The sequence below is a fragment of the Pseudomonas sp. ZS1P83 genome, assembly GCF_054897825.1.
In genome coordinates this window covers 1,820,340-2,743,085 of record NZ_CM142706.1, presented here as the reverse complement: position 1 = coordinate 2,743,085, position 922,746 = coordinate 1,820,340, and the positions used below count along the sequence as shown (strand labels likewise).

Below are 922,746 nucleotides of genomic sequence, written 5' to 3'. Positions count from 1 at the left end.
CGCGAGGAAGCCGAGGCACCGGGGCTGGGCATGGAACACCTGACACTGCGTAACGAGAAGGCTTCGCGACTGATCTATCGCGGATGAATGGAAGAGATGCGTCCGACACAGATCCCTGTGGGAGCGGGCTTGCCCGCGATGAGGCCAGCACATTCAACATTGATGTTAAATGTTAGATTGCTATCGCGGGCAAGTCCGCTCCCACAGGGATCTATGGTGAATACAAAATCTGAGTGCACACCGGGCGCCTGCTACCCATTGGTCTGATTGCATTCATAGCCGGATGCTTTAGTGTGGACGTTACCTTCCAGAACAATAAAAACAGGCTTTCCAATGAGCCAGAGTCTCAGCCAGCTGCGTAAATTCGTTTCGCCTGAAATCATCTTTGGTGCCGGCTGCCGGCACAACGTCGGCAATTGCGCCAAAACCTTTGGCGCCCGCAAGGTGCTGCTGGTCAGCGATCCCGGTGTGATTGCTGCCGGTTGGGTCGCCGATGTCGAGGCCAGTCTGCAAGCCCAGGGCATCGAGTATTTCCTGTACAGCGCGGTCTCGCCCAACCCGCGGGTCGAAGAAGTGATGCTCGGCGCCGATCTGTACCGGGAAAATCATTGCGATGTGATCGTTGCCGTCGGTGGCGGTAGCCCGATGGATTGTGGCAAAGGTATCGGCATTGTCGTCGCCCATGGACGCAGCATCCTCGAATTCGAAGGCGTGGACACCATCCGTGTTCCGAGCCCGCCGCTGATCCTGATTCCGACCACCGCCGGGACCTCGGCCGATGTATCGCAATTCGTGATCATCTCCAACCAGCAAGAACGCATGAAGTTCTCCATCGTCAGTAAGGCGGTGGTGCCGGACGTGTCGCTAATCGACCCGGAAACCACCCTGAGCATGGACCCGTTCCTGTCGGCCTGTACCGGCATCGATGCGTTGGTGCATGCCATCGAAGCGTTTGTTTCCACCGGTCACGGGCCATTGACCGATCCCCATGCGCTGGAGGCGATGCGCCTGATCAACGGCAATCTGGTGCAGATGATCGCCAACCCGAACGACATCGCCCTGCGCGAGAAGATCATGCTCGGCAGCATGCAGGCCGGGCTGGCGTTCTCCAACGCGATCCTCGGCGCGGTACACGCCATGTCCCACAGCCTGGGCGGTTTTCTCGATCTGCCGCACGGTTTGTGCAACGCCGTGCTGGTGGAGCACGTGGTGGCCTTTAACTACAACTCGGCACCGGAACGTTTCAAGGTGATCGCCGAGACCTTTGGCATCGATTGCCGTGGCTTGAATCATCGGCAGATTTGCGGGCGCCTGGTGGAGCATCTGATCGCCCTGAAACATGCGATCGGCTTCCACGAAACCCTGGGACTGCACGGGGTCAGCACTGCAGACATTCCGTTCCTGTCGCAACACGCCATGCACGACCCGTGCATCCTGACCAACCCGCGCGAGTCCAGTCAGCGTGATGTCGAGGTCGTCTATGGCGAAGCCCTCTGACGAACAGCAACGGGCGCTGGCGGGGTTACTGGGATTAGGCAGCCACTCGGCGCGCAAGAGTCATTACCCGGAACTGGCCGCGCGCCTGGACGAGCTGGAAGCCGAGCGCAATCGCTACAAATGGCTGTTCGAAAACGCGGTCCACGGGATCTTCCAGGCTAGCCTCTTGGAAGGCATGCGTGCCGCCAATCCGGCACTGGCGCGGATGCTTGGCTATCAGGACCCGCAAGAGGTGCTGTTCTCACTGGCCGACCTGGCGAGCAACCTGTTTGTCGGCGGCGCTCCAGAGCTGGAGAACATCGGTGAAATGCTCAAGCGCGAGCGCAGCCTGCTCGGGTACGAAACTCAATTGCGGCGCAAGGATGGCAGCAGCCTCGACGTGCTGATGAACCTGTTGCTCAAGCCCGATCAGGAAGGGCTGGTGGAGGGGTTTGTCGCCGATATCACCGAACGCAAATTCGCCCAGCAGCGCCTGCAGCAACTCAACGACGAACTGGAGCAGCGGGTCACCGCGCGCACTGATGAGCTGCTGGAAGCCAACCGCAACCTGCAACAGCAGATCACCCAGCGTAAACAGATTGCCCAAGCGCTGCGCGATGCCCGAGACGCCGCCGAGGCCGCCAATCGCAGCAAGGACAAATACCTCGCCGCCGCCAGTCACGATCTGCTGCAACCGCTCAACGCCGCGCGTTTGCTGATCTCCACCCTGCGCGAGCGCAAGCTGCCCGACGTCGAACACGTGCTGGTGGAGCGTACGCACCAGGCGCTGGAAGGGGCGGAAGATTTGCTCACCGATTTGCTGGATATTTCCCGGCTCGATCAGGCGGCGGTCAAACCGGACATTGCGCTGTACCGTCTCGACGAATTGCTCGCGCCGTTGGTGTCGGAGTTCCAGTCAGTGGCCCAAGCTGCTGGGTTGAACCTGCGTGTGCACATGGGCGATTACGCCATCAGTACAGACTTGCGCCTGATGACGCGAATCCTGCGCAACTTCCTCAGTAACGCCTGCCGCTACACTGACGAGGGCAGCATCCTGCTGGGTGCCAGACGCCGGGGTGAAATGCTGCGCCTGGAAGTTTGGGACACCGGGCGCGGGATCGCGGCGGACCGGCTGGATTCGATCTTCCTCGAGTTCAACCAACTGGACGTCGGACGCGCCTCCGACCGCAAGGGCGTGGGCCTGGGGCTGGCCATCGTTGAACGCATCGCCAAGATTCTAGGTTACAAAATTCAGGTTCATTCGTTGCCGGGGCGCGGGTCGATGTTCAGCATCGCCGTGCCAATTTCCCATGAGGTTCCGCTGCCGATCAGTCAGGCCGCGCCACTGCCGGGCACCGGAAATCCATTGCCGGGCCGACGTTTGTTGGTACTGGACAACGAAGTGAGCATCCTCGAAAGCATGAGCGCGCTGCTCGGGCAGTGGGGTTGCGAGGTGGTGACGGCCACTGATGAGTTCTGCGCACTGGCAGCCCTGCAGGGGCGACCACCGGAACTGATTCTGGCGGACTACCACCTCGACCACGGGGTGGTGGGCTGTGATGTGGTCAGGCATTTGCGCGAGCATTACAACCAGATGATTCCGGCGGTCATCATCACTGCCGACCGCACGGATCAGTGTCGGCGCTCATTGCAGAAGCTCGAAGCGCCGTTGCTGAACAAACCGGTGAAGCCAGGCAAGTTGCGTGCGGTGTTGAGTCAGTTGTTGGGGTAGCGATAGCGCAGGCTAAAACCGAGCTCGGCTGACTCGTCTTGCTCCATCAAACGCAGCCCTGGTCGACCGGGCAGGTGATCAGCGCAACGGGTGCCCACCCTCGGCGATGCGGTTCGACCAGGGAAACAACGGAAAACAGCCGGGCTTGCCCGGCAGACCGGGGCGAGGGTGAGGTGGGGGAGTTCGTCTTCGAGTTCAAGCAGTGTTAGCGTCATGTTGCCTTTGGCTCCGGCAAACCTTTCACCCCGGGATTAAGGGCGAACACACCGCCGGCCAGTGACTGTTCGTCATGGTCGTCGCCGGGGCGGATCGAGGTCACGAACAGGGTGTCCAGTCGGCTGCCACCAAAGGCGCACATGGTCGGTTTCTTCACCGGTACGGCGAGGGAACGGTCCAGTCGGCCGTCGGGGGTGAAGCGGTGAATCAGCCCGGCGTCATTGGCGCATATCCAGTAGCAGCCTTCTGCATCGACCGCGGCGCCATCGGGACGGCCAGGGAACTGATTCATGTCGACAAACAGCCGGCGATTGGACGGCGTGCCGCTGTCGATGTCGTAATCAAAGGCCCAGATTTGCTGGACCAGGGGATGGGAGTCAGACAAGTACATCGTCCGCCCGTCTGGGCTGAAACCCAGACCGTTGGGCACGATAAATCCGCTGAGTTGGGCCTCGAGTGGCCCGCGTTGACCGGCGCTGTAGCGGTAAAGCGTGCCGTCGGCAGCGTTGGCGCCCATGTTCAGCACCATGCTGCCGGCCCAGAAGCGGCCCTGACGATCGCAGCGCCCATCGTTCAAGCGCATATCGGGGCGGGCGTGATCGACGTCCGCCAGTAGTGCGCTGTCGAGGCTGCCGTCGTTGTGCGGGTGCAGATGGAAGAACCCGCTTTCCATTCCGGCAACCCAGCCACCGTCGCGGTGACGTGCGATGCAGGCGAGCATTTGCGGCGCTGTCCAGGCGTGGACATGACCGGTTCCGGCGCTCCAGCGTTGCAGGCCCCCGACGGGAATATCGACCCAGTACAGGGCGTTTTCCTCGGGGACCCAGACCGGGCTTTCACCCACTGCGTTTCGGGCATCGACAATCAGTTCAGCGTGCATGGCAACTCATTCCCTCGGGTTTTTGTTTGGGGTGAGGAGGTTCAGTCGCCAAACGGCCCAGAAGCGACAAACGCGCCACCCTGGTAAACCATGGCCGGGTCATCAGTGGCCGGCATCGGTTGGGCTTCGACTTTTTCGCGGAATACTTCGGAGTTGTCCTGTGGTTTATACCCCAGGCCGGTTGCGAAACGGTTGTCCCACCAGACGTTCTTGTTATCGGACACGCCATACACCACGGTGTGGCCGACATGGGGCGCGTACAACGCACATTCGAGCAGGTGGGTCAGGTCGCCGAAGCTCAGCCAGGTGCTCATCATTCGGCGGTTCTGTGGTTCCGGGAACGAGGAGCCGATACGGATGCTGACGGTCTCGATGCCGTAGCGATCGAAGTAGAAACTGGCCATGTCTTCGCCGTAGGACTTGGACAAGCCGTAGTAGCTGTCCGGGCGGCGAGGGGAGTGGGCGTCGATGACTTCGTCCTGTTTGTAGAAGCCAATCACGTGGTTGGAGCTGGCGAAAATCAACCGCTTCACGCCATGCCGGCGAGCGGCTTCGTAAATATGGAAAACGCCGCAGATGTTGGCCCCGAGGATGTCTTCAAACGAATGCTCCGTCGACACGCCGCCGAAGTGCAGGATCGCGTCCACGCCTTCGACCAGTTGATGGACCGCCTGCTTGTCCGCGAGGTCGCAGAGCACGACTTCTTCACGATCATCAAGGGCAGGGGTGATGTCGGCGATGTCCGACAGGCGAATCACGTTGGCACAGGGGCGCAGGCTTTCGCGCAAGACTTTGCCAAGGCCGCCGGCGGCACCGGTCAGAAGCAGGCGATTGAAAGGGGCGCGGGCTGTAGGAGTGGTTGTCATGGAAGTCCCTGCACAAGCAATTATTGTTATTGGGTTCGTTGTAGGTTGTCGTACCACATGGCCGAAGTATCGTTAGGCTTTCCGGTGCTTGTCAACGAGTCATCGTTTGAAATTGACGGAGGGTCATTCCACCCCCCATCAACCACAGGTTTTTGTCAGCCTGCAAAAGATGCCGCGTTACAGCAACGAGCGCGGGTAGCTGATGAAGATCCGGTTTTCGTCGAATTCGTTGGTGCTGAAGTCCTTGCGAATGCTCGCGTTACGCCATTTGACGTTGAGGTTTTTCAGTGCACCGCTTTGTACGGTATAGGCCAGCTCCGATTCGCGGCCCCATTCCTTGCCGTCGGTGATGCTGCCGGTGTGCACGTTATCGCCGCTGATGTAGCGGTTCATCAGGGTCAGCCCGGGAATGCCGAGCGCCACAAGGTCTGCGGCAGGGAACGGCCGTCGTCGGAGCGCAGGATCGGCAGCACCGGCATCCATTCGCCGACCTTCAATTCGGTTTTCGAAATTTTGCCTTTCAGCACGACACCCAGACGGCCGAAATTATCGGCAGGACGACCGTCGTCATGGATCGGCAGCAACCCTGTGCCGCCCGTGCCTTTGCCGCCATCGAGCTTTTGCGAGTACAGGCCCAGCACATCCACGCCGAAACCGACGAGGCTTGGGTGAACCCGGACTTGGCGTCGAGAATGAGGTTTTGTGTCCACTCTTCAGCCTTGCCCTGCGGATAGGCCGGGTCGGTGAAGTTGCGATTGAAGTAGGCGTTGCGCAGGTTCAGCGTGGCCTTGGCGTCATCCACAAAACCTTCGGCATGGCTGATCATGGGCAGGGCGAGGGCCAGGCTGCTGCAACCGATCAGGCTCAGGGTGCGACGGCGTGCGAAGGTTGGGCGAAGGGTGCAGACGGAGGAATTGCGGACGAGCTTGCTCACAGTGACGCTCCCTTGTTCTTGTTTTTTTATTTTCGTCATGCGTCGTCGTACAACATTGGGGCGATTATTTGCGAGACTTTCAGGGGTTGTCAATTATAAGTTGTACGATGACCTCTGTGGGAGTGTCAGCCAGTGATCATCGGGGGCAGGGTGCCCAGAAGTGAAACCGCGGCCACCGCGCCCATCCCGAGCAACCATTCGAGGATGACGCTGTTCAGCGCAGTGTGACGCTGCTCGCAGTGGTTGATTCGCTGCCGATTGAACAGTGCCAATCCCAGCATCGCGGCGACCAGCACCACCTTGATCAACAGAATCAACGCAAACCCGGACAACAACGGCGTCGGCCAGAACTGCCCGGTGAGTACCCGAACGTTGATCAGCCCGGTGATTAGCAGCCCCGCAACCAAGGCGTAACCGACCCCACTGAAGCGCTGCAATATCGCTTTAACGCGATGCTCTGCCGGTTGCCGCAGGATCATCACCAACAGCATCAAACCGCCGAGCCAGGCGCCGACGCAGGTCAGGTGAATGACCTGATTGAGGATCAGCAATTGGCCGTTGATACCGTCGAGCATGGCACCGTGGCCGACCGGGGCGAGCGTCCCCAGCAGCAGGGCGGCGAGGCCGATTCGCAGGGGCAGGTTCGAACGCAATGGCGTCATCAGCAGCGCTACCAACAAAGCATTGAGCAGCAGGTGCCAGCGCCAGGCCTGACCGAAAAATGTAGTGCCCAGCACCAGGTGCAGGGTCGACGGATCGAATGCCGCGTCCCAGGCCCCGGCCATGCTGGCGGTGATCAACAGTAACCAGACAACGCCACTGACCAATGCCACCGCCGCCAGCCAGCGGCTGGTTCTCATCAGTCGCTGATCCAGCTTTTCAGCGGCGCCATTGAGCAGCAGAGGCCTGAACACCCAGGCCCCGAACAGCATCAGCACCACGGTGAAATGCAGAAAGCGGCACAGCACCATCGCGCTCGTCATGAATTACTGGCCAACCTTGAAGCGATAGGCGCCTTCGCTTTTGTGGGTATCGACCGACACCGCGTGCCATTCGACTTTGTAGGCACCCGCCGCCAGCGGTGCAGCCGGGGTGACGATCAGGCTTTTCTTGTCGCGGCCTTCGGTGGCGAGGCTTTTCACCGGCACGTCGGCACCGTCCTTGCTGATCGTGACCTTGGAAAAGGTCGCTTCAACGCCTTCGGAAAACACCAGACGCAGTTCCGACGGCGCGCTCACCGTGCTGTCGGCGGCCGGGGTCTGGCTTTTCAGATGGGTGTGAGCAAACACCGATGATGCGGCGAGCAGCGAGCTGAGCAGGGCGGCGGTGGTCAGGGCTTTCTTGAGCAGCATCGTGAATACCTCTGAGGCAGGTTCGAAGAGGCGCCAGTTTACCTGCGAGAAGCTCGGTGTACGAAGTTTCGTTTTCCCTTGTCGCCGCGGTGTAGAGCGGATGCTAGTCTTGGCCAACGCTGTTGTCAGGGAGCCCTCATGGGCAATCACAAGATCGAGATTCGTCGCAGTAACGTCGAGAAAATTCTGCTGGGAGCCGAAAAGGTTTTCGCCGAAAAAGGTTTCGGCGGCACCGCCATGGCCGACATCGCCGCCGAAGTGCAACTGCCGCGCTCCAACCTGCATTACTACTTCAGCACCAAGAGTGAGCTGTACAGCGCCGTGCTGTTCGATTTGCTGGAAGTGTGGAAACAGGACGCTCTGTGCTTCGAGATGTTCGACGACCCGCGCGTGGTGCTCAGCAGCTACATCCGGGCCAAAATGAACCACTCCCGCAGCCGGCCTTACGGCTCCAAAGTCTGGGCCAACGAAATCATCCATGGTGCACCGACCCTGGGTGAGAAGCTGGACGTGAGTCTGTACGACTGGGCAAAGATGAAAGAGGCGAAAATTCGTCAGTGGGTGGACGACAAACGCATCCTGCCGGTGGAGCCTTCAAGCTTGCTGTACATGATCTGGGCTTCGACCCAGCACTACGCCGACTTTGATCATCAGGTGAATATTCTGAATGACCACCAGCCGCTGTCGGACATGCAGTTTGAGCGGGCGGTGCAGACGGTGACCAGCGTGATACTGCGGGGGATTGGGATAGAGCCTTAGTTCGATCGTTCCCACGCTCTGCGTGGGAATGCCTCAATGGACGCTCTGCGTCCGCTTTGGGACGCGGAGCGTCCCGGGCTGCATTTCCACGCAGAGCGTGGGAACGATCGGTTAGGGGACGACGTGGTACGGATTCCTCGGATCATGATTCCAATCCAAAAACGGCTTGCCCGTATCCATCGGCACCATCTCAATACAATCCTGCACCGGACACGTGATCTGACACAGATTGCACCCCACACACTCGTCATCAATCACTTCATACTTATGCGTCCCGTCCGCCTGCTTCAGGCTGGCAACCGCCTGGTGCGAGGTGTCTTCGCAAGCAATGTGGCAGCGACCACAACCAATGCACGCTTGCTGGTCAATCTTCGCAATCACCTGATAGTTGATGTCCAGGTACTTCCAGTCCGTGGTATTGCCCACCGCACGCCCGGTGAACTCCGACACGCTTGCATAGCCCTGACTGTCCATCCAGCGCGATAAACCGTCTTTCATCTCCTCGACAATCCGGAAGCCATGCAGCATCGCCGCCGTGCACACCTGCACCGAGCCGCTGCCCAGCGCAATGAACTCCGCTGCGTCGCGCCAGCTGCCGATGCCGCCAATGCCAGAGATCGGCAGGCCCTGCGTCTGTGGGTCGCGAGCGATTTCGGCGACCATGTTCAGCGCAATCGGTTTCACCGCAGAGCCGCAATAACCACCGTGGGTGCTTTGGCTGCCCACGGCGGGATTGGCGACCATGCGCTCCAGGTTGACGCTGGTGATCGAGTTGATCGTATTGATCAACGACACCGCATCCGCGCCTCCGCGATGGGCCGCGCGGGCGGCGACGCGAATGTCGGTGATGTTCGGTGTGAGCTTGACGATCACCGGCAGCGAGCAGTACGTCTTGCACCAGCGGGTGACTTGCTCGACGTACTCCGGCACCTGACCGACTGCCGCGCCCATGCCACGTTCCGGCATCCCGTGCGGGCAGCCGAAGTTCAGTTCGATGCCGTCGGCGCCGGTGGCTTCCACCAGCGGCAGGATGAATTTCCATGATTCTTCGACGCAGGGCACCATCAGCGACACAATCAGCGCGCGGTCCGGCCAGTCCCTTTTGACCTGAGTGATTTCCCGCAGGTTGATGTCCAGCGAGCGATCGGTGATCAGCTCGATGTTGTTGAAACCCATGACTTCACGGTTAGCGCCGAAGAGCGCTGAGTAACGCGATGACACGTTGACCGCCGCCGGGTCTTCACCCAGGGTTTTCCAGACCACGCCACCCCAGCCGGCTTCGAAGGCGCGGACCACGTTGTAGGCCTTGTCGGTCGGTGGCGCGGAGGCCAGCCAGAACGGATTGGGGGCTTTGATGCCAGCGAAGACAATCGAGAGATCGGCCATTTACGCAGCCTCCACGTTGAGCATGAGTTGGGCGTTAATGGCCTCGGCGGCCCGTTTGCCGTGCTGCACGGCTTGCACGGTGAGGTCCTGATCGAGACTGGTGCAGTCGCCACCGGCGTACACGCCGGGGATGCTGGTGCGCAGATTTTCGTCCACCTGAATCCGCTCACCCTGACGCTTGAGTTCACGGGCCAGCGGGTCGGCGAGGGCGCTGGCGTCGAAGGCTTGGCCGATGGCTTTGAAGATTGCGTCGGCGGCCAGTTCGAAGGTCTCGCCAGTGGTTTGCAGGCGACCGTTTACCAGCTGCGTGCGGGCGAAGCGCATGCCACGCACGAGGCCCTGGTCATCAAGCAGCACTTCTTCCGGTTGTGCCCAGGTCAACAGTCGCACCTGATTGGCCTTGGCGATGTCTTGTTCGTGACCCGTGGCGCCCATTTCCTCGACACCGCGGCGGTACACCAGATTCACGTCGCGAGCGCCGAGGCGAGCCATTTGCACGGCCATGTCGATGGCGGTGTTGCCGGCACCGAGGACGATGCAGTGGTCGGCCAGCGGCAGTTGCGTCAGGTCATCGGCCTGGCGCAGTTCGCGGATGTAGTCGGTGGCGGCGAGCAGGCCCGGCGCCTCTTCGTTGGCCAGCCCCAGTTGTTTACTGGCATTCAAGCCGAGGCCGAGGAACACCGCGTCGAATTGCAGATGCAGTTCGCTTAAGGTCAGGTTTTCTCCAAGTTTTTGCCCGTGGCGGATTTCGATGCCGCCGATCTCCAAGAGGAAATCCAGTTCCTTCTGCGCGTAATCGTCGACCAGTTTGTACTTGGCGATCCCATATTCGTTGAGGCCGCCAGCCTTTTCCCGTGCCTCGAAAATCACCACGTCATGACCGTGCATGGCACTGCGGTGAGCGCAGGACAAACCGGCCGGTCCGGCACCGACCACGGCGATGCGATTGCCAGTAGATGCCGCACGAGGGAAGGGGTGTTCGCTGAAGTGCGCGTTGTCTACGGCGTAACGCTGCAACAGGCCGATCAGCACCGGTGAGCACTCATGGTCGTTGTTGCGCACGCAGGCTTGCTGGCAAAGGACTTCCGTCGGGCACACCCGGGCGCAACTGCCGCCGAGGATGTTCGCCGAGAGGATTTTCTGCGCGGCGCCCTGAACGTTTTCCTGATGGATATTGCGAATGAACGACGGAATATCGATCTCGCTCGGACAGGCATTCACGCACGGCGCGTCGTAGCAGTACAGGCAACGCGAGGCTTCCAGATGGGCCTGACGGTCGTTGAGTGGCGGTGCCAGATCGGTGAAATGGCCGGCGAGGGCGGCCGCATTCTCATAGGGATGCGGGAGGTGGTTCAGGGTCTTGATCACGGTGTTGGCCTCACGGTTATTGAGGTACTGCCTCTGATGGGCTGATCGTTCCCACGCTCTGCGTGGGAATGCCTCTAGGGACGCTCTGCGTTCCAATGGGACGCGGAGCGTCCCGGGCTGCATTCCCACGCGGAGCGTGGGAATGATCGGGTGTACGGCGTCAGCGTTTCACGGCAACAGGCTTGTTCAACTCCGCCCGCTTACTCAGCAAATCAAACACCGCCGGATACGCCGGCCGTTCGACATACCGCCCGGCGCCACGCTCGGCCCGCAAATCACCATCCGCCCAAACCACCCGGCCCTGGCTGACGGTGTGGCTCGGAACACCGCGCACGGTCTTGCCTTCGAAGATGTTGAAGTCCACTTGCTGATGATGAGTCTTCGCCGAGATCGTGCGCGTACCTTCCGGATCCCACAGCACCAGGTCCGCATCCGCACCGACGCGAATCGCCCCTTTGCGCGGGTAGAGGTTGAAGATCTTCGCGGTGTTGGTGGAGGTGAGCGCCACGAAGTGCTGCATCGACAAACGCCCGGTGTTCACGCCTTCATCCCAAAGCACCGCCATGCGGTCTTCGATACCTGCCGTGCCATTCGGGATCTTGCTGAAATCGTCACGGCCTGCGGCTTTTTGTTCGGCGCAGAAGCAGCAATGGTCGGTGGCGGTGGTGTGCAGGTTGCCCGATTGCAGGCCGTGCCAAAGCGCCTCTTGATGGCCGCGAGGACGGAAGGGCGGGCTCATCACGTAACCGGCGGCGGTCTGCCAGTCCGGGTGTTGATAGACACTGTCGTCCAGCAGCAAATGCCCGGCCAGGACTTCTCCGTAGACTTGTTGACCCTTGCTGCGGGCGTAGGTGATTTCGTCGAGGGCTTCCTTGGTCGAGACATGCACCAGGTACAGCGGCGTGCCTAGCGTTTCGGCGATGCGGATCGCCCGACTGGCCGCTTCACCTTCAACCTGCGAAGGGCGGGACAACGGATGCGCTTCAGGGCCAGTCATGCCCTGGGCCATTAACTTGCGTTGCAGGTGATAGACCAGCTCACCATTTTCCGCATGCACAGTCGGCACTGCGCCCAATTCCAGACAGCGCTCGAAACTCGCCACCAGGGTGTCGTCGGCCGCCATGATTGCGTTCTTGTAGGCCATGAAGTGCTTGAAGCTGTTGACACCGTGATGATTGACCAGCTCGGCCATGTCCTCACGCACCTGTTCGCTCCACCAGGTGATCGCGACATGGAAACCGTAATCCGACGCTGACTTCTCGGCCCAGCCGCGCCACTGATGGAACGCTTCCATCAAGGATTGCTGCGGATTGGGAATCACAAAGTCGATGATCGACGTGGTACCGCCGGCCAGACCTGCCGCCGTGCCACTGAAAAAGTCCTCACTGGCCACCGTCCCCATGAAGGGCAGCTGCATGTGCGTGTGCGGGTCGATGCCGCCGGGCATCAGGTATTGGCCGCTGCCGTCGAGCACTTCGGCACCCGCCGGAACATCAAGATTTTCGCCGATGGCTTTGATCACGCCGTCGGCGCAATAGACGTCGGCGCGATAACTTTCATCGTGGGTAATAACGGTGGCACCACGGATCAACAGAGACATTCCGAGTTCCTCGCAGGCAATGACCGACTTGTGCCGGTTCTAAATGTTTTATATGAAGCTGACGCAAACAGGTGTATTCCTGTCAGCGCTGTCAGGAATAAAAGCTAGTCTGAGTTTAAGGATTGAGCAAGAATATTTTTTATAAGTTTATATCTGTTTTAACGTATTGATATTTAAGGTTTAAATTGTTAAATCAGCAAAATGGTGAGGGCTCTCACCATTTTGACGCACTTGACAGGTTCTAAAAATAGACGAGATTTCTTATGTGAAATCAGCCGGTTGAGGATGGTCTATGGTTGATGCGCGACGTTGAAAAAAAGAGGTATGCACCAGATTGAGTCCTGACTGTTTGGACAACTTGCCTGGCATTCGGCCTGAGTGAACACGCAAGTCACCGGTGACTCATCAAGTATGTAAATAAAACTGATAACCATCAGTTGGTTACAAAGTTTTTATGGAACTGCCCGATGCGCAAGCGGGGTAGCCGGCACGCTTATTGATGCCCCCAGCCCCTGATGAGCAAAAATAATCAAAAGAACAGTGGAGCGGCCATGCAACAGATCAGATCGCAAGTGACCGAGCGCAACGGCTTGTTTGAGCTCGAAGCCGGCAGTGACGTCCTCGACAGCCCCCGTTACAACCACGACATGGCACCGACCAAGGTGCACGAACGAACCTGGAACAAATGGCACATCACCGCGTTATGGATTGGCATGGCGATCTGCGTGCCGACCTACACCCTCGGAGGCGTACTCACCGCCTATTTTGGCCTGAGCGTCGGCGAAGCACTGCTGGCGATTCTGTTCGCCAACATCATCGTACTGATCCCCCTCACCCTGAACGCTTTTCCCGGCACCAAGTACGGCATTCCGTTTCCGGTGTTACTGCGTTCGTCCTTCGGGATTCTCGGCTCCAACATTCCGTGCCTGATCCGTGCGCTGGTAGCGTGTGGTTGGTTCGGCATTCAGACGATGTTCGGCGGACTGGCCATTCACCTGTTTCTCGGCTCGGTGTTCGAGGATTGGAAAGCCCTTGGTGGTATTGGTGAAGTGATCGGCTTCATGGTGTTCTGGGCCTTGAACCTGTGGGTGGTGATTCGCGGTGCGGACTCGATCAAATGGCTTGAAACCCTCTCGGCGCCGTTGTTGGTGCTGGTGGGCGTGGGCCTGCTGGTGTGGGCCATGCCGAACGTGTCGATGACCGAGTTGCTGGCGATCCCGGCCAAACGTCCGGAAGGCGCCAGCGTGGTCAGTTACTTTGCCGCCGGGTTGACCGCCATGGTCGGGTTCTGGGCCACCTTGTCCCTGAACATTCCGGATTTCAGCCGCTATGCGAAAAGCCAGAAGGATCAGATCGTCGGGCAGATTATCGGCTTGCCCCTGACCATGTTCCTGTTTGCTTCCCTTGGCGTGGTGATGACGGCCGCCTCGGTAAAACTGGTGGGCGTCACCGTCTCCGATCCGGTCACCCTGATCGGCCATATCCAGAGCCCGGTCTGGGTCGCGTTGGCCATGGCGCTGATCATCATCGCCACGCTGTCGACCAACACCGCGGCCAACATTGTTTCGCCGACCAACGATTTCCAGAACGTCGCGCCCAAATTCATCAACCGCACCACAGCGGTGTTGCTCACCGGCCTGGTCGGCTTGGCGCTGATGGCCCATGAGCTGTTGAAGAAGCTCGGATTGATCGTCTCGGATTTAAGCCTGGAGACGGTGTATTCCAACTGGCTGCTGGGCTATTCCAGTCTGCTGGGACCGATCGCCGGGATCATGGTGGTGGACTATTTCCTGATCAAGAAACAGCAACTGGATTTGGCTGGGCTCTATCGCGATGACGTTTATCCAGCGTGGAACTGGTTCGGTTTCATCGCGTTTGGGGTGCCGGTGGCGCTGACGCTGCTGTCGCTCGGGAGTGACGCATTCAGCTGGTTCTACAGCTATGGCTGGTTTACCGGCTCAGCGCTTGGCGGGCTGATTTATTACGGGTTGTGCTCGATGCGCCCCAGCCCGTCTGTTGCGAAATCTGCGGTGTGAGTACCGGCCCCTTCGCGAGCAAGCTTCGCTCCTACACGGAGTACACGACTCTGTAGGAGCGAGCGGTGCGGCGATCCGACTTGCCCGCGAAGACGGCCTCAAAACCACCAAAGAAATGCCTGAAGAAACCTATAACAACTGCCTGAGGAGATCATCATGAACGCTGCCGTAGACGTTCTGCAGTCCACCCATCAGCACATCAACCGCGACCGCTTGTGGCAGTCGCTCATGGACCTGGCCAAGCTCGGCGCCACGGTCAAGGGCGGGGTCTGTCGCCTGGCCCTGACCGACCTCGACCGCCAGGCCCGGGACATTTTTGTCAACTGGTGCGAGGAGGCCGGTTGCACGGTCAGCATCGACGCCGTCGGCAACATCTTCGCCCGTCGTCCGGGCCGCAACCCGAACCTTCCACCGGTGATGACCGGCAGCCACATCGACACCCAACCCACCGGCGGCAAGTTCGACGGCTGCTTCGGCGTACTGGCCGGCGTCGAGGTGCTGCGCACCCTCAATGACCTGGGCGTGGAAACCGAAGCGCCGCTGGAAGTGGTGGTCTGGACCAACGAAGAAGGCTCACGCTTCGCCCCCTGCATGATGGGCTCCGGTGTGTTCGCGGAAAAATTCACCCTCGAAGAAACCCTGGCCAAGGTCGATGCCGAGGGCGTCACCGTCGGTGAAGCCTTGAACGCCATCGGCTATGCCGGCGAGCGCAACGTCAGTGGTCATGCCGTTGGTGCCTATTTCGAGGCGCATATCGAACAAGGCCCGATCCTCGAAGACGAACACAAAACCATCGGTGTTGTGATGGGCGCCCTCGGCCAGAAATGGTTCGACCTGAAACTGCGCGGCGTGGAAGCCCACGCTGGCCCGACGCCGATGCACCTGCGCAAGGACGCCCTGGTCGGCGCCGCGGTGATCGTCGGTGCGGTCAATCGCGCGGCCCTCGGTCATCAACCCCACGCCTGTGGCACCGTCGGTTGCCTGCAAGCCTATCCCGGCTCACGCAACGTCATCCCCGGCGAAGTGCGCATGACCCTGGACTTCCGTCATCTGGAACCGGCGCGCCTGGACTCGATGATTGCCGAAGTCCGCGAGGTCATCGAAACCACCTGCGAGGAACACGGCCTGACCTTCGAACTCACACCCACCGCCGACTTCCCGCCGCTGTACTTCGATAAAGGCTGTGTGGACGCGGTACGCGGCGCCGCCCAAGGGCTGGGTTTGTCGCACATGGACATCGTCAGCGGAGCAGGGCACGACGCAATCTTCCTCGCCGAACTCGGTCCGGCCGGGATGATCTTCGTGCCGTGCGAAGGCGGCATCAGCCACAACGAAATCGAAAACGCCGCGCCGGATGATCTGGCGGCCGGGTGTGCGGTGTTGTTGCGGGCAATGCTGGCGGCGTCGGCGGCGATTGCCAGTGGTCAATTGGCAGTTTGAAACGCAAAAAAATCGTAGCCGCCGGCAACACTTGCGCCGCCGAAGGCTACGATCTCTTGACATTGACCTGGCGAGACGACTTAACGACGCGCTTGCAACACTCTGAATATCAACATCCCCGCCAGCATGGCAATCGCAAATACCCACGCCTGCCAATGCCCCGTCGGCAACAGCACCAGCGCCGGCCCGGGGCAGATGCCCGCAATGCCCCACCCGACCCCGAACAGTAGGCTGCCACCGATCAAGCGTCGATCCAGTTCACGACTGACCGGCAACTGCATCGGCGCCCCCAGCAACGACGTGGATTGTTTCATGGCCCAGTGAAATGGCACCCAGGCCACGGCAATCGCCCCGATCATGACCAGCGCCAGGGATGGGTCCCACAAACCGGTTATATCGAGAAACCCCAGCACTTTGGCCGGGTTGGCCATACCGGCCAACAGCAGGCCGATGCCGAACAACAGGCCGGCGAGGAAAGCCGTGAGTTTTTTCATGTTCAAAACCCCAACAGATGGCGCAGGACAAACACGGTCACAAAGCCCGCGAACATGAAGCTCAACGTCGCGACGATGGAGCGTGGTGACAGCCGCGAGATACCGCACACCCCATGGCCACTAGTGCAACCAGAGCCATAACGGGTGCCGATCCCGACACACAATCCGGCGATGATCAGCCCCACGGTACCGGTCTTGAATTCGATGGCCGGCCACACCTGAAACAACGCCCACAACAGGGGGGCCGCCAGCAGTCCGAGGATGAAAAAGGCTTTTTCGACCCGTCCCGAACCACCCGGCGCTAGCAGACTGCCGAGTAATCCGCTAATCCCGGCGACCCGCCCATTGGCCACGAGCATCACGCTGGCCGCCAAGCCGATCAACGCACCTCCTGTCAACGCGGACCAAGGAGTGAAATGCAGCGTATCCAGCATCATGGCAACTCTCCAGGCAGGTAAAGCACAGCATTAAACCGCTCTTTGACTTGAGCTTAGGGCAGCCGCCGCGAAAAGGATCTACGACCAAAAAATCACAGGTACTGCCGGCGCGTCACAAACTGTAGTGCTATTTCGTCATCTCGTTGAATCCCTTAAACAGTGGAGCAACACGATGTCGTCCAACACCCAACCGATTAACCTGCTGCAATCCATTCCTCAAGTCTTCGAAAGCCTGACTCAGGTGCATGTCACCCTCGACAATCACGACCTGCCAGCGAGGCTGAAGCATTTGATCCACCTGCGTGCCTCGCAGATCAACCAATGCGGTTTCTGCGTGAAGATGCACACCCGCGAGGCCCGTGAAGCCAATGAAACCAACGAGCGTCTGGACCGCTTGATCGTCTGGCGTCACGTCAGTGATTTCACTGCCGCTGAGCGTGCCGCCCTGGCCTGGACCGAAGCCCTGACCGTACTCGACGAAAAGACCGACTACGCCCGCCTGCGCGGTGAGCTGCGCGAGCATTTCAACGACGTCCAGATCGGTGCCTTGACGGCCGAGATCGGCATGATCAACCTGTGGAACCGTTTGCAGGTATCGAGGCACTGATCGATGAATTCCGCTGAAAACGCCGCCGCTGTGTTCGAGCAGCGCCGGCCCTTTTTGCTCGGTCTGACGTATCGCATCCTCGGCTCGCGCGCCGAAGCCGAGGATGCAGTGCAAGAGCTGTTCATCAAATGGCTGGAGGCCGATCGGGCCTCCATTGCCACGCCGGCCGCCTGGCTGACCACGGCGTGCACCCGGCACTGCATCGATCTGCTGCGCTCGGCCCACAAGTCGCGGGTTGATTACGTCGGCACCTGGCTGCCAGAACCGATTCACACCACCCATCAGGATTCACCCGAACACAGGCATGAACTGGCCTCGTCGCTGTCCACCGCGTTCCTGTTGTTGCTGGAACGGCTAACCCCAAAGGAACGTGCGGCGTATCTGCTCTATGAAATTTTCGACATGGAGTACGCGCAAGTCGCGGATGCGGTCGGGGTTCAAGAAACCGCCTGCCGCAAACTGGTGTCCCGGGCGAAAGCCAGCCTGGGCAGCGGACACACTCGCTTTCAGCCGGAACCGGCTCGTCAGGACCAATTGCTCAGTGCTTTCCATAGCGCCATCGCCAGCGGCTCGACCTCGTCCTTGACCGCGATGCTCGCCGAAGATGTCGAACTCTGCGCTGACAGTGGCGGCAAGGCCTCGGCCATCCGCGAAACGTTGTCCGGCATTTCCAGTGTGCTGGATTTCATTGCTCAGTCGTTGCACATCTATTGGCAGGCTTGCGAATGGTTGCCCTGCGAAATCAATGGCGCCCAAGGCGTAATCATCAAGGCCGACGGGATCATCACGGCATCGATGACCTTTGGTTTTGACGACGCGGGGCGGGTGAGCCGGATTTTTATCATGCGTAACCCGGAGAAGTTGGCGAGGTTGCAGGATTCGTTGGATGTGCAGTGACTCAGTGCAGGCACTGATCGTTCCCGCTCTGCGTGGGAATGCCTCAAGGGACGCTCCGCGTTCCAGCTTTCGAAAGGGACGCAGAGCGTCCCGGGCTGCATTCCCACGCAGAGCGTGGGAACGATCGAGCGGGTGAAGACCTGTAGGAGCGCGTGGTGTAGAGGATGCTTGCTGCACTATCCCAACCCCACGCGGTCGTAATCTTCACAGGGCGGCGCATGAATGCGTCGCCGCACGCATGGAGATCCAATGAGCCCGGACGTCCTGACCACTGAAACCAATCGTCGTCAGTTGCAGCAGATTATCGCCGGCCTGTCCGATGGGGTGATTCTGCTGGAGCTCGACCAGACTCTCCTCTGGGCCAATGATGCCGCATTGGCCATGCACGGGGTCGAGCAGCTCAGCGAACTGGGGGCGAATGCCAATGAGTACGCCAAGCGCTTCGCCTTGCGTTATCGCAATAATCATCCGGTTCAGGCCGACAACTATCCGATCAGCCGTGTCGCCCGAGGCGAGACCTTCAGTGATGTCTTGGTTGAGGTGACGCCCGCGGACGACGAAGCGCGCCCCTGGGTCCACAGTGTGCGCAGCATGATACTGACCGACAGCGCGGGCGAGCCGGAGTCGCTGGTGTTGATCATGAACGATGTCACGGAGTGGGCCAGCGCCGAGCAGCGTTTCGAAAAAACCTTCAATGCCAACCCGGCGCCGGCTGTGATCTGTCGCCTCAGCGATTTGCGCTACATCAAAGTCAACCCGGGCTTCCTGGAGATGACCGGCTATGCCCGTGATCAGGTGATCGGCAGTTCGACCTATGAACTGGACATACTGGAAGGGGCCGAAAACAAAGACCTGGCCAAGCAGCGTTTGCGCGAAGGGGCGACTATTCCGCAAATGCAGGCCCAGCTACAGTTGCCAGAAGGGGGCAGCAAACAGGTGATCGTCGCCGGCCAGCCCCTCGAGTTGAACGACGAAGCCTGCATGCTGTTTTCCTTCGTGGACATTGAGCCCCGGCATAAGGCCGAAGTCGCCCTGCGCCAGAGCGAAGAACGGTTCGCCAAGGCTTTTCGTCTGACTCCGGTGCCGATCCTGGTGTGTAACGCCAGCGATCAGGTGGTGATGGACGTCAATGAAGCCTTCCTCGATACGCTCGCCTATCCCAGTGAGGAAGTGCTCGGCAAGACTGTGGCGCAGATCGATTTTATCGATGACACAAGCGCTCGCACGCGACTTTTTGCGGCACTGGAAAAAACCGGAAGTGTGGATCGTGTCGATGTTCGGGTACGCAAGAAAGGCGCCCAGCTGATCGATTGCGCGGTCTCGGCCGACACCGTGAACATTCAGGACAACCCCTGCTACCTGCTGGTGTTTATGGACATCACCGAGCGTAAACGTACAGAGCTGGAGTTGGTGTCGGCGATCGAAGAGGTGATGAAAGACGCCTCCTGGTTCAGCCGCACGCTCATCGAGAAGCTCGCTAACGTGAAGAACGTCAACTCGCCGCAGTTGCCTAGCGTGTCTCTCACCGACCTGACCTCCCGTGAACGCGATGTGCTGGGGCTGATCTGCGAGGGCCTGGCCGACAAGGAAATCGCCGCGCGACTGAAGCTCGCGCCCAACACTGTGCGTAACCATGTGTCGACGGTGTATTCAAAACTCGATGTGCACAGTCGCAGCGAGGCGATTGTCTGGGCTCGCGAGCGCGGTTTGTTCTCCAGCGAGTGGCGGCCCAAGGCCTAGCGTTAGGTGCAAATGCACTACCCGAAGGGGTGCAAATGGATGTTCTGGGCGGGTGCGCCAGTTCTTAGGCTGTGAGGGTGCGATACAGGTCTTCGGGTATCGCGTCCCTCTTGAGAACAGTTACAGGAACCGCAGGATGATTTACGTGGCGCGATTGCGTATGCAACTGGAGCGGAGTTTTTCGCCGTTGGCCTGTGACTGCAGTGTTACGGGTGATAATTCGCTGACGGTGAAGCTCTATCATCCGGTGTCGGGGCAGGTGGATCTGGTGGTCAGTGGGTTGAGCGTAAGCAACCTTACAACACCGGAGGCGGTGGCGGTGTTGATCGAAGAGCTGCGGTATGAGCTTGAGAGCAATACGTTGCATCGTCGCGAGACTTCCTAGGTTCTGTACGAAAAGTAATGTCGCAAACACCGCATGGCACAAGCCAGTGAGACCATCGCCGAGAAAGCGCAGTGGCACAGGATTGGAATCGCCGCCTGGCTCTGATGGCGGCGAATTCTACAGAGATAGAGATTTCTAGAACAACTCATCCAACTGTTCGAAAAACTCACGTTTCACAGGGTGGTCAGGCTCGCCCAGCCCTTTGAGAAAGTCACTTGCTGCATTTTGTGAGACATTTTCGCGCAGGTTACGATGGACGAACGCGATGTCCAACCAGCGATCCGCGATACCGCCACGACCCAGGTCGATGAAATGCAGTTGGTCATGTGCATCGACGAAAATATTAGTGTCACAGAGGTCGCCATGACTGAACCCCCATTCCTCGCTCGGTAGCGTGGCGTACAGGCGGGCCAGTAGTTCCTCGGGTGTGCTCAGGTTCGTCCACTGTTGAAGGTCGTACTCTTTCTCACACAGATCACGCGCGACCAGATACTCCAACTCATTAAGGCGCAACGAAGCACTTGCGTCGAACGGGCAATCGGCGATGGGCACCGCTTGTAACTGACGGAGTGCATCGCGAAATAGCTCTAACACTGCGCCCTGATCGTCGTTGCGCGCTTGTATCGGTTCACCTGGCACGCAGCGTGTGATCATGAACTCGCCTTCGGCGCTCTCGGCAACGACTGCAACCTCGGGCACACTTAGATGGCCATCCAGCCATTCCAGCACGCGAGCTTCACGCAAGACGCTGTATGTAGTGGGCGCATAGACCGCCGCGCAAGCTTTAAGAAAGAAGCGTTCATTCCCTCGGGTGAACCCGTAAACGCTGCAGGGAGACTCACCGATTTCGTCGGCTACAAGTGTGGTATCGCCAATAAATTGAGCAATTACCTTGGGTACTTCGAATGGCATCTGCAATTACATGTGCTCGGTACATTGGGTTCAAGGTGACACACAAACAGGTTTTACAGCGAACATAGCGCCTTTGTTTGAAATGATGTTTCAGGAGATTTCGTACAGAGCCTAGGAACTGCCGGGTTTTGCTGGCGGTCGTACAAGGAATACGAAAGTATTTTTTCTGTGACCGGTCCGCGTGTTCGCGGTGAGGGTGTTGGGTGTTGGGTCGCGGAAATATGTCGATCACTTACCGCGGGTCAACCTATGAACAGTCTTGGGAAACGCGTTTTTGCTCCACTGTCGTTTACACTCTGCGTTGCGATTCTGGGGGGGTGTGCCAGTCCTCCGCCGCCACCTCCCGCCGCGCCGCCTCCACCTCCTGTGCGCACCTGCCAGACTACCGAAAACACCGATGTGCAAGGCGATATGAGGGCTGAGGGGCAGGTGACCCGGGAAACGACGCTCACTCGTTGCGTCACTCAGTAAGCACTCATCCACTCATGGGTACCGCCAGCGGCGCTGTCTGCTGGCGGGTTTCACCCGCGTTTCGCTCAGACTTCCTCGATCCTGACCCACCGCGACTCCCGCGCGGCCAACCGGATCGCCGTCGCCAGACGTTCGACTTCCCACGCCTGCTCGAAGTCCGTTCCGCCCTGGCCGACCCCGGCCAACGCCATCACCAGATCATGGACCTCCAGTGTCTTGAGTTCGTTGTAGCCGAGCTGATGCCCTGCCGCCGGGCTGAACGCCGCATAACCCGGAAGGTTCGGCCCTGCGAGCAAACGTTGGAAGCCGTCCTGGCCGGCACGAAACAGACGCAGTTCATTCAGTCGTTCTTGATCGAACGCCAACGTCCCCCGCGTGCCGCTGATTTCAAAACTCAGGTGATTTTTGTAGCCGTGCTTGAGCCAACTGCTGCTGAACGTCCCCCGGGCGCCGTTAGCAAATCGCAGCAAAGCGTGAACCTGATCATCGACAGCAATATTGCGTTGTTCCGGGCTGCCAGCCGTGGCGGGACGTTGCCGGTGCACGGTCTGGGTGTCGGCGCTGACTGCCTCGACATCTCCCACCAGATAACGGGCCATGGCTAACAAGTGACTGCCCAGATCGGCCAGTGCACCGCCGGCATGATCGGCATCGCAACGCCAGGACCAGGGTGATGCAGGATCGGCCATGAAGTCTTCGCTGAATTCACCCTGGAAACTGATGATCTGGCCCAAGTCGCCGTTTTCGATCAGCTCCCGGGCGAGCCCGATCATCGGGTTGTGTTGATAGTTGTAACCCACCCGCGTCACCACACCCGCCGCTTTGGCCGCCAGGCGCATGGCGTCGGCCTGTTCCAGATTCACCGCCAACGGCTTTTCGCAGTACACCGGTTTTCCGGCGGCGAGGGCGGCCATGGCCATGGGGTAATGCAAGTGATTGGGCGTGGTGATAGCGATCAGATTGACCTTGGGGTCATCGATCAGTTGCTGCCAGTCGCTATGCGCGGTGTCGAAACCCCAGGCATCGGCGCAGTGGCGGGCGCGCTGCGGATCGGCGTCGGCCAGGGCCGCAAGTTTAAGCTTGAGGGGCAGTTCGAAAACCGCGCTGACGTTGCGAAACGCCAAGGCATGGGCGCGGCCCATGAAACCTGTGCCGATGAGTCCGATACCGAGTTCGCGCATAGCCGGGGTCCTTTTGGAATTTTGTTTTCAGGAAAGGCTATTAATGGAATAAATATTCACTTATTGCAAATAATAGAAAATAAGTTCTCATGTGTGATCGTTCCCACGCAGAGCGTGGGAACGATCGATAACAAAAAAAAGGCAGCTCTAAGGCCTAATGCCGATCAGTTAAGCCCTTTTGCTTGACCTTTGGCCGCAAGAAATCAAAATCCGATGCCTGTATTGGCATCGGATTTTTTTATGCGTCTCGCTCGGGCACTGGAACTGACCCACAACATCGTCTCCACCCCCAACTCAATTGAGGGATTGAATTCCTTGCTCGATCCTTCTTTGGTCGAGCAGGCACTTGAACAGGCAGGCGTTGCGACTTTACGCAAGCGGCGCTTGCCGTTGGAAATGATGCTTTGGTGCGTGATCTCCATGGCGTTCTTTCGGCGCATGTCGGCGTGGGATGTGGTCAGCCGCATGAATATCATGCTGCCGGGCCAGCGCCCGTTGGTGGCACCCAGCGCGGTGGTTCAAGCCCGTCAGAGATTGGGCAGCGAGGCTGTACGACAGGTCTTCCATCTGACTCAGAAAAGTTGGCATGAGGCGGCCGCTCATCCGACTTGGGCCGGTTTGCGCTTACTGGGTGTCGACGGTGTCGTCTGGCGAACACCCGATACGCCGGAAAACCGTGCACGTTACGACTCCGCCAGTAACCAGCATGGCGACACTGGTTTTCCGCAGGTGCGCATGGTCTGCCAGATGGAGTTGACCAGCCATTTGCTGATCGGCAGTGCGTTTGACGGCTATCGCAGCAACGAGATGAAGCTGGCGGAGCAACTGATCGAGACCACGCCCGATCACTCGTTGACGCTATTTGATCGTGGTTTTTATTCGTTAGGTTTACTGCATCAATGGCAGCAGGCAGGGATCGAACGTCACTGGCTGATGCCGCTGAAAAAAGGCTCGCAGTACGAAGTGCTTCAGCGTTTGGGGCGCCAGGATGCGGTTGTCTCATTAAACACTTCGCCGCAGGCCAGCAAGCAATGGCCGGGGCTGCCGGAGCGCCTGACCGCGCGACTTCTGAGCAAAACCGTCAAAGGCAAGGTGTGTCAGATCCTGACCTCAATGGCCGACCCGCTGCGCTTTCCATCCGACGAAATCGTCGACCTGTACAGCCAGCGATGGGAAGTCGAATTAGGGTTTCGGGAGATGAAACAGACCTTGCTCAACAGCAGTTATACGTTGCGTAGCAAGACGCCCGAGATGATCGAGCAGGAGCTGTGGGGGGTGTTGTTGGGCTACAACTTGTTGCGCTATCAGATGGTGGAGATGAGTCGTCACTGTCCAGGTATTTACCCATGCGAAATGAGTTTTACCGCCTGCACCTGGGCGATTCTCGGGTTTATCAACAGCGTCTCCGCCGACCGTTCCGGGAACATCCCCAAGTACCTGGCTGAGTTGCATGCCTCAGCCCCGCACTATGTCCTGCCGCATCGGCGAGAGGAGCGTATTTATCCTCGGGCCATCCGGCTTAAATCACCGAAGTATCCGATCAGAAAGAAAAATGCCAGTCAGCTTAACTGACTGGCATTAGCCCTAAGGCCGCCTTGTGTTCATCCGGTAAATCGGTTCAGGACAGGAACCCCCCATCCACATTCAACGAAACCCCAGTCGTGTAGCTCGATGCATCACTCGCCAGATACAACACCGCTCCCGCCATTTCACTCGGATCCGCCACACGCTTGAGCGGAATCTGCTGCAATGCGGCGTTCAAAATAGCCTCGTTTTTTACCAACGCCGAAGCAAACTTGGTGTCCGTCAGCCCAGGCAACAGCGCGTTGCAGCGAATACCGAACTGCGCGCATTCCTTGGCGAAGACTTTGGTCATGTTAATGACGGCAGCCTTGGTCACCGAGTAGATGCCCTGGAAAATTCCCGGCGAAATGCCGTTGATCGAAGCAACGTTGATGATGCTACCGCCGCCGTTTTCGCGCATCAACTTGCCGGCTTCCACTGACATGAAGAAGTAGCCGCGGATGTTCACGTCGACGGTTTTCTGGAAGGCGCTGAGGTCGGTGTCCAGCACGTTGCAGAACTGCGGGTTGGTCGCGGCGTTATTGACCAGAATGTCCAGGCGCCCGAACTGCTCACGGATGCCAGCGAAGACCTGGCTGATCTGCTCCATTTCACCGATGTGGCAAGCGACGGCGGTGGCTTTGCCGCCGGCGGCGATGATCGCGTCGGCCACGTGCTGGCAGCCATCGAGTTTGCGGCTCGAGACGATCACGTGGGCGCCTTGCTGGGCCAGCAGTTTGGCGATGGCTTCACCGATGCCGCGGCTGGCGCCGGAGACGAAAGCGATCTTGCCGTCGAGGTCGAACAACTGAGTCTTGGACATGGTTTTTCCTTGTTGTTGGGGCCAGGGAATGTAATCAGAGCCGCGCGGATCAGAGGCTGGATTTCTGGATGACTTGCAAGCTCATTTGCTCCAGCAGTTTGTTCATGTGAATGAACTGCGCGAAGCGTTTGTCCTGGGTCTGACCATGGAAGAAGCGGTAGTAGATCTGCTGCACGATGCCGGCCAGGCGGAACAGGCCGTAGGTGTAGTAGAAGTCGAAGTTGCCGATCTGGATGCCTGAGCGCTCGGCGTAGTAATCGACGAACTCGCGGCGAGTCAGCATGCCCGGTGCGTGGCTCGGCTGGCGGCGCATCAGTTGCACCGGCGCCGGGTCATCGGCTTCGATCCAGTAGGCGAGGGTGTTGCCCAGGTCCATCAGCGGGTCGCCGAGGGTGGTCAGCTCCCAGTCGAGCACGCCGATGATCTGCATCGGGTTATTCGGGTCGAGGATCACGTTGTCGAAGCGGTAGTCGTTGTGGACGATGCTGGAGGTCGGGTGATCGGCAGGCATCTTGTCGTTGAGCCAGGCTTTGACCACCTCCCACTTCGGCGCGTCCGGGGTCAGGGCTTTCTCGTAGCGGTCGCTCCAGCCTTTTATTTGCCGTGCAACGTAACCTTCGGGTTTGCCAAGGTCGCCCAGGCCATAAGCCTTGTAGTCGACCCGGTGCAGTTCAACGAACTTGTCGATGAAGCTTTTGCACAGCGTTTCGGTTTGCGCCGAATCAAGACCCAGTTCCGGCGGCAGTTCGGAGCGCAGGATGATCCCGTTGACCCGTTCCATCATATAGAACTCGGCGCCGATCACCGATTCATCGGTGCAGTGCACGTAGGCTTTGGGGCAGTACGGAAAACCGTCGCGGAGCTGATTGAGAATGCGAAATTCGCGGCCCATGTCATGAGCGGACTTGGCCTTGTGCCCGAACGGCGGCCGACGCAGGACGAACTCCTGTTCGGGGTATTCCAGCAAGTAGGTGAGGTTCGAGGCACCGCCCGGAAACTGGCTGATTTTCGGTAAGCCACTCAGGCCCGGAATGTGGGCCTTGAGGTACGGATCGATCAGGCTGGCATCGAGTTCTTCACCGGTGCGGATACGGGTGGACTGGTCATTAAGCGCCATGCTTATCCCTTCTACTTATTCTTGAGGCCAGAGACTATTGGCTAATCTAATGCGCACACCCGGCACCCACAACCACGAACAGCCCTTATAGGTGAGCGTGTTGCCGGGCAATCATTGTTTTTGATACGGCTGTTTGAATGGTCGTCAGTTCACGCTTATCGACGCTGGCAGGGCAATCGGGGTCAATACCGGATCTCCGGAGAAAAACGCTATCAGGTTGCGACCTACCAGTTCCACAGTGCCTTGAGTGGCTTCTGGAGACAGACCGGCGACATGCGGGGTGAGAATCACATTGGCCAGCGCCTTGAGCGCATTGGGCACCTGGGGTTCTGCGTCGAAGACATCCAGCGCAGCGCCGGCAATTCTGCGCTGCTCAAGCGCGCTGATCAGGTCTGCAGTGACGATCACGCTGGCTCTGGCAATGTTGACGATGAACCCGTTGGGCCCCAGGGCGTCGAGTACTTGTCGGTTGATCAGGTGTTTGGTGCCCAGGCCACCGGGGGTGGCAATGATAAAAAAGTCTGAGGCCCGTGCCAGCTCGGTGGGCGTCGAGCAGAAGCTGTACGGCACGTCGCTGCGATGTTGGCGGTTGTGGTAACTGACCGTCATGTCGAAGCCCTTGGCGGCGCGTTTGGCGATGGCCATGCCGACCGCTCCGAGCCCCAGGATGCCCAGGTGCTTGCCGGCCAGGGAAGGGCGCATGATTTTTGGCCACTCACCCCGGCGCACGGCGGCATCGCAACGGGGAATGTCACGCACCAGCGAGAGCAGCATCGCCATGGCATGGTCCGCGACCGAAGAGGCATTGACGCCGGCGCCATTGGTGACAGTAATTCCCCGGTTGGCGGCGGCTTGCAGGTCGACGTGTTCGTAGCCGGCGCCGATCACGCAGATGATCTTCAGATTTGGCAGGGCCGCGATTTCATCGGCATACAAGCCCAATGGGCCGCGGGTCAGCACTGCATCGATCTGGGCACCATGCCGTGTGATGGCCTCGGCGCGCTCGGCAGGCGTGGGCGCCAGAATCAGGTGAAAGCCCTGATGTTCGAGAATCGGCAGGTAATCATTAATGGTTTCAACCAGTACCAGAACGGTTGCAGGCATGCTGGGCTCCTGTGGGCATGGGAAAGTCGGGGCTCGAACGTCGCTTCAGATTGCTGATTGCGCAATGGTTTGGCAATCACCAAAGGTCACAGGCACATGGCCCGCGACCTCAGTGTAGGAGCGTTCGGCGGCTCTTACACATCCACAGTGCTCAACACTTTTGCAAATGCACCGTTCAACGTCGCGTTATGGTGTTCGATGATCGACCGGGCTGGCAGCGCCGGTGTGTCCATGCAGGTATGCGCATCGGCCACGAGTATCGGTTTAAACCCCAAATCGGCCGCCGCTCGGCATGTGCTGTCGATGCAATATTGGGTTTTCATGCCGGCGATGAACACGTCATTGACTCCGCTAGCCCGCAGCTGCTCCGTCAGCGCGGTGGCGTAAAAGGCGTTGGGTCTGGTTTTGTCGAACAGAATGTCGGTGCTGGCATCCAGATCCAATGCGGGCAATAACTGCCAGAAAGGGCTGCCGACTTCGATGGGCGAACCTTGGGGGCCGGTATGGCGCACCGCGAAGATCGGCATCTTGCGTTCCCTGGCCTGACGAATGAGTCGCTGGATGTTCGCCAGTACCCGTTCACCGTCGTAGGGTTTTTCCGGGCCGTGGAACAGACCGACCTGCATATCGATGATCAACAGCGCTGATGACATGGGTGTTTCTCCTTGGGGTGCGTACGAAAAGTGCCGAACGGACGGGAGAAACAACAAGGCCCCGTCCATTGCTGGCGGGGCCTTGGGTTTACTGCGCTGTGTTTATCTCAGCCAGCCACCGCACGACCCGCCGGAAGCGGTCGTGGTGGTGCGTGTGAGGTTCAGCGCAGGAATGTTCATGAGGCCGATCATGCGGTCGGCGTCGCGGGTGTGTCAACGGGCGTGTCGGAGGTGAGAAAGGTTCGAGCCGCGTCGAGAATTTCGTCGGACAAGGCGTCACCACGGGTAGCGCGGGACAGGGTCAGGGCGCCGTCCATCAGCGAATAGTCCACCAACGCTTTTTGCCGATTGACGTCGGGCTGACCCGCGCCCATCAGCGGTGCCAGCAGCTGCAGCAATGCCTCGAGCCCTTGGGTGTAGGTCTGATCCGCATAACCACTCCTCAGCTAAGTCTTTGCTTCTGCTCATTAATCCCGGACAATCGCGCCCCTGTTTCGGCCAGGGCGCTGCCTGTCGGGTTTTTCCGACTCGTCCTGACCGGGTAGCAACTGACCGAATGCGGAGATCCCACCGGATGAATGATCGGGCCAATAGCGTCGACGAACGCTATGTAGCGGCGGCACCAGCGACGCTTGAGAGCTGGAATCGCCATGACACCACCTGGATGCTGGGCCTGTTTGGCACGGCCATCGGGGCTGGCACGTTGTTTTTGCCGATCAACGCGGGTCTGGGCGGCTTCTGGCCGTTGATGGTCCTGGCGGTGTTGGCGTTCCCCATGACTTTTTACGCACACCGTGGCCTGACACGCTTTGTGTTGTCCGGACGCGAAGGCGCGGACATCACTGAAGTGGTGGAAGAGCACTTCGGGATCAAGGCCGGCGCGCTGATCACTTTGCTGTACTTCTTCGCGATCTTTCCGATCCTGCTGATCTACAGCGTGGCCTTGACCAACACCGTGGGCAGTTTCCTCGAGCATCAACTGCACATCATGCCGCCACCGCGCGCCGTGCTGTCGTTCGTGCTGATCCTCGGCTTGTTGGCGGTGGTACGTTGCGGCGAGCAAGCGATCGTCAAGGCCATGAGCCTGATGGTTTATCCGTTCATTGTTGCGTTGCTGTTCCTCGCGGTGTTTCTGATTCCTCACTGGAACGGCGGCATCCTCGCCACCGCTTCGACGCTGCCAGAACCGTCGGCACTGCTGCACACGCTGTGGCTGGCGATTCCGGTGATGGTGTTCTCGTTCAACCATTCGCCGATCATCTCGGCGTTCGCGGTCGACCAGAAGCGCCGTTACGGCGAGCACGCCGAAGAACGCAGCTCACAGATTTTGTCCCGCGCTCACGCCTTGATGGTGGTGATGGTGCTGTTCTTCGTCTTCAGCTGCGTGCTGACCCTGTCGCCGGCGCAATTGGCGGAAGCCAAGGCGCAGAACCTGTCGATCCTGTCGTACCTGGCCAACCACTTCAGCAACCCGACCATCGCTTTTGCAGCACCATTAATTGCGTTTGTGGCCATTTCCAAGTCGTTCCTGGGTCACTACATCGGCGCCAGCGAAGGTCTTAAAGGTCTGATCGTGAAGACAGGCAAGCGCCCGGCGCCGAAGACCCTGGACCGCATGACTGCCGCCTTCATGCTGGTGGTCTGCTGGATCGTCGCCACGCTGAACCCGAGCATTCTGGGGATGATCGAAACCCTCGGTGGCCCGATCATCGCCGCGATCCTGTTCCTGATGCCGATGTACGCGATCCGCAAGGTGCCGGCCATGGCGCGTTATCGTGGTCAGGCTTCCAACGTCTTCGTGACGGCGGTGGGCCTGGTGGCGATCTCGGCGTTGATCTATTCGCTGACTGCCTGATTGGGCAAAACAACGGCCGTACTGTGCATACCGCACAGTGCGGCCGTTTTTTTTGCCTGGCGTAAAGTTCGGCACCTGACCCAGAACACACATCCCGTGGGGATTAGCGACTAAGCTTGAGGCTGCATTAGCGCGTCGTAGAGCGTTTGCCGGGGAGTTGCTCCGGCCTGTCAATCTTTCTCTGGAGACGCTTCATGGCTCGAGCCCACGGCGCATCGGCGCAACCCGTTGCCGATAGGCCAAACCGTTGGCTGGATGTGTTGGCCGGGCTGTCGATTGCCGGTTTGTTGTTACCTGAGGCGGTCGCCTATTCAAGCATTGCTGCGTTGCCGCCTCAGGCGGGTGTGATTGCGTTATTTGCCGGTCTACTGTGCTACGGACTGTTCGGCACCAGTCGTTTTGCCATCGTTTCTGCGACGTCGTCTTCGGCGGCGGTGCTGGCCGCCGCCACAGCCACTTTGGCCAATGGTGATTCGGGCCTGCGCATAACCCTCGCGATTGGTCTGGTGCTGGTGACGGGTGGGTTTTTCCTGCTGGCCGGTTTGTTCAAGCTCGGCAGCGTGACGTCGTTTATTGCCAAACCGGTGCTACGAGGCTTTGCCTTCGGCCTGGCAATGACGATCATCCTCAAGCAAGTAGCGAGCATCGTTGATGTGCACTTGAGCAACGGCAACCTGATCCGTTTCGTGCCGCAACTGCTTGAGCAGTTACCGCAGTGGAACCGGGTTGGCGCGCTTGTAGCGGTCGTGTCCTTGCTGGTGCTGTGGCTGTGCGCGCGGGTCAGGCGTTTGCCGGGTGGCTTGCTGGTGGTGGCGCTCGGCATCGCGGCCGGCCAATGGCTGAACTTGCCAGCCTATGGGGTGAAACTGATCGGCGTGATCGACCTGAGCCTGGAAGTGCCTCGTCTTCCTGTGTTGCCGTTTACCGACTGGTTGCGCCTGGGAGAATTGGCGTTTGCCATGGTGATGATTCTGTATGCCGAGTCCTACGGATCGATCACCTCGTTTGCGCTCAAGCACGGCGAACGTGTGTCCTCGAACCGCGATCTGATGGCGCTCGGTGCGGCGAATTTGTTGTCGGGCCTGTTCCATGGCATGCCGGCGGGCGCTGGTTACTCTGCGACGTCGGCCAATGAGGCCGCGGGTGCCGGATCGCGTCTGGCTGGTGCGGTAGCGGCGGGGGTGGTGTTGCTCATCGTGTTGACGGTGTTGCCCTGGATTGCCCTGACCCCCGAGCCGGTGCTGGCGGCCATCGTCATTCATGCATTGGCACGCGGCTTGAGCCTGCAGCCCTTGGGTCGGTATTTCATCTGGCGCCGCGACCGTCTATTGGTGATTTGCGCGGTGGCGGCGGTGCTGGTGCTGGGTGTGCTGGACGGTTTGTTGGTGGCAGTGGTGATCAGCGTGGTGCTGATGTTGAAACAGATGTCGTCGGCGGATATTCAGGTGCTGGGGCAAATGGGCGGTGGCCATGATTTTGTCGACGTGCAGCGCCATCCCCAGGCCATCGAGATCCCCGGTGTGCTGATCGTCAGGCCGAGCGAGGCGCTGTTTTTTGCAAACGTGGAGCGCATTCTGGGCGGCGCACTGCGTCTGGCCCGACATGCATCGCCACCGATTCATACGATTATTCTCAGTCTGGAGGAGTCTCCCAACCTGGATGGCACCAGCATCGAGGCGCTGGAGGCGTTCTTTATGCAAGTGCGAGCCGAGGACAAACTGCTGATTCTGGCGCGGCTCAAGCACGAGGTTAAAGCGGTTCTCGCGCTATTGCCGACGCAGGAGCTGGAGCAGGTGATTCTCAGCGGCCTGAGCGTCGACGGTGCCGTGCAACAAGCCCGCAAGTCGAACGCATAACCTGTGGGAGCGAGCTTGCTCGCGATATAGGTGTATCAATCAACATTGATATTGAATGTAAGGCCGCTATCGTCGGAACGCCGCCCGGAGCAAGCTCGCTCCTACAGGGGTTGGTGCAAGTCTTGCGAGCATAAAAAAACGCCGCTCATCTCACGATGGGCGGCGTTTTTTATGGCGTTGTAACGTTAGGCTTGAACGACCGGGATGTTGGCGTTCGCAGCAGCTTCACGGAACTCGGCGATCTGGTCGAAGGACAGGTAGCGGTAAACATCGGCCGCCATGCTGTCGATCTTGCCAGCGTATTCCATGTACTCCTCGACGGTCGGCAAGCGACCCAGGATGGAAGCAACAGACGCCAGCTCAGCCGAAGCCAGGTAGACGTTCGCGCCGTCACCCAGACGGTTCGGGAAGTTACGGGTCGAAGTCGACACAACTGTCGAGTTCGGCTCTACACGTGCCTGGTTACCCATGCACAGCGAGCAGCCTGGCATTTCCATGCGAGCGCCGGCCTTGCCGTAGATGCCGTAGTAGCCTTCTTCGGTCAGCTGGTGAGCGTCCATTTTGGTCGGCGGCGACAGCCACAGACGGGTTGGAAGCTGACCTTTGACCTGGTCCAGCAACTTACCGGCAGCGCGGAAGTGACCGATGTTGGTCATGCACGAACCGATGAACACTTCGTCGATCTTCTCGCCAGCAACGCTGGACAGCAGACGGGCGTCGTCCGGATCGTTTGGCGCGCAGAGCACAGGCTCTTTGATGTCGGCCAGGTCGATTTCGATGACTTCAGCGTATTCGGCGTCAGCATCGGCAACCATCAGCTCAGGGTTGGCAACCCAGGCTTCCATCGCTTGGGCGCGACGTTCCAGAGTACGTGCATCGCCGTAGCCTTCGCCGATCATCCAGCGCAGCAGGGTGATGTTGGAGTTCAGGTACTCGGTGATCGAGTCTTTCGACAGCTTGATGGTGCAACCGGCAGCCGAACGTTCGGCCGAGGCGTCGGACAGCTCGAAAGCCTGTTCGATGCTCAGGTTGTCCAGGCCTTCGATTTCCAGAATGCGGCCGGAGAAGGCGTTCTTCTTGCCTTTCTTCTCGACGGTCAGCAGGCCAGCCTGAATCGCGAAGTAAGGAATGGCGTGAACCAGGTCGCGCAGGGTGACGCCCGGTTGCATTTTGCCTTTGAAGCGCACCAGGATCGATTCCGGCATGTCCAGCGGCATAACGCCGGTGGCTGCAGCGAACGCAACCAGACCGGAACCGGCCGGGAACGAAATGCCCATCGGGAAACGGGTGTGCGAGTCACCACCGGTACCGACGGTGTCCGGCAGCAGCATGCGGTTCAACCACGAGTGGATGATGCCGTCGCCCGGACGCAGGGAAACGCCGCCGCGGGTCATGATGAAGTCTGGCAGGGTGTGGTGGGTGGTCACGTCGATCGGCTTAGGGTAAGCCGCGGTGTGGCAGAAGGACTGCATCACCAGATCGGTCGAGAAGCCCAGGCACGCCAGGTCTTTCAGTTCGTCACGGGTCATAGGACCGGTGGTGTCCTGAGAGCCGACGGTGGTCATTTTCGGTTCGCAGTAGGTGCCTGGACGAACGCCTTTGCCTTCTGGAAGGCCGCAAGCCTTGCCGACCATTTTCTGTGCCAGGGTGAAACCCTTGCCGGTGTCAACAGGTGCTTCAGGCAGTTTGAACAGATCGGTAGGGCCCAGGCCCAGCTCGGCACGGGCCTTGTCGGTCAGGCCGCGACCGATGATCAGCGGGATACGACCGCCAGCACGAACTTCGTCCAACAGAACCGGAGTCTTCATTTCGAAGGTGGTCAGGACTTCGTCAGTGCCGTGTTTGCAGACTTTGCCAGCATGCGGATACAGGTCGATCACGTCGCCCATGTTCATGTTGGTCACGTCGAATTCGATCGGCAGTGCGCCGGCATCTTCCATGGTGTTGTAGAAGATCGGAGCGATTTTGCTGCCGAAGCAGAAACCGCCAGCACGCTTGTTCGGGACGTGAGGAATGTCGTCGCCGAAGAACCACAGCACCGAGTTGGTCGCCGATTTACGCGACGAACCGGTACCGACCACGTCACCGACGTAGGCGATTGGGAAACCGGAGTTGCGCATTTCTTCGATCTGCTTCATCGGACCGGTGACGCCCTGGGTGTCAGGTGCGATGCCTTCACGGGCCATTTTCAGCATGGCCAGGGCGTGCAGCGGAATGTCCGGGCGGGACCAGGCGTCCGGAGCAGGGGACAGGTCGTCGGTGTTGGTTTCGCCGGTGACTTTAAACACGCGCAGGCTGATCTTGTCGGCCAGGGTAGGGCGGTTCTGGAACCACTCGCCGTCAGCCCAGGATTGCAGCACGCCTTTGGCGTGAACATTACCGTTCTTGGCTTTTTCTGCGACGTCGTGGAAGGCGTCGAACATCAGCAGGGTGTGCTTGAGTTGAGCTGCAGCAACAGGGGCCAGTTCGGCGCTGTCGAGCAGGTCAACCAGAGTCACAATGTTGTAGCCGCCCTGCATGGTGCCGAGTAGTTCAACAGCGCGCTTCTTGTCGATCAGAGGGGAGGTGGCTTCGCCTTTGGCCAGGGCAGATAGGAAGCCGGCCTTTACATAGGCCGCTTCGTCCACACCAGGCGGAATGCGATTAGTGATCAGGTCAACGAGGAAAGCTTCTTCGCCAGCCGGGGGATTCTTCAGCAGCTCGACCAGGCCTGCAGTTTGTTCGGCGTTAAGCGGCTGGGGAACGATACCCAGTGCTGCACGCTCTTCGATATGTTTGCGGTAGGCTTCAAGCACAGTTATTACCCTCATCAGTGGTCCCAAATGGGTGTCCGGGACGCTCATCCCGAAATTGCCGTACTCATGCGCTGCGTGGCGTTGTGGGCCACTTGGCCAGAATTACCGGCAATTCCTTACAGAAGCTGCTTTCAAAGTTTTACGCCTGCAGAACGGGGAGCTGATGAGGGTTGGCGTAGAGCTTTTCCCCGCTGGAAAAACTCTTCGCCAACTCCGCCCTGAAGGAACGACTGTGCTCGTGACGCTTTGAAAACAGCTTCTAACGGACATTGGCGCCTTAAAAGGCTGGCTGATTCTACGGCAAAAAAAAATTAAAGGTAAGTTAGACCCTGAACTTTGAGGGGTGATGAATGTTAGACAAAGGGCTAACATGCCGACCTGTTCTGCTTTTCCGTGTTCTCCCTGACTATGCCCAATCAGACCATCAAAACCCCCTGCGTCGGCCTCTGCTCCACTGTTTACGGTGATTTGGTGTGCCGTGGCTGCAAGCGTTTCCACCATGAAGTGATCAACTGGAATGGTTACAACGAGGAAGAAAAGCGCGCGGTGTGGCTGCGTCTTGAGCTATTGCTGTCCCAGGTGATGGCCAGCAAGCTGGAAGTTTTCGATCCCCAGCGCCTGCGATTGCAGCTGGAACAGCGCAAGATCCGCTTTGTGCCGCATCAGTCGGAGTATTGCTGGGCCTATCAGTTGATCGCCCGGGGCGCGCGGGTCATCAACAATCTGGAAGCCTACGGAATGGTGCTGATGCCAGAGTTTCGCGACTGGAAGCTGCCGGAACTACGGGACGCCATTGATCGGGAGTTCTTTTTGCTGTCAGAGGCGCATTACCAGCGCTACATCGCGCCGGGGTTTCTCAAGGATGCGTTCGGCGGTTAAATCTTAAGAGCTTCGCGGGCAAGCCTCGCTCCTACCGATCACATTAATCCTGTAGGAGCGAGCGGTGCGGCGATCCGACTTGCCCGCGAAGGCGATTTGCTCGGCGACACAAATCTCAATGCTGGGTCACGATCTCCTCCAGATGATCCATGATCGTATCCGGTTTCAGCACCAGCACATCGCTCTCCACCGCATCCAGTACCACTTCCGCCGTATTACCGATCAACGCCCCCGACAACCCGGACCGCGCGACCGTACCGATCACGGTCACTGACGCCTGCAGCTTGTGGGCCATGTACGGAATCAACACATCCGCCGGGCCTTCGGCGATATGCAGGCGGTCGTCGTCGATGTCGAATTCGGCCTGAAAGGCCTTGCACTGTTCGCGATAGCGTGCCTCGATGGTTTCGCTGAGCTGCAACGTCGGGTCGGCTGACGACAGCATCGGTGATGGATGGGCGCTGATCACATGCAGGTGAGCCTTGGCCAGGCTGGCGATGTCATAGCTATGATCGACGATGGCAGCGTGCAGCGTACGGTGTTCACCATCGGTGTTACCGACGTCGATCGCCGCGAGAATGACCCCGCCCGACCAGGGTTTCGAGGTTTTGACCAGCAGCACCGGCGTCGGGCAGTAACGCAGCAGTTTCCAGTCTGCCGGAGTGAGGAGGGCTTTTTTCAGCGGGCTGTCGGGGTAATGCTGTTTGACCACCAGCCCGCAACCTTCAGCCTGCTGCACATCGACGATGGTTTCGTGCAGGCTTTCGTTCCAGGCCTGTTCGGTGGTGACGCTGTAGCCGTCCTCCAGCAGCGCGGCCTTGAGCACGCCCAACATGCTGCTGTGGTCATGCTTGCGGTCGCAGACCAGCAGATGCAGATGCGCCTGGGTCACGCCGGCAATCAATTTGGCCCGTTTAAGCGCCAGGCTTTCCGAGTGTTCGGGTTCGATGACCACCAGGATGCTGCGAATGGCTTGCATGATCGGGATCTCCAGGAAGTAAAAAATACTGCGTTGGACAACTATAGTTGCTGGTCGCGCTTTCGGGACTTGATGCATATCAACGGTCGCGACTGGTGGTCTGTCGACAGGCCGGTATAATCGGCGCCCTTCGATTTGAACCTCTTATCCGTGAGCCCCATGATCCTTCCCGAAATTCACGAGTTCCTCGGCTGCCGTACCCCCGATGGCTGGGTTCAGGCCGCGCTGGCCGATCAGGAAACCCTGCTGATCGATCATAAAAACTGCGAATTCAAGGCGGCCAGCACAGCGTTGAGCCTGATTGCCAAGTATCACTCCCACGTCGATCTGATCAACTTGATGTCGCGCCTGGCCCGGGAAGAGCTAGTGCACCACGAACAGGTCATGCGCCTGATGAAAAAGCGCAAGATCGAGCTGCGTCAGCTGTCCGCCGGGCGATACGCGTCGGGCCTGCGCAAAGTGGTGCGCAGCCACGAGCCGGTCAAACTGGTGGACACCCTGGTGGTCGGCGCTTTTATCGAAGCCCGCAGCTGCGAGCGTTTCGAGGCGCTGGTGCCGCATCTGGACGAAGAATTGGGCAAGTTCTACTTCGGCCTGCTGAAAAGCGAGGCCCGGCATTTCCAGGGTTACCTGAAACTGGCCTACCAGTACGGTGACGCCAAGGACATCGCCCAGGTGATCGACAAAGTCCGCGCCGCCGAGCAGGAACTGATCGAGTCGCCGGACGTGGAGTTCCGTTTCCACAGTGGTGTGCCCGTGGCGGCTTGACGGTAACGGCCGCGGTCAACCCTTCAAATCCAACCGCTCATGCCACTCGGCGATGGACTCATCCGGCCAGACATCGCTCTGCCGATCACCCGCCTGCGTCTTGACCTCCACCCACGGCGCTTTCGAGCCGAGCATCACGTGGGTGAGTTCCGGCGGCACTGGCAACGGCGTGTCGATGGCCGAGGCAAACGGGTGGATCAACTCCGGCCATTCGGGACTGAACAGCCACAACCCCGAACCACACACTGAACAGAAATGCCGTTCGGCCGTGCTGCGGTGGGCGCGTTTGTCACTGTCGCTCTTGAGCCGCGCATGATAAATCGCGATGTGCTTGCGTCCGCGAACCTTCAGGCTGCCAGCGTCGCCACCGATGTTGATCGAATAACCGCCACCGCCCTGGGTCTTGCGGCAGATCGAGCAGTAACAACGCTGATACGGGTAGGGGTGGGCGCTGGTCAAACTGAACGACACCGCGCCGCAATGGCAGGAACCTTCGAGCTGCATGGGAACCTCCAACAGGTCTGAAACTTACCCACGACAGCCTAGACCTTCAGCCGCCCTCGACCGGTACCGGCTTTGTGAACACTGAAGATCAAGCGAGCTTGCCAGCGATGAACGATAACGCGGTCCCGCTGGACGCCCACCCATGGCCGGGGCAGCATGGGCGCCTTCCTATTGGAGCCTTTGCCATGCGACGACTGCCTTCTCTGGCCGCACTCAGAACCTTCGAATGCGCCGCTCGCCACGCCCATTTCGGCCGGGCAGCGGCGGAGTTGTGCGTCACCGACAGCGCGGTCAGTCATCAGATTCGGCAGCTCGAAGAGCAATTGGGCGTGTCGCTGTTCGTCCGCGAAGGCCGGCAGATTCGCCCGACGATGGCCGCCGGGCGTCTGATGCAAAGCTTGCAGCAGGCCTTCGAACTGATCGGCGAGGCCTGCGATGAGCTGCGTGACCCGTCATCGCTGGCGGTGTTGCGCCTGGCGGTGACTGCCGAGTTGGCGCAAAAGTGGTTGATGAGTCGCCTGACGGATTTTTACGCGCGCTATCCGCACATCACCTTGCACCTCTACGAACAACCGATCGACGCCACGGCGCCGGGCGAAGACATCGACCTGGCGATCACTTATGGCACCGGCCCGGTGGACAGCAGCGCGTACTTCGTCAGGCCCTTGCCAGCGTTGCAGTTCTTCCCGGTGTGCAGCCCCGGTCTGTTCAACCTGGGCACGTTGAAAAACCCGAAGGATCTGGCGCGTCATTGCCTGCTGCACGACGATCAGGACGGCAAGACCTGGACCGCCTGGCTCACCAGCCATGCCGGCGATCAGCGCCCCGAACGGCAGCTGTATTTCGCCCACGCGGGTTTGGCGCTGGAAGCGGCGGCTCAAGGCCAAGGTGTGGCCATGGGCGATAACTTGACCGCGCAGGAGGATTTGCTCAGCGGTCGCCTGGTCCGGCCGTTCACCTCAAGCATGACGGCGCTCGGCCAATATGCGCTGGTGTGCGAGCGGGTGAGGCTGGAGCGCCCGGCGGTGGCGCAGATGCTGGAATGGTTCAACGATCAGCTGGTCGATTGATGAGTTGAATTCAAGTATTCCGAAATAATCATCGTTGGCGGGGAGGGCGCCGACGACCTTAGCCTGTGGTCATTCCAATCCCCGCTGATGAGGTTTGACCATGGCACGTTTGCTCGATTCCACCCCAAAACTCGACGGTTTCCGCCTGCCTGGCGAATTCGAAACCAAGTCCGGTTGCTGGCTCGGCTGGCCGGAGCGCACCGACGTCTGGCGCAACGGCGCCAAGCCCGCGCAGAAGGTCTGGGTGCAGATCGTCACCGCCATTTCCCACAGCGAACCGGTCACCGTATGCGCGTCCGCGGCGCAGTTTGCCACCGCCCGTCGCCAGTTGCCGGCGCAGGTGCGCGTGGTGGAAATGACCTGCAACGACACTTGGTTCCGCGACAGTGGTCCCTGCTTCGTGGTTAACGACGACAGCGGTGAAGTGCGCGGCGTGGACTTCGAGTTCAACGCCTACGGCGGCCTCGATGGCGGCCTCTATTACCCCTGGGACAAGGACGATCAGATCGCCAGCAAAGTCCTCGAAATCGAACGTTTCGACCGCTACCGCGCCCCGCTGATTGCCGAACTGGGCGGTATCCAGAGCGACGGCCAGGGCAGCCTTCTCACCACCGAACAATGCTTGCTCAACCGCAACCGTAACCAGCATCTGGGCAAGGATGAAGTCACCCGGCGATTGACCGATTACCTCGGCGCCGAGCAAATAATCTGGCTGCCACGGGGCTGCAAGTTCGACGAAACCGATGGCCACGTCGACGACCTCGCGTGCTTCGTGCGCCCTGGTGAAGTGGTGCTGCAATGGACCGACAATCGCGATGACCCGCAATGGGAAATCTACCAGGAGGCCTACGACATCCTTCGCAGCACTCGCGACAGCCGTGGCCGCGAGTTGATCGTGCACAAGCTGCCGCAACCGGACGTGCTGGAATGGACCGCTGAAGAAGCAGAAGGCCTCGATCAACTCGACAGCACCCACGTCCGTCAGGCCGGGACCCAAATCTGCGCGTCGTACATCAACTACTACGCCGGCAACACCTCGATTGTCGTGCCGCTGTTTGGCGATCGTCACGATCAGGCGGCACAGGCGACCCTGGCCGAATTGTTCCCGCAGCACAAAATCGTCGGCATCGAAAACTCTCGTGAAATCCTCCTCGGCGGCGGTAACGTCGCGTGCATCACCATGCCGCAGTACGCTGGCAGTGCCTGCAACAAAAAGGGAGTCTGATCATGGGCCTGCACAAACTGACTCAAGCATTGCTGCTGGTGCTCGCACCCCTGTGTGTGCAGGCCGCCGACACCGCCAAACCCGTGGTCAATCTGTACATCTGGGGCGAGTACCTGGCCCCGGACACCCTGACCAATTTCGAGAGGAAAACCGGGATCCACGTGGTGGCTGATCACTTCGACTCCCTTGAAACCGTCGAGACCAAACTGCTCACGGGACGCAGCGGCTATGACTTGGTGCTGACCGCGGGTCAGCATCTGTCTCGGGCGATCCAGAGCGGTGCGATTCAAACGCTAAACCCGCAACAGCTGCCACATTTTGCCGGCGTTGGTGACGAGTTCCGCCAGCACATGGCCGTGTTCGACCCGGGCAACCGCTACGCCGGGATCTACGCCTGGGGCACCACCGGCGTCGGCTATCAGGAAGAGGCGATCAAGCAGCGCCTGTCTGACGCACCACGGGACAGTTGGGCGATGCTGTTCGACCCGGCGGTGGTGTCGAAATTTGCCGATTGCGGGGTCAGTCTACTCAACGATCCCAATGAGGTTTTCGCCGCGGTCATGAAGTACATGGGGCTGGACATCAACCGACAGAACCTCGATGACCTGAAACGGGCCGAGCAGCAACTGGCGAAGATTCGGCCCTACATCCGCTACTTCGACAATGATCTGAACATCAGCGACCTGGCCAATGGCAACACCTGCCTCGCCATGTCGTGGAACGGCAACGTGGCCATCGCCGCCGGGCAGGTCGAGGCTGCGAACAAGCCGTTCAAGCTGAGTTATCGAATACCTAAGGAAGGCACGCTGATCTGGTTCGACGCGATGGTCATTCCCAAGGATGCGCCTCATCCTCAGGCGGGGCTGGCGTTGATGGATTATCTGATGACGCCGGAGGTGATTGCGCCGATCACTGACACCATCCATTACGCCAATGCGATTACGGCGGCGGACGGCTTGGTTGATCCGGCGATTCGCAATGATCCGGGGACGTATCCGTCGGCGGAGGTGAGGGCTTCGTTGTATAGCAAGAATGACAATGGGAAGGCGTTTAACCGGGCTTTGATTCGGGCGTTTAGTCGGTTGAAGTCGGGGCTTTGAAATCGACCCCTCACCCCGACCCTCTGCCCCCTCGGGCGGTCCGACGTTTCGGGAGGGTTGGGGTGAGGGGTGGTTTCGGCACCCGCCACAAATACCACGCCGCCACCGTCCGAAACGGACGCCACCCCAACCCAATCTCAGCCATCTGCTTACGCGTCGGCTGCACCTCCAACCCCTTGAGCCGCCGATACCCCTCACGCACGCCAAAGTCATCGGCCGGCAAAATATCCGGCCGTTCCAGGCTGTAGATCAGCAACATCTCAACCGTCCAGCGCCCAACCCCACGCAGAGTGATCAACCGTTCGATCAACGCTTCATCATCCATCGCCACTGCATCAGCATAATCCGGCACCACACCGTCCAGCGCCGCTTGGGCAATGCCCTGAATGGTCGCGATCTTGCTGGCGGAAAAGCCGCAACTGCGCAGTTGATCGAACTCAGTCGCGACAATCTGTTCAGGCCTCGGGAACGCGCCCGTCCCAAACAGCGCCAGTAGCCGACCGACAATCGCATCCCCGGCCTTGGCATGCAGTTGCTGGTAGGCAATCGCCCGCACCAGCGACTCATAAGGATCGCGGGCCGCATGGGGCTGATGCAGGCAAGGGCCGATGGTGGCGATGTGGCGACGCCAATCTTCGTCGATGGACGCCAGGAACTCAGTGGCGGCCAGGTAGGTATCGGGCATGGAGGTCAAACTTTCCGTGTCGGCGCCAAGAGGGCGTTAACTTCCCCGTAGGTGAAGGCCTTGAGGTGGCTACTGTCGAGCTTACCGGTTTCCAGAAAGCGCTTGGCCAGGGATGCCATGGCACCATAAAGAAACTCGGCGATACCCGAACCTGCGCTCAAACGGCGTACACCGAGCGCTTTCAGCTCTTCGGGCGACGGCAGGCCGGGGAGCCCGAGCACGTTCACCGGCAGCGGGGTACCTTGGCACAGCGCAGCGATTTCGTATTCTGCCGTGACGCCAGCCGCGAACAACCCATCGGCACCGGCCGCCTGATACAACGCGGCGCGCTTGAGCGTCTCTGCGACTCGATCTTCGGCAGGCACCAGACTTTTAAGGTACACATCGGTGCGGGCATTGATGAACAGCTTCACATTCCGGCGACTGGCAACCTCGCGAGCGATTTCAATCTTGCGCGCCAGCAGTTCGGGCGGGGAAGCGCCATCCTCGATGTTGATCCCGACAGCCCCGGCGGTCATCACCGCATCAATGACTTCGGCAACCCGCGCCAGGTCATCGGAATAACCGGCCTCGATGTCCACGGTCAACGGCACCGAGATCACCCGAGCGATGGACTCGACCGTAGATATCAGGCGCTCAAGGGGCAGGGCATTGCCATCCTGATAACCGTGAGCCCAGGCCACCGCCGCGCTGCTGGTGGCAACGGCTTTGCTGCCCAGTTGCTCAACGATTCGCGCGCCGGCAGCATCGGCGACGTTGGTTAGAATCAGCAGGCCGTCCTGGTGCAACTGATGAAACTGGCTGTCGAATGTGTCCATCGAATGTCCTTCCTTATGACTTTTTGAGAAACCTGCGAGTGATCAGAATGCGAGTTGTTGCGTCATCTGCACCGCCGCTTTTTCCAGCCTTAACAAGAACGCCTTGCGCGGTTGTCCTCCACCATAGCCGGTCAGTGAGCCGTCCGCACCGATCACCCGGTGACAGGGCAACACAACCGCCAGACGGTTGTGCCCGTTGGCCAGGCCCACGGCGCGACTGGCACCGGGTTTGCCCAATAGCGCGGCAATGGCGCCGTAGGTGCTGGTCTGGCCGTAAGGGATTTTCGCCAGTTCAGCCCAGACTTGCCGGGCGAAATCGCTGCCAGGCAGGTGCAGTGGAACGTGGAATTCGGTCAGTTTTCCGGCGAAATACTGCGCCAGTTCCTGTTCGATTTGCTGCAAGTGTCCGTTGTGCCCCGGCGCCACGGCATAGCCATAGCGGTTCTGCAGCGCTTCGACTTCCTTGGTCAGCGCTGGCCGATCAAGAAACTCCAGCAGCACCAGCCCGCGCCGTTCGGCCATGGCGATCATCGGCCCCAGCGGTGTGGTCAGGCGAGTGAACAGCAGCGGCTCGCTGTTGGCGGCCCGTAAGCGACCCATAAACCACACATGGCAAAAAACCGATGTGTGCATTTAGCGCAAGATAGTCGGGGAACAGTTCCACGGCAGCAAGGCTTCGAAGTCTTCTACCGAAGGTAAGCGACCCGTAAACCACACATGGCAAAAAACCGATGTGTGCATTTAGCGCAAGATAGTCGGGGAACAGTTCCACGGCAGCAAGGCTTCGAAGTCTTCTACCGAAGTAGCTTGTGGCAGGCGTTCAAGTACGTCGCGCAGCCACGTATAGGGCTCTTGGCCGTTGGCTTTGGCAGTTTCGACCAGGCTATAGATCTGCGCACTGGCCGTCGCGCCCTTGGGCGTGTCGCTGAACATCCAATTTTTGCGACCGATCACAAAGGGTTTTACCGCTCGCTCGGCCCTATTGTTATCAATGGGCAGGAAGCCAGCCTCGGTGTAACGCTCAAGCTTGCTCCAGTTGCTGGCCAGATAACCGACGGCTTTGCCCAAGGCACTTTGCGTCGTCACCTGGGGATGGGTTTTCTCCAGCCAGCTTTTTAGTTCTGCGAGTACCGGCAGGCTTTTTTCCTGTCGAGCGCTAAAGCGCTGGTCGTCGCTGGCCTCTTTGAGCTCGCGCTCGATGCCGTAGAGTTTATTGATCAGGTTCAGCGCGATGTCGGCTCGCCCGGTCTTACCCTTGGGCTGCACTTTTTGCGCATCGACGAACTTACGTCGCGCATGCGCCCAGCAGCCCAAACGCTCGACACCTGGCTGCGCGCCCAAGGCGTTATAGCCGGCGTAATCGTCGGTCATCAGGTAGCCGCGATAATCGGCAAGCAGGCGCAACGGCACCTCCTGCGCTCGGCTGGTGGTGTAGTCAAACAGGACAACCGGGCGCTCAAGCGGGCCGCTGGCTTGGACCCACATCCAAGACTGGCTGGTCGGATCTCGATCCGGTTCCTTCAGCACTTGTACCCGCGTTTCGTCGCAGTGGATCACCGGACTTTCCAGCAATCGGTCGCGCATCAAATTCAGCAACGGTTGCAAGTGTTCGCCGCACTGGATCACCCAGCGCGCCAAGGTTTGTCGGGGGATATCGACGCCGTGTCGGCCAAGTACTTTTTCGAACCGATACAGTGGCAAACCGTCGACGTATTTGGTGGTCAGCAGCATCGCCAGGACGCTGGGACTGGCCATGCTCTTTTCGATCAGTTGTGCCGGTTTGTCAGCAGTGACCGGTGCCGTTTCACAACCACGGCACGCGTAGACCTTGCGGATGTGTTTGATGACGCGGATCTGCATCGGCACGATTTCCAGCTGTTCGCTGGTTTCTTCGCCGATGACGTGTTTGCGGCAACCGCAAAGGCAAGTCAGTTCGTGTTCGGGCAGTTCGTGGATGACTTCAATGCGCGGCAGGTCGGCGGATAGCGGTTTGCGTTTACCGCGGCGCTGGGTCGGGGCAACGACTTCTTCGTCTTCAGCAATACCTTCTTCCAGCACGGCAACGCTTTCGGCTTCGTTGAACAGCGCCAATTGCGGTGTCTCAGCGTCGACCGTCTGCTCGGATTTGCGGCCAAATAAACGGTCACGTAGCAACTTGATCTGTTCTTTCAGATCAACAATCTGGCCCTTGTCCAACTGACGCTCACTGAGCATCTGCACAAGCATTTGCTTGAGCAGAACAGGATCATCAGGGAGCATTTCGGGCATCAAATTCATGCCCGGATTATATCCGATCAGGCGACGAATCGAGGGGTTAAAACTTGATGTGGGCGGTTGCGCCAGAGGTCAAAGCCGTCCAGTAACCAGTTCAACTCTTGCACGCTCAGCACGATAGCTTCATCGCTGAGCTCAGGTGATGTTTTGAAACGTTCGGACTCCAGGCGCTTGAGCCAAAGGCAAAAGCCGTTGCGCTCCCAATAGAGGATTTTTACTCGATTACGGTGGCGATTCAGAAAAACGAAAAGCACGGGATCGAACACCGCGACCTTGATATCCAATTCGACGAGGGCGGACAGGCCGTCGATGGATTTTCGGAAGTCCACGGGTTTGGGGTACAGATAAACTTTTTCGACTTTGGCGTCGGGACGCATCATGGTTGCGAGCTCCTGAAAGAGATCAAGAGCACAGCATCAGGCTTCAACTGGCGGCTTTGAATGTGGGTACGGTGGATCGCTTACGGCGGCCCGGCCCGGTGTGATGTGGAAGGACTTTTGAAACGCATCGCGAAACCCGCTCAGGGACTCGTAGCCCGAGTCGAACGCGGCGTTGTCGATGGAATCGCCCTGTTTGATCCCGCCCAACGCCATGCCGAGGCGTCGAGTGCGCAGCCAGGCGTGAAACGTCATGCCGAAATGCTGTTTGAACCAGCGCCGCAACTTCAGCGGCTCGATGCCTTCGGCCAGCAACTGGGCATCGGTCCAGCGCTGGTCGGGATCAGCGTCTACCGATTTCAGCAGCCGCTGCACCCAGTCCGGCGCGATGGCCGCCGCGTCCAGCGGCTTACAACGCAGACAGGCGCGGTAGCCGGCCGACATGCACTCATCGGCATGGGCGAAGAACTCGACGTTCGCAGGCTTCGGCTTGCGCGCCGTGCAGCTGGGGCGGCAAAAAATGCCGGTGGTTTTGACCGCGGTAAAAAACACCCCCTCGTAGGCAGTGTCTCGTTCGAGCATGGCGCGAACCATCTCGGCGTGGGGCGGAAGCACAGCGTTTTGTAGGTTCATGGAATGAGCATAAGACGCGTCGGCTATCGCCTCCACCGGAAAATCGACAGAGAATTCGTAGGCCATGTAGACGGCGGCATAAACTTCAGGCCCGTCGCGCCTCGTCTGGCTATATAGTTCAGTTCTTCTTCTTGATTAGTTTACTCATGTAGTACTTGAGGCTTAAACGATCTTTAGGCCTAGGCTTGTAGTGGGTTTTGTTTCGTTGTGCGGGGTCGATCGCCATGGTTCCTGCGGTGTAGTAATAAAGCGCTATAGACTTGCGCGTGATGTGCTCTGGAGTCGTTAAAGGCTCTGGGTGCCCATGATTACTGTCTTTGTCTGTGTTGAAAATGACACAGCGATTGTAAATGGGCAGGACTTTTTTAAGGCAGGTCTTCATGTCAACATCCCAAAGTTCCAGGTTGCCGCCAAATTCGTCTTGCCAGCCTTCATTCAGATAAATGATGACATTCAGTCTGCGCTCAACATTAAGCTTTTTGTTGAGCCTGAAGTCCGAGTGTACCCCCAGGAAACCACCACTTTTTGTTTCATGCAGCCCGCCACCGGTAAAGTAGGGGTCGGGTATCAAACCTTCGATGCCTGTGAGCTTTTCAAGAAACTGCAACATGGGGGCCGAGTTAAAGGCGTTGAAAACAGTCTTCAAATAAGGGGCGCATTCGTTAGGACTGATTTGACGTTTTTGTTGACCTTTATAGCCGCGCTCGTACAGCATTTCGTTGTGGGTCGGCTCGACTGGGAAGTGCGAGCAGATACTGGCAATCAGGTCTTCGTGTAAGAAGTCATCGATGACTATGTGCGGAAATGGCGTAGCCTGAATATAGCGACTGGCCAATGAGGAACCAAAGGCGCTGGCGGCGTTCTGGTCGAAATCAAGCTCCGGGGAGAGGGTGATAGGCAGTGCTTGAGTGATGGGTGTCATTACCGCTCCAACAACTTAATATAAAGACTTATGGGTGACTTCAAACAGTGTCGAACGCCGTGCTCGTTGCGTGTCTTCGTCGCTTAAACGTTGCTGTCGTCATTGTTCAGGCGCTTCAGGATGTTGTTGTACATTTTGGTTCGTCTATGAGTCTTTTCATAGCCGCCAGCCGCTGCGACAGTGCCGGATTGCATATGATCTAGATAACTGAAAATTTTACGCGGTGATAACAATTCAACGATGTAGCCCAACTCGGTCATGCGGTCTTGGAGGGTATAGCCAGGCACACGATCATCCATCGAGAAATGCAGGTTGTGCTGTTTAATAAGTTTGCAGTTCCACAACGTACAGAAACTCTTCAAGTAGACTTCTCTGTACGGTTTTGGTTCTCTGGAACGTAATCCCATGGAGATTTTCAGGCGTCTGAAATGGTGTTTGAATAGTCGTGAGCTAAAGCGCCAAAGCGTTCTCGTGGCGCCACGATTTAGTTGCTCTACACAACCGACGGCAACGATTTTTTGGTTGTTGATGCATTTATTTAGCATCATTGGGAATACATTTTTATCGAAAATAAATGTGTCAGTGTGCAATAGGAATAAATAATCAGTTTCAACTCGCTCCAACACCAGGTCAAGTGCTTTGCCATGCGCGATATGGCCAGGCTCTGGTTCAGAAACAGAACGCTCGATTAAGTTGATCCAGTTAAGTGTCCGCAAATACTCAGTGCTTTCATCGGCGGAATAGTTGTCAACTACCCATATGGGTATGCTGTGGCTGCCCAAGTGTTGGTGCAATAAGTCTAAGCATATCTTGGTAATTTCCGGTGTCTTGTAATTTACTATAACTATGCTGAAGGCTTTAGCATTTTCAGCCGGAAAACTAGTGTTGTTCATCGTTCAGGTGCTCAATAGTATTGTATGTAGTTATAGAGATAATTGAACCCGTGTACAGCTTTCGTTTATTTGTCCGCGCAAAATTTGCGTGACGATAGAGCACAATTTGTTAAGTCGCTTTGTCATGCACTGAATAACCATAGCCTACTCAGACCTGATGGAGAGCACTAGATGCGGGCTCATCGTATAAGGATCTGCTCTGTAGGTAAATATCCGTGACTTATTTCGTTACATCAGAAGGCTGGTCAGGCAAGCTTCTTGGGCGGTCGCGGGCAGGTGAGGGGTGTTTTCTTCAATACAGCCATCAGGCCGCTCTCTACCGTGAGGCCTTGTTCAACTGAATTGAAGAAGGTCTGTGATGAGTCTGATTATCTCCATGGCGGCGTTTGCATTGGTCGCTTCGATAACGCCGGGACCGGTGAATATTGTCGCGCTGAGTTCAGGTGCACGCTTTGGTTTTCGTGCCAGTCAACGGCATGTGGCCGGCGCGACGCTGGGTTTTGTCGTGTTGTTGGTGCTGATGGGGTTGGGGCTGCACGAGTTGTTGCGGTTATGGCCAGCACTGACGCAGGTGGTGCAATGGGCGGGTGTGGCGTTTCTGTTGTACATGGCCTACAAATTGGCCGCGGACAAGGGCCATCTCGATGCGAAGGAATCAGGCCGTGCGCCGTCGATGTTGTACGGCGCCGTCATGCAGTGGCTCAACCCGAAAGCCTGGTTGGCCTGCGTGGCAGGCATGGGCGCTTTTGTAGCGGATGGCGAGGCGCGGCTGGTCTGGCAGTTTGCGGCGGTGTATCTGGTGATCTGCTACCTGTCCGTCGGTTGCTGGGCGTATGCCGGGACCTTTTTGCGCGGCTATTTGAACAACCCGGCGGGCATGCGCCTGTTCAATCGGAGCATGGCGTTGCTGCTGGCGGCGAGCGCGGTGTACCTGTTGTTGCCCTAGAGTACTTGAGTCACCCGCGATACTGCCCCGGCGTCGCCGCCAGATGCTGTTTGAACGCACGCTGAAAATGCGCCTGATCGGCAAACCCCGCCTCCAGCGCCACATCGGCGATCAGCTTGCCGCTGCGCAGTTGATCGCGGGCGAACTGGATGCGCCGGTTGACCAGAAACGCGTGGGGCGTCATGCCGTAATGCTGCTTGAACGCACGGATCAGGTAGGACGGCGATAGCTGAGCAGCTTCGCAAATATCTTCGAGCTTGAGCATTTGCGTGCAGTTGCCGCGGATGTAATCGGCCGCCCGTTCCAGTTTGAAGTTGGGCTCGCGCAGCAGTTGATCGATCGGATTTAGCCGCTGCTGCAGGTCGGTGAAAAACTCCACGGCCGCGCTTTGCTTGCGCAGCACGTCTTGCTGCGCATCGACCAGCACTTCGTAAAAACCTTTCAAACCGGCAAACAGGTCGCTGTTGCAAGTGTGGATGATGGAAAACCGGCGAAACGCCAAGTCCTGGCTGAAGCCGAGCTGGTGCTGCAAATCGGTCAGCCAGGGTGTCTCGACGTACAGCATCAGGTACGACCACGGTTGGTCATCGATGGGATTGCAGGCGTGGACATCACCGGGATTCATCAGCACCACGGTACCGGCATTGACCTGAAATTGCGATTGTTCGTGGAGATAGGTGCTGCGCCCGGCCGTGATCGCACCGATGGAAAAGTGCTCGTGAGAATGCCGGGTGTAACAGACCTCGCGGCCGTCGGCGATGGAACGGGCTTCGATGAAGGGCAGGGCGTCGTCGCGCCAGAAGAGCGGGGCTTTGTCAGCGTCTTTGGCAACGGCGGGCTTCATTGTCAGCGTCCTCGGCAGGTCAGAACCGGAGTGTATTAGCTCTCGCCGTTAAAGGCCCGCTGCAAGGCGGCAATGTCGAGTTTTTTCATCTGCATCATGGCTTGCATGGCGCGCTGGGATTTTGTCGTGTCAGGGTCTTTCAACATGTCCATCATTGCGACCGGCACGATCTGCCAGGACAAGCCAAATTTGTCCTTGAGCCAACCGCACTGCTCGTTCTGTGAATGGGCGGACAGCGCCCCCCAGAAATGGTCGACTTCGTCCTGGGTCTGGCAGTTGACCTGAAATGAAATCGCTTCGCTGAACGTGAAATCGGGGCCGCCATTGAGGCCCGTGAAAGGCTGTCCGTCGAGTTCGAAACTGACCGTCAACACCGAGCCTTCAGGCTGGCCATGCACCTCCTGACCGGCTTTGCCGTAGTGAGTGATGGCGGTGATTTTCGAATGATCGAAGATCGAACAGTAAAACTTCGCCGCCTCTTCGGCCTGACCGTCGAACCAGAGACAGGGGGTCAGTTTTTGAACACGTTGCATGGCGTAGCTCCTCTACGGATTGCTCAGGCTGGACTTTCAGCGTAGTCAGCCTCGGGTCGTCTGGCCGTACCGTAGATCGACAAGTTGAAAGAGTTTCCTTTGTCGACGGAATCAACGATGTCGGCTTGATCCGATAGCCGCTAGACTTGCCGGCCTATTTTGCCGCAAGGACGCTTTGCATCATGGCCCCTCGTTTACTGGCTGTTTCCTGTCTACTGGCCGCGGCTGCCGTGAGTGCCGAGCCGTTGACGTATCACCTCACTGACCCTGCGCAGAAGTACGTCATCGACGTGCTGTTTGAACAGCCGCCCATCCAGACTTTCGACGGCGCTCCTGCGCTGATTACGTTGCGCGAAAGGGCCGGCGGTCAGGTGTTGCAACGCATCGAGTCAGCCGAAGCGTTCGCCCTGTTCAAGCCAGGCATCAAAGCGTCGGAGTTCGACCGAAACCTGGCGTATGCCGATCAAAATTTGCTGTTGTTCGGCGATTTCAATTTCGACGGGCAGCAGGATCTTGCTGTGCGCAATGGCAATGAAGCTGGCTATGGCGGTCCTTCCTACGACATCTATCTTTTCGATCCCGGGAGCCCGACGCTCGTTTTGAGCACATCCTTTTCCGCACTGACCCGGAACGCAAATCTGGGCATGTTCGAGGTCGACCCGGTCGCCAAGCGCCTGCATACCCAGTCCAAAAGCGGTTGCTGCTGGCGTCAGAGCGCGACCTGGCAAATACAGGACAAGCACCCTGTGAAGGTGGCCGAGAAAATAGAGGTGACGAAAAAGCCGTCGCAAGCCAACCCGTTCATGCCTTCTGGCTATGTGGACGTTACCCGTCGTGAACTGAAGTCGGGCCAGTGGACGGAGCGTCGTCGCCTCGAGGGGCCCGTCGGTGAAGCGCCCGTCATGTTGCGCGGCACGCTTGATGACAAGATCCCCGTTGAACTGTGGTGGCAACTTCAGGGTGATGTCTACGTCGGGGAAGTTCGCTACAGCAAAACCGGCAGCGGTAATCCGATCCGGCTGGTGGGCAATACTTACGAAGATGGCGGTATTGTTCTGCGTGAGCTGGACGACGACGGTCAGATGATCGGCAACTGGTTCGTCGAAGGCACGCCGAACGAACAGGGCAGCCAGACCGGCACGTGGATCAACGGGTCCCGTCAATTAAGGATCAATGTGAGGCCGACCGCGTTCAAGGTCGCCGCACAGAAACTTGAGCGGGTAGCGGACAGTCAGCGTGAAGGGCGCTACCTCGTGAGCAATGTCCAGGATCAGCGTGTCGGGGAGTTGACCGTCAAAGTATTACCGGGGATCAACAACGGCCCCGAGGTGGCTGATATCAGCCTGAGCGTCTTTCAGCTCAAGGAGCCGCCCGTCGAAGTCCATCATCAGTATCCACTGCTCGCCGGCAACCTTGTCATCGCACTGGATCCCCAAGGCGACCCGTTATTTCGGCTGCAGTTGCTCAACGGTGCCGCAGAAGTCACCGGTTTCGGTGACTATCAGAAGTACAGCGCGGCTTACGTGAAACAACTCTGATGTAGTCGTAATGACTTCTCATAGCGTCGATATGACTCTCTGGTCGAGTCCCCTGAAACGATTGCCGACTACGCGTCGACCTCCGGTGAAATGCGCAAACTGGCCAAAGTCCTCAATCAGCAACAGCCAGGCGACCCGGAAAAACTCGTTCAGGCGATCATCATCCTGGTCGAGAGCGAGCAACCACCCCTGCGCCTGCCGCTGGGCACGGACTCGGTGACTTACATCGAGACCAAGAACGCCTTCGTCACCGACGAGCTGAACGCCTGGCGCGAGTTGTCGGTGTCCACCGACCTCTAAGGCTCAACACGGTCCGTAGCAGCTGCCGAGCCTGCGAGGCTGCGTCCGGCGACGAAGTCGTCGTGAAATCAGATCCCGCGGTGCACCAGGAAAATCGCGTTCGCAGGGTTTACGACGACTTCGTCCGAACGCGGCCCGCACCGAACGCAGCCTCGCAGGCTCGGCAGCTGCTACAGAGCGAGTTACTTCAGTCGTCTTTGTGTGACCGGTGGTCGATGAACCTGTCTCGCCCGGCAATTTGCGCTTAGCTGAAAGGATAACGCCGACCCGAAAAAAATAGGGCGTCACCGTGAGTCTGAGGAAACCCGCAATGCTGACCCTCAACATCAATGGCAAGGACCAGGCGCTGGATGTCCCCGCAGACATGCCGCTCTTGTGGGTCCTGCGCGATATCGCGCACCTGACCGGCACCAAATTCGGTTGCGGCATGGCCCAGTGCGGGGCCTGCACCGTGCACGTCGACGGCGCGCCACTGCGTTCCTGTATTACCCCCGCCACGGCCGTGGCCCATGGGCAAAAAATCCTCACGATCGAGGGCCTGTCCACCGACGGTTCGCACCCGGTGCAACAAGCCTGGGCCGAACTCGACGTGGTCCAGTGCGGTTACTGCCAGTCCGGGCAGATCATGTCGGCGGCGGCCTTGCTGGCGAAGATTCCTCAACCCACCGACAGCGACATCGACCAGGCGCTGTCCGGCAACATCTGTCGCTGCGGCACCTACCCACGGATCCGTGCAGCGGTCAAACGCGCCGCCGAGATCGGTTGATGCCACGTTGAAGGGAGTCTGAGCAATGAACAGCCTCAATCCTCTGTCCCGCCGTGGTTTTCTCAAGGGCAGTGCGTTGCTGGGCGGAGGTCTGGTGGTGGCGTTTGTCATCCCTGTTACCCATCGCTTTGCCATCGGCGCCGAGAACCAAGGCAATGTTTTCGCGCCCAATGCGTTTTTACGGATCGGCAATGACAACAGCGTCACCGTACTGCTCGGCCATTCGGAAATGGGCCAAGGCATCTGGACCGGCCTGACCCTGTTGATCGCCGAAGAACTGGACGCCGACTGGTCGAAGATCCGTGTCGAACATTCGCCGGCCTCGGCAGCCGACTATGGCCTGGCCGGATTTGGCGGGATGCAAATTACCGGTGGTTCGACCTCCACCCGGATGGAATTCGACCGTTACCGTCAGGCCGGTGCCGCAGCGCGTTTGATGTTGATCGACGCGGCCGCTAAACGCTTCAACGTCGCACCTTCCGAGATTCGCACCGAATCGGGTGTGGTGATTGCCGGCGACAAACGCTCCACCTACGGCGAATTGGCCGATGACGCCGGCAAGCTGCCGGTGCCGGATCCGGCGTCGATCAAGCTCAAGGATTCCAAGGACTGGAAACTCATTGGCAAACCGACCAAGCGCCTGGACACGCCGGAGAAAATCACTGGCCGCGCCAAGTTCGGCATGGACGTGCAGTTCGACGGGCTGATGACCGCCATGGTTGCGCGTTCACCGGTGTTCGGCGGCAGCGTCAAATCCTTCGAAGGCGCCGAAGCGCTGGCGATACCGGGCGTGCACAAAGTCGTGCAGGTGCCCACGGGCGTGGCGGTGATTGCCGATCATTACTGGGCGGCGAAGCTCGGGCGTGACGCGTTGAAGATCGACTGGGATCTGGGGCCGAACACCGGGCTCGACAGTCAAAAGCTACTGGAAAGCTTCCGCAAACTCGCCTCCACCCCTGGCACTTCGGCCAGTCAGGCCGGTGATATCGCGGCTGGCCTGGGTAAAGCGGTGAAGACCATCGATGTCGAGTACAGCGTCCCGTACCTGGCCCACGCGCCGATGGAGCCACTCAATTGCACGGTGAAAATCACCCAGGACAAATGCGAAATCTGGACCGGCACCCAGTTCCAGACACTGGATCAAATGATCGCCGGGAAAATCACCGGGCTCAAACCTGAGCAGGTGGAGATTCACACCGAGTTCTTGGGCGGCGGTTTCGGTCGCCGGGCCAACCCGACCTCGGACTTTGTCGCTGAAGCCGTGGAAGTCGCCAAGGCAGCGGGCGCACCGGTGAAAACCGTCTGGTCCCGGGAGGATGACATTCGCGGTGGGTACTACCGCTCGGCGTTCCTCCATCAGGCACGCATTGGCCTCGATGCCGGAGGGATGCCGATCGCCTGGAAGCATGTCATGGTCGGGCAGTCGATCATGGCGGGTACGTCATTCGAGGCGACCATGGTCAAGAATGGCATCGACAAGACGTCTGTCGAAGGGGTCGCCGACAGTCCTTACCTTGAGGGGTTGGCCAATCACCAGGTTGATCTGCATTCTCCGCAAACCGGCATCCGTGTGCTCTGGCTACGTTCGGTAGGGCACACCCACACCGCGTACGTGATGGAGTCGCTGATCGACGAACTGGCAGAGGCGGCCGGCCAGGATCCGGTCGACTACCGGCGAACCTTGCTCAAGGACCATCCACGGCATCTTGGCGTGCTGAACCTGGCCGTCGAAAAAGCCGATTGGAAGGCGCCACTGCCGGACGGCCATGCGTTGGGTGTCGCGGTGCATGAGTCCTTCGGCAGTTACGTTGCCCAGGTGGCCGAGGTGTCCCAGGATAACCTGGCGATCCGCGTACACCGGGTAGTGTGCGCGGTGGATTGCGGCATTGCGGTCAACCCGATGAGCATCGCGGCGCAAATGGAGTCGGCCATCACGTTTGGCCTCGGATTTACCTTGCACAGCAAACTGACCTTCAAGAACGGGCAGGTGGTGCAGTCCAATTACCACGACTATCAGGTGCTGCGGCTCAACGAAATGCCGGTGGTCGAAGTGCATATCGTGCCCAGCAGCGACAAACCCGGCGGCATCGGCGAGGCCGGTGTACCGCCCACGGCGCCGGCAGTGGCCAACGCGGTGTTCGCCCTGACCGGGCAGCGCTTGCGCGAACTGCCGCTGCAACTGTCGGGGGTGTGAGATGAGACGACATCTGATTCTTGGCGCGGTGGTGTTGATCGGCCTGATCGGTTACGCCGAGGACCTGTTCGCTGACGATAAGGAAGCCATCAAGGCGTTCGATACGGTGCAAAAGGTCTTTCAGAGCCCGCGTTGCCAGAACTGCCATATTCCTGGCGATTCGCCGTTGCAATTCGATGCCGGGATTACCCACGCAATGAACGTCGTGCGGGGCATGGACGGCAAGGGCGCGGCGGGTTTGCCGTGCGCTACTTGCCACGCCGACAGCAATCCGCCGGCCAGTTACGGCGCTCACGCACCGCCGGGAGCGCCGCACTGGAGCTTGCCACCCGCCGCGCACAAAATGGCCTGGATCGGGCTGCCGGCCGACAGGTTATGCGCAATGATCAAAGACCGCTCCAGCAACGGCGACCGCGATTTCGCCGCGCTGATCAAGCATGTGAGCGACGATAAGCTGGTGCTATGGGGTTGGAGTCCGGGTCAGGGAAGGGCTCCGGTACCGGTGCCGCACGACATTTTCGTCACCCAGTTCAAGCGCTGGGCAGACGCTGGGGGGCCGTGTCCGGTACTGGGTAGTTGACCGGCGGTCCGTTAACAGGGAGTCAAACCGGGTATGGAAGACTCTAAAAAATATACCCGCCAATGGAGTGAGTAATGCTGATCCCAGGCAAACCGGTAAAACCAGGCGCGTGCGCAGACCCGTTGCGCACGCCACTGCAGGAGCGCGAACTGCTGCGTAACCTGGCCCGCAAGGCCGAGGAGGAGCTGATGGGCGTGCAGATGGCGAGCATGGACGAGTTGACGCTGCTCTCCAATCGACACGGTTTTACAGCGCTGGCTCAACAAGGGCTGGATGCCTGCCAGCACCTGGAAAAGCCAGCGACGGTGCTGCTCTTCAATATTGATGACTTCAAGCACATCAACTATCTCTATGGTCGTGCCGAGGGCGACAAAGCCCTGAAAACCTTCGCTGATGTGCTGCGAATTGCCTTTCGCGAGAGCGATGTGATCGGCCGACTGGGTAACGACAAATTCGTCGCGTTGCTGACCGGCTCAAGCGTTGTGGATATACCTGCTATCAAGGCGCGGCTCGAAGAAATACTCAAAGAGCGCAATGCAACGGTGCATCGCGGTTATGACATCCGCTTCAGCATCGGACAAATCGAGTGCAACCCTCAGCTTCCCGGTTCGACCGAGGAGCTGCTGGCTCAGGCCGATGCGTTCACTTGGCAAACAACTGACCCACATCCTTGAATGCCTTGAACTCAAGTGCGTTGCCGCACGGATCGAAGAGAAACATCGTCGTTTGCTCACCCACCAATCCCTGAAAGCGAATGCCCGGTTCGATCACGAATCGGGTATCGAGGGATTTCAATCGCTGGGCCAGCGTTTCCCATTCCGCCATTCCCAACACCACACCGAAATGCGGGACGGGCACGTCATGACCGTCGACAGCATTGGTGTGCGCGGCTTCTTGAGACGCGTTTTTCGGCGCGAGGTGAATGACCAACTGATGGCCGAAAAAATTGAAATCGACCCAATGATCGCTTGAGCGACCTTCTTCCAGGCCGAAGACTTTGCCATAAAAATTCCGCGCGGCGGTCAGGTCGTAAACCGGGATGGCCAAGTGAAAAGGGGAGAGTTGCATCGCAAGCGCCTCGACTGTCTGGATTCAGACTGAGTTTAGCCCTGTGCTTTTTGATTAAAAGACGATAATTTTCACATCGAGCTCAAATTATTTCGATCAGTCGAGAATGCCATGCTGCGGGAACTGAAAACCTTCATTGCCGTGACGCGCTACGGCACTTTTGCGGCAGCCGGGATGCACATCGGCCTTACCCAGTCGGCCGTCAGCTCGCAGATTCGCAATCTGGAAAAGGCCTTGGGGATTCGTTTGTTCGACCGCACCGGACGACAAGCGCTGCTCAATGCGGCGGGCCAGCGGGCGTTGCCGATGGCCAGGGAAATGCTGGAGACTTTCAGTCGCATGGCGGTCAGCGACGATGTCAGCGAGTATCGCGGCGAGTTGAAAATAGGCGCGGTCGCCACGGCTCAGACCGGACTGCTGCCCCAGGCGTTGCTGCGACTGAGGCAACAGGCGCCGTTACTGGAGCCGAAACTGGTACCGGGCGTGTCGTTGAACCTGTTGAGTCAGGTGGACACCGGTGAGGTGGATCTGGCGATCCTGATCAAGCCGCCGTTCGAGTTGCCCAAAGAACTGTCAGCACAGGTCATCCGCAAGGAACCGTTTGTATTGATCGTGCCGGCAGAACTTGAAGGCGATGAGCCGTTGCAGATCCTCGCGAGCCATCCGCACGTGCGATACGACCGCAATTCATTCGGTGGAAGATTGGTGACGCGGTTTTTGCGCGAGCAACAGATTGATGTGCGGGTGGCTTTGGAACTGGATGAACTGGAAGCGATCGTGAAAATGGTCCAATGCGGATTGGGGGTGTCGCTGCTACCCGAGGCCGGGCTCTGGCTTGAGCATGGGGCGAAGGTCCGGATAATCCCGTTGGGTGAGCTGACGTTCTATCGCGAGATCGTGCTGTTGCAGCGTTATAACCAGCGCACACAGCCGATCCAGCAGCTGTTTGCCCGGTGCCTGACACAAATTACCGAGTAAACACTAACCCCTGTGGGAGCGAGCTTGCTCGCGATAGCGGACTAACCTTCAAAATTGATATTAACTGGAACGACGCTATCGCGAGCAAGCTCGCTCCCGCAGGGGATCTGCATCAGGTCTGAAATCGCAGGCACAAAAAACCCGCCTGAAGAGGCGGGTTCTTTATTAGGCTGACCGAAGATTACTCTTCGAGGCTGCCCATGGCCGTGGTGTTGAAGCCACCGTCCACGTACATGATTTCGCCGCTGATGCCGGACGCCAGGTCCGAGCACAGGAAGGCGCCGGCGTTGCCGACTTCGTCGATGGTGACGTTACGACGCAGCGGGGTTTGCGCTTCGTTGGCGGCCAGCATCTTGCGGAAGTTCTTGATGCCGGAAGCGGCGAGGGTGCGGATCGGGCCAGCCGATACGCAGTTGACGCGGGTGCCGTCCGGGCCCAGGGAGCCGGCCAGGTAACGAACGCCAGCTTCCAGGGAAGCCTTGGCCATGCCCATCACGTTGTAGTTCGGCATGGTGCGCTCGGCGCCCAGGTACGACAGGGTCAGCAGGCTGCCGTTGCGGCCTTTCATCATTTCGCGGCCGGCTTTGGCCAGGGCCACGAAGCTGTAGGCGCTGATGTCGTGAGCGATGCGGAAACCTTCACGGGTGGTGGCTTCGGTGAAGTCGCCATCCAGTTGGTCGCCCGGGGCGAAGCCGACGGAGTGCACGATGCAATCCAGGCCGTCCCACTTCTTGCCCAGCTCAACGAAGACCTTGGCGATTTCTTCATCGCTGGCCACGTCGCACGGGAAGCACAGGTCAGGGTTGGAACCCCAGCTTTGTGCGAACTCTTCGACACGACCCTTGAGTTTGTCGTTCTGATAAGTGAAGGCAAGCTCAGCGCCCTCGCGATGCATGGCGGCAGCGATGCCGGATGCGATGGACAGCTTGCTGGCGACACCGACGATCAGTACGCGCTTACCGGCGAGAAAACCCATGTGTTGCTCCTCTCTTTCAGGTTATTACGCAGTGGCTGGAACCAGGAAAGCGGCTTCCAGCAACTGCTGTGTATACGGATGTTTGGGGGCCGCAAAAATACTTTGCGCGTCTCCCTGTTCGACCACTTGGCCTTGCTTGACCACCATCAGCTGGTGGCTCAGCGCCTTGACGACAGCCAGGTCATGGCTGATAAACAGATACGTCAGGTTGTACTTGGTTTGCAGTGAGCGCAGCAGCTCCACCACTTGGCGTTGCACGGTCCGGTCGAGGGCCGAAGTCGGCTCGTCCAGTAGAATCAACGCCGGTTTTAGCACTAATGCCCGGGCAATGGCGATTCTCTGCCGCTGCCCGCCGGAAAATTCGTGGGGGTAGCGGTGCCGGGTTTCCGGGTCCAGACCTACCTCCTTGAGTGCCGCAATAATCGCTTGTTCCTGTTCCGCCTCGGTGCCCATCTTGTGGATCCGCAGGCCTTCGCCGACGATCTGGCTCACGCACATCCGTGGGCTCAGGCTGCCGAACGGGTCTTGAAACACCACCTGCATCTCCCGACGCAGTGGCCGAACCTGCTGCTGCGTCAGGCAGTCTAGCTGCTTGCCTTCAAAACGGATCGCGCCTTTGCTACCGATCAGCCGCAAAATCGCCAAACCCAGTGTCGATTTGCCGGAACCGCTTTCTCCCACAATCCCCAAGGTCTGGCCTTGAGGCAGGCTGAAATTGATCCCGTCCACCGCTTTGATGTGGTCGACGGTTTTTTTCAGAAAGCCCTTCTTGATCGGGAACCAGACTTTCAGGTCCTCGACTTGCAGCAAAGGCGGGCCGATTACATTGGTTGCAGGCGTCCCGCTGGGCTCCGCTGCCAGCAGTTCCCGAGTGTACGGATGCTGCGGCGCGCGGAACAACTCTTCGCACGATGCCTGTTCGACGATGCAACCGCGCTGCATGACACATACGCGATGCGCAATTCTTCGCACAAGGTTCAAATCGTGACTGATCAGTAGCAGCGCCATGCCCAATCGAGCCTGTAATTCCTTGAGCAATTCGAGGATTTTCAGCTGGACGGTCACGTCCAGCGCGGTGGTCGGTTCGTCGGCGATCAGCAGTTCCGGCTCGTTGGCCAGGGCCATGGCAATCATCACCCGCTGACGCTGGCCGCCAGACAATTCGTGGGGCAGGGCCTTGAGGCGCTTCTCGGGCTCCGGGATGCCGACCATTTCCAGCAACTCCAGCGTGCGCTTGGTTGCGACTTTGCCGATCAGGCCCTTGTGGGTGCTCAACACCTCGTTGATTTGTTTCTCGATCGAGTGCAGCGGATTGAGCGAGGTCATCGGCTCCTGGAAGATCATCGCGATCCGGTTGCCGCGGATGTGCCGGATGGTTTTCTCTTTCAGGCTCAGCAGATTTTGCCCGGAATACTCGATGGTCCCGGACGGATGCCGGGCGAGCGGGTAGGGCAGCAACCGCAGGATCGAGTGAGCAGTCACCGATTTGCCGGAGCCACTTTCGCCCACCAGCGCCAGGGTTTCCCCGCGCTTGATATCGAAGCTGACGCCTTCGACGACCCGCTGAACGCGATCCCCGACGACAAATTCGACGGCCAGGTCGCGCACTTCGATCAGATTGTCCTGATTCATTTCACTTCCTCGGGTCGAAGGCATCGCGAGCGGACTCGCCGATGAACACCAGCAAACTCAACATCAACGCCAGCACCGCAAACGCGCTCATGCCGAGCCACGGCGCTTGCAGGTTGGATTTGCCCTGAGCCACCAGTTCACCGAGTGACGGCGCGCCAGGCGGCAGACCGAAGCCCAGAAAGTCGAGAGCGGTCAGGGTGCCGATGGCGCCGGTCAGGATGAACGGCATAAAGGTCATGGTCGAGACCATGGCGTTGGGCAGGATGTGGCGGAACATGATCGCACCGTTTTGCATCCCCAGCGCCCGCGCAGCGCGCACGTATTCGAGATTACGCCCACGCAGGAATTCGGCGCGGACCACGTCCACCAGGCTCATCCACGAGAACAGCAGCATGATCCCCAGCAGCCACCAGAAGTTCGGCTGGACGAAACTAGCGAGAATGATCAGCAGGTACAGCACCGGCAGCCCGGACCAGATCTCAAGAAAACGCTGTCCGGCCAAGTCGACCCAGCCGCCGTAGAACCCCTGCAAGGCCCCGGCAATCACACCGATAATCGAACTGAGAATGGTCAGCGTCAACGCAAACAACACCGAAATCCGGAAGCCGTAAATTACCCGGGCCAACACGTCGCGGCCCTGATCATCAGTGCCTAGCAGGTTGTCGGTGGAGGGTGGCGCTGGGGCCGGGACTTTCAGGTCGTAGTTAATGCTTTGGTAACTGTAGGGAATCGGCGCCCACAGCACCCAGGCGTCTTTAGCCTTGAGCAATTCGCGGATGTACGGACTCTTGTAGTTGGCTTCCAGCGGGAATTCACCGCCGAAGGTGGTTTCCGGGTAACGCTTGAGCGCCGGGAAGTACCAGCCATTGTCGTAGTGCACCACCAGCGGTTTGTCGTTGGCGATCAGTTCGGCACCGAGGCTCAGCCCGAACAGCAGCAGAAACAGCCACAGCGACCACCAGCCACGCTTGTTGGCCTTGAATAGTTCGAGACGTCGGCGATTGAGAGGGGACAAATTCATCTCAATGCTCCCGGCTTTCAAAGTCGATGCGCGGATCGACAAAGGTGTACGTGAGGTCGCCGATGAGTTTTACCACCAGGCCCAGCAGGGTAAAGATGAACAGCGTGCCAAAGACCACTGGATAATCGCGGTTGATCGCGGCCTCAAAACTCATCAGCCCGAGACCGTCGAGGGAAAAGATCACCTCCACCAGCAACGAGCCGGTGAAGAAGATGCCGATAAACGCTGACGGGAACCCGGCGATCACCAGCAGCATGGCGTTGCGGAACACATGGCCGTAGAGCACGCGGTGATGGGTCAGGCCCTTGGCCTTGGCGGTGACCACGTACTGCTTGTTGATTTCGTCGAGGAAGCTGTTCTTGGTCAGCAGCGTCATGGTCGCGAAGTTGCCGATCACCAGCGCCGTCACCGGCAACGCCAGGTGCCAGAAGTAATCGAGAATCTTGCCGCCCATACTCAACTCGTCGAAGTTGTTGGAGGTCAGCCCTCTGAGCGGGAACCAGTCGAAATAGCTGCCACCGGCGAACACCACGATCAGCAGGATTGCAAACAGAAACGCCGGGATCGCGTAACCGACGATGATCGCCGAACTGGTCCAGACGTCGAAGTGGCTGCCGTGTCGCGTCGCCTTGGCGATCCCCAGCGGGATTGACACCAGGTACATGATCAGCGTGCTCCACAGCCCGAGGGAGATCGACACCGGCATCTTTTCCTTGATCAGGTCGATGACCTTGGCGTCGCGGAAGAAGCTGTCGCCGAAATCCAGGGTGGCGTAGTTCTTGATCATGATCCACAAGCGTTCCGGCGCCGATTTATCGAAGCCGTACATGTGTTCGATTTCCTTGACCAGCATCGGGTCCAGGCCCTGGGCACCGCGATAGGCGGAGCCGGCCACCGAAACTTCGGCACCGCCGCCGGCGATGCGGCTGGTGGCGCCTTCGAAGCCTTCAAGCTTGGCGATCATCTGCTCCACCGGCCCGCCGGGGGCGGCCTGGATGATCAAGAAGTTGATCAGCAAAATGCCGAGCAAGGTCGGGATAATCAGCAGCAGTCGCCGAAAAATATACGCCAGCATCTGATTACTCCGTGCCCGCAGGGTCGACTTGCAGTTTGGTTTCGACTTCTATCGGCAGTGACGCGTCGGGCTTGACCCACCAGGTATTGATGCCTATGTCATATTTGGGCGATACCTTCGGGTGGCCGATGTGGTTCCAGTACGCCACGCGCCAGGTCTTGATGTGCCAGTTGGGGATCACGTAATAGCCCCATTGCAGCACCCGGTCCAGCGCCCGGGCATGGGCCACCAGGCTTTGGCGCGAATCGGCGTTGATCAGTTGCTCGACCAGTTGGTCCACCACCGGGTCTTTCAGTCCCATGGAGTTGCGGCTGCCGGGTTTGTCGGCGGCAGCGGACATCCAGAATTCACGCTGTTCGTTACCCGGTGAATTGGACTGCGGGAAGCTGCCGACGATCATGTCGAAGTCCCGGGAGCGTACACGATTGATGTACTGCGAGACGTCGACCCGGCGAATCACCAGGTCAATCCCCAGGTCGCTGAGGTTGCGCTTGAATGGCAGCAGCACCCGCTCGAATTCGGTTTGGGCCAGCAGGAATTCGAGGGTCACCGGTTTGCCGGTGGCGTCGACCATCTTGTCATCGACGATCCGCCAGCCCGCCTCTTGCAGCAGTTGATAGGCTTTACGCTGCTGAGTGCGGATCATGCCGCTGGCGTCGGTCACCGGGTTCTGGAACGCCTCGCTGAACACCTGCTCGGGAATCTTGCCGCGGAACGGATCAAGGATCGCCAACTGATCGGCATCCGGCAGGCCGGAGGCAGCCATTTCCGAATTCTCGAAATAACTGCGGGTGCGCGCGTAGGCGCCGTTGAACAGTTGCTTGTTGGTCCATTCGAAGTCCAGCAACAGGGTCAGGGCCTGACGCACGCGCACGTCCTGGAACACCGGGCGGCGCAGGTTGAACACGAAGCCTTGCATGCCGGTCGGGTTGCTGTTCGGGATCTGTTCCTTGATCAGCCGGCCCTCGGTGACGGCCGGAATGTTGTAGGCGTTCGCCCAGTTCTTCGCGGCCATTTCCAGCCAGTAATCGAATTGCCCGGCCTTGAGCGCTTCCAGGGCCACGGTGTTGTCGCGGTAGTAGTCGGTGGTCATGACGTCGAAGTTGTAGAACCCACGGTTGGCCGGTAGGTCCTTGCCCCAGTAATCCTTGACCCGCTCATAGCGAACCGAACGCCCGGCCTTCACTTCACTGACCTTGTACGGGCCGCTGCCCAACGGCATTTCCAGGTTACCCTTATTGAAATCGCGAGTTGCCCACCAATGCTTGGGCAGCACCGGCAACTGGCCGAGGATCAGCGGCAGCTCACGGTTGTTATTGTGTTTGAACTTGAACAGCACGGTAAGCGGGTCTTCAGCGATCACTTCCTCGACATCGCTGTAGTAACCGCGGTACAGCGGCGCGCCGTCCTTGATCAAGGTCTGGAAGCTGAACACCACGTCCTCGGCGCGCATCGGATGCCCGTCGTGGAAGCGTGCTTCGGGGCGCAGGTAGAAACGCACCCAGCTGTTGTCCGGGGCTTTTTCGATCTTGCCGGCGACCAGACCGTATTCGGTGAACGGTTCATCCAGGCCCTGTTTGGCCAGGGTGTCGTAGATCATGCTGATGTCGTCGGCCGCGACACCCTTGCTGATGAAGGGATTGAGGCTGTCAAAGCCGCCGAAACCGGCCTGACGGAAGATCCCGCCCTTGGGCGCGTCGGGGTTCACGTAATCGAAGTGTTTGAAGTTGGCCGGGTATTTCGGCGGCTCGTTGTACAGGGTCAGGGCATGTTGCGGGGCGGCACAGGCGAGCCCGGCGAACAACAAGCCGCTGGCCTGCAAGAGCAGGGCGCGTACGGGTTTCATCGATCTTTCTCCGAAGATTTCAGCCACCACGCGCTTAGGCCCAACGTGTAGGGCGGCGTGGTGACGAAGGCGAACCGGTTGCGGTAGGCCAGGCGGTGATAATTGAGGTACCAGTTGGGAATGATGTAGTGCTGCCATAGCAATACCCGGTCCAGGGCCTTGCCGGCGGCGACCTGTTCATCGCGGGTCTGGGCGGCGAGCAATTGTTCGAGTAAATGGTCCACCACCGGATTGGCGATGCCCGCGTAGTTTTTGCTGCCCTTGACTCCGACCTGGCTGGAATGGAAGTACTGCCATTGTTCCAGGCCCGGACTGAGTGTCTGGTTGAGGGTCATCAGGATCATGTCGAAATCGAACTGATCGAGGCGTTGCTTGTACTGGGCGCGATCGACCGTGCGCAGCCGAGCGTCGATGCCGATGCTGGCGAGGTTCTCGACGTAAGGCTGAAGGATGCGTTCCAGGTTCGGATTGACCAGCACAATCTCCAATCGCAACGGTTGGCCAGCGGCATTCTGAAGGTGCTGGCCGCTGAGCTTCCAGCCGGCCTCAGCGAGCAGGCCCAAGGCCTTGCGCATGGTTTCCCGGGGAATGCCGCGCCCTTGTGTCTGCGGCAGGCTGAATGGCTCGGTGAACAGCTTGGCGGGCAACTGCTCGCGATACGGCTTGAGCATCAGCCATTCATGGCCGACCGGGAGGCCGGTGGCGGAGAACTCGCTGTTGGGGTAGTAGCTCATGGCGCGTTTGTAAGCGCCGCTGAACAGGGTGCGGTTGGTCCACTCGAAGTCGAACATCAGGCCCAGCGCTTCACGGACCTTGGTCTCGGAGAAGGCCGAGCGCCGGGTGTTCATGAACAGGCCCTGGCTCTGGGTCGGGATCTGATGTGCGATTTGCGCCTTGATGACGTCGCCGCGTCGCACCGCCGGGAAGTTGTAACCGTTGTCCCAGTTCTTCGCCTGGTGCTCGATATAGATGTCAAATTCGCCGGCCTTGAAGGCTTCGAAGGCGACGTCGCTGTCGCGGTAGAACTCGACTTCCATGCGGTCGACGTTGTATTTGCCGCGATTGACCGGCAGGTCTTTGCCCCAGTAATCCTTGACCCGTTCGAAAACGATCTGACGCCCAGGCTCTACCGACGTGATGCGATATGGCCCGCTGCCCAATGGCGGTTCGAAGGTGGTGGCCTTGAAGTCACGACCTTTCCAGTAATGCTGGGGCAACACCGGCAACTCGCCCAGGCGCAGGATCTGCAACGGATTGCCGGCGCGCTTGAAGACGAAACGGATACGCTGCGAGTTGAGAATGTCGACTCTGAGCACTTCCTGGAGGGCGGTGCGGTACTGCGGATGGCCTTCCTTGAGCAGCAAACGGTAGGAAAACGCTACGTCGTAGGCGGTGATGGGCGTGCCGTCGTGGAAACGTGCTTCGGGGCGCAGGTTGAACACCACCCAGCTGCGGTCCTCGCTGTATTCCACGGATTGGGCGATCAGGCCATAGCTGGAGGTCGGTTCATCGCCGGAGGGCGCGTACTGCCCGGTGCCGACCATCAGTGGTTCATTGAGCTCATTGATGCCGTATTGCAGGAAATTCGGCGTGGAAACCGGGCTTGAGCCCTTGAAGGTGTAGGGGTTGAGCGTATCGAAGGTGCCAAACGCCATCACCCGCAACGTACCGCCCTTGGGCGCTTGCGGGTTGACCCAGTCGAAGTGGGTAAATCTGGCCGGGTACTTGAGCGTGCCGAACTGCGCATAACCATGGCTTTCGCTGATCGTCGCGCTTGCGGGGGAGCTCAAGGCCAGGCTGATCAGGAGCAGGAGGAGGGGACGCTTCAAGTCAGAGATCCGATCCAGGCGGCTTGGGCTTTGTGGCCCGTACAGTAACAGCTTGTATCGACAGGAAAAAGACAGGTGCTGAAAGCGGTGTCGGGGCAAAAAAAGATCGTAGCCTGCGGCAGCTCCTACATGTGCTTACACCCGTAGGAGCTGCCGAAGGCTCGACTTTTTCGGTTTCACATCAATCAGTGTGGGGAAGCCACCGTCAGCATCTGACCAGGCTTCAGCGCCTGGCCAACACGCGGGTTCCAGCGTTTGAGGTGCTGCATTTCAACGTTGAAACGCTTGGCCACCATGTACAGCGAGTCGCCTTGCTTGACCTTGTATTGGGTCTGCTGCTGCTTCTTGCTGTCTGCCTTGCTGTTCGCTGCCACCACGGTGGTAACGCGCCCGGCGCTGCGCTTGCTGGTGTCCTGCATGACCAGCGTCTGGCCGACCTTGAGGTCCTTGCCGGTCAGCTTGTTCCAGCGCTGCAGGTCCTTGATATCGACTTTGTTGGCCTTGGCGATGGTGCCGAGGTTGTCGCCGCGTTTAACGCGGTAAGCACGTTTGAGACTGGCGATTTCGGAGCCGCTTGTGCCTTCGAACACCGGCTTGAGCGGCTTCTTGCTGATCAGCTCCTCAGGACGCATGGTCGAGAGACTGGCCGTCAGCAGTTGCGCCTTGGACGTGGGCACCAGCAAATGCTGAGGGCCATCGATGGTGGTGCGTTGCTTGAAGGCCGGGTTGAGCTGAAACAGTTCGTCTTCGTCGATGTTGGCCACCGCGGCGACCTTGGACAGGTCCATGCGCTGGTTGATTTCGACGACCTGGAAGTACGGTTCGTTGGCGATCGGGTTCAGGTTCACGCCGTAGGCTTCGGGTGCCAGCACCACTTGCGACAAGGCCAGCAGCTTCGGCACGTACGCCTGGGTCTCGGCCGGCAGCGGCAGGTTCCAGTAATCGGTCGGCAAGCCGAGCTTTTCGTTACGCTCGATGGCCCGGCTGACCGTGCCTTCGCCAGCGTTGTAGGCCGCCAGGGCCAGCAACCAGTCTCCGTTGAACATGTCGTGCAGGCGGGTCAGGTAATCCATGGCCGCGGTGGTCGAGGCGGTGATGTCGCGACGGCCATCATAAAAACGGGTTTGACGCAGGTTGAAGTAACGCCCGGTGGAGGGGATGAATTGCCACAAGCCAACCGCGTCGGCCCGGGAATAGGCCATCGGGTTGTAGGCGCTTTCAATCACCGGCAACAGCGCCAGTTCCAGCGGCATGTTGCGTTCTTCAAGGCGTTCGACGATGTAGTGAATGTAGAGGCTGCCGCGTTCGCCGGCATTTTCGAGGAAGGACGGGTTGCTGGCGAACCACAGGCGCTGTTGCTCGATGCGCGGGTTGACGCCTAGGCTGTCCTGCAACTGGAAGCCCTGGCGCATGCGCTCCCAGACATCCTGTGGAACTTGTGGCGTCGGTTTTTCGCTGAGCCAGATAGGCTTCTGCTTGGCTCGGGCGGCGATATTCGGAGTGTGTACCGCGTCGGTTTGCGGCACATGGCTTGAACAGCCCGCCAATGTGGCGGACACAGCCACCGCGATGGCTTGAGCCAAGCGGGTCAATGCGTCTGAATTGATGGCTTTACGAATAGATGACGACATTGGCTGGAAGTAAGTTCCGGGCAAAAATGTCGGGCGATTCTAGAAAGCGTACCTCCTGCGGTCAACCATGCAGAATTTTTGTGCCAGCGGGATGGCTACTTAGAATTTATCTTTCCAAGCCCGAAGAGCAGCAAAAACCGCACTCGGAGCGCGGTTTTGGGTTCCATTCCGTTCGTCCACTTTTTCTTTAATGGATGTTTCATCGACACGCAAAAACGGGTTGGTAAGCTTTTCAAGCGCCAGAGTAGAGGGCAGCGTCATGATTCCGGCTTCACGTTGCGCGGTGACTTTTTCCAGACGTGCGGCGGTGTTCGGATTGCCCGGTTCGACCGCTACGGCAAACTTCAGGTTGCTCAGGGTGTATTCGTGGGTGCAATAGACCAGCGTATCCTCGGGCAATGAGGCCAGGCGCGTCAGCGAGGTGTGCATCTGCTCCGGGGTGCCTTCGAACAACCGTCCGCAACCGGCGGCAAACAGCGTGTCTCCGCAGAACAGCAAACCGTGATGGTAATAGGCGATATGCCCCAAGGTGTGGCCGGGGACGGCAAAGATATCGAAGTCCCAGCCCAGCACGCTCACGCGGTCGTTATCCTTGAGCGCCACGTTCAGGCCCGGGATGGTTTCGCTCGCCGGACCGTAGACTTTCGCGTCTGTCGCTTTTTTAAGCTGCTCGACGCCGCCGACGTGGTCATGATGATGGTGAGTGATCAGAATATCACTCAACACCCAGCCCGGATGCGCTGCGAGCCAGGCCTGCACTGGCGCGGCATCGCCCGGATCGACCACTGCACAACGCTGGGTGCGGTGGTCTTGTAACAACCAGATGTAGTTGTCGGTGAAGGCGGGCAGGGCACTGATCTGTATCATCGTCGGATTCGCCAAGCGGAAAACAATGGTGCATCTTAGAACTTCCTGGCGCGTTGGAGAATGCAATGACCGATAAAGCGTTCGCTCAGGCTGATCCTGAGTGGCTGACATTGATCAGCGCGGCCCGTGAATGGCTGTCCGGCCCCATTGGGCAATTTCTGCTGGACGAAGAACGTCGCATGCTCGAAGACGAATTGGGGCGCTTCTTTGGTGGCTACCTGGTGCATTACGGCCCGTCGGCCCAGACACCGCCGTCGGCGCCGCAAGTCCAGCGCAATGTACGGCTCGGCGCGCCGTTGCCGGGTGTCGAGATCGTCTGCGAAGAGCAGGCGTGGCCTTTGAGCGAGCATGCCGCCGACGTGGTGGTGTTGCAGCACGGGCTGGATTTCTGCCTGTCGCCCCATGGTTTGCTGCGTGAAGCGGCGAGGAGCGTACGGCCCGGCGGGCATCTGCTAATCGTCGGGATCAATCCCTGGAGCAGCTGGGGTTTGCGCCATGTATTCGCCCACGATGCCTTGCGCAAGGCTCGCTGCATCTCCCCGTCGCGGGTCGGCGACTGGCTCAACCTGCTGGGTTTCGCGCTGGAGAAACGCCGCTTCGGGTGCTATCGTCCGCCGCTTGCGTCACCCGCCTGGCAGGCTCGTCTGGCCGGTTGGGAGCGCAAGGCCGGTGACTGGCAACTGTCGGGTGGCGGCTTCTATTTGTTGGTGGCGCGCAAGATCGTGGTGGGCCTGCGGCCCGTCCGTCAAGAGCGGCGCGAACCAATGGGCAAGCTGATTCCATTGCCGATGGCCAAGGTCAATCGTCGCCGTATCGATCCGTAATACACTTTTTATTTTCCCGGCCGGGTTTACCCCGGCCTCGGGCATCGTCTGATCACTGATTGGCGAGCCACCGCATTTTCTGGATAGATTGGCATGAGCGATAGCGTAGAACTCTTCACAGACGGTGCCTGTAAAGGCAATCCTGGCCCAGGCGGCTGGGGCGCTTTGCTGGTGTGCAAGGGCATTGAAAAAGAGCTGTGGGGCGGCGAAGCCAACACCACCAACAACCGCATGGAGCTGATGGGCGCGATCCGCGGCCTGGAAGAACTCAAGCGCTCCTGCGACGTACTGCTCGTGACTGACTCGCAATATGTGATGAAAGGCATCAACGAGTGGATGGACAACTGGAAGAAGCGCGGCTGGAAAACGGCGGCGAAAGAACCGGTGAAAAATGCTGATTTGTGGAAGCTGCTCGATGAGCAGGTCAATCGCCACAACGTCACCTGGAAATGGGTGCGTGGCCACATCGGCCACCACGGCAATGAACGGGCCGACCAATTGGCCAACCGCGGCGTGGATGAAGTGCGCGGTTACAAGCAGGCTTGATCCCAGGGGGAGCCGAGCTTGCTCGCGATGAACGATGGCGCGGTGCCTGAAAGCCCCCGGCGAGCGTGTTAACATAGCCGCTTTTGCACGATTGACCCGTTGAGAGCTGAGCACTGATGGCCACCAGATCCGTTGTACTCGATACCGAAACCACCGGCATGCCGGTGACCGACGGCCACCGGATTATCGAAATCGGTTGTGTCGAGTTGATCGGTCGGCGCCTGACGGGCCGGCATTTCCACGTTTACCTGCAACCAGACCGCGAGAGTGATGAAGGCGCCATTGGCGTCCACGGCATCACCAGCGAATTTTTGGTGGGCAAGCCGCGCTTTACTGAAGTGGCCGATGAGTTCTTTGAATTCATCAAGGGCGCGCAGCTGATCATTCATAACGCGGCGTTCGACGTTGGCTTCATCAACAACGAATTTGCCCTGATGGGCCAGCACGATCGTGCGGACATCACGCAGCACTGCTCGATCCTCGACACCCTGATGATGGCCCGGGGACGTCACCCTGGGCAGCGCAACAGTCTCGACGCTTTGTGCAAACGTTATGGCGTCGACAACTCCGGTCGTGAACTGCACGGCGCCTTGCTCGACTCCGAGATCCTCGCCGACGTTTACCTGACCATGACGGGCGGCCAGACCAGCCTGTCCCTGGCCGGTAATGCCTCCGATGGCAATGGTTCCGGTGAAGGGGCAGATAACTCGGCCACCGAAATCCGCCGTCTGCCGGTCGACCGCCAGCCGACGCGGATCATCCGCGCTAGCGAAGATGACCTGGCCCAACACGTGGCACGCCTGGAAGCCATCGCCAAATCCGCCGGCGCCCCGTCACTCTGGCAGCAACTGGCCGAGGCCAAGGCTCAGGCCTGATTTTCTGGCCACATGATGGTGCATCCGTTGACCCACATCAGGGCATCGCGCTCGCCACAAGCGCTTGAACCCTCTACCCTGAGGTGATTGGCGGACCACGGTCTGCCGCCTCAGGATACTGAGCCCCATGTATAAAGATCTGAAATTCCCGGTCCTGATTGTCCATCGCGACATCAAGGCCGACACCGTCGCCGGTGACCGCGTGCGTGGCATCGCCCGGGAACTGGAGCAGGAAGGCTTCAGCATTGTCTCGGCGGTGGATTACACCGAAGGGCGCCTGGTCGCCTCGACCCATCACGGTCTTTCCTGCATGTTGATTGCGGCCGAAGACGCCAGCACACACTCTCATCTATTACACAACATGGCCGAGCTGATCGGCTTGGCGCGGGTTCGTGCGCCTGACTTGCCGATCTTCGCCCTTGGTGAGCAAGTGACGCTGGAAAATGCACCTGCCGACGCGATGGCGGAGCTCAATCAGCTGCGCGGTATCCTTTATCTGTTCGAAGACACCGTGCCATTCCTGGCCCGCCAGGTGGCCCGAGCCGCGCGCAAATACCTGGATGGTTTGCTGCCGCCGTTTTTCAAAGCGCTGGTGCAGCACACTGCCGACTCCAATTATTCCTGGCACACACCCGGCCATGGCGGCGGCGTGGCTTACCACAAGAGTCCCGTGGGGCAGGCGTTTCACCAGTTCTTCGGGGAAAATACCCTGCGTTCGGATTTGTCGGTGTCGGTGCCGGAACTCGGTTCTTTGCTCGATCACACCGGTCCGCTGGCAGAAGCGGAGGCCCGTGCTGCCCGCAACTTCGGTGCCGATCACACGTTCTTTGTGATCAATGGCACTTCAACCGCCAACAAAATCGTCTGGCATTCGATGGTCGCTCGGGATGACTTTGTGCTGGTGGACCGCAACTGCCACAAGTCGGTGCTGCACTCGATCATCATGACTGGCGCCATCCCGCTGTACCTATGCCCGGAGCGCAATGAGCTGGGAATCATCGGCCCGATTCCGTTAAGCGAATTCAGCCGTGAATCGATTCAGGCCAAAATCGACGCCAGCCCGCTGACCAAGGGCCGGGCGCCCAAGGTCAAGTTGGCGGTGGTGACCAATTCGACGTACGACGGCCTCTGCTACAACGCTGAGCTGATCAAGCAGCAGCTGGGCAACAGTGTCGAGGTCTTGCACTTCGATGAAGCCTGGTACGCCTACGCGGCGTTTCACGAATTCTTCGCCGGGCGTTATGGCATGGGCACTTCCCGCAGTGAAGACGGCCCGCTGGTGTTCACCACCCATTCCACCCACAAACTGCTGGCGGCGTTCAGCCAGGCGTCAATGATTCACGTGCAGGACGGCGGCGCACGGCAACTGGATCGGGATCGCTTCAATGAAGCGTTCATGATGCACATCTCCACTTCGCCGCAGTACAGCATCATCGCTTCGCTGGACGTGGCGTCGGCCATGATGGAAGGGCCGGCCGGGCGTTCGCTGTTGCAGGAAATGTTCGACGAAGCGCTGAGTTTCCGTCGGGCGCTGGCCAATCTGCGCCAACACATCGCCGCTGACGACTGGTGGTTTTCCATCTGGCAGCCGCCGTCGGTAGAAGGCATCGACCGTGTTGTCACGCAAGACTGGCTGCTGCAACCCGACGCCGACTGGCACGGCTTTGGCGGCGTGACCGACGACTACGTGCTGCTCGATCCGATCAAGGTCACTTTGGTGATGCCGGGCCTGACGGCAGGCGGCGCCCTCAGCGAGCGCGGGATTCCGGCAGCGGTGGTCAGCAAATTCCTTTGGGAGCGTGGGCTGGTCGTTGAAAAGACCGGGCTGTATTCATTCCTGGTGCTGTTCTCCATGGGCATCACCAAAGGTAAATGGAGCACGCTGCTGACCGAGTTGCTGGAATTCAAGCGCAGCTACGATGCCAACGTCAGCCTCGCGAATTGCCTGCCGTGCGTGGCGCAAGAGAATGTCGCGCGCTATCGGGGCATGGGTTTGCGCGATCTGTGCGATCAATTGCACGCCTGCTACCGTAGCAATGCCACGGCCAAACACCTCAAGCGCATGTACACGGTGCTGCCGGAAATCGCCATGAAGCCATCTGACGCCTATGATCAATTGGTGCGTGGCGAGGTTGAAGCGGTGTCGATCGATGCTCTGGATGGGCGGATCGCCGCGGTGATGCTGGTGCCGTACCCGCCGGGGATCCCGTTGATCATGCCCGGCGAGCGTTTTACCGAGTCGACACGCTCGATCATCGATTACCTGGCATTCGCCCGCACATTCGATAGCAGTTTCCCGGGGTTTGTTGCTGATGTGCACGGCTTGCAACACGAAGACGAGGGCAGTGGACGGCATTACACCGTCGATTGCATCAAGGAATGAGGACCTTTCCCAGTATGCAACCACTCATGAATCCGAAATATCCAGGCCTGTCGGTGCGTGTTGCCGACGATGGTTTTGCGGCCTACATCTGGGGCAGTGATTTCAGTTTTGAAGTCGTGGCCTACGGCGCAGCCGAAATCGGCAAACCGGTGGAGCAGTGGCCGGTGACACCGATCACGCCCTATCGCAAGTGCTACGGCATCGACCCTGAAGAGTTCAGCAGCTTCCGCGATGCCGCGGACAGCGCGATTTTCATGGCTTATCTCGATGATGAGCCGGTGGGCCACCTGGTGGTCAGCACCAACTGGAACGGCTTTGCCCATATCGACGAGTTGGCGGTGCATGCGCCAGCGCGCCGTCATGGCGTGGCCAAGGCGTTGCTGGATGTGGCGCAGTTCTGGAGCCGCAAAAAGAAACTGCCGGGCATCATGCTCGAAACCCAGAACAACAACCTTGGGGCCTGCCGGCTTTATGAGCAGATTGGTTACGTCATGGGCGGAATCGATCATCTGCGCTATCGCGGAATCGATCCGAACACTGCCGAAGTGGCACTGTTCTGGTATCGATTGTTCGACAACCCGCTGGAAACGCCTAGCTCGCCAACATCGCCACGGCTTGTTCCGTGATGATGCTCAGTAAGGTCTGAACCGCCGGTGAAGGCTCGCCGTTCTTGAGGGTCAAGGCATAAAGGCTGATCGGCACGGCAGGCGCCAGCGGGCAGGCATCCAGCCCGGCCGATTTGGCCCCGAGGGCGGTGAAAGGGTCGACGATGGCCAGGCCTTCACCGGCCTCGACCATGCTGCGCATCATCTGGTGAGTCTGTACGCGGGTCTGAATGACCGGGGCAGGGCGCAACGCATGCAGCTTGTTTTCCAGCGTCGGACACAGCGGATCATGACCCTCCAGGCCAACCATCGATTGGCCGGCCAGGTCCTGTACCGAGATGTACTTTTGTTTGGGTTGCAACCAGCCGTGAGGTGCCAGCAGCTGAAGTTTGCCTTGGGCAATCACCTGACAATGAATGTCGGCGTGATCGGGATCATGCAGGCTCAGGCCCAGATCGCTTTCGCGCAGCAGCAGGCTTCTGACGATTTCGCGGGTGGGTTGACTCAGGAGGGTGCAAGGCGCATCAGGGAGACGTCGGCGCAGGGCGGCAATGCTCTGGGGCAATAACTGCTGTGCCAGGGGCGGCGTGCAGATGATCCGCAAGGGCGGAGCCTGATATTGCTTGAGACTGTTGGCCAGGCGCTGGACCGGCTCGAGCGCTTCATAGACATGGGCGATCTGGACCTGCAACTCCCGCGCCTCGCGTGTGGCCTGCAGGCGTCCACGCACGCTGGAAAACAGCATGAAACCCAACTGATCCTCGGCGTCGCGAAGAATGCCTTCGACTTCGGCCACAGGCAGCTGCAGCCATTCGGCCGCGGTGCCCAGGTGACCGGTCTGCAGGAGCGCCTGGATCACTTCGATATGACGTAAACGCATGCGTGAAGTCCATGTTCAGCAGGTGAGGGAGTCAGTGGCTGAATCCTAACTCAAGTGCGCGCATATGACTTCTGCTCATAACACGGGGTTATGAGGCGACGGTGGTTTCCGGCAAGCTTCCGACATAGGTATCGGGTTCGCGAACGATGGTGACGTCCGATTGCACCAGCAAAAACTGGTTGTCATCGAGCTTTTTGACGCGATCGCCAATGGCCAGTTTGTAGGTGGTGACAGGCACCGAGCCAGCAAGGCCGTCTGCCGACGGGGTGGATTCTTGGAACTCATGCACGGAATAGACACGGCCTTCCGCGTCTCTTGCATGGAACTGACCGACGAGTACTGCTGCCATCTGCTTAGAACCTCTGGAGATAAATCACTCAATATTCGGCTCTGTAGACCGTGGTTGGGCGAGGTAAGTTTTCCTACAGGAAAAAAATAGTCAGGGGCGGCGTATTCGGTCGCCCACTGGTTGAATCGTCATCTATAACTACAAGCTCTTTCCATCGGACAGTCGAGAATCTTCCATGAGCAACGTCTATACGATCGCCGTACTGGTCGGCAGTTTGAGAAAGGAATCGATCAATCGCAAGGTGGCGCTGGCCCTGGCCGACCTGGCGCCTGCCAATCTCAAGCTTACTATCGTCGAAATCGGCGATCTGCCGCTCTACAACGAAGACATCGATGGTGCTTCACCGCCGGCAGCCTACAGCACTTTCCGGCAACACGTGAGTTCATCCGACGCAGTGCTGTTCGTGACCCCCGAATACAACCGTTCGGTACCGGCACCACTGAAAAATGCGATCGACGTGGGATCGCGTCCTTATGGAAAGAGCGCCTGGAGCGGCAAGCCTGGTGGGGTGATCAGTGCTTCGCCGGGCGCTGTCGGCGGTTTTGGCGCCAACCATCACTTGCGTCAGTCCATGGTGTTTCTGGATGTGCCGTGCATGCAGCAACCGGAAGCTTACTTGAACGGTGCCGGCTCGGCGTTCGACGAAGCGGGCAAGCTGTCCGAGTCGGTCAGACCGTTTTTGCAAAAATTCATCGATGCCTATGGACAGTGGGTCGAGCAACACAAGAAGCTATGACACTCATTTAGCCACGGAGCCGGCCACAGAAAAATACTCCGATCGGCAGCCTGGCGATCTTGCTATGGCTGCATGTGCTGGAACGCCAGAGCATTCGGATTGGTTGGGGATTACCACTTCAACGTCGGGATTGTGCTGACGGTGCCGGTATTGTTGGTGACGTTGGCGGCTTTGGCTTTGCGGTTATCGGTATAGACCGCGTCGGCCCCTTCGCGGGCAAGCCTCGCTCCTACTGGTTTTGAGTCGTTCGCAAAATTCATGATCGACAGAAACCTTGTAGGCGCGAGCGGTGCGGCGATCCGACTTGCCCGCGAATGGGCCAGCCCAGGCGCGACAAAACTCAGCCAGTGCCAGGAACATTCGGCCAAAGATCCGCCACCAGAAACAGCCGCTCGGCTTCTTCCCAATCGCCCTTGGCGTTTTCTGTGAGTCGCACCAGCAACTGCGCAGGGGCCAGTGGCTCCAGATCGCTGAGCCAGGCATTCAGTTGCTCAGTGTTCCAGGTCTGCTCCACCGGATAGTGGGCCGGTGCCAGCCAGGCATGGCGGGGCAGGGGTTGCCAGCGACCGAATGGACGCTGCACGACAAAGTCTGCCCAGTCCTTCTGATGCAGCCAGCTACCGCGCAAATGCTGTGGATGTGCGCCGTTTGGTGGCTCGGCCGGTCCCGGCCACGGATACAACAAATAGCCCCCCAGCCACAAATGCGCACTGAACTGCTGGATGTCCAGCGCCGCCAACACTTCGCGGCTCTCCGGGCGCGCCGAAATCGGCAATTGATGCTGGGCCAGATGCGCCAGTTTGCGGTCCAGCCGATCGTGGCAGCCGGGGCCGAGCCACTGCGCCGTGTCGTGTCCGTCGCCATTTTGCGGGCCAAGGTAAAGTTTGATCGCCAGTTCCAGATGATGCACGCCGTCACGATCGCGCAGCAGCATGTCCAGTTCGCCCAAAGTGTGGCCTTCGCGGCGGATCGGCATGTTGGCGGCAATCAGGTCGATACCCGGCGCGTGCCGCACGGCGTATTGCCAGAGGCGTTCGTAGTACAAACCCAATCGCCGGGTTCTGGCCTGCGCCAGCCAGTGCAGCAAGTCATAACTGTCGCGATCGAGTTGCCGCAGCCAGAGTTCCAGTCGCTCCGGTGCCTGCACCCAGTCGCTTCCGGCCAGCGGATGACGTTGCGGCCACGGGGTTTCGCCGAGCATCGGCGGCGCGAGGATGACCCACGCCAGGTCGCGCACTTCGGGGTGGCGCAACTGGTGGGGTAACTGCAGCAAATCTGGAAATAGGATCATCTTGCGAGCATAGCCCTAAACATGAGTACATCCTTGTGGCTGAAAGGATTTTGTCTATCCTGCGCTTTCGCCCATAATCGTGTTTTTCGCCGCCGCGCAGGAACCCCATGGAGCAATTTCGCAATATCGGCATTATCGGTCGCCTGGGCAGTTCTCAGGTGCTGGATACCGTCCGCCGACTGAAACGGTTTCTGCTCGATCGTCACCTGCACGTGATCCTCGAAGACACCATCGCCGAAGTGCTGCCGGGTCATGGCTTGCAAACCTCGTCGCGCAAGATGCTCGGCGAAGTGTGTGACATGGTGATTGTGGTCGGTGGTGACGGCAGCCTGTTGGGCGCCGCCCGCGCGCTGGCCCGCCACAATATTCCGGTGCTCGGCATCAACCGTGGCAGCCTGGGCTTCCTGACCGATATTCGCCCCGATGAGCTGGAAGTCAAAGTCGCCGAAGTACTCGACGGCCACTATCTGGTGGAAAACCGCTTTCTGCTGCAAGCCGAAGTCCGCCGCCACGCCGAGGCCATCGGTCAGGGCGATGCGCTGAACGATGTGGTGCTGCACCCCGGCAAATCGACGCGGATGATCGAGTTCGAGCTGTACATCGACGGCCAGTTCGTCTGCAGCCAGAAGGCCGACGGCCTGATCGTCGCCACGCCCACCGGTTCCACCGCCTATGCGCTGTCGGCGGGCGGGCCGATCATGCATCCCAAGCTCGACGCTATTGTGATTGTGCCGATGTACCCCCATACCTTGTCGGGTAGGCCGATTGTGGTCGATGGCAACAGTGAGCTGAAAATCGTCGTGTCCAAAGATATGCAGATCTACCCGCAAGTCTCCTGTGACGGGCAGAACCACTTCACCTGCGCGCCGGGTGACACCATCACCATCAGCAAGAAGGCCCAGAAGCTGCGGCTGATTCACCCGCTCGACCACAACTATTATGAAGTCTGCCGGACCAAGCTCGGCTGGGGCAGTCGGTTGGGTGGTGGAGGCGATTGATGCTCGATCCCGCGCGTAGCTACGACCTGATCGGTGACGTGCACGGTTGCGCTCTGACCCTTGAGCACTTGCTCGACCGGCTCGGTTATAAAAAACACGGTGGCGTCTGGCGGCACCCGTCGCGTATGGCGGTGTTCGTCGGCGACATCATCGACCGCGGCCCGCGGATTCGCGAAGCGCTGCACATCGTTCACGACATGGTCGAAGCCGGCCAGGCGCTGTGCATCATGGGTAACCATGAATTCAACGCCCTCGGCTGGAGCACGCCGGTGCTTCCGGGCAGCGGCAAGCAGTTCGTACGTGAGCACACCCCGCGCCATGCCCGCTTGCTGAACGAAACCCTGACCCAGTTCGAAGACCATCCGGCTGACTGGCATGACTTCCTGCAATGGTTCTATGAGATGCCATTGTTCGTCGATGCCGGGCGTTTCCGGGTGGTGCATGCCTGCTGGGACTCGGGACTGATCGAGCCGCTGCGAGCACTGTTCCCCAACGGTTGCGTCGACGAGCACTTCCTCCAGGCCTCCGCGGTGCCTGGCAGTTTCGCCTGCACCGTGTTCGACCGGCTGCTGCGCGGTACCGACATGCGCTTGCCTCATGGTCTGACCATGACCAGCGGCGATGGCCTGACGCGTTCGTTTTTCCGCACCAAGTTCTGGGAAGACGACCCGCAAACCTACGGAGACATTGTGTTCCAGCCCGACGCCTTGCCCGAACCTGTGGCCCAGACGCCGCTATCGTCTACCGAAAAAAACACCTTGCTGCGCTATGGCGTCGATGAGCCACTGTTGTTCGTTGGCCATTACTGGCGCAGTGGCAAACCGGTGCCGATCCGGCCGAACCTGGCCTGTCTGGATTACAGCGCCGTGCTCTACGGCAAACTGGTCGCCTACCGTCTGGACCAGGAAACCCGTCTCGACCCGCACAAATTTGTCTGGGTCGATGTCGAGCGGCCGGAGGTGCTGCGATGAGTGCTGTTGCCGTTTTACGTCTGCCGCTGGCGGCGGACTTGAGCGGGTTCGTCAAACTGTTGCAGCGCATGCAGGTACCGCATCGGGTCAGCGAAGAGGCGGGTGAGCAGGTGCTGTGGGTGCCGGCCAACATCAGCGAAGACGTGCGTTCGTTATACGAACGCTTCCCGGCCGGTGATCCCGATCAACAGCTGGACATTCCGGTGGCGAAAACCGTGAAGCGTCCAGGTTTCGTCGAGCAACTGCGCCACGCCAAGGCGACAGCGTTCGTGTTGCTGCTGAGCCTGATTGTCGGCGTTGTGACGCTGCTGGGTGAAAATCTCGCCACGATGCGCTGGCTGACCTTCCTCGATTTCCGCATTGTCGGCGAGTACATCCACTTCGTGCCATTGGCCGACAGCCTGGCGTCGGGGCAGTGGTGGCGTCTGGTGACGCCGATGCTGATTCACTTCGGCTTTTTGCACCTGGCCATGAACGCCATGTGGTACTGGGAACTGGGACGACGCATCGAGTCGCGTCAGGGCGCCATCAACCTGATGGGCCTGACCTTGCTCTTCAGTTTGGTTTCCAACTACGCCCAGTATTATTTCAGTGGACCGACCCTGTTTGGCGGGTTGTCCGGCGTGCTGTATGGCTTGCTGGGGCATTGCTGGATTTTCCAGCTGTTGTCGCCGAACCAGGCTTATCGCCTGCCGCGCGGTGTGCTGGTGATGATGCTGGTGTGGCTGCTGCTGTGTCTGTCCGGGCTGGTCTCGATGATCGGCTTCGGTGAAATTGCCAATGCGGCCCACGTCGGCGGGTTGCTTGTCGGATGCTTGACCGGTTTGTTGGGTGGTTTGTACAACCGCCGTAAACTGGCCGCCTAAATTAGTGATGTGAGCGCGGAGACCTTGATGTCCTCTTTTAACGAAATGATCCAAAACATCACCCCCGATATCTACCAGAGCCTGAAACTGGCGGTGGAAATCGGTAAATGGTCCGACGGTGGCAAACTCACCGCCGAACAACGCGAACTGTCGCTGCAAGCGATGATCGCCTGGGAAATCCAGAACCTGCCCGAAGACCAGCGCACCGGTTACATGGGCGTGCAGGAGTGCGGTTCCAAGTCGATCACCGTGCCGAATATCCTGTTCAAGTCGGATGCCGTCCATTGATCGAGATTGGCCGCGGTGCAATCAGCAAAATGTCGGCGCGCCTTGACGGGCCGAACGTGCAGTACGCGTTTCGTCTGGATGACGTCGAGGTCCCGGTCAATCCATTGATCGGCACCACGGTGCGTCTGGAATACCTGGGGGCGATTCACTGCTCGCATTGTGGACGAAAGACCAAAACCAGTTTCAGCCAGGGTTATTGCTACCCGTGCATGACCAAACTGGCCCAGTGCGACCTCTGCATCATGAGCCCGGAGCGCTGCCACTATGACGCTGGCACCTGCCGAGAGCCTGAGTGGGGCGAGACGTTCTGCATGACCGATCACATCGTGTATCTGTCCAACTCGTCGGGGGTGAAGGTCGGGATTACCCGCGCCACCCAGCTGCCGACTCGCTGGATCGATCAGGGTGCCCGTCAGGCGTTACCGATCATGCGCGTTTCGACCCGCCAGCAATCGGGTTTCGTCGAAGACCTGTTCCGTAGCCAGGTGGCGGACAAAACCAACTGGCGTGCTTTACTCAAGGGCGATGCGGTTTCGGTGAATTTGGCCGAGGTTCGCGATCAGTTGTTCGACAGCTGCGCCGAGGGCCTGCAAACGTTGCAGGAACGATTCGGCCTACAGGCAATCCAGACCATTGCCGATGTAGAAACGCTCGAGATCCGCTATCCGATCGAGCAATACCCGGCGAAGATTGTCAGCTTCAACCTGGACAAGAACCCGATTGCCGAAGGCACGCTGCTGGGGGTCAAGGGCCAATACCTGATCTTCGACACCGGCGTGATCAATATTCGTAAATACACGGCCTATCAGCTCGCCGTGCATCAGTAAGGACTCCAGCATGCGCACCGAACAACCGAAGATGATCTACCTGAAAGACTATCAGGCGCCTGAGTACCTGATCGACGAGACGCACCTGACCTTCGAGTTATACGAGGACCACAGCCTGGTCCATGCGCAACTGGTGATGCGCCGCAATCCTGAACGTGGCCCGGGCCTGCCGCCGCTGGTGCTGGACGGCCAGCAACTCGACTTGCTGTCGGTGACGTTGGCCGATCGCGAACTGAGCGCTGCCGACTACCAACTGACCGAGAATCACCTGACCCTGCACCCGACCAGCACCACCTTCACGGTCGACACCAGCGTCAAGATCCACCCGGAAACAAACACCGCGCTGGAAGGCCTGTACAAATCCGGCACGATGTTCTGCACCCAGTGCGAGGCCGAAGGCTTCCGCAAGATCACCTATTACCTCGACCGTCCGGACGTGATGAGCACGTTCACCACCACGGTCGTCGCCGAGCAGCACAGCTATCCAGTGCTGCTGTCCAACGGCAACCCGATTGCCTCAGGTCCCGGCGAAGACGGCCGGCACTGGGCGACCTGGGAAGATCCGTTCAAGAAACCTGCCTACCTGTTCGCGTTGGTGGCTGGTGATTTGTGGTGTGTCGAAGACACCTTCACCACCATGACTGACCGCTCCGTGGCGCTGCGCATTTATGTCGAGCCGGAAAACATCGACAAGTGCCAGCACGCCATGAACAGTCTGAAGAAGTCCATGCGCTGGGACGAAGAGGTCTACGGTCGCGAGTACGACCTGGACATCTTCATGATCGTCGCGGTCAACGATTTCAACATGGGCGCCATGGAGAACAAGGGCCTCAACATTTTCAACTCCAGCGCTGTGCTGGCCCGCGCCGAAACCGCCACCGACGCCGCGCACCAGCGGGTCGAGGCGATCGTTGCGCACGAGTACTTCCATAACTGGTCGGGCAACCGCGTGACCTGCCGCGACTGGTTCCAGTTGTCGCTCAAGGAAGGCTTCACCGTGTTCCGTGATTCGGGTTTCTCCGCCGACATGAACTCGGCCACCGTCAAGCGCATCCAGGACGTGGCGTACCTGCGGACCCACCAGTTCGCCGAAGACGCAGGACCGATGGCCCACGCCGTGCGGCCAGACAGCTTCATCGAGATTTCCAACTTCTACACCCTGACCGTGTACGAAAAAGGTTCGGAAGTGGTCGGCATGATCCACACCTTGCTCAGCGCCGAAGGCTTCCGCAAAGGCAGCGATCTCTACTTCGAACGCCATGATGGCCAAGCCGTGACCTGCGACGACTTCATCAAGGCCATGGAAGATGCCAACGGTGTCGACCTGACCCAGTTCAAACGCTGGTACAGCCAGGCCGGCACACCGCGTTTGGCGGTCAGTGAGTCCTACGACGCTGCGGCGAAAACCTACAGCCTGACGTTCCGTCAAAGCTGCCCGGCAACCCCGGACAAGGTAGAGAAGTTGCCGTTCGTGATTCCGGTGGAATTGGGCCTGCTGGACGCCAAAGGTGCGGCCATTGCGTTGCGTCTTTCCGGTGAAGCCAGTGCTCAGGGCACCTCACGGGTTATTTCGGTGACTGAAGCCGAGCAGACTTTCACCTTCATCGACATCGCTGAACAGCCATTGCCTTCGTTGCTGCGTGGCTTCTCGGCGCCGGTGAAACTGAGCTTCCCGTACAACCGCGATCAACTGATGTTCCTGATGCAACACGACAGCGATGGCTTTAACCGCTGGGATGCCGGTCAGCAACTGTCGGTGCAGGTCCTGCAAGAGTTGATCGCCCAGCAGCAGAAGGGCGAAAAACTGGTGCTGGATCAGCGTTTGATTTCTGCCTTGCGCACCGTGCTGTCTGACCAGACGCTGGACCAGGCCATGGTCGCGGAAATGCTCTCGTTGCCGGGCGAGGCGTATCTGACCGAAATCAGCGAAGTCGCTGACGTTGACGCCATTCATATCGCTCGCGAGTTTGCTCGCAAGCAATTGGCTGAAGGGTTGTTTGAGGCGTTGTGGCTGCGTTATCAGGCCAATCGCGATCTCTCGAAGAAAACCCCGTATGTGGCTGAGGCCGAACACTTCGCTCGTCGCGCGTTGCAGAACATCGCGCTGTCGTACCTGATGCTCAGCGGTAAACCGGAAGTGTTGGCGGCGACGCTGGAGCAATTCGAGACGAGCGACAACATGACCGAGCGGCTGACGGCGTTGGCGGTGTTGGTGAATTCGTCGTTCGAAGAAGAGAAGGTTACGGCACTGGCGAGTTTTGCCGAGCACTTCAAGGACAACCCGCTGGTCATGGATCAGTGGTTCAGCGTTCAGGCGGGCAGTGTGTTGCCCGGTGGTCTTGAGCGGGTCAAGGCGTTGATGCAGCATCCGGCGTTCAACATCAAGAACCCGAACAAGGTGCGGGCACTGGTCGGTGCGTTTGCCGGGCAGAACCTGATCAACTTCCATGCGGCTGACGGGTCCGGGTATCGGTTCCTGGCGGATCTGGTGATTGAGTTGAACGGGTTTAATCCGCAGATTGCCTCTCGCCAACTGGCGCCGCTGACGCGCTGGCGCAAGTATGACGATGCGCGTCAGGCGTTGATGAGAGGTGAGCTGGAGCGGATTCGTGCTTCGGGTCAGTTGTCGAGCGATGTGTTTGAAGTGGTCAGCAAAAGCCTGGCTTGAGTTTGGCTATGCTCCCTCAGGGTTCACTCTGGCCCTGTGGGAGCTGGCTTGTCGGGTCGCCGCATCGCTGCGATGGCGACCTTCGGGTCGACAATGCTGTTGTTGACTGAGTACATATCCATTCCTGCGGTCACGGCTGCTTAGGGTTTCGCCCTTACGGCGCCTCACTTTTTTTACAAACGCCTAAAAAAAGTAAGCAAAAAAACGCTCGCCCCGAGCGTCCGGCCCCTCGCCTAGGCTCGGCGTTCCTTCGCTCCGGCATTCATCTGGGGGCATCGCCTCCGGTTGGCTTCGCTTCAACCTCCTCTCGATGTGTTCGACTTCGTCGAACGGCGCTACGCGCCTGCCCCCCAGATGAACACCTCCACTCAGCCTCCCGATGGGGCGGGCAAAGCAAAATCAAAAGCTGCAGGCGAGCTAACGCTCGGCCTGTTGAGTGGTGAAGGGCGGGTGTACACCCATGGGATGTAGGAGCTGCCGGAGGCTGCGATCTTTTGATCTGGCTTTGGCTCTGGTTTTGGCTTTTGAAGTTGATCTTGATCTCTCGTCCCTTCGGCAGGCCGAGCGTAGGTGTTCATCAGGGGGTTAGGCGCGTAGCGCCGTGCGGCGAAGCCGCACACATCGAGAGGAGGTTGAAGCGAAGCCAACCGGAGGCGATGCCCCCTGATGGACACCGTAGCGAGGGAACACTGAGCCTTAACGAAGTGCCGTACGCCGGGGCGAAGCCTTTTGCTTACTTTTCGGCGTCTGGAAAAGTGAGTCGCTGTAAGAGCCATCCCTTTCAAGGTCTTTGATAAAATCCCCCAAAACTCCAGTCAGGACAACGAGACGATGTGGGCAGAGGTTGTAGCGCGGTTCGAGAAAAAAGCACCGGCCAGTGTCATGGCCAAATTGGTTTTGGAGCAGGCCGTTGCGCCCGAGTGGGTCGATCAGGTGTTCGAAGAACATCGTCAACGGCAGTATCCGCGTGAGCTTTTGTTTTCGACCATCGTTGAGCTGATGTCCCTCGTTTCACTGGGTTTGCGACCCTCGCTACATGCCGCGGCGCGGCAGATGGAAGATCTTCCCGTCAGCTTGGCTGCGCTTTATGACAAGGTCAGCCGCACGGAGCCCGCGCTGCTGCGTGCGTTGGTAGTCGGCAGTGCGCAACGCCTGGCTCCGACAATTGAAGAATTGGGCTGCTCGGCCATTTTGCCTGGCTGGCAACTGCGGGTTGTTGACGGCAACCACCTGCCTTCCAGCGAAAAACGTCTGGGCGCTTTGCGCCGTGAACGCGGTGCCTCCCGGCCTGGTTTTTCCGTTGTGGTTTATGACCCTGATCTGGACCAGGTCGTCGACCTTCAGCCCTGCGAAGATGCTTACGCGAGTGAGCGCGTCAGCGTGCTGCCCTTGCTGGAAAAGGCCCGCGCGGGCCAGCTGTGGATGGCTGATCGACTTTACTGCACGCTCCCGGTCATGGAGGCCTGCGAAGAGACCGGGGCCTCATTCATTATCCGCGAACAAAGCAAGCATCCACGCCTGCTTAAGGAAAGCGACTGGCAGCAGCCTGTTGCGGTCGCGACAGGCAGCGTGCGCGAGCAAACCATCGAAGTAAAAGGTGGGCGCCAGTGGCGGCGTGTCGAATTGAGCCTGCACACCCCCACCGAATCAGGCGACACCGCATTGCTGTTCTGGAGCAACCTGCCCGAGACCATCAGCGCTGAGCAAATCGCCGATTTGTACCGTCGTCGCTGGAGTATTGAAGGAATGTTTCAGCGCCTGGAGTCGGTGCTGGAAAGCGAAATCAAAACCTTGGGCAACCCCAAGGCCGCCCTGTTGGGGTTTGCGTCGGCCGTGCTGGCTTACAACGTCTTGTCGGTGCTTAAGCGCAGCGTTGAACAGGCTCATCGCCAGACCCAGCCCGAAGACTGGGAAGCTTCGATCTTCCACCTGACGGTACAAGTACGCAGCGGTTACGAGGGCCTGCAGATTGCCTTGCCGCCAGAGCACTTAGCCATCCCAATCCGCGCAGGAGGGCTGGCTCAGCACTTGCTGGCGCTGGCTAAAAACATCCCGCCCAAATCCGTCGCCAAAAGCAAACGAGGTCCGAAGGTGCCGAAACCCAAGGAATGGCTGGAAGGCAAGGCAGTAAATGCTCACGTGTCGACAGATAGGGTGCTCAAGGCCGCCAAGGTCAAAAGACCTTGAAAGGGATGGCTGTAAGAGCGAAACCATATTCAGCCCTAACCGCAGCAACGGACATGTACACCAAACAAAGAAACCCCAATCACCCCACCTGATACCCAATCATTCAGCCACCCCCCATACCCCCCAGGTTAACAAAACATAACGTGGCGTCGATTGTCAGACCTTTCAAAACCCCGATAGGATAAGCCAGCTTCCGAAGGGGCTCTAGATTGCGTATTCCAGGACTATGCTCCAGAAAAGGCAATCCCAAAGAGCAGCCCTTACGGCGCCCTGAAAGGTTGAACGACCTAACAATAATAATGGGGGAAGGTCTATGAGTGAGCCTGTCATGGGTGTGGGTATCTGCCGCCCGCCGGCACTACGCAAATTCGCGTTGCTGGCTACAGCGCTCTCGCTGTTGGGCTGTGCCGTGCTGTCGGCACCTGTACTGGCCGCTGCTGCGCCAGCATCCGACATTGTTTATTCCGTTGAGTCTGCCAAAGCCAGCAAGAGCCTGATGCTCGACGTCGTGCACGCAGGCTCTCGTCTGGTCGCGGTCGGGGATCGCGGGCACATTCTGTATTCCGATGACCAGGGAGCGACCTGGACCCAAGCCAAGGTGCCGACCCGACAACTCCTGACGTCGGTATTTTTCGTCGACGACAAACACGGTTGGGCCGTCGGCCATGACGCACAAATCCTCGCCAGCGAGGATGGCGGCGTCACCTGGACCAAGCAATTTGAAGATCTGAAACGCGAATCGCCGCTGCTCGACGTCTGGTTCAAGGACGTCAACAGCGGCTTTGCCGTGGGCGCTTATGGTGCGCTGCTGGAAACCACCGACGGCGGCAAGAACTGGGAAGACGCCAGCGATCGCCTGGACAACGAAGACCAGTACCACCTCAACGCCATTGCCGCGGTCAAGGATACCGGTCTGTTCATCGTCGGTGAGCAGGGCAGCATGTTCCGCTCCGCCGATTGGGGCCAGACCTGGGAGAAGCTTGAAGGCCCATACGAAGGTTCGCTGTTCGGTGTGATCGGCACCGCTCAGGCCAATACGCTGCTGGCCTACGGACTGCGGGGCAACCTTTTTCGCTCCACCGATTTCGGCACCACCTGGGAGCCGATCGAGTTGAACGCGGCTCGCGGTGCGCTGGAATTTGGTCTGTCCGGCGCGACGCTGCTCGACGACGGTTCCATCGTAATCGTCGGCAACGGCGGCTCCGTGATCCGCAGCAGCGACAACGGCGAATCCTTCAGCGTGTTTAACCGTCCGGATCGCATTTCCGTTTCGGCAGTCACCGCAGCGGGCAACGGCAATCTGATTCTGGCAGGGCAGGGTGGCGTTCGCGTCTCTTCGCCCACCGGCGCAGAGAATGGAAAAAATGGGTCGTCCAAATGAGCCGGGCAAATAATAAGAAGGCGGGTCTATGACATCCTTGAGCAGTCATCACCAAGACAAGGCGACGTTTCTTGAACGCCTGATTTTCAACAACCGCCCGGCAGTGATCGTGATCTGTCTGCTGGTGAGTATTTTCCTGTTCTGGCAGGCGACGCTGATCCGGCCGTCCACCAGTTTCGAAAAAATGATCCCGCTTGAGCATCCGTTCATTCAAAAGATGATGGAGCACCGCAACGATCTGGCGAACCTGGGCAACACGGTGCGCATCTCGGTTGAGGCCACCGACGGCGACATCTTCTCCAAGGAGTACATGGAGACCCTGCGCCAGATCAACGACGAGGTGTTCTACATCTCCGGTGTTGACCGTTCCGGCCTCAAGTCGCTATGGAGCCCGAGCGTACGCTGGACCGAAGTGACAGAGGAGGGTTTCGCCGGTGGAGAAGTGATTCCGCAGAGCTATAACGGCTCCCAGCAAAGCCTCGACCTGTTGCGCAACAACGTGCTCAAGTCCGGTCAGGTCGGGCGTCTGGTGGCCAACGACTTCAAATCGAGCATTGTCGATATCCCGTTGCTGGAGTCCTACCCGGACCCACAAGACCAAGGCAAGTTGCTGGCGCTGGACTATCGGAAGTTCTCTCACGAACTTGAAGACAAGATCCGTAACAAGTTCGAAGCCCAGAACCCTAACGTGCAGATCCACATCGTCGGTTTCGCCAAGAAAGTTGGCGACCTGATCGATGGGTTGGTCATGGTGGTGATGTTCTTCGGCGTCGCCTTCATCATCACGTTGATCCTGCTGTACTGGTTCACCAACTGCATGCGCAGCACCGTGGCGGTGTTGAGTACAACGTTGGTGGCGGTGGTCTGGCAGCTCGGTTTGATGCACTTCTTCGGCTTCGGACTCGATCCGTATTCGATGCTGGTTCCGTTCCTGATCTTCGCCATCGGTATTTCCCACGGTGTGCAGAAAATCAACGGTATTGCCTTGCAGTCCAGCGAGGCAGACAACGCTTTGACCGCGGCGCGGCGTACGTTCCGTCAGCTATTCCTGCCGGGGATGATTGCAATCCTCGCGGATGCGGTGGGTTTCATCACGCTGCTGATCATCGACATCGGGGTGATTCGCGAACTGGCCATTGGCGCATCGATCGGCGTGGCGGTGATCGTGTTCACCAATCTGATTCTGCTGCCAGTGGCGATTTCCTACGTCGGCATCAGCAAACGCGCCGTCGAACGCAGCAAGAAAGACGCGCACCGCGAGCATCCGTTCTGGCGTCTGCTGTCGAACTTTGCCAGCCCGAAAGTCGCGCCGGTGTCGATTGTTTTGGCCTTGTTGGCCTTCAGTGGTGGCCTCTGGTACAGCCAGAACCTGAAAATCGGCGACCTCGACCAAGGCGCACCTGAACTGCGTCCGGACTCGCGCTACAACAAAGACAACAACTTCATCATCAGCAATTACTCCACCAGTTCCGATGTGTTGGTGGTGATGGTCAAGACCAAGTCTGAAGGTTGCTCGCGCTACGAAGCCATGGCGCCGATCGACGAGCTGATGTGGAAGATGCAGAACACCGAGGGCGTGCAGTCGGCGATCTCGCTGGTGACGGTGTCCAAGCAGATGATCAAGGGTATGAACGAGGGCAACCTGAAATGGGAAACCCTGTCGCGTAACCCGGACGTGCTGAACAACTCCATCGCCCGTGCCGATGGTCTGTACAACAACAGTTGCTCATTGGCACCGGTGCTGGTGTTCCTCAACGATCACAAGGCCGCAACCCTGGATCGCGCGGTGCATGCAGTGCAGGACTTCGCCAAGGAGAACAACAAGGAAGGCCTGGAATTCATCCTCGCGGCGGGTAACGCTGGCATCGAGGCGGCCACCAACGAGGTGATCAAGGAATCTGAGCTGACCATCCTGATTCTCGTCTACATCTGCGTCGCGACCATGTGCATGATCACCTTCCGCTCCTGGGCGGCGACCTTGTGCATCGTGCTGCCGTTGGTACTCACCTCGGTACTCGGTAACGCACTGATGGCCTTCATGGGCATCGGCGTGAAAGTCGCAACCTTGCCGGTGGTGGCGCTGGGCGTGGGGATTGGCGTGGACTACGGGATCTACATCTACAGCCGACTCGAAAGCTTCCTGCGTGCCGGCCTGCCGTTGCAAGAGGCGTACTACCAGACGCTGAAGTCCACCGGTAAAGCCGTGTTGTTCACCGGTCTGTGCCTGGCGATCGGCGTGTGCACCTGGATCTTCTCGGCCATCAAGTTCCAGGCCGACATGGGCCTTATGCTGACCTTCATGTTGCTCTGGAACATGTTCGGCGCACTGTGGCTGCTGCCAGCGCTGGCGCGGTTCCTGATCAAACCGGAGAAACTGGCGGGGCAGAAGGGCAATTCGTTGTTTGCTCACTGATGCCTGGCTGAAATAGAAAAGCCGCAACCAGGGTTGCGGCTTTTTTACGCCTGCCGAATGAGCTGCTACTGGTGTGCGATGTGCTTTGAGTTTTTGTTACGACAAATCGGTGCCGAGCACTACATTCAGCGCACTGCGCGCATCATCCAGCTGCACCAACGTCGCGTGCCGTGCACCGAGCGCATCACGATTCTCGATAGCCGTCAGAATCGCCTTATGCCGTGGCAATGCCAGTTCATGCAGATTCGGCCGCTGGTTGGAATGCTTCAAGGCTTCGGCAATCGCCACCGACAGCATGTTGCACAGGTTGGCCAGCAAGTCGTTGTGGGTCGCATCGGCAATCCGGCTATGGAAATCCAGGTCCGGTTGCAACAGCGCTTCGGGGGTCGGTGCGGCTTCCATGCGTTGGTAGGCTTCACCGATCGAGGCGATGTCATCGTCCGTGGCGAACTGCGCGGCGAGGGCAGCTGCAGCGGGTTCAATGATGCTGCGCACGCTGGTCAGCAAGTCGAAAAATTCATTCTGCGGGCTGCTTTGCATTAGCCAATGCAAAACGTCCGGGTCAAGCATGTGCCATTCCTTTCGCTGCTTGACGACCGTGCCGACCCGCGGACGGGAATACACCAGTCCCTTGGCGACCAGTACGCGTGTGGCCTCGCGCAGCACCGGGCGGCTGACCGCGTACTCCTCGCACAGCAGGGCTTCGGCGGGCAGCTTATCATCCGGTTTGAAGCGTCCCGAGACGATCTGCATGCCCAGTTCCTGGACGATGCGCGAATGCATGCTTTTGCGGTCGGAGGGTTTGCGGTAATCCATGGGGAGCGGCGCGATCCTGTGCGATGGGGTGCCGCGCATGATAACAGGCGCGGCAGGCATTCATTAGATATGAAGCCTGCAAATACCTTGTGGCGAGGGAGCTTGCTCCCGCTGGGGTGCGAAGCGCCCCCAAAACGACGGACGCGTTTTGTCAGGTAAAGCGCACGCCGATTTTTGCGCCTGCTGCGCAGTCGAGCGGGAGCAAGCTCCCTCGCCACAGGTATTCTGTTTCTGCGAAATTGTGGTTTGGTTAGTGGGAGTGGCGGGGTACTTCGGAGCCGCGGCAGCCGACCAGGAAATCGAAATCGCAACCCTGATCCGCCTGCAGCACATGGTCGATGTACAGCTGACGATAACCGCCCACGATCAGTTGCTGCGGTGGCTGCAGATCGGCCATGCGCGCTGCCAGTTCCGCATCCGGAATGTCCAGATGCAGCCGACCGTTGGCGCAGTCGAGTTCGATCCAGTCACCTTCCTTCACCGTCGCCAAAGGTCCGCCGGCGGCCGCTTCCGGGGCCACGTGCAAAACCACGGTGCCGTACGCCGTACCGCTCATGCGCGCGTCGGAAATGCGCACCATGTCCGTCACGCCCTGGGCCAGCAGCTTGGCCGGCAAGCCCATGTTGCCGACTTCGGCCATGCCCGGATAACCCTTGGGGCCGCAGTTCTTCATCACCAGAATCGAATTGGCATCCACCTCCAGCTCCGGATCGTTGATCCGTGCCTTGTACATGTCGAAGTTCTCGAACACCACCGCACGCCCACGATGTTGCATCAGTTCGGCACTGGCGGCGGAGGGCTTGAGCACCGCACCCAGTGGCGCCAGGTTGCCGCGCAATACGCAGATCCCGCCGTCGGCGCGGATCGGGTTGTCGAGAGTGCGGATCACTTCGTCCTGGCCGTAGATCGGTGCGTCCTTGGTGTTCTCGCCGAGGGTCTTGCCGTTGACGGTCAGTGCATTTGGATTCGGAATCAGGTTGGCTTCACCCAGACGACGCAGGACCGCTGGCAGGCCGCCGGCATAGTAGAACTCTTCCATCAAGAAACGCCCGGACGGTTGCAGGTCGACGATGGTCGGCATGCCGCGACCGATGCGGGTCCAGTCATCGAGGTCCAGTTCCACGCCGATGCGCCCGGCGATGGCTTTCAAATGGATCACGGCGTTGGTTGAACCACCAATCGCGGCGTTGACGCGAATGGCGTTTTCGAAGGCCTCTTTGGTGAGGATTTTCGACAGCTTCAGGTCTTCGCGAACCATCTCCACCGCACGCATGCCGGACATATGCGCCAACACATAACGACGCGCATCCACCGCTGGAATCGCCGCGTTGTGCGGCAGGGAAGTGCCGAGGGCTTCGGCCATGCACGCCATGGTCGAGGCAGTGCCCATGGTGTTGCAAGTACCGGCCGAGCGGGACATGCCACCCTCGGCAGCGAGGAAATCGTCGATAGTGATGGTGCCGGCTTTCACCTGTTCGCTGAGCTGCCAGACCACGGTGCCCGAGCCAATATCCTGACCTTTGTGCTTGCCGTTGAGCATCGGCCCGCCGGTGACGACGATCGTCGGCACGTCGCAACTGGCCGCGCCCATCAACAACGCCGGGGTGGTTTTGTCGCAACCGGTCAGCAGCACAACACCGTCAATCGGGTTACCGCGAATCGCTTCTTCGACGTCCATGCTCGCCAGGTTACGGGTGAGCATGGCGGTCGGGCGCAGGTTTGATTCACCGTTGGAGAACACCGGGAATTCCACCGGGAAGCCCCCAGCCTCGATCACCCCACGTTTGACGTGTTCCGCAATCTGGCGGAAATGCGCGTTGCACGGGGTCAGTTCCGACCAGGTGTTGCAGATGCCGATGATCGGCTTGCCGTGGAACTGGTGGTCGGCGATGCCCTGATTCTTCATCCAGCTGCGGTACATGAAGCCGTTCTTGTCGGCAGTGCCAAACCATTGGGCAGAGCGCAGGGTGGGTTTCTTATCAGACATGATCGGCTCTCTTATTGTATGACTATATTGTTCGAACTGAGGCGTAACATAAGCTCTAATTCAACCGTTTGGAAGTGTTGTTGCATAAATAGTATTACTATATAGTCCGTTTCAGCGAAGGGATGGCCCTGGCGGTTTTCCGCGAGAGGCGTCCCCCCGAGGTTCTATAACAACAACAATCGGAGACCGATCTCATGAGCCAGGAACTGCGGCTTATTCGTCGCATCACGCTGAAACTGATTCCCTTCCTGATCCTGCTGTACCTGATCGCCTATGTGGATCGCTCCGCCGTAGGCTTCGCCAAGCTGCACATGGGCGCTGACCTCGGTATCGGTGACGCGGCTTACGGGCTGGGTGCCGGGCTGTTTTTCATTGGTTATTTCCTGCTGGAAATCCCCAGCAACCTGATGCTCGAACGCTTTGGCGCGCGGCGCTGGTTTGCGCGGATCATGGTCACCTGGGGCGCCATCACCATCGGCATGGCCTTCGTCCAGGGCCCGCACAGTTTCTATGTGATGCGCTTTCTGCTCGGTGCAGCGGAAGCCGGGTTCTTTCCGGGCGTTCTCTACTACATCACTCAATGGTTCCCGGTGCGCCATCGCGGCAAGATCCTTGGACTGTTCATCCTTTCCCAACCCATCGCCATGCTTATCACCGGTCCGGTGTCCGGCGGTCTGCTTGGCATGGACGGCATTCTTGGCCTGCATGGCTGGCAGTGGCTGTTCATCGTCATCGGTACCCCGGCAATCCTGTTGACCTGGCCGGTGCTGCGTTACCTGCCTGACGGCCCGAAGCAGGTGAAGTGGATGGACCAGGCCGAAAAGGACTGGTTGACCGGCGAACTGAAAAAGGATCTCGAGGAATACGGCCAGACCCGCCACGGCAATCCGTTGCACGCCCTCAAGGACAAACGGGTGTTGTTGCTGGCGCTGTTCTATCTGCCGGTGACCCTGAGCATTTACGGCCTGGGTTTGTGGCTGCCGACCTTGATCAAGCAGTTCGGTGGCACGGATCTGATGACTGGCTTCGTGTCGTCGGTGCCGTACATCTTCGGGATCATCGGTTTGCTGATCATTCCGCGCAGTTCCGACCGCTTGAATGATCGCTACGGCCACTTGGCGGTGCTTTACGTGTTGGGTGCCATCGGCCTGTTCCTCAGTGCCTGGCTGACGGTGCCGGTGCTGCAACTGGCGGCGTTGTGCCTGGTGGCCTTCGCGCTGTTTTCCTGCACCGCGGTGTTCTGGACCTTGCCGGGCCGCTTCTTCGCCGGTGCCAGTGCGGCGGCCGGGATCGCTTTGATCAACTCGGTGGGCAACCTTGGCGGCTACATCGGTCCGTTCGTGATCGGCGCGCTCAAGGAGTACACCGGCAACCTGGCCTCGGGCCTGTATTTCCTTTCGGGTGTGATGGTGTTCGGGCTGATATTGACCGGCGTGGTCTATCGCCTGCTGGAGCGTAAGCACGTACTGCCGGCCGACCAGTTCGCAGCCAGCGCCCGTGGCGCTACCCGCACTTAATCTGCAAACAGGAGAAGGTTCATGCGTTTAGTTCAGTTCGAATTGAGTAACGGCGAGCGCCGGGTGGGCGTGGTCGAGGACGGTCTGGCGCGCGAAGTGCAGGACGCGCGCACGGTTCGCGACCTGGCGTTGGCGGCGATCGAGGCGGGCGTCACTCTGCAACAGCAGGTGAAAACCCTGGGCCTGGGTCTCAGCCATGACTATGCAGAACTGTTGGCCAAGCTGCGTATCCTGCCGCCGCTGGATCACCCGGATCCGGCGCACATGCTGGTCAGCGGCACGGGCCTGACGCACTTGGGCAGCGCCTCGGCCCGAGACAAAATGCATCAGCAAGCCGGTGACGAAGCCGCGATGACCGACACCATGCGCATCTTCAAATGGGGCGTGGAGGGGGGTAAACCCGCAGCGGGGCAGGCCGGTGTGCAACCGGAATGGTTCTACAAGGGCGACGGCAGCATCGTCGTTCGACCGGGTCAACCGTTCCCGCTGCCACCGTTTGCCGAAGACGCGGGGGAGGAGCCTGAGCTCAGCGGCCTCTACGTCATCGGCCACGATGGCAAGCCGTATCGCCTCGGTTTTGCGGTAGGTAACGAGTTCTCCGATCACGTAATGGAACGCAAGAATTACCTGTACCTGGCGCACTCTAAATTGCGCAGTTGCAGTTATGGCCCGGAACTTCGAGTCGGGGAACTGCCTCAACATCTGGCAGGCACCAGCCGCATTCTGCGTGACGGCGAGGTGCTGTGGCAGAACGAGTTTCTCAGTGGCGAGGCCAACATGTGCCACAGCCTGGAAAACCTCGAGTACCACCATTTCAAGTACAGCCAGTTCCTGCGTCCGGGCGATGTGCACATTCACTTTTTCGGCACCGCGACCCTGTCCTTTGCCGACGGCATTCGCACCCAGCCGGGTGACGTGTTCGAGATCAGTCAGGCCGAGTTCGGTGCACCGTTGATCAACGGTATTGCACCCGTTGAAGCGGCGTTCGAGCCCGGCACCGTCGGCACCCTTTAAGGAGATATCCATGCCCCAGATTCTTGGTCACAACTACATCGGCGGTCAGCGCAGTGCGGCCGGTCAGCTCAAACTACAGAGCGTCGACGCCAGCACGGGCGAAGCGTTGCCGTACGATTTCTCCCAGGCGACCCCGGAAGAAGTCGATGCCGCTGCCAAGGCTGCCGCCGCGGCTTATCCGGCGTATCGCAGCTTGAGCGCCGAACGTCGTGCGCAATTTCTTGATGCGGTTGCCGATGAACTGGACGCGCTGGGTGATGACTTTGTTGCGGTGGTGTGCAGCGAAACCGCGCTGCCCGCCGCACGGATTCAGGGCGAGCGCGGTCGCACCAGCGGCCAGATGCGTCTGTTCGCCAAAGTGCTGCGTCGCGGTGATTTCTACGGTGCGCGGATCGATCTGGCGTTACCTGAGCGTAAACCGTTGCCGCGTCCGGACTTGCGTCAGTACCGCATCGGCCTCGGACCGGTTGCCGTGTTTGGCGCCAGTAACTTTCCGTTGGCGTTCTCCACGGCTGGCGGCGACACCGTGTCGGCGTTGGCCGGCGGTTGCCCGGTGGTGTTCAAGGCCCACAGCGGCCACATGGCAACTGCCGAACTGGTAGCGGACGCGATCATCCGCGCCGCAGAGAAAACCGGCATGCCGGCCGGCGTGTTCAACATGATCTACGGCGGCGGGGTTGGTGAAGCGCTGGTCAAGCATCCGGCGATTCAGGCGGTGGGCTTTACCGGCTCGCTGAAGGGCGGCCGTGCGTTGTGCGACATGGCTGCTGCACGTGCGCAGCCAATCCCGGTGTTCGCCGAGATGTCGAGCATCAACCCGGTGATCGTTTTACCGCAGGCGCTTGAGACTCGGTCAGAAACCGTCGCTCGGGACCTGACGGCCTCGGTGGTTCAAGGCTGCGGGCAGTTCTGTACCAATCCGGGTCTGGTCATCGGTATTCGTTCGCCGCAGTTCAGCGCGTTTGTGCAACAGGTGGCTGGATTGATGGGCGATCAACCCGCGCAAACGATGCTCAATGCCGGGACCTTGAGCAGCTATGGCAAAGGTCTGCAAAAACTACTCGCTCATCCGGGCATCGAGCATCTGGCCGGTCAGGCACAGCAGGGCAATCAGGCCCAGCCGCAACTGTTCAAGGCGGATGTCAGCTTGTTGATCAATGGCGATGAAGTGCTGCAGGAAGAAGTGTTCGGCCCGACCACGGTGTTCGTCGAAGTGGCCGATCAGGCGCAACTCAGTGCCGCGTTGAACGGCCTGCACGGGCAGCTGACGGCGACGATCATTGGCGAGCCGGCGGACTTCGAGCAGTTCGGTGAGCTGACGCCATTGCTGGAACAGAAGGTCGGACGGATCCTGCTCAACGGCTACCCAACCGGCGTCGAAGTCTGCGACTCGATGGTCCACGGCGGTCCGTATCCGGCAACTTCCGATGCGCGGGGCACGTCGGTGGGCACCTTGGCCATTGACCGTTTCCTGCGTCCGGTGTGCTTCCAGAACTACCCCGACAGCCTGTTACCGGATGCGTTGAAGAATGGCAATCCGTTGCGCATCCAACGACTGGTGAACGGCCAACCATCCCGCGACGCGCTCCCACATTGAGCTATCATTGCGTCTTTCCCATTCAAAGATTGACTGCCATGACTGCCGCTACCGACACCTTGCTCGCCACCCTCGAACACTGCGATATGGTGGAGATCGACGGGCTGCACGCCTTCGAATTCTCCCTCGATGAAGACGAAAATCTGCACATCGAATGCATAGACGGCCGTGAGTCCAAGCACTGGGAGTTCACCCCGGCCGAGGTCGAGGCGGCGACCTTCGATCCAACCCTGCAAAGCTGGCTGATCACCGGTGATTCCGGCGAGCACCGACTGGTGTGCATGACCGCGTTCCGCGGTGGTGACGACGAGGAAGAAGCGAATGAGGATGCGTAAGCTCTGGCCGCTGTTGATCGCTGGCAGCGTCGGTGCGATGGGCGTTCAGGTTGCGTCGGCCGAGGACTATCAGTTGCTGGTCGGTTCCTACACGGCCGGTCAGAGCCAAGGGATTTATCGCCTGAATTTCGACGCCGCTACCGGGCAGATCGACGCCAAACCGCTGCAAGTGGTCGAGAGTGAAAACCCGTCCTGGCTGACCCTGTCCAAGGATCAGCAGCGCCTGTTCGTGGTCAACGAAAACGGTCCCGGACAGACTGATCCGGTAGGGCGCGTCAGCAGCTATGCGATCGATCCCAGCACCCATGCCTTGAGCCTGATCAATCAGGTGAAGAGCCTGGGCAACGAGCCGACTCATTCGAGCCTCAGCGTTGAAGCCGGTCACCTGTTTGTCAGCAACTATTCGGTGGATGAAGATCCGGGTGGCACCCTGGCGGTGTTGCCGGTGGGCGCCGAAGGCCAGCTCAATTCGGTGGTGCAGATGAGCAGCCATCCGTCCAGCCGGGTTAATCCCGAGCGGCAGATGTCGGCGCACGTGCATTCGACGGTTTCGTCGCCGGACGGCAAGTTTGTGTTCTCCAATGACTTGGGCGCCGACAAGATCTTTGTCTACCGCTTCGACCCCAAGGCCAACCCGGAACTGCCATTGACCGCCGCCACACCGGCGTCCGTCCAGTTGCCACCCGGTAGCGGGCCGCGTCATTTGCTGTTCAGCGCCGATGGCAAGCACGCGTGGCTGACCATGGAGATGAGTGCACAGGTTGCCGTGTTCGATTACAAGGACGGCAAACTTGAGCAAACGCAGAGCGTCGAGTTGGCGAAGGGCCAGCCCGTTTCGGACAAGGCCGCCGCTGCGCTTCACGCGTCGCGCGATGGCAAGTTCCTTTACGTCAGCAACCGTGGCACCGCCAATCAGCTGCTGGTGTTCGCCATCGATCCTGCGACCGGCCACCTTAAGGAGCTGCAACGCCGCTCGGTGGACGGTGATCACCCGCGTGAGTTCAGCCTCGATCCGAGTGGCAAGTTCTTGCTGATCGCCAACCAAAAAAGTAACCAGATTGTTGTCGTCGAGCGCGATGCCAAGAGCGGTTTACTGGGTAAAACCGTGCAAAAGCTGCCGATGGATGCCCCGAGCGACCTCAAGTTCCTGGTGCGTCAATAGGACGCAGGCCTCGGTTGATGGGGCCTGCATCCTTCTATTAATGACGCTGATATCTGGTAATGCTACAAAAGATTTCAAGGCGCCAACCTTGACGGTTAAGTTTGCTTCACGGCCCCACCGGGCGTGCAAGCTAACTGAATCCGAGGAACACCGTCATGAACTTCAATCTCTTTTCCGTAATCGCCGCTTCCGCTATCTCTGCCACCGTTGCTCTGCCAGCCAACGCCAACATTGAAATCAGCGACAAAAAATCCCACGCCCAAAGCTACACCCAGAAGTACCTGCAACAGAGCGCCAACTTTTACGCGGCTCTGGATCACAAGACCCAAGCCTGAAATTTGACCCTGCACCTTTTATGCAGGTGCGAAGTCACTTGGGGGATCGGACAGGGCTCGGCGGGGTCGGTGGCGCGGACTATCGAAGCCAATCACAACCTTGCTCGCAACATTGAAACCGCGAAGGCCCTGGGGCTGCTGGCCGGCAATCCACCGATCAAACGCCAAAGCAGTTTTTTCGGGCCGTTCCAGGTGGATTGCTCGGCGTTGCAGATGTGTGAAGTGTTGGCCTGAATGTTCGAAACACCCCCCTGTAAGAGCGAGGCTTGCCCGCGAAGGGGCCATCAAGACCGCTAAAAGCTTCGCGGGCAAGCCTCGCTCCTACGGGGATCGGTTACTTCTTCATGATTGATGTGAAGAGCTCCGACTCCAGAAAGCATTGCAACCAGGCCTGCAAACGCCGATAGGGCGTCTGCCCGAACCACTCGCGATCCACATGGGCGAACTGCCGCACGAACGGCATCAGTGCGACATCCGCCAGACTCGGATGCTCGGCAAGCAAGTAGTCGCGTCCCTCCAGCAACTCATCGAGCTTGCGCAAAAACACCTCGCCCTCGGCGCGATAAAACGTCATCGGCTGCTCGGGATACCGTTCGGCGTACTTGTAGCGATTCAGGTGCACCTTGAACACCTGATCGTTTTCTTCGATCAGCCAGGCGATGTGTTGCTGCCCGACAGGGTCATCCTTGAGCAACCAATCCTGCGGATCGTTCTGCGCCACAGCCCAGCGCATGATCGCCAGGCTTTCATCGATCACCTGACCGTCGACGCTCAGCACCGGCACCGTGCCTTTGCTCGACAGCGCGAGCATTTCGGCAGGCTTGGCCTTCAGGCTGACCTCGACAATGTTGACCGCAACCCCTGAATAGCGCAGGGCCATGCGTGCTCGCATCGCGTAGGGACAGCGGCGGAAGGAATACAGCGTATTCATTTCACCTCCAGGGTACTCAGACCGTTGCCCTGACGGCGGACCTGAATCTGCACCGGAATCCGTTCATGCATTTCCTGGACATGGGAAATCACCGCAACCTTGCGGCCCTGGGCCTGCAAGCCATCGAGGGCGTCCATGGCCAGTTGCAGGGATTCCGGATCAAGGCTGCCAAAGCCTTCGTCGATGAACAGCGATTCAATTTTCAGCGTGCTCGACGCCATCGATGCCAGGCCCAATGCCAATGCCAGCGATACCAGGAAGGTCTCGCCGCCGGAAAGCGAATGCACCGAACGCAGTTCATCACCCATCTCGGTGTCCATCACCAACAAGCCGAGCATGCTGCCGCCGCGTTTCAGTCGATAGCGCCGCACCAGTTGCCGCAACTGAACGTTGGCGTGATGCACCAGCAGGTCGAGGTTATAGGCTTGCGCGATCTTGCGGAAGGTGTCGCCAGTGGCTGAGCCGATCAGTGCATTCAAACGTGCCCAGCGCTGGTACTCGGTGTAGGCGTTGGCGATCTGCTGCGCGAGGGCCTGATTGGCGTTTTGCCGGCGCTGATCCTCGGCCTGTTCGGCGCGCAGTTCGGCACAACGGTGTTCGCTGGCGGCGGACAGGTTTTGCAACTCGGCAAGTGCCGTCGCCAGTTGTTCCGCTTCGAGGTTGCCGTTGTGCTGTGCCTGATGGTTGAACAAACGTTGATCCCGCTCCTGCAACAGCACCTTGAACTGTTCAATGGCTTTTTCGCTTTGCTGCAACTGCTGGCGCAACTCGCTGACCTGTTGGTCGTCGACGCTCAGCAGATCTTCCAGACCACCGTCATCCAGTTCCGGATGCAATGCGCGCCAGTCGGCAATCTTGCCGCTCAGCTCGCGATCTTCGGTTTCCAGTGCCTGCGAGCGGTCTTGCTGAGCCTTGAGCTCGGCGCCCAGTTGCACCCGCCGCGTGCGCACGGTTTGCAGTTCCTGATTGGCCGTTGTTTCGGCATTACGCGCCTGTTCAACGGCTTGATCCAGTTGTTGCTGCCACTGCTCGGCGCTGGTGTGTTTGCCGAGCAATTGCGTCATCTTTTGCTGGCAGGCCTGTTGCTGGTCGGCGAGGGCGGTGAACTGCTGTCGGGCCGTTTCCAAGTGCTGGACACGCGTGAGTTGGCGGTCCAGTTCTTTCTCCAGCGTCTGCTGCCGTTGTTGCTGTTCGCTGAGTTCATCGCGTTGCTGATCGAGTTGTTCCAGACGCTGGGCGATCTGCCGATCCAGTTGCATGAAGGTCGCGGCCGGTTCGTTGCGCAAGGCTTGCAGCGTATCGGCCGGGAGCAGGGTGCTGAACGCCGTCAACTCCTCGTCCAGGCGCTGGCGATCACTGCTCAACTCACGTTGCTGGTTGGCCAAGTGCTGGGACGCTTGCTGGCTCGCCGCTTCAGCGCTACGCAGTTGCTGTTGAAGGCGCGCGGCGTCCTGTTGCAGGGTGAGCAGGGCGGTTTGCCGTTGTTCGTCCTGGGTAATGCTTTGATTCAACTGGTTGCTTTGCTGCGCCAGCCAGGCATCGCGTTTGAGCGCATCCTGGGTTAGCAGCTGCGCAGACAACGGATGTGCTTCAAGGCTCGGCGCCAGGCGCTGCTGCTGGGTCGCGAGGTGTTCTTGCTGTTGCAGCAACTCCTTTTGCTGAGCAATCACGCCGCCCACTTCAGTGCGCAGGTCAGTGAGTTTTTCTTTCAACAGGTCGACGGCTTTCTGGGCGTTGGCCTGTTCGCTTTCATCGTGCCGGCCAAGGCTTTGCAGCAGTGCTTCGGGCTGATGATAGGGATGGTCGGGGCTGCCACAGACCGGGCATGGCTGATCGTCCTGTAACTGCTCGCGCAGTTCTTCGACGCTGGCACTGCGGGCCAGACGCTGGCGTTCCAGCAGATCGCGGGTGACGGTCAGCGTCTGTTCGGCCACGACCAATTCGTTCTTGGCTTTCACACCGTCCTGGGTCAGACGCTCACGTTCTTGCTGAGCGGTCAGCTGGCGCTGCTGGAGTTCGGACGCGCGTTTGTCCAGTTCCTGCTGACTGGCCCACAGTCGCGTCAGCTCTTCAAAGGCCCGCTGTTGCTTGCGGTTGTCTTGCAACAGGCTACCGAGAATCTGAATCTGCTCGGCCACCGCTTCCGGTTCTGCGCCGGCCTCTTTGTACAGCACTTCAAGGCTCTGGCGCTGGGTGGACAGATCCTCGGCAGCGCGAGCGGCGCTGTGTTCCAGGGCGGCCAGTTCGGCCTGGCCCTTGTTCAGGCGATTACCCACCAGCATCAGCTGTTGCAGGCGATCGCGGTAGGCGTTCCAGGCATTGCTCAGCGGCGCCAGAGGGGTGCTTTGCTCAAGCTCTGAGGCGATTCGTTCCAGGCGTGCAGCCACCTGCTTTTGTTGCTCAAGCAGGCCTTGAATCGTGTTCTGCCCTTGAGTACTGGCCAGTTCGGCTTGTTGCTTGAGGTCTGCACTCACACTGGCGTCTTTGACCAGCCGGGCGAGGGTGCTTTGCTCTTCAAACGCCTGTCGCAGCAGCGGAGCCTTTGCAGCGTGTTGGCTTTGGGCTTCGATCAACGCGGTCTGCGCAGCGCTCAAGCTCTGTTCGAGTTGCGCCTGACGCTCGTTCAACTCGGCTTGCTGCTGGGTGTGTTGCAGAATCCGCGCCGCCAGGGGTGTGAGCTGGGCCGTGAGTTCGGTTTTGCGGGCGAACTGGTGCCGTTGCGGGGCCAGTTGCTCCAGCCGGGTCAGCTTCAGGCGATCACCCGCCAGACCCTCCCAATGCTGCCGGGCGCTGGTCAGTTGCTCGGTGGCGCTCTGTTGCTCGTCCTGTAATTGACGCAGGTCCTTGAGCCAGGTGTGCTGCAATTCAAGCTGTTTGAGCTGCGCTTGCTGGGTCTTGAGTTGCTGCTGAGCCTCGTTGAAGCGCTCATCAAGCTCGGCCCGGGCTTCGGGTGATAGCGGCGTCACGCCCGTGGCCTGATCCTGCAACAGCTTGTGCGCTTCACGCGCTTCTTTGGCTTTGTCGAAGGCTCGGCGACCGAGGCGCGTGTAGAGCGCGGTGTCGGTGAGCTTTTCCAGCAATTCGCTGCGTTCGTTGTCGTTAGCCTTGAGGAACGCACTGAATTCGCTCTGCGCCAGCAGCACCGCGCGAGTAAATTGCTCGAAGTTCAGGCCCAGTACGGCTTCGAGCTGGGTTTTGAATTCGACTTTCTGACTGGCCAGCAGCTGATCCTGATCGATGTCGCGCAAACTCTGACGGCTGGCTTGCAGCTTGCCGCCGGCCTTTTCGCGAGCGCGATTAGCTTCCCAGCGCGCTCGGTAACGACGGCCGTCGATCCCGACGAAATCCACTTCGGCATACCCTTCGCCGGTCCCACGACGCAGCAATGTGCGCGGGTCGCCCGTGCCGATTTCGCCATCGGCATCCGGCGCTTTGGCAGACACTTGAGCGTTGCTTAGCCGCGGCACGGCGCCAAACAGTGCGAGGCATAAGGCGTCGAGCAAGGTGCTTTTGCCGGCGCCGGTCGGCCCGGTGATCGCGAACAGACCGGCGCTCGCCAGCGGTTCAGCGGTGAAGTCGATTTCAAAAGGCCCGGCCAATGAGGCGAGGTTTTTCAGGCGGATCGCGAGGATCTTCATGGGTGTTCGCTCTCCATCTGCACATCCTGCAACAGCTCGGCGAAGTCCTTCAGCGTTTGCTCGTCAACCTCGCTGCCGTAACTGTCCTGCCAGGCGCGACTGAACAATTCCTGAGGTGTGAGCTGGTCGAGTTCGATCAAGGTCGTGCCGTCATCGAGTCCGTCGCGGCTGCCGTTGCCAGCGTATTCAGCGGCGATCCGCACCAGGCGCACGGCTTTGCCTTGCAGGGCGGTTTCGACTTGATGCCGCAAGTCGGGTTGCGGCTCATCGAGACGCACCCGAACTTCCAGCCACGGCTGGCGCTGGATATCGGCCAGCAGGTCGCTGTTCGGCAGGTCGGCCAGTTGCAGCAGGATTTCCGCCAATGGCGCGGGACCGATGCGTTGCAGATTCACTGCTCGGGGGATCTGTTTGGGTTCGACGCTGACGAGGGTTTCGCCCTCGAGTTTGATGTCGAGAATCTGGTGCTGATAGCCAATCTCAGAGAACGACAACGGAATCGGTGAGCCGCTGTAGCGGATGCGTTCTTCACCGTTGACCTTCTGCGGCTTGTGCAAATGACCGAGGGCGACGTAACTGATGCTCGGCCCGAACAGGCTGGCGGGCAGCGCTTCGGCGTTGCCGATGATCAAGCTGCGCTCGGAGTCTTCCGAGACCGAACCACCGGCCATGTGCGCGTGGCTGATGGCGATCAGCGCCTGGCCTGGCTGGCGTTTGGCATTGGCCGCTTCGATCAGCCACTCGTGAACCTGACCGATACCGCGCAGGTAGTTGTCGCCCAAATGCGCGCCGGTCACTTCGGCCGGTCGCAGGAACGGCAGCGCCAGGCACCAGCCGGCAATGTCGCCGGTGGCATCGGGCAGAGGCAGCAATAGGCGTTCGGCGTCCAGTTGACCGTCATCAAGCCACAGGACACGGCCCAAAGCGTGGGTGCGCAAGCGTCGCATCAATGGCGCTGGCAGTTCGATGCGCGAGCCGGAGTCATGGTTGCCGGCGATCATCACGATGGTCAGTGAAGGCTGTTGTTCGTGGGCACTGACGATGAAATCGTAGAGACGTTCCTGGGCTTTGACGGGCGGGTTGACCGTGTCGAAGATATCGCCGGCGATCAGCAGCACATCAGGCTGGTCGAGCTTCAGCTGACGCAGCAGCCATTCGAGAAAACAGCCGTGTTCGAAATCGCGTTCCTGGCCGTGCAGGTTCTGCCCGAGGTGCCAGTCGGAGGTGTGAAACAGACGCAAGGCGAACTCCGTAGGAAATAAGGTAATGGCCGCGTGGGAAATGATGGCGGCTAAAGGGGAGGGAGTTTACTGGCAAAAGACCGGGGATGCTGAAAGCCTTGAAAGATTGCCTGTCGATTGGATGGGGCCTTAGTCATGTAGGTAGCAGGCCGAGGCGACGGATCGCAAGACGTTGGGTGATCGAATACAGCAGGCGGCGATTTTCTATCGCCGCTTTTGTTCCAGGTATCATTTGTGCAGGAACATTGCACCAATCAGCGAGGCTATGAGGGCAAGCAGAGCGCCCGCAAAAAATGCCATTCCATAGCCACCGCTTAACGCTGCAAGTGGTGCGAGACCGGTATCTATGAGGTAGTCACGATGATACGAAGCCAGACTGCTGATGATCGCCAAGCCCAAGGCTCCTCCCATCATGAAGGAGGTGTTGACAATACCTGACGCTAGGCCGGATTCACTGGGATCCACGTCGTTCATGGCGGCTACCAGTACCGGATTGAATGCCATTCCTGCACCAAATCCCAACAGAAGCATGCCTGGCAAGATATCGAATAGAAAATCACCGTTTCCGGGGGCTCTGGCCAGCAGCAGAAGGCCTCCGGCGGCAAGCGCGAGACCCAGGACCAGCGGGGGTTTGATGCCATAACGAATGATTAGCCTCGAGGACAGGCTCAATGAGCACACGGCCATCACCACGTTGGCGGGCAGAAATGCAAGTCCTACTTCAAGAGGGGTATAACCCAGAACCTGTTGAAGGTAGAGGGCGCAAAGAAAAAACCAGGCGAACATCGAGGTTGCCCAGAGGATACCGATCAGGTTGGCTGTACTCAGGTTCCGCAACCGGAACAGACGCAGGGGGACCAATGGCTCCTTCACGCGAACCTCTATCGCTAAAAACAGCATGAACAACGAGGCTGCCAGCGCCAGCAAGCCGATAGTCTCCGTGGATCCCCATCCGGCGCGATTGCCATTCATGATCGCATACACCGCCAGCATCAATGCGGCAATGATCGTGATGGCGCCGGCCACATCGAGCGAGCCTCTGTTGATTTTTTCGGCCGGCGGAAGTAACCGGTTGGTCAGGCCGAGAACGATGATCCCCAGAGGCAGGTTAACCAGGAAAATCGAATGCCAGTCATAGGTGTTGGTCAGGACTCCGCCCAACAACACACCGATGCTGCCGCCGCCGGCACACACGAAACTGTAGGCGCCGATGGCTTTCGCGCGTTCGATCGGGTCGGTGAACAAATGAACAATCAGCGACAGTGCTGTGGCGGTGACCAGTGCGCCACCGAGGCCTTGGAATCCCCGTGCTGCGACGAGGATCCATTGAGTCGAGGCCAGGCCGCAGGCCAATGACGCCAGCGTAAAGAGGCTGACCCCGCAGATAAAAAGGTTGCGTTGCCCATACAAGTCGCCTAAACGACCGCCTAGCAGCAAGAAGCCGCCAAACGTCAGTAAATACGCATTAATGATCCAGGCCAGCGAAACATCACTGAAGCCCAGTTCCAGTTTGATCGAGGGCAACGCGACGTTCACGATCGTGGTATCCAGCACAATCATTAATGTTGCCAGGCAGACAATCATTAATGCTTGCCAGCGTTTTTCACGATAAGCGTCCTGCTCCAGACTCAGCGGTAATGAGCTTGCGTTTATATCGTCCATAAAAAATATCCATGTGGAAAGTTGCTTGAGTGGGGGGTGCTGCGAAGTACTGGATTCATTGGTCGTTGTAGGGGTTTTCCGACAGTTATATCGATGAAATATCGCGGTTTTAAAACAAATTACACATGTGGAAAAATGGTTTTGCAGTGAATTTAGCGCATTATTTGATATTTGCAAGTCGGGTTGCTTTCTCCGCTTTTTGTGTTGTAGGCTCGTCGTCAATAGTTCACTCGTTAGAGAGTTTTTCTGTTCGTTGTATAGTTATAACTCATTGTATTTATGTGAATTTTAAGAGTTTATGGACTAGGCGTTTAATTGGGCGTCAAGAATGGCCGGGAGGGCCGATATACAATGAACAGGCTCGCGAGTTGCCATGAGGAACTTATATTCGATCGAATCGAGAAGAATCCGGATGATCCTGGTTGTACGCTGACATATGGATTCCTGCTTCATGGCGATATAGTGGCAAGTGTTCTGGATGATGCCCTGTGTATTTTGATATGTCGCGATTACCCAAGTGCATTGAGTACATTTGTTAGAAGAGAATCTGGTCTTCATGTTTATCCGGCGGCGATGCCGGAATATGTACTCGAATACGTCGAAAGTGCACCCCATGGTCACCCCGGCATTTTGCCCGCTTCTGCGGCGTTGCTCCCGGAAAACCGGCTGTTTCGCTTCACCCTGACGAAGATCTCGGAGCACGTTCACCATCTTCGGTTGACGTTCAGCCATCTGATTTTCGACGGGCAGTGCTACCGGATTTTTTGTACGTTGCTGACCCGACTTTACGGGCAAGGGTGTGTCCGGCCCCACCTGCTCAGTGACGCTCAACGTCCCCGGCGGTGTCGTCCCTGCGTGGCAGCCACTCAATCGGCCGACACGGTCGCCTTCTGGAAGGACCGGCTGAGCCGATACCCGCTCGGCCAGACGTTGTCGTTTCTCAAGGGGCGACATCGAGGCGAATCCCCCTTCGTGACGGTCAGACGATCGCTGACCGGGTCGTCCTATGTTGCCCTCCAGGCTTTTGTCGAAGCCTCAAACAGTACGTTGTTCAGGTTGATCGTGGCGGCGACGGCGGTCACGATCGCCCGCTACAGTGATGAGGACCTTGAAGGGGTCAGCATTACCCACACGCTCGACACTCGACAGCAACCCGATGCGCTGGGGTGCTTCACCAGCCTGGTGCCCTTGTGGATTCCACACCATCCGGATTGGTCGCCTCGCCAGTACCTGAGCCATGTGGATCGGGAGCGCAGAACCCTCAGGCCGCATCAGCAACTGGCACCCCAGATGTTGCTGGGGTTGGCGGATGAGCGCCTGAACCGCAATCGTCCGGTTCTGAACGTAGTGGTCAATCAGTCCGAGGGACTGTTGCCAAGCGTCTGCCCTGAGCTGGAAGGGCTCAAGGTCGAATTGATTGAAACGCCATCGACCGGGGGGCCATACGACTTGGGGGTGAGTTTCCATCACGATGCCAAGGGGCTGTCCCTGAGTGTCGACATCCCCCGCAGCCTTGCTACCGATGCCCTGGTCCACCAGTGGGCCGATAACCTCATGCAGGTGTTGAATCGCTTCGTGAGTGACGGCGATACCGCCATCGACGCCATCGAGTTTGCCCAACCCTTGCGCCCGGCGTCATGCGGCGATGCAATGGCGTTGACCGAGGCCGACAGTGTGGTTGCACGCTTCCGTGAACAGGTGCAATTGCGCCCCGAAAAAATCGCCGTGCAGTCGCCGCAACAGGTGCTGACGTATGCTCAATTGTCGGACCAGGCCCTGCATCTGGCCCGGCAGATTCAAGCGGTTGTCGAGGGAGCTGCGCTGCAGCACGGTATCGGCCTGATGCTGGGGCGCTCCTCCTGGATACCGGTGTCGATGCTCGCAGCATTGAAGCTTCAGGTTCCGTTTATCCCGCTGGACAGCGCGCTGCCGGAACAACGGCTGGACGCGATCATTGTCACGACGCGATTGGCGGTTGTGCTCAGCGACGGACAGGCGGATGTCGCGGGTTTACAGGCTCGCCATCCCGGCGTGCTGGTGATCGAGTTGCCTCACGTCGCCACGCTACTGTCGAGTGTCAGTGAGGAACCGCTTCGGGAGCGGGGCTGCGATCAGGCCTACATCCTGTTCACCTCAGGTTCGACCGGTGTGCCCAAGGGCGTCGCACCGACCCGGGACAACCTATCGAATTTTTTGATGGCCATGACGTTTGAGCCGGGGTTCTGCGAGGAAGACCATTTCCTTGCGTTGACGCCCATCAGCTTCGATATCTCAATTCTCGAACTGCTGCTGCCACTGGTCGTCGGCGGCACACTGGAAATTGTCGATGATGAGATTCGGCGCTCGGCGACGGCACTCGCCCGGCACATCAATGACTCTGCGGCCACGGTTGTTCAGGCCACTCCCGCCTCCTGGCGATTGCTCAAGAATGCCCGCTGGTCCTGTCCCCGCAGGCTGACGATTGTTTGCGGTGGGGAAGCGTTGACTGCTGATATCGCGCAGTTCCTGCTCCGGGACCGGCACCTGCTGTACAACGTGTATGGTCCTACGGAGGCAACGATCTGGGCTTCCTGCGCGCGCATTGAAGTTCCCGATGTCATTTACCTCGGCCGCCCAGTACTCAACAGCCGCTTTTATGTCGTTGACGAGCACCTGCAAACCGTCGCCAATGGCCAGGCAGGAGAGCTGCTGATCAGTGGTGCCAGCGTGGCTCCGGGTTACTTGAATGTCGACAGCCATAAGGCATTCATCGATGTAGCCGGCGTACAGGGCAAGGTCTACCGTACGGGTGATCGGGTCAGAAATTTCGGCGAGGGGCAGCTGGCGTATTTGGGGCGGGCCGATAGTCAGCTCAAACTCAATGGTCATCGGATCGAACTTGATGAAATCAACGTGCGTCTCGCGGCGTTGCTGGGGCCGGTGGAGGTGTTCACGGTCGTGCGTGCCGGCACCGTCCCTCACTTGTGCAGCTTTTACTGGTCCGGGCAGGTCGATGCAGTGGATGAGCCGCGCGTCCTGGCTGACCTGAAAAAAGCAGTGCCGCTTTACATGGTCCCGGCCGCTCTCTTGCGTTTAGAGGCGATCCCGCTTACCACAAGTGGCAAGGTCGATTTGCGGCGCCTGGCCAGCGAACCGCTGGCGCTGCTGAGCGTCCTGCCCTCTGGCGCAGTCACTCCTGTTTCAGCGCTGGCGCCATCAACCAACGAGTCTGAGGGCAGCGAGGCCAAAGTCCGGGCCATTATCCTTTCTTGTCTTGGGGTGGATGTCCATGATCGACAAATGCCTCTGGGATGGCTGGGGCTGAACTCGATTTCCTACAACCTGTTGTCTCAGGCGCTGTCCGATGAACTGGGGGTGAGTATCGCCCCCCATCGTTTCTATGCTCTCAACACGCTGGCTGCCATCAGCGAAGAGCTGTCGGACCGCGAGCCGCGAAACGGTGATGCCGACAGCCAGCAGGCGCGTGAGACACAGCCGCCAGCGACCCGAACTGAACAGGACGATCAGATCGCGATCATCGGTTATTCAGTATTGATGCCTGAAGACCTTGAGGCCCCGGGGTTCTGGCAGGCTTTGCTGGACAATCGAAACCTGATCTCCAGCACCTCGCGTCCCGGTTTTACCGCGCCGCTTCAGGCCGGGTTTCTGAAAAATATCAAGGCGTTCGATGCCCGGCTGTTTTCCATTTCACCGCTGGAAGCCAACTACATGGATCCGCGTCAGCGCCTGCTCTTGCAGACGAGCTGGCGCGCACTCGAAGACGCCGGCTATGCGCCGCAAGCCCTGGCCGGCAGTCGAACCGGCTGCTATATCGCAGGAACAGGCGCCGACTACGCCACTCTGCAGGCTAGGTTCTCCACGCCACCCAATCCGTACACCTTGCCCGGCAACTCGTTGAGTATTCTGGCCAATCGTCTGTCGAGTTTTTTCGACTGGCGCGGCCCGTCCTTCACCTTGGATACCGCCTGCTCAGGTTCGTTGAGTGCACTGGTCAAGGCGTGCCAGGATCTGGCTTCGGGTGTTTGTGAAGTTGCGCTGGCGGGCGGCATCAACCTGATTGCCGATGATCAGATTTCCCTGGGGCTACAGGCCGGCAACTTCATGTCGCCGCGTTTTCGTTGTGCCAGTTTCGATGAGTCTGCCGACGGCTATGTCCGAGCAGAAGGCGTGGGCTGTTTCTTGCTTAAACCCTTGCGTCAGGCCCGGCAGGATGGAGACGCCATTCATGGTGTGATACTGGCGCATGGTGAAAATCATGGCGGGCGGGCCAACTCCCTGACCGCGCCTAACCCGGCGGCTCAGGCGGCGCTGTTGACCCGTGTCTACAGTCCCGGGCTCGCAGCGCAAGTCAGTTACATCGAGACCCACGGCACCGGTACGTTGTTGGGCGATCCGATCGAAATTGATGCGCTCAAGGCAGCCTGGCGCGAACTGTGTCCGAACCAGCTTGAGCAGTCGGTCTGGCTCGGGGCCGTAAAGTCCAATATCGGTCATCTGGAGCCGGCCGCCGGGGCCGCCTCGCTGGCCAAAGTGCTGCTGGCCATGCAGCACAGCACCCTGACGGCGAACCATCACTTCAGTCGGTTGAATCCACTGATCAACCTTGAGCAGTCCCCGTTCTCGATCCTCACCCAAACACGGCCGTGGCCTTCGCCGCAGGTGGCGGGTATCAGTTCGTTCGGTTTCGGTGGCGCCAATGCTCATCTGGTCGTTGGCCAAGCGCCGCGCCGTGAGCGATGTGCCAATCTTCACGCCTGCTATCTGGTCACGTTGTCCGCTGCCAGCGACAAAGCCTTGCAGGCCATGCGTGAACAGCTCAAAGACTTTTTGACACACAAGTTGCAGACCGATCCGTCGCTCCTTGACCTGGAACAGGTTGCTTACACGTGCAATAGCGGTCGTGCTCAGGCGGAATTCAGATTGGCCTGGGTGGCCGGCAGTCTCGCAGATCTGGTGCAGCAACTGGCACTGCCGTCGGACTCATGGCGTGCGGCCGCTCAAGCCAATGGCGGCGCTGCTGCATCGCTGCGCGCAGACCTGCCCCGGCACGAAGCGTTGTCAGCCCTCAGAGAATGCTTCTTGCAGGGCGAGACACTGGATTGGGCGAGCGTGCATCGGGGCGAAAGCGGGCAGCGAGTGCATCTGCCGACTTATCGCTTCGACGAACGCGACTACTGGTTTGACCAAGTACGCCCAAACCGTGCCGCGCAGGAATCGGCAAGATGATCGGGGAGGGTATTTTTGCCCCTTTTATTCACGCCCGGGGCCACGCCGCGACGCTCTGTGTGCCGCCCCATCATCCGTGCTTTTCCGATCATCAGGTGCGCTCGATGCCGGTCTTGCCCGGCGTGAGTTACCTGGAGCTGGTCTTGAATGCCGCGAAGCTGCTCTTTCCGCATTACACGACAAGCACTTTGGAAGATTGCCTGTGGCTCAGGCCGTTTCTTGGCAACGTCCCGGCCCCGCGACTGAACATCGAGTTCAAGCCGGTCGGCGATGAGCGTCTGGCGTTTACCGTCGGTGACCAGGAACATACCTATGCACTGGGCTACCTCTGCGCCGAGCCCGCAAAAACGGACGTTCCTGCGCAGGGGCAACGTATTCGCGAGCAGTTGGGGCGGCACTTCAGCCGGTATTTCAGCCATCAGCAGGTGTACGCCGAATTCACGGGCATGGGGATCGACTACGGCCCGTTCTTCAAAAAGATCAGCGATGTGCGCATCCATGAGCAACAGTCCCTGGCGTTGCTTTCAAGGCAGGCCGGTGCCGGATTTTGCTTCAGTAATCTACTGGACTGCGCGTTTCAATCGGGCATGGCCATTTCCATTGGCACCGAGCGCGGCAGCCTGATGCCGTTTTCGCTCGGCACGCTGGTGCTGCATGCGCCCATCGACTTCAGTCACACGAATGAATACTGGGTCACTACCCAGAAAAACACTGAGTTTCGAACCGACATTTGCGTGCTCAGCCATGACGGCAGACCGCTGATTTCGGTTCGCGACCTGGGCGTCAAACCGTCTCTTCTGTAAAGCGCAGATCATATTCATATGGAGGTGAAACATGAGCCAGCCCGTTCTTCCGTTCTCCCAGGTTGCATCATTGATATACGCACCTCGGTGGCAGTGTTCGAAGCTTCAGCCCGACACTCGCTCCTGCATCGAGCGTGACATTCTGGTCGTGGTTCCGGCCAGGCAGGTCGCTACTTTCGAAGCGCTCAAGCAGTGGTTGCCCGATGCGCAGTCGCTGCTGCTCAATGCCGAAAACGTCGAGCGGATAGGGCGCCTGGTTGAGAGCGGTGCGGCTTCGCGCATTGTTTTCATGTCGGTCACGCCTTGGCGCGATGGCATCGATGATCAGGCGATAAAAGTCTTTCTACAGATGAACAAGCGGCTGGCCAAACTGGCGCATCTGCGGTTGGATATCGTGACGGTCAAGTCGATCGTCTCACCGGCTGCCGAAGCGCCAACCCATCCGGTCGACAGTGTCTACATCGGTCTGGGGCAGACGGCTGCCAAGGAATTCAGTGGCTGGGACGTACGCTGTTTCTCGTTGGCGGCGTTCACCCAGGACCATTTTCGAGCGGCCTTGCAGGGGCAATTCCCAGTCGAGAGCGGCCAACCGATCACCCTTGATGACCATCAGTGGTGGACACAGACCCTGGCCGCGCAATCGCTGGCACCGGTCGATTCAGCCAAGGGCTTTAAACAAGCTGGCACCTACCTGATATTCGGGGCTACCGGTGGTCTGGGGAGCATGCTGGCTCATTACCTGGCCAGTCGTTATCAGGCCCGTCTGATTCTCGTCGGTCGTCGCGCCAGCGCCAATGAACTGCTCGCTGATCTGCGCCCCTTGGCCGCCAGTGTGGTGTATGAACAGGCCGACCTGGCTGATGCGGCCGCGGTCGCGGCACTGTTGGCGCGTTATCCCGAGATAGACGGGATCATTCATTCAGCGCTGGTGCTCGATGATGCGGTGCTGAGCAACATGACCGAACAGGCGTTGATGCGTGTGCTGGAGCCGAAGTTGCACGGCATGGTCAATCTGTTGAATGCAGTCCGTGGGCGGGACTTCGATTTCGTCCTGCTGTTTTCCTCGATCCAGTCCTACATTGCCAACGCCGGTCAGGCCAACTACACGGCGGCCTGTGTCAGCAAGGACGCGCTGGGTGGATTGCTGCGTGACGTACTGATGGTCAACACCAAAGTCATCAACTGGGGGTATTGGGGGTCTATCGGCATTGTGGCCTCGCCCCTCTACCGTGAACGGATGCAAAAGCTGCAGATCGGTTCGATCGAGGCGCCGGAGGGGCTGGCGATCATCGAAGCGTTGCTGCACAGCGCCGTTCCCCAGATCAGTGTGGTCAAGGCGTCGCCGCAAGCGTTGGAACGGCTGCGTATAAGCCCTCATCCGGAGGCTGGGATAGAGACCCCAGTGAACGCTGCGCAATCGCTGTTGGCTGCAGTCGTTCCGGCCTTTGATCCCGACAGTGAGAGCGTGCGCCGCAATATTGGTTTGTCCCTGGGACTGCAAAATTACGCACGTGCCCGCCTGGCGCAGACCACGATTCCAGCGGTTACAGTACCCCGACACGCCAAACTGGTGGCTGCCATCAACGCCATTGCACAGAGCCACGGCCCCAGTCGTGAGCAACTGTTGAGCGAGTTTCCGGAAAGCGCCGGACATGTCGCGTTGCTCGACGCTTGCCTGGCGCGCTATCCACAAATACTCAGCGGAGAAATTGACCCGCTGACTGTGCTGTTTCCTGAAGGAAGTTTCGCGCTGGTCGAGCCGGTGTACCGGGACAATCCCCTGGCGGATTATTTCAACAACATCGTGGCACAGGTCGTCGACAGGTTTGCCCGTCAACAAGCACGACCCTTGCAGTTGCTTGAAGTGGGTGCCGGCACCGGCAGTACCTGTCAATTCGTGCTCCCGGTATTGCAAGGGAAGGAGGCTACTTACACCTTCACTGACCTGTCCCATGCTTTTTTGAACAAGGCGCGCAGCCGTTTTTCCGAGTACGGATTCGTGCGTTACGAGCTCTGCGATATCGCGCGGCCGACCACCAGCGATCAGCGTTACGACGTCATCATCGCGACGAACGTCATCCATGCGACCGCCGATCTCCCGGCAACCCTGGCCAATGTGCGTGATCGGCTGGCGCCCGGAGGCATTTTCATCCTCAATGAAATAACGTCCTGCCAGGACTACGCCACGCTGACCTTTGGCCTGACAGAAGGCTGGTGGTTGAGTGTTGATCCTTACCGGATCCCCAACAGCCCGCTGGTGGCTGCCGCGACCTGGCAATCGTTGCTCAGCGATGCCGGATTCAGCGCAACGATCGGCCACGGTTCCGAGGATCAGCAAGTGATCGTTGCCAGGCTTGACGCCTCTGCCAATGCGTCTGCGGCAGTGTCCGGCGCCACCCCGAACGTTGGCGCCGCGGGTGATTCCCAGACGCCGGTCGAGCACTGGGTACGCCGGGTGATCGCTGATGTGCTGCACGCCTTTGAAGACGAAATCGATGTTGACCAGCCTTTCAACGAGTACGGCGTTGATTCGTTGATTGCGATGGAGTTGCTCAAACCTTTCAAGGAAAGCCTTGGGTACTTGCCGGCCACCGTATTGTTCGAACATCCCACCATCGCGCGTCTGACACGGTACTTCCTGACGGAGTTCGGCGAGGTGGTGCAGCGCGCGGCCGGCGCCATGCCGCCGCTCGCCGCTGGTACACAGCAACTGCCAGCCGCAGTAACGCCGACAGCGCCACCGTCGCTCGCGCCAGCCGTCACTGTCGGCGCAGCGGCGCCAACCTCGCTGCGGCCGGCCTGCGCGCTCCTGCGTCAGGTGATAGCCGAGACCATGTTGATGGAGCCTGATGAGCTGGAGGACACGGTGCCGTTCAAGGAATACGGCATCGATTCGATCATTTCTCTGGAGTTGCTTAAACCGTTGCGTGAGCGTTTTGGCTACTTGCCGGCGACATTGCTGTTCGAATACCCCACAGTCGACCGGTTGGCGACTTACCTGGAGCAGCAATACCCCGATGCCGTCGGGCCGCAGGCTTCAGAGCCTGCAATGGTGGCCAACGAATCACTGCGCGAACCCGCGCAAACGTCCTCCGCCGGCGCCGGCATGGACGCTGCGTCGCCGGCGCGCGCCGATGATCTGGCGGTCGTCGGTGTGGCGGGACAGTTTCCCGATGCCGATGATGTGCAGGGGTTCTGGGCCAGTTTGCAGGCTGGGCGCCAGTGCACCGCTTCTATTCCTGGCCAGCGCTGGCCGCTGGAAGGCTTTGAGAACCCGCGCAGTCCGCTTGAAGGAGGGAGCTACACCTCGATCGGTGGATTTGTGCGGGATGTCGACGCGTTCGATCACCAGTTTTTCAATATCACGCCGCTTGAAGCGCAGCGGATGGACCCCCAGGAGCGCCTGTTTTTGCAGAACGCTTATCAGACGTTCGCCGATGCCGGTTATCGGCGCGGTGATCTGAAGGGCAGTGAAACCGGCGTCTTCGTCGGGGTGATGAATGGCGGTTATGCCTGGCATCGGCCCGAAGAACCGACAGATCCGACGCCGACGTCGCTGTTCTGGTCCATTGCCAATCGTGTCTCCTACCTGTTCGATCTCAAGGGGCCGAGCATGGCCATCGACACCGCCTGTTCGGCGTCGTTGACCGCGCTGCACTTGGCGTGTCAGGCGGTGCGCAACGGCGACTGCACCCAGGCGCTGGTCGGTGGGGTCAACTTGATCGTTAACCCACGTCATTACGAGCAGCTCTGCAGCCTGCACATGCTGTCGCGCTCGGGCACCTGCAGCCCGTTCGGCTCAGCGGCGGACGGTTTCGTTGACGGCGAAGGCATCTGCTCGATCCTGATCAAGCCCTATGCCGATGCGATCCGCGCAAATGACCGTATCTATGGTGTGATTCGCGGGACTGCCATTAATGCCGGTGGCCAATCCAACGGTTACTCGGCCCCCAACCCGGAAGCGCAATCGCGGGTTGTCGGCAAAGCCCTTGAACGTGCCGGGTTGACGCCCGCCGATATCCATTTTGTCGAAGCTCACGGCACCGGCACCGAATTGGGCGACCCGATCGAGATCCGTGGCCTGAGCACCGTGTTCAAAGGGGTGGCACCAGGCTCAGTCGCCATCGGTTCGGTCAAAGGTAACGTCGGGCACCTGGAGTCGGCGGCGGGGATGACCGGCGTCATCAAGGTCCTCAAACAGTTGCAGGCTCGTACGTTGGCCCCCTCGATCAATGCGCAGCAGATCAACCCATTGCTGAATCTTGCCGACACGCCGTTTTACCTGGTTCAGCAATCCCAGGCCTTGCCGGCCAACGGAACCTTGTACGGCTCTGTCAGTTCTTTTGGCGCGGGCGGGGCCAATGCCCACGCGGTGTTGCAGTCGGTGCCGGCGCCGGTGGCACAGCCGACGACCGAGGTGAACATCGCGCTTTTGTCGGCGCGTACCGAGGCGGGTTTACAACGTCAAATCGACGCTCTGCACGACTGGCTGGAGCAGCACGATCCGTCGCTCACCGCCATCAGCTACACCCTGTGTTGTGCGCGGGAACACTTCTCCCATCGCCAGGGGTACGTGTTCTCAAGCAAGGCGCAGTTGTTGAGCCTGCTGCGTGAAGATTTGCAGCAGCGTGCGCCTGCGGTTGCCGATCCGGTCAATGCACCATCGATTGCTCAAGCGCTGGCCGGCAGCGGTCGGCTGCAGGCGGCTCAGGCCGCCGAACTGGTCTTGGCGTTCAGGGCGGGGCAGGACATTGCATGGTCCGCATTCTTTCCCCTGCGCGAGGTCATCTCACTGCCCGGTTATCCGTTCGAGAAAACCCGGTCGTGGGTCAAGTCGACACAAAGTGCATTCCATCACGCCAATGATCTGGTACGCCAACACTCGATTCTTGGCACTGAGATCGCACCGGCCGCGTGGGCTCTCGCGCACTGCCTGGAGAACCGCCGCGACGTGACCTTGAAGGCCGTGATATGGCGCAGTGTCATTCGTGACTTGGATGATGTGCTGCTGGGCATCAACGGTGAGCGATTCGAATTGCGCTCCCTGGATCACGCACAGATTTACTGCGAAGGGCTGTTGCAACCTGCTGTCGAAAACACGGTGGTGAACTGGCCGGCTCCCGAACCCTCGTCGACCTTTCTCGGGCATCAGGAGATTTACCGGCAGTTCACTCGGCTGGGTTACCAGTACGGCGAGGATCTGCGACCTCTGCGTTGGGCAAAGGTGGCGCAGACCAGTGTCAGGACATTGCTCGATGCAGGACGCGACTGGGGTTACCGGATATCGCCGGCACTGCTCGATGGCGGCCTGCAAACCGCCATTTTGATCCCGCAATTGCGGGGTCTTGGCGCGGACGAACTGCTGGTGCCTTACCACTTGGGAGAATGTCGGGTGTTGCGCATTCCGGAGCATGAAGCGGTGTTCTGCCACTGCGTCATGCGCCCGGCGCAGGCCAGTGATCGATCGGTGACCTTTGATTTGCTCTTCAGTGACGGCCAGGGCCGACCCCTGATTGTCATGCGTGAGCTGACGTCGGTGGTGGTGCATAAAAGTGCATTGAAAACTGAGCGGCCCACGGGCATCGACCGCGACATTTCGGCGGCTCACAGACCGTCGCGGATCGTGGCCTTCGACCTGGACTAAGAGAGGAACGCTCATGTTGATAGGTATGTTTCCCGGCCAGGGATCACAGTTCCCTGGTATGGGGCGGGAGTTGTTCGCCCGCTATGCGCTGCAATGCGAAATCGCCGACGACATTCTCGGTTATTCAATAACCGCCTTGTGCAAGGGTGAAGACTCCCCGCGCATGAACTCGACGGCTTACACCCAACCGGCGATTTTTTTCGTCAGTTGCCTGGCCTGGCTTGAACGTCAACAGCAAGCCGGTGACCTGCCGCAACTGTTGATCGGCCACAGTCTGGGCTTGTATGCCGCGTTGTTCGGCGCCGGGGCTTTTGACCTGGCGACCGGCCTGCGGCTGGTGGCCAAGCGGGGGGAGTTGATGGCGGATGTGCAGGGTGGGGCGATGGCGGCGATCATTGGCGAGAACGTCGAACGGCTACCCGAGTTGCTGCTTGAACATCAATTTCATCAAATTGATATCGCCAACTACAACAGCCCGGTGCAGGCAGTGATCAGTGGTAAGTCCGAGAATATCGACGCGGCGTGCAAAGCGCTGGAACAGCACAGCCTGCGTTGTGTGCGGCTTCCCGTCAGCGGAGCTTTTCATTCCCGCTACATGGAACCGGCCCGGCTGAGCTATGTCGCGTTCCTGCAACAACAGACCCTGGGTTCTCCCGGCACACAGGTTATTTCCAGCACCAGTGGCGAGCGTCTCGGGGAGGCGCACTTGCTGGAAGAAATGGGCTTGCAGCTTATTCGTCCGGTGCGCTGGACCCAAAGCATTCGAGCCTTGTGTTCACGCTTTGACGAGATTGCTTTCGAGGAAGTCGGACCGGGCCAGGTCTTGACCCGCCTTAACGCTCAATTGCTTGCGCACAACTGAACTGCGCTTACAGACACGGACGAGGTCGATATGAAACGCGAAAGGATTGCAATTATTGGCGGCGGCGCGGCAGGTACGACAGCCGCCTGGCAGCTGCGCACACTGCACGATGTCACACTGTTCGAGGCCGGACCGCGCTTGGGCGGCCATGCCTATACCCACCATTTCAGTGTGGGTGAGGACACGCTTCACGTGGACATGGGGGTGGAGTATTTCAACGAGCGCCTGGCCCCTAACCTGTTCGCGATGTTGCAGCAATTGGGCATCGATACCTACATCGCGCCCATGTCGTTTCGCGCGGCATTTCCTGGGGTTGACAATGCCTGGAGCAATCTCCATGGCCGGGGGCGACTGCGGGGTGAACTGGCCGATGAGATCGACCGTTTTCATCTGGACATGACCCAGGTGCTCAGCGGCGGTGATCCGCGTTACAAGAAACTCAACATTGGCGAGTTCCTGACCGAGCGCAACTACTCCGAAGCCTTCAGGCAACAGGCGCTGCTGCCCTTGTTGACGACGTTTTCCGGGTGCAATGCGCCTTCGCTGGAATACACACTCATGTACGTGGCGATCTCGTTCAACATGAGTCTGTTGTCGTTTTTTACGCCGGGCGTCTGGCGTAAAGCCAAGGGCGGCATCGATGGTTATTTGCTGCTGCTCGGCGAGTTACTGGGCGCGCGGGTGCGCCTTGCGTGCCCGATACGGCAAGTGCGCAAGGACACCGGTCGCGGCTGGCTGGTCGAGACCGAACAAGGCGACATTGAACAGTTCGATAGTGTGGTATTTGCCACGCACGCCGATGTCACCCTTAAGTTGCTTGAAGCTCCGACCGTCGAGCAACGGGACATTCTTTCGCGTTTCGACTATGTCCCGACCCGCAGTGTGCTGCACACCGACGAACAGGTGCTGGTCGAAGGCGGGCGCGGTGAGTACTGCGAGTTTTCCCGACCTTCAGGCCTCGAGGGCACGGACCACGGGCAATTGACGCGAATCAATAATGCCCTGGCGCCCTATGCCCATGTGCGTGAACCGGTGCTGGTGACGTTCGACCCCAAACAGGCGATCGCCCCTGATCGGCAGGTTCATGAACAGCACTGGAAGTTGCCGAAGCTGCGTCCGATCGACTTCTACCAGAAATCGCGCTATCGACGCATTCAAGGGCTTGGAAAGCTCTGGTATTGCGGCACCGACACCTCACTGACCGGCCACGAAGGGGCGGTAGTGTCGGGTATGGTCATTGCCCACCGATTGGGTGCCGACCATCCTTATGCCGACAACAACCTGGCCACCATTCAGTTCAATGTCATCAAGGACCTGATGGGGGTACACCGACCCTCCGAACGCTTCAAGGCGACATTGGGCAGCCTCTTGTTCGCTGCCGCCAAAGGCACCTCGCTGCACAAAAGCCAGTCTCATAAGTTCATCAAGGACGTCATCGTTTAAGCCGACCCAGGGCTTGGCGAACACATCATCTGACAGGGAGTTTCATCATGTTGATCAAGGCCGACAACGTATGCGTGGTTATTTTCAACATGCAACTGGAAATGATTCCGTTGCTGCATGAAGGCACGCAAGTGCTGAACAACTGCTGCTGGCTCGCCGATGTGGCACAGACCCTCGACGTGCCAACGCTGATTATCGAACACAGCAAACTCGGCGCACCGTCCCAGGCATTGAAAGAGGTGGCGGGCGCCGCCTCTTACCTCGAAAAGACCTGGTTCGACTGCAGCTCGCATGACTCGATTGCCCATCCGCTTGAGGCCACCGGTCGGCGGCAGGTGGTGCTGGCGGGGGCGGAGTCACATGTGTGCCTGCTGCAGTCGGCACTGGGGCTGCGTGAATTGGGCTATGAGGTCAGCGTGATGGCGGATGCGTGCAGCGCCCGTAATCTTTTCGATCACCAGCACGCGCTGGCCAATCTGGCGCAGGCAGGCATACGCGTGCTGACTCGGGAAATGTTTTTCTTCGAATGCATACGCCATTCCACGCGCCCCGATTACATCGATCTGGCGATGAAGTACCTGGACGGGCGGTACATCCGCTAAGCGAACAAAGGGCCTGCCCGCACGCCTGCTTCGATGGTTACCCGAGAGATATTTTTGATATGGATATTTTCAAGCGTCATTTCGTCCCGACACCGATGGCTTCCGGTTCGGATCCAGTGTTGAGCACCAGCGTCCTGTTGACTGACAGTGATGAGTTTGCACGCTGGGGCAGCACCGCTGGGCTGGTGGTCATTCAGACGGACATTGAACGTCTGGCCGCGCCGGATGAACTGGAAAAACTCCTGTCGCGCCTCGACGCGAGCCGTGCGCACACCGTCCTTTGTGCATTGTCTGGCGAATGCCCGCCAGCGGTTGAGCAATACCCTGCGGTCAGTCAATGTGCGCAGGTTTTTCTGGCGCTGCTCAAGGGCCTGATCAGCCAATCCAGAGCCGTCGCGCTGGTGGGGCTGCGCCGTCGCGACGCCCTGGCGGCCAGTGTGCTCGATGGCCTGGGGTTGTCCGCGTGCCAGGAAACGACCCGCCTGCGTTATGCCTCGCTGATCGTTGAGGGTGCGTTGACGTCGACGTTGACCCAGGCGATTGCCACGGCGTTGGACCAGACTGGCGTACGGCATCGCTTTGACGGGCAGACCCTGGCGCGTGAGCAACTTGAGCCAGTGGGCAATCGTGTCGAGTCGAGTCCGGGATCCACCTTGCGCCACAACGGTTGCTATGTGGTCACGGGCGGCGGCGGTGGTGTCGGGCGGCTGCTTTGCCGGTGGCTGGCCCGTGAGTATCAGGCCAAGGTCTGTGTGGTTGGGCGTTCCTCGGTGGATGACGAACGACGCGCAATGCTCTTGGCTCACGGTGTGACCTCTTATGTGCAGGCCGATGTGACGGACCGACAGTCACTGGCGGGGGCACTGAATCATTTCAAGGATCGTTATGGCGCCATCGACGGGGTTTTTCACCTGGCAGGTACGACGGCCGATCGCTTGCTGATCAACAAAAACAGTGCCGATGTCGAGCGGGTGCTGCTGCCCAAGATTGCCGGCAGCTTGAATCTTTGGGCCCTGGACCCCCTGATACAGCCAGGCTTTGTTTGCCACTACAGTTCCCTCAGTGGGCTGGTGGGCAATGTCGGTCAGGCCGACTACGCCGCTGCGAATGGTTTTATCGATGAGCTGACCGATTTTGTCAGTCGCCAGGCGCCAGCCGGTCGCGCTCGCTGGCAGTCGATCAACTGGGGGTTGTGGGCTTCCGAGGGCATGCAAATGGCCGAAGGGAGCAGTGAATTACTGGCCCTGTCGGATGAGCAGGGTTTGGCGGCATTGCGCACCATCCTCGACCAGGCTGCACCGCGTCTGGTGGCCTTCGTCGGCAGCCGCGCAGTACTTGGCGCACTGAACCCGTCCGGTGGCGGGCAAGGCGCAGCAGATGCACCGGCGGCCGTGCGCTTGCCATCCCAGGCTCAGGTCAGTGAGTGGATTTGTTCACTGGTTTATACCTACAGCGGCTTACGCGATGTGTCGCATGACGCATCGCTGGTGGCGCTGGGCGTGACGTCTTCGGCGCTGATCAGCATTGTCTCGGCCCTGGAGCATCGACTGAACGGCACCGGTGTCGCGGTCTCCCTGAGCAAGGCGCTGATTTTCGATTACTCATCGGTGACCGCGTTGAGTAAGTATTTGCTCGGCACCCAGCCCCAGGCGCTCGCTGCGGCATTTGGCAGTGAAGGGGCAGGGCCGACCGGGCCCTTGCCGGCCATCGAGGCGATTGCGTCCACGCCTGGCGCGCACGTCAACCTTGAGGACCGCCTGACACAGTGGGTGCAAGAGGTGGTTCGGCGTTTCAGCGGAATAACCGATCCGTCGGTGGACGACAATCTGCTTGAGCGTGGCCTGGATTCGGTGGCCAGTATCAACATTGCCACCGAACTGGCTCGACGTTTGTCGACCCAAACCCCGGTCAGCATCAGCAAGACGCTGTTGTTTGAAAACTCTAGCATCAGTCAGATTGTGCGTTTCCTGTTAGATCGCTACCCAGCGCAAATTGACGCGGTGCTGGACACTACTGTGGCGCAGACGGCGCCGGGTGTTACCTCTGCCGCCGTGACGGCGACGGTGGCGGTCAGCCCAGTGGTCGATGTCGCCCCTGGTGTCAGTGCTCACTATCGGCCTGAAGACATCGCGATTGTTGGCGTGGCGGGCGAGTTTCCTGGGGCGGATAACCTGGCCCAGTTGTGGGCATTGCTTGAGTCCGGGTCTGAGGCGATCAGTGTCATCCCCGCACAACGCTGGGACTGGCAGCTCGATTACTCAGCCGACCCGAAACAACCGGGCGCCAGCTACGGCCGTCATGGCGGCTTTCTGCGGCGGGCCAAGCAGTTTGATCCGGCGTTTTTTTCCATCACCCCGGTTGAGGCGGCGCGTCTTGACCCTCAGGAACGGCGGTTGCTGGAAATGGCCTACCATGCCCTGGAAGACTCCGGGCATTTTGCCGATCCGCGGGAGGACACCGGAGTCTTCACCGCTGCGATGTTCGGCCATTATCAAAACCTGAATGCCGCCAGCGCAGTGACCAGCAGTTCATTTGCCTCGATTGCCAACCGCATTTCGTACACCTTTAATCTCCAGGGCCCGAGCCTGTGTGTTGATACCATGTGTTCGGGGTCGTTGACCGCCCTGCATCTGGCGATCAACAGTCTGCGCAGTGGCGAATGCACCCAGGCGCTGGTCGGTGCGGTCAACATCATGCCTCACCCGGGCAAGTTCAAGCTGCTGTCGGCGGGACGTTTCCTGAGCCCCAGCGGACGGTGCCACAGCTTTGGTATCGAAGCCGACGGTTATGTGCCGGGTGAGGGGGCCATTGCCCTGATGCTCAAGCCGCTGGCCCAGGCGCAAGCCAATGGTGACCGGATACACGGGGTCATTCGTGCCTCTGCGCTCAATAGTGGCGGGCGCTCCAGCGGTTTTACCGTGCCCTCGGCAAGAGCTCAGGAAAAGGTCATTCGCCAGGCGTTAAGCAAGGCCGGTGTGGACGCCAGCCAGATCGATTATGTGGAAGCCCACGGCACCGGCACTCGACTGGGCGATCCGATCGAGATCAACGCACTGAGCGCGGCTTATGGCACGCGTCGGGGCGAGCGACGCTGCATCGGTTCGATCAAGAGCAATATCGGGCACCTTGAATCGGCTGCCGGGTTGGCCGGCCTGGTCAAGATCCTGCTGCAGTTCCAGCACCAGTCGCGGGTGCCGACGCTCAACTGTGAAATCGAAAACCCCTGGTTGAACCTGCCCGACACTGATTTCCGCTTGCCGCGCACAACCGAACCCTGGACCGCGGACACGCCGCTGCTGGCCGGGCTCAGTTCGTTCGGTGCCGGGGGCTCCAATGCGCATGTCATCGTTCAGCAGTACACCGGTGCGCCGCTCCCGCCTGCGCCACAGGCGGAATATTTGTTGCCTGTTTCGGCGCGCACACCCTTGGCGTTGAAGGCCCGGATCAACGATTTGCTCGCTTGGATCGACAAGCATCCGCAGGCCAGCCTTGCAGCGATTGCCTATACCTTGGGCGTCGCACGTGAACACTTTGGCCACCGTGCCTGTTTCGTTGGCGACAGCCTGGCTCGTTTCAAGCAACAGCTGCTGGATGCCGCTGATGGTGTGCCTGTCGTGGATCAATCGTGGTCTACCCTGCAGGCCCTTCAGGCGTCTTACCTAGCGGGGGAAACACTGAATTTCGCTGCGCTGCATGACAGCCGCAGGCTGGTGTCGTTGCCTCATTATCCATTCGAAGAACAATCGTATTGGGACGACCAGCTCGTTACCTCCGGGCCGGCGGGCGCTGACCCGCTCAAGCCTGGGGACGAGGACGTTCCGGCGCAGGCGAAGACCTCGGTGCCCGTGTGTTTTCAAGCCGTCTGGGAGCCCCAACCCGTTCACGCATCGGGTGGCGCGCGAGGGCAGGGCGCCATTGTCTTTTGCAACCCGTCACAGGCTCGGGCGTTGATCGGCCAACCGCACATCGTGGTGGTCACGCTCGGTGACAGCCTGCGTCTGGACGAACATTTCGCCCAAGTGCGCGTTGATTCGATTGACGATTGCCAGCAAGTCTTGCAGCGCTATGCCCCTGGTGATGCGGCGCAGCGACCGTGGCTGATCAATCTGGTGCAATGTTCGGGTGAGGACATGCAGGCTTCATGGGCCAGTTGGCAGTTCACGCTGGCCAAGGCGATCAGTGCTGCCGGGGCCCGTTACCGGATGGCCTTTGTCCACGAAGAAGGGCTGGATGTCTGGCCGATGCCCGCAGCCGGGGCAGTGAGCCGATTGTTTCGCGTGCTTCAAATGGAGCAGCCCGAATTCGAATTGTTGTCGATGACTGTCGCATCGCAGGACTTCGAGCATGTGCCTGAGCTGCTGGTGTCTGCGCTGGATGAACTCGCCAATGCCTCTGACGGCTTCAGTGCCAGTCGGCATATGGCCGGTGATCGCTGGCAGGCCCGCGTTCGTGAAGTTCCTTGGCCTGCGGCGAATGGCAGCCGTTTTCGCAACAAGGGTGTCTACCTGATCACCGGGGGCATGGGCCTGATCGGGCTGGCGGTCGCCGCACGCTTGATCAGGCAGTTCGACGCCAGGGTCGTGTTGGTTGGTCGCAGCCCCGCGGGGGAAGCAACCCGACACAAGCTTGCCGGGTTGACTACGCCGGCAAACGTCGACTACATCAGCGCTGACATGAGCGATAGCGCCGCAGTGGATAACCTGATCAAGTCGGTAATTGCCCGGCATGGCGCGTTGCACGGTGTGTTGCATGCTGCCGGGATCACCCGGGATGGGCTGTTGCGCAACAAACAGCTGGAGGACTTCCAGAAGGTGATAGCGGTGAAGCTCAACGGCGCGCGCCATCTCGATAGCGCAACCGCCGATGTGGCGCTGGATTTCTTCGTGTTGTTTTCATCGGTGTCCGGGTTGTTCGGCAATGTTGGCCAGGCCGATTACGCCGTGGCCAATCATTACCTGGACCTGTTCGCCGGCGGTCGTCAGCGGCAAGTTGCCCGAGGTCATCGTCGTGGTTTGAGCCTGTCAGTGAACTGGCCTTTGTGGCTTGAGGAACAAGGCACCGATCCACAGGATCGGGTTGCCCTGGGCCGCTATTTGCAGGACAACTACGGCATGCAACCGCTCACCCCCGCCGCAGGCGTCGACCTGTTGGTGAGGCTGATCGATGGCGTGGACGCGAGCATGACGCAGATTGCCCCGTTCGTTGGCGACAGCGAGAAAATCCGTCGCAGTGTCGCTCCTGACGGATTGCGCAGCAGCGCGGCGCTGAAGCCTGGCGCAGTGGGCATCGCTGAAACAAGCAGCGAATCGGCGACACCGGAGCAACTGAAGCTTCGGCTCAAGGCGCTTGTGAGTGCGTTGACCGGTTTGCTCCCTGAGAACATCGATGATCGTTGCAGTTTTGGTGACCTGGGTTTGAACTCGGTCATGTTGCAACAGCTGGCGCAGGATATTGAGGAACAGTTCAAGGTGCCGATGGCCCCCAATACGCTGTTCACCTACAACTCAGTCGCGCAGTTGATCGATTACCTTCATGAACGGGGTGCGCAGTCTGCGGCCCCGGTCTCGGCTCCCGGCCCGGACGCACGCTCATCGTCAGCACCGGTGGCAACGCCGGCCAGCGTTCCAGACGCCGATGACCAACGGATTGCAATCATCGGCATGGACGGCCGCTTGCCCGGCGGCCAGGGGCTGGCCGGATTCTGGGAAGGGCTGATGGCCAATCGCAGTGCGATCAAAGAGGTGGAACGCTGGCCCGACAAGGCCTGCCATGCCGGGATCATCCATGAGATCGGGCACTTCGATGCACGTTTTTTCGGGATATCGGCGCGCGAGGCGATGCTGATGGACCCGCAACACCGACTGTTTTTGCAAGCGTGCTACAACACGTTGCTCGATGCCGGTTACGCGCCGTCCTCGCTCAAGCGTGTGGGGGTTTTCGCCGGCGTTCAGTTCAGCGATTACCAGACCCTGCTGCAGCGTTCCGGACAGAGTTTTCATCCCTTTGCCGCCACCGGGAATGCCCATGCGATGTTGGCTAATCGGGTGTCCTACCTGTTCGATTTCGAAGGCCCGAGCCAGTCCATCGATACCGCCTGTTCGAGTGCACTGGTGGCGGTGAACCGTGCCGTCATGTCGCTGCAACGGGGGGAGTGCGACTACGCGCTGGCCGGTGCGGTCAGCTTGTTGATCGACAGCGACATGACCGAAGCGGCGCAGAGCATGGGCGTGCTATCGCCGAACTTTCGTTGCGCCACATTTGATAGCGAAGCCGATGGCTACGTTCGTGCGGAGGGGGTTGGCAGCCTGTTGCTCAAGCGTCTGGTCGATGCTCGCCGCGACGGTGACAGCATTCATGCGGTGATCGAGGCCGCCGAGGAGAATCACGGAGGGCGGGCCAACTCGCTAACGGCGCCCAACCCCAACGCGCAGAAACGTCTGTTGCTTGCCGCCTACACGCCGCCGCTGGCAGCCCGAGTCAGTTACATCGAAACCCACGGCACGGGAACCCGCTTGGGCGATCCGGTGGAAATCGATGCCTTGAAGGGCGCCTGGCACACGCTGGCGCCAGGCCAGAAGCACCCGGTTTTGCTGGGCTCGGTCAAGACCAATGTCGGTCATCTGGAACCGGCCGCCGCCATTGCGTCACTGTTCAAGGTGATTCTGGCCTTCAAGCACCGGGTACTGCCGGCCAACCTGCATTTGCGCACGCTCAACCCTTACATCGACTTCGAGCACTCGCCGTTCCAGGTGCTGGATCGCAATACGCCTTGGGAGGGGCACGATCGCGTCGCCGGAATCAGCTCGTTCGGTTTCGGCGGGACCAATGCTCACGTGGTCCTGTCCGAACCACCGGCCTTCACCGCACAGGCGTCGTTGACACACGGGGAGCACCTGATCGTGTTGTCTGCCCGCAGTCGTGACTCGCTGCTGGCAATGAAGGAGGCCTTGTTCCGTCACCTTGATTCGCCACTGGGTCGGTCGCAGCCTTTGGCTGACATCGCGTTTACCCTTGGGGCCGGACGCGAGCATTTTGAATATCGCCTGGCCTGGAGCGTTCGAACCGTCGATGCGTTGTTGCATGCCTTGCGCGCGGAACAGACACCGGATGTTCACCGCGTTGGACGAGGCGCCGAGGCGCCCGAAATCGACGGGCAATGGCCGGACCCTCGCGAGCGGTATCTGCACGGGGGGCAGGTGCAATGGCCGACCGTGTACCCGCATGCTGGCCGGCTCCATTTGCCCGGTTATGCCTTCGATACGCGCCGCTATTGGTTTGACGATGAATCACAGGTTCAGCCGGGCAATCGCTGAAATCACAGGAGCAGAACATGCACACGGACGAGACACACAACATGACAGCACACCTGAAACCGCAACCGGCCGAAAAAGTGGTGATTGTGGGGGCTGCCTGCCGTCTGCCCGGCAGCGAGTCGCTGTCGGCCTATTGGCAAAACCTGATGACCGGTCAGCGTTGCGTTGCCCCGGTCACGCGATGGGAGTCTCTGCGCGGGACGGCGGTGCATGGCGGCCTGCTGGAGCATGTGGACGAGTTCGATGCGGGGTTTTTCCGTATCTCGCCCAACGAAGCGCGCTGCATGGACCCGCAACAACGATTGCTGATGGAAACCGTGCAACATCTGATGGATGACTGCGGTGTGCCGGTCCAGGCCTTGCGCGACTTGCAGTGCGGGGTGTTTTGCACAGGCCTGCCCGGGGACTACAAGTTTTTGCTGGCGCAGGAGCCTGAATCGGCTTTCAGCAGCCACAGCTTTCTTGGCAACGCCACTTCGTCGTTGGCGGGAAGGGTGTCTTATTTCTACGATTTCCATGGCCCCTCGGTGAGCCTTGATACCGCTTGCTCATCGTCATTGACGGCCTTGCAGATTGCCGTTTCACAGCTGCGTGCCGGTGAATGCGAGGCTGCGTTGGTGGCTGGGGTCTCGGTGTTTGCCACTCCGGAGGTGTTCGAGTTTGCCCAGCGCTCGAACATGTTGTCGGCGCGGGGGCACTGCGACGCTTTCGGTGACGAAGCCGACGGTTTCGTCCCGGCCGAGGGCGTGGCGGCAATCATGTTGATGAGCGCCGGCAAGGCCCGGGCCCTGGGGCTGGAAGTCCTGGCAAGCATCGAGGCGATCAGCCTGAATCACGACGGCATGAGCAATGGCATGATGGCGCCCAATAGCCAGGCTCAAGCGGCGCTGATCGCCGGTTCCTACGAACGTTGTGGCATTGACGTGGGGCGTATCGGCTACGTCGAGGCCCACGGTACCGGCACGCGCCTGGGGGATTCGATTGAGGTGGCGGGGCTGGTCAACGGCTTTCGTGCTCAGGCGCAACCTTACGACACCTATCTGGGGGCCTCGAAAAGCGTCATCGGCCACACGCTGGTGTGTTCCGGGTTGGCCAGTTTGATCAAGAATCTGCTGATCTTTCGTCACAGCACCATTCCGGGCCAGCCTCTGGCGGGTTCCCTCAATAGCGCGCTGGACCTTGATCAGTTCAAGGTCTGCGAGCAGGCAGTCCCCTGGCCGTCCGACAAGGCGTATGCCTGTGTCAGTGCCTTCGGTTTTACCGGCAGCAATGCTCACCTGGTGCTCGGCAAGCCGAAGCCGCGCCGGATTGACCCGCAGAACAGCCCGGGCCCCTGGGCTTTTTTGATCAGCGCTCAATCCTCCGCCAGCCTTCATGCGCGTGTCCGGCAGGTGCTGGGCGTTCTCGATGGGCTGCCGGACGATCAATTGGCGGCTCTTAGTGTGGCGCTTGGCAAAGGAAGCCAGCCGTACCGTCTGCGTCTGGCTGTCACGGCTTCGACTCGTGAGTCCCTTGTAACGCAATTGCAGCAATGGCTGGCGACACCGCCAGAGCAACTCGGCGTCGGCTGCTCAAAGGTCGAGGGCCTGGGCGACTCCGTGCTCGCCGAACGCTTGCAGCGATGGTTGGCGGGGATCGACCTGCCGCTTTACGGCACCGAGCACGCGGCTCGATACCCACGAATCGAACTGCCGGGTTACCCGTTTGATCGCAAGTCCTACTGGGTGGGAGCCGAACTGATTGCTGCTCAAGCACCCGTTGCTGTATCGAGCCCGCGGCGAGGCAATGTTCTGGACACGCTGAAAAGTGATCTGGCGCGATTGCTCGGTTTCGATCAGGCCGACATTGATACCAGCCGTTCGCTGCGCGATTACGGTGTCGATTCGATTTCGTTGATTGAGCTGTTGAGCCGATTGGGTGCCGGCGCGAGCCGGATGCAGCCTCATGACGTATTCGACTTTGCGTCCATTGCCGCACTGGCCCAGGCACTGGAGGGGCTACAACCCGTTTTGACAGCCGCCTCCCGGGTTGATGCCGTCGTGCCGGTCGACCGGTCGCCAATGACCTGGACACAAACAGGGCAAGGGCGCGCCATCGTGCTGCTGCCACCGTTGAACATGAGCGCGCAGGCCTGGATGCAACAAGTCAATGTCCTGATGCGCCAGGGTTTCGCCCTGCATATTCCGTCGTATCCCGGTCACCAGGGTACCCCGCTTGATAAGGGGAGCTTAAGCCTGGAAGGGCTGGTGCTGGAGATCGAGGCCTATATCAATGAACAGCTCGAAGGCGAGCCTGTGCCCGTGGTGGGCTGGTCGTTGGGGGGCTGTCTCGCATTGGCGCTTTGCCGCCGAGCCCCGGCAATGGTCGAGTCGATGATCCTGATCAGTACCGCCGCACGTTTTGGCGATGATATCTTCGGTAAAACCATCGAGTTGAATGCTGAACTGCAAGCCCATGCCGATTACCTGGATATCTTGCTTGAACCTCGGCAGAGCATCGCCGAACAAGTCGGGGCCGGGGCGTCGATGAGCACGCTGAGTTGTTACTACCAGATGCTCGGACAACTGGATTTCAGTGCGCAACTACCCAGCATTGCTGTGCGGACGTTGATTGTTCATGGTCAGCAGGATGTGGTCATCGCCGGGGCGGATGTGAAGCTGTTACAGCACCTGCCCAACGCCCGACTGGAAGTGTTTGCCGATCAGGGACATTTCATTCCGTTGACCGCCGCGCGGCGCTTCAATGAACTGCTGCTCGACTTTGTACAGGCTCGGCAACCTTGAATAATCCGACCTGTACCCAACAGGACCTGGGCCAATGCGCACTGGACGGATTCCTCACCGGTATCGAGTCGCTAGACACGGGCCTGGCGGCAGTCACGGCGGTGTCGGGGCGCTTCAACCTGGAGCGCTTCGATCCTGGTTTGTACGCCCGTGCGGGTGTCGACTGTCCGCCAGCTATTGTCCGGGCTGTGCCACGCCGCCAGGCCGAATACCTGGCGGGGCGCTGGTTGAGCCGGCAGATGTGGGCCAAGCGCAATCTCGCGCCGGTGCAGGTTCATTCAGGGGCTCATCGTCAGCCGATATGGCCGAGCGGTTGGGTCGGCTCCATCAGCCACACATCGACTATCGCCGTCAGTTGCCTGGCCAAGTCTTGCGAGGTCGGACTGCTGGGCCTGGACCTGGAGAACTGGCTGGCACCAGAGGTCGCCGACAGGATCAGCGCCACCATCGTCGACCGCCAAGAAGCCCACTACCTTGGAATGCTGGGGCCTTTTGAGCACATGTTGACCTTGGCTTTTTCAGCCAAGGAAAGTCTGTTCAAGGCCGTTTATCCGCAGGTTGGCCGTTATTTTGATTTCGATGCGGCGCGCCTGGTCGAGATACATTGGCCCTCGGGACGTCTGGTGTTGAGGGTGACACAAGATCTCTCGACGTCGATCAGGGCCGGCATGCTGTTCGAAGGTCATTTTCAAATGTGGACAGGCGCCGTGTTCACGGTCATTGCCCATCCGCAGGGTGCTGTTGCGCACCATCAGGGAGTGGTTCAGTGCCTATCGGGCCGATTGTTTAAGGAAGCGTCATGACTCAACGGTTACTTCAACTTGATCAAGTGTCGTACAACCTGCCCGACGGGCGCGTTCTGTTCGATCACTTGAACCACACCTTCAGCGCCAGGGCCACTGGCATCGTGGGCGCCAATGGCTGTGGCAAGTCCTTGCTTGGCCGGCTCCTGACGGGGGAGCAACTGCCCACCAGCGGCATCGTCCGTCGCGAAGGGCGGGTTTACGCCGTGGCGCAGTTGCTGGAACCCGAGCGCTATCCCAGCGTTGCCGCGCTGGCCGGGGTCGCCCCTATTCTGGCGGCGCTGGATCGCATTGCCCAAGGCAGCGTCGACGATGACGACCATTCGCTGGCGGTCGACCAATGGGATTGCGCCACACGCCTTGAGGCGCAACTGCAGCAGATCGGCCTGGGTCATTTGAACGCCGACGCGCGCACCGACGCACTCAGTGGTGGCGAACGGCAACGGGTGGCGCTGCTGGGGGCATGGTTGTCCAGGGCCGACTGGCTCATTCTGGATGAGCCCAGCAACCACCTGGATATTGAACAGCAACACAAACTTGCGCAGCAGATCGATCGCTGGCCCAACGGCCTGGTGTTGATCAGCCACGACCGCGGACTTCTGGAACACGTGAACGAAATTGTCGAGCTTTCACCCTTGGGGCTGGCGGCTTATGGCGGCAGTTACAGTCAGTATGCGGCGGCACGCGAGCAGGAACAGCAGTCGTTCCAGTCGGCATTGCAAGGTGAGCGGGCGCAGGCCAAGCGCGAGCAACGTGAGATGGCCGTGCAGATGGAGCGTCAGCAACGGCGTAATGCCCGCGGCGACCGTCAGGCCCGTGACGGTAATCAGACCAAGCTGATCACCAACGCCCAGAAAGAGCGCAGCGAAAACAGTCAGGGGAAATTGCGCCTCAATCAACAGGTGGCCCGGGAGCAGCAGCAACAACGGATCGCCGAGGCCCGTGCGCGGTGTGCGCCGGACATTCAACGCATGATGTTGTCCCCGGAAAGCGTAGTGCCCAATGGCAAGATGATTGTGCAGCTCAACGACGTCATTCTCCCGTTCGGTTACGCGGCGCCGGTCAATCTGACGCTGACGGGGCCTATGCGCATGGCAATCCTGGGCGCCAATGGCAGCGGCAAGTCGAGTCTGTTGCGAGTGATCGCCGGCCAACTGCCGGTACGCGAAGGCGAACTCATACGCAGTTGCCATGTCGGCTGGCTGGATCAACACGCCGGATTACAGCACCCCGAACGCACGGCGGTGCAATGGCTCTACGAGAGTAATCCGGAGTTGCCCGAAGCCGAAGCGCGAACCCGGTTGGCGCAGATGGGCATTGATGCGGATCGTGCAACGCTCAAGACCTGTCAGTTGAGTGGCGGCGAACGCCTGAAAATAGCACTGGCTGCGCAGTTGTATGCCCAGCGACCACCGCAGTTGCTATTGCTGGACGAACCGGACAACCATTTGGACTTGCCCAGTAAAATTGCGCTGGAGCAGATGCTCAATCAGTACCAAGGGGCATTGATCGTCGTCTCACACGACAGCGCTTTTTTACAGGCCATCCATCTGGACGCCGAGTTCCATCTCAACAGCTAGAGACCGTCACTTCGGATAAAGCGGCGGCAATCCACTATCACCCACCGGGTCCTGAACCCGTTCAGCAATCGGGATCGCACGAATCGCGCGCCACAGATCTTCACCTTGCCAATGTTGGCCGGTTTCGCTGTAGAGCGCGCCGTTCAAGCCGTCAAGGGCGTCGGACAGCGGCACAAAACGCGCCGCCATATCGGCCAGGGTTTCCGGTTGTTGCCGGGCCCAGGCGTCGAGGGCCTGGCGGGTGGCGTGGGAATCGTTGGCCTGACAGGCACGCTTGAGGTCGTCGAGTACGGTGCGCGGGCTCGGTCCGGTCTGCGCCGCGCGCAGGATCGCCGGTTGCCAGCGGGCGCGCCACCAGAGACCGAAGCCCAGCAGGGTGGTGCAGGCCAGGATCAGCGTGCTGAGTTTCCACCACCGCAGGGCTTCGTTGTCGGCAGCAGAAAGGACTTGAGGCGTGCCAGCCGGGGTGTCGACCATCAGGCTCGGATTGTTCGCCACCGGCAGCGTTCGGGCCGGCAGGCTGCTGTGTTCCAGGTGGTCCTCGAAGGTGTTCCACCAGACCACTTCAACCGCTGGCAACTCGATCGCGCCGCTACGCGTCGGCACCAGGGCTTCACGGTCTTCGCGACTGCCGACCAGGCCTCGCTCGCTGTTCTGGTTGCCCAGCACGGGTTGATCCGGGTAGCGCCGCAAGCCGTTGACGTCGGTGGCGGGCAGCGGTGGCAATTGCGAACTGGCCAGGCCTTCAGCCTTCACTGTCAAGCTGCGGGTCAAAGAATCACCCACCTGCGCATGATCCGGCTCCGGGTTCCAGCTTTCGCTCAGGCTGAGGCTGCGGGCCGGCAGCCATGGCATGTCAGTCGGGTACGTGATGGGTTTGGCCCTGACCGTCAGCAGAATCTCTGCGGAGCTGACCCGCATCAGTTTGCCGGATTTGGGTGCCTGGGTGGCGGCGCCTTGGGCGGGCTGTGCGTCCACGAGTGCAGCATTGAATATCTGCGGCGGAATGACCAACTCACCGCTGTGTTGCGGGTAGATCGCATAGCGCATCTCGATCACGCCGTGGCGCAGGCCATTGATGTCTTTCTCGTAGGTGCGCGCCTCGCCCAGTTGCTCGATGCGCACATCGGGGATCTGCAAGGGGGGCAGGCTGCTGTCGTCGTACAGCGACACCGAATGGTAGATGCGCAAGGTCAGGACCGCCTGGGCTTGCACATACACGCTGCTTTGATCGAGGCTGGCGTCGATGAACACCGGGGCCCGTTTGTTCGGGCTGTCCTGGGTTTCGGTTTCGACCACTTGCACGGTGATTGGCTGGCTCTGTACGTCACCCAGTTGCAGTGACGGAATCATCACGCTGCCGTTCTGCCGAGGCAGCAGGGTGATGATCCAGCGGGTGGTCGCACGGTTGTCGCCGTTCAGGGTGGTCAGCTGGTTGACCTGACGGGTGCCGCGCACTTCGAACAGCGGCTCCAGCGGTGTCAGATCAGGCTTGCCGAACTGCGTTACGTCGTTGGATTCCAGCGTCAGCTCAATCGTCTCGCCGGTGTTCAAGCGACTGCGATCCACACTGGCGACCAGCCCTGCTGCCTGTGCCTGAACGGTGCAGAGCAACAGGGCAGGCAGCAGTGAGAGCAAGAGGGCGGTGAAGCGGGTCATCGAATTTTTCCCTGATCCTGATGTTGTTGCTGTTCGTACCAGAATTTGCGCCTGAGCAATTCACCCGGGTCGTCCGGGATCTTGCGCAGCCATTGCTCCAGCGCCTGGCGCTGTTCACCATTGATGCTGTCGCTGGCGGGGCGCAACGGTGGTTTGGTGCTTTGTTCGTCTCCCAACTCGCTGCCCGGAACTTCATTGGTGCCGGGTTTCGGCGGCGTTTTGTTCGGTTGCTCGGAGTCCGGCGTGGTCTGCTGGGCGTCGGCTTTCGGTTCGCCATTATCTGACGGTTGCGTGGCCGCGCCCGGCGGCGTTTCTTGTGTGGGGGACTCGGTCTCGTTGCCGGCGTTTTTGTCCCGCTCAACCGGCGGTGGTGTGTTTTTCTGCTTGAGCAGTTTTTCCACCAGCGCCTTGTTGGTCTGCGCCGGACGCAAATCCGGTTGACGCTCCAGCGCTTGTTCGTAGGCATCCAGCGCTGCTTCCAGTTCACCGCTTTTGGCCAGGGCGTTGCCACGATTGTAGTGGGCGTGGGCGTCGTTGCCTTCGGCGAACCGCTGGGCGGCGCCACTGTAGTCGCCGGCTTCGTAGAGCGCTACACCTTGCCATTGTCGATCGTCGAAATGCTGCGCGGCCTCGGCTGGGCGTTTCTGCTTGAGCAAGTGCAAACCCTGTTGGTCGGGTCGTAGCCACAAATCTTCGAAGTCGAAGGCATAACTCGGTTGTGGCAGCAGCAATAGCAGTGGCAAGCAGAATAACCAGCCGCGACGGCCGGCGCAGGCGGCCAGCAGCAACAGTGGCAGCAACAGCCAATAACCCTGATCGGCCCACGTGTCGAGACGCAGGGTATGGCCGTCGTTGCGCAGCGTGCGTGGACCCTCGAGCAAGCCAAGGGCGCGTAGGTCGGCATCGTCCAGGCGTGCGTGGCGATAGCGTCCGTCCAGGTCATTGGCAAAGGCTTTCAGGCTGGGTTCGTCCAGATGTGGCACCAGAATCGCGCCCTGGTCGTCCTTGAGAAAGCTGCCGTCTTCCTGGGTGATCGGCGCTCCTTCGGCAGTGCCAACTCCGAGCATCAGAAATTGCGTCGATTCACCGTCCAGCACCTGCCGAATCCCTTGGCGTTCCTGTTCGGTCAGGGTTGAACCGATCAGCAGGATCCGACCGTCGCCGAGGGCGCCTTGATCCAGCAGCGCTAGGGCCTTGGCCACCGCCAGATCGGCGCGATGACCCGCCTCAGGCATCAGCGAAGGCTTGAGGGCCTCCAATAGATTGCGGCTGGTCGACAGGTCATCCGACAGCGGCACCAGCGTGTGAGCGCTGCCGGCGTAGACGACGATCGCGGTCTGGGCGTCGCTGCGGTTCTGCAGCAGGTCGAACAGCTTGCGCCGGGCCTGTTCCAGCCGGTTGGGTGGCACGTCAGTGGCGAGCATTTCCGGGGTCAGCTCAAGTACCACGACCAGTGGGTCGGCGGGTTTCTGACTGGTTTGCTCGACACGTTCCCAGCTCGGTCCGAGCAGCGCCAGAACGGTCAACACCCAGGCACATCCAAGGATGACCCACGGCAATTTGCTGTCGCGACCACTGCCTCCACTGAGCAACGCCGCATGGAAGGCCGGTGGCAGAATCATCTGCCAGCGCCCGGCGCGCTTCTGCCGATGCCAGAGTTGCCAGAGCAACCAGCCGAGCAATGGCAACAACAGCAACCACCAGGGGCGGAACCAGTACGGCCAGAGCGCGCTCATCGGCGCCTCCGCAGACGCAGGCGTTTAAGCCGCTGGCGCCAGTCGGGCAATTGCGTTTGCAGAAGATCCTTGGTGAACAGTCGCCGCAACGGGTTGTCCGGCCAGCGCTCGCGAACCACCAGCAGCATGCTCAACAGCAACGCCATCGCCAAAGGCCAGTGGTACAACGCTTGTGCCGGGCGAGCCTGAGTCGGTTGTTGGGTCACGGGTTCAAGTTTGTCGAGGGTGCCTTTGATCGCTTGCAGTTCCTTGTCATCGTGGGCGCGAAAATACTGGCCGCCCGTGGCTTCGGCGATCGCCTTCAAGGAGGCTTCATCGAGGTCGAGGCTCGGATTGACCCCCAGGAAACCCAGCGTGCCGCTTTGTTCCGGATCGGCGCCGATACCGATCGGGTAGATTTTCACGCCTTCATTAGCTGCCAGCCGCGCCGCCGTGAGCGGGTCGATTTCACCACCGTTGTTGGCGCCGTCAGTGACCAGAATCAGTACGCGACTTTGTGCCGGGCGTTGGCGCAGGCGTTTGAGGGCCAGGCCGATAGCATCGCCGATGGCGGTGTTCTTGCCAGCGATGCCGATCCGCGCTTCGTCGAGCCACACGCGCACCGTGTGCCGATCGAACGTCAGCGGTGCTTGCAGATACGCCCGGCTGCCGAACAGGATCAGCCCGACCCGATCGCCCTCACGACTTTCGAGGAAGTCACCGAGCAAGTGCTGAACCAGTGTGAGTCGACTGACGTCTTCGTCCTGCCATTGCATGTCGGGAAAATCCATGGAGCCGGACACGTCGACCGCCACCAGCAGATCGCGACCGCTGGCGGCAATCGGCAGCGGTTCGCCGAGCCATTGCGGGCGCGCCGCGGCGATCAGTAACAACAGCCACAGCAGAATGAACGGCGCTTGTTGACGCCAGGCCGGCAGGTTGGCCCGGGCGCGGCGACGGGCGAGGCCTTCGAGGTCACTGAGGAAGCTGACTTTGAGCGCCGGCTCGCCACTGTCGGCGACAGGCAAAACGACGCGCATCAGCCAGGGCAGCGGCAGCAGGGCAAAGATCCACGCCCAGGCGAACTCAAACATGTTTACGAATCCAGGTGTCGACGGCTTGGGTCAGGCCGGCGATGGCCTTGTCGTCGAGTTTGCATTCGGGTTTGTAGGCGCCTTCGACCAGCACCATCCAGCGGGTCAGACCGGCGGCCGGGCAGCGATTGTCGAGGAATGCCAGCCATTTGCGCCCATTGAGGGTGTGGCTCTGACTGTAAGGGTAGTGGTTGCGGCACAGGCGTTTGAGCAAACCGTTGAGTTGCTGCAACCAGGCACCCGCCGGAGCGCCGTCGTAGGGTTTGGGCATCCGCGCCAGCTCGGTCAGCGCGGCGAGGCGCACCGGGTCCAGCGGTTGTTCGGTACGCACGACAGGGCGTTTGTTCACAAGGAAGCGCCTCGCCCTCCACACACCGAAACCGATCAGCGGCAGTAACAACAGCAACAGCCACCAGCCCGGTGCCGGTGGCCAGAATTCGATCGGTGGCGGGGAGATCAGTGGTTGCAGTTGATCGAGGCTGCTCATCGACCTTTCCCCGGCTTCTGTGGGTTCAGGTACTCGCGCAGTTGCTCGATCATCTCGCTCTGGGTACTCAAGGGCATCAGCAAAACCCGTAGCTTCTGTGCCAGCAGTTCCCAGCGAGCGATGCGGGCTTCGGCCTGGGCGCGATAGGTCTGGCGCAGCTCGAAATTCAAGGTGTCGAGTTCCAGTTGCGCACCGCGTTCGGCGAAGCGTAAAAGCCCGGCGGCGGGCAGCGCGTGATCCAGTGGGTCGGACACCGGCAGCAGCAACAGATCGCAATGCCGCGACAACAGGCTCAACTGTTGTTCGGCGCCCTCGGTCAGGGTGCGTTCGTCGCAGATCACGATCACCAGACTGCCGGGACGCAGTACTTCCCGGGCCCGACGCAGGGCAATGTTGAAGGCGTCCCTGTCCGGCTCGCTTTCCGTGTGCAGAGACTGATTGACCCGCACCAGACGGTTGAGAAGCTGCAGCAGGCTCTGTTTGCTGCGTCGTGGCTTGATTTCATAGTGTTCATTGTTGCCGAACACCAGTCCACCGACCCGATCATTATGACCCAGTGCGGCCCAGCCGATCAGGCTTGCGGCCTGGGCGGCGAGCACTGATTTGAGCATCAGCCCCGAGCCGAAAAACAGCCGGCGACTTTGCTCGACCATGATGAAAATCGGCCGCTCGCGCTCTTCATGGAACAGCTTGGTATGAGGTTCCTGGGTGCGGGCGGTAACGCGCCAGTCGATGCTTCGCACGTCGTCGCCGGCCTGATAGACCCGCACCTGATCGAAATCCACCCCGCGCCCGCGCAGTTTGGAGTGGTGCAGGCCGATCAACGGGCTGCGCTGGCTCGGTGTGGAAAACAATTGCACTTCACGCACGCGATGGCGCATCTCGATCAGCTCGGCGAGGCTGACACGGATGCCCGGCTCGGGCGGCAGGATGGCGTTCATCGGGGTCAAGCGACGGCTACGACGTCGAGAATCCTCTGGACCACCCGGTCCTGGTCGATGCCCGCGGCTTCGGCTTCAAAGGAAAGAATAATGCGGTGACGCAGCACATCGAACAGCACCGCTTGAATGTCTTCCGGGCTGACGAAGTCGCGACCGGCCAGCCAGGCGTGGGCGCGTGCGCAGCGGTCGAGGGCAATCGAGCCGCGCGGGCTGGCGCCGTAGGCAATCCACTCGGCCATCTCAGGGTCGAACTTGGCCGGGGTGCGCGTGGCCATGACCAGTTGCACCAGGTATTCCTCCACGGCGTCGGCCATGTACAAGCCGAGGATTTCCTTGCGCGCCGCAAAAATCGCCTGCTGACTGACCCGGCGCTCGGGTTTGGTTTCGCCGTTCAACGCTTCGCCACGGGCCTGTTGCAGGATCCGACGTTCGACAGCGGCGTCAGGGAAGCCAATTTTTACGTGCATCAGGAAGCGGTCGAGCTGCGCTTCAGGCAGTGGATAAGTGCCTTCCTGCTCGATGGGGTTTTGCGTGGCCATCACAAGGAACAGCGGCGACAGCTCGTACGTGCTGCGCCCAACGCTGACCTGGCGCTCGCCCATGGCTTCGAGCAGGGCGGACTGAACCTTGGCCGGGGCGCGGTTGATTTCGTCCGCCAGCACCAGGTTGTGGAAGATCGGGCCTTGCTGGAACACGAAACTGCCGGTTTCCGGGCGATAGATTTCTGTGCCGGTGATGTCGGCGGGCAGCAGGTCGGGGGTGAACTGGATGCGATGGAACTGTGCTTCGATGCCTTCGGCAAGTTCTTTGATGGCCTTGGTCTTGGCCAGGCCCGGAGCGCCCTCGACCAGCATGTGGCCGTCGGCGAGCAAGGCGATGAGCAAGCGCTCGATGAGTTTTTCCTGGCCGAGAATCTGCGTTGAAAGAAAGGTTCGCAGCGCTAGCAGCGCTTCACGATGTTCCATCGATGACTGTTCCTGGAAAGGGTGACCGAAGACGTTCGAATAACGCCAGGGCTGGGGGCGTTACTTTAATCCATCGCGGGGGGCGGCGACTAACGGCATTTTGTGCAAAGTGCGGGAATAGGCGGGCGAAATTGTTGGAGATTTGTAGGGACGGGGTATTGCGGTGTTCTTTCTGACGCCTTCGCGGGCAAGCCTCGCTCCTACAAGTATTGGTTCAGACGCAATATCGCGACCGCCTCGGTACTGTAGGAGCGAGGCTTGCCCGCGAAGGCGCACGCTCAGACACCATCAAAGTTCGCTTATATAGGTGCCAGTGCCCTTGAGAATGTTCTGCAACGTTTCTTCCACTTCCGCCAGATCGCTTGCATCAGTGCTGTGAATGATTTCCAGCGAATCATCACCATTGAGCGCATCGGCGTCAGCGGCGGCGATTTCGATCAGCAGGCGGGTAGGGCTGAGGGTGACTTTCACGCCGTCCAGCGTCGAAGGCTCGCCGTCGAGGGTGATGTCCAGCGCGTCCTCGTCCGGGTAGCGGGTCATCAGGAACATGTCGCCCTGATCGCTGTGGCAGCAGAGCATGGCCATGTTGTCTTCTTCGTCGTCGCACGGGTTGACGATCAAGAGGGCGGTGGTCATTTGCATGGGGAATTCCTGGCTCGACGAGCATTGTGAAGACGAACAAAGGGAGATTCTGCCAGCAGACGGGAATTTCTGCTCGCCTGAGTGTCAGAGGAGGTGTCGTGAACATTCGGGGTGTTGCTGGTCATTTCTGGTACGGATGTGCCGCAAACCGGGCTTAACCCCCCGTTTTGCCGTGCGGCTGCTAGTGTTGTTCGATGCACAAGGCGCAAGCTGCGTGCCGATGACCGAATATGTCGCAGCGCTGCAAGCATGGGCCTTGCCGCACTGGTTAAGCTGCGCAACGGATGAGCACCTGTAAAGGCATTGCGCGATACATGGCCCAGTCGTTTTTGCAGATGCCCATTCTATGGAAGGTGAATGTGACCTGAGTGTCTCGTCCAGCTTCACCCACCTGTCATCCTGTTTCCTCTGCCCGAGAATCAGGAACAGGGTGACGGATCACCCCGAAAGGGGTTTGCACGCGACGCTTCCATCAATAACAAGCCCAAGCGGAGTACCACAGATGGCGTTCTTCACCGCAGCCAGCAAAGCCGACTTCCAGCACCAACTGCAAGCGGCACTGGCCCAGCACATCAGTGAACAGGCACTGCCACAAGTGGCGCTGTTCGCGGAACAATTTTTCGGCATTATTTCCCTTGACGAGCTGACCCAGCGTCGGTTGTCCGACCTCGCCGGCTGCACCCTTTCTGCGTGGCGCCTGCTTGAGCGCTTCGATCACGCGCAACCGCAAGTGCGCGTCTACAACCCTGACTACGAACGCCACGGCTGGCAGTCGACCCACACCGCGGTCGAAGTGCTGCACCACGACCTGCCATTTTTGGTGGACTCGGTGCGTACCGAGCTGAACCGTCGCGGCTACAGCATCCACACCCTGCAAACCACTGTGCTGAGCGTGCGTCGCGGCAGCAAGAGCGAGTTGCTGGAAATCCTGCCGAAAGGCACCCAGGGTGACGACGTTCAGCAAGAGTCGTTGATGTACCTGGAAATCGACCGTTGCGCCAACGCGGCCGAACTGAATGTCCTGAGCAAGGAATTGGAACAGGTTCTCGGTGAAGTCCGCGTCGCGGTCGCCGATTTCGAACCGATGAAAGCCAAGGTTCAGGAAATCCTCACCGGCCTGGACAACAGCCAGTTTGCTGTCGACGCCGAAGAAAAAGCCGAAATCAAAAGCTTCCTGGAATGGCTGGTGGGCAACCACTTCACCTTCCTCGGTTATGAAGAGTTCGTGGTTCGCGATGAAGCCGATGGTGGCCACATCGTCTACGACCAGGACTCCTTCCTCGGCCTGACCAAACTGCTGCGCACCGGCCTGACCTACGATGACCTGCGCATCGAAGACTACGCCGTGAATTACCTGCGCGAACCGACCCTGCTGTCGTTCGCCAAGGCTGCGCACCCAAGCCGTGTACACCGCCCGGCTTACCCGGATTACGTGTCGATCCGTGAAATCGACGCCGACGGCAAGGTCATCAAGGAATGCCGTTTCATGGGCCTTTACACCTCGTCGGTGTATGGCGAGAGCGTGCGGGTCATCCCGTACATCCGTCGCAAGGTCGAAGAAATCGAACGCCGTTCCGGCTTCCAGGCCAAGGCTCACTTGGGCAAGGAACTGGCGCAGGTGGTTGAAGTGCTGCCGCGCGACGATCTGTTCCAGACCCCGGTGGATGAGCTGTTCAGCACCGTGATGTCGATCGTGCAGATCCAGGAACGCAACAAGATTCGCGTGTTCCTGCGCAAAGACCCGTACGGCCGCTTCTGCTACTGCCTGGCCTACGTGCCGCGTGACATCTACTCCACTGAAGTGCGCCAGAAGATCCAGCAAGTGCTGATGGATCGCCTGAAAGCCTCGGACTGCGAGTTCTGGACCTTCTTCTCCGAATCCGTGCTGGCCCGTGTGCAGCTGATTCTGCGCGTCGACCCGAAGAACCGTCTGGACATCGACCCGGTTCTGCTGGAAAAAGAAGTGGTGCAAGCCTGCCGCAGCTGGCAGGACGACTACGCGAGCCTGGTGGTCGAAAGCTTCGGCGAAGCCCATGGCACCAACGTGCTGGCAGACTACCCGAAAGGCTTCCCGGCCGGTTACCGCGAGCGTTTCGCAGCCCATTCGGCTGTGGTCGACATGCAGCACTTGCTGAGCCTGAGCGAAAAAAATCCACTGGTGATGAGCTTCTATCAGCCACTGGGTCAGGTGTCCGGTCAACGCGAGTTGCACTGCAAGCTGTATCACGCCGATACGCCGCTGGCGCTGTCCGACGTGTTGCCGATCCTAGAAAACCTCGGCCTGCGCGTGCTGGGTGAGTTCCCGTATCGCCTGCGTCATAACAATGGCCGCGAGTTCTGGATTCACGATTTCGCGTTCACCGCCGCTGAAGGCCTGGAACTCGACATCCAGCAGCTCAACGACACCTTGCAGGACGCGTTCGTCCACATCGTGCGCGGGGATGCCGAAAACGATGCGTTCAACCGTCTGGTGCTGACCGCCGGCCTGCCATGGCGCGATGTTGCGCTGCTGCGTGCCTACGCCCGTTACATGAAGCAGATTCGCCTGGGCTTCGATCTGGGTTACATCGCCAGCACCCTGAACAACCACACCGACATCGCTCGCGAGTTGACCCGGTTGTTCAAAACCCGTTTCTACCTGGCCCGCAAGCTCGGTACTGACGATCTGGAAGACAAGCAGCAACGTCTGGAACACGCGATTCTGAGCGCTCTGGACGACGTCCAGGTGTTGAACGAAGACCGCATCCTGCGTCGCTACCTGGACCTGATCAAGGCCACTCTGCGGACCAACTTCTACCAGACCGACGCCAACGGTCAGAACAAGTCCTACTTCAGCTTCAAGTTCAACCCGCACCAGATTCCAGAGCTGCCGAAGCCAGTACCGAAGTTCGAAATCTTCGTCTACTCGCCACGTGTCGAAGGCGTGCACCTGCGCTTCGGCAACGTTGCTCGTGGTGGTCTGCGCTGGTCCGACCGTGAAGAAGACTACCGCACCGAAGTCCTGGGTCTGGTAAAAGCCCAGCAAGTGAAGAACTCGGTCATCGTGCCGGTTGGCGCGAAGGGCGGCTTCCTGCCACGGCGCCTGCCACTGGGTGGCGGTCGAGACGAAATCGCGGCCGAGGGCATCGCCTGCTACCGCATCTTCATCTCGGGCCTGTTGGACATCACCGACAACCTGAAAGATGGCGCGCTGGTACCGCCAGCCAACGTCGTGCGTCATGACGACGATGACCCGTACCTGGTGGTTGCTGCGGACAAGGGCACTGCGACCTTCTCCGACATCGCCAACGGTATCGCCATCGACTACGGCTTCTGGCTCGGCGATGCGTTCGCATCGGGCGGCTCGGCCGGTTACGACCACAAGAAAATGGGCATCACCGCCAAGGGCGCGTGGGTTGGCGTTCAACGTCACTTCCGCGAACGCGGCATCAATGTTCAGGAAGACAACATCACCGTGGTGGGCGTCGGCGACATGGCCGGTGACGTGTTCGGTAACGGCTTGTTGATGTCTGACAAGTTGCAACTGGTCGCAGCGTTCAACCACCTGCACATCTTCATCGACCCGAATCCTGCGCCTGCCAACAGCTTCGCCGAGCGTCAGCGCCTGTTCGACCTGCCGCGTTCGGCCTGGTCGGATTACGACACCAGCATCATGTCCGAAGGCGGCGGGATCTTCTCCCGTAGCGCGAAAAGCATCGCGATTTCCCCGCAGATGAAAGAGCGCTTCGACATTCAGGCGGACAAGCTGACTCCGACCGAACTGCTGAATGCCTTGCTCAAGGCCCCGGTGGATCTGTTGTGGAATGGCGGTATCGGCACTTACGTCAAAGCCAGCAGCGAAAGCCACGCCGATGTCGGCGACAAGGCCAACGATGCGCTGCGCGTAAACGGCAACGAACTGCGCTGCAAAGTCGTGGGCGAGGGCGGTAACCTCGGTATGACCCAGCTGGGTCGTGTCGAATTCGGCCTCAATGGCGGCGGTTCCAACACCGACTTCATCGACAACGCCGGTGGTGTTGACTGCTCCGACCACGAAGTAAACATCAAGATCCTGCTGAACGAAATGGTTCATGCCGGCGACATGACCGAGAAGCAACGTAACCAATTGCTCGGCAGCATGACCGACGAAGTCGGCAACCTGGTGCTCGGTAATAACTACAAGCAGACTCAGGCCCTGTCCCTGGCGGCCCGTCGTGCCTTGCCGCGGATTGCCGAATACAAGCGTCTGATGAACGATCTGGAAGGCCGCGGCAAGCTGGATCGCGCCATCGAGTTCCTGCCGGCTGAAGAGGCGATCAACGAGCGCGTCGCGGCAGGCCATGGTCTGACCCGTGCCGAGCTGTCGGTGCTGATCTCCTACAGTAAGATCGACCTCAAGGAAGCGCTGCTCAATTCCCAGGTGCCGGACGACGACTACCTGACACGCGACATGGAAACCGCTTTCCCGCCGACCCTGGTGAGCAAGTTTTCCGACGCCATGCGCCGTCACCGTCTGAAGCGCGAAATCGTCAGCACCCAGATCGCCAACGATCTGGTGAACCACATGGGCATCACCTTCGTTCAACGACTCAAAGAGTCCACCGGCATGAGCCCGGCGAACGTCGCCGGTGCCTATGTGATCGTGCGTGACATTTTCCATCTCCCGCACTGGTTCCGTCAGATTGAAGCCCTGGATTACCAGGTTTCCGCTGACGTTCAACTGGAGCTGATGGACGAGCTGATGCGTCTGGGCCGTCGCGCTACGCGCTGGTTCCTGCGCAGCCGTCGTAACGAGCAGAACGCTGCCCGTGACGTCGCGCACTTCGGTCCACACCTGGCAGCGCTGGGCCTCAAGCTCGACGAACTGCTGGAAGGCCCGACCCGCGAAGGCTGGCAGACCCGTTATCAGGCGTACGTTGCGGCTGGCGTTCCTGAGTTGCTGGCGCGCATGGTTGCAGGCACCACTCACCTGTACACCTTGCTGCCGATCATCGAAGCGTCCGACGTGACCGGCCAGAACGCGGCAGACGTCGCGAAGGCTTACTTCGCCGTCGGCAGCGCGCTGGACATCACCTGGTACCTGCAACAGATCAGCGCTCTGCCGGTTGAAAACAACTGGCAGGCCCTGGCCCGTGAAGCGTTCCGCGATGACGTCGACTGGCAACAACGTGCGATCACCATCTCGGTCCTGCAACAGGGCGACGGTACCCAGGACGTGGAAACTCGTCTCGAGCTGTGGATGGAAGAGCACGAAGGCATGATCGAACGTTGGCGCGCCATGCTGGTAGAAATCCGTGCCGCCAGCGGCACTGATTACGCCATGTATGCGGTGGCCAACCGTGAGTTGCTGGATCTGGCGTTGAGCGGTCAAGCGGTAGTGCCTGCCACTGCCACTGTCGCTGCCAGCGTTGAGCTGGAGCCGGCTGCCTGATCAGGCGCTGAATGAAGAAGCCCCGCATTGAGAGATGCGGGGTTTTTTTTGTCTGATATTTTTGTGACGTTTTGTCGGGCCTCTTCGCGGGCAAGCCTCGCTCCTACAAAGAACTATGCATTCCCTGTAGGAGCGAGGCTTGCCCGCGAAGAGGCCATCAGCCGTAGTGCAACTTCTGGCTTGCTGAGCTATCGATCATCGACAACTTATCTGTCGGCCTGGTCAATTCAGCTATCAGTTTTCCAGTGGGATCAACACTTTCTCGTCCGGGGACAACACCATAAACACCAACAGTTTGGCTGGCTGGGTAGCACTGGCATTTTTCGAGACCAGGTGTTCCGAGCCGGCCGGTTCATACCAATACTCGCCTGCCTTGTAGGTCTTCGGTTGCTCGCCTTTCACTTGAGAAACGATCGATCCAGAAATCACGTAGGCCATTGCCGTGCCTTCGTGTTTGTGGGCGATGGAGGATTGCCCCGGCTTGTAGTCGACTTCGATCATCAACGCCTTTTTGCCCGGGACGTTCTTCAGTACTTCGTCCTGCAGGATCGTGACTTTTTCCGAGGGGTCGTGGGCGAATGCCGCGGCTGAAACGATCAGGTCGAGTGCAGCGAGGGGGGCAGCAAAGTAGCGGAAGGCTTTCATCGTTATCACCTGCTGTGGTTAGTATCAGGGACCACAGTAAGTCTCACCCAAAGGTAAGCAAACAGCCGATTTTCGGGAAGGCGAGGGGACCAATCATGCGGGTATAAAAAACAAGGTCGCCGCCTCCAGCCACTCCTGCAGGGGTACCCATTGCCCTGTAGGAGTGGCCGAAGACGGCGACCTAATTTTCTAAACGATAGGGAAGCTGTTGAAATCGACGGCGTTGGCCAGTCGGCTGTCGATCAGACCGATAAAACCTTGTACTTCAGGGCAGTTGAAATGCATTTGCATGGCCGCTTCCGATTGCCAGCGAGCGCTGACAGTCCAGCGGTTGTCGTCCTCGGGGCAGCGGTCGACCATATAGGAATCACAGCCCGGTAGTTCGCGCAGGGTATCGACAATCTTTTGCAGTTGCTTACCCAGTTCATCCGAGCGGCCGGCGACGGCCTGCACCTTTACGGTATTGATCACTTCGTAGGGCATTGCTCACACTCCTGAATCAGGCCGGACGAATCCTGCTCATTGAGGGATAACGCTTATGCAGGATAGGCCTGCACTCCCGGACCACCAATAGCCAATTGCCGGATAAAAACGCAGACCAATCTGTCAGGCGACCTGCTGCAAAATGTCCCGCAAGCGGTCCAGGGCAATGTCGATGTCCAGGGTTTCGATGGCGCCAAAACCTAGGAAAAGCCCGGCCTGCGGCGCTTGCTGGTAGAAAAAACTATCGATGGGGTAGAGCCCGACTTCGACTTTTTTTGCCAATTCGATCACCAATGGAATATCGATAGGCACTTTGCACATAACCACCATGTGGAACCCGGCTGTGGTCGGGACCGCCTCGAGCCACGGGAAAAGGTCGCCGGCCATGCGCGCGAGGATTCGTTCGCGGCGTCCGGCATAGATCGTATGGCAGCGCCGAATGTGCTTGAGCAGGCAGCCTTCGGCGATGAACTTGGCCAGCGCCCATTGGGGCAGGGTGGAGGTGTGCAGATCGGTGAGCTGCTTGGCCCGAATGACCGCTTCGAGAATCGCCGGCGGCAGGATCGCATATCCCAGCCGCAGCTCCGGCAGCAGGGTTTTCGAAAAAGTCCCGACGTAAGCGACGATCCCGCGTTCGTCCATGCTTTGCAGCGAATCGGTGGGCCGGCCTTCGTAACGGAATTCGCTGTCGTAATCGTCCTCGATGATGATCGCGCCCAACTCATGGGCCCGCTCCAGCAGCGCAACCCGGCGCGCCTGGCTCATCGGCATGCCGAGCGGGAACTGGTGAGACGGGGTGACGTAAATCAGCCGGGTGCCGAGGGGGATCTTGTCCACCTGTATGCCTTGCGCGTCCACCGGGACGCCGATCACCGTGGCGCCGTGGGTACCGAACAATAGGCGTGCGGGCGGATAGCCGGGGTCTTCCATGGCAACAATGCTGCCAGGGCGCGTGAGCACCCGGGAGATCAGGTCCAGCGCCTGTTGCGCGCCGTTGCACACCACCACGTCTTCGTCCTGGCAATTAACCCCGCGCGAGAACGCGATGTGCCGGGCGATCGCATTGCGCAGCGCCGGCAGGCCCTCGGGCAAACTGTAGAAACCCTTGGAAGCAGCGATCTGGCGCAAGGCGTGAGAGGTGCAGCGCCGCCAGTCATCCTGGGGAAACTGGCCCTTGCTGGTGGCGCCGCCGATGAAGTCGTAGCGTAATGAGCCTTCCAGCGTCGGATGGCGCAGAAACACCGGCAGGTTGCGCCAGGACTCGATGACCTCGGCACTGGCCAGTTCCGAATGGCTCTGCTTACGAGTGACTTTCGCCGTCCGGGCGTTGACGTAGGTGCCTTTGCCGATGACCCCGGTGAGGAAGTTTTCGTAGGTCAGTTGTGTGTAGGTGTCGGAAATGGTCTTGCGGGAAATGCCCAGTTGTTCAGCCAGTAAACGACTGGGCGGGAGCTGCGTCCCGGCTGCCAGACGGCCGGATTCGATGGCGTTGCGCAGTTGGTTGTACAACTGGCCTGCCAGGTCCTTGCGGCCGTTGATGACAACGTGAAGTTCCATACCGGCGAGGCTCCTGGGGCGATTGAGGCGCGTGTGCGTCGCGCCAGATTACCCGCATGAGCGCCTGCGCAGAAGTTGCGTGGGCGAAAAACCTCCAATTGGTCTGGTGCCTCAGTGGTCAACGGGTATTTCGCAGAATTGGATCTGTAACGCCAGCGCATCAACGCCTACCTTGAGGGGCACACATCCGGTCCACGAGGTCACTCCATGAACGCCCGCCTGGATTACTACAGCGCATCGCCCAAAGCGATGAAAGCGATGATTGCCATGGAGGCCTTGACGAGCAACCTCAGCATCGAGCCGGCCTTGCTGCACTTGATCAAGATTCGCGCCTCGCAGCTCAATGGCTGCGCCTTCTGCACCGACATGCACTCGGTGGATGCCCGGCGACTCGGCGAGACCGACCGCCGTTTGTATTCGATCGTGGTCTGGCGCGACAGCGGCTTCTTCAATGCGCGAGAACGTGCGGCGCTGGCCTGGGCCGAAGCCGTCACCCTGCTCTCTGAAAGCCACGTGCCGGACGACGTCTACGCACTGGTCCGGGAGCAGTTCAGCGAAGGCGAGATCGTCGACCTGACCATCGCCGTCACCACCATCAACAGCTGGAATCGGCTGGCGGTGAGTTTTCGGCAAACCCCTGGAGGCTGAATCGATTTTCCGCCCCGAGTGTCACATCAGGTTCATAAACGCTGCGCAGGATGAGGCTTTCAAGGACAGATCGACAGGGAGTCAGCGATGCCATTTATGGAAACCACAGGTCGTCAGCGCGTTACCCAGTACCGCTCGCCCGTAGAAAAAACCTCGCCCTGGCGCGCACTGGCGGCAGGGATCGATCCGGTATTGGCGCAGTCCTTTCGGGTCAGTGCGCGCTGCGGCTGTTTCATGCAGGCGGCCCGCAGTCTCAACATCAAGGCCACCCAGCTGCGCAAACAATTGGCGCAGCTTGAATCGCAACTGCAGTGTTCGCTGTTCAGCCATTTAGAGAATGCCGTTGCCCTCAGTCGTGACGGGTTGCAGTTGCAATCGCAGTTGATTGCCCTGGCCCACGAGCGCGACTTGCCGGTGATGGAACAGCCGTTGATTCGCCTGGCCGTCGCCGAATCGATGCTGCATGACATTCTCGGTCGCGATCTGGTTGCTCTGTTGCGACGCAACGCCAGCGTGCGTCTGGACATCATTACCCTCGACAGCGAACTGTCCCTGCAAGCGGTCAGTGCCGATGTGGTGCTGTGGCTGGCCGGCACCGATTCACCACTGCCAGGACCGAGTTTTGCTGTCAGCGAGCCCCAACGCCTGGCACGGCTCGACTACCTGCCACACATCGCCAAACGTTATTCACGGGCCGCGTCCCGCCCTGACAGCCTCGATGACCTCGCCGATTTCCTGCTGGTGCAATGGCAGCATGACCGTCAGGTCGACAGTTTTCGGCCGTGGAATAGCCTCGTGGACCAGCGCCTGGCCGGGGTGGTGCAGTTGCATTCCTATGAGTTGATGCTGGAGATGATCCGTTGCAGCGCCTGCATTGGCCTGCTGCCCGGATACATCAGCCGTTTCGATCGAGGCCTTATTGAATTGCCGGGGCTGTTCACTCAGCCGATGCAGCGCCAGGTGTGGATGGCGGTCAATGCTGAGTCCGAGGGTTTAGCGCAGGTGCAGATGATCGTTGAGCTGATACAGAACACCTTCAGTGAACGGCGGGAGTGGTTCGAATAACCTTCGGCGGTATAGAGTAAGCGGCCATGTCTGTATCAAGGATGAATCACCCATGCCCGCCACTGACGCTGTCATCTCCCTCGAACGTTTCGACGAATCCCACATCGACGGCATTACCGCACTCTACAACGCCCCGGCCATTACCCGGCAGGTGCTGCAAATGCCGTTTCAGTCCACCGAGGTCTGGCGCAAACGCCTGGCGCCCGACAACGAGCGTGTAGTGCAATTGGTGGCGCTGCATCAAGGGATGGTCATCGGCAACATTGGCCTGGAGCAGTTTTCGCGGATACGTCGCAGCCATGCCGGCAATCTTGGGATGGGGGTCGCGACGGCGTGGCAGGGCAAGGGCGTTGGCTCGAAACTGCTGACGGCGGCGCTGGGCATCGCCGACAACTGGATGAACCTGCAACGGGTCGAGCTTTCGGTCTACGCCGACAACGAAGCCGCCATCGGGCTCTACCGCAAGTTCGGCTTCGAAACCGAAGGGCTGTTTCGCGACTACGCCGTGCGTGACGGCGTGCTGGTGGATGCCTTGAGCATGGCGCGCCTGCGTCGCACACCCAAGGCCGGTTGAGTCACTCGCCCAACGCGAATGCCACCGCCGCTTGCGCATGCAGTTCGGTGGTGTCGAGCAAGGGCAGGGCGCTATGCTCGGGTTTGATCAGCAGGCCGATTTCCGTGCAGCCGAGGATGATCGCCTGGGCGCCACGCCGCGTCAGTGATTCGATAACCTGCTGATACACCTTGCGTGACGCCTCGCTGATCACCCCGACGCACAACTCGTCATAGATGATCCGGTGGACGGCCTGACGTTCATTGGCCTGCGGCACCAGCACGGTCAGCCCCATTGAAGTCAGGCGCTCCTTGAGAAAGTCCTCCTCCATGGTGAATGCGGTGCCCAGCAAACCCACCCGCAGCGTACCGGCGTCCAGTGCCGCCTGACCGGCCGGATCGGCGATGTGCAGGAATGGAATGTCGATCGCTGCCTGAATCTGCCCGGCCACCTTGTGCATGGTGTTGGTGCACAGCACCACGCACTCGGCGCCACCGGCCTGCAACCGCTGCGCCGCGTCCACCAGAATCGCCGCTGCATCGTCCCAGCGCCCGGCATGTTGAGCCTGTTCGACAGGCCCGAAATCGACGCTGTACATGAGCAATTTCGCCGAACGCAACGGCCCGAGCCGGTCGCGCACCTGCTGGTTGATGAGGCGGTAATACTCGGCGCTGGACTCCCAGCTCATGCCGCCGATAAGGCCGATGGTGCGCATGTCGTGCTCCTGTTGATGGTAACCCTTTGTACAAGCATGCCCTTGCCATGACCCCCAGCCAATACCGTTCACGCTTTTAGTCGTACGCCGGCAGCGCGCATCTGCCATGCTCAAAGTCCGCAGCACCGCTTCAACGAAGGAACACCGCAATGGACGACGTACAGCAACTGGGTGAGATGCTTCGCCATTATGCAGAAAGCGAAGCGCACAAGAAGCAACTGTTCGAGTCGCAATCGGCCGTGTGGGCGACGCGCATTGGTGAGCTGTTCGATCAGATCCAGCAATGGCTGGAACCGGTCCAGGCGCCGAATCTGCTGGAGGTGAGCCGCGAAGTGTATGTCGCCTCGGGACCGAGCGTGCCGGTCGAGACGTCGACTTTCAAGACCGAGAAGCTGACGATTGTGATTGCCGGTAAACCGGTGGAGTTTGTACCGGATGTGATGGGTGTCGGTGGTCAGATTTCGCTGGCCGTGATGGGCCTGACGGCCGCGCGCTACGGCAGCATTTCGCTGGTCTGCCTGCCGCCGTCCAGTAGCTGGCAATGGCGCAAGACCAATGGGTTGAAAGATCCGGATACGTTTGCCTTTGATGCGAATTTTTTGGCGCAGCAGTTGCAGAGTTTGATTCCTCGCGAGCGTGGCTGAGATCAAGAGCCACCCCTCACCTCACCCCTCTCCTCACGGGGTAGAGGGGACTGACCGAGTTGTTCTTAGACCTGCATCGACCTGAGATATCGAGTCGAACTCAAGTTTGAACAGCATGGAGATCGGCTCCATTTCCCCCTCGCCCCCGTGGGGAGAGGGTTGGGGTGAGGGGGGGATTTCAAGGATGTACGCCGGGTCACTTCAACGCCGGATCCCCCATGTTCATTTTCTTCCAGCCTTGCAGCAATACCTGGGCTTTGGGCTCCTGCCCGTTGTCCAGGTAGTACTGGATCAACGACAACCGCGCATTACGATTGGCCGGCTGTTCTTTCAACAATCGCTCCAGCTCTTCGCACGCCTCATCGACCTTGCCGCTGTCGTGCAACGCCACCGCCAACACGTAACCGTATTGGGCGTTTTGAGGCTCCAGTTGCGCGGCTTTGCGCAGGGCCGGCATGGCCTGGGCAGGTTTGCCCGCGCGCACCAGCGACAGGCCTTGGGTATGTTGCAGCAAGGCGGCGTCCGGGTGTTCTTTCAGGCTTTGCTCCAGCAGCGCCTGAGCTTCCTGACCGCGTCCGCCCGCTTCAAACCATTGCACCAGTGTGACCAGCGCCGGGTAGAAATCCGGGTCGCGCTTGAGGGCGGTGCGCAGCAACGCTTCGACTTCTGCGCTGCGACCGCTGGCCTGATAGAGCATGGCCAGGTTGAGGTTGGCTTCGGCGCGTTCGGCCAGGCTCTTCTGGACCTCCTCGTATTCGGCGATGGCCGCATTCCACTTGTCCTGGGCGCTACCCAGGCCATTACGAGCCGTGCTCAGCAGATCCCGGGCCGCGACACTCCGCACAGCCTTCACCGGGTCGCCCAGTAACGGCGTCAGCCGCGACGCGCGTTCAAGTGGCGGCAGGAACGCGCTGATTGCCCGAACGGCACTTTCACGCACTTGCGGTGCCGGATGGCTCAAGTCCTGGGTGGCCAGTTTCAACGCCTGTTCGCTTGGATACAGCGGCAGCTCGGCCAGCAGGGTCGCGCGCTGGATCGCTGGCAGATTGCTGCGCTGAAGCTGCTCGTACAAGGCTTGTGCCGCGCCGGGTTGACCGTTGCGAATCAGCCACAGGCTCTCGTCGTAACGTGGTGCCTGCGCGGTGGGGGTGTTCCAGAGCTTGAATTGCTCGGTGACCTTGTCGCCAGCCTTGCCCTGGTGACAGGTCAGGCAAGCGTCCGGCGTGCCGAGTTTTTTCGCCCGCTCAGGGTTGGGGATGCTGAAGCTGTGGTCATGCCTGAAGTCATTGCCCATGTAGAACTTGCCAGGCATGTGGCAATCCACGCACTGCGAACCGGGCTGACCCATGGTGTGGCGGGTGTGTTCGATGGCGTCGTAGTTCTTCGCTTGCAGGCCCTTGCCGTCGACACCTTCCACTGAGGTTTTGCCGGCGGTGTTATGGCATTGCAGGCAGACGCCGTTGCCCGGCGCCTTGAGTTCAGTGCTGTGCGGGTTGTGGCAGTTGCTGCAACGCACGCCCTTGTCGAACATTTTGCTCTGGGCGAAGGAGCCGTGTTCGAACACTTCATCCTTGATCTTGCCGTCCAGTGCGTACAACTCGCGGGTCAGGGTGCTCGGCAGGTAGTCATCCATCAGGCGCTTGCCAACGGTGAAGCCGTCGCCCAGCGGCGCGCGGCGCGAGTGGCAGCGGGCACAGGTTTCGATTTCGACGGTGGCGTTCTTATCCTTCAGGTCGACGGCAAAACCGGCATGGATCAAGTCACCTTTTTTTGCCGTCCATTCCAGGTGATTGGAGGCCGGACCATGGCAAGCCTGACAACCGACACCGAGGCTGTTCCAGTGACTCTCGAAGGTGTTTTTCGCGGCATCGAAATTGCGCTTGTAACCGGTGGTGTGGCACTCGACGCACATGAAGTTGGCGTTCTGGCTCGGTTTGCTCCAGTGCAGCGGATCCTTGAAGTTCACGCCCTGGCCCGGATAGAGGTGAAACCAGCGGTGCTTCTCGGTATCCCAGGCCACGCCGAGGGCTTGCAACCGACCTTCACCGACCTCGATCAGGTATTGCTGCAATGGCGCGATGCCGAAGGTGTAGGCGACCTTGAAGTCGGCATTCTTGCCATCAATGCCGGGGGTGTTGACCCAGAATCCGTCGCCCTTGCGCGAGAAGCGGGTGGTTTCGCTTTCCGCTTTGAAGGTGGCGTTATTGAAGTCGCCCAGCATCGTCTCGCCATTGGCCTCCTGCATCGCCAATTGGTGATGGGAGCCTTGCCAGTCCCTGACCTGCTCGTTGTGGCAGCCCTGGCATTGTTGCTCATCGACCATCTTTGCCGGCGACAGGGCGACTGGTTGCGGTTTGGCCGGCTGAGCCACTGGAGTACTGAAAGGCGCATAGGTCACGGGGGCCGGTTTGCTGCTGAGCAAAAACCAGCCGATGCCCGCGACGGCCAATAGCAAGACGCCGAGGGTGACGGGAAACAGGTAACGGTTAAACAAGGTCGGTGGCGAATCAGGGTTTGGGTGTACCGCTTTTTTTTTATGTTTCGGCATTGCGACTTCCATAGTCCGGGGACGTTTGCCGTCAGGCGCGCGTTCAAGCTCGATGCAGCTTTGCCGGATGGCCGGCGTCTGTCAAATGACCGTTGTGATCCGCTGTGCGCGCGTTAGATGAATAGTGATTTTTTTTCAAACAGACTGCGCTGCATTGGCTATACCTGTAACACCCTTATTCGTACTGGTGTCGAGCTACTGACAGGAGTTACAGCATGAAGCTAGCGTTAATGATGAGCACTCTGTGCATTGCGTCGATCGGAGTGGTGGGCTGCTCCAGTAAAGTGGTTGAACCGGGTCAGTATTCGGGGTTTCTCAAGGACTACAGCCAGCTCAAGGAGGCCAAGTCACCATCGGGCGCCACGGTGATGCGCTGGATGGACCCTAAACTCGACATCAACACGTTCACCAGTGTCTACATCGAACCGACCCAGCTCTATCCCAAACCTCAACCGACCGTGAAAATCCCGCAGACCACCCTGAATGGAATCACCAATTACTACGATCAGGCCCTCAAGCGCGAAATCGGTAAATCCCTGCCGTTGGCAGCAGGCCCTGGTCCGGGTGTGATTGTGGTGCGCGCCGCCATCACCGCCGTGAGCAGCAAGACCGAAGGCCTGAAGCCTTATGAAGTGATCCCTATCGCCCTGGTGGCAGCGGCGGTGAGTACGGCCAGTGGTATCCGCGATCAGGAAACCGACCTGGCCACCGAGGCGGTGTTTCTCGATGGCGCCAACAATCATGTGTTGGCGCAGGTCGTGCGCAAAGGCACGGGTAAACCCTTGGAAAACGAGTCTCAGGTGATGAAGGCCGATGATGTGAAAGGTGTGATCGATGGCTGGGCCTCCGATCTGCATCAGTCGTATTTGAAGCTCAAGTCCAAGTAGGTTGATCGTTCCCACGCGCAGCAAAGGAATGCCTCGTTCCAATAGGACGCAGAGCGTCCCGGGCTGCATTCCCACGCAGAGCGTGGGAACGATCGTGAGGGGCTGCATCACTCCCCGACAAACCACCGGAAATACGGATTCCCGCCATCCCCGCGCATCACCTCGCGAATATCCCGGGCCCACGCGTCGCGGTCACCGTCATAAGCATGCAGGCTCGCCCGATAAAACTGCATCAGGCGCTGCTGGTGTGCGTTCATCCGTTCGTTGAAGCCCGCATCGGCGTTCACCAGCACCGGCGGCTGACGTAAATCGAGCAAGGCCGGCAGTACGCGGCTGATCTCCTTGGCCTGCACCCACGGCGCATATTCGATCCGCGGCTGTTCGTCGGTCACGGGTTGGGCGTCGGCGGCGAAACGTTCCAGGCCCGCACGATCGGTGACCCAGGTCGAGAGCAACGCTGCAGCGGAGCCAATGCCCACGTCCTGCAAGGTGCTGCGCACCGATTCCTGTTGGAAGCGTTGGCTGATTTTCGCCACATCCAGTTCGATCGGTTCCATCGAACCCACCAGCAGCATTTCGTGAAACTCGCTGGTCCACAGCGTGGCGTAGGGGAAGACGTCGAGAAAGCTGCGCACCAGTGAGCGCGAATCGTCGATGTTCTGGGTGGGCAGCGGCAACCACTGAGCGACCAGGCCCTTGGTCTCCAGGCGGCTGGCGGCCAACTGATAGAAGTCCCGGGAATACAAATTCACCACGCCAGCAGCGGAGGGCGGTGGCGGTTCCAGGGTGATCAAGTCGTAGCGTTGTGGGTTGCGCAGCAATTCCTGCCGGCCATCGTGCAGGCGTACGTCAACGCTGGGGTCAGCGGCCGCATTGAAGTTGCCTTTGAACAACGGCGCGGCTTTGACCACCGACGGCAGCAACTCTGCCACGACACGGTGTTCCAGCCCCGGATAGCGCGTCAGGGCGCCAGCGGTGATGCCGGTACCAAAACCGATCACCAGCGCCGAGCGCGGTTCGCCATTGTGGATCAGCAGCGGCAGCAGCGCCTGGATACGCATGTAGCGCAGCGATGGCATGGCGTCGCCGGTATTGGACACGCCCTGAATGTACAAACGCTGGAACGCTTTCTGCCCCTTGCCCTGAGTGACCACCGCGACAGTTCCACCGCGTCCTTCTTCGTAGAAAGCCAACGTCGCGTTGCGCGCGCCGGGAAGCAGGAGGGCGAGTTTGTTGACTGGCGTAAAAACGGCCATCGCAATCGACAGCAGGCCGACAGCGACCACGGCCTGACGCCGGCCTTTCTTCACATGGTGACCTTTGCGCACCGCGAAATAGCCAATCCCGGCGGCGATGATCGCCAGCAATCCGAGGGTCCGGACCAGCCCCAGCCATGGGGTCAGCACAAAGCCGCAGAGCATCACCCCGACAATCCCGCCCAACGTATTGAACGCCACCACTGCGCCGACATCCTGACCGACCCGCTCGCGGCCGACGCTCAAACGCAGGGCGAGGGGAAATGCGGCACCGAGCAGCAGCGTCGGTACGAACACGATGCTCAATGCCGCCACCGCAAACCGTGCACTCATGCCCAGCAGCTCACTCGCACCCAACGACAACACCCAGGTTTCGGCCAGGCTTTGGGCGACCACCAGCCAGCGTCCGAGCAAGGCGATTTCCAGCAGCGCGACGAGCCCGGCACCGGCAATCAGCAAACCGAACACACCCCAGGGATCGCGAATGCGATCAACCCGACGGGCCAGCAGGATGCTGCCGAGAAACAGCCCGGTGAGGTACGTCGCCAGCACCACCGCAAAGGCGTAAGTACGAGTGCTCATGAACTGCACGATGGACTGCGACCAGACCACTTCGTAACCGAGGGCCACGCCACCAGCGATTGAGTAAAGCCACAGGGCAATGCGATCGGGTGCTTTGTTGGCGTGATGCTTGACCGGCGCTTCGTTCGGCAATGAGCGATGGCGTTGAAACCACAAGGCACCGGCGGCGGCGAGCAGGTTCAGCATGGCCGCAGCCAAGGCACTGCCGCGTACACCGAGGGCCGCAATCAACACAAACGCCGCGAGCAGGGTGCCGGCGATGGCCCCGGCGGTGTTCGCCGCATAGAGCTGGCCGCCGGCCTTGCCCAGCTGTTGCGGGTGCGCTGCCAACGAGCGAACCAAAACCGGCAGGGTGCCGCCCATCAGCAGCGCCGGAATGCCCACCAACGCAAACGGCAACACCCAGGCCAGCAGGCCCACTTGTTGCTCCAGCCAGGCAAACGGGCTGGCCGCGAAGCTCATGGCGAAGGTCGCTCCGACACCGAGCACGGCCACCAGCACTTCCAGCCCGGCATAGAGCAAAACCGGCTGCTGCAAGCGATCGGCCCACCGGCCGAACAGCAAACCGCCTAATGCCAGTCCGGCAAAAAATGCGCTGATCCCGGTGGTGATCGCGTAGACCTCGACGCCCACTACCAACGACAACTGCTTGATCCACAGCACCTGATACACCAGCGCCGCGGCACCGGAGACGAACAGCAGCATGGCGGGAATCAGCAACGCCGGGGCTTTGATCTGAGTGGCAGGTAGGGCCGACGACTTGCTGGTGACACGTGAGGACATTGCGGATTGCCTTGTGCAGGGTCTGAAGTTTGATCGTTCCCACGCTCTGCGTGGGAATGATCAGGGTGCCTCGCAAAAAATAGGGCCGCTCGCCGGGGAGGGCGAGCGGCGTCATGCCGTCTTACTGTGCAGGCTGATTTTTCATTTTTTCGGCGATCTTCGCATCCACGGCAGCACGGATCTGGTCAACGCTGAAGCTGGCCGGTTTCTGGCTTGGCGGGTACTCGATGAAGGTCTGCAGGAACTGCGCAGACTTGGTGACCGCTTGAGCAACCAGATAGACGTTTTTGGTTGCCCAATCGTAATACTGATCGGAAACCACGTCGGCGCGTTCATACGGGTCCATCCGCAGGTTGAGGATTTTCGGCACCCGCAGGCATACGAACGGTTCGCTCCAGACCTTGAAGCCGCCCGGTGCGCGTTGCTCGCAGAACACGGCTTTCCAGTTGTCGAAACGCATCGACACCAGCACGCCGTCATCGTTGAAGTAGTAGAACTCCTTGCGCTCGCCTTTAGGCGATTGACCGGTCAGGTAAGGCAGTTGGTTGTAGCCGTCCAGATGCACCTTGAAGTTGGTGCCGCCTGAAGTCGGTGCCCAGCCTTTGAGCAGTTTGTCTTTCACGCCGGCGTCGCCCGCTGCAGCCAGCAAGGTCGGGAACCAGTCCATGCCGGAGAACATCTCGTTGGAGACCTCACCCGCCTTGACTTTGCCCGGCCAGCGAATCATCGCCGGCACACGGTAGGCGCCTTCCCAGTTGGAGTTCTTCTCGTTACGGAACGGCGTGGTCGCCGCGTCCGGCCAGGAGAACTGGTTAGGGCCGTTATCAGTGGTGTAGACGACGATGGTGTTGTCGGTGATTTTCAAGTCATCGAGGGTTTTCAGCAGTTTGCCGACGTCACCGTCATGCTCGAGCATGCCATCCGCATACTCGTTGCCGGGCATGCCGCTTTGGCCCTTCATCGACTCGCGCACGTGGGTGAACAGGTGCATGCGGGTGGTGTTCATCCAGACGAAGAACGGTTTGTCCGCCTTGGCCTGTTTCTCGATAAACGCCTGCGCGGCGGCGGTGGTTTCGTCGTCGATGGTTTCCATGCGCTTGGTGGTCAGCGCGCCGGTGTCTTCGATCTTGCCGTCAGCGAAGCTATGAATCACGCCACGCGGGGAGTTTGCCTTGACGAACTCAGGGTCGTCCTTGGGCCAGTACGGACGCTCGGGTTCTTCCTCGGCATTGAGGTGATACAGGTTGCCGAAGAACTCGTCGAAACCGTGGTTGGTCGGCAGGTATTCGTCCTTGTCACCCAAGTGGTTCTTGCCGAACTGGCCGGTGGCGTAGCCCTGGGACTTGAGTGCCTGGGCGATGGTGATATCGCGCTTTTGCAGACCCACCGTGGCGCCAGGCGCGCCGACTTTCGACAGACCGGTACGCAGGGGCGTCTGGCCAGTGATGAACGACGAACGTCCGGCAGTGCAACTGTTCTCCGCGTAATAGTCGGTGAACATCATGCCTTCTTTGGCAATCCGGTCGATGTTCGGCGTCTTGTAGCCGACCACGCCCATGGAATAGGCGCTGATGTTGGTCTGGCCGATGTCATCGCCGAAAATGACCAGAATGTTGGGTTTTTCAGCGGCTCCGGCAGTTGCCGAAATCGCCATGACCGACGCCGCCACCAGGGCGAGTTTCGGTAGCCACTTGCGTATGCGAGTCATCTGACTTGCTCCTTTTACTCACTTGCGTCGCTGAGTGCGACAAACGTTTTTTGCAGTCCTGCGTTACGCTTTTTTATTGCACGTGCTCGGGGGCAGCGGCTTCGAACGGATAGACGCGGCGCCATTCGGCGGCCATATCCACGATAGTCCAGCCACGGGTTTTTGCTTCGTCCAGCGCCTTGTCCAGACGACCGATATCGGATTTGCGGCCATAGGCCCATTCGCGTTTGGCGTCGGTGTGATGCACCAGCCCCATGAAGCGTTTGCCGGGTCCGGCGGCGGTCCATTGCAGCATTTGCAGGTCGCCGTCGGAGTTGCCGAAAGCGAGGATCGGACGCCGGCCAATGACCGCGTCGATGCTTTCCGGTTTGCCTGGGCCGTCATCGTTGTGGGCCAGTTTGGCGGTGCGCAGGATCGACGGTTGGCCGTCCTTGAGCTGGTAGGCGGTGACAAACGTGGTGCCGATGACTTGCTCCGGCGGAATGCCGTAGACCTTCTCGGCGAAGGCGCGCATGAACGCGGTGTCGCCGCCGGAGACGATGTAGGTCTTGAAGTTCTGGCTGCGCAGGTAATCGAGCATTTCCAGCATGGGCTGGAAGATCATCTCGGTGTAGGGCTTACCGGTTTTCGGATGGCGCGCCTGGGTCAGCCAGGTTTTGGCGTAGTCGTCGAAGGCTTCGGTGGTCATGCCGGTGTGGGTGGCGCCGAAGATTTTCAGGATGCCGTCCATGCCCGACTCGCCTAAGGCCTTGTGATCGTTTTCCAGCACGGCCTTGAAGGGTTGGGTGGTTTTCCATTCCGGGTGCTGCAGTGCGGTGCGCTTGACCTCTTCCAGGGCGAACAGCAATTCGAAGTACATCGGCTGCTCGCTCCACAGCGTTCCGTCGTTGTCGAACACGGCGATACGATCGGTGGGTTTGACGAAGTCCTTGCTGCTTTGATCGGTCACTGCCTGGACGAATTCGATGATGTTCTTTTTCGCCGGGCCGTCGCTCCACGAGGGCAGGGGCTCGCTGGTCTGGGCCAGCGCCGGCAGGCTCAGCGCAAGGGTTAACAGCAGCGTCAGCCCGTAACGGTGGCGGAGCGATATCGGATTCGTCATGGGAAATCCTTTCCGTGAACGGGATTGAGTGGGCGTAACGCGGGTGCGACTGAATCTTTGTTGCGTTTGGCCTGACTATGCAGCGTAGCCAAGGATTGCTTGAGATGGCGCAGCGCGTGATCTTCGGTCTGCTGGCGGCTGTAACAGGCACGCAACAGGTCTTGCAGGCGCGGGCCATAGTTCGTCAGTTTCAGGCCCATCCGGCTGCGTCTGGCCCACAGGTACAGGGCGCTCAACTGTGCGGGTCTGGCGTCGATTTGCGCCGGAATCTGCCGCCAGGCGTAGTCGGCAGACTCCAGCCACGCGGCGTGTCGGGCGCGGCGTCGCGACTGCGCATCAAGGTACGCACGATGGACGAGCGGACGGGCAAACCAGCCGAGCAATGTCACGACCAACAGCAACGCAAAAAGCACCAGCCAGTGCCCGGAGAGATGCATGCGACCCCGCTGACCCAGTGTTTTCAGGTCTTTGGTGATCGAAAACACCGGGCGATACGCGCTGTTGGCCGCGGCATCGAAGGTCACGGCCGGGACTTGGGCCGTGCGGGTCTGTCGGGTGCTGGCGTCCCACCATTTCAGCTCGATCGCCGGCAGGTTGTGGCGGCCTTCGGTGTCAATCCGATAGGTCGCGGTGTCGATGCGCTGGCCGCCGTTGAAGTGACCGCGACCGTCGTCGAGGTTGCTGATTTGCGGTGCTCTCGGATAACGGCTCAGGCCGGTGACATCGCCCAGTGACGGCGTTGGCAGCGACATGGCCAAAGCGTCGTCGGCCTGCAGCGTCAGTTGCCGGGTGATGCTGTCACCGACCTTCAGGGGTGTCGCCGAGTTGACGATGTTTTGCGTGAAACGCAGCCCTTGGGCCACCAGCACCGGCTCGCCGGCCTTGAATTCCGGGGGTTGTGTGGCGCGAAAGTGCAGAGGCTGGCTTTGCGCGGTCAACGGCGTGCTGGCCTGACCGGGTGTGGCGCGCACCGTCAACGCCGGGATGTCGAAACCCTGGGCCAGATTCGGGGTGATCAGGTAGCTGTAGCGCAAGCCATTGAACGACTTGCCGTCGAGCGTCTGGTTCAGATGTTCCGCGTGGCCGTCGGGGGGCATGACCAGTGCGCCGGATAGCTTCAGGTCGGGCAGGGTGGGGGCATCGGTGAACCAGCTATCGGTGAGGACATCGAGTTGCAGTTCCAGCATGCCGCCGACCATGACCGGGTCGGCGGCATGCAGGCGGGCCTGGATTCGCAGCTCGGGTTCGGCGGCGACAGTGTTCAGGCTGATAAGGCAGCCAAGCATCAGGAGGCGCATGTTCATGGCTTGCCCCCTGCCTGATCCTGCAAACTGAATTTCTGCTTCAAGAATTTCGCCGGCGACGTACTGAGGTTCTGCAACCACAGCTCATCCGACGCCGCCTGCTCGGTCTCGACCGCTTTGCTCTGGCCCTTGCCCGGTGCCTTGTCCATTTTGATTTCGTCGGGTTTGACCTCGGGTGCGTTCTGTTCGGCGCTTTCGGTGTCTTTCTGCAAGGCGATGGTCAAGGCCAGGTTGGCGGTGGCTTCAGGGAATTGCGCCTGCAACTTCAACGCCTGGGTATACGCCGCAATGGCCTCTTCAAACTTGAAGCGGCGCACGTAAATGTTGCCCAGGTAAAAATACGCCTGCGGTGTTTCCAGGCGGGCAAAGCTGGCCAGTGCAAGGTCAAAATCGGCGGCGTTGTAAGCCGCGATACCTTTCCAGTAGGGATCGACGAAAAGTGCGGCGGCCTGCGGGAAGTGCTCATGCTCGAAGGCCCAGCGGCCTTGCTGGTCCGGGGTGAAGAAGGCATCGGTCAACGCATTGGCCTCGGCCGGTGCTGGCGGAAATCCGATGCCCAGTGCCAGCAACCACCCAGCCATCCAGTTCAGGCTCCAACCCTTGCGCACGCTGAAGAAGGCGATCAGCAACAGGGGCCAGCACAGCCAGTAACCGGCGTCTTTCCAGTGCACCTCACGCTGCTCATCGAGGGCAGCCTGGAAATGCTGTTGGGCGTGCAGCTCGATCCAGTCCAGGTCGTCATCATTGAGCGTCAGGCTGCCCAACGGTGCATCGACGGCCGACGCCAGTTGCTTGAGTGCTGCTTGATCGAAACGGCCGAGTGCCGGACGACCGTTGCTGTTGGTACGTGGCTGCCCGTTGGCGTCGTGGATGATCCCGCCGTCCTCGCTGCCGATGGCCAGAATCAGCATTTGCAACGCGCTGTCGCCGAGTTGCTTGTCCAGACCGCTGAGTGCCGAGGTGTCAGCACCATCGGTGATCAGCAGCAGGGTTCCTGGATTCTTCTCGGCAATTAACAGGCGTTTGGCTTGCTCGATCACCGCGCCGACATTTTTCCCCGGTTGGCCGATCAGGTCGGTGCTCAGGGCCTGAATGAAGGTGTCGAGCAGTGCCGGATCGTCGGTCGGCGGCAGTACCAGATGCGCGCTGCCCGCGTAGGCGATCAACCCGCTGCGCGCCTCGGCACGACGCTGAATCAGGTCATGCAGCTTGTGTTTGGCCGCTTCCAGGCGGCTTGGCTGCACGTCGTTGGCGTCCATGGAGGGCGACAGGTCGATGGCGATGATCAGCGGCGCACGGTTTTCCAAAAATGCCGGACGGTCCTGTTCCCAGGTCGGGCCGGCCGCAGCGATGGCGCCCAGCATCAACAAAGCGCAGACCAGATGCACGGGCCGAAAGCGCTGTTGATCCTGGGGCGTAATCAGTAAATGCGGCAACAAGTGCTCGGCAATGTTGCTGCGCAAGCGTCGTTGCACGTCGCGGCTGCGGTGCCAAAGCATCGGGAGCAGCGCGGCGAACGGCATCAGCAACAGCCACAGTGGACGCAGGAAATGGAAGTTACTGAGATTGATCTCCATCTCAAGCCTCCTGCCGCTGACGCGCGAGTGTCAGGTGTGGACGGAGCAGGGCGCCCAAGTGATAGAGCGCGAGCAAACCGATGGCTGCACCCAGTGGCCACCCGAACAGATCGCGCTTGGGCTGGTGGCTGAGGGTTTTCACTTGATGCGGGGTGAGCTTGTCGAGGGTGCTGTAGACCTGATCCAGCGCGTTGCGGTCCTCCGCGCGGAAAAACTTTCCGCCAGTGGCTTCGGCAATTTGCTGCAACCCTTGAAGATTGACTTTGGCTTCGCCGGAGGCGTCAGGGTCACCGATGCCGATGGTATGAATCACCACGCCTTTGGCGGCCGCCATGGACGCCGCGTGATCCGGGGTGATTGCGCTGCTGGTGTCGTTGCCGTCGGTGAGCAGGATCAGGAATTTTTCCTGTTCGTGGGCCTGGTCCAGCAGTTTCAGGCTCAGGCCGATGGCGTCGCCGATGGCCGTATTGGGCCCGGCCATGCCGATGCCGGTGTCGTCCAGTAACAGCGACAGGCTGGCGTGATCGAGGGTCAGCGGCGCCTGCGGATAAGCACCACTGCCGAACACGATCAGGCCCAGCCGATCATCTTTGCGCTTGTCGATAAAGCCATGAACCACCTCCTTGACCGCCTCCAGACGGTTGATCTTCTGGCCGTTGGCGTCGGTGAAATCGGTGGTTTCCATGGACTGGGAAATGTCGATGGCCAACATCAGGTCACGCACCGGTTGCTGGCGCTCGATCGGTTTTTCGACGAACACCGGGCGAGCGGCCGCCAGCAGCAATAGCGCCCAGACCAGCAGGTTCAGCAGCAACTGCCAGCGATTGTTGCGAGTCCCGGCCTGGCTGGGCGCCTGACCGATCGCGCGGCTCATGGCAGCGAAGAACGGCACACGCACGGCGCTGCGAGCTTCGCAGTAATAGGGCAGGTAGCGATAGCCGAACCACGGCAGCGGCAAAAGGATTAGCAGCCAAGGGTAATCAAGCTGCCACATGGTGATGCTCCACCCAGTGTTTGCAGGTGGCGAACAGGTGTTGGCGGTGTTCGGTCGGCAGGGCCAGTAACGTTGAATCGGGCGCATAGGCCAACTGCACCAGTTGTTGGCTGAAGTCCGCGGGCAACGGCTGCGAACTGTGCCGCTGCAAGAAGAATTGCCACTCCTCTTTCCCTAGCGCCGCGGGACTCTGTGGGAGCGAGCTTGCTCGCGATGGCGTCAGGTCAGTCGACAGGGATTTTGAATGTGCGAGCCTCATCGTCGGATAGCCGCCTGGAGACAAGCTCGCTCCCACAGGTTTTGTGTTCCTATCGGTGGGCATCGACAGGGCTACTCGTTTGAGCAGTTCCGGGAGTTCGCGCAAGGCTTGCAGCGGATCATCGCTATTCTGCAACTCAACCAACCGCACCAGCGCCTCGCACCGATACCGGTCCCGCCGCCACTGCCAATACCTCCGTGCGCTGACCAGTAAAACGGCAATCACCAACAGGCAGAGCAACACCCACCAACCCCACGTCTGCGGCGCATAGCTGACCGGCGTGGGCAGGGCGATCTCCTTGAGCTGCTCGATGCTCGGGATGTTCGGGTTCATCGCCGACCTCCGCCGAGCTTGCCCAGTTCGGCGCGCAATTGTTCCTGCGCCTCGGTGGCGGTGCTGAACATCATCAGCGGCACCTGACTGCGTCGCAGCAACGTAGCAACGTCCTTGAGCCGGCCACTGAGAAAATCCCCCAACGGCTGATGAACGCTGCGTTGCTCGACGGCGAGTTCCACCTGCAGCTGGCCTTGAGTGATCAGCAAACGCCCGTTCTTCGGCAGGTTCAGCGCCAACGGGTCGTAGACCTGCATGGCAATCACATCGTTGTGAGCCGCCAATTGCCGCATCAACTGCAAAGTGCGCTCACCGGCACCGGCGAAGTCGCTGACGATGCAAATCAGGTGATCGTGACCGGCCACCGCCAGGCAATGCTGTAAAACCTTGTCAAGTTGGTCCTCACCTTCGGCATCCGGATTGGCTGCGTTCAGCTGCTGATTCTGCTGAACGATGCGACTGCACAGCGCTTCGACGCGTTTACGGCTGCGCAGCGGGGCGATGCTGTCGATTCGTAAATCGTTGAACACCAGGCCACCGACCCGATCTCCCGCATTGAACACCATCCATGCCGCCAGCGCCCCGAGTTCGGCGGCAATGGCGGATTTGAAACTGCGCTGGGAGCCGAAGAACATCGACATGCGCTGGTCTACCAACATCAACGCCGGGCGGTCGCGCTCTTCGGTGAAGGTGCGAACCACCGGTTTGCCGGTGCGCAGCGACGCCCGCCAGTCCAGATGACGCAAGTCGTCCCCCGGCTGATAGCGGCGCAGCTCATCGAAGTTCAAACCACGGCCGCGCAGGCGCGAGGCGTGGTTGCCGGCGAGGGTGCTGCCCTGCGGCTGACGCGCCACAAAACTCAGGTCACGCGCCTTGAACTCCAGGGCCATTAACTGCGCCAGAGAGACATAGACCAGACCGTCGACACTATCCATTTTCAACCTCAGCCATTTTCAACCTCAGGCCGGAATCGCGACTTTGTCGAGCAGGCGATCAAGCACCTGATCAGCCGTCACACCGTCCGCCACCGCGTCATAGCTCAGCTGCAAACGATGGCGCAGCACCGGATGCACCACGGCGCGGACGTTATCGGGCGAGACGAAATCCTGCCCTTGCAACCAGGCATCGGCGCGAGCGCAGCGATCCAGGCTGATGCCGCCGCGAGGGCTGGCGCCAATGCTGATCCAGCGGCCGAGGTCGGCATCGTAATCGGCCGGGTGGCGAGTGGCATTGATCAGGTCGATCAGGTAGCGGTCGATCGCCGGAGACACATGAACGGCGCTGACTTCCCGACGCGCCGCGAAGATCACGTCCCGGGACAGCGCGAAGCCCTGCACCGCAGCTGTTTTGGCGCCCAGCGCAAACTCTTCTTCACGTAACAGGCGCAGCACCTGGCTTTCGTTTTCCGCGCTCGGGTAGTCCAGCAAAACCTTCATCAGGAACCGGTCCATCTGCGCTTCCGGCAGCGGGTAAGTCCCTTCCTGCTCGATCGGGTTCTGGGTCGCCACCACGATGAACAACTCCGGCAGCACATGGCTATTGCCGGCCACGGTGATTTGCCGTTCTTCCATGGCTTCCAGCAGTGCAGCCTGAACCTTGGCCGGGGCGCGGTTGATTTCATCCGCCAGAATCAGATTGCCGAACAGCGGGCCGGGCTGGAACTGGATCTCGTTCTTGCCATCGATTTGGTGCAGCACCTCGGCGCCGGTGATGTCCGACGGCAGCAGGTCGGGGGTGAACTGGATGCGGCTCATCTTCGCGTCCAGGTGTTTAGCCAGCGCCTTGACCGTGCGGGTCTTGGCCAGGCCCGGCAAGCTTTCGAGCAACAAGTGCCCGTTGGCCAACAGGCCAAGAATGATCTGGCGGATCACCTGGTCCTGGCCGAGCACGGCTTCGGCGATACTGGCTTGCAGGGCGTTGAGGTCTTGGAGCGCAGTCATGGGATGTTCCCTTTCTCAAAGGCATGCTCAAAACATGAATGTCGGAATGACTGGAATGAACGACAAGCGGAAATTCCAGCGGCTGCTGATCAGGTCTTCCGGGTGAATGGCCGAGTACTGGATCTCCCCGGAAATCCGCACCGGCAACTTGCCGAAGTTGAAGATTCGCCCGGCGCCGAGGCCAATCGGGAAGGTGACTTTGTTGCCGCCTTCGGCCTTCCAGTTGACGGTGACGTTGGGCGTCATGCCGACTCGCCATTGCTCGGGGCCGGGGATGTTGCGCTGGATGAAGTATTGAATGTTGGTCAGGCTAACGTCCTTGCGCTTGCTGTCGCCAGCCACCGACCACCAGTGTTGCGGGAACAGCCCCAAGGTCCAGTCTTCACCCAGATAGGCGGCGACTAACGCCGGGCCGAGGGAGTATTTGCCGGTGCCCAGTACGTCTTCTTCAGCGGTGGGGAACATCGCCGTCGGGCCGAAACCCCAGACCATCTTGCCGCCCCCGGCGAAGCGGATCGGTTCCTTGGGCGAGAACACACCGACATAAGCCAGGTCGCCGAAACCGCTGGTACGGTCGAACGGGTCCTGCACCACCGAGGTAAAGTCGCCGCGGTCATGCAGTAGCTCATTGGGGCCCATGCCGATCAGGTTGCCGGCCTTGCGGTTGACCGGGGCGCTGACGTAGCTGATGGGCAGGCGGTTGATCAGGTTCCAGTCTTCACCGAGGGATATCGGGAAGGTCGGCATGAAACTGTATTTGCCCAACATGCGTGTGCCATTGCTGTTCGGGCCTTTGAGCGCGGTGTAGTCGAACTGGTTGAATAGCAGCACCAGATTGCCCACCGGGTTGTCCATCAGCTTGGCAATCTGTTCCGTGGACGGATCGCAGCCAGCCGCCACGACCTTTTTCAAGTCGATGTCGAAGTCCTGTTGCAGTCGATGGCAGGTCTCTGGGTCACCCTTGGCGACGGGTTGCGCCGGTGTGCTGCCAAGGGCGGGCAAGTCACCGCTGGCGCAGGCGAAACCGCTGAACAACACGCTGCATAAGGACAATCTGGAACCGATGGCCATCCTTGGTCACTCCTAGAAAAACGCTAACGTCAGGTTGATGGCAGCACCGTTACCTTCCGGGCGGTTCTTTGTGTCGAACTCGGGCACCCAACGTGCGCTGACGCTGGCCTGGGCATCATTGAACTTGGCGGCCCAACCAATCACCGGACCGGCGCCGACCGAGCGACCGCGAAAGCCATTGAGCGAGTCAGCGGTCTGGCCTTTGTCGTCGGTGATCTGCTGGACATAACCGCCGACCAGGCCGGCGCTCCAACCATTGCCGAAGCCATGCGTCCACATCGCGTCGAAGGTGAAAATGTTGCCGTTGCGATAATCCGTTTCGTCGTTCTCGGTATAGAACTCCAGGCCGCTCGACAGGGTGAACTCGCCACCTTTGCCATCCAGATGGGTGAACGCCACGGTGGGCATGAAGGTGTAAGTGTTCTGGCCGGGGTTGGCCAGGCGATCGACGTTGTAGGCACCGGTCGGCACGTAGATCGGCAGGGACAACGAGATATGGTTGACCTCGTCGAAGTGGTAGCCGGCGGCGATCGGCGTGATCAGCATGTCGGCGAACTGCGTGCCGGTGTCTTCGCTGCCCAGCGTCCGACCGCGCGGGCCGGTAATGCTGATGTTGACGTCGGTGTACTGCACCGGCACGCCGATGGCCGAGGCGTAGTTCCAGCGACCCTTGCCGGTGTCCCAGACATGGGTGAAGTTGGCCATGGTGTAGGAGACTTTCATGTCCAGGTCGGCACCGACCTCACCGACAATCGGCACGCCCTTGCTGCCCTTGAGATCGCCGTCATACCAGATGCTCGTAAAGGACATGACCCAGCCCGGTTCCGGCGGCACGATCCCCGCATTGGAAAACACCTGTTGTCCGGTGATCGGCCGGCCAACACCGCCCTCGGTCGCAAAGCCCAAGGGGCTTGCGCCGATCACGCACAGGGCCAGTAAAGGACGCACAACAAAAGGCCTGACCATGACTGACTCCGCTTACTGTTTTTGTGAGTTGACGGGGGTCAGGAGCGGCATTTTCCATTGGCCGCTGGTGACTTCCGGTTTTGGCAGGTAGAGGCGCAAGACTCCATAAAACGGGCCTTTCGGCGCTGGCAGCCAGTTGCTCTGCAGGTCCTTGGCCGGCGCCTTGTGCTGCACGTAAAGGGTCAGGCCACCGTCGGCATCAAGCTTGAGATTGGGCAACATCCGCGAGTTGATCAGGTAACGATTCAATGGATTCGCCACCAGCAATTTGTTCTTGCCGTCGTACATGGTCAGCGACCAGAACGCATCGGCCGGGGGCAGGGCGCCCTTGTCGAAATGCAGGGTGTAATCGTGTTTCGAGGCATCGACCGGCTGACCATCCTCGTCCACGAAATAGCCGATGTAATTCGCCTCTTCGGCCGAGTTGCCGAAGATCCCCATGTTGGCGCCGGCGTAGCGGTACAGGTAGTTGCCGTTGAGGTGATCGCGAGTGCCGAAGAAGTCACCGCTGGTGACCTGGTGGGTGTCGACCTGGTCTTTTTTGAATTGGGCGAACTCGGCTTTGGCATCGCTGATACCGTCTGCCAGGGCTTGGCGCTGTTCGGGCTTGAGTTCCTGCAGCTTGAAAGGCTTACCGGCTTCAATACCGATTTTTGCAAAGCGTGCGAGCAGGTCCTTTTCCGCGTCTTGGGGCGGGGCGAACGACAGCATGAAGTTCAGGTAGCGGAACAGGTCCGGAGTCTCGCTCATGGTCGGCGAGGGTTTCGGCCAGTCGATTTTCGGTGCGGCGGGCGGGGCTTTTTGTTTGACGTAGTGGCTCAACGTTTCGACTGTGTAGCCTTTCTGGATCTCCTTGACCTTGCCCAGGTCCTTCTCATCGAACAGCTGCGTGCGATACAGCGCGTAGGCGATTTTGGTCTCACTGCGCAGCAGCCGATCCATTTCCACCGGTTGCTGACCTTGCCAGTCGGGACCTGCGATCATGAAATGCCCGCCGTTGTTGCCTGTGCTGCGGGTGCCCAAATAGGCGAAGTTTTGCGTATAGGCGTCGATCAATTGCACTGAGTAGTAACGGTGCTCGTCGATGGCCGGCAGGATCAGCACCAGCGGTTCGGCGCGCAGGTCCATCCAGATAAAGGAGTAGGGCGTGTCGGCGTTCGGGGTGACGAAGGCAGTGTCTTTGGCAGTGAAAGCCTTGGCGGTGTTGCCGATCTGATTGAACGGTGCCTTGAAGTTCGGACTCGTTTTGTCCACGGCCTGGGTGTAGAGGGTCTTGTACATCTCCACCACCGGAAAGCCGTACAAATAGGCTTCCTTGGCGATGCCACGGGCTTCTTCCGGGGTGGCGGTGAAGTCGGCCCAGACGCTGGTGCTCAGGGTGAGCGAGAGGGCGGTGAGCAACAGGCGGTTATTCATAGCGCTTCCTTTATTGAAACTTGGGCGTCATTCCACGGCCGTGATGTCGTCGAGTTTCCAGCTTTTGTCGAAATAGGCTTCGGTGGGCGCGTACAGGCGGAAGTAGCTGAACCAGTGTTTGCCTGGCACGGTTTGCACCCAGTTGTTCTCGAAGTCCTTGGGCGCAGTCGGGCCGAAGTACAGGTCCACCGAGCCGTCGGCGTTCTTTTTCAGGTCCTGGCGGGACGACAGATCGGCCTTGCGCTGCGGGTTGTCGATCAGGCAACGGCTGTCGATGTCATAGACGGTCATCGACCAGAACTGCTTGGCCGGCGGGTTGGCGCCAACGTGCAGGCGATAGCTTTTGCCGCCGTCGAGCCAGTTGCCCTTGGCGTCGGTGTAGGCGCCGAGGTAGGTCTGGCCCAGGCCCGGTGTCTTGGAAACCATGCCTTTGGTGTTGGTCACCGCTTCGTAGAACCAGGCACTGCGTTCCCACAACTGGTCGTAGTAAGCGACGCGCTGGGACGGCTCGGCGATGTTCAGCACGGTGTCCCACTGACGATCGGGCCAGAATTGCGCACCGGGGAAGCGCTTGGCGAAGGTGTTGGCCTTGGCGATCAGCTCGCCGACCTGCGCACCTTGTTCCAGCGCCTTGCGTTGGTTGTCGTTGGGGTTGAAGGGTTTATCCTTCTCGATCCCCAGGCTGGCCAGCATGGCCATGTAGAAACGATCGCGTTCGTTGACCGGCTCTTTCTGGATGATCTGGTGCAAGCGTTCCCAATACACCAGGCCTCGTGGCTGGGTGCCGGACCAGGCCTTGCCGCCGGGGGAGAGCAATTTCGTTTTACTCGGCTCGGCGCGTTTGGCGTACGGGTACATCTTGAATTGTTCGACCAGCACCTTGCCCTTGGCCGGGTCCGGATCGAGGACGCGAAAGCCCACGAGCACGTTCATGGTTTCCGATTTGGCGAGGTAATACTTGCCAGCATCCGCCGGTGGCTGTGCCCCTGGTGGCAGGACCAGGTACTTGCCGCCCTTGCCTTTGTCCGGGCCGGTCTGGCCCATATCGATGATCGCCCGCTGCCAGAAATCGCCGATGCCGCCCGCAGTCGGGCCGGGCGGCAGATCGATCACCAGCGGACCGGTTTCATTCAGGTCGACGAAGCCAAGGATGTACGGCGTGGTGGCGTTGGCGGTGATCACGCCAAGCTTGTCTTCGTAACTGTTGAGTACCATCAGGTCGCCGCTGTGAGCGCCGAGCTTGTCACGGAATTCTTCCTGCCACTGGGCGTAGGACACCAGCGGCAAGGCCCACAGATAACTTTGGGTCGCCTGTTGGAAATCCAGCTCGGCGTACAGTTTGGCGATCGATTCATGGGCCGGCAGTTCGCCTTCCATCGCGATCTTGCCGATCCGCGTATCGAGCTCCTGAGCACCAACGCCGCAACTGACGAACATGGTCATCAGGCTGAAACCGGCTGCGCGAATTGCACCGTGCATATGAAAGTCCTTATTTGCCAAAGGTGACGTTGATCCCGGCGGACAGCGTGAACTGTGGCCTGCTATTTCACCGGTGCTGTAGCCGCCGTTTGGACAGGGGCGAGTGCTGATCGGCAAGGTGCCGCGCAGCAGGGCGTCGTTGGTGTGGGTATAGCGTGGGCGTAGTCATCGTGAAGGTTTGCGCCGGGCGCCAGGTTCAGCGGGTTGTTGCTTTTGTTGGCCGTATCGGCGTTATCCGCGTGGGCATAAACGGCAGACGCCATTGATGCCGCCAATTGCATGGCGTGTGCTTCCCCAGTGTTCGACATGATTCCCCCGTTCCTTCGTGGCTCTTTGGACGCCCCGGCACTTATTGGCCGCTACTGCGTAATTTCTTTTCCTTTCAAGCCTGTAGGACACGTCTGTTGAAGCTAGCAGCTAACGCCGGGTTCGCCAGTCGAAGGGGGGAATTCTTGGTTTTTTTGTACACGTTTGCGTTTTGCAGGGTTTGCGACGGCGAATGGCCGTCGCCTGAATCGACAGTGCTTGATCAGTGCCGACCCTCGAAATAAACCCATCCCTATATCTATGTACCGCACCTGACCACCGCCCCATCGACATGCTGTGCCCTACAGACAAGGAGTGACTGTATGGCAAAACACACATTTAACGATGGATATTCAGGGAGCGTTGTCATCAGGTCCGGACCGCCCTCTTCGGGTGGTGGTGGAGGTTTCGGTGGCGGCGGTGGGGTTTCAGGCGGCTTTGGTAAAACCAGCAAAGGAAAGCGAAAAGCCCGAAAGCGCGCCATAGAAGCTGATCGTAAGGCAAGGGAACAAGCGAGCGCGCAAGCAGCGGCTCAGGCGCAAGCCGCCGCTGCACACGTGCAGGAACAGGCCCGTGTGCAGGCCCTGCATCAACGACTCGCGGGGCTGGCGCAGCGACATGCCGCCGTAAGAGTTGAGGTAGACCAACGTTTTGCAGCCCGGGCCGCACAACTCGCGCCCGCCCTCGAACAGGAAGTCGTGGCGGCACGACGGCCGCCCAATAGTGACTCAAGCGAGCGATATCAGCTTTACACCATCACTACAGACAAAAACGAAGTCGACGGGCTGGTCGCCCGCAAAACCGCAGAACTGAACGTAAAGAACACGGTTGCCCGATCGTTCGATGGGCACGATCCACTCACCCGCTCGGTGAACGACTACCACATCCGACTGGGGCAATTCGGTGAGGCGCTCAATGACGGCCACCATATTTGGGAAAACGCCTACAACGCGGCCCATGAAGCTCGACTGCTATCGGCACAGATAAGCGCACTCAGCGATAGATCCAATGCACTGGCCAGGCACCACGCCGAGCAGACCATTGTCTGGCGTGAGCGGGAGGCCGTCTGGGAGCGTAACCGGCAGTTCGCCGAGCAGCGCGAAGCAAGAGTTCGGTTCAAGCTGCAAGTCGATGAAGACGCGCGGGTTGAACGGGTCAGGCAGGCCAATACGCTGACGGTACCCACTACTTCGGTGGCCGCTGGCGGGATGATGTTGACCCGAGAGGGAGTGCTCGTTGCGCAAGAAATCGCAGCGGCACTTGAGAAGGTTGTCGAGTCGGCCGCCGGACTCCTCAAGGATTCCGCACGAATAGCGGCTAGAACCGTACCCATGTTCGTCACTGCAATGGTGTATTCACCCACCCTTGGCAATGGCGAGCTGACCCCCGAGCAACGTCAGCGATTGCTCCAGTCGGTCGGCGTTCCGGCGCAGGCGTTGGGACTTTCTGACCGTCAGGCGCTGCAATCAATTGCCGACGTGGGCGGTTCGGTGGAAGTGGCGTACCGGCTCAAACCCGAAGCCGTACCGGAAGGTGCCGCGATTATCGTCACCAGCACCGGTGGCGAGGTGGGCGCTCGTGTACCGGTCATCAATGCCGTACTTGACCCGCTGACCGGGGTCTACAGCGCCGAGGTCCCGGGTTCACCTCCACGACTCTTGCAGTTCACACCCGAGTCCACACCTCAGGTGACCACTTCCGGTCAGGCCGGCCTGGCGGTGATGACACCGCAGATCCAGGACATCCCGGCGGGTGTCGACTTGCGCATTCAGGATTGCATCGTTTGCGTGCCGGGCCTCCCACCTATGTACCTGTCTTTCAATCTGCCGCCCCTTGGCTCAGGCATCGTCACCGGGACCGGTCAACCTGCTGCGTATGATTGGTGGAAAACCGCAAGCCAGGCCCAGGGCGCGGCCATTCCTGTGCAGATCGGCGACCAATTTCGTGGTCGGGAAATCCCGTCGTTCAGCGCCTTCGATGAAGCGCTGTGGCGTACGGTCGGCGAACACCCTGCGCTTGTCGCCGAATTCGATGAGGTGAACAAAAAACGCATCGAACAAGGCTTTGCCCCCTACGCCCCGAAAAGCACCTGGGTTGGTGAAAGGCGTGAATTCGAACTGCGATATCAGGAGCGGGCAGAACTCGGCGCGAACCCCTTCAATCTCGACAAAATAAGCATCACCACACCGCAAAGCACTCAAGGTCGGCTGGGGATCACTCCGGCGGTTCTACCCTGGCCGATTCGTCCGGTGGGTGGCGGTACCTGGACTCCTTTAGTTCCACCAGGCATCGAACATCTCGGGCCAACGACCTCTCCGATCACACCGCCGATTCCAGCGGTTTATCCCGGCGCACCAGCCATCCCGGTTCTACCGCAAAACGAGGCGTTTCCGGCAGTTGACGAAGGGCAGATCGGTGCCAGTATTCCTGGGTATCCGGGGGATATGGAATTGCCTTCGTCGGATGTTCTGTTTCTGGATCGGCGAGATGATCCAGGCGTGGCAACCGGGTTTGGACAGTCGGTTTCAGGGATTTGGCTGGGCGCAGCCGCGCGAGGGGAGGGGGCGCCTATTCCTTCGCAGATCGCGGACCAGTTAATAGGGAAGGAGTTTGCTAACTTTCATAGTTTCAGGGAGGCGTTTTGGAAGGCAGTTGCGGCTGACAAAAGTTTAAGCGCTCAATTCAATGCCACAAACTTAAGGTTTATGCGCAAGGGCAGTGCGCCTTTCCCCATCGCAAAAGATCAGTACGGAGGTCGAGTTAAGTTCGAACTCCATCATCGAATAGAGATTGCGCAGGGAGGTGCAGTGTACGACATGGAAAATATTGTCGTGATGACACCGAGACAACATATTCTTGTGCATAAAGGAGGTAAGCAACTGTGAAAAATACTTCACGTCTTGAAGACTACACAGAGTCTGAATTTCTGGACTTCCTTAGAGAGCTTTTTGATGGGGGGGAGGAATTAACAGCAGATGAGTTTGATAAGTACATGATTGAACGCGTCAAACATTTTGAGACTATCACCGAGCACCCAGATCGCTCAGATGTCATCTTCTACCCCAGGGAAGGCCAGGAAGACAGCCCCGAAGGCATCCTGAAGGAAGTCAAAGAATGGCGCGCACTCAATAACAAACCCGGCTTTAAGTCGGAATAATGCAATCACTAAGAGCGTAGAAACCATCTGCTCATGATGGAATGAGCAGATGCCTTCGTCCGGCAGCTGTTAAGTGTCACAGACACAAGGAAGAACCAAAGATGGAACTTAAAGCAACTCTCAAGGATTACACAGAGCCGGAATTCCAGGCGTTGGTAAATAGAATCTGGGCCGTCGATCTGCCGAAACGGGACCATGATCGGTTGATCAACCATTTCGACCGGATCGTCGGCCACCCCAAAGGTGCGGACCTGTTTTTTTACCCTGACGACCAAGTCAATACGAATGGTGCTGGATCGATTGTCTTTTTCGTCAAGAATTGGCATCGCAAACGGGGTATGGCGGCGTTTAAGGACGAGAATGTTTCCGTATCGGCTCCACCGGTACAGCTAAGCGATGTCGCCCGGAGTCTGGCAGAAGTACAAGAAATCGCCGCTGATGTGGCCGTATCGGAGCGGGCTGTCGAAACGGCCTTCAGCTTTTTCGAGCAAGGTATCAAGCGCTTGCGAACTCAACAGAGCCTTCGCCTGGATATCCCTGAGCAGGACACGCATATCCGGGCTCTGGAACGTGATCAGCATGAAACACTCATGGCAATCAGTAAGTTCGAATTCTGCAAAATGCGCGTGGAGTTCGCCAAACGCTCTGCTCAGCGCGACCTGACCTATGCCCGGTCGGAGCAAGCACTTTGGCAGAGCATCGTGCAACAGATCAACTCAACACACGACGGGTACATTGCGCGATTGGCCGGCATTACTCAGCGCCATCGCGTTCTACATGACGAGGCTGAAGCGTTGTTGATAGCGGCGCAGGAACAGTTGATTCGTTCACGTAATCTGGCAGGGACCGGTCCAAATCAAGCTGCCTGCGCGATGGCCGCATCATTGGCTTTTGCCGATAAACGTCCCGATGTATTGCTGGAGGGTGGGCCATCGGCATTGTTAGTGTCGCAACGGACAACTTTGCAAAAAGCCATCCGCTCGGCCGTTGCGCAATTCACTTGGCAGGACACGTCAGGCGAACCGCCCGATGAGGTCCAGCGCGCTGCGGTGTTGCGCTTTGAGTTTTCCAGTCGCGCCGATACGCAGGTATACGGTCTCAGTGTTCCCCTGGCCGAGCTGCTGCCGATTGAAGGTCAGGATTGGCAATGTCTGGCAGCGAGCAGGGCTGAGATCGACGTCCCTTTCAGGATGACCACCGCCGTAGTGCCTGCCGAACCTGGAATGATGTTCCAGGGATTACGCGAAATCAAAACGCTGTCACAGGTTCACATCACACCGTCCAAAGGCAGTCATCCGGCATCCGGGGTTCGGGTTAGAGCAGCACAACATGATGAGCGACTGAATACTTTCAGTTTTACGGCTGATGACGCCGCACCGATCACTGTTTACTGGTCTGCCCCGGTCACTCTAGAAGCTAACCCACTCGTGGCCCCGGCCCCATCGCGTCGTTTGGGTTTTGTTCGATCCTTACCGGTGCCGATACTCGAAACTTCGCCGGGAGAAGAAGACGCCCGGTTCGATGACTACATCGTTGTCTTCCCCGTCGAGACAGGACTGGACCCGTTGTACGTCATGCTCAGAGATCGGCGCGAATACCCTGATACGGCAATTGCTGAAGCAAAACCTTAGCTCCGACGTCGGGCAAAACCGACTGCGCCGAATATTACAGTCGCGGCACCGCATTCTGCTGCCCGCTCAGCGTTTCTTCACCTGCGCGCGCAGGCGTTCTTCCTGCTCCCGCAGTTCCGGTGTGAACTCGGGCCCGAAATCTTCTGCCTCGTATACCTGGCGAATTTCGATCTCGGCGTCGGTGCCTGGCATCGGGTTGGGGCATCGTTTGACCCAGTTGATCGCTTCCTGTTTCGACTCCACCTGCCATAGCCAGTAGCCGGCGATCAGCTCCTTGGTTTCGGCGAATGGGCCGTCGATCACCGTGCGCTGCTCACCCGAGAAACGCACGCGGGCGCCTTTGCTGCTGGGTTGCAGGCCATCGCCCTCGATGAGGATGCCGGCTTTGACCAGCTCCTCGTTGTAGTTGCCCATCGCGGTCATCAGTTCCTCGCTGGGCAACACACCGGCCTCGGAATCCTGGCTGGCTTTCACAATGATCATGAATCGCATGGTCTTAACTCCGCTGGATTTGAGTGACTCACTTCCTAGTCGAATGGCTGTCATCTGAATCGACAACGTTTCTTACAGAAAATCGCCGAAAAAGCAGATTTGTTTCTCGACAAGTAAGCTCGCTATACGGTTGTTGAGACGGGTTGTATCCAATGTGTGCGGCAAGACTTAACAATTTGTATCTGGGCATAGGTCGTGGGACCAATTCGTGGTTAACTTCGGCCTCTTCAAAATTCTCTACAACAACGTTCAGAAGGACTCCGTTCATGGCTCAAGTCACTCTTAAAGGCTCCCCGGTTCAAGTCAACGGTCAACTGCCACAAGCCGGTTCCAAGGCGCCAGCCTTTTCCCTGGTTGCCGGCAATCTGTCCGACGTGACCCTGGCGAGCTTCGCCGGCAAGCGCAAAGTGCTGAACATCTTCCCAAGCGTCGATACCCCGACCTGCGCGACTTCGGTTCGCAAGTTCAACGCCCAGGCCAGTGATGTCGCCAACACTGTCGTGCTGTGCATCTCCGCTGACCTGCCGTTCGCTCAAGCGCGCTTCTGCGGCGCCGAAGGCCTGGAAAACGTACAGAACCTGTCGACCCTGCGCGGTGCCGAGTTCATCGAGAACTACGGTGTTGCCATCGCTGACGGCCCGCTGAAAGGCCTGACTGCCCGTGCCGTCGTGGTGCTGGACGAAAACGACAACGTTCTGCACAGCGAACTGGTCGGTGAAATCGCTGAAGAGCCGAACTACGACGCAGCACTCGCTGTTCTGAAATAAGCCTACTTTTACAATTGTTAACGGCCTGGCCTTGTCCAGGCCGTTTTCATTTGCGATTCAGTATCTTGGCCAAACATCCTGTTACGTAAGCCGAAGGTAAATTGCCGGTAAAGCCGCTTTGCTTAATACCCGCCAGTGCTTATTGTTCAGCCTCCTGTAGAAGAAGCCCACGCGCCCAATGGTTGATCACTCCATGCAATCCTCCGTTTCCCGTAGTCCCCGTCGCTGGCTGTTTGGCCTGCTTGTCCTGTTGGTCATCGCTGGCCTGTGCTGGAAATTCTGGCCCACCGGCACTGCCCAAAAAGAGGGCGCAGGGCAAAAAGCCGTTGCCGGACAAACCGGCAGGTCGGGAGGAATGCGTCCGGGTTTCGGTGGAGCGACCGGGCCCGTTCCAGTGCGTGTCGCGCCAGCGGTCAAGGGCGACTTCCCGCTGTACTACAAGGCGCTGGGCACCGTGACGGCGCTGAACACCATTAATGTGCGCAGCCGCGTCGGTGGTGAGCTGATGAAGATCTCCTTCGAGGAAGGGCAGATGGTCAAGGCTGGCGATCTGCTGGCTGAAATCGACCCGCGTCCTTACCAGAACGCCTTGCTTCAGGCCGAAGGCACGTTGTTGCAGAACCAGGCACAACTGAAAAATGCCCAGGTCGATGTGGAGCGCTATCGCGGTTTGTATCGCGAAGACAGTATTGCCAAGCAGACACTGGACACCGCCGAAGCGCTGGTGGGCCAGTATCAGGGCACCGTCAAAACCAATCAGGCGGCGGTCAACGACGCCAAGCTCAATCTGGAATTCACCAAGATCCGCGCCCCGATTGCCGGGCGCGTGGGCTTGCGTCAGCTGGATGTCGGCAACCTGGTGGCGGCCAACGACACCACGGCGCTGGTGATCATCACCCAGACCCAACCGATCAGCGTTGCCTTCACCTTGCCGGAAAACAGCCTGGAAACCGTGCTGGCCCGTTATCGTACTGGCGCCAAACTGCCCGCCGAAGCCTGGGATCGTGGCGACACCAAGTTGCAGGCCACTGGCGTCTTGCTGAGCCTGGACAACCAGATCGATGTCACCACCGGCACCCTGAAATTCAAGGCTCGTTATGAGAACCGTGATCAGGCGCTGTTCCCGAATCAGTTCGTCAACGTCCATCTGCTGGCCGACACCCTCAAAGACGTGGTGCTCGCACCTTCGGCAGCGATTCAGTTCGGCACCAACGGCACGTTTGTCTACGCCCTGGACGGCGACAAGAAAGTCACGATTCGTCAGTTGAAAGTCGGCGCCAGTGACGGTGAAAACACCGTGATTACCGAAGGCCTTGCCCCTGGGGATCGCGTTGTCCTTGAAGGCACCGACCGCTTGAAGGAAGGCAGCGAAGTGGAAGTGGTCAACGACACCGAGGACGTGCCGACGACCCCGACCGGCCATCTGCAAGGCAAGTCGGCGGCCAACGCGACTGAGCCGGCGACCACCGACAAGGTGAAAAAGGGCGGCGCATGAACATCTCGCGGCTGTTCATCCTTCGCCCGGTAGCCACTACCCTGAGCATGCTGGCCATTATCCTGGCCGGCGTGATTGCCTATCGGCTGCTGCCGGTGTCGGCATTGCCTCAGGTCGATTACCCGACCCTCCGCGTCATGACCCTGTATCCCGGCGCCAGCCCGGATGTCATGACCAGCGCCGTGACCGCGCCCCTTGAGCGTCAATTCGGGCAGATGCCCGGTCTGACGCAGATGGCGTCGACCAGTTCCGGCGGTGCTTCGGTGCTGACCCTGCGTTTCAGCCTCGACATCAACATGGACGTCGCCGAGCAGCAGGTACAGGCCGCGATCAATGCCGCGACCAATTTGCTGCCCAAGGACTTGCCGGCGCCACCGGTGTACAACAAGGTCAACCCGGCGGACACCCCGGTGCTGACCCTGGCCATCACCTCCAAGACCCTGTTGCTGCCCAAGCTCAATGATTTGGTCGACACGCGGATGGCGCAGAAAATCGCCCAGATCAGCGGTGTCGGCATGGTCAGCATCGCCGGCGGCCAGCGCCAGGCGGTGCGGATCAAGGTTAACCCTGAAGCCCTCGCGGCCAATGGCTTGAACCTCTCCGACGTGCGAACCCTGATCGGTGCATCCAACGTCAACCAGCCCAAGGGCAACTTCGACGGCCCGACCCGGGTCTCGATGCTCGACGCCAACGACCAACTGACTTCGCCCAAGGACTACGCCAACCTGATTCTCGCCTACGCCAACGGCGCGCCGTTGCGGCTCAAGGATGTGGCGGAGATTGTCGATGGCGCGGAAAACGAACGTCTGGCGGCGTGGGCCAATGAAAACCAGGCGGTGTTGCTGAACATCCAGCGTCAGCCCGGTGCCAACGTCATCGAAGTGGTCGACCGGATCAAAGCCCTGCTGCCGAGCATCACCGACAACCTGCCGGCCGGTCTCGAAGTCACCGTGCTGACCGACCGCACCCAGACCATCCGCGCCTCGGTCACCGATGTGCAACACGAATTGTTGATCGCCATTGCGCTGGTCGTGATGGTGACTTTCCTGTTCCTGCGTCGAGCCAGCGCCACGATCATTCCGTCGGTCGCGGTACCGCTGTCGCTGATCGGCACCTTCGGCGTGATGTACCTCGCGGGTTTCTCGGTCAATAACCTGACTTTGATGGCTCTGACCATCGCCACCGGTTTCGTGGTGGACGATGCGATCGTCATGCTGGAGAACATTTCCCGATTTATCGAAGAGGGTGACAGCCCCCTGAATGCGGCGCTCAAGGGCGCCAAGCAGATCGGTTTCACCCTTATTTCCCTGACCCTGTCGCTAATCGCCGTGTTGATTCCACTGCTGTTCATGGCCGACGTGGTGGGGCGGCTGTTCCGCGAATTTGCCATCACCCTGGCGGTGGCGATCCTGATTTCCCTTGTCGTCTCCCTGACCCTGACGCCAATGATGTGCGCGCGACTGCTCAAGCGTGAACCCAAGGAAGAAGAGCAGGGCCGTTTCTACCGAGCCAGCGGCGCCACAATTGATTGGATGATCGCGGCTTACGGGCGCAAGTTAAAGTGGGTTCTCAAGCATCAACCGCTGACCCTGATGGTGGCCATCGGTACGCTGGCTTTGACCGTATTCCTTTACATGGTGGTGCCCAAGGGATTCTTCCCGGTTCAGGACACCGGGGTGATCCAGGGCATTTCCGAGGCGCCGCAGTCGATTTCCTTCGCCGCCATGAGCGAGCGTCAGCAGGGATTGGCGAAAGTGATCCTGGCGGATCCGGCCGTGGAAAGCCTGTCGTCCTACATCGGTGTGGACGGTGACAACTCGACGCTCAATAGCGGTCGCCTGCTGATCAACCTCAAATCCCACAGCAACCGTGACTTGAGTGCAACCGAGGTGATCGCACGTCTGCAACCGGAACTGGACAAGCTCACCGGCATTCGCCTGTTCATGCAACCGGTGCAGGACCTGACCATCGAAGACCGCGTCAGCCGTACTCAATACCAGTTCAGTATGTCGTCGCCGGACTCGGAGTTGCTAAGTCTGTGGAGCGGTCGTCTGCTGGATGCACTGGCCCAACGGCCGGAGCTGACCGACGTTGCCAGCGATTTGCAGGACAAGGGCTTGCAGGTCTATCTGGTGATTGACCGCGATGCGGCGTCGCGGGTCGGTGTGTCGGTGTCGAACATCACCGATGCGCTGTACGACGCCTTCGGTCAGCGGCAGATCTCCACCATCTACACCCAGGCCAGCCAATACCGCGTGGTGCTGCAATCGCAGTCCGGCGAGAGGATCGGCCCGGATGCGCTGAACCAGATTCACGTGAAAACCACCGACGGCGGGCAAGTGCGCCTGTCCAGTCTGGCGCACATGGAGGAGCGTCAGGCCCAACTGGCGATCACTCACATCGGTCAGTTCCCGGCGGTGATGATGTCCTTCAACCTCGCGCCCGGCGTGGCGCTGGGGCATGCGGTGGAGATCATCGACCAGGTGCAGAAAGACATCGGCATGCCGATTGGCGTGCAGACCCAGTTTCAGGGCGCGGCCGAGGCTTTCCAGGCGTCGCTGTCGAGCACCTTGCTGCTGATTCTGGCGGCAGTGGTGACCATGTACATCGTGCTCGGCGTGCTCTACGAGAGCTACATCCACCCGATCACCATTCTCTCGACTTTGCCCTCGGCGGCGGTCGGCGCCTTGTTGGCGCTGCTGTTGAGCGGTAATGACCTGGGAATGATCGCGATCATCGGCATCATTTTGTTGATCGGTATCGTGAAAAAGAACGCGATCATGATGATCGACTTCGCCCTCGACGCTGAACGCAATCAGGGCATGGACCCGGAAACGGCGATCTATCAAGCGGCGCTGCTGCGTTTCCGGCCGATTCTGATGACCACACTGGCCGCGTTGTTCGGCGCTGTGCCGCTGATGCTGGCGACCGGTTCCGGTGCAGAACTGCGTCAACCGTTGGGTCTGGTGATGGTGGGTGGCTTGTTGGTGAGTCAGGTGCTGACGCTGTTTACCACTCCGGTCATTTATCTGTACTTCGACCGCCTCGGCCGGCGCTGGGGGCGCAAGTCTGAATCCGTGGAAGCGGTAGAACAGCCATGAACCTGTCCGGACCTTTCATCAAGCGCCCGGTCGCGACCCTGTTGCTGAGCCTGGCGATCATGCTGCTGGGCGGTGTGAGCTTCGGCCTGTTGCCGGTGGCGCCGTTGCCGCAGATGGACTTCCCGGTGATCGTGGTTCAGGCGAGTCTGGCCGGCGCCAGCCCGGAGGTCATGGCCTCGACCGTGGCCACGCCGCTGGAGCGCTCCTTCGGCGCCATCGCCGGGGTCAACACCATGAGCAGCCGCTCCAGCCAGGGCTCGACCCGGGTGATTTTGCAGTTTGACCTGGACCGCGACATCAACGGCGCGGCCCGGGAAGTGCAAGCGGCGATCAACGCCTCGCGCAACCTGCTGCCGAGCGGGATGCGCAGCATGCCGACCTACAAGAAGGTCAACCCGTCCCAGGCGCCAATCATGGTGCTGTCGCTGACCTCCGACGTGCTGGAAAAAGGCCAGCTTTACGATTTGGCCTCGACAATTCTGTCCCAGAGCGTGTCTCAAGTGCAGGGTGTCGGCGAAGTGCAAATCGGCGGCAGTTCCTTGCCGGCAGTGCGCATCGAGCTCGAACCGCAGGCGCTCAACCAGTACGGCGTGGCGCTGGACGATGTGCGCAACACCATCGCCAACGCCAACGTGCGCCGGCCCAAGGGCTCGGTCGAAGACAGCCAGCGGATGTGGCAGGTTCAGGCCAACGATCAACTGGAAAAAGCCAAGGATTACGAGTCGCTGATCATTCACTACGCGGACGGCGCGGCCCTGCGCCTGAAGGACGTGGCCAAGGTTAGCGACGGCGTTGAGGACCGCTACAACAGCGGTTTCTTCAACAACGACGCGGCAGTACTGCTAGTGATCAACCGCCAGGCCGGCGCCAACATCATCGAGACGGTCAACGAAATCAAGGCTCAGTTGCCGGCGTTGCAGGCCGTGTTGCCGGCCAGCGTGAAGCTGAACCTGGCGATGGACCGTTCGCCGGTGATCAAGGCGACCTTGCACGAAGCGGAAATGACCCTGCTGATTGCCGTGGCGCTGGTGATTCTGGTGGTGTTCCTGTTCCTCGGTAACTTCCGCGCCTCCTTGATTCCGACCCTCGCGGTGCCCGTGTCTCTGGTCGGCACCTTTGCGGTGATGTACCTCTACGGATTCTCCCTGAACAATCTGTCGTTGATGGCGCTGATTCTGGCCACTGGGCTGGTGGTGGACGATGCCATCGTGGTGCTGGAGAACATTTCCCGGCACATCGACAAAGGCGTGCCGCCGATGAAGGCCGCGTACCTCGGGGCGCAGGAAGTCGGCTTTACCTTGCTGTCGATGAACGTCTCACTGGTGGCGGTGTTCCTGTCGATCCTGTTCATGGGCGGGATTGTCGAAAGCCTGTTTCGCGAGTTTTCCATCACGTTGGCGGCGTCCATCGTGGTGTCGCTGGTGGTCTCGCTGACGCTGACGCCAATGCTCTGCGCCCGTTGGCTCAAGCCGCATACGCCGGGTGAGGAAAACCGATTGCAGCGCTGGAGTCAGCGGGCTAACGAGTGGATGGTCGGCAAATACGCAACAAGTCTTGACTGGGTGCTGCGACACCGCCGGTTAACCTTGCTCAGCCTGATAGTGACAGTTGGCGTGAACATTGCGCTGTATATCGTTGTTCCTAAAGCTTTTATGCCGCAGCAGGACACCGGCCAGCTGATCGGTTTCGTGCGTGGCGATGACGGGTTGTCGTTCAGCGTGATGCAGCCAAAAATGGAAACCTTCCGCCGTGCCGTGCTCAAGGATGACGCGGTGCAAAGCGTCGCCGGCTTCATTGGCGGTACCAACGGCACCAACAACGCCTTCATGCTGGTGCGGCTGAAACCGATCAAGGAACGCAACATTTCCGCGCAAAAGGTCATCGAACGCCTGCGCAAGGAAATGCCCAAGGTTGCCGGTGCGCAGTTGATGCTGATGGCCGATCAGGACCTGCAGTTTGGTGGCGGTCGTGAACAAACCACGTCGCAGTATTCCTACATCCTGCAAAGCGCCGATCTTGGCGAGTTGCGCGAGTGGTACCCGAAAGTCGTGACCGCACTCAAGGCTTTGCCGGAATTGACCGCGATTGACGCCCGTGAAGGGCGCGGCGCCCAACAGGTGACCTTGATCGTCGATCGGGATCAGGCCAAACGCCTGGGTGTCGACATGGACATGGTCACTGCGGTGCTGAACAACGCTTACAGCCAGCGGCAGATTTCGACGATTTACGACAGCCTTAACCAGTATCAAGTGGTCATGGAGGTCAATCCGAAATATGCCCAGGACCCGATCACCCTCAAACAGGTGCAGGTGATCACCGCTGACGGCGCGCGGATTCCGCTGTCGACCATCGCTCATTACGAAAAAAGCCTGGAAGACGACCGCGTCAGCCACGAAGGCCAGTTCGCCTCCGAGAGCATTTCCTTCGACATGGCCGAAGGCGTGACGGTGGAGCAGGGCACGGCGGCCATCGAGCGGGCCATTGCCCGTCTTGGCATGCCGGAAGACGTGATCGTGAAAATGGCCGGCACCGCCGACGCCTTCGCCGCGACCCAGAAGAGCCAGCCGTGGATGATTCTCGGGGCGCTGGTGGCGGTGTATCTGGTGCTCGGTGTGCTGTATGAAAGCTACATCCATCCGCTGACTATTCTCTCGACCTTGCCGTCGGCGGGGGTCGGCGCGTTGCTGTCGATCTATGCGCTGGGCGGTGAGTTCAGCCTGATTTCGTTGCTCGGGCTGTTCCTGCTGATCGGCGTGGTGAAGAAAAACGCCATTCTGATGATCGACCTGGCCTTGCAGCTGGAACGGCATCAAGGCCTGGCGCCGCTGGAGTCGATTCGCAGTGCCTGTTTGCAACGTCTGCGGCCGATTCTGATGACCACCCTGGCGGCGATCCTCGGCGCGTTACCGTTGCTGTTGAGCCGCGCCGAAGGTGCGGAAATGCGTCAGCCGCTGGGCCTGACCATCATCGGCGGGCTGATCTTTAGCCAGGTGCTGACCCTTTACACCACCCCGGTGGTTTACCTCTATCTCGACAAACTGCGCCATCGCTTCAACCATTGGCGTGGGGTGCGTACCGATGCTGCTCTGGAAACTCCGCTATGACTGACCGTTCGCTTATCAATCTGGCTGCACCGCTGGTTACGGCCCGAGGCTCGCGTTTGTTGAGCCTGGCGCTGTGCGTAGCGATGCTCAGCGCCTGCGCCATCGGCCCGGACTATCAGCGCCCGCAAGCCGCCTCGCCAGTGCAATACAAGGAAGCGGCAGGCTGGCGTCAGGCCAGTCCCAGCGATTCTCTGGCACGTGGTGCCTGGTGGGAATTGTATGGCGATCAGCAGCTCAATGGCCTGATCGAAAAACTCAACAGCGCCAATCAGACGGTCGCCCAGTCCGAAGCCCAGTACCGTCAGGCCCAGGCTTTGGTGCGCAGTGCCCGTGGTGCGTTTTTCCCGACTGTGGATCTGACCGTCGGGAAAAACCGATCCAGTCAGGGCACCGGCAGCAGCAGTTCAAGCCTGACCAGCTCTTCCAGCGGTATTCGTGACACCTACACCGCTCAAGCCGGGGTCAGTTGGGAAGCGGATATCTGGGGCAAATTGCGCCGTGGACTTGAGGCCGACACCGCCAACGCCGAGGCCAGTTTTGCCGATTTGGCGGCGATGCGCTTGAGTCAGCAGTCGGAACTGGTGCAGAACTATCTGCAACTGCGGGTGATCGACGAGCAGAAACGCCTGTTGGAAGCGACGGTCGAGGCCTATCAGCGATCGTTGAAAATGACCGAAAACCAGTACCGCGCCGGTGTCTCCGGCAAGGACGCGGTGGCGCAGGCACAGACTCAGCTCAAGAGCACCGAGGCTGATCTGGTCGATCTGATCTGGCAGCGCGCCCAGTTCGAGAACGCCATTGCCGTGCTGATCGGTTTGCCGCCGGCCGAGTTCAGTCTGGCCGAAGCCAAGAACATCCCAGACTTGCCCGAGGTCCCACTGAGCCTGCCTTCGCAGTTGCTCGAACGCCGCCCGGACATCGCTTCCGCCGAACGTTCGGTGATGGCGGCCAACGCCAACATCGGCGTGACCAAGGCTGCGTATTACCCGGATTTGACCCTGAGCCTGAACGGCGGTTATAGCAGCAGCACCTATGCCAACTGGATCACCGTGCCGAACCGATTCTGGTCGGTCGGGCCACAATTGGCCATGACCTTGTTCGATGGCGGCCAGCGCTCCGCGGAAGTTGACCGCAGCGAAGCGGCCTACGACGAAACGGTAGCCAAGTACCGCCAGACCGTGCTCGACGGCTTCCGTGAAGTGGAAAACTACCTGGTCCAGCTCAAGGTTCTGGAAAACGAAGCGGGCGTGCGTCAGGAAGCACTGGACGCGGCACGTGAATCCCTGCGTCTGACCCAGAACCAGTACAAGGCCGGTTTGATTGCTTATCTGGATGTGGTGGTGGTTCAGGCCACGGCGTTGAGCAATGAACGCAGCGTACTGAGCCTGTTGCAGAGCCGGCTGATAGCGAGCGTTCAGTTGATTGCGGCGTTGGGGGGTGGCTGGGATGGGGCGTTGCAGGTGAGCGAAAAAGAATAGGCGCCAGCTCAACTGATCGTACCCACTCAGAGCGTGGGAACGATCATCGAGGGGGCGGCAGTGATTGATGGCCCTTTGCTAATTTTGTCAGTGCGTTCGTTTGCAGAATCAGTACAATCTCCCGATTTGCCCCCCGAGAATGGAAGCAGTACGGAGGGGCTGTCGCGAGTAGTCTCATGCTTATCGGTAGCTTTTCCCCCACGCTGGTTGTCATCTCGCTTTTTGTGGCGATTCTCGCCTCCTATACCGCGCTCGACCTGACTGAACGCATCGCCACAGCCAAGGGCCGAGCCGTGCATCTATGGACGGCGGGCGGCGCCTTTGCCATGGGGGTTGGTGTGTGGTCGATGCATTTCATCGGCATGCTCGCGTTCAAACTACCCATCGACCTCGGTTACGACGTCGGTATCACGGTGCTGTCACTGCTGATTGGCATCCTGTCCTGCGGCTTTGCCCTGTGGCTGGTCAGCCAGCCACAATTACCGGCCTGGCAATTGGCGTTCGGCGCGCTGGTCATGGGCGTCGGGATCAGCGCCATGCACTACACCGGTATGGCCGCCATGCGCATGCAGCCGGGTATCGATTACGATCCGACGCTATTCGGCGCCTCGCTGCTGATCGCCGTAGTTGCCTCGGGCGCCGCGTTATGGATCGCTTTCCGCCTGCGCCAGCACACACCTTATGTCGGCCTGATCCGTGGCGGTGCGGCGGTGATCATGGGCCTCGCGATTGTCGGCATGCACTACACCGGCATGGCGGCGGCACGTTTCCCGGACGGCAGCTTCTGTGGGGCGGCCGTCAACGGCTTGAACGGCATGGGCCTGGACAATCTGGTGCTGATCACCACCTTGGCGGTGTTGAGCCTAGCCTTACTGACCTCGATCCTCGATGCGCGCCTTGAGGCCCGCACCGCAGGACTCGCCCACTCATTGACCGAGGCCAACCGTGAACTGACCCAGCTGGCCCTGCATGACACCCTGACCGGCCTGCCGAATCGCGTGTTGCTGGCTGACCGCATCGATCAGGCGATGTCGATGGTGCGCGAGCAGGGCGGTTGTTTCGCGCTGATGTTCATCGATCTGGACGGTTTCAAACCGGTCAACGATGCCTTCGGTCACCATATGGGCGATCTGTTGTTGCGTGAAGTCGGCCTGCGCCTGCGCGAGGATTTGCGCAGCCAGGACACCCTGGCGCGGATCGGCGGCGATGAGTTCGTATTGCTGGTGCAACTCGGCGAGCAGAATGACGCATTGAACCTGGCGGCCCGTCAGGTCGGGCTGATCGCGCGCGCGTTCCGGGTCGCCGAACATGACTTGCAGATTTCCGCCAGCGTTGGCATCGCGATTTTTCCGGGTAACGGTGAAACCACCGAAGAGTTGCTGATGAACGCCGACGCGGCGATGTATCACGCCAAGGGCGCCGGGAAAAACGGCTATAGCTTCTTCGATGCCTCGATGAACAGCAACGCGCGCAAACAGCTGCAATTGTTGCAGGACTTGCGTATCGCCCTCGATCAGCAGCAGTTCAGTCTCTATTACCAGCCCAAGTTCGATGCCGGCAATGGCCGGCCGGTCGGCGCCGAGGCGTTGCTGCGCTGGGTGCACCCGACCCAAGGCATGCTGCTGCCGGACAAGTTCATTGAACTGGCGGAAAAGACCGGGCTGATCATTCCGATTGGCGAGTGGGTGCTCAACGAAGCCTGCCGTCAGATGCGCGAATGGTATGTGCTCGGGTACACCGACTGGCGCATCGCCGTGAATCTTTCCGCCTTGCAGTTCTGCCACGTGGGCCTGGTCCAGAGTGTCGCAAAAGCCTTGGCCACTCACCATTTGCCGGCCAACAGCTTGACCCTTGAGATCACTGAAACCACCGCCATGAGCGATGCCGATGCGAGCATGACCGTGCTTCAGGAGCTTTCGACAATGGGTGTCGACCTGTCGATCGATGACTTTGGCACCGGCTATTCGAGTTTGATGTACCTCAAGCGCTTGCCAGCCAATGAACTGAAAATCGACCGGGGGTTTGTCCGCGATCTGGAACGCGACAGCGATGACGCCGCCATCGTTTCCGCCATCGTCGCCCTCGGGCAGGCGCTGGGGTTGCGGATCGTCGCCGAAGGGGTGGAGACCAACTCGCAGCAAGACTTCCTGACGCAACTCGGTTGCGACTCGTTGCAGGGATACCTGCTTGGGCACCCGCTGCCGGCCGAACGCTTCATGGTGGATATTCACCGCGCAGAGCAATTGGCGGTGTGTTGAGAACAAGCTGATTGATGTGAGCCCATGCAAAAGCCTGCGATGACGGTTATTCTTGCCCCCGACTGCTAACGCTTGGAAAGGGGGAAGCTCGTATGGACAAAGTCATCGTCATCACCGGCGGCAGCCGCGGTATCGGCGCCGCCACAGCGCTGTTGGCCGCCGAACAAGGCTATCGGATCTGTATCAATTACCTGGCCGACGAATCGGCTGCGCAAAAGGTGTTGGAGCAAGTCCGCGCCCTCGGCGCCCAAGCCATCGCGGTGCGCGCTGACGTCAGCATCGAAGACGAAGTGATCGCGCTGTTCCACCGTGTGGACATTGAACTGGGCCGGGTCACGGCATTGGTGAATAACGCCGGCACCGTCGGGCACAAGTCCCGGGTCGATGAAATGTCCGAATTCCGTATCCTCAAAATCCTCAGAACCAACGTACTGGCGCCGATCCTCTGCGCCAAGCACGCGATCCTGCGCATGTCGCCCAAACATGGCGGGCAGGGCGGCAGTATCGTTAACGTGTCCTCGGTGGCCTCACGCTTGGGCGCCCCCAGCGAGTATGTTGACTACGCGGCGTCGAAAGGTGCGCTGGATACGTTCACCATCGGCCTGTCCAAGGAAGTGGCCGGCGAAGGTATTCGCGTCAACGCGGTGCGTCCTGGTTACATCTATACCGATTTTCATGCGTTGAGCGGTGATCCCGATCGGGTCAGCAAGTTGGAATCGGCGATTCCGATGGCCCGGGGCGGGCGGCCGGATGAAGTGGCTGAGGCGATTGTGTGGTTGCTGTCGGACAAGGCGTCCTATGCGACCGGGACGTTCGTCGACCTCGGCGGCGGGCGTTGACCCTTTAGATGTGCACTGTTCGATCTGGCCTCATCGCGAGCAAGCTCGCTCCCACAGTTGATCGCATTCCCCTGTGGGAGCGAGCTTGCTCCGGGCGGCGTTCCGACGATGGCAATAGCCCAGACAACATCAAACCCTCAGAACGACCGCACAATCCGTCCCAACGTCTCCATCGCTTTCTCGGCAGTCTCATCCCAAGGGCTGCCGTAATTCAGCCGAATACAATTCCTGAACCGCTGGGTCGGTGAAAAAATTGGCCCCGGCGCAATGCTGATCCCTTGCGCCAACGCCATCTGAAACAACTTCAGCGAATCCATCTGCGGCGGCAATTCCAGCCACAGGAAGTAACCGCCGGCGGGTTGACTGACGCGAGTCTGCGCCGGGAAGTAGCGCGCGATGGCGGCGAGCATGGCGCTTTGCTGCTCTTCCAGGGCGTACCGCAGTTTTCGCAGGTGCCGGTCGTAGCCACCGTGTTGCAGGTAATCGGCGATGGCTGCCTGGGCCGGCATCGACGCGCACAGAGACGTCATGAGTTTCAGGCGTTCGATCTTTTGCGCATAGCGCCCCGCAGCGACCCAGCCGATGCGATAGCCGGGGGCCAGGCTTTTGGCGAACGAACCGCAGTGCATCACCAGCCCTTCGGTATCAAAAGCCTTCGCCGGTTTCGGCGCCTGTTGGCCGTAATAGAGTTCGGCGTAGACGTCGTCTTCGATCAGCGGCACTTGATGGCTGCGCAATAGATCAACCAGTTCTTGTTTCTTCGCCTCGGGCATCGTCGCGCCCATCGGGTTCTGGAAGCTGGTCATGCACCAGCAGGCCTTGATCGGGTGCCGTTCGAGGGTTTGTGCGAGTACGCCAAGGTCGATGCCATCGCGCGGATGCACGGGGATTTCGACGGCTTTGAGCTTCAGCCGTTCCAGTATTTGCAGGCAGGCATAGAACGCCGGGGCTTCGATGGCCACCAGATCGCCGGGCTCGGTGACCGCTTGCAGGCACAGATTCAGCGCTTCCAGCGCGCCATTGGTGATCAGCAGTTCTTCCATGGGCAACATCAGCCCGCCGACCATGTAGCGCAGGGCGATTTGTCGACGCAGCTGCGGGTTGCCCGGCGACATGTCAGTGACGACCATGCGCGGGTCCATCTCTCGGGCGGCGCTGGCCAGGGAGCGGGACAGGCGCTGCAGCGGAAACAGGGTCGGACTGGGGAAGGCCGAGCCGAAGGGCACGGTGTTTGGGTCCTTGATCGAATCGAGGACTGAGAACACCAGTTCGCTGACGTCGACTTCGGTGGACTCGTTGACCTGGCTGCTGATCACCGGCTCCGAGAATGGGCTCGGCGCGTGCGCGTTGACGAAGTAGCCAGAACGGGGGCGTGCGCGGATCAGGCCTCGGCGTTCGAGCAGGTAATAGGCCTGGAATACCGTGGACGGGCTGACCCCGTAGGTCTGGCTCGCGTAGCGTACCGACGGCACGCGCTGGCCGGGGCCGAGGACACCGCAGCGGATCAGTTCAGCGATGTCGTCGGCGAATTTTTCGTAGCGTTTCATCGAGTGCCTGGATAGGTGTAATACAGAAAAATCGAGATGACTTCTTCGCGGGCAAGCCTCGCTCCTACGGTCCGGTGTTGACTGTAGGAGCGAAGCTTGCTCGCGAACGGCAGCACCGCAGTCTAAGGGATCAACGATTCATCGGCGCAACAAACCGACTCTTCGCCACGCTATAAATCTCCGGTTCATCGCTGTCGACAATCTTGAGACTGATGCTCTGCGAACGGCTGCTCGACCGTTCCGTGGTCATCGCCACCGACACTGGCACATCAACAATCTCAGCGGGCGCCAGGCTCAGTTCGGTCTTGCCTTGCAATTGGAAGCCGTCGCCATCGACCAGGGTCAGACGATAGTTCTGACGTTGCTGGGTCTTGTTGATGACTTTCAGGCTGTAGATGTTTTCGATCTGCCCCAGACTGTTCTCGCGGAACAGGCCACGGTCCTTGCTCACGTCCAGCGAGACCATCGGCCGCTCAACCAGCGCCAGGGCAAGCGCACCGATCATCACCAGCAGCACCGCGGTGTAACCGATCAATCGCGGCCGCAACAGGTGAGTCTTGCCACCTTGCAACTCATGCTCCGAGGTATAGCTGATCAGCCCACGGGCGTAGCCCATTTTGTCCATGATCGAATCACAGGCGTCGATACACGCGGCGCAGCCGATGCATTCCATCTGCAAACCGTCACGGATGTCGATGCCGGTCGGGCAGACCTGCACGCACAACTGGCAGTCGATGCAATCACCGAGGCCGACTTCAGCCGGCGCCACGTCACGTTTGCGCGGGCCACGGTTTTCGCCACGGGCGACGTCGTAGGAGATGGTCAGGGTGTCCTTGTCGAACATCACGCTCTGGAACCGCGCATACGGGCACATGTGCATGCACACCGCTTCACGCAGCCAACCGGCGTTGATGTAAGTCGCACCGGTAAAGAACAGCACCCAGAACAGACTGACGCCACCCATCTGCAACGTCAGCAGTTCTTCGGCCAGCGGTCGGATCGGGGTGAAGTAGCCGACAAAGGTCAGGCCGGTCAACAGGCTGATGGCCAGCCACAAGGTGTGCTTGGCCGAGCGACGGATCAGTTTGTTCACGCCCCAAGGCGTGGCTTGCAGCTTGATTCGCTGGTTGCGTTCACCTTCGGTGATCTTCTCGCACCACATGAAAATCCAGGTCCAGGAGCTTTGTGGGCAGGTGTAACCGCACCAGACCCGCCCGGCGAACACGGTGATCGCAAACAGACCGAAGGCAGCGATGATCAGCAACGCCGACAGCAGGATGAAATCCTGCGGCCAGAAGGTCGCACCGAAGATGTGGAATTTGCTTTCGGCAAGGTCCCAGAGCACCGCTTGGCGGCCGCCCCAGTTCAACCACACCGTGCCGAAGAACAGCAGAAACAGAAACCCCGCGCCGCTCATGCGCAGGGTACGGAACAGGCCGGTGAAGCTGCGGGTGTGGATCAGGTTGTCGCTGGACTTGGCCTTCATCTTTGGACGCGAAGGCTCGTAGCTTTGTACTAGTGGTGCACTTTCAACAATTCGGACGGGGATTCTATCGCTCATGGTCTTTCGCTCATCAGCCTCCATCAGGCCTGAGCACTATGAGCGGCGATCTGTTTGCATAACAGACTCACCTATTGCGATAAAAAGCGGATCAGATGGGCGTTGATCCGCTGCCTGCGACAACTTGATGCACCCGATGCAGCAGGATGCAAAGGCCTACATCAAGCGTCTGCGAGTGTCGTTGATCCGGGTCAGTCAAATCACCGAATCACTGTCGGTAGCCTTTAAATGCTTACGACCGTCGACTGCGCCTGCTACGGTCAATGCGTCGGCTTCTGCTTCGGTGATGTAGACGCGCTGGCCGTTGAGCTCCACTGCCGACATGGCTTTTTCCGAGTCGGTGATGATGGTGACGTCGGGGCACAGACGAATTTCTTCGCCGTTTTCGAGGGTGAAAAAGCAGGTCTGGTTTTCGATGCGCACAGTCATGGAGGTGTCCTTTTTTCTGCGGGTTCTAACGTGTTAGGGCACAGACGAGGATCATCGTTCTATGCAACCGATTAATGGTCGACGCGGTCCATCCGGAATCGAGCAATTTTATATCCAGTCATCACAAGGACAACACCATGAACGCTTGGTGGCATGAGGTTTGGGTGACCCTGCAAGTGGAGTTCGCTGACATCGGCGACGCTTCACAACTGACGCGAATTACCGTGCGACTGGTGATGGCGGCGGTGCTGGGCGGGATTCTCGGCTTCGAGCGCGAACACAAAGGCAAGGCCGCTGGCGTGCGCACCCACATGCTGGTGGCCCTCGGCGCTGCGCTGTTTGTGCTGGTGCCGCAAATGTCCGGCTCTCAGGCCGATGCGATGAGCCGGGTGGTGCAGGGTGTGATCGCGGGGATCGGCTTTCTTGGTGCAGGGACTATTCTGAAAAACAACGAGGGCGATGAGGGGCATGTCAAAGGCCTGACCACCGCTGCCGGGTTGTGGATGACCGCGGCCATTGGCGTTTCGGCCGGGTTGGGGCGGGAGGCGACGGCGGTGTTCAGTACGTTCCTGGCGCTCACGATCTTCAGTGTAATGCCAAGGATCGTACGCATGCTCGATAAGGATCACGCCCCGTAAATGATCGTTCCCACGCTCTGCGTGGGAATGCATCAACGGACGCTCTGCGTTCGGCTCTTGATGGGACGCGGAGCGTCCCGGGCTGCATTCCCACGCGGAGCGAGGGAACGATCATTACTCGGGTGTGACAATGACCGGCGGCATGGTGTTCGGTGGCTCTTCCCGAGGTGGCGGGGTGGTGCCGGGCGGTTCTTGCTCAGGCACAGGTTCTGGCTCGGTCGGCGGAATGGTCGGGCTGTCGATGTTTGGATCAGGCGTCTCGGCAGGGATCGGAATGCTCATAGATTTAGCCTCCAGTGGCACATTGCGTAAGTCGTGCTTAAGTGTGTTGACCACCGTGCAAAGGAATTGATTCCCCCGAAGGCAGAGGCAAATGCTCGTGAACTTTACCGGTGCCTGTTGCTCGGAACCTAAGTGAGTTCATTCCGGGGCGGACGGTCCTGCGGGATGGCTATCCCGAGACAAGCCACAGACACAAGAGCGTCCATGGGGCGTAAAGGAGAGATGCTCGATGACTGCTGAAAAACCGACAGAACTGAACTACAACCCTCATATGCCGCTGTCGCAGGCTTTATTGCTGCCGCGCATCGCCATTGAAAACACCATGCCGACACTCGATGGCGGGCAGTTCGCCGTCAAAGCCGTGGTCGGTCAGGACGTGGTGGTGACCAGCAAAGTGTTTGCCGACGGTCACGACATGTTGGCCGTGCGAGTGCGCTCGCGTGCCGAGGGCGACGAAACCTGGCAAAGCGAAGTCATGACTGACTTGGGCAATAACGGGTGGCAGGGCCAATTCCGGGTCGCGCGCCAGGGCCGTTATATGTTTTGCATCGAAGCCTGGATCGATCAGTTCGCCAGCTTCTGTTATGAGCTGGAAAAAAAACACGCGGCCAGGGTGCCGGTCAGTCTGGAATTGCAGGAAGGGCGAACGCTGGTCCAGCTAGCCGCCGAACGCATGGAAGGGCTGCTGAGTGAACAACTGGCGGCACTGCACCATGAATTGTCGGGTCTGCTGGAAATCGAGCAGGTCGAGCTGTTTCTGCACCCGCGTAGCGCCGAGCTGATGTCGCAGGCCGATCATCGAGCCTATTTGAGCATCAGCCCTGAGTACCCGCTCGACGTCGAACGGGACCTGGCGCAGTTCGCCAGTTGGTATGAATTGTTTCCGCGTTCGATCACTGACGATCCGGCCCGTCATGGCACCTTCAACGATGTGCATTCGCGGCTGCCGATGATCCAGGACATGGGCTTCGATGTGCTGTACTTCCCGCCGATCCACCCGATCGGCCGCAGTTACCGCAAAGGCCCGAACAACTCCCTCACCGCCGGGCCGGACGATCCGGGCAGTCCGTATGCCATCGGCAGCGAAGAGGGGGGGCATGAGGCGATTCATTCCGAGCTGGGCACTCGCGAAGACTTCCGGCGTCTTGTGGTGGCAGCCGCTGACCATGGGCTGGAAATCGCCCTCGACTTCGCGATTCAGTGTTCCCAGGATCACCCGTGGCTGGAGCAGCATCCGGGCTGGTTCAACTGGCGGCCGGACGGCACGATCAAATACGCCGAGAACCCGCCGAAGAAATACCAGGACATCGTCAACGTCGATTTCTATGCGGCCGATGCGATTCCGAGTCTGTGGGTTGAGTTGCGCGACATCGTGGTGGGTTGGGTCGAGGAGGGCGTGAAGCTGTTTCGCGTCGACAACCCTCACACCAAACCGCTGCCGTTCTGGCAGTGGCTGATCGCTGATGTGCGGGCGCTGTACCCGGACGTGATCTTCCTGGCCGAAGCCTTCACCACCCCGGCGATGATGGCGCGGTTGGGCAAGGTCGGTTACTCCCAGAGCTACACCTACTTTACCTGGCGCAACAACAAGTCCGAACTGGCGACGTACTTCACCGAACTCAACGAGTCGCCGTGGCGTGAATGCTTCCGGCCGAATTTCTTCGTTAACACCCCGGACATCAACCCGGCGTTTTTGCATGAGTCGGGGCGCGCCGGTTTTTTGATCCGCGCGGCGTTGGCAACCATGGGCTCTGGTCTGTGGGGCATGTATTGCGGCTTCGAACTGTGCGAAGCGGCACCGGTGCCGGGCAAGGAGGAGTACCTCAATTCCGAGAAGTATGAAATCCGCCCACGAGACTTCAACGCGCCGGGCAACATCATTGCCGAGATCGCCCAGCTCAACCGGATCCGCCGGCAGAACCCGGCGCTGCAGACGCATCTGGGTTTGAAGGTCTACAACGCCTGGAACGACAACATTCTGTATTTCGGCAAACGCAGCGTGGATGGCAGCAATTTCATTCTGGTGGCCGTCAGCCTTGATCCGCAAAACGTCCAGGAAGCGAATTTCGAATTGCCGCTGTGGGAAATGGGCTTGTCCGACGACGCCAGCACCCAAGGCGAAGACTTGATGAGCGGTCATCGCTGGACCTGGCACGGCAAGTATCAATTCATGCGGATCGACCCGGCGCAACAACCGTTCGGGATCTGGCGAATTACCGTTTAGCACAGCACTGATCGTTCCCACGCTCCGCGTGGGAATGCCGCCTCGGACGCTCTGCGTCCGCCGCTGTGACGCAGAGCGTCACTGGATGCATTCCCACGCAGAGCGTGGGAACGATCCTGTCCGGGGCGTTTTCTGTTTTCAACAGGAGCTTTAAATGGCGAAGAAACCCAAGGCTGCCACCTTTATCAAAGACCCGCTCTGGTACAAGGATGCGGTGATCTACCAGGTTCACGTTAAGTCTTTTTTCGACTCCAACAATGACGGAATCGGCGACTTTCCCGGCCTTATCGCCAAACTCGATTACATTGCCGATCTGGGCGTCAACACCATTTGGCTGTTGCCGTTCTATCCCTCGCCACGGCGCGACGACGGCTACGACATTGCCGAATACCGTGGCGTGCATTCCGACTACGGCACCATGGCCGACGCCAAGCGTTTCATCTCTGAAGCCCACAAACGTGGCCTGCGGGTGATTACCGAGCTGGTCATCAACCACACCTCGGACCAGCACGCCTGGTTCCAGCGTGCGCGCAAAGCCAAACCTGGCTCGGCGGCACGGGACTTCTATGTCTGGTCAGATGACGATCAAAAATACGACGGCACGCGCATCATCTTTCTCGACACTGAAAAGTCCAACTGGACCTGGGATCCCGTGGCGGGCCAATACTTCTGGCACCGCTTCTATTCCCACCAGCCAGACCTGAACTTCGATAACCCGCAAGTCATGAAAGCCGTGCTGTCGGTGATGCGCTACTGGCTCGATATGGGCATCGACGGCCTCCGACTGGACGCCATTCCGTACCTGATCGAACGCGACGGCACCAACAACGAAAACCTGCCCGAGACCCATGACGTCCTCAAGCAGATCCGCGCCGAAATCGACGCCAATTATCCCGACCGCATGCTGCTGGCCGAGGCTAACCAATGGCCGGAAGACACGCAGCTGTACTTCGGCGACACCGATGCCAAAGGTCTGAACGGCGACGAATGCCACATGGCGTTTCACTTCCCGCTGATGCCGCGCATGTACATGGCGCTGGCCCAGGAGGATCGCTTCCCGATCACCGACATCCTGCGCCAGACCCCGGAGATTCCAGCCAACTGTCAGTGGGCAATTTTCCTGCGCAACCACGATGAATTGACCCTGGAAATGGTCACCGACAAGGAGCGCGATTACCTGTGGAATTACTACGCGGCCGACCGTCGGGCGCGGATCAACCTGGGAATTCGCCGACGTCTGGCGCCGTTGATGGAGCGCGATCGTCGCCGTGTGGAACTGCTCAACAGCTTGCTGCTGTCGATGCCCGGCACGCCGACCCTGTATTACGGCGACGAAATCGGCATGGGCGACAACATCTACCTTGGCGACCGTGACGGCGTGCGTACGCCGATGCAATGGTCGATTGACCGTAATGGCGGCTTCTCCCGCGCCGACCCGGCGAGCCTGGTGCTGCCACCGATCATGGACCCGCAATACGGCTACCTGTCGGTCAACGTTGAAACCCAGGCCGGCGACCCGCACTCACTGTTGAACTGGACCCGACGCATGCTCGCCGTGCGCAAGCAGTCCAAGGCCTTCGGTCGCGGTACGCTGAAAATGCTGTCGCCGAGTAACCGGCGCATTCTGGCCTACACCCGGGAATTCACCGGGGCCGACGGCAAGCACGAGATCATTTTGTGCGTGGCCAACGTGTCCCGTAGCGCACAAGCGGCGGAGTTGGACCTGTCGGCCTACGTCGGCATGGTGCCGGTGGAGATGCTCGGCGGTAACGCCTTCCCGCCGATCGGCCAGTTGAATTTCCTGCTGACCCTGGCGCCTTACGGTTTCTATTGGTTCGTGCTCGCGGCGGAAAACCAGATGCCGAGCTGGCACGTGGAACCGGCGCAAAGCCTGCCGGACTTCACCACGCTGGTGCTGAAGAAACGCATGGAAGAACTGCTTGAAGCGCCGTCCCGCGGCGCGCTGGAGCAGGGCATCTTGCCGAACTGGCTGCAAAATCGCCGCTGGTTCGCTGGCAAGGACACGGCCATCGAACAGGTCAACATTGTTTACGGTGTGCGCTTCGGCGATCCGCTGCATCCGGTGCTGTTGAGTGAAATCGACGTCACCAGCGGCGGCCAGACCAGTCGCTATCAGCTGCCGTTCGGCTTTATCTCCGAAGATCAGGTCGGTGCCGCGTTGCCTCAGCAACTGGCCTTGTCTCGGGTCCGGCGCGTGCGTCAGGTCGGTTTGATCACCGACGCCTTCAGCCTCGACACCTTTGTGCATACGGTCTTGCACAGCATGCAAAGTAATTCCGTATTGCCATCCAGCGCGGGCGAGATCCACTTCGAACCGACGGCGGAACTGGCGAAACTCGGTCTGACCGGGGAATCGGAAGTACGTTACCTGTCCGCCGAACAGTCCAACAGTTCGGTGGTGATCGGCAACAGCCTGGTGCTGAAACTGATCCGCAAGGTCGCGTCTGGCGTGCACCCGGAGCTGGAAATGAGCGCGTACCTGACCAACGCCGGTTTCCGCAATATCTCGCCGCTGCTGGGTTCGGTGGTTCGCCATGATCCGGCGGGCGAGGACAATTTGTTGATGATTGCCCAAGGCTACTTGAGCAATCAGGGCGACGCCTGGGAATGGACCCAGAACAACCTCGAACGGGCGCTGCGCGACGAACTGGCCGACGCCATGTCTGAGCAGGAGCAACACTACAACGCCTTGGGTGAACTGAGAGACTTCGCCGGCATGCTCGGTCAGCGTCTGGGCGAAATGCATCAGCTGCTGGCGGTGCCCAGCGACAACCCGGACTTCGCCCCGCAGGTCACCTCCCAGAAAGATGCCTTGGCCTCGGCCAAGGACGTGACGGCGCAACTGGAGTACGCGCTGAAGTTGCTCAAGCAGCATCAAAGCGAATTGAACCCGGCAGACAAAGCCTTGGTCAGTCGTTTGCTGGACAACAAAAAAGCCATCCTCAGCCATGTTCAGGAGCTGGGAAAAAAAGCCACCGGTGGTCTGCGCATTCGCGTCCACGGTGACTTGCACTTGGGTCAGGTGCTGGTCATCAAGGGCGACGCTTACCTGATCGACTTCGAAGGCGAGCCGGCGCGGCCGCTGCACGAACGTCGGGGCAAACACAGCCCGTACAAAGATGTCAGTGGCGTATTGCGTTCCTTTGACTACGCTGCGGCAATGGCGATCAACGTGCACAACGTCGACAACACGGCCGATGCTCAAGCCGCTCGTCAACGTGTTGCCGATCGCTATTTAAATGAAGCAAGACAAGCATTTGTCGACGCATATCGGCTGGCGGCAGCTAGTCTTGCTCATGCATGGCAAGATCCGGAAGGCGAGGACGCCGCGCTGGCGTTGTTCGGCCTGGAGAAGGCAGCGTATGAAGTGGCCTATGAGGCAGAAAATCGCCCCACCTGGTTGCCCGTGCCGTTGCACGGTTTGTATGGGTTATTGAGTGGGCTTAAACCCTTTTCCGATCTTGGTGGAGAGTAGTCATGAGTTTCTCAAACAAGGAACAGGGTCACGCTAAAGAAGCGTTGCTGCCCAGATCGCGGGACATCGACGCATTGGTACGCGCCGAACATCAGGACCCCTTTGCAATTCTCGGCCCCCACGGCGATGGTGCCGGTGGGCAATTTATTCGGGCCTATTTACCGGACGCCTTGAGCGTGCAGGTACTGGCCAAGGACTCCGGGGAAGAACTCGGCAACCTTGAGGCCACCCAGACGCCGGGCTTGTTCGTCGGGCATTTCGATCGGGCGCAGCCCTATTTGCTGCGAACCCGCTGGGCCGGCGGCGAACAAGTTTCCGAGGATCCTTACAGCTTCGGCCCATTGCTCGGCGAGATGGACTTGTACCTGTTCGCCGAAGGCAATCACCGCGATCTCAGCGCTTGCCTCGGTGCGCAGCTGAAGACGGTCGACGGTGTCGATGGCGTGCGGTTCGCCGTATGGGCACCGAATGCCAAAAGGGTGTCGGTGGTGGGTGACTTCAACAACTGGGACGGTCGTCGGCATCCGATGCGCCTGCGCCATCCCACCGGGGTCTGGGAAGTGTTTATCCCGCGCCTGCAGGCGGGGGAAACTTACAAATACGAAATCCTGGGTGCCCAAGGCATTCTGCCGCTGAAGGCTGACCCAATGGCGCTGGCCACCTCGCTGCCGCCGGATACTGCGTCAAAAGTGGCTTCACCGCTGAACATCGATTGGCAGGACCACGAGTGGATGCAATCGCGTGGTGACCGTCATCAGCGGAGCGCACCCTTGTCGATCTACGAATTGCACGCCGGGTCCTGGCAATGCGAGTTGGACGATCTGGGCGAAGTGGCGCGCCAGTACACCTGGCACGAGTTGGGCGAACGGCTGATTCCGTATGTGAAGGAACTGGGCTTCACCCACATCGAACTGATGCCCATCATGGAACACCCGTTCGGTGGTTCTTGGGGATATCAGCTGCTGTCGCAATTCGCCCCGAGCGCGCGCTATGGTTCGCCGGAAGACTTCGCCGCGTTCGTCAATGCCTGCCACCAGGCCGACATCGGCGTGATCCTCGACTGGGTGCCGGCGCATTTTCCGACCGATACCCACGGCCTGGCGCAATTCGACGGCACTGCGCTGTACGAATACGGTAACCCGCAGGAAGGCTTCCATCAGGACTGGGACACGCTGATCTACAACCTGGGTCGCACCGAAGTGCACGGCTACATGCTGGCCTCGGCGTTGCACTGGCTCAAACATTTCCACGTCGACGGTCTGCGGGTCGATGCCGTGGCTTCGATGCTGTATCGCGACTATTCGCGCAAGGCTGGCGAGTGGGTGCCGAACCGTCACGGTGGTCGGGAAAACCTCGAAGCCATCGACTTCCTGCGCCATCTCAATGACGTGGTCGACCTCGAAGCCCCTGGCGCGCTGGTGATTGCTGAGGAATCCACCGCGTGGCCAGGTGTCAGCCAGGACACGCAACAGGGCGGACTGGGCTTCGACTACAAGTGGAACATGGGCTGGATGCACGATTCGCTGCACTACATCCAGCAAGACCCGGTGTACCGCGCTCATCACCATAACGAACTGAGTTTCGGCCTGGTGTATGCCTGGTCCGAGCGCTTTATCCTGCCGATCTCCCACGACGAAGTGGTACACGGCAAGCACTCGCTGATCGACAAGATGCCCGGCGACCGCTGGCAGAAATTCGCCAACCTGCGCGCCTACCTGAGTTTCATGTGGGCGCATCCGGGCAAGAAACTGTTGTTCATGGGTTGCGAGTTTGGTCAGTGGCGTGAGTGGAATCACGATCAGCAACTGGACTGGTACTTGCTGCAGTACTCGGAACACAAAGGGGTGCAGAAGCTCGTCGGCGATCTTAATCGGGTGTATCGCGAAGAGCCGGCGCTGCATGATCAGGACGACGCGCCGCAAGGCTTCCAGTGGTTGATTGGTGATGATGCGATCAACAGCGTCTACGCCTTCCTGCGCTGGAGCAAGGACGGGCGGCCGGTGTTAGTGGTGGCTAACTTCACGCCGGTGCCGCGCGAGGGGTATCGCATTGGCGTGCCGTTTGCCGGGCGTTGGACCGAGGTGATCAACAGCGATGCTGCCACCTACGCCGGTTCGAACTATGGCAACAGCGGCGGGGCGTTTACCGAGGAAGAGCCGAGCCATGGGCAGGAACTGTCGTTGGTGCTGAACTTGCCGCCGCTGGCGGTGTTGATGCTGCGTCCAGAGGGTTGATCTAAAGCCGCGTCGCCGCCATCACGCGAGCTGGCTCCTGCTCGCGATGTGCAATGACGCGGAGTCAGCTCAACAGGCGAATCGGTCCTCCGACCGACCAGGCTTGAATGTCCTCGATCATCTGCGAGAAGAACTGCTGGTAGTTGTGCTGGCTGACATACCCGACGTGGGGCGTGGCCAGCACATTGTCCAGGGTTCTGAACGGATGATGAGCGGGCAAGGGTTCCTGCTCGAAGACGTCCAGCGCCGCGCCTGCCAGTCGCTGTTTCTGCAGCGCCTTGATCAACGCCGCCTCATCGACAATCGGCCCGCGGGCGGTGTTGACCAGCAGCGCTGTGGGTTTCATCCAGCCCAGCGCCTGGGCGTCGACCAAGCCTCGGCTGCGATCGCTGAGCACCAGATGGACCGACAGCACATCGGCCTGTTCAAACAGCTCCTGCTTGCTGACATAGGTCACGCCGGTTTCGGCCGCGCGCTCGACGGTCAGGTTTTCGCTCCAGGCGATCACCCGCATACCGAACACCAGACCGAACTGGGCAACGCGAGTGCCGATGCTGCCTAAACCGAGAATCGCCAAGGTCTTGCCATGCAGGTCGCCGCCCAGCCCTTGTTGCCATTTGCCTGCGCGCAGGGCATTGGCTTCGACCACCAGGTTGCGAGTCGCGGCCATGATCAGCGCCCAGGTCAGTTCCGGGGCGGCGTGCTTGTAACTGTCGGTGCCACAGACCTGGATACCCAGCGCGGCGGCGGCTTTCAGGTCCAGGGCGGCGTTGCGCATGCTGCCGGTGACCAGCAGCTTGAGTTTCGGTAAGCGCCGCAGCAGGTCCTCATCGAACCGGGTGCGCTCGCGCATCACGCAGATCACCTCAAACTCACGTAGGCGTACGGCCAGGATGTCGTTGTCGGCCGGGTAGTCATGGATGAAGTTCACCTGACCGATGTCGTCCAGCACCGACCAGTCCACCACGCCACGGGCCACATCCTGCCAGTCATCAATCACCGCAATCTGCACAGCCATCAGCCTTACCTCATCAATGAACGGGGTTGGTTTTGTTCAGCCAGGCGAGCAGCGCCTGGTGGAATTGCGCCGGTTCTTCCATTTGCGGCGCATGGCCCATGCCGGGGAATTCAACCAGCGTCGACCGGGGGATCAGCTTCGCTACTTGCTTGCCGAGGACGTCGTAATGACCAATTTTCGCCTTGACCTCCGGCGGTGCGATGTCCTTGTTGATGGCCGTGGTGTCAGAGGTGCCGATCAGCAGCAGCGTCGGCACTTTCAGGTCTTTGAATTCGTAGTACACCGGTTGGGTGAAGATCATGTCGTAGATCAGCGCCGAGTTCCACGCCACTTGGGTTTTACCCGGGCCTTTGGCCATGCCCGCGTACATGTCCACCCAGCGGTCAAACTCGGGTTTCCAGCGACCGTCGTAATAAGTGCTGCGCTGGTAGTCGTGGATGCGTTGCGCGGTCACCTTCAGCTCGCGTTCATACCATTGATCCACTGTGAGATACGGCACGCCGAGGGCTTTCCAGTCCTCAAGACCGATAGGGTTGACCAGGGCCAGTTGTTCGACCTGTTCGGGATATTGCAACGCATAGCGGGTGGCAAGCATGCCGCCAGTGGAATGCCCGAGCAGACTGGCCTTCTGGATGCCGAGAGCTTTGAGCAGTTGTTGGGTGTTGGCGGCCAGTTGCTGGAAGCTGTACTGATAGTTGTCCGGTTTGCTGGAGGTGCAGAAACCGATCTGGTCCGGGGCGATGACCCGGTAACCGGCTTCGCTTAGGGCCTTGATCGAGGTTTCCCAGGTTGCACCGCAGAAATTCTTGCCGTGCATCAGTACGATACTGCGCCCGTTGGCCTTGCCAGACGCGGCAACGTCCATGTAGCCCATTTGCAGGGATTTGCCCTGGGACTCAAAGGCGAAATGCTTGACTGTGTAGGGATACTCGAAACCCTGCAGTTCCTGACCATATTCCGGGCCTTCGGCGTGAGCAATGACGGGCAGTGCAGCAGTCAGTAGCAGGCCGGGTAGCCAGCGGGAAAGGGTGAGGGACATGGGGGAACTCCGTTGAAAATCGGCCGATGCTGGATCGGCACGATTAGGGCGACATTAAACACAGGCAATCGCCGTGCATGATCGTTCAACCCATCCAGCCCACTGTGGCAAAAGCCAGCACGCCATAACGGGCGGCCTTGGCGAGGGTCACGATGAATAAAAAACGCCCCAGCGGCTCACGCATCACGCCGGCCACCAAGGTCAAAGGATCACCGATCACAGGCACCCAACTCAGCAGCAACGACCAATGACCATAGCGCTGATAATGGACTCTGGCTTTTTCCAGATGACGCGGACTGACCGGAAACCAACGTCGATCGCGAAACCGCTCGATACCGCGACCCAGCCACCAGTTCACCAGCGACCCCAGAACATTGCCCAAAGTCGCCACGGCGAGTAGCGACCAGAGCCCATACTTGCCGCTGAGCAACAGGCCTACCAACACCGCTTCTGACTGCAAGGGCAACAGGGTTGCCGCACCGAATGCCGCGAAAAACAGCCCGATGTACGCACCGAAGATCAATGGACGGGGTAGTCCGCCACCACCACGTCAGTGCCGTCCTTTTTCAGGCCGAACACCTGGTACGCATCACTCATGCCGTCCATTTCCATGCCGGGCGAACCCATGGGCATGCCGGGGGCGGCGACACCCAATAGATCGTCGCGCTTTCTCAAGGCCAGCACCTGATCGGCCGGAACATGGCCTTCGACGAATTTACCGTTGATCAAACCGGTGTGGCACGACGCCAGACGCGGAGGCACGCCGTGCTGTTGCTTGAATTCGCTCATGTTGGCTTCGACGTGATCGTCGACTTTGAAGCCGTTGGCCTCCAGATGGCTGATCCACTTTTTGCAGCAACCGCAATTGGCATCACGGTGGACCTCGATCGGGATCAGGTCGGCGGCCTGGGCCAGGGAGGAAATGAACAGGGCGCTCAGGGCGACCAGACGCAGGTGGATTCGCATGGGGGAACTCGTCTCGAATTGCGGCCAAAAAAACGCATTCTGACCCGTTTAGCCGACATCGAGGTAGGAGATTGTTTCGAAGGGTGCGCCAAGCACGTGCAGAAAGGTATTAAGGGGGTGGTTAGGGATACTTGAGTATCGGGCGTGGTACAAACAAGCCGAGTCAGATGTCGATGACAGCCAATTAGTCGCCTGTACCACTATCAAAAAAATCGTATAGGCCAATGAAAATCAGGCGTTGGGCGGTTTGTATCGTAAATGTACGAGAATTGTAAAAAGCTGAAATATGTGTAGGTAGGCGTTCGCATCGCGCCGATACTTCCCCGCATTCATCTCGCTTAAACAAGGATTTTTTATGTGCCCGTCGCAAGGACTTCCGAATCTCGTCGCGCTGTCAGGAGCACGGTCATGACTATTGGTCTGGTCGGCAACTGGACGGCCAAATCGGGTCTGCTGATTCGCCAGGGTTCGGCCAATGCGAAACCGGTTTCCCAGAGCGCCAAGGTGCGGGAAATGCTGACCATGGTGGGCACCAACCCGACATTACTTGATCGCACGAAGATGGATGCCCAACAGCTGTTCAAGCAGGTCAAGGGCTTCAACCCGGAAAACATCTCGGCCAAGCAATTGGGCAACATGAGCACCTACCTCAAGCAAAAGGGCATCATTGGCGATGTGACGGCGCTGACGTTGCTCAATGCTGGAGACAAGTTCGATAAGTTTGGCGTGCCAAATGACCCCGAGGCGAAGTTCAATGCCCTGGAGTACTTTGCCACTCAACTGGATTCCATCCAGAACAACAACCTCAAGGGCAACAAGTACGCCAACTACCTGGTGCCTGAGTTCAAAAAAGCGATTTACGTATTGCAGAACCTCAAGACCTACGGCGAAGGCAATGGCTCGACGGTCAAGAAGAAGGACTGACGCCTCCTGACCCGATCTATGCATGGAGCGGGTCAGAAGACGGTTGATCAGCGGTCGAGCAGTTGCATCACCGCTTCCGGATAACGCAAGCCTGCGGTGGCATCGGCCGTGAAGATTGCTTCCAGCACCTGCAACTCACTGACGCTCAGTTTCACGTCCAGCGCCGCGACATTTTCCTCCAGGTATTGACGCTGCTTGGTCCCGGGAATCGGGATCAGGTAGTCGCCTTGCGCCAGGACCCAGGCCAACGCCAGTTGCCCGGCGGTCACGCCTTTGTCGGCGGCCAGTGCCTGGACTTGCTGCACCAGCAGCAGGTTCTTCGCGAAATTCTCCCCTTGAAAACGCGGGCTGAAGCGACGGTAATCGTCCGCGGCAAAGTCGTCCGGGCTTTTCAATGCCCCGGTCAAAAAGCCGCGACCGAGTGGGCTGTAGGGGACAAAAGCGATACCGAGACGCTGGCACGCAGCGAGGCAACCGTTGTCTTCCTGATCGCGGCTCCACAGTGAGTACTCACTTTGCAGCGCGCTGATCGGATGAACCTTGTTCGCCCGTTCAAGCGTGGCGACCGATGCTTCGCTCAAACCCAGGTAACGCACCTTGCCGGCTTTCACCAGTTCGGCCATGGCGCCGACGGTTTCTTCGATGGCCACTTGTGGGTCGATCCGGTGCTGGTAGTACAAGTCGAGGGTGTCCACACCGAGGCGCTTGAGGGTGCCGTCAATAGACGCGCGAATGTATTCCGGGCGGCCATCGACACCCCGTGCGGCCGGGTTGGCCGGGTCGCGTACGATGCCGAATTTGCTGGCCAGAAACACCTGGTCGCGCTTGCCGACGATAGCTTTGCCGATTAGTTCTTCGTTGGTGTGCGGGCCATACATGTCAGCGGTGTCGAGCAGGTTGATCCCCAACTCCAGCGCGCGGTGCAACGTGGCCGTCGCTTCGCGAGTGTCCACGCCCGTCGTGTAGAAATCGGTCATGCCCATGCAACCCAGACCGATCGCCGAAACCTGCGGACCGTTTTTGCCCAGTTGACGTGTTTGCATGAAATCAGCTCCCAGTGAATGTGAAACCCATTGTTGACCTCGACAGATACAAGATAAACCGGCTAAAACTGCTATCACTGTTTGCAATTTCTAAATAATCAGCCGGTATGTCAAACCAATGGACCGTTTCAACGCCATGCGCGTGTTCACCCGAATCGTCGAACTCGGCGGCTTTGCCAAAGCGGCGGACAGCCTGCAATTACCCCGTGCTTCAGTGACCATTCTGATCAAGCAATTGGAGGCGCATCTCGGTGTGCAACTGTTGCAACGCACGACGCGGCAGATCAGCCTGACGCTCGACGGTGCAGCCTATTACCCTCGTTGCGTGCGATTGCTGGCCGACCTGGAAGAAACTGAAGCGGTGTTCAGCGCTGCGCGCAATAACCCCAAGGGGCTGTTGCGAGTGGACATGCCAGCGGGGGTGGGGCGCTTGATGGTGATCCCGGCATTGCCGCAATTCACCGCCCGTTATCCACTGATCGAGCTGGAAATTGGCCTGAATGACCGGCCTGTCGACCTGATACGCGAGGGCGTCGATTGCGTGCTGCGGGGCGGTGCGTCACTGGACAATTCACTCGTGGCGCGGCCGTTGGCCATGCTCGACCAAGTCACGTGTGCCAGTCCCGAATACTTGAAGCGTCACGGAACGCCTCAGCGTCTGGCTGATCTTGAGGGGCATAAGATGGTGGAGTATTTCTCCAGCAGCAGTGGGAAGCGTTATGGGCTGGAGTTCATGGTCGATGATCAGGTTCAGCTCATTGATTTGCCCAAGCAAGTGTCGGTCAATAGCGCCGATGGTTACCTGGCAGCGTGTGAGGCGGGCTATGGTCTGGTCCAGACCCCGTATTACCACGTTGCTCGCCAGCTGAGTGAAGGCCGTGTGTGTGAAGTACTCAGGGCGGTGCCGACACCTGGGATGCCGTTGACGGCGCTCTACCCTCCACACCGCCAGTTGTCCCGGCGGGTGAGGGTGTTTGTCGATTGGCTGGTTGAGCTTTGCGCGCAACCGGGTAATGACTTTCATCGAAAAGACTCAAGCGGCTGAGCAAGCGTTGTTTCGAGCAGCGTTGCTGCCGTGTGTGTTGCCGTTTTGCTGTAAGTCGTCATGCAACCTTTGCATGTGCGGGCAGTGCAAGTCGAGGTGCCGAGGCTCGGTCCCACGATGAAACAGCGCGAACCACCCGTTGCTGTATGGCGTGGGCATCAGCCCGGTGAAGGTGAAACCAAGGGCCGACAAATTGCGCAAATCCTCGGCAAAGTGCCAGGACAATTGGAGTTTGGCCGAGACCAGCCAGTGCCTGGGCAGGTGCCGGATTTGATCCAGGAGATGTTTGTTCAAGCGCTGAATAAGCATGTCGAACCGTTGATGGTGTCGTTCAATTTGCACGGGCAGAGCGAGGCAAGGCGCCATGTCCTGATGGGTGCCAAACACTGAACAAAGGTGCTGCATGAACGCTCGGCAACTCTCGGGCCATGGGATATCGGGGAGCGGGCGTTCATGTCCTTCATTTATGTGACAACCCAGCACCATGGTTTCCCGCAACGGTTCAGTGAGTGGCGACGCGATGTAGTCGGGAAGCAAGCCAGTGCTATGGAAGCCGATTTTTTCTGCCATGCGTTGAGTGTACGGATGGTGAGTGACTTGCTTGATCGAGAGGCTTTCGAGATTCAAGAATTCTGAAAGCTCGATGAGTTGCGAGCCAAGAAGCGTTGCGACACTTTGTCCCTGAGCGGCGGGGTGCACCGCCATGAGCGCCAGTTCAGCGGTTAATGAAATCGCATCGAGGCACAACGCGGCGTGTCCCAGTACGTGCTTGTCGTCCACCGCCACGACGGATTGCCAGCGGCCCTCGGCATTGTGCTGACTGATCAGGGTCGGCAAGTAAATATCTGGCCTGGCGTAATGATCGCCGTAGATCTCGCGAAATAACTGGCTCACGGCCTGTGCGTCGGATGGCTGGTAGCGTCGAAGAATCAACTGGCTCATTAGTCGGGCTCCGGCGAGGGGGCATCATAGACTCGTAAGTCCAGGATCCGCAGTTGTTTGCCGGAACGAGGATGCAGGCTCAGGTCTGTCACTGCGCAGGGCAGGACCCGCAATTCGAGCAACCCATCGCGACTCAGGTCGTCGATGTCGGGGTATTGGGTGACCAGCGCTTCCTGTAATGCCCGGAGCATTGGCTCTACATTCTGTTGCTGGGGCCCGGGTACCCATTTCACACTCAGAATGTCCTTGTAACCGGTATTTTCGATGAGCAACTGCCATTGGTTACTGTTGGCAATCCGCTCGACGATCTCGCTTATTTCAGCGGGAAACAGCGACATCACACCGACTCGTATCCGCTGGCTGTACGCACTTCGCCCCTTTAGAGCAAATTTACGCCTCGGGGTCGCGCCGGGTTCGCGCCAGCATGCAAGGTCACCCACCGGGTAACGCAGCAAGGGCATGAGCCGACGAGCCAGATTGGTCACCACTAACAGCCCGGTGCGATCGCATTCTTCGATGACCTCACCGGTGAGTTCATCGACGATTTCCAATAGGGTATGGCGTTCGAACACCCGATGTTCGCCCAATGCACAGTCGCGGTCGGAAGCCCCGATGAGACCGGCGTCCACGCTGGCATAGCCAATCGAAGCGATGCGGGCATTGGGGAACACTTCGGCGAAGATTGCCAGTTGCGCAGCAAACAGGCTTTCTCCTGCATAAAGCAGCGTTTCGACCCCGCACAGCACTTGCCGATGCTGTGCAAGGTACGCAGCGAATCGCAGTAACTGTGCCGGGATCCCGGCCAGAACATTGATTCGATGTCGGGCAGTGGCCTCAGCCAAACCATCCAGTTCGACTTGGCCGGTGAACGGAAATTCACAGATGGATTTCCCGACATGCGCCAATGAGTGATGAGTGAACAGAAAACTGGCGTAAAGATCTCCGGAAAAAAACAGATTCGCCACCCGGTCGCCGTGGTTCAGTTGAGTCGCGAGGCTTTGACCAAACGTACTGACCATGGCGTGCCATTCGTCTCTGGAGTAAACCGAAAGTTTGCCCTGGCCGGTCGAGCCCCCAGTTTTAAACACCAGAGCATCATCGACAGTGCCGGTCAGGACCGGCCAGTGATGCAGGTCATCGCTGTCAGCCCAATAGTCGGTCAAGTTGATCAGTGGTAAATCTTTTAAATCAATACTGTTCAGCGGTAAGTGTTTCAGATGTGTGCGATAGAAGTTGGAGTGTTGCCGTACATAAGGCACAAGTTGCTCAAGCGAATAGGGTGATTTCACTGGATTCTCGTTTGCGATCAGGCATCTAGTTAAAAGTACAAGGTTACGGAATAAACAGTCTGTTTTTATTGTCTTTGATCGATGACCAGGGGTGTCTTGCCACTGTGTTTGTTTCGGCTGAACTCGTGTTCGGCACATACTTCAATGTCCACTATTAACAACGCGGCGTTCACGGCATTCGCCACGGCTATGTGTGTCATTAGTTGGTCGTAAACTCGGTCGGCATCAGCATTCACTCGGATCCGTATGCGTTCGACGCCGTTGGCGGTGTGGTCCAGAAGAACTTGAATGGGTAAACCCACACTGTGTTGCAGAGCGGAAGGCGAAATGAATTCCGTGCCAATTCGCACCAGCTTGCCGTGCCGCTGCAACAGCTCGAATCGCGGTGAGTCCAGTCCACAGGGACAGGCGCCGGGTATCCAGCGACCGGTATCTCCTACTTCATATCGACGTACGGTTTGATCTTGCCGGGCGAGGGAAGTAAAGAGCAGGCGACCCATCTCGTTGCTTTGAACCGGTACATCCTGTTCGAGCTGCACGATTTCCAGGTGCTGGATGTCGCTCATCAAGTGAAACACGCCATCCGCTGTAGCCGCGCAGGCATGCCCCAGAGGACCTGCGTCAACGGAGCCATAGAGTGCAGAGCGAATTGTCGAGACCCCACAGCTTTCCATCAGGCGCCGACTGGCCTCTCCCGGATGCTCTCCGCCGAGGAACACTTTGCCGATGCCGGCGTACGCGCGAAGTCGGGCCTGCTCGGTGAAAAACAGACGGTGCAAGGTACTCGGCATGCCGATCAACACGGTGATACGGCGGTCTACGATTAATTCGGCGATTTCGCTGAAGTCATCCTCTTGGGGCGCCCCCATGGGGAAATGCGTAACGCTCATCTGTTCAAGGATTGTGGAAAAACTGAAGAACCCGCCGTACAGGTTGCCACCGTAGAACAGGTTCATGACCCGGTCTTGTGACGGATCTAGCCCCGCAGCGAACATGCCATCCGCCGCCGCGCGCATCTCTCGTTGATAAACGCGATAGCTTAAACCGGCCAGGGCCGGGGTCCCGCTGCTACCTCCGGAGCGGAAATACAACTGTGCCCCGGAGCCAATCGGCTGGGTCGTGAAGGTGTCTTTGTCCATGATCGGATCATTGGCGGTATCGGGCGCGGGTGGAACCGGGTCGAGCGTTGCTCGGCCCGTCGAGACATCAGGGGTCAGACTCACCGAGAGACGGCGACTCAGGCGCGACAGTGCATAGACACCATCGTGGGGCTCACCGGCGTAGCCGTCATGAATCGACGCGCAAGGCGCAATGCGGGTGACGCCGGCGTTGACAAGCGTTCGAACGAGCTCGGGAGTTTCTACCGGGGTGCACATCAGCGCGCAGCTTTGCAACACCGTGCGCCAGGGCAGCAGCGTCTCGGCGATCCGGTGCCGGGGTACTGGCTTCAGCACAATCGTACGAAACAGTGGCGACGGCGCGAGCGTTTGATGGTGCTCCCAGATCACACGCCAACCGAGGCCGCTCCAGACCTGGCCGGTCTGGTTCGTAAAGCAATGTTCCAGCCGCGCCATGGTCGTGCGGGTGGTGATCTCGCAAGCTTCCGGGTCTGTGGGAACCAGCGCTGGCCAATGGGCAGCGCGACGTTTGAAGGCTTCGGCCAGGCGCTCCCCCAGATCCTGCAGGACTGCCGGATCGTTGCTGTCCACCAATACCCATTGCGGGCTGGAACACGCCTGCTGATCGAAACGACAGACTTCATCCACCAACGCATCCATCGTCGAAAGACTCGCCGCGTCGAGCGATAGATAGGCAAAGCTGATCCTGTGCCCCCAGTCGATCCAGCGGCATCCGGCCGGAATCTGCTGTCGAATCGATTTGAGCGCCTTTTCCCCACCCCAGGCTGACACTCCGTCGGCCTGAGCGCAGAGCTGAGGTATGCGAGAGGTGCTCACAGGCAAAACTGCGACGAATTCGGCAAGCCTGCCGCTGATGTCGCAGCGCACAAGGGCGGCCAGCAACTTCGCGGTAAAACCCTCATCACTTGAGCTAGGGCGTAGCCAATTGATGTTACCGGCCAGCAGGCCTTCGATGACTGCGCAGAATGCCAGCATTGGCGCATTGCCCGGTGTGACATGTACCACCAACCCTAAAGGGTGCCAACTTTCGAAACTCGGCTGTTGGTAGTCGATTCGCCTCAGCGAACGAGGGTGCGCGCCCAGTTCCCGCTCCAGCTTTTTGCTCAGATTGCCGGGCTGGCAGAAATCGATAAGCCCCTGACGTTGATCGTCTTCGAGGGACAGATCCAGACTGCGAGTCTGTAATTGTGTGGCAAAACGAGCCGCCGAATCGATGACGGTATCGCTGTCGATCGGCGCAGAAAGCAACTGAGGCAATTGTTTCTGAAGGAGGTCGAGGGCGCTTTCCAGGGTAATGTCGTCACGCAATTGGCCATTGATCAAGTACATATCAAACTCCTTCGAGCAGATCTGAGGCAGCCATGGCACAGCTGCGACTGGCGGTGGTGCCGGCACGTCCATGCAGCTCGAACCAATCGGTCGCCAGGCCGCATCCGCAACTTGCTCCGGGGTGCAATGTCGCCAGATCGCCCATGACCACGGCATGCGCCGGGCTTGACGAAATGTACGGGGAGACGAATTCCAGCAAGCCGCGCTGGCCGTATGGCTGGACAGTGAAATCGGATGGGTTGCGCACGAAAACCTTCGAGTAAACCGGTACATGGAAATGATGGTGGGCACACTGGAGGTAAGGCACGGCATGCTCTACCGCGCCGTAGCCGTCCCGGCAGCGGGACAGGTCGACACCTAATTGCCGATTGATTCGGGCATACAACTCAAGCAACGGTATTTCCTGCGCTGCCTGTGTTTTCCAGCCACCGCCCAGAAGCACAAGTGACTGGGCAGGTAACTTGAGATTCGGCGCAGTGGTGTCTTCCATGTGCTGTAGCGCATGCGAAAGGAACGCTGGAAATCCGAGAATTCGAACGGGTAAGCCGTCGTCGGCAAATTCCTGCAAGGCGCGAATAACACCAAATAGGTCGAACTCGTGACCTTTACGGGTCAGGCGCAATCCGTAGACAACCCGGTTGACGGGCGCATAGCTGCAGAGAAACTGGTCGGTATAAGCGGTGCCCAAGGTGTTGGCGGCCTCGGGTTCGTAGCTCAGGAGCAAGTAATTGCAGGGGCTGTCCGGGGTATCCCAGGTGTAGTGGCGGAAAATGTGGCTCACCATGCCTTGGGCCGCCGCCATGCTGCGAGAGTCATAGCGCATGCGACTCTTCTGGCCGCTGGTACCCGACGATGTCAGCTCCAGCGCGCCTTCCCCGGTGGGGCTGAACAACAGGTGACGTTTGAAATAGTTGGCGAAGATCGGAGGCAGTCTTGACCAGTCATCCAGTGTTTCAAGGTCCCGGGCATCGAGCCCATTGGCGTTTAGCCAGCGTTCGTAACCCGGTGTGTGGTGACAATGAAACAGGCTGATTTCCCCCATCGCCTGGTCGAACAGGCCGTCGGGCACGGAATCCAGGCAATAGGGGTTCGTTAACGCGCAGAGCGCATCGGTGTGGGGTAAATGGATCATCAAAAGACCTACGTTGTGGTGTCAGACGGCAATCGCGATGTGAGAACGCCGCAGAAACAGGCGTAGGGGCGCCAGGCACAGAAGCCCCGCAACACCCGCCATCAGGGCAAAGGATTCGTGGCTATTACCGGCGCCGGCCGCAGCGATAATCGAGCCGCCGCCGCCCATGACGGCGATCGACATCATGCCGATCATCGCCGAGACCAAGCCTTTGCTGTCTTCGCTTGCAAACAGCGCAAGCCGGTACAGCGCGGCATTGCTCATGCCTAGCCCAACGGCGTAAAGCGCCAGGCAGCTGATCAGCACGGCTGTCGAAGCGCCGTAGATGCTGACGGCGACTAGCGCGATGAGACCGCCGCAAAACGGCCAAAGCGCGTATCGAATCAATTGTGGTAATTCAGTGTGGGCAATCAGTCGGTTGAGAATCAGGTTGCCGAGAATGACCGCCGCAAACACCGGGATTTGCCACAGGCCGTACTGCAAAGGTGAAAGTCCCTGGTTTTGGATCAGCAAGAGCGGCGCCAGCCCTATCCACGCAATCAACGGCAGGCTCATCACGCCCAGTGCGACTGTTGCACTCAGGAATCGCGGGTTAGTCAGTAACGCTAGATAGCGGCACACGGTGCTGCGCCATTCAAAACGCACCGCTTCCAGTCGCTGACCGTCGTGGCGCAGAGTGCCCACGGTTTCCGGCATGAACAGGTAAAGCCCAAGCCAGACCATCACGCCGCCCAAACCCAACAGTAAAAACAGCTCCCGCCAGGACAGCCATTCCAGCAGCAGGCTTCCGAGTAACGGCCCCAGAAGCGGGGAGAGCAACGCAACGTTCCCCAGCAACGCCATGATTTTTACCGCGTCGGCTTCGCAGAAAACTTCTTGCAGGGCTGGATAGCTGACCGCAATGACAAACCCCAACCCCATGCCCTGAATCAGTCGCAAGCCGTTGAACGCATAAATGCTTTGCACGTTGAACGCTGCGGCACAGGCCAGCGCGAATGCCGCACAACCGATGAGCAACATCTTGCGACGACCGAAGTGATCAGACAATGGACCAATCAGCCATTGCAGCAGAATGCCGCCGGCCAGATAAAGATTGAAAGCGTAGGGGACATGGTCGGGGCTGGCATCCAATTGTCGGGTAACGGTCAACATGGCCGGCATGATCATGTCGCTGGCCATATACGTCAGAAGTTCGAAAAAAGTGATTGCAAGGCAAAAGCCAGATAAATAATGGGGGCTGATATTGATTAAAGGCTTGTGCATGGCATTCCTGGTTGTTGCGCGAAATTTAATAACGGGCTTTATTGCGAGGCGCCAAGATTAATCATTGAATATGAATAGCTCCAATGAACTATTGAGACTCAACGTTTCAATTTTTTTCGCTATGTTTCGATATCGATAGGTAGGAAGAAGTGAATGTGCATGTACGAAAAAAAACCCGCGACAGGGCGGGCATTTATTCAGAAGTTATTGGATGGGGTAATTAGCTTGCGAATAAAAGTTCAATTATTCATGTTATCGATGCTGATAATAACCCGGCCCGCCACGGTCGTAATGATGACCGCCGTGCCAGCCTCCGTGGGGGAAAATGATGCAGCCGCTCAGGGAAAGTATGGCAAGCAGCGGAATCAGCAGCGTGATTCGACGGAATATTTCAAAATCCTCATGGGGCAATAAAGCCAAATCTCTTGATCGGCTGTAACATGAGACCCCGTTTGTAGCGTCCCATCCCCGGAGAAAGGTAGGGGCTTGGCATGCATCTGGATACAAGTCGGATACATTTTTCAGGTTCAGGAACTCGCAATGACTCAGTCGCAACGTTTGAAATACTCGATTCTGATCTCCCTCGTGGTGTTGGGGATCATGTTCGGCCTTTCGTATCTGCAAAACGCAGGCGTCATCAGCGAGAAGCTGTTTCAGTACATCGCCATCGGTGTGGCGGTCATCGTGGTGGTGATCAATGGCGTGATGCGTCGCAAGGTCAAACCCTGAGCGACGCACCTTGAGCTGATCACTCGCGTTGGAGCATGGCTGCAGCGTGCGGATGCAGGCTGTAGCTTTTGTCCGGGTTGAGCGTGATCACGCCTTCGCTGCACAAGCGTTTCAACACTTCCCGCACACTGAGAAAGGACAGGGGAATATCCAGATCCAGCAAGTGGCTGTGTACGCCGCGCACGCCAAGGCTGTGGTCGCTTTCGGCGGCAGTCAGCAACGCATCGATGACTTTGAGTCGGATCAGACTGGTGCGCAGACCAAAGCTTTTGAGTAGCGACCTGATCCGCTCGTTGCCATTGCGCTCACTCCGTTGACTGAAAACACCGGAGCCCATGGCAGAGCCGTTTGGCGCATTGCTACCGTCCGTTGGCAGTTGCGAGTTGTACATGCAAAAACTCCTTATCCGAGCCGGCCAGGAAATGTGATGGGTGCTCTCAATCTATAAGACGTATGAGCAGGGCAAATAATGAAGCCCCAAATGTAGAAATTTTGTCGCCGTCACGTCAGCGGCCCGTGAGATGGCTGTGAAAAGCGTTTTGCAGGGCCTAAATTTTTGTCATTCGTTTCGTTTCTAGGGGAAGGCGCAGTGCGTGTATGACGCCGGGTGTTTGTCTTTTCGATCAGGAGCGAGCGTGATTATTTCCAGGCAGTTAACCAGGTTGAGCCTTGCGGGTGTGTTTATGGGCTTGAGTCTTGCGGCAAACGCACGCAGTCAGCCAGAGCAGGCGACCGCTGAGATTCGCCGGACCAGTTTCGGCGTGCCGCATATCCGTGCTGACAACGAACGCGGGCTCGGTTATGGCATTGGTTACGCCTACGCTCAGGACAACCTGTGCCTGCTGGCCAATGAGATCACCACCGTAAACGGCGAACGTTCACGGTATTTCGGCCCGGATCAGTTCACTGTCGAAGAGCGCGAAAACCTGGTCAGCGATCTGTTCTTCAATTGGCTGAACGCCCCGCAGGCCGTCTCCGCCTTCTGGCAGGCGCAAACCCCGCCAGTACGCGATCTCATCGAAGGTTATGTGGCGGGCTATAACCGTTCGCTGACAGAACGTCGGGCGCAGGGTTTGCCGCAGCAGTGTCAGGGCGACTGGGTGCGCGAGATTACTGCCCAGGACCTGGTCAAGTTGACGCGGCGTCTGCTGGTCGAAGGCGGAGTAGGGCAGTTTGCCGAAGCCTTGGCCGGCGCGACGCCACCCAAGGCCGTTACTCATGTGGCAGGCGACCCCGTGGCGTTCCAGGCGGCCGCCTCGCGCATGCAGCGTTTTGCCCTGGATCGTGGCAGCAATGCCGTGGCAGTCGGCAGTGAACGTTCTTTCAACGGCCGCGGAATGTTGCTGGCCAATCCGCATTTCCCTTGGGTAGGCGGGATGCGTTTCTATCAAATGCACCTGACCATTCCCGGCAAACTGGACGTCATGGGCGCGGCGCTGCCGGGGCTGCCGATGATCAATATCGGTTTCAGCCAGCACTTGGCGTGGACCCACACCGTGGATTCGTCCAAGCATTTCACCTTGTATCGCCTGCAACTCGACCCCAAGGATTCGACCCGTTACCTGCTCGACGGCAAGTCATTGCCGATGAAGAAACAGACCCTGACCGTGAACGTGAAACAACCGGATGGCCAGACTAAACCGGTCTCTCATGTGGTCTACAGTTCGCAGTTCGGCCCGATCGTGCAATGGCCAGGAAAACTCGACTGGAACAACCAGTTCGCCTACAGCCTGCGCGACGCCAATCTGGAAAACGACCGAGTCTTGCAGCAGTGGTATGCAATGAACCGTGCGGTCAGCCTCAAGGACTTGCAGGCGTCGGTACACAAGATCCAGGGGATCCCGTGGGTCAACACCCTGGCGACGGATGATCAGGGGCAGACGCTGTACATGAACCTCTCGGTCGTGCCGAACGTCAGTGCCGACAAACTGGCCAAGTGCAGTGATCCTCGGGCCGGGTTGCAGATGATCGTTCTCGACGGCTCCAACAGCGCGTGTGCCTGGGACATCGACCCGCAGGCTGCGCAAAAAGGGATATATGCCTCAGACAAATTGCCGCAACTGTTGCGCAAGGATTTCGTGCAGCACTCCAACGATTCGGCCTGGATGGCCAACCCGGCGCAACCGCTCAGCGGTTTTTCGCCCCTGATCAGTCAGGACGGTCAGCCATTGGGGTTGCGCTCACGCTTTGCACTGGATCGCCTGAATACGGTGAACAAGGCCGGCCCTATTGCGGCGGTGGATTTGCAGCACATGGTGATGGACGACCAGGTGTATCAGGCGGCCCAAGTGATGCCGGACCTGCTGCAGTTCTGTGCGGCGGCCCTGGGTTCCGATGCGCCGACGCTCACGCCGCTGTGTGCCAGTCTCAAGGCCTGGGACCGCAGTGCAAATCTGGACAGTGGTCTGGGCTTTGTGCATTTCCAGAATGTCATGGAGTCGCTAGAGGAAACACCTGATCTCTGGCGTGTGGCGTTCGATCCGAAAGACCCGCAACACACCCCGCGTGGCCTGGCGGTCAATCGCCCGGAAGTGGCAAAGGCGGTTCGCGACGCAATGCTGGCGTCGGTAGCGCAGATCAATAAGAGGGGGCTCAAGGCTGATAGTCGCTGGGGTGATATCCAGGTGGCCAGCAGTGGTGGCCAGCAGACGCCGATTCACGGTGGACCTGGCACTCTGGGGGTTTATAACGCCATTCAGAGCGTGTCGAGAACCGACGGTAAACTCGAAGTCGTCAGCGGTACCAGCTATTTGCAGGTGGTGACCTTCGATGACGAGGGACCGCAGGCCCAGGGGCTGCTGGCTTTCTCGCTATCCAGTGACCCGTCCTCGAAGTACTCCAGAGACCAGACCCTGGCATTTTCCAGGAAGCAGTTGAGTGTGATGCCGTTCACCGAGCGGCAGATCACGTCCGATCCGCAGTACCAGGTTCAGACAATCCGCGAGCAGGATGAAAAAGCCGGGAAGGTGGCTGCACAGTAACGCTGAGGGCGCTTGAACCAGGAATGAAGGCCGCACCCCTCAAGGGTCGCGGCCTTCAGCTTTTTGGGGCTTGTTGCGGAATGGAGTTGAGGACCGGATTGCCATCCTTGTTGCGGGTCAGGTAGACCGGCAATACCTTGGGCAAGGAAGCCACCAGGTTGTTGAGTTCTTTGATGTTGTAGATGCCGCCGATGCGAATCGAGCCGGTACGGTGGTCGGCCACCATCACCGGTTTGCTCAAGTAGCGATTGATCAATGGCAGTGCGTCGGCCAGCGCCAGATCATCGAGCACCAGTTTTCCGCTGCGCCACGCCAGTGAGTTGTCATTGTCGTAGGTTTGACTGATACGGGGAGTGAAGTCACCGCGTCTATAGCTCGCCTGCATCGCTGGCTCGAGGCGCAAGCCGTCACCCGCAAGGGCATCATTGCTGCTGACCAGCACCGAACCTTCAATCAGGTTCACGCGTACCTGATCTTCATACATCCAGACGTTGAATTTGGTTCCGGTTACCCGAATCCTGCCTTCGGCCGCTTTGACAATGAAGGGGTGTCGAGTGTCGTGGCTGACGCTGAAGAAGGCTTCGCCTTTTTTCAGCGTGATACGACGCTGGTCCTTGTAATTGCTGAACGTCAGCTCGCTGCCCAGGTTCAGTTCCACCTGACTGCCATCGCTCAGGGTGACCTGACGGACAATATCGCTCGCCTCGAAATGTTGGTACGAATTGGGTAACCAGCCCAGGTTCCATCCGCTATAGGCCGCCAATGGCAGCGCCATGGCGCAAACCGCGGCGGCGATACCGAAGGTGCGCCAAGGCGTTGCAGGTTTGGCGCGAGCCGCCGGTATCACGGTTTCGGGACGTGGCAGGTCCCCCGCGACATCCCAGATCTCCAGCATGGCCTCGTACTCGAACGCGTGAAGCGGATGAGCGTTATGCCATTGCTCGAACGCCAGCCGCTCTTCAGCCGTGCAATCAATGGCGTGAAGACGCATGCACCAATGCGCAGCGGCATCGGTGATTGCGTCATATTGGGCTTGCGAGAGCGGGTTGTCGGTCATTGACTCATCCTGATTTCCTGCATTCTAACCTTGTGAGGAAGTCTGCGAGAACAACCGTCACGGCAATTACCCATCAAACAGGCACTTATTTTTTTTAAACTCACGGGGTACTGCTATACAGTTGACGCCCCAGATGGGTGATTAGCCAAGTAACGCTGTCAGCGTTAGCAAGTTGCACCGCCAGCCTGATCAGTGGATCTTTTTTGAAGGTTGTGCGGGCACCGCTCAGGTTGTCCTCGCCGGTCAAGGTCAAGATATGTTCCTTTATCCGATCGGTATTTTCATCAGTAGTACTGCCCAGGTCCTCCCATTCACCGGCATCAGGGTTCTCGATTTTGAACAGCTGTGTATAAGGCGTCTTGATTGACAGTGCGCTGCCCTGAAGTTCGCTCAAGGCTGTTTTGAGATCAGTGGCGAAAGCACTGGCCGTTCCTATCAGGTCGACGAACGGTCTGCTGGAATCGAGATAAGAAATGTCCTCGGTTTTGGCGGCAATGTGCGAAACCTCATGGATCAGGGTTGCCGCCCGAGCATGAGCGTTGAGGGGGAAGGCGGCATCGGACAGATGTTCGCGGTAGTGGTCGAAATGGGGGAAGAAGAATTTATCTGTCAGGTAAATTTTCCCTTTTACGTCATTTAGAAGGGTGAAGCCGAACGAATTTTCCGCGTGATTGAGCTTGCCGACTACAAAACGCCTGGAGCTCGGCTTTCTGAGTGTGGGGTCCAACAGGGCCGCAAAAATGTCGCCCACGATTTTTTCGAGCTTCTCCACCTGCGCGTCCGACACGGTAGGCACATCGATAAAATCCATGATGAACTGGTGCACGGGCGTGACCGTGCCGTCAGAAGTCTTGAGCAGTTGCAGGTTGCGGCAGCTGTTCCAGGCGTAGGTGGTTGCCAGATCCAGCGCCTCGTCAATCTGACGAGCCTTTCGCGGAAAAATTTGACGGATTTGGGGCATCCCATGTGCTTCTACATTCATGCTTTCCCAAACCGTTACCGCGTTCTGTAAACGGTTGATGAGGCTGAAGCGGGGTGCCGGCTTTTCCCTGTCCAGAACCCATTGTTTCGATTCGTTTTGACGCAGATAAGGGACGCGAGCGGGGGGGGCGGCGATGCGCCAACGGGTGCCGGGTTTTGCGACCGGATACACTTTTCCTTCAACCGGCCCGTAAAGTTGTTTTGTCGTTGGATGAGCGTAGAGCCCAAGCTTGGCGTTGTGTGTCAGCGAACCCAGATCGATGTCGATGCTCTCATGACGCTTCAACTGCGTGCGCTCGGGTGCAGTGATGTCGATGTCCTGCCATTTGAGTCGGGTGTCGAGCGTTTCTGGCGCGGGCGCGCTGGTCGTCGAAGGCTCCTTCACTGGATCCTCCATCGATTGCCGCAACGAGGCCAGTTGTGCAATGCCGCTGATGAACTCTTTTATTGCGGCTCCCCATTTATGTGTTTGAAGGTCTTCGGCGGATTGCTTGATATCGCGGTAACTGCGCCATACCGTGATGGGGTACGCGAGTTTGCCCATGCAAAACGAAAGTGCCGCGTGCAAATCTTCGCCCAACACATGTTTGATGGTCGCCCACTCGCCCTGTTTTCTGTCATCGGACTGACAACCGAGCAATCGGGTCAGCAACGCAGCGTTGTCGCTGAGTAAATGGTTGAACAGGTTCCCCTTGATCGGATTGGATGCCAGTGTGGTCTCGGTGAAGCGATGACCGGTGCTCGACGGCGTGGCTCTGGTAACGCGGTGATCAGTGGTCGCCATCCGAGTTTCCAGGAGTATCCGATCAGGCTGCGGCAGATTCAGGAGTAGCCAGTCGAGCAGCGGTCCGCGGGTCTTCAGTTCTGTTAGCAGTTGTGCTTCATTTTCATATTCTTTCACCCCATGTCGAGGGCTGTGAGGCGCAATAAGCACCTGTGGTGCAGAGCGACCAGCCGTTGAGCCGATCAGATAAACACCGGGTACTTTGATCGTCTGTGCACTCTTGATACCCAGGAACTCAAGCGGGCGGATGATCGCATGGGCACCGGCGACTGCCGCGCGGGCAATGGCGTCTGGCATGTCCATGACTTGCCGGATCAAATCAAACCCCGTCTCGCTCAGACGTTCCTGCAGTTTTTCCACGTGGGCGTAATGCATCAACTGCCAGGGCAACTGTGTGTAAAACCGCTTCCTGCGGCCCGCATTCGCCTGGGTATCTGCCAAGGCGTCGCTCAGTATTTTCTGCTGATGTTCGCCCGGTTTCAGGTCTCGTATCAGGTCTTTGATGTAGCGTTCGCCCATCCTCTCGGGAATCACGGTGGTATCAAGCGATACCAGTTTGAAATGGACCTGAGCCAGATCCTTTAGGTGAGTCAACGCAAAGTCAGTCAGCGTTTGAGTGTTGGCTGCAGATGTCGGGCGGGCACTGATCTGGACCTGGACGTTGTCCGGGTTGATGTCGAAGCCGTCTGCCTTGAGTTGTTTTTCAAGTTCATGGTGTGCCGTGCGTTGCAGTGACCGTATGCCGGTCAGGTAATCCTGGTCGTCTTTAACGTTATTGAGGTATTGCTGAAGCAGCTCGGCATGCAGCGTCAGATCGTTAACGGACGCTTTGGCCAGCCATGCCGGCAGTTTTTGTTGAGTCGTCAGTGACCGCGCAATGTCCATCGCACGGTCGAGCCCTGTCATCGGCTTACGCAGCGCCACGAGATTCAGGAGACGGGTCAGCGGCGTGGTGGAGAGCTTCGTCGCCAGCGCGCTGGTCAGGCACGATTGGTCCAGATGCACAGAGGGTTTTTGTAGATGATCAACAAAATGCCCATCTACCCGCTGCAGGGGCGCCAACGTGTAAGTCTTGCCAGGCAATCGCTCGCTGCGGCCAAGGTTCTCCAGAAGCGTTGAGTGATGGTCGACGTCTGCGAGGCGTCGACCAAGTTCGGTCAGTAACGGTGTCAATGCCTTGAAGGCTTCAAACCCCAACGCGGGCGTCCACAAAATGGCCTTGCCCGAATGCACTGGGTCCAGGCCTCCTCGTTCAGTCAGCACAAAACAACTGGCCAGTTTCAACGGATCCGTAGCATCGCCTGCCTTCAACGCCAGGGAAAATACGTCCGGCAGAAAACCGTTCAACACGCCCCGATGCAAGCGTACCGGCGTATCGAGCACCGTTTTGATGATCGCCTGTTCCGTCACACCCAGCGTGCGGGCAATGGTCTGCAGTTTGAGCTCGCTGCGCAATGCCGTTGACAGGGTGTGGGTGAAACTCGATTGCAAGCCTTCCAGCGACGATCCGACGAAACGATGGGCGTCGCTGATCGTGCGGGTGGCGGCAGGAATGGCGGGGTGGTTTAGAAGGTTTTGTTCAAGCGCAGCGGTGGAGAGCAGTGCCCATTGTTCTTTGACCGATTCGGCGCGCACGGTGGTCGGTTGTGCACTCCAGCGCTGGTCCACGTGTGTACTCCAGCGCCCGTTGGCATCGACGGCCAACAGGCGGTCATCGATCAGTCCCCGAACATCAAGCGCCTTGTCGAGCAATGCATGCGGGTCCAGCGAACCTTCACTTTCGCGGTAGCAGCTCAAGGCGTAAGTCAGGCTCTGCAATTGCTTGTCGAGGATGTCTGCCATCAATTTTTCGAACGCCGGGCCAACGATCGGTTCTCCGATAATCATGCGTTCATCCGGTTCCATTGAAAGCAGCGTACGGCGCTCGTCCAGCGACATGTAATTGAGCAGCGTGTCCTCATGCCCTTCGCTTTTGATCATCGCCAGCACGATTGTTCTGACCGCTGGCAGGTTACTCGTGGCTTCGATACCTCTGGACCGGGTATACAGAAAGCCGAGGGCGTCGCTGCTGCCGATCATCAAGGTGCAGGCCAGTTCCGCGTAGTGCTTGAAGGGCGCGGTGATACGTACTTTTTCGATGCGCAGGGAATCGCTGGAGGCAGGCGCGAGGCTCACATTCATCAAGCGCAGGTATTGCTGCGTGGTTAAAACACCTTGCTGGCGCTTCAATAAAAGATTGACGTGAAAGGAGTCGCGCATGCCCTCTGCAAGAAACGCCGAGGGTGACTGGCCAGCGCGCGTGGGGGAGTTCCAGAACGTTTCCAGCAGGCTGCGCAAGTGAGGTGTAAAGCGTTGCGCGATCTCTATGATTGAGCTTTCCCATGCCTGGTTATCGGCGTCGCTGCTCACGCCGTGTGCAGGATTGGAAAAGACCCTGGAATCACCCGTTGGCCACTGATGGGTCAGGTAGTACTGCAAGAGGACGTCGCTCAGTGGCTGCGAGGAGATCTTGTACCGGTACTCGCTGGGGTCGAAGGTGGAAACCGTGCTGATGAAGCTTTCCAGCCTTGTCCGGCGCTGGTCCAGCCTGGGGAATCGCTTGGCCAACGCAGTCTTGAGGCTTTCGTCCAGCATCGACTGCAGTGTCGGCATCTTGACCAGTTCGGCCATCATCGACTGGATGTTGTGTGTCTGATTGAGTTCGAGTGTGAGCGCCTGGTCCTGGAATACCGCACCTTCGATGGTTGTTGTAGAAATCTCAGGCATAGCGGCTGCCTGCACAGCGTTACGTTGTTCAATGGAAAGATAACGCAGTAATTCCCGTTTTCCGGTCTCCTGCGCCAACCATTCCTTGAGTGTGCTTTTGACGTCGTCCATGTCAGCATATTTGATCAGGCCTTTCCACGGTGTGTAGAGCGTGACTTCTCCATCGTTGGGCCGGCTCATGGCAAACGCACCGGCCAATGGAATGTCCGTCGGGCCCAGAAGCAATCGCTCGACATGCATGGGCTTGGTAGTGGCCATACGGGCTTCATGGGTCGGTAGATAAACACCCATCAACCCGTTCAGGTCATCAAGCGTGAAGCTCAGCGCTTTCTCGCGATCACCGGGCTGTTTGGCATTGGATGCGCGTTCTGCCTCGTCAAAAAAATAAGGCAGTGGAGAAGCAATCATGGTTTTTCCTCAATGTGCTGCGATCAGCGGGTAATCGCCGGCGTTGGATTGAGGAAAAACAGTACGACCAGGGGCAGGCTCGAGTGCGGTACATATTGCTTGATCCGAACAGGCTGTCGAGACTTGACAGGACGCCGGTAAAACAGCGCTTAATCGACAACTGTTTTTGGTTGCCGTGCAACCTCGTTTCACCCTGGTGCCCGTACTCAATAATAAAACTGGAGCTTCAGATGACCGCAACGCCCGAAATGGCCGTCAGTTCGAACACTCAAACGCTCGATTTCGACGCGCTCGTTCTTTTGCTTGAGCAGATTTTCCAGCGTCATGGCACCAGCGCCGATGTCGCCAAAACACTGGCCCTCAACTGCGCCGGCGCCGAGCGCGATGGCGCCCATAGCCACGGCGTGTTTCGTATTCCCGGTTACGTGTCGACGCTCAAGAGCGGCTGGGTCAATGGCCAGGCCGTGCCGGTGGTCGAGGACGTCGCTTCGGGTTTTGTCCGAGTCGACGCCGGCAATGGTTTCGCCCAGCCGGCCTTGGCGGCAGCACGCGCACTGCTGGTTGAAAAGGCCCGCAGTGCCGGCATTGCGGTGCTGGCGATTCGTAATTCCCACCATTTCGCAGCCTTGTGGCCGGATGTCGAGCCCTTCGCTTATGAAGGGCTGGTGGCGCTGAGCGTGGTCAACAGCATGACCTGCGTGGTGCCGCACGGTGCCGATCGCCCGTTGTTCGGGACCAACCCGATTGCGTTCGCCGCCCCTCGCGCTGACGGCGACCCGATAGTCTTCGACCTGGCGACCAGCGCCATTGCCCATGGCGATGTGCAGATCGCCGCACGCAAGGGCGAGCGTTTGCCGCCAGGCATGGGTGTGGACGGTCTCGGCCAGCCGACCCAGGACCCGAAAGCGATTCTGGAGGGCGGCGCGTTGTTGCCGTTTGGCGGGCATAAAGGTTCGGCGCTGTCGATGATGGTCGAGCTGTTGGCAGCGGCGTTGACCGGCGGGAACTTTTCCTTCGAGTTCGATTGGTCGAACCATCCGGGGGCCAAGACGCCGTGGACTGGCCAACTGCTGATCGTGATCGACCCGAGCAAGGCGGCCGGGCAGAGTTTTGCCGAGCGCAGCCAGGAACTGGTCCGGCAGATGCACGGCGTGGGGCTCAAGCGTTTGCCGGGTGATCGACGTCACCAGCAGCGGGCCAAGGCCAGCATCGATGGCATTAAGCTCGATGCTCAGACGTTAGCGAATTTGCGGGAATTGGCCGGGCTCTGAGCTCTGCATAAAACCGGGGCATGAAAAAGGCGAGCGAAAGGCTCGCCTTTTTGCTCAGTACCCATCAAAGCGGTACTGCTTAACGCCGGCCCAGCAACAAACCGACTACCAAGCCAAAACCGGCGGAGATGGCCACGGTTTGCCACGGATGACCACCGATGTAGGTTTCAGTGGCTTCGACCGCAGGTTTGGTCCGGTCACGAACGCTGGTGACAGAGTCCCGGGCCTGCTGAAGTTTCTGGGCGATTTGCCCACGAAGTGTGTCCGCTTCTTCACCGACGAGTGAGGCACTGCTTTTGAGCAGTTTCTCCGACTCTTCGATCAGAGCCTGAAGTTCGCTGAAGGCCTGATCCTTGATTTGATCTTCGGCGACTTGTGCGGCGGTTTTCCGGGCCATTGGGGTACTCCTTGCAGGTAAATGGACAGTGAACAATGGAGTCTGTCGTCAGTGAAAAAGTTGCAGTGAATTTTTCGCGTTGACCCCACCCTGAAGAAAAATCCTGAGTCGGACATTTCCTCCTACAGTGTAAGATGTCGCCTAATTTACGCAGCAGGTAACTCCCATGAGCTTCAATCTGGCCGACAAACCCCTTGCCGAGCGCGCTGCGCTTGAAGATGAGAAATCCCGTCTGTTCGATCTCTGGCAAAGCAACCTGGGCAAGTCCAAGGGCGAGGCCGCACGGTTGTTCGGTGAGCGTGCCAAACGCAAAGGCAAATGGTCCGAGTGGGTCCGTGCCGAACTTGACGGCATGTCGCCCCCGGAATTCGCGAACATGGTGCGCAGCGAGATCAATCGCCTAATGGCTACCAAATAGAACACGCGAAACTCGCGACAATGGCCTCACGCACTTTCAACCCCACCGGGTCGAGCTGCGTGCTGGTGCGCCAGCCCAGTTCGATCGGATAACGCGGCAACGCCAGGGGGCAGGGCAGCAGCGCCAGTCCGCTGAGCGCCGCAATGCTTTGGGCCGCATGGGCCGGAATGGTCGCCACGGCCTGGCTGCCCTTGAGCAAATGCGGCAATGCCGCAAAGTGTGTGGTCGACGCGCATACCCGCCGACTCAACCCCACCGCAGCCAGCCCCTTATCGGTGATCCCGATAAAACCACCCGACGACACCAGAATGTGCTCGCGGGCGACGAATTCCTCAAGATTGATGGTTTGCTGTCCCTCGGCCAGGCTCATCGGGTCTACCAGGCACAGATAGCCTCCTTCTCCCAGCACCTGACGGCTGAGCAAGCGCTCGGCAAATCCGCCTGCGGTAATCGCCAGATCGATGCTGCGTTCCATCAACGCTTGGGCGACGATCTGGCTGTGGGTCTGACGGAAGATCAGCCGCAGCTTCGGCGCGACGCGGGCGATTTCCTCGATCAGCCGGCGACCATAAGCAATTTCGAAATCATCTGACATACCCACGGTGACTGAGCGCCCGTCGTAATGGTGGGCGGCCGGATCGACCATCGCCAGGCTCTGCCGGCATTTGTTCAGGGCATCGCTGACCACCGGTTTCAACTGGTTGGCCTTGAGTGTGGGCGCGAGGCCTCGGCCGGTGCGCACGAATAACTGATCGCCATACACCTCGCGCAGCCTTCGCAGTGCCGCGCTGACCGCCGATTGCGTGACGCCCAGACGCAACGCGGCTCGGCTCGCGCTGGACTCCTCGTGCAGCGCTTCGAAGACTTTGAGCAGGTTGAGATCAACGGCGGCGATATTCATTTGATTCATATCATTCAGCAGCAAACGGGGCTTTATTCATGATCCCGTGGCGCCTGAGAATGAGCAACACCTCATTGCTTTTGGAGTGACTGCGATGCCCAAGTCAATCGTTGCTGCATTGCAAATCGGCGCCTTGCCCGGCGGCAAGGCCGAGACGCTGGAACAGATTCTTGCCTGGGAAAACGCGATTATCGAATCCGGCGCGGCGCTGGTGGTCATGCCCGAAGCCTTGCTCGGCGGTTACCCGAAAGGCGAGGGCTTCGGCACTCAACTGGGTTATCGACTGCCGGAAGGTCGTGAAGCCTTTGCCCGGTATTTTGCCAATGCGATCGACGTGCCAGGCGCGGAAACCGAAGCATTGGCCGGCTTGTCAGCGCGCACCGGCGCCAACCTGGTGATCGGTGTCATCGAGCGCGCCGGTAGCACCTTGTACTGCACCGCGTTGTATTTCGATCCGCAGGCCGGCTTGGTCGCCAAGCACCGCAAATTGATGCCCACCGGCACCGAACGGTTGATCTGGGGCAAAGGCGATGGCTCGACGTTGCCGGTGATCGACAGTCAGGTCGGACGGATCGGCGCGGTGATTTGCTGGGAAAACATGATGCCGCTGCTGCGCACCGCGATGTACGCCAAAGGCGTGGAGGTCTGGTGCGCGCCAACGGTGGACGAGCGGGAAATGTGGCAGGTCAGCATGCGCCATATCGCCCATGAAGGACGTTGCTTCGTGGTCAGCGCCTGTCAGGTCCAGGACTCGCCGCACGCCTTGGGCGTGGAGGTCGCCAACTGGCCGGCGGACCGGCCATTGATTGCCGGCGGCAGCGTGATCGTCGGGCCGATGGGCGACATCCTGGCGGGGCCGCTGCGCGACGGCGCCGGTTTGCTCACCGCAGAAATCGACACCGATGACCTGATCCGCGCCCGCTACGACTACGACGTGGTGGGGCACTACGCGCGCCCGGATGTGTTTGAGTTGTCGGTGGATGAGCGCGCCAAACCGGGTGTCCGCTTCAACGCATAACCCCTGGATCTCTAGGTTGAGTTAACCATTCTTCACGGGTGATTTCCCAGAGGTCTCTGGGGAATCGCCCGCTGACGAAGTCGCCCTCATCGCTGCGGATCAAGCGCATACCGGTACGTTCCGAGAGTTTGCGCGAGCCGATGTTGGGCGCCGCTTTCGGTACCCGCATCACAGACCGGCCGAGGGTTTTGAACCAGTACTCGGTGACGACCGCACTGGCTTCGGTCATCAAGCCCTGGCCTTGCCATTTTGGGCCGAGCCAGAAGCCGCGATTGTTGTCCTGCTCATTCATCAGGCTGACATTGCCAATTAACTGATCGGGCGCGGACTTTAAGCGGATAGACCAATGCCACTCTTTGCCGGCGGCAATCGCCGGCAACGCGATGTCACGCAGATAGGTCAGTGCGCCGTCAGCAGGGTACGGCCAAGGGACGAGGGCGTTCAGGTAACGCACCACTTCCCAGTGCGGGAACTGTTGCTGGATGGCGTCGGCGTCGGCCAATTCCAGTGGACGCAGGATCAAGCGTTCGGTGTAGAGCGTGGGTGTGGCTTCCATGTTCGTTATAGCTCCTTGAGTTGGTCTTACCAGGTGCCGGACGTCGAGGCTGGCAAACTGAGTTTGCCACTGTCCACGAAACGCAGGGTGCCGAACAAGCCACCGGCCAGTTTGCCTCGCAGCACGTAGGGCAGGTTGTTCAGGGTTTGTGTCTGGCTCAGGCCCAGGGTTTGACGCAGCACCGAGAACGCCGAAACGCTCACCGGCACGGTCAGCACGGTTTCGGAGAAGCGTGCAATCGAGCCCGATTGATCGCTGACGCCGGAGGCGAGTGGCTGGCCATTGACCTCCAGGTCCAGGGCCACGCCGTTGTAGTTGATGGTGGTCTCGTTGGGATTTTGCACGCGTATTTTCACGGCAAAACGCACTTCCATGTCCTGGCTTTGCAGCGGTTCGATGCCGACCACGTTGATGTTCAGCGGATCGCGATTGGGGAACAGGGCACAGGCGCTCAGGGAGAGCAAAAGAAGGGAAAGGATAACGGCGTGGACACTGCGCATGGACATGCTCTCTTAAAGAAAAGGCCGAACCACCAGTGGCTCGGCCTCGAGCATTTTCTAGCGGTTCAAGGGTGCGACAGCTGCAGGCGAGACGGGTTCAGTTCAGAGCATGGGAGCGATCATTATCAAACGGGTGCCGCAAACGCCGCCAGCAAATCCTCTTCAAATGCCTTTTGCGCATCCCCCGGCACCTGCGCGCGATGGCGGGCCAGATGGAACGCCACGTCAAAACTCATATCGCCTCGGCGCACGGCCCGCAGCAATCCTTTGTCTTCCCAGCCACGGGCAAAGTGATTGGGTAAATAGCCAACGTGTTTACCGGAAAGAATGAAGGCGAGGGTGCCTTCGACTTGCTCCGAACGCGCCGAACACATCTTTCCCTGGAAGGGTTCGTCGCTGCGCAGGAAACGGTAAGGGTGATCGACTCGATCACACGCCTGTAGCGCGGGATCGTCAGGCGCATCGTTGGTGAACAGCGGATGTCCGGCGGCGCAATACAGGTGCTGGGTTTCGGTAAACAGTTCGCGGTAGTCAAAAGCGCTTTGCACTTGTGAGAAATAGCCGATCGCCAGGTCCAGTCGTTGTTGCAGCAGCAACCGTTCCATTTCACCGGGCATGGCGCTGATCAACTCGATGCGTACTGATTCGTCCCGCTCCCGAAAGCGCCGGATCGCGTCGGCCACCCGTTGCAGCACGGATTGATCAAGCGCTTCGGACAGCCCCAGACGAACCTCGCCGATCAAGCGCCCGGCCACGCCGTTGGATTGATGACGGAACGCTTCGATGGACTCGAACAGGCTGCGAGTCGCGTTGAGCAGTTGTTCGCCCTTGGGCGTGATTTTGAAACCACCCTTGCCGCGACTGCACAGACGATAGCCGAGCCGGGTTTCCAGTTTGGCCATTTGCTGGCTGATGCTCGACTGGCTCAAACCCAATTCACCCTGAGCCGCGCTGAAGCCGCCGCACTCCACCACGTTGACGAACAGGCGCAGCAGTTGCAGATCGAGATCATGGAGTTGGCCGAGCATTAAACATTACTCCTGGATAAAGTCAGGATAACTAACTTGGTATTTTTCCAATGTATCCGACGACGCATTCTGCATCCACTTCCTCTGGTCAGGTGTTTCGTCATGGCTCCCACGTTCAGGCTGTGTTTACCCGCACTGTTTCTCACAATGGCCGTATCAGCCCAGGCCGAGGAAAAAGTCGTCAACCTCTACAGTTGGGCTGATTACGTCGCCCCCGAAACCTTGCAGCGTTTCGAACAGGAAACCGGCATCCATGTGCGGTACGACACCTTCGATTCTTCGGAGGTACTCGAAACCAAGTTGCTCACCGGGGGCAGCGGTTACGACGTGGTCGTGCCGTCTTCCAGTGTGCTGGCCCGCGGACTGGCAGCCGGTGCGTTGAAAGAGATTCCTCACGAAGGTCTCAAGGGTTACGCCAACCTCGATCCGGATTTGCTGGAAAAACTCGCCGTCGTCGATCCCGGCAACCGCTATGGTGTGCCCTACACCTGGGGCACCCTCGGTTTGGGGATGAACGTCGAAGCCGTGAAGCAGCGTTTGCCGAATGTGCCGCTCAACAGCCTGGACCTGCTGTTCAAGCCTGAGTACGCCAGCAAACTGAAAGACTGCGGCATTGCCATTCTCGATTCGCCCCAGGAAGTGGTCGGCCTGGCGCTGCATTACCTGGGTAAAAATCCATACAGCACCGACAAGGCGGATCTGTCAGCCGCCGAAGCGCTGCTGCATCAGCTGCAACCTAATGTGTTGTACGTCGCCACCGGTCGGCAGATCAGCGATCTGGCCAACGGCAGCGTTTGCCTGGCGTTGACCTACAACGGTGACGCCAGTATGGCTGCCGATCAGGCGCGCAAGGCCAACAAACCGTTTGAAGTGGCGTACCGGATTCCGAAAGAGGGCACGCTGGTCTGGCAGGACAACCTGGCGATCCCCAAGGATGCGCCTCATCCTGAAGCTGCCCGCGCCTTTATCGAGTTCATGCTGCGCCCGGAATCCGTCGCGGCATTGACCAACCAACTGTTCTTCGCGACGGCCAACCAGGCGGCAACACCGCTGGTGGATGAGGCAGTGCGCACCGACCCGGACATCTACCCGCTGGCTGACGTACGTAACCGGCTGTACGCCGACCGCAGCATGAGCCTCAAGGACATGCGTCAACGCACTCGCTTGTGGACCACTTTCCGTAGCCGCCAATAAAAAGGAATACCTGATGGACGTCCCGATGCAAAACGATCAGGCCATGACCCGCGACAGCCTCTATGGCACTGCCGCAGAAAGTACCTATGCCGGTATCACCAGTTTCATGCGTCGTCGCTACAGTCGCGACTTGCGCGGCGTTGACGTAGCGGTCAGCGGTGTCCCGTTCGACACCGCCACCAGCAACCGCCCCGGAGCGCGTTTCGGACCACGCGGCATTCGTGCCGCGTCCACCGGGATTGCCTGGGAACGCCACTGGCCGTGGACCTTCGACCCGTTCGACCATCTGGCGGTCATCGACTACGGTGATTGCAACTTCGATTACGGCACACCACAGTCGGTGCCGGAAAGCATCGAAGCCCACGCCGAGCACATTCTCAACGCCGGTAGCGCGATGCTGACGTTCGGCGGGGATCACTTCATCACGTATCCGCTGCTCAAGGCCCATGCGCGTAAACATGGTCCGCTGTCGTTGATTCACTTCGACGCCCACAGCGACACCTGGCCGGATGAAGACGGCAAGCGCGTCGATCACGGCACGATGTTCTGGCACGCGGCCAAGGAAGGGCTGGTGGATCCGTCGCGTTCGGTGCAGATCGGTTTGCGCACCACCAATGACGATCACCAGGGCTTTCAAGTGCTGGATGCGCGGCAAGTGCATCGGCGTGGTGTTGATGCAATTGTCGAAGCGATTCGGGCGAGGGTCGGCGATAATCCGGTTTACCTGACGTTCGACATTGATTGCCTCGACCCGGCATTCGCTCCGGGCACCGGAACGCCGGTGTGTGGCGGCTTGAGCACGGTGCAGGCGCTGGAAATCCTGGGCGGCTTGCGCGGGATTAATCTGGTGGGGATGGACGTCGTGGAAGTGGCGCCGGCCTACGACAGCGCGGACATTACCTCACTGGCGGCAGCGACGTTGGCGATGGAAATGCTGTGTTTGTATGCGGCTAGACATAAGGTCGACCGGTAACACAGATTTACGGTGACTTTGCTGACGCCTTCGCGGGCAAGCCTCGCTCCTACCAAGGTTTCAGGGCCGGTATACCGTGTCATCGACCCGGTAATGGTTTCAGTCTCGATGAAATTGCCGCCAGCTTCCAGGTAGCCATCAAAAATGCGTTTTGGCTTCGTCGCGTTCGGCGGCGTGGCCAGTTCCGAGACCCGCAAGCCAGTTTTTTGGCCGAAGACTTTGTAATGCATGGGATGACTCCTGAAGGAAAAGACGTTGGGGTCGAATATAAGTGTCTAGAAGGGCCGACCACCGGTCCCATCGCTACTGCCACTATCTGACAGGGTGCTCTGCTAAGCTCCGACAACTTTTCCGGACAGAGCCTGCCGATCGTGTCGCGTACCACTCGTTTACTGACCTTGTTGCAAGTGCTGCGCGGCAAAAGTCGTCCGGTGACCGCGGCGACGCTTGCCGGCGAATTGGAGATTTCCGAGCGCACGCTGTACCGCGACATCGCTGAGCTCACCGCACTCGGCGCACCGATTTACGGTGAAGCGGGAATCGGCTACGTGCTGCGCAACGGTTTGTTTCTGCCGCCGTTGATGCTCAACGCCGATGAAACCGAAGCCATCGTGCTGGGCTTGCGCTATGTGGATCAGCGCGGGGATGAGGTATTGAGCAAGGCCGCGGCGGATGCGCTGGCCAAGATTGCCGCGGTATTGGCGCCTGAAGCGCTCGACGCATTACGCAACCCGACAGTCCTGCCGGGCCCGCCCGGTTATGGCTTTGCGCCCAACGCGGTGCCACTGACGGTATTTCGCCAGGCCATCCGCGATCAGGCCAAGCTGCACATCGACTACGCGGACGCCCATCAGGTGCCGAGTCAGCGGCTGATCTGGCCGCTGGCCCTGGGGTTTCTAAACGAGGTGCGAATCATCGTCGCCTGGTGTGAGCTGCGCAGCGCTTATCGCACCTTTCGCACCGACCGGATCTCGGTCGCCAGTGCGCAGGGCGAGCGGTATCCGGGGCGGCGCAGCGACCTGTTGCGGATCTGGCGCAAGCAGATGCAACTGGATGAAGCCGGGCGTTTCACTCCTGACAAGAACTGACACAGGCCTGTTTTAGCATGGCGCCAGAATCAATAAACAAGGAGCCGTAAACATGCCCAATCCAGACGCTTCACTGGCACCCGCCATCGCTGCCTATATTGCTGCGGCCAACGCCCGAGACACCTCGCGCGTCGCCAGTTTTTTCGCTGAGGATGCCAATGTGTTCGATGAAGGTCAGCATCAGGTCGGCACTCACGCCATCGCGCAATGGATGCAAGACACCGCTCAGCGTTACCAGCCACGGGTTGAAGTGCTTGACGTGCAACTGCGCACCGGCAAAGTGCTGGTGCATAACCTGATCTCCGGGACGTTTCCTGGCAGCCCTCTGGAATTGCGCTACATGTTTCGCCTGAACGAACAGGGCAAGATCGCCCGGCTAGACATCTCTCTCTGACCAGATCGCGTGGCATACTGCCGCGCATGAATAACGACTCTCCCTTAAGCGCCTGGCAACACGCCATCGAACAGAAGGGCTTCGTCCAGGACGAAGCTCAGGAACATGCCGTCTGGGCGCTGCAAAAATGCTACGAAGCGCTGCATGAAGGGCGCACGCCGGTCACTGGCGTGTACCTCTGGGGGCCGGTCGGGCGGGGCAAAACCTGGTTGATGGACCAGTTTTACCAAAGCCTGAAGGTCCCGGCTCGTCGCCAACACTTTCACCACTTTATGGGCTGGGTGCATCAGCGTTCGTTTCAGCTGACCGGCACCGCCGACCCGTTGAAGGCACTGGCTCGCGAACTGAGCGAGGAAGTACGGGTACTGTGCTTCGACGAACTGTTCGTCAACGACATCGGCGACGCCATCATTCTTGGGCGATTGTTTCAGGTGATGTTCGAGCAGGGCGTGGTGGTGGTTTGCACCTCCAATCAGCCCCCGGATCAACTGTACGCCGAGGGCTTCAACCGCGACCGGTTCGTGCCCGCCATCGAGGCCATCAAGAAACATATGCAGGTGATTGCGGTGGACGGTGGTGAAGATCATCGTCTGCACCCCGGCATAGGTCTGCAACGCTACTGGGTGGCCGCACCGGGACAGCCCAGTGCGCTGGGTGAAGTATTCAAGGCATTGACCGTCGGCCAGTCGGTGTCCAGTGACCCGATCAAGGTTGGTTACCGCTCACTCAATGTCGTGCAAGCCAGTGAAACTGTGCTCTGGAGTCGTTACGCCGATCTCTGTGAACAGCCTTTTGCGGCCATGGATTTCATCGCCCTGTGCGACACCTTCAGCGCTATTCTGTTGAGTGACGTGCCCAACCTCAGCGCGCAAAAGCGCGAAGGGCGCATCGCCCGGGGCACTGAAGACGGCGTCTCGCGAGTGGAGGCGGGCGATCGCGAGTTGCCGCAATTGTCGGCGCATGACGACGGTGTACGACGTTTCATCGCCCTGGTGGACGAGTGCTACGACCGCAAGGTGCCGCTGTGCCTCGAAGCGCAGGTGCCCATGGAGTCGCTCTACACCGAGGGTTATCTGGAATTTCCATTCCGTCGCACCCTCAGCCGCCTACAGGAAATGCAGCTGCAACGTTTCGCCGAAGCTTGAACCCAAGGAGCCGCGAACATGAATCAGCCTCTGTCGCACCATTTGCTGACCATGGCCTATCAGAACGCCTGGGCCAATCATCGACTCGCCAAGGCCTGGAGCCAGCTGAACCCGGCCGAGTTGGCGGCACCGCGGGTCAGCTTCTTTCCAAGTCTGCGCGCTACCCTCAATCACATCCTGACCTGCGACTGGTTTTACGTGGATGCGCTGGAGCGGGAGTTGCGCGGCGACGATCCGCATCCCGATTGCGACGTGTTTTTCAACCAGGACGAGCCATTTACGCAAACGGTAGACCTCACGCGCGAACAAGCGCTGGCAGACCGGCGACTGATCGCCTACTGCGAGCAAATGCGCGACGCCGACCTCGGGAAGATCGTGACCATCGCCCGGGACACGCCGCAATATGAGAGCCGCGTACGTATGCTCTCCCATCTGTTCGAGCACCAGATTCATCATCGCGGGCAGGTTCACGCCATGCTCAGCGGTACCTCGGTCAAACCGCCGCAACTGGACGAGTTTTTCTGTGCCGGAGAGTCAGGCTTGAGGGCCGAGGATTTTGCCGAGCTGGGGTGGACCGAAACGCTGATCTGGGGCGCTTGAGCGTAAAGATTGCAGCATGAGCAGCGCTCGCGATATCGTCGCTCGGCTCTCCAGTACGAGCTGCGTGCTGGAGCAACTTCATGTGTAAACGAGGGTGGAAATGGAATCCGCAGAAATTCTTGTGCTTCAGGCCAGCTACACCAATGCGGTGCATGCCGAGGCTATTGGTCTGGTGCTGAATGCTTACGCCGAAGACCCGATGGGCGGGGGCCACTCATTGCCCGCCGACAGGCTGGAGCAACTGCCGGCGGAACTGGCCAAGCGTCCCTATGCGTTCAGCGTGCTGGCCTTCGTCGGTGGCGAGCCGGCGGGGCTGGTCAATTGCTTTGAAGGTTTCTCGACCTTCGCCTGTCGACCGTTGGTCAATGTGCACGATGTGATGGTGGTGGAGAAGTTTCGCGGCTTGGGGTTGAGCCAGAAGATGCTGCAAAAGGTCGAGGACATCGCTCGCCAGCGCGGCTGCTGCAAAATCACGCTGGAGGTGCTGGAAGGTAATGCAATCGCCCAGGCGTCCTATGGCAAGTTCGGTTTTGCCGCGGGCATGTTCGACCCGGCGCACGGTCGGATGCTGTTCTGGACCAAGGCGCTTTAAACATTTCAGCTAGGGATGTGAGTCGCTATTCGTAGGAGCCAGGCTTGCCGGCGAAGGCGATCTCAAGTACGCCTTCGCCGGCAAGCCTGGCTCCTACGAATCCGATTGGTCCATTTCGCCCTTTGGCGCTTACGGTTTGTAGTGCTCTGTCACTTGCGCAGTTTGATCGTCCGGAACCCGGAGTTCAGAACTTTTGCCTTCGGTGGTGTTACCCAGCGCCTGCTGTTGGTTGTACCGCAGGGTGTCGAATAATACCGCATACGTTCGGCGCCACCTTTGGTCAATGCGCTTGCCGAGACGAACGTCATCAGGCCGGCGATGATCAGGGGTGTACGTTTCATGGTTGCCTCCCACTACGAATGTCGGGTGCCTTTCCATGAGCCAGTGTCGAAGGCATAGTTTTCGACGATTCGGTTAAGTGGGAGTTAACAAAGCCTAGAGCTTCCAATCCAGGCTCAGGGTCACCGTGCGCGGGTCGCCCCAAAAGACGCCGTTGTAAAACCCGACGTTGTCGTAATACTTTTTGTCGAACAGGTTATCGACGTTCAGCGAGGCCGACAGGTGCTTATCGAACTCGTAGCGCGACATCAGTTTGACCACGGTGTAGGCCGTTTGGCGGATCTTCGCGCTTTCGGTGATGATCTCGCCAGCGGCGTTGCGTCCGACCGGGCGATTGGCGGTGCGCAAGACATCGCTCTGCCAGTTCACCGCGCCACCCACCGTCAGCGCTTGCCAGTTGCCCGGCAAGCGATAGGCCGTGGAGACACGGAGCATGTTCAACGGCTGATTAGTATTGCTGCGCTGCTTTTCGCCATTGGCCGAGTGGGTGTAGGTGTAACCGGCTGTCATGTTCCAGCCCGCCATGACCTCCCCGGAGACTTCGGTTTCGAAGCCCTGAACTTTGTTGCCTTTACCGCCAGACTTGAAAAACTCCTCACCGGTGGACGGGTCCGGTGGCACCGAGTCATCGAGTTCGGCGACGTTGTCCTGCTTGCTCCAGAACAGCGCGGTGGCGAGGTTCAGGCGCTCTTCGAGCAGACTGCCCTTGAGCCCCAGTTCATAGTTGCTGCCCACCACCGGTTCGAGGTATTTGCGATGGCTGTCGCGGTTGGACTGCGGTTTGAAAATGTCGGTGTAGCTGACGTACACGGTGTATTCGGGAGTGAGGTCGTAAAGCAGCCCGGCGTAAGGCGTCCAGATGTCGTTGTGTTGCTGGCGGGTGGAATCGACGCTGCTCAGCTGCAGGTTGTCGTTGTAGCTATTGGTCTTGCTCGACGCTTTCCAGCTGCCATAACGACTGCCGAGCACAGCGTGCAGGTCATCCGTCAGACTCAGGCGAGTGGCCAGGTAGCCGGCCTTCTGGCGGGTACTGTCTTTTGAACCTGAAAGGCTGGTGACGGTGTCGGGGAATTTGGCGATGTCGCCCATGTATTTCCAGTCGCGGATGCTTTCGTAATCCGCTGCCCGGGGGCCGTCCACCGTGTAGGGAGAAACCTCGCTGCGCTCGGCCTCGCCATAACCCACCATCAATTCGTGTTCCCGGCCCAGCAGCGCGTACGGCCCAAACACGTTGAAGTCATAGGCCTTCATTTTTTGCGTGCCGATCATGTGGCTGACGTTGGCGCTCATACCGCTGCGATCAGCATTCGGGAAGCCGCCACCGCCGTAGTAGATCTTGCCGTCGGTGTCACTTTCCCGGTGAGTGTAGGCAGCCTTGAGGTGCCAACCGCCGCCCAGTTGATGGTCCAGATTGGCGAACACGGTTTTGTCCTTCAGCGGCCAGGAACTCCAGGACGTGGCCATGTTGGTCGAGCGTCCCAGGTTGGCTTTGCCACCGTCGGAGTTCCAGTACGGTACGGTGCCCCAGGATGTGCCCTGCACATGTTTGTTCTGATAGTCGTAACCCACAGCCAACACAGTGTCATCGGTCAAGTCGGCTTCGAGAATCCCGTAACCGACTTCCCGTTGTTGCTGGTACTTGTCGCGGAACGAATGGCTGTCGCGATAGGCCAGTACGCTGCGTCCGCGCAGGCGTCCGTCGAAGGCCAGTGGGCCGCCGACGTCCAGATAACTGTAGTAGTCGTCATAACTGCCGCCGCTGACGCCGGTTTGGGCTTGCCACTGCGCCGTCGGCCGTTTGCGCACCATGTTGATGGTGGCCGAAGGGTCGCCCGCGCCCGTGGTCAGGCCGGTCGCGCCGCGAACCACTTCGATGCGGTCGTAGATGATGGTGTCGGAATCGGACTTCATGTAGCTGAAGGTATTCAGCATGCCATCAATCTGGAAATTGTTGATCGTGTAACCCCGGGACGAATAGCTGACCCGGTCCGAATCGTTGTGCTGAACGACCACGCCGGTGGTTTGGCTCATGGCTTCGGACAACGTACCGAGCTTGAAATCGTCCATTTGCTGGCGCGTGACCACGGAAACCGATTGCGGCGTTTCCTTGATCGACAGGTTTAAGCGCGTCGCAGTGCTCATGGCGTCGGTGGTGTACGACTCGGTGTTTTCGGTGGTGCTGCCCAAACCTTTGGCGGTCACTTGGGTAGCGCCCAGTTCGAGGGTGTGGCCGGGCTCTTTATCAGGACCGGTTTCAGCCAGCAGGTCGGGGCTCAGGGCGGCACTGCACAGCCCCAGTGTAAAGGTCATGGAACGGGTAATAGGCGCGAACATCGCGGCCGACTCCTTGTCGTCGATGGAAAAATTCCGTTTGTTCAAAGACGAAGGGAAGAGGCGGGATTTAGCACTAAACGAGAATAATTATTATCTTTGCGAGGTTTCGTGCAGAGCAATCGCACGATGGCGTAGGAAAAAGGGGCCGGAACCGGCCCCTGAAAAGATTACTTCTGAACGATTGCCGGGTCGGCAGGCGTGGCCTTCAAAATCGTTGTACAGCACCGCGTTGTCATAGCTGTTGTACGTCGGCACCTGATCGTCGCGCACACCGTCCGGAACGCCTTTGCGGTCCTTGAACGTGCAGCGGTGGAATCTTGCTGGCGTTATTGAGCATGTCTTGCATGCCGGCCAGGGTAATCGAGGTAGCGTCGAAGCGGTATCGGAAACAACAGAGAGCTGTTTCCGATTCAAGCGAGGGGATCAGGCGTGAGGGGCATGGTGGGCGACAGGTAAGGGCTGGGCCTGAGTGCCTTGTGTCAACAAGCGCAATTGCGCAAGCTCCTGCCTCAACTGGTCGCGCTCGTCTTTCAACTGGCGCAATTCATCACGACGGATCGTGACGTAAAGGGTTTGTGCTGGCCGTGCTGCATGTACTGTGCCCATTGCTCACCTCGCAAATGGCTGCCTCAACTGTAAAACCGCCCCGAGATCGGGTGCTGAATTACTATCGGCGCCAATCTTGATTTCTTTTGCCCCGGAAGGGAACTTTTTTATTTTTCACGGTCGCTGTGCCTTCGGCGCGATTACTGACGTTATCAATCTGAATCGGGCACAATGCCCGGAAACTATGTGCCAACGCTCTGGACTAACCCACATTAGTCGCGTTGGGCTAACCTTTGACACACATTATTTGCAGTAGGGAGCATCAGCACATGCAACTCGGGATTATTGGACTGGGCCGCATGGGCGGCAATATTGCGCGGCGCCTGATGCTCAACGGGCATACCACCGTTGTTTACGACCGCAATACCGCCTTTGTCGACTCCCTGGCCGCAGAAGGCGCCTCTGGCGTCATCAACCTGCCGGCGCTGGTCGCAGGCCTGGCCAAACCACGTGCGGTGTGGGTCATGCTGCCGGCCGGCGCACCGACCGAAGACACCATCGACACCCTGAGCACCTTGCTCGAAGCCGGCGATACCATCATCGACGGCGGCAACACCTTCTATAAGGACGACATCCGCCGGGCGAAAACCCTGTCGGAGAAAGGCCTGCACTACGTTGACGTCGGCACCTCCGGCGGCGTCTGGGGCCTGGAGCGTGGTTACTGCATGATGATCGGCGGCGAAGCCGAAGTGGTTAAACGCCTTGATCCGCTGTTTGAAAGCCTTGCGCCGGGCCTGGGCGACATCCCGCGGACCAAGGACCGCAAGTCCGAAGACGATCGTGCCGAGCGTGGTTACATCCACGCAGGCCCGGCCGGTTCTGGCCATTTCGTGAAAATGATCCACAACGGCATCGAATACGGAATGATGCAGGCCTTCGCCGAAGGCTTCGACATCCTCAAGACCAAAGCCAGCACCAACCTGCCGGAAGATCAGCGGTTCGACCTGAACGTTGGCGACATCGCTGAAGTCTGGCGCCGTGGCAGCGTCGTGTCGTCCTGGCTGCTCGACCTGACTGCCGACGCCCTGGCCAGTGATCCGAAACTCGACGGTTACTCCGGATCGGTGGCTGACAGCGGTGAAGGTCGCTGGACCATCGAAGCCGCCATGGAGCAATCGGTGCCCGTACCGGTGCTGTCGAACTCGCTGTTCTCGCGCTACCGTTCGCGCGGGCAAGGCACCTTTGGCGACAAGATTCTCTCGGCCCAGCGCTTCGGCTTCGGCGGCCATGTGGAGACTGCGAAAAAATGACCCGCTTGATCCGCAATAAATCCAAGGCAGAACCCGCACCACCGACCACGCTGTTCCTGTTCGGTGCCCATGGTGACCTGGTCAAGCGTCTGCTGATGCCGGCGCTGTACAACCTGAGTCGTGACGGTCTGCTTGGGGATGGACTGCGGATCATCGGCGTTGACCACAACGCCATCACCGACGAAGCCTTTGCGAAAAAACTCGAAGACTTCATTCGAGCCGAAGTGGCCGCCAAGGTCGGCAAGGGCGGTCAAGCCCTTGACCCGGACTTGTGGGCCAAGCTGGCCAAAGGCATCAGCTACGTCCAGGGTGACTTCCTGGACGACAGCACCTATCAAGCGCTGGCGGCGAAAATCGCCGCCAGCGGCACCGGCAACGCCGTGTTCTACCTGGCCACCGCGCCACGCTTTTTTAGCGAAGTGGTGCGCCGTCTCGGTGCCGGCGGCTTGCTTGCGGAAACGCCCGAAGCGTTCAGAAGGGTGGTGATCGAAAAACCGTTCGGTTCCGATCTGCATACCGCCGAAGCCTTGAACGCTTGCTTGCTCAAGGTGATGACGGAAAACCAGATCTACCGAATCGATCACTACCTGGGCAAGGAAACCGTGCAGAACATTCTGATCAGCCGGTTTTCCAACAGCCTGTTCGAAGCGTTCTGGAACAATCACTACATCGACCACGTACAAATCACCGCCGCCGAAACCGTCGGCGTGGAAACCCGTGGCAGTTTTTATGAACACACCGGCGCCTTGCGGGACATGGTGCCCAATCACCTGTTCCAATTGCTGGCGATGGTCGCGATGGAGCCGCCGGCCGCCTTCGGCGCTGATGCGGTACGCGGCGAGAAAGCCAAAGTGGTCGGTGCTATTCGCCCCTGGTCGGTCGAGGAGGCGCGAGCCAACTCGGTTCGCGGTCAATACGCGGCCGGCGAGGTCGATGGCAAGTTGTTGCCCGGTTATCGCGGGGAAAACAACGTAGCGCCCGACAGCAACACCGAAACCTACGTCGCGCTGAAAGTCATGATCGACAACTGGCGCTGGGTCGGCGTGCCGTTCTACCTGCGCACCGGCAAGCGCATGAGCGTGCGCGATACCGAGATTGTCATCTGCTTCAAACCGGCGCCGTATGCGCAGTTCCGCGATACCGAGGTCGATGAATTGCAACCGACCTACCTGCGGATCCAGATACAGCCCAACGAAGGCATGTGGTTCGATCTGCTGGCCAAGCGACCCGGCCCGGCGTTGAACATGGCCAATATCGAACTGGGCTTTGCCTACAAGGATTTCTTTGAAATGCAGCCGTCCACCGGCTACGAAACGCTGATCTACGATTGCCTGACCGGCGATCAGACGCTGTTCCAGCGCGCCGACAACATTGAGAATGGCTGGCGCGCCGTGCAGCCTTTCCTTGATGCCTGGCAGCAGGACGCGAGCGTGCAGACCTATGCCGCTGGCGAAGACGGGCCGAAGGCTGGGGAAGAACTGCTGACCCGCGACGGTCGCGTCTGGCACGGCCTCGGATGAGTGATGCAATGCAACATCCCATCCGTTTTCTGCTCAGCGACATGGACGGCACCTTGCTGCTGCCCGATCATAGCCTCAGCCATCGCACCATTGAAGCGGTTCGTTCCTTGCGCGAGGCCGGAGTGCTGTTCAGCCTGGCCACCGGCCGTCCGCCGAAAGCCATGTTGCAGCAGATCGAAGCCTTGGGCGTCGACCTGCCAACGGCAGCCTTCAATGGCGGCACCATCGTCAATCCGGACGGCAGTTTACTGGTCGCGCATTACTTGCCGGCGACGGCGGCGCTGACGGCATTGGCGCTGTTTGCCGATCAACCGGACGTTGAAGTCTGGGTGTTCAGCGGGGGCGACTGGCTGGTGAAGGATCCGGACGGGCCGATGGTCCCTCGCGAACAGCACGGGCTGGGCTATCCGCCGGTGGTGGTCGAGAGTTTCGAGCCTTTTCTCGAGCGTATCGACAAGATCGTCGCCACCAGCAATAACACTCAGTTGCTGATCGAACTGGAAGCGCAGTTGCTACCCAAGGTCGAGGGCCAGGCGCAGGTCTCGCGTTCACAGCCTGTGTACCTGGACGTGACCGCGATGCAAGCCAACAAGGGAGCGGCGCTGGCGACCCTGGCCAAATTTCTCGGTGTGCCGCTGGAGCAGACCGCGGCGCTGGGCGACGGTGGCAACGACCCGGCGATGTTTCACCGCGCAGGCTTGTCGATCGCCATGGGGCAAGCGGAGGATGCGGTGAAGCGCCAGGCCGATGTGGTGACTAGCGCCAATACCGAGGACGGCGCGGCGCAGGCAATCGAGCGCTACATACTCCCTCGATAGCGACACGAAACCCAAGGAGCTGAGCTTGCTCGCGATGATGGCGTTATAGTCAACATCAATGTTGAACATGACGGCCTCATCGCGAGCAAGCTTTGCTCCTACAGCGGGTGTGGTTACAGCCAGAAACTCACTGCATACCACCCCAACACACCCATCACCACGGTGTACGGCAACGCCATCCACACCATCCGCCCGTACGACAGGCGAATCAGCGGTGCAATCGCCGAGGTCAGCAGGAACAGAAACGCAGCCTGACCATTGGGCGTTGCCACGCTCGGCAGGTTGGTGCCGGTGTTGATCGCAATCGCCAGAGTTTCGAAATGCTCACGGCTCATGTGTCCGGAGATGAAGGCCTGTTTCACTTCGGTGATGTAAATGGTCGCGACGAACACATTGTCGCTGATGGCCGACAGCAAACCGTTGGCAATAAACAGCATGCCCGGCTGTTGATCCGCCGGCAGGGCCAGCACCCACTGGATCAAAGGCGTAAACAGTTGCTGATCGTGTATCACCGCCACCACCGCGAAAAACACCACCAACAGCGCTGTGAACGGCATGGCGTCCTTGAACGCGTTGCCGATGCGGTGCTCGTCGGTAATGCCAGTGAAGGCGGTGATCAGCACGATCACCATCAAGCCGATCAGGCCGACCTCGGCAATGTGGAACGCCAGTCCCGCAATCAGAATCAGCGCTGCCAATCCCTGCACGAAGAGCGCTGCACGTTGGCGTGAGGTGCGTTCGGCATTGTCTTCGGCGGCGTAGTTAGCCAGTACCGCACGCACATTGTCCGGTAACAGCGTGCCGTAACCGAACCAGCGTAGTTTCTCCAGCAGGACGCAGGTCACCAGACCTGCCACCAGGACAGGCAACGAAACCGGGGCGACTTTCAGAAAGAACTCAGCGAAGTGCCATCCCATCTCGTGGCCGATCAGCAGGTTCTGCGGCTCACCGACCAGTGTGCAAACACCGCCCAGTGCGGTACCCACGGCGCCGTGCATCAGCAGACTGCGCAGAAAGGTCCGGAATTGTTCGAGGTCGGCGTGATGGAGTTTGGGCAGGTGCTGGTCATCGCCAAACTCGCTGTTCTGACGCGGATCGTTGCCCGAGGCAACGCGGTGATACACCGAGTAAAATCCGACGGACGCACTGATGATCACAGCGGTCACGGTCAAGGCATCAAGAAACGCCGACAGAAACGCCGACAGGAAGCAGAACATCAACGCCAGCAGCGCCTTGGAGCGAACCCCGAGCAGCAGCCGTGAGAACAGAAACAACAGCAGGTCTTTCATGAAGTAGATGCCGGCCACCATGAACATCAGCAGCAGGATCACCGGAAAGTTGTGCACCAGTTCGTCGTAGAGTGCCTGGGGCGTGGTCAATTTCAGCAGCAGCGCTTCGATCAGCAGCAGACCGCCGGGCATCAACGGATAGCACTTGAGCGCCATGGCCAGGGTGAAGATGAATTCCAGTACCAGCAGCCAACCGGCCGCCGCTGGGCCTACGGTCCACAACACCAGTGCGTTGAGAATCAGGAAGCCAACAATGCTTGCCTTGTACCAGCGGGGTGAATGCCCGAGAAAATTGTGCGCGAACGCCTGAGCCATTGAACCGGGCATCGGCTACTCCTTGTATTAAGAAGCGCGCAACTTGCCGTAAGCCGAAGGGAAGATCAAGTGTAGGAAAACTATATAGGCCTACCCCAGATAGCGTGCGACGACCGCCCGATAATTGCCATCCAGTGAATAGCCACCTATGACAATGTTTTTATCGGCCTGCAGGACCACTGAAGTCGCGGTATCCAGGCTGCGGCCGAGGCGGCTGCGAACCCAGCCGGCGCCATTGGCGAAGCTGTGATCGAGTTGCCCGTCAGGCAGGTGCCGGGCCAGAATGAAATCCGCCTCGACAGCGCCGATCGTTGCCCCGACCGTCAGCACACAGCCATCCGGCAATGCCTGCGCGGCAGTCCACTGGCAGCCACTGTGGCCGATCTGCAGCAGTTGGGCATGACCTCCATTGCAATGAATGTCCGGGCGGCCATTACTGTGTACTTTCAATGCCAGGCAGCGCATCGGGTCGCGGCTGCTGCCAAAACACTGCACATCGCCATTCTCCTGTTGGACGACCTGGCTGACCTGAGCGCTATACCCCCGTGCCTTGAAGGTCATAAAGCCATCCACGGCAAAACAATCGTCGAGCCTGCCGTCGGTGTGATAGCGGGCCAGCAGACCTTCTTCAGGGAAGTTAATCGACCCGCCCACCAGGATTCGACCGTCTCGTTGCACCCCCAGGCTGCTGACCCAGGTGTTCATCAGCAAGTGCCTGACAATCACGAAGCCACGACCGTTGAAGGTGTCGTCCAGCGAGCCATCGGTGTTGAGTCGTATCAGGATGCCGACATGATCGGCCAGTTCGAAATGATGATTGGCCTGCAGCAGGATTCGGCCGTCCTCCTGCACGCAGACATCACAGGCTTCTGCTCCCGGTACGCCGGGTGGTAGCCAGGCGTTACGCACACCCTGGGAAAGACTGCCCGGCAGACGCACGACGCAGCGGCCATTGTCGCCAAAACATTGGACGGGGTGGCCATGCTGATCAAACAGGGCGAGGGCGGGCAGTGTCCGGCGAGCATCTTCGTAGTGCAGGCCGGCGATCAGAATGTGCCCATCGGGCAGAACCTGGACCTTGCCGGCCATGGCCTCGAACCCGTGTTCAAATTGCCCGATGACGCTGCCTTTATTGCCGAACGCCAGATCTGCCGAGCCGTCCTCAAGCAGGCGAGCCAGACCAAAGCGGCTGCCGCCCCGCGTTTCGACCTTCGCCGCGACCAACAACCTGCCACGTGAATCAATCGCCACACCGTTGGCCCTGCTTGAGAGGCTGCCAGCAAAATACACTTGGGTTTTGCCGGTGCCGGCAAAGGTTGTATCGAGCGTTCCGGCGTCGTTCAGTGCTGCAGGTGAGGCAACCGCTGTCTGGAGTGACATGCACGCAGCTCCTTGCGAGTCGTCCTGACCAAGAGTTGGTTGGCGACTGTATAAGGAAAACATTCAATCCTTGAATGATTAGATGCACAACTGTCAGAACTAATAAACGGAGGGTCGCTGTGTGCCAGAACAGTGTCTTTTCGAACCACTGACAAGCCTGCCAAGTAGTTCAATGCGTGCAACTTCGAATAATAGTCGGGGAGGTGCGGGTTACCGATAAGTAACCCGCAACATGCTTAGTGTGGCATCGACCACGATTGCAGCTGATAACCGTCCTGACTTAACTCGGCGCGTGCCTGTTCGAGCAAGCTTTCAAGTTGTGCGGGGTCGGTATACGCACTGCATGGGATCTGTGTGCGACTGATGCGGGTGCTGGTGCGATCGATAACGGTCAGGCTGAGTTCGCCATTGCCGTCTTGTGGGGCCCAGGCCACGCATTGAAATGGCTTGAACGCGCGGTCGGCAATCAAAAGAGCTTCGTTGATACGGAGCGGGGCGGTCATGGGATTTTCTCTCTGTGTGCCCAATCAAGTGATGTGCCGTCGGTTGGGCTTACCGTTCGGCTGGTTACTTGTACTGATGCCCGCAACCGGGGTTTGGGTCACACACATTGAAAAGAAATTTTAACTTTCTTTCATATCCTCGGGAATGAGGCTTGCTTTGAAAGCGCAATGAAAGGAAACATTCGTCAGATAGCTGGAAAAAACCGCTTCTTATAACTCAATGCGCAGCAGGCCTATAGTCAAACGGTACAAGCTCCCGTCAAATTCTTGCTAATGTTACAGCCAGATCCGCCAAATGACTGTTTTTAATAAAAATTCCTAAAGTTTGGCGTCAAGGAACTTTCATGAACGAAGCGCCTGCCTTACGACGTTTATTAGTGGTGGATCCCTGCGATGACTGCCATCGTCTGTTACCGGGATTACGCTCCGTGGGTTGGGACGTTGACAGCTGCTCGCTGGAAAACGCCGCCGACCGGACCTGTGACGTGGGTTTGTTACGTTTGCAGCCCTGGCATCTCGAGCGCCCGGATGCCGTCAAAGAGGTGATCAGCCGCAGCGGTACCGAGTGGATCGCCGTGCTCAACCAGGAAGTCCTGCGGCTACAGAATGTCGGTGACTTTGTCTGCGAGTGGTTTTTCGATTTTCATACCTTGCCGTTCGATGTCTCCAGAGTCCAGGTCACACTGGGTCGGGCCTTTGGCATGGCGCGCCTTCGCGGGCAGGGCACGGTTCATATCGATCAGCCCGAGCACGAACTGCTGGGCGACAGCAAGCCTATACGCGAGTTGCGCAAGCTATTAAGCAAACTGGCGCCCACCGAGTCGCCGGTGTTGATTCGCGGCGAAAGCGGGACAGGTAAAGAACTGGTCGCCCGCACGCTGCATCGGCAATCCCTGCGCCACAGTAAACCCTTTGTCGCGATCAACTGCGGGGCTATTCCCGAGCACCTGATCCAGTCCGAACTGTTCGGCCACGAGAAGGGTGCCTTTACTGGCGCCCATCAACGCAAGGTCGGACGGATCGAAGCGGCCAACGGCGGCACGCTGTTTCTCGACGAAATCGGTGATCTGCCCCTGGAGCTGCAGGCGAACCTGTTGCGTTTCCTCCAGGAAAAGCACATCGAGCGGGTGGGCGGCAGTCAGCCGATTCCCGTGGATGTGCGGGTGTTGGCCGCGACCCATGTCGATCTTGAGGCCGCGATCGAGAAGAAACGCTTTCGCGAAGACCTGTATTACCGCCTGAACGTGTTGCAGGTCGCGACCGCCCCCCTGCGTGAGCGCAATGGCGATCTGTCGATGCTGGCCAACCACTTTTCCCATTTCTACAGCCATGAAACCGGCCGCCGCCCGCGCAGCTTCAGTGAAGACGCCTTGATTGCCATGGGCAAGCATGACTGGCCGGGCAATGTTCGCGAGCTGGCCAACCGGGTACGTCGCGGGTTGGTACTGGCCGAAGGCCGGCAGATCGAAGCGCGAGACCTGGGGCTGATCAGCCATCAGGCCCTTGCCGCGCCGATGGGCACGCTGGAAGACTACAAGCACCGGGCAGAGCGCCAGGCCTTGTGCGATGTACTTAACCGCCACAGCGATAATTTGAGCAACGCCGCCAAGGTGCTGGGGATATCCAGACCTACCTTCTACCGTTTGTTGCACAAGCATCAGATACGTTGAGCGATTGCAGACCCGTAGGAGCGAGCGGTGCGGCGATCCGACTTGCCCGCGAAGAACGCTACGCGGTTTAACTGAATCACCGCGCTATCGTTCTTCGCGGGCAAGCCTCGCTCCTACAGGATCAACAAAAAAACCCGCCAAAAAAGCGGGTTTTTTGTTGGGGGCCGGATTAGAAGTAGTACGGGAATTTCAGGCTGAAGGAAAAGTCTGGCGAGTCGTCGGTCAGACCGATGGACAGGTTGGGAACGATCGTCAGGTTATCGGTGGCTGCCAGGGTCATGCCGATGTTGAAGTTGGCCGAGTTGTAATCGCTGTTGGAAATCGATTGCCAATCGCCACCGTCCGGTTTGATCTTGCTCTTGCGGGCGAACTGATCGGTGAACGAGAACGACATACTCATCTTCTCGTTCAAGGCGAATGCAATGCCGGCGCCGACCTGCCAGGAATCGCCCAGTTTCACGTCCCCGCGCACCTTGGAGCCGACCTGAGGGCTGATGTCGCTGAAAGAGTCTTGCATGTTGTAGGTGTAGGCCAGGCTGCCGAACAGCACGGCCGGGTCGAAGGTCTTGACCAGCGAGATACCCGGGGTGATCGACCAGATACCATTGCCGGTAGGCAAGTCCTCGGGTACCGAGAGGTTATCGTTGTTCGGGTCCTTGATCAGCTTGATGCCGTATGGATCCTTACCGGTTGGCGCCTTGACGCGCAGTGTAGCGACCGCGTCGGGCAGGCTGGCCGACTCATCCAGAAATTTGTAAGCAACGCCAAAGTTCACATCGCCGATGGTCGGGTCGCGGGTAACGGTTGAGTCCGACGTCACCGGGCCAGCGCCACCTGCGCCACCGGAGGAATACGTTGATTCGCGATAAACTACGGGGACGTTAATATCGAACTGCCAGCGTTGTGCCACGTTGTAGCGGCCGGTCAGGTCCAGTGTCCAGTTATCCGCCTTGATACGGTCGATATCGATGTTGCCAAGAAAAATCGAGTCCAGTGCCAGAAAGCCATTGAGCGTCAGCGCACGGGTATCGTAGTGCGTGTAGGTCACGCCCGTTTCGAGGCTGAACTTGCCGCCACCGAAGAAGCCGCTGGCTTCGTCATACAGGTTGGAAACGCTTTGCGCAGGCTCCGAATCATCCTTGAGCGATTGGCCATATGAACTGCCTGTGGTTCCCGGCGCACCGGCGGCCACCGTCTGGCCACCCTTGGTCGTTTCGGCAGGGGATTTGGTCAGGCGTTTGGGAGCCGGTGTTGCAGGTGTTTCTTCGACTTGGCGAACGCGTTGCTCGAGTACCATCAGCGCGTTCTGTTGTGCTTCGTAACGTTGTTTCAACTCCATGAGTTCTTGTTTTAGTATTTCGACCTGGGGGTCCGGTGCTGCGTGTAGCAGTGCCGCCGGGGCCAGGCTACTCAAACAAACGATAGCTCTGAACGTTAACGATCGGTGCATAGGTTAGCCGTCCCTTCTGACTTCATCTGATGAGACTGAGCGTAGATCAGAATCCGAGAGTGCGAAGGCCTTTGAGCTGGTCCAGGTTGCCGTTCAGCGACCCGCCTGTCGGTCCGTTGTCACGCAGCACGACATTGAGGGACGTGAAGTTGCTGACCTGGTTGCCACCGCCGAGCAAAGTCGTGTTCTGCATCAGCCCACCCTGTGCCAGACGTTGTTCGGTACTCCCCTGGTTATTGTTGGCCACGATGTTGAGTTGCACACCCGTACCGGTCGAGGAAATGCTCAGCGAGCCGGCGCCATTGGCGCCGCCCAACGTCGAGCCTGCGGCCAATGCCTGGCCTTGCTGTTGCGTTGCTGGCGCTTGGCTAGCCTTTGTAACGTTGATATCAACGTAGTTGTAGGCAGTGTTATGGTCGCCGGCAGCACGCACGACTTGAGTGACGCCTTCGGTGCTGTTGAGGCCGCTGCCGCCAGTGACGGTACCGGTACCGGTGCCGGTGCTTTGCGAGCGCGCTGAGCCATTACCTTTTTCGTTGATTATCGATACATAGAACTGTGGCTTGATGGTCGATTGTTGAATTTGCATCGAGGAAGTTGCCCCGATCACTTCACCGTTGGCATTTTGCCAAGTGCTGGTCATGACAATGCCGAAACTGATGATCCGTCCCGGCATGACATAGCGGCCTCGCAAGGTCGCCAATTCCTGATCATTCAGTTCAATGGGTTTTAACGTCTGTGCATGGGTCGGCAGGCTGGCGGCCAGGCAAATCATGGCCAGCCAGATTGGAGTCTTCATTGGATACTCCCGGAGCATCGTGCTCCCTTGTTATTAGAAGAAGTCGCTTTGGATGAATCCGAAATCCATCAACTCTGCGTCTTGCACCGGGCTGAAGGTGTTGATGCGGTTCTTGGCGGTCAGTGGCAGGGGAGGGGCGAGCAACGCATTGGTTTTGTCGTAGCCCTGGCCGATGACGGCAAAGATGATGCCGTTCCAGCCTTTTACAAAGTCGTCGACTTTGTAACGTTTATGACCGAGTACCGGATCTCCGATATAGACCCAGCCCTGATGGACTCTTTGCATGACCACAAAATGTTTGTAACCACGGATATCCATGAGTACCACCACCGGAATTCTGATCTCGCTCAACGTTTCCGGCGCTACCCGGTAGCCACGGGCTCGCATGCCGATACTTTCCACGTAGCGCTTCATGTCGAGCATGGAAAAGCCCTGGACGCGGACAAGATCTTGATCGGACTGTGACAGCATACCTTCGATAATCTGTTCTTCTTTCACGTCCAGCCAATAGGCCTGGCGCAATATCGTCGCCAGCGCAGCCGCGCCGCAACTGAAGTCGGTTTTCTGTTGCACCAGGTCGGCAAACTTGCGCTCACGCACGCTTTGGATCGGCTTGAACACCACCGCGCCGCCCGGCAGGACGGAAAGCGGCAGTTGTGCAGCCTCGATCACACTGGCCACGCAAAGCAAAAATGCCAAGGCGATAATACGCATAGTGGGACGCCTTCTGGTTGTGTTGAAAAAAGGCCCCCATAGGGGGCCTCCAGAGACAGCAATTAGAACGATTGGTTGGAGATGGCCAGCGAGTTGCTTTGTTGGTTACCCACACCGGCAGCCACGTTGACGCCCAGGTTGCCACTGCCGCCATTCACCGAACCGCTCAGGGTTGCAGTGTTGGTCACAGGGTTGGCCCAGCCAGTTGGAGTCAGCACTTGATAGGAATAGGTGTTGCTCAAATCAAATGAACTGCTCTCACTGAAGCTTCCCGCTTTTGCGAACTCGGATTCGGACGATTTACTGCCCGATTTTTCGAACGAGGAGGCGTTCGATTTCTCGAACGATTTATCGAACGATTTTGCGAACGAGGAATCGCTCGATCTGTCGTACGAGGAGTCGCGCGATCTGTCGTACGAGGAATCGCGCGATCTGTCGTACGAGGAGTTGCGCGATACATCAAGCGTTGCGTCGAGCGATGCGTTAAGCGATGCGTCGGAAGACCGGCTGCGGGTGCGATCGCCATTGCCGTTATTAAAGGTAACGGAACTGGAAGCCGCCGCAGCAGCGTCCAAAGTAGCGCTCAAGGAAGCACTCAAAGAAGCACTCGAAGAACCGCTTGCATTACTGCTGTTAGAACCGCTCGCAGTACTGCTGTTGGAACCGCTCGCATTGCTGCTCTTAGAACCGCTTATATCAACGCTAAGGGAACCGCTGGAATTAGAGCTCTTGGAACCGGCCGCGGCCCAGCTCGAAGAAGCGCTTTCACTGCCGCTAGCCTCAAATGACTTATCTTTAGAGAAACTACCGCTGGCCGTGTTCGTAACGGTAATCGTATCCACACGGAAGGTCCGATCAGCCTTGTTATCCACTGTCAGGCCAGGACCGCTTTGATTGGCAGAGGCGGTGGCTGTTGCGTTACCCAGCGGGGCATTGGAGTTGGCAATTGCCATGGTGTTTTTCTGTTGGTTGAGGTCGCCGCCAGCAATGTTGATGCCCATATTGCCGCTGCTGCCATCGCCAGATCCGCTCATCACGGCAGAGTTTGTGGTGCCATAGTTCCAGACCTTGTTGTTGTTGCTGTATTGCGTGACTCGAGCGGTGGCTTCGGAAGTGCCGAACACGAAGCTGTTATCGAGACTGGAGGTGGAGCCAGCGTTTGCGATGGCGGCCGCGTTGTCTTGTTGGTTGCCGGCGCCTGCTGCCACGTTGACGCCGACGTTGCCGCTCGCGCCTGAGCCAGAGCTGCTCATCTCGGCTGAGTTCTTAGTCCCTTCGTTGTAGATGCGGTTGCCGGTACTGTTCTGCCTATCGTTCGCATTGGCGGTCGCGTCGGTATGGATCCATGTTGGAGGAGGGGTGTGGTGACCGTTATGACCATTATGGTGACCACGTCCATCGGTCTGTCCAGCTTGTGCAGCAACAGCCAAGACCGCAGCGATTGCAAAAACCAGAGGCTTTATTGCCATCGAAGGTTTCATGGTGATTCTCCGTACTTATTTTAGGTTAAGTGTTGTTCTTACCTGTTTGGGTCAATCCGTGACCCGTACGCTCAGGATGTTGGCAGTTCGGTTTCCCACCCCGGCGCTCTGATTCAACTGGATCACCCCACGGCTACCGGTGAAGGCCTGATCGCTGGTAGCGACCTGGCGATAGCCTGGTGCAGAGTCAGTTGGATCGGAGTTGGTGATCAGCGTCACGTTCTGTTGCCTGAGGACGCTGTCGTCGATACTTTGCGGCTGTTTACTGATGCTTATCCGCAGGGCATTGGCTTGCTGGTTGCTGGCGCCCGCGCTTTGGTTGACGCCTAGTACGCCGTTGCCGTGGCTGAAGGAGTCGCCTTGAATGTTGGATCGAGCATCGATCCTGGGGTCGACGCGCGTACGCAGCCGTTGGCGAATCTGTGTGCTAGCACTGGCATTGTTGCCAATGGCGATGGCTCGGGCGTTGGCCTGTTGCTGCTGATCGCCCGCAGCCTGGTTGACCGAGAGGTTGCCTTGGTACTGCATGCCCGAACCGTCGATTTCGGCGTTATTGATGACGGGAGGTTGGGCAAAGGTCGATGCACTGCAAAACATGGCGATAATCAGCAGCGTACGATTCATCTTAACGGTCTCCCGTTATGACTTTCAGAGCACCCAAGCCTTGTTGGATGTTTGAATTGACCATGTTGGCAATACCGTTGCCCGAATTTCCCGAACGTCCAGCGGGGAGGTTGGAAAGCTGGGTCTGGTTGGTGATATCGCCGCCCAGGTTGCTGGAGCCTTGAGCGATCAGGCGGGAGATGCCTGCTCCACTGGCGACGCTGGCAAAGTCGCCGTCGCTCAACTCGTTCGTTTGTCTGAGGATATGTTGGGACGGGTTGGCATTGGCGGTCGTGGGGTTAGGGTCGGGCATCACCGGCGGACGCGTTGCCATGCGCGGTTGGACATCACGTTTGATAATAATGACGCCGTTGTCAGCCTGTACAGGCAGGCAGAAACTTGAGCCCAGTGCGAATCCGATCAGCAGTACGCTATAGATGCTTTTATCAAATTTCCCCACGGCGGCAATTCCTTCTGTAAGTAGAACGCTGGCCCTTATCAGCGTTGCGAGGAAGAGAGCAGAAGGTGTGCCGGTTTTTGTTTTTCTTTTAAAAACAGTTGGTTGGCTTTAATTTTCGAGGTCGTCAAAAAATTTTGTAACGCCACTGACACAGAGCCGCGCAAAAGCGCCGTCCATGCTGGCGGCATTGCTCGCTAAGGGCGCTGAAGGCAGGTTGTATCAGTGGATTAACATTTTCTTGCCGGCGTGCTCGGGTCGCTTTAGCTCGCTGGTTTGCGCAGGGGTGGGTGTTTCAGGAATGGACATTTGCGGCAGGGCGGGGTGCCCCTGTCAGGCTTTGAGCAAGCGCGTCACAGCTTCGAATGCCACGTCCTTGCGCTGTTTCCAATCACCTTGCAGCACCTGGCAAGGCTGGCGGTGCAGTTCAAGCCATTGGCGGCTGGCCTGGAAAAACGCCTGGCGTTCTGCCAGTTGCGGTTGGCAACGCTGCCCGTCGTCATGCCAGGCCACGGTTTCAGGGCTCAGCAGCAAATGCATGTCGTAGTGCCGTGCCAGCAGTGCTTGCTCGATCCACGTCGGGCAAGCGCCAAACAAAGTGCGACTCCAAAGGATATTGCTTAGGAGGTGCGTATCTAGAATCAACAGTGACGGTTGTTTGGAGCGTGCGTCATCTTCCCAAGCCAGCTGGCCATGTGCTATGGATGAAATGTCTTCGTAGCAGGTTGCGCGGGCTTCACTTTCGATGAAATACCGAACGTACTCACCGACCAATATGCCGCCAAAATTGGCGTGAATTTCACTCGAAAGCCAGCTTTTGCCGCTGGATTCCGGTCCTGCCAGCACCAATACCTTCATGGGCACAGCAGCGGATCGCTGCGCCATGTGCGCCAGCCTTGAATGGCCAGGAGGGTGAACAGACCATACAGGGCAGCAGTCAGGTACATTCCCTTGTACAGGAACAGGCCGACGAAAATACAGTCCAGGACGATCCAAAGCGGCCAGCACTGCACGCGTTTTTGCGCCATCCATAATTGCGCCACAAGGCTGAAGCCCGTCAGCGCGGCATCGAGCCAGGGTTGGGCGGCATCGGTCCAGTTCGCCATTGCAGCACCCAGCAACAAACTGCCGACTGCTCCAGTGATCAGGCCGAAAGCGACCGATTTACCGTCGAGTTGGCTGACTTGCCGACCCTGATGCGCGTCCCCCGCACGCGTCCATTGCCACCAGCCATAGAGTTGCAACGCGGCGTAGATCACCTGCAGCAGCATGTCCGAGTAAAGCTTCACCTCAAAAAAGATCCAGCTATAAAGCAGCACCATGACCAGGCCGATCGGCCAGCACCAAGGGTTCTGTTTGACCGTCAACCAGACGGCAATGACACCGAGGGCAGCGGCAAACAGTTCAAGCCCGGACATGGAGGTTCCTTGGGGGAAATCGAAGAGAGGGCGGATTGTACCCAGATTGTGGCGAGTGGGCTTCTGTGGCGAGGGGACTTGTCCCCGTTCGGCTGCGAAGCAGTCGTAAAAGCTTTGGGACCGCTTCGCAGTCCAACGGGGACAAGTCCCCTCGCCACAACAGCTCCTAACCAGAACAGCCTCACCACAGCGTTTAGCGTTTATCTTGTTAAACGCGGAACTGCTTGAGCAGACCGTTCAACTGCTCACTCAATTCCTTCAGGTGAACGCTGGCCACGCTCGAGTGTTCGGCCGCCAGCGCCGTGCTGTGGGACAAACCGGCTGCCTGGGTGACGTTCTGGTTGATGTCCTCGACCACATGCGCCTGTTGCAAGGTCGCGCTGGCGATGGAGGCGTTAAGCCCGTTGAGGTTGCGCAGCGCCTGGCCAATGGCATTCAGGCTTGCACCGGCCAGGCCGGCCTGCTCGATGGTCAACTGTGATGCACGGCTGCTGTCGCCGATCACTTTGACCGCCGCTTCGGAATGACTTTGCAGGCGCTCGATCATCGACTGGATCTCGGCCGTGGACTTCTGGGTACGCTGGGCCAGCAGTCGTACTTCATCGGCCACCACCGCAAAACCGCGACCTTGCTCGCCGGCCCGGGCGGCTTCGATGGCCGCGTTGAGGGCCAGCAGGTTGGTTTGCTCGGCGATGGAGCGGATCACTTCGAGGACGCTGCCGATCTGGGTGCTTTCGGCGGCCAAGGTGCGAATCACTTCCACCGCCTGATCGATAGTCGACGACAACTTGTCGATCTGTTGCAGGCTGCCATCGATATTGACCTGGCCCTGCTGCGCCTGAGACTCGGCATCGCGCATTTCGCTGGCGGCGTGCTCGGCGTTTTTCGCAACATCGTGCACGCCATACGTCACTTCATTGATGGCAGTGGCCACCAATTCCATTTGTTGGGACTGCTGCTGGCTACGTTGCTGAGCCTGGGTGGCGTCGTTGCCCAGTTCCCTGGACGACTGGCCCAAGGCACTGGCCGACACTTGCAGTTCTTTGATCACCAGTCGCAGCTTGGCGGTGAAGGCGTTGAAGTGTTGTGCCAGTTGCGTGACTTCATCCTGGCCATGGGTGTCGAGGCTGCGGGTCAGGTCGCTCTCGCCGCTGGCGATGTTGGCCATGGCGTTCACGGTTTCCTGCAGTGGACGCACGATGCTGCGAGCAATCAGGATCACCAGTAGCGCCATGATCAGGGCAATTACCAGTCCCACGAACGAGGCCTTCCAGACCTGGCCATAGAACTCGGCCTGCATGTCATCGATATACACGCCCGAACCGATCACCCAGCCCCAGGGTTCGAACAGTTTGACGTAGGACGTTTTTTCTACCGGCGCGCTGGCTCCCGGTTTAGGCCAGCGATAGTCGATGGTGCCGGCGCCCTTGGACTTGGCGACGGCGACCATTTCGTTAAACAGGGCAAAACCATCCGGGTCGCGGATCGCCGAGAGGTTCTGGCCATCGAGTTTCGGGTTGGCCGGGTGCATGATCATCACCGGCGTCAGGTCATTGATCCAGAAGTAGTCACTCTGGTCATAGCGCAGACCGCGAACGGCTGTCAGTGCCTGCTTCTGCGCGGCATCGCGGGTGAGCGTGCCGGCGGTTTCGAGGTCGTGGTAATAGGTCAGAATGCCGCTGGCGGTTTGCACTACATGCTGGGTTTTTTGAGCCTTGGCGTGGTAGAGGTCGTCGTGAATCTGCTTGAGCATCAAGACGCCCAACGTCATTAGCATCATCACGGCCACGATCAAGATGAGCCACAAACGTCGGCTGATCGACATACTGCGCAAGCTGTTCATAACGCTGTCTCTCCGGTTTCTTTTTCTTGTAATAAATGATCGCCAGCATCCAACCACACTTTGCCGATCGGTCATATCCGACCCAAGTCCAATAACGCGGCAGCGCTAATCAGACTTGTCTGATAGGATTTCGGCCCCGCACGGAAAAACCTGAATCCAAGTTGATTTTTCACGGAATTTTTACGGTTTCGTCTGGATTCTGTGCGCGCGGGACTTCAGCTACGCTGATCGCAGTGAACGCTCTGACAAATATTAACGGGGCATGCTTTTGCGCATCGCTTTTGGGGGATTGATGGATCTTTGGACGGCCTTGCAGGCATTGATTTTAGGCGTTGTAGAAGGGCTGACGGAGTTTTTGCCCATTTCCAGTACCGGTCACCAAATCATTGTGGCGGACTTGCTCAACTTCGGTGGCGAACGGGCGATTGCTTTCAACATTATTATTCAGCTGGGGGCGATTCTGGCGGTGGTGTGGGAGTTTCGCCGCAAGATCCTCGAAGTGGTGACCGGTTTGCCAACGCAGCCCGGCGCTCGCCGCTTTACCGCAAACCTGTTGATTGCCTTCATGCCGGCCGTGGTGCTGGGGGTGATTTTTTCCGATTTGATCCACGAGTACCTGTTCAACCCGATCACAGTCGCTGCGGCGTTGGTGGTGGGCGGGATCGTCATGTTGTGGGCAGAAAAGCGTCAGCATGAAGTGCATGCCGAAACCGTTGATGAGATCACCTGGAAAGACGCCCTTAAAGTCGGCTTCGCCCAGTGCCTGGCGATGATTCCCGGGACGTCACGCTCTGGCTCGACCATCATTGGTGGCCTGCTGTTCGGGCTGTCACGCAAGACCGCTACCGAGTTCTCGTTTTTTCTGGCGATGCCGACCATGGTCGCTGCCGCGGTGTATTCGGGCTACAAATACCGCAACCTGTTCGTACCGTCTGATTTTCCGGTGTTCGCGATCGGCTTCGTCACCGCCTTCATCTTTGCAATGATTGCTGTCAAGGGCTTGCTCAAGTTCATCGCCAGCCACAGCTACGCAGCGTTCGCCTGGTATCGCATCGCGTTTGGCCTGGTCATCCTGGCCACCTGGCAGTTTGGTTGGGTTGACTGGGCCGCGGTCAAATCATGAATGACGCCAGCACGCGCAACAACCTCGGACGCAAGCCCGGTGGAGAGATCCAGAAACTGCGGCTGAAACTGCTGGTGTTCGCGGTGCTGTGCGCGCTGCCGCTGTTCGGCTCGATGTCGTTGTGGCTGCGCGGGATTTCGGTGATTCCCCTGGCAGCGTACGGGATCGTCAGCGTGCTGGCGTTCTTTCTGTACTGGAGCGACAAACGCAAGGCTCGTGCCGACAATTGGCGCACACCAGAGAACGTGCTGCATGCGGTGGAACTCGCCGGCGGCTGGCCGGGCGCCGTGCTGGCGCAGCAGCTGTTTCGGCACAAGACGCGCAAAGTGTCGTTTCAGCTGATCTTCTGGGTGATCGTGCTGCTGCACCAAGTGTTCTGGATCGATCAACTGTTTCTGGGTGCAAATCTGCTGGCGCTGTTTTAAAGCAGCAGTCCGACCTGGGTACGCTTGGGCAACTTGCTCACCACCAGTTGATGGGAACGTTGCAACAAGCCTTGCAGCTCTTCAGTGCCCAAAGGGTAGGGCGTTTCCATGATGATCCACTGAGCCCGCGCCAGATACGGCGCCGGGCGGATTCCCGGGCGGTCGCAATGACCGAGGAACAAGTCCTTGTCGACCTTGAAGGCCAGGGAGTCACCCCGCAGATTCTGCAAGGCGAACATCTTGTTCCCCGCAATCGAAAACACCCGCACGCCGCCCCACTTGTAGTCTTCCCGCGCACCCGGCAGCGCGAGACAGAATCGCGCGACGTCCTCTTCGCACATACGTCCAGCCTTCATATCAGTCGGTCCCCACAGGCATTGAATGATTCGATCAAATGGTCGAGCCAGGCGCGTACGGCCGGCATCACCCCGCGTCGATGAGGGTAGACCGCTTGCAGCCAGCCGCCAGGCAGCGACCAATCGGGCAGCAACTGCACCAGCGAGCCATTTTCCAGTTCCTGCTCGCAATACATCATCGGCAGCATCGTAAAACCCTGGCCAGCGAGGGTGCAGGCCTTGCGCACGATAAAGTCATCGATGCCCAATCGCGCTTCGAGGCTCAGCTCAAAGCTTTTACCCTGTTGATCGAGCATGCGGATATGAACCATGCGGTCGGTTTCCAGGGCGCCGAGCACAGGCAGGTTTTTCAGGTCTTCGGGGTGGTTGATTTCACGTCCGTGCAAGAAAGCGGGGCTGGCGACCATCGCCATCTGTGCCTGGCGCAAACGTCGGGTGACCAACAGCGGATCCTCATCGCCCAACTCACGTACCCGCAGCGCGACATCGACGCCCTCGGTCACCAGATCGACGCGGCGATTGAGCAGCATGACTTCAAGTTGAACCTGAGGGTGCTTTTCAAGAAATTTGCTGATCACCGTCGGCAACATCTCATGGGCCAGCCCGACGGGGCAGGACACCCGCAAACGCCCGCGAGGTTCGCTGGACATGCTGGCGACGGCTTCATCCGCCATCTCGGCTTCCAGCAGCATCGCCTGACAGTGCCGCAGATAACGTTCACCCACGGCAGTCAGCTTCAGTTGTCGAGTGGTGCGTTGCAGCAGGCGCGCACCCAGACGTTCTTCCAGCTCGGCGATGCGCCGTGATAATCGCGACTTGGGAATGGCGAGCAAACGTCCGGCCGCAGCGAAGCCACCGGCTTCAACCACCTTGGCGAAGTAGTAAAGATCATTGAGGTCTTGCATAGTTGAACTCGATTGTTCTATCAGTGGGACGAACTATCGCATTGTTGCGGTCTAATCATCTATTGGTTTCGCCTGTAGGATTCACTCCATCAGATCGCCGCGTAGCGATCCTTACCTGGAGATCCCACATGAAACTGCTGCATATCGATTCGAGCATTCTTGGTGACAACTCGGCTTCCCGTCAGCTGAGCAGCGAAGTCGTTAAAGCCTGGCAAACCGCCGAGCCGGCTGCCGTGGTGACCTACCGCGACCTGGCCGCCGATGCGATCAGCCATTTTTCCGCCACCACCCTGGTTGCCGCCGGTACTACCGCTGAACTGCGCAACGCTGCCCAGCAGCACGAAGCCGAGCTGAGCGCCTCGACGCTGGCCGAATTCCTCGCCGCCGATGCCGTGGTGATTGCAGCCCCGATGTACAACTTCACTATCCCGACTCAACTCAAGGCCTGGATCGACCGCATCGCCGTTGCCGGTCAGACCTTCCGTTACACCGAAGCCGGCCCTGATGGCCTGTGCGGTGGCAAGAAAGTCGTCATCGTATCGACTGCCGGTGGTCTGCATGCCGGTCAAGCGACGGGTGTTGCTCACGAAGATTACTTGAAAGTGCTGTTCGGCTTCATCGGCATCACGGACATCGAATTCGTCCGTGCCCATGGCCTTGCTTACGGTGACGACGTCCGCACCAAAGCCATGAGCGACGCTCACACGCAAATCAGCGAGCAGTTGTTCGCCGCGGCGTAAGGCTAATGTAAAGAAAATCAAACAGCTCGGGTAATACCCAAAAAACTCTGTATTCTGATCACGCAAGTGCCAGAAGCGGAGTTTTTTGTTTCTGGCTGTTTCATCTCCTGGCCCGAGTTATGCAGTCGAGGGTTACCGTCTCCGGTCAAGTAACAAGGTGGGGCATCTCATGGCGCGTCTTTGTGCAACGTTACTGATTTGCCTGCTCAGCAGCTTGAATTCAGTGCACGCCGCGCCTGCGCCGCATCCTCACTGGAGCGCCGGCTTCCATGAGATGAGCTTTCTCGACCCTCTGGACTTGCAGCCAATGCGCGCCATCGCCTTCTATCCCTCCATCGACAAGGAGCACTCCAGCAAAATCGAGGGCTACACGGTCGAAGCGGGCGAGGACACCCCAGTCGCCATCGGCCGTTTCCCGCTGCTGATGCTGTCCCACGGCAACACAGGAACCCCGCTGGCCTTGCACGACCTCGCCACGTCGCTGGCACGCAAAGGTTTTGTGGTGGTGGCGGTGATCCACCCCGGTGACAACTCCAAAGACCACAGCCGCCTCGGTACTTTGAGTAACCTTTATGGTCGGCCCATCCAGATTTCTGAAGCCATTACCGCGACGCTCGGCGATCGTATGCTCGCGCCCTTCGTCAATGCCAATCAGGTCGGTGTGATCGGCTATTCGGCGGGTGGGGAGACGGCGCTGATTCTGTCCGGCGCGACGCCAGACCTGGACCGCCTGCGCCGCTATTGCCAGGAGCGCCCCGACGACCGCGATGCCTGCAACACCCAAGGTGAATTGATTGTCGACCGTGATGACTTGCAACCGGTGGCTGACCCTCGGGTTCGCGCCTTGCTGCTAATGGCGCCGCTGAGCCTGAAGTTTGGCCGCCATACCCTGGCCGACGTACATGTGCCGGTGCTGCTATACAGCGGCGACGGCGACAAACTGGTGGCGTTCGACAAGAATGCCGCCGCCCTGGCGCGCAAACTGCCGATAGCACCGGACTTCAAGTTGCTGGCCGGGGCAGGGCACTTCGTGTTCATGGCGCCTTGCAACGACGAACAGATCATCGCCATGCCGGCGCTGTGCACCGATGCCGATGGCGTCGACCGCAAAGACATTCACCGCACCCTGGTGTCCGAAGCCGGACGTTTCTTCTCCCACGCTCTGGGCAAACCGAGCAGGGCCGGGATGCAGACTGCTGATCAGTAATCAGGCGCTCATCGCACGGCGTTTCAACAACAGTGTCACGCCCAATCCTGCTACCGACAGCAACGCCGCGCTGAAGAAAATCCACGTATACCCCAGGTTCAACGCCACCGCGCCCATCAACGGCCCGGCAATCGCCAGCGCCAGATCGAAAAACACCGCGTAAGCACTCAGTCCCGCCCCGCGACTGGAGTTGGGCACTTGCTTGATCGCTTCGACCCCCAACGCCGGATAGACCAGCGACAGACCGAACCCGGTCAGGCCTGCGCCGATCAGCGCATAACCGGTCGAAGGCGCGAGCCACAGCAGCACCAAGCCCACTGTTTCAATGCTCATGCAGGCAATGGCTGAGGTAAATCCACCGAAACGGCTGATGCTGGAGATGAACAACAGCCGCGCCAGAATGAAACAGACGCCGAACACCGTCAGGCAATAGGCCGCGCCGACCCAGCCGCGGCTGACGTAATACAGGGTAATGAAGGTGGTCAAGGTGCCGTAGCCAATGGACGCGAGGCTCAGGCTCGCGCCGAACGGTGCAATACGCCCGAACACTGCCCAGAACGGCAGGCGCTCGCCGCGTATCACCGGCACCGAAGGCTTGTTGCGGATCAGTAACAACGCCGCCAGCGCCAGCACCGACAGCGCGATCCCAAGACTGGCGAATCCCAGCTCACCCACCATCACCACCCCCAGCGGCGCACCAATGGCGATGGCGCCGTAGGAGGCGATGCCGTTCCAGGAGATTGATCGCGCGGTATGTTCAGCGCCCACCTGACCCATGCACCAACTGATGGTGCCGACCCCAATCAAACCTTGGGCAATCCCCAGCAACAAGCGGCCAGCGATCAGGATCAACAGGCTCAGCAATGGAACGCTTTGCAGCAGCGTAGAAATCAACGTCAGCACGCCGCTCAACACTATCCCCGATAACCCGTAAACAATCGCTCGCTTGGTGCCGATGCTGTCCGACATACGCCCGGCCATCGGGCGGCTGAGCAGGGTGGCCAGGTATTGCGAGCCGATGGTCAGCCCCGCGATGATTGCGCTGAAACCCAGCTGTTCGTGGACATACCCCGGCAACACCGCAATCGGCAGGCCGATGCAGAGGAAGGCAATAAAGGTATAGAAGACGATGGAGACGATCTGCAGGGTGATCGCCGTGGAGCTTTGTGGTGGCAGTTGCTGCGCAGACATGAGGGCTCGTTCGCGGGCGGCGGTGGGACAACGGCATCATGGCTCGCATGGGAAATAAAGGGAAGCAGGCTAACTAATTTCTCACGGCCGATCGTGGCTGATCGTTCCCACGCTCTGCGTGGGAATGCCTCAACGGACGCTCCGCGTTCGGCTCCAGAAGGGACGCGGAGCGTCCCGGGCTGCATTCCCACGCGGAGCGTGGGAACGATCGATACAAAAAAGCCCCGTCACCAGGACAGGGCTTTTCAGTTGCAGCAGACGCTTAGAACACAACACCCTGGCTACGCAGGTAGTCGTCATACGTGCCGCTGAAGTCGATCACGCCGTTGGCGCTCAACTCGATGATGCGGGTGGCCAGGGACGATACGAACTCACGGTCGTGGCTGACGAAGATCAGCGTGCCCGGGTAGTTCTCCAGCGCCAGGTTCAACGCTTCGATGGATTCCATGTCCAAGTGGTTGGTCGGTTCGTCCATGATCAGCACGTTCGGCTTTTGCAGGATCAGCTTGCCGAACAGCATGCGACCTTGCTCACCACCGGAGATGACCTTGACAGACTTGAGGATCTCGTCGTTGGAGAACAGCATGCGGCCCAAAGTACCGCGAATCACTTGTTCGCCCTGAGTCCACTGGCCCATCCAGTCGAACAGGTTCATGTCGTCTTCGAAGTCCGAAGCGTGGTCCTGGGCGTAGTAGCCCAGTTCCGCGGCGTCGGTCCACTTGATGCTACCGGCATCCGGGGTCAGTTCGTTGACCAGGGTGCGTAGCAGGGTGGTCTTGCCGATACCGTTCGGGCCGATGATTGCCACGCGCTCGCCCGCTTCAACCTGGAAGCTGAAGTCTTTGAACAGCGGCTTGCCGTCGAAGCCTTTGGCCATGCGATCGACGATGACCGCCTGGCGGTGCAGCTTCTTGGTTTGTTCGAAACGGATGAACGGGCTCACGCGGCTCGAAGGCTTGACCTCGGCCAGCTGGATCTTGTCGATCGCCTTGGCACGGGAAGTGGCCTGTTTGGCTTTCGAGGCGTTTGCCGAGAAGCGGCTGACGAAGGATTGCAGTTCGGAGATCTGCGCCTTCTTCTTGGCGTTGTCCGACAGCAGTTGCTCGCGGGACTGGGTCGCCACGGTCATGTACTCGTCGTAGTTGCCCGGGAACAGGCGCAGCTCGCCGTAGTCCAGGTCAGCCATGTGGGTGCACACGCTGTTCAGGAAGTGACGGTCGTGAGAGATGATGATCATCAGGCTGGAGCGCTGGGTCAGGATGTTTTCCAGCCAGCGGATGGTGTTGATGTCCAAGTGGTTGGTCGGTTCGTCGAGCAACAGCACTTCAGGATCGGAAAACAGCGCCTGGGCCAGCAATACGCGCAGTTTCCAGCCTGGGGACACTTCGCTCATCGGGCCGAAGTGTTGTTCCAACGCAATACCCAGGCCCAGCAACAGTTCACCGGCGCGGGATTCGGCGGTGTAGCCGTCCATCTCGGCGAACTCGGTTTCCAGCTCTGCCACGGCCATGCCGTCTTCTTCGGTCATTTCCGGCAGCGAGTAGATGCGGTCGCGCTCGGCCTTGACCTTCCACAGCTCTTCGTGGCCCATGATCACGGTGTCGAGCACGGTGAATTCTTCGTAGGCGAACTGGTCCTGGCGCAGTTTACCCAGGCGTACATTCGGCTCCAGCATGACCTGGCCGCCGGACGGATCAAGGTCGCCGCCGAGGATTTTCATGAAGGTCGACTTGCCGCAACCGTTGGCGCCGATCAGACCGTAGCGGTTGCCCGCGCCGAATTTGACCGAAACGTTTTCGAATAGCGGCTTGGCGCCGAACTGCATCGTGATGTTAGCTGTAGAGATCAAAGGTTTTTCCTGCGAAGCATTCAGAGTAGCTAGGGTTGCGGCAGTACCGATTCAGTACCCGTTTCCGGTATTCGAACCACAGGAATTGCATCCCGGTCAGAAGCGGAAGGTCCATCTGGCAATAAGTGGACAGCAGCATATGGAGCGCTTGGCCCGAGTCGAAGTGCGCTGAGACGGGGTTCATTCCCGTCATCAACCAAGGGGGGCGCGTAATGTTTGGCGGCGATTGTACTGGTCTGGCTCTTTAAACGATAGAGCGTTAAGGCCGCACGGCCGCTTTGGCAGCATCAGCGGACAGATTTTCACCGTTGAAGGTTAACTATTGGTTACAAACTGTGGCTAGAATGCCAAGACCCTTGGGCCGATGGGTCGGCAAGGGACGCAGTTTGTTCACTTCTGACGTGTGACGATTTCTGTGAAACTGATCATTGCGGCTATTTACGTCGTATCCATTGCGTACGTCCACTTGCGCGGACGCGTGCGCCACAAGCTGGGCCGCCAACTGAGCGACCACTCGACGTTTCTGGCGCCGATCAACTGCTTCCTTTATCTGTTCTCGAAAATCCCCAGCAAGCCTTATCTCAACCCTGCCGATTTCCCTGATCTGAGTCCGTTGCAGGACCATTGGGAAGAAATTCGCGCCGAGGGCCAGAGCCTGCTCAAGGCCGGAGAGATCAAGCGCTCGAATCAATACGACGACATTGGCTTCAACTCGTTCTTCAAGAGTGGCTGGAAACGTTTCTACCTGAAGTGGTACGGCGACAGTCATCCTTCGGCCATGAAACTCTGCCCGCGTACCACCGAACTGGTGCAAAGCATCGTCTCAATCAAAGCCGCGATGTTCGCCGAGTTGCCGCCGGGTTCGAAACTGGTCCGTCACCGCGATCCCTATGCCGGTTCCTACCGTTATCACCTGGGTTTGGAAACACCGAACGATGCCGGTTGCTATATCAACGTTGATGGCGAGAACTACCACTGGCGCGATGGTGAAGCGGTCATGTTCGACGAGACTTTCATTCATTACGCCGAAAACGCTACTCAGCAGAACCGCATCATTCTGTTCTGTGACGTTGAGCGCCCGATGAAGTATCGCTGGGCGGCGGCGTTCAATGGCTGGTTCAGCCGTAACGTGATGTCGGCGGCAGTCGCGCCGAACGATGTGGGCGACAAGACCGGCGGTATTAACCGCTTGTTTGCCAAAATCTACAAGATTCGCCTGCGGGGCAAAGCGCTCAAGAAGCGTAACCGCAAACTTTATTACCTCGAAAAGTGGGCGATTTTTGGTGGGTTGCTGGCTGTTTTTGTCCTGATCTGAAGATGCCTTCGCTGGCAAGCCATGCTCCTACAGGGGTCGTGTGATCAACAGCGTTTGTTGTGAACAGCACAAAACCCGTAGGAGCATGGCTTGCCCGCGAAGAGGCCATAAAACTCACCGCAACTCTTCAATCAACCGCTAGACCGTTTGGTAGCCTTCTTCGCTGTTGTTGCTTTGGCTGCCGGCTTACTCGGGGTTTTGCCCGCACTCTTGCCCCCAAGACTGCGCTTAAGCAGCTCGGTCAAATCAATAACATCCGCAGTTTTACGCTCCTCTTCGCCCGTCGCCGTTTCCACATCTTCGATCTTGCCTTCGTTAGCCTTCCTCTCAACCAGCGCCATGATCTTGTCTTCAAAACTGTCGCGATAATCCTCGGGTTTCCAGTCGGCGCTCATGTCTTCAACCAGTCGTTTGGCCATGTCCAGTTCGCCCTTGACGAGTTCGGGCTTGGTGACTTCACTGCCCAACTCTAGCGTATTCAGACTTCGCACTTCGGCAGGCCAGCGCAGCATCACCAGCACCATCGCCGACTCCAGTGGCATCAGTGCCGCTAGATGCTGACGGGTATGCAAGACAACGTGGGCGAGGGCGACCTTGTTGGTTTTGCTTAACGTTTCGCGCAATAGCGCATAGACCTTGCCACCGCGTTTATCCGGTGCGAGGTAGTAGGGCGTATCGATGTTTTGCAGTGGGATCTGTTCGCTGTCGACGAAGGAAAAGATATCGATGGTCTGAGTGGACAGTGGGTGCGCCGACTTGATTTCCTCTTCGCTGAGGACCACATACCGACCCTTTTCGTACTGCACACCTTTAACGATGTGTTCCTTGGTGACTTCCTTGCCGGTGACCTTGTTGACGCGCTTGTAGCCCACCGGGTCCATGCTGCGGCTGTCGAGCCAGTCGAAATCCACCCCTTGAGAAGACGTCGCCGAGACCAGCGCGACAGGGATATGCACCAGACCGAAACTGATTGCGCCTTTCCAGATTGCCCGTGCCATTGTCGTCTTCTCGCGAGTGATGTTCAGGTGACCGGTGACGCTGTGCAAAAGTTTCAGCGGGTTGCGGCCTGGGAGGGCGGATCGGCGGCGGGGTCAACTCGTGTTACATCTTGTGAAGGAGGTTTTAGTTAACAAATCCGAACCTCGGGCGTAGCGTGCTATCGAAGACCCTATCCACGCTGATGTCGAGAGGCTCCCCATGAACAGATTTGTGCTCGGCTGCACCGCGTTGGCGTTGAGTGGCGTGCTGAGCAATCTGGCCCAGGCTGACACCGCACCGCCACCTTCTTCATTGCTGATGGCCCAGAGCCCAACGGGCAACACCAGCAATCCTTACAACAGCCCGATTCGCCGGGCCAATCCCAACAGCATGCAAGGCACTCAACCCAGCGCGCCGGCCATCCGTGGGCCGAACACAGTGCCTGTGCCACGCCCCCCGACGCTTGACAATGGTGGCGTCGGCAACCGTTATCCCCAAGACCGGCCGCCTCCCGCCACCCCACCGACATTCATCCCCAATCCACCACATCGAGACGCGGGCACCAGCAACCGTTGAACAACAGGACAGCGTTCTTTCAAGCCATTCGAACGACAAAAGGAATCGTGCATGTTGTGTAAGACCCTTCTGGCCACACTGTGTGCCAGCGCATTGATCACCGCCACGGCACCCGTTTTCGCGGCGCCGACCCAGAATTTTAAAAGCGAACAGGGCACCCTTGAGGTGACGCCGATTACCAAGGGGCTCGAACATCCCTGGGCCTTGGCGTTTCTGCCCGATCGGCAAGGGATGCTGGTGACCGAACGGCCCGGCAATCTGCGGGTGGTCAGCGCCGACGGTAAACTTTCCGCTCCGCTCAGTGGCGTACCAAAGGTGTGGGCCAAGGGGCAGGGCGGTCTGCTGGATGTGGTGTTGTCGCCTGACTTCAAGCAAGACCGCACGGTCTATCTGTCTTATGCCGAAGGTGGCGGTGAGGGCGACAAGGCCGGGACGGCGGTCGGTCGCGGACGTTTGTCTGACGACCTGACGGCCCTCAAGGATTTCAAAGTGATTTTCCGCCAGGAGCCCAAGCTTTCGGTCGGTAACCACTTTGGTTCGCGCCTGGTGTTCGACCGCGACGGCTATCTGTTCATCACCCTTGGCGAGAACAACGACCGGCCGACTGCTCAGGACCTCGACAAGCTGCAAGGCAAGATCGTGCGTATCTATCCGGACGGCAAAGTGCCGGATGACAACCCTTTTGTCGGTCAGGCCGGTGTACGCCCGGAAATCTGGTCCTACGGCCATCGCAACCCGCAGGGCGCGGCGCTCAATCCCTGGACCGGCACTCTTTGGGAAAACGAACACGGTCCCCAGGGTGGCGACGAAATCAACATCATCGAGCGAGGCAAGAACTACGGCTGGCCGATGGCAACCCACGGCATCAACTATTCCGGCCAACCGATTCCGGAAGCCAAGGGCAAATCCGCCGAAGGCACCGTCACACCTCACCATGTCTGGGAAAAGTCCCCCGGCCTCAGTGGCATGACCTTCTACGACGCTGACCGCTTCAAAGTCTGGCAGCACAACGTGTTTATCGGCGCGCTGGTGAGTCAGGAGTTGATCCGCTTGCAGTTTGACGGCGACAAAGTGGTGCACGAAGAGCGTTTGCTCGGCGAACTCAACAAGCGCATTCGCGATGTGCGGCAGGGGCCGGACGGGTATTTGTATGTGTTGACCGATGAAGACGACGGAACGCTGTACAAGATTGGCCTGAAGTAACCGGATCGGGGGCATACAGAATTACCGCCGCTCGTAACTTGCCTCGCCCGAAGCTGCTCATCTTGTCGAATTCCCCATGGCTGACCGGCAAATGCTGGCAGTCCATGGGTTGGCGATGCTGGCTGTGGTCCACATCCGGGTCATGCAGGTAAACGAACTCTTCATCGCAATCGGTGACGATCACCCAATGTGGCGATTTGGAACGGGTCAGTCGGTAGCTGCTGATGAGCACCAGCGGTTGTCCGCCACCGTTCAGTAAACCTGGAAGGTCCAGCGAGCCGCCGATCACGTGTTCAACGTCAGTGGTGTGCAGCTGCGCCGTAAAATCCTCGTGCACCAGACGCATTACATCTTTTTTATGCGCATCGCGTACGCCATCGAGAAACAGGGGCCCGGCCATGCTCAGTTGAAGTCGTACCCGAAACCCTCGTTGCCATGCCGCCAGCGCCAGCCCTTGAGGGCTGCAGCCACCATGGCCGGAGGTCATGAACACAGTGGTCGCTTCACGCCAGATCTGCAGTTCTTCGCGACGCTCCAGCACTCGATCCGCTTGCAGCGCGCCCATGGCCATCAGCAGACAGGCCGGGCCGCAAGTGAAATCGGTGGTTTGCGGGTAGTAGGGCACCTTGATGTTGCGTGAGTCTCGGTGCTGGAGAATGCGCTTCTCCAGCCGCAGCGCATCGGCATGGTCCTGGTAATAGTCATGGATCAGAGCGAAACGCCGGTAGCCATTGCGCTCATAAAGGGCAATCGCCGCTGGATTGTCGATGCGTACCTCAAGCCGCAAGTAGGCGCAGTCGTGTTCAAGGGCGCAGGCTTCGATGCGGTCAAGCAACTGCTTACCCAGTCCGCTGCCACGCACCGCGGTCGCGATTGCAATTGAATAGAGCCGAGCCAGCGAGGTGCCGCGGTGAAACAGCACGACCGCGTAACCCACCAGATTCTCGCCACGCTGGGCTACCAGCAATTGCCCGTGCGCTCGAGTGATCATCCATAAAAAGCTGCGACTGTTGAGCCGATCCGTTGTGAAGCATTGCTGTTCAAGTTCCAGCAGTGCCGGTAAGTCCTCAACGACCGCCAAGCGAAAAACCAGATTCATATGAGCACCGTAAAAGTTGCGTAACGAAACGGGACTTTCTAAAAAGTTCATGCTTAATAGGAAAGGTCTTGTTCTCCAACGGATCAATCACTATGTCAGCGGTACAAAGTCATTGGCGCGAAGTATCCGAGCAAACTTTGCCGGCAGCAACTTATTTAAATGATGGGATTAGAACTTCCAGCCACTTGATTATTATCGTCGAACGCAAGGAAGACTGGACCTCCTACTTCCCCAGTGAAGACATCGTCAGCGCCCAGGAGTACCTCGAACAAACCCGTGCCAGCGAGCAGGGCAAACGGGTTCAGGTGATCAACCTGTGCCGCAGCTACAAATACCTGGGGCACGGATATTACTGCTCACTGCTGGCCGAAGCCCGTGGGCACAAGGTGATTCCGTCGGTGCGGACCATCAGCGAACTGACTCGAAAATCCTTGTATGGCCTGGCCCTGGATGATCTGGATAAAACCCTGGAAAAAGCCCTCAGTCATCATCTTTACAGTGATACCGAAGGCTTTACCCTGACACTGTACTTTGGCAAGACTCATATCGAGCCGTTGCAGGATCTGGCGCGACAGTTGTTTGAAGTCTTTCCGTGTCCAATATTGTTAGTTGAGTTTCGTCGAACGAATGGTTGGCACATCGAAGGCATAAAGTCCGGCGCCTTACATAAGTTGCGCGAAGATCAGGAAGACCAGTTCGCTAACGCACTCGATAGTTTCAGCCGCAAGATCTGGCGCGTGCCGCGTTCCCGGCGTTTGGCCCGTTATGACCTGGCAATCCTCCACGATCCCCAGGAAGCGTTGCCGCCGTCGAATGCCAAGGCGCTGGACAACTTCGTCAGGGTTGGCAAGACGTTGGGCATCGACGTCGAGCTGATTGAGCGCAAGGACTACGTGCGTATCGCCGAATACGACGGGCTGCTGATCCGCGAGACGACAAGCGTCGACAACCATACCTACCGCTTTGCCAAGAAAGCCGAGAGCGAAGGGCTGGTGGTGATGGACGACCCGGCGTCAATTTTGCGTTGCACCAACAAGGTGTATCTGACCGATCTGCTCAAGAGCCATCAACTGGGCATGCCCGCCACCGAGATTCTCTACAAAGAGCGACCGGAAGACTTTGAGCGGGTGGGCGAGCGCCTCGGTTTCCCGTTGGTATTGAAGATTCCCGACGGCTGTTTCTCTCGGGGTGTGATTAAGGTCGAAAGCCAGCAAGCCTTGCTCGAAGCCACCGCCGAACTGTTTGAACATTCCGTGCTGTTGCTGGCCCAGGAGTTCTTCTACACCGAATACGACTGGCGCATCGGCGTACTCAACCGAAAACCGATCTTTGCCTGCCAGTACTTCATGTCCAAGGGCCATTGGCAGATCTACAACCACAAGGCCAAGGGCCAGGACATCAACGGCGAATGCCGCACCCTGGCGGTTCACGAAGCCCCGCGGGCGGTGGTGGAACTGGCGGTGAAGACGGCGAACCTGATCGGTGATGGCCTCTACGGTGTCGACCTCAAGCAGTCCGGCGACAAAGTGGTGGTGATCGAGGTCAACGACAACCCGAACATGGACGCCGGCATCGAAGACGCTTACTTGCAGGACGATCTGTATTCACTGGTGCTGGAAGAGTTCGTTCGTCGCCTGGAACTCAAGCGCCGCGGCCAGGCTTGGTGAGCGGCGGATGATCAAGCGCTTTCAACTGATTCACGGCGCCCTGAAAGCGGTCGAACGGCTGGACGCCGAAGTGATGCTGTTCAACAACCCCGATGCGGCCGAGCGGGACTTGCTGCACAGCCATTTCAAAGTCGATGAACATGCCCTGGCCTCGGCCCTGGACCCCGACGAGGTGTCACGCATCGAGTTTCACCCCGACAACCTGTTCCTGATCTGGAAACGCCCGGAGAACTATTCCGGTGCCGGCAGCCTGGCCTTCGAAGTGTCATCCTGCGGTTTGCTGTTTTCCGAGCATCGTTTGCTGGTGATCGCCACCGACGACTCGCCGCTCAGTGGCCTCGGCATGCGGCAGCCGCTGAATACGCCGCTGGATGTGTTGCTCGACCTGCTGTTCAACAACATCCATCACTATTTGGGCCACCTGAAGGTGATCAAGCTGGTTGCCCGGGAGTTGCAGCAGAAGTTCAACGCGTCGATGCAGAACCAGCACCTGATCCAGATGTTCAACCTCAGCGAAAGCCTGATCTATTACATCAACGCGATTCACAGCAACGGCGCGGTCCTGACCCGGTTGCGCAATCACGCCGCAAAGGAACATTTCAGTGCCGAAGCCATTGGGCTGATCGACGACCTGATCATCGAAAACAACCAGTGCTACAAACAGGCGGAAATTTACTCCACGGTGTTCTCTGGCCTCATCGACGCCCGGGGCAACCTGATGAACAACAGCATGAACAATCTGCTGCGCAAACTGACGTTGATCAATGTGGTGTTTCTGCCGCTGAACCTGATTGCAAGTATTGGCGGCATGTCCGAGTTCAGCATGATGACGGCGGGCGTGCCGTGGTGGGTTTCATATCCGCTGTTTCTGACCGCGATGATGATTGGAGCTGGAGTGATGGTGCTCGGGCTCAGGCGGTTGGCAAAGTGACGGCCTTTCTCCGATCCTGCAAGCCACGGACCACGAGGTACAACAACGGCCCAACGGACACAAAAATCGCTGTGATCAGCCAGTAGGACATCACCGACAACGCCGACTGCCCACGCTTACGTGCATCCTTGTACATCCACACGCCGGCTAATGTCGCCAGCAGGTACAAATCAATCACCACCTGCGCAGTATCAGGTCGCGACATCAGGCTGATGCCGAAATTGATCAACGACTGTTCGGCCTGGAGCATCACCGAAACGGTGTAACCCGCGAAGGCAATAAGGGCAATGAGGGGCAGGGCGATAGACTTCATGGTTTCCTTCCTTGGGACGATGGGCAGAATCGTCAGCCTACAGAGGCCGAGGAAAATTGGCCATTGACTTGCCATCAGCGCCCGGCTAATTTCCAGCCATGACTTCCACCGTATTGCGCTGCCAGCCAAGCATTATTACCGCCATCCCTTATTTGGCGGGCTAGCTCACGATTGCAGCACCCAACCCGCCCTAGAGGCGGGTTTTTACTTTCAGTCTCTTGGGCTCCGATCAAAGTCAGGAGACAACCATGAGCAGCATCCCCGCCCAGCAGGCCTTGCTTGAGCATTACGTGAAAAAGATCCTTGCCGCGCCAGTGTATGAACTCGCGGTGCGTACGCCATTGCAATCGGCGCCAGCACTGTCCGAGGCGCTCGGCAATCAGATCCTGCTCAAGCGCGAAGACTTGCAGCCGACCTTTTCCTTCAAGATCCGCGGTGCCTACAACAAACTGGTGCAACTGAGCGATGAGCAAAAGGCGCGCGGGGTGATCACGGCTTCGGCGGGCAATCATGCCCAGGGCGTGGCGCTGGCGGCGCGTGAGTTGGGGATCGCCGCAACGATTGTGATGCCGTGCACGACGCCGGAATTGAAGGTGCTCGGTGTGCGCAGTCGGGGCGCCGATGCGGTGCTGTACGGCGAGAGTTTTCCGTTTGCGCTGGAATATGCGCTGAGCCTGGCGCGGCAAACCGGTCGCACCTTTGTCTCGCCCTTCGACGACCCGGACGTGATCGCCGGGCAGGGCACCGTTGCCATGGAAATCCTGCGTCAGCATCAAGGGCCGCTGGATGCGATCTTCGTCCCGGTGGGGGGTGGTGGCCTGATCGCTGGCATTGCGGCGTACGTCAAATACCTGCGACCTGAGGTCCGCATTATCGGCGTCGAGTCAGAACATTCCGCCTGTCTGTATGCCGCATTGCAGGCCAGAGAGCGAGTTGTCCTGCCGAGTGTAGGAACGTTCGCCGATGGCGTGGCAGTGGCGCAGATCGGCGCTTATGGCTACGAAGTCTGCCGGTTCTTCGTCGATGAAGTGATCACAGTGAGCAACGACGAACTCTGCGCCGCCATCAAGAACATCTACGACGATACCCGCTCGATCACCGAACCTTCTGGTGCATTGGCCGTGGCCGGAATCAAAAAATACGTGGCGCAAACCGGTAGCCGAGGTCAGACCCTGGTCGCCATTGACTCGGGGGCGAACATCAATTTTGATAGTTTGCGGCATGTGGCCGAACGCGCCGCATTGAGCGGCGCCCCGGTGTAAGGGATGTCAGGCCAGCAGCGGGCGCAAGAAGGTCCGCTCATAACTGACGATAAACTGCTTATCGACCAGCGAAGCCACCAGAGCGGCGCTTTCGGCGTCAGTCATCGCGATATGCCGGTAGCTTTCGTAGTCCGCCAGCGAAGGAAAACTGAACAGGCAGTAGGCGATATTGCTCGCGCCCTCCGAAGGCAGGAAGTACCCGTGGTGCGTACCGCCCAAACGCTCGACGATGCCGAGCCAGGCCTTGGCGTAGGCTTCGAATTCGCTCAGTTGATAGGGATCGATCACATATTTGACGTGGCAGGTAATCAAAATGGAGCTCCTGTGGCGGGTTATTCCTGGATGGCTTTCTCGACCTTGCTCGACGCCGACCCTATCGGGTAGCGGACTCCGACGTCTTTAGGCACGTAGAGCACGATCGGCAATTTGCTGTTGTAGTGGAGCATGAGCCCGTCACCGACCACGGGCACGAAGTCCTTTTTGCTCTTGCCATCCGGCTCATCGGATCGATAGCTCAGCAACAATCTGCCCAACGGTAGTGATTAAGGTCAAAGAACCCATGATGCCTCCTTGCGTGTGTGTGGGGGCGGCAGATACTGATTACCTGGCCGCATTTTTACTGCCGTCAGCTGCGAATGCAAACATCAGGGGTGCAAATTGCAGGGGCACAACCGGCCTTTCTTGCAGACTGCATGAGGCCATTTAGCGGTAGTTTCGCTAAATCTTTGATTTACCGATGAGCTGCAGGGCGAAATTCCGGGCATGTTTTATGCTGTAGTTGGTCTTGAGCTGACCGGGGATTTCATTGAGTCAGTGTCGATAGTTGATTGGCAGTCTCACAATAAGGAGAGGGTCGCCATGTTTCTTTCTGCCTTGGAACTTCGCAATATCATTGAAAGCAGTTTTCTGCCGAAACGTTGTCAATGCACGCTGTCGCCGGACCTGTCGATGACCGTTAAGGTGTATTCCGATAGTCAAACCGATCACCTCGATCTAATGAAGACAGGAATAAATGCCAAACGGCTAAATGGTTGTCGAGAAATCAATGACCTAATTGCTGGACTGCGTTCTGACATGCAGCATCAGGCCGATGCCCGGCCCCTGCATCCAGACAGGAAAGCGCTTTAACCCACGGCTTCGAGTTCTACCGACACGCGCTTGGCCTGGAGAAACGCCAGGCCCAGCGCCAGTTCGACCACCACCGCAAGCAATATGCCCGGACCGGCATGGCCATTGAGCCATTCGCCGAAGCCCACTGCTGCCAACCCCCAACAGCCGACCATGAAGCCATTGCTCAACGCATGGCGGGTACTCGAAGGCGGCTCGTTTCGAACCAGATAAAACATCACGCCCAATGTCGCGAACAGCACCGCGCTGCGCCGCGCGACGACACCTACCGCCAACGAGTATTCGAGGCTCCAGAGTGACAGCAACCCGTCTGGCATCAAACCCCAGACCAGGGCCAGCAAAAAACACAGAATGGACGTGAAGGTCGACAAGGTACGAAACGATAACTGCATGGCGAACCCTTGCGGCAGTGGAGGGAGGCGCAAAGCATAGCGCCAGAACCCCTCACAGGAATACCGCAAAGTGTTGAATCAGACCTTTCAGTCAGTTTTGATAACTGCAAGCGTCGGAAAGCTTCCGGTAGGTGATTTCTGCAGGTTTGCCCGACGTGTCGATGTACTTCATCTCGGCCGTTACCACTTTGCAATCCAGCGTATTCGGTTCAGTCAGGGCAACGACCTTACCCACGTGAAGCGGCATGCCAAAGTGATAGGGCACGGCTGGGGAGGTTGGAGTGTCATTGGCCTGAGCCAGTCCGGCGAACGCGGTGCAGGCGAGGGCGGTGGTTATCAGCAAGGTGCCCATGTTCATGAAGGGTCTCCGGTGCAGGCGTAAAGTCAGCTCGGCGTGTGAGGCGCCGAACCTGCCGCACTGGGCGTCAGAAGAGTCTGAAGGCGTGCGGTCCAGTAAAGTTTTGGACCGCGGGGTTAAGCGATGGTTAACCCCGCTGAATGCCGCCTGTCGTGAGGAGGTTTCTGACAGAGGATTCATGTAGGTAAAAAAACTGAGGGAGCTTCGGCCCGGTCCTACACGCTCGGGCGCTTTGTCGTCTTTCGCCAGCAACCACCAGCGTTTACTGTTTGACCTCGCTGCAAAATCAGCGAGCAGGTTTGGTCACCTGATGCCTTCACACATTTGTGTGCCATCATTCGCGCTGCGGACATCTATGTCCTCGTAGTGCGTTGCAATGGCGGCTGTGTGCGGGACGCCTTCGGGCGAGCCGATTTGATGGTATCGGTTGACCAAGCCTGTACACAGTCCGCCTCCCATCGTTTGGTCACGGTGCTGGCGGTTATTGACTAATCATCGAGTAATTACTATGCCTACGCTAAATCCGTTTCCCGATCGCTATCGCTCAATCAAAAGCAGCGTTACCGACTCAAACCCAATGGTCATCGATACAGAGGCCGATCCCCAAGACATACTCGAAGCCGCTTTACAGCGCATCCGAGCCTCCAGCCAGTTACTTGAAACGCTCCATTGCCAGTGTTTCAGGAACGGTGATGTTCAAGACATTCCACACATTACGCATGCGCTTTATCTGCTGACGCAGGATGGGTGCGATTTGCTGAAGGTTGCTCAGCAGCGGATGATGGGGTGGAAGGCGCCGGTCTGACGCTATACCTCAACGAACAAGCCAGGCTCCTGAGGAGCTGGCTTGTCTGGGAGGGGAAATGATCAGTCAGGTTAGCTGATGACGATACGGCAAATCCGGCCCGGTCTTGCTGCAGGTCAGCGCCGCGGCCTGCACCGCAAACTTCAGCATCCCGTCGATCTGCTCGCGGCCGAGTGATTGCACGCCCTCAACCGAATCCAATTGCTGCTCCGTCAGCCAGGTAATCAGCGCCGCCTGAAACGTATCGCCAGCCCCCACGGTATCGGCAATCTTCACCGAACACGCCGGCACCGACCACGAACCATGGCCCTTGCTGAACACCGTCGCCCCCTCGCCACCACGGGTCAGAAACACCAACTGACAGCGATGCTGCAGCCAGCCTTCAATCACCCGTTGCGGATCCTGTTCGGGGTACAACAGGCTCAAATCCTCATCGCTGACTTTGATCAAGTCGGCCAGCTCAACCAAGGTGGCAACCCGCGAACGCCACAGGTCGATATTCGGCTCAGGATTGAGCCGTACGTTCGGATCAAGACTGATCAAGCGTTTGCCGCTTTCTTGCCGCACCAGCGCCAGCAGCGTGTCAGCAATCGGCTGAACAACCAGCGAAAACGAGCCAACGTGCAGGCCGCGCACCTCAGGGCCCAGTTCCGGCAGATGCTCGGTTTTTAGCTGACGATCCGCGCAGCCTTCGCCCCGGAAGCTGTAATGAGGTGAACCATTGGCACCGACGGCCACCATCGCCAGGGTCGTAGGCGCGGCGAAATCCACCAGAAAATCCGGGCGCACGCCTTCATCCTGCAACACCTGCAGCAAGCGCCGGCCGAGGTAGTCGGTGGACAGGCCGGCAAACAGCGCAGCCTCCACCCCCAAACGGCGCAAACCCACCGCCACGTTGAACGGCGAACCACCGGCAATCGCCTTGAAATTCACTTTTGAAGCCAGGCCGCTGGCGTCTTCTTCACTGAAGAAATCGAACAGCGCTTCGCCACACACCAGGTACATAGTTATTCACTCTTTAAAGGGTTGCGACATGCTGTTGATAGCGTTCGTAGGCCTGCTGACAGGCCGCCACATTCTCTGCGATCGGCAAGGTTTCGCTGGCCGGGTCGAGCTTGACGCAACGCTCGCAAAGATCCGCCAGGCTGTGTTCATGCCCGTTTGCCCAGGACTTGCACCACGCCGCCTGAATCGCCGCGCCGAGGGCTGCGGCTTCGCTTTGTTCGGTGCAGATCACCGGGGCGTTCATGATGTCGGCGACGATCTGCCGCCACACCGGGCTTTTCGAGCCACCGCCAATCAGGCAGATGCGCAGGCTTTGTAAGCCATTCTGGCGCAGCAGGTCCAGTCCATAACGCAACCCGAAGGTCGTGCCTTCCACCACCGCGCGGCACAGGTTGGCCTGAGTCAGGTTGGTCATCGTCAACCCCAGCAGGCTGCCGGTGGCATGGGGCAGGGCGGGGACACGCTCGCCGTTGAGGAACGGCAGCATGCACACGCCTTCGGCACCGATTGGCGCTTGCTCAACGAGGGCGTTGAACTGCTCGATATTGAGCTCGAACAACTCGCGGATCACACCGGTGGCATTGGTCAGGTTCATGGTGCAGATCAGCGGCAGCCAGCCGCCACTTGAGGAGCAGAACGTTGCGACTGAAGCGTCCGGACTGACGGTCGGTTGATCAGCATAGGCGTACACCGTCCCCGAAGAACCGAGGCTCATGGTGATAGCGCCTGGTTTTATGTTGCCGGTGCCGATCGCGCCCATCATGTTGTCGCCACCGCCGCTGGACACCAGCGCCTGCGGGTTGATGCCCATGTGCTCGGCGATACTGGGCAGGATCGTACCGACCGCTTGATGGGCATCGATCAACTCCGGCAGCGCGGCTTGCAGGCGCCCGGTGGAGTCGATGTCGCGCAGTAGTTGCAGGTCCCACTGGCGGGTGCGCACGTTGAAATACCCGGTGCCCGAGGCGTCGCCGTACTCACTGCAACTGCGCCCGGTGAGCCAATAGTTGAGGTAGTCATGGGGCAGCAGGATGCGGGCGATGCGAGCGAAAATCTGCGGATGGTGTTCTTTGGTCCAGAGCAGTTTGGACACGGTGTAGCCCGGCGCGATCACGACGCCGAGGCGTTCCAGCGAGCCTTTTTCGCCCCCCAGATGGGCAAGCAGACGGTCGTTATCCGGGGTGGATTCGGTGTCACACCAAAGCTTGGCCGGGCGTAGCACCTGACCTTGGTCGTCGAGCAGCACCAGCCCATGTTGCTGGCCGGAAACGCCGATGCCGCGGATGTCCTGGCCGTCGACCTTCGCCGCGAGCAATGCACGGCGGGTGGCAAGCGCAAAGGCTTCCAGCCATTGGCAGGTGTCTTGCTCGCGGCGGCCGTTGGCGCCGCTGCTCAAGGTGTGGGCGGCGGCCCCCTGGCCCAGCACCTGACCGCTGATGGCGTCGAGGACGATAGCTTTGGTGCCTTGGGTGCCGCAGTCGATGCCGAGGAATAGTTGTTGGTTTGTCATGTAATGACCCTGCCGAAGATCGTTCCCACGCTCTGCGTGGGAATGCAGCCCGGGACGCTCCGCGTCCCATTCAAAAGCGGACGCAGAGCGTCCATTGAGGCATTCCCACGCAGAGCGTGGGAACGATCAAATCTAGGCCAACACCCGCTCCAACGTCCGCGTCACCCCAACATCCCGCAAGCTGTTGCAGCACCACTCAAACGCCGCCACAAACTCCGGCGCGGACGGGATCTCCTTGCCAAAGATCTCTTCAACCTCCAGCAACCGCTGCGTAATCAACGCATCATCCGCCACCAGCGCCTGACAGAACTCCGCGCGCGGATCAGGAATCGCGTAGGTATCGCCATTCTCGTCCACGCCCTTCAAATACAGGGCCCAAGCCGCTACTACCAAGGCCGCACGTTTGGCCTCCTGCCCATCAGCAATCAATCGATTGATCGTCGGCACGGTGAACTTCGGAAACTTCGACGAACCGTCCGAACACACGCGCTCCAGCTGATCGGCAATCGCCTGATTGGAGAAGCGCGCCACCAGGGTGTTCTTGTACTCGGTCAGGTCAATCCCCGGCACGGGTGACAGTTGTGGGGTCACGTCCAGGTCCATGTAGGCACGCATGTAGCGCACGAACAGCGGGTCATTCATGGTTTCGTGAACGAAGCGGTAACCCTTCAAAAACCCCAGATAAGTGAGTGCCAAGTGACTGCCGTTAAGCAGTTTGATCTTCATCTCTTCGTAAGGCGTGACGTCGTCGGTGAACTGCACGCCAACCTTTTCCCACGCCGGCCGGCCATTGACGAACTTGTCTTCCAGCACCCATTGCACGAAGGGTTCGCAGACCACCGGCCAGGCATCGTCGAGCGCATGTTTGTCGGCCAGTTGCAGGCGATGTTCAGTGCTGGTCATCGGCGTGATGCGGTCGACCATCGCGTTCGGAAAACTGACATTGCTGGCGATCCAGTCCCGCAGATCGGCATCGCGCAGGGCGGCAAACGCAAGCAACGCTTTACGGGTGATCGCGCCGTTGTGCGGCAGGTTATCGCAGGACATCAAGGTGAACGCAGGCGTGCCTTCTGCACGGCGTTTGGCCAACGCGGCGCAGAGAAAACCGAACACGGTTTTCGGCGCGTCCGGGTGTGCCAGGTCGTGCTGGATCTGCGGCAGCTGGGCCATGAACTCGCCGTTGCTGTCGTCGATGCAGTAGCCGCCCTCGGTGATGGTCAGCGAAACGATACGGATCTCGGGGCTGGCGAGTTTGTCGATCAGCGCTGCCGCGCCGTCTTCGGCCAGCAGCATGTCGCGAATCGCGCCGATCACCCGGACTTCGGTGTCGTCGGTATCGCCCAGCTCGAACAGGGTGAAGAGGTAATCCTGCTCTTTGAGATCGTGTTGGGCGCGGCGGTCTTCGGCGCGCAGGCCGACACCGCAGATGGCCCAGTCCAGGCCTTCGCCGGTATTCATCAACGCATCGGTGTAATACGCCTGATGCGCCCGGTGGAACCCGCCGACGCCGATGTGCGCGATGCCTTGGCGGGTGTCGCTCAGGGTGTAGGCGGGCAGGGCTACCTCAGGGGCGAGGCGGTTGAGGTTCTGTTTATTGAGTTTCATCACATGCTCTCTGAAATCAGGCGGCAACGCGCAACGGGCGGGTCAGCGCCACGCCGTCGGCATCGAATAAATGGCAGTGTTCGGCGTCCAGGTGCAGGCTCAGCGTCTCGCCATAACGGCTGGCCAGATCGCCGCGAACGCGCAGGGTCAGCGCCTCACCGGACGAGGTCACCACGTGGCAGAAGGTGTCGCTGCCCAGCCGTTCGCTGACGTCCGCCGTGACCTGCAAGGTGCAGTCGCCGGTTCGCGCAAGATTCAGGTGTTCCGGGCGAATGCCCAGGGTGACCGCGCCACCGATGCTCAGGTTGACACCGCTCAGTGGCAACGTGATGCGGGTGCCGGCGTCCAGCAGCACTTCGCAGCTCTGGTTGTCGATGCGGGTGACTTTGCCCTTGAGGAAGCCCATTTTCGGCGTGCCTAGGAACCCGGCAACAAACAGGTTGGCGGGCTGGTGATACAAATCCAGCGGCGAGCCGACTTGTTCGACTTTGCCGCCATTGAGCACGACCACTTTGTCGGCCATGGTCATGGCTTCGACCTGGTCGTGGGTCACATAGATCATCGTGGCTTGCAGTTCCTTGTGCAGGCGCAACAGTTCCAGACGCATCTGCACCCGCAGGGCGGCGTCGAGGTTGGACAGCGGTTCATCAAACAGGAAGATTTTCGGATTGCGCACGATGGCGCGGCCGATGGCCACGCGCTGACGTTGACCGCCCGAGAGTTGCTTCGGCTTGCGCTCCAGCATCGGCCCGAGTTCAAGGATGCGCGCCGCTTCGCCGACTTTCTTCTCGACTTCGGCTTTTGGCACGCCGGCCAGGTCGAGGGCAAACGACATGTTTTTGCGCACGCTCATATGCGGGTACAGGGCGTAAGTCTGGAACACCATCGCCAGGTCGCGCTTGGCCGGGCTGACTTCGGTGATGTCGCGGCCATCGAGTTCGATGGTGCCGCCGCTGACTTCTTCCAGGCCGGCGATCAGTCGCAGCAACGTGGATTTGCCGCAGCCCGACGGGCCGACGAACACTACGAATTCTTTGTCGTTCACTTCCAGGTCAATGCCTTTGATGATGGAAAAACCTTCGAAGCCTTTTTGCAGATTCTTGATTTTCAGGTTGGCCATGGTGGCGCTCCTTTTGTGCTTATGCTTGAGGGCTATTTCACGGCGCCGAACGACAGGCCTCGGACCAATTGTTTCTGGCTGATCCAGCCGAAGATCAGGATCGGCGCGCAGGCCAGCGTCGACACCGCCGACAACTTGGCCCAGAACAGACCTTCGGGACTTGAGTAGGAGGCGATCAACGCGGTCAGTGGCGCGGCTTTCGACGAGGTCAAATTCAGTGACCAGAACGCCTCGTTCCAGCACAGGATCAGCGACAGCAAAACCGTGGAAGCCAGGCCACCCTTGGCGATCGGCAGCAGCACCCGGACCATTTCCTGCCACAGCGTGGCGCCGTCGAGGCGTGCGGCTTCGAGGATGTCTTTGGGGATGTCTTTGAAGTAGGTGTAAATCATCCAGACCACGATCGGCAGGTTGATCAGCGTGTAGATCACGATCAAGGCGATGCGCGTGTCGAGCAGGCCCAAACTCTTGGCCAGCAGGTAGATCGGCATCAGCACGCCCACCGGTGGCAGCATCTTGGTCGAGAGCATCCACAGCAGCGTGCCTTTGGTGCGCTGGGTTTCGTAGAACGCCATCGAGTACGCCGCCGGCACCGCGATCAGCAGGCACAGGGCCGTGGCGCTGAAGGAAATCACCACCGAGTTCCAGGCGAAGCTGAAGTAATCGCTGCGCTCGTTGATGTGCAGGTAGTTCTCCAGCGTCGGCGTGAAGATGAACTGCGGCGGCGTGGCGAACGCGTCGATTTCGGTTTTGAAACTGGTCATCACCATCCAGAAGATCGGGAAGAAGATCAGGATCGCGATGGCCCAGGCCAGGGTGCCGAGCAGCAGGCTTTGCAGACGGCGGGATTGTTGAAGGGTCATGGCGCAGGCCTCAGGCTTTGTCTGTCAGGTTTTTGCCGATCATGCGCACCAGCACGATGGCCGCGATGTTGGCGATCACCACCGCGATCAAGCCGCCGGCGGACGCCATGCCGACGTCGAACTGCACCAGCGCCTGGTTGTAGATCAGGTAGGCGAGGTTGGTCGAGGCGTAGCCGGGGCCGCCGTTGGTGGTGGTGAAGATTTCGGCGAACACCGAGAGCAGGAAGATGGTTTCGATCATCACCACCACCGCAATCGGCCGCGCCAGGTGCGGCAGGGTCAGGTGCCAGAAAATCGCGATCGGGCCGGCACCGTCCAGGCGCGCGGCTTCCTTCTGTTCCTGGTCGAGGGACTGCATGGCGGTCATCAGGATCAGGATCGCAAAGGGCAGCCATTGCCAGGAGACAATGATGATGATCGACAGCAGCGGGTAATGCGCCAGCCAGTCCACCGGCTGCGCGCCGAACAGCTTCCAGACGTAGGCGAGGATCCCCGACACCGGGTGGAAGATCAGGTTCTTCCAGATCAGCGCGCCGACGGTAGGCATGATGAAAAACGGCGAGATCAGCATCACCCGCACGATGCCGCGACCGAGAAACTCACTGGCCTCCAGCAGCGCACTGATCAGCACCCCGAACACCACACTGATCAACAGCACGCTGCCGACCAGCAACAAGGTGTTGGTGGCGCCGGGCAGAAACCCCGAGTCGCTGAGGAAGTAGCTGAAGTTCTCCAGCCCGACGAACTGGTTCTCACCGGGGTAGAGCAGGTTGTAGCGGATCAGCGAGAAATAAACGGTCATGCCCAGCGGCACGATCATCCACAGCAGCAACAACGCCACCGAGGGGCTGACCAGAAACCAGCCGGGGTTGGCCAACCGGCTTTTACGCACCGGTTGGGGAATGTCCATGTGAGCGTTGGCAGTTGAAGTATTCATGGCGTTAAACCGATTGAGAACAGGTAGATGAAGATCAACTGTAGGAGCGAGGCTTGCCCGCGAAGAGGCCGTCAGATTCACCATCTTTATCGACTGACAGAATGCTTTCGCGGGCAAGCCTCGCTCCTACAGGTAGTGCCGGGTTACTTGGGATAACCGGCGCGCTTCATTTCACGTTCGGTGGTTTGCTGGGCAGCGGTCAGGGCCTGGTCGACCGTGGTCTGGCCGATCAGCGCTGCCGAGAACAATTTTCCGACCTGGGTACCCACCGCCTGGAACTCCGCAATGGTCACCAACTGGATGCCGATATAGGGCACGGGTTTGAGGGTCGGTTTGCTCGGGTCCGCCGCTTTCAGCGACTCAAGGGTCACCTTGGCGAACGGCGCAGCCTTCATGTATTCATCGCTGTACGTCGAAGCGCGGGTTCCTGGCGGTACGTTGGCAATGCCGTCTTTCTCTGCGACCAACGCTCCATATTCCTTGGACGTGGCCCAGGCGCTGAAGGTTTTCGCGGCGTCCTTGGCCTTGGAACTGGTCGGAATCGCCAGCGCCCAGGAATACAACCAGGCTGAGCCCTTGTCGGTGGTCTCGTGCGGTGCGTAGGTGAAGCCGACGTGATCGCTGACCTTGCTTTGGGTCTTGTCGGTGACAAAGGACCCGGCGACGCTGGCATCGACCCAGATCGCGCACTTGCCGCTGTTGAACAGCGCCAGGTTTTCGTTGAAACCGTTGCTGGAGGCGCCGGGTGGACCCGAGTCTTTCATGGTCTTGACGTAGAAGTTCAGCGCGTTTTTCCACTCGGGGCCGGTGAATTCCGGTTGCCACTTCTCATCGAACCAGCGCGCACCATAGGCATTGGCGACGGTGGTGATCAGCGCCATGTTCTCGCCCCAGCCGGCCTTGCCGCGCAGGCAGATGCCGTACTGTTCTTTATCCTTATTAGTGAGTTTGCTGGCGAATTCGCTGATCTGGGTCCAGGTCGGGTGCTCGGGCATGGTCATCCCGGCATCCTTGAACAGATCGGTGCGGTAATAGGTGATGGAGCTTTCGGCGTAGAACGGCAAGGCATACAGCGAACCCTTGACCGACAGGCCTTCACGCACCGACGGGAACACGTCGTCGAGGGCGTAGCTGGCCGGCAAGTCCTTCATCGGCTCCAGCCAACCCTTGGCACCCCAGAGTGCGGCTTCGTACATGCCGATGGTCAGCACATCGAACTGTCCGCCCTGAGTGGCAATGTCAGTGGTCAGGCGTTGGCGCAAGACATTTTCTTCCAGCACCACCCAATTGAGCTTGATGTCCGGATGCTCGGTCTCGAAGGTTTTCGAGAGTTTTTGCATGCGGATCATGTCGCTGTTGTTGACGGTGGCGATGGTCAGGGTTTGGGCGCCGAGGCTAACGCTGCTAAGGGTCATGCAGGTGAGGGCAAGCAGAGCTTTTACAGAAGGTTGCATCGTGCACTCCTTTTCTGCACCCCGCGGGTTACAGAAGGACAGTTATTGTTTTTGTGTCTTCCTGCGGAGGGAAGAATGTGCACTGATTACAGCCTTCTATTGATGACGTGACAAATCATCCATTGCACTTCAATCGATACTTTTTTGCACTGGTGTTTGGAGGGAGAAGTGCAGGGAACGGCTTTTTCAGCGGTTAATCCCTATGGAATCCGTATAGGTTTTCAGGCGTTTAACCCAGGTTCTGCTCAGTCAACCGCTGCACGGCCAACCGCCGGTAGTGCGACGGCGTCATGCCCTTGAGCTGCTGAAAACGCCGATTGAAGTTGGAAATATTGTTGAAGCCCGACTCGAAACACACGTCGGTCACCGGTTTGTTGCCATCGGCCAGCAGCTCGCACGATTTGCTGATGCGCAGGCGATTGACGAACTCGATGAAGCAGCGGCCGGTGGCCTGCTTGAACACTCGACTGAAATAAGTCGGCTTCATGCCCAGGTGCTCGGCGACTTCCTCCAGCGGCAGGTCCCGGGCGTAATGAGCAAAGATGTAATCCACCGCCCGGTTAATGCGATCGATGTTGTGCTCGTCGGCCAAGTGCGGCGTCGTGGCCCCGGACAGCAGCTGATAGTCGTCAGAGGCGGCCAGCAACTCCAACAGAATGAAAAAGTGCCCGAGGCGGGTTACGCCTTTGGTGTCGGCGATACGCTGCATCAAGGTCATGGCCTGGCGAATGGTGTGCTTGCAGCGAAACTCGATGCCGTACTGGGCGCGCTCCAACAGCGGCGCAAGGGTCTTGAGCTCGGCGAACACCAAGTGGCCGCTGTCGAACAACTCGTCCGTGAAGTTGACCAGCATGTCGCGTTTGGGCACTACTTCGTCTTCGGCCACCTGGCTGATCCAGTTGTGTGGCAGGTTGGGACCGGTGAGGAAAAGCGTTTCAGGATAGAAGTTACCGATGTAGTCGCCGATGAACACTTTGCCGGAGCTGGCGACGATCAGGTGCAGCTCGTATTCCTTGTGAAAATGCCAGCGCACCAACGGGCAGGGAAAACCGTGCTGACGATAGATGATGGACAACCCGTTGTGGTCGTCCATCAATTCGTAGGAGGGGTCTGTCACGCGGGCTGTTCGAGTCATATCAGGGCGCTTTTCTTGTTATCGCTATCGGATCATGCCTCCTTTGGCGCCTGCTGTGCCAGCCTGCCACGGCTTTCGCCCTTGATTAGCCGACTCGCTTGATGGCTTTGCTCAGGTTCGCGGTTCGGCAATATGAAACAATTTGGCTCTCTTCAATGAAGTCGACGTTGATAATGTTGCACTTTGTCGCCCAGTCGCTTTTAGTCGGGTCAACCACGAATCAAGCGCCTCATGAATGTCCACGGGGCCGCCGAGAGCGCTGTAACTGGTGGCGGATAGTGACCACGGTGCCCATGTGCCTGGCGGGTTTTTTAGCACCTTAATGATGTGCTTTTCCAATTCGGCGACACTGGTGATGCCGTTGCCAGACCATTTGTGCACGATCAGCTCGAGGAATACGTTTTGATCAAGCTCCCTGCGCCAAGAAGTTGCGATTAACACTCTTTGTACAGAACTGATTTGTTTGAGTTGGCGGAGACTCAGCGACACGTTGTTGGTTGGAATGGCGCGATCGCCCGGAAACGAATCATCATGTCGTTGAAGTAAGCGAAATCAAACTTATCACCCTCCAATGTGTGAAAGTCCAAGATGATGAATTCATTGGGGTTCTCCTGAAGGAACCTTTCCACGTCGGTTGCAAGATTACCCAAGGAACGAGAATTGCGGTAACCGTCGTGATGAAGGCGGAATTTCCCGAGTCCCTGCGCGTCGGCTTCGTAAATTAATCGAATATCGAACGCACGAGAGCCGTGGCGCAGTTGGGCATAAAACGAGTCGTGCTGACACGCTAGCCAGTGGGCTCCTGGAATCAGCGGCCAGGACGCTTTCCAGTCGCTGCCTGCGTTATGGGTGCCCGGCAGCGTCAACTCACAGAGCGACAATGTATCAATCGCCGGAGTGCCTGCCATCCAGTTATTAAGCGTGTAATTATTCTGAACAATGTTGTCCATTTAATGCATCCTTGCATTGATTTATACAATAAGTTAGTGGTGCTGAACGTGGCTTTAGTGCTGCCGGGTATTGAGAGGGAAGGTGTTGGGCCTGGTCAATAATAGGGGTAATGCAGGATGTTTATAGGGGTGCGAGTTCTATAACGGGTTTCGATTTTTAGCTTCAATCCATTGCGCCATGTATTGCGTACTTTTGTGGTGGTGATGACGCAACATGCTGCCGGTAAAGTTATCGCTTCTAAGTTGTGCCAAGCGTTGTTGGCAGTGCAGCAACTTTTCAATCAATGCCGGGCCATGTACAGACTGTCGATAACGATCGGCCAGCAACGTCAGTCCCAGGGATTGGGCGTCGGTCCAAAGTGCTTCATCCTTGTACAGCCGAACCGCGCAATCGGCGAACGCCTGTGCTGTCCGGGCCACGGCGCCGGGCCAGAGATGTTCGCCGTGCATTGCTTCGGCGCCGATGGGCGTTGTGATCGTGGGTGTGCCACACAACATGGCGTCGACAATCTTGCCTTTGATACCGGCACCGAAACGTAGAGGCGCCAGACAAATCCGCGCGCCAGACATGACTTCTAATGCATCTTGCGCCCAGTTCATTACATGAAATCCCTGGCTCGGGTTGTGCAATGCAGTCGCCTTGGGCGGTGTGTAAGCGCCGTAAAGGTGCAACTGGGCATTGGGCAGTTGTTCGCGGATCAGCGGCCAGATCGCGGTTTTCATCCAGAGCACCGCATCCCAGTTTGGCGCATGGCGAAAGTTTCCAATACTGAGAAAATGCGCCCGGTTTTCAAACGCCGCCGGCGGAACGCTCGGTAGATCGACCATGAGTGGACACCAGTGCAGCAAGTTACGCGGCAGGTTGAATTGCTCGACCAGCAATTCGATCTCCACTTCGGAGATCATCAGATTCAAGTCGCAACGATAAATCGCTGCGATTTCCCGTTTGGCCAGATCGGTCTCGGCCATGTGCTCAAACTCTTCACGCAACGCCGGGGCGAACAATTCATTGAAGTCATTGGCGTCGGCGCTGGCCTTTAAACGCTCCTTGAGGCGTTGATGGCGGGCATCTCGCAGGCTTCGCAGATCGGAGGTCTCAAGCACGCGCAAGGCAGCGGGGCAGTATTTTTCAACGCGCCAGCCGAACTGTTCTTCCATCATGAACTGATCGAACAGAACGATATCCGGGGCCAGTTCGCTGATAAAGGTGTCGAAACTGCTGTTGTTCAATTCGATCGGGATTTCGCGAATGCCCAAGGCGCCGAGATCTGCCCGGTGTTCACCTGTGCCGGCCGGGCTACTGAATGTAATGTCCCAGCCCTGCTGCAAAAAAGTCTCGAGAATTTGCATCATGTGCCCGCCGGCCGCAGAAGAGCGGGGCTCGGGCCAAACGTAACCAATAACCAGGACTTTGGTTGCGTGGGGCTGAGTCATGAACGGGTATTCCTTGGTGCGTAGAAGGCAGGGGGAGAAAACGGGGACGCGAAGATAGCAGTCTCAGGCAAGCATGCCTTTGACCTTGTCGCGCAGCTGATCAATGGAAAACGGCTTGCCGATCACCTGCATGTCAGCAGGCACATCAATGCTTTCGGCATAGCCGCTGGCGAACAGGATCGGCAGTTCAGGGCGCAACGCCCGGGCCTGAGTGGCCAGTTCACGGCCGTCCATCACCGGCAAGCCGACGTCGGTCATCATCAAATCGATGTACTGGTCTTCATCGTTGAGAAATTCCAGCGCCATTTCACTGCCATCGGCCTCGAGCACCTCGAACTCCAGCTCCTCCAGCACGTCGACGATCAGCATGCGCACGATGGCATCGTCTTCGACTACAAGGATGATGGACGCGTTGGAGGACATAGTGGGGTTCTCAAAGGTTGAATTAGCATTGTCGGCCGATCGAAATCGCCGGGCTCTTGCTTGAGTAAGTGACGGAACCGACAAGTTCCCACGCGGTAGAAAAAAGAATAGCCGCTCACGTGCCGGCAAGGATAACCGCTCCATCGCGCCGGAGCAGTGGAATGTAGGATTTTGCGCGAGAAGGTGTCAGGAAATTGGATCAATGTGCCACTTTTGGGGCAAACTCCGTAGTTTTCAACAGCTCGACAAGGCACCCCTATGACATCCGCGTCTTCGGTTGATGAGCAACGATTCCGTAAACTCCTGAGCCGCAACGTCAGCCTGCCGTTGGGTGTCGGCGTACTCAGTGCGGTGTTCTTTGTCTCGCTGATCACTTACCTGTTGTCGGTGATCCAGTGGGTCGAGCACACCGACCGGGTGATCAATAACGCCAATGAAACGATCAAGCTGACCGTCGATCTGGAAACCGGTATGCGCGGCTTCCTGCTCACAGGCAACGAGCAGTTCCTTGAACCTTACGAGACGGCCAAGCCGCGAATCACTGTCTCCCTCAAGACGTTGCTCGAACTGACTGCGGACAACCCGGTGCAGACCGACCGCCTGCACCGACTCCAGGCCTTGCAGGATGAGTGGGCCACTTACGCAACAACAATGATCGATTTGCAACGCGCCAGCGGCGATTACCGCGGCGCGGTCAAGGCCGGGCGCGGCAAGCGGCTGACCGATGAGATCCGCAAGCAATTCGAAGATTTGATCGACCTGGAGCAGCAGTTGCGCACTACGCGCAACGAGGAAGTACGCCGCACCACGATCTGGAGCATCAGCCTTTATCTGTTGTTCATCGCCGGTATCAGCGCATTGCTGGCCTACATTGGCCGTCGGGATTTGCTCAACCTTTCGCAAAGTTACAGCGCCAGCCTCACCACGCAACAGGCCAGCGCCCAGCGTCTGGAACAGCAGGCCTGGCTGCGCAATGGTCAAACCGAGCTGGCCGAGCAAGTGCTGGGGCAACTGTCGCTTAATCTGCTGGGCCGCAACATTTTGCAATTTTGTGCGCAGTACCTCGGCACGGCCGTGGCGGCTATTTATGTTCGTGAAGAACACGGTAGCCTCAAACGCATTGCATCCTACGGTTTCTCCCGCGAGCAGGAAGCACTTGAGCAGCAGATTTACAGCGATGAAGGCATTGTCGGCCAAGTAGCGAGCCAGGCTCGCTTGATCCGTCTCGATGACGTACCGAGTGATTACTTCAAGGTCAGCTCCGGCCTGGGCGAAGGTCTGCCGCATAGCGTGCTGGTCGTGCCGACCAGTGACGACGATCGGGTCAACGGTGTGATCGAACTGGGCTTCTTGCGCCCGCTGACTGACCGCGATGTCGAATTGCTTGAACTGATTGCTGGCAACATCGGCACTTCCATTGAGGCCGCTCGCTATCGCCAGCGCTTACAAGAAGTGCTGGCCGAAACCCAGCAGCTTAATGAAGAGCTGCAAGTTCAGCAGGAAGAACTCAAGACCGCCAACGAAGAGCTGGAGGAGCAGTCGCGGATTCTCAAGGAGTCCCAGGCGCATCTGGAAACCCAGCAGGTAGAGCTTGAACAAACCAATGAACAGCTCGCCGAGCAGGCCGGGATCCTGGCCGAGCAGCGCGACGCGATGGACCTGAAGAACACCGAGCTCAATCAGGCCCAGACCCAGCTCGAAGAACGCGCCGAAGAGTTGCAGCGATCGAGCAAGTACAAGTCTGAATTTCTCGCCAACATGTCCCACGAGTTGCGCACGCCGCTAAACAGCTCATTGATCCTGGCCAAGTTGCTAGCGGAAAACCCTCAGGAAAACCTCAGCGCCGAGCAGGTCAAGTTTGCCGAGTCGATCTACTCTGCCGGCAATGATCTGCTCAACTTGATCAACGACATTCTCGACATTTCCAAGGTCGAGGCCGGCAAGCTTGAGATACGACCGGAGAACACCAGTGTCGCTCGTCTGGTGGATGGCTTGCGCGGGATGTTCCAGCCATTGGCTGCCGACAAGAAACTGGATTTTCAGGTCGAGGTGCAGGCCGGCGCGCCGATGATGATCTTCACCGACCGCCAGCGCCTGGAGCAGGTCATCAAGAACCTGCTGTCCAACGCGGTGAAATTCACCGAAAAAGGCACCGTCAGCCTGACAGTCGCCAGCCAGCCCGCCGACGGTATCGCTTTCATCATTCGAGATTCGGGGATTGGCATTGCCGGGGATCAGCAGGAAAGCATTTTTGAAGCCTTCCGCCAGGCCGATGGCACCACCAATCGCCGTTACGGCGGCACCGGTCTGGGCTTGTCGATTTCCCGTGACTTGGCCGCCTTGCTGGGCGGTTCCATCAGTGTCACCAGCGAGCCTGGGCAGGGCAGTGTGTTCACGCTGGTTTTGCCGCAGCAATACGTTGAACCCGGCGAAGAGCCTGTCGAACCGATGAGAGCCACGCCGGTTGCCATTGCGCCGAGAATGCCGACTGCCGCGCTTGTGCCGCTGATTGCCGACGTTGATATCCCGCGTTTCGACGACGATCGCACCAAGGCGCCTTTCGCCACTCGGTGCATTCTGGTGGTGGAAGACGAGCCGAACTTTGCGCACATCCTTTACGACCTGGCGCATGAACTGGGTTATCAGTGCCTGGTGGCCCACGGTGCCGACGAAGGCTACGACCTGGCCACAGCGTTCATCCCCGACGCCATTCTGCTGGACATGCGTCTGCCGGATCATTCCGGGTTGACCGTGTTGCAACGCCTGAAGGAACGCGCTGAAACCCGGCACATTCCAGTGCATGTGATTTCGGTGGAAGACCGGGTCGAGGCCGCGATGCACATGGGCGCCATCGGGTATGCGGTCAAGCCGACCACTCGCGAAGAACTCAAGGACGTGTTTGCCCGCCTTGAAGCCAAGCTGACCCAGAAAGTCAAACGCATCCTGCTGGTCGAAGACGATGATTTGCAGCGCGAAAGCATTGCACGGCTGATCGGCGATGATGATGTCGAGATCACTGCCGTTGGCCTGGCACAAGATGCCCTGAACCTGCTGCGAACGACGATTTTCGACTGCATGATCATCGACTTGAAGCTGCCGGACATGCTCGGCAACGACCTGCTCAAGCGCATGTCCACCGAAGATATCTGCTCGTTCCCACCGGTGATCGTCTACACCGGGCGCAACCTGACCCGGGACGAAGAGGCCGACCTGCGCAAGTACTCACGCTCGATCATCATCAAGGGTGCGCGCTCGCCCGAGCGTTTGCTGGATGAGGTGACACTCTTTTTGCACAAAGTCGAATCCAGGTTGTCCCATGACCGGCAGAGGATGCTCAAGACCGCGCGCAGCCGCGATAAGGTTTTCGAGGGTCGCAAGGTGCTGCTGGTGGACGACGATGTACGCAACATCTTCGCCCTCACCAGTGCCCTGGAGCAAAAGGGTGCAGTCGTGGTCATCGGTCGAAACGGCCGTGAAGCGATTGAAAAGCTGAATGAAGTCGAGGACATCGATCTGGTGTTGATGGACGTGATGATGCCGGAGATGGATGGCTACGAAGCCACCCTCGAGATCCGCAAGGATCCGCGCTGGCGCAAGCTGCCGATCATTGCGGTGACGGCCAAGGCCATGAAGGACGATCAGGAGCGCTGCCTGCAAGCGGGCTCCAATGATTACCTGGCCAAGCCCATCGACCTGGATCGCCTGTTCTCGCTGATTCGCGTTTGGTTACCGAAGATGGAACGCATTTAGTGGAACGCATTTATTCAGTGGAGCGAAATAGCGAAATCGAATTGCGCTTGTTGATCGAGGCGATCTACCTCAAATACAGCTATGACTTTCGCGACTACTCCGGCGCTTCGATCAAGCGTCGGGTCAATCACGCGTTGAGTCAGTTCGAGTGCAATACCATTTCGGCGTTGCAGGAAAAGGTCCTGCACGACCCGACGGCGTTCATGCAATTGCTGCAATTGCTGACGATCCCGGTCAGTGAAATGTTTCGTGACCCTTCGCATTTCCTGGCGATCCGTCAGGAAGTGGTGCCAATGCTCAAGACTTACCCCTCGATCAAGATCTGGATCGCCGGTTGCAGCACGGGTGAAGAGGTCTATTCGATGGCCATTCTGCTGCGTGAAGAAGGCTTGCTCGATCGCACCATCATCTACGCCACCGACATCAATCCGCGCTCGCTGGAAAAAGCCAAGCAAGGGATTTTCTCCATGGAGAATGTCCGTGCCTACACTCATAACTACCAGCAGGCAGGTGGCAAGCGTTCGTTCGCCGACTACTACACGGCGGCCTACGGTTACGCCATTTTCGACAAGACGCTGTGTGAGAACGTGACCTTCGCCGATCACAGCCTGGCGACCGACAGTGTCTTTTCAGAAACTCAATTAATTTCGTGTCGTAATGTTTTGATTTATTTCAATAAAAAGCTTCAGGATCGTGCTTTCGGATTGTTCCATGAATCCCTTTGCCATCGTGGATTCCTGGTGCTGGGCAGCAAGGAAACACCGGACTTTTCTGCCTACGGGAACCAGTTCGAACCGTTGGTCAAACAAGAACGGATTTACCGCAAATCATGAACAGTGCAGCGGATTTGCCTTCTATAGAGGCTATCGTGATCGGCGCCTCGGCCGGCGGTGTAGAGGCGCTGCTGAATATTCTCAGCCCACTGCGAGAAGGCTTCACGCTGCCGATCATCGTGGTTCTGCACCTCCCTGGCGAGCGTCGCAGCCAGCTGGCCGAAGTGTTCGCCCGGCGAGTCTCCATGCCTGTACGGGAAGCCTGCGACAAGACGCTGGTGAGCGCTGGAACGCTCTATTTTGCGTCTCCGGGTTACCACTTGTCGGTGGAACAGGACCGCAGTTTTTCCTTGAGTCTGGAAGCCCGCGTGCATTATTCGCGACCGGCCATCGACTATCTGTTCGAGTCGGCCGCCGATGCGTACGGTTCAGCCCTGGCCGCGGTGTTGTTGACCGGCGCCAACCGCGATGGCGCCAGCGGTCTGGCCCAGGTCAAATACTGTGGCGGCATGACCATCGTCCAGGACCCGGACGAAGCTCAGGTTGCAACCATGCCCCAAGCTGCACTGGATATGCACCTGCCAGACCACATCCTTCCTTTACGCGGCATCGGCCGTCTGCTTGTCGAGCTGGAACGAATCGCATGTTAAGTACTATCCAAGCCAAACTGCTGATCGTCGACGATCTGCCGGAGAATCTGTTGGCGCTCGAAGCGCTGATCAGGCGCGAAGACCGTATCGTCTACAAAGCCTTGTCCGCCGACGAAGCCTTGTCGCTGTTGCTGCAACACGAATTCGCCATGGCCATTCTCGATGTGCAGATGCCCGGGATGAACGGCTTCGAGCTGGCCGAACTGATGCGCGGCACGGAAAAGACCAAGAACATCCCGATCGTGTTCGTCAGTGCAGCCGGTCGTGAGCTGAACTACGCGTTCAAGGGCTACGAAAGCGGCGCCGTGGATTTTCTCTACAAGCCGCTGGATATCCACGCGGTCAAGAGCAAGGTCAACGTGTTCGTCGAACTGTTTCGCCAAAGCAAGGCGATGAAACAGCAGGTCGAAGAGCTGGAGCAGAGTCGCCGTGAGCAGGAAGCGCTGCTCAAGCAGTTACAAAGTACCCAGCTGGAACTGGAGCAAGCGGTGCGCATGCGCGATGACTTCATGTCCATCGTTGCTCATGAAGTCCGCACGCCGCTCAATGGCCTGATTCTCGAAACCCAGTTGCGCAAGATGCACCTGGCCCGGGATAACGCCGCGGCGTTCGCTCTGGACAAAATGCACGCGATGGTCGATCGCGACGAGCGGCAGATCAAAAGCCTGATTCGCCTGATCGAAGACATGCTCGATGTGTCGCGAATTCGTACCGGCAAGTTGTCGATCCGACCGACGCGCTTCGATCTGTCGGCGCTGGTTCGCGGCTTGTTGCAGAACTTCGCCCCGCAAATCGATGCTGCCGAGTGCTCGGTAACGCTCGACGCCGAGCAACCGGTGGTAGGCAACTGGGACGAATTTCGCATTGAACAGGTGATCTCCAACCTGATGACCAATGCTCTACGATACGGCGCCAAGAGTCCGATCACCGTTAAGGTGTACAGTGAGAGCGGTCAGGCTCGAGTGGACGTGCGCGATCTTGGGATCGGCATCAGCGAAGAGAACCAGAAGCGTATTTTCCAGCAGTTCGAACGAGTCACGGCCAAACACGCTGTCGCGGGATTGGGCCTTGGATTGTTTATTTCCGAGCAGATTGTGGCCGCCCATGGCGGTTTCATTAACGTCGAAAGCCGGATTGGCGAAGGCGCCTTGTTTCGCGTTTGTCTGCCGCTGTAGGAAAACAGCCCGATAAACGCAACCTCTGATCGACCCCACGGTCGTATCAGCAGCTATTGACCGAACAAAGGCTTCCCATGAGTGAAGATGCACAAGACGTCGTATTGATCGTCGAAGATGACCCCTCGATTTTGATGGTGCTGTCGGCCTATCTGTCGGGTGAGGGCTACCGGGTGTTGCAGGCCGAAAACGGCGAGCAGGCCTTCGAAATTCTGTCGAGCAAACCCCACCTGGACATAATGATCACCGACTTCCGCCTGCCGGGCGGAATTTCTGGCGTCCAGATTGCTGAACCTGCCGTGAAGCTGCGACCGGAGCTCAAGGTGATCTTTATCAGCGGTTATCCGCAAGAGATCCGCGAGACGGACAGCCCGATCACCCGTAAGGCGCCGATTTTGGCCAAGCCGTTCGATCTGGATGTACTGCAAGAGCTTATGCAGGAAATGCTGTCGTAAGGCCCTTTGTAGGAGCGAAGCTTGCTCGCGAAGAACGATAACGCGGTGTGTCAGAACTTACGCTTTCGCGAGCAAGCTTCGCTCCTACAGGGGCATTCAGATCCGGATCATCTCCCGCACCTTCGCCGTCAATAGGTCGAAGGTGAATGGCTTGGTGATCATTTGCATGCCTGGGTCAAGGAACCCGCCGCGCACAGCCGCGTGTTCGGCATACCCGGTAATGAACAACACCTTGAGCTCGGGCCGGTACTGCCGGCCGATTTCCGCCAGTTGCCGGCCATTCATGCCCGGTAACCCGACGTCGCTGATCAACAGATCGATACGCTGCGCGGAATCGAGAATGGGCACCGCGCTGTCGGCATCGCCTGCCACGACGAAGGCATAACCCAGCTCACTCAATACCGTGCTAACCAACACCCGCACCGCCAGATCATCCTCGACGATCAGCACCGTTTCGCCGTTCTGTGCGAAGGAGGCGTGCTGGGCGTCTATCGGGCTGACCTGAGGGACGTCACCGCCGAAACGTGGAAGGAAGAGACTCACCGTGGTGCCTTCGCCCACTTTGCTGTGAATGGCGACGTGGCCGCGCGATTGTTTGCTGAAACCATAAATCATCGACAGTCCAAGGCCTGTGCCCTGACCGATTGGCTTGGTGGTAAAGAACGGGTCAAAGGCTCGGTTGATGGTGCTTTGCGGCATGCCACACCCGGTATCCGTGACACTCAGCACCACATAATCACCCGGTTGAAGGTTGCTCTGTGCCTCGGTGAACGCAATGTCCAGATGTTGATTGCTGGTCTTCACCACCAGTTTTCCGCCGTCGGGCATTGCATCCCGGGCATTGATCACCAGATTGAGCAGGGCGCTTTCCAGTTGGTTGGGGTCGGCCTCGGCCACCCAGAGTTGCTCGTTCAGTTGCATGTCCAGCTGAATGCTTTCGTTGATGCTGCGTTGCAGCAGTTCGCCCATGGAAACCACCAGGGCGTTCATCTCCACGGGTTTGGAATCCAGCGACTGACGCCGGGAGAACGCCAGCAGACGGTGGGTCAGGCCCGCCGCGCGGTTGGCTGAGGTCACCCCCAGATCGATAAGACTGTCCAGATCTTCGATGCGCCCACGCGCCAGACGCCGGCGCAACAGCTCAAGGCTGCCGATGATGCCGGTCAGCATATTGTTGAAGTCGTGGGCAATACCGCCGGTGAGCTGGCCGACCGCTTCCATTTTTTGGGATTGGCGCAGGGCTTCTTCATTGTGTCGCAGCTGGGCGGTGCGTTCCTCGACCTGCTGTTCAAGCGTTTCGAGGGTGTTTTGCAGTCGCAGTTCGCTTTGACTCAAATCGATCAGCCGGTCCCTGGCTTCGTACTGTCGTCGACGTCCGCGCAACGCGGTGGTCACCAGGCTGATCAATGTAACCGGGTGAAAAGGACGCTCAAGAAAAGTCACGTTCCCCAACTGTGGGCCGTAGCGCGACGCCGGGTTTTGTTCCGGGCCGCCATGGTAGGTCATCAAAACAATGGGAAGGTCGGACCAGGCAGGCTGTTGCTCGATCAGACCGAACAGCGGTTCAAGATCACCGCCGGACAAGGCCTCGGAAGAGATCAGGAGCAATCCTGCCCCTTGTTCCAGTTCGCGGCACAACGCCACCAGGTCTCGAGTAATCACCCCGTCGTAACCCGCTTCGTTAAGCATCATCAGCGCAATCTGGCTGTCGCGGCCCAGCGGCGCAAGAATGAGCGCGCGCTCGGACAATGCTTCCTGGGCAATCACGGGCTTTCTTCCTGAAGCAAAGGTTTGCTGGCACCCAGATAAGTAGGGACGCCGCTCAACACCCCTTGAAACGCATCCAGCGGTTCACCGATGGTCATGCCCTGAGCGCTGATGCGGTATTCACGAATGGTGGATTCATGGCTGCCCGTGCGTTTCTTGATGATCGAGATCGCCCGGCGAACCTTGCCCAGTGCCTCGAAGTAGCGCAACAGGATGACCGTATCGGCCAGATAAGTGATGTCCACGGGGGCTTGCATGTCACCGACCAGTCCATGCTGAGCGACGGTCATGAAGGTCGCGGCACCCTGGCGATTGAGGTACAACAGCAGCTCGTGCATGTGCAGCACCAGAGCGTTTTCTTCGGGCATCGCAGCCTGATAGCCGTTGATGCTGTCGATCACCACGGTTTTGATGTTGCCCTCATCGACGCAGCGACGAACCCGGTAGGAAAACTCTCCAGGAGACAACTGGGCCGCGTCTACTTGCTCGATCAGCAGATTGCCAGTGTCTTGCAGCGCCTTGAGATCGATGCCGATGTTCTGCATGCGCTCGAACAGTAACCCGAGCTCTTCATCGAAAATGAACAACGCAGCTTTTTCGCCCCGAGCCACGGCGGCAGCGGCGAAGATCATCGAGATCAGCGATTTGCCGGTACCGGCCGGACCAAGGATCAGCGTGCTGGACCCCGTCTCGATACCGCCGCCGAGCAGGGAGTCCATGGCCTTGATGCCGCTGGACAATTGCTGGCGGACATAGCAACCGCGATGTTCGGCGGCCACCAAACGCGGGAATACATGCACGCCGTCACCCATGATGGTGAAGTCGTGATAACCGCCACGGTATTTCTGACCGCGGTATTTCAACACGCGAATCCGTCGACGCTCGGCGCCATAGTTGGGGGTCAGTTCCTCAAGGCGAATGACGCCGTGGGCCACACTGTGTACGGTTTTATCGAGGGATTCGGTGGTCAAGTCGTCCAGCAACACCACTGTGGCGTCATAGCGCACGAAGTAATGTTTGATCGCGAGGATCTGGCGACGGTAGCGCAGCGAGCTTTGTGCCAGCAGACGGATCTCGGAAAGACTGTCGAGCACCACGCGGGTAGGTTTGATTCGTTCGACCACTTCGAAAATCTGCTGGGTGGCTTCGCCCAGTTCAAGGTCCGAGGAATACAACAAACTCTGTTGATGCTCGGCATTGAGCACGTTTTCCGGGGGCGTCAGCTCGAAGATGTAGATGTTCTCATCCAACTCCCAGCCGTGGGACAACGCTCCCTGCCGCAGCTCGCGCTCGGTTTCCGACAAGGTGATGTACAACGAGCGTTCGCCGGCACAAGCGCCGGCCAACAGGAAATGCAAAGCGACGGTGGTTTTGCCGGTACCGGGCTCACCCTCCAGTAAAAACACATGGCCGCGGGACAATCCACCGGCCAGGATGTCATCCAGACCTTCGATGCCGGTGGCGGCTTTTGCACTGATCAACTCGTTAGATGTAGACAAAAAATGCCCTCTCATGACTAGGGGAAGCGAGGCAGCAGGCCGTAAGTGCCTGAATGGACTGCCTGTTTACTTGACCCTTGGCCGAGACGACGAGTTCAACGAGATTTTTTGCTGTTGTTAAAGCCCTTGCTGCAACGCAGGGTCGTCGGGATTGAGTTGTTCAAGTTGCGCCAACAAAATCTGCACGTTCTGCAGCTGTCCGCTTTCCTTCCAATAGTTGATCAGCAATACCCGAGCCTTGCGATCGGCCGGGTGGCGCTGGACGACCTCCTGCAACTGTTTTTGCGCCGCTTCCAGCTCCTGTTCATCGTGAAGCGTGGTGGCCAGGTCGTAGCGGTATTCTTTGTTATCCGGCTCCAGCTCCACGGCTTTGGAAAGGCCGAGCAGGGCGAATTCACTTTGCCCGTGATGCAGCAACCAGAGCCCCAAGGCATGTTGCAGGTAGGCTGAATCGGGTTGAGCCTTCAGCTGCTTGGCCAGCAGCTGCCGGGCGGCATCGTTTTGGCCCTGTCGATCCAGCACTTCGATTTGCATCACCAGCGCCGGCAGGTTGCCGGGCGCAAGACGCAAGGTATTCTCCAGTGCCTGCCGCGCCTCTTTCAATTCGGCATTGTGCAGATGCAGCTGAGCCAATTGATAGTGGTTGTCGGCGCTTTCCGGCTGACTCTTCAGATCCTGTTCCCAGGCATCGATCGCTTGTTCCAGCGGCCCGAAATACAAACCGAGATCGTCCGGCGAAAGCCCCAGCAACGCGTTGATGGCGGCATAGCGGACGCGCTGTTCGCCGTCATCGAGTAACGGGCCCAGCAGCAGACTGCGCTGACCGCTGGGCACTAGGCCGCTGATGCTTTTGATCGCCGCAATGCGCACGTCTGGCGATTCATGCTGCAAGTCCGCATCCGCCAGTTTCAGCGCCACGGAGCTGGGGTAGTTGGGCAGTTCGGCATGCAGCCAGATGCGGCGTTTGACCGATATATCAGAGCGGCCCAATTGCTGGTAGAGGACCCGCGCTGCGCCCGGCTGGCCTGCGCGCGCCTGGTTCAGCGCTTCGCTGTAGCCACGCTTGATCGCCTCCGGCACTGCGGGGGTTGTGCTGCGCAGGAAAAACCAGGCAAGGCCGATGGCAAACAGGACGCAGAGGCTGATGAGCAGGTAGCGGCGGGACTGGTGCATGCAGGAATCCGGGAGCTGGCAAGCTTTTGCAAGGTTGCCAGCTTCGGTCAGGCAGGGCTGTGAGTCAAACCCGGTGTTGGGGAGGGCGTCTGTCCAGAATAACAAGAAGGCACACTAAACCCTGTGGGAGCGGGCTTGCCCCGCGATTACGCCCTCCAATTCAACATTAATGGCGACTGATCCACCGTATCGCGAGCAAGCTCGCTCCCACAGGGGACGGTGGTGGATTAGGACGTGGCGAGCAGACAAAAAAAGCCCCGCGACCCAATGAGGCGCAGGGCAAAGGAATTGGTTGGTTGCGGCCAACCAAAGGAGCTCGTTAAAACATTACTTGCTGGCGACCGTCTCTGGTTGCCAGCCACCGCCGAGGGCTTTGTAAATCGCGACAATGCCGCGGTACAGATCGACTTCGGCCTGGGCCTGGGTGTCTTCAGCCGCCAGGCGCTCACGCTGGGCGTCGAGCAGGACGAGGAAGTCCGCCGTGCCTTCGCGGTAGCGAATGTCGGCCAGGTCGGCCGCGGCGCGGCTGGATTCACTCTGACGAATCAGCGAGATCAGGCGTTGTTGACGTTTGCCGTAGTCGCTAAAGGCGTTTTCCGACTCTTCCAGCGCCAACAGTACTTGCTGCTCGTAGGTCGCCAGGGCGCCTTCGGCATCAGCATCGGCGCCACGTAAACGGGCGCGCACGCTGCCAAGGTCAAACGCAGCCCAGGTAATACTTGGGCCCAACGCCCAGGCGTTGGCCGCCGCGGAGCCGATTTGCGAGCCGCGCCCGGCAGTGAAGCCAAGGAAGCCGCTGAGGCTGACTCGTGGGAACAAATCAGCCTTGGCCACGCCGATACGGGCAGTGGCGGAAGCCAGTTTGCGCTCGGCGCTGAGGATGTCCGGGCGACGTTGCAGCAGTTCACCCGGATCACCGATCGGCAGGGCCTTGGCGATCGCCGGCAAATCTTTTGGACTCAGGTCGACGGTCAGCCTGTCCGGACGTTCCCCCAGCAGGGTGGCGATGCGGTTACGTTGACGAACCTGTTCGGCCTGCAGTTGCGGCACGCTGGCTTCGACAGACGCCAGGCGTGCATCGGCGCGGACCACATCGAGCTGATCGCCGACGCCGGCATCACGCAGGCTGACGGTGATCTTGCTCGATTCCTGTTGGTTGTTCAGGTTGGCCAGGGCGATCTTTTCCCGCAGCTGCGCTCCGCGCAGCTGACCGTAGGCGTCCACCAGTTCGGCAATCATGGAGACTTGCAGTTGGTACAGATCGGCTTCGAGCGCCTGCTGTTCGGCGTCGGCGGACTCCAGGTTGCGCTGGATACGGCCAAACAGGTCGATCTCCCACGCCATGTCCAGGCCCAGGTCGTAGCGTTCGCTGTTAACCCGTTTCGTGGTCTGGCCAGGGATCTGACCCTTGGCCAAGTCACTGCTGGCCCGGCTGGTGATGGTCGGCATGGCGTCATTGCTGACGTCGTCGCGAATCGCCCGCGCCGCTTTCCAGCGGGCGAAGGCCACGCGCAAATCACGGTTGCCTTGCAGCGATTGGGTCACCAACTGGTTGAGCGTCGGGTCTTCAAACTGCTGCCACCAGATGCCTTCGAAACGCGAGCGGTCGAAGTTCTTCTGACCGGCGCTGCCATCGGTGGCGGTCGTGATGTTGGCCGGCTCATTGGCTGGAGTCTTGTAGTCCGGACCGACGGCACAGGCACTCAGGGCCAGTACCAGGAGGCTCGGCAGGAAGGCTTTCAGGCTCATTGTTGCGCCTCCAGTTTCAGGGCCTTGGCCGCTTTGCGCTTTTCACCGCGCTCCACAAAGTTACGAATCAATACGTAGAATACTGGCGTCAGCAACAGACCGAAGAAGGTTACCCCGAGCATCCCGGAGAACACCGCCACACCCATGGCATGACGCATTTCGGCACCGGCACCGCTGGAGAAGACCAGAGGCACAACACCCATGATGAACGCGAAGGAAGTCATCAGGATCGGACGCAGACGCAGACGGCAAGCTTCCAATACCGCGGCGAGCGGGCTGAGGCCTTCGTCCTGCTGTTTATCCTTGGCAAACTCGACGATCAGAATCGCGTTCTTACACGCAAGCCCCACCAGTACGATCAAGCCGATCTGGGTGAAGATGTTGTTGTCGCCACCGGAGGCAATCACACCAGTGATGGCCGACAGCAGGGTCATCGGTACGATCAGGATCACCGCCAGTGGCAGGCTCCAGCTTTCGTACTGTGCCGCGAGTACCAGGAACGCCAGCAGTACGCAGAGCGGGAACACGAACAGCGCGGTGTTGCCGGACAGAATCTGCTGGTAGGTCAGGTCGGTCCACTCGTAGGTCATGCCGTTCGGAAGTTCTTCCTTGAGCAGTTTCTCGATGGCTTTTTCGGCCTGGCCGGAGCTGTAGCCGGGCGCGGCTGCACCGTTGATTTCAGCGGTGATGAAACCGTTGTAGTGCATCACGCGATCTGGGCCCGAGGTGTCGCTGACTTTGATGAAGGTCGCCAGCGGGATCATCTCGCCTTTGTTGTTACGCACTTTCAGCTGACCGATCTGGTCCGGTTCGAGACGGAACTGCTGCTCGGCCTGAACGTTGACCTGATAGGTACGACCGAAGCGGTTGAAGTCGTTGGCATACAGCGAACCCAGATAGATCTGCAGGGTGTCGAAGATGTCGCTGACGGCCACGCCATGAGTCTTGGCTTTTTCCCGGTCGATAGCCGCGTCGACCTGTGGCACGTTCACGGTGTAGCTGGTGAACAGGGCGGCCAGTTCCGGCACGTTGTGGCTTTTGTTGATGATGTTCATGGTTTCTTTGTACAGCTCGTCATAGCCCAGGTTGCCCCGGTCTTCAATCTGCAGGCGGAAACCACCGATGGTGCCCAGCCCTTGTACGGGCGGCGGCGGGAAGATCGCCATGTAGGCTTCCTGAATCCCGGCGAACTGGCCGTTCAACGCACCGGCAATGGCACCGGCGGACATGCTCGGGTCTTTACGCTCGTCGAACGGTTTCAGGGTGACGAACACGATGCCGGCGTTAGGGCTGTTGGTGAAGCCGTTGATCGACAGGCCAGGGAAGGCCACCGCACTTTCCACGCCAGGCTGTTTCAGGGCCAGGTCGGACATGCGTTTGATCACGTCTTCGGTACGGTCCAGGCTCGAGGCATCCGGCAGTTGAGCGAAGGCCACCAGGTATTGCTTGTCCTGGCCAGGTACGAAACCGGTCGGGGTGTTGGCGAAACCGAAGAAGGTCAGCACCATCAGGCCTGCGTACAACAGCAGGGCAATACCGCTGCTGCGGATAACCCGGCCTACAGTGCCGACATAACCGTGGCTGGCCTTGTCAAAGAAGCGGTTGAACGGACGGAACAGCCAGCCACCAAAGATCTTGTCGAGGACCTTGGAGAAACGGTCCTTCGGCGCGTCATGGCTTTTGAGCAACACAGCCGCCAAGGCAGGCGAAAGGGTCAGCGAGTTGAACGCCGAGATAACGGTCGAGATCGCAATGGTCAGGGCGAATTGCTTGTAGAACTGCCCGGTTAATCCGGAGATGAAGGCCGCCGGGATAAACACCGCACACAGCACCAGCGCCGTCGCGATGATTGGACCGGTCACTTCACGCATGGCCCGCTTGGTCGCTTCAACCGGAGTGAGCCCCAGTCCGATGTTTCGCTCAACGTTTTCCACCACCACGATGGCGTCGTCCACCACGATACCGATGGCCAATACCAATCCGAACAGTGACAGGGCGTTCAGCGAAAAGCCGAACAGGTGCATCACGGCAAACGTACCGATCAGCGAAACCGGCACCGCCACCAACGGAATGATCGAGGCACGCCAGGTCTGCAGGAACAGGATCACCACCAGGACAACGAGGATCAGCGCTTCGAAGAGGGTATGAACCACCGCCTCGATGGAGCCGCGCACGAAGATCGTCGGGTCATAGACGATGCTGAAGTCCATACCTTCCGGGAAGTTCTTCTTCAGCTCGGCCATCTTGCCGCGCACTTCGTTGGAGATCTCGATTGCGTTGGAGCCAGGGCGCTGGAAGATCGGGATCGCCACGGCCGGTTGGTTATTCAGCAGCGAGCGCAGGGCGTATTGGCTGGAACCCAGTTCAATCCGAGCGATGTCTTTCAGGCGCGTGATTTCACCATTGTCGCCGGAGCGAATGATGATGTTTTCGAACTCTTCTTCAGAAACCAGACGGCCTTGCGTGTTGACCGACAGCTGGAACGCGGTGGCATTCGGTGCAGGAGGTGCACCCAACGCACCGGCAGCCACCTGACGGTTCTGTTCACGGATGGCGGTCACGACGTCGGTGGCGGTCAGGTTACGCGAAGCAGTCTTGTTCGGATCGAGCCAGACACGCAACGAGTAATCGCCCATGCCAAACAACTGCACGTCACCGACACCGCCCAGACGCGCCAGCTCATCTTTGATGTTGAGCAAGGCGTAGTTGGACAGGTAGAGCATGTCGTAGCGTTTGTCCGGCGAGGTCAAGTGCACAACCATCGTCAGGTCGGGCGAAGCCTTGTCCACGGTGATACCGATTCGCGTCACTTCCTCGGGAAGTTTCGGCTCGGTCCGGGTCACGCGGTTCTGCACCTGCACCTGTGCGTTGTCCAGGTCAGTGCCCAGGGCGAAGGTGATGGTCAGGGTGATCTTGCCGTCCGCGGTGGACTGCGAAGACATGTACAGCATGTTCTCGACGCCGGTGATGGCTTGCTCCAGCGGAGCTGCCACGGTTTCACCGATGACTTTTGGGTTGGCGCCCGGGAAGTTGGCACGGACCACAACGGTCGGCGGAACCACTTCCGGGTATTCGCTGATCGGCAACTGGAACAGCGAGATGGCGCCGGCGATCAGGATCAGCAGCGAAAGCACCGCTGCGAAGATCGGCCGCGAAATGAAGAATTGGGAAAAATTCATCGGAGTTATCGTCCCTTAACCGCGTGGAGTCGCAGCAGCCAGTTTCACAACCGAACCCGGCGCGACCTTGGCAGGTGCGACTTGGGGCAGGTTGCTGGCTTCCAGCGCTTGTCGTTGTTGAGCCAGAGCGGCGAGGGTTTGTTCGCTGGCCATCGGGATCACTTCAGGGGTGACCGGCGAGCCAGGACGAACCCGTTGCAGCCCCTTGACGATGATGGTGTCATCCTTGTTCAGGCCGCTGCGCACGATGCGCAAGCCTTCGATCTTCGGACCCAGCTCGACCGAGCGATACGCCGTCTTGTTGTCGGCATCCATCACCAGCACGAACTTTTTACCCAAATCGGTACCGACCGCTTCGTCGTTGATCAGCACGGCGGAGTAGGTGCCGCTGCCGACCAGTTTCAGACGGGCATAAAGGCCTGGGGTGTAGGTGCCGTCGCTGTTATCGAACACCGCACGACCGCGGATGGTGCCGGTTTTCGGGTTGACCTGGTTGTCGACGAAGTTCATCACGCCCTGGTGCGGGTTACCGTCTTCATTGGACAGGCCAAGGTAAACCGGGGTGGTTGCACCGCGTTTGCCTTGGCGAGCGAGCGCGGTGTATTTGAGGAATACACGCTCGTCGGCGTCGAAGTAGGCGTAGACCTTGTCAGTGGAAACCACACTGGTCAGCGCGGTGGTGTCGGCGGTTACCAGGTTGCCGGCGGTAATTTCCGCACGGCTGACGCGACCACTGATCGGCGCGGTAACACGGGTGAAACTCAGGTTCAGTTTGGCCAGGTCCAGTTGCGCCTGGAGGGCACCGACGGCAGCGCGCGCTTCTTGCGAAGCGCTGGTTCGCGAATCGGCCAGTTCGGCGGAAATCGCATTACTGGTGCGCAGGCGTTCACCGCGCTGGGCTTCATTTTCGCTGCGGGTAGCATTGGCGCGGGACTGGGCAACCAGGGCTTCGAGGCGGCGGACCTCGGCCTGGAATGGACGCGGGTCAATCTGGAACAGCAGGTCGCCTTTCTTGACCAATGCGCCTTCAGTGAAGGCCACTTCATCGATCTGGCCGGAGACCCGTGGACGAATTTCTACGGTTTCCGGCGCTTCGAGGCGCCCGGTGAATTCGTCCCATTCGTTGACCGGTTGTTCCAGCACCTTGGCCACGCTGACTTTGGCTGCGGGCATAGTGGCGGCCGTGTCCGGAGTCTTGCCGCAGGCGCTCATCACCAGCACGGCCAACAGGGCCAACGGGAAGCGCAAATGTTTGAGTGATTGTTCCATGGATGCATCCGCCAATGTATTGAGAATGGACGGATGATGCTCGGCGAGGATGTATCGCACGAATCGAATGAGGCAAAGGTAACTATCATTCGGAATGATATAAGGCCCAAGCAAGCTCTCTAGCCTGCACCTTTCGTTAGGCGGCTATCAATTTGAAATAGAAATGCACGACCGCGAACCTGACAGCCAAATTCACAACCGAACAGAAGACAGCGTCATCAGTGCTGCCCTCGTATCCTGCGTTTGCAACAACATAGTGCAGAGTCAGTACCACCGTCGCGGAAACTGGGTGCTCCGGGGCGATCATTGCAAGCCATCAAACAATATCGTCAATCACGATATGCCGTTGCCCACGACTGCACTGCTCAATCCGAGCCTCAACCTTATAAACGCTGCGCAGCATCAATTCGGTAATCACCTCGTGACTCGGGCCGCTGCCTTGCGTGGTGCCGTCGGCAATCACCAGAACCTGATCGGCGAAACGCAGTGCCTGATTCAGGTCGTGGATGGCGATGAACACAATGACCTCGCGTTTTCGGGCCAGGCTGCGCATGAAGTTCAGCACCTGAACCTGCCGATGCATGTCGAGGGCGCTAGTCGGTTCGTCCATCAGCAGTATTTCCGGTTCGCGCACCAGGGTTTGCGCGATGGACACCAACTGTTGCTGACCGCCGCTGAGTTCACCGAGGTTGCGAAAGGACAATTCGGTGATGCCCAGCGCCGCGAGAATCTCATCGACCAGTTTCAATTCATCATCGTGAACGACCCAGCCCGGCGTCAGTTGTTTGCGCGCCAGCAGCACCGACTCGTACACCGTCAACCGGGCGCTGGAATTCAGACCCTGGGGCATGTAGCTGATGCCCGTGGGGCCTCTTTTCGACTCTTGCAAGATCACCTGTCCGGGGCCATCGATCAGTCCGGCCATGCGCTTGAACAGCGTCGATTTGCCCGCCGCGTTGGGCCCGACTACGGCGACCACCTGACCGCCGAAAAACGTCGCCGTCGAGACACCACGAATGATCTCGCGCTGGCCGTAGCGGGCACCGAGATTCTCCAGCTGCAGCTTCACCATGAGTTTTTCTTCCCGCCGAGAATCAGAGATATGAAGAACGGTACGCCGATCAGCGACGTGACCACGCCGATGGGGAATATCGCGCCGGGGATCAGGGTTTTGCTGACCACGGAGCTGGCCGACAGAATCAACGAGCCGGTCAGCAAGGAGGCTGGCAGGAAAAACCGCTGGTCTTCACCGATCAGCATGCGGGCGATGTGTGGACCGACTAGCCCGATGAAACCGATTGTGCCGACAAACGCCACGGGAAACGAGGCGAGCAGGCTGACCATGATCAGCGTCTGAAAGCGCAGGCTGCGTACGTTGATGCCGAAACTGGCGGCCTTGTCGTCGCCCAGGCGCAGGGCGGTCAGGGCCCAGGCGCGTTTGGCGAAGATCGGCAGGGTGATGAGGATCACCAGGCAGATAATGCCAAGTTTCGGCCACGTAGCTTTGGTCAGGCTGCCCATGGTCCAGAACACCACGGCGGCCACGGCTTGTTCGGTGGCGAAGAACTGCACCAGCGCCAACAGCGCATTGAAGGTGAACACCAGCGCTATACCGAGCAACACGATGGTTTCGGCGGTGACGCCGCGACGCATGCTCAGAAAGTGGATCAGCAGCGCCGACAGCATGGCCATGATGAACGCGTTCAGCGGCACCATGAATTGCGCCGCCAGCGGAAACAGCGTGACGCCGAATGCCAAACCCAACGCCGCGCCGAAGCTGGCGGCGGCGGAAATACCCAGGGTGAACGGGCTGGCCAACGGGTTGTTGAGGATCGTCTGCATCTGCGCGCCGGCCAGCGACAACGACGCGCCAACGGCAACCGCCATTAACGCTACCGGCAAGCGGATATCCCACATCACCACGCGCACCTGCGGTGAAGCGCTGTCCGGCGAAAACAGTGCGCCGAGCACTTCGCTCAGGCTGTAGTTCGCCGGGCCCAGGGCCAGATCGAGCAGCACGCTGCACATCAACAGAATTACCAGCCCGGAAAGGATCAGGCGTTTACGCAACACCAGACGACGGTAGGTTTCACGCTGCACAACCACGGCGTCGGTCAATGAGCTCATGGTTTGGCCTCAGGTTGGCGCAGGCTGACAAAGTAACCCGACTCATACGGCACCGGCAGGAAGCGCTCATGCAGTTCGCGGAATGACGCGTCCGGATCGAGATCGGCAAACAGCTCCGGATGGAACCATTTCGCCAATTGCTGAATGGCGACGAATTGGTAAGGACTGTTGTAGAACTGATGCCAGATGGCATGGAAGGCTTGATTGTCCTGGGCCTTGATGCCGGCGTAGGCCGGACGCTGGGTGTACCACGAGAGTTTTTTCCTGGCTTCTGTCATGTCCGCGCCCGGACCGACGCCGACCCAATGGCCGCCGGGGGCAAAAGCTTCCCAGTTGGCGGTGGTGACCACTACGTGCGCAGGATTGGCAACGATGACTTGCTCGGGGTTCAACTGGCCGAACGTGGTCGGAATGATGCGGCGGGCAATGTTGTCGCCACCGGCCATATCGACGAACAGGCCAAAGTTCTCGTTGCCGAAACTCAGGCAGCAATCATCGGTGTAACCGCCGATGCGCTCAATGAACACGCTGGGGCGGGGAGGGTGTTGTTTCTCGATGATGTCGGTGACGCGATGAATCTGCTGGTTACGGAAATCGATGAAGGCTTCGGCTCGTTGTTCCTTGCCGAACAGCTGGCCGAACAGGCGCATGGTCGGCTCGGTGTTCTGGATCGGATTGTTGCGAAAGTCGACGTACACTACCGGGATGCCCAGTGCGTTGAGCTTCTCGATGTAGCGTGCATCTTCGGTGGCGTGCTGCGCCTCGATGTTGAGGATTATCACGTCCGGCCGCTGGGAGATGGCCTGCTCGATGTCGAATGTGCCGTCCTCAAATCCGCCGAAGGTAGGAATCTTGGCGATGCCGGGAAATTTGCGCAGATACGCGTTGTAGGTGTCGGGATCTGACTGGATCAGGTCCTTGCGCCAACCGACGATGCGTTCGATGGGGTTTTGTGTGTCGAGGGTGGCGACCAGGTACAGCTGGCGGCCTTCACCAAGAATGACGCGTCTGACCGGCAAGTGAACCTTGACCTTGCGCCCCAGCAGATCGGTCACCTCAGTGCGCGCCGAGTCCACTTCGGCGGCGTGCACGTTGCGCGGAGCGAGGAGAAAAAGTGCCAGGCCCAGCAGTCCTGCCAGTAGCAGCGCAGCGAAAGCGTGGCTGCGTCGATCAAAAGTCACCATGGTCAAAGCCTTTGCAAAAGTCAGATCGGTCAACGGCTCACACCGTCGCCCGGCTGAACGTTTCAGAAATCGACAGTCGCCGACAGTAATAAGGTGCGCGGTGAGCCTTGGGAGAACGCGCCGTAAGAGGCAACGCCCGACCAGTACTCGTGATCTAACACGTTCTGCACAGTGGCCCGAAACGTGGTCGGTCGTTCATCGATGCGAGTGGTGTAGCGCGCGCCGACATCGAAACGGGTCCAGTCATCCAGCTTTTGGGTATTGGCCTGGTTCACGTACTGGCTACCGGTATGGATCGCACCACCGGTCAGAGTCAGGCCTTCGACCCATGAGGTGTCCCATTCAGCCCAGAGATTGGCCTGAACTTCGGGCACACCCACCGGTTTATTGCCACGGTTGGCGGCCGCACCGGTTTTGGTCAATTCAGCATTGAGCAGGGTCACGCCACCAAGCAGCCGAATGCCTGGGGCGACTTCGCCGAACACATTCAGCTCGAGGCCGCGGTTGCGCTGTTCGCCCTGTACCGAAAACACTCCCGAGGCTAGCTCGCCGCTGGGTTTGGTGATTTGAAACAGGGCGAGGGTGGTGGTGAAAGTGCCGTAGTCTGCCTTGACCCCGAGTTCGTGCTGGCGGGATACGTAAGGGGCAAAAATTTCGCCGGCGTTGGAAGCGGTGGAGGGCGCGATGTCGCCCTTGCTCAGGCCTTCGATGTAGTTGTAGTAGAACGAAACGTGATCCCAGGGTTTGAGCACCGCGCCGAACAGTGGCGTGGTCTGGCCGTCGTCGTAGGAAGTGGTAACCACGCCGGTCGCGTTGTAGTTGTCGGATTTGATGTTCTGTTTGCGCATGCCGAGGGTCATCTGAACGCGGTCATCCAGTACCGACAGCGTGTCGACCAGGGCCACGCCGGTCAGTTCGCTCTCGGACACTTTCGGCGTGTCCGGCTTGGGGATAAAAGGCTTCGGACGATCAACCGGGTGGTAAATGTTCGACAAAATCGGCGCGCCGGAAATGATCCCTCGTGACAGTACGTCGCGATAACGACTGACCTGCAGGGCTGTGCGGTGACTGATCGGCCCGGTGTCAAAGCGCAGGCGTGCACCAGCGTCGACGGTATAGCGCTCTACTTCGAACTTGTAATAGCCGGGAATCGAAGAGGTATCGCCGGCGGCGTTGAGGATGGTCGGGGTCTGATCGGACATCCGTGCGACATCCGATTTGCCTCCACCGGCATGGGCGAAAACAGTCAGTGCGTCGCTGAGATCGTATTCGCCATTGAGCAGGGCCGATTTGTCACGGGTTCGCGACCAGCCCCATTCCTGGCTCACGTTGATACGGCCGTTGGCAGCAGAGGGAATATCCACGCCCGAGGCGATCAAAAACGGCCGAGACGCGGCGTCGAAGCTTTCTTTCTGGTTGAGCCAGTCGAGGCTCGTGCGCAGGCGTTCACCCTGATAATCGAGGGAAATGGCACCGATATCGACGTGGCGCGATTGATCGTCGATGACTGTGTCGCCCAGCTGGGTGCTGCCGTTGATGCGCACACCGAACCGGCGATCCTCACCAAAGCGCCGACTGACGTCGATGTGACCACCGAGCTGCGAATCCATGGCGTAACTGCCGGTGAAACGGGTCAGATCCTCATCCAGGGAGCGCTTGGGCACCACGTTGATGACGCCGCCGACCGCGTTGTTGGGCGACATGCCATAGAGCAGGGCGCCGGGGCCTTTGACCAGTTCGATACGCTCGGCGTATTCGGTGAACACCCGGTAGTTCGGCGCCACGCCGTACACGCCGTCGAACGCCAGTTCACCGAGGTTACCTTCACCGACAGGAAAGCCACGGATGAAGAACGAGTCGACAATCCCTCCTGTCTGGCCAGTGGAGCGCACCGATGAATCGCGTTCCAGCACATCACCGACGGTGACGGCCTGTTGATCCTTGATCAGCGCCGAGGTGTAGGTGCTGACGCTGAAGGGGGCATCCATCACGTCGGTATTGCCCAGAACGCCCAGACGACCGCCGTTGGCGACCTGTCCACCGGCATACACCGGCGGCAGGGTGTCGGTACGCTTGTCAGTGCCGATGACTGCCGTTTCATCCAGCGTCACCCGGCGCTGCACCAGGGTGTAGCTGCCGTCGCTGCGCAAAACCATGTCCAGGTCACTGCCCTCCAGCAGGCGAGTGACCGCCTCTTGCGTGGAGTAATTGCCGATCAACGCAGGACTGGTCAGGCCTTCGGTCAACGATGGCTGGAACGACAGAGCAATGCCGGCGACCACGGCAAAGCTCGACAGGGTTGCGCCGAGTGGCCCGGAGGGAATGTTGTAGGCACGGACCGCGACAGAATCCAGTTGCGCAGGCACGACGGCCAAGGCAAACGGGCAAACGGCACCGATCAGGACCAGGCTTAGCAACGCACTGCGAATAACTGGTTTGAACTGATGATCCGGACGCAGATGGCGTGCAGCGAGCATGAATGGATGGACCTATAAACAGGACGGAAAAGTTCTTCATCCCTATAGCCAGTCGAGATCAAAAAAAGTATCACCTGTTCGGCGATTTTTTTGTCACTCAGGCGGGAGAGAGCATGACCCAGAAGCCATTCAAATGGCCGCTGACGAGGATTGGGTAGGTTTGCGCCAGCATATTCAGCGTGCGCTGGGTGTTGCTGATCGGATAGGCACCGGAAATGCGCAGATCGGCAATCGCAGGATCCAGACGCACGAAGCCGCGGCGGTAGCGCGTCAGTTCGGCGACGAAGTCAGCCAGGCGCATCTTGTCAGCCATCAACATGCCTTGGGTCCAGGCGCCGATGTAGCGATCGGCGGCGGTGACCTCGCCAAAGGTTTTGGATGAAAAGTCGGTGCGCTGCCGGGCGTTGACGATCAACGGCGTTCCTTGGCGACTTTCGGCGAGCTCGATCTTCACTGCGCCTTCTAGCACTGCAAGGTGGGTGCGTGGCTGCATTTCTCGAACGGTGAATCGTGTGCCCAGAGCCTGCATTCGACCCTGGCGGGTACTGACCAGAAACGGCCGGGCCAGCGGAGAAATATCCGGTGCGGTCTGCACCAGTATTTCGCCTTCGTGCAGGTGAATGAGCCGTTGGTTGGCGTCGAACAGCACGTCGATGGCGGTGTCGGTGTTCAGGGTGATTTTCGATCCGTCGGCCAGGGTCAGCTCGCGTTGCTGGCCTACGGTGGTGCGATAGTCGGCCGACCATTGCTGGGATTCTGTCAGCTTCCAGCTGCCCCAACCGGCCGGCAGGATCGCCAGAATCATCGCCAGTTTGCCCAGCGCCGCGCGACGCTCAGGGCTGCTTGGGCGGTCGAGTGCCGACATCGCCAGAGACGGTGGCAAGCCGCCGAGTTTGGTCTGCAATAACTGCGCGCGGACCCAGGCACGGCCGCGCTCGGGCGTGCTGACTTTCCAGCATTCCCATTCGGCACATTCAGTTTCACTGAGTTCGCCTTCACTCAAACGGATCAGCCAGTCCGCGGCTTCTTCAAGTGCCGGGTGATTGAGGTGCGGCTCTTTGCGGCGAGTGAGCATTCACTCCACCAGCAACAGGCACTGCACGAAGGCTTGCTTCATGTAGCGTTTGACGGTGATCAGCGATACGCCCAGTTGCTCGGCGATGTCGTCGTACTTCAGGCCGCTGATCTGCGACAGCAGGAACGCGCGTTTGACCAGTGGCGGCAGAGCGTCGAGCATCGCATCGATTTCGTGCAGGGTCTCCAGCACCATGAAACGCAATTCCGGTGAACGCACCTCCGGGGCAGGCACATGGGCGAGGGCATCCAGATAAGCGCGTTCAAGGGCCTTGCGCTGATACCAGTTGACCAAAATGCCCTTGGCCACGCAGCTCAGGTACGCGCGCGGTTGTTCGATGACGGTGACTTGAGAGGCGAGGATGCGGGTGAAGGTGTCCTGCGCCAGATCCGCCGCATCCATGGCGTTACCCAGTTTTTTTCTCAGCGTCGCGTACAGCCAGCCGTGATGGCCGCTGTACAGGGCTTCGATCGTGCGCAGGTGATTGTCGTTATTCGCGGGAAGGGTTTCGCTCATGGCTGCAGATTTTCATGCAATTGAGAAGTATTCCCAATACTAGTTTACAAGCCCGCTGCGACGCAAGTGCCGATTGGAATCCCTTTCAGACTCTCGGCAGCCGGCTCAGCGCTGCAATCATCGTGTCGATTTCCGCTTCGGTGTTGTACGCGTGGAGCGAGGCGCGGCTGACCTCCAGCAAGTTCCGGTGCTGCATGTCGAGCAGCGTCGAGCGGAATGTCGAGGTGGTGACGTTGATGCGTTTTTCCTGTCCCGCCAGCCACTGCTGGAGCTGTGCAGCGCTGCTGTCCCGGTGGGTGAATGTCACGATGCCTGACTTCTGAATGCCTGGGTCACGCGGCGTGAAGCCCGGAATGTCCGTCAGTCGCTGACGCAAGTAATCAGCCAGTTGTTGAATCCGCAGCCACATCGGTTCGAGGCCTTGCGCCAGCGCGTACTCAACCGCAGCACCGAGGCCCAGTTTGGCGGCGACGTTACACTCCCAGTTCTCGAAGCGTCGGGCGTCGGCGCGGACTTTGAACGTGTCAGCTGTCTGCAAAGACGCGGCATGCAGGTCGAGAAAGACCGGCTCCAGGTTCTGGCACAGAGATCTTTCGACATACAAAAAACCCATCCCCCGAGGCCCACGCAGGTATTTGCGGCTGGTGGCCGCGAGCATGTGACAGCCGATTTTCTGCACGTCGATCGGCATTTGCCCGACACCCTGGCAGGCATCAAGCAGAAACAGCACGCCGGCAGCGCGGGCGAGGGCGCCGATCTGCTCGATGGGCTGCACCGGCCCGCCATTGGTGGCGATCACCGGCAGGGAAATCAACGCGACGCGATCATCGCCCAGCATGTCCTTCAGGGCCGGCAGTGACACCTGGCCGTGCTCATCGTTGGGGATGACGCGGATTTCAATGCCGCGCTGCTTCTTCAGTTGCAGGTAAGGAATGTAATTGCCGGCGTACTCGGTGGTCGAGGTCAGCACCACATCGCCGGGTTGCAGCGGTAACGAATAGAAAGCCATGTCCCAGGCGCGGGTCGCGTTTTCGATCACCGCGATTTCATCAGGCTGGGCGTTGATCAGACGGCCGATGGCGCCATAGACATTTTCCAGTTCGGCCGACTGTTTCCCGGCCGCTTCATAACCGCCAAGACTCGCTTCGAGCTGAATGTGGCGGGTCATGACTTCGATCACCGGCGTAGGCATCAGCGCCGCACCGGCGTTGTTGAAGTGGATTAGTTGCGCGACAGCGGGGGTGTCGGCGCGCAGTTGTTCAATGTTCACAGCAAGGCTCCTTGATCAATCCCCAGGCGGGGCATGACTCGGTTGCATCACCGCAGGCAAGTAACGCAACGCGACAATCGGGATCAGCGCCACCACATAGGCCAGGCAAACGAACAGGTAGGTGTACTGCAAGCCATAGACCTGACTGAGCAAACCGCCGGCCGAGATGCCCGCAATCGACGCAAATTGCGCGGTGCCCTGGGCAATCCCCAGTACATGGCCCTGCTGCGAGCTGTCGGCGGTTTTCGAGATCATCGCCATCAACACCGGTGTGGTAGCCCCCAGCAATACGCCCCAGATGAAGTAGGCGATGACAAACACCACCGGATTGCGCGTGACACCTGCCACGGCGGTGAGGACGATGCAGCCGATGACCACATAGGTAATGCGATGCAGAGTTTCCTGTTGACTACGGTGTTCGAAATAACGCGACCAGGCGGTGGCCGAAAGAATGAAGCCCAACGCCAGCAAGCCATAGCACAGGCCAACCACCGAATTGCTGACCTCGAACACCGAGCTGACATATAGCGAGAAAGAGGTCTGCGGCAGCATTCGCGCCAGCAGCAAAATGCCCATCACGCCAAGCAGCGACAGCAATGGCGAACCTTGCCACACACCGCCTGAACGGCTGGCCGTCGCTGCCTTGTCCGCGACCGGTGCTTTCTTCACCGGTGGCACATCCGGCAAGGTGACGGCCGCGATCACGGTGCACACCGCACACAGTGCCGAGGCGATGATGTTGATCCAGAAGAACGTGGCGTAATCGAGGATCAACCCGCCGACGACCGCTCCCAGCAACGAACCGACGTTGGTCGAAATTTGCAGGATGGCGAACAGCCGCGCCCGCCGCGAAGGAGCTTCGATACTGACGCCGTAAGCCTGTGCCGGGGCGATGTACCCGGCGAAGGCGCCTTGCAGAAAACGCAGGATCAGAATGACCCAGATGTCGCTGAAGAGGGCCAGCCCAAGCTGGGTCAACGACAATCCGGCGAGGGCGCGGATCATCATCAACTTGTGGCCGTAGCGATCGCCGATACGGCCCCAGAATGCACTGGTCAGAATAATGCCCAGCATCGGCCCGACGTACACGGCGATGCTGGCGAAGCTGAAAACCGACTCTGAGGAGGTCAGCCCACGCAGGTGGACAGGCCAGAACGGCCCGCTCATTTCCATCGCGCCCATGGACACCAATTGGATCGCAAATAGAAGATAAATCAGGATTCTTACTCTCGAACCCTGGATGACACCTGCATGGGACATGAGTCAGCCTCGGTTAAACGCTAGCGAGCGGGTTGGTCAGGGTGTGTTGCAAACGATAGTTGGAGTACTGCATCAAGTGCATGCGCAACAACGATCGGGTTGGCCATGGATCTTCTACGAACGCCTTGCGTTCGACTTCCCACAGCGCTGGCGAGACACGGTCGCGCACGACCTCGAATGCAAGGTCGGTCTCCTCGCGCAAAACCTCCCACAGCCGTGTGTTGTTCAACCCGTACTCCTTGGTCAGCCACAGCGCCATTTCGTGCAGATGCGTCAGGAACGCCGCGTCGAGCACGAACATGCGTACCGGCGTAATATCGCCTGAGAATACCGTCGGCAGAATACCCGGCTGCACATGGGGCTGCAGGGTATAGCCGCGCTCTTCCAAAAGCGGTGCGTAAGTCCTGCCGTCGCCGAAATCGCGGATCAGCAGACTGCGTGCTTTGCCGTCGGGGGAGAACAGCACCATGGTGTTTTGCTGATGCGCTTCAAGACCGATGCCATACATCAGATAGATCGCAACCACTGGGTGGGTCACCACTTTGGCGTACTCGCGGAACCAGCCTTCAACCTGGGCGGCATTCGCCCGCACGCCGTCGCGCTCGATCAGATCGGTGAACAGCGGCCGACCACTGCCGGGTAAGCGGGTGAACAGTGACGCCACGGTAATCGGCAGACATTCGTCGCTGCGTTCGAATGCTTGCTGACTGGCACGAAAGACCACGGATAGATGACGCCCGGGATTATCGTCCTGAGTAATCGCGTTTTTGTAACGCACGCCGATTTCTTCCGGGAAGATCTCCAGACGCTGATCGAAGCCGTTTTCGGCATCCAGAATCCTGGTGATCACCGTGCTGATGCGCGGCCCCATGTGAATCGACTTGGCTTGCAGGCTGCGCAGTTCGCTGGTCATCCACACGGCGATCGGCAACTTGATCAGCGGCGCGCAGCCGTCCAGCACCGGCATCATCGTGCGGTACGACATGGTCGGCAGTGTCGGAATGTCCGGGCCATCGGTGATCAGAATGCCTTCTTCGATTTCCGCCGCGAACGTCTTGAGCACATACGCCTGCAGGTGCCAGGCGTGAATCGGCAGCGGCAGCCACTGGGATTCATCCAGCCCTTTGCTGTTAAGAGCGGCTTTCCATTGTTCCCATTGCGCCGGGAAATTGCTGGCGAACCAGTCGTGGTAACTGGTCACGTGCGGCATGCTTTCGCTTTTCGAATGGTCGGCATGCAACGCGGCAATGCGCAGCGGCACTTGAGCGTTGAACTCGGGCGACAATTGCTCGACTTCGGCATCGGTCAGGCCCGGACGGGATTTCCACGTCGGGTAATACGGATGGCCTTCCAGCGAACCCCACTGGTCGAGAAGGATGGCGGCGTCCTTGGTGTTGGCATGTTTGCGCAGATAATCGGTGAAGTTGTTGAACCCCTGATCCTTGGCTGCCTGCTCCAGCCGCGCATTCCATTGCTGACGATGCTGGCGGGCGTGAGCATCGTTGGTCAGGCTGTTTTCCATGTCGGACTTGAGCCCGGATATGCCTTCGTCGGTGGGCTCGAAGTCGAAGCTGTCACGCAGTACATCCAGCATGTCCTGATGGCGGGTGATGACCTGTCGCACACCTTCATCGGCCAACAGCACCACGTCACCGTCGTTGACCACGGTGTCGGCCGGGCCCTTGGCGATGTCGGAGAAAAACAGGTGAGCGCGGGCACCCTTCAGCGGGTAAGTGGCTTGGTTCCCCTCGACGGAAAAGCTCAGGGCCGAACGGTCGAGAATGTTTTCGGCAAAAAGGCAACGGATCAAGCGTCGCATGGCGTTTTTGCGGGAGTAGGCGATCAGTGTCTTGAAGTCATCCATATCAGCGGTCTGCTCGTCGAAAATTAAACAACGGGATCAAGCGGCGGCGTTTGCCGTGCGTGGCCAGTGGCTTGGGAAGTAGTCGAGTGCCGAATCGCGCAGGCCTTGCATGTAGGCAACGCTCCACTGCAAGACTTCTTCGATGTAGGGCACCTTCAGCTCGAAGCGTTTGGCCATTTCCACCAGCAAGACCAGGCCGTAGGCGACGTCTTCGTTGAAGGCGCGGCTCTCGCGTTCGATCACGTAGCCGGCGCGGTTGTCGTCGGCCGGCACCATCGGCGCGAGGATGTCGTTGTAGGCCTGGTTGGTGCGCAGAATCGAAAGCATGCTGCTCTGGTCGCGGATCTGGTCGCCGTAGGCCTCGACGATTTCCTGTTTCAAGGATTTGACCGAGGACAGGTCGATGCCCATGCGCTGGCTGATGACCGCACACAAATTCTGGCTTTCCTGATCCATGCGTTCGAGGAAATAGGCGCCCAGTTCCGGGCACTCGGTCCACCAGCACATGCGTTGCGGGAAGATCTTGCGATGCCATTGGCCGTAGGGGCCGATCAATCCGTAGATCACCGAGCTGTGCATGATCGGGTTGCCCGGCGTCAGGGTGATTTCCAGGTAGTTGTCGAGCATCTTCACGCACGGACCGTACAACGTGGTGAGCATTTCCTGCAGCTGCTGGCGCGATTCCTGCGATTCTCGAGCGTGGGTCGCCACATACAATTGGCTTTTGCCGCCCCCCATTTTGATCGACCGCCCCGGCGTCAGCTCAAACGCAGTATGCGGGACATCCTTCATCCCCCAGATCACTAGGTTGGGGCGATCGGCCAGGGTGGCTTCGGCCAGCCAGTCGAAACCGCAGAAACCCGGAATTGCGCCGATGTACACCGGTTTGCTGGCGCTCAGATGCGGTGCAATGGTTTGCAAGGTTTGCGGCCGGGCATGGGCGGGCACGGTGATGATGACGATGTCGGCATCTTCAACGGCAGTCTTTGCATCGATGGTCACCCGATCCAGTCGGGCACTCAGTGTCGAGCCATCGGGCAACACTGCCTGCATCGGCGTACGGCGCGCGTGCTGTTCGATGATCTCCGGATTGCTGGTGAGCATCGAAACCTGAACATTGGGCAGCTGTTTAAACAGGATGGCGTTGAGATGGCCGGTCCTGCCGCCACCACAGATGGCGACTTTCAACAGATTCATCGAGAGGCGTTCCTGTGTAATGGGTGGGTCATGCGACGCTCAGTTGAAGCGGCGCGGAAACGGATTCCAGCCATTGGGTCTTGCCCAGCCAGGCGTCCAGTTGCGGCGCGACGTTCGGATCAAGCAGATCACGTTCTTGCAGCCATTTATCGTCGAACACCGTGTGCAGGTATTTTTCGCCGCCGTCGGCGATCGGCACGACCACGTTGCCGGTCAGCACGCCTTTGTGGATCAGTTCCAGCGCCTTGAAAATTGCACCGCCGGTCGAGCCACCCACCAGCAGCGCGAGGTTGCGGGCGATGTAGCGGGCGGTTTCGAAGGCCTGTGAGTCGGTGACTTGCACGCCCAGGTCGATGCAGCTGTAGTCGAGCACCAGACCGACGGTGTCACCGGCCGGAGTGCCAGTGCCTGATTGGTAGTAGGGATAGCCGGGATGGCCGAAGACGATCGAGCCGGCCGGTTCCACTGCGACGGTCACGGTGCCGGGGTTGTGCAGTTTCAAGCCACGGGCGATGCCGGTCATCGAACCACCGGTGCCAACACAACCGACGTAGGCACCGATAGCGCCTTCAGCCTGAGCGATGGTTTCGCGGACGAAATCACTGTAGCCGCCAGCGTTGGCCGCGTTGTCGGATTGATTCATGAACACGGCGCCAGGAATCTCGCTCGCCAGTTCAGCCGCGAGTTGCTGGCGCTCGACCACCGCGACTTCATCTTCGCGATAGGTGCCTTTGACGAATCGAATGTCGGCGCCCAGCGCCTTCATCACCGCGATCTTGTCTGGCGCTGCGTGGTGATCGACCACGGCAATGAAGTGCAAACCAAACTCGACCGCTGCCATGGCCAGACCAATCCCGGTGTTGCCGGAGGACGATTCGACAACCACACCGCCGGGTTTCAGGCGACCGGACTTGAGCGCCGCCAGCACCATATTGCGTGCCATGCGATCTTTGATGCTGCCGCCGGGGTTGTTCTTTTCAATCTTCAGCAACAAACGTGCGTTGGTATCTGGAACAGATATGCCCAACATCGGAGTATTACCAATAAGATCCGAAACTTTATTCACTATCATTTCAATTGCTCCCTTTAGTAGTCAGGTGAAAACGCATAGTTACCTTCCGTACAACAGGTCGCCATCAACCGCCGGGGCAGGGGGTGGCGATGAAACTCGTTCTCCAGCAAGTCCATCTGATAACCGGCGGTATTGACGTAAATCAATAAGTCGCCTGTTTGGGGGGCAGTGCCGAAGTTGATGAGCCGATGCGTAATCACGTCATCGTCCAGGCAACTATGGCCTGCGATATAAGCTTGGGTCGGGGTGTGTGGGAGTTCTTTTGGGCTGATCAGTATTGGATCTACCAGGTATTCAGAAGAAAACCAGGTTTCGCAGGCGCTGAAACTACTGCCTTCAACAAAGATGACGGTTTTATTGTCGGCGAGTTTTTTCGTGCGTGTGACGCGAAACAATGAAATAGCCGCTTGATCTACCAAGCTTCGACCGGGTTCCAATGCCAGCGTTATATTCTGAAGCTTCAGGTAATTGGCAATGGACAGTCCCGGCGAATGATCGGCTTCGAGCAATAGCGTCAACCATTGAGGTGCCGTCAGGTCACTGCCATAAGGATAATAAGAGTCGGGGACTGACTGGTTGTAATAGTGGCTGGGCTTGTTCTCGTTTTGCAGAAAAAGACCGTAGGCCTGTGGCTCGACATAACGAATCGGCAGGCCTCCACCAATGTCGATCATTAGCGGATTCAAACCTATTTCCCGAGCTGCTTCGACAAACGCCGTTACCTCACGGAACGCCTGCGCGCGGGATTCGAATCCATAGCCGCCCAGATGGAAATGGAAACCCTCGAAGTGAAAAATCTCAGATTGCCTGGTGAGCCGTTGAAGGCATTCAAGCAAGTCTTCCGAGCCCATTCCAAATCGGCTCTTCGGGCAGCTTTTCGGCCTGTAACGCAGTAAAAGTCTGGCTTTGGTGAGGGCAGGTCGCGATGCGATCACGATTTTCAGGTGCTCGAATTCCTCCAGCGAGTCCACGCAAATCAGTGAACCTGCACTGACCAGCGCCTGATGAAACACGGCTGTTTTTGCCGGTCCCGTGGCGCAGATTTTTGCCGCCGGCGTACCGGCCCGCAACGCCGCTTCCAGTTCGTGGATGCTCGACACATCGACGCCGATGCCCGAGTTTGCCGCAGCGCTCAGCATGCTCTGGGACTTGTTGGCCTTGGCGCCGTAGAAGATGGCGTGAGTCACGTTGTACTGTTTCAACACGGCCTGCAGGGCCTTCGTGTTCAATTCAAAAGCATGGGGCCACACCAGATTCAACGGCGAGCCATGTTGTTTGACCAAGTCAGTAAGTGTGCTCGGGAAGTTGTTGATAAGCGTAGAAATAACGGGGTCGATCAGCGGTTTTAGTATGTACGGCTGATGGACTTTATTTCGACTTTCAACAGGAGGTGTATTTGTTGCAAGCATAGTTGCCCCCTGGCGTCAAAAATAACGTCGCCATTGATGTTTCGATAACTAATCACTGTCGACAAATGTTGTATTTTTTTACTCGTCAGATACGAGACTTTAAACACGCCGGAGGCGGATGCCAGGCGAAATATGAAGATGAATCCGCATCGCTGATCTTAATAAATGGTTCACAAAGCAACTGCATGAGAACCCCATTCCATAAGGTTTGTGCGGATATTCTGATTGGCCACTAGTTGATGGCCAGTCCTCTGTAGATGACCAGTAACTGACATTCAAATGACATCACTGACATGTACTTCCCGTGATACTGATCGCTGGCTCTGAAACGAGGATAGTTCCTCTTGTCGGTGTGAACAATATTGCGAACGGGAACGATTATCAAGTAAGGTTTTCAAATATTTTTGAATAAAGACCTGCGCAGGGCGAATTCTTGAGCGTGTATTTACACGCTCAAGTACGCGTTCGTCCCTACATAAAAAACCCTTAGTACCTTGCTCAATAAGGCGTTAAGGGCTGTTGCGAGAAGCCCCGGGCAGGCACGGAAATCCGCCGCCGGCGGGGCCTGAAAATTTTCAGAAATCACGACTGGTTTACGCCAAGGAGCAACGCCATGCAATCCGATCGACTCAGCAGCAAAACCCCACTCGCGATCAGCTACCTGTTCGTACCAGGCAACCGTCCCGAGCGGTTTTCCAAAGCCGTCGAAGCGGGTCCGGACGCGATCATTCTCGACCTTGAGGATGCCGTTCACCCAGACAGCAAAGCCGCAGCCCGCGCCGCCATCTGGGCGTGGCAGGAGAGCACGCCGAAGGTTTCCTGCGAGCGTTACATCCGCCTGAACAGCGTCAGCAGCACGCTGTTTCGCCAGGACCTGACCTGGCTCAGCGACATGCGCTATCCCAAGCGTTGCAGCGGAATTTTTCTGCCCAAGGCCGAATGCCCCGAGACCCTGGCGCGGGCGGTCGAACGCCTGCTCGAGTGGCAGCCAGAGCTGAAGATTGTCGCGATCATCGAGACCGCCAAGGGCCTGCAACAGGTCGAGTCGATTGCGGCGATTCCGGGCTTGGCGCGGCTGGCGTTCGGCTCGCTGGATTTCTCGTTCGATATCAACTGCAGCCAGACTCCCGAGGCGTTTCTCTTCGCCCGCAGCCGCATTGTGCTGGCTTCGCGCACGGCGGATTTGCCGGCACCGATCGACGGTGTCACGCCGGCGATCAGCGATCTGGCGGTTGTCACCAAGGACTCGCATTACGCACGCTCGCTGGGATTCGGCGCCAAGCTGTGCATCCACCCCTCGCAACTGGTCTCGGTGCAGCGCGCTTTCCTGCCGGATTCGCGCCAATTGGCGTGGGCCGACCGGGTGATGAGGGCGGTGGCCACGGGCAGTCATGCGGTGCAAGTGGATGGCGAGATGGTCGACTTGCCGCTGATCGAACACGCCCAGCGCCTGCTCGATGTGGCCAGCCAATACGCGCCGATTGTCCGCGCAGATGCCTGCTGAATCCCCGGCGAATCAGGAGATCAACCATGGAACACGGTTATCAGATTGCGCTGCGGCCGCTTGGCGAAGTGCTGCAATCGGAGCAGGTCGACCCGGCCAACGTGACGATGCTACGCGAGTCGATTATCCGGGCCGGGCATTGGCTGGAGCCGATCATCGTCGAGCGCTCGCAAGGCATCGTGATGGACGGCAATCACCGGTTCAACGCGGCGTTGCAGTTGGGCTTGAAGCGAGTGCCGTGCATCCAGCTCGATTACACCGATCCGCGGGTGTGTGTGCGGCATTGGCAGACCGGGCAGGCGTTCGAAGTGGCGCGAATTTTCACCACGATCGCTCGCGGCGAGATCTTTCCGTACAAGACCACCCGACACGCTTTTGACCCCGCGTTGCCGGTGGTCGCGATACCGCTGGAATACCTGTATGCCTAGCCTTGGCTGCACAGAAGCAAAAAAACTTTACTGCGGGTGATACTTTTTCGCAGATCGACTGGCAATAGGAGTGATTACCATTTTCCCTTGATGAAAAGGATCCTCACGTCATGCCTGTTGTCAGTCGTCCTTGCGGTGAGCGCGTGTTAACACTCGCTATTCGTACCGCCTTGCTGAGTTTTGTTTGGGTCGCAGGAAGCGCCAACACCTGGGCCGCCAGTCCCGAGCAACAAGACGTTGCTGCCGACCAGACCTCGAACATTTCGGCCGCAACGCCGACTGATGACAGCACAGATGCGCTGATCCTCGACACCACCAACATCAACGCCCGTTACAACGGCCCGACCGCATTGCCGGGAACGCTCGCCGGTGGCCAGGTCGCACGTGGTGCCCGGCTGGGCATGATGGGCAACAAGGACGTGATGGACACGCCGTTCAGTGTCACCAGTTACACCGCCAAGACCTTGGCCGACCTGCAAACTGTGACCGTGGCCGATGCGCTGCAGCGTGATCCTTCGGTGCGCTCCACCGGCCAGACGGGCGGCATCGTCGACTCGTTTTTCATCCGTGGCTTCCCGATCGGTGAAGGCAATCTCGGTGAACTGGCGTTCGACGGCGTGTACGGCGTAGCGCCGAACTACCGGGTGTTCACCGAGTACGCCGAGCGTGTTGAAGTGCTCAAGGGACCGGGCGCGCTGATGTACGGCATCTCGCCCAACAGTGGCGTCGGTGGCGTAATCAACATCGTTCCCAAGCGTCCACTGGACGAAGACTTGACCCGTTTTACCGGCAGTTACGCCTCGGACTCTCAGGTCGGCGGTCATCTGGATCTCAGTCGTCGCTTCGGCGAGGAAAATCAGTTTGGCGTGCGCTTCAACGGCAACCTGCAGGGCGGCGATACGGCCATTGATGATCAGCATCGAGACGTGGGTGTCGGCGCCATTGCCCTCGATTATCGCGGCGAGCGCTTGCGCTTGAACCTTGATTACATCAGTCAGAAAGAAAGCTTCGACGCAGCCTCGCGGCCATTCACCGTCGCACCGGGTGTAGATGTGCCGTCCGCGCCGAATGGGCGCACCAACCTGCCGCAGGACTGGGGCTGGTCGGACACCAAAGAGCAGTCGGCCTTGCTGGGGGGCGAGTATGACCTGACTGACACGGTTACCATATTTGCCCATGCCGGTGGCGGCAAATCGGACGTCAAGCGGATGTCTGACCAGGTGCCGAGAATCCTCAATGAGGCCGGCGATACCAGCAACATTCCGGGTTACTACAAATTCAACGTCGATCGTTCGACGGCCGATGTCGGCATCCGCGGCGTGTTCGCTACAGGGCCGATCACTCACACGACCACGCTGATGGCGACCCAGTATCAGGATGAACTGTCCCGAGGGATCAACAACGGCACCGAAATCCGTTCGAACATTTACCACCCGATCGATGTGCCCAAGCAATTCATCAACTCGCCGAAGGTGCTGCGCATTTCCGAATCGGATCTGTCCGGCGTCGCGTTGACTGACACGTTGTCCATGCTCGATGACCGCTTTCAGTTGACCCTCGGTGTGCGTCGCCAGGACATCGAATCACGCAACTACAACGCCGCAGGTTCGGTCAGCTCGAAATACAACGACAGTGCCACGACTCCACTGGTCGGCGTGGTGGTCAAGCCTTGGGAAGATGTCTCGCTCTATTACAATTATGTTGAAGGCTTGAGCAAAGGAGACATCGCACCAGGCACGGCGGCCAACGCCGGTGAGACGTTCGCCCCGTACGAATCGAAGCAGCATGAACTCGGCGTCAAATATGAGCACGGTACGTTCATGACCACGCTGGCGTTGTTCCAGATCGAGAAGCCGAGTGGTGAAATTGGCGCCGGCAATGTGTTCTCGGTGCAGGCCGAACAACGCAACCGCGGCATCGAGTTGAGCATGTTCGGCGAAGTCGCGCCGGGCACGCGCTTGATGGGGGGCGTGACTGTGCTTGATGGCGAGTTGACCGATTCGGCGACAGCGGCCAACCGCGGCAACAAACCGGTGGGTGTGCCGGACGTGCAAGCCAACCTCTGGGCCGAATGGGATACACCATGGCTTGAAGGCTTCACTCTGACCGGTGGTGCCATTTACACCGACAGCCAATACGTCAATCAGGCCAATACGCAGGAGCTGGATTCCTGGACCCGCTTCGATGCCGGCGCGCGTTACGCCACCAAGATCGAAGGCCGACCGACGACGTTCCGCGCCACCGTGCAGAACGTGTTTGATCGTGAGTACTGGTCGGGTGTTGCTTCGTACGGCGCATTCTCCCCGGGTTCTCCGCGGACCTTGCAGCTGTCGGCCACCGTCGACTTCTGACGAAGACGGGAAGGGTTGCTACGGCAGACGTAGCAACCCCATCTGAACATTTCGGAAAGGGAGTATTCGCATGTTGAACAACTCAGGCTCAGCGGCTGTAAGCGCACCTTCACCGTTTCGGGCAGCGACCAATCAGCTGGCGTTCGTATGCAATCGCAGCTCGAATGAACACCTCCGTGAATTGCTTCGGTTTTATGGACTGCGCACCAGCCTTATCCGCTTATAAAGAATGATCCTGGTTTGAACAGTGACAAGTGTCGAGGCTTTTGCGGGCTTCAACACTTGTCATGACTCACCCGCGACATGTGTCGTCATGCCTAAGCCTAATCGAGGTCTCAAGGTGCGCACCCATGGTTGGGGGCATCCTTTCAAAAAGCAGAATTTGCCCCCGATAACTCCACCAAAGACGATGGAGTAGAGCGGGTGTTGACCGGCGGCAGTGGATTTTGGGTTGTCACTGACCCAGCTCACGCGGCCTTAAAGAGAGATACGCCATCCCCTTTAAAGACTCTCGGGGTCGCCAAAAAACATCTGAATCCGCGACCTTAACCACCGTTCACCCGGATCATTGTCCTGCGACCCACGCCAGGCCATGTGCAGCTCGAAGCTGCGCGTCGGCAACGGTGGATCTTCAGCCCGCACACCGCCGGCCGCCGTCAACGCTTCAGCCGTGTAATCAGGCACCGTCGCGACAATATCGGTTCCGCTGATGAGCGTGCTGAGCCCATTGAACTGCGGCACCGCGAGCACCACATGTCGTTTGCGCCCGAGCTTTTGCAGCTCTTCATCTATAAAGCCGCTCAAGTCGCCCGCGAAGGACACCAGCGCATGAGGCCGCGCGCAGAAATCATCCAGGCTCAACGGCCCTGGTACCGTGTCGGCCCGCAACAGCTTCGGCATGCTACGGCGCAGCACTTTGCGTTTGGCGTTGGCCGGCAAGTCGGCGGTGTAGCTGACGCCGATGGAAATCTCGCCCGAGGCCAGCAGGCTCGGCATCAGGATGTAGTTGGCCCGACGCACTACCAGCACGATCCCCGGTGATTCGGCTCGCAGACGCTTGAGCAGCATCGGCAGCAGGGCGAATTCGACATCGTCCGATAGACCGATGCGAAACACCGCCGTGCTGGTGGCGGGGTCAAATTCCGCTGCACGACTTACCGCGGTGGAAATCGAATCCAGTGCAGGCGAGAGCAGGGCGAAGATTTCCACCGCCCGGGCGGAGGGTTCCATGCTGCGACCGGTACGCACGAACAACGGATCATCGAACAAGCCGCGCAGGCGCGAGAGTGCCGCACTGATGGCCGGCTGGCCGAGGAACAATTTCTCCGCAGCGCGGGTCACACTGCGTTCGTGCATCAATGTTTCGAAAACGATTAACAGGTTCAGGTCGACACGACGCAGGTCATTACGATTCATCTGGAGTCCTGGCAGAGTCATCAAGCTTGACGAGAGCGGCCATATGGGAACAATGGCCGGCATGAATATTAAGGGGAAAGGCTGCTACTCTGCACCGAGTAATTCAGTTTTCCTGAAAAGGCTGCTTCGGTTTTCACGGCATTTGAGGATGTCGCCGGCGCTGCGGAATCAATGACAGGCATGTCGACTATTAATAGCCACTGATAGTCTTGGGTAGAAAGCCCAGATAGAGTTCAGGGCATTAGAGGTTTCTTTGACGAGGTTTGCGATGTCCCGCACGATCCGTTTTCACAAGTTTGGTCCAGCCGAGGTGCTCAAATGCGAAGAGCATGCGGCCGCTCTCCCTGCGCCGGGCGAAGTGCAGGTGCGCGTCGAGGCGATTGGCATCAGTTGGTACGACATTCTCTGGCGCCAGAACCTGGCCTCGTCCCACGCTCGACTGCCTTCAGGCCTTGGCCATGAAATGTCCGGCGTCGTCACGGCGGTCGGCGAGGGCGTCGATGATCTGGCGGTCGGCGACAAGGTTGCCAGCTTTCCGGCTGAAAGCCCGAACGACTATCCGGTCTACGGTGAGCAGATTGTTCTGCCGCGCTCGGCACTCACCCGTTACCCGGACGTGCTCAGCCCGATCGAAGCGGCCGTGCATTACACGCCGCTGTTGATCGCCTATTTCGCTTATGTCGATCTGGCACGTGTCAAACCGGGGCAATTCGCCCTGGTGACCGACGCCAGTCACTGTGCCGGTCCGTCCTTCGTCCAACTGGGCAAGGCGCTGGGCATTCGGGTGATTGCCGCCACCAAAACCGCGGAAGAACGTGAATACCTGCTGTCCCTCGGCGCCGAGAAAGTCATCGTCACCGAAGAACAGGACCTGCTGATGCAGATCAACAAGATCACCGACAATCGCGGCGTGGACGTGGTGTTCGATGGACTCGGCGGTCCACAGATGTCGTTGCTTGGCGATGTGCTTGCACCTCGCGGTAGTCTGGTGCTGTACGGCCTGCAAGGTGGCAACCAGACGCCATTCCCGGCCTGCGCAGCGTTCCAGAAAAATATTCAGTTTTTTGTGCACTGCATCGGCAACTTCACCGGCAAGCCGGAGCTGGGCATCATCCAGGACCAGGTCGCACTGCAACGTGCCTTGCGCGACATCAACCAGCTGACCGCCGACCGCGTGCTGCTACCGCTCAAGACTCGGGTCTTCCCGTTTGCGGAGTTTGTCGAAGCTCACCGCTACATGGACGAATGCCCATGCCGCGAACGGGTCGCCCTCCAGGTCTAACCTGCATAAGCCCTTTAGATAAGCCCCTCTGCAAGAGTCCGTGCCCCACGGACTCTTTTGCATGCGTCATCTGCCATAAATGAGACCTTCCATTGACCGGTCAATGGGGCAGTTCAGCAACTGAACTGGTTTTTGCTCTCAATCTGTATCTTCTAATCATCATATAAGCCTTGATAATTGAATGATTACTTTCATCTCAAGGAATGAGTCATGACTGGGTATCTGGTTGATACTTTTCAATACACACTGTTAATACATATCCGACAAATAGTGCATCGTTGCGCAGTTGCCGACAAAACATGGGCGACTTCTTTCTTTATTTCTTGTGCTAAATGTCTGTGGGACGCTGTCGGACATTTCCTAGGATGTTGCGCGCAGCCGCAAGAAGCTGACTCTGCACGGCCTCGCGGCAACCTGTCTCTGGCCGGAGCAGGGGTGGCGCTCAAACATTTCAAATAATTACCAAAAACTTAAGTGTTAGCATTTGGCAATAGCGCCCAGTACTTCAATCGTGGCAGACACCCCATTGCGCAGTGCATGCCGTTGTTAGTGCGATATCGAACTTACAAGCATCAGGTAAATAAAGATGACCAATATCCATGATCAAGCGATGAACTATGTCTATCAGCAAGTGCTGCAGCGATTGTTGAGTTTCTTCTCTCGCGCCGAACGCACGGCATTGCAGCTTATGATTCAGCGCTTGGTGGTAGCCGCCGGGGGCATGGAGCGTATTGGCGAGTACAAGGTTCTGGCGATTCAGTCCGGGTCCCGCGACAGTTGCTACACCTTGGCGCTGCTGCGCGCCGCACAACTGAGCATCGCCGGCCGGGCGCCTGCGACGTTCCGGTTGCGAGTGGCTTCCTTGCGTTTGAATGGCACAAGCTCTACGGTCCTGGAACATATCCATCGCAGCTACAGTGCCTTGTTCCTCTACGACGATCCTCGGGTCGAAGTGTTGATGGTCGATAACCGGGAAGTCCTGCCGTTCAACCACCTGGCAACGATCTCTGAAGCCGGCCGCGAGTCGAATCGACTCAATCTATTGATGGTTGGTCATCGCCGCGCCTGGAATGGGCCGCTTGATCTGTGGGACGACGGGTACCTGGCCACCGGCGAGTTCTATGGGCAAATCGCTCGTTGGAACAGCGGTGTCGATGCATTGGTCAGTAGCGATACACCTCGCCAGCAGAAACAGTTTCTCGACGGATTGAAACGTGCCGCCGCCAAAGCCGGGCTCAAGGCCTCGAATCATCACGAAAGCGGTTACGAGGAGCTATTCGCGCTGCTCGATGAGTTGGGCAGCGACTGCTACCGCGCTTTTAATGCTGGGCATGACCAGGCAGTGTGGCGTCCGGCCGAACAATTTGAGGCGTGTCGCCGCGCCACCTACATCGACATTCACGACATGCTGGTCAGCAACCTCGAAGATCGCTGGCCACTGCTCACCGAGTTTCTTGGTTTTCAATCTGATGAGCCGGCGACACAGCTCAGCGACAACGAATACGTCAGCTTTTCTATCTGCGCACACGTTCGGGGCTTGCAGTCGTGCTTCGTGCACGGCAGGAGCTACGAGACGGGTGTCGCTGAATACCTCCAACGGGCATTGGTGATGATGCGTCGCAAAAGATTGGCTGAACGTTTGTGCGAACAAGCGGTGGAGGCGTTTGGCAACCCGGCAACGTGGGCCGAGCAGCGAGTTCTGGCAGCGGCCGAGGCGCAAAAAGACCTTGGCCTGAGCGAGGCGCAACTGGTGTGCCTGCTCTATTCACCGTTTGTCGAGAATGGTGCGGCGCTTGAGCGTTTTCTGCGTCAGTGCCACCCCGGCATGCTCGTGGCAATGCCTGATTTGCACCGGGCAATGCAGGGCAATCCGGTGCCGGAGCAGGTTCTGCAATGGATGACCGACGTCAGTGGGTTGCCTGTCACCCTGATCGGTAGGCTCTACCGCATGGGGCCGGTGTCTGTGGGTGAGGGTAGGGCAGGCGTCCCGGAAATTGTCGGCGCAGGTTTTCAAGCCGAAGCAGCCGACTATGACGACGACACGGCTGTGGCAGATGAATGGTCAGCGGGGCGCTGAATGTGCCTGGTTTGACGGACTTATTGACGATGCATGGTCACGTTTACATGGCATTCGGCCCTTGCCCATGAAAGGGCCACGAGAAACCGACTTCGCGTATCAGGCGGTGTACCGATATCTGACCAATCTGATCAATGAGCCGGTGGGTGACACGCGCATCCGTCTGCCTTCGTTACGACAGTTGGCGGACCGTCTGAGTGTATCGATCTCGACCATTCAGTACGCTTATTCGCTGCTGGAGAAGGAAGGGCGCGTTTATTCGGTCGCCAAGTCCGGCTATTACGCGTTACCGGTGTCCTCCATCAGCGCACTCAGCAGCGGCAACGACCTGCTCGAAACCGTGTATGTCAACGCCAGACGCCCAGGAATGCTGGTCTTGAGCGCCGATGAGCCGGCGCTGTTACAGCCGCTCGACAGCCCGCTGTTACTGCTGGAGCGAGAACTGCTGCGCCAGTATCCGCGCCAGCCGCAACCGTCATCGCAACCGTGTGGCGAGCTGGAGCTGCGCATCGCCCTGGCGGCGCGCTACACCACCTCGCCGCAGCGCTGCTGGCACGCTGACGATGTCTATATTGGCGCCGACCTGCGCGGTGTGCTGGAAATACTGATCGCGGTGCTGAGTCTCAAGGACGCCACGGTGCTGGTCGAGTCGCCGTGCGACTGGGCGATTCTGCGATTGCTCCAGGCGGCGCAGGTGCGAGTGATTGAGCTGGCGGTGCAATCCAACGGCGGCCTGGACGTCGAGTGGCTCAAGGAGTTACTGGAGACCGAGCCGGTGCGGCTGGTGATGGTTTCATCCGGGCTGAACATGCCGCGAGGCAGCCTGGCACCCGAGGCCAACCGACAAGCTGTTGCGCAAGTGCTGGAGCGACATGGCAGCTGGGTGTTGGAAAACGACTGCTACGGCGAACTCGGATTCGAACCGGACAACCAGCGGTTTCGCGACCTGCTGGACCCCGATCGGCTGATCGTGTTTTCCACGTTCGAGAAAATCATCGGGCCTGAGGCGCCATTCGGCTATCTGCTTTCGCGGCATTTCAGCGCTGAACTGCAACGGCACTTTCTACTGCGTTCGTTTCGCCTGTCACCGATTCGCCAGAAAGCCATCGCTCGCTTGTACAGCAACGGACGTGTCGATCAGCACCTTCTGGTATTACGGCGGATGCTCAAGGATCGCAAGGTGCAGATGACTCTGCTGTTGCAGGAGCGTCTAGGCGATGCCTTGCGCTTCGTCGAGCCTCAGGGCGGTGCAACCATCTGGGTCCGTTCGCTGCGTCGGGTCGATGTACGGCGGGTGTTCCAGCGCCTGCTCAAGCACCAGGTGGTGATCGCACCGGGAGAGCTGTTCAGTCTCCAGGGTTTGCACGCGCAACACTTGCGCCTCAGTCACACCTTCGGCGGCAACCACGACCTGGCCGCGGCGCTGAGTCTGTTAGGGGATGCCTTGCGCCTAGAGTCGATTGATTGAACGGGGCTCCCAAACATCCTTGGCACTGGTGGATCGATCCCATCGCGTTGCGGTCAAACTGCCAGTAAACTGCGTCCTATTCCTGAACCACTCTCTTTCAGAGGTTTTGCATGACACTCAGTCCTTTTGCGGGCAAACCGGCACCGGTAGAACTGTTAGTCGACATCCCGCGACTGGTAACGGCCTATTACACCGGCCAGCCCGATGCCGCCATCTCGACCCAGCGCGTAGCCTTTGGCACGTCCGGGCACCGAGGCAGCTCGTTCGACTTGAGTTTCAATGAATGGCACGTTCTGGCGATCAGCCAGGCGATCTGCCTGTACCGCGAAGCCCAAGGCATTGACGGCCCGCTGTTCGTCGGCATCGACACCCACGCGCTGTCCACCCCAGCCGGCGCCAGCGCCCTTGAAGTGCTGGCCGCCAACGGCGTGACGGTGATGATCGCCGAAGGTGACGAATACACCCCGACACCGGCCATTTCCCACGCGATTCTCTGCTACAACCGCGGACGCACTTCGGGCCTGGCGGACGGCATCGTCATCACGCCGTCGCACAATCCGCCGCAAAGCGGGGGCTACAAATACAACCCTACCAACGGTGGTCCGGCCGATACTCACATCACCAAGTGGATCGAAGCCAAGGCCAACGAGCTGCTCGGCAACAAGCTCGCCGGCGTCAAGCGCATCAGCTATGAGCAGGCGCTGAAGGCCAGCACGACCCATCGTCACGATTACCTCAATAACTATGTCGCCGACCTGATCAACGTGATCGACTTCGACGCTATCCGCGATGCCAAGCTGCATCTGGGTGTCGATCCGCTGGGCGGAGCAGGCGTGCGCTACTGGTCAGCGATCGCCGAGCATTACCGACTGGATCTGGAAGTGGTCAACAAACAGGTCGATCCGACCTTCCGCTTCATGACGGTCGACTGGGACGGCCAAATCCGCATGGACCCATCGTCCAGCCACGCGATGCAGGGCCTGATCGGTCTGAAAGAGCGTTTCGACGTAGCGTTTGCCTGCGACCCGGACCACGATCGCCATGGCATTGTGACGCCGTCCGGTGGATTGCTCGCGCCGAACAGCTACCTTGCAGTATCGATCGACTACCTGTTCCAGAACCGTCCGCAGTGGCGCGCCGATGCCGCCGTGGGTAAAACCGTGGTCAGTAGTGGCTTGATTGATCGGGTTGCCAAGCGTCTGGGGCGTCGTCTGTACGAAGTGCCGGTCGGCTTCAAGTGGTTTGCCGATGGCCTGTTCGACGGCTCTCTGGGTTTTGGCGGCGAAGAAAGTGCCGGCGCTTCGTTCCTGCGCAAGGATGGCGGCGTCTGGTGCACCGACAAGGACGGCTTGATCCCGGCACTGCTGGCAGCAGAAATGACCGCCCGCACCGGCCGTGACCCAAGTCAGGCCTATCGCGCCTTGACCGATGAACTGGGCGAACCGTTCTCGGTACGGGTCGATGCCAAGGCCAATCCGGAGCAGAAGGCACTGCTGAGCAAGTTGTCGCCCGACCAGGTCACTTCGACCCAACTGGCGGGCGAAGCGATCCAGAGCATCCTCAGCCACGCACCGGGCAACGACCAGGCGATCGGGGGGCTGAAAGTCATGACCGAGAACGGCTGGTTCGCGGCGCGTCCGTCGGGCACTGAAGACATCTACAAGATCTACGCTGAAAGCTTCGTCAGTGACGACCACCTCAAGCAATTGGTGGCAGAAGCGCAAACACTGGTCGATGGTGCAATTGCTGCGAAGTGATTGAGTGCAGCAGAAAGTAAAAAGGGGCGACCATGACGGTCGCCCCTTTTTTTATCCCGCGTTTACACGATCAGGCCAAGTCCACCAGAACAATTTCACTGTCCTCGATGGCGGTCACCCGCAACACCTGCTCACCGGCAACGGCGATACCGTCTCGAGCTTGTGCACGCAAGCCATTGACTTCAATGACGCCGGTGGCCGGAACCAAGTAAGCGCGACGGCCATTGTCCAGGCGATACTCGGCGGATTCGCCGGCCTTCAGGTTCGCCGCCACCAATCGCGCATCGGCTCGAATCCGCAGGCTTTGATCGTCGCCGGCTTTGCCGCTGGCAAGGGTCACGAAGCCTTCGCGCTGGCCTTTGGGAAAAGGCTTGGCGCCCCAGGACGGTGCCAAACCGGATTCGTTCGGGATGATCCATATCTGGAAGATCCTGGTCTCGGTCGCTTCCAGGTTGTATTCACTGTGGGCGATCCCGGTGCCGGCGCTCATGACCTGAACGTCGCCTGCTTCGGTGCGGCCCATGTTGCCCAGGTTATCTTCGTGAGTGATTGCGCCCTCACGCACATAAGTGATGATCTCCATGTCCCGGTGCGGGTGTTTCGGGAAACCTGTGCCAGAGGCAATCACGTCGTCGTTCCACACCCGCAGGTTGCCCCAGCTCATGCGTTTGGGGTCATGGTACTCGGCGAACGAAAAGTGGTGATGAGCATCCAACCAGCCATGGTGGGCGCCGCCCAGGGAGTTGAAAGGTCTGAGTTCAAGCATGATCGTCTCCTGAAAAGGTTCGTCATGGGGCAGAACGCCTTAGCCACGAAACGCGAACCGGTGGTTGATGGCGAGCATCATCTATCAGGTACCAATCGATAAAAAGCGTAAAAAACGCCTCAATACAATCGAATAAACTGATATCAACTAACCTCGAAAGACTCTCACCCAACCTTCACTTCATCGCTTAAGCCAATGACCTGTAAGCATTTCACTAGAACTGAACGGCAAATGCAGACACCATGGCCGCGACAGCCTCACACCCTGGAGTCAGCCCGCGTGCCGCAACACACCCCCGATCTTCCTCCTGAACTTCGTCCTTTGGCCGATATGCCACTGCTCAAGCGACTGGCCGCCCGCTTTTTTGGCCACGGCCTGACGCGGTTGCGCGCACAACACCGCGCGTCCTGGCTGCACGGCCAGGCGGATGGCTTTCGCAGTGGTCACAGCGCCGGAGTGGATTACGGCTATAAAGAAGGCAAGCTCGAAGGGTTGGAAGAAGGCCGGCAGGTGTTGCTGATCCGCGACTCGCGCTCCACCGAGCACCGGCCGCCCACCGTTGATGACCATCTGTTCGACGATTGGCGTCTGCCGTTGAGCGCTGAGTTGAAGAAGCGCATGAAGACTGATGTCGCTCAACTGCTGCCTCCGCACGCCCAGCCCAGTGTCGCGCAGTGGAAGATGATCTTCAGCGACACGCCCTCGACTTCGGTGATTGCCGGCGCGGGTGCGGGCAAGTCGACCACGTTGGTGTTGCGGATTTTGCTGCTGACCCATTATCTGGGGTTCGAGCTGAGTTCGATGACTGTGGTGACCTTCACCCGCGAATCGCGCAAAGACTTCATCAATAAACTGATCGAGCTGTTTGCAATCTGGGGCCGGACGCTCAGTTTCAAAGAGGCACGCGATCTGGTGCGTACCTTTCATTCGCGAATCCTGCCGATGGTTCGAAGCCTGCCGGGCTTCGAGCGACTGCAAGCTTTCGAAAACCTCAGTCACCGTCCGCAGAACGGCGATGAGGAGGTTGACAGCAATCCCTTCGACTTGCGCATCAACGACGCCCAGCGCCAACAACTCAATGCTTGCTATCACAGCCTGCACACTCGCAATGAGCGCTTCCGCGAATTGATCAAGCCATTGTCCCGTCATGCGCTACAGCTCAAGGAGTTGGAGCGTGAACACCCTGACGTGCAGAAACGCATGGCCGTGACCGAACTGGCCGCCAAGCGTGATGAAGAGCTCTGCGATGCTATCGAAGATCTGTGGTTTCGCGCGGGGGCCTGGCCGATCAAAGGCATCGAGCCGAATCGCCAGACGTTCGATATCAACGGCTCACCGTTTCATTGTCATGGCTATATTCCGAGCCTCGACGCTTGGGTAGTGCTGGGATTCGATCCTAGGGAAAATCCGCAGGTCAGCCGTCCGAATGCCAAACTGACAGTCCGGGCAGAATGGGCGGTAAAGCGCACCCTGTTTCAAGCATTCTGTCGTAAGCCTTTGATATGGTTAGATAGTTACGAATATTCAAAGCGTGTACTGGCTTCTCTTGGCGGTGATGCCAGTGCTGGCCCGGGTTTCGATTACAAGGTCAAGGGCGAACTCGGTTCTGCGCCGTTGCTGGACTGTTTTGTCGCTGCGGCGGGGTTTATCGAGAACCTCGGCCTGGATGTGCCCAATGCCGTGGGTCAGATGAGTTTTGCCAAGGACGACCCGGATCGGTTTTTCTTCGAAGCCTTGAGTCTGTACTGGCGAGCACTGGAAGATCATCTGCTCGATCAGAAGCCACCGGTAATGACCTACAACCGGATGTTCGCCTTGTTCAGCGAGCATTCTCCGGAAAATCTGAAGCTGCTGAGCGATGAGTTGCTCAGGCCAATGTCGCACTTGATGATCGACGAATTTCAGGACGTATCACCGCAGATCGTTTCCTGGATCCGCTCGAGCCTCACGGAAATCCGCAGTCGCGGGCCGGCCATGCACGTGGGGCGCGGCGCACAACGTTCGTCATTGCTCTGTGTGGGCGATGACTGGCAGTCCATCTATGGCTGGCGGGGCAGTTCGCCGACGTATTTCATGGAATTCAACAAGGAATTCCCTTCACCGAGCACGACCAAAGTCATGCTCAGTGACAACTACCGCAGTCACCAGCACATCATCGATGCCGCCGAACATATCGTTCGTGCGGCACCAGCGATCGCTGGCAAGAAGGCCAGGGCCAACGGCGAGTCGAAGGCGTTGCTGCCGGTGAACGTTCTCGATCGCGACGATCAAGGTATGGCTCAGCGCCTGATGGAGCACTACAGGGAGGGCGATTCAATCTTGATGCTTTATCGAAAAAGTAGCGATAAGTCATTGATAGAAGAACATATTAAGTCTGTAGTTAATGTTGATTCTAGCTTGCCATACGAAGCGCGACGGCTGAAGCAACTGACTTATCACAGCGCCAAGGGGCTTCAGGCTGACGCCGTGTTCCTGCTGGGTGATTGTCAGCACCTGACCAGCTCACCTTACAAGAACCAGGTCTACCGCATGGCAGGTCTGGGCAGGTCTGGCGACAACGAAGCGTACGACAGCGCACAGAAAGACGAGATCCTGCGACTGGCTTACGTGGGCATCACGCGGGCGGTGAGTCATTGCTATTGGTATGTCGATGGGCAAGACACCCAGGCGGCCAACCTGCCTAAAGCTTCCGATCGGATTGGCAAGGGCAAGGCGTTCTTTGCCGATCACCGACAGGGCAAGCCATTGGCGTGAGCCGTAAAATCTTGCGCCACAAAAAAGCCCACTTAACGTGGGCTTGTTGTTGAGTGTTCTGCCTTCAGGCATAGCTCCTGAGGGCGACTGGCGGAATGAAAGCCTCAAGCTCATCTTCCACTGCTTCGATTATTCGTTCTACATCCGCAGCATTCATGACCGTCGCGCAAGGAATACCCGCGATGGCGATCATGGTCTCGCCACTGGCACGGTCAAATAGACGGGCAATCATGCTGCCCGGCGCGTCCATGCTCGCCTCGAAACCCATGGGATGAAAATGCCAGCGCATCAGCTGGCAGGCGTTTGGAAAGGTGACTTTACTGAACCCTTTGTTCATGTGTTGCCCGCCTTATTCATCGAGCGCTTCCTTTAGCTCATGTTAGGAGGGAAGAGCCTTCAATGGCTCAACCGGTGACTGCCTTTAAAAGTAGCATCCAGATGTGAAATTAATGTGGATTTTTCAGTCCGTTTAGCGATTGGTTCAGTTTTTTTGATGCAGGTCACGAGGACGGTGGGTTTCCGGCAGTTGGCTACCACTGGTTGGCCATTCATTGGCCATTGAAGCTGTCGCAAAACTTCGGCAAGCTCGGCTTTTTTCTCGTCGAGTCCTTTATGCATGTCGGTGATGATGGTCCGCTGCAAACCCAGGCCACGGGCGACACAGTGATGCGCTATCACTTGCGTTGGAAACACCGGGATCTGGACGGGGTCATGGCGCTCTATCACCCAGAGATTCAGTACAGCGATTTTTTCCAGAACCGTGTGATGGGCCTGTCTGAGTTACGTGAGTACGTGCGCAGCAGCATGCCCCGAGATCCCGATGAAGCCCTGGAGCATTCGGACCGTATTCGTTTGGACGGCAACACGGCGTTCATTCAGTACCGCATCACCCTTCGCGGCGGTGAAGGGCTGGTGTCGTTTCGGGCCAGCGAGGCGATTACCGTCCGTGACGGACTGATCTGGCGGGTCAACGAGTACGCCTCGCTGGTGCATGAGCAGCCCGTCAGCAAGGCCGCCAGCAACCAACGCCCGGCGGTCAGTCGGCTCGGGCTGTCTGCGCGCCAGTTGAGTTTCATGGCTGAAGACTTACAGCAGTATTTTCAGCGCCAGCAGCCGTATCTCGATCCCGAACTTGACCTGCAACGGGTGGCGAAGGAGTGCGGGTACAGCCGCAATCAGATTTCCTATCTGCTGAATCAGGTGCTTGGCCAGAGCTTTTATCGATACGTCAACCAGGCGCGTCTGCAGCATTTGCTCGCGGCACTGGATATCGCCACGCTGCCGCTGCGTATCGACGAACTGGCGTTTGCCGCCGGGTTCAATTCGCTGTCGGCGTTCTATAGCTGCTTTCGTCAGCACACCGGCCAGTCGCCCAAGGCCTACGTAAAACAAATTTCTTTGCGTGCACGCGCGCAAGACAACCTCTAAGTCCACGCACTAGGATCGACGTCATCGAAGTTTGAGTGGCGGAGTCTTGCATGCCGGCGTGGCGCACTATCAGTTTGTGGATGGATCAACTCGACGAGCCATTATTGGCGCGTCCCTCGCTGGAACAGGATCTGGACGTCGACGTCGCCATCATTGGCGCGGGGTACACCGGGCTCTGGACCGCCTACTACCTCAAGCGCCTGGCGCCTGACCTGAGCATCGCCATCGTTGAAGCGCAAACCGCCGGTTTTGGCGCCTCGGGGCGTAACGGCGGCTGGTTGATGGGCAATGTGCTGGGCGAAGATCGCTTGCTCGCCGACCTGCCGCCCGAACAGCGCCGGGCTTCTTTCGATTTGCTGCACGGCATCCCGGACGAAGTCGGGACAGTCCTCGAACGTGAAGGTATTGACTGTGATTACCGCAAAGGCGGGGCGCTGTATTGCGCCGCACGCTATCCGGAGCAGGAAGCCAGTCTTCGGCACTATCTCGACAAGCTCTACCGCCAGGGATTGACCGAAAGCGATTACCGCTGGCTTAGCCCCGAGCAGTTGGCGCAACAGATCAGAGTCGCCAAACCTTATGGCGGTATCTATGCACCGCACGTCGCGACCATTCACCCGGCAAAGTTGGTGCGGGGTCTGGCTCGGGCGGTGGAGAAAATGGGTGTCAGGATTTACGAGAACAGCCCGGCCACCCAATGGCAATCGGGTGGCCTGCGCACGGCGAAAGCCTCGGTTCGCAGTCGCTGGATCGTACCGGCGGTAGAAGGTTACTCGGTCACCTTGCCACCTTTGGGACGTTATCAGTTGCCGGTGCAAAGCTTGATAGTGGCCACCGAGCCGCTATCCGCTGCCACGTGGGATGAAATCGGCCTGAGTCGCGGCCAGGCCTTCAGCGAAAGCAGTCGCCAAGTCACTTACGGTCAGCGTACGGCTGACAACCGTTTGGTGTTCGGTGCCCGGGGCGGTTATCAGTTCGCTGGCAAGTTACGCCATGACTTTGACCTGACCACCAGCGAAGTGGAGCTGCGGCGCTATCTGTTCGGCGAACTCTTCCCGCGACTCAAGAACGTGCGGATCACCCATGCCTGGGGCGGCAATCTGGGGATGTCCCGGCGTTTCAAGCCGCACATGCTTTGCGATCAAGCGAGCGGCATTGCGATTTCCGGCGGCTATGGCGGAGAGGGCGTCGGTGCCAGCAACCTGGGCGGCCGGACCCTGGCGGATCTGATTCTGCAGCGTGACACCGAGCTGGTTCGCCAGCCGTGGGTCATCCGGGGTGGTCTCGACGCGCTCAGGGCGTGGGAACCGGAGCCCTGTCGCTGGCTCGGTTACAACGCGATCATCCGCAGCTTCGTCCACGAAGACCAGACCCTGGCCAACCCGGCCACCGCACCCTGGCGTCGCAAACTGGCCAGCGGTCTTGCCGGCTTCATGGAAGGTTTCATGCAGTAAACGGCGCGCTCTTCATCTATAGGCTCAATCGACAGGTACCCCCATGAGCATCACGCAATTCAAGAACACCGCCACCCTGAAGCTGGAAGCGTCGAACCCGGTCGCCGTCCCGCTGGGCACGCCCGTGGCGGTGGCCTCGACCACCAGCGTTGAGCGCGACGATGGCGTCGAAACCGGCGTTTGGGAATGCACACCCGGGCGCTGGCGGCGACAGATCGTCGCCCAGGAGTTCTGTCACTTCATCCAGGGACGCTGCACCTTTACCCCGGATGACGGTGAAACGCTGCACATAGAAGCCGGCGATGCACTGATGTTGCCAGCCAACAGCCTCGGCATCTGGGATATCCAGGAAACCGTACGCAAGACCTACGTTTTGATTTTTTGATCCTCTGATTGCCTGCCAGCTCTCCAATAAAAAGAATACAAACCAAACAGGAATCGACTCATGATCCGAAAGACACTGACTCTGGCTCCACTGGCGCTCCTCGCGTCCCTCAGCCACGCGACCGAGACCGTCAAGATCTACAACTGGTCGGACTACATCGACCCGAACACCACCAAAAACTTCCAGAAAGAAACCGGCATCGCGTTCAGCTACGACGTCTTCGACAGCAACGAAACCCTCGACGGCAAGTTGATGACCGGCAAATCCGGGTACGACGTGGTATTTCCGTCCAACCACTTCATGGCGCGGCAGATTCAGGGTGTGGCGCTGAAGAAACTCGACAAGAGCCAACTGCCGAACTGGAAAAACCTCAACCCGGCGCTGCTCAAAGCGTTACAGTCCAACGATCCGGGCAACGAACACGGCTTCCCGTACCTCTGGGGCAGCACTGGCATCGGTTACAACATCGCCAAGGTCAAGGCGGTGCTGGGTGACAACGCTCCGGTGGATTCCTGGGACTTGATTTTCAAACCCGAGAACATGAAAAAGCTGCAGAAGTGCGGCGTGGCCATCCTCGACAACGGCCCCGAGCTGTTGCCGGCAGCACTGAACTATCTGGGCCTGCCGCATCACAGCAAAAACCCTGAAGACTACAAAAAAGCTGAAGCGCTGCTGATGAAAGTCCGCCCGTATGTCAGCTATTTCCACTCGTCCAAGTACACCAGCGATCTGGCCAACGGCGACATCTGCGTGGCCGTCGGCTTCTCCGGTGACATTCTGCAAGCCGAAAACCGCGCGAAAGAAGCCAAGAACGGCGTCGACATCGGCTATTCGATTCCCAAGGAAGGCGCCGCCATCTGGTTCGACATGGTGGCCATGCCGGTAGACGCCCCGGACGAAAAGGCCGGCTACGCCTTCATGAACTACCTGCTGCGCCCAGACGTCATGGCCAGCATCAGCAACTACGTGCACTACGCCAACGGTAACGAACAGGCCGACAGCTTGATCGACCCGGCGATCAAGAACGACACCAAGGTTTACCCGAGCGCGGAGATGATGGGGAAATTGTTTGCGCTGGAGGCGATGCCGCTGAACATCGATCGGATTCGTACACGGGTTTGGAACAAGATCAGGACGGGGAGCTGACGAGATGGGTCGGGCGGTGCAACGGGCAAAGGCCCGACCTTTTCGTTCTGGCTAGAGCTATAGTGATAAGAAACCTGTTTTTTATACCTGTCATTTGTAACAGGTTCCCAGCGTTAAAATTTATCGTTATATAGCCGGGCAGGGAGTGCAAATCTACGCTTCCAATCGATTGAAGGAAATTTCACATGTCCGGCATCACAGAGCAGACAGGTAAAAATGCTAATACGGGAGTCATTGAGGGAACGGTGAAAAACCGTTACACCGAGACCAAATATCCGTTCAAAACCGAAGGCACCTGGCGCGATGAGCAGAACGGCACGCTCCGATTTCATGGCTACATGAAGGATCCCGAGGGTGAAAGTAAGTATATGCAGGTAAGTCTGCAGCTCAGCAAAAGTGATCAGCCTGCCGGTACCATTCCAGTGGGTGACCCAAAAATTTTGTATCTGGCCCTAATAAAACGAGAACCGAACGAGCAGGTGTTTAAGGCCATTTCGGGTGAGGTGATGCTTGAACGCCACCCCGAAAACGCCGTCAAGGGACAACTCACATTCACAACAAGCACCAGAGTGTTCATTTCCTACGATGTCGATGTGACGTTTGAATTTAAATGATCTAAATCGTGAGTCAAGGGGGCAGCCACATCGGATGCCTTCCTTCCATCTTCCTAAGTAATGGCACCTGCAATAGCATTTTTAGACTCAGCCTTGAAATTGAGACACACCTAACAAAAAAAAACTTACCTGTATTTAATATTTAAATAGCCGATTGTCAGACAAATCCCTCGAAACCCTCAACTACAAAAAATATTTCGACAGCACACGCATTGTTTCCGGGTACTTGCTCGAACAACTCAATTTGACGTCAAAAAAAATGTAGACGTTTGATTTCAAATTGTGTCAGTTTTCTTTCGCCTTCATTGGGCGAGTGATAGGACGATCTCGCCAGAGATTGTCGCTGTCTGACAAAAAACTGTTCATAGCAAAACAAGGAAGTGTGTTTATGTCGAAAGTAAAAAACAACGCTATTGACTCCGCCGAACAGGCGTTCCAGCCACTGCAAGCATTGGCGGCATCCAGTTCTGCGTTCAACCAGATCAATAGCTTCAGCCATCAATATGATCGGGGTGGCAACCTCACGGTCAATGGCAAACCCTCCTTCTCCGTCGACCAGGCAGCTACCCAATTACTGCGCGATGGCGCTGCCTACCAGGACAAGGACGGCAGCGGCAAAATTGAACTCACCTACACGTTCCTCACCTCGGCCTCGTCGAGCACCATGAACAAGCACGGGATTACCGGGTTCAGCCAGTTCAGCACCCAGCAGAAAGGCCAGGCCGTGCTGGCCATGCAATCCTGGGCCGACGTGGCCAATGTCACTTTCACCGAGAAGACCACGGGCGGCGACGGTCACATGACCTTCGGCAACTACAGCGGCGGCCAGGATGGCGCGGCGGCCTTCGCCTATCTGCCTGGCACGGGTGCGGGTTATGACGGTACTTCCTGGTACCTGACCAACAGCAGCTACACGCCAAACAAGACGCCGGACCTGAATAATTACGGCCGGCAGACCCTGACCCACGAAATCGGTCACACCCTGGGCCTTGCCCATCCTGGCGACTACAACGCCGGCGAGGGCGCTCCGACCTACAACGACGCGTCCTACGGGCAAGACACCCGCGGTTACAGCGTCATGAGCTATTGGAGTGAAAGTAATACCAATCAGAACTTCAGCAAAGGCGGCGTCGAAGCCTATTCGTCCGGTCCGCTGATGGACGATATCGCGGCCATCCAGAAGCTCTATGGCGCCAACACCACCACCCGTACCGGTGACACCACTTACGGCTTCAACTCCAACGCCGGTCGCGACTTCCTGAGCGCGTCTTCGTCGTCGGACAAGGTTGTGTTTTCGGTATGGGATGCGGGCGGTAAGGACACGCTGGACTTCTCAGGTTTTAGCCAAAACCAGAAGATCAACCTCAACGAGGCCTCGTTCTCCGACGTTGGCGGCCTGGTGGGTAACGTGTCCATCGCCAAGGGCGTCACTGTCGAGAATGCCATCGGCGGTTCGGGCAACGACCTGCTGATCGGCAACAGCGTGTCCAACGAACTGAAAGGCGGTGCCGGTAACGACATCCTCTTCGGTGCGGGCGGCGCGGACAAGCTGTGGGGCGGCGCCGGTTCGGACACCTTCGTGTTCGCGGCCAGCAGCGATTCCAAACCTGGTGCAGTTGACCAGATCCTCGACTTTGTCAGCGGCCTGGACAAGATCGACCTGACCGGCATCACCAACGGCACAGGCCTGCACTTCGTGAACTCGTTCACCGGTGCGGCAGGCGATGCAGTGTTAACCACGTCGGGCGGTAACAGCCTGTTGTCGGTGGACTTCTCCGGGCATGGCGTGGCTGATTTCCTGGTCAGCACCGTGGGCCAGGCGGCTTACTCCGACATCGCTGCGTGATGTGAGGTGAAAACGAGGGCGGCGCAGACGCGCTGCTCTCTGCCCCTTGAGATGAGTAAAGCGCCTTATGATCCATAACGGCTTCACCTGCAGAACCACCGCGTGGCTATTGGCGACGTTCATGATGTTTTTTGGAGATTTAGCCATGGCGAGCAGCCTGAAATTAGCAGACCCCTCTGAGCTGGCCGGCAAATGGCAGGCGACCCTGATCGCCAAAGAGGACTCGCCAGCGTCCCAGGCATTGCAGGACAAACCGTCAAACGTGTGCACCCTCGAACTTCAAGCGAACCAAACCCTGGGTGAGGGCGCCAAGTGCCTGAGCGCCTGGTTGGGCGAGCAAACAATCGGTTGGTTTACGGAGCCCGACGGCATCGCAATCACTGGGCCTGAAGGCTCAAAAGTGCTGTTTTTCAGTCGGCATCGTGATGGGTTTTATCAAAGCACGTTGAAATCCGGGTTGATCATTATGCTCCAGCGAGAAGTGCATTAAGTCCAACGCCTGCCAATAGCGTTATAAGCCGCAGATCAATAATCGAAGCGCTTGGTCGACGACAAAGAGTTGTTATTGAAGTGTAAGCGGTACTTGCAAAAAAAAGATTAAACAGACCTCGCCAGGTATGGCGAGGGATAACACCTCAGGAAGAACCCATGAAGATGGCAAAGAGCCCGGCCACTGCACCTTTAATCAAGGCCCTGGGCGACTATAAGAGCATCCTGATCAGCGTCGGTTGTTTTACCGCATTGATTAACGTGCTGATGCTGGTTCCGTCGATTTATATGCTCCAGGTCTATGACCGCGTATTGTCGTCGCAAAACGAAACAACGCTGGCCATGTTGTCATTAATGGTGGTCGGGTTCTTTGCCTTCATTGGCTTGCTGGAGATTGTTCGCAGTTTCATTGTCATCCGCATCGGCAGCCAACTGGAGCGACGCTTCAATTTGCGGGTCTATCAGGCGGCGTTCGAGCGCAACCTGTTCAAAGGCGAAGGCAACGCCGGACAGTCGTTGGGGGACCTGACCCATATTCGCCAGTTCGTCACCGGTCCGGCTTTGTTTGCCTTCTTCGACGCGCCGTGGTTCCCGGTCTATCTGTTCGTGATCTACCTCTTCAATGTCTGGCTCGGAGTGTTTGCGACGGTGGGCGCGGTGCTGTTGATTGGCCTTGCTTGCCTCAACGAGACAATGACCAAAAAGCCCTTGGGCGAAGCGGCAGGGTTTTCCCAGAAATCCAGCCAACTGGCCACCAGTCACCTGCACAACGCCGAAACCATTCAAGCCATGGGTATGCTCGGGGCGTTGCGTAAACGTTGGTTTCAGGTTCATTCACGCTTCCTCGGCCTGCAGAACCAGGCCAGCGACACCGGTGCCGTCATAAGCTCCCTGAGCAAAACCCTGCGCCTGTGCCTGCAATCGCTGGTGCTGGGTCTTGGCGCATTGCTGGTGATCAAGGGCGATATGACGGCCGGGATGATGATCGCCGGTTCCATCCTGATGGGTCGGGTCCTGAGCCCCATCGATCAGTTGATTGCCGTGTGGAAACAGTGGAGCGGCGCCAAACTTGCGTACCGTCGTCTCGACGCCTTGCTGCAAGCCTTTCCACCGAGTGACGAGGCCATGGCGCTGCCGGCCCCGAAAGGCCAGATCACTTTCGAGCAAGTCAGTGCCGGCCCGCCGGGGCAACGGGCAGCGACCTTGCACCTGGTCAATTTCAACCTTGGAGCAGGTGAAGTGATGGGCGTGCTCGGCGCTTCCGGTTCCGGTAAATCGACCCTGGCCCGGGTGCTGGTTGGCGTCTGGCCAACGCTTGGCGGAACGGTGCGGCTCGACGGCGCGGACATTCATCGCTGGAACCGTGACGACCTCGGCCCCTACATCGGTTATCTGCCGCAAGACATCGAACTGTTCAGCGGCAGCATCGCCGAAAACATCGCCCGGTTTCGGGAGGCGGATCCGCAAAAAGTCGTTGAAGCCGCGCAGCAGGCCGGCGTTCACGAACTGATCCTGCGCATGCCTCAGGGCTACGACACTGTGCTCGGCGAGGACGGCAGTGGACTGTCCGGTGGCCAAAAACAGCGTGTGGCCCTGGCGCGCGCCCTGTATGGCAATCCGAGTCTGGTGGTGCTGGATGAACCCAACTCCAACCTCGACACCGTAGGCGAATCGGCACTGGCTGGCGCCATTGCGCACCTGAAAACCCGGGGCACTAGCGTGATTCTGGTCACCCATCGATCTTCGGCGCTGGCCCAGGCCGACAAATTGCTGGTGCTCAGCGAAGGCCGTTTGCAGGCCTTCGGCCCGAGCCAGGACGTGCTCAAGGCACTCTCCGGCGCCCAGGAACAACATCGTGAAAAAGCAGTGCCAGCGCCGGGCGGGCTCAGTATGAGCCGGCAATATCAGGCCTCGACAGGAAATTCGGGTGTATGAGCAGGGCACAGATGAACAGTCAAAACGAAGCGACCATGGAACACGACTACATCGCTGAACGCCCTGAGCGCGACGCGGGTTTCTTCGCCCGCATGGGCTGGATACTGGCGATCGTCGGCGCCGGCAGTTTCTTCACTTGGGCCAGTCTCGCACCTCTCGACCAAGGCATTCCCGTGCAAGGCACGGTCGTGGTGTCGGGCAAGCGCAAAGCCGTGCAATCGATGAGCAATGGCGTGGTCAGCCAGATTTTGGTGCGCGAGGGCCAAGTGGTAAAGCAGGGCCAGTCGCTGTTCCGCCTTGACCAGACTCAGGTCGCGGCCGACGTGCAATCCCTGCGAGCGCAGTACCGCATGGCCTGGGCCAGTCTGGCGCGATGGCAGAGTGAACGGGACAACCTCAAGCAGGTGCGTTTCCCCGCTGAACTGAGCAACGATCCCGACCCACGCCTGGCGCTGGTCCTCGAAGGCCAACAACAGTTGTTCAGCAGTCGCCGTGAAGCGTTTTCCCGCGAACAGGCCGCCTTGCGCGCCAGCATCGAAGGCGCCAGCGCGCAACTGGCTGGCATGCGCCGCGCCCGCACTGACCTGACTGCCCAGGCCAGCTCTCTGCAACAACAGTTGAGCAACCTTCAGCCCCTGGCGGATAACGGCTTCATCCCGCGCAATCGGTTGATGGAGTACCAGCGTCAGCTGTCGCAAGTTCAGCAACAATTGGCGGAAAACGCCGGCGAAAGCGGCCGGGTAGAGCAGGGCATTCTCGAATCACGGCTGAAACTGCAGCAGCACATCGAGGAATACCAGAAAGAAGTCCGCACCCAACTGGCCGATGCGCAATTGAAAAGCGTGACGCTGGAAGAGCAACTGACCTCCGCCGGGTTCGATCTGCAACACAGCGAGATCATCGCCACGGCCGATGGCATCGCGGTCAACCTCGGGGTTCACACCGTGGGCGCGGTGGTGCGTCAGGGCGAAACCCTGCTGGAGATCGTGCCTCAGGGGACGAGTCTGGAGGTGGAAGGGCACCTGCCGATCAACCTGGTCGACAAGGTCGGGACGCACTTGCCGGTGGACATTCTGTTCACTGCGTTCAACCAGAGCCGCACGCCGCGAGTGCCCGGCGAGGTCAGCCTGATCTCCGCCGACCAGATGATCGACGAGAAAACCGGTGCGCCGTATTACGTGCTGCGCAGCAGCGTGAGCGATCAGGCCATGGAAAAACTCAACGGCCTGGTGATCAAGCCCGGCATGCCGGCAGAAATGTTCGTGCGCACGGGTGAACGTTCACTCCTCAACTATTTGTTCAAACCGCTGCTCGACCGGGCAGGCTCCGCGTTGACCGAGGAATAAGGATGTTCGGCTGTATGAATAAGCTTTCCATGCTCGCCTCGACCCTGGCGTTGCTGACCTGCAACAGTGTGCTGGCCATGGGGCCGTTCGGCGTCTACGAACAAGCATTGCGCAACGATCCGGTGTTTCTCGGCGCCATCAAAGAACGCGATGCAGGCCTCGAAAACCGCGCCATCGGCCGCGCCGGGCTGTTGCCGAAACTCGGTTACAACTACAACAAGGGCCGCAACACCTCGAAAGTGACGTACTTGAACGATCGCGGTCGCAGCCAGAGTGATGATCGTAACTACAGCAGTTACGGCTCGACGTTCACCCTGCAACAACCGTTGCTCGACTACGAGGCATACGCGGCGTATCGCAAAGGCGTGGCGCAGTCGCTGTTCGCCGATGAGAACTTTCGCGGTAAAAGCCAAGAGCTGCTGGTTCGGGTGCTGGAGAACTACACCAAAGCACTGTTCGCTCAGGATCAGATCGACATTGCCCTGGCCAAGAAAAAAGCCTTTGAGCAACAGTTCCAGCAGAACGAGCAAATGTTTCGTCAGGGCGAGGGCACGCGCACCGATATTCTTGAGGCCGAGTCGCGCTATGAGCTGGCCTCGGCCGAGGAAATCGAAGCCCGTGATGAGCAGGACGCGTCGTTACGAGAGCTGGGCGCGCTGATTGGCGTGCCGGCGATCAACATCGGCGACCTGGCGCCGCTGGACCAGAATTTCCAGACCTTCGCCCTGCAACCGGCCAATTACGACACCTGGCACGAGATCGCGGTGGCCAACAACCCGAACCTGGCCTCCCAGCGCCAGGCGCTGGAGGTGGCGCGCTACGAGGTTGAACGCAATCGCGCCGGGCACCTGCCCAAAGTCAGCGCTTACGCCTCCGTGCGGCAGAACGAGTCGGAAAGTGGCAACACCTACAACCAACGTTACGACACCAACACCATCGGCATCGAAGTCAACGTGCCGCTGTATGCCGGTGGCGGGGTCTCAGCCTCGACTCGCCAGGCCAGCCGCGCGATGGAGCAGGCCGAATACGAACTGGACGGTAAGACCCGGGAAACGTTGATCGAGCTTCGTCGGCAGTTCAGCGCCTGCCTGTCGGGCGTGAGCAAACTGCGGGCCTACCAGAAAGCCCTGGTCTCTGCCGAAGCGCTGGTGGTGTCGACCAGGCAAAGCATCCTTGGCGGTGAACGCGTCAACCTCGATGCGCTGAACGCCGAACAACAACTTTTTACCACCCGCCGGGACCTGGCCCAGACACGTTATGACTACTTGATGGCCTGGACCAAGTTGCATTACTACGCAGGGACGTTGAATGAGCAGGATTTGGCGAGGGTGGATGAGGCGTTTGGGCGGGGGCCAAGGACTCAATGATTTGAACATGTAGCAGGGAGATGTGTTGCTGCCCTTGATGGGGAACCAGAATTCTAAAAAAAAGCGAGAATTCATGAACACGGACGTACAGATCAAGTCGATTTCGGTCGGCACGTTACTGCTCTGGATTTCATTAGCGCCAGGTTCGGCCCAAGCGCTTTATCAGGAAACCGGCACCCTCGGCGATGCCGCCAGTTGGCGCACCGTAGAATTCCAGCGCGACTGGGGCCTTGCCCGCATGCAGGCCGATCAAGCCTATGCCGCCGGCATCACGGGCAAAGGCGTGAAAATCGGCGAGCTTGATTCTGGCTTCGATGCTTCCCATCCAGAATTCGCTACCGACCGTTACCACGCGGTGCTGGCAAGCGGCAGTTACGTCGATGGTTCGTCGTTCAACGTCGACGGCACGCTCAACCCCAACAACGATTCCCACGGCACGCATGTCGCCGGCACCATCGGTGCCTCGCGTGACGGCACTGGTATGCACGGCGTGGCCTACAACGCGCAGGTCTACGTCGGCAACACCAACAAGAACGATAGCTTCCTCTTCGGCCCCACTCCTGATCCACGCTACTTCAAAGCGGTCTATAACGCGTTGGCGGATGCCGGTGTGCGAGCGATCAACAACAGCTGGGGCAGCCAACCACCGGATGTCAGCTATCGGACCCTCGACGATCTGCATGCGGCCTACGCCCAGCACTGGAACAAAGGCACCTGGCTCGACGAGGCAGCCGACGTTTCCCGACGCGGCGTGATCAACGTGTTCAGCGCCGGCAACAGCGGTTACCCCAACGCCAGCGTGCGTTCAGCCTTGCCGTATTTTGAGCCGGACCTGGAAGGCCACTGGCTGGCGGTGTCGGGGCTGGATCAAAGCAACCAGCAGAAGTACAACCAGTGCGGGATCGCCAAGTATTGGTGCATCACCACCCCTGGCGCGAAGATCGACAGCACCATTCCCGGCGCAGGCTATGCGATCAAGTCCGGCACCTCCATGTCCGCGCCGCATGCCACCGGTGCCTTGGCGCTGGTGATGGAACGCTATCCGTACATGAGCAACCAGCAGGTGCTGGAAACCCTGCTGACCACCGCTACCCAACTCGACGGTTCGATCACCGAGGCACCCAATACCCGCGTCGGTTGGGGTGTGGCCAACCTTGAACGGGCGATGGGCGGGCCGGGGCAATTACTCGGGCGTTTCGACGCCAATCTGGGGGCAGGGCAGAGCGATGTCTGGAGCAATGACATCTCGGACAAAGCGCTGATCCAGCGTCAGAGCGAAGACGCGGCGGAGCACAGTGCCTGGCAACAGACGTTGAGGGCCAAAGGTTGGGAGAGCGGTGTGCCGGTCGGTGCCAGCAAACAGGATCAGACCGACTATGCGGTGGGCATGGCACGCAATCTCGCAGCCATCACTCGGGTCTACGAAGGCAGTCTGATCAAGTCCGGTGCCGGACGTCTGATGCTGACCGGCGACAATACCTGGCGCGGGCCGACCACGGTGAATGGCGGTCTGCTGTTGGTCAACGGTTCGTTGGCATCAAAGGTGACCGTCAATGACAGCGGCACGCTGGGTGGTTCAGGACGAGTCGGCGCACTGACCGCCAACCGCGGCGCTACGGTTGCGCCCGGCAATTCCATTGGCACCTTGCAGGTCAGTGGCGATGTCGCCTTTGCGCCGGGTTCGACCTACGCAGTGGAGCTATCGCCGACCGAGGGTGACCGGATCATCGCGGGCGGCACGGCCACGGTCAGCGGCGCGACCGTCAGCCTGTCACTGGAAAGCAGCCCGACCTTGCTCAGCACTCAACAAGTGCAAAGTCTGCTCGGTCATCAGTACAACATCCTGCAAGCGGCCGGCGGAATTCAAGGTCAGTTCGGCGCCGTGCTGCCCAACTATCTGTTCATCGGTGGCAGCCTTGATTACGCCGCCACCGGCATCCAACTGAGTGTCGAACGCAACGACACGACCTTCGCCAGCGTCGGCCAAACGCCGAACCAGCGCTCCGTTGCTTCCGCCGTGGAAGGGCTTGGGGCGGGTAATCCGGTTTATGTAAGCCTGCTGCTGTCGCCCACTGCAACGTCCGCCCAACAGGCGTTTCAGCAGTTATCGGGGGAAATCTATCCGGCGCTAGGGTCCGTACTGATCAACGACAGTCGTTACCTGCGTGATGCCGTCGGTGAGCGACTGGTTGACGCCCAAGGTGCTCAAAGCAATGGCTGGATCAAGGCGCTGGGCGCCTGGGGCAAGACCGATGACCGCCATGACACCGCCGGTTACACCACGTCGATTGGCGGCTTGCTCGCCGGTGTCGACGGGTCGCTCGATGAGCAAACCCGGATCGGTCTGGTCACCGGTTATAGCGACAGTTCGGTGAGCATGGGCTCCGGCACGCATTCATCGGCCAAGGTCGACAGCTATCACCTGGGCGCTTATGCCGGCCGCGAGTCAGGTGCCTGGCGCCTGAGTGCCGGCGGTGCCTACAGCTGGCATCGGGCCGACGTCAAACGCGACTTGCAATACGGCGACGTCAGCGCCGAACAGAAAGCCAAGGTCGATGCCGGGACCACCCAAGTGTTCGGTGAAGCGGCGTATCGCCTGAACCTGCAACCTCTGGCACTCGATCCCTTCGCGAATCTGGCTTACGTGCACCTCGTCACCGAAGGTTTCACCGAGAAAGGTGACGCCGCCGCACTGAAAAGCAGTGGCGACACGCGTGACGCAGTGCTCAGCACGTTGGGCGTGCGCGCGTTGAAAACCGTGAACCTGTCCGGCCAGCAACAGCTGGACCTGAGCGGTAGCCTCGGCTGGCAGCACAACCTGAGCAACACCGATTCCAAAGAGCATCTGGCGTTTGCCAGCGGCAGTACAGCGTTTGCCGTGGAGAGTTTGCCCATGGTGCGTGACGCAGCGCTGGTGGGCGCCCATGCCAGCCTGGCCCTGAGCCGGGACATTCGCTTGAACCTCGATTACACCGGCCAACTGGCCAGCCGCGAGAAGAGCCATGGCGTCGGGCTCAGCCTCAATTGGCAGTTTTAACGCGAACCTAGCAGCTGGCGCAGGCTGCGCCAGCTGCTACAGGGATCGTGCTTCACAAATAAAAAAAATAGGTGCTTTCAAGGCCCAGGAATTTTGGCAACACAACTAAGGACGGTAGCTGGATGAATAACAAGTACAACAATCTTGCCTTGCTCTGCGCATTGGCCACCCTCGGTACCGCGCAAGCGGCGCCCTACGTGGAAAACGGTAGAGCGGGCGATCCCAACAGTTGGCGCAGCGCTGAATTCAATGCCGATTGGGGACTGGGAGCGGTCAACGCACAAGAGGCCTACGCCGCCGGTTACACCGGTAAAGGCGTGAAACTGGGGATCTTCGACCAACCGGTCTACGCCGCGCATCCGGAATTTTCCGGTCCCAACAAAGTGATCACTCTGGTCACCAGCGGCATCCGCGAATACACCGACCCGTACATCCCGGTCAAAGCCGGCGATGCGTTTCGTTATGACGGTTCGCCCTCGGTCGGCTCCGACGGCAAGCTCGGTGCCCACGGCACCCACGTTGGAGGGATCGCTGCCGGCAGTCGAGATGGCGGCCCGATGCATGGCGTGGCATTCGGTGCGCAGATCATCAGTGCGGATAACGGAGATCCGGGCCCGGAGGACGGCATTATTCGCGGCAACGACGGAGCGGTCTACAAGGCCGGTTGGGATGCCTTGATCGCCAGCGGCACGCGGATCATCAACAACAGCTGGGGCATCGGCATCACCGATCGCTTCGACCTCGGAGGACGCAACCCGGCGTACCCGCATTTCACCGTGCAAGACGCGCAATTGCAGTTCAACGAGATCCGTCCGTTACTCGGGACCAAACCGGGCGGAGCCTACGACGGCGCCATCGCGGCGGCTCGCAGCGGTATCGTGACGATCTTCGCGGCCGGCAACGACTACAACCTCAACAACCCGGACGCCATCGCGGGCCTGGGTTATTTCGTCCCGGACATCGCGCCGAACTGGGTCACCGTGGCGGCCTTGCAAAAGAACCCGGACCTCAACAGCCCGGACCTCTACAACATCAGCACCTTCTCTTCACGCTGCGGCTACACCGCAAGCTTTTGCGTGTCTGCACCGGGCAGCAAGATCTACAGCTCGATCATCAGCGGTACCAACGCCGGCAACCTGACCACCGGCTACGCCAACTACAACGGCACCTCGATGGCGGCGCCGCATGTCGCCGGTTCCATGGCAGTGCTGATGGAGCGCTTCCCGTACATGACCGGCGCCCAGGTCGCCAGCGTGTTGCGCACCACAGCCACCGACCTCGGTGCGTCGGGTGTCGATTCGCTGTATGGCTGGGGCATGATCAACCTGCGCAAAGGCATCGATGGCCCGGCGATGTTCGTCACCGAGCAGGACATTCCCGACGAATTCCGCATTCAGGGGGCCTACGGTTCGAGTCAGTTTGTCGCGGATTTGCCAGGCATCGGCGCGATCATCGACGCGGGCAAACCGACCGAACGCGTCTGCAATGACGTGCACTGCGGCCTCGACACGTGGCGCAACGACATTTCCGGGCACGGCGGTTTGACCAAGCAAGGCATCGGCACGCTGGTCATGACTGGCGCCAACACCTACACCGGCCCGACGCTGGTCAATCAGGGCCGCCTGGCTATCAACGGTTCGCTCGCATCAGCCGTCACGGTCAATGACAGCGGCATCCTCGGGGGTAACGGTCGCATCAGTGCGCTGACCGCCAAAAGCGGCGGCACCGTGGCGCCGGGCAATTCCATCGGCACCTTGCAGGTGGCGGGCGACGTAACCTTCGAGCGCGGCTCGACCTATGCCGTGGAATTGTCGCCCACCCGCAGCGACCAGATCGTGGCGGGCGGTAAAGCCGTGATCGACGGCGCTACCGTCAGCCTGTCCCTGGAAAACAGCCCGACCTTGCTGACCACCAGCGAAGTAAAATCCCTGCTCGGCAATCAATACAACATTCTGCAAGCGGCCGGCGGGATCGAAGGGCGTTTCGGCGCGGTGCTACCGGATTACCTGTTCATCGGAGGCACACTCGACTACTCGGCCAATGGCATCCAACTGGCGGTAGAGCGCAACGCAACGTCCTTCACCAGCGTCGGCCAAACCCCGAATCAACGCGCTGTCGCCGCCGCCGCCGAGCAATTGGGCGCCGGCAATCCACTCTATGAAACCTTGCTGTTGTCGCCGACCGCCGCCGTCGCGCAACAAGCCTTCCAGCAGCTCTCCGGTGAGATTCACCCGGCAATCGGCACGCTTCTGATCAACGACAGCCGCTACCTGCGCGATGCAGTCGGCGAACGCCTGCGTGAGCGTGATCTGTTCGATGCCGCGGCACCGACCGATGACCGTAGCAACGCCTGGGTCAAAGTCCTCGGCGCCTGGGGCAAGAGCGATGGCGGGCATGACAACGCCAGTTCCAACAGCTCCATTGGCGGCTTGCTGGCCGGTGTCGACGGTCTGATCACTGAAGATACGCGGCTGGGTTTCGTGACCGGTTACAGCGACAGTTCGTTGAGCATGGGCGACGGCACGCATTCGTCAGCCTCCGTCGACAGTTACCACTTGGGCGCCTATCTGGGCCATGAAATCGATGCGCTTCGTCTGAGCGTCGGCGGCGCATACAGCTGGCATCGCATCGACGTGAAGCGTGATCTGCAATTCGGCGACGTCAGCGGTAAACAGAAATCCAAACGCGACGCGACAACCGCACAACTGTTCACCGAAGCGGCGTATCGCCTGGATCTGCAACCGCTGGCACTAGAACCGTTCGCCAATCTGGCCTACGTGCACCTCAACAGCGACAGCTTCACCGAGAAGGGTGATGCCGCGGCACTCAAGGGTGGCGAAGACACCCGCGACGCCGTGCTCTCGACCCTCGGTGTACGGGCGAGCAAATCGGTTGCCCTGTCGGACAAGCAGCAACTGGAACTGTCCGGCACCCTGGGCTGGCAGCACAACCTGAGCAACACCCGTTCCGAAGATCACCTGGCCTTCGCAAACGGCAACACCGGGTTCAGCGTGCAGAGCGTTTCCATGGATCGCAACGCCGCCGTTGTGGGCGCGCGCGCCGGTCTGGCGGTAGCGCAGGATGTGCGGGTGAGCCTGGATTACAACGGACTGCTGGGCTCCAACGAGAAAGACCATGGTGTGGGTCTGACGCTCGACTGGCAGTTTTGATTTAACGCAAAGGAAGCAAGCATATGGGACTTTTTGACTACAAAAATGCCGACGGCAAGGCGTTGTACTCCGATGCCATCGCGCTGACGCTGTATGCGTACACGCCAACGGGGCAGCCGCTGCCGGCGACCGGATGGGCGCCGATTGGCGCTACGCAGTTGGGTTATCAGGGCAAGGTCGGTGCTCTGGGCACCTTCTATGGTGAGAAGGATGGCTTCACCAGCGCCGAAGCCGAAGTACTCGGCAAGTACGACGCCGCGGGCAAGCTGATCGGTATCGGCATTGCCTTGCGTGGCACCGGAGGCCTGGGTTACAGCGACACCTTCGGCGACATGAAAAACAATTTGCTGGCCGCCGTCGGCCCGGTGGATTACGCGACGAACTATACGAAAAACGCCTTCGACACCTTGCTCAAGGACGTCGCCGCGTTTGCGATTGCCCATGACCTGAGCGCCAGAGACGTAATGGTCAGTGGTCATAGCCTGGGCGGGCTGGGGGTCAACAGCCTCGCGCAATTGAGCGGCAGCAACTGGGGCGGCTTCTTCAAGGACGCCAACTACATCGCCTTCGCCTCACCGACCCAGAGCGCCACCGGCAACAATGTGTTGAACATCGGCTACGAGAACGACCCGGTGTTTCGGGCACTCGACGGCACCACGTTCAGCAGCGGTTCTCTGGGCAAACACGATGGTCATCAGGACTCGGCGACCAACAACATCGTCAACTTCAACGACCAGTACGCGTCCACCTCGCAGAACCTGGTGCCGTTCAGCATCCTCAACCCGCTGAACTGGTCGGCTCACGGCTCGCTGGGTTATGCCGGCGGTTTGAATCGGGTGATCGACTCGCGTTTCTACGACCTCACCGACAAGGACTCGACGCTGATCGTGTCCAACCTGACGGAATCGTCCCGAGGCAAGACCTGGGTCGAGGACCTTGGTCGCAGCGGCGAACCCCACACCGGCAGCACCTTCATCATCGGCACGGACAGTAACGACCTGCTCAAGGGCGGTGCCGGCAATGACTTCATCGAAGGCCGCGACGGCAACGACCGGTTCCGCGATGACGGCGGCTTCAACATCCTGCTGGGCGGCAAGGGCAGCAACACCTTGGAATTGCAGAAGCCGTTGCAGAACGTCAGCTTAGCCAACGATGGCGACGGCACGCTGTACGTGCGTGATGCCTACGATGGCATCAGCATGACGCGCGACATCGGCGCGCTGGTCAGCAAGGAGTCGGGCTCATGGTGGGGGAGCAAGGAGGTGACTTACAGCGTCACCGCCAACGGTTTGCTCAACGGCAGCGAACTGATCCACTACAACCACTCGCTCAACGGTGACGCCTACAGCAACACCCTGGCAGCCAGCGTCGACGGCGACTGGTTGTTCGGCAATGCCGGCGACGACCTGCTGCGCAGCGACAAAAGCCACGTGACCTTCGTCGGTGGCGCGGGCAATGACGTGATGCAGGCCTCGGGTGGCAACAACACGTTCCTGTTCAGCGGCGCCTTTGGTTTCGACGCGATCAATGGCTACCAGGGCAATGACAAACTGGTGTTCATGGGCGTCCAGGGCGCGGGGCAGGGTTATGACTACCAGCAACACGCTTCGCAGTCGGGCCATGACACGGTGCTGAAGGTGGGTGACTTCGCCGTGACTCTGGTGGGGGTGGGACTGGATAACCTGTCGGCTTCAGGCATTACGTTTGCCTAAAGGCTGCCGGCACTAAATGCTCCGGGGCGCCTCGTTATCGGGCGTCCTGGTTGTGAGCTATCTCTGACAATTCCAACAAATAGAGAGGCAATACCCATGGGTGTGTACGACTACAAAAACTTTGGCACAGCAGATTCCAAAGCGTTATTTACCGACGCGATGGCAATCACGCTGTATTCCTATCACAACCTCGATAACGGCTTTGCCACCGGCTATCAGCACAATGGCTTCGGCCTTGGCTTGCCGGCGACATTGGTCACCGCGCTGCTTGGCGGCACCGATTCCCAAGGTGTGATACCCGGCGTTCCCTGGAATCCCGATTCGGAAAAAGCCGCGCTGGACGCGCTGCAGAAAGCCGGCTGGACGCCAATCACGGCCTCGCAACTAGGCTATGACGGCAAGGTCGACGCACGCGGAACGTTCTTCGGCGAAAAGGAAGGCTACACCAGCGCTCAGGTGGAAATCCTCGGCAAGTACGACGCGCAGGGTCATCTCAGCGAAATCGGTATCGCCTTTCGCGGCACCAGCGGCCCCCGGGAAACCCTGGTCAGTGATTCAATCGCAGACGTGATCAACGATCTGATGGCGGCGTTGGGGCCGAAGGATTACGCCAAGAACTACGTCGGCGAAGCCTTCGGCGACCTGCTCAGTGACGTTGCGGCATTTGCCCGGGCCAATGGCCTGTCGGGCAAGGACGTGCTGGTCAGCGGCCATAGCCTCGGTGGGTTGGCGGTCAATAGCCTGGCGGATCTGAGCAACGACAAATGGGCCGGCTTCTATCAGGATTCCAACTACATCGCCTACGCCTCGCCGACCCAAAGCAGCACGGACAAAGTGCTCAACGTCGGTTACGAAAACGACCCGGTGTTCCGCGCCCTCGACGGCTCGTCGTTCAACCTGTCGTCGGTGGGCGTACACGACGCCGCCAAAGACTCGGCGACCGATAACATCGTCAGCTTCAACGATCACTACGCCTCGACGGCTTGGAACGTGCTGCCGTTCTCGATCCTCAACATTGCGACCTGGATCTCGCACTTGCCCACTGCCTATGGCGACGGCATGAACCGGGTGATCGAGTCGGCGTTCTATGAGCTCACCAGCAAAGACTCGACGATCATCGTTGCCAACCTGTCGGACCCCGCGCGCAGCAACACCTGGGTCCAGGATCTGAACCGCAACGCCGACACCCATAAGGGCAGCACCTTTATTATCGGCAGCGACGGCAACGATCTGATCCAGGGTGGCAAGGGCAACGACTACCTGGAAGGCCGCGATGGCAACGACACCTTCCGCGACGGTGGTGGCTACAATATTCTGTTGGGCGGCAAGGGCAACAACGTGCTGGACTTGCAACAGTCGGTGAAAAACGTCGACTTCGCCAATGACGGTGCCGGCAATCTGTACATCCGCGACGCCAAGGGTGGCATCAGTATTACCCGCGACATCGGCAGCCTCGTGACCAAGGAACCGGGGTTCCTATGGGGGCTGCTCAAGGATGACGTAACCCACAGCGTCACTGCCGAGGGCCTTAAGACGGGCAACAACCTGACTCAGTACGCTTCAACGGTGAAGGGTGGCGCTGGCGTCGATACGCTCAAGGCTCACGCCGGCGGCGACTGGTTGATGGGGCTGGGCGGCAACGATCATTTGATCGGCGGCAAGGGTAACGACGTGTTTATCGGTGGGGTGGGAAATGACCTTCTGGAGTCGGGAGGCGGGATCGATACCTTTTTGTTTAGCGGCGCGTTTGGTCAGGACCGGGTGGTTGGCTACCAGGCCAGCGACAAACTGGTGTTTCTCGGGGTTCAAGGGGTAACGCCAAACGACGACTATCGGGCGCATGCCGCGGCGGTGGGGCACGACACGGTGCTGACGTTTGGGGGGGATTCAGTGACATTGGTCGGGGTGGGATTGGATAGTTTGTCGGGTGCGGGGATTGTTATGGCCTGAGTGTGATGTGACGCTTCATCGCGAGCGAGCTCGCGATGAACGATACGCGCAATTCAGTCTTCCTGCCGAATCGTGGTCACTTCATCGGCCTTGACCTTCACTTTTGCCCCGGAAATATCTTCGAACTCAAAGAAGCCATCCTTGGTCTTGGTTTTCGGTATGTCCTTGGTCAAATACTGGGTGCCGTTCTGCAGCGTCACTACCGTTGGCGTCGAGCAACCCGCCAGGGCCAGGAAGGCCGCTACCGCCAGGGGCAAGCCCAGAGTCTTGATATTCATAACCACCTCTCATACTTCAAAAAAACAGCGCGACTGTCGCGAATGAAATCAATCGTCACTGTACCTCTAACGCGGTTGGTGCGATGGATCGGCAGAAAGTTCATAGACACCCAAAAAATTACCGAATAGCGCCGCCGCTTATCCTTTTCCGTTTGCACCGGGCAGGGCGTAGCTGGTATCTGTACGCATAACCAGTACTCGCTCGCCATGGCCTTTTTTCCTGTGACTGCAAATCCTCTCGACGATCCGTTCTACTACTTGAACAACTTCATGCAAGTGCTTGATTGGCTTGAACATCGCTATGCCGATGTGTTGAGTGTCGAAGAGCAACACTTCATCCGCGGGTTCATTCGGCTGCCCCGTGAGTCCAGGGCGCTGTTGGTCAGGATGGTGATGCGCAAGGGGAATCACTTCAGGGCGAGCAAGCTGCACTACCTCGAAATCGGCGACACCGCCAATGCCGCCGGCCCATTGCTGGCGCTGGGCTGGATCGATGAGCAATGGCCGCTGTCGATCGATGCGCTGTTCGAGGTGTTGCTCAAGGCAGAAATTCTCCAGTGTTTTGGCACCATCATCGATCAGCCCAAGGAAAAAAAGACCGATTGGCTGCCGGTACTGAGCGAGCGGTTTCCCCAGGCTCAAAGCTTCGGCCAGTGGTGCCCGTCGCTGGATGACCGATTGTTCAGCCTGACCATCATGGGCCTGTGCGACCGGCTGCGTTTGATGTTTTTCGGCAATCTTTACCAGGATTGGTCCGAGTTCGTGCTGGCTGACTTGGGCATCTTTACCTATGAAAAAGTCGAGTTCTGCGCCGATTCCCGAGGCCTGCGCAGCCGTGACGACGTGGATGCCTGCCTCTTCCTTCATGAGTGTCAGCAGCATTTCGAGGCCGGCGAAGCAGTGGAAGGCATTGTCGAGCAGATCAACGCACTGGCGCTGAGCAATCCCTGGCTGCAACGACGTCGCGGCAAATTGTTATTCCAGATAGGTCAGCACTGCGAGCGCATGGCGGATTTCTCTACCGCACTGACGATCTACCGCGAGTGTGCCTATCCCGGCGCGCGATTGCGGTTGATTCGCGTGTTGGAGCGCTGCGGTGAATACCAGTTGGCCATGGACCTGGCCGTCGCGGTGGAGCAAACGCCGGAAAGCGCCGCCGAGCAGCAACAATTGCTGCGTGTGCTACCCAGGCTGCGGCGCAAGCTTGGCGGGCCGGCGATGAAGCGCGTATCCCCACGGGAGATGCTGCGCCTGGACCTGCAACTGCCCAGGACCGACCTGGCGTTGTCAGTGGAGTATTACGTTCAGGCGCATTTGGCGGAAGATTCGGCACCGGTGCATTACGTCGAGAACAGCCTGGTCAACTCGCTGTTCGGTCTGCTGTGCTGGCCGGCGATCTTCGCACCGTTACCGGGGGCGTTTTTCCACCCGTTCCAGCGTGGGCCGGTGGATCTGCTCAATGAAGACTTTCACGCGCGCCGTGCGGAGCTGTTCCAGGACTGCCTGTCTGAACTTGATGACGGGCGTTACCTCCAGACGATTCGTGAACGCTATGCCAACAAGTGGGGCGTGCAGTCACCCTTCGTGTTCTGGGGTGTGCTGAGCGAAGAATTGCTGGATCAGGCACTCGATTGCCTGCCGGCCGAACACCTCAAGCACTGGTTCAATCGACTGCTGTTGGACATCAAGGCCAATCGCGCCGGGATGCCGGACCTGATCCAGTTCTGGCCGCAGGACAAAACCTACCGGATGATCGAAGTCAAAGGGCCCGGTGATCGCCTGCAAGACAATCAATTGCGCTGGCTCGAATTCTGCCATGAACACCAGATGCCGATTGCCGTCTGTTACGTGCAATGGGCGGAGCAAAGCGTGTGAGCTACAGCATCGCGGTGCGGGCGCTGTGTGAGTTCACCGCCAAGGTCGGAGACCTCGATCTGCGTTTTACGCCCTCGCCGACGGCGCTGGAAGGGATTGTCGGCCACCGTACGGTGGCGTCTCGGCGTAACGAGGGCTACCAGAGTGAAGTCGTGCTTGAAGGCTTGTATCAAACGTTGAAGGTGAAGGGCCGGGCCGACGGCTACGACTCCGTGCAAAATTGCCTGGAAGAAGTCAAAACCTATCGCGGCGACTTGAGCAAGCAACCCGCCAATCATCGTCAGCTGCACTGGGCGCAGGCGAAGATTTACGGCTGGTTGATGTGTCAGAAACTGGAGTTGGCGCAGATCAATCTGGCCCTGGTGTACTTCGACATCGCCAGTGAGAAGGAAACCTGCCTGGTCGAGGCGTTCAACGCCGCGGAACTGGGGCTGTTCTTCGAAGAACATTGCGCCTTGTTCCTGCACTGGGCCGAACAGGAAATGGCTCATCGCGCAGGGCGTAATCAGGCCGCGCAACACCTGGCGTTTCCCCATGCCGACTTTAGACCCGGGCAACGTCATCTGGCGGAATCGGTGTTCAAAGCCGTCAGCACCGGTCGTTGCTTGATGGCCCAGGCGCCCACGGGGATCGGCAAGACGGTCGGCACGCTGTTCCCGATGCTCAAGGCCCTGGCGCCTCAGCAACTGGACAAGGTGTTCTTCCTCACGGCGAAAACCCCGGGGCGCAAACTGGCGCTGGACGCCGCGCAGGTGATCCTTGAGAGCGCCGACGCGCCGCCCTTGCGGGTGCTCGAAATGATTGCCCGGGACAAGGCCTGCGAGCATCCGGACAAAGCCTGTCACGGCGAATCCTGCCCGCTGGCCCAAGGGTTTTATGATCGCTTGCCCGCCGCTCGCCAAGCGGCCAGCAAACTGAGCCTGTTGAACCAGAGTGCACTGCGTCAGGTTGCCCTGGAACACGACGTCTGTCCCTATTACCTGAGCCAGGAAATGGCCCGCTGGGCAGACGTGGTGGTCGCCGACTACAACTACTATTTCGATTTTAGCGCGCTGCTGTTCGGGCTGGCCCAGGCCAATAACTGGAAAGTCGCAGTGCTGGTGGACGAAGCCCACAACCTGGTAGAACGCGGCCGGCAGATGTACAGCGCGAGCCTCGACCAATCCACCCTCAACGGTGTACGAAAAACCGCGCCTGAGGCGTTGAAAAAACCCTTGCAGCGGGTCAGCCGTGAGTGGAATGCCTTGCATAACCTGCAACTCGGCGCCTATCAGGCCTATGACAAGGCTCCGGAAAAACTGCTCCAGGCGTTGTCGTCGTGCAATGCGAGCATCGGCGATTATCTGAACGATCATCCTCAAGGCCTGGACGGGGCGTTACAGAACTTCTATTTCGACATGTTGCAATTTTGCCGTGTGGCCGAACTCTTCGATGAACAGTTCCTGTTCGACATCAGCAAGCGCGACCTCGCCCGCAAGTGCACCCTGTCGCAGCTGTGCCTGCGCAACGTGGTGCCCGCCGGTTTCATCCGACCGCGCTTGACGGCTGCACGCAGCACCGTGCTGTTTTCGGCGACGCTGAGCCCTCGCCACTACTACGCCGATCTGCTGGGTACGCCAGCAAACACGGTGTGGATAGATGTCGAATCGCCGTTTCATGCCGACCAGCTGCAAGTGCACATCGTCAGTCAGATCTCTACGCGGTTCGTCCATCGCCAGTCATCTCTCGCGCCGATCGTCGAGCTGATTGCCCGGCAATTCAGACAATGTCCCGGCAACTACCTGGCGTTTTTCAGCAGCTTCGATTATTTGCAGCAAGTGGCGCAGATGCTGGCCGAGAGGCATCCCGACATCAATCTGTGGTCGCAGTCCCGGGGCATGGGGGAAGGGCAGCGTCAGGACTTTCTCGATCAGTTCACCGCCGACAGTCAGGGCGTTGGTTTTGCGGTGCTGGGTGGGGCTTTCGGCGAAGGCATCGACTTGCCCGGTGCGCGCCTGATCGGTGCGTTCATTGCCACCCTTGGGCTGGCGCAACTCAACCCGGTTAACGAGCAGTTGAAACAGCGCATGGCGGCGATTTTCGGCGCCGGTTATGACTACACCTACCTGTTTCCCGGTGTGCAGAAAGTGGTGCAGGCGGCGGGGAGGGTGATCCGCACTCAGCAAGATCAAGGGGTGGTGATGTTGATCGATGACCGGTTTGGCGATAGCAAGGTCAAGCAGTTACTGCCGCGTTGGTGGTCGATTGCCCCGAAGTTTTTTCACTCGATCGAGTAGGATTTTTTACTTTAAAAACATCGACATATCTTGAAAGACACGCCTATTTGAACAAACAGCGAATGCCCGCTTTATTCAAAGGGCGAGTCATCACTTTCAAACCAACCTTTGATAAGGAAATCAAGGTATGTCAGCAGCACCGAAATACACGTACACCCCTGAGCAGGTCATCGCAGTGTTCGATGAAATAAAAGCGAGGCTATTCTGCGGCATCACGGTCGAGGCAATTCCAAAAATGCTGGTCGTCGCCGGGCTGCAAGGTTCAGGCAAAACCTATCTGCTGGAAAAGAACCTGCTGCCTTCAAAACACTACGACAACTATATTCGTCTGTACCTGCCCGACTACCGCAAAAAACACCCCCAATACCCAGAGATGATCAAACTCGGCGTCTTGCATGCGTATGAGCATACCGAGGCATTCGTCCGAGAAGTCAGCGCGAAAATCTTTACGCAGGCCTTTACCGGCAAATACAACATCATCATGGAATGTGCGTTCGACAGTATCGATTTCGCGGCTTTTCCACCGATGGCAACAGCCCAGGGTTATCAGTTCGAGACCCACATCGTTGGCTGCACTCAAGAGTTTGCTCATGTGTCGAGCATTAAACGAGCACTCAAAAGCCTTGGAAATCAGGAAATGGAAAGGTTTCTCACGGTGTCGAAGCTGAATACCAGCATGGGTTACGCACAAGCGATCATCCTGGCTTTCGAGACGGCTGCAAAGGCAGTCAGCGGTTCGCAAATCACTGTGTACGAACGTGGGTTCGGTGTGTTGAACGAGCGGACGGTGCGTGCTCAGAGCACCTACACCAAAGCTGCCGACGGCTTGGTGACTACAACGACGACGATGAGGCCTTTTGAGTACATTGTTTACTCGCGCATTACGGATAACCACGTTTTTGCGGTGAACGGCCACTACGAAATCGTCAAAGAGTGCCATCTGGCATTGCTCAAGGCCGGGACGCATGCCTCCCATGTCCCAGCCTTTGTCTACAACGACCTGTACACCTACATCGCCAAATACGTGCTCCGATAACACTTTTCGTCGAGAGGTGCTTTTGGGCTTTCCAAAATCCCGGTTTGTCGCATACTCCAGAAAAACAACAGTGACGGGAGGGATCAATGAGCGAGGATCGGGCCAAAGCCAGCGCCATTGAGGACAGTCGTTTTCGCCTGTTGATCGATGCTGTGATTGATTACGCGATCTACATGATTGATCCCGATGGAATCATCACCAGTTGGAACTCCGGCGCCAAGCGTTTCAAGGGGTATGAGGAGGCCGAGATTCTCGGCCAGCACTTCTCGCGCTTCTATACCGAAGAGGACCGCCGTGCCGGTTTACCCCAGCGAGCACTGGACACGGCGATCAGGGAGGGACGTTTTGAGGGGGAAGGCTGGCGGGTTCGCAAGGACGGCACGCATTTCTGGTGCCATGTGGTTATCGATCCGATTATCGACCCCTCGGGGAGGTTGCTGGGATTTGCCAAGATCACCCGGGACCTGACCGACCGAAAGATGGCTGAAGAAACCCTCAAGCAAAGCGAGCAACAATTCCGGCTACTGGTTCAAAGCGTCACTGACTACGCCATCTATATGCTCACCCCGGAGGGCCGCCTGGCCAACTGGAACCCCGGGGCTCAGCGCATCAAGGGCTACTTGCCTGAAGAAGTCATCGGCCAGCATTTTTCGATGTTTTACACCCCGGAGGACCGTGAGGCCGGCGAACCTCAACGGACTCTGGACATTGCAATCCGTGAGGGGCGATTCGAAAACAAAGCCTGGCGCGTGCGCAAGGACGGTACGCGGTTTCTGGCACATGTCGTGGTCGATCCAATCTGGGGCGACACCGGCACGCTACTCGGTTTTGCCAAGATTACCCGTGATATCACCGAAGTCACACAAGCCCAGCAGGCCCTGGAGCAAACCCGCGAAGCGCTGTTTCAGGTGCAGAAGATGCAGGTCATCGGTCAACTCAGTGGCGGTATTGCCCACGATTTCAACAACCTGCTGACCGTCATCCTTGGCAATCTGGAAATCATCCGCAAACGCGTCGGGGACGATTTGAGAATTACCCGATTGGTGGACAACGCCACTCAAGGTGCCTTGCGTGGTGTAACGCTGACTCAGCGGATGCTGGCGTTTGCCAGACGCCAGGAGCTCAAAGCCGAACCCGTCGAGCTCCCGGCGCTGGTGCAAGGGATCACAGGACTATTGCGCAGCTCCCTCGGACCTTCCGTGGTACTCGAAACGCGTTTTTCGCCAGCGCTCGAACCAGTTCTGGCCGACGTCAACCAGCTCGAACTGGCGATACTGAACCTGGTGACCAACGCCCGCGATGCAATGCCTCATGGCGGAAAAATCGTGATCAGTGCCCAGACAGATGCTGTTCCGGACAAGGCGCAGCTTTCCCTGGCGCCCGGTAGTTATGTCTGCCTGAGCATCACCGATACCGGTGAGGGAATGGATGACGCCACGCTGGGGTCCGCGATGGACCCTTTTTTCACCACAAAAGGCGTTGGCAAAGGCACTGGCCTGGGGCTGTCGATGGTTCATGGATTTATCGAGCAACTTGGCGGTCGATTTGTTCTCAAGAGTCAGAAAGACAAAGGCACAACCGCTGAACTGTGGATACCCGTCGCCACCGCTGGTTCAATCGCCAAATTTGTTGCCGAGGAGCAAGTTGCGCCGCCCGTGCCCCGTCTGTGCGTGTTAGTGGTGGATGACGACAGCCTGGTTTTGACGAGTACCTGCCTGTTGCTCGAGGACCTGGGGCATCGAGTGATCAGTGCAGCGTCCGGTGCACAGGCGTTGGCAATGTTCGACAGCGAACAAGCGATTGATCTGGTTATCACGGACATGGCCATGCCGAAGATGAATGGCGCGCAACTGGCGCAGGCTATCCGGGTCATAAAGCCGAGCCTGCCGATCATTCTTGCCACCGGTTACGCCGAGCGGCTGGAAGGTTTCGCAACCAGGCTTCCGCGCCTGTCCAAACCCTTTACCCAACTCAATCTAGTGGAAATCATCGCCTTGACCATGAAATGACAAGCGAGCTCAACGTTCGGCTGCGGATCCCGCGTTCTTCTTGAAACCACGCAAGTTCATGGCGCACAGGCAAAACTGCAACACGATCAGTGCATAGGCCTGGGTGTGGTAACCCCATATCACCCACAAAACATTGCTGACAATAAAACAGACGAAGCCCGAGACTCTGCGCCTGGGGCTTTGCGAACCGATCAACCACGCCGCCAGCACTGTGACCAGCATCGCTGGCCATTGCACCCAATCGAGATAGTTCATTGCGGACCCCCTGTCTGTCATTCCAGCTGAACTTTGTCGGGAGGCGTTTTTTCTAAACGTTTTCCATCCCGTGCGTGACTCTTGTGCCAAGAATACTGACCGATACCCCAGCTGAAAAAAACCTGACCGAACACAACGCCAAGATGTTCGGTTCACCCAAGGAACGCCTGGATTTCTACCGCCGGGAAATCCAGTATGAAACCAGCATTCTGGCCAATCGCACCGACGCCTACCTGGCGGCGCAATCGTTTTTGGTAATTGCCTTCGCGTCCTGCATGTCCAACCTCAACCCCGAGTGGGGAAAACTCTTCACGCTGGTGGTGCCGCCCTTTTTGGCACTGTTGGGACTGCTCAGTTCGCTCAACGCCTGGCCGGGGATTCGCGCGGCGTACGACATTATTGATCACTGGCATTTCAAGCAGAGTGAGTTGCTGCGCAGTGAACCCTTGATGGGGCTTGCTTACGATGATTCGCCGCTGTTCAGTGAGATGGAATCGTCCCATAAGGGATATCGCAAGTCGTTATTATTTTCTATACGTACGCCGTGGATTTTCGCCACGTTCTGGGTGCTGCTGGGCAGCTACGCATTTTACATCCAGGTGACCAACCCCGGAGCGTGAATCGAACAACCAAAAAGGCCCGGCATATGCCGGGCCTTTTGCTGTCCCGCCATCTGCATCAAGCCGCCAGATTGGCAGCACTCATTTCTTTCTTGTACTGGGCTTTCAAACTTTCCATTTGCGCGCCCAATTCTTCCAGGGTGGCTTTACCCAGCAGTTTTTTGGCCTGAGGAAACATTTCCGTTTCCTCTTCTTCGATATGGTGTTCCAGCAGTTCCTTGACCACTTTCACGCGACCGGCGAATTCCGGGGTGGACGGGTCGGTGACTTTCAGGTCTGGTAGCACCAGCGAATCAACGGTGCGATGTTCTTCCTTGGCTTCGTAATACATGATGTCCTGCTCCTTACCCCCGGCTTTCTTGTACGCCGGGTACAAGACTTCTTCTTCGAGACGGGTGTGAATGGCGATCTCCATTTCGAGCTTGGCCAGCAACTCGCTGCGCTTTTTCACACCACGTTCAGTGGATTCGCTTAATTGGGTCAGGATGCCTTTTACACGTTCATGGTCGGCTTTCAACAGGTCTATGGCGTTCATGGTCGAGTCTCTCCAACGAGTCAGGGGGTGAGCGCGAACGGTCTCAAGGCCGAAAGTCGCTCATAGTCCTTGAGCATTTGTCGTGCCGATTTTCCGGTGCGATAACTTTCTTATAAAACAATAGCTTGAAGTGACTAATGGCAATCTGCGGTCATGCAGCCTGCATGAGTCTGGACATTGACTCATGCAGTTCGCGGTGGAGCATTGATGTCCCGGACAATAAAAAGCCCGGCGACTGTGCCGGGCTTTTCAGGTTCATGTTCTGGGTTCGAGCGGCGTGTGCAAACGATGAGCGTTTTGCGTAGACAGCGAGACAGGAGGGAAATCTTCGTTGAGCACCCGCAAGTGCTCGATTGCATCCTGGAACGTCAAGTCGGCCTTCCTGCGCATGGCCTGATAGCGATCAAACAGCTCCACGTCCATGTCACTGCCCTCGAGTAATGTAAAAGCGCTGCGGCTCAGCGCCTGGGCCTCTTCAAACATTTGACGATTCCGTTCCAGAGCGAAGGCCCGGCAGGCTTTGATTTCATCGGAGGTGGAATAGTGAATCATGACCAGCACCTATTTTTCTCGAGGTCTCTTTTCATAGGCATCGACGCCACAGGGAAACCGAACCTGGCAAGTCCGCCATGCAAAAGCCGGGCGGCATTAAGGTTGTGACTTATGGGATCACAAAAGGATTTCAAATTTATGAGCGTGAAAATTCGATAGTTCCGGTCCTAAACGCGTAGACATAAAATCAAACATCCTGTTTTTTTTGCCGTTCATATCGAATCAGGAGCGGTTGAGTGCTGATCCCGTGGATGAGGATGCTTAGCGCGACCACGGACAAGGTCAGGTCGATACAGAGCGTTGACATCGACTGACCCAGCCCATGATTAAGGGCATAAAACAGGTAATACAGACTGCCGATACCGCGTATGCCGAACCAGCCAATCAGCATTCGCTGGCGACCGTTGAGCAAACCACCCCAGGGCATGGCGACGACGCACAGCGGTCGAATCAGGCAAAACAACACACCGGCGATCGGCAACGCGCGCCAGTCCCAGTGCGCCATCAGCACTACGCCGAGCAGCGTCACCAGAAATACTTCCATGGCCCGTTCCACCAGGCTGCCGAAGGCGAGCATGTCGCCCATCATGATGCCCGCGGCGACCTGAGTGTCTTCAAGGCTTGCGGTATCACCATGAACGGCATGCTGCGGCTCGACGTTCTGATGACCCACAACAGGCTGAACCAGATGCTCGGCGGGAAGCTCGTCATCGCCCGTGGATTTGACTTCTTCTTGGCGCAAACCCAGACCGGCGGCAAACACCGACAGAAAGCCGTAACCGTGAATCGACTCGGCCCCGACATACGCCAGGGCGATCAAGGCGAGGGCGAGGTAATCATTCGGGGACAGGGTGCTGTCGTCATTTTTGATGCGCATTGACAAGGTCAGGCGGCCAATACTGCGCCCCATCCAGTAGCCAGTAAGCAAACCGGCCGGGACTGCCCACAACAGGCTGCGCAGCACCCAATCGCCCAGCCAGCCGGGGTTGCCGTCGTGTTGCACCAGGAGCAGGCCCAGGATGACAAACGGGAAGGCTATCCCGTCATTGAGCCCGGCCTCACCCGACAGTCCGAAGCGCACGCTGTCATCATCCCGGGCGTCGTTGACTTGCACCAGGGCGGCGAGTACCGGGTCGGTGGGCGCCAGAATCGAGCCGATCAACACGGACGCCCCCCAAGTCAATTGGAATCCGTAATGCAACAGCAAGCTGACGCCGGCAATGGTCAATACCATGACCGGACCGGCCAAGCCGTAGGCGATGCGCCAGGTTTTATCCTTGAGCGGCAAGCGCAACTTCAAACCGCACACAAATAACGAAAAGAGCACCGCGACTTCCGTCAGGTGCTCCATCCAGGTGGACGCATTATCGGTGTCCAGTTTCAACAGCCCAAGCCCCACGGGACCGATGGCCACACCCAGCACCAGACACACCGCTGACGTGGTCACCGGCATCCAGCGCAGGTACGACGACGTCAGCGCCAGCGTCATCAGCACCGCACCCAACACCGCCACCCATAAAATGAAGCTCATGCTCTGTACTCGTCGGGTGCGTGCCGCGAAGTAGGGCCTCTGGCAATCAACCAACGGTCGCGCGCAAGTATTCCGGCGTCAGCACGTTGAACCAGACCAGGATGATTGAGATCAGGATAGTGACCAGCACCAGCAATCCGACGCCCCAGACGCAAGCGGCATTCAGCAGGCCTTGTTCCTTGCGCTCATGCATAAAGGTCGGCAAGCCGATAAACAGCAGAAACGTGGAATAGATCGACGCCGCCCCTAGCACCAGGATCGCCAGCCAGCGGCTCGGGTACAAACCGGCGAAGCCTGCGAGGAAAAACGGCGTCACGGTGTAGGCGGCAAATCCGATGCATTGATTGACGGTTGGTCGCGCGTCGAAAGTACGAGACATCCAGCGGATGAACAGCCCCATCAGCGCCACGCCGGCGACGATAGCCACGTACAGCAACACGCAAAGTTGCAACGCGCTGGCGGTGCTGAGCTTGACGGTTTCGTTCACCGCCAGGCTCCAGCCGACGTAGGTAGTCCCGATAAACAGGCACACGGCGGGGATCAAGGCGAGCAGCAGTAAATGAGCGAGGTAATGGCGTGGATGCGCTTCCTCTTCCTTGCGGATATCCGCCCACGCGAAGTTCGGTTGGGTAAACAGCTTGATGATAGGTGCGGACATGATGACCTCCTAATCTGGAGCGGCCCGTAGCAGGGAGGCCCTAAACGTATTGAGGAGCGAGTTTTGACAGGGTTCACTTTTTTATTCCCTGAACCGAGTGTGGTCCGATAGAGGGAATGTTTGGAGACGACGAAGGTCAACCGAGCAGCTCTCCTTTCTGGATGATTAGCCATGAGCGTCAGCCAATCCGTGGTCGAGTATTTGTGTGAAAACGATTTGCTGCTGACCACCGCAGAATCTTGTACGGCGGGGGGCATTCCGGGCGGCACCATTTGTTTCGCCTCGGCCTATCCGACCGGGCAGGGTGCACTCGATGAACGATGAATCTGGCCATACCGATTACCACAGCCGCGACTATCCGGTGCGCGAAGACATGACGCATCAGATCAAGGTCTGGCGATTCGAGCGTTGGGGCTGGTACACCCTGGTGCTGTTGGTGTTGCTGGCGCTACTCGGACTGTTTTCCCGCGGGCCGCTGAGCACCCGGGATGTTCACGGTGACGACGGCAAGGTCCGGGTGCAATACGAGATGTTCCACCGCCACGGATCGTCCAACCCGATGCAGATAAGCGTGAGCGGTGCGCCCAATGCCACCGTTGAGCTGGAACTGACCGGGGCGCTACTGGACGGTTTCAACATCGAAACCCTGCAACCGCACCCCCTGCGCGCCATCAGTGCCGGGCAGGGCATGACGCTATGGGTGCAGACCGATGCTCAGGGCCAGGCAAACCTTTATCTGACGTTGCGCGGCGATGGGCTGGGACTGTTTCGCAGCCGAATTGCATCGCCCGGCGCCATGCCCGTGAACCTCGATCAATTCATTTTCCCTTAGGTGACCTATGGACTCGGTATTGCGCGCGGCCGCGATGTATCTGGCGCTGATGGTGCTGTTCAAGATTGCTGGCCGGCGTTCTTTGGCCGAGTTGACGACATTCGATTTTTTGCTGTTGATGATCATCGGTGAGGCGACGCAACAGGCGTTGCTGGGCGATGACTTTTCCCTGACCAATTCGATGTTGGTGATCGTCACGCTGATTGTCATCGACGTCGGCCTGTCGCTGCTCAAACAGCGTTCGCCATGGGTATCACAGCTGATCGATGGTGGGCCGACGATCATCGTCGAGAATGGCAAGTTTCTACACAAACGCCTGCGCCACGCGCGATTGATCGAAGCCGACATCATGGAAGCCGCACGCTCCAGTCAGGGCATCGAGACTGTTGATCAAATCAAGTTTGCGATCCTGGAGCGCAACGGCAAGATATCGGTGATTGCTCAAGAGCGGTCGTGAAGCTGCTGCCGAACGCAACCTTGAATTGACCGAGCTGGTGTTGATGATCGAACTTGATTGTTCCCACGCGGGAGTGGGAACAATCAATCAAAAGGTCAGGCCTTTCGATTGAGCAAACTACGCTCCATCCGCGCGATGCCTTCTTCCAGTAACGACCGTGGGCAGCCGAAATTCAGGCGAACGAACTGTTTGCTGTCGTCGCCGAATTCCAGGCCCGCGCTCAACCCGACTTTGGCGTGTTCAAGGAAGAACTGCTGTGGGTTGTCCAGCTCCAGCGCCGAGCAATCGAGCCACGCCAGATAGGTACTTTGGGGCACGTTCATAGTGACACCCGGCAATCGGGTGCGAACGGCGTCGACCAGGTAATCGCGGTTGCTTTGCAGGTAGGCCATCAGCTCGACCAGCCATGGCCCGGCTTCGCGGTAGGCGACGCGGGTGGCTTCCAGGCCCAGCGGGTTGACGCTGTCGACCAGTCCGCAGCGCGCGTGGTTGACCCGCTCGCGGATGGCCCTGTCCTGAATGATCATGAACGACGTTTTCAGCCCGGCGATGTTGTACGCCTTGCTCGCCGACATCAGCGTGATGGTGCGCTTGGCGATTTCCGGGCTCAACGTTGCGATCGGCACATGCCTGCGTCCGTCGAAGCACAGCTCGGCGTGAATCTCGTCTGAGATAATCCAGGCGTCCTGTTCCAGGCAGATGTCAGCCACCGCTTGCAGTTCTTCCCTCGGGAAGACCTTGCCCAGCGGGTTGTGCGGGTTGCTCAGCAGCAGGGCGCCGCCACCTTCCAGGGACTGGCGCAAGGCGTCGAGCGGCGTGGCATACGTACCGTCCGCCATCGCGTCGAAATTCAGTTCGACCTTGTTCAGCCCCCAATGGCCCGGCGCATGGCGCAGCGGCGGGTAGTTGGGCGTCTGGACCACGACGTTCTGCTGCGGCTGGATCAGCGCATGCAGGGCCATATTGAAACCCGACTCCACGCCTGGCAGGAAAATCAGTTCCTGAGGCTCGACGCGCCAGGCGTATTTGCTCCAGAGGTCGACGACGATGGCCTCGCGCAAGTCATCCTGGGCCACGCTGTAGCCAAGCATCGGGTGTTCCAGACGTTTTTGCAGGGCCTGGATGATCACCGGCGGTGCGGAGAAGTCCATGTCGGCCACCCACATCGGCAACACGTCGGCCGCGTAACGGCTCCATTTGGTACTGCCGGTGTTGTGGCGGTCGAACACCTGATCAAAATCGAAAGTCATGCTCAGTCTCATAAAAAAGCGTGGTTGAACGTGGGGCAATGATAAGCGCCAGTTTGATCCGTGGCGACAGAATGAGCCGTAGCGCCGCCGACGGTCGGTTTTCACACAATACGCTGATGCAGTGTCTACAGTTCTAAGTGTCGGCAGCCAGACTGCCGCCACCGTGATTGTCCAGAAAACCCCGGTACAAGTATCGGGTCTCCACCTGATAGGAGTGCACGATGGACCTCAACCGTCGTCAGTTCTTCAAGGTCGCTGGTATCGGCCTTGCGGGCTCGAGCCTTGGTGCGCTGGGCATGGCCCCCGCGACTGCCTTCGCCGAACAGGCGCGCCACTTCAAGCTTGCCCACACCCATGAAACCCGCAACACCTGCCCGTACTGCTCGGTCGGCTGCGGCGTAATCATGTACAGCCAGGGCGATGCCGCCAAGAATGTCGCGCAAAATATCATCCATATTGAAGGCGATGCCGACCACCCGGTCAACCGCGGCACGCTGTGCCCCAAAGGCGCAGGCTTGCTGGACTTTATTCACAGCCCCGGCCGCCTGCAATATCCAGAGTTGCGCAAACCTGGCAGCAGCGAATGGACGCGGATTTCCTGGGATGAAGCGCTCGATCGCGTCGCCGACCTGATGAAGGCCGACCGCGACGCCAACTTCATCGAGAAGAACGCTCAGGGTCAAACGGTAAACCGCTGGTTGACCACCGGTTTCCTCGCGGCTTCGGCGGCGTCCAACGAAGCGGGTTACATCACCCACAAGGTCATTCGCAGTCTCGGCATGCTGGGGTTTGATAACCAGGCGCGTGTCTGACACGGCCCGACGGTGGCAAGTCTTGCCCCGACGTACGGCCGTGGTGCCATGACCAATACCTGGACCGATATCGGTAACGCGAATCTAATCCTGGTGATGGGCGGCAACGCAGCAGAAGCGCACCCGTGCGGCTTCAAATGGGTGACCGAAGCCAAGGCGCATAACAAGGCACGCTTGATCGTGGTCGATCCGCGTTTTACCCGGACCGCCTCGGTGGCCGACTATTACGCGCCGATTCGCACCGGCACCGACATCGCCTTCATGGGCGGGCTGATCAATTACCTGCTGACCGAAGACAAAATTCAGCACGAGTACGTGCGCGCCTATACCGACGTGTCCTTCATCGTCAACGCCGGGTTTGGCTTCGAGGACGGGATCTTCAGCGGCTATGACGCGGCCAAACGCACCTACACGGACAAGTCCGGCTGGAGTTATGAAATCGGTGAGGACGGCTTTGTCAAAGTCGACCCGACCCTGCAAGACCCACATTGCGTCTATCAACTGATGAAGACCCATTACAGCCGCTACAACCCGGAACTGGCCAGCCAGATCTGCGGCATGCCCGTGGACGCGATGAAGAAGATCTGGGAGGAGATCGCCACGTGCTCGCAACCGGGCAAGACCATGACGATTCTCTATGCGCTGGGCTGGACACAGCACTCGATCGGTTCGCAGATCATTCGCAGCGCGGCCATGGTGCAATTGCTGTTGGGCAACGTCGGCATGCCGGGCGGGGGCGTCAATGCCTTGCGCGGGCACTCCAATATCCAGGGGCTGACCGACCTCGGTTTGCTGTCTAATTCGCTGCCGGGCTATCTGACCTTGCCGCAGGATGCGGAGCAGGATTACGACGCCTACATCGCCAAACGGGTACAAAAACCGTTGCGACCAGGGCAGCTGTCCTACTGGCAAAACTACGGCAAGTTCCACGTCAGCCTCATGAAAGCCTGGTACGGCGCGAATGCCACAATCGAAAACCGCTGGGCTTATGACTATCTACCGAAACTGGACATTCCCAACTACGACATCCTGAAAGTGTTCGACATGATGGGTCAGGGCAAGGTCAACGGTTACATGTGCCAGGGCTTCAACCCCATCGCCGCATTGCCCGACAAGAATCGGGTGATGGCCGCGCTGGCCAAGTTGAAATGGCTGGTGGTGATGGACCCGCTGTCCACCGAAACCTCGGAATTCTGGCGCAATGTCGGGCCGTACAACGATGTCGAAACCGCCGGCATCCAGACCGAAGTGATTCGCCTGCCCACCACCTGTTTCGCTGAAGAAGACGGCTCGCTGGTCAACAGCAGCCGCTGGCTGCAATGGCACTGGAAAGGCGCCGACGGCCCTGGCGAAGCGCGCACCGATATACGGATCATGAGTGAGCTGTTTATCCGTCTGCGCCAGCGTTACCAGGCCAACGGCGGGGCGTATGCCGAGCCGCTCCTCAAACTGTCCTGGCCGTACAAAATCGCCGAGGAGCCTTCGCCCGAAGAACTGGCCAAGGAAATCAACGGCTATGCCACCACCGACTTCACCGACGCTACCGGCGCGGCGATCAAGGGCAACGCGCAACTGGCCGGTTTCGGCCAGCTCAAGGACGACGGCAGCACCGCTTCCGGTTGCTGGATTTTCTGCGGCAGCTGGACCGAAATGGGCAACCAGATGGCCCGGCGCGACAACAGCGATCCGTACGGCATGAAACAACATCAGGGTTGGGCCTGGGCCTGGCCGGCGAACCGACGGATTCTCTACAACCGTGCCTCGTGCGACCCGCAAGGCAAGCCGTGGGACGAGAAAAAACGCTTGGTGTGGTGGAACGGCAAAGTCTGGGGCGGCACCGATGTGCCGGACTTCAAGGTCGACTCGGCACCGGAAGCGGGGATGAATCCGTTCATCATGAACCCCGAGGGCGTGGCGCGTTTCTTCGCCGTCGACAAGATGGCCGAAGGGCCGTTCCCTGAGCATTACGAACCGTTCGAAACGCCGATCGGCATCAACCCGCTGCACCCGGAAAACAAGAAAGCCACCAGTAATCCGGCGGCGCGGATCTTCGATTCGGTCTGGGACACCTTAGGCGTGGCCAAGGACTATCCGTATGCCGCGACCAGCTACCGGTTGACTGAGCATTTCCACTTCTGGAGCAAACATTGCCGGCTCAACGCGATCGCTCAACCCGAGCAGTTCGTCGAGATCGGTGAAGTGCTGGCCAAGGAGAAAGGCATCGTGGCCGGCGACCGGGTCCGTGTCAGTTCCAAGCGCGGGCACATAGAAGCGGTGGCGGTGGTGACCAAGCGGATTCGTCCGCTGCAGGTCAACAACCAGGTCGTGCACCAGATCGGTATCCCGTTGCACTGGGGTTTTACCGGCCTCACGCGCCACGGTTACCTGACCAACACCCTGGTGCCGTTCCTCGGCGATGGCAACACACAGACCCCGGAATCCAAGTCATTCCTGGTCAACGTGGAGAAAGTCTAAATGGCCAGCCAAGACATCATCGCCCGTTCGGCCACCACCACGGTCTCGCCTTCGGTGCGCAATCAGGAGGAAGTGGCCAAGCTGATCGACACCACCAAGTGCATCGGCTGCAAGGCCTGCCAGGTCGCCTGCTCGGAATGGAACGAGCTGCGCGACGATGTCGGTCACAACCTCGGCACCTACGACAATCCTCAAGACCTCAGCGCAGAAACCTGGACCTTGATGCGCTTTACCGAGCACGAAACCGACGCCGGCAATCTGGAGTGGCTGATTCGCAAGGACGGCTGCATGCACTGCGCCGAGCCCGGTTGCCTGGAGGCGTGCCCGAGTCCGGGGGCGATCATCAAATACGCCAATGGCATCGTCGATTTCGACCAGGACCATTGCATCGGCTGCGGGTATTGCATCACCGGTTGCCCGTTCAATATCCCGCGAATCTCGCAGAAGGATCACAAGGCCTACAAATGCACGCTGTGCTCGGACCGAGTGGCGGTGGGGCTGGAGCCGGCGTGCGTAAAAACCTGCCCGACGGGCGCCATTGTTTTCGGCACCAAGGACGACATGAAGGAACACGCGGCCGAAAGGATTGTCGACCTCAAGAGCCGTGGCTTCGAACACGCGGGTCTTTACGACCCCGAGGGCGTTGGCGGTACTCACGTGATGTACGTGCTGCACCATGCCGATGAGCCCAGGTTATATGCCGGTCTGCCGGACCATCCGGTCATCAGCCCGCTCGTAGACTTGTGGAAAGGTGTGAGCAAACCCTTGGGGTTGCTGGCGATGGGCTTGGCGGTGCTGGCCGGGTTCTTCCACTACGTGCGCATTGGACCGCAGTGGGTCGAGGAGGATGAACACCCGACCACCCTCGATCCCGCCGTGCATGAAATCGATCCATCGGTGCATACCTATGATCCGAAGGGGGAGGACAGGCCATGAACGACAAACCGATCCTTCGCTACACATCAAACCAGCGCACCAACCATTGGTTGGTGGCGATTCTGTTTTTCATGGCGGCATTGTCCGGGCTGGCGTTGTTTCATCCGGCGCTGTTCTGGCTCAGCAACCTGTTTGGCGGCGGCCCGTGGACGCGCATCCTGCACCCGTTCATGGGCGTGGTGATGTTTGTGCTGTTCCTTGGGCTGGTGATCCGTTTCTGGCGGGCGAACTTCTTCATCAGCAACGATCGGTTGTGGCTGAAGCGCGTCGGGCGGGTGATCAAGAACGAGGAGGAGGGCGTGCCACCCGTGGGCAAGTACAACCCTGGGCAGAAGCTGCTGTTCTGGACCTTGCTGATGTGCATGCTGGTGCTGCTGTTCAGCGGGCTGGTGATCTGGCGGGCGTACTTCAGCGCGTACTTTGGCATCACCACGATTCGCTGGGCCATGCTGCTGCATGCGTTGGCGGGTTTGATCCTGGTGCTGAGCATCATTGTCCACATCTATGCCGGCATCTGGATCAAGGGCTCGATCAACGCCATGCTGCATGGCTGGGTCAGCCGCGCCTGGGCAAGGAAACACCATGAACTCTGGTTCCGCGAAGTGACCCGCGACGAGCACCCCGACCGACCGATCAGCAAAAAAGGATAAGCCCTTGGCGACGATTCTTGAGCCCGGTGAGATCGAAGCGGCGGCGAGCTCTCCGCCGTTTCTGCACCTGCCACCGAAAAACCTGTTCACCTTGCGCGCATTGCGCCTGGAGCGTCTGGCCGACGGGCATCCACTGGCCGATTACCTGCGGCTGGTGACCGGCCTGTGCCACGTGCAACAACGTCTGCTGGACGATCCGCCCGTCACCGCCATGCCCGACGCCTATCGCCTGCGGGTGTCCCAGCAACAGGGTTGGCCACCGTTTGCGGCCGACAGTCTGGTGCGCGAGTGTCACTGGCAACCGTACCTCGAAGCCTTGTTGCAGCGTTACCCGCCACCGCCGCGACCTGCCGTGGAAAAAGCCGTGGCGACCTTGCGCAGTGCCAATGCCGGGCAACTCAAGGCCTGGGCGATTGCGCTGATCAGCGGCCAGTTCGCCTTGTTGCCCGCCGCCGTGGTGCCGTTTCTCGGCGCGGCGTTGCAGGTGGCCTGGAGTCATTGGTTGCTGAGCACGCCGGACCTTGCGCTGAAGCCCGGCGACAGTCTCAGCCAATGCCCGGCTTGCGGTTCGCCGGCCATGGCCGGGGTGATTCGCCACCGCGGCAAATACAATGGCTTGCGTTATCTGGTGTGCTCGCTGTGTGCCTGCGAATGGCATGTAGTGCGGGTCAAATGCGTGTACTGCGAACAGAGCAAAGGTCTTGAATACGTCAGCCTCAATGACGACCGCCATGCCGCCAACCAGGCCCCGTTACGCGCAGAGGTCTGTCCCGGCTGCCGCAGCTACCTGAAACTGCTTTACCTGGAAAACGACGCCGAGGCCGAAGCGCTTTCGGCGGACCTGACCAGCCTGCTGCTGGACATGCGTCTGGAGCAGGAAGGTTATCAGCGTCCGGCACCTAATCTGTTGCTGGCGCCCGGAGGTGACTGAGCGCAACGGCTACACTCAGGCGCGACGGTCAACGTTTGCGGGAGCGCCTGATGTCTGCCAGATCCGCCAGTCCTGCCTTGCGGCTGCCTTCCATTGATAGTTTGTTGCGCCATCCGGCGTGCCAGCCATTGGCTGAGCGTTATGGGCGTGACGCGCTGCTGGCCAGCCTGCGGCAACTGCTGGATGACTTGCGCGAACCGGTTCTTTTAAGCCAACTCGACGCCGTTGAAATCACGCCCGAAGTATTGGCCGGCAGAGCGGGCGAGCGCTTGGTCCTCCAGCATCGCAGTCACGTGCGCCGGGTGTTCAATCTCACCGGCACGGTGCTGCACACCAACCTCGGTCGCGCGTTGTTGCCGGAGGAGGCGATCGAAGCGGTGCAAATGGCCGCCCGTTATCCGCTCAATCTGGAATTCGACCTGCACAGCGGCAAGCGCGGCGACCGTGACAATCTGATTGAAGGCCTGATCCGCGAGCTGACCGGCGCCGAGGCGGTGACCGTCGTCAACAACAACGCCGCCGCGGTGTTGCTGACGCTCAACAGTCTGGGCGCGCGCAAGGAAGGCATCATTTCCCGGGGCGAACTGATCGAAATCGGTGGTGCCTTCCGCATTCCCGACATCATGGCGAGAGCCGGGGTCAGGCTTCACGAAGTCGGCACAACAAACCGCACGCATGCCCGCGATTACGAGGCCGCCATCGGGCCCCGTAGCGGTTTGGTGATGCGCGTCCATGCGAGCAACTACACCATCGAAGGCTTCACCGCTCGGGTGCCGACCGCCGAGTTGGCGCAACTCGCTCATAAACACGGCTTGCCATTGCTTGAAGACCTCGGCAGCGGCAGCCTGCTGGACCTGACACGCTGGGGCTTGCCCGCCGAACCGACGGTGCGCCAAGCGCTGATCGACGGTGTCGATATCGTCACCTTCAGCGGCGACAAATTACTGGGCGGTCCCCAGGCGGGGTTGATTGTCGGCCGCAAGGACCTGATAGCGAAGATCAAGAAGAATCCACTCAAGCGCGCCTTGCGGGTCGACAAACTGACCTTGGCCGCCCTCGAAGCGGTGTTGGGCCTGTATCGCGATCCTGATCGACTGGCCGAACGGCTGCCAAGTTTGCGCCTGCTGACCCGACCACAGGCGGACATCCTCGCCCAGGCTGAGCGCCTGCAACCTTCGCTGGCCAAGGTGCTGGGTGACGGCTGGAGCGTCAGCGCCGTCCTGGCGCTGGGCATGATCGGCAGCGGCAGCCAACCGGTGGCACGATTGCCGAGTGCCGCGTTATGCCTGCGGCCGCACGCGTCCAAACGCCTTCGCGGGCGGCGGCTGCACGGTCTGGAAGCGGCCCTGCGTGCGTTGCCGATTCCGGTGCTCGGGCGCATTGATGACGATGCGTTGTGGCTGGATCTGCGGCAACTGGACGATGAGCCAGCGTGGCTGGCTCAACTCGATCAATGGCGGGAGACGTAGGGTGATCGTCGGCACCGCAGGGCACATCGACCACGGCAAGACTTCCTTGCTCCAGGCACTGACCGGCCAGTCTGGCGACCGTCGCCGGGAAGAACGTGAACGCGGCATGACCATCGACCTTGGCTACCTCTACGCGGCGCTGGAACCGCAAGCGCCCTTGACCGGTTTTATCGATGTGCCCGGTCATGAGCGCTTCACCCACAATATGCTGGCGGGGGCTCAGGGCATTGATCTGGTGTTGCTGGTGGTCGCGGCAGACGATGGCGTCATGCCGCAGACTCGCGAACACCTGGCCATCGTTGAACTGCTGGGAATCCCTCGGGCACTGGTGGCAATCACCAAATGCGACCGCGTCGAACCGTCCAGCGTGCAAGTCGTTCGCGAACAGATCCAGACATTGCTGGCGCCGGGACCTTATGCAAACGCGCCGCAGATTGCGCTGTCGAGTGTGACCGGGGAGGGCATCGAGACGCTGCGACAGGCCTTGCTCGAGGCGCAACGTGAAGTCGCTCAACGCAGCACCACCGGCGGTTTTCGTCTGGCGATCGATCGTGCTTTCAGCGTGGCCGGCGCCGGTATCGTGGTGACCGGCACTGCGTTGTCTGGCCAGGTTGCGGTGGGCGATACGCTGATGCTCGGCCCGCTGGGCAAACCCGTTCGCGTGCGAGGCCTGCATGCGCAGAATCAAGCTGCCGAGGTCGCAACAGCCGGACAGCGAGTCGCGTTGAACCTAAGTGCCGAACGGTTGGCCCTGGAACAGATTCATCGTGGCCACTGGCTGCTGGCCGAGTGGCTGTACGCGCCAACCCAGCGAGTGGATATCGACCTGCAATTGTTGGCGAGCGAACCCAAGGCGTTCGAGCACTTTCAGCCCGTACACGTTCACGTGGGGACTCAGGACGTGACCGGGCGGGTGGCGTTACTGGAAGGCTCCAGCCTGGCGCCGGGTGAGCGAATGTTCGCGCAACTGCTGCTGAATGCGCCGGTGCAGGCTGTGAAGGGCGATCCCTTGATCCTGCGCGACCAGAGTGCTCAACGCACCCTCGGTGGTGCTCGGGTGCTCGACCCGTTTGCACCGACCCGACAACGCCGGAGTCCTGAACGGTTGGCGCAGCTGCAAGCCCTCGCCACACGCAACGAATTGGAAGATAGCCTGCCGGCGTTATTGGCCAACAGCGAAAGCGGGCTCGATCCGCAGCGTCTGGAGCGTCAGTTCAACCGCCCACGCAACACGTGGGTTTTGCCCGATGATGTGCGCCTGATTGACACCCGCCAAGGTCCGTTGCTGTTCAGTGCCACCCGGTGGGAAGCGCTGAAAGCGCCGTTACTGGAACACCTTGAACGTTTTCATCAACTGGAACCGGATCAAATGGGCCCGGACCGGGATCGCCTGCGGCGGTTCACCGGCACCGCGCTGGACCGCCCGACATTCATCAGTCTGCTCGACGAATTGCTCGCCAGCGGTGCCATTGTCGCCAGCGGGCCATGGCTGCATTTGCCCGATCATCAGGTGCATTTGAGCGAAGACGACGAAGCCCTGTGGCAACACTTGCAACCGTTGTTCGAACAGGCCGGTTTCGATCCGCCGTGGGTGCGCAATCTTGGCCATGACGAGGCGGCCGTGCGTTTGCTGCTGCGCAAAATGGCGAGGCTGGGGCTGCTGCATCAAGTCGTCCGTGACCTGTTCTACACCGACACAATGATCCGCCGGTTGGCGGCTATGCTTTTGCAACTGGCCGTGGAAAACCCGGTGATTCAGGTCACGGCGTTTCGTGATGCGGTGGGCCTGGGTCGCAAGCGCAGCATCCAGATTCTCGAATACTTCGACCGGATCGGCCTGACCCGACGGTTTGGCGACAAGCGCCATATCCGCCTCGACAATGCCTTGGCACAACACACACATAACTGACTTCAAGGAAGGCAATCGCGCCCGGTGGCGCGGCCGGGCTTCAAACCCGGTTGGGGACGGCATCCGTTCCCGGGCAGGTTCGACTCCGGCTGCCTTCCGCCATTTTTCCAATCAGAGATGCCCGAAGCTCAGCGGGTACTGGATGACCATGGCTGTCCCGGCGGTACCGGCGAACAGCACCGATAACCAGAAGGGGAACCCGGCGCGAAGGTCTTGCTTGCCGAACTTCATCGGTCAATCACCACGCAGCGGCGACCGCGGAATCTGGATCATGCGCTGCATCGCCATTTCATGGGCTTCGGTGCTGACGTCACCATAGGCATCGGCAATCACGTAAACCTCGAAACCCTGGTCGATGGCCGATTTTTTTGAGGTCGCTTAAGGGCGGCCCCGCGCACTACTGGTGATTGCGCGGGGCAGTCTGTCATTGCATCACATAACGCCCCGGTGCCGACTCAATTGCCGGGTATTGGGCATTACCGGTATGCAGCACCGAGGGCTGGCGTTCGCCGGACTGTTCAGCCAGCCAGACGAACCAGTCATTCCACCAGCTACCGGCATGTTGCTCGGCATTCTTGAACCAGGTTTCAGGGTTTTTAGTAACCCGATTGTTGGTCCAATAGTGGCGTTTTTCCTTGGCCGGTGGGTTGATCACCCCGGCGATATGACCCGAAGCGCCCAGCACAAAACGCTTGGTCCCGGAGAGCAGCTCGGTGCTGGCGTATGCGCTTCTCCACGGCACGATGTGATCGTCATGGGTGGCGAGGATGTAAGCCGGAGCATCGATGGCGCGCAGGTCCAGCTTGACCCCGCAACAGTCCAGCTCACCGGATTTCAAGTCGTTCTGCAGATAGGTGTGACGCAGATACCAGCAGTACATCGGGCCTGGAAGGTTGGTGCTGTCGTTGTTCCAGAACAGCAGGTCAAGGGGGATCGGTTTCTGGCCCTTGAGGTATTTGTCGACGTTGTAGTTCCACCACAAGTCGTTGGGGCGCAGCAGCGAGAAGGTATTGCCCATGTCCTCGCCCTTGAACAGGCCGATGGGGCCATCCTTGCCGCCGATGGTGCGCTCGCGGTAGGCCACCAATTGTTCGTCGACGAAGATGTCGATGGGGCCGGTATCGAGGTAGTCGAGAAAGGTGGTCAACAGGCTCACGCTGCCGATCTCGCGGTCGCCGCGCGCGGCCAGGACGGCCAGCGTCGAGCTCAACAAGGTGCCGCCGATGCAGAAACCAACGCAATTGGGCCGCTGCTCGCCGCTGATCTCGCGGGTCACTTGCAGGCCTTTGATGATGCCGGTTTCGATCAGGTCATCCCAGGTGGTGCCAGCGTGTTCCTGGTCGAAGTTGCGCCACGACATCAGAAAGACCGGGTGTCCTTGTTTCAACAGATGGCCCACCATCGAGTTATCCGGGCGCAAGTCGAGAATGTAGTACTTGTTGATTGACGGCGGCACGACAAACACCGGGCGTCGGTACTGGGTTTCGGTTTGCGGGTAATACTGAATCAGCTGGAAGAGTTCGTTCTCGAACACCACTTCGCCGGGTGAGTTGGCCAGATCGACGCCCACTTTGAACGCGCCGGCATCGCACTGGCGCATCTTGCCTTCTTGCAGGTCGCTGGCCAGGTGCAACAGGCCTGTGAGGAGGCTGCTTCCCTGGGTATCGACGACCCGTTGCAGCGCATCGGGGTTACTGGCCAGGAAATTGCTCGGCGCACCAGCGGCGATGGCTTGTTCCACCAGGTAGAGCAGGCGCTGCCGCGGTTTTTTGTCCGGGATCGCTAACGTGTCCAGCAGTTTCAGCAGAAACCCGGCGTTAAGCAGGTAAAAGGCGGCGAGTGAGCCGAACAGTGGCTGGCTCCAGTTACCGCTGGCGAAACGTCGATCGTCGAAGGTGAAGGGCTGACCGGTCAGCAGACGCTGGCCGAGGTCGCCCCATTGCTGTTGGTAATCCGATTGAAGGCTGTCCAGGGTGCCCCGCGGCAGGTCAAACCACTCGTTGTATGCCTGGCCGGTAAACCACGGATTGGTGCTGACCCATAGACGTAGTTGTTGCACTGCAAAGGAGGCAATGAACGGAACCTGGCCTGACCAGAAGGTGTTGAAGGTATGCGCGTTGTTGTCCATGGAACTCCTTGCCCACTTACGTAAACCGGGTAGAAAAAACCGCGGCGCCGGACTTCGGCGCCGCGTCAGCGACTTAAGCAAACACTCCTGTGTTCTAGCGCTCGATAACCAGGCTGACTCCCTGGCCGCCACCGATGCACAACGTGGCCAGGCCTTTTTTGCCGTCGCGACGAATCAGCTCGTGCAACAGCGACACCAGAATCCGCGCGCCCGATGCGCCGATCGGATGGCCCAGGGCAATCGCGCCGCCGTTGACGTTGACCTTGCTGGTGTCCCAACCCAGTTCTTTGCCGACCGCCAGTGATTGCGCAGCGAACGCTTCATTGGCTTCGATCAGGTCGAGGTCGTCCAGGGTCCAGCCGGCTTTTGCCAGTACCAGGCGGGTGGCCGGTACCGGGCCGATGCCCATGATCGACGGGTCCACACCGGCACTGGCGTAGGCCGTGATACGTGCCAGCACCGGCAAGCCGAGGGCCTTGGCCTTGGCGGCGCTGGCCAGCAACAGCACGGCGGCACCATCGTTGAGGGTCGACGAGTTGCCGGCCGTCACGCTGCCGTCTTTCTGGAACGCGGGTTTGAGGTTGCTTAATGCTTGCAGCGTGCTGTTCGGGCGCGGCTGTTCATCGGTGTCGAAGGCCAGCGGCTCACCCTTGCGCTGAGGGATCAGGATCGGGGTGATTTCACGCTTGAAGTAACCCGCTTCAATGGCAGCAGCGGCTTTCTGTTGCGAAGCCGCGGCGAAGGCGTCCTGTTCTTCGCGACTGAGGTTGTACTTCTGCGCCAGATTCTCAGCGGTGATGCCCATGTGGTAGTCGTTGAAAGCGTCCCACAAACCGTCTTGAATCACGCTGTCTTGCAATTGCGCATGACCCAGACGCAAACCGGTGCGTGCCTTAGGCAGAACATAGGGCGCCAGGCTCATGTTTTCCTGACCGCCGGCAATCACCAGTTCGGCGTCGCCGCAACGGATGGCCTGGACCGCAAGCTGGACAGCCTTGAGGCCCGAGCCGCAGACTTTGTTCAAGGTCAGGGCAGGGGTGGTATGGGGCAGGCCGGCCTTGATCGCCGTCTGACGTGCGGGGTTTTGCCCCGAGCCGGCGGTGAGTACCTGGCCGAGGATCACTTCATCGATCTGCGAGCCGTCCAGACCTGTCTCTTCCAGCAGACGGCGAATGACCGCCGCGCCCAGTTCGGTGGCTGGAATCGCGGACAAGGCACCTTGAAAACTACCAATGGCGGTACGAGTAGCGGCAACGATTACGACTTCGTTCATGCGTGACCTCATAAAAAAGACAACATTCGTCTAGCGCGAGCAGGGCGTCCTTGCCCTGGCCGGTCTACTGCATGTTCATACCGCCGTTGACCGAGAAGTCCGCGCCGGTGCTGTAGCCCGATTCATCGGAAGCCAGCCAGGCCACGATGGAAGCGATTTCTTCGGGTTGGCCGAGGCGCCCGACCGGTGTGGCTGCGATCATGGTGTCGAGAATGTCCTGGCGAATGGCCGCGGTCATGCTGGTCTGGATGTAGCCTGGAGAAACAGTGTTGACGGTCACGCCCTTGCCGGACACTTCCCGGGCCAGAGACATGGTGAAGCCATGGATGCCGGCCTTGGCCGCGCTGTAGTTGGTCTGGCCGAACTGGCCGCGCTGACCGTTGATCGAGGAAATGTTGATGACCCGTCCCCAACCCTTCGCCAACATCCCTTCGATCACCTGTTTAGTGGTGTTGAACAGGCCAGTCAGATTGGTGCCGATCACTGCGTTCCAATCTTCTGGAGTCAGTTTGCGAAAGGACGCATCGCGAGTGATGCCCGCGTTGTTGACCAATACATCGATCGGGCCGAATTGCTCACGTGCCATTTCGAACGCTTTGCGCGTTGATTCCCAATCGGTGATGTCGCCATAGATGAATTCGAATTGATAACCCGCCTCCAGTTGGCTCGCCATCCATTCCTTCTTGCGGGCGGAGTCAGAGCTGCAGCCCACGATGACCTTGAATCCATCCTTGTACAGGCGTTGGCTTATCGCAGTGCCAATCCCACCCATACCACCCGTTACCAACGCAATACGACTAAGCGACTTCATACACTCTCTTCCTTTTTGAGTTTTGCGTTGCAAGATGGGGGGATTGTTCGGTATTGGCGGGGCGTGCGGAAGTGTTGAGAGGTGACTCTGTGGTGTCCAACGGTGCCATGCATGGAATGAAACTGAACTGTTCGCTACTTTTGTCGTCGCCTCGCAGGCTCGGCAGCTGCTACAGGGTGACGAATGGTCTGAAAAACTGGCTAAAAGTGAGGATTACCTATACTGGGATCAATATTGGCAACGGGACACCCCGTCAGCATTTTGATTCAACGCAGATCAGTTATGGCTCCGGACAGGATGTTCGGTTCCACAGGTCATTGAGGACGTCATGTATAGAATGAGTTCAGGCTATGCCAGCGTGTTGGTAAATACGCTTTCGGCTCAAGGACTGGATGTTGCCAGTCTGTGTCGGGAAGTTGAACTAGACATTAATCTCGCGAACAAACCAGGAGCGTTTTGCGAGCGAAGGGCTATCTATCGACTATGGGATCTGGCCGCTCAGGCCTCGGGCGATCCGGACATCGGCTTGAAGGCCTATGGAAGTTTCCACCCCGGCAGCTTTCAGATTGTCGGCTACACCATGATGTCCAGCCTGAATCTGAAAAAAGCCCTTGAACGCCTGGTCCGTTTCAGTCCGTTGATTGGCACCGGATTCAGCCTTTTCTTTACATCGGAACAGCAGAATTACCGACTGTCCGGGCTCGATCATCAACAAAAAGGTTCTGTCAAACCTCGCCAATACACCGATGCAGCGCTGGCTTCATTGCTGGGTTTCTGCCGTAAGCTGGCGGGCGGCAACTCACCGCACCCCTTGAGCGTGGGATTCACCTATCCCGAACCTGAAGACACCACCGAGCATCGACGGCTGTTTGGTTGCGATCTGCATTTCGACGCGCCTTACGACAGCATTTTGTTTGACGAGCAGGAGCTGCTGCGTCCGTTGAGCATGGCCAACGAAGAGTTGGCGGTGCTGCACGACAGTTTTGCCGAGGCTCAACTGGATCTGCTGTTTGGTTTTTGCATTGTTGGCAGGGTTCGCGCGCTGATAACCGAGCGCTTGAGTCAGGACCAGGGGCAGTGCGATATGGAGTCGATCGCGGCAGCATTGAACATTAGCAAGCGGACGCTGCAACGCGCGTTGGAAAAGGAAGGGACGCAATTCAAGGATCTGCAGAACGATGTGCGCCGGCAATTGGCCGATTTCTACCTGCGCAATTCTCGCTTCAACATGAAGCATGTCGCGTATCTCCTTGGTTTTCATGACCACAGCAGTTTCAACAAAGCCTGTAGCCGCTGGTTTGGCATGACACCCGGTCAGTATCGGGCCGATGAATCGTTTGAAATCGAGGAGGCCGCGCCTGTGTGACGCGGTTCTCCTCAGCGTTAAACGTTATTTCACTGGAGGTTTTTTTACGCCTTTCTTGCCCTTGGCAGGTTTGCGCACTGGACTCGCAACCTTTGCGATGCGGTCAGGGGTCACTGCGGGTATTTTCTGTTCGATTGGCTCGGCAATTACCGCTGGAACTTGCTGCTTGATCGGTTTAGGGATTGCCACCGGGGTTTTCGGCTTGATCGGCTTGGGGGTTACCACCGGGGTTTGCTGCTTGATCGGCTCTGGGGTTGTCGTCGGGATTTTCTCCTCGATGGCATCGGCCTCAGCGGGTGGTTGGGTCAGGCTGAAACCTGGCAGGGGGACGTCGAGCAGCGTGTGCAGCTCACACCAGAATGGGTTGTCTGCGCCGCTGGTCAGCAGGTCCGGCAGCAAATTGGCGACGGCCGCCAGCACTTGTTGGCGCTCTTCGACCTCAGCCAGTATCAAGGGCAGGCTGTGCAGGCTTTCTTGCGGGTGAGTGGCGACCAGCAGTTTTTGCAGGCGCAGGGTTTCACGCAGATCAAGCGGCTTGGCACTGTAGTCCTGGAGCAGTACCTGCATTTGCAGGATCAATTTTTCGACGCTTTCCTTGCCCGGCTCGTCGCTGTCGCGGCCAAGCAGGAACAGAATCCGTATCAAGGCTTCCATCAGACCGCCAAGGGGCAGGGCATCTTGCAGGCGCTCGATCAGCACCTTGTCGTGTTGCTTGGCATGTTCCTGGAGATTTCGCCCGGGTGCATTGCCGGCGAGGCTATTGAGTACGCCATACACGCCGTAGAAACACATTTCCTGCGCCGCATCACGCAGATCCCGATAGCCGTTCAAGGCGTCCTGCATCTGGTTGGAAAACAGTTCCTGCCAGACCAGCAACGGGTTGTTTTGGCTGGCGGGGTGACGATCCTTGCTCACTTGGGCGGCGCTACCTGCCAGCCACCACAGCGCCGGGTTCAAACTGCTCCAGGCCACTTGCTGCTGATGGAAAGGGTGTGCCCGGCGCAGCAGTTCGGCGCTGGGTTCATTGATCAGCTGGCGCAACCATGGGCGTATGAATTCCTCGTACACATTGTTGTTGACGTCGGACGCGCGCTGGACCAGCGCGAATTCGCGATCGTCATCACGAGGCTTCTGCACTTCGCCATGGATGTCGGCGATGCGCCGGCGTTCGAAACGCACGGCATACGGCGTCGCCGAGCTCTGCGGCAGGTCTTCGATCAGCATTTCATACAGTCCGGCGGGCAGCGCATTGATTGCATCGACCGCACCGAGCAACTCACGGTGCTCACGCCGCGCCACTTCACCGGACACGAAGATGCCCAGATGACCGATGCTCGCGTGCCGCAAGTACACGATGGTGCGTCCGGCATTTTGCAACGCGAGATCACTGGGATAGACGTCGGTGATCCAGTCCAGTGCCTGCTGGGGGGAGGTGATGTTGTCGCCATACGAGCAGAACACCACCACCGGCACTTCAATCAGTTTGAGGTCAAGCCCGCTGCTCTTGCGACCGAGGCCGCCGGACAGCTGATTACCGATAAACAGGTCGTCGACAATCATCTCGATCTCTTCACCATTGAGCAGGGTCGGGCTACCCCACCAGCGTTCGAAATCCAGAAAACGTGCGGCCTCGCTGTCGACTTCACTGAACAGATGGTAGTACTTGCCCCAATAGGTGTTGGCCGGGTCGAGGTTTTCGAAATTGCTCACCAGCCAGGTGCCGTCGAAGCGGTCATTGCCGAGGTCGCTACCGAGGCGCGCCATCCAGCCACCACCCAGCAAACCGCCGGTGTAGCGCATCGGATTGCGGCCATTGACCCCGGCCCAGTACGACAACGGCGCCCCATTGACGATGATCAACCCCGGCAACTCCGGCCGGGTGGCGGCCAGACCCATTAACGCCCAGCCCGCCTGGCAGTTGCCAATGACGACAGGTTTGGCGCTGTCCGGATGTCGGGCGCTGACGACTTCGATGAACCGCGCCTGGGCTTCTGTGATATCGGCGAGGGTTTGCCCAGGGCGAGGCGAGTGACTGAAGGAGATGAAGTAAGTGGGGTGGCCGGCTCTCAGGCTTTCGCCGATGACCGAATCCTGTTTGAACCCGCCGATACCCGAGCCGTGGCCGCCGCGCGGGTCAATGATGATCACCGGCTGTTTTTTACTGTCGAACTGCTGCCCGGGGCCCGCGAGGATTTGCAACAACGAATAGTTGACCGGGCGAGGCAGGTTTTCCCCGGCGACCAGCGTTTCATGATTGAACTTGAGCAGCAGCGGAAAGCCGGCGCGTTCGTGGGCCAGGGTGTTGTCGCCGCGCTGGCGCAAGGTGTCCCAGAACAACACGCTGCGCTGGCCAAAGTCCGTGAAGTATTCCTGCCAGTCAGCGGGCGTCGGTTGTCTGAGTTGCCCAAGGTTTAAAGCCGCGAAGGTTTTTGCCTGGCGCTTCTGCACAGCGTCAAGGACGTTGCGGGTATTGAGACGTTGCAGATGATTGAGGTGTTCGAACAAGCCGACGGGTCCGGAAAGCTCTTCATCTTGCAGCGCAATATTGACTTCCTGACCCATCGTGATCTCCTGACGCTCTACATGGGAACCTGCGCATCTGAACCCTTTAGTTAAAGAGGGCTAGGCTCGCCGTTCGATAGACTGGAGTTTATAGCTAATAGGGAGGGCTTGAGCAAAGTTTATTTTGCACCGCACAAAAATAGACGTTGCCAAATGATTTTGTGCGCTGCAATATCAAGGCTAACGCGATGACTGGCCGGATCGCTATCGCGTCTTCAGGTCCATCAGGGCCTTCCAGTACCAGGAGATTCAAGCATGTCTTTTTTCAATTCGGAAAAACTGCAAACCGCTCAGAAAGCCAACCTCGACCTTTTGCAGCAAATCAGCGGTAAAGTCTTCGCCAGCGTTGAACAGCTCAGCCAGTTGCAGTTCAAGGCACTGCGCGAATCCACCGAAGAGCAGTTCGAAGGTGTTCGCAAGCTGCTGGCCGTCCGTGATCCACAAGGTTTCGCTGAGCTGCAGGCATCTTTCACCCAGCCGAGCGCGCAAACCGAACGTCTGGCCGAGTTCAACCGTCAGGTTCAAGCACTGATCGTCGGTACTCAGTCGGACATCGCCAAACTGACCTCGAGTCAGGTCGAAGCGGGCACCCAGCAGGTGCAAGAGTTCGTTGAAGCGATCAGCAAGAATGCACCAGCCGGCTCCGAGCCTGTTGTGGCAGCATTCAAGTCGGGCCTGGCGAATGCCGGTACCGTGTTCGAAAGCGCACAGAAAGCTGTAAAACAAGCTTCCGATGTGGCTCAGAGTAATTTCGACGCAGCGACTGCCGCGGCCACTAAAGCTGCCCCAGAAGCAAGCGCCAAGGCTACCAGCGGTAACAAGTAAGTCACGTCAAGCAAGCGGCACCCATGGCGATGGGATCATTCCCCATCGCCATTTTTTGTGTGCGCGAAAACCTTGGCGGGGGTGGCTCTGGTTCACGTTGATACCAGTCGTCTGATCCAGTCCAGCAGTACGCTGGGCAACAGTTCTGGTCTGTGCAGCAAGGCGTATTGCCGCGATCCGAATACCGCCGGCAGGTAATTCGGCGCCTGGCGGTCGATGGTCAAACAGAAAGGATAGATGCCTTGAAGTTTGGCTTCGGTCACGGCTTGGCGCATGTCTTCGACACCATAGCGGCCTTCATACTGATCAACATCGTTCGGCTTACCGTCGGAGAGCAGTAATAAGAGTCGGTGAGTGGCGGCTTCGCGCATCAGCAACGTGCTGGCGTGGCGCAGGGCGGCGCCGGCCCGGGTATAGCGTTCCGGTTCGAGTGCGGCAATGCGCCGACCGACTTCATTGCTGTAACGCTCATCGAATGCTTTCAGGGTGCGGATCGTGACCCGCTGCGGCCCTTCTCCGGAAAACGCCAGCACGCTATAGGGCTCGCCCAGGCTCTCCAGCGCCAGACAAACCAGCAGCAACGCCTCGCGCTCGACATCAATGACCCGGCGATGGTGGGACAGCCAGCTGTCAGTGGAGCCGCTGACGTCGATCAGCAACATGATCGCCATGTCGCGTCGGCGACGGCGCTGGGTTTGATACAGCGCCTGCGGCAGGCTCAGGCCGGCGCGGGCCTCGGCGCAACCGTCGATATACGCCTCCAGATCGATATCGTCGCCCTCCCATTGTTTGCGCAGCCTGACACGCTGCGCCCGCAGGCATTCGAATTGCCGGCGGATGGCATCGAGCACTGGGCGGTGAGCCTCCAGGGTTCGCTCGACCCACTGCTGCGGGCCTTCCTGGGCGGGACACAGTTGCAGGGTTGTACCCGGATCACGGTAGCTCTGGCTGCGGTAATCCCACTCGGGGTAGCTGACTGCATTGTTGGGAATGTCCTGTGCACCGCGCTGGACGCGGGTCTGTGGCGGGTCGTCAGACAGCAGCACTTCTTTCGGGCGGCCTGCCGTGACCACCAGTCGCGCTTCGTTGAGTTCGGACAATGACTCGGCAAAATCAGCGGCCGGGGTATCGGTATCCCGGTCGGTAGGGCGCTGCATCCCCATGGGGTCTTCGGCCTTTTCCAACGGTTCGGCGGGTTGCACCATCCACAAACCTTGTTCCTGATCGTCGTCTTCGTCGGTACGGGCCTCGCGCGCAGTGGGCTGACGTACGAGGCGGGCGCTACGTGGCAGGGTATCGGCGGTGTCGATTTCGCCGGGCAGGGACGGCGTCTTCAGGCCTGCCAACGGCTCGCGCAGGTCGCCGGTCCAGGCATCGAGCAGCAGCAGATGAGCGTCAAGCCTGTGCAGTTTTTCGACGGACATGAGAGTTTGTGCGAGGGTTTCTGATTGTTGCAGCGAGTCGGCCGTTTTAGCGGGTATCTCCAGCCCTTCCAGAGGTTTGCCGCATTCGCTGCGCAGCAGTAAACGCAGCAGGTTTTCCAGAGGCTGTCGCTGACCAGGAAAGGCGTGAAGAGGCGGGCGGGTCATCAAGGCATGATGGCGCAAGCCATGGATCGATGGCGCCAACCCCGGCAACAGTCGTACCAAGTCCGAATCAGCAGCCCAGGCTTCGAGGAGCCGATAGACACTGCGCTGCATCGGATTGTCGAGGGCTGACAGGGCGGTGGCACTGCCTCGTTGGGCGCGCATCGCCTGTTGCAAAGCCAGGGTTTTATAACGTTCCAGCGTGAGCGGACCCTCGTCGCCGCCCAGGTTTTCCGGCAGCCATATAGACACGCCATCGGTCGCCGGGACGGCGCTTTGCCGACACGGCTTTTCGTCACGCAGCAAAAGCTTTTTCAGTAGCGTGGGGGGCGAGGGTGGTTGCGCGACGCGCAGCGGATAGTGGGTGTCGAACACTGCCTTGATCAGCAAATCGAGGTGCTGTGCGACATCCCCCAGGGTGACGATTTTTGCAGTGTCCGAGGGGCCCTGGTGACGTCGCCACAACGCCTGTGCATACACCGTTGCGTGGCGTGCGACATCGGTGATGAGGTCCTCGGCTTCGGCCATTTAGATAAACGTCAGGTCAACGAGGTCGCGCATGGCAGCGACCAGCACGGCGTCATCGGACAGCGGCGAGATCAACGCGACCCGGCACGCGATGGGCGCAGCAATGCCGCGGGTGATCAGCCGAGCAGTGGCGATCAGCAGACGGGTACTGGGCACTTCCGCCAGGCCCCGGTCCTGCAAGGCACGTAGTCGGTGAGCGAGAGTGACCAGCGCATGGGCGGTGGCGTAGTCGGTACCACCCTCATGGATGACGATGGCGATTTCGCGCTCGGCCGGCGGGAAGTCAAAATCCAGCGCCACGAAGCGCTGTCGGGTACTCGGTTTCAAATCCTTGAGTATTCGTTGGTAACCGGGGTTGTAGGAGACCACCAGTTGAAAGTGGGGTGAGGCTTCGAGGATCTCGCCGATTTTGTCCAGTGGCAGAATGCGTCGGTGGTCGGTCAGCGGGTGCAGGACGACAATCGTGTCTTGCCGCGCTTCGACCACCTCGTCCAGGTAACAGATAGCGCCTTCGCGCACCGCACGGGTCAGCGGACCCTCCGTCCAATGGGTGCCCTGGTGACCGATCAGGAAACGTCCGACCAAGTCGCTGGCGCTCAGATCGTCATGGCAGGAAATGGTGATCAACGGGCGCTTGAGACGCCAGGCCATGTGTTCAACGAAACGGGTTTTGCCACACCCGGTGGGTCCTTTGAGCATGACTGCCAGTTGCTGTGCATGGCATTGTTCGAAAATCGCTACCTCGTCGCCGCAGGGTTGGTAGTAGGGCTCCGCTTGCAGCGTTGCAGGTTCGGCGTGCATCAGCGAACGTTTCATTACAACGCCGCGCTCGAGGCTTGAGGTGTAGCCAGGACCGGATCGGCTTCATCGACATTGAAGTCCGGTGCATGGCGGAAAAAATCGTAGATGAACAGCCCCGCACCCAGGCTGAACATCGACGCCGTCGCCACCAGCATCAGGAAGTGCACCTGAATCTTCAGCTGCACGTCCAAGTAGCCCAAACCGAGAATGCGCTCCAGGTACACCTGACCAATGCCCGCCGTGGCAAATGACAGGGTCATGCCGAACATGCCTCCCAACTGCAGCCAGAATGCCCAATAACCGATGCTGCTTTCCTCAATGGGACGACGGGTCATGCCGGGCAGCGCATAGGTGATCATCGCCAGGACAATCATGGCATAGGCCCCATAGAAGGCCGCGTGGCCATGCATGGCGGTAATCAGGGTGCCATGGGTCCATTTGTTGACGTCGGGAAAGGTGTGGGCCAGCCCCAGGAGGCCGGCGCCAAACATGGTGAACAGGGCGCTGCCGATGGTCCAGTGTAAGGCCAGTTTGTTGGGGTGAGAGAGGCCGGAGCGGCGCATCGCGTTGTAGGCATAGATCGCCATGCCGACCAGCGCCATGGGCTCAAGTGCACTGAAGAAACCGCCCAAGGGAAGCCAGTAATGGGGGACGCCGATCCAGTAATAATGGTGGGCGGTGCCAAGGATGCCGGCAATGAACACCAAGCCGACAATCACGTACAGCCACTTCTCCATGACCTCGCGATCAGCACCGGACAGTCTGATCAGCAGATAGGCAAGAAAGCCGCCCTGGATCATTTCCCAGACACCTTCGACCCACAGGTGAATCGTCCACCAGCGGTAGAAGATCGACACCACGTAGTTTTCATAATGCAGCAGCGCCGGCAGATAAAGCACAGCGGCACTGGCCAGACCCAACAGAAGAACGCCCTCGGTGGCGGTGAAACGCCCGGCTTTCTTGATCGTCATGCCTATGTTGTAGAGGAACATCAGCATGCAAATCACGATCACGATCTTGTGGGGCAGCGGTTGTTCGAGGAGCTTGTTCCCGGTGCCATAACCGAACAGGTAGCCAAGAACAGCGGTGACACCCATGGCCGTCCACAACCCGAGCTGGATATAGGCCAGTCTGGTGCTGTGCAACTCACCACGGGATTCGTCCGGCACCATCCAATAGGTCGCCCCCATGAATCCGGTCAGCACCCAGACAATCAACAAGTTGGTGTGAATGGACTTGGTGACATCGAAGGGCAAGAGGTTCAGCAACGGATCCGGCCCGAGGTATTTCGCCGCCGAGAGCAGGCCGAAGACCAGTTGCAGGCCGAACAGCACCATGGCTACGGCGAAATACCAGTAGGCGACGGATTGAGATCTGTAGCGCATGGTCATCCCCTGCGGTTACTGGAACGACGCCAGATAGGCGACCAGTTGATCGATCTGTTCAGGCGTTAGCGATTTGGCGAAGGTGTCCGGCATGAAGGACATGCCGTTCGCGGAAAACATGTCGCCCGGATGCAGGTAGGCACTCGGCGTGACGATGGATTCGCGGATAAAGCCTTCGGCGTCCTTGGCCTTGCCCTTGTAGTCAGGCGAGGCGATGACCTGCTTGGCCCGACTGGCCAACCCGGCCAGGGACGGCCCGGCGAGGTTGACGCCCGGTGCAATCGAGTGGCAAGCGCTGCACACCGGGGTTGCGGTTGTTCGAAACAGCGCCTCGCCCAGGGCGATCGGATCTTCCTTGCCGGAGACCGGGCGGGCGGCGGGTGGTGGTTGGTCGCCGGAAGCATTCTGCTGTGCCACGGTGAGGTCCATGCCGGGGATCGACGCACCAGTCACCAGAATCGGGCGCGGTGGCCAGCCTTGATTGTCGACCTTGCTCACCCAATCGAGGAAGGCGATCAAATCGGCGATTTCCTCGTCGCCGAGTTTCAGGTTCGGCATCAGGCGACGATGGCGTTGCTCGTCATAGAACTTTGAAGGGTCTTTTAGGAACGCGGTGAGATAAGGGGCGCCGCGCTGTTGGGTGATTTTCGTCAGGTCCGGGGCGTAATAAGCACCCTCGCCGAACAAGGTGTGACAATTAATGCAATTGTATTGGTGCCAGACATCCTTGCCGCGAGTGACCTGGGGCGTGATCTGTTGGGCATTGGTCAGTGTGGGAAACTGCCGGTGACTGTCAACGGTCATGCCCAGAAACACCACGGCAGCAATAGCAGTCGATATCAGCGCGAACGAGCGTGTCTGGCGTTTGTTCATTGCGATCTCCCTATACGCCGATGCCGGTCCAATAGGTGATGCCGATCACTCCGGCGTAGACGACCGCGCTGGCCATCAGCACGAGCACCGCATAACTGGCGAGCTTCAAGACTTTTTGCACGACTGCCTCCCAATGTGAAAGTGCAGGTGGAAAGTGCCTGGTCATTCGCGTTGCACATTGAGTATGAGTGCGCGCGAAAGAACGTTAGCCCGCTGCACTGACGATTGCTTGAGGTCTGCAGTCGAACAGCTGCGAGCAGGCGCTAAATATTGACGACTTCACCACGCCTTGCATTTAAGTGCTGTGGTTCAGCGGGAGAGGCAGGATGACTGTGAGCCTAGTAGACGTCGCGCTACTGTCAATGACTCGGGAGTACTTCATTCACCGTCTTTTTTCTTTGCACCATCATTGTCAGGCTTGCCGCCAAACATGCCAAACAGGTTCTGGGTGTTCAGATAAAGCGCCTTCGACTGGTCGACATATTGGCGCATCAGATCCTGCATCACCGGGGCCTGTTGATGCATGAAGTCGCTCCAGGCCTCGGACGACTGCGCGCCGGTCTGGGACTGAATGTCGATGACGGTCTGAATGCTCTTGTCCAGGTAACTGCCGAGTACGCCCTGATAAGGGCCGTAGAACTGGATAACCCCCAGCAGCATTTCGGTGGTGAAAATGGGCTCACCGCCGCTTTCGGCTTCCAGAATCACTTGCAGCAGGATGCTGCGCGTCAGATCCTCGCCGCTCTTGGCATCGACCACCTGAAAGGCAATTTTGTCGACCACCAACTGGCGTATGTCCGCCAGCGTCAAATGACTGCTGGTATGGGTGTCATACAGTCGGCGATTGGGGTACTTCTTGATCAGGCGGGGAGTGTTATCTGTCATGCGGGCGTCTCGCGGCGGGCCTGGTTTGCAGGCATCTTATCCTACTATGGCCACTGTCGCGGATGATCGTTCCCACGCTTCATGTACCGATCGTTCCCACAGAGTGGGAACGATCATGCGTGGGAACGATCATTGAGTCACCTTGGCCAAACCAGTCACGCAACTTGATAGCTTTGACCATTGTCCCGCGCCCCGCGCAGAGCGAGTATTTCCCTGTTGATTACGGTTCCCCCAACCTAATAAAAATACAAAGGGATTCTGGCAATGCGCGATTATTTGTCTGCGACATCACAGTTCAATTATCAGCATACCGTCGACTCCGCGCTCGCCGGCGATTTGAGTGCCCTCAACGCCTGCGTCGAGTGTTGCGACCGGCATGCCTTGCCAGGGCGCATCGCGCTGTTCTGGGAAGGCCGCGATGGCGCCAGCGCAACGTACACCTTCAGCGACTTGCAGGACAAAGCCGCGCGGTTCGCCAATTTCCTGCTGGGCCAGGGCGTGAAAAAAGGCGACAAGGTAGCCGGTCTCCTGCCACGTAATATCGAATTACTGATCACCGTATTCGCCACCTGGCGCATCGGCGCGGTCTATCAACCGCTGTTTACTGCCTTCGGCCCCAAAGCCATCGAACACCGCCTCAGCTCCTCTGGCGCCAAAGTGGTGGTCACCGACGCGGGGAATCGCGCCAAACTCACTGAAGTCGCGGATTGCCCGACCATCGTCACCGTCACCGGTCCAAAAGGCCAGGGCATCGTCCGCGGCGATTACAGCTTCTGGGCCGAACTGGCCAATTATTCTCCTGAGTGCGAACCGGTCCTGCTGAGCGGTGAAGATCCATTCCTGCTGATGTTCACATCTGGCACCACCGGTCCGTCGAAAGCGCTGTCCGTACCGCTCAAGGCCATCGTCGCCTTCCAGAGCTATACCCGTGACGCCGTGGACTTGCGCCCTGAAGACGCCTTCTGGAACGTCGCCGATCCGGGCTGGGCCTATGGCATCTATTTCGGTGTCACCGGGCCGATGGCCATGGGGCATCCGATCACCTTTTACGATGGTCCGTTCACCCTCGAAAGCACCTGCCGGGTGATCAACAAATATGGGATCACCAACCTCACCGGCTCGCCGACGGCCTATCGTCTGTTGATCGCCGGAGGCGACGAATTCGCCCGCTCGATCAAGGGCAAGCTGCGCATTGTCAGCAGTGCCGGCGAGCCGCTGAATCCGGAAGTGATCCGCTGGTTTGCCGACAACCTCGGCGTGGTCATTCACGATCATTACGGCCAGACCGAACTGGGTATGGTCCTGTGCAATCACCATAGCCTGGAGCATCCGATCCACATGGGCGCCGCCGGTTTCGCTTCGCCAGGCCACCGCATTGTGGTGCTGGACGACGAGTACAAAGAACTCGGCGTCGGCCAGCCGGGCATTCTGGCCATCGATCGCACCCAGTCGCCGATGTGCTGGTTCGCCGGTTACGAAGGCGCACCGACCAAGGCCTTCGTCGGCAACTATTACCTGAGCGGCGACACCGTCGAATGGAACCCGGACGGCAGCATCAGCTTCGTCGGTCGCAGCGACGACGTGATCACCACCTCCGGCTACCGGGTCGGTCCGTTCGACGTGGAAAGCGCATTGATCGAACACCCCGCCGTGGTCGAAGCGGCCGTGGTCGGCAAACCCGATCCGGAGCGCACCGAGCTGGTGAAAGCCTTTGTCGTGCTCAGCCCGCAATACCGTGCTGCGCCGGAACTGGCCGAAGAACTGCGCCAACACGTGCGCAAGCGGCTGGCTGCGCACTCGTACCCACGTGAAATCGAATTTGTCAGCGAGTTGCCGAAAACCCCTAGCGGCAAATTGCAGCGCTTTATCTTGCGCAACCAGGAAATCGCCAAGGCTCAAGAGGCCACCGCGAAGAACGTTTAGCTTGAACCCAAGGAAACAATGATGCAGATCGAAAACAAGGTTTTTCTCGTCACCGGCGGTGCCTCCGGACTCGGTGCGGCCACGGCTGAAATGCTGGTCGCGGCCGGCGCCAAAGTGATGCTGGTGGACATGAACGCCGAGGCCGTTGCGGCCCAGGCTGAACGCCTCGGCGCGCAAAGTGTGGTGGCGGACATCAGCAACGAAGCCGCGGCCGAGGCCGCCGTGCAGGCGACGGTCAAAGCCTTCGGTGGCTTGAATGGACTGGTCAACTGCGCCGGCATCGTGCGGGGTGAGAAGATCCTCGGCAAGAATGGCCCTCATGTGCTGGCCAATTTCAGCCAGGTGATCAACGTCAATTTGATCGGCAGTTTCAACATGCTGCGCCTGGCGGCAGCGGCGATCGCCGAAACCGAAGCGGATGCCGACGGCGAGCGCGGCGTAATCATCAACACCGCCTCGGCCGCCGCGTACGACGGCCAGATCGGCCAGGCCGCGTATGCCGCGTCCAAAGGCGCGATCGTCAGCCTGACCTTGCCCGCCGCCCGTGAACTGGCGCGCTTCGGCATTCGAGTGATGACCATCGCCCCGGGCATTTTCGAAACCCCGATGATGGCCGGCATGACCCCGGAAGTCCGCGCGTCCCTGGCTGCCGGCGTACCGTTTCCGCCGCGTCTGGGTAAACCGAGCGAGTATGCCGGACTGGTCAGGCATATCATTGAAAACAGCATGCTCAATGGCGAGGTGATCCGTCTCGACGGCGCCTTGCGCATGGCCGCCAAGTAAGGAGAATTTGTCATGACTATGTCCAACGATCCGATTGTTATCGTCAGCGCCGTCCGCACCCCAATGGGTGGTTTCCAGGGCGAATTGAAAAGCCTGACCGCACCACAACTCGGTGCCGCCGCGATCCGCGCCGCCGTCGAGCGCGCCGGCGTGGCACCAGACTCGGTTGAAGAAGTGCTGTTCGGTTGCGTACTGTCCGCAGGTCTCGGCCAGGCCCCGGCACGCCAGGCCGCACTGGGCGCCGGGCTGGATAAATCGACCCGCTGCACGACCCTCAACAAGATGTGCGGTTCGGGCATGGAAGCGGCCATTCTGGCTCACGACATGCTGGTGGCGGGCAGCGCCGATGTGGTTATCGCCGGCGGTATGGAAAGCATGTCCAACGCGCCCTATCTGCTGGACAGCGCCCGCAGCGGTTACCGTATGGGCCACGGTCGCGTACTCGACCATATGTTCCTCGACGGCCTGGAAGACGCCTACGACAAGGGTCGCCTGATGGGCACCTACGCCGAGGATTGCGCTGAAACCAACGGTTTCACCCGTGAAGCTCAGGACGCCTTTGCCATTGCCTCGACCACCCGCGCGCAGCAGGCGATCAAGGACGGCAGCTTCAAAGACGAGATCGTGCCGCTCACCGTGACCGTCGGTAAAGAGCAGGTGCTGATCAGCAACGACGAACAGCCACCGAAAGCCAAACTGGACAAGATCGCCTCCTTGAAACCGGCGTTCCGCGAAGGCGGCACGGTGACGGCGGCGAACTCGAGTTCGATCTCCGATGGCGCCGCGGCACTGGTGTTGATGCGCCGTTGCGAAGCTGAAAAGCGCGGCCTGAAACCGCTGGCAGTGATTCACGGCCACGCGGCGTTTGCCGACACCCCGGGCCTGTTCCCGGTGGCACCGGTGGGCGCGATCAAGAAGCTGATGAAAAAAACCGGTTGGTCCCTGGACGAAGTCGAGCTGTTCGAAGTCAACGAAGCCTTCGCCGTGGTCAGTCTGGTCACCATGACCAAACTGGAAATCCCCCACGAGAAGATCAACGTTCACGGCGGCGCTTGCGCCCTCGGTCACCCGATCGGTGCGTCCGGCGCGCGGATCCTCGTGACTTTGCTCTCGGCCCTGCGCCAGAAAGGATTGAAACGCGGCGTTGCAGCGATCTGCATCGGCGGTGGTGAAGCCACGGCCATGGCCGTTGAATGCCTGTATTAAGGAATCACTATGCTCCCGACTGACGAACAACTTCAGATCAGCGACGCGGCCCGGCAATTTGCCCAGGAACGGCTGAAACCGTTCGCCGCTGAGTGGGACCGCGAGCATCGCTTCCCCAAGGAAGCCATCGGCGAGATGGCTGAACTGGGCTTCTTCGGCATGCTGGTGCCGGAGCAGTGGGGCGGTTGCGACACCGGTTACCTGGCCTACGCCATGGCCCTGGAAGAAATTGCGGCCGGCGACGGCGCTTGCTCGACCATCATGAGCGTGCACAACTCGGTGGGTTGCGTACCGATCCTCAAGTACGGCAACGACGACCAGAAAGAACGTTTCCTCAAACCACTGGCCAGCGGCTCGATGCTGGGGGCCTTTGCCCTGACTGAACCGCAGGCCGGCTCCGACGCCAGCGGCCTGAAAACCCGTGCCCGTCTGGAAGGCGATCACTACGTGTTGAACGGCTGCAAACAGTTCATCACGTCCGGGCAGAACGCCGGGGTGGTGATCGTGTTCGCCGTGACTGATCCGAGTGCCGGCAAGCGTGGCATCACGGCGCTGATCGTGCCGACCGATTCGCCGGGCTACAAAGTCGCGCGGGTCGAAGATAAACTCGGCCAGCACGCGTCCGACACCTGTCAGATTCTGTTTGAAGACGTGAAGGTTCCGGTAGCCAATCGGTTGGGCGAGGAGGGCGAAGGTTATCGAATCGCCCTGGCCAACCTCGAAGGCGGCCGTGTCGGCATCGCTTCGCAATCGGTGGGGATGGCCCGCGCCGCGTTCGAAGCGGCCCGGGACTATGCCCGTGAGCGTGAAAGCTTCGGCAAGCCGATCATCGAGCATCAAGCGGTAGCGTTCCGCCTGGCCGATATGGCAACCCAGATCGCCGTCGCCCGGCAGATGGTGCATTACGCGGCGGCGTTAAGAGACAGTGGTAAACCGGCCTTGGTCGAAGCCTCCATGGCCAAACTGTTCGCTTCGGAAATGGCTGAGAAGGTTTGCTCCGCCGCCTTGCAAACTCTCGGCGGTTACGGTTACTTGAACGATTTCCCGCTTGAGCGGATCTACCGCGACGTGCGGGTCTGCCAGATCTACGAAGGCACCAGCGATATTCAGCGCATGGTTATTTCGCGCAATCTTTGAGAAGGAGTCATCTGTGAGTTACGAGACGATTTTGCTGGAAACCCACGGCCGAGTTGGCCTGATTACCCTGAACCGCCCGCAGGCGCTGAACGCGTTGAACGCGCAGATCGTCAGTGAGCTGAACCAGGCCCTCGATGGCCTGGAAGCCGATTCGAACATCGGCTGCATCGTGTTGACCGGCTCGAAAAAAGCCTTCGCCGCCGGCGCCGACATCAAGGAAATGGCCGAGCTGACTTACCCGCAGATCTACCTCGACGACCTGTTCAGCGACAGCGATCGCGTGGCAAACCGCCGCAAGCCGATCATCGCGGCGGTCAACGGTTTTGCCTTGGGCGGCGGCTGTGAACTGGCGCTGATGTGCGACTTCATCCTGGCCGGTGACAACGCCAAATTCGGTCAACCGGAAATCAACCTCGGCGTACTGCCAGGCATGGGCGGCACCCAGCGCCTGACCCGCGCCGTGGGCAAGGCCAAAGCCATGGAAATGTGCCTCAGCGGCCGACTGATCGATGCGGTTGAAGCGGAGCGTTGCGGGATTGTCGCGAGGATTGTTCCGGCTGATGAGTTGCTGGAAGAAGCGTTGAACGTCGCGGCGCTGATTGCCAAGAAGTCGTTGCCGATTGCAATGATGATCAAGGAAAGCGTCAACCGCGCGTTTGAAGTGAGCCTATCGGAAGGTGTGCGCTTTGAGCGCCGGGTGTTCCATGCGGCGTTTGCGACGCAGGATCAGAAGGAAGGGATGGCGGCGTTTATTGGTAAGCGTGAGGCGGAGTTCGTCGGTAAGTAACCACACTGATCGTTCCCACGCTCCGCGTGGGAATGCATCCTGTGACGCTCTGCGTCATGCTTGGGAAGGGGGACGCGGAGCGTCCCGGGCGGCATTCCCACGCAGAGCGTCACTAGTGTCCGGTAAACATGCTTCATAGTTGAAGGCTGCCTTGGGCAGCCTTCAACTTTTCTCGCTCCTGCCTTCGTCGATCCCTCAATACTGGGGTTCCGGGCCGTTCAAACAGGACATGAACTATGCGAACCGTCAGTTCGAACAACGAGCCGGTAAATCCTGAGCGACGATGGAGTATTTGCAGTAACAGATAGCTGATCAAGGCACTGTAAATCTGCAAACGCACCGCATTTTCGGAGTAGGCATAAAAGCGTTTGAGCTTCAGATGTTGTTTGATCCACTTGAAAAATAGCTCGATCTGCCAACGATCTTTGTACAAGGACGCGATTTCTTCAGCTGTCCTCGTGAAGTCGTTGGTCACCAGAACTAACGGCGTCGCATGCCCCTCGCGCTCAACCACGACGCGTCTTACCGACTTTTCCCAATAGTCGTTCAGGCGTTTGCCGGCCAAATGCTTTTTGCCAAACTGGACGACTTCATCGGTCATGACCGAGCTTTGCTCAGTCACGGTCGAGTGCTCATGCAGCACTTTGATATTGGCGTTTTTCTTCAGGCGGGTGACGAAAAAAGCACCTTTGGTCTGCAACTCGTGCCACCAGTTGTAATCGCAGTAGCCCTTGTCGAAAACATACGTCATGCCGGTCTGGATCGGCATTTCCAGTGCATCGCTCAGGTCGTTGACGTTGGCAGGCGTAATGTTCACGTACACCGGGGCCAGCTGCGCCAGATCCAGTCCGACATGCACTTTGAGGCCTTGGGTGATGCGGGTTTTCGTCGCGGCTGTCCAGCCATCGAAGTGAGGTCCGCGCAAGGTGATCGACGTGGAGTCAATCAGGCTAACCATGGCCCCGACCTCCTTGCGCTGCTGGCGGCTGACGGCGCTCATCAGGTACCCACAAAGGTCCTGTAATGGCCGGTAGTCACGCTTGTTCAAGGCATCGGACATTGTCGAGCGGGCAATAGGGCCGGCATTAAGATGGTAGCTATGCGGGCCGAAATTTTCGGAGATAGTCGCCAAGGATCGCAGGCTTGAGGCTCGGGTCAAATGGCCGCTGATCAGTGTCACCAGCAATTGCCAGGTCGTGCAGCGTTTGACATAGCGATCAGCTTGGTGTGTTTCGATGGATTGCTGGAAAAACTGGCGCGGGATCGCACTGAGTAGTTGGCTTAAACGGGTGCTGGAAAACATAAGTCAAAATCGAGTCTGAAAAAACCGATTATGCCTCACAGCCGCCAACAGCAAGGGGGAGCAAGCTCCCCCCTCGTTTTTTACCGGACACTAGTGACGCAGAGCGTGGGAACGATCACTTAGACCTGGTAGTTTTTCAGCTCCCGAGCAATCACCATCCGCTGTATCTCGCTAGACCCTTCATAAATCTGCGTAATCCGCGCATCCCGGTAATATCGCTCCACCGGGTAATCTTCCAGATACCCATACCCGCCATGAATCTGCATCGCCGACGAACACACCTTCTCGGCCATTTCCGACGCAAACAGCTTCGCCTGTGAAGCCTCCGACAGACACGGCTTACCGGCGCTGCGCAACCGTGCCGCATGCAGAATCAACAACCGTGCTGCGTTCAACCGGGTGTGCATGTCGGCCAGCATGTTGGCGATGCTCTGGTGCTCGATGATCGGCTTGTCGAACTGCACCCGATCCCGCGAGTACGCCAGCGCTGCTTCAAATGCCGCGCGAGCAATGCCCAACGCTTGTGCCGCAATGCCGATGCGGCCGCCTTCAAGGTTTGACAGGGCAATCGCCAGTCCCTTGCCGCGCTCACCCAACAGGTTGGCTTCGGGAATCGTGCAGTTGCTCAGGGTCACCGCGCAGGTATCGGACGCCCGAATACCCATTTTGTGTTCGGTGCGATCAACGATGAAACCCGCGGTATCGGTCGGGACCAGAAACGCCGAGATGCCGCGCTTGCCCAGATCCGGATCGGTCACCGCGAACACGATGGCCAGCTTCGCCCGTTTGCCGTTGCTGACGAATTGCTTGGCGCCGTTGATCACCCACTGGCCGTCGCGCAGTTCGGCGCGGGTGCGCAGGTTGTGGGCTTCGGACCCGGCCTGGGGTTCGGTCAGGCAGAAGCAGCCGATGGACTGACCGCTGGCCAGATCCGGCAGCCAGGTCTGTTTCTGTTCTTCAGTGCCGTAGTTGAGGACCGGACCGCAGCCCACGGAGTTGTGAATGCTCATCAGCGCGCCCGTGGCGCCGTCGCCGGCAGAAATCTCTTCCACCGCCAGGGCGTAGGCGACGTAGTCGACATAGGTGCCGCCCCATTCCTCGGGCACCACCATGCCCAGCAGCCCCAGTTCGCCCATCTTCGCCACCAGACCATCATCGATCCAGCCGGCTTTTTCCCAGGCCTGGGCGTGGGGCGCGATTTCGCCACGGGCAAAGTCCCGGGCCATGTCGCGGATCATGACTTGTTCTTCGCTCAGTTCAATATCGTGCATGGCTCAGCTCCCGCTCTGCTCAAAACCCGTGAAAAAACTCGCGACGTGCTCGGCGTCCAGCGCCTGCAAGGTCGGCGGGTTCCAGCGCGGGCTCTTGTCTTTATCAATCAGCAAGGCGCGCACGCCTTCGATCAGGTCGCCGCGCTCGAACCACTGACGGTCCAGGTGCAGCTCCAGGGCGAAACAGTCTTCGAGACTCAAGTGTCGACCACGACGGAGCATTTCCAGGGTCACGCCCATGGCCAACGGTGAACGGCTTTCCAGCAGGTCAGCGGTGGTCGTGGCCCACGCGTGACTGTCGGCGACCGTTACTTCACGCAGTTGCTCAACAATACTCGGCACATCGGGCAGGGCGAAGAAGTGATCGATGGCCGGGCGCAACGCCGCCAAAGGTGCCGCGGGCAGTTGTTGCACCGCAAGTTTCGCCAGCAGACCTTGAAGGTCCTTCAAGGGTGTTTCGTGCCATTGCAGCTGATCGAGTTGCTCGTCCAGGGTGCCTAACTTGTCGCTTTCCAGGTACCAGTCGGCCAGGCCGCAATAGAGCGCATCGGCCGCGCGGATCTGCACGCCACTGACGCCGAGGTAAATACCCAGTTCACCGGGAACGCGCGGTAGGAAGTGACTGCCACCGACATCCGGGAAATAACCGATCGCGACTTCCGGCATCGCCAAACGGCTTTTCTCGGTGACCACACGCAGGTCGGCGCCTTGCACCAGGCCCATGCCGCCGCCCAGGACAAAACCGTCCATCAAGGCGAGCACTGGTTTGCGGTAATGGTGAATAGCGAGGTCGAGGGCGTATTCCTCGACGAAGAAATCTTCGTGCAGCGTGTCGCCGTTTTTGAAACTGTCATACAGCGAGCGAATATCGCCGCCGGCACAGAACGCCTTCTCGCCTGCACCGCGCAACACCACCGCGTGTACGTGCGGATCCAGCGCCCAGGCGTTGAGCTGACGCTGCAGATTGCGCACCATGTCCAGGGTAATGGCGTTGAGGCCGGCGGGGCGATTGAGGGTCAGGTGACCGATGTGGTTGCGAACCTCGGCCAGCACTTCGTTTTGCGTGGCGTCCATGGACGAAGTCCCCGGAGAAGAAACCTGAGCAGTCATCACTAACTCCCTGCTTTTATTGTTCTTTATAGAGAAGCCCGCGCGCGAGCGATGCTGGATCGTAACAGTGCAAATTTGTGATGTACAACCGGGATCCATGCAGGTTTGGTCTGCATTTTTGCCTTAAGCAAAGGCTACTGAACGCTCCGGGACAACACTTCACCAATGCTGCGGCGTCTGGCCTGCAATTCGGTGGCATGAATCAGCTGTTCGAGGTCTTCAGGGGTCACGTCAATGAACGCTTCCATGTCCGCCAGCGCTCGTTTCAGGTCCTGGGCGGTGATGGCCTGGCTGTCTATCGGCGGATGGTCGGCCGGCACCATGGACACCGGTTCGCTGGCGCGTTTTGGGTAACGAATGCGCGTCAGGTTGTTGTAGGCCAGGGCGCTGAGCAGCATGGTCGATGCGCCAAGCATCACCGGGCCGAGAGCTTTCCAGTCCAGGGCAAGCGTCGCCGGGTCTGCCAACACCAACAGCAGCGCCAAGGCCCCGGCCGGTGGGTGCAAGCAACGCAGCCAGCACATCAGAATCAGCGCCATGCCGGCCGCCAGGCAAGCGCTGCCGAGGGTTCGTCCGAGCACGTGAGCGACCAGCAGTGAAACCACCCCGGCGCTGAGGTAGCCGCCAAGAATCGACCAGGGCTGGGCGAGGGCGCCGGAGGACACTGCGAACAGCAACACCGCCGATGCGCCCAGCGGACCGATCAGATGCTGCGCCACTTGCATGCCAAACACCTGGCTGCAGAGCCAGACGCTGAACAGTGTGCCCAGGGACATGCCGATGGCGGCCCTGCTCCATTCGGAGGGGCGAGTATTGATAGCGGCGGGAAACCAGCGAGAGAACATGAGGCAGACGATCCGTTGGCAAAAATCTATGCAAAAAAAAGGCTTAGCTGGGGAAACCCAGAAAGCCCTTGAAGTAGTTCCAACTATTGGGGGAGGAACGAGGCACAGTGTGCCGTTGATTCCTGATGCTGACAAATTCATATTAATGCAGTTTCAGTGCATTAATGTTGCTGTAATGCCACTCGACGACCGCTCATGAAACACAGGGAACCACCCATCGCGGTCAGCGCGCTCAAGGCATAGAACATCGTTGGCGCGGGGGTGTGCATCAGCAGGAAACCGCAAATCACCGGGCTCAGGGCACCACCGAGGGCCGCGAGGTTTTGCGCGCCGTAATAGCTACCGCGCAGTTCTTCCGGGTCAGGGTGTCGACGAAGAGGAATTCGGCGGGGTAAATGATCATTTCACCGAGGGTGAAGATGAACATTGCCACGCACCACGACATCAGGCTGTCGGCCAGGCTGAAACCGATCAACCCGACGATGAACAGGCTGGTACCGCCCGCGATCCAGTAACGCAGTTTTTCGCGTTTGAGGAAACGACCGATCTGGTATTGCAAGAGGATCACGCTGATGGCGTTGCAGGCGAGCAGGGCGGTTAGTGGCGGGGATTGTCCCGGTTTATCAAAAACGCGAAGAGTTTGAATATTACGCTCTTTACGAAGAGCGCTCCGAAGCTTACTGCGCCGTAGACCACCCTTTGTTCGATGTGCCCGACTAGCAACTCGGCGGGGACGTGCTAAAGCAGTACGAGTGGGTCAACCACCGCTACGCGATCCGCCGCGAGAAGCTCAACTTTGCCGCGTACGGCGGCTTGTCCGCCTCGGCAACCCCAGTCGAAGCTGTGGCGCTGCTGATTAAGACCGGACGCTTTCTCGGTTTCCTTCCGCAGCATTACGCCGCCGCCATGGTCGTTGAAGGACAACTGCGCGCCCTTCGCCCCACATCGATTCACTTCGACACGCCGTTCCATTTGATCCTGCGCCATAACACCGTGCGCAGTCCGTTGGTGAAGGCGTTTGCACAAGCGTTAAAGGTCGATTTGAGGGGGGCGGTTGAGGGGCTACTGGGAGTAAAAGACTTTATTTTCCGTCAAGCTTTCGAAGCTTTTTTGGCATAATTTTCAAGCCGAAGCCTGACACAACAACAAAGCACATAATTACCACTACTCTTGCCGCAAAAACGTCCATTTCGAAAAAATAAACTATTAATAGTGAGATCCATGCTGTATGAAAGCCGGAGCAGGCAAGAATAAATAAATACATTGTCGCTGCAGCAATTAATTTTTCGAGAGTCAGCATTTAATCTTCCACTTCACGGGACATGCAAATGAGTGAAGAAAAATACATATAAATGCAATCCAGCCAATAAACGGATATTCCGAAATTATGTCTGGCCGATAACCTAGGAATGGGAAGTCGTTAGCTTGAACGATATCTATATAAGGCACTACGAATAGGCCGTTGAATGCAAGACCTGCATACAGTTTTGCATGGTTTAAGTCTTCGCCAGACAAACGTTTTTTTAGAGAATAGGCTGCGCTAACGGAGCAGACTGCTATTAATGGAAAAAGCCAAACAATCATTTTTCCAGCTCTTCATATACTTGCTTTCCTGTCTGAAGGGTGATCTGCCCTTCCAGTATCAGTGCTTGAGGCGCCATGGTTTTGTATGCGCGTACGTAGTCCGTTTTGATATATCTAAACAATCGCCAAGCATCCGGTTTTAGTACGGTTCGAGTAAGTCCATACACTGACATCCCAATATCCAACGACCCATACGCAATATTGCCCTCTCTTTCAGTCTGTCCAACACCCTTAGCTATCGCTTGATAAACCTTGCGGGTCGGCCCCTCCGCATCAGTGCGGTCCTCCAAAAGGTTACGGCCATTTTCATAAACATTATTCGCACCATGGAGCATCATCGGTCCACCAAGGAAAAGGCACAAAGTACCCGCTGAGCTATAGCAAATCCCGGCACCTGTCAGTATTTGCATCCCTCCAGCAAACGCACCTGCACCTTTTTTGGCAACTTCCCACGACTGGCTCAGCAAACTACTCTGTTCGTTCTTGATTTCCTTGAGACCCTGCTCAGCACTTTTCCGCCCCTGTGCTACATCATTAACAATACCTCTCGCGTAATAAGAAACTTCGCGATTGAACTGTAAGCGCAACGTGCCATCTTTTAGGTGTCGAGAAGCCAGTGTGCAGGCCTGATTGGTCAAATTGCCCGCTGCCTTACTAACGGCCAAATAATCACAACTACTTGGCTCGCAGCGATTCTTTAATTGTCCCATTCGTTATTTCCCCATGAGGCGTACCCGCTGGTTCCTGCGAGATGGTGCCTCCACGTGATTTCGCGATAGCGAATAGCAACGTGCTCTTGAGGCTCGACATCGTTCTGTAAAACTACGTGGGGCATATCAAGTGTCAGGTCGGCAATAATGCCGCCTTCAATTTCAATGCTGAAGAATTTCTCCTGAAGACCAAACGAAGAAATCCGGTAGAAACTTATCGCACAGCTTATTTCCTCTCTGCTTGATAGCGCTTGCGCGAGTAAAGGAGATGACTTGTCGACATTTTTTGTGATGACGAGCGGGCGGTGTGTAGGCTTATTAATATTTCCTATGTTGGACATGTTGTGACTGTAAGACAGCACCATGATTTCATCGGCATGCGCTGTTTGACATTTATTGCCGATTGAATCTTGAGTTGAACAACCCGCCGATATCAGTCCTTGAGTCTTTCCTGTGATGATCATATAGCCGTGATTAGCCATGTAGGTGCCGCTCCTTTTGTCGATGGGGCACCTTATTGAAAACGTCTTCGGGTATATGTAGGGCGTTTCCGAGTATCCGGTAGGACGAGAGCGAATCTGCGGGAGTAACGCGCTACAGCGTTGAATGCAGCAACACGAAATCGTTCTTGTCGAAGCGCCCGCTCAACACCGGCTGCAAGTTACCCAAACGAGTGCCTTGCAACGCCTTGTAATCGCTCTGGTCCATCATCAACCAAGCAGGCCCCGCGAGACTTTCCAGCACTTCAATCGACTCGGTAAACACCGGTTGCAGATCCTGATCGATACTGACCATGAACTTGATCGCCTTGGCGTCTTTACCCATGCCATGCAGCACTAGAGGCGCCGGGTCTTTCTGCACCAGTGCAAACGCTGCACGGCTGAAAGACTGAGCGTCGTAGAGCTGACGCTCAACCGGTTCGAACACCAGAATGTAAAACGACCAAAGCGCCAGAACCGCGCCAAAGGCCAATGTTTGCGCCCGCCAGCGGGATCGGAAAAGCACGGCAAGGGCGATCACTTGCAGCACGCCAAGAATGATCAACACCGGAGTGAAGGTTGTCAGTTGCTCAGGAAAACGTCGCTGAACGACCAGCAATCCAACGATTAACAGAGCGGGAACCAGCAACCACACCCCTTGCATCAAACCCCGCAACCAGACGAATACCCGACCATGCACTACCTGAAATGGATACGCCGCAATGATCGCCGCCATGGGCAACATTGGCAGCAGGTAGCGGGCCTTTTTAGCTTGCGGAATCGACAACCCGACCATCACGATCAACGCGGCTGCCGTGCAGTATTGCAACAGACGCAACGTGGGACCTGTCTGCCGCGGATTTGTCAGCCAGACCGCCGCCGACACCAGAAGGGCCAGCGGATAGGCGAACGCATAGTTGCCCATCGAACTGGTGAAGTAATACAGCGAGCCGCTGACACCTTCACTGCCGTCCATACGCCCCATGAACTGCATGCGCACCACTTCGTGCATGAAGTCCGGGCCGCCGATGATTTGCGCCAGCCACAACAATGCGCCGATGCATACCGTCAAGAGTACCGCTGCCGTCAGGCCGAAGCCGAACAAGCGTTGCCATTGACGATTGAGCAAAAAGTAGCTGCACAACATGCCGGTGGGGATCACCAAACCGATCGGCCCGCGAATCCCGAAACCCAGCAGCAACAAGGCAAAGATCAGCCACCACCGCCGCTTTGCCGCAAAATGATCGGCGGCATAGCCCAGGTAGAACACTGAAAAAGCCACCGCCGCGAGCATCAGGTCCAAGGATACGGCACGGGTTTCAGTGACAAAGGTGTTGGTCAGCATCATCAGGGCGATGCTCAGCAACGCCCAACGCTGGGAGTAGGGCGTCAGCAACCGGTACATCAACGTGACGATCACCGCCCCGGCAATGGCACTCGGCAACCAGGCACTGAGGCTGTTGACCTGCCCGAACGGCAGTGACAACAGCCAGGTAAACAGCGTCGACAGCGCCGAATAGTCGGCATAAGGCTGGCCATAGGTGGTCGGAAAAAATGACGGCCCGTGGCGCAACATTTCCTGAGCGAACAGCACGAAGCGCGAATCGAAACCGATCACCGTTTGCTGATATACCCCGGCGCTGAACAATAGCAGCGCCAATAGCCCCAGGCCCAGGGACTGTCGGCGGATACCGGGTGACGGCGCGATCAAGCGACAACCGAAGCAGCAGGCCACTGCTGATGCGGAATCGGTAGATTGCGCGATTCACCGCGGCCCATCGGGAAGTACATGAAGCCGGCGTGAGCCAGGCGATCAGCGTCGTAGAGGTTGCGTCCGTCGAAGATTACCGGGGCGTTGAGCCGCTGCCGAATCAGGTCGAAATCCGGCGCCTTGAACTGCTGCCATTCGGTGCAAATGATCAACGCGTCGGCACCGGACAATACCGATTCGGGTGTGCCCATGAGCATCAACTTGGATTCATCGGGATACAGCAGCTGGGTTTCCTGCATGGCTTCTGGGTCAAATGCGCGGACATTGGCCCCGGCAGCCCACAGCGATTCCAGCAACACCCGACTCGGCGCATCGCGCATGTCGTCGGTGTTCGGTTTGAACGCCAGCCCCCACACGGCAAAGGTCTTGCCGTGCAAATCGCCCTTATAGAACGCATTGATGCGCTCGAACAGCTTGTGCTTCTGCCGCTGATTGATCGCTTCCACCGCTTGCAGCAGGTCGCTGGAGCAATGAGCCTCTTCGGCGCTGTGGATCAGTGCGCGCATGTCCTTGGGAAAGCACGAACCGCCATAACCGCAACCGGGGTAGATGAAGTGGTAACCAATGCGCGAGTCGGCGCCGATGCCCAGGCGCACCGATTCGATGTCGGCGCCCAGGTGTTCGGCCAGTTCGGCGATCTGGTTGATGAAGCTGATCTTGGTCGCCAGCATGCAGTTGGCGGCGTACTTGGTCAGCTCGGCACTGCGCAGGTCCATGAACATGACCCGGTCATGGTTGCGGTTGAAAGGCGCGTACAGGTCGCGCATGACCTCACGGACATCATCGCGTTCGCAGCCGATGATGATCCGGTCCGGGCGCCGGCAATCGGCCACGGCCGAGCCTTCTTTCAAAAATTCCGGGTTGGAGACGATATCGAACTGCAACAACCGGCCGGCCTTGATCAGGCACTTGTCGATGTGCGCGCGCAAGGTATCACCCGTGCCCACCGGCACCGTAGATTTCTCCACCAGAATTGCTGGTTTTTCACGATGACGCGCCACGGCCTCGCCCACCGACAGTACATACTGCAGATCCGCCGAACCGTCGTCCCGGGACGGTGTACCGACCGCGATAAACAACACTTGACCATGCTGCACAGCGAGCTTTTCGTCGGTGGTGAACTGCAGCCGTTTGGCGTCCAGGCCTTCACGCACCAGGCTTGCCAACCCCGGTTCGAAAATGCTCACGTGGCCTTGTTGCAGCAGCTCGATTTTCTTCTCGTCAATGTCCATGCAGACCACGTCGTGGCCGACTTCAGCCAGGACGGCCGCTTGCACCAGTCCAACGTAACCGCTACCAAATACACTGATTTTCATGTGGCACTCCTGAGTTCGCGCGCGCGAGCAGGCCGAGAGTTAATGGTAATGACGCCGAGGATGACCAAGGCCACCCCGAGGCTTTTTGAAAGGCTGAAAGCTTCGTTGAACAGCGGCAGGCTGGCGGCCAGCAGGTACACCAGCGCGTAGCTGATACTGAGCAGCGAATAGGCCCGGCCCAGCGGTAAATCCCGCAGGGCGGCGAGCCAGCAAAGCATCGACAGGGCGTAGGCCAGAATCGCCGCCAGTACAATGGCGACAGCGCTCGGATCGACGCTGGCGCTGAGCCAATGTTCGGGTGGTGGCAGGCGACTCATGCTCCAGCGCATGCCCAATTGCGCGGCACTGACCAGCAGCACGCTGCCCAGCGCGAAGGTGATTCCGCGACGAAGGTTCATGTGTGTTGCCCCAGTAACACCACGCCACCGAGCACCAGTGCCACGCCGAACCAGTGGCGGCGGTCGATGGTTTCGTGGAATACGAAGCGGGCGACGAGGGTGATCAGCACGAAATTGAGGCTCAACATCGGGTAGGCGATGCCGACTTCAAGGCGCTGCAACACCAGCAGCCACACCAGCAAGCCGAATCCCAACGCGGCGAGTGCCAGCCACAGCCACGGCGAGCGCAGCTTCTCGCCCCAGCTCGACGGCTTCTCGCGCCAGCCTTCCACGGCGTACTTCTGGGCAATTTGACCCAGGCAGGTCAACAGGCAGGCGGCCAAGAGCAGCAACAGGCTCATGACGCCTCCTGAGGAAAGATCAGAATCACAATGTTGCCTTGTTCATAGCGCTTGCCATCCTTGGGCAGCCGTTCGATTTCGCGCAGTTCGTCGTCACCCTTCACCCGCATCACCACGCCGACCGAACCGCTTTGGCGGGCTGTGCGCATCCACGCTTGAACCTGGTTCGGATCGATTTTCTGCTGTGCGCCCTCAGGATAGGCCAGGCCATATTTCAATTCGCCTATCGTGTTATACAACGCCACGTCCGGGCGCTTCAGACGCCAGGCGAGGGCCCCGGCGGCGCCGAGATCGTTGCTCAGCAACTGGTCGGTCTGGCCGAGTTCCTGTGCATGATCGAGGATGAATTGATCGGGCATCTTGTTGGCGACCACCGACTCGGGCATCCCGGCCGGCAATATCCCGATCAGCAGCAGACTGCCGAACGCCGGGGCGGCCCAGCATTGCAACGGTCGGAAGGCTTGCAGCAGGCTGGCCATGATCCAGCCGGTCAAACCGATGAACACCAGCACCAGGTTGTGCAGTTCATGGTTGTAGAGTGGTTTTTTCAGTTGCAGGTAAACCAGCACGAGCAGAGTGATCAGGCCCAGCAGCAGGTTCAGTAGACCGTTAATTCCAAGGGCACGGCCCTGCTTCAGCTGCAGTCGGTCGGCGAGAGCATGACCCAGGAGCAAGGATAACGGCAGCAGGCACGGCAGGATGTAACTCGGTAATTTGCCTTTGCTGAGGCTGAAGAACAGCAGCGGCATCAACAGCCACAACAACAGGAAAGCGATCTTCGCCTGGCGACGTGATTGCCACGCCTGCCGCAACGCCGGTGGCAACAACGCCACCCACGGCAGACTGAACGTGACCAGCAACGGCAGGTAATACCACCACGGCGCGTCGTGTTGCGCGTCGTCACCGGCGAAGCGGCGTATGTGTTCGTGCCAGAAGAAGAACCGCCAGTAGTCGGGCTCCTGCGTGTGCACCGCCAAGGCCCAGGGCAAGCTGACGGCGATGGCCACGACAATCGCCAGCGGACCGTAGATCAGCAGTTCTCGCCAGCGTTTTTGCCAGACCATCCAGGGCAGGGCGATCAGTACCGGCAGCAGCCAGGCCAGAAAGCCCTTGGTCATGAACCCCATGCCGCAGGCCAGGCCCAACACCGCCCAGCCGATCAAGCGTTGGGTGCGGCCGGCGCTGTCCAAGGCAAACCACAAGGCAACCAGACTCAGGTTGACCCAAAAGGTGAACTGCGGATCGAGATTGGCGTAACCCGCGGCGCCGGCGACTACGGTGAGGCTCATGTAAAGCAGCGCGCAGGCAAAACTTTTGCGCGGCTCGTTCCAAAGCCTGCGAGCGACCAGGTAGCACAGCAACACACTCAGCCCGGTACTCAGGGCGGAGGCGAACCGCACGCCGAACAGGTTCTGGCCAAACAACGCCTGGCTGGCGGCGATCATCCAGTATCCGGCCGCCGGTTTTTCGAAATAGCGCAGGCTCATGAAGTGCGGCGACACCCAATTGCCGCTCAGGAGCATCTCCTGGCTGATCTGGGCGTAGCGGGTTTCGTCGGGAATCCACAAGCCATGACTGCCCAATGGCAGCAGGTAAGCCAGCAGAAAAAGGCCCAGCAGCAGCGGCAATGCCCAGGGTCTGCTCATACGCCTTGCACTCCCAACCAGCCTTCGCGACCTTCGAGCGCGCCGCGCAGCACTCGGCCGACCGGCAAGGTGTCGGGTGCCTCGGGCAGCAGATCGCCCAAGGGTTGAAAATGGATGCCTCGCTGGCGCGCATCGGCCAGCAATTGGCGGAAATCGTTGGACATCAGAATCCCTTCTACTTCGGCATGGATTGTGTAGACGTTGAGTTTTTCGGGGCTGAAGCGGTCAAGAATGAAGGCGTTGAAATCTTTGGCCGCCACGCTGGGGCCCACCACCTCATCGAACGTCGGCAGGTCCACCGGAATCTGCGGTGCTCCGAGGCCACCGCCGGCCAGGGTCGGCTGAAACAGGCTCTGGCCGCGACAGTCGCTGTTGTAGCGAAAGTTGAAACCCTGCTTGGCCTCGATCACGCGCTCGTCCGCCCGCCAACCGGCGGAGGCCGAACACCAGACGTGTTGCCCGAGGATGTCGCTCAGTTCGTCCACGCCTCGACGAATCTGCTCCACCAGCTGCGTGTCGCTCCAGCGCCCGGCATTGGCCTGCCAGCCGTGGTGATCCCAGGCGTGCAGGCCGACTTCATGCCCGGCGGCCTGGGCCTGACGCATCAGGTGCCCGAGGTTGCGGCCGATCGGTTTACCAGGCCACGCGGTGCCGGCCAGCAAGATGTCCCAGCCGTACAGGCCGGCCGCGTTGGAGCGGAGCATTTTCCAGAGGAATTGCGGGCGGATCAGGCGCCATAAATGGCGCCCCATGTTGTCCGGCCCGACACTGAAAAAAAACGTCGCCTTGACCTGCGCTTCACCCAGGATTTCCAGCAGCCGGGGCACCCCCTCACGGGTGCCTCGATACGTGTCGACATCAATCCGAAGGCCTGCCTGCATCAGCGCTTGTCCGCGATTTCGAGCATGGCCTCGCGTAAAAAGAAATCGAGCGTGTTGCCGATGGTCTCGCTCATTTCAACTGTTGGCGTCCAGTCCAGCAGGCGCTTGGCGTTGGCGATGCTCGGTTTTCGGTGGGACACGTCCTGATATCCGGTGCCGTAGAACGCCTTGCTTTCGACATCACGGAACCCGGCGAACGGCGGGAAGTTGTCGCGCAACGGGTGAGCTTCGAACTGACGCAACAGCTCCTCGCCCAACTGGCGAATGCTGGCTTCGTTATCCGGGTTGCCGATGTTGATGATCTGGCCGTTGCAGGCATCGTTCTCGTTGTCGATGATCCGCGCCAGGGCTTCTACACCGTCGGCAATGTCCGTGAAGCAGCGTTTTTGCTCACCGCCATCGAACAGGCGAATCGGCGTGCCTTCCACCAGATTGAGGATCAGCTGGGTGATTGCACGGGAACTGCCGATACGCGCCGAGTCCAGGCGGTCGAGGCGTGGGCCCATCCAGTTGAAGGGACGGAACAAGGTGAAATTCAGGCCTTTCTGACCGTAGGCCCAGATCACCCGGTCGAGTAATTGCTTGGAGACCGAGTAGATCCAGCGCTGCTTGTTGATCGGTCCGACGACGAGATTGGAGGTGTCTTCGTCGAAATTCTGGTCCTGGCACATGCCATAGACTTCCGAGGTCGACGGGAAAATCACGCGTTTGTTGTACTTGACGCAGTAGCGAACCAGTTTCAGGTTCTCTTCAAAGTCCAGCTCGAACACCCGCAGCGGGTTGCGGGTGTATTCGATTGGCGTGGCGATCGCGACCAGTGGCAGGATCACGTCGCACTTCTTGATGTGGTACTCGATCCACTCGGAGTGAATGCTGATGTCGCCTTCGACGAAGTGGAAGTTCGGATGACTGCGCAGACGCTCAATGGCGTCCGAGCCGATGTCCAGGCCATACACATCATATTTGTCGTCGCGCAGCAGGCGCTCGGACAGGTGATTGCCGATGAAGCCGTTGACGCCGAGGATCAACACGCGAGTGCGACGTGGGGCGCGACCGGACTCGGCGCCACGCAGCACAGAACCGTCCACCAGACCCAGTTCGTTGGCCAGTTGCGGGCCGCTCAGGTACAGGCCGTTTTCGTTACGCTGGCCGGCGGTGATCACCAGGGAATCTTCGCCGCAGGCGATACGCAACGGGTCGACGCTGATGACCCGTCCCGGTGCCTGGCCTTCATTGCCTTTGGCGACTTCTGCGTTCCAGACAATCAACTTGTGCTCGCCCACGGCGCAGAAAGCGCCCGGGTACGGCTGGGTCACCGCGCGAACCAGATTGAACAATACTTCAGCCGGCTTGTTCCAGAGCAGTTTGCCGTCGGCCGGGGTGCGGCGACCAAACACCGTGGCTTTAGATTCGTCCTGGGCGGTTTCACTGACTTTGCCCTGAAGCAACGCCGGCAAAGTGTCGCGCAGCAGGTCGGTGGCGGCCACGCGCAATTTGCCGTGCAGGCTCAGCGCGGTGTCGCTGCGCTCAATCGCCACCGCTTTCTGGGCGAGGATTGCGCCGGCATCGGCCCGTTTGACCATGCGGTGCAGGGTCACGCCGGTTTCGGTTTCGCCGTTGACCAGCACCCAGTTGGCCGGCGCACGCCCACGATAGCGTGGCAGCAGCGACCCGTGCAGGTTGAAGGCGCCTTTGCTGGCCGTGGCCAGCAGCGGTTCGCTCAGCAGGTTGCGGTAGTAAAACGAGAACAGGTAATCCGGACTGAGCTTGCTGATGCGCTCGATCCACAGCGGATGGTTGGCATCTTCCGGGGCGTGCACCGGGATGCCATTGCGTGCACACAGTTGCGCAACGGAGCCGTAGAACGCGTTTTCCTTCGGATCATCGGCGTGGGTAAACACGGCGGCAATTTCAAAGCCCGAGTTGAGCAGGGATTCAATGCCGGCACAGCCGATATCGTGATAGGCGAAAACAACAGCTTTTACACTCATGAGAGAACCTGATCTGAAGAAGTGGAAGTGAGACCGTCAACCGTGACAACGGGAGCAGGGGCAGCCGGTTGGCTACGCAGAACCTTTTCGATAAAGAACCGGGGGCGGGCGCGGACGTCGCCGTACATGCGTCCCAGGTACTCGCCCAACAGGCCCATGCCGATGAATTGGCCGCCGGTGAAGACGAACAGCACGGCGAACAGCACGAATGTCCCGTCGCCGGCCCAACTGGCGCCGAAAGCCAGGCGCAGCACGACCAGTGCGATGGCGAACAGCACGCCGAGGGCCGCCATGCCGAAGCCGACAATGCTCAGCAAACGCAGGGGTGTGGTGGTCATGCAGGTGATCAGGTCGAACATCAGGTTGATCAGGCGCATGGGGCTGTACTTGGATTCCCCGTGTTCGCGCTCGGCGTGGGTCACGAGGATTTCCGTGGTGTGCCGGGCGAAGCTGTTGGCCAGGATCGGGATGAAGGTGCTGCGTTCGCGGCAGGCGAGCATCGCGTCGACGATGCTGCGGCGGTAGGCGCGGAGCATGCAGCCGTAATCGCTCATGGCGACGCCGGTGGAGCGCTGCACGGCGAGGTTGATCAGCTTCGACGGCCAGCGCCGCAGGGCTGAGTCCTGTCGGTTGCTGCGCACCGTGGCGACCACGTCATAGCCAAGTTCGGCTTGTGCCACCAATCGCGGAATCTCTTCGGGCGGGTTTTGCAGGTCGGCGTCGAGGGTGATGACGACATCGCCCTTGCACTGTTCGAAACCGGCCATGATTGCCGCGTGCTGGCCGTAATTGCGGTTGAGAATGACCGCGACCACCGAGCTGCCTTTGAGCGAAGCTGCCTGTTCCAATATTTGCGCCGACTCGTCCCGACTACCATCATCGACCAACACAATCTCGTAATCATGGTGCAATTGCTGACACGCCGCTTCAGTGCGCCGCAGCAACTCGGGCAGGCTGTCTTGCTCGTTGTAGACCGGAATGACGATCGACACACAACGGATTGGGTAAGGTTTCACAGGCTTGAGTCCATAACGTTTTCAATGGCGCCGACCACACGATCGACGTCATCGGTGGTCATGTCGGGGAACAACGGAATCGAACACAGCCGCGCCGAGTTCCATTCGGTGTTGGGCAGGTAAATGTTGGGGAAGCGCTGGCGATAGTAGGTGTGCAAGTGAGTGGCGATGAAGTGAATGCCGGTGCCGATGTTTTGCGCTTGCAGGGCCTTCATGAACGCTTCGCGGTCCAACCCGCAGCGTTCGGTGTCGATACGCAAGATGAACAGGTGCCAGGCGTGCTGCTGAGGGTACGCCGGAATGGCCAACGGCTGCACCTTTGAGCCTTCGAGCCGTTGCAGGTAAGTCTTGGCCAGTTCGGTACGCTTGGCGTTGATCTGGTCCAGACGCTCCAGTTGTACCAGAGCGATGGCGGCATTGATGTCGGCCAGGTTGTATTTGAAACCCGGCTCGATTACCTGGGCCTGAGGCTTGCGGCCGTGAGTCAGGCGGTCATAGGCGTCGACGCCGAGGCCGTGAAACTTGAGCATGCGCACTCGACTGGCCAGGGCTTCGTCGTCGCTGACGAACATGGCACCCTCGGCGCAAGTCATGTTTTTTATCGCGTGGAACGAGAAAATCGCCGTGCCTTTTGATCCGACATGGCGACCTTTGTAGAACGTGCCTGCTGCGTGAGCGGCATCTTCGATAACGGCGATGCCGTGTTTGTCGGCCAACGCATAAAGCGGATCAAGATCGAACGCGGCACCGGCGTAATGCACCGGAATGATTGCTCGGGTGCGGGGTGTAATGGCCGCTTCGATGCTCGCCAGGTCACTCATAAGCGTGTCGCGGTCAACGTCGACGAACACCGGCGTTGCACCCATCAGGCAGATCATGTTTGCCGTGGACACCCACGTCTGGGACGGCGTAATGACTTCGTCGCCTGGACCAATCCCTAATGCCAGTAACGTGATGTGCATCCCACCGGTGGCCGAGGACAGTGCCACGGCATGACGACATCCCACGTAGTTGGCGAATTGCTCTTCCAGTTCCTGATTTTTCGGCCCGGTAGTGATCCAGCCGGAGCGCAGCACTTGCTCTACGGCGGCAATTTCTTCATCACCGATACTGGGGCGGGAGAAGGGGAGAAAAGCCTGACTCATGGGCACCTCGTGGCTGAAAAGTGAGTAACTGTTGACGCTAGAACATTGGATCCCATGCAAGTGTAGACGCAAAACAGAAGCTGCATCAATTAGTTACAGCACATCCATGAAAAAGCTAACCGGTTGACTTTTTCTGCCCGGGTCGGCAGGTTGGGACTTAGCACAATGCCACCTAGACTTATTGAGGTTATCCCTGATTTTGTGAAAGGAACATGAAAGACCGGTCGTCGAATCGTTTATCTGAACGTCATACAGCCAATGTTCAGCCTTCTGACGTTCATCGAGATTTTTTGGTAAAAAGTCCTACAGAAGTGTTCCGCTTTATAGGGAGGATGTTTCAATCCTTAGTTGTTTAATGAACTGTTTCCACTCAAGGCCGTTTCGTTTGATTGACTTACCCGCTACCGACTCCATTTCTTCAAAGACCAATCCGCTGACCTTGTATCTGGCGCGCCTGGCGCCCTCCAGCCAACTGACCATGCGTTACGTTTTGCAGGATGCTGCTGACCGGTTGGGCTTCGAAGACATGAACGTCGAGGAGATTCCCTGGCACAACCTGCAGCCTGAAGATGCCATCGCGCTGGTGGCAACCTTGCGCTCGGACGGCTACGCACCGAATACCTCCTCGCTGTACGTCAACGCGGTGCGCGGGGTGATGAATGAAGCGTGGCGCATGAGCCTGATCAGTCAGGAACACTTGCTGAAAATGCGTTCGGTCAAAGGCATTGCCGGCACGCGGCTGTCCCAGGGGCGCAACCTCAAGCGCACGCTGATTCAGGAATTGATGGCGGTCTGTGCCTCCGATCCACGGCCACAAGGTCTACGGGACGCGGCGATTATCGGGATTTTGTACGGTTCGGGGATGCGCAAATCGGAATCGGTGAACCTGGACCTGAACCAGGTCGATTTCACCGAACGCAGCCTTCGTGTGATCGCCAAGGGCAACAAGCAATTGATCAAGTACGCACCGGCCTGGGCGTTCGCCAAACTCAATGACTGGCTGGAACTGCGGCGCTCACTGCTGAAGGAGGGTGAAGCGGACGATCCGTTCCTGTTCAACCGCATTCGTCGCGGCAGTCACATCACCCGCGAGCGCATCACCAAGCACGCGATCTATTACATTGCCCGGCAACGGGGCGCGCAGGTCGGGGTGAAAATCATGCCGCATGATTTTCGGCGTTCGTTCATTACCCGAGTGATTGAGGAGCATGACTTGTCAATCGCCCAGAAACTCGCCCATCACAGCAACATTCAGACAACGGCCAACTACGACGTGCGCGATGACAACGAGCGGCGTCGGGCGGTGGACCGGTTCGATCTTTGACGGACGGGGCTCAAGATTCGCTCAGTACGTGGGCATGGCCGATCGTCGAGACGTGAACCGCACTGCCGGCGGGTGGCGCATACAGGCCCGAACTGCGCACCATTAACGATCGTCCCGGCTGTTCTCCGGAAACCAAAGACTCCAACTCCACCGTCAACGTGCAGGTGTTGCCGCTGAAATCCCGCTCGGTCACCAAGGCTCGGCACCCGGCAGCTTTCGTTGAGCTGGGCTCGAGGCTGACGAGTTGCAGCTGCTCGGGACGCAGCATGATCTGCGCCGATTTGTTGTTCCGATGATTGTTCACCGGTATACGACCGAGATCGCAATGGGCCCAGCCGGCTTCGATTCTGGCGGGCATGACCACGGCATCCCCTAGAAACAGCGCGGTTTGTTCATCTTCGGGGTAACGGTAAAGATCCAGCGGATGGCCCGACTGCACGAGCCGACCGTCGCGCATCACCGCCAGCTGATCGGCAAACGACAAGGCCTCGCTCTGGTCATGGGTGACCAGAATGGTGGTGACGCCGGCGTCTGTCAGTAGCCGTGCGACCATTTTGCGCATGGCGCCCCGAAGGCCGGTGTCGAGGGCCGAAAACGGCTCGTCCAGCAACATCAATCGCGGCTGTTGCGCCAACGCCCGCGCCAGCGCCACGCGTTGTTGCTGGCCGCCGGAGAGCTCATGGGGCCAACGGTTGGCCATGTTTGCATCCAGCGCCACGCTGTCCATCAACTCCGCGATTCGTTCCTGTTTTGCGCCGCCCTTGATCGAAAGCCCGAAACCGATGTTGGCGGCCACGGTCATGTGCGGGAACAAGGCGCCGTCCTGGGGAACATAGCCAATCAGACGCTGATGCGCCGGGACTTCGTGGGTGTCGTCGACGAGCGTTTGGCCATTGAGTGATAAACGGCCCGTGTCCGGGAATTCGAAGCCGGCGATCATCCGCAACAGCGTGGTTTTTCCTGAGCCGGACGGGCCGACGATGACCGTTCGGCTGCCCGTCGGCACCGACAGGTTGATGTTCTCCAGCGCTTGAAAGGCGCCGTAGGACTTGGAAATGGAATGGAGCTCAAGAGCGTTCATCGGCCAGCCGTTCGTTTGGATTGGTGATAAAGAAGTCCGGTCAACGGAAGCGACAACAGGATCATCAACAGGGCGTAGGGCGCAGCGGCGGCGTAATCGATTTCGCTGGTCATGGCCCAGAATCCGGTGGCCAGGGTGCGCGTGCCATTTGGGGCGAGCAACAGGGTGGCAGTCAACTCATTGGTGATCGCCAAAAATACCAGCGCCGCGCCTGCTGCAGCGCCGGGCGCAGCCAGGCGCAGGGTGATCAGCCACAACGCCCGAGCGGGCGAGCGGCCGAGGCTGCGGGCCATGTTTTCCAGCTCGACCGGCGCCTGTGCGATACCTGCGCGCAAACTCACCAGGGCGCGGGGCAAAAACATCAGCAGATACGCCAGCAACACCGTGATGGTCGTCTGGTAAATCGGCCGGGCGAAATGGATGGTGACGGTCACCAATGCCAGGGCCACGACGATTCCTGGCAATGAACTGGTGATGTAGTTGCAACTTTCCAGTACACGTTGCAACCGGCCCGGAGAGCGAATCGACAGCCAGGCAATCGGGATGGCGGCGCAGGTGGTGAGGGCGGCACCCGCAACACCGAACAGCAGCGTCTGTTTCAGCGCCGGCAGAAGCTCCGCCATCTGCCAAACCTGCGTACCGCCAGCGATCAGCCAGTTACCCAAGGTTACCAGTGGCACGCCCAGCGCCAGCGCGCAGGTCGCGATCTGCAGTGTCAACGCGAGGAGGGTGGCTGCTGATTTCAGGCGCACAACCCGCTGCTCGCGAGCACTTCCCGACCCGACCCGGGCGTAACGCGCTGTGCCGCGAGCAGCGGATTCCGCGGTCAGCATCACCAGGCAACACAGGGCGAGCACGCTGGCCAGCATGTTGGCGGCGGGTCCGTTGAAGGTGGACTTGAACTGATCGAAGATTGCCGTGGTGAAGGTGTCGAAGCGGATCATCGCGTACAGGCCATATTCGGCCAGAAGGTGCAGGCCCACCAGCAAGGCGCCGCCGCAGATGGCCAGGCGCAGTTGTGGGAGCACCACGCGGAAAAATATCGCCCAGGGTTTGAGACCGAGTGATTCGGCAACGTCTTCGATGGCCGGATCGAGCCGACGCAGCGTCGCAGCAATTGGCAGGTACAGGAACGGGAAGTAGGCGATGACCGACACCAGAACCCCGGCAAACAGCCCGTGAATCGGTGGGACCAGACTGACCCACGCATAGCTGTGAACAAAGGCTGGCACCGCCAGCGGTGCAGTCGCCAACAACGACCACCATCGTCGGCCCGGCAGGTTGGTGCGTTCTGTCAGCCAGGCCAGAGACAGGCCTAACGTGACGCACAACGGAATCGTGATCACCACCAGTAAAACGGTGTTGATCAACAGTTCAGCGACCCGCGGCCGGAATACCAGCGGCACAAGGGTCGCCCAGCCTGTCTGAAACGAAACGCCGATAACGAAGGCAATCGGCAGCAGCGACAGTAGCGATACCAGCACCGACAAACTGATCACCCACGCGCCACCGCGCCGCGCGAAGATACCGCGGGATCGTCGTCGCACGTTCGCGGGTATCGCCTCAGCGACACCTGCCGGCAAAGTTTCTGGCATCAATTAGAGCAGTCCCGCCTGAGTCATCAACTCCACGGCTTTTTTACTGTCGAGTTTTGAAGCATCGACTGTCGGCGCGTCGAGTTGCTGCAAAGGCACCAATTTTGGGTTGGATTCAGCGTTTTTGCCCACGGCGTACTCAAACGATTTGCCGGTTTTGAGGATGGCCTGGCCCTCTTTGCCGGTAATCCACTTGAGGAACGCCTGGGCGTGTTCCTTGTGTTTGCTGGACGCCAGAACGCCGCCGCCGGAGACACTGACAAACGCGCCCGGATCCTTGTGCTTGAAGTAGTGCAGGGCGGTATTCTTGCTGTTTTCGCCGGTCTTGGCCTGGTCGCCGAAGCTGTAATAGTGGTAAATCACGCCGCTGTCGATCTGCCCGGCGTTGACCGCTTTCAGTACCGCACTGTTGCCGCGATAGATCGTGGCATTGGCCTTCAACCCTTTGAGCCATTCCAGAGTGGCGGCTTCACCCTTGAGTTCCAGCACCGCAGCGACGATGGCCTGGAAGTCGGCACCGGCCGGCGACGCGCCCCAACGACCCTTCCAGTTCGGGCCGGCAAGGTCCATCAGCGACTTGGGCAACTCGGCTTCGGGCAGTTTGCTCGGGTTATAAACAAACACCGTGGAGCGCGCGGCGATCCCCACCCATTTGCCATGGGCCGGGCGGTAAGCCGCGCCGATCTGTTCCAGAGTGGCCGGCGCAACCGGTGCAAACAGCCCCGCGTTGTCAACCAGCACCATGGCCGGGGTATTTTCGGTCAGGAACACGTCGGCCGGGGAGGCGGAGCCTTCCTGCACGATCTGATTGCCCATTTCGGTGTCGTCACCATTGCGTACGGTGACCTTGATGCCGGTTTCCTTGGTAAAGCCCTCGATCCAGGATTTAGTCAGGCTTTCGTGTTGGGCGTTGTAGACCACGATGCCATCAGCCTCTGCTGCATACACGTGGCCGGCGCCCAGCAGCGCGGTGGCCAGCAGTGCAGTTTTCAGGAAAGAAGGAAAATGGGCATTCATGCGTTGGCAGCTCCTGTTTTTAATCGTGCGCGCAAATTCGACAGCGTCGACGAGGGTAGGTCGTCGATCAGTGTAGATCAATAGGAATCATTTGCATGTTTAAGACGCGGCGAATGTAGTGCTTGAAATGTGAAAAAAACGTCAATTTATTCGTTAATTCGTGTCATTTGGCTTGTGGGCCAGGGAATCGAGACACTCACTCGCGAACCGTTGCCTGGAGCGCTGTGCACGGTGATGTGGCCACCGAGTGGTTCGACAATGCGTCTGCGATGGGTGTACCGAGGCGCTGAACACCTTGTCGACGAAGATCGAAAGTCAGAGCGCGCGCTGACAAATCATCGAAACCGATTGAATCGAGAGGCCCGTCAGGCCTAATGCTGATCAGTTAAGCCATTTCAGCCGCAACGCAAACCTTGCTACAGATCGTGTTACGGCTTAACTGATCGGCATTAGCCCGTCAGGTCCTCTCTTTTTTGAGCGCTGGTTTGTCAGGGTTGGCGTTGTGGAAAAATCAGAATTTGCAGGTTGCCGCGCTGATAGCGCTTGCCATCGATAGGCAATAACTCGACTTCTTGCACCTCCTGGACGCTGTTGACCCGCATGACCACGCCAACCGCGCCTTTTCTGCGAGCCTCGGTCATCCATTGGCCCACACTGTCCATGGTGACTTTTCTTGACGCCATCGCGGGATCGTCGAGGCCGTACTTCAACTCGCCGACAGTGTTGTACAGATCAACCTGCGGCCGCTTCAGGCGCCAGGACAAGGCTGATGCCGCCCCCAAATCGTTGCTGAGCAACGAGGTCGTCTGACTCAAGGCATCCAGATGCTCAGCAATGAACTGACCGGGCATCTTGCTATCGACGATCTGGCCGGGCATCGCCGCCGGCAGCAATGCGACCAACAGCCAGATACCCAGGGCCGGCATGGCCCAGAACATCAATGGACGCAAGGCTTGCAATGCGTTAGCGATGACCCAGCCAAGCAGCACGAAAAACACCAGCGACAGGCTAAACATTTCAGTGTTTTCGTAGATCTCTTTGGTGGCTTGCAGATAGAGCAGTGCGATCAGGGCTGTGGTAGCAATGACGACATTGATCATTGCGTTGATACGAATCGCCCGGCCGCGCGCCTTGTTCAGCAACTCGGTCAGAGCATGGCCCATCAGCAACGCCAGGGGTAACAGGCACGGCATGATATAGGTCGGCAGCTTGCCGCTGCTCAGGCTGAAGAACCCCAGTGGCAACAGCAGCCAGAGTAGAAGAAAGCTGATTGCCGGCTGGCGTCTTTGCTGCCAGGCCTGGACGAATGTCGTCGGCAGCAAGGCTGCCCAAGGCAGACTCGACGCGACCAGCAGCGGCACGTAGAACCACCAAGGACGAGCGTGCTGCGCATCATCGGCAGCGAAGCGGCGAATGTGTTCGTTCCAGAAGAAAAACCGCCAGAAGTCCGGTTCCTGATGGTGGATCGCCAGGACCCATGGCAGGCAAACCACGACGGCCACGACGACCGCCAGAGACCCGTAACGTAGCAGCTCACCCAAGCGTCGTTGCCAGAGCATGTAGGGCAGGGCAATCAACACAGGCAATAACCAGGCAAGAAAGCCCTTGGTCATGAAGCCCATCGCGCAGGCAACGCCCAACAGCGCCCAAGCGCCGAGTCGAGCACGTGAAACCTGGCTATCGACGGCAAACCACAGCGCAACCAGACTCAGGTTGACCCAGAACGTGAATTGCGGATCGAGATTGGCGTATCCGGCCTGACCGGCGATTAACCCGAAGCTCATATACAACAGTGCGCAGGCGAAGCTTTTGCGCGGGTCGTTCCAGAGGCGACGGGCAATCAGGTACGTTAGCCAGATACTCAGACCAGTGCTCAGTGCCGAAGCGATACGCACCCCAAACAGGGTGTCGCCAAATACAGCCTGACCGATGGCGATCATCCAGTAACCGGCAATCGGCTTCTCGAAATAACGAATTCCCATGAAATGCGGAGCGACCCAGTTACCGCTCAACAGCATTTCCTGACTGATCTGGCCATAACGGGTTTCGTCAGGCGTCCATAAGCCATGGGTCACGAGCGGCAGGAGATAAAAGACCAGGAAGGCCAGCAGCATACCCGGAACCATCCAGCGCTCGGTAATCGACCGGGCCGTGGAGTCTGCTTGGGACAAATGGCCAGCAGCATGGGAAAGCAGGTTATCGGGCGTCATGACTAGACCTAGGCGAAGTTTGTAAATGAACGGGCGCGCAGCACGAAACAGCAAGAGCGCAGCTTCTTCAATGTCATGCCGCAACCGCGACCTGACCTTGGAAGTTGGCTCAACTGTTTTTTGGATGTTTTAAGTTACAGCGATTTATTCGAAAACACTGCATTCGCACGCGTCGGCAGGATTATGGGCTCCCCCGTTTTTCGTCCAACAGAGAATGCCAGTCATTGGCTTTGACGATACCGAGCACTTTAAGTTGTCCATCAGCACCAACGCGCACGAACAACGAACTGCCATATTCACTTTTCGGCGCGTGTCGGAAACCGGTCTGCGCTTCAAAGTCGTGGATACAGCCGCTGTGAGTGACCAACACCAGATTGCGATGGGCCACTTTGTGCGCCACCACATCGTTACGCAAGGTCTTGCCGCAGATCGACAGCCAGTCCTGAGTCATCGCGTCTTTGCCGAGCATGTAGTGCGAGGTTTGCACTGTACGGGTAACCGGGCTACTCAGGACGTCGGTCTGCGCCAGGCCCAGGCGCTGGAAACCCTGGCCCACCGCCGCGGCGTTAACGCTGCCGGCTTGGGTGATACCGTCAGCCGGGCCCAGGCATGGGTTCGCTGATCGGTCGCATCGCTCGGTATGGCGCACCAGAGCGACGATCTCACCGTCTTGCCAGCGCTGGAGCAGGTCCGCTTTAGTTGCGGTTCCAGCCGTCGACAGGTTGGGCGGAGATCTTGACCACAAGACAAAACCGGTTACCCCGGCAACGATGACCAACGCCACGATCAACCCCGTGAGCCCGAAAAGCCGTGATAGCCACATGGGTGTTTGCGGAAACTTGCGTGATAGTAAATTAGGCACGTATGTTTTACTCGTGAGTGCGCGATAAATTTCAACTTTCAATGCGCTTCTTCCAAACAGCCTTTTAAGTCAATCGGTTATTTGGTTGTCAAGGCGCAATTAGCGACAAACTAAAAGGTCTCAGGTGCCCGAGGGGTGAAAGAAATGTGAAAGTTTTGCGGGAGGGAGGCGCCGATAATCATTAGTGCGTTGTTGTAAACGCTTCTCTTATGTACGTTGCGTGTGGGCTGACTTTGGTTTTAGCCCCGGTTCTGTGGCAATTGCCCCGACAATGGAGCCCGGCAATAAAATGGATTTAAAGCAAAGCCTGACTAAACGGATTGTTATCGTAATCGCCCTGATGAGCGCGCTAGTCGCGGGCATTTTTGCGTTTGGGGCGCGAGCGCGGGTTTCATTAAGCTGACGCTGCGCGAGCACGGTTTCAGTGTCGAAGACAGTGGCATTGGCATTCCGGCAGAAAAACGTCATGCGCGGTGATGAGCAACGGGGCGAAGGACTGGGCCTGGGTCTTTCGTTGGTCCAGCGTATTTGCACCCATCAGAATTGGCGAGTGGAACTTACGAGCCCCAGCCAAACGGATGTTGCTTCACGGTTGAGTTGACTGGCGGGAGTTCGGCTCTTGTTGAGCCGCTGGACAACCCCTTGATGTACCGGAAGCGGCTTGATTGATCAACGCGGCCAGGCGTCTGACGTTGTTCTGCTGAGCCGCTACCAGTTCACCTATGGAAGGCCCTGATGGTGTCTGCAACGTGCTGCGGCAAGTGACCAGCGCGTTATCGCTTTCGCCTAGACTCCGCAGGCGCCATTTGACGTCAATCAGCGCGTATTGGCCGGGGATCGAGTCAAAACGTTGCACGTCCAGCCGCACCGATACCATGCGCCGGGGATTGCTGTTGACCAATTGATCGATCAGGGCGGTTCGCAATTCATCCGACAGGCTCGCGCCCCACCACTCGGTTTCGAGGATGGCCAGGCCGCTGTTGCCCTGACGAATGACGATCTGCGGGCGGTCGACCTGGGGAGGGACGCTGAGGCCTTCGATCTGGATATCCGCAGCACTGGTCCTTGAATTACCGCTCGGCTGGGCGGGGGTCAGGGTGTGGAATTGAATCGGCTCACTGCGGCAGGCCGTGACCAGTAACAGCGCGGTGACCAAGGTGATCTTCAACGGAAAAGCCATGGGTGATGCTCCTGTGGTCATTTGCGCGGCGGCCCCGGCAGGTCCATCGGCGCGGCATTGTCGGGACGGCCGCGAATCAGCGATTCCGGATGGCGTCCCAGGTAATCCGAGAGCTCACGCAAGGAGCGCGACATGCGTCCGAGTTCGTCCAGGGTCTGGCCTAATTGTTCGCGTTGCGGCGAGTCTTCAGCCAAGGTTGAAGTGGCCGATTGCAGGGTCTTGCTGGCGTCCGCCAGCGTCGTCTGCACGCCGGGCAGGGTCTTGGCGTTAAACTGCGCCAGGCTTTTACGCAGTTCGACTAGGTTGCTGTCCAGATTGCCGGCAATGCGCTCGATTGGCAGCTGGTTGATCTTGTTGACCATGCCCTCCAGTTTTTCCTGCAACTGCTCGAGGCTGCCAGGAATGGTGGGGATAGAAACAGGACGGGCGGTCGGATCGAACACGACTTTCTCCGCTTTGGGGTAGAAGTCGAGCGCGATGTACAACTGACCAGTCAACAGATTGCCGCTACGGGCCTGAGCCCGCAGACCGTTGTCGATGAAGCTTCCCATCAGGCGTACGCCTGCGGCTTCGTCGTTGGGGTCATGCTTCAAGGCCTCGAGCATTTTGCTGTGGGCCTGGCCGAGTCGTTGCGGGTAGATCACGATGCCGACATTGACCGGAAAACTGCGCTTTTTCGCGTCGAAATCCAGATTCACCGACACGACGCTGCCGAACTCTGTGCCAAGGAACTCCACCGGCGCACCGACCTTTAGCCCGCGCAAGGCCTGATCGAAACGCAAACTCAAGAATTGTCCCTTGCCGCTGGGCGGGGCGAGGGCGGTTAGTTGGTCTTCGAACAGATCGAAGGCTTTGTCCTCGGTGGCCGGTTGATCGTTGGGGCTGTATTCCGGAGCGCGGAAGGCGATGCCGCCCACCAGGATGGATGACAACGACTCGGTTTTCACCGAAAAGCCGTTGGCGCCGACATTCACGTCGATCCCGCTGGCGTTCCAGAACCGGGTGTTTTCAGTGACGTAGGCATCGTTGGGCGCGTGGATGAACACTTCGATGTTCACCCCTTTACCGTCGGCGTCCAAGGCATAGGCCACCACTTGACCCACCGGAATCTTGCGGTAGTAAACCGGAGAGCCGATGTCCAGCGAACCCAGGTCCTGAGTGTGCAAGGTGAAGCGCTTACCCGGCTCGCCATAGGTAATCGGTGGCGGGTTTTCCAGGCCGGTAAAGTTTTTTGCCCGAGCGTTGGCCTGGCCGATGTCGGCACCAATGTAATCCCCGGACAGCAGGGTATCGATCCCCGACACCCCACCGGCGCCAATACGTGGACGCACGACCCAGAATTGCGAGTCTTCGCGGGTGAAACTTTCCGCCTCCTTGGCCAGTTTGATGGTGGCGTTGACACTTTTCTGATCGCTGCTCAGTTCTACGTCCGAGACATGGCCGATCACCACGTTGCGGTATTTGACCTCGGTCTTGTTGGCTGTCAGGCCGCTACCGGTTTTGAACGTGACGGTAATAGTCGGACCTTCCTGCATCATGGTGTGTACGACCAGGGAAATCCCCACCAGCACCGCGACGATCGGCACGATCCATACCAGCGAAACGCTGAGGCGACGGGTTTTGACAGGGGCCTGGCCAGGCGGTTGCTCCCCGTCAGTGGCTTGCGACTTCATCCTTGACCTCCTCGATTGGGTGATCCCGCTCTTTTTTATCCCAGATCAGGCGTGGGTCGAAACTCATGGCCGAGAGCATGGTGAACACCACCACCAAGCCAAAAAACAGAATGCCCGGGCGCGGTTCGATATCGGCCAGGGCTTGAAATTTCACCAGTGAGGCCACGAGCGCCACCACGATCACATCGAGCATCGACCAGTAACCGATGAGCTCGACGAAACGGTACAGCGTTGACCGCTGCTTACTCGCCCATTGGCTGTCGCGCTGAACGGTCACCAGTAACAGCGTCAGCGCGACGAACTTGATGCCCGGCACCGCGATGCTGGCGATGAAAATAATCAGGGCAATGTCCCAGGCACCGTGCTGCCAGAACTCCAGTACACCGCTCATGATTGTGCTATCAGCGCCATTGCCGACCATCTTGGTATTCATCACGGGCAGCAGATTAGCCGGGACGTAAAGCGCCAGGGCCGTGAACATGTAGGCCCAGGTCCGGGCCAGTGAGTTGGTTTTGCGCCGATGCAGCGGCGCACTGCACCGTGTGCATTCGTGAGGTTCATGGGTCATGTCACAGGCCAGGCCGCAGCTGTGACACAGGCACAGGTTGAGTTCGCTCGCCACCGGAGGCCTTTTCATAAGATGTCCCACAGATCACGGACGTCGCGCCCGGCAATACGGATCATCATCAGGCTGAGAATGGCCAGGGCAAACAGGCCGATGCCGGGCAGCACATCCAGTAATCCGGCGAGCTTAATGACCGCGACCATCGCCCCCAGCAGGCAGACTTCCAGCATGCTCCAGGGCCTGAGGGTTTCTAGCCAGCGCATGCAGAACTTGAAGCCGGGCGAGCGCTGGTGGGCGAGGGCGAAGCTCAGAACCCAGGTAAGCAGCAACAGCTGGAAAATCGGCGCGATGATCATCGCGATCGCCGCCACCATGGCGATGAAAGTGATCGGCCCCAGACTCAGGGCCAGCACCGAATCCCAGAGTGTTGCGCTGTTTTTCAGGCCTTTGAGGCTGATGCTCATGACCGGGTAGAAGTTGGCGAAAATCCACAGCATCAACGCGGTGAAGGTCAACGCCAGACGTTGCTCCACCGTCAGACCGTTATAGCGCTGAAGCACGCCGCCGCAGCGCATACACAGGGTTTTCTGATGTTTGGCGAGCGTGACTTTTTCATACACGCAGTCGCAGTGCTCGCAGATGATCAGTGGGTCAGTCGTAGCCATAGGCCGCACTCGCCAGGACGCAGGGAGGTCAGAGCACCCCCTCAATATAGAAGCGCCTCGCGATTGAGCAAATTAAAAGGCGGGTACAGATCGTTCCCATGCTCCGCGTGGGAATGCCTCATCGGACGCTCCGCGTCCGCTTCTGGGACGCAGAACGTCCCTGGCTGCATTCCCGCGCAGAGCGTGGGAACGATCAGTTGGGCGGTCAGCCCAGCAGTTCGCGCAGGCGATACCAGAACATGCCGAGCGCCAGCAGCGGGGAACGCAGCATGGGTCCGCCGGGAAAGGTCATGTGCGGCACGGCGCTGAACACGTCAAAGCCCTGACTGTGCCCAACATGGATCGCTTCGCCCAACAGCTTTGCGCACCAGTGGGTCACGTTCAGGCCATGGCCGGAGTAACCCTGGGCGTAAAACACGTTCGGATGCTGGCTCAAGCGCCCGACCTGTGGGAAGCGATTGGCAGAGATGCCAATCTTGCCGCCCCATTGATAGTCGATGCGCACGTTGGCCAGCTGCGGGAAGACCTTGAGCATGTGCGGGCGCATGTAAGCTTCGATGTCCGCCGGATCACGCCCGGAATAATGGCAGGCGCCGCCGAACAGCAAGCGCCGGTCCGCCGAGAGTCGATAGTAATCCAGGCCGACCTTCTGATCGCAGAGCGCCAGATTCTGCGGAATCAATTGCGCTGCAACCTGGGGCGTCAACGGCTCGGTGGCGATAATGTAGCTGCCCGCCGGGAGGACCTTGCCGCTCAGTTTCGGTTCGAGTTCTTCCAGATGAGCGTTACACGCCAGCACCAGACTGCCGGCGCGCACCGTGCCACCGGCACAGCGAACCTGCACGGTGCTGCCATGGATTAACTCCAGCACCGGGCTCTGCTCGAAGATCCGTACCCCGAGAGATTCGGCGAGCCGCGCTTCGCCGAGCACCAGGTTGAGCGGATGCAAGTGACCGGAACCCATGTCGACCAGACCACCGGCATACACGCCGGAGTTCACCACCTGCTGGCGGATCTGCTCTGGCCCGACGAGTCGGGTTTCGTGGGCGTAACCCGATTCGACAAGGCCTTGCTGCTCAGCCTTGAACGCCGCGAACTGCGCTTTGGTATTGGCCAGTTCGCAGAAGCCCCAGCGCAGGTCGCAATCAATCCCGTGTTCGCGGATGCGATTACCTACCAGCTCCACCGATTCCGTGCCCGCACGCTCAAGGTAGCGCACGCCGTCCTCACCGACATAACGGGTGAAACCACTGACGTCATGCCCGATGCCGCGAATCAGCTGCCCGCCGTTACGCCCGCTGGCGCCCCAGCCAATCCGTCGGCCTTCCAGCAAAATCACCGAGAGCCCGCGCTGAGCCAGTTCGATCGCCGTGTTAACGCCGGTAAAGCCACCACCGATCACACAGACATCGGCTTCAAGATCCGCGGCCAGTGTAGGGTAGGGCGCCATGCCATTGGCTGACGCCGCGTAATAGGAGCGAGCATGTTCGTTGCTGTACTGGTTCATTGGTTGGACTTCACTTTGCTCCAGGAACGGGTCATCAAACGCATGATCGCCTGGGGCGGGGTGGTCGATATGTAGAGTTTGTCGAGGACTTCCTGCGGTGGGTAAACCTCAGGGTTGTTGACCAGCTCAGGGTCCATGCCTTGCTTGGACGCCGGGTTAGGGTTGGCGTAACCGACCGACGCGCTGACCTTGGCAATCACTTGCGGGTCTAGCAAGTAGTTGATGAAGGCGTGCGCTTCTTTCTGGTTGCTGGCGTCTGCGGGAACCGCCAACAGGTCGAACCACAAGTTACTGCCTTCCTTGGGAATCGCGTAGGCGATGTTCACGCCGTTCTTGGCTTCCTTGGCCCGATTCGCGGCCTGGAACACGTCACCCGAGTAACCGAAGGCCACGCAAATATCACCGTTGGCCAGGTCCGAGACGTACTTGGACGAGTGGAAGTAGGTGATGTAAGGCCGGATGCTGAGCAGCTTGGCCTCGGCTTTTTTGTAGTCTTCAGGGTTTTCGCTGCGCGGGTCCATGCCCATGTAATTGAGAATCGCGGGGAACACTTCATCGGCCGAATCCATCATCGACACACCGCACTGACTGAGTTTCTTCAGATTCTCGGGTTCAAAAAACACTGCCCAGGAATCAATGTGATCGATGCCCAGCACTTGTTTGACCTTGTCGACGTTGTAGCCGATGCCGTTGGTGCCCCACAGGTACGGGACCGAGTGCTCGTTGCCCGGATCGTTTTTCTCCAGGAGCGCCAGCAATTTCGGGTCGAGGTTTTTAAAGTTGGGCAGCTGCGAACGATCAAGCTTCAGGAACGCGCCGGCCTTCACCTGGCGAGCGAGGAAGTGGTTGGACGGCACCACCACGTCATACCCCGTGCGGCCAGCGAGCAATTTGCCCTCCAGGGTTTCGTTGGAATCGAACACGTCGTAGATCACCTTGATCCCGGTTTTCGCCTGGAAGTCGACGAGGGTGGTCTCGCCAATGTAATCGGTCCAGTTGTAGACGCTGACCGTTGGCTGAGCCTGCGCAACGGCGCTGAACAACGACGCCAACGCGAGCGGAACCACGGATTTCAATAGACGCATATCGACACCTCTTCGAATGATCGTTCCCACGCTCTGCGTGGGAATGCAGCCTGGGACGCTCTGCGTCCCAAAATGGACGCGGAGCGTCCGGTGAGGCGTTCCCACGCAGAGCATGGGAACGATCAAGTGCTAGACGCTGAGCAGCAGGAACTCACGCTCCCACGAGCTGATAACACGCTTGAAGTTCTCGTGTTCGGCGCGCTTGACCGCCACGTAACCGCGGACGAATTTGCTGCCCAGATAACGGCCGATGGTTTCGCACTCTTCCATCTGCGTCAGTGCGTCTTCGATGGTGATCGGCAAGCGCAGATTGCGGCGCTCATAGGCGCGACCTTGCACCGCAGCGCTCGGTTCGATGCGCTCGACCATGCCCAGGTACCCGCACAACAGGCTCGCTGCGATGGCCAGATAAGGGTTGGCGTCGGCCCCCGGCAAACGGTTTTCCACGCGCATTGCATCGGGTGTGGAGGTCGGCACACGCAGACCCACGGTACGGTTTTCTTCGCCCCATTCGACGTTCACCGGCGCCGAAGTGTCCGGCAGGAAGCGGCGGAACGAATTGACGTTGGGCGCGAACATCGGCAGCACTTTGGGAATGTACTTTTGCAGGCCACCGATGTGGTGCAGGAACAGTTCGCTCATCTGCCCGTCGGCATCGGCAAAGATCGGCTGGCCGGTGGCGATGTCCACGATGCTCTGGTGGATATGCATGGCGCTGCCGGGCTCATCGCCAATCGGTTTGGCCATGAAGGTTGCGGTGACATTGTGCTTGAGCGCCGCCTCGCGCAGGGTTCGCTTGAACACGGTGATCTGGTCGGCCAGGTCCAGTGCGTCGCCATGACGGAAGTTGATTTCCATCTGCGCCGGGCCGTCCTCGTGGATCAAGGTATCGAGGTCCAGACCCTGAAGTTCGCACCAGTCGTAAACGTCTTCAAACAGCGGATCGAATTCGTTGGCGGCGTCGATGGAAAACGACTGGCGACCACTTTCCGCACGGCCCGAACGACCCAGCGGCGCCTTGAGCGGCAAGTCCGGATCTTCGCAGCGCTGGGTCAGGTAGAACTCCATTTCCGGCGCGACAATCGGCCTCCAGCCTTTGTCGGTGTACAGCTGCAGGACTTTCTTCAGCACGTTGCGCGGCGACAGCTCGATCGGGTTGCCGAACTTGTCGAAGGTGTCGTGAATCACGATAGCGGTGGGCTCGATGGCCCATGGAATCACGTAAACTGCGTCGGAAACGGGCTTGCAAACCATGTCGATGTCGGCCGGGTCGAGCAGGTCGTAGTAGATGTCGTCGTCGACAAAGTCCCCGGTTACCGTTTGCAAAAGCACACTTTCCGGAAGGCGCATGCCTCGCTCATGCAGGAACTTGTTGGTGGGTGCAATTTTGCCGCGTGCAATGCCGGTCAAGTCGCTGACCACACACTCGACTTCGGTAATCTTGTGATCTTTCAGCCACGTGAGTAGCTGATCGAAAGGGACATTCATAAAGACCTCGTTATTGGTTTTATTAACGCCGGGGAGGCTGGTTTCATCCACCACACACTTCCCCTGTGGCGCGTTGACGACTATCTTGGGCGAGCCTTGACGTTCCATCTATCCACTTTCAGCAGCACCAAAACGCACCAAACGAGTGCGTAAGGTCACCCATGACAACGTGCAACCCCTTACAAGTACATGCGTTCAACACCGCCGACGTGGCCGAGCAAATCCGCGCCACACCGGGTTGGGTGCAGCATTATCAGCAAATGTCGCCGGGGCATTTCGCCGGGCGCGTGCGCTATCTGGACCTGCAAGGTGTGGAGATTTACGAGGAGCACATGAACACGCGGGTCGAACAGAATTTCAGCGCACCCGAAGGCTCGCTGGCGTTCTGTTTCGATCGCAGCGACAACGCGCTGTACGTGTTGAATGGTGAAAGCCGCAACATCTGGATCACCCCAGAGAACTACCAGGAAATCGCCGTGGTGTTCGGTCCGGCGTTCGTTCAGCGTCACGGTTTGAATGTGACCAGGCTCGAAGGCCTGTTCATGGCACCATTGAATTCGGGACAGAACGCGCTGTTCAGTCGCTGGCTCAGCGGGACGTTGACCCGACTGGCGCAGACGCTCGATCCACCGAGCAAGGAAGCGTTGACCCAACAGTTGCTGGAAGACTGCCTGTACATCCTCGACAATGCGTGTGTGTGCCTTGATCGCGGAGGTCTACAGCGCCGCGCCGAAGAGCGATCGGTGATGAAGCGCATCGGTGAGTGGGCGGCTGATGCCCCGGAAGAAACCCTGAACCTGCTGGAGCTTTCGCAGGTCGCCGGGGTGTCACTGCGTCAGTTGCAGCATGCGTTCAAAGCGTATACCGGGATGACCCCGACCCATTGGCTGCGCTTGCGTCGACTCAACAGTGCGCGCCGAGAATTGCTCAGCCGCACGGCCAAGGACACCACGGTGGCAGATGTCGCGATGCGTTGGTCGTTCTGGCATTTAGGAAGATTTTCCAGCAGTTATCGGGCGTTATTTAAGGAATTGCCGAGTGAAACGCTGAAACGATCATGCTGTTGATTTGAGATGTCGATTTTGTACGGTGAATTGACGGAAGCAGCGTTGCGACTAAGCTTTGTGCTGATCTCATGGAGAGTTCAGATATGGCGACTAACCTGCATCATCACACTCCAACAGTCACTGGTTTTGATCCACGCGGACTTACAGTACGCAGCGTCGCCTATTGCAGGAGTCATGCGGACGAACCCAAACAAACAAGGGTTAATCGACAATCCTTTGATGTTTCGGCTCGTTTGATAGCGCAATGGGACCCTCGTTTGTGGGCGCTGACAGAGGAGGGGCACGTTGTTACGCCCAATCTCCAGACCACCTATAACCTGGCACAACAGCCGATCCTCACGCAAAGTGTTGATGCGGGGCAGCACCTGACGCTTTTCGGCACAGCAGGCCAAGTATTGATTAGATGGGACAGTCGTGGCAGCCAATTCTGTCGGAAGTACAATACACAGTTGCGTTTGGTGGAACTGCACGAGCAGGCTTTGGGTGAAACCTTGCGATGCGTAGAACGGTTGCGATATGCAGGAAGTGAAACGGATACGGGAAATAACTTGCGTGGCCAACTCATGCGTCATGACGACTCCGGCGGCAGTCGATGCTGGGAAAGCTACGATTTGTACTTCCAGCCCCAGGCCGAAACTCAACGTTTTCTGAAGGCACCAGATGTTCCAGATTGGTCGGAAAACGAAACTGAACGTGAAACTTGGTTAGAACTGAACCGCTATAGCAGTAGCTGGGTACGGGATGCGCAGGGCGAAATAATCAGCCAAAAAGACGCCAAGGGCAATCTTCAGACTCGGCATTTTACGGTGGCCGGCAAACTTAAAGAAGTCCGGCTGAGCTTGGCCGGTGCGGCAACGCCCCAGTGTCTGGTGGGTTCGATTGTGTACAACGCTTTAGGTCAAGTGTTGTCCGAGACCTCTGGCAACGGAATCCTCGGCAGTGCTGTATACGACCCTGCCAGTGGGCAACTGCAACGCCGGCAAGTCCGCAAATCAACTAATGAACTGCTTCAGGATCTACGATATATCTATGACCCTGTGGGCAATGTTTTACAACAGGAGGATCGGGCGCAGCCCGTGCAGTACCACAAGAACCAGCGCATCGAGCCGTTTTCCACCTACGGCTACGATACGCTCTATCAACTGATTGAAGCCTCCGGCAAGGAAAGCATCCTGGCCTGCGTGGGTCCAGCCCTGCCTGAACTATCTCCCATAGGTGACGCTAGTCGACAGCGGCAATATCGGCAATTCTTTGATTATGATTCCGCTGGCAATATGCTGGAATTGAGACATCAAGCCGGGGATGTGAGCTATCGGCGGAAAATGAAGGTGGCTGAACGCAGCAATCGCAGCCTGTACTGGAAAGAGGGCGAGGCGTCGCCGGATCCCGACTCGGGTTTCGACTTCAATGGTAACCAGTTGGCCTTGCAACAAGGGCAGGAGATGGAATGGTATCTGCGTAATCAATTGAGGCGAGTGAGTCAGGTGTTACGTGAAGAGGCCAGCAACGATGATGAGGTCTATCAATATGACGCTGTTTACAAACGACTACGCAAAATACGAACGACGAAGGCCAAATCTCTGATACATTTAGCCGTCGTGAGCTATTTGCCGGAGCTTGAACTGCACACAAATATGGCTACAGGAGAAATATTCCAGGTCATCAATGTTCAGATCGGAAGCGGTTCGGTGCAGATACTGCATTGGGATTCAGGTCTGCCAGCAGGGTTGGACAATGATCGCTTTCGCTACAATATAAACAATCAATTGGGCAGTATTACGCTGGAATTGGACGAAAATGGCCGTGTCATCAGCCATGAGGAATACCACGCTCACGGGACTAGCGCCTGGTGGGCATCCGGATCTGCTATCGAAGCCAAGTACAAGACAATTCGCTACTCTTGCAGAACACGCGACGCCACTGGTCTTCACTATTATCATTTCCGCTATTATGCGTCCTGGCTGACGCGTTGGATCAGCTCGGATCCTAAGCAAGCAGTTGATGGACTTAACTTATATTGCATGGTGGGTAATAACCCCGTTTCATATAGGGACAGCTATGGACTTAATAAAGAAAAAATTTCTGAGGATCAAATAGTTCCGGAAGAGTTTCGGACGAAAAAAGCTCAGGAAATGGTTGCGAGAATAGGTCAGTATGAACCGGCGCTAACCGCTCTTCTCGACGTTACAACTAAGGAGCTAGGTGCCGAGTTATATGGCCGAGAATATCGCCTTAAAACTCCTGAATCGCTCGCGCAAAAATTGAGTGTGGCTCCGCCTGATCAGATGAATGACGTATTGCGCTATACCATAGGATTTCCTTATGGTGCAGGTGGGAAAATAAGTGAATCTGAACAGCAGGAGTTCGTCCAAGGTGTGGTTAAAGCCTTCTACACCTTAGGGAGTAAAGGTTATAAACCAGTCCTGATTCGAAATACTTTTTTTTCTGAACAAGCCTATCGAGGAGTAAATGCAAATTTTTTACTGCCAGATGGGAAAACAAAATTCGAAATTCAGGTGCATACCGCCCAAAGCTATAAAGTGAAAAGTGAAGGGCACGTTCGGTATGAAGGTATCAGGAACTTAGAGCGCGGCTTTGCAAGTGGGGATTTTGACGATGGGCAAAAGTCGAATATTGAAGCTGAATTAGCCGAAAGAAGAGCAGTGCACAGAGAAGCGTCGGCTATTATTTCTACACCTCAAGGGATCCAGGAATGGGTGTCGAACAAACCTGAATTAAATGGTTTCAAATGGCAAACCTATCGGCTTACCAGCGAGCAACGTCAGTTCTACGGTGAGCGCGTGAAAAATAATATGGCTGTTTATAACGGGACACAGCGCGTTCGAGCACCTTCGAATAGACGTAATTCTGTTTGAATCTTGAGATCCCTCAATAAGCGACGGTAAATGTCGCTTATTGAGGGGCGAATAACATATAACTTTGGCTGATGCCCCGGAAGAAACCCTGAATCTGTTGGAGCTTTCGCAAGTCGCGGGGTGTCACTGCGTCAGTTGCAGCATGCGTTCAAAGCGTATACCGGGATGACCCCGACCCATTGGCTGCGCTTGCGTCGACTCAACAGTGCGCGCCGAGAATTGCTCAGCCGCACGGCCAAGGACACCACGGTGGCAGATGTCGCGATGCGTTGGTCGTTCTGGCATTTAGGAAGATTTTCCAGCAGTTATCGGGCGTTATTTAAGGAATTGCCGAGTGAAACGCTGAAGCTCAGTCGTTAATGTCATGGCGCAGGAACAGGCTTGGCCAACTCGATGCCGGCCGCACTCAATCGCTTCAGGATCTCAAAGAGCAGATCGCTCTTGGTCGTACTGACAATCCTTGGGCTGCTGACATAGCCGGTGATGGTTAATGTGATGCCTTCAGGACTCAGATTGCTGAATCGAACAACGGGGGCGGGTTTGTCGAGGATGGTTTCATGTTCGCAATAGGCGGTGTACAGCAGGGTTTTGACTTGCTCGGGGTCGATATCCAGAGGGAACACCAGTTCGAGTGTCGCCACCCCTTGGGCGCTACCGCCCAAGGTCACATTGCGCAGGTTCTGGGAAATCAGCTGGGAGTTGGGGACGATCACGATCGAGCGATCACTGAGTTGTATCTCGGTGGCCCTTACATTAATTCGCCGGATATCACCTTCGACCCCGCTGATGCTGATCAGGTCGCCGACCTTGACCGGACGCTCGGTGAGCAGGATTAACCCGGATACGAAGTTCTTGACGATCTCCTGCAAGCCGAAGCCGATCCCCACCGACAACGCACTGACGATCCAGGCCAGATTCGTCCATTTAACGCCCAATGAAGACAACGCCAGCAGAATGACCAGTGCATACCCGATGTTACTGAACAGGGTGCTTAGTGACGCACCCATGCCGGGGTCCATGTCGGTTTTCGGCAGGAACTCGTTATCCAGCCATCTGCGCAGCGATCGAATCAGGTAGATACCGATCAACAGTGCCAGGAGCGCATTCAGCAGATTTCCCGGGATGATATTCAACTTGCGCAAGCCATCGCCGCCAAGAATCGCTGAAACCCTGTCTGTCAGTTGTCCAAAGGTCGCTCCAATCCCCCCCACAAACGTTGTAATCACGGCAATTAACAGTAATGCCACCCTGCCAATACCCGACACAACAACCTCGATTTGTTCAAGCCGTACGTCGCCGATACCCAGCAGCTGTTTGATCGCCTTGCCGCTTGGGTGCTTTGGAGAAAACAGGTAATCACACAGGTCCCTGAACAACTGCGTCAGCAAATAGAAGCTGGCAATAACGATATAGAGCCAGACAATTTCGTAAGTGATGAATCGGGCCAGGGAGATGTAACCGACCAGGAGGCCAATAATCGAGATCAAAACCGCGAGGCTAACGCCGCTGTAAATCAGACCCGCCAGCGTAGTGCCTGATTCAGGGGCTTCCCCGGCAATGACCATCGCTCGGCGGGTTTTATTGGTCCGCAGCAATAACGCGCCAATAATCAAGATGACGACTAATGCCACGACGCCCCGGCTGAAGAGCACTACCTGCGAACTCATACCCGTCGCATTGGTTATTTGTACCAGCGATATGAGTATCAGCATTGATCCGGCCAGCAGCGCCGGAAAAGGGCTTATCGAAAGCGCCACTTCATCGGCTATGCCAGGCAACCGCCATGAGGGATTGCGTTTAGACAGCAGGGCCCGACTCAGGCCGATAATCATGGCGCAGGCATAAGCGACCTTCTCGACATCGTCAAAATAGCCTTGCAGTGGTTGCGGCAATGGTTGAAGCCGGGTAGCGGCAATAGAGATGAGCTGTATTGCGCAACCTGCGCTCAACAGCGTGGCGAGCACCGTCGCTATCGCCAATGAACTTCTGCGCAGTCGACCTTCCGGTAGTCGATGGATGCAGATCCATGTCAAGCCACGCTCAGCCAGTCTTCGCCCCGGCGTCCAGAAGGCCAGGGCCAGCATTAACAACGTGACGGTCATAACACGCCGGCCGGGTTGCCAGACGGACTGAGCGACACTTATAGACTGGTCGATTAAAAACGTCAGACGGTTTTTATCCTCCTCCAGTGGAGAAAACAGCGGTGACCAGAACCGGGGGTTGAGGAGACTGGCGGTGCGCTGGGCCAGTTCGGTTTCCAGTTGAGTACGCCGAATGCTGGCTATCTGAGTGATGAGGTTAGTAGCGCCTTCCTTGATGGCCTGCAGTATTTTGAGATCGTCATCCACCTTGTCTTTTTGTGCGGTGAGATAGGACCTCTGCTTCACGAGATCAGCCTTTTCCATAGCAAAGCTACTAGGGGATGCAGTCCCGAGCACACTGAGTTGCCCTTGCAATTGCGCCTGCTCGGGGAGTAACACAGTCGCCAACTTGTCCGCATCACTGAAGAGCAATTGAACGTTGTCCTGAAAACCTACCAACTGGGTGAAGTTACTGGTCAGTGACACCTGCTGTTTAAGGTTGTCCAGCCTTAATTGCAGTGCTTCCAGATCGCTCTTTGACACGGTAGTGGTTGAACTGGCTTCGGCGCTGCTTGGAGGTATTGCTATTTCGTCTGCCGACAGCAAGCCGATGGTCGGCCCCAGCAGCGCAAACACAATGAACATGAGTAACTTCAATGCAGGACGCATAGGTATGCCCCGGCGACTTTAGCCATTCAGGTTAGGTCATGGCTTGCACCGCCGCGAAAAATTGTTACTCGACGGCATAGTCCCGGTGGAGTGAGGGGCGAGGAGGGGTGATCTACAATCTTCTGTGTTGAGCCCGGTTCAGAATCATGGTGTGTGGAGTAGCAAAGGCTCTTTAGGAGGTCATCATGAGAACGTTGTCGTCAATTAGCCTGTGCATTGCATTGTCGGTTTCCTCGACCCAGGGATGGGCGGAAACGGTCGTGCCGATGAAAGGGCAGAATTCGCAAAAAACTCAATTGGACATCACCGATTGCCACAACATCGCGGCCAGTCAGAGCGCGTCGATTGCACCGCCTCCTGCCGGTGGAAGGCTGAAGGGAACCGCTGTGGGCGCTGCCGCAGGGACCGCGGCGGCGCAGGTGCGCGGCCGTCAGCATGACGAGTTTTATGACCGCGTCGATGATGACGTGAAGCAGGACTATCGCCAGAACCAGGCAAAAGGGACGGCGGCAGCGGGCGCGGTGGTCGGAGGCTCACGCCAGCGTCAGGAGCGCCGGGCACAGCAGAAAACCAGTGCCGCGACCAGTTCAACGGCCTACTCAAGCTGCCTGCAAGTGAAGGGATATCAGGTTAACCCTTGAGCGTCATTTGGCTGCGGCTGATCGAGCAAATGCACCATCAGACAGGCATACAGCGTCACGGCGATGAACAAGCCCATGCGCACGGCAAACGCGGTATAAACGTCCTTGCCCGCGGCACTGTCCTGAACCGACTGGCCCAGCAGGATAATCAGCGTGACCAGGCTGTTGAGCCAGAACCCGGGGCTTAATCGCGTCGGGCTCAGGGCATAGAGCTTGCGCGCCAACATCAGGCCGAACAGCAGCATCCACAGAAAGAACATCCACAGATGTACAAACAGGCTGAGGGCACACCAGAACAGTATGGCCAGCAAGCCACCGAGCAACGTTGAACCGACCAGTTCACGACCGGCATGGCGTGTGGTCGTCGTCGAGCTTTGCTGACCCAGACTGACTGCCTTCAAGATGATCGGCAGATAGCTGGCCGGATCGATCAGCGCCAGCAGGAATGTCGGCAGCACGATCAGGGTGGCACGCAGCGCCACCCGCCCGACGTCTTCGGCCGGCAGGAGTGGGGCGGCCGGTGGTGACGGGGCATTGATCGGCTCGGGAAACAGCCAATGACTGAGTGCCAGCACTATGACGGCCAGGAGCAACCCCTTGACCAACGCACCGATGACCATCGCGGCTAAATCAAAATCCACCACACCGGCCGAAGAGATCATGGTCAGGCCAATCACAAGAAAAGTGACGATCAGGTTGTTACCGCCACGCAGTCCAAAACGGAAAGCCAGGAACAGACTGGCGCCAATCAATAGCACGCCGCTGAAGGGGTAATAACGCAGGATCGGGATCAATAACAGGCCGATGCCAGTGGTCAACATCGGGGTCAGTGCGAGCACCACTCCAGCCTTGAATGGCAGTGCACGATTGAGCGTGGCCAGCAGCAGCAAGCACAGCACTGGCGCGATAAACGGGATCGGCAAACCCAGGCCGAAACTGATTGCCAGGCACAGTGCCGTGCCTGTGGCGAGGCGCAGTGCGCGTTGAACTCGGGGAGTGCGTTCAGTAGGCATAGGACAGCCAGCTCATCAGTCCCAGGAACACGCGACCGAGCGGGTTGAGCGGGTTGCCCTGGGTGGGGAAGGCCATGACTTCGGCCTGCCCACCGGCACGGATGGCGCGACTGTCACGCAGTGTGTTCATTGACTCAGCAGAAAATTCGATAATCACCGGGAAGCGCTGTGCCGGACGCAGCCAGTCGCGGCTGTTCTGCACACTGGGCAACGTGCCGGGCGCAGGCGTCTGACCCACGCTGACTCCGTAGCCGACACTGCGCACGCGGCCCTCGAAAACCTGGCCGGGCAGCGCATCCAGTGCAATCGCCACCACAGTATCGGGCTTCACCAGGCCCAGGTTGTTCTCGGTCATGTCCGCACTGATCCACACATCGCGGATGGCGATCAGGGTCATGACCGGGCTACCGGCAGCAGCGAATTGGCCAACGTCAGTACGCAGGTCCGTGATCAGGCCGGCCGAGCGCGCGCGAATCTGCGTATTGGCCAGATCCAGTTCGGCTTTTGAGAGCGCCGTGGCGGCGCTGCGCAGCAGGGCGTTCTCTTCGTCGCTGCCACCTTCCTGCTCTTGCGCACGATGAATTTCGGCACGGGCGGCGGCCACTTGGCTGACCGCCTGTTCATGGTTGGCGCGGGACACTTCAAGCAGGCGCACGGATACGGTACCCGGGTCTTCGCGATACAAACCTTCAAGACGCTGATTGTCCTGCCGGGCCTTACGTTCGTTCGCCTGAGCAGCACGCAACGACGCTTGCGCCGACGCGATTCCGGCAGTGCTGGCACCGATCTGCCGGCGTGTCGACTCAAGGTCAGCGCGCGCGCGATCGACGGCAATCTGATAGGGCTGAGAATCCACCTCAAAAAGGACTTCGCCGGCCTTGACGTCTTGGTTGTTTCGCACGTTTACACGGGTCACTCGTGCCGCCACTTCCGCGGCCACCGGAATCACAAAGGCCCCCACCCGTGCCTGCTGCGTATAGGGTGTGAAGCGGTCCGCCAACAGGTACCAGGCCAGGCTCAGGATGATCAATAGCAACACCCACTTGATGCCTTTTTTCGCCGAGTCGGGGGCCGGCGCTGGCGCCTTGGAGATGGGCGCGTCGGGGGAGGGCTGCGCGGCTTCACTCATCTTTTTTTACCTTCTGTGGGATGGGAAAGGCTGGCTGCGCAGCGGTAGGCTCATTCAGAAGGTCGCCCCAGTCCGTGCGTTTTTCCATCTGCTCGCGGGTAATGTCGTCAACTTTTGGCTGAGCGCTGTACCAACCGCCACCCAGGGATTTGTACAGGGCAATCACGTTGCTCACCGCGTTGCTGCGAGCGATCAGGTAGTTGTCCTGCTGTTCGAGCAACGCGCGCTGCGCATCCAGCACCCGCTGGAAGTCCGAATACCCTTCGCGGTATAGCGAGCTGGCCAACACCAGCGAGCGCTTGGCTGCCACTTCGGCCTCACGCAGGATTTGTTCACGCTCCAGTGATTTGATCAGGCCGCTGGCGGCATCGTCAGCTTCGCGTGCAGCCTGACGAACCTTGTCGCGGTAGGCCTCGATCAGTTGCTGCAAACGGGCATCCTGCACGCGCACGTTGTTGCTGATCTGGCCGTGGTCGAACAGGTTCCAGCGCAGACTGGGGCCGCCGATCAGGTCCAGGCTTTTGGAGGTGCCCTTCAGCGTGTCGGCCGACCAGACGATGCTGCCCAACAAGGTCAGCGACGGGTAGAAATCGCTTTCGGCCACGCCGATCAGCGCCGACTGGGCCGCGACATTGAGCTCGGCGGCGCGCACGTCGGGCCGACGCAGCAGCAAATTGGCCGGTACATCCTGCAGCACGCCACGGTCGACCAGCGGGATCAATCCTTCATTCTCGATCAGCTGCGGCAGTGCGCCGGGCGGCTGACCGATCAATACGGCTAACGCATTGCGGGTGCGCAACAACTGGTCTTCGAGATTGGGGATGGTGCTCAGCGTGCCAAGGTACTGGGTCTTGGCTTGTTGCAGGTCGAGCTCGGCAGTCTGACCGCGGTTGAACAACTTCTCGGTGATCTCAAAGCTGCGTTTCTGCTGCCTGGCGTTTTCCCGGGCGACGCGCAAACGCGCTTCGGTGGTGCGCAGCGAGAAGTAGGTGTCGGCCACTTGCGCCCGCAACAACACGAGCACGTCTTCATAGTTGGCCTGGGCGGCGAAGTAACTGGCATCGGACGACTCGATGGCGCGACTGAAGCGTCCCCAAAAGTCCAGCTCCCAGCCAACATCAAAACCGGCACTGTATTGCCAGAAATGCCTGTCCTGCGGATTGCTGCCGCCCGTTTGTTTTCGATTGAAGTACAGACTATCGGCGCTGGCCTGCTGCAGTTGCGGGTATAGCCCGCTTTGGGCGATGCCCAACTGGGCACGGGCTTCTATCACGCGCAGGCCGGCGATCTTAAGGCTGGCGTTGTGAGCATCCGAGTCGGCAATCAGGTGGTTGAGAACCGGATCGGCGAAAACTTGCCACCACTGACGCAGATCCGGGTTAAGCCCACGTTGGTTGGATTGCTGGAGGGCAGGGGTGTTCCAGTGCTTGACCCATTCTTCGCCGGGCGACTGGAAGTCCGGGCCCAGCCGTACGCAACCACTGATGCCGAATACACCCAGCAGCAGGAGCTGGCCTGGCCGAATCAGCAGGGATCTACTTGGATGCATTACGCATTTCCCGACCAACGAAGATCACTGGAGCATAGCCGCCCGAATCGACAGGCGGCTGCTACGCTTTTTAAGCTCCTTCAAATCTACTGCGGTCGGCTAAAAAGGTACGACGATCATGAATACCACCCAGGGCAGTGTTGAACCTCATTCAGCCGGTTGGCGCTTCAAAGGGGGCATAGCCATTATCTGCTTGATGTTGGGGTCCTGGCTGATGGTGCCGGTCGCAGCAGCGGCCGGTGTACCCGGCTCAAAGGTCGCTGCGCTGACCGGCGTGCTGTTCATCAGCAACAAAGTCCTGCTGATTCTCGTTATCACCATCATGGGCAAGTCAGGTTTCCAGCAATTGAAACGCAGCGTGTTCGGTTACGTGTCCACGCTCGTGCCCAAACCCGATCTCGAAGTGGGGCCGGTTCGTCATCGAGTCGGCATCGTCATGTTTTGTTTGCCGCTGATCTCATCGCTGCTTGAACCCTACATCGACAACCTTTGGCCTGGACTCAGACCCAACCTCTGGCAGCTTCAAGCGCTGGGGGATGCGATGCTGATCGGTAGCTTTTTCGTGCTGGGGGGAAACTTCTGGGAGAAGGTGCGCGCCTTGTTTATTCGCACCGCTCGTGTCGCAAACACGAGTGCGGTGTGAAAAATATCGACATAGCGGCTGTGGGCGAGGGCAATACCGTGCGTCCCGACTCTAATAGCTAGCTCTACTAAATAGCTCTTTAACATAGTTAATATTAATTGATGCTGTATGGCTGATAGAGTGCAAGTATTTTGTGAGTGCTATTTCAAGGCTGGAGACCAATCAAAATGACTGGCAATACCTTTGATAGTCCCAGTCCCAGTCCCAGTCCCAGCCCCAGCGTTGAGGCAGTGGTCTGAGCACTGGACCTGGAACCCCACATGGAGGGCGGTTTCTACCGCAAAACCTTTCAATTCGATAACCATGCGATGGTCGCAACCGCGGGCGGTCAGCGCCACCTGATGACATCCATTTATTACTTGCTGACTAAGGATTCGCCGATAGGTCATTTTCATCTGACCAATCGGACATCGTGCATTACTACCGATGGGCAGCGATCTCACGCCGGACACTGTTTGCAGTTATAAGTGCCTGGTGGAGCCTTACAAATGGATTGGCGGGATTCGGTCTGATCAGTGAATCGGTTTCACCAGGATTTGATTTTGCGGATATGGAGTTGGGCAGTCGCTAGAAGCTTGATCGCTTTAGAATCTGAGTGTAACCGGGCTAATCTTGAAATATCTTGTTACGTGTAATGTATATTATGTTAAACGAGGTGCCATGTTAAATATGTTCATGAGCGTGCCTTGATACCCTCAGCGCTCCGAACTAGATCTGTGTTTTTTTGCGAAGTAAAGATTGGAATTCGAGACCCTGCCCTATAAATGAATAATTAGTTCGCGTATCTCAGTGCGGTTCTGCAGACGCGTAAGTTTTTAATTAAACTTTCTCACGACAAAGCGCTGCCCGATCGAGTGCGATCTGATGCAAAGCACTTGTTACGTCATTTTCCTACGGTTGATGACATGATCCTGGCCGGGAGTACCGAGAGCTGCTCTCGAGGGATCTTGTCGAGCCGGTTTTCAGCACAATGATTGACGGCTAAATATTGCTGCAATCGATTTGCTATCCGCTGAGTCAGTAAGTAGATACATATCTAACTTTGAAGGTTTCGAGATGAGCATGAGCCAGAAATCTCTGTCACAGAGGAGTAATTCGAGGAAAAGGCGAAGAGTCTTGGAAGTAGAATGACTGCAAATCAGCGTCGCGTCATGAAGGCGGCGAAGAAGCTAGGAAGGGATCTCGACCCAGTTGGGCTTATGGCAGGCTCGATGAAAAACTCGAGGTAGACGTACTGTAGCGGGAAGCGGTCGGTTGTCACTTCATCTGCTGGATTTACCGAAGACTGGTACCCTCTCCCTCTCCTTGGCGTCCGCCGCTGATGACCTCGCGTACTTACCATACTGATGGCTGACGATGATTTAGCCCATGAGCGTACGCGGTTTATCGTGGCGACGCTGTTTGCAATGTGCTTCCTGCACTTTCAAACGCACCAGAGAAGCTCCCCGGAGGATGGCGGTATTCGGTGCCCTCTCGCTATTGGTGACCGCAACCCTGATGTCTCGTTTGGCGAAGCGACCAGACAGCAGGGAGCTGTTAGCCGAACAAGACCTCTGAGCGACATCAGCAGGAACCGCCCCGATTGGACGAGCTCGCCGCCTCTCGTCAGTTCTACTGACCCAATGCGCAGTGGTACAGAGGCTGTTGCCGCATAATAGATGGACACACGATTTATTGCGGCAAGACGATGCCAATGCTCAGACCATAGTCTGAATGCTCGATACCGAATGTCCGTCGTGAGCTTGAGCAGGAAGCCAAGGATTTCGCCTGCTACCCCGTCGGGCGTCTTCAGCGTTGTCCACAGTCGAGAACGCGATCCTGCCGCCCCATCGCTCATGATTCCCAAACGGCCAGGATATTCTTGTATACACCCTTCAGGTCACACGGCGAAAAAGCTTAGGCTAGAAGCGCGTTAGAAAAAAGGGACGCGTTGGCGCGGGGAGTCAATTTGGCCAGTGTCCGCCAAGACCTTCGAAGGGAAATGCCAACAACTTTGCTTCCGGTTCCGATCACATCTAGCGGGCGCGCGCCTCGCTGGGGGTCATTCCGAAGCGCCCCTTGAAGGCACGGGCGAAATGCGCCTGGCTGGAAAATCCGTGGCGATAGGCTATCTCGGCGATGTCCAGGCGCCCTCCCTGGGGCGAGGCAAGCAACTGGCGGGCGCGCTCAAGGCGCTTCTCCTGCAAGTAGCGACTGGGCGCCGCGCCCTCCTGGGCGAACAGCCGAGCCAAGTGGCGGCTGGAGATGCCGGCGGCGGCGGCCACTTGTTCACAGCTCAGCGACGGGTCGTCGAGGTGTTCCTGGATGTGCTGCTTGGCCGCCAGCAGATAGGAGGCGCTCAGCGCACTGGCCCGATGCTCGCCGGTGTGGTCGCTGATGATGCTCGCCAGCAGGTTGTAAGCTTCTTCCTGGAAGCGTCCGGCGCCGTCTTCCCGCGGCGCGTCGAAAAATCCCTGGGTGCGTTCGCCAAGGGAGCGCACCAGCAGGCGCTGCACCGGGGTCTCGGCACCGATCTTCAGCGGCCCCTTAAAGTCGCGCAGACAGCGCTCGGCGAAGTCATCCTGGGGAATGTCGAAGATGAACTGGCGCATCGGTCCCGAAAAGCCGAATACGTAGGGCTTGTCGGTCCGGTAGATCACCAGTTCGCCCGGCTGTAGCAAGTTGCAGCCGTTGTCCTGGTAGAAGAACGACTGGTTGCCCAGGACCAGGGACACGAAGATCGACTCCTTGGGAACCGCCCGGACCATCGAGCGGTCGCGTTCCACCACGTGCTCGTTGCCGCCGATGCTGGCCACCCGTAGGCGTTCGAGACACAAGTTGTCCTGGGTCGCGGCGAAGCCGAACTGGGAGTACGACGAACATTTCAGGCCAACCAGGATGGAGGCGTTGTAGTTCTCCCAGAACTCCAGGCGCTGTTCCAAGGGAGTGTCCTGGGTGCTGGCTCGTCGGATTTCGAGCAAGGCATTTGCGGGCATTTTTATTCTTCTCGTTGAACGCTACGTGGACCTCCCGGATTTCAGGCAAGGCGTCCGGGTCAAGCCGCCGACGTTTCTCGATCGGCAGGAATGTTCGGTGGCGTACAAACATTAATATCTTAATCAAGGCCGCCGTCAATCGCCCGCATGATCGACGGCAGGGAGCTGCGTCGCTCCCGTACTAGCGATGTCCGAAAAAGGTAAGCATCCCGGCCGCCAGGGTCAAACCCGCTCACCTGGTCCTAGTTATATTCGTCTCACCAATAACAACGTCAGATGCCAATCATGCCCGAAGCCGCCAGCCGTGAATTCTGGAAAGACCTGCAACCCATCCCCAACTGCTTCAAGCCCGACGCGAAGCCGGAAGTCTACCTGCACAACGCGCCGACCGAGGACGATAGCCTCTACGTGCCCTTCACCGAAACCGTGAAGTCGCGGCCGCTGTGGATCTCGCCGAGCGAGAACCGCTGGTGCGACATCCTGATGGCGACGACTGCGGGCTTGGTCAACCGCCACTACCACCCTCACGAGGTGTTCGCCTACACCATCAGCGGTAAGTGGGGCTACCTGGAGCATGACTGGACCGCCACCGCTGGCGACTTCGTCTACGAAACACCCGGCGAAGGCCATACCTTGGTTGCCTACGAGCACGAAGAGCCGATGCGCGCGTTCTTCATCGTCAAGGGCCCGCTGATCTGGCTCGACGAGAAGGGTAACCCTGATGGTTTCTTCGACGTCCACGACTACATCGCGATGTGCCGCGAGCACTACGAGAAGATCGGCGTCGGCGCCGCTTATATCGATTCCCTATTCCGCTGACCGGAGGCGCGCGCCGCTCCTTACCGACGCGCCCTCCCTGCTGGCCGGCCAACCCGGCCTGGAGACCGACATGGCACATAATAAAAAATCCGCCAGTTACGAAAACGTCCTCCTCAGCGTGCTGTTCCTGACCTTCGGATTCGTCTTCTTCGACCGCCTGGCGCTGTCGTTCCTGTTCCCCTTCATGCAGAAGGAGCTGCAACTGAGCAACAGCCATCTAGGCATGCTCTCCTCAGTGCTCGCCCTGGCCTGGGCGGTGTCCGGCGCGCTGGTCAGCGCCTGGTCAGACCGCCGCGGCCAGCGCAAGCCGCTGCTAGTCGCTGCGGTGATCCTGTTCTCACTGTGCTCGGCGCTGTCCGGGCTCGTTGGCGGCTTCTTCAGTCTGCTGCTGTTTCGCGGCATCATGGGCCTCGCCGAGGGACCGATCCTGCCGCTCTCGCAGTCGCTGATGGTGGAGGCCTCTTCACCGCATCGGCGCGGTCTGAATATGGGCCTGCTGCAGGGTTCGGCGGCTGGCCTGCTAGGTGCGGTCATTGGCCCGCCGTTGCTGGTAGCCCTGGCCGAAGCCTTTGGTTGGCGCCATGCCTTCATTGTCTCACTGCTGCCAGGACTGCTAATCGCCTGGCTGATCTGGCGCTATGTGCGCCCGGACCCAGCCCGCGAAAAGGTGCCGGCAGTCAGCGCAGACGCTCCGAAAGGCAGTCGCCTGGCGTTGTTGAAGAGCCGTAATATCCTGCTCTGCACCCTGATCAGCTGCGTGTTCGTCACTTGGTTCATCGTGCTGATCTCCTTTACCCCGATCTTCCTGGTTAACACCCGCGGCTTCAGCCCGGCCACCATGGGCAAACTGATGAGCTGCTTGGGCGCCGCATGGGTGGTCTGGGGCTTTGCCGTGCCAGCGATCTCCGATCGCATCGGCCGCCGGCCGACCCTGGTGATCTTCTCCCTGCTCGCTGCCTGCTGCCCATTGGCCATGCTCTACGCACCGGACGCCACCAGCCTTGGCCTGCTGTTGCTGCTGACTTACACCGGGCTCGGCTGCTTCACCCTCTTCATGGCCACCATTCCGGCAGAGACCGTGTCGCGCGCAGTTGTTGCCACTGCCCTCGGCCTGATCATGGGGTTGGGAGAACTGATCGGCGGCTTCGTCGCGCCCACCATCGCGGGCTTCGCTGCTGACCGCTTCGGCCTGTCCATCGTCATGTGGATATCCTGCGGCGGCGCCCTGCTCGCCGCCGTCCTCTCGCTGTTCCTCCGAGAAACCGCGCCGGCCGTACTCGCTCGCCGCGGTGGTCCGGTTACCACCGTTATGCAAGGAAACCAACCATGAAAGCACTGCGCTGGCATGCTGCTCGCGACCTGCGCCTGAGCGACCTGGAACTCCAGAGACCGGGCACTGGTGAAGTCGAACTACGGGTCGCCTACTGCGGAATCTGCGGCAGCGACCTGCACGAATACCAAGACGGACCGCACTCGATTCCCCAAGCCGAGCCCCATCCCCTCTCTGGCTGCCGCGCGCCGCTGACCCTCGGTCACGAGTTTTGCGGCGTGGTCAGCGCCCTAGGCGCCGGCGTCGTGGACCTAAAGGTCGGCGACCGGGTAGCGGTAGAGCCGGAATACCGCTGCGGCGAATGCCGCTACTGCGGGGAAGGCCGTTACAACCTCTGCGAGTCGATGGGCTTCATCGGCCTGATGGGGGACGGCGGATTCGCTGAACGGGCACGGGTGCCGGCCTACATGCTGCACCGCCTGCCGGAGACTGTGAGCTTCCGTCAGGCAGCCGTGCTCGAACCGGCTGCCGTCGCCCTGCACGCCTTGCGCCGCAGCAGCCTGGCGCCCGGGCAACGCTGCGTGGTGTTCGGCCTCGGCCCGATCGGTTTGCTGCTGGTGATGCTGGCCCGCCTTCGCGGCGTGGACGACATCACCGCCGTCGACCTCAGCCCGGAACGCCTGGCCCTGGCCGGTGAATTCGGCGCCACCCAGGTGCTCGACGCCAGAGACGGCGACGTCGCAGCGCGGTTGCGAGAAGACGGCGCCATGGATTGCGCCTTCGAGGCGGCCGGCAGCCAGGCCAGTCTCGACGCCGCCCTGGCCAGCCTGCGCAAGGGCGGCGAGTTGGTTCTGGTGAGCCTTATGGGCGAGGTCCGGCTGGACGCCTTCGACCTTGTCAACCGCGAGCTGCGCCTGCTTGGCAGCGTCGGCTACCGGGACGTCTATCCCGAACTGATCGCCCTGATCGCCGACGGCCATCTGGACCTGGCCCGTGCGGTGACTCGCAGCGTATCCCTGGAACAGGCGGTGGAACAAGGTTTCGAAGCGCTGCTGCGGGACAAGTCGCAGATCAAAATACTGGTCAACCCCAATCCGGCCCTGGCCGACGCCTAAAGGAGCAACCCATGGTTTTTCAGGACAATCTCTATTCTCACCAGCAGGTGCTGGTCACCGGCGGCACTTCCGGCATCGGTGCCACTATTGCCGTCCATTTCGCCGAGCTCGGCGCCGAGGTCCTGGCTCTTGGCTTGGCCGCTGACGGCGAACACGCACTACGCCACCCGCGGGTCCGGCACCTAGAACTGGACATCACCGACCACCAACAACTGGAGCAGGTGTTCGCCGAACTGCCGGGGCTGGACGTGCTGGTGAACAGCGCCGGCATCAGCCGCGACCGCGACGAATACGACTTGGCGACCTTCGAGCGTGTGCTGCGCCTTAACCTGACCGCCGCCATGCACGCCAGCCAGTTGGCCCGACCGCTGCTGGCGAAACGGGGCGGAAGCATTCTCAACATCGCGTCCATGTTCAGCACCTTCGGCTCAGCCGATCGCCCGGCTTACAGCGCCAGCAAAGGTGCCATCGTGCAACTGACGAAATCGCTGGCATGCGAGTACGCCGCCGAAGGCATTCGGGTCAATGCCATCGCACCCGGCTGGATCGACACGCCGTTGGGTGCCGGCCTCAAGGCTGACGTCGAAGCCACCGATCGGATCATGCAACGTACACCGCTGGCGCGATGGGGCGAGCCGGTTGAAGTGGCCAGCGCCGCCGCGTTTCTTTGCGGCCCCGGCGCCAGCTTCATCACCGGCGCCGTGCTGGCGGTGGATGGCGGATACCTCTGCGTCTGACGCCTTACCGAAACGGGCCAGCCATAGCTCCGAACCGCCTGCGTAACGCAGGCTGATGTTCGCTCAAAAAAACAATAACAAGACGAGTACATTGCCATGAAAACCCTTCGCATTCTGCCGGTGCTATTCTGCACCGGCCTCCTGAGCCTGCCTGCGTATTCCGACGAGAACGCCCCCAGCGGTCCGCTGGCCGGACTCGGTGAACAACTCGCGCGGAACGGCGTTAAGACCCACGCACAGTTCTGGAGCCTGTCGATGAAGAACCTCGACACCGGCCCAAGGCCTAACAGTTTTGGCAACAGTGGCGACCTGTTCGTCGGTGCTGACGTCAACCTCGGCACGCTGGCCGGCCTCGATGGCTCGGCGTTTCATGTCGAAGAAACCGTGTTCATCCTCGATCAGGGCACCGGACAACCCACCTCACGCAACTGGCAAGGTGCCGCCGGCAGTTACTTCGGCGGGGCACCGATTCACAACGACATCACCAGCAACCAACTGAGCCTGCTGACCTTCGAACAAAAATGGCTCGATGGCCGGCTCGACCTGCACCTGGGGCGCACCAATGCCCGGCGCTATTTCTATATCTACAACTGCGACACCGTGGTCACCTGCAACGACCCGATCATCGACTCCTCCACTGGCGTGCTACCACCGCCCTATGGCGCCTGGGGCGGCTACCTGAAATACCAGGTGAACCCAAGCCTGTACGTGCACGCGGGGGCGTTTGAATCCAACCCGGTGGACTACCTGAAAAAGCGCAAGGGCCTGGACTTCAGTACCGACGACGCCAGCGGTACCAGCTTCCTGCTGGGGATCGGCAGCAAGCCGGGCGATGACACCACGCAATACGAACTCAACGCTTATTTCAACTCCTCGAAGCAGGTCGATCCCTTGACCGGTGCCAGCGACCACGGCACCGCCGGCGCCTTCTTCAAGTTCCGTCAGACGCTGTGGCGTGCCAACCTGCAAGGCTTGCAAGTGTTCGGTTCGCTGTCGGCGGCCGCCGATAACAAGCAGCCCTTCAGCCATTTTGCCGAAGCCGGGCTGACCTACCTCGCGCCCTTCGACCGGCCCCAGGACAAGCTCAATTTCAAGACCAGCTACCTGCGGATCAACCCGCACCAACTGGAATTCCAGCAACGGATGCGCACCGACAACAACGGCGACCTGCGCCTGGGCGACCGGGATGTCTACGCTCTGGAAGCCAACGGTCACTTTGCGCTTAGCCGTAACCTGTCCATTGAGCCGAGCGTGCAGTACCTGATCAATCCGGACAACTTCTACAACCCTAGTGCCCGAGAGTTGAGCGGTAATGGCTTCGTTGTCGGGCTGCAAGTGATGCTGGATGTCGGCTCGATACTGGGGCTCTGAAGCTGTTTTTCTATCGTCAACGAGGTAATTGTCATGACTCAATCCCCTGCGCATACGTTCGACTACATCGTGGTCGGCGCAGGTTCGGCCGGCTGTGTGCTGGCCAACCGACTGTCTGCCGAGCCCGGGGTTTCGGTGTGCCTGGTGGAGGCTGGGCCCAGTGATCGCACGCTGTTTCCCGGGACCTACATCCGCACACCGGCGGGCATCATCCGATTGATCGCCAACCCGAAATGGAACTGGATGCATCAGTTCGAGCCACAATCGGCCAGTGGTGACCAACCGATCCCCTGCCCTCGCGGTCGGGTCTGGGGCGGTTCAAGTGCGATCAACGGCATGATCTATGTGCGGGGCCACCGCAGCGATTACGATCGCTGGGAGGCGGCCGGCAACCGGGGCTGGGGCTACGACGACCTGTTGCCGTACTTTCGCCGCTCCGAGCATTTCGAGCCCGGGCCTTCGCCGTTGCATGGGCAGAACGGCGAACTGAACGTCACCCACCAGCGCAGCCCAAGCGCAGTCAACTCAGTGTTCTATGATGCGGCGGCGCAAATGGGCTGGCGCTACAACAACGACTTCAACGGCGAGGAACAGGAAGGGTATGGCGCGTTTCACGTCACCCAGATCAACGGCGAGCGCTGCAGCGCTGCCCGGGCGTTTCTCTACCCGGCGTTGTCTCGACCGAATTTGACCGTGCTCAGCGAGACCCTAACCCATCGGGTGGTGCTCGATGGCAAGCGTGCCGAGGGTGTCGAAGTAAGCCAGGGAGATCAGTTGTTCACGCTCAAGGCCCGGCGTGAAGTGATTCTCAGCGCTGGCAGTATCAACTCACCACAGCTGTTGTTGCTGTCCGGTATTGGACCGGCCGAAGAACTGGCGCGCCACGGGATTACCCAGCACCACGAACTGCCGGGAGTCGGGCAAAACCTGCAGGATCACCAGGACATTGTCTTGATGTACCGCAGCGACAGCGACCTGGGTTACGGGCTGTCTCTTCGCGGGGTGTTGCCGTTGGCGACCTCGCCGTTTCAGTACCTGACGGCGCGACGGGGTCCATTGACCTCGAACACCGTGGAGTCCGGTGCCTTTTTGCGCCTCGAACCTGCCGATACCGCGCCGCAGTTGGGCCTGATTGTCGCCCCGGCATTGAAGAATCAGCCCCAACGCCTGATTCCCATCGGCCATGGCATCAGTTTGCATATAGCCGTGATGCACCCCAAAAGCCGTGGCCAGGTGCGATTGCGCTCAGCGGATCCGAAGGACAAACCGCAAGTAGAAGGCAACTTCCTCAGCCATCCGGACGACTTGCACACCCTGGTACAAGGCTTTCGCCTGGTGCGCCAGTTGGCGGCGACCCCGGCCTTTGCTGAGCGCTTGCGGGGCGAACTGGTGCCTGGGCCGAAGGTCAGCAGCACTGAGCACATCGAGCAGTGGATCAGGGAAAACCTAAGCACCGTGTTTCACCCGGTAGGCACCTGCAAAATGGGCAACGATCCCATGGCGGTGGTCGATGACCAGTTGCGTGTCCATGGCCTGCATGGGTTACGAGTGGCGGACGCTTCGATCATGCCGACCCTGATTACCGGCAATACCAACGCCGGCGCGATCATGATCGGCGAGAAAGCCTCGGACCTGCTGCTGGGCAAGGTGCCGCCGGAGCGGCAGCACGTCAGATGCTCCTCTGGGCGGCCGTGAATCAGAACGCCATCCACATCTTGGCTCATCAGGAACGATGTCGAATTCGTCGCTGCGCTGGTCACTGAGACCTATCCGGCATCTGAGTGATATACATTTTGTCCCAAGCCTTCATTGCCTCCAAGGTCGGGGCAAGTGAATATCCGAGGGGTGTGAGCATATATTCCATGCGTGGCGGCACCTCGGCGAACACTTTACGGGAGACGATTCAGGTGGCTTAAAGTTCTCCCAACTGCAAGGTCAGCGAGCGCTGAGGACTCCGCCAATCAGGCGGCCAAGCTCGCCAAAGCGTTTTGCGCCACTCAGCAGGTAGTGAACAATTAGCGGTTTCAATTTTCTGCCAGCAATGTTTACGGTCATTTCGACGGCGCAGCGGTAATCACCTGCTTTAGAAAGAGCATGCATGTGAAACTACCTCGCCCATCTGAACGTGCAGAGACTCTTCGAACCTTCGCAACGAGAAGATGGCACGTTCGGTTCACGCCTATGTGCGCGGCAGTACAATCCAGTTCTATAAGTCAATCGGTAGGCCATGCCCAACTGTTGTTAGAGTGCCTGCCACGCTGCATCACTTGACTGAGTCTGCCAAAGCTCTTGGCATTCTCTGCCAACTAGACGATTACAGAGCGTACTGGCGAAACTCTCGAGGCGCATGCTGGAAATAGCGTTTGAAGGCACGGCTGAAATGCGCAGCGTCGACAAAGCCCCACTTGAAGGCGATCTTAGTGATCGACTCATGACGCAGTTCATAGGCGCGCAGGTCCTGTGCGACCCGCTCCAGCCGGCGTTGTTGAATGTAGCGAGAGACACTTTTGTCGCGATGCTCGAACAGTCGGTAAAGCTGACGAACCGAAATATGCAGGTGTCGGGCTAGATACTCAGGGCTTAATTCAAGTTCTTGCAGGGACGTTTCGATCAAACGCGTTGCCAGTCCGTAAATATCCTCATGATCCACGCAGGCAAAGCTCGGCTGAGTTTCCGCAGTTTCGTCTAGGCCGGCAGCGGCCAACCCAATTAAAGCCTGTTCCACCGCTGCGCCATCGCTCTCGCCTCCATAGCCATAGCTCAGATCCACTCGCCCAGCGAGCGCACTAGCGTACGAATCATATGGGTTGCGATACTTTTGCGGGCGAGCTTACCAAACAGCCGTTGCTGTCTTAACTGCAGGCCTACTTGTTGGCGTGACAGATGAATCGAGACATTTTGCACCAGCCCCTGTGGCTCGATCTCGAATGCCAGAGCCGAGTCCACCAGGGCGATGTCTTCAGGGCCCAGTTCGATCACCCGGCCATGTTGTCGAATGCGCTGATAGCCGCTGCGCTGAAAAATTAGAAAGCAGTGACGGTTGTCGTCGCCATCGCCGCAGGTTTGCTGACGACTGATCAACCCTGCATTGGTACGGATGTGCGCCACCTCCAGGCCGCAGACATTCTGGCCATGGACACTGCCAATGAATAAATTGTGTCGCTCTAAAACCGCCGTGCTGAAATTACCGCACACCGCACGCAAGTCCCGGTTCCAGTTGGCAAACTCAGTGGAAGAGTGAAACAAGGCAGGCATGAAACACCCTCACAGAAGCAATTGGTTTTAGCTATACCGTTAACATATTATCAATATTTTTCGAGCGCAAGTCTGCCGACGTCGACGACAAAAAATGTACGCCGTTCAAGACCAGCGAGAAGTGAACGAGGAGCGGCGTTGCCCCGGCATATTCCGGTGCCCCTAACCGCGTTGCGACACTGGCTGCCCACTAGGAGCGGAGATCCAAAAATTTGCCGCCGGTTGGCGAGATGGCAAAACCAGACTCGCATCTAGTGACCGAACAATTGAACTCCAACTGAACTCTAGTATTCCCTCTATGGGAATGGGCTTATTTTTGGACTTGGTATTCAGATGGCATGTCACGGACAGGAAGAACCTGAATCCAAGTCGCGTTACGAGCGCTTTCTACATCATCCGAAGAAGCAACAATTGGGCTACCAGATCAATTCCCGCGTACACCACGTCGCAAGCGGCGAAATCATCAGGGTCCAACTGGTCGACAAACAGGTCAAACATCGGGTCAGTCATGGTTTGATGTTCTTCAGCTTGTTAAGCAGCCCCAGCAACTGCGCAAGGGGCTCCTCACCGAATTGCTCCTGAATCTTCAGATAGTTGCTTTCCATCCCCGCACTCATGTCGACGAAACACTGCTGCCCCTGCTCGGTCAGGGCGACAAACACCCGACGCTGATCTTCGGATGACTTTCTGCGCCGAACGATACCGTCACGTTCCAGCCGAGCCAGGACGCCGGTCATGCTTGGCTTGAGGATGCACGCTAGGTGAGCCAACTGATGGCTTTCCAATTCGCCCTGCTGGCGCAGGATACGAATCACTCGCCACTGCTGTTCAGTCAGATTATGTTCGTTGAGCAACGGCCGGAAAAACGCCATGGCCGCTTCGCGGGCCTGCAGCAAGGTGAGCGTAAGGGATGGTCTGGGGGTCTGCATGGTTCACGCACAAAAGAGGTCGAAGCGTCGAAGCTTAGAGTCGGCACCGTACGCATGCAACACGGCAGCGCACACCAAGTAGTTAATTTATAAACAAATTAATCGCAACACACCAAAAGTCACCAGAAAAACCCAATGTTTATTCATAGAACTAGCACGTCAAGCTACACAGTATAACGATAACATGTTAACAATATGCCGCCCCTCCAACCCAGCTGGGGGCGAAACCCACAAAAACAACAAAAGGAATCCTCTCATGCATTCGTGCCTCCTTCGCACGGCGGCAAGCGCTGGCCTGTGCGCCGCGTTTACCCCCTTGGGCGCTCAAGCCGATTTTATCCAGGACAGCAAAGCCAGCCTAGACCTGCGCAACTTCTACATGAATCGGGACTTTCGCCAAAGCAACGCACCCCAGAGCAAGGCTGAAGAGTGGGCGCAGGGTTTTGTATTACGCCTGGAGTCGGGATACACCGAAGGCATGATCGGTTTCGGTATCGATGCCTTGGGCGAGCTCGGAGTAAAACTGGATTCCAGCCGTGATCGTCGGGGCACCGGATTACTGCCCTTTGGCGCCAGTCAGCAACCAGATGACAGCTACAGTGAACTGGGCGTGACGGCCAAACTGCGCACATCCAAGACCGTACTCAAACTTGGCACCCTGCAACCGCAGTTGCCGGTGGTAGCCTATAACGATACCCGGCTGCTGCCTTCGACCTATAACGGTGAGTTGGTCACCTCTCAGGAAATCGATGGGCTGACCCTGAATGTCGGACGCCTGGAAAAACAGAACTTGCGCGACTCCTCCAGCAATGACGACATGAGTTATGCCGGCGTCCCGAGCAGTTACCTCGATCTGGCCGGCGGCACGTATGCGATCAATCCACAGCTGGCGGCGTCCTATTACTACGCCCAGATGCAGGACATCTACCGCCAGCAATTCGTTGGTCTGGTGCATGACCTGCCCTTGGCAGAAGGCATGAGCCTGCGCAGCGACCTGCGCTACTTCGAGACTCGCGAGCAAGGCAGCGACAAACTGCGCAGTCCCTCCAGAGTCGATGGTGGCAAGCTCGACAACCGTTTTTTCAATGGCATGGTGAGCCTCTCGGTGGGCGCCCATAAATTCGGCCTGGGTTATCAGAACCTATCCGGCGATGGCGACTTTGCCTTTCCGGGCCAAGACCCGTATTCGGTCAACCTGGTGACCATCAACGTCTTCACCAAGGCCGAGACTGACGCCTGGCAGGCGCGCTACGACTACAACTTCGCAGCCCTCGACCTGCCTGGGCTGACCTTCATGACCCGCTATGTGGACGGCACACATGCGCAAACCACCACCGTGCGCAACGGTCGGGAATGGGAGCGCGACACCGACCTGGCTTACACCGTGCAGAGCGGCCCGCTGAAGAACGTCAATGTGCGTCTGCGCAATGCCACCCTGCGCTCCAGCAACGGCCTGACCAGCGACATCGACGAAAGCCGACTCATCATTGGCTACAGCCTGGCCTTGTGGTGACCCACACGCGTGAAAAGTGCAATCGGTTCCCTGTAAAAGCCATTTTTCAGGGTGCCGACTGCCGCCATGTTGCTCCACAGACCGTCGACGCCCATCGAGAAGCGAACATGGCTGGCTCAACGCAAACCCGATTGTCGCTGGCGATACTCCCCTGGAGTCATCTGCGCGTAACGCTGGAAGAACCGACTGAAATAGGCCGGATCCTTGAAACCCAACTGATAGCAGATTTCGTTGGCCGAACTGCCGGTGAACAGCAACAGCCGCTTGGCCTCTTGCATGACCCTTTCAAGGATCAGCCGTTTCGACGGCAGATCGGCAATCCGTCGGCATACGTCATTGAGCCGTGCCTCGGTGACGCCAATACCGTCGGCATAGTGCGACAGCGGCCAGTGCTGAAGGTAGTGGTCTTCGATCAATTCGTTGAAGCGATGGAAGATCCGCAGGTCTTCATGGCGGGCCGGTCGGGCTTCCAGGGAATTGGCGCAGAGCCTGAGCAGGCTGATCATGATCAACCGAGTCAGGCTGTCCAGCGCCGAACCTCGCCCGGAGCCGTCGGCATTGATCTCGCTGCACAGTTCTTCGAACAGAAACTCCAGCCGGCGAACTTCGGGGTGGAACTGCGGTGCCAGTCGCGCGAGCGCGACGCAGGCCGCCGGCAACTGCGGACCGGGCGCCAGGCTAGGGTCGGCATCGATCAACTGCCAGACCAGTTGCTGACGCACCGTCAGCACATGCCCGTCGGCGTCCGCTTCAGTGACAAAGGAATGGGCCACCGTCGGTGGCGTAAGGAAAAACATCGGCCCCGACTCGAGGTACTGCTGGTCATCCAGATAGACCCGCACTGCGCCGCTCTTCACGTAGTGCACCTGGAAGAACCGATCGTGTCGATGCACCGGCATGTTGCGGCCGAAGAATCCCGCCAGATTGCCGAGTTTGTCGTAGTGAACTTCGGCATCGCTGTAGCGCTGGTCGTAGACCTGACCAATGTTGATGTTCGGGATCGGCTGACGATCGATCATCGCTGGACTCTCTTTCTTATTGGAGTGCTGGTCGTAAAAGGATTTTCATCCTGCACCGGTTTTCGGCCACTAATCACTGCCCGAAGATTTTGCCACGCTTGACGATAGTTAACATATTAATTATAACGTTAACAGATTAACGAATATCCCGCGGAGCAGTCATTGCCCCGCCACTGCCAGGAGAAAAGCATGAGCCGTGCCCTGCATGATGTTGCGAACGGCACCCTGTTCGGCGTTACGCTGAACTATCAGGGGTTGCTGAACCAACATATCGCCGAATTCGAGCAAGCGCCTTACCAGAAACCACCTGTCAAACCGGTGCTGTTCATCAAGACGCCCAACACCCGCAATGGCCACGACGGCGTGGTGGTTCATCCCCACGGTGAGCGCCTGCAACCGGGCCCGGCATTGGGCGTGGTGATCGGCAAAAGCGCCAGCCGGGTCAGCGTCGAAAATGCGCTGGATCATGTGGCCGGCTACACCATCGTCAATGAGTTCAGCCTGCCGGAAGACAGCTATTACCGCCCGGCGGTGAAAGCTAAGTGCCGGGACGGTTTCTGCTCGCTGGGCCCGGAGCTGGTGGCCCGTGATCAGGTCGCCAACCCGCATCAGCTGAGCCTGAAACTGTTCGTCAACGGTGAACTGCGCCAGCAAAACTCCACCGCCAACTTTGTCCGCAGCATTCCCCAACTGATTGCCGAAATCAGCGAATTCATGACCCTGCACGAAGGCGATGTGCTGATCACCGGCACCCCCGAAGGTCGTGTCGATGTGCAACCGGGCGACACCGTCGACGTCGAAATCAGCGGCCTGGGCCGCCTCGTCAACCACATCGTGGCCGAGTAACAGGAGCCTCCATGAAACACGCCCGTATCCGCTTTGAAGGCAAAGTCCACCTCGTCCAGGTCGAAGAGCACCCTACCGATAACAGCCATGCCGTGCGTCTGACCGACGGCCGCCTGCTGGACGAGCATCAGGTCGAGTGGCTGCCACCGGCCACCGGCAGCATGTTCGCCCTGGGTCTGAACTACGCCGACCATGCCGCCGAACTGGCCTTCAAGCCCCCGACCGAACCACTGGCATTCATCAAGTCCCCCGGCACATACACCGGCCACAACCAGGTGACCTGGCGCCCGGATAACGTCGCCTACATGCACTACGAGTGCGAACTGGTGGCCGTCATCGGCAAACCGGCGCGCAACGTCAAACGTGAAAACGCCCTGGAGTACCTGGCCGGCTACACGGTGTGCAACGACTACGCGATCCGTGACTACCTGGAAAACTACTACCGGCCCAATCTGCGGGTGAAGAACCGCGATGCCACGACGCCCGTCGGCCCATGGATCGTCGACGTCGCCGACGTGCCAGACCCCAGCAACCTGACACTGCGCACATGGATCAACGGTGAACTGCGTCAGGAAGGCAGCACCAAGGACATGATTTTCGACATCCCTTACCTAATCGAATACCTGTCCAGCTTCATGACCTTGCAACCAGGCGACATGATTGCCACCGGCACGCCGGAAGGCCTGGCCGATGTGGTGCCGGGCGATGAAGTGATCGTGGAAGTGGAAGGCGTGGGTCGCCTGGTCAATCGAATTGTCAGCGAAGCGGACTTTTTCTCCGCCCGTAAAGAGGCTTGAGCAACATGATCAAACACTGGATCAATGGCCGCGAGGTCGAAAGCAAGGACACCTTCGTCAACTACAACCCGGCCACCGGCGAAGCAATCGGTGAAGTCGCCAGCGGCGGCGCCGAAGAAGTCGCCCAAGCGGTGGCTGCCGCCAAGGAAGCCTTCCCGAAGTGGGCCAATACGCCAGCCAAAGAGCGTGCACGCCTGATGCGTAAGCTCGGCGAACTGATCGAACAGAATGTTCCGCACCTGGCTGAGCTGGAAACCCTCGATACCGGTTTACCGATACACCAGACCAAAAACGTGTTGATTCCACGGGCCTCGCACAACTTCGATTTCTTCGCCGAAGTCTGCACCCGCATGGACGGTCACAGCTATCCGGTCGACGACCAGATGCTCAACTACACCCTGTACCAGCCGGTGGGTGTCTGTGCGTTGGTATCACCGTGGAATGTGCCGTTCATGACGGCGACCTGGAAAACCGCGCCGTGCCTGGCACTGGGCAACACCGCCGTGCTGAAAATGTCCGAGCTGTCGCCGCTGACGGCCAACGAACTGGGGCGCCTGGCCGTCGAAGCCGGCATTCCAAAAGGTGTGCTCAACGTCATCCAGGGTTACGGCACGACGGCCGGTGACGCACTGGTTCGCCACCCCGACGTACGGGCGATTTCCTTCACGGGTGGCACCGCCACCGGCAAGAAAATCATGCAGACCGCCGGCCTTAAAAAGTACTCCATGGAGCTGGGCGGCAAGTCGCCGGTGCTGATCTTTGAAGACGCTGATCTGGAACGGGCCCTCGACGCGGCGCTGTTCACTATCTTCTCGCTTAACGGGGAGCGCTGCACCGCCGGTAGCCGAATCTTCATTCAGGAAAGCGTCTACCCACAGTTTGTCGCCGAGTTTGCCGCTCGCGCCAAACGCCTGATCGTCGGCGACCCGCAGGACCTGAAAACCCAGGTCGGCTCGATGATTACTCAGGCCCACTATGACAAGGTCACCGGCTACATCAAGATCGGTATCGAAGAAGGCGCCACCCTGCTGGCCGGTGGCCTGGAGCGTCCGGCCAACCTGCCGGCGCACTTGAGTCGCGGGCAGTTCATCCAGCCAACGGTGTTTGCCAATGTGAACAACAAGATGCGCATCGCCCAGGAAGAGATTTTCGGCCCGGTGGTGTGCCTGATCCCGTTCAAGGACGAAGCCGAAGCCCTGCAATTGGCCAACGATACCGAGTATGGCCTGGCGTCCTACATCTGGACCCAGGACATCGGCAAGGCCCATCGCCTGGCCTATGGCATCGAAGCCGGCATGGTGTTTATCAACAGCCAGAACGTGCGGGACTTGCGTCAGCCGTTCGGTGGGGTGAAAGGTTCCGGTACCGGGCGCGAAGGCGGTCAGTACAGCTTCGAGGTGTTCGCCGAAATCAAGAACATTTGCATCTCCATGGGCAGTCATCACATCCCGCGTTGGGGCATCTAAACCGCCGGTAACGGCTGTCGGAGGCAGCGATGGGTCGCGCATCGGCCTATCGCAAACGTCGACCGCCAACAGACTGAATCAAACAACAACAATTTCAGGAGAATCATCATGGGCGAAGTCGTCCTGGCCGCGAAGATCTGCCATGTACCATCGATGTACCTGTCGGAACTGCCCGGCAAGCATCACGGTTGTCGCGAAGCGGCGATTGCCGGGCACAAGGAAATCGGCCGTCGCGCCCGCGAACTGGGGGCCGATACCGCCGTGGTGTTCGACGTGCACTGGCTGGTCAACAGCGGTTATCACGTCAACTGCGGCGAGCATTTCAAAGGCATCTATACCAGCAACGAACTGCCGCACTTCATCAAGAATATGGAATACGAATACCCAGGCTGCCCGGAACTGGGCGAGTTGATCGCGACCGAAGCCAATCTGGCCGGGGTCCGCACCATGGCTCACAACATCCCGAGCCTGGAGCTGGAATACGGCACGCTGGTGCCGATGCGCTACATGCACATGGGCGTTCCCGACGAGCAGAAGTTCAACGTGGTGTCCATTGCCGCCTGGTGCGCCTGGCACCGTCTGGAAGACAGCTTTGCCTTCGGCGCGGCGGTGCGCCGGGCCATTGAGAAGAGCGATCGCAAAGTACTGGTCCTGGCCTCGGGCTCGCTGTCCCACCGGTTCTCGGATGACCGCGAAGCCGAAGCCAATATCCACAACTGGACCCGTGAATTCGACAAGCAGATGGACCTGCACGTGGTCGAAATGTGGAAGCAAGGCCGCTTCAAGGAGTTCTGCGCGATGCTCCCGGACTACGCCGAGCACTGCTTCGGCGAAGGCAAGATGCACGATACCGCGATGCTCCTCGGCCTGCTCGGCGGGCCAGCGTACAACAAACCTGCCGAGATCATCACTGAGCCGTTCGGCAGCTCCGGCACCGGCCAGATCAACGCCATTTTCCCCCTCTGATACTTGCTCGCGGGCAACCCACGGGTTGCTCGTGGCTTGGGAGACGCACATGCCGCATTTCATCGCCGAGTACACCGACAACATCGAGCGGCAGGCGAACCTGCCCGCGCTGTTCGAGAAGGTTCACACCGTTCTGGGAGACAGCGGCGTGTTTCCCCTGGGCGGCATTCGCAGTCGCGGGGTGTGCCTGGACACTTGGCGCATGGCCGATGGCAAGCATGATTACGCCTTCGTCCACATGACTCTGAAAGTGGGTCATGGCCGCGACCTGCCCACCCGGCAGAAAGTCGCCGAACAACTGTTCAACGTCATCACCGAACACTTCGCCGAACTGCAGTCACAACGGTTACTCGCGCTGTCGTTCGAGATGATCGAACTGCACCCCGAACTGAATTTCAAGCAGAACAATGTGCATGCCTTCTTAAAGAACCAGGCGGGCTGATCAACGCCCTCCTTCCGCCAACGGCCACTCAAACAAAAAGTACAACATCATGAGCACAGCCAATACCGCCGACAGCACCACCCTGATCGAACACGATCGCACCCACAGTCTCGTTACCTGGCGACTGATGCCCTTGCTGCTGATTTGTTACCTGTTCGCCCACCTGGACCGGATCAACATCGGCTTCGCCAAGATGCAGATGAGTACCGACCTGCACTTCAGCGATACCGTCTACGGCCTCGGTGCCGGCTTGTTCTTCATCGCCTACGCGCTGTTTGGCGTACCTAGCAACATGGCCCTTGACCGGGTCGGGCCACGGCGCTGGATCGCCAGCCTGATGGTGGTCTGGGGCGTGCTCTCCACCAGCATGTTATGGATCGAAAGCTCCAGTGGTTTCTATGTTCTGCGGTTTCTGCTCGGGGTGGCCGAAGCGGGCTTCTTTCCCGGGATCCTGGTGTTTCTGAATCGCTGGTACCCAGCCCGGCGTCGTGCGCAAGTCACCGCCCTGTTCGCCATTGCCGTGCCCATGGCCGGCGTCATCGGCGGGCCGTTGTCCGGCGCCATTCTGGAGAACTTCCATGATTTCGGCGGGCTGCGCGGCTGGCAGTGGATGTTCCTGATCGAAGGCGCGCCCGTGGTCATCCTCGGCCTGGTGGTGCTCAAGTGCCTGCCGGAGAGCTTCGAAACGGTGAAGTGGCTCAACCCGACGCAGAAACAACAATTGCGCACGCAACTGAGTAGCGAAGAGCAGCGCAAATCCATCACCTCTTTCGGCGGCATCGTGCGTGATCCACAAGTCTGGCTGCTGGTAGCGATTTATTTCGCGGTAATGCTGGCGGTCAACACCCTGGCGTTCTGGATGCCTACCCTGATTCACGGCGCCGGCATCGGCCGCGACAGTCAGGTCGGGCTGCTGAGTGCCGTGCCTTATTTGGCCGGGTGCTTCTTCATGATTGGTTGCGGACGCTCGTCGGACCGTCACCGCGAACGCCGCTGGCACCTGTGTGTGCCGCTGCTGATGGCCGCCGCCGGGATTGCCGTGACAGGCCTGGCGCCGGGCAACCCGTTATTGGTGATGGGCGGTTTGACCGTGGCCGGGATGGGCTCCAGCGCCGCATTGCCGATGTTCTGGCAACTGCCCCCAGCCTTTCTCTCCAACGGCACTCAGGCCGCCGGCATCGCGATGATCAGCTCGTTCGGCAGTATCGCGTCGTTCCTCGCGCCCTATCTGATTGGCTGGATGCGCGACACCACACAGAGCGCCAGTCTGGCCCTGTATGTCCTTGCACTGTTTATCGCCCTTGGCGGCTTCCTGGTCCTGCGCACCCACGCGGCCATCGTCAACCCACAGTAAGAGATCTTCGTCATGCTCGATCAACAGCAAATCCTGCAAGCTGCTACACAACTGGACCGGGCCGAGCGCTCCAGGGAACAGGTCCGGCAATTTTCTCTCGATCACCCGGATATCACCATCGAAGACGCCTACGCCATCCAGCGCGCCTGGGTCTCACAGAAAATCAAAGACGGGCGCAAGCTGGTCGGACACAAGATCGGTCTGACGTCACGGGCCATGCAAGTGTCCTCGAACATCACCGAGCCGGATTACGGTGCCCTGCTCGATGACATGCTCTTCGACGAGGGCACCGACATTCCTTTCGAACGTTTTATCGTGCCGCGAGTGGAAGTGGAGCTGGCGTTCATTCTCGGCAAGCCGCTCAAGGGGCCGAACTGCACGATCTTCGACGTGCTCGACGCCACCGAGTGGGTGATCCCGGCACTGGAGATCATCGACGCCCGCATTCAGCAAATCGACCCGCAGACCAAAGCGACGCGCAAGGTGTTCGACACCATTTCCGACAACGCCGCCAACGCTGGCGTGGTTATGGGCGGTCGTGCCGTGCGCCCGACCGAAATTGATCTGCGCAAGGTACCGGCGGTGCTGTACCGCAACGGCGTGATCGAAGAGTCAGGGGTTTCGGCCGCCGTGCTCAACCATCCGGCCAAAGGCGTGGCCTGGCTGGCGAACAAACTGGCGCCCTACGACGTCACTTTGCAACCGGGGCAGATCATCCTCGGCGGCTCCTTTACCCGCCCGGTGGCGGCCAACCCCGGCGATACCTTCCATGTCGACTACGACATGCTGGGCTCCATCTCCTGCCGCTTCGTCTGATCCCTGGAGGACCGTTTCATGGACATGCCCGTCAACCGTTTCAAGCAACGTCTGCAAAGCGGCGAAACGCAGATCGGCCTCTGGCTCGGACTGGCCGACGCCTACTGTGCCGAGCTGGCAGCGAATGCCGATTTCGATTGGCTGCTGATCGACGGCGAACATGCGCCCAATGAAGTGCGCGGCATGCTCAGCCAACTGCAGGCCATTGCACCCTACGCGAGCCAGGCGATCATCCGCCCGGTGATCGGCGATACCGCGCTGATCAAACAGGTCCTAGATATCGGCGCCCAGACCTTGCTGGTGCCCATGGTCGAAAGTGCCGAGCAAGCACGGGAACTGGTGCGCGCAATTCACTATCCGCCCCAAGGCATTCGCGGCGTCGGCAGCGCGTTGGCCCGTGCGTCGCGCTGGAACAGTATTCCCGGTTACCTCGATCAGGCCGACGCGCAGATATGCCTATTGGTACAGATCGAAAACCGAGAAGGCCTGGCCAACCTGGATGCCATTGCAGCGGTCGAGGGCGTCGACGGGGTGTTTATCGGTCCGGCGGATTTGAGTGCATCCATGGGCCATCGCGGCAATCCGGGCCACCCCGAGGTGCAGGCGGCCATCGAGGACGCCATCGTGCGGATTCAGAAAGCCGGAAAGGCCGCAGGCATTCTCAGCGCCGACGAAAAACTCGCCCGACGATATATCGAGCTGGGCGCGGCGTTCGTTGCTGTCGGCGTCGACACCACGGTGCTGATGCGCGGCCTGCAAACCCTCGCCGCCACATTCAAAGATGCCCCGGTACCCACCAGCTCTGGCGGCGTGTACTGATTTTTCGAGAAGTCCGATGAAACTTGATGATTTAAAACTGCTGCGCGTACAGGCTTATGTCAATGGCCAATGGATCGACGCCGATGACGGCACCTGTTTCGCGGTGACCAACCCGGCGGATGGCGAAACCATCGCCCAAGTCAGTTCCCTCGGCCAGGCCGAAACCGCCCGCGCCATCGCTGCGCCCCGGGTTGCCTTGCCCAACTGGCGCAGCAAAACCGCCAAGGAACGCAGCAACTGCTGCGCAAATGGTTCGAGTTGATCATGGCAAATCAGCAAGACCCGGCTCGCCTGCTCAGTTGGGAGCCAAGCAAGGCCGGCGGCTGGTGGTGATCAAACAGGCCATCGGGGTGGTGACGGCCATCACCCCGTGGAACTTCCCCAATGCAATGATCACCCGCAAGGTCGGTCCGGCGCTGGCCGCCGGTTGCACCGTGGTGCTCAAACCAGCGTCGGAAACCCCGCTGTCGGCCCTGGCTCTGGCTGAACTCGGCGAACGCGCTGGCATTCCGGCGGGAGTGCTGAACGTCGTCACCGGCACCCGCTCCCGGGAAATCGGTGCCGAGCTAACGGGTAACCCGGCGGTGCAAAAACTCTCGTTCACTGGCTCCACTGGCATCGGCAAATTGCTGATGGCGCAATGCGCGCAAACCATCAAGAAAGTCAGCCTGGAACTGGGTGGCAACGCGCCATTCATTGTCTTCGAAGACGCTGACCTGGATGCCGCGGTGGAAGGTGCGATTGGCTCGAAATTCCGCAACAGCGGCCAGACCTGTGTCTGCACCAACCGCTTGCTGGTACAGAACAGTGTCTATGACGAGTTCTCCCGGCGCCTGGTGTTGGCGGTCAACACCCTCAAGGTCGCGCGGGCCGAGACCGAAGGCGCGCAACAAGGGCCGCTGATCAACATCAAGGCGGTGGCCAAGGTCGAGGAACACATTAACGACGCTCTGGGCAAGGGCGCCACGCTGCTGGCCGGCGGCAAACCCCACGCTTTAGGCGGCAACTTCTTCGAACCCACGGTGCTCGGCGACGTCACCACGGCAATGCTGGTGGCCCGAGATGAGACCTTCGGCCCGCTGGCACCACTGTTCCGTTTTGACACCGAAGCCGAGGCAATCGCCTTGGCCAACGATACCGAGTTCGGACTGGCATGCTATGTCTACACCCGAGACCTGGGCCGCGCCTGGCGCGTTAGCGAGGCGCTGGAGTACGGCATGGTCGGGGTCAACGAAGGGCTGATCTCCACCGAAGTGGCGCCGTTTGGCGGCATCAAACAGTCAGGTTTGGGCCGTGAGGGCTCGAAGTACGGGATTGATGATTACATCGAGCAGAAGTACATGTGCCTGAGTATCAAATAATCCCTGCGCAACACGTCATTCGATGTCGCGAGCAAGTTCGCTCGCGACATCGGTTCGAAATGGTCAGCGCTTGATGGTCTTCAGCTCATTGAGCAGCCCGAGCAAGGTCTGCAATTTCTCCTCTCCCAGCTGTGCCTGCAATTTTTGGTAGTTCTCTTCCATACACTGGCTCATGGACTCAAAGCAGGCCTTGCCCTTTTCCGCCAGGGTCACCAGCACCCGCCGCTGATCCTGCTCGGCCTTGCGTCGATGGACCATACCCGCCGCCTCCATGCGCACCAGCACGCCGGTCATGCTCGGTTTGAGAATGCAGGCCAGTTCCGCCAGTTGGTAGATTTCCAGCTCGTCATGCTGACTGAGGATGCGGATGACCCGCCACTGTTGTTCAGTCAGCCCGTGCTGGTTGAGCGAAGGACGAAAAAAACTCATGGCCGCTTCACGGGCCTGCAAAAGGGTCAGTGTCAGGGATTGCCGGGGTTTGAGCATTGGGATCAGATCACGATTAAATTTAGTTAACAGTTTAACAAAACTTTACCACTGTCCAACTTGGATTGCGCTACATCGTCAATATTATCGTACTGCAAGGCGCCTGACCCGGGTGTTGGCGGCGCGGACAAGATTCGCTTTCTGGGCGGTTCGCACGTCAGGAAAGGCATCAGATTCGATACCTGCAGTGGCTCTGCCTGCCATGAACAAAAACGGCGCCCTGAGGCGCCGTAGAATATTCGCATAACTATCAGCAGTGGCTGATCAGTTGCTTCAACACCGTCTTGAAGGTTTCGATCTGCTCTTCACTGAAATCGGCGAACACCTTGTTTTGTTGCTCTCGAGCAATTGCCCAGAGTTCTTCGGTTTGCACCATGCCGGCACCTGTCAGGCGCACTCGGCTGTCATCGTCGTTGACCAAGCCTTTGCGCTTGAGATTGGCCACCGCCTCATCAATTTCCCTAACCGGCATCGCCACCTCCCGCAACAGATCGTTCACACTCAGGCCGGCATCACTTTCCAGAACCATCAGCATTCGCGCTTCACTGGTACGCAGGCCGGTGGACAACTGCCGAGGCTGGTAGCTGGCCTGATAGGTCCGCACCGCCTGAGTCATCAGGTAATACAGGTTGTGACTGAGGCGCCCTTGGAAACGGCTGCTCGGCGGCTGGCTTTCGTCGTGTTTGGTCATGCGGGTATGGGGCAGGACCATGGAGTAGGCGCCCTGGTGATAGAGCAATGGCGAGCGACCGAAATCGTCGAAGGCCACGACCTTACCGATCATGATCCAGTGATCGCCGCCATCCACCTGCTGGTATTTTTCGCAGTGAAAGCGCGCCGAGCAATCAGCGAATACGGGCGCGCCGCCCTCCCCCTGTTCGAATTTGATCTCGGCGAAGCGGTCCTCCTTGGGTCGGGCGAAGTTGTTCGACAGATCGATCTGGTCCGCTGCCAGCACGTTGACCGCGAAATGGCTGGCCTGCTCGAACACCTCGTGGCTGTTGGAGCGTTTGTCGATGCTCCACAGCACCAGAGGTGGGTCAAGGGAGACCGAGTTGAAGCTATTGGCCGTGACGCCAACCTTACGACCGGAGGTGGTGGTGGCGGTCACCACCGTCACCCCGGTGGCGAAGTTGCCCAGTGCGCGACGGAAGGCCCGTGGGTCGAACGTCGTTTCAGTGGCTGCGCAAGCGCTTTTCTCAGACATGCAAGACTCCCGGACTGCTTTCACGAGCAGCCCTGATTGTTGTTATGGGGGCTTTGTGGCAGCTCGACTCAGATCATGCTCGGATCTGGGTCAAGCCCCATCAACTCGCGGCCAAGAATCTGCGCGCAGACATCGTAATCGGTGTAGGCATGGGCGCCGGTCATGTGCGAATCGCGGAACAGACGCTGCATCTCATTGTGTTCGAACCAGGCATTGCCGCCGGAGGCCTCGAACAGGCGGTCCACCGCCTGGATGCACATCTTGGTTGCGTAAGCCTGGTTGGTGCGCCAGAACGCCAGGGTTTCGCGGCTTGGATAACGTTGTTGCTCACTGTGTTCGGCGTGTTCCTGCCAGGTCTTCTCGAGGAAGGCGCGGGCGGCCGCCACTTGATGAGTCGACTCAGCCAGACGCATCAAGGCCGGGGTTGCCGCGCCGACCGCCGCACCGGTGTATGCGCGCATGCGGGTTTTAGTTTTCTCGCGGAATACGTCAAGCATTCGCTCGGCCACCCCCAGACTCACGGTGGAGAAACCGCTGGCAAAGTAAGGACGGTACGGCGAGTAGAAAATCTTGCTTTCCGGGTACAGACCGAAGCCTGCGGACTTGCCCTCCATCATGTCCTTGGCTTTCTGAATGCGGTGTTCCGGCACCCGCACATTGTCGATGATCAAGGTCTTGGTACCGCTTCCTTTCATCCCCGCGGCAAACCAGTCGTCACGGATCTGGTAGTCGCTGCGCGGCAGGACCGCGAAACAGTAGTCCTGAGTGCCGTCAGCGTTTTTACGGCGGAAACCGACAATCGCCCACTCGGCATGATCGCAGCCGCTGCTCCAGCCCATTTCACCACTGAACAACACACCGCCTTCAATTTCTTCAGTACGACCGAACGGCGCAATGCTGCTGCTGGCAGTGGCATCCGGATCGGTACCCCAGACTTCCTGCTGCAATTGGGCTGTGAACAGCGCCAGTTGATGGCTGTGAGTGCAGAGCAAGCTCATGGCCCAGGCGGTGCTGGCACAAGCGCCTGCGAGCAAGGCAATGCAGTCGGCAAATTGCGGTAGCGAGATTTCCATGCCACCGAACTTCTTCGGCTGAAAGGCACGGTGCATGCCAATGCTTTTGAGCAGCGCAATGTTCTCGTCGGGGACCTTGCGGTTCTGCTCGGCCTCAAAGGCATTGGCTGCGATAGTCGGCAGAATGGACTTGAGGTCTTCGAGGAGCGGGTTTGGCTTTTTCATGGACGGCCCTACTTATTATTGGTTGTCCGGCCAGCGCCCCGAATCGAGGTGCAGCCCTGGATGCAGTGCCAGTATGGAACCCGCCGTCCCGGGAGAAAATGCACCTTCCGGAGCCTAGATTGTACTTTTCAAAGGCCATACCCCATGCCTGCAGCTTAGACGTTGAATCGATCTGGCAGCCACAGACATGGCCTCCGGCAGCCACAGTCAAGCTGCCCCCCCCCCCCTTTGATTAACCTCGGGCTTTTCTCTTGTTCGCGACTAGGAAAATCCCATGAGCGATATTGCACTGCTGCCACAAGTTGAAGCCTTCCTCAATCGAAGCCATGCTCTGTTTATTGATGGAGGCTACGTCAAGAGCCATTCCAACCAGACGCTGGATGTAATTAATCCAGCCACCGGCAAGGTCATCGCCCGGGTTGCCGACGCTGATCCAACCGATATCGATGCGGCGGTGGAATCGGCCAACCGCGGCTTCAAGCAATGGTCCCAGGCCGCACCGGCGACGCGTGGCAACGTGCTGCTGAAACTAGCCGACCTACTGGAGCGCAACCGCGAAGAACTGGCGCAAATCGAAACCTGCCAATCGGGTAAGATCATCCAGATTTCCCGAGCCTTTGAAGTCGATCAGGCCGCGCACTTCCTGCGTTATTACGCTGGCTGGGCAACCAAGATCAGCGGCCAGACCATCACCCCGTCACTGCCCTCCTTCGCCGGCGAACGCTATACCGCGTTCACCCTGCGCGAACCGGTTGGCGTGGTGGTGGGCATCGTGCCGTGGAATTTTTCGACCATGATCGCCATCTGGAAACTCGCCTCGGCGCTGGTAACCGGCTGCAGCATCATCATTAAACCCAGTGAATTCACCCCGCTGACCATCCTGCGGATCGCCGAGTTGGCCATCGAAGCAGGCCTGCCTGCCGGCGCGCTGAACGTATTGACCGGTGGCGGCCTGGTGGGCAAAGGGCTGATCGAGCACCCAGGCACCGACAAGGTTTCGTTCACTGGCTCCGTGCCCACCGGCATCGCCGTCGGTCGCAGCGCCATGGGCGCCGGGTTGACTCGCGCGACCCTGGAGCTGGGGGGTAAAAACTCGGCGGGGTTCTTGCGCGATGTGGACCTAGACAAAGCGGTCAACGGCATCATCGAGGCCGGCTTCCTGCATTCCGGACAAATCTGCGCCGCCGCCGAACGCTTCTTCGCCCATCGCTCGCAGATCGAGCCAATCATGGCCAAGCTGGCCGAACGTTTGGGCCAACTGAACATCGGTTCGCCACTGGATGAGCGAACCGAATTCGGACCGGTCACCAACCGCCAGCACCAGTTGAGGCTCGAAGATTTTTTCGCCAAGGCCCGTGCCGAAAATAACACCATCATCCACGGTGGTAACCTGATCGATCGCCCCGGCTGCTATGTCGAACCGACAGTGATCCTCGCTAACACCGTCAACGACACCCTGCTCAACGAGGAAACCTTCGGACCGGTCGCTACCTTCTTCCCCTACGACACCGAAGAAGAACTGCTGGCACTGATGAACAACACGCCCTATGGCCTGAGCGCCAGCCTCTGGACCAACGATCTGAGCAAGGCCTTACGCATGGTGCCGGCCATCAACGCCGGTACGGTGTGGGTGAACATGCACACTATGCTCGATCCGGCGGTTCCCTTCGGTGGCAACAAGTCCTCGGGAGTGGGGCGCGAGTTTGGATCAGCATTTATCGACGATTACACTGAACTGAAATCTGTGATAATTCGTTATTAAGCCAGCGCCGGCATGGACAACGTCCATGCCGGCTAGCAGCTTAGATGCGCAAGCGCTTGGCAAGATGTGTTTGCTTGAAGCAAAGCGCGCCTCGGATCAGTAGACGTAAGCCAGGCGAAACTGTAGCGAATTATCGATTTTCACCCCCTCACGCACCGACGTGTCATGCATAACTTGGCCCAATACCTGGACCTGCTTGCCGAGCATGGTCGCAACGGTAAAACCGACCGCTCAGGGCGAAGCCTTCGTTCTTGTCGCTGCCGGTAGGGGCGGTGACGAAGACCGACCAGCCCAGATGTTCGTTTTTGGCAAGATCAGCGATGGTCCACACTGTTCCACCGAAGGTGATATCGTTCAGCCCCGAATTCTTGCTGTCGCTGACGCCGGTCTTCTGATACCCGAAGGGAATGACAATTTGCGGGTCCCAGGTGAGTCCAGTGTTGAAGAATTCAGTGAAGTGGATCAGTCACAAGACACCGACGGTCATATCCAGGTCAAGGTTGTCGGCGACTTTCTTACCGGCAGAGTAGACCTTATCGCCACGCGGATTCTGCTGGTACAGCACCACCACATCGGTGCCCTGGGGCAGAGCTGTGTAGTCGCCCGGGTCAGGTTTGACATCGGCCTGGGCCAGCGGCATCAGGCTGGCGAAGATGGCGCTAAGGGTCAGAGTGCTGAGTATTTTCATAGCGTGTCTCTTATTGTTGTTAGGGGCAAAGCTTCGCCATGACGACTCCGTGGGGAGTCGTCACACACAGGTGAAACAGCGTGGGATTAGTGGGTGGGGGTGTGCCCGGCGGCCTTGAGGTCGGCCTGCAAATCTTGGGTCCGTTTGACCAGGTACTGACGGATCAGCTCCATGTCTTCGCGGCGAAGAATGTCGGAGAAGTTCGGCATGCCCTTGTTGATCAGCGCGCCACTGACAAAGGCCGGAAAGGCCGCATGTTTATTGTCATCCAGGTAACGCAGGTCCGGTACCACACCACCACTGATGGCATTGAGTCCGTGGCAGCCGGCGCACAGGCCATTGAATAGGTTACGCGCCTGAGTCAGTTGCTCGGGGTTTGCCGTGAGTGCCTGGGTGGTGGTCGGCAGAACAGGTGCAGCCTTGGGCGGTGGCAGCTCACCTCGGGCGCCGAGCTTGAATGCGATGACCCTCGACTCGGCGCGCACCTTGCCCTTGTTGGTCAAAGGTCCGGTCAACAAGGGCAGAATTCCACCCCAACCCACTGAGAACGCGACGTACTGCTCGCCGTTGACGGTGTAAGTGACCGGCCCCGCCATCACACCGGAATTGGCCCTATGCTCCCAAAGTCGCTTGCCAGTGTCGGCGCGATAGGCAACCACACGGCCATCTGCGGTGCCCTGGAACACCAAGTTGCCGGCCGTTGCAAGCGTACCGCCGTTGCCGGCGCTGATGTAGGGCTGTTTCCAGGCCGCTTTCTGTTTGACTGGGTCCCAGGCGATCAGCTCACCGCTCCAGGCATCGCGGATCTTGTTGAGGATTTTTGGATCTTCAGGCAGGTCCGGCACATCCAGGCCGAAGTTCACCACCGACTTGTTTGGAAGGAATTGCGGGGCCTTGGCGGCCTTCAGTTCTGCCAGGGTGTACTGGGCCGGAATGTAGACGTAGCCGGTCTTCGGGCTGTAGGACATGGGGTGCCAGTTGTGTCCACCGAGAAAGCTTGGCTGCACCACTTTCGGCTCTTTGGAATAGTCGGCCGCGCCGGTGAGGATCGGGCGCCCGGTTTGCAGGTCGATGCCACTGGCCCAGTTCACCGGGACGAAATTCTTCGCCGACAACAGCTTGCCGTTGGTGCGATCAAGGACGTAGAAGAAGCCGTTTTTCGGCGCTTGCATGATCACCTTGCGCACTTTGCCATCGATCTTGATGTCGGCAAGGATCATGTGCTGGGTCGCGGTGAAGTCCCACTGGTCTTGCGGAGTGATCTGGTAATGCCAGACGTACTCGCCAGTGTCCGGCCGCAGCGCCAGAATCGAAGACACATACAGGTTGTCACCCTTGCCGTTGCTGCGGAACTGGTAGTTCCAGGGCGAACCGTTGCCGGTGCCGACATAGAGAAGGTCCAGCTCCGGGTCGTAGGCCATAGAGTCCCAGACGGTCCCGCCGCCACCCCATTTGACCCAGCCGTCGCCGTCCCAGGTTTTCATGGCCTTGGCCATGGCAGGGTTTTCCGGTGGCAGCTTCGGGTCACCCGGCACGGTATAGAAGCGCCAGACCTGCTTGCCGGTCTCGGCGTCGTAAGCGGTGACGTAACCGCGCACCCCGAATTCGGCGCCGCCGTTGCCGATCAGCACCTTGCCTTTGACGATGCGTGGAGCCCCTGTGATGGAGTAACTTTTGCTGCGATCGATGATCGTGTCGACGCTCCAGACCGGCTGACCATTGGCCGCATCCAGCGCAATCAAGCGGCCATCGAAACTGCCCACATAGACCTTACCCTGCCATATCGCGACGCCCCGGTTGACCGGGCCACAGCACCCCTGGCTGAGGTTCTCGGCTGGCACTTTCGGGTCGTATTTCCAGAGCAACTCGCCAGTGGCGGCATTGATGGCATAGACGATGCTGAAGGCGCCGGTGGTGTACATCACCCCATCGACCACCAGCGGCGTAGCTTCGGTGCCGCTGTCGATATCCAGCTTGGTGGTCCAGGCCATGCCTAGCTGTCCGACATTGCCGGCGTTGACGCTGTCGAGCGGGCTATAGCGCTGCTCATCGTAGGTGCGACCGTGGCTCATCCAGTTGCCAGGCTCATGATCGGCCGCGATGATTCGCTGCCCATCGACCTGAGCCGGGGCTGCCAGCGCAATTGAGCCGAACGCGGTCATCAGTAAAGGGATGCCTAACAGCAGGCTCCGTGTTTTCATTATTATTTTTCTCCAACAGTAATCGGCTCGGTATCAACCCCAGCCCAGGCAACGCTATTAGAGTGGCTGCCTCGCCGTGCCACTTGACTGAGTCTGCCAAACCGCTTGGCATTCTCTGCCAACTCGGCGCTTACAAAGAGTGTTGGCGAAATTCCCGAGGAGCGTGCTGAAAATGGCGCTTGAAGGCACGACTGAAATGCGCCGCGTCGACAAAGCCCCACTTGAAGGCGATCTGGGTGATCGACTCATGCCGCAGGTCGTGGGCTCGTAGATCATGGGCAACCCGCTCCAGCCGGCGTTGCTGAATGTAGCGAGAGACACTTTCGCCGCGATGCTCGAACAGTCGGTAGAGCTGTCGAACCGAGATCTTCAGGTGTCGGGCCAGATACTCAGGGTTTAACTCAGTCTCTTGCAGGGACGTTTCGATCAAGCGTGTGGCCAGCCCATAAATATCATCATGACCCACGCAGGCAAATCCAGGCTGTGCCTCGGTTCGTTCGTCCAGGCCGGCGACGGACAACCCGATCAATGCCTGTTCCAGCGCAGGGCCATCGCTCCCGCCGCCATATCCATTACTCAACTCCACGTCGCCCAACGAGCGTACCAGCGCGCGAATCATGTGGGTGGCGACGCTGTTGCGGGCAAGCTTGCCAAACAGCCGTTTCTGACTGAACTGCAGACTGACTTCTTCGCGTGACAGATGAATCGAGATATTTTGCACCAGGCCCTGTGGCTCGATCTCGAATGCAAGGGCCGAGTCCACTAGGGCGATGTCTTCAGGCCCCAACTCGATCACCCGGTCATGTTGGCAGATGCGCTGATGGCCACTGCGCTGAAGGATTAGAAAGCAGTGACGGTCGTCGTCCCCGTCGCCGCGGGTGTGCTGACGACTGATCAACCCCGCATTGGTACGGATATGCGCCAATTCCAGGCCGCAGACATCCTGACCGTGGACGCTGCCGATAAACAGATTGTGTCGATCTGAAAGCGCCGTGCTGAAATTACCGCATACCGCACGCAAGTCGCGGTTCCAGTTGGCGAACTCAGCGGAAGAGTGAAACAAGGCAGGCATACTCCCCCCCTCAGATTTTTTAGTATGCCGTTAACATATTATCTTTTTTTTTCGGGTGCAAGTACGGCGGCGCTGGCGACAGAAAATTGTGCGCCGTTCAGGATCTGTGAAAAGTGAAGGGTGACGCGGCCTTCGGCGGCGAAGATCCACTACCAGGCCAGCACTCTGTTAGCCAAGTGCCGACAGGCACGCCAAGATCCATTGCCACGGTCGCACCGCCAAATACTGACGACAACGCTGCACCGGCATGTTCTGGCGCCACCAGCCGTGTTGCAACACTCGAAGCCACTGCGAAAAACACGCCTTGGGACAGGCGAGCCAGCAGACGTGCCAAAAGTAACTGCGAAACACATTGAATCCCATGTGCGAAGCCTCAGTTCCGAAACGCTCCGTGGCTACTTTGTTGCAATAAACAAAGCATTGCCTAAACAGAGGCTTCAAGCTTTTTCATACTCGAAACAGGTTTACCAGGTCCTGCTGACGCTGCGCCAATTGGGTCAGGCCAGCGCTTGCAGAGCAGGATTGATCGGCGTCGTCTGCAACCTGATGGCTGACTCGCCCGATAGACGCCACTCTCAAACTGAGATCTTCGGCAACCACATTTTGCTCTTCTGCCGCGCTTGCAATCTGGGCATTCATCTCCCGGATGATTGATACCGACTGCGAGATTGAATGAAGCACAACCCATGCTTCTTCGGCCTGACCCACGCTGTCGATACTTTTTTGCTGACTACGGTGCATAATCTGAGCAACGTCGTGGGTGCCAATCCGAAGGTGTTCGATCATCTGATGAATCTGCTCAGTCGCCTTCTGTGACTTTTGTGCAAGATGGCGCACTTCATCTGCTACGACGGCAAAACCGCGCCCTTGCTCCCCCACCCTTGCCGCCTCTATGGCCGCGTTGAGCGCCAAAAGATTGGTCTGCTCAGCAATCGCGCGAATCAATGAAAGAATCAAATCGATATCCTGGCTGTGCTTGACCAAGTTCCCTACGGAATCGATTCCTTCGGCCAACTCTCGGGCCAGATACTTGATGGAGTCGACGCTGCCCTGAACAATTTCGCGGCCACTGACCAGGGCCAGATCAGCGCTTTTCGCTGCATCCGCAGCGCGTTGCGTATGACCCGCCACCTCCTGCGAGGTCATCGCCATCTGGGAAACAGCCGTTGCCACCTGATCAATTTCACTCAATTGCCTGGCCATGCCATCTCGGGTCCGATTCGCTGTCTGTGCCGCCCGCGCCGACGCTTTATCGATTTGATTTGCACAATAAATGACTGATGCAACCAGCGCCTGCAGCTTGCTCAAGAACACGTTGAATCCATGAGAGATGGCACCCAGTTCATCAGCACGATCTTCGTTGAGCCTAAGTGTCAGATCTCCCTCCCCTCGCCCAAGGTCAAGCAACAACGCAACCATATTACGTAGGGGCAAGGAAAGTCTTCCCCCAACCAGCCAGATTATCAATAAACCCACACCGCCAACTAGCAAAGCAATCACCAGCAATTGAAGAATTGTCGCATCATTACGGGCTTGAAAATCTGTATTGATATCATTTAAGGCCTTAAAGACGACCTTCTGAGGAAGCCTAATCATGAGCGTCCACTCAGTGCCTTTTCCGCCGGGTAAAAAAGGCAAGAATAGTTCGACCCGATCCAATCGATCATCGACCGAATAGCTAAACGGCTCGCTTCGCGAGTTGAGCTGTTGTATTTCCTCAGGTCCGAGCAATACCTCTGCCCCTTGATTCAGTTTTGAAGCGTCCTGGCTGTAAGCGATGACCCGGCCATTGCTTCCAAAGATGGCAACTTCTGCACTGCCTCCGAAAATCCCGGCAGCGTTCTTTTCAGCTAACTTCTGAATGAACTCGATCGATGGATCAGCGCCGGCCATACCCCGGAACACCCCGTTGATTATGATCGGCGCAGACACCGCCGGAAGCAGGACGACGTTGTCATTGGCTGGATAACCGATAGGGTCAAGTAGGCAGAGCTGCTTTTGCTCCTTTGGACACAGATAAAACTCACCTTCGCGGATTCCCTCCGGGACCCGCGCTTGACTTTCCATCCCACGCATTTGAGCTAGTTCCGACACACCATTGGCTCCCCGGATCCAGACTGGAACGAAACGACCATCGGCTGTGTGACCTGCAGCCCCTCGGTGCTCCGAATCGGCGCCATCCAGACCGGCAGGTTCCCATCCAATAAAGGTGGCAACCAATCCGGGATTATTCTCCAACGTAATACGCAACAATTCGATCAACTTAGCCCGCTGATCACCTTGCTCAGCCCCGAGTGCGGCGCTCAGATCCGCCAACTGCCGTGTAACACTTACCGCCAAGCCCAGTTCCTGCTTAATCAAAGCTACCTGCTCGCGGGCCTGGCTTAACAGCTGGCTACGTAAGCTGTTATGCAATTCCCCACTCATTTTCTCTTTGACTATCTCCTGAGTGTGATGATTGGAGTACAGCAAAAACATTAGTAACGAGGCGATAGCCATGACGACCACCAATCCAGTCAAAAACGTAATCGAGTACTGTATTGAAGTAGATTTCATAGCCATCTCATTTCTTGTCGTTTCGCAGCTAACCGGATCAATAGGCGTTGATTAGAGGTGGCATCCGGCACCAGTGCTTGACTGACCGTGCCAGGTTGGCTTTGCATTTCCTGACACTCACGGATCAACACAAAAGGTCAACGAACTCTCATAATAATTCGAGACACTCGTACATTTCGAAAGGTCAGTTGTTCGATAGTCTGTGTGGCGTGCTCGGCCTCTTCGCGGGCCTTGAGGATCACGCCGTGATGGTCCGACTTGCTGCACACCGGGTCGGCGTTGCTCGCGTCCCCCGTGAGCATGAATGCCTGGCAGCGACAGCCGCCGAAGTCTTTTTCTTTCTCGTCGCAGGAACGGCACGGCTCGGGCATCCAGTCGTAACCGCGAAAGCGGTTGAAGCCGAACGAGTCGTACCAGATGTGTTGCATGCTGTGGTCGCGCACGTTGGGAAACTGCACCGACATCTGTCGGGCGCCGTGACAAAGTAGGGCAGTTCCGTCCGGCGTGACCGTCAGAAAGATACTGCCCCAGCCGTTCATGCAGGCTTTCGGGCGCTCTTCGTAATAGTCCGGGGTGACGAAAATCAGCTTGCACGGGTGCCCTTCGGCTTCGAGTTTGGCGCGGTATTCGTTGGTGATGCGTTCGGCGCGGACCAGCTGTTCCTTGGTCGGCAACAGACCGACCCGATTGAGCTGGGCCCAACCGTAAAACTGGCAAGTGGCGAGTTCGACGAAATCCGCCTCAAGGGCGATACACAACTCGATAATCCGGTCGATCTTGTCGATGTTGTGCCGATGGGTCACGAAGTTCAGCACCATCGGATAACCGTGGGCCTTCACCGCGCGGGCCATTTCCAGCTTCTGCGCGAAGGCTTTTTTCGAGCCGGCCAGCAAGTTGTTTACCTGCTCGTCGCTGGCCTGAAAGCTGATCTGGATATGGTCCAGGCCGGCCGTCTTGAAGTCGCTGATTTTCTGCTCGGTGAGGCCAATGCCGGAGGTGATCAGGTTGGTGTAGAAACCTAGTTTGCGGGCCTCGGCGATCAACTCGGCGAGGTCCTGGCGCACCAGCGGTTCACCACCGGAAAAACCTAATTGCGCCGCGCCCATTTCCCGTGCCTCTCGAAACACGTTGATCCACTGCTCGGTGCTCAACTCTTTGCCTTGCTCGGCGAAATCCAGTGGATTGGAGCAGTAAGGGCATTGCAGCGGGCAGCGATAGGTGAGCTCGGCCAACAGCCATAGCGGCAGACTGACTTCACGCTTGGGCGGCAAGCTAATGGTATTAGACAAGTCCGATCCGAGGCTCACGGGTGATATTCCTTACTCAATATCGTCACCGAGTTCCGGCACATTAGAAAACTGCTTCTCAGCTCGCCGATGATCAGCGCGACATCACGCTCACCATCGAATCAGGCCATCGATCCACACCGTGTGGGCGTCGAGTTTGCCTCGATGCGCGCCAACTCCTTCCAGAACCTTATCGATTGGCAAAGTACATCGTCACTTCGAAACCAATGCGCATATCGATATAAGCAGGTTTAGTCCACATGGTTGAATCCTCTTCTGGTTTGATGGGGTGTAATTATTCGAAAGTCTCTTACCTTGTAGCGCCGGTGGATGGGCTGATGCCTATGGTTCAATCGCCCCCCCGCCGCTATTCGCTGACAACTCAGTAGAGATAGGCCAGTCGAAACTGCAGAGAGTTGTCGATTTTCACGCCTTCACGCACTGTCACATCGCGCATCACCTGCCCCATCAATTGCAGTTGTTTGCTGACCATTGTCGCCACGGTAAAGCCCGCCGTGCCGTTGTCGTGACTGGTGGCGAGGGTGACGCCGTCGAGTGTTTCCTTTGCCCCCCAATTGTGCCTATAGGTAATCGCGGCATAGGTTTCTGGGGTGAAGTTGTAACGCAAATGGTTATGCAACTGCAGCAGGGGATCCTTTTTTGAATGGGTGTCACGCTGGTCGCTGTAGAACTCGGTTTCGGCGATGAAATCCCAACTAATCTTGTCCGTCAGTCCCTTGATGTAGCCCACCTGAAAATCCACGGCCCAGCGGTTGTTACTCAAGGCAAAGCCTTCATTCTTGTCGCGGCCTGTCGGCGCAGTTAAGAACACCGACCACCCCAAATGCTCGTTGCGTTCCAGATCGCCGATAGTCCATAACGTACCGCCGAAGGTTATGTCACCCAACCCGGAGGTTTTGGTGTCGCTCAGGCCCACTTCCTGACGACCGAAGGGAATTACGATTTGTGGATCCCAGGTATATCCGGTGCCGAAGAAATCTGTGAAATGGATCAGCCTCAGGACACCCACATTCAGTTTCAAATCTAGGTCATCGACCACTTTGTGACCGCCTGAATACACCTCATCGCCGCGCGGATTCAGTTGGTACAGCGCCACCACATCGGTGCCCTTGGGCAACGCGGTGTAGTCGCCAGGATCGGGCCTTACATCGGCCAATGCCACTGACGAAAACGCAGCAAGAATGGCCCCAGAAGCCACTTTCATGCATGCCCCCTGAAAACCGGGGATTGGCGTCGGATAATTGGACATGACTTACACCTCATTGTTTTTATTGTCGGCAGCAGTTGTCCGAGCAGCTTGAGTACAAGCTGCCGGCAGGACGTCAGGAAACATTGGTTCAGGGTTTGGCGAAGTCTAAAGCTCGGCCTTCACATCGTGGGCGCGATTGATCAAGTACTGATGAATCGGCAAATCCCCATAGATGGTCTGCAGCAAAGGCCGCCGTAACAGCAGGGGCAAGGGCAACGTTCTCATGATCAGGATGCTCCAGTCTCATACTTACTGTTGTTATGGGTCATCCACAACGCGCAATATCTGGTGCAGTCTGGACAACCTAAGCCAGGGGCCGCATCAACTGGAGTTCATTAAAGGTGAGACGTGACGACAGCGCTTGTCTGAGAGTGACAAGTCTTCTTGGCAATTCTCGCCAAACAGAAGAGAACAATCGACGGTCAAGCGGAATCCGCTGCGGGTCGATTGCAGCCCCTAGCGACAGCCAGCAATCGGCCATTAGCAGCCATTCGCAACCTCGTTCAGGCCGTTTTGCAGGTCAACCAGGCGCGTGAAGAAATCGAGGCTGAATCGCTAACGGTGGTGGCCGACCGAGGCTATTACAAAGGCCTGGAAATCCTTGCTTGCGAGGAAGCCGGCATCACTACCTTCGTACCGAAACCCCTGACATCTGGCAGCAAAGCCGAAGGCAGATTCGGCAAGCAGGATTTCATCTATCTTATTGCGTCGGACGAGTATCGATGCCCTGCGGGGCAGTTACTAACCAGACGGCATTCGTCGATGGAAGACGGCATGTTATTGCATTGTTACTACTTCTCGGGCTGCCAGTCCTGCTCAATGCAAAAGCAATGTACGACGGGTAAGGAGTGCCGTGTGAAGCGCTGGGAACATGAGGCGGTAATCGACGCGATGCAGGTTCGGCTAGAACATGATCCAGCGATGATGAGGGTTCGTCGCCAGACCGTTGCACATCCTTTTTGAACGCTCAAGTACTGGATGGGAGCCACCCACTTCCTGACCAAAACACTTCCGCGGGTAAGTACCGAAATGAGCCTTCATGTGCTCGCCTACAACCTCAAGCGAATGATGAACATCTTTTGCATCGCAGGACTGCTTGAGGCGATCAGGGCGTGAGTCCAGCCGCTTTCTCGCCCGTTAGTAGCCATTTGGGCCGCTGACGCGGCCCAAATGGCATTACGAACGTCTCTGTAGCTGACTTAAGTGATTCGCACTTCCGTCCGCTGATTCCACAGGCAATCCTCGCGACTCTCAGTTTTCGACGTATTTAGCGCGTTTTCACACAGCCTGAGTCGATTGCAGCCCTTCGTGACGGGCAGCAATCGTCCAAAATGCAGGCTTTGTTTTCGCTCACACGACGGAACATGAAGCCACTTCAACAAGCAGCCACGCCTGCTGATTCGTCGCCGTTTAAGCATCCAGAGTTAGTACGATCAGCTACATGCTAGTGAGATCGGACGTCGCCTCCTTTGGCGCTGCTCCTAATCACGATTTACCTAAGCTGACCGTGGACACTGAGGGAGCCCAACTCTCTTCATCGATTTCCAGCATGCTCAAATGTGCGGTTTCCTTGAGGAAAAACGAGCAGATTGCCACAATACTCAAAGCAATCGAGCAATAGAGGGCGACGCCGAATGCATTGTGATTCGTTGTGATCAGAATCGCTGTCGCCACACTCGACGCGGTACCTCCACCGAGTGCTGCACCGATCTGGTAGGCGGCGGACATCCCCGAATAGCGCATTTCCCGAGGGAACTGTTCCGCCAGAAATGCCGGAATCGGCCCCTGGGTAGCCCCCATGAATGCACCTATGGCGATATAAGCTGCGGTCGAAATCAACAGACTTTTCAGCCCGACCAGCGGAAAGAATGCAAAGAACCCAATGGCCATGATGATCGAACCCAGAATCATGACTTTACGTCTGCCAATCCGGTCGGAGAGCAACGCAAACAGCGGTGCCGTGACCACGATTGCAACGGACATTGAAAAATCGAATATCAGCGCATCGGTGCTGCCATATCCGATCTGAGTGGCGTAGGCCAAAAAGAACGTACTACCGATGTAAGCAATGGTGACGTAGCCAAACGCGATACCTGTGCACAGGAGCATTTCTCTCGGGCGTGCCCGAAGTGCGGCCACCAGGGGGATGCGCACCTGCGTGTTCGGCTCGGCTTGCTGTTCGGCAGGTTTTTGCATGCGGGCATAGAGCCCAATCAGAACCAGCACACCGCCCAGCCAGAACGGAATGCGCCAGGCGAAATCGGCCAGGTGATCGTTCGACGCGACACTGACGATGGCGAATGCAGCCGCACCGAGAATGCCGCCAATGCCAATCCCCATGCTGGTGAAACTGCCCCAGAGGCCACGACGGCCGTGGGGCGCCGACTCGATGCCGAACAGCGCTGCGCCGCCCCACTCTCCGCCGGCAGCAAATCCCTGGATAAGCCTCAAGAGCACCAGCAGCGCCGGCGCCGCCAACCCGATGGATGAATAACCCGGCAGGCATCCGATGAGCAGCGTGCTCAACCCCATTAGCAACAGGGTAATCACCAGCATCTTCTGCCGACCGATTTTGTCGCCGTAGTGTCCGAAGACCATGCCACCCAAAGGCCGGGCGAAAAAACCCGAGCCAAAGGCGCCGAAGGCAAACAGCGTTGCCGTGAGCGGGTCCATCTGCGGAAAGAACACCTGCGGAAACACCAGGGCCGCCGCGGTGCCGTAAATGACAAAATCATAGAACTCCAGCGCCGTACCCATTCCTGATACGAAGAACGTTCTCAGCGCGGATTGAGATCCCACCTTTTGATTACCGTAAGTAGCCATGTGCAGTGCTCTTTTTGTAGTTATTGATCACGTCGCTTTAGAAACGCACATACCCGTTAATAGCGAGCTGTTTCGGATTGCCGGCCGCGTATTCGAGTACCGCGTTTTCGGTGTCGATGCCGATTGTCAGCAGCGTTTCCCAACGCTCGGTGGCCGACATGCTCAGGTCTGGATGGAAACAGATCGGCGCCTGCTCCCCGGCGGCTCCGCACATGGCGTTCGCCCTCATGTCCAGGTCGCCGGTAATCATGTCGGCCACCGCCGCATTCACGTGCGCAAGGCGCGCGTAGGTCGTCGAGACGTCCGGGGTTCGCTCACCAAGGCTCAACACCTCGTCGAGGAAGTGGTTGGTATGAGTGATCCATCCATCTTCGCGCGGCAGGACCACGGCCGTTGCGGCAGCGGACATTTCGATGCTCACCGCGCGCATCGCGTAGTCAGCTCGCGAAAACACCGTCAGGACCGTAGACGCACTCACCCGCGCGGATCGCGCCAGGGCGATGGCTTCTTCAACTGTGGTGGCTTCTTCCAGAATCCGTCGGGCAATCGCATGCACCGGCACACCCGCGCAGTCGTTATCGCTGTTGTGGTGGAGGATGTTGAAATGCAGCCCCAGCCCGGCGCTATTCACGCCAATTTTCCCCAGCATGCCGAACTCGGTGAATAGCTTGACGGTGATCCCGGAACTGGCCGTGAGCTGCAACATCATGCCGTGCGGGACCAGCGAGTCATGCCAGTCCCAGGTCTGAATGGTCCGGGGCGCTACTGACCCTGCGGGAGCGAACACTGCCGTCGAACATTCGCCTTCGGTCGATGCGGGCATCACCGCAAGAATTTCAGTGCGCGCGTTCAGACTCGCCAATTGCCAAACGGGGATTCCGGCGCCCTCGGCTGTCGCCACGATTTCCTCGGCAAGGCTCGGGCACCAGCCTTGTAGTGCTTGCAAACTGGCTTCGCCCAGGGCGCGCACCTGTTCCGGAGCAACGCCCACCTGTTTGAAGAAGTCGAGATAGAGCGCCACCGTTTGCCCGATCTGCGCCGCCCAGGTTTCACCTATTTGCTGCCCTCGAATCTGCGGATTTTGGGTGTCGGTGACGAAGCAATGAATCTTCACTTATCGGGTTCCTTTTTAACGTTGATGATTTGGGCGCGATAACGCCCGAAGCCGCCTCCCGATAATGGGAGGAGCCTGGTGTGCTCTTGGAAAAATCAGGGCTTGCGGGTGAAAATCTCGCGGCCCGCGAAGAAGGTTTGCAGTACCTGCGTATCGCGCAAGCCTTCGGGCTTGACCTGGAAGACATCGCGGTCGAGCACGATCATGTCGGCCTGTTTACCCGGTTTGAGCGAGCCGATCTGGTCCTCCAGTCGCAGGACGCGAGCAGCATTCAGGGTGTACGCCTGGAACATGGTTTGCCGGTCAATGTCTTCGGCGGCGTTGAGCACGCCTTTGGGACCTTTGCGACTAACCGCCTGGTAAATCGCCTTCCACGGGTCCGGCGTGGTTATCGGCCAGTCGCTGGCACCGGCAATGGTCGCGCCGTTCTTCAGGAGCGAGCGGGCCGGGTACGAGTACATGAAGGCCATGGCGCTGACGTAAGGTTTCACCAGGTCCATGCTCGACTCATCGGCACTCGCCCAGTACAGCTGCATGGACGCAATGACGTTAAGGCTTTTGAATCGGGCAAATTCCTTCGGGTTGACCATTTGCAGGTGGGTGATGGAATGCGCAATGCCGCTTTGCCGATCCTTGCGTGCCTGCTCGATACCATTGAGGGATTCGCGCACGGCGCGGTCGCCGATGGCATGGATGTGCACCAGCCAGCCGCGCGCGTCGGCAGCACTGACCAATTCACCAAAGTGCGCAGGGTCGATCAGTAACTCGCCGGACTTTTTAGAGTTCTTGTAGGGCTCAAGCATGGCCGCGCTTTGCGCTGGGACTTCCGCCACGCCGTCGGCGAAAATCTTGATCCCCGGCAGGGTCAGATTGGTCACGCCGAGAAACTGCTGCCGCACTTTGTCCAGCGCATCGAGGTCGCCCGGCGTGGCTTTCGAGTCTGCCATCAGCAGCGCGGCGACATGGGCGTTGAGTTCACCCCGCTCGGCTAGCGCCTTATAGACTGGCAGCACGCCGACAGACTGGTTGTTCACGTCGCCGCCGGGGATTTCATTGGCAATCGGGTCCATCCAACCGGTAATGCCCAGACTCTTGTAATAATCCAGTGCCGCACGGGCGCCTGCCATCAATTCATCAAAGGTCGGCGCTGGCAGCAATGCCTGTACCGGATAAAGGCCTGCATCGACGAGGAAGCCAATTGGAGGTCCGTCCGGGTGGTGGCCGATGGTGCTCAGTTCCTCATCCTTTAACGCCTTGACCCGTGTGGCATCGATACCGGCGCGCTGGAGCATGGCCCGGTTGGCCCACCCTGTGTGGAGGTCCCATCCGAGGAAGAGAATCGGCGTGTCCGACCATTCGCCCTGATTGAAACGTTGTTCGAATGCCTCTACGTGGCTCCAGTAGGTCGACGGCAATCCGCCGACGCTGAGGATGTCACCGCGCTTGGCCTTGCCGTCCTCGCGCCATTGGCGCAGGCGATTCTCCAGCTCGGCAAGCGGCATCATCTGCCCGTCCAGGTTGGCCTGACGCAGTTGCAGACCGCCCTTGACCGTGTGGGAGTGTGAGTCGATGAAGCCGGGCATCAGCACTTTGCCACTCAGGTCTATGACCCGCGTTCCGGGCTGTTTGAGGGCCAGCACGTTGGCGTTAGACCCCACGCGCAGCACTTTGCCGTTTTCAACGGCGACAGCCTGTTGCAATGACTGACCAGGTTCGGCGGTGTAGATTTTTGCGTTGTGCAGGATAAGGTCGACCGCCGCCATACTTTCCATCGAGGAACAGGCCAGGACAATCGACGTCGCCAAAGTCAGTAACCGCTTCATGGATAACTCTTTATTTTTGTTGGGCTGTAGCGAAGACTATCCAAGCCAAGTCGATAACTGAATGCCAGTCTCCTCACAACTTCTGTGCCCAACAGGAATAGATCAATGGACAAAATGAGCGCCCTTACCATGTTCGTCGCCACCGCCGAGCATGGGAATTTCAGTCGTGCCGCCGACATGCTGGGAAAAACCCCATCGGCTTTGACCAAGGCTGTTGCACAACTGGAAGAAGAACTGGGAACTCGCCTGTTCGATCGCACCACACGGCGCATGGAGTTGACCGAGGCGGGCCGGATTTATCTGGAAGGCGCACGCCAGGCGTTGATGCAACTGCAACTCGCGACCGAAGGTGTCGAGCAGTTGCAGCATGAGCTGCGCGGCGGCCTCAGGATTACCGCGCCACCCTCCTTCGCTCCGGCGTTTCTCAACGAAGTGTGCTGTCGCTATCTAAGGGCGCATCCGCAGGTGCATCTGGAGGTAGACCTGAGCGATAACTTCGACGACCCGGTGGACGGTGGCTACGATCTCGCCCTGCGCGATGGCCCGATCGACTTGCCGGGGGTGATCGCCCAGCCGATCGTGGAAAATCAAATGCTGCTGTGTGCAAGCCCGGCTTATCTAGAGCGCAGGGGCAAGGATGTTTCGCTAGAAAGCTATCAACAGCACGACTGGCTGATCTTTCGGCACCCGTTGCTCAACCGACATTTCTGGTGGGTCAAGCAAGGGGAACAAAGGATTCGTCTCACTCAACCGACGCCACGCTTGGCCAGCGATAACTACGACTTTCTCCTGGCCTGCTTGTTAGATGGCCAGGGGCTGCAATTCATCCCGCAGTGGAGCGCCGCGCCTTATCTTGCTCGTGGCGAACTAGTCCAGTTATTGCCCGAATACTGGCGTGAACCCAGCACTTTTGGTCCTTGGATCTATGTGCTCTATCTGGCCCATCGACGTAATACACGCAAGGTCAAGATGTTCATCGAATACCTCAAAGAACACTGGCAGGAACGAATAAACTGAGTTCGCGTGTACAGCCACGCAGGACTGATCGCACAGTGCTACGACCAGACGTTCTATCGCCTCTGGGAGTTCTACCTGTGCTACTGCGAAGGCGGCTTCCTAGAGCGAGGTATCGGCACCGCGCATCTATTACTCGCCAAACCCGGGGCACGACCGGAGCCCTTCGGCCTAAAGGCGTGAGCAGGCGGGGTCGGTTGTTGCTGAACGCAGGGCTGTTCCAACTCGGTTGGTTCGCCTGCGTGTTTGGTGCGCAACGGCCTTGGACGTTGCTGATTGCAATCGCATGCCTAGCTACCCACCTGCTTTGGATTGCCAACGACCCAAATGAATGGCGCATTCTGTTGCGAGTGACAACCTGCGGTTGGGTCCTGGACAGTATTCTATTGCACCTCGGGCTGTTCTCCTTTTCAGATGCCACTATTGTTCTGCCGCTATGGCTGGCAATGCTTTGGCTGCTTTTCGCCAGCACTTTGCGTCACAGCCTGAGCTGGACAAAGCGGCCTTGGTGGATGGGCTGCCTACTAGGGGCCTTTGGCGGGCCGCTCTCATATTTAGGCGGCGCTAGGTTAGCAGACGTGGGTCTACCGCTAGGTGTTTGGCCTAGCGCTCTGCTAATCGCATTGATATGGGCGATGTTGCTGCCGGCGCTGCACCGGATAGCCGGACAGCCGGACAGCCGGACAGCCGGACAGCATGCACGTTGACTCAAGACTACTTGCGGAAGAACAAGGTGATCTGGCCTACCTCCACCCCGAACTTGGTCATGAACGAGCGATTGATGATGGTGTTCTTGTCCATTAGGTACATCCAGTCGTCCAACTGAACCTGATACTCCTTTCCATCCACCGGTAGGCTCAGCACATATCTCCAGCGCAGTGTATTGCCTGCCACCTCACCAAGCGCCTCGCCTACCACGTCGCCAGCGGTTCCGCGCCATTGGCTAGAACCAACTGGAGTTAGCGTCCACACCCGTTTTTGCTTAGTACCATCGCTGTAAGTAAATGATTCGTCGAGGATCAGCCTACTACCTTCGGAGTGGCCATTGATCTCCACGTGGAAGCGCTTGGTGACCTCGCCAGAACGCTTTTGAAACATACCCCAGGCTTCGACCCTGCCCTCGAAGAATTCGCGCAATTCAAGCGTGGGCGTCTCCTGGCTGTAGGTGTGCACATCCACCCGGCTGCAACTTGCAAGGCCAATGCATGGCAGCAATATCCATATCTTCAACACGTGCATTTCCTCAACGGTCTCAGGGTTTAGCGGCGCCCAACAATTGGGCGCGCAGCTCCGGGTTGCGTGTTCGGGGGTCAAGCCAGATGGAAAAAAAGGCTTTGGCGAACGCATCATCCCTCACCACATGCTGTAGGTTCTCGCCGACGTAAAAACGTGCGCCCTCTCCGGGCATATAGACTCCGGTGATGCGGTCACCGGCGCGCACATCGACAAACGCCTGCTGCATCTCCCACTCCCAGCGAGCCATCAGCTCTGAATTCAGGGAGTTGGGCGAAAGGCGACGGATTTCCTTGATGCTGGCCTCAACCAGATCATCGCGACTAATAGCGCGACTGTAGGTCAGCTCTAGCGCAAAGGGCACATCTGCCCCCAGCGGTTCTCCGGCAATCAGGCGTGGGCTCCAGAACTGCGCGCTGTAGATGGAGAAACCGAATACTCGCATCTCCCCACCACCCATACGACGAGCATCGGGTAATGCCTCGCGCCAATCAGCAAATAGTTCTGCACTCTGGAGTATCAGAACAAGACAGATAAGGTGGCGGATTAAGCGGTCTGTCTGCATAGCCATGCAAAGACCTCGTTAATACTCAATAGACGCCTTTAAAAGTTATACCAAATTATTATTTTGTACAGCTAATACCTCAAAACCAGACTTCCCCTTAAAAGCGGGCACGCCAGAACCTCAGAGATGGAGCGCCATTGGCGCTTCACTTCACTCTTTCAATATTTTTACAAGGAGCTGCACCCAGTTCGCTCTCCAGCGGGTAGTACAGATGAGTAGCCATAGCTGCTGAGCTGCATTGATTACTTTTCTGGAGATTTGCATGAACGCGAAACAGTTCTTGAGCATTGTCAGAAATGCACTCGCCGCCACCTGCGTACTGGTCACAGTACCGGCTGCCTATGCGCAAACCGATTTGCCGGACGGCATCAAGGTCCCGGTGGGTCATAAGGTCGCGCTAGAGACCGTGGGCGTGGGCGTGGGCGAAATCACGTATGAGTGTCGCGAAAAAGCAAACGCCGCCGGCCAGACTGAATGGACATTCATTGGACCCAAGGCGGTGCTTAATGATCGCAGCGGCAAACAGGTCGGCTCCTACTTAGGACCACCTGCCCCTGGCAAGCCAAAGACGGCTCTAAGATCACGGGGACGCAACTGGCGGTCGCACCCACGAGTACCAGCGACCTCCCTTATCAGTTGGTCAAAGCGAACCCTGCGGAATGCAAAGGCGCGATGAGCGGTGTCACCTACATCCAACGGGTAGCCATTAAAGGTGGTGTAGCCCCCATGCACGAATGCACCCCCGCAAACAAAGGCAAAAGGGAGATTGTGAAATATCAGGCAGACTACATTTTTTGGGCGGGCCAATTAAGCCAACGATCCAGAACAGGCTGATAGCGCTTAAAGTCGTCTACGCTGCTCCGATAGCACCCCAGCCCGAGGGCTGGGGAATTAACCACTCGCTGACGGCTGAAACCTTGTCTTTACCTGAGCCCATATTCGATTATGAAGCCTGTCTGGCTGCTTGTGCACGAGGCGAGCATCGGCATTGCGGGATTTATATGAGCAAGAAAGTGCGCGCTTTTTGGGTGTAGCCAAGCGAATTGCTCGCGATAACGCTTTGGCCGAAGACATCGTGCACGATGCCTTTATCAAAATATGGACTCGTGCCACCAAATTCGATCCGGCACGGGGTTCTGCGCGCGGCTGTATCTTCAGCGTGACGCGGCATTTGGCGCTTAACTTCATACGTGATAATGCCAGGGACGTACAGGTCAGCGAGAAAAGCGAAATGGTAGTGCAAGCTTCAGCCTCCCTGGATACATCGTCAGAGACTGTAGACGCCTTTGATTCTCGAATCCGTTCAGGACGTATTTATGTGTGCCTTGAGCAACTGGAGCCGACGCGTCGCAACCGCATCCTTCACGCGTATGTAGATGGCTATTCGTATTCAGAAATCTCGCAGAAGCGCACCGCTGGGGACCGTCAAAGCCTGGATCAAACGCAGTCTCGTTGCATTGCGGGAGTGCATGGGATGACATCACGCCCAGAGGGTGACAATCCCGACTACATAGACGAACTTGCAAGTGAGTATGTGTTAGGTACGTTACCAGCCGAGCAACGCATCGAGATACAAAAGCGTCTCGCGCAAGAGGCCGACTTGCGAGCTGCTGTAGATGCGTAGGAACAGCGACTGCTTGCAGTTGTTCATCTCAATTTTTCCTGCTTTGTTCTAGCGCAAAGTCCCTCGTAGAAGGCGAACTTTGCGCAGATTGGCTTCGCTCTTTTGGGAGCGTCAGTTCTTCAGATCAGCCTTCAAACGTTCGCCGGCATACACCTGGGCTTCTTGAGCCTTTTGCACCACGGCGGCGGTTCCAAAGAACTCGTGGGTGACGCCTGGATAGAGCCTGCGTTCGACGCTTACGCCAGCGCTTCGCAGCGCCTGTTCCAACTGAGCACCGTCATCGCGCAACGGGTCGATCTCGGCGTTGATCAACGTGACCGGAGGCAGGCCTTGCAGCTTGGCGTGCACGAGGTCGATGCGCGGGTCTTTGGTATCCGTTTGGCTAGTAGTAACTTGCGATATGAACCACAGCATTGTCGGACGGTTGAGCGGAATCGCATCTGCGTACTTTAGGTACGACTCGGTGCCTATGTTCGACTGGGCTACGGGATAAACAGACAGCACGTGCTTCGGAGCAGTCAGTCCAGCCTTAAGAGCTGCTACTGCCGTCGCCACGGCAAGGTTGCCGCCAGCGCTCTCACCTGCAAGCGCAAGACGCTTCGGATCACCATTAATCGAAGACGCTTTCGTTGTCAGCCAACGGTAAGCTGCAAGGGCATCGTCATGTGCAGCGGGGAATTTGTTTTCCGGGGCGAGTCGATAGTCCACAGAAACAACGACAGCATTAGCCTGCTTTGCTAGGCCTCGCGCGCCGCCGTCATAGACCTTGCGGTCGGCGAAGACCCAGCCTCCACCGTGAAAATACAAGACCACTGGAAACGGCCCTGCGCCTTCCGGTGTATAAACGGTCGCGGGCATTGAGCCTACGGCACCAGGTACTTGTATCTCACGGGTGGTGACGCCTGGTACAAGTGCTGTGGGCGCACTGTCGCGTTTCTGGTCTGCCAGTACCCCTTTGACGGCGTCGGCCATTGTCGGTTGCTTGCGAGCTTCGGCAGGCGTGATTTTCTCAATTGCTTTGCCATCGAAGCTGGCAAATTTATTCAGAACTTTCTGCATGTCCGAATCAGTGCGCAGCATGCTTTCGGTACCACTGGCAGCAAGCTGAGAAACTGAAGGTTTGTCAGGGTCGCGAGCACACCCGCCTAGCAAAGTGATGACGCCAATGGCGGACAGTGCAATGGCCAGTTTGCGATGGTTCGTAATCATTGTATTTCCCCTCACACCGACAGCCCCACCACTTAGACGCACACAACGCCATAAGTCGGGCTTTTCGGTTGCTTAGCTTTCACGATAGAGAGTGCCGGCGATCTTACTGAGCCTGCAAAAGCATCAATGCTCAGCGACTTAAGCAGCCGGTTTGAGCACAACCTTTGTCCAGCCATTGTCACGCGCATCGAAGTGCTTATAGGCGTCAGGCCCTTCAGCGAGTTTCAGCCGATGAGAAATGATTTGAGCCGGGTTGGCACGACCATGATGAATGAGCTCAGCCAAGCGACGGTTGTATACTTTGACGTTGGCTTGACCTGTTCGGATCTGCTGCCCCTTGAACCAGAAAGCACCGAAGTCGAAGGCCATCTTGCCTTCCTTCGCGAGCTCATTTTTGGCACCTGGGTCTTGCGGAACAAACACGCCGACGACACCGATCCCGCCGGTAGCCTTCGTCGAAGCGACGAGGTTGTTCATGGTGAGGTGATTTGCTTCATGCCCATGACGGTCGCAGCATTGGTAACCCACACACTCGCAACCGCGGTCAGTACCTTTGCCAAGGGTCAGATTGAGAATCTGATCTACGGCTTCCTTCTCAAGCGAATTGATTGGAGTAGCGCCCATCTGAGCAGCCAGCTTCAAACGGTCGGGATGATTGTCGACCACGAACACTTGGGAGGCACCTTTGATCATGGCTGAGTGAGCGGCCATCAGACCGACCGGGCCGGCGCCATAAATAGCGATGCTTTCGCCAGGTAATAGGCCTGCCAACTCAGTGGCGTGCCATCCCGTTGGAAAGATGTCAGACAGCATGACGTAGTCGTCTTCACGCTCTTGCGCATCCTCCGGCAACACCAAACAATTGAAGTCCGCGTAAGGCACGCGGAGCAGCTCAGCCTGCCCTCCTTGATAAGGCCCCATTTCTGCGAATCCATAAGCAGCGCCGGCATTACCTGGGTTGGCAGTCAGACAAAAACCGGTCAGACCTTTCTCACAGTTTTCGCAGAACCCGCAGCCGATGTTGAAAGGCAGGCAAACGCGATCACCGACCTTTACCCGGTCAACACCGGCTCCCACCTCAATTACCTCACCAAGATTCTCGTGTCCAAATACTCGGCCTGTCTCCATCGATGTACGGCCTTCGTACATGTGCAGATCTGAGCCACAGATGTTGGTCGTGGTAATTCGAACCAAAACATCTGTAGGTTTTTCGATTTTGGCGTCCGGAACATTTCGCACGCTCACGTCGCGCGGGCCGTTATAAACGATTGCTTTCATGTTGCTCTCCCATTAGCGAAACGAAGGGAAATTTCGTCTGCTCATCATTTATCTGTCAGGGGAAAATCAGCTGATGTTCAAACAATTCATTCGAGAGGCTGACGAGCGGTAAATCTATTGACTTTGCGTCGAAAAACATGAATTTTTTGCTCTCGCTGGCATCTATTTTCGAGCGCAGACGAGGAACAAAACTGTCCATTTGAAATGAGGGATGGAGTTTGAAGAGAGGTGCCAGTACGAGCTAACCAATTTGTATGCATCATCTAGTTTGCGTCGACTGAACTCTCAATTGTCACGAGGTGAAGAGTTGGCCTATTTGGATTGGGTTCAATGGCCCGCGATGTTCGTCACGGTGCTTGCCGCTTGGCTGATTGGGTCACAGCGTCCAGCTCGGAGAATGACGGGATTCATCATTTCCAAACGAGCGGCCTAAAATCTCTACCCCTATTGTCCTTTGAAGTTGAACGTGGCGACGTCGTACCTGTCCACTATGACTCATCGAAACCACTCACAACGGTGCCTGACGGATGCAGCGCCGCGTGTGCTTCTTCGTGGCAGAACTTTTTCATGGCTTCTCGAGACCTGGCCGCCGCGTCCGGCACATGACGCCTTGCAAGACAGGGTCTGAAAGCGGCCTGGGACATGATCTCCTCACCCTCCAGACAACCATCCACCAGACTTTCAGTGTCATAAGGACCGGAGAAGTAGTTGGGCACTACTCGCGGAGGCGACATCGGGTCTGCTGAATAAAGTTCGACATACCCCCCTGCATCTAGGTCGGACCTGGCCCAGGTTCAAGGTGCAGCCATTGCCCCCGGGAACAGAGTCGACGCCCTCTTCAATGCCCGCGCCAACGACCATGAAATACTGGATATCGGGCAATGACCGCATTCGCGTCAACTAACGCTCGACCAACGCCGTTTGGCCTGTACGACTGGCTGACGTTGATCGTGCAAAGCTCCGCGCAACCTTGCTCGGGTATCCACAAAGAGTAACCGGCGAACTGCCCATCAATTATCGCAATCGCCTGCCGATCGAAGTTTTCTACCCAACAAGTAAGGTGTCGCTGCAACTAAAGGCGCCACGCATCTTCGTGATCGGGCTCCCAGTACCGAATGTAGTCCTGCTCTCCCCCGCGCCTGGCTTTGCGACAGGCAGTTGGCGTACGGCCATTGGTGATGGTCGGCTACCGGGTTGAAACTGACGATCGGCACGATGAAGTCGGCCGGAATCAGTTGGGTGCCCTGGTGCAGCAGCTGGTGGTAGACGTGCTGCCCGTTGCAACTCACGCCGCCTCAGATGACCGGCCCGGTGTCGGTGGTCACCGGGGTACCGCCCTGGCGCACGCTCTTGCCGTTGGATTCCATGTCCAGCTGCTGCAAGTGCTTGGTGATGTTGCGCAGGTAGAGGTCGTACGGCAGGATCGCGTGGCTTTGCGCGCCCCAGAAATTGCCGTACCAGACTCCGAGCAACGCCAGCAATACCGGCATGTTCTGTTCGAATGGCGCGCTCTGGAAATGCTGGTCTATGGTGTAGGCACCGGACAGCATTTCCTTGAAGTTCAACATGCCGATGGCCAGGGCGATCGGCAAACCGATGGCCGACCACAGCGAGTAACGCCCGCCGACCCGTCCCACATCGGGAAGATGTTCTCCTCGCGGATTCCGAAGGCCACGGCGGCGGCATTGTTGTTGCTCGAGACCGCGATGAAGTGGCGATACAGCTCGGCTCCGACAGCTCGTGGAACTCACTACCGTCGATGTTCGCCAGGTAATGGCAGCGCACGCCTTTCTAGTTGCTGCTGAAGCATACGAAGCTCGAAAGCACTGTGCGTTACCTCGGCATCGAGGTGGAGATAGCCGAGCAGACCGAGGCATGAAACACATCCGGCCGGTCGGCGACCATCAAAGCTGTAGTCACTGACCAACCACAAACCAAACACCCCTCCATTCGACTCAATCACTCTGTTACCAGCCCTGTAGCACTCGGTGACACTTGGCTCTATTGCGGTGCGCCTGCAGCATCGACTCTGCGCCGCCCTCCCGGCCACACAAGGCCGGCCCTGCCATGGCGCACTTTGTGCATCTGTTCGCAGCCCTGCCTCGTTTGAAGCCCCCATGCGCCCCAAGGAACTGAAACTCTGGACCACCGGTGTCGCTCAACTGCTCGAACTGTCCGCCGGGCATGCGCGATTGTCGGGCCTAAGCTACTGGCTGCGGCAGGTATGCCCGGTCGATCATTTCGTGCTGTTTGTCTACGAAGGCAAACACCGGCCACTGGCGTTGTTCGACACTTTCCCTGCAGACAAGCGCGCGGTGTATGTAGACGACTACCAATGCGGGCCTTACCTGCTCGACCCGTTCTACTTGGCCTGCACCCGCCGGCAGGCGCCGGGGCTATGGCGCTTGCGACAGTTCGCGCCCGACCACTTCTACCTCGGCGAGTACTACCTGACGTATTACCAGCAAACCGGGCTGGCTGAAGAAGTGGCGTTTTTCGTCGACCTCGGTGGCGGCGCCATGGCGGTGCTGTCGCTGATGCGCTCCACCACCAGTTGCGCCTTCAGCCGTGACGAAATGCAGTTAATCGAGTGCGCCCAAGCCGTGGTCGAACAGGTGATTGGTGAAGCCTGGCGCCTGCGCCAGGCCCTGCAACCGCGCCCGGCGCAGGACCTGGACTTCAAGATCCGCGAAGCCTTCGATCAGTTCGGCGCGCACATCCTCACCAGGCGCGAGCAGGAGATTGTCCAACTGCTGTTGCGCGGCCACTCCAGCGCCTCGGTGGCCGAACAACTGTGCATCAGCCCCGGCACGGTGAAGATCCATCGCAAGAACATCTACGCCAAGCTAGGCATTGGCAGCCAGTCCGAACTGCTCGGACTGTTTATCCGCGACCTCACGCAAGGAGAGCAGCCGCAAGCTGAAAGCTTGAAGCTTGAAGCTGCTCCTATCCCCCAAGGGATATATACACGGCAAAACCCCGATTGCTAGTTTGGCACCCGACGCACTGATTCATCACTGCAAGGGAGCCCGCCTCGTGAACAACAGCGTGAACGACACTTCGCCAAGCGATATCGAATTCTGCAATGTGGTCAAACGCTACGGCGAGGTATCAGCCGTCAATGGCCTGAACTTCGCGGTGCGACGCGGCTCATTTCACTCCTTCCTCGGCGGCTCTGGCTGCGGCAAAACCACCACCCTGCGCATGATCGCCGGCTTTGAACAGCCCACCAACGGTGAAGTGCGCCTGGCCGGCAAGAGCGTTGCCGGAGTGCCGGCATTCGAGCGGCCGGTGAACATGGTGTTCCAGCATTACGCGCTGTTCCCGCACCTGACGGTGGCACAGAACATCGCTTACGGCCTACGCTATCGCACCCCGCGGCCGGATAAAAAAACCCAGCTGCGCATGGCGGACGAAGCCCTGGAAATGGTGCGTCTCAGCGGCTTCGGCCAGCGCAAACCCAGTGAGCTCTCCGGAGGCCAACAGCAGCGAGTGGCCCTGGCCCGAGCGCTGGTCAACAAGCCCACCGTGTTGCTGCTCGATGAGCCGCTGGCAGCCCTCGATCGCAAGCTGCGCAAGGAGATGCAATCCGAACTGCTGCGCCTACAGCGCGAGGTTGGCATCACCTTCGTGCTGGTCACCCACGATCAGGAAGAAGCCTTGTCGATGAGTGACAGCATCAGCGTGATGCACAACGGTTCGATCATCCAGACCGCCACACCGGAACAACTCTATGAAGCGCCGGCCAGCCGTTATGTGGCCGACTTTATCGGCGAATCCAATCTGTTCAATGGCACGGTTCGGCGCCTGCACGGAAGTTCGGTGGTATTGCGCACCGAGCAGGGACTGGAACTGATCAGCCCATTGACGCCCACCGGTAAAGCCCTGAGCGCGAACGCCGACGGTTGCATCGCGGTACGCCCGGAGCTGATCAGCATCACCGACGCCAACGCCGACATGGCCCGCGAGGTGACGCTACAAGGCTGCGTGGAAGACCGCATCTACCTCGGCAGCTCCACGGAATACCGCGTGCGCACTCAAGCATTTGGCGTGGTCTGCGTGCGTGTGCCGCGCCAGCAGGATCACGGCGCCAATGCATTCGAACACGGCGCGGCAGTGAGCGTCGGCTGGGATCACGCCAATGGCCTGGCTATGGCGTTGTAAATCATCGATTCGTTTCATCAACCGAATGTGGAGCGTGCTATGGACCAGAAGACGTTTATCAAAACCCTGCGCAGCTGGCAGAACGGCTCAATCAACCGCCGCGAGTTCCTTGGCCGTACTGGCCTGGGCATTGCCGCGGCGGTGGTCGCAACTTACATGCCCGGCCTGCTGACTTCCACCGCTGAGGCCGCCGAGCAGACCAAGCTGGGCGATCGCTTGTCGCTGGCAACCTGGCCGAATTACCACAGCCAGGAAAACCTCGACAATTTTGCCAAAACCACCGGTGCGCGGATTTCCATGAGCGTGTTTGGTTCCAACGAAGAAATGCTCGCCAAGCTGCAGGCCGGCGGCAGCGGCTGGGACGTGCTGGTGCCGACCAACTACACCATCAGCACCTACGTTGGCCTCGGCCTGATAGAACCGTTGGACCTGTCGCGCATTCCCAACTTCGATGCCTCAGCCTTCCAGCAGAAATTCATGGCCCAAGGCACGGTCGACGGCAAGGTTTACGCGGTGCCGAAAAACTGGGGCACCACCGGGATGCTCTACGACACCGGCAAATTGAAAAACGGCCCGACCAGTTGGAAAGAATTCTGGGCAGCTGCTCAAGGCCCTGCCAGCGGTCGGACGATGGTCCACGACTACCAACTGACTGCCATCGGCAACGCCCTGAAAAGCTTCGGCTACAGCTTCAACTCGCTGGACCCGAAAGAGCTGGCCGATGCCGAAAAATTGCTGATCGAGGTCAAGCCGCACTTATTTGCGATCAACTCCGACATCCAGCCGTCAATGCGCAGCGGCGATGCCTGGCTGGCAATGTCCTGGACCGGCGACGCCTCGCAGCTGCACCGCGACAACGCGCAGATGCAGTTCGAGCTGGGCAAGGAAGGCGGTGAGCTCTGGAGCGACTTCTTCGCCATCCCCAAAAGCTCGGAGCACAAGGATGCCGCTTACGCCTTCATCAATTACTTGCTTGATCCGATGCACAACAAGCTCGAAGTGTTGAGCCACGGCTACCCGAGCGGTGACAAGCGCGTCGACTCCCTGCTGCCGGTTGCCATGCTCGATGATCCGATCATGTACCCGGCCGCTGAAGCGCTCAGCCCATTGGAATTCGGTGCCGCCGCAACCCTGACCAGCCCGGCACGCGCCGAACTGATGGCCCGCTTCAAGTCCGCCTGATCGCCTATCCATGGCCAATGAGGAGTCACCCATGAATGCCGCCGCCCACCCGCAAATGGTGCAGCCGGGCAGTGCCCTGTCAGTCGAGGCTCGACAACGGCGCAGCCTCGGCCGGAGGATCACCCTGCTGATGCTCTTGCCTTCGACCCTGTGGTTCCTGCTGCTGTTATTGATGCCGCTGGTGATCATTCTGGTCTTCAGCTTCGGCGAGCGCAGTACCGTGGGCGGTTACGCCGGTGGCTTCACGCTGGCCAACTACCTGAACCTCGGCTCTCGCGGGGCTGCGTTCAGTAACACGCTGATGTTGGCACCGCTGGGCACGCTGGTGTGCCTGATGGCGGCTTATCCGCTGGCGTACTTTCTGGCGGTCAAGGTCAGCAAAAACCGCTCGCTGCTGCTGACGCTGGTGATTGTGCCGTTCTGGACCAGTTTCCTGATCCGCACTTACGCCTGGATTTTCATCCTCAGCGGCAAGGGCATTCCGGCCTTGCTCGCAAGCCTTGGCCTTGAAGACGTGCGGCTGATCAATACGCCGTGGGCGGTACTGATCGGCATCGTTTACGGCTACCTGCCGCTGATGGTGTTCCCGATCTACGTCAGCCTGGAAAAACTCGACAAGCGTCTGCTCGAAGCCTCGGCCGACCTGGGTGCCAGCGCTTTCGAAAGCTTCCGGCGGATCACCCTGCCACTCTCCGCGCCCGGGATCATCACCGGGGTGATGCTGGTGTTCATCCTGTTGATGGGCGAATTTCTGATCCCGGCCATTCTCGGGGGCGGCAAAGTGTTCTTCGTCGGCAACGCACTGGTCGACCTGTTTCTGCAATCGCGCAACTGGCCCTTCGGCAGTGCGTTAGCGATGACCTTGGTGGCAATGATGCTGCTGATCATCGGCGTGTATTTGAAACTGGTGGCACGCTACGGCGGCCGTCCTGCCGACGGAGGTTTGTGACATGTGGCTGCGCAGTTATTCGACTTCGCTCTATCTGTTTCTCTACACCCCGATCGCATTGATCGTGCTGTTCAGCTTCAACGCCGGGCGCAGTGGCCTGGCATTTGAATGCTGCTCGGTGCAATGGTTTGGTCGTGCGTTCGGCAACCCGTTCATCATGGAAGCGCTCGGCCATAGCGCGTTCATTGCCTTCACATCGGCGGTGATCGCCACGCTGTTCGGCACGCTGGCGGTGTTCGGCTTACAACGCGCCGGCGCCAAAGTGCGTCTGCTGTTCGACGCGCTGACCTATTGCGCAATCATCGTGCCCGGGATCGTCATCGGCATCTCGACGTTGATTGCGTTCATCAGCCTGTTCGACCTGATCAACCCACTGCTGGCGAGCTGGGTGTCGAGCGTTCCCCGGTTGAAGATGGGCTTCTTTACCGTAATCGCCGCGCATTCGTTGTTTACCATGGCGCTGGTCATGGTGATCGTGCGCAGCCGCGTCGACTCGCTGGACAAAGCTTTGCTGGAGGCGTCTGCCGACCTCTACGCACCGCCGATGCAGACCTTCTGGCGAGTCACCCTGCCACAGATCAGCCCGGCGATCATGGCTGGTTTCCTGCTGGCGTTCACCTTCAGCTTCGACGATTTCATCATTGCCTTCTTCGTCGCAGGTTCCGAAACGACGTTGCCAATCTACATCTTTTCCTCTATCCGCCGTGGCGTGACGCCGGAAATCAATGCGGTCTCGACGGTGATCATCTGCGCGTCGCTGGCACTGCTGTTCACTTCCCGCCACCTGCAAAACCGCCGCGCCGGCGTCCAGGAGTCTCACCATGCATGATCAGCTTTACATCAACGGCGAGTGGGTCAGCCCGGACCTGGGCGGCTATCTGGACGTCATCGATCCGGCCACCGAGCAAGTCTTTCATCGAGTCGCGGCCGGGACCGAAGAAGACATTGATCATGCGGTGCGCGCCGCGCGGCGGGCGTTCGATAACGGCTGGGGCCAAACCAGCGGCGCCGAGCGCGCACAGTGGCTGGAGGCACTGGCCGATGAACTGGAGAGTGGCCTGCAGGCGCTGGCCGAACTGGAAGTGCGCGACAACGGAAAACCGTTGCCCGAAGCGCAGTGGGACGTTGGCGACGCGATCGGTTGCTTTCGTTACTACGCCGGATTGGCCCGCGAACTGGATCAGCAGCAGGACCAACCACTGGCGTTGCCGGACGAGCGTTTTCGCTGCCGCATCCGCCATGAACCGATCGGCGTTGCCGGGCAGATCATCCCCTGGAACTACCCGCTGCTGATGGCCGCGTGGAAGGTCGCGCCCGCCTTGGCCGCCGGGGCCACGCTGGTGTTGAAACCGTCCGAACTGACACCACTGACGGCGCTGGAACTGGCCGCGGCTGCCAACCGCGTCGGTCTGCCGGCCGGAGTCCTGAACGTCGTGACCGGTCTTGGAGCCGACGCCGGCGGTCCGCTCACCGAACACCCTGGCGTGGACAAACTGGCCTTCACCGGCAGCGTGCCCACCGGGGCAAAAATCATGTCGGCGGCCGCTCGCGACATCAAGAACATCAGTCTGGAGCTGGGCGGAAAGTCTGCGTTCATTGTGTTCGACGACGCCGATGTCGAGGCGGCGGTGGAGTGGATTCTGTTCGGGATATTCTGGAACCAGGGCCAAGTGTGCAGCGCCACCTCACGCTTGCTGGTGCAGGAAAAAATCGCCTCTCGGTTGCTCGAACGGCTGGTCGAGGAAACCCGCAAGATCACCATTGGCCCAGGCATGGAGCCCGGTGTGTTGCTCGGCCCGCTGGTGAGTCAAAGCCAGTACGACAAGGTGCTCGGTTTCATCGATCAGGGCCTTGCCAGCGGTGCCCGTTTGCTCACCGGAGGTCGGCGCCCGGCGACTCTGGCACAAGGTTATTTCATCGAACCGGCCATCTTCGATGAACCCGGACACAGCAGCATCCTCTGGCGCGAAGAGGTGTTCGGCCCGGTGCTGTGCATCAAGCGATTCAAGACCGAAGAGCAAGCCGTACAAATGGCCAACGCTAGCCGCTTTGGCCTGGCAGCTGCGGTGATGAGCGCTGACTTGCAGCGAACCACGCGCGTCTCCAACCAACTGCGCGCCGGGATTATCTGGGTCAACTGCTCGCAACCGACCTTCATCGAAGCACCGTGGGGCGGCATGAAACACAGCGGAATTGGCCGAGAACTCGGCCAGTGGGGACTGCACAATTACCTAGAGGTCAAGCAGGTGACCGAATACGTCAGTGACCAGCCGTGGGGGTGGTACCTGAAATAAACCTCACCGGCATTCGCTATGCCCTGAAGCGGGCTTGCCCGCGAAAATCGCACTGCGGTCTACCTCACATACCGCATTGGCTTCTTCGTGGGGCCAGCCCGCTCCTACAACATTCGCGCAGCTCCAAAAACCGCAGCGTATCGCAGCCCACACCGATTGCACTGAACGAATCGATGGGTAGTAGGCTGTCGCTTAAGCACCGTAACGCAATAAGGCAACGCTGCAGTCATAGGCCGATATCAAATGCGTCTGCTCCGTTTTTCGATATGTCTCAAGCCATAGTCTTGTCTGACAGGTAGCTGTAGTTCCAGCCAACATTGATTTTGCCTGAGCCAACGCTTTCGCGGGCAAGCCTCGCAAGCCACGCCTCTACAGGGTTTGTGCCGTTAATAGGCATCTACGGCAACTGGCCGGCTCAGCGGATACAACTGCTCATCGAACTGCGACAGCCTCGGAAATTCCAGCGGCTGCTCGTCCGCCAGGTGTTGCAGACGCTGGTCATAGTCAACCAGGAATCGTTGCCGCGCCTCGTCGCTGATGTACGGCACATGCCAGGCGACGAAAGGTTCGAGCACCTCGAACCCAACATAGGCCAGGGTACCGCGCAGGATCGGCCGCAGCATGTCCTGCAACGGGCCATGAATCGCGTCTTCACCGAACATGTGCTCACGGCCGCCCAGAGTCACCGTCACCAACGCCTTCTTGCCGCTCAGGCCGCCCTGATCGTAGAAGCGCTTGCCGCCGTAGCAGACGCCCGACACCAGCACCCGGTCGATCCAGCCCTTGAGCATGGCCGGGGCGGAGAACCAAAAGATCGGGAAGTTGAGAATCAGCAGGTCGGCCCACACCAGTTTGTCCAGTTCCGCCTGGATATCGGCTGCCAACGACTGGCTTTTCACCCCCAGGCGTTGCTCCAGCGCATAGACCAGGTACTCGGAATTCTCCCGCGAGGAAAAGTCATCGGCGCTGGCCACTGGGTTCCAGCTCATTTTGTACAGGTCACTGACCTGCACCTCATGGCCCTGGGCTTCAAGGGTGGCCACCGCCTGGTCACGCAGGGCAGCGGTGAAGGATTTAGGCTCGGGATGTGCGTGGACGATCAGTACTTTCATGGTGATTCCTTAGACTTTTTCCAGCGTAGGGTTTGAATTCGGGGCGGCGCGGCTGGCCAGCAAGCGTTCGAGCCAGTCGGGGTCGATTTGCGGTGCCGAGGAAAACAACAGTCCCGTGTAGTCCTGGTTCGGAGCTCATGTTCAGCACTCCTTGAGGCCGCTGGATTTGTGCAGCATCCAGTCGACGACGAAATTGGCTGATATCGCCAAAGGTGATCAGTACGGCGTTATCGCGCACCATGCTGCCCCAATCGGCGGTGGGCGGTTGAATGCCCAGGCCGAGAAATGACAGCGCGCTGATAAACAGGAACACAAAGCAGAAGCGCAGGTTGAGTTCTGCAATCAACGGCGCTGCCGCGTTCGGCAGCACACCCGTTCAACCACGCAAGGCCCGGTGCGAAAAACGTTTGAATCCCAACGGTCACACCTGGATCGCCTTCACTTCGATGAATTCGTTGAGCCCCTCTTCCCCCCATTCACGTCCATTGCCGGATTGTTTGTAGCCCCCGAACGGCGCCTGATAGTTGAACGCCGCACCATTGAGAAAACACTGGCCCGCGCGCAATTGCCGCCCCAGTTGCAAGGCACGCTCGGTGCTGCCGGCCCAGACGCCGCTGGACAGGCCGAACGGCGAGTCGTTGGCGATCTGGATCGCCTGCGCCTCATCGGCATAGGGGATCAGGCACAGCACCGGGCCGAAGATCTCTTCCTGGGCGATGCGCATGCTGTTATTGACGTCAGCGAACAGCGTCGGGCTGACGTAGTAACCACGCTCCAAGCCCGGCGTCGAATCGCCCCCGCACAACAGACGCGCGCCTTCCTCCTGACCGACCTTGATGTAATCGAGCACGGTGCGCCGTTGCCCCGCCGAACACATCGGGCCAAGGAAGCTCTGCGGATCGAGCGGATCGCCCATGCGCAGGCTCAGGGTTTCCTCCAACGCAATTTCAACCGCTTCGGCATAACGGCTGGCGGGCAGCAGCATGCGGGTCAACGCGGTGCAGGTTTGCCCTGAGTTGATCATCACGTCCTGCACGCCGTAGCGCACCGCGGCGTCCAGATCGGCATCCTTGGCGATCAGCAGCGCCGACTTGCCACCGAGTTCCAGGCACACCCGCTTCACCGAAGGCGCCGCCGCTTGGGCGACCCGCACGCCGGCGCCGGTGGAACCGGTAAAAGACACCATGTCCACGTCCGGGTGTTTCGCCAGGGCTTCACCGACCTTCGAACCCGGCCCGCTGACCAGGTTGAACACTCCGGCCGGCAGGCCAATGTCTTCGATCATCTGCGCCAGCAAAAAGGCGTGCAGCGGGGTTTCCTGACTGGGCTTGACCACGACTGTGCAACCGGCGGCCAGCGCCGGGGCAAGTTTGCCGATCAACTGGTGCAGCGGGTAGTTCCACGGGTTGATGAACGCACAGACACCCACCGCCTCACGGATCACCAGCGAGTTGCCGACTTCACGCACTTCATCCATCAAACCGGCGAGTTCGACGTATTGCTGCAAGCCAATGATCGGCCCGTCCACTTGCACCGAGCGGCACCACTGAACCGGCATGCCCAGCTCGGTGGTGATCACCGACGCCATTTCATCGGCGCGAGCCCGCAGTTGCTCGGCCAGTGCACCGATGTACCCGGCACGAACGCTGGATGGCGTGCGCGACCATGGCTCAAAAGCCTTGCGCGCCGCCGCCACGGCATTGTCGACATCGCGTTCATCGCCCAACGGCACGCTGCCGGCGACCTCCTCGGTGGCCGGGTTGATCACCTCGGCGACACCTTGCCCGGACGGGGTTTGCCAACGTCCATCAATAAACAGTGCCTTGTGATTAAGCATGTACTTGAGCCTCCATCAATTCCTCGGCACAACGGGCGATGCGCTGGCAGGCATCACGCAATTGCGTGGCGCCCACTACCAGCCCCAAACGAATATGACCGGCAGCGCTCGGACCGAAGGCTTCTCCGGCCAGTACCGAGACGCCATGACGATCGAGCAAGCGATCAGCGAACGCCTGGGCGCTGAGCCCGGTTTCGCGGATATCGACCATCACGAACATGCCGCCATCGGGCTTCAGCGGGCGAACGCCGGGGCAGTTCGCAAGGCTTTCGCAAACCAGATCCCGGCGCTGGCGATAGGCTTCGCGCATGGCCTCCAGTTCTGGCAGCTGGCTTTCCAGCGCCACCACGGCGGCATCTTGGATAAAGTCCGGCGAGCCGTAGAGCATGCACAGCGCGAGGTTTTCCAGGTGCGCGGACAAGGATGGCGGCGCCACCACCCAACCGACGCGCCAACCTGTCATGGCGTGGGATTTCGACAGGCTGTTGAGCGTCGCTGTGCGTTCGGCCATGCCCGGCAAACTCGCCGGGCTGACGTGTTCGCCTTCAAACAGCAGCTCGCTGTAAACCTCGTCGGAAATCAGCCACAGGTCGTGGGCGATACACAGCTCGGCCAACGCTTCCCAGGTACTGCGCGGCAGGCTCGCACCCGACGGGTTGTGCGGGCTGTTCAGCGCCAGCGCACGGGTGCGCGGGGTGATGCGCGCGGCAACGTCTTCGGGCAGAACGCGGAAACCGTTTTCCGAACGCACCGGCACTGGCACCACCACCGCGCCGCACGCACCGAACACCGCTTCGTAGGTGACGTACATCGGCTCGGCGACGATCACCTCATCGCCCGGATTGAGCACGCACTGGGCCACGCTGAACAGTGCGCACTGCGCCCCGGCCAGTACCGTGACCTGCTCCGCCGATACCTGCTGGCCGCTGCGTTGCCGGTGGCGCCGGGCGATGGCTTCACGCAAGGCACGCTTGCCGCGCACCTCGGCGTAATGGGTGTTGCCGGACAACAGGCTATCGATGGCCCCTTGCACGATGGGCATCGGCGTGTCGAAATCCGGGTCGCCCACCGACAACAGCAGGATGTCTTCGCCCTGCTCCAGCAAAGCCAGTGCGCGATAGTGAATCTCCCAGGCGGCGGCGCCGTCACCGGCGATACGTTTGGTCAGATCGGAAAAACGCATGGTCTAATCCCCGTAAAAAGAAGCCCCGTAAAAACAGGTTGAACGTCAGCGAACACAAGCATGCTTGAGCTCGATCAGGGTCACGCCGTTGCGACTGAAGCCGTGGCGCAAGTCGGTTTGCAGTTCCGCGAGGTTCTGCGGCTGGCTGACGGTGCAACCGAAGGCGCGGCCCAGGGCGGCGAAATCCGGGTTGCGCGGCAGCACGCCGATGGGCTCGATGTCCAGGCCGAGCATGTCGTCGCGAATCTGCCCCAGAGCATCGTTGTTCCACAGCAACACCACCAGCGGGCTGTCCAGTTCCTCCACCGCCGTCGCCAGTTCCTGCACGGTGTAGAGAAAACCACCGTCGCCGACCAGAACCAGGCCCGGCCGTTGCGGTGCGCCGAACTTGGCGCCGATCCCGGCCGGCAAGCCGTAGCCCAAGGTGCCGTAGCCCGTCGGGTGCAACCAGCTGCGAGGCGCCAGGCTGTCGAAGGCGTAGTTGCCGGTGTAGGCCAGTTGGGTCATGTCGGTGCTGATGAAAGCGTCGGCCGGCAACTCGGCGGCAACGCGCTGCAGAATCGCCTGATGGATCGACTGCAACGGACCGTGGCCGGTTTTCACGGCCTCACGCAGCGCCGCGACCGAGGCGATCGCCGCGCTGGCATCACGCACGTCGGGCGATAGACGCTCGAGCAGCGCGGTTAGGGTCTGTTGCGCGTCGCCGTTTAGCGCCACCGTGCAGGGATAGAAGTCATTGAACTTGCGCGGATCGATGTCCACTCGCAGCAGCTCGGCGTTGAGTGGCAGGCGCTCACGCCAGAAATCGGTGTCGGCCATCTCCGTACCGACCGCCAGCACCACGTCGGCCTCAGCGATCAAATTCCAGCCCGGCTCCACGCACAGCGATGAACCGGCATTGAGCAATGCGTCCGGTGGCAGCAGGCCTTTACCGGCGACGCTGGTGAACAGCGGCGCGGCCAGTCGGGTGCTGAGTTCCTGCAACTGTTGCGCGGCATTCAACGCGCCGCCGCCAGCGATAATCATGGGTCGTTGCGCGCCGTGCAGTCGGGCCACGGCTTCGTCCAGAACAGTGGCAGCCGGCGTACCGCGACCTGGACGACGCACGACTTCGTTGCTCCAGTCGCGAGCGACGGTTGCCGACAGAACGTCCAGCGGCACCGAAATGTGCACCGGGCGCGGGCGCTCGCTATCGAACACCGCATAGGCGCGGGCGATCAGTTCCGGCAGGTCTTCGGCGGTCAGCGCCACCGCCGAAAACGCGGTGATCGGCGCGGTCATGGCGCGCTGATCCTGGGTTTCGTGCAGGCAACCCCAGCCCTTGCCGAGGCTGGCGCTATGGTTGACGCTGGAAATCACCAGCATCGGAATCGAGTCGGCATAGGCCTGACCGATGCCGGTGGCGGCGTTGGTAACGCCAGGGCCGGTGATGATGAAGCACACGCCGGGTTTGCCGCTGACCCGCGCATAGCCGTCGGCCATAAAACTGGCGCCCTGTTCGTGGCGGGTCAGCACGTGGCGGATGCCACTGCCGGGCAAACCGCGATACAGCTCCAGGGTGTGTACGCCGGGAATGCCGAATACGGTGTCGACGCCGTAGTTGGCCAGCAGACGCACCAGCGCCTGGCCCCCGGTCAAAAGTGTGGTTTGCATGTCCAGCTCCTCACGCATGGCCGAGGCGAATCAACGCATCGACCGCAGTCGTGCCATCGGCACCGACCAACAATGGGTTCACATCGAGTTCCAGCAACTGCGCGGCGTTTTCACAGGCGTAATCGGCCACGGCGCGGATCGCCGCGACCAAGGCGTCCAGGTCCGCCGCGTCACGACCACGAAAGCCTTGCAGCAGTGCGGCGCTGCGCAGGCTCAGCAGAGCCTGGCGAATCGCGCCGTCGGTGGTCGGCAGCAGCAGGCTGCGACTGTCCTTGAGCAACTCCACCAGAATCCCGCCAGCACCCATCACTAATGCCAGGCCGAAATCGTTTTCGCGTTTGATGCCGACAATCAGTTCGGCCAGCGGTGGCTTGGCCATGGGTTCCAGCAACAGCTGATCGAAAGGCACGCCCGGCGCGTATGCGGCAATGCTGACGCGCATTTTTTCCAGCGCAGCGGTCAATGCCGCGCCGTCCCTAATATTCAACGCGACGGCACCGGCTTCAGTTTTGTGCGGCAGTTGCGCGCTAACAGCTTTGAGCACCAGCGGGTAACCCAGCATTTCTGCATCCTTCAGCGCCTTTTCCCGGGTACTCAGTACGCCATTGGGAGTCGGCAGGCCAAACGCACGCAAGGCCTGTTTCGAATCCCACTCATTGAGCAAGCGCCCTTCGCCTTCCAACGCTTGCGGGCAGAGCGGCGCCAGCGCCGATTCACCGAGGGCCAGCAAGGCCTGCCGGTTGCGCTGGTAACCGGCGATGCGGCCCCAGGCTGCCAAACCGTCTTCCACTCCTTGCAGCGCCGCGACGCCTTGAGCATGCAAATGCTCACGGGCATGGGCCGGCAGTAGCTCCGGGAAGGCCGAGGTGACGAAACCGGTCTTGCCGTGACGCACCAGCGCTTTGCAGTACAGCTCCAGCAGCAGGTCGCATTCCTTGCGCTCGCCGGTAAACTCCGCGGGATAGTCGAGCACCAGCATCGCTGCATCGGCCTGTGTGCGCAGGGCGCTGTCGAGCATGGCATTCAAGGCCTCGCCGTCGCCCCAGATCGCCGTGGTGAAGTCCAGCGGGTTGACCAGGTTGGCGTAGGTCGGCAGTACCTGTGCCAGTTCACTGGTTTGGCCAGCGTCGAGCTTCGGCAAACTAAGGTCGTTGCGCTCGGCATAATCAGCGATCAGCCCGGCGTCGCCACCCGAGCAGGCCAGCGCGATCAGGCTGTTATCCGCTGGCAGGTTGCCGCACGCCGCGGCTTTCAGCGTTTCGACAAAACTCACCGGGCCACTGACGCGGATTACCCCGAGGCGCGCAAACAAGGCGTCATACAGCGCATCGGAACCGGACAGTGAACTGGTGTGACTCAAGGCCAGTTCGGCGCCGATCTGCGACACGCCGGTTTTCAGGGCAATGATTGGAATGCCCTTCTCCAGTGCCTTGTGCGCGGCGCGGGCGAAACCCGGTACGTTTTTCAGGCCTTCCAGATGCAGGCCGATGGCGGTGACCCGTGGCTCATCGAGCAACACGTCCATCAATTCGGCCACACCCAATTGCGCCTGATTGCCGACCGAGGCCATGTAGGCCACCGGCAGCGAGCGGTCGCTCATGGACAGGTTATAGGCGAAGTTGCCGCTCTGGGTCAGCACCGCTACCCCCTTCTCCACCGTTTTGCCACCATGGGCCACCGGCCACAGCGCGGAGCTGTGCAGGTAGTCGAGCAGGCCGTAGCAGTTGGGGCCGAGCAAGGCCATATTGCCGGCGGCTTCGAGCAGTTGCTGTTGCAGGGCCTGGCCTTCGGCGCCGGTTTCGGCAAAACCGGAGGCGTAGCAGATCGCGCCGCCGGTACCGATGGCGGCCAGTTCGGCGACGCAGGTCAGGGTCAAGTCGCGGTTGGTCGCGATGAACACCGCGTCCGGGCCGCACGGCAGTTCGGCAATGCTGCGCACACAGGGCACGCCTTCGAGGCTGTCGTGCTGCGGATTGACCAGCCACATATGCCCAACGTAACCGCCGTCGGCACAGCGCTTGAGCGCACGGGCCATGCTGCGGCCACCGACAAACGCCACGTGTTGTGGCGCGAGCATGCGTTTGAGGTTGTCACGAATCGTTGGCGACATTTAAATTCTCCGGGCCAATCAGCGCAGCAGCGGCCGCAGCAGTTCGCGGGAAATAATGTGGCGCTGAATTTCCGAGGTGCCTTCCCAGATCCGCTCGATACGCGCGTTACGCCAGATGCGTTCCACCGGCCCTTCATCCATCAGGCCCATGCCGCCAAAAATCTGCACCGCCTCGTCGGCTGCGCGACCCAGCACTTCGCTGGCGAACAGCTTGGCCATGCCGGCCTCGCCGTCGGTCATGGTGCCCTGGTCCATTTTCCATGCGGTGTGCAGGGTCAGCAGTTCCGCTGCGCGGATTTGCGTGGCCATGTCCGCCAATTTGAAAGAGACGCCCTGATAGCTGCCGATCGGCTGGCCAAATTGCTTGCGATCGGCCGCCCATTGCAGCGACACGTCCAGCGCCCGTTGCGCCTGACCGACGCAGTTGGCCGCGACCATCACCCGGCCAGCGGTTAGCCAGGCGTTGGCCACGTCCCAACCCTTTCCGACTTCGCCCAGCACCTTGGAGGCCGGCACACGGCAGTCGTCGAAGAACATTTCGAAGGTGTGGTAACCACGGTTGCTCACGCATTTCGGGCCACGGCGAATGGTCATGCCAGAGGTGTTGCGGTCCACCAGGAACGAAGTCACGGCGTTGCGCTTGCGGCCGTTGTGCTCGTAGGTGTCGGTCACCGCGAAAACGATGGCGAAATCGGCGTGGCCGGCGTGGCTGATGAAGTGCTTGCTGCCATTAAGGACGAAGTCGTCACCGTCACGCACGGCGCGGGTCTGGATCGCATTGGCATCGGAACCGGCGCCCGGTTCGGTCAACGCGAAGCAGTCGATCTTCTCGCCCTGGATGCACGGCAACAGGTAGTCGTCGATCTGGTCGCCGGTGCAGGCCATGAGGATTTTCGATGGCCGCGCAACGAAGACGTGCAGCGCCCAGGACACCTTGGAAAGCTCACGCTCGATCAGCGCCTGGGACAGGTAATCCAGACCGCCACCGCCGACCTCTTCCGGCATGTTGAAGGCGTAGAAACCGGCGGCGATCGCCTTGCCGCGAATCTGCGCCGCCAGCTCCGGGGAGACTTCATCGGCGCGATCGACTTCATCTTCATAGGGCAGCAGTTCCTTGGCGACAAAACTGCGTACTGCGTCCACCAACATTTCTTGTTCTTGGGTCAGTTGGAAATTCATGGTGCTACCTGTTGTTCGTGTGCTGATAGAGGTGTACCGAGGCTCAACGACCGATAAAGCGTGCCGGGCGTTTTTCCATGGCCGCGCGCAGGGCTTCGTTGCCGTCTTCGCTGCGACCGCACAACAGGCCGGCGGCCAGTTCCGCTTGCAGTTGCTCGGGCAAGCTACGGTCGGCACCTTCGCGCATGAGTTTTTTGGTCTGGGCGAAGGCAAAGGTCGGCCCGGCGGCCAGGCGTGCGGCGAGTTCGCTGGCGGCGGTCTGCAGTTGATCGTCGGCGCAGACATCGCTGACCAGGCCGGCGTCGAGGGCACGGTCAGCGCCCCACAACTCGTCGAGGAACAGCAGGCGCTTGGCCTGCTCGGCGCCGATCAGCCGCGGCAGGTGCCAACTGGCGCCGGCGTCCGGCGAGTAGGCCATGCTGGTGTAGCCGGCCTTGAAACGCGCCGATTGCCCGGCGATGCGCAGGTCGCAGCACAGGGTCAGGTCCATCCCCGCGCCGACGGCCGTGCCGTTGATGGCGGCGATTGTCGGTTTTTCCAGGCTGTACAGGCGGGTCATCAAGGCATGGGCGGTTTCGGTCCAGCCGTAGCTTTCCAATGCGCCACGGGCTTCGGCGGCGGCCCATTCGTCGAGGTCGGCACCCGCGCAGAAACTGCGACCGCTGCCGGTCAGCACCACCACGCGTACCGCAGGGTCGGCGTTGAAATCGTCGAGCAAGTTGTGCAGGTTCTTCAAAGTCGGAATGTCCAGCGCGTTGCGCTGAGCAGTGCGATTTAGGGTGATCCAGGCAACGCCTGCCTCGACCTGACTGAGCAGTGAATCGTGAGTAGTCATGCGAGTCCTCGAATTATCGTGTTTGATCTGAGGTGATGCGAATTGAGGCCATACTAAACGAGTGTTCAGTAAGACGGCAATTGGTGATGATATAAGCTGTAACAGACTTAAAAAGTCCATAAGTAGCTGTTCTATATAGGTTATGTATCGATACTAAATTCTTGATCGATGACGCTGTTACAACTTCGAACAACCTACACCGCTGTGCACAATCTGCCCGCGAAAGCTGATTTCCCTGAATGCACAAAAAACGCGACAATCGCTTGCCGCGTTTTCTGTCAGTCGATGGGAATTACGCCGCCGGCAACGTCGGGGCCAACACCGCCTTGCGTTTACGATCGAGCAAGAAATACGCGCCATAACACAGAACAATGAATCCAAACCCCCAATACAACGACGGACGCTGGGTTTCATCCAGGGCCAGGAATACGAACAAAGAGCAGCACAACGTGATGCACATCAAGGGCAGCACCGGGAACCACGGGGCGCGGTATTTCAGATCGCTGAGTTTTCCGCCGTCGCGCAGGTAGGCTTTGCGGAACTTGTACTGCGCCAACGCGATGACAATCCAGGTCACAGTGCCGGACATACCACTCACCGCCATCAGCACCATGAACAACGTTTCGGCGGCGATGAAGCTAGTCAGCAGCGACACCAGGGCAAAGCACAAGGTGATGCTCAAGGCGCGCAACGGCACACCACGTTTGCTCAACAGCGAAAGACTTTTCGGCGCCATGCCGGTTTTCGACATCGCCCACAGGATGCGGGTCGAGGCGTACAAGCCGGAGTTGCCAACAGATAGAATCGCCGTGAGGATCACAAAGTTCATCAAGTCAGCGGCAAAGGGGATGCCGACCATGTCGAACACCTGTACGAAGGGGCTTTCCATCAGGCCCGCCTGCTGCCACGGCACGATGGCTGAGAGCACGACAATCGCCAGCACGTAGAAGATCAGCACGCGGAACACCACGTTGCGCACGGCACGCGGGATGCTTTTTTCCGGTTGGTCGGTTTCACCGGCAGCCACGCCCATGATCTCGCAACCCTGGAAGGCGTAGACCACGGTCATCATCACCGCGAACACTGCCGACATGCCGTTGGGGAACAGCGAGTCGCCGATAAGGTTGCTCATCATCGGCGCGGGCGCGCCACTGGTCAGCGGGATCGCGCCGAAGATCACCAGTACACCGACCACGATGAAACCGAGAATCGCCGCGACCTTGATCCCGGAGAACCAATATTCCGCTTCACCGAAGGCGCGGGTCGCCAGAGCGTTGAGGCCGAAAAGTACCACTACGAACAGCGCCGACCAGTACCAGATTGGCACCGCCGGGAACCAGCGGGTCATCAACATCCCGGCGGCGGTGAATTCCAGGCCCACGGTGGTAGCCCAGCTCATCCAGTACACCCAGCCGATCATGAAGCCGGTGGCCGGGCCGATGAATTTCGTGGCATGGGTCTGGAACGAACCGGACACCGGCATCTGCACCGACAGCTCGCCCAGGCAGACCATCACCAGGTACATCAGGAAACCGGCGACCAGGTAGGCCAGAATCGCCCCTATCGGGCCGCCCTGGTTGATGGTCACGCCGGAGCCCATGAACAGGCCGGTGCCGATTACGCCGCCCAGCGACAGCATGAAAATGTGCCGGCTTTTCAGGGCACGGGTCAATTGGATGCCATTGCGTTCGATGTTTTCGCTCATGTCGGCACCTCAGCAGTCAGTGAGGTGCGCAGCGCATGACAGGAGGTCATTGCGCAGGATGGGATCAGCTTTACGGCCATTCATTATTATTATCTCCAATAAGCTTCGAAGACCGCGCTGCGGCGGCTGCGTCGATTATTGGAAAGCGATGTAAGGTCGTGTTGTACGCAGTGATCGAAGTTGTAGAAAATCGTAACGATATTGTACGGCGGGCTTGTACGTCAGCTCTGCAACAGGTGTTCCAGGGTTTGAAGTGAGCGTTGCAATTGCTCATGAACCCGTGGCGCCAGCTCACGGATGGCCGACTCGTCGTTGACCTGCGCCACTTCTTCCAGTGTCCGCAATACAGCGGCCAACGCTCGAAAGCCTAGCGAGTCACAGCTGCCGGCCAAGCGATGCGCCAGGTGCGCGACTTCGGTGCAATCCTCGGCCTCGGTGGCTTCGCGCAGCGACTCCCGGTGCTGCAGGATCGAGTCGCGCAGCATCGATAGCAGACCCTGCACCTTTTGCTCACCGAGCAAGCTGCGATGGGTTTGCAGCAACGGCCAGTCCATGACGTTGTCATCCGGCGCAGGTTCCCGGTCCGGCGTCTGCCCGGCCAAAGCCTGACGCAGGTTGTCCAGTATCAACGGTTTGGCCAGTACGCCGTCCATGCCCGCATCCAGATACCCGCGCACCAGCGAAGGTTGCACGCTGGCCGTCAGGGCGAAGATGCGGGTCTGGCGGTTCGGTCCGTCGTTGAGGCGGATCTGCTTGCATAACTCGACACCACTGATACCCGGCAGATGCACGTCCAGCAGAATCAAATCGAACGTCTGGACAGCGCACTGCACTAACGCCTGTTCGCCCTCTTCGGCCAACCACACTTGATGACCGTCCCGTTGCAGCAGGCCCTGGACCACTTCGCGGTTCAGGGCCACGTCCTCAACCACCAGAACCTTGAGTGCTGATTCCACGACAGCCACCGGCGTAACGGCTACTGCACCGATGGCGGGCTGCAACGTCAGCTCGAACCAGAAACAACTACCGCGCCCGACTTCACTGTCAACGCCGATACATCCGCCCATGTGCTCCACAAGATGCTTGCAGATCGCCAGCCCCAGCCCGGTGCCGCCAAAGCGCTGCGCCACTTCCTCGCTGGCCTGAGTGAAGCGCTCGAAGATTTTCGCCTGCATCGCCGGTGCGATGCCGATCCCGTCGTCCGTTACACTCACCCGCATATGTTGCCCGCTGTGCCCTTCAGGCTGGGTGAGCAACGCCACCTCGACGCTGACTTCCCCGCCTTCGGTGAACTTGATCGCGTTGGCCAACAGGTTACTCAACACCTGTCGCAGGAATTGCTCGGCGCCATGGTGATGTTCAGCCAGCCGTTGATCGACTTGGCAATGCAGGATCGTGTCGTTACTCAACGCCTTGGGTTCCAGCAGAGTCAACACTTCGTCGAGCAGTTGGCGAATCGAGAAACCCACCGGTTCGGGCAGGCTTGCGCCCTCCTCCAGCTTGGCGAAATACAGCACTTCATTGAGGATCGTCAGCAAACCCTCGCCAGCCTTGCGCAGTGCATCCAGACGTTGGCTGTCGCGCTCGTCCAGGTTGGCACCGCGCAACAATTCGGCCATGCCGAGGATGCCGTTGAGCGGCGTGCGCAGCTCGTGGCTCATGGTCGCCAGAAAGCGCGACTTGGCCTGATTGGCCGCTTCGGCCTCGTCCTTGGCGCGCATCAAGCTGGCGGTGCGCCGCTCGACCCTGCGCAGCAATTCATCGCGATTGTCCTGCAACGCCAGGCGGTCGGTTTCCCGGCGGTCGATATCAATGAGGATCGCCCGGCGCATGTCATCCAGGGCGTTGGCCACGGTGTCGATTTCATCGTTATAGGCACCACGATTTTTGTCCACGCGTAAAGGCTCGTGCCATTCACCGGCAGCGATACGCCGGGCGAACTCGGCCATAACTTGCAGGTGACGGGTGACCAATCGGTAAAACAAACCGGACAACGCCACCGCGAGGCCACAGAGGAACACGCCCATCCACAGCAGACTGGTCAGCCCGGTGGCATACAGGCGCTGATACACCGCACCCAGATCGGTACTGACTTCCAGTTCGCCGAGATGGCGCAACGGGCCGGATGGCGGTTGGTAGTCCAGGGCAAAACGCTCGATACGCAGCGGCCCCACCGGCACCGGGTTACCGTGCAGCAGATCGTAATCCGGACTGATCAGGTGCACCCGCGCCACATCGGAAAAGTCCACCAGACCGCGCAACTGCACATTCAATTGTTCCAGGTTCAGATCCCACAGGCTGCGCTCCAGGCTCGCCAGGTAGCCGGCGCGGATCAGCTCCATGCGCGAGTCGATCTCGCGCATCTCCCGGCGATATTCGATGTACAACTGCACGGTACTGGCGAGCACGGTGAAACACAGGCTGAACAACAGAATGAACAGCAGCAGGCGCCGCAACAGTCCACCAGGGCGGGCGTGGATCATGGCGCGTTCGCCGGCAGGTTGATCATGTCGCGGTAGGTGACTTCGCTTTCATTGAGCAGACGCTCGATATCGCCGCCATCGACCATGCGCTGCAATTGCGCATTGATGTCTGGCATGCGAGCGGCCAGTGGCGAGCGGCGTGAAACGGCGACTCGCAGGTAGTCCACGCTGAGGGCATTGGGTAACGCAACGATGTCTTGCGCTCCGGGCATTTTTTCCACGTACAACTGCCCGGTGCGGCGCTCCTGGGTGATGAAGTCGATGCGCCCGCGAATCAGTTTGCCGAAGTTCTGGCGGCTGTCGGAGACCCATTCAATGTTGTTGTTTTGCGCGACCATACGATCGAATTCCACGCCATAACTTTCGCCAAACAGCAATCCGCCCCGGTAGCGGGCCAGGTCTTCCAGCCGTTCGAATTTCACCGGGTGCTGGCGATTGATGAACACCGCCACCTCTTCGCGCAGCACCGGCACCGTGGAAAACAACATGCTCTGTTCCCGTTGCGCGGTGGTGTAGGCCAGCACCACGTCGACCCGGCCTTCGGCGGCGTCGAGCAGGCAACGCTTCCAGTTGCCCAGCACCACGATTTCGACTTCGTAGCCCAATTGACCGAACAGGATTTTCACTACGCTCGGCGCCAGGCCCCGGACCTGTTTGCCGTCGCTCCAGGAAATCGGCGGGTACACCGGATAGTCGCAATAGCGCACCTTCTCCGCCGCCAGCGTGTTGCCTGTCACCAGCACCAACAGCAGGCAAAACAGTCGCGCCACGGCCCTCACGCAGCGAGGCTGGCAGTGAACAGGTAACCGGCGCCGTGGATGGTGATGATCAACTGCGGTTCTGCCGGGTCGTCGTGCAGCTTGCGGCGCAAGCGGCCCACCAGCACATCGATTGAGCGGTCGTTGGGCACCCATTCGCGGTTGCGGATCTGGTCCATCAACTGGTCGCGGCTCAGGGTGTGACCGCTGTTGCGCAGGAACACGCTGAGCAGCTGGTATTCGCCGTGGGTGAGCAGGGTTTCACTGCCGGCCTGATCGATCAGGCGTCGGCGGTCGGTGTCCAGCGCCCAATCGGCGAACTGTTTGACGGGTCTGGGGACTGTGGCCACCGGTTGAGGAATCTGCGCGTGACGAACTCGGCGAATCAGGTTTTTCGCCCGGGACACCAGCTCGCGTGGATTGAGGGGTTTGATCACATAGTCATCGGCACCGCATTCAAGGCCGACGATACGATCGATTTCATCGTTGCGCCCGGTGATCAGGATAATCCCGACTTCCGAACGCACCCGCAACTCTCGGGTCAGGGTCAGGCCGTCCTTGCCCGGCAGGCGGATATCGAGCATGACCAGGTCCACGGTCTGGCTGGCCAGGAAGGTTTCGGCCAGTTCCGCCGTGGCGGCGCAATGAACGTCGTAGCCCTCCTGGGACAAGTAGGCGTGCAACAGTTCACGAATCAGCGGATCGTCATCGACAATCAGTACCCGAGGCGTCATTGCTTGGTGTCCTGCACAGGCCCGAGGGCGTATTTCTTATTAGAGTGTTTTTCTGCATCAGCGGTAGAGAGTAGTCACTACTGAACAGGTGATCAACAACTGCTCGTCTGCACGCAAAAACGCTGGCGGCCACCGGCCTGCAATCCGTCGACCCAGGCTTCGCAAATCTGGATGCCCTGCTCCGGGGTAAAGGTGCCGGGATTGAGCCCGTACTCCAGCCACAGGCCATCGAGCAAGGCACTCAGGCTAATCGCGGCGAGATCGCCGTCGAAGTGTTCCCAACCCTCTTCCTGCGCCAGTTCCAGCAGCACCTTGCGCAAGATGCCGCGATACTCGCCGTAGGAATGATCGTGAGCCTTATTGATCGCCTCGGCGGTTTTCACCGCCCCCCAGAACGCCAGCCAGGCATCGATCAACTGCGGGTCGAGCAATTCGGTGGAGAACGAGCCGCGAAAAAACGCCGACAAGCGCTCGCGGGCAGTGGGTGCGGCCTGCTCCATGGCGTCGCGCAGCAGGCTCATGACCCGCCCGGTGATCGCCATATAGGCCTCGGCCACCAGCTCATCCTTGCCGGAATAGTGATGGCTGATCAGGCCTACCGAAACACCCGCCTCGGCGGATATCTTGCGGATCGACGCACCCTGAAAGCCGTGGCGCTTGAGGCATTCCAGCGTTGCCTCGATCAGATTGGCCTTGCGCAACTCCGGTTCCATGCGGGAAAAACGGGCTTCCTGATTCATGGGTAACACGCTCCTGGATTCAATCACTGGGGCTCGCGCTGTCATTGCAAGCTGAACGACTGTACAGCAAGAGCGTGGCATGTCTCCAGTCAGTTGCGCGTCCGGGAGACCGTAGCGCCCCAATCGCGGGCAAGCCTCGCTCCTACAGATTTGGGTTGTTCCACCATTATCGACACGAAGCAAAACCTGGAGCGAGGCTTGCCCACGCCAGCTGCATCCCATCGGGGTCGCTGAGTTCACCCTCGTCCAGCGGCCGACCAGGGTCGTTGAACTGGCGCTTGGTGTGTTCGCACACCTCGGCGGGGGGTAACCAGCTCACCGGCAGTTTGCGCGGCCAACTGGATTTGGTGTGGGTATGCAGCACGCATTGTGCGTCTTCGCGGCGTGCATGGACGTTCAGCCGCAGTCAGCTATTTGCTCGCCCAGGCGTTGAAGCGCTCTTCAAGCTCCTCGCCATGGTCGACCCAGAAACCGACGTCCATCGACAGCGCGCCCTTGAGGTTCTGCGGCGCAGTCGGCACCCATTGCGCGAGTTTATCGTCCAGCCGCGCAACGGCCTCGGTGTTGGTCGGGCCATAGGGGATCTGCTGCACGTACTTGACCTGGGCATCCGGCTGATTGGCAAAGGCGATAAAGCGCTGGGCCTGATCGACGTGTTTGGAGCCTTTGATGATCGCCCAGTAGTCCATGCCGTACAGGCTGCCGGGCCAGACCAGCCCCAGATGACTGCCGCTTTGCGCGGCGGCGGCGATGCGTCCGCTGTAGGTTGAAGTCATCACCACATCGCCGGCGGTCAGCCATTGCGCCGGTTGTGCGCCCGCTTCCCACCACTGGATGTACGGCTTGATCTGATTGAGTTTGGCAAACGCCCGGTCTACGCCCTGTGGGGTATTGAGCACCTTGTAGACATCCTCGACCTTCACCCCGTCAGCGAGCAAGGCGAACTCCAGGTTGTACACCGCGCGTTTGCGCAGGCCACGTTTGCCGGGAATTTTCTGCACGTCCCAGAAATCGGCCCATGAGGTCGGAGCCTTGGCCAGTTTGTCGGTGTCGTAGGCAATCGCAACGCTCCACACCAGCGCCGCTGAACCGCACTCCTGCGCGGCCTCGGGGATCAACTGCCCGGCGTGGCCCAGGCGGGTCCAGTCCAGACGTTCATACATGCCTTCTTCGCAGCCGCGCATCAGGTCCGGGCCTTCGATCTGCACCACGTCCCAATCGACATTGCCGGTGTCGACCATGACTTTGATCTTGGCCATTTCGCCGTTGTATTCGCTCTGGATGACCTTGCTTTGATCCACTGCGCTAAACGGTTGGAAGAACGCCACGTCCTGGGCTTTTTGTCCGGCCCCGCCGTATCCGACCACCACCATGTCCGAAGCTGCCTGAGCGCTGCCCAGGCCGATGGCCAGGGTCAACACCAAGGGATAAAAACCGTGCTTGAGCGTATTCGTTTTCATCAGTGGTTCCTCGTACAGGTGCAAAGCCGAATATCGGTCGGCATAGCCCTTTTTTATTGTTGGTGAGGTTCGCCCCAGGAGCGGGCTCGAAACGAAACTACTGCAAGCCTCAGTAAAAAAACAAGTTGATTTGTTACTGAGGGTAAATTTATATAGACCAATAATTACAACGCCGAAACCCGGCCTTTCGGCTCCAGCCTGCCCGGAGTACCCGTACCATGCCGAGCCCGACCCCAGCGTATGCGCACCTGTTCGAACCCTTGCAGATCCGTGGCAAACGCCTGAAAAACCGCATCATGTCCAGCGGTCATGACACCTCGATGCCCACCGACAACCTGGTCAACGAACAGCTGATCGCCTATCACCGGGCGCGTGCCGAAGGTGGGGTTGGGCTGATCGTGCTGCAAGTGGCCGGTGTGCATGACAGCGCGCGGTACACCTCCCACGTGCTGATGGCCACCGACGATGCCTGCATCGATGGCTACCGGAAAATCGCGCAAACCTGCCACGCTCACGGCACCTTGGTGCTGTCGCAGGTGTTCCATCCGGGGCGGGAAATCATGGAGTCCAGCGATGGCCTGCTGGCCGTGGCCTACTCCGCTTCGGCGGTGCCCAATGAACGTTTCCGGGTGATGCCGCGCGCACTGGATCAGGCGATGATCGACGAGATTGTCGCCGGTTATGCCGCTGCCGCCCAGCGTCTGCATCAGGCCGGGATCGATGGCGTCGAAGTGGTCGCCAGTCACGGCTACCTGCCAGCGCAATTCATCAACCCCCGAGTCAACCGCCGAACCGACGGCTACAACGGTGAGCTGGAACATCGTCTGCGCTTCCTGCGCGAAGTCATCGCCGCGATACGGGCCAGCACCGACGAGCAGTTCATCATCGGCCTGCGCATCTCCGCCGACGAGCGCGACCCTGAAGGCCTGACCGAAAACGAATCCCTGGCTGCCGTGCAATCGCTGCAACCACAACTGGATTACGTGCACATCGTCGCCGGCACCTCAGCGTCCCTGGGTGGCGCGGTGCACATCGTGCCGCCGATGGCGATTGAAGCGGCGTACCTGGCCAAAGAGGCTGGCACCTTCAAGGCCGGATTGAGCATTCCACTGTTCGTCACCGGGCGCATCAACCAACCGCAGGAAGCCGAACTGATTCTGGCCCGGGGTCAGGCCGATGTGTGCGGCATGACCCGGGCGTTGATCTGCGACCCGCAAATGCCCAACAAGACCAATGCCGGCCGCGCCGAAGACGTGCGCGCCTGCATCGCCTGCAATCAGGCGTGCATCGGGCACTTTCACAAAGGTTTGCCAATTTCCTGCATCCAGCACCCTGAAACCGGTCGCGAGTTGATCTTCGGAGCGCGGCAACCGGCGCCAACACGCAAGCGCATCATGATTGCCGGCGGTGGTCCGGCCGGGATGAAAGCCGCTGCGGTGGCGGCGCAATGCGGGCATGATGTGACGCTGTACGAAGCCAGTTCACAACTTGGCGGCCAAGTGCTGTTGGCGCAATTGCTGCCACGGCGCAGCGAATTCGGTGGCGCGATCACCAATCTGCAACGGGAAATGGAATTGGCCGGGGTACGAGTAGTGCGCAACACCCGGGTCGACCGGGCACTGGTGGAACGGGAAAAACCGGAGATGGTGATTGTTGCCACGGGTGCCGAGCCATACTGGCCGGCGTTCGAACGCGGGGGTGAATTGCAGGTGGTGGATGCCTGGCAGGTGCTGCGCGACGAAGTGCAAATCGGCCGTTCGGTGGTGGTGGTCGATTGGCGTTGCGACTGGATCGGCCCCGGCATCGCCGAGCGTCTGACCCGTGCCGGCCATCAAGTGCAACTGGCGGTCAATGGCACCCATTGCGGGGAAAACCTGCCGCTGTACGTGCGTGACCAACTGGCCGGTGAGCTGCACAGACTGGGCATTCCCATCACCCCTTACGCGCGGCTGTACGGTTGTGACGACAACACCGTTTACTTGCAACACACCGCCAGTGGCGAACCCATGTTGCTGGAAAATATCGACACGCTTGTGTTGTGTCAGGGTCATCAACCCGTGGATACTCTTGGCGCGGAACTGCAAGGCCTGGTGGAATTTCGACGCATCGGCGATTGCCTGGCGCCGCGCACCGCCGAAGAAGCGATTTATGAAGGTTTGAAAGTCGCCTGGGCGCTTTAAGCCCGTTTATACTCCGGGCTTTTACCCTGTTGGAGCGAGCTTGCTCGAGATGCTCCTTAATGCGCGCTTACTGGTTGGAAGCGGCGTCTGTGAGTCCATCGCGAGCAAGCTCGCTCCTACGGGGTTCATGTTCGACCCGGTTCGGAACTCACCATGAGCAACAACAGCAATACACCGCCCGCAATCGGCACCGCCGAACCGCACTTTCTCGGCACGCGGATTCGCGGCCTGCGCAAACGCCGGGGCATGACCCTAGCGGAACTGGCGCAATTGAGTGAGCTGACAGCGGGCTACATCAGCCAACTGGAACGCAATCTCGCCTACCCGTCAATTCCGGCGCTGTTCAACATTGCCCGTAGCCTCGGTGTGACCATCCAGTGGTTCTTCGCCAGCGAAGCCAACACCGCCCCCGAGGACGATGGCGTGGTGGTGCGCAAAAACAGTCGTCTGAGCGTGCATTACGAAGACGGCATCGTCGACCAGCTCCTGACCCCACCACCCAACCGGCAACTGGAAATGCTCCATTCGCGCTTTCCGCCCGGCACCTATAGCCAGCAAAGCTACAGCCACGAAGGCGAAGAAGCCGGTTACTTGCTGTCCGGCAGTTTCGAGTTGTGGGTCGGCGAGCGCTACTTTCAGCTCAACGAAGGCGACAGCTTCAGCTTTTCCAGCCAGGAACCGCACCGCTATGGCAACCCTGGCGAGGTGGATGCGGTGGTGATCTGGGTGATTACCCCGCCAACGTTCTAACGGCGCCCGCAGCTACGTTGGTTTTTCCAGGTACAACCGGCTCGCAGAAACTGCGGCCACTGCCGGTCCGGACCACCCTGCAAAAAAGTTGAGGCGGTTGCCGGAATGACATCGAGGGTCAGGTGACTGGAGCAGCTTCGGAGCGCTCGGTGCGTTTTTGAAGGGGGGCAATAGGTTGTGGCTTGGCCGATGCAACGGCACCTTCTTCGATCGCCTGCTGAATCGCACGTTTGCGACTTTCTTCGGCACGACGGCTGAAGAACCAGACCAGGAACGTCATCAGCGATACCGCCAGCAGAATCAGACTGGCCACGGCATTGATCTCGGGCTTCACGCCCAGACGCACCGCCGAGAACACTTCCATCGGCAGGGTCGTCGAACCCGGCCCCGAGACGAAGCTGGCCAACACCAGGTCGTCCAGCGACAGGGCGAAGGACATCATGCCGCCGGCACCCAGCGAGGGCGCGATCATCGGAATGGTGATCAGGAAAAACACCTTCCACGGCCGCGCACCCAAATCCATGGCCGCCTCTTCGATGGACAGGTCCAGCTCACGCAAACGCGCCGACACCACCACCGCCACATACGCCGCACAGAACGTGGTGTGGGCGATCCAGATGGTGATGATGCCCCGCTCCTGTGGCCAACCGATCATCTGCGCCATGGCCACGAACAGCAGCAACAGCGACAGACCGGTGATCACTTCGGGCATCACCAGCGGCGCGGTGACCAGGCCACCGAACAGCGTACGACCCTTGAAGTGGGTGATACGGGTCAGCACGAACGCGGCCAATGTACCCAGCGCCACCGCCGCCACCGCCGTGTAGCAGGCGATTTCCAGCGAGCGCACCACCGACCCCATCAGTTGCGTGTTGTCCATCAAACCGACGTACCACTTGATCGACCAACCACCCCACACCGTCACCAGTTTCGAGGCGTTGAACGAGTAGATCACCAGGATCAGCATTGGCGCGTAGATGAACAGCAGACCCAGCACCAACATCAAGCTTGAGAAACGAAAGCGCTTCATTCTTTGCCCTCCATTTCTTTGGCCTGACTACGGTTGAACAGGATGATCGGCACAATCAGGATCGCCAGCATCACCACCGCCAGGGCAGACGCCACCGGCCAGTCACGGTTGTTGAAGAACTCTTGCCAGAGCACTTTGCCGATCATCAGGGTTTCCGGACCGCCGAGCAGTTCCGGGATCACGAACTCACCCACGACCGGAATGAACACCAGCATGCAACCCGCGACAATGCCGTTCTTGGACAGCGGAATGGTGATCTTCCAGAAGCTGTTGAAGGTGCTCGAACCGAGGTCCGATGCGGCTTCCAGCAGGCTGTTGTCGTGCTTCACCAGGTTGGCGTAGAGCGGCAGAATCATGAACGGCAGGTACGAATAAACGACGCCGATGTACACCGCGAGGTTGGTGTTGAGGATCTGCAGCGGTTCGTCGATCCAGCCCATGCTCATCAGGAAACCATTGAGCAAACCGTTGTTACTGAGGATGCCCATCCACGCGTAGACGCGGATCAGGATCGCGGTCCAGGTCGGCATCATGATCAGCAGCACCAGCACCGTTTGCATCTCTTTGCGGGCACTGGCAATGGCGTAGGCCATCGGGTAGCCGATCAGCAAACAGAGGACGGTGCTGATCAGCGCCATCTTCAACGAGCCGAGGTAGGCGGCGATGTACAACTCGTCGCCGGCCAGCATTGCGTAGTTGCTCAGGTTAAGCAGCAACTGCACTTTTTGGTCGAGGTAGCTGTAAATCTCGGTGTACGGCGGAATGGCCACGTCGGCTTCGGCGAAGCTGATCTTCAAGACGATGAAGAACGGCAGCATGAAGAACAGGAACAGCCAGATGAACGGAACCCCGATGACCATCTGACGGCCACCGGGAATTATTCGATTGAGGCGGCGTTTGAATTTGCGCAGGTTCATGAGCGAAGTACCACGCCGCTGTCGTCTTCCCAATACACGTAAACCTGGTCACCCCAGGTAGGGCGCTGACCGCGGCGCTCGGCGTTGGCGACGAAAGACTGGACGATCTTGCCGCTCGGCAGTTCGACGTAGAACACCGAGTGACCACCGAGGTAGGCGATGTCGTGCACCTTGCCGCTGGACCAGTTGTATTCACAGGTCGGCATGGTCGGGGTCACCAGCAGTTTTTCCGGACGGATCGCGTAGGTCACGGATTTGTCCTGCACCGAGGTGCTAATGCCGTGGCCCACGTAAATCTGGCGGTCCAGGTCCTTGCAGGTGATGGTCGCGTGGCCCTCGGCGTCGTCCACCACTTCGCCGTCGAAGATGTTGACGTTGCCGATGAACTCGCAGACCAGACGGCTGGTCGGGGTTTCATAGATGTCGATCGGGCTGCCGATCTGGGCGATCCAGCCCAGGTGCATGATCGCGATGCGCTCGGCCATGGTCATGGCCTCTTCCTGGTCGTGGGTCACCATGACGCAGGTTACGCCGACCCGCTCGATGATCTCGACCAGCTCAAGCTGCATTTGCGAACGCAGCTTTTTATCCAGCGCGCCCATCGGCTCATCGAGCAGCAACAGCTTCGGTCGCTTGGCCAACGAACGCGCCAGGGCCACACGCTGACGCTGACCACCGGACAACTGATGCGGCTTGCGCTTGGCGTACTGGCTCATCTGAACCAGCTTGAGCATGTCCGCGACACGGGCATCGACTTCAGCGGCGGGGATTTTGTCCTGCTTGAGGCCGAAGGCGATGTTCTGCGCCACGGTCATGTGCGGGAACAAGGCATAGGACTGGAACATCATGTTGATCGGCCGCTCGTACGGCGGCATGTCAGTGATGTCTACGCCATCGAGGAAAATGCGCCCCTCCGTGGGCCGTTCGAAGCCTGCGAGCATGCGCAGCAACGTGGATTTGCCCGATCCCGAACCGCCGAGCAGGGCGAAAATCTCGCCTTTCTTGATTTCCAGGGACACATCGTCCACGGCAATCGTCTCGTCGAACTTCTTCGTGACCCGGTCGATTTTGACCAGCACCTGTTTCGGTGTCTGGTCGCCCTCGAGGGCTTTCTTATAGGCGCCGGAGGCAACTGCCATCTTTATATCGCTCGCGCAGAGAGGCCGCTTGCCTGAACAAGGTAACCTTCATTGTTATTAGGATTCGCTAATGGGCAATAACTTAATTCGACCGTAACCACACGAAAAACAGTGCAAATAATTCCGACTGCGAATTGACGTTCAGCTTTAAATAAAGACCTTTGCGGTGCATGCGGACAGTCTCGGGCGAAATACCGAACTGCCTGGCCGTGGATTTCACGGAGTGCCCGCGGAGTAACATGTGCGCGACCTCGCGCTCGCGCTGCGTCAGCAGATCGCGACCGAAATTCTCAAAAGCGGCCTGCAATCGCTGTTTGAAATCGTCATGCGCGGTGGTGGCTTCGCCATCGGCGCGCGTTGCTACAATGCTCTGCAAACCGCGTTGGCCAAACTCATGGATGAACTCCCGTACTAGCGGCTCGACCGCCCGCAGCAGATTGAGTTGTTCCGCCTTGAGCGCCTCGCCACCGAAGCCTTGAAACAAGCTCAATGATATTTGCGATTCATTCACCGTGTCGACAATATAAAAACTGTCTTCGGAGCTCCCTGCTTTCAAGTAGTAAGTGTTGTAATACTCACTGTCAAAGAAGTTGTCAGGGGCAATTTCCTCAAGATGATAAAAACCTTCAGCCAGGCCCTGCTCCACCGCCAGGCAAAACGGATCAAGCAAGTAGCCACCGGAAAAATAGCGGTCGATGATCGACTCCCGATATTTTTCCGGAATGCCGCGCTGATACAGCAACTGCGGTGCACGGTCCTTGTGTTCCAGGCTGATCATCACCGATTCGACGGACACCAGATGCCCGAACGCCGACGCCAGATATTGCAGCGCGTCAAGCGTCTCGACATGGGCAAATGCCTCGCGCATGTCGCGATGCCAGTTATGCAATGCCCCAAAACGCAAGGCAATCAACGTCTCTTCGTCAGGTTTGTTCATGCCCCGCAGTCTAGCGGGTGAACCGGCACCTGTTAATCGCAGACTTGAATTCATTGGCCGAAATACTGGCCGCTTTGCTCAAGCTCAGCGGCCACCTCAAGTATGCACACCCGCAGGATCTCGACGATTTCATCGACCTGAGCACGCGTCAGAATCAGCGGCGGTGACATCACGTTGAGATGCATGATCGGGCGCACCAGCAAACCTCGAGCCTGGGCGCGGGAATGAATCATTTCGCCGATGTTGATCTCGTCGGCAAACAACGCTTTAGTGCGCTTGTCGGCCACGAACTCGACGCATGCCATGAGCTTCTGGCAACGCACCTCGCCAACCAGCGGCAGATTACAGAGTGTCGCGAGCCGCTCTTCCAGATAGCCGCCGACGTCGTCGACATGCGCCAGCAGGTTTTCTCTTTCGATAATCTCAATGTTCTTCAATGCCGCCGTACAGCACACAGGATGGCCGCCGTAGGTAAAACCGTGAGTAAAGCAGCGCCCCTGGCCGGGTTCGGCAATCACCTTCCAGATACGGTCGGAAAAAATGCACGCTCCCAGCGGCAGATAAGCGGACGTCAGCCCTTTGGCGGTGGTGATAATGTCCGGTTGCACATCGAACAATTCATAAGAAGCGAAGAACTTGCCCAGCCGGCCAAACGATGTCACCACCTCGTCAGCGACAAAAAGAATGTCGTAGCGTTGGCATACTTCCCACATGCGCTTGAGGTAGCCCTTGGGCGGGATGATCACTCCGCCGGATCCCATGATCGGCTCGGCAAAAAAACCCGCCACCTTATCCGCACCGATAGACAGGATCTTGTCTTCAAATTCCTTGACCAGAAATTCAAGGAACTGCGCCTCGTCCATACCACTCGGCGCGCGATATGGGTTGGGGTTGGAGATGTGGTGAATTCTGTCGTTGGCGTAATCGAATTCAGGCACCCGGTCGGCGGCCTTGTTGCCGATTGACATCGTTAGAGTCGTGGAGCCGTGATAGGCGTTATAACGCGCGATTACATGCTTCTTGTCCGGTTTGCCACGGCAGTTCTGATAGTACTGAATCAGTCGGTACGCGGTGTCAACTGCAGTAGAGCCACCCGTGGTCAGAAACACGTGATCCAGATCCCCTGGCGCCAGGCTGACGAGCTTTTCGCACAGTTGGATCGCGACATTGTTGGACATGTCGGAAAACGGATTCGAATACGCCAGTTGCCGCACCTGATCGGCAATCGCCAGCGCCATTTCCTCGCGCCCCAATCCGATATTGGTGCACCACATTCCACCAACGGCATCGAGAAAGCGGTTGCCATGGGCGTCGATGATATAGGCACCGTCACCCGCCACAATGTTCAAGGAACCCTGTTCGCTGTGCTCGTCGAACATGTGGTAGCCGTGCATGTAGTGAGCTTTATCGGCGCTGACCAACCTGGCGTCATCTACAACAGCTGACAGTTGTTTATTGGCTGCAGTAACCATACAAAAAACCTCAAACCAAATAATTGAAGAATTAAATTCCGCTCTTTACGGTGCTCCAGACCCGAGTGATGGCACGCGTGTCTTTCGCGTTTTGGCTCTTCTGTGGAAACAGCCGTTGACGCGTCTGCTCATCGGGGTAGATAGCGGGATTGTTTCGTACATCGGCACTCAGCAACGGAGTGGCGGCCGCGTTGCTATTGGCGTAATGAATGTAATCACTCACCTCAGCCATCACCTGAGGCTGCATCAGATAGTCGAGGAACTTGTGGGCATTCGCGACATGGGGTGCGTCCACCGGAATGTACATATTGTCGAACCAGATCAACGAGCCTTCCTTGGGAATAAAGTAGGCAAGATTGATATCCAGTTTCGCTTCTTCGGCACGCGCCATTGCCGTCGCATAATCACCTGACCAGGTCATGGCCATGCACACGTCACCATTGGGCAGGCTGGTCAGGTAGTTGACCGAATCGAATTTGCGAATATATGGCCGCACCGACAACAACAAATCCTGGGCGGCTTTCAAATCTTCCGGCGCAGCGCTCTCAGGGTCGCGTCCCAGATATACCAGGGCTAACGGGATCACTTCCGTTGGCGCATCTACCAGCGTTACTCCGCAGTCGGCGAATCGCGAGACGATTTTTGGATCGAAGATCATCGCCAACGAACCGATCGGCGCGTCCGGCATGCGCTCCTTGATCTTGTCGACGTTGTAGGTGATGCCATTACTGCCCCAGGTATAGGGCGCCGAGTACTTCGTGCCGGCATCGAATCCCTGTTGCCCCTCCAGAACCTTCGGGTCAAGGTTGGTCCATTGGGGCAATAAACTCTTATCCAGCGGCTGGAAAACCTTGGCATGGATCAATGGCGGTGCGAGGGACGCATTCAACACGACCAGATCGTAGCCGGAATGACCGGTCATGAGCTTCGCCTGAACCGTTTCATAGGCGTCGAACGTGTCATAGATCACGTGGATGCCGGACGCCTTTTCGAAGTTGGCGATGGTTTTTTCGCCAATGTAATCCGCCCAGTTGTACAGCCGCAGCGTATTGGCCTCATTCTCCTCACCAGCCTGTACACCGACCGCTATGAGTACCAGGAGCGTACTGAAAATCAACTTGAATGCCTTGCTCATAGCAAAATCACCTTATCAAGCGACGCCGGTTCTGGATGACCGGTTGGACTCACTATTAAGGGATTCGGCCAATGACGCCATAACCCAAATGGGGGGCTATCAGGATTGAGCACTCCCGAACTGAACGGGATGGCAAAAAACAGCAGCTATGGTGACACGTTTTGTCATAGCGCCGACGAAGGACAGAAGTCTAGAGTGCCTTCCATAAAGATCACCCAACGATCACACAAGGCACCCGATGAACAACTTGATCGGACAACATCGTGAACAAGGCTTGCTGACGCTGACCTTCAACCGCCCGGACAAACTCAACGCGCTGAACAACAGCATGTATACGCAGTTGGCCGACCTGTTACTGGCAGCGGACGAAGATAACGAGACGGGCGCAATCATTCTCACCGGAGGCCCCTCGTGCTTCACCAGCGGTAACGATCTGGAGGATTTTCTGCAGCATCCACCTACTCATCTGGACAGCCCGCCGTTTCGCCTGATGGACGTGGTCGTCCACCTGCAAAAACCGCTGCTTGCAGCTGTTTGCGGGGTGGCTATCGGAATCGGTACCACGCTGCTTTTGCACTGCGATCAGGTGCTGGTCACGCAAAATTCCAAGCTTCGCATGCCGTTCGTGAATCTGGGCCTGTGCCCCGAATTCGGCGCCAGTCTGTTATTGCCCCGCCTGCTTGGCCATGCACGCGCGGCGCGCATGCTGCTCTGGGGCGAAAGCCTGGATGGTGGCGCTGCGGTCGCTTGTGGATTAGCGAATGAAGTGTTCGACGACGCAGAAAAATGCCTGACGGCCGCGCAGTATTTGGCCCGACGCCTGCTGGCACTGCCCCGGCAATCCCTGCTTCAGACGCGAAAACTGCTGAAGCAGGCGTCGATGGTTGAACTGGAGGCCACCTTACGCCAAGAAAACCTAATGTTCATCGAACGGCTCAACAGCATGGAGGCACAAACGGCGCTGAACACCCTCCTCCATCGCAGTAAATGAAGCTCGTCGGGGCCGATCCCAAGGCCATACCCATGAATCCGCCGCAGGATAGAAGCGGATAACGGCAACTGTCCCCCCGAAGGCGCCGTGTTCGCCTGCAAAAACTTCATTAACGCTCCCGCCGCCGGCGACAGGCCCCGCCCTTTGCGCGTGAGCATGCCGATCTGGCGCTCCACCTTCGGCTCGGCCAGGGGCAAAAAGGCGAGCTTTTCGTTCTCCTGTGGAAACGCCAGGTAAGGCAAGGTACTGATCCCGACGCCCTCCTCCAGCATCGCAATCAGCGAGATCATGTTGGAGATGAACAAGCGACTGTGCTCCAACCAGCATTCGGCATCGGTGCCTTCCAATAGCCGCGCCTGGCCCAGCTTCTGCTCCAGCTCGCGCACCGCCAGGGACATCGCCGGCTGCGTGCGGTAGGCCTGGCGTGCGGCGGCGTGGAAACTCTTGAGCTCAGCCACGAGAAGGAAGTAGCGCAGCTGGGCGATTTTAAGCTCAGGCAACATGGTTATTAATCCTTATCGAATCATTTTATTTATTAATTTTTATTTGCGACATATGGCTCGCAAGATGAGAGCCAGGCAAACGGAGGCTTCTCAATCTCACTCATTCCCTACAAAAACTACATCGATGGACAGTGGTGCGAAGGTCACACCACGCTAAGCAACTACAGTCCCTCGGACAGCCGCGACTTGATCGGTGAATATCAGCAGGCCAGCGCCGAACAAACACGGTTAGCGATCCAGGCCGCCCGCTGTGCGCAGCCGCTGTGGGCCGCCACTGGCCTGGAAGCGCGCCAACTTCTGCTAATGGCCATCGGCGACGAGCTGATTGCCCGCAAACAGAGCTCGGCCAACTGCTCTCCCGTGAAGAAGGCAAGCCACTGGCCGAGGGCATCGACGAGGTCAACCGCAGTGGCCAGTTCTTCCACTACTACGCCGCCGAGGTATTGCGCCAGATGGGCGAGACCGCCGCCTCCGTGCGCCCCGGTATCGACATCGAGGTACACCGCGAGCCGGTGGGCGTGGTGGGCGTGTGGGCATCATCACCCCTTGGAACTTCCCCATGGCCACCGCTGCCTGGAAGGCTCCGGCCCAGGCCTTCGGCAACGCCGCAGTGTTCAAGCCGGCCAACCTGGTGCCAGCGAGTTCAAGCGCCGCGCCCAAACCAGCTGCGTGATGGTCAATCTGCCCACCGCCGGCACCGATTACCACGTGCCGTTCGGCGGCCGCAAAGCCTCCAGCTTCGGGCCACGCGCTATCTTCCGCGCAACTCAAGCTATTGACGTAAGTGTTATGGCAATTCCACCAGCACTCCATTGGCGTACTTCGCTTCCTGGGGCTTGAACATTCCAGGACGGATGCTTACCCGAATTTTCTTGCACAGCGACTGCTGAGCCCGAAGTTTGTCCGTAGCCCTCATCATGTAAGTCGCTATAGCTTCTTTTATCGGTGTTATCTCGGTGAGGTGCGTGCCGAACATTCGGCTGCAGCAAATCTCCTATTTGGGCGGATCAGCGCAACAACCAGCGTGACATTAGACGTGTCGTCATGGGCATCAACCAATAGACCATATTGAAGGACACTAACCCAGCCACCAACACCTTGAACAACCAAGCGGGTAGATGCAGATCAGAAAGTTCAAGCAACACCGCCAAAAAACCCGGCATAAAAACTGACAATGGCAAGACTACCGACCAGGACAGTAGCCATTGCTTCCAGCGTGCAACTGTGGCCCGTCCTTGCATCGGCTCAAACCAGAATTTCGAATCATCGTCGACGCGATGGTAATCCTGCCGCAGCCAGGGCCGCGACTCATGCAGCAATGCCTGGCGCACGTCAGAGCCCAGCCACGCCAAGACATGGCACTTGCTGGTAAAGCGCAGGATTATTGCGTATCGCAACTGCGGCCCTACGGGTTTGACTACATCAGTAGCTAAATAACCAGGGAACTGCTGATGGGCATAGATGGCCTTGTTCATCCATTGCTCATACAAGGCCTGATGCTGCGGATTGACCTCATGCACAATCACACTGACGCCAATGTCGGCGTCAATGCTCATTGTTGTTGCCTCCTGAGCATCGCCCGGTGGTAGATACCTTCACGTGCGAGAATCATTGGATCGTGACTTGGCTTAATGCCGTCGAGCAAGCGTCCGGGGCTGAAGGCAAGCCGCTGCTGGGCGAGTTGTTGTTCCTCTGCCGAAACAAGAGCGTCGAGGGTCAACATCCCAAGTTCGACTTCCTGATGGTTGCGCGACCAAGGAATCGAACCGTCTTCGATGGCATCTCCTGGGGCTGCCAGTTGCACCATGAGTCGCAACTTCACCGTCCCCTTGGTCAATCGTGCGCCGATTTCGTCCTGCAAGTAATCGGCAGGCATCGAGGCGGCTTGCTCGTCGCTCAATAAAGGTTCTGGCAGCAACGGTTCAATGCGATAGCGACCGACATGGTCTTCACCCTGACGGTTGCTGAACACTAGGGCGTTGACGCCAAAGTATTCAGCACTAACGTAGCTGCTCGGTGCTGGCTTGGGCGTCTCAAGAAAATGCTGTGCCCTTGGATGGGTGACCAGAAATGCTTGCAGTGGCAAAGGATCGGACGGTGTGGCGACGTTGGCAGCAATGCCTTGCAAAAAGCTTAGGAAGTCTTCGGGGGTGGCCACCGGAAAGCCATTGAACGAGTGCGCCACGATATCCGTAGACTCACCGTCCGGTAGCGTAAAACGAACGGCCAGACCATGGGGACTGGCCATCGGGTCGCCGTCTTCGGTAGCAGGCAGGCCACTGAAGTTGGAGAACCTCATCAATACCGGTACTGGCTGTCCCTGGAAATGAGCTGCTCGAGTAAGCGCCGGAGCCGCTTCAGAGGCGGTAAAGGTGCCACGTAACAACACGCCCTTGGCATGCGTTACGCGAAACCCAGGATGATGCCCGAAGGTGGCGTTGAGCGTGTCAAGCAACGCGTCGTAGAGTTTGTCCTGGGGCATGGAGGTGTTTCTCACGGGAGAAGAATTATCTTCGATGGCGGCGAAGGCAGAGGACGCTGCCAGCGTCCCAGCCAACAGCGCGCCTGCCATTAGTCGGGGCAGTCGCATCGGGGCTCAGCTCTGAGCCGCAAAGGATGGATAGTCCGTGTAACCCCGGGCGTCGCCACCGTAAAAGGTGCTGCCATCAGGCTCCGCTAACTCGGCGTCGAGCGCGAACCGCTGCGGCAGGTCGGGATTGGCGATGAAGGGTTTGCCGAACGCCACGGCATCGGCAAGTCCTTGCGCGACGATGTGTTGCGCGTCAGCCTGCTGATAGCCACCGCATACGAAGATCGCACCGCTGAACGCCGAGCGCAGTTGCGCGCGAAACCCTGAGGGATAATCCACACCGGGCCACTCGGACAAATGCAGGTAAGCGATGCGCCGCTGACTGAGAGACTCGGCGAGGTACAAAGTAATGTCCTGAGCTTCGACGCTGAAGTCCATATCGTTGACGCTGGGTGGGCACCACGGCGAAAGGCGGATACCGACCCGATCCGCACCAATGGCAGCCGAAACCGCGTCCACCACTTCCACGACAAAACGTGCACGGTTCTCCAGCGAGCCACCGTAGCGGTCAGTGCGCTCGTTGGTGGTGACGGAGAGAAATTGCTCCAGCAAAAAACCGTTTGCGCCTTGCACTTCAACCAGATCAAAGCCTGCGGCGCGGGCCCACAGTGCGGCCTGGACAAACTCCTGCACGACCGCCGCAATCCCCTCTTCGCTCAACGCCTCTGGCATGTCGCAATCGACCATACTCGGCATACCTTCATCATCGAAGGCGAAAATCTTGGCCTGTGCACGAATAGCTGAAGGCGCCAGAGGCGACTGGCCCTGGGGTAAGACCGAGTGATGGGAAATGCGGCCGACATGCCACAGCTGGGCGGCGATCAGACCTCCGTTGGCATGAACCTCGTCAGTCACCTGCCTCCAGCCAGTTTGCTGGGCCTCGGTATAGATACCGGGTGTGTAGGCATAGCCTTTGGCGCCGGGAGAAATCGGCATACCTTCGCTGATCAGCAGCCCTGCACCTGCACGCTGACCATAGTATCGGGCGTTGAGTGCTGTGGGGATATCACCGGGCTGGGCAGAGCGCGAACGAGTCATCGGAGCCATCAGCACACGGTTGGCCAAGGTGAATGGCCCGACATCCAAAGGATCTAGTAAGGTTTTTGTACGATTCATGAATATGATTCTCTGTACAGCCGCCTACGCACCAACGCGCGCAGGCGAACTGATTTAATTTAAGCTTGGCGCAGGCCGGGATTGAGGGCGATATGTTTGTATTCGACAAAGTCATCCATGGCAGCTACGCCGTTGAGGCGTCCCTGGCCCGACTGTTTAAAACCACCCTCCTCAAACTCGTCGTAGACCACTGCCCAGTCGTTGACCCATACAGTGCCAACCTCCAGTTCACGGGCAACCCGCAGAGAACGGTCGACATCGCGAGTCCACACGCCAGCCGCCAGGCCGAACTCACTGTTGTTAGCCAGCTCGATCGCCTCGGCTTCGCTATCGAACACCTGTAGGGTCAGCACCGGGCCGAACGTCTCGCGCTGGACAATGGGCATATTAGGGTCAGTGACGCGCAGCAAGGTCGGGCGATAGAAAGCGCCCTTGGCCAATGGCCCCTCGGTGACCGGCCCGCCGCGAACGATGATTTGAGCGCCGTCGGTGATCGCTTCCTCCACCACTTGGTTGACCCGCTGCACGTTAGGTTTATCTATCAACGGCCCCATTTCGCTGGCGGGATCCGCAGCCGGCCCCACGCGCACGGCTTCCAACCGCGCGGCCAAGCGCTCCGTCAGCGCCGTGGCAATATCACGTTGCACCAGCAGCCGCGACCCCGTCATGCAGAATTGACCAGCGAATACCGTCAGAGCTTTTTCTAACGTTGGCACGACAACATCAAGGTCAGCGTCGTTAAACACCAGCATTGGCGTTTTCCCACCCAGTTCCAGGCCAAAGCGTTTGAGGTGCTGTGCACCCGCAGCGGAAATCGCCCGACCGGTGCTTGTGCTACCGGTGAAACTGATCACCGGAACCTTGGGCGACTCCACCAGATGTATGGAACCGGTCGCACCCAGTTCACTGAACAGATTGATGACGCCACGAGGCAGCGACGCCGCCTCACTCATGATCCGTGCTACCAGGCAGTTGGTCTGGGCCGTTTGCCCGGGCATTTTGATCACTGTGGTGCAACCGGCAGCCAGGGCAGGTGCCAGGGAGCGAATCATCAGTACCACTGGTGAATTCCACGGCACGATGATGCCCGCTACGCCCACTGCTTGACGGATCACCAGGGAAATTTTGCCAGGCTTGGGCTCGGCCGCACGACCGTATTCGGCGCGAGCAAGAGCGGCGTAATAGCGCAGTTTGGAGGGCACCATAGTGACCTCGAACTCGGCTTCGGGTCTGATCTTGCCGTTTTCTAGCGCCAGGGTGTCGATCAACTCATCTGCGTTGCGCTCGAAAGCATCCGCCAACTCCAACAATACCTTGGCGCGCAAGTTACGATCGTCTTTCCAAGGCGTTTCAGCGAACGACCGTTGTGCCGCCTTAATTGCCTGTTGCGCTTCGTTTAAGCCACCTTCGGCGTATTGACCAATCAGCTCATAGGTCGCTGGGTCGATGGAGTCTTTGTAAACACCGGAGTCCAGCCATTGGCCGTCGATCCAGTTCAAAGCTGGAGTGCTGTTCATAGAGGCAGATTCCTGAGGATTAAACGTAGAGACGAGCAATGTGCTCGGCGGTGGCAATCACAGTGATGTTGGTGGCTACCGAAGGCACATCAGGGAAGATCGAAGCGTCCACTACCCGCAGGCCCTGCACGCCGATAACCCGCGCTTGCAGATCGACCACCGCTCGCGCATCGCCCGGCCGCCCCATGGGAGCAGTCGAGGTCGGGTGGTGATAGGTATCGAGACTAGCTTTGACGCTGGCCAGTAAAGCCTCGTCGGTGTCGTTGCCTTGGCCCGGGTTGAGCTCGGAATGGATCAGCTTATTGAGTGGTGCCGTTGTGCCGATTTTGCGGGACAGGCGGATGCCATCCAGCAGACGCTGGCGATCCTTTTCATCAGCCAGAAAATTCAGATCGATGTTCGGTGCTACGAACGGATCGCGACTAGCGAGCGTCACTTTGCCTCGGGACAGTGGTCGAGTCAGGGCTACCGCGAGAACGAAGCCAACCTTGGTCGGGCTCTGGTCGTGGGGAAACAAGTGGGTGGCCGTGATATGAAGATCCAGATCACCGTTCTCGGCTGTACTGCTGTGAGTCCAGAGTTTTGCACCAATGGCTGGCGACTGACTGCCAATCACATCAGGCTTGGCGGCATAGGCGTTGTAGTAGAACGGGTGATCCACCAAGTTTTGTCCCACAGGCAGCTCGGCGACCAGTGGAATTTGCAAGGCACGGAGATCCTCCCCCGGGCCAATGCCGGAACGCAACAGGATCGCGGCACTGCCATAGCTGCCAGCCGAAAGGATGACTTCACCAGACAAGAGCTTTTCCCCGTTGGCCAGTTGCACACCGATTGCGCGCTTACCGTCGAACAGAACTTTATCTACCAAGCTGTCGGGACGGATATGCAGGTTGTCGCGGGCTCGCACCTCATCGGTAAGGTAGGCCATGCCGGTGTTGACTCGCACACCGTTGACGATATTCATCGGGTACGGCCCTACTCCGTTGGCGTCAGCACCGTCAAAATCGGTAACCACTTTGTAGCCATTGGCGACCGTGGCGTCGATGAAGGCGCGCTGCATGGGGGTTACATCTGTATTACTGAGTTGATGCACAGGGAGCGGCCCTTCATGGCCGTGTAGCTGGCTGGCACCACTGCTGTGAGTTTCCAGCTTTTTGAAGGAAGGCAGCAGCTCTTCATAACTCCAGCCTGGCAGATCCCAGCGCTTGAAGTCGTTAGGGCGCGCACGGATTGCCACTGCGCCATTGATTGCCGAGCTCCCCCCCAGCACCTTACCGCGCAATGCCCCGATAGGATGTTCGATGTAGCCCGGCTGGGTCTTGTAGCCCCATTCAAACTCCGGATTGCCATTGGCACCAACGGTGTCGCTGCTAGCGATAATCTCGGGGTAATTATTCGGGTCATAGCTATGGCCCGCCTCAAGCAACAACACCTGACGCTTGCTGTTCTCGCTCAAGCGACGAGCCATAACCGCGCCGGCCGAACCTCCACCGATGATGATCACATCGACCGGGGTACTACGGCCTTCACTCCTACCGGGTTTGCTGCCTGGTTCCAAAACCTGCGCCAAGCCATTGCCCGCCGCCAAAGTCGCGGCAACCATAACGCCACCTGCCAATACAGCACGGCGAGCAGGATTGCTAAGGGTTCTCTTCATCCGTCTTCTTCCCTGTCAGACGCTCGGTAGTGCGTCTGGTGGAAAAAGCATAATTCAAGGCTCAGATCACCATAAGCCGGCAAAGAACGAATCAACGATTCGTTTTTTGCGAACGCATCAACTTGATCGCTGCGAGTGAGCCGCCAGCATTTGTTCCCACACCGGGGGACTGCCGATCTGTTCGATGAGGAAATTAGTCAGCGCTTGAAGCTTGAGCGAAGCCCTCTGAGATCGCCGGTAAACCATTGAGAAGTTGCCACCACGAGGTGCGTAGGGTGCCAGAACCTCTTCAAGTTCACCGGCCACAATGTCCGGTGCGGCCAGGAAGGTGGGCAAAATAGCTAGACCCATACCGGCCTTGGCGGCCTCCATGAGTTGATGACCATTGTTAGTGCGCATACGGCAGCGCACAGGAAACGACTCCAATGTGTTGTTCACTGGTAGCGTCCATCTGCCAAGTGGCTCGCGATTCACATAGAGCATGGCGAAATGCTGGGCCAGATCTTGCGGGACTTGCGGTGTTCCGTGAGCAGCCAGGTAGGCTGGGCTCGCGCAGATGATATGGCGGTTGGCAGTAATGGTTCTGGCGATGAGCGAGGAGTCAGGTAACTCACCGATACGGATGGCTGCGTCAAACTTCTCTTCGTGTAAGTTGACGTTGCGATCATCATATTCGACATCCAACCGCAGTTCAGGGTAAAGCATAGCGAAGGACGACAAAATCGGCGTCAGGTAACGAATGCTAAAAGCCATAGGAGCCGCAATCCGTAGGCTCCCGCGCAAACTCGATTGTGATGTCAGGACGGCGTCTTCGGCATCTTCGACATCGGTAAGAATGCGCACACAATAACGGTAAAACACCTCACCCGATTCAGTCAGCCGAGCCTGGCGACCACGCTCCAGCAAGATGCTATCCAGGCGTTTTTCCAGTTTCTGGATACGCTGGCAGACCATTGATTTGGCCGTACCCAAACGCCGAGCCGCTTCGGAAATACTGCCAGTGTCCGCCACCATGACAAAAGAATGCATCTCGGACAGTTTGTTCAAGGTTTTTAATCCAAAGAAAAGTTATGTACATGCTTCTGCATTCGCATGCACTCTTGACGTTTTTTATAAGTAGTTAAGAGATATTCTTGGTTGCATCGGATAACTTTCCGTCATCATGATACCGGTCGGCGCGCATGTCCATGGGCTCGGTGGCGAGCCAGATGGAGTCGATGCGGATCATTGCGTTAGTCCGCGAACGAATCGGGTACAGCCATCAGGATCGGAGGCCGGCCATTTCACGGTCATCGTTCCTAGCCCGCACGGCAACTCGATGCTGACGGACTTCTCGTTCTGAATGTTTGATTCCAGCTTCACCGGCAAGAAAGCGACCAAGTCAGTGAGCTGTTGATCGCGGTAAAGCGGCAACCATTTTCGCACGACGTTAGCGTTGATGCCGTGACTCATCGCGACACTGGCAACAGAGGCGCCCGGTTGCAGGCATTCCTGGACGACTTGAGTTTTGAAGGGCTTTGGATAAGAGGTTCGTTGGTGCATGGAAATCCTGACATTAAGGGCAATCGCGTCCGCTTAAAAATACGCGGACACCATCGCCCTTAATGTTGGAGTTCGGAAGGTGTGTTGGCTGGACGCTTACGAATGAAGGCGATTCGAGTCACCATATCCTGTGGAGCTATGTGATTGCAGCTAGAGTCCGAACGCCAGTTTCAGTTCACTCGGTTGCGCCCGCTGCGCTTGGCTAGATAGAGCGCATCATCAGCACGAGTCAGAAGGCTTTCCACGTCGTCACCAGCTTTGGCGAGGGCGACACCAAAGGACGCAGTTACGGTGTCTAGCACCTCATCCGTGCCACGAACCTTGATCCGCAGCGCCTGGATTTTTAGGCGCAGCTGCTCAGCAAAAGTATGAGCACTGGTGAGATCAAAACACGCTTGCAGGACTACACAGAACTCTTCACCACCATAGCGTGCCGCCAGGGCCTGAGGCGGGAGCGAGTTCCGTAACACCTGACCAACATGCTCAAGTACGCGGTCGCCCAGAGGATGGCCATACCGGTCATTGAACTGCTTGAAATGATCAATATCCAACATGACCAATGCCACCCCATGAGGAGCGTTGATCAACGCATGCTCCAGCAAGCGAGTGAAGGTAGCTCGGTTCAACACCTTGGTCAGCCCATCCAAAGATGCAGCCAGTTGGGCTCGCTCGAGCTTGTCTCTCAGACTCTTAATTTCATTCTGCGCTGAGTGCAGCTGGGAGAGGAAAAGCTCTTGCTGATCCTGCATGACCTGGGTGCTTTGTTGCAGCTCGCTCAGAATGGCGGGCAACCTCTTGTCGACCGGCTCCGCGAGCATTTCCATGCAATACCCTAGACTGGCTTGAAAGTTGACACTGCCATTCACGCTACGCGAGACATTACGCTCCATGTCGTCAACCAGATTGATCGCTTGTTGTTGCCCTGCGCGCGCCTCCTCCAATTCGTCACGAATGATGTAGTCGCGAAAAAGCTTCGTAGCGGATTCTGGAGGGAAACAGTCGAAGTCTTTGACCACCCTGTCCAGAAGGCGATTAAGCTCTGGCTCCTGACCTTTGCTGTAGGTGTACCAGAGAGCATAGTGCGCGGGATTGGGTGGAATGTTGTGACGCACCATCAGTGGTACGGCCTGTTTCAGTAGAGCCGCCGCCTCGCGGGAGTCCTCTGGATACAGCGTTAGGGCAGTCGCACGCGTCTCTGATTGGCTCATAACGTCACTGTAGTTGGTTTTTATTGGCATATATGAAGTCGGGGGCAGCATATCCTTACGTACACCAAGAGGCCATACATAATGTATACCTACTCCCTGTTGGACTAGCATAGGCCGAACTCGACTACATCAATTTGCTGATGAAGTTGCGTAAGCGTCCGGCGAATTCACCTACCCGATCCCAGCGATAAGGGCGATGTTGTCCACTTAAAAATACGTGGACACTATCGCCCCTATCATCAGGATTGCCATCATCGCTGAGCCATTGAACTAGCAGCAGTGCCGTTTGGGATATCTCATGAACATCTGGCATCGCCCATAAGTTAAACCAGATGAGCGTCCCTCTGCCCATCAATATCTCAGGAGTTTCGAGGTGTGAGGCGTGAGAATTAATCGGACTGCGCAAAGGTTAATCGGACTCCCTTTCATTTCAGCTTCTTAAGAGAGCGGCGCAGACGATCGTCAGCGAACAGATCTCTGCGATCCTGCATGAAGCGAAGGTATACATGGACGTCGTTGGAATTTCGTTTGTTACAGCCTAGCCTCATCACTGTATTAGGAAGGCACCTGAGAAGGCCACTTAGCACGGTCTAAGCTGCCAGTGAGACCGCGCTGAAGTGCTTACATCCATCTCTCTTGGGGTGATTGCCAAGAAGCAGAGCAAGCTGAAATTTCCGGAAGCGGTTATTCCTGCTGCCAAGCCCTGCCTTCGAAGATCTTATCTAGAGGGGTATGAAAGAGGTGATTGGAATAATTACTCAACGTCTTTATCGCAATTGCCAGAACGACCTCCAGGATCTGCCGTTCGCCATAGCCGCCCCCTTGGAATGCTTGAACGGCGGACTTAGACGGCAACCCCCGGGTATGGAACATCACACGTGTGAACGCGGCCAATGCCGAGAGTTTTTCATCTTCGATCACTGTGTTGTCACGAATCGCATTGGTGGTTTGCGGGGCGAGCCCTGACTTCATATCGGCAATGGCGCTATGAGCCGAGACACAGTATTCGCATCCGTTTTCGCGACTGATAACCAAAAAAATCAGCTCCTGTTCCGCCGATGTAAAACCTGACTCGTTACGGAATGCTGAATAGCCTTCCAGGTATGTCTCCAGCAGGCCAGGCGAATTCGCCATGTGGGAGTACATGTTTGGGAGAACGCCTGCTTGTGCTTTGCCTTTGGTCAAAACGTCCTTTGCTCGGCCTTCGGAGGCCTCCAGTTCAATAGCTGGCAGCGTCATTTTGTATTCAGAAAGCATGTGCATGCTCCTCATAATATAGACAGATTGGTCTTTTATTCGGTAGCCAGAGCATTTAAATGATAGCGTCATCCAGATACCCGAGGACAGTAATGAAATCGGGAGAGGTCGGTTGGGCTCAACGCATAGACCACGACCCACACTGAAATGCACTTCGGCAACCAAGGCGTTTGAGGATGCTGATAACAAAACCAAAGAGCCACGGTTTGGCGCTTGAGATGCTTGGCCCAGCTCCGCAAGTTCGAGGATGCCTTTCATTTTGACTCCGGCCCTACCAGGGTCCAGTGTTCGTAGTATCCGCAACAAGTTCTAAATTCGTGCTGACATACATGCGGGTGGACACCACGATTCAATGGCTATTAGTTAACAAGTGAATTCCATACTTTCACCATCTGCTGGGATCCGCAAACGCTGGTCAATACCGGCTAGTTTTCCTGCTTTAGCGAGTGCGGATCTAGTTACCGGGCAATGGCTGACCGCTTCCATGTGATTGGCCACCACCGTTCCGCGACTCAGCCGAGTGAATTCAACGACTTCGTCAATCCCCATGATAATGTCGTCACCAAAATCAAATCGTGCACCCCCAGCAGGTACAACGCTGACGTGTGGCCGGTGGTGTAGCACGAAATCCCGTATGGTCGGCGTGAGAATTGTATCGCCAGCCAGATAGAGGCTGGGTTCGCCTGGCATTTCGATTAAGTAACCGACACCGTGCTCCATCAACTTGCCAATCAGGCCTTTTCCATGGGTGCATTTGATTGTACGAATCGTGCCGCCCAAAAAGAGATTAGGCTGCTCATGATTTTCCGGAAGCGGCTGGATGTTTAAGCCTTGCTCTGCAAGATGGGGCGCGTCGTGCGGTGAACAGATCACTGGAATTTGTCTCTCGCGAAGCCATCTTTTGGCTGCTCGATCCAAGTGGTCGAAGTGCCCCTTTTGGCAGTGGGTGATCAGACAGTGGGTTACCGCATCGAGAACAGTCGAGGTTGAATCCGGCAATTCTACGATTGGGTTGCGCTGCCTGGCGCCGAATAATCGTAAGGGCGGGAGCGCATCTTTTCGCGCCATCATTGGATCGACAAGGATGCGATGGAGGCCGATTTCAATAATGATTGTGGCATTTCGAATGTGTTGAATTTTCATCATAAAAACCCTTTGGAAAGAGATCTTATGGTGCCAATCCGATACGGAGTCCATAATGGCAAGATTAGTCATAATGGATTCATTTTAGGCCATGTCCAAAACTTTAAGAGTTGGTCTCCTCCTGTTCTCCAATTGCATGCCTGCGGGCTTGTTTGCATTCGCAGATCTTCTGTACGCAGCGAATCGGCGCACAGGTCATGATCTCTTCGAAACTGTCTATGTCGCGGAGCAGATCGGGCCAGTTGAGTGTGCGCATGGCGTGACGTTGCAGGCGACAGCCTCCCTTGATAGCGACGAACTGGACGCTATCTTGGTGCCAGGCTTCTGGGCGGAGTCGGCGCAGGAGGTTGAAACGGAGTTGGTCGTTCATACGCCCCTGGTGGCAGCCCTATCGAATCGTGCCAAAACATGCAAGCTTTTGAGTTATTGCACGGGCGTTTGTCTACTTGCCGCGAGTGGTCAGTTAAATGATCAGGCGGCAACGATCACATGGTGGTTAGTGGAGACAATGGCTCAGCGCTACAAAAAGGTGCGCTGGCAAAGCGAGCAGATCTGCATCATTAACCAGAGAACGGCCACAGCTTCAGGCGTAAACGGATATCTGCCCATCGCCCAGGCGCTGATCGAAAAGAACGTCAGCTCTGAAATTTTTCGAGACCTCATCAAGTTGATGGTGCTACCACGCCCTGCTGTCGCTCACACCGCGTTTCAGACAATAAGCCTAATGGAGCAGTCCGAAAGGTTACTACGCAAGCTAATTGTCTTGGTTGAGCAACTGCCGGCTGAACAACTTACAGTGGAAAAGTTAGCGGATAAACTCGGAATGTCCGCGCGAACTCTCGCGCGCAAGGTCAAAAAAGAAACAGGCCTAGCGGTGGCTGCCTATGCCCGTCTTATTAAGTTAAACCAGGTCAGCGAACGCCTCACCTTGACGTCATCAACCGTCAGCACAATTAGCATAGAGCTTGGTTTCAGCAGTGATTCCAATATGCGGCGAATGTTCAAAGAATTGACTGCCCTAACGCCAGCGGAATATCGACAAAAGTTTGGCCGTTACTGATGTGCGTTGGGTCTTAATATGGAATATCTAGTCCAAGTCCAGAATGGCGAATCATAAATTCGCCGGTTCGAGGGTGAAATCAAATCCGCGTTATGGAGTTGAGGAGGGGTTGCTGGCGTTCTTCGAGAACTCGTTCGCGCAACGTATCGAGAAACAGTTTGAGCACCGGCGAGTCATCGTCTGCGCGGTAAGTGGCGTACAACGGCACTTCCGGCAACGCTGGGGTCAGGCGGCGAAACACCAGCCCGGGTGGCGCCAGCTGCTCGATGGACGCTGGCAATAACGCCACACCGAAACCGGCTTGCACCAGGCTGAGCAAGGTTTGAACCTCGATCACCTGTTGGCGGATTTGTGGGGTAAAACCGGCCTTGATGCAGCACTGATAGAGAAAATCTGCAAACCGCGACTGCTTGAGTTCCAGCGCCACAAAAGGCTCCTGTGCCAAGTCCGCCGGCGCCAGGCTTTCGCATCGAGCCAAAGGATGATCGACAGGCATGACCACGCGAATCGGCTCGTAGATCAGCAGTTCATTGCGCAACTGCGGATCGTCATAGCCGACCCGGAATACACAGGCATCGATGCGTTTCTCCTTCAACGCTATGACCTGTGCCGCTGGCGTCATTTCATGCAGGCGCCAGGACACCTGAGGATAGCGCTCACGAAATAGATGTAAGGCCCGCGGCAGCACGCCAACCATCACCGAACTGATCATGCCGATTTCCAGCTCGCCCAACTGACCACGACCGGTCTGACGAGTCAGGTCCAGCGCGCGGTTCAGTTGTTCGAACACCAGCGGCGCCTGTTCCTTGAGTATCTGTCCGGCCGCCGTCAGCTCGACCCGGTGATGACTACGCTCGAACAGCGGCGTACCCAGCTCCTCTTCCAGCAGACGAATCTGCTGGCTCAGCGGCGGTTGGCAAATGTGCAAACGCGTGGCAGCCCGGCCAAAGTGCAGCTCTTCAGCAAGGGCCATGAAATACCGCAGCAATCGCAAGTCCATGACGGCTATCCCAGGGTCAGTGGCGTCGAGCGCTGGCGCACACCGGTCAAGCTGAACAGCGCATTGGCGATGGCCGGGGCCACCGACGTGCTGCCCAGTTCACCGACACCTCCAGGTTTGCTCGGCTCGCCGTCCAGTACCAGAATATCTATCGTCGGCATGTCCGACATCCGGGGCACCCGGTAATCATGGAAGTTGCTCTGCACCACCCTGCCCTGTTTGATGTCCATGCGGTCGAACAGCGCGTGGCCGAGGCCCCACATCAAGCCGCCGTAGATCTGCTCTTCGACACCGCCCGGCGACACCGCCAGGCCGCAATCGACCACGCAGGTGAGCTTATCGACCTTGATCACACCGTCTTTTTTCGAAAGTCTGGCGACCACCGCGATGAAGCTGGTGTAACCCTGATTGGTGGCGATCCCCAAGGTTGTCCCTTCCGGCAATGGCTGGCCCCAACCGGCACGTTCGGCGGCGTTCTTCAGCACCGCGACGTGCCGGGGCCGGCCTTGCATATTGGCTAGGCGAAAGGCCAACGGATCCTGTCCCGAGCTGTGTGCCAATTCGTCCATGAAACTTTCGACGGCAAACACATTGGGAATGAAACTCACGGAGCGATACCAACCGCTGGGCACGTTGCTTTCGTGCCTGACCCAGACCAGGTCCAGATTCGCAGGACGATAAGCAAAGTCCCACGCGGTGATAGCCTCGGTCGTGCTGTAGTCCATGTGGTCGGGGCGTTCGAAATAGCCTGGTTCCCACTGTTCCGGTGAAGCCGGTGAGACCGCGTCAAGTTTCAACGCCGTGAGTTTTCCCTGAGCATCCAGCGCACCTTTGACTCGATGCAGAGTCGCAGGGTGCATGAACAGCGAACGCATTTCGTCTTCACGGCTGTTCATCAGCTTGACTGGCACCTTCGCCTGCTGCGCCAGGTATGCCACTTCGAACAACCAGTACTTGGCCTCCCGCGCCCCGAAGCTGCCACCGGACACCAACTCGTTGATGGTGACCTTGTCCTTGGCGATCTTGCACACCGTTTGCGCAGCTTCCAGCGCCGAAGATGGCACCTGAACGCCGCCCCAGTAGGTGATGGCGTTATTCTTCACCTCGGCGGTAATGCAGATCGGTTCCAGCGGGTTCTGCACCTTGTATGGCATGAGGTAATCGGCCTCGAGCAGCTTCGCGGCGTTCGGCCACTGAGCGCTCACGTCACCTGCAACCATGGCGGACACCCGTTGTGCTTTTTTGTCGTGGATGGCCGCCGCTTGCGCCGTCGCCAGTTGATCGCTGTCGAAACCGGCCAAGGGTGAATCGCTCCATTGCACCTTGAGCAACGCACGACCCTGTTGGGCGGCCCAGTAGTTGTCCGCGAGCACTGCGACGCCTTCCTGATTGCCGCCGAGCACATCAGCCCTGCCGGGAATCGCGATCACCTTACGCACGCCCGGTACTTGCAACGCCGTACTGGAATCCACCGAGACAACCTTGGCGCCGACCACCGGCGTGCGCTGAATCACCGCCACCAGCATCTCTGGCAATTCCACGTCGATGCTGTACTTGAAGCGCCCGCAAACCTTGGCTGCCGCATCGCGCTTGTGCCGCAGTTTGCCAATGTACTTGAACTGCGCGGGGTCCTTCAGAGTGACCTTGGCCGGTGCTGGCAATTTCGCAGCAACACTCACCAGCTCACCGTAACCCAGGCTGCGTTTGCTGGCGGAGTGCACCACCCGGCCCTCTTCGGTTGTGCAACTGCCGGGACTGACTTTCCATTGCGTGGCCGCCGCAGTGATCAGCAATGCGCGCGCCGTGGCACCGGCCATCCGCAGGCGATCGTATTCCAGCGAAACACTGGTGCTACCCCCCGTCGAGAAGACTTTCCATATCGGGTGAATGTAGGTTTCAAAGAACGGATTTTCCGGCGATATCACCTGCACGGTCATCGGGTTGACGTCCAGTTCCTCGGCCACGCAAGCGGCCAATGCAGTGTGGGTGCCTGTGCCGGAATCGTGTTTGTGCACCACCAGTTTCACCGTGCCGTCGGGCAATACCCGAACCCAGGCGTTGGGCTCGAATTCACCCGCAGGCGCAGGTCCTTTCAGGTCCGTAGCGGCTATGCCTGAGGGCAGATAGAACGCAATTGCCAGGCCGCTGGCAACCGTGGCAGCCTGCTTGAGAAAGAGACGGCGCGGCAGTTCGATCTGAGTGTCGTCGATAAACGTCATCACGCCTCCTTCGGCGCAGCAGCTGCGCGCTTGATGGCTTTATTGATTCGCCCGTAAGTGCCGCAGCGGCACACGTTGCCGGACATGGCATTGCGGATCGAGTCATCGGTGACTGTCGCACCGGTGTTGAGCAACGCGGCCGCGGACATGATCTGCCCGGATTGACAGTAACCACATTGCGGAACATCTTCGGCAACCCAGGCCAGTTGCAGCGGATGCTGTTCGGTGGGTGACAAGCCCTCGATGGTGGTGATGCTGTGTCCCGCCACGGCGGCGACCGGCAGTTGGCAGGAACGTACTGCGACACCGTCCAGGTGTACGGTACAGGCACCGCACAGGCCCATGCCGCAACCGAACTTGGTGCCGGTGAGTTTCAAGTGATCACGCAACACCCATAACAAGGGCATGGAGGGCGATGTCTCTACCAGCTCGTGTCGTTCGCCGTTTATCGTGAATTCGATCATTGTCAGGCTCCAAGAGAGCGGCCCGTCTTTGTGCAGGCCTGGTCGCCGATTATTGGGAGCCTGCGCAAAAACGGGCCAGCGACGATTTCTGCCATCCTGTGTAAGTAGGACTAACAGCATGTACAAGCGATACCCGTCGGTGCAGTCCATGAGTGCATTCATCCAGGCCGCGCGCAGCGGAAGCTTCTCCAGTGCCGCGCGCAAACTCGACCTGACTCACAGCGCTATCAGCCAGCAGATCCGCAGCCTGGAAGACTTCATCGGCCAGCCGCTGTTCGTACGCGAAGGTGGCGGCAGTAACCTGACCGATGCCGGGCAATTGTTTGCCAGTGTGCTGTCCGACGGCCTGGCGCAGATCGACCGGGCGCTGTCCTCGGTGAAAAACCGCAGCGTCGCGCAGCGGCTGACCCTTGATGTCGACAGTGAATTGGCCCAAAGCTGGCTCAATCCACGGCTACCGGAACTGCTCGATTTATTGCCTGACCATGAAGTGGTATTGCTGTCGATGCCGCGCTCGGATCGCAGCTCGTTCGAGCGGGTGGACCTGGCGTTGCGCTACGGGTATGGCGATTGGGAAGACTGCGAGATGACCCAGATCTGCGGTGATCGAGTGACGGCGGTGGCATCCCCGGCGCTGCTTGAGCGCCATGGGTTGCAGGTGCCAATTACGCCGGCGCAGGTGCTGGAATTGCCGCTGCTGGGGTATACGCGGCGCTCGTGGATTCCCTGGCTGGATGCAGCAGCAATGGCGCCGACCGAGCCGAATGCGCGGGTGGTTTTCGATAATGCGGCCAACCTGATTGCAGCGGCCGAAGCCGGGGTTGGCGCGGGGCTGGTGCGCGGGTTGCTAGCAGCGGATGCGTTGCGCGCGGGGCGTTTGGTAGAGCTGAACGCGGCGCAAATTCCGGCGCATTACAACCTCTACGCCGTGTGGCCGCCGGGGCAGGCCGAGCGGGTGGCGCCGGTGGTTGAGGTGATCCGCCAGCTGGCCCGGCAAACACTGGACTGACGCCATCGCGAGCAAGCTCGCTCCCACAGGGTTCTCGGGAGTGACTACGATCTGTGCCGCAACAAAAACCCCTGTGGGAGCGAGCTTGCTCGCGATGGCGCCGGCACATCCACCATAAAACCCTGCCCCATATCGAACACATATCAACACCCCGCCCAATTAATATTGTACGAACCCCTCCCCCCCTTCCAATACTTCCCCCCAAGCAGCCAGCGTCCCGAGCCGGATGCGACCAGGCGAGGGAATGCGCAGCAGTGCGCATAGAAATGGCCGATTACCCGGGACGTGGCTGCTGCGAACCGCAAGGTTCCCTTCCCCGCTATCAGGAGATCGACTTCAATGATCATCGATATCAGTTGCTATCCCACCGACCTGGTGGACCTCGCCTGGAGGCATGACGGTGACCCGTTCACCGGCGAGCGTCTGCTGGAGATGATGGATGGCCCGTACATGGTCAACGGCAAACCTCGCCGCATCGACAAAGCCTTCATCCAGCCGCCCCAAGGCAACACCATTTACACCTGGACCGACGGCGACCTCACCGGACGCGAGTCCATCGACGCCTACATGGCTTACACGCTGAAGATGGTCCAGACGTACCCGGATCGCTTCATTGGCTGCTTCGTTTACAACCCGCGCTGCGGCGTGGAAAACGGTGTCGAGGCGATTGAGCGTTACGTCAAGGAACACGGCTTCAAGATGGTCCAGATGCAGGCCAATATGCACGCCTATCGCCCGGACCGTGCGCTGGACTGGGTCCGCCCGGCCTTCGAGAAATGTGCCGAGCTGGGCATCCCGGTCAAGCTTCACACCGGCGACGGGCCTTACAGCATCCCGTCGGAATGGGTGCCGATGATCAAGGAATTCCCCAACGTCGATTTCATCATGGCGCACTTCGGGGTGCAGACCGGCGGCGTCTACGTGTTTGAACCGATGCAATGGGCGATGGAATTGCCCAACGTTTACTGCGAATCGGGCTGGTGCCTGCAATCGCGAATCGTCGAATTCGCCAAGGTCCTGCCGACCCACAAGATCCTGTTCGGCACCGACACCCCGCCAAACGAACCGGGCATGTGGCTGCGCCTGCTGGAAGTGCTCTGCCATGAGCCGCCCCAAGGCCTGAACCTCGACGAGGACACCCTCGAAGAATACCTGGGCAACAACACCGCACGGATGATCGGCCTCGAACCGACCCCGCCGCCACGTTCCGTGTCCGAAGCCGAGGCGCAGTTGAAGCGCCCTGTCACTACCCAACTGGCCAGGAGTTGAACCGATGATTATCGATACCCATCTGCACCCCACCAACCTGGTCGACGAGGCCTGGCGCCACACCGGCGAACCGTTTACCGGCGAGCGCATGCTCAAGCTGATGGACGGCCCGTACATGATCAACGGCAAACCGCGCCGAATCGACATGGGCTTCATCCAGCCGCCACCGGGCAACACCGGTTATCGCGACGGCAACCGGCGGGGCCGCGAAGGCGTGCGCGACTACATGTCGTACATCGCCGAGCTGTGCATGAAGTACCCGGATCGGTTCATTGGCAACTTCAACTTCAACCCGCGCTGGGGACCGGAAAACGGTGCGGCAGAGCTGGAGTTTCATATCAAGGAATACGGTTTCAAGATGCTCAAGCTGCACGCCAACATGCACGGCTATCGTCCCGACCGAGCACTGGACTGGCTGCGGCCGGCGATGAAAGTCTGCGCCAAGTACAACATCGTGGTGCTGATCCACACGGGTGACGGTCCGTACACCATCCCGACGATGTTCTACCCGATCATCCGCGAATTCCCGATGGTCAACTTCATCATCGGTCACTTCGGCATCCAGACCGGCGGCAACTACTCGTTCGAAGCGTTCTGGATGGCCATGGACACGCCGAACGTGTACTGCGAATCCGGCTGGTGCTTCCAGTCGCGGATCGTCGAGTTCGCCAAGGAGCTGCCGCGCAACAAGATCGTCTTCGGCACGGACTCGCCGCCGAACGAACCGGGCATGTGGTTGCGCGAACTCGAAGTCCTGTGTTCGCCGGCACCGCAGGGCTTGGGGATCGATGAAGATCACCTTGAGGATTACCTGGGCAACAACATCGCCCGGTTGTGCGGTATCGAACCGACACCGCCCCCCAAGGACCTGATCGAGGCGGACATTCGCCTGACCACGACCTACCTCTAAGCGTTTTAAAACCAGAGCACAGCGACTTTACAGGCGTACAGATGACCCGGCATTCGATCGACCGGCAGGCCAACGGTTTGTCGATCGAACGTCGCCCTCAGCCCTGCGCGCCTGCTTTTTACGAGGTGAAACCATGACCCTCTCTACGCTCGGCGATACCCAGGATTTTCACGATTTTATCGACGCCTATCGCCGGCAGTACCCGGACGATGTGTTGACCGTTCACGAAAAACTTTCCGCCGATCAGGACGTCACCGCCCTGGTCGATGCCCTGGCCACCCAGGGCCGTGACCCGCTGCTGATCTGCGAAAAGGTCGGCCAACTCGGGGTGCCAGTGGCCACCAATGTGTTCGCCTCCCGGACCCGCATCGCGCGGATCTTCGGTGTCACTCCGGCGCAGCTGCACGAAACCTTCCAGGCCCGCGCCAATCATCCGATCGCGCCCCGTTACGTCGAAACCGGTCCGGTACTGGACGAGATCTTTGAAGGCGAAGCCGTGGACCTGGCGCTGTTGCCGATGCTCAAGCACTTCGACAGTGACCGTGGCCCGTACATTACCAACGCGATCATCATCGCCGAAGACCCGGTCACCGGAATTGCCAACATGAGCTATCACCGCTCAATGCGCCATGCCCGGCAGACCCTCGCCACCAGCCTGCATTCGCGCGGTCACTTGTGGCGCATGCTGCAAACCGCTCGCGAGCGCGGTGAAGAATTGCGCGTGGCCATGGTGGTCGGCGCCCATCCGCTGTTTATGCTTGCCGCAGCAGCACGTTTGCCGTTCGGCAGCGATGAACGCGCAGTGGCAGGTGGCCTGTTTGGTGCCCCATTGGAACTGGTCAAGACCCCGCTTTATGGCATCGGCGTACCGGCCTATGCCGAGTATGTACTGGAAGGCGCCATCGATCCGGCGGCCTATGCCGAGGAAGGTCCGTTCGGCGAGTTCAGCGGCTATTCCTCAGACCGTTCAACCAATAACGTGCTGCGGGTCGACACCCTCATGCGGCGCAAGGACGCTTGGCTGGTGGACGTGGTCGGCGGACGGTACGCCGAACACCTGACCCTGGCGCGCCTGCCACGGGAAGCGGAAATGAGCGAGAAACTCAAGGCACGCTTCCCCGCCGTCACCGCCGTGCACTACCCCAACTCCGGCACGCACTTTCATTGCTACGTGGCGCTGGATCAAAGCCGCGACGGCGAGGCCCGGCAGATCATGCTCGCCCTGCTCGGCTGGGACCCGTACCTGAAAACCGTGATCGCGGTGGACAGTGACATTGACATCAGCGACGACAGCCAGGTGCTGTGGGCATTGGCCACGCACTTTCAGCCGCATCAGGATATTTTCGTCATCGACGGTTTGCCCGGCAGCCCGCTGGACCCATCGTCCTCGGTCAACGGCACCACCTCGCGAATGGGCCTGGACGCAACACGCGGTTCAGGCTTCGACGGGATCAAGGCGCAGCTGGATCAGGACGTGGTCGAGCGTGCGCGCAATCTGCTCATGAGCTATCAATCGTGAACCGCCAGCGGATGGTGGTCGGCATCAGCGGCGCGTCCGGCTTCATTTACGGCGTGCGCTTGCTGGAGCTGCTGGCTGAGCTGGACATCGAAAGCCACCTGATCATCAGCCGCGCCGCGCTGCTGACCATGGCCCATGAAACCGACTACAAACTGGCGGACGTCACCGCCCTCGCCAGCCATTACCACCGCGCCGACGACGTGGCTGCCGGGATCGCCAGCGGTTCGTTCCGCTGCCTGGGCATGGTGGTCGCGCCTTGCTCCATGCGCACCCTGGCGGAGATCGCCACCGGCACTTCATCGGGGCTGATCGGCCGCGCCGCCGACGTGACCCTCAAGGAGCGCCGCACCTTGGTGTTGATGGCCCGGGAAACGCCGCTGACCCTGGCCCATCTGCGAAACATGACCGCCGTCACCGAGATGGGCGGGATCATCGCCCCGCCGGTGCCGGCCTTTTACGCCCGCCCGCAAAACCTTTTGCAAATGGTCGATCACAGCCTTGGCCGTGTCCTCGACCTGTTCGGCCTCGACGCCGGGACCGCGCTGCGCTGGGGTGAACCCGGCACATCGACCACCGGCCATTTCGCAACAACGAAGGAGCTCGCATGAACAGCCCATTCAACGCCCCGACCCCGAACCGCAAGATCCCGGTGACCATCCTCACAGGCTTCCTCGGCGCCGGTAAAACCACCCTGCTCAACTACATCCTCAAGGAAAACCACGGCCGCAAGATCGCCGTGATCGAAAACGAATTCGGCGAAGTCGGCATCGACGGCGACTTGGTGCTCAGCTCCGAGACCGAAGAAATCTACGAGATGGTCAACGGCTGCGTGTGCTGCACCGCCGAGGTTCGCGAGGACCTGGTGCGCATCGTCCGCGAACTGGTGGCGCGCCCGGTGCGGCTGGATCACATCTTGATCGAGACCAGTGGTTTGGCCGATCCGTACCCGGTGGCGCAGAGCTTCTTTATCAACGACCCGATTGCAGATGAAGTGGAACTGGACGCCATCGTGACCATGGTCGACGCCAAGCACATCGCCCAGCATCTGGAGGATTTGCAGCTGGATGGCGTGGACAACCAGGCAGTAGATCAGATCGTCTGCGCCGACCGCATTGTGATCAATAAGGTCGATCTGGTGAGCGAGGACGACGTGGCAGCGCTGCGCGGCAAGATTCGTGGGTTAAACGCCACGGCGGATCTGGTGACCTCCAGCTACGCCGAGATCGACCTGTCGAAGATTCTCGGCATCGGTGCGTTCGAGTCGACGCAGAAGCTGATGGAAATCGGCTCTGAGCACGATCACCACGCCGACGAACACCACCATGATTTGGATCATGCTCATGATCCGAGCGTGTCGTCAGTCGGTATCGCCGTGGACGGCGCCGTGAATCTGCTCGCCTTCCACCAGTGGATCAGCGAGTTGCGCAATGAGCAGGCCGACAACCTCTACCGCATGAAAGGTGTGCTGGCCGTCGCGGATCAGGATCAGCGTTACGTGCTGCAGGGCGTTCACAGCCTGGTCGAGTTCCGTGCCTCCACCCCATGGGGCACGGAACCACGCTCCAGCAAGATTGTGTTCATCGGCCGCGACCTGGACCGCGCTGCGTTGAACCAAGGCTTTGCCGCCTGCCTGGCAGGCTGAAAGAACGGCATCGGAGCCGGTGGATGGCGGCTCCGGGCACACAGAACGAATACCCCTCTCTACAACATAAAAACAGCAAGAGGTGATTCTCCATGTCGTCAGCCACTACCCCTTCCACCGTCCACCCGGTCGACCAGATTCTACCGGTCCGCCAAATGCTCACCCTTGGCCTGCAACACATGGCCGTCTCATACATCGGCGCCATCGCCGTGCCGTTGATTGTCGCCAGCGCCCTGAAAATGTCCCAGGCCGACACCGTGGTGCTGATTAGCACCACGCTGTTCTGCTCCGGCATCGCCACGCTTTTACAAACCGTCGGCTTCTGGAAATTCGGCGTGCGTTTGCCGATCTTGCAGGGCGTGGCGTTCAGCAGTGTCGGCCCGGTCATCGCCATCGGCACCAACCCGGAGGTGGGGTTCGCCGGGGTCTGCGGGGCGGTGATCGGCGCGGGGATCTTTACGATGCTCGTCGCGCCGTTCGTGGGCCGATTGCGCCGGTACTTTCCGCCGGTGGTCACCGGCTGCATTGTCACGGTGATCGGTTTGCAGCTGTTCCCGATTGCCTATGAGTGGGTTGGCGGCGGCCGCAACGCCAGTAATTTCGGCGCCCCGGCCTACCTCGCCGTCGCCGCCGTGGTGCTGGCGACCATCCTGTTGGTCAATCGTTATGGCAGCCCGATGCTGCGCAACATGGCGGTGCTGATCGGGATGCTCGTGGGTGCGGGACTGGCTTACGGTCTGGGCATGGGCAGTTTTCACAGCGTGCAGGAATCGCCCTGGCTCACTGTGCCCTACCCGTTCTACTTCGGTATGCCGACGTTTAGCCTGATTCCGATCGCCACCATGGTGGTGGTGATGATCGTGCAGATGGTCGAGTCCATGGGGTTGTTCGTGGCCATCGGCGACATCGTCGACAAACCGGTGGGAGAGAAACAAGTGATCAACGGCCTGCGGGCTAACGGACTGGCAAGCACCATCGCCGGGATGTTCGCCGCGTTTCCGTTCATTGCCTTCATGGAGAACGTCGGGCTGGTGATTTTGACCGGCGTGCGCAGCCGCTGGGTGGTGGCTGTCAGCGGGTTGCTCATGTGCTCCGTGGCATTGATACCGAAGGCCGGTGCGATCATCGCGTCGATGCCGACCGCCGCCCTCGGGGGTGCCGGGATTGCCATGTTCGGCGTGGTCGCCGCAGCGGGCATTCAGACCCTGGCCAAAGTCGATTACGAGCGCAACCGCTTCAACGTGTTGATCGTCGGTTTCACCATCGCCGCCGCCTTGGTGCCGGTGCTCGCGCCGGCCCTGTTCAAGCAAATGCCCGAGTGGTCCCAGCCGTTCCTGCACAGCAGCGTAGTGATCGCCTGCCTGGTGTCGGTGCTGCTCAACGCCGCGCTCAACGGCGTCAGCGTTCCCGACAGCGAGGCAACCAAGCCCGCGCCCCACAGCCTCTGACTGGAGAAGCACATGACTCAACTTCAAAACATCCTGATCAAAAACCCGGTGGCGGTGATGACCGGCTTGCGCGGCCCGCGTGCCCGGGCGGGCAACGTGGACATTCGCATCGTCAACGGTCGCATCGCTGAAATGGCTACGGACCTGGTGGCGCAACCCGGCGAACGGGTGATTGATGCCCGTCACTCGGTGGTCTACCCAGGCTGGATCAACACCCACCACCACCTGTTTCAGAACCTGCTCAAAGCCGTGCCCGAAGGTTTGAATCAAGACTTGCAAGGCTGGCTGGCCAGCGTGCCCTACCCGCGCCTCAACCGTTTTACACCACAACTGGCGCAGATCGCCGCGCGATTAGGCATGGCCGAGTTGCTGTTGTCGGGGGTAACGACCTGCGCCGATCACCATTACCTCTATCACGCCAACGGCACAACGGAGACCGGCGACCTGCTGTTCGACACGGCTGACGCGTTTGGGATGCGTTTTGTGTTGTGCCGGGGCGGCGCACTGGAGTCCGCCAGCGCTCATCCGGGATTCTCGAAAACGGCGCTGCAACCGGAGACGCTTGAGCAGATGGTCGGTGACATCGAACGGCTCAAATCGCTGTACCACCAGGACACTCCGGATGCGATGCGTCGAGTGGTGGTGGCGCCGACGACGCCGACGTTCTCGCTGCCGCCCACCTTGCTGCGCGAGCTTGCGCACACCGCTCGCGGCCTCGGATTGCGCTTGCACACGCACCTTTCGGAGACGCAGAACTACGTCAACTTTTGTCGCGAGAAATACAACTGCCTCCCAGTGGAATTCGTCGCCGAACACGAATGGCTCGGCCCCGACGTCTGGTTCGCCCACGCGGTGCATTTGCAGCCGGGGGAAATCCGCATGCTCGCGCAAACCGGCACCGGCATTTCTCATTGCCCGGTGAGCAACGCACGGCTGGGCAGCGGCGTCGCGCCGGTACCACAAATGTATGAGGCCGGGGTGCCGATATCGCTTGGGGTGGATGGCGTGGCATCGAACGAATCCGGAAGTATGGTCGGTGAGGCGCACACGGCGTGGTTGATTCATCGGGCCGAACAAGGGGCTTCAGCGACCACCGCCGAAGATGTGATTCATTGGGGCTCGGCCGGCGGCGCGCAAGTGTTGGGGCTGGGTTCGGTCGGAACGCTGGAAATTGGCCAGGCTGCGGATCTGGTGATCTATGGCCTCGATCATCCACGGTTCTTCGGCTTCCACGATATCGCGCTGGCGCCGGTGGTCGCGGGTGAGCCGATTGCCGTGCGGTACAGCATGGTCGGGGGGCGGCTGGTGGTCGACGACGGCGTGATTCCGGGGCTGGATCTGGAGCGCATGCGCGCTGAAGCGTGGGAAGGGGTGCAGCAGTTGATGCATGTCGTCGACTGATCCAACCGCCAACACAACCCCTTGTTGGAGCTGGTTTGCCGGTTCCAACAGGTTGCGCACCAACCTTCGGGATAACACACCATGTCCGGCCTCAACGACCTCCTCCAAGCCATTGAAACCTCCGCCCGGCAAGGCGAAGAAACCGTCCTCGCCACCGTGGTCAAGGTCGAAGGTTCCGCCTACCGCCGCCCTGGCGCACGCATGCTCATCCCCCTCCACGGCCGAACCATCGGCACCGTCAGCGGCGGATGCCTGGAACAGGACTTGGCCAAAAAGGCCTGGTGGCTGACCGATTCCGGCGAGCCGGTGGTGCGCCGCTACAGCACCGGCGCGACCGAAGATGAAGACGACGACCAAAGCGCCCTGACCTTCGGCCTCGGCTGCAACGGCACGGTTTTCGTCATGCTCGAACGCCTGCGCGCGAAGACCCCGTCATTGGCCATCGAACTGTTGCGACAGGTGCGTGACAGTCTGCAACCTGCGGCCATGGCGACCATCATTGCCACGTCTCGCCACACGTCAGTGCGGGTCGGTGATCGGGTGGTGTCGCACGCAAGCCCCGCGCTACGCAATCGCGCACTCGACAGGAGCATCCGCAAAGACCTGCGCAAAACACTCACCGAGAAAAAATCCTCTCTGCGGCTCTACACCGATGCCCGTGGAGAGGTCGAAGTGTTCTTCGAATACGTGGCTCCGCCCCCGCGCCTGGTGATCTTCGGCGCCGGCCACGACGCCCAGCCACTGGTGCGCATAAGCAAACTGCTGGGCTGGCACGTCAGCGTGATCGACAGCCGCAGCCACTTTGCCCGCCCTGAACGCTTTCCGCAGGCCGATGCGGTCATCGTCGCGAACCTCGACGCCTCCATTGTCCTCGGACCGTTGATCGAGGGGGCCGCGGTGGCCGTCATGACTCACAGCTACCGCCAGGACCGACACTGGCTCGGCCAATTGCTGCAAGGCGCACCGGCCTACATCGGCCAACTCGGCCCCCGCGAGCGGACCGAGCGCTTGTTGACCGACATTCGCCAACATAATCCTGCCCTGAATGCATTGCTACAGCTGCACTACCCAATGGGCCTTGACCTTGGCGGCGATGCGCCCGAAAGCGTCGCGCTCTCGATTCTGGCGGAGATGACGGCGGCGTTGAATCTGCGTCACGGCGGGATGCTCAAGCATCGGAGCAAACCGATTCATTACGTGGATTTGCTGGTGTGTGAAAAGTTGGAGGCAGCGGCAGCGGTCGATTGAGCCGGTTTCAAACGGCGACAGTTTCTCGGCACCTATAAAAAAGTCCCTCATGCCGAAGTGGACGACTACTCAAGGAAATGAAAGATGCAGAACCGCACGTTTCTCGTTCGGCAGACCTTTGCCATCAGTACTCTGTTATTGACGACGGCCACTTCATTGCAAGCTGCCGACTGGAGCGATAACTCAATCAGTTACTGGTATGGCACCCACTTCGCTGAGCCGGGCATCGATGGCCCGATCGCCAAGCACATCGTTGAATTCACTCACGTTGACGGATACAAATACGGCAGCAACTTCCTCGACGTGCAGGTGTTGTTTTCCGATAAAGACGATCCAGCCGAGGGCGGCGGCGACGGTGCTACCGAGGTGTATGCGATATATCGCCATCAACTTTCACTGAATAAAATATCCGGCCAGGATTTCAAGTGGGGACCCGTTCGGGACTGGTCACTTTCGGGTGGCGTCGACTGGAACACCAAAAACACTGCCTTCGCGCCGGCAAAACGCATGCTCGTCATCGGCCCGACGATCAATTTCAACGTGACAGGTTTTTGGGACTTCAGTGTGATGTACCGCTCCGAGCGCAACCACAATGGCTTGCCGTTCGCCCAGGAGCACGATATTCGCTTCAACGACACGTACTACCTGGAAACCGCCTGGGAGATTCCATTCCAGCTCGGCTCAGCACCGCTCAAGTTCAAGGGCTTTGCCAACTTCATCCCGCCCAAGGGCAAAGACGGCTTCGGTAACGACACCGTAAGCGAAACGCTCGTGCACGCCACTTTACTGGTGGACGTGGGCGAGCTCACTTTCGGCAAGAAAGATACCTTCTTTGCCGGGGTGGGTTACGAATACTGGAAGAACAAGTTCGGTAACAACTCAGCCAACACACCTGGCACCGAGGCCAATACGCCGTTTCTGAATCTGGAATGGCATCTGTAATGCTCCAATCAGAAGGCACACCGTCTTACACGGACAGTTGCATTGAGACTTCATGGATAATGTCCGCACTAATGCGTGGGAGTTGACCCTACAACTTAGCCTCGGGCTGGAAGCCGGGCGGTGTGCTGACCGGACTTATACGTCTAAACCTCAATGTAGCCGGGGGACTCCACGTATGCGACCCGTACCGGCCCCTTGCGAATGACTGCTACGTCCGCGCGTGCCCCATGGCGTAGAGCATTTTAGATGCTCCTTATGCGGCTCGACTCGCAATGTCTGGGTTAGAAAGGAAAGCCTCCTGACTGACCCACTCAATTGGCTTGTATCGAATGACGGTCGGCATGCCTCGGTAACCCTATAGAAATCAGTGCCGCGAGTAGTACGAATGCGCTCGATACCCACAAGCACGCGCCCAGTCCATACACCTGATAAATCCAGCCGGAGAGCACCGTGCCGATCAGTCGCCCCATGGCGTTCGACATGTAATAAAAACCCACATCCAGCGACACGCCGTCTTCCTTGGCATAGGAAACGATCAAGTAGCTGTGCAGCGACGAGTTCACCGCGAATAGCGCACCAAAGACCATCAATCCACCCAACAGCACCACCTGTTGTGACAGCCCGGTGCTCAGCCCGAGAGCAATTGCCGCAGGCAGACCCGCCAGTGCAAGTGCCCACAAAAATGCCGCACGACCATCCGGTACGTGTCCACGTTTCTTGCCGGTGATGTTGGGCGCGAAGGACTGCACGATACCGTAGCCAATCACCCAGGCCGCAAGGAAGCCGCCAACCTTCCAGAAGTCCCAGCCAAACACGCTGCTGAGGTAGACCGGCAAGGCCACCACAAACCAGACATCGCGGGCGCCGAACAGAAACATCCGCGCCGCTGAGAGGATATTGATCGCCCGGCTCTTGGACAGGATGTCGCGAAACCTGGGCTTGGCTTTCGCTTTGCCCAAGTCCTTCTTCAACAGGATCAAGCTGCTGATCCAGATCAGCGCCAGGACACCCGCCATGGCCAGCAATGCACCTTTGAAGCCGATCAATGCCAGCAAGGCTCCGCCAAGAAAGAAGCCAACACCCTTCAGTGCATTCTTCGAGCCGGTGAGGATCGCCACCCACTGGTAGAGCTTGCCCTGCTGCCCATCCGGAACCAGAAGCTTGATGGAGCTTTTGGCACTCATCTTGTTCAGGTCTTTGGCAATCCCCGACAGCGCCTGAGCACCCATCACCCATGGGATGGTTAGCCAAGCCACAGGAACGGTCAGCATCAGCAGCGCCGCGACCTGGATGCCCAGCCCGATGTTCATGGTTCGGTTCAGACCCAGCCGGGCGCCAAGGTAGCCACCCACCAGGTTGGTGATCACGCCAAAGAGTTCGTAGAACAGAAACAACGCCGCGATTTGCAGCGGGCTGTAGCCCAACGCGTGAAAGTGCAGCACCACCAACATGCGCAAAGCGCCATCGGTGAGGGTGAAGGCCCAGTAGTTGCCCGTGACGAGCAGGTACTGCCGCACTTCCGGGGCGAGGGCTGACAACGTTTTCATGACCGCTCCTTAGACTGCCAGACCGACCATTTTGGCCAGTTCGACGGTGCGGTTGGCATAGCCCCACTCGTTGTCGTACCAGGCATACAGTTTGACTTGGGTGCCGTTGATGACCATGGTCGACAGCGCATCGATGATTGATGAACGCGGATCGGTTCGATAGTCGATGGACACCAATGGACGCTCCTCGAAACCGAGAATGTCTTTCAGCTCGTTCTCGGAGGCGTCCTTGAGGAACTGATTCACCTCCTCGACAGTGGTGGCCCGCTCAACCTCAAAGACACAGTCAGTCAGCGAAGCGTTGGCCAGCGGCACGCGTACCGCATGACCATTCAGGCGCCCACGCAGCTCCGGGAAAATTTCGGCGATGGCGGTGGCCGAGCCGGTGCTGGTCGGAATCAAACTCATCCCCGAAGCACGCGCACGGCGCAGATCCTTGTGCGGCTGATCGAGGATGCTCTGAGTGTTGGTCAGGTCATGGATGGTGGTGATCGATCCGTGACGAATGCCCAGTTTTTCGTGGATCACTTTCACCACTGGCGCCAGGCAATTGGTGGTGCAGGAGGCAGCCGTGACAATGCGATGTTGCGCCGCATTGAACAGCTGATGATTGACGCCCATGACAATGTTCAGCGCGCCTTTTTCCTTCACGGGGGCGCTGACCACTACGCGCTTCACGCCTTGGTCGAGGTAAGCCTGAAGCACCGCGACGGTCTTCATCTTGCCGCTGGCTTCAATCACCAGATCGCATCCCGACCAATCAGTGTCGGCAATCACCTTATTGGCCGTCACCTTGATTCGTCTACCGTCGATGACGATGCTGTCGCCCTCGGAGTCGGCCTGATAATTCCAACGACCATGCACCGAGTCGAAGTTCAACAGGTGCGCATGAGTCGCCGCGTCACCTGCTGGATCATTGATCTGCACGAACTCGAACTCTGGCCAGCTCCAGGCTGCTCGCAGAGCGAGGCGACCGATCCGACCAAAACCATTGATGCCAACTTTGATAGTCATGTTGTTGTGCTCTATATCTGTTGTCAGTGGGCGTTCGACTGGGTGTCGAACTGGCCGATGTATTCAATGTGGGCAGGCTGCGGACGCAACGCCGATGCCCCCGCGTCCTTGAGGGTTTGCAGCGCCTCGAACGGTCGGGTGCCCTTCGTGCCTGGGCACGGGGTGAAGATCAATTGGCCATTGAACTGTGCCAAGGGAAGTACGGAGTATGGGTGTTGTTGCACGGTGAAAAATCCTCAGATGGAGCGCTGATTGACACGTTTCATGAGTTCTTCCGCCGACTCTTTGCGCTCGGAATAACGATCGACCAGATAGTCCTGACGGTCGCGAAGCAGCAGCGTGAATTTCACCAACTCCTCCATTACATCAACGACACGGTCGTAGAACGGAGAAGGTTTCATCCGGCCGCTATCGTCGAATTCCATATAGGCCTTCGGCACGGAGGATTGGTTGGGGATGGTGAACATGCGCATCCAACGTCCCAACACTCGCAGCTGATTGACCACGTTGAACGACTGCGAGCCACCGCACACCTGCATGACGGCGAGAGTTTTGCCCTGGGTCGGGCGTACCGCGCCCATGGCCAGTGGCACCCAGTCGATCTGCGCTTTGAACACTGCACTCATGGAACCGTGACGTTCTGGAGAGCACCAGACCTGCCCTTCGGACCACAGCATCAGCTCGCGCAATTCCTTCACGCGTGGGTGATCGTCCGGAGCATCATCGGGCAGCGGTAAACCTGACGGATTGAAAACCCGCGCCTCGGCGCCGAAGTGCTCCAGCAGTCGAGCGGCTTCCTCTACCAGCAGACGACTGAAGGAGCGTTCACGGGTCGATCCGTACAGCAGCAAAATGCGCGGCTTGTGGATGGAGATCTTTTCGATACCGAGTTTGTCTGTCGATGGGAGATCAACCAGTTCGGTATCGAGTTGGGGGATAGGGTTATCAAACATAGTCTTTGTCCTGCGCAACGGCGCTCTTGGATTCATCGAACCAGCGGCGTTTCAACCAGAGAGCAACACCGACCAGGGAAATCAGCACTGGCACTTCCACCAATGGGCCAATCACCGTGGCAAAGGCGACCGGGGAAGCCAGGCCGAAGGTGGCAATGGCCACAGCAATCGCCAGTTCGAAGTTGTTGCTCGCGGCGGTGAAAGCCAGTGCGGTAATGCGTGGATAGTCAGCCTTAAGCAATTTGCCCATCCAGAAGCTGATGAAGAACATCACCACGAAGTAGATCGTCAGAGGGGTCGCGATACGCAACACATCGAATGGCAATTGCAGTACCACGTCACCCTTGAGGCTGAACATGGCCACGATGGTCAACAGCAGCGCTACCAGCGTCAGTGGGCTGATCTTCGGAATGAAGCGTTCCTGGAACCAAACTTCGCCTTTACGGACGATGAGGATCTTGCGGGTCAGGAAGCCTGCCAGGAACGGCACACCCAAGTAGATCAGGACCGACTCGGCAATGCTGACAAAGCTGGTCTCAATCACACTGCCTTCCAACCCGAACAGCGGCGGCAACAGCCCAAGAAAGACCCAGGCGTACAGACTGAAAAACAGGATTTGGAAGATGCTGTTGAAAGCTACTAGCCCGGCGACGTACTGATTGTTGCCACCCGCGATCTGATTCCAGACCAGCACCATCGCGATACAACGAGCCAAGCCGATCAGGATCAGACCCGTCATGTATTCCGGTTGGTCCCGCAGGAAGATGATCGCCAGTGCGAACATCAACACCGGGCCGATGACCCAGTTCTGGACCAAAGACAAAACGAGAATGCGCTTGTCCTTGAAGACTTCCGGCAGTTCCTCATAACGAACCTTGGCCAAAGGCGGATACATCATCACGATCAATCCGATAGCGATGGGGATGTTGGTTGTGCCCACAGAAAGACTGTTGAGCCACTGTGGCCAGCCTTCGAACAAACTCCCCAAACCGATGCCCAAGGCCATGGCTAGAAAAATCCACAGGGTCAGGTAACGGTCCAGGAAGGAAAGGCGGCTTTTACTCATGATCATTGCTCCTGCGGATACAGCGTGCCTATCAGGGCCAGCTCTGCCTTGAGCTGTTCGGCACTCAGTTGAGAAAGCGGTAAAGCCAGGAAAGCATCAATACGGGTTTTGATCTGCTCCAAGGTGGCTTCAAAAGCCGCCTCGATTTCTTCTTGAGTCCCGTGGTATTCCGAAGGGTCAGCCAGTCCCCAGTGGGCTTTGGTGGCTGGCCCGAAAAATACCGGACAGGCCTCACCGGCAGCCTTGTCGCACACCGTGATGACGAAATCAGGTGCCAAATTCACATGGACATCGCTGGACTTACTGAACAGCCCGAGCGTCGACATACCAGCGTTTTCCAAAGTCTTGAGACTCAGCGGATTCACTTCACCTTTGGGCTGACTGCCCGCGCTGTAGGCTTTCATGCCTTCCGGTGCCAAGTGATTGAAGACTGCTTCACAAAGGATGCTGCGGCAGCTATTGGCAGTGCAGAGGAACAGGATTTTCATCGAGCGATCTCGTAGTCGAAGGCGGAATCAGGCGACCTAGCTTTCACAGCAGGCGAGTGCCCGCTCGGGACGGTCACCCATCTCATCTAGGCGTTTGGCATCAGGGCTCAACCAGTGCTTGTTGCTTTCGAGCACGGTGGTCAGTACTTGATGAACCCAATCTGGGAGATTTGGATGCAGTCGGTAATACACCCATTGGCCTTGTCGACGGTCCGACAGCAAACCGCAACCGCGCAGTTGCGCGAGGTGTCTGGAGACTTTTGGCTGACTCTCTTTCAACGCGCAGGTCAGCTCGCAAACACATAGCTCTCCTTCACGGGTGATGAGCATCATCGTGCGGACCCGAGTGTCGTCAGCCAGGCATTTAAAAACAGTGGTCGGTGTCAGGTGGTCAGCCATATCGGTTCTCAGTGTTTGTTTTTGACCAAGACGAACATCTTGATGCGCTCATGAATTTCGTGAAGGGTGTGACGCAAGGCATCGGATTTGATGCTGGTGACCGGGTCTTCAAAACTCCAGGCCAATGCCTCACCGGCTCCGGCCAACTGGGAGCGTGCAGCGTTGGCGGTACAGACGAACAGGACACGGGCTTTGCTGGTCATTGTGAAGCCTCAGCTCACATGCGGTTTGACGAATATATGTTTTCCCGCATACAAGGTAAAGAGCCACCGACACATTAATCCGTCAAATGATTGGACTCCGCCGACCACCTTCAATGAAAGCCCTGTATTACTGCGTTAGCCACGTAAATCGCTTTTCGGGTCTCTTCAAATATCTGCTGCGGTGTATATATGGTTTTCCCAATCACCTGCCAATGCCGCGACGACAGAGCGTGCCTGTTCATATCCAGTCATCAACAAGAACGTAGGCGCTCGCCATAGCTCTTCATCCCCACACTGAACAACTCTGAGCAAGCGTCAACAGAACGTTACTTTTTCGAAACACCTCACAACCATTGATCAGTTAGTCCGATTTTTTGACACTTCCCCGATATGCGGTCATAACTTTTACGCTCCGCTGGGTCATAACACGGTGGCCGTCGATGGAATATTGGCGTCTAGCGAGGTTCTAGCCTGATACGGAGATAAGCTCATGATTTTCAATGTACAAAATTTTGGCGCCAAAGGAGATGGCATCACCGACGACACGGCGGCGATACAAAGTGCGATTGATGCAGCGGCCGCAGCAGGCGGGGGGCAGGTGTATATGCCGACCGGAACTTATATCGTTTCCGGAGGCGAGGAACCCTCCGACGGCTGCTTGATGCTCAAGAGTAACGTCTACCTGTACGGCGACGGCATGGGCGAAACCAACGTCAAGGTGGCTGACGGATCCGACACCAAGATCACGGGTGTCATCCGCTCGGCCTATGGCGAGGAAACCCACGACTTTGGCGTCAGTAACCTCACCATCGACGGGAACCGCGACCACACCACCGGCAAGATCGACGGTTGGTTCAACGGCTACATTCCCGGCCAGGCAGGCTACGACTCCAACGTCACCCTCGACAGCGTCGAGATCAAGGATTGCTCCGGGTACGGTTTCGACCCCCACGAGCAGACCGTCAACATGGTCATCAAGAACAGCGTGTCCCATGGCAATGGCCTGGACGGCTTCGTTGCTGACTTCCTCAGCGACAGCACCTTCGAAAACAACGTCGCCTACGACAACGACCGCCACGGATTCAACGTCGTCACCAGTACCCACGACTTCACGCTCACCAACAACGTTGCCTACAACAATGGCGGCAATGGCATCGTGGTGCAGCGCGGCAGCGAGAACATCCCCTCCCCCAGTAACATCACCATCACCGGTGGCGAGGTGTACGGCAACGGCGCCGAAGGGGTGCTGATCAAACTGTCCAGCGACGTGACCGTCGACGGCGTCGATATCCACGACAACACCAGCGCCGGGATCCGCGTCTACGGCAGCAACCACGTCGAGATCATCGACAACACGCTCAACAACAATTCCCTGGGCAACCCCGTACCGGAAATCATCATCCAGTCCTACGACGACACCCTGGGCGTGTCCGGCAAGTACTTCAACGGCAGCGACAACACGATCCAGGGCAACATCATCAGCGGCAGCAACCTGTCGACCTACGGTGTTGCAGAGCGCAATGAAGACGGCACCGATCGCAACGCCATCATCGGCAACACCATCAGCCACACCAGCAAGGGCGCCACGCTGGTCTATGGCGACGGCAGCTACGTCAGCGCCACGGTGCCGATGACCACCGTGCAAGGCACGGCTGGCAACGACACCCTGCTGGGCAGCGCCGCCAGCGAGATTTTCTATGGCGCAGCCGGCAACGACACCATCAATGGCGGGGCCGGTGACGACATTTTGGTGGGCGGAGCAGGCATCGACAAACTCACCGGCGGCACGGGTGCCGATACGTTCCGTTTCGTCGCCCAGTCCGACAGTTACCGCAACGCTACCGCAAGCTTCGATGACACCCTTACCGACTTCGACGTCACCCAGGACAAGATCGACCTCGCCGGCCTCGGCTTCACCGGCCTGGGCAATGGCCGTGGCGGCACCTTGCAGGTCAGCTACAGCGCCAGCAACGACCGCACCTACATCAAGGACTACGATGCCGACGCCAGCGGCAATCGCTTCGAGTTGATTCTCTCGGGCAACCTGGCCAGCACCCTGACCGCCAGCAACTTTATTTTCAATCGGGTGGTCACCGGCACCAGCGGCAGCGACTCGCTGTTGGGCAGTGATTCTGCCGACACCCTGCTCGGTCTGGCGGGCAACGACAGCCTCAGTGGCGGCGCGGGCGACGACAAAATTGACGGCGGCGCCGGCATGGATACCCTCACCGGTGGTGCCGGGGCGGACACCTTCGTGTTCTCCAACCGCCTGGACAGTTACCGCAACTACAACACCGGCGGCGCCAACCTGGGCGACCTGATCACCGACTTCGATACCACCGCCGACAAGATCGACCTCTCGGCCATGGGTTTCACCGGCCTGGGGGACGGCAAAAACAACACCGTGTACCTGGTGCTCAACACCACCGGCACCAAGACTTACATCAAGACCCTGACTGCCGACGCCAATGGCAACCGCTTCGAGGTAGCGCTGGACGGCAATTACCTCGACAAACTGACCAGCGCCAATTTCGTCTTTGCCACCTCGCCAACGGTCAACCATGCGCCGGTGGTGGCAACGGCATTGCTGGATCAGAACGCCACTGAAAACACCCCGTTCAGCTACGTGGTGCCGGCCACCAGTTTTACCGATCCGGATAACGACAGCCTCAGTTACACCGCCAAACTGGCCAATGGCAGCGCCCTGCCCGGTTGGCTGACCTTCGACGCCGCCACCCGCACCTTCAGCGGCACACCAAGCGACACGGCATCGGGCACTTACTCCATACAGGTCACCGCGTCCGATGGCAGCAATGCAACCGTCAACGACAGCTTTACCCTGGCCGTACAGGACGTACCCGCCGCACCCACTGTGATCAATGGCACGCCGAACAACGACACGCTGACGGGCACCGCTGCCAACGAACAACTGTTCGGTGGCGCCGGTAACGACACCCTTAATGGCGGCGCCGGCGACGACATTCTGGTTGGCGGCACCGGCGTAGACAAACTCACCGGCGGCGCGGGTGCCGACGTGTTCCGCTTCACCTCAAAACTCGACAGCTACCGCACCGGGTCCACCAGTGCCGGTGACCAGATCCTCGATTTCGATGTGGCTGCCGACAAGATCGATGTCTCGGCACTCGGCTACACGGGCCTGGGCAGTGGCCTGAACGGCACGCTGCAAGTGACCTACAGCGCCTCGAGTAACCGCACCTACCTCAAGGATCTCACCGTCGACGCCAACGGCAACCGCTTCGAGGTGTCACTGGCGGGCAACCTGGTGAACAGTCTGACGGCAAGTCATTTCGTCTTCGCCGACCCAAACACCCCCAGCAATGTAGCACCGGTGGTGGCCATCCCCCTCCTCGACCAGAACGCCACCGAAAGCACGCCGTTCAACTACACCGTAACCCACGACAGCTTCACCGACGCCAACCAGGATGCGCTGACCTACACCGCGACCCTCGCCGACGGCAGCGCCCTGCCCGCTTGGCTAAGTTTCAACGCCACCAGCCTGACGTTCACCGGCACCCCGACCAGCACGGCGTCCGGCAATTACAACGTACTGGTCAAGGCCACCGATCCTTCAGGCGCGTCAGTCAGCGACAGCTTCGCCCTGGCGGTGGCCGATGCGCCCGCCAACACCATCACCGGCACCAACAACGCCGAAAGCCTCAACGGCACGGCGGGCGCAGACCTGATCCTCGGCCTCGGTGGCAACGACACAATCAAGGCCGGCACCGGCGCGGACATCGTCGACGGCGGCGCCGGACGCGATTCGCTGTACGGCGGCGACGGTGCCGACACCTTCCGCTACACCAACGTACTCGACAGTTACCGCGACTACGACACCGGCGGTGTCACGGCGACCGACACGGTCTACGACTTCACCGCGGGCGTCGACAAGATCGACGTTTCAGCGCTGGGCTTTCTCGGCCTCGGCGATGGCAGCAATGGCACGCTGTACATGACCCTCAACGCGGCCGGCGACAAGACCTACATCAAATCCGCTGAGGCCGACGCCGATGGCAATCGCTTCGAAATCGCCCTCAACGGCAACTACCTCAACACCTTGACCGCCAGTGATTTCGTGTTCGGCGAGCGCGCCCAGCAAGACATCCTCTACCTGCCCACTCTCGGCCAATCCAATGCGCGCCTTTTGCGCATGACGGAGGACGACGATCAATCCGGCACCTCAATGCTGGTCAAGGACCTGGACCGCTACACCAACTATGACGTGCGCAGCCAGTTCGCCGACGCCGACGGCAATGGCATCGACATCGCGGTGGGTGGCAGCACGGTCAATGGCATGTCGACCCTGGGCGCCGAGGAACTTAAGTTGTGCTGGTGGCTGACCGACACCAACCAACCCGGGCCTGCGCTATTGCGTGCCGTGGCGTTACTGGGGGATCAGCTCACCGAACTCAAATCCATCGATAAGGTCACCATGGGCATCATCTGGGGCCAGGGCGAGGAAGCCGCCCAGGAGATTGGCCGCTCCACGGACAAAGCCGCGGCAGCAGCGGCGTACAAGGCCGCGACCCTGAATGTGTTTGATTACCTGCATGCCCAGTTCGGCAACTTCAGCGTGTACATGATGGAAACTGGTCACTACGAGCAGGACGCGGCGCGTGCCCGTGGTTATTCGGAAGAGAAAATTGCCTCCATCGTCGAGGGGGTTGGCTATGTCCGCGCCGCCCAAGAGGCCATTGCCGCCGAGCGTGCTGACGTCAAGCTGGCAGTGGACTACACCGACCTGCCCTTGCGCTACGAGGTTGATCCGCTGGTGTACCCGGACGACGTCTGGCACCTGCATGAGGAATCGGCGGAAATCGTCGGCCAGCGCCTGGCCGATTACATTGCCAATGACCTTGGCTTCCAGGGCAACCCCAACGACAACAACAGCGTGCAGGCCATTTTCGACAACGCTCAGAACCAGGGCGGGATGATTTCCGGCACTGATCAGGCGGATACCCTGGTGGGCAGTTCGGGCAACGACACACTGGATGGCGACCTGGGCGCCGACACCATGACCGGTGGCGATGGCAACGACATCTACGTGGTCGATAACGCGTTCGACAGCGTGGTGGAAACCAACACCTCGACCTCGCAGATCGATACCGTCCAGGCCTCGGTTAGCTGGACGCTGGGCGCCAATCTCGAGAACCTGGTGCTCACCGGGGTGTCGGAGATCGACGGCACCGGCAATGAGCGGCGCAACTTCATCACCGGCAATGCCGCCGACAACGTGCTCGATGGTGCCGCAGGGGCCGACAGCATGAGCGGTGGCGATGGCGACGACACCTACTATGTCGACGATGCCGACGACACCGCGATCGAGACCAACAGCAATGCGGTGCCTGGAGGGATCGACAGCGTGCACAGCAGCCTGGCGGCCTACACCCTCGGCAGCAACGTCGAGAATCTGTATGTCAACAGCGCTGGTGCCGCCAATGGCACGGGCAACGCGCTGGACAACACGCTGTTCGCCGGTGCCGGCAACAACGTGCTGGACGGACGCGATGGCAATGACACGGTGTCCTTCGAGCGTGCCTTGGCGGGGGTTACCGTAAACCTTTCGACGTCCGCACAACAAAACACCGTGGGTTCCGGGCTCGACACCTTGAAATTCTTCGAAAACGTGACGGGAAGCGCCTATGCCGACAGTCTGTCGGGGAACAGCGCCGCGAACATTCTGAACGGTGGTGCCGGGAACGACACGCTTTTGGGTGGTTCGGGCGATGACCGGCTGATCGGCGGTGCAGGTACCGACAACCTCACCGGCGGCACTGGCGCGGACACCTACGCGTTTGGTGCGCTGTCGGACATGGGCGTCGGGGCTTTGCGCGATGTGATCAGCGGCTTCAAGACCACCGAGGGTGATCATCTGGATTTCACCGGCCTGGACGCCAACCCGCTGACCGCCACCGTCGACGCCTTCATGTTCATCGGCAGCAACGCCTTCGACCCCACCAACGCCACCGGCCAACTGCGCTTTGCCGATGGCATCCTCTACGGCAGCGTCAACGCCGACGCCACCCCCGAGTTCGAATTCGAAGTGGTGGGCGTCAAGGAGCTGCATGCCAGCGACTTTACAGCCTGAGTTGCATTTTGCTCGCGAAGGCGGCGGTACATTCGGCATGGAGGCTGACTGATCCACCGCTATCGCGAGCAGCCCGCTCCCACAGGGGATTTTCAGTGCATGGAAAGTCAACGACCAACACAGGCAAAATGTGGCGAGGGGATTTAGCGAAACGTCGCACCGCCCCCGCCACAGCGGGTACACAAATCCGCAAGCACCCGCAGCGATAGTGGTAACGGTCGGTCATGCTCATTCCTCTTTGAAGGCCGCAAGCAAGCGTTCACGCAAAGGTTTCATCAGGTAATTCATCAAGGTGCGTTCCCCCGTCACCACCGTGACATCGGCGAGCATACCGGGGCGCACCAGCAGGCCGGCGGCCTGCAGCGAGGCGACGGTGTTGGCGGGAATTTCGACCTTCGCGGAAAAATACGGCTGGTGCGTTTGTTCATTGATCAACTGGTCCGCCGACACCGTTGTCACCGTGCCGGTGACGGTCGGCGTATCCACCCGTTGCAGCGCGGTGAAATGCACATGCACCGGCAGACCCGGGCGCAACTTATTGGCCATCAGCGGCTCGAAACGCGCGGTGATCGCCATTGGCGCATCCAGCGGCACCACCTGCATCAGGGTTTGGCCGGCCTGCGCAACGCCCCCGACCGTATGAATGCTCACGTCCATGACCTGCCCGGACGCCGGCGCACGGATCGCACCGTTGTCGACTTCAAACTGCAAGGCATGAATCTGATCGGCATAACCTGCCGCCTCGGCAGAGACCTCGCTGAGCTGGGTTTCTGCATCTCGGCGAAATTCCTGCTGCGCCTGCAAAGCCTTGAGCCGGCTTTCGTTGATCGCCTGTCGGGTCCTGCCGACATCGCCCACTCCGGAGGAAATCTGTCCAGCCAATTGGGCTGCGTTGCGCTCGGCCTCGAAAAGCTTGTTGCGCGGAATGTAGCCTTCACGGGCCAAATCACGCAGGCCTTCCAGCTCCTGCTGCTGGAAGCGCATCTGCGCGTCGTAGTTGCGCTTGACGCCTTCGTAGCCGAGCAATTGCTGCTGCAATGCCGCGGCTTCGTGTTCGATGATCTGCAAGCGGCTGCCCAATTCTGCGCGGCGGGTCAGAAACAACTGGCTCTGCAAGGCCATGGCGGCCTTGACCCGCGACTCGTCGGCGCGTTCCAACAGTTCAGCGGGCCATTGGATCTCGGCTGAGCCCAGGCGCTCGGCAATCAACCGCGCCTCGATGCTGCGATCGTTGAGCAACTTGCCCAGGGTCACGTCCAGTTGCGACTGTGCCTGCACCGTATTGAGCTGCACCAGCAACTGTCCCTGGGTGACGCGGTCGCCATCGCTGACCAGCAGCTTTTCCACCACCCCACCGACCAACGACTGCACAGCCTTGCGTTCGCCCGCCACCACCACGGTGCCGCTGCCCACGACACCCTGGTCGAGCGGCGCCAGACAGGCCCAGAGCAGGAAGCCGCCCAGCGTCAGGACCAGGAAACCCACACCATAGCGTGCAGCTCCCCCGGCGTCGGTACTGGCGCGAGACTGCGGTGTGGCGCCGCGCACACTCAGTCCCTGCTCGCTGTACGTTTGTACCTCTGGGGTCAGATCACGCATCTCCGCCAGCCTCCCTGACCGCGGCCGGTCTTGGCCCCGGCCTCAATGCCTTGAGCACCCGATCCCTTGGACCGAATGCATGTTGAGTGCCGTCCTTGAGCACCAGGATGTGATCGACCACCGCCAGCACATTAGGCCGGTGGGTAATCAGCACCACGGTGCTGCCAGCAGCCTTGAGCGCATTGATGGCCTGCACCAGCGCCAGCTCTCCGGCTTCATCGAGATTGGAGTTGGGCTCATCGAGCACGATCAGCGACGGGCGCCCATAAATTGCGCGAGCCAGGCCGAGGCGTTGCTTTTGTCCACCGGACAAGCCAAGCCCGCCGGGACCCAGCGGCGTGTCGTAACCCTTGGGGAATTTCAGGATCATCTCGTGAATGCCGGCGTGACGCCCTGCGGCGATGATCTTGTCGGCGTCCTGCTCGCCGAACCGGGCAATGTTGTCGGCCACACTGCCGTCGAACAACTCGATGTCCTGCGGCAGGTATCCAAGGTGCGGGCCCAGGGCGTCGTGGGACCATTGACTGATCTCGGCGTCGTCCAGGCGCACCGACCCGCCCATGGCCGGCCATACCCCGACCAGCGCCCTGGCCAGCGTTGATTTACCACTGGCGCTGGGGCCAACGACGGCGAGCACATCACCTTTGGCCAGGCTGAAATTGATGCCCCTCAGGATCGGTTGCGAGGCGCCGGGCGGGCCGACATACACCTGCTCCAGGCGCAGCGCTCCGGTGGGCGGTGGCAACGGCATGCGCAGGCGCTCGCGCGGATGCTGGGCAAGCAGTTGGCTGAGGCGCTGGTAGCTCTGGCGGCCGGAGTTGAATTGCTTCCAGGAGCCAATGGCGATTTCAACGGGCGCCAGGGCACGCCCCAGCAGCAGCGACATCGCAATCATCATGCCCGCCGACAATTGGCCTTCAAGCACCAGCAACGCCCCCAGGCCCAGGGCCAGCGACTGTCCGGAGATGCGCACAAAACGAGTCGTCGAAGTGATCCGCGCGCTGCGGTCGCTAGCATGGGACTGGGCGGCAATGATGCGTTGCTGCAGCAGGCTCCAGCGCTGGCGCAACGGCCCGAGCATGCCCAAAGCCTGGATGACTTCGGCATTCTGTAGTGTGCTGTTTACATAGATCGACGACTGCACGCCCAGGCGATTGGCTTCGCCCAAGCGTGTGCGAGTCGCCAACTCGCCCCACAGCGCCAGGCCGAACAGCACCAGGGCCAGAACCAGCGTCAGCACGCCGAACCAGGGATGAAAGATGAACGCCACCAGTAGGAAGATTGGCAACCACGGCGCATCGAGCAAGGCGATCAGGCCCTGGCCGGTGATCAACTGCCGCAGCGTTGCCAGATCGGTGAGCACCTGCGCCGGGTTGGCGTTGTGCTCGCGCAGGCTGCGGGCGAAGGCGGCGTCGAAAATCCGCTCGCCCAAGGCATCGTCCAGCCCCGCGCTCATGCGGATCATCACCTCGCCGCGTGCCCACTCGATCAGGGCGCTGAACATGAACAGTCCCAGGGCGATCAAGGTGAGCATGAACAAGGTGGTTTCGTTGCGGCTGGTGAGGACCCGATCGTACACCTGCATCATGTAGAGCGATGGCACCAGCACCAGCAGGTTGATCACGCCACTGAACAGCGCCAGCGACCAGAACACCCGGCGATAGCTTAATAAAGCGGCATCAATGTCATGACGCGGATCGAGAAGCAAACCCATAGAGTGTCGCTCGCAAATGGAATAGTCGGTCGAAGACGCAATCCATCGCGAGCTTTTTGCCCTAAGGCATTGGAGAAAACACTAAACGTAGCCTGACGTGCCGCTATCAGAGACGAATCTCGTCGCCACAAGCGCCAATTACTGACAACGCATCCACGGGTTAGTGCCGGTTCGACGGGCTGGGTTTTCATGTGGGTGACGGGCGGGAATGTTGCATTCATTCGGACTGGGCACGAAATCTCATGAACATTCAACATTGCCCATAAGTCAAATGATGCATTGGAGTCCGCCCGTCCCTTCCAGATGCTCACACCGCCCCCAGTTGCCGAAGAGGGTCTAGGATGCGATGAATGGCGAGCGTGAATTGTCGCCCTTCGTCACTCACGCCTTGCCGCTGGAGCGAAATGATCTACCGGCCTGGTGTACGGCCCCAGGCACTTTCGTCTGACACCCTGAAACGGAGAAGCCAACGTGAGCACCTTGAAACTTCACCCTGCACTGGACAATGGTATCCAACCCGCCGCCGCGAATTTCACAGGTGGCACCCTGCAATGCCTGTGTGCGACCGACAAGGTCGAGGTCAAGATCGACGCACAAACCCTGCATAATCACGCGTGCGGCTGCAGCAAATGCTGGAAACCGCAAAGCGCGACATTCGCCGTCATTGCCGTAGTACCTCGGGATAAGGTCAGCGTCACTGCCCACGGCGAAAAACTGGCAATTGTCGACGAAAGCGCCGCCATCCAGCGCCACGCCTGCAAGCAGTGCCACGCCCATCTCTTCGGGCGCATCGAGAACAAGGACCATGCGTTTTATGGCCTGGACTTCGTCCACACCGAACTCTCTCCCCAGAGCGGATGGGCCGCGCCGAGCTTCGCTGCGTTCGTGTCCTCCATCATCGAAACCGGCACACCGCCAGCACAAATGAAGGCCATCCGTGAACGCCTGCGCTCGATCGGCCTGGATCCCTATGACTGCCTGTCGCCGGACTTGATGGACGCACTGGCGACTCATGTCGCCAAACAGAAAGGCCTGCTCCCCGCCGCCTGATTGATCGGCCGCCGCGGTTGCTTCGCCGGACCGCGGTCCCGGTTCACCACCCACATGTAAATCGACGCTCTTCTGGTTGTCATTCATGTTGGCCGCCGTCGCCATCAACAATTGAAGAGAGAGCGAAAGTTCATTAATACTTCGCAAAGAAGCACTTTTTGCATCATGACGATATACAGGCGTCATTTCAGTGACTACCATAACCCTCACTCTAGAAAGTCAGACCGTCAACATGCAGAGCGCGACCCTATAACATATGAGTAATTCATTCGCGCCGACGAGTGGATATAAAAAACTATAATATTGTTATAAATTAATATGTTGAGATCGCCATAACAATCAGGACAAACTTTCTAAAAATTACAAAAAACTAAAAAAGACCGGCCGCACACATAAAAGTTTCAAACTTTGATCATTAAAAAAAATAACGCATATAACACTTTAAAGCATTCACCATCGATGCTAATAATCCGGCCGGTTCCGGGCTTAAGGCGTCGCACCACCTCACATGAAGTGAACATCTGATATCACGCTGATAGCCCCGGTCTTTACTAAATTCAAATAACGCTGGCGTGCTCAAGTTCAATAAAACTTGGGCCGCTGTTGTGTTGCGCGCTAGAACTGCGCAAGGAAGACATCATCGCTCGCCATCATTCAAGGGTTGAAATCCTTTCGATCTTCGGTACCCGTCCAGAAGCCATCAAGATGGCGCCGTTAGTCAAAGCCCTCGCTGCGGAACCTGGCATTCATTCGCAGATATGCATCACCGGCCAACATCAAAGCATGCTTAAACAGGTGCTTGATCTGTTCGACCTCAAGGCCGATTACACCCTCGATGTGATGACGCCGCACCAGTCGCTCAACTCGTTGACTGCGGCGCTTTACGGGGCGATTGACCCCGTGCTGGAAATGACCCGTCCGGACCGGGTGCTGGTACATGGCGACACCACTTCGGCCATGGTTGCCTCAATGGCTGCGTTCCATCGACGCATTCCGGTCGGTCATGTCGAAGCCGGGCTGCGAACCGGTGATATCTACAGCCCGTGGCCGGAAGAAATGAACCGCCGCTGCATCGACCTCGGTGCGGACATGTTGTTTGCGCCGACCCACGAGTCGCGCCAGAACCTGCTCGACGAACGCCTGCAGGGTCGCGCCTTCGTGACCGGCAATACGGTGATTGACGCTTTGCAAATGACGGCGCGGCGCATTGAGCAAGACGCTGACTTGCGTGCAAGCCTGGACCAGCAGTTCTCGTTCCTGCAAACCGGCCGCAAGGTTTTGCTGGTGACCGGGCATCGCCGGGAAAACTTCGGCGAAGGATTCCTGGATATCTGCAAGGCCTTGAGTCATCTGGCGCGGCGCGCTGATATCCAGATCGTCTATCCGGTGCATTTGAACCCCAATGTCATTGGCCCGGTCACCGAGCAGCTGGGCGATCTGCCGAACGTGCACCTCATCAAGCCGCTGGACTACCTGGCCTTTGTGCGTCTGATGCAACGAGCGCATGTGATCCTCACCGACTCCGGTGGCGTGCAGGAAGAAGCGCCCTCCCTGGGCAAGCCGGTGCTGGTCATGCGAGACGTGACCGAGCGCCCCGAAGCTGTCGCGGCGGGAACTGTGCGTCTGGTCGGCACCTCGCCGGACTCGATCATCGCTGGCGTTAACGCATTGTTCGATGACGACCTGCTGTGGCGCCGATGCTCCCAGGCTGCCAACCCTTACGGCGATGGCAAGGCCAGTGCGCGCATCGTTGATGCCCTGATGGGGCGCCCGGTCGATGATTTCATCGTGGCCGGGCAGCCCTTGCCCAAGTTCCTGCACCACTCGTCAGCGGTGCCTGTGCCCGAAAAAAATTACCCGGCTTTTACCTCTCAATAAACCAAACCGCTCATCCCCTTATCAGCTCGAGATCTACCTGAATGAAGTCTTCCGTTGCCATCCATACGGGTGCGCTCAGCGCCCTTGCCTGTGGCGTGAGCCTGCTCGCGCTCATGCCGACCTTTGCCTTGGCCGCGGACAGCCCGCTCACCCAGGCGATCAACCGGCTCAACGCCGACACCCGACAAGAGCGTGAGATCCGCTTGAGCGATCTGGGGATCGATGCACCGATCATCCTCGGCTCCACCGATGCCCGCCGCGAACTGTATCTACCGGTGCCGGCGGGTGTGCCGCTGACGGACGCCACCCTGAATTTCGACGCCAGTTACCTCAATGGCGAAGGCGGACGCAACACGCTGTTGCTGTCGTTGGACGGCTATCCGGTACGCGCTGAAGGGCTCAGCGAAGCCCAGGGTGATGCCAGCGCCACACTGGGCGTGGACAAGCAAGCGCGTGACAGCGGCTCGCTGCGTCTTGGCATTGCCTGGTCGTCAATCGTGTCCCGTGTGTTGTGCGAAGACGAGCGCGCCATCGGCAATGTATTGCGTATCGAACCGGACACTCGCCTCAATTACAGCTACGACGCCAACCAGTTACAGGACGTCGGTGCTGCCTGGACGGCATTGCCTGGCAAACCGGGGATCATGGTCGCGCCGGGCACCTTATCCGCCGACAGCTACGATGCGGCCTGGCGCCTCGGTGTGGCACTGGAGCGGATTGGCAAGCACAGCCGCGTTCTGCCCTTCCCCGCCGTACAAGACACTGTCGACCTGACTGGCCTGCGCATCCCGGCCGAGCTGCAGACTATTCCAGCGTTCGCCGCCCTTAACGGCAAAGGCTCGCACGTTCTGGCGAACCCGGCGCAAATCGGAGCGCTGTTGATGTTGGGGCAGACGCCGAACGTCCAGGCGGATCTGGCCATCAACGACCCGCAGCTGCTCAAAGCCGTGAATGAATCGCTGGAAGCGCTGCAAAGCCAGATTCAGGGTCTCGACGCAACGGCAGCCAACGCCTTCACGCAATGGCGTGAGCGGCATATCAATGCAGGTCTGGCCGCCACCGGTACCGACAACGTGCGCCTGGCATTGCTGGGCACACGCCCGATGCTGATGATCGCGCCGCAAGCGACCGGCAAGGCATTGGCCCTGTTCAGCTCGGCCTGGAACACACTGGCACGCAGCCGCCAATTGACGGTCAGCGAAGCACAGATGCCCTTGAGCGCCGACGGCCGTGTGGCCTTGTCGCGCTTGGGCGGTAACCCTGGCGCCATCGACGTGCTGGCCAAGTCCGACTGGAGCACCTCGTTCCCTCTGGGCAGCGTGGCCTACGACGGTCGCCTGCCGGTGAAGGCGGTGGTCGATGTGTCTGCCGCCCCCGGTGCCTCTGACACCGCGCCGGTGGCCTCGCTGTTTCTCAACGATTACCTGATTGGCGCGCAACAGCTCGTGGCCAACGGTGAACAGCAACGCATCGAAGCACGTATCCCGCGTTACGCCCTGGGTTCGAAGAACGTGCTGCGCGTGTCGTTCCAGCGTCAGCCGGTCAGCGATCGTTGCCTGGAAACGCCACAGGCCTTCCCGGTCTCGGTGCTGCCGACCAGCCACATCGTGCTGGAAAAAACCGCGCTGGCTGATGACTTCTCCGGCATGGCCGCGCGCTTTGCCATGGACACGCAAATCCTCGTACCACAGGCCTACCTCGATCATCCGGCGAGCAGCTTGCCGCAGGTGATTTCGGTGGCTGACGCCGCCGGTGTTTCGCCGCTGCGGGCGCAACTGAACGTCAGCGCCGACCCAAAGGTTTCGGTCACGCCGGACAAAGCCTTCCTCGCCTTCGAGCTGCCGGTCAAGGACAGCAAGGAATCGGTGCAGGTCGATGATCAGGGTCGCTTGCGCATCAATCACAAGGATCAGATGTTGTTGGACATCCATCCCCTCAACCACCTGGCCTCGTTGCAAGTGGTGGATGCCGGCGGCCAGCACGGTCTGGTCTATCGCGCCCTGGGCAATGACGCACCACGCTTCGCCAAACAGATTCTGCTGACCCGCGGCGACGTGGCCATCCTCGGTGACAACGGTGCATTGACCACCTTCGACACCCAGGACCCAAGTGGCAGCCAATTGATCGACAACGAAGAACCCAAGGGCCTCGACGCCTGGCGCAAGCCGTCGCTGTTGTGGCTGATTCCGGGTGGCATCCTGTTGGTCCTCATCCTGTTGCTGGCTGGCCGTAGCGCCCGTCGCAATCGCCAGTAACGGAAACTTTCGATGACGTCGCTTTATTGGCCCTACTGGCTGGCCCACTACTACAGCTTCCTGGAGATCTCGACCATCGTGGTCGCGGTGCTGATCCTGATCTCCAGCCTGGACGATCTGTTCATTGACCTGTGGTACTGGTCTCGCCGCCTGTTTCGCAAGTTCACCGTGGATCGCAAATACCGGCCACTGACCGCCGAGCAGTTGATGGCCCGGGATGAACAGCCGTTGGCGATCATGGTCCCGGCCTGGCTGGAATATGACGTCATCGCACCGATGATCGAGAACATGGTGTCGACTCTGGATTACCAGAACTATGTGGTTTTCGTCGGCACCTACATCAATGACCAACGCACCATTGATGAAGTGGAACGCATGCGTCGGCGCTACAAGCAGCTGCATCGCGTGGAAGTCCCGCATGCCGGGCCGACCTGCAAGGCCGACTGCCTGAACTGGGTGATCCAGGCGATCTTTCTGCACGAGAAAACCCACGGCATGACCTTCGCCGGCGTGGTGCTGCACGACAGCGAAGACGTACTGCACCCGATGGAGTTGCGCCTGTTCAACTACTTGCTGCCGCGCAAGGACATGATCCAGTTACCCGTGGTTTCACTGGAGCGCAACTGGTACGAATGGGTGGCCGGCACCTACATGGACGAATTCGCCGAATGGCATGGCAAGGATTTGGTGGTGCGTGAAAGCATGACCGACACGGTGCCTTCTGCCGGGGTCGGCACTTGTTTCTCCCATCGTGCCTTGCGCGTACTGGCCGGGGAAACCCAGAACCAGCCGTTTAACACTGACAGCCTCACCGAGGACTACGACGTCGGCGCACGCCTGGCCAAGGTCGGCATGAACGCCATCTTCGTGCGCTTCCCGGTGCAGTTTCGCGTGTTGCGTAAATCATGGTTTCGCAAACCTTACGAATCGACCCTGAAGATGCCGTTGTGCGTGCGGGAATTCTTTCCCGATACCTTCCGTACCGCGTTCCGCCAGAAAGCCCGCTGGACGCTGGGCATTGGCCTGCAAGGTTGGGAGCAAATGGGCTGGAACGGCTCGCTGGCCAACCGTTATCTGCTGTTTCGTGACCGCAAGGGCGTGGTGACGGCGTTCGTCAGCATCATCGCCTACGTGATTCTGGTGCAGCTGTTGGGCCTGATCATCCTGCGCCAGAGTGGCCTGTGGGACGTGAGTTTCCCGACACCCTTTGAAACCAATGGCTTTATCCAATACCTGTTACTGGCCAACGGTATCGCGCTGGCCTGGCGTATCGCGCACCGCTGCTATTTCACCACCGTACTGTACGGCTGGCAGCACGGCTTGCTGTCCATCCCGCGCATGGTGGTGGGCAACTTCGTCAACTTCATGGCCGCCTCACGCGCCTGGCGCATGTTCCTGGTCGGCAAGGCGCTGAACCGCAAACTGGTGTGGGACAAGACCATGCACGACTTCCCGTCCACCGACCTGGTGGCTGCCGCACCGCGCAAGCTGGGCAGCGTGTTGCTGTCCTGGCAGGCGATCAACGATGCTGACCTGCAAAGCGCCCTCGCCGAACAGAAAAACCGGCACATGCCCTTGGGGCGGATTTTGCTCAGCAACGGCTGGCTGGACGACGAGACGCTGGCTGAAGCCATCGCCTTCCAGAACGATCTGCCACGGGTATTCGATGTGGCCGCCAAGGCACGGGACTCAATCCTGACGCTGGACGATGAGTTCGCCCTGCGCTGGCGCGTGGTGCCGCTTGGCTTGAATGCCGACGGCCGCGCGCAAGTCGCCGTCGCCAGCCCTCTTCCGGCCGAAGGTCTGCAACAGGTCAGCGATGAACTGGGCAGCGAACCGGTGCAACTGATTGCACGTGAAAGCGAAATCGTCGCGCAATTGCGTCAACTGAACGTGCGTGAAGGCCAACCCGTGCCGGATGCCCGTGCGCCGCTGCTGGGCGACCTGTTGATCGAAATGGGGCTGCTGGATCGCGACGTGTTCAGCCGCTCCATGTTGCAGTACCGCCCGCAGCATCACGGACGCATTGGCGACTATCTGGTCGACAGAGGCGTGCTGCCCCGCTCCACCATCGAAAAGGCCGTGGCGCGTCAGCACAGCCACTACCCTGCGGAGCTTCCGGCATGAACCGCCCCTTCCTGACCCTGATGGCCACGGGGCTAAGCCTGTTACCTGGGCTTGCTCATGCCGAGACGCTGCCCCTGCCGTTGACCGGCCCGGCCTTTGAAACTGCCAACGAGGCGTACAGCGCGTACGAGCGTAAAGACTACGACCTGGCCATCGCCAAGGCCCGCGAAGCGTTGCGTCAGCGCGCTGATATCACTCGCTTGAACACCTTGATTGCACTGGCGCAACGCGACAAGGAACAGCGAGACCATCCCAAGCGCTACCCGCAATCACGTCAGGCACCGGGCTTCGGCGCCGCTGCCCAGGCGTTCAAGGCCTATGACCGCGATGACTTCGGCGTGGCTGCCCAAGCGGCACGCAAAGCCATCGCCCAAGCGCCCAAACGCATGGATTATCGACTGCTACTGATCGAGTCGTTGCAACGCCAACAACATCTACAGGAAGCGGATCAAGCCACCACCCAGGCCCTCGCGGTGTTCCCGGACGACGATACGTTGTTGATGCGTCGTGAAGCGATTCGTCGTCAACTGGCGGCGCCTCTGGCGGTTCAGGGTTATCGCGCCTTGGAGCAAGGCAATGCGACCCTCGCCGTTGACCAGGCCCGAAAAGCCGTCGCCCTGTCCCCGGAAATCGGCGCCAATCAGCAATTGCTGATCAGTGCCCTGCTCGCTGCCCACGATTACCGTGGCGCCGAACAGACCGCGTCAGGCGCTTTGGCACAAGACGATGGGGAAATCGCTCCGTGGATTCTGCGCAGCTACGCCCTTGATCGTCAGGGTAAGACTCAGGCTGCCCAGGCTGACCTGAATCACGCCCTGGCCATCGATGGCTTGCTGGAAGCGGAAACTCGTGACATTCGTTTCTTCGCCGCGGACGCCGCACTGGCCCATGGCGAGCCTCAGCAAGCGCTCGATCATTTGCAGCCACTGGCCGACGATGAAGGCGGCGAAGTGGCCCGCCGACGTACCGCCGCCCGAATGGCGCTGCGGCAGAAAAACAACGGCTTGAACGCTATTGCCCCTTTTCCGGCACCGGCCTTGAACTGTCAGGAAACCGCCTTCGGCCTAGTCTGTGACATTTGGCCTGGCAATCAGCGTGATGCCGGAACCGACAAAGCCGCTCAGGCCTACGCGGCCCTGGCTGGCAAGGACCCCGCGTCCGCGGTGGTGCTGGCGAACGAGGCGATTGCCCGGGCGCCACAGAATCCGGCGTACCGACGTCTGCTGGTCAGCGCCTTGACCGACCAGAAGCGTGTGCCCGAAGCCATCGCGGCGGCCAGTGACGGTCTCAGGCTCAATGGCGATGACGCGCGGCTGCTGGCCCAGCGCGGTCGTTTGCGTCAGCAATCCGGCGACGATGCCGGGGCGCGCAAGGATTTTACCCAGGCACTGGCCCTCGGCAGCCTGCCCGCTTACGAAGAAGCCAGTCTGTATGCCGCCATCGGCCAGCGCCGCACCGCCCGCGAACGACTGCAACAAGCGCGGGACACGGGCGAACTGGAATCGATGAGTGACCTGCAGCTCGCTTACTTGTCGGTCCAGGCCGGCGATGATGACGGCGCCCTCGGCTCGTTCCGCAAGGCCGATGCAGACACCCGGCTCACGCCGACGGCCACTCAGGATGCGGCCTACACCGCGATGCGCGCCAACGAAGACCAGCAAGCTGTAGGCTACTTCGAGCGCGTCATCGACGCGCAGCATGCCGGTGAACTGGACATGCCCGCGCAGCAACTGTTCGACACCCGCCGCGCGGTGGGCGATGTCTCGCGCAGAATGGGCTTGACCAGCACCACCAGCTATCGCGGCAACAGTTCGAGCAGTGGTCTAAGCTCCGCGCCGAGCAGCGGCAGCAACAGCAATGACAGCCTGCAAAACAGCACCGAACTGTCCTGGCGCCCCTTGGGTTATCGCAACGCCCGTTTTGTCGAACTCTACGGACGCGTCACCGACACGCTCTGGAGCAAGAACGGTGATTCGGACACCGGTTTCGATGCGCTGCAAGGTGCCGTCGGCGTGCGGGTCAAACCCTTCACCGATCTGAACGTGATGGCCGCCGTTGAACGCACATTCCCCTTGGGATCGTCGGACGTTGACGGTGACTGGCTGCTGCGTTTGGGATACGGCTCAAGCGTCGGCACCGACCTGCGGGTCGATGCGTCCAGCTGGTGGACCTCGCAGTTGTTCGCCGAAGCCGGTCATTACGTCAACGACTCGCGCAACTACTTCAACAGCGAATGGCAGGTCGGCCGCAGCTATGCGATCGGTGGCGCTGGCTCGCGCTGGGTGAGCTTCCCACATGTCGTGGCCGCGTTCGACTACGACTCGAAGATGACCAGCCGGACCGATGCCGACGGCCGTTCGGACTCATCATCCGGCAAGGCCGGCGGGGTGGGTGTCGGTAACAACGTCCGGTATTGGTTCCGCGAAGACGCGTACAACGCGCCCCGCTCCTACGTCGATTTTTCCCTGCAGTACCGCGTAAAGGTGCTGGGCGATGACCGTGCCGAAGGCGTGTTCGCTCGCCTGACTTATTCCTACTGAGGACTTACATGAACGTTCGAATCTGTGTGTGGCTGGGTCTTGGCCTGCTCTCGACAGGCGCACAAGCGGCCCCGGAAATCGCTCATCTGTACGCGCCAAAATTGCCCGATGGCTCCGCGTATGTGCGGGTGGTCAATCCGGCCGACACCGCGATGCAGGTCCAGGTGGGCCAAAGCGCAAGCTTTAGCCTTTCCGCTCAGAGCACGGTGGCCAGCCCCTTCCAGATCGTGGACGCGCGGCAGCCGCTCAAGCTGACCGTCAATGGTCGCGAGATAACAGGCCTGAGTGCACCGAAAAGTGCGTGGGTGACCCTGATTCTGGACAGCGACCCGGCACGGGCGCCGCGCCTGGTCATCGACCCGCCGCTGCGCGGTAAAGACCTGCGCGCCGAACTCAACGTTTATAACCTCAGCAGCGGTTGCGAAAAGGCTGGGGTCAAACTGGCCAATGGCGCCCCGGTATTCAACCAGCTGCCGTTCAACGGACAAGCCCAGCGCACGATCAACCCGGTGCAAGCGACGCTGGTTGCCAGCTGCAATGAAATCGCCAGCCCGCCGTTGAAGCTGGCGCCCTTCAAGGCCGGCGATCGTTATAGCCTGTTCCTGATCGGCTCCCGCCAGGCCCCACGCCTGATTGGCCTTGTCGACCAGACCTCCCCATGAACCTTCAATTCAAACCCGAACGTTTTATTCGTCGATTGTCGATGCGCGCCATGATCGCGGGCCTGCTGGCGAGCCTGTCAGGCACCGGCGTTCAAGCGGCCTCGGCGGTAATCGCCGGCAACGGCGGCTGGTTATTCCCTGCCTGGGAAAGCCTGAGCAAGGTCGACAACACCGGCACTGCCCGCAACATTGCGCTGCTCAAAGAACTCCAGCAGCAACTTGAACGCGAACACATCGGGCTGGTCGTGCTGGTGGTGCCGATGAAAGCGCCGTTTTATGCTCAGCGCCTGCCCGCCGATCAACCCTTGAGCGTGGCCGTGATGCAGCGCTATGACCACCTGCAAAACGACCTGACACAAGCGGGCCTGACCACGCTGAACATCAAACCGATCCTGCAACGGACCGAGCAAGGCAAACAGACCGCGTTTTACCGCGCCGACTACCACTGGACAGCCTGGAGCGCCGAAAACACCGCCGACGCCACGGCGCAACTCATTACCGCGCGCTACCGCCTGCGCGGTGACCCCGGTGGTGGCTCGGTGCTGGGCCAATGGTTCGACAGGCGAGCGTTCGGCGACCTGGCCAGTAATTTCCTGCCAGCAATCAAGCGCAAGGCGATTGGTCGCGACATCTACACCGTTCGCCATCAGGCTGAGAAAGACTTGCTGATCGATGACGCACCGGCGCCGGTTCAGGTGATCGGCAACAGCTTTGTCCAGCCTTACCTGGGTTTTACGCAGAAGCTTTCAAATGCCCTGGACCGTCCCGTCGCACTGACATGGAACCCCGGCGACGTCGGTCCGTGGGCTACGCTGCTGCAATACCTGGAGTCGGCGGATTTTGCCGAATACAAGCCACAAGTGATTGTCTGGCAATTCAACGAGGGCCAGTTCCACCTTGGCCCTGATGCGGCAGCCAACTGGAACGCAAAAGGCGTTACCTCGGTGAGCCAATGGCATCAACGCATCAAAAAGGCACTGCCGTGAAAATCTTCGGCTACACCGCCAGTCGCGCGACCGTTGCTGCTCTGTTGCTTGCTGTCACCGTCGGCGCAGGTACCGGCATGCTCTACGTGACGAAGACCAAGGCCCTGGACCCGGGGATTGTCGGCATTGTCTGGCAGCCGGATAACAAGACCGTCGGAATCAGCGGACACTGGGAAAAACTGGGAGCGCGTGAGCTGCTGGTCCAATGGACAGTCGTGGACGATCAGGCATTCGTTCCCGGTACCGGCCTGCCCGCCGTACCGGTCCTGCCCGATTGGGCGCGCATCGCCAAGGCACCCTGGGCGCAGGATGTCATCCTTGGGCTGGCAGGTTATTTCAGCGAGAACCGCTCTCGGGACAACATCGAAGAACTGGCCACGGTCTCGGAACGGATCGCCAAATTGCCTACGCCGTTGCACGTGACTGGATGGTATTTCCCGGCCGAAGTCGACCCCAGCTGGACCCGCGCCAAAGACCTGCCCGCCCTGCTGGCCAAGCTGCCGCGACCGTTGTGGATCAGCGTCTATGATGGCGCCAATATCGGACCCGTCGCCACGGCCGAATGGCTCAAGCAATGGCTGCCGGACGACATTGGCGTGTTCTTCCAGGACGGCGTCGGCGTTTACACCCGCACCGCACCCGTCGCCCGAACCTACGCCGACGCCATGCGCCAGCGTCTGGGCAAAGAGCGTGTGCGGATCATCGTCGAAGCCTTCCGCCCCAACTTCGGCGGCGGCTTCCGCTCCGCGACCGCTGCCGAGCTCAGACCGCAACTGGCGGCCTATGACGGTTATCCGCTTTACCTGTTCGACGGGCCGCACTACGTGACGCCTGAGTTGGTCGAGCAATTGGTGCGATAAAGCGAAATCGTGGCAAGTTTTGAACACTGACTTACACTGCGATACACCCAATGCGAATGAATGACTGTTCAACGGACCGATAGGTCCCACGGCAACCGGGCATCACGTAATGATCTGGGTGAAGCCAACATGAAAACGGTCACGGCCCTTTTCACCTGTCTGCTCGCTGCCAGCGTGTGCGCGGCGACGAGCACCTGCGCAAATGCTGCGTCGTTCGAGACCAGCTTCGACTGCTCCAAGGCAAGGGCATCCGTCGAAAAGCTTATCTGTCGCGATTCGCAACTGGCGCAGATGGATATCGAACTGACGCGTCTTTATCGCCTGGCGCTCACCGATGAACATTCAGTACCGCGTCCAGACAAAGTCATGATCGACCAGCAGTTCTGGATCGGCGCCCGCAATCAGTGTGCCTCCGAGCCGGACCCCAAGATGTGCACGATCCGAAGTTATGCCGAACGCGCGCACCAGTTGCGCCAGGGCTCGGCCATTGTGAGAACCAAGGATCCAAACCGACTCACCGAAGGCCCCCTGGCTTTTCGTTGTACAGGGTTTAACGCGCTGATTGCCGCCACCTTCTTTAGGACGCAGCCAGGTGTCGTGTACCTGAAATGGGCGAACACCTCGATCACCCTGAGCCAGGTGCCGAGTGATTCGGGAACCCAATACACTGGCAAGGATTACCAGGGGAACTACCGCTTCTGGCAAGACGGCAACGTGGCCCTTTTCCAGAAACCAGGCTCAGGGGAAATGAGTTGTACGGCCGAGCAGGCCTTCGGTCAGCAGTGATACCAAAGGCTGGACGAGATGTTGAGTGCGGACGTCGTCACCCATCACCGCCACTTCAGTGTTCGGTAACGTCGGCAACTTTTCAGACGGCTCCAGAATCCGCATGCCTTCCTGGGGCATGCTGAAGTCCACTCCCGCCGAACGGAAGCTAATGCCTCGATCATAATTGCCCCTTACGCACTTGGCGGCCGCATTATCACCAAACGTACAGGTTTGGACGCTTCGATTTCGTAGTTCCTGGCAGCGATCCAGACCAAAGCTTCGCGCCAGATGACTCGTCTTCGCTGGGCATTGGGACTGGTTTTCGCTTGGCAATGACCACGTCCAACTGCCCGATTTCGTAGTCGCCCAGCAGGTCGTGACTCAAGCCCGTGATGAGCTCTAACTAAATGTCGGGATAGAGCTTGCTAAAGCGCGACAGCAACGTGCGAAGCTGAGTAGGTACCAGGTTTTCAGAGATCCCCAGGCGCAGAAGATTCACCGTGGCGGGTTCCTTGATCTGACGTACGAACGTGTCGAAATCCACCATTATCTTGCCTCGCTCGTATGTCATGACCGAGGACGGGGAACGTATCGCCCAGTTAGGGCGACGCATGGACCCGGGACACCCTTGAACACGAAACCCAGCCCCACCAGCAGCATCTGGATGAAGGCGATGCCGACCACTCCCAGCGCGACTGCTCGGATCGTAGCGGTACACAGCTCGGCGATTTTCGGACCCTTGCCCGGACCACTGACGCGGGTCAGGGGATAAAGGGTGATCGCCAGTATCAGCGACCACAGCATCAGGTCGCGGAACGGGCTGAATATCTCGAAGCAGAAAAGCATCAAAATGGCGATCAGCCCGGCACGAATCAGGACGTCAAGCAGACTGCGAGTGAGCGCCTTCTCGGAGCTGGATGTGGGCACCATGGCTGCCTCCTTGCAGATCGCTGCAAAGGGGAATGAGATTGGTTAGCCCGGCATAGACGCTCAATAGAAAACGCGAGAAATCACCGCAGCTTGAGCGGATCGACCAGTTCAGCGGCGATGGCCATGCCCACCAGATCGGGCAAGGTATTGGCCTGCATGCGTTTCATCACCCGAGAGCGATACAGGTCGACGGTTTTTGCGCTCACGCCCAGTTGTTCTGCGATTTCACGGGTGGTGTAACCCTGCACCAGTGGCAGCAAGACGTCGCGCTCCCGTGGGGTCAGTGTGAGCAAACGCGCCTGCAGTTCTTCGTGTCCCTGATTGCCTGAGCGGTTGGCCGCGCAGTTGCTGAGCGCCTGTTGCACGCTGTCCAGCAGCAATTGCTCGTTGTAGGGTTTCTCGATGAAGTCATGGGCGCCTGCCTTGAAGGCGCGAACCACGATCGGCACATCGGCGTGCCCGCTGACGAAAATGATCGGCAGGTTCAGCTCACGTGCGCGCATTTCTTCCTGCACGTTCAAACCGCCCATGCCGGGCATGCGAACATCGAGCAGCACGCAGGCATCGAGCGTGGCATCACAGGCACTGAGAAACTCTACGCCACTGGTAAACGGCAGGGCTTTGAGCCCTACCGACTCCAATAACCAGACCGTTGAATCGAGCATGCCCTGGTCATCGTCGACCACATACACCACGTGCTCCGTCACACCTGCCATCACGTTATTCCTGTTGTTGTTTTGTTGGGCCGGCCAGCGGCAAACGGCAACACATCAGCAGCCCGACAGGTTGACGTCGGGCCTGCAACTCGCCACCGAAACCTTCGATGATGCTGCGGCTCATGGACAAGCCAAGTCCCAGACCATCGGCCTTGCTGGTATAGAACGGGGTAAATATCTGCTCCAGTTCGGGTTCGCTGACGCCCGGTCCCTGGTCTTGCACGCTGATTTCCACGGTTGCACCACTGCCCTGCTCCGCCGTCATTACGATCAGTGACGGTTGCCCCGGATGTTGTTCGCGGTTGGCATCGATGGCATTGCGCAACAGATTGAGCAGGACCTGCTCCAGCAGCACCCGGTCGGCATAAATCGGCGGCAGATTATCCGGCAGTCGATCCTCGATTGTCACTTGGCAATTGCTCGCCTCCCAGGCACACAAACGCACGGCTTCGCGGGCGACGTCGGTAAAGTTCAGCGCCTGCAGGTGCCGCTGTCCCTTGCGCAGAAACGCCCGTAGACGCCTGATCACTTGCGAAGCATGCGTGGCGTGGTGGGTAATGCGTTGCAGCCCTTGCGCCACTCGTTCGGCGGCCTGGGGATTGGAGTCCAGCGTCTGTAAATAGCGCTGGCTGGCATTGGCATAATTGACCACCGCTGCCAACGGCTGATTGATTTCGTGGGCGATGCCGGAGGCCAATTCACCCAAGGTGACCAACCGCGCGGTGTGTGCCAGCTCGTCCTGATGACGGCGCTGTTGCACCTCACGCAGTTCACGCTCGGTCATGTCCCGTGCGACCAAGGAGTAATAGCGCTCGCCGCCGGCCGAACGGTGCGCCAGCAGCACCAGCGATACCGGCACGGAAGTGCCGCCACCCGGTGGCTGCAACCGCGCCTCGGTGCTCCAGACTCCGTCGCGTTCGGCGCTGCTCCAGCCATCACGTTGCAGACGTGCCAAGTCGCTGCTGGCGAACAGTTGCGCCAGGGCTGGCATCGTTTGTTGCTCGTCGATCCCGAGGATGCGCCGCGCTGCGGGGTTGAGATAAGTGACCTGCCCCTCGGGGTCGATGAACAACACCGGATCGGTGTTGGCCTCGACGACTTCCGCCAGCCGCCGCTTGTTCTCTTCGGCGTGCACCCGGGCGGTAATGTCCCGGGAGACGCTGACCACTTCGACCACTGTCCCGGTGTAGGTTTCACGAATCGCCCGGCTGGCGGTTTCGAACCATAGGTAATGCCCGTCTCGATGACGAATGCGGTACGTCATCGTGTGATAACCGTCCTGCTCCAGGGCATCCCGCGCACGCTGCACCAGGCTGGCCAGGTCCTGACCATGGAACAAACCCTGGGCCATTTGCCCGCGCAACTCCTCCGGCCAGTAGCCGAGCAATGTCCAGGACGCCGGCGAGGCATCGAGAAAGCGTCCGTCCGGTGTGTGCCGGGAAATCAGGTCGGTGGTGTTCTCGATGATCAGCCGGTACAGCCGCCGTGCCGTGGCCGCTTCACGCTCGGCCAGCACTTGTGCCGTGGCATCGCGGCAACGGGCGAGTACGCGGTTGTCCTGGGGATCGGGGATAAACGTCCAGATCAATATCTGCGCTTCGAACTGGGCTTCGACTCCCTCGATAGCGCGTTGCTGGTCAAGGCAGGCGCGCACCAGCACCCGGTGATTGACCGGCAAAAAGCCCAGCACATCGGTCAGCGGCTTTTCGGCGAGCAGTGCCAACAGCGCAGCATTGAACTCCAGCGGCCGGCCCTGCGCATCGAGCAACAGACTCGGTTGCGGATCGTGGCCCAACAGCGGCGAGCCGCGCAGCATACCGTTGATGCTGCTCAGCAACGTCGTCAGTAAGTCCTGCACCCAACCCAGCCAATCAAGACTCACGCCCTCGCACACTTCCACCAGCAATAACCCCGGCTGCCCCGGTTGCAGGGCCAGATCAAACACCTGGCCATGGCTGATGGCGGCCCGACGCAATCGACCGGACAACCAGCAATCGAGTTGCCGTACTTGCGCCAGATCCAGGCGCCCCGCCTCGACCAGTCGATCAAACAGCAACTGATCGCTGGCCAGCGACGGGTCACCCAGGCCCGGTGGGAAATGCTGGGCGGCGCCCTCGTGGCTGTAAATCCGCGCATTGGGTTGCCAACTCAAATAAACCGCTCGGCGCACCTCGGGACATTCCTGCAACGCACGGCACAACGCATCAGCCCGGGCGGCCAGAGACACACCCTCGCGCTGAAGGCGCAACCAGCTGTGCAATCGAACGGGAGTCAGGGTCATCACAGGTCCGCTTCGTTGGGGAAGCCAAGGATATACCGGCCTTGGCGGTGTCACTGTATTCATTTAGACCTGACAGAATCAAATATAGTACATATCCTATATGACGTAGGTTGTACTTCCATATCTATGGCTGAATGTTATATAAAGCAGGCCGGACATAAAAGGCGACCTCAGCGGCTACGCTGCAAGGTCACCTATAGAGCTAACAATCAGCCACCGAGTACCCGTACATGTCGATCTATGAACAAGGGCTAGGCCCTGCGGCTGTCAATCATATTGCCTTGTCTCCGCTCAGCTTCATCGAGCGTACCGCCAGCGTTTATCCGGACTACCCCGCCGTCATCCATGGCTCTATCCGCCGCACTTGGGCGCAGACCTACACTCGTTGCCGTCGCCTGGCTTCGGCGCTGGCCGGTCGCGGCATCGGCAAGAACGACACGGTGGCGGTGATGCTGCCCAACATTCCAGAGATGCTTGAAGTGCATTTCGGCGTACCGATGATTGGCGCGGTGCTCAATCCGCTCAACGTGCGTCTGGATGCCGAAGCCATTGCCTTCATGCTGCAGCATGGCGAAGCCAAGGTGCTGATTACCGACCGTGAGTTCCATGATGTGATTCACGCGGCGATCGGCATGCTAGACCACCCGCCACTGGTCATCGACGTTAATGACCCGGAATACGGCGAAGGCCAGGCGGTCAGCGATCTGGACTATGAAGCGCTGTTGGCCGAAGGCGATCCGGCCTACGCCTGGCAATGGCCGGCGAACGAATGGGACGCCATTTCGCTGAATTACACCTCCGGCACCACCGGCAACCCGAAAGGCGTGGTCTATCATCATCGCGGTGCTTACCTGAACTCGTTGGGCAACCAGATGACCTGGGCCATGGGCAACCATCCGGTCTACCTCTGGACCCTGCCGATGTTCCACTGCAACGGTTGGTGTTACCCGTGGATCATCACCGCGCTGGCCGGTGTGCATGTGTTCCTGCGCCGTGTCGATCCACAGAAAATCCTCACGTTGATCCGCGAGCACCAGATCACTCACCTGTGCGCTGCGCCGATCGTGCTCAACGCGCTGGTCAACATGCCGGAATCGGCAAAAGCGGCGATCGATCACCCGGTCAACGCCATGGTCGCCGGTGCCGCGCCGCCGGCCAAAGTGATCGGTGCCGTGGAAGAAATGGGCATTAAGGTCACCCACGTTTATGGCCTGACCGAAACCTATGGTCCGGTGACGCTCTGCGCCTGGCATGCCGAATGGGATGAGTTGCCGCTGGAAGAGCGAGCGCAAATCAAATCCCGTCAGGGTGTGCGCTACCCGACGCTCGAAGGCGTGATGGTCGGCGACTCGAAGACGCTGGAACCCACCCCGCGTGACGGTCAGACCATCGGTGAGATCTTCATGCGCGGCAACACCGTGATGAAGGGCTACCTGAAGAACTCGACCGCCACGGCCGAAGCGTTCGAAGGCGGCTGGTTCCACACCGGCGACCTGGCGGTGTGTCATCCGAACGGTTATGTGGAGATCAAGGACCGACTCAAGGACATCATCATTTCCGGTGGCGAGAATATTTCCACCATCGAACTCGAAGGTGTGCTCTATCGCCATCCGGGTGTGATGGAAGCAGCTGTCGTCGCCCGTCCCGATGAGAAGTGGGGCGAAACGCCCTGCGCCTTTATCACATTGAAGGCGGATCACCAGGACGTTCGCGAGGCCGACATCATCAGTTTCTGTCGCGAACACCTGGCCGGCTTCAAAGTCCCGCGCACGGTGATTTTCACCCTGCTGCCGAAGACTTCGACCGGCAAGATCCAGAAGTACGTTCTGCGCGACAGGGCCAAAGCGCTCTAACCGAATCGACGTTGTACCCGTCAAGCGGCCGGTGTTTTTACCGGCCGCTTCGGGCTCGTGCAGGCCGAATTCGGCCCTGCCCCGCCCTTGAATACCAAAAGCATCGATAACAAAAACAAGGTGGAGCCACCATGATCGACATCCATTCAACCGATACCCAACGCTGTGAACGCATTCGGTCCAACCCGAAATTCCTTCAATTGGTGAGCAGCCGTTCGCGCCTGGCCTGGTCGCTGAGTGCTGCGGTGCTGGGCACTTACTACGCGTTCATGCTGGTGGTGGCGTTTGCCCCGCAATGGCTGCATGCGCCAATCGCCGAGCATCGGATGTTGACCCTGGGCATGCCGGTTGGCGCGGCGATCATCGTGTTTTCCTGGTTACTCACCGGCTGGTATGTCTACCGCGCCAACACGCGCTTCGATGCACTGGGCGCCGCTATTCTCGAGGAGAGCAAATAATGAACCTGCTCCGTAAACTTATCCTCGCTGCTGCCGGACTTTTGCCGGCCTCCGTTGTGCTGGCTGCGCCCGCGCTGGGTGCGGTGGAAAAACAACCGCTCAACCTGAATGCGATCGGCATGTTCTTTGTGTTCGTTTTAGGCACGCTGGCCATCACCTGGTGGGCCGCGCGGCAAACCAAATCCACTTCAGACTTCTACACCGCGGGCGGTGGCATCACCGGGTTCCAGAACGGTTTGGCGATTGCCGGTGACTACATGTCCGCCGCCACCTTGCTGGGGCTGTCCAGCCTGGTGTTTGCCAAGGGCTACGACGGCTTCATCTATACCATCGGCTTCTTCGTCGGCTGGCCGATCATTACCTTCCTGATGGCCGAGCGCCTGCGTAACCTGGGGCGCTACACCTTCGCCGACATCGTGTCCTATCGACTGGACCAGAACAAAGTGCGGATTTTCGCCGCGTTTGGTTCGTTGACGGTGGTGTGCTGCTACCTGATTGTGCAGATGGTCGGTGCGGGTCAATTGATCAAGCTGCTGTTCGGTCTCGACTACCCGGTTGCGGTGGTGATCGTCGGCGCACTGATGCTGGTGTATGTGATTTTCGGTGGCATGATCGCCACCACCTGGGTACAGATCATCAAGGCCGTGCTGCTGCTTGCCGGCGGCACGACCCTGGCGGTCATGGCCATGTCGCAGTTCGGCTTCAGCTACGAAACCCTGGCCGACAAAGCCGTCCAGGCGCACGCCAGTGGCTGGAATATCATGGGCCCCGGCTCAATGCTCGCCGACCCGATCAACACCGCTTCGATGTCGCTGGGCCTGGTGTTCGGGATTGCCGGCCTGCCGCACATTCTGATGCGTTTCTTCACCGTGCCTAACGCCAAGGAAGCGCGTAAATCGGTGTTCTACGCCACCGGTTTCATCGGCTTCTTCTTCCTGGTGGTTTGCACCTTGGGCTTCGCCGCGATGGTGATCATCGGCACCGACCCGCAGTACTACCTCAATGGCGAAGTCGGCGGCACCTTGATGGGTGGCGGCAATATGGTCGCCATGCACCTGGCCAAAGCGGTCGGCGGCAACCTGTTCTTCGGTTTCCTCTCGGCGGTAGCCTTCGCCACCATCCTCGCGGTGGTCTCCGGGCTGGCCCTGGCCGGTGCTTCGGCGATTTCCCATGACCTCTACGCCACGGTGTTCAAGAAGGGCAAAGCCAGCGAGAAACAGGAAATGCGCGTGACCCGCATGGCCACTGTCGGCCTGGGCATCATCGCGATTCTGCTGGGCATTCTGTTCGAGAAGATGAACGTCGCGTTCCTGGTGGGCCTGACGTTCGGCATCGCCGCGTCGACCAACTTCCCGGTGTTGATCATGGCCATGTACTGGAAAGGCTTGACCACCAAAGGCGCGATCATCGGCGGTTTCGCCGGCCTGCTCTGCGCGCTGGTACTGGTAATCCTCTCGCCAGCGGTCTGGGTCACTGTGCTCGGCCATGCTCACGCGATTTTCCCGTACGACCACCCGGCACTGTTCTCCATGCCATTGGCGTTCTTCGTGATCGTCGTGGTGTCGAAACTCGATCGCAGCGTACGGGCCGACAAGGAGCGTGACGCTTACGCCGACCAGTTCGTTCGCGCCCAGACCGGCCTCGGCGCCGCCAGCGCTTGCAGCCATTGATTGAAAGGGCACGGCCTGCTCAAGCGGCGCCGTGCCCATCGCACAACCTTTTGAGGTTCACGTTATGCCCGAATTCAACGCCCCGCTGCGCGACATGCGCTTTGTGCTGCATGAAGTGTTCGACGCCCCGGCCCTGTGGGCACGCTTGCCGGCCCTGGCCGACAGTGTCGACGCCGCCACCGCTGACGCCATTCTTGAAGAGGCGGCCAAAGTCACCTCGCACCTGATTGCGCCGTTGAACCGCAGCGGCGATGAGGAAGGTGCCCAGTGGGCCGATGGCCAGGTCAGCACGCCGATCGGGTTCAAACAGGCTTATGCCACCTACATTGAAGGCGGCTGGGTGGGTCTGTCCGGTAACGCTGATTTCGGCGGCATGGGCATGCCGAAGATGCTCGCCGTGCAATTCGAAGAAATGCTCTACGGCGCCAACTCAAGTTTTGCACTCTATTCCGCGTTGAGTTCCGGTGCCTGTCTGGCGCTGGATGCCCACGCCAGCGACACCCTGAAAAACCTCTACCTACCGCCGATGTACGAAGGCCGCTGGGCCGGTTCCATGTGCCTGACCGAAGCCCACGCCGGCACCGATCTGGGGATTATCCGCACCCGTGCCGAACCTCAGGCCGATGGCAGCTTCAGCATTTCCGGCAGCAAGATCTTCATCACCGGGGGTGATCAGGACCTGACCGAAAACATTGTCCATCTGGTGTTGGCCAAACTGCCGGACGCGCCTGCGGGGCCCAAAGGCATCTCGCTGTTTGTCGTCCCCAAAGTGCTGGTCAATACCGACGGTTCCCTCGGCCAGGCCAACGCCGTGAGTTGCGGTTCGATCGAACACAAGATGGGCATCAAGGCCTCGGCCACCTGCGTGATGAACTTCGACGGCGCCAGCGGTTGGTTGGTCGGCGAAGCCAACAAAGGCTTGGCAGCGATGTTCACCATGATGAACTACGAGCGCTTGTCCATCGGCATTCAGGGCATTGGCTGCGCCGAAGCGTCCTATCAGAGCGCCGTCGCCTATGCCCGCGAACGTGTGCAGAGCCGCGCGCCGACCGGTGCCATCGCCCCGGACAAAGTGGCCGACCCGATCATCGTCCACCCGGATGTGCGGCGCATGCTGCTGAGCATGAAAGCCATGACCGAAGGTGGTCGCGCGTTCGCCAGTTATGTCGGTCAGCAACTCGATCTGGCGAAGTTTTCCGATGACGCCAAGGAACGGGACAACGCCCAAACCCTGGTCGCGCTGCTCACCCCCGTGGCCAAGGCGTTTTTCACCGATACCGGCCTGGAAAGCTGCATCAACGGCCAGCAAGTGTTCGGCGGTCATGGCTATATCCGCGAATGGGGCCAGGAACAGTTGGTCCGTGATGTACGCATCGCGCAGATCTACGAAGGCACCAACGGCATTCAGGCCCTGGATTTGCTCGGACGCAAAGTGCTCGCCGACAAGAGTGTCGCGCTGCGCCAATTCACCGGCGAGATTCGCCACTTCGCCCATCAGCCCGGCGCGCCCTACTGCGCTCAACTGTTCGATGCCGTGCAGCGTCTGGAGGACCTGAGCGAATGGTTGCAGGATCAGGCCGCGACCCATCGCAACGAAGTCGGTGCCGCTTCGGTGGAGTATTTGCACCTGTTCGGTTATGTGGCCTACGCCTGGCTTTGGGCACGCATGGCACAGGTTGCCCAGCAAAAGCGCGGTGAAGATGAAGGGTTTTATGGCGCGAAGATCGCCACCGCCGACTTCTACATCCACCGCCTGTTGCCACGCATTTTGAGTCTGGAGCAATCCATCCGCGCGGGCAGTGCCTCCTTGTTTGGCCTGAGCGCCGAACAGTTCTAACGATTGAACCGCACGCGGCGTCACGCTCCTATCTCTTCGGCGTTCGCGTTTTTTATTGATAAGCCCTCGTCCATCTGACGAGGGCTGCGGGACCTGTCTTTCCATAATAAAAACAAAGGGGCTTCACCATGGACCGCAACACCCGCACCCTCGCTACCCGACTGTTGCTGGCCGGCGGCATCATCAGCCTCTCGACCCCCGCCGCTGCTGACTTTGTCAAAGACAGCAAGGCCAGCCTTGAGCTGCGCAACTTCTATTTCAATCGTGACTATCGCCAGGACAACGCCCCTCGATCCAAACAAGAGGAATGGGCGCAGGGTTTCCTGCTGCGCTATGAGTCGGGATTTACCGAAGGGTTGGTCGGTGTCGGCTTCGATGCCATTGGACTGGTCGGCATCAAGCTGGATTCCAGCCCTGATCGCGCCGGTTCCGGTCTGCTCAAACGCCATAGCGATACCCGCAAAGGTGCACAGGACGAGTACGGCGAACTGGGCTTGACCGCCAAAGTGCGTGCCTCGAAAAGTACGCTGAAACTCGGCACTCTGCTGCCGAAACTGCCCACGGTACTGGCCAACGATTCACGACTGTTGCCACAAACCTTCGAGGGCGGCCAGTTGACGTCGCTGGAAATCGAAGGCCTGACCGTGGATGCCGGGCGACTGACGCAGGTCAATCAGCGCGACTCCTCGGACTACGAAGACATGGGCATCACCCGGACCGGCGCCAAGGGCATCACCACGCGTCATGTCGATAGCAACAGCTTCGATTTCGCCAGCCTGAACTACAAATGGACCAGCAACCTCGCCACCGGCTACAGCTACGGCCATCTCGACAACTACTACAGCCAGCACTTGGTCAACCTGACCTACGTGTTGCCGGTCACAACCGGCCAGTCGCTGAAGACGGATCTGCGCTTCGCCCGCTCCACGGACGATGGTGGCAGTAATGTCGATAACAATGCCATTGGCGCGATGTTCACCTATAACCTTGGTGGGCATGCGTTGGGCCTGGGTTATCAAGGCATGAGCGGCGACACCGGTTACGCCTACGTCAACGGCACCGATGCATTCCTGGTGAACTTCGTGCAGATCGGCGACTTTGCGAGCAAAAACGAAAAGTCCTGGCAGGCTCGCTACGACTACAACTTTGCGGCCATCGGCGTTCCGGGCCTGACCTTCATGACCCGCTACCTCACCGGCTCCGATATCGATCTGGGCAACAACCGCCCGCAAGGCAAGGAATGGGAACGTGATACCGACATCGGTTATGTCGTGCAGAGCGGCCCGCTGAAAAATGTCGGGGTGAAGTGGCGGAACGCGACGGTGCGCTCGACTAACTTCGGCAGCGATCTGGATGAAAACCGCCTGATCGTCAGCTACACCTTGCCGATCTGGTAGCTAGCCTCGTTGAGGATCAAACTCCGGTAATGCCCCGGATTTGACCCCGACCACTTGCGAAACGCCTTGTAGAACGAGCTGGCATCGGCAAAGCCCAAACGCGTGGCGATCTCGGCAAAGCTGATGGTCGGTTCCGCCAGCCAAACAATCGCCAGCTCCTTGCGCACACTGTCCTTGAGCCCTTGGTAAGTCTGGCCCTCTTCGGCCAGGCGCCGACGCAACGTCGAAGCCGACATGCACAGCTGTTGCGCCAGGGCCTCGGTTTCCGGCCAGTGTTCGGCGGGCAGTTGCCGCAAATCGTGCTTGATCCGGCTGGCCAGGCTCTCCGGGTCGCGGTACTTGACCAGAATATTGGCCGGCGCAAGGGCCAGGAAACGCTTGAGTTCTTCCGGGCTGCGCTTGATCGGCAAATCCAGGCACTCGGCCGAGAAAATCATCCGCGTGCGCGGCCGGTCGAAACGCAGGTTTTCGGAGAACATCACCTGGTAGTCAGCGCAGAAATCAGGCACCGGGCACCGCAACTCGATGGCCAGGATCGGAATCCGCCGCCCTGCCAGCCAGCAGGCGACGCCGTGGACGATCATCCAGTAAGTGAAATACGTGAAGGCGCGGCGCGGGTCCTGGTCGTCTTCGAACAAGACGATTTCCGCCAGGCTTTGCTGACGAACCAACTGTGCAGGCATGTGCTCGAGCATCAACGACAAAAAACTCAACCCCGAGGTCAGACCGGCGGCCAGGCTCGGCTGGACCATCGAGCAGCGACAGAGAAACTCCAGACTGCCCGATTTGAGTTTGCGCGGGTCCATGCCAAAAAACTCATCGTCTCCACGTCGTGCCAGCAAACGCCACAGACGCGCATAAGCGGTAGCCGGGACGCGTACATCGCTGCTTTCGAGCAGTGCCGGATCGATGCCGACTTTGTTCAACACCTCTTCGGTGGCGACTCCCGGGGCGCAGCTTTGCAACAGCGCTTCACGCACCAGTTGAATGGAGATGGTGTCTTTTTCCGACATTGGCCGAGGCAAGCCCTGTTCTTTGAGTGGTGGGAATATTAGCCCGTCAAGATCAAAAGATCGTCCGAACGCGGCCCGAACCTTCGGCAGCTCCTGCCACGGTGCACGTCATCCCACTGGAGCTGCCATAGACTGCGATCTATTGCCTTAAGCCTTAAAGAATCCGGTACAACAACCGCTCAATCCGCACCCGACTCACGCGCTTGAGGAACTTGGCCACCGCCGCCGGGTATTCCAGCAGCGTTTCCAGGTCCTGGTAACGCTCGATGCGACTGGTGTTCTCGAAGATCTCCGCCAGCTCTTTACGACGCGGTTCCAGCAGCTCGCCTTTCGGATCATCGATCAGCAACGCGTTTTCCAGATCGAGACGGAACGCTCGCGGATTGAGGTTGTTGCCGGTCAACAAGGTATAGCGCTGATCGATCCACATGCCCTTGAGGTGATAGGTGTTGTCGCCGTCACGCCACAGGTGCAGGTTCAACTGGCCGCTGTCGACGCTGCGATGATGCCGCTTGGCGAAACGCCGAAGGCTGATCTCGTAAAGGTACGGCAGCGCCGAAATCACCTTGAACGGCTCGCTCGGCGGGATGTAGAAATCGTTGGCCGTCTTGTCGCCGACAACAATGTCGATTTTCACGCCCCGCGCCAGTGCCCGGTTGATTTCCCGGATCACGGCCAGCGGCAGGTTGAAGTACGGCGTGCAGATGGTCAGTTGATGTTGAGCGCTGGCGATCAACTCGCAAATCACTCGGTTCAACGGATTGTTCTTGCCGACACCGAGCAACGGGCTGACCGACAAACCGCCCTTGTCCAGGGTTCCCGTCGTGGTGTCGTACGCCGCGTGCTTGAGACGGCTGCGCAAGTCGCCAATGTCGTTGCGCAGACTGCGGGTGGTCGGCAGGTTCGGCAAATCGAGACGATGCACCGCTTTGGAGGCGATCAGGCCGTGCTGAATCAGGTGCTGCATCGAATCGGCCACGGCGTGGTTGTGCAGCAGGTGATAACGGTCGTAGCGGTACTTGTCGAACTTGTGCAGATAAACGTTGTTCAGACTCGCGCCGCTGTAGATCACACAGTCATCGATCACGAAGCCTTTCAAATGCAGCACGCCAAACAACTCTCGGGTCTGCACGGGAACGCCATACACCGGGACTTCACTGGCATGAGTCCGGGTGGCTTCCTGATACCAGGCCGAGTTGCCCGGCTGCTTGCCGGCACCGATCAACCCGCGCTGGGCGCGCAGCCAATCAACGATCACCACCACGTCCAGTTCAGGACGCGCCAGTTTGGCCGCGTGCAAGGCATCGAGAATTTCCTGGCCGGCTTCGTCCTGTTGCAGATAAAGCGCGACGATATAGATGCGCTGGGTGGCGCTGGCGATCTTTTCCAGCAGGCAACGGCGGAACTCGGCAGCGCCAGAAAGGATAGTGACGGCATCGGCGGTCAGCGGAAAACTGCGCAGTTTGGGCAGCAGAGAGCGTTTGAAAAGCGACGGCATAGGGCTCGCAATGGGTCGAATCCGAAGAACCCGAGAGCTTACACCATGGATCCGCTTGGGTCTTGTTACTGTCTGTGATGGCCTCTTCGCGATCCGACTTGCCCGCGAAGGCAATTTCACTGAACAAACACTTTGCGCTTGACCATGAAGAATGATCGTTCTACTGTTCGCCGCATGAACGAAATAACCAGCAACGACACACGCGACATCATTCTGGATGTCGCCGAAAAGCTGATCTACAAAAGTGGCATCGCGGCCACCGGAATGGACCTTCTGGTGAAAACCGCCGGCGTCTCCAGAAAAAGTATTTACCGCTACTTCGCCAACAAGGAGGCGCTCACCGTTGCGGCCCTGCAACGGCGAGACCTGCGCTGGATGCACTGGTACAAAAGCGCAGTCGACCTGGCTGAAACCCCGGCCGACCGGTTGCTCAACCTGTTTACCGTGCTCAAGGGCTGGTTCGCTTCCGAAGGCTTTCGTGGCTGTGCATTCATTAATACCAGCGGCGAAACCGGCGACCCGCAAGACCCGGTTCGCCTGGTCGCCAAAGACCACAAACTGAAGCTGCTCGACTACGTGCGCGAGCTCTGTACCGAATATGGCGCAACAGACCCGGATACACTGGCCAAACAGCTGCTGATCCTGATCGACGGTGCCATTACCGTGGCGCTTGTCATGGGTGATCACAGTGCCGCCGATAATGCGCAATGCATGGCGCGAAAGTTATTGGACCTGTAACACTTTAATCAAGCCCCACAATGTGTTGAACTTTAATTTTATAGGGAGACTTTCAATGTCTAACGCCAAAGTTCGTCCGCCATTACCGCCATTCACCCGTGAGTCGGCCATCGAAAAAGTACGCCTGGCCGAAGACGGCTGGAACTCCCGCGACCCGGAACGCGTGTCGCTGGCCTACACCCTGGACACGAAATGGCGTAACCGCGCCGAATTCGCCTACAACCGCGAAGAAGCCAAAAATTTCCTGACGCGCAAATGGGCAAAAGAACTGGATTACCGCCTGATCAAAGAACTCTGGGCCTTTACCGGCAAACGCATCGCCGTGCGTTATGCCTATGAATGGCACGACGACTCGGGCAACTGGTTCCGTTCCTACGGCAACGAAAACTGGGAGTTCGACGAGAACGGTTTGATGGCCAATCGGTTTGCCAGCATCAACGACATGCCGATCAAGGAAAGCGACCGCAAGTTCCACTGGCCGCTGGGTCGCCGGCCTGACGATCACCCAAGCCTGTCCGACCTGGGCCTGTAAACCAACACTGCTCTTTCCCACTCGAGCGTGGGAACGATCAGCTGTAGGAGGACAACTTTATAGGTAAGATATCGGCCCTTCCCCGCAGCCCTGTTCTGCACCCCGCCGAATAAGCCGATTCCATGCCTTTCGAACTCAGTGTTGACCTCACCACCCTGGCCATTCTGGCCCTTGTCGCTTTCATTGCCGGTTTCATCGACGCCATTGCCGGCGGCGGCGGTCTGTTGACCACCCCGGCGCTGCTGACCGCAGGCCTGCCGCCGCACCTGGTGCTGGGCACCAACAAACTCAGTTCGACGTTCGGCTCAGCCACGGCCAGTTTTACCTTCTACCGACGCAAACTGTTCCATCCCAGGCAGTGGGTGCACGCCATTGTCGGCACGCTGGTGGGCGCGCTGACCGGCGCCGTGGTCGCTCACTACCTGCCAGCAGAGTGGCTGAACAAGATGCTCCCGGTGATCATTTTCGCCTGTGGCCTCTACCTGTTGTTTGGCGGCACACCGAAAGCGCCGCTGGACAGCGACGCACCGATCAAGAAAAAGTGGCAATCGACCCAAGGCTTCGGCCTCGGGTTTTACGACGGCGTGGCCGGCCCCGGCACGGGTGCGTTCTGGACCGTCAGCACGATGCTGATGTACCCCATCGACCTGGTGAAGGCCAGCGGCGTGGCGCGCAGCATGAACTTCGTCAGCAACATTGCGGCACTGTCGGTGTTCGTGTTTTCCGGGCAAGTGGACTGGATCATCGGCCTGAGCATGGGCCTGTCGGTGATGGTCGGGGCGTTCTTCGGGGCCCGCACCGCCATCAGCGGCGGTGCGAAGTTCATTCGTCCGGTGTTCATCACCGTGGTGCTGGGCTTGACCGTGCGGTTAGCCTGGCAACACTGGTTCAGCGTGGCCTAAGCGCCGCGCCACATAGACGTCGATCAGGTACCGGGCAATCGAGCGTGCCGCCGGCAACGGCGGCAAGTCACGTACGTTGAACCACTGGGCGTCTTCGATCTCGTCTTCCTGACACACGATCTTGCCACCGGCGTATTCGGCGTGAAACCCCAGCATCATCGAATGCGGGAACGGCCAGCACTGGCTGCCCATGTACTGGATGTTCTTGACCTCGATCTGCACTTCTTCGCGAACCTCACGAATCAGGCAGTCTTCGGCCGACTCGCCCGGTTCGGCAAACCCCGCCAACGTGCTGTAGATCCCGGTGACAAAGCGCGGCGAACGGGCCAGCAGGACTTCATCGCCACGGGTCACCAGTACAATCATGCTTGGCGAAATGCGCGGGTAGCTGCGTAAATCACACGGTTCGCAATACATCGCCCGTTCCCGGGTCACCTGGGTCATCGCCTGCCCACAGTTACCGCAGAAGCGGTGCTCGCGGGCCCAGGTGCCGATTTGCGCGGCATATCCGAGCACCTTGAACACCGTATGATCGCCTTCGAGCATGAACGCCCGCAGGCCTTTCCAGTTGCAGCCCGGCACTTCGCTGTGACTGCGCAATTCCAGCAGGTAGACCGGTTCGCCATCCAGATGGCCGATGCCATGTTCAGCGAGAATCGACAAATCCTGGTGCTTGAGCCATTCGCGAGGGAACAGCGCGCCATTGTCATCGAACAGAAAACCTTCGGGGCTGCGGGCCACGGCCCAGCCGCCGGGTTGGTCGGTGTCCAGTACTGCGGTGGTCCAGCGTGAAATCATTTTTTAATCAATCCAGAAATTCGGGTTTCTGTTTGCTCATATGAGCGGCCATAGCCACGCGCAGATCGGTGGATTGCAGCATGGCGGCGTTCCAGGTGGCGACGTATTCGAGGCCGTCGTCGATGCGATGGTCGCGCATGTAGCTGATCATCTCTTTGGTGCCGGCGATCGCAATCGGTGACTTGCTGGCGATCTCGCGGGCAATGCCCATGACACCGTCGAGCAGGCTGGCCGTGTCGCTGTAAACGCGATTGACCAGGCCCATGCCACGCGCTTCTTCAGCACCGAAAGTGCGACCAGTGTAAGCCAGTTCACGCAGCATGCCGTCACCGATGATCCGCGGCAAGCGTTGCAGAGTGCCAACGTCGGCGGCCATGCCGATGTCGATTTCCTTGATCGAAAACTGCGCGTCTTCGGCGGCGTAACGCATGTCGCAAGCAGCAATAAGGTCGATGGCGCCACCCAGGCAATAACCCTGAATCGCCGCCAGCACCGGTTTGCGGCAATGGTCGACCGCATTGAAAGACGCTTGAAGGGCGAGGATTTTTCGGCGCAACAGGCGCGCGTTGCGACCCACGTCCTTGCCCAGTTCATTGGCCACGCCGGCCAGCATCATCAGGTCGATGCCGGAAGAAAAATGCTTGCCCGCACCACTGAGGACCACCACCCGAACCTCGTCAGTGTCGTCGACCCACTGGAAAATCTCGATGATCTCGCTCCAGAACGCGGCATTCATCGAATTGATTTTTTCCGGCCGGTTGATCTGCACATGGGCGACTTTATTGTTCAGTTCGACGGTGAACGCGGTGTACTGAGACATGGCAGTGATCCTTATACCGGGCAGAAAATGAGGCCCGAACTATAACAAGGCATCCGGGCAGGCCGTAAGGCAGCGGTTCGGACAAAAACGGGACTTGCCAGCTGTGCACCACAACAGTGCGCGAGCATGGCCGCGCTTCGCACATTCATGTGACATCTCGAATATTTCTTGAGGCAAAAACGGCAAAAAAACAGGCCCCTCGTCGGTGCGTTTCTCCCTCCAAGCGGTACGTCCGTACCTCTTTAAACCGATTGTCGAACAATTTTGCCATTTGACCTCCCCCGCTCTAAGTTCTGGCCTAGACTCATTTCCGCGGGGCGAAACCGGCGGGTCACAAAGCGCAAAGAAAGTCGAAACTTTTGCCGCTCGTGACGGGTCAGGTTAATGGCAGGTGCGTTGCGACTGGTGCAATCCTTGCAGCGTCTACTCCAGCCATTCTGCTTCAACGCATTGGCAGCGCTTGCTCTCCGATGCGTAGCGCGTTTGCGCCCGGCCACAGGAATTGGCCACGAAATACCGTTTGTGCCAGACCTAAGAATTAGATCAACAACACGGGAGATTCATATGATCAGTGCGGCTTTAGATATTCAGGGAGAACGTGCTCATCAGCAGGTCGGCGAAACGAGCACTGTGAGCGCGCCAAGTCACCAATCGGTCAGCGTACCCGGCACCAAGGCGCTGACACCGGTGGCCAGTCAGAACCCCAACAAGAAGAAAGTGCTGTTCGTCACCTCGGAGATCGCCGATCTGGTGAAAACCGGTGGTCTGGGCGACGTTTCCGCAGCGCTGCCGCGAGCCATGGCGCATCTGCATGATGTGCGTGTGCTGATTCCCGGTTACCCGCAAGTGCTGAACAGCGAAAACCCGATTCATATCATTGGTGAGCTCGGTGGTCACGCCGCGTTGCCCCCCTGCAAGATCGGGCGCATGGACATGCCCGACGGTCTGGTCATTTACGTGTTGATCTGCCCCGAACTCTACGAGCGCGAAGGTTCGCCATACGGTGCCAACAACGGCCGCGACTGGCCGGACAACCACATTCGTTTCGCCCGCCTGGGTCTGGCGGCCGCCGACATTGCCGCCAATCTTGCACAAATCCACTGGTGCCCGGACCTGGTGCACGCCCATGACTGGCCGGCCGGTCTGGCACCCGCTTATATGCACTGGCGTGGACAACGCACCCCGACGCTGTTCACCATTCATAACCTCGCCTACCAGGGCGTGACCAGTCTTGGTTCGTGCCCGGAACTGGGTATTCCAATGCATGCCTTGCAACAGGAAGGCATGGAGTTCTACGGCAAGATGTCGTTCCTCAAGGCTGGCATGGCCTATTCGAGCCACATCACCACCGTCAGCGCCACCTATGCCCAGGAAATCACCACCCCGGCCTTCGGCTGCGGTCTCGACGGTTTTCTCGCCGCCAAGACCCAGCAAGGTCTGCTCAGTGGTATTCCCAATGGCATCGATGAGAGTTGGGACGCGGCCACTGACACGCACCTGTTCCGCCCGTTCAGTATCGGAGACTGGGAAGGTAAAGCGGTCAACGCTGCACACGTCCGTGAGCTGTTTGGCCTGGACGATAGCGAAGGTCCGTTGTTCGCCGTGGTGTCGCGACTGGTCTATCAGAAAGGCCTGGACCTGACCGAAGCCGTCTCCGAATACATCGTCAAATCTGGCGGGCAGATCGCAATCATCGGTCGTGGCGAGCCGGAAGAAGAACAAGCCATGCGTGAACTGGCCCTGCGTTTCCCCGGCCAGATCGGCGTACGCATCGGTTTCAACGAAACCGACGCTCGTCGCATGTTCGCCGGCAGTGATTTCCTGCTGATGCCTTCGCGTTACGAGCCTTGCGGCTTGAGCCAAATGTACGCCCAGCGCTTCGGTTCGTTGCCGGTAGCACGCAACACCGGCGGTTTGGCCGACACCATTGAAAACGGCGTGACCGGTTTCCTGTTCGATGAATCCACGGCCGAGAGCTATCAGGAAGCCCTGAGCCGGGCATTCAAGATATTTGCCTTCCCCGACCTGCTCAATGCCATGCGCTGCCGGGCCATGGCGGCGCCTTTCAACTGGTGCAAGGCAGTCGAACCGTACGCCGAACTCTACGAAAAACTGGTGACCAAAGCGCTGGGTAAATCGAGCAAACATTAAGAGGTTTTCATAGATGCCGTTACGGACCCTTGAGACCTGGCCCCACGGCGCAATCATGCTGGACGCAGAACACACGCGTTTTGCCTTGTGGGCGCCAGATGCGTTGTACGTCAGTGTCGAACTGGAAGACGGACAATCCTTGCCGCTAGTGCCTCAGGCCCATGGCTGGTTCGTGATCAACACCCGCTGCCCCGCCGGCACGCGTTACCGCTACAACATTGATGGGGAGCTTGCGGTGCCCGACCCGGCCTCCCGCGCGCAGGACGGTGATATCGACCGCCACAGCGTGGTGGTCGATCCCCTTGCTTACCAATGGCAACACAGCGCTTGGCTCGGTCGGCCGTGGAATGAGGCGGTGATCTACGAATTGCACGTCGGTGCGCTCGGCGGCTACAGCGAAGTCGAGCAGCACCTGTCGCGCCTTGTCGAATTGGGCATCAGCGCGATCGAACTGATGCCGCTGGCGCAGTTTCCCGGCGATCGCAATTGGGGCTACGACGGGGTTCTGCCCTATGCGCCCCAAGCCTCCTACGGTTCCCCCGAACAACTCAAACACTTGATCGACACCGCCCACGGTCATGGCCTGGCGGTGATCCTCGACGTGGTCTACAACCACTTCGGCCCGGATGGCAATTACCTGCATCACTACGCCAAGGGCTTCTTCCGAGAAGACAAGCACACCCCGTGGGGTGCGGCGATCGACTTCCGGCGGCGAGAGGTGCGGGACTTCTTCATCGACAACGCGCTGATGTGGTTGTTGGAGTACCGCTTCGACGGTTTGCGCCTGGACGCGGTGCATGCCATCGAAAGCCCGGACTTTCTACAGGAACTGGCGCAACGGATCCGGCAGCAAACCGATCCGGCGCGGCATGTGTGGCTGACGGTCGAGAACGAACACAACCAGGCCAGCTTGCTGCAAGAAGGGTTTGACGCGCAGTGGAACGATGACGGCCATAATGCCTTGCACGTGCTGCTGACCGGCGAAACCGACGCCTATTACGCCGACTACGCCGACGATCCCACCGAACAACTGATGCGCTGCCTGAGCCAGGGTTTCGTGTTTCAGGGCCATATCAATCGCCATGGCGAAGCCCGAGGCGAGCCCAGCGGGCACTTGCCGCCCAGCGCGTTCGTGCTGTTTCTGCAGAACCATGACCAGATCGGCAATCGCGCGTTTGGCGAACGGCTGCATCAGCTGACCAACCTGGACGCGTTACACGCAGCGACAGCGCTGTTGCTGCTTTCACCGATGATCCCGCTGATGTTCATGGGCGACGAGTTCGCCGCCGAAGAACCATTCCTCTTTTTCACCAGCCATCACGGTGAACTGGCGGAACTGGTTCGCGAAGGACGACGTAACGAGTTTGCCGCATTCAGCGCGTTTGCCGATCCTCACAAGCGCAAACAAATTCCTGACCCGAACGCGCCACAGACCTTTGAAGCTTCCCGACCGACGCTGACGGCACCCCAGGGCTGCGCGATGCATGACCTGTATCGCCAGCTGTTGCAGATCCGCCATGAGCAGATCATCCCGCATCTGCCCAATACTCACCCACTGGGTGCCGAGGTACTGGCCGAGGGTGCTGTGACTGCGCGCTGGCGACTGGGCAACGGCAGTGAGCTGCGCATTGACCTGAACCTCAGCGACAAGCCTGTGGTCCACTCCCCACAGGCCGGCGCTTCGTTGTTGTATGAACATCCCTCTAAGTCCGCCGACCTGCTGGATCAGGGCACCCTTGCCCCGTATTGCGCGCTAGTCAGCCTCACAGCCGCAGCCCATATGCTACCCCCGGATGGAGAGCGCCAATGAGTGATGCGCAACTGGAAATACTGGCCAGCCGAGCTGGCCTGGCTGTCGACTGGATCGACGCCAACGGCCGCCCACAGAAAGTCGCCCCATCAGTGTTACGCAACGTCCTTACCGGACTCGGCCACCCGGCCGGCACCGCCCGGGAAATCGACGCCAGCCTGCTGGAACTGCAACAGGTGCAACAGACCCGGCCTCTACCGCCGCTACTCACCGCAGATTTCGGCGTCGGCCTCAGCCTGGCGCATTACTTTGAGCCTGAGACACCGTGCGAGATCCACCTTGAAGATGGCGCGCGGCTCAACCTGAAACTGGATGCCGAGGCGATGCTGCCCGGCCTGGTCCCGGTCGGCTATCAGCACGTCAGCATCGACGGCCAATCGTTTACCTTGGCCGTCGCGCCGACGCGCTGCTACAGCGTCGGCGATGCCGTCGACAGTCCGATTCCGCGTACCTGGGGCCTCAGTGTGCAGCTGTACTCGCTGCGTCGCACCGGCGATGGCGGGTTCGGCGATACCCAGGCGCTGGAAGACCTGGCCCGTGTGGCCGGCGAACGCGGTGCCGAAGCGCTGGCGATCAGTCCGTTGCATGCGATGTTCAGCAACGACACCCAGCGTTACAGCCCTTATTCGCCGTCCAGCCGTTTGTTTCTCAACAGTCTGTACGCCGCACCGGGCGCAATCCTGGGTGAACGAGCGTTGCGTACCGCGATTGATGCAACCGGCCTGGCTGCAGAACTCAAGCACCTCGAAGAATCGCCTTTGATTGATTGGCCGGTGGCGGCCGAAGCCAAACATCGTCTGTTACAGGCGTTGTACGAAGGGTTTGTCCAGGGCGAACACCCGTTGCATGAGGACTTCAGCAGCTTCCGCCATGCTGCTGGCGAAGCCCTGGAAAACCACTGCCGCTTCGAAGCCATTCAGGAAGCCCGCGCCGCCAAGGGCGAAAACCTCGACTGGCGGCAGTGGCCCGAGCAATGGCAAGACCCGCGCAGCGCTGCCCTGGCCGAATTCGCCGAAGAGTACGCCGCACGCATCGGCTTCTTTGCCTTCTGCCAATGGCTGATCACGCGCTGCCTGGAGCGCGCGCAAACCGCCGCCCGCAGCAGTGGCATGAGTATTGGTCTGATTGCCGATCTGGCCGTCGGTGCCGATGGCGGTGGCAGCCAGGCCTGGAGTCGCCAGGACGAATTGCTCGCCTCGCTGACCGTGGGGGCACCACCGGACATCCTCAACCGCACGGGTCAGGGCTGGGGGATTTCCGCGTTCTCGCCCGAAGGCCTGGTACGCAACGGCTTTCGCGCCTTCATTGAAATGCTCCGAGCCAACTTCGCCCACGCCGGTGGCCTGCGCATTGATCACGTCATGGGCCTGCAACGGCTGTGGGTAATCCCCAATGGCGCGTCACCCGCCGACGGCGCCTACCTCTATTACCCGGTGGACGACCTGCTGCGTTTGCTGACCCTCGAGTCCCATCGTCATCAGGCCATCGTCCTCGGTGAAGACCTCGGCACCGTGGCGGATGGTCTGCGAGAAAAGCTTATCGCGCGTTCGATCCTTGGGATGCGCGTGCTGCTGTTCGAACAGGACAACGCGCACTTCAACACGATTCTCGACTGGCCGGACAACGCCCTTGCGACCACCAGTACCCATGACCTGCCGACGCTCAATGGCTGGTGGCATGGCCGCGATATCGACTGGAACGCCCGACTGGGTCTGGTCGACGCCCCGGGTGAAATTGAATGGCGCCACCACCGCGAACGCGAGCGCGAAGGCCTGCGTCGGGTGTTGAGCGAGGATCCGCAGAACTTTCGCGAAGAGTCCCATGAAACCGATCAGGTGCTCGACGCCGCAATACGTTTCCTCGGTCATACCCGCGCGCCACTGGTGTTGCTGCCGCTGGAAGATGCCTTGGGTATCGAACAGCAGGCCAACTTGCCCGGCACCACCGACACGCACCCCAACTGGTCCCGACGCTTGCCCGGCAACAGCGAAGCCTTGCTCGACGACCCGGATGCCGCCCGGCGCCTGGAACTGCTCGCCTGTGCGCGACTTCAGGCGGCCGAGCGTGACCAATGAATCAAACGATTATCCAACCGCTGCGGGCGACGCAGCGGCTGCAATTTCATAAAGGCTTCACGCTGGACGATGCGGTGCCGCTGGTGCCGTACTTTGCCAGCCTCGGCATCAGCCATGTCTACGCGTCGCCACTGCTGAGCGCCCGCGCCGGTTCCATGCACGGCTACGACGTCGTCGACCCGACCACTGTCAACCCGGAGTTGGGTGGCGAAGCGGCGTTGCGGCGTTTGGTCAGTGCATTGCGCGAACAGAAAATGGGATTGATCCTCGACATCGTTTCCAACCACATGGCCGTCGGCGGTGGCGACAATCCCTGGTGGCAGGATTTGCTGGAATGGGGACGTCTGAGCCCTTACGGCGAGTTCTTCGATATCCAGTGGCATTCACCCGATCCGTTGATGACAGGCCAGTTGCTCTTGCCCTTCCTCGGCAGCGACTACGGCATTGCCTTGCAAGACGGCACCCTGCCCTTGCGCTTCGATGCGCAGAAGGGCGCGTTTTATGTCGAGCACTACGAGCATCACTTCCCGATCTGCCCGACCCATTACGGCGAACTGCTCAGAACCGATGACCCGCTGAACGCCGAATCGCTCAAGTCGCTGGCAGACCGTTTCAGCACCCTGAGCTACCAGACCGACGCCCATAGTCTGGCGATACCGCTGAAAGCAGAGTTGCGTGAACTGGCCGGCGACCCGGCGACTCTGCAAGCCATCCAGCAAAACCTCAGCGCTTACGACTCGCTCACCGCCGACGGTTTCCACCGCCTGCACGTGTTGCTTGAGCAACAAAGCTATCGCCTGGCCAGTTGGCGCACAGCGGCTGATGACATCAACTGGCGGCGTTTTTTCGATGTCAACGAACTGGGCGGCCTGCGCGTCGAATGCCCCGCCGTGTTCGAAGCCACCCACGCGAAAATCTTCGAGCTGGTGGCCGAAGGCCTGGTCGACGGTCTGCGCATCGACCACATCGACGGCCTCGCTGACCCTCGGGGTTACTGCCGCAAACTGCGGCGGCGGGTCGACAGCCTATCGCCGGATCGGCACCTGCCGATCTACGTCGAGAAGATCCTCGGCGAAGGTGAAACCCTGCACCGTGACTGGTCGGTGGATGGCACCACGGGTTACGAGTTCATGAATCAGTTGTCACTGCTGCAACATGCTCCCGAAGGTGCCCACACTTTGGGCGAACTGTGGAATCGATACAGCGAGCGGCCCGCCGATTTCCGTCAGGAAGCGCAACTGGCCCGCCAGCAGATCCTCAACGGCTCCCTGGCCGGAGACTTCGAAAGCGTCGCCCAGGCCCTGTTGCAAGTGGCCCGGGATGACCTGATGACCCGCGACCTGACCCTCGGTGCGATTCGTCGAGCGTTGCAGGAACTGATCGTGCATTTCCCGGTGTACCGCACCTATATCAGCCCCCGTGGGCGCTCGTCTGAAGACGATGTGTTTTTCCAACAGGCCATGGACGGTGCCAGGCTTACCCTCGGCGAGGCCGACTGGCCGGTGCTCGATAGCCTGGCCAGCTGGCTGGGGGGTGAATCATGGCGTAAACGCCCATTGGGCCGGCCGCGCAAGATGCTCAAGCATGCCTGCGTACGTTTTCAGCAGCTGACATCGCCGGCGGCGGCGAAGGCCGTGGAAGACACCGCGTTCTATCGCTCCGCGACGTTGCTGTCGCGCAATGACGTGGGGTTCAGTACCGAGCAGTTCAGCGCGCCGGTGGCCGATTTCCATGCGGCTTGCGCCAATCGCCTCGAAGCATTTCCCGATAATTTGCTGGCCACTGCGACCCACGACCACAAACGCGGCGAAGACACCCGCGCGCGCCTGGCGGTATTGAGCGAGCGCAGTGCCTGGTACGCCGAGCAAGTGCCGCTCTGGCAGGCCCTCGCCCGGCCCCTGCGCAACGACGACCAAATGCCGACGACGGGCGATGAGTTGATCCTCTACCAAGCGATCCTTGGCAGCTGGCCGCTCGATTTGCGCAGTGACGATCAAGCAGCGCTTGAAAACTACACTCAACGTGTGTGGCAGTGGCAACAGAAAGCCTTGCGTGAAGCCAAGTTGCAAAGCAACTGGAGCGCGCCGAACGAGGCTTACGAACAAGCGGTTCAGCAATTCTTGCGGCGACTATTGCTGAGCCCTGAAGGCGAACTGTTGCGCGCGGCCTTATGCAAAGCGGCCAAAAGCATCGCCGTCCCCGGCGCACTCAATGGATTGGCGCAAACCTTGCTGCGCATGACCGTGCCGGGGGTGCCGGACCTTTATCAGGGTGCCGAGTACTGGGACTTTTCGCTGGTCGATCCGGACAACCGCCGGCCGGTGGATTACGCCAGCCGCCAGCAGTCCATGCGGGCGCCGTGGGAATTGTCTGAGCTGCTGACTGACTGGCGGGACGGGCGCATCAAGCAAACCCTGATCGCTCGTACGTTAAACCTGCGGGTCGAGCACACCGAGCTGTTTCGGCGAGGGACGTATCAAGCCCTTGAAGTAGTCGGCAGCCAGGCTCACCGGGTGCTGGCATTTGCTCGCTCGCTGGAAGGAAAACGGGCCATCGTGATCGTACCGATACGCTGCGCAGAATGGCTGAAAAACAGTGTCGAACCACGGATTGACGCGCCGCTGTGGGGCGATACACGGGTCAAATTACCGTTCACCACCCCTGATGAAAATTTGAAGGGACTTTTTTCCAGCGTGGCAGTCACACCCCAAAGAGAGCTGGGCATCAGCACCGCGCTGGGGGATTTTCCGATCAATCTTTTTATCCAAACTACCCCAACTTGAGTTCAGTTCAGGAGCATTGCGATGAGTACCGACGATAAACGCATCCGCGAGTTTGCCTATCAGATCTGGGAATCGGAAGGAAAACCCGAGGGTCACGAAGCCCGCCACTGGGAGATGGCCCGCAAACTGGCTGAAGCCGAAGCCCTGGCACCGAGCAAGTCGCCCAAAGCCGCTGTCAGCAAAACCGTCGGCGCCAAGGCCCCAGCCAACAAATCCACCAATGGCAAGGCCGAGCCAAAAGCCAAAGCCAAGCCCGCCGCGGCATCGAAGGTGATCCCGCCGGGCGAAAAAGCCACCGAGAAGAAGCCTCGAGCAGCGCGTAAACCGCCCGCTGTCTGACGACGCTCACCGTTGACCTGATTGATTTCGTGGCGAGCCCTCTCGCCACCGAGGGCTCGCTCGCCCTCAAAAAAAACCAGAGCCAAGAACTGTCCCCCCTTTGCAGGAGCAACTATGACCAATCCAAATAAAGCCGCGCCAGAACCTCACGTCGAGGCCTCGCGAATTCGTGAAGGCTTGCCCTTCCCGCTGGGCGCGACCTGGGATGGCCTAGGGGTCAACTTCGCCTTGTTTTCCGCCAACGCCACCAAGGTCGAGCTGTGCATCTTCGATGATGCTGGCGAGGTCGAACTGGAACGTATCGAATTGCCGGAATACACCGACGAGATCTACCACGGCTACCTGCCCGACGCCCATCCCGGGATGATCTATGGCTACCGTGTCTACGGCGCGTACGACCCGGCCAACGGTCATCGCTTCAACCACAACAAACTGCTGATTGACCCCTACGCCAAACAATTGGTCGGCCAGTTGAAATGGTCCGAAGCGCTGTTTGGCTACACCATCGGCCACCCCGACGCCGACCTCAGTTTCGATGAACGCGACAGCGCCCCGTTTGTACCCAAGTGCAAAGTGATCGACCCGGCTCACACCTGGGGCCACGACCATCGGGTCAGCGTGCCGTGGGACAAGACGATCATTTATGAGACTCACGTGCGCGGCATCAGCATGCGTCACCCTTCCGTCCCCGAGAACCTGCGTGGCACCTTCGCCGGGTTGATGGTCGATGACGTGCTGGAACACATCCGCAAACTCGGCGTGTCGACGGTGGAATTGCTGCCGATTCATGCCTTCGTCAATGACCAACATCTGCTGCACAAAGGCATGACCAATTACTGGGGCTACAACAGCATCGCGTTCTTCGCCCCCGACCCGCGCTACCTGGCCAGCGGCAAGATCGCCGAGTTCAAGGAGATGGTCGCGCACCTGCACGAAGCGAATCTTGAAGTGATCCTCGACGTGGTCTACAACCACACCGCCGAGGGTAATGAGCAAGGCCCGACCCTGTCCATGCGCGGCATCGACAACGCCTCCTACTACCGCTTGATGCCCGACGACAAGCGCTTCTACATCAACGATTCCGGCACCGGCAACACCCTGGACCTGAGTCACCCGTGCGTACTGCAAATGGTCACCGATTCCCTGCGCTACTGGGCTTCGGAAATGCACGTGGACGGCTTCCGCTTCGACCTGGCGACCATTCTCGGGCGCTACCACGATGGCTTCGACGAACGTCACAGCTTCCTCGTCGCCTGCCGCCAGGACCCGGTGCTGCGCCAGGTGAAGATGATTGCAGAAGCCTGGGATTGCGGCCCTGGTGGTTATCAGGTCGGTAACTTCCCGCCGGGCTGGGTCGAGTGGAATGACAAATTCCGTGACACCGTGCGTGCGTTCTGGAAAGGCGACGACGGCCAACTAGCCGATTTCGCCAGTCGCATGACCGCTTCCGGCGAGATGTTCAATCAGCGGGGTCGGCGGCCGTATGCCTCGGTCAACTTCATCACCGCCCACGACGGCTTCACCCTTAACGACCTGGTGTCGTACAACGACAAACACAACGAAGCGAACGACGAGGACAATCAGGACGGCAGCAACAACAACCTGTCCTGGAACCACGGCGTCGAAGGCCCGACCGACGATCCCGAAATCAACGAGCTGCGTCAGCGGCAGATGCGCAACTTCTTCGCCACGCTGCTGCTGTCCCAAGGCACGCCGATGCTGGTGGCCGGCGACGAATTCGCCCGGACCCAAGAGGGCAACAACAACGCCTATTGCCAGGACAGCGAAATCGGCTGGGTCAATTGGGACCTGAGCGAAGACGGCAAGGCCCTGCTCAAGTTTGTAAAACGCTTGATCAAGTTACGCCTGGCCTACCCGATCCTGCGTCGCGGTCGGTTCCTAGTCGGCAATTACAACGAAGACATCGGCGTCAAGGACGTCACCTGGCTCGCGCCGGATGGCAGCGAAATGTCCATAGAGCAATGGGAGGAAGGTCATGGCCGCTGCCTCGGCATGCTGCTCGATGGCCGCGCCCAGGAAACCGGTATCCGCCGCAAGGGCGCCGACGCCACCCTGCTGCTGGTGGTCAACGCGCATCACGACATCGTCAATTTCCTTCTGCCAGAAGTGCCCGACGGCGGTTTCTGGACCTGCATGATCGACACCAATCAACCGTCGATTCGGGGCCAGGAACGCTTCGAATTCGGTCACGAATATTCAGTCACCGGCCGTTCGCTGCTGCTGTTTGAATTGCAGCGTGAGGAAGAAGAGTGAAATGGACCTTCAGGGATTTCTCCAGCGTCAGCCAGCGGATTACGCCGACACTCAAGCGTTAGGCCGGTGCCTGCGCGCGCTGGTGGCGGCGGGTCTCGATCAGCTTCCGCTGCCCGGCGGTGGCCAGACACTGGAGCGATTTCAGCGTCTGGCCGAGGTCGGCGGTCATGATCTTGGGTTGTGCAAGTTGTACGAGGGGCATACCGACGCCTTGGCGATCATCCAGCAACTCGGCGGTTCGCCGACGCCTTCCAGCATGTGGGGCATGTGGGCTGCAGAACCCCCGCAAGTGCGAGTGCGGGTCAGTCAGGGTCAGAGGGTGGCGTTGAATGGGCGCAAAGCCTGGTGTTCGGGTGCTGCGGTGTTGAGTCACGCCTTGCTCACGGCGTGGGATGAACACGACCGACAACAACTGGTCGCGGTGGCGCTGGACCAACCCGGCGTGACGGTCACTGATCAGGGCTGGCAAGCCGTGGGCATGAGCGCCACCGCCAGCGTCGAGGTGCTGTTCAAAGGCGCTGAGGCGCAAGCCATTGGCAACCCCGGCGACTACCTGCAACGCCCAGGCTTCTGGCAAGGCGGGATCGGCATTGCCGCTTGCTGGTACGGCGCGGCGCAAAGCATCGCCGAGCGCCTGCGCCGTCACTGCGTACACGGTGAAGAACCCCATGCTCTCGCTCACCTGGGTGCCGTCGACAGCGCGTTGCATGCCGCCGCCCAAGTGTTGCGTACCAGCGCATGGACCATCGACGCCGCGCCACTGGATGACGCCGAACGTTTGGCCCGCCGCGCCCGCGCGGTGGTTGAACAGTCCGCCGAACAGGTCATCCGGCATGTCGGCCGCGCGCTCGGAGCCGGCCCCTATTGCAAGGACCGACAGTTCGCCCGACTGATGGCCGACCTGCCGGTATTCCTGCGTCAAAGCCATGCCGAACGGGACCTCGCCGCGCTTGGGCAGCAGGTTCTGACGGAGACATGGATGTTATGAAAACCAACCCCATCGTCGGCCAGGGAACGCCTCTGCATTTATGGCAAACCTCACACCATTTGGCGCAGTTGCCAGTGACGGACATCCTGACACTGGTGCCGCAAGGCTCGCGAGCAGTGATCATCGCCCCCCATCCGGACGACGAAGTGCTGGGGTGTGGCGGCTTCCTGCAATTACTCGCCGCGGCTGGCCGGCCGCTGCAACTGATCTCCGTCACCGATGGCAGCGCCAGCCATCCCGGTTCCAAGCGCTGGCCGGTGGAACGCCTGAGCGTGGTCCGTCCGCAGGAGTCAGCCCAGGCTCTGCGTCGTCTCGGCCTGCCGCTGCACAGCCTGAAATGGCTGCGCGGTGGTTTCGCCGACAGTCAGGTGGCAGCACGGGAAGCCGAGTTGTGCGCGTTCATCGAACGTCATCTGCGGCCCAACGATGTGGTCTTCACCACGTGGCGCGAAGACGGCCATTGTGATCACGAGGCCGTGGGGCGTGCCAGTGCCGAGGCGGCAAAACGGGTGGGGGCGACGCTGCATGAGCTGCCCGTCTGGACCTGGCACTGGGCAACCCCCGAAGACAGTTTCGTGCCTTGGCACCGGGCGCGAAAGATTCTGTTGGCCCCAGCGCTGGTGGCGCGCAAACGGCACGCCATTCATGCCTTCGCCAGCCAACTGGAGGGCGACCCGCACATCGGCTTGCCCCCGGTGTTGGCAACCTATGTGCTGGACCGACTGCTGCAACCGTTTGAAGTGGTGTTTCTATGAGCGTCGAGGATTGCTATTTCGACGGTTTGTTCGCCGGCAACGACGATCCTTGGGCTTTCCGTCAGCGCTGGTACGAACAGCGCAAACGCGCCATAACGTTGGCCGCGTTGCCCCGGCCGCATTACCGCGCGATCTTCGAGCCGGGTTGCGCCAACGGGGAGTTGAGCGCTGATCTGGCCACACGCTGCGATCGCCTGTTGTGTTGCGATACCGCAGCCGCCGCCGTGGCGCTGGCTCGGACTCGCCTGAGCGTTTTCGACCACGCCGAAGTTCGCCAAAGTCGCCTGCCGGGCGATTGGCCGAGCGAGCAGTTCGACCTGATCGTGCACACCGGAGACCTCAAGTGCCTGATCGAACACGCCACCCGGTCACTGACCGCCGACGGCCAGCTCCTGGCCTGTCACTGGCGCCCACCGATCGATGGCTGCCCGCTGAATGCCCGGCAGGTCCATGACTTGCTCCATGAACAGTTGCACTTGCCGCGTCTGGTCCTGCATCAAGAGGCCGATTTCCTGTTGGAACTCTGGAGCCGGGAACCGCGCTCCGTGGCCGCTCTGGAGGGCTTGCGATGATTGGCATTTTGATCCCGGCGCATAACGAAGAAGACTTGCTCGAAGAGTGTCTGCTAGCCGCTCTGCTCGCAGCGCAACATGAGTTGCTGAACGGCGAAACGGTCGAAGTGCTGGTGGTACTCGACAGTTGCACCGATCGTTCATCAGAGATTGTCGGCCGTTATCCGGTGCACAGCCTCGCGATCGAGGCGCGTAACGTCGGCCAAGCGCGCGCCGCCGGCGCGCGGTTTCTACTGGATCGAGGGGTGCGCTGGATTTCCTGCTCCGATGCCGACAGCCGGGTTGCCCATGATTGGCTGGTGGCTCAATTGGCCCTCGGCGCCGACGCGGTGTGTGGCACGGTCAAGGTGGATGCGTGGCACGCGTCATTCGATGAGTCGGCGCAAATTCGCTATCACCAGCGGTATCAGGCACGAGAAGGTCATCGGCATATTCACGGTGCCAATCTGGGGATTAGCGCTGACGCTTACCGGCGTGCCGGTGGTTTCGAACCGCTGGCCAGCGACGAAGATGTGCAACTGGTGCGGCAACTCGAACGCTGCGGGGCGAAAATTGCCTGGAGCCAACGTCCACAGGTGCTCACCAGTGCCCGCCTGGACAGTCGTGCTCGGGGGGGATTTGGCGATTTCCTGCGAGACATGGTGCAGGTCGGATAGAAAACGTACTGGATGGAACATCGAGGCGACGAATAGCCTTACATGAGCAATACTCTGCTCGCGGCAATCCAGGGTTTGGAGCGCTGCACATTGCTATCAACGAGAACAAGGACGTAGCCCATGAAATTGGTTTCCATCAGCGAAAGCAGCCTGCCAGCACAGATCTGGAACAGCGCCCCACAACTGGACAACATTCCTGTCATCAGCACTCAGACCCTGGTTCCCGCCGGCGCTCGCGCTGTGGTGATAGCCCCGCATCCCGGCGATGAAGTCGTGACCTGCGGCGGCCTGCTTCAGTTACTCAGCTCCCTGGGTCATCCTCTGCAATTGATCTCGATTACCGATGGCAGCGCCAGCCATCCGGGCTCGCAACAGTGGTCGGAGAAACGCTTGAGCGTGTTCCGCCCCCAGGAAAGCCTCGAAGCCTTGCGCCGGCTCGGGTTGCCGATGCACAGCCTGAAGTGGATTCGTGGCGGCTTCACCGACAACGCCCTGGCCGAACGGGAGTTTCAATTGACTCAATTCATTGCCCGTTATTTACGCCCCGGGGATGTGGTGTTCAGCACCTGGTGCAAGGATGGAAATGTTGACCATGACGCCGTCGGCCGGGCCAGCGTCAAGGCCGCGGCCATGGTCGGCGCGTCGTTCAACGAAGTACCGGTCTGGGCCTGGCACTGGCCAACACGCGATCGAGGGCTCATCCCGTGGCATCGTGCGCGCAAGGTGCGCCTGGATACCTGGACCGTCGCGCGTAAAAGCCACGCCACCCACGCCTACGCCAGCCAGCTCGACGGCGAACCGGCCATCGGCCTCGCCCCGCTGCTGCCCCCGGTGCTTCTGGAGCGGATGCGGCTGCCTTATGAAATTGTCTTCGTCTGAACGAAAAACGCTGAACTGCCCGCCCCCGTATCAGTCGCATACATAAGCAGCCCTGATTCAGAGGAGTGAAGCGTGACCAGTGATTCCAAGTGGCAGGCCGTCGAATCATCTCCATCGAACACACCTCCGGCGATTGATCGACTGAGGGTGCTGACGGTCAACACCCACAAGGGTTTTACCGCACTCAACCGACGTTTCATCCTCCCGGAACTGCGTGAAGCGGTACGCAGTACGTCGGCGGATCTGGTGTTCCTGCAGGAAGTCGTCGGTGAACACGACCGCCATTCCTCTCGCTATAACGAGTGGCCGCAGACCTCGCAATACGAGTTTCTGGCCGACAGTATGTGGAGCGACTTCGCCTACGGTCGCAACGCGGTCTACCCCAACGGTCACCACGGCAATGCCCTGTTATCGAAATACCCGATTCGCGAACACCGCAACCTCGACGTCTCGATCACCGGCCCCGAACGTCGCGGCCTGCTGCATTGCGTACTGGACGTACCGGGCCACACCGAAGTCCATGCGATCTGCGTTCACTTGAGTCTGCTGGAAAGCCATCGCCAACTGCAGCTCCAGCTACTTTGCCAACTGCTCGAATCGTTACCCGACGATGCGCCAGTGATTATCGCCGGCGACTTCAACGACTGGCAGTTGCAAGGCAACACGGCGCTCGCCCGACGCGACGACCTGCATGAAGCCTTCGAGCGCCACCACGGCCGTCCGGCGAAGACGTATCCGGCACGCTTCCCGCTGCTGCGTCTGGATCGAATTTATCTGCGCAATGCCAGCAGTCATGAGCCGCGAATACTGGGGCATAAGCCCTGGACGCATTTGTCGGACCACTTACCGTTGGCGGTGGAAGTGCATCTGTAGCGGTTCAACCACGAGCCGAAACAAATTATCGGTTCCAACCTCATTATTGACAGTAATAAACAGCGAGAATCAGTCAGCGATCGGCTCAATCGGAGCCGATTGAAGACCGACTGTCGGCTGACAAACGCCTCTGATCTGCGGGTTTCGAGATGATTTTTCGTACAAACAAGAACTTAGATAAACGCAGAAAAACAAACAGTTGCAACGCAAAAATTAGCCATACCGCTCATCGTTCATTTTCTTGACGCAGTGGCATCGGTCTTCTTAGCTACACGTACTACCCCCGGAAATACCACCAGGGGCAACCCCCCAGACACTCGCAAAATCGGGCGGTCAGCGGCTTGCCCCACTACATTCGGTCGCCCCTCATTCGGGGTAGGAGAGACGCCAGAGCGAGACACGGCATGCGATTGCAAGGTAGACCTCCATGAGAACTTCATTCACCCAACAAGAGATCAAAGTCACTTTTTGCACTGTCTCGAGTTCACTCCTTCTGTGCTCATCCATGGAAGTACAGGCAGGGCCGGCAGAGTATGAAACAACGCACTGGTACCGTCAGGATGTTCCGGTCATGACCTTGCCCACCGTCATGATCACCGCCCCCTACCCCGGCCATTTCAGCGCCGCCTCCGATACACGAAGTTCACACCTGACCATCGAAGACGCCGCTCCTTCGACCTGGGATCAGGTGTATGGGCAGGCTTCGCGGCAGGCACAAACCGATTTTCTGGCTCAGGGGTTTTCTAACCCTGGCAATAGCGAATTCAAAGGCCCGGCGATCCTGACTCTGCAAAGCGGTAGCGGTCATACCCAGCGGGTCGGACTGGTCGGGGGCCTGACTCAGTTACAGGGCAACAGCAACGGGCTGCTGACCAGTCGCGCTCTTGCTGACACCAACAACGACACCCTCAACCTTGAAGGCCAGAGCCTCGGCGCCTACTGGAGCTTGACCGGGCCCCAAGGCTGGCACGTGGATTTGACGGCCAGCGGCAGCCGGGTCAGCGGCTACAGCCGTAACGACCAGGGCGCTCGGCAAGCGACCGAAGGCAGTGCGGTGACGTTGTCGGTCGAAGGTGGTTTCCCCATTGGTCTTAGCGATAACTGGGTCGTCGAACCCCAGGCGCAGTTGATCAATCAACGCATTACCCTGGACACCCCGTATGCCGGCTCCGCCAATGCCTCCTCCAGCGACCTGACGTCCTGGAGCGGTCGGGTCGGTGCACGGTTGAAAGGTAGTTACGACTTCAACGGCCTGGGGGTTGAACCCTATGTTCGAACCAACTTGTGGCACACGGTGTACACCGGCAATACCGTGACCCTCGATGAGGTCGACAAGATCAGCAGCAGCCGCAATTCATCGACCGTCGATGTGGGTTTGGGGTTGGTGGCCAGAGTGACGCCGGCCGTGAGTCTTTACCTCAGCGCCGACTACAGCAGTTCTGTGGATGACAATGATTTGAACGGGTTGATCGGCAGTCTGGGTGTGCGGATGCGTTGGTGAAGATCCGGCTTGAAGAAATGTTTTATCAGGGCTGATGCCATCGCGAGCAAGCTCGCGATGGGCCTCACCCTCATCTGACTACCCCTCACCGCGACAAATGCCGCATTTGAGCTTTCCTTGCAAAGACCGCCACAAAGAAATGAATAATTGTTCACCCTGTGGTGTTCACTTCTCATCATCCATGAGAATTGCCCATGAACAACTCAAGCCTGAACTGGCCGACACGTTACGACCGCCTGACCATGAGCCTGCACTGGCTGACCGCTTTGCTGTTGCTCGCCGTCGCGTTATCCAGTTCACTTGCATTCGCCCATGGCGATGAGGAGGAACCGGCCAAACCCAATTGCCCTAAAGGCCAGGTCTGGGACAGCAAGCAGCAGCGATGCTTGAAGCAAACCAGCAGCCTGGTACCGGACGCCGACCGCACCGATTACGCTTATCGTCTGGCCAAGGACGGTCGCTATGAGGAAGCGCTGGCCCTGCTCGATACCCTCAAAGAGCCAAACACCGCCAAGGCCTTGAACTATCGCGGCTACGCCACGCGTAAACTGGGGCGAACCGACGAAGGCATCAGTTTTTACCTGCAATCGGTCAAACTCGACCCGCACTACGCGCAGGTTCGCGAATACCTCGGCGAAGCTTATGTCATCAAAGGTCGGCTGGACCTCGCTCAGGAACAGTTACAGAAGATCAAGTTGATCTGCGGCAACACCTGCGACGAATACCAGGACCTGGCCGAAGCCATCAACGATTCATCGAAAACCTGACACACCGAGCAGACGGAGGTCGCCATCGCCAGCGATCAGGCAATACGGGCAGAACTGGGCCAGCATCTGGCGCGACTATGGCGCTACGGCCTGCTGTTGTCCCGGCAACGGCATGTCGCCGAGGACCTGGTGCAGGCGACCTGCGTGCGGGCACTCGAGCGTGCCGGGCAGTTTGTCCCCGGCACCCGTATGGACCGCTGGTTGCTGAGCATTCTGCATTCGATCTGGCTCAACGAAGTCCGCGCCCGAAGGGTGCGTCATGGACAAGGGTTGGTAGATGCCGACAACGCCTTGTCGTTCGATGGCGAATACGCGGCGCAAACCCATGTCCTCGCGGCTCAGGTGATCCGGCGTGTGGATGCCCTGCCCGAAGCCCAGCGGGAAACGGTGTTTCTCGCCTACGTCGAGGGCTTGTCCTACCGCGAAGTGGCCGAAGTGCTGGACGTGCCCATCGGCACTGTCATGAGTCGCCTGGCCACTGCACGCGCGAAACTGGCCGAGTACCCGCCCTTGCACACCGTGCCGAACCCCTCCACTGGAGAACGTCGATGAACGACCACGCACCCCCGACGATACCCTCGGATGAGCAACTGGTGGCCTACCTCGACGACCAGCTCGACACCGAACAGCGCACCCGCATCGACACAGCTATCGCCGAGGACCCGACGCTCAACCTGCGCCTTCAATGGCTGGCCCGCAGCAGCCTGCCGTTCAAGGAGGCCTACGATGAATTGGGGCGACAGGTGCCCATTGATCGTTTGCAGTCCATGCTCGACACCTTGCCTTCGCCCGAACGCCCAGCGATGAATCGGCGTTGGTTCCTCGCGGCAGCCGCTGGCCTGGTGGTGAGTGGCGTGTTGGCGGATCGGCTGTTCCTCGGTTGGCAGTTGAGTCAGCAAAATAACAACTGGCGCGGGCTGGTGGCCGACTACATGTCACTTTACGTGCCGCAAACCCTGGACCACTTGCCCAGTGACGAAGCCGCTCAGCGGGCGCAACTGCGGACCATCGATGCGCGTCTGGGCCTGAATCTTGTGCCGGCGCAACTGGCCTTGCCACGGTCCGAGTTCAAGCGCGCGCAAATCCTCGAGTACGACGGCGTCGCCATTGCCCAAATCACCTATCTTGACCCGGCGCACGGCCCCATGGCGCTGTGCGTCACCCGCTCCAACAGCGGCAGCCGGCATTTCGCCCAGGAGCGCCGGCACGGGATGAACATTGTCTATTGGGCTGACATGGAACATGCCTGGATGCTGATCGGGCATAACCCGGCGTCTGATTTGGAAGACATGGCGAAATTGTTGAGAAGTCGGCTGAGCGCGTAGTCATATCGATCGTTCCCACGCTCCAGCGTGGGAATGCATCAAGTGACGCTCTGCGTCACAGGGACGCGGAGCGTCCCGGGCAGCATTACCACGCAGAGCGTGGGAACGACCCATCAATGCCTAGGCGTCAGGCAGGGGTCGGCAACCATAGACGAAACCGTGCGCCGCCCAGCGGCGATGCTTCAACGGTCAGCGTACCGCCCTGAGCCTCCAGCGCTCGCCGACTGATCGCCAATCCCAGACCAAACCCGCCAGTCGCCCGGTCCCGACTGCGGTCCAGCCTATAAAACGGTTCGAAAATCCGCTCCCGCTCCTCATCCGGAATACCGATCCCGTCGTCGTCCACCCAGATTTCGGCCCCCTTGGCACACACCCGCACGCCAATCTGGATGCGTTTTTCGCAGTAGCGCATCGCATTGCGCAGCAGGTTCTGGAGTGCGCGGGCAGTCAGGCGTGGGTCAAGGCTGAAGCGTTCGAGCTGGCCGTGGAGCAGCACGTCGATGACGATGTCCGGGGATTCCAGTTCTTCATCGACGCTGCCGAGGATGCTGTCGATGAATTCATCCAGCGACACTTCGACCTGCTCTGGCAGCCGCGCCGGGTTTTGCAGACGGCTGTAGGACAACAGTTCCAGCACCAGTTCGTCGAGCTCGCGAATGTGCGCGACCAGACCTTGCAGACGCTCGCGACTGGCGGCTGGCAAATCGTCGGACAGCGCAAGCGCCAGGCCGAAATCCAGTCGTGTCAGGGGCGTGCGCAGTTCGTGCGAGACGGCATTGAGCAGATCGCGTTGCTGGTTGAGCAGGTTTTCGATGTCGCCGGCCATGGTGTCGAAGACATTAGCCAGGCTGCCGATGTTGGAGCTCTGGGAAATCTGTGTGCGCTCGCTCAAATGCCCCTTGCCGAAACGTTCAGCCGTACCTTTGAGGCGTTCCAGATCACGCCAGTGCGGGCGCAGCCACAGCAACAGACAGGCGAGCATGGTCGCGCCGATCAGAACGTTGATGCTCCAGTACAACAGGCTGACGTCCATCGGGTCCGGCGGCACGACCATCTCCACCACGGTCTGCCCGTTCAGCGGCGACACCGCCAGGGTGCGCCAGCCCCAGTCACCAATGCGCACGACGTTCTCGCCACGCTGCAAACGTTCCCGCTCATCACGGGTGAAATCGGCATCGTCGTTACCGGTCAAGACGATGTGCAGCGGCTGGAATTCCTCGTCCATCTCGGCGGCCAATGCCGGCCATTGTTCCGGGGGCACGGCATGAAACTGTTTGACAATGAGGGTTTGTAACCCGCGGGAGTAATCGAGGTTGTAGGTGACAAACCGTTCATGGAAGACCTTGATCACCAGATCCGGCACCAAGTAGATCGCCGCGCTGAACGAGACAATGGTCACCAGGTACAGGCGAAACAGGATTCTGAACATCGCCTCAGCATTCCCACTCGGAACGGCTAAACAGGTAACCCTTGCCCCACACGGTTTTGATCTTGCGCGCCTCGCCAGCGTGGTCGTCAAACTTGCGCCGCAGCTTGGAAATCGCCACGTCCACCGAGCGGTCGGTGCCGTTGAATTCGATGCCGCGCAGGCGTTGCAGAATCTGGTCGCGGCTCAGCACTTCGCCGGCATGCCGAGCAAGCACCACCAGCAAGTTGTACTCGCCGCTGGACAGCTCAACCAGTTGCTCGCGCCAGGTCACGGTGCGCTCGGAAAGATCGACGCACAGATTGCCCATCAGAATGCGGTCGTTGGCCGTCTGTGGTTCAGCCAGGCTGCTGCGCCGCAGCAAGGTCCGCACCCGGGCCAGCAACACGCGCGGTTCGCAGGGTTTGGTGACGTAGTCGTCAGCGCCCATTTCCAGGCCTAGCACCTGATCGTGGCTGTCATCGCGGGCGGTGAGCATCAGGATCGGCAGCGTTGCCGAATCGGCGCGCAGCAAACGGCAGACTTGCAGGCCGTCGAGCCCCGGCAGCATCAGGTCGAGGATTACCAGGTCCGGCGGATTGACCCGCGCACGCTCGCGCACAGGGTCACCACGGCTAATCACGCTGACCGAATAGCCGTTGCGTTCCAGGTAGCTGGCGATCAGTTCGGAGAGCGCGGTGTCGTCTTCGACCAGGAGAATGTTGGGCATGGGGGTGTTCCAGAAAGTGCAGTGGCGTTTGATAGACCGCTTTCGCGAGCAGGCTCGCTCCCACAGGGGACCGCACTTCAACTGTGGGAGCGAGCCTGCTCGCGAAAGCAATCTATCAATCGCAATAGAAATCGAGGCGTGAAGGATATACGCCCTCACGCACCCGCGAGTAAAACCCTTACACAATTTCACACAGCGCCTACAAAGCTTCACCGCTACTCTCGCCGCCTCCCCGTAGGATGCCGGGGTCATTATTGGGATACCTACATGTCAAAGAATCTGCTGGCCAGGCTCAGCCTGATTGCACTGGCGTTGACGCTGAGCGCTTGTGACAAGTCCTCCATCGCTGAAGAACAGGCGCCTCTGGCCACGGTTCGCATCGAGACCCTCTCAGCCCGGCCCCTGTCGATCACCAGTGAACTGAGCGGGCGGATTGCTGCGCCACGGATTGCCGAAGTCCGTGCGCGAGTTGCCGGCGTGGTGTTGCAACGGGCCTTCCGTGAAGGCAGCGATGTGAAAAAAGGTGATGTGCTGTTCCGTATTGACCCGGCGCCGTTCAAGGCAGACCTGGACAGCGCTGAAGCGGCGCTGCGCAAGGCTGAAGCCAATGCGTTCCAGGCGAAACTACAAGAGCAGCGTTACGCGCAGTTGATCGAAGGCAACGCCATCAGCGGCCAGGATTATGACAACGCCCGGGCCGGTGTCCGGCAAACCGCTGCCGACGTCGCCGCGAATAAAGCCGCCGTGGAGCGGGCGAAACTCAACCTCGGTTACGCCACCGTCACGGCACCGATTTCCGGACGCATCGGCCGCGCGCTGGTGACCGAAGGCGCACTGGTCGGGCAGAACGAAACCACACCACTGGCGCTGATTCAGCAACTGAACCCGATTCATGCCGACCTCACCCAATCGACCCGCGAACTCAACGACCTGCGCCGGGCGTTCCGTTCCGGCCAGTTGCAACAGGTCGGTCAGGATCAGGCCAAAGCCACGCTGATCCAGGACGACGGCAGTCTCTATCCGTTGCCCGGCAAGTTGCTGTTCGCCGACATCACCGTCGACCCGGGCACCGGTCAGATCATTCTGCGCAGCGAATTTCCCAACCCGGACCTCGACTTGCTGCCGGGCAGCTTCGTTCGCGTGCGTCTGGAGCAAGCGGTCAATCAGCAAGGCATCAGCGTGCCGCAACGGGCCATCCAGCGTGACAGCGCCGGTATCGCCCACGTGTTGTTGCTCGACGCCGAACAGCGGGTCGGCCAGCAACCGGTCGAACTGGGCGCCGTGCAGAACGATCGCTGGATCGTCACCAGCGGCCTCAAGCCCGGTGATCGCATCGTCACTGAAGGCCTGCAGCACGCCCGTCCCGGCGAGCAGGTGCAGATCGACGACACCCCTCTTCCACTTGCCCAGGCTTCTGGTCAGTAAGCAGGACGCTTATTTATGCCGCAGTTCTTTATCGACCGCCCGGTGTTCGCCTGGGTGGTTGCCCTGTTCATCCTGTTGGCCGGCGCCCTGGCCATTCCACAGTTGCCTGTGGCGCAATACCCCAACGTCGCGCCGCCGAAGGTCGAAATCTACGCCGTGTATCCGGGTGCCTCGGCGCAGACCGTGGACGAAAGCGTGGTCAGCCTGATCGAGGAGGAACTCAACGGCGCTGACCACCTGCTGTATTTCGAATCCCAGAGCAGCCTGGGCAGCGCCACCATCACCGCGACGTTTCAGCCGGGCACTGACCCGGAAATGGCGCAGGTCGATGTACAAAACCGCCTGAAGGTGGTCGAGTCGCGCCTGCCTCAAGCGGTGACGCAGCAGGGCTTGCAGGTAGAAAAAGTCTCCGCCGGTTTCCTCCTGCTGATCACCCTCACGTCCAGCGACGGCAAGCTCGATGACGTAGCGCTCAGCGATTACCTGGCGCGCAACGTGATGAACGAGATCAAGCGTCTGGACGGCGTCGGCAAAGCACAGCTGTACGGTGCCGAGCGGGCAATGCGGATCTGGATCGACCCGCAGAAGCTGATCGGTTTCAACCTGACCCCGGCCGACGTCAACGCCGCCATCGTCGCCCAGAACGCACAAGTCTCGGCGGGTAGCATCGGCGACCTACCGACCCGCACCACCCAGGAAATCACCGCGACCATTCTGGTCAAAGGTCAGCTGTCGACCCCTGAAGAGTTCGCTGACATCGTGTTGAAAGCCAATCCCGACGGTTCTACCGTACGCATCGGCGATGTGGCGCGGGTCGAGATCGGCAGTCAGGAATATCAGTTCTCTACCCGCCTGAACGGCAAACCGTCGACCGCCGTCAGCGTGCAGTTGGCGCCGGGCGCCAATGCCTTGAGCACCGCGACGCTGGTGCGGGCAAAGATGGACGAACTGGCGCGCTACTTCCCGGCAGGCGTCGAGTACAAGATCCCGTACGACACCTCGCCCTTTGTCAAAGTCTCGATCACCAAGGTGGTTTACACCCTCGGCGAGGCGATGTTGCTGGTGTTTGCTGTGATGTTCCTGTTCCTGCAAAACATCCGCTACACGCTGATTCCAACCCTGGTGGTGCCGGTGGCGCTGATGGGCACCTTTGCGACTATGTTGGCGCTGGGGTTCTCGATCAACGTGCTGACCATGTTCGGCATGGTGCTGGCGATCGGCATCCTGGTGGATGACGCGATCGTGGTGGTGGAAAACGTCGAGCGAATCATGGCCACCGAAGGCCTGTCACCCAAGGAAGCAACCCGCAAGGCAATGAAGCAGATCACCGGAGCGATCATCGGCATCACGCTGGTGCTGGTCGCGGTGTTCATTCCGATGGCGTTCATGCAGGGTTCGGTCGGGGTGATTTACCGGCAGTTCTCCTTGTCGATGGCCACTTCGATTTTGTTCTCGGCGCTCCTCGCCCTGACCTTGACCCCGGCGCTGTGCGCGACGCTGCTCAAGCCAATTGCCAAAGGCGAGCATCACGAGAAACGGGGGTTTTTTGGCTGGTTCAACCGGCGTTTCGAGCAACTGACCGCGCGTTATCAGGGCTGGGTAGCCTATGCGTTGAAACGTACGGGCCGTTACCTGTTGATCTACGGCGTGTTGCTGATCGGATTGGGCGTGTGCTTCAGTCGCCTGCCCTCCTCGTTCCTGCCGGTGGAAGATCAGGGCTACACCATCACCGACATCCAATTGCCACCGGGTGCAAGCAAGAACCGCACGGTGCAGGTGGTCGAACAGATCGAAGCCCACAACGCCACTGAACCCGGCGTTGGCGACAGCACGGTGATTCTCGGCTTCAGTTTTTCCGGTAGCGGGCAGAACGCCGCGTTGGCGTTTAGCACGCTCAAAGACTGGTCTGATCGGGGCAGCGACGACTCGGCGAGTTCGATTGCCGACCGCGCCAACATCGCGTTGAGCCAGATCAAGGACGCCGTGGCCTTTGCGGTTCTGCCGCCACCGGTGGATGGCCTCGGCACGTCCAGCGGTTTCGAATTCCGCTTGCAGGACCGTGGCGGCCTCGGCCATGCCACGCTGATGCAGGCGCGTAGCGAGTTGCTGGCGGCCGCCGAGAAAAGCCCAATCCTGATGAACGTGCGCGAAAGCGCCCTGGCTGAAGCGCCGCAGGTTCAGCTGGAAGTCGACCGCAAACAGGCCAACGCGTTGGGCGTGTCCTTTGCCGACATTGGTAACGTGCTGTCCACGGCCGTCGGTTCGGCCTATATCAACGACTTCCCCAATCAGGGGCGGATGCAGCGGGTGGTGGTTCAGGCTGAAGGCGATCAGCGCAGTCAGGTCGCGGATCTGCTGAAGATTCACGTGCGCAATAACGCCGGGGAAATGGTGCCGCTGTCGGCCTTCGTCCGGGCCAAATGGACCCAGGGGCCGGCGCAATTGACTCGCTACAACGGCTACCCGGCGATCAGCATTTCCGGCGAACCGTCGCCCGGTCACAGCACTGGCGAAGCCATGGCCGAAATCGAACGGCTGGTGGCGCAAGGCCCGGCGGGGTTGGGCCAGGAATGGACCGGGTTGTCATTGCAGGAACGCTTGTCCGGCAGCCAGGCACCGATTCTGCTCGGGCTGTCGCTGTTGATCGTGTTCTTGTGCCTGGCGGCGCTCTATGAGAGCTGGTCGATTCCGACCTCGGTGCTGCTGGTGGTGCCGCTCGGCGTACTCGGCGCGGTACTGGCCGTGACCTTGCGCGGAATGCCCAACGACGTGTTCTTCAAGGTCGGGTTGATCACCATCATCGGTCTGTCGGCGAAGAACGCGATCCTGATCATCGAGTTCGCCAAGAGCCTGTACGACGAAGGCCATGACCTGATCGACGCCACCCTGCAAGCCGCGCGCCTGCGCCTGCGGCCGATTGTCATGACGTCGCTGGCGTTCATCCTCGGCGTGGTGCCGCTGGCGATTGCCACCGGGGCCAGTTCAGCGAGCCAGCAAGCGATCGGCACCGGGGTGATTGGCGGGATGATCACGGCGACGCTGGCGGTGGTGTTTGTGCCGGTGTTTTTTGTGGTGGTGATGAAACTGGTGCGCAAGCGGCATAAGGGAATCTAACCTACATGCATCCCTTGTAGGAGCGAGGCTTGCCCGCGAAGAGGGAGTGTCAGGCAACATCAATGCTGAATGTCACGGCCTCTTCGCGGGCAAGCCTCGCTCCTACAAGGGTCGATGATCGGTTTCAGACTTGTGGTCACAACGGACTGCGCTGGGCTAAGGTGTTTGCACACCCCGGCCCATCGAGTTCACATGCCCTTCCTCGCCCGCACCCACCCTCGCCTGTCTGCCGCTGCCACGCTCGGCGTCGCAGTAGGCATTCTGACTCCAGCCGACTCGATCATCAGCAAAATCCTCATCGGCTGGAACGCCGGGGTCTGGACGTATCTGGTGCTGATGGTCTGGCTCGCTGTGCGCGCCAAAGCGCCAGACGTGAAGCGCATTGCCGTGGTCGAGGACGAAAACGCCGGGCTGGTGCTATTCGTTGTGTGCATCGCCGCGATCGCGAGCCTGGCGACCATCACCTTCGAACTGGCCGGCAGCAAGGACCTGGAAACCACTCGAAAGCTGCTGCATTACGGGTTTACCGCGTTGACGGTGATCGGTTCCTGGCTGCTGATCGGGGTGATCTTCAGCGTCCACTACGCCCGCTTGTATTACACCTGGGAGGGCAAGGAGCCAGCGCTGCGCTTTGCCGAAGGGCTGACCACCCCGAACTATTGGGACTTCCTGTATTTCTCGTTCACCATCGGCGTCGCAGTGCAGACGTCGGACGTTGGCGTCGCCACCCGGGGTTTGCGCAAAATTGTGCTGGCGCAGTCGCTGATCGGCTTTCTGTTCAACACGGCCATTCTCGGGTTTTCGATCAATATTGCGGCGGGGTTGTTTGGCTGATAGCTCTAACCACAGCGGCGTTGGTACAGGGTTTAGTAACTGGATTGGATAACGTGAACTTGGTGCTAGGCAATCGGTTAAAAATCACATCTTTGTCTCCTTGTAAACTGTCATGTATGACAGTTTACAACGCAGACCTATAAGCGCTTTTATACGTCATCCCGGAAGCTTTTTTTACCAGGATACCTTTCCTCATGACAGTGGAGACCGTATTGATGAACTCGATCAAGAGCAGTGAGAAGCAAACCGCCGGTAGCTGTAACGGAACAATTGACAATGTAACCTTCAACGCAAGCCTGGTAGAACTTACTTCAGAAATTTTTCCGCCAGAACATGGCGAGGCTCATGTGATGCTTGCCTGGCATCGCAACTCGGACAACAGCCTAAGGCATATCACGCTGTCGTTTCAAAAACTATTGGCGGCGGGTTCCTACGAGTTGAAGCCGGACTCCGATGAAGTGCGGCTGAATCTCGCTGAACGCAGCACTGCGTCAACGGTTCTATATTCGCAAATCAGTGGAACAGCCGATCTTGCATTCGATGACATCACGGGCATTTTCTCAGGCACGCTGAAGGATGCCGTCGTAGAACATGAAGAGGAAGATGGAGGCAAAAAAACGTTAACTATCAATATTGAATTCAGCGCGATGAGTGATGTTGCGCTTGCCGGCAAGTTTTACAATCGTACTCAAGCCGCCTGACAGGCGAGTGAACTGCTGAATAAAAAAGGAAGCCTTGGCTTCCTTTTTTAATTCAGTTCAGACCTCAATTTTAAAAGCCGTATCGAACGCCAAAATTCGCACCGATCGGCCGCTCGATATTTTTACCGTTGCTGTAATCAACATCCACGTGCATCTGCAGGCTGTTCGTAAGCGCTACAACGACACCGGTAGCCAATTCGCCACGCGTTCCAGACAGATCGTTATTGAAGACATTGTTGTTAACGCTGACTTCATTATTCTTGGCGAACTCATAAGCCAACGCGGCACGCACGTAGGGTTGCACCTGCATGTCGTTTAGCGTGAAATTGCGCCCGACGGTCATCCCCGCCTCCCCCAGCAACGAGCGCGTACGATCGCCGTCGGCTTGCAGGTCATTGTCCAGGGAAAACGTTTTGCCCTGGATAACTACTGCTGACCATTTGGTATACGGTTCGATGAAATAGCCGTTGTCGAGTTTGATGTGTCGACCGACCTCGACAGAGCCGCCCAGGCCGGTATTGTCATAGTCACCTTTGGCTCTGCGACCATCGCTCAAACCGACCTTGGCGTCATTTCGGAAACGGTTGACCTTCACCACGCCATCAAAGTAGTAACCGCTCTGTGCATCAATCCAGGTGGCATAAGTGCCAATGTAATAACTGGTGACCGTGCCCGAGGTGCCGCCATCGAGATTCAGGTCGGATTTGCTATGCCCGGCCATCACGCCCACCAGCCATTGGCCGTCACCGATCGGTAGCGGCGCATCGGCGCCGAGGGTGAAGCCTTGCTGGGTTTGTTGATACCCGACACCCGAACCATCGGCCACATTGTATTTATTGGCATAGGTGCGGCCCCAGGCGCCAGCCTCAGCGCCATTGAAACGCAACTCCCCCATGCGCGAACGCAACGACGTGAGCTCGCCATACCATACCGTCGGCGCCGTGTTGAACAAGGCCAAAACCGAGCGAGCGCCAGGACTGACCGTGCGGGTACTCGGATCCAGAATCCAGTCGTCGCCACTTTTCGCCAAACTGTAGGAAAAGGTTCCGAGATCCACGTCTCTCTCCAGAAAGAATTGCGCATCGCCCCCCGCCGTCTGCACCACCCGAACAGGTTGGCCGGCCGCCGGATCAACGCCGCTGCTGCTGATTAACAGCTCATGTCGCCCACTGGCAGACCCTGTCACGTTCAGCAGATCGGTTTGGCCCGTGGCGAAATCCGTGCCCATCTCGAATCGACCGTTCCCCGAAAGCTGATTCACATTCAGTCGATAGAAAGCGTTATCGGCCCCGAAGCGTACCGTCCCGCCATTCAGGGTCAACTTATCGATCTGACTGTCCCCCATCAGCACCCAGCGAGCGTTGTCGTTGATGGTCGCGCTGGAGATATTTTCCAGGCGACCGGTCAACACCGAGTTGTTCTGCAAGGTCAGATCGAGGGTACTGCCTGCTTCATTGATAATATTGCCGGTCAATGCGCTGTTGTTGACAGTGACCGAGGTGTCGGCACCGCCACGGACATCCAGCAGCGTTCCGTTACCGGCCAACAGTCGAGAATTATTCAGGGCGATAGTAGCTGTGGAAGTACCTGCATTGGCGAAGTCGACCAGGATGGCCGAGCCGGTTTGTCCCTGAACGATCGTACTGTCCAGCGCCAGCGTCACCGGTTGAATCGCGGTCGAGTCGAGATCGAGCGTTATGCCATTTTGTCCACCAATGATGGTGCTGTCAGTGGCGGTGGCTTGAGCACTGCGCAATCTCAACCCATAGCTGGTAGCACCGGTGCCCTGAATCGTTGAGTCGTTGACGTTCAGTCTGCTGAGTGCACTCACCAGAGCCCCACCCGTCACACCGCTGATCGTGCTTTTACCCCTCACGGTCGCCGTGGAGCCGGTTTGCGTATTCACTTCACGCACGACCTGGAGCCCTACGCGATTGCCGGTAATGGTGCTGTTGTCGATATCGGCTCGACTGTTGCTAAGCACAACAGCCGCCAGACCGCCAACACCCGAAACGTTCGCACCGCTTAAATTAACGTTGGAGCCGTTGCGGGCCGTGATCTGCTGGGTGGTACTCCCGGCATTGACGTTGAGAGTCGAACTGTCAGAGTTAATGAACAGCGTTTGTGCACCGTTAACGTTCAATGTGGCGTTCGAACTGAGATCCCAGCTTTCCGGTGTTCCGCCAGTAATGGTTACGTTACCGCCAACAATGGGCGCTGCTGTGGTAATTGGGCTGGAAAATACCAGGATGGGTGAACATAGGAGAGCACAACAAAAGGGCACGTTTAACGAAAACTTGCTTCGCATAGTAGACACCTGCTTCAGGAAACCGGATTGCTGCCACTCGCGGATTGGAAGGCCAGCCAAATGAGGGTCGCTAGGCTAGCGTGTAATTACGCATAGTTATGTAGGATTAATCCTCATTCGAGGGGTGAAAAATCCCCTGGCAAGATTACTTTCTCTGTAACAAAATAAGAGTGAAACAGTGCGGCGAATACTATTTTCGCCGCACTTTTCCAACAGCTGTTTTTATGGAGCTGGAATTGGGTTAACCTCTTCGCAGTACTGCGCCTCACTGTTTGTCAGCAGCACAAAATGTTTGGCTACCACTGAAGGAGGGGTTGGCGTAGTACCTGTCCGGGTAATGGTATAGCTGAGGTGACCGTTGGCACGGTTCGCCGGTTTTAAGTGAGTATTATAAGTACCAATGTTGATGAGTGCGCCTGCATCGGGAAACGTGCCGGCGATCTTAAAATCAGCATTAGTTTCCGTACCAGGAACAAGCACAGGCGGCACTGCATCGGTGTACGCTACCCATGACAAAGTAATAGTTTCACCGTCAACCGTGTAATCACTTTTCGGAATACGCACACTTAAGTTACGTCTGTTCGTGCCATCCCCAGGAGGAACGAAGTTCAATGTAGAACAACCGATCCTTCTAAGTGGACCCGCAAGGTTCAACACCTCGGGCATAGGCGTTTCAATGGGAAATGCATCTACCGGGATGTCTTTAGGAGGAGCGCCTACCGGATTAGGATTTGCCGCGGTATAGAGCACCCAACGCAACACCTTTGTCCCGCTTTGCTGATCAAAAATAGTTTTCCAGGGAAGTGTTTGTGTAAGCGTTGTGTCTTGCTGCCCACCGGTCAAACGGATGGTTTCGCCTACCTTGACGTCATCATAAAATATATCAATTAACCATCCTTCTTCAGTGGCGGGCAGTGCGAAAAGTTTGATTGAAATCTCTGCATCTTTGCCATAGTCCGCTTCCACAATTTTATCAACCGAGCCGTCTGCGGTTCCCAGTACAGCAGGATTTAAAGCATCGTTTACAGGGTCGGGTTCATTCGGGTTTACCGGGCCAATATAAGAAATATTGACCTTGATATCCACGTCATTGCCACCGATAACACGGGGGCCTCTGAACATCTTATAGCTAATGTTTGTTTCTTCATCACCATCGGTGTTGCCATAAACTTGTTTGATAATCGAAAAATCAACGTTATCCCAAGTCAGCTTGCCATCGACACTGGCATCTACTCTCTTTTCGCCAAGCTCCGCCATTCCCCAGTAAGCCATAATGGTGTCCGAAGCCGCGTTCGGCGTTGGTACATCGATAACGATGTCGACACCTTGCTTACAGTCGGCCAAATCAATCAAATCATCGCCATCAGTACCATTGGCCAGTGGCAGCACTGGTGGCGCAAACACTGTAGGATCAGCGATGCGTTTGACTACGCGATAACTGGGATTGGATGTTTTACCTTTATTACCTGCAAGATCCGTCACAACATAAATAAGTGTATTCAAGCCTTCACTGGAATTTACAAATACCTCAATGGGCACGATGACTTCATACGTTGATGGCAGCAAGCCTTCAAACACGGGCTGGTCGCCAACAGCGGGGGCTATGCCCCAGAAAACCTTGATCACATCAGTGGCGTGATAGTTGCTATAAGTCGCGGCCTTGATCGTGATACCGCCCGGATTATTGCCGATATAGGTTTCATCGATTGGATCGTTTGGCCCAAGATCAGCAGGAAACGAAGCCGCCCCCGGGGATCGGTTCGACGCCGGGGTTTTCACTCTATAGGGCGCTGTACGGTCGATGGCGTACGTAGTAATGTCCGAGCGCCCTTCATTCGTTGCACCGTACCAATAGATATACTGAACTTCATATTCGGTAGGTGTTTCCGGAGTGCTTTCTTCTGCCAGGTACTGCAAAGGAATTTGACGCGGCAACGGCCAGACCCGATTAGCAATAGTTCCTAATTCCAAAAATTGTTCAATGTCTCGCCAGTTGGTTTCTCCTTTTTTACGGATCTTGAACTCGATCAAATCATCTGGATCCTCAGGTTCAGAGGGCCGAGGAATCGTGTATTGTAGCGGCGCGGAGAGAGCTGCCACGGGAATCCGCAAATCGTTTTCAAGTGTTTGCGCTGGAATGGTGACGCGGCCGGGATTTGCGAGCACACCGCCGGATTTTCGGTAACTTTTTTCAAGTACTGCTCTTCGGGACAACTGGGCTTTTTCAACGATTGCGTTCATTTTACCGCCTCCATGTGTTCACGATTGATTGCCATACAATTTGAAGAAGATTGTGGCCTCTTCGTACAACTTAGCTCCCGCCTATCCCCACGCTTGCTGGAGGCTCGCATGGAAACTCTTCGCCAGGTTTAATCCTGTCTATTTTTACCACCGCAGTTTTTGATTTTCCTACACGTTTCGCGCCGCGATAGACGGTATAAACAACGGTGGCGGACGCGTTTTTCACCATCGGTTTTATATGAGTCTCGTAAGGCTCTATAACCAGTGAAAATCCTTCACGGATGTCTTGTTCACTTAAAGCCGGACGAATAACAGTTTTTTTTAGCACTGATGAACTCTGTGCCACTGCCGTTCAGAGTGGAGAACCCTCGCCAGAGCACTTCACAGCGGTCTCCGACGTTAAATCCCGCAAGTGCAGGGATCTTGACCGTGACACCTTCCCACAAGGGAGGATCAGTTTCGCAATTCAGATAGCCCCACTTGGTGGCGTGCTTAAAGTCAGCTTCCTCGAGATCGCCGGCATGATCAATAGTCAGTCGCCGCGAAAAAGACTTGGATGGATTGTCGGCGCTATTAAGAATTCCATACCACAGTTCCCCGACACCATTAATCCTTAAATATTCCGGACCGATATGAATAATGAATTCTGGCTTCATATCGTCCGGGTAGTACGTATTTGGAACACTTACTAAAGGCTCTCCCGGTTGATCAAAGAAAACGGTCAGAATGTCCCTTTCACCTGGATCTTTCGCTGGATCGGGCCACAAAGGGACGACTACATCAATTCCTTTGAGCAGTAATTCAGTTGGAACTTGCCCCTCCGGATCAACATCCGGATCGGCGACACCTAGAACTTTCGGCGCATCGAATGTCAGTGGCTTATTGAGCGCCATATCGCAAGTCCTTTGATTGGTCGTAGAATTATTCTTTTGTCTGAAAGAAATTAAGCACCGAGTTCAATGATGTGGCTACTGTCATATCTGACAGGTATTGCTACCGTTTGTCGGGTTTTTCCTACACGTTGGGGTATCGCTGCGTTGACGCGTTCTGGTTAATGGCGTCTTCTGAAACCGGTTTCAAAGCCAGCCTGCAGGCGATCAGGCGATCAGCGAATTGGGCTACCGCCCGAATCAAATGGCCCGCGGCCTGAAACGCGGGCGTACCCGCCTGATCGGCATGCTGGTGGCCGATATCCGTAATCCTTATTCGATTGCCGTGATGCACGGGTGGAAACCGCCTGCCGTCAGCACGGCTACAGCCTGGTGGTGTGCAATACCGATCGCGATGACGAGCAGGAACGCCAGCACCTGGCGCTGCTGCGCTCGTACAACATTGAAGGCTTGATCGTGAACACCCTCGGTCATCACCTCGACGAATTGCGCGAACTGCATCGGGAGATGCCGCTGGTGTTGGTGGATCGCAAGGTCGAGCAACTCGAGAGTGATCTGGTGGGGCTGGACAATCCGGCAGCGGTCGAGATCGCCCTCGCGCACCTTGAAGAGCGCGGCTATCGCGACGTGTTGCTGGTCACCGAACCCTATGACGGCACCAGTTCGTGGATCGAGCGGGTCAGCAGTTTCAAGGTGCAGATCGAGCAGCGTCCGACCCTGCGCGGCAGCCTCATCGAAACCGGCAGCGAACTCACCGCCCAGCTGAAAACCTTCCTCGAAACGCCCGGACCCGGCCCGAAAGCGCTGTTCTGCGCCAACGGCATCGCCGCGCTGGCCAGCACCCATTCGTTGCGTGAGCTGAAGTGCATTCTGTTCGAAGACGTCGGCCTGATTGCCCTCGATGATCTGGATTGGTACCCACTGGTAGGCAGCGGCATCACCGCCCTCGCCCAACCGACGGCCGAGATTGGCGCGAGTGCGTTCGAGTGTTTGCTCAAGCGCTTGCGTGGTGATGCCGGGCCGGTGCGGACCCTGGATTTTTCGGCGCGGTTGATTGTGCGTGGATCGACAGCCTTGCGTGTTTCAAGTTGAGGACGCCTTCGCGGGCAAGCCTCGCTCCTACAGAAGCCGTGGCGTGAATGAATGGCGTAAACGATCCAAAATCCTGTGGGAGCGAGGCTTGCCGCGAAGAGGCCCGAAAGAACAACAAATCAACCACTGATATTTTTTTGAACAAAAATGAAACCGGTTTCAGAGGTATACAACAATGAATAAACCACCCGTTTCCATCAGCCTGTCGAGCTACGGCGCCGACCTAGTTCGCGAACGCGTCCAGGGATCGTTTATCGACGTGTTGGCCGCCGCCGGCGCCACACGCATCGAATGGCGCGAAGAGTTGCTGACCGTCGAAGACCCTACTCAATTAGCCGACGCGACCCAGGCCCAAGGCGTCGAAAGCGTGTATTCCTCGCCGATGGAATTGTGGCTGGCCGGCCAGTCGAAACCCAATCCTGAACTGATCTCTGCGCTGCAGCGCGCCCAGGCATTCGGTGCCAAATGGCTGAAAGTGTCCCTGGGTTTCGACAACCTCAATGCCGAAGGCCTGGCAACGCTGCGCGAGGCCCTGCCCCGCGCCCACGGGTTGCTCGGTGCCAGCCTTAAGCTGGACGCCGGGTTGCTCGATCTGGCACCAGATCTGGAAGCCATTGCCAGCGTCTCCGTGGGGATCGACAACTACGACATCGACTACCTGACCGAGCGGCATATCCTGCTCAGCAACACCCCTGACGCACTCACCGAAACCACCGCTGACACCGGTTTCGCGCTGATCCTGGCAACCGCTCGGCGAGTGGTGGAACTGGCGAACATTGTCCGCGCCGGCCAGTGAAACCGCAACATCGGCCCGGCGCAGTTCGGCAGCGATGTGCACGGTAAAACCTTGGGCATCATTGGCATGGGGCGGATCGGTGAGGCCCTGGCCCAGCGTGGGCATTTCGGTTTTGGCATGCCGGTTATCTATCACAGCCACTCGCCAAAACCGGCGGTGGAACAGCGATTCAACGCGCAGTACCGCAGCCTCCCAGCCTTGTTGCAGCAGGCTGATTTCATTTGCCTGACCCTGCCGCTGACAGCAGAAACCGAAGGACTGATCGGGGCCGAGCAGTTTGCCCTGATGCGCCCGGAGAGCATCTTCATCAATATTTCACGGGGCAAGGTCGTGGACGAGGCGGCGCTTATTGGCGCCTTGCGTGACAGGCAGATTCGCGCCGCGGGGCTGGATGTGTTCGAACGTGAGCCACTGAACACTGACTCGCCGCTGTTGCAACTGAACAACGTGGTGGCGACGCCGCACATCGGTTCGGCGACGCATGAAACGCGCGAAGCGATGGCCACGTGTGCGGTGGACAATCTGCTGGCGTCACTGGCAGGTGTGCGGCCGGCGAATCTGGTGAACGTCGGGGCGTGGAAGGCTTAAGGAATCAGCCAGTGGAATCAAGCCCGGCGCGCCTCCAGAAGGTCCGCAGCACACAACGCAATCCGCTGGCACGCATCCGCCAGCTTCAGCTGATCCACCACCAACCCCAATCGAATATGCCCCGCCGCACTCGGCCCAAACGCTTCACCGGCCAGCACCGACACGCCGTAACCTTCCAGCAGCCGCTCGGCAAAACGCTGGGCACACAACCCGGTCTGGCGCACATCGACCATCACGAACATTCCGCCATCAGGCCGAATCGGTCGGATGCCCGGGCAATCACGCAGACTCGCGCACACCAGGTTGCGACGCTGGCGATACTCCTCGCGCATCACCGCCACTTCCGGCAAGTCCTCATCCAGCGCCAATTGCGCAGCATTCTGAATAAAATCCGGAATGCCAAACAGCATGCACAACGAGAGATGCGCCAGGTGGTCATTCAAGGGTTTCGGCCCGATCACCCAGCCCACTCGCCAACCGCTCATGGCGTGGGACTTGGACAGGCTATTGATGGTCGCCGTGCGCTCGGCCATGCCCGGCAGACTCGCCGGGCTAATGTGCTCGCCTTCGTACAACAGATCGCTGTAAACCTCGTCGCTGATCAGCCACAGGTCGTGACGAACACAGAGCGACGCCAGCTCCTGCCAGACCATCAGCGGCAAACTGGCGCCGGAAGGATTGTTCGGACTGTTGAGCAGGATGGCGCGGGTTTTAGGCGTGATCAGCGCCGCGACATCCGCCGGATCGACCCGAAAGCCGTTCTCGGGGCGCACCGCCACCGGCACCACCTTGGCTCCACAGGCACCGAATACGCCTTCATAGGTCACGTACATCGGTTCGGCGACGATCACTTCATCGCCCGGATCGAGCAGGCATTGCACCACCGAATACACCGCGCATTGTGCGCCCGGCAGCACGATCACATGGTCGGCATCCACGACTTGACCGCTGCGGCGTCGATGACGGTTGGCGATGCTGTTGCGCAATCCCTGACTGCCGCGTACTGCAGGGTAGTGGGTATCGCCGGACAGCAAGCTGTCGATGCACGCCTGAATGATGGGCTGCGGCGTATCGAAGTCGGGATCGCCGATCGATAGCAGCAGCACATCAACGCCCTGCTCACGTAATTCCAGTGCTCGGTCATGAATCTGCCAGGCCGCAGCGCCGTCACCGGCGATTCGTTTGGTCAAGGCTGAATAGCGCATGTATTTCTCCAGTCGCGCGGGTTCCAAGCCTCAACCCTATCTCAAATCACGAAACGCGCCACCATGGCATTTAAATCCACGGCCAGGCGCGACAGTTCGTGAGTGGCGGCGCTGGTCTGGTTGGCGCCGGCGGCGGACTGGGTGGCCAGGTCGCGGATGTTTACCAGATTGCGGTCGACTTCGCGGGAAACCTGGGCCTGTTCTTCCGAAGCGCTGGCAATCACCAGGTTGCGTTCGTTGATCAATTGGATCGACTGGGTGATCTGCTCCAGCGCGACACCCGCGGCGCGGGCCATTTCAAGGGTGCTTTGAGTGCGTTGATTGCTTTGCTGCATCGACGAAACCGCTTCGCCGGTGCCGTTCTGGATGCCGGCGACCATTTTTTCGATTTCCTGGGTCGATTGCGCGGTGCGATGGGCCAGCGCCCGGACCTCGTCCGCCACCACCGCAAAACCACGCCCGGCTTCACCGGCACGGGCGGCTTCGATCGCGGCGTTCAGCGCCAACAGGTTGGTCTGTTCGGCGATGGCGCGGATCACGTCCAGCACCTTGCCGATGTCACGCCCCTGAGCCGCCAAGCCTTCGATCATCACTGAGGTGTTTTGCACATCGTGGGTCATGGTCTGGATCGCGCCGACGGTTTCCACCACTCGATCGCGACCTTCACGGGCCGCCTGGGTAGACTGGTTCGAGGCCTCGGACGTCGACACCGCGTTGCGTGCCACTTCTTCCACGGCGGCGGTCATTTCGTTGACGGCAGTGGCGGCCTGATCGATTTCGTTGTTCTGCTGTTGCAGGCCGCGGGAGGCTTCTTGGGTGACCGTGCTGAGTTCTTCAGCGGCGGCACCCAGTTGGGTGGCGGAGCCGGCGATCTGTTCGATGGTTTTGCGCAGGTTGGTTTGCATCGTGAACAAGGCACCGAGCAAACGGGCCGGTTCGTCCTTGCCGTCGATGTCGATGGTTTTAGTCAGGTTGCCGCCCGCAATGGTTTCGGCCGCCTGGAGCGCACGGTTGAGCGGCGTGACGATGCTGCGGGTCAGCAGCCAGGCCAGCAGCACGGTCATCAGCGCCGCAATCACCGCCACTGCGATGATGCCGGTCACGGCGCTGCTGTAGTGCTCGCCCGCTTCGGCCGCGGCGGTTTTCGCATATGTGTTGTTGAACGCTACCAGTTTGTTCAGCTGCTCGCCCATCTGGTCCGTACCGTCCTTGATCCGGGTGTTGATCAGCGTGCGCATCTCATCGAGTTTGTTCTGCCGCGACAGCTCCAGCATCTGATTCTGGTCTTGTATATAGCTGTCCAGTGTTGTCGTGAACGTCTTGTACAGCGCAGCTTCTTCCTGGGTGGCCGGCAACGCTGCATAACTGGCTTGTGCGCTGCGAACCTTGTCGACCAGCAAGCCGGTACGTGTCTGGGCTTCCTGCAACGCGCTCGGATCACGGTTGACCAACACCCGGAAAGAAAGAATGCGCAGGCGCAGGATGTTTTCTGTCAGGTTGCCGAGAAACACGATGCTGGGCAGCTGCGTGGTTGCCATGTCGATAGAGGCTTGGCGGATGGTCGACATGCGGTTCACGGCAAACACACCCAGCACGATGACGAGCAAGGCAATGAAGGAAAAACCCAGGAAGGCTCGAGGCGCGATATTCAGATTACGCAGTGACATAGGATGATTCTCGGGTGATTGTGGCTGCGAGCATCCTTGCCGTGATCGCTGAATGGCGGGCGATGGCGCGCGCGTTTTCAGTTTGGCGCCACTGTTGGAATTGGTTTATGTGGGCCTGTTAGCTGTATCGGCCGGGGTTGAGGATTTTTGCGGGGCGTTGAGAAATATATTTCAAGTCTGGAACCACACCTCACCCTAACTCTCCCGGGAGGGCTGGGGTGAGGGGTGGATCTAAAATCCACGCAAGACTCAAGCCTTACGCAATGCCACCCGCCAAACCCGCGCAACATCGCTTGCGCGTTCACGCAACAAACGCGGCGCCTCGGCGCAAGCTTGTTCCAGCGTCATCGGCCCGCTCGCCAAGGCAAATGCAGCATCAATGCCATGCTCGTACAGTTCCTGATAACCCTCACCCAGTGTCCCGGCGACGACGATCACAGGCACGCCGTGCTGCCGAGCGATACGCGCCACACCAAACGGTGTCTTGCCACGTAGGGTTTGCGCATCGAAACGGCCTTCGCCGGTGATCACCAAATCGGCGCCCTTGACCGCATCGTCAAGGCCGACCAGTTCAGCGACCACTTCGACTCCGGCCTTGAATTGCGCACCCAGAAACGCTTTGGCGGCAAAGCCCAGCCCTCCCGCCGCTCCGCTGCCCGGTTCGTCACGTACGTCGTTATTCAGGACCTGGGCGCACCGTTCGGCAAAGTGCCCGAGCGCGTTATCCAGTTGCTGGACTTGCTCGGGCGACGCGCCTTTCTGCGGGCCGAATATCGCTGAGGCACCGTGAGGGCCGCACAGTGGGTTATTGACATCGGCGGCGATGTCGAATCGCACCTCGGCCAGACGCGGATCAATTTCACTCATGTCGATTCGCGCTAATTGCGCGAGCGCCAGACCTCCCGGTGCAAGCGTCTGGCCCAGTGCGTCCAGCAGTTTCACGCCCAAGGCTTGCATCGCCCCCGCACCGCCGTCGTTGGTGGCGCTGCCGCCAATCGCCAAAATGACCCGTTGCGCTCCCGCGTCAAGCGCGGTGCGGATCAATTCGCCGGTGCCGAACGTGCTGCTGATGCAGGCATCACGCTGGCCTGGCGGAACCAGTTGCAGGCCACTGGCCTCGGCCATTTCGATGATCGCGGTGTGGCTTTGGGGTAACCAGCCCCAGGCGGCATCAACCATTGCGCCGAGCGGCCCGCGGACTTGGGTTCGGCGCAGTTCGCCCTCGCACGCCGCCAGAATCGATTCGACAGTCCCCTCCCCGCCGTCAGCCATGGGGCATTTGACCAGTTGTGCGTCGGGCCAGACTTCCGCCAACCCCAGAGCAATGGCATCAGCCACACCTTGGGCACTCAGGCTGTCCTTGAACGAATCGGGGGCGATGACGATTTTCATGCGAATTCTCCAGTTCCAATGCCCTCATGCTGCCAGCAGGCAAGAACAATAACGCCGGTCCGCTGCACAAGCAGGCATGCCGATTATTGTTCATTCCCACAAAACCTTAAGCGCCAGACGTTGGAGGCGCATCGGTTTGAGGCAAAAGTTGCACACCGAGATAAAGCGCGAGCATCCCGTCCAGCCTTAGCGGGTCGACGCCGCTGAGCTCGGCAATTCGCTCCATTCGATAACGCAGGCTGTTGCGGTGGATACCCAGTGCATCGGCACAGGCCTGGCTCTGGCCGTCGTGATCGCACCAACTGCGCAGGGTTGCCAGCAATTGGCCGTTGCCATCCTTGGCAATAACTTTGCGCAGCGGTTTGAGCAACTCGTCCAGCGCGTCGTCGTTGCGGTGCCGCCAGAGCATAACCGGCAATCGGTAACGGGTGAGCGTCAGCAAACGGGAGTGCGGCAACACATCTCGTCCATAGGCCAGCAAGTCGCCGACGCGGCGGTAGCAGCGGCGCAGTCCCGACAGCCCATCGGCCTGCCCACCCACGGCGATGCGCAGGATGTTCCAGCCCAGGCCGTCGAGTTTCTCCAGCAGCCGATCATTCTCGATCGCCTGGCTGGCTGGCCGGCACCAGAGCAACGAGGACTTGGCCGAACTCACACACCAACTGTCCGGGTAGCGCGACATCAGCCAGGCGCTGAGCGCTTCGACGGTTTGCCCCGGACCGTGTTCCATCCCTAACTCGAATAGATTCGGCACCCGCGTCATCTGCGGCTTGAGCCCAAGCTGTTGCGCTTCATCGATCAGCCGCGGCGATTCCCCGGCCTCACTGAGCAGCAACGCCAGCAGATCGTCGCAACGCTGACGCCGCCATTGCTGTTCGGCCTGCTGATTGCGCTGGCCGACCAGCATCTCGGCGGTCATCCGCACCAGTTCAGCGTAGGTGCGCAATTGCTCGGGATCGCCGGTGATGCCCAGCACGCCAATCAAGCGCTGATCGAGCAACAGCGGCAAGTTGATACCCGGCTGCACACCTTTGAGATGAATCGCTGTTTGGGCGTCGATTTCCACCACCCGCCCGTTGGCCAGCACCAGTTGCGCGCCTTCATGACGGGTGTTGACGCGCTCCGGTTCGCCGCTGCCGAGAATCAATCCCTGGCTGTCCATGACGTTAACGTTGTACGGCAGGATGGCCATCGCCCGGTCGACGATGTCCTGGGCCAGGTCGTGATCCAGTTCGAACATAGCGGTGATCCTTGAAAGCGTGATGAGCGGATTGTTCACCCGCACAGGCCTTGGTTGCAAACCCTGTGCTCAGGCACAAAGACAACGACCCAAGGGTTGGCCGAGACTCACTGGGCGATCAACGTTACCCTTTGCATCGCAAAAAATCATAATAAAGAGAGAGCCGCCATGTCACAGAGCGCCGCAGCTATCCAGGCCATCGCTGACGAAAAAAACGCCGTCTACAAACGCATTACCCTGCGTTTGATTCCCTTCATCTTCATCTGCTACCTGTTCAACTACCTCGACCGGGTGAATGTTGGATTTGCCAAGCTGCAGATGCTCGACGCACTGAAGTTCAGCGAAACCGTGTACGGCCTCGGGGCCGGGATTTTCTTTATCGGCTACGTGCTGTGCGGCGTGCCGAGCAACCTGGCCCTGACCAAATTCGGCCCGCGCCGCTGGATCGCGCTGATGATGATCGTCTGGGGCTCGCTCTCGACCTGTTTGCTGTTCGTCACCACACCGACCGAGTTCTACACCCTGCGCCTGTTCACCGGCGCGGCCGAAGCCGGGTTCTTTCCGGGCGTGGTGCTTTACCTTTCGCAGTGGTTCCCGACCTTCCGCCGTGGCCGCATCATGGCGCTGTTCATGTCGGCGATCCCGGTGTCCGGCCTGCTCGGCAGCCCGTTTTCCGGCTGGATCCTCAACCACTTCGGCGCCGGGCAAGGTGGCTTGGCCGGCTGGCAGTGGATGTTCCTGCTGCAAGGTATCCCGACCATCATCCTCGGCGCGCTGGCGTACTTCCTGCTCAGCGACAGTTACGCGAATGCCAAATGGCTCACGCCGTTCGAGCGCTCGGTGCTGGAAGCCGACCACGCTGAAGACCTGGCCAACAAACCGAAAACCACCACCGACTCGCTGCTGGCGGTATTCAAGAACCCGGCGATCTGGGCATTTGGCCTGATCTACTTCTGCATCCAGAGCGGCGTTTACGCGATCAATTTCTGGCTGCCGTCGATCATCAAGAACCTGGGCTTCAGCGATAACCTGGTGATCGGCTGGCTCAGTGCGATTCCGTACCTGCTGGCGGCGTTGTTCATGTTGATGGTCGGCCGTTCCGCCGACCTGCGAAAAGAGCGCCGATGGCACTTGGTGGTGCCGATGCTGATGGGCGCGGTGGGCCTGCTGATCGCCGTGAACTTCGCTGCCAACCCGGCCATCGCCATCCTCGGCCTGACCATCGCCACCATGGGCGCCCTCACCGGCCTGCCGATGTTTTGGCCAGTGCCGACTGCGCTGCTCAGCGCCGGTGCGGCGGCGGGTGGTTTGGCGTTGATCAACTCCATGGGGCAGATGGCGGGTTTCCTGAGTCCGTATCTGGTGGGTTGGGTCAAGGACAGCACCGGGTCGACTGATGCGGCGCTTTATTTACTGGCGGGTGTGATTGTGTGCGGGAGCTTGTTGGCGTTGCGTATGACGCGGACGTTGCGGGTTTAATCACATCGTAAAGATCCGAATATTGCAGCCTTCGGCAGCTCCTACACGGGATTGATGTACATCCTGTAGATTCACGGTCAAGCTTTCGCGAGATGTTTTTCGCTAAAAAGCTTGGCCGTATTAATTCTTCTCCAGAACGCATGCATGCCCATAACCCGGTTGAATTAAGTCAACACAGCGCCCTGCTTTATCTGCGAAACGCTCGGCCTTACAACGCTTGGCGTTTCAGTCGCTACGATGAAGTGCTGGAGATTGAAGTGCGCGGCGATTATCTCAGCAACGATGGCGGGGTCGCCCATCGCTGGGCGCTGGCCGGACACGGCATCGCCTACAAGACCTGGCTGGACGTCGCAGAAGACGTGCGCGCGGGACGGCTGGTCACGGCGTTCGATGACTGGCACGGCGAGAGCGTGCCGTTCAATCTGCTATGCCCGCACCGGGTGCAGGTGTCGGAGCGGGTGAAGGTGTTGCAGGCATTTTTGCAGGAACGTTGCAAAGCGTTGAGTCAATAAATCACTTGAAACTCACCATCCAGAAGAGATGCAACAAGAATATCGTTGCATCTCTTCTGGCTGTAATTACATACCTGAATTAAATAGGTATGACGCACCATGCAGGATATTTTAGGGTTTGATTAAATTGATAAAACTGGCCACCGGGAAGCCATACACTCCCGGGCCTACACGTCCAAACGGCACTTGTCCGTGAAGGAGGAACATATACCCCGTGAACGTCCCAGTAAAAAGTGGTGTAAATAGGGGCTCCTTGCATCGAATACATCCAGCTTACGGCCTCAGGCGAGGTCAGCAACTCGTCGCTAATCTGCAATCTATAGACATTTGAGACTGAGACGAGGTAATCCAATGTTGTACCTTCCTGGTCGACGACATAAATCGTAGACACCCCGCTTTTGAGGCCGGTCACCTTCCCCCCATTCTCCGTCACCGCTGCTTTCAGTGGTTCCGATGACAAATAGCTATAAGGCGGAACCCCTCCAGTGGGAGTACGGACGGCCGTATTGCCGATTGAGTCAACACCAGTTTTTGGCCATTGCGGAATTTTCACCGAGTAACCCTTCAAAATCATCGGTTGCTTTTCAATAGTGAAAGCCAGGCGCTCAAGCAACCAGGGCTCGGACTCGAGTTGGTCGCCACTTTTTTCCTTCACCATAAAGCGTCGCTGCCCGACGGCAATCGGTATCAACCTGCTCTGCCACTTATAGTCCGATCCAGTCTGAACATCATCGATGAACGTTCCGCCATCAAAAATCTGCAACACCGCACCCGCTAGCGCGGAGCCCGACAACGTGACTTTATTGTCAGAGACGGTTCCACCATTTTCGATTTCTGCGCCAAACGAGTTTTTCACCGAAGTAAGCACCGGTTTCACGATGACCAGTGCCCGCGCAATTCTCGATCGAGCCGAAATAACACCTCCTCGAACCTGCTCATAAGTCACCTTGACTACACTGTCGGCAATCACTTTGGCATTGGGCACCTGCAACTTATGGGTAAACGGCAGTCTTGCGACTTGCGCTTCAACTACATGTTCTACAACCCCTCCGGCACTTGGCGTCGCCGTGTATTTAACGCGGATAGTGTCATCGGCTGCCCAGACCGGTTCCAGAACATGCACCTGGATGGTCAAGTCCTTGCTACCGAGCTTGTTCAGATCAATGGTGTCCGGGGCGTCAGTGGGATCATCTGGATCCTCGGTAATATCGGGGGCTGCCATCCGAATGCCCTTTAGATCCACATCCACCGGGATAGCCGCCGACCATGGCGAGTCCAGATCGGCGCCGTTGCCAATCTGATCGCTGACCGTGTAGGAAAAAGAAAATTCGGGGTGGTCGCCCGCGCCTTCGAGAACGGTTTTATCGAGTAACAGACCGATTCTGGTTGGCACGCTGGTGGGTGTGGCGGGAGCCTCATCAGCGTGAACTTCACGGTAAACGTCATGACCGTTACAGTTCAGCAGAATCCTGTCGTAGGCCCGGCAATACGGGTAAGAGAAATAAACCTGAACACCCTGCGCTGCGCGGTAGGCATCGATACCGTCTTCAATCACGTCGTTAGGCAGGATGAGTTCCAATTCGGAATGCCCTTCATCGTCCTCGATCTTGTCTTCCATACCCGGACGAATAGCGTTGTACAAGATCGTCAACGGCGGCTCGGAGGTGCCTTCGTTATTACTGCCACGGATGATCGTGTACGTGAGTTCGTTGACGTAACCCGGATCGGATCTCAACTTATTTTTCGGTATGTAGATGACCACCGAATCATCGGTGGATTGAGTCTGAGTACTGGCAATGTTCATCTCACCGTTCAAATTGAGTTGGACGGTGTCCAGCGGTGCCTGATTAACGAAGGGGTCCACAATCACCGTGGCGCCCCTTGGCGTCAGGTCATAAAACTCTTTCGCGAGCCCACATTCCGCACCGTCCACAGATGAGTTGCTGTCGGGAAGTTTCGGCGGGTACAGAGCCAGCACGTCGTTGCTGGGTGGCACTTGATCGAAAGGCTGAATGGTCATAAAAAACGCTCCTAACTTCAAGAATGACGTCGGCCTTTTTTTGGTTGACGTCGTCGTTGATGATCAGGCCCGATTGTCAGCGCGGAGCATACTGTCAGATCTGACAGTAGCGACGAATGGTTACTGCCTGGCTTGGTGTTGCCGAGCGTCTGCTGGACAATTTTCGTTGCCGACATCAATCTTTCTGGTATTTGATGCAAACTTTCCAACCGGCAAAAGGATTTCGTCATGAGCTATCGCACGCTGGGTCATTCGGGTTTACAAGTGTCGACCCTGACCCTGGGCACCATGATGTTCGGCGAACAGACCAGCACCGAAGATTCCCTGCGGATCATCGACAAGGCCTGGGACCAGGGCATCAATTTCATCGACACCGCAGATGTTTACACCAACGGCCGCTCCGAAGAAATTGTCGGCGAAGCGATCGCCAGTCGGCGTCACGAATGGGTGCTCGCTACCAAGGTCGGTTTCGGCCCGGTGGACGGCGTGCCGAATCGCAGCGGCCTGAGTCGCAAGCACATTTTCAATGGCATCGACGCCAGCCTGACGCGCCTGAGCACCGATTATCTCGACATCTATTACTTGCACCGCGAAGACCACAACACACCGCTGGACGTCACGGTGTCGGCCATCGGCGATTTGATACGCCAGGGCAAAATCCGCTATTGGGGTCTATCGAACTACCGTGGCTGGCGCATCGCCGAGGTGATTCGTGTGGCCGACCAATTGGGCGTCGATCGGCCGGTCATCAGTCAACCGCTGTACAACATCGTCAACCGTCAGGTGGAAACCGAGCAGATCACCGCTGCGCAAAACTATGGCCTGGGCGTGGTGCCATACAGCCCGCTGGCGCGAGGCGTGCTCAGCGGTAAATACGCACCAGACGTGAAGCCGGATGCCAACAGCCGAGCCGGCCGCGCAGATAAACGCATTCTGGAAACCGAATGGCGCGTCGAATCACTGCGCATTGCTCAGCAGATCCAGCAGTACACGAAAGGGCGTGGCGTGGGCATCGTCGAATTCGCCATCGCCTGGGTGCTGAACAACAGCGCCGTCACCTCGGCCATCGTTGGGCCCCGGACCGAAGAACAATGGGATGCCTACACTAAGGCTCAGGCGGTGAAGATTACGGCGGAGGATGAAGCGTTCATTGATTCGCTGGTTGTGCCTGGGCATGCGTCGACGCCGGGCTTTAATGATGTGAGCCACTTTGTGCCGGGGCGTAAACCGCGTTTGGCTTGATCGTTCCCACGCGCAGCAAAGGAATGCAGCCCGGGACGCTTTGCGTCCCAAGAGCGGACGCAGAGCGTCCATTGAGGCGTTCCCACGCAGAAAGTGGGAACGATCGGTGTTGGAAATATTGAGCAAGTGGCCAATATTCAGCACAAAAACCACGTATCCTCCGCCCCCGTTTAACGTTCAACTTCGCGAGGACAGTTTGTCTAAAGGTATTGCTCTATCGGTTTCAGCCTCGGTGCTGTTTGCCGTCATGTATTACTACACCTCGCTGCTCACGCCTTTGAGCGGTGTAGAAATCTTCGGCTGGCGGATGCTGCTGACCCTGCCGTGCATGACCGTGTTTATGGTGGTCTCCGGTGAATGGAAACGCGCGGTCGCCATCCTTCGCCTACTGGGCGGCAAACCCAAGTTACTCGCAGGCCTGATCGTTTCCTCGACGCTGCTTGGCCTTCAGCTCTGGCTGTTCATGTGGGCGCCGCTCAACGGCTATAGCCTCGACGTGTCACTGGGCTATTTCCTGTTACCGCTGTCCATGGTTCTGACGGGGCGGATCGCTTATGGCGAGCGGTTGTCCTACCTGCAAAAGGTTGCCGTGTTTTTCGCCTCTCTCGGTGTGCTCAATGAGCTGTATCAGGTGGGCGGATTTTCTTGGGCGACATTACTGGTCGTCGTCGGATACCCGACCTACTTCTTCCTGCGCAAGTGGCTGGCCACAGACAATCTCGGTGGTTTGTGGGTGGACATGGCTTTGATGCTGCCGGTGGCGTTCTGGTTCGTTCAAGGCGGCGAACAGGGTTTCGGCGTGTTCGATCAACGTCCGTGGCTATCGCTGCTGATCCCGTTACTTGGGGTGATCAGTGCTTCGGCGCTGGTTGTCTACATCATCGCTAGCCGGCTGTTGCCGTTCAGCCTGTTCGGGTTGTTGAGCTATGTCGAGCCGGTGCTGTTGCTCGGCGTCGCGTTGCTGCTGGGGGAAAGCATCAAGGCCGGTGAATGGCTGACCTACATCCCGATTTGGTTGGCGGTGGTTGTTCTGGTGTTCGAAGGGTTCAAACACCTGGTCCGGCAACGCCGCAAACCAATGTAGGAGCGAGCGATGCGGCGGTCCGACTTGCCCGCGAAGGCGCCCTTGAGGACGCTAAAAGCTTCGCGGGCAAGCCTCGCTCCTACACCGGTTGTTTTATGGCCAAACCAGCTTAGTCGGTGGAGAGCACGCCACGCCGAACCTGGTCGCGTTCGATGGATTCGAACAAAGCCTTGAAGTTGCCTTCGCCGAAACCATCGTCGCCTTTACGCTGGATGAACTCGAAGAACACCGGGCCCATCAAGGTTTCGGAGAAGATCTGCAGCAGCAGGCGCTTGTCGCCCGACTCGGACGAACCGTCCAGCAGAATGCCGCGCGATTGCAGTTGATCAACCGGTTCACCGTGGTTCGGCAAACGGCCTTCGAGCATTTCGTAATAGGTTTCCGGCGGCGCGGTCATGAAGCGCATGCCAATGCTTTTCAAATGATCCCAGGTCTTGATCAGGTCATCGGCCAGGAAGGCAACGTGCTGGATGCCCTCGCCGTTGAACTGCATCAGGAACTCTTCGATCTGACCGGCGCCCTTGGACGACTCTTCGTTCAACGGGATGCGAATCATGCCGTCCGGCGCGGTCATGGCCTTGGAGGTCAGGCCGGTGTATTCGCCTTTGATGTCAAAAAACCGGATCTCGCGGAAGTTGAACAGCTTCTCGTAGAAATTGGCCCAGTAAGCCATGCGACCGCGATACACATTGTGGGTCAGGTGGTCGATGATCTTCAGGCCGGCCCCGACAGGGTTGCGGTCAACGCCTTCGATGAACACGAAGTCGATGTCGTAGATCGAACTGCCTTCGCCGAAACGGTCGATCAGGTACAGCGGCGCGCCGCCGATGCCTTTGATCGCCGGCAGGTTTAGCTCCATCGGGCCGGTTTCGATGTGAATCGGCTGGGCGCCCAGTTCCAGGGCCCGGGAAAACGCCTGCTGGGCATTCTTGACCCGGAACGCCATGCCGCACACCGATGGACCGTGCTCGGCCGCGAAGTACGAAGCGACGCTGTGAGGTTCGTTATTGAGGATCAGGTTGATCTGGCCCTGGCGAAACAGGTGGACGTCTTTGGATCGGTGGGTCGCGACCTTGGTGAAGCCCATGATCTCGAAGATCGGCTCCAGGGTGTTCGGGGTCGGCGATGCGAACTCGATGAATTCAAAGCCCATCAGGCCCATTGGGTTTTCGTATAAATCTGCCATGGTTGGCGCCTCATCATTTTCTTATCAATTAACGGATCGTTAGTTGCTAGCAATGCTGAGACCGGGTGGCGCGCAGGAGATGCCCCGCACGCTGCGGGCGAGGAAGTCACCGTAGATCAATTGAAACCCAAAACTCTTCATTGTCGACCCAAGGCTCTTGCGGGCGAGGCTTCTGCTGCCAGAAGACGATTATTCTTATATGCGTAACCCGATTCTACACAGCGTAAATAGGTTTGTCCGCCTTCTGTATCAAATCCCCTTTTTCCCTGCTCGCGCAAGGGGTTTGTTGCACAGGAAAATCCCCGCGAGGATCAGCCCTCCTCCCAGGCACATTGCCAGGGTCAACTGTTCGCCCAATAGCAGCGCACCGAGGATCACCGCGGTCAGCGGGTTGAGGGCGATGAACACGCCTGAGCGCGTCGCGCCGATTTTGCGAATGCCGTCGTAATAACCGATGTAGGCCAGCGCCGAGCCCAATACGCCCAGGTACATCAGGCTCATCCATTGCTTTGGTCCGAGGCTGGCAAGTGCAGCAACACTCAACTCACCGCAAACAGCACTGGTCACCCACAGCATCAGCGTGCCCAACAGTATTGAGTACGTCACCGTTTGCACCGGGCCTAGCGTCTGGTTCAGATCTTTGGAGAACAGCGAATAAACGCCCCAGCCAAGAACACAGCCAAATATCAAAAGATCGCCGATCCAGGCATCGGGATTGTTGGCCAGCAATTGCGGGGTTCGACTGACGATCACCAGGCTCGCCCCGGCAATACAGATCGCGATCCCCAAGACTTTTACTCGACTCAAGCGTTCCTTGAATAACAACCATGATGCCAGGCCGATCACCGCCGGGTTCAACGCCACGATCAATGACGCTCGCGAGGCATTGATGTATTGCAAACCATAAAAAAAGCACAGGTTGTAGAAGAAGATTCCGAAAAAACCCAGCAGCGCCAATTGCAGCCATTGCCTGGGACTGGGTCGGGCGAGAGGCACGCGGGCCAGTAGCAGAAACATCAGTAACGCCACGCTGGCCAACAAGAATCGCAGGCTGGCGGCAAACAAGGGGCTGAGGCTATCAGACAGAAACCGCCCGGCGACAAAGGTGCCTCCCCAGATCATGGTGACTGCAACCAGTTTCAGATAAACCGGCACATCCGAAGGGTTGGACAGGCTCTGCTCACAGGTTGTCATAGGTTTCCAGAACGAGATATTGGGGAAGATGACGTATCATCTGGCTAATACCTTGTCATCGTAAAATGAGCAAACACTCATGACCCTTACCCAACTGGAGATTTTTTCTCTGGTCGCCGAGCTTCACGGTTTTACCGCGGCAGCCAATCGCTTGGGGATTTCCCAATCCGCGGTCTCTCACGCCCTCAAGTCGCTGGAACAGGAATTGGGTGTGGAGCTGCTGCGTCGGCATCAGTCCCAGGTCGAACTCAGCGACATCGGCCAACAGCTTTTGCCGCGCGCCCGGGCGATGCTGGGCCTGGCTAACACCTTGCGCCAGGAAGCGGCCGATGCTCGCGGAATGAAACGCGGTACATTGCGCATCGGCTCATTCGGCCCGACCTCATCAATCAAACTGCTGCCGCTGATCCTGCAGCATTACCGCGCAGCTCACCCGGGCATCGAGGTCCACATTGACGAAGGCCCGGACCGGCAGGTGATCCAGTGGCTGGAGGAGCGGCGTATTGATATCGGCTTCGTGGTGTTGCCCGAGGATCGGTTCGACACCTTTGCGCTGATCAAAGACCAGATGGTCGCGCTGCTGCCCGTCAATCATCCACTAGCCCGTCGCGACAGCCTGAGTTTGAGCGATTTGTGTAACGACCCCTTTGTGTTGACCGAGGCCGGTTCTTCGGAACTGGTGCAGCGGCTGTTCAGTGCCGCCCGGCTGACACCGAACATCCGTTATCGCTGCTCGCAACTCCTGAGTACGCTGGATACCGTTGGCCGAGGCGATGCGCTGACGGTCGTTGCTCAAGGCTCATTGCCCCACGACCTCGACAGTCGCTACGTGAAAAAACCACTGTCGCCTCCGGTCGCACGTCAGGTGGGTCTGGCGGTGCTGGACCAGCGCCAGTCATCACCTGCAGCGCTGGCTTTTATCAAATTGGCCGAGGGTCTGAACTACCGCTGAGCGGCACACGTGCCAAGAGCCAACTATCATGGCCTCTACCTGAACTCTTATTGGAAGGCGTCCCGTCCTGCCAGCATTTGAGAGCCCTATTTCATCGTTACAGGTTTCGCAAATGCCGTTGAACGTCAAATCTCGCCGCAAACGCAGCAGCAGGATGGCTGTGACTCTACTGAGCGGATTACTCCCGGTGCTGCTGGGGTTCGCCATTCTCTATATGCAGGCTGAACGCGCACTCAAACACAGCACCGAGCAGAGCGCCGAAGAAGCCATTCGCCAATTCGAATTGATGCTCGACAACACTGCTCAGGCCGCGCACGAATTGCTGCCACTGGCCGGACAAAATTGCAACGACGTCAAACTGGCCCTGCGCGAACAGGTCACCCGCCGTCCATTCGTGCGCTCGACCAATCTGGTGCAAGACAACAACCTTTATTGCAGTTCGCTATTCGGTGACTATCAGGAGAAGGTCAATCCCGGCGACTACACCCAGGGCAAGTTGTGGCTCATGAACGGCAACCCGGTCACGCCCAATACCGCGTTGCTGGTGTATCGACTCAGTGAAGGAAACCAAGGGGCGCTGACCACCCTGTACGGTTACCACCTAAGTAATGTGCTGCGCCTGAGCGGCCGCAAGACATTGCTGCTACTGCAAGTCGGCCCCGATTGGTTGTCCGCCGATGGCAAGGTCCACGAAGGTGCCCTGCCCGCCTTGCCGGTGGCGCAAAGCACATTGACGTCCTCGCGTTACGCCTTCACGGTGGCGGCCGGTTTCCCCGAAGGTGAGACCTGGCGTTACATGACCAGCGAGTATCCACCGCTGTTCAGTTTGCTGATCTTCTTTGGTGTGGCTTCAGGTGCCATCGGGCACGCCCTGCAGAAGCGCTCGTCGTCGCCGAGCCATGAAATGCAGCGCGCTCTGGAAGCTGCGGAGTTCATTCCGTATTTTCAGCCTGTGGTGCATGGTGCCAGCAAAAAGTGGTCCGGCGCCGAGGTACTGATGCGCTGGAATCATCCAAAGGAAGGTCTGGTGCATCCGGAACTGTTCATTCCGTTTGCCGAACACTCCGGGTTGATCGTGCCGATGACCCGCTCGTTGATGCAGCAGACCGCCGAACTGCTGGCGCCTGTTTCATCCTCATTCGAGGGAGCTTTCCACATCGGCATCAACATCACCGCCAGCCACTGCAAGGACCTGGAACTGGTCGATGATTGCCGCGAATTCCTCGGCGCCTTCTCACCGGGTACCGTCTGCCTGGTGCTGGAGTTGACCGAGCGTGAGCTCATCGAGCCGACGGCCATTACCCACCAACTGTTCGAGCAGCTCCACGCGCTGGGCGTAATGATCGCGATTGATGACTTTGGCACTGGCCACTCAAGCCTGGGTTACTTGCGTCAGTTCAATGTCGACTTTCTGAAAATCGACCAGAGTTTTGTCGCCATGATCGGTGTTGACGCGCTCTCACGGCACATTCTGGACACCATCATCGAACTCTCGGCCAAGCTCGATCTGGGTATCGTCGCCGAAGGTGTGGAAACCGCAGAGCAAAGTGATTATCTGACCGCTCACGGCGTAAACTTCCTGCAAGGTTATCTGTTCGGCCGGCCGATGCCCGGCGCAGAGTTCATTAACGCATTAAGTCAACATTAACTAGCGGCTCCAAGCGACGAGACGGAGACCGCGCACCCATTTGATTCAAAAGACTACTGTTGTTACATGAAGAAAAAGACAGGATTTACTCTTGATCAATTAACTACTACAATTTTTCATGCCTGCGCAAGATTGGCAGGTGAGCCATTATCACCGAGTCGCCTCAAGGCTCTTGGCTTATAGCTTTGTTTGCGGTTGGTATCAGCCAAACACACTATTGGAGTAAAGATATTGTCCAGACTCGCTGAATTTCGTGCAGCTGAAAAGGCCCTTCAAGAGCAGCTCAAACAGCTGGAGTCCCTGAAGAATGATGCCGGGCTCAAGAAAGAAATCGAATTCGAAGAAAAGCTCCAGGGGCTGATGAAAACCTACGGCAAGAGCCTGCGCGACATCGTCTCTATTCTCGATCCGAACCCGGCAAAATCCGGCCTGCTACAGGCAACAGCGCCTAAAACCCGCCGCGCACGCGTGGTCAAGGTTTATCAGAATCCGCACACCGGTGAGCTGATTGAAACCAAGGGTGGCAACCACCGCGGCCTGAAAGCCTGGAAGGAACAATACGGTGCAGCTACCGTTGATTCCTGGCTGCGCGGCTAAGCACTCGCGGTGACAAAAAAGCCCTGCCAATGCAGGGCTTTTTCATGGACGCCTTCAAAATGCAACGATTGGCGTCGATCAACTCACTACTTGTTGAATAACTTTGGGTTTAATCCCTTTGGGTATCTAAAAATTTCAGAATGCGCTGAATCCGGTAGCCATTGAAATCCTTAACTAAAGTTTCAAGCTGTTACGGGCTGCCTCTATTTCATCCTGACTTGCCTTATAAACCTCTGCCTGCCCCGCGTAGGAAAGAACATAGGCCTTATCGGCATCCACAGCGGCAACCAATGTTTGAGAGAGCACATGCCTTCCGTTCTGCGTGATCGTGCAGGTAGTTTCCAGCGCGGATAAGCGGCTCAAGGTCGTCGGGTGAATCTTGTTGCAGACACTTTGATACCCGCCTTGAAAGAAGTCCTTCTGCACCGACTTGCGCATCTCCAGCAACACGCCTTGCAGATTCACCTGATGACCGCTTTGCACCTGAGTCATGGTCAACTCCATCACCATCACCGGCGTGCCGCCCTCATCATTTTTCACCGCGCGCTGGCGGAACACCTGAGCGTTGGCGTCATCGTGCGGGACGGCTTCGACCTCCCAGCCGTTGGGCCAGGTCATGATTGGCTCGTCTGCGTGAGCGCAGGTAACCGCTGAAAGCACACCAATCAGGACGAAGGTCGATTTACAGAATCGAGTCATTGCTATGAACACTCACGGATAGAACCGTAAAGTTTGAGCCTCGTCCGTCCGTCAGGCAATAGCCGACGGTTTGGGTTTGGTGATGTCCGAGCCCTTGCGTATCATTGTCGCCATTCGTTAGCCCCACTATTTTCCGGAGGGCCCATGAGCCTGCACGAATTGAACAGCTTCCCAGGCGTGACTGCCCAACCTGACACCGCCACCCAGAAGTTCGTCTTCAACCACACCATGCTGCGGGTCAAGGACATCACCAAGTCCCTGGATTTCTACACGCGCATCCTGGGTTTCTCGCTGGTAGAAAAACGCGACTTCCCGGAGGCCGAGTTCAGCCTGTACTTCCTGGCGCTGGTCGATAAAAACCAGATCCCGGCCGACGCCGCTGCTCGCACCGAGTGGATGAAGTCGATCCCCGGCATTCTTGAGTTGACCCACAACCACGGCACCGAGAACGACGCGGATTTTGCCTACCACAACGGCAACACTGACCCGCGCGGTTTTGGCCACATCTGCATCTCGGTGCCGAACATCCGCGCTGCCTGCGAGCGCTTCGAAGCGCTGGGCTGCGATTTCCAGAAACGCCTGAATGACGGCCGCATGAAGAGCCTGGCGTTCATCAAGGACCCGGATGCTTACTGGGTTGAAATCATTCAGCCTGCTCCATTGTAAAAAGGGGCGCGGAGCGTCCCGGGCTGCATACCCACGCAGAGCGTGGGAACGATCAGTGTGAGACGCAAAAAACCCCATGATCGCTCATGGGGTTTTGTGTTTTCAGCGTCGGCGTTTTATGCCGGGGCCGAAATCCGGATCAAGTGATCAAACGCGCTCAGGGAGGCTTTGGCGCCCTCGCCCACCGCGATCACAATCTGCTTGTATGGCACGGTGGTCACGTCACCGGCAGCGAAAACACCTGGCATCGAGGTCTCACCACGGGCATCGACGATGATTTCGCCGCGAGGCGACAACTCGACGGTGCCTTTGAGCCAGCCTGTGTTGGGCAACAGACCGATCTGCACGAAGATCCCTTCCAGCTCGACGCTACGCAGCTCGTCCGACTGGCGATCCTTGTAACGCAGGCCGTTGACCTTCTGGCCGTCGCCCATCACCTCAGTGGTTTGCGCACGGGTTATGACGGTGACGTTCGGCAGGCTATGCAACTTGCGCTGCAAGACCGCATCGGCGCGCAGCTGTACATCAAACTCCAGCAGCGTTACGTGGGACACGATACCCGCCAGATCGATGGCCGCTTCGACGCCGGAATTGCCGCCGCCAATCACTGCCACTCGCTTGCCCTTGAACAGCGGACCGTCGCAGTGCGGGCAGTACGCCACGCCTTTGTTGCGGTATTGCTGCTCACCCGGGACGTTCATTTCACGCCACCGCGCACCGGTCGCCAGGATCACAGTCTTGGCTTTCAGGGTCGCGCCGCTGGCGAAGTGAATTTCGTGCAGCTCGCCATTCTTGCCCGGCACCAACTTGTCGGCGCGTTGCAGGTTCATGATGTCGACGTCGTATTGCTTGACATGCTCTTCCAGCGCCACAGCCAGTTTCGGCCCTTCAGTTTCCTGCACGGAGATGAAGTTCTCGATGGCCATGGTGTCCAGCACCTGCCCACCAAAACGTTCAGCCGCCACACCGGTGCGAATGCCTTTACGGGCTGCGTAGATCGCGGCCGAAGCACCGGCCGGGCCACCACCGACGACCAGTACGTCAAAAGCTTCTTTGGCGCTGATCTTCTCGGCCTGACGCTCGATACCGCTGGTGTCGATTTTGGCGAGGATTTCTTCCAGGCCCATGCGGCCCTGGCCGAAGTTCACGCCGTTCAGGTAAACGCTTGGCACGGCCATGATCTGCCGATCATCGACTTCGGCCTGGAATAGCGCACCATCGATAGCGACGTGGCGGATGTTCGGGTTGAGCACGGCCATCAAGTTCAACGCCTGGACCACGTCCGGGCAGTTCTGGCAGGACAGCGAGAAGTAAGTCTCGAAGCTGAACTCGCCTTTGAGCGAACGAATCTGTTCGATCACCTCAACGCTGGCCTTCGAAGGGTGGCCGCCGACTTGCAGCAAGGCCAGCACCAACGAAGTGAATTCGTGGCCCATCGGGATGCCGGCGAAACGCAGGCTGATATCGACACCCGGGCGGTTGATCGAGAACGATGGCTTACGCGCATCGTCACCGTTGTCGAGCAACGTAATCTGGTTGGAAAGACTGGCAACGTCTTTCAGAAGTGCGAGCATTTCCTGGGATTTCGCACCGTCGTCGAGGGATGCAATGATCTCGATCGGCTGGGTGACCCGTTCCAGGTATGACTTCAACTGGGCTTTAAGATTGGCGTCCAACATACGGGCGATTTCCTTGATTTTGTAAAAAGTCGAATCGAAAAAAAACGCCCGAACGAATCTCGCCCGGGCGTTTTTTAAAGGGCGGTTGCAGCTTACTTAGGTGCGGAAACCCGCCCTGGTGATGCTTTTTTCACAGACTTAGATTTTGCCGACCAGGTCCAGGGACGGAGCCAGAGTGGCCTCGCCTTCTTTCCACTTGGCTGGGCAAACCTGGCCTGGGTGAGCAGCGACGTACTGAGCAGCCTTGATTTTGCGCAGCAGCTCGGAAGCGTCACGACCCACACCGCCGTCGTTCAGCTCGACGATTTTGATCTGGCCTTCTGGGTTGATGACGAAGGTGCCACGGTCAGCCAGGCCAACCTCTTCGATCAGCACGTCGAAGTTGCGAGAGATGGCGTGGGTTGGGTCGCCGATCATGGTGTATTCGATTTTGCCGATGGCTGGCGAAGTGTTGTGCCAGGCAGCGTGAGCAAAGTGAGTGTCAGTGGAAACGCTGTAGATCTCTATGCCCAGTTTCTGGAACGCAGCGTAGTTGTCAGCCAGGTCTTCCAGTTCGGTCGGGCAAACGAAGGTGAAGTCGGCTGGGTAGAAGAACACGACAGACCACTTACCTTTCAGGTCAGCGTCCGACACTTGTACGAAGTCGCCATTTTTGTAGGCGGTAGCTTTGAACGGTTTAACTTGGCTGTTGATGATAGGCATCGATGACTCTCCGTCAGGGTTGAAAAGTTTGGTTGAGAAGTTGATGGCGTGAATCCTACCCACTCGATGGACGGATGGCTCATTGGCAAAGCTCATGCTGCTCATTGGTTTTCGCTATTAGCCGAACGTATTAATAGAAGAAAACTTACTTAGCAGCGCCAATGGTTTTTTCCGCGAGCGGTGTCATCCCGAGAAACGGGCTGGCTTCAACATAGCGCATGGCGGACTTCATATCCTTCCAGCCCACGTAACTCATCAACGACTTCAAGTCCCACCCGCTCTGATGGGCCCAGGTGGCAAAACCGCGCCGCAAGGAGTGACTGGTGTAGTGCTCGGCCGCAATGCCGGCTCGCTCCAGCGCCTGGCGCAGTAACGGGATCACGCTGTTGGCGTGCAGCCCCTCCTCGCTCAAGTTGCCCCAACGGTCGATGCCCCGGAATACCGGTCCACGGACCAACGCTGATTCAGTGATCCAGTCGATGTACGCCTGCACCGGGCACAAGCGCTGCAACGCTGGTGTCTGGTACGTTTTGCCGAGGTTTTCGCGGTCGCTTTTGGTTCGCGGCAAATAGAGCGTGATGCCTGAGCCGACAGCGGCTTGAACGTGCTCGACCTGTACCCGGCACAACTCATCGCTACGAAAGCCGCGCCAGAAGCCCAACAGGATCAGCGCCGTGTCTCGCCTGGCCCGCAAGAGTGCAGGTTGATCATTTTGAACCTTTGCTTCTGTAGCCTCCCGCTCCAGCCAGGCAACCACCTGCTCGAGATGCTGAAGCTGCAATGGCTGGGCCTGTTTCTCCTGAGCCGGGTGTAGCGCGCGAATGCCCTTGAAGACTTGGCGCACCACCGGCGCCTTGGTCGGGTCGGGAAAACCCTGGCTGTTGTGCCATTGCGCCAGTGCTGACAAGCGCAACTTCAAGGTATTGATCGACAGCACGCCCGCGTGAGCCACGAGGTAGCGCGCCACGCTGTCGCTGGTCGCCGGCAGGAAGCCGCCCCAACTGACTTCATAATGCTCGATAGCCGCACGATAGCTGCGACGGGTGTTGTCGCGCGTGGCGGCCTGCAGGTAACGATCCAGCTCACTCATCGGCTCAATCTCGCTCAACTCTCTAAAACGTACCGCTCTGGCGGGTGAAAACGCGCTACAACACTTATCACACGGGGTAATACCAGTATATCCCGCATGAATACTTGTCGTATTTAAAGTTTTTATGTGGCGTGGTACATTGCGTACTTAGGTGGCATGTACCACAGTACGAAATCGTAGGAGAAGACATGGCTCGTGGCGGCGTTAGTAAAGCAGTTGTGCAAGCGGCACGTTTGGCAATCCTCGCCCGAGGCGAAAACCCCAGCATCGACGCGGTACGGATCGAGATGGGCAATACCGGCTCAAAAACCACTATCCACCGCTATTTGAAGGTGTTGAATGACGGCATCGAGCGCGCCGAAACGCCTTCTGAGCCCATTGATGATGAACTGGCAGGCCTGGTCTCACGTCTGGCGCAACGCCTAAAGGAGCAGGCGCAAGAACCCATCGACGAGGCACGCGCGCAGTTCGATCAGCAGCGGAAAGAGTTGGAAATACGGCTGACGGAAACTCAACAAGCCAATGCCGAATTGCATCAGCAATACGAAATTCAAAGCCTGGCACTGACTCAGGAATCCGAGGCACTGCAAGAAACCCGTTCCATGCTGCAGACCGAGCAAACCCGCAATGCCGGACTGAGCCAGGCGTTGGCCGATTTCGAATTACGCTTGAAAGATAAGGATGAGCAGATCCGCTCCCTTGAAGAGAAACACCTGCATGCTCGCGACGCACTGGAACACTACCGCAACGCAGTCAAAGAACAGCGCGAGCAGGAGCAGCGCCGCCACGAAAGCCAAGTGCAGCAGATTCAGATGGAATTGCGCCAGGCCCAGCAGAGCGCATTGGTGCGCCAGGATGAGATCACGCAACTGCACCGCGACAACGAGCGCTTGTTGACGGAGAACCGTGGCACCTTGAGAGAGCTGAGTCTGCTGCAGGATCAACTCAAACAAACCAATGCTCGACAGGATCAGTTGCTGGAACAGGTCAACCGTATTGACAGCGAACGCACTCTTCTCCAGGAACGCTTGCGCGCGGCCCTGCTGGAAAGCCAGTCGCTGAAGCAGAGCGTCGACGAGCAGTCGCAGATAAACAAAGGGTTGGAAAGTGAGCTGCTCAAGACTCAGGCGAGACTGGATGAGAGCGTGCGCCTGGCGGCCATCATTGCGACAGCGCCAGAAGCATCAGAGCCCCAAAAGGACGATTAACCCGCGACCGGCGTGCGCAGGGTGACGAATTCTTCGGCGGCAGTTGGGTGCACGCCGATGGTTTCGTCGAAATCGCGCTTGGTGGCGCCAGCCTTCAAAGCAATTGCCAGGCCTTGAACAATTTCCCCAGCATCCGGACCGACCATGTGGCAGCCCAGAACCTTGTCGGTCTTGGCATCCACCACCAGTTTCATCAGGGTGCGCTCCTGGCATTCTGTAAGGGTCAGCTTCATCGGACGGAAGCGGCTCTCGAAGATCACCACATCGTGCCCGGCCTCCCGGGCCTCTTCCTCGGTCAAGCCGACCGTGCCGATGTTCGGCAAGCTGAACACCGCGGTCGGAATCATCTTGTAATCCACTGGGCGATATTGCTCAGGCTTGAACAACCGTCGCGCCACGGCCATGCCTTCGGCCAGAGCGACTGGCGTCAGCTGAACCCGACCGATCACATCGCCCAGCGCCAGGATCGACGGTTCGGCGGTCTGATACTGCTCGTCTACCTCGACGAAACCTTTCTTGTCGAGTTTGACGCCGGTATTTTCCAGCCCGAGATTGTCGAGCATCGGGCGTCGACCCGTGGCGTAGAACACACAATCCGCCTCCAGCACACGGCCATCCTTGAGGGTCACCTTCAGGCTGCCGTCGGACTGCCTGTCGATACGTTCGATGTCGGCGTTGAACTGCAGGTCCATGCCGCGCTTGGTCAGTTCTTCCTGCAGGTGCTTGCGCACAGCACCGTCGAAGCCACGCAGAAACAGCTCACCGCGATAAAGCAACGTAGTCTCGGCACCCAAGCCGTGGAATATTCCGGCGAACTCGACAGCGATGTAACCACCGCCCACCACCAGAACGCGCTTGGGCAGTTCCTTGAGGAAGAACGCCTGGTTGGAACTGATCGCGTGCTCGTGCCCCGGAATCTCCGGAATCTGCGGCCAGCCGCCGGTTGCAATCAGGATGTTTTGGGCGGTGTAGCGCTCGCCATTGATCTCGACCTGGTGCGGATCAACGATTTTGGCGTGGCCTTCATGCAAGGTCACGCCGCTGTTAACCAGCAGGTTGCGATAGATGCCATTCAAGCGATTGATCTCGCGATCCTTGTTGGCGATCAGCGTCGCCCAATCGAACTTCGCCTCGCCCGGCGTCCAGCCAAAACCTTGCGACTGCTCGAAGTCTTCGGCGAAGTGTGCGCCGTAGACCAACAGCTTCTTGGGTACGCAGCCGACATTCACACAAGTGCCACCCAGGTAGCGGCTCTCGGCCACAGCCACTTTCGCGCCAAAACCGGCAGCAAAACGCGCAGCCCGCACACCGCCGGAACCGGCGCCAATCACATAAAGGTCAAAATCGTAGGCCATTTTTTTCAATCTCCTCGGCTGTCCACAAGCATACCCGCAGACATCCGTTGGGCAAGCGCTGCAAACGATATGGGGACGGAAAATGAAAAAGCCACCCGAAGGTGGCTTTTCAATACAAGTGGGTCAGAGGCTATCAGTAAGCCTTGCCAGTCTTGTAGAAGTTCTCGAAGCAGAAGTTGGTCGCCTCGATGTAGCCTTCAGCGCCACCGCAGTCGAAACGCTTGCCCTTGAATTTGTAGGCAATCACGCAACCGTTCTTCGCCTGCTTCATCAGGGCGTCGGTGATCTGGATCTCGCCGCCTTTGCCTGGCTCAGTTTGCTTGATCAGCTCGAAAATGTCCGGAGTCAGGATGTAACGACCGATGATCGCCAGGTTCGACGGAGCGTCTTCCGGAGCTGGTTTTTCGACCATGTTGCGAACGCGGTACAAATCATCAGCGATCAGCTCACCGGAGATCACGCCGTACTTGTTGGTTTCCTGCGGATCCACTTCCTGGATCGCAACGATGGTGCAGCGATACTGCTCGTACAGCTTGACCATCTGGGTCAGGACGCCGTCGCCTTCGAGGTTGACGCACAAGTCGTCCGCGAGCACTACCGCGAACGGTTCGTCACCGATCAGCGGGCGGCCAGTCAGGATCGCGTGGCCCAAGCCTTTCATTTCGGTCTGACGGGTGTAGGAGAACGAGCACTCGTCCAACAGTTTACGGATGCCGACCAAGTATTTTTCCTTGTCAGTGCCCTTGATCTGGTTTTCCAGCTCGTAGCTGATGTCGAAGTGGTCTTCCAGCGCGCGTTTGCCGCGACCGGTAACGATGGAGATTTCGGTCAACCCAGCGTCCAGTGCTTCTTCGACGCCGTACTGGATCAGTGGCTTGTTTACCACCGGCAGCATTTCTTTGGGCATGGCTTTAGTCGCTGGCAGGAAGCGAGTGCCGTAACCGGCTGCTGGGAACAAGCATTTCTTGATCATATAAGTCCTTGAAAGGGCTGTGTGTACGAGTTTCGGCGCAGTCTAATCAGGCGGCGAGCACCTTACAATGCCCCGCACTGGCTAACCAATGCCATCATAGAGAAATATTCTCGCGGATAGTTCCCGAGATAGCTCCGCAGCCTTTATAGATAGCACAGACCGCCAGATCTGCACGGCCGCAAATCGCACCACCCTACACCATCAGCACCCGTTGAGTGCATTTGGCGCTATCATTGCGCAATTGAACCAGCCAACGAGGCAGATAGATGTCGGTAGCAAAAAGTGTCAACGGGTTCCTGATCAATCAGGCGAAAGACGGGCAATGGTGGGTAGACAGCGCCAGCGGCGAGAATATCGCCGGACCTTTCCCTACCGAAGCGTTGGCGATTGAAGTGGCATCCGTATTGGAACTTGAACACCCAACCGTCAAACGACGCGGCAAAGATAAGACCTGATCCGAGCCCAATTCTTGACCAAGCCCTGCCTCGCGCAGGGCTTTTTTGTGAATACCTGCAACGAAGTGGCCATTCGCTATAACCTTTTGATGCGAGCGCTGTCACAGGCTCAGCCCCATCATCCTGACGACGACAACGACATGAATAAATTTTTGCCACTGATTGCGGTACTGGCCCTGAGTGGCTGCGCCACTTCCGAAATGACTTACCTGAACAATGGCGAGCAAGCCCTGGCCATCGACTGCTCCGGGGAAGCCAACTCCTGGGCGACCTGCTACGAAAAAGCCGATGCCTCCTGCGCCGGCACCGGCTATCGAATCGTCGGCACCGACGGCACACCTTCGACCATGGAAAGCGACAAGACACTGGGCGTCGACGTCGGTAACTACAAGAACCGCAGCGTCGTGGTGGTTTGCAAGTAAGGCGCCCTGCCCTACATGTGAATTTCGGCGAACTTGATCCCGAGGCCGCGCACCGTCTCGATCAGATCGTCGAGACGACTGAAGGATTCGACTTCATCGTTTTCATCCACCAGAAAATAACTGCGCCCGGCGCTCTTCTTGAAAAACACGATCCATTCTCCCAAATTCGCCGGATTCTGAATCACGTGGGTGGCAGAAATGTGACCCTCTGCATGGCACTCCCGTACCTGCTCTCGCTTCATGCTCGACTCCAGAAATGACAATGCCGCCAAAGCGCTGCTTTAACGGCATCAGTGCTGTCGGGCGACAGTCTATCAGCCAGAAATGCACGCAGTAGCGGCATTGCGTACATCCATTGGGCGTAACGGCACATTGGAGATACGCTCATGCAACTTGATGCTGCTGCCAGTGGAGCGGTCTTCTATATCAAATACCGCGGCCGGGCCCGAGGAGAATTTCTGCGGCACGATGACGCGCACACCGTCCTTCTGCGGCTCGACTTGCAGGGCGCCCCGACTGCTGGCCAGTTTCTCGGTCAGGCATTGCGCGTACTCATGAGGTTTCTTGCCTGAAATCACGCTCATGGTGGGCAGCGTCTCATTGATTTCAGAGACACTCGCACAACCACTCATCGCTATCGCCATAGGCAAGATCAGTACCCCCCACTTCATACAAAACCTCCGATAAAGACACTCCGACAGTACAAATGCTGTTTTTCTCCGAGGCTTGCTGCGTTTATCGCACATAGAATTCCGTATATCTGTTTTTAATTGTCAAAGCAGACCTCGACGACCGGATAATAACCCGTTCGGGCTGATAAACTGCGCCAATCGCCCATGCTATCGTTTTGATTTTGTAGAAAAAGCCCTTCTGGAGGCGCCCATGAAATTTATCCACCAGCGCGAGCACCTCAACGAAGACGACATCGTCGTCATTCAATGCTCGCAAACGTGCAACATCCGCTTGATGAACGACGCAAATTTCCGCAGCTTCAAGAATGGCGGCCGCCACACTTACCATGGCGGTGCATTCGACACCTTCCCGGCCCGGATTACTGCACCGAGTACCGGTTTCTGGAACATCACCATCGACACGGTCAACCGTCGGCCGATTAGCGTGACTCGCACACCGACCCTGACTCACACCATCAAGATCATCCGCCGCTCCAACTCGAAACTGAGCTGAGTGACACCCAAACACGAAGACAAGCAGGTATGACCGTGGCCCAAACGACCAAGTACGTCATCAAATACAAACTCAATGGTGAGCGTCGCTTCGAATTTGCCCAGCTTGAAAAAGGCACCGAAGAAGAAGCCAGGGCCGCGCTGGACGCCATTCATGGCCAAAGCGAAGACGTCATCAGCGAAATCAGCGTCAGCAAAGCGCTGTAACGGGATCCGGAGCGACAACAAGGACGTCTGCTCCCCCATCTGAAATTCGACCGCAAGCGCCGGAGTGATCACCCACTCACCGCTCCCTAGACTGGCCACCTCAACCTTTGGTTAAGGAGTCAGAACATGTCTACTTCCTCGATTCGATTTATCAGCGGCACTTCCGGCCTTGGCATCTTGCTGCTGGCGTTCAGCGCCGAGGGTCTGTGCGCGCTGTTGCTCGGTGATCACCTGGCAACGCTGGAACACGATCTTGCGCGGCGCTTCCCCGGCAAACAAACACCGCAGCGCGATGAGGGCTTGATGCCTGTGCTGGAGCAAACCCTGCGCCACCTCGAAGACCCGCGTAGCGCCCTTGATCTTCCACTGGATCTGACCGGCAGCGTGTTTCAACGGCGAGTCTGGGATGCCCTGCGACAAATACCGGTGGGTGAAACCGCCAGTTACCAGGACATCGCGCGACAATTGGGTCAACCCATGGCTTTTCGGGCGGTGGCCAATGCCTGTGGAGCGAACCCGCTGGCGGTGATCGTGCCGTGCCATCGAGTGCGGCGTCAGGATGGAAGCCTCGGCGGCTACCGCTGGGGGCTGGAGCGCAAACGGCAACTGCTGGAGCGTGAGACACAGCGATGAGCGAGCCATTTCTCGATGGACTGGACTGGGCCACACTGGAACTGCAACTCGATCAGGATGGCTGCGCGATCATCAGGTCGCTTTTAAGCCACCAGACGTGCGATGAAATCAGCGCGCTGTACGCCCGCCCCGAACCGTTTCGCTCGCAGGTGGTCATGGCTCGTCACGGCTTTGGCCGTGGCGAGTACAAATACTTCAGGTACCCGTTGCCAGATGTCGTCGGCCATTTGCGCAGGTCGCTCTACCCTCGACTGGTGCCGATAGCCAATCGCTGGTACGGGCACATGGGCCTGCCGACCCGCTTCCCTGAAACGCACGAAGCGTTCCTCGAACGCTGCCATGCCGCCGGTCAGGAACGCCCGACGCCGTTGTTGCTGCAATATGGCCCGCAGGACTACAACTGCCTTCATCAGGATCTGTACGGCGAACACGTTTTCCCACTGCAAGTGGCGATTCTGCTGTCAGAGCCGGATGACGACTTCACCGGCGGCGAGTTCGTGCTGACCGAGCAGCGCCCGCGGATGCAATCACGCCCTCAGGTCATTGGCCTTAAGAAAGGCGACGGGCTGATCTTTGCCGTCAATCAACGACCGGTCAAAGGCGTTCGTGGTTATTACCGGGTCACCCTGCGCCACGGCGTGAGTCGCCTGCACAGCGGAAAACGGCATACCCTTGGAATCATCTTTCACGATGCTTTATGAGCCCATGAACCCGACCACCTTCGACTTGTTTGCCGACGCTGAACCCGAGCAGCAACCCAGGCTCGATCGGATCGGCGAACAATCCTGCGTCCTCAGAGGCTTTGCCCTGCCCTGGCTGGATCAGTTGCTGCCCGCACTGAACGCGGTTTTGGCGGCTGCACCGTTTCGACAGATGATCACGCCCGGGGGCTCTACCATGTCGGTAGCCTTGAGCAGTTGCGGCGCGCTGGGCTGGACCACCGACCGCAGCGGTTATCGCTATACCCGCAATGATCCGCAGACCGGTCAACCCTGGCCGAAAATGCCCGACGTGTTTTTCGAACTGGCACAAGCGGCGGCGCGGGAAGCGGGGTTTGCGGATTTCGCGCCTGATTCCTGCCTGATCAACCGTTATGTTCCCGGAGCCAAGATGTCGTTGCACCAGGACAAAGACGAAGTTTCCTACGCTGCGCCCATTGTTTCAGTGTCGCTGGGACTGCCGGCGATGTTCTTATTCGGCGGTTTCGAGCGCAGCGATAAAAGCCAGCGAGTACCACTGTTGCATGGTGACATCGTGGTCTGGGGCGGTGTGGATCGCTTGCGGTATCACGGAGTCTTGGCGATCAAAGACGGCCAACACCCGCGACTGGGCGAACAACGGATCAACTTCACCTTTCGTACCGCTGGATGAAGCCTTCGAATTCGACCGCAAGACCCGGGGTGCAGCGACCCCCTCGGCTGGTTAATCTGAATGAAACAGGTCAGGACATGAAGCCATGACAAACCATTCGACAAAGATCGCCACCGAGAATGATCCTCGCTGGGCCGCCGTCGTTGCGCGTGATCCCCGGGCAGACGGACAGTTTGTGTACGCGGTGAAAACGACCGGTATTTACTGCCGCCCCAGCAGCCTGGCGCGTTTGCCGAAACCGCAGAACGTCGAATTCTTCGACACCGCCGAGCAGGCGCAGGCGGCGGGTTACCGCCCCAGCAAACGAGCCGCGAAGGATCAAAGCGACGTCGCCGCGCAACATGCCGCGACCGTGGCCGCCGCTTGCCGCCAGATTGAAACCGCGGAAAATCTGCCTGTACTGAGTGAGCTGGCCTTTGCTGCGGGCCTCAGCAGCTTTCACTTCCATCGGGTGTTCAAAGCGGTCACCGGTCTGACGCCCAAGGGTTACGCCACGGCCCATCGTTCACGCAGGGTCCGAGAGCGCCTCGCGGATGGAGGCTCAGTGACCGACGCGCTGTATGACGCTGGCTTCAACTCCAACAGTCGTTTTTATGAAGCAGCCGATCAACTATTAGGCATGAAACCTGGTGATTACCGCTCAGAAGGCCAGAACAACGACATTCGTTTCGCCGTCGGCCAGTGTTCCCTGGGGGCGATTCTGGTGGCGCAGAGTGAACGGGGAGTTTGCGCGATCCTGCTGGGAGATGATCCGCATCAACTGGTCTGCGATCTGCAGGACAAATTTCGGCGTGCGAATCTGATTGGCGCCGACCCCGCGTTCGAGCAACTGATCGCCAAGGTGGTTGGTTTTATCGAAGCGCCGGCCCTGGGCCTGAATTTGCCGCTAGATGTTCGCGGCACCGCTTTTCAAGAGCGGGTTTGGCAAGCCTTGCGGGAGATTCCTGCTGGCTGCACCGCGAGTTACGCCGATATCGCCCAGCGAATCGGCGCGCCAAAAGCGATGCGCGCCGTGGCTCAAGCCTGCGGCGCGAATACACTGGCGGTGGCGATTCCGTGCCACCGCGTGGTGCGCAGCGACGGCAACCTGTCGGGCTATCGCTGGGGTGTGGAACGCAAACGGCAATTGCTGGAACGTGAAGCCCAGTAAAATCAGCGATTCACATCCACCACAACCCGCCCGCGCAATTGCCCCGCGAGCAACCGCGGTGCGGCGTCGATCGCTTCACTCAAACCGATTTCGTGGCTAATCAGCGGCAGCAAAGCGAAGTCGAGATCCTTGGCCAGACGATTCCAGGCCAGCACTCGCTTGGCTTTCGGCTGGGTCACGCTGTTGATCCCGGCCAGGGTCACGCCGCGCAAAATGAACGGTGCGACTGAAGCCGGGAAGTCCATGCCTTGCGCCAGGCCACACGCGGCGACAGTGCCGTTGGCCTTCGTGCTGGCACAGGCGTTGGCCAGAGTGTGACTGCCGACCGCGTCGATGACCGCCGCCCAACGCTCCTTGGCCAAGGGTTTACCCGGCTCGGACAACGTGGCGCGGTCGATGATGTCGCTGGCGCCTAGTTGCTTGAGGTAGTCGTGCTCAGAGGTTCGGCCGGTGGACGCGACCACCCGATAGCCGAGCTTGCTCAGCAGTGCAATGGCAAAACTGCCTACACCGCCATTGGCGCCGGTGACCAATACTTCGCCCTGATCGGGCGTCACGCCATTATGTTCCAGCGCCAGGATGCTCAGCATCGCCGTGTAACCCGCCGTGCCGATGGCCATCGCTTGCGCCGCGGTGAATGCCTTGGGTAGCGGAATCAACCAGTCACCATTCAAGCGAGCCTTCTGTGCCAGTCCGCCCCAATGTCCTTCGCCAACACCCCAGCCATTGAGTACGACCTGATCACCAACCTTGTAGTCCGGATGCCCACTGACTTCGACAGTGCCTGCCAGATCGATCCCCGGCACCATCGGGAATTTTCGTACCACCGGGCTGCTGCCGGTGATCGCCAGGCCATCCTTGAAATTCAGCGTGCTGTACGCCACACGCACCGTCACATCGCCCTCGGGCAGTTGATCGTCATTGATCTCTTGCAGTGTGGCCCGGTACCCGCTGTCGTCTTTGTCGATCAAAATGCCTTTGAACATCGCTGCCTCCTAATGGAATCACTCAGTTTTGGTGCCGTTGAAATAACACATAGCAATATTTCCTCGTACTCGACTTTAAGCCAAGAGTGGCACACGAGCTGAAAACTCGACTGGCCTTGTATCAGTCATTGCTGATACAAAAACGGTATTACCGTCCCTGCCCTGTTATGACGTCGGAGAACCTTTTAAATGAGCAAATGGCCAGACACCCGCATTCTAGACCTGCTTGGCATTGAGCTGCCGATCATCCAGGCACCCATGGCCGGCGCGACCGGTTCGGCCATGGTTATCGCAGCCAGCAACGCCGGCGGCCTGGGCTCGATGCCTGCTGCCATGTTGAGCATCGATCAATTGCGCGAGGAGCTGAAAACGATTCGCCAACACACTCAGCGCCCGATCAACGTCAACTACTTCTGCCATCAGCCACCCGCCGCCGACGAGCAACGCGCTAGAGACTGGAAGAATCTACTGGAACCTTACTACCGGGAACTTGGTGTGGACTTCGACGCACCGACGCCGGTGTCCAATCGAGCGCCGTTCGATAACGTGGCCTGCGAAGTGATCGAAGAATTTCGCCCCGAAGTCGTGAGCTTCCACTTCGGCCTGCCGGAAAAGTCCCTGCTGGAACGCGTGAAAGCCACTGGGGCGAAAGTGCTCTCCTCGGCCACCACCGTTGAAGAGGCCATCTGGCTCGAGCAACATGGCTGTGACGCGATCATCGCCATGGGATACGAAGCCGGTGGCCATAGGGGCATGTTTCTCAGTGATGATCTGAGCAGCCAGGTGGGCATCTTTGCGCTGCTGCCCCAGATCGTCGACGCGGTGAAAGTGCCGGTGATTGCTGCCGGCGGTATTGCCGATGCACGAGGCGTCGCGGCAGCTTTCCTGTTGGGCGCTTCGGCGGTGCAAGTGGGCACCGCGTACTTGTTCACGCCAGAAGCCAAGGTCAGCGCGTCTCACCACAAGGCGTTGCGCACCGCCAAGGAAAGTGAGACAGCCGTCACTAACATTTTCACCGGGCGCCCGGCGCGTGGAATTCTCAATCGGGTGATGCGCGAACTCGGGCCCATGAGTGCCAAAGCACCGGCCTTCCCGCTCGCGGGTGGAGCGCTGATGCCGTTGCGGGCCAAGGGGGAAGCGGATTTCAGCACTCTCTGGGCGGGTCAGGCCTTCACGCTGGGCGTGGAAATGACCTCGGCTGAACTGACCCGGCGCCTGGCGGATGATGGGTTGGCGAAATTGACCCACCGATAAACAACCTGCGACTAGCGAAAAACCTGTGGCGAGGGAGCTTGCTCCCGCTGGGTCGCGCAGCGGCCCCAAAGGCTTTGCGGCTGCTTCGCAGCCAAGCGGGAGCAAGCTCCCTCACCACAGTTGAGCACCCTCACTCTCACAAAGTTCCGTTTGCAGGCATTTCGCTATATATTAAGCTATATAGCGTTTACCCCCCTCGTTGCACTTGCCTACCACGGAGCCGTTTCATGACCATTCGTGCCTCACGTTTTGCCCCAACCTGCCTGGCAACGCTGCTCGCAGTGTTTGCTTTCGGGTCCGCCCAGGCCGACGAAGTCCAGGTTGCCGTCGCCGCCAACTTCACTGCACCCCTTCAGGTGATCGCCGCCGACTTCGAAAAAGACACCGGGCATAAACTGGTCGCTTCCTACGGTGCAACCGGGCAGTTCTACACCCAGATAAAGAATGGCGCACCGTTCGAAGTGTTCCTCTCGGCGGACGACACCACCGCGCAAAAACTCGAAACCGAAGGCGACACGGTCAAAGGTTCGCGCTTCACCTACGCCGTTGGCACTCTGGCGCTGTGGTCGGCCAAGGAAGGTTACGTCGATGCCAAGGGCAAAGTGCTGAGCGACAACCAATACCAACACCTGTCCATCGCCAACCCGAAAGCGGCGCCTTATGGTCTGGCCGCCACTCAGGTGCTGGCCAAGCTGGGGCTGAACGATAAAGTCAAAGACAAGATCGTTGAAGGCCAGAACATCTCTCAGGCCTACCAATTCGTCTCCACCGGCAACGCCGAACTCGGTTTTGTGGCCTTGTCGCAGGTCTACAAAGACGGCAAAGTCACCGGCGGCTCGGCCTGGATCGTTCCAGCCGACATGCATTCCCCTATCAAACAAGATGCGGTGATCCTCAACAAAGGCAAGGACAACCCGGCCGCCAAGGCGCTGGTTGACTACCTCAAAGGTCCGAAAGCCGCCGCCGTCATGAAATCCTACGGTTACCAACTCTAAATGACGCTATCGAGTGCCGACTTTTCCGCCATCTGGCTGACCCTGAAACTGGCGTCGCTGACGACAGTTATCCTGCTGGTCATCGGCACTCCGATTGCGTTATGGCTGTCGCGCACCCGCTCGTGGTTGCGCGGCCCGGTCGGGGCGATCGTCGCCCTGCCCATGGTACTGCCGCCGACGGTGATTGGTTTTTACCTGTTGCTGGCGCTTGGCCCTAACGGGTTTGTCGGCCACTTCACCCAGTCACTGGGGCTCGGCACCCTCACGTTCAGTTTTGCAGGGCTGGTCATCGGCTCGGTGCTCTACTCGATGCCGTTCGTGGTCCAGCCACTGCAAAACGCTTTTTCTGCCATCGGTACTCGCCCATTGGAGGTGGCTGCGACCTTACGCGCCAATCCCTGGGACACGTTTTTTTGCGTGATCCTGCCGCTGGCCCGCCCCGGTTTCATCACTGCAGCCATTCTCGGTTTCGCCCACACCGTCGGTGAATTCGGCGTAGTACTGATGATTGGCGGCAACATTCCCGACAAAACCCGCGTGGTCTCGGTGCAGATCTACGATCACGTCGAAGCCATGGAGTACGCCCAAGCCCATTGGCTGGCCGGGGCGATGTTGGTGTTCTCCTTTGTTGTGTTGCTGGCGCTCTACTCCAGCCGTAAAACCAAATCGGGTTGGAGCTGATCGATGATTCATGCGCGTCTGAAACTGAGGTATTCGGAGTTCACCCTGGAGGTGGATCTGCATTTGCCCGGCCGCGGAGTCACTGCACTTTACGGTCATTCCGGTTCGGGCAAGACCACCTGCCTGCGCTGCATCGCCGGCCTGGAGAAGGCCGAGCAGGGTTTCATTCAGGTCAACGATGAAGTCTGGCAGGACAGCGACAAGAAGATTTTCGTCCCACCCCACAAACGTGCGCTGGGTTACGTCTTCCAGGAAGCCAGCCTGTTTCCCCATCTGTCGGTGTTGGCCAATCTGGAGTTCGGCCTCAAGCGCATTCCTCGCCAACAGCGCCGGGTCGACACGTCTCACGCGACTGAACTGCTCGGGATCGGCCACCTGCTGGATCGCCATCCACAGCATCTTTCGGGCGGTGAACGCCAGCGCATCGGCATCGCCCGGGCCCTGCTCACCAGCCCCAAACTGTTGCTGATGGACGAGCCGCTGGCAGCATTGGATAGCCAGCGCAAAAACGAAATCCTGCCGTACCTGCAACGACTCCACGATGAACTGGACATCCCGGTGCTGTACGTCAGCCATTCGCAGGACGAAGTGGCCCGGCTGGCCGACCACCTCGTCCTGCTCAGTAACGGCAAGGCGCTGGCCAGCGGCCCTATCGGTGAAACCCTGGCTCGTCTTGACCTGCCCTTGGCGCTGGGCGACGACGCCGGCGTGGTGATCGAGGGGCGCGTCAGTGCCCATGACGCCGACTACCAGTTGCTGACCCTGCAACTGCCCGACACGACCCTGAACATTCGAGTGGCTCACTCACCGATGGCCTTGGGTCAGGCGCTGCGGTGCAAGGTTCAGGCGCGGGATGTCAGCCTGAGCCTGCAAAGCGTCGAGCAAAGCAGCATCCTCAATCGCCTCCCGGTCACCGTGATGAGTGAAATGGGCGCGGACAACGCCGCCCACGTGCTGATCCGTCTGGACGCCGGCGGCACACCGCTGCTGGCGCGGATCACCCGCTACTCCCGGGACCAATTGGGCGTGCACCCCGGCCAGCAACTCTGGGCACAGATCAAGGCGGTGGCGGTGCTGGCATAAATCCGCTGGCACGACTGCAATGGCGTGCGGTCAATGGCTGTAACGGCCCTGTTCCGTCGCCAAGGACTATCGCCATGTCCGATATCGCGCTGCCCGATGTGCTGCCATCCGACCTGCATTACGTCGATGACGCCCAGCCCGGCATCACCCGCAAGAAACTGCGCGGCAAGTTCTGTTATTACGACCCTGCGGGTCAGCGCATCACCGACCAAGATGAGATCAAACGCATCAACACCCTCGCCGTGCCCCCGGCCTACACCGATGTGTGGATCTGTGCCGACCCGCGCGGACATCTGCAAGCCACCGGCCATGATGCCCGAGGTCGCAAGCAATACCGTTATCACCCGCGCTGGCGAGAAGTGCGCGATGCCGACAAATACTCGCGCCTGCGGGACTTCGGCCTGGCCCTGCCGAAACTGCGCAAACAGCTTGAAGCACTGCTGGCGGCTCCCGGTTTCAGCCGCGACAAGGTCATGGCCACGGTCATCACCTTGCTCGATGCGACGCTGATCCGGGTCGGCAACACCCAGTACGCTCGGGATAACCGCTCCTACGGCCTCACTACCCTGCGTAACCGTCACGTCGAGGTCAACGGCAGTGCGATCCTGTTCCAGTTCCGCGGCAAGAGCGGCGTCGAGCATCAGATCACCGTGAAAGACCGGCGCCTGGCGCGGATCATCAAACGCTGCCTGGAAATTCCCGGACAAAACCTGTTTCAGTACCTGGATGAAAATGGTGAGCGGCACACCGTCAGTTCCTCCGACGTCAACGCCTACCTGCAAACCCTCACTGGCGCCGACTTCACTGCCAAGGATTACCGCACCTGGGCTGGCAGCGCGTTGGCATTGGCGGTTTTGCGGGAACTGCAGTGGGAACCCGAGTCGGATGCGAAGCGGCATGTGGTGGAGATGGTCAAGAACGTCGCCAAACAACTGGGTAACACCCCGGCAGTCTGCCGCAAGTGCTACATCCACCCCGCGGTGCTTGATGGTTTTCTTCTGGGTGTGCTGTCTGAGCTGCCCAGGCCACGCGCGCGCATAGGGCTCAGGGCAGAGGAAGTTGGGCTCGCGGTGTTTTTGGAGATGAGGGCCGCAATGGCTGAGGCGACGAACTGAACCGTCTATTTTTTGCACGATCGCAAATGGCTTCTATAGTTGTTCTGAACACGAATTAGCTGCGGTGACGCCATGGAAGACATTTTCGTTGTGACGCGTTGCACCAAGATCATCATCCATGGCCGCCGAGACGGAGAAACCAGCCATCCACCACCGGACGCCGCCGTCTGGTATCGCATCGCGGATACTCGAACCCACGGCTTCATCGGTGACGGTTTCGATCGTGAACAAGACGCCCAACATGAATGCTGGCATTTAAATGCCAGATCACAAGTGACGGCCCGACAAGGCTAAGGTCACCTGCCTTTTACGGGTCTATACTGAGAAAGCTGAAGGAACAGCGACCCCATCGGCAGAAAGCTCGCTCCCAGCGGGCTTTTTGCTGCCAAATATAGGTTTCTTGAACGGAGGTGTTTGCCATGTCCGAAAAAGAGTCCATCACCACTTTGCTCACTCTGCTCGACTCCCGTCAGGCTCGCCTGGCAGCGGCGTGCAAGGAAATCGCCGACTGGGTCGACCATCAAGGCGGTCACCCGACGGCCCTGAGAATCCGTGATCGTCTGAACGACATCGAGAAAGACGCGCCACTGATTCGCAATACGCTGTCGTCGCTCAAACCTGTCGACAAGCCCCTGCCGCGGTTCAGATGATTCGATCTGGACACCTTCAAGGACACGGCCTGATTCAGGACGCATGAACGGCGACATTGTTGTCACCGTATGCGTCCTTGCCTGATCGCTTCCCGATACATCCCCAACCCGGCCTGACGCTGGGCTTTTTTATGGCTAAGCAGTCTATTTCACACAGCATTCACATCTCGGGCTCTACATTGACCGGACTCCTTTGAAGAACCCCCTGGCCCGCCCGCACGCGGGTCTTTTTTTGCCCGTTACGCCAGCAACGAACGTCCCCCTACGCTGGAGGTCAAACGATTACACGTCACCAAGGAGGCGTCTGATGGTTACTCACTTCAAAGTCGGCGGGCATTTGGCCTGCGGTCACAAAGGCAGCAAACTCGTTTCAACCAGCGAACTTACTCGGGTGAAATGCAGAAGCTGCCGCAACACCGACGCGTTCAAGGATGCGCGCAAAGACCAGCGCAACGCTGCACGCCGCGCCGCACGCAAAACCAAAGTTACGCACACTGCCAAAGACTGGCGTGCGGCCTGGGTCGAACGGCTCACCGCCATGGAAGGACTGCAACGATTGCCTCGTGGTTTTACCGGTCAGCCTTTCGTTTAGCTGACAGCTTTGGCGGCTGAATCGAACTCACTCGATCCGGCCGCTGACGCCATGAGCTGTTTGTTTGCTTGCATCCCGAACCAGATCGCTTTTGCTACTCCGGCGTGCGCTTCCGTTGAGATAACGGGCGTGCGTTAGTTAAATAATCTTGAACTAATGCACGCTGAACTTATTGTTAGTTGTTCGCTTTGTAGCCATTTTTTATAGTCAGACAACGCAACTTTTAAGATTAGAAAACCCCAAACTGATCAATATATTATTTGATTCTAAGATCAATAGCGGCGTCAGCGATGTGCGCACCATCGCCATGCCATTTTTTGGCGGCAAACAGATTCCTCGACTAGGGTTCTATCGAACCAAATTGCGCCGACGGCGTTGGCGGGCACTCATCGAGGAGGGGACAGATGACATCAATTCGTGATACCGAGAAAACCTATCGCACCTGGTCCAGCCCAATCTTGCTTGAACTCAAGGAGAGAGAGCACCAGCTGGACCCTGCAGCCCGCCAGGCCCTTCAAAATGTCTTGGTGGAGAGAAGGCTTGTCAATACAGGCAACCCTTCTGGCGAAGATCGACGAGAGGTTAATCCAGCGACTGGCGGCCGGCATCAATAGCTGTGGCCAACAAAATAGCAGACCAGAAACAAACAAGGGTTTGCATTAGCTTTCGCTCGCAAACCCTTGATTTAAGATGGTGCCCGAAGCCGGAATCGAACCGGCACGTCCTTACGAACGGGGGATTTTAAGTCCCAAGGGAAAATCAATCAGGCCGTGCCTTCCAATAGCTTTTCCGGGTCGCAATCAAGCAAAAAAGGTTGCCATGCAGCCCAATGTTTCCGCATACCTCTAAATGATTGCGGCCCGGAAAAACCCATGTTCAAAGCGAAAAAATGCCCGCTCAGCGCGAGTCGAAACAAATCCACACTATGCCAATGATGCATACATCCACGCGCTCTACTGGTAATGCCTCGACCCCTAGCACCCCATGCACGCAGTACCCTTGCAAGACCTTGTGTAATGGCCGTAAACATTGGCGCTCGCTGCAATCGAATGCCCACAAGTGCTTACAAGTGCGTGAGAGAGTCACGCAAAAGTCACGCACCCCTCCCTGGCGTCCTGCCGACCGAACACCAACTCCTCCACGCCTGTTACGCTGTCCTCATCCAAGGAGGACATCAAATGCCAAATTCAGACCTGCTCCCTTCCCTGCTCTACAAGATCAACGAAAACCAGCTCGCCCTCGAGGCAGCCATCCTCGAGCTGTCCAACTGGGTCGAGCAACGAGGATCGGGCGACGTCGCTGACAACGTGCGCGGCGCTTTGGACACCATCGACAGGAACGAGGAGTTCATCAAGCTTACTCTCGCAGTCCTGATGACCCCGGAGTGACTTAGAGCTGCAGCTCGTCGCCTCATCCTCGCCACGATAGCCGCGCCTCAATTACTGTACATAACACCAGTACTTGTACAGCGAACTAGTCCCCATGAATTTCGACCAGGCTAAAGCGCTGAGACTTCAGCAGTGGCGCTCGACCCTCGACGACCACGATTTCCGAATGCAGAACCCAGAGGCTCACCGACATACCCTTCACGAAATGAGCGCTGCCCTCGTCGCTGAAGGTTTGATCGACGAACTTCAGCAGTTCGACATGAACGAAATGGCGAACGCTGCTTACTGGCACGCCGTGGAAGAACTTCATACGTCGCCAGCCCGCTACTGCGGCGCTTCCGCCTACGACGTTTTGCAGCGTGGCAACGGCGAGCTATTCGGTCGCATTGGACAGTCAATTTTCTATGCCACAAGCACGCTTGCCGACAATGCAGGATCCTCATACGACGGGAAGATTTACCGCGATGCCACCGGGGCAAACCTTGTTTTCAGCCCGTCCGGTGTTACTGCAAGAATTGTCGGTCTTGTACTGACGCTGCCTGATGGGCAGCAATACGACCTTGTCGAAACCGGACGAACACTCGAGGGGATCACCCACGAGCCGATAGCAGATCCGGACATCTACCGCGCGCTGGTGGACGCCGCCCAAATTGCCCACGAGTGCTGTGATCTACGTACTTTCGAAAGAGTGCGGCCGCGTCTCGACCTGGCCAGGTTCCGCACCTGCCCCGCGTGCCTTGATCGTTTTGACCGGCGTGAAGATTGCCCGACATGCGCTGGCAGAGGGTTTGTAACGAAGCCTTTGGCCGCTGGTCTACCCTGAATATACAGTCGGAGGGTTCAACCATGTGCGGACGCCTTTCACAGTACCGAGGCATTCACGACTTCGTCGCGGCGCTCAGCATCCCCAACGCATTGATCAACTATGCCGGCGACCAGCCTTTCGAGCGCTATAACGCTGCGCCGACCACGCAGCTTGCCCTCTTTCACCAAGAGGGTCAGTTTCTGCGCGCTGACATGGTTCGCTGGGGCTGGCGCCCGCACTGGGCCAAAGATCGCGCCGCGCCGATCAATGCTCGAGTTGAGAAAGTAGCTCATGGCCCATTCTTCAAAGCGATCTGGCCCCATCGGGCGATCATCGCCATCGACAACTGGTTTGAGTGGGTTTATGAAGGCGGACCGAAGAAGCAGCCCTACCTGATTCGCCACCGTGATCGGACGCCAATCCTTTGTGCCGCAATCGGTCAATATCCGATCGCCGAACATGAACCGAGCGAGCACGACGGCTTCGTTATCATCACCGCCGACAGCGCCGGCGGTATGGTGGATATCCATGACCGGCGACCTGTGACGCTCTCGCCTGAACTGGCCCGGGAATGGCTGGATCCGGCCACACCAAAAGAGCGCGCTGAGCAGATGGTGCTGCTCCAAGGAGAGCCGACTGAGGCGTTCGAGTGGTTCAACGTGGACCGCGCCATCGGCAATGTGCGCAATCAGGGACCCGATTTGATAAAGCCCGTCGAGGAAGACAGACTGTTCTGATCCGGCCGCTTATGGCACATCCCTGAAGAAAACGTGGTTACCTAAGTTCAGCGTCAGTTTCGCTCCGACCGTCCAGGCCGGTGCTTTCGGCATCGTAGTCGCGTAGTAGTGAGTAGCGCCGCCGGTGGGATCTGGCACCTTACCGGCCAGCACCTGGTCGGCAACGATCTGCGCTTGAGCAAACTCGCAGAATGGGATCGGCTTGGCGCCACTCAGGTATACGTAGTTCGGATCGTTCTTGTTCCAGCAGCTGAACTGGTATGGCTTCTGGCACACGCCGGTATAGCCCTCGCCCCACCATGATTTGGCCTTGCCGTCGTTCACGCGGTTGCGGATGGTCCAGGCAACGGCGATCTGGCCAGCAAGACTTTCGCCGCGCGCCTCCCCCCAAAGAGTGCGGGCGAAGATGTCGCGGTCTTTATCAGTTACAGGCATCACTTTTCTCCGGGCAAAAAAATACCCGCTCAATGGCGGGGGACAAATGTTGCGTTGGCAATAGGGAAAGAGTTCTGTTTAGCTAGCGGGTAATGCAAGCTTGATGTATCGGAAAATCATTCAAAGGAAGAATCCCCAATGCTATCTCTCGTAGCAGCTGTTAAGCGTGTGATAAGAAAAGATACGAACTGGGCAGCCGGCTTATTTACCACTCCTCTGGTGAATCTTGGTACAACAGACATTCGACTGCGAGGCATTCAGATGCCGGAACGCGAAGTGGGGGAGGAAAAAATAGGGCTCTCAGAGCAGTTCCTAGCCAACGCAGAGCAATACCATGCGCGGTACTCTGCCAGTGACGACTCAACCATGCTTTTTCGGAGCGCGCTCGCGGAGGTTGACTGGAAACCTTCTGAGAACATGACAATCTTGGATATCGGTACCGGCTCGGGCGCCAACTCGGTAATTCCGTCACTTCGGATATTCGAAGGATGCAAGATCGTAGCAACTGACCTTTCCCCGGACTTGTTGGCGCTCCTCCATCACTATCTTGAAAGTGAAAACCTGAGTTCACGAGTTGCGTGCATCTGCACGGACTCTATGAATAATCACTTCAAGGATGGAGCGTTCGATGTAGTTCTTGGGTCCGCGATACTGCACCATCTCATTGATCCCGAGGCGGCTATTCGTACCGCATTCAAGGCTCTGAAGCCTGGCGGTATTGCAATGTTCATCGAGCCGTTCGAAGGATTTTCATTGCTCGCACATGCGTTCAATCAAATCATGTCCGACGCCAATGAAAGCGACAAACAACTTTCTGATGACGCTCGCGCCTTCCTTAAGGCGATATGCATTGACCTTGATGCAAGGAAAGGCACAGACAAAAGCGACATTAAATTCCGCTACATGGACGACAAGTGGCTGTTCACGCGCACCTACATTGATGCCGCGAGCAGCAGAGCGGGCTTCAAGAGCGCGAAGATTGTTCCTTATTTGACGCCAGATGCATCACGCCACTATCGCACTAGTACTGAAATTCTGATGCGTTGTAGCGGCCTGGATCCTCACGCTTTGTTGCCGGCGTGGGCTTGGGAAAACATTGACAGCTTTGACCGCCTATTCTCTCCAGAAATGAAGCGTGACGCTCTTCTAGAGGGAACTATCATTCTTCAGAAGTAACAGGCTCAACTTTCGAATCTCGAACCGAGCAGTCGAAAAGCTGTTCGCCTTCAAAGTTCGCACGAAAATTCCCACTAGATCCTATTTTCAGTTTCTAGACTTTGTGGCAGATTCATCCAGTCAATGGCCTCAGGAAAGTCGGGTTGGGAGGCGATGCCGCGATCTCTATAAGTCACAGTCATCACTTTTCTCCAGGTAAAAAATACCCGCTCAATGGCGGGTGCGTTCAACTGCGCGGCGCGCTACATCAAGTCAGCAGCCCGAGCTTGTGGATCGGCGAAAATCTCTGGCGCCAGCGGCTCAACTGGCCACATGGGTGCTGCTGGCCAGGTGGCTTGTTTCGTGACTTTGCCGAGGGCGAACTTGTATGTTTTCCAAGCTGCAATACTGATCATCAGAGCCGCCTGCTCTACCTGATCCTCTTCTGTAGCATCGCCAGCATCTATTCCGTAGCCGAGGGTGTCGATGCGATCTTGGATTCGTGCGATCTGCACAATCGATTTCGTGTTCTTCCCTGCAAGCTCAGCCTTGACTGCCGTTAAATGCGCGGCCAGCACGGCGGCGTCCTTCATGGCCTGCGTGATGAGTTGGGACCAATCAATGTTCATTGCCGTTCCTCGTCTGCGTCGATGTCTGGCAGAGGTAGTGGGAATGCAACAGGGCCATCGGGGACATCAACAAGATCAACCGGAAACGCCTGTTCAGGACTGTAGTTCCATGGATTAGGTAGAAACATAGTCAGCGTGAGTTCTCCGTCAATCTTCTCGACATCACCAGCGAACCATATCGATTTGATTGCCGTCCAGGGAAGAGTGTCCCCATCCGACATTTGCGAAAAATCGAATTGCTCGCCATTCACCGTAAGTACATCACCTGATCGAACGACCGATAATGTGTCGTCACAACGTTTCGGACTTAATTTAATTCTCATCAGAACCACCGCCCAATTGCGACATAATTGTAGATCCCTTGGAAAAAGGAGGTTGTGCTGTAAGGGCCGAAGCACAACATGGATGGCCACGCGACGGGCGACGCTATATCAGAAAGGGCCGCCGGAATCACCGCGATACCAATGGCGTAAGCCCCAACATCTAGTTCTGGAATACCTACAAAAGCCACCGGGAAGTTTTTCCCGGGCGTTGTTCCTGTTGAAAAGATTCCGCCCGTCGCAATACTAGTACCGGCGTTGAATCCAAATCGATTGGTGCAGATCATTGTTCCATCCGCCCATTTGGTCCATGCCCCATTAGCGTTTGAACCGGTCTCGATAATTGCCCCCGTAGGTAGTCCGCCAGACTGCGAAACCGTTCCTACAGTGGCCGCCGGCTTCGTATTGGCAAGATTGTATCTAAGACAAATCCAATTCCCTCCGCCCAAACTCAAAAACTCAGCAGAGTCGTTCAGCGCAGTGGCGATATTCAGCCCGCCTTGGAGAATCAGTGATGTTGCGTTGTGGGTCAGCACCAGGGCGCCAGTAAATCGCACCGTGCGTCGAGCCCCTGCCGCGACAGTACCGAGTCCGGTAATTGTTGTTGTGCCACTGATAGTGATGACGTTGGATGCTGCCGCGCCAATGTCCACCGTCGCTGCCGAAGCCAATGCCACCGGAGTGGCGTCGTTGATCGCGCCGGTCATTTTCCCGCCAGCAAGCAGCAGTCGAGCAGCCACTTGAGCCTGAAGCTTTCCAAGACCGGACAGAACCGTATCACCAGCAAATACTGGCGTCCCATCCGTGGTTACAAACCCCATAAGCGCAACGTTACGAACTTTGGCGTCAGTGAAGTACTTGTTGGTAGCGCCCTCTGACAGTCCGTCGGTGTTGGTCAGCGCCGCAAGCTGCGCGCCGAACTGATTCACCATCGCTCGCAGCGCATCAGCCGAATCCTTGACGTATCCCTGCATCGGCGCCAGTGCGTAAACGCCGGCAGCGTTGGTCACACCCTGGTAGTTCGGCGAGATTGACAGCGCGGTGTCGCTGGCAATGTTGGTGACTTCGTACCATCCGCCGTCCGGCCCACGGAACGCGTCACCGACCCGACTGTTGGCAATGAATGCGGTACCCGTACCGATCACGGCATTGGAATTTTGGGTGACAGAGACCGTTCCTGATTTGTACCAGGGCATTGAGTATCTCCAGAAAGATATGTGCAGAGCGAAAGAAGTCAGGCCAGTAATTTGGCGCAGAGAAATGGACGGTGACCTTGGTCAGTCCAAGCAGTTGTTGCGAGGCTGTACATCATGATGCGGCCGTTTGCGTAGTCGACACCGAGCGCGCAACCACCTCCGGCTGCATCGTTGTGGCAGTTCATTGCAAAGGGGTTGAGGGAAACATACTCGCCTACACCGAGGACCTTGTTGATCCCCCAGAAATACCGTCGACCCACCGTGAGGACATCGGAGCCAAGGTAACTCCAGTTGCCGGCAGCGAAGGTCACGACGACTGCCGGAGCGCCACTGTCGTAAACCAGCGCCGCGTTCTGATCCCACAACCGCAGACCGTAGGCTGCCGTGCCCATGGACGCCCAGGCGGCCACGAAATACTGGCCGCTTAACGTTGCGTTGACGTTGGATGCTTTCATGGTGAACCCGGTCCAGTTTCCCGGCCCGCCGGTAAACCACACCGATATCGGAACCTGAATCGCTCCCTGATCCGGGCGAATGAACACTAGCGGCGGGTCCTGGCTTGTAATTGCTCGGGCAAACACCCCTGACGCATTGGTAGTCCCCGAATACGCACCCTTGGTGAGCATGCAAAGTCTGGGGGCCTCGGCGTCAATCTGAACAAATGCAGTGTCGTTGATGCTCTGAAATCCAAAGCTCATGTCGAGTACCTTATCGCGTAGCCCTTGGCAGCAACCGTTGAGCCGATAGTGGAAGCACTTGCAGATGGATTTTTTCTTCTGACAACCACCTGGCCCACCGCCGTCGTGACGAACGGATAGGACTTTTGGTTCCCGCTCCCGTCGGTTTCGGATGACTGCACATCCTGCGCCCTTGTCGGAATGATCATGAACACGCAGTTGGCCGGGTTGAAGCCCGGAATGTTCAGCGTGTAACTGGGCGTGGCGCCACTGAAGTCGATCACGCCCTGCCAAATAACCTGGTAGGTGAACGTATTGGTATCCATGGAGAGACCGCCGTTCCCGTCCCAGACCCGCATTCCATAAGCCATCTTTCACCCCAAATAACCGAGACGCACACGCAGCACATTGTTGGCGTCGTAGACCGAGACGTTCAGCGAGTTGATCACCAGCCGCCCCTGACCTGGGACGATGCCGTTGATCTCCAGCGTTCCGTCCTTGTTGAGAATCCATCCCTGCTGGCCGGCGATGTAGTTCGTCGAGCTGATGTAGCTTCCGATCTTAGCGTTGGTTATGGTGCCGTCAGCGATAAACGCCGAGTTCATGAACACCTGGCCACCCTGCACTGCAAACGGAACCGAGATGGCGCCGCCGGCGATCGTGTTGACGATGGCGAAGCGATCGGCACTCACCAGGAACTGGCTTTGCAGGCCGGCGCCGGTGTTCTCGATGCCCAAGCCGATGCCGGCTGCGATGTATTGCCCTCCCGCAGTGACCTGCATCTTCACCGACCACATAGTTGAGAGCTTGCCGTTTGTATCCGCAAATGCGGTTGAGGTCTGTTGTATTGCGGCAGTGTTGCTGCCCACAGACGCACTCAATTGATCAATCTTTGTTGCAGTTGCAGAGTTGTTCGTGGCGACCACTTCGGTGAGGCTGGTTACGTTGGCGGCAACCTGAGTTATACCGTCGGTGTTGGAAGTGATCTTCGCGTCGTAAGTCTTCAGCTCGCGCGCTGTTGCCTCGGTTTCCGATGCCCGGACCTTCTCTTCCGCAGCGATAGCCGCCGTGCTGGTCCACCCTTTTATGGCGTCTGCCAGGTCGCCCTCCCCGTTGTCGTTCCGGTAAGAGGCGCGCAGAGCCTGGAATGCCGTAGCCTGCGCGGTGACTTCGCCGTCCAGCTCTGTTATATCGGCGGTGTTAAAGGCGACCTGCTGAGCCAACCCATTGGCCGTCTCGACCGACTGCCCCACGTCCAGCCAGTAAGTGGTGTTCGGCGGTGGCGTGTTGATCGGAACTGCCCCCTTCGCCTGGTACAGCAACTGGCCAGAGCGCACGATCGCGTTCTTCACGTAGGTTTTGGTTGGGTCGTAGCTTTCGTCCAGCGCATCGATCTGCGTTTGAAGCCCTGGAATCTTCTCGATCTCGTCCAGCAGGTCCTGGCCAAGTTCTGTTTCGGTTATCTTGCCGGCGATCATTTCGAGAATGGCCGCGGCGTCGGCGCTCGATTGACCCTGCACGCCCATACCAATCGGGTACCACGGACCGATGTTGCCGATCCGATCCACTAGGCGACCCCAGAAGTAGAGCGTCACGCCTGCGCGCAAGCCCAGCATCGAGAAATCGCTTTGTGGGTACGAGAGGTCTGTAAGCTTGGTCGCGGCTTCCAATCTGGTCGTCGGGCCGTACCAGATTTCTGTCCGCTGCGTGTCCTCTGCGCCAGCCGGGAAGCCCCACTTCAAGTAGATGCCGAACAGCAGCGGTGTCGCCGTCAGATAGCTGAGCGCCGGCGGAAGACCCTCCTTGCCCTTCAGATAAGTCAGGATCGAGTTGCGCCAGACCGAGGAGATGTCGAAGGCGCTCACTGCCCGAACGCGAGCCACATACGCGCCGGCGTAGATGCCGACCACATCGACACTGGTCATCCCAGTGCGCTGCAGCTTGATCCAGTTCCCGCTGTCCTTACGCCACTCGACGTCGTAGCCGACTGCGCCGTTCACCGCAGGCCAGGAGATGGTCATGGTGGCCACGGCGATGCCCTGGGACACAACCGAGTTCGACGTTACGGTAACGCTGGCCGGCGCCGGAACCACGGTGATCGGAATCACGCTGATCGGCCGCTCTTCCAAGCGCGCGCCGGTGTCGATGTAGGCGAACTTACTCGGGTCGTACTGAACCGCCGAGATCTCGAAGACGCCAGGCTCCGGGCGAGACACACTGGTCACGCGATACAACGGCACGGCCAGGTCGTCAGCATCCAGCGCCCAGACAAGTTCAGGCTCCGGCACCGCAGAGTAGGCAACCGTCACGGTAACTACGCGCCCCGCGACGGATTGCACGGTACGGCCCTCACACTTTCCGTTGGGCAGGTTCAGGATCAAACGGTCCCCGGCTTTGGCTTGGGTTTCACGGTCGAGCGTGATCGAGCGGCCAGCAACCGCCGAGATGCGCCCGCCGATCGCGCGGCCGGCCAACAGTTCATCAGCCACCGGAATGACGTAGCCAGGCAGAGGGATGCGACCATCGAGGCCAACACGGAAGTTGATTCCGCGATCCCTCGAATTGGTCAGTAGCGCCCATTTGCCGCGACGCTGCGCCTCCGACTCTCGAGTGCAGCCAATTGCGCTGATCTCCAGTGGATTGTCGCCATAGCGGCGCTGAAGCTTGGCGTCGGTCACGGCAGTGACGTCGGTGTCGTAGTTGTTCGCCGGGTTGTCGTAGCTGATCAGCGCTCGACTGTACCGGGTGCGCTCCGATGCGCTCGAGTAAGTGAACTTGCCGTCAATTACGTTCGCCCGGGTATATGCAAAGTCGAAGTCGGTTGCGCGCGGCATGTCGGACAGCGTGAAGACCTGGCCTTGAGCCCAATAGGTCATGCCGCGGTAAATTGCAGATATGTCGCGGAGCAGCGACCAGGCGTCAGCCTTGCCCTGCAGGTTTAAGTTGCAGATGAAGCGCGGCTCTTGGCCGCCAACGCCGTTCGGCACCAACTGATCGCAATACTGGGCGATCCGGTATAGCTCCCACTTGTCGACTTGCCACGGTTTGATGCGGCGACCAAGGCCGAAGCGATCGCTGACGGTAATGTCGTAGGTCATCCACGTCGGGTTATCGGTCCAAGCCAGTTTGAAGGTGCCGTCCCAAACCCCGGTGTAGGAGCGACTTTCTGGATTGTAATTGCTCGGTACCTGGATTTTCCGGCCCTTGCACTTGATCGTCACGGCGGGGATGTTGCGAAACTGCTCGGCCGAGAATTCGATGTAAAGCAGCGCGGTGTTCGGATAGCGCAGCTTCGCGTCGATCACCTCGGTGAAGCCCGCGATCTGCATAGTGTCGGCAATTTTGTTGTTGTTCTGGTTCGGTGTAATCCGGGTAACGCGCATCAGCCAGCCAGTGGTTGCTGCGGGCAGATCAATGCGGCGAGTGCGCTCATAGCTGCTGGTGGTCTTGCCGTCCACGGCCTCACTCAACACCTGCTGATAAGCGCCACCATCGGTAGCCAGCTCAACCTTGTACTCAATCCGGTACCCATTCACGTTACCGTTGGCATCAACCGATTGCAGGGCTGGCCAGGCGAAACGCAGGCGCACGGCCGAAAGTTCGGTGTTGTTGATCGCCCGGACCCACGGGGTGCCGCTTCGCAATTCGATACCGAGGGAGGCTTCGTTCTCAATCGACGGGATGCCTTGGATATAGCCCTGCTCGACCGAACCGCTCCGGAACTCCCACTTCACATTCGGGAAGTTCATGTTGCCCTGGGGGTCTTGCAGCGGCGTGTTATCGAGGTAGATCTCCTGAGCGGTGGGGTTGCCAGCGAATTCACCCTCACCGATCGCAATCAGGATTTTCGCCACAGCAACCGAACGCAGGCTGTCCGGCGCCTCGGTTGGGGTCTTTGGCTTGTCCGATCCGCCTTTGGCGCCGTAGATTTCAATCTGTTCTGCTGCGCCCATACTTTCCTCCAGGCGAAAAAAAACCGCCTCTTGGGCGGCTGCGGTATTCGTGGCGAGGCTACATCTGGTCTTCGGCGTAAATCGCTGCACTGATGATGGCACCACCCCAGCGACGCTCCCCATAACAGAGCGGTACCGGGTTGCCAGAAGCGGTGGTGTTCTTGGCGCTTCCGAAGGCGTAGCCGGGGGTGTTCTCGGGGGCTGCGCTGGTTTTCAGACCACCGGGTTGTGGGCTGAGCATTTGAATGACCCCCCCGGCGATCAGCGAGGCCCCCATCATGATCAGAGCCGAGCCAAATGGCGCTCCTGCACCAAACGTACCGCCAGTGATAACAAGGCCCACTACGATGAGTACCGCGCCGATAATTGTCTGAAGTGCTCCTGCCTTTTTGTTGCCGGTAATGATGGGCGCGATGCGGATATCGCCATCCCCTGCGTATCCTAATTCCTCCTCCCCAATATTCGTCTTCCCGCGGAAAACCGCGAATTCAATGCCCTTGGATTTCGCATTGGAAAGGAATCGCTCGAAGCCTGGGATCTGAACGCACAGCGCCTTGATTGCTTCCGCCGGCGACCTGACCGAGAGTCGGAACGACCGGCCAAATTGCCGGAGCTGCCCATACAGTAAGATCGTGGTCATGGGTTGGTAGTTGATCGCTAGCGCAGACATGCTTTTCTCCAGGCTATAAAAAACCCGCCTAAGCGGGTCTTGGATTTGGGTTCATTTACAAACATCTTTGCAGTGCAGTCAGACGCTTTTGAGAAATCCAGTTATTCACTACTGCGTAGTATTTGGCCACTGACCCTGACGCGCCCGGCTGAATATCAACGAAATAACCTGAGCCCACCGTGAAAACTGTGTATCCACTATCTCTGCCCGGCTGCTGAGTAGCGCCAGGCTCTCCTCCGAAGATTGGTTGATTCTGCCACTCGTACTGGACACATTTTGCGAGGGATTCGTCAGTCTTCTTGGAATACAGAATCTTGCTCGGACCTTCTTGCCGTGCCTCATTCATTGTCGGCGCCATGCATCCCGCCAACAGCATCACCGCCACCGCGCCTATCAAAATCCGCATGATTCGCCCTCATCCTGAAGGGGGTGACTGTAGCACTGAGATGCCAGAAATAAAAAAGCCCAGCGCGTGTGCTGGGCTCCAGCATTGCTGGCAAATCTCAGCCTGAGATTTTCAATGTGAGAGCCTCAATCAATCGTTGCTTTATGGCTTCAACAACTTGAGAGAACTGTCCGTCCGCTACAGTTTTCGATGTGTTCAAGGCAATATCACCGTTCACGCCTGCGAGGGTGACCGCGATAACGTCATCGCTAGCAAACATTGTTACATGCTGAATATAGAACCCCTTGGGTAGCTCCTCCGGGCTTTCTTCCAGCGTGATCCGTATTGCAAAGTTATATCGGAGGTCATCACTTTGGAATTCCATAGGATGGACACGCTTGAACTCACCACTATTAGTAGACCCTATATCTACGTAGTGGATTACCTTCCCATTCTGGTCTGTCCAGGTCTTAGATGGAAGATCGAGCGAAAAATCCATATCCCTCAGCAACTGATAGGCCGATTGCTGCAGGTGATCCCAATATCTCTCCTGCTCGCGACGATATGCGATAAAGCGGCTGGTTAAATCACTATATTTCAACATTGGCACAATCCTTCGTTTAAGTAGGGCCATCACTCTACCATCACGACGACTCATGCCTGTACGAATCCCCAGTAACGCCCCGCCCATGTTCAGTAGTAGCTTTTGGCCTTCCCAAAAACCAAGGAGCGGTCATGTCCATCAGAAGTCTTGCGAAGAATCTACCGGCTGATCCGGACAACAAAGGTTGGGTGCTGGGCTGGGCGGTTTTCAGAGACCGGCCCGATCCTTGGCACCTGGTCGATGTCTACGCCAGCAAAGCTATCGCTGAAGCTGAAGCTGAAGCGAAGCGCCTGGATGCTGGTTATATCGTTGAATACGGCTCCCACAGGCTAGGGTCGGACGATTTCGTAAGTGGACTCACGCCGCCGGAGTGAGGTCTGCAACTTCAACCGCTTGAAAGTTAATGCTGCCAGGCCCGGATACAATTTTCGCAGACAGGCCCGTCTTGCCGGTATAGCTCCGGCGATACCCGTCACCGCCGGGCCCGACCTTGCCGGAGTATTGCAAGCGGTCAATCTCGACGTCTCCATCGAGAATGGCTACTTCGGTCTCGACGCCGCAGAGCACGCCGCCGGGTTTGGTGAACAGGTCATTGATTGTCAGCACGTAGCGCTGGCTTGGCTGCACGCAGCCCTCCTTCTGCCGGACGGGCAGCGAGAAATGAATTGAAGGATTTCCCAGTCCTTTGCCTGCAAGCCCAAGGACTGGGATTGCGCCAATTTCGGCGCGTTTATGACCTGGAGGTCAATGCATGTCGTTCAAAATTACTTCCGTAGGAGTTGCAGTGGATGGGCGGCTGCTCGTCACCTTAAACAAGAAGTCGACTGGTACTAACACCCAGATATGGGTCACACCAACGTCTTCAATTCCTAGCCTCACAATCGCTGACATTGAGTTGCTCGCTAAGGAGGAAGCGGCAAAAGAGCACGCCTGCTAACGGCTGCAGCTCTCTGACAATGCGCTGATTCTCTGCGACAGAGCCTCATCCGCAATTGCTCTTTGTCCCGACTCGCCGCCGAGTCGGGCCTTTAACTCTTGAATCTCTCGCTTCAGATCGGCTACTTCCAGTGCAATGTTTTCTTGTTTGTTACTCATACCTTTCTCCCGCGGCCCTGCCGCGTCATGTGGTTGTTTGTGCATCTTTGTGCCTGAGGATCAGGCGCGTCCGGTCCAGCCAGGGACCGCCGAAAACGATGAGCTCGCTCGGACGTCCGTAGAGGTGGTGCAGCAGAAAGGGGCCAGGTCCAAAGGTGGCTGCATCCTCAACAGGTAGCGCCGGGTTTGCACCGAGGAAAATGCCGGCGTGGTTTGGATAAACCGTCCGCCCCACTTCCATGACGACCATGTCGCCGCGCTGTGGCTGGTCTACCCGGTAGAATCCAGCCGCTTCGTAATTCGCTTCATAGAGGCTGATGTTGTCCTTGTTCTCCCACCAACCATCGGCGCGCTCGAAGGCTTCGAACTCCAGCCCCCACTCACGCTTATACCAATCGGCGCAGACCTGCCAGCAGTCCCAGGCACCGTGCACAAATGGGCGCTTTAGCAAAGGGACATCACCAGTGGGCAACACAGTCCGCAGGTCGCCCTCGGGCCAGCTCAGAATATGCCAAGGCATCGCGGTCGCTTCGCACATGGCGAGGTCGCGCGGTGAGGGTCGACTGGTAGCGTCTGGGTGTGAATGAAAGATCCCAATCACCTCGCCCATGTCTTCCGCCGCAGCGTAATCCTCCGGCTCGATCCGAAACTCTTCGGTCGGCTCGGTCGCGACGTTCCGACACGGAAAGTACTTCTGCTTGCGCCCGATCGCCACCACAAGGCCGCATGCTTCCTTTGGGTGTTGGGCAGCCGCATGCGCCTCCATGGCGCTCAAGATGTGCTTGCGCATGGTCAGCTCCGTGCGATCAGGGACACCGCGGGGAATCCGCCGTGAGGAAGTTGGTTGTTCTGTCCGAAGCGCAATTTGCAGGATTTGAGCCCGCCCTTGCACTCGTCCTTGCTGGGGTCGTCAGTAGGGTTATCGTCGTCATCAAACATCGCGCCGCCGGTGTAGCCGCAGTTAGGGCCGCGGTAACCGCCTGTCATTGCCCAGTGGCAAAAGGTGGTCATTTGGCGCCCGGGCAACCCGTGGTTATCGATCTCACCGGGTGACGACAGATCCCACTGCACGACCTCGCCATCCTCACCGGTCTTCTGGTCGATGAACCAGATTTCCAACGCCTCTTGTGTCGGGTCTGCGGTCGGATTGCCCTCAGGGAAGTTCGCGGCATCCAGGTACTGGACCAACGTCTCGCGCACGGTCAGCTGAAACTTCAGCAGGTCATCGAAGGCAAGGCACAGTGCGGTGATTCGCCCATTGACGTTGCCAGCCATAAACGTCGGTCGTGTAGCGCTGCCGCTGCTGTCTGCGCCGATGCCTTCAATCTGTACCGGCCAGGCCGCGTACTCGTTGCCCTGCCAAATGATCGACTTCGCAGGCAGTTCGTCAGGCGACCCCTCGTACGCCAGCAACTCAGCCGGAGTGTGCGGAATCGCATGAGCATGGAAGCGCAGCACATCCGCACCGTATTCCGTGCCGTCGATTTCAAACAGCCGCACTTCCCCACCGGGCTCCAGCTTCTGGATGTCCGCAATCAAAGCCATGTGGCATTACCTCAGGGGTGGAAAGTTTGTTCGAAGGTGGCGGTCAGCGTGTAAACCGAGCCGCCTTTGTGAGAGGGCTGGTAGCCGTTGGGACACTTGTAGAGGCCGAGCTCACCGAGAGGCGGCGTCCACAGGAATGCTTTCGCGCCCTTATGGCGATCTAGGAAGGCGATAATTTCCTTGATCCGCTCCGCACTGCCGGTGTGGCTGATGGGCCAAGATTGCACTTTGTTGTTTATCCCATCAGAGACCGACTGCTCGTAGCCATCGCCAAACTGCTTGGACCGGGTGCGCTGCTTGATATCGCCAGTTGCACCCTTTTCGATTTGCCAGGTGAATCTCTCAATTGTCATGAATCACCCCGTGATGGCTCTGTTGATTTTTCCACCCCGGCGCAGGTCGACGCTCACCAGCTTCTGGTAACGCTGATCAACGAAGTCGGCCAAGTCCTTACCGAACTGCTGGTAAGCAGGATCGTCAGTCGTGGAGCTGGTTGATCCATCGCTGGCCACCATGACTTGCACACTGATCGTTGTTCCGCCACCAGAGCCACCGCCAAGTGCAGCGACACCAGGGCCACCACCAGACGTCAGCGGCGTTACGCTGCCGCCGTTCGCGCCCGTCATGAGGAATGACTTGCCGCCCTCGTTGTACAGCTCCGGCCCCAGCTCATTGACTTCGTACAGGGAGTTCGGCGCGACAGGACCGCCGGCCGCTCTGTAGCCGGAGAAGTCGACATTTGTATAACCAGCCTGCGAAGCCCCCGCAGCAGAAGAAGCGGCACCGGCAGAGCCGGAAGCAAACCCGTTACTGCCACCGCCACCGACGAAGTAACTGGTTGCGGCGCCGACCAAGCTACCCAGCAGCGCTGAACTGGCCTGTCGAGTGGCGATGCGAGCCATGTCCGCCAAAATCGATTTAGCGAAATCCCCGAACGATGCCTTCCCCGTCATGGCGAAGTTGACGATCGAGTCCTCCATGGAGCTGAAGGCGTTGGTGAACAGGTTCCGCGTTTGGCCGGCAATGTCCCGAGCGGAGTCCAAGTAATTGGCCCAGGCCGAGGTTGCACCCTTCGTCCAGTCACCCTGTGCCGCTTCGACATCGGCATAGTTCTGCCGGATCTGGTCGGTGGCCGCTTTGTTCGCGTCTGCGAGCGCTTTCGACTTCTGCTTGAACTCTTCCGGGTCCATGTTTCTGGACGGGTCGGAACGCTGGTTTTCCAGATCCAGCGACTGCTGCGAAAATCGGTCTTGCTGGCTGTTCAGCTCGCCGTTGAGCGCGTTCTGTCGATCGCCTTCGCCGACGCCGTTGACTGCACGCTGACCGGCAAGCGCCAGAGCTTCCTGTTGCTGCCCGAGGGCTGCAACGTATTGGCTGATGGCGTAAGTCTGCTTGTCGAGGCGACCTGTCTCGGCGGTGGCCAGCACTTCCTGTTGGCTGTCGGCATCCTTTTGCGCCTTGACCATCGCTGTGCGTGCGTCAGCGATCTTCTGGTCGAGTTGAATGCGCTGCGCTGCTGTGGTGCTGGATTTGTTCTTCACGGCCTCCAGTGACGCAATCTCAGCTTCGTACGCCGCCGTTACTTCGTCCCTTTCGTTGCCGATCAGGCCCTCCCGTTTCTGCGCGTACTCGGCTTGAGAGATAAGCCCAGCCTTCTGCTGAGCATCCAGTTGCTTCTGGGCGTTGCTGTACTCGGCCACAATGGAGGTGAGCTGGTTTTTTGCATCGTTGAAGCCGGACAGATCGACACTACCCGCTGCGGTCTTAGGGTCTTTTTTGCTGTCATCGATAGCCTTTCGCAGCTTGTCGTATGCTCCGCCGGAGAACTTGGCTCCGTCGAAATTTACACCATCAAGCAGCGAAGCCTTCTGCCCTGTTTTTTCCGCGTCCTGATAAAGCTTCATGAACTGATCGTTGAGCTTTTTGTAGGCCTCCTGGCGCTTTGCAAGCGGGTTCAAGTCCTCCATCCGCTTATCCAGATCCTTCTGGACGGCGATCAGCTCCTTGTTTGCGTGGGTTGTCTCGCCGGTTGCTCCGGCAAGGTTCTGGCTGGCCAATTGCCGAGCTTTCAAACCTGCAAGCTTTGCCTCCAGTGCTGCGGTGGAATCATCGTTTTCGCCTTCGCCCAAACCCAGGAACGAATTGAGCGAACTGAGCCCGTTCGATACCGCGCCAGCAACTCCGCCACCTTTGCGAGTGTCGAGCACACGCTGAGTGATCTCGATCTGCTTGGCTAGGTCCGGGAAAACTTCCGACCGAATGGCGCCATAGGCACCGGTGATCGCGATCTTGATGTTGTCCCAATCGCGCTCAACATCTGACAGGGAAGCTCGGTAGGCCTTCAGCCGCTCCTGTGCCGACAGATTCAGGCTTTCACTCAGGACATCCAGCGCGCGCTGATGGTCGCCCTGATCGTCGATGGCCTTGATGACTTCGTACTGCTCATAGGTGAGCAGGCCGTATTGGTCACTGATCTTCGCCGCGGATTCGGTCGCGGTATCGCCAGCGTTGGCCAGGGACTTGGCGATATCCCCCGCCCCCTTCCCGGTTACCTCGCCGATGGCGGCCGCTGCCTGAGCCAGATTCTGCATCTGGACGCCGCTTGTGGCGGCACCGGATGCAAGAGCAATCACTGCATCGCGCGCACCAGATAGATTGCCGGTCAGGACACCAGCCGATTCACTCATGGCCTTCAGGTTGGCAATGCTCTGGCCTGCGTCGCTCGAGCCGCCATTGATTGCGGCGTTGAACGCTCGGGCCTGCTTCATCGCATCGAAGTAGGCGTACCCGAGGCCGCCAAGAACACCAGCGAGAAGACCTGCCGGAAGTAGCAAAGCCGCCATGCTTTTGGCTGAGGCTCCGGCGCCGGCGCCGAGTTGTGCAATGGCCCTCGCCCCGCTGCCCAAGTCGCCAGACGACAGCGCGTTGGTCAGCTGCATCACGTTTTCTTGAGCTTGACGGGTGCCGAGCTTCAACTTGTCGAACGCGGTTTCTGTAGCGGTGAGGCCGGAACGGTCCTTGCCGATTTTGGCCAGGCGCTCTGCGTAAGCTTCGGCGTCGATTCCGCCGGCTTTGTGCAAGTCGTTAAGCGCCCTTTCCTGAGCCTCCACCTTGGCCAGCTTGGCTACCAAGGGGTCGATGCCGTTGACAGTACGCTTCAGCGCCTCAATGCGACGATTCTCCGCATCTATCAGACGCTGCTTCTGAACGAGCTCCTTGGCTTCAGCTTTCTCGATCTGGTCGAATGACTTACCGAGCCGATCTTGATAAGCCTCCTGCTGCTCAATGGTGACCAGACCACCCTTGCGAGCGCGCTCCAGCAGCCCTTCAGCCTGAATCAACTGTTCAATGCTGCCGATGTTGCCGGACATCGCCTTTTCGAGCTGGCTGATGATGGCGATTTCGCTGGTCGCGCTTGCGCCTGACTTTCGTCTTGCGTCGGCCTGACGCTGTGTGGCGCCAGTCGACTTGTCGATCTCCTGGGCAACTTCACGCTCGGCCTGAACGATCTTCTTGCCGGTGTCGGCCAACCCGGTCCCGGTCTTGCCGAGGTCGTCGATTGCCTTTTCGGCATCAACAGCCGAATCGACCAGTTTGTCCAAATCGTCAGCGGCCTTGACCGCCGACGACGAATTGACCTCGATACCCAGGGACGCGAAGTTGGTGGTCATTTACTGCCCCTCTGTTCCGCCATCACCCGCAGGGCTTCGGCTTCCATGATGCGGAGATCTTGGAAAATGTCGGTGGCTTGGACCCGGGTTAAACCGAGGAATCCAGCGACATCGCGAATTGACGTGTAATCCAGACCGGTAGCGCCGCACGCGCCCGTACGCCACTGGGTGCTCATGGCCTCGAACACCTGGAACGCCGGCCAGGTGTCAGGCCAGACTTCGGCCTCGTCGCCGTAGTCTTCAGCCGAGAACCCGAAAGCATCTTGACCTTGGATGGTCGGCTGATAGAGGACGCGCGCGACGCTGATTAGTTTCCCAGGCGAGCCTTGCTGTATGCCTCGGAGTAGGCCGCCAACACTGCGCTTGGTGTGGCGCTGATCGAGCTGACCAGGATGCGGAGGTTTTCGTCGGTGAAGTCTTCATCGACATCCCAGCCCACGACGATCGCCTTCAGTTGTTCCACCTGAAGGTCAATCAGCAAGGTGGTGAACTTCTCCAGGCCCGCCTCTTCAGACTTCTCACCCAGAGCCTTATGCCGCTCTCCCCAGCCAGCATAGAGGGTTGCCAGTTCGGCACGGTCGCGATACTTGAACTCAAACCCCACCTTCACTGGCTCGCCTCCGACCGTGGGAAGCATCACGTCAGCTTTGAAGGTGGGGTTCTGGATCAGTTTGAACTTGGCCATGAATCCCCCTTATGCGGCGTAGCGGATGAATTTGGCGACCACGGCAAACACGGCGGTGACTGCCATGATGTTGTTCTTGGTCAGCGACGGCACGTTATCGAACGAGGCGAACGCGTTGTAGGTGATGACACCGCCAGAGGCCAGGTTTACGCGGACCGCGCGCGGCTTTTTGTCGTCGTCGGCTTCCAGCAGCACGTCGTTATGCGGCAGGCTCGGGTCATCTGCCATGGTCAGCGTGAAAGACAGCGCCGATTTCGACGTTGGAATCTGGTGCTCATCGTCCTCCTCAAGGAACGAGTAGGTGACGTTCTGTTGTTCGCCGCCGGACTTGCTCGATTCCGTGACTTGACTGATGGGGGTCCAGGTCAGAATTCTCCGAACCGATCCAGCGCCTGCACCAGCGATGAAGCGCGCTGCATTAAGCGTATTGACCGACTCAAGCACGAAGGCATCGGCGGTCACGCTCTTGATCCGAACGACGCGATTGCTTAGGCGGGCCCAGCCAGACGTCACCTCGACAAAATCACCCACTTCAAGATCGTGACCGACAGACGAAACAGATGCCTCGGTTGCGTTGGTGATCGCGGTAAAAATTACCGGCGTGTCATAAGACGCAGCGATACCGACAGTCGAGCCGTTAGGTAGAAACACACTCATTGGTTTTTCCTCTTTTCAGAAATGACAAAACCCGCTCAATGGCGGGTTCTGGGTTTGCCCAATGGGCGAATTAGTTGGTGTCAGCGCGGTACAGGAATGAGACCGGCACGGTGAATGTGGTGTCGTCAGCGATGCCGGGGCCAGGGTCAACCGGCGTCATTGTCACGACGGTCAGCGCGCCCTTCGTGTTCCGCTCGTACAGCGGGAACAGTGCGGCGATTTGATCGGCCAGCGCGCCGGCTGCACCGCGATACTTGCCCGATGGCGTCACGATGCTGACCTGAAAAACGCCGGCGTACAGCTTGTGGTCGCCGCCAAGCGTGTTGCTGGCGGTGTCCGCTGGCAGCGTGAATGCTTTCAGGTAGGTCGCGCCGTTCACAGGTGTATAGGCCTCGTTCTCGACGACGACCTTCAATGGCACCGGCAGCGCTTTCGCCCAGTTGATCAACCTAGCTTCGTATATTGACGCGATGAGGTTATGGCTCATACCTGGTGTTTCCTGATGGCTTCATCGACGATCTGCTGGAACCGGGCCAATGTGATGCGAACCATGCCGCCTGGCGCTTGCGTTGAATGCCCGTATTCCAAGCTGATCGCGTACGGCAGGTTGTTCACGATGTAGGCCGTTTCGCCGATGCTCAACTGTTCGACTTGAAGCCTCAGCTTGGCGAGCGTCACATTCCCTGCCGGGTCGATCTGATCAAGAACTCCGTCAACCGGCGAGCCAACAGAAAATTGCCAGTTACCGCGGAACCGTCCGCCGACATAGCCCTTGCCAGCGACCAGGCCGTTCACGTTGAAGTTCTGGTCGCGCTCGGTCTTGGTCAGGGGTTTGGCGTACTTCACACCGCGCTTAAGCTTGCCGGCCTTGTTGAAGTTGCTGTCGGTCAGGTTGATGACCGTATTGCGCACGGCCACCTTGAAGTCATAGGCATCGGCTGCTGCTGTATTGGCCTGGCGATGCGCAACGTTCGCCGCCCAGATCTCGGGGTTGCCCACCGGTGACATGCGGATAACGCTGCTACCTATCTCGATCACGATTTCGCGGAAGGTGGCATCGAGTCCGGCCTGGGCCTGCTCGGCGAACTGGCGGATGTTTTCGGCGAAGCTGCCGTTGAGGCCTGAGTACTTGCTCATATCAGACCCTCAACTGGACCGTCCAAGTTGCGCCCGCTGGATCCTGGCCGACATTTAGTGCGCGCTTGCCGCCGATGACGTCACCGATTTCGGGCGCCGCAATAATTTCGGTCGGAACACCCAGCAGCGTGATGAAAAGCTCGTTCTGCAGAATGATGAGCTTTTCGTCCGTCGTCTGAATAAGCGCACCGTCAATTTCCTTGCTCAAGTAACTGCCGAAGATTCCGCGACCCGCGTAGTTCGTGATTGTCTCGGGCGCGCTGCCGGCATCAGGATCGTATTCCCCCTGCACCTTGCGTACTCCGAGAACAGGCTTCACGGCATCAGCCAGGCCGTCCGGATCATCGAATGCCTCAGCCATCTCCGCTTGAATCTCTTCGCGCATGCCCATGGTCAGATCCTTTTCAGCATCATCACGCCGGAGCGTTTAATCCAAGGCTCCAGCAGGGCAAGGGCGAAGTTCACACCTGCCGACTGGTCGACGGAGCCCGCCACGTATGTCTTGCTTACCGAGGTTCCTGACTGCGCCGAGACAGTCTTGCTCTGCACTTCCTTCTGGGTAGACGTGTACAGCTTGCCCGCCGCCGCCTCTTTGGCGACCTGGGCGCCGGCTGTTTTAATCTCGGTCGGAATCGGATCGGGAACAGCTCGCCGAATCTTGGCCGTGAGCCAGGCGTTGGCCATGGCTACAGCAAGGACTGGATCACCGGTGCCGGCCCAGCCAGGACCCAGCGAGGCATCAACATCGGCAACAGTGATGAAGTCGGTCATGTGCAGTCCTTATTCCGCTGGCACCAGGGCTTGCAGGTCTTCTTTCTTGGCGGTTGCGTCGAAGGCAATGCCCTTGACGGTCAGCCACTCTTTCAGCTCGGGAACCTTCATTTTCAGAGGGTCAGTTTCCTGCTCGTTCTGCTCACCCTTCAGCGCTTCCGCGATTTCCTCGGCAGTGCTGCGGGAGGCGTAGCCTTCAGGCGGGTAGTTGCTCGCCTTGTAGCCTGCAGCGACGAATTCGACGACCCTCGGGCCGTCTTCGAGCAAGTCTGTCGACTGCTTCCCGTCTTCAACTGCGATGCCGGCACGCTGATAGGCCGCAGTGATATGCGGGAAATCGCCGTCGACAATTACCTTGGTCGCTGCGCTGATGACACCGAAGAACTCATCGGTCAGGCGATAGCAAACCCCAGGCTCCGCACCCGGCTTGTCGGTATAGATAACCTTCATGATTCTCTCCGTATCGGCTAGAGCGCCGCATGGCACGCCGCCGAGAATGGCTTACGGTGTGACGGTGCCGCTGATCACGGCCGCGAAAGGAACCTGCTTGCGATCAAAGACGCGCTCCCAGTTGCCAGCAGCAGCGTATTGCGCGGCGGTAGGGCTGAGGTTCTGGTTGGTGCTGCCCTTCCAGCTAAAGCCGGCCGGTTGCAGGATCAGCGTCTTCCGCTCCCACAGGACCTCGGCGCCGCCACCGTTACCGCCGGAAGCCTTACGTTCCAGTTCGACAGGCACGGTTGGATTGCCTTCGCCGTAGCCGAACGCGCCCTGGCCGAAGAAGACCGACAGATAACGACCAGGGCCGTAGATCAGGCTGTCATCCATGAACACCGGCTTGCCGAGGTAGGTCGCCAGGATGATCTTGCCGTCGGAGTCGCGCAGGTACTCGATGAGGTCCTGCTTGACCATCTGGTTCATCACTACGGAGTGCACGCCGATAGCTGCAAACACATCAGCAGCATCGCCCGAAGTGAAAGCTGCATCTTGGAACGCACCAGCGCTGATGGTCGCACCTGCATCGACAACCATGTCACCGGCATCATTCAGGATGTTCGAAGCGATCACGCCGCGGGCTGCACCGAGCAGGTAACGCTGCCAGCGGCGAGTCCAGTAGGTACCGAAGCGGTTACGGATGTGCTGCATCGGTTCGGAGTTGGCGAGCTCCGAGGTCAAATCCGCTACGCCGTAGCCTTTGTTGAGGTACAGGGTGCGGGCGCGCATGCTGCCCTGCTCTGCCTTGCCAACTTCACCCAGGTCGTCCGGGTTGTCGTTGGAGATGTTCGGCTCTTCGTCAGCGTCCAGGTCCTGCCAGTAGCTGATTTCCGAGGTGCCCTGGCCGTTCTGCGCAATGGCATCGAGCTCGGGGGACTTGGTGATGATGCCCGACTCAAAGACAGCGGTCTTTTCCGGGGAGTTGACCGGCGCCAGAGCGCCGTAGTAATCGGCGACAAAGATGTCTGCCAGCTGGGTAGTTGCCATGGATTAGGTTCCTTTGGTGGCCAAGAGTTTTTTGAACTGCTCGGGGTTGTCGCGGGCCAGCGCAGCGCGCTCGGTTTCCGTGTACTCGCCCCATTTCTTCGTGGCCTTGCCACCGTTGTCGCCGGTCTGCCCGGCACCTTGAGCCCTTGGCCACAGGTGTGTTGCTGTTTCACGCAGCGATTCCGCCCATTCGAGCGGCGACAGCGGGGTTTTCCCGTCCTTCCCGTAAACGACTTCGCCGTCACGGTCGGTGGCGATCGCCTCGCCGTCTTCACTGAGTTTGAAAGTGCCCCGGGCGCGCAGGATGATGTCCTCGGCAGCCTCAGGGAGTGCGCCGGCCTTGATGGCGGCGGCGCGGATGGAGTCGGCCAGTACCTTGTCGCTGTATTTCGCGGCGAAGGCTTCAGCTTTGTCGGCGCGCGTCTTCTCGGCGGCCAGCTTGGTGTCGTAGTCGGTGCGCAAGCGCTCGGTGCGCTTGGTGATGACCTCGTCGAGCTTGCCCTCGGCGAGCAGGCGGGTTTCCTCGTCCTGGCCTACCTTGGTGAGCAAGGCCTTCACCGCGTTGATGTCCAGGCCTTCGAACTGGGTTTTGAAGCCATCCAATTCGGTCTTGGTGGTTTTGAGCGAGCTAAGCAGCTCGGTGTTTTTGTTCTTGAGGCCCAGCGTCGCGGCTTCAACTGCTGCCGCGATCGCGGTTTTTACAGTCGGGTCTTCAAGATCAATCTGGTTTTCGTCTGCCACTTGGTGCACCCCTTGGGTTTGGTTTCCCGCTTTGCGGGCGTAAAAAAACCCCGGCATGGCCGAGGCAAAGGAAGTATTCGAACTAAATTCTGAATGAGCGGTGCCGGCAACTTTCCTCTCGTAAACTTCCACTAGACTCAAAATCTGGCCGCGTTGGCCGTATTGGGAGATACGAAAAATGGAAGTAACTACCAGATGTTTTATTTTGATTGCCGGGTTTTCCGTGCTCGCAGGCTGTGCGGGTATTGATCTTGGGAATGATGGCCTCACTTACTACGATCCAGAGCCGTACCTTCTTGCGACGAACAAAGAAGACTGTTCCCAAACCATAAGCCCAATCACGATGCCAGGAGAACAGCGCTCACTTAAATTCAACAAAGGTATTGGGTCAGCAAAGCTAAACGTTGAACTTGCAAACGGAATGATTAAGACAATTGGGCAAGATACTGACACCCAAATCCCACAAACCCTTACATCCATAGCAGCGCTCGCTACAGCTGCGGTGGCTGAGGCAAAAAAGTGCGTACCAGAATCAATTATCTATAAGCAGAAGGGGTTGGTTTTTCCATATTCGATTCCTGGCCCCAGAGAAATCTAACAACGCTACTTAACCAATTTCAAACCCCGCATGACCAGGTAGTCGGCAAACTGCGTCCTGCTCGCCGTGTACGGTGGCGGGCGCATTCGAAAGCCCGGCGATGCTCGCTTGAGCAATGTCCGTCGTCCATTCGGCTCAGTACAATGTGTCGGCTCTTCGATTTGAAAACCCTGCTCGGCGGCATAAAGCTCGGCAGCGAGCCGCACCTGACCCCATTCAAGCTCAAAGGGCACAAACGTCTCGGAAAGCGTCTGATATTCGATCTTGCAGTCACGCCGTGGCCACGCCATTGCCTGATCCGAATTGGCCTTGCACCCCTTCCACTGACGCGCGTTGATGTCCGCCGCAGCACGCAACAGCAACGCGACCTGATCCTCGGCTGCCTCGGGTATGCGAAAGCCGTAGTAGTCGCGGTAGAAGGTCAGCTTCTCCAGCGGCACGAAACTGTTGGCATCTGGCCTTCCCTGCCCATCCTCAACAATGATCTGCATCGGCTATCTCAACCTGGTTGAGCCCCGAGTGTAACGCCTGCCCGAGTGAACATGTCAGGTTCGATTTCCTTCAGTTCAGCCAGGGTCAGCGGCTTGAACTTCTTGTCGAGCTGCAGCATGGCGAACTTCTCGGGCGTTAGCCCTCCATCCCGAAACAACTTACCCCGCATCGGCCCGAGAGCGTGGTCCTGGAAGCGCGCCGGCTGCGTTGCCAGCCACTCGTAATAGTTCAGGCCCGCATCGACCTGCCCGGCGCCGTTATCGCCAATCGATGCGCGTGTGGCGTCTTTTGCGAACAACTCCGAAAGCCCGGTAGTAGGCACCGTTGTCGATCGGCAGTTGATGTGCGCCGGCGGCAGCGGCCCCTTACCCAGGTCGAAGCGCATCCCGTCCAGGCCCTTGCATTGCTGTGAAGTCTTGCGGTCAAGCGTCGACACCCAGCGATAGCCCAGCACCACGTCACTGTTGGCTTTCAGCGTTTCCATTCGCGCTGTCGTGGCCACATGCTGAATCGCCGTCTGCACCACTGATGCCGCGTTGCGGTTGCTCACGGAGAGTATGCCGTCGGTGAAGTTCTGCGCCGCGGTTCCGCGCACTGCCTGAATGATCTGGGCGTTCGTCTGGCCCTGGCCGAACCCCAGCCGGATCGTGTTGGTTACCCGCATTGTTTCGGTTCTGGTCCAGCCGCTGAGGAAGCTCTTGAGCAGCTTGCCGCCATCCAGCCCTTTGACCTGTAGCGGATACGAGAACACCGCGGCCCGGATTGCTGCGTTGACTGGGACCACTGCGTCAATCGACATCGCATGGCTGAGGCTGTTGGCTTCGAAGGTGGACTCATACAGAGCGATGTCCACCAGATCTGCTTGCACCACATCACCGAATGCCTTGTAGATCTCCAGTAGCTTGCCGTCGACCCTGGCAAGGAACTGCTCAAGGCGATCACGGCTGTAGGTCGTCAACTCCTTGCGGGTCAGTTGCTCCCGCACCAGGGTGTCGATCTGGCGCAGGTACTTCTCGAACTTCTTGACCTCGCCGGCCTTAAGCCGCTCGATCATCACTGAGTGACGGGTCGTCTGCTCTAGCAGCTGGCTGTCGGCCTGTTCCTGGTTTGCTGTTGGCATCTTCTTTGTCCAGGTTGAGGCCGGCCGATTCGCGCTCGTCGCTGATCAGTTCGGCCTCTTCGTCGTAGAGGCGTTCCGGCAGCTTCCCGGTGGTCAGGTACTGCCAGTAGGTGTCGGCGCTGATGGTGCCGGCCATGACGCTCTTCTGAAGCTCGGACAGGACCTGAGGGTCGACCTGTGGAATCACAAACTCAGGGTTGACCTTGAACGTCACCTGTTTTGGGTCGTAGCCCTTCCATTCGGCGGCGTATCGAAGACCCTGCTCAACTGCTTCGGCGACCGTGACAACGATGCTGTGCAACGTCGCGTGCTGATCGTTCTGGCGCGTTTTGCGCGCCTCCCCCGACTCAGTGCCGCCCACATCCATCACCTTGGCGCCAGCCTCAACAGCGGCGTTGCGTTGGTCATCCATGGCGGTTCGAACCGCCTCAATGCCGGCGCCCTGGAACTCCAGATAGCCGCACTTGCCGAGCGGTCCGAGATCCCATGCAGCCGATGGGCCGGTGACGCTAAGCTCTACCGTTTCATCCAGGCCAGACACCCACGGTTGCGGGTGGCTTGTCTGGTGCAGCGCAGTGAAGTAGTCAGCGCTGAGCTGATAGGACTTCCGAGCAGCTCTGGCCATCGTTAGCAGCGGCACCTCATCCACGTCGGGCGAGTTGTCGGTCGAGCCGCAATAGATCACCGGCAGGTAGGACAGGCCTTTAACCAGGCGGTTGTCCGTACCGGTGGTGCCCAGTGGCCTCTCGTCCTCGACCAGTTCGCCCGCTTCATTACGTACCGAGGTGTAACAAACCTCGCCCTGCATAAAGAACTCACGGAAGACAGTCTCACATTCATGGCTGTATCGATCGCCGCCCTTCTTGCGGAACTCACGGAACACCGAAAGGACCAGGTCTTGTCGGCCTCCTTGATCAGCAACGTCCCAGTTGGTCGCGTTGCGAGTGGCATAGGTCGAGAAATACGGCTCGCCTGCGTCGTCGACGTTCACCACCAGCGGCACCCGGCCATGGGAAATGGCCTGGCGCACCATGCGGAAGAACAACTGCTTCAGGCCGAAGCCGTCGGAGGTGGCATTGTCTTCCAACCCTTTCAGGCCAGACGGTAATGCAATCTCAGGAATCAGCCGGGTAACCAGCCCCATCATCGACCGCAGCGAATCGCGCACCCAGTGCTCGTATTGCGCCCGGTTGGTGTAGTTCTGGTAGAGGTATTTGTTGCCGGTAACGTCGAGCTTTTCAGCCTCAACCATGCCACTCGGCTTTGGCAGGTTCAGGTCATTGCGCTTGATGGCGCCCTCACCCTCAAGGGCGTCGTCCATCATTTCCCACTCGGCGATGTGCGCGTCGAACTCGGGGTTTGTCGATTGCACTGGCATCAGGCCAATCCTCCAATACGGCGGACACCGCCTGTGCGTTTACGTCTGCCCATCGATACAGCGAAGTAGCGGAATGCGTCCGCGCCGTGTGATGACCAGTCGTGTAAGGGTTTGTCTTTCCAGCAGCCGCGCTTGTCGTCCCACTCTTTGCGGTAGTTCTCCAGGCAGGAAATGCCCAGCTCGCATTTGGACTCATCGAAGACACACGCAGGCAGGATCTCCCGAGCCTGCTCAATGCCCTCGTCGATGCCGAGCTTGGGGACCACGCTGAACTTGAGGCTGTATTTCTGCCCGTCGATCTCGTAGCCCTCCCGGGCCAGCTCGCGACGAGTCTTGCCGTCGCTGCCGAACTCTCGGTTATCAATGTCGTGCGGTCCCCAGTGATCGCCATACGTGTATTTGCGATCCTTGAGCACCTTCATGTAGTGCCGCAGGCCTTCACCGCTGTTCTCGTAGAAATCGATGACGTGGTATTCCTCGCCAACGATCCGGACAAACCAGATCGCTGTGGAGTCGCCTACGCCAATGTCCCAGATCGTATGGACCGGCAAATGGCTGTTGTCGGGCAGCGCTCCGATACGCTGAGCGGCGTAAAGCTTGGTGAACTGCTTGGCGTAGTAAGCGCCCTCGATCGACTGCTGGAAGGCCTCGGCCGGCAGAGACGGGTATTCCCGCTTCATATCGTCACCGAGCGTCTTCTCTTTGGCCGCGTACCAGGCGCGCTGGCCCGCATTTGTGACGATGCCGTGCTTGGCTGCCAACTCATTGAAGTAGTCGGTCAGACGCTGAGGGATGACCACGTCGGCAGGGTCAAGCCAGTAGGCTTTGTTCTTCCACCAACTGAAGAAAAAGAACTTCCAGTCCAGCAGGCCCAGGGGCACGCCAGCCAATTGCTGCTTCTCGCCGCTCTGCGAGTAATCGAAGAAGTAGCCCGCCCTACCCTCTGCCGTCGATTCGATCGTGACGAAACAGTCGGTGGCCACGGCCTCAAAGGCGCCAGTGACGATTTCGCGGGCCTTGTGGGGAAACTTGGCGCAGATCTTCCCGAACTCGGACACATGCAGGTATCGCAGCGTGCCGCCCCGGAATGACGTGGAAACGTAGAGCGAACCGCCCTTGCTGAACACCAGCTCACCGGCTGCGTCGTTACTCGCCGGGTTGGCGGCGCGAATCTCGGCCGGCAGGTTGTCGTACGCATACTTCACCTTCTCCCGGAACAGGCGCTTCGCGTCATTCAGGGTGTGAGCGATCAGTGCGCACTTTGCAGACTCGAACAGCGCCGCGTCCAGCTGGATGATGCAGCACTCAGTGGTGAAGCCAAGCTGCCGAGCCTTCAAGATGATGTTACGAGTGTGCATCCCGTCGAAATATTCGATCTGCTCGTCCGTCATCCGGAAGCGGACCTTCTTGCCTTGCTTGTCGGTGATGAAGTAGAGGTTGTTCAGGCGCCAGCGCTTGTCCCGGAGCAGCTTCAAGTGCTCGGGCTTCATATCAGGCTTCCTTCGATAGATCGTCCATCAGGCTTGCGAGGTCAGAAATTGTCTTGTCACCCGTCTCGGTGTCGAGGTTGTAGGCCTGGCGTTCGCCCTTGATGACCTTGAGCTGGGCGTCGACACCAGCGTTCAGGGATCGGGCGAAGTCGCCGGCATTGTCTGCGGTCACTTCCATGTCGGATAGAGCATCGCAAAGCTTGTTCGCAATGCCGCGCCACTGAGCAAGATCGATCCGATGCGACAACACCAGATCAGCACGAATGTCTGACTCGGCTTCAACAATTTCCGCATCAGTGCGCTGCGTACTTTCCGTGCGTACTTTTGTGCGTACCAATTTCTCCTTCGTCGCGGCCTGAACCTTTCCGGTCAGATCCCGCTTCCAATCTTCCTTGCTTGCTCGCTTTCGAATCGCACCCTCTGTGAGGCCGTATTTCTCTGCAAGCGCTCTGACTGACGGGGAGCCCGAGCGGTACGAAGCCTCTATAGATTCCCAGTCAATGGACTTTCTCGTCGCCATTGCTGATTTTCCTTTCGATAAAACTCATCACTGAATCGCGATGAACATCTTCTGCGCCCATTGGCACAGCGATAACACCGGCCGAGCGGCAGGCATCCATCACAAGCAGCTCTTCCTCTGGTCGCCCCCACGAAGAGAAGACCAGGGCCTTACGTATCTTCGGCACTCCAGCGTTTGCCATGCCAATCTGGATTGCGTAGGCGATGCATTGCCCCAAGCCGCTGCTTTCCCTTCGCGCCGTCTTTCAGCTCGCATACAGTGAGCGAACCATCAGCATGGATCAGCAAGTAATCCACCCGGCCCCGCGGGACTGGGAACTCGGCTTCGGCCCGAATTATTTCCGGAACCTCACCATCAAACATCCTGATATGTGGCATTTCGGCTGCGAGCAAGCCGCGAACTACTCCGGAAAGGAATGCTTCCCCCTTCAGATGAAGGTGGTGGTAGATGACGTGAGGAAGGCCGGCCAAGCTACAAGCTTCGCGGATCGCCTCCCAGTCGGGTTGCTTGGTTGTCATAAATTGTCTCGGGTAAGCCTAAAGCAGGGATTGATATAGTGGCGTGTTGCCGGTATTGGTATGGATCCAATCCTTACGAGATAACCAAGATGTCTGAATTTTTCAAAAACCTACGAGCCTGAGATGGCTATAACAGTGAGACCCCAGCAGATACTCGAGAGGCAGCAGTTGCGGCTGCACTGGTCCTGATTCATGCAAAAGTTTCGAACTCCCCAGAACGCCACACAATTGTGCAGGAAGAGCTGCAAAGGCTTTCCTCCTATGCAGATCTAATTCAGCAAGCTCTGAAAACTGACTGATAAATCCGTGCACCTGCGGCACTTCTCCCACTTAATACGTAGGCTACCCATCCTGTTGCGCGCAAATACGGTTCTCAACGTCCGCAGGATCGAATAGATTGCTCGCCCAGCTAATCAGAGGACGATGGCCAATGAAGGCTTTCCTGAAAATCGCAAGTGTACTCTCCACTGCAGTGCTTACCGCCTCCTGCCAAAGTGGACCTCCGCCAGCACCTAAAACCGAAGCGCCTACACAGACAGTTGTCCTCGACAAATGGCTTCAGGTTAGTTTTTGCACCAATGGAAGCAACACCATTGACGGGAAGCTCATTCAGGGCAAGTTGTGTTCCCAAACACAGAAGTACGAATTTGTCGGTGGGCCGGTGATCAAATTGGCCGGTCAACTCGGATACGTAGGCTCTCTCTCGCCACAGGAAGCAATCAAGGGCTTTTCGGCTACGGATGGCGGCATCACGTACACACTTAAATGCGAATTGCTACCCAAGCTGAGCGCTGATGCTGGAGAGTCTTATCGTTGCGCATACGATGCCAACAACCTTCCCTTGGTCAGAGTTGATATCACATACCCATAGCGGGCAGCCCCTCATCGCATGTCGCGACACAATTTGCAGATTCGCGAAACGTGTCGCGGATTTGATTACTTGTTCAGCTTCGGTTGCAATATCACCCGGACAATCATTACCAGAACACCAAGCACGCCATAAGCAATCGGCGGCAACACTGCCTGAAGCGAAGGCATCAGTTGCTCAGCCACACCAAGCGCAGCGATTGCACCACCGGCCTGAACGCTGGTCATGCTCAGCGCTTGTTTCCAGTTGTCGATTAGTTGCATGGGTCACTCCTGCTGCTTGGGCAATTTGAAGTCAGTGAAACGGTCAGCCAGGGTGGCGACCTTCTTTACCCCCAGGGTGCCGATGACGGCGCCGACGGCTGCTGCCAGACTTGAGGGGAGGTTGAAGTATTCGAGCAGTGGAAATGCCCCGGCCGTGATCGCGCCACACAGGCAGGATTCCAGCAGGGCCTGTCGCCGACCTCCGCCGCCGTAGATGACGCGAAGGAAGGCGATCCAGCACGACAGCGCCGCGGCATAGAACATCGGGGCATGCTGGCTAAGCCAAGCCATGACGATGAGCCATGTTTCTGGGTTCTTCTCTGGCATATGTGGCATCCAGCGTCCTCCCTTGCGGGGAGCGTGATAGGTACGGCTCCAGCAGCACTCCCAGCTCAGAGCGATGGGTGTGGTGGAGCCGAAAACGAAAAAGCCCAGCACGATGGCAAGGCTCAAATAAAGAGTTTTGAATCATTCAGACCGGAGGCAAGAGCAATTTACTCGCACCCATACTAGGGTCAGCAGGTGATAGCCAATAGCCACGAGGTCTGCCGTGAAGCTCTCGAATTTTATTATCTGCTACAGCTTCAACGGGCACCGCGTCGTGTTCGCCCATCCCTCGACAACCTTGACAGAGGCGGATGCTTGCTACCTCTCCTTGCTTCACTCTGGCAGCAATCTTGGTTCAGGTCCGCCATGCGGCGGAACAATCAGAGCGATGCGAGATTTCGTGAGTTTAAGCGGCGTCACCGAAGTTACTTGGCACCGATCTTTGTAGATTTTGACTGACGCGAAAGGCCTCGCTCAATGCAAGGCCCTGAATAGGTTCGCAGTCTTTCCCGCTGTCCGCCAAAGACCTTCACTGCGTCGACGCCCTATTGCATCGATCTCGCAGATTCAGTCTCGCGCCACCCTGTAAGCGTTGGTGTGCAGGGTGCGCGGGCTGCCGGTGTTGATTTCGTACGTCGCACTGTCCGGCTATCGACGTCCAGGCCTTCCCGAGGGCTGCCCTGGCTACAGGTGAATTCGAGGTGTAAAAAAGCCCGCGCTGTGCGGGCTATTGGAATGATTCGAACTTGTTCAGGCACCTGATTCAGGGTCGCTCGCAGGCATGCCGCGAGGCTCCTTATCATCTTCGCCCTGATCGTTCATCTGTGGGTCGGCGTCCGGATCATCGAAGCGACCGCTTTTTCCAGCTTCTGGATGCTCACTCGACACCGAGTTGTTGGCATCCACGTCTGTCATATCTTCATCGACAGGCGCTTCGTCGTCCGCAGGCAACGGCACCTCAGGTTCTTTCCCCTTAGAATCATGGCCTGTTTCGTTATCAGTGCCGCCCGTTACGCCCTGCTGAGATTTGTTACCAGGGGCATTCTCGTCAATGTCCATGCTGGCTCTCCGTTCTGATGCGCGGGAAGTCCGTGCTTGTACATGAGAGATGACAAAGCATTGCGAGTGCCGAGCATTGGACGGACGGCGGGCACAAAAAAGCCCAGCGGTTAGGCCGGGCTTTCAGAGCAAGTTGCCGAAGGCAAAATGCTAACTATGGCGAAATGATGCCGCCAGCCGTGCGGGAAGTCAAGCGGCCTCTTTCATCTTATAAATTACCCCACCAATTGGGCTCAAAGCGCGAGCGTCAATGTCGTAGCAGGCGTCAAAGCAAAGCTGCACGAATGGCTCCCAATCCCGCACCCACGCCGCGGACGGAAGCTCGATGTCGTACTCCCCTTTCATCCAGGCGCGGAACACCTCGGGCTTGATCAATGGATCAGCATTGGCAGACTGCCCGCCCTGGTGCATGTAGCGGTAACGGCGAAACACGCCCTTGGCGACATACTCGGCCCGCTCCCGCTTACTGGCGGTCATGCGCTCTACCCGCGAGCATGCCAGATTGAAAACTGCACCTTCGGCCTCTTCCCGATCATTATCTGTCGGCTCGGCCGCATACATGGCATTGCCGAAGGCTCGCAGCTGAAAGTGAAGCCGTGCGATAGCCGACTGAATGTGACCGGCCAGCGCTCCGTGCATCGCAGGGTTCGCCGTCGGGCCTCGCTCAGTGCTCTGCACCACAACGCCCAGCTCGGCAGCGTCAGAAGTTTGGCCAGGGGCCGGGTTGTAATTGCAGTCGTGCCAAGCCTGGCGCGCGGAATGGATTTTCATGCTGTTCTCCCCTTCAGCTCTCTTGTTTTTGCCCGGTAGCCGGCGGTCATCGCCTTCAGTTCATCGACGGCGTACTTCTTCGGCTCATGCGGACCTTCCAGCCAATCAACCAGGTCCGCACCGATCCGGTTAATCAGCTCAATCCGGTAATTCAAAAGGTCGCCAGATTTGTGCGTGTTGCAGGGTGCACACTGGCGTGCGGCGTTCAGCGGCTCGAATCTGAGCGCTGGATGCCCACCGACCGATTTGAAATGACCTGCATGCCATTGGCCGTTGTGATGGCGACCGCAGCTCACACAGGGAAGCCCGATGTCTCGCTCTCGAATCCACGCGTTGAACGCGGTCTGCGTGTCCTTGAGGTGATCCGCCCTACTCTTCAGCTTCTCCTTGCGAACCTTGATCTCTCGGCGCTCGACCTGGGCCAGCGACTTGCGCGCCTTCTCCCGGTTCTTCGGTGCATCGAGGATTGCGCAGGCCGGACTGCACACTGCCTGACCGAGACGCGCGGGGACGAATGAGGCCCCGCACTCTGCGACTCGGCATTTTTTTGCGCGTGGTGGTTTGGTGGCGAGCATCAGTAACGGCCCTCCCACAAATCCTTCTGCGTCCAGCGAACATCGTGCTCGGCGCCGAAGGCGGCAATCCACTCCAGCAGGCTTGCGCACTGCTTCACGGTCAGCTTCGAGGTCCGCTCGTAGATCACGTCGAACCCGTGGCCGTCGACCGCAGGAATCATCTGCGGCTGATCGCCGGCCTCGCGCAGCCACGCTGCAGTGAGGAGGCGCTTCCAGATGAGCACGTCCCACTTGCGGCCGGCGTGCTCCACCTGGTTGGCGATGTCGGTCAGCGAGGCGTGAAGCTTCTTGTTCTGCTCCCCGCTACGGTCGAGATCCTTGATGATGATCTTCTTGGGCTTAGTGAAGTCCGTGCCGTCGAGGAAGCCATTGAGGCGGCTAGTGTCTGTGCGATGACGCATCACTATCTCAACCATGGGATGCCTCCTTGCTCATGGCGGCGTCAGGCTCAGCCAATACCGAAGCAACAGTTGCAATCTCGAACCACTTGGTCCAAAACACGTCCTGCCGCTCACCAGACTCGTAAGCTATAAAGGTGGTGTGCCCCTCCTCAGGCAACCCAAGATCAGCAATGACTTCGGCAACAGCATCTCCGATTAATCCGAAGTCGTCAGAGCCCAGCCAGTTGCCTAGCAGATGGGTGACGCGAACCGTGTATTCACCCTCCTCGATGTCGCAGCCGCATTCGGTTCCGATGGTGATCTCGAAAACCTTCTGGTCGCCTTTGCGATCCTTAAGGCGGGAGAAGTCGTACTCTTCGAAGCTAGCAACGCGCGCTCTTTCCAAATCTTCGATTATCGAATTCAGCGCCTCGTCCTGGGACTTGAGCTGGTCGATGCGCTTGCGGAGGACGTCAGCGCGATGCATGCCCAATTCGGAAAAGTGGACAGATTGCTGAACCCATTCGGTTTTTTTGACCCACTCAGCAAATGCGTGTTCGATGCGTCCGAGGTCCTCGTTCTCGGCCAGAAGCTCCAGCGCCACTTCCTCCAGGGTCTTGGCGCCAAGGAACTCTTCCAGAGCTTCGGTGTTTCGTTCCCATTCAGCGCAGTCGGCTCGAAATGAGGCTGCTTCAGCCCAAAGCAGTGACTTGAGTTTTTGTTTGTCGATAGTCATCAGAAGCCCTCCTTGCCGCGCTGTGATTCCCATTCGAACGGAATGACGATCACCCCGCCCTCCCGCAGACGATCTGCGCAGCGCTCGCCGATCGCGGCCGGCAATGCCTTGGCATCCAGATTGGAAACGATCACTGTCGGGCGCTGCTCCTCATACCGGCCGTTGATGATTGCGAAGAGTGTGGTCAGCTCGAAGTCGCTCGGCTTTTCCTTGCTGACGCCGATCTCATCGAGGACTAGCAGCGATGGGCTGATGAGGCTCGACAGGATCTGGCTTTCGCTCTGCTCACTGGTCCGGTCGTAGGTGGCACGGATCGCTTGCAAGACGGAGCCGACAGTGCGGTACACGGCCGTGGCGCTCGACCTGGCCATGATTTCATTGGCGATCGCCACGGACAGGTGCGTTTTGCCGGTGCCAGGCTTGCCTAGCAGTAACAGGCAGCGGCCCGACTCGGCGATCTGCGAGAACTCTGCGGCGTACCGGCGGCAGGTGTTTAGCGCTTTCTGCTGCTCGGCGGTGGTGGCCACGTAGCCTTCGAAGGTTTTGCCAGCGAAGCGCTTCGGGATCAGCGCCGAGCCAAGCTTGCGCTCCATGGCCATGCGGAGCATCAGCGACTTACTCTGGCGCTCGGACTCATCCGTCGCTTCCTGGGCAATGCGGGAACACTCGGGGCAACCGGTCTTCAGCTCGCGGCCGATGACCGAGAAGATCTTCTGCTCGAACTCACCGTGGGTGTCGCAGTCGGCGGGCTGGATGCGAGTTCCTGGTGGAAACTCAGGAGTCGTTTGTACTGGCTCAGAACGCATAGCTACCGTCCTCCCGCTGGATCAGTCCGTCGGTGTAGTTGCGGTCAGCGAAGCCAGTGTGACGGCTCTGCGGGACAATTTTGGCGGAGGGCTGGTCAGCTAGGCGCTTGGCGATCCAGTCGGCCTTGAAACCCTGCCATCCAGCGGACAGCGCCTCGGTCATGGCGGTTTTCACGTCGATCCCGTGATCGGCCTGGCACTTGACCAGTTCGGCGTTCAGAGAATCCCAGACGGTCTCGGTGGTCGCGGCGCGCTTGGTCTTGCGCAGGGCCAGCCAGTCGACCAGCAGTTGCTCAGGAATGGCGTTCGGGTTGTTGGCCAGCATCTGGGTTTTGCCGAACGGCTTCTTCCGCTCAGGCTTCGGCGGAGCCAATTGCGCTTGGGGCGGATTAATCTCTTTCGAAGAAAGAGTTAATAGGGGTTCTTTCTTTGTATAAAGAAGGCAAGTTGCCGTTTTGGTCTCACTCGCATCAGGTCTCAGTGAGACGATTTGGGCTGAGTGAGACGATTTGGTCTCAGTGAGATTGTCTGGTTTTTCCTCGTAGAAGGACCACTCGCGAATAGGGGAAATCCCGATATCACCTCGGCTTCCCCCTACCCGGAAAATGATTCGACGCTCAAGGAGATGACTGATCGCTTTCGACGTGACGTCTCGGCGCATGTTGGTCTGCTTGCCGATATCGTCGGCGGTCAGGCGCTTGGTTTCGAGTTGATAGCCGATGGTCTGCCGTGCAATGGCCATGAGAACGCGCAGTTCGCGCGCTGGCAGGTCAACCGTAGCCAAAGCCTCCATCAGGCTGTTGTCCATACGGGTGAATCCCCTGCTGCTGTTCAGCTGGATGATGTTGTCGGGAGTCATTGCTTGACTCCCTGAGAACGAGATTTGAGGCGCGACACGTTTTGCGTTTGAATAAAACGTGTCGCGACATTGGTCGGGGTATTGATTGATTGAGTGTGATGGTTCATTCTTGCCTCGCAATGTTTAGCAATGAGCCGACCTCGACCGTCGGCTTTTTTGTGTCTGAAATTCAGGCAGCCTTGAGCGACTCGCGGAGCACGTGCAGCGCGTCGATGGCTTCTTGGATGGCTTTATCGCCCTGAGCTTTTTCGTGCTGGCTGATGTGGTTGTCGGCGGTGGCATCGAAGATCAATCGGCCAACGTCGCCGCACTCGGCGGTCAAGTGGCACAGCGCGACCATCAGCGGCTTCGGTGCGGGACGCTCACGCCCCACCAAGTCAAAACCAAACTCGTTGGCCAACGCCGCCAGCGGACCTTTGTCGCCGGTATGCAGCAGAATCCCGTACAGATGCTCGATGGTCAGGTGGTGAGCGTCGTTGTCCGGGTTTGCGCGCTGGAGCAGGCTCACATGCGGAACACCCATCTTGGCGCTCAGCGACTTCGCTTCGTTGTCCTTGACTGCGTCGTGGCAGGCCCGCAAGAACTTGTCCATTCGTAAAACCTCGTTTCTGTTTCCGTGGTGGCGTAGTGCCAACGCGGCGATCATTCGTTCATCAACTGATCAGGGACGAACCCATGACCTACTTTTCTTCTTCTTGGTCCCTTATTAGGTGCCAGCCCCGCCTGGTCCAATCCTTGCTGCAATGGCCCCTAATAAGGGGCCGGACCGTTACCTCTCAGGAAAAATTGAAACCACGTTTTGTGCCTGAGCCTCTTGCGCACACTGAGCAGCGAGGCGGCTTCGCAGGACTGCGTTATCCGCTGCAAGGCGTGCGGCACTACGCCGCTCGACTACGCGTTGCTCTGTTATTTGCAAGATCCGGTCGGCCAACTGATCCATGCCGATACCGACCTCGTCAGCCCACCGCTCAAGCTCGTCTTTCTCGTCCTGCGTGTACTGCCCTACTTCCGTTATTGCAGGCATTGGTGCCTCCTCCATGGCCTAATCAGGCGCTTAGTTTCTTGTCGTTGACCTGGGGAATAGCGTCCTGCTCTCGCTTGGCTTTCAGGGCCGCCCGAATGAGGTCGCGAACTAGTGCGTCAGGCTGAATTTTCAGCTCGCGGGCCAGTTCGCCCAGCGCTGGGAAGCCGTCAAGCTCGTTGTCGTCGATCAACGGGAAGTATCCGTAATCCTCTTTGAATCGCAGAGCCGCCAAAGTGAGGTCGCGAACCAAGGCGCCCGGCTGAATCTCACGCGCCAGCGCTTCCACCTGGAGAGCGGCGTAAGCGTCGTCATTGAGGCGCGACTTCAGCTGGTGGGTGTTGCGATGCGTTTTGTTGCCGTAGGCCATGGGTTCACTTCCGGGGTCGGTGTGACGGGGCTGGGTTAGGCGGCGCGACTTGTGTTTTTAGGGCGTGCTGGGATCGGGCGAATCTCGTTCGCTTCAACGCGACCGTTATCAAGCAACGAGATTTCGATGTTTCGTCCCGACCTAACCATCTGAGAAATCGCGCTCTGATTTACCCCGAGAGCAGAAGCCAGCGCGGCTTGGGTGCCGTGCTTTTCGAGATATTCATTCAAAGGAATCTTTTTCATGGAATTTCCACGGTTCGGTATCTGCAATGGATAGTAGCAGTGCTGCTTTTTATGAGCAACAAAATACTAGCACCGCTATTTGTGATTTAAGCAGCGGTGCTAATACCCTTATTGGCATGAATAAACGACGCCCTTTAACACCCGAAGAAAGCGCAGAGAGCGTCAGGCTCAAGGCTATCTACGAGGAAAGAAAATCAGCGGCCAAAGCATCTGGGGCAAGCCTTACCCAGGCCGACGTGGCCGAGGCGTGTGGTTGGTCAGGACAAAGTGCATTTAGCCAGTACGCTACCGGCAAGGTGCCGCTGAACGTGGAAGCGCTGCTGAAGCTGGCAAAGGCTCTTGATTTCAGTCCCGAGCAAGTCAGCCCCCGCCTTCTCTCCATGGTTAGCCTCAATTCGGCGCCGAGTGACGCCGCTTTTGGCAGACCTACAGACCTGGTCCCCATGAGTATTTGGGATGAAAGCACCCCGCTTGACGACGACGAGGTAGAGGTTCCGTATTTTGCTGAAGTTCAATTAGCCGCCGGAAGTGGTATGACGCACGTTGTTGAGGTTCCAGGAAGGAAGTTGCGCTTCTCTAAGTCCACCTTGCGCGAGGCTGGGGTTAGCGCCAATGACGCCATGTGCGCAAGGGTTCATGGCCGGAGTATGGAGAGGATGATTCTGGACGGGGCGGCAGTCGGCGTTGATCGCGGCCAAACAGACATCATTGATGGCGAAATATACGCCTTTGATCATGAAGGCATGCTTAGGACCAAGTATCTCTACAGGCTGCCCGGGGGAAATGTTAGGGCTCGCAGCGAGAACTCCGAGGAATATCCTGACGAAATTTTCACGCCCGAGCAGATGGCGGATATTAGGATTCTAGGCCGCGTCTTCTGGTGGTCCACCGTTCGGCGAGCGCCTCGACGGAGCTGATCTGGCGCGGCGGCGGTGCTGGGTAGTCATCTGCAACGATTTGTAAGCGGACACCACAGCCAATAATAGCTACATGGATTTTCATTTCTTTGCAGGGGCGGTTTCGTGCGAAAACTACAAAAAAATACCTCAATAGAAAACGATCTCAACCAGGCTGCCGATGACCTGCATCAGATGGCGGATCAGCTTTTAGGCCTTTCGGTCCAAATGACTGAAGGCGGTAATGAGCCAGCCTCACAGTTGATGGCGCGGATGATCATAGCTCTCCAAGAGAATGAATCCCTGCTTAGCAGGCACGCAGACAGTTTGAAAATCGGCCGGCTTGGGCGAAGGTCTGGCGACTAGAGGTTTTCATGGAATTAAACAAACCCACCCAAGACCTAAAGCGCGACCTCCAGGGAGTCGCGTCTGATCTGGATGGTCAGCCGTTGAGCTGATGCGAGTGGCCGAGCGTCTGAGCGTGGCCGGGAATGAAGCTGATGCCCAAGCCATCATGCGCATGATCACGATTTTCCATAACGACGAGGATCGTCTGATTGCTTATGCGACGGAGGTCGCGGGCGAGAGGATTGTGCGGGGGAAGGCGGAGTAGATGGGACGACCAGCTCGAAATTAGCAGTCAAATTAAAAGGAATTTACATGAGCATTTCGATGGAAAGTCAGCAGCTACGCGACACACTCATCTCAGCGGCATTCCTCCTCAAGTGGTCCAGCGCCGATCTTCTCGGCAAGGCACAGGGACTTGCTGAGACAGGCAAGCAGGCCGAAGCAGACGCCTTGCTGAAGATCGTCGGCAACTACCAAGAGTCTGAAGCGCGCCTTCTGGGGTTTGCTGACGAGGTGCGGGATGGTCGGATCGTGCGGGGGAAGGTTGATTAGCATGTGTTCTGGCGGGCAATGTATGTGCGCCAATGCCCTGCAAACGGGTTACTAAATGAAGAAGAAACAGGCGGGCAGTAAAGTAGCAGCGACTGCTGCTGACATTGAGCGCTCTATCCAAGCCCTGAACAAAATGGCTGAACGCCTTTGGGGAGATGGTCGAGAGACCGAGGCGAAAGCCCTCCTTGATGCCTTGGATTCTCTAAATCGGGCGCTGGACCGGATCAGGATTGGAGAGAGCCGCAGAGTTCTTCATTGAAACGTACACATCCCTGCGGCTGAGCACCGAGTTACCAGACTTTGAGGTTGTACGGCTTCGAAAGCATATAAACAAATTAAAAGGAATTTAAATGCGCTTCACCCCAATCCTATTAGCGCTTGCCTTGGCAGGTTGCGCCAACACGCCTCCACAGCTGTCCCCGTTTGCTCAGGCCAGCCTGGATGCTCCTATGCCTACATCTGAAAGCCAGCGCGTTTGGGAGTGCGCGGGGACGACTGACGTAGTCGAAGGCCAAAAGTTCGTTCTCAAACTACAGGGTAGGCCAGTAGATTCGGGAGGCGAAATCTGGTCGACCCTAGAAAGGGCCAAGCGTTTGGGCTGCACTCAGGCGGAGATGGACGCGCGAGATATGGGGCGCTGGTCAAGCCCGCCAGTCTCGCCCCGTCCGCTCTGATTATCGAGAAGCGCGGCTGGCGAGTTATGCCGACGAGATTAAAGCCGGCGCAACAACCAGGTCGCTCAAATAGATGGGAGATCTCATACAAGGGCTCGACGGACCTAGAACGGCCCAGCAGGAGCTGTTTTACGACCTTGAGGATGCGACCGCAGTCATCGGCTGGTCAGTGGCCGAGTTGACCAGCATGGCCGGCCGCGGCAAATCCCCGATGAAGCCGTTGCACTTATGAAAATCTCCGCTCTACTGAAGGCTCAACAAGAAAAGATCCGCCGACATGCGGATGAGGTGAAGGCTGGAAGGATAGTTCGGGGCTGGGCTCAGTAACATCTGATCGGGGGGGGGGGTCAGGTATTTTGGCGGGCGATGTACTCCAGATAGACTGAGCTCGTCGACGAGAACTGTCGGTTTGTGGAATTGAGGAATTTTGATCAGCATTGCAAGGAGAGCGATATGCCGGTAGTGGCCGTATTGAATGACGAGTCAGACCTTGGTGAAACTCTTAGAGCATTAAAGGCCTACGGCCTGGTGCTGGCTAACCACTACACTCGCCCAGGAGCATCGGATCTTACGCGTGAACTCAGAATCGCACTGGGTCCTAGAAGTGCCGAGAACCAGCTGTTTTGCCATGAGCTGCCTCTGCGAGTGGGTGGGGAGCCTTGGTGGACCAGCGTGCTCGTCCTGCCACCCCACTATCACTTTGATTATGATGAAACTATTGCCTTGGCATCGAGGGCACTGAACGCCGCGAATGAATCGAATGACAAGAGCGTCTTTCTCTACCAAGAACCATAGGCACCGCCGGCGAGGAACGCGGAGGTAAAGCGGGGAAGGATTGTGCGAAGTACGAAAGTATAAGCGGCCAGCCGGCTAACTGACGACGCCAGGGAAGCCATAGCGAAACAGGGAATTTATGCAAGAAGAACCAGTTCAAATTCGTGTAGGGCGATTGCTGCCAGGCGGGCAGCTTGTAGGCGAAGGAGCAAATCAACCGTGGCGAGGAATTGCTGCGACTGTCGCAGGTGAAGTGGCGGTCATAGCAAAAAAAATCTCAACCAGAGAAATTGCTGTCGAGGTGATTTGCGCAGCCTTGGGTCGCTCCGCTGGCCTGCCTGTTCCGGAGCCATTGCTTTTACTTGACTCTGCCAATGAATGGCACTTCGGGAGTGCTGACACGGGGCATCCAAATCTCTCCCAGTTTGTCAGCTCACAGGACAATGCGATCTTAGATGAGCTTGAACGGTGGCCTGAACTCCTCGCCGCGGCGTGCTTTGATGAGTTGATAGCTAACCCTGATCGACACGATGGCAATATCTTGTTCAACGGACAAGGGTTTTTGCTGATTGACCACGGGCTTTGCCTACCATCTGGAATGAAGCCGTCCGACTCCACAGACGACTATTATTCAAATCGTTTCCTCGATCTCGCAATAAGCGCTTGCAGGGATGATTTATCTACTGAACGCGCCGCGCGGCGAGTATCTGAGTGGGCCGAACACAAGCCTATACTAGCTGTCGAAGAGACAGAGAAATCAATTTCTGAGCACTTTGAGTCCAAAACCCAAAATCAGCTGATATCCTTTCTGAAAGAGCGAATCACCAGCTTGGGCGATATGCTCCACCATAAAATCAAGCCAACTGCACAGGGGAGGCTAAAATTATGATCAATTTCGAGGCCCTCCTCAAGGCAGTTCCGGCAGCGCCCTCCTATCAGGGTAGTTGGGCGTCCGTGTACCTGGAGCCTATGATGGCTTCCGGCGAGCGTCTGACTGTGGCCGTAGCAGCCATAGGAATAAATGGTGAATGTCGAGTATCGCCAGCTATTCGACCGCACGTTATTGAAGCGATGTTTGGAGGTCAGGCGGCAGGGATGGCTAAGATGATCGGCCTTATCTGCTCAAGCCTTCAGCATCATCTTCAGCACAGATCGAGCTTCGATGGCTGGGTATCTCCTATGTCTGGCGTCAGCCTCGGCAGAGTGAGAGAGACCTCCTCCGCCGACTTGGTTGGACTGTTGCGGCAAGCGGTCTCCATGACGGCCAGTTTAGCGGCCTTAGACTTCTCCGATTCTGAAAGCGAATCCGAGGAGCTGCTTGAAATTGGCGATATCGGATCGGGCTCAAATCGAGATCCATGGCCAAAGCTTTTCGAGTCGGCGGTTGTGCAAAGAGATGCCCGGCTTTCCGGTTACTTCAATAGAACATTTGAAGTTTCGGAAAAGGCTCGCCCTGCAAAAATCTTTTATTTGAGCGAACGTGCAGCAATCAACACCGGAAAGCTCATACCAGGCGCCGCGCTGTCAGGAATGTTTGAGCGAAACAAAGCTCGCCTTCTTGATTTATTAGTAGTTAGAGATCGCGATGACAAGCTCTTTCCGAGAGCTCACTTTGAACTTGTGGTTTTCAGGCCTGCCTTTGACGACCCAACGTACAGCGAGCGCCAGATAGACTCCTTGCGTCGCTCGATTGAGGCGTTAGAGGAGGCAGGCGACAAGCATGAACTCCGAGTTCAGGCGGTTCAGTCACCCGAGGAGGCCGCAGATCGTCTTTTACAGTCAGAAGCTGCTTAGCGGAGCCTTTCCAACTAAAGCCCGGCCCAGCGCCGGGCTTTTCGTTTCTGCCCTGTCACGCCTTCGTCACACCTACCAAGCACAATGCGGTCAGCCAAAGGGATTTGGCCCATCTACAGAGAGCCCGGCCAATGTGTCGGGCTTTTTCATTACTGGCCAGCGCCACCCATACACTCTGCGGTGCTTGCAAACAACGCTCCCGCTTGCTGAGCCAGCTTGCGCCACTCGTCGCTACTGATGAGCCCGGAGCGCTCCATGTGATCCGCTGCCCGCAGCAAATTGTCGTAACGAGCCTCGTCGCTTATGAGGTTTGCAGCCATAGAGAACAGCTTTCGCCAGTTGGCCAGCGCCTGCTTCCTTAAGTCATCTTTCATCAAGTACCCGCATTGATTGTCCAGGGTAGCTGCGCGATTCATCGAGCAACTCACTGAGGCTTTCGGAGCTTATCACTTGCCGGGCCTTCCGTTTCTGGCTTGCGCCTCTTCAGGCACCATCTACACTGATCCTCAGCTGACGGATCAGCGCCCAGCGTGAAAAAAACAGCCCGCCCATGCGGGCTTTTTTCTGCCCGTCTTCTAGATGAGTACAAAAGTACTCTCCCCGCCTTGCCTTTTACCGATGGATAAAATACTGTTCATTTATACAGTAAAATCAGAGAGCAATCATGGCAAAGGCAAAGAAAGCACCAGCAGCCCCTACCCCTCCCTCCCTGCTCGATCTGATGGGTTTGCGCGTGCAAAAAATCATCAACTCGCCTGGCGCGCAGAAAGCCAAGGAGGCGACGCTGCATCGCTCGCCGGATGAACCTGAGGATGACTGGAAACAGTTGATGCAGGACATTGGCGAGAACGAGAACGTTACGGTGGAGTACCTGGAGGACGGTGGAGCGTTCATCCATTGGACGGTGCCCAGCGAGGATTGACCAAAGCGAATGAATGAAGCCCGCCGATGTGCGGGCTTTTTTGTGGTTCGTTAGTGGCGGCTAGCCATGAGTGGTAAAGTGCGGCCTCAATTATAAGGGGATCCAATGAAAGGATTTGGAGCGTTTGCACTGATCATCGGCATCTGCTGGCTGGTCTTCGCGCTAGGCATGGATGTATCAGTCTCGACCGGCGCCGGCGGCAGAGTGAACAACCTAGGGCTCATGGCTGACCGCCAGGTGCACACGATCGTTGGCGGGATGATCACCTTGGCCGGCCTGCTAATGGTCTTGCTCGGCGGAAAGAATACTAGTGCGCCCGCGACCACTGAAGCCGATACGCGCCCCTGCCCTCTATGTGCCGAATCAATTAAGAACGCAGCCATCAAGTGCAAGCACTGCGGCGCTGAGGTTGAGGCGGCCGCAGCTCCCCTCCTGAAGTGTGGCTGGGTCGCCTCGACAGCCTGCCGCGACACTGAAGAGCAGGAGCGCACAAGAGATGCCATTGCCGCTATCGGCCTTCCAGTTGTTTCGATGATCGGCCTGGCCGTTGGCGCAGGGCCATTCGAGACAAAGGGTGAGGCCAAGAATGCCTTGGTGCTTATGCGCGACGGCCCCCGTCTTTTCAGCGAAGTCATCTTTAGAGATTCGGTCAGCGGCAAGTACCCGCCGATTATTGACTAGAGAAACAGTCATCCAAGAGCCCGCCTAGCGCGGGCTTTTTTACGTCTTCATGAATATATATTAGCAGTGCTATTTACATGAATTAGCAGCAGTGCTACTTTTACTCCATCGCAACCGGCACCCAATCAGGGGCCAGCTGCGAAGGGTCGAGAGATCCGCCGCTCTTTAACAGCTCAGGATCCTCGCCATCGACTACCCCGGGTTTCAGCCGGTACTAGCGAGCAATAAATAGTCGATGCCACGCCAGCTCTGGAACTGGCCGTGCTCACCAGATGTGAGTACGCGAAACCACGCAAGCCAGCCGTACCAGCACCGAACACGAAATGTGCGACGACGGCCAGAGATATGAATCCGGCGATGCGCGTGGTGGAGAAACGGAATTTTTCACTGATGCACCTGGTAACGGGTGCATTGGGAAAACAACCGGAGCATGACCATGAACAAAGAACAGGTTTACGACGATCAGATCAGCCCGCTCATGCAGCAGATCATCGGCATCTGCAAGGAACAGGGCATCGCAATGGTGGCGAGCTTCGACATTGCCCACGACGGCGAAGGCCCGAACGGCGAGGACTGCTCCAGCCTCGTTTGCAGCACATTGCTGCCCGACGGCAACGACGCACCCAACTCAGTGTTTGCACAAGCTAATGCCCTGATCCGGCGCGCCGGCCGACCCGCCCCAATGATGTTCACCACTGAGCATGGCGACGGCTCCAAGACCATGACGGCAGTTATTTGATTCACTGGCTGGCCTTGGCAACAGGGCCAGACGGGAAATCAACCGGAGCAGCAGCCATGGATCAACCAGCGATACCAACCAAATGCACCCGCTGCGGAAAGCCCGCTGACCCGGCGGTTTACAAAACCATCATCGATCAGGCCTACGACCCAGTGCGCAAGAAGAAATACGTTCGGCAGCAATCCCTACCGTTCTGCAGCGAGGAACACGCAAACCACCACCAATGGTCTTGCGAAGGCTGAAGTATCACCTCTGCCCATTCAACGAGTGGGCAGACGGATGCAGATGAAAGCGGACGTGGCCTCGGACCAGCGGGAGCTGAGGCATTCAACAAATAGACGTAGCGGCCTTATTCGGCCATCTGCATCCCGATGACCTGGTACTCCCCAGCACCAGGCCGCATCGGAGAGTGATCGAAGCGTGCCCAAGCGGGCTGCAGCGCTAGGATCGCAAAGCCCCGGGAATCTCCTGAGCCGGTATGAGCGAGACGGCCAACACTATAAACGCGGCGGGAAACAAGCAGGGGTTGCGCCCTGGTGTTTCGATCACTCTCCGATGCGGACGAATTCTGCACCGCGCAATGCGGCCCCCTGCATTACCCACTCGATAGGTGGCCACTGCCTGCCCAGTGAGCGAGCAATAGGAGATATCGCCATGAAGAAATAACCCAACGTTGCCGGGCAACAGTGTTCCCAGCCACTAAAGAGCTGGGCGCTTGGACCGACGAGAGAATATCGGCCCCGGAGAGCGCGCTTTGTCAGCGCCCCGCAGCGGGTATATCCCACAGGTTCTGCTGGTGACATCAGCGCCGGACAAGTAACCGGCTTCCCCTCACCCGGCACCACCCGCATGCACTCCCCTCCGCGCCCAACGGCAACCAGCGGAACGGATGAGTGCAGCCGAGTTTTGTTGGATCAACACCCGCCACTCTGGAGGCGACCATGGCAACCAGCTATGCAGACAGTGCGCAGGCCCGGGATTGGGATCGGCGCTATGACGCTTGGGGCCGCGAGAAGAAAGCGAAGCCCGACGAGTTCCACGACTACGAGGCCGCCGCCCTCAAACGCACCCAGGCACTGGCAGACCGCGATGTTCGCTTGCTTGCAGAGCGCAAGGCGAGTGCGAAACGTGTAGCCGCAGCGGTCGATGCCATCGGTGAGTTTTGGGGCTTGAAGGAGACGCCAGCATGAGCAGCCAGCACGATCTTGCTACCGGCATGCTTGATGGCTACATCCAAAGCATGATCGACCCGCAGTGCAGCGCCATAGCGGTAAAGGCATCAGCCAACACCGCAATCCTCATCTTCCGCACGCTGAGCATCATCAGCGCCGACGAAGACGCCAAATACACCGAGCGTTTGCGCCGCACCTTTGATATGCGGCAAGGGAGAGCGTCATGACCACCGCACCAGTGAAAACCCTGATCGACGAACAGCTTGACGACATCGAGCGCAAGATCGCCCTGCTCGGCTTCGGCCTGCCCTTCAACGAGGTGATCGGCCGTGAGCGCGAAGAGCTGGTCGTCAACCTGCCGCAGCGCTTGGCGCCGACCATGAAGGGTCGCCGGATCGCGGTAAGGGTTCGGCCATGACCCGCCTACAGCGCGCCCGTCGCATTTACACCTGGCGCGGCTCGGCCGTCGCCCTGCTGTTCTTCACTGCCTGGATGCTGGTCAGCTCCTACTGCTCCCAGCTCACTCAATAACCCATCACTTCAAACGCTGCGCACCGCGCGGCAAGGAATTGTCATGTCCGCAAATACTAAACAAGCACAAGAATCGCTCGAAATGAGCGAAAGCGACGACGTACAAAAATCTGTAGTCCCTGCGGTTGCCGTCACCGACATCGCCGAATATCGGCCGCACGAGGAACAGATCGTTCGTCTGGAGACCACTTACGCGAAGCTGGTCGTTGACTGCTCGACCAGCGAAGGTTTGGCGAATGCGAAGGAAGTTCGCGTCGATATCCGCGACGTGCGCTATGCCCTGGCGAACACCACCAAGACGGCGCTCGTTCCCTATCAGCAGAAAGTCAAAGATGCCCAGGCTCGCGTCAATCAGGTTAAGGAGTTCGGCGAGACGCTGAAGGATCGCGTGTTGGCGATCGAAACACCTGTCGACGACGCAATTAAGGCCGAAGAAAAGCGCGTAGCTGACGCCAAGGCCGAGCGCGAGCGTGTCGAGGCTGAACGAGTCGAAGCCATCAGGGCAAAAATCACCCGATTCAGCTCTGTCGCTGCTGCATATGCAAGCCGTAGCGCTGCCGACGTCGCAAGCATTCTGCAAGGCGTCAAGGAGTCGGTGATCCTGCCCGAAGAATATGCCGAGTTCGAAGCTGAAGGCACCATCGCTCGCGACAACGCTATTGAGCAGCTTGAAACGCTGCACAAGTCTGCCGTTGAACGAGAAGAGGCTGCCGCCAAGCTGCTGGCCCAGCAGAAAGAACTTGATGAACTGCGCGAGAAGCAACGCATTGCCGACGCCGAAGCTGAGGAGTTGCGCAAGCAGCGTGCCGAGGAAGACCGCAAGCGCTTGAAGCAACAGCAGGACGAGCTGGACCAGCAGCGCCGCGACATGGAAGCACAGCAACGCCAACAGCGTGAGCAGCAGGAAGAGCAACAGCGCCAGCAGCGCGAACGCGACGCTCAGTATCAGCGGGACCAGGAAGAATTGGTCCGTCTGCGCGCCCAGGCTGCCGCCCCCGCTCCAGCCACTTCAGTAGCTGCGCCCATGGTCGCAGAGAAGGTCGAAGTCGCACCTATCAGCGCACATGCAGCCGCTGCTGAATCCGACGACGTGACTACGACCGCCCCATCGGTTGACGACATTGTCGAGGTTGTAGCCCTGGGCTTCGACGTGGACCTCGACACTGCTCGCGCTTGGCTTTGCGCCATCCGCTTCTAACCACCTTTCCATCTAAAGGTCGACCCACTCCTTGTCGGCCACGGAGAGCGCAATGACTGATTCAGACACCCAAGCACCAACCGGCCTCGCCACGTACCACGATCCATCGCACAACGCGGCAGCGCTCATTCTCGATCCAGGCACCATGAAGTCGATGAGCGACCTCGCGCTGATGATGTCGAAGGGCGTGACAACAGTCCCCAAGCATCTGAAGGGCAATCAAGCTGACTGCATGGCGGTAGTGCTACAAGCAATGCAGTGGCAGATGAACCCATTCGCTGTTGCGCAGAAGACGTTCATCGTCAACGGCGGTGCATTGAGCTATGAGGCGCAGCTCGTCAACGCAGTGATCACCGCCAAGGCACCAGTCAAGGGTCGCTTGAACTTCGAGTGGTTCGGTACCTGGGAAAACGTCATCGGGAAGATGCGCGAAGTCACCAGCAAGACCAAGAAGGACGAGGACACTGGCGAGTTCAAAAAGTACCGTGTTCCGGCCTGGAGCTTTGACGACGAGAAAGGTCTAGGGATCAGGGTCTGGGCAACCTTCAGAGGCGAAGACGAACCACGCATTCTGGAACTTCTGCTCACCCAGGTCCGCACGCGGAACTCTACGCTTTGGGCGGAAGATCCCAAACAGCAGATTGCCTACTTGGTTACTAAAAAATGGGCGCGACTCTTCTGCCCTGACGTCATCCTCGGCGTTTATACACCCGATGAATACGAGGACTCGTACGGCGGAGAAATCGACATCACCCCTGCGAAGCAGGCTTCAAACACCGCTGCCGCTGCGGGCGTGTCATTCGGCCCGAAATCCCCGTCGCCGGAAATCGACGGAGTATTCGCAGACCTTTTGGTCGTCGCGAAGCGGCAGGACATCGAAGCCTATGCGACAGCTTGGGCAGGTCTCAAGCCTAAGCAGCGTGCAGCGATCGGACTGGAGTGCCACGAAGCGCTCAAGAACATGGCGGCAACCGTTGATGGCGACTTTACCGATATGACTGGCACCAACGACGACCTGTCTCAGGCCGAGGAAGCGGCGTAGTGAGAACGGAACTTCAGGGCACTGAAAAGTGGCATGCAGACCGATCTGGCCGAGTGACAGCCAGCCGGTTTAAAGACGTGATTGCTTGGGGGAAGCCTGACAAAAACGGGAAGCGGGAGCCTATGGGGGCGCGCACTTCGTACATGCGCGAACTGTGCTTCGAACGACTGGCTAAGAAGTCGAAGCACAACGTCAGCAGCGCTTCCATGAAGTGGGGTCACACCGAAGAACAGAAGGCTCAGGACGCCTACGAGATGTTGACCGGCAACATCGTCATACCGTCAGAGTTCATCGTCCATCCCAAGTACGACTGGCTCGGTTGCTCGCCAGACGGCCTGATCAACGATGACGGGGGCACTGAGTCAAAGTGCCCCTTCAATGAGGCGATACACGTCAGGACTTGGCTCGAAGGCATGCCCGAGGAACACATGCCACAGGTCCAGGGCTGCATGTTCGTTACGGGACGGAAATGGTGGGATTTTCTTTCGTTCGATTCTCGCCAAGATGAAGAGTGTCAGCTCTACATCGAGACGATTCACCGCGACGAAGACTACATCGCCAACCTGCACAAAGAGCTGGTCCAGTTCAATCTGGAACTGAATCGCATGGTTGATGAGGTCGCGGACAAAGCTAGGGCGCAGGCCCATCGTTTAGGAGCTTGATCATGATCAGCAACCTTAAATACGACATCGAGTACCGGCGCGAGAAGGCGCTGGAGCTTTCCAGCCTGGTAGAACAGCACATGGCCGCGGGCGGGCGCTTCGCCAGATCCGAGCCCGTTCAAATCAATCCACTACCTGCCGAACGATCCACAAAGATCGATCCCGGAACCGTCCTCAAACGCCGGCGCCCTACCATCACTGCGGCTGAGCGTAAGGCATTGCGAAAACTCGCGGAGGCGTTATGAGTAAGCGCAAGGCAAATAACGGCTTCGCGCGCGCCGAACGCAGCTGTCGAGCATTGCTGCGAACCAATCATGTTGCCGTCGTGAACATCGACCCAAGCGGCTCGCAGATCATGGCGAACTGGAAGAGCTGCCGGCAGATCCGGAGCTTGGCGATTGCCAACGCTCTGTTCGACTTCTCCTACCGCTGGACGATCTACATCAGCGCCATGTGTCGAGGCGAGCGCGGCGTTGAGTACGTCAAGTCGGTAGAGATATCGCCGGAGGGCATCTACAAAGTGGAGCGCCTCACGGATGCCATCGAGCATTACTACCTGGAGCTGCGAAACAGCTGCAACCGGAACCACCTGGTTGCGTCAGGATGGATCGCCGTTCCCGCAGAGGTATCGCTTGAAGAGGCGCAGGCTGCGAAGTTGTTTTATGCGGCCGGTGCCTGGCATCAGGTGAAGGTCGCTGCATGAGACGGATCAGCAACCAGGTGCGCCAGCGCCGACGACAGACATGGCTGGATCTACCGGCCCACGGAATTGAAGAGGTTGGCCATGGCAGCCGCGCAGAAAGATCGATCAGCAAAGACTGCGGCGAGGCGAAAGACTCGCGGCGAGGAAGAAATCAGGCTGCACTGCATGGCCGGCACCCGTCAGGCCCTGGCTGAACTGATGGCCTGGAGCGGCATCGAGGAACAGGGCGAGGCCATTACGCTGATGATCCACCATCTGCATGCAATGGGGCCTCAAAAGTGTCTGCCTCTGCTGGATCCGCCGCGACACGAATACGTGATACCCGAAAACGTGTCGCGGAAATTGGAGCTGGCTTATCGCAGAGAAGAGCTGCGAATTGGCCTTGATGATTAAAGCGCTCCTGAGTCAATAAGTGCCATGACTCGCGCTTTGATGTTCAGCCTAGCCATTTCTTCCGAGATCCACGGGCCTTCAACGTTATGAAGCACCTCGTCCGACCCTGGCTTCATGATCAGAAACTTCGAAATTCTTCCATTGGTTAGATACGGGACAGCATTGAATGTACGGCCCTTGTGCTGAACCACTGCCACATCGTCGATCGAACTCATCTGTATCTCCTTGATCCGGCTCCATGCCGGGCCGAACACAAATACCTTATTTTAAAAAATCACGCCAGCCGGCGAGGATCCCCGCCGAAGAGTTCAATTAGAGATGAGGCGAGCGCGTAAGTGATTTTCGACTTCCAGGAGGGTTTGCTTCATCTCGACCCAGTAAACGTCCTCTGGTCCGTTCAAGTCATACAGAACATCCCGGAGCTTTTCCAGCTGACCCTGGCGCGCGAAGAGTGCCTGAACGGTAACCTCAGGACTGAGGGAATTGAGGTAAAGCCGAACATAATTAACAAACTCGCGTTCAAGCTTGAAAACATGCTCCATGAGATCCTTTAGATCATTTCCCCATACAGCCTCTGCCTCAAGCATGGTTGCCCGTAGCGGGTTTCGAGCATCGTCCATTGCCGTCAGCCGGCGACGATACGCCCGCGCAGTGTAGTCATAGCTGGCTCGCTGTGGGTCAGCAGATACCACCTCACCCTCAAAGGGTATGGCTTCAAATGAAAAAATCGCCGGTGATCTTGCTCTCTGTATTCCATCTCGAAGTTTGTAAAGTTCGATGAGCAAGCGGCGTGCGAGATCGTGATCGGCAGAACCTCTGAGCTGACGCCGCCAGGTATGAAGCCCTTCCCGACCAAAGCGGAAAGCAACCCACACAGCAGCACCGCTGATTATTGTTCCGACAACAGAAAATACATCCTTCGTCACCGACCAGTCCGCATCAGTCAACGCTAAGCAAATAGACAATCGCATGCCCCTTATTCCAGTCGCAAAACTATAGCCGCGAGGTATCTCTATGCCTACAGAAAATAAAGAGGCTTGCCGTGACGAGCGCTTGGTCACTCTTCCAATGTGGATCGTTGAAGTGGTACGAGCCGAGCTCCGACTCGAGATTCACGTTTGGTCAGAGATGGGGCGGTACGTTGAAGAGTCGCTGGCCCACGGCGAACAGGCGCTGCCCTGTGACGTGAAGCTTCCACCTGCCACGGTATTCTGCAAAGGCACCAAGGTCAGCACGCTGATGCTTGGCATTCAGCAGCGCCTGACATTTCCTGCCCATGCTCGCGAATTCGAAAAAACCTGAACCACCCCGCCGAGGAAGCCTCATGGAAATCACTTACGGCTCGGTCTGCTCCGGCATCGAGGCGGCAACACTTGCATGGAAGCCGCTCGGCATGCGAGCCACCTGGTTCGCCGAGATCGAGGCATTCCCCAGTGCGGCGCTGGCCCACCACTACCCGAACACGCCGAACCTCGGCGACATGACCAAGCTCGGGGCCCTGGTCCTGGCCGGCAAGATCGCCGCACCGGACGTGCTGGTCGGCGGCACCCCGTGCCAGGCCTTCAGTGTCGCCGGCATGCGCCAGGGGCTGCTCGACCCGCGCGGCGCCCTCACCATCAAATACGTGGAGCTCGCAGATGCAACTGACTATGTTCGCGCCGGCAACAGAAAGCCGCCCTGTGTCATCGTTTGGGAAAACGTCCCCGGCGTCCTCAGTGATAAAGGGAACGCCTTCGGATGCTTTCTTGGCGCGCTTGCTGGGGAAGACTGCGAACTGCAGCCTTCAGGGAAAAGGTGGCCGGACGCTGGTTGTGTGTATGGACCCAAAAGAACAATCGCGTGGCGGATCCTGGACGCCCAATATTTCGGCCTGGCCCAACGACGCCGCCGTGTGTTCGTTATCGCAAGTGCTCGAAACGGATTCGATCCCACCGAGGTACTTTTTGAGCGAGAAGGCGTGCGCCGGGATACTGCGCCGCGCCGAGGCGAGGGGCAAGACGTTACCGGAACAGCTCCTTTCGGCCCTGCGCTCCAGTGCGGATGCGGGCATGTGTTCGGCGACGAACTCGGACCGTACGGCTGCGTGAATTGCGAAGGCGATGAAGGCCCGGCAGTTTCAATGTTCGGCGGCATACCGGCATTCGGCGGGCACAGCCTGGGCGGTTCGGTCGAGCGGTCAGCGACATTGACCGCGAAGGACACTCGCATGGACATGGAAAGCGAGACGTTCTTCGTTGCGCCGACGCTCGCCGGCGGCGGACGCAAGTCCGGAGGGTATTCGCTCGACGACATTCCGATCACTGCCCCGGCACTCCGGGCGCAAGCTCAGTGCAGTCATCGCGCCGACTCCGAAGTGTTCATTGTGGCCGGGACGCTCAACGCCAACGGCAAGGCGGCCGGCAGCGCAACACAGCAAGATGCGGAATCTGGCCTGCTGGTTGTGCATGGCACGCAAGACCCAGGCGTCAGCGATTCGACGGCCTTTGCGTTGGGACGAAACAGCGGACAGGAAAACGTCGTGCTCGCCTTCTCGTGCAAGGACCACGGCGCCGATGCTGGTTCAATATCGCCGACCCTGCGCGCCATGAACCACTCCGGAAGCCACGCCAACGGTGGCGGCCAAGTCGCTGTATGCATCACTGGCGACATCACCCACACGCTGAAGGCCGACGGCTTCGACGGCAGCGAGGACGGCACTGGGCGGGGCCAACCGATCACTCAGGGCAGCGCTGGTGTTCGGCGCCTAACCCCCAGAGAGTGCGAACGCCTCCAGGGGATGCCCGACGATTACACGCTGATCCCCTGGGATGGCTGGCGGAAGCTGGACGCCGACGAAACACCAGAGCAGTGCATCGCCGACGGCATGGACGTCCGCCAGGCGAAGAAAAGCAGAGCCTGGTACGTCCGAGACGCCGACGGCCCGCGCTACAAGGCGATCGGGAACAGCAAGGCGGTCACCGTTGTTCGCTGGATCGGCCAGCGCATCCTCAAGCAGATCACTCCCAGCCCTTACGGCTGAACTACCTACCACTCACTCCACCGCCCAGGCACGACCCGGCTAACGCCGCCGACATCATCGAGCTTTATCAGCGACTCGCGGCATAGATCTATACCCCAGAACCACAAAACCCCCTCCATTACTGGAAGGGGTTTTGTGGAGAAGATGGGATTCGAACCCATGGAACGGTTGCCCATTCGCCGACTTATCAGGTCGGTGCATTCGGCCACTCTGCCACCTCTGGAAAGCCAAAGCTTTCCGCAGGAGGCTGAGCGGCAGGAAATCTAACTCAATCACGCAAGAATATCAATAAGCCATCACCGGCGAGGACGCCCCATGCCCACAGAAAACCGGCCGGCAGATCCATTCGGCCCCCACGGTCGCACCTTCCACATCCATCTAAGCGTTCGCGGCGCCTTGCGGGACTTCAGCAAGCGCCAACTCAAAGGCATGTTCAGTATGGAAGGTGGCCGTGAGTGCACCGCCGATGAGGCGAAGGATCATCTGCTTGAGGCTCTGGCCCAGGGTAAAGAAGTTCTGCCGTTCGGGTCGCCGTGCGAAGGGTTCGACTTTTCGGGTAATGGCTGCCCTGGCCACGACACGGTGGCAGCATGAAGCGCATCTACCTCAGCGGGCCAATGACCGGCCTGCCCGGCCTCAACTTCCCCGCCTTCGCCGCAATGACCGCCAAGCTGCGCGACGCTGGCCACACCGTCACCAACCCCGCCGAGCTCAACCCTGACGGCGGCTCCTGGAACGACTGCATGCGCCGTGACATCGCCGCCCTGATGGAGTGCGACACCGTGGCCAGGCTGCCCGGGTGGCACACCTCAAAGGGCGCCCGCCTCGAAGTGCTGATCGCTGAACGCCTCGGCATGACAGTTGTGAATGCCCATGATCTGGTGTCGATGGAGATTGCATGATGAGCGAAGTAACCCGGGTGGCAATTCAGGCGCCGATCACCATTGCCATGTCGAGCACAATCGCTCGACTCCAGTTTTACAACATCGCCCAAGGCTTGCTGCATGACTTCGATCGGGTAACAGCAGAGCGTGACGCTCTGCAGCTGCGCCTGAACGCAGCGGATCAGCGGATTGATGAGTTGACCACCAAGCCATCCGACGCCGAGTGCGAGCGACTGATGGAAATCATCGAGCGCTACCCGAACGGAGATCCTCTCCCGCCGCTCGAAAACTCCACTTGTAACTCCGCCTCCCCCAATGCAGTCGCTTTACTGGCAACTAGGCAATTTAGGTTTTAAACTCATCGGCATGTTTATTTATAAACTTACCACCAAACCAAGCCAACTTAGCCGGGTGATCTTCTCCAACCCAATCAATCAAATCAGGCCAAGCCCCGTTAGGACGTACAGTGTGTGGAGTTTCGTAATCCGTCCTCCACCATCGATTGTAAACAACAATAGGCCTCTCGGGTGGAGATTTCTTTTTTTGAGTATTTAAAGGTAATTGCAAAAAAAATGCATGTGCCCACTCTGCAAGATCGAGCATTTGATCGGTTGCTTTTAGCTTCTTTCCGGGCGTACGTGGCGAAACAACCTCTCCTAGCCACAACCCCTTATAGCTCGGGTGTTCAGCTAGAAACTGTGAAAGTATCGGATGTCTTGCGTTGAGTCTGGTTCTGAGGTTTTTTGCGATCCCAACATACTGTAACTTTGACCTTGACTCTCCCGCTAGCTTACCTACAAACATATATAAACCATCACCATAATCATTGGCCATTGCCTCTTTGGCTCCGGCGTAATCATATGGGCCATACCATTCAATAATTGCGGTGATTGATTTCATAAGCTCCCTTATTCAGCCCTTCTTCCTGCACGTAACCGCACTCGCGTTTTACTAATCAATGCCCTTCCAAATAAGCCGCAGCAATATAGCAACGAGGCAAACTCATGCACAGAAAAAACAAACAGGCCGGACTGAATATTTACCGCCACGCCTTCGCAGCACTGTGCCCGTCCGACGGAGAACTGATCATATATCGACTCGAAGTTCGATCTCCAACGATGATCCGCGTCGAACAAATCAAGGCGGCCACAGCGCTGATCAAAAAGGGTTGGCACGAACAGATCGCCGACCAACTGGCCGAATCCCTAGGCGGCGATCAAACCATTATCGCCACACACCAGGGCGTCGAGATCGAAACAGTGAGGCTCAGCGGATGATCGCTTATCACGGAACGCCAATCGGCGGCACTCGGCAGGATGGTGCCCGCTTCCTCGCCGGCCGGCATGCGTTGGTGCCTTTCCCGCGGCAGGACGATATGGGCATTGTCGCCGATGTCTGCCAGTCGTTCGTCTTCGACAACGGTGCGTTTTCGGTCTGGAAGAAAGGCGGCACCCTAGACGTCGACGGATACACCCGTTGGGTTGAGCAGTGGCACCGGCACCCGGGATTCGATTGGGCGCTGATCCCCGATGTTATCGACGGCGATGAAGTTGCAAACGACGCACTTCTGGCGGCATGGCCGGCGGAATTGCGCGGTGTACCGGTATGGCATCTGCACGAATCGCTCGAGCGACTTGCTCGCCTGTCTGCTGACTGGCCGACGGTAGCCATCGGCAGTTCTGGACAGTGGGCGAGTCCAGGAACACCAGCATGGTGGAAGCGGATCAGTTCAGCGATGGACGTCATCTGCGACGACCAGGGACGCCCAGCTTGCAGGCTTCACGGCCTGCGAATGCTCGACCCCGCGATTTTCCAGTACCTGCCCTTCGCCTCCGCTGACTCCACAAACGCCGCGGTGAATGGCGGCAGCATCAGTCGCTTCGGCATGTACGCCCCGCCCACTGCCGGTCAGCGCGCCAACGTCATCGCAGACCGCATCGAGTCGCATAATAGCTCCCCGATTTGGCAGCGAGAAACCCAGGTCGAATTGGCACTTTAGCTGCCTTCGGGGAGATAATTTGCCAAGACCTGCAGGATGGTGGCGAGCGCAGCCGCACCCGCAGCCCAGCTATTCCATAGGGATTGACGCTTCAATGTAGCAGCTAGGTCGTTTCCACCGAAAACAATGGATCCATCTCGATATGTCATGTTGCCCGCCTCTCTACGCTCCTTAGGAGCTTGTACTTTTGCGAAAGCGGATAGGCCCCAGAAGAGCGCCGACAGCATTCCAGTAATCATTGATGCAAGCGTAAGCAGTTGTTTCATAGGCACCTCAAAAGTTAGAACTCCTATCTTAGCTCGGTACCAGTTGGCAGCCGATCAGATGCCGAAATCACAACCCCTCTTCCACCTACCAGCCTGCCGGTGAACGGCGGGCGAGGAATCGCTATGTCCGATTTTCAAACGGAATCCACGCCCACCGCTCGCAAGGTGCACAAATGCTGTGAGTGCTACGGCGTCATTCAGCCTGGCCAACAGTACAGCCTTGTCACGGGCCGCTGGGATGGCGACATGGACACCTTCAAAACCTGCATGCCCTGCGTTGAAGCGCGAACCTGGGCGACCGTTCAGCCTGAATGGGGTGGTGACGGCGAACACCTCTACTACTTCGGCCGCCTCGACGAGGACCTGGCCGACCTTGCGCCGGAGATCAGGTCACAGGACGGCCGTCGATTCCACGCATATCGACTTCAGGCTCTGATGACTCGGCGCGGTAACGCTGGCCGAGCGATCCGAGCAGCAGCTTAAACCAATAACCACCTTCTGCCGCCACGCGCGGCATGGAGCAGCTCATGAGCATTCAATTTTTATCGCACCAGGAGGTTTGCGAGCTGACCGGCGCGCGGACCAAGGCAGGACAGATTCTTAACCTCAAGAAAAACGGCGTCAGGCACACCATCAAGATGAACGGTTGGCCAAGCGTAACTGTGATGGCTGTTACCGCCGTCGGTATGTTCGAGCCAGAAAAAACCGCATGGAAATCACGCAAGGCATGCTGAAATGGGAAGACGACCAAGTAAACCCGGCTCTATAGCCAGGCTCCGAGAGCGCAAGAAAGCCAGCGGCCGGGTTTTCTACTACTACGACACTGGCGGAAAGGACCGCAAAGAGATTCCGCTGGGCAGCGACTATGGACTGGCGATCATGGAGTACGCAAAACTGGAGCGGGATCGTACCGCGACCGACCTGGTCGCGAAGGTGATTACCTTTCGCTACGTCGCTGAAAAGTACATGGTCGATATCGTGCCCACAAAAGGCGCCGCAACTCAGCTCGACAATAAGCGTGAGCTAAAGAATCTAATCGCTTTCTTCGATGACCCGCCAGCACCACTGGAAACAATCGAACCGCTACATGTTCGCCAGTACCTCACTTGGCGCAAGTCAGCGCCGGTCCGAGCAAACCGAGAAAAGGCGCTGTTCAGCGCAATTTGGAACTATGCCAGGGATAAGGGCTACACATCGCTGGCCAACCCATGCGCCGGTATCAAGGGCAATAAAGAGACAGGCCGGGACACATATGTCGAGGACGAACTCTTCAAGCGCGTGCACGACAAGGCCGATGTCGGCCTGCAAGATGCCATGGACCTGGCCTATCTGACCGGCCAGCGAGTGACTGACACACGACTGATGGACGAACGGGATGTCCGCGATGGCCAAATTTGGGTGCTTCAGGGAAAGACAAAGGCCAAGCGACGGATCGAGGTGACTGGCGAACTGAAGGTATTGATTGATCGAATCATGTCCCGAAAGTCAGGGCGCAAGGACCGCTCGACGCGGCTGATAGTGTCAGAGGATGGCGCACCGATGACGGCGGCGATGTTGCGCAGGAGGTTTGACATGGCGAGGGAGGCCGCTGGAGTTTCCAAGCCAGAGTTCCAAATGCGTGATTTGCGCGCAAAGGCCGGTACGGACAAGGCCGAATCCAGTGGCGACATCATGCAGGCCAAGGATCAACTTGGGCATACCACCGTTGTTATGACGGAGCAGTACATCCGCAACCGCAAGGGCAAGAAAGTCTCCCCAACTAAGTGAATTGCGGACCAACTCTAAAATAGCGGACCAGAAACAAACAAGGGTTTGCATCAGCTTTCGCTCGCAAACCCTTGATTTCAGATGGTGCCCGAAGCCGGAATCGAACCGGCACGTCCTTACGAACGGGGGATTTTAAGTCCCATGCGTCTACCAGTTTCGCCATTCGGGCGGTAGCGCGGTGAAGCAGTCTGAAGACTGTCAGATAACGATCTGGCAGTTCTGACGCTTGTGCAGCAGAGGGGGAAATATATACATCCCGCCCCCGCGAAGCAAGTTCGCGACTGTCCTTTTCAAGACTAAATCTTGCAGGACAGTGCAAATAAAAAAGCTCCGTAAATCATAGATCTACGGAGCTCGTTTAAAGTGGAGGCCGAGGTCGGAATCGAACCGGCGTAGGTGGATTTGCAATCCACTGCATAACCATTTTGCTACTCGGCCTCAAACATCTGATGTCATGTAGCACAACATCAAACGCGTACAAATTTGGAATCAGATACGTGATCTAACTCCTTGAAAACATTGAGCTTTTTCAGCAGTCAGTGCTTTCGATGGCGTGAATTATGTACTGATTTCCCGAGGCTGGCAACCCCTTGATTTCAAAAAAAATTCTGTCAGGCGGTTTCTATGTTTCAAGGGGGTTGCTCAGCCCTCCCGGCTGGGATCGTCCGTTACATCTTTTACCGCGATCAACGGTTCAATGCCCCAGTCCCCATGCAGATACCAATCGTCTCCGATCATTTCGGCCGGATGCATTGTCCTGTCGGAACCATTGCCGCACGCCAGGGAATTGGCTGGGCAGTATCTGTCGCAGCCCCAGCAAATGCGCTCGGGGTGCTTGGGGCTTATGGGAAAATTCTTGGCCATGTCGATCCCCTGTTCGCCTCTAGGATGTGCCTCCAACCTACATCGCTTGCGCAAAAATGCCCTTGATACGGATCAAGACTGAAGTCGAAAGCTCGCACTCAATGTCAGTCTTACAGCTAAGCTTCATCCTGCCGGGAAATCGGCTACGTCACAGCGCTTTTCCGGCCCTTGGGCAGCCACATAAAAACACCTGGAGATGCCTCTTATGCTGGGTAAAAAACCACCTGCCGGAAAACAGAGCCCTGTCCAATTGTCGACCTGGGATGATAAAGGCGCGGAAAAATCATTCGATGCAGAAGCATTTTCCTCTCCCCCCGACTTGACCAATGCAGAACTGGTACACCTTCGTGTCCGGGTGATTGCTCTGGAAAATCTGGTCATTGCGTTACTGACACAAGGTTCGGATCAACAGATAGCCGTCGCCCGCGAAATGGCCGCCTACATTTCACCCAGACCCGGTTTCACCCAGCATCCTCTAACGATTCACGCGGCGGCTCAGATGAGCGACAGCGTTGACCGCGCGGAGCGATTTCGAAAGCGTTCCGATTCATAGCCTTAATCGCTGCAAACTTGATAACAATCATTATTATTCGCAAGAAAGCTTCCTACACTCGGGCTCCTACTCGTAGTGCCCAGGAAGACATCATGCGTACGACCTTTTCGCTGTCACTTGCCCTGCTCTTGCTCACACCGCTGGCTCAAGCCAAGGAATACCCGATCGGGGAACCCCAGTTGTGTCCAGGGCTGGAAGTCGGGGCGGTGTATTTGCAGCCGATCGAGATGGCACCTGCCGGAATGATGCGGGCCACTGCGGATTCCGATGTGCATCTGGAAGCCGACATTCGCGCCACGGCGGACAATCGACAAGGCTTTCAGGAAGGCAGTTTTGTGCCCTACCTCAATGTTTCGTTCAACCTGAAAAAACAGGGCAATGAGAACGATCTCAAAGGCGATTTCCACGCCATGGTCGCCAATGACGGTCCGCACTATGGCGACAATGTAAAGCTGCTCGGTCCAGGCAAATATCAGCTGACCTTCACCGTCCTGCCACCCGGCGGTCATGGGTCCCTTGGCCGCCATACCGATAAGGAAACCGGCGTAGCCCCCTGGTTTGAACGCTGCGAATTGCACTATGAGTTCATCTACGCCGGCATCGGTAAAAAAGGCGGCTATTGAATGAAGCGCCTGCACATTGCCTGGCTGATCCTTGCCGGAGCAGTGGTGCCATTGACGGCTTATGCCGAGTTGCCCAGCTATGAGCTGAGCCTTCGCGATGGCCACTTCTCCCCCGCCTTGCTGGAGGTTCCGGCCGGACAGCGCTTCAAAATCATCCTGAAAAATATCGGTCAAGGGCCAGCCGAATTCGAGAGCACGCCATTGCGGGTTGAAAAAGTACTGTCGCCGGGCGTGACAACCTTCGTGGTCATTCATCCCCTCAGGCCTGGTCGCTATCCCTTCTTTGACGAGTTCAATCCGCAACTGCCCGAGGGCGGCATCCTCGCGAAATAAACCGTTCAAAATCGGAGTTTCCATGAATCAATCAATGTTCATTGTCTGGCGCGAAAGCGTCGAAGCGCTGCTGGTGATCGGCATTCTTCAGGCCTGGATCAGCCAGCAGCATCAGGGTCATCGGCTGGCGAAGTACGTGTGGGCCGGTGTCGTGCTGGGGTTGATGCTTTCGGGCCTGCTGGCGGTGTTGATTCTGTTTGCCGGTGAGGCCATGAGCGGCTCAGCCAGTGAATGGTTCCAGGCCGCACTCGCGCTGGTTGCCAGCCTGCTGATTGTGCAAATGGTCGGCTGGATGCACCGCCACGGGCGCACGCTCAAGCACGATTTGCAACGACATGCCGATAACCACCTGGCCCGGCAAGGTGGCGCAGGTCTGTTACTGCTGGCCATGCTCGCCGTCAGCCGCGAAGGCAGTGAAACGGTGGTCTTTCTCTATGGCGCCGGTGCTCAGTTACGAGGTCCGCAGCTCGGTTTGTTTGCCGCCGGCGGCGCATTGGGACTGGCGTTGTCGGTGCTGACGATTGCGCTGCTGCACAGCAGTCGCCGGTTTATTTCGTGGCAGCGATTCTTTGCCATCAGCGAAGCTGTATTGCTGATGCTCGGTGCAGCATTACTGGTCAGCGGCACCGAGCGAATCGGCGGTCAATTACTCGCCCTGGATTTGCCGGAGGTGATGTACAGCCTCGTTGGCGAAGCGCTTTGGGACAGCAGCGCAGTACTCAGCGACAGCCATGGATTGGGTGGCTTTCTTGCCGGATTTGCCGGCTATCGCGCGACGCCCAGCGGCATGACTTTACTGATGCTGGCAGGATACTGTCTGGCCGTCAGCGGTTGGCTGCGTCAACGTGCTGCGGAAAAAGTCCCATGCCTGAGCTGAGTCGTCGCAATCGATGGCTGCAGCGCCTGGGCGATGGCATGCGTCGCCATGCGCCGGTCATTCGTGCCGTGCAGTGGGCCGTTGTGCTTTTCTATGTTTTGCTGTTGGTGATCCCGGCGGTGTTGCCGCTCCCGGACAGCCAGGCACGGCTGCTCGACAACCTGACCCTGTTCGCGCAGTTTTTGTTCTGGGGCATTTGGTGGCCGTTCGTGCTGCTGTCGATCGTGCTGTTCGGCCGACTCTGGTGTGGTGTTCTCTGTCCGGAAGGCTCGCTCAGCGAATGGGCCAGCCATTACGGCAAAGGTTTGGGTGTACCGCGCTGGTTGCGCTGGGGCGGCTGGCCAACCCTCGCGTTCTGCCTGACGACCCTCTACGGCCAGTTGATCAGCGTCTATGACTACGCCCAGGCGGCGTTATTGATTCTGGGTGGCTCGACTGTCGCGGCGGTCGCCGTCGGTCTGCTGTTCGCCCGGGGCAAGCGAGTCTGGTGTCGTTACCTATGCCCGGTCAGCGGCGTCTTCTCCCTGCTCGCCCGCCTGGCGCCCGTGCATTTTCAGGTGGACGAACAACGCTGGATGGAAAATGCCGCGCCGCGCCTGCCGCCGCCCAACTGCGCGCCCTTGCTCGATATCCGTCGACTGCAAGGCGCCAGCGACTGCCACGCCTGCGGACGCTGCAGCGGACAACGCGGTGCGGTTCAGTTGATCGCCCGCTCCAGCAACAAAGAGATTCTTCATGTGACCGCGCAGACGCTTTCACCGTGGGACGCGCGCTTACTGCTGTTCGGTGTGATTGGCCTGGCGATGGGCGCGTTTCAGTGGACGGTCAGTCCATGGTTCGTCGCCCTCAAACAAACACTCGCCCAATGGCTGGTTGAGCACGACCAACTCTGGGCCCTACAGGACAACGCGCCCTGGTGGCTGCTCACCCATTACCCGCAACTCAACGACAGTTTCAGTTGGCTCGACGGTTTCAGCATCGTCGCTTACTTGAGTTTGAGTTCTATGGTGTTGGGCACGGCGTTGATGATCCTTCTGCGCCTGACGGCTCGACTGGCGCAAGACCGCGCACTGTATTGGCCCCTGGCACTGACACTCACGCCCCTGGGTGGTGCCGGATTGTTTCTCGGGCTGTCCGCCACAACGGTGAAATTGCTGCGCTACGAGGGCCTGCTGCTGGAGTGGGTACAACCGGCCAGGGCTTGTTTGTTAATGGTCGCGATGGGCTGGAGCCTGTTGCTGGGCTGGAAACGACTGGACCGCGAAGGCATTTCCCGGGCTCGACACTGCGCTGGCAGCACTTGCCTGTTACTCGCCATCGGCCTGGTAGGGTTTGGCTGGTGGTTGCAATTCTGGGGCTGGGCCTGAGTACTTCAGCGCGCTCCTGCAACCACCCACCCGAACACTCAGACTTTAAAACGTGCCACTGTCTGGTGCAGCGCCCCCGCCATCTGCGCCAAATCGTGACCCGCGGTGTGAGTATGCTGGGCACCCAGCAAAACCTGCTCGGACAAGTTACGAATACCCATCAGATTGCGATCCACCTCTCGAGCCACCAACGCCTGCTCTTCCGTGGCACTGGCAATCATCATGTTGCGCTCGTTGATCTGTGAGATCGATCGGGTGATTTCGTCCAGTGCATCGCCCGATCGCTGCGCCACTTCAAGGGTGGCTCGAACCAGATTGCTGCTGCTTTGCATGGCCGTTACCGCATGGCCGGTATCCAGACGAATGTTGCCAATCATCTGCTCGATCTCTTGGGTGGACTCTTGGGTGCGATGGGCCAAGGCGCGCACTTCATCGGCGACCACGGCAAAACCGCGTCCGGCATCCCCGGCGCGGGCCGCTTCAATGGCCGCGTTGAGGGCCAGCAAATTGGTCTGCTCGGCGATGCTGCGAATCACATCCAGGACCTTGCTGATGTCCTGCACCCTGCCCGCCAGTTGCTCGATGCGTTGCGAGGTATCGGTGACGCCATTCGCCAGTTCGCCGATTGAAACCACGGTTTCCTGAACCTGTTCACGCCCGCGCTGCGCGGTTTGTTCGGACTGCCGGGAAGCCTCGGAGGTGCTCACCGCATTGCGCGCCACCTCGTCGACCGCAGCGGTCATCTGGTTCACAGCGGTAGCCGCCTGCTCGATCTCCAGCCCCTGCAATTGCAGATTGCTGCTGGTCTGGCTGCTGACCGCACTCAGTTCTTCGGAGGAACTGGCCACCTGGTCAACCGAGTTCGCGATGTGCCTGACCATGGCATTCAGACTTTGCTGCATCTGATGCATGTTCATCATCACGCTGCCGCCGACACTTGAGCTCACGGGCACCTGAATCGTCAGGTCGCCCTGAGCCATTTGACTCAAAAACCGTGCGGCATCATCCGGCTCGCCACCCAGTGGCCGGGTGACACTGCGCGTGACGATCACCGCGGCGGCGATGACCAGCGCCACACAAAACAAAAACAACCCGAGCATATTGCGCCGGGCATCACTGTAGAGTTCCTGTGCCGACTGTTCACGGTCGGCGAATATTTTTCCTTGCAGCGCCATCAGCTCATCCAGGCTTTTATAAACCTGGTGTTCAGCCGGGACGACCTTTTGCTTGAGCTGCGCCATGGCGTCATCGAAGGCCCCTTGCCTGATCAACACCTGCACTTGGGTGAACGCAGCGACATAGGCCTCGCGATTCTTTTTCAGGGCGGCGTAAGCGGCTTTGCCTTCTGGCAAATAGAACAACGGCTCAAGCGTTTCGAGCGCCTGAGTGATGCGTTTCTTGGTGGTGTCGATCGACTGTTGCACTTGCTGATTATCTTTATCGATCAGCAAATCCCGGGTGTTCCTGGCGTTATCGCGCACGCCGGTGGCAATGATCATGATCGGATCGATCTTAGGCCAGTCCTGCTTGACGATAACCACCGCCTGTTCCTTGAGCGTTGCCAGATCGTGCAACGCGTAAAACGCCATGCCCATCAATGCCAGCGGCGCAATTGCAAAGCCGATGACAATGCGGTGTGCCGTGCTTAATTTGGCCATATCAAATGCTCCCCGTTTGATACCTGCCAGAAAGGCAGCGCATTTGAAAACCTAATGGTGGATGTCACTGCTAAACGTTGTTCCGCAGCCTCGGCTACCCCCGCAACACGAAGGCTGGAAACAGCTCGCGCATCGCTTCCCATAAGTCAGGTAGCAAGGCTTGTGCCGAAACGCTTGGCAGCAGCGGATCGAACATTCGTTCGGTGCGGACCAATTGCACGGCGAAGCGTTTGACGCCGAGCTCGTTCAGACGCTGTGCCAGGATCAACAAACGCGCAGGCTCGAACAGATGCCAATGCACGGTAGTCCGACATTCGTAGTCGACACCGCTGGCCAGCAGATGCTCAAGGCTGCGCCAATTCGCGGTTCCGCTACCCTCGACCCGGGTGATGGCCTGGCAATCCTCGGGCAACGCCTTGACATCGAAGCCGACCCAGTCGGCCCCGGTCAGTGCCTTGGCGAACGCAGCGGGTTTGATGCCGGCGCTGTGCAAACCGATGCGAAATCCCATCGCCCGCACCTCATCCATGGCGCCAAGCAAACCGTCCTGCAAGGTGGGTTCTCCGCCACTGAACACCACGGCATCGAGCAGGTCCTGACGCCGTTGCAGAAACGCCAGCACCCGCCGCCAATCCACTTCGTCTGTGCCACGAGGCGGGATCAACTGCGGGTTATGGCAGTAACGACAACGCCAGGCGCACCCCTGGCAAAACAACACGCAGGCCAGCTGTCCCGGGTAGTCGATAGTGGTCAGGGGCACCATGCCCCCGACCCGAAGCGTTCGACTCATTGGCGCCCGGCCAGTGCCGCGCTTTCAGTGAAGTGCACCCGCTCGCGGTGCTCTGACTGCTTGCCCGGATTGAACGCCGACACAGGACGGTGATAGCCCATCACCCGGGTCCAGACTTCGCAGCGTTGACGTTGAGCCTGGGGCAGTATTTGCGATGCAGTCATGGTGAAGCTCCTTGCAGTTGAGTGGATCGAAATCAATGAACGGTGCCGAGTTTCTGTTCTCGCAGCAGCAGTACTTCGTCGCACTTGGGGCAGAACTCATGCTCGCCATCGAGGTAGCCGTGCACCGGGCAGATGGAGAACGTCGGGGTCACGGTCAGGTACGGCAGGCGGAAACGCCCAAGGGCTTTGCGCACCAGTTGCTTGCAGGCCTCGGTCGAAGAAATCCGCTCGGCCATGTACAAGTGCAAGACCGTGCCGCCGGTGTATTTGCATTGCAGCTCGTCTTGAAGTTCCAGCGCCTCGAAAGGGTCTTCGGTGTACCCCACGGGCAGTTGTGAGGAGTTGGTGTAATACGGCGCTTGCGTACTGCCGGCCTGGAGAATGTCGGGGTAGCGTTTGAGGTCTTCCTTGGCGAAGCGGTAGGTCGTGCCTTCGGCGGGCGTCGCTTCCAGGTTGTACATGTGGCCGGTTTCCTCCTGGAAACGCACCAGCGTGGCACGCACATGGTCCAGCATCTTCAAGGCAAACTGCCGACCGTGTTCGGTGTGCATGCCCTCCTCGTCGCCGGTGAAATTGCGCAACATTTCATGCATGCCGTTGAGGCCGATGGTGGAAAAATGGTTGCGTAAGGTGCCCAGGTAACGCTTGGTGTACGGGTATAAACCGGCGTCCATATGGTGCTGAATGACTTTGCGCTTGACCTCCAGGCTCTCCATCGCCAGTTCCATCAATGTGTCCAGGCGCTGCAGCAAACCGCTGGTATCGCCCTTGAACACATAACCCAGCCGCGCGCAGTTGATGGTCACCACGCCGAGCGATCCGGTCTGCTCCGCCGAGCCGAACAGACCGCCGCCACGCTTGAGCAACTCGCGAACATCCAGCTGCAAGCGGCAGCACATCGAGCGCACCTGATTGGGCTGCAGGTCCGAATTGAGAAAGTTCTGGAAGTACGGCAAGCCGTAACGCGCGGTCATCTCGAACAGACGGTCGGCGTTTTCACTGTCCCACGGAAAGTCCTGGGTGATGTTGTAGGTCGGGATCGGAAAGGTGAACACCCGCCCTTTCGCATCGCCGGCCTGCATCACCTCTATGTAGGCGCGGTTAAGCAGCTCCATTTCAACTTGCAGGTCGCCATAGGCAAACGGCATTTCCTCACCGCCGATGACGGGGATCTGCTCACGCAAATCCTGCGGGCAAACCCAATCGAAGGTCAGGTTGGTGAACGGTGTCTGAGTGCCCCAGCGCGAGGGAACGTTGAGATTGTAGATGAACTCCTGAATCGCTTGGCGCACCTCCTGAAAGCTCAGTTGATCCTTGCGCACATAGGGCGCCAGGTAGGTGTCGAACGAGCTGAACGCCTGGGCGCCGGCCCATTCGTTTTGCAGGGTGCCGAGGAAATTCACCATCTGCCCCAAAGCACTGCTCAAGTGCTTCGGCGGACCGGCTTCGACTCGCCCCGGCACACCGTTGAGCCCTTCGTGCAACAGGGTGCGCAGCGACCAGCCGGCGCAGTAACCGGCAAGCATGTCGAGGTCGTGCACATGCAAATCCGCCTCGCGGTGGGCCTGGCCGATGGCCTCGCTGTACACCTCGTCCAGCCAATAGTTGGCGGTGACTTTGCCCGACACGTTCAACACCAGTCCGCCCAGTGAATAACCCTGATTGGCGTTGGCCTGGACCCGCCAGTCTTCACGGTCCAGGTATTCGTTCATCGAGGTCGCCACTTCGACCAGGGTCCGGCGGTCGCGGCGCAAACGCCCGTGCTGTTCGCGGTAAACGATGTAGGCACGCATGGCGAGGAAAAAACCGGCGTCCATCAACACCCGTTCAACACGGTCCTGGATTTGCTCGACATGCAGCCTCGGCACCCCTTCCAGACTGGCCAATACCGCGTGAAGCAATCCTTCAACCTCAACCTCTCCGTACTCCCCCGTCGCCTTGCCGGCGGCGATCAACGCCTGACGGATTTTGTCGGCATCGAAGGCGACCTGGCTGCCATCGCGTTTGTGCAAGCGGTTACTTCCTACTGCGATCAGCGTGCTCTGCATTTGCCCTCCAGACACTACATATAGATGTTTAGTTACAAACGAACACAACATACGGTGAAGACTACGGACAATGTGCTGATCTGCAATTGATCGATATCAAGATTTGTCGGCGAAAAAAAACCGCCAGCGGCGGCTAATTCCAGTGGGTTAAGAAACTCTGGCTTCACATATTCCCTGTAGCAGCTGCCAGAACTGACCGGCATTAACATCAAGGATCAACCACCACTCATGTTCATGAACCGCAAAATCTGCACCTCACCTTCCGGGCTGAAATCGTGGCGCAATGGCTTACCGCGCAAGGCCTTCTGCACTGCGAGGATCACGGGTTGATCATCCAGCGGATAACGCCGCAGCAATCCGCGTAAATCCAGGGCATCGTCCTGGCCCAAACACAGCAACAGCTTCCCTTCAACGGTCATCCGCACCCGGTTGCAGCTGCCACAGAAGTTGTGGCTATTGGGTGAGATGAAACCAATCCGGGTCTCGGGATAGCGTTCCAGACGCACATAGCGCGCCGGTCCGCCGCTGTTTTCGGTACTGTCGAGCAACCGATGCCGGCTGGCGATTAGCGTGCGCACTTCGTCGCTGGAACAAAACGATTCACCCCGTGAACGACCGACATCGCCCAGAGGCATTTCCTCGATAAAACTGATATCGATGCGCTGATCGATGGCGTATTGCACCAACCCCAGGACTTCATCGAAGTTGCGCCCTTTCATCACCACACAGTTGAGTTTGATCCGTTCGAAGCCCGCATCCCGCGCGGCTTCAATGCCGTTGAGCACCTGATCGAGGTCACCATTGCGGGTGATCGCCCGAAACCTCTGCCCGTCGAGGCTATCGAGGCTGATGTTCATCCGCTTGACCCCGGCGTCGACCAACGGCCGGGCCAGACGGCCCAGTTGCGAGCCGTTGCTGGTCATCACCAGTTCACGCAAACCGGGCAAGGCGGCGATGTTGCGGCACAGTTCGACAATGCCGGGACGGATCAGCGGCTCACCGCCGGTCAGACGGATTTTGCGTACACCCAGGCCAACGAACAGCGTCGCCAAGCGCTGCAATTCCTCCAAGGTGAGTACCTGCTGACGTGGCAGGAAGGTCATGTTTTTCGCCATGCAATACACGCAACGAAAATCACACCGGTCCGTCACCGACATCCGCAAATAATCGATCTGCCGCCCAAAACCATCCTGCATCACAACGTTCATCACTTCTCCCGGTTTGCCCAATGCTCACTGCACCAGCGGTGAGTCGGTGCCCTGCAAGTGGATGCCACGAATATCCGCCGCTCCGATCAGAGTTTGCAGGTATTGCACCAGTGCTTTCTGCCACACGCCTTGCTGCAACTGCGTGCGGATCGCCGTCGACACCACTTCATAGGGCAACGGCATGCCTTCGATCCGTTGATCGACGCTGACCACATGCCAGCCGTAACGGCTTTCCAGTGGTTTGCTGGCCAGCCCCGGTGCCAGGGTGAACAACTGACGCTCCAGTTCGGGCACGGTCTGGCCCTTGCTGATCTGTCCCAAAGAGCCACCCTGAGCCTTCGACGGGCAGGCCGAATATTTCACCGCCAGTTCGGCAAAACTGCCGGGGAATTCTTCCAGGCGCTGCAGCAGGATTTGTGCCTGATCATGCGCCAGCTCGCGGGCCTCGACATCGTCCGGTGCACATTCGAGCAGGATGTGCCGCACCGCCAGCAACGGCGCGCTGTGGAAGCGCCCGCGATTGTTTTCGTAGTAACGAAGACTGGTTTCCTCGTCGCACTGAGGCACTTTTACCTCACGTTCGAGCAGCAGGCGCGTGGCCGCTTCTTCTTCGTTCTCACCGGCGCCAATCTCCAGCGCCACACCGAGTTCGGTGATGCGCTGCTGCAACAACTCGCGGATCACCAGCGCCCTGGCGGCCAGATAGACCGCCTCCTCACGGCTTTCGGCCGGGTGATATTGCAGCTCCTGAGCCATCGCCTCCGGGGTGATCGACACCTCGTTGACGCTGATGATCGGCCACTCCTGTTCACTGCTGGCGATCAACTGCGCCGGGGCGTCATCGATCGCCGCGGGCTCAACCGGCAGTGCTTCAAACTGCGCCTCTGCGACCGGCGCGATATCAATAACGACTTGTTTGGAAGAACCGCAGCCACCGCTGCCCCCGTTACCACCACCACATCCACATCCACCTGACATGATTGTCTCCTCAGTACTTCTGACGAACGATTTGATAACGACGCCCCAGGTACCAGATCGGTGCGCTGATCATGTGTACGAGACGGGTGAAGGGGAACAGCACAAACAGGGTCAAACCGAGAAACACATGCAACTTGTAGGTCAGCCCGACCGGCGCGATAGACGCCGCCGCTTCCATCGGTCGCAACAGCACGGTGTTCTGCGCCCAATCGGCGAGCATCACCATCACCGAGCCGTCCATGTGCCCGGTGGATGCGACGATGGTCAGCAGACCGAGCAGCAATTGCGCCAGCAGTACCAGCAGAATCAGGATGTCCGAAGGACTGGAGGTGGCGCGTACCCGAGGATCGGTGAGGCGCCGGTTGACCAGCATCAGCAGGCCAATCAGGCACAACAGACCGAAGAATCCGCCGGAAACCATCGCCAGCAACTGCTTGTTCTCAGTGCTGATCACATGGTGATAAATCGACGCCGGGGTCAGCAGGCCAACGAAATGCCCGGCCAGCACGAACAACACACCGATGTGAAAGAGGTTGCTCGCCACGCGCATGCCGCGCTGATTGAGCATCTGGCTGGAGCCAGCCTTCCAGGTGTACTGCGACAGATCGAAGCGCGCCCAACTGCCAATCAGGCAAACCGCCAGGGCGACGTAGGGATAGACCCCGAACAACAACAGGTTCCATTTAGACATTGCCCACCTCCTTGGCTGGCACGACGGCCAGCCCTTCATGCTGAAAATCCACCCAGTGCAACGGCACCGCGCTTTCTTCCCGGGCCTTACCCGGCGCGCTTGGCAGCGAACTGCAACGGTCCTGCTGTTCGGCCTGGAGAAAGTCCACGGCCTCCTCTTCCCAGATCTTGTCGAGGGCTTCGAGGGAGTCGTCGCGAGGTTCCGCCGCGACTTGCGCCCGCAGGTCGGCAACCGCTTGATGGGGCTCGGCCCCGGCAATTTGCAGCAGCGCCCGGAAGCAGCTGGCATAGGCGCTTTCGCGCTCTTCCAGACGCGCCGCGAGCAAGGCCAGCAAGTGCGAAACATCCGCCAGGCCCTCGCGGGCCTCGATGTCTTCGCGAGTGGAAAGGAACTCCAGGTACAGCGGGATATAGTCCGGCAGCTCCTTGACGCCGATGGCAAAACCGGCGGCTTCGTATTGCGCCATCATGTCGACCATCGCCTGGCCACGGTCACGGGATTCACCGTGCACATGCTCGAACAACAGCAGCGACAACGAGCGCCCCCGACCGAACAGCGCACCGTAGTGCTCCTGCCCGTCCATCAGGTCATTGGCGCAGATCACTTCCAGCAATTCGAACAACGCACCGCGCTGCTTAGGGCTGATTTCCCGTGACTGGATGATCGCTTGCTCCAGCTCGTCGCGACCGCCAATCAGCGTCTCGGTCGGGTAATCGAGCAGCAGCGAAATCACTTTGAGAATTTGCATGCTCATTCCTCCCACAACTGGACGGTTTTCAGGATGTCGCGGCGGTTGGCTTTCTTGGCGCCGAACATGTTGTTGTCGGAGCTGCCGCTACAGCCGCTGCCGAAACTGAAGCCGCACCCGGAGCGCTCGGCGAAGGCGTCGCTCATGGCGTCTTCACGGTGGGCGCTAGGTACGACAAAACGGTCTTCATAGTTGGCGATCGCCAGGTAGCGATACATCTCCTCGACCTGGGCCACGCTCAGGCCGACATCCGCCAGCACTTGCAGGTCCTGAACGCCATCAACTTGCTCGGAACGTTTGTAGGCGCGCATCGCCAGCAAGCGTTTCAGCGCACGCTTGACCGGTTTTTCATCGCCCGCCGTCAGCAGGTTGGCCAGGTACTTCAATGGAATACGCAGGCTGTCGACGTCCGGGATCACCCCGTTCATGCCGACGGTGCCGGCAGTGGCCGCATTCTGAATCGGCGACAGCGGCGGTACGTACCAAACCATGGGCAAGGTGCGATATTCCGGGTGCAGCGGCAGTGCAAGTTTCCAGTCCACGGCCATTTTGTAGACCGGCGAACGTTGCGCCGAGTCGATCACCGATTGCGGCACCCCATCTTCCAGGGCCTGACGAATCACCGCTGGATCGTTCGGGTCGAGGAAGATCTCCAGTTGTTTCTCGTACAGATCCTGCTCATTGGCGGTGCTCGCCACTTCGCTGATGCGGTCGGCGTCATACAGCAACACACCGAGGTAACGAATGCGTCCGACGCAGGTTTCCGCACAAACGGTCGGCAGCCCGGCTTCGATACGCGGGTAGCAGAAGATGCATTTCTCGGACTTGCCGCTTTTCCAGTTGAAATAGATCTTCTTGTACGGGCAGCCGCTGATGCACATCCGCCAGCCACGGCATTTCTCTTGGTCGATCAGGACGATGCCGTCTTCTTCACGCTTGTAGATCGCCCCGCTCGGGCAAGCCGCTGCGCACGTCGGGTTGAGGCAGTGCTCGCACAGGCGCGGCAAATACATCATGAAAGTGTTTTCGTATTCGCCGTAAATGTCCGCCTGGATCTTGTCGAAGTTCTTGTCCTTGCGGCGCTTGGCGAATTCGGTGCCGAGGATTTCCTCCCAGTTTGGGCCCCACTCGATTTTCTCCATGCGTTTGCCGGAGATCAGCGAGCGCGGGCGCGCGGTGGGCTGATGCTCGCCCAGCGGCGCGGTGTGCAGGTGCTGGTAATCGAAGTCGAACGGTTCGTAGTAGTCGTCGAGGCTCGGCAGGTCCGGGTTGGCGAAAATGTTCGCCAACACGCGGAATTTACCGCCGATGCGCGGGTTGATCGTGCCATTGGCATTGCGGATCCAGCCGCCCTTCCACTTGTCCTGGTTTTCCCATTCTTTCGGGTAGCCGATCCCGGGTTTCGATTCGACGTTGTTGAACCAGGCGTATTCCATGCCTTCGCGGCTGGTCCAGACGTTTTTGCAGGTGATCGAACAGGTGTGGCAACCGATGCACTTGTCCAGGTTCAGAACCATGCCGATTTGTGAGCGAATCTTCATCTCAGTTCTCCTCGATATCGGTCGGCAGGGGGCGCGGCAGGTCATCGCCGGACGAACCATCGAGCCAGTCGACTTTGGACATTTTGCGCACCACGACAAATTCATCGCGGTTGCAACCGACCGTGCCGTAATAGTTGAAACCGTAGGCTTGCTGGGCGTAGCCACCGATCATGTGGGTCGGCTTGAGCACCACCCGGGTGACCGAGTTGTGGTGGCCGCCACGGGTCTTGGTGGTTTCCGAACCGGGCACGTTCACGATCCGTTCCTGAGCGTGGTACATCATCACCATGCCGTCCTTCACCCGTTGGCTGACCACCGCCCGGGCGGTCAGTGCACCGTTGATGTTGAAGCACTCGATCCAGTCGTTGTCCTCGATACCGGCGCGTTTCGCATCGTTCTCCGAGAGCCAGACAATCGGCCCGCCCCGGCTGAGGGTGAGCATCAGCAAGTTGTCGCTGTAGGTGCTGTGGATGCCCCATTTCTGGTGCGGGGTGATCCAGTTCAGGACGATTTCGATCTCGCCGTTGCTGCGCTTGCCTTTCACCCCTTCGATGGTGCGGGTGTTGACCGGCGGCCGATAACTCATCAGTTGCTCGCCGAACGCCTGCATCCACGGGTGATCCTGATAGAACTGCTGGCGACCGGTGATGGTGCGCCATGGAATCCCTTCGTGAACGTTGGTGTAGCCGGCGTTGTAGCTGACGTGATCGTCTTCGAGGCCCGACCAGGTCGGGCTGGAAATGATCTTGCGCGGCTGCGCCTGAATGTCGCGGAAACGGATTGCCTCGTGGGCCTTGGACAGCGCCAGGTGGCTGTGGTCGATGCCGGTGAATTCCGACAGCGCAGCCCAGGCCTTGACGGCAACCTGGCCGTTGGTTTCCGGCGCCAGGGACAGAATCACTTCAGCAGCATCGATGGCCGTGTCGATTTTCGGCCGACCCTGACTGATACCGGCATCGCCTTCTTTGTGATTGAGTTCACCGAGGAATTTCACTTCGTCTTCGGTGTTCCAGTTGATGCCCTTGCCACCGTTGCCGTGTTTCTCCAGCAATGGCCCAAGCGAGGAAAACTGCTTGTAGATGTTCGGGTAGTCACGCTCCACCACATGCAGGTTCGGCGCGTTCTTGCCCGGCTCCGGTGCGACGCCAGCGCTTTTCCAGTCGGTGCCGCCAAACGGTTGGGCCAATTCGCCGACGCTGTCGTGCATCAGCGGGATGGTCACCAAGTCCTTCTCAACGCCCAGATGCCCTTCGGACATGCTGGAAAACGCCTTGGCGATGCCTTTGTAGATTTCCCAGTCGGAACGCGATTCCCAGGCCGGGTCGATGGCCGCTGACAACGGGTGAATGAACGGGTGCATGTCCGAGGTGTTCATGTCGTCTTTTTCGTACCAGGTTGCCGTCGGCAACACGATGTCGGAATAGACGCAGGTCGAGGACATACGGAAGTCCAGCGTGGTGACCAGGTCGAGCTTGCCGATGGCGCCCTCGTCCACCCATTCGGCTTCTTCGGGTTTGCAGTCGCCGACCTGGCCGATGTCTTCGTTCATCACCCCGTTTTTGGTGCCGAGCAGGTACTTGAGCATGTACTCGTGGCCCTTGCCCGAGGAGCCCAGCAGGTTGGAACGCCAGATAAACATGTTGCGCGGGAAGTTGACCGGGCTGTCCGGTTGTTCGCAGGAGAAGCGCAGCGAACCGTCCTGCAGCGACTTGACCACGTAGTCTTTCGGGTCCATGCCGGCAGCAGCAGCGTCGCGGCAAATGTGCAAAGGGTTAGTGTTGAGCTGCGGCGCGCTGGGCAACCAGCCGGCGCGTTCGGCGCGGATGTTGTAGTCCAGGGCATGCTCGGGGAACTGCGATTTATCGGCCAGCGGCGAGAGCACGTCGTGCATGCTCATTTTCTCGTGACGCCATTGCGAACTGTGGGCGTAGAAGAAGCTGGTGCCGTTCATTTGGCGAGGCGGACGGTTCCAGTCCAGGCCGAACGCCAGGGGCAGCCAGCCGCATTGCGGACGGAGTTTTTCCTGACCGACGTAATGCGCCCAACCGCCACCGGTCTGGCCGACACACCCGCAGAGCATGAGCATGTTGATCAGCCCGCGGTAGTTCATGTCCATGTGGTACCAGTGGTTCATCGCCGCGCCGACGATGATCATCGAGCGGCCCTTGGTCTTGTCGGCGTTATCGGCGAACTCACGGGCAATCTGGATGGCTTTCTCGCGGCTCACGCCGGTGATCTGCTCCTGCCAGGCTGGAGTGCCTGGCACCGAGGCGTCGTCGTAATCCTTGGCGACATTGTCACCGCCGAGGCCGCGATCGATCGCCAGATTGGCGGCCGACAGGTCGAACACGGTGGCGACTTTGGCTACGCTGCCGTCCGCCAGCACCACGTTATGCACCGGCACGCGGCGGTATTGCACGGCATCGCCGGCCACATGCTGAAAGTGTTCGTGGGACTCGCCGGCGAAATACGGGAACGCCACTTCGGCGACATCATCGCCGATCAGGCTCAGCTTCAGATCGATCTCACGGCCTTCGCCACCTTCACGAGGCAGAATGTTCCACTTGCCCTTCTCGCCCCAGCGATAACCGATGGAACCCTGAGGGGACACCAGTTCACCGCTGACATCCAGGGCGATGGTTTTCCATTCCGGGTTGTTTTCCTGGCCGAGGTTGTCGGTCAGGTCACTGGCGCGCAAGAAGCGGTCCGGCTGATAGCCCGCGCCCGGTGCCTTGTCGACCATTTGTTTGAGCAGCACCAGCACCGGCAAATCGGTGAAGCGCTTGGCGTAATCGGTGAAATAGGCGCTCGGCTTATCCAGGTGGAATTCTTTGAAGATCACATGGTTGAACGCTTGGGCCAGCGCCGCATCGGTGCCCTGCTTCGGGTTCAGCCACAGGTCAGTGAGCTTGGCGACTTCCGAGTAATCCGGGGTAATCGCCACGGTCTTGGTGCCCTTGTAGCGGACTTCGGTAAAGAAGTGCGCATCCGGGGTGCGGGTCTGCGGGACGTTGGAGCCCCAGGCAATGATGTAGTTGGAGTTGTACCAGTCGGCCGATTCCGGTACGTCGGTCTGCTCGCCCCAGACCATCGGCGAGGCCGGTGGCAAGTCGCAGTACCAGTCATAGAAACTCAGGCAGGCGCCGCCGATCAGCGACAGGTAACGCGAACCCGCGGCATAGCTGACCATCGACATGGCGGGAATCGGCGAGAAACCGACGATCCGGTCGGGGCCGTACTGCTTGATCGTATAAACGTTGGCCGCGGCAATGATCTCGTTGACTTCCTCCCAGTTGGAGCGAATGAAGCCACCCATGCCGCGCTTGCTTTTATAGGAGTCGGCCTTGGCCTTGTCCTCAACGATGCTGGCCCAGGCTTCGACCGGCGCCATGGTCTGCCGCGCATCGCGCCAGAGTTTGAGCAATGGCTTGCGGATTTTCGGGTACTTGAGCCGGTTGGCGCTGTAGATGTACCAGCTGTAACTGGCACCACGGGGACAGCCACGGGGCTCATGGTTAGGCAGATCATTACGGGTACGCGGGTAGTCGGTCTGCTGGGTTTCCCAGGTGATCAGGCCGTTCTTGACGTAGATTTTCCACGAGCAGGAACCGGTGCAGTTCACCCCGTGGGTGGAACGCACGATCTTGTCGTACTGCCAGCGCGAACGGTAGACGTTCTCCCAGTCGCGAGACTCTTTGCGGGTCTCGCCATGACCGTCGGAAAACTCGTTTTGCTTGCGATTGAAAAACTTCAGTTGATCCAGTAAATGACTCACGGTGTAGTCCTCTCAGGCTTGCTGCGGGGTTCTGTGCCCCGCCCACGCAATGGTTGGATTCGGGTCGTCTTAGCAGGGTGTCGCCGCGCCTTTGCGCGCGTACCACCACCACGTCACCACGATGCAGCTCAGGTAAAAGCCGACGAACATGTAGAAGGCCATCTCCGGGCCGCCGGTCTGGGCCATCGAAGTGCCGAAAGATTTGGGAATGAAGAACGCACCGAAGGCGCCCATGGCCGAACTAAAGCCCAGGACCGCGGCCGACTCTTTGCCGGCGTTCTTCAACGCTTGTTCGCGCTCAGCGGGTGGTTTGCCGGCAGAGGCTTTTTCATGCTGGGTGCGGAAGATCACCGGGATCATCCGGAAGGTGGAGCCGTTGCCCACACCGGTGGTGGTGAACAGCAACATGAACATGCCGAGGAAGCCGTAGAAGTTGCCGCCGGTGCCGTTCTGCGGCAGAAAGTGCAAGACGCCGAAGACCATCACGATCATCAGCACGAAGTTCCACAAGGTCACCTTCGCGCCACCAAGCTTGTCCGCCAGCCAGCCGCCCAACGGACGCACCAGCGCGCCAACCAACGGGCCGAGGAAAGCGAATTTCAAGGCGATGACGTCAGGGAAGGAGGTTTTGATCAGCAGCGGGAACGCGGCGGAGAAACCGATAAACGAACCGAAGGTCGCCAGGTACAACCAGCACATCAGCCAGTTGTGCTTGCGTTTGAAGATCACCGCTTGCTCGCTGAACGAGGCCCGGGCACTGGACAGGTCATTCATGCCGAACCAGGCCAGCACCGTCACCAAGACAATGAACGGCACCCAGATGAAACCGGCGTTCTGCAACCACAATTGGCCGCCATCCGGCAGTGCTTGCGGCGAGCCGCCCATGAAGCCGAACACACCGAAGGTGATCACCAGCGGCACGCAGAACTGCATCACCGAGACGCCCAGGTTACCCAGCCCGGCATTGAGACCAAGGGCTGTGCCCTGCTGCGACTTGGGATAGAAGAAGCTGATGTTGGACATGCTCGAGGCGAAGTTGCCGCCACCAAAACCGCAGAGCAAGGCAATCAACACGAACACGCTGTAGGAGGTGCTCGGGTCCTGCACGGCGAAGCCCATCCAGATCGATGGCAACAACAGCGACGCAGTGCTCAGGGCGGTCCAGCGACGGCCACCGAAGATCGGCACCATAAAGGAGTAGAAGACGCGCAAGGTCGCACCGGACAACCCCGGCAACGCCGCCAGCCAGAACAACTGGTCGGTGGTGAAGGTGAAGCCGATGGCGTTCAAACGCACGATCACCGTGCTCCAGACCATCCACACCGCAAAGGCCAGCAGCAGCGCAGGAATGGAGATCCACAAGTTGCGCGTGGCGGTCTGTTTGCCGCTACGTCCCCAGAATGCTGGGTCCTCGGGGCGCCAGTCATGAATGACCGGGCCTTTGTCAGGCTTTTGCAGAACGGACATGTTCTTCTCCTAAGGCAATGCTGGAAATCGGGGATGGGGTCAGCAGCGGCGCTTTACCCAGCACCGGGCTTTTGCGTATTTCACTGAAGTACATCCAGGTGAGGGAGACCCAGACCACGCCGTACATCAACATGAAGCAGGAAGAGCGCACGCCGGTGAGGTCCACCAGGGCGCCGAACAGGATTGGCAACACGAAACCGCCCAGGCCACCGGCGAGGCCAACGATGCCGGACACCGCGCCCATGTTTTTCGGGTAGTCATTGGCGATGTATTTGAAGACCGAGGCCTTGCCGAACGCGAAGGCGATGCCCATGACGAACAGCAGTACGGTGAACAGCGCAGGATTGAGGCCGATGTGGAAATCCACCGGGCCGTTGATCGTTTGCACTTGCAGTTGGGTCTGGGGGTACGAAAGCAGGAACAGGCAGATCCAGCTGACCCACAACACCCACCAGGTCACGCTTTGCGCACCCCAGCGATCCGACAACCAGCCGCCGACAGCACGCAGCACGCCACCGGGCAGGGAAAAACAGGCCGCCAGCAGCGCCGCGCTTTGCAGGCTGAAACCGTATTCCTGCACGTAGTACTTGGTCATCCACAGCGCGAGGGCGACATAGCCACCGAAGACGATCGAGTAGTACTGGCAGTAGCGCCACACCGCCGGGTCCTTCAGCGAGCTCAATTGCTCACGCAACGTGGCGCCGGTGGCGCTGCGGTGGTCCTTGTTTTCGACGCTGAAGAACCAGAACAACAGCGCGGTGATAAAGAGGATCGCGCTGAAGACTTTCGGCACCAGCTGCCAACTGCCGGCAGCGATCAGTGCCGGGGCGAGAAACTTGGTCACGGCAGCCCCGGCGTTACCGGCACCGAAGATGCCCATCGCAAAGCCCTGATTCTCCTTGTCGAACCATTTGGCGACGTAGGCAATCCCCACCGAGAACGAGCCGCCGGCCAGGCCGACGAACAAGCCCAGCACCAGGAACTGCCAGTAGGCGGTGGCGTGACTGATCAGGTACAGCGGCGCCACGCAGGCCAGCATCAGCAGGAAGAACACACCGCGCCCGCCAAAACGGTCGGTCAGCAGGCCCAGTGGCAAACGCACCAGCGAGCCGGTCAATACCGGGGTCGCGGCCAGCAGGCCGAACTGGGTTTCGTTGAGCTGGAGAAGGTCCTTGATCGGCACCCCGAGCACGGCAAACATCATCCAGACCATGAAACAGACAGTGAAGGCCAGTGTGCTCATGCCCAGCACCAAGCCTTGTCGTACATGCGGTTGATTCAAAATGCTCTCCAGTCAGTTAGCCATGGCGGCAGACTAGAGAGGCCAACCCCGCAAAAACTTGATCCATGTCAACGAAGCCCTAGGGGGCATAGGCCTATGCTTGCGCGGTCTACCTCTAAGGAGGTAGTTCAGGAAAACCCTAAAACCGTTTGTTTATCAGCGTCTTAAGGTTCTCTTCCAAGGTTTTTGCTGACAAGGATCGGTCGACAACTCTTTAGAGGTAGCGCGCCGGGGATCGGCGGCAAACCCTCACTCTGGTGCTGCACATGCTCTGTTTTCCTGATGTCTTCCCGGATCAGCACTGATGATGCGCTGGTTGCGCAGCTCCCTGCCCGCTCGCGCCGGGCTGGCGGTGATCCTGATCGCCGTACTTGCCCTCGCCAGTTCATTGAGCGCCGGACTGATCGCCTGGTTCAGCCAGGGTGATGCCGCCGCCATCAACACCGCAGGCTCGGTGCGCATGGAGACCTACCACCTGAGCTGGAAACTGGCGGAGGGCGCAACAATCTCTGATATCGCCGCCGTCACGAACAGCCTGCAAACCCGTCTGACCAGCCAGTCACTCAAGGCTGTACTGGAAGATGGCCCGACCACCGCGCTGCAAATCAGCTACGGGCAGATCCAGCGACAATGGAACGAGGATTTACTCCCGGCACTGCAGCGCGGCGATGCCGCCTATTTTCAGGCCCAGGCCCTGCCCTTCGTTGAACAACTGAACCAATTCGTCAACCTGTTGCAACGCCAGAGCGAAAAAAAGCAAGGCTGGCAACAGATGATCCAGGGCATGGCCCTGTTTACCACCATAATTATCCTGCTGATCGGGCTGTACGAGTTGCAGTACGGCGTGATCACGCCCTTGAAAGAGTTGGTGGACGCGACCCAGCGCTTTCGTCGCGGCGATTTCAAGGTGCGGGTCAACCATCAGTCCCAGGACGAGCTGGGCCAGTTGGCCACAAGCTTCAACGCCATGGCCGAGACGATTGAAGAGTCGCATCGCACGCTGGAGAGTCAGGTCCAACAAAAAACCCTGAACCTGCAACAAGCCAATGCCGCCCTCGAGTTGCTGTACCAAAGCAGCCGCAGCCTGGCCACACGCCTGGCCAATGCCGAAGGGCTGGATGAATTGATTCGACGCTTCCAGCAACGCCTGCCCGGCTTGCGCCTGTCGCTGTGCCTGCAAGGACAATTGCAGGCACCGGCCCAGCAGTTGCTCGCCCTGCATGGCGCGAACATCCGGGAAGTTTGCGCCAGCAGCGACTGCGCCACGTGCCAGAAGCACCATGCCAGTCCACAAACGTTCAGCATCAGCAACCAGGGCAGTGAACTGGGTGAGCTCAAGGCGCATTTTGTCGACGGACACCCGACACAAGCCTGGGAAACCCAACTGATCCAGGCCCTGGCCAACCTCATTGGCACCTCGCTCTCGCTCAAGCGTCAACGGGAGCAGGACCATCGCCTGCTACTGCTCGACGAACGCACGATCATTGCCCGCGAACTACACGATTCACTGGCCCAGGCCCTGTCCTACATGAAGCTGCAAGTCAGCCGCTTGCAGACCCTGATGCGCCGTGGCGAACCGGTCGAGACCCTGGAAAACGTCACTGCCGAACTGCGCGAGGGGCTGAACAATGCCTACCGCCAGTTACGCGAATTGCTGACCACCTTTCGCTTGCAGATTCACGACGCGGGACTGGTGCAGGAACTCAAGGACACCGCCGAGGAGTTCTCCCGGCGCGGCGAATTTCAGGTGCACCTGCACGTCGACGCGCTAGCCTTTCAGTTATCGGCCAGCGAGCAAATCCACATTTTGCAGATCACCCGCGAGGCGCTCTCCAATTGCCTGCGCCACGCCCACGCGCAAAACGCCTGGCTCGAACTGCGTCAGGACGGTGAAACCGTCAGGCTCATCGTCGAAGACGACGGGCGCGGGTTCAGCGGCAACGTCGACCAACGCGAACACCATGGCTTGAACATCATGGATGAGCGGGCCCGCAGCTTGCGCGGCCAGCTGCAGATATTTTCCAGGGAGCCGCAAGGCACCCGCGTCCAACTGGAATTCCAACCGGAGTTTCTCGGGCAGCAAACAGAAGGTAGCGTCACATGAACCCGTCCCCGCAACACACCATCCTGCTGGTCGACGACCATCCGATGATGCGTCACGGCATCCGCCAGATGCTCGAACTCGAAGATGATTTTCTGATCGTCGGCGAAGCCGGTAACGGTGAAGAAGCACTCAGTCTGATCGAGCCGCTTAAACCGGATCTGGTATTGCTCGACAACAACATGCCGCAGATGAATGGCATTGAAACCCTGCGCCAATTACGGGCCATGCACTACACCGGCAAGGTGCTGCTGTTCACGGTCTCGGACGCTGAAGACGATATTCGCGACGCACTGCGTCTGGATGCCGACGGCTATCTGCTCAAGGACATGGAGCCCGAACTGTTGGTTCAGTACATCCGCGATGCCTTGAACGGCGCACTGGTGATCAGCCCGGGCCTGACCCAGGTCATGGCCCAGGCGCTGCGTTCACCACAGCGCCAGACCGTGGTGGAACTGACCGAGCGTGAGCGTCAGGTGCTGAAAACCATCGCCAGCGGTTTCAGCAACAAAGTCATCGGCCACAAGCTGGGTATCACCGAAGGGACGGTCAAGGTTCACGTCAAAAATCTGCTGCACAAACTCGGTTTGCGCTCGCGGGTAGAGGCGGCGGTGTGGGCCATGGAGCATCTACGCAATGCAGGCTGACAGGCATCCCTCCTTGGAGGTAGGCCGGCAGAGGCATAGGTCATCCGGCCGGCGCTCTTTACTATGACCGTCAGCGGAGGTACGCCATGCTGACCCACCCTTCCATCGTTTTAACGTTGCGTCGTCATCATCTGTTCAGCCAACTGCCGGAGAAAATCTTCGAGGAAGTCTGCGGCCTGGCGATGCTCAAGCGCCTGGCCTGTCACAGCACGCTCATGCACCAGGGGGATCCGGCCAAGCGCTTTTTCCTGCTGGTCAGCGGTCAGATCAAGTTGTACCGGCTCACGGGCGAAGGCCAGGAAAACCTGGTGGAGATCATTCAGCCGGGCCAGACCTTTGCCGAAGCCTTGCTGTTCAGCCAGGCCCGTCTCTACCCGGTGAGCGCCACGGCGTTGAAGGACAGCGTGCTGGTGAGTATCGAGGGCAACCATTACCGCAGCGCACTCGAAGACCAGCCGAAAGTTTGCCTGGCCATCCTGGCGAGCATGAGCGTTCACCTGCACCTGCGTCTGCGCGACATCGACACCTTGACCATGGCCAGTGCGAGCCGTCGAGTGATCAATTTTCTGTTCCAGGAACGCAACCCGATCAGCGGCTTGATTGTCTTGCAGGTGTCCAAACGCCTGGTCGCCTCGAAGCTGGGTATTCAGCCGGAAACCTTTTCGCGGATTTTGCACCGTCTGGTGGACAGCGGCCTGATCGCGATGGAACGACGCAATATAAGCATCCTCGCCGAAGAGGATCTCGCGGCATTCCAATAGACGCAATTGACCGCAGTCAATGCGCATTGCCACCGGTCTTGCACACTGAAGAGGTCCATCCATGGAGCGTGCTCATGCCCCGTTCAACCTTGCCTCTGATTTACTCCTGCTCAGGCTGCTCCAACGTCGCCCAACTGGCCAATACCCTAGCTGTGCGACTGGATCGCAGCGGACTGGCCGAGATGTCCTGCATCGTCGGCGTCGGCGGGCATGTGACGGCGCTGGTCAACAAGGCGCGTTCCGGACGACGGATCTATGCGCTGGACGGCTGCCCGCTGGAATGCGTCGAAAACTGCCTGAAGCAACATGGCCTGCACGCGGATGTGCACTTGATTCTTAGCCAGTACGGGCTGCGCAAACGCAATGGCGAGGACTGCACGCAGGCGCAGGGTGATGAGTTGTTTGAAGAGATCAAACAGTTGATTGCCAGTGATGCGCGGCAGCAAGCAAACCGGCAGGAAACAATGGCCTAACAGCCAACGAAGAACCACTGTGGGAGCGAGCTTGCTCGCGATGACGACGGCACATTCAACATTGATGTCGACTGTTCTACCGCTATCGCGAGCAAGCTCGCTCCCACAGTGGATCGTGGGCCGCAGGTTCTACTGCGCCGCCAACCCCTTCCCTGCCCGCTCCAGATTGCGCCACAGCCAGACCGGCAAGACGTCAGGATCAAGGCTGTCGATCAGGTTCTTCAGCGCCAGCCCCAACTCCGTATCGCCCTCGATCACCAGGCGCCGGCGAAAGAACAGCGTGTCCGGGTCATCCTGACGACTGGCCAGCAATAAAAACTCTCGCCAGTTGCCACTGATGGTCACATCCGCCGGGGCGTGCTCGGCAATCCGCAAACCCTCCTGGCTGAGCGTCAGGTACCAGGACAAGCCCAGGTCCGGGATCCGCAGGCACAACCAGCGCCCGCGCAACACTTCAAATTCGCCATCGCGCAACGGCTCGACGAGGCAGCGATTGAGCGCCTGCTGCAACGCCAGGCGCTGCACCGCAAAGGGCACCCGGCGTACCAGCGGCAGTAACCGGTCGGCGCCTTTCAACAGCCATTTTTTTCGGTTCAACACAGGCCGACCTCCTCGACGCGCAACATGCCGGCCTGGCCATGCCAGTAGCCATTGCAACCGTCGACGAACAGCGGCGGTGTCTCGCCCAGTCGAACCCGTTGGTAGGCGGCAATGACCTCGGCCATGCCCTGAGCGCGGGGACTCAAACGCAGCAGATCGGCACCACAAGCCACCAACCCGGCGTAATCCGCCAGCAGATTGGTCACCTCGGCCGACATCGTTTGAATACCGTTAATGGTGAACAGCGCCTGCCCTTCCTGACTGGTCAGTGCCAGGCCGTCGGGGTAGTTGATGCAGCAAAACTGGCAGTCGTCCTTGGGCAGGTTTTCCGCCCGGGCCGTGAAGCAGCGTGCGGAATAGGCCAAGGGCAAATGCCCATAGGCAAAGATTTCAACTTCCGGAACCTCACAGCCCAGTTCGCGCACCTGCTCGAGCACATCGCCAATCAGCGCCGCCGAACATTCCACGGGCGGCACCCAACGGGTCATCCCGCAGTCCAGCAGTTGCGCCAGCGTATGACCGTTGTACAGATTGAGAGCAGGACCGCCCACGAACGGCAACTTGCGCTCGGACAGGAACTGCACCGCGCCCATGTCATTGGCTTCCACCAGCAACTGGCCGTTGTCGCAGAGCCGGCGCAGACTGGAAAGTTCGGACGCCGCCTCGATCAGTGTCAGGCTCGAAATCACTAACTGCGCCTGGCTGCATTCCTGTAATTCGCGCCCCAGCCCCAGCCATTGATCCAGTGAAAATGCCCGGCGTTTCGAGCACACGGTTTCCCCCAGATAAATAACATCCAGGGGCAAGGCCGACATCTCGGCGTAAAAGTGACGGAGTTGCTCTTTGTCCCAATAAAACAGGACCGGTCCAAGGCTGAGCTTCATGTCGCCTCCCTCATTGCCATGATCGATGATAAGCACCCAGGGTGGTCTGGCTGCCTTCGGATAAACCGGCCAGCACCCGACGCCATTCATCCTTGACCCGAAAACTGCCCGGCGAGCCACGATGGGCATCCAGTGCCGCGCGCCAGACACGGGTGACTTGTTCGACATAGGCAGGGCTGCGTTGGCGGCCCTCGATTTTTACCGCTTCGACGCCGATGGCCGTCAATTCCGGCAGCAAGTCCAGCGTGTCGAGGCTGGTGGGTTCTTCCAGCGCATGAAAGCGTTTGCCGCCGACCAGGAAGCGGCCTTTGCACAGGGTTGGGTAACCGGCGGGTTCGTCAGGGGTGTAGCGGTCGATCAGTACTTCACTGAGCCGTGCGCTCAAGCCTTCGGCGTCGTCACTCCAGCGTACCGCTTTGGCCGGCGAACACACACCGCACAGGTTCGGCGACTCGCCGGTGATATAGGAAGACAGATGGCAACGCCCTTCGGCCATGATGCACAAGCTGCCGAAGCCAAAGACTTCGATGGGCACCGGGCTGCTCGCGGCGACCTGACGCACCTGCGCCAACGACAACACCCGAGGCAACACCGCGCGACGAATCCCGTAGCGCTGCGCATAGAACTGCAGCGCCGCGGCATGGGTTGCCGAGCCCTGCACCGACAGGTGCAACGCGAGTTGCGGATGCCGCTGGCTGGCGTAGTTGAGCACCCCGGGGTCAGCGGCGATCAGCGCATCCACGCCGAAATCGGCGGCTCGATCGACCGCGCGCTGCCAGCGTTCCCAGCCCTTGGGTTGCGGGTACGTGTTGACCGCGACGTAGAGTTTGCGTTGATGCTGGCGGATGTGCGCGACCGCCGCATCGAACTGTTTGTCGTCCATGTTCAGCCCGGCGAAATGCCGGGCATTGGTGTCATCGCGAAAACCGACATAGACGGCATCGGCGCCTTCGCGCACCGCCGCTTTTAGCGCAGGCAGGTTCCCTGCCGGGCAGACCAGTTGCATGGGTAATCCTCATGGAAAAACGCGTCTCGACCATCAATCGATGCCTGTGGCGAAGCCATCGAAAAAGGCGCTGCCAGTCTAGCGAGACCGGCAGGCACAGCCTTGACGGCAATCAATTGCGATCAATGCATCAGGTCGACGAAGGACAGGAACATGACCTTGTCGTGCTTGAGCACTTGCTGCTCGCACTCGATCACCGCCAGCCCGTCAGCCCAACACGCAGCGCTCAGCATGGCGGAGCTTTGCTGAGGGTGCAGCTCCACACTCAACTGGCCGTCAGCACCAGGCGTCAGCCGTGCCCGCAAGTACTGCCGGCGCTTGTTGCGCTGCAACCAATCGAACCCGGCGGGCACAGCCAATGGCACCGGCAACACGTCGCTGACGCCCTGGGCCCTGAGCAGGAACGGACGCACCACCACCAACGCGGTAATCAGTGCCGCCGACGGATTTCCCGGCATGCCGATCCAGGGTTTGCCAGCCACTTCGCCAAAGGCCAGCGGCTTACCCGGCTGAATGGCCAGTCGCCAGAAATCCAGACTGCCCAGTTCCTCGATGGCCTGTTTGAGGTGATCTTCCTCACCGACCGAGACGCCACCGGAACTCAACAGCAGGTCGCATTCCGAAGACGCCAGGTTCAAGGCATGGCGGCTGGCGGCCAACTCATCGGCCATGACGCCATAGTCATGCACCTCAACGCCCCAACCGCGCAACAACGCCGCGAGGCAGTAACGATTACTGTTGTAAATCTGCCCGGGCGCCAACGGATCGCCCGGTTCACGCAGTTCATTGCCGCTGCTGAGCAAGCACACCTGCAAGGGTCGATAAACCTCGATCCGCGCAATGCCCGCGCCGGCCAGCAACCCCACTTCCTGCGCGCGCAGCCGCTTGCCGGCCTTGAGTAATAGATCGCCTCGACGAACTTCCTCGCCTTCCTTGCGCACGTGATCGCCAGCGTTTACGGGCGGGAACCAAACACGCTTGGCCTCAATTCGGCAACGCTCTTGCGGCACCACCGTGTCGGCACCCGGTGGCAATGGCGCGCCGGTAAAAATCTGCACCGCCTGCTGCGCGAGCAAGGGCGAGCACGCCGGATCTCCTGCCGCAATTCGTCCGCCAATCGACAAATAGCCACCTTCCGGTGGCAGGTCAGCGGCCCTGAGGGCGTAGCCGTCCATGGCGCTGTTGTCCCAGGCCGGTAAGTTCATCGGGGAATGAATGTCCGCCGCCAGAACCCGCCCCAAGGCTTGATCCAGACCGATCTTTTGCATCAGGGGCGGCGGCGGTGCCTGCTCCAGCAGACGGCTGATGGCCTCGTCCACGGGCATCAGGTGACCGAGGTCGCACACCCGACCGGTCATGAGCGTGACTCGCAGGCGTCGATGGCCCGCTGTGCTTGCGGTTTCAAATGCGGGGCGAAATTGCACGGGCCGGTGCGGCTGTCCAGTTGTTCGAGCAGGATCTTGTTCCAGGCGGTTCGACAGGCACCCGGCGAACCCGGCACGCAGCACACCAGCACGCCGTTGCTCATCCCGGCCAATGCCCGTGACTGCAGACTGGACATACCGATTTCCGCCAGGGACACCTGACGGAACAGTTCACCGAAGCCTTCCACGTGTTTGTCCAGCAACGGCAGGACCGCTTGTGGCGTGTTGTCGCGAGCGGTGAACCCGGTGCCGCCGGTCATCAACACCACTTGCACCTTGGGGTCGGCAATCCAGTGGGAGACCTTTGCACGAATCTGGTAAATGTCGTCCTTGACCAGATCACGATCGATCAACACATGCCCGGCCGTTTGCAGCAAATCCGTCAGGGTCTGCCCTGAGGTGTCGGTGTCAAAGGTGCGCGTATCGCTGATGGTCAGCACGGCAATGTTCAGGGGTTCAAACGTGCGTTGCGCCAGATGGGCCATATCCAAGCCTTCCCGTAGATGAGGGTATGGCCCGAAGCCTGAACCGGAATGGCGAGCGAGCCTATTCCTCCAAGGAGGTACCTCGTCAGGGCCATAAGGAGGATGTGTCGGGCACACAAAACCTGTGGGAGCGAGCCTGCTCATGGCGCCAAGCGGTTGCGTTGCCATACGCCATCGCGTAGCCGGTAATCGAGTCGGTCATGCAAGCGGTCGGCGCGGCCTTGCCAGAACTCCAGACGTTCATGGTGCAGGCAATAACCGCCCCAATGTTCGGGCCGCGGCACGGTCTTGCCGGCGAAGCGTTGGGTGGTTTCCCTCAGCAGCGATCCAAGCGCGGCCCGATTGGCCAACGGCTGGCTCTGCGGTGAAGCCCAGGCGCCCAGACGACTGTACAGCGAGCGGGAATCGAAGTACGCATCCGACAGCGTCGGGTCGAGCCTGGACACCTGGCCTTCAATACGCACCTGACGCTCCAGCCCCGGCCAGAAAAAGGTCATGGCGGCATACGGGTTAGCGGCCAGTTGCTGGCCCTTGTCACTCTGGTAATTGCCGAAAAAGGTAAAGCCTTCATCGCTAAAGCCCTTGAGCAGCAGGACCCGGCAGTGCGGGCGCCCTTCACTGTCGACCGTCGCCAACACCATGCTGTTGGCTTCGACAGGCGGGCACTCGAGGTCGCGGGCCAGTTGCAGCCATTGCCGGAACATCGCCAGCGGGTCGTCCAGCGCCGACTCGTCTTGCAGGCCAAAAAGGGTGTAGTTGCGGCGCATTTGTGCCAGGGAAAGGGGCATGACGGTGATCTCCGGAAGGTTCTGCACAGTGTGCAAGGCACTGCGCAACACCACCTTGACCACCATCAACACTGAGCATGCCCACCTTTATTTGAGACGCAGACGCCGAGCCAGTTTGTGCAGGTTACTGGGATCGATTTCCAGAATCCGCGCGGCGCTGGCCCAGTTTTCCCCGGACAGGCTCAAGGCCTGAAGAATTTTCTTGCGCTGGTAATCGTCAACCGCTTCGCCCAAGGGCTGGAACGGCGTATCAGCCGTATCGTCCAGGGGACTTTCGACCTCAACGTCCTGCCCGCCCATGGCACTGTCGAGATCCAGAATCTCGGGTTCCAGCGTCATGATCAGGGTGCGACTCGTGCCGCGACTGAGCTGCTTCAACGCGGCTCGACTGATCACATGTTCCAGCTCTCGCACGTTGCCCGGCCAGCTATAAGCCAGCAGCGAGCGCTCGGCCGACGGCGACAGACGCAAGCCGCGCAGGCCGAGCCGCGCCCGATTGAGCTCAAGGAAATGCCCGGCCAGCATCAACACATCGTTGCCCCGCTCGCGCAGGGGCGGAATCGGTACCGGATACACCGAGAGCCGGTGATACAGATCGGCCCGAAACAAGCCGTCGCGGATGCTGTCCGGCAGGTGCCGGTTGGTCGCTGCGATGATTCGCACATCGACATGCAACGGCTTGTCGGCACCGAGGCGCTGGATCTCGCCGTTCTGCAGGGTGCGCAGCAGTTTCGCTTGCACGGCCAATGGCAATTCACCGACTTCATCGAGAAACAGCGTGCCACCGTTGGCGGCATCGAAACGTCCGGCACGGTCACTGGTGGCGCCGGAAAAGGCGCCTTTGACATGGCCGAACAACTCACTCTCTGCCAGCGACTCCGGCAAGGCCGCGCAATTGACCTGAATCAGCGGCTTGTGGCTGCGACGTGAAAGACGATGCAAGCGCCGGGCGAACAACTCTTTGCCGACGCCGGTCTCGCCCAACAGCAACACCGGCAAATCGGAGTCGCCCAGTACATCCAGCTCATTGAGTAACTGCCGCAACACTTCACTCTGCCCCAGGATCTCACCTTCATCGATGGGCATCCGCAGGTCTTGCTGGTCGCTGCGGGACAAGCGCAGGCTGCGGTTTTCCTGCTCAAGCCGGGTCACCCGCACGGCGGCTTCAATCTGCAAGGTGCAGCGCTTGAGTTCTTCCCGCGCACGACTGTCGAAGGTCCCGGCATGCAGCGCATCGAGGGTGATCGCGCCCCAGATCCGACCCTCCACATACAGGCTCACGCCCATGCAGTCATGCACCGGCAGCGGTTCGCCGACGTGGTTGTCGAGCAAGCCGTCATAGGGGTCCGGCAAGCGACTGTCGGGCTCGAACCAGGTGGGTTCGCGCGACGCCATGATCGCCGCCAGCCGCGGATGCTGCGCGATGACGAACCGGCGCCCCAACGCTTCATGCACCAACCCCACCGTAGCGACCGGCCTCAGGCTGTCGTCATCCAGACGCAGCAATCCCACGGCGCCACTGTTGAAGTACTCGCGCAGGGTCTGGACCAGTCGTTGCAACCGCACAGCATTGGGCAACTCGACAATCAGGTCGGCCGCCAGGCTTTCACGCAGCATGGTAGTAATTACCCTCTATGGTTGGATTCACCCTAAAGCGTCAGGGTGACTATCACCACAACTAAAAATTAATCCATATTTTTCAATACGTTAAATATGGCATGCCGGATGCAACACGCCTGGGGAACCGTTGAAATCCAAACAAGGAACCCTGATGAGCCTGACCCTACTGGAACAAAGTCTTGGCCAACTGGCCTGCGACATTCCCGGCGCCACCCGGATTTTTCACACCTTCAAACTGGACTTCTGTTGTGGCGGGCATAAAAGCCTGCGTGAAGCGGCCCTTGGCAAAGCGCTCGATCCGGTCCTGATTGCCGATGCGCTGCACAGGATGCAAGACACTGGCGAAACCCAACACGACTGGCGCAACGAACCTTCGGAGCTGTTGATCGCCCACCTTCTGGCGCGCTACCACGCCCGCCACCGCGAGCAGCTGCCGGAACTGATCCGCCTGGCCCGTCGTGTCGAGCAGGTCCATGGTGCGCGCAGCAGCTGCCCCAACGGCCTGGCTGATCTCCTGACCGACATTCAGCAAGAACTCGAAGGCCACATGCTCAAGGAAGAACAAGTGCTCTTCCCGATGCTGCAACAGGGCATCGGCCCTCAGGCCGCACCGCCGATCCAGGTGCTGCGTTTTGAACATGATCAACATGGTGAAGCGCTGGAGAGGCTGCTCGCGCTGACCAACAACATCACCCCGCCTGCCGATGCCTGTAACACCTGGCGTGCCCTTTATCGTGGGCTGCTGGAGTTTCGAGATGACCTGATGCAACACATCCATCTGGAAAACAACGTGCTGTTCATTAACGCCCTGAACCCTCGCCATTGATCGATCGTCGGTCACACCCAACCCGCGCCAGCCAACCGGTTGACGCGGGTTTTGTCTGTCAGGGACGGCGTGCGATCAACCGTGCCAATAGAACATGGCCTTGGCCAGGATCACGATCAACACCATGTGCCCGAGGATGCTGCGGCGAATCCAGCTGGCGCGGGTCGCGGTCAGTCGTGCACTTTTCAGCCAGTACGCCAGCAGGAAATAATGGCCGATGATGCTCAGGGCCAGGACGATCTTCAGGCTCAACAACGTGCCGAAGCTGCTGGCCAGCGGCTGACTCAATACGCCACGGTGTTGCCACGCCAGGCTGATGCCGGCGCCATACAACAGCAACACCACGCCATGCAGCACCTTGCGCGAACGCACTGCAATGGCCTGATCCGCCGTCGTTTGCGCAGTAACCGCCAACGGCTGGCGGGCGTGGTGCCAGATCACCACCTCGAAAAACAGCGTGCCGATGAAGGCAATCGCCGCCAGCAAGTGGGTGACCAGTAAAAAGGGATACATCACCGGTAGCCTCCATCAGTTCGCGTGCTTAACCCGGATGACCGTCCACCCGGGCCTGCAGCAGCATCGGCCCGTAACGCCAGGCGTACAGCGCAAACGCCAGCGCCCAGCACAGACCGGCCAGCCACAACGCAGGCAAGGGAAAGAACAGGATCAACACGACCCGGCTCAGGCACGCCAGATTGAGCAAAATGAACGCCAGGGTGATGCCCGACGGCGGCTCCAGCGCTCGGCCGGTATGGCCCAGGCTGACCCGCGCGATCATCGCCAACACCAGGCCGCCCATCGCACCTATCGTCAGGCAATGCACCGCCAGACTCGGGTTCACCGGCACGCCGAAATGCCACAGCGCCATCCCGAGACAGGCCACCGCCAACCAGCCATAAGCCAGGTACAACGACCACAGCAACGGCACACGCCAGAGTGCGCGATCATGCCAGCGCACCAGACGCACTAGATGCCCTGCGGCCAACACGGCGAACAACAGGCCCACCCAGAGATTGGGGTCAAGCGCAGGTCCGGTGGCATATAACAACGCCACGAGGGGTGAACCGACCAGCAGCAGCCAATCCAGCCAGGGCCAGGGGGCAACGCCATCGACCTTGCCGAGGCCGCGCTGGATGAAGAACGGGATGACTCGCCCGCCGATCAACCCCATCATCGCCGCCACCAGCCAGATACCGGTCAGCACGCCTTGACGCTGCCAGCCTTCATGACCTTCGATCAAGCCGTACAGGGACAATCCGTCGGCCGCCGCTAACAACAGCAGCACAACGGCAATCGGGTAGTTACGTTTCTGCCGCACCTTCCACAAGGTGAAACCCATGAGCGCGGCCACCGCCAGCGGGAACGCCAATTCCAGCACCGCGAGCACCGGCCACGGTGCATTGACCAGCCAGGCCACGCGCGCCAACAACCACAGCAACGCCAGCGCGGCCAGCGGTTGCCCGCTGATGCCGGGGCGACCGGTCCAGGTTTGCACGGCCGTCAGCAGAAAGCCCGCGATGATCGCCAGCCCGAACCCGAACAACAATTCATGTCGATGCCAGCCCAGCCACCCACCCGCCGGCTGCCAGCCGGAAAAAGCACCACTGAAGGCGGCCAGCCAAAGCGGAATGACCAGCACGGCCAAGAGGCAGCCCGCGAGGAAGAATGGCCGAAAGGCCAGACGTAACAGCGGCGCGATTGCCATCGCTTTACGGCGGTCAAGCACTTGCATAAAGCCACTCCTTTACCTTGCGGCTGACCTGACGCCAACCCGCAAGCGCCGAGGTAAATACAGGGGTCAATCATCGGGTATCAGCGATCAATTGCCTTTGTCACAGATCAAGTGTGCAAGGGGCGTGCCCCTCTGACCCTCTGCGCCGGGGCAGGCTCTCCTCCCCCATAGAGGCCACCCATTCAGGGTAGAAATGACCCTTTAATGGTCATTTCTACCTTAGAGCCAATGGTCTTTTTTACCCTTCTGTTTGACAGCCCCAATAAACAAGGACTTCCAGGCATGGCCCGCGTTTTGCTCAAGCTACGGCAATCAAAGAAACATTGATCCCTCTCGATCCCCAGGAGTCTTCATGAAAAAAGTCATCCAGCCACTGGCCTGGTTTGTGGTGCTGACCTCGGTCCTGGCGGTGGCCAGCGGCGTCTCTCTAGGCCTCGTTTGACTTGATAGCCACCCCCTCCTCAACCTTCAGGATGAATTCTCATGGTGCTTCATCGCGTCCATCACCAGATTCTGCGCAGTCATCATTTGTTCGAGCCGTTAAACGAAGAACAGCTGGATGAATTGATGAGTACCAGCCACTTGCTGAGCATCGACAAAGGCGAGCCGTTGTTCCGTCAAGGCGAGCCGGCTGACTCGTTTTATTTCATCATTGCCGGGGCGGTGAAAATCTACCGACTGACACCGGATGGGCAGGAGAAAGTGTTTGAGGTCATCAGCGATCGGCAAACCTTCGCCGAGGCGATGATGCTGATGGACACCCCGAACTATGTGGCCTCGGCCGAAGCGATCTGCCCCACTCAGCTCTACCGGTTATCCAACAACACCTACATGCGTCTGCTGCAGAGCAATAGCCGACTGACGTTTGCGCTGCTCGGCAAGCTCTGCGTTCGCTTGCATCAGCGGGTCAACGAAATCGAAACCTTGTCACTGAAAAACGCTACCCACCGAGTCGTACGCTATCTGCTGACGCAGCTTGTGCATCAGAAAACCGTTGACAGCCAATTCGAACTGCCGATGGCCAAGCAACTGATTGCCGGGCATCTGTCGATCCAGCCGGAAACCTTTTCGCGGATCATCCGTCGCCTGATCGATGAAAACATCATCACGCAGGACGGTCGCCAGATCGCCATTCTCGATCGTCTGCGCCTGGAACAGTTCGAGTGAGCGCCATGCCCGTCTGTTTGTATTGCCAACATGCCAACCCACCGCAGGAGTCCGAGTGCCGCCAATGCGGCATGCCCCTGCCGGCATTCGCCGCACACGCGGCGGAACGTCGACTGCGCCGATTCATGGGGTTCTGCATCGGCCTGACACTCTTCTGCGTGGCGATGTTTTTCTGGCTGCCACGCAGCATCTCCTGAAGACTGCACAAATCCCTGTAGCAGCCTTCGGCAGCTGCTAGGGGAAGTCTGCATCAAGGCTGAGTCAGCTGACGGTACAACTGCGGCAAGCGCAGGGGTAATTGCTCGGGCTGGCGGATCAAGGTGTAGCCATTGGCGCCGAACATGTAAGGCAGGTAATCCCCGGCCTCGCGATCAATTGTGATACAGAACGGCGTCAACCCCTGACGCCGCGCCTCCAGCACCGCCTCGCGGGTGTCTTCAACACCGTAGCGTCCCTCATACAGATCCAGATCATTCGGTTTGCCATCCGTCAGCAGCAGCAACAGTTTGCTGCGTCGTTTGCTCTTGCCCAGCAGTTGGGTGGCCTGGCGAATGGCGGCGCCCATGCGTGTGTAATACCTCGGTTTGAGCCCTTGAATGCGACCTCGGGTGTTGTCGTCATAGCGCTGGGTGAAGGACTTGAGTTCCTGCATACGCACTTGCTGACGACGCAGTGAGGAAAACCCGTACAGGGCGAAATCATCACCGAGCACCGACAGGGTTTCGCCGAACAGCAGCAAGCTGTCGCGGATCACATCAATCACCCGATGCTCATCGTTCAAGTGGGCGTCGGTCGACATCGACACGTCGGCCAGCAACAGGCACGCCAGGTCGCGACGCGTCTGCCGTTGTTCCATGAACAAACCTCGTTCCGCACATTGGCCATGCTCGCGTTCAACATGAAAATCCAGCCAGGCCTGCAGGTCCAGTTCAGACCCTTGAGGTTGCTGGCGTAACCATTGACGGTCATTGCGCAAATGCTCGAACTGGCGGCGCAGACGGTGCGCCGATGCCTTCAGTCGTGGCGGCAATGGCTGCGCCTCACAATCGCGGGGCACCATCATTTGCAGATTGACGAAGCCGTCCTGCATTTGCTGTTTGCGATAGTCCCACTCTGGCAACTTGATACCCTCGCCCAGGGGAATATCGTCGACATCGGCGGGCGGCAAATCCAGGTGCAGCTTGAGGCCGCCGCCCTTGCGCAGACGGGTGCGCGACAGGCTCAACTCGTCCAGATCCTCGGCGACTTTGGCAGCGTCCGGGTCTTCGCTGTCGTCTGACCAGCGATCCAGGTCGACGTGTTCGGTCCAGCTGAACAGGTTCTCCAGGCGCACGATCAACAGCCCGCCTTCACGGGTGCTTTCATCGATCCGCTTGGCCCGCTTGCGCCCACCTTTCTGCTCGCCGGGCGGGGTCGTCAGGGATTCTTCCGACTCGTCACCCAGGTCGGCAGCCTGCGGGCTGGCGAGGTTTTGCGGCGGGTATAACCACAGCGGCAGCGGCCATGCGGCCCTTTCACTACGAGGGAAATGTTCGACACTGCCGGGCTCGCGCAACGCTTGGCACAACGCGCGTTCCAGGGCCGCTTCGCTGGCGGTCAAAGAGGCCGGATCCGGGCGCAATTGCAGATGGGCATCGACCAGGCGTTTATACCGAGCACGCAACGCGGGATAGCGCCGTAACAGCATTTGCGTCCAGCGTTGATTGTCTCGACCCCAGTGCCGCATTTGACCGGCCTGCGCCGCCAGCAGCGCGAGCCAACGATAGAGCTCCTCGTTCAGTGCGACTTCAGGGAACACCGCGAGGCTCGACGGCAGGCGAAGGTTCGCCTCGTCGCACCACGCCAATGGCACTTGTTTGCAGGTGCCGGCGATCTGCTGCAGCACGTTGCGTCGCAACAGCAGATCGCGGTCGCTGGCGGCTTCGACACCGATGCCACTGGCGCCCCCCATGGCGCGAAACAACAGCGCCAGCGGGCGTTGCTGGCTGGCCAGTTCAACCCGTGCTTCGGGGAAGTCCGGGCTGGCGCGCCGGGTGATGAAGCGATGCCAGACGCTGCCGACCCACTCTTCCAGTTCGACGGTAAAGGCCATGACATTTGCCCTTTTTATAAACCAAAAAACGGCCCGCTGTATCAGCCGGGCCGACCTTTTCTAGCCGTTACACCGGCTCATGAAGGGACTACAGCAGCCGGGGCGCGCAAGGCTGCGCGACTACGTTGCTTGAAGCTGAACAGGTAACACACCAGACCGGCGAAGAAACCGAGACCGGCACCCAGACGGGCCCAGAACAGCACCTGCAGATGTTCCACTGTGGCCATGAATGGCAACGCAATTCCATCGGCCTGCCAGCGTTGCAGGTAAACCTGTACGACACCGGCTGCGGTGAGGAACAGCGTGATCATCACCATCGACAGGGTCATCAACCAGAAGCCCCAGATTTCGTAGGTCTGCGAACGCTCGTCAGCAGCTTCACCGAGCCCGCGCAATCGCGGCATGGCGTAGCTGATCAAGGTCATCACGATCATCGCGTAAGCACCGTAGAAGGCCAGGTGACCGTGAGCGGCCGTTAGTTGCGAACCATGGGTGTAAAAGTTGACCGGTGCCAGGGTATGCAGAAACCCCCAGACGCCTGCACCGAAGAACGCTGTGACGGTGGTGCCTTTGGCCCACAGTGTGGCGGCGCGATTCGGGTGTTGCCGGCGACGGTTCTTCACCATGCTGAAGGCGAATATCACCATGGCCAGGAACGGTAGCGGTTCGAGTGCCGAGAAGATTGAACCGACCCACAACCAGACCTCGGGCGCACCGATCCAGAAGAAGTGGTGACCGGTGCCGATGATCCCGGTAATCAGCGCCATGGCGATGATCACGTACAGCCATTTCTCCACGACTTCCCGGTCGACACCGGTGATCTTGATCAGGACGAAAGCAAGCATCGAACCCATGATCAGTTCCCACACGCCTTCCACCCAAAGATGCACCACCCACCACCAGTAGAACTTGTCGCGGGCCAGGTTACCGGGGTTATAGAAGGAGAACAGGAAGAACACCGCGAGCCCGATCAACCCGGTCATCATGACCATGCTGACGGTGGTCTTGCGACCTTTGAGCAGGGTCATGCCGATGTTGTAGAGGAAACCCAGGCACACCACCACAATGCCCATCTTGGTGATGGTCGGCTGCTCCAGGAACTCCCGACCCATGGTCGGCAGCAGCTCGTTGTGGGTCAGTTTCGCCAGGCCGGCATACGGCACCAGCAGGTAGCCGAGGATCGTCAGCACGCCAGCGGCGGCGAATACCCAGAACAGGATGATCGCCAGCTTCGGACTGTGCAGTTCGCGATCGGCTTCTTCCGGAATCAGGTAATAGGCGGCGCCCATGAACCCGAACAGCAGCCAGACGATCAGCAGGTTGGTGTGCACCATCCGCGCCACGTTGAAGGGAATGATCGGAAAGAGAAAGTCTCCGATCACGTATTGCAGGCCCATGATCAAACCGAACAGCACCTGACCGAGAAACAGGATCAGGGCAAACACGAAGTACGGTTTGGCCACGGCTTGCGAGGCGAATTTCAGATGCGGATTAGCAATGCTCATCGCTTAGCCCTCCTTGTTTGGCGGCCAGCCATTGGTGTTGATGTTCGAGCTCCATTTGAGGAATTCGGCGATGTCGTCCACCTCCTGGTCACTCAATTTGAACTGAGGCATCGCTCGCCGGCCCGGTACGCCCAGTGGCTGCATTTTCATCCAAGCGTGCAGAAAAGGTTTGAAGCCCGCCTCCCCACCGCGCCGCTGGAACACGTTGCCCAGCTCAGGCGCGAAGTAGGCACCCTCGCCCAACAGCGTGTGGCAGCCGATGCAATTGTTTTGCTCCCAGACCAACTTGCCGCGCACCACTGATTCGGTTAGCTGCGCTTCATTGCTGCGGGCAGGAAAGGTCTGTTCCGTGTGATAGGTCAAGGCCAGGAATATCAGGAAGAAGAAAATGCTTCCCCCGAAGTAGATATTCCTGGCCATGCCTTTGGTGAAGGTCTCTGACATGGTCGCTTCCTCTTTGCTTGGCCCGTCCATGATAGGAAGCGAAGGGTTGAAACCTGCTTGATGGCGATCAAGAAAGTCAGATGGTTTTGGTCGGGTATTCGCATCATGAAGCTGGGTGTCTTACCTGTGGCTAAGGAACGTGTTCCCCTCGATCCGGATTACCGGAAACGTCCTACGCTAAATATCGATTCGTCTGACTGCGCCAGCTCGTCGATCCACGCAAAGTCCCGTGCCTTCAAATAGACACAGGGACATGTGGATGCTCAGCGCCGTCAAGCAAGTCGTTTTCACCCTCGACATTGAAGGTTTCCCCCACGGCCTTCAGGTACTCGAATTCCGCGCCAAGGAAGCGCTCAACCAGCCTTACGAAGTCAAACTCGAACTGGTCAGCGAACGCCCCGACCTGGACCTCGAGTCTCTGCTGCATCGCTCGGCTTTTCTGAGCTTCGGTCCTGACAACTCCGGCATTCACGGGCAGGTCTATCGAATCGCCCAAGGCGATTCAGGCAAACGCCTGACCCGCTATCAAATGACCGTGGCACCCCACCTCGCCTATCTCACCCACCGCCACAATCAGCGTATTTTTCAGCACCTGAGCGTGCCGCAGATCATTGCCCAAGTGCTGAAGGACCACGGAATGCAGTCCGATGCCTGGCGCTTCCAGTTAAGCGCCGAGTACCGGCCACGGCTCTATTGCGTTCAGTACGAAACCGACCTGCATTTCCTTCAAAGATTGTGTGAGGAGGAAGGCCTGCACTTTCATTTCGAGCACAGCGTCGATGGCCATGTGCTGGTGTTCGGCGACGATCAAACCAGCTTCTCGAAACCATCCCAGTCAACCGCGTACAGGCCAGGCAGCGGCATGGTCGCCGAAGCGCCGGTGATTGACCGTTTCAAGCTGCGACTGGAAACCCGCCCGACCCACGTCAGCCGTCGTGATTACGACTTCGAGAAACCGCGCCTGCAACTCGACAGCGAGACTAAAAACCCGCTGCTGCCGCACCTTGAGGACTACGCCTTCCCAGGCCAGTTCATCCATCGTGAACGCGGTAAACATCTGGCCAATCGAGCACTGGAACGCCACCGCGCCGATTACCGGCGAGCCGAAGGGCGCAGCGATCAGAGCGCCCTGCGCAGCGGCCATTTTGTCGAGATGACCGAACACCCACGCGTTGAACGCAATGGCCTGTGGCTGTTGACTGAGGTCAAGCATGTCGGCCTGCAACCCCAAGTGCTTGAGGAGTCAATCACCGACAGTAGTCCCGAGGATGGTTTCAGTCAGGGCTACCGTAACCACTTCGTGGCCACACCTTGGGACGTGATATTCCGACCGGCCCTTGAACACCCCAAACCCCGAATGACCGGCAATCAGCATGCGGTCGTCACAGGTCCGCCCGGTGAAGAGATCTACTGCGACGAGTACGGCCGAGTAAAGGTTCAACTGCTCTGGGACCGCGACGGTCAGCACAACGAACAATCGAGCTGCTGGCTGCGTGTCGCCACCGGCTGGGCTCATGACCGATATGGCAGCGTGCTGATCCCCCGGGTCGGCATGGAAGTGCTGGTGGGGTTCACTGAAGGCGATCCCGACAAACCCTTCGTACTCTGCTGTCAACCCAACGCCTCAACCCCGGTGCCACTGGATTTGCCCGCCGAGCACACCCGCAGCATTTTCCGTAGCCAGAGCAGTCCCGGCGGTGGTGGATACAACGAACTGCGCATCGAGGACAGAAAAGGCGCCGAAGAAATTGCCCTGCGTGCCCAGCGCGATTTTGTCCAACTCGTTCTCAACGATGAACGCCTTCAAGTCGATCACCAACGCACCGTGGTGGTCGGCGGCATCGCCAGCCACGACCTTCGCGGTGAAGAACATCACCTGACTCACGGCAACCGACTGACGGAACTCAAGCAGGACGATCATCTGTTGGTTCACGGCGACCGCCACGTCCGAACCACCAATCACCTGCTTAATGCCACCCAGCACATTCACCTGAGCGCCGGGCAGCAAGTCGTCATCGATGGCGGAGCGCGCCTGTCAGTCCAGGCTGGCGGACACTGGCTGACGCTGGGGCCGGAAGGCATTTTCAGCAGCGTGCCGATTCTAGTGGGCGGCGGCCCGGCCGTGGGTATACCTGCCGAGCCCCTGATGCCGGGCGCCTTGCCCCTGCTGAAAGTGACGTTCGATGCAGTCCAGCAACGCCATGCGTTGATTTCAACCCGCGCCTCGCGCTGCCTGATTTGTGAGGCCGCCCAAGCATGAACCTCTCGACCTCTCTGCCTGGAGACCTGCCCTGGAGCGAGCAACAGGCTTTTCTATTGCTGGACGGCGCGACCTTGAGCAATTTGCCGGAACGCTTGAAACAACTGAGTCCCGGCGCCACCACCGTCGCGTTGTATGACTGCCCGTCGTTTACTGCGTTGCGGGATATCTCACCGCTGTTGGTGGCCGTTCAACAACCTGACGAGCCGGTTTTTCAGTTCTATCTGCAGCAGGCGCATGAAGAGTGGGGCGTGCTGTTATTCAGCGCCAGGCCTGCGCATGACGTCGCTCGACACTTGCGCAAATTGCTGACCGTTGAGTTGCCCGAAGGTCTGCCGGTGGTCCTGCGCCTGGCCGATGCGGCAGTGGCGCAGGCGTTGTTCGGTAGCGGCGATCAGCGTTTGTTTGGTCCCCTTTCCTGCGTGGTGATGGCCGATAGCGTCAGCGCCCATTGGCGGCGGCGTCAACCCCGACTGCCTGAATGCCCGGAACTGCCGACGCCCTATCGCCTGAGCGCTGAACAGAATTCGGCGCTGGACCACGCTGATCGGCGCCGCGTATTGCTCGAACTCGACGCTCATCTGCTCACGCACTTCCCCGAACGCCATGGCAGCGAAACCGTGGCCGAACGCTGGCCAATGCTCGAGCAACTGGATGCTGAGGCGAGCACGCTGGGTTTGAGCAGCCAGTCCGAATTGTTTTATTACGCCAACGTCATGGCCTCGCTAGATGGCTCATCACTCGATCAGCACCCGCACATCAACCGATTGCTGCATACGCCGTCGCTGCAATCCCCCGGCGAGCGCGTGGCGCTGGCCGCTGACCTCGCCCACCAGTGGGCCAGCCAACGAGGCCACCCATGACTTCGCCCGCCAACCTCGCCGCAGCGGCGGCATCCAAATCCCCCATCGGCTCTCTGGGTGCCTGCCCCTTGCGCCAAACCCACGTGCAGTTGTTGCCCTTGCGTTACGGGCTGGTGGAAAAGCCCGTCGACCCGAGTGCCGAACTGAAGCTGCCCTACGCCCTGACGACCCGCCCGCTGGGCATTCGCATGCTGCGCGATGGCTGGTTGTACGTCATCGACAGCATGACCGGCCACCTGCACGAATATCAGGTACTCAACGGACTGGTCAGCGCCTTGCTGCACAAGGGCGCCAAGGTTGCTGGCGATCAGCGCACACCGATCGAAGAACGTCCGGCGCTGGTGTTTTCAAGACGCAGCACCTTGCATGTGACCTTCGCCGAAGTGCAATGGACGGCGGCCAAATGCGCTCAAGTCACTGACAGCCGCGAGGAACGCGAACACTTCATGCAGGCCGTCGATCTCGGCCCGGTGCATTGCCAAACCGGTGGCGAGCATCTGCTGACGGTCGCGCAAGGCAAGCAGTGGCTGGCGGAGATTGCGACCGTTCCGACCCAGCAGGCACAAGTTGCACAAGACCGCGAAGAGCTGGAAGCCGAGTCGCCGCCGGACGCCGCTCTGTTACCCGCAGTGCACGTCAGCGATGCCCCCGAGCACGAACGTGAACCTTATTTATGGGAAAAGCCGCGGCGATTTCGCGAGGCGCACATCGGCGAGTTGCTCGGCCAGGTGCGTGGGCCTTATCAAGACGACACGCTGTTTCTCGTGGTCCACGACGACATCGGCGTATTGCGCGATCTGGCCGACTATCAAGACACCGTGGTTGGCTGGGTCGATGACTGGAGCAATGCCGATAACAATGAACGCGATTACTTGCTGGCCTGTTACATCGAGTCCCTGAGCCAGCTCAGTCCTGCGGATATCGGCAACCTGGCCGACGCCAGCGACGAACCGCCGGTCCTGGCGCTTTTTGGCGATCTGGAACAGTTGCCCGAACCGGATCGGGAACAGACCCGCAAAGCTTTTCTCGACTACCTGAACAAGGGCGGCAAGACCGAGGCGCTCGACGCTCCCGTGCCTGCGGAGTTGGAGCAATTGCGCAAAGAAGCGCATACCGAAGCGTTCAAATTCGCCAAGTACCAGGGCGCCACACCCGACTTCACCGCCCACAGCCGCGCCAGTGACGAGGCCGATCGCCGTTACTACGCTGGCCAACATTTCAAGGTCGCCCCCGACGATTTCGTCGAACGTCACCTGGATACCTTAATAAAACTCGGCCAAGAGCAAAACAAACGCATCATCGATGTGCTCGAAGGATCGAGTTTCAGCGGCAAACGCGGGGTCAACGATTTCATCGACCGGCCGGCCATGGACGCTGCGCTGTTTCAGCACCGCGACGACCTTGGCCGCTGGAACCGCTTGCTCGGTCGCATCACCGCCGACCGCACCATGCTGGTGGGTGCCGGTCGCTACCATCGCTCGGCCTGGTACTACGACGCGCAGGATCCACAGCAACTCGGCCAGGCTTTCACCGCCGAATACGCCTGCCTCAAAGACATCTGCCGCAGCGATCACGCCAGCGAAAAAATGCTGGGCTATCTGGAAAAACACCCGGAATTGACCCGGCCACTGTTCTACACCTTGCCCTTGCGTCTTCAGCCGGAACGGGCCGCGCAATACACCACGTTGTTCAACGCCGGCATGGGGATGTTCAACAACCTGCCGCACTGGCTGGGCGAACTACAGAAAATCGAACAACCGCACTTGCCGATCCTCGACGACTTGCCCGAACACACCCGCGCCGTTGCCGACGCCGCCCAGCACAGCCTCAGCCCGGCGCTGAACCTGGGCCTGAGCCGGGCGCTGGAAGGGTTTGACCTGTCGGGAGAGAAAATCCCCGACCTCGACGAACTGTTCAGTCGTCTGCCCAAGGCCTTGTCGGGACGGATCCTCGACGCAGCGAAAACCACCGGGGTGACCTTTACAGTCGCCAGCCCTGCGGAACACGGCGCACTGCAAACCGCTATCAAGGAAATGCTCAGGGAGCGCGACTACCTGAAAACCCTGAGCCGTGAGCGCAGCCGCCTTACCCACAACAAAAACCGCCAAGGGCATAAAACGCCGAGGGCGGTTGAGTTGCAGGGTGAAATCGTTCGGGTGCGTGCGGAGTTGACGCTGCTCGAAGGCCGGCTCGCGGGGGCGCTGAGCCCGATTGCGGAAGTGCCGGATCAGTCGGCTCGGCTGTATGGCGCGACGCCGGCTCGGGCGGGGGTGACGGTGGTGTTCCCGCCGGCGCAGCAGTTGGAGGTGCGGAGTTTGTTGAAGGATATTCGGCTGGGGGTTAACTCGGTGCCGAATGCGAGTTTGATTAGAAGTGAGGGGATGGGGCTGTTGGTGTTTTTGGTGCAGGGGGTGAATTTGGTGGGGGTTATCAATGAGCTCAAGAGGCAATCTAAAAACCAACGAACTTGGACCCCTGTTTTTAACGCAGCTATGGCCACCGGGGCCGCTGGGTTTACTGCGGCGCAAAGTCTTTCCGACACCGCGTTGAAGGCACGTAGCGCTGCACTCGTCGCGGGACTACAGCATCATGCTTTGCAAAGTGTGCATGTGCAGATGGGCAAGATGCATGTTGGCTTGGGTTTCTTTACTTACCTTTTTGGTTTTGCATCATCACTTTCAAGCTTCAATTCTCAACAGCAGAATTGGCAACAGGCGACGCGTAGCGGGAATGCTGCAGCGCAGAATAGTGCAGCACTCGCGACAGCGGGGGCGGCCGGCATGACGACCGTCAATGCCTATGGTTTGAGTCACACCGGTCGCGCTGCGTTTAACGTGTTGATCGCAAAAAACACTGCCGCAAGAACCGCCGCCTGGGCCGCAGCGGGTACCCGTCTCTCAACCGTGTTTTTCCGCTTCAACCTGGCCGGCGCCTTGTTCACCGTGCTGGAACTGGGTGGAACCTGGCTGTACAACCGTTACAACCTCAGCGCCCATGACAAATGGCTCAAAACCACGCCATGGAGTCTGGACACCGAGACACGTGGCAACCATACCCGGGATGAATATCAGCGTTATCTGGGCTATTTGCTCAACGCCCCGTATGCGCAACTGGGTCCGAACAAGCATGACTCCTGGCTGAAAGACCTGCTGTTAAAGGCCAAGCCTAAAGACATCCATCTGGTGCTGCCAGGGCTCAAGCTCAATGATTTTCAGCCGCCTCTGAGCGGTCAACCGGTTCATCGCCTGGGGATCGGCGCCCACCGTCTTTCTGTTCCCCTCCACAGTCGTGGAGTGCCGCGCGAGCGCAAGGACGTCATCAGTGAGGAAGTGGCGAACAGCCTGCGCATCGTGCAAGCAGAACTAGATCGGTTGGTGTTATGCCTGCAATATTCCGTGGATCCTGACAGCGAATTTACCCCGGCGTCCGAAACGTTGGAGCTGGCAGTCTGTATACAGACCTTGAACGCCAAGGGCGCGTGGGTTTCTCACACTCGGGTCATTCGCCTGAACCCTCGGGGTGAAGGCCACTTTCCGGCGTTGCCCCTTTATCCCGTCTTCGAGCACCCGCCATTATTGCTGGTTGAAACCCATTTGCTGGAGTTGGCCGACCATGCCGCACAACCTTGATAAGCCGATGCCTGCGCCGCACCTTGAGCAACCCCGAAAAGCCGGAGATGTTGAGCCGTTTCCAAACGGAAGAATTACCTATCTCGCGCCACTGCCACTGCCAACAGCGTTGCCGCCGCATGGTCCGCATATCGGGGAGCTAAATGAGGTGTACATGGACTTCGGGTTGGGATCGCCACAGGTGTTTTCATGGCAGCTCATTTTGGGTGGACCATTCAGTGGTGCCTTCTCGATTGCGTTTTTGATACCTCTATTTGTCGGCTTCATGTTCTTTGTGTTCGGGATGGGTTGGGACGATATTTCTCATGCCATAGAAGGGGTTTTCAATGAGGCCTACGGAATAGCCCTGATAACCGGCTTCTCCGCCTTAGCCATCCTCTTCTGCACTTGGCGCCACACCCACAACAAACACGCCGCCATCATCCCCACCCGCTTCAACCGCCAACGCCGCGAAGTCTGTTTCATGCCCGAAGACGCCACCGAACCCGTCTTCGTCCCCTGGGAATCCCTATCCGCCTGGGTCATCGAAGCCCAAGGCACCACCCAATACGGCATCCACCGCCAATACGGCATGGGCATCGGCTTCCAGCACGGCGAGACCCTGACCAGCGTCGAATTCCCCTGCTTCGGCCTGCCCATCGCCCTCAGCCACTGGGAAGCCATCCGCGGTTACATGGAATACGAAGTCAACGACCTCAAATCCATCCAGGATCCGCAAGACTTGCAAGGCCCCGACGATCCACCCCACGAAGGCCTGCACACTTTCCGCAACGCCCGCACGCGCCTGCACCAACAAATCCGTGACGGCCAACGCAGTCGGGTGTCCGGCTTCTTCTGGTACCTGTACCACGTCATGACGCTATGGACCTTGCCCAACCACCTGACCGAATGGGAAGTCGACCGCCTCCAGAAAATGGGACAACGAGCGTTACCCGAGGCGATGCGCCAATGGTCGGAGCCGTTATCGAAGGAACAATGGGCTAGGCCGAGCGAAGAACTGCTGCGCCTAAGCGCACAGGTTCGCGCCCTGCACAACCGTCAGCCGCGACGCCCAATCACCGAAATCTTTGCCGAGGTACAGCGTTTAAATCCGACCGACAAACGTCGCGCATGAGTTGTTTTGTTCAGGTTGGCTAGCCGTTCAACACCAGTGTCAGCCCCACAACAGCCGCCAACACCAGCGCCCAGCTCAACATCAAGCTGCGCCACAGTCGTGGTGCGCGGCGCATCTCCATGAAGCCATCGGTGATCAGCCACGCCTTGCCCACCGCCACCACCAAGATGGCAATCGACAGCAACCACGTCGCCCCGGCCTGTGCCAGCACCACGGTGCAGACGCTTAACGTCGCGAGCGCTGCCCAACTGATGAGCAAAACCCTGGAAACAGACATGAGAACCTCGTCAACTCAGCACATAGACCAGCGGAAAAAGCATGACCCAGATCAGATCGACCATGTGCCAATAGAGCACGCCGGATTCAAATCCACTGCGCTTGTTGGCGTCGTACAGGCCACGGCGACAGCGTTCGGCCAGCCATCCGAGAATGACCATGCCGAGCACTACGTGGAGAAAATGAAACCCGGTAAGGATCCAGTAGAGGGTGAAAAACGTGTTGTGCTCCATGCCCAACCCCGAGGCCAGCAAGTGCCGGTATTCCGTGAGTTTCAACACCACGTAGACACTGGCAGCGAGCAACGCCATCAGCAGGAAGACGGCCCCGTGCCGGGACCGTGAGCGCCTGACTTGCTCTTGAGCCAGCGCGGCGAACAGCCCCGCGGTGAGCAGGCTCAGGGTCATCGCCAACCCTGTTGAGGTGTTCAGCAATAGACGGCTTTCACTGAACATCTGCGGTTTGAGTGCCTGAGTCACGGCGAACGCCAGGATCAGGATGGCGAACACCGACAGCTCGGCCAGAATGAAAAACCACATCGCCAGATCGCCCGGCAAGTGGCGACGCGAGACGCCCGTTGACTCAGCCGAAGTGGACATCAACCACGTCCATCAGCGCGGCAACGGTCAGCGGATCATCGCTCAGTGGTTCGGCCAGACAGGCCATGCAGGCCTCACGCGGGCTCATGCCGGAGCGAATCATACGCGCCGTGAAAATCAGCAATCGCGTTGAGGCGACCTCCTCCAGATCATGTTGATCGAGCCGCCGCAGCGCCTGGCCAAGCCGGACCACTTGCGACGCCAGCGCGTTGTCCACCTGAGCCTCCCGGGCAACGATGCGTTCCTCATCGGCCACTGGCGGATAGCCGAAGCGCATCGCCACGAAGCGTTGTCGGGTGCTGGGCTTCATGCCTTTAAGCAGGTTCTGGTAGCCGGGGTTGTAAGACACCACGAGCATGAATGACGGCGGCGCCTTCAGCACTTCGCCGGTGCGCTCCAGGAACAACTCGCGACGATCATCGGCCAGGGGATGCAGCACCACCACAGTGTCCTGGCGCGCCTCGACCACTTCGTCGAGGTAACAGATGCCGCCTTCACGCACCGCGCGGGTCAGCGGTCCGTCCTGCCACCAGGTGCCCTGGGCACCGATCAGATGGCGACCGATCAGGTCGGCCGCGCTCAGATCATCGTGGCAAGCCACGGTGTACAGCGGCAGTTTTAGTCGATGGGCCATGTGCTGGACAAAACGGGTCTTGCCGCACCCCGTCGGGCCTTTGATCAGCACCGGCATGCCGTGTCGCCAGGCTTGCTCGAACAGCGCCTCCTCATTATTCAGCGGTTGGTAGAAGGGTTCGACCTTGTGTTCGCAAGACTGGATTCGGTCCATGGGCTGCCTGTTCCAAACGCGGATTCAAGCAACACGCTACGGGCCCCTGCGACAACCTGGCAAGTGACATGGCCGGCAAACTTGATCGGCGTCAAGCGAGCATTGGCCTGCTCGGGCATAGCCTTGCACGGCACTAAGAACCTGCGTTCTGCGCTGCCGTTTCAGCACATCGCAAAGGTCTTGCCTGAGGAGAAATGGAATGCTGATCAGCAATAGAAAAACGTTTGCCCTGACGCTCACCACGCTGTGTTCGGCACTGGCCCTGGCGGTGAGTCATGCCGCCAGCGCTGACGAGCCCGCCGCCGCTGCGGCCACTCCACCCATGGTCAAAACCGCCGGCGCTCCCGACATGAGCCAGGCCGATTTCGACTCATCGAAGGAAATCTACTTCCAGCGCTGCGCAGGCTGCCATGGCGTTCTGCGCAAAGGGGCTACCGGCAAACCGCTGACACCGGACATTACCCAGAACCGCGGGCAACCGTATCTGGAGGCCTTGATTACCTACGGGTCGCCGGCGGGCATGCCGAACTGGGGGACGTCCAATGCGCTGACCAAAGATCAGATCACGGTCATGGCCAAGTTCATTCAGCACACGCCGCCGACGCCACCGGAATGGGGCATGGCCGAGACGCTGAAAACCTGGAAGGTGTTGGTCAAACCGGAGGATCGTCCGAAGAAGCAGCTGAGCACACTTAACCTGCCGAACCTGTTTTCGGTGACGCTGCGCGATGACGGCAAGATCGCCCTGATCGACGGTGACAGCAAGAAGATCGTCAAACTCATCGAGACCGGTTACGCGGTGCACATTTCGCGGATCTCCGCCTCGGGTCGCTACCTGCTGGTGATTGGCCGAGATGCCCGGATCGACATGATCGACCTGTGGCCAGTCGAGCCGACCAAGGTCGCCGAAGTCAAAGTGGGGATCGAGGCGCGCTCGGTCGAGACCTCCAAGTTCAAGGGCTACGAAGACAAATACACCATCGCCGGTTCTTATTGGCCGCCGCAATTCACCATCATGGATGGCGAAACCCTGGAGCCGAAACAGATCGTTTCGACCCGCGGCATGACCGTCGACAAACAGGAATATCACCCGGAACCCCGGGTCGCGGCGATTATCGCGTCCCACGAATGGCCGGAGTTCATCGTCAACGTCAAGGAAACCGGCAAGGTCATGCTGGTCAACTACCAGGACATCAAAAACCTCACCGTCACCTACATCGATGCCGCGCCGTTCCTGCATGACGGTGGCTGGGACAGCACGCACCGCTACTTCATGACCGCCGCCAACAACTCCAACAAGGTCGCTGTGATCGACTCCAAGGAGCGCAAATTGACCGCGCTGGTGGACGTTGGCAAAACCCCTCACCCGGGTCGCGGCGCCAACTTCAACCACCCGACCTACGGACCGGTCTGGGCCACCAGCCATCTGGGTGACGACGGCATCTCGCTGATCGGCACCGACCCGACCAAACACCCGCAATACGCCTGGAAGCAGGTCGCCTCACTCAAAGGCCAGGGCGGCGGATCGCTGTTTATCAAAACCCATCCCAAGTCCCGTCACCTGTACGTCGACACTACCCTCAACCCGGACGCCAAGCTCAGCCAATCGGTGGCGGTGTTCAACATCGACAAGCTCGACGCCGGCTACACCGTGTTGCCCATCGCTGAATACGCGGGCATCAAGCAAGGCGCCATGCGCGTCGTGCAACCGGAATTCAACAAGGCCGGCGATGAAGTCTGGTTCTCCGTTTGGAGCGGCCAGGCAGACGAGTCGGCGCTGGTGGTGATCGACGACAAAACACTGAAGCTCAAGTCAGTCATCAAGGACAAACGACTGATCACTCCCACCGGGAAGTTCAACGTCTACAACACTCAACATGACATCTATTGAGCTCCATCAATGCAAGGAAACACCATGAAAAATACTATGTTGTCACTGTTCGCCCTGACCGCTGCGCTGAGTGTGCAGCCGGCCATGGCCCAAGACGCGCTGGAGCTGTTCAAGAGCAAACCGTGCGCAGCCTGCCACTCCATCGACGCCAAGGTCGTCGGCCCTGCACTCAAGGATGTCGCGGCCAAGAACGCCGGCGTACCCGGGGCCGTGGACACCCTGGCAGGTCACATCAAGAACGGCACACAAGGCAATTGGGGCCCGATGCCAATGCCGGCAAACCCGGTGACTGAAGAAGAAGCAAAAATTCTCGCGACCTGGGTACTGACACTTAAATAACCGACTGGAGGGCGTCATGATGGTTTATCGACACGCTGTGATTCTGGCGGCCCTCCTCCTCATTTGCGCAACTGCAGTTGCGGCGCCGGACGCCCAGCGTCAGGCACAACTCGAACACTTGCTGACCCAGGACTGCGGCGCCTGCCATGGGCTGCACCTGACTGGTGGGCTGGGCCCCGAACTGACGCGCGCAGCGCTGGCCGGCAAGTCCAGGGACAGCCTGATTGCCACCGTCACCCAAGGTCGGCCCGGCACCGCCATGCCCGGTTGGGCTCCGTTGCTCAGCCCCGGCGACATTCGTTGGCTGGTCGATCTTCTTCTCCAGGGATATCCCGCACCATGATCCGTTCCATCCTGCTGTCAGCGGCGACCGGGCTGTTGTTGTCCGCTTGCGTTCAGCCACCGTTGCGTGGCACCGGCGATCTGGGCGTGGTCGTGGAGCGCGCCACCGGTAGCGTACAAATCATCGAAAGCGACACCCACACGGCGCTGGCCCGACTCGAAGGTTTCGGCGACCTGTCCCATGCGTCTGTGGTGTTCTCACGCGACCAGCGCTACGCCTATGTGTTCGGGCGCGATGGCGGGTTGAGCAAAATCGATTTGCTGACCCGGCGTATCGACCATCGTGTGATCCAGGGCGGCAACAGCATTGGCGGCGCCATCAGTCAGGATGGCAAGTTGATCGCGGTGTCCAACTACGTGCCCGGCGGGGTCAAGGTCTTCGATGCCGCAACCCTGCAGCTGGTGGCCGATATTCCGGCTACACCCCTGGCCGATGGCAGCAAACGCTCCCGGGTGGTCGGTCTGGTCGACGCACCGGGGCAACGTTTTGTGTTCAGCCTGTTCGATACCGGGGAGATCTGGACCGCCGATTTCAGTCAGGGCAGCACACCACAGATCAGTCGTTTCCCCGACATCGGCCAGCAACCCTACGACGCCCTGATCACCCCTGATGGACGTTACTACATGGCCGGCCTGTTCGGTGAAGACGGCATGGCGCAACTCGACCTCTGGCATCCAGAACGCGGCGTGCAGCGGGTACTCGGCGATTACGGACGAGGCCAGGCGAAACTCCCCGTCTACAAGATGCCGCACCTGGAAGGCTGGGCCGTCGCCGATCACCAGGCCTTTGTGCCCGCCGTTGGCCGTCATCAAGTGTTGGTGATGGATTCACGCACCTGGCAGCAGACCGCTGTGATTCCGGTCGCCGGTCAGCCGGTGTTCGTCACGTCGCGCCCGGACGGTCGACAGCTATGGGTCAATTTCGCCTACCCGGACAATGATCGGGTTCAGGTCATCGACACCGAAACCCATGCGGTGGTCGCGGATCTGAAGCCAGGGCCGGCGGTGCTGCACATGGAGTTCACCGCGCGCGGTGACCAGCTGTGGCTGTCGTTACGCGACGGTGATCAGGTTCAGGTCTGGGATCCGTACAGTCTGAAGCTGCTGAGCACCCTGCCGGCCTCCGCGCCGAGCGGGATCTTCTTCAGCAGCCGCGCGCAGAAAATGGGGTATTGAAATGAACCTTGAGCTGCTCAGTCGCCAACTCATCGACCGCTTCCAGCACGGTATGCCGCTGTGCCCGGCACCGTATAAGGAGATGGCGCGGATTCTCGGTTGCCGCGAATCGCAAGTGATGGCCTGCCTGGAAGAAATGGATCAGGCCGGCACCCTCTCACGCATCGGCCCGGTGTTCGAACACAGCCGCGCCGGGGCCAGCACCCTCGCCGCCCTCGCCGTACCCGCCGAACGCCTGCAACAGGTTGCCGATCGCGTCAGTCAGTATCCCGAGGTCAATCACAACTACGCACGGGAGCATTTCTACAACCTGTGGTTTGTGCTGACCGGCCCTGATCGCCAACACATCGACCGTGTGCTCAAAGAGCTTGAAGACGACACCGGCCTCATGCCGCTGGACCTGCCGATGTTGACCGCCTACCGCATCGACCTGGGCTTTGCCCTGGGAGAACACTCATGACACCTGGATTGAGCCCCAAACAAGCGCTGTCGCTGCGCCGGCACCTCGAAGATGGGTTGCCGCTGGTATCACGCCCGTATCAGGCCCTTGCCGAACGGATAAAGACTGACGAAGCCCAGGTGCTCGAGCAAATGCGTCAGTGGAGCGAGCAAGGGCTGTTTCGCCGCGTTGGCCTGGTGCTGCACCATCGCGCGCTGGGCTTTACCGCCAACGCCATGCTGGTGCTGGATATTCCTGATGCGCTGATCGACGAGGTCGGCCAGCGCCTGGGGCGAGCACCCGGCATTAACCTTTGCTATCAACGGCCCCGGCGTTTGCCCCAGTGGCGGTACAACCTGTTCTGCATGGTCCACGGCCGTCAACGTGACCAGGTGGAGGCGCAGATCCAGGCGTTGCTGGAAGACCATCTGCTGAGCGACCTGCCCCATCAACTGCTATTCAGCACCCAGGTCTTCAAGCAGTGCGGCGGACGCTTTGCGCCCTCGCGAACCGGCGCACCCACCCATGGATGACCTCGACCGCCGACTGATCAACCGATTGCAATTGGGCTTGCCGCTGGTGCGCCACCCCTGGCAGGCATTGGCTGTCGAACTGCAGAGCAGCAGCACTGAACTGCTCGACCGACTGCATGCCCTGCTCGATGACGGCGTGCTCACACGCTTCGGCCCGATGTTCGACATCGAACGGCTGGGCGGCGCCTTCACCCTCGCCGCACTGGCGGTGCCGGAAGAACGTTTTGACGACGTCGCCGAGCAACTGCATGGCATGCCGGAAGTGGCGCACAACTACCGACGCGAACACGCCTGGAACATGTGGTTCGTGCTCGGCTGCGCGACCGAACACGCCATCACCGAGACGCTGCAGCGCATCGAAACCCTGACCGGCCTGCCGCTGCTCAACCTGCCCAAAGAGGAGACCTACCATGTCGGTCTGTATTTCCCGGTCTGAAGATACCCTCGCCCAGCGGCTGATCGCGTTGACTCAGGCCGGTCTGCCGTTGCTGGACGACCCGTGGGCCTGGCTCGCCGAACAGCTGGAACTGAGCATCGAATCCACCCTGGATCTGCTCAAGCGATTGCAGGCCGAGGGCGCGATTCGGCGTATCGCCGCCGTACCGAACCACTACCGATTGGGCTATCGCCACAACGGCATGACGGTCTGGGATGTGCGCGACACCGACATGCCGCGCCTCGGCGCGCTGATCGGCGCGCAACCCTTCGTCAGCCACTGCTATCGTCGTCCGCGCCGAACCGACTGGCGTTACAACCTGTTCGCCATGGTTCATGGCCGCAGCAGCGATGAAATCAACAGCTACCGCGAGCACCTGCGCTACTTGCTGGGCGACGCCTGTGCCGCCGACGAGATGCTGGTGAGCAGCCGCATCCTGAAAAAAACCGGCTTGCGTTTGCCCCCTGCTTCCCGCTAAACACGCCCTGACTCAAGGAGAGTTGCATGTTGAGGATCAGCCAATACCTGCGCGCGCTGGACGGCCAGGCACCTGCGCCCAGAACCAGTCCACCGGGCAGCAACCGCCCGCCGGTGGTGATCTGGAACCTGCTCAGGCGCTGCAACCTGACCTGCAAACATTGCTACGCCACCTCTGCCGACAGCGTCTTTCGCGACGAACTGGATACGGCCGCCGCGCTGACTGTGATCGACGACCTGCACGATGCCGGGGTGAAGGTATTGATCCTTTCCGGTGGCGAACCGCTGCTGCGCGAGGATCTGTTTGTGCTCAGTGCCTACGCCCGGGCCAAGGGTTTTTTTGTGGCCTTGTCCACCAACGGCACGCTGATCGATGAGCAGAACATCGCGCAGATCAGCGCGGCGAATTTCGACTACGTCGGGATCAGCATCGATGGCCTGGAAGCCACCCATGACGCCTTTCGCCAGCTCAAGGGCAGCTTCGCCCGTTCCATGCGGGCGATCCGGCTCTGTCGCGAACAGGGCATCCGCGTCGGCCTGCGCACCACCCTGACCCAGGAAAACCACCTGCAGCTGCCCCAGTTACTGGCGCTGATGCGCGAGTACGACGTGCAAAAGTTTTACCTGTCGCACCTCAACTACAGCGGTCGCGGCAAACGCAGTCGCAAACTCGATGCGCAACAGCAGATGAGCCGCGAGGCCATGACGTTGATCTTCGAACACGCCTGGAACGACATCCAACAGGGCCGCGACAGCGATTTTGTCAGCGGCAACAACGATGCCGACGCCATTCTCCTGCTGCAATGGGCAGGCCTTCGTCTTCCCGAGCATTACCCACGCCTGGAAAACATGCTCCGCGCCTGGGGCGGCAACGCGTCCGGCAGCGGCATTGCCAATATCGACAACACCGGCGAAGTGCACCCGGACACCTACTGGTGGCAGCACTCGGTGGGCAATGTCCGGCGCACACCCTTCCGCACGCTGTGGCTGGACCAGCCGGATGCCCTGCTGTTGCGCTTGCGTGAGCATCCCCGCGCCGTCGGCGGCCGCTGCGCGCAATGCCGCTGGTTGCCCATCTGCAACGGCAATACCCGCACGCGCGCCTGGGCCGAGGGTGACCTCTGGGGCCAGGACCCCGGCTGCCATCTCAGCGATGACGAAATCGGCATGCCGCCGTCAACGACCATCCCTTGCATCACTCACTGAATTGCCCGTCCGGCCAACCACCTGACAAAGGCTGGGGCCGGCAAACCTGATAAAGCACCAAGGACGTCCCATGCCTCCATCGATTGCTATACCGGCCACACTTGAGTCCCCGTTCAGACCGGGCGAAGTTGCCCTGGTCGGCGCTGGCCCCGGCGATCCACGCCTGCTGACCTTGCGCGCCTGGAGCTTGTTGATGCAGGCCGACGCCGTGGTCTATGACCGGCTGATCAGCCCCGAGCTGCTGTCGCTGATCCCCCTCACCTGCGCCCGGCATTACGTCGGCAAGGCCAGCGGCTGCCACAGCCTGCCCCAGGAACAGATCAACGAATTGCTTGCCGACCTCGCCGATCTAGGACAGCGCGTGGTCCGGCTCAAGGGCGGCGACCCGTTCATCTTCGGTCGCGGCGCCGAAGAACTGGAGTACCTGCTGCAACGCGGTGTTGACTGCCAGGTGGTGCCGGGCATTACCGCCGCGTCGGGCTGCAGCGCTTACGCGGGGATACCGTTGACCCACCGGGATCTGGTCAATTCCTGCCGATTCATCACCGGCCATTTGCAGCGTGATGGTGAGTTGTCGCTGCCCTGGAGCAGCCTCGCCGACAGTAGCCAGACCTTGGTGTTTTACATGGGGTTGTCGAACCTGGGAATCATCGCTCAACGCTTGATCGAAGCCGGGCTGTCGGCTGATACACCGGCGGCGCTGATCAGCAACGGCACGCGTCCCGACCAGCACGTCGCCCGTGGCAAGCTGCACCAATTGCCGACCCTGGCGCTGGATTGTCCACCGGGCATTCCGACACTGACGGTGATCGGCACCGTGGTCGATCTGTTTGCCGCAGAACAACTGGAATACCCGGCTCGGCTTTACCCGGCTCAAGCACTGCAACGCCATGCCAAGGTGGCGATATGAGGCGCATGGTGCTTGCCCACGTGTTATGGATCAGTGCGGCGCAGGCCGGCGCGGCGGTTCCGTCACTTGAACACGCCGCGAAAAACTATCAGGAGCATTGCCAGACCTGCCATGGCGCCAACCGTTTCGGTGGTGCGGGGCCGGCGTTGTTACCGGAGAGTCTCAGCCGAATCAAACCGGATGAAATTCGTAGCGTGATTCAGAACGGCCGTCCCGCGAGCCAAATGGCCGGGTATGCCACTGTGTTCAGCCCCGCGCAGATCGACGCGCTGGTGGACTACCTTCAGCAACCGCCTGCCACCCCGCCCACCTGGAGCAATGACGACATTCTCGGCAGTCACTCGCTGCTCGCGGATATCAGCAAGCTGCCCACCACGCCCCAGCATGGCGCCGACCCGCTGAACCTGTTCGTGGTGGTGGAAGCCGGTGACCATCACATCGACATCCTCGACGGTGACCGCTTTGAGGTGCTGGCGCGGTTTGCGTCGCACTTTGCCGTGCATGGCGGGCCGAAGTTCTCGCCGGACGGGCGCTTCGTCTACTTCGCCTCCCGTGACGGCTGGATCAGCCTGTATGACTTGGACAACCTGAAACTGATCGCCGAGGTCCGCGCCGGGCTCAACACCCGCAACCTGGCGGTGAGCAAGGATGGACGCTGGGTGTTGGTGGGCAACTATTTGCCCGGCAACCTGGTGGTACTCGATGCCCGCGATCTGTCGCTGGTCAAAACCATACCCACGATCGGTCAGGACGGCACCGCGTCACGGGTCAGCGCGGTCTACTCCGCCCCGCCGCGGGACAGCTTTATCGTGGCGCTCAAGGACGTGAAGGAAGTCTGGGAACTGTCCTGGGCCGGCACACCGGATTTCCAACCACGACGGATCCCTGCCGGGGATGTTCTCGACGATTTCTCCTTTTCACCGGACTACAAGCAACTGCTGGCCACCTCGCGCAAGGCCCAGGGCGGTCAGGTGATCGACCTCGACAGTGGCAAGGTGGTCACCGACATACCGCTGCCGGGCATGCCGCATTTGGGGTCGGGGACCTATTGGAAACGTAACGGTGAGTGGGTGTTCGCCACGCCGAATATCAGCAAGGGGCTGATCTCGGTCATCGACTTCAAGACGTGGAAACTGATCAAGGAAATTCCGACCCTGGGGCCGGGTTTCTTCATGCGCAGTCACGTCAACTCACGGTATGCCTGGAGCGACGTGTTCTTCGGGCCCGACAACGATGCAATCCACCTGATCGACAAACAGACCCTGGAAATCGCCCACACGCTGCGCCCGATGCCAGGCAAAACGGCCGCTCACGTCGAGTTCACCCGCGACGGCCGTTACCTGCTGCTGAGCATCTGGGCCACCGACGGCGCGCTGATCGTGTACGACAGCAACACCCTCAAGGAGATCAAACGCATCCCGATGAACAAACCTTCGGGCAAGTACAACGTCGGCAACAAGATCGAGTTTGCCGAGGGGACTTCGCACTAGCTCTTGTGCCCCTACGCACTCTCTGTAGCAGCTGCCGAAGGCTGCGTTCGGCTGCGTAGCAGTCGTAAATCCTACCTCCTCGGTAAACCTGACACACCGCAACGACTGATTTTACGACTGCTTCGCAGCCGAACGCAGCCTTCGGCAGCTGATACGGACCGCGTAGCGCCTCTGATCGTTCCCATGCTCCGCGTGGGAATGCATCCCGTGACGCTCCGCGTCACCAGTGCGCAGGACTCAAGCCTTGCGTAGACAGCGGAACGCGGAGCGTCCCTGGCGGCATTCCCACGCGGAGCGTGGGAACGATCAGTGTCGGAACGGTTCCTGTTGCTTTGCTTTGGCTTTTGATCTTGATCTGCCCCGTCGGAAGGCCGAGCGCAGGTTCTGCGCAGTGGCTACCGCGGCAAGGATGCCGCGGTAGCCGCCCCCGGCCATGGATGGCCGATGGCGGCGGGCCCACGGAGCAGGACCGGAGCGAGGGCATGCCGAGCTTAGGCGAGGCACCGTACGTCAGGGGCAAGAGCGCTTGGTTACTTGGCGCTTCTCCAAGTGACCCGCTGTAAAAGCGGAACCAATAGCCGCCGTTACCGCAAAAATGGATAGGTACCCCGAGCGTAAATTTTTACCCTTCAGCCCAAGGTGTAACCGTTATCGACCTTCCAGTCCTGACCGTAGACACCCCGGGCACCTTGCGACAGCTGAAAGACAATCACATTGGCCACCGCCGCCGCGTCGAGAAAATGACCGGGCAGCAAGCGTTTGGTGAGGTGGGTAGCGACGTCTTCAAGTTGGTCTTCGCTCAACCCCAGGTTGTCCCACATCGAGGTGGCGGTCGGGCCCGGGGAGACCAGATTGATGCGCACATCAAAGCTCGCAAATTCCACCGCCAGCGTGCGTGCCTGAGCCGCGAGCGCGGCCTTGCTGGCAATGCAGGCGGCCAATCCGGGAAAGCTCGATCCGGTCAGGAAACTCCCGACAAACACCACCGAAGCCGGACTCGCCAATTCACCCCGCAACGCCGCCAGGGTGTTCAACGCTCCGGCGCCGTTGACCGCCCACTGCCGCTGGAAGGCCGACATATCCAGGCTGTCGGCCATTTCGGCGATACCCGCGTTGGGCACCAGATAGTCCACGGGGCCCATCGCCGCAGCGCGCTCGGCCAGCTCGCGCAGGTCTTGCTGATTCGTGACGTCCCCGGCAAACCACTGCAACCGTTCGCCGTAGATCTGCTGCAAGGCCGGCAGATCACCCAGGGTCCGTGACATCGTCAGCACCTTGACGCCGCGCGGTAACAGCGCGGCGCACAGTGCCAGGCCAATCCCGGAGCTGGCCCCCGTGACCACCGCCAAACGATCCTGAAACTCGGTTTTCATCATTTACTCCTGGACATCGCGGATGCCTAGCACTGGGGACGTAGCGAACGCCTATCTTTGAGCAAGTGAAGAAATACCGACTTGACGGCGATCAGATTTTCGCGACGACGTTAGTGTTGCTGCTGCAGCAGCGCAGGAGTGATCTCGCTGAATCGCAGCAAACGACCACCCTGTTCTGCGGCAAGCTTTTCAGCGGCCTCGCGACTGGAGAAGGACGCCAGCACCACGCCCATGGCGCCCTTGAGTTGAGTGCCGACCACGTAAAACGCATCTTTGGCATCGATCAGGTGGGCGTCATCCGGCGCACTCCACGGACTGCGGCCCATGTCGTGGACATACAGTTTTGCATCGCGATGATGATTTTCCGGCTGCAACCACCAACCGATCATCTCCGCCGTGGAGCAGAACTTCTTGATCCCGGCCGACTCGACCACTTCGCCCTTGGGCCCAGGGAATCCGTTGATGATCATCCCGCAGACGTGGCATTCGTCACTGGGATGAAAGGCTGCGGCGGCGTCGCTGTAGGAGGCTTGTGCGGGCTTGTCACAAGCCGCCAACAGCAGACAAACCATCAGGCCCGCCACGGCACGCACCGTCGTCAGATAAAACCTACTCATCGTCAACTACTCCAACACTATCAAAGGGGAAACTCATGTCGCCCGGCGACGGAACAACAGCCAGGCCGAGCCCAATGGCGCCGCCACCCACAGCGACAGGCACAGCCAGAGCATCGAGCCCGGCATCGGCAAATCGCTGCCCAGCGTCAGCACACCCGCGGCATGGGCGCCGGGTTCAAAACCGGAAAGATTGATCAGGCGATAAATGTCGGCGGGGTTGAGCAGCAGCAACCAGGGCAGCACTTTGGGGTTGAACTGCCCTTCGCTGAGCACCAGCAGCGCCAGCAGTGCCAGGTCGAACACCAGCACGAAGAAGAACCAGACACCCAGCGCCAGCCCGGCCGCCGTGGATTTCTCGGCAGACACACTGCTCAGCACATAGGCCAGCCCCAGAAAACCCCAGCCCAGTAACGTCGACGACGCCATGAAACGGCCAAAGGCCCAGAGCAGCAGGCTCAGTTCGACATCGTCCACCAGCACCGCGATTGCCAGCATCGCGCAGCCGAAACCGATCAGTGTCGCCAGCGCCAGGATCAACCCGTGGCCGACAAACTTGCCGAGCAGAATTTGCCCGCGACCCAACGGGTAGGTCAGCAACAGCAGCAATGTGCCGCTCTCGTCCTCGCCGACGATGGCGTCATAGGCCAACAGCAACGCAATCAACGGCATCAGGAACGTTGCCAGACTGGCGAGGCTGGCGATGGTGGCCGGCACCGAAGTGAAACCTAATTGCCCGGAGGCTGCGGCGCCCAACCAAGCGATGCCGATGGCCAGCACCGCGAACAACAGGCTGATCGCCAACAACCAGCGATTGCGCAATCCGTCACTGAATTCCTTGCGGGCCATGTTCCAGACAGCGTTCATACGGCCTCCCCAATCGACGCCGCACCGGCCTGGCTCATGTAGTAGCGGTAAATATCTTCCAGAGACGGCTGATGGATTTCCACGTCGGCCGGTTCGTCTTCATTGAGCAGTTGGCGCAACAGCCCGAGCTTGCTGCCATTGAGCGCGGCCACTTCGAGACCTTCGACGCCCCAGCGCTCGGTGACGTGCCCGGCGTTGTTCCAACGTTGCTGCAGGGGCCCGGCGTGCTTGAGGCCGTTGGCGCGAATCAGCGTCGGCAATCCGGCCTCCTCACGCAAACTGCGCAGACTGCCAAGGGCCAGCAGACGCCCCTGGGTCAGAATCGCTGCGCGGTTGATATGCGCCTCGACGCCCGGCAATACGTGAGAACACAGAATGATGCTGGTGCCCTGGCTGCGCAGACGATCGAGCAAGCGATAAAGATCCTGGGTAGCGATGGGATCGAGGCCGACCGTCGGCTCGTCGAGCAGCAACAAACGTGGCTCGCCGAGCAGCGCTTGCGCCAGTCCCAGGCGTTGACGCATGCCTTTGGAGTAGGTCTTGACCCGCCGATGCGCCGCCCCCGCCAGGCCGACTTCCTCCAGCAGCACGTCCACCTGAGCGGACGCGGCGCCTTTGAGTCGCGCGAAATGGCGCAAGGTCTCAAGGCCGCTCAGCTGCGGGTAAAAAGTCACGTTCTCCGGCAGATAACCGAGCAGGCGCCGCACGTGGGGATCACTGGGCAAACGGCCGAACACCCTGACCTGTCCTTCGCTGGGCTGGAGCAGGCCAAGCACCAGTTTCATGCTGGTGGTCTTGCCCGCGCCGTTGTGCCCGAACAAACCCAGCACTTCACCTTCCGCCAGGCTGAGGTTCAACTGATGCAATACGGTGGCGTGCCCATAACGCTGGCTGACGCCTTCTATATCGATGACGTTCATGCGGCGGGCTCCTGGGTCAGGGATTGAGTGGATGACTTCATCAGCGGATGACTGTCCAGCACACCCGGCGATTTCATCACCGGAAAGGCCCGTTGCACCCAGCGCAGCAACTCGATACCGGGGCTGTTCATCAACAGCCGCACCTGCGGGTACAGCCACAGCAGACGGTCGACGTTGTCGTTGGGTTCGTAGGCGATATCGCCCAGGCCATCGTTGTTGCGGTCCCAACCCAGGTAATCGCTCCAGTAATTGCCCCGGCCATCTGCCGACCATTCCTGCAAGCGGGTGGCGACGTACTTGACCTGCCGCTGGTTGCCGACGAAAGCGTTGTCGGCGATGCGGTTATCTTCCGAGCCGGCGGTGAGATGGATGCCCACGGCGCTGTGCTCGAAGTGATTGTGTTCGATGCTGTTGAACAGCGAGTTGTAGATGAACAACGCCTTGCCCTCGGCGCCGCTGATCATGCTGTCGCCGGTCGAGCCGTCGCGCACGTCAGTGACGAAGTTGTCACGCAAGGTTGAATAGGTGATGTAGTTCATCAGGATCCCGTAGTTCTGATCCTGTTCGGAGCGATTGCCGATCACCGTGAGCTTGCGGCTTTGCATCAAGGCGTAGCCAGTGCGGGTGCGGCGAGTGGTGTTGCCGATCAGCTGGTTATCGTTGGCGAACATGTAATGCACGCCGTAGCGCAGATCTTCCAGGGTATTGCCCTGCAGCAGGTTGCCGTTGGAAGTGTCGATGTAAATGCCATCGCGGGTGTCGCGGACCTGATTGCCAATGACCTTGGCGCCATGCACGGCATACAGATGAATGCCGTTGCCGCGATCCTGCGAGCGCATTGTCGGATCACCTTGAATGCGGTTGTCGATCAGGCTCACATCCTGAGTGCCGTCGACCCAGATACCGAAACCCCGGCCTTGCAGGCGGTTGCCTTTAATCACCGCACCATGGGCCTTGGGCTGGATGAACAACGCCGCGTTCATAGCGGTGAGGTCGTGGCCCCAATCCAGAAAGGTGCAACCCTCAATGCCGACATCCGGCGCACTGATGATCAAACCGTTGCCCTGCCCCTCTCCCTGGAACACCGCGCCTGGCTCGCAGACAATCTGCATCGGTTGATCGACGCTGAACGAGCCACGGTATTCCCCCGCCGGCAGGTGCCAGCGTTGATCGGCGTCCACCGTCAACGGCAACGTGGTGATGGGTTGCACCGCTAGCGCGCTGCCGGACATCAGCAGGAGCGCAAGCGCAATGACCTTCGCCGGTTTTGCCTTGATGTCGGTCATTGGCCCGCTCCTGTCGATGGGCAATGGTCAGGCCTTCTCGACCTTCATGCGGCCGACCATTTCCATGTGCAGTGCATGGCAGAACCAGCTGCAGTAGTACCAGTGCAGGCCGGCCTTGTCGGCGATGAAGGTGATCGATGAGGTCTGCTGCGGGCTGATCTCCATGCTCACGCCATGGTTGGTCATCACAAAGCCGTGGGTCACGTCTTCAATCTGGTCGATGTTGGTGATGGTCACAGTGACCTCGTTGCCCTGTTTGACGGTGAATTCCGGCAGGCCATAGGCCGGGGCCATCGAGGTCATGTAGACGCGGACTTTGTTACCGTCGCGGATGACTTTGTTGTCGGTTTCCAGCTTGATCCCGTCTTTCGCGGCGATCACCACGGTTTCGGCAAAAAACGGGTCGTTGCGGTCCCAGATTTTTTTGGTCTTGATCTGGTCGCGACGGGCCATGACGCAATCGTGGGGTTCGGCAAAGGCCGGGCCGTCGTGCACCAGTTTCATCTCCTCGCCGGAAATATCGATCAACTGGTCGTTTTCCGGGTGCAACGGGCCGGTCGGCAGGAAGCGGTCTTTGGAAAACTTGCTGAGGACCATCAGCCATTGACCGTCGGCCTCACGGGTTTCGGTCAGCGACGCATGGTTGTGGCCCGGCTGGTACTGCACGTCGAGTTTCTGCTTGATGTAGTTGACCTTCTCGCCGGTGTAGGCGCGAACGGCCTCCTCCACGTTCCACTTCACCACCTGACTGTCGATAAACAGCGTGGTGTAGGCATTACCGCGGCCGTCGTAGGTGGTGTGAAGCGGGCCCAGACCCAGTTCCGGTTCGCCGACCACCGCGTCACGCGGGTCCTTTAGTTTGTCGTCGAACAGATCATCGAGCTTGGCGGTGGCGATGATCGTGCAAGTGGGCGAGAGTTTGCCGGCGGCAATGAAGTACTTGCCATCGGGCGTCATGTTGATCCCGTGGGGGTTCTTCGGCACCGGGATGTAACGCGTGAACGCGCTGTCCTTGCCTTCGTTTTTGCGTCCATCGACCACCGGGACTTTGGAGCCGTCCAGGGTAATGAACTTGCCAGCCTTGATCGCCGCCTCGATGCGCTGGATGTTGAACACCACCACCCAGTCGCGCTCATTGCGCATCATGCCGCCCAGGTCGTAGGCCTTCTCCGAGTTGTAGCAGGTCGACGCCGCGTACTTGCCGGTGTAGTCGGCGTCGGTGTTATCCAGGTTGCCGTCGACGATGACCTGGAAGGCCATCTCCATCTTCTCGGCATCAATGGCGTTGAACATCGTGTAGCTATTCTTGTCCTGCAGGTCGAAGGTGCTGCCGTCATTGGGGTGTGGAATGACAAATTCGGCATTGGCGAACACGTACTGGGTGTGCGGCACTTTTTGCAGGCGCAGCCCGTGAACGGCCTGCACATTGGGCACGGTGAGCATCTTGTCGCACTTCATGATGTCCAGCCGGATACGCGCAACGCGGCTGTTGGCTTTGTCATTGATGAACAGGTACTTGCCGTCGTACTTGCCGTCGGTCATCGACAAATGCGGGTGGTGGCAGTCGCCATTCTGGAAATGGGCGCTGTCGCCCATGATCCGTTTGCTTTCGTTGGTCAGGCCCCAACCGGTGGCAGAGTCAACGTTGAACACCGGAACACGCAACAACTCGCGCATCGACGGAATGCCCATGATCCGCACTTCACCCTGATGGCCGCCGCTCCAGAAACCGTAGTACTGATCCAGTTCGCCCGGCCCGACGTGGGTTTTCAGTTGCGCGTCCTTGGCCGCTGCCGCCCATGTCTCACGGGTAAAGACCGCGCCACCGATGGCCGTGGCACCGGCCAGTACCGCGCCGGTTACCGCACTGGTGCCCAGGAAGCCGCGACGACTGAGGCCGGTCGGTTCCGGCACTTCAGTGGTTTTCTTGGATTCTGTGTCGTTCATGAGGTGTGTTCCTTGAAGGGATAAAAACGGTCGCTGCGCACAGGCGCTCGCGGGGTTCATTCCAGAGCGGTGACTTCCACGACAGGTATCAGTTGCACAGCCGCGGGTGCCGGTTTGCCGCGCTTCTTGCGCTTGTTAATCAGCGGCGGGCATTTGTTGTCGTTGTGGTAGGTCATCTGGCAATCGAGGCAGTAGTGGCACTCGTTGGCATTGATCCGGCCATCGGGATGAATGGCCTGGATCTCGCATTCCTTGGCGCACAATTGGCAGGGCGTGCCGCAGTCCTTGCGGCGTTTGAGCCAGTCGAACAGACGCAATTTGCTCGGAATCGCCAGCGCCGCACCCAAGGGGCAGATGTAGCGGCAATAGACTTTGCGCGTGAAGATATTGATGACCAGCAGCGCCACCGCGTAGAGCACGAACCACCACTGGCGGTCGAACCTGAGGGTGATGGCGGTCTTGAACGGTTCCACCTCGGCGAACAGCTCGGCGGTGGACATCGATTCCAGGGAGAGGCCGAACAGCAGCAGCAAAATGATGTATTTGATCGCCCACAGCCGTTCATGGACCGCGAACGGCAGTTCGTACTGGGGGATTTTCAGCTTGCGCGCGGCTTCGTTGATCAATTCTTGCAAGGCACCAAACGGGCACAGCCAGCCGCAGAACACGCCGCGGCCCCACAGCAGAATGCTCGCAGCGGCGAAGACCCAGAGCATGAAGATCAGCGGATCGGTGAGAAACAGCTCCCAGCGGAAGTGCTCGAACAGCGCATGCACAAAGGTCAGGACGTTGACTACCGACAACTGCCCCAGCGCATACCAGCCGAGAAACACCACGGTAAAGATCAGGTAACCCCGACGTAGCCAGTGCAGAAAATGTGGCCGGCGGGTGAATTTGTCCTGCAAAAACAGGATCGCCGTCAGCAGTAGCAACGCGGTCCCGAGTACAGCTATCTGGAAGTGTTTCTGGTACCAGATGGTCAACCACATCGGCCGACTGGCTTCCTCGAGGGCGGCCAGTTCTTCGGCGCTGGGCAGTGGCCGTTCAAGGTACGGCTCGGGCAGTTGATAAGGCAATTCGAAGCTGCTGAAGGTGCCACTGACCGGACCGGTCTGACGACGCACCAGCAGTTCCAGGGACCAGGGCGATCCCGGATCGAACCGGACCGGTTCGCGCACAATGAAAATCGACATCTCAGTGAACTCGGGCATGCCTTTGGCAAACACATCCGAGAGCCGCTGGTGGTCCATGTCGCGAAAACTGATGACGTTGCCGAACTGACGCAGTTGCACCCGATCGAAAATACCGCCGCGCACATACCCCGAGCCTTTATAGGAAAACAGCCCACGACCCAGCACCGCGATGGCCTGCTCGCCAGGCTTGAGGTCTTGCATGAGGAAGCGATATTGATTGTCGCCCAACAGCGCGCGGCCAATGGTCGGCGGGTTCAAGTCGGCGGTGTACAGTTCGATAAAGGTCTCATCAACCTGATCGGCGCTGGCGTTGTCGACGCCTTCGGCTTCGGTGCCCTTGAAGGCGGTGTCGACCTGGCCACGGGTCAGGTTCAACCGGCGGATAGCGCCGTTGCCGGTCAGTTGTTCCCAGGTCGCGGGCTCGAAAAAGTCCTGCCGCACGGTGGCGGGCTTGCGCGCCACAGCGCCCGTGTCCTCGACCAGCTTGAGCGATACGGCCACCTCATGGGCGGCGCGCATGATGACCTCGTTGACCACCATCGCCGTAACGGTCGCCCCTGCAATCGCATCGACGGTGACCGCGTTCGGGTCACTGGAATGGCCGACGACGACCCGCTGACTGACCTTGATGCCTTTGTATTTGGCGCTGAAGCCGTGAAGTTTTGCCTCAGGGATGCCAATCAGCAAAATCGGCTCGTGGTGCTCCAGCACATAGGCATCCTGAATCATGCCGGCGGTGTCGAGGATCACCTGGGTGTTAATCGGTTTGCCCGAGTAGGCCGGAATATCCACCACGTCCAGGCTCTGGAACACATAGCCGAGCACCTTGCCGGCGGCGGACAGCGTGCGCACCTTGAACGGGCCTTCGGGGGCGGAAACCGAATCAGTCTGAGGGAAGGCTTTCTCGATGCGCTGCTGCTCGATGTCACCGTATTGCTTGGCCTGAACGACCTCAAAGGTGGCGAGCATCAGCATCAGCAGGACCACCAGCCCGACGCCCCAGGCGCGCAGGTTGCCGTGTATCGAAGGCTGATGGATTGTCATGGGCTCGCTGATTTCAAAAGGGCTTGCGGTCATGTTAGGGAGCGTTGCGCCCCCTGCCCTTGATTGAAATCAACAAAAGTCATTAGAGGACACGCTCCAATGTCTCAGACGGTGCGTGAAAACTGCCCTTTTTGTTCACCACCCAGATAGGCGTCAAACGCCATCGCGGCACTGCGCATCATCAAATGCCCTTGTGGCAACAGCACCAATTCGTCGCGATGAATCTGCAGCAATCCATCGCGCACGTGCTCGTCCAGCTGCGCCAGCGCCTCGGCAAAATACTCGGTAAAGCGAATGCCATGGCGCGCTTCATACTTGTCGAATTCAATACGGCCATGGCACATCAGGTCGCTGATCACCTCGCGGCGCAGCAGGTCGTCGGCGTTCAAGCGGTAACCCCGATGCACCGGCAACATCCCTTGATCGATACGGCTGTAATACTGCGAAAGCTCCTTGACGCTCTGGCTGTAGCTGTCGCCGACCTTGCCGATCGACGACACCCCAAGGCCGATCAAATCGCAGTCGGCATGGGTGGAGTAACCCTGAAAATTGCGCTGCAGGGTGCCATTGGCCCGGGCCAGCGCCAGCTCGTCATCCGGCAAGGCGAAATGATCCATGCCGATATAGACATAACCGGCCTCGGTCAGACGGCGAATGGTCAGCTCGAGCAGTTCCAGCTTGCGCTCCGGTGGCGGCATGTCGGCAGGGCGAATCAGCCGTTGCGCGCGGACCATCTCCGGCAAATGCGCGTAGCTGTAGGCGGCAATCCGGTCCGGGCGCAGCGCGATGATCTTGCTGAGGGTGACGTCGAAACTCTGCACGGTTTGCAGTGGCAGACCGTAGATTAGGTCGACGCTGATCGACTTGAATTGCGCCTCGCGCGCCGCCGCCACCAGCGCATAAATCTGCTCTTCACTTTGCTGGCGATTGACCGCTGCCTGCACGGCGGGGTCGAAATCCTGCACGCCGAAGCTCAGGCGATTGAAGCCCAGTTGGCGCAACGACTGGATCTGTTCGGTACTGATGGTGCGCGGATCGACCTCGATGGAAAACTCATGGTCATCGCTGTCATCCATGTTGAACGCCTGGTGCAGGCAGTCCATCAGGTCCGCCAGTTGTTCACTGGTCAAATAAGTCGGTGTGCCGCCGCCCAGATGCAACTGAGTGAGTTTGCGCGTGCTGTCGAACAAGGCCGCCTGCATCGCGATTTCACGCTTGAGGTACTTCAGGTACTCAACGGCGCGATGGGTTTTCTGGGTAATGATTTTGTTGCAGGCGCAGTAGTAACAAAGGCTTTTGCAGAACGGAATGTGGATGTACACCGACAGCGGTTTTGGCGCAGCCACCTGATTGCTGTCGCGGGCGGCACGCTGATAGTCGTCAACGGCAAACGCCTGATGAAACTGCGGCGCCGTGGGGTAAGAGGTATAGCGCGGCCCCGGGCGGTCGTACTTTTCGACCAGGGCGCGATTGAAATCAAAGGTCGTGTTCATGATCGATCAACTCGCAATGGGGTTAATGCCTCGCACCGCCCAAATCCTTTTCAAACAGGTTGCAGATGGCATCCACTTCCGGCCGACCGGCGGGAAGAATGCTGATGAAACGGTCTGACAACTCAATCAACCCATCATGGCTCAATTGCTCCAGCAACGGCCAGACAGCGCAAAAGTACTTTGAAAAAACCAGCCCATAGCGCCTCTCGATGGCGCGGATATCCAGTTCCTGATCACAGGCCAGACGCTCCATGACCATTTGCCTGATCTGATCCCCTGCCTCGAAGCGCCAGCCTCGACACGTCGGCAATTGCCTCATGTCCAGCTGCTGCTGATAACGTTCAATCTCATCGGTGTTTTGCGTGTACAAATCGTCGATCTGGCTGATGGCACCCAAACCGAATCCGACATAATCGCAATACCCGTGACGGGAGAACCCTTCACAGGTACGGCGTAACCGGCCTCGCTCCTGGGCGATCGCCAGATCATCATCAGGCCGGACAAACTGCCCCAGACCGATGTAGTGATAACCCGCGCACATCAGCTGTTCAAAGCAGATCTGGCGCATCGCGCCTTTATCGTCCTGGCTGCACAGCGCTCTGACGTTGTCACCGAGTACCGGCCGATAGCGGCGTGGTGGCCGGGCGTAGTCGAACACCATCAGCCTGTCCGGCTCCAGCTCGATAATGGTCGCCAGTTTCAGCGCAAAACTGTCTGGCGTCTGCCAGGCATGGCCAAAACCCAGATCGACGTTGATTGATCGAAAGCCAAAGGTGCGCGCGGCATCCATGAGCGAGTGGATTGGCGCCGGGTTCTGGTAGCAGGCCACCGACCTGTCACAGTCGGAGTCGGTATCCGGAACGCCAATGCTCACATGATTGAATCCCTGGTCGCGCAGCAAGCCCATGGTCGACCAGTCGGTATGGTGAAGGTCCACCTCGACGCTGTAGTCACCGCACTCATGCTCAAGAAAGTTGAACCGGCCACGCAGATGATTCATCAGCCGCTCTAAATGGGCAGCCGTTGGTGTTCCGCCCCCCAAATGAAACTGCTCGACCCGTTGCTCGGCCCCCAGGTGACACCCGACGAGGTCGATTTCACGCTCCAGGCGTTCAAGGTACTGCTCGATACCGCTGAGCTCGCCGGCGATATCGCGCGCAGAACAGGAAGACGGCTTGAGGCTGGAAGGCAGCTGCACGTTCAGGGACAGCGGACGGCACTTCTGGCGGCTGATGCGCACTGCACGAAGCAGATCCAAAGAGCCAATACCGTCATGAAATTTTTGCGTGTCGGCATGACAGTTGAGGTCAAGCACGCCTTGATCGCACCGAGCGATCAACTCGCCGGGGTTGTGAAATAAATCGAGCATGACGGTCTCCGAGACTGGCTGCGGATCTTAAGTCTCCCGGTTAAGCCATCAATGCTCCTTGATTTGCATCAAGCGCCAGCGAAGTGTCTGCACAACGGAACACCGGTCAGACCCGATTACCACGTCAGGTAAAACATTCCCTTGGCCAGCAGTACGATAACGACCATGTGGCAAAACAGGCTGCCATGGATGAAGTGCAGGTATCGCGGGCTCATCCGGCCGCTTTTGAACAAAAACATGGCGCCCAGAAAATGCAGCAGCACACTCACGGCCACCGCGATTTTCAACGCCAGCAATGTGCCGAACGATGAGGCCAATGGTGAGGCAAGGGCTGGCAAGTAACGCAACCAGACCATGCCCAGTCCCGCACCAAACAACACCAGCAGCACCCACGGCATCAGCGAGCGGGCTCGGCGGCCGATGCCCTGCTCCACCAGCAGCATCACTCTGGCGGGTAACTGTTTGCGGATGCTTTCAAGGAACAGGACTTCGAAGAACACCGTGCCGATGAAGATCAGCGCGGCAAACAGATGCAAGGTCAGAATCAGCGGATAGATCATGGAGTTTTCGCCTTGAGTCAAGGCAACCCGCGCTACGGCGAACATTGGGGTGAGCGCGCTGGCTGTCGGTCTCTTGAGACTATAGAGACCGCCTGGCCATGCGGTTGATACCGATCAAGAAAGGCGCAAAACCCCCAGGCTCGAGTGCATATCCGTTTCTGCGGTCACGGCGGCTTAGGGTTCCGCCCTTACGGCGGGTCACTTGGAAAAGCCCCAAGTAACCAAGGGCTCTTGCCCCTGACGTTCGGTGCCTCGCCTAGGCTCGGCATGCCCTCGAGGGGGCGTACACCGCAAAAGCAAAAGCGAGGCGGCCTACCGGCCGGCCTGCCTCTTCAAGCGCACGCATTCCCCCTGTGGGAGCGAGCCTGCTCGCGAAAGACGTGAACGATAACGCGTGCTGTCTGAATGAATGCGGTGTCCGGACGTTTTTCGCGAGCAGGCTCGCTCCCACAGGTACAACGCCGGGTTTTTGATCTTGCTTTTGATCTTGCTTCTGATCTTGATCTGCCCCGTCGGAAGGCCGAGCGCAGGTTCTGCGCAGTGGGCACCGCGGCAAGGATGCCGCGGTAGCCGCCCCCGGCCATGGATGGCCGATGGCGGCGGGCCCACGGAGCAGGACCGGAGCGAGGGTATGCCGAGCCTGGGCGAGGCACCGTACGTCAGGGGCAAAAGCGTTTGGTTACTTGGCGCTTTTCCAAGTGACCCGCCGTAAGGGCGGAACCCTAAGTCGCCATCACCGCAGAAACGGATATGTACCCCCAACCTTAATTAAACAGCGAGGCGCCGACCCGTTCAGTGCCCGCGAATGTAATGCTCCAGTTGCCGAATCAGATCGGCCTGTTCGACGATGGCTTCTTTGACCAGATCACCAATCGATAACAGGCCAATCAATTCGTCGCCCTCTAGCACCGGCAGGTGGCGCAGATGACTGTCGGTCATGACCGCCATGCAACGCTCGATGCTCTGCTGACTGTCCGCTGTCACCACGGGCGCGCTCATGATGTCGCGCACCGGCGTACCGACCGAGGAACGCCCCTCCAGAACGACCTTGCGCGCATAGTCGCGCTCGCTGATCACCCCGACCACCTGCCCGGCCTCGATCACCGGGAGCGCGCCCACGTTCTTTTCGGCCATTATCCTCAGGGCCTCAAGCACCATTTCATCGGGCGCGATGCTATGCACCTGGCGGTTTTGCACGACCTTGAGTTTCAGCAATTGTGCGGCTGTTTTCATCAGTGCCTCCGATACCGTTGCGCGATTCTGTTGACCACCTTCAAGCCACCCCGACTTGCACCACGCCAGCGTTCAAGCGCACAGGCCAGACACGCAGACGCTGTTGCGGATACTCCAGGCAGCTACCGTCCTCAAGCCGGAAATGCTGCTTGTAGATCGGTGATGCAACGACCAGATCACCCTTGATGCTGCCGACCAACCCGCGACCGATGACATTCGCCCCGGATTGCGGGTCATGGTTATCGATGGCGTAGAGGGTCCGACCCTCGGCACCCGGCAGATAGAACAGCGCCACTTGCGCGCCGTCGAGCCAGACGACGACGCCGGAGTTGCTGACCAGATCCTGTTGCTCACACACCGTTTGCCAGGCATCGGTGTTTTCCAGGGAATCGATGCGTTGGGTATTGGACTGGCTCATCAGGCAATCTCCTCGGTGACCGGGATAAGGTTGAGTTCGGCGGCCATGATCGGGCGCCGCTGGCCACGTTCCTGGACAAAGTGGATGTCCGGGTCCGGGCGTTTATCGTTGACGAAGGTACGGAAGCGCTTGAGTTTTTCCGGGTCTTTTAGGGCGTTGGCCCACTCGCATTCATAGCGGTTAACCACCAACTGCATCTGCGACTCGAGTTCTTCACCCAGCCCGAGGCTGTCGTTGATGATCACGTCCTTGAGGTAATCGAGGCCGCCCTCCAGGCTTTCGCGCCACACCGAGGTGCGCTGCAATTTGTCGGCGGTGCGGATGTAAAACATCAGGAAGCGGTCGATGTAACGGATCAGGGTTGCATCGTCGATGTCGGTCGCGAACAGCTCGGCATGGCGAGGACGCATGCCGCCGTTGCCGGCGATGTAAAGATTCCAGCCTTTCTCGGTGGCGATCACGCCAACGTCTTTGCTCTGGGCCTCGGCACATTCCCGTGTGCAACCGGACACCGCGAACTTGAGCTTGTGCGGCGAGCGCAGGCCCTTGTAGCGGTCTTCGATGGTCAGGGCCATTTGCACACTGTCCTGCACACCATAACGGCACCAGGTGCTGCCGACGCAGGACTTCACCGTGCGGGTCGACTTGCCGTAGGCGTGCCCGGTTTCGAAACCGGCTTTAATCAGCTCCGCCCAGATGTCCGGCAGTTCATGCAACTGCGCGCCAAACAGGTCGATACGCTGGCCGCCGGTGATTTTGGTGTAGAGGTTGTATTTCTTCGCCACTACACCGATCGCGATCAGTTTGTCGGCGGTGATCTCACCACCGGGGATGCGCGGCACCACCGAATAGGTGCCGTTTTTCTGCATGTTGGCCATAAAGGTGTCGTTGGTGTCCTGCAGCGGCACCAGCGACGCATCCATGATCGGCTGATTCCAGCACGAAGCGAGGATCGAGCCCACCGCCGGTTTGCACACGTCGCAACCGGTGTGGCCACGGCCATGCTTGGCCAGCAGCTCTTCGAAGGTGATCACCCCTTCTACCCGCACCAGCGCATAGAGTTCCTGACGGGTATAGGCAAAGTGTTCGCACAGGCTTTTGTCGACGCTGACGCCACGGGCAATCAACTCATGCTCGAAGACTTGCTTGAGCAGCCCGGCACAACCACCGCAACCGGTACAGGCTTTGGTCTGCGATTTGAGCAGGCCGAGGTCGGTGCAACCACCGTCGATGGCCGAGCAAATGGAACCCTTAGTGACGTTGTGGCACGAACACACCGTGGCCGATTCGGGCAACGCGCCCGGGCCCAGGGTCGGCGCGCCTTCGGACGATGGCAGAATCAGGCTGGCGGGTTCCGCCGGCAGCGCAATGGCGTTCTGCATGTATTGCAGCAGCGTGTCGTAATAGCTGTTGTCACCGACCAGCACTGCACCGAGTACATGCTTGCCCGTGGCATCTACCACCAAGCGTCGATAGCTGGCCGTGGTTTCGTCGATGAACTGATAACTGCGCGCGCCCGGCGTGCTGCCGTGCGCGTCGCCGATGGAACCGACATCGACGCCCAGCAGCTTGAGCTTGGTCGACATGTCCGCGCCCATGAACGGCTCGGCCGCCTCGTTGCACAACAGTGCAGCGACGCCGCGCGCCATCTGGTAACCAGGTGCAACCAGACCAAAAATGCTGCCATTCCAGGCGGCACACTCGCCGATGGCGTAGATGTTTGGATCGCTGCTCAGGCATTGGTCGTCAATCACGACACCGCCGCGCGGGCCGACTTCCAGCGAGCATTGACGGGCCAGCGCATCTTGCGCACGGATACCGGCGGAGAACACGATCAGGTCGGTTTCAAGAAATTCGTCATTGGCGAAATTCATCCGGTAGCGGTAGTCCTCGCCCGCGCTGATCGACTGCGTTCCGCGCGACAGGTGCACACTGACGCCGAGCCGCTCGATCTGCGCCTTGAGCGCCAGGCCACCGTACTCGTCCAGTTGCACCGGCATCAGGCGCGGGGCGAATTCCACCACATGGGCTTCTAGCCCGATGGTTTTCAGGGCGTTGGCCGCTTCCAGGCCCAGCAAGCCACGCCGACCACCACACCGCGTCGGGCGTTGGTCGCCGCGGCACGGATGGCGTCGAGGTCTTCAAGGGTGCGATACACCAGGCGCGAATCGCCCTCGGCGCCTTCGATCGGCGGCACAAACGGATAGGACCCGGTGGCGAGCACCAATTTGTCGTAGGAGACGCACCCTTGTGCGGTGATCACCTGGCGGCGGACGCGGTCGATTTCCACTACCGGCACCCCCAGATGCAGGGTGACGCCCGGGGTCTGGTACAGCGAGGCTTCACCGAGGGCCAGCGACTCGGCATCACGGCCGGAAAAATATTCGGAAAGGTGCACACGGTCGTAAGCACGCATCGGCTCCTCGCTGAAGACGTGCAGCCGATAGTGATCAAGGGCACCGCGTTCGATCAGCTGTTCGACACAATGATGTCCGACCATGCCATTGCCGATCACGATCAGCGATTGCAGCTTGTTCAAAGTGGCAACATTGGAATTCATAAGAGACACCCGTCTATAGCTGTTCAAAAAGCAAAAAAAAACGCCTGAAACCTTGCGGTTCCAGGCGTCTTTGCCTGTTCATTTACGGTGCCAGGTCAGGCATCTATGCCGGATCCACCGATGTTGCCCACGACCTGTTCGGCCAATCGATCGTCGTTGACCGAGGGGGCTGCCCACTCGACTGCATTCACAGTGGGCCTGAACAGTGTCTTGCAGACTTTGTGCCAGTCGGCCGTAGGCCGTGCTTGCGCAGGTAAACGTGGACCACGGGTGCCCATGAAAGCCCGATATTTGCCTTCGCATAGTGCAGAGGCGTGTTGCACGGCCTTATAAAAGTGCACGAAGCTATCCCGTTCCGATCAGAATTTGCCACCCGGCGGAACATTGGCCGACAGCGGACGTATCGATGAAGCCCAGGTCGAGGAAGAAATTGATCGTCTGCGCTACGCCTGGGGCCTGGCTCAGCCAGACGACGGCCTGAACAGGTTGCTCGGTGAAAACCTCGAGATGGACCTGTTCGATCGCCTGCAACTCAAAGCCGTACTCGACGTATGCCGGCAGGCGGACAGCCTGTCCGATGCGGGGCGACGCCTGTTTGGCGTCTCACGTCAGGCAAAAGCACAACCGAATGATGCTGATCGTCTGCGCAAATACCTGGCGCGCTTCGCCCTCGACTGGAAGCAGGTGTCAGGTTGACGCCGCACCCCCAGGCCGTCGGACTCAAACCCAAGCCATTTCAGAGCTTGGCGATCGAGACCTCGGTGGATTTGACGAAGGCAATCACCTCGCTCCCCACTTTCAATTCAAGATCGCGCACTGAACGGGTAGTAATTACCGAGGTGACGATACCGGAGGCGGTTTGCACATCGATTTCGGAGACCACTTCGCCCGTCACAATTTCCTTGATGACGCCCTTGAACTGGTTGCGGACGTTGATCGCTTTGATGGTCATGATGAGGCTTCCTGTCTGAGGTCAGATACATCCGCACGGATGTGCAGGCCTTCAAAATGAACTTCTCGGACTAATATTAAAAGGAATATATATTGATTTGCTTATTCCTGAATTGAATATACAAATTGACAGTCCCCCCCCTGAAAATCATCTACCACAGCCAGCGTATAGCTGACGATCAGGCGATTCTCATCCAGGTGATTCGCCCAGCACGGTTCGTTGCACATTGTCGCCAGAGAGGTAGCGGGTCATGAAGGTCAACCCCGGCACACCGAGTGCGGCAAAGTTGTAGTCGTAGCGCGCTTTGCAACGCACCGAAGGCCTGGTTGTCGAGATCCCGAAAGTTGCCGTCTTCGGTACTGCGCGCATAACGTACGTCGCTTTTGAGCGACACGCGCCCCACCGCGCGACTGAGTGGCAAGCTGGTGGTCAGCATGCGGCCGATGAAGCCGCTGCCGCCATCCAAGCCATTCAAGCCATTCAAGCCATTCAAATCACTGCACGCATGCCCAACGTCCACGGCGCTCCCGTGCATATCGGCGATCCGTCGCTGATCGGTATCCGCGCACTTGAGACCCCGGACAACGGCGATGCCGTACCCGTTGAGTCTGACGAAATACCGGTATTCTGGGCGTGCGGTGTGACGCCTCAATCGATCGTGCAGGCGTCACGTCCGCCACTGTGCATCACCCATGCCCCCGGCTGCATGCTGGTGAAAGACTTGTGCAACAGTGCTTTGTAAACGCGTGGGAACTTCGGCCAGAAGCAGACATTCAACACTTATGCGGTTGCCTGCTGCGGGTTTGGTAGCTTGACCGAGTCCGTCAGTAAAACTGAGGTCTCTGACGACGAACCCGGCCTCGGCGCAGAGGTCAAAGCAGGTGATGGCATCGCCCATGATCAAAGGCCCATGGCCTGCTTCATTCGAGGGCGAAGCCAGTGGTTCACACACTTTAGGGTGCGCCGGATAACTTCAGTAGGCTCGAATTCTGCCGGGGGCAGGCGCTGACTGCTGCTCATATCCAATGCTCCCGTATCGGAGTACGAAAATGACTCAGTCAATGCGGTTCTTCCTATCGATCGTCCTTGCGACCGCCTCACTGGCATCGGCGAGCTTCTTGAACACTGCAGCTGCGGCAACCGCCGAGGATCTGAATGTCGATTCTCGGCAAGCGTTGCAGACGCTCTACAAGGCCACGCCCTTTGCCGAAAAAATCTCGCACAACGCCAAAGCAATACTGGTCTTCCCGAAAATTATCAAGGCGGGCCTTGTGTTTGGCGGTAGCTATGGCGAAGGCGAATTGTTAAAGGGCAAGACAGTAGTGGGTTATTACAACTCCGTAACCGGGTCATGGGGCCTGCAAGCAGGCGCTCAGTCGTATGGCTATGTGGTTTTCCTGATGACCGACAAAGCCGTGAACTATGTACGCGAAACCAAGGGCTGGGAAATCGGCGTAGGACCCACTGTTGTTGTGGTTGATGAAGGGGTGTCGAAGAATTTGTCCAGCTCGACGCTGAAAGACGATGCCTACGCGTTCATTTTCGACCAGCAGGGGTTAATGGCTGGGGTCAGCATTGAAGGAACCAAGATTTCCCTGATCAAACGCTAAAGCCGGCCGTCTGGCGCACGGATGCGCCAGACACACAGTGCCGGTCAGTGGTGCTATTCGGCATGATCGACTACCATGCCGGCCGCCGGTTTCCAAATGGGATTAATAGGGAATCCGAGATGCCTGACACGGCATCAAACGGAACTGCCCCCGCAACTGTAGATGCTGAGCCTGCTCCTGAACTGCCACTGGGATCACTCCCGGGAAGGCTGGAGCCTGGCGACGACGCATCAGTCAGGAGACCTGCCGGCCAAGCAAATCACTAACCGGCGGGGTGTCCGGGAAGGACATCCTTGCGCCGAGCCTCACCTGAGTGATCGGCACTTCACTGCTTCAATGGCAGCGTTCGATGATGTGTTTCCAGTCCGTACCCCTGCTCTTGTACGGTCAAATGGAGATTGCGTCATGCTGCTGTCCCGCCTTGCCACCCTCGCCACGGCCCTGGGTCTGTCCACCCTCGCCCATGCGACCCCGACCCACTATCCCCTGACTGTCGAGAACTGTGGCAGCACGTTGACCTTTCAGCAGGCACCCAGCCGTGCCGTGACCATCGGCCAGGCTGGCACAGAAATGCTTTACGCCATGGGCCTTGGCAACACGCTGGTCGGCACTTCGCTGTGGTTCAACGATGTGCTGGCCAAGTACAAGACAGAGAACGACACGATCGAACGCCTGGCCGATAACGAGCCGAGTTTCGAGGCGGTGATCGGCAAGCGTCCACAACTGGTGGCCGTGGAACTGGAGTGGATGGTCGGTCCGCAAGGCGTGGTTGGGACTCGCGACCAGTTTCACGAACTGAAGATCCCGACCTACCTGATGCCGTCCGACTGCGAAGCCAAGGACAACCTGGTCGGTGCCGACGGCACACGTCTGGAGGCATTTCGCATCGACAGCCTCTACAAAAGCATCAGCCAATTGGCTGAAATCTTCGATGTGCAGGAACGTGGCCAGCAGCTGAACGCCCAACTCAAGGCCAGCCTGGCCAAGTCCATTGCCACCGTACAGAACAAGGATCTGAAGCACACCAGCGCGCTGTTCTGGTTCTCCAGCGCCAGTCTGGATATCGATCCCTATGTCGCCGGGCACAAGGGCATTCCCGACTTTATGCTCAACACCTTGGGCGTGCGTAACGTTGTGGAGTCCGACGAAGAATGGCCTACCGTCGGCTGGGAAACCATCGCCAAGGCCAACCCGACCTTCCTGGTCATCGCACGCATGGATCGCCGTCGCTTCCCGGCTGACGACTATCAAAAGAAACTGGAATTCCTGCGCAGCGACCCAGTGACCCGCAACATGGACGCCGTGAAAAACAACCGCATCATCATCCTCGACGCCATGGCCATGCAGGCCAGCGTGAGAATGTTCGACGGCCTTGAAGCCCTGGCATCAGCCATCAACGGCTCCGACCTACCGAAATGACCACGACGCTGATTCGTACACTGCTGGCATTGCTGACACTTCTGCTGGCCGTGATTGCCGGTGTGGCCATCGGTGAAACGAGCATCGAACCGAGCGTGGTGTTCCAGGTGCTGGCCAACAAACTGTGGACTGCTGGTTATGTCCTCGACCCGATAGACGAAGGCATCGTCTGGAATTACCGCCTGACCCGCGCGCTGGTGGCAGCGGCCTGCGGTGCGGGCCTGGCCACCTGCGGGGTGATCCTGCAATCGCTGTTGCGTAACCCGCTGGCCGATCCTTATCTGCTCGGCATTTCTGCCGGCGCCTCGACGGGCGCTGTACTGGTAGCATTGCTGGGCCTCGGGGCGGGGCTGATTTCGCTGTCGGTCGGGGCGTTTTCCGGCGCCGTTGCCGCCTTCGCCGTGGTTGTTTTACTGGCCCGTGCCAGTGGCTCAAACGGCGGTACCGGGCAGATCATCCTGGCGGGGATTGCCGGTTCGCAGTTGTTCAATGCGCTCACGGCATTTCTGATCACCAAGTCGGCCAGTTCCGAACAGGCCCGCGGCATCATGTTCTGGTTGCTGGGCAATCTCAGCGGCGTGCGCTGGCCATCGGTGTGGCTGTCGGTGCCCGTGGCATTGATCGGTCTCGCGGTGTGCCTGTGGCACCGTCGGGCGTTGGATGCCTTCACTTTTGGCGCCGACTCAGCCGCCTCGCTCGGTATTCCGGTACGCCGAGTGCAATTTCTACTGATCAGCTGCGCCGCACTGGTGACGGCAGTGATGGTGTCGATCGTCGGCTCCATCGGTTTCGTCGGACTGGTCATTCCCCATGCCGTGCGACTGCTGCTGGGCACCCGGCATGCGCGTCTGCTGCCGGCAAGTGCGCTGGGTGGTGCAGTGTTTCTGATCGCCGCCGATGTCCTCTCCCGGACGATGATCAAAGGCCAGGTGATCCCGGTCGGGGTCATCACTGCATTGGTTGGCGCGCCGGTGTTCGCGTTGATCCTGATCGGTCGGAGGAATGCCCGATGAATGCTGCCTCGCCTGTTATCGGCGACTCCGTACTGCGTTGTTCCGGCCTCGGGTTCCATGTCCGCGACGCTGAGTTACTGCACAACATCCACCTAGACATCCGTCGTGGTGAAACCCTGGGCCTCGTCGGGCCCAACGGTTCGGGAAAATCCACGCTGCTCAAACTGCTGGCCGGCGTGCGCGTCCCTGGCCGGGGAGACATCCACCTCAACGGCCAGTGCCTCAAGGCGCTGTCACGGCAAACCATCGCGCAAACCCTGGCGGTGGTTGAGCAACAGGCCGACACCTTGGATGCCATCAGTGTGTTTGACGCCGTAGCCCTGGGCCGAACGCCGTGGCTGTCGGCCTTGAGCCCGTGGTCAAGTGAGGACGATGCCATCGTCCTGCAGGCGCTGCGCGACGTCGATGCAACGCACCTGAAAAACCGTACCTGGCACAGTCTGTCCGGCGGTGAACGTCAGCGTGTCCACATCGCTCGCGCCTTGGCCCAGCGCCCGCAGATTCTGTTGCTGGACGAACCGACCAATCACTTGGATATCCAGCATCAGCTCGCCATTCTAAAAGTTGTACAGGCTCTGCCAGTGACGACATTGATAGCCCTGCATGACCTGAATCAGGCGCTGACCTGTGATCGATTGGCGGTACTGGATCGGGGGCGATTAGTGGCCCTCGGCAAGCCACTGGAGGTGCTGACCCCGCAATGCCTGCAGGATACGTTCGGCGTGCAGGCGCATTACCTAATCGACCCTTTCGATGGAGCGCAGATCCTGCGATTTCGTTCTGTTTGACTTGCTCTCGGGTATTCGAGATATGTCGAACCCCAGGCGACTGGCAGAGGCGTCCTTGCTCATCCTTACATCTCCACCTGAGTCCCCAGTTCAATCACCCTGTTCAGTGGTAATTTGAAATACTTCAGGTTGCTGTTGGCATTCTTCAGCAGAAACGCGAACAGACTCTCTCGCCAGCGTGCCATACCAATGCGCTTGGTTGGGATCACCGTCTCCCGGCTGAGGAAATAGGTCGTGCGCATCGGGCTGAAATCCAGCTCATTCAAATGACAGAGACTCAACGCTTGGGGTACATCGGGCTCCTCGATAAAACCAAAGTGCAAACTGACCCGGAAGAACCCTTCGCCATAGGCTTCAACCTCAAATCGCCGGTCAGCACTCACGCGAGGACTGTCTTCGGACACCACGGTGAGCAGTACCACTTGCTCATGCAAAACTTGGTTATGCAGGAGATTGTGCAGTAGCGCATGCGGAACAGCATCTGCCCTGGCCGTAAGAAAAACCGCCGTGCCCTGTACGCGATGGGGAGGCTGCGTACGGATGCTACTGATGAATAGTGGTAGTGGAAGCGCGGTCTCATCCAGCCGCTCAACAATAATCTTCCTGCCCCGTTTCCATGTGGTCATCAAGATGAACAGGCCAATGCCGGCAATCACAGGGAACGCACCGCCTTGAAAAATTTTCGGCGCGTTGGCCGCGAAATACAGGCTGTCTACTAACAAAAAGCCGAGAAGCATCGGGATGGCCAGCCAGCGCGGCGTTTTCCAAAGGAGCAGGACGACGGCCGAGGATAAAATTGTCGTGATCAACATGGTTCCCGTCACCGCGACTCCATAAGCGGCGGCCAAGGCACTGGATGACTCGAAACCGATCACCAGCAATACGACACCGACCATCAGCGCCCAGTTGACCGTGCCGATGTAAATCTGCCCCTGCTCCTGGCTGGAAGTGTGCTGGATAAACATGCGAGGGACGTACCCTAACTGAATGGCTTGGCGCGTCAGGGAGAAAGCACCAGAGATCACTGCTTGAGAAGCGATGATGGCGGCCAAGGTGGAGAGCGCGACCATCGGCAGCAGTGCCCAGCTCGGCGCAAGCAAATAGAACGGATTACGCACAGCCTCCGGGTTCTCCAGGATCAAGGCACCCTGGCCAAAATAATTGAGTACCAGCCCCGGCAACACCAAAATAAACCAGGCACGAGAAATCGGTTTGCGACCAAAGTGGCCCATGTCGGCATACAGTGCTTCAGCACCCGTCAATGCCAACACGACAGCGCCCAAAATCGCCACACCCATTCCCGGATGAACCACAAAGAATTGCACTGCCCAAGCAGGGTTAAGCGCTTGCAGCACTTCGGGACGTTGCAAAATCCCGTAGATCCCAAGGGCACCCAACACCACAAACCACAGCACCATGACCGGGCCAAACAGGATACCGATTCGAGCTGTGCCATGTTTCTGTATCAAGAACAGCGCCACCAACACGATCACTGACAAGGGCACCACCCAGTGCTCTATTCCGTCAAACGCCAGCTGTAATCCTTCAACCGCAGAGAGCACCGAAATGGCCGGGGTGATCATGCTGTCTCCGTAAAAAAGTGCCGCACCGAACAGGCCAAGCAAAACCAGTACCTTGCTCATGTGCGGATAAGGTGCTGCTGCGCGGCGGGCTAACGCCGTCAATGCCATGATGCCGCCTTCGCCCTGGTTGTTGGCACGCAGGATGAACAGCACGTATTTGATCGAGACTACCCAGATCAGTGACCAAAAGATCAACGACAGAATGCCCAGCACGCCGTCGTGATTTACCTGAACGCCGTAGTGGCCGGAAAACACTTCTTTCAGCGTGTAGAGGGGGCTGGTGCCAATGTCTCCGTAAACCACCCCGACAGCAGCGACGAGCAAGCCCACTCCTGAGGTTTTGGATGGGAAGTCTTCGTTTGCAACGGTCGCTGTCTCACTCAAGGGGCGCTTCTCTCAATTAGCGGGGAGTCACTGCACGCCATCCTTGGGCAATACATTTTTCCAGGGCCATCGGAAAAGCAAGGCGCATGGACGATCAAAAAAATCGCGGCCAGTATCGTTGCGGGCAAAAACACCCACCGTAAAGAAATCGTAAAAATATGACGGCAGATATCCGTTTCAAACGACTGCGCAGAGGATGGTTCTTTTTGATCGCAGCCATGGCCGTCGGCAGGCCCGCCAGTGCAAGTGCCCACAGAAATGCCGCACGACCATCCGGTACGTGCCCATGTTTCTTTCCAGTGATGTTGGGCGCGAAGGACTGCACAATGCCGTAGCCCCAAGAGCCTCCCCTAGCGCCCGCTAACCGCGGGCTTTCTGATCTCTAGGGTTCTATCCCAACGACGCTCGCGTATCGTCCTCGTTCGACAACCAAGGTACGCTTCTGGTAAATGGGCTCAACTCTTGACCTGTTGGGTCCTACCGTAGACATCTTCCAGGCGCTCGATATCGTCCTCGCCCAGGTAGCTGCCGGACTGCACCTCTATAACTTCCAGCGGGATTTTTCCGGGGTTGGACAGGCGATGCACCGAAGCGATCGGGATATAGGTGGACTGGTTTTCAGTGAGCAGGAAAACCTTTTCGTTGCACGTCACCTGGGCGGTACCGGAGACCACAATCCAGTGTTCGGCGCGGTGGTGATGCATTTGCAGGGAAAGTTGCGCGCCAGGTTTCACGGTGATGTGCTTGACCTGGTGGCGGGTGCCGCTGTCCACCGAATTGTAACTGCCCCAGGGGCGATACACCGCGCAGTGGCTCTGGGTTTCCGAGCGGCCTTGGGCATCGAGCGCATTAACCAGTTTTTTCACGTCCTGCACGGTATCGCGGTGCGCGACCATCAATGCATCCTTGGTTTCTATCACGACCAAATCGTCCAGCCCTAGCAGGGTCACCAGCTTGCTACTGCCATGCGCGAAGCAATTGCGGCTGTTGTAGCTGACTACATCGCCCTTGAGCACATTGCCATCGGCGTCCTTGTCATGCACATCCCACAGCGAAGACCAACAACCGACATCACTCCAGCCAGCGCTTAGCGGGACGACACAGGCGCGGCTGGTGCGCTCCATTACCGCATAGTCGATGGAGTTGTCCGGGCAGCATTCAAAGGTGACCCGATCGATACTGGTCACGCCTTCGCTGCTGCGGCTGCGTTCAAGGGCCAGCACGCAGGTGTCGTACATGTCGGGTTCGTGAGTGCGCAACTCGTCGAGATAGCGGCTGGCACGGAACAGGAACATGCCGCTGTTCCAGAAGTACTCGCCGGACCGGACAAGTTCGGTGGCGGTTTGCTGGTCGGGTTTCTCGATAAACTTCTCGACCTTGAAGGCACCGGCGCCAGCATCGCTGCAATCGGCCTTGATATACCCAAAGCCGGTTTCCGGACGCGTCGCCGGAATGCCGAACAGCACCATATTGCCTTTGAGCGCCACTTCCTGCGCATGTGACAGCGTGGCGCGCAAGGCGGGCACGTCACTGATCACATGGTCGGCCGGAAGCACTAGCAGCAACTCATCGCGGCCCTCAGCGATCAGCTTGAGGGCCGCCAGCGCCACCGCCGGCGCGGTATTGCGGCCGAAAGGTTCGAGCAGTATCGCCTGCGGCGTACAGCCGATGGCGGCGAGTTGTTCATTGACGATAAAGCGATGCTCCTGATTACAAACCACGATCGGCTTGCCGATACCATCGATCGCCAGGCGCTGCAGGGTCTGCTGAAACAACGATCCCTCGCCTGCCAGACTCAGGAATTGCTTGGGATACAACTTGCGCGACAACGGCCACAACCGCGAACCACTGCCGCCGGACAGAATGACTGGAATCATTGCACTTTCCTCCTGCACCTTCATCACTCGACATGAAGGCGCTTCGAACAGCGAAGGACTGCCTTCTCTTTTACAACACAAGCCCAATTACGAATGGCCCCACCGGGCATCCAGAGCGTGTTGGTTGTTACATTTATTCTTTCTGGTCAGCAAATAGCTGGGTGATGTCGCCGCCCAGACGGTAGGTTTTCATCGGTTCGATCGATTGGCGCCAGCGGTTGGTTTGCACCGAGCAGTCGTACAGCGCGCAGTAAGGTTCCAGCCAGGCAAACTTGCCATCCTCGTCGAGGTCCTCGAGTTCCTGCTTGTAGCCGGTCTTGCGTTCAAACGTGCCTGGGTCCTTGATCCCCTCCTCCACCCGCGCCGCCAGACGCCGCATGGCGCCGTGGTTTTCTTCGCGCAGGTCGACGTCATTGGCTCGGGCGAAGGCGGCGATCATCATCAGCGGCCCCATCGCATAGTTGTGGTAAGCCAGTGCGCGGGTTTCGCGGCTCAGTTCGTTGGGCAGATAGCCGTCTGCATCGACCTGGGAAGCGCCGATGCGAAACTGCGCTACCGACCAGTCGAACAGGTCACGCCGGTCGACCACCACCGAGGCCGCCATGACGGCCCAGGCCGCCCAATATTGGTGATTGTTCAGGCGGTCCAGCGGCTGGTCGCGCCAGTCCTGCACCGCTTGATCGGCGACCTGGCCGATCCAGACCTCGATAGGCCGGGTCTGCGCCTCGCGACCGCTCAATGGCTGCGAACGCGAATACTTGAGCCGCAAATAGGCCGAAGAAATACTGCCCAACGCCCATTTGCGCATCGACTTGCCGGTATGGGTGTAGGTGGTACTCAGCAGCGCCTGCGCCTTGGCCCAATCACCCAGCCAGCTCAGGGTGCATTCCACATAGCCTGCGCGGCCGAGCCGTAAATAGGCTGCGACTTGTTTGTTGACGCCCTTCTCCAGTTCGTTGATATCGGCTGACATTTGCTTGTAGCGTTGGTTGGATTGCGCGTTGAGCTGATCACGTGCCTTGCCCGAGCCCTCGTACTTGCTGGGGATCAACAGATCACCGGTATAAGGTTTGGGCGTCGCCGGACAGCTCGGTGTGTCGCCTTTTTTGTCCACGGCCGGCGCGTAATAGCCCTGCGGCGGGCGAAGTTGAGCGGCCGCCGCCTGCACGATCGGCCCCATCAAAATGAAGGCCACGCCAACGGCGGCCCAGTGCGCCTGACGCATCAGTGCCCCTCCGTCTGCGCGGTGCGCAGGGAAGGTGCCGCAGAGATGACTGGCTTGGCACACAAGCGGGCCGAGAGATCCATGGAAGCCGTTCCAGGAGGTGGCTGCACGTCCATGGAAAGAAAAGTCAGTTCGTCCCAGTCCGCATCGGCGCGCAGCTCGAAGGCAAAGCGGCCCTGGGTATTGACCGTCGGCGAACGGTTCAAGCTGATGTTTTCCTGGCGACCGTTCATGTAGGTCAGGGTCGCGTTCATCAGGTGCACGGCGGGATCGGCGAACTTGAGGTCGACCAGATAACGATTGCCTTTGATCGGATACACATTGCCGCCACCGCCGTTGAAGAGCACCTGATTGCGCCCGCTGTGCAGGGTTGAATTGCTTTTGAGCAGCGGCGCCTGGTTGTCGCAGCCATCGCTCAGCGCCGCCATCGCCTGTCGGTAGAAGCTGGATTTGCCAAGGCTGTCGAGATTATCTGTTTCCCACACCAGCACCACCGGCGGGCTTTTCTGGAAGTCGTCGCCGAGCAGGTAGGCGATCAACGAATCATCGTAGCCACCGCCCGGTAGACTGAAGTTGCGGACCGGTGTCTCCAGATATTGTTCGATGAAGCCGGCAAAGTTGAACGCATCGCCACTGGCGCTGGTACCGATCAAGGCGACTTTGGCGGCGCCCTTCGAGTCGCCCTGAGCCCGGGTTTGATAACGGGTGACAAACTGCGCCGCATAACCGTTGCCGCAGATTTGTGCGGCGACTTTTTGCAACGTGCCAGAGCGTCCCAGCAGCCCGGCCGGCTGGCTGGCGAAGACCTGATGCGGCAACGCTTTGAGCACATCGTTGCCCTTGAGCGTCTGGGCCACCAACTGGGCACTGCGCTCGGCGCCATAGGGCGTCCAGTTGTGGTCGCCCTTGAAATAGAAGGGCTGCCCGGCTGGCTGTGGTGCACTCAGCAGGTTGGTAAAGTCGGGGACCTGAATTCCCAAGTCGCGCACCCGGTCTAGCGTTTGCACGTAGTTCTGCCGGGCCTTGGCCTGATCAAAGCTGGCCAGTTCCAGCGTCGTCAGGCGGTCGGCGTGCAGCAAGCCACGGCTGGGTGGCATCACCAGCACCAGCTCGACCCCGCGCTGGGCCAACCCGTCGCGCAGACGCTTGAGGGCCTTGTAACCGCTCTCATCGAGGCCAAATTCAGTGCGGAAATCGCTACGGGTGCGAAAGAGCCACTTGTCCTTGGCCTCCACCAGAGTTGCGTAATTTTTCAGCTCCGGCTGCTCGTAAAGTGTCGCCTGCGCCGCTTGTGGGCACAGCTGACAGCAGGCCTCGGCCGTGTACTGCGGCTGCGCCTGTCCCCACGTTGGCACAGACAGCAGGCACAGCGCGGTAAATCCATGGAGGGTGTTCATCGGCAGGCTCCTCACAGTGTCTCGGGCAGAATCAACGCGGCGGCATGGCGGCGCAGGAGAATGTCCATCAAGTCGCCCTGCACCTCCCCCAGCAAACCGGTGAAGGCAAGGCCGTCCTGTTTCTGCGGCGCCAGAAAGGTCAAGTCATAGAGTTCCAGACGCGAGGGTGAAAACACGGTGATGGGGCTGGAACCGTTGCCGATCAGCTTGCCGCCGACCACGGTGAGCGACAGCCTGGCTTCGTAGGGGTCTTCCTTGAGATCGCGGTCGCTGCCGCGTAAATCCTTGATGTGGCCGTAGATACCGGTCAGGGCATTGGCCATCAGCTCGTTTTCATACAGCCGCACACCGGTACTGTTACGCACCCGGATCCCGTGCCGGTCATTGTCGACCGCGCGGTTGCGCCAGAGCAGGTTATTGCCGCTCTCATACAGGGTTATACCGTCGGAGAGGTTCTTGTAGGTCTCGTTGTAGGCCACCAGGTTATTGACGCTGGAACGGTCCAGGACGATGCCCGACAGGTGGTTGTTGTAGGCGCGGTTGTAGATGATCCAGCTGTCGTTGACCTCGCGTGAGAGGATAATGCCGTGCTTCTTTCGGGTACCAAAGGCGTCGTTGTGGGCAATGATCAGCCGGCGCGAACGGTCGTGCGGGTCGATGCCATAGACGATGTTGTCGCGATAGGTGTTGCCGAGAATCACCACGTCGTCGGCCTCATAGCAATAGAAGCCGTACCAGTTGTCGACGAACTCCGAATTGAGCAGCCAGCCGGTCGGCCGCTTGCGTTTCATCCTCGGCGCCATGCTCGGGCTGTACTGGGAAATACTCACCCCATAACTCTTGCTCGCGGTGTAGCCGAAGCTGGTGATGGTGCTGTTGACGATGTAGGTCTCGGTGCCGCCCCAGGACACCAGGAAGGGCCGGAACTCCCCCTCTTTCTTGTACCAGGCCGGGCTATTGTTCTTCTCGCTCCAGGCGCTGACCTTGGTGTCGGTGATAAACAGCTTGCCGTCATTGACCAGGAACGAACCGCCCTCCTGGGACAATCGCAATTCCTTGACCGACTTGTCGATATGCAGGGTCCCGCCGGGACGTATGACGATTGGCAAGCGTGCCAGAAACACCCCCGGCGCGGTTTCGCGCAAGGCCGTCGGTGGCAGGCTGCGCGCCAGTTGCGTCAAGTTCATGTAGCCACGATCGATGAAGATCGCCACTGGCATTCGCTGCTGGCGCATCACCCATTCCTTGAGACGCTCCTTGCCGCCGATGAACTCGTCGAGCGAGTTTTCCTTGAGCATCGGCAGGATCAAGGCACTGCCGGCGGGCTTGTAGGAAATCTTCGCCATGGCTGCCTCGGCCGTATAACCGGACAGGTCGGGGATCTTCGGCTCTTTGATCAGCAAAGGCTTTCCCGGTGCCTCGCTGATGGTATAGCGCGGCGCGAATACGAGACCCGCCGCGCTGACACCCGCGGTCTGCACCAACAGCAGTCCGGCGAGCAACAGCCCTATCTTGACGACACTGTCCATAAGCCTCACTCATCAAAATAAATGCAACCTGGTGTGATCAAGGCGCTGGTGCCCGCGATGGCATCGCTGCGGGCAACAACCTGGGCCTAGATTTTCCAGACGAAATCAATGAACGCCCGGTGCATGCTCGAGTCGGTGTCGCTGGCGTAGGCGTCACCCGGGAAGAACACGCCGAGCCGCAAGCGGATCAGCGCCGAGGGTTCGTCGACCCAATCCACCATGCTCGCGGGCAACAGGCCTTGTTTGAAGTACTTGGTCATGACCAGATCGACTTCCTGGCCCAGGTCCTTCTCACCGTCCACCAGCGCCGCATTGATGATCCCGCCGTCGCCGGTTTCCGTTTGGTCGTCGACCCGCCAGAAGCGGTGGTAGACGAGACTGGCGTCGTAGTCCTCGCGCAACTGCCAGGAGCCAAACACGGTAGCCACCTGGAGGTTGCTAAGTTCACCGCGAAAGGCTTCGCCGAAGCGGTGTACGCGCGAACGCGTGCCGGTGTAGTTCGAGCGGTTGCTCTGCAGGCCGGTTTGCTGGAACTGATTCTCCTGGTCGCGACCGCCGCCGTCGCCGCGGGCTGCGGCAGCACCGAGGCGCCAGCTCTCATCGATGTTCCAGCGCAAGCCCAGGTCCGCGCCCCAAGCGTTGACGTCACTACTGGTGTGGCCCGTCGCAACACGATCGCCGTTAGCGTCGACCACGCTGGTGAGGTTGTCGCGATTGCCGGTCAACCAGGTCGCGTTGAGCCAGTAATTGACCGGCATCGTCGAGCGATAGTTGTAGCCGTCACCGTTCGCTTCAAGACCGACCCAGGTCAGGTTGCCGGTGTTGGTCTTGTCGAGCGCATCGAGCTGCTCGCCCGTATTGGGCAGACTGCCGCTGTCCTCAACGTGATGTGCACGCAGGCCGAACCAGTGATTGGGCGCCCATTGCGTAGAGATGTCGGCGAAGGCATGGGAGCGGTCTTTGTCTGCGGGCGCCAGGTCGCTCAAGTCAGTGCGGTAGTCGGAAAAGCGTTCAGCGGCGCCGAGGTGGGCGCGCAACAGAGTGGTCTCGAAGGTCCAGTTGAGCGCTTCGATGTTGGTGTCCATCCACTCGCCGCTGTCCTCGCGCAAACGCTGGCGCCCCAAGCGCAAATGCTCGCCCGGATAGGCGGTGATACCGGAATAGTCGACCCAGAACTCGCGCATCGCCAGGTAGCTGTCATCGGTCGCACGGGCGTTACTTTCGTCGACACCGTTGTTGACCGTATCGGTGTCGATGGTATCGGTCGCCGCCACCGCCTGCCCCATCAAATAGGCACTCCAGTCTCCCCATTGGCCGAAGGCCCAGGGACGCAAGTCGATGCCAATGCCGTTGAGGGTGCCACCGGGTGCGGTGCCCAGGTCACGGTCATCCTGCGACTCACCGGTAATCTTCACATCCAGGCCGAAATTCTTCGGCGCCACCTCCGCCGCCAGCACCAGACCGGCACTGCACATCAGCGAAACACCCAGACCACAACCTGCCAACAATGTTTGCTTCATAGTAAGTCCTGTCCATTTTCCGGAGTTTGCAGTCTGGCTAGAGCCGCGCCCGTCAGACGAGCCTGGGCTTCCCCCTCAAGCAAGGGCTGCGCGATTTTCCTTTCTGCCGGGGTCAGCCCCGACTGCAGGGCCGACAGCACTGGCTCTGCATTTACCACGCCCTGGCGCTGCGCGAGTTGCGCAAAGACAAAGGCATTGATCCGATTGACCTTGATCCCGCGGGAGTCAGAAAACATGTGCGCCAGGGCGAGGTCCGCATTGGGCGAACCGTTACGGGCCGCCAGCAACAAATGTTCCAGCGCCTTCTGCGGTTCGACCTGGCCCAGATAACCGCGCCGGTACAACTGGCCCAGGTAGTAATGCGCCCCGACTTCACCGGCCGCGGCCGCCTTGAGCAAATGCTCTTCAGCCAGGCGCGGATCTTGCGGCAACCATTTGCCGAGGTAATACAGCCGCCCGGTCAGCAGTTCCGCCCGTGGGTCGCCCGCCTCGCGCCCGCGCTGCAAGGCCGAGAGCAATTTCGGCGCATCGCCTTGCACGGGGTAGTCGTTGATCAACCGTGCCAGGCTGGTCCAGGCCGGCGCATAGACCGGCGCCAGTTCTTCGAGCAGGCGCTGGGCGCTTTGTGCATCGGCCGGGCCTTCGAGGGCTGGCGACGACAGAACGCGCGCCACCGACTCGACCCGCAAGGGCGCTACTCGTCCCTCGCGCCAACCCTGGCGCAACTCCACCAGCAAGGCCGCTTGCGCCTTGGGTTGGTCGCGCATTCGGTTGAGGGTGGCCAGCTCCACATAACAGGCATCGAGTACGGCCAGCCGAGCCCGGCACATCTGCTCGATCTGAGGCAGGTGGGCCTTATAGGTGCCCTGATTGCGGTAAATCAGAATCTGCGCCAGATCCGCCTCGATAATGCCCTGGGCGCGCCAACTATCGACCTTCTGCTGCGGATCCACCTCAGGCGCCAGTTGCGGGTAGCCCAGGTACAACAACGTCAGCGGTACCACTGCACTGAACTCGCCTTTATCCAGCGCGCCTTCCAACAATTGCTGGGCCTCGCGCACTTGCTTGGGATCAGTCGGTCCCTGACGCAGCAACAAGCGGCCCAGACGTGACTGCGCCTTGACCGACTCCGGCGCGGCCTGTCGGTACAAGCCTTCAGCCTCTTTCAGGCTCGCCGGGTCGCCCGCGGACGCCGTCAGGTCGCCCATCCCGGCCTGGGCATCGGCATAACCGTCCAGGGCCAGCGCCGCATAGTGCTTGCGCGCTGTTTCATAATCGCCGCGCAACATGGCCTCGCGCGCCACCCCCTGATCCGGCAGGGTGCCGCACCCGTGACTCATCGTCAGAGCAGCGGCCAGCGCAGAAAACCGCAGCCCCGATCGCCATGCGCCGTTCATTTCCCGGCCGCCATGACTTTATTCTCCCCGGCGTTCATCAGCCAGGCATTGGCCGCCCAGGCGCTCTTCACCCAGGCATTGTTCTGCAGGTTTTCGATACTGACCTCCACCGGACGCCCGGCGAGATCGGTCTGCAACGCGCTGTCAGGCTCAATGGTGACCCGCAGGTCGGAGGCCAGACCGCCGTTGTCCAGCACCACCGTGGCGATTTTACCCGTGCGTGGCTGTTCTTCACCGATCAGTTGGAAGCTCACTGCCTTGCCAGGCTGGATCTTGGCAAAGTTCTTATAGGGGAAGCGCGCCTCGATGGTCGCCACACCATCGATCGGCATCAGCTCGTATACCGTGGTGCCCTTGCCGACGACCTGGCCGTCCGGCACCAGCTGCGCCACCACCCGGCAATCGCAAGGGCTGGTCAGCGAACCTTGCAGGGTCCGGCTGAACAGGCGCTCGAGGTTCTCCGGGGTCGCCTGCCCGGGCGGCAGGTTGCCTTTCATCACATCCAGCAGCGAGGCGGAGAAGGTCGCCAGCGGTGCCCCCTTGGGCACCACCGCACCCACCTTGACCAACGACTTGACGCTGCCGTCGCGCGGCAGGCCGATCAACTGGCCGGGCACGTTGACCCGCGCCGATTCGGCGTGCGTGACGAAATAAATGCCATACAACTGCTGCAGCACATAACCAAAGGCTCCCAGTCCCACCAGGAAAATCAGCAGGCTCACCGTGGTTGCCCGCAAGCGTGCGAAAAAGCCCAGGCCGTTGCCGCTTTCGTGCTTTCGCGGCTTGGTGAAGTTGTCGCGCTGCTGGGTCGCGAGCATGTCCCCCAGGCTGATCACCCCTCCCGAGAGGTAGGAGGTGATCAGATAACGCAATGCGGAGATCGCGCGCGGGGGCAGGTTGTGGAACTCGCAACCCACCCGCAGTCCCTCGCCGCATACCGAGCGCACGACAAACTCCACGTCGATGGCAAACCCAAGCGCATCGACCTGGAACACCAGTTTGCCTTTGTGCTGTCGGCCCACGAGCAGCGGTGGATTCGGCTGACTCAGGCTGAAGCCACCGGCCGACAAGTCGACCAGCTCGCAATCGAACATCTCCCGGTTCGACCCGTGAAACTTGATCCTCGCCGGTAGATTTAGCCGCGCATGCTGGCGCTGCACCTCCGACTCATGCACGACATTGTCATCAACAGCAATACAGGCTGTGCTCATAACGCGTCCCTTCCCATCCACGATTGAGACCGATCCGGCAAGTCAGAGCCGGTGTTCACTTTTATCTTTTACCGCTGTGCAGACCGGCACGGCATGCCGACTGCCCTGACACCTGTGCTACACGATCCACATCAGCAGCGCGCAAAACACACTGCCGGCCGAAAAGGTCATGGCCCGCGACGACCAGGTATTGAACCAGCGCTGATAGCTGGCCAGACCACGGTCAAGTTTGGTTTTCTGGCGTGTCCACGATTGCCGGTCGAGACGGAAGAACACATAGATCTTCACCGTGGCGCCGACCAACTGGTTGTAATAGAGAATCAGTGGATAGGCCGGCCCGACCGGGTGCCCCGAAGCCAGCAACAGTAGACTCAGGAGCAAGCGAGTCAGGCCGATCCAGAGCACATAGATCAACAGGTAAGCCATGCTGTACTTGAGGCTGGCAATGATCGCTATTGACGGCCCGAGCAGGCTGGCCCACATCGATACGCGTTGGTCGAACAGCACCAGCGAGGTGAACCAGCCCAACCGCTGCACGCCCAGGTGCAGGGCCCGCGAGTTCTGCCGCAGGTTATTGCCATACCAGCGGAACATCAGCTTGCGGCTGGCCTTGAAGAAGTTCTTTCCCGGGGGGTGCTCGACCGTGTTGATCGCAGCATCGGGCACATAAAAGGTGTCATAGCCCAGCCGCATCAGGCTGTACCAACTGGACTTGTCATCACCGGTCAGGAAGCGGAAACGCCCCAGGCGCCAGTGCTGCAGATAGTCGCTCTCAACGTCTTGAATAAAGCCGGGGTCGGTCACCACCTGGGCACGGAACACCGACATCCGCCCGGTCATTGTCAGCACTCGCTTGCCCAGTGCCATCGAACACATATTGATGTGTCGCTGGGCGAACCGCAGCTTGTGCCATTGGCTCATCAAGTAGCTTCCACGCACCTCGCAGAACTCATTGGTGGTCAGCCCGCCGACCTTCGGGAACAGCTTGAACCAGGGCACGGTCTGACGCACCAGCCCGGGCGAGAGCACGGTGTCGCCATCGACCACCGCCACCACCGCTTCGGCATCCGGCAAATGCCGGGAGATCGCCCGAAAACCATGGGCCAGGCCATCGCGCTTACCGGTACCGGGAATCCGCACGAAGCTCAGCTTGACCTGCTCCGGCGGGGTATAGCTGTCCCAGAGCGCTTTGATCAGCAGCTCATCAGCCAGCTCGACGATAGAACAGACCACCGTGGTCGGGTAGCCACAACCAATGGCCTCTTCGATCACCGAGCGGTAGACCTGCGCCGTGGTCAACGCATCGATACGAAAACTGGTGACCAGCAAAAACACTTGCGACGGATCGGCACTTCTGCCCAGCCTGGTGACTTTGCGTCTGTAATAAGGGAATACCAGATAAAGGAACAGCAACCCACGCAGGTAATGGATCGCGCCCATCGAATAACGCCAGATACCGACCGCCCCCAGCAACAGGAGAAAGTCCCTGGATTCGGGATCGAACACTGTGCGCGGCAGCAACAGTGCAAGCCCCATCAGCGCGGTGACGTAGAACAGCCAACCCGCTGCTTCGCGCAAGTAAACCCTGGAATCAGCCATAGATGCGGCTCCTGTTCGATAAATCCATGTTGCTCGGGCGCGCACACTCAAGCGCCTCGCTTACCAGCAAATACCTTCGAGCCGATCGCCACTGGCGTGCGGCATGAAGCCCACCAGATCGACCACCTGCTTGCCCTCGGGCACCTGAAGCGCAATGGCTTCGAAGGACTCGTCACTGTTACCCAGCACGATCACGTCCGCCTGCTCGATCACCTTCGCAAGGTCAGCGCATAACAGCGAAGCGAGGTGCGGAATCTTCGACTCGATGTATTCCTTGTTGGCCCCGTAGATACGCGCGTACTCAACGTTGCGGTCGAAGATATGCAGGTCGTAACCCTTGCCTATCAACATCTCGGCCAACTCCACCAGCGGGCTTTCGCGCAGGTCATCGGTGCCCGCCTTGAAGCTCAGGCCGAGTAGCGCGACACGCCGCTTGCCGTAACTGCTGATAATGTCGAAGGCTCTCTGTACCTGCACCGCATTGCTGCGCATGATCGAGGCCAGTAGCGGGTGCTCGACGTCCATTTGCCCGGCGCGATAATTCAGCGCACGCACATCCTTGGGCAGGCAGGAACCACCGAACGCGAAGCCGGGGCGCATGTAATAACGCGACAGGTTGAGCTTGGTGTCCTGGCAGATCACGTCCATCACATCGCGACCGTCCACGCCGGCGGCCTTTGCGATATTGCCGATCTCATTGGCGAAGGTCACTTTGGTCGCGTGCCAGACGTTGCAGGTGTACTTGATCATCTCCGCCACTTCGATACTCCTGCGCAGGAGCGGCGCGTCCAGCTCTTGATAGAGCGCGGCGAGCATGTCACCGCTGCGCTGGTCGAGTTCACCGATCACCGTCATGGGCGGACAGTTATAATCCTTGATCGCGGTACTTTCGCGCAGGAACTCCGGGTTGATCGCCACGCCGAAGTCGACCCCGGCCTTCTTGCCGGAACATTCTTCAAGTATCGGGATCACCACGTTCTTTACGGTGCCCGGCAGCACCGTGCTACGCACCACGACCGTATGCCAACTGTCCTTGTCGTGCAGGGCTTCGCCAATCTCGCGGCAGACCGACTCTATGTAGACCAAATCCAGATCGCCATTCTTCTTGCTGGGCGTACCGACGGCGATGAACGACATATCCGTGCCCATCACTGCCGCCTTCACATCACCGCCACCGCGCAGCCGCCCCAAACTCACCCCTTGCTCGAGCAGCGGCTCCAGGCCCGGCTCAACGATGGGCGACTTACCCTGGTTGATCAGGTCGACCTTGACTTGCGAGACATCTACCCCGATTACGTCATGGCCGCGAGCACAGAGACAGCCCGCACATACAGCGCCCACATAACCCAATCCAAATATGCTGATACGCATCGGTGAATACCCCCGTATACCCTGATTCAGGATGGCCATCGGCATGCCGTGCAGACCGACAGTCACTCTACCGCGCCAACTAACCGACAATTAGGTACAACTTGATTTGCGACCTTGAAGAACTGGAGTGTAGACAAACATTACTTAGGCACTGTCATTTTTTAAAAAAATTTCGAACACGTCGCGCCGACAGCATGGCAGTGAGATCAGCAAAGCGAGTGCCAAAATCGACAACACGTCAATTTTGAAAAAATAACTACTAAAATCAGCCAGATATGAAAGTTGTCGAGACTGACAACTTGAACAAAAACAATCAACGCACCAAAAATAAGCAGACCCTTCAAACACTTGCTGCACAGACACGCTTAAAGCCCTGACACGGTGCAACGCCAACGTTGCAACATTGTAAGCGCATCTATTGAATTTCATCGCAGGGTGTAAAGCGAATGAAACATGTCAATTTTTTATTAACTATTTTTTGGCGCTCGCACTACACGAAATAGTTAATACCTTTTAAAAATGAACGTCAGAGGTGCGGGCCTTATTAGTCCACCCAATACTTGATAGTCGTTCGAAATATCGAGTGCATGTTCAATGGGAGGAAACGACTATGAGCGATATCTCAAGAGAGCGATGACCGCTAACCACCATCGGCCGATTCAGGCGCTTCAGACTCGTCCCAAAGACATCGGCAACATCCGCATCTGCCCTCCGATAAAGCCTTTTCGCCTGGCAGAGATCGCCGCCATGCCCTTTACACCGGAGTCGGTGTTCGCTGTAACTGGGATGTGGCCGGATGAGCAGAATTTGATACCTGAAAGGAAAGACGTAAGCCCCTCAACAGATATTTGAAAAACGCCGACCAGGCATCGCCGACCAGCGCTCTCCAACGAAGTGATCGGTGCTGCTTCTCGCCATGATCATGCTTTCAATGCATCTTCCAGAAATGCTACCAATCCACCGACCGTTTGATGCCGATCGAAGACTGGCAGTTGGCGGGGACCTACAGCCTTGGCGGGGCGCAAATCGCGCTCAAGTCCCAGGCGGTTTCAATTGGTCACCGCGTGGTGTTTATGGGCAGCGGACCGTTGGTGTATTTGGTTGCCAGCCAATACCTCAAGGCCGGCGCCAATGTGGCGGCGGTGCTCGATACTTCGCCGCTGAGCAAACGCATCCTTGCCATGCCCAAACTGCTGGCGCGTCCCGGATTGCTGTTCACCGGCATGAAACTCTTGGCGCAGCTGTATCAGGCGAAAATCCCGGTGCACCTGGGGATCAAGCCCCTGCAAGTGCAGGGCGACGCGGCGAGCGGTCAATGGCGTGCGCGTGTTGACCGCGCGAGGCGAGACGTTGAATGTCGATTGTGATGCGCTGGCGTTGGGTTATCACCTGCGTCCGGAAACGCAATTGGCGGATCTGGCCAGTTGTCGCCTGCGTTTCGGTGTTTGGCTCTACGAGAGTCGAGTAACGTCCATCAAGAACCGACGTTTTTGTGGAGAAACAAGTAGGGGGAGCCGTTTCATTACCAAATCACCCAGATCAATCCCAACGAGCAAAAGAAGACCGCCAAGGCACAGGCACACGCCGCTAACGTGGAGGCCCAGCAGGAAAAGACCCGGAAGGTGCAAACGCTGACCTTCCAGGATCTAGCCAAGGCGTGGCTGTTGGACATTGTGGCTAACCGGCGCGCACGAAAAGAGACGAAGCCGACCGAAGCACGTCCGGTTAAGCCGCGTGTTTGGCCCAACCGTGTTAGATGTCGGGCCTGAATTCACTCTCGCCTGACAATATCGACCGAGATCTCCACCGCCGAAATCGTTCCTCTGTTCTCAAGCCAGTGTGTGGTGTTCCGATCCTCGGGCCAGCCCACTCCCGGCCCATAGTCCGTGGCGACTCCATTGCGATGGTCAGTGATCGTACCTTGCAGTATGTAGACGGTGCCTGGCCTGTCTATATGGTTGTGAATCGGCCCGAAGACACCTCCAGGCTCGATGGTCACCCTACGCATTCTGAGTTGGCGCCCCGCCATGCCCTCGATCTCAGGGCCGAGATCAATCGTTGCGAGTAACTCCACCGCAACACCTTTCGTCTCTGGTGCCACCTGTTCGCTGCTCATCGTGCTCTCCTTTCTGTACATAAAGGACCTACTAGAAGTAGACACCCTAAAAGGTGCGATCACATGCACTTTCGAAACACGCTACCCCATGTGGTTCTTAAACAACTGCAACGGAAACTACGCATAGATGTTGCTACCCCTGCCCTCGCAACACCGCAATATCCCGCTTGGGGGGGACGCCAAACAGACGGTTGTACTCGCGGCTGAACTGGGACGGGCTTTCATATCCGACCTTGAAAGCTGCACTGGATACGTCCTGGTGTTCATTGAGCATCAATCGCCGTGCCTCGTTCAGCCGCAGCCATTTCTGGTATTGCAAGGGGCTCATTGCGGTGAGTTGGCGAAAGTGGTGGTGAAAGGTCGGCGTGCTCATCTGCACTCGGGCGGCAAGGTCGTCGACGCGAAGGGCCGAGGTGTAATTCAACTTCAGCCAATCGATGGCTTTGGCGATCCGATAGCCCTGGCCATCGACAGAAGTGATTTGTCGCAGCCTGCCCGCCTGATCACTCTTCAACAGACGGTAGTGAATTTCACGCTGGATCAAGGGGGCGAGAACAGGAATGGTCTCCGGTTCATCCAGCAGCGCCAACAAGCGCTCGAACGACGCCAGCAAGGCTGTGGTCACGGAACCGATGCCTACACCCTTCCCCACCGATCGTTCACGGGTGGGCGGCAGGTCACTCTGCGCTAGTTCAGACAGCATGCGCAGATCGAGCTTGAATGTCAGCCCCAGGCACGGTTGTTCCGGGCTCGCCGCGAGCACCTCCGAGTTGGCCGGCAAATCCAGTGAGGTGACGAGGAAACGCGAGGTGTCATACGGATAGCCTTCACCGCCGACCCACAACTGCTTCTCGCCCTGGGCGACGAGAATGATGCTCGGCTCGAACATGCAAACGATGGGCGGCGCCGGATGTTCACGCCGAAAGAAGCCGAGGCCGGCAATCGAAGTTGCGAAGTCACCGGGTATGGAGACTCGCGAACCAATGACCCGGGCGAGCGCTTGCTGGGGCGATATGAGTGGAGCGGTCGAGGCTCTCGGGATGTAAGGTGCTTTGACCTCGATGTTCACCTTGAATGAAGCGTTCCCCTGTGGTTGGCCCACCTTGCTGGCTGCCCCTCTGGATGAGCAGCCAAAAAATCATCCTCAGATGTTTCCCAATGCAAAACGACCTGATGAGATTTGCCTTGAATTGATTAGCCCAGCGTGTTCAGGCATACCACCTTGGGTTGAGTCATTTCCTCATAGGCGAAGCGCACTCCTTCCCGGCCCAGGCTGCCGTATTTGGAACCACCAAACGGCATCGCATCGAAGCGGAAGTCGGAGGAGTCGTTGATCATCACGCCCCCGGCTTCGATTCTCCGTGCGGCGCTCATGGCCGTTGCCAGATCATTGGTGAAGATCCCCGCATGCAGGCTGTATTCGGGTTCGTTGGCCAATGCGATGGCCTCATCGAAGGTTTCGAAAAGCTGCAACACCACCACTGGAGCGAAGACTTCGTTGCGCCAGAGCCGACTGCAATGATCGACATTTTCCAATACGGTGGCGGTGTAGCACGAGCCTTGGCGCCGATGGCCGCAGAGCAATGTGGCGCCTTCTTGCAACGCGTCGTTCACCACTTGCTCAGCATTTTGCGCTGCCTGCTGGGTAATCATCGGGCCGATATCGGTGTCGGCAAGCAAAGGGTCGCCGACCACAAGCGCCCGGGCCTGGCTGACGAAACGCTCACGGAACGCTTCATAAATCGGTGCCTGAATCAGCAGGCGCTGAGTGCCTATGCAGTTCTGCCCTGCAGCCCAGAAGGCTCCCGACAGGCAACTCTCGACGGCGGCCTCAAGGTCGCAGTCGCCCATGACGATCACCGGCGCATTACCGCCCAAGTCCATGGCGAGTTTCTTCAGGCCGGCCGTGCGTGCGATCTGCTCCCCGGTGACGAAGCCGCCAGTAAAGGAAATCATCCGCACCTCACGGGAGGCGACTAAGGCCTTGCCCAGCTCCGCGCCCCCTGTGGCGACCGTGACCACCGATTCGGGCAACCCTGCCATGACCAGATACGACACCAATTTGATGGCCGACAACGGCGCCAGCTCAGACGGTTTGAGAATCACCGCGTTGCCGCCCGCAATGGCAGGACCGAGCTTATGCGCCACCAGATTCAGCGGATCGTTGTACGGGGTAATCGCGACGATCAGGCCCAGGGGTTCGCGGGAGAACCAACCCTGGCGCGACTCGGATCCCTCATAGGCGTCGAAAGGCACCACTTCCCCGGCATTGCGCCTGGCCTCTTCGGCAGAAAGCTTGAGGGTGTTGACGCAGCGTTTGACTTCTTTTTCTGCCTGCTTGAGGGTCTTGCCGGCTTCGTCGACGATCAGCCGGGCAAACGCCGGGGCATCGCGTTCGATGTTCAATGCTGCTTGTTCGAGAATGCGTGCCCGACGATGACGCGGTAACCCGGCGCTAGCTCGCGCACCGCTGCGCCCGGTCTCCAGCAACTGCGGCACTTGCGACGCACAGACATCCGCGACGGTCCCGATGACAGTGCCGTCAAAGGGGTTAAAGACTTCGATTTGCGGCTCAACAACAGCCCGGGCCAGAAGCGATAGGTTCACAGGCGTTCTCCTAGTTGCGCGCAACAGACTTATGGATGCTGATGATGTCCGACAGCAGTGCAAACGCTGTTTCCGTGCGCCCTGCCCCCGGTCCCGAAACCGTCACTGCGCCCAGCAGTTCCGAGGTAAACGACACGGCATTGGTGGCGCCGGAAACACTGGCCAGCGGATGATCGTTGTTCAACAGGCGCGGTTCGACACTGGCACTGATCGAACCATCGGCATGCCGCGTGGCCGCGCCGATAAGCTTCCAGCGAGCCCCTTCCTGCCGGGCTTTTTCGATGTCGCCAAGGTCGAGTGAGGAAATACCGCTGCACCTGACATCGCTGACGTTCAGCTTGGCGTCCAGCAGTTCATTGGCCAGGATCACCACCTTGAGGCGCACGTCATGCCCCTCGACATCCGCCGTCGGATCGGCTTCGGCGTACCCCAGGTCCTGTGCTTTGCTGACCGCTTCGGCAAACCCCAGGCCGCCTTCCATGCAGGTGAGAACGAAGTTGGACGTGCCGTTGAGAATCCCCTCGAAACCGACAATCGAACTGCCTGCCAGCGAATGCTTGGCGACGCGAATAACTGGCGTGCCACTCATCACCGAACCTTCGTATTCAAAGGCGACGTTATTGCGTCGGGCCAGTTCTTTCAGCTCGGCACTGTGCAAGGCAATGGGTCCCTTGTTAGTGGTGACTACATGTTTTCCGCGTTCCAGTGCCCAGCGGCAGAACGAGGTGGCCGGCTCGCCGTCCACCGGGTTGGTGAAGGTGGCTTCGACAATGATGTCCGCGCCGCAATCCTTGATCACCGCTTCGTTAAGGGCGTCAGCTTCGCCACCCGGCAGCTGCGCCAATGCACCTTTAACTGCCGGCAGCGTGGCCAGCAACGCGGCGTCCAGCCCTTCGCGGCCAATCACCGAACCGAGAAACAGGTCGGTCACGCCAACGATTTTCAGGGTGAAACCCAGTTCGGTTTTCCAGTTTTCGTTACGTTCGGCAATCAGCTGAGCCAATGCCCGGTTCACACCGCCGAAGCCGACCAGCGCCAGTTTGTATTCAGTCATTTTTTTATGCCCTTGATCCGGGTGATGGGTTGTCGGGCTCTAGGTTAGGGGCGCGGTCAGGGCAGTGAAATAGGCCAATTTGCTCTATTTTATGGGCGTTTTGACCAGCGTCCGGGCAAAACGTCAGGCATAAAAAAAGCCAACACAGGTTGGCTTTTTCAGAACGATAAAGGGGCTATACGACGGACGACAGCACGAATGAGGTCACGGTGTTTTCCACCCCGGACAACGCGGAGATTTCATTCCAGACCTTATGCACCCGCTCCGGGCTCGCAGCGCCGACCCGCAGCATCAGGTCGAACTCGCCACTCATCACATCGCACTGAATGACTTCCGGTATTGCCCGCAGGGCCTGCAGCACTTCCGCGCCGCGCATGCGGTCGTAGCGGTAGACGAAAATCACTGCATTGATGTTCGAAGAAGCTTGTCGCCCCTCCCCCGTGCGCACCGTATAACCCTGTATCGCACCGTCGCGCTCAAGCCGTTCTATGCGCTGACGCACGGCATTGCGCGACAGGTTGACCTTCGCCGCCAGCTCGGCGTGGGCAGCCCGGGCATTGAGCCGCAGTTCCGCGATGATGTGTTCATCGAGAGGGTCCAGAATTCGCTTCACTTGGCCTCCTGGTGCAGCGCCTTCACAGCGCGCCGAGCAGCTGATGGATGGTGTCGAGGTCGTCGGGTTGAATCCGGTAAAGCTGTGTCGGCCCTTGCTCCGCGACCGGGCTGTGTTGCGCCGGCGTGCTGATCCCCAACTCGCCAAGCAGCACGGCCGATTTGGCTGGCGAGATTTCCCCAAGAGTAACCATCGGCGCCACCAAGCTTCTGCGGTACAACCTGGCCGCCAGGACGCCGGTGGCGGTATGCGGGTCGATGACGTAACCGGTGTCGCGATACAGAGAGGTGATTTCCTTCAGCGTCTCCTCATCACTGACCGCGTAGGAGTCGATGATCATCCGCGCCTGCAACCAGAACTCGTTGGCGATGGTCATCTCGCCGCTGGATTCGAACGCTGCCATCAGGGCGCTCACCGCCTGATCGTCACGCCCGTAGAGCTCCCAGAGGAAACGCTCAAGGTTAGAAAAGATCGACAGGTCCATGGCCGGCGACAAGGTCTTGTTGGCTCGCAACCTGGAGTAGCGGTTCTTCAGAAACAACTGATGCAACGCGTCATTCTGGTTGGTCGCAACGATTATCTGAGTGATCGGCAAGCCCATTTTCTGCGCGATGTAGCCGGCATAGACCTCGGCAAAACTTGCTGCCGGCACGCTGAAACCGATCGGACGCTGACCGCCCCCCAGTTGCAGCACGGCGTGGAAATAAAACACCAGTTGCGCCAACACACTGATCCAGTTGCTGGAGTTGAAACTGATCGCCTCGTGCTGCGTGCATGGCCACTGCCGGAACAGCCGGGTGACGATGGTCTGGCACTCGTCGAAGCTGCCATTGACTGCGAACTGATGAACCTTGGGATGCGCCACCGCTTGCAGATGCTGGAGCTGGTCTTGCGGTACACCTGCCTGCGGGTAAAAAACCACCACGTCCGTTTCGTCGCAGTGCTTGAATGCCTCGATGGCGGCGAGTCCGGTATCACCATTGGTGGCACCGAGCACCACCCCGCGACGCCCGCGTTTGCGCAGAAAGTATTGCACTAGCCGTGCCTGCAACTGGGCGGCAAAATCTTTCGAGGAACGGGTTGGCCCATGGAACAGCTCCAGCACCCATTCGTTACGATCGACCTGATGCAAAGGCGCCAGGGAACGATGGCTGAAGTCGCTGCCAGCCTCCTTGAGCACACGCTTTAGGTCAGCCTCGGGGATCGCCTCTCCAACAAACGGACTCATCACCCGATAGGCCAATTCGTCGTAGGGCAAGGTCGACCAGTTGGCAAGGTCCCGTGGCTCAAACAGCGGCAGTTCGAGCGGTACGAACAGCCCACCGTCCTCGGCAATTCCAGACAACACGACCTTTTCGAAATTGACTTGCACGGCCGAATTTCGGGTACTCACATAGCGCATGGTTGGCTCCGGCCATTCATTTGAAACGATGTGCCTGCTCGACCAGCCAGGTGGAAAACATGACCGCGTCAGGGTGCTGGTCGGCCCCGGAACCGCGGACGAGGTAAAACGACTCGCTGGCTTCGATGCGCTGGGCGAAGGGCTCGACCAGTCGCCCGTCCTCAAGCATTTCATCAACCATCGAGGACCGGGCCAAGGCAATACCCTGCCCCAACTCGGCCATGCGCAAGGTGGAAATCAATGTGTCGAACTGCATGCCGGTCGACGAATCGACCGTGTCCGCTCCGACCATGTTCAACCAGTAACCCCAGCCCTCCTCGTAACCCAGGACATGCAACAGCGGATGGTGCGCCACATCCGCTGGCACCTTCAGCGGCGAGCTCGCCATCAGGGCTGGCGAGCAGACCGGAAACAAGGTGTCCCAGGTCAGGCGCTGCGACACCAGGCCGGGCCATTGACCATGGCCCCAGCGAATCTCCATGTCGTCCTCACCATCCAGTTCCTTGACCCAGATGTTGCTGATGTAACGGAGGTCGACCTGTGGATGCGCCTGGCGAAACCCCACCAGTTTGGGCGCCAGCCAGTGCACAAAAAACGCCAGACTGCCGCGCACCTTGATCGGCCGGCGTTTGTGCTGGCCAAAAATCTCGTTGGTCCCCACCGCCAGTCGAGTGATCGCATCCTGCACGACCGGTAGATAAGCCTGCCCTTCCTCGGTCAGCCCCAGGCCACGGGGCAAGCGCTTGAACAATGCCACCCCCAGATGGCTTTCCAATTGGCGGATCTGCTGGCTGACCGCGCCCTGGGTCAAAAACAGTTCTTCAGCGGCGTGGGTGAAGTTCAGGCAGCGGGCGGACACCTCGAATGCCCGCAACCAGTTCAATGGAGGTAACGTCTTTTGCTTCATGGTCTGAACCTCAATGACGCCCCCTCCACCGAGCACGCTTGCCCACCCCGTCGACAGTACCTAGAACGCATCGGACGGTTGTGCCAAGGGGGCAAGCGACAAGCGTCGCTCGCGGCTTTTGCGGGTAATGTAATACACGAAATAGCACCAAGCGATGAATGGCAAACCGAAGTACAGCGCCACCCGCTGTTCAGGGTCGAAAGCAATCCCGACACACGCCAGGCTGCAGCAGACCAGCGCTCCCAGCGGCACCCACGGATAACCCCGGACGCGGAACTTGAGGTCGCGGACATCGCCTCCATTGGCCACATAGTGACGGCGGAAAGCAATTTGGCTCGCGGCGATGCTCATCCACACCACCACCACTGCCAAACCAGAGATCGACACCAGCGCCAGATAGATGGTATCGGCGGCAAACACGCTGCTGAGCAACGAGGCGGCACCACCGGCCATGCTGACGATAATGGCGTTGAGTGGTGTGCCCATGCGGGTCAGGGCCGAGAACTGCTTGGGCAGGTGACCCTGGTCACTCAGGGTCCAGAGCATCCGTGAGGCAGCGTACAAACCGGAGTTGGCTGCCGACAACAGGGCACTGATGATCACGAAGTTCATGATGTCTGCGGAGTACGGAATCCCGATGTAGGTAAACACTGTGACGAATGGACTCTCTACGAGCCCGGCCTGTTCACGAGGTAACAAGGTCGCCAGGACGAAAATGGTTCCCACGAAAAAGATTGCCAGGCGTAGCACTGTAGTGCGAATGGCACGCGGCACATTGCGCTGGGGGTCCTTGGTTTCACCCGCAGCGATTCCGATCAGTTCAGTACCGGAGAACGCAAAGGAGACCGCCAGTAACGTCATGACAATCGGCATGAAACCGGTAGGGAAAAGCCCCTCGCGAGTGAAGTTGCTCAGCCCGATACTGTGAGCCTGATCAATATGCAGCAGGCCAAGAATCGCGCCACCACCGATTAGCAGAAACACCACCACGGTCACCACTTTGACCAGAGACAACCAGAATTCGGTCTCAGCGAACAATCGCACCGAAATCACATTGGTCAGAAACACCAAGCCTGCGAACAGCGCACTCCAAATCCATACCGGTGTATCCGGAAACCAGCGCGCCATCAAAATCCCGGCGGCGGTGAATTCAGAGCCGATTGCCACAGTCCAGGTCAGCCAATACAGCCACGCCACGGTGTAGCCGGTGCCGGGTCCGAGGAAACGCGTGGCGTAGGTGCTGAACGAACCGGTTTCCGGCATCTGCACCGCCAATTCGCCCAAGCACATCATGACCATGTAAACCATGAGTGCGCCAATGATGTAAGCGATAACCGCACCCAACGGACCGGCCTGGTTAACGGTGTACCCGGACGTGAGAAATAGCCCGGTACCAATGACGCCACCCAATGCCAACATGACAATATGGCGCGTCTGCATTTCCTGTTTAAAACCGGCACGCGTAGTGAGTTGTTCTTCTTTTATGGACATGGTTGTTCTCATGAAAGTTGTTAGGGGCACGCATTAACGTCTGCGATCAATTACAGGGCAGAGTAAAAACAGGTCGCCACTAAGTTTTATTATTATTCCACTTCATGAACGCCTCACTAACGGCCTTGTCGTGAGGTACAAAGGTTAAAACTTCAGCTTGCTGTCTCGGTGCACGTTTTGTTGATTGAGGGCTGTGTGTTTGCCTGTGCCAGTCCATCCCGCGAACATCTGACAAAAGCGAACGCCTGCTTCAGATCGTCTAGCAGATCGTCCGTGTCTTCGATGCCGACAGAGACTCGCACCAGCCCTTCTGAGATGCCTAAAGCCAGTCGCTCCTCCAGAGTGTTCTCGACATGGCTGGTGGTCCGAGCCGGGCCGTAAATGGTTTCCACCGCGCCAAGATTGCCCGCGCAGTGTGCAAATCGCAGACGTGGCAAGAGCACCTTGACCGTGTCCATACCACCGACCACAACAAAACTGACAATGGCGCCAAAGCCGGACATTTGCGCGCACGCCACAGCGTGGTTCGGGTGGCTGGGCAAGCCCGGATAATTGACCGACTCCACCAACGGTTCGGCGCAGAGGAACTCCGCCAGAGCACGGGCACTACGTTGCTGCTGACGCACGCGCAACACCAGCGTTTTCATGCCGCGGATGATCATGTAGGCCGAGAACGGGTCGAGCGTCGCACCGTTGATTTCCCGATAATGACGAACCTTGGCCATCAAGGATTCATTGCCGCACACCAGGCCGCCGAGCACGTCACCATGACCGCTGAGAAACTTGGTCGCGCTGTGGATGACCACGTCCACACCTAATGCCAGCGGGTTTTGATTCAGCGGCGTGGCAAAGGTGTTGTCCGCCACCACCACGGCGCCGACGCGCTTGGCCGCAGCCACCAGACGCTCTATATCGAGTATTTTCAGGGTCGGGTTAGTCGGCGTTTCCAGATACACCAGCTGGCAGCCTTTGGCGATTTCACGTTCGATCTCAGCGTGATCGAACGTCTCGCACAAAGTCACCTCCACGCCCGTGCGCGGCAGGAACTCTTCGAAAATCTTGTTGGTGCCGCCGTAGCTGTCCTTAGTGGACACAACACGATTGCCATGGGCCAGGAAGGTGTAAAGCACACTGCTGATCGCCGCCATGCCGCTGCTGAAGGCCACGGCGGACTCGGCCATTTCCAACTCGCGAATTTTTGCTTCGAGGGTCTCGACCGTCGGGTTGCTCATGCGGCTGTAGATAAATCCCGGCGCCTTTCCCAAAGCAACGTCGTACCAGACGTCGATATCGTCGTAACCGTAAGCGGCGCTGACCACGATGGGTGTTTGAGTGGCGTTGTAGGGGTGCCTGACTTGCTCCCCGCCCCAGACCGCTCGGGTCCCCGCTCCCGCGTTATCAAGCCCTGCACTGTCAGGTTTATTGTTCATTGAGACTACTCGCACTGAGAGGGGTGAATGTTGAGTCATTCACCGGATCTGGCGGCCAATATATTAAAAAACAGCGCGCCCGAGAAACGATGTTATCGGTGCCAAAGGGCTGCTTTTTTTAATGGCTGTGTGCGACGTGAGGGTGGGGCGACTAACGCTTAACGGCTGCGTTGGTCCAGACGGGTACCCAAAGAATCCATCCTCTTAAGATCACCATTAAGCGCCACGTGAGAGGTCAAGACATGCGCCCTGCTTTCGGTTAACCGCTGGCAGCAATCGCACTGAGCGAGCGCAGTCGAGGATCCCAGATAGTCAAACACCAAACACTCCGCTACTCAGCCCCGGAACTGAAGTATTCGCGCCATGGGGCATTCATTAACCGTCTCCCACGACGGCGCGAATGAGCAGCTGTCGCAGCTAAGTCCGGAGCGCTCTTTGCCGCAGAAGGACGGATAGATATTGTCTGCTATCAGAACCACGAGATATTTACCTTGGAATGGAATGATCGGCCGTCGATTGACGAGGTCCCGGCCGCCCCCGGCTTTGGCACATTGCTGTGCGAAAGCTACAGTGCGGGGGCCTCTCACCTTCTAGGAGCCTTGGTCAGAATGTTCCGTAGCCCTTCCTTATTGTCTGGAACCTCTACGGTACCCGCCAATCAATCTTATATGAGGTGGGTATAGGACTGAGACGGTGATCTATGACGGCAATCGAGGATCTGATTGACTGGAATACTTACTGGCGAATCTCTAACGGTGTCGTGTCTTGCCGGACTTGCGAAGCACAACAACTCGAAACTGAACGAGGTGCAAGATTTGAACACTGTCCTGGCTGTGGGCACGCGAGACAAAGCCATAATCCGTGGGATGACTTGGATTCCATCTGTAAAAAATTGGGTGGCTTGCCATAAATAGTTTGAGTAAATCCGGTTCGCGCTAGCCGGCTAGCTTGTGCCGAATAGGTAACCCCCCCTTTCGGCGCGGTTGCCGATAATTTCAAGGATCCCGCCATGCCAAAGCTCAAACTCGGCGTTTACTCCGAAGCAGGCAAACTCCACAAGGTCATGGTTTGCTCACCCGGTCTAGCCCACCAACGGCTAACTCCTGGCAACTGCAACGAATTGCTGTTTGACGATGTGCTGTGGGTCGCCCAGGCCAAGCGCGATCATTTCGACTTTGTGACCAAAATGCGCGAACGCAATATCGACGTGCTGGAGATGCACAACCTGCTGACCGACATCGTCTGTATTCCCGAAGCCTTCGACTGGATTCTGCAGCGCAAAATCACCGCTAACTCAGTTGGCTTTGGCCTGGTCAATGAAGTGGAGTCTTGGTTGCGCGGCCTGGAGCCGCGCAAGATCGCTGAATTCCTGATTGGTGGCGTTTCCGCCGATGACCTGCGGGGCAGTTTCGGTCGCGGGACCATCGAGATGTTCCGCGATTTTCTCGGTCACTCCAGCTTCATTCTGCCGCCACTGCCCAACACCCCGTTCACCCGCGACACCACCTGCTGGATCTACGGAGGTGTGACGCTCAACCCGATGTACTGGCCGGCACGTCGCCAGGAAACCCAACTGGTCAGCGCCATCTACAAATTCCACCCCGAATTCACTGACGCCGACTTTCAGATCTGGTACGGCGACCCCGACCAGGAACACGGCAACGCCACGCTGGAGGGCGGCGATGTGATGCCAATCGGTAACGGTGTAGTGTTGATCGGCATGGGTGAACGCTCGTCCAGCCATGCCATCGGCCAACTGGCGTTGAACCTGTTCAAGCACAACGTCGTGGAGCGGGTGATCGTTGCCGGCCTGCCGAAATCCCGCGCGGCGATGCACCTGGACACCGTGTTCAGTTTCTGCGACCGCGATGTCGTGACGATCTTTCCGGAAGTGGTGAACCAAATCGTCGCGTTCTCCCTACGTCCGGACGAGAGCAAACCTGGTGGCATCGACATCTGTCGCGAAGAAACCAGTTTCCTCGACACCGTGGCCAAGGCGCTGGGCCTGAAAGCCTTGCGCGTCATAGAAACCGGAGGCAACAGTTTTGCCGCCGAACGCGAACAGTGGGATGACGGTAACAACGTAGTGGCCTTGGAGCCGGGCGTGGTGATCGGTTATGACCGCAACACTTACACCAACACGTTGTTGCGAAAGGCCGGCGTGGAAGTCATTACCATCAGCGCCGGCGAACTCGTTCGCGGACGTGGCGGTGGCCATTGCATGACCTGCCCGATCATTCGCGACCCTATCGATTATTAACTGGCCACCTAAGCCCGCACATTAAGGCACCCAGTTCACAGGACATTGACAACCCAACGATATTAGAAGTGCACGTCGGAAGATCAATCACTAGCGGGGTTAACCTTCCCGCTAAAGACCCTAAAGCCGTAGGTGTTGTAAATGAGAGTCACCGGTATCAAAACGGCGAAACCAACCAACATGAAAATCTGGCTGGTTGAACTGGAGGTAGCCGCTTGCAAGGTCAGTTGTGGCGGGACAATCAGCGGGAACAGCGCTGTGATCATCAATGCAAACGCCAAAACGAAGATTCCCAATGCAGCGAATAGTGGCAGATACTGATGACGACTTCGAAACCCCAGAGTAAAGCCAATCAGCAGCGCAATGGACAGCGTTGATGCTGGCAGCCAGACAAGCGGATCTGAAAGACGATTCGCATATCGAGCATCCAGTGTGGCTGTCCAAGCAACCAACACAACCAACAGTACAGCAGTGACGAAGCCCAGAAACCTCGCCTGCAAAAGAGATCGCCGATGTAGATCGTCTACCGTGCGCCAATACAACCAGCAGGCGCCCAGCCACGTGTAGCCCACGACGAGCACTGCGCCACAGTACAACGGGAACATCCCCAACCATTCCCAGCCATCGCCGTTGTATTGCCCGCCATGGTTTGGTACGCCTTGTACCAGCGTCCCCAACACGACCCCCTGACATCCGCCAGCGAAGACTGAGCCGACCAGCAGCAAGCCGTCAACCGAACGCTTGATGCCATCGCTGGGAGCGTGGTCACGAAACTCTAGCGCGACCGCACGAAGAATCAACGCCAAAAACATTAGTACAAACGGCAGGTACAGCGCCGGGAGCAGAATGGCGTAGGCCAGTGGAAACAATGCCAGCAAGCCGCCGCCACCGAGCACAAGCCAAGTTTCATTAGCATCCCATATCGGCAAGATGGTTACTGCCATGGCACGACGATGCTTACTAGAACGGGTAAGGCCCATTAGTACGCCTACGCCAAGATCAGTGCCGTCCAGTAGCACATAGTTCAACACTGAGAACCCTAAGGCTGCGGCGGACAGTAGTGTTAGCCAGTCAGTGTCCAACATGGATGTATACCCTCAGGATTTACCTGTCTCGTCAGCCAAAGTTGGTTGCGGCCCAGGCTCGCCCTCGTGAGGTGGCTCTTGCAACAGCCGCCGCAAAACCCATAGCCCAACGCCGAAGATCACTAGGTAAAACGACAAGATTGTCCACGTTGCTCCTACCACCTGCTCCCGAGACACCGAAGAAAGACTGTCAGCCGTGCGCAGTAATCCATAGACGGTGAATGGCTGGCGGCCAACCTCTGTTACTACCCAGCCACTGAGCATCGCAAGAAATCCTGCCGGCGCCATCAACATACACACTCGGAGCATCCAACGCGTTGCGTACAACCGCTGTCGCCATCGCAGTATCAAGCAGCTAATGCCCTGCCCCAGCATTAACAGGCCCAGACCGACCATGACGCGAAATGCAAAGAACACCGCAGGCACCGGCGGTATGTCCTCAGGCGGGAATTCGTCCAGCGCGGCGATAGTGCCATTCAGGTCATGTCGCAAGTACAGCGACGCTAGGCGCGGAATAGCCACTTCCCAATGGTTGCGCCGCTCGGTCATGTCAGGAATGGCAAACAAGCGTAATGGTTCGCCTGCACCTTCAGCCGGGCGAGTCCAGGAGCCTTCGATGGCGGCCACCTTCTGCGGCTGAACTTTAAGGCTGTGCTCACCATGAAGATCTCCCACGAGGATTTGTACTGGTGTAAGCACGACAATCGCCCAAAGCGCCATGGAGTATGTAAGGCGCGCTCGCGGATTCTCAGGTGCACGTAACAGCTGCCAGGCGCTGATACCGGCTACCAGCGTGCCGCTGCCGAGCAAAGCGGCCAATGTCATGTGAGCGAGCCGATAAGGGAAGGACGGATTGAAGATGATTGCCCACCAATTCTCGGCGATGAAGCGGCCATCTGTGCCAATGGAGTAACCGGCTGGCGTATGCATCCAGGAGTTGGCTGACAGGATCCAGAACGCACTGATCAGCGATCCAAGCGCCACCGCGCAGGTGGCGAAGAAATGAATCCGAGGGCCGACCTTCTTCAACCCGAAGAGCATGATGCCAAGAAAACCAGCCTCTAGAAAAAAGGCGGCAAGCACTTCGTAGAACATCAAGGGGCCGAGGATGTCTCCCGCCTGAGTCGAAAGCCGCGACCAATTGAGTCCGAACTGATACTCCAGAATCAGTCCCGAGGCGGTGCCCACCGCCACATTGAGGGCAAATACCTTTAACCAGTAACGATAAACGTCCAGGTAGACACTTCGCCCACGACATAGCCATAGCGCTTCGAGCACCATCAAAAAGTTGGCCAGACCGATGGTGAGTGCCGCCAGCACTATATGAAAGCTGATGGTGATCGCGAACTGGGCACGCGCCGCCATTAGCGCCGAATCAACCGCGTCCATGTTGGCCACTCACCTTTGGTCTGCGCAGGTCGGAATCAGCTATGAACAACAGCAAGTAATGGCTACGCGGATAGCTGAAGGTGGTGGCGGGAATAGGCATGGGACCTGTCCGATGCATTATTGTCGGTTGACTCGCGGCAGTGCCAATGATTCCAAAAGTGAAAAGTTCGAAGGCAACAACCCGTCGGGAACCCATTTATTGCCAGACGTGACGATGACAGGCAAGCAACGCCAACATGACCAGATCACCTCCGCCGATTCCAACCCATCCATACTTCCGAACCCTCACATTTAATGGTGCCGCAGATAGTTAGCGTTTCGGGTACCTGACAAGCGGTGTTGGGCGCCAGACCTATTGCCGATTCTCGTCATTCCGCTCGTCTGATTCTATCGGCCAAATTCGTCTGGCTGATCCTTTTTTCACCTGGTGAAATGCTGTGCATAGCTAGAGGCCAAAAAACCAGGTCATGACCATGGAGCGCATAACAAGATCTTCATTTAGGACATAACGTTCTCTTTTGGCGATTCTGCGATACAACCTATCCGTGCTCTACTGCACCTTTGCGGCTTCCCTTCTGTTTTTGCCTGGAATTCGCGTTCTTAACCTGGAATACCAGCATGCGGCTGTCAGACTTTATCACCAAGAACCTTGAGCCAATTCTGCAGGCTTGGGAAGATTTCGCACGTACGATTGACACACCTGGTGCGCCGCTGGATACCGAGGCTTTACGGGATCATGCCGAACAAATGCTTCATGCTATCGTGCTCGATTTACGTACAAAACAATCGGTGCAAGAGCAGATTGCAAAGGCGCAGGGCAATGCGCCGACGACTGAAACGGAGTCGCCTGCGGAAACCCATGCAGTTACGCGGCTAATGGCAGGTTTCACAATCGATCAAATGGTGTCGGAGTATCGCGCGCTCAGGACAAGTGTGCTCAGTCAGTGGATGAAGCAAATCCAGGCTGGCACTCCATTGGATGTGGATGATATGACCCGATTTCATGAAGCCATCGACCAGGCACTAGCAGAATCCATCGCGAGCTACTCGCGCGCAGTTGAGGCATCACGCAACGTTTTTCTCGGCATTTTGGGACATGATTTGCGAACCCCGTTGGGCGCTATTTTGCTCGGCGCTGACGTGTTGAGGCGCTCGGAGGGACTAGGCGTAAGGGCGACCAAAATATCCTCTCAAATTTACACCAGCGTTAAGCGCGCTAGTCAGATTGTCGGTGACCTGTTGGACCTCACACGTTGTCAGATGGGCCCAGGAATTCCCGTCAAAAAAGAAGGCTTGGATCTGTTGCCCTTGTGCGAGCGCATCGTAGATGAGATCCGGACGTTTCATCCCAGCACGGCTATTCTCTTCGAGAAGAAAGCGTCGGCTGGCGGAGAATTTGATGGGGCGCGAATGGAGCAGGTGTTCTCCAATATCATTAGCAATGCGGTGCAGCACGGTGATAACCAGCACCCTATAGAGGTGGCGCTGGTCGTTTCAGAGGAGAGCGTTGTTTTCTCCGTTCATAATGCCGGTGAGCCGATACCGGACGACGTTTTACCCTTCATTTTTAATCCAATGGGCCGATTTTCCCAGCACTCGTTTGTCGACCATGGGCCTAGTGAAGGATTAGGCTTGGGCCTATTCATCGCTTCAGAGATCGTTGCATCGCACGGCGGTGTTATTGAGGTGATATCGAACCAAGGACATGGCACTACCTTCCTTGTCAGAGTACCCAAGCTTCATCTCAATGGATGACCATCCTTTGATTACACCCGTTCCATGGCCCGAACCTATAAACGCGTTACCCCACGACCTTCCCCTCATCCTGCAGACCGCTGGGACAAGCGGCACACCAGAGATCGGTCTGATAAGCCCAGGCAAAAGGATAATCCACGACCGCATTCAACGAACGCAGATGTCAAAATCAGCCTTCAGATTTCCGTGGGTCGGCGGCTCGCGGAAATGCTCCTCCTGAACAGTGCCGTCCTCCTTATAAATCTTGAACGACGCTGTCTTGCCCTTTAGAAACTCGCTAGCTATCGCAGTGATTTCCGCCTTGGTTGGCGCTGTCTTCGACGCTCTCTGCGCCCCTTCCTTGACCAGTGCCCAGAGCTGACCCATTCGGAAAAATCCATTGATCGACGAGGGCTTGACCAGCTGTGAAGTGAACTCAGGTGTCCGCTGTTTCCATTAGAAGCTGATCGACTACTTGTGAGAGTGCTTCATTGACACTCCGTCCACTGCCCACAGCTTCTTGGTATACATTTCGTTGCCGTTCTGCACTGGTGCCTTCACGGATAATTCGCCGAAGCTCGGAAAAAACGTTCTCTACAGCAAGTGCTCGAGCTGTTTCTCCCAAGATCTGCTCTGCCATGAACAGCCATTGTTCAATCGTAAATGCCCGGTCGTAACCCTCAATGAGGAACGCTGCGTCGATTCCTGATCGTTTAGCTCTCCATCGATTTTCCATCAGTATCCATCTGGATTTCTGAGAGTAGGCCGATCCTGGACGCGGTTGATCGATAGCGTAGGCGATCATTAATCGGAAAAAAGAGGCTATACACAAAGCGTCCTCTAAACGCGGACATGCGTCCGTCATTCGCAATTCCAGCGTCGGGTACCTAGCAGAGGGCCGCACTCCCCACCAGCAATCGCTAGGCGTTTTCATCGAGCCGATTGAAATCAAAAATGCGATGTAGGCGTCATAGGCGAGATGATCCTCAAAAAGCTCTGGTACGCCCATCCGAGGCCATTCATCACAGGCTGTCTGGCGATAGCTTGCAAAACCGCTGTCGCCACCATCCCAAAAGGGTGAGGAGCTGCTTAAGGCCAGTAGCAAAGGTATCCACGGAAGCACCTCGTTCATTACCTGAATTCGATCCAAGTGATTCGGAATCTCCACATGCACGTGCAAACCCGATAGCAGACTGCGCCGAGCTACGCGTTGGTAATCTGTGAACAGCTGCTGAAAATGACTCTGGTCTGTGGCGTGTTGCACACGCCAGTCCGCCAAGGGATGACTGCCGGCACAAAGCAAACCTAATTCAAAAGACTGGAGAGAATGCTGCAAAGTGCCACGCGCATGAGCGAGATAATCCGCTGCTTGCGGAAGACTCGTGAAAATAGGCGAAGATACTTCGATCTGTGCCTGGAACATCTCGTACGCAAAGCTTTGCCCCAATTCAGCTTTGCACTTGTCACTCACCACGCAGGATAGATTCCCAGGCATCTGTCGGGTGACCAGGTCGGTTATGAAATACTCTTCTTCTATACCGAACTTCAGCTGGTCGTTCATTGCTCCTCCCTGTCCCTAAACGATGTTCAAATCAGTCGACATAGCCGACGTTTCACTCATCACCTTACGTGGATCAACCGAGTGGTAGTCCTCTCCCGCGACCGCACGCAAATAAGCCTGGTCCGCCTCAACTCGTAAGTCTCTCCACTCCTCCCAATCAACAATACCTTGACGATCCATCTCGTCCGCCTGTCGAAGCAGCTCCTCATGATAGGTATCTGGACAGTCCATACGCAGAGAGCAGTTCTCGAGCGCGCGATGCCACGAATCCAGAGCAAAAAGTCTTCGTGCTTGTGCTGGCGTCAACAGATTTTTAAAAGAGTTCATGACTGCATGAATCCTGAATGTATTGCTGAATGGATCTGCAACTTTCGCCATGGGTTCATGAGGGCCGACCAAAGGTGTTTAATCTGTGTTGGCAAAGCTTGATATCGTCCATTCGCCGCAAAAATGCTGACGACTCGTTTGACCGGTGAACAGCGGGAGGCCAGTATTGAACCTCCCGCCTTTCATACAACCCTTTTATGACGTGCCCAATCCTCGATTGGGATCAGCGGACATATCTGATGTTGTGCGGGTCTCCCCTTCCGGCTTCACGTCCAAGTGATCAGTCGTTTTGGTCACCGTATCGCGCACCGCTTCAAATCCCTCCCGTGCCTGCTGTTTTACCTTGTCGGCCAGGCCCGCGCTGGTCTTGCCCAAGTAGCGTTGCTCGGTGGCTGTCGAAGGCAAGGCTGCCCCCAACATCGCCCCTAACGCGATCCCCGCAGCGGCGACCATCAGTGGCTGTTCCTTAAGTAAATGGCTGAATTGATTACTCATCACTTGGGTACTACGCACCAAGCGGTCGCTGGCGTCATGAACGGCATGGCTGATGTTTTCGGTGGCAGCCCCCAGGTTGTCACCCAGGTTCGCCGCTTTGCCTTTGACGGTCTGGTAGCCCTCCTTAAGCGTATCGGCGGTCTGGTGCAAATGATCACGTGCACTGTCGATGCCATCAGCAAGGCCATCGGCCCACTCACCAACCCTGTTCTGATCGGGGCCGACTTGATAACCGGGGCGTGGGGTCGGCGGACGATTCTGACTCATCATCAGCCACAACAACCCGACCGACGTCAGTACAGCGGGAACGGGGTTATTACGAACGCTGGTGCCCAGGTTGGTCAGGAACGTCGAGCCATTGCTCTGCATGAAGGACAACGCCTGATCGAACACCTGTCCTGGCGTAAATTTGCTTTCCAATGCATCAACGATGTTGCCGATACTCGCCCGCTGCGCGTCGATTTCACGCTCGATGGCTTCAGGGCTTTTCTGCGACTCGGTTTCGAATTCACTATTCATGAGACTTTCCTCCGCAGCGCTTCCTGGTCTTTGTTCAAGGCATCCAGCGTGCGATCAGGCTTGAAGTGGGACGGATCTAATTGTTTTTTCCCTGACTGCAACATGGCGAACCCAACAATCATCACCACGACACCGACAATCAGCGCTGCCAGCCAAGGCGCCATGATGATGCTCAGGCCGTAGACGGCGGACATCAACAAGATGATGAACCCCGCCAGCAGCACAATCGCACCACCCGCGACACCAGCAATGCCGGCCTTAAGCGTCGTGAGGCTGGCCTGAAGCTCAGCTTTGGCCAAAGCGAGCTCTTTGGTAAACAGCGCAGGTACTTCGCGGGATAGCTGCCGTATCAGCCCGACAACCGAAGCGTCGGGATCAGGCACGGGCACTGGCCTTGAGCCCGGAAAATCTGAATCTTCTCTGTTCATCACAGTGCTCCTTTGAAGGTGGTTGACCCAGGTGTCGAGTTCGTTGCGAAGTCCGAAGGATGGTCTTGCTCATTCGGCGAGGCTGGCGTGATGCCAGTGGCCAGGCCCGGGCCTTGATCGCCGCGTGACGGAACTGAAGTTTCATAGGGTCTTTGCGCGCCGAAACCGCCTGCTGGAGGCATTGAGTTGCCTGCTGCCGGGTCGCTGGTATCAGTGAATGTCGCCGCAGGCGAGCTACCGGCCTTGAGAAAACGCGACAGGCCAAAGCCCAATGCAATACTGCCGGCGATGAACAACGCCGGGTTGTTACGAGCAAGATCAGCCCCGTCATGAAGCAATTGTTCGGCACTCTTTCCACGAAGACTGCCGGCTAAGCCGCTCATGGACTCCGCCATGTCCGCGAGGTAGTCGGACATGCCGAGCGTGTCCTTGCTTTCAAGTTCAGATACGACTGATTTCGCTCCTTTGGCCAATGCCTCAATCTGGTCTGCTGCCGTATCTCGATATTGGCCAAACTGCGCGTCAGCTTGCTGCCTTGCGCCGCCAAGCACCTCAGTCTGTAGTGGTCAACTAATCCCGGACACGACGTTAAGTTTTTCTTCGGCCCGAGCTGGCGCCAGCCCACCGTTGAATTGATGGGGCCGAATCCAGTTGTACCGATGCATCAAGAAATGACTGATATCGCGTTGGGCTTCTTGAGCCGTCCTGTAGCCCGTGGTCGGTATCCATTCGGTTTTCAAGCTGCGGAACACGCGCTCCATCGGCGCGTTGTCCCAGCAATTCCCCCGACGACTCATGCTCTGACGCATGCGATAACGCCACAGTCGCTGGCGAAATAAACGACTCGCATACTGCGACCCTTGATCCGAGTGAAACAGCAGCCCCTGAGGCCTTCCCCGTTGTTCGTAAGCCATATCCAGCGCCTTGATAACCAGCTCGGCGTCCGGCTTTTCCGATAGCGCCCAGCCCACCACCCGACGCGCGCAAAGGTCCATCACGACAGCCAGATAGTGCCATTTCCCCTGAGCCCAAATGTAGGTGATGTCGCCGCACCACACTTGGTTGGGTGCCGGGACATCGAACTCCCGATTCAAGATATTCGGGATATCCAACCGTTCAACCGTTGCCCGTTTGTAAGCATGAGAACCTGGCTGTTTGCTGACGAGGTCAAGCTCACGCATCAAGCTGCGCACTTTGAACCGACCGAGTTGCTCACCATCGTCACGCATCAACGAGAGGATGCTACGGCTGCCGGCAGCACTGCGACTTTGTGAAAACAACTCGCTCACCCGGCTGCGCAACCGAAGCCGTTCGACATCCGGCGTTCGGTGCTTGAGGCGGTGGGCGTAGTAACTTGATCGATTGATCTCAAACACTTTGCACAGCCAATCAATCGGCTCATGGACGCTCAGCTGATGGATCAGCGCGTACGCTCGTGATCTTCCGACATCAAGAGCGCGGTAGCCTTTTTTAATATCGATTTTTCCCGTTCAAGGCGGGTAATTCGGGCTTCCAACTCCTGAATTTTTTGCTGTTCCGGTGTCAGCGCTTTGCTCTGCGGGGTGACTCCTTGGTGTTCCTGCTGAACCTGGTCGACCCAGCGGCGTAGTGCCGACTCGCCGACACCGAGTGAACGGCTGGCTTCGATGTAGCTGTAGTTTTGCTTGAGCACGAGGTCGGCAGCCTCGCGTTTGAATTCAGCAGAAAAGGAACGGCGTTGTTTGGTCATCTGACACCTCGATCTGGCGAGCATTCTCGCCTAAATGGGTGTCCGGTTTCATTAGACCACTACAGTCACGTTTTCTTTCAAGTGTTCAAAGTTCTGCTCTGGCCCTCCGGAGTTGGGTTTATCTGGCTGACTCCCAGTGGTGTTGTCTGAAGTATTCATGTCGTCCCTCGCCTTCTGAATGAAAAAAGCGGTATCAGGGTTCGCCACGAAATGCCCGCAGCCCCCCTTATTGCAGATGACGGAGCAGTGTTATGGGGAGTTCCAATGGAATGATGAGCGATGCAACCAGCGCCCTAGGTGCGGGAGAATAGACGGACGGTCCATCGGTCTGTACACCTTTACGTCAGCTCGATGGAACATTGTTTACAACCCGTCCTCTATCGCAACACCTGCGAAACTGAGGACTTCCCCATGATCGATTCCTTAACCGGTATGAAGCCTGGCGAGCGTTACGTCGTCGAAAGCCTAGAACGCACACGAAGTTTTCCCGGCTTCTTTCTTGACGGAAAATATTACTTGGGCCCCGAACTAATGACCGCCGTCGGGTGGCTGGAAGGTCAGCAATTTTTCTACGACGAACTTGATCCTTCAGGCGAGCCGGTGTTTCCAGATCGAATAGCCGGCACCATCGAAGGCCTGATATTGACTCTGATTGATGGCGCACGCCTGAAACTGAACAAGGTGCGATACAACGCCCAAGTAGATTTACGTTTGGGCGTGGAGCACAGTCGTCAGTCCGCACCGTCATCAGGCAACCTCTTTGGGCCACCAGGCGGCCAACGTCTCGCAAAAGGTGGCTGGCGCGCAGCCAAGCACAGACCTTCTTTGCTAATTGCACTAGGCGCGACAATGTTGCTTGGCGGACTCCTGTTCGCGCTTAATCGTCGCGAACGGCGAGAGCGTTCCCGCTAGCAACTGCGGATGACTCCCAATTAGCATCAGGAGTCTGTGCATGTCATCGTTTCAAGGTATCTGGGTTCCTCTCGTTACGCCGTTTCACGACGGAGCGATCGACTTCGTCGGGTTGCGCCGGCTGGTCAGCCATTTGCGCCAGAGCGTTGCCCAGACTTCACTGTCTACCTGATTGAAGACCTTCTTGGCTACCACGTGGCTATCCAAGGGCGATTCTGCCCTGGTTCAACACCTTGCTGTAGGTATGCCAAAGGTATATTGCAAGACCAGTGGACGGTGCAGGGGCTAGGAGACGCTGAAGCCCAGCGTCCTTAACAAGAAGGTATGCCTTAGGTAGCGAATTTTCCTCAAAGCAATCCGAGATTCATCGAGCCAGGTACACATCCCGGTATGATTTTCCTCATAAGGCCATTGGCCTCTACGAATAAGCTACCATTGCTTAACCGTGTTTTTTTCAGGAGAAGATTATGCATCGATTGGTGAAGCCGTCGGATTATGTTCTTCAGACTTTGATGGACAAAATGGTTTACATCCTTCCTTGGGAACGACGACATTGTCCGGGAAATCCTACGGATGAACCCGAGCAAGGCGCTCTGCTCTATAACAAATTCATCCTGAATTTCTTAAATGGTGTAACACCGCGAGCACCAAGCGAACGAATAATTGAAATTGCGCAATGGTGTCTTGCATTAGCCGGAGAGCCTGCTAGGGCGTTGGCAGATGATTTGTCTGCGGCCTACCTGAGTCGATACAGCTTTGTGCTCGCTGACATTTCAAAATACGATGATGAATCGAAAGAATTTCGGGGACATTTGGCCCTCTGTTCTGACGAAATTAAAAAACTGCCACCGAATCTCGTGATGGCTTTACGGGCTCGAGCTGCAGGCCTTTTGTTACGCTGACGCCTGGGACAGCGAAAAAATCGGGGGCAGGGCTACGATAAGTTAGGTCTTGACCTGCTCACCCCTCGTGCGTCGACTCGGCAATTGCAAACTCCGTTCATCTCCAGCACGTTCTTTCTCATTTGGGAATTAACCCCTTTAAACACGGGATCCTCCGCCTTCTTGTGTCATTCAAAGATATGACGTGGTGAGAAATGAAAGCTGTCGTATTTCATGGCGTGGGCGGCATTAGGTTGAATGAAGATTCGTTGCCCATTCGCAAAAGCAGTCATACGTAAATCAGTGGGTGTTGCTCTAAGACCTAAAGCTCTGGAAATCCGATAACGAAAAGGGCCCTCGTAGGGCCCTTTGCTTGTACTCAAACAAAATCACTTGGTCAGCCAAGACTCGACAGTGTCGGAGCCGTATTTCGCTTTCCACTCTTTCAGAGTTTTGTGGTTGCCGCCTTTGGTTTCCACGACTTCGCCAGATTCCGGATTTTTGTAGACCTTCACCTGACGCGGCTTGCGCGTGCCAGATTGCGACTGGGCAGCTGGAGCACGACGACCGGCGTGTGGATCAAGCAGCTTCACGACATCTTTCAAGCTGTAGCCGTACTTGGCAAGCAGGGCGCGGAGCTTGGTTTCGAACTCGATTTCCTGCTTGAGCCCGGCATCCCCCTTCAGTGCTTCGAGCGCTTGGAGCTGTTCGGCAAGGTGTTTTTCAAGTTGGCGGAATTCGGCGAGCTTGGACATGGAAAACCTCTTTGTGATTAGTCTCCTAACGTTACACCAAAAACACCGATTTGCCTGAAGTAAGCGTATTTACTTTGCTCATTAAGTCGGATCAATTACAGGATTTGCACATGCGCAAACGTCGATCAATCAACGTTTGACGACGAGAGAAGGTTCGTAAAATCGCAACGGACATTAGGTGCGATGGCGCCGCCTCTGAAACTGGTGCGGAACGGAACTGAGAGCCACGGTGTCATTTGTATTAGACACCTAGGTGTCACCCATCCCGTTGAGATAGAGAGGTCGTTTTTATGAACAATATCATCTACATCGTTGGGGCAGTTGTCATCGTCCTAGTTATCCTGTCGTTTGTCGGTCTTGTATAGTCTGCCAGCTTAGAATCGTTTTGTGACCGGATGCGGTCTAGTACGAACCAAGCCACGGCACTTGAAATAACAAGGCATTTTTGACATGTAAACGACAACCCCTGACGATAGCTACTTTGTCGTCAAAGGGCAGCTGTGACATTGCAGCAACCTCCTAATTGGAGATGCCCGGCAGCGTCTCGTCGACGAATTCACGGCCGCGCGACGTGAGATAAAGGCAGCAAAACCCCTGGCAATGCTACGCAGTTAAAGGCAGCCAGATCATGCGTTCAAACGGCCAGGGTGGCGCTTGGGGAGCGCGGGCCAGTTTGGTGGGACGACGTTTGCCAAGACTTCAACAGGCGTCGTGTAGTAAATACTCCGTATGCACAACCGCCTGAACAAAGACGACGCTGTAGTCCTGATGATCGACCACCAGACCGGTCTGATCTCGCTGGTGCAGGACTTCTCGCCCAACGAGTTCAAGAACAATGTGCTGGCCCTGGCTGACGTGGCGATATTCTTCGAACTGCCGACCGTTCTCACCACCAGTTTCGAACAAGGCCCCAATGGCCCGCTGGTACCGGAGCTAAAAGAAATGTTTCCGGACGCGCCTTACATTGCCCGTCCCGGCCAGATCAACGCTAGGTCGACTGGCGCAATGACATCGAAGGCCTGAGCAACCAGCTGTCCCAGCGCATTCCGAACTATCGCAACCTGATGAACAGCTACTCGGCATTAGCAGCGCGCCAAGCTTAATTCGGCTTTGCAATTGCGAAAGCGCATGCAATAAAGGGCCCTCGAAGGGCCCTTTTGTACTAAAACCAAATCACTTGGACAGCCGAAACTCGACGTTGACGGAGCTGCCATGCGTACCGGCGCCAAACATACGGTTAGTTCAACCAGTCCGCTGAGTCGCTGGCGGTCAGTCACGCGAATTTGATGGCTCCGCCCTGGATGTCGTCGCGCGCCAATCGCAGGTCATCGGCGTCCTGATTGAGCCGGTGAACCAGGTTGAGCAACCGTTGCCGCAACACCTCGTCCGTGAGCTGCTCAGTTGCACGCATAACATCCAGCGCCGCGTGCTCATTGTTGGTAGCGACGGAGTCGAGCAGTTTGCGCATGCTTCTTGATGGCCGATTCATCTCTAGTACCTAGGATTCCAATGACGCGAATCATACGGCCAGATTATTTCGCCAATGTTTCAACTGCGGGGGTTGGCTCTACGCCACAGGCACCGGCTGAGTTGTTCACTGCTCTCCTGCTCCGGCCCCCAAACCGGCTCGTCAGGCGTACCAGACGGAGCGTCAATGGAGTGCTGTTCTGTCCAGGCTTTCACCAGGATTGTTGGCAAACTGCATGCCAGTGCCCCGCGACCCGTCGAGGCGACCGAACAATTCCATACCTTCGAAGGCGAATTTACGCAGGCCGATATCACGCCCGCCATCGCGACTGGTGTCGTAGTGGTTGGTGTTGTCGCGTACACCTTCACGCAGCGGGTGAGTGTCAACGCCGATCTCGTAGTAACCCATCAGCGGTGAGTTCGCCTTGCGAGGTGTACACCTCGAAACCACCGATGCTGCGTGGAACCACGCGCTGCACCGTGACACCTTCACGGGCCGGGGCGTTGACCGATTTGACGAAGCCGGCCAGGTATTCGTTGATCTCGTCTTTCGTTGAGCCGACCCCTATTAGATTGACGAACTGCTCTGTCGGGAGAGCAAGAAAGGGAATTATTCCAAGACACGCTATTGGGTTCTGCCCATAGCCAATGCGGCCCCTAGATCATCGGCGAGCTACTGACCACACGCAGTGCCAATCCCTCATAGGCATCCAGCGTGATGGTGAATTCGCCCTCAGGCGTGAGATCGCCTTCGACCCGCTCATTGATGATGTCGACCACCGGCCCCGGGGCAATATTTGGCAGGTGCAGGGTTTCGGTGATCGGTGTCGAGCCGAAGTTCAACGCGGTGATTTGTGTGCCTTTGCCGGCCGGCAATTCGTGGACCATGATCAACAGCCCCGGATGCTCCACGTCCGGAATCAGGATTTGGCGACTGGCCGCGATATCGTAGGAGCGGCGAACAGCAAGGATCTTCTTCAGCTGCGAAGCAAACGAATCCGGGTCTTTCAATTGACTGGTCAGGCTGCCATACAACGTTTTCGGGCGTGGCATCTGACCCGCCGAAAAATGCGCGTCGGGATTGAGATCAACCAGATCGTAGGCACCGCGATGAATCCAGCGCGTATCGCCGTCCAGCATCAAATGCGCGACCTGTTCCGCCGGCAGTGGCAACGCGCCGACCAAGTCCCATCCAGACAGTGCAAACACGCCTGGTTGCATCGCGTTGTACATCACCAGCAGTAGATGAACTTGGCGAATCTGCTGAATATCTACCGTCGTAATAGCATCGAGGTCGCGAATCCCCAGCGCTGCCGTGATGATGCTCGCAGTGGTACAGGACACGCCATTGGTGACAAATTTCAGGTTATAGGGGGCGTGCTCTCCGGCCAGGCGTTCGTACATCTGCTCGCGAATGTGCTCGCGCAAGATGTTGCCGGGGAAAGTCTGGCCCTGGTAGAGGAAGGTGTCATGGGCGTGCAGGGTCCAGAAATGCACCAGCTCAAGGGTCAGTTCGTCATGGTTCTGCAAGGCATGGATCAACGAGCCCGGATCGATGCCGAGGGTGTGCATCTGACGCAGCATCAACCGCAGAAATTCGGTATCGCCCATCAGCAACGCATGCTGGTAGGCGGGTCGGGTGATGAAGTCGTACGAAAGATCGGCACCGCCGTGGGACATGGCGGCGATATCGTCAACGGTCAGGTTCAGTTCCTGAAAGCTGAACCCGCCGGCCTTGCGAATCGCACCGGCCAGCAACTGGTTGCCGGTGATCGATAACGGATGGCTTTCAGACCAGGCGGTGCCGTCGAGTTTGCGTTCTACGCCGAGAAATCCGTTGGCGTCCAGACGTAAAATTTTTGCCCCCATGACATCGATGGCGTGCAGCGCGTCTCCGATGATCATCTGCTGCGCGGCGAAGGTCGGGTCCAACCAGTTCAACGACGGTTGCCCTTCCTTGAAGTAATGTAGGTAAACCCAGCGTCGCGGCCTCCCATCGACGCCCACCACGATAGGCGTCGCGCTCCAATCGGTTTCCTTGACACCTGGCTCGAAGAAGATCACCCGCTGCAACTGGCCGACGATGTAATGCTTGTCCCGTAGAACGTCTACCTGCTGCGGGCTGAGATTCTGTGCATCACGCCCCTTGGCAATGTCCGGTAGCAGCGGCCAGTCCTCTTCGCGGATTTCCACCATGTGGTAGAGACCCGGATAGTCTTCAAACGCCATCTCGGCCAAGCGAAAATCCGCGCCTTTGCCAGTATGAGATGGGATGACGTCATCGATGATGACCGCATTGTGCGCGGCAGCCATACGGGTCAGCGCCTGAAGCTGCGCCTCGGTGCCCAGTTGCGAGTCGATGTCGAAACTGATGCGGTCAAAATTGCCATCAATCGTGGGCGTGTGCATGGTGCCCGAAAGACCGCCAGACCTTTTCAGCGGGCCATTGTGAATAGCCTGGATGCCGATTTTCGAGAGCGCGTGCCATAAGGTTTCATCACCCAAGGCCTCCAGCACGGTGCCATTTTCGCTAGTAACAATAGACGCCGGATACGCGGTGAACCACACCGAAGCCAGGGCCGAAGCATCACGGGGCCGAGTATGGGCATAAGGCTGTTGCCACAATCGACCTTGCCCAGAGTAGAGTTTGGCCCGCTGCCTTGCGGCATGAAGCATCGATTGCTCAACCAGCCATTCCACATGGTTTTTCTCAGCTGCCGTCATAAAAACAATCACCTGTCGTCATGAAAAAAAACGCTTCCGGCCATTGCATCTATACCTGCACCAATGGCACTGCTCGTTTTTGTAAGAGGCCCTGACGTGGCATTCGTTGCATCAAATCAGGAAGAAGCTTGCTATCGTGCTCGATGCGCAATGGCCAACGTAAAAGCTGCACAAGTGGCGGCCTGTTACGTTCAATGGCCCCAGGGCCGGTGAGAGGCAGCATGTTGTTCTATCTATGCAGGGTCGAAGACAGCTTGATTTTCTTAGCTTCACTTGACAGGGTGAAACTCCGATGTTTGACGAGACTGATCTTACGCGACACTTTCCCGCTGCGTTCAGACTCTGCGAAAGCTGCAGTCGAAACGGTGCCAGGCTAGGGCAGAATGTCTTTGGCGAAGATTCGACCGATCTCCAACAGCCTTGAAGGCCCGCCAGGAGAGAAAGATTGCGGCAAAGGAATTTTCTACCGTGGCGCTGGAGCTCCACTTTTCTCTGGACGAAAAAAATGGACCTCTTTTCAGAGATCCATGTCATCGCGCGCCCTCTTCCGGAGTTGACCCGGTGAAAATGCTGGGCTACCCGCAAATCGCCGAGTGGCGTGCGACCAATACGCGCCTGTGCAGCTTCTGGCGTGAACTCGACGCACTGCCCGCTCCGGTCAACCCCGTTACCCGTCGTAATGCCGGCCTGCGGCTGCATGACTTTTCACCGCTGAACGAGCACGGTTTACCGCTGTTCGAACCGCTGACCCTGACCTGGCACCCGGTGAACGACTGCTGCTGCGCGGCCCTTCCGGCGTGGGCAAGACCACCCTGCTTCGCTCACTGGCGGGATTGTGGCCACGGCACCAAGGCAGCGCCGAACTGGACCGGGATGGCCAGTGCGCTCCACTGTTCACTACTGACGGTTTGAATTCAATCTCAGACGCGTAACTTGTCAGCCATGGAAACCGAAGTCGACTGTTTCAACACTATAGGCCAACAAAAGCAGCACCTTACCTTTCCAACGTGCTGATCGGCGGTGTCGGATTTCGACGTGGGGATTCATGGCTGGATCGGCTTGAGGATTGCAAAGGTTCGGCCTGTAGCATTAACAGGTCTGGAATCGGCTCGAGAAGCTTCTATTTTTTGCCGGTGATATCGCCTGAGTCTGCGCCTTGCGGCATGCCGCTGATGACTCGCTTCTAATTGTAAGAGCCATTTTCAACGACTACACTCCAGCCCATGAAACGCTACCTGCGGTTTTGCCTCATCTTCATGATCAGCTTGGCGCTTCCCCTCAGCGGGATGGCGGGCGTTCAGGCACCGACAGAACCTTGCCCGATGAAGACGATGGGCATGGCGATGATGGACGATATGGGACAAGACTGCTGCCAGGACATGAAAAATCCCACCGAGCACGGCAAACCCTGCAAGCCAGGCCAGGAATGCAAGACAAGCGGTATGTTGCAAGTCTCGATTATCAAGCCTTCTGTCACCTTATCCAGCCCCGTTGTGCTTTCCTTCTCCAGCGATTTTCTACCTGCCCGGGCCCCTTCCGGGGTGTGGCGACCGCCTCGCGCTTGATTCCTGTTCCACACTGAGCCTCATTCCGTTTTAACGGGATGTCCTATCTGCGCGCATGTCTGATGAGGCGCGCAGTGGATCATCACAGGAATCGTAAACATGAACTCCAAGTGCTATTGCACAGGTTGGGCCCTCGTGGCCGGCTTGGCGGCAAGCGTACTGGCATTGCCTGGCTTCGCTGCCGCATTGACACTCGATGAAGCGTTGCGGCTGGCCGAAAACAATGCGCCGTCGCTGACCGCACAAGACGCCAAAATTCAGGCTGCCAGCAATGCAGCCATCCCCGCCGGTGAACTACCCGATCCCAAGCTGCTTCTGGGTGTGCAGAACTATCCCATTGGCGGTCCGGATCGCTGGAGCATCGACCAGGACTTCATGACCATGCAAATGGTTGGGGTCAGGCAGGAGATGCCCAACAGCGACAAGCGCAAAGCGCGCATTGAGGTCGCCGATGCGGCCGTTGATCGCGCCGCTGCGGAGCGTCGAGTCGAACGCCTGAAGGTACGCCAGTCCACGGCGTTGGCTTGGATCAATAGTTATTCGGTTGAGCGCAAAGATGCACTATTCCAGGACTTCTACAAAGAAAACCGCCTGCTGACCGATACCGTCCGAGCCCAGATTGCCGGTGGCCGCGCTCAGCCCGCCGACACGGTGACGCCCAAACAGGAAGCGGCTCAGCTGGCAGAGCAGCAGGACGATCTGATTCTCAAGAGAGCACAGGCCCGAGCGGCCCTCAAGCGCTGGATTGGCCCAGCTGCCAACGACAAGCCAGTGGGCAACTTGCCTGAATGGCCCGTCGATACCTCAGGCTACTCCCATAAACTGCAACACCATCCCGAGTTGGCAGCGTTTGCGCCGATGACCCGCGAAGCGCAAGCCAAGGTTCGTGAAGCCGTGTCGGAAAAACAATCGGACTGGAGCTGGGAACTGGATTACCAGCACCGTGGCCGTGAGTTTGGCGATATGGTCAGCGTGCAATTTTCCTGGGACCTACCGCTGTTTCCTGACTCTCGACAAAACCCAAAAATCGCTGCCAAACAGGCTGAACTCAGCCAGCTTGAGGCCGAGCGCGAAGCCCTGTCACGCGAGCATACCCAGCAACTGGAGAGCGAACTGGCTGACTATGAGCGCCTGAATCGTGCCGTGCGCCGAAACCAGGAAAACCTGTTACCGCTGGCCAAGGAAAAGGTCGAACTCAGCATGGCCAGTTATCGCGCCGGCAAAGGCGACTTGAATTCAGTTGTTGCCGCCCGACGTGAACTCATCGAAGCCCGCCTCAAACAGATCGACGTGGAAGAGCAGCGAGCCCTCACCAGTGCGCGTCTGTACTTCGCTTATGGGGAGTCCAGCCAATGAACCTAAAAAAATGGAACGGGGCATTGCTGGTAGGCGTCTCGATAGCATTAGGTGTTGCCGGTGGTTACTGGTTCGCTCACCAGCGCATGAACGCAATGCCTGACGGGGCCGCCGAACAGAGCCCCAAGGCTCCAGACGAACGCAAGGTGCTGTACTGGTACGATCCGATGGTCCCGCAGCAGAAGTTTGATAAACCGGGTAAATCTCCCTTCATGGACATGCAACTGGTTCCTCAGTACGCCGGTGGCACAGGGGACCGTGCGACCGTCAGTATCGATCCAAGTCTGACCCAGAATCTCGGTCTGCGTTTTACGACTGTCGCCCGTGGGATCTTTGACTCCAGCCTCGACGTGACAGGTGTCTTGGCGTTCAACGAACGTGATGTCGCTGTGATACAGGCACGCACCACCGGCTTTGTGGAGCGAGTCTATGCCCATGCGCCCGGTGATGTGCTCAAAGCCAACGCGGCGTTGGCGGATATCCTGGTGCCCGAGTGGGCCGCCGCCCAGACAGAGTTCCTTGCCCTGAAGCGCAACGGGGATGCTGACCTGTTGGCAGCGGCCCGCCAGCGACTGCGGCTAACAGGGATGCCGGCAGCACTGATTTCTCAGGTAGAGCGTGGCGGTAAGGTTCAGCCGTACCAGACTCTCACCAGCCCCATTGCCGGTGTATTGCAAGAGTTGAACGTACGCGCGGGTATGACCGTGGCGACTGGCGACACTCTGGCACGCGTCAATGGCTTAAGTAGTGTCTGGCTAGCCGTGGCCGTTCCAGAATCGGATTCCGGAGCTATCACCGTGGGGCAGGCAGTCGAAGCGCGCTTGCCAGCCTTTCCAGGGACAACGCTTAGTGGCAAGGTCAGCGCGATTTTGTCCGAAACCAATCCGGACAGCCGCACCCTTCGCGTACGTGTCGAGTTACCCAATCCGGACGGGCGCCTCAGGCCGGGCATGACGGCGCAGGTCCGCCTGAACCGCTCGACCGAGCAAAGTGTGTTGTGGGTGCCGAGTGAGGCGGTGATTCGCACGGGCCGAAGTGCCCTGGTGATGCTCGCCGAAGACGCTGGCCGCTACCGCCCAATGAAGGTGCAACTCGGGCAGGAAAGCGACGGCAAGACGGTGATTTTGAAAGGCCTGGAAGAAGGCCAGAAGGTGGTGACTTCTGGCCAGTTCTTGCTCGACTCGGAGGCCAGTCTTAAAGGCATTGTTGCAAGCACGGAGGAAAAGTCACCGCCCAGCGCAGCAGCCTCCGGTTTTCATGAGGCGGATGGGCAGATCGTTGAGATCAGTGACAAAGAAGTCACGCTCGCCCACGGCCCTTTCAAGACGCTGGGCATGCCGGGCATGACCATGACTTTCCCACTCGCCAACCCCGCTCTGATGCAGGGCCTCAAAGCGGGTGACAAGGTTCGGGTCGCGGTGATCCAGACCGACGATGGCTTGCGTGTTGAGCGTCTGGACAAATCGGGGAGCCAGCCATGATCGCTGCCCTGATTCGTTGGTCAGTGGCCAACCGATTCCTTGTGCTACTGGCGACGCTGTTTGTCACGGCTTGGGGCATTTGGTCGGTGCAGAGCACGCCCATCGATGCGCTGCCGGATCTCTCCGATGTTCAGGTGATCATCCGCACCCCTTATCCGGGACAAGCGCCGCAGATTGTCGAGAACCAGGTGACCTATCCGTTGGCCACCACCATGCTCTCGGTGCCGGGAGCCAAGACCGTGCGTGGTTACTCCTTCTTTGGCGATAGCTTTGTTTATGTGCTGTTCGAAGACGGCACTGACTTGTACTGGGCCCGCTCGCGGGTGTTGGAATACCTGAGCCAAATACAAAGTCGGTTGCCGGCTAGCGCCAAGCCGGCGTTGGGGCCGGATGCGACGGGAGTGGGTTGGATCTATCAGTACGCACTGGTGGATCGCAGTGGTGGACACGACCTGGCGCAGCTACGCGCACTTCAGGACTGGTTCCTTAAGTTCGAACTCAAGACCCTGCCCAACGTTGCGGAAGTGGCTACGGTGGGTGGCATGGTCAAGCAGTACCAGGTGCAGCTCGACCCACTCAAACTGGCCTCCCTCGGCATCACTCAGGCTGAGGTAACCGAGGCGATCGGCAAAGCCAATCAGGAAACCGGTGGTGCCGTGCTGGAGATGGCAGAGACCGAGTTCATCGTGCGCGCTTCCGGCTACCTGAAGACGCTCAATGATTTCCGTGCGATCCCGCTCAAGCTCGGTGCGGGTGGCGTGCCGGTGACCCTTGGCGATGTCGCCACGATCCAGTTGGGTCCGGAAATGCGGCGTGGCATCACTGAACTCGACGGCGAAGGCGAGACCGTCGGCGGCGTGGTGATTCTGCGCAGCGGCAAGAACGCTCGCGAGACCATTGCCGCGGTCAAGGCCAAACTCGATGACTTGAAAAGCAGTCTGCCGGCCGGGGTAGAAATTGTCACCACCTACGACCGTAGCAAGCTGATCGACCGCGCGGTGGAAAATCTCAGTCACAAACTGATCGAAGAGTTCATCGTCGTCGCGTTGGTCTGCGGAATCTTCCTCTGGCACCTGCGCTCATCCTTGGTGGCGATTATTTCCTTGCCGGTCGGGATACTGATTGCCTTCATTGTGATGCGCTACCAAGGGATCAACGCCAACATCATGTCCTTGGGTGGGATCGCTATTGCTATCGGCGCCATGGTCGATGCCGCCGTGGTGATGATCGAAAACGCCCACAAGAAAGTCGAGGGCTGGCACGCGGCCCATCCCGGCGAAGAGCTGAAGGGCGAACATCACTGGCATGTGATGACCGAAGCGGCGGCCGAGGTGGGGCCGGCGTTGTTCTTCTGCCTATTGATCATCACCCTGTCGTTCATTCCGGTGTTCACCCTGGAGGCGCAAGAGGGCCGCCTGTTTGGCCCCCTCGCCTTCACCAAGACCTACGCCATGGCCGCGGCGGCCGGACTGTCGGTGACCCTGGTGCCGGTGCTGATGGGTTACTGGATTCGCGGACGGATCCCCAATGAACAACAGAATCCGTTGAACCGTTGGTTGATCAGGCTCTATCAACCGGCCCTGGACGCAGTGCTGCGTCGTCCCAAAATCACCCTGCTGGTCGCACTACTGATCTTTCTCAGCGCGCTATGGCCGATCTCTCGCTTGGGTGGCGAGTTCCTCCCGGCGCTGGACGAGGGCGATTTGCTCTACATGCCCTCGGCTCTGCCAGGGTTGTCGGCGCAGAAAGCGGCGCAGCTGTTGCAACAGACTGACCGTCTGATCAAGACCGTCCCGGAGGTCGAACACGTCTTCGGCAAGGCTGGCCGCGCAGAAACCGCCACCGATCCGGCACCGCTGGAGATGTTCGAGACCACCATCCAGTTCAAACCACGCGAGCAGTGGCGCTCAGGGATGACCCAGGAAAAGCTGGTGGAAGAACTGGATCGAGTGGTACGAGTCCCGGGGCTGACCAATATTTGGATACCCCCCATCCGCAACCGCATCGACATGCTCGCCACCGGGATTAAGAGTCCAATCGGGGTAAAAGTTGCCGGCACCAACCTGACCCAGATCGATGCGGTTACTCAGGCGGTCGAGCGCGTGGCCAAGGACGTGCCCGGGGTCAGTTCGGCTCTGGCTGAACGATTGACCGGCGGCCGTTATATCGATGTGGATATCGATCGCAAGGCTGCTGCCCGCTACGGGCTGAACATCGCCGATGTGCAGTCAATCGTCGCCGGCGCAATTGGCGGTGAGAACGTCGGGGAGACGATTGAAGGGCTCGCACGCTTCCCGATCAACGTCCGTTATCCCCGTGAGTGGCGTGACTCGCTCGGCGCCCTGGAGCAGCTGCCGATCTACACCCCTTTGGGGAGTCAGATCACCCTCGGTACTGTGGCGAAGGTCAAGGTCAGCGACGGCCCTCCCATGCTCAAGAGCGAGAACGCCCGACCTTCCGGCTGGGTGTACATCGACGTGCGTGGCCGGGACATTGCCTCAGTGGTCGCCGACCTGCGCCGGATTGTCAGTGAACAGGTCAAGTTGCAGCCTGGAATGAGCCTGAGCTACTCAGGACAGTTCGAATTTCTTGAACGGGCCAACGCCCGGCTCAAGCTGGTGGTACCGGCCACGTTGCTGATCATCTTCGTGCTGCTCTACCTGACTTTCGCCCGCTTCGACGAGGCCTTGCTGATCATGGCCACCCTGCCCTTCGCCCTCACTGGCGGGGCGTGGTTTCTCTATCTGTTGGGATTCAACCTGTCGGTGGCTACCGGAGTCGGCTTTATCGCCTTGGCCGGTGTGTCTGCCGAATTTGGTGTGATCATGCTGCTCTACCTGAAGAACGCCTGGACCGAACGAGAAGACGCCGGTGATAACACTGAGCGAGGGTTGATTGCTGCGATTCGTGAAGGCGCGGTGCAGCGGGTCCGACCCAAGGCCATGACCGTGGCCGTCATCATTGCCGGTCTCTTACCCATTCTTTTGGGCAGTGGCACCGGTAGCGAAGTGATGAGTCGCATCGCAGCGCCCATGGTCGGCGGCATGGTCACCGCTCCCTTGTTGTCCTTGTTCGTCATTCCGGCGGCCTACCGCTTGATGCGCCGTCGTCGCCTCGCTGTTGAACCCACTAAAACTCAAGGAAAAGTCGTATGAAACTGACCCTTATCGCAGTTGCAAGCACAGCAGTTGCGCTGTCTCTTTCTGCTCAGGCAGAGGACATGCCGGGTATGAAAATGGACGATATGCCCATGCAAGGCATGCAGATGAAGCAGGAAACGAAGCAGGCTCCAGTGGCCAAAGCCGAGGGCACAATCAAGGCCATTAATTCCAGAAAACACACGGTGACTATCGCTCATGGCGCCGTTCCAGCCGTGCAGTGGCCCGCTATGACCATGGGATTCAACGCAACGCCAGAGCAGCTGGCGGGCCTGAAGATTGGGGATCACGTAGCGTTTGAGTTTCGTGCCGAGGGAATGGGAGCCACCATCGTTTCCATCAAGGCTCTGAAGTAACAATGGCATGGCTGGTGGGTTCGACATTAAGAAGCTGATAACGGGCCAGCCATTCGCTTCGGTCAGATTTTATGTCATCTGGCATGACTGCAATGGGTCTAGGCTGTGTGAAAACCCATGCACCGTTTTGTAGTCTGCGCTGCTATATAAAATCTCTGGGCGTTTGGTTAGTCAGGCCCGCTAAAGGATCAGCAGCAGCAGGCACTGGATGCAGCATGCAGCATGCAGCGCCGATGAGCTATGTAACAGTCACCCATTACGAATAGGGCGTTTCGCAAGCTCCGGGCGGAGCCGTCTGCGGGCGTTTCGCCAAGAGGAAGAACCAAAGAAAGACTTTTCTTTAGGGCAAAAAAATGGACCTCTTAAGAGGTCCATTTTTTAATGCTTGGAGCGGGAAACGAGACTCGAACTCGCGACCCCGACCTTGGCAAGGTCGTGCTCTACCAACTGAGCTATTCCCGCGTCTTGGTGTGGCGCATTCTATAGAATCCAGAAGCCTCGTCAACACCTTGATTCAAAAAAGTTTATTTCTTTTCCACATCGGTCTTCAGATGCGGCCAGGCAGCCCGCAAATATTGGACCATGGACCACAACGTCAGGCCCGCGGATATCAGCAACAAGGCGTACCCCACCAACACCCAGAACGTGAAATCCGACGGATTCGCCAGCAGAATCACCAACGCCAGCATTTGCGCGGCGGTTTTCCATTTACCCAGGTTCGACACGGCGACGTGAGCGCGGGCGCCGAGTTCGGCCATCCATTCGCGAAGTGCCGAGACGACTATCTCGCGACCGATGATCACAGCGGCCGGCAGCGTGAGCCACAGGTTGCCATGTTCTTGTACCAGCAATACCAGCGCAACAGCGACCATCAGTTTGTCAGCAACGGGATCGAGAAAAGCCCCGAACGGCGTGCTTTGTTCCAGTCGACGGGCCAGATACCCATCGAGCCAGTCTGTGGCGGCAGCAAATGCGAAGACCGAGGCGGACGCCAGGTAGCTCCATTGATAAGGCAGGTAGAACAGTAAAATGAAGATCGGAATGAGCAGGACGCGGAGTACGGTAATCAGATTAGGGATATTCATCGGCACAACTGGCTACGAGGTGAGGGGGCATTCTACTCGCTGTGCAGATTTGCATAAATCAACTCTGCGAGCTTTTTACTGATCCCGGGGGCTTTGGCGATTTCTTCGATGCTGGCACGAGACAGCTCCTGCAATCCACCAAAATGTTTTAACAAATCGCGGCGACGGGTCGGTCCGACACCGGCGACGCCCTCAAGTGTAGACGTTCGGCGGGTTTTCCCACGACGTGCGCGGTGCCCGGTAATCGCGAAACGGTGAGCTTCGTCGCGTATCTGCTGGATCAAATGCAGCGCGGGAGAATCGCCGCGCAAGGTAAATTCGTGGGCAGCATCGTTCAGGTACAGGGTTTCGAAACCGGCCTTGCGCGTGGCGCCCTTGGCCACGCCCAGCAGAATCAGGTCAGGCACCGCCAGCTCATTGAGCACGTCGCGGGCCATGGACAACTGCCCCTTGCCACCGTCTACCAGCAGAATATCCGGTAGCTTGCCCTCCCCGTCCTTCAGTTTGCTGAAGCGTCGAGTCAGGGCCTGATGCATCGCAGCGTAGTCATCGCCTGGGGTCACGCCTTCAATGTTGTAGCGACGATAGTCGGACTTGATCGGACCTTCGGGGCCGAACACCACGCAGGATGCCACGGTCGCTTCGCCGCTGGAGTGACTGATGTCGTAACACTCCAGACGCTGTGGTGGCTCGTCCAGGTTCAGCACTTCTGCCAGCGCATCGAAACGTGCGGCAACGTGTTGACGATTGGCCAGGCGTGCACCCAGCGCCTGTTCGGCATTGGTGACCGCCAACTGCTGCCAGCGTGCTCGCGTGCCACGAACTCGATGACTGATGGTCAATTCGCGACCGCGCAACTCTTCGATGGCCGCGATCAGGGTCGGGAAGTCTTCGTGAACCACGTTGACGATCAGTTCGCTCGGCAAGTCGCGTTCAGGACTGCTGATGAAGTACTGGCCGAGAAACGCTGCCATGACCTCGGAAACGTCTTCTTCAATACCCACCTGCGGGAAGAAGTTCTTGCTACCCAGCACCCGCCCGCCGCGCACACTGATCAAATGAACGCAGGCACCACCCGGATTGACAAACGCGGCGATCACGTCGACATCGCCAGTCCCGCCTTCCATGCTCTGCTGGTCCTGAACCCGGCGCAGTAATGAAATCTGATCGCGCAACTCGGCCGCACGCTCGAACTCGAGGTTTATCGCTGCCTCTTCCATTCCTGCGGACAACTCATCCGTCAGTGCATTGCTGCGCCCCTCAAGGAACATCACCGAGTGCCGCACATCTTCGGCATACACCTCGGGCTCCACCAGCCCGACACAGGGCGCCTTGCAGCGTTTGATCTGGTATTGCAGGCAAGGACGCGTGCGGTTCTTGTAATAGCTGTCTTCGCACTGGCGAACGAAAAACGTCTTCTGCAGCAGGCTCAGGCTTTCACGAATCGCACCGGCGCTGGGATAAGGGCCGAAATATTTGCCCTTGGCCTTTTTCGCGCCGCGATGGATGCTCAAGCGTGGAAACTGGCCGTCCGAGAGAAAGACGTAAGGGTAGGATTTGTCGTCACGCAGCAGGATGTTGTACGGCGGACGCCACTCCTTGATCAGCGTCTGCTCAAGCAACAAGGCTTCGGTTTCATTGGCCGTAATCGTCGTTTCGACCTGAGCGATACGTGCCACCAGCGCAGCCGTCTTGGGCGCAAGACCGGATTTGCGGAAGTAACTCGACAGACGACTCTTGAGGTTCTTGGCCTTACCGACGTAGAGCAGGCGTGCCTCGCTGTCGAACATGCGATACACACCGGGACGCCCACTGACTGTCGACAGAAAGGCGCTGGGATCGAAGGCTTCAGTCATTTTCAGAGGCTGGCATCAACCATGCCGTGACGAACCGCCAACAGCGTCAACTCGACATCGCTGCTGATCGAAAGCTTTTCGAAAATGCGGTAACGGTAGGTATTCACTGTTTTTGGCGACAGGCAGAGCTTGTCGGAAATGATCTGGACTTTCTGACAGCCGACAATCATCAACGCGATCTGGATTTCCCGCTCCGACAAGGCGTCGAAAGGCGAATCATTGGTCGGCTGGAAGGATTTGATCGCCAACTGCTGTGCAATCTGCGGACTGATGTAGCGTTGCCCGGCGAATACCAGGCGGATGGCCTGGACCATTTCCGGCAGCCCGGCCCCCTTGGTCAGATAACCCGCGGCACCCGCCTGCAACAACCTTGTAGGAAACGGATCTTCTTCGCACACGGTGACCGCGACGACTTTGATATCCGGATGGCTGCGCAATAGTTTGCGCGTGGCTTCAAGACCACCGATACCGGGCATCTTGACGTCCATCAGCACCACATCGGGTTTCAACTCACGCGCCTTGAGCAAGGATTCTTCCCCTGACTCAGCCTGGCCGACTACTTGCAGGCCATCGATGTCAGCCAGCATTCGTGTAATGCCTGTACGAACGAGATCATGGTCATCGACTACTAGCACCCTAATCAAGCAGACACCTCGCGATATGGTCTTATTGGGTTGCCGACACCTTAGCAAAAAGCAACTGGCAGACCTAGCGGCAAGCGTCATATAAAAAGTTTCAATACATCTTGAAGGGCTTGTCGTATGCGTGTTTCAGCCAGGCATGGCATCGATATCGCGCTGCATTCTCAGGAAACACTCGTCCGTGCCGACTACCTTCAGGCCCTTTCTCTCATACAACCCTTGCGCGGGGTTGTTTTCAAAAACCGTCAAACGCAATGCCGGACGCCGCTCCTTACACGCCATGGCGAATACCTGATCAATTGCCCAGGAACCGGCGCCCTGCCCTCGAAACGCTTCGATGACATGCAACTCGCGGATGTACAGGGCTTTGGCGTCACGACTCAAACTGACGTAGCCCAGCAAGGTCTCGCCGCACACAATCAACCAGTTCTCTCGCCCTGCCCAGCCCACATCGAAACCTTCGTCCTGCCACAACAGATCGTGCTGAATGTAATAGCGCAGCATGTTTTTGCGGGTCAGGTCACGAGCGAAGTCGAGGTCCCGGAGCGTCGCCGGGCATAATTCAAATGCCATCAAGCCTCCGCAACAGCCACTATTTGCCCCTTCCAACCGTCAGCCTCGCGGCGAGCCACGACCATCAGGTTGCCTGTACCCGGTGCGGCCGCAATCAGCGAGCCGTCCGACGCCCAGATCGCGCTGCGTCCTGCCGATTCCCAACCACCCGTTGCACCGCCATGGTTGGCCATCAGGACCGCCATCGAATGAGCGCTGGCGTAGCCTTGCAACAGCGCGGTATCCGGGGCGTAGCCGTTTTCCGTGATTAGCACGCCCGCGGCATAGAGATCGGCGCCTTGCTGCGCCGCCGCGGCGGCATGACTGGCGTGAGAGAAATCCGCACACACCGCCAACGCGACGGTATCGGCACCCATGGTGAGGGTCGAACCGCCGGTGCCCGGTGCAAATGCCACCTCCTCGCCTGGATGCAGATGCTGCTTGCTGTAGATCCCGAGCGAACCATCGACGCCCAGTACCAGCGCCCCAATCAATACTGGCGAATCCTGCGACAGCCGAATCGGCATCCCGACGACAGCGGTCACACCGACTTCCCGCGCGAAATCCCGCAGCGGCTGCAGAACCTCGGCGTGCGGCACATTGGCCAATTCAGCCGCGAGTCCACGCTCGTACCCGGTCAGCGATAGCTCAGGGAACACCAGCAATTGCACGCCCTGCTCTGCGGCAACGTGCATGAAGCGCTGATGCCACACACTGTTTGCTGCAAGGTCACCGGCGATGGAGATCGATTGAGCAGCGGCGATGATCAGTGGCGTCATGATTCGTCCTTGTGACGTTGTACGTGAGCGGAGCACAAAGTGTGTCACAACCGGCGACGCACTCAAGCGATAGAAAACGTCGCCGGTGATCGATAGCATTTTCTGATTGAATCCGCGTACCGGCCTCGAGTAAGCTCGGCGCATTCATCGGAGAAAGTCCATGTTCAACACCCTCTCACAGCTTCACACCGCCAGCGCCCTGCGCTCGGTTGCGGCTGCTCGGGTGAACGGCATCTGTGCTCCGGTCAGCTTTTATTTTGGGTATTGGTTTAGCCACTGGCGCGCCTGATACCCACACGGCGCCCACTTTAAACGGGTCGCCACCAGAGAATTCTCAACCCCCGGTCGGCTTCCCGACCGGGGGTTTTGTTTTTTCAGCCCCTCACTTTTTAGCGACACGCCCGACAACCAGAGGATTCAAAAATGAACCACGCCACTTATTACCGTCACGACAGTTTTACCGCCTGGCGATTTACCAGCTTCCGCTCGGGACAGCCTGCCGCCTCCGATCGGTCACCCACAGGTGGCAAGCACACACACGCAGCCAATCCGGCCAATTGTCGAACACCCCAGTAGGGCCGAGCGCGCGGGAACGAACCCGCCGCCAGCCCAGGAAACCCGAATATGAACTCGTCCGTCTCTGCTCTGCCGCTGTCCACCTTGAGCCCTGCCAATGAAGCGCTGACCATGCGTCTGCCCAGCTCATTGCAACTCAAACAGCAACTACCACTCAGCAACGCCCTGAGCCAGCAAGTCGCCGCCCACCGCCAAGCGGTTCGCGCGATCCTCAACGGTGAAGACTCCCGCCTGCTGGTCATCGTCGGCCCCTGCTCGATTCATGATCCAAAATCCGCCCTCGAATACGCCGGCAACCTCGCCCGCCTTGCCGCCGACGTCAGCGGTGAAATGCTGCTGGTGATGCGCGCTTACGTCGAAAAACCCCGCACCACAGTCGGCTGGAAAGGCCTGGCCTACGACCCCCACCTGGATGGCAGCGATGACATGGCGGGCGGTTTGACGCTGTCCCGCGAGTTGATGCGCGAAATGCTCCACCTGGGGCTGCCGATTGCCACCGAACTTCTGCAACCGATGGCCGCCGGTTATTTCGAGGACCTGCTGAGCTGGGTCGCCATTGGCGCTCGCACCACCGAGTCGCAGATCCACCGTGAAATGGCCAGCGGCCTGAGCATGCCAGTCGGCTTCAAGAACGGCACCGATGGCGGTGTCGGTGTTGCCAGCGACGCCATGCGCTCCGCCGCCCATCCGCATCGCCATTTCGGTGTCGATAGCCAGGGTCATCCGGCAATCATTCAGACCTCGGGCAATCCCGACACCCACCTGGTATTGCGCGGGGGCCACCGCGGGCCGAACTACGACCGCGCGTGTGTCGCTCAGGTGCACAGCGATTTGACCAAACTCAAGATCCCGGCACGGATCATGGTCGACTGCAGCCATGCCAACAGTGGCAAAGACCCGTTGCGTCAGCCGACGGTGTTCAACGACGTGCTTGAACAACGCCTGCAAGGTGACCGATCGCTGATCGGCATGATGATCGAGAGCCATCTGTTCGAAGGTTGCCAACCGCTGGGCCCGTCAATGCGTTACGGCGTGTCAGTAACGGACGGCTGCCTTGGCTGGAGCGGGACGGAACAGCTGTTGCGCCAGGCAGCCGACCGGCTCATGGCACAGCGCCGGGATCAACAACCGGCGTGAGCCACACCCTCGTCCAGTCTTCGATAGAGGACTGGACGTCGGAATCGAGACACGATTAAACGGCAAATGGCGTTCCCGAAGTAGGCCATCGCAGTAAAGCGCCCTGTTACAGATAAAAAGATGTCCAAATATTCCGACCAAGACCTCATCTAGTTTCGAACTTTCGTACATTTTCTATTCCGTTTTCATCAGGTTACAGCGGCTTTTTCATACAACGCCGAGCTGCTGGTGTGCTTTAGAGTGAGCCCATCAACCCACCTCTTAACGACTGCGGAAAAGGAAAGAATATGCTACGGAATGCAACTACTCAGTATCCGATCCTGTTGATCCACGGGCTCTTAGGCTTCGATCGCATCGGCAAGATCGAACTCTTTCATGATGTCAAGCAGGCCCTCAGGAGCGAAGGCGCAAGAGTATTTATCCCGCACGTGTCGGCTACCCACAGCAATGAAGTCCGCGGCGACCAACTCCTGGCGCAGATCGAACGCGTGCTGGAAGGCACCGGTGCGAGCAAAGTCAACTTGATCGGTCACAGCCAAGGCGCCCTCGCCGCACGTTATGCGGCGGCGGTTGCGCCGGAGACAATCGCTTCGGTGACTTCCGTCAGCGGACCGAATCACGGCTCGGAGCTGGCTGACTTCTTGCGCAAGGCGCTGACGCCCGGCCGCCTGCCAGAGCAGGTCGCCGAGACGGTTGCAACGTTGTTCGCAGACTTTCTGTCGTTGCTCAGCGGCAACCATCACCTACCGCAGAACGCCATCGCCGCGCTGAATGCCCTGACCACCGAAGGCGTCGGCGCGTTCAACGACAAGTATCCCCAAGGATTGCCCAAAACCTGGGGTGGCAAGGGTCGCGAGCTGGTTAATGGGGTACGTTATTATTCCTGGAGCGGCACCCTGCAGGGCGACATCCTCGACAAAGGGCTCGATACCCTGAATCCACTGCACGGGTTTCTCCGCGCCTTTTCCCACTACTTCACCACCGAAGCCGAGCAGAACGACGGTCTGGTCGGCCGCTACAGCTCTCATTTGGGCAAAGTCATTCGTTCCGACTATCCGCTGGATCATCTGGACAGCCTCAGCCAGACCGCCGGCCCGTTGCGCAAGGGCATCGACCCGATTGCCCTGTATGTGCAGCATGCCGAGCGCCTGAGAAATGCCGGCCTTTAAAGGCATGCCATACCGGCCTACGCGGTCTGGACGGAACTTTGAGAAGAAATAGACCACTGAATCCGGTAGGCTCCGCATTTTACTGAACATTGAAAGGAGTATTTTCCCATGCCTAAAGCCACTGCCCGTCACATCCTCGTTGCCTCGGAAGCCAAGTGCAACGAACTCAAAGCCCAGATCGAGGGCGGCGCCGATTTCGCCGAAATCGCCAAAGCCAACTCCACGTGCCCGTCCAGCCGCCAGGGCGGTGATCTGGGTTCGTTCGGTCCAGGCCAGATGGTCAAGGAATTCGACACCGTGGTCTTCAGCGCACCGATCAACGTGGTGCAAGGCCCGGTCAAGACCCAGTTCGGTTACCACCTGCTGGAAGTGACCAGCCGTCAGGACTGATCAACCCTTAAGTTTTCTGCACAACGGCCCGCCTTTTTGGTGGGCCGTTGTGTTTGGGATACGTGATACGGCTGGCGAGGGACGCGCCGCTAGCGTACAAATTGCGGTTATTGACCACCCGGTTCTAAGGCTGACAATGCGACTGGCTTTCCCTACTTTGTTGTTCACTGCCGTGACCCTGTTGTTGGGCGTCACCGGTGTGAATGCAGCACCGCAACATGCGTTGACCGTGTACGGTGAACCGGCGAAGTACCCTGCCGGTTTTAGTCATTTTGCCTACACAAACCCGCAAGCCCCCAAGGGTGGCACGATGCGCCGCTCGGCGATCGAAATCGGTCAATTCGACCATATCTTGCCTTACATCGATAAAGGCATCGGCGTCACACAGATCGACGGCCTGCTTTACTCGCCACTGGCCCAGCGTTCGCTGGACGAGCCTTACACCGTGTACGGTCTGGTGGCTACGATGATGGAGCGCTCGGACGACGGTTTATTCCTGCGCTTCTACCTGAACCCCAAGGCGCGTTTCGCGGACGGCAAACCGATCACGGCCGAAGACGTGCGCTACACCTTCGACTTGCTGATGACCCAAGGCAGCCTGCGTTATCGCACCCAATTCGCCGACGTCAAAGGCGTCGAAGTGGAATCACCGCTAACGGTTCGGTTCGACTTGAAAAGTAATGAAAACCGTACCCTGCCCCTCGATATCGCGACCTTGCCGGTGTTTCCCGAGCATTGGTGGAAGACTCGCGATTTCGCCAGTGGTGGCGGTTACGAGCCGCCGTTGGGCAGCGGCCCCTACAAGGTGAGTAAGGTTGACTCGGGTCGCAGCATCACCTTCGAGCGTAATGCCGATTGGTGGGGCAAGGATTTACCGGTCAGCCGTGGCCTCTACAACTTCGATCATTTCAGCCTCGAGTACTTCGGCGATACCGACGTCGCCCGCCAGGTCCTGCGTGGCGGCGCCTACGACTACAACCGCGAATTTTCCGCCACCGGTTACTCCATCGGCTACGAAAGCCCAGCCCTGAGCGACGGGCGCCTGCAAAAGGCGCATCTGGCAACACAAGCCCCCCAACCCGCTCAGGGCTTTGTGTTCAATCTGCAAAACCCGATGTTCCAGGACCGTCGAGTGCGCCAGGCGCTGGTCATGCTCTGGGATTTCGAGTGGAGCAACCGGCAGATGATGCGAGACATGTACATCCGCCAGCAGAGCTTCTTTTCCAACACCGACCTCGCCGCACGACAACTACCGGACGCTAGTGAGCTGGCAATTCTCGAACCGTTGCGCGGGCAGATCCCCGACGAGGTTTTCACCCAGGTTTTCGAAGCACCGAAAACCGATGGCAGCGGCCTGATACGCGACAAACAGTTGCAGGCACTGGACCTACTCAAACAGGCCGGCTGGAAACCCGATGGCGATCAACTGGTCAACGCCGAAGGCAAGCCGCTGAGTTTCACGTTCCTGGTCAGCCAGAACGGCATGGACCGATTGCTGCTGCCTTATAAGCGCACCCTGAAACAGATCGGCATCGACCTGAACATCCGTCGCATCGACTCGTCTCAATACGTGAATCGCCTGATGAGCCGCGACTACGACATGATCGTCACCGGTTACCCGGTCACGACTTCGCCAGGCAGTGAACTGTTCAATTACTTCGGCTCGGTCTCGGCCAACGACCCTGGCGCCAATAACTACATGGTCCTGAAGAATCCGGCCGTCGACACACTGCTCACCGGACTGGTTCGCGCCACCACCCAACCCGAGATGCTGCGCTACGCCCACGCGCTGGACCGGGTGCTGCAATGGAACTACTACTGGATTCCCAACTATTACCCGCCAGGCACCTCCACCGTGTGGTGGAATCGTTTCGGCAGGCCCAGTGAGCAAGCGAGCAATGACGAAGCCATCGAGAGCTGGTGGGAAATAAGCACCACGCCGTTGACCAACCAACAGATGACGGCTGAGCAAATCAGCCGTGGCAAACCCGGAGGGCCGCACTGATGTGGGCTTATATACTGCGGCGTCTGCTGCTGATCATTCCGACGTTAGTGATCATTCTTCTGGTCAACTTCATCATCGTCCAGGCTGCACCGGGCGGCCCGGTGGAACAGGCCATCGCGCACTTGCAAGGCATCGGAGGCGCGAGCGTCGGCGGCGGTTCCGGCGAAAACATGTCCGGCACCTCCCGATCCAGTCGCGGCCTCGACCCGCAGTTGATCAAAGATATCGAAAAGCAATACGGCTTCGATAAACCGGCGCACGAACGCCTGTGGCTGATGCTCACCCGTTACGCGCGCCTGGACTTCGGCAAGAGTTTTTTCCGCGGCGCGACCGTCACTGACCTGATCCTGGATAAAATGCCGGTGACCATTTCCCTGGGGCTCTGGGCAACGCTGATCACCTACCTGGTGTCGATTCCATTGGGCATCCGCAAAGCCGTGCACCACGGCAGCCATTTCGATATCTGGAGCAGCACCGCGATCGTCATCGGCTACGCCATGCCAGCGTTCCTGTTCGCGATGTTCCTGATCGTGGTCTTTGCCGGTGGCACCTCGCTGAACTGGTTCCCGGTGCGCGGGTTGGTCTCGGACAACTTCGAGTCGCTGTCGACCGTGGGCAAAATCGCCGATTACTTCTGGCACCTGGTATTGCCAGTCACCTCGCTGGTGATCGGCGGGTTCGCCACGCTGACCATTCTGACCAAGAACTCCTTCCTCAATGAAATCACCCGCCAGTACGTGGTCACTGCCCGCGCCAAGGGCCTGAGCGAACGCCGAGTGCTTTACGGTCACGTGTTTCGCAACGCCATGCTGCTGGTGATCTCGGGGATTCCCCAGGCGTTTATCAGCGTATTTTTCGCTGGTTCCCTGCTGATCGAAGTTATTTTCTCCCTCGACGGCTTGGGTCGTATGAGCTACGAAGCCGCGGTTTCACGGGATTATCCAGTGGTATTCGGTTCGCTGTTCATCTTCACACTGTTCGGTCTCCTAATAAAACTCGTCGGCGACCTCTGCTACACCCTCGTCGACCCGCGTATCGACTTCGCCGCGAGGAATGCCTGATGTTCAAGCTCTCGCCGTTAGGTCGTCGTCGTTTCGAGCGCTTCAAGAAAAACCGTCGCGGCTGGTGGTCACTGTGGTTGTTTGTCGGCCTGTTCCTGTTGACCCTCGGTGGCGAGCTGATCGCCAACGACAAGCCGCTGATCGTCAGCTATCAGGGCTCACTCTACTTCCCGGCCCTGAAGCGTCATACCGAGCAGGAATTTGGTGGGCAGCTGCCGTTTCAGGCGGACTACCGCAGCGACTATGTGCAGAAGCTGATTCACAAGGACGGTGGCTGGATGCTGTTCCCGCCGATCCCCTTCAGCGACGACACACCAAACTATGACCTCAATCAACCGACGCCCAGTCCTCCGACGAAGGTTAACTGGCTGGGCACCGACGACCAGGCGCGGGACGTGGCGGCCCGAGTGATTTTCGGTGCGCGGGTGTCGATCCTGTTTGCCTTGATGCTGACCTTTGTCAGCGCACTAATCGGCATTGCTGCCGGCGCCCTGCAAGGCTACTACGGCGGCTGGGTCGACCTGATCGGTCAACGGTTGCTGGAGGTTTGGTCGGGGCTGCCGGTACTGTATCTGCTGATCATACTGTCGGGGTTCGTCGAGCCGAATTTCTGGTGGCTGCTGGGGATCATGGCGCTGTTTTCCTGGCTGGCCCTGGTGGACGTGGTGCGCGCCGAGTTTCTACGCGGACGCAATCTGGAATACGTCAAAGCCGCCCGGGCGCTGGGCCTGACCGACCGCAAAGTCATCGTCCGGCACATCCTGCCCAACGCGATGAACGCGACCCTGAGCTACCTGCCGTTCATTCTGACCGGGGCGATCTCGACCCTTACCGCCCTGGACTTCCTCGGTTTCGGCATGCCCGCCGGCAGTGCGTCGCTGGGCGAGTTGATCGGCCAAGGCAAGCAGAACCTGCAAGCGCCGTGGTTGGGGCTGACGGCGTTTTTCACCTTGGCGCTGATTCTTTCTTTACTGGTATTTATCGGGGAGGCGTTACGTGATGCTTTCGATCCCCGATCTTGATCCGAGATCATGATGCGGACGGCTGATATGAGTAACAACCTGATCGAAATCCGTGACCTCAGCGTGGCCTTCAGTGGCCAGACCGTGGTGCGCAACCTGTGCCTGGACATCCGCCCCGGCGAATGCCTGGCGCTGGTGGGCGAGTCGGGCTGCGGTAAGTCGGTGACCGCTCACTCGATCCTGCAACTGCTGCCCGAGACCGGCACACACACCACGGGCAGTATTCGCTACCGTGGCCGGGAGCTGGTCGGCGCCCCGCCCCAGGTGTTACGAGAACTGCGGGGTAATCGCATCGCGATGATCTTCCAAGAGCCAATGACCTCGCTCAACCCACTGCACAGCATCGAAAAGCAGATCGGCGAAACCCTGCTGCTGCACAAGGGCCTGGCCGGCAAAGCGGCGCAAGCGCGGATTCTCGAGTTGCTGCATTTGGTAGGCATTCAGAAGCCCAAAGAGCGGCTCAAGGCCTATCCCCATCAACTGTCCGGCGGCCAGCGGCAACGGGTGATGATCGCCATGGCCTTGGCCTGCGAACCGGAGTTGCTGATCGCCGACGAGCCGACGACGGCGCTGGACGTGACGGTGCAGCGCAAGATCCTGCTGCTGCTCAAATCCCTGCAACAGCGTCTCGGCATGTCGCTGCTGCTGATCAGCCATGACCTCAATCTGGTGCGCAGCATTGCCCAGCGAGTCTGCGTGATGAAGGCCGGGGAAATCGTCGAGCAGGCACCTTGCGAAACACTGTTTACCGAACCGAAACACCCTTACAGCTGCGTATTGCTGAACGCCGAACCGGAAGGTGAAGCCCTGCCCCGGGACGAGCGTGAGAACGTGCTGGAAGTGGACAATCTGCGGGTGCAGTTCGCCCTCGGTGGCGGGCTGTTTCAGCGCAAGACGTATCTAAAGGCCGTGGACGGTATCAGCCTGAATATTCAGCGCGGCAAGACGCTGGGTATTGTGGGCGAATCCGGTTCCGGCAAGTCGACGCTGGGTCAGGCGATTCTGCGTTTGCTCGATTCCGAAGGCAGCATTCGCTTTCAAGGTGAGGCGCTGGACGGTCTGACGCAAAAGCAGCTTCGACCGTGGCGCAAGAAAATGCAGGTGGTGTTTCAGGACCCCTTCGGCAGCCTCAGCCCACGGATGTCCGTGGCGCAGATCATCAGTGAAGGCCTTGAGGTGCATAGTCAGTTAACCGCTGATGAATGCAAAGCCGAAGTGATTCGGGCACTGGAAGAAGTCGGCCTCGACCCGCAAAGCCGCCATCGCTACCCGCACGAGTTCTCCGGCGGCCAACGCCAACGCATCGCCATCGCCCGGGCGCTGGTACTGAAACCGGCGCTGATCCTGTTGGACGAACCGACTTCGGCGCTTGATCGCACGGTGCAAAAACAAGTGGTCGCCCTGCTCCGCCAACTTCAGGAAAAACATGGCCTGACCTACCTGTTCATCAGCCACGACCTGGCGGTGGTGCGTGCGCTGGCTCACGACATGATCGTGATCAAGGACGGCAAAGTGGTGGAAAGCGGTGCCAGCCACGACGTGTTCGATTCGCCGCAGCATCCGTACACCAAAGAGCTGTTGGCCGCGGCGCATCCTGGGGCCGTTCGATGAACACCACCGAAAGCCTCAAGGACTACCAGCGCGTTCGCCTGCTGGCGATCCGTTCGTTGTTCGAGATCATCGAGCAGTCGAGTGAAGGCACAGTGATTGTCGACCGCGATGCCAACATCGTCTGGATGAACGAGCGTTATGCCCGACGCTTCGGCCTGGAATCGGCGGAAGTGGCAATCGGCAAGTCCTGCGAAAGCGTGATCCCCGGCAGTCTGTTGCGCGAGGTGGTGCGCACGGGGCGGCCGATTTTGCTCGACATGCAGGACACCCCCAAAGAGCCGCTGGTGGTGATGCGCCTGCCGATTCATGACGACGCTGGTGTGGTGATCGGCGCCATCGGTTTTGCGCTGTTCGACGAATTGCGCAGCCTCTCGCCGATGCTCAAGCGCTACATGAGCATGCAGGAAGAACTGGCCTCCACCCGATCGTTGTTGCGGGCGCGACAGACCAAGTACAACTTCGCCCATTTTATCGGCACCAGCGCCGCCAGCCTGGAAGTCAAACGCCGCGCCCGACGCAGTGCCAGCGCTGATTCACCGGTGTTGCTGCTCGGTGAAACCGGCACTGGCAAAGAGCTGCTGGCCCAGGCAATCCACGGCGCTTCGCCGCGCGCGCACAAAGCCTTCGTCAGCATCAACAGCGCGGCGATTCCAGAATCGTTGCTGGAAGCGGAATTCTTCGGCACCGCGCCCGGCGCGTTTACCGGCGCCGATCGCAAGGGTCGCGCCGGCAAGTTGCAGATTGCCCAGGGCGGCACACTGTTTCTCGATGAAATCGGCGACATGCCGTTGCCACTGCAAAGCAAATTGCTGCGGGTACTGCAGGAAAAGGAATTCGAACCCGTGGGCTCCAACGAAGTAATCCAGAGCGATGTGCGGGTGATCGCCGCGACCTCCACGGATTTGCAGGCCGCGATTAAACGCGGCGAATTTCGCGCCGACCTGTATTACCGCCTCAACGTACTGCCGATCCAGGTCCCGCCGCTTCGTGATCGACTTGATGACCTGCCGGCCCTCAGTGACGCGATCCTTGAGGAACTGCGCAGTCAGCACGAATTGAACCGTGAAGCGCTGGAGCTGCTGGGTCAGCACGCCTGGCCGGGGAACATTCGCGAACTGCGCAACGTGCTTGAGCGGGCGGCATTGCTCAGTGATGACTTGATGTTGAATGCCACAGATATCCGCGCGGCGATTGGTACGTTCACACCGGTGGAGCGTGCGGCGCCGTTGGCGATTGAGGCGGTTGCGCACGAGACTTTTAGCGAGGCTCGGGAGCGGTTTGATCGACAGTTGATTGAGGTCACCCTCGCGCAATGCGGCGGGAAGGTTGTTGAAGCGGCGGCGCGGTTGGGGCTGGGGCGGTCGACGTTGTACAAGAAGATGGTGGCGTTGGGGATTGTCGAGTCTCTATAACGAGACATCGATCTCTATTGGTAGATCGGGCCTCTTCGCGGGCAAGCCTCGCTCCTACAGGTCAGGGAGTTCGCGATTTATCGGCTGGCCACAAACCTGGAGCGAGGCTGCCCGCGAAGGCGTCCGAACGGCCACTAAAAATCTCAAAACAGAGACAAAAATACGCACCCCCACATTAAATACAAATAATTTCTTTATATTTCAATGTCTTGCGCGGATGGCACGAAACTCGCTATAGCCCTCTCCCACAAAAGATCCACCCTACAAAAATAACAATCCAGGAGACACACCATGAGTGTGATCATTGCCTTGGCAGCCCTCACGCTGCTGATGCTCGCGGCTTACCGTGGCTACAGCGTTATCCTTTTTGCCCCGATTGCCGCCCTCGGCGCCGTTCTGCTCACCGACCCTTCCGCCGTCGCCCCTGCCTTCACCGGGGTGTTCATGGAGAAAATGGTCGGCTTCATCAAACTGTATTTCCCGGTGTTCCTGCTCGGTGCGGTGTTCGGCAAGCTGATCGAACTGTCAGGCTTCTCGCGTTCCATTGTCGCAGCGGCGATTCGCCTGCTTGGCACCCGTCAGGCGATGCTGGTGATCGTGCTGGTCTGCGCTTTGCTGACTTACGGCGGCGTGTCGTTGTTTGTGGTGGTGTTCGCGGTCTATCCGTTTGCCGCTGAAATGTTCCGCCAGAGCAATATTCCCAAGCGACTGATTCCGGCGACCATTGCCCTCGGTGCATTCTCGTTCACCATGGATGCCCTGCCCGGCACCCCGCAAATCCAGAACATCATCCCCAGCACCTTCTTCAACACCACCGCCTGGGCCGCGCCCTGGTTGGGTGTGATCGGCGCGATCTTCGTGTTCTGCGCCGGCATGCTGTTTCTCCAGCGCCAGCGCAACAAGGCTCAGCTCGCCGGTGAAGGTTATGGCACCGAACTGCGCAACGAGCCGGAGACCGCGGCCGACATCAAACTGCCCAACCCGTGGATCGCCGTGTCGCCGCTGCTGGCCGTCGGCATCATGAACCTGCTGTTTACCCAGTGGATCCCGCAGTGGTACGGCAAGACCCACAGCCTCGCGCTGCCGGGCATGGCCACGCCGGTGACCACCGACATCGCCAAGCTCACCGCGATCTGGGCCGTACAGGCCGCTCTGCTGATCGGCATCATCATGGTGCTGGTGTTCGGCTTCCAGGCGATTCGCGGCAAACTCGCTGAAGGCAGTCGAAGTGCGGTCAGCGGTGCGTTGCTGGCGGCGATGAACACGGCGTCGGAATACGGATTCGGTGCGGTAATCGCCTCGCTGCCGGGCTTCCTGGTGCTGGCCGACTGGCTCAAAAGCATTCCCAATCCGCTGGTCAACGAAGCGATTACCGTGACCCTGCTGGCCGGCATCACGGGTTCTGCATCGGGCGGCATGAGCATCGCCTTGGCGGCGATGTCCGAGAGTTTCATCAGCGCCGCCCACGCCGCCAACATTCCGCTGGAAGTGCTGCACCGGGTGGCCGCGATGGCCAGTGGTGGCATGGACACCCTGCCGCACAACGGCGCGGTGATTACCTTGCTGGCGGTCACCGGCCTGACCCACCGCGAAGCCTACAAAGACATTTTCTGTATTACGCTGATCAAGACCCTGGCGGTTTTTGTGGTGATCGGTACTTTCTACGCCACTGGCATTGTGTGAGGTATTCATGACAACTCTTTCGGGCAAGACTGCACTGGTCACCGGCTCCACCAGCGGCATTGGCCTGGGCATTGCCCTCAGTCTGGCCAAGGCTGGCGCCAATCTGATCCTCAACGGTTTCGGTGATGCATCCAAAGTGATTGCCGAAGTTGAACAGTTCGGCGGTAAGGTCGGCCATCATCCGGCCGACGTGAGCAATCCTGAGCAGATCGCCGACATGATCGCCTACGCCGAGCGTGAATTCGGCGGCGTGGACATCCTGGTCAACAACGCCGGCATCCAGCATGTGGCGGCGGTGGAGGATTTCCCGGTGGAGCGCTGGGATTCGATCATTGCGATCAACCTGTCATCGGTGTTCCACAGCACCCGTTTGAGCCTGCCAGGCATGCGTGCCAAGGGCTGGGGACGGATCATCAATATCGCTTCGGTGCATGGCCAGGTCGGGTCGGTTGGCAAGGCGGCTTACGTGGCGGCCAAGCATGGGGTCATCGGTTTGACCAAGGTGGTGGGTCTGGAAACGGCCACCACCAACGTCACCTGCAACGCCATCTGCCCGGGTTGGGTGCTGACGCCGCTGGTGCAGAAGCAGATTGATGATCGCATCGCCAAAGGGATCGACCCGCAGCAGGCGCAGCATGATTTGCTGGCCGAGAAGCAGCCGTCCCTGGCGTTCGTCACGCCGCCGCAACTGGGCGAGCTGGTGCTGTTTTTGTGCAGCGAAGCCGGTAGCCAGGTGCGTGGCGCGGCGTGGAATATTGACGGTGGGTGGTTGGCGCAGTAACCCACAGATGATCGCTCCCACGCTCCGCGTGGGAATGCAGCCAGGGACGCTCCGCGTCCCAAAGCGGACGCAGAGCGTCCATTGAGGCATTCCCACGCAGAGCGTGGGAACGATCTGATACCAACAAGAAGAGGCAAGCCATGTCCGACATCCTCTGGCAACCCAGCGCCCAGCGCATCGGCAAGACCCGCATGGAGGCCTTCCGGCGCTTCATTAATCAGCGGCACAACCTCCACGTCGACGACTACCCTGCCCTGCACCAATGGTCCATCGATCAGCGCAAAGCGTTCTGGCAGGCCATCGTCGATTTCTTCGACATCCGTTTCCACGATCAACCGGACGCTGTGCTGGTGGAAGGCGCGCAAATGCCCAGCGCCCAATGGTTTCCCGGCGCCACCCTGAATTTCGCCGAGCACCTGCTGCGCCGTCGCGACGATGCCGTGGCAGTGGTGGCCATCGGTGAAAACGGCCAACGTGAACAATTGACCTGGGCCGAACTGGCGGAGCATGTCGCCGGTTTTCAGAATAGCTTGATCGCCGCCGGGGTCGTCGTTGGCGATCGGGTGGCCGCGTGCATGCCAAACACCTGGCAAACCCTGGTGGCCATGCTCGCCACCACCAGCCTGGGGGCAATCTGGTCCTGCTCTTCGCCGGACTTTGGCATTCAAGGGGTGATCGACCGCTTCGGCCAGATCGAGCCGACCGTGCTGATCACCTGCGCCGGTTACCGCTATGCCGGCAAAGAGATCGAGCAGACCGCCAAGACTAATGAGATCCTCGAACGCCTGCCGTCCTTGCGGCAGCTGATCGTCGTACCTTACGCCCGGCCACAGGCGCGCATCGAAGACTTCCACACCCGGGCCAACGTGACGCTCTGGGATGATTTCTACGACGCTGGCGGCGAACCGGATTTCGTTCCCGTGCCCTTCGCGCATCCGCTGTACATCCTCTATTCCAGCGGCACCACGGGTGTGCCCAAATGCATCATTCACAGCACCGGCGGCGTGTTGCTGCAACACGTCAAGGAACATGGCCTGCATTGCGATCTCGGCCCCGGCGACCGTTTGTTCTACTACACCACGTGCGGCTGGATGATGTGGAACTGGCTGGTCTCGGCGCTGGCCGTGGACAGCGCGGTGGTGCTGTATGACGGCTCGCCGTTTCATCCTGCCACCGAACGCCTGATCGATCTGATCGACGACGAACGCATCAGCGTCTTCGGCACCAGCCCCAAGTACCTTGCGACCCTGGAAAGCAACGGCGTCAAACCTCGTGAAAGCCATGACCTGAGCAGCCTCAAAACCCTGCTCTGCACCGGTTCCGCGTTGTCGCCCCAGAGTTACGACTATGTCTACCGCGACCTCAAGGCTGACCTGTGCCTGGCCTCGATGTCCGGCGGCACCGACATCGTTTCGTGTTTTGTGAACAGCAATCCGCTGCAACCCGTGCGCCGTGGCGAGATACAAGGCAAAAGCCTGGGCATGGCGGTGGAAGTCTGGAACGACGACGGCCAGCCTGTGATCGGCGAAAAAGGTGAGCTGGTGTGCACCCGGCACTTTCCGGCAATACCCATCGGGTTCTGGAATGATCCTCAGCAGGAAAAGCTTCGTGCCTCGTATTTTAGTCAGTTCCCCGGTGTCTGGGCCCAAGGCGATTACGCTGAACAATTGCCCCATGGCGCGATGATGATCCACGGACGCTCCGACGCCGTACTCAACCCCGGCGGCGTGCGCATCGGCACGGCGGAAATCTACCGCCAGGTGGAGAAGGTCCCGCAGGTACTGGACAGTGTGGCCATCGGTCAGCAATGGCTGGATGACGTTCGGGTCGTGCTGTTCGTACGCCTGCATGACGGCGCCGAACTCGACGAGGGGCTGGAACAGCAGATCCGCCAGGTCATCCGCGCCAACACCACGCCACGGCATGTGCCGGCGAAGATTGTCGCGGTGACGGACATTCCACGGACGATCAGTGGCAAGGTTGTCGAGTTGGCCGTGCGAAATGTGGTGCACGGGCAGAAGGTGAAGAATACCGATGCGCTGGCCAATCCCGAGGCGCTTGAACAGTTCCGCAACCGACCGGAATTGCAAAGCTGAGCGGGCCTCAGTCCATCAACCCCCATTCACCCGGTGGTGCATGGGGGCCCGGTGATGCTTCGGCGTGCAGCTTTAGCCGCAAGCGCAAATTGTTCACCGAATCCGCATGTTTGAGTGCTTCTTCCTCTTCAATCGCCCCCTCGACGACCAACGCGTACAACGCACCGTCAAACGTCTGCATCCCCAGTTCCACAGACTTCTCCATGATCCCCTTCAGTTCTGAAAACTCATTGCGCCGGATCAGGTCGCCGATGGTCGGCGTCCCAAGCATCACTTCTACCGCCGCCCGTCGCTGACCGTCGCGGGTGCGCACCAAGCGCTGGGAAACGAAGGCCTTGAGGTTGTTGCCCAAATCATTAAGCAGCTGCGGCCGGCGCTCCTCGGGGAAGAAATTGATGACCCGGTCCAGCGCCTGATTGGCGTTGTGCGCATGCAGTGTGGAAATGACCAGATGGCCGGTATCGGCAAATGCCAGCGCGTGCTCCATAGTCTCGCGGTCACGGATTTCACCGATCAGCACTACATCCGGTGCCTGGCGCAGGGTATTTTTCAATGCAGCATGAAAACTGCGGGTATCGACGCCGACCTCGCGCTGGTTGATGATCGACTGCTTGTGCCGATGGATGTACTCGACCGGGTCTTCGATGGTGATGATGTGGCCACTGCTGTGGCGATTGCGGTAGTCGATCAATGCCGCCAGCGAGGTGGATTTGCCCGAGTCGGTGGCGCCGACGAACAGCATCAGTCCTTGTTTGAGCATCACCGTTTCGAGCAGCACCGACGGCAGCTTGAGGTCTTCGAAACGCGGAATGTCGAGTTTGATGTTGCGCGCCACGATCGACACATCGTTGCGTTGTTTGAAGATGTTGACCCGAAAGCGCCCGACACCTGTCAAAGAGATCGCCAGGTTCATCTCCAGCTCTCGATCGAACACCAGACGTTGTTCGGCGTCCATGATGGACGCGGCAATGGCCGCAATTTCTCCCGGCTTGAACGGCTGATCGGACAAGGGTTTAAGCACACCATCGAACCGTGCGCTGGGTGGCGCACCGGTGGACAGGTATAGATCGGAGCCGTCCTGATTGGCCAGGAGCCTCAACAGCGAATCGATTTCCATGGCAAAAAGCACCCGCGAAGCATTCAATGAACAGAAATGACCCAAAGTGGGTCATCCAGCGTCTACCGCCTTAGGATAGTTGACGCCGCCACACCGACTTAAGTGCAGGACATCTTGATGAACGCATCACCGACCGGCAGCGATGCCCAGGCCTTGATTGCCCGACTGGACTGGAGACGCAGCCCGCTGGGCGCGGCCAGTACCTGGCCGCAGAGCTTGAGAACCGCCGTGGACATCGTGATTCATTCGCCGATGCCAATGCTATTGCTGTGGGGCCCGCAGCTCACGCAGATCTACAACGACGGCTTTGCCCTGCTGGCCGGCAGCAAGCATCCACACGCCTTCGGACAGCCGACGCACCTGATCTGGCCAGAGTTAAAGGAATTTACCGACCCCATTTACAGCGCCGTCCTACAAGGACAGGTGCGGACCTACAGCGAACAGCGCTTCACCTTGCAGCGCGATGGCCATGATTCCGACTTCTGGCTGGACCTGACCTACAGCCCCATCCGCGATGAAAGCGCTCAGGTCGCCGGGATTCTGGTTACCGCCATCGAAACCAACGAACGCCGACGCATCGCCCTCGAACTCGAACAGCGGTCGGCCGCCAGCCTCAAGGCCCAGCACGAGACCGAGGAGCGCCTGCAACTGGCCCTCGCCGCCACCGACGCCGTCGGCACGTGGGACTGGGACATCGGCGAGGATCGCTTCATTGCCGACACCCACTTCGCCCAATTGCACGGCATCGACCCGCTCCTCGCCAGCCAGTTGCCCATCAGCGCCTACCTCCAGGGGGTGCACCCGGAAGACCGCGCCATGGTCACCCGTAGCATCAAGCACTCCATCACCCACGGCACCGAGTACGCCGAGGAGTATCGCCTGCTGCAACCCGATGGCCAGCTGCGCTGGGTGTTTGCCCGGGGTCGTTGTTACAAGGACCACCATGGCCGGCCGATTCGCTTCCTCGGCGCGGCCCTGGACCTGACCGAGCGCAAACAGACCGAAGAAGCCCTGCGCAATCTCAACGAAACCCTTGAGGAACGCGTCGTCGCCCGCACCCAACAACTGGCCGAAGCCAACCAGCGGCTGCAGAACGAGATGTTCGAACGCGAGCGCGCCGAAGAGGCGTTGCGGCATGCACAGAAGATGGAAGCGCTCGGCCAGCTCACCGGCGGCATCGCCCATGACTTCAACAATATGCTCACCGGAATCATCGGCAGCCTCGATTTGATGCAGCGCTACATCGCCGATGGGCGCGCCGCCGAGGTTGGCCGTTTCACCGAGGCGGCAGTGTCCTCGGCCAACCGTGCCGCCGCCCTGACCCATCGCCTGCTGGCGTTTTCCCGGCGTCAGTCACTCGATCGCAAGCCGCTCAACGCCAATGATCTGATCCATTCCCTGGAAGACCTGCTCAGCCGGACCAAGGGCGACCACATCGCGCTCACACTGCAACTCGCCGATGACGTCTGGCCGGTCAGCACGGACGTCAGCCAGCTGGAAAACGCCCTGCTCAATCTGGTGATCAACGCTCGGGACGCCATGCCCGATGGCGGTGAGTTGCGGATCGAAACGGCCAACGTTTACCTCGACAGCAGTGACATCAACACCCTGGAACCGGTCAAGGCCGGGGATTATCTGATGATCGCCGTCAGCGACAACGGTACCGGCATGACACCGTCGGTGCTGGCCAAGGCCTTCGACCCGTTCTTCACCACCAAACCCATTGGCCAGGGCACCGGTCTCGGGCTGTCGATGATCTATGGTTTTGCCCAGCAGTCGGGCGGTCACGTCAGCCTTTTCAGCTTGCCGGGCCAGGGCACTAGCGTGCGTCTGTACCTGCCGCGGCTACACGTTTGCGATCCGGTAGATACCTTGATGCCGGTCACGAGTGAGACGCCAGCCGCCATTGCCGGTGAAACCGTGGTGTTGGTGGAGGACGATCCGGCGGTGCGCATGCTGGTGCTCGACCTGCTCAACGAGCTGGGTTACCACACCCATGAAGCCCAAGACGCGAAGACCGCCCTGCCTCTGCTGGAATCCGATCTGCGGGTCGATTTGCTGGTCACCGACGTCGGGCTGCCGGGAATGAACGGTCGGCAATTGGCGGAGATCGCGCGCCAGCACCGCCCCGAACTTAAAGTGCTGTTCATGACCGGTTACGCCGAAAAAGCCGCCGAGCGCCAGGGCTTCCTGGAGGAAGGCATGGACATGGTGGCCAAGCCCTTTTCAATTGACCTGTTGGCCAACAAGATTCGCGCGATGATCGGTCAACCGGACTGAGTTAAGGCATAATCGCGCGCCCCCCGCTGGCACCAACATAGCCACCACCGTTGCAAGGTACTGCCCATGAAAGCTCAAGCCCGCCATATTCTGGTGAAAACTTCGGAAGAAGCCGAACAGCTCAAACAACGCATCGCCAAGGGCGAAGCCTTCGATGTGCTGGCCAAGAAGTATTCCACCTGCCCGTCCGGCAAGCGCGGCGGCGACCTTGGTGAAGTACGGCCCGGGCAGATGGTCGGGGTCATCGATGCCGTGATCTTCAAAAAACCACTGCGCGTGGTGCACGGGCCGATCAAGAGCAAGTTTGGTTATCACCTGGTGCAGGTGTTTTACCGGGATTGATGGGTTGGATTGAGGGCCTGTGGTGAGGGGATTGCATCAACTCTTCGGGATCAGTGCCCCCGGCACCTGAATCACCCGACTCGCCAAACGATGCCCCGCTTCAGCAGCCTCAACCGGACTGCCGCCCTTGAGCCGACTGGCCAAATACGCCGCACTGAACGAATCCCCCGCCGCCGTGGTGTCCACCACTCGCTCAACGACCTGAGCCGGCACTTCGAACGACTCTCCATCACAGCGAATCAGACAGGCCTCGGCGCCACGCTTGAGCACCACTTCAGGCGTGCCAATCTGCTCGTAAGCGGCAAACACCGCCTCGCAATCGGAAAAATGAAACAGCGCCTGCTCGTCATCGACGGTCAGCAACGCCAGGTCGACATAGGGCAGAACGCTGCGATAGGCCGCTCGTGCCTCTTCAACCGACGCCCACAAACGTGGCCGGTAATTGTTGTCGAACACGATCCGCGCATCCCGCTGCCGGGCTTCGATCAGGGTTTCCAGCAACTTCTCCCGCCCCTGCACACCAAGTACCGCCAGGGTGATGCCGCTGAAATACAGCACGTCGTAATCCGGCAGCGCGGCCAGGATTGGCGCGGCGACTGAGGTAGTAAAGCAATCACGAACTGCCGCTTCATTGCGCCAATAGAGAAAACGTCGCTCGCCGGCGGCGTCAGTCTGGATGCAATACAAGCCGGGCAAGCGACCAGGCAAGCGCTGGACCATGCCGAGCCCGATGTTTTCGTCGGCCCAGCTCTGGCACATGGCATCGCTGAAACTGTCGTCTCCCAGCGCGGTGACGTAATCCACGGTGCCGCCCTCGCCCAATTCCCGGGACAAGTAGACCGCCGTGTTCAAGGTATCGCCACCGAAACTCTGTTGCAGGCTGCCGTCGGCGCGTTGCTGCAACTCGATCATGCATTCGCCGATCAGGGCGATACGCGGGGTGTTGGGGCCGAGGGTACTGATGGTGTTCATTAGTAGGGTCTCTGGTGTTTCGGTGTTGTCTGCGAGGCCGCCTTCGCGGGCAAGCCTCGCTCCTACAGGATTTATGTCAGGCGCGAAATCGGCGACAACCACTGCACTTGTAGGAGCGAGGCTTGCTCGCGAAGGTCGCACCTCGGTCTCAAGCCTTAGAAACAGGTTTCCATGGTTTCGATGACGTTCAGTTGCTCATCCACCAGACACCCGGTACGCCACTTGTCGAACGTCAGGCACGGATGGGACGTGCCGAACGAAATGATGTCCCCCACCCGCAACTCAATGTCCGGCGCTACGGTCATGAACGCATGCTGGTCCATCACCGCTGTCACCTTGCAGGCGCTGACGTCATCGCCCATCGCCGGCACCACACCGGCCTTGTAGCGCAACAACGGCACCGGCAAACCGGCGTCGTAGGCCACGTCGCGTTTACCCAGGGCGATCACCGCAAACCCCGGCTCCGGCAACGACTGCACATGCGCCCAGACTTCCAGCGCTGGGCGCAGGCCCTCGTGCAGATCACTGCGGCGGTCGAGCACGCAGCATTGCGCTTCTTTGTAGATGCCGTGATCGTGCGCCACATAGCTGCCGGGACGCAGCACACTGAGGAACCGCCCACCGGCGTTCTGCGCTTCGAATGATTCAGCGATCAGGTCGTACCAGGCCGAACCCGACGCAGTGATGATCGGCTTGGGAATGGCGAACGCCCCGCTGTCCTGTAGCTGCACAGCCAGGCGCACCAAAGAAGCAGCGAACGCACGGATGCCGCTCTCCGCGTGATCACCGTGAATCACCCCTTCGTAACCTTCGATCCCGGTCAGCGCCAGGGCCGGTTGCGCAGCGATGGCCTTGGCCAGCGCAACCACTTCCTCTTCCGTGCGGCAACCGCAACGACCACCGACCACGCCGTACTCGATCATCACGTTCAGTCGCACACCGCGCGAGGCGAAATACGCCCCCAGGTCGGCGACGTTGTCCGGGTGATCGACCATGCAATGGAAATCAAACGTCGGATCGGCCAAAAGATCAGCAATCAGCGCCATGTTCGGCGTGCCTACCAATTGGTTGGCCATCAGTACCCGACGCACGCCATGGGCATAAGCCGCTCGGGTTTGCGTGGCGCTGGCCAGGGTGATGCCCCAGGCACCGGCGTCCAGTTGGCGCTGAAACAGCGCCGGGGTCATGCTCGTTTTGCCATGGGGCGCGAGCTCGGCACCGCTGTTGCTGACAAACGCCTGCATCCAGCGAATGTTGTGTTCCAGTGCTTCGCGGTGCAGCACCAGCGCCGGCAGGCTGACGTCGCGCACCAGGTTGGCGCCAGCGTGGGCAAAGCCCTTTTCCACAGCGGCAGTATTTTTGGCAGAAGACATGGTCAAACTCCTCACATTCGCGGCCGCAGGCAGCCGCTGTTATTCGTTGATGCGACGGGCCAGGTTGTTGGCGCTGTCGATCAGCACCCGGCGATAGTCGTTGTAGTTGTTCTTGGCATCGGCCCGCGGGGCAACGATGCACAGGGTCGCAATAGCCACGCCGTTGGGGTCTTTGACCGGGGCGGCGAAGCAATGGGTAAACGTGTCGGCGACGCTATCGAAAGAGAAGAACCCATCGATACCGGCCTGGCGGATTTCCTGGAGAAACTGCGCAAGCGGCAGACGCTCGCCGTTGGGCAAGATGAAGTCGTCGTGATCGATCAGGTCAACGATTTCCTGGTCGCTCAGGTGCGCCAGCAAGAGGCGCCCGGAAGCGGTCCAGGGGATCGGTGCGTTCTCGCCGATGTCCGAAGAAATGCGGAAATGCCGCTCGCCCTCTTTCATCAATGCCACGGTGTATTTGCGTCCGTTGAGCAGGCACATCTGCGCGGTTTCGCGGGTCTGGCTGACGATCTCCTGCAAGGCATGATCGGCCTCGCGGGTCAGGTCGAAATGGCGCAAGTGCGCCTGCCCGAGGAAGTACAGCTGACGGCCGAGGTAGACGTGACCGTCCTTGCCCACGGGCTCGAGAATCCGTCGGTCCAGCAGGGAGGCAACCAATTCGTAGACCGTGGATTTCGGGCTGCCGATGCCGCTGGCGATTTCGTTCGGGCGCAGGGGCTTGCCGACTTCCTTGAGGAAATCGAGGATATCGAACGCCCGGTCCAGACCGCGAGCCCGGCGTTTGATGGTGTCTTCGGTCATGTCTGTGTTCCCATTCAAAGTCGCCGGGAGTTTACCGCCAATGATCGTTCCCACGCTCCGCGTGGGAATGCCTCAACGGACGCTCTGCGTCCAACGCTGGGACGCAGAGCGTCCCGGGCTGCATTCCCACGCGGAGCGTGGGAACGATCTACAAATCTCAAACCTTTTTCTTGTACGCGACACAGTCAATCTCAACCTTGCAATCAACCATCATGTTCGCCTGCACACAGGCACGCGCCGGTGCATGTTCGCTTTTAAAGTACTCGGAAAACACTTTGTTAAAACTCCAGAAATCCCGCGGGTCTTCCAGCCACACGCCGGTGCGCACCACGTCTTCCAGGCCATAACCGGCCTCTTCGAGAATCGCGATCAGGTTCTTCATGGTTTGGTGAGTCTGTTCGACGATGCCGCCCACAATGATTTCGCCATCCAGCGCCGGCACCTGGCCGGACACGTGCAGCCAGCCATCGGCTTCAACGGCGCGGGCGAAAGGACGGGGTTGGCCGCCACCGGCGGTGCTGCCGGTGCCGTAACGAGTAATGCTCATGAGGGTTTCTCCTATTGATAAGTGATAGGTCAAAAACGTGTGTTCTTGAGAAATTCCGCCAGACGCGGTGATTGCGGGCGTTCGAAGAGTTCCTTGGGAGGCCCCTGCTCTTCGATCCGCCCCTGATTCATGAAGACGATCTTGTCCGAGACTTCGAAGGCGAAGCGCATTTCGTGGGTCACCAGCAGCATGGTCATGCCGTCCTCGGCCAGGCCCTTAATCACGCTCAACACTTCGCCGACCAGTTCCGGATCGAGGGCCGAGGTCACTTCGTCGAACAGCATCAGGCTCGGGTTCATCGCAATCGCCCGGGCAATCGCCACACGCTGTTGTTGGCCGCCGGACAACTGACCAGGGTAGTGGTCGCGCCGCTCCAGCAAGCCGACCCGTTCCAGCCATTTTTCCGCCAGGGCAACCGCTTCATCCTTGTGCAGCTTTTTGACCTTGAGCAGACCGAGGGTGACGTTCTGCAACGCCGTGAGATGCGGAAACAGGTTGAATTGCTGAAACGCCATGCCGGTCATCGCACGATGGCGGGCGATGACTTTTTCCGGGTGACGCACGCGCTTGCCGTTGATCTCGTCATAACCGATGGACTCGCCATCGAGCATGATCTGCCCGCCCTGAAACTCTTCGAGCATGTTCACGCAACGCAGCAGCGTGGTCTTGCCCGAACCGCTGGAACCGATCAGCGTCACGACGTTGCCGCGCTGCATCGTCAGGTCCACGCCCTTGAGCACTTCGAGCGGGCCGTACTTTTTGTGCAACCCGCGAATGTCCAGCAGGGGCTGATCGTTTTGAGCGTTATTAGGTTGAGTCATGGCAAGGCCACCCGCTTTTCAATGTGCCGGCCGAGTAATTCGATGGCGTAGTTGATGACGAAAAACAGAAATCCGGCGAACAGGTAAAACTCGAGGGTCATGAAGGTTCGGGCGATGATTTGCTGCGTGCTGAGCAACAACTCAGCCACACCGATCACCGACAACAGCGTCGAAGCCTTGACGATCTCGGTGGACGAGTTGACCCAGGTCGGCAAGATCTGCCGCAGCGCCTGAGGCAACAGCACGTAGCCGAGCGATTGATAAAACGTCAGGCCGATGGCCTTGCTCGCTTCCATCTGACCACTGGGCAGCGCTTGCAACGCGCCGCGAACAATCTCGGCGACGTGGGAGCCGCAAAACAGCGTCAGCCCCAACGCGCCGGCCTGAAACGCACTGATCTGCCAGCCCAGCGCAGGTGCCATATAGAAGCAGGCAAGCACCAATACAAACACTGGCGTGCCGCGAATCAGGTCGACGTAAAACCGAAAAGGCGCACGCATCCAGAACTTGCCGTACGTCAGCACCAGACCAGCGACGATGCCGACTATCGTGCCCAACAGAATGGCCAGGGCCGAAACCTGCACACTGGTCAGAAAGCCTTGCCACAGGACTTCCCGCGCCACCCATAACTCATGCAACCAACTAGGGGATTCGTACATGTGGGCCTCCTATCGGCGAATCGCCAGACGCTGCTCGAGGTAACGCAGCATCATGGCAATGAGGTAACAGGCCGCCACATAGAGCGCTGTGGTCACCATCCAGGTTTCAATCACCCGGTAGCTCTCGACATTGATCTTGCGCGCGTAATAAGTCAGCTCTGGCACGGCAATCGCAGCAGCCAGCGAGGTGTCCTTGAACAGCGAGATGAAATTGTTCGACAAGGCCGGCAGTACATTGCGCAGCATCACCGGCACGGTGACGTAGGCCTTGACCTGCCACTCACCGAGACCGATTGCCAACCCGGCTTCACGTTGCCCCTTGGGAATGCTCAACAACCCGCCACGAAACACTTCGGTCAGATAGGCCCCGGCATACAGCGACAGCGTGATGATGAACGACGGGATCTTGTCCAGACGGACCCCCAGGCTCGGCAAGGCGAAGTAGATCAACAGAATCAACACCAGAATCGGCGTGTTACGGATGACCGTCACATACACCGACGCCAGCACCCGCAATGCGCGGTGCTTTGAAAGCAAAGCAAACGCCATCATCAGGCCGATCACGCAACCGATGGCGATCGACACCAGCGCCAGTTCAAGGCCCAGACCGAGCCCCGCCAGCAAGGTGTCGAAATCGCGCCACACGGCGGCAAAGTTCAACTGATAGTTCATGGTCAGCAGTACCTTGAGCGGGGCGATTTATGACCGCCCCGCTCTCACGGGATCATTTGAATTCGACGGGGAAGCCAATCGCGGGGGTAGGCAGATCGACGCCGAACCACTGCTTGAAGGACGCCGCGTAAGTCGGGAACTCAACGCCGGTCATGGCTTCATGCAGGGCAGTGTTGACGAAGTTCAGCCAGTCCTGATCGCCGCGTTTGACGGCGCACGCGTAGGTTTGCGGGCTCCAGGCGTAAGCGGGGCTGCGATAGCGACCCTGGTTCTGCACCATCAGGTATTTCACCGACGACTGATCGGTGGCAGCGGCATCGGCGCGGCCGGAGTTCACCGCCTGATACATCAGGTCCACGCTGTCGTATTGATCAACCTTGGCTTTGGGCAATGCCTGATGCACCAACTCTTCGGCGTACACGTTTTGCAGCACCGCTACGGTGACGCTGTCGTTGGCGGCTTTGAGGTCTTCGATTTCCTTGTACTTGCTGTTGGCCGGCAACAGCAGGCCGACGCCTTCGCGGTAGTACGGCAGGGTGAATGCCACCTGCTGCGCTCGGCTGGCGGTGACGGTAATGAACTGACAGCTCATGTCGACCTTGTCAGTGAGCAAGTTGGGAATCCGCGCATCGGACGACTGCACCACGAACTCGACTTTGCTCGGGTCGTTGAACAAACCTTTGGCCACCATCCGCGCAATATCAATATCAAACCCCTGCAACTTGCCATCCGCTCCCTGGAAGTGCCACGGCGCATTGGTACTGCCCGTGCCCACAATCAGTTTCCCGCGGGCCAGCACGCTATCGAGCTTGCTGTCCGCCGCCTGGGAAACACCCATGGCAGCAGCCGAAGCCGCGAGAACAAAAACACACGCTTTAAACAAGGAAAGTCGGCGATGCATGGCAAGCACTCCAGGATGATGTTTATTCCGCTATACCGGAACTAGGTATGTAACAACGGAATAGACAGCAGAAAGTGTGCCACAGGTCTACGGTGAAATCACAAAGCAACTGAAATCCCAACTGAATCAACGGGATGCAAATGCACAAAACAAACGTCACCCAACACCGCACAGCGCGAGCGCTACCGTAGGCCACAGTCGGTGGGTAATTGAGCACCCATCGAGGGCGAGTGAGCCCCATGGGTGTCACGAAAACCGGCAGCCCGTAGCGGCACTCGCTTTTCACTGTTGTTACACGACACCCTGAACCGCTAGCATATGGCCACCAGCCCACCACTCCGGTGGGCCAAAATAGGGACGTTTTACATGAGTGCGATCGGCAATTTTCTCTGGTTCATTCTCGGTGGTGTGGTCATGGGCCTGAGCTGGTGGCTGTTGGGCGTCCTTGCGTTTGTGACTGTCGTCGGTATTCCGTGGGGCCGCGCGTGCTTTGTCATCGGCACCTTTTCGTTTTTCCCGTTTGGCAAGGAGGCGGTCAATCGCAAGGACCTGTCGAACAAAGAAGACCTGGGCACCAGCGGCCTGGGTGTGGTCGGCAATGTGATCTGGTTCCTGTTCGCTGGCATCTGGCTGGCCATCGGTCATGTGATCTCGGCCCTACTGTGCTTTGTCACCATCATCGGCATTCCATTCGGCATCCAGCATTTGAAACTGGCTGGCATCGCCCTGGCGCCAATCGGCAAAACCATCGTCAGCAAGGACTTGGCCGCCGCTTCGCGCAAACTCAATGCCGAAGAAATGGCCATGAAACTGCGCCAGACAACCTGATCGCCTAGGGAAAGGCCGGCAAGTGATCGTTCCCGTGTTCTGGGAACGATCAAACAAGGTGAATCAAAACGATGCGCAAAACATAGGCAACAGCGCTCTACCTGTAATTTCTGACAGTAGACTGATCGCGGCTGACTCCTTTACCGTCAACAGGCACTCGATGCACTGTGAAAAAGGAGATTTCAATGAACTCGAAAATCGCTCGCAAGGCGCTGGCCCCGGTCTATCGCAAGGCCCTGAAAACCTGGCACCCGGTGATCTTGTACTTCGGCAGTCAACATTGTCCCGCCTGCGAAACGGCCGGACCGATCTTTCGCCAGATCGCTGAGCCGTATCGGCATCAGGCCCAAATCTACATGTTGAACACCAGCGAATCGCCTCGGCATCCGGATGTCACTGGTACCCCGACCGTGCTGTTTTACAAGGACGGGAAGCTGCTGAAGAAGCTCAAGGGCATTGGCACTGAGCAAACCTTGCAGGAGGATTTCGCCAGGCACATCGGCAAGGTGAAACCGGCAACGATGAAACGTAAACCGGGTCACGATCTTGGGTGGTTGCGCCAGACCCTGCGCAGGTTGTGCACTGTGCCTCGTGCAACTCGGCAGTTGAATCGGCGGGTTTGCTGTTAGTCCGCGCCGTTCCAGTGTTTGACGGATCGCTTTGGCGAAGCTTTTGCTCTTAGCGATTTTTGACCTGCTCTATATACCGGACTACCGCCGCCGACTTCTCGAATCGCCGATGGATCAACGACAACCACGAACTCGCCTCGCACCCTTTGATTGCCCGGTACAACACGCCCGGCAAACCGACATGCCCGACCACCGATTCGGGCACCACCGCCACGCCCTGCCCCAACGACACCAGCGCTATGACCGCCACCAGCCCGCCCGGTTGCGCCCCCAGTTTCGGCGCAAATCCACCCTCGGCGGCGACTTGCAAAGTGCCGCTGATTTGTTCCGGCAGGATGAACGTCTCGTTCAGCAAATGTTCCGGGACAATCTCTGGCAGACGGCACAGCCAGGACTCGGCAGGCACCGCCAGCACAAAACCTTCTGCATCCAGGCGAATGGCGTCCAGGCCCTCAGGCAGGGTCATGGGTGAGCGGACATAGCCAATATCGAAACGCCCCTCGACCACCATCACCGGCAATGACGCCATGGGACTTTCCCGTACGTTCAGGCTGACGTCAGGACACTCGCGACTGAAGGATTGCACCTGTTTCTGCAGCAAGCCCGAATACACCGCCGAAGCCACGTAACCCAGTTCGATATGGCCAATATCCCCGCGCCCGGCACGCTGGGCGCTGTACTGAGCGTATTCGAATTGCCGCACCGTCGCCTCGGCCTCGATCACCAGCGCAGCGCCGGCCTCGGTCAGGCTGACTTCACGTGTTTGGCGCACGAACAATCGCGTGCCGAGTTCGTTCTCCATGTCCTGGATCTGTCGAGTCAAGGTCGGCGGTGCAATACCGAGTTGTTCGGCGGCGCGGGTGAAGTTGCCTTGCCGGGCAACGGCCAGAAAATAGCGGAAATGGCGAATATCCATCGATGCGTTAGCTCAAAGGTAATGAAGTGACAAGGCGTGCCTAACAAAGAAAGCACCAACCGGCGATAAGCTGCACTGACTTTTACAGTAGAGAAACGCTGCCATGCCCGTCAAACCCAAGGTGAGTCCGCGACTGACGTTACTCACAGCCTCAGGCGTTTGCTCGCTGATCGTCCTCGACACCAACATCGTCGCCGTAACGCTGCCCACGATCGCCCGGGACCTGGGTGCAAACTTTGCCGACATCGAATGGGTGGTCAGCGCTTACATGCTGGCCTTCGCAGCCCTTTTATTGCCGGCTGGAAGCATCGCCGACCGTTTTGGTCGGCAGAAAACCTTGATCTGCGGGTTGGCCATTTTCATCCTCGCGTCCATCGGTTGCGGTGCCGCGCCTAATGCGCTGTTTCTCGACATCGCCCGGGCGATCAAGGGTGTCGGTGCGGCATTGCTGCTGACCTCGGCCCTCGCCTCCATCGGCCACACGTTTCACGATGAAGTGGAACGGGCCAAGGCCTGGGCGTTCTGGGGCGCGTGCATGGGGGTGGCGATGACCGCCGCGCCGACGGTCGGTGGGCTGATCACCGAATACATGGGCTGGCGCTGGATTTTCTACCTTAACCTGCCCGTCGGATTGTTCCTGATGGTGATGGTCTGGCGCGCCGTGCCGGAGTCGCGCGACACCCAATCCGCACGCCTCGACCCCTGGGGCAGCCTGGCATTCAGTGCGAGTTTGCTGTGCCTGATCTGGGGCCTGATTGAGGCGAACCGGATTGGCTGGAGCAACCCGCTGACCTACGCCCGGCTCATCGGCGGCGCCCTGTTGCTGGGGCTGTTCGTGGTGATTGAGCGGATGCAGCAGAGGCCGATGGTCGACCTGCAACTGTTCAAGCATCCGCGGTTCATCGGCGCGTTATTGGGTATGTTTGCTTACGCCGGGTGCGCCCAGGTGATGATGACCCTGCTGCCGTTCTACCTGCAAAACGGCCTGGGTTTCTCGGCCATCGCTTCAGGTCTGGGGATGTTGCCGTTTGCCCTGACGATGCTGATTTGCCCGCGCATCGGCGTTCGTCTGGCGAGTCGATTTGCCCCAGCCACGTTGATGGCCGCCGGTCTGACCCTGGTCGGCAGCGGCAATCTGCTCAGTGCCTGGGCGGTCAGCAGCGGCGGTTACCTGCCCTTCGCCCTGGCGATTGCCGTGACCGGCGCCGGTGCAGGGCTGCTCAACGGCGATACGCAAAAGAACATCATGGCCTGCGTGCCACGGGAGCGCACGGGCATGGCCTCAGGTATGAGCACCACCATGCGCTTCAGCGCAATCGTGTTGGCCATCGGCGTGTTCGGCGCGTTGCTGTCCAGTCATACCGAGCTGCTGTTACGCACCAGTCTGCCTGCGCATGGTGCGCAATGGCTCGGCCAAACCCAGGGCATCGCCTCGCGGGTGGTGGCTGGCGACATGACGGCGGCGATGAGCCTGTTGCCAGAAGCCGCTCGCCCAATGGTCGAACCGCTAGCTCGGCAAGCCTTCGTCGGTGGTTTCAGCCTGCTGCTTTGGGTGGCGGGTTTGCTGGCATTGTTGGGGGCGCTGGTGGTGGGCACGCTGATGCGTAATCCGATCCCCGTCCCCTCGACTGCAGCCGTCGACGTTAAGGCTTAAACGACGCCAATACCCGCTGGGCATTCGCTACCAGCCCCGCGAGTGTGTTTACCGTCCGGAAAAACGCAATCTGGATAGCTGACGCAAATCCCCGTCGAGGTAATAGTTATCGGTCCAGCTGTCATCCGCCGCCAACGGCTGGACCTGTTTGAGCGCGAGTTTCTTGGCAAAATAGCGAAAGCGGTAATGCTCGTAAAACCGCAGCAGCTCCAGACCATAACGGTCCGCCAGATCGGTATTGCCGCGAATGATCAAGTAGTTCTCGTCATTGCCATTGCTCGCCGCGGCACTGAGGTTATGGCTGCCACTGATGATCGTCGGTGCATCGCTGGTGAAGTCCGTCACGACGGCTTTGGTGTGCACCAGCAGGTTGCCCTTCTGGCCTTTCATGTTCTCTCTGAGCCAGCCTTCCAGCCCGGTGTTGAGCAGCGCGGTGGCGGCGAATTCGGCGGTGCGGTCAGCGTGGAAACCGGTGATCCGGCTGGCGGTGTTTTGCAGGCCGTAACGCAAAATGTCGTCGTGGGACTGACCGAGCAAACCGTTCAGGATTTCGTCGGGCAAGGCGAACGCGGTGACGAACAGCACGTCCTTTTTCGCGGCGTTGATAATCTCGACAAACTCACCCAGATCCCCTTTGCCCGAGCGCGGTGAGAACCCGGCGAACATCGGTTGCAGCGGATCCATCGGGTTGTTCTGCGTGAGCCAGTTTCGGGTGGCGCCGACATCCGCCGGGTTAGCCCAGACCTGCTCGAAGGTGTGCAGATAGCTTGCGCTGACTTGCGTGTCATCCAGCACATGCACCACGTTGGCCTGGCGGTAGACGCCGTTGGGCGTGAAATTGGTGCTGCCGCAAAGCACCGCTTCGGGCTGCCGCTGTCCCGCTGCGTCGAGCCGGCTCAGCACCATGAATTTGTTGTGGAAGATGTTATGGGTGACTCGGCCGCGCTTGTTCTCTGCCGGGATGTTTTCCAGGCTGGCCTCGTTCATGGTGGTGTCTTCATCGTCCGGCTGGGCGTGATACAGCACGCGAACGTTTACCCCACGTGCGAACGCTGCATTGACGGCATCGACGATGGCCTGCAATTCATACTCGTAGATGGCAATGTCCAGCGCCCATTGGCCATCCACCGCACGCTCGATAAAACCCAGCAGACGCCCGAGCAAACCGTTTTCCAGCCATTGCCGCGGGGCATCCGGCCAGGCTTCGATGGGCAGGTTCTTGTTGGCGGTGATCAACGCGTCGAGCTCGGGAAATTTACGCTGGAACGCTTGGCTGGCGGCGACCGCGCGGTTGAAGATCACGCTTTGGTTATTTGGCAGGCCATTGTCGGAGGTGACCGTCACTTCCAGAAATTCACCCAGTTGCGGCGCATCAACGGTGCCGTAGGCCAGGTGGATTCGGTAATGGATCGTCATCCCCGGATTGACCGCGTAATCGGCCCAGCGAAATTTCTGCAACGGCGCGATATCGCTGGGGGTGGCGTGAAACTGGGGAAACGTATGCACCTTGCCGAGGAAGGTCAGCCTGTTGAACAGGAACAGCCACGGCTTGGGGCCTTGCTGTTTTTCGATGGCGAAACCCAATAGGCCTTTACGTCGGGGTTCGGCCAGGTCCATGGCCAACAACACACCATTGGTACCGGCGTAAGCCTTGACGCGGAAGTCATCCTGATGGTTGGCGGCTAGAACGCGCATGCTTCACTCCTGTGATTTTTCGGCTCACTGCATATCATCGATATGTTGATATTCGGCCTGCAACTCGGTGGCCATCACCTTAGCCCGTCCAAGCCGAATCGGCCCGCGTTCGATGTCGATCAGCAGCCCCGGACAATCAAGCGCCGGCAACCTTGACCAGTCCTTCAATCGGCCATCGGTCACCAACAACAATCGCTGCTGTTCTGCCGGAAAGCGTTTTTGCCGTGCTGTCAGCCATTGCCTCGCCTCTCCCAGCGCCGCCAGTAACGGCGTACCACCGCCCGCTCCCAGGCCATCAAGCCAGTTGCGCAAACCGGCGGAGGCTTTCAGCCCTTGCACTTGCCATTTCGGTAGATTGCCACTGGCCGTCAGTAACGCCAGGCGTGCACGCTGGCGATAGGCGTCGTCGAACAGCTGCGCCAGCAAGCCCTTGGCATCGCTCAGTGCCTGATGACGGCGTGTCGAGGCCGAGGCGTCGACGATCACCAGCCACAGTTCGTGGGGCGAACGGGTGCGCAGGTGAAACAAGACATCGTCGCGCTGACGCGGGCGGCCATTCAGCAATGTGCCGGGCCAATTGATCGAGCCGTTCCGTGCCGCGTGACGTTTACCCTGCTTGCCGTTGTCCAGCCGTCCGGCGCGGGGTCTGGCATTCGCCCCCGCGTCAGATCGAGGGCGAACGCCTAGGGCTTTTTTGGCCAGCTCGGCACTTCACGTCGTGCGCCGACCGGTAATGCCTGGGCGGGCATTTCCCCCCATTGACCCTGGCCTTCGCTCGGGTTGGTATTTTGGGTCGAGGGCGGCTGACTGTGTTGCGGCGCCGGTGGCGACGGCTCGCGGCGGCGATGGCGCAAGGCAAATTCGGCGACGGCGTCGATATCTTCCTCGGCGATTGCGCTCGCCCCGCGCCACGCTGCATGGGCACGCGCCGCGCGCAACCAGACCAGGTCGGCCCGCAAGCCATCGACGCCGGCGGCAAAGCAGCGCTCGGTAATCTGCGCCAGCGCATGATCGTCGAGAGGGACACTTGCCAGCGCGCTGCGCGCTTTCTGGCAACGTTCACGCAGAGACTGCTGCTGGCTTTCCCATTCAGCGCAGAAGCTGTAGGGATCGCTGTCGAAATCCAGCCGACGGCGGATAATCTGACCCCGTTCGGCCGGTGCCGTGTGACCACTGAGGGCGACGTTCAGGCCAAAGCGGTCGAGCAGTTGCGGACGCAGCTCACCCTCTTCCGGGTTCATGGTGCCGATCAGCACGAACTTCGCCGAATGCCGATGGGAAATGCCGTCACGTTCGATCAGATTGGTGCCGCTGGCGGCCACATCCAACAGCAGGTCCACCAGGTGATCGGGCAATAAATTGACCTCATCAACGTAGAGCACGCCGCCGTCAGCCTTGGCCAGCACACCGGGGGAAAACTGTGCGCGACCCTCGCTCAGCGCGGCGTCAAGGTCGAGCGTGCCCACCAACCGTTCTTCGGTGGCGCCCAACGGCAATGTCACGAATTGGCCGCTGGCCAGCAGATCCGCCAGGCCTCGGGCCAGCGTTGACTTGGCCATGCCGCGGGGGCCTTCGATGAGTACGCCGCCAATTCTTGGGTCGATGGCGGTCAGGTAGAGGGCGAGTTTGAGATCGTCGGCGCCGACCACGGCGGAGAGAGGGAAATGGGGGGTGTCGGTCATGTCGGGTTTCTCATCATGGTCGGTGATTGATCGTTCCCACGCTCCGCGTGGGAATGCAGCCCGGGACGCTCTGCGTCCCAAAAGCCGAACGCGGAGCGTCCGTTGAGGCATTCCCACGCAGAGCGTGGGAACGATCGGTTAGCTGTCTTCTTCTATGTCGAGCAACAAATTCTCCAGCGCCTCCCGATACTCACCCGGCTCCTTCCACATCCCCCGCTGCTGCGCCTCCAGCATCCGTTCAGTCATATCGCGCAACGCATGCGGATTATGCTCACGAACAAAATCCCGGGTCGCCGGGTCCAGCAAATACGCCTCCGCCAGCAACGCATACTGGTGATCGTCGATCAGCTGCGTGGTCGCGTCGAACGCAAAAACATTATCAACCGTTGCCGCGAGTTCAAACGCACCTTTATAGCCGTGGCGCTTCACGCCGTCGATCCACTTGGGATTGGCCGCCCGGGAGCGGATCACCCGGTTCAGCTCTTCCTTCAACGTGCGGATCTTCGGCAAGTCCGGCTGACTGTGATCGCCATGGTAACTGGCCGCTGCTTCACCACTGAGGCTTTCTACGGCCGCGAGCATGCCGCCCTGGAACTGGTAATAGTCGTTGGAGTCGAGCAAGTCGTGCTCACGGTTGTCCTGGTTTTGCAGCACAGCTTGCACTTGGCTCAGGCGCTGAGCGAACTGCTCTCGCGCCGCGGTGCCTTCGTCAGAACCGCCGTAAGCGTAGCCGCCCCAGTTCAAATAAACGTCGGCCAGGTCATCGCGGCTTTGCCACAGACGACCATCGATGGCGCCCTGCACACCCGCGCCGTAAGCGCCCGGTTTGGCGCCAAAGATGCGCCAACCGGCCTGACGCCTGGCCGCGTCTTCATCCAGCCCCGATTGCATCAACGCTTCGCGCTCGGCACGCACCTTGGCGGCCAGGGGGTTGAGGTCGTCCGGCTCGTCGAGGGCCGCGACCGCTTGCACGGCGGCGTCGAACAGACGGATCAAATTGGCGAAGGCATCGCGAAAGAATCCGGAGACGCGCAAGGTCACGTCCACGCGCGGCCGGTCCAGCAGGCTCAGTGGCAGAATTTCGAAGTCGTCGACCCGCTGACTGCCCGTCGCCCAGACCGGGCGCACGCCCATCAGCGCCATGGCCTGGGCGATGTCATCGCCGCCGGTGCGCATGGTCGCGGTGCCCCACACCGACAGGCCGAGTTGGCGCAGGTGATCGCCGTGGTCTTGCAGGTGTCGCTCAAGAATCAGGTTGGCCGACTGGAAACCGATGCGCCACGCGGTGGTGGTCGGCAGGTTACGCACGTCCACCGAGTAGAAGTTGCGCCCGGTCGGCAGCACGTCGAGTCGACCGCGACTCGGCGCACCACTGGGGCCGGCCGGCACGAAACGGCCGCTGAGCGCGTCGAGCAGACCGCGCATTTCCGCCGGACCGCAGGCGTCCAGCCGTGGAGCGACGACCTCACGCAGGCTATCGATGATGGCTTTCACCTCTGACCAGCCTGGCGCGTTCAGCAGCTCACTCTCAGTGTTCAAGGCCTGCTCGATCAGCTGTGTGGCGAACAATTCCAGACGTTCGCGGGTATCACCGGCTGTGCGCCAGACTTCATCGGTGAGGGTTTGCAGTTCAATCGGACGCGGCCCGGTCCAAGGTTCGGCGAGCGCACAATCCAGCGGATCGAAGCCCAACGCGAACGCCTTGGCCAGCGCCCGCAGCAGACTCGAATGTGCGCCACGCCCATCGCCACGCGGGATACGCAGCAACGCCAGCAAGGTGTCAATACGCAAACGGCCGGTCGGCGACTCGCCGAACACATGCAAACCATCGCGGATCTGCGACTCTTTCAAGTCGCACAAATACGTGTCCAGACGCGGCAACCAGATCGCCGCATCGGCATCACTGTCGAGCTTCTCATCCAGTTGCAGTTCACGGTCGATGTGCGTTTCGCGCACCAGTTGCAGGATGTCGCGCTGCAATTCCCGGGCACGGCGCGGATCGAGCAATTGCGCTTCGTAATACTCGTCGGCGAGTAATTCGAGGTTGCGCAACGGACCGTAGGTTTCGGCACGCGTCAGCGGCGGCATCAGGTGATCGATGATCACGGCCTGGGTGCGGCGCTTGGCCTGGGCGCCCTCGCCCGGGTCGTTGACGATGAACGGATAGATGTTCGGCAGCGGCCCGAGCAACGCATCCGGCCAGCAATTCTCCGACAGCCCGACCCCCTTGCCCGGCAGCCATTCCAGATTGCCGTGCTTGCCGACGTGGATCACGCCGTGGGCGCCGTAGGTATTACGCAACCAGAAGTAGAACGCCAGATAACCGTGAGGCGGCACCAGGTCCGGGTCGTGATACACCGCGCTCGGATCAACCTGATAACCGCGCGTCGGTTGGATACCGACGAAGGTCAGGCCAAAGCGCAACCCGGCGATCATCATTCGCCCGCCACGGAACATCGGATCGCTTTGCGGCGTGCCCCAACGTTCCAGCACGGCCTGGCGGTTGGATTCCGGCAAGGCGTTGAACATCAGCAGATAGTCGTCCATCGACAGGCTTTGCTGACAGGGACGCTGGTCAAGGGTGTCGAGGTCGTTGCTGACGCCACCGAGCAATTGCTGGATCAACGCGGTGCCCGTGTCCGGCAACTGCGCCGGTAGCGGATATCCTTCGGTGTGCAGCGCACGGAGGATATTCAGCGCGGCGGCCGGGGTGTCGAGGCCCACGCCGTTACCGATACGCCCATCACGGGTCGGGTAGTTGGCGAGGATCAGGGCGATGCGCTTCTCGCCATTGGGCACGCGCGCCAGATCAATCCAGCGCCGCGCCAGTTCGGCGACAAAATCCATGCGTTCAGGTTGCGGTCGGTAGCAGACCACGTCGGATTGACTGCGCTCGCTGCGCCAGGCCAGGTCCTTGAAGCTGATCGGCCGGCTGATGATTCGGCCATCCAGTTCCGGTAGCGCGATGTGCATCGCCAGGTCACGTGGACCGAGCCCCTGT

The 922,746-nt window shown here is 58.9% G+C and carries 789 protein-coding genes, 5 tRNA genes, 50 pseudogenes and 1 riboswitch (2 of these 845 running past the window's edge); of the genes and pseudogenes, 384 read left to right on the top strand and 460 right to left on the bottom strand.

Annotated features, from left to right (window positions below; translation table 11 throughout):
• From pqqE (ACYZT0_RS13015) to ACYZT0_RS13005, 3 genes are all read left to right on the top strand, one after another.
• On the top strand, positions 1–87 hold the end of the coding sequence (pqqE, locus tag ACYZT0_RS13015) for a pyrroloquinoline quinone biosynthesis protein PqqE (protein WP_462046177.1). The gene continues 1,056 nt to the left of window position 1, outside the view; the window shows 87 of its 1,143 coding nt (coding positions 1,057–1,143); its start codon lies beyond the left edge, outside the window; its stop codon occupies positions 85–87.
• A gap of 246 nt (positions 88–333) precedes the next feature.
• Complete coding sequence (gene ercA / locus ACYZT0_RS13010; protein ID WP_149630476.1) at positions 334–1,497, top strand: alcohol dehydrogenase-like regulatory protein ErcA; 1,164 nt, start codon at positions 334–336, stop codon at positions 1,495–1,497.
• The gene (locus ACYZT0_RS13005; protein ID WP_462046176.1) at positions 1,481–3,208 is read left to right on the top strand and encodes a PAS domain-containing hybrid sensor histidine kinase/response regulator; all 1,728 of its coding nucleotides are present in this window, start codon (positions 1,481–1,483) and stop codon (positions 3,206–3,208) included. The genes ercA and ACYZT0_RS13005 overlap by 17 nt, the downstream gene beginning before the upstream one ends.
• A gap of 93 nt (positions 3,209–3,301) precedes the next feature.
• On the opposite strand, the pseudogene ACYZT0_RS13000 reads toward ACYZT0_RS13005, so the two are convergent.
• The 6 genes and pseudogenes from ACYZT0_RS13000 to copC form a co-directional block, all read right to left on the bottom strand.
• Positions 3,302–3,423, bottom strand: a pseudogene (locus tag ACYZT0_RS13000) (aldose 1-epimerase); the annotation flags it as partial.
• Entirely contained in the window at positions 3,420–4,304 is an 885-nt protein-coding gene (locus ACYZT0_RS12995; RefSeq protein WP_462046175.1) for an SMP-30/gluconolactonase/LRE family protein, read from the bottom strand. The gene ACYZT0_RS12995 and the pseudogene ACYZT0_RS13000, both read right to left, overlap by 4 nt.
• A gap of 41 nt (positions 4,305–4,345) precedes the next feature.
• Positions 4,346–5,170: an NAD-dependent epimerase/dehydratase family protein gene (locus ACYZT0_RS12990; protein WP_462046174.1), complete on the bottom strand. Its 825-nt coding sequence runs from the start codon at positions 5,168–5,170 to the stop codon at positions 4,346–4,348.
• Positions 5,171–5,347: 177 nt separating this feature from the next.
• Positions 5,348–5,996: pseudogene (locus ACYZT0_RS12985) on the bottom strand (OprD family outer membrane porin).
• 233 nt (positions 5,997–6,229) lie between these two features.
• Positions 6,230–7,087, bottom strand: a complete 858-nt coding sequence (gene copD / locus ACYZT0_RS12980) for a copper homeostasis membrane protein CopD (protein ID WP_462046173.1) — start codon at positions 7,085–7,087, stop codon at positions 6,230–6,232.
• A 3-nt stretch (positions 7,088–7,090) separates the two neighbouring features.
• Positions 7,091–7,456 (bottom strand): copper homeostasis periplasmic binding protein CopC, encoded by a 366-nt coding sequence (gene copC, locus ACYZT0_RS12975; RefSeq protein ID WP_462046172.1) that lies wholly within the window; start codon positions 7,454–7,456, stop codon positions 7,091–7,093.
• A gap of 138 nt (positions 7,457–7,594) precedes the next feature.
• On the opposite strand from copC, the gene ACYZT0_RS12970 reads away from it, so the two are divergent.
• On the top strand, positions 7,595–8,215 hold the full coding sequence (locus ACYZT0_RS12970) for a TetR/AcrR family transcriptional regulator (RefSeq protein ID WP_462046171.1): 621 nt from the start codon (positions 7,595–7,597) through the stop codon (positions 8,213–8,215).
• Positions 8,216–8,326: 111 nt separating this feature from the next.
• On the opposite strand, the gene preA is transcribed toward ACYZT0_RS12970, so the two are convergent.
• From preA to hydA, 3 genes are all read right to left on the bottom strand, one after another.
• A complete protein-coding gene (gene preA / locus ACYZT0_RS12965) occupies positions 8,327–9,601 on the bottom strand; it encodes an NAD-dependent dihydropyrimidine dehydrogenase subunit PreA (protein WP_462046170.1) in 1,275 nt (424 codons plus the stop codon).
• On the bottom strand, positions 9,602–10,969 hold the full coding sequence (locus ACYZT0_RS12960; RefSeq protein WP_462046169.1) for an NAD(P)-dependent oxidoreductase: 1,368 nt from the start codon (positions 10,967–10,969) through the stop codon (positions 9,602–9,604).
• A 160-nt stretch (positions 10,970–11,129) separates the two neighbouring features.
• On the bottom strand, positions 11,130–12,569 hold the full coding sequence (gene hydA / locus ACYZT0_RS12955) for a dihydropyrimidinase (protein ID WP_462046168.1): 1,440 nt from the start codon (positions 12,567–12,569) through the stop codon (positions 11,130–11,132).
• Positions 12,570–13,120: 551 nt separating this feature from the next.
• Here hydA and ACYZT0_RS12950 point away from each other — a divergent pair.
• Together ACYZT0_RS12950 and ACYZT0_RS12945 are read left to right on the top strand one after the other, a co-directional pair.
• Positions 13,121–14,605 carry an NCS1 family nucleobase:cation symporter-1 gene (locus tag ACYZT0_RS12950; protein WP_462046167.1) on the top strand — a complete coding sequence of 495 codons (1,485 nt, stop codon included), beginning with the start codon at positions 13,121–13,123 and terminating at the stop codon, positions 14,603–14,605.
• A 156-nt stretch (positions 14,606–14,761) separates the two neighbouring features.
• Complete coding sequence (locus ACYZT0_RS12945) at positions 14,762–16,045, top strand: Zn-dependent hydrolase (protein WP_462046166.1); 1,284 nt, start codon at positions 14,762–14,764, stop codon at positions 16,043–16,045.
• A gap of 80 nt (positions 16,046–16,125) precedes the next feature.
• Here ACYZT0_RS12945 and ACYZT0_RS12940 read toward each other — a convergent pair whose 3' ends face one another.
• Both ACYZT0_RS12940 and ACYZT0_RS12935 read right to left on the bottom strand, forming a co-directional pair.
• Complete coding sequence (locus tag ACYZT0_RS12940; RefSeq protein ID WP_462032259.1) at positions 16,126–16,539, bottom strand: DUF6691 family protein; 414 nt, start codon at positions 16,537–16,539, stop codon at positions 16,126–16,128.
• Between the two features lie 2 nt (positions 16,540–16,541).
• Positions 16,542–16,976 carry a YeeE/YedE family protein gene (locus ACYZT0_RS12935; RefSeq protein ID WP_462046165.1) on the bottom strand — a complete coding sequence of 145 codons (435 nt, stop codon included), beginning with the start codon at positions 16,974–16,976 and terminating at the stop codon, positions 16,542–16,544.
• Between the two features lie 172 nt (positions 16,977–17,148).
• On the opposite strand from ACYZT0_RS12935, the gene ACYZT0_RS12930 reads away from it, so the two are divergent.
• The 4 genes from ACYZT0_RS12930 (at position 17,149) to ACYZT0_RS12915 (ending at position 20,605) form a co-directional block, all read left to right on the top strand.
• The gene (locus ACYZT0_RS12930; RefSeq protein WP_462046164.1) at positions 17,149–17,583 is read left to right on the top strand and encodes a carboxymuconolactone decarboxylase family protein; all 435 of its coding nucleotides are present in this window, start codon (positions 17,149–17,151) and stop codon (positions 17,581–17,583) included.
• Between the two features lie 3 nt (positions 17,584–17,586).
• Positions 17,587–18,480 (top strand): RNA polymerase sigma factor SigJ, encoded by an 894-nt coding sequence (gene sigJ / locus ACYZT0_RS12925; protein WP_462046163.1) that lies wholly within the window; start codon positions 17,587–17,589, stop codon positions 18,478–18,480.
• Positions 18,481–18,729: 249 nt separating this feature from the next.
• Entirely contained in the window at positions 18,730–20,220 is a 1,491-nt protein-coding gene (locus tag ACYZT0_RS12920) for a PAS domain S-box protein (protein WP_462046162.1), read from the top strand.
• A gap of 136 nt (positions 20,221–20,356) precedes the next feature.
• Complete coding sequence (locus tag ACYZT0_RS12915) at positions 20,357–20,605, top strand: DUF1652 domain-containing protein (protein WP_462046161.1); 249 nt, start codon at positions 20,357–20,359, stop codon at positions 20,603–20,605.
• Positions 20,606–20,740: 135 nt separating this feature from the next.
• On the opposite strand, the gene ACYZT0_RS12910 is transcribed toward ACYZT0_RS12915, so the two are convergent.
• Both ACYZT0_RS12910 and ACYZT0_RS12905 read right to left on the bottom strand, forming a co-directional pair.
• The gene (locus tag ACYZT0_RS12910; RefSeq protein ID WP_462046160.1) at positions 20,741–21,517 is read right to left on the bottom strand and encodes an APH(3') family aminoglycoside O-phosphotransferase; all 777 of its coding nucleotides are present in this window, start codon (positions 21,515–21,517) and stop codon (positions 20,741–20,743) included.
• A 536-nt stretch (positions 21,518–22,053) separates the two neighbouring features.
• A complete protein-coding gene (locus ACYZT0_RS12905; protein WP_462046159.1) occupies positions 22,054–23,169 on the bottom strand; it encodes a Gfo/Idh/MocA family protein in 1,116 nt (371 codons plus the stop codon).
• Between the two features lie 240 nt (positions 23,170–23,409).
• On the opposite strand from ACYZT0_RS12905, the gene ACYZT0_RS12900 reads away from it, so the two are divergent.
• Complete coding sequence (locus ACYZT0_RS12900; protein ID WP_462046158.1) at positions 23,410–24,741, top strand: IS4 family transposase; 1,332 nt, start codon at positions 23,410–23,412, stop codon at positions 24,739–24,741.
• A 46-nt stretch (positions 24,742–24,787) separates the two neighbouring features.
• Here the strand turns inward: ACYZT0_RS12900 and ACYZT0_RS12895 are convergent, their stop codons facing one another.
• The 5 genes from ACYZT0_RS12895 to ACYZT0_RS12875 form a co-directional block, all read right to left on the bottom strand.
• Positions 24,788–25,555, bottom strand: coding sequence for an SDR family oxidoreductase (locus ACYZT0_RS12895; RefSeq protein WP_462046157.1), 768 nt, complete (start codon positions 25,553–25,555; stop codon positions 24,788–24,790).
• Positions 25,556–25,604: 49 nt separating this feature from the next.
• Positions 25,605–26,672, bottom strand: coding sequence for a phosphotransferase family protein (locus tag ACYZT0_RS12890; protein WP_462046156.1), 1,068 nt, complete (start codon positions 26,670–26,672; stop codon positions 25,605–25,607).
• A gap of 144 nt (positions 26,673–26,816) precedes the next feature.
• The gene (locus ACYZT0_RS12885; RefSeq protein WP_462046155.1) at positions 26,817–27,776 is read right to left on the bottom strand and encodes a 2-hydroxyacid dehydrogenase; all 960 of its coding nucleotides are present in this window, start codon (positions 27,774–27,776) and stop codon (positions 26,817–26,819) included.
• A gap of 134 nt (positions 27,777–27,910) precedes the next feature.
• The gene (locus ACYZT0_RS12880; protein WP_462046154.1) at positions 27,911–28,429 is read right to left on the bottom strand and encodes a cysteine hydrolase family protein; all 519 of its coding nucleotides are present in this window, start codon (positions 28,427–28,429) and stop codon (positions 27,911–27,913) included.
• A gap of 188 nt (positions 28,430–28,617) precedes the next feature.
• Positions 28,618–28,827, bottom strand: coding sequence for a hypothetical protein (locus ACYZT0_RS12875; protein ID WP_462046153.1), 210 nt, complete (start codon positions 28,825–28,827; stop codon positions 28,618–28,620).
• A 176-nt stretch (positions 28,828–29,003) separates the two neighbouring features.
• On the opposite strand from ACYZT0_RS12875, the gene ACYZT0_RS12870 reads away from it, so the two are divergent.
• Both ACYZT0_RS12870 and ACYZT0_RS12865 read left to right on the top strand, forming a co-directional pair.
• Positions 29,004–30,284 (top strand): serine/threonine transporter, encoded by a 1,281-nt coding sequence (locus ACYZT0_RS12870; RefSeq protein ID WP_462046152.1) that lies wholly within the window; start codon positions 29,004–29,006, stop codon positions 30,282–30,284.
• 194 nt (positions 30,285–30,478) lie between these two features.
• Entirely contained in the window at positions 30,479–32,140 is a 1,662-nt protein-coding gene (locus tag ACYZT0_RS12865) for a SulP family inorganic anion transporter (protein ID WP_462046151.1), read from the top strand.
• A gap of 185 nt (positions 32,141–32,325) precedes the next feature.
• Here the strand turns inward: ACYZT0_RS12865 and acnB are convergent, their stop codons facing one another.
• Positions 32,326–34,935, bottom strand: coding sequence for a bifunctional aconitate hydratase 2/2-methylisocitrate dehydratase (acnB, locus tag ACYZT0_RS12860; RefSeq protein ID WP_462046559.1), 2,610 nt, complete (start codon positions 34,933–34,935; stop codon positions 32,326–32,328).
• A 408-nt stretch (positions 34,936–35,343) separates the two neighbouring features.
• On the opposite strand from acnB, the gene ACYZT0_RS12855 reads away from it, so the two are divergent.
• Entirely contained in the window at positions 35,344–35,814 is a 471-nt protein-coding gene (locus tag ACYZT0_RS12855) for a DUF1289 domain-containing protein (RefSeq protein WP_462046150.1), read from the top strand.
• 115 nt (positions 35,815–35,929) lie between these two features.
• Here the strand turns inward: ACYZT0_RS12855 and ACYZT0_RS12850 are convergent, their stop codons facing one another.
• Positions 35,930–36,793: a universal stress protein gene (locus ACYZT0_RS12850; RefSeq protein WP_462046149.1), complete on the bottom strand. Its 864-nt coding sequence runs from the start codon at positions 36,791–36,793 to the stop codon at positions 35,930–35,932.
• A 159-nt stretch (positions 36,794–36,952) separates the two neighbouring features.
• On the opposite strand from ACYZT0_RS12850, the gene ACYZT0_RS12845 reads away from it, so the two are divergent.
• Positions 36,953–37,561, top strand: coding sequence for a MiaE family protein (locus ACYZT0_RS12845; protein ID WP_007944531.1), 609 nt, complete (start codon positions 36,953–36,955; stop codon positions 37,559–37,561).
• A 15-nt stretch (positions 37,562–37,576) separates the two neighbouring features.
• Here the strand turns inward: ACYZT0_RS12845 and ACYZT0_RS12840 are convergent, their stop codons facing one another.
• Positions 37,577–38,065 carry a GFA family protein gene (locus ACYZT0_RS12840; RefSeq protein ID WP_462032264.1) on the bottom strand — a complete coding sequence of 163 codons (489 nt, stop codon included), beginning with the start codon at positions 38,063–38,065 and terminating at the stop codon, positions 37,577–37,579.
• Positions 38,066–38,250: 185 nt separating this feature from the next.
• On the opposite strand from ACYZT0_RS12840, the gene ACYZT0_RS12835 reads away from it, so the two are divergent.
• From ACYZT0_RS12835 to ACYZT0_RS12825, 3 genes are all read left to right on the top strand, one after another.
• Entirely contained in the window at positions 38,251–39,135 is an 885-nt protein-coding gene (locus tag ACYZT0_RS12835) for a LysR substrate-binding domain-containing protein (protein ID WP_462046148.1), read from the top strand.
• Positions 39,136–39,235: 100 nt separating this feature from the next.
• Complete coding sequence (gene aguA / locus ACYZT0_RS12830; protein ID WP_462046147.1) at positions 39,236–40,360, top strand: agmatine deiminase; 1,125 nt, start codon at positions 39,236–39,238, stop codon at positions 40,358–40,360.
• A 2-nt stretch (positions 40,361–40,362) separates the two neighbouring features.
• Entirely contained in the window at positions 40,363–41,460 is a 1,098-nt protein-coding gene (locus ACYZT0_RS12825) for an extracellular solute-binding protein (protein ID WP_462046146.1), read from the top strand.
• Positions 41,461–41,470: 10 nt separating this feature from the next.
• Here ACYZT0_RS12825 and ACYZT0_RS12820 read toward each other — a convergent pair whose 3' ends face one another.
• From ACYZT0_RS12820 to ACYZT0_RS12785, 8 genes and pseudogenes are all read right to left on the bottom strand, one after another.
• Entirely contained in the window at positions 41,471–42,145 is a 675-nt protein-coding gene (locus ACYZT0_RS12820; RefSeq protein WP_462046145.1) for a DNA-3-methyladenine glycosylase family protein, read from the bottom strand.
• 5 nt (positions 42,146–42,150) lie between these two features.
• Positions 42,151–42,963: an isocitrate lyase/PEP mutase family protein gene (locus ACYZT0_RS12815; protein ID WP_462046144.1), complete on the bottom strand. Its 813-nt coding sequence runs from the start codon at positions 42,961–42,963 to the stop codon at positions 42,151–42,153.
• 42 nt (positions 42,964–43,005) lie between these two features.
• A pseudogene (locus tag ACYZT0_RS12810) lies at positions 43,006–43,551 on the bottom strand (methylated-DNA--[protein]-cysteine S-methyltransferase); the annotation flags it as partial.
• Between the two features lie 153 nt (positions 43,552–43,704).
• On the bottom strand, positions 43,705–45,240 hold the full coding sequence (gene tnpC / locus ACYZT0_RS12805) for an IS66 family transposase (RefSeq protein ID WP_462044750.1): 1,536 nt from the start codon (positions 45,238–45,240) through the stop codon (positions 43,705–43,707).
• Positions 45,241–45,257: 17 nt separating this feature from the next.
• Positions 45,258–45,617, bottom strand: coding sequence for an IS66 family insertion sequence element accessory protein TnpB (tnpB, locus tag ACYZT0_RS12800; protein WP_076962084.1), 360 nt, complete (start codon positions 45,615–45,617; stop codon positions 45,258–45,260).
• 72 nt (positions 45,618–45,689) lie between these two features.
• Positions 45,690–46,247: pseudogene (locus ACYZT0_RS12795) on the bottom strand (bifunctional transcriptional activator/DNA repair enzyme AdaA); the annotation flags it as partial.
• A gap of 118 nt (positions 46,248–46,365) precedes the next feature.
• Complete coding sequence (locus tag ACYZT0_RS12790; RefSeq protein ID WP_462046143.1) at positions 46,366–47,169, bottom strand: 2OG-Fe(II) oxygenase; 804 nt, start codon at positions 47,167–47,169, stop codon at positions 46,366–46,368.
• Between the two features lie 83 nt (positions 47,170–47,252).
• Entirely contained in the window at positions 47,253–48,062 is an 810-nt protein-coding gene (locus ACYZT0_RS12785) for a glycosyltransferase (RefSeq protein WP_462046142.1), read from the bottom strand.
• 358 nt (positions 48,063–48,420) lie between these two features.
• Here ACYZT0_RS12785 and ACYZT0_RS12780 point away from each other — a divergent pair, with 358 nt between their 5' ends.
• A complete protein-coding gene (locus ACYZT0_RS12780; protein ID WP_462046141.1) occupies positions 48,421–49,008 on the top strand; it encodes a LysE family translocator in 588 nt (195 codons plus the stop codon).
• Between the two features lie 10 nt (positions 49,009–49,018).
• On the opposite strand, the gene ACYZT0_RS12775 is transcribed toward ACYZT0_RS12780, so the two are convergent.
• Together ACYZT0_RS12775 and ACYZT0_RS12770 are read right to left on the bottom strand one after the other, a co-directional pair.
• Positions 49,019–49,852, bottom strand: a complete 834-nt coding sequence (locus ACYZT0_RS12775) for a helix-turn-helix transcriptional regulator (protein ID WP_462046140.1) — start codon at positions 49,850–49,852, stop codon at positions 49,019–49,021.
• Between the two features lie 35 nt (positions 49,853–49,887).
• Positions 49,888–50,385, bottom strand: coding sequence for a VOC family protein (locus ACYZT0_RS12770; protein WP_462046139.1), 498 nt, complete (start codon positions 50,383–50,385; stop codon positions 49,888–49,890).
• A 182-nt stretch (positions 50,386–50,567) separates the two neighbouring features.
• Here ACYZT0_RS12770 and ACYZT0_RS12765 point away from each other — a divergent pair, with 182 nt between their 5' ends.
• From ACYZT0_RS12765 to ACYZT0_RS12740, 6 genes are all read left to right on the top strand, one after another.
• Positions 50,568–51,923 (top strand): XAC2610-related protein, encoded by a 1,356-nt coding sequence (locus tag ACYZT0_RS12765; RefSeq protein WP_462046138.1) that lies wholly within the window; start codon positions 50,568–50,570, stop codon positions 51,921–51,923.
• Between the two features lie 90 nt (positions 51,924–52,013).
• A complete protein-coding gene (locus tag ACYZT0_RS12760; RefSeq protein ID WP_462046137.1) occupies positions 52,014–52,223 on the top strand; it encodes a hypothetical protein in 210 nt (69 codons plus the stop codon).
• A 310-nt stretch (positions 52,224–52,533) separates the two neighbouring features.
• A complete protein-coding gene (locus ACYZT0_RS12755; RefSeq protein WP_462046136.1) occupies positions 52,534–52,989 on the top strand; it encodes a (2Fe-2S)-binding protein in 456 nt (151 codons plus the stop codon).
• A gap of 25 nt (positions 52,990–53,014) precedes the next feature.
• Positions 53,015–55,183, top strand: coding sequence for a xanthine dehydrogenase family protein molybdopterin-binding subunit (locus ACYZT0_RS12750; protein WP_462046135.1), 2,169 nt, complete (start codon positions 53,015–53,017; stop codon positions 55,181–55,183).
• Position 55,184: 1 nt separating this feature from the next.
• Positions 55,185–55,763, top strand: a complete 579-nt coding sequence (locus ACYZT0_RS12745; RefSeq protein ID WP_462046134.1) for a hypothetical protein — start codon at positions 55,185–55,187, stop codon at positions 55,761–55,763.
• 74 nt (positions 55,764–55,837) lie between these two features.
• Positions 55,838–56,437, top strand: a complete 600-nt coding sequence (locus tag ACYZT0_RS12740; RefSeq protein WP_462046133.1) for a GGDEF domain-containing protein — start codon at positions 55,838–55,840, stop codon at positions 56,435–56,437.
• Here the strand turns inward: ACYZT0_RS12740 and ACYZT0_RS12735 are convergent.
• Positions 56,406–56,831: a VOC family protein gene (locus ACYZT0_RS12735; RefSeq protein WP_462046132.1), complete on the bottom strand. Its 426-nt coding sequence runs from the start codon at positions 56,829–56,831 to the stop codon at positions 56,406–56,408. The two genes, ACYZT0_RS12740 and ACYZT0_RS12735, sit on opposite strands and share 32 nt — an antisense overlap.
• 111 nt (positions 56,832–56,942) lie before the next feature.
• On the opposite strand from ACYZT0_RS12735, the gene ACYZT0_RS12730 reads away from it, so the two are divergent.
• Positions 56,943–57,809, top strand: coding sequence for a LysR family transcriptional regulator (locus ACYZT0_RS12730; protein ID WP_462046131.1), 867 nt, complete (start codon positions 56,943–56,945; stop codon positions 57,807–57,809).
• Positions 57,810–57,990: 181 nt separating this feature from the next.
• On the opposite strand, the gene fabI is transcribed toward ACYZT0_RS12730, so the two are convergent.
• The 8 genes from fabI to gloB form a co-directional block, all read right to left on the bottom strand.
• On the bottom strand, positions 57,991–58,785 hold the full coding sequence (fabI, locus tag ACYZT0_RS12725) for an enoyl-ACP reductase FabI (protein WP_008152082.1): 795 nt from the start codon (positions 58,783–58,785) through the stop codon (positions 57,991–57,993).
• 24 nt (positions 58,786–58,809) lie between these two features.
• A complete protein-coding gene (locus tag ACYZT0_RS12720; protein ID WP_461970866.1) occupies positions 58,810–60,417 on the bottom strand; it encodes an ABC transporter ATP-binding protein in 1,608 nt (535 codons plus the stop codon).
• Position 60,418: 1 nt separating this feature from the next.
• Positions 60,419–61,438, bottom strand: a complete 1,020-nt coding sequence (locus ACYZT0_RS12715) for an ABC transporter permease (RefSeq protein ID WP_462046130.1) — start codon at positions 61,436–61,438, stop codon at positions 60,419–60,421.
• Between the two features lies 1 nt (position 61,439).
• A complete protein-coding gene (locus tag ACYZT0_RS12710; RefSeq protein WP_462046129.1) occupies positions 61,440–62,513 on the bottom strand; it encodes a microcin C ABC transporter permease YejB in 1,074 nt (357 codons plus the stop codon).
• Between the two features lie 4 nt (positions 62,514–62,517).
• Entirely contained in the window at positions 62,518–64,359 is a 1,842-nt protein-coding gene (locus ACYZT0_RS12705; RefSeq protein ID WP_462046128.1) for an extracellular solute-binding protein, read from the bottom strand.
• A complete protein-coding gene (locus tag ACYZT0_RS12700) occupies positions 64,356–66,188 on the bottom strand; it encodes an extracellular solute-binding protein (protein WP_462046127.1) in 1,833 nt (610 codons plus the stop codon). Before ACYZT0_RS12700 ends, ACYZT0_RS12705 begins: the two co-directional genes overlap by 4 nt.
• Positions 66,189–66,373: 185 nt before the next feature.
• On the bottom strand, positions 66,374–67,819 hold the full coding sequence (locus ACYZT0_RS12695) for a transglycosylase SLT domain-containing protein (RefSeq protein WP_462046126.1): 1,446 nt from the start codon (positions 67,817–67,819) through the stop codon (positions 66,374–66,376).
• Between the two features lie 99 nt (positions 67,820–67,918).
• Positions 67,919–68,686 (bottom strand): hydroxyacylglutathione hydrolase, encoded by a 768-nt coding sequence (gene gloB, locus ACYZT0_RS12690; RefSeq protein ID WP_462046558.1) that lies wholly within the window; start codon positions 68,684–68,686, stop codon positions 67,919–67,921.
• A 65-nt stretch (positions 68,687–68,751) separates the two neighbouring features.
• On the opposite strand from gloB, the gene ACYZT0_RS12685 reads away from it, so the two are divergent.
• The 5 genes from ACYZT0_RS12685 (at position 68,752) to ACYZT0_RS12665 (ending at position 73,940) form a co-directional block, all read left to right on the top strand.
• Positions 68,752–69,510 carry a methyltransferase domain-containing protein gene (locus ACYZT0_RS12685; protein WP_462046125.1) on the top strand — a complete coding sequence of 253 codons (759 nt, stop codon included), beginning with the start codon at positions 68,752–68,754 and terminating at the stop codon, positions 69,508–69,510.
• A gap of 93 nt (positions 69,511–69,603) precedes the next feature.
• Positions 69,604–70,056 carry a ribonuclease HI gene (gene rnhA / locus ACYZT0_RS12680; protein ID WP_008152099.1) on the top strand — a complete coding sequence of 151 codons (453 nt, stop codon included), beginning with the start codon at positions 69,604–69,606 and terminating at the stop codon, positions 70,054–70,056.
• A 116-nt stretch (positions 70,057–70,172) separates the two neighbouring features.
• Positions 70,173–70,931 carry a DNA polymerase III subunit epsilon gene (dnaQ, locus tag ACYZT0_RS12675; RefSeq protein WP_462046124.1) on the top strand — a complete coding sequence of 253 codons (759 nt, stop codon included), beginning with the start codon at positions 70,173–70,175 and terminating at the stop codon, positions 70,929–70,931.
• A gap of 127 nt (positions 70,932–71,058) precedes the next feature.
• Positions 71,059–73,314 (top strand): Orn/Lys/Arg family decarboxylase, encoded by a 2,256-nt coding sequence (locus ACYZT0_RS12670; protein WP_462046123.1) that lies wholly within the window; start codon positions 71,059–71,061, stop codon positions 73,312–73,314.
• 14 nt (positions 73,315–73,328) lie between these two features.
• Positions 73,329–73,940: a GNAT family N-acetyltransferase gene (locus tag ACYZT0_RS12665; protein WP_462046122.1), complete on the top strand. Its 612-nt coding sequence runs from the start codon at positions 73,329–73,331 to the stop codon at positions 73,938–73,940.
• On the opposite strand, the gene ACYZT0_RS12660 is transcribed toward ACYZT0_RS12665, so the two are convergent.
• Together ACYZT0_RS12660 and ACYZT0_RS12655 are read right to left on the bottom strand one after the other, a co-directional pair.
• Positions 73,906–74,799: a LysR substrate-binding domain-containing protein gene (locus ACYZT0_RS12660; protein ID WP_462046121.1), complete on the bottom strand. Its 894-nt coding sequence runs from the start codon at positions 74,797–74,799 to the stop codon at positions 73,906–73,908. The two genes, ACYZT0_RS12665 and ACYZT0_RS12660, sit on opposite strands and share 35 nt — an antisense overlap.
• 88 nt (positions 74,800–74,887) lie before the next feature.
• Positions 74,888–75,148 (bottom strand): hypothetical protein, encoded by a 261-nt coding sequence (locus ACYZT0_RS12655; RefSeq protein ID WP_449644615.1) that lies wholly within the window; start codon positions 75,146–75,148, stop codon positions 74,888–74,890.
• A 175-nt stretch (positions 75,149–75,323) separates the two neighbouring features.
• Between ACYZT0_RS12655 and ACYZT0_RS12650 the strand changes: the two genes are divergently transcribed.
• Positions 75,324–75,884, top strand: coding sequence for an NADPH-dependent FMN reductase (locus ACYZT0_RS12650; protein ID WP_462046120.1), 561 nt, complete (start codon positions 75,324–75,326; stop codon positions 75,882–75,884).
• 29 nt (positions 75,885–75,913) lie between these two features.
• Positions 75,914–76,079, top strand: a pseudogene (locus ACYZT0_RS12645) (ArsB/NhaD family transporter); the annotation flags it as partial.
• A 145-nt stretch (positions 76,080–76,224) separates the two neighbouring features.
• On the opposite strand, the gene ACYZT0_RS12640 reads toward ACYZT0_RS12645, so the two are convergent.
• Positions 76,225–77,175 carry a DUF1853 family protein gene (locus ACYZT0_RS12640; protein ID WP_462046119.1) on the bottom strand — a complete coding sequence of 317 codons (951 nt, stop codon included), beginning with the start codon at positions 77,173–77,175 and terminating at the stop codon, positions 76,225–76,227.
• Between the two features lie 107 nt (positions 77,176–77,282).
• On the opposite strand from ACYZT0_RS12640, the gene ACYZT0_RS12635 reads away from it, so the two are divergent.
• The 9 genes from ACYZT0_RS12635 to ACYZT0_RS12595 all read left to right on the top strand — a co-directional run bounded on the left by ACYZT0_RS12635 (position 77,283) and on the right by ACYZT0_RS12595 (position 89,774).
• Positions 77,283–78,173: an NAD(+) kinase gene (locus ACYZT0_RS12635; RefSeq protein ID WP_010459816.1), complete on the top strand. Its 891-nt coding sequence runs from the start codon at positions 77,283–77,285 to the stop codon at positions 78,171–78,173.
• Entirely contained in the window at positions 78,173–79,144 is a 972-nt protein-coding gene (locus tag ACYZT0_RS12630; protein ID WP_462046118.1) for a metallophosphoesterase, read from the top strand. Before ACYZT0_RS12635 ends, ACYZT0_RS12630 begins: the two co-directional genes overlap by 1 nt.
• The gene (locus tag ACYZT0_RS12625) at positions 79,141–80,010 is read left to right on the top strand and encodes a rhomboid family intramembrane serine protease (RefSeq protein ID WP_462046117.1); all 870 of its coding nucleotides are present in this window, start codon (positions 79,141–79,143) and stop codon (positions 80,008–80,010) included. The genes ACYZT0_RS12630 and ACYZT0_RS12625 overlap by 4 nt, the downstream gene beginning before the upstream one ends.
• Before the next feature lie 27 nt (positions 80,011–80,037).
• Positions 80,038–80,298, top strand: coding sequence for a YeaC family protein (locus tag ACYZT0_RS12620; RefSeq protein ID WP_449644620.1), 261 nt, complete (start codon positions 80,038–80,040; stop codon positions 80,296–80,298).
• Positions 80,295–81,125 carry a DUF2797 domain-containing protein gene (locus ACYZT0_RS12615; protein WP_462046116.1) on the top strand — a complete coding sequence of 277 codons (831 nt, stop codon included), beginning with the start codon at positions 80,295–80,297 and terminating at the stop codon, positions 81,123–81,125. The genes ACYZT0_RS12620 and ACYZT0_RS12615 overlap by 4 nt, the downstream gene beginning before the upstream one ends.
• 10 nt (positions 81,126–81,135) lie before the next feature.
• The gene (gene pepN, locus ACYZT0_RS12610) at positions 81,136–83,793 is read left to right on the top strand and encodes an aminopeptidase N (RefSeq protein ID WP_462046115.1); all 2,658 of its coding nucleotides are present in this window, start codon (positions 81,136–81,138) and stop codon (positions 83,791–83,793) included.
• 882 nt (positions 83,794–84,675) lie between these two features.
• A complete protein-coding gene (locus tag ACYZT0_RS12605; protein WP_462046557.1) occupies positions 84,676–85,980 on the top strand; it encodes an IS4 family transposase in 1,305 nt (434 codons plus the stop codon).
• Positions 85,981–86,293: 313 nt separating this feature from the next.
• Positions 86,294–87,361 carry a WD40/YVTN/BNR-like repeat-containing protein gene (locus ACYZT0_RS12600; RefSeq protein ID WP_462046114.1) on the top strand — a complete coding sequence of 356 codons (1,068 nt, stop codon included), beginning with the start codon at positions 86,294–86,296 and terminating at the stop codon, positions 87,359–87,361.
• 28 nt (positions 87,362–87,389) lie between these two features.
• A complete protein-coding gene (locus ACYZT0_RS12595) occupies positions 87,390–89,774 on the top strand; it encodes an efflux RND transporter permease subunit (protein WP_150657571.1) in 2,385 nt (794 codons plus the stop codon).
• Between the two features lie 96 nt (positions 89,775–89,870).
• Here ACYZT0_RS12595 and ACYZT0_RS12590 read toward each other — a convergent pair whose 3' ends face one another.
• Both ACYZT0_RS12590 and ACYZT0_RS12585 read right to left on the bottom strand, forming a co-directional pair.
• Positions 89,871–90,590 carry a FadR/GntR family transcriptional regulator gene (locus ACYZT0_RS12590; protein ID WP_462046113.1) on the bottom strand — a complete coding sequence of 240 codons (720 nt, stop codon included), beginning with the start codon at positions 90,588–90,590 and terminating at the stop codon, positions 89,871–89,873.
• Between the two features lie 250 nt (positions 90,591–90,840).
• The gene (locus tag ACYZT0_RS12585; RefSeq protein ID WP_283190818.1) at positions 90,841–92,577 is read right to left on the bottom strand and encodes an IlvD/Edd family dehydratase; all 1,737 of its coding nucleotides are present in this window, start codon (positions 92,575–92,577) and stop codon (positions 90,841–90,843) included.
• Between the two features lie 194 nt (positions 92,578–92,771).
• Between ACYZT0_RS12585 and ACYZT0_RS12580 the strand changes: the two genes are divergently transcribed.
• From ACYZT0_RS12580 to ACYZT0_RS12550, 7 genes and pseudogenes are all read left to right on the top strand, one after another.
• Entirely contained in the window at positions 92,772–94,094 is a 1,323-nt protein-coding gene (locus ACYZT0_RS12580; protein WP_462046112.1) for an MFS transporter, read from the top strand.
• 21 nt (positions 94,095–94,115) lie between these two features.
• Positions 94,116–95,108 carry an AraD1 family protein gene (gene araD1 / locus ACYZT0_RS12575; RefSeq protein WP_462046111.1) on the top strand — a complete coding sequence of 331 codons (993 nt, stop codon included), beginning with the start codon at positions 94,116–94,118 and terminating at the stop codon, positions 95,106–95,108.
• 10 nt (positions 95,109–95,118) lie between these two features.
• Positions 95,119–96,705: an aldehyde dehydrogenase (NADP(+)) gene (locus ACYZT0_RS12570; RefSeq protein WP_462046110.1), complete on the top strand. Its 1,587-nt coding sequence runs from the start codon at positions 95,119–95,121 to the stop codon at positions 96,703–96,705.
• Positions 96,706–96,743: 38 nt separating this feature from the next.
• The gene (locus tag ACYZT0_RS12565; protein ID WP_462046109.1) at positions 96,744–97,040 is read left to right on the top strand and encodes a DUF5629 family protein; all 297 of its coding nucleotides are present in this window, start codon (positions 96,744–96,746) and stop codon (positions 97,038–97,040) included.
• A complete protein-coding gene (locus tag ACYZT0_RS12560; protein ID WP_462046108.1) occupies positions 97,033–98,202 on the top strand; it encodes a lactonase family protein in 1,170 nt (389 codons plus the stop codon). The genes ACYZT0_RS12565 and ACYZT0_RS12560 overlap by 8 nt, the downstream gene beginning before the upstream one ends.
• A 155-nt stretch (positions 98,203–98,357) precedes the next feature.
• The gene (locus ACYZT0_RS12555) at positions 98,358–98,537 is read left to right on the top strand and encodes a hypothetical protein (protein ID WP_074876875.1); all 180 of its coding nucleotides are present in this window, start codon (positions 98,358–98,360) and stop codon (positions 98,535–98,537) included.
• Positions 98,538–98,579: 42 nt separating this feature from the next.
• Positions 98,580–98,771, top strand: a pseudogene (locus tag ACYZT0_RS12550) (hypothetical protein); the annotation flags it as partial.
• A gap of 100 nt (positions 98,772–98,871) precedes the next feature.
• On the opposite strand, the gene ACYZT0_RS12545 reads toward ACYZT0_RS12550, so the two are convergent.
• The 4 genes from ACYZT0_RS12545 to ACYZT0_RS12530 all read right to left on the bottom strand — a co-directional run bounded on the left by ACYZT0_RS12545 (position 98,872) and on the right by ACYZT0_RS12530 (position 106,009).
• The gene (locus ACYZT0_RS12545) at positions 98,872–99,468 is read right to left on the bottom strand and encodes a glutathione S-transferase (RefSeq protein WP_462046107.1); all 597 of its coding nucleotides are present in this window, start codon (positions 99,466–99,468) and stop codon (positions 98,872–98,874) included.
• Positions 99,465–103,106 carry an AAA family ATPase gene (locus ACYZT0_RS12540; protein WP_462046106.1) on the bottom strand — a complete coding sequence of 1,214 codons (3,642 nt, stop codon included), beginning with the start codon at positions 103,104–103,106 and terminating at the stop codon, positions 99,465–99,467. The genes ACYZT0_RS12545 and ACYZT0_RS12540 overlap by 4 nt, the downstream gene beginning before the upstream one ends.
• Positions 103,103–104,347 (bottom strand): exonuclease SbcCD subunit D C-terminal domain-containing protein, encoded by a 1,245-nt coding sequence (locus ACYZT0_RS12535; protein WP_462046105.1) that lies wholly within the window; start codon positions 104,345–104,347, stop codon positions 103,103–103,105. The genes ACYZT0_RS12540 and ACYZT0_RS12535 overlap by 4 nt, the downstream gene beginning before the upstream one ends.
• A 228-nt stretch (positions 104,348–104,575) precedes the next feature.
• Positions 104,576–106,009 (bottom strand): MFS transporter, encoded by a 1,434-nt coding sequence (locus tag ACYZT0_RS12530; RefSeq protein WP_462046104.1) that lies wholly within the window; start codon positions 106,007–106,009, stop codon positions 104,576–104,578.
• A 351-nt stretch (positions 106,010–106,360) separates the two neighbouring features.
• Here ACYZT0_RS12530 and ACYZT0_RS12525 point away from each other — a divergent pair, with 351 nt between their 5' ends.
• The 10 genes from ACYZT0_RS12525 to ACYZT0_RS12480 are packed head-to-tail and all read left to right on the top strand — an operon-like array spanning position 106,361 to position 133,068.
• On the top strand, positions 106,361–111,235 hold the full coding sequence (locus ACYZT0_RS12525; RefSeq protein WP_462046103.1) for a beta-ketoacyl synthase N-terminal-like domain-containing protein: 4,875 nt from the start codon (positions 106,361–106,363) through the stop codon (positions 111,233–111,235).
• Positions 111,232–112,038, top strand: a complete 807-nt coding sequence (locus tag ACYZT0_RS12520; RefSeq protein WP_462046102.1) for a polyketide synthase dehydratase domain-containing protein — start codon at positions 111,232–111,234, stop codon at positions 112,036–112,038. Before ACYZT0_RS12525 ends, ACYZT0_RS12520 begins: the two co-directional genes overlap by 4 nt.
• 31 nt (positions 112,039–112,069) lie before the next feature.
• Positions 112,070–117,682, top strand: a complete 5,613-nt coding sequence (locus ACYZT0_RS12515; RefSeq protein WP_462046101.1) for an SDR family NAD(P)-dependent oxidoreductase — start codon at positions 112,070–112,072, stop codon at positions 117,680–117,682.
• A 13-nt stretch (positions 117,683–117,695) separates the two neighbouring features.
• The gene (locus ACYZT0_RS12510; RefSeq protein WP_462046100.1) at positions 117,696–118,544 is read left to right on the top strand and encodes an ACP S-malonyltransferase; all 849 of its coding nucleotides are present in this window, start codon (positions 117,696–117,698) and stop codon (positions 118,542–118,544) included.
• Between the two features lie 30 nt (positions 118,545–118,574).
• Entirely contained in the window at positions 118,575–119,987 is a 1,413-nt protein-coding gene (locus tag ACYZT0_RS12505; RefSeq protein WP_462046099.1) for an FAD-dependent oxidoreductase, read from the top strand.
• A gap of 47 nt (positions 119,988–120,034) precedes the next feature.
• Positions 120,035–120,589 carry an isochorismatase family protein gene (locus ACYZT0_RS12500; protein ID WP_131062078.1) on the top strand — a complete coding sequence of 185 codons (555 nt, stop codon included), beginning with the start codon at positions 120,035–120,037 and terminating at the stop codon, positions 120,587–120,589.
• Between the two features lie 59 nt (positions 120,590–120,648).
• Positions 120,649–127,902, top strand: coding sequence for an SDR family NAD(P)-dependent oxidoreductase (locus tag ACYZT0_RS12495; protein ID WP_462046098.1), 7,254 nt, complete (start codon positions 120,649–120,651; stop codon positions 127,900–127,902).
• A gap of 17 nt (positions 127,903–127,919) precedes the next feature.
• Entirely contained in the window at positions 127,920–130,685 is a 2,766-nt protein-coding gene (locus tag ACYZT0_RS12490) for an alpha/beta fold hydrolase (RefSeq protein WP_462046097.1), read from the top strand.
• A complete protein-coding gene (locus ACYZT0_RS12485; RefSeq protein WP_462046096.1) occupies positions 130,682–131,488 on the top strand; it encodes a 4'-phosphopantetheinyl transferase family protein in 807 nt (268 codons plus the stop codon). The genes ACYZT0_RS12490 and ACYZT0_RS12485 overlap by 4 nt, the downstream gene beginning before the upstream one ends.
• Positions 131,485–133,068 (top strand): ABC-F family ATP-binding cassette domain-containing protein, encoded by a 1,584-nt coding sequence (locus tag ACYZT0_RS12480; RefSeq protein ID WP_462046095.1) that lies wholly within the window; start codon positions 131,485–131,487, stop codon positions 133,066–133,068. The genes ACYZT0_RS12485 and ACYZT0_RS12480 overlap by 4 nt, the downstream gene beginning before the upstream one ends.
• Positions 133,069–133,074: 6 nt before the next feature.
• Here the strand turns inward: ACYZT0_RS12480 and ACYZT0_RS12475 are convergent, their stop codons facing one another.
• The 7 genes from ACYZT0_RS12475 to ACYZT0_RS12445 all read right to left on the bottom strand — a co-directional run bounded on the left by ACYZT0_RS12475 (position 133,075) and on the right by ACYZT0_RS12445 (position 140,571).
• Complete coding sequence (locus ACYZT0_RS12475) at positions 133,075–134,727, bottom strand: BatD family protein (protein ID WP_462046094.1); 1,653 nt, start codon at positions 134,725–134,727, stop codon at positions 133,075–133,077.
• Positions 134,724–136,463 carry a tetratricopeptide repeat protein gene (locus ACYZT0_RS12470; RefSeq protein ID WP_462046093.1) on the bottom strand — a complete coding sequence of 580 codons (1,740 nt, stop codon included), beginning with the start codon at positions 136,461–136,463 and terminating at the stop codon, positions 134,724–134,726. Before ACYZT0_RS12470 ends, ACYZT0_RS12475 begins: the two co-directional genes overlap by 4 nt.
• Positions 136,460–137,536 carry a vWA domain-containing protein gene (locus ACYZT0_RS12465; protein ID WP_462046092.1) on the bottom strand — a complete coding sequence of 359 codons (1,077 nt, stop codon included), beginning with the start codon at positions 137,534–137,536 and terminating at the stop codon, positions 136,460–136,462. The genes ACYZT0_RS12470 and ACYZT0_RS12465 overlap by 4 nt, the downstream gene beginning before the upstream one ends.
• Positions 137,529–138,023 carry a DUF4381 domain-containing protein gene (locus tag ACYZT0_RS12460; RefSeq protein WP_462046091.1) on the bottom strand — a complete coding sequence of 165 codons (495 nt, stop codon included), beginning with the start codon at positions 138,021–138,023 and terminating at the stop codon, positions 137,529–137,531. The genes ACYZT0_RS12465 and ACYZT0_RS12460 overlap by 8 nt, the downstream gene beginning before the upstream one ends.
• The gene (locus ACYZT0_RS12455) at positions 138,020–138,964 is read right to left on the bottom strand and encodes a DUF58 domain-containing protein (RefSeq protein ID WP_462046090.1); all 945 of its coding nucleotides are present in this window, start codon (positions 138,962–138,964) and stop codon (positions 138,020–138,022) included. Before ACYZT0_RS12455 ends, ACYZT0_RS12460 begins: the two co-directional genes overlap by 4 nt.
• A 5-nt stretch (positions 138,965–138,969) precedes the next feature.
• Entirely contained in the window at positions 138,970–139,929 is a 960-nt protein-coding gene (locus tag ACYZT0_RS12450; RefSeq protein WP_008150800.1) for an AAA family ATPase, read from the bottom strand.
• Between the two features lie 288 nt (positions 139,930–140,217).
• On the bottom strand, positions 140,218–140,571 hold the full coding sequence (locus tag ACYZT0_RS12445) for a hypothetical protein (RefSeq protein WP_462035196.1): 354 nt from the start codon (positions 140,569–140,571) through the stop codon (positions 140,218–140,220).
• Between the two features lie 502 nt (positions 140,572–141,073).
• Between ACYZT0_RS12445 and ACYZT0_RS12440 the strand changes: the two genes are divergently transcribed.
• A complete protein-coding gene (locus ACYZT0_RS12440) occupies positions 141,074–145,981 on the top strand; it encodes an NAD-glutamate dehydrogenase (RefSeq protein WP_462046089.1) in 4,908 nt (1,635 codons plus the stop codon).
• Positions 145,982–146,215: 234 nt separating this feature from the next.
• On the opposite strand, the gene ACYZT0_RS12435 is transcribed toward ACYZT0_RS12440, so the two are convergent.
• From ACYZT0_RS12435 to pdxR, 3 genes are all read right to left on the bottom strand, one after another.
• Complete coding sequence (locus ACYZT0_RS12435; protein WP_462046088.1) at positions 146,216–146,626, bottom strand: cupin domain-containing protein; 411 nt, start codon at positions 146,624–146,626, stop codon at positions 146,216–146,218.
• Positions 146,627–146,815: 189 nt separating this feature from the next.
• Positions 146,816–147,109, bottom strand: a complete 294-nt coding sequence (locus ACYZT0_RS12430) for an antibiotic biosynthesis monooxygenase family protein (protein ID WP_449643310.1) — start codon at positions 147,107–147,109, stop codon at positions 146,816–146,818.
• 123 nt (positions 147,110–147,232) lie between these two features.
• A complete protein-coding gene (pdxR, locus tag ACYZT0_RS12425) occupies positions 147,233–148,666 on the bottom strand; it encodes a MocR-like pyridoxine biosynthesis transcription factor PdxR (protein ID WP_462046087.1) in 1,434 nt (477 codons plus the stop codon).
• A gap of 207 nt (positions 148,667–148,873) precedes the next feature.
• Here pdxR and ACYZT0_RS12420 point away from each other — a divergent pair, with 207 nt between their 5' ends.
• The 3 genes from ACYZT0_RS12420 to ACYZT0_RS12410 all read left to right on the top strand — a co-directional run bounded on the left by ACYZT0_RS12420 (position 148,874) and on the right by ACYZT0_RS12410 (position 150,953).
• A complete protein-coding gene (locus ACYZT0_RS12420) occupies positions 148,874–149,314 on the top strand; it encodes a carboxymuconolactone decarboxylase family protein (protein ID WP_462046086.1) in 441 nt (146 codons plus the stop codon).
• Between the two features lie 87 nt (positions 149,315–149,401).
• Positions 149,402–150,379, top strand: coding sequence for a LysR substrate-binding domain-containing protein (locus tag ACYZT0_RS12415; RefSeq protein WP_462046085.1), 978 nt, complete (start codon positions 149,402–149,404; stop codon positions 150,377–150,379).
• 52 nt (positions 150,380–150,431) lie between these two features.
• Positions 150,432–150,953 (top strand): GNAT family N-acetyltransferase, encoded by a 522-nt coding sequence (locus ACYZT0_RS12410; protein WP_462046084.1) that lies wholly within the window; start codon positions 150,432–150,434, stop codon positions 150,951–150,953.
• 1 nt (position 150,954) lies between these two features.
• Here ACYZT0_RS12410 and ACYZT0_RS12405 read toward each other — a convergent pair whose 3' ends face one another.
• Positions 150,955–151,647, bottom strand: a complete 693-nt coding sequence (locus ACYZT0_RS12405) for an aspartate/glutamate racemase family protein (protein WP_462046083.1) — start codon at positions 151,645–151,647, stop codon at positions 150,955–150,957.
• A 149-nt stretch (positions 151,648–151,796) separates the two neighbouring features.
• Here ACYZT0_RS12405 and ACYZT0_RS12400 point away from each other — a divergent pair, with 149 nt between their 5' ends.
• On the top strand, positions 151,797–152,291 hold the full coding sequence (locus ACYZT0_RS12400; RefSeq protein ID WP_462046082.1) for a hypothetical protein: 495 nt from the start codon (positions 151,797–151,799) through the stop codon (positions 152,289–152,291).
• Positions 152,292–152,487: 196 nt separating this feature from the next.
• Here ACYZT0_RS12400 and ACYZT0_RS12395 read toward each other — a convergent pair whose 3' ends face one another.
• Positions 152,488–154,839: a tetratricopeptide repeat protein gene (locus tag ACYZT0_RS12395; protein ID WP_462046081.1), complete on the bottom strand. Its 2,352-nt coding sequence runs from the start codon at positions 154,837–154,839 to the stop codon at positions 152,488–152,490.
• Between the two features lie 215 nt (positions 154,840–155,054).
• On the opposite strand from ACYZT0_RS12395, the gene ACYZT0_RS12390 reads away from it, so the two are divergent.
• A complete protein-coding gene (locus ACYZT0_RS12390; RefSeq protein ID WP_462046080.1) occupies positions 155,055–155,726 on the top strand; it encodes a DUF3313 domain-containing protein in 672 nt (223 codons plus the stop codon).
• 107 nt (positions 155,727–155,833) lie between these two features.
• Here the strand turns inward: ACYZT0_RS12390 and ACYZT0_RS12385 are convergent, their stop codons facing one another.
• The 14 genes and pseudogenes from ACYZT0_RS12385 to ACYZT0_RS12320 form a co-directional block, all read right to left on the bottom strand.
• A complete protein-coding gene (locus ACYZT0_RS12385; RefSeq protein WP_462046079.1) occupies positions 155,834–158,347 on the bottom strand; it encodes a spermidine synthase in 2,514 nt (837 codons plus the stop codon).
• A 121-nt stretch (positions 158,348–158,468) separates the two neighbouring features.
• Complete coding sequence (locus ACYZT0_RS12380; RefSeq protein WP_462046078.1) at positions 158,469–160,055, bottom strand: arylsulfatase; 1,587 nt, start codon at positions 160,053–160,055, stop codon at positions 158,469–158,471.
• A gap of 73 nt (positions 160,056–160,128) precedes the next feature.
• Positions 160,129–161,157, bottom strand: coding sequence for an HAD family hydrolase (locus tag ACYZT0_RS12375; RefSeq protein ID WP_462046077.1), 1,029 nt, complete (start codon positions 161,155–161,157; stop codon positions 160,129–160,131).
• Entirely contained in the window at positions 161,154–162,461 is a 1,308-nt protein-coding gene (locus ACYZT0_RS12370) for a hypothetical protein (protein WP_462046076.1), read from the bottom strand. The genes ACYZT0_RS12375 and ACYZT0_RS12370 overlap by 4 nt, the downstream gene beginning before the upstream one ends.
• Positions 162,458–164,038: a VWA domain-containing protein gene (locus tag ACYZT0_RS12365; RefSeq protein WP_462046075.1), complete on the bottom strand. Its 1,581-nt coding sequence runs from the start codon at positions 164,036–164,038 to the stop codon at positions 162,458–162,460. The genes ACYZT0_RS12370 and ACYZT0_RS12365 overlap by 4 nt, the downstream gene beginning before the upstream one ends.
• Position 164,039: 1 nt before the next feature.
• On the bottom strand, positions 164,040–165,032 hold the full coding sequence (locus ACYZT0_RS12360; RefSeq protein ID WP_462046074.1) for a vWA domain-containing protein: 993 nt from the start codon (positions 165,030–165,032) through the stop codon (positions 164,040–164,042).
• Positions 165,019–165,624 (bottom strand): DUF4381 domain-containing protein, encoded by a 606-nt coding sequence (locus tag ACYZT0_RS12355; protein WP_462046073.1) that lies wholly within the window; start codon positions 165,622–165,624, stop codon positions 165,019–165,021. Before ACYZT0_RS12355 ends, ACYZT0_RS12360 begins: the two co-directional genes overlap by 14 nt.
• The gene (locus ACYZT0_RS12350; RefSeq protein ID WP_462046072.1) at positions 165,621–166,559 is read right to left on the bottom strand and encodes a DUF58 domain-containing protein; all 939 of its coding nucleotides are present in this window, start codon (positions 166,557–166,559) and stop codon (positions 165,621–165,623) included. The genes ACYZT0_RS12355 and ACYZT0_RS12350 overlap by 4 nt, the downstream gene beginning before the upstream one ends.
• 24 nt (positions 166,560–166,583) lie before the next feature.
• Entirely contained in the window at positions 166,584–167,564 is a 981-nt protein-coding gene (locus tag ACYZT0_RS12345; RefSeq protein WP_462046071.1) for an AAA family ATPase, read from the bottom strand.
• A 27-nt stretch (positions 167,565–167,591) separates the two neighbouring features.
• Positions 167,592–168,635, bottom strand: a complete 1,044-nt coding sequence (locus ACYZT0_RS12340; protein WP_462046070.1) for a hypothetical protein — start codon at positions 168,633–168,635, stop codon at positions 167,592–167,594.
• 12 nt (positions 168,636–168,647) lie between these two features.
• Positions 168,648–169,601, bottom strand: coding sequence for a SphA family protein (locus tag ACYZT0_RS12335; RefSeq protein WP_462046069.1), 954 nt, complete (start codon positions 169,599–169,601; stop codon positions 168,648–168,650).
• A 12-nt stretch (positions 169,602–169,613) separates the two neighbouring features.
• Positions 169,614–171,017, bottom strand: a complete 1,404-nt coding sequence (locus tag ACYZT0_RS12330) for a DUF1254 domain-containing protein (protein WP_462046068.1) — start codon at positions 171,015–171,017, stop codon at positions 169,614–169,616.
• Between the two features lie 27 nt (positions 171,018–171,044).
• Positions 171,045–172,496, bottom strand: a complete 1,452-nt coding sequence (locus ACYZT0_RS12325) for a DUF1254 domain-containing protein (RefSeq protein ID WP_462046556.1) — start codon at positions 172,494–172,496, stop codon at positions 171,045–171,047.
• Positions 172,497–172,565: 69 nt separating this feature from the next.
• A pseudogene (locus ACYZT0_RS12320) lies at positions 172,566–172,804 on the bottom strand (hypothetical protein); the annotation flags it as partial.
• A 321-nt stretch (positions 172,805–173,125) separates the two neighbouring features.
• Here ACYZT0_RS12320 and ACYZT0_RS12315 point away from each other — a divergent pair.
• The 3 genes from ACYZT0_RS12315 (at position 173,126) to ACYZT0_RS12305 (ending at position 177,590) form a co-directional block, all read left to right on the top strand.
• Complete coding sequence (locus ACYZT0_RS12315; protein WP_462046067.1) at positions 173,126–175,687, top strand: S-type pyocin domain-containing protein; 2,562 nt, start codon at positions 173,126–173,128, stop codon at positions 175,685–175,687.
• On the top strand, positions 175,684–175,959 hold the full coding sequence (locus ACYZT0_RS12310; protein ID WP_462046066.1) for a bacteriocin immunity protein: 276 nt from the start codon (positions 175,684–175,686) through the stop codon (positions 175,957–175,959). Before ACYZT0_RS12315 ends, ACYZT0_RS12310 begins: the two co-directional genes overlap by 4 nt.
• A 101-nt stretch (positions 175,960–176,060) precedes the next feature.
• The gene (locus ACYZT0_RS12305; RefSeq protein WP_462046065.1) at positions 176,061–177,590 is read left to right on the top strand and encodes an S-type pyocin domain-containing protein; all 1,530 of its coding nucleotides are present in this window, start codon (positions 176,061–176,063) and stop codon (positions 177,588–177,590) included.
• A 66-nt stretch (positions 177,591–177,656) separates the two neighbouring features.
• On the opposite strand, the gene ACYZT0_RS12300 is transcribed toward ACYZT0_RS12305, so the two are convergent.
• Positions 177,657–178,082 (bottom strand): YciI family protein, encoded by a 426-nt coding sequence (locus ACYZT0_RS12300; protein WP_462046064.1) that lies wholly within the window; start codon positions 178,080–178,082, stop codon positions 177,657–177,659.
• A gap of 266 nt (positions 178,083–178,348) precedes the next feature.
• Between ACYZT0_RS12300 and tpx the strand changes: the two genes are divergently transcribed.
• The 7 genes from tpx to ACYZT0_RS12265 all read left to right on the top strand — a co-directional run bounded on the left by tpx (position 178,349) and on the right by ACYZT0_RS12265 (position 191,124).
• Positions 178,349–178,849: a thiol peroxidase gene (gene tpx, locus ACYZT0_RS12295; protein ID WP_462046063.1), complete on the top strand. Its 501-nt coding sequence runs from the start codon at positions 178,349–178,351 to the stop codon at positions 178,847–178,849.
• Positions 178,850–179,027: 178 nt separating this feature from the next.
• Positions 179,028–180,344, top strand: a complete 1,317-nt coding sequence (locus ACYZT0_RS12290) for an MdtA/MuxA family multidrug efflux RND transporter periplasmic adaptor subunit (protein WP_462046062.1) — start codon at positions 179,028–179,030, stop codon at positions 180,342–180,344.
• The gene (locus tag ACYZT0_RS12285; RefSeq protein WP_462046061.1) at positions 180,341–183,445 is read left to right on the top strand and encodes an MdtB/MuxB family multidrug efflux RND transporter permease subunit; all 3,105 of its coding nucleotides are present in this window, start codon (positions 180,341–180,343) and stop codon (positions 183,443–183,445) included. The genes ACYZT0_RS12290 and ACYZT0_RS12285 overlap by 4 nt, the downstream gene beginning before the upstream one ends.
• Positions 183,442–186,549 (top strand): efflux RND transporter permease subunit, encoded by a 3,108-nt coding sequence (locus ACYZT0_RS12280; RefSeq protein WP_462046059.1) that lies wholly within the window; start codon positions 183,442–183,444, stop codon positions 186,547–186,549. The genes ACYZT0_RS12285 and ACYZT0_RS12280 overlap by 4 nt, the downstream gene beginning before the upstream one ends.
• Positions 186,546–188,027: an efflux transporter outer membrane subunit gene (locus ACYZT0_RS12275; RefSeq protein ID WP_462046058.1), complete on the top strand. Its 1,482-nt coding sequence runs from the start codon at positions 186,546–186,548 to the stop codon at positions 188,025–188,027. Before ACYZT0_RS12280 ends, ACYZT0_RS12275 begins: the two co-directional genes overlap by 4 nt.
• A 176-nt stretch (positions 188,028–188,203) precedes the next feature.
• Positions 188,204–190,285 (top strand): putative bifunctional diguanylate cyclase/phosphodiesterase, encoded by a 2,082-nt coding sequence (locus tag ACYZT0_RS12270; RefSeq protein WP_462046057.1) that lies wholly within the window; start codon positions 188,204–188,206, stop codon positions 190,283–190,285.
• A 92-nt stretch (positions 190,286–190,377) separates the two neighbouring features.
• Complete coding sequence (locus tag ACYZT0_RS12265) at positions 190,378–191,124, top strand: SDR family oxidoreductase (RefSeq protein WP_462046056.1); 747 nt, start codon at positions 190,378–190,380, stop codon at positions 191,122–191,124.
• 137 nt (positions 191,125–191,261) lie between these two features.
• On the opposite strand, the gene mapR is transcribed toward ACYZT0_RS12265, so the two are convergent.
• The 3 genes from mapR to ACYZT0_RS12250 all read right to left on the bottom strand — a co-directional run bounded on the left by mapR (position 191,262) and on the right by ACYZT0_RS12250 (position 194,661).
• On the bottom strand, positions 191,262–192,671 hold the full coding sequence (gene mapR / locus ACYZT0_RS12260; protein ID WP_462046055.1) for a GntR family transcriptional regulator MpaR: 1,410 nt from the start codon (positions 192,669–192,671) through the stop codon (positions 191,262–191,264).
• A gap of 130 nt (positions 192,672–192,801) precedes the next feature.
• Entirely contained in the window at positions 192,802–194,232 is a 1,431-nt protein-coding gene (gene ccoG / locus ACYZT0_RS12255) for a cytochrome c oxidase accessory protein CcoG (RefSeq protein WP_462046054.1), read from the bottom strand.
• A 195-nt stretch (positions 194,233–194,427) separates the two neighbouring features.
• A complete protein-coding gene (locus ACYZT0_RS12250) occupies positions 194,428–194,661 on the bottom strand; it encodes a DUF3203 family protein (RefSeq protein WP_462046053.1) in 234 nt (77 codons plus the stop codon).
• 137 nt (positions 194,662–194,798) lie between these two features.
• Between ACYZT0_RS12250 and ACYZT0_RS12245 the strand changes: the two genes are divergently transcribed.
• Positions 194,799–195,299, top strand: coding sequence for an MgtC/SapB family protein (locus ACYZT0_RS12245; protein WP_462046052.1), 501 nt, complete (start codon positions 194,799–194,801; stop codon positions 195,297–195,299).
• A 114-nt stretch (positions 195,300–195,413) separates the two neighbouring features.
• Here ACYZT0_RS12245 and ACYZT0_RS12240 read toward each other — a convergent pair whose 3' ends face one another.
• Positions 195,414–195,581, bottom strand: a complete 168-nt coding sequence (locus ACYZT0_RS12240) for a hypothetical protein (protein ID WP_462046051.1) — start codon at positions 195,579–195,581, stop codon at positions 195,414–195,416.
• A 229-nt stretch (positions 195,582–195,810) separates the two neighbouring features.
• Here ACYZT0_RS12240 and ACYZT0_RS12235 point away from each other — a divergent pair, with 229 nt between their 5' ends.
• From ACYZT0_RS12235 to glgB, 3 genes are all read left to right on the top strand, one after another.
• A complete protein-coding gene (locus tag ACYZT0_RS12235; protein ID WP_462046050.1) occupies positions 195,811–197,805 on the top strand; it encodes an alpha-1,4-glucan--maltose-1-phosphate maltosyltransferase in 1,995 nt (664 codons plus the stop codon).
• Positions 197,806–197,959: 154 nt separating this feature from the next.
• Entirely contained in the window at positions 197,960–201,301 is a 3,342-nt protein-coding gene (gene treS, locus ACYZT0_RS12230) for a maltose alpha-D-glucosyltransferase (RefSeq protein ID WP_462046049.1), read from the top strand.
• A gap of 2 nt (positions 201,302–201,303) precedes the next feature.
• Positions 201,304–203,535: a 1,4-alpha-glucan branching protein GlgB gene (gene glgB / locus ACYZT0_RS12225; protein WP_462046048.1), complete on the top strand. Its 2,232-nt coding sequence runs from the start codon at positions 201,304–201,306 to the stop codon at positions 203,533–203,535.
• Between the two features lie 64 nt (positions 203,536–203,599).
• Here the strand turns inward: glgB and ACYZT0_RS12220 are convergent, their stop codons facing one another.
• The 4 genes from ACYZT0_RS12220 to ACYZT0_RS12205 all read right to left on the bottom strand — a co-directional run bounded on the left by ACYZT0_RS12220 (position 203,600) and on the right by ACYZT0_RS12205 (position 206,558).
• Complete coding sequence (locus ACYZT0_RS12220) at positions 203,600–204,553, bottom strand: D-2-hydroxyacid dehydrogenase family protein (protein WP_462046047.1); 954 nt, start codon at positions 204,551–204,553, stop codon at positions 203,600–203,602.
• Between the two features lie 13 nt (positions 204,554–204,566).
• A complete protein-coding gene (locus ACYZT0_RS12215) occupies positions 204,567–205,592 on the bottom strand; it encodes an alpha/beta fold hydrolase (protein ID WP_462046046.1) in 1,026 nt (341 codons plus the stop codon).
• 85 nt (positions 205,593–205,677) lie between these two features.
• Positions 205,678–206,112 carry a YqaA family protein gene (locus ACYZT0_RS12210; RefSeq protein WP_462046555.1) on the bottom strand — a complete coding sequence of 145 codons (435 nt, stop codon included), beginning with the start codon at positions 206,110–206,112 and terminating at the stop codon, positions 205,678–205,680.
• Positions 206,112–206,558 (bottom strand): DUF411 domain-containing protein, encoded by a 447-nt coding sequence (locus ACYZT0_RS12205; protein ID WP_462046045.1) that lies wholly within the window; start codon positions 206,556–206,558, stop codon positions 206,112–206,114. Before ACYZT0_RS12205 ends, ACYZT0_RS12210 begins: the two co-directional genes overlap by 1 nt.
• Positions 206,559–206,966: 408 nt before the next feature.
• Here ACYZT0_RS12205 and ACYZT0_RS12200 point away from each other — a divergent pair, with 408 nt between their 5' ends.
• Positions 206,967–207,482 (top strand): hypothetical protein, encoded by a 516-nt coding sequence (locus ACYZT0_RS12200; protein ID WP_462046044.1) that lies wholly within the window; start codon positions 206,967–206,969, stop codon positions 207,480–207,482.
• 47 nt (positions 207,483–207,529) lie between these two features.
• On the opposite strand, the gene ACYZT0_RS12195 is transcribed toward ACYZT0_RS12200, so the two are convergent.
• A complete protein-coding gene (locus tag ACYZT0_RS12195) occupies positions 207,530–208,525 on the bottom strand; it encodes an aldo/keto reductase (RefSeq protein ID WP_462046043.1) in 996 nt (331 codons plus the stop codon).
• A gap of 118 nt (positions 208,526–208,643) precedes the next feature.
• Here ACYZT0_RS12195 and ACYZT0_RS12190 point away from each other — a divergent pair, with 118 nt between their 5' ends.
• A complete protein-coding gene (locus ACYZT0_RS12190) occupies positions 208,644–209,570 on the top strand; it encodes a LysR family transcriptional regulator (RefSeq protein WP_462046042.1) in 927 nt (308 codons plus the stop codon).
• On the opposite strand, the gene ACYZT0_RS12185 is transcribed toward ACYZT0_RS12190, so the two are convergent.
• The 5 genes from ACYZT0_RS12185 to ACYZT0_RS12165 form a co-directional block, all read right to left on the bottom strand.
• A complete protein-coding gene (locus ACYZT0_RS12185; protein ID WP_462046041.1) occupies positions 209,559–210,512 on the bottom strand; it encodes a GNAT family N-acetyltransferase in 954 nt (317 codons plus the stop codon). The two genes, ACYZT0_RS12190 and ACYZT0_RS12185, sit on opposite strands and share 12 nt — an antisense overlap.
• Positions 210,512–211,801, bottom strand: a complete 1,290-nt coding sequence (locus ACYZT0_RS12180; protein WP_462046040.1) for a phenylacetate--CoA ligase family protein — start codon at positions 211,799–211,801, stop codon at positions 210,512–210,514. Before ACYZT0_RS12180 ends, ACYZT0_RS12185 begins: the two co-directional genes overlap by 1 nt.
• 65 nt (positions 211,802–211,866) lie before the next feature.
• On the bottom strand, positions 211,867–214,269 hold the full coding sequence (locus ACYZT0_RS12175; RefSeq protein WP_462046039.1) for an acyl-CoA reductase: 2,403 nt from the start codon (positions 214,267–214,269) through the stop codon (positions 211,867–211,869).
• Between the two features lies 1 nt (position 214,270).
• Positions 214,271–215,401: a LuxE/PaaK family acyltransferase gene (locus tag ACYZT0_RS12170; protein WP_462046038.1), complete on the bottom strand. Its 1,131-nt coding sequence runs from the start codon at positions 215,399–215,401 to the stop codon at positions 214,271–214,273.
• 21 nt (positions 215,402–215,422) lie between these two features.
• Positions 215,423–216,664 (bottom strand): MFS transporter, encoded by a 1,242-nt coding sequence (locus ACYZT0_RS12165; RefSeq protein WP_462046037.1) that lies wholly within the window; start codon positions 216,662–216,664, stop codon positions 215,423–215,425.
• A 159-nt stretch (positions 216,665–216,823) separates the two neighbouring features.
• Here ACYZT0_RS12165 and ACYZT0_RS12160 point away from each other — a divergent pair, with 159 nt between their 5' ends.
• Both ACYZT0_RS12160 and ACYZT0_RS12155 read left to right on the top strand, forming a co-directional pair.
• Positions 216,824–217,078, top strand: coding sequence for a hypothetical protein (locus tag ACYZT0_RS12160; protein WP_462046665.1), 255 nt, complete (start codon positions 216,824–216,826; stop codon positions 217,076–217,078).
• A gap of 126 nt (positions 217,079–217,204) precedes the next feature.
• A complete protein-coding gene (locus ACYZT0_RS12155) occupies positions 217,205–217,393 on the top strand; it encodes a hypothetical protein (protein WP_008024801.1) in 189 nt (62 codons plus the stop codon).
• Positions 217,394–217,412: 19 nt separating this feature from the next.
• On the opposite strand, the gene ACYZT0_RS12150 is transcribed toward ACYZT0_RS12155, so the two are convergent.
• Positions 217,413–217,784: a fe2+ zn2+ uptake regulation protein gene (locus ACYZT0_RS12150; RefSeq protein WP_462046036.1), complete on the bottom strand. Its 372-nt coding sequence runs from the start codon at positions 217,782–217,784 to the stop codon at positions 217,413–217,415.
• A gap of 244 nt (positions 217,785–218,028) precedes the next feature.
• Here ACYZT0_RS12150 and pvdQ point away from each other — a divergent pair, with 244 nt between their 5' ends.
• Complete coding sequence (gene pvdQ, locus ACYZT0_RS12145) at positions 218,029–220,374, top strand: bifunctional acylase PvdQ (protein WP_462046035.1); 2,346 nt, start codon at positions 218,029–218,031, stop codon at positions 220,372–220,374.
• Between the two features lie 55 nt (positions 220,375–220,429).
• On the opposite strand, the gene ACYZT0_RS12140 is transcribed toward pvdQ, so the two are convergent.
• Positions 220,430–221,431: a FecR family protein gene (locus ACYZT0_RS12140; protein ID WP_462046034.1), complete on the bottom strand. Its 1,002-nt coding sequence runs from the start codon at positions 221,429–221,431 to the stop codon at positions 220,430–220,432.
• Between the two features lie 100 nt (positions 221,432–221,531).
• Entirely contained in the window at positions 221,532–226,370 is a 4,839-nt protein-coding gene (locus tag ACYZT0_RS12135; protein WP_462046033.1) for a dermonecrotic toxin domain-containing protein, read from the bottom strand.
• A 230-nt stretch (positions 226,371–226,600) separates the two neighbouring features.
• Between ACYZT0_RS12135 and ACYZT0_RS12130 the strand changes: the two genes are divergently transcribed.
• Entirely contained in the window at positions 226,601–227,641 is a 1,041-nt protein-coding gene (locus tag ACYZT0_RS12130) for an Ldh family oxidoreductase (RefSeq protein ID WP_462046032.1), read from the top strand.
• A gap of 79 nt (positions 227,642–227,720) precedes the next feature.
• On the opposite strand, the gene ACYZT0_RS12125 is transcribed toward ACYZT0_RS12130, so the two are convergent.
• Complete coding sequence (locus tag ACYZT0_RS12125) at positions 227,721–228,038, bottom strand: ElaB/YgaM/YqjD family protein (protein WP_123364977.1); 318 nt, start codon at positions 228,036–228,038, stop codon at positions 227,721–227,723.
• Positions 228,039–228,204: 166 nt separating this feature from the next.
• Here ACYZT0_RS12125 and ACYZT0_RS12120 point away from each other — a divergent pair, with 166 nt between their 5' ends.
• The gene (locus tag ACYZT0_RS12120; protein WP_462046031.1) at positions 228,205–228,456 is read left to right on the top strand and encodes a hypothetical protein; all 252 of its coding nucleotides are present in this window, start codon (positions 228,205–228,207) and stop codon (positions 228,454–228,456) included.
• On the opposite strand, the gene ACYZT0_RS12115 is transcribed toward ACYZT0_RS12120, so the two are convergent.
• Positions 228,446–229,366: a LysR family transcriptional regulator gene (locus ACYZT0_RS12115; protein WP_462046030.1), complete on the bottom strand. Its 921-nt coding sequence runs from the start codon at positions 229,364–229,366 to the stop codon at positions 228,446–228,448. The genes ACYZT0_RS12120 and ACYZT0_RS12115 overlap by 11 nt on opposite strands.
• 85 nt (positions 229,367–229,451) lie before the next feature.
• Between ACYZT0_RS12115 and ACYZT0_RS12110 the strand changes: the two genes are divergently transcribed.
• Positions 229,452–230,375, top strand: a complete 924-nt coding sequence (locus ACYZT0_RS12110) for a carbon-nitrogen hydrolase family protein (RefSeq protein WP_462046029.1) — start codon at positions 229,452–229,454, stop codon at positions 230,373–230,375.
• Here ACYZT0_RS12110 and ACYZT0_RS12105 read toward each other — a convergent pair.
• The 3 genes from ACYZT0_RS12105 to ACYZT0_RS12095 all read right to left on the bottom strand — a co-directional run bounded on the left by ACYZT0_RS12105 (position 230,365) and on the right by ACYZT0_RS12095 (position 232,459).
• Complete coding sequence (locus ACYZT0_RS12105) at positions 230,365–230,931, bottom strand: GNAT family N-acetyltransferase (protein ID WP_462046028.1); 567 nt, start codon at positions 230,929–230,931, stop codon at positions 230,365–230,367. The genes ACYZT0_RS12110 and ACYZT0_RS12105 overlap by 11 nt on opposite strands.
• 26 nt (positions 230,932–230,957) lie before the next feature.
• On the bottom strand, positions 230,958–231,431 hold the full coding sequence (locus tag ACYZT0_RS12100) for an LEA/WHy family protein (RefSeq protein ID WP_462046027.1): 474 nt from the start codon (positions 231,429–231,431) through the stop codon (positions 230,958–230,960).
• Positions 231,432–231,556: 125 nt separating this feature from the next.
• The gene (locus ACYZT0_RS12095) at positions 231,557–232,459 is read right to left on the bottom strand and encodes a LysR family transcriptional regulator (RefSeq protein ID WP_462046026.1); all 903 of its coding nucleotides are present in this window, start codon (positions 232,457–232,459) and stop codon (positions 231,557–231,559) included.
• A gap of 102 nt (positions 232,460–232,561) precedes the next feature.
• On the opposite strand from ACYZT0_RS12095, the gene ACYZT0_RS12090 reads away from it, so the two are divergent.
• Positions 232,562–233,653 carry a polyamine ABC transporter substrate-binding protein gene (locus ACYZT0_RS12090; protein WP_462046025.1) on the top strand — a complete coding sequence of 364 codons (1,092 nt, stop codon included), beginning with the start codon at positions 232,562–232,564 and terminating at the stop codon, positions 233,651–233,653.
• 13 nt (positions 233,654–233,666) lie between these two features.
• Entirely contained in the window at positions 233,667–234,626 is a 960-nt protein-coding gene (gene speB, locus ACYZT0_RS12085) for an agmatinase (protein WP_462046024.1), read from the top strand.
• A gap of 101 nt (positions 234,627–234,727) precedes the next feature.
• On the opposite strand, the pseudogene ACYZT0_RS12080 reads toward speB, so the two are convergent.
• Positions 234,728–234,856 (bottom strand): annotated as a pseudogene (locus ACYZT0_RS12080) (aldo/keto reductase); the annotation flags it as partial.
• 141 nt (positions 234,857–234,997) lie between these two features.
• Here ACYZT0_RS12080 and ACYZT0_RS12075 point away from each other — a divergent pair.
• The 5 genes from ACYZT0_RS12075 to ACYZT0_RS12055 all read left to right on the top strand — a co-directional run bounded on the left by ACYZT0_RS12075 (position 234,998) and on the right by ACYZT0_RS12055 (position 238,445).
• Positions 234,998–235,714, top strand: a complete 717-nt coding sequence (locus ACYZT0_RS12075; protein WP_462046023.1) for a helix-turn-helix transcriptional regulator — start codon at positions 234,998–235,000, stop codon at positions 235,712–235,714.
• Between the two features lie 52 nt (positions 235,715–235,766).
• The gene (locus tag ACYZT0_RS12070) at positions 235,767–236,108 is read left to right on the top strand and encodes a nuclear transport factor 2 family protein (protein WP_282379422.1); all 342 of its coding nucleotides are present in this window, start codon (positions 235,767–235,769) and stop codon (positions 236,106–236,108) included.
• Between the two features lie 26 nt (positions 236,109–236,134).
• A complete protein-coding gene (gene zapE, locus ACYZT0_RS12065) occupies positions 236,135–237,253 on the top strand; it encodes a cell division protein ZapE (RefSeq protein WP_462046022.1) in 1,119 nt (372 codons plus the stop codon).
• Between the two features lie 18 nt (positions 237,254–237,271).
• A complete protein-coding gene (locus ACYZT0_RS12060) occupies positions 237,272–237,853 on the top strand; it encodes a DinB family protein (RefSeq protein ID WP_462046021.1) in 582 nt (193 codons plus the stop codon).
• A 100-nt stretch (positions 237,854–237,953) separates the two neighbouring features.
• Positions 237,954–238,445, top strand: a complete 492-nt coding sequence (locus ACYZT0_RS12055) for a GNAT family N-acetyltransferase (RefSeq protein WP_462046020.1) — start codon at positions 237,954–237,956, stop codon at positions 238,443–238,445.
• 129 nt (positions 238,446–238,574) lie between these two features.
• On the opposite strand, the pseudogene ACYZT0_RS12050 reads toward ACYZT0_RS12055, so the two are convergent.
• The 4 genes and pseudogenes from ACYZT0_RS12050 to ACYZT0_RS12035 all read right to left on the bottom strand — a co-directional run bounded on the left by ACYZT0_RS12050 (position 238,575) and on the right by ACYZT0_RS12035 (position 241,724).
• Positions 238,575–238,786, bottom strand: a pseudogene (locus tag ACYZT0_RS12050) (hypothetical protein).
• A 94-nt stretch (positions 238,787–238,880) separates the two neighbouring features.
• Entirely contained in the window at positions 238,881–241,118 is a 2,238-nt protein-coding gene (locus tag ACYZT0_RS12045; RefSeq protein WP_462046019.1) for a TonB-dependent siderophore receptor, read from the bottom strand.
• 207 nt (positions 241,119–241,325) lie between these two features.
• Positions 241,326–241,418: pseudogene (locus ACYZT0_RS12040) on the bottom strand (hypothetical protein); the annotation flags it as partial.
• A gap of 123 nt (positions 241,419–241,541) precedes the next feature.
• The gene (locus tag ACYZT0_RS12035; RefSeq protein ID WP_461964214.1) at positions 241,542–241,724 is read right to left on the bottom strand and encodes a DUF6026 family protein; all 183 of its coding nucleotides are present in this window, start codon (positions 241,722–241,724) and stop codon (positions 241,542–241,544) included.
• 269 nt (positions 241,725–241,993) lie between these two features.
• On the opposite strand from ACYZT0_RS12035, the gene gnd reads away from it, so the two are divergent.
• Genes gnd through ACYZT0_RS12020 form a run of 3 tightly spaced genes read left to right on the top strand, consistent with a single transcriptional unit; the run spans position 241,994 to position 245,312 of the window.
• Entirely contained in the window at positions 241,994–242,974 is a 981-nt protein-coding gene (gnd, locus tag ACYZT0_RS12030) for a phosphogluconate dehydrogenase (NAD(+)-dependent, decarboxylating) (RefSeq protein WP_462046018.1), read from the top strand.
• Positions 242,971–244,494 (top strand): glucose-6-phosphate dehydrogenase, encoded by a 1,524-nt coding sequence (gene zwf, locus ACYZT0_RS12025; RefSeq protein WP_462046017.1) that lies wholly within the window; start codon positions 242,971–242,973, stop codon positions 244,492–244,494. Before gnd ends, zwf begins: the two co-directional genes overlap by 4 nt.
• Positions 244,491–245,312, top strand: a complete 822-nt coding sequence (locus ACYZT0_RS12020; RefSeq protein ID WP_462046016.1) for an HAD family hydrolase — start codon at positions 244,491–244,493, stop codon at positions 245,310–245,312. Before zwf ends, ACYZT0_RS12020 begins: the two co-directional genes overlap by 4 nt.
• A gap of 113 nt (positions 245,313–245,425) precedes the next feature.
• Here the strand turns inward: ACYZT0_RS12020 and nhaB are convergent, their stop codons facing one another.
• The 3 genes from nhaB to ACYZT0_RS12005 all read right to left on the bottom strand — a co-directional run bounded on the left by nhaB (position 245,426) and on the right by ACYZT0_RS12005 (position 248,799).
• The gene (nhaB, locus tag ACYZT0_RS12015) at positions 245,426–246,928 is read right to left on the bottom strand and encodes a sodium/proton antiporter NhaB (RefSeq protein WP_462046015.1); all 1,503 of its coding nucleotides are present in this window, start codon (positions 246,926–246,928) and stop codon (positions 245,426–245,428) included.
• A gap of 78 nt (positions 246,929–247,006) precedes the next feature.
• Positions 247,007–248,296, bottom strand: coding sequence for an NHL repeat-containing protein (locus tag ACYZT0_RS12010; RefSeq protein WP_462046014.1), 1,290 nt, complete (start codon positions 248,294–248,296; stop codon positions 247,007–247,009).
• Between the two features lie 236 nt (positions 248,297–248,532).
• Positions 248,533–248,799: a hypothetical protein gene (locus ACYZT0_RS12005; RefSeq protein WP_462046013.1), complete on the bottom strand. Its 267-nt coding sequence runs from the start codon at positions 248,797–248,799 to the stop codon at positions 248,533–248,535.
• 344 nt (positions 248,800–249,143) lie between these two features.
• Between ACYZT0_RS12005 and ACYZT0_RS12000 the strand changes: the two genes are divergently transcribed.
• Positions 249,144–250,469 carry a sigma-54 dependent transcriptional regulator gene (locus tag ACYZT0_RS12000; RefSeq protein ID WP_462046012.1) on the top strand — a complete coding sequence of 442 codons (1,326 nt, stop codon included), beginning with the start codon at positions 249,144–249,146 and terminating at the stop codon, positions 250,467–250,469.
• A 169-nt stretch (positions 250,470–250,638) separates the two neighbouring features.
• Here the strand turns inward: ACYZT0_RS12000 and ACYZT0_RS11995 are convergent, their stop codons facing one another.
• The 9 genes from ACYZT0_RS11995 to ACYZT0_RS11955 all read right to left on the bottom strand — a co-directional run bounded on the left by ACYZT0_RS11995 (position 250,639) and on the right by ACYZT0_RS11955 (position 259,234).
• Positions 250,639–251,919, bottom strand: a complete 1,281-nt coding sequence (locus ACYZT0_RS11995) for a coiled-coil domain-containing protein (RefSeq protein ID WP_462046011.1) — start codon at positions 251,917–251,919, stop codon at positions 250,639–250,641.
• A gap of 46 nt (positions 251,920–251,965) precedes the next feature.
• Entirely contained in the window at positions 251,966–252,718 is a 753-nt protein-coding gene (locus tag ACYZT0_RS11990; protein WP_462046010.1) for a hypothetical protein, read from the bottom strand.
• Between the two features lie 33 nt (positions 252,719–252,751).
• A complete protein-coding gene (locus ACYZT0_RS11985; protein WP_462046009.1) occupies positions 252,752–253,432 on the bottom strand; it encodes a C39 family peptidase in 681 nt (226 codons plus the stop codon).
• Between the two features lie 62 nt (positions 253,433–253,494).
• Positions 253,495–254,913 (bottom strand): heme utilization protein, encoded by a 1,419-nt coding sequence (locus tag ACYZT0_RS11980; protein ID WP_462046008.1) that lies wholly within the window; start codon positions 254,911–254,913, stop codon positions 253,495–253,497.
• Positions 254,914–254,964: 51 nt separating this feature from the next.
• Positions 254,965–255,537, bottom strand: a complete 573-nt coding sequence (locus ACYZT0_RS11975) for an adhesin (protein WP_462046007.1) — start codon at positions 255,535–255,537, stop codon at positions 254,965–254,967.
• A 1-nt stretch (position 255,538) separates the two neighbouring features.
• Positions 255,539–255,976 carry a hypothetical protein gene (locus ACYZT0_RS11970; protein WP_462046006.1) on the bottom strand — a complete coding sequence of 146 codons (438 nt, stop codon included), beginning with the start codon at positions 255,974–255,976 and terminating at the stop codon, positions 255,539–255,541.
• A 330-nt stretch (positions 255,977–256,306) separates the two neighbouring features.
• On the bottom strand, positions 256,307–256,831 hold the full coding sequence (locus ACYZT0_RS11965) for an AAA family ATPase (protein ID WP_462046554.1): 525 nt from the start codon (positions 256,829–256,831) through the stop codon (positions 256,307–256,309).
• Positions 256,828–257,391: a nicotinamide riboside transporter PnuC gene (gene pnuC, locus ACYZT0_RS11960; RefSeq protein ID WP_462046005.1), complete on the bottom strand. Its 564-nt coding sequence runs from the start codon at positions 257,389–257,391 to the stop codon at positions 256,828–256,830. Before pnuC ends, ACYZT0_RS11965 begins: the two co-directional genes overlap by 4 nt.
• A 208-nt stretch (positions 257,392–257,599) precedes the next feature.
• Complete coding sequence (locus tag ACYZT0_RS11955) at positions 257,600–259,234, bottom strand: methyl-accepting chemotaxis protein (protein ID WP_462046004.1); 1,635 nt, start codon at positions 259,232–259,234, stop codon at positions 257,600–257,602.
• Between the two features lie 292 nt (positions 259,235–259,526).
• Between ACYZT0_RS11955 and ACYZT0_RS11950 the strand changes: the two genes are divergently transcribed.
• A complete protein-coding gene (locus ACYZT0_RS11950) occupies positions 259,527–260,357 on the top strand; it encodes an undecaprenyl-diphosphate phosphatase (protein ID WP_462046003.1) in 831 nt (276 codons plus the stop codon).
• The gene (locus tag ACYZT0_RS11945; protein WP_462046002.1) at positions 260,354–260,782 is read left to right on the top strand and encodes a DUF1294 domain-containing protein; all 429 of its coding nucleotides are present in this window, start codon (positions 260,354–260,356) and stop codon (positions 260,780–260,782) included. Before ACYZT0_RS11950 ends, ACYZT0_RS11945 begins: the two co-directional genes overlap by 4 nt.
• Here the strand turns inward: ACYZT0_RS11945 and ACYZT0_RS11940 are convergent.
• Together ACYZT0_RS11940 and ACYZT0_RS11935 are read right to left on the bottom strand one after the other, a co-directional pair.
• The gene (locus ACYZT0_RS11940; protein WP_462046001.1) at positions 260,779–261,138 is read right to left on the bottom strand and encodes an MmcQ/YjbR family DNA-binding protein; all 360 of its coding nucleotides are present in this window, start codon (positions 261,136–261,138) and stop codon (positions 260,779–260,781) included. The genes ACYZT0_RS11945 and ACYZT0_RS11940 overlap by 4 nt on opposite strands.
• Complete coding sequence (locus ACYZT0_RS11935; protein ID WP_462046000.1) at positions 261,135–262,043, bottom strand: LysR substrate-binding domain-containing protein; 909 nt, start codon at positions 262,041–262,043, stop codon at positions 261,135–261,137. The genes ACYZT0_RS11940 and ACYZT0_RS11935 overlap by 4 nt, the downstream gene beginning before the upstream one ends.
• 128 nt (positions 262,044–262,171) lie before the next feature.
• On the opposite strand from ACYZT0_RS11935, the gene ACYZT0_RS11930 reads away from it, so the two are divergent.
• A complete protein-coding gene (locus tag ACYZT0_RS11930) occupies positions 262,172–262,783 on the top strand; it encodes an FMN-dependent NADH-azoreductase (RefSeq protein WP_462045999.1) in 612 nt (203 codons plus the stop codon).
• A gap of 169 nt (positions 262,784–262,952) precedes the next feature.
• Positions 262,953–263,990, top strand: a complete 1,038-nt coding sequence (locus ACYZT0_RS11925; RefSeq protein ID WP_462045998.1) for an alpha/beta hydrolase family protein — start codon at positions 262,953–262,955, stop codon at positions 263,988–263,990.
• On the opposite strand, the gene ACYZT0_RS11920 is transcribed toward ACYZT0_RS11925, so the two are convergent.
• Together ACYZT0_RS11920 and ACYZT0_RS11915 are read right to left on the bottom strand one after the other, a co-directional pair.
• Entirely contained in the window at positions 263,991–265,181 is a 1,191-nt protein-coding gene (locus ACYZT0_RS11920) for an MFS transporter (protein ID WP_462045997.1), read from the bottom strand.
• 262 nt (positions 265,182–265,443) lie between these two features.
• Positions 265,444–267,030, bottom strand: a complete 1,587-nt coding sequence (locus tag ACYZT0_RS11915; protein ID WP_462045996.1) for an ABC-F family ATPase — start codon at positions 267,028–267,030, stop codon at positions 265,444–265,446.
• A gap of 415 nt (positions 267,031–267,445) precedes the next feature.
• Here ACYZT0_RS11915 and lpxO point away from each other — a divergent pair, with 415 nt between their 5' ends.
• Entirely contained in the window at positions 267,446–268,345 is a 900-nt protein-coding gene (lpxO, locus tag ACYZT0_RS11910; protein WP_462045995.1) for a lipid A hydroxylase LpxO, read from the top strand.
• 131 nt (positions 268,346–268,476) lie between these two features.
• On the opposite strand, the gene ku is transcribed toward lpxO, so the two are convergent.
• The gene (ku, locus tag ACYZT0_RS11905) at positions 268,477–269,343 is read right to left on the bottom strand and encodes a non-homologous end joining protein Ku (RefSeq protein ID WP_462045994.1); all 867 of its coding nucleotides are present in this window, start codon (positions 269,341–269,343) and stop codon (positions 268,477–268,479) included.
• A gap of 199 nt (positions 269,344–269,542) precedes the next feature.
• Here ku and ACYZT0_RS11900 point away from each other — a divergent pair, with 199 nt between their 5' ends.
• On the top strand, positions 269,543–269,899 hold the full coding sequence (locus ACYZT0_RS11900) for a hypothetical protein (protein ID WP_462045993.1): 357 nt from the start codon (positions 269,543–269,545) through the stop codon (positions 269,897–269,899).
• A gap of 51 nt (positions 269,900–269,950) precedes the next feature.
• Positions 269,951–271,102, top strand: coding sequence for a PQQ-dependent sugar dehydrogenase (locus ACYZT0_RS11895; RefSeq protein ID WP_462045992.1), 1,152 nt, complete (start codon positions 269,951–269,953; stop codon positions 271,100–271,102).
• Here ACYZT0_RS11895 and rimI read toward each other — a convergent pair.
• A complete protein-coding gene (gene rimI, locus ACYZT0_RS11890; protein ID WP_462045991.1) occupies positions 271,002–272,201 on the bottom strand; it encodes a ribosomal protein S18-alanine N-acetyltransferase in 1,200 nt (399 codons plus the stop codon). The two genes, ACYZT0_RS11895 and rimI, sit on opposite strands and share 101 nt — an antisense overlap.
• Before the next feature lie 92 nt (positions 272,202–272,293).
• Between rimI and ACYZT0_RS11885 the strand changes: the two genes are divergently transcribed.
• A complete protein-coding gene (locus ACYZT0_RS11885; protein ID WP_462045990.1) occupies positions 272,294–273,868 on the top strand; it encodes a RimK family protein in 1,575 nt (524 codons plus the stop codon).
• A gap of 7 nt (positions 273,869–273,875) precedes the next feature.
• Positions 273,876–274,799, top strand: coding sequence for a magnesium transporter CorA family protein (locus ACYZT0_RS11880; protein ID WP_462045989.1), 924 nt, complete (start codon positions 273,876–273,878; stop codon positions 274,797–274,799).
• Here ACYZT0_RS11880 and ACYZT0_RS11875 read toward each other — a convergent pair.
• Positions 274,780–275,112 carry a DUF2834 domain-containing protein gene (locus tag ACYZT0_RS11875; protein WP_462045988.1) on the bottom strand — a complete coding sequence of 111 codons (333 nt, stop codon included), beginning with the start codon at positions 275,110–275,112 and terminating at the stop codon, positions 274,780–274,782. The genes ACYZT0_RS11880 and ACYZT0_RS11875 overlap by 20 nt on opposite strands.
• Positions 275,113–275,360: 248 nt before the next feature.
• Here ACYZT0_RS11875 and ilvA point away from each other — a divergent pair.
• A pseudogene (ilvA, locus tag ACYZT0_RS11870) lies at positions 275,361–276,356 on the top strand (threonine ammonia-lyase, biosynthetic); the annotation flags it as partial.
• Positions 276,357–276,380: 24 nt separating this feature from the next.
• Here the strand turns inward: ilvA and ACYZT0_RS11865 are convergent.
• A complete protein-coding gene (locus ACYZT0_RS11865; protein ID WP_462045987.1) occupies positions 276,381–276,686 on the bottom strand; it encodes an NIPSNAP family protein in 306 nt (101 codons plus the stop codon).
• A 20-nt stretch (positions 276,687–276,706) separates the two neighbouring features.
• Positions 276,707–276,871, bottom strand: a pseudogene (locus tag ACYZT0_RS11860) (ecotin family protein); the annotation flags it as partial.
• Positions 276,872–277,232: 361 nt separating this feature from the next.
• Between ACYZT0_RS11860 and ACYZT0_RS11855 the strand changes: the two are divergent.
• Complete coding sequence (locus tag ACYZT0_RS11855; protein ID WP_462045986.1) at positions 277,233–277,502, top strand: DUF1652 domain-containing protein; 270 nt, start codon at positions 277,233–277,235, stop codon at positions 277,500–277,502.
• Here ACYZT0_RS11855 and ACYZT0_RS11850 read toward each other — a convergent pair.
• Both ACYZT0_RS11850 and ACYZT0_RS11845 read right to left on the bottom strand, forming a co-directional pair.
• On the bottom strand, positions 277,499–277,894 hold the full coding sequence (locus tag ACYZT0_RS11850) for a hypothetical protein (RefSeq protein WP_462045985.1): 396 nt from the start codon (positions 277,892–277,894) through the stop codon (positions 277,499–277,501). The two genes, ACYZT0_RS11855 and ACYZT0_RS11850, sit on opposite strands and share 4 nt — an antisense overlap.
• A gap of 91 nt (positions 277,895–277,985) precedes the next feature.
• Entirely contained in the window at positions 277,986–278,252 is a 267-nt protein-coding gene (locus tag ACYZT0_RS11845; protein WP_462045984.1) for a DUF2790 domain-containing protein, read from the bottom strand.
• 508 nt (positions 278,253–278,760) lie between these two features.
• Here ACYZT0_RS11845 and ACYZT0_RS11840 point away from each other — a divergent pair.
• A complete protein-coding gene (locus ACYZT0_RS11840; protein WP_282379343.1) occupies positions 278,761–279,057 on the top strand; it encodes a hypothetical protein in 297 nt (98 codons plus the stop codon).
• A 66-nt stretch (positions 279,058–279,123) separates the two neighbouring features.
• On the opposite strand, the gene ACYZT0_RS11835 is transcribed toward ACYZT0_RS11840, so the two are convergent.
• From ACYZT0_RS11835 to ACYZT0_RS11785, 11 genes and pseudogenes are all read right to left on the bottom strand, one after another.
• Positions 279,124–280,062, bottom strand: coding sequence for a carbohydrate kinase family protein (locus ACYZT0_RS11835; protein ID WP_462045983.1), 939 nt, complete (start codon positions 280,060–280,062; stop codon positions 279,124–279,126).
• A gap of 13 nt (positions 280,063–280,075) precedes the next feature.
• Entirely contained in the window at positions 280,076–281,572 is a 1,497-nt protein-coding gene (gene xylB, locus ACYZT0_RS11830) for a xylulokinase (protein ID WP_462045982.1), read from the bottom strand.
• 132 nt (positions 281,573–281,704) lie between these two features.
• The gene (locus ACYZT0_RS11825) at positions 281,705–283,177 is read right to left on the bottom strand and encodes a mannitol dehydrogenase family protein (RefSeq protein ID WP_462045981.1); all 1,473 of its coding nucleotides are present in this window, start codon (positions 283,175–283,177) and stop codon (positions 281,705–281,707) included.
• Between the two features lie 16 nt (positions 283,178–283,193).
• Complete coding sequence (locus ACYZT0_RS11820) at positions 283,194–284,297, bottom strand: ABC transporter ATP-binding protein (protein WP_462045980.1); 1,104 nt, start codon at positions 284,295–284,297, stop codon at positions 283,194–283,196.
• Between the two features lie 32 nt (positions 284,298–284,329).
• Positions 284,330–285,160 (bottom strand): carbohydrate ABC transporter permease, encoded by an 831-nt coding sequence (locus ACYZT0_RS11815; RefSeq protein ID WP_449645483.1) that lies wholly within the window; start codon positions 285,158–285,160, stop codon positions 284,330–284,332.
• Between the two features lie 10 nt (positions 285,161–285,170).
• Positions 285,171–286,097, bottom strand: a complete 927-nt coding sequence (locus ACYZT0_RS11810) for a carbohydrate ABC transporter permease (protein ID WP_462045979.1) — start codon at positions 286,095–286,097, stop codon at positions 285,171–285,173.
• Positions 286,098–286,240: 143 nt separating this feature from the next.
• Positions 286,241–287,551 (bottom strand): ABC transporter substrate-binding protein, encoded by a 1,311-nt coding sequence (locus ACYZT0_RS11805; protein ID WP_462045978.1) that lies wholly within the window; start codon positions 287,549–287,551, stop codon positions 286,241–286,243.
• Between the two features lie 229 nt (positions 287,552–287,780).
• Positions 287,781–288,686 (bottom strand): helix-turn-helix domain-containing protein, encoded by a 906-nt coding sequence (locus ACYZT0_RS11800; RefSeq protein WP_462045977.1) that lies wholly within the window; start codon positions 288,684–288,686, stop codon positions 287,781–287,783.
• Between the two features lie 85 nt (positions 288,687–288,771).
• Positions 288,772–289,636 (bottom strand): annotated as a pseudogene (locus tag ACYZT0_RS11795) (phospholipase).
• 138 nt (positions 289,637–289,774) lie between these two features.
• Positions 289,775–291,070, bottom strand: coding sequence for a glycosyltransferase (locus ACYZT0_RS11790; protein ID WP_462045976.1), 1,296 nt, complete (start codon positions 291,068–291,070; stop codon positions 289,775–289,777).
• Positions 291,071–291,133: 63 nt separating this feature from the next.
• Positions 291,134–291,493 carry a response regulator gene (locus ACYZT0_RS11785; protein ID WP_462045975.1) on the bottom strand — a complete coding sequence of 120 codons (360 nt, stop codon included), beginning with the start codon at positions 291,491–291,493 and terminating at the stop codon, positions 291,134–291,136.
• A 258-nt stretch (positions 291,494–291,751) separates the two neighbouring features.
• Here ACYZT0_RS11785 and ACYZT0_RS11780 point away from each other — a divergent pair, with 258 nt between their 5' ends.
• From ACYZT0_RS11780 to ACYZT0_RS11760, 5 genes are all read left to right on the top strand, one after another.
• Positions 291,752–295,243 carry a response regulator gene (locus ACYZT0_RS11780; protein WP_462045974.1) on the top strand — a complete coding sequence of 1,164 codons (3,492 nt, stop codon included), beginning with the start codon at positions 291,752–291,754 and terminating at the stop codon, positions 295,241–295,243.
• Positions 295,243–296,076, top strand: coding sequence for a CheR family methyltransferase (locus tag ACYZT0_RS11775; RefSeq protein WP_462045973.1), 834 nt, complete (start codon positions 295,243–295,245; stop codon positions 296,074–296,076). Before ACYZT0_RS11780 ends, ACYZT0_RS11775 begins: the two co-directional genes overlap by 1 nt.
• Positions 296,073–296,666: a chemotaxis protein CheB gene (locus ACYZT0_RS11770; RefSeq protein ID WP_462045972.1), complete on the top strand. Its 594-nt coding sequence runs from the start codon at positions 296,073–296,075 to the stop codon at positions 296,664–296,666. Before ACYZT0_RS11775 ends, ACYZT0_RS11770 begins: the two co-directional genes overlap by 4 nt.
• Positions 296,660–297,841, top strand: coding sequence for a hybrid sensor histidine kinase/response regulator (locus ACYZT0_RS11765; protein WP_462045971.1), 1,182 nt, complete (start codon positions 296,660–296,662; stop codon positions 297,839–297,841). Before ACYZT0_RS11770 ends, ACYZT0_RS11765 begins: the two co-directional genes overlap by 7 nt.
• Before the next feature lie 77 nt (positions 297,842–297,918).
• A complete protein-coding gene (locus ACYZT0_RS11760) occupies positions 297,919–298,296 on the top strand; it encodes a response regulator (protein WP_462037267.1) in 378 nt (125 codons plus the stop codon).
• Between the two features lie 96 nt (positions 298,297–298,392).
• Here ACYZT0_RS11760 and ACYZT0_RS11755 read toward each other — a convergent pair whose 3' ends face one another.
• The 18 genes from ACYZT0_RS11755 to ACYZT0_RS11670 all read right to left on the bottom strand — a co-directional run bounded on the left by ACYZT0_RS11755 (position 298,393) and on the right by ACYZT0_RS11670 (position 324,383).
• Positions 298,393–300,063, bottom strand: a complete 1,671-nt coding sequence (locus tag ACYZT0_RS11755) for an ATP-binding protein (RefSeq protein ID WP_462045970.1) — start codon at positions 300,061–300,063, stop codon at positions 298,393–298,395.
• On the bottom strand, positions 300,060–301,562 hold the full coding sequence (locus ACYZT0_RS11750) for an ATPase domain-containing protein (RefSeq protein ID WP_462045969.1): 1,503 nt from the start codon (positions 301,560–301,562) through the stop codon (positions 300,060–300,062). Before ACYZT0_RS11750 ends, ACYZT0_RS11755 begins: the two co-directional genes overlap by 4 nt.
• Positions 301,563–301,679: 117 nt before the next feature.
• Positions 301,680–302,735: a tetratricopeptide repeat protein gene (locus tag ACYZT0_RS11745; protein WP_462045968.1), complete on the bottom strand. Its 1,056-nt coding sequence runs from the start codon at positions 302,733–302,735 to the stop codon at positions 301,680–301,682.
• 327 nt (positions 302,736–303,062) lie between these two features.
• Positions 303,063–304,484, bottom strand: coding sequence for an efflux transporter outer membrane subunit (locus ACYZT0_RS11740; RefSeq protein ID WP_462045967.1), 1,422 nt, complete (start codon positions 304,482–304,484; stop codon positions 303,063–303,065).
• Positions 304,481–307,663, bottom strand: coding sequence for an efflux RND transporter permease subunit (locus ACYZT0_RS11735; protein WP_462045966.1), 3,183 nt, complete (start codon positions 307,661–307,663; stop codon positions 304,481–304,483). Before ACYZT0_RS11735 ends, ACYZT0_RS11740 begins: the two co-directional genes overlap by 4 nt.
• Before the next feature lie 15 nt (positions 307,664–307,678).
• On the bottom strand, positions 307,679–308,932 hold the full coding sequence (gene mexE, locus ACYZT0_RS11730) for a multidrug efflux RND transporter periplasmic adaptor subunit MexE (protein ID WP_462045965.1): 1,254 nt from the start codon (positions 308,930–308,932) through the stop codon (positions 307,679–307,681).
• A 316-nt stretch (positions 308,933–309,248) separates the two neighbouring features.
• Entirely contained in the window at positions 309,249–310,004 is a 756-nt protein-coding gene (locus ACYZT0_RS11725) for an ABC transporter ATP-binding protein (protein ID WP_462045964.1), read from the bottom strand.
• Positions 309,998–311,059: a FecCD family ABC transporter permease gene (locus ACYZT0_RS11720; RefSeq protein WP_462045963.1), complete on the bottom strand. Its 1,062-nt coding sequence runs from the start codon at positions 311,057–311,059 to the stop codon at positions 309,998–310,000. Before ACYZT0_RS11720 ends, ACYZT0_RS11725 begins: the two co-directional genes overlap by 7 nt.
• On the bottom strand, positions 311,056–312,243 hold the full coding sequence (locus ACYZT0_RS11715; protein ID WP_462045962.1) for an ABC transporter substrate-binding protein: 1,188 nt from the start codon (positions 312,241–312,243) through the stop codon (positions 311,056–311,058). The genes ACYZT0_RS11720 and ACYZT0_RS11715 overlap by 4 nt, the downstream gene beginning before the upstream one ends.
• Positions 312,244–312,305: 62 nt before the next feature.
• Positions 312,306–314,720, bottom strand: coding sequence for a TonB-dependent siderophore receptor (locus ACYZT0_RS11710; RefSeq protein WP_462045960.1), 2,415 nt, complete (start codon positions 314,718–314,720; stop codon positions 312,306–312,308).
• A gap of 97 nt (positions 314,721–314,817) precedes the next feature.
• Positions 314,818–315,795, bottom strand: a complete 978-nt coding sequence (locus ACYZT0_RS11705) for a FecR domain-containing protein (protein WP_462045959.1) — start codon at positions 315,793–315,795, stop codon at positions 314,818–314,820.
• Positions 315,796–316,311: a sigma-70 family RNA polymerase sigma factor gene (locus tag ACYZT0_RS11700; RefSeq protein WP_462045958.1), complete on the bottom strand. Its 516-nt coding sequence runs from the start codon at positions 316,309–316,311 to the stop codon at positions 315,796–315,798.
• Positions 316,312–316,396: 85 nt separating this feature from the next.
• The gene (locus ACYZT0_RS11695; RefSeq protein ID WP_462045957.1) at positions 316,397–317,581 is read right to left on the bottom strand and encodes an aminotransferase class V-fold PLP-dependent enzyme; all 1,185 of its coding nucleotides are present in this window, start codon (positions 317,579–317,581) and stop codon (positions 316,397–316,399) included.
• Positions 317,582–317,596: 15 nt separating this feature from the next.
• Positions 317,597–318,841, bottom strand: a complete 1,245-nt coding sequence (locus ACYZT0_RS11690; RefSeq protein WP_462045956.1) for an MFS transporter — start codon at positions 318,839–318,841, stop codon at positions 317,597–317,599.
• 13 nt (positions 318,842–318,854) lie between these two features.
• Complete coding sequence (locus tag ACYZT0_RS11685; RefSeq protein ID WP_462045955.1) at positions 318,855–320,705, bottom strand: IucA/IucC family protein; 1,851 nt, start codon at positions 320,703–320,705, stop codon at positions 318,855–318,857.
• 36 nt (positions 320,706–320,741) lie between these two features.
• The gene (locus tag ACYZT0_RS11680; protein ID WP_462045954.1) at positions 320,742–321,902 is read right to left on the bottom strand and encodes an NAD/NADP octopine/nopaline dehydrogenase family protein; all 1,161 of its coding nucleotides are present in this window, start codon (positions 321,900–321,902) and stop codon (positions 320,742–320,744) included.
• Positions 321,903–321,930: 28 nt separating this feature from the next.
• Entirely contained in the window at positions 321,931–322,974 is a 1,044-nt protein-coding gene (locus ACYZT0_RS11675) for a PLP-dependent cysteine synthase family protein (protein WP_462045953.1), read from the bottom strand.
• A gap of 14 nt (positions 322,975–322,988) precedes the next feature.
• A complete protein-coding gene (locus tag ACYZT0_RS11670) occupies positions 322,989–324,383 on the bottom strand; it encodes a Y4yA family PLP-dependent enzyme (protein ID WP_462045952.1) in 1,395 nt (464 codons plus the stop codon).
• A 613-nt stretch (positions 324,384–324,996) separates the two neighbouring features.
• Here ACYZT0_RS11670 and ACYZT0_RS11665 point away from each other — a divergent pair.
• From ACYZT0_RS11665 to ACYZT0_RS11655, 3 genes are all read left to right on the top strand, one after another.
• On the top strand, positions 324,997–325,887 hold the full coding sequence (locus ACYZT0_RS11665) for an HpcH/HpaI aldolase/citrate lyase family protein (RefSeq protein ID WP_462045951.1): 891 nt from the start codon (positions 324,997–324,999) through the stop codon (positions 325,885–325,887).
• A 26-nt stretch (positions 325,888–325,913) separates the two neighbouring features.
• Positions 325,914–326,315 carry a transcriptional regulator gene (locus ACYZT0_RS11660; protein WP_462045950.1) on the top strand — a complete coding sequence of 134 codons (402 nt, stop codon included), beginning with the start codon at positions 325,914–325,916 and terminating at the stop codon, positions 326,313–326,315.
• Positions 326,316–326,425: 110 nt separating this feature from the next.
• Positions 326,426–328,666 (top strand): TonB-dependent receptor, encoded by a 2,241-nt coding sequence (locus tag ACYZT0_RS11655; protein ID WP_462045949.1) that lies wholly within the window; start codon positions 326,426–326,428, stop codon positions 328,664–328,666.
• Positions 328,667–329,167: 501 nt separating this feature from the next.
• Here ACYZT0_RS11655 and ACYZT0_RS11650 read toward each other — a convergent pair.
• Entirely contained in the window at positions 329,168–330,082 is a 915-nt protein-coding gene (locus ACYZT0_RS11650; protein ID WP_462045948.1) for a LysR family transcriptional regulator, read from the bottom strand.
• A 268-nt stretch (positions 330,083–330,350) separates the two neighbouring features.
• Between ACYZT0_RS11650 and ACYZT0_RS11645 the strand changes: the two genes are divergently transcribed.
• The 4 genes from ACYZT0_RS11645 (at position 330,351) to pgm (ending at position 336,666) form a co-directional block, all read left to right on the top strand.
• Positions 330,351–331,364 (top strand): zinc-dependent alcohol dehydrogenase family protein, encoded by a 1,014-nt coding sequence (locus ACYZT0_RS11645; protein WP_462045947.1) that lies wholly within the window; start codon positions 330,351–330,353, stop codon positions 331,362–331,364.
• 586 nt (positions 331,365–331,950) lie between these two features.
• A complete protein-coding gene (locus ACYZT0_RS11640; RefSeq protein ID WP_462045946.1) occupies positions 331,951–333,441 on the top strand; it encodes a hypothetical protein in 1,491 nt (496 codons plus the stop codon).
• A 67-nt stretch (positions 333,442–333,508) separates the two neighbouring features.
• The gene (locus ACYZT0_RS11635; protein ID WP_462045945.1) at positions 333,509–334,909 is read left to right on the top strand and encodes an aminotransferase-like domain-containing protein; all 1,401 of its coding nucleotides are present in this window, start codon (positions 333,509–333,511) and stop codon (positions 334,907–334,909) included.
• Positions 334,910–335,019: 110 nt separating this feature from the next.
• Positions 335,020–336,666, top strand: a complete 1,647-nt coding sequence (pgm, locus tag ACYZT0_RS11630) for a phosphoglucomutase (alpha-D-glucose-1,6-bisphosphate-dependent) (protein WP_461963887.1) — start codon at positions 335,020–335,022, stop codon at positions 336,664–336,666.
• A 70-nt stretch (positions 336,667–336,736) separates the two neighbouring features.
• Here the strand turns inward: pgm and ACYZT0_RS11625 are convergent, their stop codons facing one another.
• Entirely contained in the window at positions 336,737–337,432 is a 696-nt protein-coding gene (locus ACYZT0_RS11625) for a pirin family protein (protein ID WP_462045944.1), read from the bottom strand.
• 279 nt (positions 337,433–337,711) lie between these two features.
• Here ACYZT0_RS11625 and ACYZT0_RS11620 point away from each other — a divergent pair, with 279 nt between their 5' ends.
• On the top strand, positions 337,712–340,186 hold the full coding sequence (locus ACYZT0_RS11620) for a UvrD-helicase domain-containing protein (RefSeq protein ID WP_462046553.1): 2,475 nt from the start codon (positions 337,712–337,714) through the stop codon (positions 340,184–340,186).
• Positions 340,187–340,250: 64 nt separating this feature from the next.
• On the opposite strand, the gene ACYZT0_RS11615 is transcribed toward ACYZT0_RS11620, so the two are convergent.
• Complete coding sequence (locus ACYZT0_RS11615; RefSeq protein WP_033054957.1) at positions 340,251–340,523, bottom strand: DUF1652 domain-containing protein; 273 nt, start codon at positions 340,521–340,523, stop codon at positions 340,251–340,253.
• A gap of 275 nt (positions 340,524–340,798) precedes the next feature.
• Here ACYZT0_RS11615 and ACYZT0_RS11610 point away from each other — a divergent pair, with 275 nt between their 5' ends.
• The 14 genes from ACYZT0_RS11610 (at position 340,799) to ACYZT0_RS11545 (ending at position 362,065) form a co-directional block, all read left to right on the top strand.
• Positions 340,799–341,614 (top strand): helix-turn-helix transcriptional regulator, encoded by an 816-nt coding sequence (locus tag ACYZT0_RS11610; protein ID WP_462045943.1) that lies wholly within the window; start codon positions 340,799–340,801, stop codon positions 341,612–341,614.
• A 50-nt stretch (positions 341,615–341,664) separates the two neighbouring features.
• The gene (locus ACYZT0_RS11605; protein ID WP_462045942.1) at positions 341,665–343,068 is read left to right on the top strand and encodes an NAD(P)/FAD-dependent oxidoreductase; all 1,404 of its coding nucleotides are present in this window, start codon (positions 341,665–341,667) and stop codon (positions 343,066–343,068) included.
• Between the two features lie 43 nt (positions 343,069–343,111).
• The gene (locus ACYZT0_RS11600) at positions 343,112–343,453 is read left to right on the top strand and encodes a cupin domain-containing protein (protein ID WP_462045941.1); all 342 of its coding nucleotides are present in this window, start codon (positions 343,112–343,114) and stop codon (positions 343,451–343,453) included.
• Between the two features lie 60 nt (positions 343,454–343,513).
• Positions 343,514–344,599, top strand: coding sequence for a polyamine ABC transporter substrate-binding protein (locus ACYZT0_RS11595; protein ID WP_462045940.1), 1,086 nt, complete (start codon positions 343,514–343,516; stop codon positions 344,597–344,599).
• Positions 344,600–344,784: 185 nt separating this feature from the next.
• Complete coding sequence (locus ACYZT0_RS11590; RefSeq protein WP_462045939.1) at positions 344,785–345,213, top strand: hypothetical protein; 429 nt, start codon at positions 344,785–344,787, stop codon at positions 345,211–345,213.
• A gap of 388 nt (positions 345,214–345,601) precedes the next feature.
• Entirely contained in the window at positions 345,602–347,059 is a 1,458-nt protein-coding gene (locus tag ACYZT0_RS11585; protein WP_462045938.1) for a serralysin family metalloprotease, read from the top strand.
• A 67-nt stretch (positions 347,060–347,126) separates the two neighbouring features.
• Positions 347,127–347,549, top strand: a complete 423-nt coding sequence (locus tag ACYZT0_RS11580; RefSeq protein ID WP_462045937.1) for an AprI/Inh family metalloprotease inhibitor — start codon at positions 347,127–347,129, stop codon at positions 347,547–347,549.
• 158 nt (positions 347,550–347,707) lie between these two features.
• Positions 347,708–349,483, top strand: a complete 1,776-nt coding sequence (locus ACYZT0_RS11575; protein WP_462045936.1) for a type I secretion system permease/ATPase — start codon at positions 347,708–347,710, stop codon at positions 349,481–349,483.
• 11 nt (positions 349,484–349,494) lie between these two features.
• The gene (locus ACYZT0_RS11570; RefSeq protein WP_462045935.1) at positions 349,495–350,829 is read left to right on the top strand and encodes an HlyD family type I secretion periplasmic adaptor subunit; all 1,335 of its coding nucleotides are present in this window, start codon (positions 349,495–349,497) and stop codon (positions 350,827–350,829) included.
• A 2-nt stretch (positions 350,830–350,831) separates the two neighbouring features.
• Entirely contained in the window at positions 350,832–352,196 is a 1,365-nt protein-coding gene (locus ACYZT0_RS11565; RefSeq protein ID WP_462045934.1) for a TolC family outer membrane protein, read from the top strand.
• Between the two features lie 73 nt (positions 352,197–352,269).
• Positions 352,270–355,233, top strand: a complete 2,964-nt coding sequence (gene eprS / locus ACYZT0_RS11560; RefSeq protein ID WP_462045933.1) for an autotransporter serine peptidase EprS — start codon at positions 352,270–352,272, stop codon at positions 355,231–355,233.
• Positions 355,234–355,355: 122 nt separating this feature from the next.
• Positions 355,356–358,403 (top strand): autotransporter domain-containing protein, encoded by a 3,048-nt coding sequence (locus ACYZT0_RS11555; protein WP_462045932.1) that lies wholly within the window; start codon positions 355,356–355,358, stop codon positions 358,401–358,403.
• 23 nt (positions 358,404–358,426) lie between these two features.
• The gene (locus ACYZT0_RS11550; RefSeq protein WP_462045931.1) at positions 358,427–360,115 is read left to right on the top strand and encodes a polyurethane esterase; all 1,689 of its coding nucleotides are present in this window, start codon (positions 358,427–358,429) and stop codon (positions 360,113–360,115) included.
• A gap of 96 nt (positions 360,116–360,211) precedes the next feature.
• A complete protein-coding gene (locus tag ACYZT0_RS11545) occupies positions 360,212–362,065 on the top strand; it encodes a polyurethane esterase (protein WP_462045930.1) in 1,854 nt (617 codons plus the stop codon).
• A 53-nt stretch (positions 362,066–362,118) separates the two neighbouring features.
• Here the strand turns inward: ACYZT0_RS11545 and ACYZT0_RS11540 are convergent, their stop codons facing one another.
• On the bottom strand, positions 362,119–362,343 hold the full coding sequence (locus tag ACYZT0_RS11540; protein ID WP_461963858.1) for a YgdI/YgdR family lipoprotein: 225 nt from the start codon (positions 362,341–362,343) through the stop codon (positions 362,119–362,121).
• Positions 362,344–362,550: 207 nt separating this feature from the next.
• Between ACYZT0_RS11540 and ACYZT0_RS11535 the strand changes: the two genes are divergently transcribed.
• The 4 genes from ACYZT0_RS11535 to ACYZT0_RS11520 all read left to right on the top strand — a co-directional run bounded on the left by ACYZT0_RS11535 (position 362,551) and on the right by ACYZT0_RS11520 (position 369,539).
• Complete coding sequence (locus ACYZT0_RS11535; protein ID WP_462045929.1) at positions 362,551–364,218, top strand: VRR-NUC domain-containing protein; 1,668 nt, start codon at positions 362,551–362,553, stop codon at positions 364,216–364,218.
• Positions 364,215–366,494 (top strand): ATP-dependent DNA helicase, encoded by a 2,280-nt coding sequence (locus ACYZT0_RS11530; protein WP_462045928.1) that lies wholly within the window; start codon positions 364,215–364,217, stop codon positions 366,492–366,494. Before ACYZT0_RS11535 ends, ACYZT0_RS11530 begins: the two co-directional genes overlap by 4 nt.
• Before the next feature lie 127 nt (positions 366,495–366,621).
• Complete coding sequence (locus tag ACYZT0_RS11525) at positions 366,622–367,530, top strand: zeta toxin family protein (protein ID WP_462045927.1); 909 nt, start codon at positions 366,622–366,624, stop codon at positions 367,528–367,530.
• An 86-nt stretch (positions 367,531–367,616) separates the two neighbouring features.
• Positions 367,617–369,539 (top strand): hybrid sensor histidine kinase/response regulator, encoded by a 1,923-nt coding sequence (locus ACYZT0_RS11520; RefSeq protein WP_462045926.1) that lies wholly within the window; start codon positions 367,617–367,619, stop codon positions 369,537–369,539.
• A gap of 9 nt (positions 369,540–369,548) precedes the next feature.
• Here ACYZT0_RS11520 and ACYZT0_RS11515 read toward each other — a convergent pair whose 3' ends face one another.
• The gene (locus ACYZT0_RS11515) at positions 369,549–369,794 is read right to left on the bottom strand and encodes a hypothetical protein (RefSeq protein ID WP_462045925.1); all 246 of its coding nucleotides are present in this window, start codon (positions 369,792–369,794) and stop codon (positions 369,549–369,551) included.
• Between the two features lie 83 nt (positions 369,795–369,877).
• Here ACYZT0_RS11515 and ACYZT0_RS11510 point away from each other — a divergent pair, with 83 nt between their 5' ends.
• Positions 369,878–370,414, top strand: coding sequence for a hypothetical protein (locus tag ACYZT0_RS11510; protein ID WP_462045924.1), 537 nt, complete (start codon positions 369,878–369,880; stop codon positions 370,412–370,414).
• A 58-nt stretch (positions 370,415–370,472) separates the two neighbouring features.
• Here the strand turns inward: ACYZT0_RS11510 and ACYZT0_RS11505 are convergent, their stop codons facing one another.
• The 4 genes from ACYZT0_RS11505 to ACYZT0_RS11490 form a co-directional block, all read right to left on the bottom strand.
• Positions 370,473–370,949, bottom strand: a complete 477-nt coding sequence (locus tag ACYZT0_RS11505) for a hemerythrin domain-containing protein (RefSeq protein ID WP_282378026.1) — start codon at positions 370,947–370,949, stop codon at positions 370,473–370,475.
• Between the two features lie 255 nt (positions 370,950–371,204).
• Complete coding sequence (locus tag ACYZT0_RS11500; protein WP_462046552.1) at positions 371,205–371,501, bottom strand: hypothetical protein; 297 nt, start codon at positions 371,499–371,501, stop codon at positions 371,205–371,207.
• A gap of 187 nt (positions 371,502–371,688) precedes the next feature.
• Positions 371,689–373,032, bottom strand: a complete 1,344-nt coding sequence (locus ACYZT0_RS11495) for a cation:proton antiporter (RefSeq protein ID WP_462045923.1) — start codon at positions 373,030–373,032, stop codon at positions 371,689–371,691.
• 46 nt (positions 373,033–373,078) lie between these two features.
• A complete protein-coding gene (locus ACYZT0_RS11490; RefSeq protein WP_462045922.1) occupies positions 373,079–373,690 on the bottom strand; it encodes a Yip1 family protein in 612 nt (203 codons plus the stop codon).
• 171 nt (positions 373,691–373,861) lie between these two features.
• On the opposite strand from ACYZT0_RS11490, the gene ACYZT0_RS11485 reads away from it, so the two are divergent.
• From ACYZT0_RS11485 to ACYZT0_RS11475, 3 genes are read left to right on the top strand one after another with little or no spacing between them, the layout of a single operon-like run.
• Positions 373,862–374,014, top strand: coding sequence for a hypothetical protein (locus ACYZT0_RS11485; RefSeq protein ID WP_462045921.1), 153 nt, complete (start codon positions 373,862–373,864; stop codon positions 374,012–374,014).
• Positions 374,004–374,522 carry a hypothetical protein gene (locus tag ACYZT0_RS11480; RefSeq protein ID WP_462045920.1) on the top strand — a complete coding sequence of 173 codons (519 nt, stop codon included), beginning with the start codon at positions 374,004–374,006 and terminating at the stop codon, positions 374,520–374,522. The genes ACYZT0_RS11485 and ACYZT0_RS11480 overlap by 11 nt, the downstream gene beginning before the upstream one ends.
• 7 nt (positions 374,523–374,529) lie before the next feature.
• A complete protein-coding gene (locus tag ACYZT0_RS11475) occupies positions 374,530–374,979 on the top strand; it encodes a DUF421 domain-containing protein (protein ID WP_462045919.1) in 450 nt (149 codons plus the stop codon).
• A 95-nt stretch (positions 374,980–375,074) separates the two neighbouring features.
• Here the strand turns inward: ACYZT0_RS11475 and ACYZT0_RS11470 are convergent, their stop codons facing one another.
• Complete coding sequence (locus ACYZT0_RS11470; RefSeq protein ID WP_462045918.1) at positions 375,075–376,229, bottom strand: MalY/PatB family protein; 1,155 nt, start codon at positions 376,227–376,229, stop codon at positions 375,075–375,077.
• 221 nt (positions 376,230–376,450) lie between these two features.
• Here ACYZT0_RS11470 and fdnG point away from each other — a divergent pair, with 221 nt between their 5' ends.
• The 7 genes from fdnG (at position 376,451) to ACYZT0_RS11435 (ending at position 385,513) form a co-directional block, all read left to right on the top strand.
• Positions 376,451–379,516 (top strand): formate dehydrogenase-N subunit alpha, encoded by a 3,066-nt coding sequence (gene fdnG / locus ACYZT0_RS11465; RefSeq protein ID WP_462045917.1) that lies wholly within the window; start codon positions 376,451–376,453, stop codon positions 379,514–379,516.
• Entirely contained in the window at positions 379,517–380,452 is a 936-nt protein-coding gene (gene fdxH / locus ACYZT0_RS11460) for a formate dehydrogenase subunit beta (RefSeq protein WP_462045916.1), read from the top strand.
• Entirely contained in the window at positions 380,449–381,102 is a 654-nt protein-coding gene (locus ACYZT0_RS11455) for a formate dehydrogenase subunit gamma (RefSeq protein WP_462045915.1), read from the top strand. The genes fdxH and ACYZT0_RS11455 overlap by 4 nt, the downstream gene beginning before the upstream one ends.
• Positions 381,103–381,106: 4 nt before the next feature.
• On the top strand, positions 381,107–382,033 hold the full coding sequence (gene fdhE, locus ACYZT0_RS11450; protein WP_462045914.1) for a formate dehydrogenase accessory protein FdhE: 927 nt from the start codon (positions 381,107–381,109) through the stop codon (positions 382,031–382,033).
• Between the two features lie 50 nt (positions 382,034–382,083).
• Complete coding sequence (gene selA / locus ACYZT0_RS11445) at positions 382,084–383,502, top strand: L-seryl-tRNA(Sec) selenium transferase (protein ID WP_462045913.1); 1,419 nt, start codon at positions 382,084–382,086, stop codon at positions 383,500–383,502.
• A gap of 1 nt (position 383,503) precedes the next feature.
• Complete coding sequence (selB, locus tag ACYZT0_RS11440) at positions 383,504–385,411, top strand: selenocysteine-specific translation elongation factor (RefSeq protein ID WP_462046551.1); 1,908 nt, start codon at positions 383,504–383,506, stop codon at positions 385,409–385,411.
• A gap of 6 nt (positions 385,412–385,417) precedes the next feature.
• Positions 385,418–385,513: transfer RNA gene (locus ACYZT0_RS11435), tRNA-Sec, on the top strand.
• Positions 385,514–385,657: 144 nt separating this feature from the next.
• Here the strand turns inward: ACYZT0_RS11435 and ACYZT0_RS11430 are convergent.
• The 4 genes and pseudogenes from ACYZT0_RS11430 to phbB form a co-directional block, all read right to left on the bottom strand.
• Positions 385,658–385,774: pseudogene (locus tag ACYZT0_RS11430) on the bottom strand (isochorismatase family protein); the annotation flags it as partial.
• Between the two features lie 61 nt (positions 385,775–385,835).
• Positions 385,836–387,539, bottom strand: a complete 1,704-nt coding sequence (gene phaC / locus ACYZT0_RS11425; RefSeq protein WP_462045912.1) for a class I poly(R)-hydroxyalkanoic acid synthase — start codon at positions 387,537–387,539, stop codon at positions 385,836–385,838.
• A 94-nt stretch (positions 387,540–387,633) separates the two neighbouring features.
• Complete coding sequence (locus ACYZT0_RS11420) at positions 387,634–388,812, bottom strand: acetyl-CoA C-acetyltransferase (protein WP_462045911.1); 1,179 nt, start codon at positions 388,810–388,812, stop codon at positions 387,634–387,636.
• A gap of 64 nt (positions 388,813–388,876) precedes the next feature.
• Positions 388,877–389,623, bottom strand: a complete 747-nt coding sequence (phbB, locus tag ACYZT0_RS11415) for an acetoacetyl-CoA reductase (RefSeq protein WP_462045910.1) — start codon at positions 389,621–389,623, stop codon at positions 388,877–388,879.
• 328 nt (positions 389,624–389,951) lie between these two features.
• Here phbB and ACYZT0_RS11410 point away from each other — a divergent pair, with 328 nt between their 5' ends.
• Complete coding sequence (locus ACYZT0_RS11410) at positions 389,952–390,989, top strand: AraC family transcriptional regulator (RefSeq protein WP_462045909.1); 1,038 nt, start codon at positions 389,952–389,954, stop codon at positions 390,987–390,989.
• A 24-nt stretch (positions 390,990–391,013) separates the two neighbouring features.
• On the opposite strand, the gene ACYZT0_RS11405 is transcribed toward ACYZT0_RS11410, so the two are convergent.
• Positions 391,014–393,551: a DUF3141 domain-containing protein gene (locus ACYZT0_RS11405; RefSeq protein ID WP_462045908.1), complete on the bottom strand. Its 2,538-nt coding sequence runs from the start codon at positions 393,549–393,551 to the stop codon at positions 391,014–391,016.
• Between the two features lie 255 nt (positions 393,552–393,806).
• On the opposite strand from ACYZT0_RS11405, the gene phaP reads away from it, so the two are divergent.
• A complete protein-coding gene (gene phaP / locus ACYZT0_RS11400; protein ID WP_462045907.1) occupies positions 393,807–394,376 on the top strand; it encodes a TIGR01841 family phasin in 570 nt (189 codons plus the stop codon).
• A 92-nt stretch (positions 394,377–394,468) separates the two neighbouring features.
• On the opposite strand, the gene ACYZT0_RS11395 is transcribed toward phaP, so the two are convergent.
• From ACYZT0_RS11395 to phaR, 5 genes are all read right to left on the bottom strand, one after another.
• Complete coding sequence (locus ACYZT0_RS11395) at positions 394,469–396,490, bottom strand: nitric oxide reductase activation protein NorD (protein ID WP_462045906.1); 2,022 nt, start codon at positions 396,488–396,490, stop codon at positions 394,469–394,471.
• Positions 396,491–397,306 (bottom strand): AAA family ATPase, encoded by an 816-nt coding sequence (locus ACYZT0_RS11390; protein ID WP_462045905.1) that lies wholly within the window; start codon positions 397,304–397,306, stop codon positions 396,491–396,493.
• Complete coding sequence (locus tag ACYZT0_RS11385) at positions 397,306–398,676, bottom strand: cbb3-type cytochrome c oxidase subunit I (protein ID WP_462045904.1); 1,371 nt, start codon at positions 398,674–398,676, stop codon at positions 397,306–397,308. The genes ACYZT0_RS11390 and ACYZT0_RS11385 overlap by 1 nt, the downstream gene beginning before the upstream one ends.
• A gap of 15 nt (positions 398,677–398,691) precedes the next feature.
• Positions 398,692–399,549 (bottom strand): c-type cytochrome, encoded by an 858-nt coding sequence (locus ACYZT0_RS11380; RefSeq protein WP_462045903.1) that lies wholly within the window; start codon positions 399,547–399,549, stop codon positions 398,692–398,694.
• 378 nt (positions 399,550–399,927) lie between these two features.
• The gene (gene phaR, locus ACYZT0_RS11375) at positions 399,928–400,434 is read right to left on the bottom strand and encodes a polyhydroxyalkanoate synthesis repressor PhaR (protein WP_462045902.1); all 507 of its coding nucleotides are present in this window, start codon (positions 400,432–400,434) and stop codon (positions 399,928–399,930) included.
• A gap of 264 nt (positions 400,435–400,698) precedes the next feature.
• Here phaR and ACYZT0_RS11370 point away from each other — a divergent pair, with 264 nt between their 5' ends.
• The 5 genes from ACYZT0_RS11370 to ACYZT0_RS11350 are packed head-to-tail and all read left to right on the top strand — an operon-like array spanning position 400,699 to position 406,270.
• Complete coding sequence (locus ACYZT0_RS11370) at positions 400,699–402,357, top strand: AMP-binding protein (RefSeq protein ID WP_462045901.1); 1,659 nt, start codon at positions 400,699–400,701, stop codon at positions 402,355–402,357.
• 21 nt (positions 402,358–402,378) lie between these two features.
• A complete protein-coding gene (locus ACYZT0_RS11365) occupies positions 402,379–403,140 on the top strand; it encodes an SDR family NAD(P)-dependent oxidoreductase (RefSeq protein WP_462045900.1) in 762 nt (253 codons plus the stop codon).
• A gap of 12 nt (positions 403,141–403,152) precedes the next feature.
• The gene (locus ACYZT0_RS11360) at positions 403,153–404,346 is read left to right on the top strand and encodes an acetyl-CoA C-acyltransferase (RefSeq protein WP_462045899.1); all 1,194 of its coding nucleotides are present in this window, start codon (positions 403,153–403,155) and stop codon (positions 404,344–404,346) included.
• A gap of 9 nt (positions 404,347–404,355) precedes the next feature.
• Positions 404,356–405,483 carry an acyl-CoA dehydrogenase gene (locus ACYZT0_RS11355; protein WP_461963698.1) on the top strand — a complete coding sequence of 376 codons (1,128 nt, stop codon included), beginning with the start codon at positions 404,356–404,358 and terminating at the stop codon, positions 405,481–405,483.
• A 13-nt stretch (positions 405,484–405,496) separates the two neighbouring features.
• The gene (locus ACYZT0_RS11350; protein ID WP_462045898.1) at positions 405,497–406,270 is read left to right on the top strand and encodes an enoyl-CoA hydratase; all 774 of its coding nucleotides are present in this window, start codon (positions 405,497–405,499) and stop codon (positions 406,268–406,270) included.
• 133 nt (positions 406,271–406,403) lie between these two features.
• Here the strand turns inward: ACYZT0_RS11350 and ACYZT0_RS11345 are convergent, their stop codons facing one another.
• From ACYZT0_RS11345 to ACYZT0_RS11325, 5 genes and pseudogenes are all read right to left on the bottom strand, one after another.
• Positions 406,404–407,573: an IS4 family transposase gene (locus ACYZT0_RS11345; protein WP_462041955.1), complete on the bottom strand. Its 1,170-nt coding sequence runs from the start codon at positions 407,571–407,573 to the stop codon at positions 406,404–406,406.
• 119 nt (positions 407,574–407,692) lie between these two features.
• The gene (locus tag ACYZT0_RS11340; RefSeq protein WP_462045897.1) at positions 407,693–408,844 is read right to left on the bottom strand and encodes an acyl-CoA dehydrogenase family protein; all 1,152 of its coding nucleotides are present in this window, start codon (positions 408,842–408,844) and stop codon (positions 407,693–407,695) included.
• 3 nt (positions 408,845–408,847) lie between these two features.
• Entirely contained in the window at positions 408,848–409,954 is a 1,107-nt protein-coding gene (locus tag ACYZT0_RS11335) for an enoyl-CoA hydratase/isomerase family protein (RefSeq protein WP_462045896.1), read from the bottom strand.
• A gap of 134 nt (positions 409,955–410,088) precedes the next feature.
• Entirely contained in the window at positions 410,089–410,799 is a 711-nt protein-coding gene (locus tag ACYZT0_RS11330) for an HPP family protein (RefSeq protein WP_462045895.1), read from the bottom strand.
• Between the two features lie 161 nt (positions 410,800–410,960).
• Positions 410,961–411,400, bottom strand: a pseudogene (locus ACYZT0_RS11325) (MFS transporter); the annotation flags it as partial.
• Here ACYZT0_RS11325 and ACYZT0_RS11320 point away from each other — a divergent pair.
• Positions 411,391–411,918 (top strand): annotated as a pseudogene (locus ACYZT0_RS11320) (LysR substrate-binding domain-containing protein); the annotation flags it as partial. The pseudogenes ACYZT0_RS11325 and ACYZT0_RS11320 sit on opposite strands and share 10 nt — an antisense overlap.
• A 461-nt stretch (positions 411,919–412,379) precedes the next feature.
• Here ACYZT0_RS11320 and ACYZT0_RS11315 read toward each other — a convergent pair.
• From ACYZT0_RS11315 to arnB, 11 genes are all read right to left on the bottom strand, one after another.
• Complete coding sequence (locus ACYZT0_RS11315) at positions 412,380–413,093, bottom strand: DUF4225 domain-containing protein (RefSeq protein ID WP_462045894.1); 714 nt, start codon at positions 413,091–413,093, stop codon at positions 412,380–412,382.
• A complete protein-coding gene (locus tag ACYZT0_RS11310) occupies positions 413,081–413,575 on the bottom strand; it encodes an Hcp family type VI secretion system effector (protein ID WP_462045893.1) in 495 nt (164 codons plus the stop codon). The genes ACYZT0_RS11315 and ACYZT0_RS11310 overlap by 13 nt, the downstream gene beginning before the upstream one ends.
• 112 nt (positions 413,576–413,687) lie before the next feature.
• Positions 413,688–415,283 (bottom strand): ArnT family glycosyltransferase, encoded by a 1,596-nt coding sequence (locus ACYZT0_RS11305; RefSeq protein WP_462045892.1) that lies wholly within the window; start codon positions 415,281–415,283, stop codon positions 413,688–413,690.
• Positions 415,280–416,659 carry a UDP-glucose dehydrogenase family protein gene (locus tag ACYZT0_RS11300; RefSeq protein WP_462045891.1) on the bottom strand — a complete coding sequence of 460 codons (1,380 nt, stop codon included), beginning with the start codon at positions 416,657–416,659 and terminating at the stop codon, positions 415,280–415,282. The genes ACYZT0_RS11305 and ACYZT0_RS11300 overlap by 4 nt, the downstream gene beginning before the upstream one ends.
• Entirely contained in the window at positions 416,656–417,057 is a 402-nt protein-coding gene (gene arnF, locus ACYZT0_RS11295) for a 4-amino-4-deoxy-L-arabinose-phosphoundecaprenol flippase subunit ArnF (RefSeq protein ID WP_462045890.1), read from the bottom strand. Before arnF ends, ACYZT0_RS11300 begins: the two co-directional genes overlap by 4 nt.
• Positions 417,054–417,398 (bottom strand): 4-amino-4-deoxy-L-arabinose-phosphoundecaprenol flippase subunit ArnE, encoded by a 345-nt coding sequence (arnE, locus tag ACYZT0_RS11290; RefSeq protein ID WP_462045889.1) that lies wholly within the window; start codon positions 417,396–417,398, stop codon positions 417,054–417,056. The genes arnF and arnE overlap by 4 nt, the downstream gene beginning before the upstream one ends.
• Positions 417,395–419,044: a lipid IV(A) 4-amino-4-deoxy-L-arabinosyltransferase gene (arnT, locus tag ACYZT0_RS11285; RefSeq protein ID WP_462045888.1), complete on the bottom strand. Its 1,650-nt coding sequence runs from the start codon at positions 419,042–419,044 to the stop codon at positions 417,395–417,397. Before arnT (ACYZT0_RS11285) ends, arnE begins: the two co-directional genes overlap by 4 nt.
• The gene (arnD, locus tag ACYZT0_RS11280) at positions 419,041–419,925 is read right to left on the bottom strand and encodes a 4-deoxy-4-formamido-L-arabinose-phosphoundecaprenol deformylase (protein ID WP_462045887.1); all 885 of its coding nucleotides are present in this window, start codon (positions 419,923–419,925) and stop codon (positions 419,041–419,043) included. Before arnD ends, arnT (ACYZT0_RS11285) begins: the two co-directional genes overlap by 4 nt.
• Positions 419,925–421,916 carry a bifunctional UDP-4-amino-4-deoxy-L-arabinose formyltransferase/UDP-glucuronic acid oxidase ArnA gene (gene arnA, locus ACYZT0_RS11275; protein WP_462045886.1) on the bottom strand — a complete coding sequence of 664 codons (1,992 nt, stop codon included), beginning with the start codon at positions 421,914–421,916 and terminating at the stop codon, positions 419,925–419,927. The genes arnD and arnA overlap by 1 nt, the downstream gene beginning before the upstream one ends.
• A complete protein-coding gene (gene arnC, locus ACYZT0_RS11270; RefSeq protein ID WP_462045885.1) occupies positions 421,913–422,932 on the bottom strand; it encodes an undecaprenyl-phosphate 4-deoxy-4-formamido-L-arabinose transferase in 1,020 nt (339 codons plus the stop codon). Before arnC ends, arnA begins: the two co-directional genes overlap by 4 nt.
• A complete protein-coding gene (gene arnB, locus ACYZT0_RS11265; RefSeq protein ID WP_462045884.1) occupies positions 422,929–424,077 on the bottom strand; it encodes a UDP-4-amino-4-deoxy-L-arabinose aminotransferase in 1,149 nt (382 codons plus the stop codon). Before arnB ends, arnC begins: the two co-directional genes overlap by 4 nt.
• 385 nt (positions 424,078–424,462) lie before the next feature.
• On the opposite strand from arnB, the gene ACYZT0_RS11260 reads away from it, so the two are divergent.
• On the top strand, positions 424,463–425,401 hold the full coding sequence (locus ACYZT0_RS11260) for a site-specific integrase (RefSeq protein WP_462045883.1): 939 nt from the start codon (positions 424,463–424,465) through the stop codon (positions 425,399–425,401).
• A gap of 10 nt (positions 425,402–425,411) precedes the next feature.
• Here the strand turns inward: ACYZT0_RS11260 and ACYZT0_RS11255 are convergent, their stop codons facing one another.
• The 5 genes from ACYZT0_RS11255 to pmrG form a co-directional block, all read right to left on the bottom strand.
• Entirely contained in the window at positions 425,412–426,482 is a 1,071-nt protein-coding gene (locus tag ACYZT0_RS11255) for an ABC transporter ATP-binding protein (protein ID WP_462045882.1), read from the bottom strand.
• Positions 426,479–428,077, bottom strand: a complete 1,599-nt coding sequence (locus ACYZT0_RS11250) for an ABC transporter permease (RefSeq protein WP_462045881.1) — start codon at positions 428,075–428,077, stop codon at positions 426,479–426,481. The genes ACYZT0_RS11255 and ACYZT0_RS11250 overlap by 4 nt, the downstream gene beginning before the upstream one ends.
• A gap of 3 nt (positions 428,078–428,080) precedes the next feature.
• The gene (locus ACYZT0_RS11245) at positions 428,081–429,094 is read right to left on the bottom strand and encodes an iron ABC transporter substrate-binding protein (RefSeq protein ID WP_462045880.1); all 1,014 of its coding nucleotides are present in this window, start codon (positions 429,092–429,094) and stop codon (positions 428,081–428,083) included.
• Between the two features lie 488 nt (positions 429,095–429,582).
• Positions 429,583–431,304, bottom strand: coding sequence for a lipid IV(A) 4-amino-4-deoxy-L-arabinosyltransferase (gene arnT / locus ACYZT0_RS11240; protein WP_462045879.1), 1,722 nt, complete (start codon positions 431,302–431,304; stop codon positions 429,583–429,585).
• 181 nt (positions 431,305–431,485) lie between these two features.
• Complete coding sequence (gene pmrG / locus ACYZT0_RS11235; RefSeq protein ID WP_462046550.1) at positions 431,486–432,127, bottom strand: lipopolysaccharide core heptose(II)-phosphate phosphatase PmrG; 642 nt, start codon at positions 432,125–432,127, stop codon at positions 431,486–431,488.
• 426 nt (positions 432,128–432,553) lie between these two features.
• Between pmrG and ACYZT0_RS11230 the strand changes: the two are divergent.
• Positions 432,554–432,835: pseudogene (locus ACYZT0_RS11230) on the top strand (ATP-binding protein); the annotation flags it as partial.
• On the opposite strand, the gene ACYZT0_RS11225 reads toward ACYZT0_RS11230, so the two are convergent.
• From ACYZT0_RS11225 to ACYZT0_RS11195, 7 genes are all read right to left on the bottom strand, one after another.
• The gene (locus ACYZT0_RS11225; protein WP_462045878.1) at positions 432,753–433,346 is read right to left on the bottom strand and encodes a PqiC family protein; all 594 of its coding nucleotides are present in this window, start codon (positions 433,344–433,346) and stop codon (positions 432,753–432,755) included. The pseudogene ACYZT0_RS11230 and the gene ACYZT0_RS11225 overlap by 83 nt on opposite strands.
• Before the next feature lie 17 nt (positions 433,347–433,363).
• On the bottom strand, positions 433,364–435,019 hold the full coding sequence (locus ACYZT0_RS11220) for a PqiB family protein (RefSeq protein WP_462045877.1): 1,656 nt from the start codon (positions 435,017–435,019) through the stop codon (positions 433,364–433,366).
• Positions 435,000–435,656 (bottom strand): paraquat-inducible protein A, encoded by a 657-nt coding sequence (locus tag ACYZT0_RS11215; protein WP_462045876.1) that lies wholly within the window; start codon positions 435,654–435,656, stop codon positions 435,000–435,002. Before ACYZT0_RS11215 ends, ACYZT0_RS11220 begins: the two co-directional genes overlap by 20 nt.
• Positions 435,653–436,249: a paraquat-inducible protein A gene (locus ACYZT0_RS11210; RefSeq protein WP_462045875.1), complete on the bottom strand. Its 597-nt coding sequence runs from the start codon at positions 436,247–436,249 to the stop codon at positions 435,653–435,655. The genes ACYZT0_RS11215 and ACYZT0_RS11210 overlap by 4 nt, the downstream gene beginning before the upstream one ends.
• 205 nt (positions 436,250–436,454) lie before the next feature.
• On the bottom strand, positions 436,455–437,756 hold the full coding sequence (locus ACYZT0_RS11205) for an NAD(P)/FAD-dependent oxidoreductase (RefSeq protein WP_462045874.1): 1,302 nt from the start codon (positions 437,754–437,756) through the stop codon (positions 436,455–436,457).
• Positions 437,753–438,841: a polyamine ABC transporter substrate-binding protein gene (locus tag ACYZT0_RS11200; RefSeq protein WP_462045873.1), complete on the bottom strand. Its 1,089-nt coding sequence runs from the start codon at positions 438,839–438,841 to the stop codon at positions 437,753–437,755. The genes ACYZT0_RS11205 and ACYZT0_RS11200 overlap by 4 nt, the downstream gene beginning before the upstream one ends.
• A 129-nt stretch (positions 438,842–438,970) precedes the next feature.
• Positions 438,971–440,329, bottom strand: coding sequence for a glutamine synthetase family protein (locus ACYZT0_RS11195; protein ID WP_046055468.1), 1,359 nt, complete (start codon positions 440,327–440,329; stop codon positions 438,971–438,973).
• 161 nt (positions 440,330–440,490) lie between these two features.
• On the opposite strand from ACYZT0_RS11195, the gene ACYZT0_RS11190 reads away from it, so the two are divergent.
• From ACYZT0_RS11190 to ACYZT0_RS11180, 3 genes and pseudogenes are all read left to right on the top strand, one after another.
• Positions 440,491–441,396, top strand: coding sequence for a helix-turn-helix domain-containing protein (locus ACYZT0_RS11190; RefSeq protein WP_462045872.1), 906 nt, complete (start codon positions 440,491–440,493; stop codon positions 441,394–441,396).
• 83 nt (positions 441,397–441,479) lie between these two features.
• Positions 441,480–444,272, top strand: a complete 2,793-nt coding sequence (locus ACYZT0_RS11185; RefSeq protein ID WP_462045871.1) for an RHS repeat domain-containing protein — start codon at positions 441,480–441,482, stop codon at positions 444,270–444,272.
• Positions 444,273–444,339: 67 nt separating this feature from the next.
• A pseudogene (locus ACYZT0_RS11180) lies at positions 444,340–444,632 on the top strand (helix-turn-helix domain-containing protein); the annotation flags it as partial.
• Between the two features lie 2 nt (positions 444,633–444,634).
• Here the strand turns inward: ACYZT0_RS11180 and ACYZT0_RS11175 are convergent.
• Positions 444,635–447,022: a DUF3772 domain-containing protein gene (locus ACYZT0_RS11175; protein WP_462045870.1), complete on the bottom strand. Its 2,388-nt coding sequence runs from the start codon at positions 447,020–447,022 to the stop codon at positions 444,635–444,637.
• Between the two features lie 185 nt (positions 447,023–447,207).
• On the opposite strand from ACYZT0_RS11175, the gene ACYZT0_RS11170 reads away from it, so the two are divergent.
• Positions 447,208–447,663 (top strand): hypothetical protein, encoded by a 456-nt coding sequence (locus ACYZT0_RS11170; RefSeq protein WP_462045869.1) that lies wholly within the window; start codon positions 447,208–447,210, stop codon positions 447,661–447,663.
• Here ACYZT0_RS11170 and ACYZT0_RS11165 read toward each other — a convergent pair.
• From ACYZT0_RS11165 to ACYZT0_RS11155, 3 genes are read right to left on the bottom strand one after another with little or no spacing between them, the layout of a single operon-like run.
• Positions 447,648–448,676 (bottom strand): DUF2955 domain-containing protein, encoded by a 1,029-nt coding sequence (locus tag ACYZT0_RS11165; RefSeq protein ID WP_462045868.1) that lies wholly within the window; start codon positions 448,674–448,676, stop codon positions 447,648–447,650. The two genes, ACYZT0_RS11170 and ACYZT0_RS11165, sit on opposite strands and share 16 nt — an antisense overlap.
• Positions 448,666–449,805, bottom strand: a complete 1,140-nt coding sequence (locus ACYZT0_RS11160; RefSeq protein ID WP_462045867.1) for an HlyD family secretion protein — start codon at positions 449,803–449,805, stop codon at positions 448,666–448,668. The genes ACYZT0_RS11165 and ACYZT0_RS11160 overlap by 11 nt, the downstream gene beginning before the upstream one ends.
• On the bottom strand, positions 449,798–451,354 hold the full coding sequence (locus ACYZT0_RS11155) for an efflux transporter outer membrane subunit (RefSeq protein ID WP_462045866.1): 1,557 nt from the start codon (positions 451,352–451,354) through the stop codon (positions 449,798–449,800). The genes ACYZT0_RS11160 and ACYZT0_RS11155 overlap by 8 nt, the downstream gene beginning before the upstream one ends.
• A 118-nt stretch (positions 451,355–451,472) precedes the next feature.
• Between ACYZT0_RS11155 and ACYZT0_RS11150 the strand changes: the two genes are divergently transcribed.
• The 4 genes and pseudogenes from ACYZT0_RS11150 to ACYZT0_RS11135 all read left to right on the top strand — a co-directional run bounded on the left by ACYZT0_RS11150 (position 451,473) and on the right by ACYZT0_RS11135 (position 452,971).
• The gene (locus ACYZT0_RS11150; RefSeq protein ID WP_462045865.1) at positions 451,473–451,997 is read left to right on the top strand and encodes a transporter suffix domain-containing protein; all 525 of its coding nucleotides are present in this window, start codon (positions 451,473–451,475) and stop codon (positions 451,995–451,997) included.
• A 242-nt stretch (positions 451,998–452,239) separates the two neighbouring features.
• A pseudogene (locus tag ACYZT0_RS11145) lies at positions 452,240–452,418 on the top strand (cupin domain-containing protein); the annotation flags it as partial.
• A gap of 66 nt (positions 452,419–452,484) precedes the next feature.
• A pseudogene (locus tag ACYZT0_RS11140) lies at positions 452,485–452,568 on the top strand (cupin domain-containing protein); the annotation flags it as partial.
• Positions 452,569–452,794: 226 nt separating this feature from the next.
• Complete coding sequence (locus tag ACYZT0_RS11135; RefSeq protein WP_462046549.1) at positions 452,795–452,971, top strand: BPSL0761 family protein; 177 nt, start codon at positions 452,795–452,797, stop codon at positions 452,969–452,971.
• Between the two features lie 1,041 nt (positions 452,972–454,012).
• On the opposite strand, the gene ACYZT0_RS11130 is transcribed toward ACYZT0_RS11135, so the two are convergent.
• A complete protein-coding gene (locus ACYZT0_RS11130; protein ID WP_462045864.1) occupies positions 454,013–454,972 on the bottom strand; it encodes a helix-turn-helix domain-containing protein in 960 nt (319 codons plus the stop codon).
• Between the two features lie 285 nt (positions 454,973–455,257).
• Here ACYZT0_RS11130 and ACYZT0_RS11125 point away from each other — a divergent pair, with 285 nt between their 5' ends.
• From ACYZT0_RS11125 to ACYZT0_RS11100, 6 genes are all read left to right on the top strand, one after another.
• The gene (locus ACYZT0_RS11125; RefSeq protein WP_462046548.1) at positions 455,258–455,791 is read left to right on the top strand and encodes a 2,4'-dihydroxyacetophenone dioxygenase family protein; all 534 of its coding nucleotides are present in this window, start codon (positions 455,258–455,260) and stop codon (positions 455,789–455,791) included.
• A 70-nt stretch (positions 455,792–455,861) separates the two neighbouring features.
• A complete protein-coding gene (locus ACYZT0_RS11120) occupies positions 455,862–457,121 on the top strand; it encodes an MFS transporter (protein ID WP_462045863.1) in 1,260 nt (419 codons plus the stop codon).
• Positions 457,118–458,176, top strand: a complete 1,059-nt coding sequence (locus ACYZT0_RS11115) for a 2,3-butanediol dehydrogenase (protein ID WP_462045862.1) — start codon at positions 457,118–457,120, stop codon at positions 458,174–458,176. Before ACYZT0_RS11120 ends, ACYZT0_RS11115 begins: the two co-directional genes overlap by 4 nt.
• An 11-nt stretch (positions 458,177–458,187) precedes the next feature.
• On the top strand, positions 458,188–458,913 hold the full coding sequence (locus ACYZT0_RS11110; RefSeq protein WP_462045861.1) for an SDR family NAD(P)-dependent oxidoreductase: 726 nt from the start codon (positions 458,188–458,190) through the stop codon (positions 458,911–458,913).
• A 96-nt stretch (positions 458,914–459,009) separates the two neighbouring features.
• On the top strand, positions 459,010–460,284 hold the full coding sequence (locus tag ACYZT0_RS11105; RefSeq protein ID WP_462045860.1) for a carbohydrate porin: 1,275 nt from the start codon (positions 459,010–459,012) through the stop codon (positions 460,282–460,284).
• A gap of 33 nt (positions 460,285–460,317) precedes the next feature.
• Complete coding sequence (locus tag ACYZT0_RS11100) at positions 460,318–461,979, top strand: GMC family oxidoreductase (RefSeq protein ID WP_462045859.1); 1,662 nt, start codon at positions 460,318–460,320, stop codon at positions 461,977–461,979.
• 61 nt (positions 461,980–462,040) lie between these two features.
• Here ACYZT0_RS11100 and ACYZT0_RS11095 read toward each other — a convergent pair whose 3' ends face one another.
• The 6 genes from ACYZT0_RS11095 to hpaR (ACYZT0_RS11070) form a co-directional block, all read right to left on the bottom strand.
• On the bottom strand, positions 462,041–462,139 hold the full coding sequence (locus ACYZT0_RS11095) for a hypothetical protein (protein ID WP_462046547.1): 99 nt from the start codon (positions 462,137–462,139) through the stop codon (positions 462,041–462,043).
• 80 nt (positions 462,140–462,219) lie between these two features.
• Positions 462,220–462,384 carry a winged helix-turn-helix transcriptional regulator gene (locus tag ACYZT0_RS11090; RefSeq protein WP_462045858.1) on the bottom strand — a complete coding sequence of 55 codons (165 nt, stop codon included), beginning with the start codon at positions 462,382–462,384 and terminating at the stop codon, positions 462,220–462,222.
• Between the two features lie 214 nt (positions 462,385–462,598).
• Positions 462,599–463,009, bottom strand: coding sequence for a helix-turn-helix domain-containing protein (locus ACYZT0_RS11085; protein WP_462045857.1), 411 nt, complete (start codon positions 463,007–463,009; stop codon positions 462,599–462,601).
• 35 nt (positions 463,010–463,044) lie between these two features.
• Positions 463,045–463,539, bottom strand: coding sequence for an AraC-like ligand-binding domain-containing protein (locus tag ACYZT0_RS11080; protein WP_462045856.1), 495 nt, complete (start codon positions 463,537–463,539; stop codon positions 463,045–463,047).
• A gap of 387 nt (positions 463,540–463,926) precedes the next feature.
• On the bottom strand, positions 463,927–464,049 hold the full coding sequence (locus ACYZT0_RS11075) for a hypothetical protein (protein ID WP_462045855.1): 123 nt from the start codon (positions 464,047–464,049) through the stop codon (positions 463,927–463,929).
• On the bottom strand, positions 464,046–464,468 hold the full coding sequence (hpaR, locus tag ACYZT0_RS11070) for a homoprotocatechuate degradation operon regulator HpaR (protein WP_462045854.1): 423 nt from the start codon (positions 464,466–464,468) through the stop codon (positions 464,046–464,048). The genes ACYZT0_RS11075 and hpaR (ACYZT0_RS11070) overlap by 4 nt, the downstream gene beginning before the upstream one ends.
• 256 nt (positions 464,469–464,724) lie before the next feature.
• Between hpaR (ACYZT0_RS11070) and ACYZT0_RS11065 the strand changes: the two genes are divergently transcribed.
• Positions 464,725–465,981 (top strand): OprD family porin, encoded by a 1,257-nt coding sequence (locus ACYZT0_RS11065; protein WP_462045853.1) that lies wholly within the window; start codon positions 464,725–464,727, stop codon positions 465,979–465,981.
• A gap of 116 nt (positions 465,982–466,097) precedes the next feature.
• Here ACYZT0_RS11065 and hpaA read toward each other — a convergent pair whose 3' ends face one another.
• Positions 466,098–467,000 carry a 4-hydroxyphenylacetate catabolism regulatory protein HpaA gene (hpaA, locus tag ACYZT0_RS11060; protein WP_462045852.1) on the bottom strand — a complete coding sequence of 301 codons (903 nt, stop codon included), beginning with the start codon at positions 466,998–467,000 and terminating at the stop codon, positions 466,098–466,100.
• 189 nt (positions 467,001–467,189) lie between these two features.
• Between hpaA and ACYZT0_RS11055 the strand changes: the two genes are divergently transcribed.
• The 9 genes and pseudogenes from ACYZT0_RS11055 to ACYZT0_RS11015 all read left to right on the top strand — a co-directional run bounded on the left by ACYZT0_RS11055 (position 467,190) and on the right by ACYZT0_RS11015 (position 475,867).
• Positions 467,190–467,846, top strand: a complete 657-nt coding sequence (locus ACYZT0_RS11055) for a fumarylacetoacetate hydrolase family protein (protein WP_462045851.1) — start codon at positions 467,190–467,192, stop codon at positions 467,844–467,846.
• Positions 467,847–467,857: 11 nt separating this feature from the next.
• Positions 467,858–468,643, top strand: coding sequence for a fumarylacetoacetate hydrolase family protein (locus ACYZT0_RS11050; RefSeq protein WP_462045850.1), 786 nt, complete (start codon positions 467,858–467,860; stop codon positions 468,641–468,643).
• A gap of 5 nt (positions 468,644–468,648) precedes the next feature.
• Positions 468,649–470,109, top strand: a complete 1,461-nt coding sequence (gene hpaE, locus ACYZT0_RS11045) for a 5-carboxymethyl-2-hydroxymuconate semialdehyde dehydrogenase (RefSeq protein WP_462045849.1) — start codon at positions 468,649–468,651, stop codon at positions 470,107–470,109.
• Between the two features lie 108 nt (positions 470,110–470,217).
• Positions 470,218–471,075: a 3,4-dihydroxyphenylacetate 2,3-dioxygenase gene (gene hpaD / locus ACYZT0_RS11040; protein ID WP_462045848.1), complete on the top strand. Its 858-nt coding sequence runs from the start codon at positions 470,218–470,220 to the stop codon at positions 471,073–471,075.
• Positions 471,076–471,124: 49 nt separating this feature from the next.
• The gene (locus ACYZT0_RS11035; protein WP_462045847.1) at positions 471,125–471,517 is read left to right on the top strand and encodes a tautomerase family protein; all 393 of its coding nucleotides are present in this window, start codon (positions 471,125–471,127) and stop codon (positions 471,515–471,517) included.
• Between the two features lie 49 nt (positions 471,518–471,566).
• Positions 471,567–472,871, top strand: a complete 1,305-nt coding sequence (locus ACYZT0_RS11030; protein WP_462045846.1) for an MFS transporter — start codon at positions 471,567–471,569, stop codon at positions 472,869–472,871.
• Between the two features lie 12 nt (positions 472,872–472,883).
• Complete coding sequence (hpaH, locus tag ACYZT0_RS11025; RefSeq protein ID WP_462045845.1) at positions 472,884–473,687, top strand: 2-oxo-hept-4-ene-1,7-dioate hydratase; 804 nt, start codon at positions 472,884–472,886, stop codon at positions 473,685–473,687.
• 18 nt (positions 473,688–473,705) lie between these two features.
• Positions 473,706–474,506 carry a 4-hydroxy-2-oxoheptanedioate aldolase gene (gene hpaI, locus ACYZT0_RS11020; RefSeq protein WP_462045844.1) on the top strand — a complete coding sequence of 267 codons (801 nt, stop codon included), beginning with the start codon at positions 473,706–473,708 and terminating at the stop codon, positions 474,504–474,506.
• 16 nt (positions 474,507–474,522) lie between these two features.
• A pseudogene (locus tag ACYZT0_RS11015) lies at positions 474,523–475,867 on the top strand (NAD-dependent succinate-semialdehyde dehydrogenase).
• A gap of 63 nt (positions 475,868–475,930) precedes the next feature.
• Here ACYZT0_RS11015 and hpaR (ACYZT0_RS11010) read toward each other — a convergent pair.
• The 3 genes from hpaR (ACYZT0_RS11010) to ACYZT0_RS11000 form a co-directional block, all read right to left on the bottom strand.
• A complete protein-coding gene (gene hpaR, locus ACYZT0_RS11010) occupies positions 475,931–476,353 on the bottom strand; it encodes a homoprotocatechuate degradation operon regulator HpaR (protein ID WP_462045843.1) in 423 nt (140 codons plus the stop codon).
• A 250-nt stretch (positions 476,354–476,603) separates the two neighbouring features.
• A complete protein-coding gene (locus ACYZT0_RS11005; protein WP_462045842.1) occupies positions 476,604–477,560 on the bottom strand; it encodes a p-hydroxyphenylacetate 3-hydroxylase reductase component in 957 nt (318 codons plus the stop codon).
• 68 nt (positions 477,561–477,628) lie between these two features.
• On the bottom strand, positions 477,629–478,798 hold the full coding sequence (locus tag ACYZT0_RS11000; RefSeq protein ID WP_462045841.1) for a p-hydroxyphenylacetate 3-hydroxylase oxygenase component: 1,170 nt from the start codon (positions 478,796–478,798) through the stop codon (positions 477,629–477,631).
• 274 nt (positions 478,799–479,072) lie between these two features.
• Here ACYZT0_RS11000 and ACYZT0_RS10995 point away from each other — a divergent pair, with 274 nt between their 5' ends.
• Complete coding sequence (locus tag ACYZT0_RS10995) at positions 479,073–480,560, top strand: aldehyde dehydrogenase family protein (protein ID WP_462045840.1); 1,488 nt, start codon at positions 479,073–479,075, stop codon at positions 480,558–480,560.
• A gap of 163 nt (positions 480,561–480,723) precedes the next feature.
• Here ACYZT0_RS10995 and ACYZT0_RS10990 read toward each other — a convergent pair whose 3' ends face one another.
• The 9 genes and pseudogenes from ACYZT0_RS10990 to ACYZT0_RS10950 form a co-directional block, all read right to left on the bottom strand.
• Positions 480,724–480,969: a transporter gene (locus ACYZT0_RS10990; protein WP_462046546.1), complete on the bottom strand. Its 246-nt coding sequence runs from the start codon at positions 480,967–480,969 to the stop codon at positions 480,724–480,726.
• A 57-nt stretch (positions 480,970–481,026) separates the two neighbouring features.
• On the bottom strand, positions 481,027–481,248 hold the full coding sequence (locus ACYZT0_RS10985; protein WP_462045839.1) for a hypothetical protein: 222 nt from the start codon (positions 481,246–481,248) through the stop codon (positions 481,027–481,029).
• An 86-nt stretch (positions 481,249–481,334) separates the two neighbouring features.
• Positions 481,335–483,449 carry a PQQ-dependent dehydrogenase, methanol/ethanol family gene (locus ACYZT0_RS10980; RefSeq protein ID WP_462045838.1) on the bottom strand — a complete coding sequence of 705 codons (2,115 nt, stop codon included), beginning with the start codon at positions 483,447–483,449 and terminating at the stop codon, positions 481,335–481,337.
• Positions 483,450–483,579: 130 nt separating this feature from the next.
• A complete protein-coding gene (feaR, locus tag ACYZT0_RS10975; protein ID WP_462045837.1) occupies positions 483,580–484,521 on the bottom strand; it encodes a transcriptional regulator FeaR in 942 nt (313 codons plus the stop codon).
• A 447-nt stretch (positions 484,522–484,968) separates the two neighbouring features.
• Positions 484,969–485,724 (bottom strand): methyl-accepting chemotaxis protein, encoded by a 756-nt coding sequence (locus ACYZT0_RS10970; RefSeq protein WP_462046545.1) that lies wholly within the window; start codon positions 485,722–485,724, stop codon positions 484,969–484,971.
• A gap of 102 nt (positions 485,725–485,826) precedes the next feature.
• Positions 485,827–486,117: pseudogene (locus ACYZT0_RS10965) on the bottom strand (HAMP domain-containing protein); the annotation flags it as partial.
• A gap of 1,097 nt (positions 486,118–487,214) precedes the next feature.
• Complete coding sequence (gene pqqE / locus ACYZT0_RS10960) at positions 487,215–488,354, bottom strand: pyrroloquinoline quinone biosynthesis protein PqqE (protein WP_462046544.1); 1,140 nt, start codon at positions 488,352–488,354, stop codon at positions 487,215–487,217.
• A 199-nt stretch (positions 488,355–488,553) separates the two neighbouring features.
• Positions 488,554–488,625: a pyrroloquinoline quinone precursor peptide PqqA gene (gene pqqA, locus ACYZT0_RS10955; protein ID WP_082534305.1), complete on the bottom strand. Its 72-nt coding sequence runs from the start codon at positions 488,623–488,625 to the stop codon at positions 488,554–488,556.
• Between the two features lie 120 nt (positions 488,626–488,745).
• On the bottom strand, positions 488,746–489,633 hold the full coding sequence (locus tag ACYZT0_RS10950; RefSeq protein WP_462045836.1) for a transporter: 888 nt from the start codon (positions 489,631–489,633) through the stop codon (positions 488,746–488,748).
• Between the two features lie 525 nt (positions 489,634–490,158).
• Between ACYZT0_RS10950 and ACYZT0_RS10945 the strand changes: the two are divergent.
• Positions 490,159–490,749: pseudogene (locus ACYZT0_RS10945) on the top strand (transposase); the annotation flags it as partial.
• 369 nt (positions 490,750–491,118) lie between these two features.
• Here the strand turns inward: ACYZT0_RS10945 and ACYZT0_RS10940 are convergent.
• From ACYZT0_RS10940 to ACYZT0_RS10930, 3 genes are all read right to left on the bottom strand, one after another.
• Positions 491,119–492,456 (bottom strand): MFS transporter, encoded by a 1,338-nt coding sequence (locus ACYZT0_RS10940; RefSeq protein WP_462045835.1) that lies wholly within the window; start codon positions 492,454–492,456, stop codon positions 491,119–491,121.
• 37 nt (positions 492,457–492,493) lie between these two features.
• Positions 492,494–493,570, bottom strand: a complete 1,077-nt coding sequence (locus ACYZT0_RS10935) for a C45 family autoproteolytic acyltransferase/hydolase (protein ID WP_462045834.1) — start codon at positions 493,568–493,570, stop codon at positions 492,494–492,496.
• A gap of 95 nt (positions 493,571–493,665) precedes the next feature.
• Positions 493,666–495,393: an amidohydrolase gene (locus ACYZT0_RS10930; RefSeq protein ID WP_462045833.1), complete on the bottom strand. Its 1,728-nt coding sequence runs from the start codon at positions 495,391–495,393 to the stop codon at positions 493,666–493,668.
• A gap of 105 nt (positions 495,394–495,498) precedes the next feature.
• Here ACYZT0_RS10930 and ACYZT0_RS10925 point away from each other — a divergent pair, with 105 nt between their 5' ends.
• The 3 genes and pseudogenes from ACYZT0_RS10925 to ACYZT0_RS10915 all read left to right on the top strand — a co-directional run bounded on the left by ACYZT0_RS10925 (position 495,499) and on the right by ACYZT0_RS10915 (position 497,114).
• Positions 495,499–496,410, top strand: coding sequence for a LysR family transcriptional regulator (locus ACYZT0_RS10925; protein WP_462045832.1), 912 nt, complete (start codon positions 495,499–495,501; stop codon positions 496,408–496,410).
• A gap of 39 nt (positions 496,411–496,449) precedes the next feature.
• Positions 496,450–496,590 (top strand): annotated as a pseudogene (locus tag ACYZT0_RS10920) (SAM-dependent methyltransferase); the annotation flags it as partial.
• A complete protein-coding gene (locus ACYZT0_RS10915; protein WP_462045831.1) occupies positions 496,587–497,114 on the top strand; it encodes a DUF2878 domain-containing protein in 528 nt (175 codons plus the stop codon). The pseudogene ACYZT0_RS10920 and the gene ACYZT0_RS10915, both read left to right, overlap by 4 nt.
• A gap of 7 nt (positions 497,115–497,121) precedes the next feature.
• Here the strand turns inward: ACYZT0_RS10915 and ACYZT0_RS10910 are convergent, their stop codons facing one another.
• Together ACYZT0_RS10910 and ACYZT0_RS10905 are read right to left on the bottom strand one after the other, a co-directional pair.
• Positions 497,122–497,640, bottom strand: coding sequence for a DUF3833 domain-containing protein (locus tag ACYZT0_RS10910; RefSeq protein ID WP_462045830.1), 519 nt, complete (start codon positions 497,638–497,640; stop codon positions 497,122–497,124).
• Between the two features lie 19 nt (positions 497,641–497,659).
• Positions 497,660–498,211 carry a chalcone isomerase family protein gene (locus tag ACYZT0_RS10905; protein WP_462045829.1) on the bottom strand — a complete coding sequence of 184 codons (552 nt, stop codon included), beginning with the start codon at positions 498,209–498,211 and terminating at the stop codon, positions 497,660–497,662.
• 256 nt (positions 498,212–498,467) lie between these two features.
• On the opposite strand from ACYZT0_RS10905, the pseudogene ACYZT0_RS10900 reads away from it, so the two are divergent.
• The 3 pseudogenes from ACYZT0_RS10900 to ACYZT0_RS10890 all read left to right on the top strand — a co-directional run.
• Positions 498,468–499,039: pseudogene (locus ACYZT0_RS10900) on the top strand (DUF3455 domain-containing protein).
• Positions 499,040–499,122: 83 nt separating this feature from the next.
• Positions 499,123–499,683, top strand: a pseudogene (locus ACYZT0_RS10895) (sigma-70 family RNA polymerase sigma factor).
• Positions 499,680–499,826, top strand: a pseudogene (locus tag ACYZT0_RS10890) (RNA polymerase subunit sigma-70); the annotation flags it as partial. The pseudogenes ACYZT0_RS10895 and ACYZT0_RS10890, both read left to right, overlap by 4 nt.
• A gap of 114 nt (positions 499,827–499,940) precedes the next feature.
• On the opposite strand, the gene ACYZT0_RS10885 reads toward ACYZT0_RS10890, so the two are convergent.
• The 5 genes and pseudogenes from ACYZT0_RS10885 to ACYZT0_RS10865 form a co-directional block, all read right to left on the bottom strand.
• Positions 499,941–501,038 (bottom strand): alpha/beta hydrolase, encoded by a 1,098-nt coding sequence (locus ACYZT0_RS10885; RefSeq protein WP_462045828.1) that lies wholly within the window; start codon positions 501,036–501,038, stop codon positions 499,941–499,943.
• Positions 501,039–501,176: 138 nt separating this feature from the next.
• Positions 501,177–502,316 carry a glutathione-independent formaldehyde dehydrogenase gene (locus ACYZT0_RS10880; protein ID WP_462045827.1) on the bottom strand — a complete coding sequence of 380 codons (1,140 nt, stop codon included), beginning with the start codon at positions 502,314–502,316 and terminating at the stop codon, positions 501,177–501,179.
• Positions 502,317–502,810: 494 nt separating this feature from the next.
• Positions 502,811–503,195 (bottom strand): annotated as a pseudogene (locus ACYZT0_RS10875) (GMC oxidoreductase); the annotation flags it as partial.
• On the bottom strand, positions 503,155–503,388 hold the full coding sequence (locus tag ACYZT0_RS10870; RefSeq protein WP_462045826.1) for a GNAT family N-acetyltransferase: 234 nt from the start codon (positions 503,386–503,388) through the stop codon (positions 503,155–503,157). The pseudogene ACYZT0_RS10875 and the gene ACYZT0_RS10870, both read right to left, overlap by 41 nt.
• Before the next feature lie 64 nt (positions 503,389–503,452).
• Positions 503,453–504,107, bottom strand: a pseudogene (locus tag ACYZT0_RS10865) (glucose-6-phosphate isomerase); the annotation flags it as partial.
• A gap of 326 nt (positions 504,108–504,433) precedes the next feature.
• On the opposite strand from ACYZT0_RS10865, the gene ACYZT0_RS10860 reads away from it, so the two are divergent.
• The 6 genes from ACYZT0_RS10860 to ACYZT0_RS10835 are packed head-to-tail and all read left to right on the top strand — an operon-like array spanning position 504,434 to position 510,905.
• The gene (locus ACYZT0_RS10860; protein WP_462045825.1) at positions 504,434–505,306 is read left to right on the top strand and encodes a response regulator transcription factor; all 873 of its coding nucleotides are present in this window, start codon (positions 504,434–504,436) and stop codon (positions 505,304–505,306) included.
• 46 nt (positions 505,307–505,352) lie between these two features.
• Entirely contained in the window at positions 505,353–506,480 is a 1,128-nt protein-coding gene (locus ACYZT0_RS10855) for an ABC transporter ATP-binding protein (RefSeq protein WP_462045824.1), read from the top strand.
• A 39-nt stretch (positions 506,481–506,519) separates the two neighbouring features.
• Positions 506,520–507,662 carry an ABC transporter substrate-binding protein gene (locus ACYZT0_RS10850; protein ID WP_462045823.1) on the top strand — a complete coding sequence of 381 codons (1,143 nt, stop codon included), beginning with the start codon at positions 506,520–506,522 and terminating at the stop codon, positions 507,660–507,662.
• Between the two features lie 31 nt (positions 507,663–507,693).
• The gene (locus tag ACYZT0_RS10845) at positions 507,694–508,611 is read left to right on the top strand and encodes an ABC transporter permease (RefSeq protein ID WP_462045822.1); all 918 of its coding nucleotides are present in this window, start codon (positions 507,694–507,696) and stop codon (positions 508,609–508,611) included.
• Between the two features lies 1 nt (position 508,612).
• A complete protein-coding gene (locus ACYZT0_RS10840) occupies positions 508,613–509,440 on the top strand; it encodes an ABC transporter permease (RefSeq protein WP_462045821.1) in 828 nt (275 codons plus the stop codon).
• Positions 509,433–510,905: an aldehyde dehydrogenase family protein gene (locus ACYZT0_RS10835; RefSeq protein WP_462045820.1), complete on the top strand. Its 1,473-nt coding sequence runs from the start codon at positions 509,433–509,435 to the stop codon at positions 510,903–510,905. The genes ACYZT0_RS10840 and ACYZT0_RS10835 overlap by 8 nt, the downstream gene beginning before the upstream one ends.
• Positions 510,906–511,291: 386 nt before the next feature.
• Here the strand turns inward: ACYZT0_RS10835 and ACYZT0_RS10830 are convergent, their stop codons facing one another.
• From ACYZT0_RS10830 to ACYZT0_RS10760, 15 genes and pseudogenes are all read right to left on the bottom strand, one after another.
• Entirely contained in the window at positions 511,292–512,017 is a 726-nt protein-coding gene (locus tag ACYZT0_RS10830) for an NAD(P)H-dependent oxidoreductase (RefSeq protein WP_462045819.1), read from the bottom strand.
• 141 nt (positions 512,018–512,158) lie between these two features.
• A pseudogene (locus ACYZT0_RS10825) lies at positions 512,159–512,387 on the bottom strand (ABC transporter permease subunit); the annotation flags it as partial.
• Positions 512,388–512,438: 51 nt separating this feature from the next.
• On the bottom strand, positions 512,439–513,854 hold the full coding sequence (locus tag ACYZT0_RS10820) for an aldehyde dehydrogenase family protein (protein ID WP_462045818.1): 1,416 nt from the start codon (positions 513,852–513,854) through the stop codon (positions 512,439–512,441).
• Positions 513,847–515,037: a pyridoxal phosphate-dependent aminotransferase gene (locus ACYZT0_RS10815; RefSeq protein ID WP_462045817.1), complete on the bottom strand. Its 1,191-nt coding sequence runs from the start codon at positions 515,035–515,037 to the stop codon at positions 513,847–513,849. The genes ACYZT0_RS10820 and ACYZT0_RS10815 overlap by 8 nt, the downstream gene beginning before the upstream one ends.
• 45 nt (positions 515,038–515,082) lie before the next feature.
• Positions 515,083–516,690 carry a 5-guanidino-2-oxopentanoate decarboxylase gene (locus ACYZT0_RS10810; protein WP_462045816.1) on the bottom strand — a complete coding sequence of 536 codons (1,608 nt, stop codon included), beginning with the start codon at positions 516,688–516,690 and terminating at the stop codon, positions 515,083–515,085.
• A gap of 10 nt (positions 516,691–516,700) precedes the next feature.
• The gene (locus ACYZT0_RS10805) at positions 516,701–518,800 is read right to left on the bottom strand and encodes an acetate--CoA ligase family protein (RefSeq protein ID WP_462045815.1); all 2,100 of its coding nucleotides are present in this window, start codon (positions 518,798–518,800) and stop codon (positions 516,701–516,703) included.
• An 18-nt stretch (positions 518,801–518,818) separates the two neighbouring features.
• Positions 518,819–519,979 (bottom strand): acyl-CoA dehydrogenase family protein, encoded by a 1,161-nt coding sequence (locus ACYZT0_RS10800; RefSeq protein ID WP_462045814.1) that lies wholly within the window; start codon positions 519,977–519,979, stop codon positions 518,819–518,821.
• A 43-nt stretch (positions 519,980–520,022) separates the two neighbouring features.
• Positions 520,023–520,814, bottom strand: coding sequence for an enoyl-CoA hydratase/isomerase family protein (locus ACYZT0_RS10795; RefSeq protein WP_462045813.1), 792 nt, complete (start codon positions 520,812–520,814; stop codon positions 520,023–520,025).
• A 292-nt stretch (positions 520,815–521,106) separates the two neighbouring features.
• Positions 521,107–522,519 carry an amino acid permease gene (locus tag ACYZT0_RS10790; protein WP_462045812.1) on the bottom strand — a complete coding sequence of 471 codons (1,413 nt, stop codon included), beginning with the start codon at positions 522,517–522,519 and terminating at the stop codon, positions 521,107–521,109.
• A 221-nt stretch (positions 522,520–522,740) separates the two neighbouring features.
• Positions 522,741–525,002: an ATP-binding protein gene (locus tag ACYZT0_RS10785; protein ID WP_462045811.1), complete on the bottom strand. Its 2,262-nt coding sequence runs from the start codon at positions 525,000–525,002 to the stop codon at positions 522,741–522,743.
• Positions 524,999–525,772: a substrate-binding periplasmic protein gene (locus tag ACYZT0_RS10780; protein WP_462045810.1), complete on the bottom strand. Its 774-nt coding sequence runs from the start codon at positions 525,770–525,772 to the stop codon at positions 524,999–525,001. The genes ACYZT0_RS10785 and ACYZT0_RS10780 overlap by 4 nt, the downstream gene beginning before the upstream one ends.
• Before the next feature lie 5 nt (positions 525,773–525,777).
• Entirely contained in the window at positions 525,778–526,494 is a 717-nt protein-coding gene (locus ACYZT0_RS10775; protein ID WP_462045809.1) for a response regulator, read from the bottom strand.
• Between the two features lie 92 nt (positions 526,495–526,586).
• Positions 526,587–527,234, bottom strand: a complete 648-nt coding sequence (locus tag ACYZT0_RS10770; protein WP_462045808.1) for a TetR family transcriptional regulator C-terminal domain-containing protein — start codon at positions 527,232–527,234, stop codon at positions 526,587–526,589.
• A 166-nt stretch (positions 527,235–527,400) separates the two neighbouring features.
• Positions 527,401–527,581, bottom strand: a pseudogene (locus ACYZT0_RS10765) (class II aldolase/adducin family protein); the annotation flags it as partial.
• Between the two features lie 63 nt (positions 527,582–527,644).
• Positions 527,645–528,694 carry an ABC transporter substrate-binding protein gene (locus ACYZT0_RS10760; RefSeq protein ID WP_462045807.1) on the bottom strand — a complete coding sequence of 350 codons (1,050 nt, stop codon included), beginning with the start codon at positions 528,692–528,694 and terminating at the stop codon, positions 527,645–527,647.
• Positions 528,695–528,912: 218 nt separating this feature from the next.
• On the opposite strand from ACYZT0_RS10760, the gene ACYZT0_RS10755 reads away from it, so the two are divergent.
• Together ACYZT0_RS10755 and ACYZT0_RS10750 are read left to right on the top strand one after the other, a co-directional pair.
• Positions 528,913–530,874 carry an oxidoreductase gene (locus ACYZT0_RS10755; RefSeq protein ID WP_462045806.1) on the top strand — a complete coding sequence of 654 codons (1,962 nt, stop codon included), beginning with the start codon at positions 528,913–528,915 and terminating at the stop codon, positions 530,872–530,874.
• Between the two features lie 153 nt (positions 530,875–531,027).
• On the top strand, positions 531,028–531,624 hold the full coding sequence (locus ACYZT0_RS10750; protein WP_415764999.1) for a cupin domain-containing protein: 597 nt from the start codon (positions 531,028–531,030) through the stop codon (positions 531,622–531,624).
• 118 nt (positions 531,625–531,742) lie between these two features.
• Here the strand turns inward: ACYZT0_RS10750 and ACYZT0_RS10745 are convergent, their stop codons facing one another.
• The 6 genes from ACYZT0_RS10745 to ACYZT0_RS10720 all read right to left on the bottom strand — a co-directional run bounded on the left by ACYZT0_RS10745 (position 531,743) and on the right by ACYZT0_RS10720 (position 538,254).
• Entirely contained in the window at positions 531,743–532,654 is a 912-nt protein-coding gene (locus ACYZT0_RS10745) for an ABC transporter permease subunit (RefSeq protein WP_462045805.1), read from the bottom strand.
• Positions 532,651–533,571, bottom strand: coding sequence for an ABC transporter permease subunit (locus ACYZT0_RS10740; protein WP_462043748.1), 921 nt, complete (start codon positions 533,569–533,571; stop codon positions 532,651–532,653). Before ACYZT0_RS10740 ends, ACYZT0_RS10745 begins: the two co-directional genes overlap by 4 nt.
• The gene (locus ACYZT0_RS10735) at positions 533,568–534,710 is read right to left on the bottom strand and encodes an ABC transporter ATP-binding protein (RefSeq protein ID WP_462045804.1); all 1,143 of its coding nucleotides are present in this window, start codon (positions 534,708–534,710) and stop codon (positions 533,568–533,570) included. The genes ACYZT0_RS10740 and ACYZT0_RS10735 overlap by 4 nt, the downstream gene beginning before the upstream one ends.
• Positions 534,711–534,792: 82 nt before the next feature.
• Complete coding sequence (locus tag ACYZT0_RS10730; protein ID WP_462045803.1) at positions 534,793–535,701, bottom strand: helix-turn-helix transcriptional regulator; 909 nt, start codon at positions 535,699–535,701, stop codon at positions 534,793–534,795.
• Positions 535,698–537,119, bottom strand: a complete 1,422-nt coding sequence (locus ACYZT0_RS10725; RefSeq protein ID WP_462045802.1) for an aminotransferase — start codon at positions 537,117–537,119, stop codon at positions 535,698–535,700. Before ACYZT0_RS10725 ends, ACYZT0_RS10730 begins: the two co-directional genes overlap by 4 nt.
• Positions 537,120–537,150: 31 nt before the next feature.
• Entirely contained in the window at positions 537,151–538,254 is a 1,104-nt protein-coding gene (locus ACYZT0_RS10720) for a polyamine ABC transporter substrate-binding protein (protein WP_462045801.1), read from the bottom strand.
• A gap of 238 nt (positions 538,255–538,492) precedes the next feature.
• Between ACYZT0_RS10720 and ACYZT0_RS10715 the strand changes: the two genes are divergently transcribed.
• Positions 538,493–539,245, top strand: a complete 753-nt coding sequence (locus ACYZT0_RS10715) for an enoyl-CoA hydratase (RefSeq protein ID WP_462045800.1) — start codon at positions 538,493–538,495, stop codon at positions 539,243–539,245.
• Between the two features lie 74 nt (positions 539,246–539,319).
• Here ACYZT0_RS10715 and ACYZT0_RS10710 read toward each other — a convergent pair.
• A pseudogene (locus tag ACYZT0_RS10710) lies at positions 539,320–539,748 on the bottom strand (LysR family transcriptional regulator); the annotation flags it as partial.
• Positions 539,749–539,934: 186 nt separating this feature from the next.
• Here ACYZT0_RS10710 and ACYZT0_RS10705 point away from each other — a divergent pair.
• A pseudogene (locus tag ACYZT0_RS10705) lies at positions 539,935–540,218 on the top strand (aldehyde dehydrogenase family protein); the annotation flags it as partial.
• Between the two features lie 59 nt (positions 540,219–540,277).
• Entirely contained in the window at positions 540,278–540,421 is a 144-nt protein-coding gene (locus ACYZT0_RS10700) for an aldehyde dehydrogenase family protein (protein WP_462045799.1), read from the top strand.
• A gap of 117 nt (positions 540,422–540,538) precedes the next feature.
• On the opposite strand, the pseudogene ACYZT0_RS10695 reads toward ACYZT0_RS10700, so the two are convergent.
• From ACYZT0_RS10695 to ACYZT0_RS10645, 11 genes and pseudogenes are all read right to left on the bottom strand, one after another.
• Positions 540,539–540,757, bottom strand: a pseudogene (locus tag ACYZT0_RS10695) (DinB/UmuC family translesion DNA polymerase); the annotation flags it as partial.
• Positions 540,756–541,304 carry a hypothetical protein gene (locus tag ACYZT0_RS10690; protein ID WP_462045798.1) on the bottom strand — a complete coding sequence of 183 codons (549 nt, stop codon included), beginning with the start codon at positions 541,302–541,304 and terminating at the stop codon, positions 540,756–540,758. The pseudogene ACYZT0_RS10695 and the gene ACYZT0_RS10690, both read right to left, overlap by 2 nt.
• A complete protein-coding gene (locus ACYZT0_RS10685) occupies positions 541,301–542,320 on the bottom strand; it encodes a catalase family peroxidase (RefSeq protein ID WP_462045797.1) in 1,020 nt (339 codons plus the stop codon). The genes ACYZT0_RS10690 and ACYZT0_RS10685 overlap by 4 nt, the downstream gene beginning before the upstream one ends.
• Before the next feature lie 24 nt (positions 542,321–542,344).
• Complete coding sequence (locus tag ACYZT0_RS10680) at positions 542,345–543,454, bottom strand: alkene reductase (RefSeq protein WP_462045796.1); 1,110 nt, start codon at positions 543,452–543,454, stop codon at positions 542,345–542,347.
• Between the two features lie 59 nt (positions 543,455–543,513).
• A complete protein-coding gene (locus tag ACYZT0_RS10675) occupies positions 543,514–544,971 on the bottom strand; it encodes an aldehyde dehydrogenase family protein (protein ID WP_462045795.1) in 1,458 nt (485 codons plus the stop codon).
• Between the two features lie 19 nt (positions 544,972–544,990).
• Positions 544,991–546,628, bottom strand: coding sequence for a GMC family oxidoreductase (locus ACYZT0_RS10670; RefSeq protein WP_462045794.1), 1,638 nt, complete (start codon positions 546,626–546,628; stop codon positions 544,991–544,993).
• A gap of 117 nt (positions 546,629–546,745) precedes the next feature.
• Complete coding sequence (locus ACYZT0_RS10665) at positions 546,746–547,675, bottom strand: LysR family transcriptional regulator (protein ID WP_462045793.1); 930 nt, start codon at positions 547,673–547,675, stop codon at positions 546,746–546,748.
• A gap of 177 nt (positions 547,676–547,852) precedes the next feature.
• Positions 547,853–548,170 (bottom strand): IS66-like element accessory protein TnpA, encoded by a 318-nt coding sequence (gene tnpA, locus ACYZT0_RS10660; RefSeq protein WP_462045792.1) that lies wholly within the window; start codon positions 548,168–548,170, stop codon positions 547,853–547,855.
• 170 nt (positions 548,171–548,340) lie between these two features.
• On the bottom strand, positions 548,341–549,378 hold the full coding sequence (locus ACYZT0_RS10655) for a GGDEF domain-containing protein (protein ID WP_462045791.1): 1,038 nt from the start codon (positions 549,376–549,378) through the stop codon (positions 548,341–548,343).
• 684 nt (positions 549,379–550,062) lie between these two features.
• Positions 550,063–550,893, bottom strand: a complete 831-nt coding sequence (locus ACYZT0_RS10650) for a carboxymuconolactone decarboxylase family protein (protein ID WP_462045790.1) — start codon at positions 550,891–550,893, stop codon at positions 550,063–550,065.
• 105 nt (positions 550,894–550,998) lie between these two features.
• A complete protein-coding gene (locus ACYZT0_RS10645; protein WP_462046543.1) occupies positions 550,999–551,778 on the bottom strand; it encodes an MBL fold metallo-hydrolase in 780 nt (259 codons plus the stop codon).
• 91 nt (positions 551,779–551,869) lie between these two features.
• Here ACYZT0_RS10645 and ACYZT0_RS10640 point away from each other — a divergent pair, with 91 nt between their 5' ends.
• The gene (locus tag ACYZT0_RS10640; protein ID WP_462045789.1) at positions 551,870–552,838 is read left to right on the top strand and encodes a GlxA family transcriptional regulator; all 969 of its coding nucleotides are present in this window, start codon (positions 551,870–551,872) and stop codon (positions 552,836–552,838) included.
• Between the two features lie 79 nt (positions 552,839–552,917).
• Here ACYZT0_RS10640 and ACYZT0_RS10635 read toward each other — a convergent pair whose 3' ends face one another.
• Genes ACYZT0_RS10635 through ACYZT0_RS10625 form a run of 3 tightly spaced genes read right to left on the bottom strand, consistent with a single transcriptional unit; the run spans position 552,918 to position 556,521 of the window.
• The gene (locus ACYZT0_RS10635; RefSeq protein ID WP_462045788.1) at positions 552,918–553,838 is read right to left on the bottom strand and encodes a LysR substrate-binding domain-containing protein; all 921 of its coding nucleotides are present in this window, start codon (positions 553,836–553,838) and stop codon (positions 552,918–552,920) included.
• 5 nt (positions 553,839–553,843) lie between these two features.
• Positions 553,844–556,057 (bottom strand): xanthine dehydrogenase family protein molybdopterin-binding subunit, encoded by a 2,214-nt coding sequence (locus ACYZT0_RS10630; protein WP_462045787.1) that lies wholly within the window; start codon positions 556,055–556,057, stop codon positions 553,844–553,846.
• Positions 556,057–556,521, bottom strand: coding sequence for a 2Fe-2S iron-sulfur cluster-binding protein (locus ACYZT0_RS10625; protein ID WP_133102821.1), 465 nt, complete (start codon positions 556,519–556,521; stop codon positions 556,057–556,059). Before ACYZT0_RS10625 ends, ACYZT0_RS10630 begins: the two co-directional genes overlap by 1 nt.
• Positions 556,522–556,639: 118 nt before the next feature.
• Here ACYZT0_RS10625 and ACYZT0_RS10620 point away from each other — a divergent pair, with 118 nt between their 5' ends.
• From ACYZT0_RS10620 to ACYZT0_RS10575, 10 genes are all read left to right on the top strand, one after another.
• Complete coding sequence (locus ACYZT0_RS10620; protein WP_462045786.1) at positions 556,640–557,530, top strand: LysR substrate-binding domain-containing protein; 891 nt, start codon at positions 556,640–556,642, stop codon at positions 557,528–557,530.
• 339 nt (positions 557,531–557,869) lie between these two features.
• The gene (locus ACYZT0_RS10615; RefSeq protein WP_090183042.1) at positions 557,870–558,799 is read left to right on the top strand and encodes an amidohydrolase family protein; all 930 of its coding nucleotides are present in this window, start codon (positions 557,870–557,872) and stop codon (positions 558,797–558,799) included.
• 4 nt (positions 558,800–558,803) lie between these two features.
• A complete protein-coding gene (locus tag ACYZT0_RS10610; protein ID WP_134418495.1) occupies positions 558,804–559,709 on the top strand; it encodes an amidohydrolase family protein in 906 nt (301 codons plus the stop codon).
• A gap of 133 nt (positions 559,710–559,842) precedes the next feature.
• Positions 559,843–561,228, top strand: coding sequence for a UbiD family decarboxylase (locus ACYZT0_RS10605; RefSeq protein ID WP_462045785.1), 1,386 nt, complete (start codon positions 559,843–559,845; stop codon positions 561,226–561,228).
• A gap of 11 nt (positions 561,229–561,239) precedes the next feature.
• Positions 561,240–561,836 carry a UbiX family flavin prenyltransferase gene (locus ACYZT0_RS10600; protein WP_462046542.1) on the top strand — a complete coding sequence of 199 codons (597 nt, stop codon included), beginning with the start codon at positions 561,240–561,242 and terminating at the stop codon, positions 561,834–561,836.
• On the top strand, positions 561,833–562,870 hold the full coding sequence (locus ACYZT0_RS10595) for a CobW family GTP-binding protein (protein WP_462045784.1): 1,038 nt from the start codon (positions 561,833–561,835) through the stop codon (positions 562,868–562,870). The genes ACYZT0_RS10600 and ACYZT0_RS10595 overlap by 4 nt, the downstream gene beginning before the upstream one ends.
• A 92-nt stretch (positions 562,871–562,962) precedes the next feature.
• On the top strand, positions 562,963–564,318 hold the full coding sequence (locus tag ACYZT0_RS10590; protein WP_462045783.1) for a nucleobase:cation symporter-2 family protein: 1,356 nt from the start codon (positions 562,963–562,965) through the stop codon (positions 564,316–564,318).
• Between the two features lie 12 nt (positions 564,319–564,330).
• Positions 564,331–565,719 carry an amidohydrolase family protein gene (locus ACYZT0_RS10585; RefSeq protein ID WP_462037843.1) on the top strand — a complete coding sequence of 463 codons (1,389 nt, stop codon included), beginning with the start codon at positions 564,331–564,333 and terminating at the stop codon, positions 565,717–565,719.
• Between the two features lie 81 nt (positions 565,720–565,800).
• The gene (locus ACYZT0_RS10580) at positions 565,801–566,967 is read left to right on the top strand and encodes an XdhC family protein (RefSeq protein ID WP_462045782.1); all 1,167 of its coding nucleotides are present in this window, start codon (positions 565,801–565,803) and stop codon (positions 566,965–566,967) included.
• An 84-nt stretch (positions 566,968–567,051) separates the two neighbouring features.
• Positions 567,052–567,909: a hypothetical protein gene (locus ACYZT0_RS10575; RefSeq protein ID WP_462045781.1), complete on the top strand. Its 858-nt coding sequence runs from the start codon at positions 567,052–567,054 to the stop codon at positions 567,907–567,909.
• Positions 567,910–568,220: 311 nt separating this feature from the next.
• Here the strand turns inward: ACYZT0_RS10575 and arsJ are convergent, their stop codons facing one another.
• From arsJ to ACYZT0_RS10535, 8 genes and pseudogenes are all read right to left on the bottom strand, one after another.
• Positions 568,221–569,456, bottom strand: a complete 1,236-nt coding sequence (gene arsJ / locus ACYZT0_RS10570; protein WP_462045780.1) for an organoarsenical effux MFS transporter ArsJ — start codon at positions 569,454–569,456, stop codon at positions 568,221–568,223.
• Positions 569,457–569,465: 9 nt separating this feature from the next.
• Positions 569,466–570,470 (bottom strand): ArsJ-associated glyceraldehyde-3-phosphate dehydrogenase, encoded by a 1,005-nt coding sequence (locus ACYZT0_RS10565; protein WP_462045779.1) that lies wholly within the window; start codon positions 570,468–570,470, stop codon positions 569,466–569,468.
• Between the two features lie 23 nt (positions 570,471–570,493).
• Entirely contained in the window at positions 570,494–570,694 is a 201-nt protein-coding gene (locus ACYZT0_RS10560) for a protein phosphatase (protein WP_462045778.1), read from the bottom strand.
• 12 nt (positions 570,695–570,706) lie between these two features.
• Positions 570,707–571,423, bottom strand: a complete 717-nt coding sequence (gene arsH, locus ACYZT0_RS10555; RefSeq protein ID WP_462045777.1) for an arsenical resistance protein ArsH — start codon at positions 571,421–571,423, stop codon at positions 570,707–570,709.
• Positions 571,416–572,489 carry an ACR3 family arsenite efflux transporter gene (arsB, locus tag ACYZT0_RS10550; protein ID WP_462045776.1) on the bottom strand — a complete coding sequence of 358 codons (1,074 nt, stop codon included), beginning with the start codon at positions 572,487–572,489 and terminating at the stop codon, positions 571,416–571,418. Before arsB ends, arsH begins: the two co-directional genes overlap by 8 nt.
• 2 nt (positions 572,490–572,491) lie before the next feature.
• The gene (locus tag ACYZT0_RS10545; protein WP_462045775.1) at positions 572,492–572,977 is read right to left on the bottom strand and encodes an arsenate reductase ArsC; all 486 of its coding nucleotides are present in this window, start codon (positions 572,975–572,977) and stop codon (positions 572,492–572,494) included.
• 36 nt (positions 572,978–573,013) lie between these two features.
• The gene (locus ACYZT0_RS10540; RefSeq protein WP_462045774.1) at positions 573,014–573,376 is read right to left on the bottom strand and encodes a metalloregulator ArsR/SmtB family transcription factor; all 363 of its coding nucleotides are present in this window, start codon (positions 573,374–573,376) and stop codon (positions 573,014–573,016) included.
• 8 nt (positions 573,377–573,384) lie between these two features.
• A pseudogene (locus ACYZT0_RS10535) lies at positions 573,385–573,525 on the bottom strand (arsenate reductase ArsC); the annotation flags it as partial.
• A 544-nt stretch (positions 573,526–574,069) separates the two neighbouring features.
• Here ACYZT0_RS10535 and ACYZT0_RS10530 point away from each other — a divergent pair.
• The gene (locus ACYZT0_RS10530) at positions 574,070–579,685 is read left to right on the top strand and encodes a putative Ig domain-containing protein (RefSeq protein ID WP_462045773.1); all 5,616 of its coding nucleotides are present in this window, start codon (positions 574,070–574,072) and stop codon (positions 579,683–579,685) included.
• Positions 579,686–579,913: 228 nt separating this feature from the next.
• Here ACYZT0_RS10530 and ACYZT0_RS10525 read toward each other — a convergent pair whose 3' ends face one another.
• Together ACYZT0_RS10525 and ACYZT0_RS10520 are read right to left on the bottom strand one after the other, a co-directional pair.
• Positions 579,914–581,284 (bottom strand): HlyD family type I secretion periplasmic adaptor subunit, encoded by a 1,371-nt coding sequence (locus ACYZT0_RS10525; protein ID WP_462045772.1) that lies wholly within the window; start codon positions 581,282–581,284, stop codon positions 579,914–579,916.
• Positions 581,277–582,998 carry a type I secretion system permease/ATPase gene (locus ACYZT0_RS10520; protein ID WP_462045771.1) on the bottom strand — a complete coding sequence of 574 codons (1,722 nt, stop codon included), beginning with the start codon at positions 582,996–582,998 and terminating at the stop codon, positions 581,277–581,279. Before ACYZT0_RS10520 ends, ACYZT0_RS10525 begins: the two co-directional genes overlap by 8 nt.
• A 471-nt stretch (positions 582,999–583,469) precedes the next feature.
• Here ACYZT0_RS10520 and gfa point away from each other — a divergent pair, with 471 nt between their 5' ends.
• The 9 genes from gfa (at position 583,470) to ACYZT0_RS10475 (ending at position 596,142) form a co-directional block, all read left to right on the top strand.
• Complete coding sequence (gfa, locus tag ACYZT0_RS10515; protein WP_462045770.1) at positions 583,470–584,048, top strand: S-(hydroxymethyl)glutathione synthase; 579 nt, start codon at positions 583,470–583,472, stop codon at positions 584,046–584,048.
• Positions 584,049–584,714: 666 nt separating this feature from the next.
• Positions 584,715–585,926, top strand: coding sequence for a non-hydrolyzing UDP-N-acetylglucosamine 2-epimerase (gene wecB, locus ACYZT0_RS10510; RefSeq protein ID WP_462046541.1), 1,212 nt, complete (start codon positions 584,715–584,717; stop codon positions 585,924–585,926).
• Positions 585,927–585,967: 41 nt separating this feature from the next.
• Positions 585,968–588,181 (top strand): hypothetical protein, encoded by a 2,214-nt coding sequence (locus ACYZT0_RS10505; protein ID WP_462045769.1) that lies wholly within the window; start codon positions 585,968–585,970, stop codon positions 588,179–588,181.
• A 12-nt stretch (positions 588,182–588,193) separates the two neighbouring features.
• Complete coding sequence (locus tag ACYZT0_RS10500) at positions 588,194–590,308, top strand: glycosyl transferase family protein (RefSeq protein ID WP_462045768.1); 2,115 nt, start codon at positions 588,194–588,196, stop codon at positions 590,306–590,308.
• A complete protein-coding gene (locus tag ACYZT0_RS10495; RefSeq protein ID WP_462045767.1) occupies positions 590,305–592,848 on the top strand; it encodes an NfrA family protein in 2,544 nt (847 codons plus the stop codon). The genes ACYZT0_RS10500 and ACYZT0_RS10495 overlap by 4 nt, the downstream gene beginning before the upstream one ends.
• 8 nt (positions 592,849–592,856) lie before the next feature.
• On the top strand, positions 592,857–593,510 hold the full coding sequence (locus ACYZT0_RS10490) for an alginate O-acetyltransferase AlgF (RefSeq protein WP_462045766.1): 654 nt from the start codon (positions 592,857–592,859) through the stop codon (positions 593,508–593,510).
• The gene (locus ACYZT0_RS10485) at positions 593,507–594,496 is read left to right on the top strand and encodes an alginate O-acetyltransferase AlgX-related protein (RefSeq protein WP_462045765.1); all 990 of its coding nucleotides are present in this window, start codon (positions 593,507–593,509) and stop codon (positions 594,494–594,496) included. The genes ACYZT0_RS10490 and ACYZT0_RS10485 overlap by 4 nt, the downstream gene beginning before the upstream one ends.
• Positions 594,463–595,356 carry an alpha-amylase family protein gene (locus ACYZT0_RS10480; RefSeq protein ID WP_462045764.1) on the top strand — a complete coding sequence of 298 codons (894 nt, stop codon included), beginning with the start codon at positions 594,463–594,465 and terminating at the stop codon, positions 595,354–595,356. The genes ACYZT0_RS10485 and ACYZT0_RS10480 overlap by 34 nt, the downstream gene beginning before the upstream one ends.
• A gap of 129 nt (positions 595,357–595,485) precedes the next feature.
• Complete coding sequence (locus tag ACYZT0_RS10475; RefSeq protein WP_462045763.1) at positions 595,486–596,142, top strand: MliC family protein; 657 nt, start codon at positions 595,486–595,488, stop codon at positions 596,140–596,142.
• 385 nt (positions 596,143–596,527) lie between these two features.
• Here the strand turns inward: ACYZT0_RS10475 and ACYZT0_RS10470 are convergent, their stop codons facing one another.
• The 4 genes and pseudogenes from ACYZT0_RS10470 to ACYZT0_RS10455 all read right to left on the bottom strand — a co-directional run bounded on the left by ACYZT0_RS10470 (position 596,528) and on the right by ACYZT0_RS10455 (position 600,051).
• Positions 596,528–596,695 (bottom strand): hypothetical protein, encoded by a 168-nt coding sequence (locus ACYZT0_RS10470; protein WP_462045762.1) that lies wholly within the window; start codon positions 596,693–596,695, stop codon positions 596,528–596,530.
• Between the two features lie 44 nt (positions 596,696–596,739).
• Positions 596,740–597,054 (bottom strand): annotated as a pseudogene (locus ACYZT0_RS10465) (hypothetical protein); the annotation flags it as partial.
• 80 nt (positions 597,055–597,134) lie between these two features.
• A complete protein-coding gene (locus ACYZT0_RS10460) occupies positions 597,135–597,770 on the bottom strand; it encodes a response regulator transcription factor (RefSeq protein ID WP_462037333.1) in 636 nt (211 codons plus the stop codon).
• 4 nt (positions 597,771–597,774) lie between these two features.
• On the bottom strand, positions 597,775–600,051 hold the full coding sequence (locus ACYZT0_RS10455) for a PAS domain-containing sensor histidine kinase (protein WP_462045761.1): 2,277 nt from the start codon (positions 600,049–600,051) through the stop codon (positions 597,775–597,777).
• 230 nt (positions 600,052–600,281) lie between these two features.
• Between ACYZT0_RS10455 and ACYZT0_RS10450 the strand changes: the two genes are divergently transcribed.
• From ACYZT0_RS10450 to ACYZT0_RS10430, 5 genes are all read left to right on the top strand, one after another.
• Positions 600,282–601,904 (top strand): acyl-CoA synthetase, encoded by a 1,623-nt coding sequence (locus tag ACYZT0_RS10450; protein ID WP_462045760.1) that lies wholly within the window; start codon positions 600,282–600,284, stop codon positions 601,902–601,904.
• Between the two features lie 131 nt (positions 601,905–602,035).
• Positions 602,036–602,362, top strand: coding sequence for a DUF485 domain-containing protein (locus tag ACYZT0_RS10445; RefSeq protein WP_462045759.1), 327 nt, complete (start codon positions 602,036–602,038; stop codon positions 602,360–602,362).
• Positions 602,362–604,032 (top strand): cation acetate symporter, encoded by a 1,671-nt coding sequence (locus ACYZT0_RS10440; protein WP_462045758.1) that lies wholly within the window; start codon positions 602,362–602,364, stop codon positions 604,030–604,032. The genes ACYZT0_RS10445 and ACYZT0_RS10440 overlap by 1 nt, the downstream gene beginning before the upstream one ends.
• A gap of 64 nt (positions 604,033–604,096) precedes the next feature.
• Positions 604,097–605,869 (top strand): acyl-CoA dehydrogenase C-terminal domain-containing protein, encoded by a 1,773-nt coding sequence (locus tag ACYZT0_RS10435; protein ID WP_462045757.1) that lies wholly within the window; start codon positions 604,097–604,099, stop codon positions 605,867–605,869.
• A gap of 128 nt (positions 605,870–605,997) precedes the next feature.
• Positions 605,998–607,266 carry an OprD family porin gene (locus ACYZT0_RS10430; protein ID WP_462045756.1) on the top strand — a complete coding sequence of 423 codons (1,269 nt, stop codon included), beginning with the start codon at positions 605,998–606,000 and terminating at the stop codon, positions 607,264–607,266.
• Here ACYZT0_RS10430 and ACYZT0_RS10425 read toward each other — a convergent pair.
• The gene (locus ACYZT0_RS10425) at positions 607,245–608,279 is read right to left on the bottom strand and encodes an AraC family transcriptional regulator (RefSeq protein ID WP_462046540.1); all 1,035 of its coding nucleotides are present in this window, start codon (positions 608,277–608,279) and stop codon (positions 607,245–607,247) included. The two genes, ACYZT0_RS10430 and ACYZT0_RS10425, sit on opposite strands and share 22 nt — an antisense overlap.
• A gap of 154 nt (positions 608,280–608,433) precedes the next feature.
• Positions 608,434–609,777: a CDP-diacylglycerol--serine O-phosphatidyltransferase gene (gene pssA, locus ACYZT0_RS10420; protein WP_462045755.1), complete on the bottom strand. Its 1,344-nt coding sequence runs from the start codon at positions 609,775–609,777 to the stop codon at positions 608,434–608,436.
• A gap of 174 nt (positions 609,778–609,951) precedes the next feature.
• Here pssA and ACYZT0_RS10415 point away from each other — a divergent pair, with 174 nt between their 5' ends.
• The 3 genes from ACYZT0_RS10415 to ACYZT0_RS10405 all read left to right on the top strand — a co-directional run bounded on the left by ACYZT0_RS10415 (position 609,952) and on the right by ACYZT0_RS10405 (position 611,949).
• Positions 609,952–610,515 (top strand): TetR/AcrR family transcriptional regulator, encoded by a 564-nt coding sequence (locus tag ACYZT0_RS10415; RefSeq protein WP_462045754.1) that lies wholly within the window; start codon positions 609,952–609,954, stop codon positions 610,513–610,515.
• Positions 610,516–610,570: 55 nt separating this feature from the next.
• Positions 610,571–611,047: a nuclear transport factor 2 family protein gene (locus ACYZT0_RS10410; protein ID WP_462045753.1), complete on the top strand. Its 477-nt coding sequence runs from the start codon at positions 610,571–610,573 to the stop codon at positions 611,045–611,047.
• Between the two features lie 122 nt (positions 611,048–611,169).
• Positions 611,170–611,949 (top strand): TSUP family transporter, encoded by a 780-nt coding sequence (locus ACYZT0_RS10405; RefSeq protein WP_462045752.1) that lies wholly within the window; start codon positions 611,170–611,172, stop codon positions 611,947–611,949.
• On the opposite strand, the gene nudC is transcribed toward ACYZT0_RS10405, so the two are convergent.
• Both nudC and ACYZT0_RS10395 read right to left on the bottom strand, forming a co-directional pair.
• Positions 611,917–612,747 carry an NAD(+) diphosphatase gene (gene nudC, locus ACYZT0_RS10400; protein ID WP_462045751.1) on the bottom strand — a complete coding sequence of 277 codons (831 nt, stop codon included), beginning with the start codon at positions 612,745–612,747 and terminating at the stop codon, positions 611,917–611,919. The genes ACYZT0_RS10405 and nudC overlap by 33 nt on opposite strands.
• 7 nt (positions 612,748–612,754) lie before the next feature.
• Positions 612,755–613,567 carry a crotonase/enoyl-CoA hydratase family protein gene (locus tag ACYZT0_RS10395; protein WP_462045750.1) on the bottom strand — a complete coding sequence of 271 codons (813 nt, stop codon included), beginning with the start codon at positions 613,565–613,567 and terminating at the stop codon, positions 612,755–612,757.
• Positions 613,568–614,131: 564 nt separating this feature from the next.
• Here ACYZT0_RS10395 and glgA point away from each other — a divergent pair.
• The 16 genes from glgA (at position 614,132) to ACYZT0_RS10315 (ending at position 633,315) form a co-directional block, all read left to right on the top strand.
• Entirely contained in the window at positions 614,132–615,718 is a 1,587-nt protein-coding gene (glgA, locus tag ACYZT0_RS10390; protein ID WP_462045749.1) for a glycogen synthase GlgA, read from the top strand.
• A 13-nt stretch (positions 615,719–615,731) separates the two neighbouring features.
• Positions 615,732–617,528, top strand: coding sequence for a malto-oligosyltrehalose trehalohydrolase (gene treZ, locus ACYZT0_RS10385; RefSeq protein ID WP_462045748.1), 1,797 nt, complete (start codon positions 615,732–615,734; stop codon positions 617,526–617,528).
• The gene (gene malQ / locus ACYZT0_RS10380; protein WP_462045747.1) at positions 617,525–619,603 is read left to right on the top strand and encodes a 4-alpha-glucanotransferase; all 2,079 of its coding nucleotides are present in this window, start codon (positions 617,525–617,527) and stop codon (positions 619,601–619,603) included. Before treZ ends, malQ begins: the two co-directional genes overlap by 4 nt.
• Positions 619,600–622,386: a malto-oligosyltrehalose synthase gene (locus tag ACYZT0_RS10375; RefSeq protein WP_462045746.1), complete on the top strand. Its 2,787-nt coding sequence runs from the start codon at positions 619,600–619,602 to the stop codon at positions 622,384–622,386. The genes malQ and ACYZT0_RS10375 overlap by 4 nt, the downstream gene beginning before the upstream one ends.
• Positions 622,387–622,407: 21 nt before the next feature.
• A complete protein-coding gene (locus ACYZT0_RS10370; RefSeq protein WP_462045745.1) occupies positions 622,408–622,725 on the top strand; it encodes a DUF2934 domain-containing protein in 318 nt (105 codons plus the stop codon).
• 114 nt (positions 622,726–622,839) lie between these two features.
• Entirely contained in the window at positions 622,840–624,999 is a 2,160-nt protein-coding gene (gene glgX, locus ACYZT0_RS10365; RefSeq protein ID WP_462045744.1) for a glycogen debranching protein GlgX, read from the top strand.
• A gap of 1 nt (position 625,000) precedes the next feature.
• Positions 625,001–625,987 (top strand): acyl-CoA dehydrogenase family protein, encoded by a 987-nt coding sequence (locus ACYZT0_RS10360; protein WP_462045743.1) that lies wholly within the window; start codon positions 625,001–625,003, stop codon positions 625,985–625,987.
• Positions 625,984–626,742 (top strand): PIG-L deacetylase family protein, encoded by a 759-nt coding sequence (locus tag ACYZT0_RS10355; RefSeq protein WP_462045742.1) that lies wholly within the window; start codon positions 625,984–625,986, stop codon positions 626,740–626,742. The genes ACYZT0_RS10360 and ACYZT0_RS10355 overlap by 4 nt, the downstream gene beginning before the upstream one ends.
• Complete coding sequence (locus ACYZT0_RS10350; RefSeq protein ID WP_462045741.1) at positions 626,739–627,314, top strand: SAM-dependent methyltransferase; 576 nt, start codon at positions 626,739–626,741, stop codon at positions 627,312–627,314. The genes ACYZT0_RS10355 and ACYZT0_RS10350 overlap by 4 nt, the downstream gene beginning before the upstream one ends.
• Complete coding sequence (locus ACYZT0_RS10345) at positions 627,311–627,970, top strand: glycosyltransferase family 2 protein (RefSeq protein ID WP_462045740.1); 660 nt, start codon at positions 627,311–627,313, stop codon at positions 627,968–627,970. Before ACYZT0_RS10350 ends, ACYZT0_RS10345 begins: the two co-directional genes overlap by 4 nt.
• A gap of 120 nt (positions 627,971–628,090) precedes the next feature.
• The gene (locus tag ACYZT0_RS10340; protein ID WP_462045739.1) at positions 628,091–628,849 is read left to right on the top strand and encodes a PIG-L deacetylase family protein; all 759 of its coding nucleotides are present in this window, start codon (positions 628,091–628,093) and stop codon (positions 628,847–628,849) included.
• Between the two features lie 72 nt (positions 628,850–628,921).
• The gene (locus ACYZT0_RS10335) at positions 628,922–629,722 is read left to right on the top strand and encodes an endonuclease/exonuclease/phosphatase family protein (RefSeq protein WP_462045738.1); all 801 of its coding nucleotides are present in this window, start codon (positions 628,922–628,924) and stop codon (positions 629,720–629,722) included.
• A gap of 427 nt (positions 629,723–630,149) precedes the next feature.
• Positions 630,150–631,223 carry an autotransporter domain-containing protein gene (locus tag ACYZT0_RS10330; protein WP_462045737.1) on the top strand — a complete coding sequence of 358 codons (1,074 nt, stop codon included), beginning with the start codon at positions 630,150–630,152 and terminating at the stop codon, positions 631,221–631,223.
• A 242-nt stretch (positions 631,224–631,465) separates the two neighbouring features.
• Positions 631,466–631,990 carry a tetratricopeptide repeat protein gene (locus tag ACYZT0_RS10325; RefSeq protein WP_462046539.1) on the top strand — a complete coding sequence of 175 codons (525 nt, stop codon included), beginning with the start codon at positions 631,466–631,468 and terminating at the stop codon, positions 631,988–631,990.
• 54 nt (positions 631,991–632,044) lie between these two features.
• A complete protein-coding gene (locus ACYZT0_RS10320; RefSeq protein WP_462046538.1) occupies positions 632,045–632,542 on the top strand; it encodes an RNA polymerase sigma factor in 498 nt (165 codons plus the stop codon).
• Entirely contained in the window at positions 632,539–633,315 is a 777-nt protein-coding gene (locus tag ACYZT0_RS10315) for an anti-sigma factor family protein (protein WP_462045736.1), read from the top strand. Before ACYZT0_RS10320 ends, ACYZT0_RS10315 begins: the two co-directional genes overlap by 4 nt.
• A 127-nt stretch (positions 633,316–633,442) precedes the next feature.
• Here ACYZT0_RS10315 and ACYZT0_RS10310 read toward each other — a convergent pair whose 3' ends face one another.
• Positions 633,443–634,744 (bottom strand): ATP-binding protein, encoded by a 1,302-nt coding sequence (locus ACYZT0_RS10310; RefSeq protein ID WP_462045735.1) that lies wholly within the window; start codon positions 634,742–634,744, stop codon positions 633,443–633,445.
• 4 nt (positions 634,745–634,748) lie between these two features.
• Complete coding sequence (locus ACYZT0_RS10305) at positions 634,749–635,450, bottom strand: response regulator (protein WP_462045734.1); 702 nt, start codon at positions 635,448–635,450, stop codon at positions 634,749–634,751.
• 267 nt (positions 635,451–635,717) lie between these two features.
• Between ACYZT0_RS10305 and ACYZT0_RS10300 the strand changes: the two genes are divergently transcribed.
• The 4 genes from ACYZT0_RS10300 (at position 635,718) to ACYZT0_RS10285 (ending at position 641,524) form a co-directional block, all read left to right on the top strand.
• Positions 635,718–636,875, top strand: coding sequence for an efflux RND transporter periplasmic adaptor subunit (locus ACYZT0_RS10300; protein ID WP_462045733.1), 1,158 nt, complete (start codon positions 635,718–635,720; stop codon positions 636,873–636,875).
• 15 nt (positions 636,876–636,890) lie between these two features.
• Complete coding sequence (locus ACYZT0_RS10295; RefSeq protein WP_462045732.1) at positions 636,891–639,989, top strand: multidrug efflux RND transporter permease subunit; 3,099 nt, start codon at positions 636,891–636,893, stop codon at positions 639,987–639,989.
• 192 nt (positions 639,990–640,181) lie between these two features.
• Positions 640,182–640,823 carry a DUF1345 domain-containing protein gene (locus ACYZT0_RS10290; protein ID WP_462045731.1) on the top strand — a complete coding sequence of 214 codons (642 nt, stop codon included), beginning with the start codon at positions 640,182–640,184 and terminating at the stop codon, positions 640,821–640,823.
• 215 nt (positions 640,824–641,038) lie between these two features.
• The gene (locus tag ACYZT0_RS10285; protein WP_462045729.1) at positions 641,039–641,524 is read left to right on the top strand and encodes a hypothetical protein; all 486 of its coding nucleotides are present in this window, start codon (positions 641,039–641,041) and stop codon (positions 641,522–641,524) included.
• A gap of 70 nt (positions 641,525–641,594) precedes the next feature.
• On the opposite strand, the gene ACYZT0_RS10280 is transcribed toward ACYZT0_RS10285, so the two are convergent.
• From ACYZT0_RS10280 to ACYZT0_RS10270, 3 genes are all read right to left on the bottom strand, one after another.
• Positions 641,595–643,832 carry an autotransporter outer membrane beta-barrel domain-containing protein gene (locus ACYZT0_RS10280; RefSeq protein ID WP_462046537.1) on the bottom strand — a complete coding sequence of 746 codons (2,238 nt, stop codon included), beginning with the start codon at positions 643,830–643,832 and terminating at the stop codon, positions 641,595–641,597.
• A 222-nt stretch (positions 643,833–644,054) separates the two neighbouring features.
• A complete protein-coding gene (locus ACYZT0_RS10275; RefSeq protein ID WP_462045728.1) occupies positions 644,055–646,073 on the bottom strand; it encodes a hypothetical protein in 2,019 nt (672 codons plus the stop codon).
• A gap of 290 nt (positions 646,074–646,363) precedes the next feature.
• Positions 646,364–646,966, bottom strand: a complete 603-nt coding sequence (locus tag ACYZT0_RS10270) for a hypothetical protein (protein WP_462045727.1) — start codon at positions 646,964–646,966, stop codon at positions 646,364–646,366.
• A 202-nt stretch (positions 646,967–647,168) separates the two neighbouring features.
• Between ACYZT0_RS10270 and ACYZT0_RS10265 the strand changes: the two are divergent.
• Together ACYZT0_RS10265 and ACYZT0_RS10260 are read left to right on the top strand one after the other, a co-directional pair.
• Positions 647,169–648,055 (top strand): annotated as a pseudogene (locus tag ACYZT0_RS10265) (LacI family DNA-binding transcriptional regulator); the annotation flags it as partial.
• A gap of 505 nt (positions 648,056–648,560) precedes the next feature.
• A pseudogene (locus tag ACYZT0_RS10260) lies at positions 648,561–649,439 on the top strand (2-hydroxyacid dehydrogenase); the annotation flags it as partial.
• Between the two features lie 17 nt (positions 649,440–649,456).
• Here the strand turns inward: ACYZT0_RS10260 and ACYZT0_RS10255 are convergent.
• From ACYZT0_RS10255 to ACYZT0_RS10240, 4 genes are all read right to left on the bottom strand, one after another.
• Positions 649,457–650,644, bottom strand: coding sequence for a pyridoxal phosphate-dependent aminotransferase (locus tag ACYZT0_RS10255; RefSeq protein WP_462045726.1), 1,188 nt, complete (start codon positions 650,642–650,644; stop codon positions 649,457–649,459).
• A 41-nt stretch (positions 650,645–650,685) separates the two neighbouring features.
• Positions 650,686–652,311, bottom strand: a complete 1,626-nt coding sequence (locus ACYZT0_RS10250; protein WP_462045725.1) for a methyl-accepting chemotaxis protein — start codon at positions 652,309–652,311, stop codon at positions 650,686–650,688.
• A gap of 249 nt (positions 652,312–652,560) precedes the next feature.
• Complete coding sequence (locus ACYZT0_RS10245) at positions 652,561–653,703, bottom strand: glycerate kinase (protein WP_462045724.1); 1,143 nt, start codon at positions 653,701–653,703, stop codon at positions 652,561–652,563.
• A gap of 106 nt (positions 653,704–653,809) precedes the next feature.
• Positions 653,810–654,943: a sugar diacid recognition domain-containing protein gene (locus tag ACYZT0_RS10240; RefSeq protein WP_462045723.1), complete on the bottom strand. Its 1,134-nt coding sequence runs from the start codon at positions 654,941–654,943 to the stop codon at positions 653,810–653,812.
• A 168-nt stretch (positions 654,944–655,111) separates the two neighbouring features.
• On the opposite strand from ACYZT0_RS10240, the gene ACYZT0_RS10235 reads away from it, so the two are divergent.
• Both ACYZT0_RS10235 and ACYZT0_RS10230 read left to right on the top strand, forming a co-directional pair.
• Complete coding sequence (locus tag ACYZT0_RS10235) at positions 655,112–656,422, top strand: MFS transporter (protein WP_462045722.1); 1,311 nt, start codon at positions 655,112–655,114, stop codon at positions 656,420–656,422.
• A 152-nt stretch (positions 656,423–656,574) separates the two neighbouring features.
• Positions 656,575–656,934, top strand: a pseudogene (locus ACYZT0_RS10230) (LysR substrate-binding domain-containing protein); the annotation flags it as partial.
• 79 nt (positions 656,935–657,013) lie between these two features.
• Here ACYZT0_RS10230 and ACYZT0_RS10225 read toward each other — a convergent pair.
• A complete protein-coding gene (locus ACYZT0_RS10225) occupies positions 657,014–658,954 on the bottom strand; it encodes an Ig-like domain-containing protein (protein WP_462045721.1) in 1,941 nt (646 codons plus the stop codon).
• A 228-nt stretch (positions 658,955–659,182) separates the two neighbouring features.
• Here ACYZT0_RS10225 and ACYZT0_RS10220 point away from each other — a divergent pair, with 228 nt between their 5' ends.
• Positions 659,183–660,196, top strand: a complete 1,014-nt coding sequence (locus tag ACYZT0_RS10220; RefSeq protein ID WP_462045720.1) for an aldo/keto reductase — start codon at positions 659,183–659,185, stop codon at positions 660,194–660,196.
• A 196-nt stretch (positions 660,197–660,392) separates the two neighbouring features.
• On the top strand, positions 660,393–661,280 hold the full coding sequence (gene rarD / locus ACYZT0_RS10215) for an EamA family transporter RarD (RefSeq protein ID WP_462045719.1): 888 nt from the start codon (positions 660,393–660,395) through the stop codon (positions 661,278–661,280).
• A 109-nt stretch (positions 661,281–661,389) separates the two neighbouring features.
• Here rarD and hppD read toward each other — a convergent pair whose 3' ends face one another.
• Both hppD and ACYZT0_RS10205 read right to left on the bottom strand, forming a co-directional pair.
• The gene (gene hppD, locus ACYZT0_RS10210) at positions 661,390–662,466 is read right to left on the bottom strand and encodes a 4-hydroxyphenylpyruvate dioxygenase (protein ID WP_462045717.1); all 1,077 of its coding nucleotides are present in this window, start codon (positions 662,464–662,466) and stop codon (positions 661,390–661,392) included.
• Between the two features lie 249 nt (positions 662,467–662,715).
• Positions 662,716–663,660 (bottom strand): DMT family transporter, encoded by a 945-nt coding sequence (locus ACYZT0_RS10205; protein ID WP_462045716.1) that lies wholly within the window; start codon positions 663,658–663,660, stop codon positions 662,716–662,718.
• Between the two features lie 79 nt (positions 663,661–663,739).
• Between ACYZT0_RS10205 and ACYZT0_RS10200 the strand changes: the two genes are divergently transcribed.
• The 3 genes from ACYZT0_RS10200 (at position 663,740) to ACYZT0_RS10190 (ending at position 666,857) form a co-directional block, all read left to right on the top strand.
• Positions 663,740–664,612 (top strand): LysR family transcriptional regulator, encoded by an 873-nt coding sequence (locus tag ACYZT0_RS10200; protein ID WP_462045715.1) that lies wholly within the window; start codon positions 663,740–663,742, stop codon positions 664,610–664,612.
• A 112-nt stretch (positions 664,613–664,724) separates the two neighbouring features.
• Positions 664,725–666,260, top strand: coding sequence for an EAL domain-containing protein (locus ACYZT0_RS10195; protein WP_462045714.1), 1,536 nt, complete (start codon positions 664,725–664,727; stop codon positions 666,258–666,260).
• Between the two features lie 231 nt (positions 666,261–666,491).
• Positions 666,492–666,857 (top strand): histone-like nucleoid-structuring protein, MvaT/MvaU family, encoded by a 366-nt coding sequence (locus tag ACYZT0_RS10190; RefSeq protein WP_282378204.1) that lies wholly within the window; start codon positions 666,492–666,494, stop codon positions 666,855–666,857.
• Between the two features lie 174 nt (positions 666,858–667,031).
• Here the strand turns inward: ACYZT0_RS10190 and ACYZT0_RS10185 are convergent, their stop codons facing one another.
• The gene (locus ACYZT0_RS10185; RefSeq protein ID WP_462046536.1) at positions 667,032–667,556 is read right to left on the bottom strand and encodes a DUF4946 domain-containing protein; all 525 of its coding nucleotides are present in this window, start codon (positions 667,554–667,556) and stop codon (positions 667,032–667,034) included.
• A 144-nt stretch (positions 667,557–667,700) separates the two neighbouring features.
• On the opposite strand from ACYZT0_RS10185, the gene gloA reads away from it, so the two are divergent.
• Entirely contained in the window at positions 667,701–668,222 is a 522-nt protein-coding gene (gloA, locus tag ACYZT0_RS10180) for a lactoylglutathione lyase (protein WP_462045713.1), read from the top strand.
• A 116-nt stretch (positions 668,223–668,338) separates the two neighbouring features.
• On the opposite strand, the gene ahpF is transcribed toward gloA, so the two are convergent.
• The 3 genes from ahpF to ACYZT0_RS10165 form a co-directional block, all read right to left on the bottom strand.
• Positions 668,339–669,901, bottom strand: a complete 1,563-nt coding sequence (gene ahpF, locus ACYZT0_RS10175) for an alkyl hydroperoxide reductase subunit F (protein WP_462045712.1) — start codon at positions 669,899–669,901, stop codon at positions 668,339–668,341.
• A gap of 138 nt (positions 669,902–670,039) precedes the next feature.
• On the bottom strand, positions 670,040–670,603 hold the full coding sequence (gene ahpC / locus ACYZT0_RS10170; RefSeq protein WP_462045711.1) for an alkyl hydroperoxide reductase subunit C: 564 nt from the start codon (positions 670,601–670,603) through the stop codon (positions 670,040–670,042).
• A 145-nt stretch (positions 670,604–670,748) separates the two neighbouring features.
• On the bottom strand, positions 670,749–671,693 hold the full coding sequence (locus tag ACYZT0_RS10165; RefSeq protein WP_462045710.1) for a site-specific integrase: 945 nt from the start codon (positions 671,691–671,693) through the stop codon (positions 670,749–670,751).
• A 188-nt stretch (positions 671,694–671,881) separates the two neighbouring features.
• Here ACYZT0_RS10165 and ACYZT0_RS10160 point away from each other — a divergent pair, with 188 nt between their 5' ends.
• A complete protein-coding gene (locus ACYZT0_RS10160; RefSeq protein ID WP_462045709.1) occupies positions 671,882–672,901 on the top strand; it encodes a DNA-binding protein in 1,020 nt (339 codons plus the stop codon).
• Here the strand turns inward: ACYZT0_RS10160 and gorA are convergent.
• Both gorA and galU read right to left on the bottom strand, forming a co-directional pair.
• Positions 672,898–674,256 carry a glutathione-disulfide reductase gene (gorA, locus tag ACYZT0_RS10155; RefSeq protein WP_462045708.1) on the bottom strand — a complete coding sequence of 453 codons (1,359 nt, stop codon included), beginning with the start codon at positions 674,254–674,256 and terminating at the stop codon, positions 672,898–672,900. The two genes, ACYZT0_RS10160 and gorA, sit on opposite strands and share 4 nt — an antisense overlap.
• Before the next feature lie 133 nt (positions 674,257–674,389).
• A complete protein-coding gene (gene galU, locus ACYZT0_RS10150) occupies positions 674,390–675,229 on the bottom strand; it encodes a UTP--glucose-1-phosphate uridylyltransferase GalU (RefSeq protein WP_129444518.1) in 840 nt (279 codons plus the stop codon).
• Positions 675,230–675,495: 266 nt separating this feature from the next.
• Between galU and ACYZT0_RS10145 the strand changes: the two genes are divergently transcribed.
• Positions 675,496–675,684 (top strand): hypothetical protein, encoded by a 189-nt coding sequence (locus tag ACYZT0_RS10145; RefSeq protein ID WP_462045707.1) that lies wholly within the window; start codon positions 675,496–675,498, stop codon positions 675,682–675,684.
• A gap of 140 nt (positions 675,685–675,824) precedes the next feature.
• Positions 675,825–676,106, top strand: a complete 282-nt coding sequence (locus tag ACYZT0_RS10140; protein ID WP_462045706.1) for a hypothetical protein — start codon at positions 675,825–675,827, stop codon at positions 676,104–676,106.
• 11 nt (positions 676,107–676,117) lie between these two features.
• Here ACYZT0_RS10140 and ACYZT0_RS10135 read toward each other — a convergent pair whose 3' ends face one another.
• Both ACYZT0_RS10135 and ACYZT0_RS10130 read right to left on the bottom strand, forming a co-directional pair.
• Positions 676,118–676,348 (bottom strand): hypothetical protein, encoded by a 231-nt coding sequence (locus tag ACYZT0_RS10135; protein WP_462045705.1) that lies wholly within the window; start codon positions 676,346–676,348, stop codon positions 676,118–676,120.
• A 72-nt stretch (positions 676,349–676,420) separates the two neighbouring features.
• Positions 676,421–676,777: a hypothetical protein gene (locus ACYZT0_RS10130; RefSeq protein ID WP_462045704.1), complete on the bottom strand. Its 357-nt coding sequence runs from the start codon at positions 676,775–676,777 to the stop codon at positions 676,421–676,423.
• Between the two features lie 211 nt (positions 676,778–676,988).
• On the opposite strand from ACYZT0_RS10130, the gene ACYZT0_RS10125 reads away from it, so the two are divergent.
• The 6 genes from ACYZT0_RS10125 (at position 676,989) to ada (ending at position 680,651) form a co-directional block, all read left to right on the top strand.
• Positions 676,989–677,291, top strand: a complete 303-nt coding sequence (locus ACYZT0_RS10125; RefSeq protein WP_462045703.1) for a DUF1883 domain-containing protein — start codon at positions 676,989–676,991, stop codon at positions 677,289–677,291.
• A gap of 29 nt (positions 677,292–677,320) precedes the next feature.
• The gene (locus ACYZT0_RS10120) at positions 677,321–677,497 is read left to right on the top strand and encodes a hypothetical protein (protein ID WP_462045702.1); all 177 of its coding nucleotides are present in this window, start codon (positions 677,321–677,323) and stop codon (positions 677,495–677,497) included.
• 126 nt (positions 677,498–677,623) lie between these two features.
• Complete coding sequence (locus ACYZT0_RS10115; protein WP_462045701.1) at positions 677,624–678,130, top strand: methylated-DNA--[protein]-cysteine S-methyltransferase; 507 nt, start codon at positions 677,624–677,626, stop codon at positions 678,128–678,130.
• On the top strand, positions 678,127–678,831 hold the full coding sequence (locus ACYZT0_RS10110) for a 2OG-Fe(II) oxygenase (RefSeq protein ID WP_462045700.1): 705 nt from the start codon (positions 678,127–678,129) through the stop codon (positions 678,829–678,831). Before ACYZT0_RS10115 ends, ACYZT0_RS10110 begins: the two co-directional genes overlap by 4 nt.
• Complete coding sequence (gene alkB / locus ACYZT0_RS10105) at positions 678,821–679,501, top strand: DNA oxidative demethylase AlkB (RefSeq protein ID WP_462045699.1); 681 nt, start codon at positions 678,821–678,823, stop codon at positions 679,499–679,501. The genes ACYZT0_RS10110 and alkB overlap by 11 nt, the downstream gene beginning before the upstream one ends.
• Positions 679,502–679,586: 85 nt before the next feature.
• A complete protein-coding gene (ada, locus tag ACYZT0_RS10100; RefSeq protein ID WP_462045698.1) occupies positions 679,587–680,651 on the top strand; it encodes a bifunctional DNA-binding transcriptional regulator/O6-methylguanine-DNA methyltransferase Ada in 1,065 nt (354 codons plus the stop codon).
• A gap of 2 nt (positions 680,652–680,653) precedes the next feature.
• Here the strand turns inward: ada and acuI are convergent, their stop codons facing one another.
• Entirely contained in the window at positions 680,654–681,637 is a 984-nt protein-coding gene (gene acuI, locus ACYZT0_RS10095; protein WP_462045697.1) for an acrylyl-CoA reductase (NADPH), read from the bottom strand.
• A gap of 189 nt (positions 681,638–681,826) precedes the next feature.
• Between acuI and ACYZT0_RS10090 the strand changes: the two genes are divergently transcribed.
• The 12 genes from ACYZT0_RS10090 to ACYZT0_RS10035 all read left to right on the top strand — a co-directional run bounded on the left by ACYZT0_RS10090 (position 681,827) and on the right by ACYZT0_RS10035 (position 690,937).
• Positions 681,827–682,891, top strand: coding sequence for an NAD(P)H-dependent flavin oxidoreductase (locus ACYZT0_RS10090; protein ID WP_462045696.1), 1,065 nt, complete (start codon positions 681,827–681,829; stop codon positions 682,889–682,891).
• Positions 682,892–683,118: 227 nt separating this feature from the next.
• Positions 683,119–683,886, top strand: a complete 768-nt coding sequence (gene modA / locus ACYZT0_RS10085) for a molybdate ABC transporter substrate-binding protein (RefSeq protein ID WP_462045695.1) — start codon at positions 683,119–683,121, stop codon at positions 683,884–683,886.
• On the top strand, positions 683,887–684,567 hold the full coding sequence (gene modB, locus ACYZT0_RS10080; protein ID WP_462045694.1) for a molybdate ABC transporter permease subunit: 681 nt from the start codon (positions 683,887–683,889) through the stop codon (positions 684,565–684,567).
• A gap of 3 nt (positions 684,568–684,570) precedes the next feature.
• Positions 684,571–685,650, top strand: coding sequence for a molybdenum ABC transporter ATP-binding protein (gene modC / locus ACYZT0_RS10075; protein ID WP_462045693.1), 1,080 nt, complete (start codon positions 684,571–684,573; stop codon positions 685,648–685,650).
• Positions 685,651–685,724: 74 nt separating this feature from the next.
• Positions 685,725–686,765, top strand: a complete 1,041-nt coding sequence (locus tag ACYZT0_RS10070; RefSeq protein ID WP_462045692.1) for a DNA topoisomerase IB — start codon at positions 685,725–685,727, stop codon at positions 686,763–686,765.
• 72 nt (positions 686,766–686,837) lie between these two features.
• Complete coding sequence (locus ACYZT0_RS10065) at positions 686,838–687,059, top strand: hypothetical protein (RefSeq protein ID WP_462045691.1); 222 nt, start codon at positions 686,838–686,840, stop codon at positions 687,057–687,059.
• A gap of 125 nt (positions 687,060–687,184) precedes the next feature.
• Complete coding sequence (locus ACYZT0_RS10060; protein ID WP_462034789.1) at positions 687,185–687,415, top strand: hypothetical protein; 231 nt, start codon at positions 687,185–687,187, stop codon at positions 687,413–687,415.
• 307 nt (positions 687,416–687,722) lie between these two features.
• Positions 687,723–688,007: a hypothetical protein gene (locus tag ACYZT0_RS10055; RefSeq protein ID WP_462045690.1), complete on the top strand. Its 285-nt coding sequence runs from the start codon at positions 687,723–687,725 to the stop codon at positions 688,005–688,007.
• 404 nt (positions 688,008–688,411) lie between these two features.
• Complete coding sequence (locus ACYZT0_RS10050; protein WP_462045689.1) at positions 688,412–688,621, top strand: hypothetical protein; 210 nt, start codon at positions 688,412–688,414, stop codon at positions 688,619–688,621.
• A 564-nt stretch (positions 688,622–689,185) separates the two neighbouring features.
• The gene (locus ACYZT0_RS10045) at positions 689,186–689,395 is read left to right on the top strand and encodes a hypothetical protein (protein ID WP_462045688.1); all 210 of its coding nucleotides are present in this window, start codon (positions 689,186–689,188) and stop codon (positions 689,393–689,395) included.
• A gap of 94 nt (positions 689,396–689,489) precedes the next feature.
• A complete protein-coding gene (locus ACYZT0_RS10040; protein ID WP_462045687.1) occupies positions 689,490–690,218 on the top strand; it encodes a hypothetical protein in 729 nt (242 codons plus the stop codon).
• Between the two features lie 23 nt (positions 690,219–690,241).
• Positions 690,242–690,937: an SOS response-associated peptidase family protein gene (locus ACYZT0_RS10035; protein WP_462045686.1), complete on the top strand. Its 696-nt coding sequence runs from the start codon at positions 690,242–690,244 to the stop codon at positions 690,935–690,937.
• A gap of 9 nt (positions 690,938–690,946) precedes the next feature.
• Here the strand turns inward: ACYZT0_RS10035 and ACYZT0_RS10030 are convergent, their stop codons facing one another.
• Positions 690,947–691,372 carry a cell wall hydrolase gene (locus ACYZT0_RS10030; RefSeq protein WP_462045685.1) on the bottom strand — a complete coding sequence of 142 codons (426 nt, stop codon included), beginning with the start codon at positions 691,370–691,372 and terminating at the stop codon, positions 690,947–690,949.
• Between the two features lie 138 nt (positions 691,373–691,510).
• On the opposite strand from ACYZT0_RS10030, the gene ACYZT0_RS10025 reads away from it, so the two are divergent.
• Positions 691,511–692,548 (top strand): class I SAM-dependent methyltransferase, encoded by a 1,038-nt coding sequence (locus tag ACYZT0_RS10025; protein WP_462045684.1) that lies wholly within the window; start codon positions 691,511–691,513, stop codon positions 692,546–692,548.
• Between the two features lie 242 nt (positions 692,549–692,790).
• Here ACYZT0_RS10025 and ACYZT0_RS10020 read toward each other — a convergent pair whose 3' ends face one another.
• From ACYZT0_RS10020 to ACYZT0_RS09980, 9 genes are all read right to left on the bottom strand, one after another.
• On the bottom strand, positions 692,791–693,156 hold the full coding sequence (locus ACYZT0_RS10020) for a phage tail protein (RefSeq protein ID WP_462045683.1): 366 nt from the start codon (positions 693,154–693,156) through the stop codon (positions 692,791–692,793).
• Positions 693,153–693,479: a hypothetical protein gene (locus ACYZT0_RS10015; protein WP_462045682.1), complete on the bottom strand. Its 327-nt coding sequence runs from the start codon at positions 693,477–693,479 to the stop codon at positions 693,153–693,155. Before ACYZT0_RS10015 ends, ACYZT0_RS10020 begins: the two co-directional genes overlap by 4 nt.
• On the bottom strand, positions 693,479–694,672 hold the full coding sequence (locus ACYZT0_RS10010; RefSeq protein WP_462045681.1) for a phage tail protein: 1,194 nt from the start codon (positions 694,670–694,672) through the stop codon (positions 693,479–693,481). Before ACYZT0_RS10010 ends, ACYZT0_RS10015 begins: the two co-directional genes overlap by 1 nt.
• Positions 694,673–694,710: 38 nt before the next feature.
• On the bottom strand, positions 694,711–695,370 hold the full coding sequence (locus ACYZT0_RS10005) for a hypothetical protein (RefSeq protein ID WP_462045680.1): 660 nt from the start codon (positions 695,368–695,370) through the stop codon (positions 694,711–694,713).
• Positions 695,367–695,675, bottom strand: coding sequence for a hypothetical protein (locus ACYZT0_RS10000; protein WP_462041985.1), 309 nt, complete (start codon positions 695,673–695,675; stop codon positions 695,367–695,369). The genes ACYZT0_RS10005 and ACYZT0_RS10000 overlap by 4 nt, the downstream gene beginning before the upstream one ends.
• A gap of 48 nt (positions 695,676–695,723) precedes the next feature.
• A complete protein-coding gene (locus ACYZT0_RS09995; RefSeq protein ID WP_462045679.1) occupies positions 695,724–699,302 on the bottom strand; it encodes a TipJ family phage tail tip protein in 3,579 nt (1,192 codons plus the stop codon).
• Positions 699,303–699,360: 58 nt separating this feature from the next.
• The gene (locus ACYZT0_RS09990; RefSeq protein WP_462045678.1) at positions 699,361–699,972 is read right to left on the bottom strand and encodes a tail assembly protein; all 612 of its coding nucleotides are present in this window, start codon (positions 699,970–699,972) and stop codon (positions 699,361–699,363) included.
• A gap of 55 nt (positions 699,973–700,027) precedes the next feature.
• A complete protein-coding gene (locus ACYZT0_RS09985; protein WP_462045677.1) occupies positions 700,028–700,378 on the bottom strand; it encodes a hypothetical protein in 351 nt (116 codons plus the stop codon).
• Between the two features lie 97 nt (positions 700,379–700,475).
• Positions 700,476–700,961, bottom strand: coding sequence for a hypothetical protein (locus ACYZT0_RS09980; protein ID WP_462045676.1), 486 nt, complete (start codon positions 700,959–700,961; stop codon positions 700,476–700,478).
• A gap of 131 nt (positions 700,962–701,092) precedes the next feature.
• Here ACYZT0_RS09980 and ACYZT0_RS09975 point away from each other — a divergent pair, with 131 nt between their 5' ends.
• Entirely contained in the window at positions 701,093–701,335 is a 243-nt protein-coding gene (locus ACYZT0_RS09975; protein ID WP_462045675.1) for a hypothetical protein, read from the top strand.
• On the opposite strand, the gene ACYZT0_RS09970 is transcribed toward ACYZT0_RS09975, so the two are convergent.
• The 16 genes from ACYZT0_RS09970 to ACYZT0_RS09895 all read right to left on the bottom strand — a co-directional run bounded on the left by ACYZT0_RS09970 (position 701,319) and on the right by ACYZT0_RS09895 (position 712,742).
• Positions 701,319–701,588, bottom strand: a complete 270-nt coding sequence (locus tag ACYZT0_RS09970; protein WP_462045674.1) for a hypothetical protein — start codon at positions 701,586–701,588, stop codon at positions 701,319–701,321. The two genes, ACYZT0_RS09975 and ACYZT0_RS09970, sit on opposite strands and share 17 nt — an antisense overlap.
• A 306-nt stretch (positions 701,589–701,894) precedes the next feature.
• A complete protein-coding gene (locus tag ACYZT0_RS09965; protein ID WP_462045673.1) occupies positions 701,895–702,056 on the bottom strand; it encodes a hypothetical protein in 162 nt (53 codons plus the stop codon).
• A gap of 25 nt (positions 702,057–702,081) precedes the next feature.
• The gene (locus ACYZT0_RS09960; RefSeq protein ID WP_462045672.1) at positions 702,082–702,846 is read right to left on the bottom strand and encodes a C40 family peptidase; all 765 of its coding nucleotides are present in this window, start codon (positions 702,844–702,846) and stop codon (positions 702,082–702,084) included.
• A gap of 2 nt (positions 702,847–702,848) precedes the next feature.
• Positions 702,849–703,601, bottom strand: a complete 753-nt coding sequence (locus ACYZT0_RS09955; protein WP_462045671.1) for a phage minor tail protein L — start codon at positions 703,599–703,601, stop codon at positions 702,849–702,851.
• An 11-nt stretch (positions 703,602–703,612) separates the two neighbouring features.
• Complete coding sequence (locus tag ACYZT0_RS09950; RefSeq protein ID WP_462045670.1) at positions 703,613–703,954, bottom strand: phage tail protein; 342 nt, start codon at positions 703,952–703,954, stop codon at positions 703,613–703,615.
• Positions 703,955–703,957: 3 nt separating this feature from the next.
• On the bottom strand, positions 703,958–707,272 hold the full coding sequence (locus tag ACYZT0_RS09945) for a phage tail tape measure protein (protein WP_462045669.1): 3,315 nt from the start codon (positions 707,270–707,272) through the stop codon (positions 703,958–703,960).
• Entirely contained in the window at positions 707,269–707,547 is a 279-nt protein-coding gene (locus ACYZT0_RS09940) for a DUF1799 domain-containing protein (protein ID WP_462046535.1), read from the bottom strand. Before ACYZT0_RS09940 ends, ACYZT0_RS09945 begins: the two co-directional genes overlap by 4 nt.
• Before the next feature lie 32 nt (positions 707,548–707,579).
• Positions 707,580–707,957, bottom strand: a complete 378-nt coding sequence (locus ACYZT0_RS09935; protein WP_462045668.1) for a phage tail assembly chaperone — start codon at positions 707,955–707,957, stop codon at positions 707,580–707,582.
• Between the two features lie 9 nt (positions 707,958–707,966).
• The gene (locus tag ACYZT0_RS09930; RefSeq protein ID WP_462045667.1) at positions 707,967–708,614 is read right to left on the bottom strand and encodes a phage tail protein; all 648 of its coding nucleotides are present in this window, start codon (positions 708,612–708,614) and stop codon (positions 707,967–707,969) included.
• 70 nt (positions 708,615–708,684) lie between these two features.
• Positions 708,685–709,101: a phage tail terminator-like protein gene (locus ACYZT0_RS09925; protein WP_462045666.1), complete on the bottom strand. Its 417-nt coding sequence runs from the start codon at positions 709,099–709,101 to the stop codon at positions 708,685–708,687.
• Entirely contained in the window at positions 709,098–709,751 is a 654-nt protein-coding gene (locus tag ACYZT0_RS09920) for a hypothetical protein (protein ID WP_462045665.1), read from the bottom strand. Before ACYZT0_RS09920 ends, ACYZT0_RS09925 begins: the two co-directional genes overlap by 4 nt.
• Position 709,752: 1 nt before the next feature.
• On the bottom strand, positions 709,753–710,142 hold the full coding sequence (locus ACYZT0_RS09915) for a hypothetical protein (protein ID WP_462045664.1): 390 nt from the start codon (positions 710,140–710,142) through the stop codon (positions 709,753–709,755).
• 2 nt (positions 710,143–710,144) lie between these two features.
• Positions 710,145–710,522, bottom strand: a complete 378-nt coding sequence (locus ACYZT0_RS09910) for a hypothetical protein (protein ID WP_462045663.1) — start codon at positions 710,520–710,522, stop codon at positions 710,145–710,147.
• Between the two features lie 9 nt (positions 710,523–710,531).
• Positions 710,532–710,972, bottom strand: coding sequence for a HeH/LEM domain-containing protein (locus ACYZT0_RS09905; protein WP_462045662.1), 441 nt, complete (start codon positions 710,970–710,972; stop codon positions 710,532–710,534).
• A gap of 51 nt (positions 710,973–711,023) precedes the next feature.
• Positions 711,024–712,001, bottom strand: coding sequence for a phage coat protein (locus ACYZT0_RS09900; protein ID WP_462045661.1), 978 nt, complete (start codon positions 711,999–712,001; stop codon positions 711,024–711,026).
• 3 nt (positions 712,002–712,004) lie between these two features.
• Entirely contained in the window at positions 712,005–712,742 is a 738-nt protein-coding gene (locus tag ACYZT0_RS09895) for a hypothetical protein (protein ID WP_462046534.1), read from the bottom strand.
• Between the two features lie 178 nt (positions 712,743–712,920).
• On the opposite strand from ACYZT0_RS09895, the gene ACYZT0_RS09890 reads away from it, so the two are divergent.
• The gene (locus tag ACYZT0_RS09890) at positions 712,921–713,340 is read left to right on the top strand and encodes a hypothetical protein (protein WP_462045660.1); all 420 of its coding nucleotides are present in this window, start codon (positions 712,921–712,923) and stop codon (positions 713,338–713,340) included.
• Between the two features lie 5 nt (positions 713,341–713,345).
• Here ACYZT0_RS09890 and ACYZT0_RS09885 read toward each other — a convergent pair whose 3' ends face one another.
• The 6 genes from ACYZT0_RS09885 to ACYZT0_RS09860 form a co-directional block, all read right to left on the bottom strand.
• Positions 713,346–713,831 (bottom strand): DnaT-like ssDNA-binding protein, encoded by a 486-nt coding sequence (locus tag ACYZT0_RS09885; RefSeq protein ID WP_462045659.1) that lies wholly within the window; start codon positions 713,829–713,831, stop codon positions 713,346–713,348.
• A gap of 8 nt (positions 713,832–713,839) precedes the next feature.
• Complete coding sequence (locus ACYZT0_RS09880; RefSeq protein WP_462045658.1) at positions 713,840–714,952, bottom strand: minor capsid protein; 1,113 nt, start codon at positions 714,950–714,952, stop codon at positions 713,840–713,842.
• On the bottom strand, positions 714,870–716,330 hold the full coding sequence (locus ACYZT0_RS09875; RefSeq protein WP_462045657.1) for a DUF4055 domain-containing protein: 1,461 nt from the start codon (positions 716,328–716,330) through the stop codon (positions 714,870–714,872). The genes ACYZT0_RS09880 and ACYZT0_RS09875 overlap by 83 nt, the downstream gene beginning before the upstream one ends.
• Complete coding sequence (locus ACYZT0_RS09870; protein WP_462045656.1) at positions 716,330–717,820, bottom strand: terminase; 1,491 nt, start codon at positions 717,818–717,820, stop codon at positions 716,330–716,332. The genes ACYZT0_RS09875 and ACYZT0_RS09870 overlap by 1 nt, the downstream gene beginning before the upstream one ends.
• A 1-nt stretch (position 717,821) precedes the next feature.
• Positions 717,822–718,340 carry a hypothetical protein gene (locus ACYZT0_RS09865; protein ID WP_462045655.1) on the bottom strand — a complete coding sequence of 173 codons (519 nt, stop codon included), beginning with the start codon at positions 718,338–718,340 and terminating at the stop codon, positions 717,822–717,824.
• Positions 718,341–718,489: 149 nt separating this feature from the next.
• Complete coding sequence (locus tag ACYZT0_RS09860) at positions 718,490–718,858, bottom strand: hypothetical protein (protein ID WP_462045654.1); 369 nt, start codon at positions 718,856–718,858, stop codon at positions 718,490–718,492.
• Between the two features lie 430 nt (positions 718,859–719,288).
• Here ACYZT0_RS09860 and ACYZT0_RS09855 point away from each other — a divergent pair, with 430 nt between their 5' ends.
• A complete protein-coding gene (locus ACYZT0_RS09855; protein WP_462045653.1) occupies positions 719,289–719,729 on the top strand; it encodes a hypothetical protein in 441 nt (146 codons plus the stop codon).
• Between the two features lie 65 nt (positions 719,730–719,794).
• Here ACYZT0_RS09855 and ACYZT0_RS09850 read toward each other — a convergent pair whose 3' ends face one another.
• The 12 genes from ACYZT0_RS09850 to ACYZT0_RS09795 all read right to left on the bottom strand — a co-directional run bounded on the left by ACYZT0_RS09850 (position 719,795) and on the right by ACYZT0_RS09795 (position 727,138).
• Positions 719,795–719,989 (bottom strand): DUF7940 domain-containing protein, encoded by a 195-nt coding sequence (locus ACYZT0_RS09850; protein ID WP_462045652.1) that lies wholly within the window; start codon positions 719,987–719,989, stop codon positions 719,795–719,797.
• A 3-nt stretch (positions 719,990–719,992) separates the two neighbouring features.
• On the bottom strand, positions 719,993–720,325 hold the full coding sequence (locus ACYZT0_RS09845; RefSeq protein ID WP_462046533.1) for a phage holin, lambda family: 333 nt from the start codon (positions 720,323–720,325) through the stop codon (positions 719,993–719,995).
• A gap of 741 nt (positions 720,326–721,066) precedes the next feature.
• Positions 721,067–721,375 carry a hypothetical protein gene (locus ACYZT0_RS09840; protein WP_462045651.1) on the bottom strand — a complete coding sequence of 103 codons (309 nt, stop codon included), beginning with the start codon at positions 721,373–721,375 and terminating at the stop codon, positions 721,067–721,069.
• A 189-nt stretch (positions 721,376–721,564) separates the two neighbouring features.
• The gene (locus ACYZT0_RS09835) at positions 721,565–722,146 is read right to left on the bottom strand and encodes a hypothetical protein (protein ID WP_462045650.1); all 582 of its coding nucleotides are present in this window, start codon (positions 722,144–722,146) and stop codon (positions 721,565–721,567) included.
• Positions 722,143–722,721, bottom strand: coding sequence for a recombination protein NinG (locus tag ACYZT0_RS09830; RefSeq protein WP_462045649.1), 579 nt, complete (start codon positions 722,719–722,721; stop codon positions 722,143–722,145). Before ACYZT0_RS09830 ends, ACYZT0_RS09835 begins: the two co-directional genes overlap by 4 nt.
• Positions 722,721–723,137 carry a recombination protein NinB gene (locus ACYZT0_RS09825; RefSeq protein ID WP_150712704.1) on the bottom strand — a complete coding sequence of 139 codons (417 nt, stop codon included), beginning with the start codon at positions 723,135–723,137 and terminating at the stop codon, positions 722,721–722,723. Before ACYZT0_RS09825 ends, ACYZT0_RS09830 begins: the two co-directional genes overlap by 1 nt.
• Positions 723,130–723,837, bottom strand: a complete 708-nt coding sequence (locus ACYZT0_RS09820; protein ID WP_462045648.1) for a hypothetical protein — start codon at positions 723,835–723,837, stop codon at positions 723,130–723,132. The genes ACYZT0_RS09825 and ACYZT0_RS09820 overlap by 8 nt, the downstream gene beginning before the upstream one ends.
• The gene (locus ACYZT0_RS09815; RefSeq protein ID WP_462045647.1) at positions 723,837–724,643 is read right to left on the bottom strand and encodes an ATP-binding protein; all 807 of its coding nucleotides are present in this window, start codon (positions 724,641–724,643) and stop codon (positions 723,837–723,839) included. The genes ACYZT0_RS09820 and ACYZT0_RS09815 overlap by 1 nt, the downstream gene beginning before the upstream one ends.
• Positions 724,633–725,502: a replication protein gene (locus ACYZT0_RS09810; protein WP_462045646.1), complete on the bottom strand. Its 870-nt coding sequence runs from the start codon at positions 725,500–725,502 to the stop codon at positions 724,633–724,635. The genes ACYZT0_RS09815 and ACYZT0_RS09810 overlap by 11 nt, the downstream gene beginning before the upstream one ends.
• A gap of 169 nt (positions 725,503–725,671) precedes the next feature.
• Entirely contained in the window at positions 725,672–726,094 is a 423-nt protein-coding gene (locus tag ACYZT0_RS09805; protein ID WP_462045645.1) for a phage regulatory CII family protein, read from the bottom strand.
• A gap of 454 nt (positions 726,095–726,548) precedes the next feature.
• The gene (locus ACYZT0_RS09800; protein ID WP_462045644.1) at positions 726,549–726,893 is read right to left on the bottom strand and encodes a hypothetical protein; all 345 of its coding nucleotides are present in this window, start codon (positions 726,891–726,893) and stop codon (positions 726,549–726,551) included.
• A 35-nt stretch (positions 726,894–726,928) separates the two neighbouring features.
• A complete protein-coding gene (locus tag ACYZT0_RS09795) occupies positions 726,929–727,138 on the bottom strand; it encodes a Cro/CI family transcriptional regulator (protein ID WP_462045643.1) in 210 nt (69 codons plus the stop codon).
• A gap of 26 nt (positions 727,139–727,164) precedes the next feature.
• On the opposite strand from ACYZT0_RS09795, the gene ACYZT0_RS09790 reads away from it, so the two are divergent.
• From ACYZT0_RS09790 to ACYZT0_RS09755, 8 genes and pseudogenes are all read left to right on the top strand, one after another.
• The gene (locus ACYZT0_RS09790) at positions 727,165–728,055 is read left to right on the top strand and encodes a LexA family transcriptional regulator (protein ID WP_462045642.1); all 891 of its coding nucleotides are present in this window, start codon (positions 727,165–727,167) and stop codon (positions 728,053–728,055) included.
• A 353-nt stretch (positions 728,056–728,408) separates the two neighbouring features.
• Positions 728,409–728,647 (top strand): annotated as a pseudogene (locus ACYZT0_RS09785) (hypothetical protein).
• 47 nt (positions 728,648–728,694) lie between these two features.
• Positions 728,695–728,934 carry a hypothetical protein gene (locus ACYZT0_RS09780; RefSeq protein WP_462045641.1) on the top strand — a complete coding sequence of 80 codons (240 nt, stop codon included), beginning with the start codon at positions 728,695–728,697 and terminating at the stop codon, positions 728,932–728,934.
• Between the two features lie 55 nt (positions 728,935–728,989).
• Positions 728,990–729,193: a hypothetical protein gene (locus tag ACYZT0_RS09775; protein WP_462045640.1), complete on the top strand. Its 204-nt coding sequence runs from the start codon at positions 728,990–728,992 to the stop codon at positions 729,191–729,193.
• A 488-nt stretch (positions 729,194–729,681) separates the two neighbouring features.
• A pseudogene (locus ACYZT0_RS09770) lies at positions 729,682–729,935 on the top strand (hypothetical protein).
• Between the two features lie 126 nt (positions 729,936–730,061).
• Positions 730,062–730,403 carry a hypothetical protein gene (locus tag ACYZT0_RS09765; protein ID WP_462045639.1) on the top strand — a complete coding sequence of 114 codons (342 nt, stop codon included), beginning with the start codon at positions 730,062–730,064 and terminating at the stop codon, positions 730,401–730,403.
• A 118-nt stretch (positions 730,404–730,521) separates the two neighbouring features.
• Positions 730,522–731,271, top strand: coding sequence for a hypothetical protein (locus tag ACYZT0_RS09760; RefSeq protein WP_462045638.1), 750 nt, complete (start codon positions 730,522–730,524; stop codon positions 731,269–731,271).
• Positions 731,268–732,176, top strand: a complete 909-nt coding sequence (locus ACYZT0_RS09755; protein WP_462045637.1) for a hypothetical protein — start codon at positions 731,268–731,270, stop codon at positions 732,174–732,176. Before ACYZT0_RS09760 ends, ACYZT0_RS09755 begins: the two co-directional genes overlap by 4 nt.
• Before the next feature lie 149 nt (positions 732,177–732,325).
• On the opposite strand, the gene ACYZT0_RS09750 is transcribed toward ACYZT0_RS09755, so the two are convergent.
• Entirely contained in the window at positions 732,326–732,592 is a 267-nt protein-coding gene (locus ACYZT0_RS09750; RefSeq protein ID WP_462045636.1) for a hypothetical protein, read from the bottom strand.
• A gap of 248 nt (positions 732,593–732,840) precedes the next feature.
• Here ACYZT0_RS09750 and ACYZT0_RS09745 point away from each other — a divergent pair, with 248 nt between their 5' ends.
• The 12 genes from ACYZT0_RS09745 to ACYZT0_RS09690 all read left to right on the top strand — a co-directional run bounded on the left by ACYZT0_RS09745 (position 732,841) and on the right by ACYZT0_RS09690 (position 740,219).
• Complete coding sequence (locus ACYZT0_RS09745) at positions 732,841–733,098, top strand: DUF1654 domain-containing protein (protein WP_462045635.1); 258 nt, start codon at positions 732,841–732,843, stop codon at positions 733,096–733,098.
• Between the two features lie 105 nt (positions 733,099–733,203).
• Complete coding sequence (locus ACYZT0_RS09740) at positions 733,204–733,779, top strand: zinc ribbon domain-containing protein (protein ID WP_462045634.1); 576 nt, start codon at positions 733,204–733,206, stop codon at positions 733,777–733,779.
• Positions 733,780–734,215: 436 nt separating this feature from the next.
• The gene (locus ACYZT0_RS09735) at positions 734,216–734,518 is read left to right on the top strand and encodes a hypothetical protein (RefSeq protein WP_462045633.1); all 303 of its coding nucleotides are present in this window, start codon (positions 734,216–734,218) and stop codon (positions 734,516–734,518) included.
• A 941-nt stretch (positions 734,519–735,459) separates the two neighbouring features.
• On the top strand, positions 735,460–735,708 hold the full coding sequence (locus ACYZT0_RS09730) for a hypothetical protein (RefSeq protein WP_462045632.1): 249 nt from the start codon (positions 735,460–735,462) through the stop codon (positions 735,706–735,708).
• A complete protein-coding gene (locus ACYZT0_RS09725) occupies positions 735,705–735,917 on the top strand; it encodes a hypothetical protein (protein ID WP_462045631.1) in 213 nt (70 codons plus the stop codon). Before ACYZT0_RS09730 ends, ACYZT0_RS09725 begins: the two co-directional genes overlap by 4 nt.
• Positions 735,914–736,108, top strand: a complete 195-nt coding sequence (locus ACYZT0_RS09720) for a hypothetical protein (RefSeq protein ID WP_462045630.1) — start codon at positions 735,914–735,916, stop codon at positions 736,106–736,108. The genes ACYZT0_RS09725 and ACYZT0_RS09720 overlap by 4 nt, the downstream gene beginning before the upstream one ends.
• Positions 736,109–736,264: 156 nt before the next feature.
• Entirely contained in the window at positions 736,265–737,419 is a 1,155-nt protein-coding gene (locus tag ACYZT0_RS09715; RefSeq protein WP_462045629.1) for a hypothetical protein, read from the top strand.
• Positions 737,420–737,471: 52 nt separating this feature from the next.
• Positions 737,472–738,461: a RecT family recombinase gene (locus ACYZT0_RS09710; RefSeq protein WP_462045628.1), complete on the top strand. Its 990-nt coding sequence runs from the start codon at positions 737,472–737,474 to the stop codon at positions 738,459–738,461.
• Positions 738,461–739,123, top strand: coding sequence for a lambda exonuclease family protein (locus ACYZT0_RS09705; protein ID WP_436273621.1), 663 nt, complete (start codon positions 738,461–738,463; stop codon positions 739,121–739,123). Before ACYZT0_RS09710 ends, ACYZT0_RS09705 begins: the two co-directional genes overlap by 1 nt.
• Before the next feature lie 2 nt (positions 739,124–739,125).
• Complete coding sequence (locus ACYZT0_RS09700; protein ID WP_462045627.1) at positions 739,126–739,368, top strand: hypothetical protein; 243 nt, start codon at positions 739,126–739,128, stop codon at positions 739,366–739,368.
• Positions 739,365–739,826, top strand: coding sequence for a hypothetical protein (locus ACYZT0_RS09695; RefSeq protein ID WP_462045626.1), 462 nt, complete (start codon positions 739,365–739,367; stop codon positions 739,824–739,826). The genes ACYZT0_RS09700 and ACYZT0_RS09695 overlap by 4 nt, the downstream gene beginning before the upstream one ends.
• 81 nt (positions 739,827–739,907) lie before the next feature.
• Positions 739,908–740,219 carry a hypothetical protein gene (locus tag ACYZT0_RS09690; protein WP_462045625.1) on the top strand — a complete coding sequence of 104 codons (312 nt, stop codon included), beginning with the start codon at positions 739,908–739,910 and terminating at the stop codon, positions 740,217–740,219.
• On the opposite strand, the gene ACYZT0_RS09685 is transcribed toward ACYZT0_RS09690, so the two are convergent.
• Positions 740,216–740,434 carry a hypothetical protein gene (locus ACYZT0_RS09685; RefSeq protein WP_462045624.1) on the bottom strand — a complete coding sequence of 73 codons (219 nt, stop codon included), beginning with the start codon at positions 740,432–740,434 and terminating at the stop codon, positions 740,216–740,218. The genes ACYZT0_RS09690 and ACYZT0_RS09685 overlap by 4 nt on opposite strands.
• A gap of 93 nt (positions 740,435–740,527) precedes the next feature.
• Positions 740,528–741,190 (bottom strand): hypothetical protein, encoded by a 663-nt coding sequence (locus ACYZT0_RS09680; protein WP_462045623.1) that lies wholly within the window; start codon positions 741,188–741,190, stop codon positions 740,528–740,530.
• A gap of 43 nt (positions 741,191–741,233) precedes the next feature.
• Between ACYZT0_RS09680 and ACYZT0_RS09675 the strand changes: the two genes are divergently transcribed.
• Together ACYZT0_RS09675 and ACYZT0_RS09670 are read left to right on the top strand one after the other, a co-directional pair.
• The gene (locus ACYZT0_RS09675; RefSeq protein ID WP_462045622.1) at positions 741,234–741,521 is read left to right on the top strand and encodes a hypothetical protein; all 288 of its coding nucleotides are present in this window, start codon (positions 741,234–741,236) and stop codon (positions 741,519–741,521) included.
• Positions 741,522–741,543: 22 nt separating this feature from the next.
• Positions 741,544–743,238 (top strand): DNA cytosine methyltransferase, encoded by a 1,695-nt coding sequence (locus ACYZT0_RS09670; protein ID WP_462045621.1) that lies wholly within the window; start codon positions 741,544–741,546, stop codon positions 743,236–743,238.
• A 136-nt stretch (positions 743,239–743,374) separates the two neighbouring features.
• On the opposite strand, the gene ACYZT0_RS09665 is transcribed toward ACYZT0_RS09670, so the two are convergent.
• Positions 743,375–743,459: transfer RNA gene (locus ACYZT0_RS09665), tRNA-Ile, on the bottom strand.
• A gap of 94 nt (positions 743,460–743,553) precedes the next feature.
• On the opposite strand from ACYZT0_RS09665, the gene ACYZT0_RS09660 reads away from it, so the two are divergent.
• From ACYZT0_RS09660 to ACYZT0_RS09650, 3 genes are read left to right on the top strand one after another with little or no spacing between them, the layout of a single operon-like run.
• Positions 743,554–743,832, top strand: a complete 279-nt coding sequence (locus ACYZT0_RS09660; RefSeq protein WP_462045620.1) for a hypothetical protein — start codon at positions 743,554–743,556, stop codon at positions 743,830–743,832.
• Positions 743,829–744,140 (top strand): DUF4406 domain-containing protein, encoded by a 312-nt coding sequence (locus ACYZT0_RS09655; protein WP_462045619.1) that lies wholly within the window; start codon positions 743,829–743,831, stop codon positions 744,138–744,140. Before ACYZT0_RS09660 ends, ACYZT0_RS09655 begins: the two co-directional genes overlap by 4 nt.
• Positions 744,137–744,478: a hypothetical protein gene (locus ACYZT0_RS09650; RefSeq protein WP_462045618.1), complete on the top strand. Its 342-nt coding sequence runs from the start codon at positions 744,137–744,139 to the stop codon at positions 744,476–744,478. The genes ACYZT0_RS09655 and ACYZT0_RS09650 overlap by 4 nt, the downstream gene beginning before the upstream one ends.
• Here the strand turns inward: ACYZT0_RS09650 and ACYZT0_RS09645 are convergent.
• The gene (locus tag ACYZT0_RS09645; RefSeq protein ID WP_462045617.1) at positions 744,468–745,022 is read right to left on the bottom strand and encodes a GIY-YIG nuclease family protein; all 555 of its coding nucleotides are present in this window, start codon (positions 745,020–745,022) and stop codon (positions 744,468–744,470) included. The genes ACYZT0_RS09650 and ACYZT0_RS09645 overlap by 11 nt on opposite strands.
• Before the next feature lie 104 nt (positions 745,023–745,126).
• On the opposite strand from ACYZT0_RS09645, the gene ACYZT0_RS09640 reads away from it, so the two are divergent.
• The gene (locus ACYZT0_RS09640; RefSeq protein WP_462045616.1) at positions 745,127–745,399 is read left to right on the top strand and encodes a hypothetical protein; all 273 of its coding nucleotides are present in this window, start codon (positions 745,127–745,129) and stop codon (positions 745,397–745,399) included.
• Positions 745,396–746,121 carry a hypothetical protein gene (locus tag ACYZT0_RS09635; protein ID WP_462045615.1) on the top strand — a complete coding sequence of 242 codons (726 nt, stop codon included), beginning with the start codon at positions 745,396–745,398 and terminating at the stop codon, positions 746,119–746,121. The genes ACYZT0_RS09640 and ACYZT0_RS09635 overlap by 4 nt, the downstream gene beginning before the upstream one ends.
• On the opposite strand, the gene ACYZT0_RS09630 is transcribed toward ACYZT0_RS09635, so the two are convergent.
• Positions 746,118–746,387, bottom strand: a complete 270-nt coding sequence (locus ACYZT0_RS09630; RefSeq protein ID WP_462045614.1) for a hypothetical protein — start codon at positions 746,385–746,387, stop codon at positions 746,118–746,120. The two genes, ACYZT0_RS09635 and ACYZT0_RS09630, sit on opposite strands and share 4 nt — an antisense overlap.
• 123 nt (positions 746,388–746,510) lie before the next feature.
• Between ACYZT0_RS09630 and ACYZT0_RS09625 the strand changes: the two genes are divergently transcribed.
• Genes ACYZT0_RS09625 through ACYZT0_RS09615 form a run of 3 tightly spaced genes read left to right on the top strand, consistent with a single transcriptional unit; the run spans position 746,511 to position 748,154 of the window.
• Positions 746,511–746,870 (top strand): hypothetical protein, encoded by a 360-nt coding sequence (locus ACYZT0_RS09625; RefSeq protein WP_462045613.1) that lies wholly within the window; start codon positions 746,511–746,513, stop codon positions 746,868–746,870.
• 44 nt (positions 746,871–746,914) lie between these two features.
• On the top strand, positions 746,915–747,121 hold the full coding sequence (locus ACYZT0_RS09620; protein ID WP_462045612.1) for a DUF4224 domain-containing protein: 207 nt from the start codon (positions 746,915–746,917) through the stop codon (positions 747,119–747,121).
• A 1-nt stretch (position 747,122) separates the two neighbouring features.
• Positions 747,123–748,154: a tyrosine-type recombinase/integrase gene (locus ACYZT0_RS09615; protein ID WP_462045611.1), complete on the top strand. Its 1,032-nt coding sequence runs from the start codon at positions 747,123–747,125 to the stop codon at positions 748,152–748,154.
• 82 nt (positions 748,155–748,236) lie between these two features.
• On the opposite strand, the gene ACYZT0_RS09610 is transcribed toward ACYZT0_RS09615, so the two are convergent.
• The 3 genes from ACYZT0_RS09610 to ACYZT0_RS09600 form a co-directional block, all read right to left on the bottom strand.
• Positions 748,237–748,323, bottom strand: a tRNA-Leu gene (locus tag ACYZT0_RS09610).
• A 195-nt stretch (positions 748,324–748,518) separates the two neighbouring features.
• Positions 748,519–748,592 (bottom strand) — tRNA-Cys (locus ACYZT0_RS09605).
• A 204-nt stretch (positions 748,593–748,796) separates the two neighbouring features.
• Positions 748,797–749,018 carry a DUF3079 domain-containing protein gene (locus tag ACYZT0_RS09600; protein ID WP_282375801.1) on the bottom strand — a complete coding sequence of 74 codons (222 nt, stop codon included), beginning with the start codon at positions 749,016–749,018 and terminating at the stop codon, positions 748,797–748,799.
• A 205-nt stretch (positions 749,019–749,223) separates the two neighbouring features.
• Here ACYZT0_RS09600 and ACYZT0_RS09595 point away from each other — a divergent pair, with 205 nt between their 5' ends.
• From ACYZT0_RS09595 to ACYZT0_RS09575, 5 genes are all read left to right on the top strand, one after another.
• On the top strand, positions 749,224–749,571 hold the full coding sequence (locus ACYZT0_RS09595; protein WP_462045610.1) for a hypothetical protein: 348 nt from the start codon (positions 749,224–749,226) through the stop codon (positions 749,569–749,571).
• Between the two features lie 92 nt (positions 749,572–749,663).
• Positions 749,664–750,194, top strand: a complete 531-nt coding sequence (locus ACYZT0_RS09590; protein WP_462045609.1) for an iron transporter — start codon at positions 749,664–749,666, stop codon at positions 750,192–750,194.
• Positions 750,195–750,527 carry a cupredoxin domain-containing protein gene (locus ACYZT0_RS09585; protein ID WP_462045608.1) on the top strand — a complete coding sequence of 111 codons (333 nt, stop codon included), beginning with the start codon at positions 750,195–750,197 and terminating at the stop codon, positions 750,525–750,527.
• 22 nt (positions 750,528–750,549) lie between these two features.
• The gene (locus tag ACYZT0_RS09580) at positions 750,550–751,404 is read left to right on the top strand and encodes an FTR1 family iron permease (protein WP_462045607.1); all 855 of its coding nucleotides are present in this window, start codon (positions 750,550–750,552) and stop codon (positions 751,402–751,404) included.
• Complete coding sequence (locus ACYZT0_RS09575; protein WP_462045606.1) at positions 751,392–752,771, top strand: 4Fe-4S binding protein; 1,380 nt, start codon at positions 751,392–751,394, stop codon at positions 752,769–752,771. Before ACYZT0_RS09580 ends, ACYZT0_RS09575 begins: the two co-directional genes overlap by 13 nt.
• Before the next feature lie 38 nt (positions 752,772–752,809).
• Here the strand turns inward: ACYZT0_RS09575 and ACYZT0_RS09570 are convergent, their stop codons facing one another.
• The 12 genes from ACYZT0_RS09570 to ACYZT0_RS09515 all read right to left on the bottom strand — a co-directional run bounded on the left by ACYZT0_RS09570 (position 752,810) and on the right by ACYZT0_RS09515 (position 769,121).
• Entirely contained in the window at positions 752,810–754,429 is a 1,620-nt protein-coding gene (locus ACYZT0_RS09570) for a methyl-accepting chemotaxis protein (RefSeq protein WP_462045605.1), read from the bottom strand.
• Between the two features lie 94 nt (positions 754,430–754,523).
• Entirely contained in the window at positions 754,524–755,219 is a 696-nt protein-coding gene (locus ACYZT0_RS09565) for an anaerobic ribonucleoside-triphosphate reductase activating protein (protein WP_462045604.1), read from the bottom strand.
• Complete coding sequence (gene nrdD, locus ACYZT0_RS09560; RefSeq protein ID WP_216744469.1) at positions 755,216–755,383, bottom strand: anaerobic ribonucleoside-triphosphate reductase; 168 nt, start codon at positions 755,381–755,383, stop codon at positions 755,216–755,218. The genes ACYZT0_RS09565 and nrdD overlap by 4 nt, the downstream gene beginning before the upstream one ends.
• A 32-nt stretch (positions 755,384–755,415) precedes the next feature.
• Positions 755,416–757,431 carry a ribonucleoside triphosphate reductase gene (locus ACYZT0_RS09555; protein WP_462045603.1) on the bottom strand — a complete coding sequence of 672 codons (2,016 nt, stop codon included), beginning with the start codon at positions 757,429–757,431 and terminating at the stop codon, positions 755,416–755,418.
• 215 nt (positions 757,432–757,646) lie between these two features.
• The gene (moaA, locus tag ACYZT0_RS09550) at positions 757,647–758,639 is read right to left on the bottom strand and encodes a GTP 3',8-cyclase MoaA (RefSeq protein ID WP_462045602.1); all 993 of its coding nucleotides are present in this window, start codon (positions 758,637–758,639) and stop codon (positions 757,647–757,649) included.
• A gap of 24 nt (positions 758,640–758,663) precedes the next feature.
• Positions 758,664–759,617, bottom strand: a complete 954-nt coding sequence (locus tag ACYZT0_RS09545; RefSeq protein WP_462045601.1) for a peptidylprolyl isomerase — start codon at positions 759,615–759,617, stop codon at positions 758,664–758,666.
• A gap of 10 nt (positions 759,618–759,627) precedes the next feature.
• Complete coding sequence (narI, locus tag ACYZT0_RS09540; protein ID WP_449643733.1) at positions 759,628–760,308, bottom strand: respiratory nitrate reductase subunit gamma; 681 nt, start codon at positions 760,306–760,308, stop codon at positions 759,628–759,630.
• Entirely contained in the window at positions 760,301–761,056 is a 756-nt protein-coding gene (gene narJ, locus ACYZT0_RS09535) for a nitrate reductase molybdenum cofactor assembly chaperone (protein WP_462045600.1), read from the bottom strand. The genes narI and narJ overlap by 8 nt, the downstream gene beginning before the upstream one ends.
• Before the next feature lie 2 nt (positions 761,057–761,058).
• Positions 761,059–762,597 carry a nitrate reductase subunit beta gene (narH, locus tag ACYZT0_RS09530; RefSeq protein ID WP_462045599.1) on the bottom strand — a complete coding sequence of 513 codons (1,539 nt, stop codon included), beginning with the start codon at positions 762,595–762,597 and terminating at the stop codon, positions 761,059–761,061.
• A 1-nt stretch (position 762,598) separates the two neighbouring features.
• Positions 762,599–766,372 carry a nitrate reductase subunit alpha gene (locus tag ACYZT0_RS09525; RefSeq protein WP_461972142.1) on the bottom strand — a complete coding sequence of 1,258 codons (3,774 nt, stop codon included), beginning with the start codon at positions 766,370–766,372 and terminating at the stop codon, positions 762,599–762,601.
• Positions 766,373–766,441: 69 nt separating this feature from the next.
• Complete coding sequence (locus ACYZT0_RS09520; protein ID WP_462045598.1) at positions 766,442–767,839, bottom strand: NarK family nitrate/nitrite MFS transporter; 1,398 nt, start codon at positions 767,837–767,839, stop codon at positions 766,442–766,444.
• Positions 767,817–769,121 carry an MFS transporter gene (locus tag ACYZT0_RS09515; RefSeq protein WP_462045597.1) on the bottom strand — a complete coding sequence of 435 codons (1,305 nt, stop codon included), beginning with the start codon at positions 769,119–769,121 and terminating at the stop codon, positions 767,817–767,819. The genes ACYZT0_RS09520 and ACYZT0_RS09515 overlap by 23 nt, the downstream gene beginning before the upstream one ends.
• Positions 769,122–769,425: 304 nt before the next feature.
• On the opposite strand from ACYZT0_RS09515, the gene ACYZT0_RS09510 reads away from it, so the two are divergent.
• From ACYZT0_RS09510 to ACYZT0_RS09495, 4 genes are all read left to right on the top strand, one after another.
• A complete protein-coding gene (locus tag ACYZT0_RS09510) occupies positions 769,426–771,225 on the top strand; it encodes a HAMP domain-containing protein (RefSeq protein ID WP_462045596.1) in 1,800 nt (599 codons plus the stop codon).
• Complete coding sequence (gene narL / locus ACYZT0_RS09505) at positions 771,222–771,869, top strand: two-component system response regulator NarL (protein WP_462045595.1); 648 nt, start codon at positions 771,222–771,224, stop codon at positions 771,867–771,869. The genes ACYZT0_RS09510 and narL overlap by 4 nt, the downstream gene beginning before the upstream one ends.
• An 86-nt stretch (positions 771,870–771,955) precedes the next feature.
• Positions 771,956–772,630 (top strand): Crp/Fnr family transcriptional regulator, encoded by a 675-nt coding sequence (locus ACYZT0_RS09500; RefSeq protein ID WP_462045594.1) that lies wholly within the window; start codon positions 771,956–771,958, stop codon positions 772,628–772,630.
• A 74-nt stretch (positions 772,631–772,704) separates the two neighbouring features.
• The gene (locus ACYZT0_RS09495) at positions 772,705–773,103 is read left to right on the top strand and encodes a putative zinc-binding protein (RefSeq protein ID WP_462045593.1); all 399 of its coding nucleotides are present in this window, start codon (positions 772,705–772,707) and stop codon (positions 773,101–773,103) included.
• A gap of 129 nt (positions 773,104–773,232) precedes the next feature.
• On the opposite strand, the gene ubiT is transcribed toward ACYZT0_RS09495, so the two are convergent.
• The 7 genes from ubiT to norR form a co-directional block, all read right to left on the bottom strand.
• Entirely contained in the window at positions 773,233–773,703 is a 471-nt protein-coding gene (gene ubiT, locus ACYZT0_RS09490; RefSeq protein ID WP_462045592.1) for a ubiquinone anaerobic biosynthesis accessory factor UbiT, read from the bottom strand.
• On the bottom strand, positions 773,697–774,587 hold the full coding sequence (locus ACYZT0_RS09485; protein ID WP_462045591.1) for a U32 family peptidase: 891 nt from the start codon (positions 774,585–774,587) through the stop codon (positions 773,697–773,699). The genes ubiT and ACYZT0_RS09485 overlap by 7 nt, the downstream gene beginning before the upstream one ends.
• A 10-nt stretch (positions 774,588–774,597) precedes the next feature.
• A complete protein-coding gene (ubiU, locus tag ACYZT0_RS09480) occupies positions 774,598–775,593 on the bottom strand; it encodes a ubiquinone anaerobic biosynthesis protein UbiU (protein WP_462045590.1) in 996 nt (331 codons plus the stop codon).
• 122 nt (positions 775,594–775,715) lie between these two features.
• Positions 775,716–776,951 carry a molybdopterin molybdotransferase MoeA gene (locus ACYZT0_RS09475; protein WP_462045589.1) on the bottom strand — a complete coding sequence of 412 codons (1,236 nt, stop codon included), beginning with the start codon at positions 776,949–776,951 and terminating at the stop codon, positions 775,716–775,718.
• Entirely contained in the window at positions 776,948–777,502 is a 555-nt protein-coding gene (gene moaB, locus ACYZT0_RS09470; protein WP_449643747.1) for a molybdenum cofactor biosynthesis protein B, read from the bottom strand. Before moaB ends, ACYZT0_RS09475 begins: the two co-directional genes overlap by 4 nt.
• Positions 777,503–777,642: 140 nt before the next feature.
• Positions 777,643–778,290 carry a pyridoxamine 5'-phosphate oxidase gene (gene pdxH / locus ACYZT0_RS09465; RefSeq protein ID WP_462046532.1) on the bottom strand — a complete coding sequence of 216 codons (648 nt, stop codon included), beginning with the start codon at positions 778,288–778,290 and terminating at the stop codon, positions 777,643–777,645.
• 87 nt (positions 778,291–778,377) lie between these two features.
• Positions 778,378–779,907, bottom strand: a complete 1,530-nt coding sequence (gene norR, locus ACYZT0_RS09460) for a nitric oxide reductase transcriptional regulator NorR (protein ID WP_462045588.1) — start codon at positions 779,905–779,907, stop codon at positions 778,378–778,380.
• A 154-nt stretch (positions 779,908–780,061) separates the two neighbouring features.
• Here norR and ytfE point away from each other — a divergent pair, with 154 nt between their 5' ends.
• A complete protein-coding gene (ytfE, locus tag ACYZT0_RS09455) occupies positions 780,062–780,736 on the top strand; it encodes an iron-sulfur cluster repair protein YtfE (protein WP_462045587.1) in 675 nt (224 codons plus the stop codon).
• A 75-nt stretch (positions 780,737–780,811) separates the two neighbouring features.
• On the opposite strand, the gene ACYZT0_RS09450 is transcribed toward ytfE, so the two are convergent.
• Together ACYZT0_RS09450 and ACYZT0_RS09445 are read right to left on the bottom strand one after the other, a co-directional pair.
• Positions 780,812–781,249 (bottom strand): CopD family copper resistance protein, encoded by a 438-nt coding sequence (locus ACYZT0_RS09450; protein ID WP_462045586.1) that lies wholly within the window; start codon positions 781,247–781,249, stop codon positions 780,812–780,814.
• Between the two features lie 28 nt (positions 781,250–781,277).
• Positions 781,278–782,468: an NnrS family protein gene (locus ACYZT0_RS09445; protein WP_462045585.1), complete on the bottom strand. Its 1,191-nt coding sequence runs from the start codon at positions 782,466–782,468 to the stop codon at positions 781,278–781,280.
• A 483-nt stretch (positions 782,469–782,951) separates the two neighbouring features.
• Here ACYZT0_RS09445 and ACYZT0_RS09440 point away from each other — a divergent pair, with 483 nt between their 5' ends.
• Both ACYZT0_RS09440 and ACYZT0_RS09435 read left to right on the top strand, forming a co-directional pair.
• Positions 782,952–783,635, top strand: coding sequence for a Crp/Fnr family transcriptional regulator (locus tag ACYZT0_RS09440; protein ID WP_462045584.1), 684 nt, complete (start codon positions 782,952–782,954; stop codon positions 783,633–783,635).
• Positions 783,632–783,832 (top strand): protein DnrP, encoded by a 201-nt coding sequence (locus tag ACYZT0_RS09435; protein ID WP_462045583.1) that lies wholly within the window; start codon positions 783,632–783,634, stop codon positions 783,830–783,832. The genes ACYZT0_RS09440 and ACYZT0_RS09435 overlap by 4 nt, the downstream gene beginning before the upstream one ends.
• Before the next feature lie 53 nt (positions 783,833–783,885).
• Here the strand turns inward: ACYZT0_RS09435 and ACYZT0_RS09430 are convergent, their stop codons facing one another.
• The 3 genes from ACYZT0_RS09430 to ACYZT0_RS09420 all read right to left on the bottom strand — a co-directional run bounded on the left by ACYZT0_RS09430 (position 783,886) and on the right by ACYZT0_RS09420 (position 787,676).
• On the bottom strand, positions 783,886–785,727 hold the full coding sequence (locus tag ACYZT0_RS09430; RefSeq protein ID WP_462045582.1) for a nitric oxide reductase activation protein NorD: 1,842 nt from the start codon (positions 785,725–785,727) through the stop codon (positions 783,886–783,888).
• Positions 785,728–785,804: 77 nt separating this feature from the next.
• Positions 785,805–787,232 carry a cbb3-type cytochrome c oxidase subunit I gene (locus ACYZT0_RS09425; protein WP_462045581.1) on the bottom strand — a complete coding sequence of 476 codons (1,428 nt, stop codon included), beginning with the start codon at positions 787,230–787,232 and terminating at the stop codon, positions 785,805–785,807.
• 3 nt (positions 787,233–787,235) lie between these two features.
• The gene (locus ACYZT0_RS09420) at positions 787,236–787,676 is read right to left on the bottom strand and encodes a c-type cytochrome (RefSeq protein WP_010460184.1); all 441 of its coding nucleotides are present in this window, start codon (positions 787,674–787,676) and stop codon (positions 787,236–787,238) included.
• A gap of 259 nt (positions 787,677–787,935) precedes the next feature.
• Between ACYZT0_RS09420 and ACYZT0_RS09415 the strand changes: the two genes are divergently transcribed.
• The 4 genes from ACYZT0_RS09415 to ACYZT0_RS09400 all read left to right on the top strand — a co-directional run bounded on the left by ACYZT0_RS09415 (position 787,936) and on the right by ACYZT0_RS09400 (position 795,542).
• A complete protein-coding gene (locus tag ACYZT0_RS09415; RefSeq protein ID WP_462045580.1) occupies positions 787,936–789,936 on the top strand; it encodes a type VI secretion system Vgr family protein in 2,001 nt (666 codons plus the stop codon).
• Positions 789,933–790,799, top strand: a complete 867-nt coding sequence (locus tag ACYZT0_RS09410; protein WP_462045579.1) for a DUF4123 domain-containing protein — start codon at positions 789,933–789,935, stop codon at positions 790,797–790,799. Before ACYZT0_RS09415 ends, ACYZT0_RS09410 begins: the two co-directional genes overlap by 4 nt.
• Positions 790,796–794,428 (top strand): toxin VasX, encoded by a 3,633-nt coding sequence (locus ACYZT0_RS09405; RefSeq protein WP_462045578.1) that lies wholly within the window; start codon positions 790,796–790,798, stop codon positions 794,426–794,428. The genes ACYZT0_RS09410 and ACYZT0_RS09405 overlap by 4 nt, the downstream gene beginning before the upstream one ends.
• Before the next feature lie 154 nt (positions 794,429–794,582).
• Positions 794,583–795,542: a hypothetical protein gene (locus ACYZT0_RS09400; protein WP_462045577.1), complete on the top strand. Its 960-nt coding sequence runs from the start codon at positions 794,583–794,585 to the stop codon at positions 795,540–795,542.
• 19 nt (positions 795,543–795,561) lie between these two features.
• Here the strand turns inward: ACYZT0_RS09400 and ACYZT0_RS09395 are convergent, their stop codons facing one another.
• Genes ACYZT0_RS09395 through ACYZT0_RS09385 form a run of 3 tightly spaced genes read right to left on the bottom strand, consistent with a single transcriptional unit; the run spans position 795,562 to position 797,204 of the window.
• The gene (locus tag ACYZT0_RS09395; RefSeq protein ID WP_462045576.1) at positions 795,562–795,819 is read right to left on the bottom strand and encodes a cytochrome C oxidase subunit IV family protein; all 258 of its coding nucleotides are present in this window, start codon (positions 795,817–795,819) and stop codon (positions 795,562–795,564) included.
• Positions 795,820–795,829: 10 nt separating this feature from the next.
• Entirely contained in the window at positions 795,830–796,417 is a 588-nt protein-coding gene (locus tag ACYZT0_RS09390; RefSeq protein WP_462045575.1) for a cytochrome c oxidase subunit 3 family protein, read from the bottom strand.
• Entirely contained in the window at positions 796,401–797,204 is an 804-nt protein-coding gene (locus ACYZT0_RS09385; RefSeq protein WP_462045574.1) for an AAA family ATPase, read from the bottom strand. Before ACYZT0_RS09385 ends, ACYZT0_RS09390 begins: the two co-directional genes overlap by 17 nt.
• 199 nt (positions 797,205–797,403) lie before the next feature.
• Between ACYZT0_RS09385 and ACYZT0_RS09380 the strand changes: the two genes are divergently transcribed.
• From ACYZT0_RS09380 to ACYZT0_RS09330, 11 genes are all read left to right on the top strand, one after another.
• Positions 797,404–799,095, top strand: a complete 1,692-nt coding sequence (locus ACYZT0_RS09380) for a cytochrome D1 domain-containing protein (protein ID WP_462045573.1) — start codon at positions 797,404–797,406, stop codon at positions 799,093–799,095.
• 24 nt (positions 799,096–799,119) lie between these two features.
• Positions 799,120–799,434, top strand: a complete 315-nt coding sequence (locus tag ACYZT0_RS09375; protein WP_462045572.1) for a c-type cytochrome — start codon at positions 799,120–799,122, stop codon at positions 799,432–799,434.
• Between the two features lie 16 nt (positions 799,435–799,450).
• Positions 799,451–799,777, top strand: coding sequence for a c-type cytochrome (locus tag ACYZT0_RS09370; protein WP_282383219.1), 327 nt, complete (start codon positions 799,451–799,453; stop codon positions 799,775–799,777).
• On the top strand, positions 799,774–800,952 hold the full coding sequence (locus tag ACYZT0_RS09365) for a cytochrome D1 domain-containing protein (RefSeq protein WP_462045571.1): 1,179 nt from the start codon (positions 799,774–799,776) through the stop codon (positions 800,950–800,952). The genes ACYZT0_RS09370 and ACYZT0_RS09365 overlap by 4 nt, the downstream gene beginning before the upstream one ends.
• Position 800,953: 1 nt before the next feature.
• Entirely contained in the window at positions 800,954–801,412 is a 459-nt protein-coding gene (locus ACYZT0_RS09360) for an Lrp/AsnC family transcriptional regulator (protein WP_462045570.1), read from the top strand.
• Positions 801,409–801,924, top strand: coding sequence for a siroheme decarboxylase subunit beta (gene ahbB, locus ACYZT0_RS09355; RefSeq protein ID WP_462045569.1), 516 nt, complete (start codon positions 801,409–801,411; stop codon positions 801,922–801,924). The genes ACYZT0_RS09360 and ahbB (ACYZT0_RS09355) overlap by 4 nt, the downstream gene beginning before the upstream one ends.
• Positions 801,917–802,360 (top strand): Lrp/AsnC family transcriptional regulator, encoded by a 444-nt coding sequence (locus ACYZT0_RS09350; protein WP_283188083.1) that lies wholly within the window; start codon positions 801,917–801,919, stop codon positions 802,358–802,360. Before ahbB (ACYZT0_RS09355) ends, ACYZT0_RS09350 begins: the two co-directional genes overlap by 8 nt.
• Positions 802,335–802,838: a siroheme decarboxylase subunit beta gene (gene ahbB, locus ACYZT0_RS09345; protein WP_462045568.1), complete on the top strand. Its 504-nt coding sequence runs from the start codon at positions 802,335–802,337 to the stop codon at positions 802,836–802,838. Before ACYZT0_RS09350 ends, ahbB (ACYZT0_RS09345) begins: the two co-directional genes overlap by 26 nt.
• Positions 802,839–802,864: 26 nt before the next feature.
• Complete coding sequence (gene nirJ / locus ACYZT0_RS09340; RefSeq protein WP_462045567.1) at positions 802,865–804,043, top strand: heme d1 biosynthesis radical SAM protein NirJ; 1,179 nt, start codon at positions 802,865–802,867, stop codon at positions 804,041–804,043.
• Between the two features lie 70 nt (positions 804,044–804,113).
• On the top strand, positions 804,114–804,953 hold the full coding sequence (gene cobA / locus ACYZT0_RS09335; RefSeq protein WP_462045566.1) for a uroporphyrinogen-III C-methyltransferase: 840 nt from the start codon (positions 804,114–804,116) through the stop codon (positions 804,951–804,953).
• Positions 804,950–806,443, top strand: coding sequence for a cytochrome D1 domain-containing protein (locus ACYZT0_RS09330; protein ID WP_462045565.1), 1,494 nt, complete (start codon positions 804,950–804,952; stop codon positions 806,441–806,443). Before cobA ends, ACYZT0_RS09330 begins: the two co-directional genes overlap by 4 nt.
• A 629-nt stretch (positions 806,444–807,072) precedes the next feature.
• On the opposite strand, the gene ACYZT0_RS09325 is transcribed toward ACYZT0_RS09330, so the two are convergent.
• The 13 genes and pseudogenes from ACYZT0_RS09325 to nirB form a co-directional block, all read right to left on the bottom strand.
• The gene (locus tag ACYZT0_RS09325; protein ID WP_462045564.1) at positions 807,073–807,816 is read right to left on the bottom strand and encodes an SDR family NAD(P)-dependent oxidoreductase; all 744 of its coding nucleotides are present in this window, start codon (positions 807,814–807,816) and stop codon (positions 807,073–807,075) included.
• 110 nt (positions 807,817–807,926) lie between these two features.
• Positions 807,927–808,433, bottom strand: a complete 507-nt coding sequence (locus ACYZT0_RS09320; RefSeq protein ID WP_462045563.1) for a nitrous oxide reductase accessory protein NosL — start codon at positions 808,431–808,433, stop codon at positions 807,927–807,929.
• A gap of 33 nt (positions 808,434–808,466) precedes the next feature.
• The gene (locus tag ACYZT0_RS09315) at positions 808,467–809,297 is read right to left on the bottom strand and encodes an ABC transporter permease (protein WP_462045562.1); all 831 of its coding nucleotides are present in this window, start codon (positions 809,295–809,297) and stop codon (positions 808,467–808,469) included.
• A complete protein-coding gene (locus ACYZT0_RS09310) occupies positions 809,294–810,217 on the bottom strand; it encodes an ABC transporter ATP-binding protein (protein WP_462045561.1) in 924 nt (307 codons plus the stop codon). The genes ACYZT0_RS09315 and ACYZT0_RS09310 overlap by 4 nt, the downstream gene beginning before the upstream one ends.
• Positions 810,214–811,503 carry a nitrous oxide reductase family maturation protein NosD gene (locus ACYZT0_RS09305; RefSeq protein ID WP_462045560.1) on the bottom strand — a complete coding sequence of 430 codons (1,290 nt, stop codon included), beginning with the start codon at positions 811,501–811,503 and terminating at the stop codon, positions 810,214–810,216. Before ACYZT0_RS09305 ends, ACYZT0_RS09310 begins: the two co-directional genes overlap by 4 nt.
• A gap of 27 nt (positions 811,504–811,530) precedes the next feature.
• Complete coding sequence (gene nosZ, locus ACYZT0_RS09300) at positions 811,531–813,450, bottom strand: TAT-dependent nitrous-oxide reductase (RefSeq protein ID WP_462045559.1); 1,920 nt, start codon at positions 813,448–813,450, stop codon at positions 811,531–811,533.
• Between the two features lie 56 nt (positions 813,451–813,506).
• Positions 813,507–815,720: a transcriptional regulator NosR gene (gene nosR / locus ACYZT0_RS09295; RefSeq protein WP_462045558.1), complete on the bottom strand. Its 2,214-nt coding sequence runs from the start codon at positions 815,718–815,720 to the stop codon at positions 813,507–813,509.
• A 71-nt stretch (positions 815,721–815,791) separates the two neighbouring features.
• A complete protein-coding gene (gene hemN, locus ACYZT0_RS09290; protein WP_462045557.1) occupies positions 815,792–817,180 on the bottom strand; it encodes an oxygen-independent coproporphyrinogen III oxidase in 1,389 nt (462 codons plus the stop codon).
• A gap of 22 nt (positions 817,181–817,202) precedes the next feature.
• Positions 817,203–818,549, bottom strand: coding sequence for an oxygen-independent coproporphyrinogen III oxidase (locus tag ACYZT0_RS09285; RefSeq protein ID WP_462045556.1), 1,347 nt, complete (start codon positions 818,547–818,549; stop codon positions 817,203–817,205).
• Positions 818,550–818,665: 116 nt separating this feature from the next.
• On the bottom strand, positions 818,666–819,109 hold the full coding sequence (locus tag ACYZT0_RS09280; RefSeq protein ID WP_046046915.1) for a CopD family copper resistance protein: 444 nt from the start codon (positions 819,107–819,109) through the stop codon (positions 818,666–818,668).
• A gap of 792 nt (positions 819,110–819,901) precedes the next feature.
• Positions 819,902–820,342 (bottom strand): CBS domain-containing protein, encoded by a 441-nt coding sequence (locus ACYZT0_RS09275; RefSeq protein ID WP_462045555.1) that lies wholly within the window; start codon positions 820,340–820,342, stop codon positions 819,902–819,904.
• Positions 820,343–820,382: 40 nt separating this feature from the next.
• Complete coding sequence (nirD, locus tag ACYZT0_RS09270; RefSeq protein WP_462045554.1) at positions 820,383–820,760, bottom strand: nitrite reductase small subunit NirD; 378 nt, start codon at positions 820,758–820,760, stop codon at positions 820,383–820,385.
• Positions 820,760–823,320: pseudogene (gene nirB / locus ACYZT0_RS09265) on the bottom strand (nitrite reductase large subunit NirB). The gene nirD and the pseudogene nirB overlap by 1 nt, the downstream one beginning before the upstream one ends.
• A gap of 381 nt (positions 823,321–823,701) precedes the next feature.
• Between nirB and ACYZT0_RS09260 the strand changes: the two are divergent.
• Positions 823,702–824,016 (top strand): annotated as a pseudogene (locus tag ACYZT0_RS09260) (sigma 54-dependent transcriptional regulator); the annotation flags it as partial.
• Positions 824,017–824,056: 40 nt separating this feature from the next.
• On the opposite strand, the gene ACYZT0_RS09255 reads toward ACYZT0_RS09260, so the two are convergent.
• Together ACYZT0_RS09255 and ACYZT0_RS09250 are read right to left on the bottom strand one after the other, a co-directional pair.
• A complete protein-coding gene (locus tag ACYZT0_RS09255; protein WP_008145745.1) occupies positions 824,057–824,272 on the bottom strand; it encodes a TOBE domain-containing protein in 216 nt (71 codons plus the stop codon).
• Between the two features lie 222 nt (positions 824,273–824,494).
• A pseudogene (locus tag ACYZT0_RS09250) lies at positions 824,495–824,578 on the bottom strand (OprD family outer membrane porin); the annotation flags it as partial.
• Positions 824,579–824,661: 83 nt separating this feature from the next.
• Here ACYZT0_RS09250 and ACYZT0_RS09245 point away from each other — a divergent pair.
• From ACYZT0_RS09245 to ACYZT0_RS09225, 5 genes and pseudogenes are all read left to right on the top strand, one after another.
• Positions 824,662–825,014 (top strand): annotated as a pseudogene (locus ACYZT0_RS09245) (D-glutamate cyclase family protein); the annotation flags it as partial.
• A gap of 307 nt (positions 825,015–825,321) precedes the next feature.
• The gene (locus ACYZT0_RS09240; RefSeq protein ID WP_462045553.1) at positions 825,322–825,882 is read left to right on the top strand and encodes a lipid-binding SYLF domain-containing protein; all 561 of its coding nucleotides are present in this window, start codon (positions 825,322–825,324) and stop codon (positions 825,880–825,882) included.
• A gap of 69 nt (positions 825,883–825,951) precedes the next feature.
• A riboswitch (cobalamin riboswitch) is annotated at positions 825,952–826,147 on the top strand.
• A 140-nt stretch (positions 826,148–826,287) separates the two neighbouring features.
• A complete protein-coding gene (locus ACYZT0_RS09235) occupies positions 826,288–827,301 on the top strand; it encodes an ABC transporter substrate-binding protein (RefSeq protein ID WP_462045552.1) in 1,014 nt (337 codons plus the stop codon).
• Positions 827,298–828,314, top strand: a complete 1,017-nt coding sequence (locus ACYZT0_RS09230) for a FecCD family ABC transporter permease (protein WP_462045551.1) — start codon at positions 827,298–827,300, stop codon at positions 828,312–828,314. Before ACYZT0_RS09235 ends, ACYZT0_RS09230 begins: the two co-directional genes overlap by 4 nt.
• On the top strand, positions 828,311–829,102 hold the full coding sequence (locus tag ACYZT0_RS09225; RefSeq protein ID WP_462045550.1) for an ABC transporter ATP-binding protein: 792 nt from the start codon (positions 828,311–828,313) through the stop codon (positions 829,100–829,102). Before ACYZT0_RS09230 ends, ACYZT0_RS09225 begins: the two co-directional genes overlap by 4 nt.
• 65 nt (positions 829,103–829,167) lie before the next feature.
• Here ACYZT0_RS09225 and ACYZT0_RS09220 read toward each other — a convergent pair whose 3' ends face one another.
• The 11 genes and pseudogenes from ACYZT0_RS09220 to ACYZT0_RS09170 form a co-directional block, all read right to left on the bottom strand.
• The gene (locus tag ACYZT0_RS09220; protein WP_462045549.1) at positions 829,168–831,069 is read right to left on the bottom strand and encodes a potassium transporter Kup; all 1,902 of its coding nucleotides are present in this window, start codon (positions 831,067–831,069) and stop codon (positions 829,168–829,170) included.
• A gap of 214 nt (positions 831,070–831,283) precedes the next feature.
• Positions 831,284–831,406, bottom strand: a pseudogene (locus ACYZT0_RS09215) (organoarsenical effux MFS transporter ArsJ); the annotation flags it as partial.
• Positions 831,407–831,524: 118 nt separating this feature from the next.
• Complete coding sequence (locus ACYZT0_RS09210; RefSeq protein WP_462045548.1) at positions 831,525–832,946, bottom strand: mannose-1-phosphate guanylyltransferase/mannose-6-phosphate isomerase; 1,422 nt, start codon at positions 832,944–832,946, stop codon at positions 831,525–831,527.
• 133 nt (positions 832,947–833,079) lie between these two features.
• Positions 833,080–834,171 carry a mannuronate-specific alginate lyase gene (locus ACYZT0_RS09205; RefSeq protein ID WP_462045547.1) on the bottom strand — a complete coding sequence of 364 codons (1,092 nt, stop codon included), beginning with the start codon at positions 834,169–834,171 and terminating at the stop codon, positions 833,080–833,082.
• Positions 834,171–835,568, bottom strand: a complete 1,398-nt coding sequence (locus tag ACYZT0_RS09200; protein ID WP_462045546.1) for an alginate O-acetyltransferase AlgX-related protein — start codon at positions 835,566–835,568, stop codon at positions 834,171–834,173. Before ACYZT0_RS09200 ends, ACYZT0_RS09205 begins: the two co-directional genes overlap by 1 nt.
• An 11-nt stretch (positions 835,569–835,579) precedes the next feature.
• The gene (gene algG / locus ACYZT0_RS09195; RefSeq protein WP_462045545.1) at positions 835,580–837,097 is read right to left on the bottom strand and encodes a mannuronan 5-epimerase AlgG; all 1,518 of its coding nucleotides are present in this window, start codon (positions 837,095–837,097) and stop codon (positions 835,580–835,582) included.
• A gap of 86 nt (positions 837,098–837,183) precedes the next feature.
• Positions 837,184–838,572: an alginate export family protein gene (locus ACYZT0_RS09190; protein ID WP_462046531.1), complete on the bottom strand. Its 1,389-nt coding sequence runs from the start codon at positions 838,570–838,572 to the stop codon at positions 837,184–837,186.
• A gap of 41 nt (positions 838,573–838,613) precedes the next feature.
• Complete coding sequence (locus tag ACYZT0_RS09185; RefSeq protein ID WP_462045544.1) at positions 838,614–840,014, bottom strand: alginate biosynthesis protein AlgK; 1,401 nt, start codon at positions 840,012–840,014, stop codon at positions 838,614–838,616.
• Positions 840,011–841,225, bottom strand: coding sequence for a PilZ domain-containing protein (locus ACYZT0_RS09180; RefSeq protein WP_462045543.1), 1,215 nt, complete (start codon positions 841,223–841,225; stop codon positions 840,011–840,013). Before ACYZT0_RS09180 ends, ACYZT0_RS09185 begins: the two co-directional genes overlap by 4 nt.
• 117 nt (positions 841,226–841,342) lie before the next feature.
• Entirely contained in the window at positions 841,343–842,824 is a 1,482-nt protein-coding gene (locus tag ACYZT0_RS09175; protein ID WP_462045542.1) for a glycosyltransferase family 2 protein, read from the bottom strand.
• Positions 842,825–842,884: 60 nt separating this feature from the next.
• Positions 842,885–844,195, bottom strand: coding sequence for a nucleotide sugar dehydrogenase (locus tag ACYZT0_RS09170; RefSeq protein WP_462046530.1), 1,311 nt, complete (start codon positions 844,193–844,195; stop codon positions 842,885–842,887).
• A 633-nt stretch (positions 844,196–844,828) separates the two neighbouring features.
• Here ACYZT0_RS09170 and ACYZT0_RS09165 point away from each other — a divergent pair.
• From ACYZT0_RS09165 to ACYZT0_RS09155, 3 genes and pseudogenes are all read left to right on the top strand, one after another.
• Entirely contained in the window at positions 844,829–845,047 is a 219-nt protein-coding gene (locus tag ACYZT0_RS09165; protein ID WP_462045541.1) for a hypothetical protein, read from the top strand.
• A 95-nt stretch (positions 845,048–845,142) separates the two neighbouring features.
• A pseudogene (locus tag ACYZT0_RS09160) lies at positions 845,143–845,635 on the top strand (NAD(P)/FAD-dependent oxidoreductase); the annotation flags it as partial.
• A gap of 95 nt (positions 845,636–845,730) precedes the next feature.
• A pseudogene (locus tag ACYZT0_RS09155) lies at positions 845,731–845,895 on the top strand (site-specific integrase); the annotation flags it as partial.
• 71 nt (positions 845,896–845,966) lie between these two features.
• Here ACYZT0_RS09155 and ACYZT0_RS09150 read toward each other — a convergent pair.
• The 9 genes from ACYZT0_RS09150 to ACYZT0_RS09110 all read right to left on the bottom strand — a co-directional run bounded on the left by ACYZT0_RS09150 (position 845,967) and on the right by ACYZT0_RS09110 (position 855,815).
• Positions 845,967–846,311, bottom strand: coding sequence for a cupin domain-containing protein (locus ACYZT0_RS09150; protein ID WP_462045540.1), 345 nt, complete (start codon positions 846,309–846,311; stop codon positions 845,967–845,969).
• A gap of 133 nt (positions 846,312–846,444) precedes the next feature.
• Complete coding sequence (locus ACYZT0_RS09145; protein WP_462046529.1) at positions 846,445–847,353, bottom strand: AraC family transcriptional regulator; 909 nt, start codon at positions 847,351–847,353, stop codon at positions 846,445–846,447.
• Between the two features lie 152 nt (positions 847,354–847,505).
• On the bottom strand, positions 847,506–848,918 hold the full coding sequence (locus tag ACYZT0_RS09140) for an aldehyde dehydrogenase family protein (protein ID WP_462045539.1): 1,413 nt from the start codon (positions 848,916–848,918) through the stop codon (positions 847,506–847,508).
• A 10-nt stretch (positions 848,919–848,928) separates the two neighbouring features.
• Positions 848,929–849,972: a homoserine dehydrogenase gene (locus ACYZT0_RS09135; RefSeq protein ID WP_462045538.1), complete on the bottom strand. Its 1,044-nt coding sequence runs from the start codon at positions 849,970–849,972 to the stop codon at positions 848,929–848,931.
• 175 nt (positions 849,973–850,147) lie between these two features.
• Positions 850,148–850,585, bottom strand: a complete 438-nt coding sequence (locus ACYZT0_RS09130) for an Lrp/AsnC family transcriptional regulator (protein ID WP_462045537.1) — start codon at positions 850,583–850,585, stop codon at positions 850,148–850,150.
• Between the two features lie 22 nt (positions 850,586–850,607).
• Positions 850,608–851,987 (bottom strand): threonine synthase, encoded by a 1,380-nt coding sequence (gene thrC / locus ACYZT0_RS09125; RefSeq protein ID WP_462045536.1) that lies wholly within the window; start codon positions 851,985–851,987, stop codon positions 850,608–850,610.
• Between the two features lie 16 nt (positions 851,988–852,003).
• Positions 852,004–852,894, bottom strand: coding sequence for a LysR substrate-binding domain-containing protein (locus tag ACYZT0_RS09120; protein WP_462045535.1), 891 nt, complete (start codon positions 852,892–852,894; stop codon positions 852,004–852,006).
• Between the two features lie 60 nt (positions 852,895–852,954).
• Complete coding sequence (locus ACYZT0_RS09115; protein WP_462045534.1) at positions 852,955–854,385, bottom strand: amino acid permease; 1,431 nt, start codon at positions 854,383–854,385, stop codon at positions 852,955–852,957.
• A 152-nt stretch (positions 854,386–854,537) separates the two neighbouring features.
• Positions 854,538–855,815, bottom strand: coding sequence for a cystathionine gamma-synthase family protein (locus tag ACYZT0_RS09110; RefSeq protein WP_462045533.1), 1,278 nt, complete (start codon positions 855,813–855,815; stop codon positions 854,538–854,540).
• A gap of 1,009 nt (positions 855,816–856,824) precedes the next feature.
• On the opposite strand from ACYZT0_RS09110, the gene arcA reads away from it, so the two are divergent.
• Complete coding sequence (arcA, locus tag ACYZT0_RS09105) at positions 856,825–858,075, top strand: arginine deiminase (RefSeq protein WP_462045532.1); 1,251 nt, start codon at positions 856,825–856,827, stop codon at positions 858,073–858,075.
• An 83-nt stretch (positions 858,076–858,158) separates the two neighbouring features.
• Here the strand turns inward: arcA and cydB are convergent, their stop codons facing one another.
• A complete protein-coding gene (cydB, locus tag ACYZT0_RS09100) occupies positions 858,159–859,160 on the bottom strand; it encodes a cytochrome d ubiquinol oxidase subunit II (RefSeq protein WP_462045531.1) in 1,002 nt (333 codons plus the stop codon).
• 12 nt (positions 859,161–859,172) lie between these two features.
• Positions 859,173–860,549 carry a cytochrome ubiquinol oxidase subunit I gene (locus ACYZT0_RS09095; protein WP_462045530.1) on the bottom strand — a complete coding sequence of 459 codons (1,377 nt, stop codon included), beginning with the start codon at positions 860,547–860,549 and terminating at the stop codon, positions 859,173–859,175.
• A 618-nt stretch (positions 860,550–861,167) separates the two neighbouring features.
• Here ACYZT0_RS09095 and ACYZT0_RS09090 point away from each other — a divergent pair.
• Positions 861,168–862,304: an ATP-binding protein gene (locus ACYZT0_RS09090; RefSeq protein ID WP_462045529.1), complete on the top strand. Its 1,137-nt coding sequence runs from the start codon at positions 861,168–861,170 to the stop codon at positions 862,302–862,304.
• 147 nt (positions 862,305–862,451) lie between these two features.
• Here ACYZT0_RS09090 and ACYZT0_RS09085 read toward each other — a convergent pair whose 3' ends face one another.
• The 7 genes from ACYZT0_RS09085 to ACYZT0_RS09055 all read right to left on the bottom strand — a co-directional run bounded on the left by ACYZT0_RS09085 (position 862,452) and on the right by ACYZT0_RS09055 (position 867,342).
• Entirely contained in the window at positions 862,452–862,670 is a 219-nt protein-coding gene (locus tag ACYZT0_RS09085; RefSeq protein ID WP_462045528.1) for a DUF2188 domain-containing protein, read from the bottom strand.
• Positions 862,671–862,719: 49 nt separating this feature from the next.
• Positions 862,720–863,844, bottom strand: coding sequence for a carboxylate-amine ligase (locus ACYZT0_RS09080; protein WP_462045527.1), 1,125 nt, complete (start codon positions 863,842–863,844; stop codon positions 862,720–862,722).
• 15 nt (positions 863,845–863,859) lie between these two features.
• Entirely contained in the window at positions 863,860–864,171 is a 312-nt protein-coding gene (locus ACYZT0_RS09075; protein WP_462045526.1) for a hypothetical protein, read from the bottom strand.
• 195 nt (positions 864,172–864,366) lie between these two features.
• On the bottom strand, positions 864,367–865,185 hold the full coding sequence (locus ACYZT0_RS09070; protein WP_462045525.1) for a DUF3618 domain-containing protein: 819 nt from the start codon (positions 865,183–865,185) through the stop codon (positions 864,367–864,369).
• On the bottom strand, positions 865,182–865,613 hold the full coding sequence (locus ACYZT0_RS09065) for a phage holin family protein (protein WP_462045524.1): 432 nt from the start codon (positions 865,611–865,613) through the stop codon (positions 865,182–865,184). The genes ACYZT0_RS09070 and ACYZT0_RS09065 overlap by 4 nt, the downstream gene beginning before the upstream one ends.
• Positions 865,613–866,164 (bottom strand): hypothetical protein, encoded by a 552-nt coding sequence (locus ACYZT0_RS09060; RefSeq protein WP_462045523.1) that lies wholly within the window; start codon positions 866,162–866,164, stop codon positions 865,613–865,615. The genes ACYZT0_RS09065 and ACYZT0_RS09060 overlap by 1 nt, the downstream gene beginning before the upstream one ends.
• 15 nt (positions 866,165–866,179) lie before the next feature.
• A protein-coding gene (locus ACYZT0_RS09055) for an IS3 family transposase (RefSeq protein ID WP_462042754.1) occupies positions 866,180–867,342 on the bottom strand; the annotation gives its coding sequence in 2 pieces (ribosomal slippage) (positions 866,180–867,087 and positions 867,087–867,342; 1,164 coding nt in all).
• A gap of 411 nt (positions 867,343–867,753) precedes the next feature.
• Between ACYZT0_RS09055 and ACYZT0_RS09050 the strand changes: the two genes are divergently transcribed.
• From ACYZT0_RS09050 to ACYZT0_RS09040, 3 genes and pseudogenes are all read left to right on the top strand, one after another.
• A complete protein-coding gene (locus ACYZT0_RS09050; protein WP_462045522.1) occupies positions 867,754–868,254 on the top strand; it encodes a short chain dehydrogenase in 501 nt (166 codons plus the stop codon).
• A 40-nt stretch (positions 868,255–868,294) separates the two neighbouring features.
• Positions 868,295–868,390: pseudogene (locus ACYZT0_RS09045) on the top strand (4-hydroxy-tetrahydrodipicolinate synthase); the annotation flags it as partial.
• A 331-nt stretch (positions 868,391–868,721) separates the two neighbouring features.
• Complete coding sequence (locus ACYZT0_RS09040; protein WP_462045521.1) at positions 868,722–869,156, top strand: hypothetical protein; 435 nt, start codon at positions 868,722–868,724, stop codon at positions 869,154–869,156.
• A gap of 368 nt (positions 869,157–869,524) precedes the next feature.
• On the opposite strand, the gene ACYZT0_RS09035 is transcribed toward ACYZT0_RS09040, so the two are convergent.
• Positions 869,525–869,890: a histone-like nucleoid-structuring protein, MvaT/MvaU family gene (locus ACYZT0_RS09035; protein WP_462045520.1), complete on the bottom strand. Its 366-nt coding sequence runs from the start codon at positions 869,888–869,890 to the stop codon at positions 869,525–869,527.
• Between the two features lie 729 nt (positions 869,891–870,619).
• Here ACYZT0_RS09035 and ACYZT0_RS09030 point away from each other — a divergent pair.
• Positions 870,620–870,880 (top strand): annotated as a pseudogene (locus ACYZT0_RS09030) (cysteine hydrolase family protein); the annotation flags it as partial.
• 283 nt (positions 870,881–871,163) lie between these two features.
• On the opposite strand, the gene ACYZT0_RS09025 reads toward ACYZT0_RS09030, so the two are convergent.
• The 3 genes from ACYZT0_RS09025 to treS (ACYZT0_RS09015) form a co-directional block, all read right to left on the bottom strand.
• Positions 871,164–871,379, bottom strand: coding sequence for a hypothetical protein (locus ACYZT0_RS09025; RefSeq protein ID WP_462030302.1), 216 nt, complete (start codon positions 871,377–871,379; stop codon positions 871,164–871,166).
• Between the two features lie 162 nt (positions 871,380–871,541).
• Positions 871,542–871,766: a hypothetical protein gene (locus tag ACYZT0_RS09020; RefSeq protein WP_462045519.1), complete on the bottom strand. Its 225-nt coding sequence runs from the start codon at positions 871,764–871,766 to the stop codon at positions 871,542–871,544.
• Between the two features lie 248 nt (positions 871,767–872,014).
• The gene (gene treS, locus ACYZT0_RS09015; RefSeq protein WP_462045518.1) at positions 872,015–874,081 is read right to left on the bottom strand and encodes a maltose alpha-D-glucosyltransferase; all 2,067 of its coding nucleotides are present in this window, start codon (positions 874,079–874,081) and stop codon (positions 872,015–872,017) included.
• 797 nt (positions 874,082–874,878) lie between these two features.
• Here treS (ACYZT0_RS09015) and ACYZT0_RS09010 point away from each other — a divergent pair.
• The 6 genes from ACYZT0_RS09010 to ACYZT0_RS08985 all read left to right on the top strand — a co-directional run bounded on the left by ACYZT0_RS09010 (position 874,879) and on the right by ACYZT0_RS08985 (position 881,997).
• Positions 874,879–875,013: a hypothetical protein gene (locus ACYZT0_RS09010; RefSeq protein WP_462045517.1), complete on the top strand. Its 135-nt coding sequence runs from the start codon at positions 874,879–874,881 to the stop codon at positions 875,011–875,013.
• Positions 875,014–875,304: 291 nt separating this feature from the next.
• Complete coding sequence (locus ACYZT0_RS09005; RefSeq protein WP_462045516.1) at positions 875,305–875,646, top strand: hypothetical protein; 342 nt, start codon at positions 875,305–875,307, stop codon at positions 875,644–875,646.
• A 99-nt stretch (positions 875,647–875,745) separates the two neighbouring features.
• The gene (locus ACYZT0_RS09000; RefSeq protein ID WP_462045515.1) at positions 875,746–877,002 is read left to right on the top strand and encodes a TolC family protein; all 1,257 of its coding nucleotides are present in this window, start codon (positions 875,746–875,748) and stop codon (positions 877,000–877,002) included.
• Complete coding sequence (locus tag ACYZT0_RS08995; RefSeq protein WP_462045514.1) at positions 876,999–878,483, top strand: efflux RND transporter periplasmic adaptor subunit; 1,485 nt, start codon at positions 876,999–877,001, stop codon at positions 878,481–878,483. Before ACYZT0_RS09000 ends, ACYZT0_RS08995 begins: the two co-directional genes overlap by 4 nt.
• A complete protein-coding gene (locus ACYZT0_RS08990) occupies positions 878,480–881,638 on the top strand; it encodes an efflux RND transporter permease subunit (RefSeq protein WP_462045513.1) in 3,159 nt (1,052 codons plus the stop codon). The genes ACYZT0_RS08995 and ACYZT0_RS08990 overlap by 4 nt, the downstream gene beginning before the upstream one ends.
• Complete coding sequence (locus ACYZT0_RS08985) at positions 881,635–881,997, top strand: copper-binding protein (RefSeq protein ID WP_462045512.1); 363 nt, start codon at positions 881,635–881,637, stop codon at positions 881,995–881,997. Before ACYZT0_RS08990 ends, ACYZT0_RS08985 begins: the two co-directional genes overlap by 4 nt.
• A gap of 386 nt (positions 881,998–882,383) precedes the next feature.
• Here ACYZT0_RS08985 and ACYZT0_RS08980 read toward each other — a convergent pair.
• The 6 genes from ACYZT0_RS08980 to ACYZT0_RS08955 all read right to left on the bottom strand — a co-directional run bounded on the left by ACYZT0_RS08980 (position 882,384) and on the right by ACYZT0_RS08955 (position 886,910).
• Positions 882,384–882,459, bottom strand: a tRNA-Gly gene (locus ACYZT0_RS08980).
• Positions 882,460–882,521: 62 nt separating this feature from the next.
• A complete protein-coding gene (gene pgsA / locus ACYZT0_RS08975) occupies positions 882,522–883,082 on the bottom strand; it encodes a CDP-diacylglycerol--glycerol-3-phosphate 3-phosphatidyltransferase (RefSeq protein WP_017339130.1) in 561 nt (186 codons plus the stop codon).
• 32 nt (positions 883,083–883,114) lie between these two features.
• Positions 883,115–884,938: an excinuclease ABC subunit UvrC gene (gene uvrC, locus ACYZT0_RS08970; protein WP_462045511.1), complete on the bottom strand. Its 1,824-nt coding sequence runs from the start codon at positions 884,936–884,938 to the stop codon at positions 883,115–883,117.
• 2 nt (positions 884,939–884,940) lie between these two features.
• Complete coding sequence (gacA, locus tag ACYZT0_RS08965) at positions 884,941–885,582, bottom strand: response regulator transcription factor GacA (RefSeq protein ID WP_008015884.1); 642 nt, start codon at positions 885,580–885,582, stop codon at positions 884,941–884,943.
• Between the two features lie 126 nt (positions 885,583–885,708).
• Complete coding sequence (locus ACYZT0_RS08960) at positions 885,709–886,152, bottom strand: GNAT family N-acetyltransferase (RefSeq protein ID WP_462045510.1); 444 nt, start codon at positions 886,150–886,152, stop codon at positions 885,709–885,711.
• Positions 886,152–886,910 (bottom strand): carbon-nitrogen hydrolase family protein, encoded by a 759-nt coding sequence (locus ACYZT0_RS08955; protein WP_462045509.1) that lies wholly within the window; start codon positions 886,908–886,910, stop codon positions 886,152–886,154. Before ACYZT0_RS08955 ends, ACYZT0_RS08960 begins: the two co-directional genes overlap by 1 nt.
• A 160-nt stretch (positions 886,911–887,070) precedes the next feature.
• Here ACYZT0_RS08955 and ACYZT0_RS08950 point away from each other — a divergent pair, with 160 nt between their 5' ends.
• The 12 genes from ACYZT0_RS08950 to ACYZT0_RS08895 all read left to right on the top strand — a co-directional run bounded on the left by ACYZT0_RS08950 (position 887,071) and on the right by ACYZT0_RS08895 (position 901,853).
• Positions 887,071–887,199, top strand: coding sequence for a hypothetical protein (locus ACYZT0_RS08950; RefSeq protein WP_462045508.1), 129 nt, complete (start codon positions 887,071–887,073; stop codon positions 887,197–887,199).
• Between the two features lie 335 nt (positions 887,200–887,534).
• Positions 887,535–888,623, top strand: coding sequence for a 3-deoxy-7-phosphoheptulonate synthase (locus ACYZT0_RS08945; RefSeq protein ID WP_462045507.1), 1,089 nt, complete (start codon positions 887,535–887,537; stop codon positions 888,621–888,623).
• 287 nt (positions 888,624–888,910) lie between these two features.
• Entirely contained in the window at positions 888,911–889,792 is an 882-nt protein-coding gene (locus ACYZT0_RS08940; RefSeq protein ID WP_462045506.1) for an esterase/lipase family protein, read from the top strand.
• 108 nt (positions 889,793–889,900) lie between these two features.
• Complete coding sequence (locus tag ACYZT0_RS08935) at positions 889,901–890,182, top strand: peptidylprolyl isomerase (RefSeq protein ID WP_462045505.1); 282 nt, start codon at positions 889,901–889,903, stop codon at positions 890,180–890,182.
• Between the two features lie 136 nt (positions 890,183–890,318).
• Positions 890,319–892,187: an extracellular solute-binding protein gene (locus tag ACYZT0_RS08930; protein WP_462045504.1), complete on the top strand. Its 1,869-nt coding sequence runs from the start codon at positions 890,319–890,321 to the stop codon at positions 892,185–892,187.
• Complete coding sequence (locus ACYZT0_RS08925) at positions 892,187–893,248, top strand: microcin C ABC transporter permease YejB (RefSeq protein ID WP_462045503.1); 1,062 nt, start codon at positions 892,187–892,189, stop codon at positions 893,246–893,248. The genes ACYZT0_RS08930 and ACYZT0_RS08925 overlap by 1 nt, the downstream gene beginning before the upstream one ends.
• Entirely contained in the window at positions 893,248–894,270 is a 1,023-nt protein-coding gene (locus ACYZT0_RS08920; RefSeq protein ID WP_462045502.1) for an ABC transporter permease, read from the top strand. Before ACYZT0_RS08925 ends, ACYZT0_RS08920 begins: the two co-directional genes overlap by 1 nt.
• Positions 894,271–894,297: 27 nt before the next feature.
• Complete coding sequence (locus ACYZT0_RS08915) at positions 894,298–895,881, top strand: ABC transporter ATP-binding protein (RefSeq protein ID WP_462045501.1); 1,584 nt, start codon at positions 894,298–894,300, stop codon at positions 895,879–895,881.
• Entirely contained in the window at positions 895,878–897,293 is a 1,416-nt protein-coding gene (locus tag ACYZT0_RS08910; protein WP_462045500.1) for a sigma-54 interaction domain-containing protein, read from the top strand. Before ACYZT0_RS08915 ends, ACYZT0_RS08910 begins: the two co-directional genes overlap by 4 nt.
• A 291-nt stretch (positions 897,294–897,584) precedes the next feature.
• Positions 897,585–898,976 (top strand): GntP family permease, encoded by a 1,392-nt coding sequence (locus ACYZT0_RS08905; protein ID WP_462045499.1) that lies wholly within the window; start codon positions 897,585–897,587, stop codon positions 898,974–898,976.
• A gap of 7 nt (positions 898,977–898,983) precedes the next feature.
• Entirely contained in the window at positions 898,984–899,757 is a 774-nt protein-coding gene (gene hbdH, locus ACYZT0_RS08900; RefSeq protein ID WP_462045498.1) for a 3-hydroxybutyrate dehydrogenase, read from the top strand.
• A 140-nt stretch (positions 899,758–899,897) separates the two neighbouring features.
• Positions 899,898–901,853 (top strand): acetoacetate--CoA ligase, encoded by a 1,956-nt coding sequence (locus tag ACYZT0_RS08895; protein ID WP_462045497.1) that lies wholly within the window; start codon positions 899,898–899,900, stop codon positions 901,851–901,853.
• A gap of 7 nt (positions 901,854–901,860) precedes the next feature.
• Here ACYZT0_RS08895 and ACYZT0_RS08890 read toward each other — a convergent pair whose 3' ends face one another.
• The gene (locus ACYZT0_RS08890; RefSeq protein WP_462045496.1) at positions 901,861–902,970 is read right to left on the bottom strand and encodes a PilT/PilU family type 4a pilus ATPase; all 1,110 of its coding nucleotides are present in this window, start codon (positions 902,968–902,970) and stop codon (positions 901,861–901,863) included.
• Positions 902,971–903,087: 117 nt separating this feature from the next.
• On the opposite strand from ACYZT0_RS08890, the gene ACYZT0_RS08885 reads away from it, so the two are divergent.
• Both ACYZT0_RS08885 and ACYZT0_RS08880 read left to right on the top strand, forming a co-directional pair.
• A complete protein-coding gene (locus ACYZT0_RS08885) occupies positions 903,088–905,250 on the top strand; it encodes a response regulator (protein WP_462045495.1) in 2,163 nt (720 codons plus the stop codon).
• A gap of 66 nt (positions 905,251–905,316) precedes the next feature.
• Positions 905,317–905,592 (top strand): peptidylprolyl isomerase, encoded by a 276-nt coding sequence (locus tag ACYZT0_RS08880; protein WP_007898282.1) that lies wholly within the window; start codon positions 905,317–905,319, stop codon positions 905,590–905,592.
• 36 nt (positions 905,593–905,628) lie between these two features.
• On the opposite strand, the gene ACYZT0_RS08875 is transcribed toward ACYZT0_RS08880, so the two are convergent.
• The 8 genes from ACYZT0_RS08875 to ACYZT0_RS08840 form a co-directional block, all read right to left on the bottom strand.
• Complete coding sequence (locus ACYZT0_RS08875; protein WP_462045494.1) at positions 905,629–906,564, bottom strand: sugar kinase; 936 nt, start codon at positions 906,562–906,564, stop codon at positions 905,629–905,631.
• A 155-nt stretch (positions 906,565–906,719) separates the two neighbouring features.
• The gene (locus ACYZT0_RS08870) at positions 906,720–907,937 is read right to left on the bottom strand and encodes an amino acid deaminase (RefSeq protein WP_462045493.1); all 1,218 of its coding nucleotides are present in this window, start codon (positions 907,935–907,937) and stop codon (positions 906,720–906,722) included.
• A 39-nt stretch (positions 907,938–907,976) separates the two neighbouring features.
• Positions 907,977–908,741 carry an IclR family transcriptional regulator gene (locus ACYZT0_RS08865; protein ID WP_462045492.1) on the bottom strand — a complete coding sequence of 255 codons (765 nt, stop codon included), beginning with the start codon at positions 908,739–908,741 and terminating at the stop codon, positions 907,977–907,979.
• A 157-nt stretch (positions 908,742–908,898) separates the two neighbouring features.
• Entirely contained in the window at positions 908,899–909,288 is a 390-nt protein-coding gene (locus ACYZT0_RS08860) for a RidA family protein (protein ID WP_462045491.1), read from the bottom strand.
• Between the two features lie 29 nt (positions 909,289–909,317).
• Positions 909,318–910,109, bottom strand: coding sequence for an amino acid ABC transporter ATP-binding protein (locus tag ACYZT0_RS08855; protein ID WP_462045490.1), 792 nt, complete (start codon positions 910,107–910,109; stop codon positions 909,318–909,320).
• Complete coding sequence (locus ACYZT0_RS08850) at positions 910,106–910,768, bottom strand: amino acid ABC transporter permease (RefSeq protein WP_462045489.1); 663 nt, start codon at positions 910,766–910,768, stop codon at positions 910,106–910,108. Before ACYZT0_RS08850 ends, ACYZT0_RS08855 begins: the two co-directional genes overlap by 4 nt.
• Before the next feature lie 9 nt (positions 910,769–910,777).
• On the bottom strand, positions 910,778–911,440 hold the full coding sequence (locus tag ACYZT0_RS08845) for an amino acid ABC transporter permease (RefSeq protein WP_462045488.1): 663 nt from the start codon (positions 911,438–911,440) through the stop codon (positions 910,778–910,780).
• A 52-nt stretch (positions 911,441–911,492) separates the two neighbouring features.
• Positions 911,493–912,341 carry a transporter substrate-binding domain-containing protein gene (locus ACYZT0_RS08840; RefSeq protein ID WP_462045487.1) on the bottom strand — a complete coding sequence of 283 codons (849 nt, stop codon included), beginning with the start codon at positions 912,339–912,341 and terminating at the stop codon, positions 911,493–911,495.
• 366 nt (positions 912,342–912,707) lie between these two features.
• Between ACYZT0_RS08840 and ACYZT0_RS08835 the strand changes: the two genes are divergently transcribed.
• Together ACYZT0_RS08835 and ACYZT0_RS08830 are read left to right on the top strand one after the other, a co-directional pair.
• Complete coding sequence (locus tag ACYZT0_RS08835; RefSeq protein WP_462045486.1) at positions 912,708–913,169, top strand: YccF domain-containing protein; 462 nt, start codon at positions 912,708–912,710, stop codon at positions 913,167–913,169.
• A gap of 185 nt (positions 913,170–913,354) precedes the next feature.
• Positions 913,355–913,798, top strand: coding sequence for a thioredoxin family protein (locus ACYZT0_RS08830; RefSeq protein WP_462045485.1), 444 nt, complete (start codon positions 913,355–913,357; stop codon positions 913,796–913,798).
• Positions 913,799–913,847: 49 nt separating this feature from the next.
• On the opposite strand, the gene ACYZT0_RS08825 is transcribed toward ACYZT0_RS08830, so the two are convergent.
• The gene (locus ACYZT0_RS08825; protein WP_462045484.1) at positions 913,848–914,714 is read right to left on the bottom strand and encodes a LysR family transcriptional regulator; all 867 of its coding nucleotides are present in this window, start codon (positions 914,712–914,714) and stop codon (positions 913,848–913,850) included.
• A gap of 103 nt (positions 914,715–914,817) precedes the next feature.
• Here ACYZT0_RS08825 and ACYZT0_RS08820 point away from each other — a divergent pair, with 103 nt between their 5' ends.
• Complete coding sequence (locus ACYZT0_RS08820) at positions 914,818–916,368, top strand: MFS transporter (RefSeq protein ID WP_462045483.1); 1,551 nt, start codon at positions 914,818–914,820, stop codon at positions 916,366–916,368.
• Positions 916,369–916,416: 48 nt separating this feature from the next.
• Here ACYZT0_RS08820 and ACYZT0_RS08815 read toward each other — a convergent pair whose 3' ends face one another.
• The 4 genes from ACYZT0_RS08815 to cobN all read right to left on the bottom strand — a co-directional run.
• Positions 916,417–918,063, bottom strand: a complete 1,647-nt coding sequence (locus tag ACYZT0_RS08815) for a phospholipase D-like domain-containing protein (RefSeq protein WP_462045482.1) — start codon at positions 918,061–918,063, stop codon at positions 916,417–916,419.
• A gap of 24 nt (positions 918,064–918,087) precedes the next feature.
• On the bottom strand, positions 918,088–918,693 hold the full coding sequence (locus ACYZT0_RS08810) for a vWA domain-containing protein (protein ID WP_462046528.1): 606 nt from the start codon (positions 918,691–918,693) through the stop codon (positions 918,088–918,090).
• 53 nt (positions 918,694–918,746) lie between these two features.
• Positions 918,747–919,745 carry an ATP-binding protein gene (locus tag ACYZT0_RS08805; protein WP_462045481.1) on the bottom strand — a complete coding sequence of 333 codons (999 nt, stop codon included), beginning with the start codon at positions 919,743–919,745 and terminating at the stop codon, positions 918,747–918,749.
• 138 nt (positions 919,746–919,883) lie between these two features.
• Positions 919,884–922,746, bottom strand: the 3' portion of a protein-coding gene (gene cobN, locus ACYZT0_RS08800; protein WP_462045480.1) for a cobaltochelatase subunit CobN. It continues 911 nt past the right edge of the window; only the last 2,863 of its 3,774 coding nucleotides appear in the window; its start codon lies off the right edge, out of view — the gene reads right to left on this strand; the stop codon is at positions 919,884–919,886.

What these genes read in the sequence shown, in the direction of transcription:
- ACYZT0_RS12900 (WP_462046158.1), top strand. Translation starts at nt 23,410, where the DNA reads ATGCGTCTCGCTCGGGCACTGGAACTGACCCACAACATCGTCTCCACC.
- fdxH (WP_462045916.1), top strand. Translation starts at nt 379,517, where the DNA reads ATGGCCAGCCAAGACATCATCGCCCGTTCGGCCACCACCACGGTCTCG.
- ACYZT0_RS12440 (WP_462046089.1), top strand. Translation starts at nt 141,074, where the DNA reads ATGGCGTTCTTCACCGCAGCCAGCAAAGCCGACTTCCAGCACCAACTG.
- ACYZT0_RS11470 (WP_462045918.1), bottom strand. Translation starts at nt 376,229, where the DNA reads ATGACTTTCGATTTTGATCAGGTGTTCGACCGCCACAACACCGGCAGT.
- ACYZT0_RS11105 (WP_462045860.1), top strand. Translation starts at nt 459,010, where the DNA reads ATGAAAACCCTTCGCATTCTGCCGGTGCTATTCTGCACCGGCCTCCTG.
- sigJ (WP_462046163.1), top strand. Translation starts at nt 17,587, where the DNA reads ATGAATTCCGCTGAAAACGCCGCCGCTGTGTTCGAGCAGCGCCGGCCC.
- ACYZT0_RS11980 (WP_462046008.1), bottom strand. Translation starts at nt 254,913, where the DNA reads ATGAAACCTTCGATGGCAATAAAGCCTCTGGTTTTTGCAATCGCTGCG.
- hemN (WP_462045557.1), bottom strand. Translation starts at nt 817,180, where the DNA reads ATGAACACGACCTTTGATTTCAATCGCGCCCTGGTCGAAAAGTACGAC.
- ACYZT0_RS11935 (WP_462046000.1), bottom strand. Translation starts at nt 262,043, where the DNA reads ATGCAAGACCTCAATGATCTTTACTACTTCGCCAAGGTGGTTGAAGCC.
- ACYZT0_RS09135 (WP_462045538.1), bottom strand. Translation starts at nt 849,972, where the DNA reads ATGACTGAATACAAACTGGCGCTGGTCGGCTTCGGCGGTGTGAACCGG.
- ACYZT0_RS11940 (WP_462046001.1), bottom strand. Translation starts at nt 261,138, where the DNA reads ATGAAGGCTGGACGTATGTGCGAAGAGGACGTCGCGCGATTCTGTCTC.
- ACYZT0_RS11495 (WP_462045923.1), bottom strand. Translation starts at nt 373,032, where the DNA reads ATGAGCTTCATTTTATGGGTGGCGGTGTTGGGTGCGGTGCTGATGACG.
- ACYZT0_RS11760 (WP_462037267.1), top strand. Translation starts at nt 297,919, where the DNA reads ATGAGTGAAGATGCACAAGACGTCGTATTGATCGTCGAAGATGACCCC.
- ACYZT0_RS11800 (WP_462045977.1), bottom strand. Translation starts at nt 288,686, where the DNA reads ATGACTCGAACAGCCCGCGTGACAGACCCCTCCTACGAATTGATGGAC.
- ACYZT0_RS12580 (WP_462046112.1), top strand. Translation starts at nt 92,772, where the DNA reads ATGAGCCAGGAACTGCGGCTTATTCGTCGCATCACGCTGAAACTGATT.
- ACYZT0_RS12055 (WP_462046020.1), top strand. Translation starts at nt 237,954, where the DNA reads ATGGAATCCGCAGAAATTCTTGTGCTTCAGGCCAGCTACACCAATGCG.
- ACYZT0_RS09180 (WP_462045543.1), bottom strand. Translation starts at nt 841,225, where the DNA reads ATGAGCACAGCCTGTATTGCTGTTGATGACAATGTCGTGCATGAGTCG.
- ACYZT0_RS08985 (WP_462045512.1), top strand. Translation starts at nt 881,635, where the DNA reads ATGAAACTGACCCTTATCGCAGTTGCAAGCACAGCAGTTGCGCTGTCT.
- ACYZT0_RS11535 (WP_462045929.1), top strand. Translation starts at nt 362,551, where the DNA reads ATGGCCTTTTTTCCTGTGACTGCAAATCCTCTCGACGATCCGTTCTAC.
- ACYZT0_RS12950 (WP_462046167.1), top strand. Translation starts at nt 13,121, where the DNA reads ATGCAACAGATCAGATCGCAAGTGACCGAGCGCAACGGCTTGTTTGAG.
- hydA (WP_462046168.1), bottom strand. Translation starts at nt 12,569, where the DNA reads ATGTCTCTGTTGATCCGTGGTGCCACCGTTATTACCCACGATGAAAGT.
- ACYZT0_RS09320 (WP_462045563.1), bottom strand. Translation starts at nt 808,433, where the DNA reads ATGAGTAGGTTTTATCTGACGACGGTGCGTGCCGTGGCGGGCCTGATG.
- ACYZT0_RS09680 (WP_462045623.1), bottom strand. Translation starts at nt 741,190, where the DNA reads ATGCGATTGTCTATTTGCTTAGCGTTGACTGATGCGGACTGGTCGGTG.
- rimI (WP_462045991.1), bottom strand. Translation starts at nt 272,201, where the DNA reads ATGAATCTGGTTTTTCGCTTGGCGGTCGTTGAGGACTTACCGGCACTG.
- ACYZT0_RS12745 (WP_462046134.1), top strand. Translation starts at nt 55,185, where the DNA reads ATGAGACGACATCTGATTCTTGGCGCGGTGGTGTTGATCGGCCTGATC.
- ACYZT0_RS08920 (WP_462045502.1), top strand. Translation starts at nt 893,248, where the DNA reads ATGTTCAAGCTCTCGCCGTTAGGTCGTCGTCGTTTCGAGCGCTTCAAG.
- ACYZT0_RS12920 (WP_462046162.1), top strand. Translation starts at nt 18,730, where the DNA reads ATGAGCCCGGACGTCCTGACCACTGAAACCAATCGTCGTCAGTTGCAG.
- ACYZT0_RS09955 (WP_462045671.1), bottom strand. Translation starts at nt 703,601, where the DNA reads ATGGCTTTGATTGCGGACATCCAGAAGCTGGAGCCCGGTGGGGAAGTG.
- copD (WP_462046173.1), bottom strand. Translation starts at nt 7,087, where the DNA reads ATGACGAGCGCGATGGTGCTGTGCCGCTTTCTGCATTTCACCGTGGTG.
- ACYZT0_RS10970 (WP_462046545.1), bottom strand. Translation starts at nt 485,724, where the DNA reads ATGGCCAGGCAATTGAGTGAAATTGATCAGGTGGCAACGGCTGTTTCC.
- ACYZT0_RS08835 (WP_462045486.1), top strand. Translation starts at nt 912,708, where the DNA reads ATGAGTGCGATCGGCAATTTTCTCTGGTTCATTCTCGGTGGTGTGGTC.
- ACYZT0_RS11075 (WP_462045855.1), bottom strand. Translation starts at nt 464,049, where the DNA reads ATGACTGACCCGATGTTTGACCTGTTTGTCGACCAGTTGGACCCTGAT.
- arsJ (WP_462045780.1), bottom strand. Translation starts at nt 569,456, where the DNA reads ATGAAAACGTTGTCAGCCCTCGCCCCGGAAGTGCGGCAGTACCTGCTC.
- ACYZT0_RS08860 (WP_462045491.1), bottom strand. Translation starts at nt 909,288, where the DNA reads ATGAGCATTACTCGTTACGGCACCGGCAGCACCGCCGGTGGCGGCCAA.
- pssA (WP_462045755.1), bottom strand. Translation starts at nt 609,777, where the DNA reads ATGCCGTCGCTTTTCAAACGCTCTCTGCTGCCCAAACTGCGCAGTTTT.
- ACYZT0_RS12820 (WP_462046145.1), bottom strand. Translation starts at nt 42,145, where the DNA reads ATGCCCGATACCTACCTGGCCGCCACTGAGTTCCTGGCGTCCATCGAC.
- ACYZT0_RS11420 (WP_462045911.1), bottom strand. Translation starts at nt 388,812, where the DNA reads ATGAACGAAGTCGTAATCGTTGCCGCTACTCGTACCGCCATTGGTAGT.
- ACYZT0_RS10395 (WP_462045750.1), bottom strand. Translation starts at nt 613,567, where the DNA reads ATGTCTCAGTACACCGCGTTCACCGTCGAACTGAACAATAAAGTCGCC.
- ACYZT0_RS09450 (WP_462045586.1), bottom strand. Translation starts at nt 781,249, where the DNA reads ATGTATCCCTTTTTACTGGTCACCCACTTGCTGGCGGCGATTGCCTTC.
- ACYZT0_RS12335 (WP_462046069.1), bottom strand. Translation starts at nt 169,601, where the DNA reads ATGGTCAGGCCTTTTGTTGTGCGTCCTTTACTGGCCCTGTGCGTGATC.
- ACYZT0_RS11115 (WP_462045862.1), top strand. Translation starts at nt 457,118, where the DNA reads ATGAAAGCACTGCGCTGGCATGCTGCTCGCGACCTGCGCCTGAGCGAC.
- ACYZT0_RS10350 (WP_462045741.1), top strand. Translation starts at nt 626,739, where the DNA reads ATGAGCGTCGAGGATTGCTATTTCGACGGTTTGTTCGCCGGCAACGAC.
- ACYZT0_RS11580 (WP_462045937.1), top strand. Translation starts at nt 347,127, where the DNA reads ATGATCCATAACGGCTTCACCTGCAGAACCACCGCGTGGCTATTGGCG.
- ACYZT0_RS11565 (WP_462045934.1), top strand. Translation starts at nt 350,832, where the DNA reads ATGTTCGGCTGTATGAATAAGCTTTCCATGCTCGCCTCGACCCTGGCG.
- ACYZT0_RS08915 (WP_462045501.1), top strand. Translation starts at nt 894,298, where the DNA reads ATGAGTAACAACCTGATCGAAATCCGTGACCTCAGCGTGGCCTTCAGT.
- fabI (WP_008152082.1), bottom strand. Translation starts at nt 58,785, where the DNA reads ATGGGTTTTCTCGCCGGTAAGCGCGTACTGATCGTCGGTGTCGCCAGC.
- ACYZT0_RS11715 (WP_462045962.1), bottom strand. Translation starts at nt 312,243, where the DNA reads ATGGTGACTTTTGATCGACGCAGCCACGCTTTCGCTGCGCTGCTACTG.
- ACYZT0_RS12755 (WP_462046136.1), top strand. Translation starts at nt 52,534, where the DNA reads ATGCTGACCCTCAACATCAATGGCAAGGACCAGGCGCTGGATGTCCCC.
- ACYZT0_RS11790 (WP_462045976.1), bottom strand. Translation starts at nt 291,070, where the DNA reads ATGACTCAGCCCCACGCAACCAAAGTCCTGGTTATTGGTTACGTTTGG.
- ACYZT0_RS11225 (WP_462045878.1), bottom strand. Translation starts at nt 433,346, where the DNA reads ATGGCTTTTCCGTTGAAGATCACCTTGGTCACCGCGCTGTTACTGGTC.
- ACYZT0_RS12865 (WP_462046151.1), top strand. Translation starts at nt 30,479, where the DNA reads ATGGCTCGAGCCCACGGCGCATCGGCGCAACCCGTTGCCGATAGGCCA.
- ACYZT0_RS12435 (WP_462046088.1), bottom strand. Translation starts at nt 146,626, where the DNA reads ATGAAAGCCTTCCGCTACTTTGCTGCCCCCCTCGCTGCACTCGACCTG.
- ACYZT0_RS11220 (WP_462045877.1), bottom strand. Translation starts at nt 435,019, where the DNA reads ATGAAGTCGCAAGCCACTGACGGGGAGCAACCGCCTGGCCAGGCCCCT.
- algG (WP_462045545.1), bottom strand. Translation starts at nt 837,097, where the DNA reads ATGGACAGTGTCGTCAAGATAGGGCTGTTGCTCGCCGGACTGCTGTTG.
- ACYZT0_RS09810 (WP_462045646.1), bottom strand. Translation starts at nt 725,502, where the DNA reads ATGACTCCCGACAACATCATCCAGCTGAACAGCAGCAGGGGATTCACC.
- ACYZT0_RS11100 (WP_462045859.1), top strand. Translation starts at nt 460,318, where the DNA reads ATGACTCAATCCCCTGCGCATACGTTCGACTACATCGTGGTCGGCGCA.
- nirJ (WP_462045567.1), top strand. Translation starts at nt 802,865, where the DNA reads ATGTTGAGGATCAGCCAATACCTGCGCGCGCTGGACGGCCAGGCACCT.
- ACYZT0_RS11410 (WP_462045909.1), top strand. Translation starts at nt 389,952, where the DNA reads ATGTATAGAATGAGTTCAGGCTATGCCAGCGTGTTGGTAAATACGCTT.
- ACYZT0_RS11340 (WP_462045897.1), bottom strand. Translation starts at nt 408,844, where the DNA reads ATGCACGATATTGAACTGAGCGAAGAACAAGTCATGATCCGCGACATG.
- ACYZT0_RS10610 (WP_134418495.1), top strand. Translation starts at nt 558,804, where the DNA reads ATGATTATCGATACCCATCTGCACCCCACCAACCTGGTCGACGAGGCC.
- ACYZT0_RS09965 (WP_462045673.1), bottom strand. Translation starts at nt 702,056, where the DNA reads ATGAGTAACAAACAAGAAAACATTGCACTGGAAGTAGCCGATCTGAAG.
- ACYZT0_RS10130 (WP_462045704.1), bottom strand. Translation starts at nt 676,777, where the DNA reads ATGAAGTGGGGGGTACTGATCTTGCCTATGGCGATAGCGATGAGTGGT.
- ahbB (WP_462045569.1), top strand. Translation starts at nt 801,409, where the DNA reads ATGACACCTGGATTGAGCCCCAAACAAGCGCTGTCGCTGCGCCGGCAC.
- ACYZT0_RS11975 (WP_462046007.1), bottom strand. Translation starts at nt 255,537, where the DNA reads ATGAATCGTACGCTGCTGATTATCGCCATGTTTTGCAGTGCATCGACC.
- ACYZT0_RS10185 (WP_462046536.1), bottom strand. Translation starts at nt 667,556, where the DNA reads ATGACTCGATTCTGTAAATCGACCTTCGTCCTGATTGGTGTGCTTTCA.
- ACYZT0_RS10115 (WP_462045701.1), top strand. Translation starts at nt 677,624, where the DNA reads ATGTCTACTTCCTCGATTCGATTTATCAGCGGCACTTCCGGCCTTGGC.
- ACYZT0_RS11165 (WP_462045868.1), bottom strand. Translation starts at nt 448,676, where the DNA reads ATGCCTACTGAACGCACTCCCCGAGTTCAACGCGCACTGCGCCTCGCC.
- ACYZT0_RS12715 (WP_462046130.1), bottom strand. Translation starts at nt 61,438, where the DNA reads ATGAATTTGTCCCCTCTCAATCGCCGACGTCTCGAACTATTCAAGGCC.
- ACYZT0_RS12305 (WP_462046065.1), top strand. Translation starts at nt 176,061, where the DNA reads ATGGAACTTAAAGCAACTCTCAAGGATTACACAGAGCCGGAATTCCAG.
- ACYZT0_RS12915 (WP_462046161.1), top strand. Translation starts at nt 20,357, where the DNA reads ATGATTTACGTGGCGCGATTGCGTATGCAACTGGAGCGGAGTTTTTCG.
- ACYZT0_RS09440 (WP_462045584.1), top strand. Translation starts at nt 782,952, where the DNA reads ATGGTGCTTCATCGCGTCCATCACCAGATTCTGCGCAGTCATCATTTG.
- ACYZT0_RS11250 (WP_462045881.1), bottom strand. Translation starts at nt 428,077, where the DNA reads ATGCCAGAAACTTTGCCGGCAGGTGTCGCTGAGGCGATACCCGCGAAC.
- ACYZT0_RS12365 (WP_462046075.1), bottom strand. Translation starts at nt 164,038, where the DNA reads ATGGAGATCAATCTCAGTAACTTCCATTTCCTGCGTCCACTGTGGCTG.
- ACYZT0_RS12880 (WP_462046154.1), bottom strand. Translation starts at nt 28,429, where the DNA reads ATGTCATCAGCGCTGTTGATCATCGATATGCAGGTCGGTCTGTTCCAC.
- ACYZT0_RS08935 (WP_462045505.1), top strand. Translation starts at nt 889,901, where the DNA reads ATGCCTAAAGCCACTGCCCGTCACATCCTCGTTGCCTCGGAAGCCAAG.
- ACYZT0_RS12190 (WP_462046042.1), top strand. Translation starts at nt 208,644, where the DNA reads ATGGACCGTTTCAACGCCATGCGCGTGTTCACCCGAATCGTCGAACTC.
- ACYZT0_RS12120 (WP_462046031.1), top strand. Translation starts at nt 228,205, where the DNA reads ATGAGCTTCAATCTGGCCGACAAACCCCTTGCCGAGCGCGCTGCGCTT.
- ACYZT0_RS10145 (WP_462045707.1), top strand. Translation starts at nt 675,496, where the DNA reads ATGTCGGTAGCAAAAAGTGTCAACGGGTTCCTGATCAATCAGGCGAAA.
- ACYZT0_RS09710 (WP_462045628.1), top strand. Translation starts at nt 737,472, where the DNA reads ATGACTGATTCAGACACCCAAGCACCAACCGGCCTCGCCACGTACCAC.
- ACYZT0_RS11000 (WP_462045841.1), bottom strand. Translation starts at nt 478,798, where the DNA reads ATGAAAAAGCCAAACCCGCTCCTCGAAGACCTCAAGTCCATTCTGCCG.
- narH (WP_462045599.1), bottom strand. Translation starts at nt 762,597, where the DNA reads ATGAAGATTCGCTCACAAATCGGCATGGTTCTGAACCTGGACAAGTGC.
- ACYZT0_RS12555 (WP_074876875.1), top strand. Translation starts at nt 98,358, where the DNA reads ATGAACTTCAATCTCTTTTCCGTAATCGCCGCTTCCGCTATCTCTGCC.
- ACYZT0_RS12640 (WP_462046119.1), bottom strand. Translation starts at nt 77,175, where the DNA reads ATGATCCTATTTCCAGATTTGCTGCAGTTACCCCACCAGTTGCGCCAC.
- ACYZT0_RS10135 (WP_462045705.1), bottom strand. Translation starts at nt 676,348, where the DNA reads ATGAAGCGAGAGCAGGTACGGGAGTGCCATGCAGAGGGTCACATTTCT.
- ACYZT0_RS09900 (WP_462045661.1), bottom strand. Translation starts at nt 712,001, where the DNA reads ATGGCAACTACCCAGCTGGCAGACATCTTTGTCGCCGATTACTACGGC.
- ACYZT0_RS11395 (WP_462045906.1), bottom strand. Translation starts at nt 396,490, where the DNA reads ATGGCCGAAGCCGAGGACCTCATCACCGATGTCGCACGCCACGCAACG.
- ubiU (WP_462045590.1), bottom strand. Translation starts at nt 775,593, where the DNA reads ATGCAACTGGTCTGCCCGGCAGGGAACCTGCCTGCGCTAAAAGCGGCG.
- ACYZT0_RS09190 (WP_462046531.1), bottom strand. Translation starts at nt 838,572, where the DNA reads ATGTGCAGTGCCGGTCTGGTGCTGGCGGCGGAGGTGGCGCCGAAGAAT.
- ACYZT0_RS11575 (WP_462045936.1), top strand. Translation starts at nt 347,708, where the DNA reads ATGAAGATGGCAAAGAGCCCGGCCACTGCACCTTTAATCAAGGCCCTG.
- ACYZT0_RS11740 (WP_462045967.1), bottom strand. Translation starts at nt 304,484, where the DNA reads ATGAGCCTGAAAGCCTTCCTGCCGAGCCTCCTGGTACTGGCCCTGAGT.
- ACYZT0_RS09755 (WP_462045637.1), top strand. Translation starts at nt 731,268, where the DNA reads ATGATCAATTTCGAGGCCCTCCTCAAGGCAGTTCCGGCAGCGCCCTCC.
- ACYZT0_RS10425 (WP_462046540.1), bottom strand. Translation starts at nt 608,279, where the DNA reads ATGTCGGAAAAAGACACCATCTCCATTCAACTGGTGCGTGAAGCGCTG.
- ACYZT0_RS09915 (WP_462045664.1), bottom strand. Translation starts at nt 710,142, where the DNA reads ATGGGCATGCGCGAAGAGATTCAAGCGGAGATGGCTGAGGCATTCGAT.
- ACYZT0_RS10595 (WP_462045784.1), top strand. Translation starts at nt 561,833, where the DNA reads ATGAACAGCCCATTCAACGCCCCGACCCCGAACCGCAAGATCCCGGTG.
- ACYZT0_RS08930 (WP_462045504.1), top strand. Translation starts at nt 890,319, where the DNA reads ATGCGACTGGCTTTCCCTACTTTGTTGTTCACTGCCGTGACCCTGTTG.
- ACYZT0_RS12005 (WP_462046013.1), bottom strand. Translation starts at nt 248,799, where the DNA reads ATGACCGCCCCGCTCCGTATCAACGAAGCTCTTTTGATTGCCGACCGC.
- ACYZT0_RS12650 (WP_462046120.1), top strand. Translation starts at nt 75,324, where the DNA reads ATGAGCAACGTCTATACGATCGCCGTACTGGTCGGCAGTTTGAGAAAG.
- ACYZT0_RS11950 (WP_462046003.1), top strand. Translation starts at nt 259,527, where the DNA reads ATGGATCTTTGGACGGCCTTGCAGGCATTGATTTTAGGCGTTGTAGAA.
- ytfE (WP_462045587.1), top strand. Translation starts at nt 780,062, where the DNA reads ATGAGCCTGACCCTACTGGAACAAAGTCTTGGCCAACTGGCCTGCGAC.
- preA (WP_462046170.1), bottom strand. Translation starts at nt 9,601, where the DNA reads ATGGCCGATCTCTCGATTGTCTTCGCTGGCATCAAAGCCCCCAATCCG.
- ACYZT0_RS09830 (WP_462045649.1), bottom strand. Translation starts at nt 722,721, where the DNA reads ATGCTCGCCACCAAACCACCACGCGCAAAAAAATGCCGAGTCGCAGAG.
- ACYZT0_RS12235 (WP_462046050.1), top strand. Translation starts at nt 195,811, where the DNA reads ATGACTGCTGAAAAACCGACAGAACTGAACTACAACCCTCATATGCCG.
- ACYZT0_RS09825 (WP_150712704.1), bottom strand. Translation starts at nt 723,137, where the DNA reads ATGGTTGAGATAGTGATGCGTCATCGCACAGACACTAGCCGCCTCAAT.
- ACYZT0_RS12215 (WP_462046046.1), bottom strand. Translation starts at nt 205,592, where the DNA reads ATGTCCCTCACCCTTTCCCGCTGGCTACCCGGCCTGCTACTGACTGCT.
- ACYZT0_RS09165 (WP_462045541.1), top strand. Translation starts at nt 844,829, where the DNA reads ATGACCGCTAACCACCATCGGCCGATTCAGGCGCTTCAGACTCGTCCC.
- ACYZT0_RS12505 (WP_462046099.1), top strand. Translation starts at nt 118,575, where the DNA reads ATGAAACGCGAAAGGATTGCAATTATTGGCGGCGGCGCGGCAGGTACG.
- ACYZT0_RS11330 (WP_462045895.1), bottom strand. Translation starts at nt 410,799, where the DNA reads ATGTTCTCTCGCTGGTTTCCCGCCGCTATCAATACTCGCCCCTCCGAA.
- ACYZT0_RS10310 (WP_462045735.1), bottom strand. Translation starts at nt 634,744, where the DNA reads ATGTTCAGAATCCTGTTTCGCCTGTACCTGGTGACCATTGTCTCGTTC.
- ACYZT0_RS12220 (WP_462046047.1), bottom strand. Translation starts at nt 204,553, where the DNA reads ATGGCTGTGCAGATTGCGGTGATTGATGACTGGCAGGATGTGGCCCGT.
- ACYZT0_RS09330 (WP_462045565.1), top strand. Translation starts at nt 804,950, where the DNA reads ATGAGGCGCATGGTGCTTGCCCACGTGTTATGGATCAGTGCGGCGCAG.
- nhaB (WP_462046015.1), bottom strand. Translation starts at nt 246,928, where the DNA reads ATGCCCGGTTCAATGGCTCAGGCGTTCGCGCACAATTTTCTCGGGCAT.
- ACYZT0_RS10240 (WP_462045723.1), bottom strand. Translation starts at nt 654,943, where the DNA reads ATGTTCGAACTGGATCACGACCTGGCCCAGGACATCGTCGACCGGGCG.
- ACYZT0_RS10245 (WP_462045724.1), bottom strand. Translation starts at nt 653,703, where the DNA reads ATGAAAATCGTCATCGCCCCCGATTCGTTCAAGGACAGCCTGAGTGCC.
- ACYZT0_RS09230 (WP_462045551.1), top strand. Translation starts at nt 827,298, where the DNA reads ATGACCACGACGCTGATTCGTACACTGCTGGCATTGCTGACACTTCTG.
- ACYZT0_RS09595 (WP_462045610.1), top strand. Translation starts at nt 749,224, where the DNA reads ATGCTGGGTAAAAAACCACCTGCCGGAAAACAGAGCCCTGTCCAATTG.
- ercA (WP_149630476.1), top strand. Translation starts at nt 334, where the DNA reads ATGAGCCAGAGTCTCAGCCAGCTGCGTAAATTCGTTTCGCCTGAAATC.
- ACYZT0_RS09575 (WP_462045606.1), top strand. Translation starts at nt 751,392, where the DNA reads ATGCCTGAGCTGAGTCGTCGCAATCGATGGCTGCAGCGCCTGGGCGAT.
- ACYZT0_RS12395 (WP_462046081.1), bottom strand. Translation starts at nt 154,839, where the DNA reads ATGCCGAAACATAAAAAAAAAGCGGTACACCCAAACCCTGATTCGCCA.
- ACYZT0_RS11255 (WP_462045882.1), bottom strand. Translation starts at nt 426,482, where the DNA reads ATGAACGCTCTTGAGCTCCATTCCATTTCCAAGTCCTACGGCGCCTTT.
- ACYZT0_RS10820 (WP_462045818.1), bottom strand. Translation starts at nt 513,854, where the DNA reads ATGCTTAATCACAAGGCACTGTTTATTGATGGACGTTGGCAAACCCCG.
- ACYZT0_RS09885 (WP_462045659.1), bottom strand. Translation starts at nt 713,831, where the DNA reads ATGCAGATCATTGTTGAGGATGGGCAGGGAAGGCCAGATGCCAACAGT.
- hpaR (WP_462045843.1), bottom strand. Translation starts at nt 476,353, where the DNA reads ATGCTCAAACCCCGGCAATCCCTGACACTGACCCTTTTGCAGGCCCGT.
- narI (WP_449643733.1), bottom strand. Translation starts at nt 760,308, where the DNA reads ATGTCTAAATGGAACCTGTTGTTGTTCGGGGTCTATCCCTACGTCGCC.
- ACYZT0_RS09865 (WP_462045655.1), bottom strand. Translation starts at nt 718,340, where the DNA reads ATGGCGACGAGAAAGTCCATTGACTGGGAATCTATAGAGGCTTCGTAC.
- ACYZT0_RS12855 (WP_462046150.1), top strand. Translation starts at nt 35,344, where the DNA reads ATGCCCAATCAGACCATCAAAACCCCCTGCGTCGGCCTCTGCTCCACT.
- araD1 (WP_462046111.1), top strand. Translation starts at nt 94,116, where the DNA reads ATGCGTTTAGTTCAGTTCGAATTGAGTAACGGCGAGCGCCGGGTGGGC.
- ACYZT0_RS09875 (WP_462045657.1), bottom strand. Translation starts at nt 716,330, where the DNA reads ATGCCAGTGCAATCGACAAACCCCGAGTTCGACGCGCACATCGCCGAG.
- ACYZT0_RS10235 (WP_462045722.1), top strand. Translation starts at nt 655,112, where the DNA reads ATGTCACAGAGCGCCGCAGCTATCCAGGCCATCGCTGACGAAAAAAAC.
- ACYZT0_RS10755 (WP_462045806.1), top strand. Translation starts at nt 528,913, where the DNA reads ATGCCGAGCCCGACCCCAGCGTATGCGCACCTGTTCGAACCCTTGCAG.
- ACYZT0_RS10685 (WP_462045797.1), bottom strand. Translation starts at nt 542,320, where the DNA reads ATGGCAGGCGCGCTGTTGGCTGGGACGCTGGCAGCGTCCTCTGCCTTC.
- glgA (WP_462045749.1), top strand. Translation starts at nt 614,132, where the DNA reads ATGATCAGTGCGGCTTTAGATATTCAGGGAGAACGTGCTCATCAGCAG.
- ACYZT0_RS09170 (WP_462046530.1), bottom strand. Translation starts at nt 844,195, where the DNA reads ATGCGTATCAGCATATTTGGATTGGGTTATGTGGGCGCTGTATGTGCG.
- ACYZT0_RS09545 (WP_462045601.1), bottom strand. Translation starts at nt 759,617, where the DNA reads ATGTCAGGTGGATGTGGATGTGGTGGTGGTAACGGGGGCAGCGGTGGC.
- ACYZT0_RS10720 (WP_462045801.1), bottom strand. Translation starts at nt 538,254, where the DNA reads ATGAGCAAGGCATTCAAGTTGATTTTCAGTACGCTCCTGGTACTCATA.
- ACYZT0_RS09390 (WP_462045575.1), bottom strand. Translation starts at nt 796,417, where the DNA reads ATGTCCACTTCGGCTGAGTCAACGGGCGTCTCGCGTCGCCACTTGCCG.
- ACYZT0_RS12890 (WP_462046156.1), bottom strand. Translation starts at nt 26,672, where the DNA reads ATGGCGCTTAATGACCAGTCCACCCGTATCCGCACCGGTGAAGAACTC.
- treS (WP_462045518.1), bottom strand. Translation starts at nt 874,081, where the DNA reads ATGACGGCAGCTGAGAAAAACCATGTGGAATGGCTGGTTGAGCAATCG.
- ACYZT0_RS09205 (WP_462045547.1), bottom strand. Translation starts at nt 834,171, where the DNA reads ATGCGTCAGGCGCACTGGGCCGCCGTTGGCGTGGCCTTCATTTTGATG.
- ACYZT0_RS10295 (WP_462045732.1), top strand. Translation starts at nt 636,891, where the DNA reads ATGCCGCAGTTCTTTATCGACCGCCCGGTGTTCGCCTGGGTGGTTGCC.
- ACYZT0_RS10620 (WP_462045786.1), top strand. Translation starts at nt 556,640, where the DNA reads ATGTACAAGCGATACCCGTCGGTGCAGTCCATGAGTGCATTCATCCAG.
- nosR (WP_462045558.1), bottom strand. Translation starts at nt 815,720, where the DNA reads ATGACCGCAAGCCCTTTTGAAATCAGCGAGCCCATGACAATCCATCAG.
- ACYZT0_RS12540 (WP_462046106.1), bottom strand. Translation starts at nt 103,106, where the DNA reads ATGAAGATCCTCGCGATCCGCCTGAAAAACCTCGCCTCATTGGCCGGG.
- ACYZT0_RS09385 (WP_462045574.1), bottom strand. Translation starts at nt 797,204, where the DNA reads ATGGACCGAATCCAGTCTTGCGAACACAAGGTCGAACCCTTCTACCAA.
- ACYZT0_RS09640 (WP_462045616.1), top strand. Translation starts at nt 745,127, where the DNA reads ATGCACAGAAAAAACAAACAGGCCGGACTGAATATTTACCGCCACGCC.
- ACYZT0_RS12125 (WP_123364977.1), bottom strand. Translation starts at nt 228,038, where the DNA reads ATGGCCCGGAAAACCGCCGCACAAGTCGCCGAAGATCAAATCAAGGAT.
- dnaQ (WP_462046124.1), top strand. Translation starts at nt 70,173, where the DNA reads ATGGCCACCAGATCCGTTGTACTCGATACCGAAACCACCGGCATGCCG.
- ACYZT0_RS11845 (WP_462045984.1), bottom strand. Translation starts at nt 278,252, where the DNA reads ATGAACATGGGCACCTTGCTGATAACCACCGCCCTCGCCTGCACCGCG.
- ACYZT0_RS09395 (WP_462045576.1), bottom strand. Translation starts at nt 795,819, where the DNA reads ATGTCTGTTTCCAGGGTTTTGCTCATCAGTTGGGCAGCGCTCGCGACG.
- ku (WP_462045994.1), bottom strand. Translation starts at nt 269,343, where the DNA reads ATGGCACGGGCAATCTGGAAAGGCGCAATCAGTTTCGGTCTGGTGCAT.
- ACYZT0_RS11875 (WP_462045988.1), bottom strand. Translation starts at nt 275,112, where the DNA reads ATGAAGTCTATCGCCCTGCCCCTCATTGCCCTTATTGCCTTCGCGGGT.
- ACYZT0_RS09585 (WP_462045608.1), top strand. Translation starts at nt 750,195, where the DNA reads ATGAAGCGCCTGCACATTGCCTGGCTGATCCTTGCCGGAGCAGTGGTG.
- ACYZT0_RS10565 (WP_462045779.1), bottom strand. Translation starts at nt 570,470, where the DNA reads ATGACTATCAAAGTTGGCATCAATGGTTTTGGTCGGATCGGTCGCCTC.
- ACYZT0_RS12100 (WP_462046027.1), bottom strand. Translation starts at nt 231,431, where the DNA reads ATGCGCAGTGTCCACGCCGTTATCCTTTCCCTTCTTTTGCTCTCCCTG.
- ACYZT0_RS10360 (WP_462045743.1), top strand. Translation starts at nt 625,001, where the DNA reads ATGGACCTTCAGGGATTTCTCCAGCGTCAGCCAGCGGATTACGCCGAC.
- ACYZT0_RS10065 (WP_462045691.1), top strand. Translation starts at nt 686,838, where the DNA reads ATGGAAGACATTTTCGTTGTGACGCGTTGCACCAAGATCATCATCCAT.
- ACYZT0_RS10485 (WP_462045765.1), top strand. Translation starts at nt 593,507, where the DNA reads ATGAACCTTCAATTCAAACCCGAACGTTTTATTCGTCGATTGTCGATG.
- ACYZT0_RS10715 (WP_462045800.1), top strand. Translation starts at nt 538,493, where the DNA reads ATGAACAACTTGATCGGACAACATCGTGAACAAGGCTTGCTGACGCTG.
- ACYZT0_RS09020 (WP_462045519.1), bottom strand. Translation starts at nt 871,766, where the DNA reads ATGGGTTACTACGAGATCGGCGTTGACACTCACCCGCTGCGTGAAGGT.
- cobA (WP_462045566.1), top strand. Translation starts at nt 804,114, where the DNA reads ATGCCTCCATCGATTGCTATACCGGCCACACTTGAGTCCCCGTTCAGA.
- ACYZT0_RS09795 (WP_462045643.1), bottom strand. Translation starts at nt 727,138, where the DNA reads ATGAAAAAGATTCCTTTGAATGAATATCTCGAAAAGCACGGCACCCAA.
- ACYZT0_RS10985 (WP_462045839.1), bottom strand. Translation starts at nt 481,248, where the DNA reads ATGAAAATACTCAGCACTCTGACCCTTAGCGCCATCTTCGCCAGCCTG.
- ACYZT0_RS09745 (WP_462045635.1), top strand. Translation starts at nt 732,841, where the DNA reads ATGGCAAAGGCAAAGAAAGCACCAGCAGCCCCTACCCCTCCCTCCCTG.
- hbdH (WP_462045498.1), top strand. Translation starts at nt 898,984, where the DNA reads ATGACAACTCTTTCGGGCAAGACTGCACTGGTCACCGGCTCCACCAGC.
- ACYZT0_RS11505 (WP_282378026.1), bottom strand. Translation starts at nt 370,949, where the DNA reads ATGAACGCCATAGACCTGTTGAAAGCCGACCATGAACGTGTAAAAGGC.
- ACYZT0_RS11365 (WP_462045900.1), top strand. Translation starts at nt 402,379, where the DNA reads ATGCAGATCGAAAACAAGGTTTTTCTCGTCACCGGCGGTGCCTCCGGA.
- ACYZT0_RS09070 (WP_462045525.1), bottom strand. Translation starts at nt 865,185, where the DNA reads ATGAATAGTGAATTCGAAACCGAGTCGCAGAAAAGCCCTGAAGCCATC.
- ACYZT0_RS09845 (WP_462046533.1), bottom strand. Translation starts at nt 720,325, where the DNA reads ATGCCACATATGCCAGAGAAGAACCCAGAAACATGGCTCATCGTCATG.
- ACYZT0_RS10410 (WP_462045753.1), top strand. Translation starts at nt 610,571, where the DNA reads ATGTCTAACGCCAAAGTTCGTCCGCCATTACCGCCATTCACCCGTGAG.
- ACYZT0_RS09760 (WP_462045638.1), top strand. Translation starts at nt 730,522, where the DNA reads ATGCAAGAAGAACCAGTTCAAATTCGTGTAGGGCGATTGCTGCCAGGC.
- ACYZT0_RS10730 (WP_462045803.1), bottom strand. Translation starts at nt 535,701, where the DNA reads ATGAATTCAAGTCTGCGATTAACAGGTGCCGGTTCACCCGCTAGACTG.
- ACYZT0_RS09570 (WP_462045605.1), bottom strand. Translation starts at nt 754,429, where the DNA reads ATGGCCAAATTAAGCACGGCACACCGCATTGTCATCGGCTTTGCAATT.
- ACYZT0_RS12780 (WP_462046141.1), top strand. Translation starts at nt 48,421, where the DNA reads ATGAGTCTGATTATCTCCATGGCGGCGTTTGCATTGGTCGCTTCGATA.
- ACYZT0_RS10300 (WP_462045733.1), top strand. Translation starts at nt 635,718, where the DNA reads ATGTCAAAGAATCTGCTGGCCAGGCTCAGCCTGATTGCACTGGCGTTG.
- ACYZT0_RS09960 (WP_462045672.1), bottom strand. Translation starts at nt 702,846, where the DNA reads ATGCGCAAGCACATCTTGAGCGCCATGGAGGCGCATGCGGCTGCCCAA.
- ACYZT0_RS10200 (WP_462045715.1), top strand. Translation starts at nt 663,740, where the DNA reads ATGACCCTTACCCAACTGGAGATTTTTTCTCTGGTCGCCGAGCTTCAC.
- ACYZT0_RS09410 (WP_462045579.1), top strand. Translation starts at nt 789,933, where the DNA reads ATGAACCTCTCGACCTCTCTGCCTGGAGACCTGCCCTGGAGCGAGCAA.
- ACYZT0_RS12885 (WP_462046155.1), bottom strand. Translation starts at nt 27,776, where the DNA reads ATGCCTGCAACCGTTCTGGTACTGGTTGAAACCATTAATGATTACCTG.
- ACYZT0_RS12110 (WP_462046029.1), top strand. Translation starts at nt 229,452, where the DNA reads ATGCCCAAGTCAATCGTTGCTGCATTGCAAATCGGCGCCTTGCCCGGC.
- treS (WP_462046049.1), top strand. Translation starts at nt 197,960, where the DNA reads ATGGCGAAGAAACCCAAGGCTGCCACCTTTATCAAAGACCCGCTCTGG.
- ACYZT0_RS11840 (WP_282379343.1), top strand. Translation starts at nt 278,761, where the DNA reads ATGCCTACGCTAAATCCGTTTCCCGATCGCTATCGCTCAATCAAAAGC.
- ACYZT0_RS08880 (WP_007898282.1), top strand. Translation starts at nt 905,317, where the DNA reads ATGAAAGCTCAAGCCCGCCATATTCTGGTGAAAACTTCGGAAGAAGCC.
- ACYZT0_RS11685 (WP_462045955.1), bottom strand. Translation starts at nt 320,705, where the DNA reads ATGGATGACTTCAAGACACTGATCGCCTACTCCCGCAAAAACGCCATG.
- nirD (WP_462045554.1), bottom strand. Translation starts at nt 820,760, where the DNA reads ATGAGCCAGTCCAATACCCAACGCATCGATTCCCTGGAAAACACCGAT.
- ACYZT0_RS10125 (WP_462045703.1), top strand. Translation starts at nt 676,989, where the DNA reads ATGAAATTTATCCACCAGCGCGAGCACCTCAACGAAGACGACATCGTC.
- ACYZT0_RS12135 (WP_462046033.1), bottom strand. Translation starts at nt 226,370, where the DNA reads ATGATTGCTTCTCCACTGCCTTATTTTTTTGACGAGGCAGAACGCGCA.
- ACYZT0_RS10165 (WP_462045710.1), bottom strand. Translation starts at nt 671,693, where the DNA reads ATGAGTGAGCTGGATCGTTACCTGCAGGCCGCCACGCGCGACAACACC.
- arnA (WP_462045886.1), bottom strand. Translation starts at nt 421,916, where the DNA reads ATGAGTGTAAAAGCTGTTGTTTTCGCCTATCACGATATCGGCTGTGCC.
- ACYZT0_RS09645 (WP_462045617.1), bottom strand. Translation starts at nt 745,022, where the DNA reads ATGAAATCAATCACCGCAATTATTGAATGGTATGGCCCATATGATTAC.
- pdxR (WP_462046087.1), bottom strand. Translation starts at nt 148,666, where the DNA reads ATGGAACTTCACGTTGTCATCAACGGCCGCAAGGACCTGGCAGGCCAG.
- ACYZT0_RS12430 (WP_449643310.1), bottom strand. Translation starts at nt 147,109, where the DNA reads ATGCCCTACGAAGTGATCAATACCGTAAAGGTGCAGGCCGTCGCCGGC.
- ACYZT0_RS12630 (WP_462046118.1), top strand. Translation starts at nt 78,173, where the DNA reads ATGCTCGATCCCGCGCGTAGCTACGACCTGATCGGTGACGTGCACGGT.
- ACYZT0_RS10030 (WP_462045685.1), bottom strand. Translation starts at nt 691,372, where the DNA reads ATGCCTGTAACTGATAAAGACCGCGACATCTTCGCCCGCACTCTTTGG.
- ACYZT0_RS12290 (WP_462046062.1), top strand. Translation starts at nt 179,028, where the DNA reads ATGGTTGATCACTCCATGCAATCCTCCGTTTCCCGTAGTCCCCGTCGC.
- mapR (WP_462046055.1), bottom strand. Translation starts at nt 192,671, where the DNA reads ATGAAACGCTACGAAAAATTCGCCGACGACATCGCTGAACTGATCCGC.
- ACYZT0_RS12835 (WP_462046148.1), top strand. Translation starts at nt 38,251, where the DNA reads ATGCGACGACTGCCTTCTCTGGCCGCACTCAGAACCTTCGAATGCGCC.
- ACYZT0_RS12750 (WP_462046135.1), top strand. Translation starts at nt 53,015, where the DNA reads ATGAACAGCCTCAATCCTCTGTCCCGCCGTGGTTTTCTCAAGGGCAGT.
- copC (WP_462046172.1), bottom strand. Translation starts at nt 7,456, where the DNA reads ATGCTGCTCAAGAAAGCCCTGACCACCGCCGCCCTGCTCAGCTCGCTG.
- ACYZT0_RS08995 (WP_462045514.1), top strand. Translation starts at nt 876,999, where the DNA reads ATGAACCTAAAAAAATGGAACGGGGCATTGCTGGTAGGCGTCTCGATA.
- ACYZT0_RS11605 (WP_462045942.1), top strand. Translation starts at nt 341,665, where the DNA reads ATGCCGGCGTGGCGCACTATCAGTTTGTGGATGGATCAACTCGACGAG.
- ACYZT0_RS12775 (WP_462046140.1), bottom strand. Translation starts at nt 49,852, where the DNA reads ATGAAGCCCGCCGTTGCCAAAGACGCTGACAAAGCCCCGCTCTTCTGG.
- ACYZT0_RS10925 (WP_462045832.1), top strand. Translation starts at nt 495,499, where the DNA reads ATGGACAAAATGAGCGCCCTTACCATGTTCGTCGCCACCGCCGAGCAT.
- ACYZT0_RS10625 (WP_133102821.1), bottom strand. Translation starts at nt 556,521, where the DNA reads ATGATCGAATTCACGATAAACGGCGAACGACACGAGCTGGTAGAGACA.
- ACYZT0_RS12530 (WP_462046104.1), bottom strand. Translation starts at nt 106,009, where the DNA reads ATGGACGATATAAACGCAAGCTCATTACCGCTGAGTCTGGAGCAGGAC.
- ACYZT0_RS10615 (WP_090183042.1), top strand. Translation starts at nt 557,870, where the DNA reads ATGATCATCGATATCAGTTGCTATCCCACCGACCTGGTGGACCTCGCC.
- ACYZT0_RS12195 (WP_462046043.1), bottom strand. Translation starts at nt 208,525, where the DNA reads ATGCAAACACGTCAACTGGGCAAAAACGGTCCGCAGGTTTCGGCGATC.
- modA (WP_462045695.1), top strand. Translation starts at nt 683,119, where the DNA reads ATGACCATTCGTGCCTCACGTTTTGCCCCAACCTGCCTGGCAACGCTG.
- ACYZT0_RS10140 (WP_462045706.1), top strand. Translation starts at nt 675,825, where the DNA reads ATGAATAAATTTTTGCCACTGATTGCGGTACTGGCCCTGAGTGGCTGC.
- ACYZT0_RS11370 (WP_462045901.1), top strand. Translation starts at nt 400,699, where the DNA reads ATGCGCGATTATTTGTCTGCGACATCACAGTTCAATTATCAGCATACC.
- ACYZT0_RS12105 (WP_462046028.1), bottom strand. Translation starts at nt 230,931, where the DNA reads ATGGAAGCCACACCCACGCTCTACACCGAACGCTTGATCCTGCGTCCA.
- ACYZT0_RS09150 (WP_462045540.1), bottom strand. Translation starts at nt 846,311, where the DNA reads ATGAGCAGCGAACAGGTGGCACCAGAGACGAAAGGTGTTGCGGTGGAG.
- ACYZT0_RS12330 (WP_462046068.1), bottom strand. Translation starts at nt 171,017, where the DNA reads ATGAATAACCGCCTGTTGCTCACCGCCCTCTCGCTCACCCTGAGCACC.
- ACYZT0_RS11610 (WP_462045943.1), top strand. Translation starts at nt 340,799, where the DNA reads ATGCATGTCGGTGATGATGGTCCGCTGCAAACCCAGGCCACGGGCGAC.
- ACYZT0_RS12945 (WP_462046166.1), top strand. Translation starts at nt 14,762, where the DNA reads ATGAACGCTGCCGTAGACGTTCTGCAGTCCACCCATCAGCACATCAAC.
- ACYZT0_RS09175 (WP_462045542.1), bottom strand. Translation starts at nt 842,824, where the DNA reads ATGGCTGATTCCAGGGTTTACTTGCGCGAAGCAGCGGGTTGGCTGTTC.
- ACYZT0_RS12175 (WP_462046039.1), bottom strand. Translation starts at nt 214,269, where the DNA reads ATGTACTTGATCAATGGCCAATTGCGTGACGACATTACCCTGGAAAGC.
- ACYZT0_RS11670 (WP_462045952.1), bottom strand. Translation starts at nt 324,383, where the DNA reads ATGCTTGCAACAAATACACCTCCTGTTGAAAGTCGAAATAAAGTCCAT.
- selA (WP_462045913.1), top strand. Translation starts at nt 382,084, where the DNA reads ATGTCTGCCAGATCCGCCAGTCCTGCCTTGCGGCTGCCTTCCATTGAT.
- pmrG (WP_462046550.1), bottom strand. Translation starts at nt 432,127, where the DNA reads ATGTGGCTATCACGGCTTTTCGGGCTCACGGGGTTGATCGTGGCGTTG.
- ACYZT0_RS10930 (WP_462045833.1), bottom strand. Translation starts at nt 495,393, where the DNA reads ATGAAGCGGTTACTGACTTTGGCGACGTCGATTGTCCTGGCCTGTTCC.
- ACYZT0_RS12250 (WP_462046053.1), bottom strand. Translation starts at nt 194,661, where the DNA reads ATGACTGTGCGCATCGAAAACCAGACCTGCTTTTTCACCCTCGAAAAC.
- ACYZT0_RS12790 (WP_462046143.1), bottom strand. Translation starts at nt 47,169, where the DNA reads ATGACACCCATCACTCAAGCACTGCCTATCACCCTCTCCCCGGAGCTT.
- arnT (WP_462045879.1), bottom strand. Translation starts at nt 431,304, where the DNA reads ATGACGCCCGATAACCTGCTTTCCCATGCTGCTGGCCATTTGTCCCAA.
- ACYZT0_RS11355 (WP_461963698.1), top strand. Translation starts at nt 404,356, where the DNA reads ATGCTCCCGACTGACGAACAACTTCAGATCAGCGACGCGGCCCGGCAA.
- ACYZT0_RS11345 (WP_462041955.1), bottom strand. Translation starts at nt 407,573, where the DNA reads ATGTTTTCCAGCACCCGTTTAAGCCAACTACTCAGTGCGATCCCGCGC.
- ACYZT0_RS10275 (WP_462045728.1), bottom strand. Translation starts at nt 646,073, where the DNA reads ATGAACGCAATCGTTGAAAAAGCCCAGTTGTCCCGAAGAGCAGTACTT.
- ACYZT0_RS11635 (WP_462045945.1), top strand. Translation starts at nt 333,509, where the DNA reads ATGAAAGGGCCACGAGAAACCGACTTCGCGTATCAGGCGGTGTACCGA.
- ACYZT0_RS12910 (WP_462046160.1), bottom strand. Translation starts at nt 21,517, where the DNA reads ATGCCATTCGAAGTACCCAAGGTAATTGCTCAATTTATTGGCGATACC.
- ACYZT0_RS11055 (WP_462045851.1), top strand. Translation starts at nt 467,190, where the DNA reads ATGAGCCGTGCCCTGCATGATGTTGCGAACGGCACCCTGTTCGGCGTT.
- ACYZT0_RS12155 (WP_008024801.1), top strand. Translation starts at nt 217,205, where the DNA reads ATGACTCAGTCGCAACGTTTGAAATACTCGATTCTGATCTCCCTCGTG.
- ACYZT0_RS09370 (WP_282383219.1), top strand. Translation starts at nt 799,451, where the DNA reads ATGATGGTTTATCGACACGCTGTGATTCTGGCGGCCCTCCTCCTCATT.
- ACYZT0_RS11170 (WP_462045869.1), top strand. Translation starts at nt 447,208, where the DNA reads ATGAGAACGTTGTCGTCAATTAGCCTGTGCATTGCATTGTCGGTTTCC.
- arcA (WP_462045532.1), top strand. Translation starts at nt 856,825, where the DNA reads ATGCCAAAGCTCAAACTCGGCGTTTACTCCGAAGCAGGCAAACTCCAC.
- ACYZT0_RS11315 (WP_462045894.1), bottom strand. Translation starts at nt 413,093, where the DNA reads ATGGGACAATTAAAGAATCGCTGCGAGCCAAGTAGTTGTGATTATTTG.
- ACYZT0_RS09080 (WP_462045527.1), bottom strand. Translation starts at nt 863,844, where the DNA reads ATGAACGACCAGCTGAAGTTCGGTATAGAAGAAGAGTATTTCATAACC.
- ACYZT0_RS09690 (WP_462045625.1), top strand. Translation starts at nt 739,908, where the DNA reads ATGGCAGCCGCGCAGAAAGATCGATCAGCAAAGACTGCGGCGAGGCGA.
- ACYZT0_RS09920 (WP_462045665.1), bottom strand. Translation starts at nt 709,751, where the DNA reads ATGAGCAAGTACTCAGGCCTCAACGGCAGCTTCGCCGAAAACATCCGC.
- ACYZT0_RS10680 (WP_462045796.1), bottom strand. Translation starts at nt 543,454, where the DNA reads ATGAATCGTACAAAAACCTTACTAGATCCTTTGGATGTCGGGCCATTC.
- ACYZT0_RS10110 (WP_462045700.1), top strand. Translation starts at nt 678,127, where the DNA reads ATGAGCGAGCCATTTCTCGATGGACTGGACTGGGCCACACTGGAACTG.
- ACYZT0_RS09430 (WP_462045582.1), bottom strand. Translation starts at nt 785,727, where the DNA reads ATGGCCTTTACCGTCGAACTGGAAGAGTGGGTCGGCAGCGTCTGGCAT.
- ACYZT0_RS10440 (WP_462045758.1), top strand. Translation starts at nt 602,362, where the DNA reads ATGAACCTGCTCCGTAAACTTATCCTCGCTGCTGCCGGACTTTTGCCG.
- ACYZT0_RS12660 (WP_462046121.1), bottom strand. Translation starts at nt 74,799, where the DNA reads ATGCGTTTACGTCATATCGAAGTGATCCAGGCGCTCCTGCAGACCGGT.
- ACYZT0_RS09750 (WP_462045636.1), bottom strand. Translation starts at nt 732,592, where the DNA reads ATGAATCGCGCAGCTACCCTGGACAATCAATGCGGGTACTTGATGAAA.
- ACYZT0_RS10725 (WP_462045802.1), bottom strand. Translation starts at nt 537,119, where the DNA reads ATGGTTACTGCAGCCAATAAACAACTGTCAGCTGTTGTAGATGACGCC.
- hpaH (WP_462045845.1), top strand. Translation starts at nt 472,884, where the DNA reads ATGCTCGATCAACAGCAAATCCTGCAAGCTGCTACACAACTGGACCGG.
- ACYZT0_RS08865 (WP_462045492.1), bottom strand. Translation starts at nt 908,741, where the DNA reads ATGACCGAAGACACCATCAAACGCCGGGCTCGCGGTCTGGACCGGGCG.
- ACYZT0_RS11245 (WP_462045880.1), bottom strand. Translation starts at nt 429,094, where the DNA reads ATGAATGCCCATTTTCCTTCTTTCCTGAAAACTGCACTGCTGGCCACC.
- tnpA (WP_462045792.1), bottom strand. Translation starts at nt 548,170, where the DNA reads ATGCACCAACGAACCTCTTATCCAAAGCCCTTCAAAACTCAAGTCGTC.
- arnT (WP_462045888.1), bottom strand. Translation starts at nt 419,044, where the DNA reads ATGAGCAGACCCTGGGCATTGCCGCTGCTGCTGGGCCTTTTTCTGCTG.
- ACYZT0_RS09500 (WP_462045594.1), top strand. Translation starts at nt 771,956, where the DNA reads ATGCTGACCCACCCTTCCATCGTTTTAACGTTGCGTCGTCATCATCTG.
- ACYZT0_RS09835 (WP_462045650.1), bottom strand. Translation starts at nt 722,146, where the DNA reads ATGAAAATCCATTCCGCGCGCCAGGCTTGGCACGACTGCAATTACAAC.
- phaP (WP_462045907.1), top strand. Translation starts at nt 393,807, where the DNA reads ATGTCTTTTTTCAATTCGGAAAAACTGCAAACCGCTCAGAAAGCCAAC.
- ACYZT0_RS08950 (WP_462045508.1), top strand. Translation starts at nt 887,071, where the DNA reads ATGTTCAACACCCTCTCACAGCTTCACACCGCCAGCGCCCTGCGCTCG.
- ACYZT0_RS09650 (WP_462045618.1), top strand. Translation starts at nt 744,137, where the DNA reads ATGATGAGCGAAGTAACCCGGGTGGCAATTCAGGCGCCGATCACCATT.
- norR (WP_462045588.1), bottom strand. Translation starts at nt 779,907, where the DNA reads ATGCTGCGTGAAAGCCTGGCGGCCGACCTGATTGTCGAGTTGCCCAAT.
- ACYZT0_RS12760 (WP_462046137.1), top strand. Translation starts at nt 52,014, where the DNA reads ATGCGCAAACTGGCCAAAGTCCTCAATCAGCAACAGCCAGGCGACCCG.
- ACYZT0_RS10860 (WP_462045825.1), top strand. Translation starts at nt 504,434, where the DNA reads ATGCGCCCCAAGGAACTGAAACTCTGGACCACCGGTGTCGCTCAACTG.
- ACYZT0_RS11600 (WP_462045941.1), top strand. Translation starts at nt 343,112, where the DNA reads ATGAGCATCACGCAATTCAAGAACACCGCCACCCTGAAGCTGGAAGCG.
- ACYZT0_RS12245 (WP_462046052.1), top strand. Translation starts at nt 194,799, where the DNA reads ATGAACGCTTGGTGGCATGAGGTTTGGGTGACCCTGCAAGTGGAGTTC.
- ACYZT0_RS10455 (WP_462045761.1), bottom strand. Translation starts at nt 600,051, where the DNA reads ATGACCCTGACTCCCGTTCGATTGCACAGCTGGTTGCGCCTTCAGCGC.
- ACYZT0_RS12515 (WP_462046101.1), top strand. Translation starts at nt 112,070, where the DNA reads ATGAGCCAGCCCGTTCTTCCGTTCTCCCAGGTTGCATCATTGATATAC.
- ACYZT0_RS11825 (WP_462045981.1), bottom strand. Translation starts at nt 283,177, where the DNA reads ATGAAACTCAATAAACAGAACCTCAACCGCCTCGCCCCTGAGGTAGCC.
- ACYZT0_RS10450 (WP_462045760.1), top strand. Translation starts at nt 600,282, where the DNA reads ATGTCGATCTATGAACAAGGGCTAGGCCCTGCGGCTGTCAATCATATT.
- ACYZT0_RS12730 (WP_462046131.1), top strand. Translation starts at nt 56,943, where the DNA reads ATGCTGCGGGAACTGAAAACCTTCATTGCCGTGACGCGCTACGGCACT.
- ACYZT0_RS08845 (WP_462045488.1), bottom strand. Translation starts at nt 911,440, where the DNA reads ATGAACTATCAGTTGAACTTTGCCGCCGTGTGGCGCGATTTCGACACC.
- ACYZT0_RS11525 (WP_462045927.1), top strand. Translation starts at nt 366,622, where the DNA reads ATGTCAGCAGCACCGAAATACACGTACACCCCTGAGCAGGTCATCGCA.
- ACYZT0_RS09685 (WP_462045624.1), bottom strand. Translation starts at nt 740,434, where the DNA reads ATGAGTTCGATCGACGATGTGGCAGTGGTTCAGCACAAGGGCCGTACA.
- ACYZT0_RS10905 (WP_462045829.1), bottom strand. Translation starts at nt 498,211, where the DNA reads ATGGCTATGCAGACAGACCGCTTAATCCGCCACCTTATCTGTCTTGTT.
- ACYZT0_RS11595 (WP_462045940.1), top strand. Translation starts at nt 343,514, where the DNA reads ATGATCCGAAAGACACTGACTCTGGCTCCACTGGCGCTCCTCGCGTCC.
- aguA (WP_462046147.1), top strand. Translation starts at nt 39,236, where the DNA reads ATGGCACGTTTGCTCGATTCCACCCCAAAACTCGACGGTTTCCGCCTG.
- ACYZT0_RS12200 (WP_462046044.1), top strand. Translation starts at nt 206,967, where the DNA reads ATGACTATTGGTCTGGTCGGCAACTGGACGGCCAAATCGGGTCTGCTG.
- ACYZT0_RS11855 (WP_462045986.1), top strand. Translation starts at nt 277,233, where the DNA reads ATGTTTCTTTCTGCCTTGGAACTTCGCAATATCATTGAAAGCAGTTTT.
- ACYZT0_RS09635 (WP_462045615.1), top strand. Translation starts at nt 745,396, where the DNA reads ATGATCGCTTATCACGGAACGCCAATCGGCGGCACTCGGCAGGATGGT.
- ACYZT0_RS11195 (WP_046055468.1), bottom strand. Translation starts at nt 440,329, where the DNA reads ATGAATGTCCCTTTCGATCAGCTACTCACGTGGCTGAAAGATCACAAG.
- ACYZT0_RS10495 (WP_462045767.1), top strand. Translation starts at nt 590,305, where the DNA reads ATGAACCGCCCCTTCCTGACCCTGATGGCCACGGGGCTAAGCCTGTTA.
- ACYZT0_RS11200 (WP_462045873.1), bottom strand. Translation starts at nt 438,841, where the DNA reads ATGCGTCTATTGAAATCCGTGGTTCCGCTCGCGTTGGCGTCGTTGTTC.
- ACYZT0_RS11555 (WP_462045932.1), top strand. Translation starts at nt 355,356, where the DNA reads ATGAATAACAAGTACAACAATCTTGCCTTGCTCTGCGCATTGGCCACC.
- ACYZT0_RS12280 (WP_462046059.1), top strand. Translation starts at nt 183,442, where the DNA reads ATGAACCTGTCCGGACCTTTCATCAAGCGCCCGGTCGCGACCCTGTTG.
- ACYZT0_RS11745 (WP_462045968.1), bottom strand. Translation starts at nt 302,735, where the DNA reads ATGCACCAGTCCCGCCGCTACCTGCTCATCAGCCTCTGCGTCCTGTTT.
- ACYZT0_RS12405 (WP_462046083.1), bottom strand. Translation starts at nt 151,647, where the DNA reads ATGCGCACCATCGGCCTTATCGGCGGCATGAGCTGGGAGTCCAGCGCC.
- ACYZT0_RS08825 (WP_462045484.1), bottom strand. Translation starts at nt 914,714, where the DNA reads ATGGATATTCGCCATTTCCGCTATTTTCTGGCCGTTGCCCGGCAAGGC.
- ACYZT0_RS10540 (WP_462045774.1), bottom strand. Translation starts at nt 573,376, where the DNA reads ATGGCTGACCACCTGACACCGACCACTGTTTTTAAATGCCTGGCTGAC.
- ACYZT0_RS09315 (WP_462045562.1), bottom strand. Translation starts at nt 809,297, where the DNA reads ATGAACGCTGTCTGGAACATGGCCCGCAAGGAATTCAGTGACGGATTG.
- ACYZT0_RS09975 (WP_462045675.1), top strand. Translation starts at nt 701,093, where the DNA reads ATGTCCATCAGAAGTCTTGCGAAGAATCTACCGGCTGATCCGGACAAC.
- ACYZT0_RS10635 (WP_462045788.1), bottom strand. Translation starts at nt 553,838, where the DNA reads ATGGACTTGCGATTGCTGCGGTATTTCATGGCCCTTGCTGAAGAGCTG.
- ACYZT0_RS12185 (WP_462046041.1), bottom strand. Translation starts at nt 210,512, where the DNA reads ATGAGCCAGTTGATTCTTCGACGCTACCAGCCATCCGACGCACAGGCC.
- ACYZT0_RS11900 (WP_462045993.1), top strand. Translation starts at nt 269,543, where the DNA reads ATGAACAGATTTGTGCTCGGCTGCACCGCGTTGGCGTTGAGTGGCGTG.
- ACYZT0_RS09405 (WP_462045578.1), top strand. Translation starts at nt 790,796, where the DNA reads ATGACTTCGCCCGCCAACCTCGCCGCAGCGGCGGCATCCAAATCCCCC.
- ACYZT0_RS11650 (WP_462045948.1), bottom strand. Translation starts at nt 330,082, where the DNA reads ATGAATCGTAATGACCTGCGTCGTGTCGACCTGAACCTGTTAATCGTT.
- ACYZT0_RS12150 (WP_462046036.1), bottom strand. Translation starts at nt 217,784, where the DNA reads ATGTACAACTCGCAACTGCCAACGGACGGTAGCAATGCGCCAAACGGC.
- ACYZT0_RS10740 (WP_462043748.1), bottom strand. Translation starts at nt 533,571, where the DNA reads ATGAACCTGCGCAAATTCAAACGCCGCCTCAATCGAATAATTCCCGGT.
- ACYZT0_RS11390 (WP_462045905.1), bottom strand. Translation starts at nt 397,306, where the DNA reads ATGAAACGTTCGCTGATGCACGCCGAACCTGCAACGCTGCAAGCGGAG.
- ACYZT0_RS10655 (WP_462045791.1), bottom strand. Translation starts at nt 549,378, where the DNA reads ATGAGCCAATCAGAGACGCGTGCGACTGCCCTAACGCTGTATCCAGAG.
- hpaE (WP_462045849.1), top strand. Translation starts at nt 468,649, where the DNA reads ATGATCAAACACTGGATCAATGGCCGCGAGGTCGAAAGCAAGGACACC.
- ACYZT0_RS08955 (WP_462045509.1), bottom strand. Translation starts at nt 886,910, where the DNA reads ATGACGCCACTGATCATCGCCGCTGCTCAATCGATCTCCATCGCCGGT.
- gloA (WP_462045713.1), top strand. Translation starts at nt 667,701, where the DNA reads ATGAGCCTGCACGAATTGAACAGCTTCCCAGGCGTGACTGCCCAACCT.
- pgm (WP_461963887.1), top strand. Translation starts at nt 335,020, where the DNA reads ATGACACTCAGTCCTTTTGCGGGCAAACCGGCACCGGTAGAACTGTTA.
- ACYZT0_RS09120 (WP_462045535.1), bottom strand. Translation starts at nt 852,894, where the DNA reads ATGAAGCAAAAGACGTTACCTCCATTGAACTGGTTGCGGGCATTCGAG.
- ACYZT0_RS09380 (WP_462045573.1), top strand. Translation starts at nt 797,404, where the DNA reads ATGCTGATCAGCAATAGAAAAACGTTTGCCCTGACGCTCACCACGCTG.
- ACYZT0_RS08925 (WP_462045503.1), top strand. Translation starts at nt 892,187, where the DNA reads ATGTGGGCTTATATACTGCGGCGTCTGCTGCTGATCATTCCGACGTTA.
- ACYZT0_RS10250 (WP_462045725.1), bottom strand. Translation starts at nt 652,311, where the DNA reads ATGTCACTGCGTAATCTGAATATCGCGCCTCGAGCCTTCCTGGGTTTT.
- ACYZT0_RS11665 (WP_462045951.1), top strand. Translation starts at nt 324,997, where the DNA reads ATGCAATCCGATCGACTCAGCAGCAAAACCCCACTCGCGATCAGCTAC.
- ACYZT0_RS11895 (WP_462045992.1), top strand. Translation starts at nt 269,951, where the DNA reads ATGTTGTGTAAGACCCTTCTGGCCACACTGTGTGCCAGCGCATTGATC.
- ACYZT0_RS12345 (WP_462046071.1), bottom strand. Translation starts at nt 167,564, where the DNA reads ATGACTGCGCTCCAAGACCTCAACGCCCTGCAAGCCAGTATCGCCGAA.
- ACYZT0_RS11785 (WP_462045975.1), bottom strand. Translation starts at nt 291,493, where the DNA reads ATGTCCTCCAACGCGTCCATCATCCTTGTAGTCGAAGACGATGCCATC.
- ahpF (WP_462045712.1), bottom strand. Translation starts at nt 669,901, where the DNA reads ATGTTGGACGCCAATCTTAAAGCCCAGTTGAAGTCATACCTGGAACGG.
- ACYZT0_RS11585 (WP_462045938.1), top strand. Translation starts at nt 345,602, where the DNA reads ATGTCGAAAGTAAAAAACAACGCTATTGACTCCGCCGAACAGGCGTTC.
- ACYZT0_RS09840 (WP_462045651.1), bottom strand. Translation starts at nt 721,375, where the DNA reads ATGGACATTGACGAGAATGCCCCTGGTAACAAATCTCAGCAGGGCGTA.
- ACYZT0_RS09935 (WP_462045668.1), bottom strand. Translation starts at nt 707,957, where the DNA reads ATGGCCAAGTTCAAACTGATCCAGAACCCCACCTTCAAAGCTGACGTG.
- xylB (WP_462045982.1), bottom strand. Translation starts at nt 281,572, where the DNA reads ATGACAAACCAACAACTATTCCTCGGCATCGACTGCGGCACCCAAGGC.
- ACYZT0_RS11770 (WP_462045972.1), top strand. Translation starts at nt 296,073, where the DNA reads ATGAACAGTGCAGCGGATTTGCCTTCTATAGAGGCTATCGTGATCGGC.
- ACYZT0_RS10290 (WP_462045731.1), top strand. Translation starts at nt 640,182, where the DNA reads ATGCCCTTCCTCGCCCGCACCCACCCTCGCCTGTCTGCCGCTGCCACG.
- ACYZT0_RS09675 (WP_462045622.1), top strand. Translation starts at nt 741,234, where the DNA reads ATGCCTACAGAAAATAAAGAGGCTTGCCGTGACGAGCGCTTGGTCACT.
- ACYZT0_RS10845 (WP_462045822.1), top strand. Translation starts at nt 507,694, where the DNA reads ATGAATGCCGCCGCCCACCCGCAAATGGTGCAGCCGGGCAGTGCCCTG.
- ACYZT0_RS09670 (WP_462045621.1), top strand. Translation starts at nt 741,544, where the DNA reads ATGGAAATCACTTACGGCTCGGTCTGCTCCGGCATCGAGGCGGCAACA.
- ACYZT0_RS09930 (WP_462045667.1), bottom strand. Translation starts at nt 708,614, where the DNA reads ATGAGTGTGTTTCTACCTAACGGCTCGACTGTCGGTATCGCTGCGTCT.
- ACYZT0_RS12845 (WP_007944531.1), top strand. Translation starts at nt 36,953, where the DNA reads ATGATCCTTCCCGAAATTCACGAGTTCCTCGGCTGCCGTACCCCCGAT.
- modC (WP_462045693.1), top strand. Translation starts at nt 684,571, where the DNA reads ATGATTCATGCGCGTCTGAAACTGAGGTATTCGGAGTTCACCCTGGAG.
- pepN (WP_462046115.1), top strand. Translation starts at nt 81,136, where the DNA reads ATGCGCACCGAACAACCGAAGATGATCTACCTGAAAGACTATCAGGCG.
- glgX (WP_462045744.1), top strand. Translation starts at nt 622,840, where the DNA reads ATGACCAATCCAAATAAAGCCGCGCCAGAACCTCACGTCGAGGCCTCG.
- ACYZT0_RS10415 (WP_462045754.1), top strand. Translation starts at nt 609,952, where the DNA reads ATGAACGAAATAACCAGCAACGACACACGCGACATCATTCTGGATGTC.
- pgsA (WP_017339130.1), bottom strand. Translation starts at nt 883,082, where the DNA reads ATGAATATCCCTAATCTGATTACCGTACTCCGCGTCCTGCTCATTCCG.
- ACYZT0_RS08940 (WP_462045506.1), top strand. Translation starts at nt 888,911, where the DNA reads ATGCTACGGAATGCAACTACTCAGTATCCGATCCTGTTGATCCACGGG.
- ACYZT0_RS11545 (WP_462045930.1), top strand. Translation starts at nt 360,212, where the DNA reads ATGGGTGTGTACGACTACAAAAACTTTGGCACAGCAGATTCCAAAGCG.
- ACYZT0_RS10475 (WP_462045763.1), top strand. Translation starts at nt 595,486, where the DNA reads ATGAAAACGGTCACGGCCCTTTTCACCTGTCTGCTCGCTGCCAGCGTG.
- ACYZT0_RS09485 (WP_462045591.1), bottom strand. Translation starts at nt 774,587, where the DNA reads ATGAAGCTCAGCCTTGGACCGGTCCTGTTTTATTGGGACAAAGAGCAA.
- ACYZT0_RS12490 (WP_462046097.1), top strand. Translation starts at nt 127,920, where the DNA reads ATGCACACGGACGAGACACACAACATGACAGCACACCTGAAACCGCAA.
- ACYZT0_RS08885 (WP_462045495.1), top strand. Translation starts at nt 903,088, where the DNA reads ATGAACGCATCACCGACCGGCAGCGATGCCCAGGCCTTGATTGCCCGA.
- ACYZT0_RS10285 (WP_462045729.1), top strand. Translation starts at nt 641,039, where the DNA reads ATGAACTCGATCAAGAGCAGTGAGAAGCAAACCGCCGGTAGCTGTAAC.
- ACYZT0_RS10760 (WP_462045807.1), bottom strand. Translation starts at nt 528,694, where the DNA reads ATGAAAACGAATACGCTCAAGCACGGTTTTTATCCCTTGGTGTTGACC.
- ACYZT0_RS11990 (WP_462046010.1), bottom strand. Translation starts at nt 252,718, where the DNA reads ATGAAGACTCCAATCTGGCTGGCCATGATTTGCCTGGCCGCCAGCCTG.
- ACYZT0_RS12315 (WP_462046067.1), top strand. Translation starts at nt 173,126, where the DNA reads ATGGCAAAACACACATTTAACGATGGATATTCAGGGAGCGTTGTCATC.
- ACYZT0_RS11945 (WP_462046002.1), top strand. Translation starts at nt 260,354, where the DNA reads ATGAATGACGCCAGCACGCGCAACAACCTCGGACGCAAGCCCGGTGGA.
- ACYZT0_RS10640 (WP_462045789.1), top strand. Translation starts at nt 551,870, where the DNA reads ATGTCCAAAACTTTAAGAGTTGGTCTCCTCCTGTTCTCCAATTGCATG.
- ACYZT0_RS11455 (WP_462045915.1), top strand. Translation starts at nt 380,449, where the DNA reads ATGAACGACAAACCGATCCTTCGCTACACATCAAACCAGCGCACCAAC.
- ACYZT0_RS09035 (WP_462045520.1), bottom strand. Translation starts at nt 869,890, where the DNA reads ATGTCCAAGCTCGCCGAATTCCGCCAACTTGAAAAACACCTTGCCGAA.
- ACYZT0_RS11335 (WP_462045896.1), bottom strand. Translation starts at nt 409,954, where the DNA reads ATGACTGCTCAGGTTTCTTCTCCGGGGACTTCGTCCATGGACGCCACG.
- ACYZT0_RS12160 (WP_462046665.1), top strand. Translation starts at nt 216,824, where the DNA reads ATGTACGAAAAAAAACCCGCGACAGGGCGGGCATTTATTCAGAAGTTA.
- ACYZT0_RS11955 (WP_462046004.1), bottom strand. Translation starts at nt 259,234, where the DNA reads ATGAACAGCTTGCGCAGTATGTCGATCAGCCGACGTTTGTGGCTCATC.
- ACYZT0_RS11645 (WP_462045947.1), top strand. Translation starts at nt 330,351, where the DNA reads ATGTCCCGCACGATCCGTTTTCACAAGTTTGGTCCAGCCGAGGTGCTC.
- ACYZT0_RS12205 (WP_462046045.1), bottom strand. Translation starts at nt 206,558, where the DNA reads ATGCGAATCCACCTGCGTCTGGTCGCCCTGAGCGCCCTGTTCATTTCC.
- ACYZT0_RS10315 (WP_462045736.1), top strand. Translation starts at nt 632,539, where the DNA reads ATGAACGACCACGCACCCCCGACGATACCCTCGGATGAGCAACTGGTG.
- ACYZT0_RS09630 (WP_462045614.1), bottom strand. Translation starts at nt 746,387, where the DNA reads ATGAAACAACTGCTTACGCTTGCATCAATGATTACTGGAATGCTGTCG.
- ACYZT0_RS10055 (WP_462045690.1), top strand. Translation starts at nt 687,723, where the DNA reads ATGGTTACTCACTTCAAAGTCGGCGGGCATTTGGCCTGCGGTCACAAA.
- ACYZT0_RS10005 (WP_462045680.1), bottom strand. Translation starts at nt 695,370, where the DNA reads ATGAGCTTTGGATTTCAGAGCATCAACGACACTGCATTTGTTCAGATT.
- ACYZT0_RS11705 (WP_462045959.1), bottom strand. Translation starts at nt 315,795, where the DNA reads ATGCTCACTCGCCGCAAAGAGCCGCACCTCAATCACCCGGCACTTGAA.
- ACYZT0_RS08850 (WP_462045489.1), bottom strand. Translation starts at nt 910,768, where the DNA reads ATGTACGAATCCCCTAGTTGGTTGCATGAGTTATGGGTGGCGCGGGAA.
- ACYZT0_RS12570 (WP_462046110.1), top strand. Translation starts at nt 95,119, where the DNA reads ATGCCCCAGATTCTTGGTCACAACTACATCGGCGGTCAGCGCAGTGCG.
- ACYZT0_RS09420 (WP_010460184.1), bottom strand. Translation starts at nt 787,676, where the DNA reads ATGTCAGAGACCTTCACCAAAGGCATGGCCAGGAATATCTACTTCGGG.
- ACYZT0_RS08815 (WP_462045482.1), bottom strand. Translation starts at nt 918,063, where the DNA reads ATGCGCGTTCTAGCCGCCAACCATCAGGATGACTTCCGCGTCAAGGCT.
- ACYZT0_RS09790 (WP_462045642.1), top strand. Translation starts at nt 727,165, where the DNA reads ATGGATAGTAGCAGTGCTGCTTTTTATGAGCAACAAAATACTAGCACC.
- ACYZT0_RS10850 (WP_462045823.1), top strand. Translation starts at nt 506,520, where the DNA reads ATGGACCAGAAGACGTTTATCAAAACCCTGCGCAGCTGGCAGAACGGC.
- ACYZT0_RS10830 (WP_462045819.1), bottom strand. Translation starts at nt 512,017, where the DNA reads ATGAAAGTACTGATCGTCCACGCACATCCCGAGCCTAAATCCTTCACC.
- ACYZT0_RS12905 (WP_462046159.1), bottom strand. Translation starts at nt 23,169, where the DNA reads ATGCGCGAACTCGGTATCGGACTCATCGGCACAGGTTTCATGGGCCGC.
- ACYZT0_RS11095 (WP_462046547.1), bottom strand. Translation starts at nt 462,139, where the DNA reads ATGCTCACACCCCTCGGATATTCACTTGCCCCGACCTTGGAGGCAATG.
- ACYZT0_RS12815 (WP_462046144.1), bottom strand. Translation starts at nt 42,963, where the DNA reads ATGGACACATTCGACAGCCAGTTTCATCAGTTGCACCAGGACGGCCTG.
- ACYZT0_RS12495 (WP_462046098.1), top strand. Translation starts at nt 120,649, where the DNA reads ATGGATATTTTCAAGCGTCATTTCGTCCCGACACCGATGGCTTCCGGT.
- ACYZT0_RS10060 (WP_462034789.1), top strand. Translation starts at nt 687,185, where the DNA reads ATGTCCGAAAAAGAGTCCATCACCACTTTGCTCACTCTGCTCGACTCC.
- ACYZT0_RS11540 (WP_461963858.1), bottom strand. Translation starts at nt 362,343, where the DNA reads ATGAATATCAAGACTCTGGGCTTGCCCCTGGCGGTAGCGGCCTTCCTG.
- ACYZT0_RS12000 (WP_462046012.1), top strand. Translation starts at nt 249,144, where the DNA reads ATGAACGAAGCGCCTGCCTTACGACGTTTATTAGTGGTGGATCCCTGC.
- ACYZT0_RS11815 (WP_449645483.1), bottom strand. Translation starts at nt 285,160, where the DNA reads ATGACCCTTCAACAATCCCGCCGTCTGCAAAGCCTGCTGCTCGGCACC.
- feaR (WP_462045837.1), bottom strand. Translation starts at nt 484,521, where the DNA reads ATGCCTGCCTTGTTTCACTCTTCCGCTGAGTTCGCCAACTGGAACCGC.
- ACYZT0_RS09280 (WP_046046915.1), bottom strand. Translation starts at nt 819,109, where the DNA reads ATGATCTATCCGCTGATTCTGACCTTGCATCTGTTTGCCGCGCTGATC.
- ACYZT0_RS12035 (WP_461964214.1), bottom strand. Translation starts at nt 241,724, where the DNA reads ATGGGCACAGTACATGCAGCACGGCCAGCACAAACCCTTTACGTCACG.
- ACYZT0_RS10835 (WP_462045820.1), top strand. Translation starts at nt 509,433, where the DNA reads ATGCATGATCAGCTTTACATCAACGGCGAGTGGGTCAGCCCGGACCTG.
- ACYZT0_RS11995 (WP_462046011.1), bottom strand. Translation starts at nt 251,919, where the DNA reads ATGCACCGATCGTTAACGTTCAGAGCTATCGTTTGTTTGAGTAGCCTG.
- ACYZT0_RS08855 (WP_462045490.1), bottom strand. Translation starts at nt 910,109, where the DNA reads ATGACTCAACCTAATAACGCTCAAAACGATCAGCCCCTGCTGGACATT.
- ACYZT0_RS10745 (WP_462045805.1), bottom strand. Translation starts at nt 532,654, where the DNA reads ATGAAGCGCTTTCGTTTCTCAAGCTTGATGTTGGTGCTGGGTCTGCTG.
- ACYZT0_RS12455 (WP_462046090.1), bottom strand. Translation starts at nt 138,964, where the DNA reads ATGAACGCCATCCTGCCGCCCGAGCCGGGCATCCGTGTCAGCCTCGCC.
- ACYZT0_RS10090 (WP_462045696.1), top strand. Translation starts at nt 681,827, where the DNA reads ATGAGCAAATGGCCAGACACCCGCATTCTAGACCTGCTTGGCATTGAG.
- ACYZT0_RS10585 (WP_462037843.1), top strand. Translation starts at nt 564,331, where the DNA reads ATGACTCAACTTCAAAACATCCTGATCAAAAACCCGGTGGCGGTGATG.
- ACYZT0_RS11125 (WP_462046548.1), top strand. Translation starts at nt 455,258, where the DNA reads ATGCCCGAAGCCGCCAGCCGTGAATTCTGGAAAGACCTGCAACCCATC.
- ACYZT0_RS08830 (WP_462045485.1), top strand. Translation starts at nt 913,355, where the DNA reads ATGAACTCGAAAATCGCTCGCAAGGCGCTGGCCCCGGTCTATCGCAAG.
- ACYZT0_RS10025 (WP_462045684.1), top strand. Translation starts at nt 691,511, where the DNA reads ATGCTATCTCTCGTAGCAGCTGTTAAGCGTGTGATAAGAAAAGATACG.
- ACYZT0_RS10775 (WP_462045809.1), bottom strand. Translation starts at nt 526,494, where the DNA reads ATGACGCCTCGGGTACTGATTGTCGATGACGATCCGCTGATTCGTGAA.
- ACYZT0_RS12165 (WP_462046037.1), bottom strand. Translation starts at nt 216,664, where the DNA reads ATGCACAAGCCTTTAATCAATATCAGCCCCCATTATTTATCTGGCTTT.
- tnpB (WP_076962084.1), bottom strand. Translation starts at nt 45,617, where the DNA reads ATGATGCGTCCCGACGCCAAAGTCGAAAAAGTTTATCTGTACCCCAAA.
- ACYZT0_RS09000 (WP_462045515.1), top strand. Translation starts at nt 875,746, where the DNA reads ATGAACTCCAAGTGCTATTGCACAGGTTGGGCCCTCGTGGCCGGCTTG.
- ACYZT0_RS11215 (WP_462045876.1), bottom strand. Translation starts at nt 435,656, where the DNA reads ATGAAAAGGCCTCCGGTGGCGAGCGAACTCAACCTGTGCCTGTGTCAC.
- ACYZT0_RS12735 (WP_462046132.1), bottom strand. Translation starts at nt 56,831, where the DNA reads ATGCAACTCTCCCCTTTTCACTTGGCCATCCCGGTTTACGACCTGACC.
- ACYZT0_RS12130 (WP_462046032.1), top strand. Translation starts at nt 226,601, where the DNA reads ATGACCGCAACGCCCGAAATGGCCGTCAGTTCGAACACTCAAACGCTC.
- ACYZT0_RS12470 (WP_462046093.1), bottom strand. Translation starts at nt 136,463, where the DNA reads ATGAGCGCGCTCTGGCCGTACTGGTTCCGCCCCTGGTGGTTGCTGTTG.
- ACYZT0_RS09240 (WP_462045553.1), top strand. Translation starts at nt 825,322, where the DNA reads ATGACTCAGTCAATGCGGTTCTTCCTATCGATCGTCCTTGCGACCGCC.
- ACYZT0_RS12825 (WP_462046146.1), top strand. Translation starts at nt 40,363, where the DNA reads ATGGGCCTGCACAAACTGACTCAAGCATTGCTGCTGGTGCTCGCACCC.
- ACYZT0_RS09735 (WP_462045633.1), top strand. Translation starts at nt 734,216, where the DNA reads ATGAACAAAGAACAGGTTTACGACGATCAGATCAGCCCGCTCATGCAG.
- ACYZT0_RS12970 (WP_462046171.1), top strand. Translation starts at nt 7,595, where the DNA reads ATGGGCAATCACAAGATCGAGATTCGTCGCAGTAACGTCGAGAAAATT.
- ACYZT0_RS12355 (WP_462046073.1), bottom strand. Translation starts at nt 165,624, where the DNA reads ATGAACCCGAACATCCCGAGCATCGAGCAGCTCAAGGAGATCGCCCTG.
- hpaR (WP_462045854.1), bottom strand. Translation starts at nt 464,468, where the DNA reads ATGCAGACCCCCAGACCATCCCTTACGCTCACCTTGCTGCAGGCCCGC.
- ahpC (WP_462045711.1), bottom strand. Translation starts at nt 670,603, where the DNA reads ATGCCTATCATCAACAGCCAAGTTAAACCGTTCAAAGCTACCGCCTAC.
- ACYZT0_RS12300 (WP_462046064.1), bottom strand. Translation starts at nt 178,082, where the DNA reads ATGCGATTCATGATCATTGTGAAAGCCAGCCAGGATTCCGAGGCCGGT.
- ACYZT0_RS11965 (WP_462046554.1), bottom strand. Translation starts at nt 256,831, where the DNA reads ATGAAGGTATTGGTGCTGGCAGGACCGGAATCCAGCGGCAAAAGCTGG.
- ACYZT0_RS10000 (WP_462041985.1), bottom strand. Translation starts at nt 695,675, where the DNA reads ATGGATACCAATACGTTCACCTACCAGGTTATTTGGCAGGGCGTGATC.
- ACYZT0_RS10750 (WP_415764999.1), top strand. Translation starts at nt 531,028, where the DNA reads ATGAGCAACAACAGCAATACACCGCCCGCAATCGGCACCGCCGAACCG.
- ACYZT0_RS12270 (WP_462046057.1), top strand. Translation starts at nt 188,204, where the DNA reads ATGCTTATCGGTAGCTTTTCCCCCACGCTGGTTGTCATCTCGCTTTTT.
- ACYZT0_RS11920 (WP_462045997.1), bottom strand. Translation starts at nt 265,181, where the DNA reads ATGTCTGCGCAGCAACTGCCACCACAAAGCTCCACGGCGATCACCCTG.
- ACYZT0_RS09565 (WP_462045604.1), bottom strand. Translation starts at nt 755,219, where the DNA reads ATGAGTCGAACGCTTCGGGTCGGGGGCATGGTGCCCCTGACCACTATC.
- ACYZT0_RS12115 (WP_462046030.1), bottom strand. Translation starts at nt 229,366, where the DNA reads ATGAATCAAATGAATATCGCCGCCGTTGATCTCAACCTGCTCAAAGTC.
- ACYZT0_RS08890 (WP_462045496.1), bottom strand. Translation starts at nt 902,970, where the DNA reads ATGGAAATCGATTCGCTGTTGAGGCTCCTGGCCAATCAGGACGGCTCC.
- ACYZT0_RS12995 (WP_462046175.1), bottom strand. Translation starts at nt 4,304, where the DNA reads ATGCACGCTGAACTGATTGTCGATGCCCGAAACGCAGTGGGTGAAAGC.
- ACYZT0_RS10645 (WP_462046543.1), bottom strand. Translation starts at nt 551,778, where the DNA reads ATGAAAATTCAACACATTCGAAATGCCACAATCATTATTGAAATCGGC.
- ACYZT0_RS11090 (WP_462045858.1), bottom strand. Translation starts at nt 462,384, where the DNA reads ATGCATGCTCTTTCTAAAGCAGGTGATTACCGCTGCGCCGTCGAAATG.
- ACYZT0_RS09005 (WP_462045516.1), top strand. Translation starts at nt 875,305, where the DNA reads ATGAAACGCTACCTGCGGTTTTGCCTCATCTTCATGATCAGCTTGGCG.
- ACYZT0_RS09225 (WP_462045550.1), top strand. Translation starts at nt 828,311, where the DNA reads ATGAATGCTGCCTCGCCTGTTATCGGCGACTCCGTACTGCGTTGTTCC.
- ACYZT0_RS09590 (WP_462045609.1), top strand. Translation starts at nt 749,664, where the DNA reads ATGCGTACGACCTTTTCGCTGTCACTTGCCCTGCTCTTGCTCACACCG.
- gnd (WP_462046018.1), top strand. Translation starts at nt 241,994, where the DNA reads ATGCAACTCGGGATTATTGGACTGGGCCGCATGGGCGGCAATATTGCG.
- ACYZT0_RS10590 (WP_462045783.1), top strand. Translation starts at nt 562,963, where the DNA reads ATGTCGTCAGCCACTACCCCTTCCACCGTCCACCCGGTCGACCAGATT.
- ACYZT0_RS09805 (WP_462045645.1), bottom strand. Translation starts at nt 726,094, where the DNA reads ATGGACAAGTTCTTGCGGGCCTGCCACGACGCAGTCAAGGACAACGAA.
- ACYZT0_RS09985 (WP_462045677.1), bottom strand. Translation starts at nt 700,378, where the DNA reads ATGCGGATTTTGATAGGCGCGGTGGCGGTGATGCTGTTGGCGGGATGC.
- ACYZT0_RS10530 (WP_462045773.1), top strand. Translation starts at nt 574,070, where the DNA reads ATGATTTTCAATGTACAAAATTTTGGCGCCAAAGGAGATGGCATCACC.
- ACYZT0_RS10575 (WP_462045781.1), top strand. Translation starts at nt 567,052, where the DNA reads ATGCAGAACCGCACGTTTCTCGTTCGGCAGACCTTTGCCATCAGTACT.
- ACYZT0_RS09910 (WP_462045663.1), bottom strand. Translation starts at nt 710,522, where the DNA reads ATGACCGACTTCATCACTGTTGCCGATGTTGATGCCTCGCTGGGTCCT.
- ACYZT0_RS12620 (WP_449644620.1), top strand. Translation starts at nt 80,038, where the DNA reads ATGTCCTCTTTTAACGAAATGATCCAAAACATCACCCCCGATATCTAC.
- ACYZT0_RS09990 (WP_462045678.1), bottom strand. Translation starts at nt 699,972, where the DNA reads ATGTCTGCGCTAGCGATCAACTACCAACCCATGACCACGATCTTACTG.
- ACYZT0_RS10445 (WP_462045759.1), top strand. Translation starts at nt 602,036, where the DNA reads ATGATCGACATCCATTCAACCGATACCCAACGCTGTGAACGCATTCGG.
- ACYZT0_RS09715 (WP_462045629.1), top strand. Translation starts at nt 736,265, where the DNA reads ATGTCCGCAAATACTAAACAAGCACAAGAATCGCTCGAAATGAGCGAA.
- ACYZT0_RS10500 (WP_462045768.1), top strand. Translation starts at nt 588,194, where the DNA reads ATGACGTCGCTTTATTGGCCCTACTGGCTGGCCCACTACTACAGCTTC.
- treZ (WP_462045748.1), top strand. Translation starts at nt 615,732, where the DNA reads ATGCCGTTACGGACCCTTGAGACCTGGCCCCACGGCGCAATCATGCTG.
- ACYZT0_RS12420 (WP_462046086.1), top strand. Translation starts at nt 148,874, where the DNA reads ATGAACGCCCGCCTGGATTACTACAGCGCATCGCCCAAAGCGATGAAA.
- ACYZT0_RS09065 (WP_462045524.1), bottom strand. Translation starts at nt 865,613, where the DNA reads ATGAACAGAGAAGATTCAGATTTTCCGGGCTCAAGGCCAGTGCCCGTG.
- ACYZT0_RS09925 (WP_462045666.1), bottom strand. Translation starts at nt 709,101, where the DNA reads ATGAGCCATAACCTCATCGCGTCAATATACGAAGCTAGGTTGATCAAC.
- ACYZT0_RS10950 (WP_462045836.1), bottom strand. Translation starts at nt 489,633, where the DNA reads ATGTCCAATTATCCGACGCCAATCCCCGGTTTTCAGGGGGCATGCATG.
- ACYZT0_RS10305 (WP_462045734.1), bottom strand. Translation starts at nt 635,450, where the DNA reads ATGCCCAACATTCTCCTGGTCGAAGACGACACCGCGCTCTCCGAACTG.
- ACYZT0_RS11590 (WP_462045939.1), top strand. Translation starts at nt 344,785, where the DNA reads ATGTCCGGCATCACAGAGCAGACAGGTAAAAATGCTAATACGGGAGTC.
- ACYZT0_RS12390 (WP_462046080.1), top strand. Translation starts at nt 155,055, where the DNA reads ATGAAGCTAGCGTTAATGATGAGCACTCTGTGCATTGCGTCGATCGGA.
- ACYZT0_RS12560 (WP_462046108.1), top strand. Translation starts at nt 97,033, where the DNA reads ATGCGTAAGCTCTGGCCGCTGTTGATCGCTGGCAGCGTCGGTGCGATG.
- ACYZT0_RS11615 (WP_033054957.1), bottom strand. Translation starts at nt 340,523, where the DNA reads ATGAACAAAGGGTTCAGTAAAGTCACCTTTCCAAACGCCTGCCAGCTG.
- ACYZT0_RS10070 (WP_462045692.1), top strand. Translation starts at nt 685,725, where the DNA reads ATGTCCGATATCGCGCTGCCCGATGTGCTGCCATCCGACCTGCATTAC.
- ACYZT0_RS10205 (WP_462045716.1), bottom strand. Translation starts at nt 663,660, where the DNA reads ATGACAACCTGTGAGCAGAGCCTGTCCAACCCTTCGGATGTGCCGGTT.
- ACYZT0_RS09740 (WP_462045634.1), top strand. Translation starts at nt 733,204, where the DNA reads ATGAAAGGATTTGGAGCGTTTGCACTGATCATCGGCATCTGCTGGCTG.
- hpaA (WP_462045852.1), bottom strand. Translation starts at nt 467,000, where the DNA reads ATGATCGATCGTCAGCCGATCCCGAACATCAACATTGGTCAGGTCTAC.
- ACYZT0_RS12095 (WP_462046026.1), bottom strand. Translation starts at nt 232,459, where the DNA reads ATGCTCGGCCAACTCCATGATCTCGATCTGCAACTGCTGCGCCTGTTC.
- gorA (WP_462045708.1), bottom strand. Translation starts at nt 674,256, where the DNA reads ATGGCCTACGATTTTGACCTTTATGTGATTGGCGCCGGTTCCGGCGGT.
- ACYZT0_RS09425 (WP_462045581.1), bottom strand. Translation starts at nt 787,232, where the DNA reads ATGAGCATTGCTAATCCGCATCTGAAATTCGCCTCGCAAGCCGTGGCC.
- ACYZT0_RS12465 (WP_462046092.1), bottom strand. Translation starts at nt 137,536, where the DNA reads ATGTTTGAGTTCGCCTGGGCGTGGATCTTTGCCCTGCTGCCGCTGCCC.
- ACYZT0_RS12275 (WP_462046058.1), top strand. Translation starts at nt 186,546, where the DNA reads ATGACTGACCGTTCGCTTATCAATCTGGCTGCACCGCTGGTTACGGCC.
- ACYZT0_RS12475 (WP_462046094.1), bottom strand. Translation starts at nt 134,727, where the DNA reads ATGACCCGCTTCACCGCCCTCTTGCTCTCACTGCTGCCTGCCCTGTTG.
- ACYZT0_RS12450 (WP_008150800.1), bottom strand. Translation starts at nt 139,929, where the DNA reads ATGGAACATCGTGAAGCGCTGCTAGCGCTGCGAACCTTTCTTTCAACG.
- ACYZT0_RS09980 (WP_462045676.1), bottom strand. Translation starts at nt 700,961, where the DNA reads ATGTTGAAATATAGTGATTTAACCAGCCGCTTTATCGCATATCGTCGC.
- ACYZT0_RS11065 (WP_462045853.1), top strand. Translation starts at nt 464,725, where the DNA reads ATGCATTCGTGCCTCCTTCGCACGGCGGCAAGCGCTGGCCTGTGCGCC.
- ACYZT0_RS10980 (WP_462045838.1), bottom strand. Translation starts at nt 483,449, where the DNA reads ATGAAAACACGGAGCCTGCTGTTAGGCATCCCTTTACTGATGACCGCG.
- ACYZT0_RS11475 (WP_462045919.1), top strand. Translation starts at nt 374,530, where the DNA reads ATGGACTCGGTATTGCGCGCGGCCGCGATGTATCTGGCGCTGATGGTG.
- ACYZT0_RS12935 (WP_462046165.1), bottom strand. Translation starts at nt 16,976, where the DNA reads ATGATGCTGGATACGCTGCATTTCACTCCTTGGTCCGCGTTGACAGGA.
- hpaI (WP_462045844.1), top strand. Translation starts at nt 473,706, where the DNA reads ATGGACATGCCCGTCAACCGTTTCAAGCAACGTCTGCAAAGCGGCGAA.
- ACYZT0_RS10490 (WP_462045766.1), top strand. Translation starts at nt 592,857, where the DNA reads ATGAACGTTCGAATCTGTGTGTGGCTGGGTCTTGGCCTGCTCTCGACA.
- ACYZT0_RS10195 (WP_462045714.1), top strand. Translation starts at nt 664,725, where the DNA reads ATGCCGTTGAACGTCAAATCTCGCCGCAAACGCAGCAGCAGGATGGCT.
- ACYZT0_RS09475 (WP_462045589.1), bottom strand. Translation starts at nt 776,951, where the DNA reads ATGACCGGTCGGGTGTGCGACCTCGGTCACCTGATGCCCGTGGACGAG.
- ACYZT0_RS11835 (WP_462045983.1), bottom strand. Translation starts at nt 280,062, where the DNA reads ATGTACCTGGTGTGTGGCGAAGCGCTGTTCGATTTCTTCAGTGAAGAA.
- ACYZT0_RS09555 (WP_462045603.1), bottom strand. Translation starts at nt 757,431, where the DNA reads ATGCAGAGCACGCTGATCGCAGTAGGAAGTAACCGCTTGCACAAACGC.
- ACYZT0_RS09820 (WP_462045648.1), bottom strand. Translation starts at nt 723,837, where the DNA reads ATGACTATCGACAAACAAAAACTCAAGTCACTGCTTTGGGCTGAAGCA.
- ACYZT0_RS10600 (WP_462046542.1), top strand. Translation starts at nt 561,240, where the DNA reads ATGGTGGTCGGCATCAGCGGCGCGTCCGGCTTCATTTACGGCGTGCGC.
- ACYZT0_RS11850 (WP_462045985.1), bottom strand. Translation starts at nt 277,894, where the DNA reads ATGCAGTTATCGTTTCGTACCTTGTCGACCTTCACGTCCATTCTGTGT.
- ACYZT0_RS09275 (WP_462045555.1), bottom strand. Translation starts at nt 820,342, where the DNA reads ATGAAAACAGCCGCACAATTGCTGAAACTCAAGGTCGTGCAAAACCGC.
- ACYZT0_RS10790 (WP_462045812.1), bottom strand. Translation starts at nt 522,519, where the DNA reads ATGAGCGAAAACATCGAACGCAATGGCATCCAATTGACCCGTGCCCTG.
- galU (WP_129444518.1), bottom strand. Translation starts at nt 675,229, where the DNA reads ATGATCAAGAAATGCTTGTTCCCAGCAGCCGGTTACGGCACTCGCTTC.
- ACYZT0_RS11150 (WP_462045865.1), top strand. Translation starts at nt 451,473, where the DNA reads ATGAATACCACCCAGGGCAGTGTTGAACCTCATTCAGCCGGTTGGCGC.
- ACYZT0_RS09615 (WP_462045611.1), top strand. Translation starts at nt 747,123, where the DNA reads ATGGGAAGACGACCAAGTAAACCCGGCTCTATAGCCAGGCTCCGAGAG.
- ACYZT0_RS10795 (WP_462045813.1), bottom strand. Translation starts at nt 520,814, where the DNA reads ATGACTACTCACGATTCACTGCTCAGTCAGGTCGAGGCAGGCGTTGCC.
- ACYZT0_RS09075 (WP_462045526.1), bottom strand. Translation starts at nt 864,171, where the DNA reads ATGAACTCTTTTAAAAATCTGTTGACGCCAGCACAAGCACGAAGACTT.
- ACYZT0_RS10885 (WP_462045828.1), bottom strand. Translation starts at nt 501,038, where the DNA reads ATGATTACGAACCATCGCAAACTGGCCATTGCACTGTCCGCCATTGGC.
- ACYZT0_RS10015 (WP_462045682.1), bottom strand. Translation starts at nt 693,479, where the DNA reads ATGAGAATTAAATTAAGTCCGAAACGTTGTGACGACACATTATCGGTC.
- ACYZT0_RS12240 (WP_462046051.1), bottom strand. Translation starts at nt 195,581, where the DNA reads ATGAGCATTCCGATCCCTGCCGAGACGCCTGATCCAAACATCGACAGC.
- ACYZT0_RS12565 (WP_462046109.1), top strand. Translation starts at nt 96,744, where the DNA reads ATGACTGCCGCTACCGACACCTTGCTCGCCACCCTCGAACACTGCGAT.
- ACYZT0_RS10345 (WP_462045740.1), top strand. Translation starts at nt 627,311, where the DNA reads ATGATTGGCATTTTGATCCCGGCGCATAACGAAGAAGACTTGCTCGAA.
- ACYZT0_RS12375 (WP_462046077.1), bottom strand. Translation starts at nt 161,157, where the DNA reads ATGACGAATCCGATATCGCTCCGCCACCGTTACGGGCTGACGCTGCTG.
- ACYZT0_RS12385 (WP_462046079.1), bottom strand. Translation starts at nt 158,347, where the DNA reads ATGTCCTCACGTGTCACCAGCAAGTCGTCGGCCCTACCTGCCACTCAG.
- ACYZT0_RS12510 (WP_462046100.1), top strand. Translation starts at nt 117,696, where the DNA reads ATGTTGATAGGTATGTTTCCCGGCCAGGGATCACAGTTCCCTGGTATG.
- ACYZT0_RS09620 (WP_462045612.1), top strand. Translation starts at nt 746,915, where the DNA reads ATGAGCATTCAATTTTTATCGCACCAGGAGGTTTGCGAGCTGACCGGC.
- ACYZT0_RS12020 (WP_462046016.1), top strand. Translation starts at nt 244,491, where the DNA reads ATGAGTGATGCAATGCAACATCCCATCCGTTTTCTGCTCAGCGACATG.
- ACYZT0_RS11720 (WP_462045963.1), bottom strand. Translation starts at nt 311,059, where the DNA reads ATGAGCTCATTGACCGACGCCGTGGTTGTGCAGCGTGAAACCTACCGT.
- thrC (WP_462045536.1), bottom strand. Translation starts at nt 851,987, where the DNA reads ATGCGCTATGTGAGTACCCGAAATTCGGCCGTGCAAGTCAATTTCGAA.
- arnF (WP_462045890.1), bottom strand. Translation starts at nt 417,057, where the DNA reads ATGAACCTTCGTCGCGGAATCACCTTCGCGCTGGGCAGCGTGCTGCTG.
- ACYZT0_RS12605 (WP_462046557.1), top strand. Translation starts at nt 84,676, where the DNA reads ATGGCCAAATTGGTTTTGGAGCAGGCCGTTGCGCCCGAGTGGGTCGAT.
- ACYZT0_RS10785 (WP_462045811.1), bottom strand. Translation starts at nt 525,002, where the DNA reads ATGATCCACGCCCGCCCTGGTGGACTGTTGCGGCGCCTGCTGCTGTTC.
- ACYZT0_RS11820 (WP_462045980.1), bottom strand. Translation starts at nt 284,297, where the DNA reads ATGGCCAACCTGAAAATCAAGAATCTGCAAAAAGGCTTCGAAGGTTTT.
- ACYZT0_RS10840 (WP_462045821.1), top strand. Translation starts at nt 508,613, where the DNA reads ATGTGGCTGCGCAGTTATTCGACTTCGCTCTATCTGTTTCTCTACACC.
- ACYZT0_RS12480 (WP_462046095.1), top strand. Translation starts at nt 131,485, where the DNA reads ATGACTCAACGGTTACTTCAACTTGATCAAGTGTCGTACAACCTGCCC.
- ACYZT0_RS09730 (WP_462045632.1), top strand. Translation starts at nt 735,460, where the DNA reads ATGGCAACCAGCTATGCAGACAGTGCGCAGGCCCGGGATTGGGATCGG.
- ACYZT0_RS12380 (WP_462046078.1), bottom strand. Translation starts at nt 160,055, where the DNA reads ATGACTCGCATACGCAAGTGGCTACCGAAACTCGCCCTGGTGGCGGCG.
- ACYZT0_RS09095 (WP_462045530.1), bottom strand. Translation starts at nt 860,549, where the DNA reads ATGGACGCGGTTGATTCGGCGCTAATGGCGGCGCGTGCCCAGTTCGCG.
- ACYZT0_RS10670 (WP_462045794.1), bottom strand. Translation starts at nt 546,628, where the DNA reads ATGAAGAGAACCCTTAGCAATCCTGCTCGCCGTGCTGTATTGGCAGGT.
- ACYZT0_RS10810 (WP_462045816.1), bottom strand. Translation starts at nt 516,690, where the DNA reads ATGCAAACCACACTTTTGACCGGGGGCCAGGCGCTGGTGCGTCTGCTG.
- zapE (WP_462046022.1), top strand. Translation starts at nt 236,135, where the DNA reads ATGAATAACGACTCTCCCTTAAGCGCCTGGCAACACGCCATCGAACAG.
- ACYZT0_RS10270 (WP_462045727.1), bottom strand. Translation starts at nt 646,966, where the DNA reads ATGGCGCTCAATAAGCCACTGACATTCGATGCGCCGAAAGTTCTAGGT.
- ACYZT0_RS12940 (WP_462032259.1), bottom strand. Translation starts at nt 16,539, where the DNA reads ATGAAAAAACTCACGGCTTTCCTCGCCGGCCTGTTGTTCGGCATCGGC.
- arnE (WP_462045889.1), bottom strand. Translation starts at nt 417,398, where the DNA reads ATGAGCCTGTTGCTGCTCTTGGCCGCCTGCCTGTTGACCTGCCTGGGT.
- ACYZT0_RS10545 (WP_462045775.1), bottom strand. Translation starts at nt 572,977, where the DNA reads ATGAAAATCCTGTTCCTCTGCACTGCCAATAGCTGCCGCAGCATCCTT.
- ACYZT0_RS11110 (WP_462045861.1), top strand. Translation starts at nt 458,188, where the DNA reads ATGGTTTTTCAGGACAATCTCTATTCTCACCAGCAGGTGCTGGTCACC.
- ACYZT0_RS09400 (WP_462045577.1), top strand. Translation starts at nt 794,583, where the DNA reads ATGGACTTCGGGTTGGGATCGCCACAGGTGTTTTCATGGCAGCTCATT.
- ACYZT0_RS10375 (WP_462045746.1), top strand. Translation starts at nt 619,600, where the DNA reads ATGAATCAAACGATTATCCAACCGCTGCGGGCGACGCAGCGGCTGCAA.
- nosZ (WP_462045559.1), bottom strand. Translation starts at nt 813,450, where the DNA reads ATGAACGACACAGAATCCAAGAAAACCACTGAAGTGCCGGAACCGACC.
- ACYZT0_RS12685 (WP_462046125.1), top strand. Translation starts at nt 68,752, where the DNA reads ATGACCGATAAAGCGTTCGCTCAGGCTGATCCTGAGTGGCTGACATTG.
- ACYZT0_RS10815 (WP_462045817.1), bottom strand. Translation starts at nt 515,037, where the DNA reads ATGCGTTTTTCCGATCTGACCAAACGTATCGCCGGTGACGGCGCCGCC.
- ACYZT0_RS10160 (WP_462045709.1), top strand. Translation starts at nt 671,882, where the DNA reads ATGGCTCGTGGCGGCGTTAGTAAAGCAGTTGTGCAAGCGGCACGTTTG.
- ACYZT0_RS11405 (WP_462045908.1), bottom strand. Translation starts at nt 393,551, where the DNA reads ATGGGTCAGGAAGTCAATATTGCGCTGCAAGATGAAGAGCTTTCCGGA.
- ACYZT0_RS09660 (WP_462045620.1), top strand. Translation starts at nt 743,554, where the DNA reads ATGCCCACAGAAAACCGGCCGGCAGATCCATTCGGCCCCCACGGTCGC.
- ACYZT0_RS09445 (WP_462045585.1), bottom strand. Translation starts at nt 782,468, where the DNA reads ATGCAAGTGCTTGACCGCCGTAAAGCGATGGCAATCGCGCCGCTGTTA.
- mexE (WP_462045965.1), bottom strand. Translation starts at nt 308,932, where the DNA reads ATGGAACAATCACTCAAACATTTGCGCTTCCCGTTGGCCCTGTTGGCC.
- ACYZT0_RS08905 (WP_462045499.1), top strand. Translation starts at nt 897,585, where the DNA reads ATGAGTGTGATCATTGCCTTGGCAGCCCTCACGCTGCTGATGCTCGCG.
- ACYZT0_RS13005 (WP_462046176.1), top strand. Translation starts at nt 1,481, where the DNA reads ATGGCGAAGCCCTCTGACGAACAGCAACGGGCGCTGGCGGGGTTACTG.
- ACYZT0_RS11205 (WP_462045874.1), bottom strand. Translation starts at nt 437,756, where the DNA reads ATGAACCAGTACAGCAACGAACATGCTCGCTCCTATTACGCGGCGTCA.
- ACYZT0_RS11520 (WP_462045926.1), top strand. Translation starts at nt 367,617, where the DNA reads ATGAGCGAGGATCGGGCCAAAGCCAGCGCCATTGAGGACAGTCGTTTT.
- ACYZT0_RS09695 (WP_462045626.1), top strand. Translation starts at nt 739,365, where the DNA reads ATGAGTAAGCGCAAGGCAAATAACGGCTTCGCGCGCGCCGAACGCAGC.
- ACYZT0_RS12710 (WP_462046129.1), bottom strand. Translation starts at nt 62,513, where the DNA reads ATGCTGGCGTATATTTTTCGGCGACTGCTGCTGATTATCCCGACCTTG.
- ACYZT0_RS10580 (WP_462045782.1), top strand. Translation starts at nt 565,801, where the DNA reads ATGTCCGGCCTCAACGACCTCCTCCAAGCCATTGAAACCTCCGCCCGG.
- ACYZT0_RS09720 (WP_462045630.1), top strand. Translation starts at nt 735,914, where the DNA reads ATGACCACCGCACCAGTGAAAACCCTGATCGACGAACAGCTTGACGAC.
- ACYZT0_RS09775 (WP_462045640.1), top strand. Translation starts at nt 728,990, where the DNA reads ATGAAGAAGAAACAGGCGGGCAGTAAAGTAGCAGCGACTGCTGCTGAC.
- ACYZT0_RS12500 (WP_131062078.1), top strand. Translation starts at nt 120,035, where the DNA reads ATGTTGATCAAGGCCGACAACGTATGCGTGGTTATTTTCAACATGCAA.
- cydB (WP_462045531.1), bottom strand. Translation starts at nt 859,160, where the DNA reads ATGTTGGACACTGACTGGCTAACACTACTGTCCGCCGCAGCCTTAGGG.
- ACYZT0_RS09415 (WP_462045580.1), top strand. Translation starts at nt 787,936, where the DNA reads ATGCTCAGCGCCGTCAAGCAAGTCGTTTTCACCCTCGACATTGAAGGT.
- ACYZT0_RS12045 (WP_462046019.1), bottom strand. Translation starts at nt 241,118, where the DNA reads ATGTTCGCGCCTATTACCCGTTCCATGACCTTTACACTGGGGCTGTGC.
- ACYZT0_RS12445 (WP_462035196.1), bottom strand. Translation starts at nt 140,571, where the DNA reads ATGCAAATGACCACCGCCCTCTTGATCGTCAACCCGTGCGACGACGAA.
- ACYZT0_RS11030 (WP_462045846.1), top strand. Translation starts at nt 471,567, where the DNA reads ATGAGCACAGCCAATACCGCCGACAGCACCACCCTGATCGAACACGAT.
- ACYZT0_RS11805 (WP_462045978.1), bottom strand. Translation starts at nt 287,551, where the DNA reads ATGCAACCTTCTGTAAAAGCTCTGCTTGCCCTCACCTGCATGACCCTT.
- ACYZT0_RS12525 (WP_462046103.1), top strand. Translation starts at nt 106,361, where the DNA reads ATGAACAGGCTCGCGAGTTGCCATGAGGAACTTATATTCGATCGAATC.
- ACYZT0_RS11725 (WP_462045964.1), bottom strand. Translation starts at nt 310,004, where the DNA reads ATGGTGAAGCTGCAGCTGGAGAATCTCGGTGCCCGCTACGGCCAGCGC.
- ACYZT0_RS09310 (WP_462045561.1), bottom strand. Translation starts at nt 810,217, where the DNA reads ATGAACGTCATCGATATAGAAGGCGTCAGCCAGCGTTATGGGCACGCC.
- modB (WP_462045694.1), top strand. Translation starts at nt 683,887, where the DNA reads ATGACGCTATCGAGTGCCGACTTTTCCGCCATCTGGCTGACCCTGAAA.
- ACYZT0_RS09110 (WP_462045533.1), bottom strand. Translation starts at nt 855,815, where the DNA reads ATGAACAATAAACCTGACAGTGCAGGGCTTGATAACGCGGGAGCGGGG.
- ACYZT0_RS09855 (WP_462045653.1), top strand. Translation starts at nt 719,289, where the DNA reads ATGAAGGCTTTCCTGAAAATCGCAAGTGTACTCTCCACTGCAGTGCTT.
- glgB (WP_462046048.1), top strand. Translation starts at nt 201,304, where the DNA reads ATGAGTTTCTCAAACAAGGAACAGGGTCACGCTAAAGAAGCGTTGCTG.
- malQ (WP_462045747.1), top strand. Translation starts at nt 617,525, where the DNA reads ATGAGTGATGCGCAACTGGAAATACTGGCCAGCCGAGCTGGCCTGGCT.
- ACYZT0_RS12850 (WP_462046149.1), bottom strand. Translation starts at nt 36,793, where the DNA reads ATGCAAGCCATTCGCAGCATCCTGGTGGTCATCGAACCCGAACACTCG.
- ACYZT0_RS11175 (WP_462045870.1), bottom strand. Translation starts at nt 447,022, where the DNA reads ATGCGTCCTGCATTGAAGTTACTCATGTTCATTGTGTTTGCGCTGCTG.
- ACYZT0_RS12765 (WP_462046138.1), top strand. Translation starts at nt 50,568, where the DNA reads ATGGCCCCTCGTTTACTGGCTGTTTCCTGTCTACTGGCCGCGGCTGCC.
- ACYZT0_RS10255 (WP_462045726.1), bottom strand. Translation starts at nt 650,644, where the DNA reads ATGCGCTATTCAGCCTTGACCAAACGAATCGCCGGTGACGGCGCTGCG.
- phbB (WP_462045910.1), bottom strand. Translation starts at nt 389,623, where the DNA reads ATGAAGTCGCTTAGTCGTATTGCGTTGGTAACGGGTGGTATGGGTGGG.
- ACYZT0_RS11810 (WP_462045979.1), bottom strand. Translation starts at nt 286,097, where the DNA reads ATGAATACTTCAACTGCCAACGCTCACATGGACATTCCCCAACCGGTG.
- ACYZT0_RS09050 (WP_462045522.1), top strand. Translation starts at nt 867,754, where the DNA reads ATGATCGATTCCTTAACCGGTATGAAGCCTGGCGAGCGTTACGTCGTC.
- ACYZT0_RS09880 (WP_462045658.1), bottom strand. Translation starts at nt 714,952, where the DNA reads ATGCCAACAGCAAACCAGGAACAGGCCGACAGCCAGCTGCTAGAGCAG.
- narJ (WP_462045600.1), bottom strand. Translation starts at nt 761,056, where the DNA reads ATGCAAATTCTCAAAGTGATTTCGCTGCTGCTCGATTACCCGACCGAG.
- ACYZT0_RS10435 (WP_462045757.1), top strand. Translation starts at nt 604,097, where the DNA reads ATGCCCGAATTCAACGCCCCGCTGCGCGACATGCGCTTTGTGCTGCAT.
- ACYZT0_RS11885 (WP_462045990.1), top strand. Translation starts at nt 272,294, where the DNA reads ATGTCAGCGGTACAAAGTCATTGGCGCGAAGTATCCGAGCAAACTTTG.
- ACYZT0_RS10630 (WP_462045787.1), bottom strand. Translation starts at nt 556,057, where the DNA reads ATGACGTTTATCGACGACACTCAGATCGAACTGCCGCGCCGTCTCTTT.
- ACYZT0_RS08870 (WP_462045493.1), bottom strand. Translation starts at nt 907,937, where the DNA reads ATGTCTTCTGCCAAAAATACTGCCGCTGTGGAAAAGGGCTTTGCCCAC.
- ACYZT0_RS08805 (WP_462045481.1), bottom strand. Translation starts at nt 919,745, where the DNA reads ATGACCGACACCCCCCATTTCCCTCTCTCCGCCGTGGTCGGCGCCGAC.
- ACYZT0_RS09725 (WP_462045631.1), top strand. Translation starts at nt 735,705, where the DNA reads ATGAGCAGCCAGCACGATCTTGCTACCGGCATGCTTGATGGCTACATC.
- ACYZT0_RS09255 (WP_008145745.1), bottom strand. Translation starts at nt 824,272, where the DNA reads ATGACCATCAAAGCGATCAACGTCCGCAACCAGTTCAAGGGCGTCATC.
- ACYZT0_RS11570 (WP_462045935.1), top strand. Translation starts at nt 349,495, where the DNA reads ATGAACAGTCAAAACGAAGCGACCATGGAACACGACTACATCGCTGAA.
- ACYZT0_RS11120 (WP_462045863.1), top strand. Translation starts at nt 455,862, where the DNA reads ATGGCACATAATAAAAAATCCGCCAGTTACGAAAACGTCCTCCTCAGC.
- ACYZT0_RS10505 (WP_462045769.1), top strand. Translation starts at nt 585,968, where the DNA reads ATGAAGTCTTCCGTTGCCATCCATACGGGTGCGCTCAGCGCCCTTGCC.
- ACYZT0_RS12600 (WP_462046114.1), top strand. Translation starts at nt 86,294, where the DNA reads ATGAGTGAGCCTGTCATGGGTGTGGGTATCTGCCGCCCGCCGGCACTA.
- ACYZT0_RS12785 (WP_462046142.1), bottom strand. Translation starts at nt 48,062, where the DNA reads ATGAACAACACTAGTTTTCCGGCTGAAAATGCTAAAGCCTTCAGCATA.
- ACYZT0_RS08820 (WP_462045483.1), top strand. Translation starts at nt 914,818, where the DNA reads ATGCCCGTCAAACCCAAGGTGAGTCCGCGACTGACGTTACTCACAGCC.
- ACYZT0_RS10470 (WP_462045762.1), bottom strand. Translation starts at nt 596,695, where the DNA reads ATGACATACGAGCGAGGCAAGATAATGGTGGATTTCGACACGTTCGTA.
- ACYZT0_RS11675 (WP_462045953.1), bottom strand. Translation starts at nt 322,974, where the DNA reads ATGATAGTGAATAAAGTTTCGGATCTTATTGGTAATACTCCGATGTTG.
- ACYZT0_RS09185 (WP_462045544.1), bottom strand. Translation starts at nt 840,014, where the DNA reads ATGAACGGCGCATGGCGATCGGGGCTGCGGTTTTCTGCGCTGGCCGCT.
- ACYZT0_RS11710 (WP_462045960.1), bottom strand. Translation starts at nt 314,720, where the DNA reads ATGCTCGCTGCACGCCATCTGCGTCCGGATCATCAGTTCAAACCAGTT.
- ACYZT0_RS09305 (WP_462045560.1), bottom strand. Translation starts at nt 811,503, where the DNA reads ATGACCGACATCAAGGCAAAACCGGCGAAGGTCATTGCGCTTGCGCTC.
- ACYZT0_RS09870 (WP_462045656.1), bottom strand. Translation starts at nt 717,820, where the DNA reads ATGAAGCCCGAGCACTTGAAGCTGCTCCGGGACAAGCGCTGGCGCCTG.
- ACYZT0_RS09815 (WP_462045647.1), bottom strand. Translation starts at nt 724,643, where the DNA reads ATGCGTTCTGAGCCAGTACAAACGACTCCTGAGTTTCCACCAGGAACT.
- ACYZT0_RS12350 (WP_462046072.1), bottom strand. Translation starts at nt 166,559, where the DNA reads ATGGATAGTGTCGACGGTCTGGTCTATGTCTCTCTGGCGCAGTTAATG.
- phaR (WP_462045902.1), bottom strand. Translation starts at nt 400,434, where the DNA reads ATGACAGATAACACTCCCCGCCTGATCAAGAAGTACCCCAATCGCCGA.
- arsB (WP_462045776.1), bottom strand. Translation starts at nt 572,489, where the DNA reads ATGAGTAAAAGCCGCCTTTCCTTCCTGGACCGTTACCTGACCCTGTGG.
- ACYZT0_RS11380 (WP_462045903.1), bottom strand. Translation starts at nt 399,549, where the DNA reads ATGAACAAACGCCAGACACGCTCGTTCGCGCTGATATCGACTGCTATT.
- ACYZT0_RS12400 (WP_462046082.1), top strand. Translation starts at nt 151,797, where the DNA reads ATGGACGACGTACAGCAACTGGGTGAGATGCTTCGCCATTATGCAGAA.
- ACYZT0_RS10800 (WP_462045814.1), bottom strand. Translation starts at nt 519,979, where the DNA reads ATGAATTTCCAACTGACCCAAGAACAAGAAATGTTGGTGGACGCAGTA.
- moaB (WP_449643747.1), bottom strand. Translation starts at nt 777,502, where the DNA reads ATGGCCCATCTGGCGCAACGCACGTTTGAACCCCTGAACATTGCCGTG.
- ACYZT0_RS08840 (WP_462045487.1), bottom strand. Translation starts at nt 912,341, where the DNA reads ATGCATCGCCGACTTTCCTTGTTTAAAGCGTGTGTTTTTGTTCTCGCG.
- ACYZT0_RS11490 (WP_462045922.1), bottom strand. Translation starts at nt 373,690, where the DNA reads ATGTCCGCACCTATCATCAAGCTGTTTACCCAACCGAACTTCGCGTGG.
- ACYZT0_RS10035 (WP_462045686.1), top strand. Translation starts at nt 690,242, where the DNA reads ATGTGCGGACGCCTTTCACAGTACCGAGGCATTCACGACTTCGTCGCG.
- ACYZT0_RS12840 (WP_462032264.1), bottom strand. Translation starts at nt 38,065, where the DNA reads ATGCAGCTCGAAGGTTCCTGCCATTGCGGCGCGGTGTCGTTCAGTTTG.
- ACYZT0_RS10480 (WP_462045764.1), top strand. Translation starts at nt 594,463, where the DNA reads ATGGCATCAACGCATCAAAAAGGCACTGCCGTGAAAATCTTCGGCTAC.
- ACYZT0_RS09510 (WP_462045596.1), top strand. Translation starts at nt 769,426, where the DNA reads ATGATGCGCTGGTTGCGCAGCTCCCTGCCCGCTCGCGCCGGGCTGGCG.
- ACYZT0_RS12595 (WP_150657571.1), top strand. Translation starts at nt 87,390, where the DNA reads ATGACATCCTTGAGCAGTCATCACCAAGACAAGGCGACGTTTCTTGAA.
- ACYZT0_RS12665 (WP_462046122.1), top strand. Translation starts at nt 73,329, where the DNA reads ATGCAACCACTCATGAATCCGAAATATCCAGGCCTGTCGGTGCGTGTT.
- tnpC (WP_462044750.1), bottom strand. Translation starts at nt 45,240, where the DNA reads ATGAATTTGATGCCCGAAATGCTCCCTGATGATCCTGTTCTGCTCAAG.
- ACYZT0_RS11765 (WP_462045971.1), top strand. Translation starts at nt 296,660, where the DNA reads ATGTTAAGTACTATCCAAGCCAAACTGCTGATCGTCGACGATCTGCCG.
- pnuC (WP_462046005.1), bottom strand. Translation starts at nt 257,391, where the DNA reads ATGTCCGGGCTTGAACTGTTTGCCGCTGCCCTCGGTGTCATTGCCGTC.
- ACYZT0_RS12585 (WP_283190818.1), bottom strand. Translation starts at nt 92,577, where the DNA reads ATGTCTGATAAGAAACCCACCCTGCGCTCTGCCCAATGGTTTGGCACT.
- ACYZT0_RS12070 (WP_282379422.1), top strand. Translation starts at nt 235,767, where the DNA reads ATGCCCAATCCAGACGCTTCACTGGCACCCGCCATCGCTGCCTATATT.
- ACYZT0_RS11485 (WP_462045921.1), top strand. Translation starts at nt 373,862, where the DNA reads ATGAGCGTCAGCCAATCCGTGGTCGAGTATTTGTGTGAAAACGATTTG.
- ACYZT0_RS09890 (WP_462045660.1), top strand. Translation starts at nt 712,921, where the DNA reads ATGGAAGTAACTACCAGATGTTTTATTTTGATTGCCGGGTTTTCCGTG.
- ACYZT0_RS09375 (WP_462045572.1), top strand. Translation starts at nt 799,120, where the DNA reads ATGAAAAATACTATGTTGTCACTGTTCGCCCTGACCGCTGCGCTGAGT.
- ACYZT0_RS11735 (WP_462045966.1), bottom strand. Translation starts at nt 307,663, where the DNA reads ATGAATTTTTCCCAATTCTTCATTTCGCGGCCGATCTTCGCAGCGGTG.
- tpx (WP_462046063.1), top strand. Translation starts at nt 178,349, where the DNA reads ATGGCTCAAGTCACTCTTAAAGGCTCCCCGGTTCAAGTCAACGGTCAA.
- ACYZT0_RS09700 (WP_462045627.1), top strand. Translation starts at nt 739,126, where the DNA reads ATGATCAGCAACCTTAAATACGACATCGAGTACCGGCGCGAGAAGGCG.
- ACYZT0_RS11310 (WP_462045893.1), bottom strand. Translation starts at nt 413,575, where the DNA reads ATGGCTAATCACGGCTATATGATCATCACAGGAAAGACTCAAGGACTG.
- ACYZT0_RS12010 (WP_462046014.1), bottom strand. Translation starts at nt 248,296, where the DNA reads ATGTCACTCCAGACAGCGGTTGCCTCACCTGCAGCACTGAACGACGCC.
- ACYZT0_RS08990 (WP_462045513.1), top strand. Translation starts at nt 878,480, where the DNA reads ATGATCGCTGCCCTGATTCGTTGGTCAGTGGCCAACCGATTCCTTGTG.
- ACYZT0_RS11515 (WP_462045925.1), bottom strand. Translation starts at nt 369,794, where the DNA reads ATGAACTATCTCGATTGGGTGCAATGGCCAGCGATGCTGGTCACAGTG.
- ACYZT0_RS10225 (WP_462045721.1), bottom strand. Translation starts at nt 658,954, where the DNA reads ATGACCATTCAGCCTTTCGATCAAGTGCCACCCAGCAACGACGTGCTG.
- ACYZT0_RS11360 (WP_462045899.1), top strand. Translation starts at nt 403,153, where the DNA reads ATGACTATGTCCAACGATCCGATTGTTATCGTCAGCGCCGTCCGCACC.
- gloB (WP_462046558.1), bottom strand. Translation starts at nt 68,686, where the DNA reads ATGATACAGATCAGTGCCCTGCCCGCCTTCACCGACAACTACATCTGG.
- ACYZT0_RS10330 (WP_462045737.1), top strand. Translation starts at nt 630,150, where the DNA reads ATGAGAACTTCATTCACCCAACAAGAGATCAAAGTCACTTTTTGCACT.
- ACYZT0_RS11680 (WP_462045954.1), bottom strand. Translation starts at nt 321,902, where the DNA reads ATGAATCTGTTGAAAGTCGCCATCTGTGGTGGCGGCAGGACCGGCCAT.
- ACYZT0_RS09495 (WP_462045593.1), top strand. Translation starts at nt 772,705, where the DNA reads ATGCCCCGTTCAACCTTGCCTCTGATTTACTCCTGCTCAGGCTGCTCC.
- ACYZT0_RS10355 (WP_462045742.1), top strand. Translation starts at nt 625,984, where the DNA reads ATGAAAACCAACCCCATCGTCGGCCAGGGAACGCCTCTGCATTTATGG.
- ACYZT0_RS11385 (WP_462045904.1), bottom strand. Translation starts at nt 398,676, where the DNA reads ATGCGCTACAGATCTCAATCCGTCGCCTACTGGTATTTCGCCGTAGCC.
- ACYZT0_RS11210 (WP_462045875.1), bottom strand. Translation starts at nt 436,249, where the DNA reads ATGGCTACGACTGACCCACTGATCATCTGCGAGCACTGCGACTGCGTG.
- zwf (WP_462046017.1), top strand. Translation starts at nt 242,971, where the DNA reads ATGACCCGCTTGATCCGCAATAAATCCAAGGCAGAACCCGCACCACCG.
- ACYZT0_RS10525 (WP_462045772.1), bottom strand. Translation starts at nt 581,284, where the DNA reads ATGCGTGATCTGACCCCAGAGGTACAAACGTACAGCGAGCAGGGACTG.
- ACYZT0_RS12340 (WP_462046070.1), bottom strand. Translation starts at nt 168,635, where the DNA reads ATGGCCATCGGTTCCAGATTGTCCTTATGCAGCGTGTTGTTCAGCGGT.
- ACYZT0_RS11985 (WP_462046009.1), bottom strand. Translation starts at nt 253,432, where the DNA reads ATGCGTATTATCGCCTTGGCATTTTTGCTTTGCGTGGCCAGTGTGATC.
- ACYZT0_RS10520 (WP_462045771.1), bottom strand. Translation starts at nt 582,998, where the DNA reads ATGGGTTTGCTTCTCGATCCGCGTCATGACATTGATGCCGCTTTATTA.
- alkB (WP_462045699.1), top strand. Translation starts at nt 678,821, where the DNA reads ATGCTTTATGAGCCCATGAACCCGACCACCTTCGACTTGTTTGCCGAC.
- ACYZT0_RS12545 (WP_462046107.1), bottom strand. Translation starts at nt 99,468, where the DNA reads ATGAATACGCTGTATTCCTTCCGCCGCTGTCCCTACGCGATGCGAGCA.
- ACYZT0_RS10120 (WP_462045702.1), top strand. Translation starts at nt 677,321, where the DNA reads ATGACCGTGGCCCAAACGACCAAGTACGTCATCAAATACAAACTCAAT.
- ACYZT0_RS11655 (WP_462045949.1), top strand. Translation starts at nt 326,426, where the DNA reads ATGCCTGTTGTCAGTCGTCCTTGCGGTGAGCGCGTGTTAACACTCGCT.
- ACYZT0_RS10460 (WP_462037333.1), bottom strand. Translation starts at nt 597,770, where the DNA reads ATGGCAGGTGTGACGGAGCACGTGGTGTATGTGGTCGACGATGACCAG.
- ACYZT0_RS12695 (WP_462046126.1), bottom strand. Translation starts at nt 67,819, where the DNA reads ATGTCGTCATCTATTCGTAAAGCCATCAATTCAGACGCATTGACCCGC.
- acuI (WP_462045697.1), bottom strand. Translation starts at nt 681,637, where the DNA reads ATGTTCAAAGGCATTTTGATCGACAAAGACGACAGCGGGTACCGGGCC.
- eprS (WP_462045933.1), top strand. Translation starts at nt 352,270, where the DNA reads ATGAACACGGACGTACAGATCAAGTCGATTTCGGTCGGCACGTTACTG.
- ACYZT0_RS08895 (WP_462045497.1), top strand. Translation starts at nt 899,898, where the DNA reads ATGTCCGACATCCTCTGGCAACCCAGCGCCCAGCGCATCGGCAAGACC.
- ACYZT0_RS10405 (WP_462045752.1), top strand. Translation starts at nt 611,170, where the DNA reads ATGCCTTTCGAACTCAGTGTTGACCTCACCACCCTGGCCATTCTGGCC.
- speB (WP_462046024.1), top strand. Translation starts at nt 233,667, where the DNA reads ATGGACGTCCCGATGCAAAACGATCAGGCCATGACCCGCGACAGCCTC.
- ACYZT0_RS10325 (WP_462046539.1), top strand. Translation starts at nt 631,466, where the DNA reads ATGAGCCTGCACTGGCTGACCGCTTTGCTGTTGCTCGCCGTCGCGTTA.
- ahbB (WP_462045568.1), top strand. Translation starts at nt 802,335, where the DNA reads ATGTCGGTCTGTATTTCCCGGTCTGAAGATACCCTCGCCCAGCGGCTG.
- ACYZT0_RS09765 (WP_462045639.1), top strand. Translation starts at nt 730,062, where the DNA reads ATGCCGGTAGTGGCCGTATTGAATGACGAGTCAGACCTTGGTGAAACT.
- ACYZT0_RS12415 (WP_462046085.1), top strand. Translation starts at nt 149,402, where the DNA reads ATGCCATTTATGGAAACCACAGGTCGTCAGCGCGTTACCCAGTACCGC.
- ACYZT0_RS12520 (WP_462046102.1), top strand. Translation starts at nt 111,232, where the DNA reads ATGATCGGGGAGGGTATTTTTGCCCCTTTTATTCACGCCCGGGGCCAC.
- hpaD (WP_462045848.1), top strand. Translation starts at nt 470,218, where the DNA reads ATGGGCGAAGTCGTCCTGGCCGCGAAGATCTGCCATGTACCATCGATG.
- ACYZT0_RS12360 (WP_462046074.1), bottom strand. Translation starts at nt 165,032, where the DNA reads ATGTGGCAGCTTGATTACCCTTGGCTGCTAATCCTTTTGCCGCTGCCG.
- ACYZT0_RS10880 (WP_462045827.1), bottom strand. Translation starts at nt 502,316, where the DNA reads ATGAAAGCAATCGTTTATAACGGCCCGCGCGACGTGAGCGTGCGAAAT.
- ACYZT0_RS09600 (WP_282375801.1), bottom strand. Translation starts at nt 749,018, where the DNA reads ATGGCCAAGAATTTTCCCATAAGCCCCAAGCACCCCGAGCGCATTTGC.
- phaC (WP_462045912.1), bottom strand. Translation starts at nt 387,539, where the DNA reads ATGGACAACAACGCGCATACCTTCAACACCTTCTGGTCAGGCCAGGTT.
- ACYZT0_RS10995 (WP_462045840.1), top strand. Translation starts at nt 479,073, where the DNA reads ATGAGCGATATTGCACTGCTGCCACAAGTTGAAGCCTTCCTCAATCGA.
- hppD (WP_462045717.1), bottom strand. Translation starts at nt 662,466, where the DNA reads ATGGCAGATTTATACGAAAACCCAATGGGCCTGATGGGCTTTGAATTC.
- ACYZT0_RS11160 (WP_462045867.1), bottom strand. Translation starts at nt 449,805, where the DNA reads ATGAGTGAAGCCGCGCAGCCCTCCCCCGACGCGCCCATCTCCAAGGCG.
- arsH (WP_462045777.1), bottom strand. Translation starts at nt 571,423, where the DNA reads ATGTTTGATAACCCTATCCCCCAACTCGATACCGAACTGGTTGATCTC.
- ACYZT0_RS11660 (WP_462045950.1), top strand. Translation starts at nt 325,914, where the DNA reads ATGGAACACGGTTATCAGATTGCGCTGCGGCCGCTTGGCGAAGTGCTG.
- ACYZT0_RS11550 (WP_462045931.1), top strand. Translation starts at nt 358,427, where the DNA reads ATGGGACTTTTTGACTACAAAAATGCCGACGGCAAGGCGTTGTACTCC.
- ACYZT0_RS09995 (WP_462045679.1), bottom strand. Translation starts at nt 699,302, where the DNA reads ATGGGCGCAGCAGAACAGATTGAAATCTACGGCGCCAAAGGCGGATCG.
- ACYZT0_RS09780 (WP_462045641.1), top strand. Translation starts at nt 728,695, where the DNA reads ATGAGCATTTCGATGGAAAGTCAGCAGCTACGCGACACACTCATCTCA.
- ACYZT0_RS12285 (WP_462046061.1), top strand. Translation starts at nt 180,341, where the DNA reads ATGAACATCTCGCGGCTGTTCATCCTTCGCCCGGTAGCCACTACCCTG.
- ACYZT0_RS12720 (WP_461970866.1), bottom strand. Translation starts at nt 60,417, where the DNA reads ATGAATCAGGACAATCTGATCGAAGTGCGCGACCTGGCCGTCGAATTT.
- ACYZT0_RS09580 (WP_462045607.1), top strand. Translation starts at nt 750,550, where the DNA reads ATGAATCAATCAATGTTCATTGTCTGGCGCGAAAGCGTCGAAGCGCTG.
- ACYZT0_RS12895 (WP_462046157.1), bottom strand. Translation starts at nt 25,555, where the DNA reads ATGTCCAAGACTCAGTTGTTCGACCTCGACGGCAAGATCGCTTTCGTC.
- ACYZT0_RS09860 (WP_462045654.1), bottom strand. Translation starts at nt 718,858, where the DNA reads ATGACAACCAAGCAACCCGACTGGGAGGCGATCCGCGAAGCTTGTAGC.
- ACYZT0_RS12705 (WP_462046128.1), bottom strand. Translation starts at nt 64,359, where the DNA reads ATGAAACCCGTACGCGCCCTGCTCTTGCAGGCCAGCGGCTTGTTGTTC.
- ACYZT0_RS11080 (WP_462045856.1), bottom strand. Translation starts at nt 463,539, where the DNA reads ATGCCTGCCTTGTTTCACTCTTCCACTGAGTTTGCCAACTGGAACCGG.
- ACYZT0_RS11480 (WP_462045920.1), top strand. Translation starts at nt 374,004, where the DNA reads ATGAACGATGAATCTGGCCATACCGATTACCACAGCCGCGACTATCCG.
- ACYZT0_RS09625 (WP_462045613.1), top strand. Translation starts at nt 746,511, where the DNA reads ATGTCCGATTTTCAAACGGAATCCACGCCCACCGCTCGCAAGGTGCAC.
- ACYZT0_RS12265 (WP_462046056.1), top strand. Translation starts at nt 190,378, where the DNA reads ATGGACAAAGTCATCGTCATCACCGGCGGCAGCCGCGGTATCGGCGCC.
- ACYZT0_RS10010 (WP_462045681.1), bottom strand. Translation starts at nt 694,672, where the DNA reads ATGCCCTGGTACAAATCAGGAACGGTCTCTGTCACCCAAAATTCCAAT.
- ACYZT0_RS10805 (WP_462045815.1), bottom strand. Translation starts at nt 518,800, where the DNA reads ATGTCGCCAACGATTCGTGACAACCTCAAACGCATGCTCGCGCCACAA.
- ACYZT0_RS09025 (WP_462030302.1), bottom strand. Translation starts at nt 871,379, where the DNA reads ATGAATCGGCCATCAAGAAGCATGCGCAAACTGCTCGACTCCGTCGCT.
- ACYZT0_RS12370 (WP_462046076.1), bottom strand. Translation starts at nt 162,461, where the DNA reads ATGAACATGCGCCTCCTGATGCTTGGCTGCCTTATCAGCCTGAACACT.
- ACYZT0_RS09800 (WP_462045644.1), bottom strand. Translation starts at nt 726,893, where the DNA reads ATGGCCTACGGCAACAAAACGCATCGCAACACCCACCAGCTGAAGTCG.
- ACYZT0_RS09090 (WP_462045529.1), top strand. Translation starts at nt 861,168, where the DNA reads ATGCGGCTGTCAGACTTTATCACCAAGAACCTTGAGCCAATTCTGCAG.
- ACYZT0_RS12990 (WP_462046174.1), bottom strand. Translation starts at nt 5,170, where the DNA reads ATGACAACCACTCCTACAGCCCGCGCCCCTTTCAATCGCCTGCTTCTG.
- ACYZT0_RS11930 (WP_462045999.1), top strand. Translation starts at nt 262,172, where the DNA reads ATGAAACTGCTGCATATCGATTCGAGCATTCTTGGTGACAACTCGGCT.
- ACYZT0_RS11190 (WP_462045872.1), top strand. Translation starts at nt 440,491, where the DNA reads ATGACAACGTGCAACCCCTTACAAGTACATGCGTTCAACACCGCCGAC.
- ACYZT0_RS10940 (WP_462045835.1), bottom strand. Translation starts at nt 492,456, where the DNA reads ATGGCTACTTACGGTAATCAAAAGGTGGGATCTCAATCCGCGCTGAGA.
- ACYZT0_RS11130 (WP_462045864.1), bottom strand. Translation starts at nt 454,972, where the DNA reads ATGCCCGCAAATGCCTTGCTCGAAATCCGACGAGCCAGCACCCAGGAC.
- ACYZT0_RS09235 (WP_462045552.1), top strand. Translation starts at nt 826,288, where the DNA reads ATGCTGCTGTCCCGCCTTGCCACCCTCGCCACGGCCCTGGGTCTGTCC.
- ACYZT0_RS10430 (WP_462045756.1), top strand. Translation starts at nt 605,998, where the DNA reads ATGGACCGCAACACCCGCACCCTCGCTACCCGACTGTTGCTGGCCGGC.
- ACYZT0_RS10220 (WP_462045720.1), top strand. Translation starts at nt 659,183, where the DNA reads ATGAGCTATCGCACGCTGGGTCATTCGGGTTTACAAGTGTCGACCCTG.
- ACYZT0_RS08875 (WP_462045494.1), bottom strand. Translation starts at nt 906,564, where the DNA reads ATGAACACCATCAGTACCCTCGGCCCCAACACCCCGCGTATCGCCCTG.
- ACYZT0_RS08945 (WP_462045507.1), top strand. Translation starts at nt 887,535, where the DNA reads ATGAACTCGTCCGTCTCTGCTCTGCCGCTGTCCACCTTGAGCCCTGCC.
- ACYZT0_RS09350 (WP_283188083.1), top strand. Translation starts at nt 801,917, where the DNA reads ATGGATGACCTCGACCGCCGACTGATCAACCGATTGCAATTGGGCTTG.
- ACYZT0_RS11780 (WP_462045974.1), top strand. Translation starts at nt 291,752, where the DNA reads ATGACATCCGCGTCTTCGGTTGATGAGCAACGATTCCGTAAACTCCTG.
- ACYZT0_RS11700 (WP_462045958.1), bottom strand. Translation starts at nt 316,311, where the DNA reads ATGAGCGAAACCCTTCCCGCGAATAACGACAATCACCTGCGCACGATC.
- ACYZT0_RS09200 (WP_462045546.1), bottom strand. Translation starts at nt 835,568, where the DNA reads ATGAACACCCTCCATGGATTTACCGCGCTGTGCCTGCTGTCTGTGCCA.
- ACYZT0_RS12410 (WP_462046084.1), top strand. Translation starts at nt 150,432, where the DNA reads ATGCCCGCCACTGACGCTGTCATCTCCCTCGAACGTTTCGACGAATCC.
- ACYZT0_RS12060 (WP_462046021.1), top strand. Translation starts at nt 237,272, where the DNA reads ATGAATCAGCCTCTGTCGCACCATTTGCTGACCATGGCCTATCAGAAC.
- ACYZT0_RS09325 (WP_462045564.1), bottom strand. Translation starts at nt 807,816, where the DNA reads ATGAAAACCGAGTTTCAGGATCGTTTGGCGGTGGTCACGGGGGCCAGC.
- arnB (WP_462045884.1), bottom strand. Translation starts at nt 424,077, where the DNA reads ATGAGTCAGGCTTTTCTCCCCTTCTCCCGCCCCAGTATCGGTGATGAA.
- ACYZT0_RS09905 (WP_462045662.1), bottom strand. Translation starts at nt 710,972, where the DNA reads ATGAAGGTTATCTATACCGACAAGCCGGGTGCGGAGCCTGGGGTTTGC.
- ACYZT0_RS12740 (WP_462046133.1), top strand. Translation starts at nt 55,838, where the DNA reads ATGCTGATCCCAGGCAAACCGGTAAAACCAGGCGCGTGCGCAGACCCG.
- ACYZT0_RS12870 (WP_462046152.1), top strand. Translation starts at nt 29,004, where the DNA reads ATGAATGATCGGGCCAATAGCGTCGACGAACGCTATGTAGCGGCGGCA.
- ACYZT0_RS10045 (WP_462045688.1), top strand. Translation starts at nt 689,186, where the DNA reads ATGCCAAATTCAGACCTGCTCCCTTCCCTGCTCTACAAGATCAACGAA.
- ACYZT0_RS11050 (WP_462045850.1), top strand. Translation starts at nt 467,858, where the DNA reads ATGAAACACGCCCGTATCCGCTTTGAAGGCAAAGTCCACCTCGTCCAG.
- ACYZT0_RS08910 (WP_462045500.1), top strand. Translation starts at nt 895,878, where the DNA reads ATGAACACCACCGAAAGCCTCAAGGACTACCAGCGCGTTCGCCTGCTG.
- rnhA (WP_008152099.1), top strand. Translation starts at nt 69,604, where the DNA reads ATGAGCGATAGCGTAGAACTCTTCACAGACGGTGCCTGTAAAGGCAAT.
- moaA (WP_462045602.1), bottom strand. Translation starts at nt 758,639, where the DNA reads ATGAACGTTGTGATGCAGGATGGTTTTGGGCGGCAGATCGATTATTTG.
- ACYZT0_RS12930 (WP_462046164.1), top strand. Translation starts at nt 17,149, where the DNA reads ATGTCGTCCAACACCCAACCGATTAACCTGCTGCAATCCATTCCTCAA.
- ACYZT0_RS09285 (WP_462045556.1), bottom strand. Translation starts at nt 818,549, where the DNA reads ATGCTCGATTTATTTCACAACCCCGGCGAGTTGATCGCTCGGTGCGAT.
- ACYZT0_RS12770 (WP_462046139.1), bottom strand. Translation starts at nt 50,385, where the DNA reads ATGCAACGTGTTCAAAAACTGACCCCCTGTCTCTGGTTCGACGGTCAG.
- ACYZT0_RS11925 (WP_462045998.1), top strand. Translation starts at nt 262,953, where the DNA reads ATGGCGCGTCTTTGTGCAACGTTACTGATTTGCCTGCTCAGCAGCTTG.
- ACYZT0_RS11640 (WP_462045946.1), top strand. Translation starts at nt 331,951, where the DNA reads ATGACCAATATCCATGATCAAGCGATGAACTATGTCTATCAGCAAGTG.
- ACYZT0_RS10650 (WP_462045790.1), bottom strand. Translation starts at nt 550,893, where the DNA reads ATGAAAGGCATCCTCGAACTTGCGGAGCTGGGCCAAGCATCTCAAGCG.
- ACYZT0_RS10735 (WP_462045804.1), bottom strand. Translation starts at nt 534,710, where the DNA reads ATGGCAGTTGCCTCCGGCGCCTATAAGAAAGCCCTCGAGGGCGACCAG.
- ACYZT0_RS10340 (WP_462045739.1), top strand. Translation starts at nt 628,091, where the DNA reads ATGAAATTGGTTTCCATCAGCGAAAGCAGCCTGCCAGCACAGATCTGG.
- ACYZT0_RS10020 (WP_462045683.1), bottom strand. Translation starts at nt 693,156, where the DNA reads ATGAACATTGATTGGTCCCAACTCATCACGCAGGCCATGAAGGACGCC.
- narL (WP_462045595.1), top strand. Translation starts at nt 771,222, where the DNA reads ATGAACCCGTCCCCGCAACACACCATCCTGCTGGTCGACGACCATCCG.
- ACYZT0_RS11300 (WP_462045891.1), bottom strand. Translation starts at nt 416,659, where the DNA reads ATGAAAATCAGTGTATTTGGTAGCGGTTACGTTGGACTGGTGCAAGCG.
- ACYZT0_RS12635 (WP_010459816.1), top strand. Translation starts at nt 77,283, where the DNA reads ATGGAGCAATTTCGCAATATCGGCATTATCGGTCGCCTGGGCAGTTCT.
- nrdD (WP_216744469.1), bottom strand. Translation starts at nt 755,383, where the DNA reads ATGACTGCATCGCAAATACTGCCCCAGGCTCAACGTCAACGCTGCGAA.
- ACYZT0_RS12460 (WP_462046091.1), bottom strand. Translation starts at nt 138,023, where the DNA reads ATGAGCAGCCTCGATCAACTGCAACCACTGATCTCCCCGCCACCGATC.
- ACYZT0_RS10770 (WP_462045808.1), bottom strand. Translation starts at nt 527,234, where the DNA reads ATGAATCAGGAAGCCCGTTTTTCCCGCATGGAACCGGAGTTGCGCAAG.
- ACYZT0_RS10040 (WP_462045687.1), top strand. Translation starts at nt 689,490, where the DNA reads ATGAATTTCGACCAGGCTAAAGCGCTGAGACTTCAGCAGTGGCGCTCG.
- ACYZT0_RS10690 (WP_462045798.1), bottom strand. Translation starts at nt 541,304, where the DNA reads ATGAGCATTGACGCCGACATTGGCGTCAGTGTGATTGTGCATGAGGTC.
- ACYZT0_RS09115 (WP_462045534.1), bottom strand. Translation starts at nt 854,385, where the DNA reads ATGTCCATAAAAGAAGAACAACTCACTACGCGTGCCGGTTTTAAACAG.
- ACYZT0_RS09085 (WP_462045528.1), bottom strand. Translation starts at nt 862,670, where the DNA reads ATGGGTCAGCTCTGGGCACTGGTCAAGGAAGGGGCGCAGAGAGCGTCG.
- ACYZT0_RS09365 (WP_462045571.1), top strand. Translation starts at nt 799,774, where the DNA reads ATGATCCGTTCCATCCTGCTGTCAGCGGCGACCGGGCTGTTGTTGTCC.
- ACYZT0_RS10050 (WP_462045689.1), top strand. Translation starts at nt 688,412, where the DNA reads ATGACATCAATTCGTGATACCGAGAAAACCTATCGCACCTGGTCCAGC.
- ACYZT0_RS09945 (WP_462045669.1), bottom strand. Translation starts at nt 707,272, where the DNA reads ATGACCACCAACTTCGCGTCCCTGGGTATCGAGGTCAATTCGTCGTCG.
- uvrC (WP_462045511.1), bottom strand. Translation starts at nt 884,938, where the DNA reads ATGACTGAAGCCTTCGATCCCAGCGCCTTTCTGTCGACAGTCAGTGGG.
- ACYZT0_RS10605 (WP_462045785.1), top strand. Translation starts at nt 559,843, where the DNA reads ATGACCCTCTCTACGCTCGGCGATACCCAGGATTTTCACGATTTTATC.
- ada (WP_462045698.1), top strand. Translation starts at nt 679,587, where the DNA reads ATGACAAACCATTCGACAAAGATCGCCACCGAGAATGATCCTCGCTGG.
- ccoG (WP_462046054.1), bottom strand. Translation starts at nt 194,232, where the DNA reads ATGAGCGATAGAATCCCCGTCCGAATTGTTGAAAGTGCACCACTAGTA.
- ACYZT0_RS09655 (WP_462045619.1), top strand. Translation starts at nt 743,829, where the DNA reads ATGAAGCGCATCTACCTCAGCGGGCCAATGACCGGCCTGCCCGGCCTC.
- nudC (WP_462045751.1), bottom strand. Translation starts at nt 612,747, where the DNA reads ATGATTTCACGCTGGACCACCGCAGTACTGGACACCGACCAACCCGGC.
- ACYZT0_RS12090 (WP_462046025.1), top strand. Translation starts at nt 232,562, where the DNA reads ATGGCTCCCACGTTCAGGCTGTGTTTACCCGCACTGTTTCTCACAATG.
- ACYZT0_RS12140 (WP_462046034.1), bottom strand. Translation starts at nt 221,431, where the DNA reads ATGACCGACAACCCGCTCTCGCAAGCCCAATATGACGCAATCACCGAT.
- ACYZT0_RS10280 (WP_462046537.1), bottom strand. Translation starts at nt 643,832, where the DNA reads ATGCGAAGCAAGTTTTCGTTAAACGTGCCCTTTTGTTGTGCTCTCCTA.
- ACYZT0_RS12655 (WP_449644615.1), bottom strand. Translation starts at nt 75,148, where the DNA reads ATGGCAGCAGTACTCGTCGGTCAGTTCCATGCAAGAGACGCGGAAGGC.
- ACYZT0_RS08960 (WP_462045510.1), bottom strand. Translation starts at nt 886,152, where the DNA reads ATGGCATTTGAATTATGCCCGGCGACGCTCCGGGACCTCGACTTCGCT.
- ACYZT0_RS12670 (WP_462046123.1), top strand. Translation starts at nt 71,059, where the DNA reads ATGTATAAAGATCTGAAATTCCCGGTCCTGATTGTCCATCGCGACATC.
- ACYZT0_RS11185 (WP_462045871.1), top strand. Translation starts at nt 441,480, where the DNA reads ATGGCGACTAACCTGCATCATCACACTCCAACAGTCACTGGTTTTGAT.
- pdxH (WP_462046532.1), bottom strand. Translation starts at nt 778,290, where the DNA reads ATGCCCCTTTCCCTGGCACAAATGCGCCGCAACTACACCCTTTTTGGC.
- ACYZT0_RS09850 (WP_462045652.1), bottom strand. Translation starts at nt 719,989, where the DNA reads ATGCAACTAATCGACAACTGGAAACAAGCGCTGAGCATGACCAGCGTT.
- ACYZT0_RS10370 (WP_462045745.1), top strand. Translation starts at nt 622,408, where the DNA reads ATGAGTACCGACGATAAACGCATCCGCGAGTTTGCCTATCAGATCTGG.
- ACYZT0_RS11690 (WP_462045956.1), bottom strand. Translation starts at nt 318,841, where the DNA reads ATGTCCCATGCAGGTGTCATCCAGGGTTCGAGAGTAAGAATCCTGATT.
- ACYZT0_RS11035 (WP_462045847.1), top strand. Translation starts at nt 471,125, where the DNA reads ATGCCGCATTTCATCGCCGAGTACACCGACAACATCGAGCGGCAGGCG.
- ACYZT0_RS11155 (WP_462045866.1), bottom strand. Translation starts at nt 451,354, where the DNA reads ATGCATCCAAGTAGATCCCTGCTGATTCGGCCAGGCCAGCTCCTGCTG.
- ACYZT0_RS11005 (WP_462045842.1), bottom strand. Translation starts at nt 477,560, where the DNA reads ATGTCTGAGAAAAGCGCTTGCGCAGCCACTGAAACGACGTTCGACCCA.
- ACYZT0_RS09210 (WP_462045548.1), bottom strand. Translation starts at nt 832,946, where the DNA reads ATGATTCCAGTCATTCTGTCCGGCGGCAGTGGTTCGCGGTTGTGGCCG.
- ACYZT0_RS11625 (WP_462045944.1), bottom strand. Translation starts at nt 337,432, where the DNA reads ATGCTTGAACTCAGACCTTTCAACTCCCTGGGCGGCGCCCACCATGGC.
- ACYZT0_RS12590 (WP_462046113.1), bottom strand. Translation starts at nt 90,590, where the DNA reads ATGGATTACCGCAAACCCTCCGACCGCAAAAGCATGCATTCGCGCATC.
- ACYZT0_RS12625 (WP_462046117.1), top strand. Translation starts at nt 79,141, where the DNA reads ATGAGTGCTGTTGCCGTTTTACGTCTGCCGCTGGCGGCGGACTTGAGC.
- ACYZT0_RS11880 (WP_462045989.1), top strand. Translation starts at nt 273,876, where the DNA reads ATGATCAAGCGCTTTCAACTGATTCACGGCGCCCTGAAAGCGGTCGAA.
- ACYZT0_RS12325 (WP_462046556.1), bottom strand. Translation starts at nt 172,496, where the DNA reads ATGCACGGTGCAATTCGCGCAGCCGGTTTCAGCCTGATGACCATGTTC.
- ACYZT0_RS09360 (WP_462045570.1), top strand. Translation starts at nt 800,954, where the DNA reads ATGAACCTTGAGCTGCTCAGTCGCCAACTCATCGACCGCTTCCAGCAC.
- arnD (WP_462045887.1), bottom strand. Translation starts at nt 419,925, where the DNA reads ATGCAGGCAGGCCTTCGGATTGATGTCGACACGTATCGAGGCACCCGT.
- ACYZT0_RS09520 (WP_462045598.1), bottom strand. Translation starts at nt 767,839, where the DNA reads ATGTCCGTTCTGCAAAAGCCTGACAAAGGCCCGGTCATTCATGACTGG.
- ACYZT0_RS11500 (WP_462046552.1), bottom strand. Translation starts at nt 371,501, where the DNA reads ATGATTCACTATTCCACCTCCGATGAAATCAAAGCCTGCCGGGCCTTC.
- ACYZT0_RS12170 (WP_462046038.1), bottom strand. Translation starts at nt 215,401, where the DNA reads ATGATCCATTTACCCCACACCGATGCGCTCTGCGCGTTAACGAACCCC.
- ACYZT0_RS09040 (WP_462045521.1), top strand. Translation starts at nt 868,722, where the DNA reads ATGCATCGATTGGTGAAGCCGTCGGATTATGTTCTTCAGACTTTGATG.
- ACYZT0_RS09950 (WP_462045670.1), bottom strand. Translation starts at nt 703,954, where the DNA reads ATGACAATTGAGAGATTCACCTGGCAAATCGAAAAGGGTGCAACTGGC.
- ACYZT0_RS10675 (WP_462045795.1), bottom strand. Translation starts at nt 544,971, where the DNA reads ATGAACAGCACTCCAGCTTTGAACTGGATCGACGGCCAATGGCTGGAC.